A 922,746-nucleotide genomic window follows, 5' to 3' on the forward strand; every position below is an offset into this window, starting at 1 on the left:
GCTCACTCCTACAGGTCGCATGTCTATTGGGACAAGCCTGACGGGCGAAAAGTCGTTACTATAAGCGCCTCTTTGCCTGCCTTGCCATGGACACCATGACCGAGAACGACTATCTGATCGCCTGGGGCCTCTACGCCTTTGCTGCTGTGGGCTGCCTGTTGGTATGGATGCGCCTGACCACCTGGATGTGGCGCTGGTTGCGCGAACCGCTGCGCGTCTTGATGGCCGTGTTGTTGTTCAGCCCGACCATCATTGATCCGGTGAAAGCCAAAGTTGCGCCGTCCATCGCCATTACTGCGCTGGATCTGGCCTTCAAGGTCGGCAACAACGCCTGGCGTGCAGTCTCCGATCTGTTCATGTACGGCATGATCGCCTTTGGCATCTATCTGATTTTCGTGGCGATCCGCTTCCCGATCGAGCGTGCTTCCCGTGCGCGTCGTGAACAGGCAGAAGCCGCCAAGGCCGCCGCTCGCGCTGATGACCGCGACGACGATCAGCCGTTTGGCGGCGCCGGCGATGACCGCTATGGCCGTCCCCCTCTGCCAAACAATCCGCAGCGCATGCGGGTCGAGCCGCGCCTGTAACCCGAGAGTCCGCACATGTGTGAATTACTGGGCATGAGTGCCAACGTGCCGACCGATATCGTGTTCAGCTTTACCGGCCTGATGCAGCGTGGCGGTCGCACCGGGCCGCACCGCGACGGTTGGGGCATCGCCTTTTATGAAGGCCGTGGCTTGCGTCTGTTTCAGGACCCGGCGGCGAGTTGCGAGTCGGAAGTCGCCAATCTGGTGCAACGTTATCCGATCAAAAGCGAAGTGGTCATCGGCCACATCCGCCAGGCCAACGTCGGCAAGGTCTGCTTGTCCAACACCCACCCGTTCGTCCGCGAACTGTGGGGACGCAACTGGTGCTTTGCGCACAACGGCCAGCTCGCCGATTTCACCCCGATCAAAAGCTTCTATCGCCCGGTCGGCGATACCGACAGCGAGGCGGCTTTCTGCGATTTGCTCAACCGCGTGCGTGCAGCATTCCCGGAACCGGTCGATATAGAAGAGCTGCTGCCGGATCTGGTCGCCGCGTGCGCCGAATACCGCAGCAAAGGCGTGTTCAACTGCCTGCTCAGCGATGGCGACTGGCTGTTCTGCTATTGCTCGACCAAACTCGCACAGATCACTCGCCGCGCCCCGTTCGGCCCGGCGCGTCTGAAAGATGTCGACGTGATCGTCGATTTCCAGGCGGAAACCACGCCCAACGACGTGGTCACGGTGATCGCCACCGAGCCTTTGACCGAAAACGAAACCTGGACCCGCTACGAACCGGGCCAATGGAGCCTGTGGCGACGCGGCGAATGCGTCAGTCAGGGCAAGACCGAATAAGGATTGCACCCCATGTTGCTCAGTTATGTACGGCTGGTGTTGTTTGCGGCGGGCCTGTTGATCGGTGTCCAGGTGCCAGGCTTCATCAACGATTACGCGAAACGCGTGGAGGCGCACCTGATCGAGGCGCAGACCGGCCTGCGCGGTTTTCAGGGCACCGCCGAGCAGTTTTTCAAGGGCGATATGCAGGCGCTGGTGGCGCATTACCGCGCCAGCGAAGACCCGGTGTTTCGTAGCGATGCCGACAGCCTGAGCACCTTGCTCAGCCGCCAGATTGCGCTGGACAAGCAGTTCCAGGCGATGCAAGGCCCGTGGTACATCCGCTTCCTGCAAGTGGTGCTGGCCGCCGACCCGGACATTCGCAAGGAAACCTGGAATGGCTACAGCTACCAGATCCTGCTGACCCCGGAAGCAATGATCTGGGGCATGAGCGGCGCGCTGTTGCTGTCGTTCGGGATTGAATGCGTGTTCCGTCTGATTGACTGGGTGGTGCTCGGTGGCCGGCGCTTGCGCCAGAGCCGGCCGATCGAAGACCGCGACGTACGCGGCCTCTGAGATCAGCGCAGCAAGGATCGTTCCCACGCTCTGCGTGGGAATGCCTCAACGGACGCTCCGCGTTCGGCTTTCGAGGGACGCGGAGCGTCCCGGGCTGCATTCCCACGCGGAGCGTAGGAACGATCAACTTAAAGCGATGTAGTCCTTGCCCACCTTGATCGCATATCCCTCCAGCACCTGCTGACACAACGTCACAATCTCCTCGACCCACTCAACCCCCACCCGCCACGACACCACCACCTGTAAATTCGGTGGCCGTTGATCAATCGCCAACAAGATCAATTCCCCCCGCGCCAATTCCTCAGCCACCAGCACCGGTGGCAACACGCCAATACCAAACCCATCGCGCAGCAACCGCGTGATCGCCGAGACTGAGTTCACGCAATTCAAGCGCGGCGCCAGTACGCCATTGGCTTGCATCAGCGCCAGAAGATCCTGATGCGGCCGGGAGTTTTTCGAGTAGGTGATGATCCGTTCCTGCGCCAGTTCGGCAAGGTCGGCGTAGTCGCGGTTGTAGATCGAATTACTGGCGACAATCCAGCCTAGCGGATGGCTGGCCAGCTCCAGACTGCGCACGCTTTCATGGCGGATCAGATCGGTTTGCAGAACGATGTCGAGAAAGCCTTTTTGCAGCTGATCGCAGAGGTTCAGCGAAGTATCCGCCACCAGCTCGATTTCCACCCGAGGGTACAGATCAGTCATCTGCGCGACCAACGGGCTGAGCCAGGTGTGGATTACCGTGTCCATCACGCCGATGCGCACGCGGCCGACTTTGCTCGAGCGAGTCTCAATCGACTGTTTCAGCGCCGACATGGTGTCGAGCATCTGCTCGGCGTACTCCAGCACTTTCAGCCCTTCGGGCGTCAGGCTGACACCGCGCGAATCGCGCAAAAACAGCTTCACCCCCAGCTCGCCTTCCAGCACCGCAATGCGGCTGGAAATCGACGCCTGAGTGGTGAACAGCTTGTCGGCGGTCAGGCGAAAACTCTTCAGTCGGGCGACCCAGACAAAGGTCTCGAGAAACTTCAGGTTCATGGGCAAGGCTCGGGTGACAAATTTTTCTTATGGCTAGGGCGGGTTTTTATTCGTTGGACGCAGCAGGGCCGCGCGACGAAAAATCGACGCATCCGGCCCCCACGATAGGCGTCGTCGGGGCTACGAACAAGACCAATAAAAAAACCTGCGGAGATAAGCCATGCGTGCTCCCGACACCCTAGAAGTCCCCAAGGCAACGGCGCGTCCGGGGCCGTTCGACTGGTATCGCAACATCAATCAGCAGGAGCGTCGCACGTTCTGGAGCTGCAAGATCGGCTACGGTCTGGACGGCATGGACACGCAGATGCTCAGCTTCGTCGTGCCGACACTGATCGCGATGTGGGGCATCACCACCGGCGAAGCAGGACTGATTCACACCAGCACATTGATCGCTTCGGCCATCGGCGGTTGGGTTGCGGGGATTCTCTCTGACCGCATCGGCCGTGTACGCACCTTGCAACTCACCGTGCTGTGGTTCGCCTTCTTCACCTTTCTCTGCGGCTTCGCGCAAAACTACGAACAACTGTTGATCGCACGCACGTTGATGGGCTTCGGTTTCGGCGGCGAATGGACCGCCGGCGCGGTGCTGATCGGCGAGGTGATCCGCGCCAAGGACCGTGGCAAAGCGGTGGGCATGGTGCAATCCGGTTGGGCGCTGGGCTGGGGGCTGACGGCGATTTTGTATGCGCTGCTGTTCTCGGTGTTGCCGCCGGAAGACGCCTGGCGCGCCTTGTTCATCCTCGGCATCGTGCCGGCGATTTTCGTGATTTTCGTCCGTCGTCTGGTCAAGGATCCGGAGATCTATCGCGAGGCCAAGGCCCAACAAACGCCGGAGACTCAGTCGAAGTTCTACGAGATCTTCGCCCCCGGCATGCTCTTCACCACGTTTCGCGCTTCACTGCTGACCACCGGCGCGCTGGGCGGCTATTACGCGATCACTTCCTGGCTGCCGACCTTCCTGAAAAACGAACGCGGCTTGAGCGTGCTGGGCACGGGGGGTTATCTGGCGATGGTGATTGTCGGTTCCTACGTCGGCTATGTGATCAGCGCCTATCTGACTGACCTGCTGGGGCGGAAAAAGAACTTCATCCTCTTCGCTGTCGGTTCGTTCACCATCGTTCTGCTCTATACGCAACTGCCGGTGAGCAACGGCGTGATGCTGTGGCTGGGCTTCCCGCTGGGCTTCTTTGCCTCGGGGATTTTCAGCGGCATGGGCGCGTTTCTGACTGAACTGTTTCCTACGCGAATTCGTGGTTCGGGGCAGGGCTTTTGCTACAACATCGGTCGGGCGCTGGCGGCATTGTTTCCGCTGCTGATTGGTCTGCTTAGCCAGAAAGTTCCGTTGAGCGTAGGCATTGGCGCCTTTGCGGCGGTGTCCTACGGCGTGGTGATTATCGCGGCACTGAGTCTGCCGGAAACCCGTGGCAAGCAACTCGATGCGCAGTAACTGATAACCTGCAAAGCAAAGTCCTACAGATAAAAAGACAAGCACCTACAGGAGTGTTCACCGTGAGCCGCCTGCTATTGAATTGCGACATAGGCGAGAGCTTCGGCAGTTGGACCATGGGTCTGGACGCCGAAATCATGCCCTTCATCGATTGCGCCAACGTGGCCTGTGGTTTCCACGCCGGCGATCCGAGCATCATGCGCAAGACCGTCAGCCTGGCGTTGAGCCACGGCGTGCAGATCGGCGCACACCCGGCCTATCAGGATCTGGTCGGTTTCGGTCGCCGCTCCATGGCGTACTCCGCGCAAGAGCTGCAAGACATCCTGCATTACCAGATCGGCGCTCTCGACGGCATTTGCAAAGCCCAGGGTGGGCGCGTCAGTTACGTCAAACCCCATGGCGCGATGTACAACGACATGATGGCCAACCCGGCACAATTGCGTGCGGTGATTCAGGCGGTGGCCGCTTACGACCGCAGCCTGCCGCTGATGCTGATGGCCACCCGCGACAACGCCGCCGCGCAGCAGATCGGCGATGAGTATGGCGTGATCCTGTGGTTCGAAGCTTTCGCCGACCGCGCTTACGACAGTGCCGGCAAACTGGTTTCACGACAATTACCGGGCGCGGTGCATCACGACCCGGAAAAAATCATTGAACAAGCCCTGACCATTGCCCGTGGCGACAACCTCACCGCCAGCGACGGCAGCGCCTTGCGTCTGCACGCCAACACCCTCTGCGTACACGGCGACAATGCCGGTTCGGTGGCTGCCGTGCAGCGCATTCGCGAGGCCTTGAATCAGCAGCGTGCCTCATGAACCCAAGGATTGAAGTGGTGGCACTGGATTGCCTGATGCTGCGTCTGTTTGATGAGATCGCCGAAGCCAACATGCCGTGGATGCTCGCTGCCAGTGAGTGTTTGCGCGGGGCATTCGGCGCGCAACTGATCGATCTGGTGCCGTCCTATACGACGTTGATGGTGCATTACGATCTGACTGCACTGAGCCCGAGCCAGGCGCGGGAATTGATTGCCAAGGCGTTGATCGACCTGTCGCCGAATGCGCGAACTGGCGGTCAATGTCATGTGTTGCCGGTCTGGTATGACCTCAGCGTCGGGCCAGAATTGAGCCTGCTCGCCGAGCGTAGTGGGCTGGCAGTGGAGGAGGTGATCCGTCGTCACAGCGGACGTGAATATCAGGTATTCGCCCTTGGTTTCGCACCGGGGTTCGCCTTTATGGGGCTGGTCGAAGAGGTTCTGGCGGCGCCACGTCTTAACACGCCGCGCAAGAAAGTCGCTGCGGGCAGTGTCGGCATTGCCGAGCGCCAAACCGCTGCGTATCCCGTGGTCTCGCCCGGTGGCTGGAACCTGATCGGCCGCACCCCGGCGAAACTGTTCGATCGCACACGTGATGGCTACAGCCTGATGCAACCGGGCGACACCGTGCGATTCGAGGCGGTCAGTCATGCCGAGTTCATCAACCTGGGCGGCGATGACACACCACTGGAGGCGCTGGCATGAGCCGACTGAGGATTGAAGCGAGTACACCGCTGTGCCTGTTGCAGGACGCGGGCCGTTTCGGCGCACGGCATCTGGGCGTGACCCAGGGCGGCGCGGCAGACTGGTGTTCGATGAGTTGGGCCAACTGGCTGCTCGGCAATGGACTGGATGTGCCGGTGATCGAAATCACGCTTGGCGGCTTTGCCGTAGTCGCTGAAGACGATTGCTTGCTGGCGCTGGCCGGAGCTGATCTTGGCGCGCAGATTGAGGGTCAACCGCTGGCGCCGTGGCGCAGTTTCAAGTTGGGTAAAGGACAGAAGTTGCTGTTCACGCAACCGCTGCATGGTGCCCGGGCGTATCTGGCGGCGCCCGGCGGTTTCGACGCTCCGAAGGTCTTGGGCAGTAGTGCGACGGTGGTGCGCGAAGAACTCGGCGGACTCGATGGCATGGGCTTGCCGTTGGCCAAGGGTTCGACGCTGAGTTATCACGGGGAAGCGCGATTGGTTCGCGAAGTGCCATTGGCGTTGCGGCCGGATCTGAAATCGACTGCACCGCTGGATCTGGTGCTCGGCGCGCAGATCGGCCAGTTCAGCGGGCAGAGCCTGTTTGATGTGTTCAACAGTGCCTGGATCCTCGACAGTCGCGCTGATCGCATGGGCGTTCGCCTGCTCGGCAAGGCGTTGGAATATCAGGGCCAGCCGATGATTTCCGAGGGGATTCCCTTGGGCGCGGTGCAAGTGCCGCCGGATGGCCAGCCGATTGTGTTGCTCAATGATCGGCAGACGATTGGCGGGTATCCACGGCTGGGCGCGTTGACGCCGTTGGCGTTAGCGCGGTTGGCGCAGTGTCTGCCGGGGGCGCAGATACGGTTGCGGCCGGTGGTGCAAGACGTCGCGCACCGTGAGCACATCAATTATCTGCAGCGCTTCAAAGATAGCTAGAAGCATCGCGAGCAGGCTCACTCCTACAGGGGAACGCATTCCAAATGTAGGAGTGAGCCTGCTCGCGATAGCGTCCGTCCAGACAAAGCAGGTTATTTGGAAAGAAACCGCATCCCTTCCTCAAGCCCGCGCAACGTCAACGGATACATCTGATCCTCGATCAGATCCCGCACGATATTGGTCGACGAGGTATAGCCCCAGGTATCTTTCGGGTACGGATTGATCCAGATGAGTTTTTTGTACTTCTCCATGAAGCGCTGCATCCACACGTAACCCGGCTCTTCGTTCCAGTGCTCGACACTGCCGCCGGCCTGGGTAATTTCATACGGCGCCATGGCGGCGTCACCGATGAAGATCACTTTGTAGTCGGCGCCGTACTTGTGCAGCAGGTCCTGGGTCGAAGTGCGCTCCGAGGTGCGGCGCATATTGTTCTTCCACACCGATTCATAAACGAAGTTGTGGAAGTAGAAATACTCCAGATGCTTGAACTCGGTCTTGCAGGCCGAGAACAGTTCCTCGCAGATCTTCACGTGCGCGTCCATCGAGCCGCCGATGTCGAACAGCAACAACAACTTCACCGTGTTGCGCCGTTCCGGGCGCATCTGAATATTCAGCAGACCGGCGTCCTTGGCGGTGTGGTCGATGGTGCCGTCGATGTCCAGCTCTTCTGCCGCGCCTTGGCGGGCGAATTTGCGCAGTCGGCGCAGGGCGACTTTGATGTTGCGCGTGCCCAATTCCACCGAATCATCGAGGTTCTTGTACTCGCGCTGATCCCAGACTTTCACGGCTTTGCCCTGGCGCTTGCCAGCATCGCCGACCCGAATGCCTTCCGGGTTGAAGCCACCGGAGCCGAACGGGCTAGTGCCGCCAGTGCCAATCCATTTGTTGCCGCCGGCGTGGCGTTCCTTCTGTTCTTCCAGACGCTTCTTGAACTCTTCGATCAGTTTGTCGAGGCCGCCGAGGGACTGGATCTGCGCGCGTTCTTCGTCGCTTAATGAGCGCTCGAACTCCTTACGCAGCCAGTCTTCGGGAATCAATGCCTGCAAGTGATCGTCGAGCTTTTCCAGGCCATTGAAATAGGCGCCGAACGCGCGGTCGAACTTGTCGAAATGGCGTTCGTCCTTCACCAGAATCGCCCGCGACAAGTAATAGAACTCGTCCATGTCGGCGAAGGTCACGCGCTGTTTCAGCGCGTTGATCAGGTCGAGCAGCTCACGCACCGACACCGGCACCTTGGCTGCACGCATTTCATTGAAGAGGTTGAGCAGCATAACGATGGCCCCTGCTTACAAGTGCTTAGCGAGAGCCGCGACGGCTCATGAACGCCAGGCGCTCAAGCAATTGCACGTCCTGTTCATTCTTCACCAAAGCACCGGCCAGCGGCGGAATCGCCTTGGTTGGATCGCGCTCGCGCAGCACCGCTTCGCCGATGTTGTCGGCCATCAGCAGTTTCAGCCAGTCGACCAGCTCTGAGGTCGACGGCTTCTTCTTCAGGCCCGGCACCTTGCGCACGTCGAAGAACACGTCCAGCGCTTCGCTGACCAGATCCTTCTTGATGTCCGGGTAGTGCACGTCGACGATTTTTTGCAGGGTGGTACGGTCGGGGAAGGCGATGTAGTGGAAGAAGCAGCGGCGCAGGAAGGCGTCCGGCAGCTCTTTCTCGTTGTTGGAGGTAATGATGATGATCGGGCGCTTCTTGGCCTTGATGGTCTCGTCGATTTCGTAAACGTAGAACTCCATCTTGTCGAGTTCTTGCAGCAAGTCGTTGGGGAACTCGATGTCGGCCTTGTCGATTTCGTCGATCAACAGAATGACCCGCTCTTCTGACTCGAACGCCTCCCAGAGCTTGCCCTTCTTCAGATAGTTACGTACATCGTGGACTTTTTCATTGCCCAGTTGCGAGTCGCGCAGACGGCTGACCGCATCGTATTCGTAGAGACCCTGATGGGCCTTGGTGGTGGACTTGATGTGCCAGGTGATCAACTTGACGCCGAACGATTCGGCCAGTTGCTCGGCGAGCATGGTCTTGCCGGTGCCCGGCTCGCCCTTGACCAGCAGCGGCCGCTCCAGGGTGATGGCGGCGTTGACCGCCAGCTTCAGGTCATCGGTGGCGACGTAGGCCTGGGTGCCTTCGAACTTCATCTGCTAATCCTCGAACGGTAACGCCGACCTGACGGGCAGGGCGGGGGCGAAATAATCGGATGCCCGACTATAACGCGCAGCCCGGTCGACTGTGAACGCAGACGGCTTATTCAGTCTCTGAATGGGGCGTCACATGTTGACTCAGTCTCGGCTGATGGCCAGTATTCAGGCCTAGTTGATTTGACGATAGCCTTCAGGATGTCCACTGAATCTGTGGCGAGGGAGCTTGCTCCCGCTGGGCTGCGAAGCAGTCCCCATATGCCTGGAGGCGCTGAATTGATGCTATCCATGAAACGACCACGCTTGGCCGCAGTTACTGCACTCTCTGATTGCCGGCTTGCACTGGACTTTGTTGATGGTCGAGCGCTGACACTCGATTTGAGTCGAGATATTCAAACGTGTAAGCAGTTGCAGCCCTTGCTTGCCCAAGTCTTTGCGACTGCCATCTTGGGCGATAAAGGTTGGACCGTTGAATGGCCGGCCCCGGACATTCAGATTGGCGCCGATACTCTATATCTGGATGCTTTTCCAGAAATGAACTCTAACCCGCATCCGGCTTAGGCCGTTCATAGCGGGCATTGAATGCCTGTACGAATCCATTGCGCAAAATCTGTAAAAACGCTTCGAGCGCGCTGATGTTTTGCTGATGCACGTTACCGCTGAGTTCGACCTTGGTGGCGAACTGGTTTTTCGCCTGGTTCTTCAGCACGGTTTCCGAGCCGCCGACGATGGCCTCCCAGACCGAGCGGAAGATGCTCTTGTTCTTGTTTTCCACGTCCTGCTGCCAGTTGAACACTTCGACGTCGCGCAGCAGGGGTTTGATGTAGCCGTTGACCTGGGCTTTTTTGGCTTGGGCTTCGATCACCACGTCACCGTGGCCTGCGTTGAAGTCGAACTTGCCGTAGGCCGAGGCGAAGTCGTTCATGCTTTTGAGTTCGATGTCTTTGGCGCGCAGGCGGAACTGGAAGTCTTCGAAATTGCTCAGCGGGTCGAAGGTGGCAGTGGTTTCCAGTGGGGCATGCCCGAGCAAAAGCGCTTTGCCCTCGAAACGGGCGTCGCGTTTGCCCTGTTTGTCGACCACGTTGGTCAGGTTGTAGATGCTCGCGTCGACGTTGGTCGCGTTCATGTTCACCGGCGGTTTTGAGTTGAAATTGCGGAAGCTGATCTTGCCGTCGTGAATCTGCACTTCGTCGAGGGTTATCGGCAGCAATTTGCCTAGTTGCGCACGCCAGTCAGTGCCCTGACCGGTCTGGGAGTTCTGCTTGTTGGCTCCGCCATCGACGAAATTGATCTCGGGATTGACGAATTTCACTTGCGCCACCACAGCATGGTCGTACCACAGCGAATGCCAGCTGACCGCAAGATCGATCAGCGGTGCATTGACGAACGGCACCGGCACCTTGCCGTCGACCTTGACGATCTTCAGTCCATTGATCTTATAGGCGCCGCGCCATAGGGCCAGATCGACATCAGTGATCTGGCCCCGATAGTCACCCATGTCCGCCAGTTTGCCGTTCAGGTAGTCGCGCACCATGTAGGGCAGGGCGATGTGCAGCGCGATCAGCAACACAACGACGACGGCGAAAATCCCTAGTGGCCAACTGTAGCGACGCTTCATGACGGCAATTCCCTGACGATGTAAGCGATTGACTGTTACGTCGCGCAGACGTTCGACCCGACTGGACTGTGATGGGCAACAGGCATACCTTGGAAGGCTGAATTCAACGCTGCATAAGGACCCAGCCATGAGCCGTATTTTTGCTGACAACGCCCATTCCATCGGTAATACGCCGCTGGTGCAGATCAACCGCATCGCACCGCGTGGCGTGACCATTCTGGCCAAGATCGAGGGGCGCAACCCCGGTTATTCGGTCAAGTGCCGGATCGGCGCCAATATGATCTGGGACGCCGAAAGCAGCGGCAAACTCAAGCCTGGCATGACCATTGTCGAGCCGACATCGGGCAACACGGGGATCGGTCTGGCCTTTGTTGCCGCGGCCCGTGGGTACAAGTTGATGCTGACCATGCCGGCCTCGATGAGCATCGAACGCCGTAAAGTCCTCAAGGCTCTGGGCGCCGAACTGGTCTTGACCGAGCCGGCCAAAGGCATGAAAGGCGCCATCGAGAAAGCCGCCGAGATCGTTGCCAGCGATGCTGACAAGTACTTTATGCCATCGCAGTTCGATAATCCGGCCAATCCGGCGATTCACGAAAAAACCACCGGTCCGGAAATCTGGAACGACACCGATGGTGCGGTGGATGTACTGGTGGCCGGCGTCGGCACCGGCGGAACCATCACGGGCGTTTCGCGGTATATCAAGAATACCCAGGGCAAACCGATCCTGTCGGTGGCGGTGGAACCGGTTTCCTCGCCGGTGATCAGCCAGGCGCTGGCGGGCGAAGAGATCAAACCGAGTCCGCACAAGATTCAGGGGATCGGTGCCGGTTTTGTGCCGAAGAACCTGGATCTGTCGATGGTCGACCGGGTCGAGCAGGTCACCGACGACGAATCCAAGGCCATGGCGCTGCGCTTGATGCAGGAAGAAGGGATTTTGTGCGGTATCTCCTGCGGTGCAGCGATGGCGGTAGCAGTACGTCTGGCGGAGACGCCGGAAATGCAGGGCAAGACTATCGTGGTGATTCTGCCTGACTCGGGCGAACGTTATCTGTCGAGCATGTTGTTCAGCGATCTGTTCACCGAGCAGGAGACTCAGCAGTAATCCAGTTGATTCAGGTCAGCCAGGGTTCAGGAACGTTATGCTAATAAATGCTTTGTTGCGCAATTCTTAACACTGAATCTTGTGTCAGGCGGGTTTTTCCCGAAGCCGGTAGTGTTTATCATGGCCGGCTGCCATGCCGGGTAAAAGGCATTGCGCAGCGTTGTCTTTATTCAAGGAGTTGTTGATGACCTTTTCGTTTGCCGCCAAGGCGTTTGTGCTGCTGCTCTTTTTGGGCAGCACGCTCTATGTGCATTTGCGCGGCAAGGCGCGTTTGCCGGTTCTGCGTCAGTTCGTCAACCACTCGGCGCTGTTCGCTCCTTACAACGCCTTGATGTACCTGTTTTCCGGCGTGCCGTCGAAGCCGTATCTGGATCGCAGCAAATTCCCGGAACTGGACGTACTGCGCGACAACTGGGAAACCATTCGCGACGAGGCCATGCACCTGTTCGACGAAGGCTATATTCGCGCGGCGGAAAAGAACAACGACGCCGGTTTCGGCTCGTTCTTCAAAAAGGGCTGGAAGCGTTTCTACCTCAAGTGGTACGACAAACCGCTGCCATCGGCTGAAACCCTGTGCCCGAAAACCGTGGCGCTGGTCAGTGCGATTCCCAACGTCAAAGGCGCGATGTTTGCGTTGTTGCCGGGTGGCAGCCACTTGAACCCGCATCGCGATCCGTTCGCCGGCTCGCTGCGTTATCACCTCGGCTTGTCGACGCCGAACTCCGACGATTGCCGGATTTTCGTCGATGGTCAGGTTTACGCCTGGCGTGACGGCGAAGACGTGATGTTCGACGAAACCTACGTGCACTGGGTCAAGAACGAAACCGACCAGACCCGCGTCATCCTGTTCTGCGACGTCGAGCGTCCGCTGAGCAACCGCCTCATGACCCGCATCAACCGCTCGATCAGCGCCTGGCTCGGCCGTGCCACCGCACCGCAGAACCTTGATGATGAACGCGTCGGCGGGATCAACCAGGCCTACGCCTGGAGCAAGAGCTTCAGTGACAAGTTCAGTGGCGTGGTCAAACAGTGGAAACGTCGTCATCCGAAGGCCTACCGCGTGATGCGGCCGGTGCTGGCGGTGGTGGTGTTGACGTTGTTGGGGTATTGGCTGTTTGGCTGAGGCTGGATATTGTAGAAAAACCGCTCCTTGTGAGCGGTTTTTTATTATCTGCGAGTCAGCGCCGCCCAGCGAGAACGTCGGGTTCGTCTTCGATGCCTGTAATCAGTAGCTGAAGAAAGCGCTGCTGATTGGCTGATAGCTCGGAGGAGATAAACTTTTCGTCCGTTTTGATTGATCTTTTCTTAGTAGGGGATTTTTTCACGGATTTACGCATGTTCCCGCCCTCGTTGATCATTACTTGAACAGTTTTCACGATACTTTACTCTCCACTGCGAGGACAAGGCGGCCTTCAAAATCAAATTTGAAGCCGAGTTTTGTATAAACAGGAATTGCTCCTGGTATCGGTTCCTGGACTTCAATGCACTTACTGCCGATTATTTGCGCAAACTCATCAATGGCCACCATCGACAAAAGCGCAATACGCTTTTTAAGCGGGTGAGGCACTCCGGACCGCCCCTCCAATCGTACGATCCGAATTCGCTGGCGGCTTTTGTTCGGATTGACGAAACACAGCCCGCACAGCTGTTCTTCAAACCAGATCGCGATATCCAGGGATAAAGGTTCTCGTGACTTCCATTCGGCAATCTCTCGCCAGCAAAAATGCGGATCATCCCAAAGCTCAAACGCATCTAGTGCTTTGGCATCGATAGGTTCAAAGCGTACTTTCGACAAGTCTTGTCCCGCTGGTAGCTGCAACAGAGCAGTGGCGATGCTTGCCTGCTTCCTGGCCAGCGACCGATACAACTGATATCGCAGATAACTCCGTTCCCTTGGCATATGATTTCGAGCATTCCATGTCTCCCCATCGATAGGTGTTGCGGTTGCTCAAAAGCCTATTCAGCTCTCATGCATCCGTCGCTACTGGCCCTTTGTCCAAATCATTGCAATCCATGTCGCCCGCTGGTTATAGTCGGCGCTCGTGAGTCGTAAGCCTCACCTTCCACCCTCTCAAAAAAGATCTGCGCCAATGCCTGCATCCCTCATCAACGCGGTAGTCGATTCAGCGGTCAACGCTGGCGTCGTGCCGTGCGGGAATCAGCAGCCCAAGCAGATCAGTCATTACCCCCCACCTGTCAGTAGCACGCCGGTGTGCGCAGTCGTATCACCGCCGGGCGTTGGCGTTTCGGGCTGATCGGCAGTTTCTGCTGACCCCTGCGCCCGCCAGAAAAACCTACTGAATTTCAGCTTCGGCTGAGTTGGCTTCTTGCCTGACTACAGGTGGTAATCATGTTTGTCCTGTCGAAAAAATCCGCGCTCGCGGCCGCGTCCACGAGCCTGTTCGTTCTGCTGTGGAGCAGCGGCGCGATCTTCTCCAAATGGGGGCTGGCCCACGCGTCACCATTTGCCTTTCTGCTAATTCGTTTCGCGATTGCCTTGTGCGGCCTCTTGTTGTTGGCGCCGCTGCTCAAGCTCAAGTTGCCCAAGGGCGGCAAACCAATGCTGTTTGCGGTTGCCACCGGCGTGGTGTTGTTGGGGGCGTATCAGATTTTCTATCTGCTGGCGCTCAACACCAAAGTCACCCCTGGGGTGATGGCGACCATCATGGGTGTGCAGCCGATTCTCACCGTGGTGTTGATGGAGCGGCAGCGCTCGGCGAGCCGGATGTTTGGTCTGGCCTTGGGGTTGGCGGGGCTGATCATGGTGGTTTACCAAGGCATCGGTTTGGCCGGGATGTCCTTGGCGGGGATGCTGTTTGGTCTGCTGGCGCTGGCGAGCATGACGCTGGGCTCGATCATGCAGAAACGCATCACCGACAATCCTCTCGGTACGCTGCCGGTGCAGTACTTGGCCGGTCTGTTGTTATGCGGGATTTTCGTGCCGTTCCAGCCGTTCCACTTTGAGCACAGCACAGGTTTTATCGTGCCGGTGTTGTGGATGGGGCTGGTGGTGTCGGTGCTGGCGACGCTGTTGCTGTATCGGTTGATCGCGCGGGGCAATCTGGTCAATGTCACCAGTCTGTTCTACCTGGTGCCGGCGGTGACGGCAGTGATGGACTATCTGATTTTCGGCAATCGCCTGGCGGCGTTGAGTGTGCTGGGGATGCTGTTGATCATTGTCGGTCTGGCGTTTGTGTTCCGTAAAACCAGCTAACAGATCGTCAGGTGGCGGCTTTTAGGCCGCCGATCGCAAGCAGGCTCACTCCTACAGAGGAACGCATTCCAATTGTAGGAGTGAGCCTGCTCGCGATGGCCTTTTCGGCACCGCACAAATTTATCGGGCCGGCGCCTCAGCCGGTTTCACCACCGCCGGCTTCAACACCAGCCACAACGCCAACGCAATCAACACCCCGCCGTAGATATGCGCCATCGACAACGGCTCATCCAGCAGCAACGCCCCCCACAGCACGCCGAATGGCGGAATCATGAAGGTCACGGTCATCGACTTCACCGGCCCGATCGAACTGAGCAGGCGGAAATAAATGATGTAGGCAAACGCCGTGCAGCCAAGACCCAGGCCCAACAGCGACAGCCAGACATTCCAGCCGCCCCAACTGGCCGGCGGTGCGGTGATCACGCTATATCCAAACAACGGCAACAGAAACAACGTCGCACCGAGCATGCTGCCCAGCGCCGACAGGCGACTGTCCAGACCACCGGCCTGATCCAGCCAGCGCCGTGCGAGGAAACCGGCAAAACCATAACAAGTGGTCGCCAGCAAACAGGCGAGGGCGCCCATCAACAATTGCAGATCGAACGCCACGGGACCGGCGCGGGTCAGCACGCCAACGCCGAACAAGCCGAGGAACACCCCGCCTAGTTTGGCTGCGGTGAGTTTTTCACTGAAGAACAACCCGCCAATCAGCACGCCCATGAGCGGCGTGGTGGCGTTGAAGATCGCCGAATAACCGGCCGGTAACACCTGGGCCGCGACCGAATACAGCGTCGCCGGAATCCCCGAGTTGATCACGCCCAGCAGCATCACGGTTTTCAGTTTGCCTTTGAAGTCCCAGCGCACGCGCATCAGCCCAAGGATCACCAGCAGGCCGACGGCCGCAATCGACACGCGAAAGAATCCGGTCGGGATCGTGCCGACCACCGGTGCAATAATGCGCATGAACAGAAAACTCGCGCCCCAGATGGCCGCCAGCGACAACATACGGAAAATATCGACAGGGCTCACGGCGGGTCTCCTTCCTTGATCGGGACGAGAGTGTTGCCGAGCGCCCTGCCGAAGGCAACCGCTAATCGGGCATGCAACTGTTCGTTCAGATCACAAAGCGTGTGACCAGGCCGTTCAAGTCGACGGCCAGACGCGACAGCTCCTGGCTTGCGGCCGAGGTCTGGGTGGCGCCAGCGGCGGTCTGGGTCGAGAGGTCGCGGATGGTCACCAGATTCTGATCGACTTCGCGAGCGACCAAGGCCTGTTGCTCGGCTGCACTGGCGATCACCAGATTGCGCTGGTTGATCTGCGAGATCGACGCGGTGATTTTCTCCAGCGCCTGACCTGCGCTGTTGGCCCGGCGCAGCGTCTGACCCGCCTGCTCGGCGCTGCTTTGCAATGCGCCCACGGTAGCGCCTGTGCCTTGCTGGATGCTGCTGATCATCAGCTCGATTTCCTCAGTGGAGTTCTGCGTGCGTTGCGCCAGCGAACGCACTTCATCGGCGACCACGGCAAAACCGCGCCCGGCTTCACCGGCGCGGGCCGCTTCGATCGCCGCATTGAGCGCCAGCAGGTTGGTCTGTCCGGCAATCCCGCGAATCACTTCCAGCACTTTGCTGATGTCCTGTGCCTGCGTGGCCAGGCCTTCGGCTTGTTCGGAAGCACCGAGTACCGCATCGACCAGTTCCTGAATCGAACTGATGGTTTCGCTGACCTGCACATGGCCGTGCTTGCTGTCCTCGTTCGACGCGGCGGACGCCTCGGCGCTGGACACCGCGTTGGCCGCGACTTCGTCCACCGCGGTGCTCATCTCCGTGACTGCGGTGGCGGCTTGTTCGATCTGATCGTTCTGCTGTTGCAGGCCGCGAGTGCTTTGCTCCATCACCGAACTCATTTCCTCGGCCGCGGAAGCCAGTTGCTGTGCCGATTCGCTGATGCCGCGAATAGTCGAGCGCAGATTGCCCTGCATCTCGGCCAAGGCGTCGAGCAGATCTGCAGCCTCATCTTTACCAGTGCTGACGATCTGTGCGCTGAGATCACCGGCAGCAATGCGCCTTGCGACATTCAGCGCCTGATTGATCGGGGTGGTAATACTACGCGTCAACTGCCAGGCCAATAGCAGCGTGGCAATCAGGGCAACCACGATGATGGTCGCGACGATCCACAATGCCCGTAGATATATCGTTGCGGCGGCAGCGGCGGCGGTATTGGCGCCTTGCTGATTGAACGAGATCATCTGCTCCAGGGCCTTGTCGAGCAGCGTTCCCTGTGGCGCCAGTTCATTGTTAAGCCGCGTGTAGGCCTGTTCACTTTGCCCGGCGTCGATCTGGCCGATGATCTGTTCGAGGATGTTCATGTACTTGGCCGTGTTGGCATTCAAGCCGTCGAGCATCACTCGTTCTTCTTCGCTGGAGAGCAGGGTTTTGTGATCGGCGAGGCGTTTGAGCAATTCTTCGCGCTGCGCTTTGATGATGCCTTTGCTTCTGTCGCGCACGGCAGGTTGGGTGCTGGTGATCAGGCGCAACGATTCGAGGCGAATGCTGGCGATGTTCGCCGCCGCGACATGGATGTTCTCGATGCTTGGCATCCATGATTCTTCAATCACTGCTGCACTCTCGCGCAGGGTTTTCATCTGGCCCAGCCCGAACAGGCCGACCACCACCAGCAGACCGGCCAAAACGGCAAAGCTCAAACTGGCGCGCAAACCTATGCGCAGATTCCGGATAGACATCAGTGTGCTCCTTGATCTTTGAGGGGGGGAGGTCGTCCTCGTCAGCGAGGATCTTGTTATGAAGGGGGTAATGGCGGGCTGTATATCAAAGCGCCACTATTTTGGTAAGACCAATCTGGAAGCGTCGCTGTCGGTAAACGCATGCGCAGCAAAGCAACGAGCTAGACGCGTCTGGTCAGTATTGGAGCCGAAACCCAGCGAATTCGCGGGCTGGCGCGGGGCGACAAGAAGAACCGCTCAGGCGATTAACTGACCGAACGGTCGATTAAAAAAACTTTGCTGAAAACTGTGCCGTTGTACAACCCCGACGCAGAATTGGCCGAAATTGCACTTCACGCGCACACGCTTGCGTGGCTAAGCTCAGCACAGATTTCCCATGCACGCAGAGGTCTTATCTATGCCGCAGCAATGGCCCGCCACCGATATCGCCCGCATGATCCTCGATGGCTTTGACGATTACCGCGAGCATTTCCGGCGAATCACCGACGGCGCCCGGGAGCGTTTCGAGCAGGCGCGCTGGCAGGAGACGCAAACGGCGTCGGCGGCACGGATCAATCTCTACGAAGAAAAGGTCGGCGAAACCATCGCTCGCCTGCGCGAATACTTCGATGATGAAACGCTGATGAACGTCAGCTGCTGGCCGCTGGTGAAAAGTGCCTACATCAGCGTCATCGACCTGCGCTTCGATGATGAGTTGTCCGAGACCTGGTACAACTCGATTTTCTGCGGGCTGTTCAGCCACGACCTGATCAGCGACGGCTGCATGTTCATTCACACCACCCGCCCGAGCCTGCGCCGAGCCCGCGCCGCGCAAACCCGCACCTACAAACCGCAGGGGCAGTTGTCGGGGATGCTCGCGAGTATTTTTGCCGATTACCGTTTCAGCGAGGATTACGCCGATCTGCCGGGTGACCTACGCCGCCTCGAAGCGCAACTGCGCGAGAACCTGCCGGACTGGGTGTGCAAGGACCCGGAACTCAGCGTCGAGCTGTTTTCCTCGGTGCTGTACCGTAACAAGGGCGCGTATCTGGTCGGACGCATCTACACCCGCGACGAACAGTGGCCGCTGGTGATTCCGCTGCTGCACCGGGAAGGGCGCGGGATTCAGATCGACGCGTTGATCACCGACGAAGCTGATGTATCGATCATCTTCTCGTTCACCCGTTCGTATTTCATGGTCGATGTACCGGTGCCGGCGGAGTTCATCGGCTTCCTGCGACGCATTCTGCCGGGCAAGCACATTGCCGAGTTGTACACCTCAATCGGCTTCTACAAGCACGGCAAGTCCGAGTTTTACCGCGCGCTGATCAATCACCTGGCCAACACCGATGATCAGTTCATCATGGCGCCGGGCGTGCGCGGCATGGTCATGAGCGTGTTTACGCTGCCGGGCTTCAACACCGTGTTCAAGATCATCAAGGACCGTTTCTCGCCGTCGAAAAACGTCGACCGCGCCACGGTGATCGAGAAGTACCGACTGGTGAAAAGCGTCGACCGGGTAGGGCGCATGGCCGATACCCAGGAGTTCGCCGATTTCCGTTTTCCGTTGAGCAAGTTTGATCCGGCGTGCCTGGAGGAGCTGCTGGAGGTGGCGCCGTCGACGGTGTCGGTCGAGGGCGACACGGTGTTGATCCGTCACTGCTGGACCGAGCGGCGGATGACCCCGCTCAACCTCTATCTGGAAAACGCCAACGATGCGCAGGTGCGTGAGGCGCTGGAGGATTACGGCCTGGCGATCAAGCAACTGGCGGCGGCGAACATCTTTCCCGGTGACATGTTGCTGAAGAACTTCGGCGTCACTCGCCACGGGCGCGTGGTGTTCTACGACTACGACGAAATCTGCTTCCTGACCGAAGCCAACTTCCGCCACATCCCGCAACCGCGCACACCGGAGGATGAAATGGCGTCGGAGCCGTGGTATTCGATCGGGCCGCTGGATGTCTTTCCTGAGGAGTTTCCGCCGTTTCTGTTTGCCGATTCGGGGCAGCGCAAGTTGTTCGATCAGTTGCATGGCGAGCTGTATAACGCGGATTACTGGAAGAGCCTGCAAGAGGCGATTCGGGCGGGGAAGGTCATTGATGTTTTCCCGTATCGGCGCAAAGGCCTCGACAACGAGTAGCTCTTTTAAAAAAACACCCTCACCCCAGCCCTCCCGAAACGTCGGACCGCCCATAGGGAGAGGGGGCCGACCGAGGTGTCTTGCGCCAAAGATTGACCTGAAAGATTTTGGCGATTATGGATTCGGTAAAGCAGTTTCAAGTCGCTGAACATCTTCAGCATCCCCCAATCGGTCCCCTCTTCCTCCGGGAGAGGGCTAGGGTGAGGGCCGCAATCCCCCAGACACGCCACAAATCCGCCAAATCTGCGACAATCCGCCCCCTGCATAAATAGACGACCGAATTGCCTACCCGATGACCGACGAATCGCCCTCCATCGACAAACTGCTGAAGAACCTCGATCACGCCATGCTCGCCGACCGTCACCGGCTGCGGCGGCAGTTGCTTGAGCTGCGCAAGAAACCCGACGAGGCCAAACTGGCCCAGTGGGTGACGCGCATGCAGGCGTCCTGTGATCAGGTGCTGGCCCGCCGTGCCAGCCTGCCGGTGATTCGTTACGACGACAGTCTGCCGATTGCGGCCAAGCGCGACGAGATCAAGAAGGCGCTGGAAAAGCATCAAGTGCTGATCATCGCCGGCGAAACCGGCTCGGGCAAAACCACCCAGTTGCCGAAAATCTGTCTGGAAATCGGTCGCGGCCAGCATGGTCTGATCGGCCACACCCAACCGCGTCGAATCGCTGCGCGCAGCGTCGCCAGCCGGGTCGCCGAAGAACTCGCTACGCCGCTCGGTGCGCTGGTCGGCTATCAGGTGCGTTTCGAGGATCAAAGCGATTCCAACACTCTGATCAAGCTGATGACCGACGGTATTCTGCTGGCGGAAACCCAGAACGATCGCTACCTCGAACGCTACGACACGATCATCGTCGACGAAGCCCACGAACGCAGCCTCAACATCGACTTCCTGCTCGGCTACCTGAAAACCCTGCTGCCGCGTCGCCCGGACCTGAAAGTCATCATTACTTCGGCGACCATCGATCTGGAGCGCTTCTCCAAGCATTTCGATGATGCGCCGATTGTTGAAGTCTCCGGTCGTACCTTCCCGGTAGACACCTGGTATCGTCCGTTGACGCTGGAGCAGGACGAAGAGGGCAACCGCGTCGAAGACGACCTGACGGTGGATCAGGCGATTCTCGCGACCCTTGATGAAATCGCCGCTTACGAGCGCAGCGAGCGTCGCAGCCCCGGTGACGTGCTGGTGTTCCTGCCCGGCGAGCGCGAGATTCGCGACGCTGCCGACATGCTGCGCAAGGCGCAGATCAAACACACTGAAATCCTGCCGTTGTACGCGCGCTTGTCGCCCGCCGAGCAGCAGCGGATTTTCCAGTCGCACCCGGGCCGTCGCGTGGTGCTGGCGACCAACGTCGCCGAGACCTCGTTGACTGTGCCGGGCATTCGTTACGTGATCGACAGCGGCACCGCGCGCATCAGCCGCTACAGCTATCGCGCCAAGGTCCAGCGTCTGCCGATCGAGGCGATTTCCCAGGCCAGCGCCAACCAGCGTAAAGGTCGTTGCGGGCGGGTTGAGCCGGGCATTTGTATTCGGCTGTACAGCGAAGAAGATTTTAACGGGCGCCCGGAATTCACCGATCCAGAGATTCTGCGCACCAACCTCGCTGCCGTGATTCTGCAGATGCTGCATCTGCGTCTCGGCGAGATCACCGCGTTCCCGTTTATCGAGCCGCCGGATGGCAAGGCGATCAGCGACGGTTTCAATCTGCTGCAAGAACTTTCGGCGGTGGATCGCAACAGTCAGTTGACCCCGCTCGGTCGTCAACTTGCGCGCCTGCCGGTCGACCCGCGCATGGGCCGCATGCTGCTTGAAGCGGCCAAGCTCGGCAGTTTGCAGGAAGTGCTGATCGTCGCCAGTGCGATGTCGATTCAAGACCCGCGCGAGCGTCCGCCGGAGCGTCAGCAAGCCGCTGATCAAGCCCACGCGCAATGGAAAGACGTTGATTCTGACTTCGCCGGACTGGTGAATCTGTGGCGCGGTTTCGAAGAGCAGCGCCAAGCATTGACCGCGAGCCCGCTGCGCAACTGGTGCCGCAAAAACTTCCTCAACTATCTGCGTCTGCGCGAGTGGCGCGACTCGCATCGGCAGTTGAGCCTGATCTGCCGCGACATGCAGCTGAGCCTCAACAAAGAGCCGGCGGATTACCCGAAACTGCACAAAGCGGTGCTGGTCGGCTTGCTCAGCCAGATCGGTCAGAAAACCGAGGATGGGGATTACCTCGGCGCGCGTCAGCGACGTTTCTGGATTCACCCGTCGTCGGGCATCGGCAAGAAGCGACCGCAATGGCTGATGACCGCTGAGCTGGTGGAAACCACCAAGCTTTATGCACGCATGGTCGCCAAGATCGACGCCGACTGGATCGAGCCGTTGGCCGGGCACCTGATCAAGAAAAACCACTTCGAACCGCATTGGGAAAAGAAGCGCGGCCAGGTCGTGGCCTACGAGCAGATCACTCTGTTCGGGCTGATCGTGGTCGGCCGCCGGCCGGTGCATTACGGCCCGGTGGATCCGGTGGTTTCTCGCGAATTGTTTATCCGTGAAGGTCTGGTGCGTGGCGAGATTCAATCGAAAGCCAAGTGCCTGACCGCCAACCAACAGTTGCTTGAACAGCTCGACGAACTGGAAGCAAAAGCCCGTCGTCGCGACATTCTCGCGGATGAAGAAACCCTGTACGCGTTCTACGACGCGCGGTTGCCGGCGGAGATTCACCAGACCGCGACCTTCGACAGTTGGTACCGCATCAACAGCCAGAAGAATCCGCAGTTGTTGATCATGCGCGAAGAAGACGTGCTGGCCCGCGAAGCCAGTGAAGTCACCGCGCGGGATTACCCGGACACGTTGCACATCGGCGATCTGGAGTTGGCACTGACCTACCACTTCGAACCCAATCATCCGCGCGACGGCGTGACCCTGCGCGTACCGGCGCCGCTGTTGCCGATGTTGCCGCCGGAACGCCTGGAGTGGCTGGTGCCGGGGATGATCGAAGCCAAGTGCATCGCCCTCGTGCGCAACCTGCCGAAAGCTTTGCGCAAGAACTTCGTGCCGGTGCCGGACTTCATCAAGGCTGCCTTGCAACGCATGACCTTTGCCGAAGGTTCGTTGCCGCAGGCGCTGGGCCGCGAGTTGTTGCGCATGACCGGCGCGCGGGTCAGCGACGAGGCGTGGGCCGAAGCCGAGCAAGGCGTCGAGGGGCATCTGCGGATGAACCTGGAAATTGTCGACGGCCAAGGCAAATTCCTCGGCGAAGGTCGCGATCTGGCCGAGCTGACCGCACGGTTTGCCGAAGCCAGTCAGGCCGCGCTGGCGGTGCCGCAGAGTGCGAAAAGTCAGCAACCGGTGGAGGCCAAGGTCTTCGCCCCGGTAGCAGAAAAGACTCAACAGAAGATCGCCGGGCTGTCGATGACGGTATATCCGGCGCTGGTTGAAGAGGGCGGCACGGTCAAGGAGGGGCGCTTCTCGACCCCGGCCGAAGCCGAATTCCAGCATCGTCGCGCCTTGCAGCGGTTGTTGATGCAGCAACTTGCGGAACCGGCCAAGTTCCTGCGTGGCAAGTTGCCGGGGCAGACTGAGCTGGGCTTGCTCTATCGCGAGTTGGGCCGGGTTGATGCGCTGGTCGAAGACATTCTGCTGGCGAGCCTCGACAGCTGCATTCTCGAAGGCGAAGACCCGTTGCCCCGCGACGGCGCCGGTTTGGCGGCACTGGCCGAGCGCAAACGCGGCAACTGGACCGAGCACGCCGAGCGCGTGGCCCGGTTGACCCTGGAGATTCTCAAGCTGTGGCACGGCCTGCAAAAGCGCTTCAAGGGCAAGATCGATCTGGCCCAGGCCGTGGCGCTCAATGACATCAAGCAGCAAATCAACAATCTGGTGTATCCGGGGTTTGTCCGCGAAACGCCGATGCAGTGGCTTAAGGAGTTGCCGCGTTACCTGAAAGCGGTCGAGCAGCGTTTCGAAAAGCTCGGCGCGCAGGTGCAGAAGGATCGGGTCTGGAGCGGCGAACTCGCCGGCCTCTGGGGGCAATACCAGACTCGTGCGGCGAAACATGCCCAGGAAGGCAAACGCGATCCGCAGCTTGAGCTGTATCGCTGGTGGCTGGAGGAATACCGGGTGTCGCTGTTCGCCCAGCAGTTGGGCACGAAAACGCCGATTTCCGACAAACGCCTGAACAAGCAGTGGAGCCAGGTCGAACCGTAACGCTGATCGTTCCCACGCTCTGCGTGGGAATGCCTCTGGGGACGCTCCGCGTCCAGTGACGCGGAGCGTCACGGGCTGCATTCCCACGCAGGAGCGTGGGAACGATCATCCGTGTTGATCTTGAGAAAGGCGCCAAAACCCCGCGTTTATGGCAAACTTCGCGACCATAAACGCCGGTTTCGCGACCCAGAGCCTTCGGCCGGTTCGCGCGACGGAATAAAGCGATGCCAGGTTTGCGTCCCCCGGATGGGAATAGACCCTTTGTGTGTTGGTACGACGGTTCCAGCACTTTCTGCCTGAACAGATTAGAGAAACGACCATGCATAACGTCGTCATCAGCGGCACCGGCCTGTACACCCCGGCCAACAGCATCTCCAATGAAGAGCTGGTGCAGTCTTTCAATACCTACGTCGCCCAGTTCAACGCCGACAACGCCGAGGCCATTGCCAGCGGCGAGGTCCAGGCCCTGACTGAATCCAGCGCCGCGTTCATCGAAAAAGCTTCAGGCATCAAGAGCCGCTTTGTCATGGACAAGGACGGCATCCTCGATCCGCAACGCATGGCCCCGCGTCTGCCGGAGCGTTCCAACGACGAATGGTCGGTGCTTTGCCAGATGGCCATCGGCGCTGCCGAACAGGCCCTGCAACGTGCCGGCAAAACTGCTGCCGACATCGACGGCGTCATCGTTGCCTGTTCCAACCTGCAGCGCGCCTACCCGGCCATCGCCATCGAAGTCCAGGAAGCTCTGGGCATTCAGGGTTTCGGTTTCGACATGAACGTGGCCTGTTCCTCGGCGACTTTCGGCATCCAGGCTGCTGCCAACAGCGTGCAGCTGGGCCAGGCCCGGGCGATCCTGATGGTCAACCCGGAAGTCTGCACCGGTCACCTGAACTTCCGTGACCGCGACAGCCACTTCATCTTCGGCGATGCCGCGACTGCAGTGATCATCGAGCGCGCTGAGACCGCGACGTCCAAACACCAGTTCGACGTGGTCAGCACCAAGCTGCTGACCAAGTTCTCCAACAACATCCGCAACAATTTCGGTTTCCTCAACCGCGCGGCGGAAGAGGGCATTGGTGCCCGCGACAAACTGTTCGTGCAGGAAGGCCGCAAGGTGTTCAAGGATGTCTGCCCGATGGTTGCCGAGCTGATCGGCGAACATCTGCAAGAGAACCAGCTTAACGTCGGCGACGTGAAGCGCTTCTGGCTGCACCAGGCCAACTTGAGCATGAACCACCTGATCGTGCGCAAGTTGCTGGGTCGCGAAGCCACTGAAGAAGAAGCCCCGGTGATTCTCGACACCTACGCCAACACCAGCTCGGCGGGTTCGGTGATTGCTTTCCACAAGTATCAGGATGATCTGGCTGCCGGTTCGCTGGCGGTGTTGAGTTCGTTCGGTGCAGGCTATTCGATCGGTAGCGTGATTCTGCGCAAGCGTTGAAAATCGGTTTAATTTCCTCCTAATCGCGCCGACCTTTCCTACATCCGAATCGGCTCAAACGCTGTAATTTTTCGGAAATGGCGGCAGGTGAAGACCTGCCGCTATCATTTTCGGAATCGGCACAAGGAGATTTTTGGATGGCGGCTGACGACACCCAACTGCTTGCGCGCCTGCTGGCGGGTGAGCAAAAGGCTTTCAAGGAACTGGTGACGACGTATCAGAGCGCTATGCGCGCCGTGGCGTATGCGATTGTCGGCCAGCGTCATGTCGAAGAAGTGGTGCAGGATGCCTGGCTATCGGTGGTGCGCCACATCGCCAGTTTCGAAGGTCGCTCCAGTCTCAAGACCTGGCTGCTGACCATCACGGCCAACTCGGCCAAAAGCCGTTATAAACAAAATCGCCGGGAAGTGTTGATGGATGATCTGCCGTCACCCCATGGCACGATCGACGATGACCGCTTTTCTCCCGGTGACGGCCATTGGCTGGTTGCCCCGTTCGCCTGGCATCAGGACACCCCGGAAGCCTTGCTGACCGAAGGTGAATTGCGTGACTGTCTGGAGCACACCCTGCTGAACCTGTCGGAACTGCAAAGCAGCGTTTTGTTGTTGCGCGAACGCCAGGGGCTGGAGCTGGAGGAGATCTGTAATCTTCTGGAGATCTCGCTCTCCAATGTCCGTGTGCTGCTGCATCGTGCGCGGCTGAAAGTCTTCGCGACCGTGGAGCATTTTGAGGAGACCGGAGAATGCTGACCTGTAAGGAACAAGTGGCGCGCTCCAGCGATTATCTCGATGGCCAATTGAGCTTTCGCGAAAAGCTGATGGTGCGTCATCATCTGATGTTCTGCCCGAACTGTCGGCGTTTCATTCGCCAGATGCGTTTGATGCAAGCGACCTTGAAGGCGATGCCGGAACCACCGCTGGAAGGCGTCGAAGAACTGGCCGAACGCCTGGCCGAGCAACGACGAAAAGATAACCCCCTGTAGGAGCTGTCGAGTGAAACGAGGCTGCGATCTTTTGATCTTGTTTTCAAGATCAAAAGATCGTCCGATCGCGGCCCGAGCCTTCGGCAGCTCCTACATGGGGTTTTTGCATCCTGCAGAAATAACCCAGTGCGGGTGAAACGAACGGATGATGGGGATCGTCCCGCCCGCACAGGGCTATAGGGTGAAGCGTTTTAGAACTTGGCTTCCGCGTCCAGCTGCAAGGTGTTGGCGTCAGCGTCACGCTGGGTACGGCTGGCGAAGTCAGCCTTGGTCAGGAAGTACGTGGCACCGATGGCGAAGTTCTTGTCGATGTCGTAACCGACCTTGAACTTGTGACCGCGCGAACCAGTGGTGCCGTTGGCGAAGTCGGAGTCGGTAAAGGCGCCGACCACAGCGTTGCGCTGCACGTCGCGGTAGTTGTAATCGAGGTTCAGGCCGAAGACTTTCGACTTGGCACCCAACAGCCACGCAGTGTCCTGATCGGTCACGGCATCGTTGTTCTTCACGTACTGACCGTAGAACGACAGTGGCATTGGCAGACCGCCGATGTCGACCTGGCTGAACCCTTCATACAGACGGAATTCGTTGTTGGCCGAGTTGCCATTGACTGCCAGGGCGCACGGTGTGGACGTGCCGGTGCAGCGGCTGTCTTCGTCGTTCTGGTAGGCGTAGACACTACCGCCCAGAGTCACTTTCAAGTTGTCGGTGATGTTGAAGCGGCTACCCAATTGGCCGGCGGTCAGACGCAGGTCGTGACGGAATTGCACGCCATCGCCGTCGACGTTGTCCTTGAGGTTGTAGTTACCCAGGCTGCCGAACAGTTCGGCGCTGCTGCCCAACGGGTATTTGTAGGTAACGGCCAGACCTTCCGGATTGATGTCGCTATCCCAGATCACGTCGCCCATGCTGACCCACGGCTGGAGCATCTTGCCGCCGATGATGTGCAGGTTCTTGATCTGGTCAGGGTGGTAGTCGATGTAGCCCAGATCCAGCCAGATCTGCTTCTTGTCGAAGTAGTTGTCCTGGTCCTGGTTGGTCGAACGGGCATCATCGCCGCCGCCGGTGGCAATACGGATACCGGTGTCGACTTGCGGGTTGATCTCGGTGTAGGCACCCAGACGGGCACGAATGCGCTGACGGTCCTTGTCGCGGCCACCGTTGTTCGGCTCGCCGTCGATCTTGATGGTTTCCTGGCGGATACGCACATCGCCCTTGAATTGGGTCTTGGCTGCCCAGGCGAGTTTCTGGTCGAAGACGCTTTGTTCGTTGGTTTTCTTCGCAACAGCGGCGACTTGTTCGTTGGTCTCTTGCTGCGCCTGCTGCGCGATTTGCTGAGCCTTCTGATCCTTGGCCAGTTCAGTTTGCAGTTCGATGTACTGCGCCTGGGAAATGGAACCGTTAGCCTTGAGCATGTCGAGCAGTTTGGCGTCGACTGCAGCACTGGCCGGAACACTCATGGCCAGCAACAAGCCACCGCACAGGGCCGCCGCAGTTTTCGTGGAAGCAAGACGCATAGCAATCTCCGAAGATGAGAGGGGATGGCACAACCATCCGGGGCACAACCGACGATTCGAACGTCGGAAAACAGTGTCCGGGTAGAACCCGGCGCTCTAAAAACAGGCGCCAGTATCGCGATGGTTTATGACAGACCAGTGGCACAGTGATGGCAGGTTGATGACGATATCGATTTGGCCTGAACTATTGATCTAGAGCGCTGTCGGCCGATTGCGGGTGTGCAATGGCGCGCAATCGGCGATACTCGCCGGGCGCTGAAGTCCTGTTGTGGAGAGCTGTCGATGCCGTTGCAATGCCTGCAAAACCTGTCGCAAATCGCTCCGGCAACCTGGGATGCGCTGGTGCCTGAAAGCCAGCCATTTCTGCGCCACGCTTTTCTCAGTGCACTGGAAGACAGTGGCAGCGTTGGCCCTCATACCGGCTGGCAACCTGAGCATTTGCTGCATATTGAAGATGATCGACTGATCGCCGCACTGCCCAGTTATCGCAAGTGGCATTCCTACGGCGAGTACGTGTTCGATCACGGCTGGGCCGACGCCTGCGCCCGCGCCGGTATCGATTACTACCCCAAGCTTTTGACGGCTGTGCCATTCAGTCCGGTGAGCGGCCCGCGCTTGTTGGCGGCCAATGTCGAAGACGGTTTCGAGCTGCTCAAGAGCCTGCCCGGTTACCTGGAAATCGAAGGGCTTTCCAGCGCGCACATCAATTTCACTGACCCGTTTACCGACGCGGCGATGGCCGAACAACCGGGTTGGCTGCAACGCATTGGCTGTCAGTATCACTGGCAGAATCGCGGGTATCGCGACTTTCAGGATTTCCTCGACGTACTCAGTTCGCGCAAGCGCAAACAGATGCGCAAGGAGCGCGAGCAAGTGGCGGGGCAGGGTTTTGAATTTGAATGGCGGGAGGGGCGCGAGCTGGACGAGGCGCAGTGGGATTTTGTCTATGCCTGTTACGCCAACACCTATGCGGTGCGGCGCCAGACGCCGTATCTGACGCGGGAGTTTTTCAGTCTGCTAGCCGAGCGTATGCCCGAGGCGATCCGCGTGGTACTGGCCAAACAAGGCTCACGGCCGGTGGCGATGGCCTTCAGTCTGGTGGGGGGCGACAGTTTCTACGGACGCTATTGGGGCTGTCTGGCGGAGTTTGATCGGCTGCACTTTGAGACGTGTTTTTACCAGGGCATGGATTATGCGATCGCGCAGGGTTATCAGCGTTTCGATGCTGGCGCTCAGGGCGAGCACAAGTTGATTCGCGGGTTTGAACCGGTGATCACCCATTCGTGGCATTACCTGCGGCACCCAGGTCTGAACGCGGCGGTGAAGGATTTCCTGCATCAGGAACGCGCCGGCATCCTCGCGTATGCCGAAGAAGCGAAAACAGCCTTGCCCTACCGCCAGACATAGATCCCCTGTAGGAGCCTTCGGCAGCTCCTACAAGGGGATCTCAGGCACCCCTCAGGTTTCCTCTTTGCCCAACCAGCGATAGATCCCGCCACCGACCACCGCGCCAATCAACGGCGCGACCCAGAACATCCACAACTGCGCAATCGCCCAGCCGCCGACCATCAATGCCGGCCCGGTGCTACGAGCCGGGTTCACCGAGGTGTTGGTGACGGGAATCGAGATCAGGTGAATCAGCGTCAGGCCCAGGCCGATGGCGATCGGTGCCAGCCCCGGTGGTGCGCGTCTATCGGTCGCGCCCAGAATGATGATCACGAACATCGCCGTCATCACCAGCTCGGTCACAAACCCCGCCGCCATGGAATACTTCCCCGGCGAATGCTCGCCATAACCATTGGATGCGAGGCCGGCGGCGATATCGAAACCCTCCTTGCCGCTGGCAATGTGCGCAATCAGCGCCGCCGCGAGAATCGCGCCGAGCACCTGCGCGATGATGTAGGCGGGCAACTCTTTGGCCGGAAACCGACCGCCGACGAACAGACCGACCGACACGGCCGGGTTTAGGTGACATCCGCTGATGTGACCGATGGCGAATGCCATGGTCAGCACCGTCAGACCAAACGCCAGGGCCACCCCCAGCACCCCGATTCCCAACGGTGAAGACGCGGCGATCACCGCGCTGCCGCAACCACCCAATACTAACCAGAACGTACCCAACAACTCAGTGACTGAACGTTTGAACAGAGACATGAGAGGCGTCCTTGATAGCCCTGCTATCGAGACTGCATCGAGTTGTGCATCCCTGCAGATTTACGACAGGTTTCGTGCCGAAACCTTGGCTGAGTACAGCAGGCTTTCTGCGGATTTCCAGCGGCCACAAAAAACCGCCAGCGCCCGTGGTTGGCGGGCTGTGGCGGTGATCGTTCCCACGCTCTGCGTGGGAAGGCCTCAAGGGACGCTCTGCGTCCAGTGACGCGGAGCGTCACGGGCTGCATTCCCACGCAGAGCGTGGGAACGATCATGGGAAGGTCAATCGATACCGACAAACCCCCCTGTCTGATGCGCCCACAGCCGTGCATACAACCCACGGTGAGCCAGCAGTTCAGCATGGGTGCCGCTCTCGGCAATCTTGCCGTTCTCCAGCACCACCAGGCGATCCATACGGGCAATGGTCGAGAGTCGGTGCGCAATCGCGATCACGGTTTTGCCCTGCATCAACGTTTCCAGGCTTTCCTGAATCGCCGCCTCGACTTCCGAATCCAGCGCCGAGGTCGCTTCGTCCATGATCAAAATCGGCGCGTCCTTGAGCAGCACCCGCGCAATCGCAATGCGTTGACGCTGACCACCGGACAATTTCACCCCACGCTCACCGACATGCGCATCGAAACCCGTGCGACCTTCAGCGTCCGACAACAGCGGAATGAACTCATCGGCGCGCGCCTTGTGCACCGCGTCCCACAGTTCTGCGTCGGTCGCATCCGGTTTGCCGTACAGCAAGTTGTCGCGGATCGAACGGTGCAGCAGCGAGGTGTCCTGGGTGATCATGCCGATCCGTGCACGCAGGCTTTCCTGACCGACTTCGGCGATGTTCTGGCCATCAATCAAAATCCGCCCACCCTCGACGTCGTACAGGCGCAGCAATAGATTGACCAGCGTCGATTTGCCGGCGCCGGACGGCCCGATCAAACCGATTTTCTCACCCGGTTTGATGTTCAGATTGAGATCGCCGATGATCCCGCGCTTCTTGCCGTAGTGAAAATCCACGTGCTCGAAACGCACTTCGCCACGGGCCACTTCCAGCGGTTTGGCCTGCTCGTGATCGGTGACGCTGACCGGTTGCGAAATGGTCTGTAAGCCGTCCTGGACCATGCCGATGTTTTCGAAAATGCCGGTGACCACCCACATGATCCAGCCGGACATGTTGACGATGCGAATCACCAGACCGGTTGCCAGGGCAATCGCCCCGACAGTGATCAGCGATTGCGTCCACAGCCACAAGGCCAGGCCTGTGGTGCCGACGATCAACAGGCCGTTCATGGTGGTAATGGCGATGTCCATGCTGGTCACAACGCGGCCCGCCAGTTGGGCTTTTTCGGTTTGTTCTTCGATTGCTTCGCGGGCGTATTGCTGCTCGTAATTGGTATGGGCGAACAGCTTCAGGGTGGCGATATTGGTGTAACCATCGACGATCCGCCCCATCAGTTTGGAGCGTGCATCGGAGGACACCACCGAGCGTTCCTTGACCCGCGGCACGAAGTAACAGAGCGCGCCAATGTAAGCGGCGATCCACGTCAGCAACGGAATCATCAGGCGCCAGTCCGCCTCGGCGAACAGCACCAGCGAGCTGATCGCGTAGATCAGCACATGCCACAACGCATCCACTGCTTGCACCGCAGAGTCACGTAGCGAGTTGCCCGTCTGCATGATGCGTTGGGCGATACGACCAGCGAAGTCATTCTGGAAAAAGTTAAGGCTCTGCTTGAGCACGTAGCTGTGGTTCTGCCAGCGGATCATGCTGGTCATGCTCGGGCTCAGGGTCTGGTGCACCAGCAGGTCGTGCAAGCCGACAAAGACCGGGCGCAAGATCAGCGCGACCACGGCCATCCAGGCCAATTCCAGGCCATGCTCCTGAAAGAAATTCGGATTCGGTGCACCTTGGGCGAGGTCAATGATGCGACTGAGGTAGCTGAACAACGCCACTTCGATCAAGGCGCCGAACAGTCCGACGGTGAGCAGGGCGGCAAAACTCGGCCAGACCTGCTTCAGGTAATAGGTGTAGAAGGGCAGCACGCGATCCGGCGGGGATGCCGTGGGGGCGTCGCGGAACACGTCGATCAGTTGTTCGAAACGGCGATAGAGCATCAGATAACCGCCCGGAGCACGGGCTCTCCTTTTATCGGTGTGAGCGGCGCGGGATCAGGCCAGCGCCGCTCGATACGCCCTGTACAGCTTAGTCGATGACTTTGGCCGACTTGATGAATACAGGGTCGGCAGGTACGTCTTTCATGCCGCTTTTGGTGGTGGTCGGCGAGTTGACGATGATGTCTACAACGTCCATGCCTTTGACCACTTTGCCGAATACTGCGTAGCCGTCGCCCTGGTCGAGGAAGTCGTTGTCCTTGACGTTGATGAAGAACTGGCTGGTCGCCGAATCAGGTACGGAAGTGCGAGCCATGGACAAGGTGCCACGAACGTTAGCCAGACCGTTTTTGTGTTCGTTCTTGATTGGAGCCTTGGTTTCTTTCTGCTGCATCTGTTGAGTGAAACCGCCGCCCTGGACCATAAAGCCCGGGATCACACGGTGGAAAATCGTGTTGTTGTAGAAGCCGCTGTTCACGTAATCGAGAAAGTTCTTGGTGCTGATCGGTGCCTTGACCGGATCCAGTTCGATTTCGATCTGGCCGTTGGTGGTGTCCAGCAGCACGTGCGGTGCCTTGGCCGGCGTGGCAGCCATCAGGTTGGCGGCAAACAGCACAGTACCAGCGGCGAGGGCGAGTTTTTTCAACATGGGTCAGTGATCCTGAGATTGAATATCGGCTGCGGCGAGGAACTCCAGCAGCGTTTGATTGAAACGTTCGGGTTGATCGAGCGGGGTGGCGTGGCGCGAATCGGCGATCACCACCAGCCGCGCATTCGGCAGCAGTTTTACATAGGTTTCTTTCAGTGCCACCGGTGTGTAGTCACGGTCGGCGCTGATGACGAGCGTTGGACAGGACACTCGGGAAAGTCGTTCCTGAACGCCCCAGCCAACAATCGCATCGAAGCTGGCGAGATAAGCACGTTTGTCGTTTTTTGCCCAGCGTTCGGCCATTTTCTGTCGCAGATCCGCCTGTTCCGGTTTCGGAAAAAGTTTACCGCCGAGGGCTTTGCCGATGGTCGCGAGGCTGAGTACGCGCATCAGGCTCCAGCGTTTGAACCACTGCCAGTAGTCGTCGCGGCTGCGGATTTTGACTTCGGGTGCGCTGTTGACGATGGTCAGGCTCTTGAGCTGGTCAGGATGATCGACGCCGAACTGGAAGCCGATCATGCCGCCCATCGACAGCCCGACGTAGTGCACCGGGCCGAGGTTCAAGTGCTCGATCAGCGCCAGCATATCGGCACTGAAACCGGCGATGCTGTAGCGCTCGCGCGGTTTGTCCGAACGCCCGTGGCCGCGGATGTCCGGGACGATCACGCGGTAGTGCGCGGCCAGGGCCGGGATCTGCATTTCCCAGTCCAGTGTGCTCGAACCGGCCCGTGAACCAGTAGCAACGGCGCGCCGTGGCCATATTCCTCGTAGTGCAGGTTGCAACCTTCATGTTCGAACCAGGCCATCGGTGAACTCCGTGTCAGGCTTGTTCAGGGGCGGCGAACGGTGCGTCCAGCGGCAAAGTGTCGAAGGTACGCAGCAGTTCGATGAGGATTTGCGTGGCCGGGCCCAGGGGTTTGTCCTTGTTCGAATACAGATAGAAGCTGGAGTTGCGGTTGCCGCCCCTGTCCAACGGTAGCAGCTTGAGCGAGCCATCCTTCAATTCCCGCTCGATCATGTGCCGGGGCAGCCAGGCAAAGCCCAAGCCGCTGCTGACGAACGTCGCCGCCGTGGCGAGGCTGCCAACGGTCCAGCGCTGTTCGGCGCCGAGCCAGCCAACGTCCCGTGGTTGCTGGCGGCCGGAGTCGCGGATCACCACCTGCATCTGGGTTTCCAGATCCTGAAAGCTCAGCTCACGGTTGAGCCGGTGCAGCGGGTGATCGGGGTGGGCGACGGCGACAAACTCGACGTCGCTCAGCTCCGCGCCGAGGTAGCCGGGAATGCTCAGACCGGTGATGGCCAGATCGGCCACGCCTTCGAGCAGCACTTCTTCGACACCCGACAATACTTCTTCACGCAGACGTACGCGGCAGCCGCGACTCTGCGGCATGAACGCGGTCAGCGCGCGAACAATGCGTGCGCTCGGGTAAGCCGCATCGACTACCAGCCGCACCTCGGCTTCCCAACCTTGCTCCATGTGATGGGCGAGGTCTTCCAGTTGACTGGCCTGTTTCACCAGTTGCCGCGAGCGGCGCAGCAACACGCCGCCGGCTTCGGTGAGCACGGCTTTGCGCCCGTCGATGCGCAGCAACGGCACGCCGAGTTGGTCCTGCATGCGGGCGACGGTGTAACTCACCGACGATTGCGAACGGTGCAAGGCCTCGGCGGCCTGGGCAAATCCGCCGTGGTCGACCACGGCCTGCAATGTTCGCCATTGATCCAGGGTCACGCGGGGCGCTTTCATCAATAGCTCCTCTTGTCCTAAGCTGGCCGTCCCTCATGGAGACTGCCGAATGAAAAAATTCTGTTGTGTGCTGCTGGCGCTGCTTCCGCTGACTGCTTTTGCTTACCCGATCGATGTGCAGAAAGATCTTAACGGCATGAAGATCGATTACGAGACCTACGACACCGATAACGACATCGGCTCGATTAGGGTGGCCAACTACGGTGATGTCGATGCAACGTGCAAGGCGGTGTTCAGCAACGGCCCGGAAGCACCGCGCACCCGCACCATCGAAGTGCCGGCCGGCAAACATAAAAACGCCACGGCCAAGTTCACCCGCGAGATCATCAAGCTGCGCATCAAACTGACCTGCACCCCGAAATAACGGTCGATCCCTTGTAGGAGTGAGCCTGCTCGCGATAGCGGTGTGTCAGATACATCTGTGTTAACTGACACACCGCTATCGCGAGCAGGCTCACTCCTACAAGGTGTGTGTCAGCATCTAAACGAATTATTCGATGCTTTGCAGCAATTATTTGCGCTTTTTCATCGATTCGACTCTGTTTAACCTTCATTCCATCGACCTACAACATTCTCGGATGGAGGCTACACACCATGTCCCGCGTTCTGATCATCGAAAGCAGCGCCCGCCAGCAAGACTCGGTTTCCCGTCAACTGACCCAGACTTTCATCAGTCAGTGGAAAGCAGCGCATCCCAACGATCAGATCACTGTGCGTGACCTCGCCGTGAACCCGGTGCCACACCTGGACAGCAACCTGCTAGGTGGCTGGATGAAGCCTGCCGAGCAGCGCAACGCCAACGAGCAAGCGTCGCTGGATCGTTCCAACGAATTGACTGATGAGTTGCTCGCCGCCGACGTACTGGTGATGGCCGCGCCGATGTACAACTTCGCCATCCCGAGCACCCTTAAGGCCTGGCTCGACCACGTGCTGCGTGCCGGCGTGACCTTCAAGTACACCGAAACCGGCCCGCAAGGCCTGCTCAGCGGCAAGCGTGCTTACGTGCTCACCGCTCGCGGCGGCATCTACGCCGGCGGTCCGGCCGACCATCAGGAACCGTACCTGCGCCAGGTCATGGGTTTCATCGGCATCAACGACGTGACCTTCATTCATGCAGAGGGCATGAACCTCGGTGGCGACTTCCAGGAAAAGGGCCTGAATCAGGCCAACGCCAAACTGTCTCAGGTTGCTTGATAGGTTAATCGCCAGATAATCCCCGATTGTTTAAGTGACCTGGCGCAACCCCTTCAAGGCTCTACGCGCATCGAACCTCCCTTTGCACTTGTTGCTCCTGAGTGCTGTAGCCCGATTGAACGCATTAGCGAGATCGGGCTTTTTTTTGCCTGTATTTTTTTTCGACGCAAAACTCCTGGTGGGAGCGAGCCTGCTCGCTCCCACAGGGGAATGTTGTGTTTCGGGCTATTCGCAGTGAGACCAGAAAACCGCTATCGTCGCCGCCATTCAAATTAGGGGCGAGCATGGGCTATCTACTTTTTGTCACGCTGATCCAGGCGTTTTCCTTCAGTCTGATCGGCGAATATCTGGCCGGTCATGTCGACAGTTACTTCGCGGTGCTGGTGCGCGTGGTGCTGGCCGGGCTGGTGTTCATTCCGTTGACCCGCTGGCGTTCGGTGGAACCTTCGTTCATGCGCGGCATGCTGATGATCGGCGCCTTGCAGTTTGGCGTAACTTACGTCTGCCTCTATCTGAGCTTCCGCGTGCTGACGGTGCCGGAGGTGTTGCTGTTCACCATCCTCACGCCGCTGCACGTGACGTTGATCGAGGATGCGCTGAACCGACGCTTCAACCCGTGGGCGCTGATCGCCGCGTTAGTGGCGGTGGGCGGGGCGGCGGTGATTCGTTTCGACAGCGTCAGTCCGGACTTCTTCATGGGCTTCCTGCTGCTGCAACTGGCCAACTTCACCTACGCGGCAGGGCAGGTGATGTACAAGCATCTGGTGGCGAAACACCCGAGCGATCTACCGCACTATCGGCGTTTCGGCTTCTTCTATCTCGGCGCGCTGGCGGTGGTGCTGCCGGCATTCCTGATGTTCGGCAAAGCCAACTTCCTCCCAGAAGCGCCGCTGCAATGGGGCGTGTTGCTGTTCCTCGGCCTGGTCTCGACCGCGCTGGGCATGTACTGGTGGAACAAGGGTGCGTGCATGGTCAACGGCGGCACGCTGGCGGTTATGAACAATCTGCATGTGCCGGTGGGGTTGCTGCTGAATCTGCTGATCTGGAATCAGCATGAGGAACTTGGAAGATTGTTCCTCGGTGGCAGCGTCATCCTTGCCGCCGTATGGATCAGCCGACTGGGCATCCGCCGCACTGCATGAACCCATGTAGGAGCTGCCGCAGGCTGCGATCTTTTGATCTTTAAGGTCAAAAGATCGCAGCCTGCGGCAGCTCCTACACGGGAATCGTGTGTTACATCAGGTGTTTTTGCGGCTCGGGAATGCTCGCCGCGCCAAGTACCGCCGGCAGCAGGCCAGAACGCAAATCCCCACCACTCGGCTGCTGATACAGGCTCAACCCGAACTCCGGCAGCACCGCCAACAGATAATCAAAAATATCCCCCTGAATCCGCTCGTAATCGGCCCACACCGTGGTGCGGGTGAAGCAGTAAATCTCCAGCGGAATACCCTGCGCCGTGGTCTGCATCTGCCGCACCATGCAGGTCATGTTCGGCTGAATCTCCGGATGACTCTTCAGGTACGCCAGTGCATATGCGCGGAACGTGCCGATATTGGTCATGCGCCGACGGTTAGCCGACATCGCCGCGACATTGCCCTGCGCTTCGTTCCACGCCTTGAGTTCAGCTTTTTTGCGGCTCATGTAATCGGTGAGCAGGTGCACCTGGGAGAGCTTTTCTTCTTCGTCGTCACGGATGAAACGCACGCCGCTGGCATCGATGAACAGGCTGCGCTTGATCCGCCGCCCGCCCGATTGCTGCATGCCGCGCCAGTTCTTGAATGACTCCGACATCAGCCGCCAGGTCGGAATCGAGACGATGGTTTTATCAAAATTCTGCACCTTGACCGTGTGCAGGGTGATGTCGACCACATCGCCATCGGCGCCGACTTGCGGCATCTCGATCCAGTCGCCGACCCGCAACATGTCGTTGCTGGTCAACTGCACACTGGCGACAAACGACAGCAGGGTGTCCTTGTAGACCAACAGAATCACCGCCGACATTGCGCCCAGACCGGAGAGCAGCAACAGCGGCGAACGGTCGATCAGTGTGGCGACGATGATGATCGCGCCGAACACGTACAAAACCATTTTTGCCAGCTGCACGTAGCCTTTGATCGAGCGCGTACGCGCATGTTCGGTGCGTGCATAGATGTCGAGCAGGGCATTGAGTAGAGCGCTGACCGAGAGCAGCAGGAACAGAATGGTGAACGACAACGCCACGTTCCCAAGAAAGGTCATCGCGGTTTTGCTCAGTTCCGGCACCAGATGCAGGCCGAACTGAATCACCAGCGACGGCGTCATCTGCGCCAGGCGCTGAAACACCTTGTTGTGGCGAAAATCATTGATCCAGTGCAGCGCCGGCTGGCGGCCGAGCATGCGGCTGGCGTGCAGGATCAGGTAACGCGCCACTCGTCCGAGTACTAGCGCGATGACCAACAGCAGCATCAGCGCTAGGCCGGCCTGCAAAAGTGGATGCTGTTCGAGGGTGCCCCAGAGGTCCTGGGCGTTGAGCCAGAGCTGTTTGAAATCCATATGAGCAACGATTCTTCTGTAAGACGCGATGGGCGATTAGAGCATTTAAGACGCCGTGTATTACCGTTCAAGACAAATCGAGCAACAAAAAAGCCACTGATTACGTCCGTTTGTATAAAGAAACTCGGCCTGAGCGCTCGAAACCGGTAACCTATGCAGCTGTTTTTTTGCATATCTTCGAGGTAGCACCCGTGTTTTCCCAATTCGCCCTGCACGAACGCCTGCTTAAAGCTGTGGCCGAGCTGAAATTTGTCGAGCCAACGCCTGTGCAAGCCGCGGCCATCCCGCTGGCGCTCCAAGGGCGTGATCTGCGGGTGACGGCGCAAACCGGTAGCGGCAAAACCGCCGCTTTCGTTCTGCCAATCCTCAATCGCCTGATCGGCCCGGCCAAGGTCCGCGTCAGCATCAAGACGCTGATCCTGCTGCCGACCCGTGAACTGGCTCAGCAGACCTTGAAGGAAGTTGAACGCTTTTCGCAGTTCACTTTCATCAAGTCCGGCCTGATCACTGGCGGTGAGGACTTCAAGGTCCAGGCCGCGATGCTGCGCAAAGTGCCAGACATCCTCATCGGTACCCCGGGCCGGATGATCGAGCAACTCAACGCCGGCAACCTCGACCTCAAAGAAGTCGAAGTGCTGGTGCTCGACGAAGCCGACCGCATGCTCGACATGGGCTTCGCCGAAGACGTACAGCGTCTGGTCGACGAATGTCCTAACCGTCAGCAGACCATGCTGTTCTCCGCCACCACCGGCGGTTCCGGCCTGCGCGAGATGATCGGCAAGGTGCTGAACAACCCTGAGCACTTGCAGCTCAATGCGGTCAGCCAACTGAACTCGACCACTCGCCAGCAAATCATCACCGCTGACCACAATCAGCACAAAGAGCAGATTGTGAACTGGTTGCTGGCCAACGAGACCTATCAGAAGGCCATCGTCTTCACCAACACCCGCGCCATGGCCGACCGTATCTACGGCCGTCTCGTGGCTCAGGAATACAAAGCGTTCGTGCTGCACGGCGAGAAAGACCAGAAGGATCGCAAACTGGCGATCGACCGTCTGAAGCAGGGCGGCGTGAAGATTCTGGTCGCTACCGACGTCGCGGCCCGTGGTCTGGACGTTGATGGCCTGGATCTGGTGATCAACTTCGACATGCCACGCAGCGGCGACGAATACGTGCACCGCATCGGCCGTACCGGCCGCGCCGGCAACGACGGTCTGGCGATCTCGCTGATCTGCCACGGCGACTGGAACCTGATGTCGAGCATCGAGCGCTACCTGAAGCAGAGCTTCGAGCGCCGCACCATCAAGGAAGTCAAAGGCACCTACGGCGGACCGAAAAAGGTCAAGGCCTCGGGCAAAGCCGTTGGTGTGAAGAAGAAAAAGACCGACGCCAAGGGCGACAAGAAGAAAACCGCCGCCAAAACGCCGACCAAGCGCAAGAGCGTCAACCGTCCGAAGCCGGACTCGTTGGTGAGCAGCGATGGCATGGCACCGCTCAAGCGTCGCAAGCCAGCAGAGCCTGCGGCTGAGTAAGGCGTTTCTAGCGAGCATAAAAAACCCGGACAGTGTCCGGGTTTTTTTTCGTCCATCAGTTGCCGAGCTGGCCACTGGTGTCGGCATCAAAGCGCCGTTTGGCCTGATCAGCTACCGGTTTCAATGCTGCGAGCAAGGCTGCCTCGCTGTACAACCGCGTGACCGCCAGCTCCTTCGGCGTCGGCTCGATCGGGATCAGCACGTCCTCACCGTCGGCGTGCAGCCAGATCGCCACAACATGCAGCGCCGAGACAAACAGCACGCGCAGCTCAACGTTTTTACCCTGCAATTGCGGCGCTTGTTCCGCCAGTTTCAGCGCACCTACCGTCGCAGCGGCGTGATCGCCGTGGTTCAACGAGGCGAATTCGACATGCCCGCGCACCTCGGCCAATTGCGCATCGGCAATCGTCACGCCGTCGGCAAACACCAGGTAATGCCAGTCGCCGAGGCGGGCATCCTTCAGGCCTTTGCCGCTGCTCAGGTCTTCCAGGTTCAACGAGTAGCCACGATAGGCTTCGCTGAGGCTGATTTTTGCAGGTGCTGCGTTGGCGAACTGGCGATTGGCGCCAAAGCCTTGGGTTTGCAGTGCCGCTTGCAGCGCCGGGCGCAAGGTCTGTACGCCGTTGGAAGGCGCCTTTGGATAAGTCAGTTGCATGATGTCGCCCTCCTAGTTTTTCACGGTGAAGTAAGTGTGAGTCCAATTGCCGCCGCCGTTGTAGGCGCGGGGGAACGCGTTCAGTGCGCGGGTCGAATAGCCGTAGATCGAGTCCGCAACCAATACGTAATCGCCGTTGGTGCCGTAGATCGTCAGGAAGTGCGCACCGCCGCCGTACCAGGCGCAGCGCAGGCCGACCGGGCGGCCCATGCTGATCTGGTTCTGGATGGCCGACATCTGTAGCGAGCCCTGATTCATGCCGTTGTAGCTACGGGTGGTTTGCAGAGCGGAATCCAGATAGCCGTAGACGTTGCACGGCCCCGGCTGATTGCAGCAGTTGCGGTCGAGCTGAGTGCTGGCCACGCCGCACTGCGTCCAGTTGCCGGTGCCGTAATAGTTACCGACCGAGGCGGAAACGGCCGCCCAGCACCAGTTGGTCTGGGTCTGTTTCTGCATGTTGAAGTTAAGGCTGCCGGCGGCGAGGGCGCTGATTTGTTCAGCGGCCTCGACTTCGACCAGTTGTGGGTCGAGCAGGTGACTGGCCAGGCACCTTGGCAGTGATTCGCCGGTGAATTGTGTTGCTGCTGTGGTTAACATTTTTCAATCCTCCATGAGTGAAAACAAGCGTCCAGCTTGTGTGGGTGTAGCGGTGTTGCCGAGCGATCGGTGTGCAAGGGTTGCCATCTCCGATGGCCGGTTCCGATCTCGTTGCTCGATGTAACCGTAGATGTGAATATGCGTTAATGCAAATAAATAAATAAATAAATGCATAAATGCATTTTCAGGGTCAAAAGATCGCAGCCTTCGGCCGTTCCTACAGGGATCGATGTAGGAGCTGCCGCAGGCTGCGATCTTTTAATCTGGCTTTTAGCTTTCCGCTTTTTTCTCCGCCGTGCCCAACTCTTTCAACCGTTGATCAATCAACTGACATTTATCCGGCAGATCGGCACTGGCCGTGCCCAGATCCATCTTCTGCAACTCGGCGTTGATCTCCTTGGCCTTGGCCGGATTCTGTTCGGTGAGCTTGGCGACTTCCTTGGCCAGTTGTTCGCGTTTGGCGGTGGCTTCTTCCGGCGTGCAGGCCCAGACGGGCAGGGCGCAGGCAAGGGTGGTGGCGATCAATAATGTGTTAAGGATTTTCATGGAGGGCGGCCTCAGTTCCGGTCAAGGCGAGTTGATCGGTTGAGGGCTGCTGGCCTGGAAAAGTTCAGTGCAATGCACGTGATGCGTGTCGATTTGTGTGACCGATAAGTCGCTATTTTCGGCAAAATTTCGATTATGTCCCGAAAAGCCGCGTTCTAGAGCGGTTGCCCAAAAAGCCTTGTTACGACTTATTGACGCCAGAATGATGGCAATCTACCATCGCGCCATCACATTGATATCAATGTGCGCTTTCGAGGGATCGAACCGACTTTTCGCAGTCTGCACTGCGATTGTTTTCGCATCGTTTTGGACGTTCTGACCGAAACGCGCATTTATCCCCATTTGTTTCTTTCACTCTCCCGGCAGCCTGTTTTTTTTCCGGGTAGGGACTGCTTTGCCTGTCGATTGCCCCGATCAACTTGCCCGTTGCAAAGAGACTTTAAACATGGACGTTCGCCATTACGCCTTCCTTGCTTGTCAGCCTGCCGCTGCCGTGAAAAAACGCGATTTATTCCTTGGCATGCCCAAGCGCGGCCTGGCGTTCCTGTTGGCGAACGTGATGTTCTGGCAACCGATGTGGGCGCAGGCCGACGGCATTGTCGTGGCCAACCCGAACACCTCGCTGGATCGCGCCGGCAACGGCGTGCCGATCATCAATATCGCCACGCCCAATGCCAGCGGGCTGTCGCATAACCAGTTCCACGACTACAACGTCGGCGCGCAGGGGCTGATTCTCAACAACGGTTCGACGCAGAATAATCTGACGCAGTTGGGCGGGCACATCATCGACAACCCGAACCTGAAAAACAGCGGTTCGGCACAGGCGATTCTCAACGAAGTCATCAGTGGCAACCCGAGCCAGTTGCGCGGTTACACCGAAGTGGCGGGGCAGTCGGCGCGGGTGATTGTCGCCAACCCTTACGGCATCACGTGCAACGGGTGCGGTTTCATCAACTCACCGCGTGTGACTTTGACCACCGGCAAACCAGTGCTCGACAACGGTCGGCTGGATCGCTTTCAAGTTGATCAGGGCAGCGTCGCTATTGAAGGCGCGGGACTCAACGCGACCAATGTCGACCGCTTCGAAATCATCACCCGCAGCGCGAAGATCAACGCCGAGATTCAGGCGCAGAACCTGACGATTGTCGCCGGTCGCAACGATGTCAACGCACAAACCCTGAATGCCACCGCCCGCGCCGATGACGGCAGCACCAAGCCGCAACTGGCCATCGACTCCTCGGCACTCGGCGGCATGTACGCCGGGGCGATCAAACTGGTCGGCACCGAGGCCGGGGTCGGGGTGAAACTCGACGGCAAGCTGATTGCCAGCGGCGGCGATATCCAGCTCGACGCCAACGGCCAACTGAGTCTGGCCGACACCTCGGCCACCGGCGCGGTCAACGTCAAGGCGGCCAGCCTCGACGCACGCGGCCCGGTTTACGCCGGCACCGCGCTGAACGTGCAAACCCAGGGCAACCTGACCAACCGCCAGACCCTCGCGGCCCGCGACAGCCTCACCCTCAGCGCCGGCGGCCAACTGACCAACGCCGGCGCCATCGAAGCCGGCGTCAACGCCGACGGCAGCCGCAATGCCAACGGTGACCTGAGCCTCACGGCACAGAACCTCGACAACACTGGCAAAAGCCTTACTGCCAGCCGCAATCTGACCATCAATACCGCACAAACCCTGAACAACCAGGGCGGTACGCTCAGCGGCCAAACCGCTGCGATCAGCGCCGGCACGCTGGATAACCGCAACGCCGGCAAGGTGCAGAGCAACACCACCCTGAACCTAAACGCCGCGCAGGTGCTCAACAGCCAAGGCGTGATCACCAGCAACGCCAGCCTCACCGCCAACATCGGCCAGTTGATCAACAGCAACGGCGAACTCAGCAGCCAGACCGACGCGGTTCTCAACGTCACCTCGCTGGACAATGTTGCCGGCCTGATGAGCGCCGGCCGTCTGCTCGACATCAGCGCCCTAGGCGCGATCAACAACCGCACCGGCAAGATCGGCGCCAAACAGACCTTGCTGGTAAAAGCCCAACAACTCGACAACAGCCAGCAAGGCCAGTTGACCAGCGAAGGCACGCTGACCACGCGGATCAGCGAGCAACTGAACAACCAGAACAAGGGCCTGATCCAGGCCAACGGCGCCATGGACGTGCAGGCCACGCGCCTGGATAACCGCGCCGGCAAGATTTCCAGCCTCGACACCCTGACCGTCAGCAGCGCCAACACCGACAACCGTGGCGGGACGATTCGCGCCGATCAGGCCGCCAAACTGCTGATCGACAACCTGGACAACCGCGACAAGGGCCGCCTCGAAAGCAAGACTGCGCTGAGCTTCGACGGCAACACGCTGAACAACAGCAATGGCGGTCTGCTGACCTCGAGCGGCGTGTTGAGCCTCAAAGCCAAAGCCGTGACCAACGATGGCGGACGGGTTTCCGCCAAGGGTGATATCGACGCCAACATCGACAGCCTCAATCAAGAACACGGTGAACTGGTCGCCGAAGGCAATCTGCTGCTGACCGGCAAAACCCTCAATAGCCATCAGGACAGTCTGGTCGGTTCGCTCAAGACTTTGACCGTCAACGTCGAGCAGATCGACAACCGCGCCAGCACACTGTCCAGCCAGCTGGATTTGCACATCAACGGTTCGCGCCTGGACAACAGCGATGGCGGCAAGGTGCTGTCCGACACCACACTGGCGCTGAAAGTCGCGCAGATCATCAACGCCACCAACGGCCTGATTTTCAGCAAAGGCGCGAGCACCCTCAGCGGCATCGGCCTGAGCAACGTTGGCGGGCGCATCGTCAGCCAGAACACGCTCGGGCTGACCTTCGACGAGGCCATGGACAACCAGCAAGGCCTGATCAGTAGCGAAGGGCAGATGACCCTCAGCGCCGGTAGCCTCGACAACCGTCTGGGCAAACTGTCGAGCCTTGAAGCGATGGCGCTGACCGCCAGCGGTTCCGTGCTGAGTCAGGGCGGCCTGATCGTTTCGCAGAAAGGCCTGACCTTTAAAAGTGGCAGTCTGGACAACAGCGACAACGGCATCATCAGCGCCAAGGCTGATTCGACCCTGACTACCGGTGAGTTGAAGAACCGCCAGGGCGGCAGTATCGCCACCGATGGCTCACTATTATTGACCGCCGCGCACCTGGACAACTCCGGCGGCAGCCTCGGCAGTCAGCAGAAACTCGAGGCGTCGCTGACCTCGCTGGAGCAGGATGGCGGAGAGCTGTTCAGCAACGGCGACCTGACCCTGGACATGAACAACGGTCTGCTCAATAACCAGCGCGGCAATATCCATACGCCGGGCCAGTTGCTGCTGAAAAACCTCAAGGACGTCAACAACAGCGCCGGTGAAATCTCCGCCGCCAAGGCTTGGAGCGTCAACGCGCAAAGCCTGAACAACGACGGCGGCAAACTGCTCAGCAATGAAAAGCTCACCTTGGCCATCGACCGCGCCTTGAGCAACGTCAAAGGCCTGATCGCTTCCGCCAGCCTCGACAGTCGCAGCGACAGTTTGAACAACAGCAGCGGTGACATTCGCGTACGCGGTGATGTCGATTTCAGCGTGACTGGCATGTTCGATAACCAGAACGGCGTGGTCATCGCCGACAACGGCCTGACGATCATCGCCGCGAGTCTGGATAACCGTCAGGAAGGTCTGATCGGTTCGACTAATGCGCTGAAGCTCAACGTCGAGCGTGTCGACAACCGCAGCGGCGAGCTGTCGAGCAAGAGCGATGTCAGTCTGATCGGCGCCTGGCTCGATAACAGCGACAGCGGCTACATGCTCGCGGGAGGCAATCTGGCTCTGACCGTCAACGACGTCATCAACCGCAATAAAGGCCTGCTGTCCGGTGACACAGGGCTGACACTGACCGGTAAGACACTGGAAAACAGTGGTCGCCTGACCAGCCAGAAAGACCTCGTGATCAACCTCTCCGGGGAGCTGAACAACGCACAGGGCAGCGTCGTCAGCGAAGGCGCCTTGGCGATCAACGCCGCTAGCCTCAACAACGACGCCGGCACGGTCTCCAGCGCCAAAGCGCTCACCGTCGATACGCGCGGCGCCATCAGCAACCGGGGCGGCAGCCTGCTGACCGATGGCGATCTGACCGTCAACAGCGATGCGCTGGATAACCAGCAAAAAGGTGTGATCAGCAGCAAGGCCAACCTCAACATCAGCACTGGCGAGTTCAACAACAGCCAAGCGAATATTTACGCGGCCGACCACGTTGAGATCAATGCCGGTCAGGTGACCAACACCGCAGGCAGCCTCGGCGCGGGCAAGACGCTGACCGCCAATATCCAAGGCCTCGACCAGCAGGGCGGCAAACTGTTCAGCGGCGGCACCGTCAGTGTCGATCTGAACGGCAGCGCGCTGAATAACCAGGGCGGCGTGATCAACGCGCCGGACCAGTTACTACTGAAAAACCTCTCCGACGTGAACAACCGTGGCGGCGAGATTTCCAGCGACAAGGCTTTTGAACTGATCGCCACATCGCTGGACAACAGCGGCGGCCAACTGCTGAGCAACCAGAAACTCACCCTGACCCTCGACAAGGCGCTGACCTCGATCAAAGGCACGATTGCCGCTGCGGCGTTGCAGGTTCGCGCGGCGAGTCTGGATAACAGCGATGGCGGCGTGTTGCTCAGTGACAGCGACATCGAGGTGACTGTCGATGGCCTGCTGACAAACACCAACAAAGGCAGCATTCGCGCCGCGCAACAACTGACCCTCAACAGCACCGGTCTGAACAATCAGGGTGGCACGCTGGTCGGCGTTTCCGGCTTGAGTATGGACTTGGGCACCACCGCGCAGGATCTGAATAACCAAGACGGTGTGATCAGCAGCAAAGGTGTGTTGAGCATTGCCCATCTGCGCGACCTGAATAACCAGAACGGCGTGATCAACAGCAAAGGCGTGCTGAGCATCGCCACCCTGCGTGACTTGAATAACCAGCAAGGCGAAATCTCCAGCGTCAACAGCTTCAGCCTCACCGGAAACCGTTTCGATAACCGCGGCGGCAACCTGATCAGCAATGATCAGTTGAGCCTCACGGCTGCCGAACTGAAAAACCAGGGTGGACTGATTTCGGGCTGGAAGAGTGTCACCCTTACAGGCGGCACGCTCGATAACAGTCGCGAAGGCACCGTCTCCAGTCTGCTCGGCAACACCAGCATCGACCTCAGTGGCGCGTTGATCAACCACAGCAATGGGGGCGTGGGCGGCAAAGGCGAGGTGAGCATCAAGGCTACCAGTCTGGACAACAGCAACGGCATCGTCACGAGCGGCGGCAAGCAGACGTTGACCATCAGCGGCGGCAACATAAGCAACACCGCGGGTGGCTTGATCGAAAGTGGCGACGCACTGGATATCCGTGCCGCCACGCTGGACAACACCTCCGGCAGAATCAGCGCCACCAAAGCCCTGAATTTCACTGGCACGCAACTGAACAACACCAGCGGCAGTCTGGTTGGTGATGACAGCGTCACCCTCGACCTGCTCGGCGCTCTCAGCAATATCAATGGGACTCTGGGCAGTACCGGCGCATTCTTGATCAACCGCTCCACCAGCATTGATAACCGCGGCGGGCAATTGATTAGCCAGACCCTGCTGAGCCTGTTTACCAGCGGCGATTTGAACAACAGCCAACGCGGCACCCTGTCGGCCAAAGATCAACTGGATATCGCCGCTGGCGGCACGCTGCATAATGAAAACGATGGCTTGATTTCCAGCCGCGATGCCGGTGTAACCCTCACCGCCGCCGCACTGAACAACGGCAAAGGCGCGGTGCAAAGCATGACCGCGCTGACCGTGATCACGGGCACTGGCGCCATCGACAACCAGGGCGGCAAGATCATCGCCCAGAACGGCGACCTTACCCTCACCGCCGCCAGCCTCGACAGCCGTGGCGGGGTGCTTTCAAGCCTCAAAGGTCTGCTGCAAACGCGCCTGAACGGCGTGTTGCGCAACGGTCAGGGCGGCAAGATCGAAGGCAGTCGCCTCGACCTGCAAGCGCTGGGCGGCATCTACAGCGACGGCGGACGAATCGCCGCCAACACCGGCAACATCCTGCTCAACGCTGGCGGCAACACCCTCGACAACAGCGGCGGCGGGATCTATGCCAAAGGCGTGGTGAAAACCATCGCCGGTTTGATGAGCAACAACAACGGCCAGATCAGCGGCAGCCGCATCGAGCTGGGTGCCGATGGCAACCTGAGTAACCGCAGCGGCCTGATCGAAAGCGCCGGCACACTGGCGATTCGCGCGGCCAATCTCGACAACCAGGGCGGCAAGCTGCGCGCGCTCGGCACCAGCGGCAAAACCGATTTCCAGATCGGCAGCCAGTTCGACAACCGCAACGGTCTGGTGGAAACCGCCAACACCGATTTCACACTGGCCGCTCCGAGCTTCCTAAATGCCGGCGGTTCGGTGACGCATGTCGGTCTGGGCGAGTTCGGCATCTCCACCGCCAACGTGATGAACGCCGGCGGCTCGCTGGTGACCCGTGGCGGCCTGACGCTCAACGCGGACAGCTGGACCAACAGTAGCGTGATTCAGGCGGGGCGGTTGACGGTGAATGTCGGCAATTTTGTGCAGACCGCGAGCGGGCAGTTGCTCGCTTCGAATCAACTGGTGGGGCGTGGTGGCAACTGGAGCAACGAGGGCTTGATCGCCAGTGACGGCAGCCTGGATATCCAGCTGTCCGGGAATTACGGCGGTAATGGTCGTGTCAGCAGTCTGGGCGATATGACCTTCAATGCTGCGCAACTGGGCCTGACCAGCGCCTCAAGCATTGGAGGTGGTGGCCTGACCACCGTTAACGTCGGTGGCCTGCTGAACAATGCCGGCGGACGACTGACGTCCAACTATGCGATGACGATCAACGCCGGTGCGGTGAGCAACACCGGTACGTTGGGGGCTGCGCAGGATCTGACGATCAGCACTGCAAATCTGGTGAATAACCGCGGCCTGGTGTTCAGCGGCGGCAATATGAGTCTGCTGGTTAACGATTTCACCAACCAGACCGGTGACGTTTACAGCATTGGCAATTTGACGATTGGCGGGCAATACGGCGGGCGGGCGAACAGTGTCAATAACCTCGCGGCTTCGATCAATGTGGATGGTGATTTTTCGCTGTCGGCCAATAGCTTCAATAACAAGACGGAAGGGGTTGTAGGCGAGGAAAAGTTTATCTCCGGCGACATCACCTTCAGCGGCACTACGTTCTACGTCAATGAAAACTTTGAATCGACCTCGACGATCACAGGGCCGCAAGCATCGCTTTCGGTGGCGGGAAATCTGACTGCCAATGTGGGGGCTTTCACCAATACTGCGTCGCTGATTTCTGCAGGCAGGAACATCAAACTCGACGTCGATACTTTCGATAACTTCGGGTTGCAGTCGGGCAGCTTTACACGGATGCGCGTTTATAAACTAGGCGGGCTACCGAATAAACAAACCAGTTGGGTCAGCGTCGATCTGCAGAACTATGCAGACCGAAACTCAAAAAACCAATATGACTACATAGATACCTGGCACGAACCCGACAAGGGCGGAACTCACTGGGATTATCAATCGCTGGACAAGCAACTCATGAACAGGGTCAATACCAAGTTCGGTATTGGACCTGAAGTCGCAGTGCCTTCGCAGATTCTGGCGGGCACCAAGCAGCGCGACGACCGAGTGTTCACTAATGGCGGAAGTAGTGTCTCCTCTATCGTTCAGGCCGGCCAGGCGGTCCAGATCAACGCCAAAACCACGATCAACAACGGCAACCTGAACCCGTACACCAATTTTGGTGGCACGGTAAAAGACACGGCCGACACCGGGGTAAAGAACTCCGCCAAACCCACCGTCGTTTTCTTGAATCCGCAGTTGCCTCCGGATTTGGCTCAACAACAAGTCAACCCGCTGGCCCTGCCGGGCTTCAACTTGCCAACCGGTGATAACGGCCTGTTCCGACTCAGCCGCAAGGACGGTAGCGAACAGACGATTGTTGCGGCTAAAGACTGGACTATCGGCTCGATCACTGCCGCACCGTCCGGCCATGCAGGCGGAATGCCGGTCAGGCATGCCACCGATTTCCAGATCGACAAAGACGATCCGGTCTCGATGAAAAAGCGCGACCTGGCGTTGAGTGATGCAGCCTCACTGAATCTCAACGACAGAACGGCGCAGTTCAACGTGGGTGCAACGGCTGCTGACGGGCCAGTCGGTGTGCTGCTGCCAACGCGTGGCAATGGCGCCTTCGATGTACCGCGCGTGCAGGGCCTGCCAGACACTAGCGTGCGTTCCAACCCGCACAAGTATCTGATCGAGACCAACCCGGTACTCACCGATCTCAAACAGTTCATGAGTTCGGACTATCTGTTGGCCAAGCTCGGCTACGACCCCGACAACAGCGCCAAGCGCTTGGGCGACGGCCTGTTTGAACAGCGCCTGGTGCAACAAGCCGTGGTCGCCCGCACCGGCCAGCGTTTCATCGACGGCCAGACCTCCGACGAAGCCATGTTCAAGTACCTGATGAACAACGCCATCGCCAGCAAGAATGAACTCAACCTGTCGATGGGCGTGACCTTGACCGCCCAGCAAGTGGCGGCACTGACCCACGACATCGTCTGGCTCGAAGAGCACGAAGTGAACGGTGAGAAGGTGCTCGTGCCTGTCTTGTATCTAGCCCATGCCGATAACCGCCTGGCGCCGAACGGTGCGCTGATCCAGGGCAATGATGTTGACCTGATCGCTGGCCAGAACCTGACCAACGCAGGAACGTTGCGTGCTACCAACAATCTGGCGGCCAGTGCCGGGCAAGACCTGACCAACAGTGGCTTGATTGAGGCGGGGAATCGGCTGGGGCTGCTAGCCACCCATGACATCATCAATAAATCAGGCGGTGTCATTTCCGGACGCGATGTCACTATGGTGACGCTGACCGGAGACGTCATCAACGAGCGCACGGTCAACAGTATGGTCTTCAACAACAAGGGCCAAATCCAGCAACGTGACTACGTTGATAGCGCTGCACGTATCGAAGCAGCCAATGATCTGACCATCTTCTCGGGCCGGGACGTGCTTGGCATCGGTGGGGCCATGTCCAGTGGGGGAGACACGCGGATCGAGGCCAGTCGAGATATCGCCATCGCTTCGGCCCAACAGCTGAGCGTTGACAGTGGCGGCAAGGAACAACGCAGCTCCATCACACAGTACGGATCCAGCATCAATGCCGGACGCGATATCCTGATGAGTGCGGGCCGTGACTTTGCCGCCGTGGGCAGTGACATGAATGCCAAGCGCAATTTCACCCTCGTTGCAGAGGGTGATGTGACGATTGCTTCAGCCGCTGATGAAAGTCACTCCTATTCAAAAACCAAAAAACTCACGACTCAGGAAGATCACGTTAAACAGATTGCCAGCACGATCACTGCCGGTGGTGATGTCGCGATCCGGGCAGGTAATGATTTGGCGCTGATCTCCAGTCGTATCACCGCTGGCGATGAAGCCTATCTGGTGGCGAAGAACGATATTCAAGTGCTTGCCGCACAAGACACGGACTACTCTTTGTACGACAAAAAAGACAAAGGCAGTTTTGGCAAAAAGAAATTGAAGCATGACGAAGTCACGCAGGTGACGAACGTTGGCAGTGAGATTACGACCGGTGGAAACCTGGCTGTAGTGAGTGGCGGCGATCAACGATTCCAGGTCGCGAAACTCAACAGCGGTGGCGACATCCTGTTGGACAGTGGTGGGCAGATTGTCTTTGAAGGCGTGAAGGATCTGCACGATGAGAGCCATACGAAAACCAACAATAATGCGTTCTGGAACTCTTCCAAAGGTAAGGGCAATACCGACGAAACGTTCCGTCAGACGCAGATGTTTGCCAAGGGCGACATCGTCATCAAAGCGGTCGATGGCCTGAAAATCGATGTAAAGCAGGTCAATCAGCAAACGGTCAGCGAGTCCATTGATGCCATGGTCAAGGCCGATCCGCAGATGGCCTGGCTTAAACAGGCAGAAGAACGTGGCGATGTGGACTGGCGGCAGGTCAAGGAGATTCATGAGTCTTTCAAATACCAGAACTCCGGATTGGGGCCAGCTTCACAACTGATCATTGCCATCGCCATGGCTGCCATCCTCGGACCGATGATGGCCGGCATGAACGCAATGTTGCAGGGAGTCGCCATTACCGCCGCAACCAAAGCGACGGTCAGCACGATCGACAACCGCGGTAACCTTGGAAAAGTGCTCAAGGACGTTACGTCCGAAGATGCCTTGAAAAGCTACGTCGTGGCGGCGGCAACTGCAGGCGTTACTCAGGGAATGAAGTTCGATGTGGGCAATATCACTCTGACGCCGGAGGGGCTCAAGGCCGTGGCGACCAAAGTGACTGCCGATGCGTTGATCAAAACCGTCGTCTACGGAGGCAGCTTCAAGGACAACCTGGTCAGCTCTGCGGCCGGAACGCTGGCCAGCATCGGCGCAGCCATGGGCGCTGGGGAAATTGGCGACCTGAAACTGCCCGAGGGCAGCCTGGAGAAAATTCTCCTGCACGCCGGACTCGGCGGTCTGGTGTCCAAAGCCATGGGCGGAGATTTCGGCACCGGAGCGCTTGCCGGTGGTGCCAACGAGTTTCTGGTCGGTTTGCTGGGCGATAAGCTCTTGCCGGAAAACTATGTTCCGGGAACCCCTGAATACATTCAGGCGCAGGCCAATCTGCTCGCCGTCTCACAAATAGTGGGGGTGTTGGGCGCTGCCGCTTCCGGTAGCGATGTGGGTATCGCCGCTTCGGTGGCCGCCAATGGAACGCTTTACAACTATCTGTCTCACCAAGCCTTCGAGGAAGTCGAAAACTGTCTCAATGGCAAAACCTGCACGACGAAGGAACAGAAAGACGCTGCCATCGCCAAGGCCGAAAAGCTGAGCGAATTTCTCGATTCGGAAATGCGCAGCATGTGTGACAAGGCCCCCCAAAGTGATGGCTGCCGCACGGCGGTCAACTCGGCACTCAAATACATTGCCATGCAGGATGCGTGGAATGTCATGCACAAAGACGTGGCACGTACATCGCAAACGACCTTTGACTATCTCTACAACACCCAAGGTGCTTCTGATCGTCTGGTGACCTATCTGAACACGATCGATAACCGAGCCAACTTTTTCGGTGCGAGCAATGTGTATGAGCAACAACTCGGAATAGGCGCGTCATGGTTTGGAGGCGCTGAGACCGTTTCCCGAGCGCCGTTGACCGGTCTGGGCGCAGATGGCAATGCATCGTTCCTCAGCTTTGGTCTGGGCTGGTTCCTGGCGCCCGTTTATGACTGGCGTAAAGCGGCTGGCGATGCGTTGATTACAGGCGGGTTTGATAACTTCAAAGACCTTTACAATAAAAACGCTACGGATCCGGCAGGCTGGGATATCAAACAATTGAAGAACGAGCAGTCGTTGTTGCAGACCATTCATGAGAAGTTTCTGGGTGATCACACGTTCTTTCAAACGGTTGGCAAGTACGCAACAGATACATCCCTCAACCCGTTTATTGGCGACAAACAGGGCGTCGATGGTGGCGTGATTATTTTGAATTACGACTCAAGGGTCGAATATGGCTGTAAATTGCTGGGTCTTTCGAAAAGCCAGGGTTGCGCACCATGAGTAAGACGGGGTATCCACGCCGCAGGGTTTTCCTGGCGTTTCTTTTATGCCCGTTCGTTTTGGGATTCATTGGGGGGATCATCAAGACCATCACTCTGCTTGCTCACTTGGTCAATACCCCGAAACTCTTGGGCGAGGTCAGGGGAGGCGAACTGGTTCTGATGCCGCTATTAGCGCCATTTCTTGCGCAACTGATTTTCCTCCTGCCCTTTTTAATATTGGCAGGGGCAATTTCATTGCTGAAGGTCAGGAGGACGACGGCGAACTGTTCGCTGGTGGCACTGGCGGGTGCCAGTGTCGCCACCGGGTGGGTGTTTTGTTTCGTCCTGCTCGTGGTGTTCGACGAAGACATTAAGGGCGGCGGGATTTCGGATTATCTGATGGAGTTGTCGGGCGTGTTTTTCGCATCACTGGCGACGTGTTGGTTCGCCGCCCGATTGTTCCTTCCTCAGGGAAACATTGATACTTACCGCTCGGGCAACAAAACAATTCAGAGTCCCTGAACAGGCGCCCGGAAGGATGCGAAAGAGGGCACTAGTGAGCGCTCCCACCCCACAATTTCCGTCTACTCGCTACTTATTTTTCGTGGCAGCAACTGGACACTTTTTCCCCGTCATACCGATCATGATGCCGCACCCACTCCATGATCTCGTCCTCATTCCTGCCCTTGGGCGTAAGGTCGAGGTAGTTATAGGCGCCGACGAGCATGTCCAGACCGCGAGCGTAAGTTGAGTAGGTGTGGAAGATGTCGCCCTTTGCATCACGATAAAACACGCTCAGACCAGGCATTTCTTCCTCAGCACTGTCAGTCTTTTCGTAGTTGTACGTAGCCTTTCCGGCCGCGACATCCTCAGCCCGGGCACAAACGCCGAAGTCATAGTTGAAGTCGCAACCTTCCGACGACACCCAGTCGAACTTCCAGCCCATGCGCCGTTTAAAGTCTTGGAACTCGTTGAACGGCGCGTGCGAAACCGCAACCACGGCGATGTCGTGATGAGCCAGATGCTGGTTGGCACCGTCGATGTGGTCGCTGAGGAACGAGCAACCCTGGCAACCTTCCTTCCAGTCCTTGGCAAACATGAAGTGGTAGATCACCAGTTGGCTGTGTTTACCGAACAGATCCCCCAGCTTTAATTCGCCGTTCGGGCCCTGAAAGCGGTAGTCCTTGTCGACCTTTACCCATGGCAATGCGCGACGTTTGGCGCTGAGGCGGTCGCGTTCTTTGGTGAAAGCTTTTTCGTCAGCGAGATGCTGCTTACGGGCGGCGAGCCATTCTTCGCGCGACACCACCGGATGATTCTCAACGTTCATGATGATTTCTCCTGCGGGGTTGAAGCCTGTTTCAGACTAGTCGTTTAACCCTGCGCAGGATCGACAGACCGCCGGTCGGTCGCTGCGGGAAATGCGGCTGAACGGCTGACAGCCACTCCGGTCACAACCTATGAACGCGCCATAAATCACGCGCACCGGAGGTTGTATCAGGATGACGACTTATAACTGGGATTTGATTGAACGCTTACTGCACGAAGTGCAGAACAGTGCCGGCCACAGTTTTGCCCCTCGGGCTTACGCCGAAGATTATGCGGCGGCGAAAGCCAGCGCCGGCGAGCCGATCGAGAATCTGGATCATCTGAAAACGCTGGCTTGCGACTATGAACGGTTGTTGCTCTTGCGCGGCTATATCGCACCGCGCCCGGATGAGGAGGGCAGCACCGGAAACAATTTTGTTCTGACCCCGCGCGGTTCCAGCTTGCTGAGCCTGATCGACAGCAGCATTCCTGGCAATGATCACCCGCGTCAGGTGCTGGATGAGCAGGAGGATGCGCTGGCCGAGGCGACCTTTGAGGAAGTGGCTTCGAAAGCCCAGATCGCCTGAGTTCATGCAGATCCCCTGTAGGAGTGAGCCTGCTCGCGATAGCGGTCTTCCAGTGACATCAATGTTGACTGGAAACCGCTATCGCGAGCAGGCTCACTCCTACAATTGGATTTAGGAGTCTTCAGGTTTTTTGCGCGGCCTTGAGGCATTTGAGGTCGTTGAAGTCTTTGCGCACTCCTTCGATCTTCTTCAACAACCGCTGACGCTGTTGCGGCGTACTTTTGGCCATCAAGTCCACCGCCAGAGAGCGTCCCTGCGCTTCGGTTTCGGCGAAGGCCTTGCGGTAATCCGCTGTCCATAAACTCTCGCGATTGACCAGAAGCGTCTCGATTCTCTGTGGGAATTCGGGGCTTTTGCGTTGTGCGACGGCTGCACTGAATTGCTTTTGCCAATGGGCCCGGTTGGCAATCCATTGGGTGTACTGATCGCCCAGGGCGGTCGACCACGTCATTACCCGCTGCTCTTGCGTGGCACTCAAGGGGCCGAGCCAGTCGTTCAGACGTTTGACCATTCGCGCCCCGCGTTCGGCAATTTGCTGATCAAGCGGTGGTTTAAGGTATTCCTGCTGACGCTTGCGCAGATCCTTGGCAAACGCGTCATTCATCTCGGCCACTTGCTTGTCATCCAGCCCTTGCAGCAACTCGATTGCCGACGGGGTGATCTCTCGAGCGGTTTCGGCAATCGCCTGCTTGGCTTCCGCAGTGCGCGCCTGCAATGCGGCATCGTTGACCTGATTGGTCTCGACCATCGTTTGTAAACGATCCAGCCAGTCCAGGTAACCCGGCAATTGTGTGGTGCAATGCCAGTTCAAGTGATCCTTGAGCCGCTCGTTGAACCAGTCCTTTTGCTCGCCGTTCATGTCCAGATAGTCGCTGAGCGTCCATGGAATGATCACATCGAGGTTGCGATAGGCCAGGCCGACACGGCTGCAAGCGCCGAGGGCGAGGGTGAAAATCAGTAGTGCGGCGATGTGTTTGAACCAGCGAGACATGGGCGAATCCTTGCGTGAGCCTGGCTTCGAGGAACTGATTCCTATGTGAACGCAGAATGAACCCGGCAGTTCAGCCAATCAATAGAACGCGCGCGCAGCCTTGAGGGTGACGAGGCCGTCGCACTCGCTGTTGTGCCCGGAGTAGGCCGAACAATCGCTGCCGCTGAGACTGGAGTCGCTGTAGATCAGATCGAGGTCGACGCCCATGAATGGTCGGGACAATTTCACCGACCAATCGGTAAAACTGCCGACATAACCACCGTCCACGGCCACTGGCGTGTTCAGTTGGTGGGTGGTGTATTTCATGCTGACGCCGATGCCGAATGGCTGGTTGCCGCCAAGATCGGCAAACAACGTGTTGTTCTGTTTATCCGGGTCATTGCTGAAGGCCACGCCGAAACGACTGCCGAGCAAGGTCAGGCCACCGAACAGCTCCTGGCTGTCGAGAGTGTCTACCTTGGGATAGCTGTAGTGGATCATGCCGACTTCATAGCCGAGGGTCTGATCGAAAGGTTGTTTAAATCCGACGTAGGAGTCGATTTCGAGGTTCTTGCCCGGGGAGATGCCCATGCTCGGTGCGTACTGGCCGACATAGAGGCCGCTGTCGTGGCTCAGGTCGAGGCCGCCATGGAAGGAACCGACTGCCGCCGGTTTGACCAGGCCTTGAGCCATGCTGCGCGTGGGCGTGGTACCGAGTTTGAGATCGAAGTCGCCGAGTTCACGCTGGAAAATCTGCGCGTGCGCGGTCGAGCCGACTATCAGGCTTACGAGCAATAAACAGGAAGGTTTGCGCATGCGTCACTCCATGAACAGCGAGCGCAGGAAGGCGGGCCTGCTGAAACGCTTGATCTAGACGCGTGCAAGGATACCGGCGAATGATCGGCATTGAAGGCCGTTCGTCGATTTACAAGGAATTTTGTTTAAAAAGGAGGGAGGTTACGCGGTGCCAGTCCAGGCGCTTCAAAGCTCAAAGCGCCTCTGGACGGGTGTAAAACCGGTGTTACTTCTTGCCCAGGCTGATCTGCTTGGACGGGCCGAATGTCTGGCCACTGACGCCTTTGGCAATTTGCTGAATCTCGCCACCAGACTTGAGAAACGCTGCGATCTGATCGTTGATCGATTCGCTGGTTTCAACGGCTGGAGCTGGCTTTGCTTTGCTGGAGGATGCTTTTACACGCATGGCGGCCATTAACCTGTAGAAAAGTAACTCGGCCAGGCATCGTACAGGAATAACTTGACAATTGCTTGGTAAATATCCCCCGGAATAACCAACCGCATTGCTGCATTATTCTCGATCCAATATTCGAAATATCCGGCTAACCTGCTGTTTTAAATAGCAACATTTATGTGCGCGTGCATTGAAATATTCAGTCATGAGCGTTCGTGCCTGTCTGACGAGCGGCACCTCGGCCCGGCTGCGCCCGAGGAAAATCAAGGTGTTGAACCGGTTTCACAAGCGTGCCGATCTGTCACCCGACGGCCACGATAAAAACGGGTAGAATGCCGCCCACGCAATGAGGGTTCTGGAAATGGCTTTAGTCGGGCGTTACAACAGTTTGCAAGTGGTTAAACACACTAACTTCGGTTTATATCTGGATGGCGGAGCCGATGGCGAGATTCTTTTGCCTAATCGTTATATCCCAAAAGATATTCCGACCGAAGATGAAGATTGGCTCAACGTTTTTGTTTATCTGGACAGCGAAGACAAACTTCTCGCCACCACGGAAAAACCGAAAGTGCAGGTCGGCGAATTTGCCAGTCTGAAAGTCGTTGAAGTCAACAGCATCGGTGTGTTCCTCGATTGGGGGCTGCCGAAGGATTTGTTGCTGCCGTATTCCGAAGAGAAGCGCCAGATGACCGCCGGCGAATACTGCGTGGTGCATGTCTACCTCGACAAGCACACCCGCCGTATCACCGCCACTGCGCGACTGGATCGCTACCTCGACAAGACTCCGGCCAATTACAGTCAGGGTCAGGAAGTTGATCTGCTGGTTGCCGAAGCCACCGACATGGGCTTCAAGGCGATCATCAACAACAAGCACTGGGGTTTGATTCACAAGAACGAAATCTTCAAGTTCATGCGCGCCGGCATGAGCGAGAAGGGCTACATCAAGGAAGTGCGTGCCGACGGCAAGATCGCCCTGAGCTTGCAACCGGTTGGCCAGGAAGCGGCGAGCAGCCTGAACTCGAAGATCCTCGCCAAGTTGCGTGACAACAGCGGCACGTTGCCGGTCAGCGACAAGAGCGATCCAGCATTGATCAGCAGCCTGTTCGGCGTCAGCAAGGGCAACTTCAAGAAGGCCATCGGTGCGCTGTACAAGGAAGGCAAAATCGTCATTCACGCCGATCGTATTGAACTAACCTGAGACACCGCTGGCCCCATGTAGGAGCTGCCGAAGACTGCGATCTTTTGACTTTGAAGATCAACAGATCGCAGCCTTCGGCAGCTCCTACATGAGGGCGGGTGTGATGAAGAAGTCTCTGGTTGCCTATGTTGCGACGCTGATTGCGTTTCTGTTGCTCGACGGTATCTGGCTCGGCCTGTTGATGGCGCCGACCTATCGCGAACTGCTCGGCCCGCTGATGCTCGAAAAACCGCTGCTGATTCCCGCAGCGGTTTTTTATTGCCTGTATGTATTTGGCTGCGTGGTGTTTGTGGTGCTGCCTGCGGCGACCTGGCAGTGGGCGGCGAAGCGGGGCGCGTTGTTGGGGCTGGTGGCTTATGGCACCTATGACCTGACCAATTGGGCGACGTTGCGCGGCTGGTCGGTGCAGGTGACGCTGATGGATTGGGCGTGGGGTATGTTTGCTACTGCTGTGGCTTGTAGCGTCGGGTTTTTGTTGGCGAGGCGGTTTGGCAAGGTCTGATCCGAAATGCAGGTAAGCCATGCCGGCCTCTTCGCGAGCAGGCTCGCTCCCACAGGGGAACGCATTCCAAAGTGGGAGCGAGCTCGTTCGCGAATGGCGGCGTAGCCGATAGCCATTCACCACTGGCGCCAATGAAGCACAAAATGTCTTTTCCAGACGGCTTTTTGCACCCGAGTCATTGATAATCCTCGACACTGTTTTCTGACCATTGGATGGCCTGCCATGTTGTGTGTATTCGAGGTGTTGCGGTGAGTGTCGAGCGGCGTAATGCCGACAGATTTGCCCTGCAAGTGATGATCGGCCTCTGCCTGATCTGGGGCGTGCAACAGGTGATGATCAAGTGGGCCGCAGCGGACATCGCGCCGGTGATGCAAGCGGCGGGGCGCTCGGGAATTTCCGCGTTGCTGGTCGGTTTGCTGATCTGCTGGAAAGGTGGCTGGGATCAGGTCGGTACGACCTGGCGTGGTGGCCTGCTGGCCGGTGCGCTGTTTGGTCTGGAGTTTTTTTTCATCGCCGAAGGCTTGCAACTGACCACTGCTGCGCACATGTCGGTGTTCCTCTACACCGCACCGATTTTCACCGCGTTGGGTGTGCACTTTCTGCTGGCCAGTGAGCGACTGCGGCCGCTGCAATGGCTTGGCATCCTGCTCGCCTTCATCGGCATCGCGATTGCCTTTGCCGGCGGTGTGTCGTGGGACAACCTCGACCGGCGCATGCTGCTCGGCGATGCCTTTGGCGTGTTGGCTGGCGCCTGTTGGGGCGCGACTACGGTGGTGGTGCGCGCATCACGGCTGTCGGAAGCACCGGTGACGCTGACCCTGTTCTATCAATTGATCGTCGGCTTCATCGGGCTGCTCTTGATTGCGCTGTTCAGCGGCCAGATCACCCACGTCAGCCTGACCACCGTGGCGGTGGCCAGCGTGTTGTTCCAGGGCCTGGTGGTATCGTTCTTCAGCTACCTGATCTGGTTCTGGTTGCTGCGCCGTTATCTGGCAGCCAACCTCGCGGTGTTTTCGTTCATGACGCCGCTGTTCGGCGTGACCTTTGGCGTGTTGCTGCTCGGCGAACAGTTGACTGTGAACTTCGTCGTTGGCGCTGTACTGGTGCTGCTCGGCATCACTTTTGTCAGCGCCGAGCAGTGGCTGCGTCGGCGTTTGCGCAAAGCGCTGGGCCAGCGCTAGTCGACTGCATCGCCAGACCGCCGGCAATCAACAATCCGCTGCCGGCGATGACCAATGCTGGCTGCAAACCGCCGCTGAAATGGCTGCTCAACGCCGCCAGCAACGGGCCGCTGAGTTGGCCGACGGCGAAGCACGCGGTGAGCATGCCGGCATTGCGTTGGGTGGCATGCGGCGCCAGTTCCCGCGAGCGTTGCATGACCAGTTGCATGCAGGCGAGGAACGGTGTGCCACAGAGGATCACGCCCAGTGCGAGGCCCAGGCCACTGCCGAGCAGGCAGGCAAAGACACCGGCCGCTTGCAGCCACAACGTCGCCATCAACCAGTGGCGCGTCGTTTCGGGATCGTGACGCCGTAGACTCACCAGCAACACGCCAAGCGCCGCAGCCAGACCGAAGCACGGCCAGAACAAGTCCGCCTGCCATTGTCCGTGAAACTGCTCATTGGCCATCTGCGACAGGAATGTCGCCGGAATGATGTAGCCGACGCCGTACAGCGCATAAATCACGGCCAGCCGCCCGATGCCGCGATTCGATGGATTGCTTGCCGCCACAGCAACTGCAGCCGTTGCGACGGGCTTAGGCAGCAGTCGCCATACGCTCAGCATCATCACCAACGCAGCCGCTGCGTAAATCAGCCACAACGTCGCGGAAGTCTGGTTGAGAAGATGTGAGACCAGTGCCAACAATCCTGTCAGAAAAATCCCTAAGCCCGGTCCGGCGAATACCAGTGCGCCCAAACGTGGACGACCCGCTGCCGCTGCCAACGGTTGGCTTAAAGCCGTAATCATCACCAGCACCCAGGCACTCGCCACCCCGGTGCCAAAGCGCAGCACCAGGTGCGACCAAAAACCATCGGCCCAGAACGATGCCAGGGTCAGCAGCACACAGAGCCACAAGCCACCGTGCAGGCGCCGCTGAACCTGCTGCGGGCGATGGGCGAACATCGCGTCCACCGCGCCGAGCAAGTAACCGAGGTAGTTGGCCGCTGCAATCAGACCAGCGGCTGTCAGGTCGATCTGACCTTCGCTGAGCAGGTGCGGCATTTGCGGGGTGAGAGCGAAACGTCCGATGCCCATGGCCATCATCAGGGCCACGAAGCAGGCAGATAAGCGAATAAGCGGCGACATGGTCGGAATTCCGTGAGGGCTTCAATGACCGTCAGGCTAGGACTGATTGACTTTCTTTAAAATTGAATAATAGTGAGTAACTTGTTCTGTTCTGGAGAAAGGTTGTGGAATTCAGCCAACTACGGATCTTCCAGGCCGTGGCCGAGGAAGGTTCCATCACCCGCGCTGCGGAACGCCTGCACCGCGTGCCATCGAATCTATCGACCCGGCTCAAGCAACTGGAGGAGCAGCTCGGTGTCGAGTTATTCGTCCGTGAGCGTCAGCGTTTGCAACTGTCGCCTGCAGGAAAAGTCCTGCTGGACTACACCGGCAAACTCTTCGCCCTGCGCGATCAGGCCAGTGCGGCGGTGATGGGCGGCAAACCCGCCGGTGACTTCGCTCTGGGCACCATGTACAGCACGGCGGCGATTCATCTGCCGGCGCTGCTGGCGCAGTATCACAAGCGCTATCCAGCGGTGAATCTGCAAGTGCAGTCAGCACCGAGTGGCGAGTTGCTGGAGGGGTTGCTCACCGGGCGCCTTGATGCCGCGTTGGTCGATGGCCCGCTGGAACTCGCCGGGCTCGACGGCGTGCCGTTGTGCGAGGAGCGGTTGGTGTTGATCACTGAAATCGATCATCCGCCGGTGCGCAGCGCGCGGGATGTTGAAGGGCGTTCGGTGTTCACCTTTCGTCGCGGCTGTTCCTACCGCATGCGCCTGGAGGCGTGGTTTTCGCACTATCACGCGACTATGGGCCGGGCGATGGAGATCGAGTCGTATCAAGGCATGCTCGCCTGTGTGATTGCCGGCAGTGGCGTGGCGCTGATGTCGGAGTCGATGCTGGCCAGTCTGCCGGGGCGTGACAGCGTCGCGGTGCATCCATTGGCCGAGCCATTTGTGGGTGCGACAACGTGGCTCATGTGGCGCAAGGGCATGGTCGGCGCCAACCTCAATGCATGGATTGAGGTGCAGCAGGCTGTCTATCCTGCGGCTCAGATTGAAACCCGAGAAACAGCCTGAACCAATGGCGGCATATTCTGTTCAATTCAGTAACAGATCATTGCGGATTTGGCCGAGCATTACGTAGGACTTCGGACTATTATCAGTGCGAAGCGGCCTCAGAATTCCGGCCGCTCAGCACCACCCTGAAGGGGGCATGACGATGAAAGAGAAAATTCAAAACTGGCTGCACGACTTGGGTGTTGCCCTTGGCTTGATCGAACCGCCTCTGCAACCTGTCCCGATCCGCACCGATGACGAGCAGCGCCGCCGTCAACAACGGCGCCGGTAAGCCCCCCGATCCGAGATCAAAGGATTCAGATCAAGAGATCGCAGCCTGCGGCAGCTCCTGCACGGATTAATGCAGGAGCTGCCGCAGGCTGCGATCTTTTGCTTTTAATGACGGCCGATCTCCAGTAAAAACCGGCTCAAGTCATTCGCGGTCTTCGCGGTCTTGAGCATGCGGTCTTCCTCGGCGGTAAACGCCGTCAGGCCGAATTCATCTTCCAGATGAAAGATCAAATCTTCTATATCGGCTTTCTCCAGGCCCAGTTGCACCAGACTGGTGTTGTCGTTGAATTCGCGGGTTTCCAACAGACGCCGGATATATCGGTGCACGGCGGCACGCACGGCAGCTCTTCTCATGGCAGATATTTCTGATTGTTGTTGTGCTTGAGTGAAGCAGGCCTCAGGCGTGGCCGCGCAACCACTCGTCAATCATCGAGCGCAAATGCTCCCCGGAAAAACTACCGAAGTGCCCGCCATGCACCGTGCGAATCGGCAACGCCTGCAAACGTCGCAGACTGGTGGCGTAATCCTCAAGATTGGAGTGGTAGGCGTCTTCGATCAGCGGCCCGGCGTAGATGATGTCGCCGCTGAACAGCGTTTCAGTCGCCGCTTCATACAGGCTGATGCCGCCCGGCGAATGCCCCGGCGTGTGCAGCACCTGCAGCGTGCGATTGCCCAGATCGAGCACATCACCGTCCTCGACAAACCCGGTCGCCGGCGCGGCTTTGACCCGGTACTCGGCGTAGCACAACGGGCAATCCGGGTGCGCTTCGAACATGTCGTCGCCAACGAAAGCACGGCTCAAGTCGTTTTCGCCATCCGGCGCGGCCAGAATGTCCGCTTCGGCCGGATGCACCAGCCGTTCAGAAAATTCGTGATGCCCGGCGATATGGTCGAAGTGGCAATGACTGGCCACTGCCACCAGTGGCCGCTCGGTAATCCACGGCAACTGTTCGCGCAGGCTGACCAGTCCTGAGCCGCTGTCCAGCAGCAGGTCTTTGTCACGGCCCTGCACATGCCAGAGGTTGCAGCGGTAGAACGGGCGGATATACGGCTCGTGAATCAACCGAATGCCATCGCTCAGGTGCTGCACTTCAAACCACTGATCACGAGAAACGATCTTCATCGGTACTTTTCTCCAAGCGTAAAAAAACGAGTGTGGCAACCGACGCCACACTCGTCGAAGAAAGCATCAAGTCGTTATGTTTCAGCTTAGATCGCGCGGGCCACCGAGACAGGACGGCGCGAGGCGAGGCTGACCACCACGAAACTCACCAGACCCACCGCCAGGCTGTAGTAGATCGGCGTATTGGCATCCAGACCGTCCTTGAACATGAACAGCAGTGCGGTGGCGAAACCCAGGCCCATGCTGGCGATGGCGCCGGCGGTGGTCGCGCGTTTCCAGAAAATCGCACCGATCAGCGGGACCAGCATGCCGCCCACCAACAGGTTATACGCCAGCGTCAGGGCGCTGATCACGTCATTTACCACCAGCGCGATACCCAGCACCACGACACCGGTCAGCAGAGTGAACAGGCGGTTGACGCCCAGGCTCGACTGTTTGCCGCCACGCAGCTTCGGCAGCAAGTCTTCAGTCAGCGTGGTGGCGGCGGCGAGCAGGCCGGCGCTGGCGGTGGACATCATCGCCGCGAGTGCAGCCGCGATCACCAGACCACGGATGCCGTCCGGCAGCGACAGTTTGACGATGGCGGCGAAGGCGTTGTTGACGTTGTCCAGATCCGGGATCAGCACGTGTGCAGCCATGCCGATCAGCGCGCAGGCCAAGCCGTAGATGATGCAGTAGATGCCGGCGATGCTGCCGGCGTATTGCGCGACTTTGGCGGTCTTGACGGTGAACACCCGTTGCCAGATGTCCTGACCGATCAGGATGCCGAAGAAGTAGATCATGAAGTAGGTGATGATCGTGTCCCAGCCGATGGTGGTGAAGCTGAAGGCAGTCGCCGGCAGTTTCAGCACCAGTTCGTCCCAACCGCCGACGCGGTACAGGCAGATCGGCAACAGGATAAACATCAGGCCCACGGTCTTGATGATGAACTGGACGATGTCGGTGAGGGTCAGCGACCACATACCGCCGATCGCCGAGTAGATCACCACCACGCCACCACCGACGAGTACCGAAACCCAGAATGGCAGGTCAAACAGCACTTGCAGCACGGTGCCGATCGCCAGGATCGAGGTCACGCCGATCATCAGTGCGTAGGCCAGCATGATCGCCGCGCTCGCCGAGCGCGCCATCGGGTTGTAGCGTTTTTCCAAGACCTGGGTAACGGTGTAGATCTTCAGTTTCAGCAGCGGTTTGGCGAGGAACAGGTTCAGCGCAACGATGCCGCAACCCAGAGCCGCGCACAGCCAGAAACCGGAGATGCCATGCACGTAGCCCAGGCGTACGGTGCCGACGGTGGACGCGCCACCCAGAACAGTCGCGGCCATGGTGCCCATGTACAGGCTCGGGCCGAGGTTTCGACCGGCAACGAGAAAGTCCTCGTTGGTCTTGGCCTTGCGCATGCCGAAGTAGCCGAGCAAGAGCATGCCGGCGGCGTAGATGAGGACGACGAATAAATCCAAAGCCATGATGGCGTGTCTCCGATTGTCTTTTTTATGTTGAGGCCAAAATCATTTCCCTTGTAGGAGTGAGCCTGCTCGCGATAGCGGTCTGTCAGTCACATCTTTATTGGATGTGCTGAAGTCATCGCGAGCAGGCTCACTCCTACAGGGATCTTCGTCAGGCGGCCTGACGCAGTTGAGGTTTTACTGCCGCTTCACGCCGGGCATCCTTGGGGCCGAACACTTCGCGCGGTTCCGGGAACAGGCTCAGCAGCGTCAGGTACACCACCGAAGCCAGGCCCAGGGTCACCGGCAAACTGATGTCGATGCCGCCGGCCATTTCACCCAACGGGCCAACGAACTGCCCCGGCAGATTGACGAAGCACAAACCGACCACCGCGCTCGGGATCCATGCACCAAGACCGCGCCAGTTCCAGCCGTGGCTGAACCAGTAGCGTCCGCCCTGTTCGCCACGGGTGAACACTTGCAGGTCATCCGGGCAGTAGAAGCCGCGGCGCACCAACAGACCGATGATCATGATCACCATCCATGGCGTGGTGCAGGTGATGATCAGCACGGCGAAAGTCGACACGCTCTGCACCAGGTTCGCCGCAAACCGGCCGATGAAGATGAAGGCAATCGACAGCACGCCGATCAGCAGCGTCGCTTTCACTCGCGAGAGCACACGCGGGAACACGCTGGACATGTCCAGCCCGGTGCCATACAGCGAAGTGGTGCCGGTGGACATGCCGCCGATCACCGCAATCAGGCACACCGGCAGGAAGAACCAGCTCGGCGACACCGCCAGCAAACCACCGACATAGTTGTTGGCCGCGATGTAGTCCGGCGCCTTGATCGCGACGATGGTCGCGGTGGCCAGGCCGAACAGGAACGGGATGAACGTGGCGATCTGCGACAGCACGACCGCTGCCATGATCCGTTGTTTGGAGGTGTCACGCGGGATGTAGCGCGACCAGTCGCCGAGGAACGCGCCGAAGGAAATCGGGTTGCTCATCGCCACCAGCGCAGCACCGATGAACGCGGCCCAGAAGCCCGGCTGACCTAGGCTCACCGTACCGGCGTAGTTCGCATCGAAAGGACCGGCGAAGGCGAAGATGCCCAGCAGGAACAACAGGCTGGCGCTCCACACCGCGATCTTGTTCACCCACAGCAAAAAGCGGAAGCCGTAGATGCACACGGTCAGCACCAGAATTGCGAACAGACCGTAGGCCAGGCCCAGAGTCAGGTCGGTTTCCGGCAGACCGATCAGGCGTTTTGCACCGCCGATCAGCGCATCGCCCGAACTCCACACCGAGAGCGAGAAAAACGCGATAGCGGTCAACAGCGACAGGAACGAACCGACGATCCGCCCATGCACGCCGAAATGCGCACCCGACGACACGGCATTGTTGGTGCCGTTGAGCGGACCGAACAGACCCATCGGTGCGAGAATCAGCGAGCCAAGCAGCACGCCCGACACAATCGCCCAGACGCCGGCCTGAAAGGACAGACCGAACAGCACCGGGAAACTGCCGAGCACGGCGGTGGCAAAGGTATTCGAACCGCCGAAGATCATCCGGAACAAGTCCGTCGGGCCTGCGCTGCGTTCGTGGTCCGGGATCTGCTCGACCCCGTGGGTTTCAATCTGCGTAAGGCTTTGGTCGTTGTTGTTGTTATTCATGATCTGCTCCGATCATAAAGGCGCGCCTCATCGTGCGTGAGGCGTCACCTGTTTTGGCTAAGGGGATGGCAGCCCTTCCGGCATTGCGGACAAATGTTCGTGGCAGGCCAGCCAATGGCCTTGTTGTTCTAGGCTCGACGCTTGTTTCTTGAAAACAATCGTCTCGCGCTCCTGGCTGAAGTGTTGCTCCCCTTGCATGCGCAGCTCGGTGGCCACGTCATGGATGAAAATCGCCACATCACCTTGCAGGCTGACGAAGGCGTTGCTCGAGGTGCACGCAAGCACCTCGAAGCCATCCTCGGCGCGCCAGCTGTCCCACAAGGCCTGATAGGCATCGCGCGACAGCAGCGGCTGTTCGAGGGTGTAGAAAACGAAACTCGCATCGGCGCTGAAGGCGCCGAAGTAAGCTTCGCGATCGTTACGGGCGAAGGCGGCCACCAGATCGGCGGCCGCTTGCAGAACCTGATCACGTTCGTTCATGACCCGACCCTCAGCGATGGACCACGCCAGGCAGTACGCAGAGCATTTCGTACAGCAGGTTGGCGGCCAGCAGCGAGGTGTTGCCGGTGGTGTCATAAGCGGGCGAGACTTCTACCAGATCGCAACCGATCAGGTCGAGGCCTTGGCAGCCGCGAACGATTTCAATCGCCTGAATGGTCGTCAGACCACCGATTTCCGGGGTGCCGGTGCCCGGTGCCCAGGCCGGATCGATGCCGTCGATGTCGAAGCTCAGATACACCGGACCACCGCCGACTTTCTCACGCACTTCGGCCATCAGCGGCGCCAGCGACTTGTGCCAGCACTCTTCGGCCTGAACCACGCGGAAGCCCTGATCGCGGCTCCAGTTGAAGTCGTCCGCGGTGTAACCCTGCGCGCGCAGACCAATTTGCACCACGCGGTCGCAGTCCAGAAGGCCTTCTTCGACGGCGCGACGGAAGGTCGTACCGTGGGCGATCTTCTCGCCGAACATGTGATCGTTGACGTCAGCGTGGGCATCGATGTGCACCAGACCGACCTTGCCGTGCTTTTTATGAATCGCCCGCAGGATCGGCAGGGTGATGGTGTGGTCGCCACCCAGGGTCATCGGGATCACGTTGTGCTCGAGGATGTTGTCGTAGGCTTCTTCGATGATGCGCACGGCGTCGAGCAGGTTGAAGGTGTTGATCGCCACGTCACCAATATCGGCGACCGACAGTGAGTCGAACGGCGCAGCGCCGGTGGCCATGTTGTAGGGGCGGATCATCACTGATTCGGTGCGGATGTCGCGTGGCCCGAAGCGGGTACCGGGGCGCAGCGAAGTACCGATGTCCAGGGGCACGCCAACAAAGGCAGCGTCCAGGCCGGCAGCGGTCGGTACATGGGGGAGTCGGAGCATGGTGGCGATGCCGCCGAAGCGCGGCATTTCGTTGCCGCCCAGTGGTTGGTGAAGAATCTTGTCCACGGGTAAGGCCTCATCGTCTTTGTTTTATTTATGTCGGCGCGCCGTGGAGCACAGGTTCGGGCGCCGCTGTGGGGCCGATGATGCGAAATGTAGTGAGGGGAAAGAATCGCTACGGGCAAAAACTTAGTTCAGATTTTTCTAAACTAATGCCAGACTTCCACACCTGCTCGTTCCCATGCTCCGCGTGGGAATGCATCTACGGACGCTCCGCGTCCAGCCGTACTCGCAGGTGACGCAGAGCGTCACGGGCTGCATTCCCACGCAGAGCGTGGGAACGATCCTTGGAGTAGACATGGCCAACGCTTTACCCGACCTGAAACTATTACGCATTTTCGTCAGCGTGGTCCGTCATCAGGGTTTCGCTAACGCACAACAGGAACTCAACCTGTCGACCTCGGCGATCAGCACCTACATGAGCCAGCTCGAAGCCGCACTCGGCCTGGTGCTGTGCCATCGCGGCCGCGGTGGGTTCAGCCTGACCAGCAAGGGTGAGCTGTTCCATCAGGAAACCCTGCGCCTGCTCGCCGAACTCGAAGGTTTCGAGCAATACGCCGCGGCGCTCAAGGGCGAACTGCGCGGCACACTTAACCTCGGCGTGATCGACTCCACCGTCAGCGACAAGGCCTTGCCGTTCGCCGAAGCCATCGGCGCCTACAGTCAGGAACACCCGGCGGTGCATTTGCATCTGTCGGTGATGAGCCCTTACGAACTGCAACTCGGCGTGCAGGACAACCGTCTCGATCTGGCCATCGGTGCGTTTTCCACGCGCATGAGCGGCCTGATCTACATGCCGCTGTACCGCGAGCAGCACTGGTTGTATTGCAGCAGTCGCCATCCGTTATTCAACGAGCGGCGGATTCCCGAGCAAGTCATCACCCAGCAACGCATGGTCGGGCGCGGTTACTGGAGCCAGGCCGAGCTGGCCCGGCACGGCTTTAAACACAGCGCCGCCACCGTGGAAAGTATGGAAGCGCAGCTGATTCTGGTGCTGTCCGGCGCCTACATCGGCTACTTGCCGGAGCACTATGCTCAGGCCTGGGCCGACAAGGGTGACCTGCGCGTGTTGCTGCCGGCGACCTTCGGTTATCAGGCACCGTTTTCGATGATCATGCGCCGGGGCCGTAGCCGTGAACCGCTGATCCAGACCTTCCGCGATTTGCTCAAAGCACAGCTCAATCAGGCTTAGCTTGTAGGGAAAAGAAGTATGTCCAGACCTCAATGCCCGCGCTGCCTGCGCCCCCAAACCCATTGCCTGTGCCCGCTGATCCCGAGCCTCGACAGTCGCACGCGGGTGTTGCTGTTGCAGCATCCGAGCGAGGTTCATCACGCGTTGAATACCGCGCGTCTGGCAGCGCTGGGGTTGAGCAATGCCGAGCTGATCGTCGGTGAGGTGTTCGAGGATTTGCCGGCGCTGTTGAACCGCCCGGGGTATCAGGCGCGGTTGTTGTTTCCGGCCGATGACGCGCAGCCGATGCAGGCTTACGGTGAGTCCGAGGAACCGTTGTTGCTGGTGGTGCCGGATGGCACCTGGCGCAAGGCGCGCAAGATGTTGCACCTCAATCCGTTGCTGGCGGCGCTGCCACGGGTGACGCTGGCCGAGGGCGGGGTGTCGCGGTATCGCTTGCGCAAGGCTCCGGGGCCGGGGGCGTTGTCGACCATCGAGGCGATTGTGCAGGCGTTGCAAACGCTGGAGGCGCCGGCTTCATTCGAGCCTTTGCTCAAGCCGTTCGAGGCGTTGATCGAGGGGCAGATTGCGGCGATGGGCGAGGAGACCTTCCAGCGTAACCATGGCGACAAATGATCGTTCCCACGCGGAGCGTGGGAACGATCATTGGCTAGCGTTCGCGCATCGCCTCGGTCCGCGCTTTCAACACTGGCTTGAGCAGGTAATCCAGGACACTTTTTTCCCCGGTAATAATGTCCACCGTCGCCACCATCCCCGGAATAATCAGCAACGGTTTCACATCCCCGCCCAAATGGTTTTTATCGGTGCGCACCTGAATCAGATAAAAGCTGTTGCCCTTGTCATCGGTAATCGTGTCGGCACCGATCAGCTCCAGTTTGGCACTCAGTCCGCCGTAGATCGTGTAGTCGTAGGCACTGAACTTGACCATGGCTTTCTGGCCCGGATGCAGGAACGCGACATCCTGCGGCCGCACTTTGGCCTCGATCAACAGGTTGTCTTCCAACGGTACGATTTCAACCATGTCGCTGCCCGGCTGAACCACGCCGCCGATGGTGTTGACCTTCAATTGCTTGATCACCCCGTGCACCGGAGAGGTCACCGTCGTGCGGGTGACGCGGTCGTCGATGGCGATGCTGGTGGCGGTGATTTTCGACAGGTCGGTGCGTTTCTCATTCAGCTCTTTCGCCGCTTCCGAACGGAAGGTTTGTTCCGACTCGTCGATCTTGCTGCGGATCTCGGCAATCGCCGATTCGGCGCGGGGGATCGCCAGCGTCGTCGCGTTCAATGAGCCGCGGATTTCTACCGCGCTGCGCTTGAGTCGGAGGATTTCCACAGGTGACACCGCACCGGTTTTCACCAGCGGCTCGGACATGTTCATTTCTTGCTGCAGCAACGCCAGACTTGAGCTGAACTGACCCTGCTTGGAGCGAAACTCGGCGAGTTCCTGAGTCTTCTGCCGCAGTTGTTCGCTGAGCGTGCGCTGCTCGCTGGCCAGCCGGCGCTGACGTTGTTCATACAGCGAGCGCTCGTCTTCGGCGACTTGCGGGGCTTTGGCGATCACTTCATCGGAGAGCTTGAACGGCCGACCTTCGGCCTCCGCCGACAGCCGTTCGACCTGCGCCGTCAGCGCATAACGATCCGCCTCGCTTTCGCCCTTGTTCGAGCGAAAGCGCGTGTCATCCAGACGCAGCAGGGTATCGCCTTTGTTCACCATCTGCCCTTCACGTACAAAGATTTCGGTGACGATGCCGCCCTCAAGGTTCTGGATCACCTGAATCTTGCTCGAAGGAATCGCCTTGCCTTCGCCCATGGTCACTTCTTCGAGCACGGCGAATTTGGCCCAGACCACCGCGCTGATCAGCAGCGCCGCCGCCAGCCACACGGTGATCCGCGACCAGCGCGGCGAATCCTGTAACGAGGCACCGGCGGTTTCCGGCATGAATTCGGCTTCGGCGCTTTTACCGAAACTGTCGAAGTAGCCGCGCTCTTTGCTATCGGTGGAAGCAGACATGGGGCAACTCCTAAACCGCCGCCGAGCCGACACGGCCCTTGCGCAGTGCATCGATGACCGCTTCTTTCGGGCCGTCGGCGACGACCCGGCCGTTGTCCAGCACCAGCAAGCGGTCCACCAGACTCAGCATTGAAGTGCGGTGGGTGACCAGCAGCAGTGTCTTGCCTTGCACCCAGCCGTGCAGCTTCTGCCGCAGTAAGTCCTCGCTGCTGTTGTCCATGGCGCTGGTGGGTTCGTCGAGCAGCATGATCGGCGGGTCGAGCAGCAGCGACCGTGCGAGCAAAACGGCCTGACGTTGGCCGCCGGAAAGCAATTGCCCGCGCTCGCCCACCGGCCGGTCGAAACCTTGCGGATGCTGGCGGGCAAGTTCGGTAACGCCGGTCAGTTCGGCGACTTCGAGCATCCGCGCATCGCTGATGTAGCGTGCGCCGAGGGTCAGGTTGTCACGCAGGCTGCCGGCCAGCAGCGGCAGATCGTGAGCGACGTAGCCGATCTGCTGGCGCAGGTCAGCGACATCGAGTTGGCGCAGGTCGAGACCGTCAAGCAACAGTTGGCCTTCTTCGGGTTCATAGAAACCCATGACCAATCGCGCCAAGGTGCTTTTGCCCGAACCGCTGCGGCCGATGATGCCGACCCGTTCACCGGGTTTCAGGCTGAAGCTGACATTGCTCAGTGCCGGCGCATTCTGGCCGTTGTAGTGAAAGGTCACGCCGCTGACGTCGAGCGCGCCTTGCAGTTGCGTGCGCTCCAGCGGCCGCTGCTTGCCGTCGCGTTCCTGCGGTAAGGCCATCAGCGCATCGGTGCTTTTCATGGTCAGTTGCGCTTGCTGATAGCGGGTGATCAGCCCGGCAATCTGCCCCAGCGGCGCTAGTACACGGCTGCCGAGCATGTAACTGGCAACCAGCGCACCGACGCTGAGGTTTCCAGCGATGATGCTGTAGACCCCGGCGACAATCGTCGCCATCCCCGAGAACTGTTGAATGAACAACGTGCCGTTGGTGGCCAGTGCCGACAGATTGCGTGCATGGCTGTCGAGGCGGGTGAGGGCGCCGTGGGTGCTTTCCCATTTGTGCTGGCGCTCGCTTTCGGCGCTGCAGGCCTTGAGGGTTTCCAGGCCGCCGAGGGTTTCGATCAGTACCGCCTGACGTTCGGCGCCGAGGCTCAGGCTCTTTTGCACGGTGTCACGCAGACGTACCTGAATGATCATCGCGAAGATAATGGTGATCGGAAACGCCAGCAGCGGAATCACCACCAGCCAGCCGCCGAGCAGGCCGATCACCACCAGCATCAGCACGACGAAGGGCAGGTCGATCAGGCTGGTCAGGGTCACCGCTGTGAGGAATTCGCGCAGGCCCTGGAAGTCATGAATGCTCTGGGCGAAACCGCCGATGGTCGCCGGCCGTGCCTTCATCGACATGCCGGTGATGCGCTCGAACAAAGTCGCGGAAAGGATCACATCGGTTTTCTTGCCGGCGGTATCCAGCAGGTGCGCGCGCACCACGCGTAACACCAGTTCGAAACCGGTGCCGATCAACAGCCCGATCGACAGCACCCACAGTGTCGACGTGGCCTGATTCGGCACCACACGGTCGTAGGTTTGCATAACGAACAGCGGCACCATCAGGCCTAAAAGGTTGATCAGGAAACTGGCGAGAATCGCATCGCTATACAACCATTTCGACAGCTTCAGGGTGTCGCGAAACCACGCATGCACCCGTGGCACCAGCGGCGAGCGCAGGTCTTCGAGTTCGTGGCGCGGACGGGCGAATAATGCCTGGCCGCTGTAGTGCTCGGTGAGTTCTTCGCGGCTGATCCATTGCTCGCCGCCATCGGCTTCGCTGGGCAGGATCAGCGCTTTGCCGTCGTCGCCGAAGCGCCGCAATACGGCGGTGCGGCCGTCGTTGAGCAGCAGCAGGATCGGCAGATTGAGCGGCGAGATGTCTTTCAGCTCGCGGCGCAGAATCCGTGCCTGCAACCCGGCCCGGGCGGCGGCGCGGGGCAGCAGGTCCAGACTCAGGCGTTGCTTGTTCAGCGGCAGGCCGGCACTCAGGCTGGCGCGACTGACCGTCGCGCCATGCAGTTTGCAGAGGATCAACAGACCGTCGAGTAACGGATCATCGAAGCTCAGCCGCGGATCGATCCCGGTGTGGCCGGGTTCCATGCTGGTCATATTGATCGCTCCCCTGTTACCGCTTCATTGATCGTTCCCACGCTCTGCGTGGGAATGCCTCTAGGGACGCTCTGCGTCCAGTGACGCGGAGCGTCACGGGCTGCATTCCCACGCGGAGCGTGGGAACGATCAGGGCAAAGCTGACTCCTGCGTTGGTTATTTCAGTTCGGGCAGGCGCGCTTCGTTTTTCACTTCGGTCGCGGCGATCGCATCGGCCGGCAGCACCACCCGTTGTTTGCTCAGCAACTGGCCCATGTTCGCCAGCACGCGGTACATCGAATACTCCTCGGTGTAGCGGATTTCGGTGTAGCGACGGTTGGCGTTGTAGAGCTCGTTCTCACTGTCGAGCAAGTCGAGCAGGGTGCGTTGGCCCAGGCCGAACTGATCCTGATACGCCGCGCGTACACGTTTGGTGGTTTCCGCGTATTCGCGGGCGGTCGGGGTCTGTTTCTTCGCGTTTTCCATGGCGTTCCACGCCAGGCGAATGTTCTCGTTGAGTTGACGCAGGGCGTTGTTGCGGATGTCCATCGCCTGATTGATCTGGTGCGCATCGGAGGCCAGGCGCGCCTTGTCGCTGCCGCCACGGAACAGGTTGTAGTTCATCACCACACCCACGCGCCATTCGTTGTCGTGGCCTTCATCGCCTTGCACATTGTTGTTCGCGCCGACGGCCGCTTCCGCGTCGAAGCGTGGATAGAACGGCGACTTGGCGACTTCGTACTGGCTCTCGGCCGATTGCACGTCAGCCTGGGCGGACTTCAGATACGGGTTGTTGTCGACCATGCTCTGCTGGGCTTCACGCAATTCGGTCGGCAGTTCGCCACGGGTTGAGGCCGGGGTTTCCAGCTCATCGGGCATGCGCCCGACCACGCTGTAGAAGTTGGCTTCGGCGTCAGACAGATCGACTTCGGCGGTGTCGAGGTTGTTCTGTGCCAAGGCCTTACGAGCGACCGATTGATCGGAGTCAGCGGTGCTGCCGACGCCACGCTCGGTGCGCAGGCCGATCTGATCGTTGACGCGCAAATGCGCCTGCAGGTTGTTCTTGGCCAGTGTCACCAGTTCACGACGCTTGAGCACTTCGAGGTAGACCTCAATGGTGCGCAGAGCCAGATCCTGGGCAGTGCCTTGCGCGTAGTACGCGCGCGAATTGGACACGCCTTTGGTGCGCTCGACTTCGTTGGCGGTGTTGAAACCGTCGAACAGCATCTGCCGCAGACGCAGCTCGGACTGGGTGTAATTGAGGATTTCGGTGTGGTGATTACCGAAAGCCCGAGTGTTGGTGTTGTCGCTGTAGCCACGGCCATACGCGGCGTTCAAATCGACGGACGGATAGAAGCCACCCTTGGCCACTTTGACTTGTTCATCAGCCGACAGGCGGGCGTCCACGCGCGAGGCCAGTTCCGGGTGCGTGGCGATGGTGCTTTGAATAGCCTCGGTAAGGTTCATGGCCTGGGCTTGAGAAGTGCAAGCCATGGCCAGCAAAACCGCGCTGCAGAGGGGGGTTAGAACGCGCATGGGTGCATCTCCCTGAGTCCTGATGGTGTGTTACTGTCGCCAAATATTTGACGATATTTTTAGGTGTAAGCGTTTCACTCTTGTAACAACAGAGCTAAGAACATCCTGAAGCGTAGCTAAGAAAAAATTTTCATAAGGCTTATGCCGAAAAAAACTTATGCGCTTTGTAAAAACCGGCACATTGTTCAGCATGAAAGCCTTTGTTTTATGCGCTTTAGGGAGCGCAAAAAGGCTTGAGGAAAGTTCCACTCACTTTGCGACATACGGCGAAGTAATGCTGAAGGGGAGGGACGCGTAGCGGTTGATGAGCGACATTTTTTTGTCACTTAAGTGATTCACCACCGTTACGTAGCGTTAGTGGGCGTATGGCTTTGATCAGGATGCGGAAGTGCTTGATAGCACTGATGTTTCCGAAAGAGGCCGCCTGCGAAACGAACTGTCGAGGGTGCGAGCGTCCCCTCCGACAACCCGATTGAGCCATGGGCTGCTTCGCTTACCAGTGCCGACGGTGGTCGGCAGCGGAGGATTTCACATGGCAACGCTCATCGGGATAGTCACCAAAGTCATTGGCCAGGTTTTCGCCCAGTCAGCCGACGGCACTAAGCGCGCACTGGTTGAGGGGGATCGCCTGTTTGCCGGCGATCAACTGATCACCGGCGCAGAAGGCGCCGTCGCCGTTCATCTGCAAAACGGCCAGGAATTGACCCTCGGACGCGGCAGCAGCATGACCATGACCGGTGAACTGCTGGCGGGTCAGGCGGCGCATGTAAATGCCGCTGAGGCAGTGACCCCGAGCGACGCGCAATTGACCGACGTTGAGCAGATCCAGAAAGCCATCGCCGCCGGTGACGACCCGAGCCAAACCGCTGAAGCCACCGCGGCCGGTCCGAATGCCCCGGGCGGCGCACCGGGAGAGGCGGGCGGCGGCCACAGTTTTGTCCTGCTGACGGAAGTTGGCGGACGTGTTGACCCGATCATCGGTTTCCCCACCGCTGGGTTCGGCGGTATTCCCGAATTCCCTGAAGAACGCCATAACGCGGTGATCGACAACGGCGATGACACCCCGGCAGTCGTAGTGCCGCCTCCGGTGAACAATCCGGTGACCCTCACTGGCCTGAACGTGGCTGGCGGCGAGCTGAACGTCAATGAGGCCAATCTGCCCGGCGGTTCTGCGGCCAACCCTGGCGCACTGACGCAAAACGGCAGCTTCACCGTCTCGGCGCCGGACGGTCTGACCAGCCTGAGCATCGGCGGCATCAACGTAATCATCGGCGGTGTGCCGATCGGCTTCCCGCAATCAATCACCACGCAACTGGGCAACACCCTGACCGTCACTGGTTACAACTCGGCGACCGGCGTGGTCAGTTACAGCTACACCCTCAACGGCAATGAAAACCACGCGGCCGGCGATGGCGCGAATAATCTCAGCGAACAGTTCACCGTGATTGCCGGCGACAGCAATGGCGACACCGCGACCGGCACGCTCGACGTTAATATCACCGACGACGTGCCCAAAGCCTTTGATGACAGCAATGGCACGGCGACTGAAACGCAGCTGACACTGACCGGCAACGTGTTGACTAACGATGTGCAGGGGGCTGATCGCGTGCCCACCGGGCCAGTCACCCCAGGCACATTCACTGGCACTTACGGCACCTTGGTGCTGAACGCCGACGGCACGTACACCTACACGCTGAACACCAGCGATGCCGACTTCAAAAACCTGCACGGCGGCGGCAATGGCACGGAAACCTTCGCCTACACCATCACCGATTCCGACGGTGATACCAGCACCGCCAACCTCGTCCTGCAGATCCACAACAATGATGATCCGGTGGTTATCAATGGCTTGAATGTCGAAGGCGGCGAGCTGACGGTTTACGAGAAAAACCTCAGTGACGGCAGTGCACCGGACGCCACCGCACTGACCCAGAACGGTACCTTCACCATCACTGCACTCGATGGCGTGACGAGCCTGATTGTCGGCGGCATTGCCGTCGTCACCAACGGTGTAGCGGCAGGTTTCCCGCAATCAATCACCACACCCTTGGGCAGCACGCTGACGATTACCGGGTTCAATGCCGCAACGGGCGCGGTCAGTTACAGCTACACCCTGGTCGACAACGAGGCGCATCCAACCGCCAACGGCGCAAACAATCTGCCTGAGCAGTTCGCCGTCACGGTGATCGACGATAACGGCACCACCGCCAATGGCACGCTGGACGTGAACATCGTCGACGATGTTCCCCAAGCGGTTGACGACACCAATGGCACCGCTTCGGAAACCCTGCTGACCCTGACCGGCAACGTCCTGACCAACGATGTGCAAGGCGCCGACCGCGTGTCCACCGGACCGGTCACCCCGGGCACTTTCACCGGGACTTACGGCACCTTGGTACTGAATGCCAACGGCACGTACACCTATACGCTGAACACCAGCGACGCGGACTTCAAAAATCTGCACGGCGGCGGCAACGGCACAGAGACCTTCGCCTACACCATCACCGATGCAGACGGCGATACCAGCACCGCCAACCTCGTTCTGCAGATCCACAACAATGACGATCCGGTGATCATCAACGGCCTCGACGTGAATGGCGGTGAACTCACCGTCTACGAGAAAAACCTCACTGACGGCAGCGCACCGGATTCCACCGCGTTGACCCAAAGCGGCACGTTCACCATCACCGCACTCGACGGCGTGACGACCCTGACTGTCGGTGGCATCGCCGTGGTCACCAATGGTGTAGCCGCAGGCTTTCCGCAATCCGTGACCACGCCATTGGGCAGCACACTGACCATCACCGGTTTCAACGCCACCACCGGCGTGGTCAGCTACAGCTACACCCTGGTCGACAACGAAGCGCATCCAATCGCCAATGGCGCAAATAACCTGCCTGAGCAGTTCGCCGTTACCGTGGTGGATGACAACGGCACCACCGCCAATGCCACCCTCGACGTAAACATCGTCGATGATCTGCCCAAAGCCGTGGATGACAGCAACGCAGGCACCGCGTCGGAAACTCTGCTGACCCTGACCGGCAACGTGCTGACCAACGATGTGCAAGGTGCTGACCGCGTACCCACCGGACCAGTGACCCCGGGGACATTCACCGGCACTTACGGCACCTTGGTTTTGAACGCCGACGGCACGTACACCTACACTCTCAATACCAGCGATGCCGATTTCAAAAATCTGCACGGCGGCGGCAATGGCACAGAGACCTTCGCCTACACCATCACCGACGCAGACGGCGACACCAGCACCGCCAACCTCGTTTTGCAAATCCACAATAACGACGATCCGGTGATCATCAACGGCCTCGACGTCAACGGCGGCGAACTCAGCGTTTACGAGAAAAATCTCAGCGACGGCAGTGCACCGGATTCCACTGCGCTGACCCAGAGCGGCACGTTCACCATCACCGCACTCGATGGCGTGACGACCCTGACTGTCGGTGGCATCGCCGTCGTCACCAACGGTGTAGCCGCAGGTTTCCCACAATCGGTGACCACTCCGTTGGGCAGCACACTGACCATCACCGGTTTCAACGCGGCTACCGGCGTGGTCAGCTACAGCTACACCTTGGTCGACAACGAAGCCCACCCAACCGCCAACGGCGCGAACAATCTGCCTGAGCAGTTCGCCGTTACCGTGGTCGATGACAACGGCACCACTGCCAACGCCACACTCGACGTGAACATCGTCGATGACTTGCCGAAAGCCGTGGATGACAGCAACGCCGGCACCGCGTCGGAAACCTTGCTGACTCTGACCGGCAACGTCCTGACCAACGATGTGCAAGGCGCCGATCGTGTACCGACCGGGCCGGTAACCCCGGGCACTTTCACCGGGACCTACGGCACCTTGGTGCTCAACGCCAACGGCACGTACACCTACACGCTGAACACCAACGATGCCGATTTCAAAAACCTGCACGGCGGTGGCAACGGCACGGAAACCTTCGCTTACACCATTACCGATGCCGACGGCGATACCAGCACCGCGAACCTGGTGCTGAACATCCACAACAATGACGATCAGGTCTACCTCAACGGCCTCGACGTCAACGGCGGCGAACTCACCGTCTACGAGAAAAATCTCAGTGACGGCACCAGCCCCGACACTCCCGCGTTGACCCAGAGCGGCACCTTCACCGTCACCGCCCTCGACGGTCTGCAAACCCTGACTGTGGGCGGCATCAACGTGGTCACCGGTGGCGTAGCCGCAGGCTTCCCGCAATCGATCGTCACGCCGCTCGGCAGCACGTTGACCATCACCGGTTACAACCCGGCCACCGGCGTGGTGAGTTACAGCTATACCTTGGTCGACAACGAAACCCATCCGAATGCCAACGGTGCCAACAGCATCACCGAGAACTTCAATGTCGTTGCCAGCGACACCGATGGCAGCACGGCCACCGGCCAGATCAACGTCAATATCGTCGATGATTTGCCCAGCGCCCATCCTGATGCGGCGTCGGTGGCGGAGGGCGGCACGGTCAGCGGCAATGTTCTGAACAATGACATCGGCGGCGCCGACGGCCCGGCGGTGACTGGTGCAGTGGTCGGCGTGCGTGCAGGCGCCGACACCTCGACTTCGGCCATCGGCGGCCTCAACAGCAACATTAACGGCACCTACGGCTACCTGACCCTGGACGCCAACGGCAACGCGGTCTACCACAGCAATCCGAATGCGGTGAACGGGCCGGGCGCAATGGATGTGTTCACCTACACCGTGCGCGATTCCGACGGTGATGAAAGCACCACCACCATCACCATCGATGTCGCCAACAGCAAACTGTGCGCGACCAGCGACACCGACGTCTCCGTCTACGAGAAAGCACTGGACCTGACCAAGGACGGCGCGGATCTGGCTCCCGGGACAGTCACTGGCAGCGACCCGACCAGCACCGGCGAAACCGCGTCCGGCACACTGGTCGGCTCGGTCACCGGGGCGGTCGGCGCGATCAGCTATGCGCTGGTCGGCAGCGCCACCGGCAATTACGGGCAGATCGTCCTCAACCCCAACGGCACGTACACCTACACCCTGACATCGCCGGCGAGCACCACGCCGCATGCCGACGACGGCGCCAACACCCTGAGCGAAACCTTCACCTATCAGGCCACTGATTCACTGGGCAACATCGTCACCAGCACCATTGTTGTCAGCATCGTCGATGACGTGCCGAAAGCGGTGAACGACAGCAACGCCAACAGCGCCTCGGAAACCCAGCTGACCCTGACCGGCAATGTGCTGACCAACGATGTGCAAGGCGCCGATGTGGTCGCGACCGGACCGAATGCCGGGCCGATCACCGCCGGCACGTTCACCGGCACTTACGGCACGCTGGTGCTCAACGCCAACGGCACGTACACCTACACGCTGAACCCCAACGATGCCGACTTCAAAAACCTGCACGGCGGCGGTAACGGCAGCGAGACGTTCACCTACACCCTGACCGATGCCGACGGCGACACCAGTACCGCCAACCTGGTGCTGAACATCCACAACAACGACGATCCGGTGCTGCTCAACGGCCTTGACGTAAATGGCGGCGAACTCACCGTTTACGAGAAAAACCTCAGCGACGGCACCAGCCCCGACACCCCGGCACTGACCCAGAGCGGCACCTTTACCGTCACCGCGCTCGATGGCTTGCAAACCCTCACCGTTGGGGGCATTGCCGTGGTCACCAATGGTGTCGCCGCAGGCTTCCCGCAATCCGTCGTCTCGCCGCTGGGCAGCACCTTCACCGTCACCGGTTACAACCCAGCGACCGGTGTTGTGAGTTACAGCTACACCTTGGTCGACAACGAAACCCACCCGAATGCCAACGGTGCCAACAGCCTCACCGAGAACTTCAACGTGGTGGCGACGGACACCGATGGCAGCACTGCCAATGGTCAGATCAACGTCAATATCATCGATGATCTGCCGACCGCCAAACCCGACACCGGCTCGGTGGCCGAGGGCGGAACGGTCAATGTCAGTGTGCTCGGCAATGACATCAGCGGTGCCGATGGCGCCGCCACTGTGGTCGGCGTGCGCGCCGGCAGCAACACCGGCACTTCGGCCATCGGCGGCCTCAACAGCAACATCAATGGCAACTTCGGTTACCTGACCCTCGATGCGGCGGGCAACGCCGTCTATCACAGCAACCCGAACTCGGTGAGTCCACCGGGCGCCACCGACACCTTCACCTACACCGTCCGCGACAGCGACGGCGATGAAAGCACCACGACCATCACCATCAACGTCGCCGACAGCAAACTGGTGGCCTCGGTCGATCAGGACGTCACGGTCTATGAGAAAGCTCTCGATCTGAGCAAGGACGGCGCGGATCTGGCCCCCGGTACGGTCACCGGCAGCGACCCGAGCAACACCGGTGAAACCACCACCGGCACGCTGGTCGGCGCAGTCACTGGCGGCACCGGCGCGATCACCTACACCCTGGTCGGCAGCGCAACCGGCAGCTACGGGCAGATCCAGCTCAACGCCGACGGCACTTACACCTACACGCTGACATCGGCGCCGAAAACCTCGCCGAGCGCCAACGACGGGGCGAACACTCTCAGCGAAAGCTTCACCTACAAAGCCACCGATGCACTGGGCAACAGCACCACCAGCACCCTTGTGGTGAACATCGTCGATGACGTACCAAAAGCCGTGGCCTCGGATCGTTCGGTGGCGGCAGTGGAGATCGATTCGAACCTGCTCATCGTTCTCGACATCTCCGGCAGTATGGCTGACGCCTCCGGTGTGCCGGGCCTGTCGCGACTGGCGCTGGCCAAGCAGGCAATCAGTGCCTTGCTCGACAAGTACGACGACCTCGGCGACGTCAAAGTCCAGCTCGTCACCTTCAGCAGCAACGCCACCGACCGGACCTCGGTATGGGTCGATGTGGCGACCGCGAAGACGATTCTCGCCGGCCTGACGGCGGGCGGCGGCACCAACTACGACGCCGCGGTGGCGGTCATGCAAACCGCGTTCAATACCTCGGGCAAACTCACCGGGGCACAGAACGTCGGTTACTTCTTCTCCGACGGCAAACCCAACGAAGGCGACATCAACGCCGCTGACGAAGCCGCGCTGAAAAACTTCCTCGATGCCAACAACATCAAGAACTACGCGATCGGCCTCGGCAGCGGCGTGAGCAACGCCAACCTCGACCCGCTGGCCTATGACGGCATCAGTCACACCAACACCAATGCGGTGGTGGTCACCGATCTCAACCAGCTCAATTCGGTACTGTCGGGCACCGTACAGGGCGCGCCCGTCACCGGTACGTTACTGGGCGAGGGCGGCACCTTCGGCGCCGATGGCGGCTTCATCAAATCCATCGTGGTTGACGGCACCACTTACACCTACGATCCGAAAGCTCTCAGCGGCCAAGGCTCGCTGACGCCAAGCGGCGGCACCAATCACGGGACGTTCAACACCGTGAACAACACGCTGAGCATCGCCACCAATAACGGCGGCACACTGCTGATCAACCTCGATACCGGCGACTACACCTACACCTCGCAGAAAACCACCGCTGTGGTCATCACCGAGAACATCGGCTTTACCGTCAGCGACAACGACGGCGATCTCGCCAGTTCGACGCTGACCGTGAAAGTCATCCCCAACGCGCCGCCGGTGGCGGTGGACGACCACGTCATCACCAACGTGCTGTCGGGCAACATTGTGGTGCCGGGCGAACTGCTGCTGGCCAATGACACCGATCCGAACGGCGATACGCTCAATGCCACACCCACCAGTTTCAACACCGGCTGGATCTCGAAAGCGGCGGACTTCACCGGCACCGGGGCGATCAACTTCACCGGCACCAACGTCAACACCGCCGCCAACCAGAACCTGGCCAACGTGCGTAATTCGTTCAGTGCCAACGCCGCGACCATGACTGCCGTACTGGTGGTCAGTGGCTATCTCGGTGCGGTGACCAACAGCAACGCCAACGATGAAGACCGCATCACCGTCAACCTGCGCCAGGGCGAAACCCTCAACCTCGATCACAACCTGGCGGCCGGTCACGTCACCATGGAGTACTCGATCAACGGTGGCGCCTACACAACCCTGGCGGACGGGCAAACCCTCACCGCGTCGGCCGATGGCGTCTATCAGATCCACATCACCAACATCGCCAATCCCAGCGGCGGCGGTAACCCCAACGCGGCGGAAAACTATCAGCTGACCATGACCCTCAACTACGCCGGGGCGCATGACATTACCCCGGACTTCCACGGCAGCTACACCGCCAACGACAACCACGGCGGCAGCGACACGGCCAACGTGAGCATCAGCTATCAGGACGGCCACACCCTCACCGGTACCTCGGGGGATGACGTGCTGGTGGCCGGCAGCGGCGACAACATCATCAACGCCGGCGACGGCAACGATGTGCTCACCGCCGGTTCCGGCAACAACGAACTGCACGGCGGCGCCGGCAACGACTTGCTCTACAGCGGCCCGGGCAATGATCTGCTCGACGGCGGCACGGGCAGCGACACCGCCAGTTATGCCCATGCCACGGCCGGGGTCACGGTCAACCTCGGCCTGCTCGGTGCGCAAAACACCCTTGGCGCGGGGACGGACACCCTGACCGGCATCGAAAATCTCGTCGGCTCGAACTTCAACGACACCCTGACCGGCGACAACAATAACAACGTGATCAACGGTGGCCTCGGTAACGACATCCTCAACGGTGGCGGCGGTGACGACCTGCTGATTGGTGGCATGGGCAACAACACCCTGACCGGCGGGGCAGGGGCCGACACCTTCCAGTGGCTCAAGGGCAACAGCGGCCACGACCTCATCACCGACTTCACCCCCGGCACCGACAAGCTCGATTTGTCACAACTGCTGCAAGGTGAAAACGGCACCACCGCCTCACTGGATGACTACCTGCACTTCACCGTCACCGGCAGCGGCGCCTCGGTGCTCACCAGCATCGACGTCAGCGCCATGGCCGGTGCAACGCCGAACCAGACCATTGACCTGGCCGGCGTCAATCTGGCCAGCCACTACGGCGTCACGCCGGGCGCGGGCGGGGTGGTGGCCGGCGGGCATGACACGGCGACGATCATCAGCGGCATGCTGAATGATCATTCGTTGAAGGTGGATACGGTGTAAGCGGCTTTTGATTCGGGCCTGAAACGAAAAAAACCGCCGTCCCGGTTGATGGGGCGGCGGGTTTTTTCTGTCTGATGGTATGGCGTTGCTCATTCGTGATCGTTCCCACGCTCTGCGTGGGAATGCAGCCCAGGACGCTCCGCGTCCTCTCCAGAGCCGAACGCAGAGCGTCCGAAGAGGCATTCCCACGCAGAGTGTGGGAACGATCGGTTGTCTGGCCTACTGCGGCAACTCCAGATTATCCATCACCCGATTCACCGCCAGCTCCCCGAGCATGATCAATTGCGCGATCCCCAACAGCGTCCTGCGCTGCGACGCGGGTATGAGGTGGGCGAAGTCATGGGCGATGGTTCTGGCTGAGGCGAGTGTTTCGCTGGCATCGGCCAGCAGTTCTTCATTTTTGAAGTCTGCGGTCACGGCGTACATCCGGCGGGTTTTTCGGGGCGGAGGGGGGGAGCCGGGTGGGCAGAGGTAATGATCGAGGGCGCGTTCGGCGGCGTCGTTGAGCTTTTTTGAATCGAGGGATTCGTAGGGTGAGGCGAGATCGGTTTCGGGCGGGTTGGGTGTTGGTTTGATCATGGTGAAGCTCCTACAGGTGAGGCCACCAAAACCTGTCGCTAAACAAGAAAGGGTGGCGGCTGGACGCAGGTTAGCGAACCGGGTGTAGGCGCCCGGCAGACCCGAAGGTCTCCCACGCACAGCCGCCATGACATCAACTGCAGACAGATCGTTTGCAATGAGTTTTGGAGCGCTGGTGCGCCTACACAGATTCGGGTCGCTAAACCCGATCGCTGAATGAGTCAGCGACCGACCAACAATAGATCCCGTCCCCAAGGCGCACAAGCCGGCGGATTCTGGCGTAGCTGTAGGCAAAGGCGCAAGGATGTGTAGCCTGGAAGGCGTGTCTGAAGGTGTCTCTTAAACAGCCTGAGATTTCGACAAAGTGTGTCGGATAGCTGTAGAGAATGGCAGATGTGCGGTGTTCTGAATTTCGCCTTCCAGAAACGCTAGAAAGTCGTCCGGCGAAAAATCATCGGCTATAGCCATCAGCTCCTGGACAGTCTGCAGATGCGGGCGAATAGCCTCTCGTCTTATGGCACGCAGGGCGCCGTTTTGTGCGTCAAGATTGAATAAACGCAACGTCTCGACGGCACGTGTCCGTGCTCGAACATCGAGGTTGGCGAGAGGGCTGATTGTGCCGTCGCTGACAAAAAGTAAATAGCTATCCGGATCATCTTCGTCAGGTTTGAGCAGGTCTCTGTGATCATAGGGAGGGCAATTGTCTTTGAATTTTCCGCAGGCTTCCTCCCTACAACATGAGTGGAATAGATTGGTCCATTCGAAGGTGCCCTGCGGATAACTGCGTCTTTGTCGAAAGTGCTCGATATGCGAAAGTCTTGGCACGCTGATATCCGCTTCACAGTAGGCGCAACGAGTATCTTGCATCGCTTGAAGGCACTGGCGGATTTGGTCTCTATCTGCGTGTGTCACATCAACCCATTGATGTAATCCATGCCTATATCCAGCAAGACAGTTTGGAGTCGCAGTTCGAATCAGTTTTCGCATTCGCCCGACTTCCTTATTTTTGTTGTGTCAGTTGTTTGCGTTTGAATGTTTCGAGGCGAATCAACCGATCACAATCAAGCATGACGGGGTGTTGTGTCTCAAAGTGCGTGTCCAGATATTTTCGCAATGATAGTCCTTGGTCCGACTCATGCTGATCTTGCTGAATCAAGGCTATATATTCGCTCAATTTGCGAGAGGGTTCATTGTCTGGTGTGGGGTCAATACCCATGATGTATGCCAGAACCTGAGAGCTGGTGACTCCCTGAGTTTGTTGATCGACATTACTTATTCTAACGTGGCGGCAATTGTCGTCAGTCACTGTGTGCAGCACACGGATACACGTTGCCTGAACGGAGGTAATTACTTGCGGGCTATGTGTGGTGACGACGAACTGGATGTTCGGAAAGGCGCCGAGCAGATCGGGTATGACCGTTTGCTGCCAAGCAGGATGAAGGTGCATATCGACTTCATCGATCAGCACCACTCCCGTGCATTGGCGTGGCGCGGTGCTGCCGAAGTGAGGATTCAGCTTTACGCAGCGATAGGCAATATCGGCTGCCAAGGCAACTATGTTGCGAATACCGTCGCTGAGTTGGCTGACTTTCAGCACGCCATGTATTGGATGCTCCAACACCAGATCTGCGAATTCACTACTGTAGGCAAGGTTTCTCCATCCAGTTTGTGATTCAAGCATTGAGTTGACTGTGTTCTGAACTGCTTTGACTGGATTCAAAAACTCGTCTTTAACATCGAACGTTGTTTTTCCTCGTTCAAGACTGCGAATTTGCTCTTCACGATAGGTACGAAAAATTCGTGTGTACCATTTGCTGAACTGCTTGTAGTTGGAGGCAGGGTCAAGGCTGTCCCGATAACCATAGGTTCTGGAAAGTTCGGCGTTATCGATGGGTTCAGAGGTAGGCGTGTTATCCCTCCATAGGCGACTCGTACCGTAATAGGCCAGCACAGGTAGATCGATCGGTTTGGTAACGTCCATTAATACGTTATGAAAGATCCAGCCTTGCAAATCACGAGCTTTGTTCTCCAAAGCCCTTGCACCTTGGTCGCTGCGGGTTTTCGTTCCTTTGCGAATACTGATTCGACTGCGTGACCAGGAAATGTCAGCACTCTGAAAATCAGCATGAGCCGTCAGGCGAGCTGGAAGAGAAGGTTCCATTTGATGCGCCTCGACGGGGCGTAAAAAAACATCGTCAGGCTGAATGCCCGTCAAGGGAGCGTTACCCAAATCAAATCCGCGAACAAAGGGCCACAAGGCCACTTTGATAGCGTCCAGCAAACTTGTCTTGCCCTGACCGTTGCGCGCAACCAGCAGCGTCAGCTGTTCATTGAGTTCCAGTGTCAGCGCGGGGAAGCAGCGGTAGTTTTCCAGATCGAGCCTGATCAGTTTCAAAGACTTTCCTCCATGTGAACCGATTCCAGGCTACGGCAGTGGCTATATTGGCGGGGACCGATGTGGTGCAAATTCTACTGTGAATGAATACAGGTGAATACATGCTCACTGCTAACGGTGTGTTTCAGGATTTGGGTAGTGTCTTCTGCCGCAAAATATAAACCGTCACCAACACCGCGCTCGTCAACATGAACCCCCGCGCCCACGGCAACGGCACCAGGTAGCAGGAAAACAGAATGCTCGCCCACATCAGCCCGATCGCGTAGACCTTGCCCTTGAGCGGAATGCCGTTGCCATCGAGATAATCGCGGATCCACGGGCCGAGTCGGGGATGCTCGACCAGCCATTGATAGAAACGCGCAGAGCTGCGCGCGAAGCACGCCGCGGCGAGCAGAAGGAAAGGGGTAGTGGGCAGGACGGGCAGGAAAATCCCGATCACCCCCAATGCCACGCTGAGCCAGCCGATGGCCAGCAGGAAGTAGCGCAACATCAGGGGGCGGTTGCCTATGGGGTTGTCCATAGGCCGGATCTTAGTGGTGACGTGGCTTGAGGATCGCCGGTTTTTCGTCTGGCGCTTGGCACAGCAGGTACAGCGCGGTCAGGGCTTCCGGGATCTGCACGATCATGTCGTCCATCAGGTTGGCGTCTTTGGCGATGTCTTCGAATTCCGGCTGTTCGTCGAACAGGCCCGAACCGACCATGATCGGCAGGAGCATTTCGCTGACTTCTTCTTCGGCGGTTTCGAACCAGGCCGCTTCACGCAGGAACACGCCTTCCATGAAACCGATGCACCAGCCGCGCAGTTCGGAATCATCAGGCTCGTCGCCCAGGTCCAGTTCGCATGGCAGTTCGAACTCTTCATCCGAGGCCAGTTGACGGGCGATGTGTGCCTTGAGGCCGATCAGGGTGGCTTCGATCTCTTCGCGCTGGGCGTCGCTGCTGTAATGCGGCTCTTCGGCGAACAGGGCGTCGATCCACTCACGCTCCGGTACGTCTTCAGCGCAGATCGACAGCGCGGTCAGGTAGCCGTGAGCGGCCACGTAATCCAGCGCCTCGTCATGCAGCTCGTCGGCGTCGAGGAAAACTTGCAGGCGGGTCAGTTGCTCAGCGAAGGACATTACGGGGCTACCTTGGGGAATAAACAATGCGGGAATTCTAGGCCTTCTTGCGCGCTCAAGCCAGCCGCATGGCAGATTTGACCTGTCATACCCTGCATACACCCTGTAGGAGCTGCCGAAGGCTGCGATCTTTTGATTTGCTTTTAATAAAGACATGATCAAAAGATCGCAGCCTTCGGCAGCTCCTACACAGGTATCAGCGATTGTATCGACGGGTGTCGCCCTGTGCAGGGGAGGGCTCGGGTATACTGCCGCGTTTTGCGATCCCTGCCCGCATTGCGGTTGTCGTGCAATGCGCTCTTACGTTTTGTTTAAGCAGCTCCGGCTGTTCTGAACCAGCCTGCGCAGGGATGTATCGGTAGATTTTTGGAGTTTCTATGCTCGAACAGGCTCAACGCGTCCTCAAGGACATCTTCGGCTACGACAGTTTCCGTGGCCGTCAGGGTGCAATCATTGAGCGCGTGGCCAGTGGCGGTGATGCGCTGGTGCTGATGCCTACCGGTGGCGGCAAGTCCCTGTGCTTTCAGGTGCCGGCGCTGTTGCGCGATGGCCTGGCGGTGGTGGTGTCGCCGCTGATTGCGCTGATGGACGATCAGGTCGCCACCCTCGAAGAGCTCGGTGTGGCCGCCGCCGCGCTGAACTCCACCCTGAGCGCTGAACAGCAGCGTGACCTCGCAGCGCGGATCAAGCGCGGCGAAGTGAAGATGTTGTATCTGGCGCCCGAGCGCCTGGTGCAGCCGCGCATGCTGTCGTTCCTGCAAGGCCTGAACATTGCGCTGTTCGCCATTGACGAAGCGCATTGCGTATCGCAATGGGGTCACGATTTCCGCCCGGAATACCTGCAACTGGGCCAGTTGGCCGAGATGTTTCCCGACGTACCGCGCATCGCCCTGACCGCCACCGCCGACAAGCGTACCCGCGAAGAAATCGTCACGCGCCTGCATCTGCAGAATGCCGAACGCTTCCTGTCGAGCTTCGATCGCCCGAACATCTTTTACCGCATCGTGCCCAAAGAGCAGCCACGCAAGCAGTTGCTGGCGTTCCTCGCCGAGCGGCGCAGCGATGCCGGCATTGTCTATTGCCTGTCGCGCAAGAAAGTCGAGGAAGTCGCGGCATTCCTCAGCGAGCAGGGCTTCCCGGCGTTGCCGTATCACGCTGGTCTGCCCAATGATCTGCGCGCCTTCAATCAGAAACGCTTCCTCAACGAGGAAGGCTTGATCATGGTCGCTACCGTGGCGTTCGGCATGGGCATCGACAAGCCCAACGTGCGTTTCGTCGCCCACCTCGACTTGCCGAAATCCCTTGAGGCGTATTACCAGGAAACCGGGCGCGGCGGTCGTGACGGTCTGCCGGCAGATGCCTGGATGGCCTACGGTCTGCAAGACGTGGTGATGCTCAAGCAGATGCTGCAGAACTCCGAAGGCGACGAGCGGCACAAGCGTCTGGAGCAACACAAGCTCGACGCCATGCTGTCGCTTTGTGAAGAGACCCGCTGCCGTCGTCAGACCCTGCTGGCGTACTTCGATGAAGACATGCCCGAGCCGTGTGGCCATTGCGACAACTGTGTCGACGGCGTGCAGACCTGGGACGCCACCGAGCCTGCACGTCAGGCCTTGTCGGCGATTTTCCGTACCGGCCAGCGTTATGGCGTAGGTCATCTGGTTGATGTGCTGTTGGGCAAGGACAACGAAAAAATCCGCAGTTTCGGCCATCAGCATCTGTCGGTGTGGGGCGTCGGCAAGGCGTTGAGCGAGAGCGAGTGGCGCTCGCTGTTCCGTCAATTGGTGGCGCGCGGTCTGGCGGATGTCGATCACGAAGGTTATGGCGGTCTGCGTTTGAATGACAGTTGCCGGCCATTGCTCAAGGGCGAGGTCACGCTGGAGCTGCGCCGCGACCTCAAACCGCAGGTTACGGCCAAAACCGCCAGCAAGAGCCCAGCCAGCCAACTGGTGCGCGGCGAAGAGCGCGAACAGTGGGAAGCCTTGCGCGCCCTGCGGCGCAAGTTGGCCGAAGAGCATGGCGTGCCGCCGTACGTTATCTTCCCCGATTCCACGTTGTTGGAAATGCTCCGCAGCCAGCCGACCTCGCTGGCGGAAATGGCCCGGGTCAGCGGTGTCGGCGCACGCAAGCTGGAGCGCTACGGTGATGCCTTCCTCGAAGTGCTCGGTGGCGAGGCCGAAACGCCAAAAGCGGTGGCCGATGTGCGCCACGAATTGATCACCCTGGCCCGCGCCGGCATGACGCCGCTGCAGATCGCCGGGCAGTTGCAGTGCTCGGAAAAAAATGTGTACACGATGCTCGCTGAGGCCATTGGCAAGCAGCAGTTGTCGCTCGAGCAAGCGCTGGACTTGCCGGAAGAGTTGATGGGCGAAGTGCAGGACGCGTTCCTTGATGGCGAGGGCGAGTTGCCATCGGTCGCTGAGGTTGCGGAGCTGTTTGCCGGACGTGTGCCGGAAGGCGTGCTTTACTGCGTGAGGGCTGCGTTGCAGTCGGAATTCGAGATGTGAAATTCGGTCTCGACCCTCACCCCAGCCCTCTCCCAGAGGGAGAGGGGGCCGACCGAGGCGTCTGAGGTTTGACATCGACCTGAAAGAACCAGTCGATTATGGATTCGGTAAAGCAGGATCAGGTCGGCGTAACCCTGAACCATCCCCCATTCAGTCCCCTCTCCCTCTGGGAGAGGGCTAGGGTGAGGGCCGTCCAATTCTGGATTCAGCAAAGCACTCCCACGTCGCTGAATATCCAAAGCATCCCCCATTCAGTCCCCTCTCCCTCTGGGAGAGGGCTAGGGTGAGGGCCGTCCAATTCCGGATTCAGCAAAGCATTCCCAAGTCGCTGAATATCTAAAGCATCCCCCCATTCAGTCCCCTCTCCCTTTGGGAGAGGGTTAGGGTGAGGGAGCCTCAAGATGTAACGATTCAGTACAGACCGCCACTTGCCTATAACTGCAGCTCATGCTTAGCTGGCTAATAATTAGATTTTCTTTATTTTCAGTCTAACCGTGAGTGTTTTATGCCGTTAACCGATCAACACCGCTTTGGCATGCAACTGGCCCAGATGTCCCGTGGCTGGCGTGCCGAACTGGACCGCCGACTGGCCGGGCTGGGTCTGTCCCAGGCGCGCTGGCTGGTGCTGCTGCATCTGGCGCGTTTTGAAGAAGCGCCGACCCAACGCGAGCTGGCGCAGAGCGTTGGCGTCGAAGGGCCGACCCTCGCACGCTTGCTCGACAGTCTGGAAAGCCAGGGCCTGGTGCAACGCCAGTCCGTGATGGAAGACCGCCGGGCGAAAAAAATCGTCCTCTGCGCACCGGCCCTGCCGCTGATCGAACAAATCGAAACCATTGCCACACAACTGCGACACGAGTTGTTCGAAGGCGTCGACGAGGCGGATTTGAAAGTGTGCATGCGGGTTCATGGGCACATTTTGGCCAACCTGGAAAAATCTTGAGGCACATCCACGTGCCGTATCTTTGAGAGATCGCGCTGAGCCGACTATAAGAACTACTGGGCAATATCGTGTTCGTACCGGATGTGCGAACGCATAGAAGTCGGTTTTGCTTATTTAAGGGATGCTCATGCTCGCAAGTCGGCACGTGGTACTGCGCGGTGGCGCCAAATGGCTGCTGGCCGCTGGCGTATTCAGCTATTCGGCCTGGTCGATGGCTGTGGGGCTAGGTGATATCACCGTTCATTCAGGCCTCAATCAGCCGCTCAAGGCCGATATCGCGTTGGTCGATGTCGGCGGGCTGACGCAAAACGATCTGACGGTGCGCCTGGCCACGGCGGATGAATTCGCCGAGGCCGGGGTTGAGCGGGTGTTCTTCCTCAACGACCTCAAGTTCATCCCGATCCTGCATGGCAATCGCCAGATGATCCGGGTCACGTCAAGCAAACCAGTCAACGAACCCTTTCTGAATTTCCTTGTGCAGCTCAATCAGCCCAATGGCCGTTTGCTGCGTGAGTACACGGTGTTGATCGACCCTCCGGGGTCGCCGGGTATCGTGCCGGCCACCGATGAACCGGATCCGCGTGCACAATCTTCCGCGTTTCCCAGCGTCGAGCCTGTTGTCGCAGCGCCGCAGGCACCTCAGGCCAAACGCGATGCCGTGCCCGCGCCAACGCCTGCAAATCCGCCGGCCAACGATGCACTCGCCGAGCAACTGGCTGCCAGTGCGTTGCTGAATCAGCAATTGCAAAAGAGCGTCGATGAGCTGAACGCCAAACTGCAGACGCAGGATGTGCAGATTGCCGCTGGCAAGAAGCAGATTACTGAGCTGCAAACGCAATTGATCGAACTCAGGAAAGCACCGCCACCTACCGAAGTCGCTCCGGCACCTGCCCCGGTTGTGGCACCTGTTGAGTCCACAGATGACGGTTTGAACTCGCCATTGTTCGCGGGCCTGTTGCTGTTGTTGGGGGCCTTGGCCGGGCTGTTTGTGCACCGTCGACGGCAACAGTCGCAACAGGCTGATCGACCGCTGCCGCAGTTGCCGCAGAGCGAGGAACCTGAGGTAGATGAAGTCGAAAACGCAGAGTCTGTCAGGGCTCACACCTCAACCCAACACCGTGAAGAACCGGCAGCGGGCGATGTGCTGGAGGCGGTAGGAATCTATCTGGCCTACGGCCGCTTGGGCGAAGCTGCTGGGTTATTGCGCGACGCTTTGCACAAAGAGCCGGAGCGCACCGATATCGGTTTGCAGTTGCTCGAAGTCTTGGGGCGTCAGGGTGACAGCGCCGTGTATGAACAGCAGGAAAGTCAGTTGCGTGAACAGGGTGTGGATGCCCAGACGTTACAGGATGTTCGTGTTCGACATCCGAAACTGGCGGGTGCCGAACCGTTGGCCGCGGTGGCGCCCATCATTGCGGTGGCGCCTGCTGTCACTGCCCAACCGGCGCCTGAAGATGATTTCGAGTTGAATCTGGGCGAGCTGTCGATGGATTCCAGTTGGGATTTGGAAGACAGCCGCACGGCCACTACTGAGCAAGCGGCAGACACCTCGGCGCTGGGCTCCAGCCTGAAAATACTGCCTCAGGATTTTGAACTGCCGGAAGCGGCCGGCGAGGACGCTGAACTTGAGTGGATCCCTGAGCCGGACGCCGAGCCGCTGGATGAAGATTTTCTCAATGAGTTTGCCGATGCCGAGCCGTCTCTGGTGTTGCAACCGTTGGACTTGCAGGCACCTGAGCCGCTACACGACGAAAACTCCGGAAAACTCGAACAGGCGCAGACCTGCATTGATGACGGTGATATCGACAGTGCGATTGCGTTGCTCAATGAGCTGCTCAAAGAGGGCGATGAACCTTTGAAGCAAACGGCGCGGACGTTGCTGGCGGGGATTCGCTAATACCCGATTGATTTGCGGTGGCGCTGATATCGTTTTCGCGAGCAGGCTCGCTCCCACATTTGAACTGTATTCGCAGAACCATTGTGGGAGCGAGCCTGCTCGCGAAGACTGACGGTCAGACAACATCAATTCCTGACCCGGTCAGAAGGTCTGGCCAAGGTTCAGATAAACCGCCTGCTCATTCGCATCATTCAACCCGTAACTGAAATTCAACGGCCCCAGCGGCGTGTCAAAACCAATGAACACGCTGGCGGCGTTGATGTAGCCACTGTCGAACTCATTGTCGTTGTTCCACGCCCGCCCACGCTCCAGCGAGGCGCCGGCATACAGCGGAAAGTCCAGCGGCAGATACGAGCGCGGCGTCAACCGACGGTAGTACACCGCGCGCATCAGGCTGACGTTTTGCCCGGAAATGGCGTCTTCACGGAACCCCGACAATTGCCGCGCGCCGCCGAGCAGAAAGCTCGACGTCACCACGTTGGCATCGTTCAGCGTACGCCCGTAGCGCCCTCCGAGAATCAGCGTGTCCGGGCCACGGCTCATGGCTTTGTCGAGTTTGAACTCCCACTGTCTATAACGCGTATCCGAACCCAGCCCCGGTTCGAACTGCATCAGCGTCAGGCTGACGTCCTTGCCTTCGTGAGGGAAGTAGACGTTATCCAGTGAGTCGTACGAATACTTCAGCGCATAGAAGCCTTCGTTGAAGTTTTCACTCGGCAGGTCCTGATCACCAATGCGCACATCGGCCTTGCCCCAGGCCTCGCCGACACCGAACCGCACTTCGCCGTTGTTGCCGATCTGGCGACCGAAGTTAAGGCCGAAACCGTAGCGCTCGACGCGGTACTGTGCGATCGGATCGTTATCGAGCACCGCCTCGACGTTCTGTGCTTCAAACGAGGCGTACGGTGCGACGAAATAGCGCGAACCGACGTCCAGTGGTTGATAGAACTCGGTATACAGCTCTTGTTTGTCACCAATCTGCGCGCGGGTCAGCCATTCCGCGCCGAGGCGGTTGATGCCGTTGATGCGGTAACTGGCCCCGAGGTTGAAGGCGCTATCGCCACGCATGTCGTCGGACAGATTGAGGCCGACCCGCAGGTAATCGGTGCCGCTGCGCTTGCCCCGAGCACTGATCACCAGTGTGTGGTCCTGGCCCTTGTGCACCACGCGGTACTGCACTTGTTCGAAGTAGTCGAGGCCATACAAGGTGCCCATGTCCGAGTGCAATCGCCCCAGGTCCAGCGGCTCGCCAATGTGCTGGCGAATGTAGTAGCGGATCACGTCGTCGTCGACTTTTGAGTCATTCTCGACGCGGATCGCGGTGATGATCGGCGTGCGCTGCCCCGGGGAACGGGCGGCAGCGAGTTCGGCGTCTTGGGATTCCTTGGGTTTGAGCACGGCGAGGCGCGCATCGAGGATGCGGGTCGCGCGGTAGCCGGCGTCGATCATGTCCTGGGCTTTACCGAAATCGGTGACACCGAATGCGGCCAGCGCGGGCTGGATCAGTACATCGGAGGATTTCAGCGCGGCCAGTTGTTCTTCGGAGTTACTGCGGGTCATCAGAGTGATCGACTGGTTCAGCACATCGACCACGGTGGTCAGTTGCTTGCGGTTGCGCAGCGGTGTGCCGATGTCGACGACGATGGCCACGTCAACGCCCATTTCCCGCGCGACATCCAGCGGGATATTGTCGGTCATACCGCCGTCCACCAACAGCCGGCCGTCGAGCTCGACCGGGGCGAACACCGCCGGGATCGACATGCTGGCGCGGATCACCTGAGGCAAGTGGCCTTTGCGGAACACCACTTTTTCGCCATTGGCAATGTCGGTGGCCACAGCGCGGAACGGGATCGGCAGTTTGTCGAAGTCCCGGGTATCGCTGGTGTGGGCCAGCAGGCTTTCCAGCAGTAGCGCGAGGTTCTGGCCCTGAATCACACCCAGAGGCAGGCCGAGACTGCCGTCGTCGCGAAAGCTGAGTTTCTGTTTCACCAGAAAGTCGCGGTCATCCTGTTTGCGTCGAAACGGCACGTCCTCGCGCGGCGGGGCGTCGGACAATGCGGCTTGCCAGTCGATGTTCAGCGCGAGTTTTTCCAGCTCATCGATCTTGTAGCCCGAGGCGTACAGCCCGCCGACCACCGCGCCCATGCTGGTGCCGGCGATCGCATCGATTTTGATGCCTTGCTCTTCCAGGGCTTTGAGCACACCGATGTGCGCCAGACCACGCGCGGCGCCGCCGGACAGCACCAGGCCGACTTTCGGTCGCGGCGCGTCACTGGCGTGAACAAACAGTGGAAGCAAACCAAGCAGCAGGCAGAACAGCAGACGGCGCATTGTGAGTCTCTGGGCAAGCAATAAAGCCGGCTATTATAGCGGCGCCCTCTGTCTCAGGAGTTTCAGCGAACATGACTGTCGCAAAAGCAGAAGTTGTCATCACCTATTGCACCCAATGCCAGTGGCTGCTGCGCGCGGCGTGGCTGGCGCAGGAACTGCTCAGCACCTTTGGTGATGACCTCGGCAAAGTCTCCCTGGTACCCGGCACCGGCGGGGTATTTCACATCACCTGCGACGGCGTGCAGATCTGGGAACGCAAGGCTGATGGCGGTTTTCCCGAGGCCAAGGTGTTGAAGCAGCGGGTTCGCGATCAGATCGATCCTGACCGCGACCTCGGTCACAACGACCGCACTCAGTGAGACGCGGCCTCGGCGGCGACGGCTTTCTTGTCGGCGTGGCCTGACATCCGTGCTGACACAACGATGGCGATAATGATCAATGCGCCGCCGAGCAACATCTTCGGCGTCGGGTTTTCATTGAACAGCAGCCAGGCGACGGTGATGCCGTAGACCGGTTCCATGGCAAACACCACCGCCGCCGTGCGCGCCTTGATCACCGCCAGGCTGGCGACGAACAGGCTGTGCGCGACGCCGGTACAGAACACCCCGAGCAGGGCGATCCACAGCCAGTCGAGTGCGCGTACTTCGCTGAGTAGCGGTGCTGCAACCGGCAGCAGACACAGCGCCACCACTACGTTTTGACACAGTGCGGCCTGCACTGCCGGGATGCGCCCGGAGCTGGCACGGTTGGTCAGCGACAGCAGGGAAAACAGCAGTCCCGACAGCACCGACCAAAGCAAACCGATGGTCGCGCCGCTGCTCAGGTCGAAGGCTGGGGTCACCAGAATCAGGCCGATGCTGACCAACACCACCAGCACAATTTCATTGGCACGGATGCGTTCTCGGAAGATCAGCCCTTCAAGAATCACCGTGAAGGCCGGGAAACTGGCAAAGCCCAATGTTGCGATGGCGACACCGGCGATCTTCACAGACAGGAAGAAACTCACCCAGTGCCCGGCCAGCAACACGCCGCTGAGGGCGAGGCGGCGCCAGTCCACGGCCTGAAGTTTTTGCCAGCCGTGCTGACTGGCGAAACGGGCAAAAAATGCCAGGGCGAGCACGGCGAAAGCCGCGCGACCGAAGACGATCACAGCGGGGGACGCGGCAGCGAGTTTACCGAACACACCGGTCAGGCCAAACATCAAAGCACCGATATGCAGAGCGCCGAGGGCGGTACGCGGAGTCATCGAAATCCTTCTATCTCAAACACAATTCTTGATCGTTCCCACGCTCTGCGTGGTAACGCCTCTAGGGACGCTCTGCGTCCAGTGACGCGGAGCGTCACGGGCTGCATTCCTTTGCTGCGCGTGGGAATGATCAGCAGTGGACACATAATGAGCCGGGGAAGGTCGAAAGTCTGTCGGCAGACTATCGTCGTTTGTCGCAGGAATCGCGCCGAAGCTGGCCGGGTGACGAACCGAACTCACGCAAGACGGCGGCCGAGAAGGCACTCTGCGAGTTGTAGCCGACGCGACTGGCAACTTCCCCGATCGGCAGGGCTGTGTCGCGTAGCAGTTGAACTGCCAGATGCAGGCGTTTACTGCGGATGTAATCCATCGGCGTCTGCCCGCATTCGGCCATGAACCGTGCATGCAGGCGCGCGCTGGACAACCCCGCCACTCGCGCCAGATCGGCGACTTGCAATGGATAAGCGGCGTACTGCTCGATGTGCGCATCCAGCGCGGCATAGGGCAAGCGGCGAGCAGCCAGTTCGCCAGGTTGCGCGTGATTGAGACTGGCCAGCAGCAACACCGCGCCTTGCTGGGCAATCAATGGATCGCTGACCGGACTGTTCGCCAGCCAACTGACCAACTGGCTTTGCCCGGAATCCAGCGACAAGCGCGCCGGTTGATCGAGCAGACGATGGCTGGCGTCGGCATGCTCGCCCAGTGAATCCGTCAGCCATTGCCCGTCCGGGATATCCAGTACCAGACAGCGGCTGCCGTTGGGACTGCCGCAGGCATGATGAGCGCCGGACGGGACCACCACAAAGCTTTGCTGGCGCACCTGACTGCCACAACCCTCGACCTCGAAATCCAGCGCACCGGACAACCCGAACACCAATTGCGCGTGGTCGTGGCTGTGGACGATCAAGTCGTGGGTGTACTGACGCAAGGTGAGGATCGGTCGCATGGCAGGTGGTCTCCGAAGTGATCGCCAGTCTACACCGGCGCACGCCGGATGCGTTGTCACAGGACTGACTCATGTTTGTCATGGTCGATTAACCGAGCGCGCGCAGAGTGGCGAAAACATCGCAGAGGGTTGCCCATGACCAGCGCCGAGCTCGCCAGACCCAGCCGTAAACAACGCGTGCGCACCCTATGGATCTCCGACGTGCACCTGGGCACGCGAGATTGTCAGGCCGAGCACTTGTCGCAATTTCTCAAGGGCTACCATGCCGACAAGATTTACCTGGTTGGCGACATCATTGACGGCTGGAAGCTGCGCGGCGGCATGTACTGGCCGCAAGCGCATACCAACGTGATCCGCCGCTTGCTGACCATGAGCAAGCGCGGCACCGAGGTGATTTACGTCACCGGCAACCACGACGAATTCCTCCGCCGTTATTCGAAGCTGATTCTGGGCAATATCCAGTTGGTCGACGAGGCCGTGCATGTCACGGCCGATGGTCGGCATCTGCTGGTGATTCACGGCGATCAGTTCGATGTGATCACCCGATATCACCGCTGGCTGGCCTTTCTCGGCGACTCCGCTTACGAATTCACCCTGACCCTCAATCGCTGGCTCAACCATTGGCGTGCGCGCTATGGCTACGGCTATTGGTCGTTGTCGGCGTACCTGAAGCACAAGGTGAAAACGGCGGTGAGTTTCATCAGCGACTTTGAAGAAGCCATCGCTCATGAATGTGTGAAGCGCGAGTTGCATGGCGTGGTGTGCGGGCACATTCACCATGCCGAGATTCGTAAGGTGGGCGAGGTCGATTACCTTAATTGCGGTGATTGGGTGGAGTCGTGCACGGCGCTGATCGAGCATTGGGACGGCACGATCGAGCTGTATCGGCTGGCGGATGCGCAGGCGCGGGAGGCGGAGCTGCAAGGCGGCCAAAGTCGCCGAACTCGCATAATGCTCTGGTGATTGAGAGGGCCTCATCGCGAGCAGGCTCACTCCTACAGGGGTACGCATTTCAACTGTAGGAGTGAGCCTGCTCGCGATGAACCGCGCAGCGGTTGCCGAGGATGATTACGCTGGCGAGTGTTCCTCCATCGCCGCCTTGTAAATCGAGTTCTTCGGCTGCGCAAACAACCGCTCCATCATCGGCTCGAAAAAACTCAACGGCAGCGTGTCATAGTCAGGATCAAACGCCGCCGCATCGTATTTGGCGCAAAACTCGGCGGTCGCCTGAAACTGCGGATGCTCCCTGAACTGCTCACGAAGATGCCGATCCATGCCCAGGTGATGAAAGAAGTAATACCCCTGAAACACCCCGTGCTTCTCGACCATCCACAAATTTTCGGCACTGACGAACGGCCTGAGAATCGCCGCAGCAATGTCCGGATGGTTGTACGAACCCAAGGTGTCGCCGATGTCATGCAGCAAGGCACAAACCACATATTCCTCGTCGCGCCCGTCACGAAAGGCACGGGTGGCGGTTTGCAGCGAGTGGGTCAGGCGATCCACCGGGAAGCCGCCGAAATCGCCTTCCAGCAATTTCAGGTGGGTCATGATCCGTGCGGGCAACTGTTTGGCGTAGGCGCTGAAGTCGGCGGCGATGATCGCCCAATCTTCTTGGGTACCGTCCTTCATATGGGTGAAGCGGGCATTGGCATTCATTGGCTGACCCTCATTCAGAACGCCACGCGACCCAGAATCATGTCGCGGTACATGACGAAGTCGCCAAGCAGGCTGTACAGCGGATGCTGGAAAGTCGCCGGCCGGTTCTTTTCAAAGAAGAAGTGCCCGACCCAGGCGAAGCTGTAACCGGCCAGCGGCAAGGCCAATAACAGCAGCCAGGCGCCCTTGGCGATGGTCAGCGCGAGAATAAAAATCACCAGTGTCGTGCCGATGAAGTGCAGACGCCGGCAGGTGCTGTTGCTGTGTTCGCTGAGGTAATACGGATAGAACTCAGCGAAGCTGTTGAAATGCTTGATGTTTTCCACGACCGCGTTCTCTGTGGTTATTGTTCTGGCGACGAGTTGTGCTGCGGGTAGCTTATTTGAGTCTAGAGTGATCATTGGCGTGGGCCAGTGACAATCGGCGCCACTTTAGTATCCTTCGCAAATCGGGCCGTAACATGCGGCCCATCATGTAAAAGAAAAACGCCATGAGCGAACGAACGACTTCTGCAAGCTGGGCGATGGGGATTGTCAAAGCATTGGAGATGGACGGCCTGGATTGCCGGGTTCTGTTCAAACAACTGGGGCTCGATTACACGGCTCTGGATGATCCGGATGCGCGCTTCCCGCAAGATTCCATGACCCGTCTCTGGCAACGGGCGGTCGAGTTATCTGGCAACCCCGCGATCGGCCTGAACATGGGCAAGGTGGTGCGACCGGCGTCTTTTCATGTCGCCGGCTACGCGTTGATGTCGAGCAATACCCTTGCCGAAGGCTTTCAGCGGCTGGTGCGCTATCAGCGCATCATCGCCGAGAGCGCCGATCTGAGTTTCCGATTGCTTGATGAAGGTTATGCGCTGATTCTGACCGTGCACGGTGACCATCTGCCGCCGACCCGGCAAAGCGCCGAAGCCTCGCTGGCCTGTGCGCTAGGCCTGTGCGGCTGGTTGACCGGACGCACGTTGCACCCGGTCAAAGTGCTGGTGCAGGGCGCGGAACCGGATGACCTGGAACCCTATAAACAAGCTTTCCACGCACCGCTGATGTTCAACGCGCCGTACGATGCGCTGATCTTCGAACGTGCCGACATGGAAGCGCCGCTGCCCACCGCCAACGAAGCGATGGCGCTGCTGCATGACCGCTTTGCCGGGGAATACTTGGCGCGTTTTTCCGAAAGCCGCGTGACCCACAAGGCGCGACAGGTGCTCTGCCGTTTGCTGCCGCAAGGTGAGCCGAAGCGCGATACCGTCGCGCAGACCCTGCATCTATCGCAGCGCACCTTGCAGCGCCGCTTGCAGGAGGAGGGCACGAGTTTTCAGCAACTGCTCGACGACACCCGCCGTGAACTGGCCGAGCAGTATCTGGCGCAACCGAGCATGACGCTGCTGGAAATCGCTTATCTGTTGGGATTTGCCGACCCGAGCAACTTCTTTCGCGCGTTCCGCCGCTGGTTCGACACCACGCCCGGCGATTACCGGACGCGGTTGTTGCAGGCGCCGGGTGCGGTCAGTGACGCCAAAAGGCCGGAATACACAGTACAAACACCGTAATGATCTCCAGTCGGCCGAGCAGCATGCCGAACGACAGGATCCACTTGGCCGCGTCCGGCAGAGTGGCGAAGTTGCCCGCCGGGCCAATGGTCTCGCCCAGGCCTGGGCCGACCCCGGACACGGTGCTGGCAGCGCCGGTCAACGCGGTCATCCAGTCGACGCCGAGCAGCGACAGGAGCAGGGCGATCACGCAGATGGTAATGGCGAAGAAGAACGAAAAGGTCAGAATCGAACGGACGATCTCTTCGTCGAGACGGTGGCCGTTGTACTTCTGTTTGATCACTGCGCGCGGGTGAATCAGTTGATTAAGGTTGGCCTTGAGCAAGATGTAGGCGACCTGGAAACGGAAGATCTTGATCCCGCCCGCCGTCGACCCGGAACAGCCTCCGACAAAACCCAGATAGAAAAACAGCATCAGCGAGAAGTTACCCCACAGGCTGTAGTCGCCGAGGGCGAAACCGGTGGTGGTGACCACCGACGTCACGTTCAGCGCCACGTGGCGTAGCGCCTCCAGCCAATGCAAATTGGTCGTCCACCAGTACCAGGTGCCGAGCACCAGCCAGGTCACCAGCAGCATACCGAGCAAACCCTGTACTTGCTGATCCTTGATCAGCGCCTTGCGGTTGCCGCGCAACGTCGCCACGTACAGTGTGAACGGCAGGCTGCCGAGAATCATGATGACGACTGCGACCCAGTGCACCGCCGGTTGCGTCCACTTGGCCAGGGATTGATCGGAGGTCGAGAACCCGCCAGTGGAGATCGCCGACATCGCGTGGTTGATCGCGTCGAACGGACTCATCCCGGCCCACCAGAACGCCAGGCTGCCAAGGATGGTGATGCCGACATACGCCGCCACAATCAGGCGCGCCACCATGTGCGAGCGGGGCATGACCTTTTCCGAGCGGTCCGAGGACTCGGTCTGGAACAGGCGCATGCCACCGATACGCAGCAGCGGCAGAATCGCCACCGCCATACCGATAAAGCCGATACCACCGATCCAGTGCAACAGCGAGCGCCACATCAGAATGCCCGGTGACATGGTGTCGAGCCCGTTGAGAACGGTCGAGCCGGTCGCGGTAATGCCGGACATGCTTTCGAAAAAGGAGTCGGTGTAGCTGATGTGCTGGGTCAGCAGAAACGGCAGCGCAGCAAAAATGCACACCACCAGCCAACTGCTGACCGTCAGCAGGTACATGTCACGCGGACGCAGGTGAATGTGTTCCGGTCGGCCGGGAATCACCAGCGCGAGGCCGGCGACGAAGGTGATCATGCTCGCCCAGAGGAACGACGGCAGATCACCGGTGCGCTCGAAAATCACCAGGGTGGCCATAGGCACGACCATGGCCACGGCCAGGGTGATCAGGAAGATGCCGATGATGAAACCAATGATCCGTAAGGTCGGCAACGCCATGAAGTCCGCTCGGGCTGATGTGGGAAGGGCGCCATTCTACCCGTGGGGCAGGGCATGTAAACCGGCATCCTGTTGGCAGATACAGCTAGAATAGCCGCACATATTTTTCAGGAGGTGGCCGATGCAGGCTCTCGACGCGTTGCTCAACCGTGTTTCCGTTCCACGACTGGTCGAACCGGCCCCCACTGCCGAGCAGCGCGAAGCCCTGTTTGGCGCCGCGTTGCGCGCGCCGGATCACGGGCATTTGCAGCCGTATCGCTTCCTGACGGTCGAAGGCGCGGCGCGTGAACAGATGGGCGAGTTGTTGGCCGAGGCTGCACAGCAGCAGGAAGGCGAGGTCACCGAAGCGATGATCGACAAGGCGCGCAACGGTCCGCTGCGAGCGCCGTTGGTGGTTGTGGTGATCGCCAAATTGCAGGAACACGTTAAATATCCGAAGGCCGAGCAGTTGCTGGCGGCCGGGTGTGCGGCGCACGGGATTTTGCTGGCGGCGTATGCGCAGGGGATTGGTGCGGTGTGGCGTACGGGTGATCTGGCTTATTCGCAGCATGTGGCTAAAGGCTTGGGCCTGGCCGAAGGTGAAGAGGTGATTGCGTTCCTGTATCTCGGCACGCCGCAGAAAGAGCCGCGTGTGGCAGATAAAGTCGATCTGAGCGAGTTCGTCAGTGCCTGGCCTGGTAAAGCCTGAAGATCAAAAGCCCCTCACCCTAGCCCTCTCCCAGAGGGAGAGGGGACTGATTGGGGGATGCTGTAGAGGTACGCCGACCTGAAAGTGCTCGGCTGAATCCAGAGTCGATAACGGCTCCAGTGCATTTCGAGTTCGGAGTCGATAACGGCTCCAGTGCATTTCGAGTTCGGAGTCGATAACGGCTCCAGTGCATTTCGAGTTCGGAGTCGATAACGGTTCCAGTGCATTTCGAGTTCGGAGTCGATAACGGCTCCAGTGCATTTCGAGTTCGGAGTCGATAACGGTTCCAGTGCATTTCGAACCCAGAGTCGGCGACGATTCACGTGCCTTCCTGGTCCATAATCAACTCGGTTCTTCAGGTCGATGTATGACGCAAGACACCTCGGTCGGCCCCCTCTCCCTCCGGGAGAGGGCTGGGGTGAGGGTAGCTTTTAGGCTCTTAAAGTTGCACCACCGCTCCGGGCACCAACGGCAATTCCAGGCTGGCAATAAACCCACCCTGCGGATGATTTGCCAGCGTCAAACTCCCACCATGCCGTTCCGCCGCTCGCCGCGCAATCGCCAGGCCCAAACCGTGTCCCGCTGCCGTCTGCCCCGGCGCCCGGTAAAACGGTTCGCCCAACTGGCTCAAATGTTCAGCCTGCACCCCCGGCCCATGGTCGCGCACGCTCACGATGATTTTTTCACCCTGACGTGAAGCCTGCATTTCAATCGGCTGACCTTCCGGGTTGAAGCGCTGGGCGTTGCGCAGCAGGTTATCGACGGCGCGCTCGATCATGGTCGGCCAGCCTTTCAGATTCAGCTGCGGTTCGGCATCAAGACGCACGATCTGCTCGGGCGATCCCAGTATTGCGTCCTTCTGCAAGAGGCCGAGCAACGCATTCAGATCCACCTCTTCAGCACTGGCGTTGTCGGCATCGACCCGCGCCAATACCAGAATTTCACTGATCAATGCTTCCAGCCGATCACACTCGCGGGTCAGGCGTGGCCAGAGTTTTTCCCGTTCTTCAGGATTGGCCCGTTCCGCCAGCGCCAAGGCAATGCGCAACCGCGCCAACGGTGAGCGCAATTCGTGGGAAACGTCGCGCAACAACTGCCGTTGGCTGCCTATCAGGCTCTGCAGACGCGCACCCATGCGGTTGAAGTCGGTGGCCAGCACGCCGAATTCGTCGCGGCGATTGGCCAGTTTCGCCAGGCTGTTCTGCTGATAGGTGGTCTGCCCGAGATCATGCACCGCGCCGCGCAAACGGCTGAGCGGGCGGGTGATGGAGAAGGTCACCAACAGACTGAACAGGGTCAGCACCACCAACGCGATGCCCAGCGCACTCAATGGCCAAAGCAGACTTTCGCGGTGCCAAGAGTCGAGTTCCGGATGCGGGATGCGGTAGATGAACAGGTAGGTGTCACCGGTTTTTTCGCTGGTGAATTCATCGGTCAGACGTCGCCATGGCAGGCGCCGGTCATCATTGTTCTGGCGGGCTTCGAATGCGGCTGCGCGGCGCGGGAAGGTGCCGCGAACCACCGGGTCGCCGGATTCGTTCAGCACCTGAACATCGATGTGATATTGGCGTTTGCGCTGTTCGAGGATGTCCTGAGCAGCTTCCTCGCCCTGGGCTTCGTAGGTTTGCGTCCATTCGCCGGCGAGGGTGTTGAGGCCCGGATGGCGGCTGAGGATCCACGCATCCTGGTTGAGCATGTGCCCGAGCAGAATGGACAGCCCGGCCACCAGAGCGATGGCCAGCCAGAAGCTCGCGAGAATACGCCAGAACAATGAACGCACAGAAAATCCTCAGAACAAACGCAAATCCCTGTAGGAGTGAGCCTGCTCGCGATAGCGGTGAGTCAGACAAGTATTCGTTGACTGACACACCGCTATCGCGAGCAGGCTCACTCCTACATTGGATCGGTGGAAAAAGACCCGGCGGTGTTTAGCCGTCGGGTCCGGGGTCAGAACATTATTGCGCCTTTTGCGCCTGTTGCGCTTTCCACGCCTTGAATTCGGCCCATTCGGCGCGACGCTCGGCCTGTTTTTTCTGGATCTCGTCGAATTTCTTCTGTTGATCCGGTTTCAGCAGCGCCCGAACATCGGACTCGGCTTTCTTGTGGTTGGCGGCCATCTCGTCCTTCATGGCTTTCTGGTCAGCCGGCGAGAGTTTTTTCAGGTACTTGTCGACCAGTTGCTTACGCTCGTGCATCTGCTCGCCCATGATCTTGCGGATCTGCTCGCGTTGTTCGCGGGACAGGTCGAGTTGACTGTACGGGCCTTTGCCGTGCATGCCGTGCATCTGACCGCCGTGGCGTGGGCCGTCGAGCGGGCCACCCATCGGGCCACCGTCTTGCGGCATGGCCATGGCGACGGTTGGCAGAGCGGCAGCGAACATCAGAGCGATAAGAGTCTTGCGCATGGTGTATCTCCTTGTCTCGTTCCCGGTACGTTCCGGATGAGTACAGATTACGGAGATCAAGGTCAGCGGCGGTCAGCACTGCGTAAAGCTTGGGTAAAGACGCTTCGCGCCCAGCCTTACACATATCCCGTTGTAGGAGCTGCGGCACGCTGCGATCTTTTGACTGTGGGACGCAGAGCGTCCCCGGCTGCATTCCCACGCAGAGCGTGGGAACGATCAGATCGCAGCCTGCGGCAGCTCCTACAGGGGGAGGCGTCGGTTACCGTTGGCCGGGGGATGTGTGCAGTTCAGAGGCTGTAGAAGTAACCGCGGCTGCGCAGAGCGACGATGCGTGGGCGGCCGTCGGGATGCGGACCGATCTTCTTGCGCAGGTTGCTGACGTGCATGTCGAGGCTGCGGTCGTACAGGGTCAGCTTGCGACCGAGGGCGATCTGCGCCAGTTCCTGTTTGTCCAGCGGCTCGCCGGGTTGCTTGAGCAGGGCTTCGAGCAGGCGGCTTTCGGAAACGGTAAGGGTCAGTTCTTTCTCGTCGATGCTGACCACGCCGCGCACCGGGCTGAAACTCAGATCGCCCAGCTCAAGCTGCGTCGAGACTGCCGCCGGGTGGCTGCGGCGCAGTACGGCGCGCAGGCGAGCGGTCAGTTCTCGTGGGTCGCAGGGTTTGGCCAGATAATCGTCGGCGCCCAGTTCCAGACCGAGGATGCGATCCAGCGGCTCGCCACGGGCCGAGAGCATCAGCACCGGCAGATCAGCGTGATCGTTGCGCAATTGCTTGAGCAGTTCCAGACCGCTGCCGTCGGGCAGCATCACGTCCAGCACCACCGCCGCCGGGGCCGTTTCGGCCAACGCCTTGCGCGCACTCTGGCCATCGTGGCAGGCGCGCACATGGAAGCCTTCCTGGCTCAGCCAGCTACTCAGGAGTTCGCACAACTCCTGGTCATCATCAATCAGTAACAGCTCGCTCATGACTCACTCAATTTAGCCATTGCCGACGTTTTCGGCTTGCTCCACTGGCAAAGATACCGCAGAGCAGCGCCAATAGCGCTACTCCGGCGCCCGTGACGAACCATTGCTGCTGATCAGTCAGCAGACGCGGCAGCGGGCTGGCCTGGGCTTCCTTGAGTTGCAGCTTGAGACGCTGGTTCTCCTGGCGCAACCGGGCGAGCTGTGCGCTTTCACGGGTATTGTCGGCATTTTGCAGTTGTTTGCTCAGTTCTTCCCGTTGCTGCTCGCTGGCCTTGAGGCGCTGCTGCAACTCGGTGATCTGGCTGCCGGCGCTTAACGACAATGGCGTGGAACTGCCGCCTTCGGTGGTTTCCTCACCATGGGCGGGTGCCATGATCGACAACGTGACCAACATCAGACACAACGGACCCTTGCGCATCGCGACACCTGTTTCCAAATGGATATTGGGCAGGTTGTCGGCAGGCAAACGAGAATAATGAGCGATTGAGAGCAGCAAGAACCAGGAAGGTTCATTGCGTGAGGCAGTGTCGCGAGTGATGAGGGGTAAATCCCCTCATCACCGAACGTTTAAGGCAGGACTTGCTTGAACGGCTTGACGACCACGTTGGCGTAGACACCCGCGGCGATGTACGGATCAGCATCGGCCCATGCTTGCGCAGCGCTGAGGGAATCGAATTCGGCGACGATCAGGCTGCCGGTGAAACCCGCTGCGCCCGGATCATTGCTGTCGACGGCCGGGTGCGGGCCGGCCAGTACGATGCGGCCTTCGCCCTTGAGCGCATGCAGGCGTTCCAGATGCGCAGGGCGCGCGGCCAGGCGTGCTTCCAGCGAGTTGGCGACGTCGGTGGCAATGATGGCGTAGAGCATGTCAGTCCTCGGTTTTTGGTGTTGTTGTGGTATCGGCATCGTGCAGATGACGCGACAGGTAAATGCCCTGTGCGACCAGGAATACCAAGGTCATGCCCAGGCTGCCGAACACCTTGAAGTCCACCCAGTAGCTCTGGAAGGTGAAGGCGACGAACAGGTTGGCAGCGCCGCAGAACAGGAAAAAGGCGATCCAGGCGATGTTCAGGCGGGTCCAGACCGGATCCGGAAGGGTCAGTGCGTGGCCCATGATGCGTTTGATCAGCAGGCGGTCACCGATGAAGTGGCTGCCGATGAAGGCGACGGCGAACAGCCAGTTGACCACCGGGGCTTTCCACTTGAGGAAAGTTTCGCTGTGGAAGGCCAGCGTCAGGCTGCCGAATACCAGGCAGGCAATCAGGGTCAGCCATTGGCTCTTTTCCAGCTTGCGCTGTTTGATGAACAACGCGCCGTACACCACCAGGGAACTGATGATCAGCATCGCCGTGGCGCTGTAAATACCGCCTACAGTCACTTCATGGCCAGCGATGTCGACGACCCGTGGATCAAGTTTGTAAACGATGAAGAACAGCAGAAGCGGGATGAAATCGATGAATTGTTTCACAGTGAGAGCCAGAAGCTGGATGTGGCGGCATAATAACAAACATATGGGCGCGCGATAGCGCCAGCTGATTTGAGGTTACAACTCCCCGTGAATGTTGATTTGCATTGCCATAGCACGGCCTCCGATGGCGCCCTCGCGCCTGCGGTTCTGGTTGCGCGTGCGTTCGAGAACGGCGTGCGAGTCCTGGCGTTGACTGACCACGACACCCTCGAAGGCCTCGCCGAAGCGCGCACGGCCGCCAACGAATTGGGCATGCAACTGGTCAACGGCGTCGAATTGTCCTGCACCTGGGGCGGCGCGACGATTCATGTGTTGGGCTACGGTTTCGACGTCAACGCCGCACCGTTGGTCGAAGCGATTGCCAGATTGCACGATGGGCGCTGGCTGCGGTCGGAAGAAATAAGCCGCAAACTCGCTCTCAAGGGCATGCCCGGTGCCCTCGATGGTGCCCGGCAGGTCCAGCAGGAACTGGGCGACAGCGGCAACGCCCCGGCCCGTCCGCATTTCGCCGACTGGATGGTGCGTGAAGGTTTTGTAAAGGATCGTGCCGAGGCATTCCGCAAATGGCTCGGCGCCGGCAAGCTGGGTGACGTCAAGTTGCACTGGCCGACGCTGGAAGACACCGTTGGCACACTGCGTGCCGCCGGGGCCTGGGTCAGCCTCGCGCATCCGTGGCACTACGATTTCACTCGTAGCAAGCGTCGAAAGCTGATTGCCGACTATATTCAAGCAGGCGGGCATGCGATCGAGGTGGTCAATGGCCATCAGCCTGCGGAACAGGTCGGCAGCCTGGCAATCCTTGCCCGTGAGTTCGGTCTGCTGGTCAGCGCCGGCAGTGACTTCCATGGCCCTGGCGGCTGGTCCGAGATCGGCCAGTACCGGCCGGTTCCCGAGGACCTTCCACCCCTGTGGTGTCGGTTCAAACATGACACAGATATTGCCGCCGTCTGAACAGGTAGAGAATGTGAGTCAATTTTTCCAGATTCATCCGGAAAACCCGCAAGCGCGCCTGATAAAACAGGCGGTCGAAATCATCCGCAAGGGCGGGGTGGTGGTTTATCCCACGGATTCTTCCTACGCCATCGGCTGCCAGATCGGCGACAAGACCGCGATTGAGCGCGTGCGCCGCCTGCGCCAGCTCGATGAAAAGCATAACTTCGCGCTGATCTGCAGTGACCTGTCGCAATTGGGCAACTACGCCAAGATCGACACCGGCACCTTCCGCATTCTCAAAGCGCATTTGCCAGGGCCATACACCTTCATTCTCAACGCTACCCGCGAAGTGCCGCGTCTGTTGCTGCATCCGAAGAAGCGCACCATCGGTCTGCGTGTGCCGAGCCATCCGATCGCGCTGGCGCTGCTGGCCGAACTCGGCGAGCCGCTGATGAGCGTGACCCTGATCATGCCCGGCGACGAAGACCCGCTCAGCGATCCTTACGAAATGCGCCAACTGCTTGAACACCAAGTGGACTTGATCATCGACGGCGGTTTTGGCGGCATTAAAGCCTCCACCGTGATCGACCTGACCGGCGACGACCCGGAAGTGATCCGCGTCGGTTGCGGCGACCCCGCGCCGTTCATGGTCGAGGCCTGAATGTCCGCAGTGGAAACCGTTGTCGATCCGCAGGCCGGCGCTCAGCAGGAACTGCCATTTGCCATGGTCTATGGCCAGGCAGTCATGGAGATGCCGCTGGACCTGTACATCCCGCCGGATGCGCTGGAAGTCTTTCTTGAAGCCTTCGAAGGCCCGCTCGACCTGCTGCTGTACCTGATCCGCAAACAGAACATCAACATCCTCGATATCCCGGTGGCGGAAATCACCCGCCAGTACATGGGCTACGTGGAGTTGATGCAGTCGGTGCGCCTGGAGCTGGCCGCCGAATATCTGGTGATGGCCGCGATGCTCGCCGAGATCAAGTCGCGCATGCTTCTGCCTCGGGCCGAGACTGTCGAAGACGAGGAAGATGACCCGCGTGCCGAACTGATCCGCCGCTTGCAGGAATACGAGCGTTTCAAGGCGGCCGCCGAAGGCATCGACGGCTTGAGCCGGGTTGGCCGCGATGTGATCGTGCCCAAGCTCGACGCCCCGGAAGCCCGGGCGCGCAAGCTGTTGCCGGACGTTGCGCTGGAGGAGATTTTGATGTGCATGGCCGAAGTGCTGCGCCGTGGCGATATGTTTGAAAGCCACCAGGTCAGCCGCGAGGCACTGTCCACCCGCGAGCGCATGAGCGATGTGCTGGAACGGCTCAAGGGCGGCGGTTTTGTGCCGTTCGTCGAGCTGTTCACCGCCGAGGAAGGGCGGCTGGGTGTGGTGGTGACCTTTATGGCGATCCTTGAACTGGTCAAGGAATCCTTGGTCGAGCTGGTGCAGAATGAGCCGTTCGCCGCGATCCACGTGCGAGCCCGAGCCGAATAACGAGTCGAAACATGAACCTGACTGAACCCCGCGAGCTGGCCCCCCTGCTTGAAGCCTTTCTGTTGGCCTCGGGAAAGCCGCAATCCCTTGAGCGTCTGTTTGAACTGTTTGAAGAAGGCGAACGGCCCGAGCCTGCGGTCTTCAAGAAAGCCCTGACCCTGCTGGGCAAGTCCTGCGAGGGCCGTGCTTTCGAGCTCAAGGAAGTCTCATCGGGCTATCGCTTGCAGATCCGCGAAAAGTTTTCGCCGTGGGTCGGCCGCTTGTGGGAAGAGCGCCCGCAGCGTTACTCCCGCGCCTTGCTCGAAACCATCGCGCTGATCGCCTACCGTCAGCCGATCACCCGTGGCGAGATCGAAGACGTGCGTGGCGTGGCGGTGAACAGCAATATCGTCAAGACCTTGCTGGAGCGCGAGTGGATCCGTGTTGTTGGTTACCGCGATGTGCCGGGCAAACCGGCGATGTTTGCCACCACCAAGATGTTTCTCGATCACTTCAACCTGAAGAACCTCGAAGACCTGCCGCCGCTGGCCGAATTGCGCGAAATGGAAACTGACCCGGTGCTTGATTTCGACGACGCTCCGGTGCCGCAGGGCTTGCAGGAACTGGCCGATGCCAGCGCCGAGCCGGAAGAGGAGAAGGAAGAGACCAGTTTCCATACCTTGCTGTTGGAGCTGGACAGCATGGAGGAGGGGATCAAGACCGACTTCGATGATTTGCTGCGGGATGCGGTGGATGGTGAGGCGGGCGACAGTGACGCGCCGACGAACGAGCCTGAAACCGAAGTCGCTGAGCCAGCGATTGAAGTTGAACTTGAAGCAGAGCCAGAAGCCGAACCGGAAGAGGACATTCTTGGCGTCGCCGAAGCCCGCGAAAAACTATTGGCCGCCGTCGCCGCGCTCGAACAACCCGCGCCAGAACCGGAGCTAAGCGAAGAAGAAGCCGAAGCCCGTGCCCTGGCCGAAGCCATCGAGGCCGAACGCCGCGAATTGGAAGACTGACCCGCCCTGCCAAACACCGCGATCCCCTGTAGGAGTGAGCCTGCTCGCGATAGCGGTGTATCTGTCAAGAAGATGTTGACTGACACACCGCTATCGCGAGCAGGCTCACTCCTACAAGGGATTTGTGTTTTTCGGAGACCTCGATGAGTTCCACCAAAGACCCGTGCATCAGCCTCTGCAAATTCACCGACGACATCTGTCTCGGCTGCGGCCGCAGCAAGCGCGAAATCAAAGCCTGGAAGAAACTCGACAAGGACGACAAGCGCAGCGTACTGGCCGAAGCCGCGCTGCGCCTGATCAAACTCGGTGGCGCCGGTCGGCGGAAAAAGAAATAACCTTGGCCTGATCGACTAGTCTCTGATGCGCGATGGCGCACATCCGCGTATGATTCGCGACCCTTCGCCGATCCCTTCGGCTAAGTACCCAGATTTCAATGCTTCAGGCGCCGCCTGAACAGACCACACCGGGAGGTGCCCAGATGAGCGACATCATTCAGAAAGACGACCAGGAAATCGGCCCAGCAGGCGAAAAGCTGCAGAAAGTCCTCGCCCGTATCGGCGTCGGCTCGCGCCGTGACGTGGAATCCTGGATCAGCCAGGGCCGGATCAAGGTCAATGGCAAAGACGCCACCCTCGGTCTGCGCGTCGACATGCACGACGCCATCACCATTGATGGCAAGGTGATCAAGCGCGAAGAAGCGGCCGAATCGGTCCGCCGCGTGATCATGTACAACAAACCCGATGGCGAGATCTGCACCCGTGACGACCCTGAAGGCCGTCCGACCGTGTTCGACAAGCTGCCGCGTCCGAAAGAAGGTCGCTGGATCAACATCGGTCGTCTCGACATCAACACCACCGGTCTGCTGATGTTCACCACCGACGGTGAGCTGGCCAACCGTCTGATGCACCCGTCCTACGAGATGGACCGTGAGTACGCCGTGCGCGTACGCGGTGAAGTCGACGACGAGATGATCGAGCGCCTGAAGGCCGGCGTCGTGCTGGAAGATGGCCCGGCGAAGTTCACCGACATCAAGCAGGCGCCAGGCGGTGAAGGCTTCAACCACTGGTATCACTGCGTGGTGATGGAAGGCCGTAACCGTGAGGTTCGTCGTCTGTGGGAATCGCAGGGTCTGGTGGTCAGCCGTCTGAAGCGCGTGCGTTTCGGTCCGGTGTTCCTCAACTCCGACCTGCCGATGGGGCGCTGGCGCGAAATGAGCCAGTACGAAGTCGACATCCTCAGTGCTGAAGTCGGCCTGACGCCGGTAGCGATGCCGCAACTGAACGCCAAGAGCAAAGACAAGCTTGAGCGCATGCAGCGCAAATCGTCGCGGCCGATGGCCAAGACCGAGCGCGTTCGTACGCTGCGTCCAGCCGCTGGCGCGCCGACCGGTCCGCGCCCAAGCCGTGAACCGCAGATCGAAGGCGAGCGTCCAGGTCGCAAGCCAGTAGCCCGTGACGGCGAACGCGCTCCGCGTCCGGCCAACGGTCGCACTGAGCGTGGCGAGCGTGGTGCGCCTGCCGGTCGTGGCACGCCTGTGGCGGATCGTCCAGCGGACACCACCAACAAGCGCCCGGCCAAACCTGCGCCGAAGCGTCCGGGGATCAAGCTGGTTGACGGTGACAAGCCGTCGGGCAAGCGTCGTGGCGCACCGGCCGGTTCCGGTCAGCGTCCGGGGTTTGGTCGTAAAAAGCCTGAGTGATCGGGTTTAGCGCCAAATGAAAAAACGCCAACCGCAGGGTTGGCGTTTTTTTTCGTCTGGCGCACACCGATCGTTCCAACGCTCTGCGTGGGAATGCCTCAACGGACGCTCCGCGTTCGGCTCTAGAGGGACGCGGAGCGTCCCAGGCTACATTCCCACGCGGAGCGTGGGAACGATTAAATCTTGGGGCTAGAACACAAAACGCCCATCAAACACCGGCTTGTCATCCAGCGCCAGCACCCCACCCGAAAAGATCAGATCCAGGTGATGACTACCCTTGGCGCCACCGCCCAACCCAAGATGCAACCCACAATGCCGCTCCTCAAACCCGGCATTACGCGCATACAAATCCTTCACGCCTTCATTGGTGCCAATCCCCAACTCCTCAATCCGCCGGTTCGATGGGTTGGCATCCAGGTACCTGTTGAAATCATGCTCCAGCCCCGGCACCTCCGTGGCGATGCGGCTGATGGTCGAGTTCTCGATCCACAGTTCCAGTGGTGATTCCAGCACACCGTACTTGCGCGCAAACGGGATGGTGCTGAGGAACGTGCCCTTGAACTTCACATGGCCGTTGATGGCCTCGCTGTGCGTGGCGATTTCGCCGGGGGCCAGGTCGAAGTTGCCGACACCGTTGATGTCGGTCCACTTCTTGATGCTGCTCAGCGGCGTTTCAAACCATGAGCCGTCATCGTCCTTGAAACTCAGCGTGGTCGCGTGGGACATACGCTGGATCAGGTGACTGTTCAGTCCGGCAATCCGCTGCGGGGTGACGCTGAAGGTGTCATAGAAATAATCGCCGTAATCCTTGAACAGCAGCGACTTCTTCCAGTTCTCCGCCATCACCGCTTGCAGCGCGCGCACGAACTCCGGGCCGTCGGGGCGCGGGTTGGGCAGGGTGGAAGAGTCGTAGAAGAAAATGTACAGATCGCTGTCGGTGATTGCCGAGGTCAGCGTTGCGGTGCTGTCCAGGTCCAGACGTCGGGTGCTGAACTGGAAACGAGGATGATCGCCTGCCTGTTCGGCGATCGCGCCGGTCAGCGCTTGGTAATCAGCCGTGTGGCCGAGCAATACCTTCGCCGAGTCGATGCCGGTAAGGGCGGGGTGGTGTTCGAGGTAGTAAAGGAAATGCGAGATCGCGCGGGGCTTATCCATGAATCCTCCCTGACTGACCGTGTAAAAAGCGGCAGGCACGACCGGCCGGATCGTGCCTGCCCGGAGATGTCTTACAGAGGCCACATCGCCGTGCCGAACGGAACTACCGCGTCGGCTTGCATCATTTCTACAGCCGCCTCGTGGGTCGGTGCTTCAAACCATTCGTCCAGTTGCAGTTCGGTATCCAAGTCTTTTTCCAGTGCTTGCATGGTCGATCTCCTAGATGACATTCACGGTTGTGACTGGCCGGTCGAGGTGGCCGGCAAGACGTGAAGAACCTAGTTCAGGGTGTTTTGTAATGCAAAAAATTATTCATTTATTTTTTAAATAGACTTTTTATTCTGTTTTTCGGCGGCAGTTTTTTTATTTGAAAACAAAAAACTAAACAGCACGTTTCATTAGCAAGCTAGCTACCGTCAATTTGCAGACGTCTGACAGATATTTCTGAAATGGAAACTCTGCGTTACGCGTCGTAAAGAAATGTTTACAAAAAAGCCGTTAAAACCGAGTGAAACCAACCCGTCATGAGCGCTGTAAGGAAAAGCTGCCGAAGCCTGCTCCGCCGCGGGCCGGACAAGGCTCTGGCACGCTTGTTTCAGCATCGTTTGCAGGGTGATATGCGCCCCATGCCTGTCGTGCAGGTGCATAACAAGAAGGAGGCGCAATGAACGCCGTGACTGATCTCCATCTCTCTCCGTGGGACGGTTTTTTCCTCGTCCACGCCGATGGCCTGCAAAGGCCTGACTCAATTTTTGCAGCCGCTCGAGTGTCTCGAGGCGGACACACGCAATCCCGGCAACCGCCACGCTGATCCAGCGGGGTCTGGCAGCAGGGGGTTAGCGGTGTACAATGCGCCGCGTTTTAACTGTGACCCTCTGCGTAATCGCGCAAATCTCAAGGCTATCCGCCTTGTTCACTCCGTGGCGCCACAAGCGTTTCGGGTTCGATTTCGTCACAGATAAAAACAAACAGGTGACGCATGACCGTTGTAAATGAGCTGAACTCCTGGTGCCTGCGCTGGGGTTTGATCGGGGCTGCTTGAAATCGCAACCTGGCAGCAACGTCTACTGAACATCATCAAACCTTGCGTGAGACCTTTTTCATGAGTGGACAACCCTCGCAATCAGGCGAGCTGAAACGCGGCCTGAAAAATCGCCACATTCAACTGATCGCCCTCGGTGGCGCGATCGGTACCGGATTGTTCCTCGGCTCGGCCGGGGTACTGAAATCCGCCGGCCCGTCGATGATTCTCGGCTACGCCATCTGCGGCTTCATCGCCTTCATGATCATGCGCCAGCTCGGCGAGATGATTGTCGAAGAGCCGGTGGCCGGTTCCTTCAGCCATTTCGCGCACAAGTACTGGGGCGGCTTTGCCGGCTTTCTGTCCGGTTGGAACTGCTGGATTCTGTACATTCTGGTGGGCATGTCGGAGCTGACCGCGGTCGGAAAATACATCCACTACTGGGCACCGGACATCCCGACCTGGGTGTCTGCAGCGGCTTTCTTCGTGCTGATCAACGCGATCAACCTGGCCAACGTCAAAGTCTTCGGTGAGGCCGAATTCTGGTTCGCGATCATCAAGGTCGTGGCGATCGTCGGCATGATTGCGCTCGGTAGCTACCTGCTGGTCAGCGGCAACGGCGGCCCGCAAGCCTCGGTGAGCAATCTGTGGTCGCACGGTGGTTTCTTCCCCAATGGCGTTAGCGGTCTGGTGATGGCCATGGCGATCATCATGTTCTCCTTCGGCGGTCTGGAAATGCTCGGTTTCACCGCCGCTGAAGCGGACAAACCGAAAACCGTGATCCCGAAAGCGATCAATCAGGTGATCTACCGGATCCTGATTTTCTATATCGGTGCGCTGGTGATCCTGCTGTCGCTGACGCCATGGGACAGTCTGCTGGAAACCCTTAACGCGTCCGGTGATTCGTACAGTGGCAGTCCGTTCGTGCAAGTGTTCTCGATGCTCGGCAGCAACACCGCCGCGCACATTCTCAACTTTGTGGTGCTGACCGCCGCGTTGTCGGTTTACAACAGTGGCACCTACTGCAACAGCCGTATGCTGCTGGGCATGGCCGAGCAGGGCGATGCGCCGAAAGGTCTGGCGAAGATCGACAAGCGCGGCGTGCCGGTGCGGTCGATCCTGGCTTCGGCGGCAGTGACGCTGGTGGCTGTGCTGCTCAATTATCTGATCCCGCAGCACGCGCTGGAGCTGCTGATGTCGCTGGTGGTTGCGACGCTGGTGATCAACTGGGCGATGATCAGCTTCTCGCACTTCAAGTTCCGCCAGCACATGAACAAGACCAAACAGACGCCGCTGTTCAAGGCGCTGTGGTACCCGTACGGTAACTACATCTGCCTGGCATTCGTCGCCTTCATCCTCGGTGTGATGCTGTTGATCCCGGGCATTCAGATCTCGGTGTATGCGATTCCGGTGTGGGTCGTGTTCATGTGGGTCTGCTACGTGATCAAGAACAAGCGCGGCGCGCAGCAGGCCGTGCACGCGGCAGGTGCTGCCAAGTAAGCGCTGATGCAGAAACACAAAACCCGGCCTGAGTGCCGGGTTTTTTATGGGCGCAAATGTTGGACCGCTATTGATAGTCGGCGAGAGGATAGTCCCTGCACAGGGTTTCGACCTCTGAGCGAAACTGCGCGAGGAGCAGAGGTTCCAGGGTGTAATCCTGTTCGCCGAGCGGCGCTACCGTATTCAGAACCCGCACGATCAAATCGACGATCTGGCGGCTGCCGTGGACATCGACCCGGCGTTGCGCTAGAGCCGCGGTGCCGATACGCAGCCCGCTGGTGACAAGTGCCGAACGGGGATCGTCGGGTAGGCGATGTTTGTTGACGATGATCCCGCAGTGTCCCAGCGCCGCCTCCGCGATAGCCCCTGTGATGCCACCCCGCAAGCGAACCAGCACTGTGTGGTTTTCACTGCAGCCGCCGACCACTTCATAATCCTTGGCCTGAAACGCTTTGACCATTTCATCCGCCGTACTGCGGATCTGTGCCATGCAGGCATCGAATTCTGCGGACATTGCGTAACCCAGCGCGGCAGCCTTCGCTGCGATCATGTTGGCGGCGAGCGCGCCCTGCATGCGCGGGTAAACGGCTTGATCCAGCAGGCGACTGAAGGTGGTTCTCAAGCCGGGGATCTTGGTGTTTGCGTCCCGACCGCTGAGGATCACGCCACCCCGAGGTCCGGCGAGTTGCTTGTGCGTGCAGGTGACGGTGACATGTGCGGCGTCGATCGGACCTGGATGCCGTCCGGTGGCCACAAGCCCGGCGATATGCGAAATGTCGGCGAGCAGGATGGCGCCGGCTTCATCGGCAATTTCGCGAAACCGCTTGAAGTCGACTACGCGTGAATAGGCGGTGGCGCCGCAGAGGATGACGCGTGGGCGATGGGCGAGCGCCAGCAGACGCACTTTGTCGTAATCAATGAGACCGTCGGATGTCGTGCCGTACTGGATCGCCTTGTAGTAGGCGCCCGAAAACGCCGCGAGGCTGCCATGCGTGAGATGACCACCGTGTTCCACTGCCATACCCAGCAAGGTGTCGCCAGGCTCCAGCAAGGCCGTAAGGACTTGGTATATAGCGTTCGACGCTGAGTGTGGCTGCACGTTGGCGTATTGCGCGCCGAACAGTTGCCGCGCTCGGCGGATGGCCAGCGACTCGACCAGTTCGACGTTCTCGCACCCTGCACTGTGGCGCTTGCCGGACATGCCCTCTGCCGTCACGTTGACCAGCACGGAAGCAGAGGCCGCCAAGGTTCGCGGCTGGACGGCGCAGGAGGAGGAGGCCAGTGAAAGCGTGTGCTGTTGACGCGTGACTTCAGCGTCGAGAATGGCCGCCAGTTCGGCGTCTTCTGCGCGAAGATCCGCCAGGCCACGACGCAACATGTCAGCCTGGTTCTTGAGCGGTTCAGTAATGACTGCCATTGCTTGATTCCTTCCCTGGTTTTGCGAGATTTGCGCATGTCCTTGCTTGCCAGATCTGTACAGGCGAATCCGTGTTTTGACCGCTGTGAGCGCAAAACTAAACCCTGTACAGGTCCCCGTTTTTTCGTTCTTTCACTCTCGAGAATGAAGCGCCGGGTTGACGCATCATAAATTTTTCAGTGAGGAACGCCACAGAATTAATCAAAAAAATGAACATTCTTCAAAGAAAATGATTCTTTTTGTAGCCGCTGCGGGTGTAAAACGGCCATGGCATGATGCCGATTTTCAGACGCCGGGTGAAAGGCAACCGAAACTGACTAGTCAGTACAAAGGCTGAAATCATCCTGCCAGTGGGTGGGTGGCATCGCGTGAAGGCTGACTTTTTATACCGAACCCAAGGAGGGAGAATGCTATGATCCTGCGCGGCACTGACAGGGATATAACTGCAATTTCCTACCTCACTTGTGCATGTCCGGAATGATCATTCGGGGTGTGACATTGATTGCAGTTAAAAAATGGATGGCAAGCATGTGATACACAGAAGAGAAAGATCGGAGAATCTGAAAAACAACATCAAATACCTGATAAAGAGTCGCGGGGAGACGCAGTTGTCCTTGTGTCACTCCAGTGGTTTGACGCGTACCACCATCTACAACATCCTTGAAGGCAAAGTGGTCAATGTACAACAGTCCACTGTACGCAAGATTTCTGATTTCTTCGGCGTGTCTTACGAGGAAATAGAAACGATTGATTTTGAAGAGAAGGAAATCATCGAAAGCAGTATTTCGCCACAGGGGAACATGAATCCGGCGGCGGTGCCTGTCATCAAGGAAAGTATGCTGCTGCAAAGTCTGGATAAAAGAATTGGTGAACTGGCCACGATTCATCCACTGACTTACTATTTTGGCGCGTCCTTTAACCTGATTGGCGTGCTTCTGGAAAACGAAATCAGTGGCATGAACGAACCCGGCGATCTGTTGATCGTGCAGAAAGGAGCATCGACCAGCGACAGGGAAAAACTGGTGTATGACAAAATCACAGCGAAGTTATCTATAAGCCATGAAGGCAGCTTTGATACGGATCGTGTATGCGTGATCGGAGATGTAATCGAGGAACGATTTAATGGATTGCAGTGTTGAAATGGAAAACAGCAAGTACAAATTGCTGGGGTTCGAAAATGGAAAAAGCCTGGCCGTTATCATGGTCATTGCGACAGGCAAGATAATTAAAATAAAACTGAGTGAAGTGTTGAATAGTGAGATTATGGATAATCTGAATAAAATCGAAGTGAAAAACCTCTACAAGAAGTTCTACTCCCAGGGTGGGGCGCTGACGGCTTACGAAATCAATGATCGTCATGAGAGTTCCTGGATGATCTACATTATCCTGAACTTGATGTTGTTCACGCTTTATATCTTCACCAGTATTGCAGCGACTAAACCGATCTATCTGGATTACTTTGACATTGTCGTGACTCCGGGAACCTTTCTTTACCCGCTGACCTTTCTGATCGTTGACCTGTTGAACGAGACCTTTGGTCTGCGGTTGGCGCGCCGGGCAATTCTCTTTGCGTTCATCAGCAATGCGGCGATTATCATTCTATTGGCGATCACCACCCATTTGCCGGGGTTGCCGGGGTGGAAGCTCGATGGACCTTACAATGACGTGATCAGTCAATTGTCTTCTGTTCTGGTAGCGTCTTCGATATCGTTTCTGGTGTCCGAAAACATCAACTCGTATCTGTTGTGCAAGATCAAGGAACTGACCAACTCCAGATTCCTGTTCTTGCGCGTATTCTTGAGTACATTGTTTGCAGTAATCATCGACAGCTTTCTGTTCTGTTACATCGCATTCTATGGAACGATGGAGAACAGTGCGATCTTGAGCATGATCTATGTGCAGATCGCGATCAAAGTGGGTTTTGCTTTCTTTAATATCATGCCCGCTTATGGGGCGCGGTCGCTGTTCAAGAAGTATTTGACAGGAAGCCAGGTTTGATCGAATAGCAGAAGCGCTCGCTTGGATTGTCCAGGCGAGCGTTTTTTTTGTGCCTTATTTTAGTTTGAGTTTCAATTTCAAACTGTTGGTTACCTGCTCTTTGTTCTCCAGGAACTCGCTGAGGCCTTTCGCGCGAAGATTGCACGCGTCACAGTCGCCGCATCCGCTTCCAGCTATACCGTTGTAGCAGGTCAGCGTGTGATGACGAATCAGGTCAAGTTGATTGTGGTAATCAGCCAGCGCCCAGGTTTCGGCTTTGTTCAGCCACATCAGTGGCGTTTCTAGACGTAACTTGTAATCCATGCCCAGTTCAAGCGCGTTGTTCAACGCCTTGACGAACTCATCGCGGCAATCCGGGTAACCCGAGAAGTCGGTTTCGCAAACGCCGGTAATGACTGTTCGGGCTTGAACTTGATACGCATAGATAGATGCGAGGGTCAAAAACAGAATGTTTCTTCCCGGTACGAAAGTGCTGGGCAGACTTTCTCCGGAGCTGTTGACGGTCGGCACGGGAATGTTGTCGCGGGTCAGGCTGCTGATCGCCAGTTCATTCAGCAGAGAGACATCCATTACCTTGTGAACGGTCACGCCAAGCTGTTTGCAAAGTTGCTGGGCAACTTCAATTTCCGCGTGGTGACGCTGACCATAATCAAAGGTAATGCAGTGGACTTCATCGTAGTGGGTCAGTGCATGGATCAGGCAGGTCGTAGAGTCCTGGCCACCACTGAAAACGATAACTGCCTTGTTGCTCATAAGTCTGCTTCCTGCATTAAACGGGTAAATTTAAAGGTCGCAATGGTAACTCGAAATGATGCTCGATATAAGTGCGCTGGAAGTTGCGCCCGCAGGCCGCAGGTCGCTTTGCAGCTAATCGCGGTATCCTGTGCACTCTGATTACGGACGTTTTTCCATGCTGGTAATTTCCAACAACGTGCATCTTCCCGATGCCGAGATCGAACTGACGGCCATCCGCGCGCAAGGTGCCGGTGGGCAGAACGTCAACAAGGTTTCCAGTGCGGTGCACCTGCGCTTCGACATTCCGGCCTCGTCCTTGCCCGAGTTCTACAAGGAGCGGCTACTGGCGTTGCGCGACAGTCGCATCACCAGCGATGGCGTGTTGATCATCAAGGCCCAGCAATACCGTACGCAGGAGGCCAACCGTGCCGATGCGCTTGAGCGTCTGGTCGAGCTGATCCTCAGCGCCACCAAAGTCGAAAAGAAACGCCGCCCGACCAAGCCTACCCTCGGATCGAAGAAGCGCCGGCTCGAATCGAAAACCAAGCGCGGCAGCATCAAGGCCGGGCGCGGCAAAGTGGACTTCTAGTCTTCGCGGTACTTGGCCGTGTGCTTGTACAGATACACGCTCAAGGCCAATCCGCTCAATGCAGCGAGAGCGGCGAACAGGAAGATCGAAGCAAAGCCGAAGCCTGCCGCAATCGCCCCGGCCAATGGCCCGGTGATCCCCAGCGACAAATCAATGAACAGCGAATAAGCACCGACCGCTGCGCCACGGCTTGAAGCCGGCACCAGATTCACTGCCTCCACACCCAGCGCCGGGAACACCAGCGAGAAACCAAACCCGCTCAGCGCCGCACCGGCCAGCGCCCAATGTGCGTCCGGTGCCAGCCACAACAGCAGCAGGCCCAGTGTCTCCACCGACAGGCAGGCAATCGCCACGCGAAAGCCGCCGAGGCGGTTGATCAGATTGCCGAACAGCAGGCGCGCACCGATGAAGCTGGCACCGAACAGGCTCAGGCACAGCACGGCGTTGTCCCAATGCTGTGTGGCGTAATACAGGGTGATGAAAGTGGCGATGGTGCCGAAGCCGATCGAGCCCAGCGCCAGGCCGCAACCGTGGGGAAACACTTTACCGAGCACATGCATGAACGGCAGGCGTTCACCCGCCACAATCGGTGCGGCGGTTTTCGGCCAGGCCAACGCCAGACCAAGAATCGCCAGCAAGATGATGCTGACGCCCATGCTCCACAAACCCAACTGGCCGACCAGCCACACACCGAACGGTGCGCCAACCGCCAGTGCGCCATAACTGGCGATGCCGTTCCAGGAAATCACTTTGGCGGTGTTTGCCGCGCCAACCCGGCCAATGCCCCAGCCGATCGAGCCGGAACCGACAAGGCTTTCAGCGCTGCCCAGCACCAGGCGACCGATCAACAGACTGATCAAACTGAGCATCGGCATGCTCGGTGTCCACGCCGAAATCAGCATGAACACACCGCTCAAGCCACACCCGGCCAGGCCAATCATCACTGCGCGTTTGCTGCCCTGGTTGTCGATGATCTTGCCGGCGTACGGGCGGCTGAGCAGGGTGGCGAGGTATTGCACGCTGATCACCAGACCGGCGATCACCGCACCAAAGCCCAGATCGCTGTGCACATAACCTGGCAGCACCGCGAGCGGAATGCCGATGTTCAGATAACCGATAAAGGTGAAGAGGACGATAGAAACGACTTGCAGCGTGACCGCCAGGGGGCGCTGGGGCTCGGACATAGAGGACGACATGGGTAACGATCCACAGGAACGGCAGATTAGATAGGCTGCTTATGATACCGGCGTGGAGGCTTCTGGGGCGGGAAAAGTAAAACTATTTGCCGGGAGGCCGCTTCAGGGGTTGGCCGGGGCAACCAGTTGTGTGGTGACCAGCGCCGCGAGGGCATTTTCTTCGCTGCCGAAACGGGCGAGCAGGGCGGCTTGTTTCTCGGGGGAGAGACGGTTCCAGATGTCGATCATTTTCTCGGTGGCGCCGATGAGTACGGCAGCTTGGCTTTCGGAGAATTCGTCGGTCATGGCGGGCTCGGGGGTCAGGCAGTGTGGAAAGCGCATGTTAGCGCTTTCCACACGGTCTGTACGACGGGGTCTTACTCTTCGTTGTCGGCCGGGCGGCTCTCAACGGCTTCTTTCTGCTCGGGCTGTTGGGCTCCGGCTTGCTGCGTGGTCGTCTGCTCAGGTACGTGCAGGCTTGGGAAGGGGAGATTAGGAATCTCGTGCATGGTTGCGCTCCTCGCTAAGTCTGTTGATAGATCTGGTAGATCCGCGCTTCTTGAAAGCCTGCGCAGGATACAGCAGGAAAAATGACAATCAGACTTTTAATTCAAATTAATGCGACAGATGGCCGCAGGGGGGAGCAAAAGCTGTGGTGATTGATCGTTCCCACGCTCTGCGTGGGAACGATCAATGGACGCTCTGCGTCCGCTGTTGGGACGCAGAGCGTCCCGGGCTGCATTCCCACACGGAGCGTGGGAACGAGCAATGGGAGGGATTATTTGCAGACGCTGGCGATGGCTTCTGCCAACAAGGCGAGGCGCGTAGCGTCGATGCCGGCGACGTTCGCCCGGCCCGAGCTGACCATGTACACGCTGTGATGCTCGCGCAGTTGCTTCACTTGCTCCGGCGACAGTCCGGTGTAAGAGAACATCCCGCGTTGTACGCCAATGTGTGCGAAACGCTCGCGCAGGCCATGCGGCTCCAGCGCTTCAACCAGGCCGCTGCGCAACTGCGCGATACGCAAACGCATGGCTTCCACTTCATCGGCCCAACGGGCTTTCAGCTCTGGATCGGCGAGGATGGTCGCGACCACCGCAGCACCATGATCGGGCGGTGTCGACCACAAATTGCGGGCGATGTTGGCCAGTTGGCTGCGGATGTCGATGAGCTTTTCGGCGCTTTTCGCGCAGACGATCAGCGCACCGGTGCGGTCGCGGTACAGACCGAAGTTCTTCGAGCAGGAACTGGTAATCAGCAGCTCAGGCACCTCGGCCGCGAACAACCGGGTCGACCACGCATCCTGTTCCAGACCATCGCCAAAGCCCTGGTAGGCAAAGTCGATCAGCGGCAGCAGATTGCGGCTGCGCACCACATCGAGCACGCGCTGCCAGTCGTCATGGCTCAAGTCAAAACCGGTCGGGTTGTGGCAGCACGCGTGCAGCAGCACCACATCACCGTTTGGCACTTGGTTGAGCACGGCAAGCATGGCATCGACGTCGAGGCGGTTGTCACTGCCCACGTACGGGTAGTGACTGACCTTGACCCCGGCCGTGGCGAAAATGGTTTCGTGGATCGGCCAGGTCGGGTTGCTCAACCACACGCCTTTGCCCGGCAGGCATTGGGCGATGAAGTCGGCGGCCAGGCGCAGGGCGCCAGTGCCGCCCGGGGTCTGGGTGGCGCCGGCACGTTGTGCGGCGATCAGCTTCGAGTCGGCACCGAGCACCAACTGATTGATGACTTTGCCGAACAGCGGGTTGCCGTGGCCACCGATGTAGGTCTTGGTGTCTTGGCTTTCGACCAGCCGCGCTTCGGCGATTTTCACCGCCTCCGGGATTGGCGTCAGGCCCTGAGCGTCCTTGTAGACGCCAACGCCCAGGTCGAATTTGCGCGGGTTGGTGTCCTGCGCATACGCCTCCATCAAACCGAGGATCGGGTCGCCGGGTACCCGGCCGATGGCGTCGAAGTGCATTACTTGCGTCCTTCTGCGGTCTTGGCCACTTCGTCAGTGCGCGCAGCCATGATGAAGTCGTTGCGGTGCAGGCCTTTGATCGAATGGCTCCACCAGGTCACGGTGACTTTGCCCCATTCGGTCAGCAGGCCCGGGTGATGACCTTCTGCCTCGGAGATCTCGCCGACAGCGTTGGTGAACGCCAGGGCGTGCTTGAAATTCTTGAACAGGAAAACTTTCTCCAGCTGCATGATGCTGTCGCGGACTTCGATGTTCCAGTCAGGGATCTGCTTGATCAGGATCGGCAGTTCTTCGTCGCTGACTTGTGGCGCATCGGCGCGGCAGGCTTCGCAGTGGGCTTGGTTCAAAGTGGACATGGTGTATTCCTGAATCGAGTGTGTTTTTTTTATTAAAACGTTTGAGCTGTCAATGCCGTCACGCTAAACCAAAGTGGCGGCGACGGACAGGCTCAATTGTCAGCAAAAGTCGCGGTTCACGCGGCTTTCGGTTTCGGCGGAAACTTCGGTGCGTGCAGACCCAGCTGCATGCCTTGGCGAACCATGGCCATGATGTCTTCATGGGCCACGTCGAACAGACGCTTGAGGTTCGGCAGGACAAAGTACAGCGGTTGCAGGATGTCGATGCGATACGGCGTGCGCATGGCTTCGAGCGGATCGAACGCCTGATGCTCAGGTTCGTCCGACAGCGAATAAACGGTTTCTTTTGGCGAGGACAGGATGCCGCCACCGTAAATGCGTTTGCCTTGCGGGGTGTCGACCAGGCCGAACTCGATGGTCATCCAGTACAGGCGCGCCAGATAAACACGTTCTTCCTTGGTGGCCTGCAAACCGAGTTTGCCGTAGGTGTGGGTGAATTCGGCGAACCACGGGTTGGTCAGCAGCGGGCAGTGACCAAAGATCTCGTGGAAAATGTCCGGCTCTTGCAGATAGTCCAGTTCTTCGCGGGTGCGAATGAACGTCGCCACAGGAAATTGCTTGCTGGCCAGCAATTCAAAAAAGGTCTGGAAGGGGATCAGTGCTGGCACGCGGGCGACCTGCCAACCGGTGGTCTCGCCGAGCACCTTGTTGATCTCGCCCAGTTGCGGAATGCGGTCGTGGGGCAGACCGAGTTTTTCGATACCGTCCAGGTATTCCTGGCAGGCACGCCCTTCGATCACTTTCAACTGGCGAGTGATCAGCGTGTTCCACACCGCATGTTCTTCGGCGGGGTAGTCGATAAAACCTTGCGCATCGGGCTCGCGGGCCACGTATTGCGTCTGCTTCATACTGCTCTCCTGCTAGGGGAATTCGTTCTTGTTATGTCCAGCGATGGATTCAGAATTACCTGAGAGCGAGTTGATGTGCAGCAGGTTGAATGGCCTGCTCGTGGGAAATTTCTCTTTAATTCGTAAAGTTATCGTTACGCTTTGACCGCCGGTGCGCATTTTCGGTGATTTTCAGGTTTGAAAAGCCTAGTGGCTGTCACATAATCTTGACAACTATCTGCGTGCCACTACAGAAAAGTCTGGTGCGGTCCCCCTGTAGTAGTGAGCCTGCTCGCGATAGCGGTGCATCAGTCAGCATCAATATCAACTGACCCAAAGCCATCGCGAGCAGGCTCACTCCTACAGGTTTCTCATCGTTTATTCGGGCGATTTATATGCGCATCAAAGTCCACTGCCAGAACCGCATCGGCATCCTGCGCGACATTCTCAACCTGCTGGTTGCCTACGGGATCAACGTCGCGCGCGGTGAGGTCGGCGGTGAGCATGGCAACGCGATCTATCTGCATTGCCCGAACCTGATCAACATCCAGTTCCAGGCGTTGCGCCCGAAATTCGAGGCGATCGCCGGAGTGTTTGGCGTCAAGCGGGTTGGGCTGATGCCCAGCGAACGACGGCACATGGAGTTGAACGCGTTGCTCGGTGCGCTGGAGTTTCCGGTGCTGTCGATCGACATGGGTGGCTCGATCGTGGCGGCCAACCGTGCGGCGGCGCAGTTGCTCGGCGTGCGGGTCGATGAAGTGCCGGGTATTCCGCTGTCGCGTTACGCCGAAGATTTCGACTTGCCGGAGTTGGTGCGCGCCAACAAATCGCGAATCAACGGCATGCGGGTCAAGGTCAAGGGCGACATCTTTCTGGCCGACATCGCGCCGCTGCAATCGGAGCACGACGACAGCGAGGCCATGGCCGGTGCGGTGTTGACCTTGCATCGCGCTGACCGCGTTGGCGAGCGTATCTATAACGTGCGCAAGCAGGAGCTGCGTGGCTTCGACAGCATCTTCCAGAGCTCGAAAGTGATGGCCGCCGTGGTGCGTGAAGCGCGGCGTATGGCGCCGCTCGACGCTCCGCTATTAATTGAGGGCGAAACCGGTACCGGCAAGGAATTGCTTGCGCGCGCCTGTCACCTCGCCAGTCCGCGTGGGCAGTCGCCGTTGATGGCGCTCAACTGCGCAGGCCTGCCGGAGTCGATGGCCGAGACTGAGTTGTTCGGTTATGGCCCGGGCGCGTTCGAAGGTGCACGCGCTGAAGGCAAGCTCGGGCTGCTGGAATTGACAGCGGGCGGCACGCTGTTTCTTGACGGTGTCGGTGAGATGAGCCCGCGTCTTCAGGTGAAGTTGCTGCGCTTTTTGCAGGACGGTTGCTTCCGCCGGGTCGGCAGTGATGAAGAGGTTTATCTGGATGTGCGGGTCATCTGTGCGACGCAGGTCGACTTGTCGGAGCTGTGCGCGCGCGGCGAGTTTCGTCAGGATTTGTACCACCGCTTGAACGTGCTCTCGCTGCACATCCCGCCGCTGCGTGAATGCCTCGACGGACTGACGCCGCTGGTCGAGCACTTTCTCGATCAGGCCAGTCGGCAGATCGGTTGCTCGCTGCCGAAACTGGCGCCGGCGGCGATGGATCGCCTCAGTCATTACCATTGGCCGGGCAACGTGCGGCAGTTGGAAAACGTTTTGTTCCAGGCAGTTTCGCTGTGCGATGGCGGCACGGTGAAGGCCGAACATATTCGTCTGCCGGATTATGGCGTGCGTCAGCCGCTTGGCGATTTCTCGCTGGAAGGCGGGTTGGACGAGATTGTCGGGCGATTCGAAAAAGCGGTGCTGGAGCGGTTGTATTCCGAGCATCCGAGCAGTCGGCAGTTGGGTAAGCGTTTGGGGGTTTCGCATACCACCATTGCCAACAAGCTGCGTGAATACGAAGTCGGCAAAGAGTCGGGCAGCACGTGATCGTTCCCACGCAGAGCGTGGGAACGATCATTCGAGGGATTGCCGCCAAGCGGCATAACACCGCCGGTTTTTCGACTTCGATACATTTCAAATTTCCCCTCGCCATCCCCCAAGTCCTTTGTTTGCCGGGCCTTTGTGCGCCAGAAAAAAGTTGGTCTGCAAATTGCTTATGGCTCAGCAGTACAGCGGTGGGCGGCAAACGTCCGGCATGCAGAGGAAAGAGTGTGGACAAGTACCTTTATGTGGCAATGACCGGCGCCAGCCAGAACGCACTGGCGCAGAAGGCTCATGCCAACAACCTGGCGAACATCTCCACCAACGGTTTTCAGCGCGACCTGGAGCAGGCGCGTTCGATGCCGGTGTTCGGTGACAGCTTTCCGGCGCGTGCGTTTGCCATGAGCGAACGGCCCGCCACCGACTTCACCCCGGGCTCGCTGGTGCAGACCGGTCGTGACCTCGACGTCGCCGTCACCGGCAATGGCTGGATCGCCGTGCAGAACCCGAACGGCGGCGAAAGCTACGTGCGCACCGGCAGCCTCAACGTCGACGCCCTCGGCGTATTGCGCGCCGGCAACGGTATGCCGGTGATGGGCAATGGCGGTCCGATCGCCGTGCCGCCCGAGCAGCAGATCGAAGTCGGTGAAGACGGCACCATCAGTATTCGAGCGATGGGCGAAGGCCCGCGCGTCATGGCGGAGGTCGACCGGATCAAGCTGGTCAACCCGGACATCAAGAACATGAACAAGGGCCTCGACGGCTCGATCTATACCAAGGACGGCCAGCCTGCGCCGGCCGATGCCAACGTCAAACTGGTGTCGGGTTTCCTGGAGTCGAGCAACGTCAACGCCGTTGAAGAGATGACCTCGGTGCTGGCCTTGGCCAAGCAGTTCGAGTTGCACGTCAAGATGATGAACACCGCCAAAGACGACGACCAGGCCATGGCTCGGGTCTTGCAGATCAGCTAATTATCAGAACGTCGCGCCGAAAAACAGGCGCACGAGGAGAATCGAATGCTTCCGGCTCTATGGGTTGCCAAAACCGGTCTGTCCGCCCAGGACACCAACCTGACCACCATTTCCAACAACCTGGCGAACGTGTCGACCACGGGTTTCAAACGTGATCGTGCCGAATTCCAGGACTTGCTCTACCAGATCAAGCGTCAGCCGGGCGCTCAGTCGACTCAGGACAGCGAACTGCCGTCGGGTCTGCAACTGGGTACCGGTGTGCGCATTGTCGGCACCCAGAAAAACTTCACCGCCGGCAGCCTGCAAACCACCGAGCAGCCGCTGGACATGGCAATCGACGGTCGCGGTTTCTTCCAGATCCTGCAGCCGGACGGCACCACGTCCTACACCCGTGACGGTACCTTCCACCTCGATTCCAACGGCCAGATCGTCAACGCCAGCGGTTTCGCTCTGGAACCTGCCATCGTTATCCCGAACGACGCCCAGACCTTCACTGTTGGCCGTGACGGTACTGTGTCGGTGACCATCGCCGGTAACCCGGCAGCGCAAGTGATTGGCAACCTGCAAACCGCCGACTTCATCAACCCGGCCGGTCTGCAAGCAGTGGGTAACAACCTGTTCCTGGAAACCGCCGCTTCCGGCGCGCCGCAAGTCGGCACTCCGGGTCTGGCCGGTTTCGGTACCACCCTGCAGAACACCCTGGAAACCTCCAACGTCAGCACTGTTGAAGAAATGGTCAACATGATCACCACTCAGCGCGCGTACGAGATGAACTCCAAGGTGATCTCCACCGCTGACCAGATGCTCTCGTTCGTAACGCAGAATCTGTAATCAAGTCTATGAGGCGGCCATGAGGTCGCCTGCAACACCGTGAGGTAGGGTCATGAATCGCTTTGTATCTGTTCTGGCATTGAGTGGGGTCGTCTCGCTCGCGGGCTGCGTCGCTCCGACGCCCAAGCCCAATGACCCTTACTACGCCCCGGTGTTGCCGCGCACGCCGTTGCCGGCTGCCGCCAATAATGGCTCGATCTATCAGGCCGGCTTCGAGCAGAACCTGTACAGCGACCGCAAGGCTTTCCGGGTCGGTGACATCATCACCATCACCCTGAACGAGCGCACGCAGGCGAGCAAGAACGCCAACTCGCAGATGGACAAGAACAGTGACAACAAGGTCGGTCTGACCTCATTGTTCGGCTCCAGCCTGACCACTAACAATCCGATTGGGGGCAACGACCTGAGTCTGAACGCCGGCTATAGCGCCGACCGTTCGACCAAAGGCGACGCCAAGTCCGGGCAGAGCAACAGCCTGACCGGTTCGATCACCGTGACCGTCGCTGACGTGCTGCCCAACGGCATCATCGCCGTGCGTGGCGAGAAGTGGCTGACGCTGAACACCGGTGACGAACTGGTGCGCATCGCCGGCCTGGTGCGTGCCGATGACATCGCCACGGACAACACTGTGTCGTCGACCCGGGTCGCCGATGCACGCATCACCTACTCGGGTACCGGCGCGTTTGCCGATACGAGTCAGCCAGGCTGGTTCGACCGTTTCTTCCTCAGCCCGCTGTTCCCTTTCTAGGTGGCTACGTTGAATTTCAAGAGCCTCATGCTGGCTGCGGCGCTGATGTCCGCAGCCTTTGGTGCCCACGCCGAGCGGCTGAAAGATATCGCCAGCATTTCCGGCGTGCGTTCCAACCAGTTGATCGGTTACGGCCTGGTGGTCGGGCTTAACGGCACCGGCGACCAGACGACGCAAACCCCGTTCACCCTGCAGACCTTCAACAACATGCTCTCGCAGTTCGGCATCAAGGTGCCGCCGGGATCGGGCAACGTGCAGTTGAAAAACGTCGCGGCGGTGTCGATCAGTGCCGACTTGCCGGCGTTCGCCAAACCCGGTCAGCAGGTCGATATCACCGTGTCCTCGATCGGTAACTCCAAGAGCTTGCGTGGCGGTACGCTGTTGCTGACCCCGCTCAAGGGTATCGACGGCAACGTCTACGCAGTCGCTCAGGGCAACCTGGTGGTCGGCGGCTTCGACGCCGAAGGCCGTGACGGTTCGAAGATCACCGTCAACGTTCCGTCGGCCGGTCGTATCCCCGGCGGTGCCTCTGTGGAGCGTTCGGTGCCGAGCGGTTTCAACCAAGGCAACAGCCTGACGCTGAACCTCAACCGTTCCGACTTCACCACGGCCAAACGCATCGTCGACAAGATCAACGACATGCTTGGCCCTGGCGTTGCGCAAGCCATCGATGGCGGTTCGATCCGTGTCACTGCGCCGCTCGATCCGAGCCAGCGCGTCGACTACCTGTCGATCCTGGAAAACCTCGAAGTCGACCCGGGTCAGGCGGTGGCGAAAGTCATCATCAACTCGCGTACCGGCACCATCGTCATTGGCCAGAACGTGAAAGTGTCGCCAGCCGCCGTGACCCACGGCAGCCTGACCGTGACCATCACCGAAGACCCGATTGTCAGCCAGCCCGGCCCTCTGTCCAATGGCCAGACCGCTGTCGTGCCGCGCTCGCGGGTGAATGCCGAGCAGGAAGCCAAACCGATGTTCAAGTTCGGTCCGGGCACCACCCTCGACGAAATCGTTCGTGCGGTGAACCAGGTCGGCGCGGCGCCGGGTGACTTGATGGCGATCCTCGAAGCCTTGAAGCAGGCCGGCGCGTTGCAAGCCGACCTGATCGTGATCTGAGGCCGACCCTTATGGATATGCGCAAAAGCGGTCTGGTCAGCAGCAGCGATTCGGGTTCCTACTCGGACCTCAATCGCCTGAACCAGCTCAAGGTCGGCGACAAGAACAGCGATGCAAACCTGCGCAAGGTGGCGCAGGAATTCGAATCGCTGTTCCTTGGCGAGATGCTCAAGTCGATGCGCTCGGCGACCAACGCCTTGGGTGAAGACAATCCGCTGAACACGCCGGCGGCCAAGCAGTATCAGGAAATGTACGACCAGCAACTGGCCGTTTCCATGTCCCGCGAGGGCGGTGGTATCGGTCTGGCCGACGTGCTGATGCGCCAGATGTCGAAGAACAAACCGCTGGCGCCGGGCGAGGCCGCTGCCGCGTCCGCCGCCAAGCAGGAAGAAGCCAAGGTGAAAGCTGCTGCCGTGGCTACGCCGATTGCCGCCGGCACCGTTGCCACCAATGGCCCGTTGTCGCGGCTCAATGGCGAGCGACCGCTGTGGGCGTCGCGTTCGGTGAATGCGCCGAACACGCAACTGGCTCATCGCAACGATATGGAACTGATCAATCAGCGTCGCCTGGCTTTGCCACCAAAACTGGCCGATCGTTTGCTCGCCGGGCTGGTGCCGTCAGCCACGCCGGCAGCGGCAACGGCATTGCCGCAGCGTGCGACAACCGCTGCCACCACTGGCGCCGGCCCGCTGTACAACGGCGATTGGCTGGCCCGCGCCGAGGGCGAAAAAGCTTCGGGCGGACAGATGCAGGTCTACGGTCGCGCCATGGCGCAGATTCCACTGGCGCCGGCGAAGAAAGCTTTCAGTTCCGCCGACGAATTCGTCAACACCATGCTGCCGATGGCCAAGGAAGCGGCCGACCGCATCGGCGTCGATCCGCGTTATCTGGTGGCGCAGGCGGCGCTGGAAACCGGTTGGGGCAAGTCGGTCATGCGTGCCCAGGATGGCAGTAGCAGCCACAACCTGTTCGGCATCAAGGCGAGCAGCAACTGGAAGGGCGATTCGGCCCGGGCGATCACCAGCGAGTTTCGCAATGGCGAGATGGTCAAGGAGACGGCCGAGTTCCGTTCCTACGCCTCGTACAAGGACAGCTTCCATGATCTGGTGACTTTGCTGCAGAGCAATAATCGCTATCAAGATGTCGTGAAGTCTGCCGATAACCCAGAACAGTTTGTACGCGAGTTGCAAAAGGCCGGTTACGCCACCGACCCTAACTACGCAAGCAAGATTTCGCAGATTGCCAAGCAGATGAACAGTTTCCAAAACTACGCTGCGGCGGGTGTATCCACCACGCCTTTATAAGGCACAAGGTATAAGGTCTGAACCATGAGTTTGCTCAATATCGGGATGTCGGGACTGTCGGCCAGCCAGTCCTCTTTGGCTACGACAGGCAACAACATTGCCAACGTCGACACCGCCGGTTATTCACGTCAGCAAACCGTGCAGGGCACCAAATCCTCGCAGCAGTTCGGCACCGTGTTCATCGGTACGGGCACGACCCTGGCCGACGTGCGCCGGGTGTACAACTCGTACCTGGAAAGCCAGCTGCACACCGCTACTTCGCTCGACAGCGAATCGGCTGCTTACCTGGCGCAGGCCACACCGCTGGACTCGATGCTGTCGGACACCAACACCGGCCTGACCGGTGTGCTGCAGAAGTTCTTCACCACGATGCAGGGCGTTTCGACGTCGGCGACCGATGACACCTCCCGCCAATCGGTGCTGACCGGTGCGCAGGCGCTGACCAGTCGCTTCAATACCATCGCCAAACAGCTCAACGACCAGAACACCACCATCAACGGCAGCCTTGGCGACATGACGGCCCAGGTGAACAAACTGGCCACCTCGATTGCCAACCTGAACCAGAAAATCGGCGAGATCTCCACCAGTGGCGGTGCGCCGAACGATCTGCTCGACAGCCGCAACGAAGCCGTGCGCCAGCTCTCCGAACTGACGGGTGCACAGGTCGTCGAGCGTGGCACCAGTTTCGACGTTTACATCGGCAGCGGTCAGCCTCTGGTGATCGGCAACACCACCAACACGCTGAGCATGGTCGCGAGCAAAGACGACCCGTCGCGCATGGCCATCCAGATGGATCGCGGTTCGAGCACCATCGACATCACCTCGGCGATGAGCGGCGGTGAAATCGGCGGCCTGTTGACTTACCGCAAAGAAGTCCTCGACCCGTCGCTCAACGAGCTGGGCCGCGTGGCGCTGGTGATCGCTGATCAGGTCAACAGTCAGCAAGCCCAGGGCATCGACAAGAACGGTGACTTCGGCGCGGCCATTTTCAACAACATCAACAGTGCCGCGCTGATCAGTTCGCGCAGCATCGCGCAGTCGGGCAACAGCACCGGTTCGGGTAACCTCGATGTCACCATCAAGGACACCGGCAAGCTGACCACCAGCGATTATCAAGTGACGTTCACCAGCGCCACTGACTACACCGTCAAGCGTTCCGATGGCACCGATATGGGCGCCTTCAGTACCACGACCAATCCGCCGCCTGTGATCGACGGTTTTACCCTTGCTCTCAAGGGTGGTGCGTTGAGCGCCGGTGACAGCTTCAAAGTCACGCCGACCCGCAATGCGGCGGCGAGCATCCAGACAGTGCTCACCGATCCGAAGAAAATCGCTGCGGCCGGTCCGTTGACCGGTGTAGCCAGCGCCAACGGTCTGGGCACTTTCACCCAGCCGACGCTCAACAGCAAAATCGATATCTACAACCCGACTGCCCAGGCTGACATGCAGGCGGCGCTGAAGAACTCGACGCCGGTCAAGCTGGTGTTCGGTGCGGTCACCGGGGGCAGCCAGTCCTACACCTTTGTGGATGCCAAGGGCGGCCTCATCAGCAGCGGCACTATCGTTCCCGGTCAATCGAACACGCTGGACCTGAAAGTCGGCATCGTCGATGCCAGCGGCAACCCGGTGATGGACACCAGTGTTACGCCGAACGTGCAGAAGACATTCTCCGTACAGACCACCGTTGGCGGCACGCCGAAGTCCGGCGAAACCTTCACCATGAATCTCACCGGTGCGGCGTCTTCGGACAACCGCAACGCGCAATCGCTGGTCGCCCTGCAAACGGCGCAGACCGTCGATACCGGTTCGGCGAGCAAGGGCATCAGCCTGACTGACGCCTACAACAAGCTGGTGACCAACGTCGGTACCAAAACCGCCCAAGGCAAGTCCGACAGCGCCGCGACCTCGGCGATTCTGGATAACGCCAAAGGCGCGCGCGATTCGCTGTCCGGGGTCAACTTGGATGAAGAAACCGGCAACCTGGTCAAATATCAGCAGTACTACACAGCGTCTTCGCAGATCATCAAAGCTGCGCAGGAAACTTTCGCCACGCTGATCAACAGCCTTTAAGGAGTCGTAATTCATGCGCATTTCCACCGCCCAGTATTACGGCACGCAAGCGTCGGACTATCAGCGTAACTTCAACAAGGCCGTCGCCACCGCCAGCGAGGCGAGCAGCCTGCAGCGCATCAATACCGCCGCCGATGATCCGATCGGTGCCGGGCGCTTGCTGCAACTGGGCCAGCAGGCCGCGATGCTCGATCAGTACAAGACCAACGTCGACAGCACCAAAAGTGCATTGACCGTGCAGGAATCCACGCTGGACTCGATCACCACCGCGTTGGCCCGCGCCAAGGAACTCGCCCTGGCCGCCAACAATGGCACGGCCACCGACAAGGACCGCCAGGCTTACGCTTCGGAAATGGGCCAGATCCAACAACAAGTGCTGGGTCTGATGAACGCCAAGGATGCCAGCGGCAACTACCTGTTCTCTGGTTCGAAGACTGACACCGCGCCGTATTCGCAGAATGCCGACGGCACCTACAGCTACAACGGTGACCAGACCACGATCAATCTGGGCATCGGCGATGGCATGACGATCGGCACCAACACCACCGGTTGGGCTGCTTTCCAGCAGACCATCAATACCGCGCGTACCAACGTCGCCATGACCGCACCGGCAGTGGATGACGGTCGCGTCGTACTGTCCAACGGCACGATCGGTACCGTAGCCACTTACAACTCCAAGTTCACCGCTGGCCAGCCGTATACCGTCAGCTTCCTCAGCAGCACCCAACTGAAAATCACCGATGCCCTTGGCAACGACGTGACGGCTGAGGCGAGCCAGAACGGTTTGGTCAGCAACAGCAGCGGTGCCAACCAGACGGTCAGCTTCCGTGGCGTCGACATGAAGCTGAACATCAACCTGAAGGCTGGTGATACCAACCCTGACGCGGTCATTGCCGGCCACAGCTTCCAGTTGTCCACCGCGCCTGACTCGTTCACTACCACGCGCAGCCCGGGTAACCCGTCGACCGCCGTGATTACCGGTTCGAGCATCACTGACCAGGCGGCGTACACTGCGGCATTCCCGCAGGGCGGCGCCGTTCTCAAGTTCACCAGCGCCACCGCATTCGATCTGTATGCTGCGCCGGTGACTGCGGACAGCAAACCGGTGTCCTCGGGCACTGTGGCCGGTAGCAACGCCACGGCGGCAGGCGTGACCTTTGCTCTGGGCAGCGCACCGGCAGCGGGTGATCAGTTCTCGATCCGCCCAAACGATCACCAGACCCAGAACGTGCTCGACACCCTCGGTCAGATGATTACTGCTCTGAATACACCGATCGATGGTGATCCGGTGGCCAAGCAGAAATTCCAGGGCGCCATGGAGGCGGGCCTCGGCAACATCGACGCGGCCAACAATCAGATCGGCACCGCGGTGACCGAGATTGGTGCCCGTGGTCAGGCGCTGGAAATGCAAGCCACCACCAATGACAGTCTGAGCACCGCGAATACCACCACGCAAGGTTCCATTCGCGATTCGGATCCGGCTGAAGTGATGACGCGACTGACCCTGCAGCAGACCATGCTGCAAGCTTCGCAGCTTGCGTTCAGCAAGATCAGCCAGTTGGGTCTGTTCAACAAGATCTGATCCTCAACGGGCGCGTAAGCGCCCGTTTACCCTGCCACTCAGTCATGTTTTTTAGCGGTATCAAGGGCTCGCTTTTCCGAGCGGGCTCGTATCGCCTGTGAGCCCGCCGTGAATTCACTCCCTCTTGTCAGTCTTGTCATTCCCGCCTTCAATCCGCGCTTTTTCGAGCGGACGCTGAACAGCGCTGTCAGCCAGAATTACGCCAATCTTGAAATCATCGTGTGCGATGACAATCGTGGCGACGAGATTGAAGACATCGTTATGCGGGTGACGGAGCAGACCGGCTTTGCCGTGCGTTACGTGCGCAACCCTCGAACGCTGGGGCTGGTCGGTAACCTGAAGGCCTGCCTTGAGCAAGCCCGGGGCGAGTTCATCAAATTCCTGTGTGATGATGACCTGCTGTATTCGGCCTGTATCGAACAGCAAGCCCACGAGCTGCGGCGTGACGAAGTCAGTCTGGTGGTAGCGCAACGGTTGTTGTGGGATGCCAACGACATCATCCTGCCCGCACGTCTGGAAAACAGCTCATTGTCGCCGGCCAGTGGTTTGCTCAAAGGCGACGATGTACTGAGCATCTTTGAAAAATTCCCGGTCAACGTACTGGGTGGATTCAGTAGTGCGCTGTTTCGCCGTAGCGACGTTGTGGAGCTTTTGCCAGCCTTGACCGAGGAGGGGGCCTGCTTCGTTGCGACGCTGGATTTTGCCTTGTACGTCTGTCTGTTGCGGCGCGGCAATCTGGTGGTCTCCAACAACGTACTGAGTGCCGAGCGTCTCTACCCCGAGCGTCTGAGCGCGCAGCAACCGATGAAAGACGCGGCCGAGATCGAGCGCGAGTGGATCTCGCAAATGCTCAAGGTCCGCAGCGGCGAGTCGGCGCCGGCGCCGGGCTGGGTTCGTTATGTGCCGTTGACCAAGGCCGATGAGTCGCCTCGGGTCTGGCAGGAGCTGCCGCTGAGCCGTACCCTCGGCACCAAGCAGAGCCGTCAGGAGCTGGGGGTCGGAGTCGACAGCTTCAGTTTTGGCGAACTCTATGCACAATGGCTGGCGGTTCGGGTGTTGACCGAGGCGCAGCGCCAATGGCTGCCGGAAACCCTCGCTGGCTGGCCGCACCGACCGCGCATCGTGCCGATCATCATTGATGCCCAAGGCAGTCGCGATGGCCTGGAGCGCACCCTTGAGGCACTCGCCGCTCAGGATTACCCGCCGGAGCTGGTTCTGGTTCTGTCCACGGCTTGCAGCGAGGCGAAGCTGGACGATCGGGTGTTCCACATGCCGTTGCAGGGTGACGGCCTGGAGCAGATCAACGCTCTGCTGCCGCAACTGGAAGGCGCCGACTGGTTTTATCTGTTGCAGCCAGGTGACTGCCCGGTGGCGCCAGCATTGTTGGTGATGGCCGATCGCATTGCGCACGCAAGCTCATTGACATGCCTGTACAGCGACGAAGGCAGTCTGCGCGATGGTGAGTCGGCCGAGCCTGCGTTCAAGCCGGATTTCAACCTCGACCTCATGCGCAGCTACCCTTACGTCGGGCGAGCGCTGGCGTTCCAGCGCGAACGGTTCCTGGCGCTTGGTGGTTTTACCTCGACGTTCGCCGAACTCGCGCCCCACGATGTGCTTTGGCGCATGGTTGAAAGCGATGGCCTGCAAGTGGTCGGGCACATTGCTGAAGTGTTGCTGGAGTCGAAATTCGATCTGTCGCAATGGCTCACTGATCCTGGCGTTGCGCAGCAAAGTCCGCGAATCCTCGAAGCGCATCTGCAACGCCTTGGCATCGCTCACGACATTCGCGACCGTAACGGCGGGCTGCTCAATCGTGTCGACTATCACCATGCCCGGCGCCCATTGGTGTCGGTGGTCATTGTCACGCAGGACCAGACGGCTGCCTTGCAACGCTGCGTCGAGACATTGCTGGAAAAGACCGACTACACCGAGTACGAATTGCTCTTGGTCGATAACGGCAGCGAAAGCGCTGAAGCGTTGGCTTGGCTGGACGGTATGGCGCAACTGGGCAGCGAGCGGATTCGCGTGCTGAGCTACCCGCAAAAGGGTAACGCGGCAGCGGTGCACAACTATGCCGTCAGCCAGGCGCGCGGTGAGTATGTGTTGATGCTCAACGCCTTTGCGGTGATCACCCGGAACGACTGGCTCGACGAACTGCTCAATCATGCGCAACGCCCGGAAGTCGGGGTGGTTGGCGCCAAGCTGTTCAATCCGGACGGCGGCGTGCTGCACGCCGGCCTGATTCTTGGCTTGAACGGGCCGGTCGGGTTGCCGTTCTATGGCCAGCCGATGCAGTCGGAAGGGTACATGCATCGCCTGCAGGCGGTGCATGACCTGAGTGCCGTCGGCAGTGATTGCCTGATGATTCGCAAGTCGGTGTTCGAAGCTGCCGGCGGGCTGGACGAGCAGGACCTCAAACAAACGCTCAATGTCGTGGACCTGTGTCTGCGCGTTGGCCGCGACGGTTATCTGGTGGTGTTGAACCCTAATGCGATCCTGGCTGTGGGTGCGCGGCCAAATGCGATGGCGACACCGGAGGAAGAAGCGCAGCACGCCGAGGAGAGGGACACGTTTTACCAGCGCTGGCTGCCGCTGGTGGCGCGCGATCCGGCCTACAACGTCAACCTGACGTTGCAGGGCGTGGGCGCCACCAACTTCAGTCTGGAGCCGGGACTGCGCACGGGGTGGAGTGCATTCTCCAAGGCGCAGTTGCCCAATCTGCTGGTGGTGCCGATCAACGCTTCGGCCATCGGCCATTACCGCATGAGCCAGCCGATGATCGAGCTGGAAGCGGCCAATAGGGCGGAAGGGCGTATTTGCTACGGCTTGCCGTCGATCATCGATATCGAACGTCAGTCGCCTGATGTGATCGTTCTGCAAGGGCGCTACTCGGAGCACGCCATCGATGAAATCCCACCGCTGAAAAAGTACTTCAACGCTCGACGGATCTTCGAACTCGACGACTACGTCATTGATGTTCCCCACCGCAATGCGCACATACGCAACATGCCGAGCAAGCAGGACATGGAGCGCATGGTGCGCCGCGCGATCGGGCTGTGTGATCGTGCGGTCGTATCCACCGCACCACTGGCCAACGTGCTGTCGGACATGCACCACGACATTCGTGTCGTCCCTAACATGTTGGCCAAGGACTTGTGGGGCCACCTGCGCAGCCAGCGTCGGACCTCGAAGAAACCGCGGGTCGGCTGGGGCGGCGGCACCAGTCACCACGGTGATCTGGCGGTGATCGCCGAGGTTGTTCGTGAACTGGCCAATGAAGTCGACTGGGTGTTTTTCGGCATGTGCCCGGATGATCTGCGGCCGTACATGCATGAGTTCCATGGCGTCATCGGCCTGGACGTGTACCCGGCGAAACTGGCCAGCCTCAACCTCGATCTCGCGTTGGCGCCGCTGGAGTTCCATATCTTCAACGACTGCAAGAGCAACTTGCGGCTGCTGGAATACGGCGCCTGCGGTTACCCGGTGATCTGCACGGATACCGAGGCCTATCGCGGTTATTTGCCGTGCACGCGGATCAAGACCAACAGCACGGATGAATGGCTGCAAGCGATCCGTATGCACCTGGCCGATCCTGATGCCAGTTATCGCATGGGTGATGAATTGCGTGAGGTGGTGTTGCGCGATTACGTGTTGCGCGGCGATAACTTGCGCTACTGGGAATACGGCTGGCTGGCGGATTGATCGAGCGGGGCTTGGCGGCCTTTGGGCCGACCAGGCTCTTGGGGTTTTGGGGGTGTATCCGTTGCTGCGGGGGGTGCTGATTAGGGTTCCGCCCTTACGGCGGGTCACTTTTTCCAGACGCCGAAAAAGTAACCAAAAAGGCTTGCTCCTACGTGCGGCCCACTCGCTAAAGCTCGGGGTCCCTTCGCTCCGGGATCGATCCGGGGGGCATCGCCTACGGTTTGCTTCGCTGCACCTCCTCTCGATGTGTTTGGCTTCGCCAAACGGTCGCTGCGCTCCCACCCCCGGATCAATCCCTCCGCTCAGCCTTCCGACGTCGCTCGTGGATCAAGATCAAGAGCTGCAGCCGAGCTAACGCTCATCCTGTTGAGTGGTGAGGAGCGGGGCGTGGTCGGCTTTGGATTTGTGGTGGGTTTTCCCCTCACCCCAGCCCTCTCCCGAGGGAGAGGGAGAGGGAGCCGATTTGTGGGCTTTTCAAGGTTTGAGTTCGACTCGGTATCGCACGTCGGCGTACTTCTCGCAATTTCCTCGGTCAGTCCCCTCTCCCTCTGGAAGGGAGAGGTGCCGATTTGTGTGCTTTTCAAAACCTGAGTTCGACTCGGTATCGCACGTCGGCGTAGCTCTCCCAAACACCTCGGTCAGTCACCTCTCCCTCTGGAAGGGAGAGGTGCCGATTTGTGTGCTTTTCAAAACCTGAGTTCGACTCGGTATCGCACGTCGGCGTACTTCTCGCAATTTCCTCGGTCAGTCCCCTCTCCCTCTGGAGGGGAGAGGGGCCGATTTGTGTGCTTTTCAAAACCTGAGTTCGACTCGGTATTTCACGTCGGCGTAGCTCTCCCAAACACCTCGGTCAGTCCCCTCTCCCTTTGGGAGAGGGTTAGGGTGAGGGGGCTTGTGGAGCTGGCGCGTTTCCTGCAAGTCCCCTGTAAATCGCCATAAAACGAGCGCTCGCGGTCACTCCAGCGGCGCCCGGAGCGGCAAAAGGTTTAGCCAGACGGCCCGCAAAGCTCAAGAAAGCCATGCGCAGCCCGGTGAAGAACAAGAGGGGAGACGATGAAGGCAGTTATTTTGGCGGGTGGCCTCGGCACGCGCATCAGTGAAGAGTCGCACCTCAAGCCCAAGCCAATGATCGAGATCGGCGGCAAGCCAATTCTCTGGCACATCATGAAGCAGTATTCCGCCCATGGAATTCACGACTTCGTGATCTGCCTCGGCTACAAGGGCTATGCGATCAAGGACTTCTTCGCCAACTACTTCCTGCACACCTCTGACGTCACCTTCAACATGCGTGAAAACCGCATGGACGTGCACCAGAATTACAGCGAGCCGTGGAGCGTCACGCTCATCGACACCGGCGAAGAAACCATGACCGGTGGCCGTCTGCTGCGTGCCGGCCGTTACCTCAAGGATGAAGAGGCGTTCTGCTTCACCTATGGCGACGGCGTTTCTGATATCAACATTGCGCAACTCGTCGATTTCCATAAAGGCCACGGCCGTCTCGCGACCGTCACTGCCGTGCAACCGCCGGGCCGCTACGGCGCGCTTGAGCGTCAGGGCGATCAAGTGCTGGGCTTCACCGAAAAGCCTCGCGGTGACGGTGGCTGGATCAATGGCGGCTTCTTCGTGCTCTCGCCGAAAGTGCTGCCATACATCGCCGATGACGCCACCACTTGGGAAGCCGAACCGCTGGCGCGTCTGGCCGCTGACGAACAGTTGAAAGCCTTCGAGCACGAAGGCTTCTGGCATCCGATGGACACCCTGCGCGACAAGAACCATCTCGAAGCGTTGTGGCAGAGCGGGGAGGCCCCATGGAAGCAATGGGCCTGAGTGCGGATTTCTGGCGCGGCAAACGCGTCCTCGTCACCGGACACACCGGTTTCAAAGGCAGCTGGCTGACCCTGTGGCTGCAAAGCCTCGGCGCGCAAGTCAGCGGCTTTTCCCTGGATCCGTCGACTGAGCCGAGCTTGTTCGAACTGGCGCGGGTGCATGAGGGCATCAACGATCAGCGCGGTGATCTGCGGGATCTCGGTGCCTTGCTGGAAATCATCGCCGACACCGAGCCTGAGATCGTTCTGCACCTGGCTGCTCAGCCATTGGTGCGCGAAGGCTATCGCGATCCGCTCGGCACGTACTCCAGTAACGTCATGGGCACGCTGAACCTGCTCGAAGCGATTCGTCAGGTCGGCTGCGTGCGCGCCTGTGTGCTGGTGACCACCGACAAGGTCTACGCCAACAAGGAATGGCTGTGGCCGTACCGCGAAGACGAAGCCCTCGGTGGCCACGATCCTTACAGCAGCAGCAAGGCTTGCTGTGAATTGCTCGCACAGTCTTATGCCGCGTCGTTTTTCCCGGCGGACAAGTACGCCGAGCACGGTCTGGCCCTGGCCACCGCGCGCGCTGGCAACGTCCTGGGCGGCGGCGATTTTGCCCCTGAGCGCCTGATTCCTGACGTGCTCAAAGCGTGGAGCGCCGACGAACCGGTGACCCTGCGTTATCCGCAAGCCGTGCGCCCGTGGCAGCACGCGTTGGAGCCGCTGGCCGGTTACCTGCAACTGGCCGCAGGTCTCTACGAACAAGGCCCGGAATACGCCGGGGCGTGGAACTTCGGCCCGGGTGAAGCGGACATGTGCAGTGTCGGCGAAGTGGTCGAATTGCTCGCCAGCCGCTGGCCGCAGGCGTGCGGTTTGCGCATCGAAAAAAGCGAACTGCACGAGGCCGGCCTGCTGCGTCTGGACAGCAGCCGCGCACGCCAAGTACTTGGCTGGCATCCGCGCTGGACCTTGCAACAATGTCTGGCCCAGACCCTCGACTGGCATCTGGCGTGGCAGAACGGCGATGACATGCGCAACGTCACTCTCGGCCAACTGAACCTTTACCGAGGCGCGTTGTGAGCGAATTCTCCCTGAAGGCATTGCCGCTGGCCGGACTGTTCAGCGTCCAGCACAAACGCTTCGAAGATCAGCGCGGGCACTTTGCCCGGCTGTTCTGCGAAGGCAGCCTGAGTGCGTTCGGCAGTGAGTTCCATATCCGTCAGATCAACCATTCCTGCACCCGTGAAAAGGGCAGTGTGCGTGGTCTGCATTATCAGAATGCCAATGCCCCGGAAGCCAAACTGATCACTTGCCTGCGCGGTGAAGTGTGGGACGTGGCGGTGGATCTGCGCCCAGACTCCGAGACCTTTCTGCACTGGCACGCCGAGCATCTGAAGGCTGGCGACGGCCGCAGCCTGTTGATTCCGGCCGGGTTCGCCCACGGTTTCCAGACCCTCACCGAAGACGCCGAATTGCTTTACCTGCACAGCGCCGATTACGCGCCGGAGCACGAGGCCGGGCTGTCGGTGAATGATCCACGGCTGGCGATTGCCTGGCCGTTGCCTGTCAATAATTTGTCAGCGCGTGACTCCAGCCATCCCGCGCTCGATCAACACTTTGCTGGAGTGCGTCTATGAACTGCCGTGGGTGCGCCGCACCGCTGAGCCTGCCGCTGATCGACCTCGGCACCTCGCCACCGTCCAACGCCTACGTCCACGCTGATCGCCTGGAGCAGGCCGAGCAATGGGTGCCGTTGAAGGTCGCGGTGTGTCAGCAATGCTGGCTGGTGCAGACCGAGGATTACACCAGCGCCGATAGCCTGTTCGACGCCGAGTACGCCTACTTCAGTTCGTTCTCCAGCACCTGGCTGGCCCATGCCGAGCGCTATGTCGCCGAGATGGTCGAGCGTTTCGGCCTGACCGCCGACAGCCGTGTGGTTGAAGTCGCCGCCAACGACGGTTACCTGCTGCAATACGTCGCCGCTCGCGGCATTGCCTGCCTGGGCGTTGAACCGACGCGCAGCACTGCACAAGCGGCACGCGAAAAAGGCCTGGAGATCCGTGAGCTGTTCTTCGGTCGCGACACCGCTGCGCAACTGAAAAGCGAAGGTTGGGGCGCTGACCTGATGGCGGCCAACAACGTGCTCGCCCATGTGCCGGACATCAACGATTTCCTTGTAGGCTTCGCGACGCTGCTCAAGCCGACCGGCGTCGCCACCTTCGAATTCCCGCAACTGCTGACGCTGATGGCTGGCGCGCAGTTCGACACGCTGTATCACGAACACTATTCCTACCTGTCGCTGACCGCCGTGCAGACCCTGTGCGAGCGCAATGGTCTGGAAGTCTTCGACGTCAGCCAACTGACCACCCACGGCGGTTCGCTGCGCGTGTTCGTCCAGCGCAAGGACGGCCAGCGCCGCCCGGTTCAGCCAGCGGTGCAACAACAGTTGCAGGCCGAGCTGGAGGCCGGGGTGAAAACCGCCGAGTACTACACAACCCTCGCGCCTGCCGCTGAACGCATCAAGCATGACTTGCTGCGCTTTCTGTTGCAGGCCAAGGCCGACGGCAAGCGGGTAGTCGGTTACGGCGCGGCGGCCAAGGGCAACACCTTGCTCAACTACGCCGGGGTCAAACCGGACCTGCTCGCCTGGGTGGCTGATGCCAACCCGCACAAGCAGGGCAAATTCCTGCCGGGCAGTCGCATTCCGATCGTTGCGCCCGCGCAGATCGACATCGAAAAACCGGACTACGTGCTGGTGCTGCCGTGGAACCTGCTGCACGAAGTCAGTCAGCAACTGGCGCAAGTGCGTCAGTGGGACGGCCGCTTTGTGATCGCCGTGCCCGAGTTGAAAGTGCTGTGAAGGTACTGGTTACCGGCGCTACCGGTTTTGTCGGCCGCCATCTGGTTGCGGCGTTGCTGGCCCGTGGCTGTGACGTCCGGGCGGTGGCGCGCAACGCAGAAACCGCGCAAGGCATGCCGTGGATCAACGACGTCGAGTTTGTGAGCGCGGATATTCACGCCGCCGATCTCGATGTCGCTGCGTTGACCGCAGGTGTCGATGCACTGGCGCATCTGGCCTGGCCGGGTTTGCCGAACTATCGGGCGCTGTTTCATTTCGAGCACAACCTGATGGCCGATTACCGCTTTATCAAAAGCGCGGTCGAGGCGGGCGTGCAGCAGGTGCTGGTCACCGGCACCTGTTTCGAATACGGCATGCAAAGCGGCCCGCTCAGCGAAAGCTCCGCGCCGCAGCCGAGCAACCCTTACGGTCTGGCCAAGCACACGCTGCACCTGTTTTTGCAAAACCTGCAGCAGGAACTGCCGTTCACGTTGCAGTGGGCGCGCTTGTTCTATCTGCATGGCGAAGGGCAGAACCCCAACAGCCTGTTGGCGGCACTGGACCGGGCGATCGATACCGGTGAGCCGTCGTTCAACATGTCGGCCGGCGAGCAGTTGCGTGATTTTCTGCCGATTGAAAACGCTGCGGGTTACCTCGCCGCGATCCTGCAACGACACGACTTCGACGGCGTGATCAATTGCGCCAGCGGCCAACCGGTGTCGGTGCGTTCATTGGTTGAACAACGCCTGTGCGAACGTGGCGCGACACTGAATCTGAACCTCGGCCACTACCCGTATCCGACCCACGAGCCCTTAGCGTTCTGGGCGGTGACCGAGCGCTTGCAACAGTTATTGGGAGAGCCGCAATGAGGCACGAGTTGTACCGGGTCACCGACCTGCCGGTGCTGCAGAACCGCACCTTTGCCGATCCCGCGTCGGCGCAGGCCTCGGCCAGTGCCGACATGCTGTTGGTGCAGGACGAGCGCAGCGGTCTGATCTTCAACGCGGCGTTCGACGCCGACAAGCTCAGCTACGACGCCGATTACCAGAACGAGCAGGCGCATTCCGGCCAGTTCCAGAAGCACTTGAGTGACGTCGAAGGCATCATCGCCAAGCACTTCAAGGGCCAGGAGCTGATCGAAGTCGGCTGTGGCAAAGGCTATTTCCTGGAATTGCTCAAGGGCCTCGGCTATTCGATCACCGGCATTGATCCGGCGTACGAAGGCGAGAATGCCGACGTGATCAAGGCACCTTTCACTCGGGGCCTGGGTCTGGCTGCGGACGCCATCGTCCTGCGCCATGTGCTGGAGCACATTCAGGATCCGGTCAGTTTCCTCGTGGAAATCGCCAATGCCAATCAGGGCGGGCAGATCTACATCGAAGTGCCGTGCTTTGACTGGATCCTCGAGCACAAAGCCTGGTTCGACCTGTTCTACGAGCACGTCAATTATTTCCGTCTCGATGACCTGCGCCGGATGTTCGGCACCGTGCACGAGGCCGGTCACCTGTTCGGTGGCCAATACCTGTACATCGTCGCCGACCTGTCGACCTTGCGCCTGACTCCGGATCAACCGGTGCCGCGCCTGGCCCTGCCTGACGGCTTCACCGCCAGCCTCGATCGCGCCGTGCAGATCATTCAGTCCGCCCCCGAGCAGGGTTCGGCGATCTGGGGCGCTTCGTCCAAAGGCGTGATCTATTCGCTGTTCCTGCAACGTGCCGGTGTGGCGGTGGATCGTGTGGTGGATATCAACCCGGCCAAACAGGGGCGTTATCTGCCGTTGAGCGGCGCGCGGGTGTCCTCGCCGCAAGAGGCCATGGACGCGCTGCCCGAGGGCGCCAACCTGTTTGTGATGAATTCCAATTACCTCGAAGAGATCAAGCGGATGACCGGTGGACGCTACGTCTATCACGCCGTCGACAGCGCTTCGTTTCAGTGACCCTTGAGATTATTAAAATGACCGACAACAGCATCAACCAAGCCTTCGAAGCCGAGTGCCGGGAACAGATTGCCCAGCAGGGTGACGACCAGAAACTGACCGGCCTGGCCCGCGATTTCTTCAACGAATCGGCCAAGCACAAATACAGCTACCACTTCTCGTGGATGGGCCGTCCGATCATCCAGTTGCCACAAGACATGATGGCGATGCAGGAGATCATCTGGCAGGTCAAACCGGATCTGGTCATCGAGTGCGGCATCGCTCACGGCGGTTCGATTATCTACTACGCCTCGTTGCTGGAGCTGCAGGGCCACGGCGAAGTGCTGGGCATCGACCTCGACATTCGCCCGCACAACCGCGAAGCGATCGAAAGCCACCCGATGGCCAAGCGCATCAAGATGATCGAAGGCTCGAGCATCGACGCCGGCATTGCTGCCCAGGTGCAGGCGGCGGCCAAAGGCAAGAAAGTCATTCTGGTTCTGGACTCCAACCACACCCACGATCACGTACTGGAAGAGCTGCGTCTGTACGCACCGCTGGTGTCGGTCGACAGCTACTGCGTGGTCATGGACACCGTGGTTGAAGACATGCCGGCCGATTTCTTCCCGGATCGTCCGTGGGGCCCGGGCGACAACCCGAAAACCGCCGTGTGGAAATACCTGGAAGAGAACCAGGATTTCGAGATCGACCAGCAGTTGCAGAACAAGCTGTTGATCACCGTGGCGCCGGACGGCTATCTGCGTCGCGTCCGTTAATTCGCAACATCACCAAGCGTTGTTTCGGCGAGTCGCCGGTTGTGGAGAGAAGTTATGCAAGGCAAGTACAGTTCTGAACTGGCGCTACCGCTCGAAGAGCTATTGACCGTCGTCCTGATTACTCACAATCGGCCGGCGTTTTTGCGCCGGGCGGTGAAGTATTACAGCAGCTTGCCCTGCAGAATCATGGTGCTCGATTCGACACTCGAACGACCTGAAGGCGACTTTGACGCCGTCGATTACCACCATGTGCCGCAGTTCGCCTACTGGGGCATGCAGGCCAAACTGGCGTATGGCGTGGAGAAACTGACCACGCCATACATGGTGCTGGCGGCCGACGACGATTTCATCCTGCATGATTCGCTGGCAGAGTCCGTCGGTTTCCTGCATGCCAACCCTGACTACGGCATGTGCCACGGCTATTGCCTGATGTACCTGTCATTGGCCCATGGCGTGAACTACTACCGCCGCGACAAGAAAGTCCAGGAAGACTATGCGTCCGAGCGGGCGCAGGATCGCGTCCTCGACTACATGAACCAGTACATCCCGCCGTTCTACGCGGTGACCCGTACTGATCTGATGAAAAACTGGCACTCGACGTTGCCGCCGGGGACCAATTTCCAGTGGCAGGAAATCGGCCACGTCTACTACCTGCTGGCCAGTGCCAAGGCCCGCATCCTGCCGATTCCGTACGTTGTGCGCGAGATCAACTACGGTGTCTCCGAGCACAATACCGATGTGTATCACTCGCTGACCTACGTTGACGCCAAATCGGTCGCCGAACGGGAGGCGTTTGCCGAGTTTCTCGTCTCGCTGCCTACCGCTATCGAAGGGCTGGATGCAGGGCAGGCCAAGGCCTTTGCCCTGGAGAGTTTCGAGGCAATGGCCGACAGCCTGAAGGCCGGGCGGGCGCTGACTGCCGAGCTGATTATCGAATCGACCTGGAACCAGGAACTGAAGGCGCCGGATCGTCGTTTTGGCCCGCTGCAGTACGTTGAAATGCCGTTCTACAACCAGGCATTCTTTGAGCGTCTGGAGCAGTTCGAATTCATGTTGCACACCCTGCCGGCCGGTCGCATGCAACTGGAAGGACTGGAAGGCGTGTGGGCCCGTCAAGCGCACCTGTTGCAGGCGCGCAATAACGACACGGCGGAAAGTGTGGTTGACCGGTTGTGGCAGGCCCATGATCTGAATGCGTTCAACCTGACCGTGGTCAAACGTCTGGCGACCCAACTGGACATCGTCGGCGACGAAAACGCTGCGCAAGCCATGCGCGAGTGGATCGCCCGTCTCGAAGCGCTACTGGTCGAAGATCATCAGCCAGTCTTCGGCAAAATGAAGTCCGGTCGCCTGTTGCAGTGGCTGGCGGCTCGCGCGCCGACGATCGAACAACTCGAGTCGATAGGCCAACATCTGGCGACTGAAGGCGGTGGCCCGCAATTCGGCATTTTCCTGCTCGATCTGGACAACGACATCGACAAGTTGCAGGTGTCGCTCGACAGCCTGCTGGAAGGTCACTGCAAAGCGTTCAGGATTGTCGTGTTCACCACCGGCGAAGCACCGACGGCGACGACGGCACAAAACACCCTGCACTTTGTTCGTGTCACCCAAAGCAACTTTGTCGACAAGCTCAACCAGAGCGCTCAGCAGTCGCCAAGCGATTGGTTACTGCTGGGTGAAGCGGGTGACCAGTTCACCGCCAGCGGCCTGTTGCGCGCCAGTCTGGAGCTGATGTCGGCCGAAGGTGTGCGTGCGGTGGCCACCGATGAAATCCAGCGCAAGGACAATGGCGCGCTGGTTGACGTGTTCCGTCCGGGTTTCAACCTGGATCTGCTGCAAAGCGTGCCGGCACTGATGGCGCGCCATTGGTTGATCCGCCGCGAAGTGTTGCTTGAAGCCGGCGGATATCAGGCTGACTTCAGCAAAGCGCTGGAATTCGACCTGCTGTTGCGCATCATCGAGCAGGGTGGCCTCGACGGTCTGGCGCATCTCGACGAGCCGTTGCTGATCACTCAGGCGGCAGAGCTTGAAGAAAACGCCCACGAACGTCAGGCGTTGCTGCGTCATCTGGGCAATCGCGGCTACAAGGCCAAGGTCACGTCGACAGCGCCGGGCACCTGGCAAATCGATTACCGCCACACCGAGCAGCCACTGGTTTCGATCATTGTGCCGGTCATCGATGATCTGCCAGTGCTGCGCCGCTGCCTGGAAGGCGTGTTGCTCAGAACCCGTTACAGTCGTTATGAAGTGTTGCTGGCGGCAAACGCCAATCAATCGGCAGCGGTCAACGACTGGCTGGGCACGCTGCGCCACGCCAAAGTCAATGTGTTGCGTGCCGATCAGCCGCTGAGCGAAGTCGCGCTGTACAACGCCGCCAGCGAGCAGGCTCAAGGTGAGTATCTGGTGCTGTTGGCCGCAGACAGTGAAGTTGTCAACCCGAACTGGATCGATTCGCTGCTCAACCACGCCCAGCGTCCGGAAGTGGGCATCGTCGGTGCGAAATTGGTCGACCGTGACGGCAAGGTGGCCCAGGCCGGCTTGATTCTTGGCCTGAACGACGGCGTGGGTTCGGCCTTCATCGGCGAAAGTCACACAGCAGACGGCTACATGCATCGCTTGGCCGTCGAGCAGAACTACTCGGCCGTGTCGAAGGTCTGCCTGATGGTGCGCAAAGAGCTGTTCAACGCGCTTGGCGGGCTGGATGAAGTGACGTTCGTCGAGGGTTATGCCGATGTCGATCTGTGCCTCAAGGCGAGTCAGGCCGGCTACCTCACCGTGTGGACGCCGTTGGTGCAGGTGCTGCATACCGGCGAGTTGCCGCAGGCGCCAGAAGCGCTGGCGGCACTGCGTGAGAAATGGAGCGGCGTCTTCGCGCAGGACCCGGCTTACAACGCCAACCTGGCGCTGAGCGGCAAAGGTTTCACCCTGGGTGAAAATGCCTCGATCAACTGGGCACAGTTGCTCGCTTAAGCGCGCCGGACAGGAATCAGCATATGTTCAACGGTAAATCGATTTTCATCTCCGGCGGCACAGGTTCGTTCGGGCGCAAATTCATCACGCGCCTGCTCGAGCAATACCAGCCCAAGCGCGTGGTGGTGTTCTCCCGTGACGAGTTGAAGCAGTACGAAATGCAGCAGACGTTCAACGCGCCGTGCATGCGTTATTTCATTGGTGACGTGCGTGACGCTGACCGTCTGCGTCAGGCCATGCGCGGCATCGACTACGTGGTGCATGCCGCGGCGTTGAAGCAAGTGCCGGCGGCGGAATACAACCCGACCGAATGCATTCGCACCAACGTCAATGGCGCGGAGAACATCATTGCCGCCGCCATCGACAATGGCGTGAAAAAGGTTGTGGCGCTGTCGACCGACAAAGCCGCCAGCCCGATCAACCTGTACGGCGCGACCAAGTTGCTCTCGGACAAATTGTTCGTCGCCGCCAACAACATTGCCGGCGAGCAGGAAACCCGGTTTGCCGTGGTGCGCTACGGCAATGTTGCCGGTTCCCGTGGTTCGGTGGTGCCGTTCTTCAGCAAACTGATCGCCGATGGCGCACAGGAACTGCCGATCACTGACGAACGCATGACGCGGTTCTGGATCACCCTCGACCACGGCGTGCAATTCGTCCTCGACAGCTTTGCGCGGATGCACGGCGGTGAAGTGTTTGTGCCGAAGATTCCGTCGATCCGCATTGTCGATCTGGCGCGCGGCATGGCTGAACACCTGCCGCACAAGAACGTCGGCATTCGTCCCGGCGAGAAGCTCCATGAATTGATGGTGCCGCTGGACGATGCGCGGATGACCCTCGAGTTCGAAGATCACTACACCATCCAGCCGTCGATTCGCTTTACCAGCGTCGATGTCGATTTTGCCGTCGACAAACTCGGCGAGCAGGGGCGTGCCGTGAGCGAGGATTTCGAGTACCGCTCCGACACCAATTCGCATTTCCTTTCGGTCGGGCAGATCGCTGATCTGCACGCGAAGCTCTCGGCATGATTCCCTACGGTCGGCAGAGCCTCGATCAGGCAGACATCGATGCCGTCGTCCAAGTGCTGCAGTCGGACTGGCTGACCCAAGGGCCGAGCATTGAGCGTTTCGAACAGGCAATGGCCGAGCGTTGCCAGGCTGACTTCGCCGTCGCGGTGTGCAACGCCACGGCGGCGTTGCACATTGCCTGTCTGGCCGCTGGCCTGGGGCCGGGTGATCGATTGTGGACGACGCCGAACACCTTTCTTGCCTCGGCCAACTGTGGACGTTATTGCGCTGCCGAAGTTGACTTCGTCGACATTGATCCGCTGACCTGGAACCTTGATGCGTTCGCCCTCGAAGCGAAACTCGATCAAGCCGAGCAGGACGGCACTTTGCCCAAAGTGCTAGTAGCGGTGGCGTTCTCCGGGCAGAGCTGCGACATGCGCAAGATTGCCGAACTGGCCGAGCGCTACAACTTCACCGTGATCGAAGATGCGTCTCACGCGGTCGGTGCGTCCTACGCCGGGCGGCCGGTCGGCTGCGGTGAATTCGCAGCGATGACGGTGTTCAGCTTTCATCCGGTGAAAATCATCACCAGCGCCGAGGGCGGCATGGTGCTGACCAATCGGCCGCAACTGGCCGAGCGCCTGCAGCGTTTGCGCAGCCACGGTATGACCCGCGATGCACAGCAGATGAGCGAACCGAGCCACGGCCCGTGGTACTACCAGCAGATCGAGCTGGGTTTCAATTACCGCATGACCGATCTGCAAGCCGCGCTGGGTTTGTCGCAACTGAGCAAACTCGACGACTTCATCGCCCGACGTCGTGACCTCGCGGCGCGATACGATCGCTTGCTGGCGTATCTGCCGGTGACGTTGCCCAGCTCTCAGCCTGAGGCGGAATCGGCTTGGCACCTGTATGTGATTCGGCTGCAGACCGACCGCATCGGCCTCAGTCATCGTCAAGTGTTTGAAGGCTTGCGTGCTGTCGGTGTTGGCGTGAATCTGCACTACATTCCTGTGCACCTGCAGCCGTACTATCGCGACCTGGGTTTCGCCGAGGGCGATTTCCCCGAGGCCGAGCGTTATTACGCCGAGGCGATCAGCCTGCCGCTGTTTCCGCTATTGAGCGATGCGCAACAGGATTACGTGGTCGAGCAATTGCGTCGGCTGACCGAATAATTGCCGCTGAGGCAAAGGATGAGTATCTGCAATGCGTCATTTGAGTGAGCAGGAAAAGTTCTGGCAGGGCGACTTCGGCAACCAGTACGTCGCGCGCAATGTCGGTCAGCCGCTAGTGGCGGCGAACCTGGCGTTGTTTGCCAAAGCGCTGAGTCGGGCTGCAGGCATCGAGAGCCTGGTCGAACTGGGCACTAACGCCGGCAATAATTTGCAGGCATTGCATCAACTGCTGCCGCGCTGTGAGCTGTTCGGCGTCGAGATCAACGACAGCGCCTGTGCTCAGGCACGGGCGTTGGACATTGCCCAGATCTGGCATGGCTCGCTGTTCGACTTCCCGCGCGAGCGCCGCTACGACCTGACCCTGAGTAAAGGCGTGCTGATTCACTTGGCCCCGGAGCTGTTGCCGACCGCTTATGCGCAGTTGTACGAGTTGAGCCAGCGCTACATCCTGATCGCCGAGTATTACAATCCGGCACCGGTGGAAGTGTCCTATCGTGGCAACAGCGGCAAGCTGTTCAAGCGCGATTTTGCCGGTGAAATGCTCGATCGCTATGCCGATTTGTACTTGCTGGATTATGGTTTCGTCTATCACCGCGATCCGCAGTTTCCTGTGGACGACATCACTTGGTTCCTGTTGGAAAAGCGCCCTTGAGCAACGTTGCAATCATCCCGGCCCGTGGCGGTAGCAAACGCATCCCGCGCAAGAACCTTTTGCCGTTCGACGGCGTGCCGATGATTGTCCGTTCGATCCGCACCGCGGTCGATTCCGGGTTGTTCGATCAGGTTGTGGTCAGCACCGACGATGCTGAAATTGCCGATGTGGCGCGAGCCCATGGCGCGCAGGTGCCATTTCTGCGCCCGGTAGACTTGGCCGATGATTTCACCGGCACGGCGGCAGTGATCGTGCATGCCTTGCAGCAGTTGCCGGCGTTCGATTACGCCTGTTGCGTGTATGCCACGGCGCCGCTGTTGCAGGTACGTTATCTGCGCCAGGGCATCGAGTTGCTGGAGCAGCGTTCAGACAAGTCCTTCGCGTTCTCCGTGTGCAGTTTCGGTTTTCCGGTGCAGCGTGCGTTGACGCTGGACGGGCAGGGTGGGTTGAGCGCTTTGTATCCGGAATTTCGCAATACACGTTCGCAGGATTTGCCCGAAGCATTTCAGGACGCCGGTCAGTTTTACTGGGGGCGCACTGAGGCGTGGTTGCGCGGCGAGGTGCTCTATTCGCCAGCCAGCCTGCCGGTGATTCTGCCCCGGCATCTGGTGCAGGACATCGACACCCTTGAAGACTGGAAGCGCGCCGAATACCTATACGCCGCGCTCAAGGCCGGTGGAGAGCTGCAATGAGAGTGCTGATTCGCGCCGACGCCTCGCCAACCATCGGCAGCGGCCACATTGCCCGCTGCCTGACGCTGGCGCGAGTGTTGCGCGGGCAGGGTAGCCACGTCGCGTTTGCCTGCCGCTGTCTGCCGGGGCATCGCCTTGATGCCTTGCGCGCCGAGGGCTTCGAGACTTTTGCGCTGCCTGAGCGCTATGCCGCTGAAGATCCACAGCAGGCCATCGAATCAATGCTGCCGTGGCAGGCCGACATCGACGCGTTGGCTGCGGTGCTCGAGGGGCACGCCGAATTCGACTGGGTGATTGTCGATCACTACGGCCTCGATCACCAATGGCAGACGGCTGCTCGACGGTGGGCGCCACGGATTGCGGCAGTGGATGATCTTGCTACGCGGCGCTACAGCGTCGATCTGCTGCTCAATCAGAATCTCTCGGGCCTGCACGAAAATTATCAGCCGCTGTTGCCTGAAGGGTGTCGCACCTTGCTCGGCCCACGCTATGCCATGTTGCGTGAAGAATTCAGCTGCCCGGCCATCGAGATCAAACCCACGGCGCGAAGGGTATTGGTCAATTTCGGTGGTTTCGATGCCGCGCGGCAAACCTACCACGCGATGCTCGCGCTGGCGGACTTTCCCGAGTTGCAGGTGGACTTCGTCGCAGGCGCCGATAACCCGGCATGGGCCAAGATGCAGGCCTTGGCCGAGACACGGCCGAACTGGCGTCTGCACAGTTTTGTCAGCAACTTCTACCAGCGCATGACCGAAGCTGATCTGTTTATCGGCGCCGGGGGCGGCACCAGTTGGGAGCGGGCGGCGCTGGGGTTGCCGACGATCTGTATTGCCGTGTCGAACAATCAGCAGGCCAACGGCGAAGTCATGGCCGCGGCGGGCGCGCATGTGTTCATGGGCGCCCGTGAGCAGGTCAGTGTCGAGCAGTTGCGCGACGCAATTGGCTTTGTCAGCGGCAATCATTATTTGCGCCAGAGCCTGGCCGAACGCTCGCGGCAACTGGTCGACGGGCGGGGTGCCGAGCGTGTCGCGGTGGCACTGGCCGGTGCGGTGCTCAAGGTGCGTGCGGCGACTCTGGATGACGCGCAGTTGCTGTTCGATGGGCGCAATGCCGAAACGGTACGGCGCTGGTCGCTGGACAGCGGCGTGATCGATTGGCCGCAGCACCTGAACTGGTTGACGGCGAGTTTGCGCAATCCGCAACGCCTGTTGTTGATCGCCGAGGCGGACGACGGCGCGGTCGGCGTTGTGCGTTATGACCTGCGCGGGTTTGAAGCCGAAGTCTCGATCTACCTGCTTGAGGGACGTTTCGGCCTGGGTTGGGGCAAGGCGCTGCTGACGCGGGGCGAAGCGTTCGTCACCCGCCACTGGCCGCAAGTGACCGCCATTACCGCTCAGGTACTGCCGGGCAATCGTGCCTCGTTGAATGTGTTTCATGACGCCGGGTTCACTCAGAGTGCCTGTACGTTCACCCGTGTTTTGAAGGATCACCCGCATGACTAGTTTCAAGATCGGCAACCGCTTGATCGGTGCCGATGCGCCGCCCTTCATCATCGCCGAGATGAGTGGCAACCATAACCAGTCGCTGGACGTGGCCCTGCAAATCGTCGAGGCAGCGGCCAAGGCCGGGGCGCATGCCTTGAAACTGCAAACCTACACCGCCGAAACCATGACGCTGGATTTGTCTGAAGGTGAGTTCTTCATCAAGGATCCGGGCAGTCTGTGGGCCGGCACTTCGCTCTACGATTTGTATGAAAAAGCCCATACACCGTGGGAATGGCATGCGCCGATTTTTGCTCGTGCCAAGGAACTGGGGATGCTCGCGTTCTCGACACCGTTCGATGACAGCGCCGTGGACTTTCTCGAAAGCCTTGATGTGCCGGCCTACAAGATTGCCAGTTTCGAAAACACTGACTTGCCGTTGATCCGTCGTGTGGCCGCCACCGGCAAACCGCTGATCATCTCCACCGGCATGGCCAGCATCGCTGAGCTGGATGAAGCCGTGCGCGCTGCCCGCGAGGCGGGGTGCAAGGATCTGGTGCTGCTCAAATGCACCAGCACCTATCCGGCGACCCCGCTCAACAGCAACGTGCGCACGATCCCGCATCTGCGCGAATTGTTCGGTTGCGAAGTGGGGCTGTCGGATCACTCGATGGGCGTTGGTGTGTCCGTGGCCGCCGTGGCGCTCGGTGCGACGGTGGTGGAAAAACACTTCACCCTCGACCGTTCAGCAGGTGGCGTCGATGCGAGTTTCTCCCTGGAACCGGCGGAAATGGCCAGTCTGGTGGTGGAAACCGAGCGCGCCTGGCAAGCCATGGGCCAGGTGCATTACGGCGTTACCGAGGCCGAGCGCAAGTCGTTGGTCTATCGCCGTTCGCTGTATGTCACGGCCGACATGGCCGCCGGTGACACCTTTACCGGGGACAATCTGCGCGCCATTCGCCCCGGCCTCGGTCTGCCGCCCAAGCACACCGACGCTGTTCTTGGTCGCCGCGCCCGCGCCCCGATCAAGCGCGGCACACCGCTGGACTGGTCGTTGGTCGAATAACCCGATCTGCACCGATTCGGCAAAATAGCGTGACCTGCGAGTCATAACGCGCATCTTCACTGTATTGTATTGATCGGGGAGATGGCGCCTGGCTCGTTTTCGATTCCAGTGATAGCCCTTTGCGCTCCCCGTGGCTGCCCGTTGTGGCGGCCGTTTTCTGTTTGTCGGCGCCCCTCGAAATCCTTGCGAGCGGTGGTCTTGGGCTGTTTTTTATTGGGAAGCCGTAATGATTGGCATAAAAAGCATTGCGAGCTACGTTCCTGTAGCCGGCGTGGACAATTACGCACAAGGTGCAAAATTCGAGAAGGATGAAGAATTCATCCTTGGCAAGATCGGCTCGGCATTCCTGCCGCGCAAAGACGCTGAACAAGAAACCTCCGACCTGTGCGTGGAAGCGGCCAATGCGCTGTTTGCCAGCAACCCGGATCTGAAACGTGAATCGATCGACGCCTTGATCGTCGTCACCCAGAACGGTGACGAAGAAGGCCTGCCGCACACGGCTGCAATCGTGCAGGACAAACTCGGTCTGCCGACCAACGTGGCGGCCTTCGACATTTCCCTGGGCTGCTCCGGTTATGTCTACGGCATCTACGCGATCAAGGGCTTCATGGAAGCCGCCGGCCTGAAGAACGGCCTGCTGATTACCGCTGACCCGTACTCGAAAATCGTCGATCCGGAAGACCGCAACACCACCATGCTGTTCGGCGATGCCGCAACCGCTACGTGGATGGGTGAAGATCCGACCTGGGCGCTGGGCAAGGCCAAGTTTGGCACCGACGGCTCCGGTGCACCGCACTTGAAAGTCACCGATGGCGTGTTCTTCATGAACGGTCGTCAGGTCTTCAACTTTGCGCTGCTCAAAGTCCCGGCACACTTGCACGAACTGCTCGACGATTCCGGTCTGAAAGCCGATGACATCGATGCCTTCTGCATTCACCAAGGCAGTGCGGCGATTGTCGATGCCGTGGCGCGGCGCTTCGAAGGCGAGCCGGAGAAGTTCATCAAGGACATGGTCGAGACCGGTAATACTGTGTCGTCGAGCATTCCGTTGCTGCTGGAGAAACACGTCATCGATTCCGACTGGCAGCGTATTGCCTTGAGCGGTTTTGGTGTCGGTCTGTCATGGGGCTCGGCGATCATCTATCGCCCTTGAGTCCGAGCAAAAACGGCGGATACAAAAATAGCGTTCAAGGTTAACCTTGAACGCTATTTTTTTGCCTGGAAGGGAGCGCGAGGCGCCATGAGCGAGTTTTTTCAAGCCAATGCCGAGGTGTTGCAACGGCGCTGGCCGGCGCTGTTCGAACGACTGATGGCGCAAGACAGTACGGCCATTGCGGCTCAATTGGTTGAGGGGCTAGGCTCGACGCTGAGCATCAACGGCATCCAGCTCACCAGTCGTCACGATCGCCTCCAGGAAGCGCAGATTCAGGCGGCCAGCCTGCCGGACAAGGCGCAACTGCACGTCTATGGCACCGGTCTCGGTGATTTGCCCGGTGTGCTGCTTGAGCGGACGGGATTGCAACGCTTGTACGTGCACATCCTCAATGGCGCGCTGTTTGCGCTGGTGGTGCAACTGCTCGATCAGCGTCAGTGGCTGGAAGACCCGCGGGTCGAGTTGTTTTACGCTGCCGATCATCCGGACTTGTTCACGCCGTTTTTTGCCCTGCCTGCCGAGATGTTGCTGGCCGATGACTACAACGCGAAGATTCGCGATCGGCTGGTCAATGAAGTCCATCTGAGTTTTAACAATCGCGAATTCGACGCGCAGTCGCCGTTCATTCAACAGCGCTTGCAGGACTGCTTGCCGGTGCTGCTGGGTGATGACGATGTGGCGCAGTTGTTTGGTACCTGCACCGATCGCGAGATCTACGTGATCGCTACCGGGCCGACTCTGGAAGGGCACTTTGAACGATTGGCAGCGCTCCGGAATCAGGCTCAGCGCCCGCTGTTCATCTGTGTCGACACGGCGTATCGGCCGTTGATTGAGCACGGGATCGTTCCGGATCTGGTGGTGACCATTGATCAGCGCATCAGCTTCCGTCATTTGCCGTTCGAGGCGTCTGACGGTATCCCGCTGGTGTATTTGCCCATGAGCGATCCCGAAGTTTTGCGGGCCTGGAAGGGCAAGCGCTATGGCGGTTACTCGGCCAGTCCGGTGTACGCCGGGTTGCGTGAACAGCATCCGCGCGCGCTGCTGCACGTCGGCGGCAGCGTGATCCATCCGGCGGTCGATCTGGCGGTGCAAATGGGCGCGTCTCGCATCACGCTATTTGGCGCCGATTTCGCCTTTCCGATGAACAAGACTCACGCGGGCTGGAGCGATGGCGATCTGGGGCCACCGGTGAATCAGGCGCGGCATTGGGTGCGCGATGGCCATGGTCAGCGGGTGACCACACAGCTCAACTTTCGCGGTTATTTGTGTGTGCTGGAGCGCTATATCGCTGCACATCCACAGGTCGAATTTCTCAACAGCAGCCGCTCCGGGGCGCTGATCGCCGGAACCGACTTCAACCCGGAGTTTGTGCAATGAGTACGCTGAGCCTCTGTAAGGATGAATGTCGCCAGTGTGCGGGTTTGTTTCGCCTCGGGCGCGATGTCGAGGCGGCGCTGACGATGGTCGATGTGTTTGAAAAGGCCCAGCAATGTTTAGCGTCTGCCCCGGTAGAGGTTCAGCAGGTGTGGGCGCAGCTGTTAATGCAAATGCTCGAATGTCAGGAGCGCCAGGACTGGTTGGGGCTGGCTGATTATATGGAGTACGAATTGATCGAGTTGCTGGAAAGTGTTCCGGTCTGAGCAGGCCGACAGCACTGGCCCGCAGGTTTGCGCCGCAGTCGGTTTTATGACGTCATTTTATCGCGGCTGACGTACTGCTAAGTCTTTGTTTTCTCGGGGGTGGCAGGGTGATGGCAAATTTTTTTCAAAAAGCCCTCAAGCAACCTGCAAACCCGACGATAACTATTACGAAGGTTCTCTAGGCCATACCCGGCGGTTGCCAGGGCCGGAAGCCGCAGTACCCAACCAACGAGGAATTCGTCATGGCTTTAACAGTAAACACCAACACCACGTCGTTGAACGTTCAGAAAAACCTGAACCGCGCTTCCGACGCTCTGTCGACTTCGATGCAGCGCCTGTCTTCCGGCCTGAAAATCAACAGCGCTAAAGACGACGCCGCTGGCCTGCAGATCTCGAACCGTATGTCCTCGCAGATCCGTGGTAACACCCAAGCCATCCAGAACGCCAACGACGGTATCTCCGTTGCCCAGACCGCTGAAGGCGCTCTGCAAGCTACTACCGACATCCTGCAGCGTATGCGTGAACTGGCTGTTAAAGCACGTAACGGTACCAACGGCACTGCTGACCAGACCGCTACCAACGCTGAATTCGCTCAGATGTCCGACGAGATCACCCGTATCTCGGCTTCGACCAACCTGAACGGCAAAAACCTGCTGGACGGTTCGGCTGGTACTGTGACCCTGCAAGTGGGCGCAAACACCGGTTCGGCTAACCACATCGACCTGGTACTGAGCTCCAAGTTCGACGCAGTAAGCCTGTCGGTAGGTAGCGGTACTCTGTCCCTGACCGGTGCTACCGTAACTGGCGCTTCGCAGAACATCGACAACGCGATCACCGCGATCGACGCTGCAATCGCTGCCATCGGTGCAACTCGTGCCAGCCTGGGTGCTTCGCAAAACCGTCTGACCAGCACCATCCAGAACTTGCAGAACATCACCGAGAACACCACTGCTGCACAAGGTCGCGTACAAGATACCGACTTCGCCGCAGAGACTGCTAACCTGACCAAGCAGCAAACCCTGCAACAGGCTTCGACCTCTGTTCTGGCTCAAGCCAACCAACTGCCTTCCGCTGTACTGAAGCTGCTTCAGTAATTTCGGAATGAGTTTGAGCGGGGGAGTGCGCTGGTCGCGCTCTCTCGCTTTTTTCGTTAGGAGGTGATGAGCATGGACATGAGCGTAAAGCTTAACGTGTCTTATCCGGCTCCCAAGCCAGTAACGCCGGTTGCTGACAAACCGTCAGAGACGCCTAAAGTTGCCAAGACTGAAGCGCCGGTCGCTGCCAAGAGTCAGGATTCGGACGACGCCAAATTGAAACTGGCGGTGCAGGAGATCGAAAAGTTTGTACAGTCGATCAAGCGCAATCTGGAGTTTTCCATCGATGAACACTCTGGAAAGGTCATCGTCAAGGTGATCGCAAGCGAGACGGGGGAGGTCGTTCGACAGATTCCCTCCGCAGAGGCCCTCAAGCTGGCAGACAGCCTCGCCAATGCCAGTCACGTATTGTTTGACGCCAAAGTCTGATAGCTGGCATGAATTATGTTTGTCCGTTCCCAAGACGCTGGTAACGGTCAAAAGAATGGCAACAATCTGAAGGGAGATGCACATGGCAAGTCCAATTCTACCGGGTTCCGGACTGGGTTCCGGTCTGGACATCGGCGCGATCGTGACCGCGCTGGTAAACGCCGACAAGTCGCCGAAGCAGACGCAGATCGATTCTGCGACCAAAACCAACACCCTGAAGATTTCCGGTGTCGGTGCGCTGAAAAACGCATTGGCGGCCTACCAGAAGGCAATGACCGATCTGGGCAGCAAGACTAACCCTGCGTTTGCCGGTTACGCGGCGACCTCGTCTACCCCGACAACGCTGACCGCTACTTCCGATAACACGGCTGTTTCGGGCACATACAGTGTCGTGGTAAATAACTTGGCCACCGGCTCGAAAGTAGCTAGTGCATCCTTTGCCGGCGGCGCGGCCAGTGCCATTCCGAGTGGTACCCTGAAAATCAGTCAGAATGGCACTGATTACAATGTCGATATTCCGGCCAATGCCACCTTGCAGACTACCCGTGATGCCATCAACAAGGCGCAGGGTGTCAACGGTGTTTCCGCTAACATCGTGACCGACAGCTCGGGCGCTTCGCGTCTGGTGATCAGCTCCAACAAGACGGGCGCGGGCTCCGACCTGACGGTCAGTGGTATTGCCGGTCTGGAAATCGATGGCACCAAGGTCATGTCTGCGACCCCGGCCGCTGGTGACTCAGGGGCTGTGGGCGATATTGCCAAGGATGCGAAGCTGACCATTGATGGTCTTGCCGTTACCAGCAAGAGCAACACAGTGAGCGGCGCCATCAGTGGCTTGACCATGAACCTGGTGGAAGCCAGCCCCACCGCGGTCAAGGTCTCTGTCGATACCAACACCAAGGGCTTGCAGGCTTCGGTTCAGCAATTCGTCGACGCTTTCAACACGCTCAAGACCACCATCGATAGCCTGTCCAAGGCAACGCCGGACGAAGATGGCAAGTTGACGGTGCAGGCCGCGTTTACCGGTGATTCTCTGCCGCGGACGTTGATTGCAGACATTCGTGCCCAATTGACCACTTCGTCGCCTGGCGAGCTGGGTGTGCTGTCGCAGATCGGCGTCATGACCGATCGCGACACCGGTAAGCTGACGCTGGACGCGACGGCTTTCAACAAGGCCATGTCTCAGCCAGGCATGACTGGTCAGGTGCAGCAGCTGTTCTCCGGCACCGACGATAAAAACGGTCTGTTGGCGCGAATGAGCAAAGCGGTCGATCCGTACCTCAAAGCTTCTGCTGATGGTAAAACCACCAGCGGTCTGCTTGATCAGCGTATGACCATTCTGAACAACAACACCCGCAGCCTCACGTCGCAGCAGTTGGCGCTGGATCTGCGTGTCGCCAACCTGACCAAGACGTTGACTGCCAAGTACAACGCCATGGACTTGCTGGTAGGGCAGATGAAGGCTACGGCGAGCAATATTACGTCGTTCTTCAGCTCGCTTAACGCTCAGCAGTCCGCGAAGTAACGCGCGGGCACGACAAAAACCCGGCTACGCTTCATCGGCGTGCGCCGGGTTTTTGTCTTTTGATCTAAAGTTCTGTGATTCGTTGGCGATACACTGGTTATACGAGTCATTGTGGCAATGAGGTAGAACATGAATCCGATGTTAGCCCTTCGGCAGTATCAGAAAGTCGGCGCACACGCTCAGACATCCGAAGCGAGTCCGCACCGTCTGGTGCAAATGTTGATGGAAGGTGGTCTGGCCCGTATTGCTCAGGCCAAAGGCGCCATCGAGCGCAAGGACATTCCTGGCAAATGCACTTCGATCAGCAAGGCGATTGGCATTGTCAGCGGTCTGCGTGAAGGCCTTGATCTGGAAAACAGCGCAGATACCCTGGCTGATCTGGATGGGCTGTATATCTACATGATGAAGCGCCTCGCCGAGGCGAACATCAGCAGCGACCTGCGCATTCTTGATGAGGTTGCCGGCTTGCTGAGCACGGTCAAGGAAGGCTGGGATGCTATTGCCCCTGTGCCTGCTCCGCAGTTTTAAAGGAGATCGTCATGAGTCTTGTATTGCAGCGAATCGCCGATACCCGAGAAGCGTTGGTTACTGCTCTCGCTGAACGCAATTGGGAAGCCATTGGTGAACTGGATCTGGCTTGCCGTTCCTGCATGGAAGACGTCATGGCTGAGGCTGCGCTGGACGAGGTCGCGTTGCGCGACAACCTTGAGGAGTTGCTCCACGTCTACAAGGAGCTTCTTGAGGTGGCCATGGGTGAGCGGCAGGCGATAGCCAATGAGATGTCGCAGATCACGCAAGCGCAAAAGGCGGCAAAGGTTTACCATCTGTTTGGTTAATTAACCTCCAGTTAATCCAGACATGTGCGCCATAAATTTGACTGTGCACGGTTTTTTGACTTAACTAGTGGCTGTTTTCAGATTTCAGGCGTCTACAGGCACATGGTGTCCTGCAAGCGTCTCGCTTGCCCCTTATTTTGGGCATTGAGTTGACTAGGGAAGTTGCTATTGCATGTGGCGTGAAACCAAAATTCTGCTGATCGATGACGATAGCGTCCGCCGCCGCGACTTGGCGGTGATTCTAAATTTTCTTGGCGAAGAAAATTTACCCTGCGGCAGCCATGACTGGCAGCAGGCAGTCGGCTCATTGTCGTCTAGTCGTGAGGTCATTTGCGTACTGATCGGGACGGTTAATGCTCCTGGTGCGCTTTTGGGCTTGCTAAAGACACTCTCAACCTGGGATGAGTTCCTTCCGGTTTTGTTGATGGGCGATAATTCTTCCGTTGACTTGCCTGAAGACCAGCGTCGCCGAGTGCTTTCGACCCTCGAAATGCCTCCCAGCTACAGCAAATTGCTTGACTCCCTGCACCGTGCTCAGGTCTATCGCGAGATGTACGACCAGGCACGCGAGCGCGGCCGTCATCGCGAACCCAATCTGTTCCGCAGCCTTGTCGGCACCAGCCGTGCGATTCAGCACGTGCGCCAGATGATGCAGCAAGTCGCCGACACCGATGCCAGCGTGCTGATCCTCGGTGAGTCCGGCACTGGCAAGGAAGTGGTTGCGCGCAACCTGCATTACCATTCCAAGCGCCGCGACGCACCGTTCGTGCCGGTCAACTGCGGGGCGATCCCGGCAGAGCTGCTCGAAAGCGAATTGTTCGGTCACGAGAAGGGTGCTTTCACCGGAGCGATCACCAGCCGTGCCGGCCGCTTCGAACTGGCCAATGGCGGTACGCTGTTCCTCGACGAAATCGGCGACATGCCGCTGCCGATGCAGGTCAAACTGCTGCGCGTCCTGCAGGAGCGCACCTTCGAACGCGTGGGCAGCAACAAGACCCAGAGCGTTGATGTGCGCATCATCGCCGCGACCCACAAGAATCTCGAAAGCATGATCGAGATCGGCACCTTCCGCGAAGACCTTTACTATCGCCTGAACGTGTTCCCGATCGAGATGGCGCCGCTGCGTGAGCGCGTCGAAGACATTCCGTTGCTGATGAACGAACTGATCTCGCGCATGGAGCACGAGAAGCGCGGTTCGATCCGTTTCAACTCGGCAGCGATCATGTCGCTGTGCCGTCACGGCTGGCCGGGCAACGTCCGCGAGCTGGCCAACCTGGTGGAGCGCATGGCGATCATGCATCCGTACGGGGTGATCGGCGTGGTCGAGTTGCCGAAGAAATTCCGCTACGTCGACGACGAGGACGAGCAAATGGTCGACAGCCTGCGCAGCGATCTTGAAGAGCGCGTGGCGATCAACGGCCATACGCCGGACTTCACCGCCAACGCCATGCTGCCGCCGGAAGGCCTGGACCTGAAAGACTACCTCGGTGGTCTGGAGCAAGGCCTGATTCAGCAGGCGCTGGACGATGCCAATGGCATTGTGGCGCGTGCGGCTGAACGCCTGCGTATCCGTCGCACCACCCTGGTGGAGAAGATGCGCAAGTACGGCATGAGCCGGCGCGATGGAGATGAACAGGCGGAGGATTGACGCCTGTTTTTCAACTGCTTCATTTATAAGCAGTTTTTTTTAGGCACGGGTATTGCTACAGCCCTCGCAACGTTCCGTTTAACTGACGGTCAGCCAAGCGAGAAAGCACAATGCCCCACGCCCAGATGTCTACTGCCTCCAGTCCCGAGGGGCAGCCGTCCTCCGTAGAGCAGGCAAGCCGACAGGGCCTGGAGCAGGCATTCGAGCTGTTCAGCCAGATGTCCAGCCAGCTGACGGACTCCTACAGCATGCTTGAAGCGCGGGTGACCGAGCTGAAGGGTGAGCTCGCAGTCGTCAGTGCCCAGCGCATGCAGGAGCTGGCGGAAAAAGAACGCTTGGCCAACCGCCTGCAAAATCTCCTTGATCTGTTGCCCGGTGGCGTCATCGTCATCGACGGTCACGGCATGGTGCGCGAATCTAATCCTGCCGCTATCGAACTGCTCGGCTTGCCGCTTGAGGGCGAGCTGTGGCGCCATGTGATTGCGCGTTGCTTTGCCCCGCGTGAAGACGACGGTCATGAAGTTTCCTTGAAAAATGGTCGACGCCTGTCGATCGCCACCCGTTCGCTGGATGCCGAGCCGGGGCAACTGGTGCTGCTCAACGACCTGACAGAAACCCGTCATCTGCAAGATCAACTGGCACGCCACGAGCGCTTGTCCTCGCTGGGGCGCATGGTCGCCTCGCTGGCCCATCAGATCCGCACGCCGCTGTCAGCCGCTTTGCTCTACGCCAGTCATTTGACTGAGCAGCAATTGCCGGTCGCTACCCAACAGCGTTTCGCCGGGCGCCTGAAAGAGCGCCTGCACGAGCTGGAGCACCAGGTGCGCGACATGCTGGTCTTCGCTCGCGGTGAGTTGCCGCTGACCGATCGCCTGACCCCGAACACCTTGATGCAGGCTCTGCAAGCGGCGGCGCTGACGCATGTCCAGGATCTGCCCATCCGCTGGCAGTGCGACAGTCATGCCGGTGAGCTGCTGTGCAACCGCGACACGCTGGTCGGAGCGCTGCTGAACCTGATCGAAAACGCCATTCAGGCCAGTGTCGGCGACGTCCGCCTGAAAGTGCATTGCTACACCCGTGACAACAACCTGCATCTGAGTATCAGCGACAGTGGCAGCGGCATCGAGCCTGCGGTTCTGGCGCGGCTCGGCGAGCCATTTTTTACCACCAAAGTCACCGGCACCGGCCTCGGCCTGACCGTGGTCAAGGCTGTGGCCCGTGCGCATCAGGGAGAATTGCTGCTGCGTTCGCGGGTCGGGCGCGGCACGTGCGCGCAGGTGATCCTGCCGCTGTTTTCCGCTGTACACGGAGCTGAGTAAAAGACATGGGCATCAAGGTTTTGCTGGTCGAGGATGACCGCTCATTGCGCGAGGCGCTGGCCGATACGTTGTTGCTGGCCGGGCACGATTACCACGCGGTCAGTTGCGCTGAAGACGCGCTGACGGCGGTGGCTCGTGAGGCGTTCAATCTGGTGGTCAGCGACGTCAACATGCCGGGCATGGACGGTCACCAGTTGCTCTCGCTGTTGCGGGCCCGCCAACCGCAATTGCCGGTGTTGCTGATGACGGCGCACGGCGCGGTCGAGCGTGCGGTCGATGCGATGCGCCAGGGCGCGGCCGACTATCTGGTCAAGCCGTTTGAACCCAAGGCCTTGCTGGATCTGGTGGCACGGCATGCGCTAGGCAGTATTGGTACAAGCGACGGCGACGGTCCGGTGGCCGTCGAGCCGGCCAGTGCGCAGTTGCTGGAGCTGGCAGCGCGGGTGGCGCGCAGCGATTCCACGGTGCTGATCTCTGGCGAATCCGGCACCGGTAAAGAAGTGCTGGCGCGTTACATTCATCAGCAATCCCATCGCTCCAGTCAGCCGTTCATCGCGATTAACTGCGCGGCGATCCCGGACAACATGCTCGAAGCCACGTTGTTCGGCCACGAGAAGGGTTCGTTCACGGGCGCCATTGCCGCACAAGCCGGCAAGTTCGAACAAGCCGACGGTGGCACGCTGTTGCTCGACGAAATCTCCGAAATGCCCCTCGGCCTGCAAGCCAAACTGCTGCGTGTGTTGCAGGAGCGCGAGGTCGAGCGCGTCGGGGCACGTAAACCGATTGCTCTGGATATTCGCGTGGTCGCCACCACCAACCGCGATCTGGCGGGCGAGGTGGCGGCGGGGCGGTTCCGTGAAGACCTTTTTTACCGTCTGTCGGTTTTCCCCTTGGCCTGGCGTCCACTTCGCGAACGCACTGCCGATATCCTGCCGCTGGCCGAAAGGTTGCTGGCCAAACACGTCAATAAAATGAAGCACGCGGCGGCGAAACTCTCGCCTGAAGCGCAGACGTGCCTGACCGCTTACCCGTGGCCGGGCAATGTGCGTGAGCTGGATAACGCCATTCAGCGTGCTCTGATCTTGCAGCAGGGCGGCTTGATTCAGCCGCAGGATTTCTGTCTGGCCGGTCCCGTGACGTACACCACGATGCCCGTCGTCGCGCCGGTGTCAGCGGTGCTTCGCGAGGTTGAAATCGAAGCGGATTCGGCCGGTGCACTGGGCGATGACCTGCGCCGCCGGGAGTTTCAGATGATCATCGACACCCTGCGTGCCGAGCGCGGCCGACGTAAAGAAGCGGCGGAAAAGCTCGGTATCAGCCCGCGCACCCTGCGCTACAAGCTGGCGCAAATGCGCGATGCCGGAATGGACGTCGAAGGTTATCTGTTCGCCACCTGACGTCTGGCGCAACGATTTGAAAACGCTTTTCTGAAAGGGGTGCCCATGAGCTGGCACCCTTGTTGCTAATACCTGTGTACCCGCCGAGTGAGTGTCAAAAAATTGCGGGCCGCCCAAGAGAGTAGACCATGAGCCAAGGTATTGAATTTAATCGGTTGATGATGGACATGAAGGCCATGAAACTGGACGCCATGTCTGCACCGAAATCGACGACCGCTGTCCCTGAACTGGCGGGCAGCAGCTTTTCCGACATGCTCGGTCAGGCGATCAACAAGGTCAGCGATACCCAGCAGGCGTCGACTCAGTTGGCCAACGCATTCGAAGTGGGCAAGAGCGGCGTCGATCTGACGGACGTGATGGTCGCTTCGCAAAAAGCCAGCGTGTCGTTCCAGGCTCTGACCCAGGTACGCAACAAGCTGGTTCAGGCTTATCAAGACATCATGCAGATGCCGGTATAAGGACGAGATTGAGTCATGGCAGAAGCAGTCGCCGATAACGTTCCGGCCAAGGCCACCCCAATAGACGGCAAACCGCCGCTGTTCGGCTTGTCCTTCCTGGAAAACCTCTCCGAGATGACCATGCTGCGTCAGGTGGGCCTGTTGGTCGGCCTGGCTGCGAGCGTGGCGATTGGCTTTGCCGTGGTGCTGTGGTCGCAGCAGCCGGATTACCGTCCGTTGTACGGCAGCCTTGCCGGCATGGACGCCAAGCAGGTCATGGACACCCTGGCCTCTGCTGACATTCCTTACACCGTCGAACCGAACTCCGGCGCCTTGCTGGTCAAGGCCGATGACCTGTCCCGTGCGCGGATGAAACTCGCCGCTGCTGGTGTCACTCCCAGCGACGGCAACATCGGTTTTGAAATCCTCGACAAGGAACAGGGGCTGGGCACCAGTCAGTTCATGGAAGCGACGCGCTACCGTCGTGGCCTCGAAGGTGAACTGGCGCGGACCATCTCCAGCCTGAACAACGTCAAGGGTGCCCGCGTGCACCTGGCGATTCCGAAGAGTTCGGTGTTCGTGCGAGATGAACGCAAGCCAAGTGCTTCGGTTTTGGTCGAGTTGTATTCCGGTCGTTCGCTGGAGCCGGGTCAGGTGGTGGCGATCATCAACCTGGTGGCCACCTCCGTTCCTGAATTGAGCAAGTCGCAGATCACCGTCGTCGACCAGAAGGGCAACCTGCTCTCTGATCAGGCGGAGAACTCCGAAATGACCATGGCCGGCAAGCAGTTCGATTACAGCCGCCGCATGGAAAGCATGCTCACCCAGCGCGTGCACAACATTCTGCAGCCGGTATTGGGCAATGATCGCTACAAGGCTGAGGTCTCGGCCGACATCGATTTCAATGCCGTCGAGTCGACTGCCGAGCAGTTCAACCCGGATCAACCGGCGTTGCGCAGCGAGCAGTCGGTCAACGAACAACGCACCGCCAGCAATGGCCCGCAAGGTGTGCCGGGTGCTCTGAGCAACCAGCCGCCGTCGCCAGCCTCGGCGCCGCAAACCACCGGTGGCGCCGCAGCGCCGGCCGCTATGGTGCAGCCAGGCCAGCCGTTGGTTGATGCCAACGGTCAGCAGATCATGGACCCGGCCACCGGCCAGCCGATGCTCGCGCCATACCCGGCAGACAAGCGTCAACAATCGACCAAGAACTTCGAACTCGACCGTTCCATCAGCCACACCAAACAGCAGCAGGGTCGCCTGAATCGTCTGTCGGTGTCGGTGGTGGTCGACGATCAGGTCAAGGTCAACGCGGCCAACGGCGAAACCACACGCGCGCCGTGGAGCGCCGACGAATTGGCGCGTTTCACCCGTCTGGTCCAGGACGCCGTCGGTTTCGACGCCAGCCGTGGCGACAGCGTCAGCGTGATCAACATGCCGTTCTCCGCCGAGCGCGGCGAAGTGATTGCCGATATTCCGTTCTACTCCCAGCCATGGTTCTGGGACATCGTCAAACAAGTGCTGGGTGTGTTGTTCATCCTGGTGCTGGTGTTTGGTGTGCTGCGTCCGGTGCTCAACAACATCACCGGCGGCGGCAAAGGCAAGGAGCTGGCCGGTCTTGGCAGCGACGTGGAACTCGGTGGGATGGGCGGCCTGGACGGCGACCTGGCCAACGACCGCGTAAGCCTCGGTGGTCCGCAGAGCATTCTGTTGCCGAGCCCAAGTGAGGGTTATGACGCGCAACTGAATGCAATCAAGAGTCTGGTGGCCGAGGATCCGGGTCGCGTGGCTCAGGTCGTGAAAGAGTGGATTAACGCAGATGAGTGATAACCGAGCCGCTACCGTCAAACTGACCAAGGTCGACAAAGCCGCGATTCTGCTGCTGTCCCTGGGTTCGACCGACGCCGCACAAGTGCTGCGCCACATGGGCCCGAAAGAGGTTCAGCGTGTCGGCGTGGCCATGGCCCAGATGGGCAATGTCCATCGCGAGCAGGTCGAGCAGGTCATGAGCGAGTTCGTCGACATCGTCGGCGACCAGACCAGCCTCGGCGTCGGTTCCGACGACTACGTGCGCAAAATGCTCACCCAGGCATTGGGCGAAGACAAGGCCAACGGCCTGATCGACCGCATCCTGCTCGGTGGCAACACCAGTGGCCTCGACAGCCTGAAATGGATGGAGCCACGCGCCGTTGCCGACGTGATCCGTTACGAACACCCGCAGATTCAGGCGATCGTGGTGGCGTACCTCGACCCGGATCAGGCCGGTGAAGTGCTGGGCAACTTCGACCACAAGGTGCGTCTGGACATCATCCTGCGCGTCTCGTCGTTGAACACCGTACAACCAGCAGCACTGAAAGAGCTGAACCAGATTCTCGAGAAGCAGTTCTCCGGCAACTCGAATGCCTCGCGCACCACCCTGGGCGGCATCAAGCGTGCGGCAGACATCATGAACTTCCTCGACAGCTCGATCGAAGGCCAGCTCATGGACTCGATCCGCGAAGTCGACGAAGACCTGTCCGGTCAGATCGAAGACCTCATGTTCGTGTTCAACAACCTCGCCGATGTCGACGACCGTGGCATTCAGGCGTTGCTGCGCGAAGTGTCCTCGGACGTGCTGGTGCTGGCCCTCAAGGGTTCGGACGAAGGCGTCAAAGAGAAGATCTTCAAGAACATGTCCAAACGTGCTGCCGAACTGTTGCGCGACGACCTCGAGGCCAAAGGCCCGGTGCGCGTCAGCGATGTCGAAACCGCGCAGAAAGAAATCCTCACCATTGCCCGTCGTATGGCCGAAGCCGGCGAGATCGTACTCGGTGGCAAAGGCGGCGAGGAAATGATCTAAGCCCATGGACAAGCACGACGACGATGTGACGGATCTGATCCGTGCCCGCGATGTCCGTGGTTTCGAATCCTGGGCCATGCCCAGCTTCGACCCGCCGAAGCCGGAACCCGAGCCCGAGCCGGAACCCGAACCGCCGGAAATGGAAGAGGTGCCGCTGGAAGAAGTCCAGCCACTGACCCTGGAAGAACTCGAAAGCATCCGTCAGGAGGCTTACAACGAGGGCTTTGGCATCGGCGAGAAAGAAGGCTTTCACAGCGCCACGCTCAAGGTTCGTCAGGAAGCTGAAGTGGCGTTGGCGGCGAAGCTGGCCAGCCTTGAGCAACTGATGGCGAACCTGTTCGAGCCGATCGCCGAGCAAGACACCCAGATTGAGAAATCACTGGTCGACCTCGTGCAGCACATCACCAAACAGGTGATCAAGCGCGAGCTGGCCATCGATTCCAGCCAGATCGAACACGTCATGCGCGATGCGCTCAAGCTGTTGCCGCTGGGTGTCGAGAATGTGCGTCTGTACGTCAATCCGCAGGACTTCGAGCAGGCCAAGGCTTTGCGCGAACGTCATGAGGAAACCTGGCGCATTGTCGAAGACGAAGCGCTGTTGCCGGGTGGCTGCCGGGTTGAAACCGAGCACAGCCGCATCGATGCCAGCATCGAAACCCGCGTCGCTCAGGTCATGGCCAAACTGTTCGATCAGTTGCACGAGCAGGCTTTGCACCCGGCCGAGGCGGATTTGACTCTGGACATTCCAGAAGATGTAAAACCGGCGGCCACGCCTGAAGAGCCGCTCGCGGACGAACCCGATGCGCCTTGAACGCACCAGTTTCGCCAAGCGCCTGAGCACTTACGCTGAGGCCACCGAGATTGCCGGCGCGCCGATTCTTGAAGGTCGCCTGCTGCGTATGGTCGGCCTCACCCTCGAAGCCGAAGGCCTGCGCGCCGCCATGGGCACGCGTTGCCTGGTAATCAATGACGACAGCTATCACCCGTCCCAGGTCGAAGCGGAAGTCATGGGGTTTTCCGGCGGCAAAGTATTCCTGATGCCGGTCGGCAGTGTCGCCGGTATCGCTCCCGGTGCCCGCGTGGTGCCGCTGGCTGAAACCGGCCGCTTGCCGATGGGCATGAGCATGCTCGGGCGCGTCCTCGACGGCGCCGGTCGTGCGCTGGACGGCAAGGGCGGGATGAAGGCCGAAGACTGGGTGCCAATGGACGGCCCGACGATCAACCCGCTCAACCGTGACCCGATCAGCGTACCGCTGGATGTTGGTATCCGTTGCATCAACGGTTTGCTGACGGTCGGTCGCGGCCAGCGTTTGGGTCTGTTCGCCGGTACCGGTGTCGGTAAATCGGTGTTGCTGGGCATGATGACCCGCTTCACCGAGGCCGACATTATCGTCGTTGGCCTGATCGGTGAGCGGGGTCGAGAAGTTAAGGAATTCATCGAGCACATCCTCGGTGAAGAAGGTCTCAAGCGTTCCGTGGTCGTCGCATCCCCTGCGGACGATGCGCCGCTGATGCGTCTGCGCGCCGCCATGTATTGCACGCGAATTGCCGAGTATTTCCGCGACAAGGGCAAGAACGTCCTGCTGCTGATGGATTCGCTGACCCGTTTCGCCCAGGCGCAGCGGGAAATCGCCTTGGCCATCGGCGAACCGCCGGCAACCAAGGGGTATCCGCCGTCGGTGTTCGCCAAATTGCCGAAACTGGTTGAGCGTGCCGGTAATGCGGAGAAGGGCGGTGGTTCGATTACCGCGTTCTATACGGTGTTGTCCGAAGGCGATGACCAGCAGGACCCGATTGCCGACTCGGCTCGAGGCGTACTTGATGGTCACATCGTGCTGTCCCGACGTCTGGCTGAGGAAGGGCACTATCCGGCCATCGACATCGAAGCGTCGATCAGCCGGGTAATGCCGGCGGTGGTCTCGCCGGAACATATGCAGCGCGCGCAGTACTTCAAACAGTTGTGGTCGCGTTATCAGCAGAGCCGCGATCTGATCAGTGTCGGCGCCTACGTTGCCGGCGGCGACCGCGAGACCGATCTGGCGATTTCCCTGCAACCGCAGTTAGTGCGCTACCAGCGTCAGGGCCTCAACGACAAAATCAACATGGGTGAAAGCCAGGCCTATCTCGAGACCTTGTTCGCCCCTGCGGCGGGCGGGTAACCGGCCATGGCCGTCAGCCGCGCTGCGCGCCTGGCTCCGGTGGTGGACATGGCCGAACAGGCCGAAAAAACCGCCGTGCAACGGCTGGGCTATTTTCAGGGTCAGGTCAAAGTCGCAGAAAGCAAACTCGCCGACCTCAATGCCTTTCGTCTGGATTACTCGCAGCAATGGATCGTGCGCGGCAGCACCGGCGTGAGCGGGCAATGGCTGCTCGGTTTTCAGGGCTTTCTGGCGCAACTCGACACCGCCGTCGACCAGCAGCGCCAGAGTCTGGTCTGGCACCAGAACAAGCTCGACAAGGCGCGTGAGGAATGGCAGCAGGCGTTCGCCAAGGTCGAAGGTTTGCGCAAACTGGTGCAACGTTATCGCGAAGAGGCGCAACGCCTTGAAGACAAGCGCGAGCAGAAGCTGCTCGATGAATTGTCGCAGCGTTTGCCGCGACAGAATCCGTTTTAAAGCAAGATCAAAAGATCGCAGCCTTCGGCAGCTCCTACAGAGGATCAGTGTAGGAGCTGCCGAAGGCTGCGATCTTTTGATCTGTCTTCTAACCTTGCCGCAACCCTGTGCAAGTGCTAAACCTTGTACAGGTTCGTCAATGACAAGGAAGCCAGTCAATGTCAGTCGTTACAGAAGTCTCTCCGGATGGTCACAAACTGACGATCTCGGTCAGGGGGCGGTTCGATTTCGGGCGCCATCAGGAGTTTCGCGAGTCCTATGAGCGACTCCAAAAGAAACCTGAGTCCATCGTGGTCGATCTGAAAGAGGCCACCTACCTCGACAGCTCCGCACTGGGCATGCTGCTCCTGCTGCGGGATCACGCCGGTGGCGATAATTCGGACGTGCGAGTCGTCAACAGCAACTCCGATGTGCGCAAGATCCTCGCCATCTCCAATTTCGACAAACTCTTCGACATCAGTTGACGGCCATGCAGGCGCAAGAGCCGCTGACCCTGTTGATCGCCGAAGACAGCGCCGCCGATCGCCTGTTGCTGTCGACCATCGTCCGTCGTCAGGGCCATAACGTCTTGACGGCGGCCAACGGTGCCGAAGCGGTCGATCTGTTTCGCCGGCAGCAACCCGATCTGGTCTTGATGGACGCGATGATGCCGGTCATGGACGGCTTCGAAGCCGCGCGGCAGATCAAGGCGCTGGCGGGCGAGACGCTGGTGCCGATCATCTTCCTCACGTCGCTGACCGAAAGCGAAGCGCTGGCCCGTTGTCTGGAGGCCGGTGGCGACGACTTTCTGGCGAAGCCTTACAACCAGGTGATCCTCGCCGCCAAAATCAAGGCGATGGATCGCTTGCGCCGCTTGCAGGCAACCGTGCTGCAGCAGCGCGACCTGATCGCCAAACACCATGATTACCTGCTCAACGAACAACGTGTGGCCAAAGCCGTTTTCGACAAAGTGGCGCATTCCGGTTGCCTGAGTGCGCCGAACATCCGCTACCTGCAATCGCCCTATGCCTTGTTCAACGGTGACCTGCTGCTGGCGGCCTACACGCCGGCAGGTGACATGCATGTGCTGTTAGGCGATTTCACTGGCCATGGCCTGCCGGCAGCCGTCGGGGCGATGCCCCTGGCCGAGGTGTTCTATGGCATGACCGCCAAGGGCTACGGCCTGGCGGAAACCCTGCGCGAGATGAACGCCAAGCTCAAACGCATCCTGCCGGTGGACATGTTCTGCTGCGCCACGTTGCTGTGCCTGAGTTTTCAGCGACGCTCGGTCGAAGTGTGGAACGGCGGCATGCCTGACGGCTATCTGCATCGGATCGCCAGTGGTGAGCGTGTACCGCTGGCAGCACGGCACTTGCCACTGGGTGTGCTGAGTGCTCAGGCGTTCGACGATCGTACGGAAGTGCATCCGATGGCTGTCGGTGATCGGGTGTTTCTGTTGTCCGACGGGGTGATCGACACCAGTGACGCCAGTGATCAGCTGTTCGGCGTCGAGCGTTTGCAGCAGGTGTTCGCCGCCAATCGCGAGCCGGATCGCTTGTTCGAGGATATCGAGCAGGCGCTGCGGGATTTTCGTGGCGAGGCGCGCGACGATGTCAGCATGGTCGAGGTTAGCCTGCTGGAGCCGGCGCAGGTCAAACCGTCGGCGCCGGTGTATTCCGACAGCGGCCAGTCGTGCCCGCTTGACTGGTCGGTGAGCTTCGAATTCCGTAGTGCCACACTAAAGCGTTTCAATCCGTTGCCGTACCTGTTGCAGTTGCTGCTTGAGGTGCATGGGTTGCGGGCGCAGAGTGGTGCTTTGTACAGCGTGCTGGCCGAGTTGTATTCCAATGCGCTGGAACATGGCGTGCTGGGTCTGGACTCCAGCCTCAAGCGCGATGCGGCGGGTTTTGCTCGCTATTATCAGCAGCGCAACGATCGGCTGGAGGCGCTGCAGGATGGCTTTGTCCGTGTGCATCTGCAGGTGCAGCCACAAGGCGGGGGCGGCCGGCTGGTGATTCGCGTTGAGGACAGCGGCAAGGGTTTTGATGTGGCGCGAGTCATGGAAAGGCCGCTGGACGGTGTCCGTTTGTCGGGGCGCGGCGTCAGTCTGGTCCGGCAATTGGGGCATAACGCCAGTTGGTCGGACGAAGGTCGTAGTGCCTGCGTGGAGTTTTCCTGGGAGGTTGAGGCATAATTCGCGCAATTCTTGATCAAGGAGTGAACAAGTGACTGACCAACATGTGGATCGCGACGTACTCGATACATTGCGTGACGTCATGGAGGAGAACTATCCGGATTTGCTGGATACCTTCCTGATAGATTCCGAAAGTCGCGTGCAGGTGCTGCAAACGACCGCCGATGCCGAAGTGCTATCGGAGGTTGCTCACAGCTTCAAGGGTAGCGCCAGCAATATGGGCGCGGTTCGACTGGCCGTGCTGTGCCAGAAGCTGGAAAGCGAAGCAAGGGACAAGAGTCCGGCAGAAAACGTCAGGCTGGTCGCCGATATCAGCGTCGAATTCGCTGAAATTCGCACTGTTTACGAAGACGAGCGACAGCACGCCACTACCCACTGATCCCGCCGTCCGGCGCTTTTTACGAGCGCCGGGCAAATCTGGCCCGGCACTTGCAACTATCTCTGCAACTGTACCTACGATCCCAGTGCAGCGGAGACCGTTTCATGCCTGCGACCCCCAACATCCTTCTTCAGAATGCCGCTCAGGCCAAGGCGCAGGCCGCCTCGGCCAAATCGTCGGCTATGGCCGTAGACACCGGGGATAAAGCCTCAAGCTTCGCTAAAGTGTTCGCCGATCAGGGGTCAAACAAGCCTGTCGCCACCGCTGACAATTCGCCCAAGTCGGCGCGCGACAAGGTCGCTGACAACAGCGGCAAAAAGGACATCGCCAAAGATCCGTCTGCCGCTGCACAACCGGCGGTTGCCGATAGCGGCAACGACTTGCCTGCCGACAAAACCGCAGCGACCGATGACAGCAGCGCCAGCAGCGACGACAACACAGGCACCGCCCAGACGCCAGTGGTAGACGCGGCGCCGGTTGATCCGACGCTCGATCCGGCATTGGCAACCGCTGTGCAGCCGGTAGTCACGACGCCAGTTGTGCAGAATCCGGCGGTCGTCGCGACTGACCAGCCTGAAACCGAAACGCCTGCGCTTGCCGCTCTGCCGGGGACGGTCAAAGATCCGGCACCGGCCACTGACAGCGATTTCGACCCTTCGGCCGATCCGCTCGACTCAATGCCGGCCGTGCGCATGGCGATGGAGCAGGGCGGGCACATTTCCGCCGCCAGCCAGGCGCAACCGAAAGCGTCGCCGGCTCAGGCTCAGGCCGACGGTGAATTGACTTCCGCGCAAACCTTCGCCGCCGGCATGGCCAGTATGCTCGACGTGCAAGCCGACAAGGACAGCACCAGCCAGGGTGGTGACAAAGCGTTCAGCGGCTTGATCGACGACGGCCTCAAAGATCTCAAAACGGCGACCAGCGATACCCGCGTCGATGACTTCGCCAACCGTCTGGCGGCACTGACGCAGGCGGCCACGCCGAAGACTGCGAACGCGGTACCGGTGAATCAGCCGATCGCCATGCACCAGAGCGGCTGGACTGAAGAAGTGGTCAATCGCGTCATGTATCTGTCGAGTGCCAATCTGAAGGCGGCCGACATTCAGCTGCAGCCGGCTGAACTGGGGCGATTGGATATTCGCGTCAACATGGTTCCGGACCAGCAGACCCAAGTGACCTTTATGAGCGCGCATCCAAGCGTGCGAGAAGCGCTGGACGGCCAGATGCATCGCCTGCGCGAAATGTTCAACCAGCAGGGCATGGGTCAGGTCGACGTCAATGTCTCCGACCAGAATCGTGGCTGGCAGGGGCAACAAGGTCAAGAACAGGCGCAGCAGGGCCAGAGTGGTCGCACCAGCGCGGCCGGCGGTCGCCTCGATTCGGCGGATGACGAATTGGTGCCTGCAACCATTGCTGAAGCCGCCGCTCAAACCACCAGCGTGATTGGCAGCAGCGCGGTCGACTATTACGCCTGAGCAAAATCAAGAGCCCCTCACCCTAGCCCTCTCCCAGAGGGAGAGGGGACTGATAGGGGGATGCTTGCGGATTACGCCGACCGGATACTGCTGTTGTGAATCCATAATCGACTCGGTCTTTCAGGTCGATGTTTGACGTCTTGCACCTCAGTCGGCCCCTGAAAACCCTCACCCTAGCCCACTCCCCGAGGGAGAGGGGACTGATTGGGGGATGCTTGCGAAGTACGCCGACCGGATACTGCTGTTGTGAATCCATAATGGACTCGGTTTTTCAGGTCGATGTTTGACGTCTTGCACCTCGGTCGGTCCCCTGAAAACCCTCACCCTAGCCCTCTCCCGGAGGGAGAGGGGACCGATTGGGGGATGCTTGCGAAGTACGCCGACCGGATACTCCTGTTGTGAATCCATAATCGACTCGGTTTTTCAGGTCGATGTTTGACGTCTTGCACCTCGGTCGGCCCCCTGAAAACCCTCACCCTAGCCCTCTCCCAGAGGGAGAGGGGACTGATTGGGGGATGCTTGCGGAGTACGCCGACCGGATACTGCTGTTGTGAATCCATAATGGACTCGGTTTTTCAGGTCGATGTTTGACGTCTTGCACCTCGGTCGGTCCCCTGAAAACCCTCACCCTAGCCCTCTCCCGGAGGGAGAGGGGACCGATTTGATCTGGTCAAACGATACTGGACACGGTTATAGGGTTTTACCCTTTTTCATGCCGCCAGGGCCTCCATGTCCACCGGAGTTCGGTAGCCATTGTGACTGTGCAGCCTGATCCGATTGTAATAATGGGTCAGGTAGCGCAATACATCGGTACTGGCCTCATCTTCGTTTCGGTAGCCAGCCTTGGGTATCCATTCAGATTTCAAACTGCCAAAGAAACGCTCCATCGGGGCGTTGTCCCAGCAGTTTCCTCGTCGACTCATGCTTTGTTTTATGCGCATGTCCGCCAGCGTTTCACGAAACACTTTACTGCTGTAATGACAGCCCTGATCCGAATGGAACATTAGGTTTTCAGGGCGTCCTCGCGACTCGAAAGCCATCTTTAACGCTCGACAGGTCAGAGCTGAATCCGGACTTCTGGACATCGCCCAGCCGACGATGCGGCGGGCATGCAGATCAAGTACAGCAGCCAGATAAACCCAGTAAGTACCGGCCCAAATGTAAGTCACGTCGCCACACCACACTCGATTGGGGGCCTCGACTTTGAATTTACGCTCCAAATGATTGGGGGCGTATTGCGCCTCCGCACCGCTGGGTTTGTACCGATGCCTGCGCCGTTGCTGGCTCTTCAAACCGAGCTCGCGCATCAGGCTACGAGCCATGTAACGACCTACCGACTCTTTTTCGTTACACAGCGCTTTTGACAGGCTGCGCGCGCCCATTGAGCCACGACTTTGCTCATGTAATTCGGCAGCCTTGATCTTTAGGCGATCGCGCCCGACATGCACTTTCGCCCGCTGTTTCAGACGCTCGTAATAACTGCTGCGGTTGATACCAAACACGCCACACAACTCGGATCTTGGATATTGCTCGCTTAACTCCTCGACCAGCCTTACCGATCGAGGGAATCCGACATCAAGAGAGCTGTAGCCTTTTTTAAAATTTCCTTCTCGCGCTCAATCCGTCGAATTGTTGCTTCCAGTTCTTGGATGCGTTGTTGGTCAACGGTCATGGCCTTGGACTTCTCAGGCGTCTTGCCGCTGCGCTCCGCACGCAGTTGTTCAACCCAGCGGCGAAGAGCTGTAGGGCCCACGCCCATTGCTTCACAGGCTTCACTCACCGAATAGTCTTTATCCAAAACCAGGCAAGCCGCATCCCGTTTGAAATCTGTTGAAAAATATCGTCTGGTCAAATCACACCTCATCGTTGGGCGTAGATTAACGCCCTTTAGGGGTGTCCAGAATCATTAAGCCAGATCAATTGGGGGATGCTTGCGAAGTACGCCGACCGGATACTCCTGTTGTGAATCCATAATCGACTCGGTTTTTCAGGTCGATGTTTGACGTCTTGCACCTCGGTCGGCCCCCTGAAAACCCTCACCCTAGCCCTCTCCCAGAGGGAGAGGGGACTGATTGGGGGATGCTTGCGAAGTACGCCGACCGGGTACTGCTGTTGTGAATCCATAATCGACTCGGTCTTTCAGGTCGATGTTTGGCGTCTGACACCTTGGTCGGCCCCCTCTCCCTCCGGGAGAGGGCTGGGGTGAGGGTGCCTTTGACTTTAGCGTTGTCTGCGCTACGGCCGACACTTCTGGCATAACACTTGCTCTTGCCTTGCCGTGCGACTGTGAAAACCCGATTAGTGACGGATTATTGGCATGGCGAAGAGCGAAACAGCAGCAGTGAAAGACCCCGCAACCAAAGGCAAACTCAAGCTGATCATTGTGATCGTGCTGGCGTTGCTGCTGGCCATTGGCGCGTCCGTGGGGGCGACCTGGTTCTTCATGCACAGCGCTCAGAGCAAGCCTGCCGAAGCCGCTGATGCAGCGCCTGTCGGCAAGCAGCCGGCGATTTTCGAGCCGATGGCGCCGGCCTTTGTTGCCAACTACAACCAGAACGGCCGTCAGCGCTACATGCAGGTGAGCATCACCATGCTGGCGCGTAATCAGGCCGATCTGGAAGCGCTCAAAGTGCACATGCCGGTGATCCGCAACAACCTGGTGATGCTCTTCTCCGGTCAGGATTTCGCCACCTTGGCGACCCCGGTCGGCCAAGAGATGTTGCGCCAGAAGGCCACCGCCAGCGTCCAGGAAGTGGCGCAGAAAGAGCTGGGCAAAGTGGTGATCGAACAGTTGCTTTTCACTAATTTCGTACTGCAGTAGGAACACGACATGGCCGTGCAGGATCTGCTGTCCCAGGATGAAATCGACGCGCTGTTGCACGGCGTCGACGATGGTCTGGTACAGACCGATAACGCTGCCGAACCCGGCAGTGTCAAAAGCTACGACCTGACCAGTCAGGACCGCATCGTCCGTGGACGCATGCCGACTCTGGAAATGATCAACGAGCGTTTTGCCCGCTATACCCGCATCAGCATGTTCAACATGCTGCGCCGCTCGGCGGACGTTGCCGTCGGTGGCGTGCAGGTGATGAAGTTCGGCGAATACGTGCATTCGTTGTACGTACCGACCAGCCTCAACCTGGTCAAGATCAAACCGTTACGCGGCACCGCGCTGTTCATCCTTGACGCCAAACTGGTGTTCAAACTGGTGGACAACTTCTTCGGCGGCGACGGCCGTCACGCCAAGATCGAAGGGCGTGAATTCACCCCGACCGAACTGCGTGTGGTGCGCATGGTGCTGGAACAGGCTTTCGTCGATTTGAAAGAAGCCTGGCAGGCGATCATGGAAGTCAATTTCGAGTACATCAACTCGGAAGTGAACCCGGCTATGGCCAACATCGTCGGCCCAAGCGAAGCGATCGTGGTCTCCACGTTCCACATCGAACTCGATGGCGGTGGCGGCGACCTGCACGTGACCATGCCGTACTCGATGATCGAGCCGGTGCGCGAAATGCTCGACGCCGGTTTCCAGTCCGACCTCGACGATCAGGACGAGCGCTGGGTTAACGCGCTGCGTCAGGACGTCCTCGATGTCGACGTACCCATCGGCGCCACCGTGGCGCGCCGCCAGTTGAAACTGCGCGACATCCTGCACATGCAGCCGGGTGACGTGATCCCGGTCGAAATGCCGGAAGACATGATCATGCGCGCCAACGGCGTGCCGGCCTTCAAGGTCAAGATGGGCTCGCACAAAGGCAACCTCGCGTTGCAAGTGATCGAGCCGATCGAGCGTCGCTGAAACGGCGCTCCTACCCCAAGCATTTAACTGAATTTTTGCCCGCCGAGGACAAATGATGAACGACGATATGAACGCCCAGGACGACCAGGCACTGGCTGACGAATGGGCTGCGGCCCTGGAAGAAACCGGTGACGGTCAAGCTGACATCGACGCCCTGCTGGCCGCCGACGCATCCAGCGGCTCGCGTCTGCCAATGGAAGAGTTCGGCAGCGTGCCGAAGAACAACGATCCGGTGACCCTCGATGGCCCGAACCTGGACGTGATCCTCGACATCCCGGTGTCGATCTCGATGGAAGTCGGCAGCACCGACATCAACATTCGCAACCTGCTGCAACTCAACCAGGGTTCGGTAATCGAGCTTGATCGTCTGGCCGGTGAGCCGCTCGACGTGCTGGTTAACGGCACGCTGATTGCGCACGGTGAAGTAGTTGTGGTCAACGAGAAGTTCGGCATCCGCCTGACTGACGTGATCAGCCCAAGCGAACGCATCAAGAAGCTGCGCTGAGTGAAACGGTTTCTCTGGGCTTTGCTGGCATTGCCATTGAGCGTGCTGGCCGCCGAGCCTTCAACGGCGACCACAGTGCCAGCCGCCACCGCGCCGATGGTCAACAGCGGCGTGGCCGGGCAACTGACGCAACTGGTATTCGGCCTGTTGCTGGTGCTGGGGTTGATCTTCTTCCTCGCCTGGCTGTTGCGCCGGGTGCAGCAGGCAGGTCCGGCAGGCAAGGGCCAGGTGATCGAGCTGATCGGTTCGCGCGCGCTCGGCCCGCGTGACCGTTTGCTGCTGGTGCAGGTCGGCAACGAGCAGATTCTGCTCGGCCTCAGCCCCGGCACCATCACCGCGCTGCATGTGCTCAAAGAGCCGGTCGAGGTGCCGAATACCAGCGAGAAAGCGACCCCGGAATTTGCCCAGCATCTGCTGAAGATTCTCGGCAAGGATCAGAAGGATAAGAAGTAATGGGTGCGTTACGCATCGTCTTGACGCTGGCCCTGTTGCTGGCCGCGCCGCTGGCATTCGCCGCCGATCCGTTGTCGATCCCGGCGATCACGCTGGGCACCAACGCCGATGGCGCGCAGGAGTATTCGGTCAGTCTGCAGATCCTGCTGATCATGACCGCCCTGAGCTTCATTCCGGCGGCCGTGATTCTGATGACCAGTTTCACCCGGATCATCATTGTCTTCTCGATCCTGCGTCAGGCCCTCGGTCTGCAACAGACGCCGTCGAACCAAATCCTCACCGGCATGGCGCTGTTCCTCACCATGTTCATCATGGCCCCGGTGTTCGACCGGGTGAACAAGGATGCGCTGCAACCGTATCTGGCGGAAACCCTTACCGCCCAGCAAGCGGTCGAAAAGGCCCAGGTGCCGATCAAGGACTTCATGCTCGCCCAGACCCGCACCAGCGATCTGGAGCTGTTCATGCGCTTGTCCAAGCGCACCGACATTGCCACGCCGGATCAGGCGCCGCTGACCATTCTGGTGCCGGCGTTCGTCACCTCCGAGCTTAAAACCGCGTTCCAGATCGGCTTCATGATCTTCATTCCGTTCCTGATCATCGACCTGGTCGTGGCCAGTGTGCTGATGGCGATGGGTATGATGATGCTCTCGCCGCTGATCATCTCGCTGCCGTTCAAAATCATGCTGTTCGTGCTGGTTGATGGCTGGGCGCTGATCATCGGCACCCTGGCCAGCAGTTTTGGAGGTGTCTCGCCATGACGCCGGAAGTTGCGGTCGATATCTTTCGTGAAGCCCTTTGGCTGACCACATTGATGGTCGCGATTCTGGTAGTGCCGAGCCTGTTGGTCGGCTTGCTGGTGGCGATGTTCCAGGCCGCTACGCAGATCAACGAACAGACCCTGAGCTTCCTCCCGCGTCTGCTGGTGATGCTGGTGACGTTGATCATCGGTGGTCCGTGGATCGTGCAGACGTTCATGGAATACATCATCCAGTTGTACAAAAACATCCCGATGGTCATCGGCTAAGCCATGCAATCGCTGCTTCAGCTGACCGACACCCAGATCAGTACCTGGGTGGCCTCGTTCATGTTGCCGCTGTTTCGCGTCGCCTCGATGCTGATGGTCATGCCGGTGTTCGGCACGACGTTGGTGTCGCGCCGGGTGCGCCTGTATTTCGCCGTGGCCATCACCGTGTGTATTGCGCCGAGCCTGCCGCCGATGCCGGCGGTCAGCCCGCTGGATCTCAGTGGCTTGCTGCTGATAGCCGAGCAGATTCTGGTCGGTGCGGTGCTGGGGTTTTCCCTGCAACTGTTTTTCCAGGCCTTTGCCGTCGCGGGGCAAATTGTCGCGATTCAGATGGGCATGGGCTTCGCCTCGATGGTCGACCCGGCCAACGGTGTCTCGGTGGCGGTGATCGGGCAGTTCTTCACCATGCTGGTGACTTTGCTGTTCCTGTCGATGAACGGCCATCTGGTGGTCTTCGAAGTCCTCACCGAAAGCTTCACCACGCTACCGGTCGGCAGCGGTCTGATGACCGCGCATTACTGGGAACTGGCCGGCAAACTCGGCTGGGTGCTGGGCGCCGCATTGTTGCTGGTGTTGCCGGCGGTGACGGCGTTGCTGGTGGTCAACATCGCGTTTGGCGTGATGACCCGCGCGGCGCCACAACTGAACATTTTCTCCATCGGTTTTCCGCTGACCCTGGTGCTCGGTCTGTTTATCGTCTGGGTCGGTCTGGCGGACATTCTCAATCAGTACCAGCCGCTGGCCACCGAGGCCTTGCAGTTGTTACGCGAACTGGCACGGGCGCGCTGAGTCATGGCAGAGAGCGAAAGCGGTCAGGACAAAACAGAAGACCCCACGGAGAAACGTAAAAAGGACTCTCGTGAAAAGGGTGAAATTGCCCGTTCCAAAGAACTCAACACCCTGGCCGTGACCATGGCCGGTGCCGGTGCGCTGCTGGTGTTTGGCGGCATGCTGGCCGAAGACCTGATGGAACTGATGCGCCTGAACTTCACGCTGTCGCGCGAAGTGATCATGGATCAGGGTTCCATGGGCGCGTTTCTGTTGCAGTCGGGCCAGATGGCGCTGCTGGCGATCCAGCCGATCATGATCACTCTGTTGCTCGCCGCGTTGATCGGGCCGATTTCCCTCGGTGGCTGGCTGTTCGCAGCGGTCCATGGCGCCCAAGTTCAGCCGGATGAACCCGGCGGCAGGCCTGAAGCGGATGTTCTCGTTCAAGGCTGTGGTCGAACTGCTCAAGGCCCTGGCCAAGTTCCTGATCACACTGGGCGTGGCGTTGGCAGTGTTGTCGGCGGACGTCGATGACTTTTTGCGGATCGCCCACGAGCCACTTGAAATGGCGATCATCCACAGCGTGACGCTGGTCGGCTGGAGCACATTGTGGCTGGCCTGCGGCCTGATCATCATCGCGGCTGTCGATGTGCCGGTGCAGCTCTGGGAAGCCCACAAGAAACTGCTGATGACCAAGCAGGAAGTGCGCGACGAGCACAAGGATCAGGAGGGTCGCCCGGAAGTCAAACAGCGCATCCGCCAGACCCAGCGCGAGATGTCCCAGCGGCGCATGATGGCGGCGATTCCCGACGCCGACGTGGTCATCACCAACCCGACCCACTACGCCGTCGCGCTCAAGTACGACTCGGAGAAGGGCGGCGCACCCGTGCTGCTGGCCAAGGGCAGCGACTTCCTCGCCCTGAAAATCCGCGAAATCGCCGTAGCCAACAACGTCATGCTCCTCGAATCGCCGGGGCTGGCGCGTTCGATCTACTACTCCACCGAACTCGAGCAGGAAATTCCTGGTGGTCTGTATCTCGCGGTCGCGCAGGTCCTGGCCTACGTCTACCAGATCCGCCAGTACCGTGCGGGCAAGGGCAAACGCCCGGATCCGCTCAAGGACGACTTGCCGATTCCGCCGGATCTGCGTCGCGACTCCTGACGTCGTTGTGCAGCCATTGGTCTGAGATCTCCCTTTACTGTCAACTCTGACAGGTGCGCTCGTCGTGATTTTGCAGTTTGATGCAAGGTGGCGCCGTGAACCTGGCGCGGTCATGCGGGCGAGTGCAAGGGAGCACGACAATGAAAGGTATTTTCAGCAGTTATGACGAAAAAACCGGAAGGGGCACCATCACGCCGAAGCCCTCGGGACGATGTATTTCCTTTGCCGAAGCCACGGGGTTTTTTCTGACGGCCAAAGAATACCGATTCAGCATTCCATTGCCCGATGCCCTGCGGGCGAGCGTCAAAGTGGGCGGCGAGGTCGAGTTCGAATTGCCCAAGAGCAAGAATGGAAAAGTAAAAATCCTCCGGTATTGACCACTGTTCGCAAAGCCGCTTAAAACGGGGCGGCGGTTTTTTATGATCGTTCCCACGCGCAGCAAAGGAATGCAGCCCGGGACGCTCCGCGCCCCTTCCAAAGCCGAACGCGGAGCGTCCGTTGAGGCATTCCTTTGCTGCGCGTGGGAACGATCATCGCGTGTCGCTACTGCGGCACCTCCAGATTATCCATCACCCGATTCACCGCCAGCTCGCCGAGCATGATCAATTGCGCGATACCCAACAGCGTCCTGCGTTGCGACGCGGGGATGAGGTGGGCAAAGTCATGGGCGATGGTTCTGGCTGAAGCGAGGGTTTCGCTGGCATCGGCCAGCAGTTCCTCGTTTTTGAAGTCTGCGGTGACGGCGTACATCCGGCGGGTCTTACGCGGTGGTGGCGTGGAGCCGGGTGGGCAGAGGTAGTGATCGAGGGCGCGGTCGGCGGCTTCGTGGAGTTTTTTTGAATCGAGGGATTCGTAGGGGGAGGTGGGGTCGGTTTCGGGTGGGTTGGGTGTTGGTTTAATCATGGTGATACTCCGTGGTTGATTTGGCCGCCACGGCTCATCGCTAAACAAGTAAAGGTGGCGGCTGTACGCAGGTTAGCGATCCGGGTCACAGAAACCCCGGGTAGACCCGAAGGTCTCCCACGCACAGCCACCATGACGCCAAGTGCAGATAGACAAAGCTGCAATTGAGACTGGGGATTGAGCGTCTGTAGGGTATCGGATCGCTAAACCCGATCGCTGATTCGTCAGCGACCGACCCACAATAGAACCCGACCCCAAGGCGCACAAGCCGGCGGATTCTGGCGTAGCTGTAGGCAATGGCGCAAGAATTTGTAGCCTGAAAGGCGTGTCTGAAGGTGTCTTTTAAACGCCTGAGTTTAAAAGGCGATTTGCGCTGACTTCACTGGCCCCTTCGCGAGCAAGCTCGCTCCCACATTTGGAATGCATTTCCCTGTGGGAGCGAGCTTGCTCGCGAAAGGGCCATCCCGGTCAGTGCCATTCAGGTCTGGCTTCTTTTTACCCCCCCCCCTTTTTTTTGGTTCTTCACGGATTACCGGGAAAGACGCTCTTGATCTTCATGAAAAAGAACTCGCTATCCCGGTAACCGTACGCCATCCGCTTGATCACCTTTATTCGATTGTTTATTCCTTCCAACTGACCGGTGTGCATCGGCCAGCGCACCCGGCTTACGATGCCTCGCCAGTAACCCTTTAGCCGTTTGGCAAACTGCACCAGAGCCGGTATTTCGCTTTCATGAGCATGGCGCAGCCATTGTTTCCAGGCCGATCGCCAGCCCCAGGCGCTGCTAGGTGCCCAAAGCGTTTTGAGTTCAGCCTTCATTAGATAGACTGTCATCAATGCTTGGTTGGCCGCCAGCAGGTCCTTTAAACGTACCTGTTGCTCCGGCGTTTTCAGGTTCTGCGGGTTGCGTAGCAACAGCCATCGCGCTTGCTTGATGACCTTTCGGGCAGGCTTGTCATGGCGTAGCCGATTAGCTTCATCGACGCGGACCCGATCAATCACCTCTCGGCCATATTTGGCCACCACATGAAAGAGGTCGTAGACCACTCGCGCTTTCGGGCAGTGCTGACGGACCTCCAGGTCAAAAGCGGTATTCATGTCCATCGCAACCGCTTCGATTCGAGCACATCCCTCTGGCCCCAGCTCTTCGAAAAAGGGCCGAACCGCCGCCCGGCTACGGCCTTCGCCAATCCATAGCACTCTTCGCGTATCGGCATCCAACACCACACTGGCGTAGCGATGCCCTTTGAACAGCGCGAATTCATCCATCACCAGGCGTCGTGGTTGCGCCTTCGGCAGCGTGGCCAACGCCGCCTGTAAGGCTCGACGCTCCAGCAACCGAACGGTGTCCCAATGCAGCCCAAACATCTGGGCCACGTGCAGGGTGGGAAGTCGCTCGCAGGCTTGAATGACCGCATCGGCCAAGCGACGCGTCATGCGGGCATAGCGATCCAGCCAACTGACGGCCTCCATGCGTTTGCCACAGTCGCGGCAACCAACACGCCTGAGCAAAACGCTGAGGCGCACCGCACGACCGAGAATGGGTAGATCACGAATCACTCGCTCGCAATACTCATGAGTGGTTGAACAGGTTTTTTGGCACCCTCCGCAGGAAGGGAAGCGGGTGGTGTGGGGTGTGAGATCGATCTGGAGGCCGTCACCATCAGGCTTGATGTTGACGACAGAAAAGCCCTCCCAAAAAGGAAGGAAAGTATTAATATCGCGCATAAGAACGCCGGTTTGTTAGATGTGTTTGCTCGCACGAACATCATCAATCAAATCGGCGTTCTTGTTTCTGTCTTTCCCGGGATTCCGTGAAGAACCTTTTTTTTTAACTTTTACCTTTAGCCTTTTAAAACCAAGCGCGTCTGATCAATACGGTCTGAGACACCATGAAACCAGATTTCTACTCAAATCCGAATGGCATATGACTCCTCCATTACGATACCCAAATATCGATCCCCAGCCGCTTGGGCAGCCGCCTTCATCGCACATTCTGTACACCCCTCCCGGCACCAAAGGCCAGTTGTTATCCGGGCCGTAAACGCGACGCATGGCTGTCAGTGCATTAGTTAAAGGTACTGAGCCGGCGATGGTATTTCTCCAGCTGATTGCTTGCTGATAATTATATCCAACTGTACTTATATCCAGCCGGAAGATGTTGCTGACATATACGTTGTAAGTAAGAGTGCTTAACTTGTCCTGAACGGTGATGACTACGTTGTTACCGTTGCGAAGGCCGATAACCTTGCCATTCATATCCACTGTAGCGATGGCTGTGTTGCTGGACATATAAGTGACTGGGCTTACTCCATAAGAGGCGGTTCGAGTTGCGGAGTTGTTTAAAAACTCCAAGCCCGTGGTCGCCCATCCGGTGTATATCCGGTAGCCGTTGAGAATCATATTGGATTGGTCAATTTGCAGGGGCTGGTGAACGGTAAGTGATCTGGGTTGTGATGTTGGGTTGTCAGCGTATTGTGCCTTAGCAACAAAGGTGTACCTGCCCTTGGTCAGTTCTGTAAGGGTCAGCCTCCATTCTCCATCTGTCGGACTAGCGACGGGTTTACCTTTTGATACGTCGCCTTCTATTACATCAACTTGTTGGCCTTTGGCGGCTGTGCCGATGAGAATTATTGAGTTTTCTACTGTGTCGTCATTGTCAGGGATTTCGATGTTACTGGGTAAGCCTTTGATTGAGTCTATTGTCGGTTCTACATTCTCCACGGTCCTGACGGTATACACCTGATCCGGAAACCGCGTGGCGCTAGCAAAGTTATTGCTCTTGTCCTCCGACACCCAGAATTCCAGTTTCAACTCCGATCCGTCGTTCAATTCTCTCAGGAAAGCGATGAGCAGCGGTTTATCCCAGAACCTCTGACTGACCCAGGTCGCATTCACCTTGTGGGTGCCACCATTCCAGAATTGCAGGACGTGCGCCGAGCCGTCGGGTTTCTGGCCGGTGAATTTCAACCACACCTGCTGACCGACCTGTAATCCTGTCCAGTCGCGTGCTCGTAGCGTGGCGTCCTGACCTTTCAGTGCGGCCACATCCAGCATGCCGTCCACGGCCTCAAGGATTATCGGCGAGTTGTACACCTTCTGATTTGCAGTGATATTAATCGGGGTCTTCGCCGACTCGTTGTTGTTGGTCAATTGATCGCGCACCGTGGCGAAGACCGAATGGGTGCCGTCGCCAATCAACAGCAGTTCGGCAGCCGTCAAGGTGTGGTTGATCGGGTTTGTGGGGTTGGGAAATGTGATGCTCAAGGTGCCTATGGTGAGCTTGACCGTGTCGTGAGGCCGTGGGTAAGTGACAGTAATCGTGAGGACTGCCGTCTGCCCCGGTACGACGCTGGGTGGATGGCTGACGGTGACGGTAGGCGCCGGGTTGTTGTAAAGCAGCTTGAGTGTGGGTGAGTTATCGTCGTTGCCGCTGGCTCGGGCCACTCTGTAGCGGACATCGTTGACACCGTTTGTGAACCAGCTCGCCGGCACGCGCAAAAGAATGCGTTCCTGCTCCTCACCGGGATAGATGGTTTTGCTGATGCCGGTGCTGACTCCGTTGACAAGAATAGTCACGACGTCAAAAGCCGCCATGACCCAATTCCGCAAGCCGGTTATGGGGTCGATGACAAGTTCTACGCCAGATGGAATGAATGCCGAGAGAGGAAGGCCACCATCAGCAGTACCTGGAGGCAGCACCGGTGTTATCCATTGCGGTGGGTACACGGGATACAAGGCCAGGGCTGCGTTGGCTTCGAGTGAATTGACTTGAACGCTCATTCTGTTCTCCAAGGACAATGGTGACGAACAATGGCAGGCAAGGTTCATCACAACGCAGAACGAGGCGTCCGTCACCTGTCACATCTGACAGGTGGTGATGATTTTCCGACGTGTGGTATTGCTGGGTGGCTGCGCGCCCCTGCCTGCCGTGAGGCAGGCTCGAGCAAGCTGCGTCCCGCAGGATCTTCCGTCGCTGCAAGGTTCGCATCCAAGAGGATCAAAATGTGGGAGCGAGCTTGCTCGAAGAGGCCGGCAGGAGCACCGAATATCTCAGCCTGCCCGCATCACCCCGGGATCTCCAGATTATCCATCACCCGATTCACCGCCAGCTCACCGAGCATGATCAATTGCGCGATACCCAGCAGCGTCCTGCGCTGCGACGCGGGTATGAGGTGGGTGAAGTCATGGGCGATGGTTCTGGCGCAAGCGAGTGTTTCGCTGGCATCGGCCAGCAGTTCTTCGTTTTTGAAGTCGGCGGTCACGGCGTACATCCGGCGGGTTTTACGCGGTGGTGGAGTAGAGCCGGGTGGGCACAGGTAATGATCGAGGGCGCGTTCGGCGGCATCGTTGAGTTTTTTTGAATCGAGGGATTCGTAGGGGGAGGTGGAGTCGGTTTCGGGCGGGTTGGGTGTTGGTTTGATCATGGTGAAGCTCCTGAGGTTATGGAGCCACTCTTTCCCTGTCGCTAAACAAGTGAAGGTGGCAGCTGTACGCAGGTTAGCGAACCGGTCACAGGCACCCCGGTAGACCCAAAGGTCTCCCGCATACAGCCGCCATAACGTAATTGCGGGCGAAGAGTCCCACAACGAAGCCACGAACGCTGATGCACTGAGATGGTCCGAGTCGCTAAACCCGATCGCTGATTCGTCAGCGACCGACCCACAATAGAACCCGCCCCCAAAGCGCACAAGCCGGCGGATTCTGGCGTAGCTGTAGGCAATGGCGCAAGAATTTGTAGCCTGGAAGGCGTGTCTGGAGGTGTCTTTTAAACGCCTGAGTTTAAAAGGCGATTTGCGCTGACTTCACTGGCCCCTTCGCGAGCAAGCTCGCTCCCACATTTGGAATGCATTTCCCAGTGGGAGCGAGCTTGCTCGCGAATGGGCCATCCCGGTCAGCAGAAAAATCTCGATCAAGCCCCGCTCACTGGTTAAATAAATCCGTCCCCCTGTTCGCATCCGCCAGATTGTATTTTCCTCCTCGGGTGTCAGTGCCGTTTGTCTGAAAAACCCGCGCACCTGTTAGTTCTGACAGTGGTCGAATGTTGTCGTGAGGTTTTCAATGGCCTCTGCAGATCCTTGGCAAACCGCTACGGAATTTTTCAGGAGCAGGGCGATGATTGGTTTGATGGTGATGCCGATTGAGGACGATATCGACGATACGCAACATGACATAACCCCTTTTGACTCCAACGGAGGTATGGGGCTTTTTTCGTTGTTCCCGCCCAATATCCCCGGGCAGTTCACAGGTATCGATTTTCCGCCGGCGCAAGTGGGGGTCAACCGCCCCTTGCTTTATACGAGTGCCAACGGACTTCGGGTGCTGGTACAGGCCTATCTGAATATGGCCGAAGGCGACACCATTCGACTGTACGTCGGTGAGAATTTGGTTGACACGTCGGTGCTGCCTGCTGACCACGGTAATCTCGATGTGGTGATGCACATCGCTGCGAAGCTGGTTCCGGCCGGCGTGCATACCTTGCGCTACGAGATTCTGCGCAAAAGCGGTCAGCCCCCTGAGGGGGCGCAGATCGAAGTCTGGTTCAAGATCGATCCGCCGGGTGGCAACGATCCCGAGCCGGACTTGCCCGGCCATCAACGACTCAAGCCGGCTCGACTTCAGTTGAAGCCCGGGCAAGTCATTGACAAGGAGGTGGCTGCCGAGGGCGTCACGGCGGTTATCCCTCCCTGGCCCTTCATGACCAAAGGGGACAAGTTGAAACTCTGTTTCCACGGCATTGCTGTCACGCCCTACACGGTGCTGGAAAGCGAGGTCGGAAAAGAGATCAGTGTTTTCATTTCGCCAGAGAATATCCGGGATGCGGGCCCCGCAAATCCGGCGGTGGTGGTCTATCAGATCGAAGATCAGGTAGAGAACGTCAGCGACTTTTCGGAGCGTACGACCGTCATCAGCGATCCAGACAAAAACTGGCTCGATCCGGTATTCGTTCCTCTCGCCGATGAAGATCTGGTCAGCCTTGATGAGGTTGGATTCGACGACCTGGAAGTTCAGATCATTACGCGCACTGGTTTTGTGAAGGGGCAAAAACTCCGGCTTCAATGGACGGCTACGGCGCAAAGCGGAGAGGTGGTCGAGCACAATGAAGAGCAATCGATTACTCGTATCGGGATTCAGTCTTTCAAAATTCCCAATCCGATAGTGCTTGCCAGTGCGTCCGGGCAGGTGCAAGTGGATTACCGGCGCATCAAAGATGAGGGGGAGCCGGATCGTTCAGAGATCTATATTTTCACCTTGCAAGGAAAGACGTTGCGACTGCCGGCACCGTGGATGACGGATCTGGTGGGCGGCACTCTGGATCCTGCGCTAAGTCAGACCGTGGTGTTGTGCGGTCCCGATGACCGGATCAAAAAGGGTTTCAGAGTCACATTGACTTGGATGGGGACCAGTGCTTCCGGACGCCCGCACCTGTATCAGACGTATCGCGACGTCAGCGACCGGTTGGTAGGGCAGGCCATTGCCTTTAATGTCACTGGCAGCAACATCGCTCCATTGATCCGAGGGTCGGTCGGTGTCTCGTATGAGGTCAGCCATGCCACGTTGAATCCTGCGTTGGTATCGGAAAAGCTGTATGCACGTGTAGACGATTTCAAACCTGTCTTGCCTGCGCCGGTGGTCATTAGCGCCATTGATGGTGTGCTCAATCCTGCGCATGTGCCGTACGGAACGGATATTCAGGTTGCAGCAGCTTCGTATACCCGCCTGGGCGATGTGGTGCATGTGGAGGGGCGGGGCGATGCGGGCGGGGTAGTTTTTCGGGACAAGTTGCCGATTGATCAAACCCGGGCAGACAAAGATCTGGAATTTTGGCTGGACGGCGAAGCTATCAAGTTCTATCGGGAGCAGTTTTTCAGTGTGCTCTGGTGGATCGAGCGGCCAGACGAACTGCCGCAATCATCCGCGTTGCTCGAGTTGTATATCGGCGATCCGGCGCAGTCGTTGCAGCCGCCAACTGTACGCCGTGCGCCTGATGGCGTACTTGACCCGCTGGAAAATAATGACGGTGCCCGAGCGCGAGTCCATGTGGCCAGTCCGCGCCCGGGTGATCAAGTGCGTTTGCTGGTCAAAGGGGCGCCTGGGGAGGGTTCGCCGACGTTTGCTCCTCTACCGTTGAATGCTGACAACGTTGCATTCTTTGTGCTGCGGCCTTCATTCATTGCGGAAAATCTGGGAAAACTGGTTGAAGTCCTTTACGAGCTGATCAGAAATGGCAAGACGATCCAGTCCAGGCCGTTGATGTTGACGGTCAAGACAATCAGTGACGGTGATCCCGTCCTGACTCGGCCGCATATCGTCGAAGCCGGTGCTGTACCGCTGATCGATCTGAGAATCATCCAGACTGACCTCACATGTGTGGTCAAGCCGCCGCTGCCGATTGCCGAGGTCGGGCAGCGCGTCTGGATCATGGTCAGCAGCGAGGGCGTTGAGCCGTTGGTATTGCGCCCCGGTACCGCGTTGACTGCCGAAGAAGTGACTCAAGGCATCAGCGTCAAGGCGGCGCGAAGCTGGTTCTACTCTCTGAAGGATCTTTCTGGATGTGCGTTGACCTGCAAAATAGCACTGAAAAGCACGGATGATGAGGACACGGCATTGGTGCTTCCTGTGGCGCGGTATACCGTCAAAGTCACAGAAAAACTGGCAATTGATACGCAAACGATGCTTTTGAATGGCTGGAAACTGTTGGGCGGCACAGCGTATGGATTACGCGAGCGCGAGGTTGTCAACAATGTGCAAGTGCGCGTTCCAACGGGCGGGCGGCCGCCTTACACCTATCGTTCAGCCAATGCGGGCATAGCATCGGTCGATGCCAATGGCAAAGTGTCGGGGCTAAGTAATCAATCAACCACTATCACTGTGACGGATGCCGATGAAAACCAGGTTTCTTATCCGGTGCGGGTGATGAATGTCTACCGGCTGATATTGAACAATACCTTCATGACTGCAGCCGAGGCCGGCGCCTGGTTCAGGCAGTTCGGTGCCGTTAGCATGGACAACAGTGGACAACCCATGGGATGGGGGATTTTGCATAACAACTTTGTTGACGTGACGCCCATCTATGGCGGGCGGGGCTTGTATTACGGGCGGTTTGTGTCGGTCAATCTTTCATACCCGCACTTGTATGCAATCGAACATTCGTTGCTGGTGAGCAACGGGGCCATGGGCAGTCGCAACGTGTTTTTATCTGATGGGGCGACTCGCTCTCGGGCAATGGGGTATTTCCCGACGTAGTCAGATAGGCGTCATGGCTGAAAGTGGCGGCGATCAGCGCTTTCAGCGGCTTTCCGGGCGGGGCAAGCCGTTCTGGAGCCATCACTGTGGATCGTTCCCGCGCATAGTACGGGAACGATTTTCTGCACGGTAGTCAGGCGTTAATTCGGCAATTCCAGATTATCCATCACCCGATTCACCGCCAACTCGCCGAGCATGATCAATTGCGCGATACCCAGCAGCGTCCTGCGCTGCGACTGCTCCTAGAGTCATTGGAGCTGCCAACGTTCGCTGCGAGACGAATGAAGGTGGCAGCTATACGCGGGTCGCAGACCGGGACTCTAGAACCGGCAGACCTGAAGGTCTCCCACGTACAGCCGCCATAAAAAAGCGGGTGTTGTGCGTCCAGAGATCGACGGGCTGCGAGACCCGATCGCTGATTCGTCAGCGACCGGACCACAATAGAACCCGACCCCAAGGCTCACAAGCCGGCGGATTCTGGCTTGGCTGTAGGCAATGGCGCAAGGATTTGTAGCCTTGAAGGCGTGTCTGAAGGTGTCTTTTAAACAGCTTCGTTTAAATCGAAAAATTTGTGCCGGACATAAGGGCCCCTTCGCGAGCAGGCTCGCTCCCACATTTTGGAATGCATTTCAATCTGACATCTGGAATGCAATCCCCTGTAGGCCTTCGCCTGCTCGCGATGAGGATTTTTCAGTCGATCAATTCGAACCAGACAAACCGCTACCGCGAGCAGGCGAAGGTCTACATTGGTCATGTTTTCTCTCCCCGGTCAAAGTTGGAAAGCTTCTTGCAGTACCCGCCGTGAGCCCGCTCTGGGCGTCAAAAGTTTGCTTTAAAGGAACGGGGAAAACCGGTGGATCGCTCTCAGTTATTCAACACTGCTCGCACAAACGTTGCCGACCTCAGTCGAGGCAATCTGGGCGTGCCGTTGTTGCTGCTGGTCATGCTGGCGATGATGATGTTGCCGGTGCCGCCGTTCCTGCTCGACGTGTTCTTCACCTTCAACATTGCCCTGTCGATCGTCGTCCTGCTGGTCTGCGTGTATGCGCTGCGGCCGCTGGATTTCGCCGTGTTCCCGACGATTCTGTTGGTCGCGACGCTGTTGCGGCTGGCGTTGAACGTGGCCTCGACGCGGGTGGTGATGCTCCACGGTCAGGACGGCCACGCCGCTGCCGGTAAGGTGATTCAGGCCTTCGGTGAGGTGGTGATCGGCGGTAACTACGTGGTCGGTATCGTGGTCTTCGCGATCCTCATGATCATCAACTTCGTCGTGGTCACCAAGGGTGCCGGACGGATTTCCGAGGTGAGCGCGCGCTTTACTCTCGATGCGATGCCCGGCAAACAAATGGCGATCGACGCCGACCTCAACGCCGGTCTGATCGACCAGAACCAAGCCAAGATGCGCCGTCAGGAAGTCGCCCAAGAGGCCGAGTTCTACGGTTCGATGGACGGTGCCAGCAAATTCGTCCGTGGTGACGCCATTGCCGGCCTGCTGATTCTGTTCATCAACCTCATTGGCGGTATGGCCGTGGGTATCTTCCAGCACAACATGAGCTTCGGCGATGCCGGCAAGGTTTACGCCTTGCTGACCATCGGTGACGGTTTGGTGGCGCAATTGCCATCACTGTTGTTATCAACAGCGGCGGCGATCATGGTGACCCGTGCTTCCGGTTCGGAAGACATGGGCAAACAGATCAATCGCCAGATGTTCGCCTCGCCAAAAGCGCTGGCGGTGGCGGCCGGTCTGATGGCGGTCATGGGCCTGGTGCCGGGCATGCCGCACTTCTCGTTCCTGAGCATGGCTGCGCTGGCCGCTGGCGGCGCGTACCTGTTCTGGAAAAAGCAGAACGTCGCTAAAGTCGTGGCGTTGGAAGAGGTCAAGCGCCAGCAGGATTTGCTGCCGTCGCCGGCCCGCGCCATGGAAACCAAAGAGCTGGGCTGGGACGACGTGACGCCGATCGACATGATCGGTCTGGAAGTCGGTTATCGCCTGATTCCGCTGGTGGATCGCAACCAGGGCGGGCAATTGCTGGCGCGGATCAAGGGCGTGCGCAAGAAGCTCTCGCAGGATCTGGGCTTCCTGATGCCTACCGTGCACATCCGCGACAACCTCGATCTGGCGCCAAGCGCCTATCGCCTGACCCTGATGGGCGTGATCCTCGCCGAAGCCGAGATCTACCCGGACCGCGAACTGGCGATCAACCCAGGCCAGGTCTACGGCACGCTCAACGGTATCAACGCCAAAGATCCGGCTTTCGGCCTCGAGGCGGTATGGATCGAAATCAGCCAGCGCGCCCAGGCACAATCGCTCGGTTACACCGTGGTCGACGCCAGCACCGTGGTCGCGACCCACTTGAACCAGATTCTGTACAAGCACTCCAGTGAGCTGATCGGCCACGAAGAAGTGCAGCAACTTATGCAATTGCTGGCCAAAAGCTCGCCGAAACTGGCAGAAGAGCTGGTGCCGGGCGTGGTCACGTTGTCGCAGCTGCTCAAAGTGCTGCAAGCGCTGCTTGCCGAACATGTGCCGGTGCGCGATATCCGCAGCATCGCCGAAGCCATCGCCAACAACGCCGCGAAGAGTCAAGATACCGCCGCGCTGGTGGCTGCTGTGCGGGTCGGCGTATCGCGCGCCATCGTCCAAAGCATTGTAGGCACTGAGTCCGAGCTGCCTGTGATCACCTTGGAACCAAGGTTGGAACAAATATTGCTCAATAGTCTGCAGAAGGCAGGACAAGGCTCGGAAGAGGGTGTTCTGCTGGAGCCAAGCATGGCCGAGAAGCTGCAGCGTTCGCTCATCGAAGCGGCGCAGCGTCAGGAAATGCAAGGTCAGCCGGTGATCCTCTTGGTAGCCGGCCCGATCCGCGCGATGCTCTCGCGCTTTGGCCGCCTCGCAGTCCCTGGATTGCATGTGCTGGCCTACCAGGAAATACCGGACAACAAGCAAGTGACCATCGTTGCGACAGTAGGGCCCAACGGCTGAGGTAGTGGTTTATGCAAGTTAAGCGTTTCTTTGCCGCCGATATGCGTCAGGCCATGAAGCTGGTTCGTGATGAGCTGGGCGCTGATGCCGCCATCATTGGCAACCGCCGCATTGCCGGCGGTGTCGAGTTGACGGCGGCACTGGATTACAAATTGTCGGCGCTGGCGCCACGGGTTCCGAACATGGAACTCGAAGACGAGCTGCGCAAGACCCAGTCGCGCATCGTCACCGCCCAGGCCGAGTTGAGCCTGCGTGGCGAAGCCGACGGCAACAGCAATCGCCAGATTTTCGCCGGGCTGCCGTTGACGGCCGGCCTGCCGCTGACCGCCGCTGAACCCCTGACCGAGCCGACTTACGCCGCTCCGGCGCGTCCGGCCCCGGCACCTGCGCAGTCCTCCGGCGGTGTCGATCCGCGTGCACTGGATTCGATGCGCTTTGAATTGAACAGCCTGCGCGAGCTGATGGAAGTTCAGCTCGGCACCCTGGCCTGGAATCAGCTGCAAGGCAGCCGTCCGGCGCAAGCCAACCTGTATCGCCGTCTGCAACGTATCGGCCTGTCCGGCCCGTTGTCGCGCGATCTGCTGGCGATGATCACCGATATCGAAGAACCGCGTCAGGCCTGGCGCATGTTGCTCGCGCACCTGGCACGGATGATTGCCGTACCGGAAGTCGAGCCGCTGGAAGAGGGCGGTGTGATTGCCATGGTCGGCCCTGCCGGCATGGGCAAGACCACTACACTCGCCAAGCTTGCCGCGCGTTATGTGCTCAAATACGGCGCGCAGAATGTCGCGCTGGTGAGCATGGACAGTTTCCGTATCGGCGCTCAGGAACAACTGAAGACGCTGGGCCGCATTCTCAATGTGCCAGTGACCCACGTCGATCCGGGCCAATCGCTGGTGCAAGCGCTGGATCCACTGCTGCGCAAACGCGTGGTGTTGATCGATACTGCCGGCCTGCAAGCCAGCGATCCGGCCCTGCGCATGCAGCTGGAAAGTCTGGCCGGGCGTGGCATTCGTTCAAAAAATTATCTGGTCTTGGCAACCACCAGCCAGAAACAGGTTCTAACCGCCGCTTATCACAGTTACAAGCGTTGCGGGCTTGCCGGCTGCATCCTGACTAAACTGGATGAAACGGCCAGCCTTGGCGAAGTGTTGAGCCTGGCGATCAGTCATGAATTGCCGGTCGCGTACCTGACCGATGGCCCACGGATTCCGGATGATTTGCATCTGCCGCGCCGTCATCAACTGGTCAGCCGCGCCGTCAGCGTGCAAATGCAGGAAGAACCCAGCGAAGAAGCCATGGCTGACATGTTCGCTGATATCTATCACAGCCCGACCAAGCAGGTAGGCTGAGGTATTCATGAACAGTTTTTGTACCTACATCGATGGTCTGCCATGCATTGTTCCGGTTGTGAACGCGCAGCCAGTAATGTGGCCTCCGTCTATGCAAGACAAGGTAAAGAAATAACATGGGCAGCATGCATCCCGTACAGGTGATCGCGGTGACCGGCGGCAAAGGTGGCGTCGGCAAGACTAACGTGTCAGTGAACTTGTCGCTGGCGCTGGCAGAGCTTGGCCGTCGGGTCATGCTGCTGGACGCCGACCTGGGTCTGGCGAACGTTGACGTATTGTTGGGGCTGACCCCTAAACGCACGCTGGCCGACGTCATCGAAGGCCGGTGCGAGCTGCGCGACGTGCTGTTGCAAGGCCCCGGTGGCATTCGCATTGTGCCGGCGGCGTCCGGCACGCAAAGCATGGTGCACCTGAGCCCGGCGCAACATGCCGGCCTGATTCAGGCGTTCAGCGACATCGGTGACAATCTCGATGTACTGGTGATCGACACTGCTGCGGGTATTGGTGACTCGGTAGTCAGTTTTGTTCGCGCCGCGCAAGAAGTGTTGCTGGTGGTCTGCGATGAGCCGACCTCGATCACTGACGCTTACGCGCTGATCAAACTGCTCAACCGCGATTACGGCATGAACCGCTTCCGCGTCCTCGCCAACATGGCGCAGAGCCCGCAGGAAGGGCGCAACCTGTTCGCCAAGTTGACCAAGGTCACGGATCGCTTTCTTGACGTGGCCCTACAATACGTCGGCGCCGTGCCTTACGACGAAAGCGTGCGTAAAGCGGTGCAGAAGCAGCGCGCGGTGTACGAAGCCTTTCCGCGTTCCAAGTGCGCGCTGGCGTTCAAGGCGATCGCGCAGAAGGTCGACACCTGGCCGCTGCCCGCCAACCCGCGTGGCCATCTTGAGTTTTTCGTCGAGCGCCTCGTGCAGCAAACGGCAGGGCCCGTGCTATGACCGCAAGCGGTATGAACTACTACAAGAAGTCGGCACGTGACGCGCAGTACGAGTTGATCGAGCGTTACGCGCCACTGGTCAAACGCATTGCCTACCACTTGCTGGCGCGCTTGCCGGCGAGTGTGCAGGTCGAAGACCTGATCCAGGCCGGGATGATCGGCCTGCTTGAAGTCTCGACCAAATACGACGCCAGCAAAGGCGCCAGTTTCGAAACGTACGCGGGCATACGAATCCGCGGTGCGATGCTCGACGAAGTGCGCAAAGGGGACTGGGCGCCACGCTCGGTTCACCGCAATACCCGTATGGTCAGCGACGCGATTCGCTCAATTGAAGCTAAAACCGGCCGTGATGCTAAAGATCACGAGGTTGCGGCCGAACTCCAATTGAGTCTCGACGATTACTACGGGATTTTGAATGACACCTTGGGCAGTCGCCTGTTCAGTTTCGACGACCTGTTGCAGGACGGCGAACACGAAGGGCTGCACGAGGATGGCGCGAGTGCTCATATGGAGCCGTCACGCGATCTGGAAGATGAACGTTTCCAGGCAGCGTTGGCGGACGCGATTGCCAATTTGCCGGAGCGTGAGCGACTGGTGTTGGCGCTGTACTACGACGAAGAGCTGAACCTCAAGGAGATCGGTGAAGTCCTTGGCGTCAGTGAATCGCGGGTCAGCCAGTTACACAGCCAGTGCGCGGCCCGTTTGCGGGGGCGTTTGGGGGAGTGGCGAGCGCGCTGAAGGCAGTGTGGGGACACTGCGAACGAGGCTGGTGCGGTGATGAACGGCACCGGTCTTGCTCTGTTGTGCTCCAGACAGTCTTCGAGTGCTGCGCCGATTGATTGAAGTGGCGCGTCCAGGTGCTGGGCGCGTTTAAGACTGCTTGGAGGTCGAATTGAACAAAGACATGAAAATCCTCATCGTTGATGACTTCTCAACGATGCGGCGGATCATCAAGAACCTGCTGCGTGATCTTGGGTTCACCAACACCGTCGAGGCTGACGATGGCGTGACTGCCATTCCAGTGCTCAACAGCGGAAGCATCGACTTTCTGGTAACGGACTGGAACATGCCGGGCATGACCGGTATCGACCTGCTGCGCCACGTGCGTGCCGATGAAAAACTCAAGCACCTGCCAGTGCTGATGGTGACTGCAGAAGCCAAGCGCGAGCAGATCATTGAAGCCGCTCAGGCCGGTGTAAACGGCTACGTAGTCAAACCTTTCACGGCTCAGGCGTTGAAAGACAAAATCGAGAAGATTTTCGAACGCATCGGCTGATGAACGCGCGGGGGAGCTATGGAGCATAACGAATCTTCACAGGGCGATTTCGAGTCGACCCTGAAAAAACACGCGGTCGAACTGGTCGAAAGCCTTGAAAAAGGCAGGTTCGGCGACGCTGTGCAACTGATCCATGAGCTCAATCAGACCCGTGACCGTGGCCTGTACCAGGAAGTCGGCAAGCTCACACGTGAACTGCACAGTGCGATCGTCAACTTCCAGATCGATCCGAACATGCCGCAGGCCGAGGAAGTGTCGCAAATCACCGACGCCACCGAACGCCTGGGCTATGTGGTCAAGCTGACAGAGGCCGCGGCCAACCGCACCATGGATCTGGTGGAAAGCGCCACGCCGGTGGTCAACAGTCTGGCTGATGAAGCGCAGACCTTGAGCGCCGATTGGGGTCGCTTCATGCGACGCGAGGTCGGGGCTGAAGAGTTCCGCGAGCTGGCGCGCCGGGTCGACGGTTTTCTGTCACGCAGCAGCACGGACAACCGTGCGGTGTCGAGCAATCTCAACGACATCCTGCTGGCCCAGGATTACCAGGACCTGACCGGTCAGGTGATCAAGCGTGTGACCCAACTGGTCACCGAAGTCGAAAGCAATTTGCTCAAACTCGTCCTCATGGCCAGTCAGGTCGACCGCTTTGCGGGCATCGAACATGACCGCGCCGCGATGCTTGCAGAAAAAGATCCACAAAAACATCTCTCGCAGGGTGAAGGTCCGCAGATTCATGCCGATAAACGAGAAGACGTTGTGTCCGGTCAGGACGATGTGGACGATTTGTTATCCAGCCTCGGATTCTAGAGTTGTGGAATTTTAGGTTTTTTGGGTTTTTAGACCTGTAGGAGCACCCCATTAATGAGCTTCGGCGCCGATGAAGAGATCCTTCAGGATTTCCTGGTTGAGGCCGGCGAGATTCTTGAGCAACTGTCCGAACAACTGGTCGAGCTGGAAAGCCGTCCGGATGACGCAGATCTGCTCAACGCAATTTTTCGCGGTTTCCACACTGTAAAAGGGGGCGCCGGCTTCCTTCAGCTCAATGAGCTGGTGGAGTGCTGTCACATCGCCGAAAACGTGTTCGACATCCTGCGCAAGGGTGAGCGTCGCGTTGATGCAGAACTGATGGACGTTGTCCTCGAAGCACTGGACGCGGTGAACAGCATGTTCAGCGAAGTCCGTGAGCGTGCACCGATCACCGCTGCCACCCCGGAACTGCTGGCCGCCCTGGCGCGTCTGGCCGAACCGCAATCGGCGGATGCCGCCCCGGCATCGCCGGTGGCCGAGATGATCGAAGAACTGGTCGTCGAAGGCGACGCGTCTGGCGACATCACCGATAACGAATTTGAACAACTGCTGGACTCGCTGAACGCCGTCAAGGCTGAAGCTGAAGCCCCGGCCGCTGTTGCACCTGCGCAAACGGCGGCTGAAGCCGCGAGCGACGAAATCACTGACGCCGAGTTCGAGTCTTTGCTCGATCAGTTGCATGGCAAAGGCCAGTTCGCGGCGGATGCCGTGGCTCCGACCGCAGCGGCTGCGGTAGCCCCGGCGGCGGGCGACAGCTCGGATATCACCGACGACGAATTCGAAGCCCTGCTCGATCAACTGCATGGCAAGGGCAACTTTGCCGTTGAAGCACTGGAATCGGCGATCGCCTCGGCACCGGCTGCGCCAGCCGCGCCGGCAGCCGCCGCAGCCGGCAGCGATCTGATCAGCGATCACGAGTTCGAATCGCTGCTCGACGAATTGCACGGCAAAGGCAAGTTCACTGACGTTGGCGCCGCGACTGCCGGCGCTGCTTCCACGGTGGCTGCGCCTGCCGCCAAGGCTGCGGCCGCTCCGGCTGCTGCGCCAAAGGCAGCTCCCAAGCCTGAGCCGAAAGCCGAAGCGCCGAAACCGGCTGCCGCTGCTGCACCGGCTCCGGCCCGTGCCGCCGCTGCGCCGCCACCGGAAAAACCGGCTAGCGAAGCCGAGACCACCGTGCGGGTTGACACCGCGCGTCTCGACGAAATCATGAACATGGTCGGCGAGTTGGTGCTGGTGCGTAACCGTCTGGTGCGCCTGGGCCTCAACAGCGGCGACGAAGCCATGTCCAAGGCCGTGTCGAACCTCGACGTGGTCACGGCTGACTTGCAGACCGCGGTGATGAAGACGCGGATGCAGCCGATCAAGAAGGTCTTCGGGCGCTTCCCGCGTCTGGTTCGCGACCTCGCGCGTCAGCTCAAGAAAGAGATCAACCTGGAACTGGTGGGCGAAGAAACCGACCTCGACAAAAACCTTGTCGAGGCCCTGGCCGACCCGCTGGTCCACTTGGTGCGCAACGCTGTTGACCACGGCATCGAGTCGCCGGAAGAGCGCGAGGCATCGGGCAAGGCCCGTGGCGGTCGTGTTGTTCTGGCCGCCGAGCAGGAAGGCGACCACATCCTGTTGTCGATTTCCGATGACGGCAAAGGCATGGACCCGAACGTCCTGCGCGCCATCGCGGTAAAACGCGGTGTGATGGACAAGGACGCAGCCGATCGCCTGAGCGATACCGAGTGCTACAACCTGATTTTCGCCCCGGGTTTCTCGACCAAGACCGAGATCTCCGACGTGTCCGGCCGCGGTGTCGGCATGGACGTGGTGAAGACCAAGATTTCCCAGCTCAACGGTTCGATCAACATTTACTCGACCAAGGGCCAGGGCTCGAAGATCGTCATCAAGGTGCCGCTGACCCTCGCGATCATGCCAACCCTGATGGTCATGCTCGGCAATCAGGCGTTTGCGTTCCCGTTGGTCAACGTCAACGAAATCTTCCACCTCGACCTGTCGACCACCAACGTCGTCGACGGCCAGGAAGTGGTGATCGTGCGGGACAAGGCGCTGCCGTTGTTCTACCTCAAGCGCTGGCTGGTCAGCTCCGCCGCTCACGAAGAGCAGCGTGAAGGCCACGTGGTGATCCTTTCGGTGGGCACCCAGCGGATCGGCTTCGTCGTCGATCAACTGGTCGGTCAGGAAGAGGTGGTCATCAAGCCATTGGGCAAAATGCTGCAGGGCACTCCGGGCATGTCCGGCGCCACCATTACCGGTGACGGCCGCATCGCGCTGATTCTCGATGTTCCAAGCATGCTCAAGCGTTACGCCGCACGGCGTATTTGAATCCGGGGCGGCGGGGCGACAACGTCCCGCTGCACCTAATGGAGTGTTTATGGCAGTCAAAGTCCTGGTGGTGGACGATTCGGGTTTTTTCCGCCGCCGCGTCTCGGAAATTCTTTCAGCGGATCCGAGCATCCAGGTGGTCGGCACCGCAACCAACGGTAAAGAGGCGATTGATCAGGCGCTGGCGCTCAAGCCGGACGTGATCACCATGGACTACGAGATGCCGATGATGGACGGCATCACGGCGGTGCGGCACATCATGCAGCGCTGCCCGACCCCGGTGTTGATGTTCTCCTCGCTGACGCACGAAGGCGCCCGGGTCACCCTGGATGCGCTGGACGCCGGCGCGGTGGATTTCCTGCCGAAGAATTTCGAAGACATCTCGCGCAATCCCGAGAAGGTCAAGCAACTGCTGTGCGAGAAAGTGCATAGCATCTCGCGCAGTAATCGTCGTTTCAGTGCTTACAGCGCGCCTGCGCCGGTTGCGGCACCAGCGCCGACGCCTGCTCCGGCAGCGTCGAGCTTCAGCAGCCACAGCACCAGTGCACCAACGCGTCCGGCTCCAGCTCCAGCGCCGACTCGCGCCCCGGCCGCCAGCGCTTCGTCGCCCGCGCCGAAACGCAAGGCCTACAAACTGGTTGCCATCGGTACCTCGACTGGCGGCCCGGTTGCCTTGCAACGCGTGCTGACTCAGTTGCCAGCGAACTTCCCGGCGCCGATCGTGCTGATCCAGCACATGCCGGCAGCGTTCACCAAGGCCTTCGCCGAACGTCTCGACAAGCTCTGCCGCATCAGCGTCAAGGAAGCCGAGGATGGCGACATCCTGCGTCCGGGCCTGGCGTTGCTCGCACCGGGTGGCAAGCAAATGATGATCGACGGCCGTGGCGCGGTGAAAATCCTCCCGGGCGACGAACGTCTGAACTACAAGCCGTGCGTGGACATCACCTTCGGTTCGGCGGCGAAATCCTACGGCGACAAAGTTCTGGCGGTGGTGTTGACCGGCATGGGCGCCGACGGCCGTGAAGGCGCGCGTCTGCTCAAGCAGGGCGGCAGCGCGGTGTGGGCACAGGATGAGGCAAGCTGCGTGATCTACGGCATGCCGATGGCCATCGTTAAAGCCGACCTCGCCGACGCGGTGTACAGCCTCGACGACATCGGCAAGCACATTGTCGAGGCGTGTCTCTGATGGATGTTTTAAGCCTTATCGGGATCATCATGGCGTTCGTCGCCATCATCGGTGGTAACTACCTTGAAGGTGGTCACCTCGGTGCGCTGGCCAACGGCCCGGCGGCATTGATCGTACTGGGCGGCACCATCGGTGCCGCACTGCTGCAATCGCCGATGAGCGCGTTCAAACGCGCCATGCAGATTCTGGCGTGGATCCTGTTTCCGCCACGGGTCGATCTGGCCGGTGGTATCGATCGCGTCGTCAACTGGAGCCTCACCGCGCGCAAGGAAGGCCTGCTGGGTCTGGAAGGCGTGGCTGATGCCGAACCTGACAACTACTCGCGCAAAGGCCTGCAACTGCTGGTCGATGGCGCCGAGCCGGAAGCGATCCGCAGCATCCTCGAAGTGGACTTCTACACCCAGGAAGCCCGTGACATCGAAGCGGCGAAAGTCTTTGAAAGCATGGGCGGCTACGCGCCAACCATCGGCATCATCGGTGCGGTGATGGGCCTGATCCACGTGATGGGCAACCTCGCCGATCCGACGCAATTGGGCAGCGGCATTGCCGTGGCCTTCGTCGCGACCATTTACGGCGTGGCCAGTGCCAACCTGGTGTTGCTGCCAGTGGCGGCCAAGCTGAAGTCAATCGCGTTGCGGCAGTCGCGTTATCGCGAAATGTTGCTGGAAGGGATCTTGTCGATCGCCGAAGGTGAAAACCCTCGCTCCATTGAGTTGAAGCTGCAAGGCTTCATGGATTAAGGGAATAACCTCATGGCACGTCGTCGCCACCAGGAAGAGCATGTAAACCACGAACGCTGGCTGGTTTCCTACGCTGACTTCATCACGCTGCTGTTCGCGTTCTTCGTGGTCATGTACTCGATTTCGTCGATCAACGAAGGCAAGTACAAAGTCATTTCCGAAGCGCTGATCGGCGTCTTCACCGACTCCGACCGCTCGCTCAAACCGATCCCGATTGGCGATGAACGACCGAAGACCGTGACCCCGGCCAAGCCGCTGGTCAAGGACGCTGAGCAGGTTGACGCCGGTATTGCCGGTGCCAGCGATCCGCTGAAAAGCATCGCCGATGACATCAGCGCCGCGTTCGGCGATTTGATCAGCTCCAATCAGATGACCGTGCGCGGCAACGAGTTGTGGGTCGAGATCGAGCTCAACTCCAGCCTGTTGTTCGGCAGCGGCGACGCCATGCCGAGTGACATCGCCTTCAACATCATCGACAAGGTTGCAGCGATTCTGAAACCGTTCGATAACCCGATCCATGTCGAAGGTTTCACCGACGATCAACCGATCCGCACTGCGCAGTACCCGACCAACTGGGAGCTGTCCTCGGCGCGCTCGGCGAGCATCGTGCGCATGCTGGCGATGCAGGGCGTCAACCCTGGTCGCCTGGCATCAGTGGGTTACGGTGAGTTTCAGCCGGTGGCCAACAACGCCACCGCTGAAGGCCGCGCGAAGAACCGTCGCGTCGTACTGGTGGTGTCGCGAAACCTCGATGTGCGCCGCAGCCTGACCGGCACTGGAACCGCCCATGCGCAACCGGATGCTGCGTTGAAGCGTGCTGGCACACAAACTGCACCGACCCCGGTCAAGACGCCGGGACGCGAGAGTGCCGTCAATTCTCCGTCACCCGCATTAACACGCTGAGCTATGTCTCGGTCGAGCATATCGGCCGGGAGGAACGAACCGAATGAGAGTCTGGGCAGTCGCCAATCAAAAGGGTGGTGTCGGTAAAACCACATCTTCCATCGCTTTAGCCGGATTGCTGGCGGAGGCGGGCAAGCGCGTGGTTGTGGTCGATCTCGACCCGCACGGCTCGATGACCAGCTATTTCGGCTATGACCCCGACAGCCTGGAACACAGCAATTACGACCTGTTTCTGCACAAGGGCAGCGTGCCGCAAGGCCTGCCGGGGCAGTTGCTGTTGTCGACCAGCGACGAACGCATTTCCCTGCTGCCATCGAGCACCGCGTTGGCAACCCTTGAGCGGCAGTCGCCGGGACAGAGTGGCTTGGGTCTGGTGATCGCCAAGAGTCTGGCGCAGCTGTGGCAGGACTTTGATTACGCCGTCATCGACAGCCCGCCGTTGCTCGGCGTGCTGATGGTCAACGCCCTCGCGGCGAGCCAGCAACTGGTGATCCCGGTGCAGACCGAACACCTGGCCGTCAAAGGCCTGGAACGCATGGTCAACACCCTGGCGATGATCAACCGCTCGCGCAAACAGGCGCTGCCGTTCAGCATCGTGCCGACCCTGTTTGATCGTCGTACCCAGGCATCGATGCATACCTTGCGCGTGCTGCGCGACAAATTCCCCGACGAGATCTGGCAGGGTTACATCCCGGTCGACACCCGTCTGCGCGACGCCAGCCGTGCCGGTGTCACGCCTTCGCAATTCGACGGCAAGAGCCGTGGCGTGCTGGCGTATCGCGCGCTGCTCAAGCATCTGTTGGCGCAACAACTTGTTCCGCAGGTGGCTTGAATGACGTTGAACCTTGTAGGAGCTGCCGCAGGCTGCGATCTTTTGATCTTGCTTAGTGGCGCTCCTGAAAAGATCAAAAGATCGCAGCCTGCGGCAGCTCCTACAGGGGACTGTGCATGAACCGGCCTTTGAAGTTGACGTCGAAGCCGCAGTTGGCCTTGCAGTCGTATCTGGACAGTTTGCTCCAGGAAATTCCTGACGCGTTGCCGACGCCAGTCGAAGTTGTCGAAGAAAGTACCGAGGCGCTGGACGAGTTTCAGGCCGCAGTGCTGGAAGAGCAGGCGCGTGACGCGCAGAAGGCTGCCAAACCTGTCGCACCGGTTGTTGCGCCTGCCGCCGCACCGGTCGCCAAGGCATCGGTTACATTGATTGAAGAAGCCGAGCCGGTTCGCGCGCCGGTCTCGACATTGGCACCGCTGCTGCAAACCCAATTGCTGAAAACCGCGCCGGAACCGGCAGTGGTCGAACCGGCCCCAGCTCCGGTTGCACCCGCGCCTGTCGAACAGACGCTGGTCCCGCCGCTGGTGGAGGTACATCTGCCGCCGAGCAATACGCCGCCAGCGGTGGAAACCGATGGTCGCCCGGCCTGGGCCTCGGAAGCGTTCGAATGCCTGCTGTTCGACGTCGCCGGGCTGACCCTCGCGGTGCCGCTGGTGTGCCTCGGCTCGATCTACTCGCTGGCCGGCCACGAGCTGACGCCGCTGTTCGGTCAGCCGGAATGGTTCCTCGGCATCCTGCCGAGCCAGGCCGGTAATTTGAAAGTGTTGGACACCGCGCGCTGGGTCATGCCGGATCGCTACCGCGATGACTTCCGTCAGGGCCTGCAGTACGTGATTTCGGTACAAGGTTACGAGTGGGGGCTGGCGGTGCATCAGGTCAGCCGCTCGTTGCGTCTGGACCCGAATGAAATCAAATGGAGAAGTCACCGGGGTCAGCGGCCATGGCTCGCCGGCACCGTGATTGAGCACATGTGTGCATTGCTTGACGTTTCCGCACTGGCCGAGTTGATCGCCAGCGGTGGGGCAAAGCACCTCGGCGGCCACAAGCCGCTACATAAACCGACATAGCAGCCGACATAACAATCAGGCGACGGCATTGTTGAATGCCGCCACACAGAACACACACCGCTCAGAGCGGTTTTTTCGAGGGGTCAGGGTATGAGTAGTCAGGCGACGAATGCAAAAGGTTCTGAAGATCCGATCCTGCAATGGGTGACCTTCAAACTGGACAACGAGACTTACGGCATCAACGTAATGCGCGTTCAGGAAGTGCTGCGCTACACCGAGATCGCTCCGGTGCCGGGCGCGCCAAGCTACGTGCTGGGTATCATCAACCTGCGCGGTAACGTGGTCACCGTGATCGACACCCGTCAGCGCTTCGGCCTGAGCACCGGTGAGATCAGCGACAACACCCGTATCGTCATCATCGAAGCCGACAAGCAAGTCGTCGGCATCATGGTCGACAGCGTGGCCGAAGTGGTTTATCTGCGTCAGTCGGAAATCGAGACGGCGCCGAACGTTGGCAACGAAGAGTCGGCCAAGTTCATCCAGGGCGTGTGCAACAAGAACAACGAGTTGCTGATCCTGGTCGAGCTGGACAAGATGATGAGCGAAGAAGAATGGTCGGAACTGGAGAGCATCTGATTGATTCTCGAGGTCGCGGTCATTGTCCTGTTCCTCTTCTGGGCAGGCACACTGGCAATGTTTGTGTCGTACATCAAGGCGCAGCGGGTGATCGCTGCGCAACAGGCTCAGGGCGATGCGTTGCGTGACCAGCGCATCAAAGACTTGGCCAAGCGTGTCGACGACTACCAGAACGGCAACGTGCGCATGGGCGACGCCCTGCACGAGTTGCGCGCGGTGGTGAATCCGTTGCCGGACAAGATTGTCGCGCTTGAACAACGCGACCCGTCGAGCCTGTCATTCGCCCAGGCGGCGAAACTGGTGGGCATGGGCGCAAGCGTGGATGAACTGACTCAGTCGTGTGGGTTGACCCAGGCTGAGGCGGAGTTGATGCGCAAGTTACATAAGGGCAGCTAAGAGCTTCGAGCTTATAGCGGCAAGCAATATCAAAAGATCGCAGCGTTCGGCAGCGCCTACAGGGGAAACGCTAATCCTGATGTAGGAGCGGTCGAAGGCTGCGATCTTTTCATTTATGCATAAAGTACCGCCTGTCGGGACTGTCAGATCTGACAGTAGATAACAATCTTCGATGCTCAACATACTCAAGATGAAATCAACTTCATCAGGGTGTGAATATGAAACTCTTACTGTTCTTGACTTTAGTTTTTTCCGCTGCTGTTAATGCCATGTCTGGTCCGGCGTTAGTGGCAGACTTGAATGCAAAATATCAAAACAATGTTGCGCAGTGTTCAAATGGCACTCCTGCCTATTATTGTTCCGGTGTTCTTTTGCGGGCGGTAGACTACAGCACATTTTTCAAATTCTGGGATTATGGTTCACAGGCGACAAAGCTTGGATCCGTTGCATTCACTTATATCCGCTCGGATGTCGGTAGTACTGCACTTAACGGAAACAGAAAAAGCGGCTTTATCTTGAAGGACCAGACTTCAGCATTGGCGGTGGGTAAGGCCGTGAGTCTGCGTTGTATTTTCCCTTTTCCGACCGAATCACTCAATGAACGGGCAGACCACGGTTGTGGATTTGCACCGAAAGTGGCACAAGCGGATCCTGATCTTGCCAATTGTGCAAAGTTATGGGGCTCTCCCACTACGGCTGCGGCATGGTTGAAAAATTTCAAGGAACATGATTCTTTGCCAAAGAACCAATGTTCGTTAAGTACGGTTGTCGCTGCGCAATTCAAGGCTAGTCTGGAAGCACACAAGCTCATGGATGCAACGTGGACGGCCAAGCCCACTGAGGTCCTGGTTGAAACCTGGGATGAAAGCAAGCCTGAGAAACTTCCAGTCGAGGCCGTGTTTTACGAGGCTTCATCACCGGCTAAATTGGCGGACGCGCAGAAATTTCAACGTGAGTATTATCTTGAGACGTCTTTGTACGTCCCTATTGTGAAAATCAATATGGCCGCAGCCAACAAGCAGATATTCAGTTTTGATGCGAAAGATCAACGATTCGGTCAGTTGGTCGCGGAAAGGCTGAACAGCCGATACAACAATGTTTCAAATAACTGTAGCGCAAAGCCTGCGTATTATTGCAGTGGTGTGATAGTGCGTACCACTGGGGCCAAGCCGTCTTACCATTCCTGGAATCCAAGCCCTACGGCAATCAACAAGAAAGGGGTTCCTTTTTCTTACCTGCGTAAGGATTTAGGCATCACAAAACTGGCGTGGGGAGATCTTCACGGTTTTATTTTCAAGGACTTCGCCACTGCAGAGCGGCTGGGCACCTATCCGATCAGCCTACTGTGCTCGTTTCCTACGGATGCCGCGAGTTGGTACCGCGCAGGCGTTGGTGGTTGTGGAGCGCACAGTTCCTATCCCGCCAACAGTCGTTCCTGCCCCGAAGAAGGTGTCACCACTCTAGAGAAGTGGAAAACACATTATCGATCAGTGGCGGGTTCCGGATCTTTTTCAAACAGAAATAAACATCAATGTGGATTCACTTCTAGTGTTGAACAGTTTGCCATCAGCCTTGAAGCGCGAGCTCATTTTGAGCCGCCTGCGGGTGAGCGCCCACAGCACAACGAGATAATCATGTCTCTTTGGCCCCAGGATATTCCGAAGCAACTACCGCTTTACGCGTTTTTCTATCTTCAACGCCAAGACGGTGGTTCAGGGGTGACGGGGGCCAAGTACATCCAGCAGGACTATTTCAACATGACCGGTGATGTGTTGCCTGTTATCAGAGTGGATCTTGCACCCGGGGCAGCGGCCGCGTTCAGTTTTCATGAAGCAGATCAGGCCACAGCGGTGAAAGGACGTTAAGCGCGCTCGTCGCGATTGAGGTTGAAAGGCATAAGGTGTGGATTATCTGCACTTTATGCCTTTTTTTTCGGGGGGATTCAAAGCGTGACGCGCAATACACGAGAAAACATTAGATTATCGTTAGAGCCTGAGCGGTGAACGCTGTAGTTTATCGGCACGACCTTGCCCGCATTTTCTGTTACCCAGTGTGCCGGAATGTTAAAGGTCATCGACGAACTGTTTTGAATCGGCTGGCTCTCGGTATCCCGGACCACCACGCCATGCCACCTTACTCTTACGGTATAACCGGAAGTCATGTTCAAGAACTTGACGGTTACATTTTTTCTGTCTGCGGAAAGTCGCGGCTGACTGAGATCAAATAGTTGTGGGTCGATACTCAATGAGAGTGATTTGGAAATGAGCAGCGGCGCGCCAGGGGTCGGGCGGACGCTATAGTTGACAGTGACAAGGCTGTCAATGGAATCGATAACTTCCAGGCGAGGAATTCTAAAGTTCAGCTTTCCGGGGATGCCTACGGTCAGTGTCTCGGTGTCATATTTATAACGGCCATTTGTCCAGCGTACCCTCACGGTTTGCCCGCCGAGCATGCCGACGTAGTGTGGCACCTGCACATTGACATGTGTGCTGTTATAAACGTCGTTGAAGTTCAGACGTTTACCGTCAGCACCGTAGGCCTCCAGAACTTTGGGGGCAGTAAGGTCCAATGCATTGAGTTCAGTACTCATCTCTTTAACTCCTTTTGGGGGACATCAAGTGCGCGGCGGATTGCCTGCACTGCTTACAGCTCTACTCTCAATACCTGAGAGAACTGGCTTTGCTCATCGATACCGATCTGATTCACGCTGTAGTTGATCAATACGGTTTTTCCTTTGTTTTCTGATACCCAGTCCGCGGGGATTGAAAACTCTGCAGTGACCCCTGTTTTCATATCCTGCCATTGCGTCCGGCGGGTGATGATTCCGCCCAAACGGACGCGTGCCTGATATCCGTTGGCCATTGCCGGATATCGCACCGTCACTGTGGTTTGGTCGGGGGTAAGCCTTGGAGGGGGCAGCACGAATTCCTGGGCGTCTACCGCCAGGCTAAGCGGATCGGATCGGTGCAATGGGCCGTTCGGGTAGGTACGTACCGTGAAACTGACGGGAACGGTACTGCCTATGGAATCCACAACTTCCATGCGTGGAACGTTCAGGTTCATTGCGCCAACGGCCGTCACCGGTGTGATTGCACTGTCGTAGACATGGCGCGCGGACGCGTAACGGACACGAATGGTCTGCCCAATCGCCATTCCTACATATTGTTCAATCTGAACTGTTATGTGCCTGGCAGTGTAGATGTCGGACATTTTCAGGCGATCACCTTGCGCGCCATAGGCTTCCAGGACTTTGGCGGGCTTCAAGATGATTGTGGTTTTGACTGTGAAGGATTTAGCCTCGGACTCGGGCGATGCACTTCCACGAGCCACGCGCAAGGTGACATTGACCGCGCTTTGGTCGCTTTCGTTGGCCCAAGCCAACGGTATAGGGAACTCTAGTGCTCCGTTTCCTGAATAGGTCTTGGGCGTAGTCTCGCGCTCTATTCGCCCCTGCCAATGAACGCGGACGCTGTCGTCGGCCAATAGACCGGCACCTGAGGCAACAACCTGAATGCTGGAAAGGTAAGCAGGATCCAGTACATCTCCTTGTTCGCCTGTAACCGTGGGTGCAGGTATGCGATTCACGTTTACGCTGACTTCAGTGGGAATGGCCCAAGGGGCAAAGGCATGTGGACGGTTGCCACAGCGATCAATCACCTGGAAGGTAATTGAGTGCTTACCATCCCCCGCACGCTTGATCAGCTTCTCATCGAACAAGATTAAAATCGGATGGTTTTTCGGGTCACTTATTTGCTCAGGAGTGACGGGATAAAACATCACCTGTTCTTCATTGCCCCATCGCGCCATTATGCGGTCGAATGGCGTGATGTTCGGATAAGGTTCGATAAGCATGACAATGCCGTTTTTTGCCATTGCGGCATCGACACCCTTCCCGATATCGGGAATGAAGCTATACAACAGGCGGGGATGACCTTGGGGTTCGGGTTTATCGAGCACACCACCCGGAAGTGTTCGCTTGATCAGAATGTTGAGCTTGAACGAGTCGGCTTCGTTGTGGCTGGAACGGATAATACGATAAAAAACCGGAAACGCCCTTCCATCCAGTATCTGGCCCGCCGGTACATGGAAAAAAACGGGGGCTGTAAGTTTTTCGGAGGTGTCGAGGATTTCCGTCAGTACGGGAGTTACGTCGTCGCCCCAGAAGAGCTGGCACCTTTGGCCTATTGCGTTATCGAGCCACGGATCAACGCTGACGAGCAGATCGGCATTAAGGGGGGCGGCGCCAATGCCGCCGTGGTAACCCTCATTACCACCAATCGGTGAAATCCATGCGGGAATATCTGGTGCTCCTAGGGCCAGCGTATTGCTGTCCGTGGAGTTCTCATCGGTCTCGGGGGGCAAAGTCATCGGAGTACTCCTGTCAGGGCAGCGCCGAGAACTATTCCATCGGAGCTGTCACTTCATCAGGCGACAACCGCGACTTTTCGCGCAACTGTCAGATCTGACAGTTGCGATGAACGGTATAACTGGGTGGGGCTTCGAGTCAGAGCCGGGGCGATCGCGTCGCTAGAAGATTCAAGCGGCAAGCAAAATCAAAAGATCGCAGCCTTCGGCAGCTCCTACATCAGGATTAGCGTTTCCCCTGTAGGCGCTGCCGAAGGCTGCGATCTTTTGCTTTCAGGGCTTAATAATCATCCCCACGCTCGGTAACATCCTTCTCGACCATCGGCGCATTCGGGTCCTGCCCCTCGGGGAATTTGCCCTTCAGGTTCCACGCAAACGCGATGATTTCGGCGATGGTGCGGTACAACTCTTCGGGAATGCTGTCGCCCAGTTCCATCCGCGCCAGCAAGCGCACCAACTCGGCGTTCTCGTAGATTGGGACTTCGCAATCGCGAGCAATGCGCAGGATTTCTTCGGCCAGTTCGTCATCACCTTTGGCGGTGAGGGTTGGCGCGTGGTTGCCGTCGTATTTGAGGGCGATGGCCTGGCGTGGGGCAGTGGAGTCGTTCATGCGGTTTCGTCGACCCAGCGATGTTCAAGACGGGTTTGGTTGCCTTGCGGCGGGGTGCCATGGTGGCAGTCGATGTCGCCGACGTTCAGCCCGCGATCGAGCAGGCGCTGGCGCAGGGCAAACAGGTTGTTTTCGATGAGTTCGGCGGTGTATGGCCGTTCGGCCCACAGTTGGCTGGACAGGCTGCCGGCGATCAGTTGCGCCTGAATCTGCATCGGCCCGAGCGGTTCCATGTCGAACGCCAGATCGACGCGCCACAGTTGCTGCTTGGGCTCGCGCTCGTCGCGGCGTTCGTTGGGTTGCGGTTCTCGCTCCGGCGCTTCTTCACGCTGAAACTTGACCTGCAACGGCACGATGTCCTGCAGATTGCGCATGGGGATTTCCAGTTGCCAGGTGCTGAGCAGGCGCCCATCGTCGGTGACGCCGGTCTGCTCCAGGCTCGACAGTTGATGGCTTTGCAGGCGCGAAACAGCGGCAGCAGCGAGGCGCAACAACTGTTCCAGATCGCCTTCGCCGTCCAGACTTTGCAGCAGGCGGTCGGGCAGCGGGAAGCTGCTCGGTACAGGTTTGGCGCTGACCTGGCCGAGCATGCCGAGGGCGTTACGGACGAAACTCGGCAGCGCTTGCGCCAGGGTGTTGGCGGCGATGATTGCGTTGAAACTGGTGCTGCTCGGCAGGCCCGGGGTCAGTTGTGCGATCAGCTTGAGCAGATCGGCTTTCATGTCCGGTGCCAGCGTCGGGTTCTGCCCGGTCAGCAGTTTGCCTTCGAGGAACACGCCGCTGTTGGCCAGGGCAAGGGCCACGCCTTTGGCAGTGCTCAGTTGTTGCACGTCCGGGAGGCTGGCAAGGAGCTTGTCGACCACCGCGCGTAGATCCGCAGAGGTTTGGTCGGTGGCGGGTGGCAGGTTTTGCAGCGCGTTCAACAACCCGCTCAGCGACGCCTGACGACTTTGCTGGCCGAGCAGTTGCTGACTCACGGCCAGTTGTTCCTGGCGACTGCTCATCGGCAGGAATTTCAGGGTTTGTGCGTCTTCGACCAACGCCGACAGCAAAGTGCCGATGCGCAGCGGCTGCGGGCTGTCGATGGTCAGTGTGCTGCCGCTCTGCGCGGTGTTGAGCAAACTGACCAGCGAGCGGAACACCGCTGCCTGCCCCGGCGTCTGCGGCAGCGCCTGCGAGGTCAGCACCTTGCCTTGCAGCAGGGTGCCGACCGGCAATTGTGCGGTGTCGATGCGGGTGAGGGTGGCGACGCTGTTGGCAATGGCTTGTTGCACAGTAATCGCCAGATTGCCCGCCGAGGGCTGAGTGATCGCCAGACTGGTGCCTTGGGGTAGCGGCAGATTGCTGGTCGCTTGCACGGTGGTCTGGCGGCCGCCGTCGACGGTCACCTTGAGCAATAACTGAAAAGTCTGATCCGCCTGCTTGAGCGACAACACCTCGGCCTTGGCGCTCTGCCCGGCGCCGATCAGGCCTTCGACCGGGGTCAGCAGCTTGAGCAGCTCACCGACCTGCGGGCGAACGGTCGCCGGGGGGGTGGGCGGGAGCGGGAGGATGTTTATTTCGCCTGTCATACGCGGACACAACCTGAGGAAAATGCACTCTTGAGAGTAAGGCACGACATGTATAATGCCGCCCGTCTTGCGCTTCGAATAAAAAACATAGCAATTGTTTGACCCAGCTCTCTAGATCGAGCCGTCAATGCATCTATGCTGCATCTCTTTAACGGCCGCGCCAGAGCCGACTTGAACCGTATAAGGCCCGTGATCCCTTGACCAGTCCTGTCCTGCAAACCGTTGCCCTCGCGTGTGAACGTGATCTGCGGCTGCTCTTCGAAAACCTCGAATTGAGACTCGCCAGTGGCGATATGGTGCAGATCAGCGGGCCCAACGGCAGCGGTAAAACCAGCCTTTTACGCCTGTTGTCCGGTTTGATGCAGCCGACCGCCGGGCAAGTCCTGCTCAATGGCCAGCCGCTGACCGAACAACGCAGCGAACTCGCACGCAACCTGCTGTGGATCGGCCACGCCGCCGGGATCAAGGATTTGCTGACCCCGGAAGAAAACCTCTCCTGGCTCTGCGCCCTGCATCATCCCGCCGAGCGCGACGCCATCTGGCAAGCCTTGGCAGCCGTAGGATTACGCGGTTTCGAAGATGTTCCCTGCCACAGCCTGTCCGCCGGCCAGCAACGCCGTGTGGCGCTGGCGCGCTTGTATCTGGACAGCCCGCCGCTGTGGATTCTCGATGAACCGTTCACCGCCCTCGACAAACAGGGTGTGGCGCAGCTCGAAGAGCATCTGGCTGGACACTGCGAACGCGGTGGCCTGGTGGTGTTGACCACGCATCACACGCTGAGCCGGATGCCGGCCGGTTATCGCGATATCGATCTGGGGAACTGGGCAGTATGAGTGTGTTTGGCCTGCTGGTTGCCCGTGAATCCCGACTGCTGTTTCGCCGCCCGGCGGAACTGGCCAATCCGCTGATTTTCTTCGCCATCGTCATCGCGTTGTTCCCGCTGGCCGTCGGCCCGGAAACTCAAGTGTTGCAAAACCTGTCCCCCGGGTTAGTCTGGGTGGCGGCGCTGTTGTCGGTCCTGCTCTCACTGGACGGGCTGTTCCGCAGTGATTTCGAAGACGGATCCCTGGAACAGTGGGTCCTTTCGTCGCACCCGTTGCCACTTCTGGTCTTGGCCAAGGTGCTGGCACACTGGCTTTTCTCCGGTCTTGCGCTGGTTTTGCTCTCACCGTTGCTGGCGTTGATGCTCGGTTTACCTGCCGCCTGCCTGCCGGTTTTGCTGTTTTCGTTGCTGCTGGGAACACCGGTGTTGAGCTTACTCGGCGCGGTGGGCGCGGCACTGACGGTCGGTTTGAAACGTGGCGGCCTGTTGCTGGCGCTGCTGATTCTGCCGTTGTACATCCCGGTGTTGATCCTCGGCAGTGGCGCTTTGCAGGCAGCCCTCCAAGGCATGCCGGCGACCGGGTATCTGCTGTGGCTTGGTAGCCTGACCGCTCTGGCGATCACCCTGACACCGTTTGCAATAGCTGCTGGCCTGAAGATCAGCGTCGGCGAATAATGAGGTCTGGTTAAAATTTAACCAGCAAAGACCCTGAGACTGCTCACACCGATGAGCGGCACCCGTGATGGAAACAGTATGAACTGGACCTGGTTTCACAAGCTCGGCTCGCCCAAGTGGTTCTACGGCATCAGCAGCAAATTCTTGCCATGGCTGAGCATCGCAGCGTTGCTGTTGATTGGCGTCGGCGTCGTTTGGGGCCTGGCCTTCGCGCCGCCGGATTATCAGCAAGGCAACAGCTTTCGCATCATCTACATTCACGTACCTGCTGCGATGCTCGCTCAGTCGATCTACGTGATGCTGGCGGTGTGCGGCGTGGTCGGGCTGGTGTGGAAGATGAAACTGGCCGACGTCGCCCTGCAATGCGCCGCTCCGATCGGCGCGTGGATGACCGCCGTCGCGCTGGTCACCGGGGCGATCTGGGGCAAACCGACGTGGGGCTCGTGGTGGGTCTGGGACGCGCGCCTGACCTCGATGCTGATTCTGCTGTTCCTGTATTTCGGCGTGATCGCGCTGGGCAATGCCATCAGCAACCGTGACAGTGCCGCCAAGGCCTGTGCGGTATTGGCCATCGTCGGCGTGATCAACATCCCGATCATCAAATACTCGGTGGAGTGGTGGAACACCCTGCACCAGGGCGCGACCTTCACCCTGACTGAAAAACCGGCAATGCCTGCCGAAATGTGGCTGCCACTGCTGCTGACGGTGCTGGGTTTCTACTGCTTCTTCGGCGCCGTGCTGTTGCTGCGCATGCGTCTTGAAGTGCTTAAGCGTGAGGCCCGCGCCAGTTGGGTGAAAGAAGAAGTGCAGCACAGTCTGGAGGCCGCTCGATGAGTTTTGCTTCATTCGGCGACTTCCTCGCCATGGGCCATCATGGCCTGTATGTCTGGTCGGCCTACGGCATCTGTCTGGCGGTGCTGATCCTCAACGTGGTGGCGCCGATCGCGGCCCGCAAGCGTTATCTGCAACAAGAGGCGCGTCGTCTGCGCCGGGAGAACGGCAAGTGAATCCGCTGCGCAAGAAACGTCTGATCATCATTCTGGCCATTCTGGTCGGGGTCGGCGCTGCCGTCGGCCTGGCGCTCAGCGCCCTGCAGCAGAACATCAATCTGTTCTACACCCCGACCCAGATTGCCAACGGCGAAGCACCGCAAGACACGCGCATCCGTGCTGGCGGCATGGTCGAGAAGGGTTCGCTGCAACGCTCGCCGGATTCGCTCGACGTCAAATTCGTCGTCACCGACTTCAACAAATCCGTGACTATCACCTATCGCGGCATCCTCCCGGACTTGTTCCGTGAAGGGCAGGGCATTGTCGCCCTCGGCAAGCTCAACGCCGATGGCGTGGTGGTGGCCGATGAAGTGCTGGCCAAGCACGACGAGAAGTACATGCCACCGGAAGTGACCAAAGCCTTGAAAGACAGTGGTCAATCGGCACCAACGCCTGCGAAGGAGGGTTGATCGATGACGTCGACGATTTTTATTCCTGAGCTCGGCCATCTGGCGATGATTCTGGCCCTGTGTTTTGCCCTGGTGCAGGCCGTGGTGCCATTGGTCGGTGCTTGGCGTGGCGACCGTTTCTGGATGAGCCTGGCCCAGCCGGCGGCGTGGGGCCAGTTTGCTTTTCTGCTGTTCGCGTTCGGCATTCTGACCTACGCGTTCATGACCGATGACTTCTCCGTCGCGTATGTGGCGAACAACTCCAATACCGCGTTGCCGTGGTATTACAAATTCAGCGCGGTGTGGGGCGCCCACGAAGGTTCGTTGCTGCTGTGGGCGTTGATTCTCGGCGGCTGGACGTTCGCGGTGTCGGTGTTCTCGCGGCAGTTGCCGCAAGTCATGCTCGCTCGTGTACTGGCGGTGATGGGCATGATCAGCACCGGTTTCCTGCTGTTTCTGATCCTGACGTCCAACCCGTTCAAACGCATCCTGCCGCAAATGCCCAGCAATGGCGCCGACTTGAATCCGTTGTTGCAAGACATCGGCCTGATCGTGCATCCGCCGATGTTGTACATGGGTTATGTCGGCTTTTCGGTGGCGTTCGCTTTTGCCATCGCGGCATTGATGGGCGGTCGCCTTGATGCGGCGTGGGCACGCTGGTCGCGTCCATGGACCATCGTCGCCTGGGCCTTCCTCGGCATCGGCATTACCCTCGGTTCGTGGTGGGCCTATTACGAACTCGGCTGGGGCGGTTGGTGGTTCTGGGACCCGGTGGAGAACGCCTCGTTCATGCCTTGGCTGGTCGGCACCGCGCTGATTCACTCGCTGGCGGTCACGGAAAAACGTGGCGTGTTCAAGAGCTGGACGGTGTTGCTGGCGATTGCCGCGTTCTCGCTGAGCCTGCTCGGCACCTTCCTCGTGCGTTCCGGCGTGCTGACCTCGGTGCATGCGTTTGCCTCTGACCCGGAGCGCGGCGTGTTCATCCTGATCTTCCTGTTGTTTGTGGTCGGCGGCTCGCTGACGCTGTTCGCCCTGCGCGCACCAGTAGTCAAGAGTCAGGTCGGTTTCAACCTGTGGTCGCGGGAAACCCTGCTGCTGGGTAACAACCTGGTACTGGTCGTTGCTGCATCGATGATCCTGCTCGGCACGCTCTATCCACTGATTCTCGATGCCCTGAGCGGCGCGAAGATGTCGGTTGGCCCGCCGTACTTCAACGCGCTGTTCATCCCGTTGATGGGATTGCTGATGGTGGTGATGGCGATCGGCGTGATCGTGCGCTGGAAAGACACGCCGGTGAAATGGCTGGCCGGCATGCTGACCCCGGTATTGCTCGGCAGCGTCGCGCTGGCCGTGGTGGCTGGTGTCGCTTACGGCGATTTCAACTGGGCAGTGATCGCGACCTTCCTGCTCGCCGCGTGGGTGTTGCTCGCCGGTGCGCGCGACATTGTCGACAAGACTCGCCACAAAGGTTTGATCAAAGGTCTGCCGACGCTGACTCGCAGCTATTGGGGCATGCAGATCGCGCACCTGGGCATCGCCGTGTGTGCGTTGGGCGTGGTGTTGTCGAGCCAGAACAGTGCCGAGCGCGATCTGCGTCTGGCGCCGGGCGAGTCGATGGACTTGGCCGGATATCACTTCATCTTTGAAGGCGCCAAGCACTTCGAAGGGCCGAACTTCACCTCCGACAAGGGCACCATTCGGGTGATCCGCGACGGCAAGGAAATCAGCGTGCTGCACCCGGAAAAACGCCTGTATACCGTGCAGAGTTCGATGATGACCGAAGCCGGGATCGACGCTGGTTTCACTCGCGACCTCTACGTTGCCCTCGGCGAGCCGCTGGACAATGGCGCATGGGCGGTGCGCGTGCACGTCAAACCGTTTGTGCGCTGGATCTGGTTCGGCGGTTTGCTCACAGGTTTGGGTGGTTTGCTGGCGGCGCTGGATCGACGTTATCGGGTCAAGGTGAAAGCCAAGGTGCGTGAAGCACTGGGCATGACGGGAGCGGCTGCATGAGACGTTGGTTGATGCTGGTGCCACTGGCGATTTTCCTGCTGGTGGCGGTATTTCTTTATCGCGGTCTGTACCTCGATCCGGCGGAACTGCCGTCGGCGATGATCAACAAGCCGTTCCCGGAGTTTTCGTTGCCGGCAGTGCAGGGCGACAAGACCCTGACCAAGGCTGACATTCTCGGCAAACCGGCGCTGGTCAATGTCTGGGGCACCTGGTGCATTTCCTGCCGGGTCGAGCATCCGGTGCTGAACAAACTCGCCGAGCGTGGCGTGGTGATCTACGGCATCAACTACAAAGACACCAACGCCGATGCCTTGAAGTGGCTGGCCGAGTTCCACAATCCGTATGCGCTGGATATCCGCGACGAAGAGGGCTCGCTGGGCCTCAATCTGGGTGTGTACGGTGCACCGGAAACCTTCTTCATCGACGCCAAGGGCATCATTCGTGACAAGTACGTTGGCGTGATCGACGAGCAGGTCTGGCGCGAAAAACTCGCCGCCAAGTATCAGGCGCTGGTCGACGAGGCCAAGCCATGAAGCGCTTTCTGGCTGCCGTGGTTTTGGGCTTGAGTCTGGCCGGCGTCGCCCATGCCGCGATCGATACGTATGAGTTCGCCAAAGAAGGTGATCGCGAGCGTTTCCGTGAACTGACCAAGGAACTGCGCTGCCCCAAGTGCCAGAACCAGGACATCGCCGACTCCAACGCGCCGATTGCCGCGGACCTGCGTAAAGAGATTTTCCGCATGCTCGGCGAGGGCAAGGACAACCAGCAGATCATCGACTTCATGGTTGATCGCTACGGTGATTTCGTCCGCTACAAACCGGCGCTCAACGCCAAGACCGCACTGCTGTGGTTCGGCCCGGCCGGGCTGTTGCTCGGTGGTTTGGTGGTGATCGCGGTGATTGTCCGTCGTCGTCGCGGCCAGCGCGCCGAAACCCCGCAAGCGCTGTCCAGCGAAGAGCGTCAGCGCCTCGACCAACTGTTGGATAAAAACCAAGAATGATTGATTTCTGGCTTGCCGCAGGGCTGTTGCTTCTGGTCGCCCTGAGTTTTCTGCTGATCCCGGTTTTGCGTGAGCGTCGCGCCCAGCGTGAAGAGGATCGCACTGCCCTGAACGTCGCGCTGTATCAGGAGCGTGTCGCCGAGTTGCAATCGCAACAGGCTGAAGGTGTACTCGACGCGGCACAAATGGACAGCGGCCGTGCCGAGGCGGCGCGTGAGTTGCTGGCGGATACCGAAGGCGTTGCCGCACCGCGTGTGTCCAAGCTGGGTAAACCCTTGCCGTTGTTGGCGGCTGTGCTGGTTCCGGTGTTGGGCCTGGGTCTCTATCTGCATTTCGGCGCTGCCGACAAAGTCGAACTGACCCGCGAATTCGCCCAAGCACCGCAGTCCATGGAAGAGATGACCCAGCGTCTGGAACGTGCTGTCGCGGCGCAACCGGACTCTGCGGAAGGCCTGTATTTCCTCGGTCGTACTTACATGGCTCAGGAGCGTCCGGCGGACGCAGCGAAGATGTTTGAACGCGCCGCGAATCTGGCCGGTCGTCAACCGGAACTGCTCGGCCAGTGGGCGCAGGCGCAGTATTTTGCTGATGGCAAAAAGTGGTCGGCGAAGATTCAGGCCCTGACTGACGAGGCGCTGAAGGCCGATCCGAAAGAGGTCACCAGCCTTGGTCTGCTCGGCATCGCTGCGTTCGAAGGCGAGCGTTATCAGGAAGCCATCGATTACTGGAACCGCTTGCTGGCGCAATTGCCGCCGGACGACAACTCCCGCGCCGCGCTGCAAGGCGGGATCAAACGCGCCGCCGAGCGTCTGGAAGCCAGCGGTGGCAAGGTTGCTCAGGCGCCCGTAGCCGCGAAAGCCGCGCTGTTGAAAGTCAGCGTCAATCTGGCCAGCGAACTCAGAAGCAAAGTGCAACCGGGCGACAGCGTGTTTATCTTCGCCCGCGCCACCTCTGGCCCGCCGGCACCGCTGGCCGCCAAGCGTCTAACCGTGGCCGATCTACCGGTGACCGTCGAACTGGGCGATGCCGACGCAATGATGCCGCAGTTGAAACTGTCGAACTTCCCTGAAGTCCAACTGGTTGCGCGCATCTCCCGCGCCGGCCAACCGACCGCCGGTGAGTGGGTCGGTCGCAGCGGCCCTCTGGCCAGCAGCACCACTGCGCTACAAAAACTGACCATCGACAGCCCGGACAAATAACCGGACACAACAGGAAAGCACCGCCATGCACACCATCGCCCGAATCACAGTCCTCACACTGGCCCTGGGCTTGAGTGCATGTGCGGTGCAACGACCGGAACCGACCACCAACCTGCCGCCGATCCCGCCTTCGCAACCGAGCCCGACCCCGTCGACCTCGCCGGCCCCAGGCAAAAGCATCCCGGCGAAACCGGCAAAACCCGTCCCGCGCACCTCAGCCAGCTTCGCTCCGCCACCGGGCGGCAACAGCCACTGGGATCAGAAACTCGGCGTCTACGTCCTCGACGACCAGCCCAACACCTTCTACCGCCAGCGCACCTACTACCGCTGGAACAACGGCTGGAGCCGCTCCGTCAGCCCCAACGGCCCGTGGGAAGACACCAACATCCACGGCGTGCCACCGGGATTGGGCAAACAGTTCGGGCAGTGAATGCAAACGGCGATCTTCGGATCGCCGTTTTGCTGTGTGCCTGTTGGGTTCGCACAGAAATTGCTCAAGGAAGTGCTGCGTAAAGCTCAGGATCTAGCGTTTCAATCACACTCTGTAAAACAACCGGACGTCGCTCTGTGGATTTTCGTGCTTGAGTAAAGATAACTCTAGGGTTACTTTTAATGGGCCGGGGCAAGGAGGCGATTGGTGCAAAGCAGGTTATTGATCAAGGAGCTGGAGGAGGCGGGTTGGACGCTGGACCGGATTACCGGCAGTCATCACATTTTCAGGCACCGTTACAACCCTTACACGATTCCCGTTCCTCATCCGAAAAAGGATTTGCCGTTGGGGACAGTCAAAAGCATCAGGAGACGTGCCGGGTTGTACAACCCGCCAGCCAGTTTCGAAGGAGATCCATAATGCAATATCCAATCTGTATCGAGTGGGGAGACGAGAACACTGCCATCGGTATTCAGATCCCCGATATTCCCGGCGCCGTTACAGCAGGGGATAGCTTTGAAGATGCCTACAAGGCGGCAGTTGAAGTCGCCCACATCATGCTGCAGGAGATTGCGGCGGACGGGGAGTCGATTCCTATGCCGACTTCGGCATCCGCTCATCGCAGTAATCCGGACTTTGCCGACATGGGATGGGGCATGCTCGAGCTGGACATTTCGCCCTATCTCGGCAAGACCGAGAAGGTCAACGTAACGCTGCCCGGTTATGTGATTCAGCGCATCGATCGTTATGTGCGCGAACACAACGTCAAAAGCCGCTCCTCCTTTCTGGCAGACGCGGCGATGGAGAAACTGGTTCGCTATTAAGCTTCATCGCTCCTCCAGGTTCAATCAATTACCTGTGGGAGCGAGCCTGCTCGCGAAGCTTTTGGCGCCTTATGCCGTCGCCAATGAACCACGCTGCGAAACACTCAAAAACCGCAACAACGCCAACAGCGGGAACGCACTTCCCACAATCACGATCCACAACCAGCCGCCATGTTCATACACCGCACTGGCCACCGACGAGCCGAAGGCGCCGCCTATGAAGATGCTGGTCATGTACAGCGCGTTCAAGCGACCACGGCTTTTCGCATCCAGCGAATAGACCGCACGCTGGCCGAGGACCATGTTCATCTGTACGCAGAAATCGAGCACCACGCCGGTCACAGCCAGGCCGATGACGCTGTAGGCGGGGTGAATGAACGCCGGCAGGAAGCTCAGGCTGGCAAATATCATCGCCAGTAGCGAAGCGATGCGGGTGTGGCCAGCGTCAGCCAGACGTCCGCTGATTGGCGCGGCGATGGCACCGATGGCGCCGACCAGGGCGAAGATCGCGATCTCGCTTTGCGACAGGCCATGGTTACGCGCCAGTTCCAGCGGCACGGCAGTCCAGAACAGGCTGAACGTGGCGAACATGCAGCCCTGGTAAAACGCCCGTTGGCGCAGTAACGGTTGCTGGCGCAGCAACGTCCACAGCGAACCGATCAGTTGGCCGTAGGTGGCGCTATGATCCGGTTGGCGCTTGGGCACGGTCAGCGCCAGCACTACGCTGATCGCTGCCATCAGCGCTGCGGCAATCATGAACATCGCCCGCCAGCCCAAGTGGTCGGCAACCACGCTCGACACCGGTCGCGCCAACAGAATACCCAGCAGCAAACCACCCATGATCCCGCCGACGACCCGGCCACGGGATTCTTCCGGTGCCAGATGCGCCGCCAGTGGAATCAGGATCTGTACCGACACCGAGCTAAAACCGACCAGCAACGAGATCAGCAGAAACACATTCGGCTGATCGGTAAACGCCGCCGCCAACAGGCTGGCAATCGCCACCACGGTGGTGATGATCATCAACCGGCGGTTCTCCAGCAGATCACCCAGCGGCACCAGAAAGAACAGGCCCAGCGCATAGCCAATCTGCGTCAGCGAGACGATGAAGCTGGCCATGGTGTCGCTCAGGCCGATATCGGGCGCGATGAGGCCGATGATCGGCTGTGCGTAGTAGATGTTGGCAACGATGGCGCCGCAGCAAAAGGCGAACAGCAGCACCATGCCTCGGGTCATTGCGTGAGTGGTGGTGGTCATAAGGTTTCTCGATCCAGCGAAAGAATGCGCTAAGGCTATGGGGCAAACCGGATGGGCAGAAGACGCCTTCGGTTGATATCAGTTATTCCGTTGCGCAATGACGGGGTGCTAGCGGCGTGTCATCCATCGGCGGACCTTGCGTCCGACCGTTGCGGGTCGATGATACATTCACTTACATCCTGTTCGATAGCGTGCTTATGTTTGCATTGGCTTGTTCAACATTCATGACCGGAGGATTGCAATGTTTCGACAGACGCTTCGCCACACCGCAACGATTGCCCTGATCAGCCTGCTCGGCGCGATGAGCGCACAGGCCGCCGACGCACCGGGGATGCGCCTCGGCGTGCGCGGCGAGATCACCGGGGTCAGCGCCGACAGCCTCAAAGTCCACGTCAACAGCGGTGAGAACGTGGTGATCCAGTTGACTGGTGACACCAAAGTTCGCGCGGTCACCCTGGCCAATATCGAGGACATCAAACCCGGCAGTTACATTGGTTCGGCGGCGATGCCTCAGGAGGATGGAACGCTCAAGGCACTGGAGGTGCATGTGTTTCCGCCGGAACTGGCGGGCAGCGGCGACGGCCATCGGCCGTTCGATCTGGCCAAGGGCAGCAGCATGACCAATGGCAGCGTCGGCGACCTGGTGGTGAGCAACGGGCGGGTGCTGACGGTGAACTACAAGGGCGGGCAGCAGAAGATTCTAGTGCCGGAGGATGTGCCGATCGTCAATCTGGTGCCCGGGGATCGGAGTTTGCTGAAGGTTGGGGTGAAGATTGTTACGTTCGTCACGCAGAGTGCGGATGGCACGCTGACGGCGCAGTCGATTTCTGCGGGTAAGGATGGGGTGACGCCGCCGATGTAAAAGCCCCTCACCCTAACCCTCTCCCAAAAGGAGAGGGGACTGATTGGGGGATGCTTGAGAGGTACACCGACCTGAACGTGCTGTGGTGAATCCATAATCGATAAGGTCTTTCAGGTCGATGTAATTCGCCAGACACCTCGGTTGGCTCCCTCTCCCTCCGGGAGAGGGCTGGGGTGAGGGTAAGGCGGCCACAAAAAAGGCGACCACTGTGGGTCGCCTTTTTATGTCAGCTCAAGCCTTACTGCCCGCTATAAATCTGATCGAAAACCCCACCATCATTGAAGTGAGTCTTCTGCACCGTACGCCAGTCACCAAACGTTTTCTCCACCGAAAGGAAATCAACTTTCGGGAAACGATCGGTGTACTTCGCCAGCACCGCCGGATCACGCGGACGCAGGTAGTTTGCCGCCGCAATCTCCTGACCTTGCGGCGACCACAGGTACTTCAGGTACTCATCCGCCGCTGCACGCGAGCCTTTCTTGTCGACCACTTTGTCGACCACCGATACCGGCGGCTCAGCCTCAGCCGAAACGCTCGGGTAAACCACTTCGAACTGATCACGACCAAACTCGCGGGCAATCATCTCCGCTTCGTTTTCGAAGGTCACCAGCACGTCGCCGATCTGGTTGGTCATGAAGGTCGTGGTGGCGGCGCGGCCACCGGTATCCAGCACCGGCGCTTGCTTGAACAGTTTGCCGACGAAGTCTTTGGCCTTGTTTTCGTCGCCACCGTTCTTCAGCACATAACCCCAGGCCGACAGGTAGGTGTAGCGGCCATTGCCCGAGGTTTTCGGGTTTGGCACGATCACTTGCACGCCATCCTTGAGCAGATCCGGCCAGTCTTTCAGGGCTTTCGGGTTGCCTTTGCGCACGATGAATACGGTGGCCGAGGTGAACGGTGCGCTGTTGTTCGGCAGACGCGTGACCCAATTCTCCGGGACCAGTTTACCGTTGTCGGCGAGGGCGTTGATGTCGGTGGCCATGTTCATGGTGATGACGTCAGCCGGCAGGCCATCGATCACCGAACGCGCTTGCTTGCTCGAGCCGCCGAAGGACATCTGTACGGTGATGTTTTCGTTGTGCTCGGCTTGCCAGTGTTTCTGGAACGCAGTGTTGTAGTCCTTGTAGAAATCGCGCATCACGTCGTAGGAAACGTTGAGCAGCGTCGGGGCTGCCTGAGCGATGTTGGCCAAGGCCAGGCCGGCGGCGAGAAGTGAGGCGCCAAAGAGTTTTTTCACTGCGCATTCCTTGTTGTCTATTTATGTAGGAGCTGCCGAAGGCTCGGGCCGCGTTCGGACGATCTTTTGATTTTGTTTTTACAACATCAAGATCAAAAGATCGCAGCCTGCGGCAGCTCCTACAGGTTCGGGGGTGATGTTCAATTGCCACTGACTATAACGGCGCGCGCATAGTCGTTTAAAGATTAAAAAGCTCTTTGCTTATTCCAGTTTCTTAAACAGCGCATTGCCGCATCGCGAGCAAAACGCGGCGCCATGTTCATGGCTGTTTTTCTTGCACACCGGGCAATCGTGTTGCAGCTGTTCGCCGCGCATGGCGTTGGCCAGTTCGGCGGTGAAAATCCCGGTCGGCACGGCGATGATCGAGTAACCGGTGATCATCACCAGCGACGAAATCACCTGGCCCAGCGGGGTCTTCGGCACGATGTCACCGAAGCCCACGGTGGTCAGCGTGACGATCGCCCAATAGATGCCTTTGGGAATGCTGGTGAAGCCATGCTCGGGGCCTTCGATCACATACATCAAGGTGCCGAACACCGTCACCAGGGTGCAGACGCTGACCAGAAACACCACGATCTTCTGCTTGCTGCCGCGCAGCGCCGACATTAGATAATTGGCTTGCTTGAGGTACGGGCTGAGCTTGAGCACGCGGAAAATCCGCAGCATGCGGATGATCCGGATAATCAGCAGGTACTGCGCATCGCTGTAATACAGGGCGAGGATGCCCGGCACGATCGCCAGCAAATCCACCAGCCCGTAAAAGCTGAAGGCGTAGCGCAACGGCTTGGGCGAGCAGTACAGACGCAGGATGTACTCGCCGAGAAAGATGATCGTGAAGCCCCACTCGATGTAGGCCAGCACGTCGGCATAGTTCTGGTGAATGCTGTCGATACTGTCGAGCATCACGATCACCAGACTGGCGAGGATGATCAACAGCAGGATGCCGTCGAAGCGACGCCCGGCGCGGGTGTCGCTCTGGAAAATCATCACGTAAAGCCGTTCGCGCCAACTGTTGCTGCTGTCCATGGATAACGCCTGAATCGAAGATCAGCGCAGCCTAGGTTGATTCTCCCCATGAGCGCAAGGCGCACGCCCGACGCTGGCTTTGCCGAGCATCTGAATCCCGGCGCGGATCAGCCAGCCGGCGAGGATGAACGGCGCGGTCAACGTGGCGAGGCCGACGGCGGCAAACAGCGGTGTAACCAGCAGCGCTAACACGATGCCGACCAGCGGCAGCCACGGTTGTTGGCGTTGCGCGGAGAAGGCGAGGGCGGCGAGCACGGCGTTATAGCTGCCGAGGCCTAAAAGTGCAGCGCTGGTTTCGTGGTGTAGCAGACTGGAGCCGAGGCCGATCGCCGACGCCAGCAGCGCCCAGCAGAATGCACGGCGATCAGCGATCAGCAAACCGACGGCGATCAATGCGCCGGCCAGTGGATGACCGAGGAACATCACCTGACCCAAGCCGCGCAGTTCAGCGGCGAGCAGGTTCAGCGTGTTCATCTCGATGTGCGCCATCGGCGCCGACGGCTCGGCGAACAGTAGCAGGATCCAGCTCATGGCCACGAACGGTGAGGTGTAGGCCGGTATGGAGCGGCTGCTGTAGACGTGTTTGAGCCATTGCTGCGTGACCATTGCGCTCAAGCCGCCAGCGGCAAGAATCAGCGGTGGCAGCATTGGCGACCAGGGGAAATACAGGCTCAGCAGCAGGCCGAGCAGCACGCCGTTGTAGCTGAACAGTCCGGCCTGGCGATCAGCCTTGGCGTAGTTGCGCCGTTGTGCGGTGAGCAAACCGGCGACGGCACCGAGCAGCGCACCGGCGAACAGCACCGGCGCGGTCAGCAGGATCGCCAACAGGCACAGCAGGCCGCACAGCGGATGGCGCTGGAGGAATATTTGACTGAAACCGTTGAGCAAAGCCTCGGCCCAGTCGGGGCAGTGGGTGTTGAAGTGATTGGCAGGCATGGCATGTCATTCGATACTGATCGTTCCCACGCTCTGCGTGGGAATGCCTCATAGGACGCTCTGCGTCTGCTCTTGGGACGCAGAGCGTCCCGGGCCGCATTCCCACGCGGAGCGTGGGAACGATCATGGTGGGCGGTTAAATCAATGTTTCGATCCGCAGCGAGTTAGTCGACCCAGGCTGCCCGAACGGCACCCCCGCAGTGATCAGCAGTGTGTCGCCGCGCTCGGCCATACCCTGCGCCTGGGCGATTTCCAGCGCGGTGGAGCAAACCTCATCGACCTGACGCAGGCGATCGTTGACCACCGAATGAATGCCCCACGCCACGCTCAAACGCCGTGCGGTCTGCAGGTTCGGCGTCAGGTTGAGGATCGGCGCTTTCGGCCGTTCCCGCGCTGCACGCAAACTCGACGCACCGGACTCGCTGTAGTTGACCAGCACCGCCACCGGCAGCACGTTGCTGATACGACGAATCGCGCAGCTGATCGCATCGGAAACGGTCGCTTCAGCTTTCGGCCGGCTGACGTCGAGTTGGGTCTGATAATCCGGGCCGTTTTCCACCTGGCGAATGATCTTGCTCATCATCTGCACCGCTTCGAGCGGGTATTCACCGGACGCGGTTTCCGCCGACAGCATCACCGCATCGGCGCCTTCGGCCACGGCGTTGGCAACGTCAGTCACTTCGGCGCGGGTCGGGGCAGGGGAGAAGCGCATCGACTCAAGCATCTGCGTCGCCACCACCACCGGTTTGCCGAGTTCGCGGCAGGTGGTGATGATGTTCTTCTGAATCTGCGGCACGCTTTCGGCCGGCACTTCAACGCCGAGATCGCCACGGGCAACCATGATCGCGTCGCTCAGTTCAGCGATTTCGCGCAGTTGCTCAACGGCCGAAGGCTTCTCGATTTTCGCCATCAAAAAGGCTTTGTCGCCGATCAATGCGCGGGCTTCGATGATGTCTTGCGGGCGTTGCACAAACGACAGCGCGACCCAGTCCACACCCAGTTCCAGACCGAAGCTCAAGTCACGACGATCCTTGGCAGTCAGTGGGCTGAGGTCGAGCACTGCTTGCGGCACGTTGACGCCTTTGCGATCCGACAACTCGCCGCCGTTGAGCACGGTGGTGTCGATCGCGTCAGCGTATTTGGTGACCACACGCAGACGCAGTTTGCCGTCGTCGAGCAGTAGATCCATGCCGGCTTCCAGCGCGGCAATGATCTCCGGATGCGGCAGATTCACTCGGCGCTCATCGCCCGGTGTTGCGTCCAGATCAAGACGGAACGCCTGACCACGATGCAACTGCACCTTGCCGTCGGCGAACTTGCCGACGCGCAGTTTCGGTCCCTGCAAGTCCATCAGAATGCCCAGCGGGTAGTTGAGCTGGCGCTCGACTTCGCGGATCCACTGATAGCGCTTGGCGTGGTCGGCGTGATCACCGTGGCTGAAGTTCAGGCGGAAGATGTTGACCCCGGCTTCGACCAGTTCACGGATGTCTTCGATGCCATCGACAGCAGGCCCGAGGGTGGCGAGGATTTTGACCTTTTTATCAGGCGTCATGATTTGCAGCTCTCAAGGATCAGGATGGCGCGGAAGTCGTTGACGTTGGTGCGGGTCGGCTCGGTGACGATCAGCGCATCAAGCGCCGCGAAATAGCCGTAGCCGTTGTTGTTATCCAGCTCGTCGCTGGCGCTCAAACCGAGGGCGGCGGCACGGGCGTAGCTGTCCGGGGTCATGATTGCGCCGGCGTTATCTTCCGAGCCGTCGATGCCGTCGGTGTCACCGGCCAAGGCGTAAACCCCGGGCTGGCCTTTGAGGCTGTCGGTGAGGCTAAGGAGGAACTCGGCGTTGCGTCCGCCACGGCCATTGCCGCGCACGGTCACGGTGGTTTCGCCGCCGGAGAGAATCACGCACGGTGCCGCCAATGGCTGGCCGTGATGGATGATCTGGCGGGCGATACCGGCGTGGACCTTTGCCACTTCGCGCGATTCGCCTTCGAGGTCGCCGAGGATCAGCGTGCTGAAACCGGCCTGACGGCATTTCACCGCCGCAGCGTCCAGCGATTGCTGAGGGCGAGCGATCAACTGGAAGTGGCTGCGCGCGAGGCTTGGATCACCGGGTTTGACGGTTTCCGACTCAGGGCTTTGCAGCCAGGTGCGTACCGAAACCGGAATCTCGATGCCGTAGCGTTTGATGATCGCCAGCGCTTCGGCGGAGGTGCTTGGATCGGCCACGGTCGGGCCGGAAGCGATGACCGTGGCGAGGTCGCCCGGTACATCGGAAATCGCGTAGGTGTACACAGTGGCAGGCCAGCAGGCCTTGCCGAGGCGGCCGCCCTTGATCGCCGAGAGGTGCTTGCGCACGCAGTTCATCTCGCCGATGGTCGCGCCGGATTTGAGCAGGGCTTTGTTGATCGATTGCTTGTCGGCGAGGGTGATGCCTTCGGCCGGCAACGCTAGCAGGGCAGAGCCGCCACCGGAGAGCAGGAAGATTACGCGGTCGTCCTCGGTCAGGTTGCTGACCAGTTCCAGCACGCGTTTGGCCACGGCCAGACCGGCAGCGTCCGGTACCGGGTGGGCGGCTTCGACCACTTCGATTTTTTCGCACGGGGCGCCGTGACCGTAACGGGTCACCACCAGGCCTGTGACTTCACCTTCCCAGCAGCGCTCGACCACTTGCGCCATCGCCGCGGCGGCTTTACCGGCGCCGATGACGATCACCCGACCGCTGCGATCAGCAGGCAAATGGGCTTCGAGGACTTGGTTCGGATGAGCCGCGTCGATGGCTGTGGCAAACAGCTCGCGCAGCAGTTGTTGCGGATCGACCGACATGGCGGGCTCCCAATCTTATTGTTCTTGGTTAATGCTGATGATCGTTCCCACGCTCTGCGTGGGAATGCCTCAATGGACGCTCTGCGTCCGCTTCGGCAGGGACGCGGAGCGTCCCGGGCTGCATTCCCACGCAGAGCGTGGGAACGAGCGACGGGGCAGTGGCTTATTTGTTGTCGCGAATCGAGAAGTTGGCCATGTGTTCCAGACCCTTGATCAGCGCCGAGTGGTCCCAGTTGCTGCCACCGATGGCCGCGCAGGTGCTGAACACTTGCTGGGCGTTGGCGGTGTTCGGCAGGTTGATGTTCAGCTCTTTGGCGCCTTGCAGGGCCAGGTTCAGATCCTTCTGGTGCAGGCTGATGCGGAAGCCTGGATCGAAAGTGCCTTTGATCATGCGCTCGCCGTGTACTTCAAGGATCTTCGAGGAGGCGAAACCACCCATCAGTGCTTCACGCACCTTGGCTGGATCGGCACCGTTTTTCGAAGCGAACAGCAGGGCTTCAGCAACGGCCTGAATGTTCAGCGCGACGATGATCTGGTTGGCGACTTTGGCGGTCTGACCGTCGCCATTGCCACCGACCAGGGTGATGTTTTTGCCCATGGCCTGGAACAGCGGCAGCGCGCGTTCGAAGGCATCGGCGTCGCCACCGATCATGATGCTCAGGGTCGCAGCTTTGGCGCCGACTTCACCACCGGACACCGGTGCGTCGAGGTACTGCGCGCCTTTCTCGTTGATCTTGGCGGCGAACGCCTTGGTCGCGGTTGGCGAGATCGAGCTCATGTCGATGACGATTTTGCCTTTGCTCAGGCCTGCGGCAACGCCGTCGGCGCGGAACAGTACGTCGTCGACCTGCGGGGTATCCGGGACCATGACGATGATGAATTCAGCTTCCTGCGCCACTTCGCGCGGGTTGGCCAGGGCGACGGCGCCAGCGGCGACCAGGTCGGCCGGGGCGGCGTCGTGGTGCGCGGACAGGAACAGGCTGTGACCGGCTTTCTGCAGGTTCGAAGCCATTGGGTGGCCCATGATGCCGGTGCCGATAAATCCGATTTTAGCCATGAGAAAATCCTCTTGTTTTTATTGCTGCTTCAAGCAAAAAGGGAGCTGCTTTTATGTAGGAGTGAGCCTGCTCGCGATTCAGGCGCTGAGGTACATCAGGTGTACCGAGGTGAATTCATCGCGAGCAGGCTCACTCCTACAGGGGATCTGCGTCAGATTGCGTTGTGGGTTTTCAGCCAGCCGAGGCCTGCTTCGGTGGTAGTCAGCGGCTTGTACTCGCAACCCACCCAACCCTGATAACCGATGCGATCGAGGTGTTCGAACAGGAACCGATAGTTGATTTCACCAGTGCCTGGTTCGTTGCGCCCCGGGTTGTCCGCGAGCTGCACATGGTTGATCTCGCCCAGGTGCGATTGCAGGGTGCGGGCCAGATCGCCTTCCATGATTTGCATGTGATAGATGTCGTATTGCAGGAACAGATTGGCGCTGCCGACCTGCTCGCGAATCGACAGGGCTTGCGCCGTGTTGTTCAGGTAGAAACCCGGAATGTCGCGGGTGTTGATCGCTTCCATCACCAGTTTGATGCCCGCTGCCTGCAGCTTGTCGGCGGCGTATTTCAGGTTGGCGACGAAGGTCTTTTCCACGGTGGCATCGTCAACGCCTTGCGGACGAATACCGGCCAGGCAGTTGACCTGGGTGTTGCCCAGCACTTGCGCGTAGGCAATCGCCAGATCGACCCCGGCGCGGAACTCTTCGACCCGATCCGGCAGGCACGCGATACCGCGCTCGCCCTTGGCCCAGTCACCGGCCGGCAGGTTGAACAGCACTTGGGTCAGGCCGTTGGCGTCGAGCCTGGCCTTGATTTCAGCGGAGCTGAAGTCGTACGGGAACAGGTACTCGACACCGCTGAAACCAGCCTTGGCGGCGGCGTCGAAACGGGCAAGGAAATCCTGTTCGGTGAACAGCATGGACAGGTTGGCTGCGAAACGCGGCATGGTGGTCTCCCGTTCTAGATTCTCGTTCCCACGCTCTGCGTGGGAATGCCTCAATGGACGCTCTGCGTCCGCTTTGGGACGCAGAGCGTCCCGGGCTGCGTTCCCACGCAGAGCGTGGGAACGATCAGCGGTCAGCAGTTAATCGAGCAGCGAAATCGCCGTTGGCGCATCGTTGCCGACCAGCGCCAGGTCTTCGAATTCGTTGACGGCGTTGATCTCGGTGCCCATGGAGATGTTGGTTACACGCTCCAGAATGATCTCGACGATCACTGGCACCTTGAACTCTTCGATCATCTGTTCGGCCTTGCGCAGGGCAGGGGCGATTTCCGAGGGCTCGAATACACGCAGCGCTTTACAGCCGAGGCCTTCAGCCACTGCGACGTGGTCAACACCGTAACCGTTGAGTTCCGGCGCGTTCAGGTTATCGAAGGACAGCTGCACGCAGTAGTCCATTTCGAACCCGCGCTGCGCCTGACGGATCAGACCCAGGTACGAGTTGTTCACCACGACGTGGATGTACGGCAGTTTGAACTGAGCGCCGACCGCCAGTTCTTCGATCATGAACTGGAAGTCATAGTCCCCCGACAGGGCCACGACTTTCCGGCTCGGATCGGCCTTCACCACGCCCAGCGCTGCCGGAATGGTCCAGCCCAACGGACCGGCCTGGCCGCAGTTGATCCAGTGACGCGGCTTGTAGACGTGCAGGAACTGCGCGCCGGCAATCTGCGACAGACCAATGGTGCTGACGTAGCAGGTGTCCTTGCCGAACACCTGGTTCATTTCTTCGTAAACGCGCTGTGGTTTCACCGGCACGTTGTCGAAGTGGGTCTTGCGATGCAGGCTGGCTTTGCGCTGCTGGCAGTCTTGCAGCCAGGCACTGCGGTTTTTCAGCTTGCCGGCGGCTTGCCATTCACGGGCCACTTCGATGAACACGGTCAGTGCAGCAGCGGCGTCGGAAACGATGCCCAGATCCGGCGTGAACACGCGGCCGATCTGCGTGCCTTCGATGTCGACATGGATGAACTTGCGACCTTCGGTGTAAACGTCAACCGAACCGGTGTGACGGTTGGCCCAACGGTTACCGATCCCCAACACCACGTCGGATTTCAGCATTGTCGCGTTGCCGTAACGGTGCGACGTCTGCAGACCGACCATACCGACCATCAACGGGTGATCGTCCGGGATGGTGCCCCAGCCCATCAGGGTCGGGATCACCGGGATGCCGGTCAGTTCAGCGAACTCAACCAGCAGATCGCTGGCGTCGGCGTTGATGATGCCGCCGCCGGCCACCAGCAATGGACGCTCAGCCTGATCCAGCAAAGCCAAAGCCTTCTCGACCTGAACGCGGGTCGCGGTCGGTTTGGCCAATGGCAGCGGCTGGTAAGCGTCGATGTCGAATTCGATTTCGGCCATCTGCACGTCGAACGGCAGGTCGATCAGCACCGGGCCAGGACGGCCGGAGCGCATTTCAAAGAACGCTTTCTGGAACGCGTAAGGCACTTGGCCCGGTTCCAGAACAGTGGTCGCCCACTTGGTGACTGGCTTGACGATGCTGGTGATGTCGACAGCCTGGAAGTCTTCCTTGTGCATACGGGCGCGGGGTGCCTGGCCGGTAATGCAGAGGATTGGAATCGAGTCGGCCGAGGCGCTGTATAGCCCGGTGACCATGTCGGTACCGGCAGGGCCGGAAGTACCGATGCACACGCCGATGTTGCCGGCCTTGGTGCGGGTGTAGCCCTCGGCCATGTGCGAGGCGCCTTCCACGTGGCGAGCAAGGACGTGATCGATGCCACCGACCTTCTGCAAGGCGGAGTACAGCGGGTTGATGGCAGCGCCCGGGATGCCAAAAGCGGTATCAACCCCTTCACGGCGCATCACCAGAACGGCGGCTTCGATTGCTCTCATTTTGCTCATGGTTTTGTGCCTCTTTACGTTTTGTAATTGTATACAAGTGGCTTTGCGCAGAGTGTATTCACGGCGGACGGCGCAGGTCAATCCATTTTCTCAAGCGCCTGTTTCATTCGTCGGAAGCCTGTCTGACTGTGGCTTTTCGTCGCATGTGGCGCTTTTCGAGAATTATTGTATACAAAAAAATAACTCATTGTGTTCTATTTGTTGCATCGGGCTGCGGCAGAAAACCGCAGGCCCACGACTTTCCCTATAACAAAATGAGGACGGCACCATGAGCGCTTTAACCTTGAAAGTCGCAGTCAACCTGGTCAACCAAGCCATCACTGCAGGGCGCGGCATCAACGCCGCGCCGCTGACCATCGCGGTACTCGATACCGGCGGCCACCTGATCACCCTGCAACGCGAAGACGGCGCCAGCCTGCTACGTCCGAACATCGCCATCGGCAAAGCCTGGGGGGCGATTGCCCTGGGTAAAGGCTCACGCCTGCTGGCACTGGATGCACAACAACGCCCGGCGTTTATTGCCGCACTCAACAGCATGGGCCAAGGCAGCGTCGTGCCGGCACCGGGTGGTGTGTTGATTCGGGATCAGGCGGGGAATGTGCTGGGCGCGATCGGCATCAGCGGGGATTTGTCGGATATTGATGAGCAGGTGGCGATCAGGGCGGTGGAGGCGTTGGAGTTGCGGGCGGATGCGGGGGTGGCTGCCTGAATCTGCGTTGATTGAATAACCGCTATCGCGAGCAGGCTCGCTCCTACGGGGATTTGTGTTCAGACACAAAATGTTTGAACACCCCTGATCCCCTGTAGGAGTGAGCCTGCTCGCGATTGCTATCTACCAGACACATCCTGTCAACAGTTGACCGCTCCATTTGTCTTTCCCGGTACTAGCCTTTTCATGACCTGATCACAGAGGGCAAAGGAATGCCGGATCTACCTGCTGCACATAAATTGCGAGTCGGGCGCTATACCGAAGTCAGTCGAATCTATCTGTTAACCAGCACCACTTATCAACGAAAGCCGATTTTCACGAATTTTGCCTTGGGAAAATTGGTCGCTGATCAATTCCGACACGCGCAAGATTCGGGGCTGGTGAGCTCATTAGCCTGGGTAGTCATGCCAGATCATTTCCATTGGCTGATTGAATTGCGACGAGGTTCATTGAGTGAGGTGATGCAAAAAACCAAATCGCTGAGCACCAAGGCTGTCAGGCACGCTTCCGGTGGAAACAGCGTTCTCTGGCAGAGAGGGTTTCATGACCGCGCGCTGAGACGGGAAGAAGACTTGGTGAGGATGGCGCGTTATGTCGTGGCCAACCCCTTGCGGGCCGGGCTGGTGGAGAAGCTTGGCGACTATCCGCTGTGGGATGCCATTTGGGTTTGAGCTGAAACCGAGTCGCCTCGATCGCGAGCAGGCTCACTCCTACAGGGGAACGCATTCCAAATGTGGGAGCGAGCCTGCTCGCGAAGCGGTCACCGCGGTCTTACTGATCCGGCTCACACCCCTTCAACACCAACCGGATTATCGTCTGCGCCGCCGCTTCATAATCTGCCTCGTCCAGCTTGTCCTTGCCGGTCACCGCAGAAATCTGCCAGTCAAAGTCGGCGTAGGTCTGGGTTGCGGCCCAGATGCTGAACATCAGGTGATTAGGGTCGATCGGGGCAATTTGCCCGCGGTCGATCCAGCTCTGGATGCAATCGATGTTGTGCTTGGCCTGGCCGTTGAGTTGCTCGACCAGGTCGGCGCTCAGGTGTGGCGCGCCGTGCATGATTTCGCTGGCGAATACTTTCGAGGCGAAGGGCAGGTCGCGGGAGATGCGGATCTTCGAGCGGATGTAGCCGCTCAGCACTTCGCTCGGTACGCCGTCCGGATTGAACGGAGTCGAGGCCTGCAAAATCGGCACGATGATGCTTTCCAATACCTCGCGGTAGAGGTTTTCCTTGGACTTGAAGTAGTAGTAGACATTGGGCTTGGGCAATCCCGCCTTGGCGGCGATGTCGCTGGTTTTGGTCGCAGCGAAGCCCTTGTCGGCAAACTCCTCACTGGCGGCACGCAGGATCAGTTCTTTGTTGCGCTCGCGGATTGTGCTCATAAACCCGGTGGTTCCTTGCCTGTTCTGGCGGTTGCGCATGGTAGCACCGGCCTCGCGCAGCGCTCAAGAATGCCCCGCGTGGTCTAAGGTCGCGTTATGCTTCGCAACATTCATACATAAAAGGAAACAGGATTCATGGCAGGAAGCAGTTTGCTGGTGCTGGTCGACGATATTGCCACCGTGCTGGACGACGTGGCGTTGATGAGCAAAATGGCCGCCAAGAAGACCGCCGGCGTACTCGGCGATGATCTGGCGCTCAACGCCCAGCAGGTCTCCGGCGTGCGTGCCGAACGGGAAATCCCCGTAGTCTGGGCCGTGGCCAAGGGCTCGTTCGTCAACAAACTGATTCTGGTGCCATCGGCGCTGGCGATCAGTGCGTTCGTGCCGTGGTTGGTCACGCCATTGTTGATGGTCGGTGGTGCGTACTTGTGTTTCGAGGGCTTCGAGAAGCTCGCGCACAAGTTTTTGCACAGCGCGGCTGAAGATGAAGCCGAACATGCGCAACTGACTGAGGCGGTAGCGGATCCGGCGACCGATCTGGTGGCGTACGAGAAGGACAAGATCAAAGGCGCGATTCGCACCGACTTCATTCTCTCGGCAGAGATTATCGCGATCACTCTGGGCACCGTGGCAACTGCCTCGCTGACTCAGCAAGTGATTGTCATGTCCGGCATTGCGATTGTGATGACGGTGGGCGTTTATGGCCTGGTGGCGGGCATCGTCAAACTCGACGACCTCGGCCTGTGGCTGACGCAAAAGCCTGGGCAGTTTGCGAAAAAAGTCGGCAGCGCCATTCTCAGCGCCGCGCCATACATGATGAAAACCTTGTCGGTGGTGGGTACGGCGGCGATGTTCCTGGTCGGTGGCGGCATCCTCACCCACGGTGTGCCGGTAGTGCATCACTGGATTGAAGGCGTTGGCGCAGCGGCGGGGAGTGCCGGGTTTGCGGTGCCGATGTTGCTCAATGGTGTGGCGGGGATCATCGCTGGTGCTGTGGTGTTGGCGGTGGTTTCCGTTGTCGGCAAAATCTGGAAAGCCCTGAAAAACTGACATTCAACACAAAACCCTTTGTAGGAGTGAGCCTGCTCGCGATAGCGGTGTGTCAGCACTGCAAATGGTGGCTGGTACACCGCTATCGCGAGCAGGCTCACTCCTACAGTTGATTTGTGTTGTGCCAATAAAAAGGGCCATTCAATTTTCATTGAATGGCCCTTTTTTGTGCCTGCCGTTTTTACTCGGCGATCTGCAACTTACGCGCCTCGGTATACACGTAACGCACCTTCTCGTACTCGAACGGCGAGTTCATCTGGCCGTAGCGGAAGCTGGTCTGGTAGCGCTTGTCGACCGCGCGCAGGGCCCAGATTTCCGGGTGGTTGGAGCTGACTTCCGAGACGTTGAGGAAGTTGATCGCTGATTCGGCGGTGTAATCCACAGCAAGACCGGCGGTGTCGCGGATGTTCGACGGGCCGAGGATTGGCAGCACGAAGTAGGCGCCGCCCGGTACACCGTAGAAGCCCAGGGTCTGGCCGAAGTCTTCGCTCTGGCGCGGCAGGCCCATGGCGGTCGCTGGGTCCCAAAGGCCGGCAATGCCGATGGTGGTGTTGAGCAGCAGGCGCGCGGTGGTTTCCATCGAGCGCTGACCTTTGAACTGCAACAGGCTGTTGACCAGGTTCGGCACGTCACCGAGGTTGTTGAAGAAGTTGCTTACCCCGGTACGCACAAAACTCGGCGTGATGTAGCGATAGCCATCGACCACCGGCAGGAACACCCATTGGTCGAAGCGGTAGTTGAAGTGGTAAACCCGGCGGTTCCACGACTCCAGCGGGTCGTAGACGTTCAGCGCGTTGAGCGTCGAACGCTCGAACTCGCGCTGATCCAGCCCCGGGTTGAACTTGAGTTTGGACAGCGGCTCTTTGAAGCCGTCGCTGTCGACGACGACCGGCGCGTTGGCTTTACTGTTGTCGGCCTGGGCCACGCCTGCGCAGAGGAGCGCTGCCATCAGCAGGAGATATTTAGCCACGGAAGAACTCCAGCATGGCGTCGCTGTTGACGCGGTAGTTAAGGTTGCCGCAATGGCCGCCCAGTGGATAAACGGTCAGGCGATCACCGAATGTTTTACGCAGGAAACCGAGGTCGCCCGGGCCCAGGATTACGTCGTCGGCGTTGTGCATCACGGCGATTTTCGGGCTGTCATGCAGGTAATCCTTCAGCGCATACAGACTGACCTGATCGATCAGTTGCAGCAGGCTGCCGCCGTCCGTGCGCGCACGCCACATCGGGATCACCTGTTCGGTCAGGTAGCAGTCGAAGTCGCACTGCAGCGCACGCTTGAGGAACGGCGTGAGGCTGGTGCCTTCGGTGATCGGGAATTTCGGCGGAGTGATCAGGCCGCGGCGGTTGATCAGATCCGAGGTGAAGGCAATGTCGGCCGCCGAGAAGCGGAACGAGGTGCCAATCAACATCGCCATCTGTTCGTTGGTCAGGTGCTGCTTGGACTGCTGGAAGTCGTAAAGCAGTGCATCGTTGAGGTCGATGTAGCCTTTCTGCTGGAAGTAGCGGGTCAGCTTCGACAGCACCAGTTCATAGAACGTGGTGCTGGTGTTGATGCCTTTCACCTCGGTTTGCACCAACTTGTCGAGGTTGGTCACCGAGGTGTAGAGGTTGACCGGCGGATTGAGCAGCAGGACTTTCTTGAAGTTGAAGCTGCGGCGCGTCTCGTCCAGATGCGCTACGAAGGCGGCATCAAGGGCGCCGAGGCTGTAACCGGTCAGGTAATACTCGGTCACCGGCAGTTTCGGGTTCTGCGCGCGCACAGCCTGCATCACCCGGTACATGTCCTCAGCGTCTTCCTTGGTCACGCCTGGGGTGGCGAAGCGGGAGGCGGCGCTGATGAAGTCGAAACTGGTTGGCGAAGACAGCTGCACAACGTGATAGCCGGCCTTGTAGTAGAGCTTTTTCAGGTATTCGTTGAGGGTGCTGTCATAACGCGCGCCGGTGCCGGCGATCAGGAAGATCAGCGGTGCCGGTTTGTCCTGGGTGGCGATGCGATAGGTGAGTTTTTTCACCGCCCAGAAGTTGTCTGGCAGGATGAACTCTCGCTCCGGGCGCAACGTCAGGCTGCGGTCCGACTGATTGATGTCGTCGTCCAGCGGCAATTCCGGGCGCAAGTCCGGCGGCGTCGTGGCGATGGTCGCCTCGAACGGGTTGGTCAGGGGGTAGCCATAACTGGCGGCATCGATATCCACCGCCAGTGCGGACGCACTCAAAATAAGGCCGCTGAACAGCGCGGCGAAGCGCAAGGAACGGAGCATGACTAGATCCCTTAGAGGAAGGTGCCGAATGAAGTTCGCAGGCTATGACCACCGGGGTTGCGCCAAAGTGCCATGCTGCGGCACCAAACAGGCAGAATTCGGAGTAATAGTAGCTGGACGATACACTTTGCACGCCCTGAATGAATAGTTAACAGTTGTTAGTTCTTGCACACGGCTGGCGGCAGATTAAGCTGGCCGCCGATTTCCGAAGATTGGAGTGTTTCATGTCCCGCCGTTTGCCCGTGATTTTGCTGCTCGTTCTGTTGCCGTTGTGGCTGGCCGCCAGTTATGGCGCGCGTTATGGCTTTATGGAAGACGGAAAGTGGGTGGGCATCTGCGTCGACGAGGCCAGCCGCTGGGAATGTCAGGTGCGGTCGAACCTGGGCTTGATGATTCATTTCAAGGTGTTGGGCTGGACGGCGCTGGGCGCGGCGTTGATCGGGTTTGTATTGCCGGGGCGGGCAGGGTGGTGGCTGGCGGTGCTGGCGCTGGCGGTCGGAGTGCCGGCACTGGCGTTGTACAACACCACGTTTGCGGTGTTTGCGTTGGTGATTGCCGGGTTGCGGTTGGTCCGCGAGTCTCGTACTGCCTGATGGAAAAGATCGCAGCCTGCGGCAGCTCCTACATTGAGATGGCGTACACCTTGTAGGAGCTGCCGAAGGCTGCGATCTTTTGATCTTGCTTTTGATCAGTCCTTGCGAACGCGGAGGCAGCGCCACAACGCAGCGACCATCAGAGCGCTGACCAACGCCCACCCCCACGCCTGCTGATTCTGCAACCCTTCCTGATACAGCTGCGGCGCAATTCCCGCGCCGACAATAAACGTCAGCAACGCAATCTCCCGACGCGGCACGCTCACCGGCCGGCACAGATAAACCAGCGCCGGCAGCACGAACGCCATGCTCGCAAAGCTGCGATAACGCGGATCGAAGACCATCTCCAGCATCATCACGGCTGCGGCAAAACCTGCCGCCGCGACCAGCCATCCTGCGCGGCGCTCCAGCAGATTGAACGCCCGCTCACGCCAGCCAGTACGGGCGCTCAGCGTCAACGCCGCGTGTGCCAATACCAACAGATTTAGCGCCGTCAACAAGCCGACCCACAGCCACTCACTGGCAAACCGCGTGGTTACCCGTGCCAGATCACCCCAGGCGCCAATCGAGCAAGCGGCGAGGGCACCCAGCAGCGGCAACACCAGCGCCGAACGCGTGGTGCGAACGCGACCGCCAAGAATCAGCGTGCCAAGAAAAATCAAACCACCGACCGCCAGCCATTCCTTCCAATAGGGGACGTTGGTCACCGGCCCTGCCAGCACGCCCTTGTCCTGACGGTCGGCATCGAACAAGCCCCAATAGCCACCGACTGCGCCTTCACTGCCGCGCTTCCACGGCTGGTCGAAGGCTTCGATCAGGTTGTAATGCCAGCCTTCCTTCTCGGCCATCGCGACAAAACCACGAATGAATTTGGCCTCGTTGACCCGACTCGGCAGGGCGGTCTCACGCTGGCGGCCTTCGCTTGGCCAGCCGGTTTCGCCGATCATCACGTCTTTCGGCGCGAATTTATTACCGAACACCTGGCGCACATCCGCCACATGCTGCAGGGCGACGTCGATGTTCGACGGATCATCTTCCCAGTACGGCAGCAAATGAATAGTCAGAAAGTCCACCGCTGGCGCGACTTCAGGATGCTTGAGCCAGAACTCCCAGACATCGGCGTAAGTGACCGGTTGCTTCACCTGACTTTTGACCTTGTTGATCAATCGGGCCAGTTGCGCGCCGGTGACTTCCTTGCGCAGCAGCGCCTCGTTGCCGACGATCACCGCGCTGACCACATCCGCGTTGGCGTTGGCCGATTTGATCAGCAGGTCGACTTCCTTTTCGGTGTCCACCGGGTTGCTGTTGACCCACGCGCCGATCATCAATTTCAAGCCGTGTTTGCGCGCCAGATCCGGTAGCGCCTCAAGGCCCGTCATCGAGTAAGTGCGTATGCACTCAAAGCGTGTCGCCAGCAATGCGAGGTCGGCGTCCATGCGCTCCGGGCGCAGTTTGAACGGCACGTCGAACGGCGATTGGTCTTTATCGAACGGGGTATAGGAGGCGCACTGCAATTTATGCGTCGGCGTCGCCGCATCCGGCAGAATCACCGGTTGGCCGAGGCCGTACCAGAAGCCACCGAGGGCAAACAGCCCGAGCAGGCAGGCGAAGAGATAAGGCAGAGCGGGGAAACGGGAAGTCGCGGACATGGTCAGGCCGAGTGGCTGCAAAGCGACGCATGTTACCTGCATTTATAGAGGGGTTGGTGGCCCGCATGATTTTGACATGCAAAGTTCGGGCGGATTATTTGGCGTCATTTATATAGCCGCGATTAATGGCCTTCTGATGTCGTTTCTCGTTGCCTTGAGGTCGCTGACAGAGCAGGTCGCCTGCGGCGTCAGGTTGATGATCAAGCCATCAGTACTCCGCTGATGTTCGAGTTGGTTTGCGGTCAGGCGTGATGGGGGCGCTGTGCACCATAACAATACGTTGACGATGCCCGGCATCCGTCGGGCGCAGCATTTCGGGGAAGTAACGATGAAGATGCGACGACTTTTAGGCGCAGGTGCCGCTCTGGTGCTTGCGATGAGTTCCACTTTCGCCAGCGCAGAAAAACAGACCCTGAACATCGGTTACGTTGACGGTTGGTCCGACAGCGTCGCGACCACCCACGTGGCGGCCGAAGTCATCAAACAGAAACTCGGCTACGACGTGAAGCTGCAAGCCGTCGCCACCGGGATCATGTGGCAGGGCGTGGCCACCGGCAAACTCGACGCCATGCTTTCGGCCTGGCTGCCAGTGACCCACGGTGAATACTGGACAAAAAACAAGGATCAGGTCGTCGATTACGGTCCGAACTTCAAGGATGCGAAAATCGGCTTGATCGTGCCGGAGTATGTGAAAGCCAAGTCGATCGAAGACCTGAAAACCGACGACACCTTCAAGAATCGCATCGTCGGCATCGACGCCGGTTCGGGCGTGATGCTCAAGACTGATCAGGCGATCAAGGATTACGGCCTCGACAAGTATTCCCTCAAGGCCAGTTCCGGCGCCGGCATGATTGCCGAGCTGACCCGTGCCGAGAAGAAAAACGAATCCATCGCCGTCACGGGTTGGGTGCCGCACTGGATGTTCGCCAAGTGGAAACTGCGCTTCCTCGATGACCCGAAAGGCGTGTACGGCGCAGCTGAAACCGTAAACAGCATCGGCAGCAAAGAACTCGCGACCAAAGCGCCGGAAGTGGCCAAGTTCCTGAAGAACTTCCAGTGGGCGTCGAAAGACGAAATCGGCGAAGTCATGCTGGCGATTCAGGACGGTGCCAAGCCTGACGCAGCGGCCAAGGATTGGGTCGCCAAGCACCCGGATCGCGTGGCTGACTGGACCAAATAACCGCCACCCCGCCATACCCGTGTAGGAGTGAGCCTGCTCGCGATAGCGTCCCGTCAGCTGATGAAAATATCGACTGATAAAACGCCATCGCGAGCAGGCTCACTCCTACAGTTGTTTTGTGGCGTACCGGAAATTGGCAAAAGTGTCATGGCGTTCTACTACTAAGGTCGTCTGTTACCGCTCCCGCAGCCGCATACATTAGCTATGTTCCAACAATAATCTGTGCTGCGAGGATAAAAACAATGAACGACAGCATTTACCTCTCGATTCAAAACAGTCCCCGATTCAAGGAGCTGGTGCGAAAAAGGGAAAAGTTCGCCTGGATACTCTCGGCGATCATGCTCGGGCTTTACTCTGGCTTCATTCTTCTGATCGCTTACGGGCCGCATATTCTGGGCGCGAAACTCAGTCCGGAATCCTCGATTACCTGGGGAATTCCAATCGGTGTCGGACTCATTCTTTCTGCATTCATCCTCACCGCTATCTACGTGCGCCGCGCCAATGGCGAGTTCGACGACCTGAACAATGCGATTCTCAAGGAGGCTCAGCAATGATCCGGCGTCTACTGGCTTTATTGAGTGTTGCGGCTTTCGCGCCGGGTGTCTGGGCGGCTGACGCGTTGACGGGGGAGGTGGCCAAACAGCCGCTGAACATTCCGGCGATCCTGATGTTCGTGGCGTTCGTCGGTGCGACGCTCTACATCACCTACTGGGCCTCGAAGAAAAACAACTCGGCGGCCGACTACTATGCAGCGGGCGGCAAGATCACCGGTTTCCAGAATGGTCTGGCGATCGCCGGTGACTACATGTCCGCGGCGTCCTTTCTGGGCATTTCCGCGCTGGTGTTTACCTCCGGCTACGATGGCCTGATCTACTCGATCGGCTTCCTGGTGGGCTGGCCGATCATTCTGTTCCTGATCGCCGAGCGCCTGCGTAACCTGGGTAAATACACCTTTGCCGACGTGGCGTCCTACCGCCTCGGGCAAACCCAGATCCGCACCCTGTCGGCCTGCGGTTCGCTGGTGGTGGTGGCGTTCTACCTGATCGCGCAAATGGTCGGTGCCGGCAAATTGATCCAGCTGTTGTTCGGCCTGGACTACCACGTTGCGGTGATTCTGGTCGGTGTGCTGATGTGCATGTACGTGCTGTTCGGCGGCATGCTGGCGACCACTTGGGTGCAGATCATCAAGGCTGTGCTGTTGCTGTCCGGTGCCTCGTTCATGGCGCTGATGGTAATGAAGCACGTAGGCTTCGACTTCAACACGCTGTTCTCCGAAGCGATCAAGGTTCACGCCAAAGGTGAAGCGATCATGAGCCCGGGCGGTCTGGTCAAAGATCCGATTTCGGCCTTCTCGCTGGGTCTGGCGCTGATGTTCGGTACGGCTGGCCTGCCACACATTCTGATGCGCTTCTTCACCGTGAGTGACGCAAAAGAAGCCCGCAAGAGTGTGCTCTACGCTACTGGCTTCATTGGCTACTTCTACATCCTGACCTTTATCATCGGCTTCGGCGCGATCCTGCTGGTCAGCACTAACCCGGCCTTCAAAGATGCGGCTGGCGCGCTGTTGGGCGGCAACAACATGGCGGCGGTGCACTTGGCCAACGCGGTCGGTGGCAGTATCTTCCTCGGCTTTATCTCGGCGGTGGCGTTCGCGACCATTCTGGCGGTTGTGGCCGGTCTGACTCTGGCCGGTGCTTCGGCTGTGTCTCACGACCTGTATGCCAGTGTGATCAAGAAGGGCAAGGCGAACGAGAAGGACGAGATTCGTGTCTCGAAGATCACCACCATTGCCTTGGCAGTGTTGGCGATTGGCTTGGGCATTCTGTTCGAAAGCCAGAACATTGCGTTCATGGTGGGCTTGGCGTTCTCCATCGCGGCGAGCTGTAACTTCCCGGTGCTGCTGCTTTCGATGTACTGGAAGAAGCTGACCACTCGTGGTGCGATGATTGGCGGCTGGTTGGGGCTGGTGAGTGCGGTGGGTCTGATGATCCTCGGCCCGACCATCTGGGTGCAGATTCTGCATCATGAGAAGGCGATCTTCCCTTACGAGTATCCGGCGCTGTTTTCGATGATCATTGCTTTTGTCGGGATCTGGTTCTTCTCGATTACTGACAAGTCGGCGGCTGCGGATAACGAGCGGGCGCTGTTCTTCCCGCAGTTTGTGCGTTCGCAGACTGGGTTGGGGGCGAGTGGGGCGGTTTCGCATTGATGGTTTGATGGTTTTGTAAATGTTGTGCTGAATGCCCCGGTTGAGAGATCGGGGCATTTTTATTGGGCGGTTATCGGCTAGAGCTGTGTACATATCCGTTGCTGCGGTAACGGCGGCTTAGGGGTCCGCCCTTACGGCGGGTCACTTTTTCCAGACGCCGAAAAAGTAACCAAAAAGGCTTGCTCCTACGTGCGGCCCGCTCGCTGGGGCTCGGGGTTCCTTCGCTCCGGGATCGATCCGGGCGCAGCGCCTACGGTTTGCTTCGCTGCACCTCCTCTCGCTGTGTTTGGCTTCGCCAAACGGTCGCTGCGCTCCCACCCCCGGATCAATCCCTCCACTCAGCCTTCCGACGTCGCCTTACAGATCAAGAGCTGCAGCCGAGCTAACGCTCATCCTGTTGAGTGGTGAGGACAGCGTGGTCGGCTTTGAATTTGTGGTGGTGCTTCCCCTCATCGGAACGCCGCCCGCCCAGCCCTCTCCCGAGGGAGAGGGGGCCGATTTGTGAGCTTTTCAGAATCTGAGTTCAACGCGGTATCGCACGTCGGCGTATCTCTTCCAGTCCACGCGGTCAGTCCCCTCTCCCTCAGGGAGAGGGCTAGGGTGAGGGGCTTTTGATCTTGCTTTGGCTTTGGCTTTGGCTTTGGCTTTTGATTTTTTGCCCCATCGGCAGGCCGAGCGTAGGTGTTCATCCGGGGGTAGGCGCGCAGCGCCGTGCGGCGAAGCCGCATACATCGAGAGGAGGTGCAGCGAAGCAAACCGTAGGCGATGCCCCCGGATGGACACCGTAGCGAGGGAACACTGAGCCTCAGCGAAGTGCCGTACGCCAGGGGCAAAGCCTTTTGGTTCCTTTTTGGCGTTTGAAAAAGGGACTCGCTGTAAGAGCGAAACCGCCAGCGGCAGCATCCGAAGAAACGGATATGCCCCCAACCCCCAAAAATACCAAGCACAAACAAAAAACGGCCCCTATATAAATAGAGGCCGTTCCCGGTACAACTTAAGACGTTATCGCAAGACAGGTCTTATTTGCGGTCTTCCAGCTTGGAAATATCACGCGACTCGTAGCCGGTGTACAACTGGCGCGGACGGCCAATCTTGTACGGGCTGGAGAGCATCTCTTTCCAGTGGGAGATCCAGCCAACAGTACGTGCCAGCGCGAAAATCACGGTGAACATGCTGGTTGGAATGCCGATCGCCTTGAGGATAATCCCCGAGTAGAAGTCGACGTTCGGGTACAGCGAGCGTTCGATGAAGTACGGGTCGGTCAGCGCGATCTCTTCCAGGCGCATGGCCAGTTCGAGTTGCGGATCGTTATTGATGCCCAGTTCCTTCAGTACTTCGTCGCAGGTCTGCTTCATCACAGTCGCGCGAGGGTCGCGGTTCTTGTAAACGCGGTGACCGAAGCCCATCAGTTTGAACGGATCGTTCTTGTCCTTGGCCTTGGCGATGAACTTGTCGATGTTCGAAACATCGCCAATCTCGTCAAGCATGGTCAATACGGCTTCGTTCGCACCGCCGTGGGCAGGGCCCCACAGTGCGGCGATACCGGCGGCGATACAGGCGAACGGGTTGGCACCCGAGGAGCCGGCCAGACGCACGGTGGAAGTCGAGGCGTTCTGCTCGTGGTCGGCGTGGAGGATGAAGATCCGGTCCATGGCCTTGGCGAGCACCGGGCTGATCGGTTTGATCTCGCACGGGGTGTTGAACATCATGTGCAGGAAGTTTTCCGCGTACGTCAGGTCGTTGCGCGGGTACATCATGGGTTGGCCCATGGAGTACTTGTAAACCATCGCTGCCAGGGTCGGCATCTTGGCAACCAGACGGATCGCGGAGATTTCGCGATGCTGCGGGTTATTGATGTCCAGGGAGTCGTGGTAGAAGGCCGAGAGGGCGCCGACTACACCGCACATGACGGCCATCGGGTGGGCGTCGCGACGGAAACCGTTGAAGAAGGTTTTCAACTGCTCGTGAACCATCGTGTGGTTTTTCACGGTGCTGACGAACTGGGCCTTCTGTTCTGCAGTCGGCAGTTCGCCGTTGAGCAGCAGGTAGCAGGTTTCCAGGTAGTCCGACTTTTCAGCCAGTTGTTCGATCGGGTAGCCGCGGTGCAACAGAATGCCGTTGTCGCCGTCGATATAGGTGATCTTCGACTCGCACGAGGCGGTCGACATGAAGCCTGGGTCGAAAGTGAAGCGGCCCGTGGCCGTCAGGCCCCGAACATCGATTACATCGGGACCAACGGTGCCGGTTAAAATGGGCAGCTCGACGGGGGCTGCGCCCTCGATGATCAACTGCGCTTTTTTGTCAGCCATGTGGCCTCCTATTTATGCTTGAACCATCAGACAGACCCCCCACGCAGGGCCCGCACCACTATAGTGAGATAAATTCGAATGTCAATTTGCCTAAAGTCTTGCTCCAGAAGGCTTTAAGCGCACTTTTTCCTCGAAATTGACTGCCATTTACGCCTTTTATACGACTTGTGCAATCAGCTATTTGGGGTAGGTGATTGCGTTGTCATTAGTAGCCTAACTGTCTATACTCGGCCACCGACCGCCAAGGGCTTTTGGGCTTGCTTTCATTGGGGGTCGCATCCCTGGGTGGTGGTTACCTGACCAGTGCACTCCCCAACAACTTTGCCCTGATTGTTAGGGGCTCTTCAGTGTGAAAAAAAAGCCGTGAAAAGCCAACGACCTGTAAACCTAGACCTAAGGACCATCAAACTCCCAGTCACTGCTTACACGTCCATTCTTCACCGTATCTCCGGTGTCATCCTCTTTGTGTGCCTTGCCATCATGCTTTATGCATTGGACAAGTCGCTCAGCTCCGAGGAAGGCTTCGGTCAGGTGAAAGCGTGTCTGACCAGTCCGCTAGCCAAGCTAGTGATTTGGGGCATCCTGTCCGCTCTGCTGTATCACCTGGTAGCCGGTGTGCGCCATTTGATCATGGACATGGGCATCGGTGAGACGCTGGAAGGCGGCAAACTGGGCTCGAAAATCGTTATCGCCGTTTCCGTGGTGGTAATCGTTCTGGCAGGAGTTTGGATATGGTAACTAACGTCACGAACCTGTCGCGTTCGGGCCTCTATGACTGGATGGCGCAACGTGTGTCTGCGGTCGTTCTCGCGGCTTACTTCATCTTTCTGATCGGATACGTCGTGGCCCACCCTGGCCTCGAGTATGCCCAGTGGCATGAACTGTTCGCCCACAACGGGATGCGTATTTTCAGCCTCCTGGCCCTTGTTGCTCTGGGCGCTCACGCCTGGGTCGGCATGTGGACCATCGCGACTGACTACCTGACGCCGATGGCGTTCGGCAAGTCCGCAACGGCGATACGTTTCCTTTTCCAGGCAGTATGCGGCGTTGCGATGTTCGCTTACTTCGTCTGGGGTGTGCAGATTCTCTGGGGTATCTGAGTCATGGCTAACATTCCAACGATTTCTTTCGACGCCATCATTATTGGTGGTGGCGGTGCCGGCATGCGCGCTGCGCTGCAACTGGCGCAGGGTGGTCACAAGACTGCCGTGATCACCAAGGTTTTCCCGACCCGTTCGCACACTGTATCCGCTCAAGGCGGCATCACGTGCGCGATCGCGTCTGCTGACCCGAACGATGACTGGCGCTGGCACATGTACGATACCGTCAAGGGCTCCGACTACATCGGTGACCAGGACGCTATCGAATACATGTGTCAGGAAGGCCCGGCCGCGGTTTTCGAGCTGGACCACATGGGTCTGCCGTTCTCGCGTACCGAACAAGGCCGTATCTACCAGCGTCCGTTCGGTGGTCAGTCCAAGGACTACGGTAAAGGCGGCCAGGCTGCGCGTACTTGCGCGGCTTCCGACCGTACCGGTCACGCCCTGCTGCACACCCTTTATCAGGGCAACCTGAAAGCCGGTACCACGTTCCTGAACGAGTACTACGCTGTCGACCTGGTGAAGAACCAGGAAGGCGATTTCGTCGGTGTGATCGCGATCTGCATCGAAACTGGCGAAACTTCCTACATCCGCGCCAAAGCCACCGTATTGGCTACCGGCGGTGCAGGTCGTATCTACGCTTCCACCACCAACGCCCTGATCAACACCGGTGACGGCGTCGGCATGGCTCTGCGTGCTGGCGTACCGGTACAAGACATCGAAATGTGGCAGTTCCACCCGACCGGCATCGCCGGTGCCGGTGTACTGGTTACAGAAGGTTGCCGTGGTGAAGGTGGTTACCTGATCAACAAGCACGGCGAGCGTTTCATGGAGCGTTATGCTCCGAACGCCAAAGACCTTGCCGGTCGTGACGTGGTTGCTCGCTCGATGGTTAAAGAAATCATCGCCGGCAACGGTTGCGGTCCGAATGGCGACCACGTGATGCTCAAACTCGACCACTTGGGCGAGGAAGTGCTGCACAGCCGTCTGCCAGGCATCTGCGAACTGTCGAAGACTTTCGCCCACGTTGACCCGGTTGTTGCGCCGGTTCCGGTTGTTCCGACTTGCCACTATATGATGGGCGGTGTTGCCACCAACATCCATGGCCAGGCGATCACCCAGAACGCCGATGGCGTGGATCAGATCATTCCTGGTCTGTTCGCGGTAGGTGAAGTGGCTTGCGTATCGGTTCACGGTGCCAACCGTCTGGGCGGCAACTCGCTGCTCGACCTGGTGGTATTCGGCCGCGCTGCCGGCCTGCACCTGGAAAAAGCCCTGACCGACGGCATCGAATACGACGACGCTACCGAAGCCGACATCGAAGCTGCCCTGTCGCGCCTGAACGCACTGAACAACCGTACTGACGGCGAAGACGTCGCTACCCTGCGTCGCGAGCTGCAGAGCTGCATGCAGAACTACTTCGGTGTATTCCGTACTGGCGAATACATGCAGAAGGGTATCGCTCAGCTGGCCGATCTGCGCAAGCGTATCGCCAACGTGAAGATCAACGATAAGTCGCAGGCGTTCAACACTGCACGTATCGAAGCGCTGGAACTGCAAAACCTGCTGGAAGTGGCTGAAGCTACCGCCATCGCGGCCGAAGTACGTAAAGAGTCCCGCGGTGCTCACGCCCGTGAAGACTTTGAAGATCGTGATGACGAAAACTGGCTGTGCCACACCCTGTACTTCCCGGGTGACAAGCGCGTCACCAAGCGTGCCGTGAACTTCTCGCCGAAGACTGTTCCGACTTTCGAACCTAAAGTCCGGACTTATTAAGGGTGACCGCCATGTTGAATGTCAGTGTTTATCGCTACAACCCTGATCAGGACGCTGCGCCGTTCATGCAGGAATTCCAGGTCGATACCGGTGGTAAAGACCTGATGGTGCTGGACGTGCTGGCCCTGATCAAAGAGCAGGACGAGGGTTTCTCCTATCGTCGCTCTTGCCGTGAAGGCGTCTGCGGCTCCGACGGCATGAACATCAACGGTAAAAACGGTCTGGCGTGCATCACGCCGCTGTCCGCCGTTGTAAAAGGTAACAAGCTGATCGTTCGTCCGCTGCCAGGTTTGCCGGTTATCCGTGACCTGGTCGTCGATATGAGCATCTTCTACAAGCAATACGAGAAGGTGAAGCCTTACCTGCAGAACGACACGCCGGCTCCGGCCATCGAGCGTCTGCAGTCGCCAGAAGAGCGTGAAAAACTCGACGGTCTGTACGAGTGCATCCTGTGCGCTTGCTGCTCGACCTCTTGCCCGTCCTTCTGGTGGAACCCGGACAAGTTCCTGGGTCCAGCTGCACTGCTGCAAGCGTACCGCTTCCTGGCAGACAGCCGTGACACCAAGACCAACGAGCGTCTGGCTTCGCTCGATGACCCGTTCAGCGTTTTCCGCTGCCGGGGCATCATGAACTGCGTCAACGTATGTCCGAAAGGCCTGAACCCGACTAAGGCCATCGGTCACATCCGTAACATGCTGCTTTCGAGCGGCGTGTGATTCAGCTGCTGTAACCGCTGTACCGTAGAGGCTGTGGCGCGGGCTTCAACCCGCGTCATGGCTATAACCAGAGCAGTAGCCACAAGCTGCCGCTCTTATTTTGAAGAAATGAGACAAGCAGGGGCATCCGGGCTGGTACCCGGACTATCAGTGTGATCCTAAGTGGCTTGTTTTAGTCGCTGCATTCGGACTTCTGCAAGTTTGCTCGGTGTCGACATCGATGGTGTTCCCCTAACCGAGGGTGACCAAGCATGCAAGAAAGCGTGATGCAGCGCATGTGGAACAGCGCCTACCTTTCAGGTGGAAACGCTGCCTATGTGGAAGAGCTTTATGAGCTCTACCTGCACGACCCTAACGCTGTGCCAGAAGAGTGGCGCACCTACTTTCAGAAGTTGCCTGCCGACGGCAACTCTGCCACTGATGTTTCGCACTCCACGATTCGCGATCATTTCGTGCTGCTGGCAAAGAACCAGCGCCGCGCCCAACCGGTTTCCGCCGGCAGCGTGAGCAGTGAGCACGAGAAGAAGCAAGTTGAAGTGTTGCGATTGATCCAGGCCTACCGTATGCGTGGCCACCAGGCAGCCCAGCTTGACCCGCTGGGGCTGTGGCAGCGTCCTGCACCTGCAGACCTGTCGATCAATCATTACGGCTTGACCAATGCCGATCTTGATACGACCTTCCGTGCCGGCGACCTGTTCATCGGCAAAGAGGAAGCGAGCCTACGCGAAATTCACGAAGCGTTGCAGCAGACATATTGCCGCACCATCGGCGCTGAATTTACGCACATCACCGATTCCGAGCAGCGCCAGTGGTTCCAGCAGCGTCTGGAAAGCGTGCGTGGTCGTCCGACGTACTCCGCCGACATCAAGAGCCACCTGCTTGAGCGCGTAACCGCCGGTGAAGGCCTGGAAAAATACCTGGGCACCAAATACCCGGGCACCAAGCGTTTCGGTCTGGAAGGCGGCGAAAGCCTGATTCCGATGCTCGACGAACTGATCCAGCGTTCCGGTTCCTACGGCACCAAGGAAGTCGTCATCGGCATGGCCCACCGTGGCCGTCTGAACGTGCTGGTCAACACCTTCGGCAAGAACCCGCGCGAGCTGTTCGACGAGTTCGAAGGCAAGAAGAAGGTCGAGCTGGGTTCCGGTGACGTTAAGTATCACCAGGGCTTCTCGTCCAACGTGATGACCGCCGGCGGTGAAGTTCACCTGGCCATGGCGTTCAACCCGTCCCACCTGGAAATCGTTTCCCCGGTGGTCGAAGGTTCGGTGCGCGCCCGTCAGGATCGTCGTAATGACGCCACTGGCGAGAAGGTTCTGCCGATCTCCATCCACGGTGACGCTGCATTCGCAGGTCAGGGCGTGGTCATGGAAACCTTCCAGATGTCGCAGACCCGCGGTTTCAAGACCGGCGGTACCGTGCACATCGTGATCAACAACCAGGTCGGTTTCACCATCAGCAACCCGCTGGACTCGCGTTCCACCGAGTACGCCACCGACGTTGCGAAGATGATCCAGGCGCCGATCCTCCATGTGAATGGGGATGATCCGGAAGCCGTGCTGTTCGTGACCCAGTTGGCCATCGACTACCGCATGCAGTTCAAGCGTGACGTGGTGATCGACCTGGTCTGCTACCGTCGTCGCGGCCACAACGAGGCCGACGAGCCAAGCGGTACCCAGCCTCTGATGTATCAGCAGATCACCAAACAGCGCACCACCCGTGAGCTGTACGCTGATCGTCTGACCCAGGGCGGTGTGCTGGACGCAGAGCGTGTTCAGGCGAAAGTCGATGAATACCGCAACGCGCTGGACAACGGTCTGCACGTAGTGAAATCGCTGGTCAAAGAGCCGAACAAAGAGCTGTTCGTGGACTGGCGTCCGTATCTGGGCCATGCCTGGACTGCGCGTCACGACACTCGCTTTGATCTGAAGACCCTGCAAGAACTGTCCGCCAAGCTGCTGGAAATTCCGGAAGGCTTCGTGGTTCAGCGTCAGGTCTCGAAGATCTACGAAGACCGTCAGAAGATGCAAGCCGGCGGCCTGCCGATCAACTGGGGTTACGCCGAAACCATGGCGTACGCGACCCTGGCGTTCGAAGGTCACCCGATCCGCATGACCGGTCAGGACATCGGCCGCGGTACGTTCTCGCACCGTCACGCTGTGCTGCACAACCAGAAAGACGCGGGCACCTACATTCCGCTGCAGCACCTGTACGACGGTCAGCCACGCTTTGACCTGTACGACTCGTTCCTGTCGGAAGAAGCGGTACTGGCGTTCGAATACGGTTACTCGACCACCACGCCGGATGCGCTGGTGATCTGGGAAGCCCAGTTCGGCGACTTCGCCAACGGTGCACAGGTTGTAATCGACCAGTTCATCACCAGCGGCGAGCACAAGTGGGGCCGTCTCTGCGGTCTGACCATGTTGCTGCCACACGGTTACGAAGGTCAGGGCCCTGAGCACAGCTCGGCACGTCTTGAGCGTTACCTGCAATTGTGCGCCGAGCACAACATTCAGGTTGCCGTACCGACTACGCCAGCACAGATCTACCACTTGCTGCGTCGTCAGGTGATTCGTCCGCTGCGCAAGCCGTTGATCGTGCTGACGCCGAAGTCGCTGCTGCGCCACAAGCTGGCCATCTCGACCCTGGAAGATCTGGCCGAAGGTTCGTTCCAGACCGTGATCCCGGAAATCGATGCTCTGGACCCGAAAAAGGTCGAGCGCGTTGTTCTGTGTAGCGGCAAGGTCTACTACGACCTGCTGGAAAAACGCCGTGCCGAAGGCCGTGAAGATATCGCCATCGTGCGTATCGAGCAGCTGTATCCATTCCCTGAGGACGACTTGAAAGAAGTCCTGGCTCCATACACCAACGTCAAAAATGCCGTTTGGTGTCAGGAAGAGCCGATGAACCAGGGCGCCTGGTACTGCAGCCAGCACCACTTGCGTCGCAGCATCGGTAACCTCGACAAGTCTCTCGTACTTGAGTACGCGGGCCGTGAGGCTTCTGCTGCCCCAGCTTGTGGTTACGCATCGATGCACGCCGAGCAGCAGGAAAAACTCCTGCAAGACGCGTTTACCATTTAACGCCTTCGCGCACCTGAAACCGAATTTAAGGAACCACAGATAATGGCTATCGAGATCAAAGCCCCCACTTTCCCGGAATCGGTTGCCGATGGCACCGTTGCCACCTGGCACAAACAACCGGGCGACGCCGTCAAGCGCGACGAACTGATCGTCGACATCGAAACCGACAAAGTCGTACTGGAAGTTCTGGCTACCGCTGATGGCGTGCTGGGCGCAATCGTCAAGGGCGAGGGCGAGACCGTCCTGTCCGACGAAGTGCTGGGCTCCATCGTTGAAGGTGGCGCTGCTGCCGCTGCCCCAGCCGCCGCTGCTGCTCCGGCCGCTGCCGCTGCTCCAGCTCCTGCCGAAGGCGAAGACGATCCTGTTGCTGCTCCTGCTGCGCGCAAGCTGGCTGAAGAAAACGGCATCAACATCGCTTCCGTTGCCGGCACCGGCAAGGGCGGTCGTGTGACCAAGGAAGACGTGGTTGCTGCTGTTGCTGCCAAGAAAGCCGCTCCGGCTGCCGCGCCTGCCAAGGCTGCTGCTCCTTCGGCTGCTGCTCCTGTGTTCGCCGCTGGCGACCGCATCGAGAAGCGCGTACCGATGACCCGTGTTCGTGCCACCGTGGCCAAGCGTCTGGTTGAAGCACAGTCGAACATGGCGATGCTGACCACTTTCAACGAAGTCGACATGACTGAAGTCATGGCCCTGCGTTCGAAGTACAAGGACCTGTTCGAGAAGTCCCACAACGGCGTACGCCTGGGCTTCATGTCGTTCTTCGTGAAAGCGGCCACCGAAGCGCTGAAACGCTTCCCGGCTGTCAACGCGTCGATCGACGGCGGCGACATCGTTTACCACGGCTACGCTGACATCGGTGTTGCTGTTTCCAGCGATCGCGGTCTGGTGGTTCCGGTTCTGCGTAACGCCGAACTGATGAGCCTGGCTGAAATCGAAGGCGGCATCGCCACCTTCGGCAAGAAAGCCCGTGACGGCAAACTGTCGATGGACGAGATGACCGGTGGTACCTTCACCATCACCAACGGTGGTACCTTCGGTTCGATGATGTCGACCCCGATCGTCAACCCGCCGCAGGCAGCGATTCTGGGCATGCACAACATCATCCAGCGTCCTATGGCCATCAATGGTCAGGTCGTTATCCGTCCGATGATGTACCTGGCACTGTCCTACGATCACCGTCTGATCGATGGCAAAGAAGCTGTGACCTTCCTGGTGACCATCAAGAACCTGCTGGAAGATCCGGCTCGTCTGTTGCTGGATATTTGATAGAAGCAGCTGCAAGTCTCAAGCTGCAAGCTGCGAGTAACCGCAGTTTGGCTTGAGGCTTGCGGCTTCACGCTTGCTGCAAAAAAGAGGATTTTTGAATGTCGCAGAAATTTGACGTAGTAGTGATCGGTGCTGGCCCTGGTGGCTACGTGGCTGCCATCAAGGCGGCGCAGCTGGGTCTGACCACTGCCTGCATCGAGAAGTACACCGACGCTGAAGGCAAGCAAGCCCTGGGCGGCACCTGCCTGAACGTGGGCTGCATTCCTTCCAAGGCGCTGCTCGACAGTTCCTGGAAATACAAGGAAGCGAAAGAAAGCTTCAACGTTCACGGTATCTCGACTGGCGAAGTCAAAATGGACGTCGCTGCGATGGTTGGCCGCAAGGCTGGCATCGTCAAGAACCTGACCGGCGGCGTTGCCACCCTGTTCAAGGCCAACGGCGTTACTTCGATCCAGGGCCACGGCAAACTGCTGGCTGGCAAGAAAGTCGAAGTCACCAAGCCAGACGGCTCGGTTGAAGTCATCGAAGCTGAAAACGTTATTCTGGCTCCAGGCTCGCGTCCGATCGACATTCCACCGGCTCCGGTTGATCAGAAAGTCATCGTTGATTCGACTGGCGCTCTGGAATTCCAGTCCGTACCTAAGCGTCTGGGCGTGATCGGCGCTGGCGTGATCGGTCTGGAATTGGGTTCGGTCTGGTCGCGTCTGGGCTCCGAAGTCGTTGTTCTGGAAGCACTGGACACCTTCCTGATGGCAGCGGACACCGCTGTTTCCAAGGAAGCGCTGAAAACCCTGACCAAACAAGGTCTGGACATCAAACTGGGCGCTCGCGTAACCGGCTCGAAAGTGAACGGCGACGAAGTCGTTGTGAACTACACCGATGCCAACGGCGAACAGACCATCACTTTCGACAAGCTGATCGTAGCCGTTGGTCGCCGTCCGGTGACCACTGATCTGCTGGCTGCCGACAGTGGCGTGACCCTCGACGAGCGCGGTTTCGTGCACGTTGACGATCACTGCGCGACCACCGTACCGGGCGTTTTCGCCATCGGTGACGTGGTTCGCGGCATGATGCTGGCTCACAAAGCTTCGGAAGAAGGCATCATGGTTGTCGAGCGCATCAAGGGCCACAAAGCCCAGATGAACTATGACCTGATCCCTTCGGTTATTTATACTCACCCGGAAATCGCGTGGGTTGGCAAAACCGAGCAGGCCTTGAAAGCTGAAGGCGTTGAAGTTAACGTCGGCACCTTCCCGTTCGCCGCTTCCGGCCGTGCCATGGCCGCCAACGATACCGGTGGTTTCGTCAAGGTCATCGCTGATGCCAAGACTGACCGCGTATTGGGCGTGCACGTGATTGGCCCGAGCGCTGCAGAACTGGTTCAGCAGGGCGCGATCGGTATGGAATTCGGCACCAGCGCTGAAGACCTGGGCATGATGGTTTTCTCCCATCCGACCCTGTCTGAAGCCTTGCACGAAGCTGCTCTGGCTGTGAATGGCGGTGCCATCCACATTGCCAACCGCAAGAAGCGTTAAGACACAATAAGAAACCACGGCGGTAACGGCCCGTCGTGAGCCTTGCGAGCAAGTCTCACCGCGGAATGTCCGCTGGACGCAGTCTTGCGTAGCTCAGCTACGCAAGCAGCAGTCACAGGTGGCGCGGCACTCAAACGAGCGCAGCGCCGAATGCGCAGTACCTAACGAAGACGGTAAAAAGCATGAATCTTCACGAGTATCAGGGTAAGCAGCTGTTCGCTGAATACGGCCTGCCAGTTTCCACTGGTTACGCAGTAGACACCCCGGAAGCAGCAGCAGAAGCTTGCGACAAAATCGGCGGCAGCGAGTGGGTTGTCAAAGCCCAGGTCCACGCCGGTGGTCGCGGTAAAGCGGGCGGCGTTAAGCTGGTTCGCAGCAAAGAAGACGCCAAAGCCTTCGCACAGCAGTGGCTGGGCAAGCGTCTGGTGACTTACCAGACTGATGCCAATGGCCAGCCAGTCACCAAGATCCTGGTTGAATCGTGCACTGATATCGCTAAAGAGCTGTACCTGGGCGCTGTCGTTGACCGTTCGAGCCGTCGCATCGTGTTCATGGCTTCCACCGAAGGTGGCGTGGACATCGAGAAAATCGCTCACGACACTCCAGAAAAAATTCTCAAGGCCACTATCGATCCACTGGTTGGCGCTCAGCCATTCCAGGGTCGCGAGCTGGCATTCCAGCTGGGTCTGGAAGGCAAGCAGGTTGCTCAGTTCGCCAAGATCTTCGTAGGTCTGGCCAAACTGTTCAAGGATCACGACCTGGCTCTGCTGGAAGTGAACCCGCTGGTGATCAAGGCTGATGGCGATCTGCACTGCCTGGACGCCAAGATCAACATCGACGCCAACGCCATGTACCGTCAGCCTAAGCTGAAGACTTTCCACGATCCGTCGCAAGACGATCCGCGCGAAGCGCACGCTGCCAAGTTCGAACTGAACTACGTAGCACTGGAAGGCAACATCGGTTGCATGGTCAACGGTGCTGGCCTGGCCATGGGTACCATGGACATCGTCAACCTGCATGGCGGCAAGCCAGCCAACTTCCTCGACGTAGGTGGTGGCGCTACCAAAGAACGCGTAACTGAAGCGTTCAAGATCATCCTGTCCGACACCAACGTCGCTGCAGTACTGGTCAACATCTTCGGCGGCATCGTTCGCTGCGACATGATTGCCGAAGGCATCATCGGCGCTGTGAAAGAAGTCGGCGTGAAAATCCCGGTTGTTGTTCGCCTTGAAGGCAACAACGCTGAGCTGGGCGCTAAAGTACTGGCAGAAAGCGGTTTGAACATCATCGCTGCTACCAGCCTGACCGACGCTGCTCAACAAGTTGTCAAAGCTGCGGAGGGCAAATAATGAGCGTCCTGATCAATAAAGACACCAAAGTTATCTGCCAGGGTATTACCGGTTCGCAAGGTAGTTTCCACACCCAGCAAGCCATCGAATACGGCACCAAGATGGTAGGTGGCGTTACTCCTGGTAAAGGCGGCACCGAGCACCTGGGTCTGCCAGTGTTCAACACCGTTAAAGACGCAGTAGAAGCCACTGGCGCTACCGCCAGCGTGATCTACGTTCCGGCTCCTTTCTGCAAAGACTCGATCCTGGAAGCGGCATTCGGCGGCATCAAGCTGATCGTCTGCATCACCGAAGGCATTCCTACCCTGGACATGCTGGACGCTAAAGTTAAGTGCGACGAGCTGGGCGTAGTCCTGATCGGCCCTAACTGCCCAGGCGTTATCACTCCGGGCGAGTGCAAGATCGGCATCATGCCAGGTCACATTCACTTGCCAGGCAAAGTCGGTATCGTTTCGCGTTCCGGCACCCTGACCTACGAAGCTGTTAAGCAGACTACTGACGCCGGTTTCGGTCAGTCGACTTGCGTCGGCATCGGTGGTGACCCGATCCCGGGTTCGAACTTCATCGACATCCTGAAGCTGTTCCAGGAAGACCCGAAGACCGAAGCGATTGTGATGATCGGTGAGATCGGCGGTTCGGCTGAAGAAGAAGCGGCTGCCTACATCAAGGCACACGTGACCAAGCCGGTTGTTTCCTACATCGCTGGTGTGACTGCTCCTCCGGGCAAGCGCATGGGCCATGCTGGCGCAATCATCTCTGGCGGCAAAGGCACTGCAGACGAGAAATTCGCTGCTCTGCAAGACGCAGGCGTGAAAACCGTGCGTTCGCTGGCAGACATCGGCAAGGCCCTGGCCGAGCTGACTGGTTGGGCTGTCAAGTAAGCCTCGCGCTTAACTGACGCTTTACCAAACAAAGGCCACCTTCGGGTGGCCTTTGTCGTTTCTGACATCCGCTGATTTATAGGCTTTCGCCCAATTACATGCAAAAACGCGACACGGAAACGTCGCGTATCGGATAGTTCGCCCTCTAACAGTGCGTTTACACGCCAAATTCGTTAGGCTAGCAGCCATTTTTGCGTCTGCCGCCCACAAGGCATGCAACGCGCTTTAAGGGTCAGTCCCATACGGATCGACAGCATTTCCCTAATTACACAGGGCAATCCCCCTCTAAATTCCGATTTCAGTAGTGTGGTATTACCTTAATGAAAGTTTTGAAAGGTCAGGACATCCTGGCACTTGGCTTTATGACATTTGCCCTGTTCGTTGGGGCTGGCAACATTATTTTCCCGCCGATCGTGGGCTTGCAGGCCGGACCTCATGTCTGGATGGCCGCGCTGGGCTTCCTGATCACTGCGGTCGGTCTGCCGGTGATCACCGTCGTTGCACTGGCCAAGGTTGGTGGGGCGATGGATACGCTGAGCAGCCCGATCGGCAAGATTGCCGGCGGCATTCTGGCGGCTGCGTGCTACCTGGCGGTCGGCCCGTTGTTCGCCACACCGCGTACCGCGACCGTATCCTTCGAAGTGGGTCTGGCACCGCTGACCGGCGAAAGCCCGCTGGCGCTGTTCCTCTACAGCTCGGTGTACTTCCTGCTGGTGTTCTTCATCTCGCTCTACCCTGGGCGTTTGCTGGACACCGTGGGCCGCTTCCTCGCGCCATTGAAGATCATCGCGCTGGCGGTCCTGGGTATCGCTGCATTCGCTTTGCCGGCGGGTGACATCGGCCATGGCACGCCAGAATACGTGGCGGCACCGTTCTCCCAAGGCTTTATCAATGGTTACCTGACCATGGATACCCTGGGCGCGCTGGTGTTCGGCATTGTCATCGTTAACGCGATCCGCTCCCGTGGCGTCGAGTCGCCCGCGCTGATCACCCGTTATGCGATCATCGCCGGGCTGATTGCCGGTGTCGGTCTGGCGCTGGTGTATGTCAGCCTGTTCCGCCTCGGTTCCGGCAGCCACGAAGTGGCGGTGGGCGCGACCAACGGCGCGGCGGTACTGCATGCCTACGTGCAACACACCTTCGGTTCGCTGGGCAGCGGTTTCCTCGCGGTGTTGATCTCGCTGGCGTGCCTGGTGACAGCGGTCGGCCTGACCTGTGCTTGCGCTGAGTACTTCAGCCGTGTGTTGCCACTGTCCTACAAGACCCTGGTGATCATTCTGGCGGCGTTCTCGCTGCTGGTGTCCAACCTGGGCCTGACCAAGCTGATTGCCTTCTCGATCCCGGTGCTGACCGCGATCTACCCGCCGTGCATCGTGCTGGTAGCGCTGAGCTTCTGCAAAGACTTCTGGCATGAGCACGGCCGCATTCTTGGTCCGGTGATGCTGGTATCGTTTGTGTTTGGCACCATCGACGCGCTGAAAGGCGCGGGTCTGGCCGACTGGATGCCATCGCAGCTGTCCCACCTGCCGCTGAGCGAGCAGGGCCTGGCCTGGTTGGTGCCGTGTGTGATGACGCTGGTGGTTGCAGTGGTTTGCGATCGCATGCTGGGCAAGCGCAGCGAAGCGGTTGCCTGACGTTGCCTGACCCGCCATAAGCGGGTCTTCAACGCTTAAACAGAAATGCCCCGTATCAATCGATACGGGGCATTTTTTATGCGCGTCAGGCAGTGTCTTTTTCCCTAGGCTAACGTCGAAGAGTTGCCAAAGTCCTAATGTGGGAGCGAGCAGGCTCGCTCCCACAGGTAGCATCCATACTCCACAGGGAATTGCATGTCGTTCATCCAAGCCAACCTGATCCACCTGCTCGCCGCCGTCTGGTTTGTCATCTGCTGGGGTGGTTACACCCGTTATGCCGGCTGGAAAGCCCGCGACACAGCGTGTCTGGCCAGTGTGCTGCACCTGTACCGCGAGGACTGGATGCGCCGTATGTTGCTGCGTGACAACCGCATCGCCGACGCCAGCGTGATTGGCAATCTTGAACGCAACGCCTCGTTCTTCGCCTCAAGCACATTGATTATTCTCGCCGGCATTCTCACCGTGCTTGGCGCGTCAGAGCGGGCGGTTTCGTTGCTGGCGGACATCCCGATGGTGCAACAGGCGTCGCAGGGCATGTCGGAGATCAAGTTGCTGTGTCTGGCGATGGTGTTCGTTTACGCCTTCTTCACTTTTAGCTGGTGCATGCGTCAGTACAACTTTGCTGCCGTACTGGTGGGTTCGGCGCCGATGATCGGCGAGCGGCAGGTGTCGGAGCAGGAGCGTAAAGCCTTTGCCTTGCGGGCGGCGCGAGTGATTTCAATGGCGGCCAACCAGTTCAACTTCGGCTTGCGTTCCTACTACTTCGGCATGAGCATGCTGGCCTGGTTTGTGAGTCCATGGTTGTTCATGCTGATGAGTGCCGGCGTCGTGGTGGTTCTGTACCGCCGGGAGTTTCATTCCGACGTTCTCGATGTCATGGTCTATACCCCTACAGAAGCCCCCCTTCCCGAAACAAACAGAGAGGTCGCTTGATGAGTATTCCGTTCTGGTGTGTGTTTATCAGTGCGCTGTTGATCTATATCGCGCGTATGCCGGTAGGCAAAGCGATGAAAGAGCAGGGTGGTTACAACAATCACCTGCCGCGTCAGCAACAGGCGCAATTGACCGGTTACGGCGCGAGGGCGCTGGCGGCGCATCAGAACAGCATCGAAGCGTTCATGTTGTTCGCAGTCGGTGTGTTGATGGCGCACACCACGCAAACGGCAGGATGGCTGATCGACACATTAGCGATCGTCTTCGTGATCGCGCGACTCTTCTACTTGTGGTTCTACCTGGCCGATCTTCCCAAACTGCGCAGTCTGGTCTGGATAGTCGGCGTATTGTGTTCGCTGTTGCTAATGATTAGTCCGACTTTTAGAACTGTCTTGCTCTAAGGCGACTCTGGCGTTAATTGCCAGGCAAAAGAAAACCCGCACTTGGCGGGTTTTCTTCTTTCTGCAGCAAAAAGCGAATTATTGCTTCTTGGCAGCTTCTTCTTGTGCAGCAGCGTTCGATTCAGCCTGAGCTTTGGCAGCTTCGGCGTTTTCTTTCGCAGCGTCGTTCACTTTATCCTGAGCTTTGTTCATGTCTTGCTGAGCTTGTTCAGCATGTTGGTTGGCATCTTGAGCTTTGTCCTCGGATTTTTTATCGCAGGCAGCGAGACCGAGGGAAGCGGTCAACATCAAGGCAATAGCAAAAGTCTTACGCATGGGGTGTTTCTCCTTATGGAAAATAACTACTGGCCTTAAGAACTCGGCGCTACAGGTTAAGTTCCTCATTTCTTTCAGATATATAAGTTTGTTTTTACACGGAACTTTTGCTGTTTTGCTCACTACTGGCAAAAGGCTCTAACGAGAGTAATTATCAAATGGCCGAAAACACCGTTTTTGAGCGTGCGACGCGGTTTCTATCGGCGCTGCGTCACTGTCAGGTACTCGGTTTGCAGGTGCACAGCGCCTCGGCCGAAGGGCTTACGGTGATCTTGCCGTACAGCGAAAAAATCGTCGGCAATCCCCGGACCGGAGTCATTCACGGCGGGGCGATTACTTCATTGATGGACACCGCCTGCGGGATGTCGACCCTGTGCGTGTTGCCGGAGTTCGAGGTGTGTCCGACCCTCGATCTGCGCATCGATTACATGCACGCCGCCGAGCCGAACAAGGATGTGTATGGCTTTGCCCAGTGCTACCGAGTGACCACCGATGTGATCTTCGCCCGAGGCTTCGCTTATCAGGATGATCCCGAACAGCCCATCGCCCATGTGGTCGGCACCTTCATGCGCATGGGCAAGGGCCTCAAAGGCACCAAAGGTTTCGGCGGCGCGATCAAGGGAGAAAGTCAGTGATTGACGACCTCAAGCAACAATTGCAGCAGGCCCATGCAGAGGGTGATTACACGCCGTTGCTGGAACTGATCCCGTACGCCGGGCTAATCGGTATCGAGTGTTCGCGAGTCGGTGATGAACTGTTGTTCAAGCTGCCGGCGAACAAGGACAACATTGGTAACCCTTTATTGCCGGCGATCCACGGCGGGGTGATTGCCGGATTCATGGAGCTGGCCGCTGCCCTGCATCTGTTGATTTTCACCGGTGCGCCTGGCGTGCCGAAGATTATCGACTTCTCCCTTGATTACCTGCGCGCCGGGCAGTTCCGCGATACCTGGGCCAAATGTCAGGTCTGCCGTCAGGGACGCCGCGTCGCCAACGTTGCGATCACAGCCTGGCAAAGCACTGAAAGCGAACCGATTGCCACCGCGCGTGCACACTTCAAAATCGAGGAGCCCTTGAAATCCTGAACAGCGCCCCAAACTCACAAGACAACCCGCCGTCGACCATTTCGGGTCGCGGCCACTGCCATCTGATTGGAGTTTGATGACCATGAGTGTGGAAACTCAAAAGGAAACCCTGGGCTTCCAGACCGAGGTAAAGCAGCTGCTGCACCTCATGATCCATTCGCTGTATTCCAACAAGGAAATTTTCCTTCGCGAATTGATCTCGAACGCCTCTGACGCTGTCGATAAGCTGCGCTTCGAAGCCCTGGCCAAGCCAGAGTTGCTCGAAGGTGGCGCTGATCTGAAAATCCGTGTGAGCTTCGACAAGGACGCCAAGACCGTCACCCTCGAAGACAACGGTATCGGCATGAACCGCGACGATGTGATCACCCACCTGGGGACTATCGCCAAATCCGGCACTGCCGATTTCATGAAAAATCTTTCGGGCGATCAGAAGAAAGATTCGCACCTGATCGGTCAGTTCGGTGTGGGCTTCTACTCCGCCTTCATCGTTGCTGACCAAGTTGATGTGTACTCCCGTCGCGCCGGCACCCCGGCCAGCGAAGGCGTGCACTGGTCGTCGAAAGGCGAGGGCGAGTTCGAAGTCGCCACCATCGACAAACCAGAGCGCGGCACCCGCATCGTTCTGCACCTGAAAGCTGCGGAAGACGAGTTCGCCGATGGCTGGCGTCTGCGCAACATCATCAAGAAGTACTCCGACCACATTGCTTTGCCGATCGAACTGCCGAAAGAAGCGGCAGCAGCAGAAGGCGAAGAAGCACCAGCCGTTGAATGGGAAACCGTCAACCGCGCCAGCGCTCTGTGGACCCGTCCGCGCACTGAAGTGAAGGACGAGGAATACCAGGAGTTCTACAAGCACATCGCTCACGACTTTGAAAACCCGCTGGCCTGGAGCCACAACAAAGTCGAAGGCAAGCTCGAATACAGCTCGCTGCTGTATGTGCCGGCCCGCGCACCGTTCGACCTGTACCAGCGTGAAGCGCCGAAAGGCCTGAAGCTCTACGTGCAACGCGTGTTCGTCATGGATCAGGCCGAGTCGTTCCTGCCGCTGTACCTGCGCTTCATCAAAGGCGTGGTCGATTCCAACGACCTGTCGCTGAACGTGTCGCGCGAAATCCTGCAGAAAGACCCGATCATCGATTCGATGAAGACCGCGCTGACCAAGCGTGTGCTCGACATGCTGGAAAAACTGGCGAAAAACGAGCCTGAGCAATACAAAGGCTTCTGGAAGAACTTCGGTCAGGTCATGAAAGAAGGCCCGGCCGAAGACTTCGCCAACAAAGAGAAAATTGCCGGTCTGCTGCGTTTCGCATCGACCAATGGCGACGACGGCGAGCAGATCGTCGGTCTGGCCGACTACCTGGCTCGCGCCAAGGAAGGTCAGGACAAGATCTACTACCTCACCGGCGAAACCTACGCGCAGGTTAAAAACAGCCCGCACCTGGAAGTCTTCCGCAAGAAAGGCATCGAAGTACTGCTGCTGACCGACCGCATCGACGAGTGGCTGATGAGCTACCTCAGCGAGTTCGACGGCAAGACTTTCGTTGACGTGGCACGTGGTGATCTTGATCTGGGCAATCTGGACTCGGAAGAGGACAAGAAAGCTGCAGAAGAAGTCGCCAAGTCCAAAGAAGGTCTGGTTGAGCGTCTGAAAACCGCGCTGGGCGATTCCGTGGCTGAAGTCCGCGTATCGCATCGTCTGACCGACTCGCCGGCCATTCTGGCCATCGGCGAGCAGGATCTGGGTCTGCAAATGCGCCAGATCCTCGAAGCCAGCGGGCAAAAAGTGCCGGATTCGAAGCCAATCTTCGAATTCAACCCAAGCCACCCGCTGATCGAGAAACTCGATGGCGAGCAGAGCGAAGAGCGGTTCGGCGACCTGTCGCACATCCTCTTCGATCAGGCAGCCCTGGCTGCCGGCGACAGCTTGAAAGATCCGGCCGCTTATGTGCGCCGCCTGAACAAGCTGCTGGTTGAACTGTCGGTTTAACCAAGTCGTAGAAAAACCCGCTTCGGCGGGTTTTTTCATTCTGGTGTTTAGCAAATCAGGAGTCAGAAATGAGCGAAGTCACTGTACGTTCCGTGGTCTACCAGATCGACGGCCAGCCTTATGAAGGTCGTCTGGCGTTCGACGCCGAGCACAAAGGCGCGCGTCCGGGTTTGTTGATGGCGCCGAACTGGATGGGCGTCAGCGCCGGTGCCGAAGAGATCGCCAAATCGGTCGCGGCCAAGGGCTACGTGGTGTTGATCGCTGACGTTTACGGTCAGGCTGTGCGTCCGCAGAACGCGGATCAGGCCGGCGCGGCGATGATGCCGTTGAAGGATGATCGCGCGCTGCTGCGCAAGCGTATGCAAGCGGCGTTCGAGCAGTTGCAGAAGCAGGGCGAAGCGGCGGTGGATACTTCGAACCTGGCAGTGTTCGGTTTCTGCTTTGGTGGTTGCTGTGCGCTGGATTTGGCGCGCACCGGTGCGCCGGTGAAAGCGGCGGTGTCGTTCCACGGCACGCTGGATTCGCCGAATCCGGCCGACGCGCAGAACATCAAAGGTTCGGTGCTGGTGCTGCACGGTGCTTCAGACCCGTTGGTGCCAAAAGAGCAATTGCCGGCGTTTGAGGATGAAATGAACGCGGCGAAAGTCGATTGGCAACTGCTGAGCTATGGCGGTGCGGTGCACTCGTTCACTGATCCGCATGCGAATGTGCCGGGCAAGATGATGTACGACGCGAAAACCGCGAAGCGCGCGTTCAAGTCGATGCATGATTTGCTGGATGAAGTGTTCAAGGGCTGAAGCCTGAAAAGCAAAAGCCCCTCACCCTAACCCTCCCGAAACGTCGGACCGCCCGTAGGGAGAGGGGACTGAATGGGGGATGCTTCAGGGTTACGCCGACCTGAAAGTGTCTTGGTGAATCCATAATCGCCAAGATTTTTCAGGTCTATGTATGACGCAAGACACCTCCGTCGGCTCCCTCTCCCTACGGGCGGTCCGACGTTTCGGGAGGGCTGGGGTGAGGGTGCTTTTCAGCGCGGTAACTCGATCCGCTCAACTTCCCCCGGCACCGTCGGCCAATCCCCGGCCGCCCATTTACGCCGTGCTTCATCAATCGCCGCCGGATCGCTCGCGACAAAATTCCAGTTGATCCGCCGCGGCCCGTCCAGCGGCGCGCCGCCGAACACCACCGCGTGCACATCACTTTCGGCAAACAGACTCATCTCTTCCCCGGCCGGCAATACCACCAACGCATGCGGCTCAATCGCTTCGCCATTCAATTGCGCATCCCCACTCAACACATAAACCGCCCGCTCTTCATGCTCGGTCGGAATCAGCAAAGTGGTCGCGGTTTGCATGTTCACTTCCGCATACAACGTAGGAGAAAGCACCGGCACCGGCGATTCCAGGCAAAAGCCTGACCCGGCAATCATGCGGATCTGTACGCCAAGGTTATCGCTGACCGGCAATGTCGCTGCCGGGTGATGGCTGTAATGCCCCGGGCCTTGCTCGTGATCCTTGGGCGACGCCAGCCAGATCTGCAAACCGTGCATCGTGAAACTCTGGTCCCACAACGGTTCCGGCGTGCGCTCGACGTGTGCAATCGCACTACCAGCGGTCATCCAGCTGACATCACCGGCTCTGACTACTTGATCCGAGCCAAGGCTGTCCTTGTGCTGGATCTGACCTTCGAACAGATACGTGAGCGTCGACAGACCGATGTGCGGGTGCTGTCGGATATTCATACCTTTGCCCGTCGGATAAACCGTCTCGAGCATGTGGTCGAAAAACACGAAAGGCCCGACGCTGCGGCATTTGGCTGACGGCAACGGGCGCAGAATCGGCTGGCCTTCGACGTCTTCGGCGCGCGGGCGGATGATCAGAGGTTGCGTGTCCATGGTGCATTCCAGGCTGAGCGGGTGATGCCAGAAGCATAACCCGCCGCTGGCATGAGGAGGATTACTGGCTATCGAAGCCTTGCGGAGCGTGGGTTTCGATCGTCACGTCGCTGGTGGTCATCAGTTTGTGAATCGGGCAGCGATCGGCGACGCGCAGCAGTTCTTCACGCTGGGCGTCGGTGAGTACGCCTTTGAGGGTGAGGGTGACGTGCAGGGCGTATTTGCCTTTCTGCTCTTCACTGTTGTCGCGTTTGACCTCGACTCCGACACCGGTCAGCGGGATGTCTTTTTTCTTCGCGTACATCTTCAGAGTCAACGCTTTGCAGGCGCCGAGGGCCGCATCGAAATAGTCGTGCGGCTCAGGTGCCGAGCCTTCGCCGCCGGCGGTTTTCGGCACGTCGGCAAACAGTTCGTGATCATCAATCTGTACGGTGTGACGAAAACCTTCAGCGGAGACGGTATTGACGGTAACAGTCATGGGAACCTCACAGGCAGTAGGAAAAGTCGTTCGATCAAAAAAGACCTTGCAGTTATAGAGCATTCCCACCGGTACGCGTTCCACTTTCCTGCGGGATGAACCCTTGTCGTCAGGGTGCGGTCTAGGCTATGCCTACTTCCCGGAGATTACTTGTGTCCCTGTATCGTCTGAGTCTTGCCTGTCTTCTTCTGGTTGCCGGCAGCGCGAGCGCCCGCGATTACACCTACAGTGATGCGCACCTGCATTACGTGGATTTTTTCCAGGAAAGCGCAGGCATGGCGAAACTGCTGACAGCCATGCAGGACAATTCCATCGAGCATGTGATGATTTCCGGCATTCCGGTGGCGAAGAAATGGCACGAAGACGAACCCAAGCGTCCGCGTTATTACGCGGGTGACGACGCTGACGCCTACTGGTACAGCGCAACCGATGTGATCGTTGCTGATGCCGTGCAAAAACTCAGCGCCGAGCAGCGCCCGTACTTTCATCCGTTCCTGGCCGGCTTCAACCCCAACGACAAGAACTCCGCCGCACATATCCAGCGCATGCTCGACCTTTACCCAGGGCTTTGGCAGGGCATCGGCGAAGTGTTTACCCGGCATGACGATCTCACGGCGCTGACCTCCGGCGACACGCCGCGGGCCAACAATGAAGCGATGACCAAGATCTATCATCTGGCCGCCGAGAACGATCTGCCGGTGATGCTGCATTCCAACATCACCTCCAAGCGTGAGAAAAATCCGCTGTACCTGAAGGAAATCGAAGAGCCGCTGCGTAATCACCCGCATACACGATTTATCTGGGCGCACGCCGGCACCAGTGCCGAAATTCATCGGCATCAGACACAACTGAAGTTCTTGCTGCCCACGCTGACGCGCATGCTTGAGGCGTATCCCAACCTGTTTATCGACTTGTCCTGGAGCATGCTCACGCCGTACCTGCTGGACGAACAGGGCACGCCGCGCGCGGAGTGGCTGGCGCTGGTCGAGAAATACCCGGAACGCTTCATGCTCGGCTCTGACGTGGTCGGGCGTTTCAATAAGCTCGGTGAAGAAATGCGCAGTTTCAAACCGTTCCTTGATGCGCTGCCGGAAGACGTTGCGCAAAAAGTCGCACGGGATAACTTCCTGGCAATCTTGCCGCGAACGGTGCTCAAGTCCGGCAAAAGCACGCTGAATCGTTAATGCCAACGGTTCGAAGGATCAAGGCCTTTTGATATCGCCTTTTCGTCTTACGCAAATTTTCGCCGGGCCGATACCTTCTAAAGCAACCAGCTGCAGGGTTGATGCAGCGCTTTTGGAAGGAACCAGAGCAATGAGTATCCGTAGTCTCAATATTGCCCCGCGCGCCGGCCTCGGTTTTGGCCTGTTGGCGCTGATGGTATTTGCCCTCGGGGCGTTCGCTTTGCTGCAAATGTCAAACATGCGCGCGCAGTCCGACGAGGTCGATAACAATTGGCTGCCGAGCGTGATGGCGGTCGGCGAGATGAGTCAGGACATGCTGCGCCTGCGAGCGTTGACCATGCGTCTGTTACTCAATCGTGATCCGCAGGCGCTCGAACAGAACGTTGCCAAACTCAATGAATTGCGCGGTGTGCTTAGTGAGGCGCAGCAGCGTTATGACGTGCTGATCGTGTTGCCCGAGGAGCGCAAGCTGTTCGATCGCTTCAAGGTTGCCGAACACCAGTATCTGGAGTTTCAGGCACAAGTCATGCAGTTGTCTGCGCAGAATCGGGTCGAGGAGGCCGCGACCATTCTCAATGGTCAGATGAGTCCCTTGGCCGACGAAATCGCAGTGCTTTTGCGCGAACTGGTTGAGCTGAATAAACACAATGCCAATCTCGCCACCGAAGCTGCGCGGTTGGTGTTCATGAATTCGCGGGTGTGGGTCGGGGTGATGATTGGCGTGACCGCGCTGATCACCATCGGCCTGGCCCTGTTGCTGACCCGCAGCATCGTGTTGCCGCTGGCGCAGTCGTTGGGCGTGGCCGAGGTGGTGGCGGGTGGCGATCTGACCGGCGACATCAACATCAGCGGCAAGGACGAGCCGGCGCGGCTGTTGCAGGCGCTCAAGAGCATGCAGCACAACTTGCGCGAGACGATTCGGCAAATCTCGGAGTCCTCCAGCCAATTGGCCTCAGCGTCAGAGGAGCTGAGTTGCGTCACGGAAGACGCTACGCGCGGGTTACACCAGCAGAGCCTGGAAATCGAACAGGCGGCCACGGCGGTCAATCAGATGACTGCTGCAGTGGAGGAGGTTGCCAGCAATGCCGTGGCAACGTCAGAAGCGTCGCGGGAATCCGATCGTATTGCCCAGCATGGTCGTGAACAGGTGCATCAAACGGTGTTGTCTATTGAATCGCTTGCCGATGATGTGACGGCCAATGCCAGCCAAGTAGAAGATCTGGCGCAGAAGGTCTATAGCATCAGCAAAGTGCTGGACGTGATTCGTTCGATTGCCGAGCAGACCAATTTGCTGGCGCTGAACGCTGCGATCGAAGCGGCGCGGGCCGGCGATGCCGGGCGTGGGTTTGCTGTGGTGGCGGACGAGGTGCGGGCCTTGGCGCATCGCACCCAGCAATCGACGCAAGAGATTGAGCAGATGATTGGCGGCATTCAGCAGGGCACCGATTCGGCGGTCAGTTCGATGCAGCAGAGCAATGTGCGGGCGCGCTCGACGCTGGAGTTAGCCAAGGCGGCCGGGGCTGCACTTGAAGAGATTGCCTCGGCGTTCACGCTGATCAACGAGCGCAATCTGGTGATCGCCAGTGCCTCGGAAGAGCAGGCGGCGGTGGCGCGGGAAGTGGATCGTAATCTGATGAATATTCGTGATCTGGCGATGCAGACATCGGCCGGGGCCAATCAAACGAGCGCGGCGAGTCAGGAACTGTCGCGGTTGGCGGTGGATTTGAACAGCATGGTCGCCAAGTTTTCGGTTTGAGGTTTGCCTTCAAAAGCCCCTCACCCTAGCCCTCTCCCGGAGGGAGAGGGGACTGACCGTGCGATGCGCTGCACATACGTCGACCTGAAACTGCTTGGGTGAATCCATAATCGACTCTGTTTTTCAGGTCGATGCCCAGCGCCAGACATCTCGGTCGGCTCCCTCTCCCTCGGGAGAGGGCTGGGGTGAGGGGCGAAGGTGACACAAAAAGTCGAGTTAAACGCACGCAAAAAAAGCCCCGCATTTCGCGGGGCTCTTTGTTCTTGCGGCGGATCAGCTGCCTTTAACGGCTTTGCCGTTGACGGTGCCGTCTTGGAGCATGATGTTGTACTCCTTGCCGTCGGTTTCAACCTGTTGCAGGCGAACCAGCAGGTAATCCCAATCCTTGGCGAACCAGAGGACGGTGATGCGCTTGCTTTGTGTCGGGTCGCGCACGCGCTCGACCTTGATCGCATCAATCTTGCCAGCCTTGGTCTCGACTTTTTCCGAACCCAGCACGCGGAAGTCATAGGTATCGACTTCACCGTCATCGACCACTTGATAGCTCATGGTCTTCTTGCCGGCAGCAACGTCATGTTGCAGTGCCAACTGGTAAGTGGACTTGTCGACCATGCCGCGATTCAGCGGAATCTTCACCGCGTCGCCACGGTCGGTACCGGTGACCATTTTGCTGTTCCAGTCAAAATCCAGATCAGCCTTTTTCGCTTTGCCCAGACCGCCACGTTCAAAGTGGTAGGACTGCGGTAGCAGGGTGTCCTTGTCCAGGGTCAGAGTGCTTTCTTCAGTCAGGCTGGCAATCATCATCGAGGCCTTGAAGCTGAGCTTCCAGACGCCGTTGGCTTCCTTGACCAGACTGCGCTCGGCGGTGCCGCTCATGGGCAACTGCTTCCAGTCGGCGGTGTAGCTGGCGGAGAACGGTTGAAGGTCCGCTGCCTGCGCGAAGGGCAGGGCGAGCAGAGCGCAAGCGAAGAGCAGGGCGCGACGCATAATATCTCCTAGTTTCGAATCAAGTGGCCGCTGGCCGCGAGTAACTGGCCGTCCAGCAAAGCACCGTGTTCACCGAGTGCCAGTCTGCCTTCGGCAAACCAGCGTACTGCCATCGGGTAGATCAGGTGTTCCTGAACGTGGACTCGCTGCGCCAGACTCTGCGGCGTGTCGTGCAACTCTACCGGTAATACTGCCTGTACGACCAGTGGTCCGCCATCGAGTTCCTCGGTGACGAAGTGCACGGAGCAGCCGTGCTCAGTGTCACCGGCCTCCAGCGCACGCTGATGAGTGTGTAACCCTTTGTATTTGGGCAGAAGCGACGGGTGGATGTTGAGCAGGCGACCCTGATAGTGGCGAACGAAATCAGCGCTGAGAATGCGCATGAAGCCCGCCAGCACCACAAGTTTCGGTTTGAATTCGTCGATCAGTTCGATCAGGGCAGCATCGAAGGCCTCGCGACCTTCGAATGCCTTGTGATCCAGCGAGCGGGTGGCGATACCCGCAGCACTGGCGCGTTGCAGGCCGTAGGCGTCGGCGCGATTGGAAATCACTGCAGCGATGCGGACCGGGCTGTCGCCGGTCCGCGTGCTGTCGATCAGAGCCTGCAAGTTACTGCCGGTGCCGGACAACAGCACCACGACATCACAGGTTGCGGACATTAATGAGCCTTAAGGTTCTGCAGATCAACCTGAGCAGCGCCTTCGGCAGCGGCAGCGATCTGACCGATGACCCAAGGCTGTTCGCCGGCGTCACGCAGGGTGTTCAGCGCAACTTCTACGTGTTCCTGAGCCACGCAGATGACCATGCCAACGCCGCAGTTCAGCACGCGGTGCATTTCGGTCTCGTCAACGTTGCCTTTTTCCTGCAGCCAGTCGAATACGGCAGGGCGAGTCCAGCTAGCCACGTCAACCACAGCCTGAGCGCCTTTTGGCAGTACGCGCGGGATGTTGTCGAGCAGGCCACCACCGGTGATGTGGGCCATGGCTTTGACCGCGCCGGTGTCTTTGATCAGCTTGAGCAGCGGCTTCACGTAGATACGGGTCGGGGCCATCAGCAGGTCGGTCAGCGGTTTGCCGTCGAGCTGGATGTTTTCGATGTCGGCACCGGAGACTTCGATGATCTTGCGGATCAGCGAGTAGCCGTTGGAGTGCGGGCCGGACGATGGCAGAGCGATCAGCGCATCACCAGTGGCGACTTTCGAGCCGTCGATGATTTCCGATTTTTCCACGACGCCGACGCAGAAGCCGGCCAGGTCGTAGTCTTCGCCTTCGTACATGCCTGGCATTTCAGCGGTTTCACCGCCTACCAGCGAGCAGCCCGACAGTTCGCAGCCAGCGCCGATGCCGGTTACCACCTGGGCAGCGGTGTCGACATTCAGTTTGCCGGTGGCGTAGTAGTCGAGGAAGAACAGTGGCTCAGCGCCGCAAACGACGAGGTCGTTCACGCACATGGCAACCAGGTCGATACCGATGCTGTCGTGCTTGTTCAGGTTCAGCGCCAGACGCAGCTTGGTGCCGACGCCGTCGGTACCGGAAACCAGAACTGGCTGCTTGTAGCCGGCCGGGATTTCGCAGAGGGCGCCGAAACCGCCCAGGCCGCCCATGACTTCCGGGCGCGCAGTGCGCTTGGCGACGCTCTTGATGCGTTCGACCAATGCTTCACCGGCGTCGATGTCTACACCGGCGTCCTTGTAGCTCAGGGAGGGTTGCTTGCTCATGATCCAGGCCTTTAGGGGAGGGGATTCAGGGGTAACGACCGAGTTCAGCGGGAACGTCGAAATCGAGGGTGGCGATGGCCTCACGCGAGTTTCGAGGTGCCCGGCTGTTGCCGGTCTGCGAAGGCGCGCGATTTTATCAGGCTTGAGGGGCAGCGGCCATCCTCGCACCGACGGGCAGGGCCATATCAGCGGAAATTTTTTGCAATTGAGCCGTATGAACGCCTGTATAAGGTTTGGCGATTAACCGTCTATCGTTATCACTGTGCAAAAACTTACCGCTACCGTGTGAATGTTTTGCGATGGCAGATTGTCACAGCCTTGCTTAACCGGTTCACGCGGCCTGTTCCAGCCGCTCCTGTCGACGGGAATTTTCCATGCGTTTTTGTAAATTGTTGTTTGTGGGTTGTTTGTCTCTGCTCAGCCTGGCGAGTCACGCCGAAAATATCAAAGGCCTTTATCAAGTGCGTGAGCCGGTCAATGGCCAGGCTCCGGAAGAACGTGATCGCGCCACGCAGGCGGCGCTCGACACGTTGGTGCTGCGTTTGACGGGCGATCCGAAAGCTGCGCAAAACCCGGGGCTGGCGGCGATTCGCAAGGATCCGCAGCAAATTATCAGTCAGTTCGGTTTCGATGCCGGGCCGCCGGAGGTGCTGAAGGTCGATTTTGATCCGGCGACCACCGAGCAGGCGCTGCGTCGGGCCGGCCTGTCGTTGTGGGGCGCCAGTCGGCCGTCGATTCTGAGCTGGTGGCTGAATGATTCGGCTGAAGGTTCGAGTCTGGTCGGTGACGGTCAGGCCGCTGCGGCGCCGTTGCGTACGGCTGCGCAACACCGCGGCTTGCCGTTGCGTTTGCCGCTGGCTGATTTGAGTGAGCAGTTGGTTGCCACTGCGCCAGCGCTTGAGGGCACGGATCCGGCGCCACTGCGCGGTGCTTCGGAGCGCTACAACGCTGACGCCTTGCTGGCGGTGCATGCCCGTGAAGAGGGCGGGCAATGGCAGGCCAAGTGGCACTTGTGGCTGGGCGACCAGAAAGAGGCGGGCAGTGTGCAGGGCGCCGATCAGGCCGCTGTCGCTGATGCGGTGATGCTGGCGGTGGCTGAGCGTCTGGCGCCACGATTTGTTGCCAAGCCCGGTGCTTCGGGTCAGCAGACCCTGGAAGTCCAAGGCATGAATCTTGAACATTACGCGGCGCTGCTGCGGTTACTCGAACCGTTTGGCGTGCGTCTGCAAAGTGTTGATGGCGATCGTATCGTTTATCGGGTCAATGGCAGTGCCGATCAGATGCGTGCGCAGCTGTCGCTGGCGAAGTTGCAGGAGTTGCCGGCCGAGGCGCCGGCTCCGGTAGCGGCGCCACAACCAGTGGCTGGTGGCGCAACACCTGTCGCGGTGCCAGCCCCGACCCCGGCAGCACCGTCGTTGCGGTTTCGCTGGTAAGTCTTTCCTTATATAGAAGCAACAGGAGTGGTACATGGCCGATACGCGGCGTTGGTTCTGGCTCGGTGGGGTAGTCCTGCTTTGCGCGTTTGTGTGGTTGCTGCACCCGATCCTCACGCCGTTTCTGGTGGCGCTGCTGCTGGCTTATCTGTTCGATCCGTTGGTGGATCGTCTGGAAAAACTCGGGCTGTCGCGAACCTGGGGCGTGATCGCGGTGTTTGCGTTGTTCACGCTGATCGTCACCGCACTGATGCTGGTGCTGGTGCCGATGCTCGCCAAGCAGTTGCTGCGTCTGTACGAACTGGCACCGCAGATGCTCGATTGGCTGCAGCACACGGCAGTGCCGTGGGCGCAGTCGAAGCTGGGGCTGTCGGACGGTTTCTGGAAGTTCGATAAGGTCAAGGCCGCAATCAGCGAGCACATGGGTCAGACCACCGACATTGTTGGCGTGGTGCTGAGTCAGGCAACGGCCTCCAGTCTGGCGCTGATCGGCTGGCTGGCCAATCTGGTGCTGATCCCGGTAGTAAGTTTCTACCTGCTGCGCGACTGGGACGTGATGATGGCCAAGATCCGCAGCCTGCTGCCGCGTGACCGGGAAGAGACCATCGTATCGCTGGCCGGTGAATGCCATGAGGTGCTGGGTGCGTTTGTTCGCGGTCAGTTGTTGGTGATGGTGGCACTGGGGGTGATTTACGCAGCGGGTCTGATGATCGTCGGGCTGGAACTGGGGCTGTTGATCGGTCTGATCGCGGGTCTGGCGGCCATCGTGCCGTACATGGGCTTCGTGATCGGTATTGGCGCGGCACTGATTGCCGGTTTGTTCCAGTTCGGTGGCGATCTGTACCCGATGGTCGGGATCGTCGCGGTGTTCATGGTCGGTCAGGCGCTGGAAGGGATGGTGCTGACCCCGCTGCTGGTGGGTGATCGTATCGGTCTGCATCCGGTGGCAGTGATCTTTGCGATTCTGGCCGGTGGCGAGCTGTTCGGTTTCACCGGTGTGCTGTTGGCGTTGCCAGTGGCGGCGGTGATCATGGTGCTGGTGCGCCATGTGCACGACTTGTACAAGGATTCTGACATCTATAGTGGTGTCGACGATCCGCAGTTGTAATCGGGCAGGGCGGCCCGGCGAATAGCCGGGTTGGCCCGCGTCCTGCAGGCGTTGGCGCCAAAGAATCTGTCATAAAACCAGCGTGTTAACGCAAACCTTTGATTTTGCTTGGACTCTGTCGCATTGTGCGCTCAGCTTCACGGGTATAAACTTCGCAAACTTTACACAGAGGCCACTAACGGTTCCTTGAGAACTGTTCAGTCAGCATGAAACCGATTCAGCTGCCCCTAGGTGTGCGTCTGCGTGACGACGCCACCTTCATCAACTACTACCCAGGCGCCAATGCCGCTGCACTCGGCTATGTCGAGCGTCTATGCGAAGCCGACGCCGGCTGGACAGAAAGCCTGATCTACCTGTGGGGCAAACACGGCGTAGGGCGGACGCATCTGTTGCAGGCCGCATGCTTGCGCTTCGAGCAGATGGGTGAGCCGGCTGTGTATTTGCCGTTGGCCGAGTTGATGGACCGCGGCGTTGAAATCCTCGACAACCTTGAACAGTACGAGCTGGTTTGCCTGGACGACTTGCAAGTGATTGCCGGCAAGGCTGACTGGGAAGAGGCGATGTTTCATCTGTTCAATCGTCTACGTGACAGCGGTCGGCGCTTGCTGATTGCCGCCTCCACCTCTCCGCGTGAATTGCCGGTCAAACTGGCTGACTTGAAATCCCGCCTGACCCTGGCGCTGATTTTCCAGATGCGTCCGCTCTCCGATGAAGACAAATTGCGCGCCTTGCAATTGCGCGCGTCGCGTCGCGGTCTGCACCTGACTGACGAAGTCGGGCATTTTATTTTGACTCGCGGCACTCGCAGCATGAGTGCGCTGTTTGACTTGCTTGAACAGCTCGATCAGGCCTCCTTGCAGGCGCAGCGCAAGCTGACCATTCCCTTCCTGAAAGAAACCCTTGGCTGGTAGCCATCCCTTTGGTTCTGTGGCTTGTAGCGTGTTTCGGCATATTTCAGGCGCCAGAAAATCCGCTTTCCTGCGAGGTGCGCAGGCCGCGTATCGGTTCAAATGGGCTTAAGCGCTTAGATGTAAACGAGAAACCGAGAAGTCACAAAAAGATCGATTGAATTTGCAAATGAGGCTGATAGCGGGCATAGTCTCGGCTTCTTTACAACTATCAGCCACGGTCGTGCCCATGCTAAAGCGCTTCGCACCCCTCGTGCCTCTCGCACTCGTCACCCTGTTGTACGGTTGCGCTGCTCATTCTCCAGTTCAAGAGCAGCCTCAACAGGTTAAAAATTCTGCCACGGCTCAGTCTTCCGTTATTTACCAGGAAGAGCTGGACACCGAAAAAGAACTCAACGAATTCAATGGCAAGAAGCCTTATCAGCTTCCTGTTCTGGCCGACAGCATCCTCGAACGCGGCATGTCCCTGATCGGTACCCGTTACCGTTTCGGCGGTACCTCTGAAGCCGGTTTCGATTGCAGCGGTTTCATCGGCTATCTGTTCCGCGAAGAAGCTGGGATGAACCTGCCGCGCTCGACCCGCGAAATGATCAACGTTGATGCGCCGCTGGTCTCGCGCAGCAACCTTGAGCCGGGCGATCTGCTGTTCTTCGCCACCAATGGTCGTCGCGGTCGTGTCAGTCACGCCGGGATCTACTTGGGTGACAACCAGTTCATCCACTCCAGCAGTCGTCGCAGCGGCGGTGTTCGCATCGACAGCCTGGGTGATAGCTACTGGAGCAAGACTTTCATCGAAGCGAAACGCGCTCTGGCCAACGCTCCAACCGTCGTCACTGCTCGCAAGTAATTCCCCCGATGTCGCTGCGCTCGCGGCGACAATCAGGCTCCCTGCAATGGAGTAGACGTAGACTTTACAAGGTGAAGTTAAAGTCTTACTTGAAGTTTGCCGCGTAGCCGCTAGAATCCTGTATCTATATTGATGGCAAACCGCCTGCGTGCTCACGCAGGCGGTTTTCTTTTCTGTCCATCGGCAGAAAAAGCCGCAGCCAGATCAGGATGTTCTGCTTATGACGATGACGGCCCGCCTCACATTGATCTTCTTCGCAGCGCTGCTCAGCGCCTGCGCCAGTCGTACACCGCCGCCTGCGCCGGTGGTTCGCGCACCGGTCGTGTTCGGCCCATCCCAAGCTTTTTCACCGGCTGCTGAAGATGTGCTGTTTCGCGCGCTCGGTCTGGTCGGCACGCCTTATCGCTGGGGCGGCAACACGCCGGATTCGGGGTTTGATTGCAGCGGGCTGATCGGTTTTGTCTACCGTGATGCGGCGGGCATCTCTTTGCCGCGTTCGACGCGTGAGCTGATCGTTATGCAGGCGCCGAATGTCGGCAAGGAAGGCTTGCAGACTGGCGACCTGATCTTCTTCGCCACCAATGGCGGCTCGCAGGTCAGTCATGCAGGGATTTACGTCGGGGAAGGGCGCTTCGTGCATGCGCCGGCCACCGGCGGCACGGTGAAGCTGGACAGCCTGTCGAAGGCGTACTGGCAGAAAGCTTATCTGAGTGCCAAGCGGGTGTTGCAGCCGGAGCATCTGGCGCATAACCCGTAGTAAAAATCGCAGCAATCCTAATGTGGGAGCGAGCCTGCTCGCGAAAGCGGTGTATCAGTCAACTCAATGGAGACTGACACTCCGCATTCGCGAGCAGGCTCGCTCCCACAGTTGTTTCAGGTCACATTCAGCATCACTTCGTGGCCGACACTCGCCACACCTTGTTACCGACATCATCCGCCACCAGCAAACCACCTTGCTGATCGATCACCACGCCTACCGGCCGACCCAAAGCATTCTCGTCCTTGTCGAGGAAACCGGTCAGCACATCCACCGGTTTGCCGCTCGGCTTGCCGCCGGTAAACGGCACGAAAATCACTTTGTAGCCACTGTGCGGTTTGCGGTTCCATGAGCCGTGCTGGCCGATAAACGCGCCTTCCTTGAACTGCGCCGGCAGCGTGTTGCCCTCGGCAAAGCTCAGGCCCAGCGAGGCGGTGTGCGGCCCGACTGCATAATCCGGGGCAATGGCTTTAGCCACCAGGTCCGGATTCTGCGGCGTAACGCGGACATCGACATGCTGGCCGTAGTAACTGAACGGCCAGCCGTAGAAACCACCGTCCTTCACGGAAGTGATGTAGTCCGGCACCAGGTCACTGCCGATTTCATCGCGCTCATTCACTGCCGTCCACAGCGCGCCACTGGTCGGTTCCCAGGCCAGGCCGTTGGGGTTGCGGATGCCCGAGGCGAAGATCCGGTGATTGCCGGTTGCACGATCGACTTCCCAGATCGCCGCGCGGCCCTCTTCCTTATCCAGGCCATTTTCGCCGACGTTGCTGTTCGAGCCGACCGTGACATAGAGCTTGCTGCCGTCCTTGCTGGCAATGACGTTTTTGGTCCAGTGGTGATTCAGTGTCCCGCCCGGTAGATCGACAACCTTGATTGGCTGCGACTTGATCTCGGTCGCGCCGGGTTCGTAGTTGAAGCGCAGCAGGCGATCGGTATCGGCGACGTACAGATCGTTGCCGACCAGGGTCATGCCGAACGGCGAGTTGAGGTTCTGCAGAAACACCGTGCGGGTCTCGGCAACGCCATCATGATCGGCGTCACGCAGCAAGGTGATGCGGTTCGGACTCGGCACGCCAGCGCCGGCCTTGCCCATGACCTTCTTCATCACCCAGCCACGAATGCCACTGCTGTCATCGGGCTTTGGCGGGGCATTGGTTTCCGCCACCAGCACATCGCCGTTGGGCAACACATAGAGCCAGCGCGGATGATCGAGGCCTTCGGCGAATGACGCGACCTGAGTGCCAGCCGCCGCAGTCGGTTTGCCGCCCTCGGGCCAGCCGATCGCCGGGGCGATGTTCACCGTCGGGATCAGGGTCTTGTTCGGTTCGGGTAGTTTCGGTGATGGGCCGGTGCCGTCGGAGACTTGCAGGCTGGAGGATTCACCACAGGCGGCGAGCCCTCCGGCGAAGGCGATGACAAAAACGAGCTGGGGCTTGCGCATTGCTGATCTTCCCTATGAATGCATTCCTAATCATAGAGGAGGGCGCAAGCCCGATGGTTCAACTGCTCAGCCGCGGGCTTCCTTGAACAGCACGGCGATGCCCGGGTGATAGTTGCCCGCTTCGCTGCGCAATTTGCGGTAGGCGTAGGGGAAATACCAGGCGACCGCGCAGGTGTGTTCCTTTTGCAGGTCGTCGACCATGTCTTGCAGTTCTTCGGGGCTGGCGCTGTGCTGGGCTTTCTGCGGCGCGACAAACAGGCAGCCGAGCTTGAGGTCGCTGGCATAGCTGATGCGTTTGGCGTCGTTGGTGATGTCCAGCAGGGCTTGAGTCAGATTCAGGTTGGTAACCTTTGGCCAGCGCTGAGTGGCCTGGATAAAGGCGCGGTCTTCGGCACCGGCGAGAAACAGATCGGCGCGGGCATTGCGCTCGCCTTCTTCGTTCTGCTTGCGCGTGGCAGTGTCGTTCAAAGTGACCAGCTCAGCCATCCAGGCTGCGGCCGAGAGCACTCCGAGATTGGCTTTCTCGTCATGCCAGTAAGGGGTGTCGCTGTCGCCGCGCACGGCGTTGTAGCGGTCGATACAGTCAAACCAGCGTTCAAGCACCGGGCGCAGGAATTCCAGGCGCGGGTTGCTGATGATCATGCCTTGCATCGTCATCATCCTTTATTGTTGTAGTGGGCTTTTCGAGAAAAGCATGGCTCTTTGATATCATTTGTATCAGTGTGGCACAAGATTGGCGGCAGATAAGTGATCGGCGGCAGTTATTCGCCCGATGGCCGCCTCTTTAATTGACGCTCCACCCCCAACCCTCTAACCTTCGCGGCTTGTTTCAGGTGCTCTGTGACCTGCGTCGACAGAGTGAAACAGGGAAGCCGGTGAGGGTTGTCTTCGCACGAAGAACCACCACGATCCCGGCGCTGCCCCCGCAACGGTAAATGAGTGAAAACTGCGCCTTGAGCCACTGCCTCGAAAGAAGCGGGAAGGCGCGCAGTCAGGCATGCGCCGCTCATGAGCCCGGAGACCGGCCTGATCCATCCAGCGGCATCACGGTGGGCGATGCCAGGCTTTTTGCCGTCTATTCTTGTGCCTGCCCGCCGTTATCCAGCCTCAACGGAGAGCTCCCCCATGACTGATTCCCCCGAGCGCGACGAACGCCATCTGGCGCGTATGCAGCGCAAAAAAGCCGTGATCGACGAACGCATTGCCAACTCGCCCGACGAGTGCGGCCTGGTGCTGGTGCTCACCGGCAATGGCAAAGGCAAAAGCAGCTCGGCGTTCGGCATGCTCGCCCGCGCCATGGGCCACGGCATGCAGTGCGGTGTGGTGCAGTTCATCAAGGGCCGCAACAGCACCGGCGAAGAGTTGTTCTTCCGGCGCTTCCCCGAGCAAGTGCGCTTTCACGTGATGGGCGAGGGCTTCACTTGGGAAACCCAGGATCGTCAGCGCGACATCGCCGCCGCCGAAGCCGCGTGGGCCGTGTCCCGTGAATTGCTGCGTGATCCGTCGATCGGCCTGGTGGTGCTCGACGAATTGAACATCGCCCTCAAGCACGGCTACCTCGATCTTGATCAGGTGCTCAGCGATTTGCAGGCGCGTCCGCCGATGCAGCATGTGATCGTCACCGGTCGCGCGGCCAAGCCGGAAATGATCGAGATGGGCGACACGGTCACCGAAATGGGCATGCTCAAACACGCTTTCCAGGCCGGCATCAAAGCGCAGAAAGGCGTCGAACTTTGAATCAACCACGTCACTGCCCGGCGGTGCTCATCGCCGCGCCGGCCTCCGGTCAGGGCAAGACCACCGTCACCGCCGCGCTCGCCCGTTTGCATCGCAATCAGGGGCGCAAAGTGCGCGTGTTCAAATGCGGCCCGGACTTCCTTGATCCGATGATTCTCGAGCGCGCCAGCGGTGCGCCGGTGTATCAACTGGACATGTGGATGGTCGGCGAGCAGGAAAGTCGTCGTCTGTTGTGGGAAGCCGCCAATGAGGCGGATCTGATTCTGATCGAAGGCGTGATGGGCCTGTTCGACGGCACGCCTTCCAGCGCCGATCTGTCGCGGCACTTCGGCGTGCCGGTGCTCGGTGTGATCGACGGCACGGCCATGGCACAGACTTTTGGTGCGTTGGCGCTCGGTTTGGCCAGGTATCAGCCGGACTTGCCGTTTGCTGGCGTGCTGGCCAACCGTGTCGGCACCTTGCGCCATGCGCAATTGCTCGAAGGCAGCCTCACCGAAGGTCTGCGCTGGTACGGCGCGTTGTCCCGCGAGACCGGTATCGAACTGCCGAGTCGTCATCTCGGCCTGGTCCAGGCCAGCGAACTGAATGATCTGGATGTGCGCCTCGACGCCGCCGCCGACGCGTTGGCCAGCAGTTGCGAGGTAGCGCTGCCACCGGCCGTGGAGTTTGCTGCACCGGACGTGATCGCTGTCGAGCCGTTGCTGAAGAATGTGCGAATTGCCGTCGCCCGTGATGAATCGTTTGCTTTTACCTACGGCGCGAGTCTCGATCTATTGCGGGCGATGGGCGCCGAGTTGAGTTTCTTCTCGCCGATCCGCGACACGCAATTGCCTGAAGCGGACAGCCTATATTTGCCCGGTGGGTATCCGGAACTGCACCACGTTGCGTTGTCGCAGAACACCGCGATGTGTGAGGCGATTCGCGCGCATCATGCGGCGGGTAAGCCGTTGCTCGCCGAGTGTGGCGGGATGCTGTATCTGCTCGATTCGTTGACTGACGTTGAAGGTACCCGCGCTGAATTGGTCGGGCTGCTTAAGGGCGATGCGGTGATGCAGAAGCGTCTGGCGGCGTTGGCGTTGCAAGCGGTGGATCTGCCGGAAGGTTCGTTGCGCGGGCACACTTATCATCATTCGTTGACGACGACTGAGTTGACGCCGATTGCGCGTGGCTTGAGCCCGAATGGGGGGCGTGGCGCCGAGGCGGTTTATCGTGAGGGGCGGATGACGGCTTCTTATGTGCACTTTTATTTTCCGTCGAATCCTGTGGCTGTCGCTGCACTGTTTGCGCCTGATTCCGAAGGCGCCTTCGCGAGCAGGCCATGACCGACAACACATTCTCCGAAGCCGAGCGCGAAGCGGTTTATAGAGCCATCGCCGAACGCCGCGACATGCGCCACTTCACCGGCGGCAGCGTCGAGCCGGAGCTGTTGCGCCGACTACTGGAAGCCGCCCACCAGGCCCCAAGCGTCGGCCTGATGCAGCCCTGGCGCTTCATCCGCATCAGCGACCGCAGCCTGCGCGGGCAGATCCAGAATCTAGTGGAAGAAGAACGCATCCGCACAGCCGAAGCCCTCGGCGAGCGCAGTGACGAGTTCATGAAGCTCAAGGTCGAAGGCATCAATGATTGCGCCGAAGTGCTGGTCGCCGCGTTGATGGATGATCGCGAAAAGCACATTTTCGGTCGCCGTACATTGCCGGAAATGGACATGGCCTCGCTGTCCTGCGCGATCCAGAATCTATGGCTGGCCTCGCGCGCCGAAGGCCTCGGCATGGGCTGGGTCTCATTATTCGAGCCGCAGGCGCTCGCCGATTTGCTGAAGTTGCCCGAAGGTGCCAAGCCGCTGGCGGTTTTATGTCTGGGGCCGGTCAAGGAATTCTATCCGGCGCCGATGCTGGTACTCGAAGGGTGGGCGCAGGCGCGTCCGCTCAATGAGCTGCTGTACGAAAATTATTGGGGAGTGAGTCAATGAGTGTGGCGTTGTTGAGTGTCGCCGCGGTGGCGCTGGATGCGCTGCTCGGTGAACCGAAACGCTGGCATCCGCTGGTGGCGTTCGGCAATTTTGCCGGGCGCATCGAGCAACGTTTCAACGCCGGTGGCCGGGGTTGGCGCAGCCATGGGGTCACTGCGTGGGTGATCGCGGTGCTGCCGCTGACCTTGCTCGCCACGGCGTTTTCCTGGGCGCCATACGTGGGCTGGGTCGTCGAGATTCTCGCGCTGTATTGCGCCCTCGGCATGCGCAGCCTCGGCGAGCATGTCGCGCCGGTCGCCGCCGCGTTGCGCGCGGATGATCTGGACGAGGCGCGCAAGCGTGTCGGCTATCTGGTCAGCCGTCAGACCGATGAACTCGACAGCACCGCCGTCGCCCGTGCCGCCACTGAGTCGGTGTTGGAAAACGGCAGCGATGCGGTGTTTGCCGCGCTGTTCTGGTTTGTCGTGGCGGGTGCGCCGGGCGTGGTCCTCTACCGCTTGAGCAACACGCTCGATGCGATGTGGGGCTATCGCAACGAACGCTTTGAGCGTTTCGGTTGGGCAGCGGCAAAAATCGACGACGTGTTGAACTACATTCCTGCGCGTCTGGTGGCGTTGACCTACGCGCTGCTGGGTAAAACCCGACTCGCGTTGAAGTGCTGGCGCACACAGGCGCCGAAGTGGGACAGCCCCAACGCCGGTCCGGTGATGGCTGCCGGGGCCGGTGCCTTGGGCGTGGAGCTGGGCGGCCCGGCGATCTATCACGGCGAACTTCACGACCGTCCGCAACTCGGCGAAGGCGCTCCAGCGGATGCCGATTCCATCGACCGTGGCTGGCAATTGGTCCAGCGCGGGGTATGGTTATGGCTGCTGATTCTCTGCGTGGGGGCTGAATTCTATGCTTGAGCACGGTGGCCGGCTGCGCAAGGCTGCACACGATTACGGCATTGCCGAGGCGGACTGGCTTGACCTGTCCAGCGGCCTCGCGCCGTGGCCATTTCCGATCCCGGAAGTCCCGCTACGCGCCTGGGCGCGCTTGCCGGAAACCGATGACGGTCTGGAGCAAGCTGCGTGCGATTACTACGGTGCCGCGCAAGTGCTGCCGGTGGCCGGTTCGCAGATGGCCATCCAGTTGCTGCCGCGTTTGCGCCGGGCCGGCAAGGTCGGCGTGTTGTCGCCGTGTTATGCCGAACACGCCGAAGCGTGGCGGCGCAGTGGTTACATCGTGCGCGAAGTGCTGGAGCAGGAAGTCGAATTCTTTCTCGACAGCCTCGACGTGCTGGTGGTGGTCAACCCGAACAACCCGACCGGCTTGAGCCTGACCCCGGCACGATTGCTCGACTGGCACGCGCGGCTCGCCCGGCGCGGTGGCTGGCTGGTGGTCGATGAAGCCTTCATGGACAACACACCGCAGTTGAGCCTGGCCCCGCATGCGCATCAAGTCGGGCTGATCGTGTTGCGTTCGTTCGGCAAGTTTTTCGGTCTGGCCGGGGTGCGTCTGGGCTTTGTCCTGGCCGAGCGCAAGTTGCTCAAACTGCTCGCCGAACAGGTCGGGCCTTGGGCGGTGAGCGGGCCAACCCGAGTGCTTGGCCAGGCGTGCCTGCAAGACACCGAAGGTCACACCCGCCAACGCATTCGCAGCGATGAGGCCAGCGAACGATTGGCAACGCTGCTTGAGCGCTACGGCTTCAAGCCCCAGGGCGGTTGCGCGCTGTTCCAGTGGCTGATCACCGAGCATGCCGAAACGCTGCACGCATTCATGGCCCGTCGCGGCATCCTCCTGCGCATTTTCACCCACAACAGCAGTCTGCGTTTTGGTCTGCCCGCCGATGCGACTGAAGAGACGCGCCTCGAACAGGCTTTGATAGCCTTCACCAAGGACCACCCATGACCACCCTGATGGTGCAAGGCACCACTTCCGACGCCGGCAAAAGCACACTGGTGACGGCGTTGTGCCGCTGGGCAACTCGTCAGGGCGTTGCGGTCGTACCGTTCAAGCCGCAGAACATGGCGCTCAACAGTGCCGTGACCGCTGATGGCGGTGAGATTGGTCGCGCGCAAGCGGTGCAGGCGCAAGCCGCTCATCTCGAACCGCACACCGACATGAACCCGGTGCTGCTCAAGCCGAACAGCGACACTGGCGCGCAAGTGATCATCCATGGTCGTGCCATCACCACGATGAACGCGGTTGCCTACCACGACTACAAAGCCATCGCGATGCAAGCCGTGCTGGCCTCGCATGAACGACTCAGTGCCGCGTATCCGCTGGTGATGGTCGAAGGCGCGGGCTCACCGGCGGAGATCAATCTGCGTGCCGGTGATATCGCCAACATGGGTTTTGCCGAAGCGGTGGATTGCCCGGTGTTGCTAATCGCCGACATCAATCGCGGCGGGGTTTTTGCTCATCTGGTTGGCACCCTTGAGCTGCTGTCGCCGAGCGAACAGGCACGGGTCAAAGGTTTCATCATCAACCGTTTTCGCGGCGACATCGCTTTGCTGCAACCGGGCCTTGACTGGCTGGAACAGCGCACCGGCAAACCGCTGGTCGGCGTGTTGCCCTACGTGATGGATCTGCATCTGGAGGCCGAGGACGGCATCGATCAGCGCCAGACCGACAAGGCTGAGCAGGTGCTGAAAGTGGTGGTGCCGGTGCTGCCGCGCATCAGCAACCACACCGATTTCGATCCGCTGCGTCTGCATCCGCAGGTCGATCTGCAATTCGTCGGCCCGGGGCAGGCGATTCCTGCTGCCGATCTGATCATCCTGCCGGGTTCGAAAAGTGTGCGCAGTGATCTGGCTTATTTACGTGCCAATGGCTGGGATACCGCGATCAATCGACATTTGCGTTACGGCGGCAAGGTGCTGGGGATTTGCGGTGGTCTGCAGATGCTCGGTGAGCAGGTGCATGATCCGCTCGGCCTTGAAGGTGCGCCGGGTACGAGTGCTGGTTTGGGCTTGCTGGCGTTCGACACCACGCTTGAAGCCGAGAAGCAATTGCGCAATGTGCGTGGGCGGCTGGCGCTGGAAAATGCCGAAGTCAGTGGCTATGAAATTCATGCGGGCGTGACCACGGGAGCGGCGCTGGAGAACGCAGCGGTGCATCTTGATGACGGCCGTTGCGACGGTGCGCAGAGCGCTGACGGGCAGGTGTTCGGCACGTATCTACATGGCTTGTTTGAATCGCCGACGGCGAGTGCAGCGTTGCTGCGCTGGTCCGGGTTGAACGATGTGCAGCAGGTGGATTATCACGGCTTGCGCGAGCGTGATATCGAGCGCTTGGCGGATCTGGTGGAGAAGCATCTGGATACCGGCTTGTTGCGTCAGCTCTGTGGGATTTGAGGTGAATTCAATGGCCTCATCGCGAGCAGGCGAAGGCCTACAGGGTTATGTGTTTTACACAAAATTCATGGTTGCTCGAGATCCCTTGTAGGTCTTCGCCTGCTCGCGATAGCGCCAGTCGGCTCAACCCATAATTTTCAGGATATCCCCCATGCTCCAACTGATCCTCGGCGGCGCCCGCTCCGGTAAAAGTCGTCTGGCCGAAAAACTCGCCAGCGATAGCGGCCTGGCGGTGACCTATATCGCCACCAGCCAACCCCTCGATGGTGAGATGAGCGACCGCGTCGCCCACCACCGCGCGCGCCGTCCCGTCGAATGGGCGCTGATCGAAGAGCCGCTCGAATTGGCCCGCGTCCTGCGCGAATCCGCCAGCGCCGAGCGTTGCCTGCTGGTCGATTGCCTGACCCTGTGGCTGACCAACTTGCTGATGCTCAATGACGCCGAACGTCTCGCCGCCGAGCGCGAAGCCCTGCTCGACTGCCTGGCCTTGCTGCCGGGGGAAATCATTTTTGTCAGCAACGAGACCGGAATGGGTGTCGTGCCGCTGGGCGAATTGACTCGCCGCTACGTCGATGAAGCCGGTTGGCTGCATCAAGCTCTGGCTGAGCGCTGTCAGCGTGTTGTCCTGACTGTCGCCGGCCTGCCCCTGACTCTGAAAGGACCTGCGTTATGACTCAAACCTGGTGGCTGAATCCGTGTAAACCGGTCGATCTGAACGTTGTTGAACAAGCGACGGCGCGGCAACAGCAATTGACCAAACCGGCAGGTTCGCTGGGATGTCTGGAATCGGTTGCGGTGCAACTGGCCGGTCTGCAAGGCCAGGTCAAACCGACGCTGGCTCAGGTCTGGATTGCGATTTTTGCCGGTGATCACGGCGTGGTCGCTGAAGGTGTTTCGGCGTTCCCGCAGGAAGTCACCGGGCAGATGCTGCTCAACTTTGTCAGCGGCGGTGCGGCGATCAGTGTGTTGGCGCGGCAGCTCGGTGCGCAGCTGGAAGTGGTTGATCTGGGCACGGTGAATCCAGCGCTGAACCTGGCGGGTGTGCGCCACTTGAATATCGGCCCGGGCACGGCCAACTTCGTGCGGGGCGCGGCGATGACTCAGGCTCAAGGCGAGCTGGCATTGCAGGCCGGTCGCGACAGTCTGTTGCGGGCGAAAGCCGCAGGCACACAGTTGTTCATCGGTGGCGAAATGGGCATCGGCAACACCACCGCCGCCAGCGCCTTGGCCTGTGCTTTGCTCGATTGCCCGGTGGCACATCTGACGGGTCCCGGCACCGGGTTGAATGCCGAAGGCGTCAGCCATAAAGCGCAAGTGATCGAGCGCGCATTGGCGTTGCACGCCGCGCAACGGGGCGATGCCTTGCAGACCCTGTTCAATCTTGGTGGTTTTGAAATCGCGGCGCTGGTCGGCGCGTATCTGGCGGCGGCTCAAGAAGGTGTTGCAGTATTGGTCGACGGCTTTATCTGCACGGTCGCTGCGCTGGTTGCGGTGCGCTTGAATCCGGACTGCCGCGAGTGGTTGTTGTTCGGTCACCGGGGCGCCGAGCCGGGCCATCGCCATGTGCTGGAAACGCTGAAAGCTGAGCCGTTGCTGGAACTCGGTCTGCGTCTGGGTGAGGGCAGTGGCGCCGCGTTGGCGGTGCCGTTGTTGCGTCTTGCTTGCGATCTGCACGGGCAGATGGCGACCTTCGCCGAAGCGGCGGTGGCGGATCGTCCGGCATGACGCTGCAGCTGGATCTGATGCGTCATGGTGAAACTGAACTCGGCGGTGGTTTGCGCGGCAGCCTCGACGATGCGCTGACCGAACGGGGTTGGGCGCAGATGCGTGCGGCGGTAGTCGAAGGCGGGCCGTGGCAGCGGATTGTCAGTTCGCCATTGCAGCGTTGTGCGCGCTTCGCCGTCGAACTGGGCGAACAGCTGAGTCTTCCGGTGCAGCTGGACCAGGATCTGCAGGAGCTGCATTTCGGTGCATGGGAAGGGCAGAGCGCAGCGGCGTTGATGGAAACGGACGCCGAGGCCTTGGGGCTGTTCTGGGCTGATCCGTATTCCTTTACTCCACCGCAAGGTGAGCCGGTCAGCGCGTTTTCCTCGCGAGTGTTGGCAGCGGTTGCGCGCCTGCACACTGCGTACGCCGGTGAGCGGATTTTGCTGATCAGTCATGGCGGCGTGATGCGTCTGCTGTTGGCGCAAGCGCGAGGGCTGCCACGCGAACAACTGCTCAATGTCGAGGTCGGGCATGGCGCAATGTTTGCGCTGACGGTCGAGGTTGACGGTTCACTCAAGGAAGGTCACTGACATGTTGCCGCTGTGGATCGCCCTGCAATTTCTCAGCAGCCTGCCGATTCGCCTGCCGGGGATGCCCGAGCCGGAGCAACTTGGGCGGTCGTTGCTGTTTTATCCGCTGGTGGGATTGCTGTTCGGCGTGATCCTGTGGGCGCTGAATCTCGCCTTGAGCGGCGCGCCGTTGTTGCTGCATGCGGCATTGCTGTTGACGGTTTGGGTGGTGCTCAGCGGCGCACTTCATCTGGATGGTCTGGCTGACAGCGCCGATGCCTGGCTCGGCGGCTTTGGTGATCGCGAGCGTACGTTGACGATCATGAAAGACCCGCGCAGCGGGCCGATTGCGGTAGTGACGCTGGTGCTGGTGTTGCTGCTCAAGTTTGCTGCACTGCTGGCGTTGATCGAGCAAGGGCATGGGCTGGCGTTGATCATTGTGCCGCTGCTCGGGCGGGCGGCGCTGTTGGGGTTGTTTCTGACGACGCCGTATGTGCGTGCAGGCGGGTTGGGGCAGGCGTTGGCTGATCATCTGCCGCGCAAGGCCGGATGGTGGGTGCTGGGCTTGAGTGCATTAGTCTGCGTGCTGATTGCCGGATTCAGTGCCGTCGTTGCGCTGATGATCGCTGTCGGTGTGTTTGTCTGGTTGCGGCAGGTAATGATGCGGCGGTTGGGCGGGGCGACGGGCGATACGGCGGGGGCGTTGCTGGAATTGCTGGAGATGGTGGTGTTGGTTGGATTGGTTTTGATCTGACAGTTTTGGATTGTCTGTGCTGGCCTCTTCGCGAGCAGGCTCGCTCCCACAGGGGGATCGCATTGCAAATGTAGGAGTGAGCCTGCTCGCGATAGCGGTGTGTCAGGCGCCACAAATGTTATGGGTAAACTCATCTGTAACTTGATTTAACATAGTCGCGGGTATATACACGCATCATGCTTCCTTCTCAGTGTTTGTGCACCAACCTGCGTCGCGCCGCTCGTGGCGTCAGCAGGCATTACGACGGCGCTCTCGACGGCTTCGGGATCAACGTTGCCCAGTATTCTTTGCTGTGCAATCTGCAGCGTCTGGATCAACCGAGCATTTCCGAACTCGCCGAGGCGATGGGTCTGGACCGCAGCACCCTCGGGCGCAATCTGCGGGTATTGGAAGGCGAGGGGCTGGTGGCGCTTGCCGAAGGCGAGGACATGCGCAACCGTATCGTCAAACTCACCGAGACCGGCGTGCAACGCCTGGCAGCGGCACTGCCGGCCTGGGAAGCAGCGCAGCAGCGGTTGATCGACCGACTGGGCGCCGAGAAGCGTGAAACCTTGCTCAGATTGCTGGATGAACTGGCCTGAGGCCGGTTTTTTCCAAACTCAAGCGGGTATATACCCGCAAGCGGAGAATAACAATGACATCGATGTGGCGTACGTGCGGTTGGGTGTTGCTGGGGAGTGCGCTGATCCTGGCGTTGTCATTGGGCGTGCGGCACGGCTTCGGGTTGTTTCTGTCACCGATGAGCGCTCAGTTCGGCTGGGGAAGAGAGGTGTTCGCCTTCGCCATTGCCTTGCAGAATTTGATCTGGGGCCTGGCGCAACCGTTTACCGGTGCATTGGCTGACCGCTTCGGCGCGGCAAAAGTGGTGCTCGTCGGTGGGGTGCTCTACGCGGTGGGTCTGGTGTGCATGGGCCTGTCTGATTCGGCGGTGACGCTATCACTGAGCGCTGGCCTGCTGATCGGCATTGGTCTGTCCGGCACCTCGTTTTCGGTGATCCTCGGCGTCGTCGGCCGCGCGGTGCCGCCGGAAAAACGCAGCATGGGCATGGGCATTGCCAGCGCCGCCGGCTCTTTCGGCCAGTTCGCTATGTTGCCGGGTACCCTCGGCTTGATTGGCTGGCTCGGCTGGTCGGCGGCGTTGTTGGTATTGGGCTTGCTGGTGGCGCTGATCGTGCCGCTGGTGAGCATGCTCAAGGACAAGCCGCTGCCGGTGCTTGGCCATGAACAAACCCTGTCCGAAGCGTTGCGTGAAGCCTGCTCGCATTCCGGGTTCTGGCTGCTGGCGTTTGGTTTTTTCGTTTGCGGTTTTCAGGTGGTGTTCATCGGTGTGCACTTGCCGGCCTATCTGGTCGATCAGCATCTGCCGGCCAGTGTCGGCACCACGGTGCTGGCGTTGATCGGGCTGTTCAATATCTTCGGCACCTACACCGCCGGCTGGCTCGGCGGACGCATGTCCAAGCCGCGCTTGCTCACCGCGTTGTATCTGCTGCGCGCAGTGGTGATCGTGTTGTTCCTGTGGCTGCCGGTGACGACCACGTCGGCGTACCTGTTTGGCATGGCCATGGGTTTCCTGTGGCTGTCGACGGTGCCGTTGACCAACGGTACGGTGGCGACCTTGTTCGGGGTGCGAAACCTGTCCATGCTCGGTGGCATCGTGTTCCTCTTCCATCAGTTGGGATCGTTCCTTGGCGGCTGGCTAGGCGGGGTGGTGTATGACCGAACCGGGAGTTATGACTTGATCTGGCAAGTGGCGGTTCTGCTGAGCCTGCTGGCAGCCGCGCTGAACTGGCCGGTGCGCGAGCGTCCGGTCGCACGCCTGCAAGCCGCAGCGAGCGCCGCATGAGCCGATTCTGGCGACGATTGGCCATCACTGCACTCGGCGCCGCTGTGCTGGCGCTGGTGTGGTGGGGCTGGCAGCAGGGCGGCCTGGCCTTGATGCAGTTGGGCATGAGCATTTGCTAGAAGCGGGCATGACGAGTAACGTCGAATCCTGAACGACTGCTCAAGGATGCTCGACATGCTGATGCGCTGGTGTGCTGTTCCCGCGTTGCTGATGGCGTTGACTGGTCTGGCCCAGGCCGCCGACTGTCCCGAATTGCTGCAAGGCTCACTGCCCAAGTTGCGAGCCAAGGAATCCATTGATCTGTGCAAGCAATACGCCGACAAGCCACTGGTGGTGGTCAATACGGCGAGCTTCTGCGGTTTTGCGCCGCAGTTCGAAGGCCTTGAGGCGCTGCATAAACGCTACGAAGGGCAAGGTTTGCAAATGCTCGGGGTGCCTTCCAACGACTTCAAACAGGAGTCCAAGGACAGCGCCGAGACTGCCAAGGTCTGCTACGCCAACTATGGCGTGACGTTCAATATGACCGAGCCGCAGAAGGTTCGTGGTGATGACGCTACGCATCTGTTCCAGATATTGGCGGCACAGAGCAGCGCACCGAAATGGAATTTCTATAAATATGTGGTCGATCGCCAAGGCAAGGTGATCGCCAATTTTTCCAGTCTGACCAAGCCGGATGATCCGGAGTTTATCGCCGCGATCGAGAAGGCTATCGCCTCGAAACCGCTGAAGCCATAGCGCTGTTTTTTTGTGGGAGCGAGCCTGCTCGCGAAAGCGATCTGCCAGTCGACAGGTGTATTGGTTGATACACCGCCTTCGCGAGCAGGCTCGCCCCCACGCGGGAAGTGTGTTGTGGTGGTGAGCAAAATCAAGGCATCAAAAAAGCCCCGCCTCTGCAAAGAGAGCGGGGCTTTTTTGTAGGCGAGGGGTTAGCCTCGCCGTGCAGCATCAGAAGCGGTAAGTAGCGCCGACACCGAAACCGTTTGCCGAGTTTTCATACTTGGCATCGTAGGTCTGACCACGGTTGTTTTCGTTGCGGATCTTGACCGACTCTTCCTTCAGGTACGAGTAGGCGACATCGATGGTCAGGTCGTCGGTCGGGCTCCAGCCGGCACCGATACTGAAGATGGTGCGGTCGCCAGTCGGAATACGTGGCGAACGGTCTTCGTTATTGGTCGGCGACTGGTCGAACGTCAGGCCGGTACGCAATACCCATTCCTTGTTCAACTGATACGACGTACCCACGGCGTAGGCCCAGGAGTCATGCCAGTTCTGGTCTTCGTTGATCGAACCGAACTGACCGGCCAGCAGCGGCTGTACCCCGGAGTTCTTGACGGTGATTTTTTCCAGCTGGCTCCAACGGGTCCAGGTGGTACCGGCATAGACGTTCCAGCGATCGTTGATTGCCTGGGTGACCGAGAAGTCGATGGATTCAGGCGTGGTGATCTTCAGCGAAGCGTCGTATTTCTGGTTGGCGCCCAGACCGATTGCGCCGAGCACACCGTAGTTGACCTTGGTGTTGCCTTCGAGCTTGTAGTCGACTTTCGAGTGGTAAGTCAGACCCAGGCGCGTGGTATCAGTGGCTTGTACCAGCACGCCGACGTTGTAGCCCAGCGCGGTGTCGTCACCCTTGATCTTGACCTTGCCGTCCGGGAACGCCGGAGAAATCGACAGATTGGACTCCAGCGAGCCGTCGATGCGGTTGATGGTCGGACCGAAACCGATCGATACCTTGTCGTTGAAGGCGTAGCTGACAGTTGGCTGGAATGTGATCACTTGTACTTCGGACTTGCTGCCGAAGTAACGGCCGGCAAAGCCTTTTTCGTAGTCGGTAATCAGGCCGAACGGCACGTACACGCCCAGGCCGAATGCCCAGTGCTCATCAATTGGTTTGACGTAGAAGCCCATAGGTACAGCGGTGAAGGGCACCATGTCGCCTTTGTTGCTGCCGCCGTTGGGGCTGGAACTGGCGTTGCTGATATCGGTATGAGCATCGACAACGGCTACACCGCCGGTGACTTGTTCGCGCTTGATGCGCGACATGCCGGCAGGGTTGCCATAAACAGTGCTTGCGTCGTCTGCAGAAGAAGATCGCCCGGCAAAACCAGTCCCCATCGCACTGATGCTTTGTTCGTTGAGGGCAAAGCCGGCCGCGAAAATTTGAGTGGAGGCAAGGGTAACGGCGAGGCTAAGGGTGGTTTTGAGCATGACTTTTTTCATTATTAGAACTCCTGGTGATCACCGGGGCGAAAATTACCAACATTTTCGCCCTAGCGCTATAGCTCGTATGCCTTGATTTAGAGCGGTTTTGTAGGACAATCCGACCAGATTCGCGACCTGTTGGCAGATCTTTTGAAACCAGACGGTCAGCAAGCGACCTGATTCACCGTTGAAACACAGGTGTGCCAGGCGTAAGTGAAGTCGCGCAGACGACCTTGGGGTTGGAAGGTCTGGCGCCAGATGCGCGCCATTCCCAGTAAATCGCTGGAATCGGGGAGTGTGGGGTTTTGTTCTTCTACCAGCAGCCAGGCAATGGCCGTGGCGTAACGCAGATTTACTGTCAATTCCAGGTGCGGACCGGTCAGGAAGGCATGCTGACTGGCGAGGCCACGAACCAGGCTGGCACGTTCCGGATCGAGCGCCAGATAATCATCCCAAAGGGCCTGGTGGCGATGCTCGGCGATACGGTAGAGGCCGTGGCCACGGCGGTCATGGAGGGCGGAACCCAGGGCAGACTGGCTGGCGGCGATGCCCAGCAGGAGAGATTCGGCGGTCGCGCTGTGGCGTCCCAGATAAATCAGCGTAGGACGGATCACGTAGCGGCACAGTTCGCTGGCAGCGATACCCATAACACCCTCGGTTCTTGTTATTAATGGCGAGTCCTGAAAGGGGGCTTGGCAGCTATGGATCGGTTCAGGCTCGCCGCAAGCGGATCATACCGCTTGAGTTGAAGTGTAGTGTCATATTCGCGACGTAAAGGACTGTTTTTAAAATATTTCCCGCTGCGGGGAATATCCGTTATATCCGATGGTACTTAGCCGCTGAGGGGTAAAAGCGAAACATCAGGCAATAAAAAGCCCCGCATTGTGTGCGGGGCTTTTGCTTTTGCAGCCTTTTCGGCTCTCAGGCAACCAGTGCCTGACGGGTACGATCGATCACGGCCTGCAGCGGTTCAGCGCTGGAGTACTGATCGGGGTACAGACGCTCGCTGTGGCGGGCGATACCGTGTTCGTTGACCAGTGTGAAGCTGAAGCAGCCTTTGCGAGCGGCCATGATCAGGCAGTTCATTGGTGCAAAAGCGTTGGTTAGGGTGCGAATGGCATCCTGAGTATGGATTTGAGTAGACATAGTTATTAGGTGTTCCTACAAATGACACGGATAAGAACCGTGCAACGTTAAAACGTTCCAGTAACGTCGACCACCATTGGTCGAACGAAGAACCCGACTGGAACAAAGCAGCCAGTTTGAAGCGCTATTAAGTTGGCGCGCTTGGGCTGGCAGGTAGGTACTTAGGAGGGCAGGCATCACAACGAGGGCAAAGGTTCTGGGCCCGGGGTGAAGATCCTGATCAATTTGCAGGTTGGTTCGGTCAGAGTAAGTGTTCTTCGCAACACCCTTCACGTCATTGGAAGGCTGTGTTGTCGCAAGATTTACCTGGAAACCATCGAGGGGTCGTTCCCGCTTTTTTCGGTAGAGCTTCTTGGAAGAAGGCAGACCGTGGGGATGTGTTCGACCGGAATTGACTTTCAGCTTGGTACTAACGCCGCGGATACTAACGGATCGAAACGGGTAAAGCAAACTTCGTGTAGAAAAACATTGCAGACGCCGATTGAGTCTGCTTTGGGGGGGGCGATGAATTGCCCGCATTTAGCGCAGCTAGTGACCGTCGGTCGGTGAAGATTTGTTCATCAAGTCCCGTGCCAGACCGGTTTATCCCCAGACCGGTTAGCAAAACGACCCGAAAAAGCGCATCGATATAACCGGGTAACAGGTACTTGTGCACATTAGTTGCGCAAGCTGTAACGGCACTGTCATACCAATCCTGACTCCACTGGCTGCCTGCATCGAAAGTTTAAGTCAATGAAAAACATCGCTTTTTTTTGTTGGTGAAAAAATCGTCAGTTTGACTGCGAGCCCCATTCCATAAGGCTTTGCGACGGTTGGAGGGCGGTTGTCCACTGAGTTATCCACAGCTTCTGTGGATTGTCCCGAGCGCTTGCTCTAGGACGGGCGTGCCGGGTTGTTTTTCGACTTTACCTGTAAGAAAAAGAGAGTAGAGTGGCGCGCCTTCCGATTCGTCCCACAGTGCTTTATGAAGTTTCGCTCAGTATCAGACTCTGTTACCTCACAACCTTCTCCTGTTACCCCGCCCAAGCGATTTTCTGTTCGCGTCGCAGAATGGCTGCTCGACAGCCCGCGCCTGAGCGACAGTCATAATGCCAAACACATCGCAGGGTGTTTGCTCAAACAACCGGCGCGTGAAGGCGTGGTGGCTGCGCAAAGCCGCCTCGGTCAGTTGATGTGCCGTGAGTGCGGTAACGCCCGGGATCGTCGCATCGGTCAGGATCTGCTGCGCCAGGCCGCTCGCGCCGGTGACCGTCGTGCGCAACAGGAACTCGGTCTGCTCGAAGACTGAGCTGTCCAAGACCTGACACCTTGGTTAACCTTCAGGCTTTATAAGATCGGCGGGAGTGGCTATGGCGATGGACTTGACCAGCGTATTGCTGGGGCTTGCGGGGGCGGGATTGCCACTGCTGGCGCTGGCCTGGCAACTGCAACGCCGGGCGAGCAATGGCCAGGCCGAGGTCGCCTTGCTCGAAGAGCGACTGGCCATGGCGCAACTGACGCAGGACGGACTCAACGCGCAGCTCGACGCGAGCCGCGATGAAGTTGCCGATCTCGGCCAGGCCAACGCCGCCAAGCAGGCTGATCTGGCAGCGCTGCGCCGGGAAGTCGAGCTGCTGCAGATCGAGCGTGATGACGCCCGCGATGCCTCCCACGCCTGGAACCTCGAACGCGCGAACAAGGAAGCTGAGCTGCGCCGCCTCGACGCACAAGCCGCTTCACTGAACGCCGAACTGCGCGAGCAACAGGAAAGCCACCAGCAACGCCTCAACGACCTGCAAGGCTCGCGCGATGAACTGCGTGCGCAGTTTGCCGAACTGGCCGGGAAGATCTTCGATGAGCGTGAGCAGCGCTTTGCCGAGACCAGTCAGCAGCGGCTCGGGCAGTTGCTTGATCCGCTCAAGGAGCGCATCCAGTCCTTCGAAAAACGGGTGGAAGAAAGTTATCAGGCCGAGGCCCGCGAGCGCTTCTCGCTGGCCAAGGAGCTGGAACGTTTGCAGGCGCTCAATCTGCGCCTGAGCGACGAAGCCACCAACCTCACCCGCGCCCTCAAAGGCCAGAAAACCCAAGGCAACTGGGGCGAGCTGATTCTTGAGCGCGTGCTCGAACACGCCGGTCTGGAGAAGGGCCGCGAGTATCAGACCCAAGTTAACCTCAAAGGCCCGGATGGCGAGCGCTTCCAGCCTGACGTGATCATTTATCTGCCGGGCGACAAGCAAGTGGTGGTGGACTCCAAGGTGAGTCTCACCGCCTATCAGCAATACGTTGCAGCCGACGACGACACCCTCGGGCAGATCGCGATCAAGCAGCATGTATTGTCGTTGCGCAATCACGTCAAAGGCCTGGCCGGCAAGGATTACAAACGTCTTGAAGGCCTGCACAGCCTCGATTTCGTTTTGCTCTTCGTGCCGATCGAGGCCGCATTTTCGGCAGCTTTGCAGGCTGAGCCATCGCTGTTTCAGGAAGCCTTCGACCGCAACATCGTCATCGTCAGCCCGACGACGTTGCTGGCGACTTTGCGGGTGATCGACAGTCTGTGGAAACAGGAGCGCCAGAGCCAGAACGCGCGGGAAATCGCCGAGCGCGCCGGGTGGCTGTACGACAAGTTCGTGCTATTCATTCAGGATCTTGACGAGGTCGGCAACCGCCTGCAGCAACTGGACAAAGCCTACAGCTCAGCGCGCAACAAGCTGACAGAAGGGCGCGGTAATCTGGTCAGTCGCAGTGAGCAGCTGAAATTGCTCGGCGCCCGGGCGAGCAAGAGCTTGCCGGCGGATTTGCTGGAGCGGGCGATGACCGATGTCGATGGTCTCGTCGAACTTCCTGAATAAAGATCAAAAGATCGCAGCCTCCGGCAGCTCCTACAGGATGTACGCCATACCAATGTAGGAGCTGCCGGAGGCTGCGATCTTTTGCTTCTATAGCGGCAAGTACCGACTCAACAACGCCCGCAACGCCGCCGGCTTCACCGGTTTGGGCAGATAATCCAGCCCCGCCGCATGCACCTGGGCGACCATCTCCGGTCGCCCGTCAGCGCTGATCACTACCCCCGGCACCGGCTCACCCAGGCTCGTGCGCAACCACGCCATCAGCTCAGTGCCGGTATCGCCGTGGTCGAGGTGATAGTCGACCAACGCCAGTTGCGGCCGCACGCCGTCATTTAACAGCGCAGCACATTCTTCGCGATTGCGCGCTGTCCACACCTGACAGCCCCAGCGACTGAGCAGGCTGTTCATGCCGATCAGAATGCTGTCTTCATTGTCGATGCATAGCACCCGCGCGCCGCTTGGCAACCTGCCATTCATTTCGGCTGCAGCGCTTGCCGGTTGGGCCTGCGAGCGGGCAAGCGGCACGCTGACGCTGAACACACTGCCGCGACCCGGCCACGAGCGCACCCGCAAGGTGTGACCGAGTACCCGGCACAAACCATCGGCGATTGCCAAACCCAGGCCGAGGCCTTTTTCAGCGCGGGTCTGATGACTGTCGAGGCGTTTGAACTCTTCGAAAATCACTTGCTGTTTATCTTCCGGGATCCCTGGCCCGCGATCCCACACCTCCAGACACAATTCGCCGCCGCGCCGCCGCACGCCCAGCAGCACCGGGCCTTTGGCGTAGCGGAAAGCGTTAGTCAGGAAGTTCTGCAAAATGCGCCGCAGCAATTTGATGTCGCTGTCGATACGCAGATGGCTGCCGCGCACCCGGAACTTCAAACCCTGTTCCTGCGCCAGTGCCTTGAATTCCGCGCCGAGCGTGTCAAACAGTTCATTGACCGCAAACGCCTTGCGGTCCGGGTTGATCTTGCCGTTTTCCAGACGAGAAATATCCAGCAGATCGCTGATCAGGTCCTCGGCCGAACGCAGTGAGCTGTCGAGGTGCTGCACCAGTTTCTGCGCCTCGCTGCTCAAGCCGTCGTCCTGATGGGAGAGGGCGGCGGAGAACAGCCGAGCGGCGTTCAGCGGTTGCATCAAGTCATGGCTGACCGCCGCGAGAAAGCGGGTTTTCGACTGGTTGGCGGCTTCGGCGGTGCCTTTGGCTTCAGTCAGCGCGACATTGAGTTGCGACAGCTCCTGGGTGCGTTCGCTGACCCGTTGTTCCAGCCCTTCATTGGCTTCGGTCAGTGCCTGCTCGGCTTCGCGGAACGCGGTGATGTCGGTGAAACTCATGACGAAACCGCCCCCCGGCATCGGGTTGCCGATCAGTTCGATCACCCGGCCGTTGGGGAACAGCCGTTCAGAGGTGTGCGCGCGGCCCTGACGCATCCAGTGCAAGCGGCGGGCAACGTGGACTTCCGCTTCGCCGGGGCCGCACAGGCCGCGCTCGGCGTTGTAGCGAATGATGTCGGCAATCGGCCGACCGACGCTGATCAAGCCGTCGGGGTAGTTGAACAGCTCCAGATAACGACGGTTCCAGGCCACCAGTTTCAGTGACTGGTCGACCACGCTGATGCCTTGGGTGATGTTCTCGATCGCACCCTGCAGCAAGGCACGGTTGAACTGCAGCACCTCGGAGGCTTCGTCGGCGATGCGCACGACGTCCTCCAACTGCATTTCCCGACCTTCGATGGCGGCTTTTACCACTGCGCGCGTCGACGAAGCGCCGAGTACACCGGCCAGCAAGCGCTCGGTATGGGCGATCCACTCGCCGTCGGCATTCTGGTTGGGGTTGAAGCCTTTGCCCTGGCGATAGGCGAAGCGAATGAAGCTCTGGCGCGCACGTTCCTCACCGACAAAACGCGCGGCCAATTGCAGCAAGTCGTCGATTTGCACCGCCAGCATCGAGCGTGCGCTCGGCCGCGCACTGATCTCCTGACCGATGAAACGTCCGGCCTGCCAGTGTTCCGATACGCGGGTACGCGACAGCACCGAAACCCAGGCGAACAGAGTGAAGTTGCCGGCCAGCGACAGCACTACGCCTTGGGTCAGCGGGGTAATCGGCAGGTTCAGCGGATTGCTGTGCAACCACGCCAGCCCTGGAAAACTGCTTAACGACCAGCCAAGGCTGTGCGCGGCGATCGGCAGGATCAAGGTGTAGAACCACAGGAAAGTACCGGCGGCCAAACCGGCGAAAACGCCGCGCCGGTTGGCCTGTTTCCAGTACAGCGCACCGAGCATGGCGGGCGCCAGTTGAGTCACGGCGGCGAACGCGATCTGGCCGATGGTCGCCAGGCTTGCGGTCGAGCCGAGCAAGCGATAGCTGACGTAGGCCAGCAACAGAATCACGACGATGCTGACGCGGCGTACCGAGAGCATCCATTGGCGGAACACTTCGAACGGGCGCTCGGCGTTATTGCGCCGCAGCAGCCACGGCAACAGCATGTCGTTGGAGACCATGGTCGACAACGCCACACTGGCGACAATCACCATGCCGGTCGCCGCCGACGCGCCACCGATAAACGCCAGCATGGCTAGCGCCGGATGGGCCTGCGCCAGTGGCAGGCTGATCACGAAGGAGTCGGGCAGCACATCGCGTGGCAACAGCATCTGACCAGCGAGCGCGATCGGCACGACAAACAGCGCGGCCAAGGCCAGATAGGCCGGAAATACCCATTTGGCCAGGCGCAGATCTTGCGGGTCGATGTTCTCAACCACGGTGACGTGGAACTGCCGGGGCAGGCAGATGATCGCCATCATTGCCACGCCGGTCTGCACCACCATCGACGGCCAGTTGATGGTTTCTTTCCAGTATTCCTCGAGACGCGGGGCGAGCATGGCCTGGTTGAACAGGTCATCGAAACCGTCATACAGGCCATAAGTGACGAAAGCGCCGACGGCGAGAAAGGCGAACAGTTTGACCAGCGATTCGAAAGCAATCGCCAGCACCATGCCACGGTGGTGTTCGGTGGCATCGAGGTTACGCGTGCCGAAGACGATGGTGAACAGCGCCAGCACCAGCGACACGATCAACGCGGTGTCCTGGGCGCGAGTGCCCATGGCGTCGGCACCGGCGCCGATCAGCAGGTTCACGCCGAGGACGATGCCTTTGAGTTGCAGGGCGATGTAGGGGAGGACGCCGACCAGACAGATCAACGCCACGACCACCGCCAGCGATTGCGATTTGCCGTAGCGCGCGGCGATAAAGTCAGCGATGGAGGTGATGTTCTCCTGTTTGCTGATCATCACCATTTTCTGCAGGACCCACGGCGCGCCGACCAACAGCAGAATCGGTCCGAGGTAAATCGGCAGGAATGACCACAATTGCTCGGCGGCTTGACCGACAGCGCCGAAGAACGTCCAGCTGGTGCAATAAACCGCCAGCGACAGGCTGTACACCCAGGCACGCACGCGCGGCGGCAACGGCGCGCTGCGGCGGTCGCCGTAGAAGGCGATGGCGAACATGATGGCCATATAGGCCAGGGCGACGGCGGCGATCAGCCCGGTGGACAGCGACATGCAACACTCCCGACAAAAGACTCCCCGGCACTCCTGCCCGGGCGGACAGTCTCGCATGCGCGGGGCGGTTAGTCAGTGTCGACCAAGGTCGTGGCGTGGTGGGGTGTCGCAGGTTTGAATGGAGGCGTTGTGCGTTGACATTGCCAGGCATCGAACCCTGTAGGAGCTGTCGAGTGAAACGAGGCTGCGATCTTTTGATTTTTCAAAATCAAGATCTAAAGATCGCAGCGTGCCGCAGCTCCTGCATGAATATCGGCGTCAGTCCTGACGCAACGCAATATCAATCAGCCGATGCAGTTCATCCACCTCCAGCGCCGCCGCCGAAAACAGAATCCGGAACACCACCGGTGCGACCACCAGATTGATCAGCCGATCAACACTCGGAGCCACTTCATCCGGATGCCGCTCAATGATCGTCTGCAACTGCGCGCCAATGATCGTCACGCAATAGCCCGGCGTAGCACTGGCCTGCACGTCGCGCATCATGTTGCGCCCAGGCTCCGAACTCATCTCATCGAGATACTGCTCAGCCCACGCACGAATATCACTGCGCAAGCTGCCGGTTTGCGCCGGTTCGCTGTCCGGACGCATGCGGGCGAGGGCGACGTCGGCCAACAATGCCGACAGGTCACCCCAGCGCCGGTAAATCGTCGACGGTGTAACGCCTGCACGCGCGGCGATCTGCGGGACGGTCACGCTCGAGCGCTCCTGTTCTTGCAGGAGCGCACGGACTGCCGAATGAATTGCATCTTGCACCCGGGCACTGCGGCCGCCGGGGCGTAAACCTTCTTTAATAGCCATGGCGCAGACCTTAACACAAAGAATTTGCTTTAAGCGCGAGGCAGTAGCACACTCCGCAAAAGCAAAAAATTAGCTTTTGCGGAGTGCGCCCATGACCAGCCTTGCTTCCAATCGATCCAGCCTGTGGTTTCTGGCGATTACTTTACTGAGTTTTCTCGCCGCCTCCACAGCGCCAACGCCGCTGTATCACCTGTATCAGGATCAGCTGCACTTCTCGGCAACCATGCTGACGCTGATCTTCGGCGTCTATGCGCTCAGTCTGTTGGTGGCGCTATTAACTGTCGGCTCGCTTTCCGATCACCTGGGACGCAAACCGGTGATCTTCACCGCCGTGCTGCTCAACGCGTTGGCGATGTTGCTGTTTATCTACGCCGACAGCGTGGCGTGGCTGATCAGCGCGCGTGTTCTGCAAGGGTTTGCCACCGGCATGGCCACCGCTGTTTTAAGCGCGACATTGCTCGACGCCGATCGTCAGCAGGGGCCGCTGATCAACAGTGTGGCTCCGTTGCTCGGCATGGCCTTGGGCGGCATGGGGTGCGGTTTACTGGCGGAGTTTGCGCCGGCACCTATGCAGCTGACCTATTGGCTGCTGCTCGCACTGTTTGTATTGCAAGGCATTTATGTCTGGCGCTTACCGGAAAGCGTCACTCCGCAAGCGGGGGCGTGGGCCTCGTTGCGGCCGACACTGCACGTGCCGATTCAAGCGCGGGCCACCTTGTGGCGCGTGTTGCCACTGAACACGGCAACCTGGGCGCTCGGCGGTTTCTACGCCTCGTTGGCACCGTCATTGGTGCGCACCGCCACCGGTTCGACTTCCAATCTGATCGGCGGCGCAACCGTGGCCGCCCTGACAGTGACCGGTGCATTGATGATTTTCACGCTGCGCAATCGTCCCGCCGCACGGGCGTTGCAGTTGGGTGCGAGCCTGCTGCCGATCGGTCTGGTATTGATTCTGCTGGGCGTGCACAGCGCCAGCCTGTCGCTGTTTTTCCTCGGCACGCTGGTGGCCGGTTGCGGCTTTGGCTCGGGATTCCTCGGCGCCGTGCGCAGCCTGGTGCCGCTGGCCTTGCCCCATGAGCGGGCAGGATTGATGGCGGCCTATTACGTGCTCAGTTATCTGGCGTTCTGCCTGCCGGCGTTGCTCGCCGGGCACTTGTCGCGTAGCTACGGTTTGCTGGCAACCACCGATGGTTACGGGGTGGTGTTGATCGTGTTGGCCATTGGTGCGCTGTTACTCAGCCTGCGCCCAGCCGCAGCCAAAGTGTGCCGCGCTCCATAACCCCCTCGATTTCGGTTAGCCTTGCCCAGCCTTCTCTCACGGATCGCCCCATGAAGATTATCCGCAGCAAGACCTTCACTGCCGAGCGCGCCTGGGGCGCGCTGGACATCGCCAACATGAACGGCATCACCACGCGCCTGCACTGGACGGATCAGCCGTACAAATGGCACATCAACGATGGTGAGGAAGTATTTGTGGTGCTCGATGGCCAAGTGCTGATGCATTACCGCGATCTGGGCGAAGAAAAACAGGTGCAGCTTGAGGTCGGTGACATCTTCTATGCGAGTGTCGGCACCGAGCATGTCGCCCATCCGCAAGGCGCAGCGCGGATTCTGGTGATCGAGAGCGAAGGCAGCGTCTGACTGCTTATTGGTAAAACAGATAACAGTTAGAGAAATTACCCGTTATATAGATATTCGATTCGGTTCTACCATGGACTCAACCTCACCAGAGGAGAGGACTCCATGATGACTTGCCCCAACAGCGCCAAACCCGGCATCAAACCGTTCCGCCAGCTTCAGCACCCGCGTGAAGTGATTCGCCAGTTCACCCCCAACTGGTTCGCCGCGACCATGGGCACCGGTGTGCTGGCGTTGGCGCTGGCGCAACTGCCATTGGCCATTCCAGGCCTGCACGCTATCGCCGAAGGTTTGTGGTTGTTCAACATTCTGTTATTCAGCCTGTTTACCGTCGCATACGCCGCGCGCTGGATGCTGTTCTTCGACGAGGCCCGGCGGATTTTCGGCCACTCCACGGTTTCGATGTTCTTCGGCACGATTCCCATGGGCCTGGCGACCATCATCAACGGCTTTCTGGTGTTTGGCTTGCCGCGCTGGGGTGACGGCGTGATTCACCTCGCCGAAGTGCTGTGGTGGATCGATGTGGCCATGTCGCTGGCTTGCGGCGTGTTGATCCCTTACATGATGTTTACCCGTCAGGAACACAGCATTGATCAGATGACCGCCGTCTGGTTGCTGCCGGTCGTGGCGGCAGAGGTGGCGGCGGCCAGCGGTGGTTTGCTCGCACCGCATCTCACCGATGCCCACTCACAACTGGTGATACTGACGACGAGCTACGTGCTCTGGGCCTTTTCCCTACCGGTAGCATTCAGCATTCTGACCATCCTGCTGCTGCGCATGGCCCTGCACAAACTGCCCCACGAAAATATGGCGGCGTCGAGCTGGCTGGCCCTCGGCCCGATCGGCACCGGTGCGCTGGGCATGTTGCTGTTGGGCGGTGATGCGCCGGCGATATTCGCGGCGAACGGTCTGCCCGGTATCGGTGAAATCGCCTCGGGTGTGGGGCTTATTGCCGGGATAACCCTGTGGGGCTTCGGGCTGTGGTGGATGCTGATGGCGCTGCTGATCACCGTGCGTTACTTGCGTGACGGCATCCCGTTCAACCTCGGCTGGTGGGGCTTCACCTTCCCGTTGGGCGTGTATTCGCTGGCAACTCTGAAACTGGCGAGCACCCTGAACCTGACGTTTTTCAGTGTCGTCGGCACGCTGTTGGTGATGTTGCTGGCGCTGATGTGGCTGATCGTCGGCAAACGTACCGTGCAAGGCGCCTGGCGGGGCGAGCTGTTTGTCTCGCCGTGCATCGCTGGTTTGAAGAAATAACCTGAAAAGTTTAGGTAAGGTGTGGCCTGGATCGCGGTTCGAGAATCCAATAAGCAGTACCCAGGCCTCTCTACCTTAAACATCAGGGAAACACGGAAGATGAGTCACCCCTCACAGTTCAACCTGCTGCGCACCCGGCGCTTCTTGCCGTTCTTCATCACGCAGTCGCTCGGCGCGTTCAACGACAACGTGTTCAAACAGTCGCTGATCCTCGCCATTCTCTATCGGCTGACCATCGAGGGTGACCGTTCGATCTGGGTCAACCTGTGTGCGTTGCTGTTTATCCTGCCGTTTTTCCTGTTCTCGGCACTGGCCGGGCAGTTCGGGGAAAAATTCGCCAAGGACGCGCTGATCCGTCTGATCAAGCTCGCGGAAATCGCGATCATGGCCGTAGGATCGGTCGGTTTTCTCTTCGATCACTTGTCGCTGATGCTGGTGGCGCTCTTCGCCATGGGTACCCATTCGGCGCTGTTCGGGCCGGTGAAGTATTCCATCCTGCCGCAGGCCTTGCGCGAGGATGAGCTGGTGGGCGGCAACGGCCTGGTGGAGATGGGCACGTTTCTGGCGATTCTTGCCGGGACGATTGGTGCCGGGGTCATCATGTCCTCTTCGCACTATGCACCGTTGGTGTCCTGCGCCATCGTCGGGATCGCCGTGCTGGGTTATCTGGCCAGTCGCAGCATTCCGCGCGCGGCGGCATCCTCCCCGGAGATGCGCCTGAACTGGAACATCTTCAGTCAATCGTGGGCCACGCTGAAGCTCGGTCTGGGCCAGACGCCAGCGGTGTCGCGCTCGATTGTCGGCAACTCGTGGTTCTGGTTTGTCGGGGCGATTTACCTGACGCAGATTCCCGCCTACGCCAAGGAATGGATGCACGGCGATGAGACTGTGGTCACCCTGATTCTCACCGTGTTCTCGGTCGGGATTGCGCTGGGTTCGATGCTTTGCGAGAAGCTGTCCGGGCGCAAGGTCGAGATCGGTCTGGTGCCGTTCGGTTCGTTCGGTCTGACCGTATTCGGTTTGCTGCTGTGGTGGCATTCCGGCGGGATTCCCGACAGCGTCAGCGGCCACAGCTGGATTGAAGTGCTGGGCTTCGTGCACACCTGGGCGGTGTTGGTCGACATCCTCGGCCTCGGCATTTTCGGTGGTTTCTACATCGTGCCGTTGTATGCCTTGATCCAGTCGCGCACCGCCGAGAACGAGCGGGCAAGGGTGATTGCCGCCAACAACATTCTCAACGCACTGTTTATGGTGGTCTCGGCCATCGTCTCGATTGTGCTGTTGAGTGTGGCCAAGCTGTCGATCCCGCAGTTGTTCCTGGTGGTGTCGCTGCTGAATATTGGCGTCAACGCCTACATCTTCAAAATCGTCCCCGAGTTCAGCATGCGCTTCATGATCTGGCTGCTCAGCCATTCCATGTACCGTGTCGAGCACCGCAACCTTGAAGCCATTCCGGATGAAGGCGCGGCATTGCTGGTGTGCAACCACGTGTCGTTTGTCGATGCGTTGTTGATTGGTGGCGCGGTGCGTCGGCCGATTCGCTTTGTCATGTACTACAAGATCTACAACCTGCCGGTGCTGAACTTTATCTTCCGCACGGCGGGGGCGATTCCGATTGCCGGACGGAATGAAGACATCCAGATCTACGAAAAGGCTTTCACCCGGATTGCTCACTATTTGAAGGCCGGTGAGTTGGTGTGCATCTTCCCGGAAGGCAAGTTGACGGCGGACGGCGAGATGAATGAGTTCAGGGGCGGGCTCACGCGGATTCTCGAAGAGACACCGGTGTCGGTGATTCCGCTGGCGTTGCAAGGGCTGTGGGGGAGTTTCTTCAGTCGCGATCCGAACAAAGGGTTTTTTCACCGATTGTGGTCGCGGGTGACGTTGGTGGCAGGAGCGCCGGTGGGCGTTGATGCTGCTGAGCCGGCGAAGTTGCAGGGGTTGGTCGGGGAGTTGCGCGGGGCAGTTAGATAGCCGGCGATTTTAAGGTCCTCTTCGCGAGCAGGCTCGCTCCCACATTCGATCGCGTTCCGTCAGAGGAATACGATCAACTGTGGGAGCGAGCCTGCTCGCGAAAGCGGTAGTGGCTTAAGCGCTGACCTTAAGCCCAATCAACCCGGTAATGATCAACGCCACACTGGCCAGCCGAATCAACGCCATCGACTCGCCAAACAGGATGATTCCGGCAATCACCGTGCCCACCGCACCGACGCCGGTCCAGATCGCATAGGCGGTGCCCAACGGCAATTCCTTCATCGCAAGGCCGAGCAGGCCAAGGCTGATGGCCATGGCCGCAACGGTCAGAACGGTGGGGAGCGGGCGGGTGAAACCGTCGGTGTATTTCAGGCCGACGGCCCAGCCGACTTCAAACAGGCCGGCGAAAAACAGAATGATCCAGGACATGAAAGACCTCCATCGATAGACGGGGTCGTCCCCAGATTAATGACTCGATCGAGCCGCAGGGTCGTCCCCGCGTTGCGCGCTAGTTTGACCAGCATTAACCCGGGGATCAAGTTTCGAGGTCAGTCAGCCGCTTGCTGCGCCAGTGTCTCGCGATCTTCCTTTTCACTCATGCGCCGGAAGTACGTCGACAGCAGGGCGCCGGAAATATTGTGCCAGACGCTGAACAGCGCGCTCGGCACCGCTGCCAATGGCGAAAAATGCGCACTGGCCAACGCGGCGCCCAATCCCGAATTCTGCATGCCCACTTCCAGTGCCAGCGACTTGCGTTGGGCCAGCGGCAGCTTGAACAGGCGTCCGGTGAAGTAGCCCAGCAGATAACCGAAGCTGTTGTGCAACATCACTACGGCCATGATCAGCAGGCCGGATTCGGCGATTTTCGCTTGGCTGGCGGCCACCACGGCGGTGACGATGATCACGATGCTGACCACCGACACCAACGGCAACACATCCACTGCGTGGCGCACTTTGTCGCCGAGCAAGCGTTGGGCAACCACGCCGAGAATGATCGGCAGCAACACCACTTGCAGGATTGACCAGAACAGCTCCATGAACGACACCGGCAACCACGCCGAAGCCAATAGCCAGATCAGCGCCGGCGTCAGCAGCGGGGCGAGGAGGGTGGTCACGGCAGCAATGGCCACCGACAACGCCAGATCACCTCGGGCCAGCCAGGTCATCACGTTGGACGAGGTGCCGCTCGGGCAGCAGCCAACCAGAATAACCCCGACGGCGATTTCCGGCGGCAGATGAAACACCTGGCAGAGCAACCACGCCACACCGGGCATGATCACGAAATGTGCAACCACGCCCAGCGCCACACGCCACGGGTGGCGGGCAACGGCAGCGAAGTCGTCGAGTTTGAGGGTCAGGCCCATGCCGAACATGACAAGCCCGAGCAGCGGTACGATCGCGCTTTTCAGGCCGAGGAACCACGCCGGTTGCAGGAACGCAATCACCGCGAAAATCAGAACCCAGTAAGCGAAGGTATTGCCGACAAAGCGGCTGAGTGCAGCCAGTGCGCGCATGGCTTGATCCTTATTATGTGAAAGCGTTAGGAAGCTAAGCATACGTCGCCAGCAAAAAGATCGCAGCCTCCGGCAGCTCCTACAGAAAAACACGTCCTTTGTAGGAGCTGCCGAAGGCTGCGATCTTTTAAGCGTTCACACAAAAAACCGATCAGATCCCCTGCGGAGTCTCTTCCCCACCCAACGCTTCAACCAGCGCTGGCAGGAAATCACCGAAGGTCAGCATCATCAGCGTGAAGCTGGCATCCAGTTGACCCAGCGCCTCGTCGCCACCGTCCTGCTCCGCCTGATCCTGCAACAGATCTTCGAACTTCAGACGTTTGACCGTCATCTTGTCGTCGAGCATGAACGACAGTTTGTCCTGCCAGGCCAGCGACAACTGAGTGACGACTTTGCCAGTGCTCAGGTGCAGCTGGATTTCTTCGCTGGTCAGGTCCTGACGCTTGCAACGCACGATGCCGCCATCTTCGTGGGTGTCGCGCAGTTCGCACTCGTCCAGTACATAGAAGTCATCAGCGGCTTTTTGGGTGGTGACCCAGTCAGTCATGACCGCAGTCGGTGCCATTTTCACGGTCAGCGGACGGACGGGCAGGGTGCCGATCACTTCACGCAGGGTCGACAGCAGGTCTTCGGCACGTTTCGGGCTGGCCGAGTTGACCAGGATCAGGCCCTGTTTCGGCGCGATAGCGGCAAAGGTCGACGAGCGACGGATGAAGGCGCGCGGCAGGAACGCCTGGATGATTTCATCCTTGATCTGATCGCGTTCCTTCTTATAGACCTTGCGCATCTGTTCGGCTTCGATCTCTTCGACCTTTTCCTTGACCGCGTCGCGCACGACGCTGCCCGGCAGAATGCGTTCTTCTTTACGCGCGGAAATCAGCAGGAAGTCACCGCTGACGTGCACCAGTGGAGCATCTTCGCCTTTGCCGAACGGCGCGACGAAACCGTAGGTGGTCAACTCCTGGCTTGCACATGGACGCGCCAGTTTGGTGGCCAGTGCAGTTTCCAGCGCCTCGGCATCGACAGGCAGGTCTTGGGTCAGGCGATAGATAAGCAGGTTTTTGAACCACATGGGGTGAGTCTCTCCTTTATACAAAGGGGGGCATTATTGTCTTCGCCGTCCCATAGGCCAACCCTTCTCTAAGCCTTTGGAAGGCCTGAGAAAATTATTTAAAAAAGTGCTTGCCAGAGGTTGGGTCGCTCCGTAGAATGCGCGCCACACCGAAGCGAAGGGTGATTAGCTCAGCTGGGAGAGCGTCTGCCTTACAAGCAGAATGTCGGCGGTTCGATCCCGTCATCACCCACCATTCGTTTCAAGTGTTTAGCGCAGCGGTAGTTCAGTCGGTTAGAATACCGGCCTGTCACGCCGGGGGTCGCGGGTTCGAGTCCCGTCCGCTGCGCCATATTCGGTAACCTGGACCACTGAACGCCAGGTCACCACGGAAAAACCCGCCAAGGCGGGTTTTTTTCTGCTCCAAGGTTGTACCCGCGAGATGTGTCGTTTTACTGGTTTTCGGATTTATTTGAAAAAAAATTCAATTAAATCAACACTTTACGAAAACTTGTGGCATAATGCGTCCCGTAACGAAGCGAAGGGTGATTAGCTCAGCTGGGAGAGCGTCTGCCTTACAAGCAGAATGTCGGCGGTTCGATCCCGTCATCACCCACCATTCGTTTCAAGCGTTTCGCGCAGCGGTAGTTCAGTCGGTTAGAATACCGGCCTGTCACGCCGGGGGTCGCGGGTTCGAGTCCCGTCCGCTGCGCCATATTCGGAATCTGGAACACTGAACGCCAGATTCCACAGAAAGCCCGCCTAGTGCGGGCTTTTTGCTGTCCTGGATTTATTGATTCCATGTCCTCAAAGGTGCTTTGACACCGTTCTACTGCGCGGCATTCTGGCTGTGCCGATAATCGCTCACTGCCTCATACACCGCTTTACGCAAGCGGTTGATCCCGCCAATCGGCCGATGCGCCTCAAGCCCGAACCACGGATTGAACGAAAGATTGTCACACGCCAGATTCAGCGCCGGTGTATCGAAGTCCTGCGGTGGCAGAGTGATCCGCGCTACGGTTTCAAACGGCGAATCCTGCTCGCGCCATTCGATGCTGGTGTCTTCGATCGGCATGTACTTGTTGGCATCCTGACGCTGGATCTGCAGGACGAAACACGCCGGTATCCGGTCCGTCGACAGTTGATGGTTTAAGGCGCTGCGCAAGAAATTCGGTAAATCATGATTCTGTTTTGGCAGTGTGTAGTCCGGGCAGTTGTCCGGGGCCGGCGCCACCCGAAACTTTGCATTGGCTTCACCAAATTTGTACGGCGATACCGAAAAATAAGTGGTCGCGGTCGGACTGTCCGGCGGCGGTGACAGGGTTGCCAGCGCAATAAACAAATGGCGGACCTGCCATGTGCGCGGGTCCCATCCCGGAAAAAATGCCATGACCTTTTTGCCGTCAGCCTGCGCCGACACGTTCTGACGATACTCGGCGACATCGCTGACAAAAAAGTTCGGGTGGCTGAACATCACAAAATCCTGCTCAGGCTGTGACTGGCGGTTGCCGAGCAGCTGTTTTCCCGAAACGTCCAGCAGTTTGATCGCCATCCCCCGGGCGTCGCGCAGGCTGTCGAACTGTGGATAGGCATTGCCATTGGACAGGCGAATCATCGCTTGCCAGGCTTTTCCGGGCTCACTGAACACGCCCTGTCGCAGCGGTTGCGCCAGTTCCGGCAGCACTTGCACCTGCGCCTTCACGCAGCCATGGGCCTTGGCATGGGCGTCGCGCAGATAACGGGTGCCTTCGCGATGCTGATCGACGATGCGCACGGCGGTCTGGATCACGTCCTGTGTCATCGCCGCTTCGCCAGGCGGAACCTGCTCCAGCGCCGACACCGGGCCGCGGTGATGCCAGGCAAACCATGCTGTGGCGATGGCCCAGCCGAACAGGCCGATGACGAGCGCTATCAACAGAACCTTGCCCAGTACACGACCCAGCCACAACCAGATTCTGGCCAGCAGCGACTGTTCTTTCTTGAAGGTTGAGATCATGGCAGTTGCGCCTCCAGTGGGCCGCCGAGGACTTTCAGGTACTCAAGAAGTGCCCAGCGTTCTTCGGGCTGCAATAGCCGGCCAATCACGCCGTTGCCACGTTCGCCGGCGCGGAACTCATGGCCGCTGTTGTGGTTGCCGGTGATGCGCGTGTCGAACAGGAAGCCATTGGTAAACGCTTCGGTGCGATAACCCAGATGTCGCGGATCGTATTCAACGGTGCCTTTGAAAAAGGTCGTGACGCGTTCATCCTGCGGCGACAGCAACTGATAAATGCTCGGCACTGAACCGTTGTGCAAAAACGGCGCGGTGGCCCAGACACCGGCCAGTGGGCGCGCCTTGTAAGCGACTTTTTCGCGTACGCCGATGGGTAGGCCGAAGCCGTCCAGGCGTGGTTTTTCCTGCGGCGTGACGTTGGCTTCGCGATAGGCGCGGTCTTCGACGAAGGCGGTGACGTAAGCCAAGCCCTTGGCCACCGATAACTGGCTCAAGTCCAGTGGCTCCTTGGGTGTCGGATGCAGCTTGACGTCCATTTTTTCGAGTTCTTTCAGATCCCACTGCAGGGCTGTGAGGTCGAAACGGTGGTTGGCGATATTGTCGGCAGCGGTCGGGTCGGTGCCGATGACAGCGACTGGCAGCATGTGCAAATGCTGCACCCAGCGCTCACCTTCCTGAGTCTGGCGCGGTACGTGACAACCGGCGCAGTTCTCGACAAACAGCGTGCGGCCCTTGGTTGCCAAGGGTTTGTCGATGGCGCCAAACAGATCCTCTGGCCAGGCTGGTGGCTTGAGCCTTTGCAGGGTTTCTTCGATTTTGTGCAGATCACGCACACGCACGCTGGAGGCATAGCGTGCTTCGCCCTGCAGTGGCTGGCCGTTGTCATCGAAAAAATTCAGGGTGGCGCCGACGCCCAACGCTTCACCGATATTGCGTGCCATCGGCTGCTGCGCCGAGCCGTTCCACTGCACCCAGTCGAATGACCACATATCCCAGAGCTGTGGATAATCCACCGGGGCATTGGCCACGCGGTAGTTGGCGGGGGAAATCGCATCGCCAAACGTCGCGTTGGCAATGCGTCCGAAGGCATCGGCGCGGCCGGGGCCTTCTTCGGTCGGGTAGAGGCCGCGATGGGTATCGTTCCAGGCGACTTTGAGGAATGTATTCAGTGAGGTTTTGAAGTCTTTGCGCAATTGCTCGTGACGCGCGTCGTAGTCGTCGCCCAGTACGGTTCTGGCGAAACGTTCGAATTTCCATGGGTTGTAGTAAGTGGAGGTCAGACTTGCCACCAATGCCTGTCCGAAACTGCCGCCGCGCAAAGTAGGCACACTGGACGGCAGCACATGTTGCGCGGTACCCCCGTCAATTCGCACGGCCTGACCTTTGAAGCGCAATTCGCCGGTGTGGCAAGCGGCGCAAGTGATGTCCAGATATTGTTCGGTGCTGCCGGGGTTCTGATGTCGGGCAAAACCGACGGGGAGGTTGCCGGGGTTGGTCGTCGTGGCTTTCTGCTGCGGGTCGATCAGAAAACCGAAACGCGCCAGGTAATCAGGCGAGGCGAAACGTTGCGCCGAGAAGGGCAGTTCCAGCGCCTGGAACCACTCATAGCGCAGGCCTTTGACCTGCGTACCCTGGGGCGTGAAATAGTAGGTTTGCCGGTCTTCGTCACTCCACTGATCTAGGTAATGCACCTGCTCGGCGGGGGTGTAGAAGGGCAGTTTCGGATTGGCGACGTAATACAGGACCACGGCGAGAACCAGTCCCAGCAGCGCGATGATCAGGGTCAGCACACGGAATAAAAGGCGCAAGTTAAACATCCTTGTCGAATTGTTCCGCTGTTATGCCTGAGCCGGACCCGATGCGGCAAGTGGCCATTACGCCAGAAGATGTAAGCAGAGACGCCAGTCATTGTCGGGACAAGATGACAGAAGCTTCATCGTCGCTTCGCCCCAATGCGTTTTAATCCCTGAACTTATCGGAAGATTCCTGCTCTCATGCCGGTAGCCATTGGTCGTGGCGGCCTGATAAGCTCGCGGCTTTACTCGATTGCCCTTTCGGCGCATGAACAAGGAAATAGCATGAAACAGCATCGGTTGGCGGCGGCGGTTGCCCTGGTTAGCCTGGTCCTCGCGGGTTGTGATTCGCAGACCAGCGTAGAGCTGAAAACCCCGGCGCAAAAAGCTTCCTACGGTATCGGCCTGAACATGGGCAAGAGCCTGGCTCAGGAAGGCATGGATGATCTGGACTCCAAAGCGGTAGCCCAGGGCATCGAAGATGCCGTCGGCAAGAAAGAACAGAAGCTGAAAGATGAAGAACTGGTCGAAGCCTTCGCCGCGCTGCAGAAGCGTGCTGAAGAGCGTATGGCCAAGATGAGCGAAGAGTCGGCAGCCGCCGGCAAGAAATTCCTCGAAGAAAATGGCAAGAAAGCAGGTGTGACGACCACCGCTTCCGGCCTGCAGTATGAAGTCGTCAAGAAAGCTGATGGCCCACAGCCTAAGCCGACTGACGTAGTGACCGTTCACTACACCGGCAAGCTGACCAACGGCACCGTCTTCGACAGCTCCGTCGAGCGCGGCAGCCCGATCGATCTGCCGGTGAGCGGCGTGATCCCGGGTTGGGTTGAAGGTCTGCAACTGATGCACGTTGGCGAGAAGTACAAACTGTACATCCCTAGCGATCTGGCTTACGGCGCTCAGTCGCCAAGCCCGGCAATCCCGGCCAACTCGGTTCTGGTCTTCGACCTGGAACTGCTGGCCATCAAGGATCCAGCTAAAGAAGCCGCTGCTGCCAAGTAATCGGTAACGGGTCTGACAACAACGCCTCGCTTATGCGGGGCGTTGTTGCATCTGGACCCTGCCAAGGGTAAACAGAGCGAACCGATGGCGGTCGGGAGAGTCATAGCCAATGAGACTGCCATCGCTAGCCGCCCTGAGCAGCCAAGTCAATGAAATATTGGGGTTTTTTATGTGAGTAAAAAACGCCCGATCTGAGCGCAGCCCTTATGAAACGGGGCTTTCAGCGCTGAAATGCAGCTCTGTTCACAAGGTTATCCACAATTTGTGTGGATAACATTTCAACGGGAGGAATAGATGAAAGCTCCGTGGAATTTCGCTCGATTCCTGCCCTTGGCCGGCCGTCTGTTGGCGCGTGGCCGTTTACCGACCTTACTGTTTGCGGTTGCCAGCAAAGGCGCCGCGCAAGGCAATCGTCTCGGTAAACTCAAGGACGATTTACGCTTGCTTCAGGCATTGTGCCTGGCCTACTGGCGCGGCGAGTACCGCGCTATCAGTGGCAAAGCCTTGGTGTCGGTGGTGGCGGGTTTGATGTACTTCCTCAGTCCGCTGGATGCGATTCCAGATTTCATTCCCGTGTTTGGCATGTTCGACGACATCGCCGTCCTCGCCTGGCTGATGAAAACCCTCGACGATGAACTCAATGCGTTTCGCCTGTGGCGTAACCGTCAGCAACCGGAAAAACTGGCAGTCGTCGAACGCCTGCCGGATACCCCCGAACAACTGCAATTACAGGGGCCGAAAAAAACCTGATTCTCAGCACCCACCTACAGATAGATACCCCCCGCGACCTTGGCCGCTGTTAGGATTACACTTCTAGGGAAAAGTGCCGACTCGCTAAGTGTTGTTGTCCTACGGGGTAGTCATGGATATTCAGATAATTGCACGCGATGGCGAACCCGAATACGCGGTTCTGCCGTGGGCTCAGTATCAGGCTCTACTAAAAGCAGCAGGCATCAACGAAACACCGTCGCGTCCGGCAGCCACGCCGCTCACGGCCTCACCAGACGCGATACTTCCAGGTCTGGATCAACTACGCAATTTGCGCGAAGGGAAGGGCATCGCCATTGAGGCGCTGGCCCGCACGGTAGGCATCAGCCCGTCTTATCTGGCCATGATCGAAAGTGGCGAGCGTCAGCCCGACGCCGCGATTCGCCGCAGCCTGGCCTGGGAATTGACGGTGCCAGGGTGGAGGGATGAATCGTGAGCGTACGCATCAGTCGTCAACATTGGGACGGATTGCTCGGGGAACTTGATCAGGCGCGTCGCCAGCGCCATCTGCTGACTTATCGGGCGTTGCTCGAGCGGTTGCAATTGCCGACGCCGGCCATGCAAACCCTGACGGCCGCGCTTGAACATCTGGCCGCGCTGGATGCCAAGGCCGAACAACCGTTGCGCAGTTCGCTGGTGATCAGCCAGGGCGCCAGTCGCCTGCCGCGCACAGGTTTCTTCGAATGTGTTGAACGTCTGGGGCGTTTTTCCGGGCCATCCGACGGCGTTGCCGCGGCTTCCTGGCATGCCTCGGAAGTGGTCAGGGTCTTCGAGTACGAGTACCCGGAATCGGCAGAGGCCTGAGTGTTTTTACGACTCAAGGCGCGGGCCAGTTACTGGCTGGCCCGCAGGCTGTTTCACTGGTCGTGGTTTGTCCGCCAACCGCGAGGCTGGCGCTGGCTTGAAGGGCAGTTTGCGCGCATGGCCAACCTTGGCGATGTTGGTGCACAAAGCTTCTACGGGCACATCCTGACCTTTCGTGGTGTCGGCCTGGGTGCACGTGAAGAAGGTGTTCGCCTGTTGCGGCTGGCCGCGCTCGCGGGTGATGGCAAAGCGGCTTATCAGGTCGGCGTGATCAGTTTGGCCGGAACGCCGAGCAAACCGCCGGATCCTGTCGAAGCCGCCCGCTGGTGGGGCATGGCGGCCAAAGCCGGACACCCGTTGGCGGAGCTCAAATTGAAAGAGCTGAGTACTCGCGACTCAACACTGTAAATCCATTTGTGTCTGCCCGAACAAACGCGGCGTGAGGTTTTCCTCACGCCGCGTTTGCGTTTTTGCGCGCCTGTTTATCTGTGAGCTGTTTTTTACAGATAAGTCCTACAGTCATCGCCTACTTGCCTGACTTCTTTCCCGATTGATCCCCCGCACAGTTCCCGCGCCTAATATTTTTTGCGCGAGGGAACGCCCATGTTTGATCCGCTTATCCAGTCCACTTCGCCCACCCGCGTGCGTTGATGGACGCCGTCACCCGCATCGAGCAAGCACTCGACAGCTTTCCCGACACCCTCAGCGTTTACCGCGAACAGCTCAAACATTGGGCCAGTCGCGCGGCGGACGAGGTCAGCCACGCGGCGGATCTGCCGTCACTGATGGGCATGGAGCGGATCATTCGCTTCGGCTCCGATAGCACTGCCGTCAGCAGCACCGACAACGCGTTTTTCTCCGGTGTCGTCCAGTGCCCGAAGAGTGGCCCGATGCTGATCGAAAGCAAATTCGAGTCGGTCTACGACATTCCGCTGGGCAACATCGTGGTCGATGTGATCGCCATGGACAGTGGCGAAACCACCCCCATCACCCTTGATGCGCAAGGCAAAGGCTCATTCAAAGGAATACCTGGCAAGTTCTACCGGGTGCAGGTGCACAGCGCTGTCACTTCGGGTCAGGTCGAGGACCTGTTCAAAGCCTATGACGGCCTGACCGCGGAGCTGGATGGCTGGCTGCGCAGTGAATGGCAGAGTTTCAAGCCACAGTGGTCGCAGTCGGTGGCGACGGCGGCGGGCAACGGCATGCTGGCCGGGAGTTGGGCGGCGATCGAGGGCGTGTGGGACAGCATTGGTTTGCTCTCGGACATCCTCAAGGATCCCGGTCAGTTTGCTGAGCGCTTGGGCAGTGGCGCGGCGGATCTGATCGAGCTGGCGAAAACCGCGCCCGAGGTCATGGAGAAGCTGCAACTGCTGGTCAGTGACGAGGCGGCGCTGTGTCTATTGCTGCGCACTGCCAGCTTTTGGCTGGAGATGCTGCCACCCAGTGAAATCGCCGGCAAAACTGCTGAAGCGGCGTCGATGATGATGGTCCAGTTGCTCATCGATGTGCTGATCAGCGTCGTCTTGACGTTCGTCAGTGGTGGCGCAGGCATCGCTTATCTGACGCTGCGTCTGGCGGATCGCGCCGTGCAATTGCTCTCGGCGGTAAAGCGTTTGGTGAAGGCGATGTTTGGCATCGTCGAAGGGTTCATCAAATACGTCGATCAATACAAAACCGTTGCCGCCCGTGGCATCGCCGCCGGGGTGAAAAAAGGCCGGATGCAATTGCGCTGGGATGCGCAGCGCAACACCTTGTTGAAGAAAGACGAGCATCACGACGACTCGCCGGATCAGGCGAAAAACCCCAACGGCGACAGCGCCGATTGCGTGCCGCGCACCTGCACCAACGGCTGCCCGGTGTCGATGGTCACCGGCGAAGAACTGCTGACCTTGAGCGATGCGCTGCTCGATGGCGTGTTGCCGTTTGAGTTCACGCGGTTGTATCGCAGCAGTGCCGCCGAAATCGATGTTGGGTTGGGGTTTGGCTGGAGTCATTCGCTGGCGCATCGGCTGGAATTTGCCGGCGACGAGGTTGTTTGGGTCGATCACGAAAACCGGCGTACCCGTTTTCCGTTGCCGAATACTGAGCGCCCGGCGATTCACAACAGTTTGTCGCGGGCGGCGATTTTTCTTGGCGATGAGCCGGAAGAGCTGATCCTCGCACTGGCCGGGGACACCGCGCGGTTTTATCACTTTCGCGCAGGACGGCTGACGGCGATCAGCGATGCCTATGGCAATCGTCTGACGGTGCAGCGCGATCGGTCTGACCGGGTGCAGCGCCTGGATAACGGCGCCGGGCGTTCGCTGTTGTTGCGGTATGACCGGGCGCAGTTGGTTGGTGTGGATTACCAGGTGTTTCGCGACGGTGCATGGAGCACCGAACAAGCGCTGGTCAGTTACAGCTACGACGCCTACCGGCACCTGATCGAAGCGACCAACGCCGTCGGTGACAGCGAGCGTTACGACTACGACGACGCTCACGTGATTCTGCAGCGGCAACTTGCTGGGGGCGCGAGTTTCTTCTGGGAGTGGGAGCGCTCCGGCAAGGCTGCTCGTTGCGTGCGTCACTGGGCGTCGTTTTCGCAGATGGACACACGTTACGTCTGGAACGATGACGGCAGTGTCGCGGTGCATTACGTCGACGGCACCGAAGAGACCTACGTTCACGACGAACGTGCGCGGCTGGTGCGCAAGGTCGAGGCCGATGGCGGTGAACAGCTCAAGGCCTATGACGATGCCGGGCGCTTGATTGCCGAGCAGGATGCCTTGGGCGCCGTCACCGAATACCGCTACGACGAAGTCGGACGGCTGATCGCGCTGATTCCACCGGATGAGGCGCCAACGTCCTACGAGTATCGCAACGGTTTCCTGCATCGACGTTCGCGCGGCGAGGCGGTGTGGATCTACCGGCGCAATGCCGAGGGCGATGTCACCGAAGCGGTCGACCCCGACGGCCAGGTTACTCATTACTACTACGACACCCGGGGGCAATTGCTGTCGATCCGCTACCCGGACAGCAGCCGGCATCGGCTGGTCTGGAATAGCCTCGGCCAGTTGACCGAGGAAACCCTGCCCGACGGTGGCGTGCGGCGTTTTTCCTACGACGCACTGGGGCGGCGGACCACGACCGCAGACGAACACGGTGCGGTCACCCGGCAACACTGGGATGCCGTCGGCCGACTGATTCAGACGACATTTCCTACCGGCAGCACCCGCGCCTACAGCTACGGCGCCTACGGTCAGGTCACTGCCGAACGGGATGAACTGGGGCGCATTACCCGTTATGAATATGACGACGATCTGCACTTGGTTTCGCGCCGAATCAACCCTGACGGCACGCGGGTGCAGTACCGCTACGACCATGCGCAACTGCTGCTCACCGAGATCGAAAACGAATCCGGGGAAAAGTATCGGCTGGACTACACGTCCACCGGGCTGATTCGTCAGGAGGTCGGTTTTGACGGCCGCCGCACGGCGTACGCCTATGACCTCAACGGGCATCTGCTGGAGAAGACCGAGTTCGGTGATGACGGTTCGCAACTGGTCACCGCTTATGAGCGCGATGCTGCCGGGCGTCTTCTGCTCAAAACCCTGCCCGACGGGATCAAGGTTTCCTACCAATACGACCGCCTCGGCCGACTGATCGGGGTCGACGACGGCCAGCAACATCCTTTGGCCTTCGAGTACGACCGCCAGGATCGGCTGATCACCGAGCATCAGGGCTGGGGCACCCTTCGTTACCGCTACGACGCCTGCGGCCAGCTCAAGCGCATGCGCCTGCCGGACAACAGCGTGCTCGACTACCGCCACGCCAAAGGTGGCGCGCTGACCGACATCGACCTCAACGGCACGCCGCTGACCCGCCATGTCTACCAGTCCGGTCGCGAACTGCAACGCCAACAAGGTCTGCTGCTCAGCGAATATTCCTACGACGATCAGGGACGATTACTCGCCCACGCCGTAGGCCATCAGCGCGATGCCCTGTACCGCCGCGATTATGCCTACAGCGCCAACGGCAATCTCGCGCACATTGCCGACACCCGTCACGGCCAGCGCACCTACGGCTACGACGCCCTCGACCGCTTGATCCGCGTACGTCACTCGCGCGACGAACTGCCGGAAAGCTTCGCCCACGACCCGGCCGGCAACCTGCTGATGCAGGACCGCCCTGGCCCGAGCCAGATAAAGGGCAATCGCCTGCTGATGCAGGGCGATCGTCATTACGACTACGACGCCTTCGGCAACCTGATCCGCGAACGTCGCGGCCGCGCACAGACACTCGTCACTGAATACCGCTACGACTGCCAGCACCGCCTGATCGGCCTGACCCGCCCGGACGGCCAGACCGCCAGTTACCAATACGACGCCTTCGGCCGGCGTATCCGCAAAATCGTCAACGGCGAGATCACCGAATTCTTCTGGCAAGGCGACCACCTCGTCGCCGAAAGCAGCGAAAGCGAATACCGCAGCTACGTCTACGAACCCGGCACCTTCCGTCCGCTGGCGCTGCTCGACGGCAAAGGCCCGAAAAAAGCCTGCCCGTTCTACTACCAACTCGACCACCTCGGCACCCCGCAGGAACTCACCGACTACAGCGGCGACATCGTCTGGTCCGCGCAATACGACGCCTACGGCAAAGTCGCCGCGCTGACCCTGGCTGGCGACGACTACCTGAACCAGCCGCTGCGCTTTCAGGGGCAGTACTTCGACGGGGAAAGCGGGCTGCATTACAACCGGCACCGGTATTACGACCCGAGGTTGGGGCGGTATCTGACGCCGGATCCGATCAAGTTGGCGGGTGGGTTGAATCAGTACCAGTACGTGCCGAATCCGACGGGGTGGGTGGATCCGTTGGGGTTGACGTCGAACTGCCCACCGCCGAATAAGCCGGGTTGTGAGGTGCCCGGCGGTATTGGTGGGGCTAAGGTTGACGAGGGGGAGCCCGCGCTGCCGAAGATGACGGCGCAGGAGCGTAGAGCGAGGATTGATGTATTAGCTGAAGAAAACGCATACCGACGTTTGCATGAAATGGAGAATCCACAAAATGGAGAGCATTTTTTAGAAAAACACGGCGCACAAACAACCCTACAATCTCAATTTGAAAGAGCTATGACAGGGAGAAATCCAACGACTGGTGTCATAGAGACCTATATTGGTGGGTCAAAAGACGGAGAGCCTAAAATTCCAAGTGCGGCCACTCACTTTCTCAGTCACAGAGATCAGTTAAATGCTATCTATAGAGCGAAACTAATACTTCGTCAGACTGATCTCCAAACGTCTAGAAGGCCCATGGATATGGGGAAAATAGTTGGGGAAGGTTATACAAAGGAGGGAGTTTATGGGCAGCAGAATAACGCTGTTGTTATTCTCAGAGCAAATGGCGATACCATAACGTCGTATACGGATTTTGATTGATGAGAAAAATATATAAGATCGTGGATATAAAAAATTTACTGTTTGTTTTTGATATCGAAAATACTTTTGATGTCGAGCGGGAGCGGTTAATAGTTGAAAAGAACGTAAACGATCCTGAGGAGTTAACGGAGTTGTTCGATATTTTGTTAAAGCCGGAATTTTATGAGTATACGGATGCAGAACAAGAGTCTCTCATAAATACGGTCGATCATTTTTTGAAGGAGGATGACAATTTTGATCGTGTGTTTAACCGAATGACTACATATTTTGATGATGAGGTTACGGATCGGCTCAGTTTTATGAGGGTTTTGGTGGAGTGTTTGACGAAATATCGCAATGAAAAAACCTCAGGCCAATAAAGTTGCAGTTTCATAATGTGCAATGAGAGAGCGGCCCCCTTGGCGAGCGAGCCCGCCCTAACGCGAAGTTTTACCGATTAGTTGCGACGGCTGGTTCGCGAACGGGGGCGCAGCGTCGAGCAAGTGCACGCTATTTCCCTGAATATTCTTCGCATGACGCTTCGTTTGCGAGGCCATTTACTGGCTTTCCAAGATAGGTGAACTTATGTTGATGCTACCATTTACAAGATTGCCATATGAGCCCCGGCTCTCTAACGTTCTGAGTGGGATATCGATTTATGATCGGGAAGAGACGCTTGGTCAGGCATTGTGGGATTACGATCCAAATAAGTATGATGATCGACAAGAAATAATTAAAAATTTCATTGTTCCTGAGTTTGATTATCTAACCTATCGTCATAGATATTTGATTTACAATCTCATTGAAAGCCATTTGCAGGATGCTTGTTTTGATTTTTCTGGAGAGTTTGAAAGTGACTATGAAGATCCGAGAGTGCTCGCGTGGGACGAAACACAAATAATATACGCTCGTGGTTTTTTTGAACACATATACGAAGTCGTAAGTGAATCATGGAAGGATGATTTACTTCGGGCGAGTCTTGAAGATCAAACATAATGGTGATTTTGATTGATCTGGCTAATTCGCGAAGTTGAAGAAATCAACGTTGGCCGACTAGTTGCGATGGATGGAGGTCTGGAGCGGCGAGACTATCAATCACATGCACGCTATACCCCGGAACATTCTTCGCATGATGCTTCGCCTGCGAGGCCATCTCCGCGAGTTGGCTAGCATCAAGGTGCGCGCAAGCTTCTGGGTGCAGATGAACGACACCAATGGATAGTGACAACAGCGGAAACTCCTGTCGCACCCCTTGGCGATTCGGCGCAATAAAGCATCCAGCCTCAAGGTGTTCAGGACGGTAGAACCTCCGGCATTGGCTCTGGAAATCATCAAGCAATTGATTGAGGCGTTTGCGCCAGTCTTCGGGGCCGAGGACGAGCAGGAAATCGTCGCCGCCAATATGGCCGACGAAGTCGCGGCTCGGGTCGACGCGCTCGTTGAGGCATTGCGCCAAACACAGCAAAACTTCATCACCACGCCCGTAGCCATAAATGTCGTTGAAGGGTTTGAAACTGTCGATGTCGACGTAGCAGATGACCGACTCGCGCCCCTGCTGCAGCAACCGCGTCAGGCATTGCTGGATCGGCACATTCCCCGGCAACAAAGTCAGCGGATTGGCATACCGCGCCTGTTGAATCTTCAACTCGGTGATCAGTTTGAGTACGTCGATCACCCGGCCAAGACCCAGGTAGCCGCCGTTGAGGGTGATGATGAAGTCTTCTTCGATGCGTTGCCGCGCGCGGCTGGTGATCAGGCGGCTGACTTGTTGCAGTGACTGGCTCATTTCCACGGCGAGGAAATCGTCGTTCATCAGGCGGCTGATCGGTTTACGCGCGAACAGGTCGGTGGCGAACGGTTTGAGCAGCGCATCCGACAACGAGTGGCGGTGGACGATGCCGCAGGGTTGGCCTTGTTCGTCGAGTACTGCCAGTGAGTTGAGGTTGGCCTGGCGGCGAAAGGCTTCCAGCACGGTGGCGGTCGGTGTGTCGCGGGGTACGGCTGGCTGGTCGTTGAGCAGGGCACTTAGGTCGCTGCCTTCGTCGTTCAGCGCAACGCTGCTGCTGTCGTGTTTGGGCATCAAGGCGCGGGCATCGCGCGGAGGGTGTTCCTGAGGGCGGCCGAGCAAGTAACCCTGCACCAGATCGACGCCCATTTCAGTCAGCACCGCGAGTTCTTCCGGCAGTTCGATACCTTCGGCGATGACTTGCGCGCGCGAGGCTTTGGCGATTTGCAGGATCGAGCCGACAAACTCGCGCTTCAGCGCATCCTGATGAATGCCGTCGATGAAGTGTCGGTCGATCTTCACGTAGTCCGGGCGCAGTTCTGACCATAACCGCAGGCTCGAATAACCGGCCCCCAGATCATCCAGCGCAATGGAAAAACCCATCGCTCGATAGTGATGCAAGGCGGTTTGCAGCAACTGAAAATCGTCGATCGGTGTTTGTTCAGTCAGTTCGATGACCACCTGACTCGGCGGAATGCCGAAATCCTGCAGCAACTGCAACGTGCGCCCCGGTTGGTGCGCGGCTTCAAGCAAGGATTCCGGCGAGACGTTGAGAAACAGTTTGCCCGGCAGTTGCTGCTCGTTAAAGCGGCGACAAGCGCTCTGACGGCAGGCGATTTCCAGTTCGCTCAAACGCCCGGCCTGACGCGCCACGGCGAACAGCGCGATCGGCGAGTGAAGAGGGCTGTTGGAAGGGCCGCGCGTGAGGGCTTCATAGCCGAGAATGCGCCGTTCGGAGAGAGAGATGATTGGTTGGAACAGGCTGTGTAAACCGCTTTGAGTCAGGATCGAGCTCAAGGCACTCAGCTGTTCGGTCGTGGTCATGGCAATCTCTGGCGATAAAAAAAGGACTGGGAGCGTTCTCAATGAAGAGAGTGGCTCCCAGTCCTTTATTGCACGACAGAATGATGACTGTTTGATGACGATCCGGGGATCGTCAGCACTAAATTGCCATCATCTTACTTCTTGGCCACCTGATTACTCAGCTTCAGGTAATCCAGCAGCACGCGCCCGGTTTCGCTCAGGTAGGCATCGTCTTCTGGTTTGACCTTGTCCGGGTCGGCAGCCGCGAGGGCGTCTTCGTCTTCTTTCTTCAGCTCTTTAAGCGGCTCTTCGCCTTTGGCTTTGCGACGGATGTTTTCCATCGTCAGTTGCTTGGCGTCGATGTCGTTGTGCTGGGCACGGCGCTCGGCTTCGTTGAGGCTGACGGTTTTTTCTTCCATCAGTTTCTGCGCCAGAGCCAGCTTGTCACGGATGAACACGAACTCGGCATCCTTGGCGGTGCGCGTGTCATGCTCGGACTTGAGCTGAGCCAGGAACGGCTTGAACGGATCGGCTGCCGGTTTGATTGCCGCGCGGATGGTGTCCCATGGCATGGCTTCCGGCAGTGCGCTCTCGCCGATTTCCTTGGTGTCGATCAGCGACGGATAGTCGATGTCCGGCAGCACGCCCTGATGCTGGGTGCTCTGCCCGGAGACACGGTAGAACTTGGCCAGGGTCAGTTTCAGTTCGCCATGGTTGAGCGGCTGAATGGTCTGCACCGTGCCTTTACCGAAGGTCTGGCCACCGATGATCAACGCGCGGTGATAGTCCTGCATGGCGCCGGCGAAAATCTCCGAAGCCGAGGCGGACAAGCGGTTGACCAAGAGTGCCATCGGACCTTTGTAGAACGCGCCCGGGTTTTCGTCTTCGAGTACGTCGACACGGCCATCGGCATTACGCACGAGTACGGTCGGGCCTTTGTCGATGAACAGACTGGTCAGCTCGGTGGCTTCCTGCAGGGAACCGCCGCCATTGTTGCGCAGGTCGATGACCACGCCGTCGACTTTGTCTTTCTGCAACTCGGTGAGCAGTTTCTTGACGTCACGGGTGGTGCTCTTGTAGTCCGGATCACCGGCACGGAACGCCTTGAAGTCGAGGTAGAAGGCTGGAATCTCGATCACACCGAGTTTGTAGTCCTTGCCGTCCTGTTTCAGGTTGAGCACGGACTTCTTCACGGCCTGGTCTTCGAGCTTCACCGCTTCACGGGTGATCGGCACGATCTTGGTGGTCTGGTCATTCGGCGCATTGCTCGCCGGAATCACTTCCAGACGCACCACGGTGCCTTTCGGGCCACGGATCAGTTTGACCACTTCGTCCAGACGCCAGCCGACCACGTCGACCATTTCCTTGTTGCCTTGGGCAACGCCGATGATCTTGTCAGCCGGTGCAACTTGCTTGGTCTTGTCGGCCGGGCCTGCCGGCACCAGACGCACGACTTTCACCTGGTCGTTGTCGCTCTGCAACACGGCACCGATGCCCTCAAGGGACAGGCTCATGTTGATGTCGAAGTTTTCCGCGTTATCCGGCGACAGATAGTTGGTGTGCGGATCGTAGGACATGGCGAAGGTGTTGATGTACGCCTGGAAGATGTCTTCCGGACGGGTCTGGTCCAGGCGCGCCAACTGGTTCTTGTAGCGCTTGGTCAGAGTTTCCTGAATCTGCTTCGGCTCTTTGCCGGCGATCTTCATCCGCAGCACTTCGTCCTTGACGCGTTTGCGCCACAGGTCGTCGAGTTCAGCGGTGGATTTGAGCCAAGGTGCATCCTTGCGATCGATCAGCAAGGTCTCCTTGGTGGTGAAGTCCATCTTGTCGACGCCTTTGTTCAGCTCGGCAAGGGCGAAGTCCAGACGCGACTTGACGCGGTCCAGATAGCGCTTGTAGATGGTGAACCCGGCGTTGAGGTCGCCGCTTTTGAGGAAGTCGTCGAACTGGGTCTTCCACTTGTCGAATTCGCTGATGTCGCTGGCCATGAAGTAGCTGCGCGACGGATCCAGCAGCTTGAGGTAGCTGTCGTAGATGATCACCGAGCGCGCATCGTCGAGCGGCGGCTTGCTGTAGTGGTGACGCTTGAGCAACTCGACGACGTTCAGGCTGGCGATGACTTCATCGCGATCAGGCTGCAATTTGTCCCAGCTGTTGGCTGCGAATGTATTGCCCGACACCGGCAACAAACCGATACCGATGAAAAGAGCGAGGGCGGTGCTGGGGAGCAAATGCTTCATGCTGATTCGACGCGGGGACAATTGATAACGCATATTAGGCCGTCTTTGAAGTCGCCGGTTCTACGAGAGCCGGTCGCATAATGCAAAAAGCCCGGCGCTACAGCTTCGGGCTCAGTCCAGACTCACTATGGAGGCACTGTGAAGGCATTGCAAGGCGTTGACGGTCAAGTGGCATGGGTTGAAGAGCCGAGTCCTACGTGCGATGTAGGACAAGTCCGCATTCGAGTGGCAGCAGCGGGCCTCAATCGCGCCGATTTATTACAGAAAGCAGGGCTCTATCCGCCACCACCAGGGGCCAGCCAGGTACTCGGTCTTGAGTGCTCCGGGGTGATCAGCGAGGTCGGCGCGGGCAGTGCCTGGCAGGTCGGCGATCGGGTTTGCGCCTTGCTGGCCGGGGGCGGCATGGCCGAAGAGGTGGTCGTCGACGGGCGGCACGTGCTGCCGGTTCCCGAAGGCGTCTCGCTGATCGAGGCGGCAGCATTGCCCGAGGTTTATGCAACAGTCTGGCTGAATGTGTTTCAACTTGCGGCGCTCAAACCGGGTGAGAAAGTTCTCTTGCACGCCGGTGCAAGTGGAATCGGTTCAGCCGCCATTCAGTTGTGCAAGGCGTTTGGCAATCCGTGTTGGGTCAGCGTCGGTTCGACCGAGCGTTTGGCTTATTGCGAGGCGCTGGGCGCGCAGGGCGGGGTGGTGCGCACCGATGATCTGGAGAGCCTGCGTGATTTCGGGCCGTTCAATGTGATTCTCGATCCGGTCGGCGGCAATTATTCGGCGCTGAACCTCAAACTGATGGCGCTGGACGGCCGTTGGGTGTTGATCGGTTTGATGGGCGGCCGTGAGGCCAAACTGGATCTGGCGCAGGTGTTGGCCAAGCGTGTGCAACTGCTGGGCTCGACGTTGCGCAGTCGTGACGATCAGTTCAAGGCGGATCTGTTGAGTGATCTGGGTCAGCAGGTGTGGCCGCTGTTTGCTGAAGGGCGGTTGAGTCCGCAGTTGGCCAAGGCGTTTGCGGTGAAGGATGCCGAGGCGGCGTTTGCCGAGTTGGCGAGTAATACCGTTTCTGGAAAATTGGTATTGGTGATCGACGAAAGTCTGAGCTGATTTGCAGGAGAAGCCCCTCTCCCAAAGGGAGAGGGGACTGACCGGGTTGTTCTGCCGGGCTACATCGACCTGATGCATCGGGTCGAACTCAGGTTTGGGATGTCAGCCTGTCTGCAATTGCAGATTAAATCTTTGTCATTTCCAGAGGTGGATTGGCCAGTTGGCCTTTTCGGCGTGTTCCAGCAGCACTGGGTCCGGATTCACCACGTGTGGGAAATCCACCTTCAGTAACAGCGGCAAATCATTGCGCGAGTCGGAATAGAAGCTCGCACCCTCCAGGTTTTCCTCTTCAGCATCCAGCCATTCCAGCAAACGGGTGATCTTGCCTTCGCGGTAGGTCAGGGTGCCAACGGTGTGGCCGCTGTAAACACCATGCGCGACTTCCAGTTCGATGCCGAGAATTTCATCGATGCCCAGTCGATCGGCAATCGGTTTGACCAGGTGCGTGCCTGACGCCGAGATCACCAGAATGCGATCGCCGGCCTTGCGATGGGCGGCGATGGTCTTGGTGGCATCGCTGAAGATGATCGGTTCAATGAAGTCTTCCACCCACGGGCCTACCAGATGTTCGACTTCTTCCGGCGTGCGGCCGATCAGCGGTTCGAGGCTGAATTCCATGTAGTCTTCCATGCGCAATTTGCCATGGCTGTAGGCGTCCATCAGCTCGTTGTTCTTGCGCATGAACGACTCGGGATCGACCCAGCCCAAGCGCCCCATCTGTTCGCTCCAGAGGGTGGCGCAGTCGCCGTGGATCAACGTTTCGTCCAGATCAAAAATTGCCAAAGCCATCGGTTCTCTCCGAGAACAGCTGCGAGCTACAAGCGTCGAGCTGCAAGAATTGAAATCAGTTACGCCGCAGTCTACAACTTGAAGCTTGTAGCTCGAAGCTTGCAGCTGCTTTTAAGCTACTTCACACAGGGCCGTCGGATCGATGGAAAGCGCCAGACGCTGACCGTCGGGATGCAGATCGGCGGCCGAGCGGTTGAGCACATCCACCACCAGTTCCACGCCGCGGGCTTCGATGCGATAGCGGATCACGTTGCCAAGCAGGCTGTGGCTACGGATCTGCGCGTCGAGTTCGCCTTCGAGGCTCAGTTCGATGGCTTCCGGGCGAATGGCGATGCGGTGGTTGATCGGGCGCTGCAGCAGCTTCGAGGCGTCGTCGGCATCGAGCAGGTTGTAGTTGCCGATGAAGCCGGCGGCAAATACATCGACGGGGGCGGTGTAGAGGGTTTCGGCATCGCCGCTTTGTACGATTTTTCCCTGATTCATCAGGAAAATCCGATCAGACATGGTCAGCGCTTCCTCCTGATCGTGGGTGACGAAAATCGTCGTCAGGCCGAGTTCGCGCTGAATCTGACGGATCTGTTCACGCAAGTGTTTACGAATTCGTGCATCAAGAGCCGACAGCGGCTCATCCAGCAGCAGCAAACGCGGGCGCGTCACCAGCGAACGGGCGAGGGCCACGCGCTGACATTGGCCACCGGACAGTTGATGCGGATAGCGGCTGGTGAAGTCGTTCAGTTCAACCAGTTTCAGCACCTCGGAAACGCGTTTATGACTGTCATCGGCGTTGACCTTCTGCATGCGCAAACCGAAGGCAACGTTCTGCTCGACGGTCATGTTGGGGAACAGCGCGTAGCTCTGGAACACCATGCCGATCCCGCGTTTCTGCGGACTCAACGGCACGATATCGACGCCATCCAGCAGGATCTTGCCGCCATCCACCGGCGTCAGTCCGGCGATGCAACGCAGCAGGGTCGACTTGCCGCAGCCGGACGGGCCGAGCAGGGTGACGAACTCGCCTTTGTTGATCTCGCAGTTGATGTCGCTGAACACGGTCGTGCCCGCGTAATTTTTTTGCAGGTGTTGGACGCTGACATAGCTCATTCGCTTTTGTCCTTGTTCAAGATGTTGGCGATCCAGGTCAGGACCAGCACGAAAAAGAAATACGAAATGACCAGCGCGCTGGTGAAGTGGCCGCTGCTGTTGCGCATGTTGTTCAGGTACACCTGCAGGGTTTCGTAACGGGTGCCGACCAGAATATTGGCGAAGACGAACTCACCAAACAGGAACGAGAACGACAGCAGCAAGGCGACCATCAGGCCTTTGCGCAGGTTCGGCAGCACCACCAGAAACGCCGCCTGAAAGGTGCTGGCGCCGAGCAGTTGCGCGGCGTCCATCAGGTCGCGCAGGTTGATCGCCTGCAGGTTGTTGGTGATTGCCCGGTACATGAACGGCAACGCCACGGTGAAGTAGCAACCGATCAGGATCCACGGCGTGCCAACCATCGCCATCGGCCCGGAACCGTAAAGCTGCAACAGACCCACCGACGACACCACTGGCGGCACCGCGAAGGGCAGCAGGATGAGGATGTTCATCAGCGCATCGAGTTTCGGGAAGTGGTAATGCACGACGAACAGCAGCGGCAGGATCAGCACCACCGACAGTACCAGCGCACCGACGCACACCAGCAATGACTGACCGAAGGCGTGCAGGAAACGCGGATCGCTCCACAACTGGATGTACCACTTGAAGGTGAAACCGCTGGGCAGAATAGTCGCCGACCAACTGCTGGCGATCGAATAAACCAGCGTGCCTACGAGTGGTAGCAAGAGGATCGCGAACAGCAGGTAAACCACGACGCGGTGGTAGAGGCCGGCCGGGCCGGATTCAGCGCGAGACATGGTAGCTCCTCTTCAGCAGCAGTTGATGCACGACGGTGACGATGGTCATCAGCGCCACCAGCACCACGGCCAAAGCGCTGGCCAGATTTGGATCGAGGGAGATATCGCCGGAGACCATCGCTGCAATACGGATCGGCAGGACGTTGAAGTTGCCCGTCGTCAGCGCATACACCGTGGCGTAGGCGCCGAGGGCGTTGGCCAGCAGGATCACGAATGTACCGAGCAACGCCGGGGTCAGCACCGGCAAACCGATGTGTCGCCAGAACTGCCAGCCGTTGGCGCCGAGCAACGCGGCCGACTCGCGCCAGTCTTCACGCAAGGCGTCGAAGGCGGGATAGAGCAGCAGCACACCAAGCGGAATCTGGAAGTAGGTGTAAAGGATGATCAGGCCGGTTTTCGAGTACAGGTTAAAGTCCTGAATGATCCCCGACTGCTTGAGCATGATGGTGATGCTGCCGTTGAAACCGAGCAGGATGATGAACGCGAAGGCCAAGGGTACGCCGGAAAAATTGCTGGTCATGTTGGCGAAGGCATTCACGAAATTGCGCAGTTTCGAATCGACCCGGCGCAGGGAATACGCACCGATTACGGCAATGATGATGCCGAACACGCTCGACCAGAAACTGATTTCGAGGCTGTACTGGATCGCCTGCAAATAGAACTTCGAGCTGAAGATCTTGCTGAAATTGGCCAAGCTCCAGCCGAACTCTTCCGATTGCAGGCTGCTGATCATCACCCAGGTCAGCGGGGCGATTTCGAAGACGATAAAGAACAGCGCGAAGGGCACCACGCACAAGGCTGCCAGCCATTTGCCGCGAGTCATTGAGTTCACTTGAGCAACTCCCGGCACACAGGTTTGTCATGGGGTACGCCGAGCAGTTCGCAGACCGTGCCGCAGATTTCCGTCTGCTTGGGTGCGGCGCCAGCGTCGAGGCTGAAGGCGTCACCGAGGACAAACAGTGGCACTTGGCGCTCTTCCGGCAACAGGCCGTTGTGCGAGCGATCGTTGTTCATGCCGTGGTCGGCAGTTACCAATACCTGATAGCCAGCGTCGAGCCAGTTCTGCAGATAGTCGGCGAGGATGATGTCGGCGAAGCGCGCGCTGTTGCGGTATTGCGAAGAGTCGAGGCCGTGCTTGTGCCCGGCGTCGTCGATGTTCATCGGGTGAATCAGCAGGAAGTTCGGATCGTGGCGCAGGCGCAGGTTTTCCGCGTCGGCGAACAGGTGCGAGTCCGGGTAGTGATCGCTCCAGTAGAAATGCCCGTGCTGGATCGGCAGCGACAGATTGTCGGTGTGGCGGTCGCGTGCTGCCACGAACGGCGAGCGGTTGTACAACTCGCTGACCCAGTGGTACGCCGCCGCTGCGGTTTTCAAACCGGCATCGCGGGCGTAGTGATAAATGCTGCGCTGGTTGGACAGGCGCGAGACGTTGTTGTGGACGATGCCGCTGTCGATCGGCGGTACGCCGGTGAGGATGCATTCATAAAGCGGTCGGGACAGGGCCGGCAGTTCGCACTCCAACTGGTAGAGCGCGGCGCGTCCTGCGCCAACATACGCCTGCAGATGCCCCATGGCGTGACGCGCGACCTCGTGGTTGAGGCCATCGAGCACGACAAGGATGACGTTGTGCTTCATAGGGGCAAAAACTCCGCGAAATTCAAATATTCCGAAATCAACTCAATCCCCTTGTGGGAGCGAGCCTGCTCGCGAAAGCGTCGTGTCAGTCACATCATTGTTGAATGACACACCGCATTCGCGAGCAGGCTCGCTCCCACATTTGGAACTCCAGCGGATCCCGAAGAGGGATCTACAGGCTTACTTCATCTCTACGATGACTTCCTCGTTCCACTGCTGTGGCAGGGCCTTGGAAGTCTTTTCCCACGCATCGGCGTCTTTGATCGGAGTGACCTTTTTGTACTGCTCGTTCGGCAGCAGCTTGGCCTTCACGTCTTCCGGCAGTTGCAGGTGTTCGGCGCGGATCGGGCGGGCGTTGCCGCGGGCGAGGTTGGTCTGGCCGGCGTCGCTGAAGATGTATTCGCGGGTCAGCTTGGCGGCGTTAGGATTTTTCGCGTACTTGTTGATGATCGTGGTGTAGCCGGAAATCACCGAACCGTCGGACGGGATCAGCACCACGTAGTCATCCGGGTTGGCCATCTTGGCTTTGTAGCTGAGGCCGTTGAAGTCCCAGACCACACCGACTTCGATCTCGCCTTTTTCCATGGTAGCGATGGTCGGGTTGGCCATCGACAGGCGACCTTGCTTGGCGATGTCGGCGAACAGCAGCAGCGCAGGCTTGATGTTTTTCTCGTCGCCACCGTTGGCCAGGGCTGCGGCCAGTACGCCGTTGGCCGCTTGTGCGGCGGTGCTCACGTCACCGATGGAGACCTTGTATTTGCCGCCCTTGAGGTCAGCCCATTTGGTCGGTACTTCGGAGCCGTGCAGGAGTTTTTTGTTGACGATGAACGCGATGGTGCCGGTGTAGGCCAACGCCCAGTTGCCGTCCTTGTCCTTGGCCCAGTCCGGTACCTGATCCCAGGTGCTTGGCTTGTACGGTTGCACCACGCCTTGCTTGACCGCGATCGGGCCGAACGCGGCACCGACGTCGCCGATGTCGGCGCTGGCATTGTCTTTCTCGGCGGCGAACTTGGCGATTTCCTGGGCGGAACTCATGTCGGTATCGATGTGTTTCAGGCCGTAGGTCTTGGCCAGGTCTTCCCAGGTGCCTTTCCAGTTGGCCCAGTCATCGGGCATGCCGACGCTGTTGACGGCGCCTTCCGCTTTCGCAGCGGCTTCGAGGGTTTTCAGATCGGTGCCGGCCGCCATGGCGGAGGTGCACATTGCAATGGTCGAGCCTAACAGTGTTGCCAGGAAAAGCTGTTTCATTCCGAAGCTCCTTGGTCGTGTTCAACGCTGCGTTTGCGGTGTTTGTTGGTCTAGGTCAGCAATACCTGAGCCAATCTAAGGGGGCTGGATGACACTTTGATGTCTGCTGGCCGTCGGCAGGCGTTTTTTCTGCCCGGTATCGGCGGGTCCCAGATAAGCGTAGACCATGCCCAAAGGACCGAAGAGCAAGGGACTTGGCCGATGTATTGCAAGTCGTGAAGACGACCGTTCGGTAGTTTTGTCATCTCTCGGTCATCTGCACTGCCTAGGCTTGCATCATCAGGAAACGGCTCGATTGCCGTGCGGTTTTGCCCCGAAACAGTGCTGGTCTAGTCCAGATAGGTAACGTTGATGCGCGATGAGGCAACAAAAGCGGTGACAGCGATTGGCCAGGTGCTGCAGGAACAACTCGACCACGGGTTGCTGGCGGCGGGCAGCAAGTTGCCGGCCGAGCGCAAGCTCAGTGAGTTGTTCGGTACGACGCGGATTACCGTGCGTGAGGCGTTGTTGCAATTGGAGGCGCAGGGGCAGATTTATCGCGAGGAGCGCCGTGGCTGGTTCGTTTCGCCGCCGCGTCTGGCCTATAACCTGATGCAGCGCAGTCACTTCCACGCGATGGTCAGTGCGCAGGGGCGGGTGCCGTCGACCGAGGTGATTTCGGCGCGGTTGCAGCCGGCGTCGGCGGCGGTTTGTGCCTGGTTGCAGTTGCCGGCGTTGTCGAGCGTGATTCAGATTTGCCGGTCACGGCGCATTGATGGGCGGTTGGTGTTGTATGTGGAGCATTACCTGAATCCGCAGTTTTTTCCGGGGATTCTTGAGTTTGATTTGAATCAGTCGATGACCGAGTTGTATGCGCGGCATTACGATTTGCACTATGGGCGGGTGCGGTTTGAGATCGTGCCTACGTCGTTGTCGGTGGATGCGGCGGCGGCTTTACGGGTGTCGGTGGGGAGCCCGGGGTTACGGATTGCTCGGGTCAATTATGATCAGCATGAGCGGTTGATTGATTGTGATCTGGAGTTTTGGCGGCATGATGCGATTCACGTTGGGGTTGATGTGGTTTGATCGTTTTGGGGGGCATATCCGTTGCTTCGGGTGGTGCTGATTAGGGTTCCGCCCTTACGGCGGGTCACTTTTTCCAGACGCCGAAAAAGTAACCAAAAAGGCTTGCTCCTGCGTGCGGCCCGCTCGCTGGGGCTCGGGGTTCCTTCGCTCCGGGATCGATCCGGGCGCAGCGCCTACGGTTTGCTTCGCTGCACCTCCTCTCGCTGTGTTTGGCTGCGCCAAACGGTCGCTGCGCTCCCACCCCCGGATCAATCCCTCCACTCAGCCTTCCGACGTCGCCCGTGGATCAAGATCAAGAACGGTACTCGAGCTTGCGCTCATTGTGTTGAGTGGTGAGAAGCCGAAGCGATACAGGTTTACCGGTTGGCTCAATCCTCGTGGGAGCTGGCTTGCCAGCGATGGCGGCCTGACAGCCGACCTGTTTCTGGCAGGCTGTACAGGGTCCAAATGTGGGAGCGAGCTTGCTCGCGAAGGCGCCCCCACAGTCACCTCATCCCTACTTGCCCGCCCCCGCATTGGCATACAGATAATCCGTCGCCAACGAGGCCAATGTTCTCACGCCTACCACCAGCGCCGACTCATCGACAAAGAACCCCGGATTGTGATTCGGCGCTGCCTTGCTCATGTCCTGGTCTCTTGGCGTCACGCCGAGAAACACAAACAGTCCCGGCACTTCCTTGGCAAAGAACGAGAAGTCTTCCGCGCCACCCACCAGCGGTGCATTCACCACATCATCCTTGGCCGCCCACTTCAACGTCGGCAGCATTTTTTCCGTCAGTGCCGGGTTGTTGATGGTCGGGTCGTATTTTTCGATGATGGTGACGTCGGCTTTGGCGCCGCCGCTTTCGGCGATTTTTTCCACGGTCTGGCGGACGTCGGCATGCAGTTTCTGGCGGATGCCGTAGTCGTAGGAGCGGATCGTGCCGGTCATGTCGACGGATTCGGGAATGATGTTGTAGCGCGTGCCGCCGTTGATGGTGCCGATGCTGACCACTGACGGATACGAGGAGATATCGGTGCGACGGCTGACTACAGTTTGCAGGCCGACGATGGTTTGCGCGCCGACGGTGATCGGGTCGATGCCGTCCCATGGACGGCCGGCGTGGGTCTGTTTGCCGAGGATTTTGATGCGCAGGTCGTCGGAGCTGGCGAGGGTGGCGCCTGGGCGGTAGGCGATCTGGCCGGCGGGGACGCCGGCCCAGACGTGCAGGCCGAAGACCGCGTCGGGCTTTGGCGATTTCATCACGCCTTCCTCGACCATCATTTTCGCGCCCCAGGTGTTTTTGCCGTCGGGGATGAAGTCGCTTGGGCCTTCTTCAGCGGGCTGGAAGTAGAACACCACGGTGCCGGGTAATGTGTCGCGCATGCCCGTGAGAATTTTCGCTGTGCTCAGCAGGATGGCGGTGTGCGCATCGTGGCCGCAGGCGTGCATGACGTCGACTTCTTTGTCGAGGTAGGTGCCTTTGGCTTTTGAGGCGAACGGCAGGTCGGAGACTTCCTTGACCGGCAGCGCGTCCATGTCGGCGCGCAGGGCCACGGTCGGGCCGGGCAGGGCGCCTTTGAGGACGGCGACCACGCCGGTGCGGGCGACGCCGGTTTTCACTTCGAGGCCCATGGCTTTGAGTTGTTTGGCGACCAACTCAGCGGTGCGTTTTTCCGTGTTACCGAGTTCCGGGTGAGCGTGGATGTCGCGGCGGGTTTCCAGCAATTCCGGTTCGAGTTTTTGCGCCTCTTCGGCGATCGTTGTGCGGGTGCTTTCCAACGTCGCGGCGCCAGCGTGGCTGGCGAACAGGCTGAGCAGAACGGCTTGGGCAATGCGCGTCAGTTGCATCGGTTACTCCTTGATTATTGTTGTCGGGCTTCCCTGCCTGTGACTGCAACCGCGCGCCTGAGTGCTATTCCTTCGGCTGACCGCCACCGGCAGTGATTACTTGCACGCTCATGCGCGGCGTCGCCAGATCGAGCCCGGCTTCGTCGAGGTGGCGTTTGAGCGACAGGTTGAAGGCTCGGGACACTTCCCATTGTTTGATCGGTGCGGTCTTGAATCGCGCGCGCAGAATCGCGCTGCCGGATTCGAAGCTCTCGACACCCTGAATCTCCAGCGGCGACCAGATGTTGCGCCGCTGCAATGGATCGGTGCGCATCTTCTGGCCGACTTCACGCATCAGTTTGATCGCGTCGTCGATTTCCATGTTGTACGGCACCGCCACGCGGAAGATCGCGTAGCCGAACTCCCGTGAGTAGTTCTTGATGCTTTTGATTTCGCTGAACGGGATGGTGTGGACGATGCCGTCGATGTCGCGCAGGCGCACGGTGCGGATGGTCAGGCCTTCGACGGTGCCGAGGTGGCCGCCGACGTCGACGTAGTCATCGATGGCCAGCGAGTCTTCGATGATGATGAACAGGCCGGTGATCAAGTCCGCGACCAGCGACTGCGCACCGAAACCGATGGCCAGACCGATCACACCGGCACCGGCCAGCAGTGGCGTGACGTTCATGCCCATGTTCGCCAGGGCGACGATCAGCGCGATGATGAAGATCGCTACGAACAGCACGTTACGGATCAGCGGCATCATCGTTTGCGCGCGGGCATTCGCCAGACCTTTGCGCGAGCGGGTGAGGGCGTGGTGCACGGCGGTGTCGGCGAGGATCCAGATCAGCCAGGAGAAAATCAGCGTGCCGATCAGGCTGAACAGTTTGACGCTGATGTCATGGCCTTCGCCTTCGGCAAAACCGATCAGCGACTGGCCCCACACGCGCAGGCCGAGTTCGATGAAGACCAGCCAGACCACCAGGTGCGCGAGGGTGTAGAAGAAGTTTTTCAGGCGTTCGGAGTACAGCGCGTGGCGTTTCGGCCCGCGTTGCGGTTTCAGTGAGTGGCGGCGCACGAGGCCGTTGATCACCATGCACATCACTAGCAGCACGGTGCAGATCAGCGATTGGCGCAAAGCGGTGCTGGTGTCGCCGGCGGAAACGAAGGTGGCGAACAGCGAGATGCCGACCAGCACCAGCGCCGGCACGTACCAGAAGGTGCCGAGGATTTCGATGGTGTCGCTGAGCGCGCGGCGGGTCAGGCGTCGCGACAGCGGCTGGTTGCGAATCAGATGCGCAATCGGTCGGCGGAAGCGCAGGATAAACAGACCGGTCGAGAGTGCCGCGAGGACATTGGCGATAGTGGCGGCGGAGTGCGCCAGATGCACGCCCAGACTTTCGATCAGGCGTGGATCGTTCAACGCCTCGCCGAACGCGGCGAAGCTGCCGATCAGCCACAGCGGCCGGAACGCCTGATGACGCAGGATGTACAGCGCGCGATGACGGTGCGGGCCATCGAGCAGGGAAAACGCTATCACGCAGATTGCCGAGAAACAGGTACCGACCACCAGCGCATAGGCCAACACCATCGCCAGGCTTTTGCCCAGTGACGACGGCAGCGCGTAGCTCATGTAGACGGTCATCACCAACGCGATCAGCCACGGCCCGAGCTTGCGTAACGCAAAGCGCAACATGTCGAGGGCCTTGGGGTGTTGCGGCAATTCTTCGGTAAGGCCGAAGCGCATGCGCACCCGATGGCTGAGCCAGATCAGTGCGGCGGCGAGCAGGCTCCACACCGCGAGGATCATGGCGAAGCCGAAGATGATCGGCAGCCACTCGTTGGCCGGCAGCATCATCGCGCTCAGTTCGTCCTTGGCCAGGTCGAACTCGTTGCCCCAGCGGTTGAGCGGGCTGTCGGCGCCGGTAAATTGTTTTTCGAAGTTGGACAGGGTGCCGCCGATCAAGCCGAGCACGCCTTCTTCAGGGCTGGCCTGAGCCTTTTTGGTGGCGTCGCGCAGTTTCTTCAGATCGGTCAGCAACTGTGCGCGTTGCTTGTCGTTTTCCAGCGACTTGATGACTTCGTCGAGGGACTGGCCGAGCGGTTCCTGGGCTTCCGGTTGGGCTTTGTTGGTGTTGAGCAGACCGGGCAAACCGACCGCGTGGGCGGGCGCCAGCGGCAGCAGCGTCATCAGGCAGACGAAGAACAGGCTGGGCAAAGCAAAAAGACGAGCGAACACTAGGCGGTCAACCTCGCAAGGGGCGGATTCGCTGGAGTGTACGAGGCCCACTAAAGCAATGCGAGCCGGGCGCGGATTTATTCGTTGAGTTTGGCGAGGATCTTGTACACCACGGTGGCGAGGATCGTGAGCATGCCGATCCACATGGCAAACACCCCGGCGTTCTTGTCACGGAAGTTGAAACCGATCGCCAGCAGGATCATTCCGCACAGGATGGGAATGAGCATGGCGTGGAACGAAGACATCGAGATCATGGAGACTGCCTTGTCGAAATGAATGATGTAAGTCTAGGTCGGTTTCTGCCGACCGCTATTGATCTGAGTAGGAGCTGCCGAAGGCTGCGATCTTTTGATCTTAAAAACAGAATCAAAAGATCGCAGCCTTCGGCAGCTCCTACAGCGAACAAGTGGTCCCGAATGGTTACGGCAATTCGCGGCAGGCGTAAAACGCGCTCAGCACTTTGACCAGATGCGCCAGGTCGTGGCTGCCACACAGTTCGCGGATCGAGTGCATGGCGAAGGTCGGCAGACCGATATCAACGGTGCGCACACCGAGGTGGCTGGCGGTGATCGGGCCGATGGTCGAGCCACAACCCATGTCGCTGCGCACCACGAAGCTTTGCACCGGGACTTCTTCGGCCATGCACAGATGGCGGAAGAACCCGGCGGTTTCGCTGTTGGTGGCGTAGCGCTGGTTGCTGTTGACCTTGATCACCGGGCCGGCGTTGAGTTTCGGGCCGTGGTTGGCGTCGTGCTTTTCGGCGTAGTTGGGGTGTACACCATGGGCGTTGTCGGCCGAGACCAGCAGGGATTTCTGGATGGTGCGGACGAACTCGTCACCTTCCGGCAGCAGACGGCGCAAGGTCTGTTCAAGCATCGGGCCGTCGGCACCGCAGGCCGAGCAGGAACCGACTTCTTCGTGGTCGTTGCACACCAGCACGCAGGTTTCGTCGGTTTCTGCGGTGAGCAAGGCTTGCAGGCCGGCGTAGCACGACAACAGGTTATCGAGGCGCGCACCGGCAATGAAATCGCCGTTGAGGCCGATAACCGCAGCACTTTGCGTGTCGTAGAAACTCAGCTCGTAATCGAGCACGACGTCGGCGTTCAAGCCGTGTTCGCGGGCCAGTTGATCGGTGAGCACGGCGCGGAAATCGACGCGCTCGTCACCGGCAAATTGCGCGAGGATCGGCGGTAGCTCGGTCTGCGCGTTGATCGCCCAGCCCTGATTGGCTTCACGGTTGAGGTGAATGGCCAGGTTGGGAATGATCGCGATCGGTGCCTTGAAGTCGATCAATTGGCTTTCGACTTTGCCGTCGCGGCGGAAGGTGACGCGGCCGGCCAGCGACAGATCACGGTCGAACCACGGTGCGAGCAGGGCGCCGCCGTAGACTTCAACGCCGAGTTGCCAGAAGCCCTGACGCTGCAGCTCCGGTTGCGGCTTGACCCGCAGGCACGGGCTGTCGGTGTGCGCGCCGACCAGGCGGATGCCGCCGTGCAGTGGCGAAGTGCGGCCCATTTTGATCGCGACAATCGAGGAGTCGTTGCGGGTGACGTAATAGCGGCCGTTTGGCTCGGTGGTCCATGGCTCGCGCTCGTCGAGGCGCACGAAACCGGCAGCCTCAAGACGCTGCACCAGACTGGCAGTGGCGTGGAACGGGGTAGGGGAGGCCTTGAGAAAGTCGATCAGGCCTTGGTTCAACTCTTCGCGCATAAGAAACTCCAGACAGCAATGGGCGGGAGTTTAACGCATCGGCCGGGGAATTGAATCTGCACCGGATCCGTGTAGGAGCTGCCGAAGGCTGCGATCTTTTGATCTTGTTTTTGATTTACGAAACACCAGATCAAAAGATCGCAGCCTTCGGCAGCTCCTACAGGGGGTCAGTGTTGTCGGTCAGAACGGGGCGGGGCACTCGAAGCGCAGGCGTTCGCCGGTTTGCGGATGGGTGAAACTGAGCATGCTCGCGTGCAGGCACAGACGCGGCCAGGCGGCCAGAGCCTGCTCGTGAGCGTAGAGCCCGTCACCGAGCAGCGGGTGCCCGATCGACAACATGTGCACGCGCAACTGGTGCGAACGACCGGTAATCGGCGTCAGCTCGACGCGACACCAGTCGCCGCAACGCTCCAGCACGCGCCAGAAGGTCAGCGCGTGTTTGCCGAATTCGTGGTCGACGACGTGGCGTGGTTTGGTCGGCGGGTCGTAACGCAGCGGCAAATCGATGCTGCCGCTGTCGAGTTCCGGCTGACCCCAGGCCAAAGCGGTGTAGGCCTTTTCGGTTTCGCGGTCGTGAAACTGGCGCGACAGTTCGCGATGCGTGTCGGCGTCACGCGCAAGCAAAATGATGCCAGAGGTTTCCCAGTCCAGGCGATGGACGATGCGCGCTTCCGGGTAGCCGTTTTCCTGCAAACGGGTAATCAGGCAATCCTTGTTGTCGTCGGCGCGACCGGGCACCGAGAGCAGCAAGGTCGGTTTGTCGACCACCAGCACGGCGGCGTCCTGATGGATGATGCGGATGTTGGACAGCGGCATTAAAACAGCCTCGTAACAAATGCCAACGGCGGTTCAGGGCCATTCCCGCATGGGATGGCCCTGAACCGCCGTCGTACCTGCCGGATCGACTCAGCGATCAGGCAGGGTGATGTTGAGTTCCAGAATCGAGCAACTGCCCTGGCTTTCCAGTGCAACATGTACGTCGTCGTTACCGATGTTGACGTACTTGCGGATCACGTCGACCAGTTCCTTCTGCAAGGCTGGCAAGTAATCCGGCGTGCTGCGCTGGCCGCGCTCATGCGCCACGATGATCTGTAGACGCTCTTTCGCTACCGAGGCGGTACTTGGCTTTTTGTTGGCACGAAAGAAGTCAAAAAGGTTCATTACCTACCTCCAAACAGGCGCTCGAAGAATCCCTTCTTCGTAACATCGAGGAAACGATGTTCTTTTTCTTTGCCCAGCAGACGATCAACGGCATCGCTGTACGCCTGACCTGCATCGCTCTGGTCGTCGAGAATTACCGGGACGCCCGAGTTGGACGCCTTGAGGACGGCTTGGGATTCCGGAATCACGCCAAGCAGGGTGACGGCTAGAATTTCCTTCACGTCTTCGACGCCCAGCATCTCGCCGTCGCTTACGCGTTGCGGGTTGTAGCGGGTCAGCAGCAGGTGTTCCTTGATCGGCTCTTCGCCTTTTTCGGCACGACGCGATTTGCTGGCCAGCAGGCCCAGCATACGGTCGGAGTCACGTACCGAGGACACTTCCGGGTTGGTCACGATGATCGCTTCGTCGGCGAAATACATGGCCAGGTGAGCACCTTTCTCGATGCCGGCCGGGGAATCGCAGACGACGAAATCGAAGTCTTCCTTCAACTGCATCAGGACTTTTTCCACGCCTTCGACAGTCAGCGCGTCTTTGTCGCGGGTCTGACTGGCGGCCAGTACGTAGAGGTTTTCCAGGCGCTTGTCTTTGATCAGCGCTTGTTGCAGGTTGGCTTCGCCGTTGACCACGTTGACGAAGTCATACACCACGCGGCGCTCGCAACCCATGATCAGGTCAAGGTTACGCAAGCCCACGTCGAAGTCGACGATCACTGTTTTGTGGCCGCGCAGAGCGAGGCCGGTACCGATAGCGGCGCTGGTGGTGGTCTTACCCACACCACCCTTGCCGGATGTAACCACGAGAATCTTGGCCAAGGTGTTTCACCCCTAAGGAAGAAGGACTTTTTAGCCCCTGAAAAACATCTCTTGAAAACTACTGCAGTCGGACAGCCTTGGCTGGAATTTGGCTTTGAGCCTTTTTCCTACTTCGTTTGAGCCGTTTTCGCTACGTTTTAGAGATGCTTGGAAAATGCGGCAGTATCCGTTAAAGCCGAATGATGTTCAACACGTCGCCCGACAGGCTGACCTGTACGCCCGAGCCCCACATAGGGTCGCGACGCAAATCTTCGGAAACCTTGTAGTGACCGGCGATGGAGATCAGTTCAGCGCTCAATTGCTGACAGAAAATCCGTGCCTTGGTGTCACCCTTCACGCCGGCCAGCGCCCGACCACGCATCGGGCCGTATACATGGATGTTGCCATCGGCGAGAAGTTCCGCCCCCGGACTGACCGAAGACACCACGACCAGATCGCCACCCTGGGCATATATCTGTTGGCCACCACGTACTGGCGTGGTGATGACACGGGTCGGTTTGACGGTGGGTTCCGGCGGTTTTTCCGGTTTCTTTTTGACTTCGGCTTCCGGCGTTTCCAGCGGCCGCTCACGGGCACCGGACGGCGGCAGCACCGGAATGTCGATGGCGATGGCGGCGGCGATGTCTTCGATGCGGCTGGCGCGAATCGCCAGGGTGCGCAGGCCATGTTGACGGCAGACGCGCATCAGGCCTGGCAGATCGACGGCGCCTTCGCTCGGCGGCAGTTTGTCCAGCGCCAGAACCAGCGGCGCGTTGCTGAAGAAGTTCGGCGCCTGGGCAACTTTGGCGGCCAATTGCCGATCGAGGCTTTCGAGGTCGTTACGGGCCAGTTCCAGCACAGTAATGGCCAGCATGCTGCCCTTGAGCTGGAATACGGGATCTTGGTCTAACGGTTCGGTTTGGCTCATGTCGGCATACAACGGCTTGTCACTAAAAGTGCCGAGACTTATAACGAGAACGCCCGCAGGCCGCAAGCCGGGTCGAACGATGTAGAATGCGCGGCCACTGTATTTACGGAAGCTTTAATGGATCGCCCGCGTTTTCGAAAAGCATTTCTTGCTCCACGCTTCTGGCCGCTCTGGTGCGGTCTGGGGCTTTTATGGCTGATCGTGCAGTTGCCGTATCCGGCCTTGCTGACCATCGGTCGAGTTTTGGGCGCGCTGATGTATCGCGTGGCCGGCGACCGGCGGCGCATCGCCAAGCGCAATCTTGAACTGTGCTTCCCGGAAAAATCCGCCGCTGAGCGCAAACGCCTGCTCAAGGAAAATTTCGCCTCCACCGGCATCGCCTTTTTTGAAATGGCTATGAGCTGGTGGTGGTCGCGCGAGCGTCTGGCCAAGCTGGCCCACGTTGAAGGCCTGGAGCATTTGCAAAAGGCCCAGCGCGAAGGCAAAGGCGTGATTTTGATGGCGGCGCATTTCACCACGCTGGAAATCGGCGCGGCGTTGCTCGGCCAGCAGCACACCATCGACGGCATGTACCGCGAGCACAAGAATCCGTTGTTTGACTATGTTCAGCGTCAGGGCCGCGAGCGGCACAACCTCGATTCGCTGGCGGTGGAGCGTGACGACGTGCGCGGCATGCTCAAGCTGCTGCGTTCCGGTCGCGCGATCTGGTACGCACCGGATCAGGACTACGGCGCCAAACAGAGCATCTTCGTGCCGCTTTTTGGCATTCAAGCCGCGACCGTGACTGCGACCACCAAGTTTGCTCGTTTGGGTAAAGCGCTGGTGGTGCCGTTCACGCAGGAGCGTCTGGCCGACGGCAGCGGTTATCGCTTGGTGATTCATCCGCCGCTGGAAGATTTCCCCGGCGAAACCGAAGAAGCTGACTGCATCCGCATCAATCAGTGGGTCGAGAGCGCGTTGCGTGCCTGCCCCGAGCAGTACCTGTGGGCGCATCGACGCTTCAAGAGCCGGCCACCGGGCGAGCCGAAGTTGTACGCCAAACGCGGTTGATTCCCCCATCCTTTCAAGCACCATGGAGTGTTGCGATGAGCCCAACTGAACCGGTCACAGGTTTGATTCTTTCCGGCGGCGGGGCTCGGGCGGCGTATCAGGTGGGGGTACTGGCGGCGATTGCCGAATTGCTGCCGTTGGGCGCCGACAATCCGTTTCCGGTGATCGTTGGCACCTCGGCCGGGGCGATCAACGCCGTCAGCCTCGCCAGTGGCGCTACCGACTTTCGCGCCGCCATCGAACGGCTGACCTTGTTCTGGCAGGGCTTTCGCAGCCATCGCGTGCTGCGCAGTGACTGGCCCGGGGTTATCCGTCAGGCCAGCCGCTTTGTCAGCCACAGCCTGCTCGGCCTCGGTCGGCAACTGCCGGTGGCGTTGCTCAACAGTTCGCCGCTGCGCGCACTGCTCAATGAAAAACTGCACATGCCCGGTATCGCCGAATCGATCGCGCGCAAGCAATTGCATGCGGTGGCGGTGACGGCGTTCGGCTACGAATCCGGGCAAGCGGTGACGTTCTATCAGGGCGGCGGCAAGATCGATTCATGGCTGCGGCATCGGCGCATTGGTGTGCCGACGCAGCTGTCGGTGGATCACCTGCTGGCCAGCTCGGCGATTCCGTTGTTGTTCGCGCCGGTGAAAATCGGCGATGAATATTTTGGCGACGGCGCCGTGCGGCAATCGGCGCCGATCAGCCCGGCGCTGCACTTAGGGGCGAGCCGGGTGCTGGTGGTCGGTGTCAGCGGCAACCCGCGCGGGTTTGATCCGCAGCAGCCGCTGGAGCGCGCCTACACGGGGCAACAGCCGACGCTGGCGCAGATTGGCGGGCACATGCTCAACAGCACGTTCATTGACAGCCTCGAGAGCGACATCGAGTTGCTGCAGCGTCTCAACCAGTTCAGCCACTTGATGCCTGCCGTCACGCCGACGCGCGAGTTGGGCGTGGCACCGGTGGAGGTGTTGGTGATTTCGCCGAGTCAGCCGATCGATGAGATTGCGGCACGGCATCGCCAGGAGTTGCCGGCGGCGTTACGTCTGTTTCTGCGCGGGCCGGGGGCTACCAAGACGAGTGGGGCAGGGGTGTTGAGTTATCTGTTGTTCGAGGCGGGGTACTGCAGCGAGTTGATTGATCTGGGGCGGCGTGATGCGTTGGCCAAGCGCGAGGAGTTGTGCCGGTTTCTCGGGCTATCCGAAGCGGTGGTTCCAGCCTGAGATCGGTGGTGCGGCAATCGCTGGCAAGCCAGCTCCCACAGGGCTTTGCGTCGTAAACAGATTTTGTCTACACCAAAGAACTTGTGGGAGCTGGCTTGCCAGCGATGGCGTCCTCGCAGACGCCACTTACACCCGCATCAGAAGTGGAACTTCACCAGGAAGCTCGTGGTGCTCTGATTGGTCTTGAACGCACCGGTGTCGTCGATGCCGTACTTGTCTTTCCAGTAGTCGTACTCCACACCGACGTACAACTGCTTCTCGCCGAAGCTCAGCGCCTTGCCCAGGTCGTATTTGACTTGCGGGTTGAAGTGCAGGTTGGCGTGGTAATCACCCTTGGAGTTGGAGTCGTTGTCGGTGACCCAGTCCATGAAGCCGTCGATCAGGATATCCGACTTGCCGACCGGGATGGTATAGGACCAGACCGGGGTAATCTGCCAGACGTTGTCACCGGCGCGAGCACCCTGGGTGTGGCGCTGGTAGAAGTTCAACTGGAAGTAGTCGAAGCCCGGGATCGCCAAGTCGAAGCCTGGACCGATCAGGTACGACTCGGTGTCGCCTTCGCCGAACTCGTAAGTCATCGCCACCAGGACGTCTTTGATCGGGCCGAACTCGATCTTCTGGTCGAGCACTTTACCCAGCGAGATGCGCGGGCTGAACTCACCGTAGTAGGTGTTCGGACCATTGCTGAAGTCCTTGCCACCGTTGTAGAAGATCTTGTCGAGGAAGAAGAAGTTGTCCCCGTACTTCCACGCATCGGCGTGCTCGAAGGTGACGGTCTGCTGGATGCGCGGGTTGACCTGGAAGTCCTTGCCATACAGGTAGGTCAGGCTGTTGTTCTGCCACTGCAGCAGGCCTTCGGCCATGGCCTGGCCGCCGGCCAACATCGATCCCGCGAGCATCAGGCTGGTGCACATACGTTTCATTCGGTTGCTCCCAAAGTAGGTGTTCCACGTTATTTTTTTAAGATCGGCGCTCTGGTGTGGCGCCTTTTTTCGTTGCTGCAAAAAACTCATCCGATCGGTCAGCTTCGTTGCTGTGAGCAAGAGCTGAGCCAAGGCTTTCGAAAAGCAAAAAAACACCCGCTCGGCTGCTAAAAAACAGTCGATTGAGTGTGTTTTCGGGATGCCTCGGTACTGACCGGGGCCGGGATAAGTTGGCTTTTCGGTCAGGAATTAAATCCGGGCTTTTTTTTAGACCGAATTCAGGAGGCCGCGGAGAATACTGACTCCTCGGCCAGCTCTCAAGTGCCCCGCAACAGAGCACCGACGACAGGTATGGGGCACGGTTGCGGGCCATCTTAGAAATGCACCTTTACCAGCAGGCTGGCGGTGTTCTGATTGGTGTCGAAGTTGTGGGTGTTTTCGACGCCGTATTTATTTTTCCAATAGCTGTATTCGGTGCCGACATACAGTTGCTTGTGGCTCCAGCCCAAAGCTTTGCCCAGGTCATATTTGATCTGCGGATTGATGTGCAGGTTGGCGTGGTAGGTGCCGCGTGAGTTCTCATCGTTGTCGACTACCCAATCGAGGTAGCCGTCGATCAGCACATCGGAATTGCCCAGGGGAAAGCTGTAGGACCAGCCGGGGGTGATCTGCCAGACGCCATCGCCGGGACGCGGGCCTTCGGTCTGGCGGCGGAAGATGTTCAGGGTGACGTAGTTGAAGCCGGGCACTTTGAGGTCGAAGCCTGGGCCGATCAGGTAGGCCTCGCTGTCGCCTTCGCCATACTCGTAAGTCATGGCGAGCAGCACGTCCTTGATCGGGCCGAACTCGAGCTTCTGGTCGAAGATCTTGCCGAAGGAGAAGCGTGGGGTGAATTCACCGTAGAACGCGTGCGGGCCTTTGTTCGCGTCTTCCTTGCCGTTGTAGAAGATTTTGTCGACGAACAGGAAGTTGTCGCCGTACTTCCACTTATCGGCGTGCTCGAAGGTCAGCGTCTGCTGGATCGACGGGTTGATCGCGAAGTTCTTGCCGTACAGATAGCTCAGGCTGTTGGTCTGCCACAGCAGTAAATCGCCGGCCATGGCCTGACTCGCGGCCAGCAGGCCGCCACTCAACAGAACGTTGGTTTGCGTGCGAATCATCTGTTGCTCCCTCTTGTTTTTATTGTTTGAGGCGCAGAGCTTTTTTTGCCCTTGTAGGAGTGAGCCTGCTCGCGATAGCGGTATGACATTCAACACATCAGTTGACTGAAAAAATGCTATCGCGAGCAGGCTTACTCCTACAGGGGGTACATCGGTGTTGCTGTTAGTGCTGGTGTGCGTGGCAGTCGTTGATCGCCGCGCGCTCTTTGCCGCCGAGAATGTTGAACAGCAAGTTCAGCGTCAGCGCGCTGAGCGTTGCCATGGCGATGCCGCTGTGGGTAATCGGGCTCATCCACATCGGCAAATGCGCAAAAAACTCCGGACGCACCACCGGGATCAGGCCCATGCCGATGCTCACCGCGACCAGCAACTGGTTGCGACGGTCACCGATGTCGGCTTCCTGGAGAATCTTGATGCCGGTGGCCGCGACCATTCCGAACATCGCAATCGCTGCGCCGCCGAGTACCGCCGGCGGAATCGACGCCACCAGAAACGCTGCTTTCGGCAGCAGGCTCAACACGATCAGCAAGCCACCGGCAACGATGGTCACCGAGCGGCAACGTACTCCGGTCATCTGCACCAGACCGATGTTCTGGGCGAACGAGGAGTGGGTAAACGTGTTGAAGAAACCAGCGACAAACGAGGCGCCGGCATCACACAGCAAGCCGCGACGCAGCATGCGCGGGCAGACTTCCTGGCCGGTGATCTTGCCCAGCGCGAGGAACATCCCGGTGGATTCTACAAAGATGATCACCACCACCAGACACATCGACAGGATCGGTGCCAGTTCGAATTTCGGCATGCCGAAATGCAGCGGAGTGACGAACTGAACCCATGGCGCGTTGGCCATGCCGCTCAGGTCGACCATGCCAATCGCGCCGCACAGGATGTAGCCGAAGCACATGCCGATCAGTACTGAAATGTTGACCCAGAAACCGCGCATGAAGCGGTGGACCAGCAGAATAGTGCCCAACACCAATGCGGCGATGGCCAGATAAATCGGTGAGCCGAATTGCGCAGCGGCAGCGCCACCACCGGCCCAGTTCACGGCCACGGGGAACAGCGACAAACCGATCGAGGTGATGACCGTGCCGGTCACCAGCGGCGGGAAAAAGCGCACGACCTTGGACATGAACGGCGCGATGAGCATGCCGAAGAAACCGGCGGCGATCGTGGCGCCGAAGATGCCTTGCAGGCCGATACCGGGCATGCCGGCCATGGCGACCATGCTGCCGACGGCAGCAAAACTGGCGCCCATCATCACCGGCATGCGAATGCCCATCGGGCCGATGCCCATGGACTGGACGATGGTGGCGATACCGGCGACCAGCAGGTCGGCGTTGATCAGGAAGGCAATTTCTTCACGACTCAGGCCAGCGGCCTGTCCAATGATCAGCGGCACCGCGATGGCACCGCCGTACATCAGCAGAACATGTTGCAAACCGACCAGGATCAGTTGCAAAAGGGGCAATCGCTGAATGGCGGGTGCGTCGGGGATGCGCGCTTTGGACAGCTCGGACATGCAACACCTCGGATCTTTTTATTCTTGTGATTGAACAGCTGCCGGGTTGCTCACAGCTGTTTCTGTGCATCAGGTAACAACCGCGTTGCGGCGAATCGCTGGCAAGCCAGCTCCCACACAGGCAGTGCAAAACCCTGTGGGAGCTGGCTTGCCAGCGATGCTTTTACTGCTTAGTTGGTCTGTGCTCCCTGGGCGATCCATGCACCGATCAGGTCACGTTCCTGCTGGGTCATCTGCGTGATGTTGCCCAGTGGCATGATCTGCGTGGTGATGGCCTGCGCCTGGATGCGCGCCGCGTTCTGGCGGATCTGCTCAGGGGTGTCGAGCATCACACCCGCCGGAGCTGCGCTGAACAGCGGGCTGGTCGGTTTGGCCGAGTGGCAAACCGCGCAACGTTCTTGAATCACGTTGTGCACTTTGTCGAAGGCCGGACCTGCGTTGGAGGCTTGCGCCGGTGCTGCTGCAGGTTCGGCAGGGGCTGCCGGTGCTGCTTCAGCCGGTTTCGCGCCACCGCCCAGTGCCGTTTCCGGCAGCGGTTGGTACTCGATTTTGGCTGGCGCCTTGGCCACTTCCGGCGCGGTCGACATTGGCATCGGGCCGGTGACGTACGCCAGACTGATCATGCCCACCGCTGCCACAGGCAAGGTCCAGGCAAACTTGTGGCTGTCATGACGGGTGTTGAAGTAGTGACGCACCAACACCGCCAACACCGCGATCCCGGCGAGGATCAACCAGTTGTACTGGCTGCCATAAGTGCTCGGGAAGTGGTTGCTGATCATGATGAACAGCACCGGTAGGGTGAAGTAGTTGTTATGACGCGAACGCAGCAATCCTTTGGCTGGCAGCGCCGGATCCGGCGTACGGTTTTCGGCAATCGCCGCGACCAGGGCACGCTGCGCCGGCATGATGATGCGGAACACGTTACCGACCATGATGGTGCCGATGATCGCGCCGACGTGCAGGTATGCACCACGACCGCTGAACACTTTGCTGAAGCCATACGCCGCGCCGATGATCAGCACGAACAGAATGAAGCCGAGCAGAGCAGGGCGTTTGCCCAGTGCCGAGTCGCACAGGAAGGAGTAGATGAACCAGCCGATAAACAGCGAGCCGATACCGATGGCCACGCCTTCAGGGCCGCTCAGGGTGCTGCCCGGAGCCAGCAGGTAGAGCGTTGGATTGGAGTAGAACACCACGCACAGCAGCGCGATACCCGACATCCAGGTGAAGTAGGCTTCCCATTTGAACCAGTGCAGGTTCTCCGGCATCGCCGGTGGGGCCAGTTTGTATTTTTCGAGGTGATAGATACCGCCACCGTGGATCGCCCACAGGTCACCGGCCAGGCCGGTTTTCGGGTTGACGCGGTTGAGGTTGTTCTCCAGCCAGACGAAGTAGAACGACGCGCCGATCCAGGCCACGCCAGTGATCATGTGAACCCAGCGCACGCTCAGGTTCAGCCATTCCAACAGATGTGCTTCCACAGTCTTTACCTCTCGCCTGTCACTCTTGTTGTCGAGTGATCAGACCTTCTCTTATTGGTGGGGGGCGAGGATCAAACGCTCATCCTCTTTGAAAAAATGCTCATCGCAGTTATTGCCTGTGCCACTGCGATCAACCACCAGGAAGTCATCCCGCTTTTCGATCGTCAGCACCGGATGGTGCCAAACGCCGCGATGGTAATTAATGCCCTGCCTGCCGTTGGTGACGAAGGCGCGGACCAAGCCTGATACAGGTTCATCGCCAACTGGCGCGACCACGATCAGAAAGGGGTTGCCGAGCAGCGGAATGAAAGCCTGGCTGCCCAGCGGATGGCGTTCCAGCATGCAAACGGTCAGCGGCATGTCCTGCGCGTCGGCGCGGAAGATGCTGATGATCGCGTTGTCCTCAGGCTGAGCGGTTTCGACCGTCGCCAGTTTATGGAAGCGCATGGTCGAACCGTTGTTGATCATGAAATGATCGCTGCCGTCGGTTTCGATCACGTCACCGAAAGGGGCGAAGGCTTCTTTGCTCAGCGGTTCAATCGTTAGTGTGCGCATGCTGTTCTTCTTTTCGTTGAGTGATCGTTCCCACGCTCCGCGTGGGAATGCAGCCCGTGACGCTCCGCGTCACATCCTGAGTGGACGCAGAGCGTCCAGTGATGCATTCCCACGCAGAGCGTGGGAACGATCATTGCGTTGTTATTTAGCGACCTTGCCGAGAACGCGCAGGCGGCTCACACCACCATCCGGGAACACGTTCAGGCGGATGTGGGTGATCGGGCCCAGCGCCTTGATCTGCTCGACGAAGGTGTGTTCGGCGTGCATTTCCAGTTTCTGGCTTGGCAGCAGTTCACGCCAGAACAGCGACTGGGTTTCGATCTGGCTGTCAGTACCGCCTTTCACGAACGCGCCCTGGATCGAGCAAGTGTCCGGGTAGTTGCCTTTGAAGTGCAGGGTGTCGACGACGATCTTCTCGATCTCGCCCGGGTGACCCAGCGCGACGATGACCCAGTCATTGCCTGGCGTGCGACGACGTGCAGTTTCCCAGCCGTCGCCCATGTTGATGCCACGGCCCGGGTTGAGGATGTTGCTCATGCGGCCGAAGTGTTCGTCGGAGCAGGCGAGGGCGCGGCCACCATTCAGGGCCGCAGCCAAGTCGACTTGCTCGTTGTCGCCAACCGCCGACCAATCGCGGAACGGAATGCCGTACACGCGCAGACGGGCAACACCGCCGTCCGGGTAGATGTTGAAGCGCAGGTGGCTGAAAGCTTGGTCGTTGCTGATTTCGTGGTAGTGATGGCTGTTGCCCTGCAGCTCGACGGCCGACAGCACTTCAGTCCACTGGGTGTTTTCATCAGGCTCGCCCGACGCCAGGAAGCACGCTTCCAGAGAGGCCGATGGCGGGAAGTTGCCGGTGAAGAATGAAGTATCGATGTCCACGCCTTTGATCGAGCCCGGTACGCCCAGACGAATTACGGCGCTGTCGAAGCCTTCGAAGCGCTTGCGGCGTGATTCCCAGCCGTCCATCCACTTGCCGTTGTCATCGAACACGCCCTCCTTCCATACGGCCGGGGTCGGTTGGAACAGACGATTGGCGTCTGCGAACCAGTCATCGGTGACCGAAATGATTTTGGTGCCCAGACGGGCATCGGCCAGGTTGACGAATTTTTCGAAAGGTACGGCGTAAGCTTTCATTCTTCTTGTCTGCCTTTAAAAAAGTGGCTGGGGATGCTTGCAGGACCCTGGGTACTCTCCGCGTTTGATGTACTCGGGTCAGGCTTGCTAAAGAGTCAGTAAACGGAACAGGGCGATCTTGTTGATCTCCGCCAGCGCGCATTTGAATTCGGTATCGACCGAGTTGTGAATGCGCGTTTCGAACGCCGCGAGGATCTGATGCCGGTTGCTGCCTTTTACCGCCATGATGAAGGGAAACTTGAACTTGGCTTTGTAGGCGTCGTTCAGCTCGGTGAAGCGCTGGAACTCTTCGGCCGTGCATTGGTGAATACCGGCGCCAGCCTGTTCATTGGTGCTGGCTTCGGTCAGTTGGCCCTGGACGGCGGCTTTGCCGGCCAGGTCCGGGTGAGCGTTGATCAGGGCCAGTTGACTGGCATGATCGGCGCTCAACAGGATGTCGCTCATGCGCTGGTGCAGGGTTTCGATCTCGTCGATCGAGGCATCTGCGCCCAGGTCGTAGGCCTTCTCGGCCACCCATGGCGAATGTTCGTAGATGTCGGCGAAGGCGTTGACGAAAGCGTCGCGGCTCAGGGTCGACGGTTGCAGGGTTTGAAAGCGGCTCATTTCGCGGCCTCTTGGTACGGGTGAGTTTCGTGCCAGTGACGCGCGATGTCGACGCGACGGCTGAACCACACCTGTTCATGACTTTTGGCGTATTCGATAAAGCGTTTGAGCGAAGCGAGGCGACCCGGACGACCGATCAGGCGGCAGTGCAGACCGATCGAGAGCATCTTCGGCGCTTCGGCACCTTCGGCGTAAAGCACGTCGAACGCGTCTTTGAGGTATTCGAAGAAGTCGTCACCCTTGTTGAAACCTTGCACCTGGGTGAAGCGCATGTCGTTGGTGTCGAGGGTGTACGGGATCACCAGATGCGGCTTGCCGGTCGGGTTGTTCGGTTCCCAATACGGCAGGTCATCGTCGTAGGTGTCGCAGTCGTAGAGGAAACCACCTTCTTCCATGACCAGGCGACGGGTATTCGGGCCAGTGCGGCCGGTGTACCAGCCCAGTGGGCGCTCTCCGGTGATTTCGGTGAGGACGCGGATCGCTTCGAGCATGTGCTCGCGCTCCTGCGCTTCGTCCATGTACTGATAGTCGATCCAGCGGTAGCCATGGCTGCAGATCTCGTGGCCGGCATCGACCATTGCGCGGATCACGTCCGGGTGGCGCTGGGCGGCCATGGCCACGGCGAAGATGGTCAACGGAATGTCGAATTCCTTGAACAGTTTCAGAATCCGCCAGACCCCGGCGCGGCTGCCATACTCGTAAAGCGATTCCATGCTCATGTTACGCGCGCCTTGCAGCGGCTGAGCGGCCACCATCTCGGAGAGGAAGGCTTCGGACTCTTTATCGCCGTGCAGAATGTTGCGCTCGCCGCCTTCTTCGTAATTGAGTACGAAAGACAGGGCGATGCGGGCATTGCCCGGCCAGTGTGGGTGAGGAGGGTTACTGCCGTAACCGATCAGGTCGCGTGGGTAGTCAGCGCTCACTGCAGTCTTCCTTCTTATTCGTTGACAGATGGGTGTGGCGGCCTGGCAGGCTGGCGTCACAGCGATGGGCTGATTGTATACAACTTTATTCGCAATTTGTAAGCCTGAATTTTCGCATTTTTCGCCGACTGTCATCTTTTACTGGTATTGGCGTGAGCCTGCAAGAAACCTGCCTGACCAGTCAGTTAATGGATAGAAGGTGCAATGTATAGGCGTGTTGCTGGCAGAACGCGGGGAAACCCCCGATTGGCGGGGGTGGTGTGAAAAATGTCGTTTTTATTGTGTACAATTTTTTTGAAAAGTGTCTTAATCAGTCGCTCGCCGCAGCTTTTCGTGCTCCGAATCGGTGCGGTCTCCTTTTTATCTGACTTCGGGAGGCGCGAGGTCTGACTGCTTCCACGCAGGCAGGCGCGCAGAATCAATGGGACGTTTGACAACACACGTTTTGGACGCTGCACACGGTTGCCCGGGCAGTTCGATCAAGGTCGAGCTGTACCGCGTTGAAGGTTCGCACCTGGAATTGGTCGCCAGTGCGATAACCAACAGCGATGGCCGGGTCGATGCGCCGCTGCTGCAAGGCGATGATTATCGTACCGGGGTTTATCAGGTTCAGTTCCACGCTGGCGATTACTACCGCGCCCGCGGCGTTCAGTTGCCGGAGCCGGCATTTCTGGACGTGGTTGTACTGCGCTTCGGCATCTCTGCCGAACAGGATCACTACCACGTGCCATTGCTGATTTCGCCTTACAGCTATTCCACGTACCGGGGCAGTTGACCCCCAAGCAGCTGCCCCCCGCCGGGAAGCGACTGCGCATATAGCTTCTTTGGTCTTTCGCCCGCTCACACTGCGGGCTTTTTTATGCCTGAGTAATCTGCCCGCCTGTGCTGCAGAGAACTCCGGAGCTCATTCAGCTGTGTCGGGTGACAATAAGGTTATGTTCGTGAGTGGGGAGAGGCTCGTTGGTGCCCAGCAAAAAAATGATTCTGTTGGTGTGCAAATGCACCATCAACTCGTCTTTGACCTGCACGTCCATGTTGTCGACAAAGACTCTTTTCTTGAGCCAGGCAACTGGATCAGGGAGAAAAACAGTGTTGTTTTGAATCCTGTCCATGAACAGGATGAAAACAGGATCAACCCCCGTTCGCTTGATCAATAAGGCATTCCCCTGGTTGGCGCCGAAATCATGGGCAATGTAGTAGCCGTGTGCGCTAAGAAGATCTTTGAACAGTGTTCGCGTTGTTCGGCGACCCCTTTGGTGTTGCGAGCCGGAGAACAATTTCGGGTTGAAGTCGATTCTTCGCAGACCTTCAGCGGAAGGTAGCGGCATACGCATGTAGCCATTTACGTCAGTCGCAAGCGGCGAGAGGAGCATCAGCGGGTCGCTCAAGTCTTGACGAGCGACTCTGTTATCGCCCGTGAAAATAGAGCGATTTTCCCAGTACTTGAAAGTCTCGAACAATGCACTGATCCCGGACCCTGTTATTTTCTCGGAGTGACTGGCTCGATTGAACATCTCCCGTGCGGCTTTACTTGCAGAGTGATCGGAAAGGTAGGGGAACTGATCGCTGACATATTGCGTCAGGGTTTTTTCAAATGGCCGACTCTCCACGATTCTCCATGCCGGATTGCCATGCCCCGTATTGCCCTCCCACTTCACCGCCGCCCTGGGTTGCAACTCAGGATTGGTCAGCAGCAACTGTTCGAAAGCATCGAAACGAGTAGCAGAAAACTGTGGCGGCTTGATGAAGGCAAAGGCGTCAATGGCGTGGCTCGGCTGGTCAAGTATCGCAAAGTGCTTGCCGCCGATTTCGATGGAGTCGCCGGCTGACGGTTTCGTCGTGGTTCCCCAGCCTTTCCATAATTCACTGATGCCCATGAGTACGAAGGGATTGAGAGGATCACTGTCTTCTGGCAGTCGAGGGCGTTTACTTGGGCTCGGGCCGGGCCTTTCCGACCGGGGGAGGGCACGGGAACTGCCTGCTTTTGGAGCTTGTTGTGTATCTGTAGTCGTCTGCAATTTACGGCGCCAGACGAATTGCCCGGGAATCTGCTCGAACGCTATATCCGGCACATTGATCGTTGTTGCTGAAGCCAGTTTGTATTCGCCTTGTTCGTTCCTGCGAACCAGAACGGTTCCTTCGGCGATATCGACATAGGTTTTCCCACGCGGCCCTTTGCGAATACCGTCCAGGGACTCCCGCGCGGCAGGCAGAAGGGTCGCCAGGTGCGGGTCGACGAGGATGATCGCTTGTAGTGGTTCGGCAGTCCGTTGCTGCGCAGACAGACTCCTCTGTCTGGAGTGAGCCGCGTACCACTGTGCCTCGATGCGCCAACGTGACTGGCCGTGGATTTTTTTCAGAATGGGTGGTGTCACGCCCGGGGCCGCGGGCCAGGGAATCTGGTAGTGACCGGCGGTGTTGAGTTCAACCCGGTAATGCCGGCCGTCTTCCAGGTGCGCGTAAATCTGGCCGCCCGGGGTCACGAATACCCCGTCGACGGACATGTGCGGCTGTAGAAGAGCGGTTTGTAATACCGGCAGGGATATCTCGGCCAGTCTGGCATTGGTTTCGGTGAGCAGCGGATCCGTTATGTAACTCACCACCACGCGTGGGGCGCCTGCCATTTCACTGCCAGACGTATTGGGAGTGGAAGTGTCGGGCGGTTGCTTCGTACCTGGCGCAAAAATGTCAGAACCCTGGGTGTTTTTGAGGCTGCCATTGCCAGCGGTAGATCTGTTGATCGCGGAGGTGTCGGGCGAAGCAGGGCGGACTGTAGTCTTTGTGGGTTTGGTCATTGAAGTGTCTCTTAGCTGTTCATGTTTTTTGGTTGACTGTCCTGTGCGGTCATTGGTCTTTGAAAATGAACAGCGTTGTCTGCCCCAGAACATCTGTTTGGGTGCCGCCGAGCAGGTAGCTGATCTTTTTTTCTGTGCGGTAAGTCGACAAAGGCTTTGATTCGCTGCTGGATGTTTGCAGCACGACTTCATTGTTCTCAAAAGGCTCAGGCCGAAATCGCTGCAGGCGCCCGTCGTTAAGAGGTGGCAGTTTCAGTACGAACACGTGATCGATTTTCTCGCGGTGAAACAACAATTCGTTTTCCGCAAGCGTGTTTGTCGGGTTGCTCACCACGTAACCGTCATCCTCCAGAATCTGCCTGAACAGCCTTCGCAGATTGGCCGCAGTGGGCGTCGTGGCGTACTCGTTCCAGTGGCGAGAGAAGCGCCCGGGATCAAAATCCAGGCGCATCAGGCCTTCACCCAGCGAGGCAGGAATCGCCAGGGTTGGTTCCGGTCCGGACAGAGGGCGCAACATGAGGAGCGGGTCGGCCAGCTCTCGATTCGGTGCTCTGCGCCGATCCCTGTTGGCCCAGTAACGAAACACTTGGTTCATCAGCGCCAGACCGGGGGCAATGATGATTTCCGATCGGTTCGCCTGATTGAACATGGCCCGGGCGAGTGAATTGACGGATTGATCCGACAAGTATTTGAAGGTTCTGGCGATGTACCGGGTGATCGGCATCTCGAAGGGCACGACACTGTCGAGGACCGTCCATTGGTGGTTTTGTTTAACCGCCCACTTAGGCTGCAGCGACGGGTTGTCCCGCAGCATGTATTCGAAAGCGTCATACAGGGCGGGTGAGAACAACGGATGCTGCAGGTAAACCAGTCGCGGGTTGGTATTCAGGTCTTGTTGCATCACCCGGTAATACTGCCCGTCGATCTCGATATGCTGGCCCAATGCTGGTCGGACACTGTGTCCCCAGTTTCGCCATAAACCGAAACTCAAGTTGATCGCGTCGGGGTTGTCCGAGAGCAGGCTTTCGGTCAGCGCCCGGGTGGCGTCTGTCCCCTCTTCCTGATGCGGGCGTTGTGTAGCCAAATCGGTTAGCCCGGTCTTGCGGCGCCACAGTCGCGTCCCGGGAATCTGTTCGAACAATAGAGCGGATACTTTGCGCGCCGTCGCGGAGGTCTGCTGATAGTGACCGTTGGCGTTTTTACGCACCATGACGGTTCCTTCTGCGGTATCGATATAGGTTTTTCGGTGCTTGTCGTAGCGAACGCCGTTCGGTGTTTGCAGGCGGGGGGAGAGCAGGGCGGCGGCATCGGGGGCGAGGTAGATCGGCTGTTCCCCGGGGATACGCTCAGCGGCTGCAACTGGCCCGTCATTGTCTGGGTTGTGCGCCAGCCAACTGGGTCGTTCGAAGGTCCAGACTGGCTGGCGCTCGGTTTTGATCAGGAAAGGACCCGCCAGATGCGGAGTGAAGTTGAAGGGAATCTGGTAGCGGCCATCGTGATGTATTTCGACCAGCAGATGCCCTGCATTTTCAACATGGGCGTACAGCTTTCCCTCCGGACTGGTGAACAATCCGCTGTCGGGATCCAGCCTTTGTAGCAGGTGCACTTGATCGGCAGGCCAGCTGATGGAGCGCAGAGCGGCCGCTACCGACACGGGGTAGACGGCGGATGCCTCGTGGACCCGCACCGGCGGTTGACGCACGGAATTGCTCGGCAGGTCTGCAGAGGGTTGCGTGTTTTCGCCTGGGATTCTGGGGACAATGCCAGCGGCATTTGGACGTGTGTCAGGCGCAATAACACCGGCCACACGCTTTGGTGGTTTGACCATTAACTGAATCTCTTGATTTGGATTGTGGGTGTGCAGGTGTCCGGACTTGCGGACGCACCGTTCAGGCGTTCAGCAGCGGCTCAGGCCTCTCTCACAATGAACAGCGTCGGGTAATCAGCGGATATGGGTTGTATACCCCCCACCAGATGGATGACTTCGGTGTGAGCCAACTGCACCTCAAGCGCCTGTTTTTGCGACACGCTGAGCCTCGTCAGATAGGCGGGGTCGATGAGTTCGGTACCTGCGGGTGTGGTGCGAGTAACCTGATTGCCAGCGATGGGTGGCAGCTTCAACACGAATAGAGCGGCAACGCCCGGGCGGTAAAAAATCAATGCACCTTCACTGAGTCGGCGCGTGGTCGGATTAATGCTGTAGCCGTTGTGTTGCAGGATGGTCGCCATCAATCCGCGCAGGTTTCCTGGCGTCGGCGCTGCTGCATAGGGGGCCCACTCTTGAGGAAACCGTTGTGGGTCGAAATCCAGGCGCTGTAATACGGCTGAGTTGTGCGCAGGCAGTGTGAGCAAGCGGCCGCCTGCCAGATGGCCGGGCGATGTCGGCAGTTTTGGCAGCATTATCAAAGGGTCCGCCAGTCCGTGTAGCGGGGGTTCGTGATTCACCCTGTCCAGCCAGTGGCGGAAGGTCAGCGCCATCACCGAAAGTCCATGGGCGTTGATGCCCTGAGGCAGTGAAAGCCGATCGAATACCGCCCGCGCGAGGTTGCTGGTCGCCTGCTCGGACAGATAGTTGTAGGCGGCGGAAACATATTGGGTGGCGGACATTTCGAACGGTGGAGCGTTGTCCAGAACCTTCCATTGGCCTTCGCGTTTCAGTGCCCATTTCGGTTGGCGCGAAGGCTCATGACGCAGCATGTTTTCGAACGCGTCATAGCGGTCCGGTGCAAATCCCGGGTGTTGCAAATAGACCAGTTCGGTATCGGCACTGACACCTTGCATGACGATCCGAAAGTGTTGCCCGTCGATCTCTATCGACTCGCCTGAATCGGGTTTTGTGGACTTCCCCCAGTTTCTCCACTGACCGGCGGAAAGATCCAGGGCGACGCCCGGCTGGGCTAACAGATGTTCGACCAGCGTGCTGGTACCGGTTGCAACATGGCTCTGTTCGTCCAGGCGTTGGCGCTTGCTCTGGTCGGGTATGGCATCGGTCGCTTCGGTGGACAGTGGATTGATTACGGCTGGGTCGCCTTGCTGCGGCGTGTCGATTTCACGCCAGAGTGTTGTCCCCGGAATCTGTTCCACTCTTTGTCCCGTCGGGGTTGATTCCCCTGCATGTGTCTGTCGCCAGCCTTCCGCAGTTTTGCTCACCATGACCATGCCGCCGACCATTTCGACGTAGGATTTCTTGCGTTTGTCGTAGCGAAACCCTTCTTCAGTGCCTGGTTGCAGCTTCAGTTGGGTTGCCGATTCGGGGTCGATATAGACCGGATGCGCTGGTCTTTCGCTGCTGGAAGCACCGGCCAGCGCAGACGGTCCGGTTTCGATGGATTGCTGCCTCACCCAATCAGAGGTTCGCGCTTCGCTCAATTGGCGATGCCGGGTGAACGGACGACCGACGATGACGCTGGGGCGGTCGGCGGGTGCTTCTGGCAACGCGTGTGATGAAGTGGCTTCGGTGTGCGGAGTGGAATGACCCGGTTCACCGGGAAGTGCTGCAACTGGAACAGGTAAAGGATTGGTTGCTCGGCTAGACGCCTCCGGTGACGCCGTGCGAGGAATTTTCCTGGGTGGTTTTGCCATGGACTTGCTCCGATGAATCGCTGATCAGTGATGCGGCCGGATATTCGGGAAGCGGATTCGATGTGCAATTGCGCGGCATCGTGTTTGCCCGACCCATTGGCTTCAAAGGCGTGATGTTCGGCAAAAACTCGCCACGGCGTGCGGTATATATGTATGGCGATGAGGGCAAGTGCTGCAGGGTGTTTCGAGGCGTTCGAAAGTCATGCCGACTCGCGCCGGCAGGGCCGGTGCGAGTCGTAGCGGGATCTCAGCGCTCCCTGAGCACGAACACCGAATCCGGAGTCGACTCAACCTTCAATACGCCCCCGATGAGCCAGACCACTTTGTTTTCCATGGTCGCGGTGGCCAGGGCGTGAAACGCCTCGTTGCCTATCCTGGCCGGCAGGCTGGGTTCTGCCAGTTCATTGCCCGGGGTGTGGGACAGGCCGACATGATCCACCACACCCAGTTTCATAAAATAAATCCGCTCACTGGTTCCGCGCCTGAATACCAGCGTTGGCATGCGGTGTTCGTATGTCAGGGGAAATATGTCATAGCCGCTGCGAACCAACAGGGCGCCAAGCAGGCGTCTGAGGTTCAGGTCGGTCGGGTAGGTTTTGTAGTGGTTCCACTCGACGGGAAAATGCTTGGGATCGAAGCTGAGTCGTTGCAGTTCGCCGTCGACCTGGGAGGGCATACGGATGAGTTTTTTACCGCGGAAATCGGTGGAAGGTGCCACTGCTAGCATGTTCAGCGGGTCGGCATACGCAGGTGCGGTGGGAAATGGCCGTTGTTTCCACTGATGCAGGACTGCCTGAATGTTGACCAGCCCGGTGCCGGTAATCATCGGTGTGTTGTCCGCGAGTTCGAACAGCCTTCTGGCGACGGCCCGTGCCGTGTCATCAGAGAAATCAGGGAATGTCTTGGCTACCGACTGCGAGATCGGTTCATCGAAGAAACGTTTTCCAGGGTGTATTTCTCCCGGATCGTTACCGATGCGAAATGTTGCAACAGGCTGCATCGAGGGCGCCGTGCGGAGCATTTGTTCAAACGCATCGAAGTGTGTTGGCACAAAGTCAGGATGTTGCACAAAGTAGACTTTGGGGTGAGGGGTGGAACCCTTCGGCACCACCGGATAATGAAACCAGCCGAGCTGCACCGACTCCACCTGCGCTGGTTTGTTCAGATGGCCCCAGGGTAGCCAGAAAAACGGTGTTTGCTCGGCTGGAGCGCTGGCATCGAAGGTTATTGGTGCTAGTGGTTGTTCGGGGACGTTGACCCGCGCGCGTTTGCTTGGGCCGGGTTGCGGTTCGTCTGCTTCGGCCATTGGCCGCGACCTGCCTGCAGCGGGATGGTCGGGGGTTGGCAAGTGCGGATGCTTGCGGCGCCAGAGCACCGTTCCGGGAATCTGTTGAAAAAATACATCGGGCAAGTCTCTGCTTGTTGCCGAGGTCAGTTGATATTCACCTTGCAGGTTTTTCCGAACCATGACTGTGCCGTCTGCGGTATCGACGAAGGTATGTTTGAGTTTGTTGTATCGAAGTCCCCCCGTTGAGAGTTCTGCTCTGGTCAGCGTTTTTGCGTCATCGGGCGCAAGGTAGGTGAGGGACGGTGGCGTGGCAGGGGTGTCGGGTCGAGACTGTGTTGATTGCCAGCCAGGGCGCTGGATGTGCCAGCTGGCCTGGCCTTCAATCCTGGTCAGTACCGGGCCGGGAACACCGGGTGCAAAGGTCAGCGGAACGTAATAGTTGCCTTGCAGATCCCGTTCGACGACAAACCGGCCTTCGTTGCCGATTTGCGCGTAGGTTCGTTGATCCGGGCCGGTGAACAGACCCGTGTTTTCTCCGCTTGGTATCAGCTCGTGCAATCGATCCTGTGGCCAGGCGATTGCACTGCGGGCGGCACGGTAGGTATCGGGCATATCACTGACGATGACGACGGGCGGGCGAGTGGTGGCGATACCGGGAGGTCCCGTGGTCGAGTCGACGCCAGGCAGTGCTGATTCAGGCAGGTTTGCAGTGACGCGAGTACCCGAGCCTGACTGTGCAGGTCTGGTTGTAACAGTGGTATCTGCTGCCACTGTCACAGGAACTTTTTTGGGTGGTTTGGCCATGTGAAGTTACTCGTTGAGTGATGATGCGCGGGCACGTGCCTCTGCGCATTTTTCAGGCGCACTCGTCCGCATCCCTGTGGACACGTTCGGTTACTGCACTTCGGAGTGCGCACGTGGTTATCGGTTTTTGACGGGGGTGCGCGCGTCAAGCAGAGGGAGCAGTCATCAACGGCGGCTGTGCAAAGAGGGGGAGTTCTTGATGGCTGCACCGATTGACCACTTGCAGTGCTGAGTATTCAACGCGAGATTTGTCTCTGCGCAGGATCCAGCCGTGTGCGGGAAAGTTGTAACTCAGCGCCTCGGGACGGTTGTCGGCGAGCACGATGTTTCTCACTTTGATCTCTTGATTGGCCATTGCTGCAAAAGCCTCGGGCAAGTCTTTTGCCGAGCCGGGGTCTTCAAAGAAGCGGGCATCCAGACCATCCAGGTAAACCCTGTCGAAAGAGAGATCGACGGTATGGACAACCCCTTTCTCGGTAATGACTCGGACCTGATCGATCAGGTCTTCGCTTTCGTACTCCGGCAAATGAATAATGCAGGTGCCGATGTGCAGCTGGTTATTTTCCAGCCTGATCTCGACCTTGCCGAGTTTCGTCGCGTCGAGGTCCCAGGTGGAAGAGTAAGGCAGTCTGGCAGGGGCGTTTGCGAGTGCTCCCGGGGTAGACAATCTGATCGCTATATCGGCAACCAGGTGAATCAGGTAGGTGGAACCAGTACCTTCAAGATTCTGGATCGAGGTTTGCTCGGGATAGGAAAAAAGCGAACCGCATCCCGCCCTGTCGAATTTGAAGGGTTTGGTTTCAGGTAACTCAAAAGGAGTCTGATCTGTGCGCCGTGGCAGTGGTAGTGAGAGCTGCGTCGTCCAAGTATCAAAATCATTCGGATTATGGCTTTCAAGGGGGCAAACATCGGTTTCCGGTGTCAGTTGCAAATTGACCGTGACGCCACCTTTAAAAATGAGCACGACCCGGTAGTTGGGACGTGCGGCCATGGTTCGCAAGATCCTGATCATGTTTCTGGGGGCAAGTCCACCTTCCGCATAGGCGAACAAGCCAAATTTCAGTGTGTTGTGGCCGAAGTGATAAATCAGGTCGCATCCCGCAAAAAGTTCTCCATTTGACTTCTTCTCTCCCGAGGTGAAGTGCGCTTCAACCTGTGTCAGTTCGCTGATGTCGTAATCAAGATGCAGACGAACCACCGCTTCGGCACGTTTCACCAACCGGATTGTTGTGTTTTTCCTGGACCTTGGCAGGTAGTAACTCGCATCACGCTGATGATCGATCAGGCACTCGGGAGCGTGGAGGATAAGGGGGCTTTCGGGTGTTCCTTTTTTTACAACGACTACTTCGATTTCGAGGTTGTGGCCATTTTCGATGCTGTCGGGCAGGTCGGGGGCGTCAGGCAGTTTTAACGAGTAGCCGTCGCCGGTCATGAACGTGAATTTATTATTCTGCAATACGAAGTTGTTCGCGTCTTTCTTATACAGGCCTTGAATGATCACGACACTTTTCGGGTCGTCCGCAAATGCGAACCGGGAACTGATGATCAGCGCGCCATTCTCGATTGCCCAGCTTTCGATCAGTTCGTATTTCCAGTTGAGCAAAACAATACTTTCTTCTGTGCCGTCTTCGATGATGGCAATACGGCCTGGTTTGTGGTCAATGATGTATTCGTCAATGCCAGCCTCACCCGAGGCTGTTGCTCCGGGATACGTCAGATGGATTTGATCATTTCCGGGCCCCGCATTGATGGTGTCCTGGCCGCGCGAATTAATGATGTTGCGTTTATCCGAACCGGTCACAACACTGATGGCCCCGCTGACCGTTTCAACATTCTCGATACTTTCCAGAAGGCTGTGGAGAGTATATTTTTCACCCTCTTCTACAGACGGATCGGTTGCGATTACCTGCAGGGTTTGGGCCAGCAGATCGACGTCATAGCCTTTTCTATCGGTGCGGCGTGTGTAATTGCTTCCAGCCAGAACAAGCGTGTCGTTGCCTGCGCCGCCTTTCAGTGTTGAATACTCAGAAATCTGGGCATCCTGTACAAGCAGATCCCCTGCACCCTCGAACACGAAGCGGTCGTCTTTCTCACCCCCGGTCAGCTGTTTTTTTCCCGATCGGTAGTGAAAGCTGTTGGGTTTGTTTTCAACGCCCTTGATTGAGTCCTGGCCCTCGCTGATGAACCAGAGAATGCCCTTGTTTTCGCCAACCGTACCCAACTCTGCACCTGGCGTATCCTTGGAAACCCCGTTGCGGGCGTCAATGATGTCATCGCCTCCCTTGATCTCGGGAACCTGGATCGTTTCCCAACGGTCCTGTTTGGTCCACCAGTTACGCTTGCGCACTCGGGAGGGTTTGAGGTGGACTTCAAACTTGCCATTAACGATGGCTTCGGTTGTGTCCTTTAGTTGCCCATCCAACAGTTTTCTGGCTGTTTCTTTCAATTGTTTCGCGTGTTGGAGCCTGGTTTTTGCCAGCAGATAGCGGTTTTGCACGGCCTGGTCAGGGTCCATCATGCAGAACGAAAACCAGCCTGTGCGCCAGCGCTCGTCCAGCGTCAGTTCGATGTAGTCATCAATGTCGTCGACCACGCGTACCGCGCCATAAATTTGCGATCCGATGGCCAGGATTGCTCCAGCTGCAAGCCCGACCGGGCCTGCAAATGAAAAGCCTGCCAACGCTGCCGCACCGAGGATGACCGTCATGGCGGCGCTGGTAATACTCAATCCAGCGCTCACGTAATGGTCCATGGCTTCTTTTCCGACGGCATTTTCAGCGGCATTGATCGATCTGACAGCGGTGAAGATATCGAACGGCAATGTCAGTGCGCCGCCGATCAAACCGCCGGAGCGACCCAGCCTCAGGGCAAACCGGGTTTTGGCAAAATCCATAAGGGCGCCTTGCCCGGCCGAGAGCATATTCGACGCAATTTTGCTGACGGCGATGTCAACAACAATGGAACCCACTTCCGTACCAATACCCAAGCTGTTGATGGCGACTTCGGTGGTGTTGTTTGCTTTGATAGCATCCACCACACCGCGTAAACCCATGAATATGCCGAAAGCTTGGATGCCGACACTCGAACCGAGCGCGGCGTAACTTTTCGCCAGGGACACCCAGCGAGGATTATGTTTGGGCAGGTTTGCGTGATACAGATCCAGTTTCTGTGCGGAATCCAGTAGTTTTACCAATTTGCTACGGTAGTTACCTTCGTCTGTAGAAACTTGCGAACTTTCTCTTATCAGGTGAGGGGCCGTCAGTGGGCGTTCGCTGGCCATTTCGAAAAGCAGTGTCGTCAACAAATAACTGTCCTTGCCTGTTGACGATTTCATATGGTGTTCAATGTCGACAGCACTGAACTGCAACGCGTTGATGAAAGATCGCTTGGGTACCCGGAAAAAGGTGCTTTTGCCACTCAGTGGTTGGCCGTCAAACGTGGCGCCCAAGGCATAAAGTGACACTCGTGTTATTGAAATATTGCCGATTTGCAGCGGGCCGAATACGGAGTCGACTATTTTCAATTGATCGAATTTGCTTTTTACTTTGATGCTGGTTGTTTCATCAGTTTCGGGTTTGAAATCAATGGTCGAAACATGATGTTCATTGCGCTCGAAACGCATGTCGGCGATGACGACGGCGTCGGTGATCTCTGCAGTTTCCAATGACGCTTTACGTATCAGGGTGGCCATGTGAACTTCCTTGTTCTGGCGGGTTTTTATTTATTTGAGTCGTGATAGTACGGTCGCCTTTTGAACGATGTACATCAACGGGTTGTTGCTGTGTATTGCGCTTGAGGGATGCAGTTGTTGCGGCGGGGAGATGTCGCGAGCAACACGAGCGGTCGCTGCGAATGCCATCCCTGACTTGAGTTTTTCAAGTCAGGGATGGCTACAGATAAATAAAAAGTTTGTGATCCAAATGTCTCAGTGACTGCTGAGCAACGATGCCGCGCCGGCGCCTCCGAACAAGCCGGCACTGATCCGGTTGAACCAGCTCTGTCCTTTGCCACTGCGCAAGTAACGCGCTGCGCCGTGGGCTCCGAGTCCGTAGGCCAGTTTGCACAGCAGATCCAGCAGAGTCCAGGTGGCGATCATCACCAGCAACTGCGGCAGGAAGGGCTGTTCGGCGCTGAGGAATTGCGGCAGGAAAGCGGCGAAGAACAGGATGTCTTTCGGGTTGCTGGCGCCCAGTACAAAGGCGCGCCCGAACAACGCGCGAAACCGTGGAACGGCGGCAGCTTGTGGCACGACGGCGCCGACCGATGGCTGGCGCGATTGCTGCCAGCTCTGCCAGGCCAGATAGAACAGATAGAGTCCGCCGACGATTTTCAGGGCACTGAACAGTTGCTCCGATGCCAGCAACAAGGCACCCAGCCCCAACGCCGAAGCACTGAGCAGGCAGATAGAGGCGAATACGCCACCGAGAAATGCCGGATAAGAACGGCGCAACCCATAATTCAGACTGTTGCTGATCATCAACAACGACAGTGGCCCTGGAATCAGAATCACCACCAATGCAGCGCCGCTGAACAGCAGCCAGGTTTCCAGACTCATCACTTTCCTCCTTTTTTTGTTGTACTCAAGAATGTGCAAAAGCCCCACCCGATTGGGTGAGGCTGTGTTGAAGCTTGAACCGCGTGACGCTTACAAGAAGATGAACTTGGCGATGAAAATCGCGCAGAGCACCCACAGGCTCACGGAAATTTCCTTGTACTTGCCGGTACCAGCCTTCAACGCCACGTAGGTGATGAAGCCCAGCGCGATGCCGTCGGCGACCGAAAAGGTCAGTGGCATCATGATCGCGGTGACGATGGCCGGGATCGCGTCAGTGGCTTCGTCCCATTCGATGTGGGCCATGCCGCCCATCATCAGCATCGCCACATAGATCAGTGCACCGGCGGTGGCGTAAGCGGGAATCATGCCGGCCAGCGGTGCGAAGAACATCGCCGCTATAAATAGCACACCTACGGTGACTGCGGTAAGACCAGTCCGACCACCAGCGGCTACGCCAGCGGCACTTTCTACGTAACTGGTGACTGGCGGAACACCGACCACGGCACCGAACACGCTGGATGCACTGTCGGCTTTCATCGCGCGGGAGAGGTTTTCGATACGGCCGTCAGCATTCACCAGATTGGCGCGCTGGGCGACGCCCATCAGCGTGCCGGCGGTGTCGAACATGTGCACAAAGAGGAAGGCGAGCACCACGCTGATCATGCTGACGTTAAACACGCCGGCGACGTTCATGGCCATGAAGGTCGGAGCCAGGCTTGGCGGGGTCGACATGATCCCTTCGTAGTGCACGATGCCCAGGCCCCAACCGGCCAGGGTCACGGTGATGATGCTGATGAGGATTGCGCCGAAGACTCGGTGGTAGCTGAGGATCGCGATCATCAGAAAGCAGATGGCCGCGAGCAGTGGGCCAGGTTCGCGCAGGGAGCCGAGTTTGATCAGTGTGGCCGGGCTATCGACGACGATACCCGCGGTTTTCAAGCCGATCAGGCCAAGGAACAGACCGACACCGGCACCCATCGCAAAGCGCAGGCTGACTGGAATGCTGTTCAGCAGCCACTCGCGAATTCGCGAGAAAGTCAGGATCATGAACAGCACACCGGAGACGAACACCGCACCCAGTGCAGTTTCCCAGTTGTAGCCCATGGTGCCGACCACGGTGTAAGTGAAGAATGCGTTGAGGCCCATGCCCGGCGCCAGACCCACTGGCCAGTTGGCGTACAGGCCCATCAACAGGCAGCCCAGCGCGGCGGCGATACAGGTGGCGACGAAGGCTGCACCGTGATCGATCCCGGCATCGGCCATGATGTTCGGGTTGACGAAGATGATGTAAGCCATGGTGATGAAGGTTGTCAGACCGGCAATCAGCTCGGTCTTCACCGTGGTGCCGTGCAAGCTGAGTTTAAACAGACGTTCCAGCAAGCCACTGCGTAATGGCGGCGAGAGGTCCAGCGTCGATGCTTCGGATTTGCGGCTTTCCACAGCGAGTACTCCTCAAGAGTTTTATTGTTATTTCCAGGGCCGGACCCATGAGGGGTGGCAGCGGCCCTTTGAGGCATACGCGAATTTGTTGACCATGCGGTCAGGAACTCGCACGCTGTGGATTATGCTTTTGTGTACAAATAAAGCAAATATTGTTTTTGGTTTTGTTTACGAAAGTTCCGTCGATAGCGATATATCGCCTGCACTGGCCCCTTCGCGAGCAGGCTCGCTCCCACGTTTGAAATGCGTGCCCCTGTGTGCGAGCTTGCCCGCGAAGAGGCAGTCCCATTCAGTCGAGAGCCGTCTGACTTTTCCCCAGCGCCATATTCACCGCCAGCCAGCCATTCACCGCCGCCTCGCCAGCCTCGGCAAACACTCGCTCCAGCAATTTCACCTGCTCACGCCGCAGCGCCTGTTCAAACTTCGCGCCTTCGGCCGTCAACTCCAGCAGACGCTTTCGCTTGTCGGCCTCGGACGCCACGCTGTCGACCAGATGCATTTCCTGTAACTGTCGCAACGGCATGTTCAAGGCCTGCTTGCTCACGCCAAGCAATCCCAGCAATTCCTTCACGCTCAAATTCGGGTATCGAGCGATGAAAAACACAATTCGCTGATGTACCCGCGACAGCCCACGGCGCTCGAGCATTTCATCAGCCTTGGCAGTGAAGGCCTGATAGCCGAAGAAAAACGCTTCCATCGCCTGTTGTTGGCTCGCGGGGTTTTTAAGGTCAAGCATATTGACGTACTCGCTCAAGCTGTCGTAATTTCAGTCAACCAGTTTGACTCATTATTCCCATGCCTCGCTACCGGTGACTTCCATGGCCTTTTCCGAACGTGTCGCGCGCCTTAAAAGCTCTTTGATCCGTGAAATCCTTGCCGCCGCCCAGCGCCCGGAGGTCATGTCGTTCGCTGGCGGCTTGCCGGCCGAAGCGATGCTGCCGAAGGTCGAGTGGGCTGACATGCCGCTGTCACTCGGCCAATACGGCATGAGCGAAGGCGAACCGGCATTGCGCGAAGCCTTGGCAGCGGAGGCGAGGGCGCTGGGCCTGGAGTGCACCGCAAGTCAGGTACTGGTGGTCAGCGGCTCGCAGCAAACCCTCGATCTGGCGGCCAAGCTGTACATCGACAAGGGCACGGAAATTCTGCTTGAAGCGCCGACCTATCTCGCCGCATTGCAGATTTTCCAGCTATTCGGCGCCGATTGCCTGACCGTGCCGCAAGAAGCCGACGGCCCGAATCTGGCGCAATTGCGCAGTCGTCTCGAACAGCACCGGCCAGCGTTCATTTACCTGATCCCGACGTTCCAGAATCCGTCCGCCGTGCGTTACAGCGAAGCCAAGCGTGCAGCCGTAGCGGCATTGCTCGACGAATTCGGCGTCACCCTGATCGAGGACGAACCCTACCGCGAGCTGACTTTCGATGGCGGCAGCGCCAAGCCGATTGCCGGGCGTCTGCAGAAGGCGAGCTGGATCTACACCGGCACCGTGTCGAAAACCTTGTTGCCCGGTTTACGCGTCGGTTACTTGATCGCCAGCCCGGACCTGTTCCCGCATCTGCTCAAACTCAAGCAATCGGCAGATCTGCATACCAACCGCATCGGTCAGTGGCAGGCCCTGCAATGGATTGGCAGCGACAAGTATCTGCAGCATCTGAGTGAGTTGCGCGGCTTCTATCGGCAACGGCGCGATGCCTTCCAAACGGCGCTGGAAACGCACTTTTCTGATCTCGCCGACTGGAACATGCCGCAGGGCGGGCTGTTTTTCTGGCTGACGTTGAAGCAGCCGCTGGATACGCGAACGTTGCTCAATGAGGCGTTGGCCAATGACGTGGCGTTTATGCCGGGGGAGCCGTTCTTTCCGGATCCGGATAACCATCATGGGCATTTGCGCTTGAATTTCAGCCACATTGATCCGGCGCGACTGGATGAAGGGCTCAAGCGATTGGCGGCGGTGGTGCGCCAGGCGCTGCTAGAGAAAGCGGCCTAAAAACAATAAACCGGCTCGAGGGCCGGTTTATTTTTGTCTGGGATTTGCGGTGGCTGAGAGGGTCCCTTCGCGAGCAGGCTCGCTCCCACAGTGGAAATGCATTCCAAAGGGTGGGAGCGAGCCTGCTCGCGAAGGCGTCAATCAACCCACAACATAATCATCAGACAGCGGCAAACCGCTTATCCAGATAATCAATAATCACCTTGGACTCATACATCCAGGTTGTCTGGCCATTCTCTTCAATGCGCAGGCAAGGCACCTTGATCCGGCCACCCTGATCCAGCAGCGTCTGACGATCCTGCTCGTTGTTCTTCGCATCCTTCAGCGCCACCGGTACATTCAGGCGACGCAGTGTGCGGCGGGTTTTCACGCAGAACGGGCAGGCATGGAACTGATACAGGGTCAGGCCTTGCGCGGCGGCGTTGACCTGGGCCTGAGTTTCGGCAGGACGCTGTTTCTTGCCCGGGCGGGTGATGAAGTCGATGAAGATAACCAGTTGGCCGAGGCCGACACGAAGCGCTTTGACGAACACGTTTAAAGCCTCACGGTGCAAATTGAGAAAGGCGCGCAGCTTACCCGATTTTTCACGGACGAAAAAAAACCGGCGATGAATGCCGGTTTTCTTCGCGCAACGAATTACTTGATGAGGCTGAGGAATTCGCTGCGGGTCGCTGCGTTTTCGCGGAACTCACCGAGCATCACCGAAGTGATCATCGACGAATTCTGCTTCTCGACACCGCGCATCATCATGCACATGTGCTTGGCCTCAATCACCACGGCTACGCCCAGCGCGCCGGTGACTTGCATCACTGCATCGGCGATCTGACGGCTGAGGTTTTCCTGGATCTGCAGGCGACGGGCGTACATGTCGACGATCCGCGCGACCTTAGACAGGCCCAGCACTTTGCCGCTCGGGATGTACGCAACATGCGCCTTGCCGATGAACGGCAGCAGGTGGTGTTCGCACAACGAGTACAACTCGATGTCCTTGACCAGCACCATTTCGCTGTTGTCGGAGCTGAACAGGGCACCGTTGGTGACCTCTTCAAGCGTCTGTTCATAACCGCGGCAGAGGTACTGCATGGCTTTGGCGGCACGTTTTGGCGTGTCGAGCAGGCCCTCGCGGGACACGTCCTCGCCCAATTGGCCGAGAATCGCGGTGTAGTTCTGTTCCAGTGTCACAGGGGCTGATTCCATAAGGGTTTCAGAGGGGTACTGTTTCTGTCTGTACCAATTTTGTACCAATCAAGCTGTTTTCGAGCTTACCGAGTTCACCCCAGTCAGTGCTGGAGTTGATCCATCGGGCGTAAGTCGATAGCAACATCTGAACGCTATGACCGAGCTGAGTGGCAATAAACGCAGGGTTCATACCCGCCATGAGGCACATGGTAGCGTATGTGTGTCGGCAGTTGTATTGCCGGCGGGCGCGAATCCCCAATTCGGTTAGGGCAGCCTGGAAGTGTTTGTCGGTCACACTCGATTGTTGAATGAACTCGAAGTTCTTGGTTGGAGGGAACACGTAGGGCGAATCGGCGCGTTTGCGGCGGCTCTGCAAGGCGCGTTGTTGTGCTTCCAGCTCGGCTTGCTCAAGAGCGTGCAGCGCTCGGCTATTTAGCATGAACTGGCGAACGTTCCGAGTTTTGGTGCGCTCCTCGATCTTGTAGTCCGCGACGATCCGACACACGTTGACCAGTCGCTTTTCCTTGTCGACCTCTTCCCAGCGCAGCGCTGCGATCTCGCTGGGGCGCATGCCGGTGTAGAAGGCGAACTCGAAGTAGGCCGCGTAGATCCGCATCGAGTGGGTCAGCGTCTTATATAGGTGATCGATGATCTGATTGGCCTCGCCGACTGTGAACGGATCGATAGGTTTTTTGGCCTTCACCGGCAGTTCGATGGACTCCACTGGGTTACGGGTGATAAGGCCATCTTTTACTGCGGTACCGAACACTGTGGTCAGGCGCTGGATCGCCGCGCGCTTTACGCCCGGTGTCGGCCATTCTGTGTTGGCCACGACCTTGCGCAGCATCACCGACGTGATGCTGTCGATGGGCAGCATTGCCAGATACGGCATCCAATACAGATTGAGCGAACCGAGGTAGTTCTTGCGTGTGCCGGACACGATCTCGCGACTGTTGAGCCACTCCTGGGCGTACTCCCCGAAACGGGGAGTCGCCGAGTAGTTGGCGTAGGTGGAGTTTGGGAACAGTTCAGCGTATCGCTGATCATCCAGCACGCCATGCTTGATCAGGCTGGTTACGTTAGCGCGTAGGTCGGCGGCAGCCTTAATCCCCTTCGGCGTTTGGGGATAGGGGAGGGTTTCGCAACGGCGTTGCCCGTTCCAGGTGAAGCGAATGCGGACAGACTGTCCAGCAAATTCAACTCCGGTGGGCAATCCCATTGGCTTTCGAGCCATGCCTCGTATCTCCTGATGCTGTAGTAAATGCGGCTATCGATGGTGTTCCACACCCCTTTGGGGATGACGCCTCTGGCGCGTTTTCCTTGTAGCGCCCGGCGGCTAGTCCCGATCAGCTCGGCCATCTTGAATTCTGGAATCTTGTCCAGGTGATAGGTGAGTACCGATGACTCAGCAGACTCCTCAATGTGGGCATAGATTTCACCATGCTGCGCGGACGGGTGTTTCTGAGTGTGGAAGTGTTGGAATGTACGCTCGATCATGGGTGGACTCCTTCAGCTTGCTGCCCAAGGAGTGCCGCGTGTTTCCAGGCTCTGCGCTTCCATGCTGCGAAGCCTGCCCGGTACGCGTAATGCTCACGGGCGAACGAGTCGGATGTCTTCGCACCTGGTGCGGTGATGTACGTGCCTCGCTGGGCGCAGTACTGCAGGCCTTCGGGGACTGGGAACTCTTTCTCGAACTCAGCGCGCTCATCGATCTGCATCACGTCGACGGCTTTTTGTGATGGGTTGTCAGGGTGCGTATACCCCACAGCAGGCTGCGCGGGCGGGCGATTCTGAGCGATTAGCGTTGCATTGGGTGTGGCTGCCTCGCGCAGCTTTTTGTGGGGTATAAGCGCCTCGGTGGTGCTGCTGGAAGGGGCAATAATGCCTGCTGCTTCGCAGCAGAGACTGTTTGTTTCTAGCGTGGTGACGCTGGCTGCTTCGCAGAGCAAAGCGGTCGTGGATTGGCTGGTGTGCTGGTCCTTATGCATGCCGCTTTCCTCTGAGGTTCGAGTGCGCGTTGGTTCATCTGCCGCCAATGGGGCGTGAGCCGGGTTGTGGTGGATGCTGGATTGAATGCTGATCTGGCTCATGCAGCGCTCTCCTGATCAGCTGGCTCCAGCAGGGCTGCGATGGCGAGCGCCTGGTCGCGAAGGGCGAGGCTTTCACGTTCGAGTTTTTTGCCGGTGCGGAAGGCGGCGAACGTCTCGGCCGCAATCCGTAGTTTTTCAGCAATCTCTAACAGGGTAATTCGTGCAGGTTCTCCGAGTTGCGAGGCCTCTAAGGCGCGTTTGTAAAAGTCGTAGAGTTGCTCGTGTTGGCCGTGAGCCTGCTTTAAGGAGAGCGTCAGGTTGCGGATCTCTTCCGATTTGTCGGCGCTCTGAACTGCTATGCCTTCGCTGAAGCCTTCTGAATAGCCTTCGGTGTGACCATTGCTGACGCCGCATCGGTAGGCGATCCAGTACACGGCGCCCGTCATGAGGACGATTGCTAACAGTGCGTAGATCTGAATCTCGGTCATGTGGTGTGCTCCTGGTGATGTCATCGGCCGGTGGTGGCAGCCGCTCGGTTTGTGGTTGTTACTCGTTGGTGTCGTCCTGCTGTCGCTGCATGTCTTCGTCGGCCTTATAGGCGCGGATGTCGATCAGGGAAGCGACATGTCGGATGTGCGCGTACTTCGGTGCCTTGCGGCTGGTGTCCAGCGTGGTGATGGGGAGCTGGATGCGACCACTGCTGATCTCGGCCACGAACGACTGCTCGTTGAGGTTGCGGAAGTACTGCTCGCGCACTTTGTCGAGCGGGATCAGGACGTCGCCGAAGATGCGGTAAAGCAATTCGACGGTGGCTGATTCCGGCGCCGGGTGCAGGCGTAGCGGGTTTTGTGCTGTGTTACTCATGGCTTTGTTGGGCCTCCTTGCGTTGTTTTCTGGCCGGGTGGTTCCAGGCGTTCAGGCAATGCGTTCTGGTCAGCTCGCGCAGATGTTCGGGCACTTCGAGGAGCGCGGCGTTGCGCTCCTCTCGTGTCCGCATGGCGATGATCTGGCGGGCGTATTCCCTAGGCCACGTCACGGTTGTCTGCCGGGATGGCAGGCAGATCGATGCCCAGTTGTTCGGCTAGCCAGCGGATGCCAGGTTGTTTGATTCGGGTTGACTGGCTGTACTGCATGCCGAGCTGGTCGTGGTACCACTGGCCGTTCTTGATCCGCAGATAGTCGCGGTCACGGTTGGGGTAGGCCGGCAGATTTCGCTCGTCGAGCAGGCCTTTTTTCCGCATGCGTGCGATGAGCTTCGGGCGAGTCAGGCCGAGGTGGGTTGCGGCTTGGGCGAGGGTGCGTTCCATGGTGTGCCCCTCATGCCGCGTGCGCAGCTGGAGTTGCCGCTGCAGCAAGGTGGTTGATGGACTCGCTGACCTTGCCGTAGATCTCGACATCGCTGCCGTACACGGTGAAGCAACGGGTGTGCGGGGTTTTGTTACCGATGCTCAGGATGGTGGTGACACCTGATCGAGAGTGAGTGCGGTGAAGCGCGACTATTAGCGGGTAATCGAAACCCATGTCGAGGTTCAGCACGCCGCCGGTGCGCACCAGCTCAAACACTCGTTGCTTGTCCGAGACTTCAAAGCGGCCATATTCCCGGCTGGCGTGTGGTCGGTGTACCAGGTCGCTGATATTGCTCGCATCGAAAGGGCCGTTGGCGATCTCTTCGATGAAGTCGGCCAGCTTGAGATGCATCCTCTTTTCGTTCGGCAGGGTCAGCGTGTGGCGTTCGCTGCCCAGCTCCACGACGAAGGTGCTTTCCGAGATGCCACGTTCAACCTTGAGGCGAAACGCCAGACACTCGCGCCTAGGCGCAGTCCGCAGGACGTGGTTGAAGGTCTCGGTCAGGTTGACCTGGGCATTGAGCAGCTGCAGGGTGCGGTTGTCGATTTTGTATTTGATCATGCTGCATGCCCTCCGCCGTTCGGATTGACTGGGGCAGGCGTGGTGCGCACTGTCAGCTTCGGTTTGCTGATGGCGAACGCGCAGCCGTACTCGCGGGCTAGGCGCCGGATCTCAAAGATTTGGAAGGGGTTGGCAGCGGCTGGGTGGACGTGCAGGGTAGCTGTGGTGTGCATGGTTTTGCCTCGCTCTGTGGTGGAAGAGTGAAGCAAATATCAACCATCGGTTGTGTTATGTCAACTATCGGTTGATTTTCGTTGCCGGGTGCTTACGAAAGTAGACGATGTAGTGGCTATTGGATAGCATTTAGAGAGTTACTAAATTTATCTTCAATTAAATTCTGGATGAAATCTGTGCAAAAAAAGGATTTAAGGCGCAATCGCCAAGTCACTAGCAATCTTGCAACCATCTATGAACGAGTTAGGTCGGTAACGCATACGGTTGCGCATTGGATTGGGTTTGGACCCTTCTTAATGTTTATGAGCGTGACGTTGATTGTTAGCGTGGGACTATATATTGTTTTCAAATTGACATTCGGAATTGATTTGCCATTTGTTGGTTTAAAATTTATAGAGCAGTCGGACAAATTAGGGCAGTTTGGAGATTTTTTCGGGGGGGTACTCAATCCTTTACTAAGCTTTATGGCACTTCTTGGTGTCTTGTATACAATCCGCACTCAGGGGAAGGAGTTAAAGGAAGCAAGGGAAGAGACACGAATCGCTAATCGAATTCAAGATAAGCAAACGGGAGTGTTTGAGCGGCAGAATTTCGAATCCGTATTCTTTAGGCTAGTTGACGTTCATTCAAAAATAGCTGAGAGGATTAGGAATAAAATAGACCCTTGGGGCGCAAACGGGTTTGATGTTGCCGTTAGCGAAGTACTACAAAAATACAAGCACGCTTGTGAGGATTTAGCAGAAGCCAAAAGGTTAGCGCCTAAGCCTCAATATGCTGCAGTGAACCCTGAAGTAACGACTGAGCGGCAGCTATTGCAACAAGCTTTCGACGAGGGTCTTCATGGTGAGGCACGCGTCATGCTTTCGCAGTATTACAGGAATATATATCAAATCCTCAAGCTTGTTGACGGATTTAAGGTGTTAGCCGGGGAAGAACATAAAGGTAGGCGTCCATCTCGTCTGATTAGACTAGATTATTTTCATAAAAGGCAGTATTCAAATATTCTGCGGGCGCAATTGTCGGATGATGAGCTTAAATTGCTGTTCTTCAATTGCATTACACCATATGGAGAGGGCCTAAAGAGCTACGTTGAACAGTATTCCTTGATGAAGCACCTGCAAAAATCTAAATTTTTAAATGGGCGGCAAGATGTATTCGATCTTTACGAGGATGAAGCATATGCGGATTTTGAAGATATTTCGACCTCTACAATAATGTTCTATGCAAGCTTGCGTGCTCGTAATCAGCTACGTGCTACATATAACTCAAAGGCATCGTCACGAGATTCACTCAGGGATGAATGAACCAACCACTTTTCCGCATATGTGTGTTTCTTCGGTTATTTCTATTATTGGGTATTGAGGGTTTATCGGGCGTAGATATTTTCGGCCGGCATCTTCTGCTAGAACCTTAAAAGTGGCCTCATTTGTTCTCGGTAGTCTAGCTATGACACGATCTCCGGTCTTTGTCTCAGCCTCAGGATCTACAAAAATAATGCATCCTGTTGGATAGCTACGACCAGGTCCTTGATTAGTCATCGAGTCTCCAAGAACCTTCAATGCATAACCATGGATACTGATCTGTACGGGACAAGATAGCCAAGAATCAGCGTCGTACGACTCAAAATTAGTAATTGCTTCGCACCATGCACCTGCCTGTACCCAGGAAATAAGAGGTACCTTGCCAAAGCGATGATTGATCTCCGTGACGTTACTTTCATCACTTTTCCCCTCTTGGACAACATTACCCACGCTGGGTTGTATTTTGGGTAGAACTCCATATTCAAGCCATTCCCGGCGTATCTTCAGCCATGAGCACAGAGCAGTCATGCTATCTGCTTCGGCTATCGCTTCACCGTTTAGCCACTTGCTTATAGCTTGGGTCGTCTTACGGATCCCCAGGCTTTTCAACTGACGATGGATATCCACACCACGACCCCGGCGGCGTACGCCGGCATCGTCAAGTGCTTCGTGTAAGCGCTCGCTGAATGCTGCGCGGAGAGTATTTTTATCAACCATGAGTTGAGAGTCTCATAATGGTTGCGCAATAGTCAGCTGATCTATAACATCAACCGTAAGTTGATAAATGGAGGTTGTCATGTTGGACCCCGCAGATTTTCCCAGCGCGATTGCATTCGCGTTTGAAGCCGTTGGCGGCATCGGGGCCGCCGCGAAGATTTGCAATAGAAGCTATCAAGCTTTGAACAAATGGCGTCAGGCCGCATGCCTGCCGCGAACGGATTACACAGGTGAAACCCAATACGCGGAGCTGCTGGCGACAGCTGCGAAGCAGAAAGGCAACGCCTTCCAAGCTGCTTGGTTGTTGAACGCTTCGGCCCCTCATAAAGCTGCAGCCTAGCAAGAAAAAAGGCGACCCAAAGGTCGCCCAGTTCCTCCCGGCACGCACCACCACAGCGCTGTCGGGACGCGATAGAGATAGGCGGGCACACCACATGCAGCCACCTTCCTTTATCGCGCTTTTCCAAGGCTCGGAAGCCTTGGTGTTGCTGCCTTCTCCACCACAGATTGGGCAGCTGTTGCGCCAGGGGTGAGCAAAGGATTGCTCGCCCCGGCACGGTGCCGGTGTCGATCCCGAAGATCTATCCGGCGTTTGGGCCCTTTCAAGCCACGCGGCAAATGTATCACCACTGCATGTCGCGCGGCACTGGCAACTTACAAGGATTAATGCCATGAGCCGTATCGCTCTGAGTTCTGTTGAGCGGGCGCAGCGGGAAGTTTTGCCGCTCGATCTCGCGCTTTATCATGCCGCACGGGACTACCCCGGCGGCGCCGCAGCCATTGCCGCCACCACCGGCCGAAATGCGACCACGCTGCAGCACAAGCTGTCCCCAACCCACCCCAGCCACACGGTGAACATTCAAGAGTTCGGCGAGATTCTGGAGCTGACCAAGGATCGCCGCATTCTGGATGCGGTTCATGCGTTGGTCGGTGACACGACTTGGCAGGAGCTGGCTGAGGCATACACCAACGACATGCCCGAGACGTTGACCACCGGTATTGCCGAGTACTTCCGACAGGTCGCGGATCTGGCTGATACGTGGGCCAAAAGCATTGGTGATGGGGTTGTTTCCGATGAGGAACTGGCCGCGATTCGCCTGCAGGTGTTTCGTGGGATTCAGGGGCTGTTGGGATTGTTCAACCGCGCCACGTATGTCAACCAGACGACGCGGGGTGTTGATCGTGGCTGACATTGCTGACTTCGCAAATGACCTGGTGCAAGAGCGTATCGATCAGGCGCTCGCTGCACGCAACGCCGCTAAACCTGCATTGGCGGCGCATTCGTTTCTATTCTGTGAAAACTGCGACAGCCCAATCCCCGAGGGACGGCGTTTAGCTGTTCCTGGCTGCACGCAATGCGTGACCTGCCAGGAGGTCGAGGAGATCATGGAGGCCATCCATGCTCGATGAAGTGTTGGGGCAATTCGCGGACTACGGCCTTGAGCCTGCGCAGCCGCTGGTGTTTGGCAAGCTGACCCGGTGTAAGACTTCGCAGGACAAGGGCAAGGAAAAGAATGGCTGGTATGTCGTCCATGAACAGCACACGGAGAAAGGCGAGACGCTGATCTTCGGTGCGTTCGGTGACTGGCGTTCGGGCGAGTCTCAGAAGATCAAGGTCAAGGCCGGGCGGATGTCGCCGGAAGAGCGTGAGGTTATGCGCGCTCGACAGGAAGAGGCCAAACGCCGGGCTGCTGAGATCTCGGCCAACGCTGCACGTCGTGCGGCGAAACGCGCTGCTGGCATTTTCAAACGTATGCCGGAGAAGGGCCGTAGCGACTATCTGGATCGTAAGCAGATTGTGGGGTTCGGGGTTCGATATGCGCCTCGTACAGGCGCGTTTCTGGTGCCGATGAGCAATGTTCGCGATGAGATCGTCGGCCTGCAGGTGGTGTTCCCGGCCATTCAAGAAGACACCGGACGGGATAAATCCTATTGGCCCTATGGTATGTCGAAGGAGGGCGCGTTTCACCTGATCGGGCCGCATCCAGATCCGGGCGAGCCGGTGCTGGTGTGTGAGGGATACGCTACCGGCGCAAGCCTGCACATGGCCACGTCACTGACTGTGGCCATTGCGTTTGATGCCGGCAACCTGTTGGTGGTTTGCAAGGCTATGCGCGAGCGGTTTGCCGGCTGTCCGCTGATCATCTGCCGCGACGATGACTGGAAGACAACGAAGCCTAATGGGGATGCCTGGAACCCCGGCGAAGAGAAGGCCAATAACGCGGCGCTGATCGTTGGTGGCCAGGTGGTTGCACCGATCTTTTCCGGTGAGCGGGGAGCCAAGTGGACCGACTTCAACGACCTGCATGTCGCGGAAGGTTTGGAAGCTGTGCGCCGTCAGGTGTTGGCGGTGGTCAAGCCGCCGGCCGCTGGTGGCTGGAAGGACATGCTGGCCCGCAGTGAAAGCGGCGCGTTGATCGCGCACATGCAAAATGTCGAGTTGATCCTGGCCAATGATGAGCGTTGGGCCGGGGTCATTAGTTACAGCGCCTTCAGTTCGAAGATCGTCAAGCTGCGTGCGGCGCCTTATGGCGGCGGCACGGGCGATTGGGCGGACATTGATGATGTGCGGGTGATGAAGTGGCTCGCGCAGCAGTACAACTTGCGGGTCAAGGCTTCGCATGTGATCGAGGCGGTGAGTGTGGTTGCGCATGACCATGCTTTTCATCCGGTGCGCCAGTACCTGCGCAAGCTGCAGTGGGATCAGGTGCCCCGGCTTGAAAGTTGGCTTACCGATGTCATGGGCGTTAAGGCCACCGATTACACGAGCAAGGTCGGCAAGCGCTGGATGTTGTCGGCCGTGGCTCGGGTGATGAAGCCCGGCTGCAAGGCTGACTCAGTGATGATTCTGGAAGGTGCGCAGGGCGCCGGTAAGTCGACGGCGATGAGTATCCTCGGCGGCGAGTGGTTCATGGACACGCCGTTTGCGCTGGGTGACAAGGACGGCTTTCAGGCGATCCGGGGCAAGTGGATCGTCGAGCTGGGCGAGCTGGACAGCTTCAACAAGGCTGAGAGTACGAAGGCCAAGCAGTTCTTTTCGGCATCCACCGACACTTACCGCGAGAGCTACGGCCGCAGAACAATGGATGTGCCACGCCAGTGTGTTTTCGTGGGCACAACCAACCAGGACGAGTACCTGAAGGATGCTACCGGCAACCGGCGCTACTGGCCGGTCGCCTGTACCAAGGTGGATCTGGAGTTGTTGCGCTCGATGCGCGATCAGCTGTGGGCCGAGGCGGTGTTCTGCTATGACGCGGGCGACCTTTGGTGGGTGACGCTGGATGAGGCAGCAATGTTCGGCGAAGAGCAGGACGAACGTTTCGTTGTGGATGAATGGGAAGGGCCGATTCTGACCTGGCTGGAAGAGTCGCAGATCGGTGAGACGACCACCGGGAGCGAGGTGCTGGCCAATGCGCTCAAGTTGGACTTTGGGCATTGGGGCAAACCTGAGCAGATGCGCGTCGGCGCGATCATGCATCGGTTGGGTTGGCGGCGGGTGCGGTTGCCTGCATTGGTGAAGAGTGGACAGCGGCCTTGGGCTTACAAGAAGCCGGCAGGGTGGGGCGGTGCCTCGGCGTTACAGCGTGAAGCGTTCGAGGAGCCTTGTTTTGATTAAGGAGATCGATTCGCTGCTTCGGTTATGGGCGCAGGAACTGCACTCCGAACATTCGAAAGGAGGGCTGGCTGGGGGGAACATGGTTGCGATGATGATGGAGAGCAACGGGCAACTGATCAGGGGGCGGCGCGCCTTTCGTGCGCCGCTGGAGAGTTCGTTGGACATTGAGCTGATCGTGACCAAGCACCTCGCGCCGGAGCTGGTGACGGTGGTGCGTGAGCATTACTGCACGCTCGATGTGGATATGCGCTTGCGGTATGCCCACTGCGGTTGTGGCCGCGACACGTACTACCAGCGTTTGCATGATGCGCATCTGCAGATCTATTGGGTGCTGATGGGGCTAGCTGCGTGACCCCAGGCAGCGCTCCGGTTGTGGTTGTCCCACTGGCCCGTCTTGTCTCGCTGTGTTTTGATGCAGTGGGACAGGTGCGGGCCTTGTCGTTGCTGGGTTGTCCCACCGTCCCGCTTAGTAGTGCCTCCCGTCCGTGTGAGCGTAGCGGGCGAGCACTACGCGCTCACGCGCGAACGCGTGTTCTTTAAAATTCTCCCTTTACACGAGAAAATAGAAAAATAAGTAGGACAGCGGGGCGAAGCCCCGAATTCAGGCGCTCTCAGGCGTCCCACTTCGATTCTGAAAAGTGGGACGTATGGGACACCGCCGCAACAACAGAATGCCGGGGAGGTGTATTCGCCGACATTCGCTAGGCGTTCACCCTGCGTTACCCACTTATTCACCGGGTGGCATTAAAACAGGGTTGCTGCCACCGGAATCGACCTGTAAAAAGTAGTCATCTTCGATAGGTGCGACCGCAGAGAGCGGCAGGCACCACACCACCAAACCCGGCCATTGCGCCGGGTTTTTGCGTTTAGGGGTTGGCGATGACAAACGAGCAACAAGCGCTGGCAGAGATGCCGATCTGGTTAGTGGTCGTGTTGGCCTTGGTCGGTGGCGTGTCGGGGGAGATGTGGCGAGCAGATAAAGATGGGGCGCGGGGCTGGGCGTTGTTGCGCAGGCTCGCGCTTCGGTCTGGGGCCTGCATTGTCTGCGGGGTGTCGGCGATGATGTTGATGATCGCCGCCGGGATGTCGCTTTGGACGGCGGGCGCGCTGGGTTGCCTGACGGCGATGGCGGGCGCAGATGTTGCCATCGGGCTTTACGAACGCTGGGCTGCCAAGCGGTTGGGCGTCTGCGAAGTCCCGCCATCCGGGGGCGAGCAGGGGTGATGCACCGATCTGGTGCGCCGAAAACCGCCGGGGACCCTAGGGGGATCTGAGGGGCACGGGGTCGGAAACCCGCGGGACTGTGTTAGCGGACGGTTCACCAACTTAGTGAACTGAGGTGAACAGGTGAACTCGCGGGGTGAACTGGAGAATTAAGCATGACAATCATCAGCAAAACGGAGTTTGCGGCCCGGCGCGGTTGGGCCAAATCCTATGTTTCAAAATTGGCCAGTCAGGATCGGCTGGTGCTTACCGAGAACGGCAAAATCGACCTTGAGGCCACCGAGGCGCTGCTCGATAAAACCAGCGATCCCAGCAAGGTCGCCGTAGCCGTGCGACACCAGCAGGACCGGATTCAGCGCGACGTTTACAGCCAACTGTCTCCTCTGACCGAGCCGACTTCCATGGCTGCGCCGCCGCACCTGATGCCAGTCGACGGCAAACACCCTGACTACCAGAAGTCCCGCGCCCTGCGTGAGCACAACATGGCCAAGCTGGCGGAGATCGAACTGGGCAAAGCTCAAGGTTCGCTGGTCTCCAAAGAAGCGGTAGAAACCGGCGCCTACAACGCAGGCCGCTTGCTGCGCGATCAACTGTTCGGCCCGTTGCCGCAACTGTCCCACGACCTTGCAGCCATGACCGATCCCTGGTTGATCGAAAAGCACCTGACCGCCACCTTCCGTCGAACGCTGGAGGAAGCCGAGCGCCTCTCTTCAGCAGACCTTGAACACGCCATGACAACGGACTGAACCCATGCACACGGAATTTCCTGACGGTGCAGTGGTGTACCGTGAGGCATATTTCCGTGGACTGCGCCCCGACCCAGATCTCTGGATCGACGAATGGGCCGACGAGTACATGCGAATCCCGCGTGACACCGGCGCCCCTGAACCCGGCCAGTACCGCACCTCTCGAACACCTTATGCCCGCGAGCCAATGCGCTGCCTGTCGCCCGCTCACCCTTGCAGACGCGTGATCACCATGGTGGCCTCGCAGCTGATGAAAACGCAGATCGCCCTGAACTGGATGGGCGGCCTGATCCACATGGCACCGTCGAACATCCTAGCGCTGCTCCCCAGCCTTGGCCTGTCCAAGCGAGTGTCTGGGCGGATCAGCAAGACCATCAAGGCCACGCCCGTTCTGCGCGAACGGGTCGCGGCCACCCGCTCGCGGGACGCACGCAACACGATGGACACCAAGGAGTTCGAGGGCGGCTCGCTGTACGTCACCACGGCCGGTTCTGCGGCCAACCTTTCGGAGCTGTCGGCGCGTTATATCTACGGCGACGAAGTCGACCGTTGGGAGAATGACGTCGGCCAGGAGGGTGATCCCATCCGGCTGGCCGAGACGCGGGCGACCAACTTCGGCCGCAACGCCAAGATCTATTTTTCCAGCTCGCCAACGATCAAGGGCGCATCGCGAATTGCGGATCTGTTCGAGTCCAGCGACCAGCGCCACTACTACGTGCCGTGCCCCACCTGCGGCCATATGCAGGTGCTGGAATGGGAGCGGCTGCACTACAGCAAGGACCTCAGAACTGTGCATTACGAGTGCGCAGCACCTGAATGCGACGTGCTGATCGAGGAACACCACAAGAGCGACATGCTCGCCCGAGGCGAGTGGCGCGCTCACGCTGGTGGCGACGGCAAAACTGTTGGCTTTCATCTCAACGCGCTGTATTCGCCGACCGGCTGGATGGATTGGGCCGGCCTTGCCGAGGAGTTTGAAGACGCCAAGAAAGCTCAGGCTCAAGGCGACACGAGTCTGATGCAGGTGTTCTACAACACTCGTCTGGCTAAGGTCTGGGACAGCGCGCTCGAACAGACCAAGGCGGAAGTACTGATCGCTCGGGCGCGGCTGGAGAATTACACCCTCGGTACGATGCCGGCCGGTGTGCTGATGCTGACTGGTTCTGTCGACGTCCAAGCCAACCGCCTGGAAATGATGGTGATGGGCTTTGGTGTCGGCATGGAGCGCTGGGTGGTCGATCACCAGATCATCTGGGGCGATCCGGCAGACGACCGCACTTGGGCTGTGCTGGACGAGAAGCTCAAGGCTCGTTACCGGCATCCCTGCGGTGTCGGCCTGGCGATTCTCGCCGTCGGCGTCGACTCCGGCGGTCACCACACCGATGAAGTCTATCAGTTCTGCCGCGTTCGCCGCTGGCGCAACATCTTCGCCATCAAGGGCGCGAGCAAGCCGGGCCGACCGGTGATTGCACAGCGCCCGTCCATGGTCGACGTGACATGGAAGGGCCAGACCGAACGCAACGGCGCCGAGCTGTGGTTTGTCGGTACCGACACCGCCAAAGACTGGATCTACAACCGCTACCCGTTCCCGGACGGCCCCGGTTCGCTGCATTTTGCCAACGACCTGCCGGACGAGTTCTTCGCCCAGTGCGTCGCCGAACGCAAAGTCTTGCGCTACGTGCGGGGCCACAAGCGCATCGAATGGGTGAAGGGCAAGGCCGAGCGCAACGAAGCGCTCGACCTGATGGTGTACTGCCTTGCGATGGCGCATTACCTCGGCATCAACCGCTATCAGGAACACGATTGGGACCGGGTGCGACAAGCCCTGGCCCAGTCCGGATTGTTCGATGATGCCTTGAGCATCAAGCCAGTTCAGGGCGAGCGACTTGATGCTGAGCAAACACCGGCGCCCGCTGCTGTACGCCAAGCCCAACCCGCACCCCCACCTGCTGCACCGGTTACACAATCACGACCGGCAGCCCCCCCTCAACGCCGCAGCTCTGCCAGCGGCTATCTGAAGAGACGCTGATATGTCCTTTACAAAAAAGCACCTCGACGCGGTTGAGGCGGCCATTGCTCGCGGTGAGAAAACTGTGCGCTACACCGACCGCACCGTGGAATACCGCACGGTCGATGAACTGCTCAAGGCGCGTGAAGAAATACGCTCGTCACTTGCCAGCGCCGCCGGGCCACGCTCACGTGTGGTCCGGCTGTACCACGCAGGGAAGGGGGTCTGATGGCCCGACATTTCCCAACGCTGACCCGTAACGGATTTGTCCTGCCGTCCAACATCAAGGCCAGTTACGAAGGCGCTGGAGAAGGGCGACGCTCCACTGGCTGGGACGCTCCCGACAACGGGATCAACAGCATTAACACTCCCGCCTTGCGCAATCTGCGGTCGCGCTCGCGGGCGGCGGTTCGCAACGACCCCTACGCCTTCAACGTCATCGACAAGCGCGTCAGCAACCTGATCGGTACGGGCATCACCCCTCGGCCGACGACTGATGACGATGCGTTGCGCAAGTTATTGCAGGAGCTGTGGGGGGATTGGGTCGATGAGTCGGACGCGGATGATCGCACCGACTTCTACGGGCAGCAGGCGCTGGTGGCACGCACGGTTGAAACCTCGGGCGAGTGCTTTGTTCGGTTGCGGCCACGCGGTCTGGATGAAGGCTTGGCGGTTCCGCTGCAGCTGCAGATCCTCGCACCGGAATTCGTACCGCACGACAAATTCGAGAGCACCAAAAACGGTAATGTCATCCGCGCCGGCATCGAGTTCACCCCGGGCGGCAAGCGGGTGGCGTACTGGATGTACCTGTCGCATCCGCGTGATGCAGCCTCGCTGAACGCCGGCTACAACCAGCTGGTGCGCGTGCCTGCCACGCAGGTGCTGCACATCTTCGAACCGGTTGAGCCCGGCCAGTTGCGCGGTGTGCCGCGATTGTCGCCGGTGCTCAAACGCCTGCGCAGTCTGGACAACTACGACGACGCGGTGCTGTTCCGACAGGAAGTGGCCAACCTGTTCGCCGGTTTCATCAAGCGGCCGGCTCCGGAGTCGGGGCAACAACCCCGCGACCCCGTTACCGGCGCCTTGCTGGATCTGGACCGCGATGGCTTCACGCCGATGGTTGCGCTCGAACCCGGCACCATGCAGGAACTGGGGGCAGGCGAGGAGGTTGAGTTCTCCAAACCACCAGACGCGGGCAACAACTACCCGGACTTCATGCGGCAGCAATTGATGGCTGCAGCGGCGGGTAGCGGTACGCCTTACGAGATCCTCACTGGCGACATGCGCGGGATCAACGACCGAGCGCTGCGGGTGGTGCTCAACGAGTTTCGGCGCCGCCTGGAACAACTGCAATTCAGCGTGTACGTGCATCAACTCTGCCGCCCGGTACGGGCTGCGTGGATGGATATGGCGGTGCTGTCTGGTGTCCTGGTGCTGGACGATTACGCACAGAAACGCCGCCAGTACCTGCGTACCCGTTGGGTGCCACAAGGCTGGGCCTACATCCAGCCAGTACAGGACGTGCAGGCACGCCGGATGGAGGTACAGGCCGGGTTTTCCTCTCGCAGCGAGATGGTGCTGCGCACCGGTTACGACGCTGAAACGGTCGATCTTGAAAACGCCGCCGATCTGGCACGGGCCACAAAGCTGGGCCTCAACTACAACACCCTTGATGCCGTCGAAGACTCCGACGACAAGGAGCAACCATGAGCAAAACTGCGAAACCGCGTATTTACAACCGCGCCGGCAAACGTGTCGAGGTAAAGGACAAGACCTGGTATGCCGTCAATGCCAGCGGCGAAGCGACCGATCGAGTCATCGAAGTTTTCGTCTATGGCGAGATCGGTGCGTGGGGCATCACTGCGAATCAGTTCGTGCAGGATCTGCGTGCCATGGATGATGGCGTGTCACCAGTGGTGGCCGCGTTCAACAGTATCGGCGGTGACCTGTTCGATGGTCTGGCCATGCACAACGCGCTGTCGCGGCTGGGCGAACGCTGCACCGGTCGGATCGACGCGTTGGCAGCGAGTGCGGCCAGCGTGGCAGTGTGCGGTGCACACCGCGTAGTCATCGCTGCGAACGCCATGTTGATGATTCATAACCCCTACACCTATGCAGGCGGGGACGCTGAGGACTTTCGTCGGGTCGCTGATGTGCTGGATCAAACCTTGGAGGCGATCATTGCGGCCTATAAGGCCAAGGCGCCCGACATTGACGACGCGGAACTGCGGCGAATGGTTAATGCAGAAACCTGGCTGACTGCCAATGAAGCATTGGCTCTCGGTCTGGCTGACGAAGTCGGCGACGGCATCAAAGTCAAAGCATGCCTCGGGCAAGGCGCGGTGCTGCAGCGATACCAGCACGCTCCGGCTGAGCTGGTGGCGCAGCTCGACGAGCCACCTGAAGCGGATCCGGATCTTGAGCCTATCGATCCGCCGCAGGTACTGCCCGTAGTCGACTCGGCCAAGTTGGCGCTGCTGATCACTCAGCGCTGCACGGCGGCGGGCATCAGCAACCTGGTCGAGTCGCTGCTCTGTTCGACCCAGCTCGAAAGCGAAGAAACTGTTTTGGCCGGTCTGGCACGCGCCAAGGCGGTGAACGACCTCTGCGTGGCCGCGCGGCTGCCGGAATTCAGCGCCGAGTATGTCGCGGCAGGTCTGGACGAGGCGGCGGTGCGAGCGCGTCTGTTCGACAAGATTGTCACCAGTGGTAAGGGCTTCGAAATCGACAACAGTCTGCCGCTGGCGGATGACCCGGCGCCCAAGGTGCTGGCCAAACAACCTGACCCCAACTCGATTTGGGCTGCTCGCCAAGCGGCCCAGACAGGAACCGCGCGCGGCGCGAAAGGAGCATGAGCATGACCATCAAACAGGAACCGATGCACGCAGGTGAATTCCTGCTGTCCGAAGGCGCCGGCACCATTTCGCGTGAAGCGATCAACGTCGCGGCCGGTCCAGCGTTGTGGCCGGGACAAATCCTCGGGCTGGTGACAGCCTCCGGTGAATTCGCACCCTACGAACCGACTGCTGAGGACGGCACTGAAAACGCTGTCGCCATTCTTTACGGCCCGCTTGGCGAATCCGATGTGGTGCGTCGCGGTCGCGCCGTGGTGCGGTTGGCCGAGGTCAGCGAAGCACAGCTGACCGGCCTGGATCTGGCCGCCGAGAAAGCACTCGCCACTCATTTCGTGATCGTTCGCTAAGTCGATCCTTTTTTATATGCATCCCGCCGCGTGCGGGATTTTTCGTTTCTGGAGAGTACCTATGGCCGATATCGCCATTTTTGACGACGAAGCGTTTACCGTTACTTCGCTGACTGCTGCACTCAATGATCAACCTTACCTGCCAGGGCGCATCAGCGCCTTGGGACTGTTCCGTGAGGAAGGCATTACCACTCTGACCGTGCAGATTGAAAAAGACGGCGACACCCTGGCACTGGTGCCTGCTGGCGAGCGTGGTGGTTCTGGCCTGGTGGTTGCGGCCAGCAAGCGCACCCTTATCCCGTTCAACACCGTGCATCTGCCTGAGCGCTTCACCATCAAGGCCGATGAGATCCAAGGCATTCGCGCCTTCGGTACTCGCACTGAGTTGCAGGCGGTGCAGGATGTGGTCAATGCGCGCCTGGCTAAGGCGCGGCGTCAGTTGGACGCCACGCACGAATTCCAGCGTATGGGCGCACTGAACGGTCAGATCCTTGACGCCGATGGCAAGACCGTACTGCTGGATCTCTATGAACGCTTCGGTGTGCAGCGTCAGAAGTTGCCCATGGGCTTGGCAGACCCAAAAACAAAGCTGCGTGTTAAATGCGTTGAGGCGCTGGATATGCAGGAAGATGCTCTCGGCAGTGTGACCAGCACCGGCTCTCGCGCCTTTTGTGGCAAGACCTTTTGGAACAGCCTGATCGTCCATGATGCAGTCGAGAAAACGTATCTCAACAGTCAGCAAGCGGCAGCTTTGCGCGGCGACGCTCGGGAAAGTTTCGAATTCGGCGGCATCACCTGGGAGCGCTACCGTGGCAAGGTGGCCGGCGTGTCGTTCGTGCATGACGACAAGGCGCTTCTGATCCCTGAAGGCGTGCCGGATCTGTACATCTCGGTGTTTGCGCCGGCTGACTACATGGAAACCGTCAACACTCAGGGCATTCCGTACTACAGCATGATCGAGCCGCTGCCCTTCAACAAAGGCATGGCAGGTGAGGCGCAGTCCAACCCGCTGCACCTGTGCACTCGACCGCGCGCCCAGATCCTGCTGGAACTCTGACCGTGGGCTTTCGCGACCTGGTCGCCGAGGTCGACGCGGTGGTGTTCGAAACGCTGGGCGATACGGCGCGGATCGAGGGGCGCGAAGAGCCAGTGTTCGGCATGTTCGCCGCACCCTGGCTGCAACCCAAGTTCGGCAAGCTCAACACCGGGTTGCGCGAGCCTCGCTTCGAGATCCGCGTCAGCGATTCGCAAGGTCTGGAACAGGGCATGCTGGTTAGCGTTGACCTGCCTCCCTTGGATGGCGGCGGTGACTACGACCTGATTCAGCTCGAACCGAGCGGTGACGGCCTGGTCGCCCTGATTCTGAGGTTGCGCCCATGAGTGTCGGCAGCTATTTCAAACCCTCGGCCGGTGGCGGGATGATCTCCATCCAGTCATCGGCCGCAGACTTTCAGGCGTTCCAGGACTTTGCCAAGGTGGTACCGAAAGCGGCTGCTGCGGCGCATCGGCGCGCGATCAACAAGACGCTGGGATGGTTGCGCACGCACATCGCCCGAGCCGTCAGCCGGTCAGAGCGCATCGCTGTTGCGGCGGTGCGTCAGCGGTTGCGCAGCTATCCGGTTTCCGGCGGGGCTGCGAGCGGCAAACTGTGGTTCGGTTTGAATGCCATCGAGTCCAGCCGGATCGGCCGGGCGCGGCAAAGCGGCAGCGGCGTGTCAGTAGCGGGGCGGCGTTACCAAGGGGCTTTCCTCAAGAAGGTCTACGGCAACAAGCCCGACATCTGGATCCGAACGGCTAGCAAGCATTTTAACGCGGACGACTACCCCGACAGCACGGTGTCACCCGGTCGCGGTCCGAGTTCGGGTTGGGTTGCCGAAAACGGCAGTCGTTTCCCGTTGGCCAAGGCCAAGGTGTCGCTGGAGCAAGCCCGACCGCACTTTGAAAGCTGGGTAAAAAAAGCGGATGAGCGCCTGCTGGAGATCCTCAAGCAGGAACTCAACTTTGAGCTGCAGAAATACCTCAAGAGGATCGGCAATGTCTGACGAACCCTTCAGCCTGGACCAGCTTTATCGGGCGGTAGAACAGCATCTGCGCGCTCACCTTCCTGGAGTGCAAGCAGTCACGGCCTGGCCAAACATTGCAGATCGCGTGTTGCTGCCAGCGTTGTTCCTTGAGGTGGCGGAGATCGAGCCAGGTGCCGATATCGGCACCGGCGAAACTTCGCTGATCTTCAAGTTTGAAGCTCGCATCATCGTCGACCCGATCAAGCCGCACCATCATCAACAGGCCGTGCAATTAGCGACGCAGTTGGCGGTGCTGCTGCGTTCGCAGACGTGGGGGTTGGCAGTTGAACCCGCCGAGTTTGTGCAATCGCTGCAGGACTGGACCCAGCCGCACCTGGATGGATACACGGTGTGGCTGGTGGAGTGGACTCAGCAGGTTTATCTCGGCCTTGAGGAATGGCCGTGGTCGGACGAACCGCCGGGGTCGTTGGTGTTTGAAGCCGATCCGGGTGACGGGCAATTCAGGCCGGAGGATCTGCCGTGAGTTACGCAAGCGCGCAGCATGACCGCATGATCGCGGGTGCGGTAAAGGCTTGCTACGTGGTCGCGGTAGATCTGTCCGCTTCGCCGCCGGTATGTCGCGTGTCGGATGGCAGTGAATGGGTCAGCGCCTGGGTGCGGTGGCACAGCATCGCCGCCGGCAAGGCCAGGCACTGGCGGGCGCCGTCTTTGGGCGAGCAGGGCAGTTTGATCAGTCCCAGCGGTGACGTGTCACAAGGCACGTTTGTCCCGGGCTTGTATGGCAATGCCGGACCGCCGCCAGACAACCGCGACCATGTCGAGGTCTGGCGTTTCGATGATGGCGGCTCGCTGGTCTACGACTGGCAGGCCAAGAGCTACAGCATCACGCTCCCGAGCGGCACGGTCACCATCAAAGTGGCCAGCACGGAAGCGGTCGTGACCGATAGCGCGGTGAACGTGACCACCGGCAACATCAATTTGAAAGCGGCGGTGATGATCGACGGCGCGCTACACGTTACCAAGGGCATCACCAGCGCCGGCGCAATCATTGATGCCACCGGCAACAGCAATCACCACACGCATTAATTTCAACTCACCACAGCCCGCCCAGTGCGGGCTTTTTCATGCCTGGAGAACCACATGGCCAAGATCGATACGACCTCAACCGATGCGCAAACGCCCTCGGAACCGGCATTGTCATCCTCAACTTATTCATCGCCTGAGTCCTTGAAATTCCGCGACAAGCTCTACACGTCGCGACTGGTGATCGTGCCCGGTACTGACCGTTCCTATCCGGTGGAGAAGGCGACGGTCGTGGTGCCGGCCTCCGACATCGAGGCGGTCAAGTTCCTGAAAGCCAGTGAAGAATACGAGCCGTTCAAGGAGTGACATCGATGATCGGAATGGATCGCCAGACCGGCCTACCCATATCCGGCATCGAGCACCTGCGGCAATCCATTGCCGACATCCTGAGCACGCCGCTGGGCAGTCGCCGGCACCGCATGGAGTACGGCAGCAAGCTGCGGCGGTTTGTCGATTTGCCCGTTAACGAGGGCTGGAAAAGCGCCGTACAGGCTGAGGTCGCCTGCGCTTTGGGGCGCTGGGAGCCACGTTTGAGGCTCGACCAGGTGCGTGTCCTCTCCGTCATTGGTGGGCAAATCAATCTGCAAATCGTCGGGAAGTACCTGGGCGACGGCGTCACGTTGGAGGTGGCTGCATGAGTACCGTTGATCTGTCGTCGCTGCCGGCGCCGACCGTGCTGGAGCCTCTGGACTTCGAAGAGGTCTATCAGGATGGTTTAGGCGTCTTTCGTGGGTACATGGGTGGCAACTGGACGGCCGCGCTGGAAAGCGATCCCGTGGTCAAAGTGCTTGAGGTTGGGGCTTACAACAAGGTCGGCAACCGCGCCCGGGTCAATGACGCCGGCAAGGCGCTATTGCTGGCGCACGCCATTCGCGGCGACCTCGATCACTTGGGGGCCAACGTCAATCTGCAGCGCCTGGTCATTCAGGCCGAGGATCTGCTGGCGGTGCCGCCGGTGCCCAAGGTCATGGAGGACGATGACCCGTTTCGCGAGCGCATCCAGTTGGCCTATGAGGGCTTGACCACGGCCGGCCCGCGTAACAGCTACATCCTGCATGCACGCAATGCCTCAGGGTTGGTGGCAGATGCCACGGCTGAAAGTCCGAAGCCTTGTTACGTTACGGTCACGGTGCTGGGGTTGGACGGGGAAGGCGAAGCGCCGCCAGAGCTGCTGGCGGCGGTGGCCGCTGCGCTGGATGACGATGACGTTCGCCCGGTCGGTGATCGGGTGACTGTACAGAGTGCAGAGGTGATCCGTTACGAGATTGACGCCATTTTGCACATGGCCAGCGCCGGACCAGAAGCGGACGCCAGTTTGGCCGAAGCGAAAAGCCGATTGGCCAGTTGGATCAATCCACGCAAGCGGCTGGGTGTCGAGGTCGCACGCTCTGCTGTTGACGCTCAGTTGCACGTTGCCGGTGTTGCCCGGGTTGAGTTGGTCGGTTGGCAGGACTTGGCCCCGACCAAGGCGCAAGCGGCGTTCTGTACGCGCTACAGCGTGATGCTGGCGGGCTGATATGAAAAGTCTACTGCCGCTCAACAGCACGCAACTGGAACGTGCCATGGAGGCCGCGTTTTTCGAAAAGACGATTGTCCCACTGCGCGACCTCTACAACCCCGACACCTGCCCGGTGCACCTGCTGCCGCATCTGGCTTGGGCGTGGTCGGTCGATCGCTGGGATTACCGTTGGACTGAGGCGACCAAGCGCGCGGCCATCAAGGCGTCGTATTACATCCACAAACACAAGGGCACCATCGGCGCTCTGCGCCGCGTGGTCGAGCCGCTGGGCTATCTGATCGAGATTGTCGAGTGGTTCCAGACCGTGCCCGAAGGTGTGCCGGGCACCTTCGCGCTGAAGGTGGGCGTTCTCGATACCGGCATCACCGAGGAAATGTATCAGGAGCTAGATCGCCTGATTGACGACGCCAAGCCCGTCACACGGCAATTGACCGGGCTGGCGATCAGCCTGGAAACCCAAGGCAATTTAAACATCGCCGTATCCCTTAACGAGGGCGACGAAATCGACGTTTACCCACCCGTCATGCGTGACATCGAGGTCACCGGCAGCTTTGGCGTGGTCGGCCGCGAACACACCATAGACACCCTGGACGTTTATTATGATTGATGCGAATTCGCAGTTTTTCGCGATCCTCACGAACGTGGGGATGGCCAAGCAGGCGAACGCCGACGCGCTCGGTGTTCCCTGGCTGATCACGCAAATGGGCGTGGGGGATGCCAACCCGAACGGGCTGGCGGATCCGCCTAATCCGGTTCCGTCGGCCAGTCAAACAAAGTTGCTCAGCGAGTGGCGTCGCAAGCCGCTCAACCAACTGAAGATCGACCCGGTCAACCCGGCGGTGATCATCGCCGAACAGATCATCCCGGCCGATGAGGGCGGTAAGTGGATCCGCGAAATCGGCCTCTACGATGCGGACGGCGATCTGGTGGCGGTGGCCAACTGCGCGCCAAGCTTCAAGCCGCTGCTGTCGCAAGGCTCTGGGCGCACGCAAATCGTGCGGATGAACTTCATTGTCACCAGCACCGGCAACATTCAGCTCAAGATTGACCCAGCGATTGTTTTGGCCTCGCGTGCCTACGTCGACGCGGCCATTCTGGAGGTGCTCCCGAAGAACAAGGCGGCGGGCCAATACACTCGCGTCAAGGTCAACGATCGCGGGGTTTTCGTCTCCGGTGATAACCCGGAAACACTCGCCGGGATGGGTATCAAGGACACTTACACCAAGACCGAAATCGAGGCGATGATTGCCCAGGCCTCGGCCTTGCCTGTGGGTGCAACGGTCGCGTTTCCGCTGGACAAGGTGGCGCCGGGCTTTCTGGAGCTGGACGGCAGCGTTAAGAGCATTGCGGTCTATCCCGATTTGGCCGCGTTCCTCGGGACGGCCTTTAACAAGGGGGACGAGGGCGCCGGCAATTTCCGCCTACCGGAATCGCGCGGTGAGTTCCTACGTGGCTGGGATCATGGGCGCGGTGTTGATGCCGGTCGCCTGATTGGTAGCTGGCAGGCTGACGAGTTCAAGTCTCACGTTCACCAAGTCGATGCGCCGGCTAATCCGAATGGTTTTGGTCAAGACAAGGTCGCGCGGGGCAACCGTTCGGACAACAATGGAACGCCTGTAACCAGTGCGGCTGGTGGTAGTGAAACCCGGCCGCGAAACCTCGCGGTGATCTGGTGCATTAAGGCGTGGAACGCGCCCATCAATCAGGGAAACATCGACATTGCCGCGCTCGCCGCGCTGGCCACGCAGGCGACGGAAGTCAAGCTGGGGACGGCCAAGATCGCCACGCAAGCGCAGACCGATGCTGGCACCGATGACGCCACGATCGTGACCCCGAAAAAGCTCCGCTGGGGCTTTCAGATTCAAAAGGCCACTAATGGCTACATCGTTTTCCCGAGTTGGTTGGGGGGGCTGATCATTCAGTGGGGCACTGTTAATGGCACCGTTTCGGATATGTCGGCGCCATACCCAATCCAATTTCCAAACGGTTTGTTTCAAGTCGTCGTCAGCATGGCGGATAAAACGGGCGGCCAGGTTGGTGGCATAACTCTCTACGCGACTGCTGTTGGGACTGCGTCCAAAACAATGCTGACAGTTAGAAGCACTGGTACAGACGGCCAAGGTGCGTCTTCTGCTCGCTACATTGCTATTGGCCACTAACGGGTGAGTTATGAAATACGCTGTATTTAACGATGACTCGACGCTGCAAACCTGCTTGATTGAAGGCGTGCACCAAATTCCAGAGTCGGCTGTAAAGCTGAGTGAAAAGCAGTTTTTTCAGATCACCCAAGAAACTGATGGGGTCTGGAGTCTGGTTGAGGGTGGTATCGTCAAAGTGCCTTTTCCTACGCCTGTACCGAACTATCCGCAGTTGGTTGCGGCCGAGCGCTTCAAGCGCGAAGCGATCGGCGTCTATGTCGACGGCATGCAGATCGAGACGACGCGCGACAGCCAGTCGCTGATTGCCAGTACCGGGCTGTCTGCCGTCCTCGATCCTGAGTACCGCTGCAACTTCAAGACGGTCGGCGGCTTTGTCGAGATCGGTTCGGAGCAAATCATCGCGATCGCCAAGGCGGTTCGGGCGCACGTTCAAGCCTGCTTTGACCGCGAACTGACGCTGTTGCGCGCGATCAAGGCCGGCGAGTATCACGACGACATGCTGTCAGTAGGTTGGCCGGACTCTGCGCCGCCTGAGCCTGTAGAACTGCAATAGACGCCCCGGAATGACGGGGCGTTTTCTTTTCCGTTACGCGTAACACCAACACCCCACACAGCCTCGCTTAAGCGAGGCTTTTTCGTTTCTGGAGACTGACCCTTATGAGTTTTTTCCACGGCGTTACGACCACGTCGGTCGACACTGGCGCGCGCACGATCTCGCTGCCCTCGTCCTCGATTATCGGTCTGTGCGACACATTCACACCTGGCGTTCTCGGGGGCGGCACGGCGAAAGCGGGCGAGCTGAAGTTGATCACCACCGAGCGCGAAGCCATTGCCGCCTTCGGCGCTGACTCGGCGATCACCAAGGCGTGTCAGGCGATCTACGTCAAAGCCAAGGCGGTGATCGTCGCCATCGGCGTGCCCAAGCTGGAAGACGCGGCACTGCAAACCTCGGCGATCATCGGCGGCGTGCTGGCCTCGGGTCAGCGTACCGGCCTGCAGGCGCTGCTCGATGGCAAAAGCCTGTTCAACGCCCAGCCGCGATTGCTGATCGCGCCGGGTCACACCGCGACGCAGGCCGTGGCCACAGCGCTCGATAGCTTGGCGCAGAAACTGCGCGCCATTGGCATCATTGACGGCCCGGGCACGACCGACGAAGCCGCCATGGCCTACGCCGATAACTTTGGCAGTCGCAACCTGTTCATGGTCGACCCGGGCGTCAAGTACTGGGACACCATTACCAGTAAGACCGTCGACGCGCCGGGTTCGGCATGGGCGGCGGGCCTGTTCGCCTGGACGGATGCTGAGTACGGTTTCTGGGCCTCGCCATCGAACAAGGAGTTGACCGGCATCACCGGAACCGGTCGTGCGGTCGAGTACCTGGACGGCGACGAGACTTGCCGGGCCAACCTGCTCAACAACGCCAATATCACCACGATCATTCGCGATGACGGTTATCGCCTGTGGGGCAACCGCACGTTGTCGAGCGATCCGAAGTGGGCGTTTGTTACCCGCGTTCGCACGCTGTTCATCCTCATGGACGCGGTGCAGGCCGGGCACAAATGGGCGGTCGACCGCTCGATCACCAAAACCTACGTGACCGATGTCACCAACGGTCTGGATGCGTTCATGCGCGACCTTAAAGCCCAGGGCGCGATCATCAATTTTGAAGTGTTCCCCGACACCGAGCTGAACACGGCCAGCCAGATCGCCCAGGGCAAGGTGTATTGGCGTATCCGTTTCACCGACGTGCCGCCGGCAGAAAACCCGAATTTCCTTTTTGAAGTCACCGATCAGTGGATGACCGAAGTGCTTGAAGCAGCCTAAGGGGGCGTAGCAAATGATTCCTCAGACTTTGTACAACACCAACCTGTTCGTCGACGGCGTGAACTTCTCCGGCGACGTGCCCAGCCTGACGCTGCCCAAGCTGACCACCAAGACCGACGAATATCGTGGCGGCGGCATGGCTGGCCCCATCGATATGGATCAGGGGCTTGAAAAAATGGAAGCCTCGTTTGTCACCAAAGGCGTGCGCCGCGAGTCGCTGAAGTACTTCGGCCTGGCGGACGGCACGGCATTCAATGCCACATTCCGGGGTGCCTTCAAGGGCCAAAAGGGCGCGGTGACAGCGGTCGTTGCCACTCTGCGCGGTCGCCTCAAAGAGGTCGATCTGGGTGACTGGAAAGCCGGTGATGCGGCCGAGATCAAACACGCCGTTGCGGTCACGTACTACAAGCTCGAAATCGACGGGCGCCTGATGTACGAGATCGACATGGTCGCCGGCATTCAGGTGATCGACGGCAAAGACCAACTCCTCGAAGTGCGCCAGGCGCTCGGCCTGTAAGGAATAGATTCAGATGACTCAAGCATTCGCTAAAAACCTTCCGGCCTGGCTGTCGCTCAGTGCAGTCGGTGCCGTCGTAACGCTGACCCGCCCAAGCCAAGCCAATAGCATCGACGTCGAGACGTTGAACCTGCGTAACCCGACCGTGCGTGAAGTGCGCGCGGCTGATCGTGCTGCCAACGGCGATGATGAACAGCGCGAACTGATGCTGTTCGCCGGTCTTGCCGAAGTCGGACTGAAGGATCTGGAAGGCCTCAAACTGACGGATTATCGCCGCGTGCAAACGGCGTATTCGCACCTGGTACCGAAAACCGATTATTCGGACTCGATGCCGGCGTGGTTGTCGCTGACCACCGATCAGGTAGTGGTAACGCTGTCGTGTCCGAGTGAAGTCAACGGCGTGACCGTCGACAAGCTGGCCTTGCGTTCGCCGACTGTGGGCGACGTGCGAGCGGCCAACCGTGAGGTGGGTGGCGACGATGAGCAGCGCGAGCTGGTGTTGTTTGCGGCGTTGTCCGGCGCTTCGGTGGCGGATCTGGAGGGGCTGAAGCTGGTGGATTTTAACCGCTTGCAGGCCGGCTATTTTCGCATGGACAACGACGACGGGCTTTAACCCCAGCGTGATCAAGTCGGCAGCGAAACGTCTGGCGGCGGAAACCGGATTTTCCGCCGCCGAGATCCAGTCGATGCCGTTCGCGGATATGGTGTGGTGGCTCACGGATTGAGCCGCCATCGGTAGTGCTGGGCACATGAGGGCCATGACATGGCAAACAAACTCGCCCTCGGGCTGGTGATCGGCGGTGCCGTCAGTTCAACGGTCGGCGCCGCGTTCAAGGATGTGACCGGGCGCATCAAGCGCCTTGAGGCAGAAGGCAACAAAGCGCGGGTGCTGCAGCGCACGATTGGCGACACCATCCGCCTGCGCGAAGAATGGAAGAAGGCTCACGACACCGGCGCGGCCGGTGCGTCCAAATTACTCAACCGTTTGAACTCGAACCTCGACAGCCTGAAGAAGCAGGGGATCGAGGTCGGTCGGCTGGAAAAAGCCTATCGCTCCATGGGGCAGACGGCCAACAAGGCCGAGCTGAAAGCCAAGGGGCATCAGCAGATTGATTCTGGCGTAAAGGGCATGAAGGGCGCTGTCGGTGCTGCGGTGGTCGGTGTCGGTGCCATGGCGGTACCGGCCAAGGTCAGCGCTGATTTTGGCGCGATTGTGCGTGACATCGCGATCAAGGCCGGCATTGCCAATAAGCCGCAAGAGCAGGAGATGTCGCGCAAGATCATCGACACTTCACGCGACACCGGCATGGCGCGCAACGATGTGGCCGACGTGGTCAATCAGTTGGTCGGCGCCGGTATGGAATTGAGCAAGGCGCTGGAATACGCGCCTGTCGCGGCCAAGTTTGTCGTGGGGCAGGGATCCAGCGGTGTCGACACGGCGAAGATGATCAACGCCTTGGGGCAGAACGCCAAGATCACCGACCCCAAGCAGATGCAGCAGGCGTTGGAGGCGATCGCTTACCAAGGGCAGGCGGGCAGCTTTGAAGCGGCCGACATGGCCAAGTGGTTCCCGGAACTGCTGGCCAACATGGCCAGCAACGGCATCACCGGCTTGGATGCGGTGACCCAACTGGGTGCCATGCTGCAGGTGCAAATGAAACAGGCCGGCAGTTCGGACGAGGCGGCCAACAACCTGAAAAACTGGATGGGCAAAATCGGTTCGACCGATACGGTCAAGGCTTACGAAAAAGCCGGGATTGATTACAAGGGATCGATGCAGACCGGTTTGCAAAACGGTATGTCCACGCTTGAGACCAGCATGGCGCTGGCTCAGAAATACATTCAGGCGACCGATCCGGCGCGTGCGGCGAAAATGGCCGAGGCCACGGCAAAAATCAGCGAGCAAGCCGATCCTGAAAAGGCCAAGGCCATGATGGCCTCGCTGGAAGAATCCCTACGCACCGGCGACCTGTTCGCCGACATGCAGGTCAAGGCCGCACTGTCGGCCTACATGCAGAACAAGGCGCTGTACAGCCAGCTCAAAAACGATTCGCGTGATGCGACCGGGATCCTCGACAAGAACCTCGCCGAGCGGCGCGAGTCTTCATCGCAGAAATGGGCGGAAATGGCCCAGTCGATGGATGACGCCATGCGCAGCATCGGCGATGCCCTGAGGCCTGTGACGGACACCGTGGCCGAGTCGTTGACCAAGGTTACTAAAGGCATTACGTCGCTGACTGATAGCGCGCCCGGGGTGGTTGCCGGTATCGCCACGGTCGGGGCGGGGCTGATTGCCTTAAAAGGTATCTTCAGCACGATCAAGATCAGCAAGGGACTGCTAAACCTTGCGCGTGGGTCGCGCGGTGGCAGGAATGGGAGCGAAGCCCCAAATAAAAACCCCGGAGAACTTGATCTGGTAGCGACTGGCCTGGATGTTGTTTCGCGGGTGAAGGATGCGGCAACAGGCGGTGGTCTTGGTACTGAAAGTGGTGCAGGTAACGACGGCGTCAAGAAGGTTTTCGTCGTCAATGCCGGCGCTATGGGGGGCGGTGTGGATGCGTCGGGCGAATCGCGCCGACGTGGACGTGGGTCAAGGCGCAGCGCTCGGCGCCGGTCATTGCCGAGTTCGAGAGGTCATCGCCCGTCTGTGTCTCGTCCCCCTGTTCCGGCTCCGCGTCCCCCTGTCTCGATCCCATCGCCATCAGTCGCTTCCGTTCCACGTGGGGCATTGTCCAAGCTCGGCGTCGTCGCAGGAACCGTCGGTAAGGTCGGCAAGGCGGCCAAGGTCATTCCTGGCGGCACGCTGCTGGAGTCCGGCGCGATGGCGCTTGAAACCTTTCAAAACGCCAAGACCAAGGACGAAAAAGCCGAAGGTTACGGTTCGGCTGCCGGCAACCTGGCCGGCACCATGGCCGGTGCAGCAGCAGGCGCCGCCATCGGTTCGGTTGTGCCGATCATCGGCACCGCGATCGGCGGCATGATCGGTGCTTACCTGGGCAGTCAGTGCGGTGCGGCGCTGGGCGGATCGTTGGGTAAGTCGCTGTTCGGTGGTGAGGATGAAAAGCCCGAGCAAACGGCAAAGGCGCCGGTGCCGACCACGCCGCTCATGATGGCGTCAGCGGGCCAGCAAGGCCCGGCGCTGGGGGATGTCGCGCGCTCGATGGCGGTGACGGCGCCGCTCAAGTCGGCGGCGATGGCCATCCAGCCCAAGGAGGCGGCGAAGCCGGAGCCGGCCAAGGTGGATCAGCAGTTTCAGTATTCACTGAGCATGCCGGTCACGGTGCAAGGTGATGTCAAAGACCCGCAAACCTTGGCGCAGGATCTGATGCCGCACATGCAGCGAATGATGGCGGATGCGGCGAAGAGTAACGCCGCCAAGCTGTACGACGAACCCCATGTCTAAGGAGGTTTCATGGCTTACATGGAGCAAATGCAATCGAGCCTGAAGTATTTGGTCGAGGCAGCGGAAACCGGGCGGCGCAGTGCTGACGGCATGCTGACCCCGGTCAACGGCGCGATCCGCGAACTGACCGGCGCCGCGTCCGAGCTGGAGAACATCCCGTTCGTCGGTCCGGCCATCGGCGCCAAACTTCAGCGGGTGATGCGCGGCGTCGATGCGGCTCAGGCCAAGGTTGGGCAGGTGGTGGCGGTGTACGGCCGCGCCACCCGGGCGGCGGCCGAAGTGCAGGAGCGGCTGGGCACATTGAAGGAACAGGCGGGCAAGGCTGCCACGGCGATCAACAACGTTGCCGGCAAGGTCAGTCCGTCGCTGGCCAACATCGTGCCCACCAGTTCCTTTGCCGTGGAGGCCACGCCGGCGCCGGAGGCGGTGAAGCCGTTCCCGCATCTGATGATTATTCAGCCGCGCGATCCGAAAATTGAGCCGTACTACTTCAACCTGGACACGGCGGCGTTTGATGAGCTGAGCCGTTCGACCGAATTCCGCTGGGCTTCGCAGGAGCGGCTGACGCGCCGGCCGGCGAAGCAGGCCATCGGTATGGGCGATGAAAAGTTGACGCTCAAGGGCACGATCTACCCGGGCTTCAAGGGCGGGCTGAAGCAGCTCGACACCCTACGTTCCATTGGTGCCAGGCTGCAACCGCTGACCCTGACCACGGGTTATGGCGAGGTGATCGGGACCTGGTGCCTGAAAAACATCAACGAGGAACAGTCCGCACTGCTGCACGGCGGGATTGCTCGCAAACAGGGGTTCACTTTGGAGTTTGAGCGTTATGGCGACGACATGCAGGACGTCTGACGGCGACATGCTCGATGTCATTTGCAACAACGTTTACGGCCATCTGAATGGCAGCGTCGAGGCCGTGCTCGATGCCAATCAGGGGCTGGCCGATGAGCCTCAGCCGTTCCGGTCCGGTGTGATTATCGTCCTCCCGGATCTGCTGAGTCCGACCAGTGAGGGCGTCAGCTTGTGGGATTGACCCGGGGAGAGGCTTTCGCCGGCGCCGCGTCGCTTACGCGTAACGACACCTTGTTTTTCTGGCCCGCCTTGTGCGGGTTTTTTATTGGAAAAAACCATGACTCCGATGTTTCGCATTGTCGCCGATGGGGCCGACGTCACGGCCAAGATCAACGATCGGCTGTTGTTGCTGCGCACCTCTGATAAGCCGGGCATGGAGTCCGACGAGTTTGAGTTGCGTATCGACGACCGTGATGGGCAAGTGCAATTGCCAGGGCGTGGCAGCTCAATCGAGATCTACCTGGGCTATGCCGAAACGACCTTGACGCGTATGGGCAGTTACACCGTCGACACGGTCGAGGTGTCAGGCCCGCCGGACACGATCGTGATCAAGGGCAAGGCCAGCGACGTGCGTGGCAGTGGCAAAACCATCCGTAGCGGAAGCTGGGAAGGCGTGCCGTTGTCGAAGATCGTGGCTGACGTGGCCGCGCGCAATGGCTGGACGCCGGTGTGTCCGGTGTCGACCAAGGTCGCCCGGGTCGACCAGCTCAACGAGTCCGATTTTAATTTCATCACCCGGTTGGCCAAGCAATACGACTGCACGGCCAAGGTGGCCGACGGCAAGCTGTTGGTGATGCCGCGCCAAGGTGGCCAGACGGCCAGCGGCAAAGCATTTGGCGCTATCACGCTGACCCGTAGTGACCTCAGCCGTTGGCAATTCAGTCTCGGTGATCGCAACTCACACAAGGCGGTCGCGACCAAGCATCAGGACAAGAAGAACGGCAAGCTCGCGGTGGTCACCATCGACAATGATGACGCTCCGGACGGCCTGCCGGCAGTGCATACCGACCGCCATATCTACCCAAACAAGACCGCTGCGGAAGCGGCAGCCAAGGCCCGTTTGTCAGCGTTCAACCGCTCGACCGCCGATGTTCGGCTTGAGATGCCCGGCCGGACGGACATCTTCGCCGAGCGTCCCATCATCGCTCAGGGTTTCAAGGTCGGGCTTGATGGCGAATACCTGGCGGATTCGGTCGAGCAGGTGTTCACCCAGTCCGGCTGGTCGACCACGGTCGAATGCAACGCCGGCAAAGCCGGTAAATCCAAGGGCAAGAAAAAGAAAGGGCCTAAACCACCCCTCAAGGTGGTGAACATCGAGAAACAGTAACCGCATCCCATCGCCGCCTAGTGCGGTTTTTTTATGTCTGGAGTTTGTATGTCCATCACTGAACAACAGCTGCAAAGCATCATGCCCAACGCCCGCCGCCAAGCGGGCGTTTTTGTATCCGCCCTCAACGCAGCCATGGCCCATCGACAGATCAACACGCCGAAACGCCAAGCCGCGTTCCTGGCGCAAGTCGGCCACGAGTCGGGCCAGCTGCAGTACGTCCGGGAACTGGGCGGCGATCAGTACCTGAGCAAGTACGACACCGGCAACCTGGCTGCGAAACTGGGCAACACGCCGGCAGCGGATGGTGATGGCCAGCGCTATCGCGGTCGCGGTCTGATCCAGGTCACTGGCCACGACAATTACCTACGCTGCAGCTTGGCGCTGTTCGGTGACGAGCGATTGCTGCGCACGCCTGAACTGCTGGAGCTGCCGCAGTGGGCCGCCGAGTCGGCCGCATGGTTCTGGTCCGTGAATGGGCTGAACGCGCTGGCCGATCAAAACGAATTCAACACGATCACCCGCAGGATCAACGGCGGCCTCAATGGCCTGCAGGATCGGCTGGATTTGTGGGGGCGGGCGAGGGCAGTGCTATGCGTCTCGGCGAACTGATCCCGGCGCCGTATCGGCTGCTGGCGAAAGGCGTGCTGCTGGTCGTCTTAGTCGGTGGTTCCGCGGCCATTACTTGGCAAGTCCAGGATTGGCGCTACGGCAAACAGCTCGCAGAGCAGGCCCGACTCCACACCGAAACCCTCAACCAACTGAATCAGGCCTCGGCCGCTCAGCAGCGTGCCGAACAGGACAAACGTCTCGCTCTCGAGCAGCGCCTGGCTACCAGCGAACAAACCCATTACCGAGCCTTGAGTGATGCCCAACGTGATCAAGGTCGCCTGCGCGACCGCCTTGCCACTGCTGATCTGCGCCTGTCAGTCCTACTCGACTCCACCACCGGCGCCGGCAACGGATCGGTGTCAGCCACCACCGCCACCGGCGGCGTGGTTCATGGCCCCACAAGAGCCGAACTTGACCCAGCGCATGCTCAACGAATTATCGGCGTCACCGATGACGGCGACCGGGGGCTAATTGCCCTCGCGGCCTGTCAGGCATACGCCAAAGAAGTCTCAACACCGAAGTGAAAAAGAGCGGCCGGTCCGAATGCGTCAACATTCGGATCGACCGCCGTCCCTGCAGATGGTCCCTGCAAGTCCAGCCAAGGCTCTTGCTCCGTGCACAAAGCGCGGCGAGCCTAGCACCTGTTTATCCATACAGTAAAGGTCTTGCTTTTATGTCTACACCCATCATCCCTTGGATGGGCGGCAAACGCCGCCTGGCCGACCGCCTCATTCCGCTTTTTCCGCCACACGAATGCTACGTCGAAGTCTTTGCCGGCGGTGCCGCGCTCTACTTCATGAAGCCCCAGCCATCGCCGGTCGAAGTCCTCAACGATATCAACGGCGACTTGGTCACGCTTTACCGCGTCGTGCAGAACCACCTCGAAGAGTTCGTGCGCCAGTTCAAATGGGCGCTCAGCTCGCGGCAGGTGTTCGAGTGGCAGAAAATGACCCGCCCTGAAACCCTTACCGACATCCAGCGCGCCGCCCGTTTCTTTTACTTGCAGCACCATGCCTTTGCCGGCAAGGTCTCCGGTCAGACGTTCGGCACGGCGACCACTGCACCGGCCATTAACCTGCTGCGGATCGAGGAAAACCTCTCGGCCGCGTGGCAGCGCCTGTCCGGCACCTACGTCGAAAATCTCCCCTGGCTTGAATGCGCTGAACGTTACGACCGTGCTCAAACGTTCCACTATATGGACCCGCCTTACTGGCAGACCGCCGGCTATGGCGTGGACTTTCCGTTCGAGAACTATGAGCGGATGGCCGACTTCATGCGCCGTTGCAAAGGTAAAGTGATGGTCAGCATCAACGACCACCCAGACATCCGGCGTGTGTTCGAAGGCTTCCACTTCGAGACACTTGACATCCGTTACTCCAATACCAACCAGCGGCAAGGCAAAGCCGAGGTGAGCGGCGAGCTGGTGATCATGAACTGGGAGCCGGCAATGCTGGGCGGTCTGTTCTGAGCATCCTTGGCATTTTCCGTGAACATTACAGTGGGCGTGCCTGTAAGCTATTCAGGAGGTCCGCTGACCACTCTCTACAGATTCATCGCGATTCCCGCGCAATCCTGACAGAGAGCCCGTATGACTCCCCGCCGTGCCACCTCGCTTCGCCCTGGACAATTCAAACACCTTGTTCGCGTTGCATCCGTGACTGGTCGACTACCAGAGCGCGATGTGATGTTGCTTTGGCTTACTCACACGACCGGTATCCGCGTCACCGAGCTGGCATTGCTGGAGGTGGCCGACGTGCTGTACCCGAGCGGAGCTATCAAGCCCGAGGTGTATTTGCGCGCAGACATCACTAAGGGCTGCCGACCGCGTAACGTGTACCTGACCCATACCAGATGCCTTGCTGCGCTTGATGCTTGGTTTGATGTGCGTACCCGGCGCTGCTGGGGGCTTTCAGGTGCCGATGAGTATCGAGGTCTGCGCCCAGGTTCAAAGCTGGTCATGACACACAAGGGGCAGGCTTTTGAACTGGCATTCAAGCATCGGGAGCTGGACAGTGGGCCGGAGGTGTACCGGGCTTGTGATGCGCTGCAACAGACCATCACCAGGCTCTACCGGCAGGCAGGTATCAAGCAGGGGTCGTCGCACAGCGGCAGGCGCTCCCTGGCGGCAAAGGTATTGGCGGCAACTGGTGACGTTGAAACGGTGCAGACCATTCTTGGCCATGCCTGCCTTGACCATAGCAAGCCTTATCTAAGCGTGTGCCAGGAAACGATTCGCCGGGCGTTTGAGGTCGCGCTTTGAACGTAGCAATGGTCGCTACCCGCCCAATTTCAATGGCTCGCAGGTTATGCCAGTGTAGACGCCGCAATGGTGTGAAAAAATAAACGCTCTTATTTGATTCTTATTTTTAAAATAAGATATTGATTGTGGAGAGTTAAAGGTTCAATATGGAAGCTTCCAAAATGTCCAAGAGACCTTGAAATGTCTATAACCATGCGTGACATCGACAATTGTATCGAAACCACCATAAACCGCCTCTCCAGCGATGCCGGGTCGATGAGAAGCACTTTTTACTTTGATTTGAGGACTAGTAACCCTGGTCGCCAACGCATTACCGATAAGTTGGCAGATCAATCTATCGCCTTGTGTCGGACGCGTGGCATTGATGCCGAGCGTGATGGTGATGGCTTGAGAGTCACTATTGATCTGCGCAGCTGCTATTTGAATCCGAGCCAGTCTGAATTGTTCAATGTGGCTCTCGGCTATACGCGCTCGGTGCATGGCAACCACCTTTGAAAGTCCGCTGCAGCCACCAGCCCGCCTTGTGCGGGCTAAGTCAGTAAAGCAGCACCGGGTCGGCGCTCACTTAGCCAAGGATCACGATGATGAGCAGTACGCTAGAGGATAAAAAAGCAGAGCTGGAACGCGCCATCCAGGAGCTGGATCAGTGGGAAGAATATGACTCTCGCCGTGAAGATGGGAGTGGAGCCCAGGATCGCAGGCACGAAGAAAGAGGTGAATCACTGCGCAGACGCGTTGCAGAGTTGAGTGCCGAGGTCGATAGCCTCAGTAAGTGATGGGAGAGTCGCACCAGGTCCACCCAAGCCCAGCTATGCGCTGGGCCGAGGACGTAGAAGAGCACGATGATCGCGCTCAGCCCAGAGAAGTCGATATGGACAATGTTCGCGAGTCAGCGCTTGACGACGAAACGCTAGAGAGCATGGAATCTGCTTTGAAGGAGGCCCTTACCGCGGTCAGTGAAGGGCGGTTGAATGTAGACGATGCATTAGGAGACATCCTCTATTTAATCACCAGCATTGATAACGGCGAACCAAGTGAGATTAAAACCTGGACAGCACCAGGTGCGCTAACTAAAAAAATCACACGCATCGCTTAACGATTTAAAGTCACGGAAAACGCACTAGGTACACCCAAAGCCCCGCCGTGAAACGCGGGGCCATGGACGTAGAGGGTGCCATTTTGGCGCTCAGTCTCTTGACGGATTGATGGCATGGCTTTGAGCAGTAACCAGCAGGCACATGTGGCACCGGGGCTTCAAGGGAAATTCGAAAGGTGAAAGCTCAATGATCATTATCGACGAAGTGTTGCGTGAGCGGGTGAATGCGATCGGATGGGGTATTCCCGCTGGTGTTGTGATGCGGGTACATGCAGTTCCCCCTGTAGAGGGACGAGGCGAGAATGGCTCCATAACCGTGGTTACAGAGAAAGTGACCGCTCTAAATTCGAGATTTTTTGAAGATACGAATTGGTGGGTCACATCTACAAATTTGGGCTGTGTTCAGCAAGAGGGTTGGTGGATCACCTCCAAAGTTCCTGCGACAGCAGCTATCCAATTTGCTTTGCGAACCGACGACGGGATGCGGTTCTTGCGGATGTTTGATGAACGCGACTTCGACACGATCCGGCGCGAGTGGCCAGATGCGCCGGCGACGATTTTTAGCGGCGCTTAACCTCTGCACAAACCAACCTAACTGTTCAGGGAACACGCGGCGGATCTGCCGTCCAGGTACACCACACCCACATCTGTTGCTGTTGGCCCATAAGGAAGTGAACCATGACAATGCTTGACAACGCTGTGTCCTCAATCCGTTTGGGTATTGAGGACTTCAAAGCCATCCCAGCCGACGAGGCCCGCGCTCTGTCAGCGATCCGAAACCTATCTGCCGGGCTGCTGTTGATGTTCAAGGTGAAGCTTCAGGAGCTGAGCCCCGCTGACTCCAAAGAAGCGCTGCTCAAACAGCATGTGACTACAGGTCTAGATGCCGATGGCAATCCAGTTTGGGTCGGCAAAGGAGGACAGACAGTCGATGTGCGAACAATCGAAGAGCGCCTTGTGAACCTTGGAGTGAAGGGCATCGACTGGAGCCTTCTAAGAAAGCTGACCACAATGCGTAACGATGTCGAGCACTACTATTCAAAGCTGCCTGCATCAGGTTTAGCCGAAGCCATGGCCGCTTCCTTTCACCTTATCCAGCAGTTCGTGCCGCGCTATCTCGACCGAACTCCAATTGAGCTACTAGGCGATGACCTTTGGAGATTCCTGACGGCCCAAGAGGCTTTTTATAATCGCGAATTGGAGATATGCCAAACAGCTAATAAGCAGGTGCCTTGGGGGCATGAGCTTCTAAGGAACTCGGTAGAATTGCTGCAGTGCCCTGCCTGTGGATCGCTTCTCATCAAACCCGTCACGTTGGTGATTGAAGCATCGGAGATCGCCTTTGCATGTACCTGTTGCGCCTCTAACGCCACTTACACTGAGGCAGTTGAAAACATCGCGACAAATTACCATTACGCTGATCTGTACTCCGCCTTTACCCAGGGAGGTGAAGCCCCGCTGGAGCATTGCTCCTCGTGCGGACACTTCAGCTACCTGACTGAAGAGTTCGAATGCCTTCTGTGCCTCCAGGACAGTCCTGGCCCAGCTTGCGCCGAGTGTGGCGCGACGTTGGAGTCGGAAATCGATAAGGACGACGATATGACTCGGCTGTGTGGCATGTGCCGCTACGCCGTCGAGGCCGACTGACCAACTGGCGAAGACGCTCGTTCAAGTGGAGGTCGATAAAGGCCGAGTCAAAGGTATGGGGGTTACAGTCTCATCAGTGCGACCTTCGACCGCTCCAAGTAAGAGGGAAAAATCAATGCCCCTTCATAGAAAGGCTTTAATTACTGCGTGGTGCCTTATAGTTTCTATAGCACCGCTATCGAGTCCTGCTGCATCAGGTCCATCGGGTCACGACTTTGTGGTTGCCATGAATCCTGCAAGCGGCAGTGCCTATAGATCTGAGATGATTTGGTATCTCAAGGGAGTGGCTGATCAGCGAGAAATCTCTGAGGCGGTTACCGCCAGAATGCACAAGCCTCCATTGCCTGGTAGCGAGTGGGCCACCTGCCGAAACAAGCTCGCTCCTGAAGTGTTGGCAACCGAAGTCGCCGAGAAAATTGTTGATTTGAAGTTGGATGAAGAACCGATGGCATGGGCTGTGACGACAGCCGTTGGGGCAGTCTGCGATAGCCAGCAGGACAAGCTTCTGCAGCTCCGTACCCAGTAAGCGAACTGATCAAGGAAAAAGACAGGTGATGACGCTCCTGTGTCCTCTTACAACCGCCCCATAGGAATTGGAGTCAATGTTTCAGAGATACTCTTTTATAGCTGGGTTGAGTTTACTGGTATTAGGTGTTTTTGCGGAGCCAATTCTCGCGAAGGATGTTTACGTAAGTGCATATACCCGCAACGACGGAACCTACGTGCAGGGTCATTACCGATCAGCACCAGATGGGGATTTTGACAACAATTGGAGCACACTTGGTAAAGTAAATCCCTATACAGGTGAACCGGGAACTTTAACCTCACAATATAGCGATACAGCTAAAGAGGCTGCGGCGGAAACATTTGAGGATGATGGTGAATCAGACCCAGACAATGATCTTTGATGACCCCGAGCACTTGGCTGGATGAGGGGCACTTTTCGCTCCCTACGATCAGCAGGAAAAAAGCATTATTCCTACATGACGAAGTAAGAAGGAAAAGACTTTGAGTAACGAATCATTTATTGAGGACCTGGCTGAGAAGGGCGTGACTTTTCAGGCGACTCATGCGAGTCCATATGGATGCAAATCTATTCCACTGCCCACCGAAGATGTCGTTGCTTACTCCCGTGATCCGGTGGAGTACATCGCAAAATATTACGGCGTGACAAAAAGCCAGTACCTCAACTGGCATCGATCTTCTTACTGCGTCTATTGTGCAGATGCCACAGTAGGAGGCGATCCCTGCCGAAATATTATTACAGGGGGAAATGCTATCGACTCACCGAGTAGATGGGTAGCTCTGCTAGGCGGATACTGCCATGTTCATGAGAACGGCTTAGTTGGGTAGGAAGTCCAGACCGGCCCTTCGGGGCTGCACCGGAAAGCGCTCATTGCGCAATCAAACTGGTCGGGACAGTCACTGAACGCTTTCCCGTGCAGCAACGACGTTAAGGGAAACGAACCATGGCAATAAACCCAGGAGCACGCCCGTTTAAGCTAGAAGGCGTTTGAATCCCTATCCTTAAGATCAGATAGTGCTTCTGCAGTGAATCAGTAATGAGTTGATGCTGCATACGTTATATCAGCCGAATCATGCGGACAAAATTCAGCATGATATCGAATGACTTCTTCTGCCAAGCCAAGATTATCTACCGGGCTAGATGAGAATCGGCTTGCGCTCTCTCGCTCCCTAGCCAACGCGACCTCGACGGGTTCATGGATGTCTAGCTGTGTCTCATCTAACCAGAATCCGTATCGAACTCGTTTGATATAGATGCTCGCTTCGGGCGTGAGCTGAATTCTTTGCAATACCTTAGTCAAGCAGACCCCTTCCACTACGTACCCCTTAAGGCCCTCCAGCGCTGCTTTCAGTTTCGTGTAGTCCATCGACTCAACATACCCTTCCGGATCTTTCTCAAGGAAGGAGTCTAAACTGATACAGGGAAGACCAAGGGCTTCCGAGACCGCGCTGCCTAGCGTTGACTTGCCCGAGCCATCTATTCCATCAATACCGATCATTACAGCATTGATTTCGCGAATCGCAGCTATTACTTCCTGTGTGCTTATGCAGTGCCTCATAAAGCCCCCAGCCCGCTGACGTCATCCATTACAGATTGAAAGTGGCAGGTTTCGAATGAACCGATTCGACGGACATGACTCGACTCTAACCAGCCTTTTTTCCATTTAACCTAGCCAAACCCTGCTTAATATGCCCCGCATTCTCTCCAATTGCCCACAAAGCACCACGAACGTTTTCTCCAATTTCAGTGAAGCCCTGCTGTTCAGCTAGAAGTGTTAACTCCATCAAGGCTGCCTCCAGCGCAAGCTGATTTTGATACATCCTTTCTAGCACGTCCGGTAACGAATACTCGTCTGACATGGCGCCGACTCCTTTCGATAAAAGAACAAGCATAGTACCGGTAGTGCTATTGGTAGGCAGAAACCGCGGCATGCTTAGAAATTGCTACAAAGGAATGTGCAACGCGGCGTTTAGCCAGGCAGGCCGGGATGCAGATGGTCCACTATGCCCAATCCATCATCGGAGCCAGCCTGCGGCCGCTTTCGGCCAAAAGCTGCCGAGGGCCAAAGCCTGCACTCGGCCAAACGCAAGCTTTAGCTAAACTTTTCTTAACTGGTCGCCGATGTTAGATTAAGTTTGATTTTTTAACTCCAGCACAGCGCGCACACTTTTCAACGAAAGAGATCTCTAATACTCGCTATACTGCCGGGGCTGCCAAAGCCATTAGTTTTTGACGAACCTCATTTGGGGTTTGCTTTTTCTGAAGCGGCATTACTACAAATTGGTCGAGATGCTCATAATTTGGCGCATCACGTAGCCAAGAATTAACGAAGTCGGAAAATGTAATAAAGTGCAATGTAAAAATCGCGCCTTCGTGCTCAACCTGATCACCATCAGCATAACCTCTAAGAGCCAGAGAGTGCGCTACGAAGTTTATGTTAATTTCCCACTCTGAAATCTCCGCAATGCCCTCTAGTTCTTCGCGTCGCAATGCAAAAGTCTTCATCAGAGTGCGGAGATGCTCCTTCACGTATATATCTGTTAGCACACCTCCATGGCTCTCGAATGCAGAGATTATCTTTCCATCAGAAGATTGGTAGTCGCAGTCGCCCAAGCGACGGGTACTGATATTTGTAGCGTTGACCGAAGCCCCAACCCCCCTAGCACGCCAGCCATCTGCGAATTGACCCCAGGTTATAGCATCCACAATTCGCTGTTCGAGGATTCCGTAAGTTGAGCTATTCCCTGCTCCTACGGCGCCAATTACTTTTTCCCACTCGGTTTTTGATAATGATTGAGGAAGATCGTTAGTGGTTGGTCGAGTAAATCGAATTATCCTATGTAGCCATAAGCGAATTAATCGTGCTAACTCGCGCCTTGCGGCGAAACCCATCATTTCAAGATTGAAAAGAATTCCTTCAAGCGCCGCAGTCCCGGGCCGTTCACCCTTCTTTTTCATCCGGACCCATCCTGCATCTGCTCGCTCTACTGACTTAGCATTGTTCAGAAATGGATTTCCGGCTTTAGTCAAAGCGTCGGGGTATGCGTCAAAAAGCCACAACGCAGCCATACCTCTCGGGCTAAATTCGTACAAGTCTGTAACGGCGTGATCGAAATACTCGGCCAGTGTGCACTGAAAGTGAAGTATCTGAAGATACGGAGCATACTTATCACAATTATCTTCGGGCGCGAGTTGTCGTAAATTTTCTGCGAGTGACTGGGCATATCCTAAAGCGCTCGCTGCTGAACCAACCATACTTGCAGCCTGTTCAAGCGATGCATCTGCAAAGAAGGGAGCCTCTTCCGCTGAATCGGCATGAAAAAGATCTTGGACCTGTTCGACGCTCAACGTCGGTCCGTATCTCATCTTATTTAAAAAAGTCTCAGTCGTTTGGCGATTAAAACGTGCTCGCCCATCTCGTACAGCCAACATTCTAGCTATCTGGGCAGCTGTTAGTTTTTCTTTGCTGGCCAACTCAAGCATTAGGAATGAGTGGCTTAAAAACCACCTGCCTTCTGAGTGACTAAAAAAATGATCATCGATCAGCTTTTTATGAATGGAGAAATAGTGCTGCGATAATTCATTTGCTCCTATATCGCCTGATACGACCAGTATCCGCTCAACTGCTCTCCGTAGCTCATCCGATGGAGATAGCGCATCCTCCCACTGTTCGAGATTTATAATAGTCCAGTCATGAAAGTCAGCATTGTGTAAACCCAAAGAAAGCAAAAATTCCTCAAGGACAGAAGCAGACCTCGACTCAGTCCCGGGAGTTGGGCTAATTGGCAGCAGAAGTGTACGAAGCGCCTTTATAGATTCCTTACTAGGCATTAAAAAAATCCTTTGGATCGATATCGAGGGCTTTAGCCAGCCTGACGATTGTTTTAAGTGAGGGATTACGCTTTCCTCTTTCACAACCGCTTACATATGTTCGGTCAAGGTCGGCCCGGGCAGACAGTTCTTCCTGCGAAAGACTTTTTGAGATCCGTATCTCCCGAAGCCTTTGGCCAAATGCTTTATAGATTTCATTGTCAGTTATCATTGGGGCATGCTGAAGCGAGCGATGACTATGAGTCCACGGTATATAAGTCACACTTGGCTAGCTTTTTTGGACGCCTTCTGTACAATTGCGTCTGATTTTTTTTACCGAGCACGAAATGCCTACCTCAGAAGCCCTATCAGCTATTTCTCTTTTTTCTGGCGCTGGAGGGATGGACGTTGGCTTCGCGAATGCAGGGATTCGGCCTGTGTTTGCCAACGAGCTGGACGGTGCTGCCTGTAGGACTTATGCCGCAAATCATGGCTCTATGATCCAGGAGGGCAGCATCCTGGATCACTTTCAAGCCTTAGAGACTTTCAAGGGCGTGGATGTCGTATTCGGCGGCCCACCATGTCAAGGGTTTTCTGTCGCTGGAAAGATGGATCCAAATGACGCACGCAGCGGACTGATACGGACTTTTTTTGACGCTGTAGACCTAACCACGCCCCAAGCATTTGTTTGCGAAAATGTGAAGGCGCTTGCAGTACTCAGCCGCTGGAGTGATGTGCGGGACGAGCTTCTAGTGCGGGCGAATAAGGCTCATCATGCCGTACTGATTTTGCTCAATTCGAGCGATTATGGAGTTCCACAGAACAGAGAGCGCATGTTTCTGGTCGGCGTGCGCAAAGGTGGAGCTATCCGATCCGCTGAAGAGCTTAAGTGGATTTTATTGGAAAGCCTAAAGCAGCATCATAAGGTTGCACCAACTGTAGGTGAAATTATCCGCTCATTGGGTCCCGCAGGGTCTCCGGGAAACCAACGAATATGCAACGCAAAGATAACTTATGCTGCCAATCCAGTAATGCGTCGTTCTCCATATGCGGGAATGATGTTCAATGGAGCAGGTCGTCCTCTTAATCCGTTGGGACACTCTTCGACCCTACCAGCTTCGATGGGAGGAAATAAAACTCCTATAGTTGATGAGGAGTCCATCTTCAATGGTACTCCCAGCTATATCGAAGAATATCATCGCCATCTTATGTCTGGAGGAAACCCGCGCCAGGGAGAAGCGCCTAAGAGGTTGCGTAGGCTTACAATCGACGAGTGTCTCGCAATTCAAACGTTCCCTGCGGATTACATCCTCGCCGGCTCTCAAAGCGCGACGTTCAAACAAATCGGTAATGCCGTTCCTTGCATGATGGCTCAAGCCGTGGCAATGAGTTTGAAGAGAGTAATAGCCTTGAACAGCAAAGCGCTCAGTAGAGTCGCCATCCCTGCCTGAAATAGTTATTAGAAGGGAAGCGTCTCTCAGCTAAGCATTGGATTCTGAGTGGCTACTTCTGGTCGAGAGAGTGCGCTCCTGAAGGGCAGCTTGTGGCCGATAGCCGCCATTCGATTTACGGTGAGGCCATCATTCAACAATGAAAAAAGCCCCGCATCGTTTCAAGCGATGCGGGGCTTTTTCGATGTATGTGGGATACAAATCCCGTACCACTTTCTGTACCAATAACTGTGGATCAGAATGAAATTCTGGGTTTTCCTTGGTGCTAAGCCCCTGATTTCATTGACCCTGAGAACCTACTGAAAACCACTAAACATCGCGGTGTAATTCTGTTCCAGGGACATGAAACTACCTGTGGGGATTTTCGCAAAGGGCAAGGGTACGGTGGCGGACACAACCCTGCAAGTTCGGTGTAACGCGATTATTCGTCGCGGCCTTCCATCATGGTGCGTTTGAGCATCACGTAAACCGCGCCGGCACCGCCGTGTTTCGCCTGACACGAGCAGAAACCCAGCACTTGGGCATGCTGGCGCAACCAGGTGTTGACGTGGCTTTTGATCATCGGCCGCTTGCCGTCCAGGCGCACAGCCTTGCCGTGGGTGACGCGTACGCAGCGGATTTCGAATTTAGTCGCTTCGGCAAGAAAGGCCCAGAGGGTTTCGCGGGCCTTTTCCACGCTCATGCCGTGCAGGTCGAGGCTGCCTTCGAACGGGATCTGGCCGACCTTGAGCTTGCGCATCTGACTTTCCTGCACGCCGTCACGGGACCACATCAACTCGTCTTCCGGGCCGACGTCGATCACGAACTGGTCGGACAGACCATCCACGGTAGCAGTGTCGGTGCGCACGGTGGCGGACTGGCGCAGCTTGGCGATCTGTGCGCGGTCAGCCTTGGGTTTGCCGGTGTCGGCGCGGTCGTGCTTGATCGGCTTGACGCCTTGGATCGCACTTTTGAACAGGGAAAAATCGTCGTCTTGCATGTCAGCCTCCGCGAAGGGCGGCCAGTTTACCCAAGTCGAAACAAAACGGCCCGGCAAAAAGCCAGGCCGGTGATTCAGTCGTGTTTTTTCATCAGGTGCGGGGACATGTTCAGTTCCCGCGATTGCCGGGCGCGACGCCGGCAACGACGCCACAGGGCGACACCGAAATACAGAAACAGCAAGCCGACTGCCAGAATGATCGCCGAACCCATCGGCGTGGCATTCAAATCACCGAGCGCTGGCGGGCGCCCGAGCAGGCTGGCGGCCCCGGCCATCGCCAGCAGCACACCGAACGTCGCCAGAATGGCGGCAATCGCCGCGCCGAATCGAAAACGCCAGTTGCTTTGGCCTTTGGGCCGCAAGCGGCGTGCGTCAAATCCATCGGATAACTTCATTCCGACCTTCCTCAATGGGTATCGGCCCTTCGACCGGGAGTTGACCGGGTTGTTCCTGAGGCTATGGCATTTGCGGCAAATGAGAGGATTTTGCAGATGAGCGGCGCCGCGAGCCGCCCATCAGAGCCGATCAGATCAGGTCTTGAGTCAACGCGAGCGTGGCGAAATTGTCCGCCATGATCGCCATTTCGGCTTCCTGCACCACGGCGGCGCTGAGCACTCGGCCCTTGAATGGCAGGTCGCGGGTGGCGCAGGCGTCTTCGACCAGAGTGCAGCGGAAACCCAGATTCTTCGCCGCACGTACGGTGGTGCTGACACTGGAGTGGCTCATGAAACCGCAGACGATCAGGTCCAGCGAGCCAAGGTTTTGCAAACGGTCCAGCAACTCGGTGCCGTGGAACGCGCTCGGCAGCAGTTTGCCGATAATGGTTTCATCGCCCTGTGGCTCGAGGCCAGGGATGAATTCGCCGCGTTCGCCCTGTGGGTCGAACAGGCCGCCGACGGTGCCGAGGTGACGCACGTGCACGATCGGCCGACCGGCTGCACGGGCTGCGGCAACCACTTGCTTGATGTTTGCGACGGCCGCGTCCATGCCGCTCAGGGCCAGCGGGCCACTGAGATATTCTTTCTGGGCATCGATGATGACCACGGTGGCATGGCTCAGTGTGGCCGCTGCGTAACCGCGACCGCTGAGTTGAAACATCGTTTTTGGAACGGACATTCTGGGGCTCCTTGGGGTGGGGCTTTTGCGACATTGTCCTCTGGCTGAGCGGTTCTGTGAATCGCTACCATCGTAGGCACCGTCGTTATTGGCCTGCAGCCTTGTCAAGTTACACTTTCTGTTCAATAGCCGATGCAAAAAACAGAAAACTCCTACCGTCGGTGCGATGTTTTTCCTGCGTCGTCGTCGCGCGTTTTGGCTGCTAGAATCGCCAGTCGTTTTTTCTGGAGTTCTGCCCCGTGATCACTTCCCGACTTCGTACCCTGCGCGACCATATTCGTTGGGCCGTCAGCCGCTTCCATGGGGAGGATCTGTTTTTCGGCCATGGCACCGACAATGCCTGGGACGAAGCGCGGCAGCTTGTGCTGGGAGCTTTGCACCTGCCTTGGGAAATCGCCGACAGCTACCTCGATTGCGCGCTGGAAGACGACGAGCTGGTCAATTTGCAGCGTTTGCTCAAGCGCCGTATCGAAGAGCGCATTCCGACCGCTTACCTGTTGGGTGAGGCATGGTTCTGCGGCATGTCGTTCATCGTCGATGAGCGTGTGTTGATCCCGCGCTCGCCGATTGGCGAACTGATCGAAAACCGTTTCGCCCCGTGGATCGGCAGCGAGCCTGCGCGGATTCTCGACCTGTGCACCGGTTCCGGTTGCATCGGTATCGCCTGTGCCTACGAGTTTCAGAACGCCGAAGTGGTGCTGGCCGATCTGTCGTTCGAAGCGCTGGAAGTGGCCAACCAGAACATCGAGCGCCATGGCGTCGATGAGCGCGTCTATACCGTGCAGGGCGATGGGTTTGATGGCTTGCCGGGCCAGCGTTTCGACCTGATCGTGTCGAACCCGCCTTACGTGGATGCGGAAGATTTCGCCGACATGCCGGACGAATATCAGCATGAACCGGAGCTGGGCCTGGCGTGTGGCGACGATGGCTTGAACCTGGTGCGACGCATGCTCGCTGAAGCGGCCGATCATCTGACCGAGAAGGGGTTGTTGATTGTCGAGGTGGGCAACAGCCAGGTACACGTTGACGCGTTGTACCCGGAAGTCGATTTCGCCTGGCTCGAATTCGAGCGTGGCGGGCATGGCGTGTTCATGTTGACGGCGGAACAGTGCCGCGGTCATCAGGCCTTGTTCGCTTCCCGCGTTTGACCCGTTAAAAGCAAAAGATCGCAGCCTTCGGCAGCTCCTACAGGGATTACCGCATTCCAATGTAGGAGCTGCCGAAGGCTGCGATCTTTTGATCTACCGGTGCGTAGCAATCCAGATCAACAGCCCCGCCTGAAACACCGCAAACGCCACCAGACAGGTAATGGTGAAACGCAGCCCGGCGTCTTCACGCTTGAACTTGCTGACCTTCTCTTCCTGTTTCTTCAGCTTCACTTCCTGCTCAGCCAGATTCTGTTCGGCCTGCTGCAGCATCTGTGCCGCTTCAAGAATCTCGACGATCTGCAGCTTTTCGCTGTTCCAGTCGCCGAGCAAATCGCCGACCAATACATCCTTGACGCTGCCCTTCAAGTGCTGGGCATCGGCGTACACCACATCAAAACCATGCACCCGCAGGAAATGATCGCGACGCAGACGGGTGTCTTCGTTCAGCGCGTCCTTGTTGTTCAAGTCCATGCCGTCAACGGTGTAGGTCGGCCAGCGCTTTTTCGCCCAATTGATGCCTTGCGCGGCCATGTAACGGCCGATGCCACGGTTCATTGGTTCGATCTGCAAGCCACTGTCGGGGCCGAAGTGCACACGTTTGGTCGTGTGATCGACCCACACGTCCAGCTGATTCTGCTCTTTGCGCACACGCTGGCCGGGCAGCTTGATCGTCATGCGCATCAGGCTTTTTTCTTTGCTGTTGCGCTCGGCATAGCCGAATTCGACGAAGCGCAAGGGGCGGCCGCCAGTGTTGCGGTCGGTCTGCAATGGGGCCAGGCGGAGCATCTTGTGGTGCTCGACGTGGACATCCGCCCACGGCAGCTCGACCGCTGGCGGTGCGTCTTTTTCAGCGGTGGTGTCGGGTGAAGTCGGGGTATCAGTCATAACGGCGAGATCCTGTCCAAGCCCTGCTTGTCGCCAGCCGTTGCGCTGGCGACAAAGGCTTATCGGCCGTTTTTTGCAGGACTAGAGGGTAAACCGCGCTTAACGGGTGCGAAGTCCGTCAATAAACTCGATGATCTTCGCGCCAAGTTCCGCCGCCAGTGGCAAATTCGGATCCTTGTACGAAGCCAATTGCCGCTTCATATCGTTGTGGACGATGCGCATGACGTGGTTCATGCCGTCGATCACCGCCAGTTCGGCGTCGGGTTTGGCGGCTTTCAGCGCCCGCGCATCGCCAACGCCGACCTGCATGTCGTTGCTGCCCTGGACGATCAGCGCCGGCATCTTCAATTGCGCGAAGGCTTTCGCGGGATCCTGACGGAACAGCGAAATCAGATACGGCTGCACGCTCGGGCGGAAAATCACCTGCAGCGGTTGCGGCACATTGTCGTCAGTCTGGCCGGCCTTGAGGCTGTCGAGCAATTCATTGCTGCGTAGCATCAACGGAGGTGGGAGGCTGCGAGCCAATTGCTCGCGGATCACCTGATCGACCGGGCGCGCGCTGCCGGACAGGGAAATCACCGCAGCGGCGTCCACTTTCGGCGCGGCGAGGCTGGCAATCAGCGCGCCTTCACTGTGGCCGAGCAGGATCAATTTGCCGAAACGCGGGTCGGCCTTGAGTTTCTGCCCCCATGCCACTGCGTCCGCCGCATAGGCCTCCACCGATAAATTGCGCTCATCCGGCGTCGCCGCCAGGCTCGTCGCAACACCGCGCTTGTCGTAACGCACACTGGCGATATTGTGTTTGGCCAGCACCCACGCCAGGCGCTTGAGGCTGTCGTTGCGCCCGCCGTCGGGGTTGTTTCCGTCGCGATCCGTAGGACCGGAGCCAGAAATAATCAGGACAACCGGCACAGGGTTGTCAGATTTTGGCAGCAGCAGCGAACCGAAAAGTTCGCCGGTGCCGGTATCCAAAGTGACCGGGCGTTGTAGGACCGTCGCTTGGGCAAAGCCCGTAAAGAGGGTAAGACTCAAGATCAAAACTCGCAGCATCATCACGCCATCATTCGCCAAGGTGCCGGTTGGACTCGCCAGCACCACTAAGGTTCGAGGATGAACTACTCGGTTAGCCTGCGTATACTGGCGCGCATCACGAATTTGGGTTTGATTTCACGGAGCGTCCTGCATGTCCGGCAATACCTACGGCAAGTTGTTCACTGTCACCACCGCTGGCGAGAGCCATGGTCCGGCGTTGGTCGCCATTGTCGACGGCTGCCCGCCGGGCCTGGAGATCTCCCTCGAAGACCTGCAGCGCGACCTCGATCGCCGCAAGCCAGGCACCAGCCGCCACACCACCCAGCGTCAGGAAGCCGACGAAGTCGAAATCCTCTCTGGCGTATTCGAAGGCCGCACCACCGGTTGCTCGATCGGCCTGCTGATCCGCAACACCGACCAGAAGTCCAAGGACTACTCGGCGATCAAGGATCTGTTCCGCCCAGCCCACGCCGACTACACCTACCACCACAAATACGGCGAGCGCGACTACCGTGGCGGTGGTCGCAGCTCGGCGCGCGAAACCGCGATGCGCGTGGCGGCCGGTGCGATTGCGAAGAAATACCTGGCCACCCAAGGCATCGTCATTCGTGGCTACATGAGCCAGCTCGGCCCGATCGAAATCCCGTTCAAGACCTGGGATTCGGTGGAAGAGAACGCTTTCTTCTGCCCGGACCCGGACAAAGTGCCGGAGCTGGAAGCCTACATGGACCAGTTGCGTCGCGACCAGGACTCGGTTGGGGCAAAGATCACTGTCGTTGCCGAAGGCGTGATGCCGGGTCTGGGCGAGCCGATCTTCGATCGCCTCGATGCTGAACTGGCCCACGCACTGATGAGCATCAACGCGGTGAAAGGCGTGGAAATCGGCGCCGGTTTTGCCTCGGTTGCCCAGCGCGGCACCGAGCACCGCGATGAAATGACCCCGGAAGGTTTCCTCAGCAACAACGCAGGCGGCATCCTCGGTGGTATTTCGTCCGGTCAGCCGATCGTTGCGCATCTGGCCTTGAAGCCGACGTCGAGCATCACCACCCCGGGCCGTTCGATCGATATCCACGGCAACCCTGTGGACGTGATCACCAAGGGCCGTCACGACCCGTGCGTCGGCATCCGCGCCACGCCGATTGCCGAAGCGATGATGGCCATCGTGCTGATGGATCACTTGCTGCGTCACCGTGGCCAGAACGCCGATGTGCGCGTGAGCACCCCGGTGCTGAGCCAGCTTTGATGGCGGGCTCTGAAGCCGTCGCGGCATAACCGTGACGGCGCTCCCTTACTGGCGGCTGTCCAGTTTCTATCTGTTCTATTTCGCCTTGCTCGGGTCGACAGCGCCGTTTCTGGCGCTGTACTTCGACCACCTCGGCTTCAGTCCCGCGCGGATCGGTGAGCTGGTCGCGATCCCGATGCTGATGCGCTGTGTGGCGCCGAACATCTGGGGCTGGCTCGGCGATTACACCGGCAAACGCCTGGCCATCGTGCGCTTCGGCGCGGTGTGTACGCTGCTGACTTTTTCGTTGATTTTCGTCAGCAAAACCTACGCCTGGCTGGCGATGGTCATGGCGCTGCACGCGTTCTTCTGGCACGCGGTGCTGCCGCAGTTCGAAGTCATCACCCTGGCGCATTTGCAGGGGCAGACCTCGCGCTACAGCCAAATCCGCTTATGGGGCTCGATCGGTTTCATCATCACCGTGGTCGCGCTTGGCCGATTGTTCGAATGGCTCAGCCTCGATATCTACCCGGCGGCGCTGGTGCTGATCATGGCTGGCATCGTCCTCAGCAGCTTGTGGGTGCCGAACGCGCAACCGCCGCAAGGCAATCGGCCGAGCGGGGAGGGCTTTCTCAAGCAACTGCGCAACCCCGGCGTGCTGGCGTTCTATGGCTGCGTGGCGCTGATGCAATTGAGCCACGGCCCGTATTACACCTTTCTGACCTTGCACCTTGAACGCCTCGGCTACACCCGCGGCACCATCGGCATGCTCTGGGCCGTGGGTGTCGTTGCCGAAGTGCTGATGTTCATGGCGATGAGCCGGATTCTTGCGCGGTTTTCCCTGCGCCGGGTGCTGATGGCAAGTTTTCTGCTGGCGGCGCTGCGCTGGTTGCTGCTAGGTTCGTTCGCCGAGTTCTTGTGGGTGCTGTTGTTTGCGCAGGTGCTTCACGCGGCGACCTTCGGCAGTTTTCACGCCGCTGCCATCGCTTTCGTGCAACGTAGCTTCGGCGCGCGCCAGCAAGGGCAGGGCCAGGCGCTGTACGCCGCACTGGCCGGCACCGGCGGCGCCATGGGCGCGTTGTATTCCGGCTACAGCTGGAATGCCCTCGGCGCGACATTGACCTTTAGTATTGCCAGTCTCGCGGCGCTCGCTGCTGCCGTTATCATTGCCACACGTATGCAAGAGGACAGGCCATGAGCCTTACGCGTGAACAACTCGCCCAGCAAATCGTCGATGCCGGGCGCTTTCTTTATGGTCGCGGCTGGTCGCCGGCCACCAGCAGCAACTATTCGACGCGCCTCTCGCCAAGCGAAGCGCTGCTGACCGTGTCGGGCAAGCACAAGGGCCAGTTGAGTGTGGACGATGTGCTCGCCACCGACCTTTCCGGCAATAGCCTGGAACCGGGCAAAAAGCCGTCCGCCGAAACCCTGCTGCACACCCAGCTGTATAGCTGGCGGCCGGAGATCGGCGCAGTGCTGCACACCCATTCGGTCAATGCCACGGTGCTGTCGCGCCTGACTCCGCAAGACTTTATCGAGTTCGAAGACTACGAGCTGCAAAAAGCCTTCAGTGGCATCTCGACCCACGAATCGCGGGTGCGCGTGCCGATTTTCGACAACGATCAGGACATTGCGCGCCTCGCCGCCAAGGTGCAGCCTTGGCTCGACGCCCATCCTGATTGTGTCGGTTACCTGATTCGCGGCCACGGCCTCTACACCTGGGGCGCGCAGATGAACGACGCGCTGCGGCAGATCGAGGCCTTTGAATTTCTGTTTGAATGCGAGTTGAAAACCCGCAGCGTCATGAACCGCCAAGGCTGACTTCACCAGAAGTAGCCCATTTGCCTGATGAAATGCTGTGCCCGACCGGTCTGCAAGAACCGGACGGCAAGGCCGATACCGAGGAATTGCCCCAATGAGCAGCCTGTCCGTCTATCACGTCTCAAGCCCTGAGATTCCGAACAAGGTGCTGACCCACTTTGAAGACATCGCCTCGACCCTGGCCGAGCAGGGCGTGCGCTTCGACCGCTGGCAAGCCGCCGCGAAAATCCAGCCCGGCGCCACCCAGGAAGAGGTGATCAGTGCTTATAAAGAGCAGATCGACCAACTGATGACCGAGCGCGGTTACATCACCGTCGACGTGATTAGCTTGAACAGCGATCACCCGCAAAAAGCCGAGCTGCGCGCCAAGTTTCTCGAAGAGCATCGCCATGGCGAAGACGAAGTCAGATTTTTCGTCGCCGGCCGTGGGTTGTTTACCTTGCACATCGATGATTACGTCTACGCCGTACTCTGCGAAAAGAACGATTTGATCTCGGTGCCGGCCGGCACCAAGCACTGGTTCGACATGGGCGAGCATCCGCACTTTGTCGCGATCCGTCTGTTCAACAACCCTGAAGGCTGGGTTGCCAATTTCACCGGCGAAGACATCGCCGGCCGCTTCCCGCGTCTGGAGGACTGATTCGATGTCGATCAAAGCCATTGTTACGGACATCGAAGGCACTACCAGCGCGGTGAGTTTCGTCTTCGACGTGCTGTTTCCGTATGCCGCTAAACACCTGCCGGAATTTGTCCGCCAGAACGCCGAGCGCCCCGATGTGGCCGAGCAACTGGAGGCCGTGCGCCGTGACAGCAATGCGCCGCAGGCCGATGTTGAACGGGTTGTTGAAATTCTCTTGAGCTGGATCGAGGAAGATCGCAAAGCCACGCCGCTCAAGGCCTTGCAGGGCATGGTCTGGGCGCAGGGTTATCACGCCGGGCAATTGAAGGGGCATGTTTACCCGGATGCCGTTGAAGCGCTGCAGCGCTGGCATGCTGCCGGTTATCAACTATTTGTGTACTCGTCGGGTTCGATTCAGGCGCAGAAACTGATTTTCGGCTGCTCGGAGGCGGGGGATCTGACGCCGTTGTTCAGTGGTTATTTCGACACGACTTCAGGGCCCAAGCGTGAGGCGCAGTCCTACACCAATATTCAGAAAGCCATCGGCGTTGAACCGGGGGAGATCCTGTTTCTCTCGGACATTGTTGAAGAACTCGACGCCGCTCAGTCGGCAGGCATGCAAACCTGCGGCCTAGCCCGCGAAGGCGGGGAGTTGGGCAGCCACATCACCGTCGACACGTTCACCGGAATAGAACCCGAAGCCTTCTGACCTCACCGATCTAGTGTGGGAGCGAGCCTGCTCGCGAAAGCGTGCGTTCAGCCAGCATTTTCAGTGCCTGACACACCCTATTCGCGAGCAGGCTCGCTCCCACAGGTTTTGCATAAGCCACAAAAAACAGGCCGTGAAGCGAAAGCTCCACGGCCTGTTTTGTTTAATGCGCTTTAAAAATTACAGCGAGTGATATGTCGGCAGAGCAAAACGCTGCTGGCTCTGCAGCATGGCAATTTGCGGCAACTCACTGGCTTGTTCTGCCAGGTCACGACGAATTGCACTGATCGCCCACGACAGTTGGTCGCCGGCATGCAGTTGTTGATAAGTCAGTGCGCGTTTGAACACTTTGCCGTCGCTGCTGCGCAGGGTCAGCAGGATCCCGCCATCGGGACGTGGCGCAGTGGTGACGTCGAAGTTGGAGAACAGGGAGGTAAATTTTTCTTGGATCAGGCTCATGTCTTTCAGCTCCGTATGCACTTGAATGGCAAGCATGCAGAGGAGGTTGCAGCGATTGTGCCAGCATTTGAAAATAAAATAATCGTTATAAATCAAAGAGTTAAAAATAATGAAAATTCAGGTTGTCGTGCAAAGTGCATGAATGGCCATCGTGCATCCTGCATTTTGCGGGATCGATATCGATTCGATTGAACCAATCGCAGATCCGCAGATCCGCTGTGCTCGCTAAAGAGCAGCGGATACAAAACATTGCAAAAACCGCGTGTACAGCCCGAGAAGCGCTGACGTATTTTCGACCTCGACCTGTGCTCGAATGCGCCGGTTGCTTCAAGTCAAAGCCCGAAAAATAAAAACATCGACCTGCACGTCAAGGTCGAACGGGGAGTTGTCATGAGTCACGCGCCAAGCGACACGATTACCTGGGGCATGATGCTCCGCAAACTGCCGATGATTGCCAAAGCCATCCCGCGGGTGGTCAAGGGCATGAAGGTGGCCAACGTCACGGATCCGACCCAAAGCTGTGGCCTTGGCTGGACATTCGAGCAAGCGACACTGCGCAATCCCGAGGGGCCGGCGTTATTGCACGGCGATGTGCGGCTGACCTATGCGCAGGTCAACCAGTGGGCCAACCGCATCGCTCACTATCTGAACGGGCAGGGCATCGGCAAGGGCGACGTGGTCGCGGTGTTTATCGAAAACCGCCCGGAACTGCTGGTGACCATTCTGGCGCTGGCCAAGGTCGGCGCGGTCAGCGCGCTGCTCAACACCTCGCAGACGCGTGACACACTTGTCCACAGTGTGAATCTGGTGGCGCCGGTGGCGATTATTGTGGGCGAAGAACTGCTTGCGGCGTATGCGGCGATTCGCGATCAAGTAGCGATCACTGCACCGCGCACCTGGTTTGTCGCCGATCAGGACACCTACAGCCATCCGGGCATTGCGCCCGACGGGTACGTCAACCTGATCAGCGCCAGTGCCGACGCCTCCAGCGAGAATCCGCCGAGCAGCCAGCAGATCTTCTTCGACGATCCGTGTTTCTACATTTATACCTCCGGCACCACCGGCCTGCCCAAGGCCGGGGTGTTCAAGCATGGGCGCTGGATGCGCAGCTCCGCCAGTTTCGGCATGATCGCCCTTAACATGAGTCCAGACGATGTCGTCTATTGCACTTTGCCGCTGTACCACGCCACCGGTCTTTGCGTGTGCTGGGGTTCGGCGGTAAACGGTGCCTCGGGCTTCGCGATCCGTCGCAAGTTCAGCGCCAGTCAGTTCTGGAGCGACGTGCGCCGCTACCGTGCAACCACCATTGGTTACGTCGGCGAGCTGTGCCGTTACCTGGTCGATCAACCGGCCAGCGCCGATGACAGCCGTCACGATGTGCGCAAGATGATCGGCAACGGCTTGCGCCCCGGCGCTTGGGCCGAGTTCAAGACACGTTTTGCCGTCGAGCACATCTGTGAGCTGTACGCGGCGAGCGACGGCAACATCGGATTCACCAACATTCTCAACTTCGACAACACCATCGGTTTCTCCCTGATGGCTTGGGAATTGGTCGCCTACGATCATGACAGCGGCGAGCCGATCCGCAGTCCTGACGGATTCATGCGCAAGGTCGGCAAAGGCGAGCAGGGGCTTTTGCTGGCACGGATCGATGAAAAAGCTCCATTGGACGGCTACACCGATCCACAGAAAACCGCCAAGGTCGTGTTGCACGACGTGTTTAGCAAAGGCGATCGTTTTTTCAACACCGGCGACCTGCTACGCAACATCGGCTTCGGCCACGCTCAATTTGTCGATCGCCTCGGCGACACCTATCGCTGGAAGGGCGAAAACGTCTCGACCACCGAAGTCGAAAATCTTCTGCTGCAACACCCGCATATTTCCGAGGCGGTGGCTTATGGCGTGGAGATCTGCAATACCAACGGCCGCGCCGGTATGGCGGCGATCACGCCAGCGGAATCCCTTGCGACGCTGGATTTCGCCGAGTTGCTGACTTTTGCCCGGGAGCGCATGCCAGCTTATGCCGTGCCGTTGTTCCTGCGAGTGAAGGTCAAGATGGAAACTACTGGCACCTTCAAATACCAGAAAACCCGACTCAAGAACGAAGGCTTCGATCCCGGCCAGACGGGGGATGACCCGATCTTCGCATGGCTGCCCGGCACGCAGACTTACGTTCGGGTCACCGATGAAGTGTTGGCGGAAATTCATCAGGGCAAGCATCGTTATTGAATCTGGCTATGGCTCGACTTGAGAAAAAGGGGGTGACAGCCACCGTCTCGCTCGGGAAACTGTCGGCTTTCCGATTGACCGAAAGTGGAGTTGCCCCATGTCCGACCAAAGCCGCCAGATGACCCCTGAAGAAGCTGCCGAATTCACCGAGCAGGTTTTCAACAAGGCGCGCGACGGTGATGCCGAGATGCTTGATCGCCTGGTCACGGCCGGTTTGCCAGTCAACCTGAAGAACAGCAAGGGTGACACGTTGTTGATGTTGGCCAGCTATTACGGCCATCTGGATGCGGTGCAGGTGTTGCTTAAACACAAGGCCGACCCGGAAATGCGCAATGGCAACGGCCAGAGCCCGATTGCCGGCGCCGCATTCAAAGGCGATCTGCCGGTGGTCAAGGCGCTGGTCGAAGCGGGCGCAGAGATCGAAGGCTCGTCGTTTGATGGGCGTACGGCGCTGATGATGGCGGCGATGTTCAACCGCGTTGAAATCGTTGATTACCTGATCAGCAAGGGTGCCAATGCGCAAGCCAAGGACGCCAATGGCGTGACAGCGCTGGATGCGGCCCGCACGATGGGGGCGGTTGATACCACCGCGCAGCTGGAAAAACTGCTGGCCTGACGGGCCTCAAAAGATCGCAGCTTGCGGCAGCTCCTACATTGAACGCGTTGGCCTGCCATTCCGTGGATGAGCGCTGAACGTAGGAGCTGCCGAAGGCTGCGATCTTTTGCTTTGTGCGCTATCCTCCGCGCCCTCGAAATTCACCTTCGCCACAGGATCCGCCCTCATGAAAGCCGCACTCGTCGAACTCATCAGCAAAATCAGCTCTGGCTGCATGGGCGAGGACGAGATCTTGAAAGTGGCTGACGAAGCCGCGCAAGCCTACGCCGATGCCGATGCCTTTCTGGCAGCCAACCCGGACATCAACTACGACGACACATTCCCGATTGCGTTGGGCGAGTGGGTCGTGGTCGGCAGCCTGCCGGAAACCGTGCTGTTTCAGGCTGACACCTACGTTGACCTGTTCGCGCAGATCGTTGCCTCCTTTGGCCCGGGCGTTGATTTCAACCTCAAACCCAAGCAACTGGCCAAGACCGAAGCACTGGTCGCGCTCAACCGCATCCAGGTGCAGATGAGCAGCATGAACAAGGAAAACGGCGGCTACACGCTGATGAACTTCAGCCAGTTGCTCGACGACGAACTGCAAATGGTGCTGGTCTACGGCAACGACGTGCCACGGGTACTGGAGTTGTGCGCCGAAGTCGGTATCGCCGCCGCGCCATCGCTCGAAGCCCTGAAGATCGCCGTTCACGTCTGAACGCAATAAAAGGGAACCCTGCGCGCGACCGTCTATCCTAAAAGTGCATGCCACTATTCTGGAGCGACACCATGGGTTCCACGTTCAACGGTCTGATCGGCCTGATCATCCTTGCCCTCGACATCTGGGCCATCATCAATGTGCTGAAAAGCGGCGCCACCACCGGGATGAAAATCGTCTGGGTGCTGCTGATCATCCTCCTGCCAGTGCTGGGCCTGATCATCTGGGCGATTGCCGGACCGCGGGGCAACGTGCGGATCTGAATCAGCTAACACCGCAATACCCCTGTGGGAGCTGCCGAAGGCTGCGATCTTTTGATGTTGATTGTAAAAAACAAGATCAAAAGATCGCTGCCTTCGGCAGCTCCTACAGGGGGATTGTGGTTGTGAGGTTCGACCTGTCATCTTCGGCAACGTAGAATGCGCGCCTTTCCCGGGCAATCGTCCCCACGATTGGCGCCCGCGCATTCATCGGAGCACTTGACCATGACCGTCACCAAAACCAGCGAGTACCTGGAAACCCTCTACGAAGGCTACGGCCAGCGTTTTCGCATGGAAAAACTGCTGCACGAAGTGCGCACCGAACACCAGCACCTGGTGATTTTCCAGAACCCGCGCATGGGCCGGGTGATGGCGCTGGACGGCGTGATCCAGACCACCGAAGCCGACGAATTCATCTATCACGAAATGCTCACCCACGTGCCAATCCTCGCCCACGGCAGCGCCAAGCGCGTGCTGATCATTGGTGGCGGTGACGGCGGCATGCTCCGTGAAGTGACCAAGCATGCCGGTGTCGAGCACATCACCATGGTCGAGATCGACGGCACCGTGGTCGATATGTGCAAAGAGTTCCTGCCGAACCACTCCAGCGGCGCCTACGACGATCCGCGCCTGAACCTGGTGATTGACGACGGCATGCGTTTCGTCGCCACCACCACGGAAAAATTCGACGTGATCATCTCCGACTCCACCGACCCGATCGGCCCGGGCGAAGTGTTGTTCTCGGAGAACTTCTATCAGGCGTGCCATCGCTGCCTGAACGAGGGCGGTATCCTCGTGACCCAGAACGGCACGCCGTTCATGCAAATTGACGAAGTGAAAACCACTGCCGGTCGCCTGAACAGCCTGTTCCCGGACTGGCACTTCTACCAGGCAGCCGTGCCGACCTACATCGGCGGCTCGATGACTTTCGCCTGGGGCTCGACCAATCCGGCGTACCGCAAACTGAGCCGTGAAACCCTGCAACAGCGCTTCATCGGCAGCGGCATCGTCACCCGCTACTACAACCCGGAAATCCACATTGGTGCGTTCGCCTTGCCGCAGTACGTGCTGCAGGCGATCAACAAGCCAAGCAACGACTGAATAATCGCTGCAAGTCTTTGTAGGAGTGAGCCTGCTCGCGATTACGGTTTGTCTACCAACATCAGCGTTGGATGAGAAATCGCTATCGCGAGCAGGCTCACTCCTACAGTCGATGTCGTTTTTTTCATCTTCGCCCGTTGTAATCCTTTTGAACCAACTTTCGGCGTACACAGTCGAGATAGGTGTAAGCCCATTTGCGGGTTTGATCGAGGAGGCACCGATGCAAAAGTGGAAAGTCACTTTCGTGGACGATCATGGTGAAATTGTCGATGAGGTGTTCGAGCGCGCGGAATGCCCCAGCGACGATGAGGCCGCTCGATTGATCAAGGCACGGCTCCTGCCCGTCGCCGCCGAACTGGATCTGAACGATCTGGAAGGGCGCACCGCCGATGCTGGCGTCAAAAGCCTGAAAACCCAGAACAGCATCGAAATCCGCAGCATCACCCCAATCTGAAATACTTCTTGTCACCTTCAACACCAGGCCTTGGCAGCAGCTCTATCTTGGGGCTACTCTGCAAGCGAGATCAGCGAACGGATCGCTAAGGTCTGGTCTTGTCAGCTACATGCTTGTTCCCGCGTGCAACCACGTTGCCGTCGTACTTTGGCCAGAGGCCCGGGGCGGGAATACGGAAAGTCTATCCATCTATGCGAGGGGGACGATTCATGAGCACAGCCTATCAAGAAGACATCAGCAGCAATGTTCTGCGCCGCATGAAAGAAGGCGGTTTCGATTTTTCCCGATTCCATCCCATCGAGTTCTACGCAATTTTCCCGGACGAGGAGCGGGCGCGCAGGGCGGCAGGCAAATTTCGCGGTGAATCCATCAATGCCCAGGTCAGCCTGCGTGATGACGGTGCGTGGGCGCTGGAATTGAGCAAAGTGATGTACGCGACATATGACGATATCGGCGACTTCGAGCAGGGATTCTCTGCCGTGGTTGAACCTCTGGGTGGCATTATCGAAGGCTGGGGTGTGAAGCAGGAGGTGCGCAACCGCCACCGTTTGAACTGATCTCTGGTTTCATTTGTTGAGCAACGGCTGACCTTCGGGTTGGCCGTTGTCATTTCCGGCATAAGCAAAACGCTGTGGCAAAACCCTGAAACAAGAAACCGAGGCAAAAAAAAGCCACCGGAGAGGGTGGCTAAAAGGGAAGACCGATAAGGAGAGGAAACCGGTCAGGGTTACAGCGGGGCGGGCCGCCGAGGCGATCCCAATCAGTTGAGCTGGCCGCTTCATGGCGCCGGGGCCGGTGAAGATTTGCAGCGAATGTGCGGATTATCCGCAGGCAGCGCCGGGCAGTGAAATCAACTCTGACTATGCTGGTGATAGGCGATGCAGTGCGTCGCAATGAAGCGGGGGCAATCCGGTTGGGGCATTTGCCGCACAGGAATGGTGCGGTGCCTGCGGCGTGTATTTCCAACCGATTGAAATCAAAGCGTTTATGCCGATGGCACGGGCCTTGCGAAGGCCTGTATGTCCGGGTGACAAGGAGTACGGCATGATCCGCACCTATTTTGATGAGATGTACGATGCCGGCGGCCAGGTTCGCCCGCATTATCGGGAGTTCGCCCGATGGCTGGCTGATACGCCGGATGAGCTGTTGGCCCAGCGGCGACGCGAGGCCGATCTGCTGTTCCATCGCGCCGGCATCACGTTCACGCTCTATGGCGACGAGCAGGGCACCGAGCGCCTGATTCCTTTCGACACCATCCCGCGCAGCATCCCTGCCAGTGAATGGCGAATCGTCGAGCGCGGGTGCATCCAGCGGGTCAAGGCGTTGAACATGTTCCTCGCCGACCTCTATCACGAGCAGCGCATTATCAAGGCCGGGATCATTCCCGCCGAACAGGTGCTGGCCAACGAGCAATATCAGTTGGCGATGCAAGGCCTGGATCTGCACCGCGATATCTATTCGCACATCTCCGGCGTCGATCTGGTGCGCGACGGCGACGGCACTTATTACGTGCTCGAAGACAACCTGCGTACACCGAGCGGCGTCAGCTACATGCTCGAAGACCGCAAGATGATGATGCGCCTGTTCCCGGAGCTGTTCGCCGCGCAGCGTATTGCCCCGATCGATCACTACCCGAACCTGTTGCTCGACACCCTGAAAAGCTCAAGTCCGATCGATGACCCGAGCGTGGTGGTGCTGACGCCGGGGCGTTTCAACAGTGCGTTCTTCGAGCACGCATTCCTGGCGCGGGAAATGGGCGTGGAGTTGGTGGAAGGCGCGGATCTGTTCGTTCGCGACGACAAAGTTTTCATGCGCACTACGGACGGCCCGAAAGCGGTGGACGTTATCTACCGTCGGCTCGACGACGCGTTTCTCGATCCACTGGCGTTCAATCCCGATTCGATGCTCGGTGTGCCGGGGCTGCTGTCCTCTTATCGCTCGGGCAACGTGGTGCTGGCCAACGCCATCGGCACCGGCGTAGCGGACGACAAATCGGTGTATCCGTTCGTTACTGACATGATCCGGTTCTACCTCGACGAAGAGCCGATTTTGAAGAACGTACCGACCTGGCAATGCCGCAACCCGTCTGAACTTTCTCATGTGCTGGCCAATCTTCCAGATCTGGTGGTCAAGGAAACCCAAGGCTCAGGCGGTTACGGAATGTTGGTCGGGCCGGCATCGACGAAAGCGGAAATCGATGCTTTCCGCGAACGGATCAAAGCCAAACCCCACGCGTACATCGCGCAACCGACGCTGTCGCTGTCGACCTGTCCGACCTTTGTCGAAAACGGCATCGCGCCGCGCCATATCGACTTGCGTCCGTTTGTCTTGTCCGGGCGCGAAACCCGGGTGGTTCCCGGCGGTTTGACCCGTGTGGCGCTGCGCGAAGGCTCCTTGGTGGTGAATTCCTCCCAGGGTGGCGGAACCAAGGACACCTGGGTGGTCGAGGATTGAAGGAAGCTTGCCATGTTAAGTAGAACTGCCTCGGATCTGTATTGGATGTCGCGTTACCTGGAGCGGGCGGAAAACCTCGCCCGGATGCTCGACATCAGTTATTCGCTGTCGCTGATGCCGCAGGACGGTCGTGGCGATGGTTTGCACGAATTGGCCATGCCGTTGCTGATCACCGGTACCCTTGACGATTACCTCGAGCGCCATGGCGCGCTACATGCTGAGCGTCTGCTGCATTTTTTTGCCCTCGATGCGGCTAACCCGGCGAGCATTTACAGCTGCCTCGGCGCGGCGCGGGCCAGTGCCCATGCGGTGCGTGGGCGCATCACGGCGGACATGTGGGAGAACATCAATTCGACGTGGCTGGAAATTCGCGGCATCGCCGAACAGGGCCTCAGTCGCTATGGCATGAGCCGTTTCTGCGAATGGATCAAGGAACGTTCGCACCTGTTCCGTGGTGCGTCGTACGGCACGATCATGCGTAATGATGCGTTTCGTTTCATTCGCCTCGGTACGTTCATCGAACGCGCGGACAACACCCTGCGATTGCTCGATGCGCGCTATGAAATGGCTGGCGATCAGGCTGAAGCAGTCAGCGACGGTACGGCCCACGCCTACTACCAGTGGAGCGCCTTGCTGCGCGCCTTGTCGTCATTCGAGGCCTACACCGAAATCTACCGCGATGCGCCCGGCGCCCGGCATGTTGCCGAGTTGTTGCTGTTGCGTGCCGATGTACCGCGTTCACTGCGTGCCTGCACCGAAGAGATCGATCAGATTCTCGCGCAACTGCCCGGTGCCAATGGCCGTCCGGCACAGCGTCTGGCGGCAGAGATGGACGCGCGCCTGCGCTACACCGGCATCAACGAAATTCTCGAGGAAGGCCTGCACGCGTGGCTGACCGAATTCATCCCGCTGGTGCGCCAGTTGGGCAACGCCATTCACAGTTCCTACCTGGAGGCTGCATGAGACTTTCCATAAGCCACGAGACCACCTATCACTACGAGGATCAGGTGCGGGCGAGCATCCAGTACCTGCGACTGACCCCACACGATAGCGAACGTCAACACGTGTTGAGCTGGCAGCTCGATCTGCCGCGCCCGGTGCGTGCGCAACTCGATCCGTTCGGCAATATCCTGCATGTGCTGACCATGGACGAGCCGCACGAAGCGATCATCATTGGTGCGCGCGGGCAGGTCGATATCGACGAACTGCGCGAGGCCGAGCATGAGAGCCAGTCGGCGCTGCCGTTCCTGCGCTTTACCCGTTTGACCGAGGCGGATGAGGCGTTACGCGCGTTCGCTGAGAAATCCTGCAAGCAGCGGCGTGATCGCACAGCGCTGATCGATCTGATGCACGGCTTGAATCAGCACATGACCTACACGCCGGGGTCCACCGAGGTCGACACCAGCGCCGCCGAGGCCTTCGCCGGGCGTGCGGGTGTTTGCCAGGATCATGCTCACGCGTTTCTGGCTTGCGCACGCAGTCTCGGGATTCCGTCGCGTTATGTGTCGGGGTATCTGTACAGCGAGGATTGCGAGCATCTGGCCAGCCACGCCTGGGCTGAAGCGTGGCTGGATGACGCCTGGTACAGCTTTGATGTGACCAATGAACTGGCGCGGCCGGAGCGACATTTGAAGCTGGCGGTGGGCCTCGATTATCTCGACGCCTGCCCGGTGCGCGGCATGCGTCGGGGTGGTGGGTGTGAGCAGATGCACGCGAAAGTTTCTGTGTCGCCCACCCCGGTGATCTCTGTCCAGCAACAATAACGGGTTCACATAAAACCCCTGTAGGAGTGAGCCTGCTCGCGATAGCGGAGTGTCAGACACCGAAATTTCAACTGACAGACCGCTATCGCGAGCAGGCTCACTCCTACAGGGGATGGCGTTACGGCTTAACCTTGCGTCCAGCCATGTGCTGCAAATACCCGATCAACATCTGCAAATCCCCCTCCGGCAAAACCTGCGCCGAAAACCCCGGCATCTTCGCCTGCGGCCACTGACGCAAACTCTGCGGATCGCGAATGTAACGCTTGAGGAAGTCCGCACCGAAATACTCGGTCGGGTTATACGGAATATTCAGATCCGGCCCGAATTGCGCATCACCCGCACCGTTCAACCGGTGACACGCCAGACAGTTTTTCTGAAACAGCGCAAACCCTTGATTCACCGGGTCATCTGCCTTCAACGCAGGATCCGGCAGCAGGGCAGGGAAGCGTTCGGCCACCGGCGCCATGCGCTTGATGCTCGCGACTTCGAACGGCCACTGCTCCGGGCTGATATTGCCGGCCTGCGGATCGGTCCAGACCAGGTAGAACGGCCCGGCGCTGTGCTTGCCTTCCGACAGCGGTGGCCACGGCTGCGCCGGATCTTCGATGGCCAGCCATGCTCGCGCACCTGTTGTATTAAGCAACGGCGCAGCTGACAACTCGGCGGCAAAGCCGTCCAGTGCCACCGCTTGCAGGTGATCCTGCGGTTTGATCCCTGTCAGTAATGCGGCCACAGGCACGGCGCGATAAGTCATGTCCTTCTTGTAGGACACATCGTTTTTGATCGTCAGGGTTTGCACTTGAGGATGCTTGAGCAATTCCTCGGTCTGCCAGGTGCGGCTGCTTGCGCCCAGTTGCAGATCCAACTGGGCGGCAGACAAGGGCATGCTCAGCAGCATGGCCCCGAACACAATGAGCGCTTTCAAATGATCGCCGTCCATGTCGTGAGAGTGCGCCAAGGTTGGCACAGCCACGCTGGCCCGGGTAGCGGGCCAGTCACATTTTCAGTGGCGATGAACAGCGCCTGCCGCTCGACTCAGCCGATGACCTTGGTCAGATTCGGCAAAATCAACAACAGCGTCGTGGCGAAAAGAATGAGCCCTGCTTGACGAACTTTCGGTTGTTTGAACATGGCTTGACCGCCTTTATTGTTATTTCCTGATGCCTGCCTGCATATCCATGACGGCAAGCGCTGCACTTCCTGTTGAAGAACGTCTGCCTCGGCAAAACCCGACGACCCTGACGTACATGTTCTACATTAGGGGCCGCGTCACGCTTGGCTTAGATCCATTTCATATGGAATGCTTGCCAGATGCGATAAAAAAGGCATGAGGCTTATTGCCAGCTTCTTTGCCGGCCGCTGGCTAGACAACTCGCCGACCTGAACCGGTTCACCCAGCTGCCGATGACCGTCCGTCTGAGCGTGTGCGTCAACCGCATTGAGCGCTGTGGTCATTGAATCCATGGCCGCACGGGTCAAGAGTGGAGTCACAAGCAATCACTCCCCGCACAGGTTCGAGGACGTCATGACCCAAGCTTTGATATTCGATGCGTTACGCACGCCCCGTGGCAGAGGCAAGGCCGATGGCGCCCTGCACAGCGTCAAACCGGTGAATCTGCTGGCCGGTCTGCTGGCCGCGCTGCAAGCGCGCACCGCGCTGGACACCAGTCAGGTCGATGACGTGGTCATTGGCTGCGTGACGCCGATTGGCGATCAGGGCTCGGACATCGCCAAAACCGCAGTGCAAGTGGCCGATTGGGACGTCAGTGTCGCGGGTGTGCAGATCAACCGTTTCTGCGCCTCGGGACTCGAAGCGGTCAACCTTGGCGCAATGAAAGTGCGTTCGGGCTTCGAAGACCTGGTGGTGGTCGGTGGCGTCGAGTCGATGTCGCGGGTGCCGATGGGCAGCGACGGTGGCGCCTGGGCGCTGGACCCGCAAACCAACCTGCACAGTCATTTCACTCCGCAAGGTGTTGGCGCGGACCTTATCGCCACGCTGGAAGGCTTCAGCCGTCAGGACGTCGATGCCTATGCGCTGCACTCGCAACAGAAGGCCGCGCGGGCCCGGGCTGACGGCTCGTTCAACAAGTCGCTGGTGCCGGTGCAGGACCAGAACGGCATCATTCTGCTCGATCACGATGAGTTCATTCGTGCCGAGTCGACTCTGGAAGGCTTGGGCAAGCTCAAGCCGAGTTTCGAAATGATCGGCCAGATGGGTTTTGACGCCACGGCGCTGCGGGTCTACAGCCATGTCGAACGCATCAATCACGTGCACACCCCGGGCAACAGCTCAGGGATCGTCGACGGTGCAGCACTGATGCTGATCGGCTCCGAATCCAAGGGGCGTGCGCTGGGCCTTCAACCTCGGGCGCGCATTGTCGCCACGGCGGTCACCAGCACCGATCCGACCATCATGCTCACCGGCCCGGCGCCGGCAACGCGCAAGGCACTGGCGAAGGCCGGGCTGCGCGTTGAAGACATCGACCTGTTCGAGGTCAACGAAGCGTTTGCCTCGGTGGTGCTGAAGTTCATCAAGGACATGGCGGTCGACCCGGACAAGGTCAACGTCAACGGCGGTTCCATCGCTATGGGCCACCCGCTGGGCGCGACCGGTTGCGCGATCCTCGGCACCTTGCTCGATGAGCTGGAAGCGCGGCGTCTGCGCTATGGCCTGGCGACGCTGTGCGTCGGCGGCGGCATGGGCATTGCCACCATCATCGAACGCCTCTGAGCCCCGAATTCAAGGAACCTTGTTATGAGCGAAGCCATTCGTTACGAAAAAGGCCAGGACGCGATCGTCGTGCTGACCATCGACATGCCGGGCCAGAGCGCCAACACCATGAACGCCGTTTACCGCGAGGCCATGGCCGCTTGCGTTGCCCGTCTAGTGACTGAAAAAGACCAGATTGCCGGGGTCATCATCACCTCGGCGAAGAAAACCTTCTTTGCCGGCGGCGACCTTAAGGAGCTGATCAAGATCGGCAAGCCCGAAGCCAAAGCCTTCTACGACATGGTGCTGACCCTCAAAGCGCAGTTACGCACCCTAGAGACCCTCGGCAAACCGGTGGTCGCGGCGATCAACGGCGCGGCGCTGGGTGGCGGTTGGGAAATCTGCCTCGCCTGTCACCACCGCGTGGCGCTGGACGATGCATCAGTGCAACTCGGTCTGCCGGAAGTAACTCTCGGCCTGTTGCCGGGCGGCGGCGGGGTGGTGCGCATGGTGCGTATGCTTGGCATCGAAAAAGCGCTGCCGTATTTACTCGAAGGCAGGAAAGTGCGTTCGCAACAGGCGTTGCAGGCGGGTTTGATTGATGAGCTGGCGGCGGATCGCGATGAATTGCTGGCCAAGGCGCGCGCCTGGATCGTTGCCAATCCGACGGCAGTGCAGCGCTGGGATGTGAAGGGTTATCAGATTCCGGGCGGTACGCCGTCGAATCCGAAAGTCGCGCAGATGCTGGCGATTGCGCCGTCGATTCTGCGTAGCAAGACCCAAGGGACAATGCCGGCGCCGGAGAAAATCCTCTGCGCGGTAGTCGAGGGCGCTCAGGTCGATTTCGACACCGCGCACTTGATCGAAACCCGTTACTTCACCGAACTGACCACCGGGCAGATCTCGAAAAACCTGATTGGCACGTTCTGGTTTCAACTCAACGAGATCAATGCTGGTGGTTCGCGGCCGCAGGGTTTTGCGCCGTATGTCACGCGTAAGGTCGGCGTGCTTGGCGCAGGGATGATGGGCGCGGGTATTGCCTTTGTCAGTGCTTCGGCGGGCATTGAAGTGGTGCTTAAGGATGTCAATCTGGTTGCCGCCGAGAAAGGCAAAGCACATTCTGCGGCGTTGCTGGACAAGAAAGTCGCCCGTGGGCAGATGGATGCTTTGAAGCGTGATGAGGTGTTGGCGCGGATCACCCCATCCGAAAGTGATGCGGATCTCGCGGGTTGCGATCTGATCATCGAAGCGGTGTTTGAGGATCGCGATCTCAAGGCCAGGGTTTCCTCTGCCGCCCAGCAAGTTGTCGGCGCCGAAGCGGTCATCGCTTCGAATACATCGACGTTGCCTATTACCGGGCTGGCAAAGGCTGTGCCTGATCCTGGCAAATTCATCGGCCTGCATTTCTTCAGTCCGGTGGAAAAAATGCCGCTGGTGGAAATCATCAAAGGTGCACAGACCACCGATGAAACGCTTGCCCGAGGTTTTGATTTCGTCCTGCAAATAAAGAAAACCCCGATCGTCGTCAACGATAGTCGCGGCTTCTTTACTTCACGCGTCTTCGGCACCTTCACCAACGAAGGTATCGCCATGCTCGGCGAAGGCGTGAGCGCGCCGATGATCGAGACCGAAGCGCGCAAGGCCGGGATGCCGGTCGGGCCTCTGGCGATCTCTGACGAAGTTTCCCTCAGCCTGATGAGCCATATCCGTCAGCAAACCGCCAAGGACCTACAGGCAGAAGGGAAACCGCTGATTGAACACCCGGCCTTCGCCGTGATTGACTTGCTGCTTCACGAGTACAAGCGTTCGGGCAAAGCGGCGGGTGGCGGCTTCTATGATTATCCGGTCGGCGCGCAGAAACATTTGTGGCCCGAGCTGAAGCCGCGCTTCGAGAAGCCCGACGGGCAGATTTCGCCTAAAGACGTGCGTGATCGGCTGTTGTTCGTGCAGGCCATTGAAACGGTGCGTTGTGTGGAAGAGGGCGTGCTGACCTCGACGGCGGATGCCAACGTCGGCTCGATCTTCGGTATCGGTTTTGCGCCGTGGACCGGCGGTGCGTTGCAGTTCATCAACCAATACGGAGTGAAAGATTTCGTCGCCCGCGCGCAGTATCTGGCTGAGCAGTATGGCGAGCGTTTCGCACCGCCCGCGCTGCTGCTGGACAAAGCGGCAAAAGGTGAAATGTTCTAAGGACAACGCGCATTCCGGGGCTTGCCACGCCAGGGGGTTTCAAGGCAGGCTCTGGGGTGTTCATTATTCCCATCACGTGTCAGGTATTTTTTATGTCGCTACGCATCTGCATTCTGGAAACCGACATCCTGCGTCCAGAACTGGTCGATCAATATCAGGGTTACGGGCAGATGTTCCAGCGCCTGTTCTCACAGCAACCGATTGCCGCCGAGTTCACCGTCTACAACGTGATGCAGGGCGAATACCCAAGCGACGACCAGACCTTCGACGCGTACCTGGTCACCGGCAGCAAGGCCGATTCGTTCGGCACTGACCCGTGGATTCAAACCCTCAAGGAATACCTGCTGAGCCGCTACGAGCGCGGCGACAAACTGCTCGGCGTGTGCTTCGGCCATCAACTGCTGGCGCTGCTGCTCGGCGGCAAGAGCGAGCGCGCGACCCAGGGTTGGGGTGTCGGTACCCACAACTACAAACTCGCGGCCAAGGCGCCGTGGATGAACCCGGTACGCGAAGAGCTGACGCTACTGATCAGTCACCAGGATCAGGTCACTGCGCTACCGGAAAACGCCACCGTCATTGCTTCGAGTGATTTCTGCCCGTTTGCGGCGTATCACATCAACGATCAGGTGCTGTGCTTCCAGGGGCACCCGGAGTTCATCCATGATTATTCGCGGGCGCTGCTGGATCTGCGTCAGGAAGCGCTGGGTTCGCAAATCTACAGCAAAGGTGTGGCGAGCCTGGAGCAGGAACACCATGGCGCTACGGTTGCGGAGTGGATGATGCGTTTTGTGGCGCACAAACCAGAAACTGTCTAAGGCCAAAAGCTTCGCGAGCAGGCTCGCGCCCACATTGGATTTCCGGTGCGCCACCGATCAATGTGGGAGCGAGCCTGCTCGCGAATGTTCCAGACAACTCGGTTTGCTCTACAACCAACCAGACTTCTTGAAACTTGCCCACAAACTCACACACCCCACCGTAATAAACCCCAGCACACCGAAATAGCCGTAGTGCCAGCTCAACTCCGGCATGTTCTGGAAATTCATCCCGTAAATCCCCGCAACCGCCGTCGGAAACGCCAGAATCGCCGCCCAGGCAGCAAACTTGCGTTGCACCACGCTTTGCCGTGATGCCTCGAGCAACACACCAATCTCGATGGTCTGGCTGGCAATGTCGGCCAGGGTGGTCAGGTCTTCCATTTGCCGCGTGACGTGAATCTGCACATCACGGAAGTACGGGCGCATGTTCTTGTCGATAAACGGGAAACTCAGCTTCTGCAGTTCCTCGCCAATCTCCACCATCGGCGCCGCGTACCGACGCAGGCGTACGACATCGCGGCGCAAGCCATGCAGCCTCTGAATGTCATGCTCATTCAACGCGCTGCACAACACGTTGCGCTCCAGCTCATCGATCTCGGCATGGATCGCTTCGCCGACTGGCTGATAGTTCTCGATGACAAAATCGAGCAACGCATAAAGTACGAAATCTTCCCCGTGCTCCAGCAGCAGTGGACGTGCCTCACAACGTTGGCGTACATGGGCGTAGGACGCCGAGTGGCCATTACGCGCGGTGATGATGTAGCCCTTGCCCGCAAAGATGTGCGTCTCGATAAATTGCAGAACGCCGTTCTCGCGGATGGGGGAGTAGGTGACGATAAACAAAGCGTCGCCAAAGGTTTCGAGCTTCGGTCGACTGTGTTTTTCCAGGGCGTCTTCAATGGCCAGTTCGTGCAGGTTGAACTGACGTTGCAGGTTGGACAGCTCTTGAGCGTCCGGCTCTTCCAGACCGATCCACACAAAGTGACCGGTTTTCGCAGCCCAGGCAGCGCCTTCGTCGAGGGTAATATTGGTGACTTTCTTGCCTGCGCTGTACACCGCAGCAGCAACAACTCGACCCATGGTGGTGATTCACTTCTTCTTGGCAGGTGGCAGGGAATTCAAGGCTTCAGCTTAGCCGTGTCGCTGCTTGAGAGTCAGTGAAATCTGTACAGTTCACCGGGTAAAAGAAAACCCGCACAGGGCGGGTTGTCTTTTCAGGCAGCTTGCAGTTGCCGATCCATCGATTCAATGCACTCGCGCATCTGCTCGCGACACTGATTGATGAGCATGGGCATGTCGTCCATGGTCAATCCGGCTGTAGGAATCGCCGGCAACGAGCGTATGAGGATTTTCCCGCTGCGCCAGCGATTCAGACGCATGTGCTTGATGTAACTGCTGACGCAAACCGGAACGATCGGTACACCAGCGGCAATTGCCATCTGGAACGCACCTTTCTTGAAGGGCAGCAATTCTTCGCCGAGGTTGCGTGTGCCTTCCGGGAACACCCAGATCGAGGTGTCTTTGTTCTGCAGGGTGTTGGTGGTGGTGAGCATCGATTGACGCGCCTTGTGCGCATTGCCACGGTCGATCAACACATTGCCGGCCAGCCAGAACAGTTGCCCGAACAGTGGCACCCACTTGAGGCTCTTCTTGCCGATGCACACGGTACGGCGCGGCACGACGTTTCCGAACACGAACAGGTCATAGTTGGACTGGTGGTTGGCGATGATCACGCAGCTATCGGGTTTGTTCAGCAAACCGCTGACATCGGATTTCACCCGTAAACGCAAAATACACATCGCTGGTAGCGCATAGAGGCGGGCGCACAGACGGCTGTTGTCCGGATTGAACGGGCGGCAGATCCCGAGAATCACCCCGAGCACGCCGGCCAGAATAAAGTGCAGGCCCATCAATAACATACGAAACACGAACAGCATTTTCAGGCCCCACCGGGACAAAAGGTGGCGCAGTGTACGGATGTGCACTGTTTTCGGCAATTGCCGCTATAGAGTGCGGAGATAGCCGATGTTTAAGCGCATGTTTCAGAATGGAGGGTCAGACCTGTCCTAGAGCGGTCGCAGACTTTTAAACCATGCGTGCAAGAAAAAGCCCGACACGACGGTCGGGCTTCTTTTGCGCATCAGCCGGGCTTAGCCCAGATGCTCCTGATCCTGGATGATCGCGTTATCCAGAGCTTCCAGCAGCGCTTTACGCACCTTCAACTTGGTGTTCTTGTGCGCGAGCATGTTGATCTTCTTCAACTGACGCGCAGCGGCGAGGGCGGCACCTTGCAGCTCTTCGGCGGCAACCACCTTGTCGAGGAAGCCGGCATCCACGGCGCTTTTCGGATCGAACATCTCGCCGTTGATCACCGAGCGGTGGAACGCCGAGCGACGCAGACGATCACGCGCCAACTCGATACCTGCGTTATGCATTGTCATGCCGATCTGCACTTCGTTCAAACCGATGCTGAACGGGCCATCGACACCGATGCGGTAATCAGCAGACAACAGAATGAAAGCGCCTTTCGCCACCGCGTGACCTGGGCATGCGACGATGACCGGGAACGGGTGAGAGAGCAGGCGACGCGCCAAGGTCGAACCCGCGGTTACCAGCGATACGGCTTCCTTAGGGCCGGCGGTCATGACTTTCAGGTCATAGCCGCCGGACAGAATCCCTGGCTGACCGGTGATGATCACGATGGCACGATCAGTCACCGCCTGATCCAGCGCCGCGTTGAATGCCGCAATCACGTCCGGAGAAATGGCATTGACCTTGCCGTTGCTCAAGGTCAGGGTCGCGATACCGTCTTCGAGGTGGTAGGAAATCAACTCACTCATGACGCTATTCCTTGTAAGAAAGATGGGCAGACGTTACCCACCGCCGCAGGCCAGGTAAAGCGCCGTGACTGACTCGCCAGTCACCGTTTCACGGCCCATCCAGCGTGGCGAGGCGCTCTGCTTCTATATAGAAGGGCCACGCCCACCGAAGATTGGCCGGTTTGCCATGGCTTACCAGCGAGCAAAACGACTTTTTCTCTTAACCGCATGAAAATTCTGAAAAAAAGTTTGCCATCGGAAAAGCTTTCGACTACATTAGCGCGCCTCGACAGACAGAACATGTTTGAAGAGATACGGTGAAGTGTCCGAGTGGCTTAAGGAGCACGCCTGGAAAGTGTGTATACAGGAAACTGTATCGAGAGTTCGAATCTCTCCTTCACCGCCACATTTAGTACACAAAACCCCTGATTTCGAAAGAAGTCAGGGGTTTTGTGGTTTCTGGCGTCTGGATTTTATTGGCTACGGCTTGAAGTTCGTCTTGAGCGATTACAATTGCGGATTTATTCATCCATATAGGGACGACATTCCATGATCATTTCCACCACTCACGCCATTGAAGGCCGGCAGATCGCGGCCTACCTGGATATCGTCAGTGCCGAATCGGTGCAGGGCGTCAATGTGATCCGTGACATGTTCGCTGGTATGCGCGACTTTTTTGGCGGCCGCTCGCAGACGCTGGAGCGCGCTTTGAAGGAGGCGCGTATTCAGGCGACCGAAGAAATCAGGGAGAGGGCGCGTGCTTTGCAGGCGGATGCGGTGGTCGGGGTGGACTTTGAGATCAGTATGCCCGGCGGGAAGGGCGGGATGGTTGTGGTGTTTGCGACGGGTACAGCGGTGAAGTTGCGCTGAGTTTGTTTAACGGGTGTGTAAGCCCATTCAGAGGTTGAATGGGCTCAATCTTGCGGTGCAATCAGCCTTGTGGCTTGAGGATCACGGTGCCTCTTTCGTCATAGGTCAGTGGTGTATCAATGGCGACCAGAGGGGGTGTATCAGAAGGTGGGTTGGGTTCGACTGGCTTGCTGGGATGGTAAATGACCCCTGGTTGCAGAACCGGTGTATCCGGACCCGGAGACTTGATGGTGATTTCACCGGAAGCGATCTTTTCCTTGAGTTTTTCAGCGCCAGCCTTGCCGGCTGCGATCTGTTCGTCCGTGAGTTTTACGACAGGCATATTGGGGAATCCGTTGATTTGCATGTTCTCTCCTTGAGATTCATTTGTATGAAAAAGGTCAACGGCCTGTCTCTGCAATTCTTTAGCGGTGCAGGACCAATGGCACTTCATCGCGTTGAGTTTTTGTAGGCCATTCGTCGGGCATCAGGAGATCTGAATAACAAGTCCAGGAATGACCAGCTAGTCTCAAAAGCGTTGGAGGTCGATATTTTTTCAGGCGAATGGGTTTTTGCCGGTGTCGACCGGTGGCGAAGGGGCGATGGTATGACTGATCCGTATATCGAAGACGATGGCGCTGAATTTTCCTTCAATAACTGTGTACGGTGCGGTCAGACCGAGTACCAGTCAGGCTTTGGCGAGGACCGGGTGCAGACCGGCAAGATCAAATCCACAGCACCGAAAGGACCGAAGGCAAAATTTCTACCCAAGGTCAGCGCGCGATCCAGAAAATAATCTGTCACTGCATAACCCCGTCATTGAACGGGGTTTTTTATGGCTGATTGAGTGAGAGAAATGTCCTACGCACTTCGGTGGCAAATGCGGGGGGCTTTCACAAACTTTTCACGTCTACCGCGGTAGGGTGAAGCCATCCGTTAGAAAGCAAGTCTCCAGCCCGTCTCCCCAGCGGGCTTTTTTTTGCCTGTCATAAAACCTTTTGCAGAATCGCTGTCCAATCGGCGCCGAGTACGCGAAGCCTCTGATTTCGGCTGGACTTTTGCGCGGCGACGGCATTAAATCCCGGCCCTTTTTGTCATCCCAATTTTTGAGGTTTTCGTCATGCGTTTAACACTGCCTGCTCTGGTTCTGGGGCTTCTGGTTGCTCAAGGTGCAATGGCTGCCGGTGATGGCACCGCGGCGCTGGGCGGTGGTCTGGGTGGCGCACTGGGTAATGTCGTCGGCCAGAAAATGGGCGGCAGCACTGGCGCGGCAATCGGTGCTGGCGTAGCAGGCGCGGCGGGCAGCGCAGTGGCGGCGCGCAAGGGGAGCCGGACCAAAGCGGCGATTGGCGGCGGTGTTGGCGCAGCGGGTGGTTCGGTGATCGGCAACAGCCTGGGCGGCAAGACCGGTGCGACCATTGGTGCAGGCCTGGGCGGTGCGGCGGGCGGCGCAGTGGGCAGTAACTTGTCCAAAGGTCACAAGCGTCACTGAGACTAATCCCTTGTCAGAAAAAGCCCGGCTCGATGTCGGGCTTTTTCATGGCTGAACGTTTTTCTCGTTTGCGTCTCCAATCTCACATAGGCCCATGTCTGGGCGGACTGTCCCACTTCGGGAACTGTGAGGTTCATATGCGCTTGTCATTATCTGCACTGTTTTTCGGTTTGCTGGTAGCACAAGGGGCGATGGCCGCTGGTGATGGCACCGCCGCTGTGGGTGGCGGCTTGGGCGGCGCGCTCGGCAATGTGGTCGGTGGACAACTCGGTGGCAGTACTGGCGCGGCGGTAGGTGCGGGTGTTGGTGGCGCGGCCGGGAGTGCCGTCGGGGCGAATAAACGTAATCGAACTGAAGCGGCCATTGGTGGTGGTCTCGGCGCGGCGGGCGGTTCGGTTGTCGGCAACAGCCTCGGCGGCTCAACGGGTTCGACCATTGGCGCAGGTTTGGGCGGCGCGGCGGGTGGTGCGGTCGGTAATAACCTGGGTGACGATGGTGGCTCTCATTCGGGTGGTGGCCACAAACACAAGAACAAACATAAAAACCGCCATCATTGATGGTGGGTTAAACGGAAACCCGGCATTTTGCCGGGTTTTTTGTATTTGCTCGTCAGACTCTGGAACGATTGGCTGTAGGGCTTTTCGAACGTCATACACTCCCTGAAATGACGAGGTTGCCATGACTCCTGAAACCGAAGGCAAGGAAGAGAAAGGTTCGAGTGGACTGCCATTTATCAATGACCCGGGGAATGAGGACCCGGGATCGTTGATGGATGATGCGACGGTGCCGTTGAATGATTCGGATGAGGCGGATATGGAGTATGAAGAGGATGAGGATGAGCAGTGATCGGATGTTTGAGAAGATCTGAGCGTCTGAATCCGGATTTTAAGGGCCTGAGTTCTAGAGGTCCTACAAATTTGTTAGTGACTAAAAATGGCTGCCCACCAGTCATTGATCTGGTGAGCGAGTCTAGGTATAGGCGTTTTTTTGTAGTGCTAACAATGTGAGATCCCGGATTTAGAGAATTCCAAATTGTCTAGAATCATGCTGAGCAACTGGATGTCGAACTGTTCTCTGTATCTATATAAATTTTTTATGATGCCTCACGGTAACAGAGCACCCGTTGCTCAATAAATTTTAGAAAGGTAACTCTGTTAAATATACGCTAGGTTCTCGCAGTCTTAATGATGATGTGGTAAATGTTACTTTCGAAGTGCTTGATACAGCTGAAATCAGATATCTGTCTCCAACTGGTTGTATGGATAGACTTAAGTTTTTTTGAGTTGGAATGTTGGATGTCGTCAACTCTCTAATTTCACCGCATGTTATTCCGATTCGGCAAGCATTGTATCCTATGGATTCCCATTTTTTCGGAGGAGTGTCCGGCATTTCTCTAATATCAAATGCCAAGGTCAATGTTGAAAGGTTGTTGTCCATGTTTAAAGCGAATAGCTTGATCTCCCCAATGGGTATATTTCTGCTGAATACCATGTTGAAGAATTTGCTGCCTTCTATCTCATTCCAGTACTTCATTGTCGTCCCTTGAATGGATAATGATCGTTGGTGTTTTTTACTTTGCCATTGCGTGTGTCATCAGCGGGTCGTATATTTATGTGAGGTCCTTGATCTCCTCGGTTATTTATATCTCCATACTTGTGTCCCGCTGAGTGGTCTTGGAGTGTCAATATAAAACCATCCTCTCGGGTAAATCTATATTCTCTGGTTATGATCGGCTTTCCGTTGCTGTCTAGAATGTTATTTCCTTTTCTATCCGTCATGTTGACATAGGTGAACTGCTTCTGCCTGCCACTTACCTCATCAATTTGAATGTCTGGCTGTTGCCCTTTCGGTATTCCTGCATCAACTTTTGCCTGTCTGAATGCACCGCGCCTGGAAACCTGTGGTAGCTCAACATCATCAGGTTTTGAACAATTGATCGATTTTCTGCCTTTGGGCGGACAATTGGAACTCAACCCCAACGGATCCACCCACCCCGTCGGGTTCGGCACGTACTGGTACTGATTCAAGCCACCGGCCAACTTGATGGGATCCGGCGTCAGATACCGCCCCAGCCGGGGGTCGTAATACCGATGCCGGTTGTAATGCAGCCCACTCTCCGCATCGAAGTACTGCCCCTGAAAACGCAGCGGCTGGTTCAGGTAGTCCTCGCCGGCCAGGGTCAGTGCGGCGACTTTGCCGTAGGCGTCGTATTGCGCGGACCAGACGATGTCGCCGCTGTAGTCGGTGAGTTCCTGCGGGGTGCCGAGGTGGTCGAGTTGGTAGTAGAAGGGACAGGCTTTTTTCGGGCCTTTGCCGTCGAGCAACGCCAGCGGGCGGAAGGTGCCGGGTTCGTAGACGTAGCTGCGGTATTCGCTTTCGCTGCTTTCGGCGACGAGGTGGTCGCCTTGCCAGAAGAATTCGGTGATCTCGCCGTTGACGATTTTGCGGATACGCCGGCCGAAGGCGTCGTATTGGTAACTGGCGGTCTGGCCGTCCGGGCGGGTCAGGCCGATCAGGCGGTGCTGGCAGTCGTAGCGGTATTCAGTGACGAGTGTCTGTGCGCGGCCTCGCCGTTCACGGATCAGGTTGCCGAAGGCGTCGTAGTCGTAGTGGCGGTCGCCCTGCATCAGCAGGCGGTTGCCCTTGATCTGGCTGGGACCGGGGCGGTCCTGCATCAGCAGGTTGCCGGCCGGGTCGTGGGCGAAGCTTTCCGGCAGTTCGTCGCGCGAGTGACGGACGCGGATCAGCCGGTCGAGGCCGTCGTAGCCGTAGGTACGCTGGCCGTGGCGGCTGTCGGCAATGTGCGCGAGATTGCCGTTGGCGCTGTAGGCATAATCCCGGCGGTACAGCGCATCACGCTGATGGCCTACGGCGTGGGCGAGTAATCGTCCTTGATCGTCGTAGGTATATTCGCTGAGCAGCAGGCCCTGCTGACGTTGTTGTTCGCGACCGGACTGATAGACATGGCGGGTCAACGGCGTGCCGTTGAGGTCAATCCCGTTCAGTGCGCCGCCCTTGGCGTGGCGGTAGTCGAGCACGCTGTTGTCCGGCAGACGCATGCGCTTGAGCTGGCCACAGGCGTCGTAGCGGTAACGCAGGGTGCCCCAGCCCTGATGCTCGGTGATCAAGCGGTCCTGACGGTCGTACTCGAAGGCCAAAGGATGTTGCTGGCCGTCGTCGACACTGATCAAACGACCGAGACGGTCGTATTGGTAACTGACCTTGATGCCGTCGGGCAGGGTTTTGACGAGTAACCGGCCTGCGCCATCGCGTTCATAAGCGGTGAGCAAACAAGAGCCGTCATCACCGAACTCGGTCTTTTCCAGCAGATGCCCATTGAGGTCATAGGCGTACGTGGTACGCCGACCATCAAAACCGCTTTCCTGACGAATCAGCCCGGTCGGCGTGTAGTCCAGCCGGTACTTTTCCCCTGATTCGTTTTCGATCTCGGTGAGCAGCAGTTGCGCATGGTCGTAGCGGTACTGCACCCGCGTGCCGTCAGGGTTGATTCGGCGCGAAACCAAGTGCAGATCGTCGTCATATTCATAACGGGTAATGCGCCCCAGTTCATCCCGTTCGGCAGTGACCTGACCGTAGGCGCCGTAGCTGTAGGCGCGGGTGCTGCCGGTAGGAAAAGTCGTCTGAATCAGTCGGCCAACGGCGTCCCAATGCTGGCGGGTGACCGCACCGTGTTCGTCGGCGGTTGTCGTCCGCCGCCCCAGTGCGTCGTAGGAAAAGCGCCGCACGCCACCGTCGGGCAGGGTTTCCTCGGTCAACTGGCCGAGGCTATTCCAGACCAGCCGATGCCGGCTGCTGTCCGGGTAGCGGATCGACAGCAATTGCCCCCGGGTGTCGTAGTAGTAATGAGTAACCTGGCCGTCGGGGTCGACCGCTTCGGTGACATCGCCCTCGGCATTGCGCCGGTAGATCCACACCGCCTCGCCGCGCGAACGTCGATGCAGGAAACCGTTGCGATACTCGTAGGACGTTGGCGCCTCATCCGGTGGAATCAGCGCGATCAGCCGTCCGACTTCGTCGTAGCGGTATTCGGTGACGGCGCCCAAGGCATCCTGCTCGGCAATCAAGCGCCCGGCATCGTCATAGGCCTTGAGCTGTTCACCGCCATCGGCCTCGACCTTGCGCACCAGCCGCGCACGTTCGTCGTGAACGTAGGTCTCTTCGGTGCCGTCGACGTAATGCACCGCGACACTGCCGTCATCGTTCCAGACGTAACGTGTGTCCATCTGCGAAAACGACGCCCAGTGACGCACGCAACGAGCAGCCTTGCCGGAGCGCTCCCACTCCCAGAAGAAACTCGCGCCCCCAGCAAGTTGCCGCTGCAGAATCACGTGAGCGTCGTCGTAGTCGTAACGCTCGCTGTCACCGACGGCGTTGGTCGCTTCGATCAGGTGCCGGTAGGCGTCGTAGCTGTAACTGACCAGCGCTTGTTCGGTGCTCCATGCACCGTCGCGAAACACCTGGTAATCCACACCAACCAACTGCGCCCGGTCATACCGCAACAACAGCGAACGCCCGGCGCCGTTATCCAGTCGCTGCACCCGGTCAAAGCGATCGCGCTGCACCGTCAGACGATTGCCATAGGCATCGCTGATCGCTGTCAGCCTTCCTGCGCGAAAGTGATAAAACCGCGCGGTGTCCCCGGCCAGTGCGAGGATCAGCTCTTCCGGCTCATCGCCCAGAAAAATCGCCGCCCGCGACAAACTGTTGTGAATCGCCGGGCGCTCAGTATTCGGCAACGGAAAACGGGTACGCCGGTTTTCGTGATCGACCCAAACAACCTCGTCGCCGGCAAATTCCAGCCGATGCGCCAGCGAATGACTCCAGCCAAACCCCAACCCAACATCGATTTCGGCGGCACTGCTGCGATACAACCGCGTGAACTCAAACGGCAACACGCCATCGAGCAGCGCATCGCTCAAGGTCAGCAGTTCTTCGCCGGTGACCATCGACACCGGGCAGCCGTTGGTGCAGGTGCGCGGCACGCAATCGGCGCTGTCGCCGTTGGGGTTTTTCGCCTGATCCGGCGAATCGTCATGCGGCTCATGCCGCTCGATCCGGCTCGAACCGCCAGACTTGTCCCGCACAACAGGCGCCGGGTTTGGCACGGTCAACACCAGCGAATCGGCCTGACAAATGTTCAGCGGTATCGCCGGTGTCGGTTTCAACTCAACGTCACGCACATTGAGCATCAGTGGCTTCAAAACGCTGGCATGCCGCGTCAAATCCGCCGAGGACGTCAGTTCGGCCAAGCGCAATGCCGAGGCCGCCAGCCATTCCCGCGCGCGCGGCGACTTGATCTTCGCCAGCACCTTGCTGCTCAAACGCAGCGGCACGCCGATGCCACCCGACACGCCCATCAACAGGAAGCTGATCAGCAATTCGACCCGCACCTCGGCCACCACTTCAGCCAGATACTGCGGCGGCAGCATCTTCAGCCAACTGGTAAACGCGGCCAGATGAATGAACAGCAGCGGCTCGTCACTGAGGATCAGCAAGCCATTGGCGATGGCGTCGCTGGAGGCATTCAATAACGCCTCAAGCTCGGCCTCGCTGAGGTATTCCAGCAATTTTTCACTGTTGGCCTGCAAGTCTGCGAGCAGGGCAAATACCTGTTTAATGTCATCCCAGACGCCATTCAGGGCTTTCTCGAATCCACGCCAATCGGCCTGTTGCAACTGACCGTAACGCTCAAGAAACCCGGCGCTGGAAAATTCCTTCCACTGCGGCTGACATTCACTCCATTCCCCGCGCAACCAGCCCTCCAGCCCATCGATGATGCCCTGATAGGAGGCGTACAGCTTCTTCACATGGTCCGTGGACACATCGGGAAAGAAGGTGATGCGATAACGCTGGCCCCGATCGCAGTCGGTCACTTGCAGAATGCCGCTGGGGCCGATGGTGTAATGCAGCGGTTCGCCGAAAGTCAGCACGCCGCCGACATCGGCAAGCACCGGTTCGAGGATTACCGGGGTGTTGCCAATCGGCACAAACCTCGCGGCCTCGAACATATGCACCAGCGTCAGCGACCCGCTGGCCGAGCACATGACCACCGATGAACTGAGCGGCTGGCGCGACGTGATCGGCGCGCTGAGGCGTACGTCGTTACCGACGGTGAAGACCTGTTCGACATCCAGCGCGGTGCCTGTCCAGAACTGCTCGGCCCAGGCGTCGTAGTGGTTCAGGCACAGGCGGAACTCGCGGATCAGGTGTTCGAAGTCCGGCTCATCGGGATTCAAAGCAGCAACAACGAGCAGGCCGATGCTGTTGTTCAGGGCCAGAAGCCGATCGGTTGGAAGCATTCGCAGTCTCTCGCGCACGTCAAAAAGGTGCGGGGACTTTGCGGGGGATCAAACAGGAAAGAAGTCGGGCGAGTAGGCGATGCCTGTAGGACATTTCGCTAAATGTCTGCGAGTAGTTCATCGCTCAATAAACATTGGCCGTTGCTCAATGTCTGTCGCGCTCGTTATGCTGCTGAACCCTTTAATCAGATCCGAGCAGCGGTCCACCTGCCGCTTGGGATGTCTTTGTTAACGGATCCGATGATGAATGCACCGCTGAAGGCGTTCGGCCCGATCAAGGCCGTGATTTTTGATATGGACGGTTTGTTGCTGGACACCGAGGGCATTTACACCGAAGTCACTTCGCTGATTGCCCAGCGCTACGGGCGCACCTTCGACTGGAGCGTCAAGCAGAACATCATTGGTCGCGGGGCCAACGATCTGGCGAACTACGTGGTGCAGGCGCTGGATCTGCCGATCACCGCTGAAGAGTTTCTGGTGATCCGCGAACCATTGATGCGCGAGCGTTTTCCCACGGCGCAAGCGATGCCGGGTGCCGAGGAGCTGATTCGCCACCTCAAGGCGCACAACATCCCCATCGCCGTCGGCACCAGTTCATCGCGGCAATCGTTCGGGCAAAAAACCACGCTGCACCGCGACTGGTTCGCGCTGTTCGACTTCATTGTCACGGCGGACGATCCGGAAGTCGGCGCGGCGAAACCGGCGCCGGATATCTTCCTGACCGCTGCCCGCCGTCTGGGTGTGGCACCTGAGGATTGCCTGGTGTTCGAGGATTCGCCGTTTGGCGTGACCGCAGCGAAAGCCGCAGGCATGACGGCCATCGCCATCCCCGATGCCGCCATGGCCGATGAAAAGTACGCACACGCTGACGGGATTCTTCGGAGTTTGAAAGCGTTCACGCCAAGTGCCTGTGGTTTGCCGGCGCTGGAATGGATGTAAACGTCTGAGACAAAAAAACGCCGCCCCTCTGTAAAAAGAGGGGCGGCGTTTTTCGTTCAGGCGACTCGGGAAATCAGGCGCCGAAACCACCGTCGATGGTCAGGCTGGCACCAGTGATGTAACCGGCTTCCGGGCCCGCCAGATAGGCGACGAAACTGGCGATTTCTTCGGCTTTACCGTAACGACCGACGGCCATCAACGGAATGAGGCTTTCGGCGAAGTCACCGTGCGCCGGGTTCATGTCGGTGTCGACAGGGCCGGGCTGCACGTTGTTGATGGTGATGCCGCGTGGGCCCAGATCGCGGGCCAAGCCTTTGGTCAAACCGACTAGCGCCGATTTGCTCATCGCATATACACCGCCACCGGCAAAGGGCATGCGGTCGGCGTTGGTGCTGCCGATGTTGATGATGCGCGAACCTTCGCCCATGTGCTTGGCGGCTTCTTGCGAGGCGATGAATACGCTGCGCACGTTGATTGCGAGGGTCTGGTCGAAGTCTTCGAGTTTGAAGTCTTCCAGTGGAGCAACGGCCAGCACACCGGCGTTGTTGACCAAAATGTCGAGTCGGCCAAAAGCTTCGACCGTGGCGCTGACCGCGTGGCGGATCGCTGCGGCGTCGGCACTGTCGGCCTTGATCGCCAGGGCTTTGCCGCCGTTGGCGGTGATACTGTTCTGTAACTCTTCGGCTTTGGCGGTGGAGCTGACGTAAGTGAAGGCTACTGCAGCGCCTTCAGCGGCCAGGCGTTTGACGATGGCAGCGCCGATACCACGGGAACCGCCTTGAATCAGAGCGACTTTGCCGCCGAGGTGTTGAGTGGTCATGTTCGATCTCCAGACTATTCAAGGCGGGATGCCTTGTTGTTGGAGCCGAGTATCGACCTCTGATCCGCAACCGTGTAGACCCTGATTGCTATAGTCTGTGTAAACCAGAAGTTTATAGTGGCGGCCATGGAAACCTTCAGCAGTATCGAATGCTTTGTCCGTAGTGCTGAAGTCGGCAGCTTTGCCGAGGCGGCGCGGCGCTTGAGCCTGACCCCGGCAGCGGTTGGCAAAAGTGTCGCAAAGCTTGAGGCGCGGCTGGGTGTGCGGCTGTTTCAGCGCAGCACCCGCAGTCTGACGCTGACCGAGGCGGGGCAGCTGTTTTTGAGTGAAGTCAGCGCCAGCCTGACCACGATCCAGAATGCCGTGGCCAATCTGGCCAGTGCCGAAGGGCAGCCGATCGGCACCTTGAAAGTCAGCATGGGCACGGTGTTCGGGCGCCTTTATATAGTGCCGTTGCTCGGCGAGTTTCTGCGGCGCTTCCCGGCGATCAATCCGGACTGGCATTTCGATAATCGTCAGGTCGATCTGATCGGGCAGGGCTTCGATGCGGCGATTGGCGGCGGCTTTGAGCTGCCACAAGGTGTGGTAGCGCGCAGATTGACGCCAGCGCATCGGGTATTGGTCGCTTCGCAGGATTATCTGAACGGCAATCCTGCGATCACTCATCCGGACGATCTCAAGCAGCACGACGGAATTCTGATTCGCTCACCGCAAACCGGGCGTGTGCGTTCATGGCAATTGACGCACCGCGATCAGCAGCACAGTCCGTTGATGCTCAAGGCCCGGATGACCATGAGCGATTCCGAAGCCGCGTGTGCGACAGCAGCGCAGGGCCTGGGGATTGCACTGGTGAGCATGCCTTTTGCGGTGGGGTATCTGGAGGCGGGTACGTTGCAGCGAGTGTTGCCGGACTGGTTTGTCGATGATGGCAACATCTCGATTTATTACGCCGAACATAAGTTGTTGCCGGGCAAGACGCGGGCGTTTGTCGATTATGTGATTGAACAGTTTGCGGAGAGAGGGTTGGCGCGGCGGTTTAGTGCTATTTGAGCAACCTTGATACCGAGTTGCGGCCTTCGCGAGCAGGCTCGCTCCCACATTTGGAATGCATTTCCCCTGTGGGAGCGAGCTTGCTCGCGAATGGGGCGACTCGGTTTCCGATGATAAGCTTAGCGGGCAAACCGCCCCGGCCAGCCAATGATGTTCTTCGGCCGAGGTGTCGCATACGTTCGCACTTTCGACGTCGACAAGCGCAAGCGCACCAGCGATTCCGCAATCGTTACCGCCGCCGTGACGCCATCCACCACCGGCACGCCAGTGCGCCGACGAATCTGCTCATCCAGGCCGGCCATGCCGCCGCAACCCAGGCAGATCACCTCGGCTTTGTCCTGCGTCACCGCCAGTTCTGCCTGATGCACGATGGCTTCCAAGGCACGCTGTGGCTCGTGTTCCAGTTCCAGAACGGCCAGACCACTGGCCCGTACCGATGCACAACGATCCCACAGGCCGGACAATTTCAGCCGATCTTCGATCAGCGGTACGGTGCGATCCAGCGTGGTCACCACCGAATAGGCGTGGCCGAGAAACATCGCCGTGCTCGCGGCCGCATCGGTGATATCCACCACTGGCACGTTGAGCAATTCCTGCAGACCTTCGCGACCGTGCTCGCCGTAGCCGGCCTGAATCACGGCATCGAACGGCTGGTCGTAGGCCATCACCCGATCCATCACCGCGATGGCCGCCAGATAGCTTTCGAAGTTGCCTTCAATCGAGTCGGCACCGAAGTACGGCGTCAAACCGACGATTTCGGTACCGGGCGAGGCGACAGCCTGCGCCGAGCGGGCAATGGCCTCGGTGATGGATTCGGTCGTGTTGACGTTGACCACGAGAATACGCATGGGGAAATCCTTATAGCGGGCAGTTCTGCGGCCCGAAGTCCGGGCCACGAGGGAATTAATGGCAGACGTTGTCGACAGCGATCGATTCGCCGCTGATGTCGGCGTAGTGCGCATGGCGTTTGGCAATGATCAGGTAGAGCATTCCGGCGATCCCGGCGCCGATCAGCCAGGAGAACGGCGAGACGCTGTGGAAACCCGGCACGAGCGCCAGGACGATGGCGATCAGCGCCGCAGGAATAAATGCCGCCACCGCACGGAAATTCACCCCACGGCTGTAGTAATAAGCGCCGTCGGGATCTTCGCTGTAGAGCTGCGGGACGTTGATCCGGCCTTTGCGGATCAGCCAGTAGTCGACCATGATCACGCCGTACAACGGGCCGAGCAGGGCGCCGAGGCCAGACAGGAAGTACACGATCACCAGCGGGCTGTTGTAGAGATTCCACGGCAGGATCAGCACAGCGATGGTTGCGCTGATCAGCCCGGCGCGACGGAACGTCAGGTACTTCGGCGCCAGGTTGCTCAGCACGAAGGCCGGGGCGACGAAGTTGGCCATGATGTTCACCGCCACAGTGACGATCAGGAATGCCAGGCAACCGAGCACGAGGAAGAAGGTGTTGGGAATCGAGGCGATGATCTCGGTCGGGCTCTCGATGATCCGGCCGTTGATCTGAAATTGCGCACCGCAGAGCAGCACGGTAATCGCGGCGAACACCAGAATATTCACCGGCAAACCCCAGAAGTTTCCTACCTTGATGGTCTTGCGGCACGGCGATGAGCGGGCGAAGTCGCAGAAATTCAGAATCAGCGTGCCGTAGATCGCCAGCCACAACGCGCCGCCGGCAAAAATGTTGCGCCACATCTCGCCACCGGTCAGTGGCTCGCGGATCGACCAGGCAATGGTCGCGTTGGCTTGGAAGTACATCCACCCAGCGAGTGCCGCAACTGTCAGCAAAATCACCGGCCCGGCAAACGCTTCGTAACGGCGGACCATTTCCATGCCGTAGGCGAGGATCGCCAGTTGCACGAACCAGATCGCCACGAAACACACCCAACCCAAAGTCGACAGCCCGAGGATCGAGTTGTGGTCGTATGCGGCGAATCCGGGATGGACTGCCGTGAGCAATACGCGAAACACCACTGACGCCAGGTACGTCTGAATGCCGAACCAGGCGATGGCGATAACCGCGCGGATCAGTGCAGGAATTTGCGCGCCGTGGATGCCGAAACTGATCCGGCTGATCACTGGAAACGGCACCCCGGTTTTCTGCCCCATGTACCCGGACAGGTTCATGAAGAAATACACCAGCGCCGCGCCGATCCCCAGCGACAGCAGGATCTGCCAGCCACCCAGGCCAAGGGCGTAAAGGCCGATGGCGAACGAGTAGTTAGCAATGTTGTGCACGTCGTTCGTCCACAGGGCGAAGATGCTGTATTTGCCCCAGCGCCGACCTTCGGCCTTGGTTGGCGCCAGGTCGCTGTTGTGCAGGCGGGGGCTCAGTTGTAACGGCTCGGTCAACCCGTCATCGGGTAACGGCTGGTCGAGAGCAGCGGCGGGCAGATTCAGCGCGATGTTGTTGGAGAGACTTGTACGCATTCCGGCAGGCTCCTGATGTTCAGGGCCGCGATGACTGTGCATGAGCCGTCAGGCTCGACAAATCTTCGTCGCGGCAGTGAAAGCATCACTGGTTACGGGGCATCTGCAGCCTGTACGGGATAGGGCGCTTCAGGCTTGCGGATCGAAGTGGTTTTATGTTTTGCAGTTTTGTATACAAAACATGTATGCACATAAGCCAGATCTGTGCCAGTCGTTGATCTATGCGCAGCCGTGCTCATTTCGAAAAGTTATCGATGTGCGCTAAGTGTCTGAAAATAATTGGCTAAAAATTGACCGGTTGAACAGGTATTTATTTTTGGCGAGGGATTTTGATGGCGGGCGGAGGCGAGGGATTTTTGGCAGGGATGTAACTTTTCAGGGCGCTGAAACAAAAAAGTGCACACATAAATGGCACCGATGGTGACATTCATGTGTACACATTTTTGGAGTCGCTACAAACCCCTGTAGGAGTGAGCCTGCTCGCGATAGCGGTGTATCAGCCAAAAAAATTATCGACTGAGACACCGCTATCGCGAGCAGGCTCACTCCTACAAGGGGGAAATCAGCGCGGCAGGGAGTTAGGCCTTGCTGATGATATTCCCGGCATGCAGCCCGCATTCTTTCTGCGTCGCTTCTTCCCACCACCAGCGGCCTTCGCGCTCGTGCTGATTCGGCAGGACAGGGCGGGTGCACGGTTCGCAGCCGATACTGATAAAGCCGCGCTCATGCAGGCTGTTGTACGGCAACTCGAGCATGCGGATGTAACCCCAGATCTCTTCGCTGGTCATCTGCGCCAACGGGTTGAACTTGTACAGGGTGCGCTCGGGGGTGGAGAACGCAGTATCGATTTCCATCACGGCTACAGCACTGCGGGTGCCCGGGCTCTGGTCGCGGCGCTGGCCGGTGGCCCAGGCTTTGACGGTGGACAATTTGCGGCGCAGCGGCTCGATCTTGCGGATACCGCAGCATTCGCCGTGACCGTCCTTGTAGAAGCTGAACAGGCCTTTTTCCTTCACGAACGGTTCGAGTTTCGTGTAGTCCGGCGACACCAGTTCGATGTCGATCTTGTAGTGCTCGCGCACCTGATCGATGAAGCGGTAGGTCTCCGGGTGCAGACGGCCGGTGTCGAGGCTGAACACCTTGACGTTCTTGTTGAGCTTCCAGGCCATGTCCACCAGCACCACATCCTCGGCGCCGCTGAAAGATATCCACAAGTCATCGCCGAACTCGGCGAACGCGAGTTTGAGGATGTCTTGCGCGGATTTGTTGGCATAGGTCGTGGCGAGTTCCACGACGTCGAACGTTGCACTCATCAGGGCGGCTTCCTACAGGTCGGTGGCGCTGGGCGCTCTATATGGCGCTGATGGTAACAAAAAGCTGCACGGCTCGGGGGCGTGCTGTGCGTTGCGCGTCTGCATGTGAGTCGCTAGAGTTCGGCCTCGCTCGACTCAAATAATCAATACAAACGGGAGTGTCTTGTGGAAATTGCTTGCCTGGATCTTGAAGGGGTACTGGTGCCGGAAATCTGGATCGCCTTCGCTGAAAAAACCGGAATCGAATCCCTCAAGGCCACCACCCGGGACATTCCCGATTACGACGTGCTGATGAAGCAGCGCCTGCGCATCCTCGATGAGCACGGCTTGAAGCTGTCGGACATTCAGGAAGTGATCGCCACACTGAAGCCGCTGGACGGCGCTGTGGAGTTCGTCAACTGGCTGCGCGAGCGCTTTCAGGTGGTGATTCTGTCGGACACGTTCTACGAGTTCTCGCAGCCGTTGATGCGTCAACTGGGCTTCCCGACGTTGCTTTGCCATCGCCTGATTACTGACGAAACCGGGCGGGTGACCAGCTATCAGTTGCGCCAGAAAGATCCCAAGCGTCAGTCGGTGCTGGCGTTCAAGAGCCTGTATTACCGGGTGATTGCGGCGGGGGATTCGTATAACGATACGAGCATGCTGGGCGAGGCTGATGCGGGGATTCTGTTCCATGCGCCGGAGAATGTGATTCGCGAGTTTCCGCAGTTTCCCGCGGTGCACACCTTTGCCGAGTTGAAGCAGGAATTCCTCAAAGCTTCGAACAGAGAATTGAGTTTGTAATGAATACCCCTGTAGGAGCTGCCGAAGGCTGCGATCTTTTGATCTGGTTTTTCAGGATCAAGATCAAAAGATCGCAGCCTTCGGCAGCTCCTACAGGGGTTGTGTCATTCAGAGGTTCTGCAGGGTGTCGAGGAGGATTCTGACTTTGGTAATCGACTCCTGATACTCAGCCTGCCAATCCGAATCGGCAACAATTCCGCCACCGCCCCAGCAGCACACCTGCCCATCCTTGACCAACAAACTGCGAATCGCGATGGAACTGTCCATCTCGCCGCGCACGTCCAGATACAGCAACGACCCGCAATACAACCCACGTCGCGTCGGTTCCAGCTCATCGATGATCTGCATTGCGCGAATCTTCGGTGCGCCGGTAATCGAGCCACCGGGGAAACTGCCGGCAATCAAATCCAGTGCGTCACGATCATCCGCCAACTCACCGGTGACGCTACTGACCAAGTGATGCACGTTCGGATAGCTTTCCAGACTGAACAGCTCCGGCACCCGCACCGAACCGATGCGGCAGGTGCGCCCGAGATCGTTGCGCAGCAGGTCGACGATCATCAGGTTTTCTGCGCGATCCTTGGGGCTGGCCAGCAGTTCGGCGGCGTTCGCGGCATCTTCGGCCGGGGTCATGCCACGCGGACGGGTGCCTTTGATCGGTCGGGTTTCCACCTGACGGTCGCTGACTTTGACGAAGCGCTCTGGCGACAGGCTCAAAACGGCACCGCCATCAGGCAAGCTCTGGAAACCGGAAAACGGCGTCGGGCAGGCCTCGCGCAACGCGCAATAAGCCAGCCACGGATCGCCCTGACACGCAGCGCGGAAGCGCTGGGCGAAGTTGACCTGATAGCAGTCGCCGGCCTGGATATAATGCTGAATGCGTTCGAAGGCCTGACGATAATTGTCGGCGCAGAGGTCGGCGGTCATTGGCTGGTTCAGTTTGAACGGCGCCATCGATTCGACAAGCGGCTGGCTGAACAGCGCGATCAGCCGCTGTTTCTCGCTATCGATCACGGACGGGTGAAACACCAGTTGGCTGCTGGCCCTCTGGTGATCGCTGATCAGTGCCCAGTCGTACAGGCCAAAGCGGGCATCCGGCAATTGCAGATCATCCAGCGCCTGGCTCGGCAGGTTTTCCAGATGCCGACCGAAATCGTAGCTCAGGTAGCCGATCAAACCGCCGGCGAATGGCAGGTCGAAACCTGTTGGTAAATCAGCCTCGCCCAGACGGGTCAGATTATCCCGCAGGCGTTGCAGGAAAACTCCGCCGCTTTCGTCGGGCAACACCGCCAGATGTTCCAGCGGCCAGGCGCTGAGCAGGTCATAACGGCCACGGTCGGCACTTGGCCGGCCGCTGTCGAGCAGCACGGCGCCGGGCGCGTTGCGGATGGCCGCGAAGTAGTCGGCGGGATTGGCGCGGTAGGGCAGTGGGTGTACAGAACAGGTCAACATGGGCGGGGCAGATCGGCCGTTGAGGCGGGGTGGGGATTGTAGTCCTCTCCGATGCCAGATCAAAGTCAAAAGCCTCCCCCTCACCCCAACCCTCTCCCCCAGGGGGGCGAGGGGGAAAGGGAGCAGATCTTCATGCTTTTCAAGATCCGAGTTCGGCTCGATATCTCAAGCTGGCGAGGGAAAGGGAGCCGATCATCATGCTTTGATCGTTCCCACGCTCTGCGTGGTAACGCCGCCATGGACGCTCTGCGTCCACTGTGACGCGGAGCGTCACGGGATGCATTCCCAAGCAGAGCGTGGGAACGATCATCGGGGGAGATCAGCCCTCGATGGCTGGAATATGCCCAAACATCTCCTGAGTAAACGCCACCCGCTCTTCAACCGATTCAGTCACCCCACGCGCCTTCAACTCTTCCAGTCGCGCTTCCACCGCATGGGTACGCAACGTCAGCCCACAGTCGTTAGCAATCTGAATATTCAGCCCCGGCCGCGCATTCAGCTCCAGAATCAGCGGGCCTTTTTCCTGATCGAGCACCATATCAACACCGATATAGCCCAACCCGCACAGCTCATAGCAGCCGGCGGCGAGTTTCATGAAACCGTCCCAGTAGGGCAGTTGCACGCCGTCCACCGCGTTGGTGGTGTCGGGGTGTTTGGTGATGATGTTGTTCAGCCAGGTGCCGCGCAACGTCAGACCCGTGGCCAGGTCAACACCGACACCGATGGCGCCCTGATGCAGGTTGGCCTTGCCGCCGGACTGCCGGGTTGGCAGACGCAGCATCGCCATCACTGGATAACCCATCAAGACGATGATGCGGATGTCCGGCACGCCTTCGTAGCTGATGCTTTTGAAGATCTGATCCGGGGTCACGCGGTATTCGATCAGCGCGCGATCACGGTGGCCGCCCAGCGAATACAGGCCAGTGAGGATGCTCGAGATGTGATGCTCAAGCTCTTCATGGGCAAGGATCTTGCCCGACACCGTGCGATAGCGGCCCTCGAAACGGTCGGCAATCACGATGATGCCGTCACCGCCAGCGCCTTGGGCCGGTTTGATCACAAAGTCGTTGCGCCCGCCGATGATCTGGTCGAGTTTGTCGATTTCCTTCTCGGTGGAGATCACGCCGTACAGCTCCGGCACGTGAATGCCGGCCTCGATGGCGCGTTCCTTGGTGATGATCTTGTCATCGACAATCGGGTACAGGCTGCGCTTGTTGTACTTGAGCACGTAGTCGGCGTTACGCCGATTGATGCCCATGATGCCCCGCGCTTCCAGGGCCTTCCAGGTCTTCCAGAAACCGAACATCAGGCGTCAGCCTTCTTCAGGAAAGCCTTGAAGCGCACCAGCTCGGTCAGGCGGTAGCCGCGATAACGACCCATCGCCAACATGAAGCCGACCAGAATCAGCAGGATCGCCGGGAAGGTGAACACGAAGTAGACCAGCTCTGGAACGGTCATGATCAGGTGCGCGAGTGACGCCGCGAACAGTGTGCCGATCGCGACTTTCATCGCATGGCTGGCACCGCGTTCTTCCCAGGTGATCGACAGGCGTTCGATGGTCATGGTCAGAATCACCATCGGGAACAGCGCCACCGACAGCCCGCGTTCCAGACCGAGCTTATGGCTGAACAGGCTGATCGCTGCGATCAGCACCACAACAAAGGTCAGCACCACCGAGAGTCGCGGCAGCATTTGCAGCTTCAGGTGTTCCAGATACGAACGTAATGACAAGCCCAGCGCGGTGATCACGGTAAACAAAAGAATGCCGAAGCCCAGTTGCGTTTCGCGGAAGGCGAGGGCGATCAGCACCGGGGTGAACGTGCCGAGTGTCTGCAGGCCGATCAGGTTGCGCAGAATCAGGATCACCAGCACGCCGATCGGGATCATCACCATGATCATGAACGTCTGCTGAGTCTGCAGCGGCAAGCCGTACAGCGAGTATTCGAGGAAGTTGGCGTCGGTGTTTTCGTCGGTCAGCTTGGCCAGACGAATCGCGTTCATCTCGCTGTTGTTCAGGCTGAAGGTCACGTTGGCTTTTTTGCCGCCATCGACGGTGATCAGGTTTTCATCGCCGGTCCACCACAGCAGGCGGTCGGTCGGCAGGCCTTGCTCACCGGTTTCCGGGTTGAAGTACAGCCAGTCGTTGCCGTTGAAGCTGCGCAGCCACAGTTCCGGGGTTTGCGGCTGGTCGGCGACGAGGCGGATGGTGTGGACTTTTTCCACCGGCACGTGGGCGATGGACAGCAGCAGTTCGACGATTTTGGCTTTGTGCGGCGTCGACGGATCGCCGGCCAGCAGCAATTTCACGTTGTCATCGTTGACGTTGTTGACGCGTTTGATCGCCTCGCCAATAAAGGTTTCGACGTCGGCCGAGTGCTGACGGATCGGCGCGAGCAGGGCTTCGGCGGCGATTTTCTCAGGGCCTTCGATGGCGATGCTGTCGCGGAAGGTCGGGCCTTTGATCTTGGATTTTTCGGCGGTGTAACGCTTGGTCAGCACCAGACGGTAATAAAGGGTCTGGTTGCCCTTGGCCCGGCGCGCCGACCAGGTAACCTTGCGGTTGCCGTCGACGCGGTTGACGGCGACACCGTAGTTATTGGAGATAAAACTCTCGTTGAGGCTGACGTAATCGCGGCTCAACGGCGGCACGAACATCTGGATCTTCACCGGATCCTTGGTGCTGGCGACGAACTCGACCTTGGCGTCGATGTTCCACAAGTCGTCGGTGGCGTCTTCGGTCACCGGGATGCCGAGCACGAAAATCTGATAGGCCGTAACCGAAACGCCCAGGAGCACCAGAATGGTGATCAGGATTTTCAGGTGGAAGGTTAGAGAACGCATGGAAATTACTCGGCGGTATGAGCGGCGATGGTGCAGGCGGGTTTGCCGGCAGCGTATTTAAGGCTTGGATCGACCAGCGCATCAAAGCGTTTCAGCGCTTCGGAGCCAATCAAAAGCGGGTATTGGAACGCACTTCGGTCGGTCAGGTTCACTTCGATGCTGCGCATCGCCGTGCCCATGCAGATATCCAGCTCGATCACCGGACGGGCGGTGTACTTCTTGCCTTCCTCCGGGTCGTAATCGCCGGCGCGGCGCTTGATCTTGCTGACCCGCGCCAGCGGCCGCTCGATCGGGTGTGAATGCGCAGCGTCGATGGCCAGGTAGAAACGTACCCAGGACTCACCGTTGCGTTTAAAGCGTTTGATGTCGCGGGCACTCAGCGATGCGGTTTTCGCACCGGTGTCGAGTTTGGCCGCAACTTCCAGATTGATGCCGTCAAGCGAAGCGTATTCGTTGAGGCCGTACACGGTTTTTTCCCCCGCGGCGGCGAGGCCGGGCAGGCAAAACAGGGCAAAGAATGTGGGAAAAGGCTTGAGTCTCATAAATCCTGGTGCGCAGCGTTCCGTTTTCGGTTCAGGTCCTTGGCAAAACTTGCGCAAGGCCCTTCGTGTGCCTATCAGCTTTTTATGACAAGCCGTACAAATGGCCAGCAAATGCGGGCGGCATTCTAGCACGGTGGGTTTATGGCGCCAGCGCCGGCACCGGTCTATAACCCTTGGGATTCCCTGTGGGAGCGAGCCTGCTCGCGAAGGCGGTGCGTCATCCCAAGCAGATGCTGACTGACACTACGCTTTCGCGAGCAGGCTCGCTCCCACAGGGGTTAATCGACCAATGGAAGATTGCCTACGGTTATTAGACGATTGTCGACAATACCTATTTATCCTTTGACTGATGCGGGCGAATTGGCTAGTTTTTGCCGCATTGGATTTAAAGGTGTCGACAATCATGCTGGATCAACTCGATCCCCCAGTCATCAGCGGCGACGATTCCGAGACGCTCTCGGAAAACGTCTTCCGGCGCATTCAAGCGGCTATCGTCAAAGGCGAGATCGCCCCGGGCAGCAAAATCTCCGAGCCGGAACTGGCGCGCACCTACGGCATCAGCCGTGGGCCGTTGCGTGAGGCGATTCATCGTCTGGAAGGCCAGCGCCTGCTGGTGCGCGTACCGCACGTTGGTGCGCGGGTGGTGTCGCTCAGTCATGCCGAATTGCTCGAACTCTACGAAATTCGCGAATCCCTCGAAGGCATGGCCTGTCGTCTCGCAGCCGAGCGCATGAGCGTCGAAGAAATCGACGAGCTGCGCCGGGTTCTGGAAACCCACGAGCGCGACGCGGCGTTTCAGGCTGGCGTTGGCTATTACCAGCAGGAAGGCGATTTCGACTTTCACTACCGGATCATCCAGGGCAGCGGCAACCGCACGCTGACGCAGATGCTCTGCGGCGAGCTGTATCAATTGGTGCGCATGTACCGCATCCAGTTTTCCACCACGCCGAACCGCCCGCGTCAGGCCTTCGCCGAACACCACCGGATTCTCGATGCCATCGCCGACCGTGACGGCGAACTCGCGGAATTGTTGATGCGCCGTCACATCGGGGCCTCGAAACGCAACATCGCCCGTCATTACCAGGACGGCGCCCACAATAAGACAGCCACTGAACGAGGTGAGTCATGAGTTCCAACCTGAACACTCCAGGCCAGCGTTTCCGCGATGCGGTCGCCAGCGAGCATCCATTGCAAGTGGTCGGCGCGATCAACGCCAACCACGCGCTGCTGGCCAAACGTGCCGGTTTCAAGGCGATCTACCTGTCCGGTGGCGGCGTGGCCGCAGGTTCCCTCGGCGTGCCGGATCTGGGCATCACCGGTCTGGACGACGTGCTGACAGACGTTCGGCGCATCACCGACGTCTGCGATCTGCCGCTGCTGGTCGATGTGGACACCGGTTTCGGCTCCTCGGCGTTCAATGTGGCGCGCACGGTCAAGTCGATGATCAAGTTCGGCGCGGCGGCGATTCACATCGAGGACCAGGTTGGCGCTAAGCGTTGTGGCCACCGTCCTAATAAAGAGATCGTCAGCCAGCAGGAAATGGTTGATCGCATCAAGGCTGCAGTGGATGCGCGCACCGATGACAGCTTTGTGATCATGGCGCGTACCGATGCGCTGGCGGTGGAAGGTCTGGAGTCGGCACTCGATCGCGCAGCGGCATGCATCGAGGCCGGCGCCGACATGATCTTCCCGGAAGCCATCACTGAACTGGAAATGTACAAGCTGTTCGCCAACCGCGTAAAAGCGCCGATCCTGGCCAATATCACCGAGTTCGGCGCGACGCCGCTGTACACCACCGAGCAACTGGCTGGCGCCGATGTGTCGCTGGTGCTGTATCCGCTCTCGGCGTTCCGCGCGATGAACAAGGCAGCGGAAAACGTCTACACCGCCATTCGCCGCGACGGCACGCAGCAGAATGTCATCGACACCATGCATACTCGCATGGAGCTTTACGATCGCATCGACTACCACACCTTCGAGCAGAAGCTCGATGCGTTGTTTGCCGCCAAGAAATAAAGATCAAAAGATCGCAGCCTGCGGCAACTCCTACACAGATCCCTGTAGGAGCTGTCGAGTGCAACGAGGCTGCGATCTTTTCGCCACACTCCCTAACAAATTCAAGATTGGAGAACACAATGGCCGAAGCAAAAGTACTCAGTGGTGCCGGGCTCCGTGGCCAGGTTGCCGGGCAAACCGCACTGTCCACCGTGGGCCAGGCCGGTGCCGGGCTGACCTATCGCGGCTACGACGTGCGCGAACTCGCTGCCGATGCGCAATTTGAAGAAGTCGCGTACCTGCTGCTCTACGGCGAGCTGCCGACGAAGGCGCAACTCGACGAATACCAAGGCAAACTGAGCAAGCTGCGCGACCTGCCGCAAGCGCTGAAAGAAGTGCTTGAACGCATCCCCGCCGACGCCCACCCGATGGACGTGATGCGCACCGGTTGCTCGTTCCTTGGCAACCTCGAGCCGGAGCAAGACTTCTCCGAGCAGCGCGACAAGACTGACCGCTTGCTGGCCGCGTTCCCGGCGATCATGTGCTACTGGTATCGCTTCAGCCACGACGGCAAACGCATCAACTGCGTCAGTGACGAGCCGACTATCGGCGGTCACTTCCTGCACCTGCTGCACGACAAGAAGCCAAGCGAACTGCACGTCAAAGTGATGAACGTTTCGCTGATCCTCTACGCCGAACACGAATTCAACGCCTCGACCTTCACCGCGCGCGTTTGCGCTTCGACCCTGTCTGATCTTTATTCCTGCGTGACCGCCGCCATCGGTTCGCTGCGTGGCCCGTTGCACGGTGGCGCCAACGAAGCGGCGATGGAAATGATCGAGCGCTTCTCGTCGCCGGAAGAGGCGATCAAGGGCACTCTCGGCATGCTCGAGCGCAAGGACAAGATCATGGGCTTCGGCCACGCGATCTATAAGGACAGCGATCCGCGCAACGAGGTGATCAAGGGCTGGTCGAAAAAACTCGCAGACGAGGTCGGCGACAAGGTGTTGTTCGCGGTTTCCGAAGCCATCGACAAGACCATGTGGGAGCAGAAAAAACTGTTCCCCAACGCCGATTTCTACCATGCCTCGGCGTACCACTTCATGGGCATTCCGACCAAGCTGTTCACGCCGATCTTTGTCTGCTCGCGCCTGACCGGCTGGGCCGCGCACGTGTTCGAACAGCGTGCCAACAACCGCATCATTCGTCCAAGCGCCGAGTATGTCGGCGTTGAACAGCGCAAGTTCGTGCCAATCGAACGTCGCTGAAATGGTGAGCTGACCCGATCCCGAAAGCCACCGCAAACCCTGTAGGAGTGAGCCTGCTCGCGATGACGGACTGACATTCAACATTGATGTCGACTGATCTACCGCTATCGCGAGCAGGCTCACTCCTACAAGGGACGGTGTGAATCTTGAGTCTGGCGTCTGCCCACCCTTTGAAACTACCGTGACCCGAGTCCTGACCCGATGAACACAGAATTCCGTAAAACCCTGCCCGGCAGCCCTCTGGATTATTTCGACGCCCGTGCGGCGGTCGAAGCGATTCAGCCCGGCAGTTACGACACCCTGCCGTACACCTCCCGCGTGCTGGCGGAAAACCTCGTGCGTCGCTGCGACCCGGCCACGCTCACAGACTCCCTCAAGCAACTGATCGAACGCAAACGCGACCTCGACTTCCCGTGGTTTCCGGCCCGTGTGGTCTGCCACGACATTCTCGGCCAGACCGCGCTGGTCGATCTCGCCGGCCTGCGCGACGCGATCGCCTTGCAGGGCGGCGACCCGGCGCAGGTCAACCCGGTGGTGCCGACGCAATTGATCGTCGACCACTCGCTGGCGGTGGAGGCGGGCGGTTTCGACAAGCAGGCGTTCGAGAAGAACCGCGCCATCGAAGACCGTCGCAACGAAGACCGTTTCCACTTCATCAACTGGACCAAAAAAGCCTTCAAGAACGTTGATGTGATCCCGCCGGGCAACGGCATCATGCACCAGATCAACCTGGAGAAAATGTCTCCAGTGATCCAGGTGCGTGAAGGCGTGGCGTTCCCCGACACTTGCGTCGGCACCGACAGCCACACCCCGCACGTTGATGCCTTGGGCGTGATTGCCATTGGTGTCGGCGGCCTCGAAGCCGAGAGCGTGATGCTCGGTCGCGCGTCGTGGATGCGTCTGCCGGAAAGCGTCGGCGTCGAACTGACCGGCAAGCTGCAACCGGGCATCACCGCCACCGACATGGTGCTGGCGCTGACCGAATACCTGCGCAAACAGAAAGTCGTCGGCGCCTGGCTGGAGTTCTTCGGCGAAGGTGCGGCGGCGCTGACCCTCGGCGATCGCGCAACCATCTCCAACATGGCCCCGGAATATGGCGCCACGGCGGCGATGTTCTACATAGACCAGCAAACCATCGATTACCTGAAACTCACTGGCCGCGAAGATCAGCAAGTGCAGTTGGTCGAGCAATACGCCAGGCTTACCGGACTGTGGGCCGACAGCCTGAAAGGCGCGCAATACGAGCGCGGCCTGACTTTCGATTTGTCGTCGGTGGTGCGCAACATGGCCGGTCCGAGCAATCCGCACGCGCGCGTTGCGGTGGCGGATCTGGCGGCCAAAGGCATCTCCGGGCAGTGGGAGGACGTGCCCGGGCAAATGCCCGACGGCGCGGTGATCATCGCCGCCATCACCAGTTGCACCAACACCAGCAACCCGCGCAACGTGATTGCCGCCGGACTGCTGGCGCGCAACGCCAACAAGCTTGGCCTGACCCGCAAGCCGTGGGTGAAATCCTCGCTGGCGCCGGGTTCGAAAACCGTGGCGCTGTACCTCGACGAAGCAGGGCTGACCACTGAACTGGAGCAGCTCGGTTTCGGCGTCGTCGCCTTCGCTTGCACCACCTGCAATGGCATGTCCGGCGCGCTCGATCCAGTGATCCAGCAAGAGATCATCGACCGCGATCTGTATGCCACCGCCGTGCTCTCGGGCAACCGCAACTTCGACGGCCGCATCCACCCGTACGCCAAGCAAGCGTTCCTCGCTTCGCCGCCGCTGGTGGTGGCTTACGCCATTGCCGGGACCATCCGTTTCGATATCGAGAAGGATGTCTTGGGCGTGGTCGACGGCAAGGAAATCCGCCTGAAGGACATCTGGCCGAGCGACGAAGAAGTCGACGCCGTGGTGAAATCTTCGGTCAAGCCTGAGCAGTTCCGTCAGGTCTACATTCCGATGTTCGCTGTCCATGAAGACACCGGTCCGAAAGTCACGCCGCTGTACGACTGGCGCGAAATGAGCACCTACATTCGCCGTCCACCGTACTGGGAAGGTGCGCTGGCCGGCGCACGTCCGCTTAAGGGCATGCGCCCGCTGGCGGTGCTGCCGGACAACATCACCACCGATCACCTGTCGCCATCCAACGCGATCATGCTCGACAGCGCCGCCGGCGAATACCTGGCGAAAATGGGCCTGCCGGAAGAGGACTTCAACTCGTACGCAACCCACCGTGGCGACCACTTGACCGCACAGCGCGCGACGTTCGCCAACCCGAAACTGTTCAATGAAATGGTCGTGGAAAACGGCAAGGTCAAACAGGGTTCGCTGGCGCGCGTCGAGCCGGAAGGCAAGGTCATGCGCATGTGGGAAGCCATCGAAACCTACATGGAGCGCAAGCAGCCGCTGATCATCATTGCCGGCGCCGATTACGGACAGGGTTCGTCCCGCGACTGGGCGGCGAAAGGCGTGCGTCTGGCCGGTGTCGAGGCGATTGCCGCAGAAGGTTTCGAGCGCATTCACCGCACCAACCTGGTGGGCATGGGCGTGTTGCCGCTGGAGTTCAAGCCGGGTACTGACCGTCACACCCTGGCCATCGACGGCAGCGAAACCTACGACGTGGTCGGCGAGCGCAAACCGCGTGCGGACCTGACGCTGGTGATCCATCGCAAGAACGGCGAGCGCGTTGACGTGCCGGTGACCTGCCGTCTGGATACCGCTGAAGAAGTGTCGATCTATGAGGCTGGCGGCGTGTTGCAGCGCTTCGCTCAGGACTTCCTCGAAGAGTCGGCGGTTGCCGTTTAAATCAACTGATGCGGGCATGGGATTTTAAGTCCCATGCTTTCGGTAAGGAGCAATATGGCTCACGCACCACAGATTAAAATCCCTGCGACCTACATGCGCGGCGGCACCAGCAAAGGCGTGTTTTTCAGTCTCAAGGATTTGCCCGAAGCGGCACAGATTCCCGGCCCGACCCGCGACGCTTTGCTGCTGCGCGTGATCGGCAGCCCCGACCCGTACGACAAGCAAATCGACGGCATGGGCGGCGCGACTTCGAGCACCAGCAAAACCGTGATCCTGTCGAAAAGCATCAAGGCTGATCACGACGTCGATTATCTGTTCGGTCAGGTCTCCATCGACAAGCCGTTCGTGGACTGGAGCGGCAATTGCGGCAACCTCTCGGCAGCGGTCGGTTCGTTCGCCATCAGCAACGGTCTGGTCGACGCCAGCCGCATTCCGCACAACGGTGTTGCGGTGGTGCGTGTGTGGCAGGCCAACATCGGCAAAACCATTATTGCCCACGTGCCGATCACCAACGGCGAAGTGCAGGAAACCGGTGATTTCGAACTCGACGGCGTGACCTTTCCGGCGGCCGAAGTGCAGGTTGAATTCATGGATCCGGCGGCGGAAGAAGAGGGTGGCGGTGGCTCGATGTTTCCTACCGGCAACCTGGTCGATGAGCTGGAAGTGCCGGGTGTTGGCACGTTCAAGGCGACCATGATCAATGCTGGCATCCCGACGATTTTCGTCAATGCTGAAGACATTGGTTACACCGGGACCGAGTTGCAAGGTGCGATCAACAGCGATCCGCAAGCACTGCAGATGTTCGAGACGATTCGGGCTTATGGCGCGTTGCGCATGGGTCTGATATCGAATCTCGATGAAGCGGCCAAACGTCAGCACACGCCGAAAGTCGCGTTTGTCGCCAAGCCTGCTGATTACGTGGCGTCGAGTGGTAAAGCGGTCGGCGCCGGTGATGTGGATTTGCTGGTGCGCGCCTTGTCGATGGGCAAGTTGCATCACGCGATGATGGGCACGGCGGCCGTGGCCATCGGCACCGCTGCAGCAATCTCCGGCACCCTGGTAAACCTCGCGGCCGGTGGCGTTGAACGTAATGCCGTGCGCTTCGGGCATCCGTCCGGGACGTTGCGCGTTGGCGCTGAAGCCAGTCTGGAAAACGGCGAGTGGATCGTCAAAAAAGCCATCATGAGCCGTAGCGCGCGTGTCCTGATGGAGGGTTACGTGCGCATTCCCGGAGATTCGTTCTGATCCAAGAGCTTTACCCTCACCCCAGCCCTCTCCCGGAGGGAGAGGGGGCCGACCGAGGTGTCTGGGGTTGTACATCGACCTGAAAGACCGAGTCGATTATGGATTCAGCGCAGATCGCTCACGTCGGTGAACCTCTACAGCATCCCCCAATCGGTTCCCTCTCCCTCGGGAGAGGGCTAGGGTGAGGGGCCACTCACTGAAGAAACCCAAAACAAGCAGGCACCCCAGACCTGCAATCAACCAGACCAAACCCGCCAAGCCCCGAGGAAGACCGCACCCACTCATCATTCCCGCACAGGAGTACCGCAATGAGCGCCAACGTCGACCTGAACAACCGCCCCGACTACGATCATGTCCTGCAGGACATCGCCGATTACGTCCTCACCTTCAAAGTCACCTCCGCCGAAGCCCTCGACACCGCCCGCAACTGCCTTATGGACACGCTGGGCTGCGGCCTGCTGGCGTTGCGCTTTCCCGAATGCACCAAGCATCTGGGCCCGATCGTCGAAGGCACCGTCGTCCCGTTCGGCGCACGCGTTCCCGGCACCTCCTATCGCCTCGACCCGGTCAAGGCCGCCTGGGACATCGGCTGCATCGTCCGCTGGCTCGACTACAACGACACCTGGCTCGCCGCTGAGTGGGGGCATCCGTCTGACAACCTCGGCGGAATTCTTGCGGTGGCTGATCACCTCTCGCAAAAACGTCTGGCCAACGGTGAGTCACCGCTGACGATTCGCGATGTGCTGGAAGCGATGATCATGGCCCATGAGATTCAAGGTGTGATCGCCCTGGAAAACTCCTTCAATCGTGTAGGACTCGACCACGTCATTCTGGTGAAAGTCGCTTCAACCGCCGTTACCGCCAAACTCATGGGTGCCAATCGCGAGCAATTGCTGTCGGCGTTGTCCCATGCATTCGCCGATGGTCAGGCGCTGCGCACTTATCGCCATGCACCGAATGCCGGTTCACGAAAATCCTGGGCAGCGGGGGATGCGTCGAGTCGTGGTGTGCGCCTGGCCGACATCGCCATGCGCGGCGAAATGGGCATTCCCGGGGTTCTGACGGCAAAGCAGTGGGGCTTTTATGACGTGCTGTTCAGCCACACCAACAGCGATCTGGCGCTGAAACCGGAGAATAAACGCGCCTTCAGTTTCTCGCGCTCGTTCGGCAGTTACGTGATGGAAAACGTGCTGTTCAAGATCAGCTTCCCCGCCGAATTCCACGCGCAAACCGCCTGTGAAGCGGCGGTGACGTTGCATCCGCAAGTGCGCAATCGTCTGCATGAAATCGACCGCATCGTCATCACCACCCACGAATCGGCGATTCGCATCATTTCCAAGGTCGGGCCGCTGGCCAACGCTGCCGACCGCGACCACTGCATCCAGTACATGACCGCCGTGCCGCTGGCGTTTGGCAATCTGGTCGCCGAGCAGTACGAAGATGATTTCCACAAGGCGCACCCGATCATCGATGTGCTGCGCGAAAAAATGGTCATCGTTGAAGAGCCACGTTTCACCCGCGAGTATCTCGAGGCCGACAAACGTTCGATCGCCAACGCCGTACAAGTGTTTTTCAAGGATGGCAGCAGCACCGAAAACGTCGTGGTGGAATACCCGATCGGTCATCGTCGCCGCCGTGTCGAGGGCATTCCATTGCTGGAAGACAAGTTCAAGGCCAACCTGGCCACACGTTTCACCGGCCAGCGTAGCGGTGAGATCTTGGCGTTGTGCAAAGACCGGACGCAGCTGGAGTCCACCCCGGTAAACCGTTTCGTCGACCTGTTCGTGATCTGACGATCGAACTCACTGAATGAAACCAACCCATGTAGGAGCTGCCGCAGGCCGCGATCTTTTGACTTTGATTGTAAAAAAACAAGATCAAAAAATCGCAGCCTGCGGCAGCTCCTACATGGACGATTTGCGCCACCTTTCGATAGGCAATTTGGTGAGCGCAAAACCACTCAGCAAAACCGCCGAATAGATCATCAACTCCTCGGACAGGGTTTGTCCCTCGTACCAGGCGCCGATGATCACGGCGAACACCGGGAAAATGATAAACACGAACGACAGAATGATCGGGCTCAAGCGTTTAAGCAGTAAAAAGTAAACGATGAATCCGCCGACCGAGGCCACCAGCCCGAGATACAGCAGGGCGCCCCACGAGCGTGCTGTCACCTGCGCAAACGCCGGTGTTTCGATGTTCAATCCGACAATAAATAACATCCCCCCGGCAATGCCGATCGGCAGTGTGTTGTAGGTGATCACGCTGATCGCGCTGCCATGTTTTTTCGTCACCACGTAACACAGCGCATGCATCACCGCTGCGCACAGAATCGCCAACACGCCAAGCCACTCCGCCTGATCCAGATGCAGACCCTGACTGCGAATAATCATCAACAGACTGCCAAAGCCGATGGCGATGCCGAGCATCTGCGAGGGGTAGATTTTCTCGCGCAGAAACAACGCGGAAAACAACAGGATAAACACCGGCATGCAACTGAACAGCAGCGCTGTCAGGCCTGACGACACGTGCATCTCGCCATAGTTGAGCAAGTAGTAAGGCAGGCTGAAATACGACAGCGTGACGAACACAAAGAACCAGCGGCTTTGTCGGGGAAACAACAGCGGTTCCTTGCGCAACAGCGCGAAGCTCAGGAACAGCGGAAAAGCAATCAGAAAACGCAGCCCGGCGGCCGTCAGCGGCGGCACGCTTTCCACCGCAATCTTGATCCCCAGCCACGTCGTGCCCCAACTCAGACAGACGATCAGAAACAGCGTGCTGGTGATCAATCCGGCGAGCCAGGGTTTGCTGATGTGCATCGGTGTGCTGACGGCTGTCGACATGTGGCGTACTCCGAACGGTGGAATTGACCTGATCGCGAAAACGGTCTATTTCTGATTGAACCTGTTTTCAGCACGCTATTCGGGGCAAGAATGACTGTCAAAGTAAGTATTGCCATGGTGTCAATCCTCCGTGATGGTCTCGCCAATGGCGTGGGCGTGAAGTACAAACGCCTGGCGAATGCCGTCGCGCAGGCCATCGATGAAGGCATTATCGATGCCGGTAGCAAACTGCCGCCGCACCGGTTGTTGGCCGACAGTCTCGGAGTGACCATCGGTACGATCAGCCGTGCCTACGGCGAATTGGAGCGCGTGGGGTTGGTCGTCGCCCGCGTCGGAGATGGCACTTATGTGTGTCAGCGCGGGATAGAACGGCCGCAGGACAAAGGCTTTCGTAATGTCAGCGATGAGCCGTCAGCCTGTTTCGATATGAGCCGCAATCAGCCGATTCCCGCACAGGAAGCGGCGTTCATGAGCCAGAGTCTGCAGGAACTGGCCAGCGATCCTCGGGTGCTGCAACAGTTGACCGGGTACACCGCTGAAGCCGGGTTGGCGCGGCATCGTGTGGCGGGGGCGGTGTGGTTGCAGCATGCGGCTTATGTCCCGCATGCCGATCAGGTGTTGTGCGTCAACGGTGGCCAGCATGGTCTGCTGTGTACGTTGATGGGCTTGCTCAAGGTCGGCGACACCGTTGTGACCGAGCATTTGTCCTACCCGGGATTGATCGGCGTCGCACGCCAGCTCGGGATAAAACTCATTGGCGCGGCAATGGATGACGAAGGACTTTTACCGTCGGCGCTGGAGGACATTTGTCGTCAGCATCGTGTTTCAGCGCTGTATTGCACCCCGACGATCCAGAATCCTACGGCCGCTGTGATGTCGATCCCACGGCGCGAGGCGATTGCCGACCTCTGTCGTCAACACAATCTGCTGATTATCGAAGACGAGGCCCATGCCGTTCTGGATCGCCAACGCCCGTTACCGCTGAGCTATTTTGCGCCGGAGCGATCGGTGTTGATCGGCAGCCTGAGCAAGGCTGTTTCGGCGGGGCTGCGCGTCGGTTATCTGCATGCGCCGCAAGCCTTGATCGGGCGTTTGAGTGCCGCCATCCGCGCAACATGCTGGATGGCCAATCCGTTATCGATGGAAGTCGCGAGTCTGTGGATTGAGAGCGGCATGGCCGAGCGTTTACTGGACGAGCAGATCAGCGAGATCACTCGGCGCAAGACCTTGGTGGCGCCTGTTCTGCAGGGTTTGAACTACAAGACTCACCCTTACAGTCCGCACTTCTGGGTGGAGGTGCCTGAGCTGTGGCGGGCTTCACAGATTGCGGCGGAGTTGAAGGAGAACAACTATCTGGTGGCCACCGCTGAGGCGTTTGCGGTGGGGCATGCAGCGGTGCCGCAATTTATTCGGGTGAGTGTGTGTAATGCGGTGGGGGATGATCGCTTGTTGCTGGCAGGTTTTGAAGCTCTGGCCAAGGCATTAACAGACACCGTGTAATCGTTCTTCGCGAGCAGGCTCGCTCCCACATTCGACCGCATTTCAACGGGATAAACGCGATCAAACTGTGGGAGCGAGCCTGCTCGCGAAAGCGTCAGCCCAGACACCACAAATCTACTTGAACCGCCGCTCCACACCTTTCTCGACCAGAATCTTCGCCGAAATCTCTTCCACCGAAAAATGCGTGGAGTTGATGTGCGGGATGTTCTCGCGGCGGAACAGATTCTCTACTTCACGCACTTCGAATTCGCACTGCGCGTAGCTCGAATAACGGCTGTTGGGCTTGCGCTCGTTGCGAATCGCGGTGAGGCGGTCGGGGTCGATGGTCAGGCCGAACAGCTTGTGCTGATGAGCGCGCAGGGCCGTCGGCAGGGTCAGGCGTTCCATGTCGTCTTCGGTCAGCGGATAGTTGGCCGCGCGAATGCCGAACTGCATGGCCATGTACAGACACGTCGGCGTTTTGCCGCATCGCGACACGCCCACTAGTATCAAATCGGCTTTGTCGTAATAGTGCGTGCGCGCGCCGTCGTCGTTGTCGAGGGCAAAGTTAACCGCCTCGATACGCTCCATGTAATTGGAGTTGTGCCCGATCGAGTGCGACTTGCCCACGGTATAGGAGGAATGCTCGGTCAGTTCCTGCTCCAGCGGGGCAAGGAAGGTCGAGAAAATGTCGATCATGAAACCATTGGACGTTGCGAGAATCTCACGGATGTCCTGATTGACGATGGTGTCGAAGATGATCGGGCGAAAGCCGTCGGTTTCAGCGGCTTTGTTGATTTGTTGTACCATGGCCCGCGCTTTCTCAACGCTGTCGATGTACGGTCGCGTGAATTTGCTGAAGGTAATGTTTTCGAACTGCGCCAGAAGGCTTTGACCCAGGGTTTCGGCAGTGATGCCGGTGCCATCGGAGATGAAGAAAGCAGATCGTTTCATTTGCACCTTGGGCCTTAAGCTAGTCATCAATCTTGGATATGATAGGCGCGATTTGCCGGCCGCCATTGGCCCGCATTCTCACTTATTTTCCAGGTCCAGGCCATACAACCGGCCAAGGCTCCCCCGGGCCGCCGGTTTCTGAGCTTTTCCAACACAGTTAGTGGAGAGATCACCTTGGTAGAGTACGTAGTTTCCCTCGATAAGCTCGGCAAACACGATGTTGAGCATGTGGGGGGCAAGAACGCATCCCTGGGCGAGATGATCAGTAACCTGGCAGGCGCCGGTGTTTCGGTCCCCGGCGGCTTCGCCACGACGGCTCAGGCTTATCGTGATTTCCTCGAACTGAGCGGCCTCAACGACCAGATCCACGCGGCCCTCGATGCGCTCGACGTCGACGACGTCAACGCCCTGGTCAAAACCGGCGCACAGATCCGTCAATGGATCATGGAAGCCGAATTCCCCGAAAAACTGAATGCCGAAATCCGCACCGCGTTTGCCGCGCTGTCGGCCGGCAACCCTGACGTGGCCGTGGCCGTGCGTTCTTCCGCCACCGCCGAAGACCTGCCGGACGCCTCGTTCGCCGGTCAGCAGGAAACCTTCCTGAACATCCGTGGCGTTGAAAACGTTATCCGCGCCGCCAAAGAGGTGTTCGCTTCGCTGTTCAACGACCGTGCAATTTCCTACCGCGTGCACCAGGGCTTCGACCACAAACTGGTCGCCCTGTCGGCTGGCGTGCAGCGCATGGTGCGTTCGGAAACCGGCACTGCCGGCGTGATGTTCACCCTCGACACCGAATCCGGTTTCCGTGACGTGGTGTTCATCACCGGCGCTTACGGCTTGGGCGAAACCGTCGTACAAGGCGCGGTCAACCCGGACGAATTCTACGTACACAAGGGCACGCTGGAGGCCGGTCGTCCGGCGATCCTGCGTCGCAACCTCGGCAGCAAAGCCATCAAGATGATCTACGGCGACGAGGCCAAGGCCGGTCGTTCGGTCAAGACCATCGACGTCGACAAAGCTGATCGTGCGCGGTTCTGCCTGTCCGACGCTGAAGTCAGCGAGCTGGCCAAGCAAGCGATGATCATCGAGAAGCACTACGGCTGCCCGATGGACATCGAGTGGGCCAAGGACGGTGACGACGGCAAGCTGTACATCGTGCAGGCACGTCCGGAAACCGTGAAAAGCCGCACCCAGGCCAACGTCATGGAACGTTACCTGCTGAAAGAAACCGGCACCGTGCTGGTGGAAGGTCGTGCGATTGGCCAGCGCATCGGCGCCGGTAAGGTTCGCATCATCAAAGACGTCTCCGAGATGGACAAAGTCCAGCCGGGCGACGTGCTCGTTTCCGACATGACCGACCCGGACTGGGAACCGGTGATGAAGCGCGCCAGCGCCATCGTCACCAACCGTGGCGGCCGTACCTGCCACGCGGCGATCATCGCCCGTGAGTTGGGGATTCCGGCAGTGGTTGGTTGCGGCAACGCTACCCAACTGCTCAAGGACGGCCAAGGCGTGACCGTGTCCTGCGCCGAAGGCGACACTGGTTACATCTTCGAAGGCGAACTGGGCTTCGACATCAAGAAGAACTCCGTCGACGCCATGCCAGAGCTGCCGTTCAAGATTATGATGAACGTCGGCAACCCGGACCGCGCCTTCGACTTCGCGCAACTGCCGAACGCTGGTGTGGGTTTGGCCCGTCTGGAATTCATCATCAACCGCATGATCGGCGTCCACCCGAAAGCGCTGTTGAACTACGACGGTCTGCCGCAGGAAATCAAGGACAGCGTCGACAAGCGTATCGCCGGTTACGACGATCCGGTCGGCTTCTACGTCGAGAAACTGGTTGAAGGCATCAGCACCCTCGCGGCTGCGTTTGCACCGAAGAAAGTCATCGTGCGTCTGTCGGACTTCAAGTCCAACGAATACGCCAACCTGATCGGCGGCAAGCTCTACGAGCCGGAAGAAGAAAACCCGATGCTGGGCTTCCGTGGCGCTTCGCGTTACATCAGCGAATCGTTCCGTGACTGCTTCGAACTCGAATGCCGCGCGCTGAAACGTGTGCGCAACGAGATGGGCCTGACCAACGTCGAAATCATGGTGCCGTTCGTCCGTACCCTCGGCGAAGCCAGCCAGGTCGTCGATCTGCTCGCCGAAAATGGCTTGAAGCGCGGCGAGAACGGTCTGCGCGTGATCATGATGTGCGAACTGCCATCCAACGCGATTCTGGCCGAAGAATTCCTCGAATTCTTCGACGGTTTCTCGATCGGTTCCAACGACCTGACTCAGCTGACCCTGGGTCTGGACCGCGATTCCGGTATCATCGCGCACCTGTTCGACGAGCGTAATCCGGCAGTCAAGAAGCTGTTGGCCAACGCGATTGCCGCGTGCAACAAGGCCGGCAAGTACATCGGTATCTGCGGTCAGGGTCCTTCGGACCACCCGGATCTGGCCAAGTGGCTGATGGAACAGGGCATCGAAAGCGTGTCGCTGAACCCGGACTCCGTGCTGGAAACCTGGTTCTTCCTCGCCGAAGGCCAAGCCCCGGCTTGATCAACATGTGAACGGGCCGCGTCTCCCTGTAGGAGTGAGCCTGCTCGCGATAGCGTCATGACAGTCAGCATCGATTCGAATGACACACCGCCATCGCGAGCAGGCTCACTCCTACACGGTTCGGTTCCTTATGATTCAAACAGGGCGGGGTCTCCGGATGCCGCCCTTTTTTGTGCAAGAGCATTATGCAAAGCAGCAGCAACCTGTTTCCTGTCGCCCTGATCAGCGCCGAACGGCGCGGCGATCTGAGCGAAGACGTGTATCGACTGAAACCCGGCAACAGTCCCGACTGGTCCGTGGAAATCGCTGTGACCCGTTTGGGCATGGCCGATGACTCGACGCCTCGTGGTGTGCCGGTGATTTTGCTGCACGGCAGTTTTTCCAATCGGCGCTTCTGGTTCTCACCCAAAGGCCTGGGCTTGGGCGCATATCTGACGCGCCTGGGGTTCGACGTGTGGATTCCGGAGATGCGCGGCCACGGCCTGTCGCAGCGCAACGAAGAATACCGGCGCAATCGCGTGGCCGACTATGCCCGCTACGACCTGCCGGCGATTGCCGCGTTCGTGCGTGAGCAGAGCGGACAAGTGCCGCACTGGATTGGCCATTCGCTGGGCGGCATCACCCTGGCGGCGGCGCTCGGTGGCGAATACCTGGGCGAGCCGGCGGTAGCGTCGGCAGCGTTTTTTGGCACCCAAGTCAGCCGCACCTACTGGCCGCTGAAAATCCCGCCAGTAGAGTGGAGCGGGCGCTTTATCCTCAAGCGTTTTGCGCAATTGTCGGGTTCGCGTCTCAAACGTGGCCCGGAAGATGAGCCGATCGGTCTGGCGCTGGAAAGCATGCGCTGGTACGGCTTGTTCGGTCGTTTTGGCGACAAGGACAAGGATTGGTGGGCGGGGCTGGCCGATGTTCAAGTGCCAGTGCTGGCGGTGACCGCAGCAGGGGATCATCAGGATCCGGCCTGGGCCTGTCGCAAATTGTTCGAGCAGATCGGCTCCGAGCACAAGCAGTTCATCAATCTGGGTCGCGAGCAGGGCTTCAACGATAATTTCGGCCATGTCGAGATGTTGGTGAGCAAAGCGGCGCAGACCGAGGTGTGGCCACTGGTGGCGCGTTGGTTGAACGATCAGCACACGCCATTGCTGGGCGAGAAGCCGGATCTGGCCGCTGCTGTGTGAGTGCGAAGGCCTTGAAGGGATTTCGTTCGGGTTGGCTTGCGGCTAAGATATGACGCAATGTGCGGATCTGGTCATTTTTGGTGGCGGTTTAGCTATTACGTTTCAGGGTTTGTTCAGGTTCGTTCAGCGACCATGGGATGGACTAAGGTAAACAGCGACCACCGAAACTCGTCTCTTCAGAACGCAGCATCCTCGATCGTTTTCCTTTTTACAGGAGTTTTTCGATGAACCATTACCTTACGCCTGATCTGTGCGACGCCTATCCGGAGCTGGTACAGGTGCTGGAACCGATGTTCAGCAATTTCGGCGGCCGTGATTCGTTCGGCGGCGAAATCGTGACCATCAAATGCTTCGAAGACAACTCGCTGGTCAAGGAACAGGCTGAACTCAAGGGCAGCGGCAAGGTGCTGGTGGTCGATGGCGGCGGTTCGCTGCGCCGTGCGCTGCTGGGGGACATGATCGCCGAAAAGGCTGCGAAAAACGGTTGGGAAGGGCTGGTGATCTACGGCTGCATCCGTGACGTTGACGTCATCGCGCAGACCGATCTGGGCGTGCAGGCGCTGGCCAGCCATCCGATGAAAACCGAAAAACGCGGCATTGGTGACCTCAACGTCCCGGTGACGTTTGCCGGCGTGACATTTCACCCGGGCCACTACATTTATGCGGACAACAACGGCGTGATCGTCTCGCCGAGTCCGCTGAAGATGCCTGAATAAGCTTTTCGACAAAGGGATGCGGATGTTCGAGGAAGAAAACGCGCAGTGGGGGCTGGTGCATGCCCTGGTGCTGGACGGAAAAGGCGGTGCGCGTTCGATAGCCCGGACTGAGCTCGACGATTTGCAGCTGCAGGCCCATGAAAGCCTGTGGCTGCATTGGGATCGCAGCCATCCGCAGACCCAGACCTGGCTGCGCAAATCCAGCGGGCTCAATGAATTCACCTGCGATCTGCTGCTGGAAGAGAACACCCGGCCGCGCCTGTTGCCGCTGCCGGATGCCGAACTGTTGCTGTTTCTGCGCGGAGTCAATCTGAATCCGGGCGCCGAGCCGGAAGACATGGTCTCGGTGCGGATTTTCGCTTCTGCCCAACGGGTGATTTCACTGCGTTTGCGCCCGTTGCGCGCCACCGATGAGCTGCTGGCGCAATTGGCCGACGGCAACGGCCCGAAAACCTCCTCCGAACTGATCCTTTATCTGGCGCAGTTCCTCACCAACAAGGTGCAGGATCTGGTCACTTGCCTCTCGGAAATCGCCGATGAGGAAGAAGAAAAGATGGATGCCGACGAACGGTATACTCCCGAGCATGGCGCCATTTTGCACATCCGTCGCCGGGCGGCCGGACTAAAGCGATTTCTCGCGCCGCAGCGGGATATTTTCGGACAACTCACGCGGATAAAACTGCCTTGGTTTGTCGATGACGATGCCGATTACTGGAACGAACTGAACAACAGTCTGACCCGCTATCTCGAAGAGCTCGAATTGACCCGAGAGCGCGTGGGGCTTGTGCTTGAGGCTGAAGACCGACGCTTGAGCGAGCGTATGAATCGCACGATGTACCGCTTCGGGATCATCACCTGCATCTTTTTGCCGATGAGTTTTATCACCGGTCTGCTGGGTATAAACGTCGGCGGAATTCCGTTCTCCAGCAGCCCTTATGGTTTCCTGATTGCCTGTTTGACGGTGCTCACCCTGGCCTTCGGTCAGTGGTGGTTATTCCGTCGTTTGCGCTGGGTATGAAGATGGCGCATGTGACCCGACCAAATCTGCCCGCGTCTTTCACAGACATCACGAGAGGTGCGTATGCACGATCCGTTTGAACAGTCTTTGCGCGACATGCTCAACGCTTCGCCGTCCAGCCGCGACGACGATGCGTGCCTGGGCCGCGTACTCAAAACCGCCAACCGCCAGGTTGGCGCCGGTGATCTGTTCAGCCTGCTGGGCCGCTGGCTGCCCGCGCTGATGATCGCCCTGAATAATGGATCGGCGCATGTCTCGCCGGTTTCCCGTCTTCGTAAACCTACCGCTCGCACTGCTGATAAGGCTGATTGAATATGGAACTTGATCTCTGGACTCAGAGCCTCGTCACTGCAATGACTGCGTTGTGGACCAAAGTCGCCAACTTCATCCCGAACCTGTTCGGCGCACTGGTCGTGCTGCTGTTGGGTTTCGTCGTGGCCAAGCTGCTCGATACCCTGCTGTCCAAACTGCTCGCCAAGCTCGGTCTTGATCGCCTGATGGGCGGCACCGGGCTGACCAAGTTGATGTCGCGCGCCGGGTTGCAAGTTCCGATCTCGACCCTGATCGGTAAAATCGTTTACTGGTTCGTTCTGCTGATTTTCCTGGTTTCTGCAGCAGAATCCCTTGGCCTTGAGCGAGTTTCGGCTACGCTGGATATGTTGGCGCTCTATTTGCCGAAAGTATTCGGCGCGGCGCTGGTGTTGCTGGTAGGTGTTTTGCTCGCGCAACTGGCCAATGGGCTGGTGCGCGGGGCGGCAGAAGGCGTCGGCCTGGACTACGCTTCGGGGCTTGGGCGAATTGCTCAGGGGCTGGTGATCATCATCAGCATCTCGGTCGCGATCAGTCAGCTTGAGGTCAAGACTGACCTGCTGAACCATGTGATCGTCATCGTTTTGATTACCGTTGGTCTGGCCGTTGCGCTGGCCATGGGTTTGGGAAGCCGGGAAATTGCCGGTCAGATTCTTGCGGGAATCTATGTGCGTGAGTTGTATCAGGTTGGGCAACAAGTGCGTGTTGGCGAGGTCGAAGGCCAGATCGAGGAGATCGGCACGGTTAAAACCACATTGCTGACCGATGAGGGTGAGCTAGTCTCTCTTTCCAATCGGATCCTGCTGGAACAGCATGTGAGTAGCCGCTAATCCGGCAAACCCTGCTAATGTATGCCGCCGCAAAATGCCAGCTGATGCTGGTTGCGGCGGACATTGACCTGACTGTCGGCACGACTTGTTTTGAATAAAGCCCAAACGCTATCCACGCGCTACGACCCCCGCGAGCTCTCTGATGAGGAGTTGGTCGCGCGCTCGCATACCGAGCTTTTTCACGTAACGCGCGCCTATGAAGAACTGATGCGGCGTTACCAGCGAACATTATTTAACGTTTGTGCGAGATATCTTGGGAACGATCGCGACGCAGACGATGTCTGTCAGGAAGTCATGTTGAAGGTGCTGTATGGCCTGAAGAACTTCGAGGGGAAATCGAAGTTCAAAACGTGGCTCTACAGCATCACGTACAACGAATGTATTACGCAGTATCGGAAGGAACGGCGAAAGCGTCGCTTGATGGACGCATTGAGTCTTGACCCCCTCGAGGAAGCGTCCGAAGAAAAGGCGCCGAAACCCGAGGAGAAGGGCGGGCTTGATCGCTGGCTGGTGTATGTGAACCCGATTGACCGCGAAATTCTGGTGCTTCGATTTGTCGCAGAGCTGGAATTTCAGGAGATCGCAGACATCATGCACATGGGTTTGAGTGCGACAAAAATGCGTTACAAACGTGCTCTAGATAAATTGCGTGAGAAATTTGCAGGCATTGCTGAAACTTAGTTCAGCGCAAATATCTCTTACGTGTAGGCAAGTTCTGATAGACTTGCCGCCGAGTTGTCCCCCGGTTTGCGGGACTGCTTCACAATCACCAGATGGGGATTTAACGGATGAAACTGAAAAACACCTTGGGCTTGGCCATTGGTTCTCTGATTGCCGCCACTTCGTTCGGCGCTCTGGCACAAGGCCAAGGCGCAGTTGAAATCGAAGGCTTCGCAAAGAAAGAACAATTCGACAGCGCTCGTAACTTCAAGAACAACGGCAACCTGTTCGGCGGCTCGATCGGTTACTTCCTGACCGACGACGTTGAACTGCGTCTGGGCTACGACGAAGTGCACAACGTACGTGCCGATGATGGCAAGAACGTAAAAGGCGCTAACACCGCTCTGGACGCTCTGTACCACTTCAACAACCCAGGCGACATGCTGCGTCCATACGTCTCGGCCGGTTTCTCCGACCAGAGCATCGACCAGAACGGTTCGAACGGTCGTAACCGTTCTACCTTCGCTAACGTTGGTGGCGGTGCCAAGCTGTACTTCACCGAGAACTTCTACGCCCGTGCTGGCGTTGAAGCTCAGTACAACATCGACCAGGGCGACACCGAGTGGGCTCCTAGCGTCGGTATCGGTGTGAACTTCGGTGGCGGCTCCAAGCCTGCTGCTGCTCCAGTTCCAGCACCAGCTGAAGTCTGCTCCGACAGCGACAACGATGGCGTTTGCGACAACGTTGACAAGTGCCCGGACACCCCAGCCAACGTAACTGTTGACGCTGACGGCTGCCCAGCAGTTGCTGAAGTTGTTCGTGTTGAGCTGGACGTTAAGTTCGACTTCGACAAGTCGGTTGTGAAGCCAAACAGCTACGGCGACATCAAAAACCTGGCTGACTTCATGAAGCAGTACCCATCCACCACCACTACTGTTGAAGGTCACACTGACTCCGTCGGTCCTGACGCTTACAACCAGAAACTGTCCGAGCGTCGTGCAAACGCCGTTAAGCAAGTTCTGACCAACCAGTACGGTGTTGAATCGTCCCGCGTTCAGTCTGTTGGCTACGGCGAATCCCGCCCAGTTGCTGACAACAAAACTGAAGCTGGCCGCGCTGTAAACCGTCGCGTAGAAGCGCAGGTTGAAGCTCAAGCTAAGTAATTAGCTGCCGCTCTGAGAAAAGCCCGGCTTAGGCCGGGCTTTTCTTTGCCTGCGATTTGGCTTTGCAGCTTTAAAAGATCGCAGCCTTCGGCAGCTCCTACAGGACCAATGCAGATCCAAAGTAGGAGCTGCCGCAGGCTGCGATCTTTTGATCTTCAACAACAGCCGCCACCGCCCCGATCACCAGAATCGCCGGGCTTTTCAATCCAAACGCACACGCATCATCACTCATACTCGCCAGATCACTCCGGCATTCGCGCTGCTCTGGCAACGATGCATTCTCGATCATCGCCACCGGCGTATCCGCCGCCATCCCGCCTGCCAGCAGTTGATCGCGAATCTCCCCCAGCTTGGCCACGCCCATATAAACCACCAGCGTCGTCCCCCCCTGTGCCAGCGCCTGCCAGTTCAACTGGCTGTCGTCCTGCGTGTGTGCAGTCACCAGCGTCACCCCGCGCGCCACACCGCGTAACGTCAGCGGAATATCGCACTGCGTCGCCCCGGCCAGCCCGGCGGTAATGCCATTGACCAGTTCCACCTCAACGCCTCTTTCACGCAGCCACTGCGCCTCTTCGCCACCTCGGCCGAAAATGCACGGATCGCCGCCCTTGAGCCGCACCACACACTTGCCATGGCGGGCATAGCGCAGCATCAGCCGATGGATAAACGCTTGCGGTGTCGAACGGCAGCCGCCGCGTTTACCCACTGCAATGATGCGGGCGTCAGGGCAGTGTTCCAGCACCGCGTCGTTGACCAGATCATCGATCAGCACCACATCGGCCTCGCGCAGGGCGCGTACCGCTTTGAGGGTCAGCAGTTCCGGATCACCAGGACCTGCACCCACCAGCCAGACTTTTGCGTTCATGGTGTTTTCCTCATCAGATGACGGCGGCTGGCTGCACGTCGGCAGCCAGTAAGCGTTTTATTTCCGGGACGCACGATCCGCATTGCGTGCCGCAGCCCAGTTGGTTTTTCAAGCCCTGCAGATCCAGGCCTTGGCGAATGCCGGCGCAGACCGCGTTGAGGCTGACGTTCTTGCAGTTGCACAGGGTTTTATCCACAGCCATTTGCGCCCCGACACTGCCCGGCGGCGCACTCATTGGCGCCAATAGCCAGCGCCGCAGTTGCTCATCCGCACGGCCTTCCAGCCACAACCCTTGCAGCCAATGCTGAGCGAGGGTTTCACCGGCTAACCGGATAGCAGTGATCCGGCCGTTTTCAATGCGCACGCGTTTGCCAATGGCGCGGCGAGGATCGTCATAGGCCAATACCGGGCCGTCGATCAGTGACAGGCATTGGTCGATTTCACCGAGCAATTGCGCATTCGGAGCTTCGCTGCTGGCCGCGCGTATCAGCAATGCCGATCGTTCACGTCCGACAAGGCTGAGACTCACGTAGGAAAATGCCTCACAGAGCGGTCGTAGCGTCTCGAAATGCCGTTGAACATCACCCTCGATCAGTGCGAAAAGTTGCCACGGCAGACTGATCGGCTCGAGGCGCACACCGCTGTGTTTGAGTTCCGGTTGCTTCGACAGCGGATCAAAGTCCGGCAGGGTCAGGCTGTTCACACCGCCCTTGAGAAAACGGTCGCCCCAGTGCATCGGCAGAAACGCTTGCCCCGGACGTACGCTGTCATCGCTGCTAACCGCGACGATTACCGCGCCGCGACGACTTTTAAGGTTGACCAGATCGCCCGGCTGCAAACGATGCCGGCGCATTTCGTCCGGGTGCAGGCTCAACACCGCTTCGCTGACATGCCCGAACAATTGCGCTGCCGTGCCAGTGCGGCTCATACCGTGCCATTGATCGCGCAAGCGGCCAGTGATCAACGTCAGTGGAAAGCGAGCATCGCGCTGCTCTTTGGCGGCGCGATACGGATCGGCAATAAACTGAGCCCGACCGTTGGCCGTAGGAAAAATACCGTCCTCGTACAGTCGTGGCGTTCCTTGCCGCGCTCCGACAGGGAAGGGCCATTGCTGCGGTCCGATCTCGTCGATCAGCGTGTGGCTGATCCCGGACATATCCAGATCCCGTCCACGCGTCAGCCCTTTGAATTCATCGAACAACTGCGCGGGCTGAGTAAACGCAAACAGGCTTGGTTCAGCGGGGCGCAGACGTGTCTCCAGGCGCTGTGCGAAATCCACTGTGATCGCCCAGTCCGGCCGCGCTTCCCCCGGTGGGAGGATGGCTTTGCGTACGTGGGAAATGCGTCGCTCGGAATTGGTCACCGAGCCTTCTTTCTCGCCCCAACTGGCGGCGGGTAGCAGGAGATCGGCGAATGCAGCGGTTTCGGTGGTGCGAAAGGCTTCTTGCAGAACCACAAACGGGCAGGTCTCAAGCGCTGTTCGCACAGCATGTTGGTCCGGCATCGATTGGGCAGGGTTGGTGCAGGCAACCCACAACGCCTTGATCTTGCCGTTGCGCACTTGCTCGAACAGTTCGATGGCACTGAGACCGGTACTTTCCGGCAACCGATCAACGCCCCAATATGCCGCTACTTCGGCGCGATGTTCAGGGTTGGCCGCGTCTCGATGGCCCGGCAACAGATTCGACAAACTGCCCGTTTCGCGCCCGCCCATGGCATTCGGCTGACCGGTGAGGGAGAAAGGTCCTGCACCCGGACGGCCGATTTGCCCGGTGGCTAAATGCAGATTGATCAGCGCGCTGTTCTTCGCGCTGCCAGCGGTGGACTGGTTCAGGCCCATGCACCACAGCGACAGAAAACTCGGCGAGGTGCCCACCCATTCCGCGCATTGCTGCAATTGCTCGACACTGATCCCGCACAGTTGCGAAACCATCTGCGGGGTGTAATCACGGACTAGATTTTTCAAGTCGGCGAGGCCATCGGTGTGCGCCTTGATGAAGTCACGGTCGATCCAGTCTTCCCACAACAACAGATGCAAAATCCCATGAAATAAAGCGACATCTGTGCCCGGCAGAATCGCCAAGTGCAAATCGGCAAGATCGCAGGTGTCGGTGCGCCGTGGATCAATGACGATGACTTTCATCTGTGGGCGGCGGGATTTTGCCTCTTCCAGCCGACGGAAAAGTACCGGATGGGCGTAGGCCATATTACTGCCGACGATCATCACGCAATCGCTGAGTTCCAGATCCTCATAGCTGCACGGCGGGGCGTCGGCGCCGAGGCTGCGCTTGTAGCCGACCACCGCTGAAGACATGCACAGGCGCGAATTGCTGTCGATGTTGTTGGTCCCGACCAACGCCCGCGCCAGTTTGTTGAAGGCGTAATAGTCCTCGGTCAGCAACTGCCCGGAGATATAGAACGCCACGCTGTCCGGGCCGTGCTCGGCAATGGTCTCGGCGAACACGTTGGCAGCGTGTTCCAGTGCCGTATCCCAATCCGTTCGGCTGCGCGCCAGGCCTTTGCCCAGACGCAGTTCCGGGTACAGCGCGCGGGCTGCCAGGTCGCCGGTCAGGTGCAGGGTCGAGCCTTTGCTGCACAGTTTGCCGAAGTTGGCCGGGTGCGCCGGATCGCCGCTGACGCCGAGGATGCGCTCGCCGTCATGCTCGATCAGCACGCCGCAGCCGACCCCGCAATAACAGCAGGTCGAGGCGGTCGTCTGGCGGCTCATCAGATGGCGTCCCGCAGGGCCAGTTGCACACGACCGTTTTCGACCCGTGCCGGGTGATGGTGCGCGCAACCGATATCTGGCGCCTGAGCTTCGCCAGATTCGAGGTCGATTTGCCAGTTGTGCAGCGGGCAGGCCACACGTTTGCCGTAGATCAAACCTTGCGACAATGGCCCGCCCTTGTGCGGGCAGCGGTCGTCGAGGGCGAAAACCTCATCGTCGCTTGTACGAAAAATCGCGATGTCACCTTTCGGCCCGGCAATGATTCGCGAACCGAGGGCATTGATCTCGTCGAGAGCGCAGATATCTAGCCAGTTCATGCCGGCACCTCCAGATTTTTCACAGGGATCACATCGAATTCTTTCTTCAGTTGCGGCTGCGCCAGACGCTCTTTCCAAGGGTCTTGCTCGAACGACAGAGAGAATTGCAGGCGCTCGTTCAGGGCCTTGCGACGCTCGGGGTCTTCGAGCACGGCTTTCTTGATGTGCTCCATGCCGACCCGTTGCAGGTAGTGCACGGTGCGTTCGAGGTAGAAGGCTTCTTCGCGGTAGAGCTGCAGGAACGCGCCGTTGTATTCGCGGACTTCCTCGGCGGTTTTCAGCTTGACGAAAAACTCAGCGACCTCGGTTTTGATTCCGCCGTTACCGCCGATGTACATCTCCCAACCGGAGTCGACACCGATAATTCCTACGTCTTTGATCCCCGCTTCCGAGCAGTTGCGTGGGCAACCGGAGACGGCGAGTTTCACTTTGTGCGGCGACCACATGTTGAACAGATCGTGCTCCAGCTCGATGCCCAGTTGTGTCGAGTTTTGCGTGCCGAAGCGGCAGAACTCGCTGCCGACGCAGGTCTTCACGGTACGGATGGATTTGCCGTAGGCATGCCCGGACGGCATGTCGAGGTCTTTCCAGACGCCGGGCAAGTCCTGCTTCTTGATGCCGAGCAAGTCGATGCGCTGACCGCCGGTGACCTTGACCATCGGCACGTTGTACTTGTCGGCCACGTCGGCAATCCGCCGCAGTTCCGAAGGATTGGTCACGCCGCCCCACATCCGTGGTACCACCGAATACGTGCCGTCCTTCTGGATGTTGGCGTGTGCACGCTCGTTGATCAGGCGCGATTGCGGATCGTCCTTGGCTTCGCCGGGCCAAGTGGAAATCAGGTAATAGTTGAGGGCCGGGCGGCAGGTTGCGCAGCCGTTCGGCGTGCGCCAATTGAGGTAGCTCATGGTCCCGGCGATGGTCAGCAGATGCTGTTCGCGAATAGCCTGGCGGATCTGGCCGTGGTTGAGATCGCTGCAACCGCAGATGGCTTTTTCGCTTTTCGGTTTGACGTCCGCCGCGCCGCCGACGGTGTTGATCAGGATCTGTTCGACTAGCCCGGCGCACGAGCCGCAGGAGCTGGCCGCTTTGGTATGTTTCTTCACCTCGTCGACGCTGAACAGGCCGTGTTCCTGAATGGCTTTGACGATGGTGCCTTTGCACACGCCGTTGCAACCGCAGACTTCGGCGCTGTCGGCCATGACCATGGCTTTGTCCTGGCCCTGATGTCCTACGTCTCCGAGTGCGTTTTCTCCGAACATGAGGTGATCGCGGATCTCGCCAATGGCGTGATTCTCACGAATCTGCCGGAAATACCAACCGCCATCTGCCGTATCGCCGTACAGACAGGCGCCGACTAGCACGTCATCCTTGATCACCAGTTTTTTGTACACGCCGCCAATCGGGTCGGAGAGGGTGATGGTTTCCGTGCCTTCGCCGCCCATGAAATCGCCGGCAGAAAACAGATCGATGCCGGTGACTTTCAATTTGGTCGAGGTCACCGAACCCTGATAACGGGCGAAACCCAGTTGTGCGAGGTGGTTGGCGCAGACCTTGGCCTGTTCGAACAACGGCGCGACCAGACCGTAGGCAATGCCGCGGTGGCTGGCGCACTCGCCGATGGCATAAATGCGCGGGTCGTAGGTTTGCAGCGTGTCGTTGACCAGAATCCCGCGATTGCACGGGATGCCGGCCTTTTCCGCCAATTCTGTGTTGGGACGAATACCGGCAGCCATTACCACCAGATCGGCGGGGATGATGTCGCCGTTCTTGAACTGCACCGAGCCGACCCGGCCATTGCCTGCGTCGTGCAGCGCCTGAGTCTGTTCGCACAGACGGAAGTGCAGGCCACGGGATTCAAGGGCGTTTTGCAGCAGTTGGCCGCTGGTTTTGTCGAGTTGACGTTCCAGTAACCACTCACCGATGTGCACCACGGTGACGTGCATGCCGCGCAGCATCAGGCCATTGGCGGCTTCGAGACCGAGCAGACCACCACCGATGACCACCGCGTGTTTGTGGGTTTTGGCGGTGTCGATCATGGCTTGGGTGTCGGCGATGTCGCGGTAACCGATCACCCCGTGCAAGGTGTTGCCGGGGATCGGCAGGATGAACGGCGTTGAGCCGGTGGCGATCAGCAGGCGATCGTATTCGGCTTCGGTGCCGTCCTCGGCGATCACCCGGCGTTTGACCCGGTCGATCTCCACCACTTTGCGGTTGAGCAGCAACTTGATGTTGTTTTCCAGGTACCAGTCGAGGTCGTTGAGGACGATCTCTTCGAAGGTCTGCTCACCGGCCAGCACCGGCGACAACAGGATGCGGTTGTAGTTGGTGTGCGGTTCGGCGCCGAAGACCGTGATGTCGTACAGCTCGTTGCTCAGCTTGAGCAGTTCTTCCAGGGTGCGGACCCCGGCCATGCCATTGCCGATCATCACTAGTTTGAGTTTTTTCATCAGGTTCTCCGGGAGCTGCGGCTGGCCTCTTGTGGGCAGTCAGGCCTTGCTCGACAAATTTTGCGCAAACAAAAAAAGGCGTCCCGCTAGTTGCCTAGCGAGGACGCCTTTGTCCTGGTCCCGTTCTCTCGGGAAGCGCAGCCTTCGTCGTTGAAGGTTGGGCTTTATGTGTGTGTTGGTTGGGTTAATGCAGTGGTTGTGCCAAGTGGGGGAATGGCGTGTTTATTGGGCGGGAGCGGTAATTGACGGGGATTTTTTGCACCGAATCGACGCGGGTTGCTCGTTCGTGGGGCATTCAGGCAGACAGAATTGTTGTGATTGGGCTGACGTCATCGCGAGCAGGCTCACTCCTACAGGGGAACGCATTTCAAATTGTAGGAGTGAGCCTGCTCGCGATGGACGCGATGCGGTGTCAGCCGTGAAACAACAAAACCAGCAGCACCAGATTCCCCAGCAGAGCCACGATCGCCATCGTCCGCCACACCTTCAACGGCTCACGCTCCAATAATGGTCTGGGCCGCACACTCAAACTGCGCCGCTCGCCCTGTTCCAACACCAACAGCCATTCCTCAGCCGTTTCAAACCGTTGCTGCGGATCAGCCGCCACCCCGCGCTCCAGACTCTGCGCCAGCCATTCCGGCAGATCCGGCCGAAATCGACTGGCACTCACTGCCACACCAAATCGCGGCCGCTGAAACGCTTCGATCTCGCCATAGGGAAAATGCCCGGTGAGCAAGAAATACAGGGTCACACCGACCGCATACAAATCCTGCTGCACATTCGGCGGAGCCCTACGAAACGCTTCCGGGGCGATATAGCTGGGCGTTCCCGGCAACGTTGACGGCGCGTCTTCGGACAAGCCTGGGCAGTACGCCAGACCAAAATCCAGCAGACGCAATTCGCCGTCGTCGCCCACGTGCAGATTTTCCGGTTTGATGTCCCGGTGCAGGATCTGCCGCCGATGCAGCAGCCCGACCGCACGCAACAGGCGCTCGGCGATGTCCTGCCACTGTGCCAACGACAACGGGCCTGACTGTTGAAACAGCTGCGCCAGCGTCGCCCCGGAATATTCCCGCATCACGTAGTACAAATGCTGACGCTGCTGGCAGGCATGGACTTCAGGAAAGTGGCGACCGGCTACGCGTTTCAGAAACCATTCCTCGGACAACAGTGCTTGCCCGGCGTAGGAATCATCGGCGGAACGCGTGGGTAGGGTTTTCAGAAGCCACGTCTGACCTTGTCCATCAAGCACCCGATACAGCAGCGATTGCTGGCTCTGAGCGACAACGTCCAGCACTTGCCAGCCTTCGAACGACTGACCGGGTTTCAACGGTGGCGGCAGGGGCCATTGCTGCAGATGAATCAGCGCATCGCCGATACTGGCCTCACCCAAAGCATCCACCCGCACCAGCAAAGCACTGGCATTGTCCTGGCTCCCCGCCAGATGCGCGGCGTTGACCAGCGTCTGCGCGGCACTGTGCAGATCCGGTTGATCACGCAGAATCGCCGCAATAGCGGTATCGCCGAGTGTCGACCAGACACCGTCACTGAGCAAAACAAAGCACTCGCCGTCGCGCAGTTCGCCATCAAGGAAGTCCAGTACCAGATGCTGATCCAGCCCTAGCGCACGCTTGAGCACATGCTGCATGCCCGGCTGATCCCAGACGTGGTCTTCGCTGATTCGCTGCAAGCTGTCGGCGTGCCAGCGATACACCCGGCAATCGCCGACGTGGGCGAGGGTGAAACGCCGACCACGCATGACCAAGGCGCTGACCGTGGTGAGCAACGGTTGCCCACCACCGTTGGCCTGCAACCAGCGGTTTTGCGCGAGCAGCAGGCGATCCAGTGCCTGGGCCACGCTCCAGGTTTCCGGTGTGGCGTAGTAGTCCAGCGCCAAGGCTTGCAAGGTTGAACGCGCGGCCAGTCCGCCATCGGCACACTGGCTGACGCCATCGGCGATAGCGAACAGATAACCCTTGCTCGCCGCCAGCGCCGGCGCGGGCGTGACCAGACGCAAAGCGTCCTGATTCTCCGCGCGCGGGCCGGTGGCGCTGGCTTCGGCAAAGCTCAGTTGCAGGGCCATCGAAGGTTCAGACCCGCGCCGCCGTCACTGCCGCCGAACCCCAGGTGGTTCTCCAGCGACGCTTGACGCCGTGCAGGCCAAACCACGCCAGCACGCCAAGGCTGGCGAACAACCACAACGCCAACTGATAGCTGCCGGTGCTCTGCTTGATCGCGCCCATACCGGCGGCCAAGGCAAAACCGCCGATGCCGCCGGCCATGCCGATCAGCCCGGTCATCACGCCGATCTCCAGACGAAAACGCTGCGGTACCAGTTGGAAAACGGCGCCGTTGCCGGCGCCCAGACCGAGCATGGTGCAGACGAAAAGTGCCAGCGCGGCGTAGGAACTTGGCAGGTTGAAACCGACGGCCGCGATGCAGACGGCAGCGACGGTGTACATCGCCAGCAAGGTGCGGATGCCACCGAAACGGTCAGCCAGGGCGCCACCCAATGGCCGCATCAAACTGCCGCCGAACACGCAGGCTGCGGTGTAGTAGCCAGCGGTCACCGGGCTCAAACCGTACTGATCGTTGAAGTAGCCGGGCAGGGCGCTGGCCAGGCCGATAAAGCCGCCGAAGGTCACGCTGTAAAAAAACATGAACCACCAACTGTCACGGTCGCCCAGGGCTTTGAAGTAGTCAGCCATGGCTTTGGCTTTCGGCCGCTCAGGGGCGTTTTTTGCCAGCCAGGCGAACAGCACCAGGGTCAGAATCAGCGGGATCAGAGCGAAACCGAAGACATTGCTCCAGCCGAACGCGGCGGCGAGCACCGGCGCGAGCAGCGCGGCGAACACCGTGCCGGAGTTGCCCGCACCGGCAATGCCCATGGCTTTGCCCTGATGCTGCGGCGGGTACCACTGCGACGCCAGCGGCAGTGCAACAGCAAACGACGCGCCGGCCATGCCGAGAAACAGGCCGAGTATCAGCGCCTGTTCATAACTGTGGATGCCGAGTTTCCAGGCGCCGAACAGCGCACAGATCACGATGACCTGGCCGATCAGACCGGCGGTTTTCGGCGACAGCCGATCGGCGAGCATGCCCATCACAAAACGCAGCACCGCGCCGGCGAGGATCGGCGTGGCGACGACGAGACCGCGTTGTTGCGTGGTTAGCTGCAGGTCGGCGGCAATCTGCACCGCCAGCGGGCCGAGCAGGTACCAGACCATGAAGCTCAGGTCGAAATACAGGAAGGCTGCGAACAATGTCGGGGTGTGGCCGGATTTCCAGAAGCTTGAATTCATCGCGCACCTCAGCTGAAAAGAGTCTCGAAAGGAGTCATGCAACAGCAGGTGGGGCGCCGCCACGGCCGCACCACCGGCCCCGGGCTGTGGGGCCAAAACGCAAAAACGCCGCTACCTGATGCGCCGGTTGGGCGAACGGGTGAGCGACGTCTTTGTCGTGGGTGGGGCAACCGCCGTTGGTTACCTGTGCGTTTTACTTAGCGAGATTTGTGCCAACAGCCGGAAAATCAAAAGCCCCTCACCCTAACCCTCCCGAAACGTCGGACCGCCCAGAGGGAGAGGGGACTGACCATGTTGTTCCAACGAATTCAGCGACCTGAAAGACCGAGTCGATTATGGATTCACAGCAGAAATCACAGGTCGGTGTACTTCGTGAGCATCCCCCAATCGGTCCCCTCTCCCTCTGGGAGAGGGCTAGGGTGAGGGGCTCTTAAGCTTTCAGAACACCTCAGCCCAATAACTCACTCATCGCAATAATCTGCTCCGCCACCTGAATCAGCTTCTGCTGGCGGCTCATGGCCTGGCGCCGCATCAGGGTGTACGCCTCTTCCTCATTGCAGTCCTTCATCTTCATCAACAACCCCTTGGCCAGCTCAATACGCTTACGTTCAGCCAGTTGCTGATCACGCGCCTGCAGCTGCGCTCGCAAGGCCTGATCACTCTCGAATCGTGCCATCGCCACATCGAGAATCGGCTGCAAGCGCTGGGCGTGAATGCCTTCGACGATGTACGCACTGACCCCTGACTTGATCGCCTGGCGCATCACCCCCGGATCATGCTCGTCGGTAAACATCACGATCGGCCGTGGTTGGTCGCGGCTGACCAGCACCACTTGCTCCATGACATCGCGGCTCGGTGACTCGGTATCGATCAGGATCACGTCCGGGCGCACCGTTTCGACGCGCGCGGGCAGGTCGATGGTCAGGCCGGACTCGTCGATCACCTCGAAACCGGCCTCGGTCAACGCAGCTTTCAGGCGACCGACTTTTTTCGCTGTGTCGTTGATCAACAGAATGCGCAACATGTTCGCGGTCTCCTGTCAGCGGCGGGCGAGAAGGGGGGCGTCGTCGTTCAACGCGTGCAACTTGAAACTGCGCGCGTAAGCGGCCGGGTCACTGCCGTCCCAGACCTTGCCGTCGAGCAACTGACTGCTGCGCATGTCGGTGCCCCATGCGGCGACGCTGACAGCGGTGGCGGCGTCGCGGTAGACGTCCAGCCGCTGAACCTGGCGGGCGACGGCGAGGTAATCCGGATCCTCACGCAGCAAGCCCCAGCGGCGGAACTGGGTCATGAACCACATGCCGTCCGACAGATACGGCAGATTCACTTCGCCGTTACCGTGAAAGCGCAGCGCGTGCGGATCCTGCCAGCGATTGCCGAGGCCATCGGCATAGTCACCGAGAAAACGCGGTTCGATGCACGCCACTGGCGCATCGAGATATTCCGGCGCGCTAAGCAACTGCGCGGTGCTGCGGCGGTTTTCCGGGCTTTCTTCGATGAAGCGGCTGGCTTCAAGGATCGCCATCACCAACGCCCGTGCGGTGTTCGGATACTGCTCGACAAATTCGCGAGTGCAGCCAAGGACTTTTTCCGGGTGATCGGGCCAGATGGTCTGGCTGGTGGCCAGGGTGAAACCAAGATCCTGCTGCACCGCGCTGGCCGCCCAAGGCTCGCCGACACAAAAACCGTCGATACGCCCGGCTTGCAGGTGCGCGACCATTTGTGGCGGCGGCACCACCACGCTGTCGACATCCTGAAGTGGATGAATGCCCTGACTCGCCAGCCAGTAATACAGCCACATCGCGTGCGTGCCCGTGGGGAAGGTCTGCGCGAAAGTCAGTTTTGCGCGGCTTTGGTGCACGTGGCGGTCCAGCGCTTCAGGACTGCTCACGCCAAGGTTTTGCAGACCGTGGGAGAGGTTGAGGCTCTGGCCGTTCTGATTCAGGCCCATCAACACGGCCATATCGGTCGGGGCGATACCGCCGATGCCCAGGTGCACTGCGTAGATCAGCCCATACAGACTGTGCGCGGCGTCCAGTTCACCGCTGACCAGTTTGTCGCGCAAATTGGCCCAGGATGTCTGGCGCTTGAGGTTCAGCGTCAATCCGTAAGGCTGGGCGAAGCCCTGTGTGGCTGCGACCACCACCGACGCGCAATCGCTCAGGGCCATGAAGCCGAGGTTGATCGCGCTTTTTTCCGGGGCATCGCTGCCATTGACCCAGGCCAGTGGCCCTACCGAAGGTTCATTCATCCAACGTACCTCGAAAAAAAAGCGCCGCCGCGGACTTTGCGCAGGCAAAACCCGGGACGACGCCATTGTCCTTGCCCGCCTGCCGTCATTGACCGGCGCACTGATAGCCTGGAGGGTGCAAGGCATATGCCAGTGCCAGTGATTTGCGCGTGCGCCTCGCGCCGCAGGTCGATGCCCGGCTATAATCGCCGCCTCTTTTCGCCGCCCGAGTCATCGCCGCCCATGTATTCCCTGGCCCGTCAGCTGTTGTTCAAACTTTCCCCGGAAACCTCCCACGATCTGTCGCTGGATCTGATCGGCGCGGGTGGGCGTTTGGGCTTAAACGGCTTGCTGTGCAAGGCGCCGGCGAAGAAGCCGGTGACGGTCATGGGCCTCGAATTCCCAAACCCGGTGGGGCTGGCGGCCGGTCTGGACAAGAACGGCGCGGCCATCGATGGCTTCGCGCAACTGGGTTTCGGTTTTGTTGAAATCGGCACCGTGACCCCACGCCCGCAGCCGGGCAACCCGAAACCACGGATCTTCCGATTGCCGGAAGCCGAGGCAATCATCAACCGCATGGGTTTCAACAACCTCGGTGTCGATAACCTGTTGGCGCGTGTGGCGGCGGCTAAGTACAAAGGCGTGCTGGGCATCAATATCGGCAAGAACTTCGATACCCCGGTCGAGCGTGCGGTCGATGATTATCTGATCTGCCTGGACAAGGTTTACGCCCACGCCAGCTACGTGACGGTCAACGTCAGTTCGCCAAACACCCCTGGCCTGCGCAGCTTGCAGTTCGGCGATTCGCTCAAGCAATTGCTCGCCGATCTGGCCACGCGTCGCGCTGAACTGGCCCTGCGTCATGGCAAGCATGTGCCGCTGGCGATCAAGATCGCGCCGGACATGACCGATGAAGAAACCGCGCAGGTTGCTCAAGCGCTGATCGAAACCGGCATGGACGCAGTGATCGCGACCAACACCACCCTGAGCCGTGTTGGCGTTGAAGGCATGGAGCATGGCGACGAGGCGGGCGGTCTGTCGGGCGCACCGGTGCGGGAGAAGAGCACGAATACTGTGAAGGTGCTGGCCGGTGAGCTGGCTGGGCGTTTGCCGATCATTGCGGCGGGCGGGATTACTGAAGGCAAGCATGCGGCGGAGAAGATTCTGGCCGGTGCGAGCCTGGTGCAGATCTACTCCGGCTTCATCTATAAAGGCCCGGCGCTGATTCGCGAATCGGTAGACGCGATCGCCGCCCTGCGCACATAACCCAGGCTGACCCGGTCAATGTAGGAGCTGCCGCAGGCTGCGATCTCTTGATCCTGTTTTTAAGATCAAGATCAAAAGATCGTCCGAACGCGGCCCGAGCCTTCGGCAGCTCCTACACGAGATGTGTGTCAGCCAGACAGGCATAAAAAAGGGCTCCTCGAAGGAGCCCCTGGGCCGCAGCCCGCCGTCCGGGAAGGACGTGCATGGTAAGTCGTTACAAATTCAGATTGTCGTGTCGGAATTAATGCCCTGTGTCAGCCGACGGCGTGAAGTTCGTTGAGTCTGTGGATTCCCGCAGTGCCGGTCATACCGTCCCAGTTGTCGCCGCGTCCTTCTCGCCAGCCGTTAATCCAGGCTTGGCGTACCGACGGTAGAGTAAATGGGCAAAGCTCACGGGATTTGCCACCAACGCCATATTGATATCCGCGCAAAAATGCTCTTTCCAACGGATCACGCTTAAGTCTTCTCATAGGGTGTTTCCCTCACTTGTTGACTGTTTTGTATCGCGTTGACCTCAACCGAGGTCTGGCAGAAAAAACCTGCCATGGTGCGGCTCGCTGCCGGCGTGGCGAGCCAAGGTGTTGACGCCGTTGCGACGTCAACCTGTGTTCAGTTCTAACCAATGAGTCACACCGAGGGAATGATCGTTTTGTCATAAGGACGTAACGAAATTGGTGCTACAGCCATAAGTAACGACGGGTTTCATGCACGGTTTTTCAGCAAACCCCGGTATGATCGGCCCCGCGCTGGATGATGGGGTTAATTCTTTAGTGAGAATGACCCACGTTTGCGCTGGGGTATAAAGCGACGAAGGGTCGCTTTAAGACTTTTTGTTTCATCAACTTTTTTATCTGTCCCGGCATCTAAGCTCTTTTAACCCGAGCAGCGGGGATGGAACGGCACACCTTCGTGCCACGCGGGCGTTCTTTTAGAAAAGCGCCTGATTGAAAACCGGATCGGCAATGCGTTGCCGATTCACTAGCCAAAGGCTCTGGAAATACCATGTCCGACCGTTTCGAACTCTTCCTCACTTGCCCTAAAGGTCTTGAAGGCCTGCTCATCGAGGAAGCCGTCGGGCTTGGCCTTGAAGAAGCGCGCGAGCACACTTCCGCCGTGCGTGGCATGGCGACCATGGAAACCGCTTATCGCCTGTGCCTCTGGTCGCGTCTGGCCAACCGCGTGTTGCTGGTACTCAAGCGTTTCCCGATGAAAGACGCTGAAGACCTCTACCACGGTGTGCTCGACATCGAGTGGCAGGATCACATGCTCAGCGACGGCACCCTGGCCGTTGAATTCAGCGGCCACGGCTCAGGCATCGACAACACCCACTTCGGTGCCCTGAAAGTCAAAGACGCCATCGTCGACAAACTGCGTACGCCGCAGGGCGACCGTCCGTCGATCGACAAGCTCAACCCGGACCTGCGCATTCACCTGCGTCTGGATCGCGGCGAAGCGATTCTCTCCCTCGACCTGTCCGGCCACAGCCTGCACCAGCGCGGCTATCGCTTGCAGCAGGGCGCTGCACCGCTGAAGGAAAACCTCGCGGCGGCGATCCTGATCCGTTCCGGCTGGCCGCGCATTGCCGCTGAAGGCGGCGCGCTGGCTGACCCGATGTGCGGTGTCGGTACGTTCCTCGTCGAAGCCGGCATGATCGCCGCTGATATGGCGCCGAACCTGCGCCGTGAGCAGTGGGGCTTCACCGCATGGCTCGGTCACGTGCCGGCGCTGTGGAAAAAACTCCATGAAGAAGCCGTTGAGCGTGCCGCTGCCGGTCTGGCCAAGCCACCGCTGTGGATTCGTGGTTATGAAGCTGACCCACGTCTGATTCAGCCAGGCCGCAACAACGTTGAGCGTGCTGGCCTGAGCGAGTGGATCAAGATCTACCAGGGCGAAGTCGCGACCTTCGAGCCGCGTCCGGATCAGAACCAGAAAGGTTTGGTCATCTGCAACCCACCGTACGGCGAGCGTCTGGGTGATGAAGCCAGCCTGCTGTATCTCTACCAGAACCTCGGCGAGCGTCTGCGTCAGGCTTGCCTGAACTGGGAAGCGGCGGTGTTCACCGGCGCGCCGGATCTGGGCAAGCGCATGGGCATTCGCAGCCACAAACAGTATTCGTTCTGGAACGGCGCGCTGCCGTGCAAACTGCTGTTGATCAAAGTGCTGCCGGATCAGTTCGTCACCGGCGAGCGTCGTACCCCGGAACAGCGTCAGGCCGAGCGTGAGCAAGCGGCTTACGATCAGACCCCGGACGAGCCGCAAGAACGCAAGTTCAACAAGAACGGTAACCCGATCAAGCCAACGCCAGCTCCGGCACCGGTGATCGAGCAACCGCGCTTGAGCGAAGGCGGGCAGATGTTTGCGAACCGCCTGCAAAAGAACCTCAAGGCCATGGGCAAGTGGGTCAAGCGCGAAGGCATCGATTGCTACCGCGTCTACGATGCCGACATGCCTGAGTACGCGATGGCCATCGACCTGTACCACGATTGGGTGCACGTCCAGGAATACGCCGCACCGAAGTCCATCGATCCGGAAAAAGCCTCGGCGCGCATGTTCGACGCCTTGGCCGCCATTCCGCAGGCGCTGAACGTCGACAAGAGCCGCGTGGTGGTCAAACGCCGCGAACGCCAGAGCGGCACCAAGCAGTACGAGCGTCAGGCTGCACAGGGCAAGTTCAATGAAGTCAGCGAGGGCGGCGTGAAGTTGCTGGTCAACCTCACCGACTACCTCGACACGGGTCTGTTCCTCGACCACCGCCCGATGCGCATGCGCATTCAGAAAGAGGCCGCCGGCAAGCGCTTCCTCAATCTGTTCTGCTACACCGCGACCGCCAGCGTGCACGCGGCCAAGGGCGGCGCGCGCAGCACCACCAGCGTCGACCTGTCGAAAACCTACCTCGACTGGGCACGCCGTAACCTGTCGCTGAACGGTTACTCCGACAAGAACCGTCTGGAGCAGGGCGATGTGATGGCGTGGCTGGAAAGCAGCCGTGACGAGTACGACCTGATCTTCATCGATCCGCCGACCTTCTCCAACTCCAAGCGCATGGAAGGCATCTTCGATGTGCAGCGTGACCAGGTACAGTTGATCGACCTGGCCATGGCCCGTCTGGCAACCGGTGGCGTGCTGTATTTCTCCAACAACTTCCGCAAGTTCCAGTTGGAAGAAAACCTCGCCGAGCGTTACGCGGTCGAGGAAATCAGCGCGCAGACCATTGATCCGGATTTCGCCCGTAACACCAAGATCCACCGCGCCTGGAAAATCACGGCTCGTTGACGCTTTGCGCAATTGGATCCACAGAGCCTTGATTTTTAAAGGCTCCGTGGATCTGCCCGCGCTAGCTAAATTAGTGGCTAATAGCTATAACTCACACACGGTCAATGGGGTTTTCCCGTAAATGCTGGCGTAGTGTGAGTTGTCTTTATGTCGTTGCACCCCGTGCGCCCAAAGATTCTGGGTTTCATCAGTGAAGACGTCTCGGCCTGGCTGGTCGCGCTGCTGGTATTGCTCGCCGGCGGGATTCTCACGGGGCTGCTCGCCTGGGCCACTCTCAATCAGTTCCAGCAACAAACCCGTCAGCGTTTCCAATTGCTGGCCAACGAACGTTACACCCGCATCGAAGAACGCTTTCAGGATCAGGAACAACGCCTAGACGGCCTGCGCCGCTTCTTCGCCAACTCTGAATCGGTGTCTCGCGCCGAATTCGACGGTTACACCCAACCCTTATTGATGCGTACCCAGGCCTATTCGTTTGCCCTCAAGGTCAATGGAGCCGAGCGCGCCGCATTCGAGCAGCGGGTGCGTGATGAAGGTCTGACCAACTTTTCCCTCCGAGAATTGAGTGCTCAGGGCGAGCTGCAACTGGCTGGCGTGCGCGATGAATACGTGCCGGTGCTCTATAGCCAGACGCAAAGTCGGCTCGGCTCACCGTTAGGCTATGACCTGCTGGCGCAACCCTTGCGCCGGGACACCCTGCAACGTGCCGACAAACGCGGCGGGCTGGCGGTGTCGCAACCGATGCACCTAGTCAGTATCGAGCCGTCCTATGCGCGTGGTGTGCTGCTGGTGGCGCCAGTGAGCCACAGTGGCGAGCGCCAATCCTTTGGCTACGTGATGGCGGTAATCAGCATGCGCCAGTTGCTGGCCGACGGTCTGCCTGATGCCTTCCATGACTATCTGTCGGTGCGCATTCTCGACATGTCGACCCATGATCAGCACGAAGTGTTGTTCGAGTCGACCAACGAGCCGGCGCCGAGCGACCTGTCGGCCACGCGGTTACTGCGCATGGCCGATCACGACTATCAGGTCGATATCCTGCCGAGCGACGCCTTCGCGCAGGCCAATCATTCGTCGGTCGGTAGCGTGATCATTCTGGGCAGCTTGCTCAGTTTGCTGCTCAGCGCCTTGCTCTACGTGTTGGTCAGTCAGCGTCAGCGCGCCTTGCGCATGGTCGAACTGCGCACGCAGGAGCTGCACGCCAGCGAACAGGAATTGCGCGGCACCCACGGTCAGTTGCGCGGCGTGCTCAATGCGGCGACGCAGGTGGCAATCATCGCCACCGACTTGCGCGGCGTGATCAACACCTTCAACCCCGGTGCCGAACAAATGCTCGGCTACAGCAGCGCCGATGTCGTCGGTCACATGACCCTGGAAAACCTGCACCTGCCCCGTGAGCTGATGGCCCGCGCTGCCGAGTTGAGTGCGCGCTACGGGAAAAGCATCCCGACCTGCCACGCGATGCTGGTCGAGGGCGGTGAGGTCGGCGGACACGAGGCCCGCGAGTGGACGCTGGTGCGCAGCGATGGCAGCCATATTCCGGTGAACATGCTCGCCACGCCGGTGCTGGATGAGCAGGGGTTGTGGGTCGGACACCTAGCGATCTGCATCGACATCACCGAGCGCAAGCGCGTGCACGAGGTGCTGGCGGCGCGGGATGTGTTGCTGAAGAAACTCAGCGCGCACGTGCCCGGCGGCATTTATCAATTCAAGATGGAATTCGATGGGCGCTTCAGCGTGATCTACGCCAGCGACGGCATCCGCGAGATCTACGAACTGGAGCCGGACGTGCTGCTGTTCAACGCCGAGGCGATCTTCACGCGCATTCATCCACAGGACGTTACTCGTGTGCGCTCTTCCATTCGCGCCTCGGCCGACAGCCTCAGCCCGTGGCGCGAGGAATATCGCGTGCAACTGCCCGAGCGCGGCCTGCGCTGGGTGCGCGGTGAGGCGACGCCGGAAGAACTGCCGGGCGGCGGCGTACTCTGGCACGGCTATATCTCGGATATTTCCGACCTGAAACGCGTGGAAGAAGAATTGCGCGCATTGTCGGTGACCGACTCGTTGACCGGCATCCACAACCGTCGCTACTTCCAGGAACGCCTGACCACGGAAATGGCCCGGGTCGAGCGCGGCGGCGGCGAGCTGTCGGTGATCATGCTCGATATCGACCATTTCAAACGTATCAACGATCAATACGGCCATGCCGTGGGCGACCGGGTGCTGCAAGCGGTGTGCGAACGCATCGGCCATCGTCTGCGGCGTACCGATGTGTTTTGTCGGTTGGGCGGCGAAGAGTTCATGGTGCTGTGCCCGGACATCGACGGCGAGCATGCGCACACGCTGGCGATCGAGTTATGGCAGGGTTTGCGCAGTGCGCCGGTGGATGTGGTTGGCGTGGTGACCGCGAGTTTTGGTATCGCCAGTTGGCGACCGGGGGAGGGCGCGGATGCGCTGTTGCTGAGGGCGGATTCGGGCGTGTATATGGCAAAGCAGCGCGGGCGTGATCGCGTCGAGCAGATGAGCTGACTTCAATACGCCGCAACCCCTGTGGGAGCTGGCTTGCCAGCGATAGCGTCATTTCAGTCAGCATATTCAGTGGCTGACATTCCGCAATCGCTGGCAAGCCAGCTCCCACAGGGTTTTGTGGTGTTGCTTGAACGGCGTTACAGGACCGAAGCGGTCTGCGCCAGTTTCGGCTGTTTGTACAGATCCAGCAGTACCTGATCGAGCACCGACGATGCCCCAAACGGTGCCTTGTCATTGAGGATCGCCACCACTGCCCAGGTGTTGCCATTCACATCACGGCTGAAGCCGGCGATCGCGCGCACGGTGTTCAGAGTGCCGGTCTTGACGTGAGCCTCACCGCGCATCGCAGTGGTTTTCAGGCGTTTACGCATGGTGCCGTCGGTACCGGCGATCGGCAGCGAGCTGATGTATTCCGCGGCATACGGGCTGTGCCACGCCGCCTGCAGCATGCTCGCCATCTCACGGGCGCTGACACGTTCGGCGCGAGACAAACCGGAGCCGTTCTCCATCACCAGATGTGGCGCAGTGATGCCTTTCTTCGCCATCCACTGACGCACTACGCGCTGCGCTGCCTTGGCGTCGTCACCGTCGGCTTCGTTGCGGAAGCGTTGCCCAAGGCTGAGGAACAGTTGCTGGGCCATGGTGTTGTTACTGTATTTGTTGATGTCGCGGATGATTTCCGCCAGATCCGGGGAGTAGGCACGAGCCAGCAGTTTCGCGTTGCTCGGGGTCGAGGCCAGACGATCCTTACCCTGAATGCTGCCACCCAGTTCTTTCCAGATCGCGCGCACGGCGCCGGCGGTGTAGGTCGCGTGGTCGAGCAGCGACAGATAAGTCTGCGAACTGCAACCTTCGCCCAACTGACCGGCCACGGTCACGGTCACGCTGCCATCGGCCTGCGGCACCGGGTTGTAGCGCACGCCGCCGGTGCATTGTTTGGAAGGCAGCGCTTTGACAGTGTTTTCGATACGCACGCTGGCAATCGGCGGCTCAACCGAGATCAGCACCCGGCCGTTATCGTTACGGGCAACAAAGCGCAGGGCCTTGAGGTTGACCAGCAAGGAGTCGGGTTTGACCAGGAACGGCTTGTTCTCGTCATTACCGTCATCGTTGAATTCCGGCAGCACTGGCTGCACGAAGAAGTTACGGTCGAGGATCAGATCACCGGTGATTTGTGTCACACCGTTGGCGCGCAGGTCGCGCATCAGCAGCCAGAGCTTTTCCATGTTCAGCTTTGGATCGCCGCCGCCCTTGAGGTAAAGGTTGCCGTTGAGGATGCCTCCGTTCAGGTCGCCATCGGTGTAGAACTCGGTCTTCCACTGATGGTTGGGGCCGAGCATTTCCAGCGCCGCGTAAGTGGTCACCAGTTTCATGGTCGAGGCCGGGTTGACCGACACGTCGGCGTTGAACACGGTCGGCGTGCCCGGGCCGTCGAGCGGCACCATCACCAGCGACAGGGCGCTGGGCTGCAATTTGCTCGCCTTGAGGGCTTTTTCAACGTTGGGAGTCAGGGAAGTATTGATGTTGGCAGCAGAAACAGGCAGCGCCAGAGGCAGAAGAAGGCCGGCGAGAAACAGTGGACGCAACGATTTGATCATATGAAATAAAACCCTACAGCCGAGGGGAAAAAGACGAGGACATGGATGAAAAGGTCCTCAGTGGTCACGAAAGTGTCGGCATTATGCCCCAACCTGTAACAGGTTGTGCCTTGTCCGGGCAGGCCAATACGTTATTTTTTTACAGGCGGTCGGTCGCTGTGTCCAGAGAGTCGGGCAATCGATTGCTTAAACTGGTAAAGTGCCCGCCGTATTTACTTAAGAGGATTGTTCCAATGGCGACTAACCGTTCCCAGCGTCTGCGCAAAAAACTGTGCGTTGATGAATTTCAAGAGCTGGGTTTCGAGCTGAACCTGGACTTCAAAGAAGACTTGTCCGAAGAAGCCATTGACGCTTTCCTCGAAGCCTTCATCAAAGAAGCCATGGAAGCCAATGGTCTGGGTTATGTTGGCGGCGACGACTTCGGTCTGGTTTGCCTGCAGAAGCGTGGCTCGGTCAACGAAGAGCAGCGCGCTGCCGTTGAAGCCTGGCTGAAAACCCGCTCCGAGCTGACCAAGTATGAAGTCAGCCCGCTGCTGGACGTTTGGTATCCGGAAAAGCCGATCAATCCGGTAGCTTGATGTCATGGGAAACGGCGACCTAAGGGTCGCCGTTTTTTTTCGTCTGGTGTTTGGGTGTTCGGCTCGAGTTGTACGCTGGGCTTGCCCCTCACCCCAGCCCTCTCCCCCGGGGAGAGGGCTAGGGTGAGGGGCTTTTGACCTTAAGCTTTACGCCAATTCAGAATCACCAGCGTCAAAACCCCCGCGACAATCCCCCAAAACGCCGAACCAATGGAAAACAACGTCAACCCCGACGCCGTGACCATAAAGGTAATCAGCGCCGCTTCGCGTTCCTTCACCTCGGTCATGGCAATGCTCAAACCATTGATGATCGAACCAAACAGCGCCAGCGCCGCAATCGACAGCACCAGTTCCTTCGGCAACGCGGCAAACAACGCCGCCAACGTGGCGCCGAACACCCCGGCAATCCCGTAGAAAATCCCGCACCAGACCGCAGCGGTGTAGCGCTTGTTGCGATCTTCATGGGCGTGCGGCCCGGTGCAGATCGCCGCGCTGATCGCTGCGAGGTTGATGCCGTGGGAGCCGAATGGCGCCAGCAGCAGCGAGGCAATACCGGTGGTGGTGATCAGCGGTGAGGCCGGCACGTTGTAACCATCGGCACGCAGCACGGCGATCCCGGGCATGTTCTGCGAGGTCATCGCGACCACGAACAGCGGAATGCCGATGCTGATGGTCGCCGCCAGCGAGAAGTGCGGGGTGGTCCACACTGGTGTCGCCACTTCCAGATGAAAACCGCTGAAGTCGAGCAGACCCATAAAGCCTGACAGCGCGGTGCCGATCAGCAGCGCGGCGAGCACGGCATAACGCGGCGACAGGCGTTTGATCAGCAGATAGGTGAAGAACATCCCCAGCACCAGCCCGGTGCGGTGCTGCGCGGCGACGAAGATTTCACTGCCGATCTTGAACAGAATCCCTGCCAACAATGCCGCCGCCAGTGAAGCGGGGATCTTTTTCACCAGGCGTTCGAAGCTGCCGGTCAGGCCGCAGATCGTCACCAGCACGGCGCAGGTGATGTAGGCGCCGATGGCCTCGCCATAGCTCACGCCGCCGAGGCTGGTGATCAGCAACGCTGCGCCGGGGGTCGACCAGGCGATGGTGATGGGCGTGCGATAACGCAGCGACAAACCAATCGAGCACACCGCCATGCCGATCGAGATCGCCCAGATCCACGAGGAAATCTGCCCGCTGCTCAGCCCGGCCGCTTGCCCGGCCTGGAACATCAGCACCAGCGAGCTGGTGTAGCCGGTCATCATCGCGATGAATCCCGCGACGATCGCCGACGGTGATGTGTCGGCCAGTGGGCGCAGTTGAGTGTGCGTGGCGTCGTTCATGACGGCGGTGTTCCTTATACCAATGAAGATGTCCGCCATGACGCAAACCCTTGTAGGAGCTGCCGAAGGCTGCGATCTGTTGATCTTGCTTCTTAAAATCAAAGTCAAAAGATCGCAGCCTTCGGCAGCTCCTACAGGGGAGGCGGTGTTCTGGCGGCGGATTCTGTGATCAAGCCTAAACTCAAACGTAACGGATCGTTGCAATACAGCGGAAGTCGCAAACAGCCGTACAGTCGTGTTGCCACCTTCCATTGTGTACAATCGCGCTGTTTTTTACGCGATACTTGCCAGCGACCTACTGTGCCGTATTACAGTCACGGTCTATTCGCCGCAGTTCTCCCGACTCGAGTGCCCATGAACGAACAGTTGCAACCCCTCAAGAAACAACCGCGAGCAGGCAAAGCCGGCCGCAGCGGAACCCAGGACGATATTGTCTACGCGCATATCTTCGAGGCCATCCTCGAACAGCGTCTGGCGCCCGGCACCAAATTGAGCGAAGAAGCGCTGGGGGAAATCTTCGGGGTCAGCCGCACCATCATTCGCCGCGCGCTCTCGCGTCTGGCCCATGAAGGCGTGGTGCTGTTGCGGCCGAACCGTGGCGCCGTAGTTGCCAGCCCGAGTGTTGAAGAAGCCCGTCAGGTGTTTCTTGCCCGTCGCCTGGTCGAACGCGCGATCACTGAGCTGGCGGTGCAACACGCCACCGCCGAGCAGATCGCCGAGCTGCGGCAGATGGTCAACGATGAGCGCGACAGCTTCTCCCGTGGCGATCGCGGCGCCGGTATTCGTCTGTCGGGCGAATTCCACCTGAAGCTGGCGGAAGCGGCGATGAACGCCCCGTTGATCAGCTTCCAGCGCAGCCTTGTTTCGCAGACGTCGCTGATCATTGCCCAGTACGAAAGCGGCAACCGCTCGCATTGCTCGTACGACGAACACACCCAGTTGATCGACGCAATCGAGAAGCGCGACGGTGAGTTGGCGGTGAATCTGATGATGCATCACATGGATCACATCGACAGCAAGCTCAACCTCGACGAGGAAGGCGCGTCGGATGATCTGCATGCGGTGTTCTCGCATTTGTTGCAGACCAAGAAGCCGGGGCGCCCTGCGGCCAAGCTCTGACTTAGACCGAGTCGCCCCAATCGCTGGCAAGCCAGCTCCCACAGGGAATTGTGGGGTTCACCAAATCTGCGATACATCGAGAAACCTGTGGGAGCTGGCTTGCCAGCGATAGCAATCTGAAAGGCAACAAAAAATCCCCCGGGGTGCACACCACCGGGGGATTTTTTATGCCTTGGAAAAAACTCAGCGCTGATGCACCAGCGCACCCGCCGCATACGTCTGCTGCACCGTGCGGTCATCACCCAGCGTCATCAACACAAACAACGTCTCGGCAATGTTGTTGGCCTGCTTCAAGCGGTAGCTCAGCAGCGGCGTGGCGTTGTAATCGAGCACCAGGAAGTCAGCGTCGGAACCCGGTTGCAGGGTGCCGATCTTGTCTTCCAGACGCAGCGCCCGCGCGCCACCCAGGGTCGCCAGGTACAGCGACTTGAACGGGCTCAGGCGCGCACCTTGCAGTTGCATCACTTTGTACGCTTCGTTCAGCGTCTGCAGCAGCGAGAAACTGGTGCCGCCGCCAACGTCAGTGCCCAGACCGACATTGAGCTTGTGCTTCTCGGCCATCGGCAGGTTGAACAGGCCACTACCCAAGAAGAAGTTCGAGGTCGGGCAGAACGAGATCGCCGAGCCGGTTTCCGCCAGTCGCGCGCATTCGTCGTCGCACAGGTGCACGCCGTGGGCGAACACCGAGCGCTCGCCGAGCAGTTTGTAGTGATCGTAAACGTCGAGGTAGCCCTTGCGCTCCGGGAACAGCTCCTTGACCCACTCGATTTCCTTGAGGTTTTCGCTGATGTGGGTCTGCATGTACAGATCCGGATACTCGGTCAGCAGTTGGCCGGCGAGTGTCAGCTGTTCCGGGGTGCTGGTCGGTGCGAAGCGCGGGGTGACCGCATAGTGCAGACGACCCTTGCCATGCCAGCGCTCGATCAGCGCTTTGCTGTCGACATAGCTCGATTCGGCGGTGTCGGTCAGGTAGTCCGGGGCGTTGCGGTCCATCATCACCTTACCGGCGATCATGCGCAGGTCGAGCTTCTCGGCCGCTTCGAATAACGAGTTCACCGATTGCGGGTGCACGCTGCCAAACACCAGTGCGGTGGTGGTGCCGTTGCGCAGCAGCTCCTTGACGAAAATGTCAGCGACTTCGTCGGCGTGGACCTTGTCGCCGAACTGGCTTTCGCACGGGAAGGTGTAGGTGTTCAGCCAGTCGAGCAGTTGCTCGCCGTAGGCACCGACCATGCCGGTTTGCGGAAAGTGAATGTGGGTGTCGATGAAGCCCGGGGTGATCAACGCGTCTTGGTAATGCTCAATTTCGATGTCCGCCGGCAGGGTCGGCAGCAAATCACTGGCATGGCCAAGGGCGCTGATCTTGCCGCCATCGACCACCAGCAGGCCGTCCTCGAAATATTCGTAGGAGGCTTCGATCCCGACTTCGGCGGGGTCGGCGATGCTGTGCAGGATGGCGGCGCGGTAGGCTTTGCGAGTCAGAGGCATGAGGGTTCTCTAATCAGTTTGAGGCTTTGAGTTTGGTGGCTTGACTGCGCCGCGACACCGGCAGCAGTTTGGCAATCGGTTCGGCGCTGGCAGTCTGCTGGCCGAAGTTGGCGTTGTAGGTGGCGATGATTTCGCCGGCGATGGAAATGGCGATTTCCACAGGCAGTTTGCCTTTGACTTCGCCGATGCCCATCGGGCAGCGCATGCGTTGCACGACGCCGCTGCCGAAACCACGATCGCGCAAACGATGTTCGAACTTCGCCCGTTTGGTTTTCGAGCCGATCAGGCCGAAGTAAGCGAAGTCGTTGCGCTTGAGAATCGCGGCGGTGAGTTCCAGGTCGAGTTGATGGTTGTGGGTCATGACGATGCAATAACTGCCGGCGGGCAGCTCATCGATTTCATCCACAGGCTCTTCGGCGACGATTTTACGCACGCCGTGGGGGATCTGTTCGGGGAATTCGGCCTCGCGCGAATCGATCCAGCGTACCCGGCAGGGCAGGCTGGCGAGCAGCGGCACCAAGGCGCGGCCAACGTGACCGGCCCCGAACACGGCGATTTGCGCCTGCACCTGGCCCATCGGTTCAAACAGCAACACGGTGGCGCCGCCGCAGCACTGGCCCAGGCTGGCGCCGAGGCTGAAGCGCTCCAGATGGGTGTCCTGCTTGCCGCTGGCGAGCATCTCGCGGGCGATCTGCATGGCTTTGTATTCCAGATGCCCGCCACCGATGGTGTCGAAACTCTGATTGGCACTGATGACCATTTTCGAGCCGGCGTTGCGTGGCGTCGAGCCGAGTTCTTCGATGATCGTCACCAGAACGCAGGGTTCGCCCTGGTTCTGCAGGTCGGCGAGGGCGTCGATCCAGTTGTACATACACACCTCTCAGATCGTTCCCACGCTCTGCGTGGGAATGCATCACTGGACGCTCCGCGTCCGCTGTTCAGGATGCGACGCAGAGCGTCGCGGGCTGCATTCCCACGCAGAGCGTGGGAACGATCATCAAACAACCGCGGTTTCAGCTTCGACGGCTTTCACCGCTTTCAACTGACGCATCTGCTCACACCCCCACAACACCCGCTCCGGGGTCGCCGGGGCATCGATCTGCGGCTGATGTTTGTAATCACCGAGGCTCGCCACTGCATCCTTGATCGCACACCACGACGCAATCCCGAGCATGAACGGCGGCTCACCGACAGCTTTGGAATGGAACACCGTGTCTTCCGGGTTCTTGCGGTTTTCCACCAGTTTCACCCGCAGGTCGAGCGGCATGTCCGCCACGGCCGGGATCTTGTAGCTGGCCGGGCCGTTGGTCATCAGCTTGCCTTTGTTGTTCCAGACCAGCTCTTCCATGGTCAGCCAGCCCATGCCTTGAATGAAACCACCCTCGACCTGACCGATGTCGATGGACGGGTTCAATGAGGCGCCGACGTCGTGAAGAATGTCGGTGCGCAGCATCTTGTACTCGCCGGTCAGGGTGTCGACGATGACTTCGCAGCACGCCGCGCCGAAGGCGAAGTAGTAGAACGGACGGCCACGCGCCTGGCTGCGGTCGTAATAGATTTTCGGGGTCTTGTAGAAGCCAGTGCTCGACAGCGAGACCTGATTGAAATACGCCTGCTGGATCAGCGCTTCAAAGGTCAGGATATGGTCACGAACACGCACGTGGCCGTTGTGGAATTCAACGTCTTCTTCAGTGACTTTGAAGTGACGCGCAGCGAATTCGATCAGGCGTTTCTTGATGATTTCCGCCGCGTTCTGCGCCGCTTTACCGTTCAAGTCGGCGCCGCTGGACGCTGCCGTCGGCGAGGTGTTTGGCACCTTGTCGGTGTTGGTCGCAGTGATCTGCACACGATCGATTTCGACCTGGAACACTTCGGCCACGACCTGCGCGACTTTGGTGTTCAGGCCCTGACCCATTTCTGTGCCGCCATGGTTCAGGTGGATGCTGCCATCGGTGTAGATGTGGATCAGCGCGCCGGCCTGGTTCAAGAAGCTGGCGGTGAAGGAAATGCCGAACTTCACCGGGGTCAGCGCCAGACCTTTTTTCAGGATCGGGCTGTTGGCGTTGTAGCGACGAATGGCTTCGCGGCGCTCGTGGTACTGGCTGCTTTCTTCCAGTTCGGCGGTCATCTCTTCGAGCATGTTGTGCTCGACGGTCTGGTAGTAGTGGGTGACGTTGCGCTCGGTCTTGCCGTAGTAGTTGGCCTTGCGCACCGCAAGTGGGTCGAGGTGCAGGTGACGGGCAATCGCGTCCATCACTTCTTCAATCGCAACCATGCCTTGCGGGCCACCGAAACCACGGTAAGCAGTGTTCGACGCGGTGTTGGTCTTGCAGCGGTGACCGTTGATGGTCGCATCGCCCAGGTAGTACGAGTTGTCCGAGTGGAACATCGCGCGGTCAACGATCGACGCGGACAAGTCCGGCGAGCAGCCGCAGTTGCCGGCTAGGTCCATGTTGATCCCGTGCAGGCGCCCGGTGCTGTCGAAGCCGACGTCGTACTCGACGTAGAACGGGTGACGCTTGCCGGTCATCAGCATGTCTTCGACGCGCGGCAGGCGCATCTTCGTCGGCTGGCCGGTGAGGTGCGCAACCACCGCGCACAGGCACGCCGGGCTTGCGGCTTGAGTTTCTTTGCCACCGAAACCACCGCCCATGCGGCGCATGTCGACGACGATTTTGTTCATCGATACGTCGAGCACTTCGGCAACCAGTTTCTGTACTTCGGTCGGGTTCTGCGTCGAACAGTAAACGATCATGCCGCCATCTTCAGTCGGCATCACCGAGGAGATTTGCGTCTCCAGATAGAAGTGTTCCTGGCCACCGATGTGCAGCGTGCCCTGAATGCGGTGTTCAGCGGTCGCCAGCGCGGAAACCGAATCGCCGCGCTGGTGGGTGTGACTGTCGAGGACGAAGTGGCGTTTGCGCAGGGCTTCGACCACGTCGAGCACGGGTTCGAGATCTTCGTATTCGATGATCGCGGCCATCGCGGCTTTGCGCGCGGTTTCCAGATCCTTCGCGGCGACGGCAAGCACCGGTTGACCGACGAACTGCACGTCATCGATGGCCAGCAACGGGTCGCCCGGCATCAGCGGGCCGATGTCTTTCAGGCCCGGCACGTCTTCGTGGGTGATGGCGATGCGCACGCCTTCGAAGGCGTAGCACGGCGAGGTGTCGATGCTGATGATCTTCGCGTGGGCGCGGTCCGACATGCGTGCATACAGGTGCAACTGGTTGGGAAATTCCAGGCGATCATCGATGTACTGCGCTTCACCGGACACGTGCTTGGCGGCGCTGTCGTGCTTGACGCTGCGGCCGACACCGGAGGTCAGGTCCTTGGCGAACAATTCAGCCAGTTCAGCCTGGTTTTTTTCTACGCCGTGATGGTTAGACATAAGCGGTCACCCGAGTCTCGATGTGCGGTGTTTGCAGTTCGATGAAGTATTTGCGCAGCAGGTTCTGCGCGCTGAGCAGGCGATATTCCTTGCTGGCGCGGAAGTCCGAGAGCGGCGTGAAATCTTCCGCCAGTGCGGCGCAGGCGCGTTCGACCACCGTGTTGGTGAACGGCGCACCGATCAGCGCGGCTTCACAGTGGGCAGCGCGTTTCGGGATCGCGGCCATACCGCCGAAAGCCATGCGTGCATCGGTGATCACGCCGTTTTCGACGCGCAGGTTGAACGCGGCGCAGACGGCGGAGATGTCATCGTCCAGACGCTTGGAGACTTTGTAGGCACGGAACAATTGCTCGGCGCTGGCGCGCGGGACGATGATCTTCTCGATGAATTCACTTTCCTGACGGGCCGTGACTTTGTAATCGATGAAGTAATCTTCCAGGTTCAGGGTGCGGCGGGTTTCGCCTTTGCACAGCACGACCTGGGCGCCGAGGGCGATCAGCAGCGGTGGCGAGTCACCGATCGGCGAGGCGTTGCCGATGTTGCCGCCGAGGGTGCCCTGGTTGCGGATTTGCAGCGAGGCGAAGCGGTGCAGCAGTTCGCCGAAGTCCGGGTACTCGGCGTTCAACGCTTCGTAGCAGTCGGAGAGGGCGGTGGCCGCGCCGATTTCGATGCGGTCTTCGAAGGTGTCGATGCGCTTCATTTCCGCGACGTTGCCGACGTAGATCATCACCGGCAGGGTGCGGTGGAATTGGGTGACTTCCAGCGCCAGATCGGTACCGCCAGCGAGCAGACGCGCTTGTGGGTACGCGTCGTAGAGATCGGCAAGGTCGGCGACAGTCAGCGGCACCAGGCAGCGCTTGTCGCCGCTGTTGAGTTCGCCGATATCGGTCGGGGCGATGGCTTTGAGGCGCGCGATGGTTTCCGCTTCGCGGGCATCGAACTGATCTGGTTGCTTGCCGCAGCAGGATTGCTCGGCAGCGGCCAGAATAGGGCGGTAGCCGGTGCAGCGGCAGAGGTTGCCGGCCAGCGCTTCGTGGGCCTTGGCGTGATCCGGTGCATCGCTGTTCTTTTGCAGGGCGAACAGCGACATGACGAAGCCGGGGGTGCAGAAACCGCACTGCGAGCCGTGGCACTCGACCATGGCTTTCTGCACGCTGTGCAGTTCGCCTTTGTGCTTGAGGTCTTCGACGCTGATCAGTTGTTTGCCGTGCAGCGACGACACGAACGTCAGGCACGAGTTGAGGCTGCGATAGCGAATGTGTTCGCGGCCAGCGTCATCCGTTTGCAATTCGCCGACCACCACGGTGCAAGCGCCGCAGTCACCGCTGGCGCAACCTTCTTTGGTGCCGGATTTGCCGACGTGTTCACGCAGGTAATTGAGCACAGTCAGATTCGGGTCCAGGGCGTGCTCGCTACGGAGTTCCTGGTTAAGTAAAAACTGGATCACGGAAGGCCTCGCAGACTCATTATTGTTGTTAACCGACGTGAACCGAATTTAGCAGGTCTGACTTTTCGGTCAATGGTTTTCTGACTTAAAGGTCAGGAAAATGCATTTCGTCGATCAACAACGTGTCTATTCAGTATTGACCCTCATCGGATCCCCTGCTTTTTTGCGGGAATCGTGCCAAAAACCGCTGAGTGGGCACTCCGCCATGACCGTGCATTTGCGCTACACTGCGCCGCTTGTGCAGATCGATAGAGTTTGAAGGACAACCATGACGTTCAAGGCGCCGGACAGCCTCGCCGAGCAAATCGCTCACCACCTCGCCGAACGCATCATTCGTGGCGAAATGAAGCCGGGAGAGCGCATCCAGGAACAGAAGGTCACGCTGGCACTGAATGTCAGCCGCGGTTCGGTCCGTGAAGCCTTGCTGATCCTTGAGCGCCGTCACCTGATTGCGATCCTGCCGCGCCGTGGTGCGCACGTCACCGAGCTGACGCCGCACAAGGTGCAGAGCCTATGCACGTTGATGAGCGAGCTGTACATCCTGCTCGGCAACGCGGTGGCCAATGGCTGGCAAGTGCAATCGGACATGGCGCCGTTCGTGCAGATCCAGCAGCGCCTGACCGCCAGCTACGAGCGTCAGGATATCCGCAGCTTCGTCGACGACAGCTTCGCCGTAATGCGCGCTGCCTATCCGTTCGCCAACAACCCGTACCTGCAAGAGACCGTCGAGAACCTGCAACCGGCGATGAGCCGTGCGTACTTCCTCGCCCTCGAACAGCGCAAGGCTTCAATGAGCGAGTTCCTCGAACTGTTCGAACGCCTGCTCGCCGCCGTGCTCGCCCGTGATTTGCCGCAGATCCGCATCGTGCTGACGGCTTACGCCCAGCGCAGCTGCGATCTGGTGGTTTCCGCCCTGACGGTTGCCTAAGCGTGCGGCTCAAGTGCATCAAACTGGCGGGATTCAAATCCTTCGTCGACCCGACCACGGTGAACTTCCCCAGTAACATGGCGGCGGTCGTCGGGCCGAACGGTTGCGGCAAGTCGAACATCATCGACGCCGTACGCTGGGTGATGGGCGAGAGTTCGGCGAAGAACCTCCGTGGCGAGTCGATGACCGACGTCATCTTCAACGGCTCGACCAGCCGCAAACCGGTGAGTCAGGCCAGTATCGAGCTGGTTTTCGACAACTCCGACGGCACGCTCCTGGGCGAGTACGCCGCCTACGCCGAGATTTCGATTCGCCGAAAAGTCACCCGCGACAGCCAGACCACCTATTACCTCAACGGCACCAAATGCCGGCGTCGCGACATCACCGATATCTTCCTCGGCACCGGTCTGGGCCCGCGCAGTTACTCGATCATCGAGCAGGGGATGATCTCCAAGCTGATCGAATCCAAGCCGGAAGACTTGCGCAACTTCATCGAAGAAGCGGCCGGCATCTCGAAATATAAAGAGCGCCGCCGCGAGACCGAAAACCGCATCCGCCGCACCCACGAAAACCTCGCGCGTCTGACCGACCTGCGCGATGAGCTGGAGCGTCAGCTCGAGCGCCTGCACCGCCAGGCCGAAGCGGCGAAGAAGTATCAGGAATTTAAAGCCGAGGAGCGTCAGCTCAAGGCACAACTGTCAGCCCTGCGCTGGCAGGATCTCAACGAACAGGTCGGCCAGCGCGAGTCGATCATCGGCACCCAGGAAATCAGTTTCGAAGCGCTGGTCGCTGAGCAGCGCAATGCCGATGCGGCCATCGAACGTCTGCGCGACGGTCACCATGACCTGTCCGAACGCTTCAATCTGGTGCAGGGGCGCTTCTATTCGGTCGGCGGCGACATCGCCCGCGTCGAGCAGAGCATCCAGCACGGCCAGCAACGCTTGCGGCAGTTGCAGGACGACTTGAAAGAAGCCGAGCGCGCACGCCTCGAAACCGAATCACACCTGGGCCACGACCGCACGTTGCTGCTGACCCTCGGCGAAGAGCTGGACATGCTCACCCCTGAGCAGGAAGTCACCAGCGCTGCCGCCGAGGAAGCCGCCGCTGCGCTGGAAGATTCCGAATCGGTCATGCACGGCTGGCAGGAGCAGTGGGACGCCTTCAACCTGACCGCCGCCGAACCGCGCCGTCAGGCTGAAGTGCAGCAGTCGCGCATCCAGCAGCTGGAAACCAGCATGGAGCGTCTCGCTGATCGGCAAAAGCGTCTCGGTGAAGAGCGCGCGCTGCTTTCGGCTGACCCGGAAGACGCGGCGATCATGGAACTCAACGAGCAGCTCGCCGAGTCCGAAGCGACCCTCGAAGATTTGCAGACCAGCGAAGAAGCGCAGGTCGAAAAGCTTGAACAACTGCGTCAGGAGTTGCAGCAAGCGCTGACCGCGCAGCAACAGGCGCAGGGTGATTTGCAGCGCCTCAACGGTCGTCTGGCTTCCCTTGAAGCCTTGCAGCAAGCTGCGCTCGATCCGGGCACCGGCACTGCCGAATGGCTGAAAGAACACAACCTCGCCGAGCGTCCGCGTCTGGCCGAAGGCCTGAAGGTTGAGGCCGGTTGGGAGCTGGCGGTGGAAACCGTGCTCGGCGCCGACCTGCAAGCGGTGCTGGTCGACGACTTCAGCGGCTTCGATTTATCCGGTTTCACTCAGGGCGATCTGCGCCTGCTCAGCCCGGCCAGCGATGGCGTGCGCGTCGCCGGCAGCTTGCTCGATAAGGTCGACGCGCAGATCGATCTGTCGCCGTGGCTCGGTCAGGTCAAGCCGGTCGACAGCCTCGAGCAGGCCTTGGCCTTGCGCGGGCAATTGAGCGCCGGCGAGAGCTTGATCAGCCGCGACGGTTACTGGGTCGGCCGGCACTTCCTGCGCGTGCGCAGGGCCAGCGAAGCGGAGAGCGGCATGCTCGCCCGGGGCCAGGAAATCGAAGCGCTGCATCTCGAACGCGAAGAGAAAGAAGCCACGGTCGAGGCTATGGAAACCCGTCTGCAAACCCTGCGCGCGCAACAGCGTCAGCAGGAAAACGGCCGCGAACATTTGCGCCGTTTGCTGCAAGACGAAGCGCGCCAGCAAGGTGAATTGAAAGCGCAGCTGTCCGCTGGCAAAGCCAAGGCTGAACAGCTGACGCTGCGCCGCACGCGTCTCGATGAAGAGCTGGTCGAGCTCGGCGAACAACGCGAACTCGAGCACGAACAGATCGGCGAAGCGCGGATGCAATTGCAGGAAGCGCTGGATGCCATGGCGCTGGACACCGAGCAGCGCGAGTTGCTGCTGGCCCAGCGCGACAGCCTGCGCGAACGCCTTGACCGGGTGCGTCAGGAAGCGCGCCAGCACAAGGATCACGCGCATCAATTGGCCGTGCGTCTTGGCTCGTTGCGCGCGCAGCATGACTCCACGCGTCAGGCGCTGGAGCGTCTGGAAATGCAGGCCGAGCGCCTGACTGAAAAGCGCGAACAGTTGAGTCTGAATCTGGAGGAGGGCGAGGCACCGCTGGAAGAGCTGCGCCTGAAACTCGAAGAACTGCTCGACAAGCGCATGACCGTCGATGAAGAACTGAAGACCGCGCAGATCGCTTTGGAAGATGCCGATCGCGAATTGCGCGACGCGGAAAAGCGCCGGACTCAGGCCGAGCAGCAATCGCAGTTGATTCGCGGCCAACTCGAACAGCAACGCATGGAATGGCAAGCCCTGACCGTGCGCCGCAAGGCTTTGCAGGATCAGTTGCTCGAGGACGGCTACGATCTTAACGGCGTGCTCGCGACATTAACCGCACAAGCCAGTGAACGCGAAGCCGAAGAAGAACTCGAACGCATCAACGCGCGGATTCAGCGCCTGGGTGCGATCAACCTCGCGGCCATCGATGAATACACGCAACAGTCCGAGCGTAAACGTTATCTGGATGCCCAGGACGCCGATCTGGTCGAAGCGCTGGAGACCCTGGAAAACGTCATTCGCAAGATCGACAAGGAAACCCGTAACCGCTTCAAAGATACCTTTGATCAGATCAATGGTGGTTTACAGGCGCTTTTCCCGAAAGTTTTCGGTGGCGGGCGCGCGTATTTGGAACTGACGGGCGAAGATCTACTCGATACAGGGGTAACGATCATGGCGCAGCCGCCAGGGAAGAAGAACAGCACCATCCATTTGCTCTCCGGCGGGGAGAAAGCCCTGACCGCACTGGCACTGGTTTTTGCCATCTTCAAATTGAACCCGGCGCCATTCTGCATGCTTGATGAGGTTGACGCGCCACTGGATGACGCTAACGTTGGACGCTACGCACGCTTGGTCAAAGAGATGTCGCAGACCGTGCAGTTCATCTATATCACCCACAACAAGATCGCCATGGAAATGGCCGAGCAGTTGATGGGCGTAACGATGCATGAACCGGGTTGTTCGCGACTGGTAGCCGTGGATGTCGAGGAGGCGATGGCGATGGTGGACGCCTGAGTCAGCGTGGTGTCGGAAAAGGTAATTCAGGTCTGTAGGACTTTTTTACCAACTGCGACTTGCTGGCCAATCGACATATTCGCGCAAGCCAAATGAGACAGACGGTGTAAAGTTGTCTTTGGTCGTGCTAGTTTAATGTCAATTTTTCGTATACGTGGGCAAAACGCCTGTCAGAACATAGAGTTGGCGCCACGTTTTAAAGCGGTTTGCACAATGTAAACCCCTTATTTTTCAGCATTTTTTATAGAGGCACGGGATTACATGGAAATCGGTCTGCGCGAGTGGCTGATCGTCATCGGCATCATTGTGATAGCCGGTATTCTTTTCGATGGCTGGCGCCGTATGCGCGGCGGCAAGGGAAAACTGAAATTCCGTCTTGACCGAAGTCTGTCCAACCTGCCGGACGAGGACACCAGCGCTGAGCTGTTGGGCCCGGCTCGCGTGCTGGACACTCACAAAGAGCCGCAACTGGACGAACACGACCTGCCGTCGGTGAGCATGCCGGCCCGCGAAGCACGCGAGCCTCGCGAATCCGGTTCGAAACGTGGCAAGCGTGGCAGCAACGGTCCGGCGCAGGGTGACCTGAACCTCGATCTGGATCTGGACGGCGGCCCGAGCTTCAGCAGCCGTGACAACGATTTCGTTGAAGACAGCAAGCCTGCGCCGGCGATGGCCGACAAGGATCAGCCGCAAGCTGAAGAAGTATTGGTCATCAGCGTGATCTGCCGTGATGCCGCTGGCTTCAAAGGCCCGGCGCTGTTGCAGAACATTCTCGAAAGCGGTCTGCGTTTCGGCGAGATGGATATTTTCCACCGTCACGAAAGCATGGCTGGCAACGGTGAAGTGCTGTTCTCCATGGCTAACGCGGTCAAGCCGGGCATCTTTGATCTGGACGACATCGACCATTTCAGCACCCCGGCGGTAAGCTTCTTCCTCGGCCTGCCAGGCCCGCGTCATCCGAAGCAAGCCTTCGACGTGATGGTGGCTGCAGCCCGCAAGCTGTCGCAGGAATTGAACGGCGAACTGAAAGATGACCAGCGCAGCGTCCTGACCGCGCAGACCATCGAGCACTACCGTCAGCGCATCGTCGAATTCGAACGTCGCGCCTTGACCCAGAAGCGCTAAGGCCAAGATCAAAAGATCGCAGCCTCGTTTCACTCGACAGCTCCTACAGGATTGCGATGTCTGTAGGAACTGCCGAAGGCTGCGATCTTTTGCTTCTGCTGCCAGAGATAGATGAATTAGAGCAGCTTCGGCTGCTCTTTTGCTTTTTGAGAGAACACCCATGACCGCCGCCAAAAACCGCATTCTTGAACTGCGCGCTGAACTCGATCAGCACAACTACCGTTACCACGTCCTCGACGAGCCGAGCATTCCGGACGCCGAGTACGACCGGTTGTTCCACGAGCTCAAAGCGCTGGAAGCGGCCAACCCGGAATTGATCACCAGCGACTCGCCGACCCAGCGCGTCGGCAGCGTGGCGCTGACCGCGTTCACCCAGGTGCGTCACGAAGTGCCGATGCTCAGCCTCGGCAACGCCTTCGAAGAAACCGATATGCGCGAATTTGATCGCCGGGTGACCGAAGGTCTGGACCTGCCGGCCGGCGATCTGTTCGGTGGCGGGGCGGCGGTGGAGTACAGCTGCGAGCCGAAACTTGATGGCCTGGCGGTCAGTCTGCTTTATCAGGACGGCGTGCTGGTACGCGGCGCCACGCGCGGCGACGGCACTACTGGCGAAGACATCAGCGTCAACGTGCGCACCGTGCGCAACATTCCCCTGAAACTGCATGGCGAAGGCTGGCCGACGACCCTGGAAGTGCGCGGTGAAGTGTTCATGTCCAAGGCCGGTTTCGAGCGCCTCAACGCCTCGCAACTGGAAGTCGGCGGCAAGACCTTCGCCAACCCGCGCAACGCTGCCGCCGGCAGTTTGCGTCAGCTCGACTCGAAGATCACCGCTAACCGTCCGCTGGAATTCTGCTGCTACGGCATCGGCCAGGTTTCCCACGATATTTCCGACACGCACATCGGCAACCTCAAGCAGTTGCAGAAATGGGGCATGCCGATCAGTCACGAACTGAAACTGGCCAAGGGCATCGGCGAATGCCTGGATTACTATCGCGACATCGGCGAGCGTCGTAACGCGCTGGCCTACGAAATCGACGGCGTGGTGTTCAAGGTCAACAGCATTGCCGATCAGCGCGAGCTGGGCTTCCGCGCCCGCGAGCCGCGCTGGGCGATCGCGCACAAATTCCCGGCGATGGAAGAGCTAACCGAGTTGCTCGATGTGGAATTCCAGGTTGGCCGCACCGGCGCCGTGACGCCCGTGGCGCGCCTGAAACCGGTCAAGGTTGCCGGCGTCACCGTGGCCAACGCCACGCTGCACAACATGGACGAAGTCGCCCGTCTGGGTCTGATGATCGGCGACACCGTCATCATCCGTCGCGCCGGTGATGTGATTCCGCAAGTGGTGCAAGTGGTCATGGATCGCCGTCCCGAAAATGCGCGCGCGGTGCAGATTCCAGAGAACTGCCCGGTGTGCGGCTCGCACGTCGAGCGCACGCAACTGATCAAGCGCAGTAAAGGCAAGGAAACCGTCAGCGAAGGCGCGGTGTATCGCTGCGTGGGCCGACTGGCCTGTGGCGCGCAACTGAAGCAGGCGATCATTCACTTTGTCTCGCGTCGGGCGATGGATATTGAAGGCTTGGGCGACAAGAGCGTGGAGCAATTGGTCGACGAAGGTCTGGTCAGTTCACCGGCCGATCTGTATGCGCTGAAGTTCGACGACATCGTCGATCTGGAAGGCTTTGCCGAGGTGTCGAGCAACAAACTGCTGGCGGCCATTGAAGACAGCAAGAAGCCGGGGCTGGCGCGTTTTATCTATGCGCTGGGTATCCCTGATGTCGGCGAGGAGACCGCCAAGGTGCTGGCGCGCTCGCTCGGTTCGCTGGAACGCGTGCAGCAGGCATTGCCGCAAGTGCTGACCTATCTGCCGGATGTGGGGCTGGAAGTGGCGCACGAGATTCACAGCTTCTTTGAAGATGCGCATAACCAGCAGGTCATCGCTGAGTTGCTGGGCCATGGTCTGCAGATTCAGGATCAGGGTGAGCTGGGTGCCGAGTTTGCCGCCAGCGCCACGCTGGGTGGCTTCCTCGACAAGCTGCACATTCCTTCGGTCGGCCCGGGCGGCGCGCAGAAGTTGGCGGACAAGTTCGGTTCGCTGGAAGCGGTGCTGAATGCTGACTGGCTGGACATGCGTCAGGCCTTGCCGGAGAAGCAGGCCAATTCGGTTCGCGAGTTTTTTGCACTGCCTGAGAACCGGCAACTGGCTGAGAAATCCGAAAAGCAACTGCGCGATTTCGGCATGCACTGGCAGAGCGAGAAGAAAGTCGTCGAAGGTTTGCCGCTGTCCGGCGAGACTTGGGTGCTGACTGGCAAAGTTGAGTTGATGAGCCGTGATGTCGCCAAGGAGCATCTGGAAAGCCTGGGCGCCAAAGTCGCGGGTTCGGTGTCTGCGAAGACTCATTGCGTCGTGGCAGGCCCCGGTGCCGGTTCCAAATTGACCAAGGCCAATGAGCTGGGCGTAAAAGTGATGGACGAAGAAACCTTCATCGCCTTCCTCAAAACCCATGGCCTGAACGTTTGATCGTTCCCACGCTCCCGCGTGGGAATGCCACCCCGGACGCTCCGCGTCCGCTGTGACGCAGAGCGTCACTGGATGCATTCCCACGCAGAGCGTTGGAACGATCAGCAAAGTGCGGGAACGATGTTGTCACGGGAATGATCTAGTCTTGGCAAGCCCCAGGGAGAGATCGCCATGCACCGTTTTTTCGAGCAGCTCAGTTCCCGCATCATCGCGCCGTTCATGGGCGAATCCTCACGCAACAGCAAACTCTGGCCGTGCCGCTGCGGCCAGTCGCTGTTCTTTCGTAACAGCCAGTGTCTGGCCTGCAACGCATTGCTTGGTTATCAAGCCGAAGAAAGTCGCCTGACTTCGCTGCAACCGGGGCCGTATGAGGGCACCTGGACGCTCGATGCCGACCCCGAGGCCGGACTGTTTCGCCGCTGCGCCAACCTCGACACAGCCGCCGCGTGCAACTGGCTGCTGCCGGCCAACGAACACGACAGCCTATGCATCGCCTGCAGCCTCAATCGCACCATCCCCGACCTGTCCGCCCCGGACAACCCTGAGCGTTGGCGCAAAGTCGAAATCGCCAAGCGTCGCCTCGTTGCTCAACTGATCACCCTCGGCCTGCAAGTCATCCCGAAAACCGTTGATGAAGACACTGGGCTGGCCTTCGACTTCATCGGCGTCGACCTCGAAGGCAACGCGCCGATGACCGGCCACGCCAATGGCCTGATCACCCTCGACATCAAAGAAGCTGACGACGCCCACCGCGAGCAGGTGAGGGCGGCGATGCATGAACCCTACCGCACACTGCTCGGGCATTTTCGTCATGAGGTTGGCCATTACTACTGGGATCGCCTGATCGCCAACGGCCCCTGGCTCGATTCATTCCGCAGCCTGTTCGGTGACGAACGCGCCAGTTACGCCGAGGCGCTGGACCGTCACTACCAACAAGGCGCACCGCAGGACTGGCCGCAGTACTACGTCAGCGCCTACGCGACCATGCACCCGTGGGAAGACTGGGCGGAAACCTGGGCGCATTACCTGCACATGATGGATGCGGTGGACACGGCGTTGGGCTTTGGCATGAGCGCGCGGGAAATGGATTTCGACTACCAGCCGTTTCCGCCCAGCACGCTGTACGACCCGGAGCATCCCGGCGGCGAGGCGTTCCTCTCATTCGTCAATGCGTGGATCGAATTGGCCGGCATGCTCAATGAACTGTCACGGAGCATGGGCCAGCCGGATTTCTACCCGTTCGTGCTGCCGGCACCGGCGATTGCCAAGCTGCACTTCATTCATCTGGTGATCCAGCAGGCGGGCGGCAGGGCGGATGAGGTTCTGACCCTGTAGGCGCTGCCGCTGGCTGCGATCTTTATGTCCTTGAGCCCGTTCATATTTTTTATCTGCAACCAACGGTTGTAACTTCGCTTCAGATAGGTACAATGGCGCGGCTCGCCGACAGGCAAGCGTCGTTATGGTGACCCCATCGGTCCCCCCGCAACGATTACCCGTGAACCTGGTCAGAGCCGGAAGGCAGCAGCCACAGCGGGAACATTGTGTGCCGGGGTGTGGCTGGTGGGGTTACCACCTTAACGAACAATCGAACGCTTCAAACAGAACTGCATGGGTTTCGCCCACTGCGGTTTTTTTGTGCCTGCGATTTGCCAAATCGACACATATTCCCCCTGTTGAAGATGACCCTGTGGGAGCTGGCTTGCCAGCGATAGCGGTGTGTCAGGTTCATCTATTTGACTGAAAATCCGCAATCGCTGGCAAGCCAGCTCCCACAAGGTTATGGGGTGTTGTCGGAGTGGCCGGTGTAGAGCCGGATAATCTCATCAATCTCCCCCGATATCTTCATCCGCAACAACGTGCGCAAGACCAGTTCCACCGGCACCTTCGGGTCATTGCGCACATAGCAACCCACCTTCTGCTCCTGCAACACGGCGACACCTTGCAGTTGCTGCTCAGGCATCAACCGCTGATTAAACCAGTCCAGCGTCCACTGGTTACTCACCGCATAGCGATAACGCCCGGCCAGTAGTTTCTCCAGCACCTGCTCCTGATTACGCGCATCTTCCCGTTGCAGCCGATCAGCGTCGAACAACGGTTGCAGAGTCGGGTAGGTGTAGCCAAGCACGGTGCCGATGGACTGGCGGGGCAGGTGCGCAGGGTCAGTGCTGGCAGGTTGATCCTTGCGGCTGATCAACAGATCGCGCTGGAAGAACAACGGCAGACTCCAGATGTAGTCCCCCGACTGATTCGGCAGCCACGACTGTGCGGCATAGCAGCGCACGTCGATCTCGCCGTGTTCCATCGCGCTCTGCACGCGGGCGCGGGGCAGGACGTGAAACTCGGCCGGTACGCCGACTTGCGTGGCCAGGCTGAGCATCAGATCGTAAAGAATGCCTTGCGTGGGTCGCCCGCGTTCGTATTGCACCATCGGCATCGCCCAGCTGTCGGGCATGGCGAAGCGCAACGGGGTTTCCGCTGCCGTCACATTCAGGCTGATTCCCAGCAACGCCCCCACGGCCCACCGCATAAACGCTCCGGTAATTCCCGATCCCGAGCCGATAAAAGCCTCTGCTCATGCAGCTTAGCCATATTAGACGAGGACACCGGATGCAATTTTGCCCTTGCTCCGCTAGCATTAGCCGCTTCAGCTTCCTTCGTTGCGACGGTTTTCGATGAGTTATCAGGTTCTTGCACGTAAATGGCGTCCGCGCTCGTTCCGCGAAATGGTCGGCCAGACCCATGTGCTCAAGGCTCTGATCAATGCCTTGGACAGCCAGCGGCTGCACCACGCGTACCTGTTTACCGGTACGCGTGGGGTGGGTAAAACCACGATTGCGCGGATCATTGCCAAATGCCTGAACTGTGAGACAGGTATCACTTCCAGCCCGTGCGGCGAGTGTTCGGTGTGCCGGGAAATCGATGAGGGGCGCTTCGTCGACCTGATCGAGATCGATGCCGCGAGCCGCACCAAGGTCGAAGACACCCGCGAACTGCTCGACAACGTGCAGTACGCGCCAAGCCGTGGGCGCTTCAAGGTCTACCTGATCGACGAAGTGCACATGCTCTCCAGCCATTCCTTCAATGCGCTGCTGAAAACCCTCGAAGAGCCGCCGCCGTACGTCAAGTTCATCCTGGCGACCACTGACCCGCAGAAACTTCCGGCAACGATTTTGTCGCGCTGCCTGCAGTTCTCGCTGAAGAACATGACGCCGGAGCGTGTGGTCGAGCATTTGACCCACGTTCTCACTGCCGAAAACGTGCCGTTTGAAGACGATGCACTGTGGCTGCTCGGTCGCGCCGCTGACGGTTCGATGCGTGACGCCATGAGCCTCACCGACCAGGCGATTGCCTTCGGTGAGGGCAAGGTTCTCGCTACCGACGTGCGGGCGATGCTCGGCACCCTGGATCACGGTCAGGTCTATGACGTCCTGCATTCATTGATCGAAGGCGACGCCAAGGCGTTGCTCGAAGCCGTGCGTCACTTGGCCGAACAAGGTCCGGACTGGAACGGCGTGCTCTCCGAAATTCTCAACGTGCTGCACCGCGTGGCCATCGCTCAGGCGTTGCCGGAAGGCGTCGACAATGGCCATGGCGACCGCGATCGCGTGTTGGCATTGGCGCAGGCCTTGCCGGCCGAAGACGTGCAGTTCTATTACCAGATGGGCCTTATCGGCCGCCGCGATTTACCGCTGGCGCCGGATCCGCGTGGTGGCTTCGAAATGGTGTTGCTGCGGATGCTCGCCTTCCGGCCGGCAGATACCGCGGACGCGCCGAGGCAACCGCTAAAGCCAGTGGGGATCAGCCAGGCCACAGTTGATTCCGCAAACTCCGTGGCTGCCGCGCCTAAACCTGCGCCGGTAGTCGCTGCGGCGGTTGGGCCGACGCCTGCTCCTGCGCCGGTGGCTGCAACTGCACCGGCTCCCGAGCCTGCGCCGGTTGCTCAAGTTGCTCAAGTTGCTCAAGTTGCTCCCGTTGCCGAGCCAGAACCTGCGCCAGCGGCTGTCGTCGCCGAAGCAGTCGTCGATTTACCGTGGAATGATCCGGTAGAGCCAGAGCCCGAGCCCGAGCCTGCGCAGCAGCCAGCCGTAGAGCCCGTACTGGAAACCACCGCCGAGCAACCCGAGTTGCCGCCGATGCCGCTGCCGACCCCGGACAGCGTCGTTCCGGAGGCGCCTGAGTGGGCCGCCGCGCCGATTCCCGAGCCGTCGGTCGCCGACGTCGATGCCGCCACCCCGGGCATGGACCTGGACGACGAGCCGCCGCTGGATGAGGATTACATCGAGCCGGACATGGATTCGGCGTACAGCTACCTCGACGAACTGGCCAGCGAACACGCTGCCGAGCCTGCCCCGGAACCAGAGCCAGAGCCGGCAGCGGCGCCAGCCACAGGTTTAGCGTTGCAGTGGCTGGAGCTGTTCCCGAAACTGCCGATCTCCGGCATGACGGGCAGCATCGCCGCCAATTGCACATTGATCGCCGTCGATGGCGACCATTGGCTGATGCACCTCGACCCGGCGCACAGCGCACTGTTCAACGCCACGCAGCAGCGTCGTCTCAACGATGCCTTGAACCAGTTCCACGGTCGCACGCTGAGCCTGACCATCGAGCTGATCAAACCCGAACAGGAAACCCCGGCGCAGGCCGCCTCCCGTCGGCGCGCCAACCGTCAGCGCGAGGCGGAGGAGTCGATCCACGGCGATCCGTTCATCCAGCAAATGGTTCAGCAGTTCGGCGCAGTGGTGCGACACGATACTATTGAACCTGTCGATGCCTTGGTCGCCCAAGGCTAATAACTGAAGGTGCCCGGCCTCGCTGGCCGGGCGCTGTTTTGATCCAAGTACTTTTGAGGTGATTCCCATGATGAAAGGTGGCATGGCCGGCCTGATGAAGCAGGCACAGCAGATGCAGGAAAAAATGGCCAAGATGCAGGAAGAACTGGCCAACGCCGAAATCACCGGTAAGGCCGGCGGCGATATGGTCACCGTGGTGATGACCGGTCGTCACGACGTCAAAAGCGTGAGCATCGACCCAAGCCTGGTTGAAGGCATGAGCGAAGATGACAAAGAAATGCTGGAAGCGGTCATCGCCTCCGCCGTCAACGACGCAGTGCGCAAGATCGAAAAGAACAGTCAGGACAAAATGGGCAACATGACTGCTGGCATGAACCTGCCGGCCGGTATGAAACTGCCATTCTGATTCGCCAACCGGCGGCAGATGAGCTACACAAAATGCCAGGCATCGCGCCTGGCATTTTTATTTCTGACTGATCGTTCCCACGCTCTGCGTGGGAATGCAGCCCGGGACGCTCCGCGTTCCAAGTCCAGAGCCGAACGCGGAGCGTCCGTTGCGGCATTCCCACGCGGAGCATGGGAACGATCAATCCCGGCCAACTGAATAAACATCGAACGCGCAAAAGCTTCAACGGTCTGCTCCCTATACCCGCTGAATTAACCCTTCACAGGAGACGCTGACATGTCCGACCCTCTCACCCTCAACCAGCGCTTTGTCCTCGCCTCACGTCCGGTCGGTGCGCCGACCCCGGAAAACTTCCGCCTCGAACGCGAAGCCTTGCCGGATCTGCAGGACGGCCAGGTATTGTTGAAAACCCTGTACCTGTCCCTCGATCCCTACATGCGCGGGCGCATGAGCGACGCACCGTCCTACGCCGCGCCGGTACAAATCGGTGAAGTGATGACCGGCGGCGCGGTCAGCCGTGTCGAGGATTCACGTCATCCGAAATTCCATAAAGGCGATCTGGTGGTCGGCGCGACCGGTTGGCAGAGCCACAGCATCAGCGATGGCCGTGACATCATGCCGATCCCGGCCGGGTTGCCGAGCCCGTCGATGGCGCTGGGTGTGTTGGGCATGCCCGGCATGACCGCGTACATGGGGCTGATGGACATCGGCCAGCCAAAAGAGGGCGAAACATTGGTCGTGGCTGCTGCGTCCGGCGCGGTCGGTTCGGTGGTCGGGCAAGTGGCCAAGATCAAAGGGCTGCGCGCAGTCGGCGTGGCCGGCGGTGCCGATAAGTGCAAGTACGTGGTCGAAGAGTTGGGTTTTGATGCCTGCATCGATCACAAGGCGCCCGATTTTGCCGAGCAATTGGCCAAGGCCTGCCCCGATGGCATCGACATCTATTACGAGAACGTCGGTGGTCATGTGTTCGATGCCGTGGTGCCGTTGCTCAACCCCAAGGCGCGCATTCCGCTGTGCGGTCTGATCGCCGGTTACAACGCCTCCGAAACGCCAAAAGGCCCGGATCGCCTGCCGATGCTGCAACGCACGCTGCTGACCAAGCGCGTGCGCATTCAGGGCTTCATCGTGTTCGACGACTACGGTGATCGTCAGCCGGAGTTCATCAGCCACATGGTGCCGTGGGTACGCGATGGCAAGGTGAAATTCCGCGAGGACGTGGTCGAAGGCCTGGAGCAGGCGCCCGAGGCGTTTATCGGTCTGCTCGAGGGGCGCAACTTCGGCAAACTGGTGGTGAAGGTCGCCCAGGACTGAGTATTTGACGCTGGCCAGAGGCGCGGGTATAAACCGCGTCTCGTTGTTTTGTCGGACTTTTTACCCATGAGCTTCAGCCCTTTGATTCGCCAACTGATCGACGCCTTGCGCACTTTGCCAGGCGTGGGTCAGAAGACCGCCCAGCGCATGGCGTTGCAGATGCTCGAGCGTGACCGCAGCGGCGGCTTGCGCCTGGCCCAGGCCCTCAGCCAGGCCATGGAAGGGGTCGGTCACTGCCGTCAGTGCCGCACGCTGACCGAAGACGATCTGTGCCCGCAATGCGCCGATACCCGCCGTGACGACACGTTGCTGTGCGTGGTGGAAGGGCCGATGGATGTGTATGCGGTCGAGCAGACCGGTTTCCGTGGCCGCTACTTTGTGCTCAAGGGGCATTTGTCGCCGCTCGATGGCCTGGGGCCTGAGGCGATCGGCATTCCGCAGTTGATGACGCGGATCGAAGAGGCGGGCACGTTTACCGAAGTCATTCTCGCGACCAACCCGACCGTGGAAGGTGAAGCGACGGCGCATTACATTGCTCAGCTGTTGAGCAACAAAGGCCTGATCGCCTCTCGCATTGCCCACGGCGTGCCGTTGGGTGGTGAACTGGAGCTGGTCGATGGCGGCACGCTGGCGCATTCGTTTGCCGGGCGTAAACCCATCTCTCTCTGATAAAAATCAAAAGATCGCAGCCTTCGGCAGCTCCTACATGGAAACGCGTATTTCCAATGTAGGAGCTGCCGAAGGCTGCGATCTTTTGATCTTCTGCATCTTGTAAACCAAGCAAGCGCTCGGTTAAGTTCGGCGAACCCTACCGTGGAGCTCGCCCATGCCTGCCTTTCAGGAATACTTCGACCCCAGCCACCAATTGGTCCGCGACAGCGTCAGACGTTTCGTCGAACGCGAGATCCTGCCGGACATTGATCAGTGGGAAGAAGCCGAAAGTTTCCCCCGCGAGCTGTACCGGAAGGCTGGCGCGGCAGGCATCCTCGGCATCGGTTATCCGGAAATGCTTGGAGGCAGCCATGAAGGCGATCTGTTCACCAAGGTTGCCGCCAGTGAGGAGTTGATGCGCTGCGGCTCTGGCGGCCTGGTAGCGGGGCTGGGATCGCTGGATATCGGCCTGCCACCGATCGTCAAATGGGCGCGCCCGGAGGTACGTGACCGGGTCGTGCCACAGGTGCTCAGCGGTGAAAAGATCAGCGCGCTGGCGGTTACCGAACCGGGCGGTGGCTCCGACGTCGCCAACCTGCAAACCCGCGCCGTGCGTGACGGCGATGTCTATCGCGTCAGCGGCAGCAAAACCTTTATCACCAGTGGCGTGCGCGCCGATTTCTACACCGTCGCGGTGCGCACCGGTGCGCCGGGGTTTGGCGGCATCAGTCTGCTGCTGATCGAGAAGGGTACGCCGGGCTTCACCGTTGGCCGTCAGTTGAAAAAAATGGGCTGGTGGGCGTCGGACACGGCTGAGTTGTTCTTCGACGATTGCCGCGTGCCTGCAGGAAACCTGATCGGCGCCGAGAACATGGGCTTCGCCTGCATCATGGGCAACTTCCAGAGCGAACGGCTGGCGTTGGCGCTGATGGCCAACATGACCTCACAGCTTGCACTGGAGCAAAGCCTGAAGTGGGCGCGCGAGCGCGAGGCGTTTGGCAAGCCGATCGGCAAGTTTCAGGTGATCAAGCATCGCCTCGCCGAGATGGCGACTGCGCTGGAAGTCTCACGCGAATTTACTTACCGGCAAGCGGCGAAGATGGCGGCGGGGCAGAGTGTGATCAAGGAAATCTCCATGGCGAAGAATTTTGCCACGGACACCTCGGACCGGATCACCACCGAGGCAGTGCAGATTCTTGGTGGGCTGGGTTATATGCGCGAAAGTCTGGTGGAACGGCTGTATCGGGATAACCGCATTCTTTCGATTGGCGGCGGGACGCGGGAGGTGATGAACGAGATCATCAGTAAGCAGATGGGGCTTTAAAGGCAAAAGATCGTAGCCTTCGGCAGCTCCTACAGGGAAACGCACATTCCAATGTAGGAGCTGCCGAAGGCTGCGATCTTTTGATCTTGATTATTTATCGGTCAACGCAAACTGCGTCAGGCAGAAGGTCGGGATGCCCATGTCCTCAAGACGCTGCGAACCTTGCAGTTCCGGCAAATCAATAATCGCCGCCGCTTCATGCACCCGCGCGCCCATGCGGCGAATCAGGTTGGCTGCTGCGATCAATGTCCCGCCCGTGGCAATCAAATCATCGAACATCACCACCGAATCGCCTTCACACAGGCTGTCGGCGTGCACTTCCAGGAACGCTTCGCCGTACTCGGTTGCGTAACCTTCGGCCAGTACGTCCGCCGGCAGTTTGCCTTGCTTGCGGAACAGCACCAGCGGCTTGTTCAACTGATAGGCCAACACCGAGCCGATCAGGAAGCCACGGGCATCCATCGCGCCAATGTGGGTGAAATCAGCTTCCACGTAGCGGTGGGCGAAACTGTCCATCACCAGGCGCAGAGCCGTTGGCGACTGAAACAGCGGGGTGATGTCGCGAAAGATCACTCCCGGTTTCGGGAAGTCGATCACAGGGCGGATAAGCGATTTGATGTCGAAGGAGTCGAAGACCATCGTCGAGGTGTCCTGGCAGGGCTGCAAACGGCGCAGTATACCCGCGGCTGAAACGCTTCGCTCAACCGCGGATCGAGATCAGCCTTCGATCGAGCCACCGGCCAGCGCGCAGAGCTGGATCGGGTCGAGGATGTGAATCTCTTTGCCCTCGGCGGCGATCAGTTCGTTCTGCTGGAAACGGGTGAAGACCCGGGACACGGTTTCCACCGCCAGACCGAGGTAGTTACCGATTTCATTGCGCGACATGCTCAGGCGGAACTGGTTGGCGGAGAAGCCGCGAGCGCGGAAGCGGGCCGAGAGGTTGACCAGGAAGGTAGCGATGCGCTCGTCGGCGGTTTTTTTCGACAGCAGCAACATCATTTGCTGGTCGTCACGGATTTCCCGGCTCATGACGCGCATCAACTGCCGGCGCAGCTGCGGCAGTTGCAGGGCCAGCTCATCGAGACGTTCAAAAGGGATTTCGCAGACCGATGTGGTTTCCAATGCTTGGGCGGAGACCGGGTGTTTCTCGGTGTCCATGCCTGACAGGCCGACCAGTTCGCTTGGCAGGTGGAAGCCCGTCAGTTGCTCTTCGCCGCTGTCGCTGAGGCTGAAGGTCTTCAGGGCGCCGGAGCGTACTGCATAAACGGAATCGAACGTGTCGCCCTGGCGGAACAGGAACTCGCCCTTTTTCAGCGGGCGGCCGCGTTTAACGATTTCGTCCAGCGCATCCATGTCTTCCAGATTCAAAGAAAGTGGCAGGCAGAGAGGGGCCAGGCTGCAATCCTTGCAATGGGCCTGGTTGTGAGCGCGCAGTTTAACTGGCTCGGACATTTCTTAGATCCTTGTGGGAAAACACACATAAGCCGTAAGGGTAACTCACGGGAGGACATTCAGGCCAGTCTGGGGCGACTTTGCCCTACAGCCATAAAGCCACAGGGCCAGCAGCCGATAAACAGGTATCAAAGTGCATACAAGGAACGATTCGATGGCCGCCATTGGTACGCTGGGCCCCGCTAGCAGCGACGTTGCGGCAACGCCGGAAGCGTTTAAAGTTGCGTCCGGCAATGCACACAACCCAGGTTCGTCCGATGAGGCAACCCCGACCTTGGTCGAGGGCGTCAAAGTGTCGCTCTCCGGTGCATCGATTGCAAAATCCGCCAGTGCCGGTGGCGAAAACAGCGACATCGAGACCAGTGGCCTGCCCGAGAACATCCAGCAATTGCTGAAGATGATCCGCAAACTGCAAAAACAGATTGCCGAGAAAAAGGCACTCATCGAAGCGGTCATGGCCGACAAGCGCCTTTCCAACGAAGAAAAGATCATCAAGGCTGCCGCGCTGCGAGGCGCAATCGCCGCGTTGAATACCGGTCTGATCACGGCCAATCTGGCTTTGTCCAAAGTGGTCGGGCAGTCCGGGTTGACCGCGGATCAGAACCTGAGCGTCGGTTCGTTGTTGACGAAAAACTAAATCACCCGCGAAAAACGCTGGCGGTTCTGCTGTTCCAGGTAGGCATCGAACACCATGCACACCGAGCGCACCAGCAGACGACCCGCCGGCAACACGGCGATCCGCTCGCGATCCAGCGCGATCAGGCCATCACTGGCCATGCCTTGCAACTGCGGCCACAGCGCGCCGAAATAGCCCTGAAAATCGATGTTGAACTGCTGCTCGATCGCGGCGAACTCCAGGCTGAAATTGCAGATCAGCTGCTGGATCACCGCTCGGCGCAAGCGATCATCGGCGTTGCACACCAAGCCCCGGCTGGTCGCCAGTTGTGCGGCGGCGAGGGTGTTCTGGTACTCGTTGAGGTCGCTGCTGTTCTGGCAATACAGGTCGCCGATCTGGCTGATGGCCGAAACGCCCAACCCGATCAGGTCGCAATGGCCGTGAGTGGTGTAACCCTGGAAGTTACGTTGCAGGGTTTCTTCTTCCTGAGCAATCGCCAGCTCGTCATCGGGCAGGGCGAAGTGATCCATGCCGATGTAGCGATAGCCGGCGGCGGTGAGCTGCTCAATGGTGCGCTCAAGCATTTCCAGCTTCTGCGCGGGCGCCGGCAACTCATTGTCATTGATCCGTCGCTGCGGCATGAAACGCTCGGGCAGGTGCGCATAGTTGAACACCGAGAGCCGGTCCGGTTGCAGGCTGATGACTTCTTCAACGGTGCGGGCGAAATTTTCCGGGGTCTGCTTGGGCAACCCGTAGATCAAGTCGATATTGATCGAGCGGAACTGCAGGGTGCGCGCCGCATCGATCACCGCGCGGGTTTCCTCCAGACTTTGCAGGCGATTGACCGCGCGCTGCACCGCCGGATCAAGGTCTTGCAGGCCGATGCTGACCCGGTTGAAACCCAGTTCGCGCAGCAGGCCCATGGTCGACCAGTCGGCTTCACGCGGGTCGATCTCGATGCCGTAATCACCGGAGTCGTCATCCAGCAAATTGAAATGCTTGCGCAGGTGCGCCATCAATTGGCGCAGCTCGTCGTGGCTGAGAAAGGTCGGCGTGCCGCCGCCAAAGTGCAGTTGCTCGACTTTCTGGGCCGGGTCGAGGTGGCAGGCGATCAACTGGATTTCTTGCTCCAGCCGCTGCAGGTAGGGCAGGGCGCGACCACGATCCTTGGTGATGACCTTGTTGCAGGCGCAGTAGTAGCAAATGTTCGCGCAGAACGGCACATGCACGTAGAGAGACAACGGGCGCAGGGCCTTGCGGCTGTCGCGCAGGGCATGAAACAGGTCGAAGGTGCCGACCTGACTGTGAAATTGCACGGCCGTCGGATACGAGGTGTAGCGCGGCCCCGCCAGGTCGTAGCGGCGGATCAGATCAGAGTCCCAACGAATGGCGTCGAGCATGCGGGCATTCCCCCGGATAGGCTGGCAGTGTGAGCGAGTCTATCGGGGGGCGGTGGTGGCGCTGTTGATTTGCATCAACGGGGAGAGGTGTGGTGTTAGTGCGGGCCTCTTCGCGAGCAGGCTCGCTCCCACATTGGATCGGTGGTGCAACACAAATCCCCTGTGGGAGCGAGCCTGCTCGCGAAGGCCGCGCCGCCGATCTAATGGCCCATGAGCCAATGCTGATGTGGGCCGGGTAATGTCCAGATCCCGAACAGGATCACCAGCAATCCGCCCGCCATGCGCACGCTGCGTTTGCGCAAAATGGCAGTCACGCGTTCCGCCGCAAGCCCCGTCGCCAGCAATACCGGCCAGGTGCCGAGGCCAAACGCGAGCATCAACAACGCACTGTCCAGCGCATTGCCCTGACTCGCCGACCACAGCAACGTGCTGTAAACCAGTCCGCAGGGCAGCCAGCCCCACAACGCGCCAAGCAATAGAGCCCTAGGCAGACTCGACACCGGCAGCAAGCGGTTGGCCACCGGCTGAATGTAGCGCCACAAACCGCGTCCAAGACTTTCAATGCGCGTCAGCCCGCTCCACCATCCGGCCAGATACAAACCCATGGCGATCAGTAGCAATCCAGCCAGCACGCGCATGAACAGCGCGGCCGGACTGTTGGCGACAGCCCATCCGGCCAGACCGATCAACAAACCAGCCGTGGCATAACTGAGAATCCGCCCAAGGTTATACGCCAGCAACAAGCGGAAACGCCGGCTGCGCTGTTCCTTGGGAATCGCCAGGGTCAGCGCGCCCATCAAACCGCCGCACATGCCCAGGCAATGACCGCCACCGAGTAGGCCGAGGATCAATGCCGATACCAGCAAGGGCGCCAGTTCAAGCATGAGGTGGGGCCTTGTCGTCCGGTTTGTCGGGGTTGGCTTCGTCCACGGCGGCGGTGTGGTTCGGGTCCTGATCATCGAACAGGATGCTGTGCGCCGGGCCGTCGAGGTCGTCGTACTGACCGCTGTCCACCGCCCAGAAAAAGATGTAAACGGCGATGGCCACGATCAGCAGGGCGGCCGGGATCATCACGTAGAGAGCTGGCATCTGTACTCCAGGTGCCCGCGCGGCTCAGGCCGGCAGCGGGCGGGTTTGCGATCGGGTGCTGGCGGGCGGCGGACTCGGCAGGCGAGTCAGACGCAAGGCATTGAGCACCACGGTCAACGAACTGATCGACATGCCGACGGCGGCCCACACCGGCGTGATCCAGCCGAGGGCGGCGAACGGCAACATGAGGCCATTGTACAGCGCCGCCCACAGCAGGTTCTCGATGATGACCCGACGGGTGCGGCGCGCCAGCGTGAAAGCCTGGACCAGCGCGTCGAGTCGGTTGGACAGCAGCACCGCATCAGCACTGGTTTTCGCCAGATCGGTGGCCGAACCCATGGCGACACTGATGTCGGCCGCGGCGAGTACCGGCACGTCATTGACGCCATCGCCGAGCATCAGCACTTTGCGACCTTCCTTGTGCAACTGTTGCAGGACTTGCAGCTTGTCGTCCGGGCGCAGACCACCGCGAGCCTCGTCGATGCCGAGTTCTGCCGCCACACTGGCGACCATCGGCGAGCTGTCGCCCGACAACAGCAATGTGCGCCAGCCGCGCGCCTTGCACGCGGCGAGCAGGGCGGGGGCGTCGTCACGCAAGCGATCGTCGAGGACGAACCACGCCAGCGGCCCCTGAGCGTCGCCGAGCAGCAGCCATTGGCCGGCCTCGTTCGGCATGCCGGGCACGTTCGCACCGCTGAGGGCGCAGACAAATTCTGCCTGGCCGATGCGCAAACGCTGTCCGCCCACCAAGCCTTCGAGGCCAAGCCCCGGCGTGCTGTGGACTTCTTCAGCGGCCAGCGGCGCACGGCCGAAGGCGCGGGCAATCGGATGTTCCGAACGGTTTTCCAGTGCGGCGGCAAGGCTCAGGCATTCATCGCTGTCGCGCGCGCCGAGCGGGCGAATCGAGCGCAGCACCAGTCGGCCTTCGGTGAGGGTGCCGGTCTTGTCGAAGATCACCGTGTCGATTTGATTCAAGCCTTCCAGCACGTGACCACGGGTCAGCAGCAAACCGAGTTTGTGCAATGTCCCGGTGGCTGCGGTGAGCGCGGTCGGTGTTGCCAGCGACAGCGCGCACGGGCAGGTCGCAACGAGCATGGCGAGGACGATCCAGAATGCGCGCGATGAATCCAGCTCCCACCAGAGCAGGCCGATGGCCGCGGCGGCAATCAGTGATAACAGCAAAAACCATTGCGCGGCGCGGTCGGCGATTTCCGCCAGTCGCGGTTTTTCCGCTTGGGCGCGGTCGAGCAGACGGACGATGGCCGACAGGCGCGTGTCTTGGCCCAGCGCCTGAACTTCCACGGTCAACGCGCCTTCGACATTGAGCGTGCCGGCAGTGACCGTGTCGCCGAGGGTACGCGGTTGCGGCAGGTATTCTCCGGTGAGCAGCGATTCGTCGATGCTCGATTGGCCGTCGATGATCTTGCCGTCCGCCGGCAGAATCGAGCCGGCCTGCACCAGAATCCGCTCGCCGAGGCGCAGTTCGCTGAGCAGGATGCGTTCGCTCTGGCCGGCTGCATCAAGGCGCAGGCAAGAGGCAGGCAATAGATTGACCAATTGCGCGGTGGCGGCAGCGGTGCGTTCGCGGGCACGGCGTTCGAGATAGCGGCCGGCAAGCAGGAACAACGCAAACATCCCCACCGCGTCGAAATACAACTCGCCGACCCCGGTGATCGAGGTCCAGATCCCGGCAATGTAAGCACTGCCGATCGCCAGCGACACCGAGACATCCATGGTCAGGTGGCGTGTGCGCAGATCGCGCATCGCGCCTTTGAAGAACGGCGCGCAGCTGTAGAACACGATCGGTGTGGTCAGGAACAGCGCGACCCAGCGCAGGATCGTGTGCAGTTCGGGGCTGAGGTCGATGTTGAATTCCGGCCAGGTGGCCATGGTCGCCATCATCGCCTGGAACCACAGCAGACCGGCGACACCGAGTTGGCGCAGGGCCAGACGGTTTTCGCTGGCCAGTTGTTCGCTGGCGCGATCGGCCTGATACGGGTGGGCGGCGTAGCCGATGTGGCGCAGTTCGGCGAGCACTTGGCTCAGCGGCAATTGCGCGTCGGCCCAGCGCACATGCAGGCGATGGTTGGACAGGTTCAGCCGCGCCTCGGCCACGGCGGGCAGCGTGCGCAGGTGTTTTTCGATCAGCCAGCCGCAGGCGGCACAACTGATGCCTTCCATCAACAGGGTGGTTTCGGCCAGATCGCCTTCGTGGCGGACGAAGGGTTGCTGCACATCGGCGCGGTCGTACAGGGCCAGTTCATCGACCAATTGCACCGGCAATGCTTCGGGGTTGGCCGAGGCTTCGCTGCGGTGTTGGTAATAGCTTTCCAGACCGCCGGCGACGATGGCTTCGGCCACCGCCTGACAGCCCGGGCAGCAGAATTCGCGGGATTGCCCGAGTACGACGGCAGTGAAGCGGCTGCCGGACGGGACCGGCAGGGCGCAGTGATAGCAGGGGAGTGGGGTGGTCATGGCATCGTTGAGGGGGTAAGCCCTTGCATTGGGGTTGTCCGCTTGCCCTCACCCCAGCCCTCTCCAAGAGGGAGAGGGAGCCGATCGGTGTGAGCCGGAAAAACTGGTTCAGTCGGCTGGATCTTTACTGTCATACACAAAACGTGCAAACGCTCTAGATCAGTCCCCTCTCCCGGAGGGAGAAGGAGCCGATCGGTGTGAGCCTGAAAACAGGCTCAGTCGCCTGGATTTTCACTGTCATACACAAAACGTGCAAACGCTCGAGATCAGTTCCCTCTCCAGGGGGAGAGGGCTAGGGTGAGGGGGCTTTTGAAGTTGTTTACTTCTTCAAGTCTTCGGCACCTTGCAGCGGTTCATCACCCAGCAGCAGATCCTTGTCATGGTTAACCAATTCTTCCTCGAACATCCGCCAGACGTGATCATCCTGAGTGCCCAGCAACTCGACAAACCGGCGACCTTCAACTTTGTCACCCAATTGGCCGATGTAACGCCCGGTTTCGGTCTCGCTGCGGGTCAGGACAATCTTGCGATCCTTCTCCGGCTGCGTCGGTGAAATCAGGTTCAGCTCCAGAGTCTTTGGCTGACTGTCACCGCTTAAACGCAGATCAACTTCACCGGTCACGTCATCCAGATGCACAGCGGCGCGCATCTTCAGAGTCTGTGCCAACAGCTCACGGTCCAGCGAACGGTTGATGCCTTTGCCGGCCTCGTAGTAGTTGTCGTTGACGAGGTTGTCCGGGTTATTCACCGCAATGGTCACCATGGACAGAGTCAGGGTCACCGAACAGGCCAGAATCCCGATGATGATCCATGGCCAAAGGTGCTTGTACCAGGGACTTGCGGCGTTTGCTGCGGGCATGTTCAGTTCTCTCAACGGATTTGTGGGCCGATGAATCGGCTCTTGGCTTCAACGTGGACGCTGTCGTCATCGGCATCCTTGAGGAGGAATTTCACCTCATTGGTGCTCGATGGCAGTTGCTCCGGTGCGCTCGACAACTCGACCGGCATGCTGACGATGTCGCCGGCCGCGACTTTGATCTCGCGTTTGCCTTGCAGGCGCAGGTCGGGCAGGCCGGCGGCTTCCAGCACGTAAGTGTGGTCGCGCTGATCCTTGTTCATGATCTTCAGGCTGTAGACGTTTTCGATCCGGCCTTCGGCGTTTTCGCGGTATAGCACGCGGTCCTTGCTGACGTCGAAGCCAACCAGCGAGCGCATCACGAATGCAGTGACCAACAGGCTGATCATCGCCAGCAACACTACGGCATAGCCGATCAGGCGTGGCCGCAGTTTATGGGTTTTCTGCCCGGACAGGTTGTGTTCGGTGGTGTAGCTGATCAGCCCGCGCGGGTAATCCATCTTGTCCATGATGCTGTCGCAGGCGTCGATGCAGGCCGCGCAGCCAATGCACTCGATCTGCAGACCGTCGCGGATGTCGATGCCGGTCGGGCACACCTGAACGCACATGGTGCAATCGATGCAATCGCCCAGGCCCTGGGCCTTGTAATCGACGCCTTTCTTGCGCGGGCCACGGCTTTCGCCGCGACGCGGGTCGTAGGAGACGATCAGCGTGTCCTTGTCGAACATCACGCTCTGGAAGCGTGCGTACGGGCACATGTAAATGCACACCTGCTCACGCAGCCAACCGGCGTTGCCGTAAGTGGCGAGGGTGAAGAAGCCGACCCAGAAATACGACCAGCCATCGGCCTGGCCGGTGAAGAATTCGAAGACCAGTTCACGGATCGGCGAGAAGTAGCCAACGAAGGTCATGCCGGTGACAAAACCGATCAACAGCCACAGCGCGTGTTTGGCGAGTTTGCGCGCGAATTTGTTGGCGCTCATCGGCGCCTTGTCGAGCTTGATGCGCTGATTACGGTCGCCTTCGGTGACCTTCTCGCACCACATGAAAATCCACGTCCACACACTTTGCGGACAGGTGTAGCCGCACCAGACCCGGCCGGCGTACACGGTAATGAAGAACAGGCCGAACGCGGCAATGATCAACAGGCCCGAGAGCAGAATGAAATCCTGTGGCCAGAAAGTGGCGCCGAAGATGAAGAACTTGCGCTCCGGCAGGTTCCACCACACGGCCTGATGACCGCCCCAGTTCAGCCACACCGTACCGAAATACAGCAGAAACAATGCCGCACCGCCCATCATCCGCAGATTGCGGAACAGGCCAGTGAAAGCACGGGTGTAGATTTTTTCTCGAGAGGCGTAAAGGTCAACGCTGTTGTTCGCGTTTTTGCTCGGTGGTGTGACGTCGTGTACCGGAATCTGGTTGCTCATCATTGCATCCCACGGCAGTGGAAAAATGCCTCGGTCGATACGTGCCAACCCAGGTCAGAAAGGGGTGTTGCAGTGGCGCAATGATACGCCGGTCGCTCTGGCTCAAGGGTGCGACCTTTGGTCGCGTTGGGTAAAAAACCTGAATGGTGTAGCGAATGCAGCAAAGCATGATGCAGGTCAATTGACTTGTTGAGTATGGACGGTTTTGGCTTGAGGGCTAATTCATTGTTTCCACGGGAGAACAGTCCGCCGCTGCGGTCATTGCGAGTTTCATAAAAAAGCCTGGTCAGATTGGACGCACGCACGAATGGCGTCACGTTCAGGGTTTCCTTTGCACAACTCGACGCGTGTCTGTCCTGAAAGAAAACTTTGAATGTGGTTTTGCGTGGACCACGCCAGGTTGAATGGAACTTGTCATGTTTATTTTCAGTGCTCTGCAGGTTATTCAAGTTGTGCGGTTAGTGCCTCTGAAATAAATCCAATTGATTGTTCTTTATGAGTGCTTTGAAGTTTTCTGTTTTTTCGAATAAGTTCTGTTTGCGCGAAAAGTTTGCGTCTGATTGATTAATTTAAACGGAATTTAATGTATGGCTTTTAACAAGTTTGCAAGCGTTGTGCTGGGTGTTTGTTTGTGGGCGACGGTTGTATCGGCGCAGGCTATAAGCGGAACACCGAAACACATGGTTTTTGCCTCGGATACTCAATATCCCTGGACCGACAAGACTGATGACCGGGAGCCGGAATCCGACGCCGAATTCGATGTTCGTTCGAAATGGCTGGTTGATACTCAGCTTGGGAGTATTGCCGAGTTCAGAAATCAGGACGGCTCTCAAGCCCAGGTGCCTTTGATGATCAATGGCGATATAACCGCTTTTGGTCATGGCTGGCAGCGTTCGTTCATGAAGGATTTACTGACCAAGCACTTCAAAGGTGAGTATTTGTATGGCTTGGGTAATCACGATTATGAAAACAATGTTGATGATTGTTTTAGTAATAGCTGTGCAGCGGGAAGTATCGTCGAGTTCAAAGAGCACCATGAGGGTAAAGTCGACAGCTTTGATCTGAAAATCACCAGTGGGTTTCTCAGTAAAAAGTACTCTGGCAGTCTCGCCTATTCAAAAAACATCGGCGAAGTTCATATGGTTCAACTCAATAACGAACCGACGTATACCACCCGGATTGCTCATCCATTGAACCCGACGACATTTGAAATCAACGATGCGCTCGACTGGCTCGAGACGGACCTCAGACTGGCGCGAGCCTCGGGGTACGCCATCATCATCAATATGCATAAACCGTTGCGCCACCAGGGGACCCAGGCGCAACAGAAACGCTTCACCGATATGGTCAATAAATATCAAGTGACGGCGATCTTTGCCGGCCATTTGCATAAGGATGGAGGTGATGCTTATTGGGAGGGTAGCGTACCCATCTACCTGAGTGGCAGTACGTCTCAGCAAACCTATCTGATTGCCAGTTTCACCGAGGACCGCAAGCAGTTGCAGGTCTATCTGGTGAAGAACAATCAGTGGCGCAATCGAACGCTGATCGATACGACGCCGGTGCATTCAATCTTCGCCAAGCGCCCATAAAAAAAGCCCCGCCAGTGATTAGGCGGGGCTTTGGACGATCAGTGATTGGCAGCGTTCCATGGATTGATCAGATGAACGCCGCTGAGTTGGAAATCGGCAACATTACGGGTGACCAGCGTCAGCCCATGAACAAGCGCGGTGGCGGCGATCAAAGCGTCGCATTCATTGCTGCGATCAGGCACGTGCAGCTGTGCGCATCGGCTAGCGACGGTGCTATCGACCGAGAGGATTCTTCCCGAGAATGCGGGTTTGACATGACGCTCGAGCCAGTTGCGCAGCATCCCTCCTTGTGGCGGGTCGCGGCGTTCGATACGCAGAATGCCGGTTTCCAGCTCCAGCACAGTGATGGCCGATAAATACAGGCTGGCCGGGGCGACGCTGTTTGCCCATGTCACCACCTGCTTGTCGGCCTGGGGTTTTCGCAGTTCGGAAACTACATTGGTATCCAGTAGAAACATCAGGACAGGTCCACGCTGCGAGGAGTGATGACGGCGCGCTCGGGTTCGAATTCGATATCAGGCGCATTCGGCATGACCAGCAGATCGACGATGCTGGTCTGGGTACCGGTCAGTTTCTGGTATTCCTCGATGCACAGCAGTACATGGGCAGGCTTGCCACGATCGGTAATGATGACCGGGCCCTGATGCGCGGCTTTTTTGGCAGCACTGGTGTCCTGGTTGAATTCGCGGCTGGAAATGGTCGTGATGGCCATCATGTTCGGCCTCCGGTGATTCTGGTGTAGAAACGTTACTACGTTGAGGTTTTTCCGGCAATCGGAAAGGTGGGTTGCGGACGATCGGTTTATCACTGTCATAACGGCACCAGCCAGAGCGCCCCTGCCAACGGGCAGGGGCGCAGGATATCGGGCGAATTTTCGCTGTGTTCTGCTGCTTTTTCAGAGCAATCGGCCGCCGCCGAGACCGTCCAGACCGCCACCGTTACCTGGAGGGTCCATGGTGTCTGGCGATGTTGAGCGTGCCGGCGCAGCAGGCGTTTTTAGCGGCGTTGCGTGATGAACAGGGCGGGGCTGCAAACGTTTTGGCAATGTGTTTTGGTCATTTTTTGACATGTAGGCTTCATCCTTGAAGGTTGACCCGATGCTGCTCATCGGGGTGAGAAAAACCTACAGGGCAGCTTTCCTCAGGTCTATTGAGCAAACGTTTCAAGGCATGAATGCCAGCATGAAAAAAGGCCCCGCCAATCAACATTGGCGGGGCCTTTTGTACTTCAAGCGCTGGCCTTACTCGGCGTTCGCTTCCGGTGCTTTTTCACCGTGGGACAGGCTGTAAACATATGCCGCCAGCAGGTGCACCTTGTCGTTGCCTTGCAGTTGTTCCTGCGCAGGCATCTGGCCCTGACGGCCGTAACGGATGGTCTGCTGCAGTTGCGCGAAGCTCGAACCGTAGATGAACGCACCCGGGTGGGTCAGGTCAGGCGCGCCCATGGCGGGGGTGCCTTTGCCGGCCGGACCGTGGCAGGCCACGCAATTGGCGGCAAACAGTTTACCGCCGTTAGCCGGGTCAGCCTTGGTGCCTTCCGGCAGTTTGCGGCCATCCAGGTTGGTCACGACAAACGCTGCCACGTCGGCAACGCCTTGCTCACCAATCACTTCAGCCCAGGCCGGCATCACCGCGTGACGACCGCCCATGATGGTGGTCTTGATGGTTTCCGGCTCGCCGCCCCAGCGCCAGTCGGCGTCGGTCAGGTTAGGGAAACCGTAGGCACCCTTGGCGTCGGAACCGTGGCACACCGAGCAGTTGGAGGCGAACAAACGGCCACCCATCTTCAGTGCTTGCGGATCCTTGGCCACTTCTTCGATTGGCATGGCAGCGAACTTGGCGAAGATCGGACCGAACTTGGCGTCCGAGCGGGCCATTTCCTTTTCCCACTCGTGCACGCCGGTCCAGCCGGTCTGGCCATTGGCGAACGCGGTCTGCTTGTCGTTATCGAGGTAGTTGTAGCCCGGCAGCAGGCCTTTCCAGTTGCCCAGGCCCGGGTACAGCACCAGGTAACCCAAGGCAAAAATGATGGTGCCGACAAACAGCATGAACCACCATTTCGGCAGTGGGTTGTCGTACTCCTCGATCCCGTCGAAGGAGTGCCCGACCGTCTCGTCCGTCTGTTCGCTGCGCTGGCCCTTGCGGGTCGACAGCAGCAGCCAGGTCAGGGAAAAGATCGTACCGAGACTGAGGACTGTGACGTACAGACTCCAGAATGTAGTCATTCTTTGTTACTCCTAGAAGCTTGCTCGACGTGCTTGATGGCTTCGGGATCATCCGCAAAAGGCAACAAGGTCGCGTCTTCAAACTCCGACTTGCGCTTGGGGCTGAACACCCACAACGCCAGACCGATGAAGGCCACCATCACGACAACGGTGCCCAGGCCACGAATCATCCCGATATCCATCTAGATCACCGTTTGCTTTTGATGATGGTGCCCAGGCCTTGCAGATAGGCCACCAGCGCGTCCATTTCGGTTTTGCCCTTCACGGCATCCTTGGCCCCGGCGATGTCTTCGTCGGTGTAAGGAACGCCGAGCGTGCGCAACACTTCCATTTTCTTGGCAGTGTCTTTGCCGTCGAGCTTGTTTTCTACGAGGAACGGGTAAGCCGGCATTTTCGACTCAGGCACGACGTTGCGCGGGTTGTACAAGTGCGCACGCTGCCAGTCATCGGAGTAACGACCGCCAACACGGGCCAGATCTGGCCCGGTACGTTTGGAACCCCACAGGAACGGGTGATCCCAGACGCTTTCACCGGCGACCGAGTAGTGCCCATAGCGTTCGGTTTCGGCACGGAACGGACGGATCATCTGCGAGTGGCAGCCGACACAGCCGTTGGCGATGTAAACGTCGCGGCCTTCCAGTTCCAGCGCCGAACGCGGCTTCATGCCTTCGACCGGCTTATTGGTGACGTCCTGGAAAAACAGCGGAACGATTTGGGTCAGGCCGCCAACGCTGACGGCGATGACCATGAAGAAGGCCAGCAGGCCAATATTCTTCTCGACAGCTTCATGCTTCATCAGTGAGCTCCAACGACAGCGATCTGGGCAGCGGCTTCGGCTTCAGCCGGGTTCGAGGCGCGCACGGTGCGCCAGACGTTGTAAGCCATCAGGAACATGCCGCTGGCGAAGAAAGCACCGCCCAAGGCGCGAACGATGTAGCCCGGGTGGCTGGCTTGCAGCGCTTCAACGAACGAGTAGGTGAGGGTGCCGTCGTCGTTGATTGCACGCCACATCAGGCCCTGCGTGATGCCGTTGACCCACATCGAAGCGATGTAGAGCACGGTGCCGATGGTCGCGAGCCAGAAGTGCGCGTTGATCAGGCCGACACTGTGCATCTGCGCACGGCCGAACAGGCGCGGGATCATGTGGTAGATCGCGCCGATCGAGATCATCGCTACCCAGCCGAGAGCGCCAGCGTGTACGTGGCCAATGGTCCAGTCGGTGTAGTGCGAGAGCGAGTTGACGGTCTTGATCGCCATCATCGGCCCTTCGAAGGTCGACATGCCGTAGAACGCCAACGAGACCACGAGGAAGCGCAGGATCGGGTCGGTGCGCAGCTTATGCCAGGCGCCCGACAGGGTCATCATGCCGTTGATCATGCCGCCCCAGCTTGGCGCCAGAAGGATGATCGACATCGCCATGCCCAGCGATTGTGCCCAATCCGGCAGTGCGGTGTAGTGCAGGTGGTGCGGACCGGCCCAGATGTACAGGGTGATCAGCGCCCAGAAGTGCACGATCGACAGGCGATAGGAGTAGATCGGACGCTCGGCCTGTTTCGGCACGAAGTAGTACATCATCCCGAGGAAACCGGTGGTCAGGAAGAAGCCCACCGCGTTGTGGCCGTACCACCACTGGATCATCGCATCGGTCGCGCCGGAGTAGGCGGAGTAGGACTTGAAGAAGCTCACCGGCAGGGAGGCGTGGTTGACGATGTGCAGCATCGCCGTGACGACGATGAACGCGCCGTAGAACCAGTTACCCACATAAATGTGCTTGGTTTTGCGCTTGGTGATGGTGCCGAAGAACACCAGACCGTAGGTGACCCAGACAATCGCCAGCAGAATAGCCAGTGGCCATTCCAGTTCCGCGTATTCCTTGGTGGTGGTGTAACCCAGCGGCAAGGTAATGATTGCGCCGACGATCACCGCTTGCCAGCCCCAGAAGGTGAAGGCCGCGAGGCTATCGGAAATCAGTCGCGTCTGGCAGGTTCGCTGCACGACATAGTAGGAAGTGGCAAACAGTGCACAACCACCGAAGGCGAAAATCACCAGGTTTGTGTGCAACGGGCGCAGGCGTCCAAAGCTCGTCCACGGCAGACCGAAGTTCAACTCCGGCCAAACCAGTTGCGAGGCGATGAAGACACCGAGCCCCATGCCAAGGATCCCCCAGACCACCGTCATGATGGCGAACTGGCGGACTACCTTATAGTTATAAGCAGTCGGACTGATTGCTGTGCTCATTCTAAGGTTCCACGGTTTGGGTGTTTTATTAGGATTAAAATCGGCCGCAAGTATGCAGAGAGCAGGGGGTCATTGCAACGCGCCATGACCTGGGTCAATGCTTTCCAACGCTGATTCTGCGGCCTTTCCATGCGCCGCGTAAGGACAAAATTGGCCTCGGACAAAATGTCGCAGCGGACGAAAAAAGCGAGGGGTTCAGGTCGCTTGTAACGGGGTGTGTTCAAACGCTCAGTTCGGGTGACGGACGGTAAATGGCACGACAGCCGGTATCTACCGGCGTTTGCGGCCACATCAGTCAGCCGGTTCGCGGAACACAGCAGTCAGCATTGACCTGGAACCGGCACAAGCCAGTCCGCATCGAGCAAGCGTAGACCCGAATCAGAGGAACCGAAAGGAGAGGGTGTGAAGGGGTGCGACAATGCGTCGCAAAGGGGCTGGATGCTGCCGCACCGAGAATGGTGCGGCAGAGGTGTACGCAATGATTACTTCTTGTTGTCTTCAGTAATCAGTTTTTCTGTATTCAATCCATGTGACAGGCTGTACACATAAGCGGCAAGTAATTGCACTTTATCGTTGCCCAACAGTTCGTTCTGCGCTGGCATGTGACCCTGGCGACCATGGCGAATGGTCTGCTCGAGTTGGGTCAGGCTGGTGCCATAGATAAACCCGGCCGGGTGCGTCAGATTCGGCGCCCCCATGGCTTCAGTACCTTGGCCGGTTGCCCCATGACAGGCCACGCAAGTAGTGCTGAACGCCTGCTGTCCGGCTTGCAGGTCAGCCTTGTTATCGGCTGGCAATGGCAGACCGGCCAGTTCGTGACGGACGTACGCCGCGACGTTTTTCACCCCGGCTTCGCCCAACACTTCGCCCCAGGCCGGCATTGCCGCCATCCGGCCACCCATGATGGTGGTCTTGATGGTGTCGGCGTCGCCACCCCAGCGCCAGTCGCTGTCGGCGAGGTTAGGGAAACCGAACGCGCCTTTGGCGTCTGAGCCGTGGCACACCGAGCAGTTGGAGGCGAACAGGCGGCCACCCATCTTCAGCGCCTGCGGATCCTTCGCCACTTCTTCCAGAGGCATGGCGGCGAACTTGGCGAAGATCGGCCCGAATTTGGCGTCGGCCTTGTTCATTTCCTTTTCCCACTCGTGCACGCCGGTCCAGCCATCCTCGTAACCCGGCAGGATGCCTTTCCAGTTGCCCAGGCCCGGATAGAGGATCAGATAGCCCACGGAAAACACCAGCGTGCCGGCGAACAGCATGAACCACCACTGCGGCAGCGGGTTGTCGTACTCCTCGATGCCGTCGAAGCTATGGCCCATGGTCTGGTCTACGCTGCCCTTGGTCTCGCCCCGGCGCGTGCCGATCAGCAGCCACGTCAGGCCGATCAGGCTGCCGATGGTCAGTACGCAGATCCACGTACTCCAGAAGGTGGTCATGGCCGAGTACTCCTTGTCTCATTTACTGGGGTTGTGTCGGGTTGCGGCTCGTCGGCGAACGGCAGCAGACGTGCTTCGGCAAACTCCGGGGTGCGCTTGCGGTTGAATACCCACAAAGTCAAACCGACGAAAGCTATAAACACGACAACGGTGCCTAAACCACGGATCAGCCCTGTGCTCATTTCAATGACCATGGCTCACCTCTTGCTCTTGATCGCAGTGCCGAGCACTTGCAGGTAGGAGACGAGGGCGTCCATTTCGGTCTTGCCCTTGAGGCTGGCCACCGCGCCGCTGATGTCGTCGTCGGTGTACGGCACGCCGAGGGTGCGCATGGTCTTGAGCTTGGTTTCGGTGTGGCTGCTGTCGACCGCTTGCGTGACCAGCCACGGATAGGCCGGCATTTTCGATTCCGGTACGACGTTGCGCGGGTTGTACAAGTGCGCGCGGTGCCAGTCATCCGAGTAACGCGCGCCGACCCGGGCGAGGTCCGGACCGGTACGTTTCGAACCCCACAGGAACGGGTGATCCCACACGCTTTCGCCCGCAACCGAGTAGTGCCCGTAGCGCTCGGTTTCGGCGCGGAACGGGCGGATCATCTGCGAGTGGCAACCGACGCAGCCTTCGCGGATGTAGATGTCGCGGCCTTCCAGTTGCAGCGCGGTGTAGGGCTTCATGCCTTCCACCGGTTTGTTGGTGACGTCCTGGAAGAACAGCGGGACGATCTGGGTCAGGCCGCCGATGCTCACGGCAAAGACCATGAGCAACATCAACAGGCCGACGTTCTTTTCAATCGTTTCGTGTTTCATGGCGGACTCCTCAGGCCATCTGCGCGGCAGCAACGACGTCAGCAGGCTGCGAGGCCCGCACGGTGCGCCAGGTGTTGTAAGCCATCAGGAACATGCCGCTGAGGAAGATCGCGCCACCAATCAGCCGCACGACGAAGCCTGGGTGGCTGGCCACCAGGGTTTCGACGAAGGAGTAGGTCAGCGTGCCGTCCTCGTTTACCGCGCGCCACATCAAGCCTTGGGCGATGCCGTTGACCCACATCGACGCGATGTAGAGCACGGTGCCGATGGTCGCGAGCCAGAAGTGCGCGTTGATCAAACCGACGCTGTGCATCTGCGCCTTGCCGAAGATTTTCGGGATCATGTGGTACAGCGCGCCGATCGAGATCATCGCCACCCAGCCGAGGGCGCCGGCATGTACGTGGCCGATGGTCCAGTCGGTGTAGTGGGAGAGGGCGTTGACGGTCTTGATCGCCATCATCGGACCTTCGAAGGTCGACATGCCGTAGAACGCCAGCGAGACCACAAGGAAACGCAGGATCGGGTCGCTGCGCAATTTATGCCAGGCGCCTGAGAGGGTCATCATGCCGTTGATCATGCCGCCCCAGCTCGGTGCCAGCAGAATCAGCGACATCACCATGCCCAGCGACTGTGCCCAGTCTGGCAGCGCGGTGTAGTGCAAGTGGTGCGGGCCGGCCCAGATGTACAGGGTGATCAATGCCCAGAAGTGCACGATCGACAGGCGATACGAATACACCGGACGCTCGGCCTGTTTCGGCACGAAGTAGTACATCATCCCGAGGAAACCGGCGGTGAGGAAAAAGCCTACGGCGTTGTGGCCGTACCACCATTGCACCATCGCGTCGGTTGCACCGGCGTACACCGAGTACGACTTGGTGAAACTCACCGGCAATTCAAGGTTGTTGACGATGTGCAGAATCGCCACGGTGATGATGAACGCGCCGAAGAACCAGTTGCCCACGTAGATGTGCTTGGTCTTGCGCTGCATGATCGTGCCGAAGAACACGATGGCGTAGGCGACCCAGACGATGGTGATCAGGATGTCGATCGGCCATTCCAGTTCGGCATATTCCTTGGAGCTGGTGTAACCCAGTGGCAGGCTGATCGCCGCCAGCAGGATCACCAACTGCCAGCCCCAGAAGCAGAACGCGGCGATTTTTGGTGCAAACAACTGGGTTTGGCAGGTGCGTTGCACCGAGTAAAACGAACTGGCGAACAGCGCACAGCCGCCGAACGCGAAGATCACCGCGTTGGTGTGCAGCGGGCGCAGACGGCCGAAACTGGTCCAGGGTAAATTGAAGTTGAGTTCGGGCCAGACCAATTGAGCCGCGAGAAAAACCCCGAGGCCCATGCCGACGATGCCCCACACCACCGTCATAATGGCGAATTGGCGGACCACCTTGTAGTTGTAGGCGGTACTGATAGAAGTGTTCATGGTTCCCCATCCACGGTTCAGCCGAAGTGAGCGCGCGCAAGACACGCGGCGAATCCTTCGTCTGGAGTTATAGGCAGACTAAAAGCGAGGCAAGCATGGACAAACAGCACAAGGCCAGTATTGACGGGGATCAATGGGCGCAGTGTGTGCATGATCATGGATGGCTTTGGGATGCCGCTGAGGGTAAGGCGTTTGTGACGTTGATCCTCGCGCATGGGGCGGGGGCGCCGATGGATAGCGATTGGATGAACAATATGGCTGGGCGCCTTGCCGGGCTTGGGGTGAATGTGTTGCGGTTTGAGTTTCCTTATATGGCGCAGCGGCGTATCGACGGTGGCAAGCGTCCGCCGAACCCGGCGCCGAAACTGCTGGAATGCTGGCGCGAAGTGTTTGCCGAAGTGCGACGTCATGTCGCTGGGCCGTTGGGGATCGGCGGCAAGTCCATGGGCGGGCGGATGGCTAGTCTTTTGGCTGACGAATTGGGCGCTGATGCGTTGGTGTGTCTGGGTTATCCGTTTTATGCGGTGGGTAAACCGGAGAAGCCTCGGGTTGAGCATTTGGCTGGTTTGCAGACTCGGACGTTGATTGTGCAGGGCGAGCGGGATGCGTTGGGCAATCGTGAGGCGGTTGAGGCTTACACCTTGTCACCGAGTATTGAGGTGGCGTGGTTAGCTGCCGGCGATCATGACCTCAAGCCATTAAAGGTTTCCGGGTTTACCCATGAACAGCATTTGGCCAGCGCTGCGCAGAAAATAGCCGAGTTTCTCAGCCACTGACCGAGCTGGGCTGAGATTTTGAACTGCATGAAGATCTGCTCCCTTTCCCCCTCGCCCCCATGGGGGAGAGGGCTGGGGTTGATCTGGCTTAATGATTCTGGACACCCCTAAAGGGCGTTAATCTACGCCCAACGATGAGGTGTGATTTGACCAGACGATATTTTTCAACAGATTTCAAACGGGATGCGGCTTGCCTGGTTTTGGATAAAGACTATTCGGTGAGTGAAGCCTGTGAAGCAATGGGCGTGGGCCCTACAGCTCTGCGCCGCTGGGTTGAACAACTGCGTGCGGAGCGCAGCGGCAAGACGCCTGAGAAGTCCAAGGCCATGACCGTTGACCAACAACGCATCCAAGAACTGGAAGCAACAATTCGACGGATTGAGCGCGAGAAGGAAATTTTAAAAAAGGCTACAGCTCTCTTGATGTCGGATTCCCTCGATCGGTAAGGCTGGTCGAGGAGTTAAGCGAGCAATATCCAAGATCCGAGTTGTGTGGCGTGTTTGGCATCAACCGCAGCAGTTATTACGAGCGTCTGAAACAGCGGGCGAAAGTGCATGTCGGGCGCGATCGCCTAAAGATCAAGGCTGCCGAATTACATGAGCAAAGTCGCGGCTCAATGGGCGCGCGCAGCCTGTCAAAAGCGCTGTGTAACGAAAAAGAGTCGGTAGGTCGTTACATGGCTCGTAGCCTGATGCGCGAGCTCGGTTTGAAGAGCCAGCAACGGCGCAGGCATCGGTACAAACCCAGCGGTGCGGAGGCGCAATACGCCCCCAATCATTTGGAGCGTAAATTCAAAGTCGAGGCCCCCAATCGAGTGTGGTGTGGCGACGTGACTTACATTTGGGCCGGTACTTACTGGGTTTATCTGGCTGCTGTACTTGATCTGCATGCCCGCCGCATCGTCGGCTGGGCCATGTCCAGAAGTCCGGATTCAGCTCTGACCTGTCGAGCGTTAAAGATGGCTTTCGAGTCGCGAGGACGCCCTGAAAACCTAATGTTCCATTCGGATCAGGGCTGTCATTACAGCAGTAAAGTGTTTCGTGAAACGCTGGCGGACATGCGCATAAAACAAAGCATGAGTCGACGAGGAAACTGCTGGGACAACGCCCCGATGGAGCGTTTCTTTGGCAGTTTGAAATCTGAATGGATACCCAAGGCTGGCTACCGAAACGAAGATGAGGCCAGTACCGATGTATTGCGCTACCTGACCCATTATTACAATCGGATCAGGCTGCACAGTTACAACGGATATCGGACTCCGGTAGCAATGGAAGCCTTGGCAGCATGAGAAATGACCTAAACCCTATAACCGTGTCCAGTATCGTTTGACCAGATCAGGTGAGGGGGATCGATTTCAGTTGCGACATATTTTTTGGGTACATATCCGTTGCTGCGGTAACGGCCACTTAGGGTTCCGCCCTTACGGCGGGTCACTTTTTACAAACGCCTAAAAAGTAACCAAAAACGCTTGCTCCTACGTCCGGCCCGCTCGCTGGGGCTCGGGGTCCCTTCGCTCCGGGATCGATCCGGGCGCAGCGTCTCCGGTTTGCTTCGCTGCACCTACTCCCGCTGTGTTTGGCTGCGCCAAACGGTCGCTGCGCTCCCACCCCCGGATCAATCCCTCCGCTCAGCCTTCCGACGTCGCTCGTGGATCAAGATCAAGAGCTGCAGCCGAGCTAACGCTCATCCTGTTGAGTGGTGAGGAGCGCGGGTGTTCGGCTTTGGTTTTGTGGTGGATTTGCCCCTCAGGTCAGTTCCCTCTCCCTCTGGGAGAGGGTTAGGGTGAGGGGCGATTCTGCTGACACGATAAAAAACTGGAAGCGCGCACTGCCCAGCATTTCCTGTGCGTAAACATGATTTTGTGAGCGCGTTTAAAGTACATGAACCGTTACGCCATCAGGCCTACAACACCTTGCGCCGTTACCTACGCGTACGCCAGAATCCGCCGGCTTACACGACTACAGGCCGGGCTATATCGTTTCCTTGTCACTGAAAAACAGTGATCGGGTTTGGTAGCCCGCCTTAAATTGTCGTTGTTGCGACACTGTCGATGCTGTCTCCTTTTTGAGATATGGCTTTGTATGGTGGGCATGCGTGGGGCTCCTCTGTGAGCGCCGGGTTACCCAATTTGACCGGTCTACCAACCCGCGCATGGCCGCCACCCGCCGTTTGGTAGCGAGGGTGATGGCTCCCGTTTTTTCAAATTGGAGCTTTATCTATGTTCAAAATCACACCAAACCCACCACCCACTGATCCAATCCCCCACGACCCAGCGCTCAGCCCACAAAAGATCAAAGAAGCAACCGACCGCGCCCTCGACTACTACCTCCGCCCCGAAGCCCTGGGGGCTCCACCAAGCTCGCCAAAATTTCGCCCGGTCTATCTCGTCGACCCCACGCTGGATGACGAAACCCTGCTGGTCGAGGCTAGCGAGTCGCTTTCATACGCCCATGTCATGGCCGGTAATATCGCCAACTCAATCGGCGGCCCGGAGCGCAAACCGTTGCTGGCGCTGCAACAGGTGATCATGCTCAACGAGCTGTTGGTCAATCGACTGCTGGATAAGCTGAAGTTGCCTCAGTAATTTCGCTGGCTGTTATGGCCTCATCGCGAGCAGGCTCGCTCCCACAGGGGATTGTTGTCGGGCACATAATCTATGACCACCGCAGATCCAATGTAGGAGTGAGCCTGCTCGCGATGACGGTATGACAAGCGACATCAATTTCAGACAGGTAATAAAAAAGCCCGAATGCTTTCGCTTTCCGGGCTTCCACGATCAAAAGATCGCAGCCTTCGGCAGCTCCTACCGTGATCGGTGTAATAGCTGCCGAAGGCTGCGATCTTTTAATTTACTTTGCAGTGTGTAGCCTGCCAGTGATCAAAAATTTATCGAACAATTTCTGGCCATCACGCGCGGCTTGCCGAACATCAAGGAATGTCAGTTCATCACAAGTTTTCTGTTTTGCGGGTTTTCGGACGGAGATTTTATTCATGCTTGCCGGTCTGCGTGATTGAGTAGCAACCGGCAAACGATAGAACCTGGCATCAACGAGCACCAGTCGGTGCACTCTGGCGAAGCTGTAGGCAGTTTCTGCATTGCTTGAGTGAGATCGTCGTTGGCAGAGAAGGCCTCTTCGCGAGCCTGCTCGTGAAAGCGGCCTGCCAAACAACGTCTATTTCAGACAGGCAACAAAAAACCCGGAAGCTCTCGCTATCCGGGTTTTTTGTTATCGCCAGTTCAATCAGCGGTTAAACCGCTCCACCAACGAATACTGCGTATTCGCCGTCTTCGTCAGCTCTTCACTCAACAACGCCGAGTTATGCGCCTGTTCCGACGTCTGATCCGCCAGCTCCGAAATATTGCTGATGTTGCGGCTGATCTCTTCAGCCACCGCACTTTGCTCTTCGGTCGCGGCCGCAATCTGCGTGGTCATGTCGGTGATGTTGGCCACCGCTTCGCTGATGCCGACCAACGCCTGATCCGCTTCCAGCACCCGCGCCACACCTTCTTCAGCCTGGCGATGCCCGGCTTCCATGGTTTGCACGGCACTCGAAGCCGTCTGCTGCAACTTGGCGATCAGGGCATGAATCTGCCCGGTCGATTCGCTGGTGCGTTGCGCCAGTTGACGCACTTCGTCAGCCACCACGGCAAAGCCACGGCCCATCTCACCGGCACGCGCTGCTTCAATCGCAGCGTTCAGGGCGAGCAGGTTGGTCTGGTCAGCGATGCCTTTGATCACATCCACCACGCCGCCGATTTCGTCGCTGTCCTTTGCCAGTTGGGTCACGGTCAAACCGGTTTCACCGACAACTACCGACAGACGCTGGATGGCTTCGCGGGTTTCCCCGGCGATGTCACGACCGCGACCGGTCAGGCGATTGGCTTCCTGAGTGGCGTCAGCTGTGCGCTGGACGTGGCTCGCCACTTCCTGGGTGGTCGCGGCCATCTGGTTGACGGCGGTGGCGACTTGTTCGGTTTCCACACGCTGGCGTTCCAGGCCGGTGGAGCTGTTGTGCGCCAGGACGTCGGATTGCTTGGCCTGATCGGTCAAGTGTTCGGCGGTGTCCTGCAGACGGGTCAGGCAGGTTTTCAGGCGTGCTTCCTGGCTGAGGATCGACATTTCCAGACGCGCCTGGGCGCCACGGCTGTCGGTGTACATCTGCGCGATCAGCGGGTCGGAGGTGGTCTGCTCGGCCAGGCGCAGCAGGCGTTTGAGCCCGCGTTGCTGCCATTGCAGGCCCATCAGGCCCAGCGGCACCGACAGACCGGCGGCGAGGGCGAAGCCCCACTGCGAGTTCAGGGTCGCGCCGATCATGAAACTCAACTGGCTGACGAGAATGAACGGCAGCCAGTCTTGCAACACCGGCAGCCATTTATCAGTGGAAGGGATCGCCGACTTGCCTTGGTTGATGCGTTGGTAGAGCGCTTCGGCACGGCGGATCTGTTCGGCAGTGGGTTTGACACGCACTGACTCGTAGCCGATCACCTGACTGCCATCGAACACCGGAGTCACGTAGGCGTTCACCCAGTAGTGGTCGCCGGATTTGCAGCGATTCTTGACAATGCCCATCCATGGCAAGCCTTGTTTCAATGTGCCCCACATGTGCGAAAACACCGCCGCCGGTACGTCGGGGTGACGGACCAGGTTGTGCGGCGCACGGATCAGTTCTTCACGCGAAAACCCGCTGATCTCGACGAAAGCGTCGTTGCAGTAGGTGATCACGCCCTTGGCGTCGGTTGTGGAAATCAACCGCTGCTGAGCCGGGAAAGTCCGTTCGCGTTGTGTAATGGGCTGGTTGTTACGCATGGTTTTTCAATCCGCAAGGCTTTGAAAGGTTGTCGGCGGTGACAGCTTTTTATTGAAATTTTTTTTCAATAATCAGCACGGCGTCGCAAAATGGCGCTTGCTTCAGCCGGCGAGCATCGGATAGGTGAACAGGCCGAAATGCAGCAGGTTCAGGCCGAAATGCGTGGCGATCGCCGCGCCGAGCCCGCCAAAACGGTAGGCCAGACCATAGCCGACACCCGCCAGACCCGCCAGCAACACCCAGGTCCAGCCTGCGCCGACATGCACCAGACCAAACAGCAGCGAGGCCAGCAGCAGGGCGAGATTTTCTCCGTAAGGAAGATTTTTGAAACGCTGACTGAGGCCGCCCTGTATATAGCCGCGAAACAGCGCTTCCTCGACCAAGGTCACCAGCAGCAGATTGTTCAGCACCCACAGCCACGCTTGATCAGGCCACTTCGGTGCCCAGGCGATCACGCCCAGCAACAGCGCGCCGCCAAGGGCAAGAACCGCGCTCAGCGTCAGGGCGAGGGCGGTGGCGTAGACGCTCAGGCGCAACGAACGTCGCCCGACAATCCACGGGCACACCAGCAGCAACCAGAAGCCAACCAGCGGTTTGTCGAGGTTCAGGTACATCGCGAACGGCACGGCGTTGTCGGTGAAGCGTTGCGGATCAATGGCGCGACCGTTGGCGAAGCCCGGTAGCCAGTGTAGAGCCAGCGCCAAAGCCAGCACGATAAACAGACCATGGCCGAGAAAACGTGCGACCGGCACCTGTTGTTGGCGAACGGCAAAACCGGCGAACACCAGCAGCCCGATGGAAATCAGCGCCAGCCAGCCGAGGTGGCCGTAACTCAGCGCCCATCCGTAACCGAGGCTGAGAAGCGCCAGATAGAGCCATGGCAAAGCCTTCATCGAAAGTCCCTGTGCAAATTTGTGGAAGGGCTTTCTACACGGGTGGGGGTGTGGGGACAAGTGAAGGTGAAGGGGGAAACCGGGGCAGCACACAAACCTATGGTCAACCCCTTTACCTGTGGGAGCTGGCTTGCCAGCGATGAGGCCTGTTCAGCCGACATCTTCATCGACTGGTCCACCGCTATCGCTGGCAAGCCAGCTCCCACAGGGTTTTGTGTTTGCCTGGGAATCAACGCAAGTTAAGTTTCGCCGCCGCACGCTCGGTGATTTCCGTTCGCAGCTTCAGCGATGGCGCTGCACGCAAACGTGCCTCATCGACAATCTCACTCGGCGCAGTCTCCGGGCTGCCCGCGTTGAACGGCGGTGCCGGGGCATATTCCAATTGCAACTGGATCAGTTGCGCCGCATCGGCACCCACCAACTCTTCAGCCAGCACCAAGGCGAAATCAATCCCCGCCGTGATCCCGCCGCCGGTAAACAGATTGCCGTCACGCACCACCCGATCCTTCACCGCGATCGCCCCCAGCGTCGGCAGCAGATCGTGATACGCCCAATGCGTGGTCGCCCGTTTGCCTTGCAGCAGACCCGCCGCGCCGAGCACCAGCGAACCGGTGCACACCGATGTCACGTACTTTGCCAGCGCAGCCTGACGCTTGATGAAAGCCAGTGTCAGCTCATCTTCCATCAGCGCGCCGACGCCACCACCACCCGGTACACAGATCACATCCAGATCCGGGCAATCCTCAAACGTGGTGGTCGGTTTCAGCAGCAGTCCGGTGCTGGCGGTGACCGGCATCAGATCCTTCCAGATCAAGTGCACCTGCACGCCCGGCAGCGAGGCGAGCACGTCATACGGCCCGGTCAGGTCGAGTTGCTGAACCTGCGGAAACAACAGAAAACCGATCTGCAACGTCATCGTTCTTACTCCATGAAAAGGGCTGGACGGCTTCACTGTAGGCGCGTAGGTTCTGGCGCATACGCCAATCACCCCACGAATTACGCCAAATGCCCAAAGCCATCCACGTACTCGCGTTTGCCAACATGCAGATCCTCGACGTCACCGGCCCCTTGCAGGTGTTCGCCTCGGCCAACGACATCGCCCGTCAGCGCGGCTTGCCGATCCCGTATGCGCCGAGCGTGATTGCCAGCGGCGGCGGGGCGGTGATGTCGTCGGCGGGGTTGGCGGTGTTGGCCGAGCCGTTGCCGCAACTGCCCAGCGACACGTTGATCATCGCCGGTGGCTGGGGCATTTATCCGGCAGCCGAAGATGTGCTGTTGGTGGATTGGGTGCGCGAACACGCCGGCAAATGTCGACGCGTGGCCTCCGTGTGTACGGGGGCATTTCTGTTGGCGGCGAGCGGCTGGCTCGATGGCCGCCGCGTGGTTACCCACTGGACTCGCTGCGAACAACTGGCACAGCAACATCCGAATTTGCACGTCGAGGCCAATCCGATTTTCATCAATGACGGCCCGGTCTGGACCTCGGCGGGGGTCACGGCCGGCATCGATCTGGCCTTGGCCATGGTTGAAGAGGATCTGGGCAGCGACATCGCCCTGGACGTCGCCCGGCACCTCGTGGTGTTTCTGAAACGTCCGGGCGGGCAATCGCAGTTCAGCGTGACCTTATCCTTGCAGAATCAGGGCAATCGCTTTGATGAACTGCACGCGTGGATCGCCGAAAACCTCACCTGCGACCTTGGCATCCCGACCCTCGCAGAACAAGCCGGGATGAGCGAACGCAGTTTCGTCCGCCACTACCGCGCCGACACCGGCCAGACCCCGGCGCGGGCGATCGAATTGATTCGCGTCGAAACCGCCCGGCGCTTGCTCAGTGACACCGGTTTGCCGGTCAAACGCATCGCCGCCAATTGCGGTTTTGGCAGTGAAGAGACGTTGCGGCGCAGCTTCCTGCGGGCCATGGGGGTAACTCCGCAGGCTTATCGGGAGCGGTTTTCGGTCAAGGCTGGAGCAGATCCAGTGATGCCTTGAATCAAGCCTCAGCTTCCGCCACCTGATTAAAATACTTCGTCCGATCCGGGGTAAACGTCACCCGCATCTTCGTCCGCGAACACGTCAGCGCACGTTCTGCACTCAAATCAATATCCAGATCCTCACCGCGCAAGCCTTGCCACTGCGCCAGATACTTCAGCGAGCCAAATTTCTCGTTTTTCTTCAGGCTGCGGCTCACGCCACCTTTCCAGCCGAGCACGGGCAGTTCGCCGGCGAGACATTTTTGCGCGAGGTCGGGGAAGCGGGTGGCGCGCTGGCGGCCGATTTCCCAGCACTTGATCAGGCCTTTGTCCGCGGCTTCCCAGAGTTGGGTGCGGGTCAGGCCGCTGCGAAGCGGCGTGTCGATGGTGCGCTGGACGTGCTGGGACATTCTGGTTCCTTGAATTCGGGTTTTATTGGACAGCTCCGCTGTGCCCGTTGCGGTGGATGGTAGGGGTGGATGTAACAGCTGGCAACAGGGTATTTCCGGGTGTGACTGCGAGTTGCAGGGCAGACACGGTTCAGGGGATGTTGACCATTTGTAGTCTTACGGCAGTTGAAAACTGTGCTGAGGGAGCTTGCTCCCGCTCGGCTGTGCAGCAGGCGCAAAGTCAGGCAACCCGGTGCTTCAGTGGGATTGGGGAGGCAGGTTTCAGGGCCGCTTCGCGACCCGGCGGGAGCAAGCTCCCTCGCCATAGGGGGTGGGAGTGAGCCTGCTTTTGCGTAGGTGTCAGTCCTACAATTGGCTGTTGATGCGGACTATTTCCTACAGCCTTTGGTGACAATTACGGCTGCCAGTAACTCTTTTCCCCACTCAACTTGCGATCGAGAAAACTCGCCGCACTGATCAACGCCAGATGCGTCAAGGCTTGCGGGGTATTACCCAAGTGCCGGCCATGGGCGTCGAACTCTTCGGCGTAGAGACCCAGCGGATTGGCATAGCGCAGCAATTGCTCAAACTCCAGATGGGCTTTTTCAACCTGCCCCGCACGAGCCAGGCATTCGACATACCAGAACGAACACGCGGCAAAGGCGCCTTCAGTGCCGGCCAGGCCATCGATATTGCTGTCGTCATTGCGATAGCGATACACCATGCCGTCGCGCACCAAGGTCTTTTCGATGGCCGCAAGGGTCGACAGCCAGCGCGGATCCTTGGCGCTGACGAAACGCACCAACGGCATCAACAACATCGAGCCATCCAGCGCGGTGCCGCCCTTGTACTGGACGAAATGCCCGCGCTCCTCATTCCAGAAGTTGTCCCAGATGTCGGCGTAGATCGCCTGCCGGGTCGAGTCCCATTGCGCAAACGGTGCCGGTAGCGAGCGTTTCGAGGCCAGGCGAATCGCCCGGTCCAGCGCTACCCAGCACATCAGCCGCGAGTGCAGGAAGTGATGCTGCTCACCGCGCATTTCCCAAATGCCGACATCGGCGGTCTGCCACGTTTCACAGACTTGATCGACCACTTCGCGCACATGTTTCCAGCCCTCGTGGGAAATTGCGTCGCCGTATTTGTTGACCAGATACACCGCATCCATCAGCTCGCCGAAGATATCCAGTTGAATCTGATCGTAAGCGCCGTTGCCGATGCGCACCGGTTGCGCACCGCCGTGACCGGACAGGTGCGACAGCTCGGTTTCCGGCAATTCCTGACGACCATCGATGGTGTACAGAATGTTCAACTTCATCGGCTTGCCGCAGCAGTCGCTGACCCGTCCGCGCAGCCAGCCCATATAGGCGTTGGCCTCGCCGACAAAGCCCAGGCGCATGAACGCGTACACCGTGAACGAGGCATCGCGGATCCATGTGTAGCGGTAGTCCCAGTTACGTTCGCCGCCCGGCGTTTCCGGTAGACCGAAAGTGGCGGCGGCGAGAATGGCGCCGTGTTTGCGTGAGGTCAGCAGCTTCAACGCGAGGGCCGAGCGGTTGACCATTTCCCGCCAGCGCCCGCGGTAAATCGACTGACCGATCCAGTCGCGCCAGAACTTCAATGTGCGTTCCATGCACAAGTGTCCGGCGCCTTCGGCGAATCGTGGATCATCGGTCGCCCCGAGCATGAACGCCGCCGTTTCATTTTGCTTGAGCGTGAATTGTGCCACCGCCGCTTGCGCGTCGATCTGCATCGGCTGGTCCGAAGCCAGGCGCAGTGACGGTTGGCCGGAAGCGCTAAATGTCACGTCTTGTTGATCCATCTGAGCTCGGGTGTCGGCTCGGGCGTAATCGTGGCGCACGGCGCAGCGCATGGTGAAAGTCGCTTCGCCGCTGACCACGCGCACCCGACGCATCAACAGCGGCAGGTCATCGGCGTTGTCCGCCACTGGCAGCAGATCGGTGACTTCGACCACGGCGCGTTCACTCAGCCAGCGGGTTTGCAGAACGTTAGTGTCGGGCAGGTAAATCTGTTCGCGGCGGGCGTCGGGCAAGTCCGGCGCCAACTGGAAAATCCCCGCGTCCGGGGTGTCCAGCAACGAACAGAAAATCGACGGACTGTCGAACTCCGGCCAGCAGAAAAAATCCACACTGCCACGGTCGTTGATCAGTGCCGCGCTGCGCATGTCGCCGATGATGCCGTGGGCGTCGATTGGGCTTTGTCGTTCCAGGTGATGCTCAGCCATTGCCGCGAAACTCCGGATAGAGGCTCATGCCGCCGTCGATGAACAGGGTGGTGCCAACGATGTAATCGGCGGCATCCGAGGCGAGAAAGACCACGGCGTTGGCGACGTCTTGCGCGTCGCCGATGCGCCCGTAGGGAATCAGATCAAGCAGCTTTTCGCCGGCAGCGCCTTCGGTGGCATCTTTATTGATCGCCGTGCGAATCGCCCCCGGCGCGATGCCGTTGATGCGAATGCGTTGGTGGCTGACTTCCTGTGCAAGGGTCTGCATCAGCTGATCGACACCACCCTTGGACGCGGCGTAATTGACGTGCCCGGCCCAGGGAATGCGCTGGTGCACCGAACTCATGTGGATGATCTTGCCGGCCGCGCGGGACACGCCTTCACGAACGCCCTGGCGATTGAAAATCCGCAGGGCAGCGCGGGCGCAGAGGAACTGCCCGGTGAGGTTGACGCCGATCACCGCGTTCCAGTCGTCGAGGGTCATGTCCACAGCGGCGGCATCTTTTTGCATACCCGAGTTGGCCAGCAGAATATCCAGCGAACCGAAGGCATCGATGGCCGCCGAGAACAGACGCTCAACCTCGTCTTCCTTGGAGACATCAGCGCGAATGGCGATGGCCTGCCCACCGTCAGCAATGATTTGCCGGGCCAGTGCTTCGGCAGGTTCTGCCTGGCGGTTGTAGTTGATGACCACTGCCGCGCCGGCAGCGGCCAGGGCTTTGGCGCACGCGTGGCCGATGCCGGAGCTGGCGCCGGTGATCAGGGCTGTTTGTCGGGCGAGGGAAATATGCATGCAAAATCGCGCCTTGAGTGAGGGCCTACATAGCTGACCGGTTGCCAATAGTGAGAGTTCATTCGGCAGAAAGGGCTATGGTGATTTCGCCGACGCTTTCGCGAGTAGGCTCGCTCCCACACTGGATCGGCGTCGTACACAAATCCTCCTGTGGGAGTGAGCCTGCTCGCGATGGAGGCTTCACATTCCACCAACAATTCCGCGCTTCCACGCCACCCGACCCTATGGCAACTTGGCGGCCCTTGATGAGGCTGCAGTCCATGGCAAACCCCTACCGCGAATTGTTCAACGCCCCCGGCGCACGGAATTTTGTCCTGGCCGGAATGATCGCGCGCATGCCGATCTCCATGACCGGTATCGGCGTGATCACCATGCTGTCGCAGTTGAAGGGCGGGTATGCGCTGGCCGGCGCGGTGGCGGCAACCTTTGCCCTGGCCACAGCGTTTTGCGCGCCGCAGGTATCGCGTCTGGTTGACCGTTATGGGCAGCGACGCATTCTGCCGGTATCGGCATTGATCGGCGGCGGGGCACTGCTGATGTTGCTGCTGTGCACGCGGTTGCAGGCGCCGAACTGGACGCTGTTTATCTTTGCCGCGCTGGCCGGGTGCATGCCGAGCATGTCGGCGATGGTGCGGGCGCGCTGGACGGAGATCTATCGCGGCCAACCGCAGTTACAGACGGCTTATGCGCTGGAGTCAGTACTCGATGAAGTCTGCTTTATCGTCGGTGCGCCGCTGTCGGTGGGGCTGTGCGTGACGCTGTTTCCCGAGGCCGGACCACTGGCGGGACTGTTGATGCTGGCGGTCGGCGTCACCGCGTTTGTCGCCCAGCGCAGCACGGAGCCCTCTGTGCATCCGCATGAGCCACACCATCAAGGCTCGATCATTCGCTCCACGGACATGCAATGGCTGCTGTTGTTGATGACCGCCATGGGCGTCATCGTCGGCGTGATCGATGTGGTCAGCGTCGCGTTCGCCCAGCAACAGGGGCAGCCGGCGGCAGCGAGCATCGTGTTGTCGGTGTACGGAATCGGTTCTTTCCTGTCCGGTATTGCGTTCGGTGCGATGCGCTCGAAGCTGCCGTTGCCGCAGCTGTTTTTGTACGGTGGAGTGGCGACGGCGGTGACGACATTGCCGCTGTTGCTGGCGAGCAATATTGTTGGATTGTCGGTGGCGGTATTCGTCGCCGGGCTGTTCTTCTCACCGACGCTGATTGTGGCGATGGCGTTGATCGAGCGCATTGTGCCGCCGGCCAAGCTCACTGAAGGCCTGACCTGGCTGGTGACCGGTTTGAGTATCGGCGTGGCGGTGGGCGCCGCCGGCGCAGGTGCGCTGGTCGATGCCTTCGGCGCGCGCAGCGGCTTCTGGCTGGCGATTGCTGCCGGGGCGGTAGTCCTCGCATCGGCGGTGCAGAGTTTCCGTCATTTGAAGTGATCGGCTAACCGACTAATTCCCGCGCTATCTCATCCGTTCTCTTTTACAGATAACCCTATTGAGGTAAACGCGGTGACAAAGCTGACACTGCTGTGCCTGCCCTATTCGGGCGCCAGCGCCATGGTCTACAGCCGCTGGCGGCGCCAACTGCCATCGTGGCTGCACTTGCAACCGGTGGAACTGCCCGGGCGCGGTGCCCGTTTCGACGAACCCCTGCAGATCGACATGCGTGCGCTGGCCCGGCAACTGGCCCGCGAGCACAAGGCTGGCTTGCAGGCGCCTTACGCACTGTTCGGGCATAGCCTCGGCGCGCTGCTGGCGTGCGAGATGGCGCATGCCTTTCGCGAACTCGGAGTACCGGAACCGGTGGCGTTGTTCGCTTCCGGTACTGCTGCGCCGACGATGCGCAGTGACTACGATCGCGGCTTTGCCGAAGCGCGCAGCGATGAGGAATTGATCGATCAACTGCGCACCTTCCAGGGCACCAGCGAAGAAGTATTGGCCAACAAAGAACTGATGAGCCTGACCCTGCCGGTGCTGCGCGCGGACTTCATGATGTGCGGGCGTTTCACGCCGGCGCAGCGGCCGTTGCTCAATTGCCCGGTGCACGTGCTGGGCGGCAAGGAAGACCGCGCGACCACCGAGCAACTGATCGGCTGGAGCAAGGAAACCCTGGGCAGTTTTTCCGTGGACATGATGACCGGTGGGCATTTCTTCATTCATGAACACGAAGCCCGGGTCATCCGCACGATCAAGACCCATCTGGAAGTCCATCACCGCCGTCATGCGCAGGCTACGGCACCGGCGTTTTAGCGCGCGGTTCACCTATCGAGTGATTACAGGAGGCCAGTCATGGCTGTTGCTGTGGGATTTTCCGTTCGGCCACTGCTGCCGCAACGGGGGCGCTTGCCGTTGTTGGTGGAAGCGACCGATGCGGACACTGACTTGTTGGCGGTGTTCGATGAATTGAAAGAACTGGTGGACGAGCATCTGCTGCGCGACGGCGGGCTGCTGTTTCGCGGCTTCCGTCTGAACGGTGCCGAACAGTTCCGGCAGTTCGCCGCCAGTTTTGGCCATCCGCTGTTGAACTATGAATTCGGCTCGACACCGCGCACCAACGTGACGCAGGGCGTGTACACCTCGACCGAATACCCGGCGCACCAGAGCATTCCGCTGCACAACGAGCAGGCTTATTCCCGCGACTGGCCGATGAAGATCTGGTTCTACAGCATGATCGCCGCCAAGTCCGGCGGCGAGACGCCGATTGCCGACAGCCGTGAAGTTTATCGGCGCATTCCGTTGGCAATTCGCGAGCGCTTCGTCAGCAAAGGGCTGATGTATGTGCGCAACTTCGGCAACGGCTTGGATGTGGCTTGGGAAGACGTGTTCAACACCGACGATCGCGAGGTCGTCGAGGCCTACTGCAAGGCTCACGGCATTGTCTGCGAATGGAAGGACGACGGTGAATTGCGCACCCGCCAGACTTGTCAGGCGGTGGCGGTGCATCCGGTGACCGGCGACAACGTCTGGTTCAATCAGGCGCACCTGTTCCACATTTCCAACCTGCAAGCGGAAGTGCGCGAAAGCCTGCTCGATATCGTCGACGAAGAGGACTTGCCGCGTAACGTCTATTACGGCGATGGTTCGGCGATTGAAGACGAGGTGCTGGCGCAGATTCGCGCGGTGCTCGATGAGTGCGCGATCAGTTTTCCTTGGCAGGAGGGCGATGTGCTGATGCTCGACAACATGCTCTCGGCGCACGCGCGTTCGCCATTCGAGGGGCCGCGCAAAGTGATTGTCGCCATGGCTGAAGGGCATTCACAGGGGCCGCTCTGAGCAATCCCCACGCCTGGTGGTAAAGCAGCCGAAGCCGGTCTCGTACCGGCTTCGGCGTTTGTGTGCCTACCGTCGGGCCGCTGTTGCGCCAGCGCGCTAAATCATCACGTTTGTCATTCGTTCTTGTTGATACGACCGGGTCTCCTGGTCACGCCGCCGATCAGCAAGGACCCCATGCATGAATGCCGCAGACGCCCAGAAACTAGCCCGTCGTTTTATCGAACTGCCACAGGACAAACGCCGTTTGTTCCTCGCCGGCATGGCCCGTGAGGGCATCGATTTTGCGCAGCTTCCCATGACTGCCTGTGACGGAATCGCCGAGCGCGACGGGCTTTCGTACGCCCAGCAGCGGATGTGGTTTCTTTGGCAACTGGACCCGCACAGTGCCGCTTACAACTTGCCGATGGCGGTGCGCCTGACGGGCGACCTGCAAGCGCAGGCGCTGGAGCAGGCGTTCAGTCTACTGGCGGCGCGGCACGAGTGCTTGCGCACCACCTTTGGTCAGGAGGGTGAGCGCGCGTTTCAGCGTGTCGCCGAACCGCAGCCGTTGAAACTGCCGATCACTGATCTGAGTGCGCTGCCCGAGACCCGGCGCTGGCCGCTGGCGCAACAGCACATGATGGCTGAGGCCGCTCAGGCCTTCGATCTGGAGAACGGTCCGCTGCTCAGCCTGCGCCTGTTGCGTCTGGCCGAGCAGGAGCATGTGTTGCTGCTGACCTTGCACCACATCATCGCCGATGGCTGGTCAATGAATATTCTCATCGATGAATTCATGCGCACTTACGATGCTCTGGTGGCGGGCCGCGAGCCGTCATTGCCGGCACTTACCGTGCACTACCGCGATTTCGCCCTGTGGCAACGCAGTTGGCTGGAGGCCGGTGAGCGCGAACGTCAGCTGGATTACTGGCGCACGCAATTGGGCGACGAGCATCCGCTGCTTGAGCTGCCGACCGATCGTGCCTATCCGGCGCAATCCAGTCATCAGGGCGCGCGACTGGAAGCGGTGATCGACGCAGCGCTGCGCCAAGAGCTGAAAAACCTCGCGCAACGCCAAGGTGTGACGCTGTTCGTGGTGCTGTTGGCGGCGTTCAAAACGTTGCTGCATCGCTACAGCGGCCAGACCGACATCCGCGTCGGCGGGTTGATTGCCAACCGTACGCGCAGCGAAACCGAAGGGCTGATCGGCTTCTTCGTCAACACGCAGATCCTGCGCAGTGAAGTCACCGCACAAACCCGTTTTGCCGATCTGTTGCAAAGCCTGCGTCAGGCTGCGCTCGGCGCCCAGATTCATCAGGATCTGCCGTTCGATGCCTTGATCGAAGCCTTACAACCGGCGCGCAGCCAAAGCCACAACCCGTTGTTCCAGGTGATGTTCAACCACCAGCCGCTGGTGACTGACTTGCACGATGTGCAACTTGAGTCCGGTTTGCAGGTGGGCTATTTGACTGAGGAGCAATTGGCCGGCAGCGGTCGCCAACATGCCGCCACCAGCGACCTGATGCTCGACACCCGCGAGGAGGGCGAGCAGTTGTTCGCGGCGTTCACCTACGCCACCGATATTTTTGATGCCACCACCATTGCTGCTATGGCCGGGCATTGGCGCAACATCCTCGCGTCCGTGTGCCGCGATCCGCAGCAAATCGTCGGCGAAGTCGAACTGCTGGCGGAGGCGGAACGTGCACAACTCATTCAGGCCACCGAAGCAGAACCTGTGTTCGCCAGCGTGCAGACCCTGTTCGAAGCGCAAGTAGCGTGCACGCCACAGGCATTGGCAGTGATTCTGGCGACCGAGCCGTCGCCGGCACTCAGCTATGCCGAGTTGAACACCCGCAGTAATCGTCTGGCCCATCAGTTGCGCGCTCGCGGTGTCGGCCCTGATGTGCTGGTCGGTGTCGCGTTGGGGCGCTCGCTGGAACTGGCGGTGGCGTTGCTGGCGGTGCTCAAGGCCGGCGGCGCCTACGTGCCGCTGGATCCGCAAACCCCGGCCGAACGCTTGCGCCATGTGCTAGATGACAGCGGTTTGAAATTGCTGCTGACCGATCACGCCAGCCTCGCCAGCCTGCCGGATCTGGATGGCGTCGATTGCCTGTGCCTGGAGCAACTGGCCGAGAGTGATCAGGCCGACAATCTGCCGGTGACGGTCGCCGCGCAAAACCTCGCCTATGTGATCTACACCTCCGGTTCCACCGGGCGCCCGAAAGGAGTCGCGGTCAGCCACGGCGCGCTGAGCGAGTTCATCGCCCGCGCCATTGATTACAGCGACCTGCGTGAAGGCGATCGCGTTCTGCAGTTCGCCACCAGCAGCTTCGACGGCTTTGTCGAGCAGTTTTTCCCGCCGCTGTGCCACGGCGCCGCAGTCGTCCTGCGCGATGCGCGGTTGTGGGACAGCGCGGCGTTGCATCAAGTGATTGTCGATCACGGCATCACCTTGGCCGACTTGCCGGCGGCTTATTGGTATTGGCTGGTGCAGGAATTTGCCGCTAATCCACCGAGCGGCTTCGGTGCGCTGCGGCAGATTCACGTCGGCGGCGAAGCGATGGCGGTGGACGGTTTGCGCTTGTGGCAACAGGCCGGTTTGGGCCATGTGCACTTGCTCAATACCTACGGGCCGACCGAGGCCACGGTGGTGTCGAGCATTCACGATTGCACGGCATTGACGGCAGACGCCGTGTCGTGGCGCGGCATCCCGATCGGCCACGGTCTCGACGCGCGCCGTTTATACGTGCTGGACGATGATTTGAACCTGCTGCCGCAAGGCGCGGTGGGCGAGTTGTACATCGGTGGTCCGGGCCTGGCGCGGGGTTATCACCGCCAGCCGATGCTCAGCGCCGAGCGTTTTATCGCCGACCCGTTTGCCGATGGCCAGCGCCTGTACCGCACCGGTGACCGCGCGCGCTTGCGACCTGACGGAGCCGTGGAGTACATCGGTCGGGCCGATCATCAAGTGAAGATTCGCGGTTTCCGCATCGAGTTGGGCGAAATCGAATCGCGCCTGCAGCAATGCTCTGGCGTTCGCGAAGCCGTGGTGCTGGCGGTGCCGCTCAGCGGCGGCCAGCAACTGGTGGCCTACGTAGTCGCCGATAAGGCCTCGCTCGAAAACGCCGCGACGCAAGCGGCGTTCCGTCAGCAAATTCGCGCTGCCCTGCAAGCCCATTTGCCGGACTACATGGTGCCGGGCCACTTGCTGTTGCTGGCGAACCTGCCGCTGACACCCAGCGGCAAGCTCGATCGCAAGGCGTTGCCGGCGCCGGATCCGGCGCAGTTGCAGGGCGATTATCGCGCCCCGCAATCGGACGCCGAGTTGTGTCTGGCGCAGATCTGGGCGGATGTTTTGCAAGTTTCGCGGGTGGGTCTTGACGATCACTTTTTTGAACTGGGCGGCCACTCGCTGTTGGCCGCGCAAGTGATTGCCCGGGTGAAAAGTCAGCAGGGCGTGGTGCTGCCGCTACGCAGCCTGTTCGAGAAACCGCTGCTGATCGATCTGGCCGCCGTGTTGGCGCAACTGGCAGATGGCGCAACGAACGACGACTGGTCCGACATGGATCAGTTCATGAGTGCTTTGGAAGGAGAAGAAGTATGAGCGGCACAATGGCGGAACGTATCGCGAAGAGGTTCGTCGGCTTGCCGCTGGAACAGCGTCGGCTGTTTCTGGCCAAGTTGCGCGAAGATGGCAAGGACTTCAGCCTGTTGCCGCTGCCGGTCAGTCGTCACGATATCGCGCCGATTCCGTTGTCGTTCGCTCAGCAGCGCCTGCTGTTTCTCTGGCAACTCGAACCGCAAAGCGCTGCTTACAACATGGCCGCCGGCCTGCGCCTGAACGGGCGTCTGGACGAAGCGGCGCTGCAGCGCTCCTTCGATCATCTGGTGGCGCGCCATGAGGTCCTGCGCACGGTGTTCCAGACTGACGGTGATCAGCCGCATCAGGTGATCCTTGAACAGCAACCGCTGGCCGTGGAGCGTATCGACCTGACCCGCATGCCGGCAGCAGAACGCGAGCAAGCGTTGGCGCAACAGGTGCAGACCGTCACTGCAAGGCCTTTCGATTTGCGCCACGGGCCGCTGCTGCGCGCCAGTCTGTTTGCCCTGGCCGACGAGGAATTCGTGCTGGTGGTGAGCATGCACCACATCGTCTCTGACGGCTGGTCGATGGACGTGATGGTCAAGGAATTCGTCCAGTGCTATCAGGCGTTCAGCCTCGAACGCGAACCGCAATTGCCGGCGCTGGCGCTGCAATACGCCGACTATGCGATCTGGCAGCGCCGCTGGCTGGAAGCCGGCGAGGGCGAGCGTCAACTCGATTACTGGCGCCAGCAACTGGGTGAAGAACATCCGCTGCTGGAAGTGGCGCCGGACTTTGCCCGGCCACTGACGCAAAGCTTCGAAGGCCAGACCCTGAGTTTTGATTTCGGTGCGCCGCTATCCCTGCAACTCAACGCCTTCGCCCGTAGCCAAGGCATCAGTCTGTTCATGCTGGTGCTGGCCGGGTTCTCGCTGTTTCTGTCGCGGCAGGCCGGGCAGCGCGACATTCGTGTCGGCGTGCCGAATGCCAACCGTGGCCGTGCTGAAGTCGAAGGGCTGATCGGCTTTTTCGTCAACACCCAAGTGCTGCGTTGCGAGGTGGATGAGCGCGGCAGTTTCGAGGATTTGCTGGCGCGGGTGCGTGAAGCTTCGTTCGGCGCGCAGGCGCATCAGGAGTTGCCGTTCGAGCAACTGGTGGACGAATTGGTGGCTGAACGCACCCTCGGCCACAACCCGCTGTTCCAGGCCAAGTTCAACCAGAACGTCGGCATGCAGAAACAGCGCGCGATGGCTCTGCCAGGGCTGACTGTCGCCGAGTATCCGCTGGACAAGGACGGCACCCACTTCGATCTGGCGCTGGACATCACCGATGACGGCACGCTGATTCACGGTCAGATGACCTATGCCAGCGACCTCTATCGCCCGCAGACCGTCGAAGCTTTCGTGCTGGCCTTGCTCGGTCTGTTCAGCGAATTGCTGAAAGCGCCGCAGGCACCGTTGCACAGTGTTGCGTTGATCTTGCCAGCACCGCTCCCGGCACCCGCCGAACCGGCGTTGATGGTGTTGCAGCACTGGGATCGTGAAGTCGCGCGCCAGCCCGAAGCATTGGCCGCGCGCGACTTGAATCAGGCCTTGAGTTTTCAGGGGCTGGATCAGGCGGCCAATCGACTGGCCCATCATTTGCGCGCCCAAGGCGTGCGCGACGGCCAGCCGGTGGCAGTGCTGATGGAGCGTTCGCTGGACTGGCTGACTTCTGTGCTGGCGATCTTCAAGGCGGGCGCGGTGTACATGCCGCTGGACGTCAAGGCGCCGGACGCACGCCTGCAGCAGATGCTTGGCGCTGCGAAAGCACGGCTGCTGTTGTGCGCCGAAGGCGATGCGCGTGTCTCCGCGCTGGCGGTCGATGGCTGTCAGGGCATCGCCTTTGCAGCGCAGCAGTGGCAGTCAATGCCGGACACTTGCCCAGCCGTGACGCTGTGCGCGCAATCACCGGCGTACGTGATTCACACCTCCGGTTCCACCGGGCAACCGAAAGGCGTACTGGTCAGCCACGGTGCGCTGGGCAGTTATGTGCGCGGTGTGCTGGAACGGATGGCGCCGACGGCGGACAGCAGCATGGCGCTGGTCTCGACCATTGCTGCGGATCTGGGCTTTACCGTGCTCTTCGGTGCGCTGTGTTCCGGGCGCCTGTTGCATGTCTTGCCGGAAGAATTGGGCTTCGATCCGGACCGCTTTGCCGAGTACATGGCCACGCATCAAGTGGGCATGCTGAAAATCGTCCCGGGCCATCTGGCCGCGTTGTTGCAGGCCGCGCGGGCTGCCGACGTGCTGCCGGAACACGCGTTGATTGTCGGCGGTGAAGCGTGCTCGCCGGCGCTGGTCGAGCGCGTGCGCCAGCTCAAACCGGGCTGCCGCCTCATCAACCACTACGGGCCGAGCGAAACCACGGTGGGCGTGCTGGCCCATGAAGTCGGTGATCTGAGCCTGACGCGCAGCGTACCGGTCGGTAGCACACTGGCCGGCGCTCACGTTTACGTGCTCGACGATGTGCTGAACAACGTCGCCGATCAGGTGGCTGGCGAGTTGTATATCGGTGGTGACAGCGTGGCGCTGGGCTACCTGAATCAGCCGGGGCTGACGGCCGAGCGCTTCCTGCCCGATCCGTTTGGCGCGCCGGGTGCGCGGGTGTATCGCAGCGGCGACCGAGTACGCCGCAATCGTCAGCAAACGGTGGAATTCATCGGCCGCGCCGACGATCAGGTCAAGGTGCGCGGTTATCGCGTGGAGCCGGCGGAAGTCGCGCGGGTGTTGCTGGGCCTGGACGGTGTCAGTGAAGCGGCGGTGCTGGCGCTGTCACTGGATGACGACCCGACGCGTCTGCAACTGGTCGCGTGGTGTGTGCCGGCGGCGGGGCTGACCTTGCAGGCGCAGGCGCTGCGCGAGCAATTGCAGGCGTGCCTGCCGGATTACATGGTGCCGGCGCAGATTGTGCTGCTGGAAACATTGCCGCTGACGGCCAACGGCAAGCTCGACAAGCGTGCTTTGCCGGTGCCGGGCGTGGTCACTCAGCACTTCGTCGCGCCGCAAGGTGAAGTTGAAGAGAAACTCGCGGCGATCTGGGCCGATGTGCTCAAGCTTGAACGCGTGGGCAGCAGCGACAACTTCTTCGAACTGGGTGGTGATTCGATCCTCAGCTTGCAGATCATTGCCCGGGCCAAACGCCAGGGCATCAAGCTGAGCCCCAAGCAATTGTTCGAAAAACAGACCATCGGCCAACTGGCCGCCGTGGCTAAACTGATCGAAGCCAAGCCCGTCACGGCTGCGGCACCTGCTGCTCGCGGGCCGTTGCCATTGTTGCCGATTCAGGCGCGGTTCTTCGCAACCCCGATTGCCCAGCGTCAGCACTGGAACCAGTCGGTGATGTTGCAGCCGACCACGCCGCTCGACGCCGCGCATCTGCGCACGGCGCTGGCCGCGCTGATCGAACAGCACGACGCATTGGCGCTGAGCTTCCAGGCGTCCGCCGACGTGTGGCAGGCAATGCCGCAGACCCAGCGTGATCCGCAGCTGTTGTGGGTGCGTGAGCTGGACAGCCTGGACGCTTTGCCGGCATTGGCCGATGTGGCCCAGCGCAGCCTGAATCTGCAACAAGGGCACTTGGTGCGGGCGGTGTTGGTGAATCTGCCGAATGCTGAGCAACGCCTGTTGCTGGTTATCCATCACCTGGTGGTCGACGGCGTGTCGTGGCGCATTCTGCTGGAAGATCTGCAGCACGCTTACACTGCGCTGGCGGCGGGCACGCCGCTGGTCTTGCCGGGCAAAAGCAGCTCGCTGCACAGCTGGGCCGAACATCTGCAGCGTTACGCGCAGAGTGAGGCGCTGGCCGCTGAGAGCGCCTACTGGCGGCAAACCCTGGCGGCGGGCGACGCGCAACTGCCACGGGATTTCCCGCAGGACACCCAGACCCGCGCACAAGCGGCCCGGGCCAGCACGCGCTTGAGTCAGACGCTGACGCACAAACTGCTAAAAGTGGCGCCAGCGGCGTATCGCACGCAGATCAATGATCTGTTGCTGACGGCCCTGGCGCGGGTGTTGTGTGACTGGAGCGAACAGCCTTCGGTACTGATTCAGCTCGAAGGTCATGGTCGTGAAGACTTGTTCGACGACATCGACCTGAGCCGCACCGTGGGCTGGTTCAGCAGCTTGTTTCCGGTGCGCCTGACCCCTGAATCGACACCGGGTGCGTCGCTGTGCGCGATCAAGGAACAGTTGCGGGCGGTGCCGGGCAAAGGCATCGGGTTTGGCGTGCTGCGTTACTTGAGCCAATCCGCCGAGTTGCAGGCATTGCCGCAGCCGCGCGTGACCTTCAACTACCTCGGCCAGTTCGACGGCGCGTTCAACGCCGACGCGGGTGCGCTGTTCGTGCCAAGCGGCGAAAGCACCGGCGCTAATCAGGACGCGGCAGCGCCGCTGGGTAACTGGCTGAGCGTTGACGGTCAGGTCTACGGCGGTGAGCTGGAATTGACCTGGACCTTCGGCAGCGGCATGTATCGCGCAGAAACCGTCGCGGCGCTGGCCGAAGCCTACCGGCGCGAGCTGGAGCGTTTGATCGAACATTGCTGCGACAGTGGCGAGGCGGCTGTGACGCCGTCGGACTTTAGTCTGGCAACGCTGACCCAGGCACAACTGTCGGCGCTGCCGATCCCGGCCCGCGACATCGTCGACCTCTATCCGCTGTCGCCGATGCAGCAGGGCATTCTGTTCCACAGCGTCAACGATCCGGACAGCCCGGCGTACACCAATCAATTGCGTGTGGATGTGCAACAACTCGACGCCGAGCGCTTCCGTCTAGCCTGGCAGCAAACCGTTGATGCCCACGAGATCCTGCGCACCGCATTTGTCTGGCCACAAGACGCTGGCGCCGCAGTACAAGTGGTGCGTCAAAGTGCGCAGATGCCATGGCGCGTGCAGGACTGGCGCGGTCGTGCTGACCTCGGCACGGCGCTGGAGCAACTGGCCAGCGAGGATTTGGCCAACGGTTTCGACCTGACTGGCGCGCCGCTGTTGCGGGTGACGCTGGTGCGCACGGACGAGGCCACGCATCACCTGATTTACACCTGCCATCACATCCTCATGGACGGCTGGAGCACCTCGCAGTTGTTCGGCGAAGTGCTGCAGCGTTATGCCGGCCTGACCCCGGCGGTCGGGCAGGGGCGCTATCGCGATTACATCGAATGGCTGGATCAGCGCGATCAGCAGGCCAGCCGCGATTTCTGGACGACAGCCCTCGCTGATCTTGATGAGCCGACGCGTCTGGCCAGTGCCGTGTCGGGCGGGCAGCACGCGGCCAGCGGTTACGCCGATCACGCGCATGTATTCAGCGAAACCTTGACGGCGAACTTGAACCGCTTCGCCCGCGAGCAGAAAGTCACCCTCAACACCTTGGTGCAAGCGGCGTGGCTGGTGCTGTTGCAGCGTTATACCGGGCAGGACCATGTGGCCTTCGGCGCCACGGTTGCCGGGCGTCCGACGGATTTGCCGGGCGTCGAGCAGCAGATCGGTCTGTTCATCAACACCTTGCCGGTGGTCGCGGCGCCGTCCGCCGAGATCGTCGTCAGCCAGTGGCTGCAACAGGTGCAGGACGTCAATCTGGCACTGCGTGAACACGAGCACACGCCGCTCTACGACATTCAGCGTTGGGCCGGTGCCGGTAACGGCGCGTTGTTCGACAGCATTCTGGTGTTCGAAAACTACCCGATGGCCGAAGCGCTGCAACAAGGCCCGGCCACCGGTCTGAAGTTCTCGGCGATTCGTCGTCAGGAACAGACCAACTACCCGTTGACGCTGGTGGCGGTCACCGGGCGTGAGCTGAGCCTGGGGATCAGTTACGACCGGGCCAGTTTCGATGCGGCCGCAATCAGCGGTTTGAGCGCGCAACTGGAGAGCCTGCTGACGCAGTTCCTCGCCGATGCTTCTCTGCCGCTGGGCGATTTGCAATTGCTTGCAGAACCGCAGCGTCAACAAGCCATCGCTTGGGGCAAGGCTGACCTCACGGCAACGGACGCGCGCACGGTGCTGGAACACCTCGCCGCGCAAGTGCAGCGCCAACCGCAAGCGCATGCGGTGCTGTTCGCCGAACAACAGATCGATTACCAAAGCCTCGATACTCGGGCCAACCGTCTGGCGCACAAGCTGCAGGCACTGGGTGTCGGACCGGAGGTGCGCGTCGGCGTGTGCATGCGACGCACGCCAGATATGCTCGTGGCGTTGTTGGCCATTCTCAAGGCCGGTGGCGCGTATGTGCCGCTGGATCCGGACTACCCGCAGGAACGCTTGCTGCACATGCTCGATGACAGCCGCGCCGCCGTGCTGATCACCGAACCGGCCGCACTGGCGCTGCTGCCTGAAAACTTGAGTGCGCAGGTGTTGTTGGTGGAAGAGGGCGCGTTGAGCGCGTTCCCGACAACGGCACCGCTGGCGAATGTCACTGCGCAGAATTTGGCGTACGTCATCTACACCTCCGGTTCCACCGGCAAACCGAAAGGCGTAGCCATCACCCACGGCAACCTGTCGGCGCTGATTCAGTGGTCGGCCGGGGTCTATCGCGAAGAACAGTTGCGTGGCGTGCTGGCGTCGACGTCGATCTGCTTCGACCTGTCGGTCTGGGAGATTTTCGTCACTCTGGCTTGCGGGGGTTGCCTGGTGTTGGCGGACAATGCGCTGGCGCTGGCCGATTTGCCGGCCCGCGAACAGGTCACCCTGATCAACACGGTGCCGTCGGCGATTGCCGCGCTGCAACGGGCCGGGCAGATTCCGCATTCGGTGGCGACCATCAATCTGGCCGGTGAACCGCTCAAACAGAGCCTGGTCGACACGTTGTACGCGAGCACGTCGGTGCAACAGGTCTACGACCTCTACGGGCCGTCGGAAGACACCACCTATTCGACCTTCACCCTGCGCACCCCGCAGGGGCAGGCGAACATCGGCCGGCCGTTGCCGAACACCGTGGCCTATCTGCTCGACAGCCAGTTGCAAGTACTGCCGAGTGGCGTGCCCGCCGAGTTGTACCTGGGCGGTGCCGGTGTCACCCGGGGTTATCTGCTGCGCGCAGCGCTGACCGCCGAACGCTTTGTGCCGAACCCTTACGCCAGCAACGGCGAGCGCCTTTACCGCACCGGCGATCTGGTGCGTCAGGGCGGCGACGACAACATCGAGTACATCGGCCGGGCCGACCATCAGGTGAAGATTCGCGGCTTCCGTATCGAACTCAGCGAAATCGAAGCGCGACTGCTGGAGCAGGACGACATCCGTGAAGCGGTGGTGCTCGCTCAGGACGGAGCCGCCGGCAAACACCTGCACGCCTATGTGGTGGTGGCGCAGGCTGTGGTCGATCAACCGGTGTTGGCGGAACACTTGCGCAATGCACTGGCCAGTCGCTTGCCGGCGCACATGGTGCCAGGCCACTTGCACCTGATCGACGCCATTCCGCTGACTCCCAACGGCAAGCTCGATCGCAAGGCGCTGATGGCCTTGGGCGACGGCCCGACGCAGCAGCACTATCAGGCGCCGCAAAGCGATTTGCAGTGGGAGGTGGCGACGATCTGGCAGGAGGTGCTGGAGGTCGAGCAGGTGGGCCTCGCGGACAACTTCTTCCAGCTCGGCGGGCATTCGTTGCTGGCCACGCTGGTGGTGACCCGGATCAAGGAGCGTCTGGGCGACAAGGTGCCGCTTAAAGAGTTGTTCGAAACCGATACCCTCAAGGCGTTCTGCGCGCGAATCGAGGCTCTGCGCGTCGAAATGTCGCCCGTTCAGGATGAATTGGCTAAATCCCTGGAGGCCCTCAAACGTCTATCCCTCGATGATCTGGAAAAACTGATTTCTTGAGAGGGAAAAACGCGTGCAAGAGTTAATCGAGTCGGTAGGACAACTTTCGGCTAAGCAAAGAAAGGCTCTGGCGGTTCTGCTCAAGCAGAAAGGCGTCAACCTCTTTGACATTGCCCCGGTTTTCAAGCGCACGGCTGAAGAGCCGTTGCTGCTCTCCTACGCTCAGCAGCGCCAGTGGTTTCTCTGGCAGTGGGCGCCGCACAGTGCGGCCTACAACATTCCGACGGCCCTGCGTTTGCAGGGTCCGCTGGATGTCAGCGCGCTGGAGCGCAGCGTTCAGGCGCTGATCGAACGACACGAAACCTTGCGCACGGTGTTCTCCCAGGAAACCGCGCAACCCTTGCAAGTGGTCCTGCCCGCAGGGCCCTTTGCACTGGAGATCCATCAACTGAGCGCTGAGCTGGCCAACGACGCGGATGCCTCGATCCAGACGTTCGTGCAGACCCAGAGCCAGAAAACTTTCGACCTGCAGCACGGCCCGCTTTTGCGCGCAGCGCTGCTGCAAGTCGGCCCCAATGACCATGTGCTGGTGCTGACCCTGCACCACATCGTCTCCGATGGCTGGTCGCTGCAAGTGATGATCGAGGAACTGGTGCAGCTCTACGCCGGTTTCAACCTCGATCACGACGCCGGTCTGCCGGCGCTGCCGATTCAATACGCCGACTACGCCTTGTGGCAGCGGCAGTGGATGGAGGCCGGTGAACAGGAGCGGCAACTGGCCTACTGGCAAGAGAAACTCGGTGGCGAACAACCGGTGCTGGAACTGCCGATGGATCGCCCGCGCACCATCGAGCAAAGCTTCGCTGGCGCCAGCCATAACCTGATTCTCGACCCGGCGCTGAGCAACGCGCTCAAAGCCTTCGCCCGGCAAGAAAACGTCACCCTGTTCGTGGTCTTGCTGGCCTCGTTCCAAGCCTTGTTGCATCGCTACAGCGGTCAGGCCGACATCCGCGTCGGCGTGCCAAATGCCAACCGTGGCCGGGTAGAGATCGAGCGGCTGATCGGCTTCTTCGTCAACACTCAGGTGCTCAAGGCCGACATCGATGGGCAGATGTCCTTTGTCGATCTGCTGCGTCAGGTCAAACAGACCGCGCAAGAAGCGCAGGCCCATCAGGACTTGCCGTTCGAGCAACTGGTCGAAGCACTGGAACCGGGCCGCAGCCTTAGTCACAGCCCGCTGTTCCAGGTGATGTTCAACCATCAGGCCGAGCGCCGCGTGAGTGTCGAAACCCGTTTGAATGGCCTGAGCATCGAGCCACTGGAATGGCAGAGCCAGACCGCGCAGTTCGACCTGACCCTCAACACCACCGAACAAGCCCATGGCATCGAAGCCGTACTGAAATACGCCACCGATCTGTTCGACGCCGCGACCATTGAGCGTCTGGCACAACACTGGAACGCGCTGTTGCAGGCCATCGTCGCTGCGCCGACCCAGCGCATTGGCCAGTTGCTGATGCTCGATGCCGGCCAGCAGCAACAATTGCTCGCGCAGTGGAATCCTGAGCGGGTCGAGCAACCGCTTGAGCAGTGCATTCACCAAGCCATTGAAGCGCAGGCCGAGCGTTATCCCGATGCGATCGCCGTGACGTACGACGGGCAACGCCTGACGTACGCCGAACTCAATCGCCGCGCCAACCAGTGGGCGCATGCGCTGATCGCGCGTGGCGTTGGCCCGGACGTGCGTGTTGGTGTCGCGGTCGAGCGTTCGCTGGACATGATTGTCGCCATCCTCGCTGTGCTTAAGGCCGGTGGCGCTTATGTGCCGCTGGATCCGGGCTACCCGGATGATCGCTTGAGCTACATGATCGCGGACAGCGGCATCGAGCTGCTGCTGACCCAAGGCCATCTGCTTGCGCAACTGCCGGTACCGTCAGGGCTGGCGTGCCTCGATCTGAATCAGACCCCAGAGCCCGACAACGAAACCAACCCGCTGTGCCTGACCACGTCGGACAGCCTGGCGTACGTCATTTACACCTCCGGTTCCACCGGTAAACCGAAAGGCGCATTGCTGCCGCACGGCAACGTCATGCGGCTGTTCAGCGCCACCGAACACTGGTTCGATTTCGGCCCGCAGGACAGCTGGACGCTGTTCCATTCCTACGCCTTTGACTTCTCGGTTTGGGAGATTTTCGGCGCGCTGTTGTATGGCGGCAAACTGGTGGTGGTGCCCCACGACGTCAGCCGTTCACCGGAGGATTTCTACACGCTGCTGTGCGATGAAAACGTCACCGTGTTGAACCAGACGCCGTCGGCGTTCAAGCCCTTGATGCAGGTCGCCAGCGAGTCATCGCGCAACAACGCTCTGCGCTACGTGGTGTTCGGCGGCGAGGCGCTGGAAGTGCAGAGCCTGCGCCCGTGGTTCGAACGTTTCGGCGACCGTGCGCCCACGCTGATCAACATGTATGGCATCACTGAAACCACCGTGCACGTGACCTACCGGCCGTTGTCGATGGCCGATCTTGAACAAAGCCACAGCAGCCCGATTGGCGAGCCGATTGTCGACCTGTCGTGGTACTTGCTCGATGGCTCGCTGAACCTGGTGCCACAAGGTTGCATCGGTGAGCTGTACATCGCCGGTGCCGGTCTGGCCCGGGGTTATCTGAATCAGGCCGGCATGACCGCCACACGTTTTGTGCCAGACCCCTTCAATCCGCAGGCCGGCGAGCGTCTGTATCGCACCGGCGACCTAGCGCGGCTGCGCGGCGACGGGGTGATCGAGTACATCGGGCGGATCGACCATCAGGTGAAGATTCGCGGTTTCCGTATCGAGCTTGGCGAAATCGAAGCGCAACTGCTCAAGCACGCCGACGTGCGCGAAGCGGTGGTGCTGGCGGTCGACGGTATCAGCGGCCAGCAACTGGCAACCTGGATTGTCGCCAACGAGGCGCTGGATACCGAAGGGCAGGGCACACTGCGCGATTCGATCAAGGCGCATCTGCGCGAAACCCTGCCGGATTACATGGTTCCGGTCAGTTGGGCGTTCCTTGAACGCCTGCCGCTGACGGCCAACGGCAAACTCGATCGCAAGCAACTGCCGCACCCGGAAGTTGCGCAGGCGCAGGAAGTCTATGCCGCACCGCGCAACGAACTGGAACAGCGTCTGGCCGAGATCTGGCAGGACGTGTTGAAGGTCGAGCGTGTCGGCCTCAACGACAACTTCTTCGAGCTGGGCGGCGACTCGATCATTTCGATTCAGGTGGTCAGCCGCGCGCGTCAGGCGGGCATTCGCTTCACCCCCAAAGACATCTTCCAGCATCAGACCGTGCAACGTCTGGCGACCGTCGCGCAACAGAGCGACGCGGTGCAAATGCAGCAGGGCGAAGTGCTCGGCGACGCAGTGCTGACACCGATCCAGCATTACTTTTTCAACAGCGACATTCCGGCGCGGCATCACTGGAACCAGTCGATCCTGCTGACCCCGGCCAGCGCACTGCACGCGGCGCCGCTGGAGCAGGCGCTGGTGCAGTTGCAGCGCCACCACGACGCCTTGCGCCTGCGTTACCGGCAAACCAACGATGGCTGGCAGCAGAGCCACGCGCCGGCGGATCAGGCGCAAACCTTGTTGCGCACGGTCACCCTGGACGACAGCGCAGCATTGCCAGCGCTGTGCCTGGACTTGCAACGCAGCCTCGATTTGCTCGATGGTCCGCTGATTCGTGCAGTGTTGGTTGACTTGCCGGACGCCACTCAGCGTCTGCTGCTGGTGATCCATCACCTGGTGGTCGATGGCGTGTCGTGGCGGATTCTGCTGGAAGATCTGCAAAGCGCTTATCAACAACTGAGCAGCGGTCAGGCTGTGCGTCTGCCGGCCAAGACCAGCGCGTTCAAGGATTGGGGCGAGCGTCTGCAGAAGCATGCCCGTAGCGCTGAACTGGAAAGCGAACTGGATTACTGGCGCGGGCAACTGCGCGATGAGTCGGTCGAACTGCCGCTGGACAACCCGCATGGCCAGTTGAGCAACCGTTTCGAGCGCAGCGTCGATACGCGTCTCGACGCCGAACGCACTCGCCAGTTGCTGCAACAGGCACCTGCGGTTTATCGCACCCAGGTCAACGACCTGCTGCTGACCGCGCTGGCCCGCGTGCTGTGCCAATGGACGAACACCGATAGCGCCCTGGTGCAGCTTGAAGGCCATGGTCGCGAAGACCTGTTCGATGACGTCGACCTCAGCCGCACGGTGGGTTGGTTCACCAGCATGTTCCCGGTGCGCCTGACCCCGGACGCCAGTCTGGAAACCTCGATCAAAGGCATCAAGGAGCAACTGCGCGCGATCCCGAACAAAGGCATCGGTTATGGCTTGCTGCGTCATCTGGGCAGCGCCGAGTCGCAAGGGGTCTTGAACGAACTGGCGCAACCGAAGGTGACGTTCAACTACCTCGGCCAGTTCGACAACAACTTCGATGAACACGCCCTGTGGGTGCCGGCCACTGAAGACAAGGGCGCCGGTCAGGACGAAAACGCGCCGATGGCCAACTGGCTGACCATCGATGGCCGGGTTTATCAGGGCCAGTTGAGCCTGACCTGGACTTACAGCGGCGATGTCTTTGAAGAGGCGACCATCAACGCGTTGGCCCGCGCTTATGAAGTAGCGCTGAGCGAGTTGATCGACCATTGCCTGAACCATCCGAGCGGCGGTTTGACGCCATCGGACGTGCCGTTGGCCGGGTTGTCCCAGGCGCATCTGGATAGCTTGCCGATCGCTGCCCAGCGCATCGAGGACATCTATCCGCTGGCGCCGATGCAGCAAGGCATCCTGTTTCACAGCCTGTACGACGCCGATGCCAGCGCCTATGTCTATCAGATGCTGCTGGATATCGACGGCCTCGACGTGGCGCGTTTCCAGCAGGCCTGGCAGCGCGTGGTGGATCGCCATGAAGTGCTGCGCGCCGGTTTTATCTGGGGCCGCGATGGCCTCGATGCGCCGCTGCAAGTGATCAATCGCCAGTTGACCCTGGAAATGCCCGAAGTCGATGTGCGCGGTGTGGCGGACTTGCCGGCCGTGCTCGAAGCGCGGGCGCAGGCTGATCGCGCACGCGGTTTCGATCTGCAGAACCCGCCGCTGCTGCGTCTGTGCCTGCTGCGCACCGGCGATGACCGCCATCGTTTGATTTTCACCTGCCACCACATCCTCATGGATGGTTGGAGCAACTCGCGGATGTTCGGCGAGGTGTTGCAGGATTACGCCGGTCAGCCGGTACCAAGCGCGCAGGGCCGTTATCGCGACTTCCTCGTCTGGCTGCAAGGTCAGGACAAGGCGGGCGCAGAGGCATTCTGGCGCGGACAACTGGCCGCACTGGACGAACCGACCCGACTGGCTTCGGCCTGTCACGGGCGTACCGTGCCGGGGCCTGGCAAACAGATGCATCGCCTGCATTTCGACCAAGCCTTCACTCAGCGCCTGAACGGTTTCTCCCGTCAGCAGCAAGTGACCCTCAACAGTCTGGTGCAAGCCGCGTGGTTGCTGGTGTTGCAGCGCTACACCGGCCAGGCCACGGTAGCCTTTGGTGCGACTGTGTCCGGACGTCCGGTGGATCTGCCGGGCATCGAGCAGCAATTGGGCCTGTTCATCAACACCTTGCCGGTGATCGCCAGCCCGCAAGCCACGCTCAGCGCCGGCGACTGGGTGCGCAGCGTGCAGGACAAAAACCTGTTGCTGCGCGACTACGAGCAGACGCCGTTGCAGGACATCCAGCGTCTGGCCCAGCTGAGCGGCGAAGCGTTGTTCGACACCTTGCTGGTGTTTGAAAACTATCCGGTGTCCGAAGCGCTGGAAGCCAATCCGGGCGGTCTGCGTTTCGCTGGCCTGGAGCATCGCGAGCAAACCAACTACGGCCTGACCCTGATCGCCGGGGCCAGCGATGTCTTGAACCTGGACTTCAACTACCTCACCGAACACTTTGCCGAACGCAGCGTGCTAGGTCTGGCGGGGCATCTGGAAGAAGTGCTGCGTCAATTCATCGAGGCGCCGCAGCGTCTGCTCGGTGAGATCGGCCTGTTGCCACTCGCCGAACGCCAGACCCTGGCGCAATGGAACGACCATCAGGCCGCGTATCCGGCTGAGCGGTTGATCCCGCAAAGTTTTGAACGTCGCGTCGCGGCACATCCGCAGGCACTGGCGCTGAGTCATGCCGGCGTCGCCCTGAGCTATGCCGAGCTCAATCAACGCGCCAACCAGTTGGCTCATCATCTTGTCGCACTGGGTGTCGGTGCGGAAATCCGTGTAGGCGTGGCGATGCCGCGTTCGGCGGAGCTGGTCATTGCCCTGATGGCGGTGCTCAAGGCCGGTGGCACCTATGTGCCGCTGGACCCGGATTACCCGGCGGATCGCGTGGCCTACATGCTCGACGACAGTCAGGCGAAAGTCTTGCTCACGCAGCAGTCGCTGCTGGCGCAACTGCCGCAGACCGATGCGCAGGTGGTGCTGGTCGAGGCGGGTAGTGCAGCATTTGCCGAGCAGCCTGCGGACAATCTTGCTGCGCGCGGGGATTCGGCCAATCTGGCCTACGTGATCTACACCTCCGGCTCTACCGGCAAGCCGAAAGGCGTGGCCATTGCCCATCGCAACGTGCAGGCGCTGATTCACTGGTCCGCCGAGGTCTACAGCGAAGACGATCTGCAAGGTGTACTGGCGTCGACGTCGGTGTGCTTCGACCTGTCGGTGTGGGAGATCTTCGTCACCCTCGCACGCGGCGGCTCGATCGTCATGGCGCGCAATGCCCTGGAACTGCCGGACTTGCCGGAGCGCGATCAGGTGCGCCTGATCAACACCGTGCCGTCGGCGATTGCCGCGCTGCAACGCACCGGGCAAATTCCGCCGGGCGTGCGCATTATCAACCTCGCCGGCGAGCCACTGAAGCAGAGCCTGGTCGACACGCTCTACCGCGAGACGGCGGTGGAGCACGTCTACGACCTGTACGGGCCGTCGGAAGACACCACCTATTCGACCTACACCCGCCGCGAACTGGGTGGTCTGGCGAACATCGGCCGGCCGCTGGTCAACACCACGGCGTACCTGCTCGATGGTCAATTGCAGCAAGCGCCGCTGGGCGTGGCGGCCGAACTGTACCTGGCCGGCGACGGCATCACCCGTGGCTATTTGTTCCGCCCCGGCCTGACCGCCGAACGTTTCGTGCCCAATCCATTCTCGAGCAGCGGCGAACGCATGTACCGCACCGGCGACCTGACTCGCTTCAGCGATGACGGCCGGATCGAATACGTCGGCCGCATCGATCATCAGGTCAAGGTGCGCGGTCTCCGCATCGAACTGGGTGAAATCGAAGCGCGTCTGCTCGCTCAGGACAGTGTGCGCGAGGGCGTGGTGCTGGCGGTGGATGGCCACAGCGGTCAGCAACTGATGGCGTATGTGGTGCCGAGTGACAGCAGCCTCAGCCTCGAACAATTGGACGATTTGAGTGAAACGCTGCAGGCCGCGCTGAAGGCGCATCTGCCGGAATACATGGTGCCGGCGCAGTGGCTGTTCCTCGAACAGTTGCCGCTGACCCCCAACGGAAAACTCGACCGCAAAGCCTTGCCTGCAGCGGACGTCAGCCAGTCGCAGCGCGAATACGTGGCGCCATCGACGCCGCTGGAGCAGCAACTGGCCGAGGTCTGGCAGGACATTCTGAAGATAGAACGGGTCGGCGTGACCGACAACTACTTTGCGCTGGGCGGCGATTCGATCATCTCGATTCAACTGGTCAGCCGTGCGCGCCAGCAGGGGATTCGCTTTACCCCCAAAGACCTGTTCCAGCAGCAGACCGTGCAGAAGCTCGCCGCTGTGGTTGCGCTCGAGTCGTCGACCGACGAGGCGCCGGCGGATTATCCGCTGGCGCAACTCGATCAGGCGCAGCTCGATGCGTTGCCGGTGCCGGCCGACCAGATCGAGGATGTCTACCCGCTGTCGCCGATGCAGGAAGGCATGCTCTTTCACACTCTGTCGGATAACGGCAGCAGCCTTTACGTGCAACAGGTCAGCCTGCCGATCAAGGGCCTGGACGTGGAGCGCTTCCGTCAGGCGTGGGAATTTGTCATCGCCCGTCAGGCGATTCTGCGCACCAGTTTCCATTGGCAGGACGGCCTGGCCAAACCGTTGCAGGTGGTGCATCGCCATGCGCCGTTGCAAATGCAGGTGCTCGATTGGCGTGAGCGCGAAACCAGTGAAGAACTGATTGCCGAGTTCGCCAGCGATGACCGTGCGCTCGGTTTCAATCTGGCCGAAGCGCGTTTGTTGCGGGTGACCCTGCTGCGCCTGAGCGAAGATCAGTACCAGATGATCTGGACCAGCCACCACATTCTCATGGACGGCTGGAGCAGTTCGCGGCTGTTCGGTGAGGTGCTGCAGTATTACGCCAAGGGCGAAATCATCGGCGAGAACGGTCGTTACCGCGACTTTATCGCCTGGTTGCAGGCGCAGGATCAGGACGCTCAGGAGCTGTTCTGGAAGGCGCGGCTGGCGGCGGTCAACGAGCCGACGGCACTGAGCCAGGCGATGCACCCGCGCCACAGCGCCGATGTCGCCGGTCACGATGCAATCTATTCGAACTGGGATAAAGCGCAGACCGCGCGGCTGTTGCAGTTCTGTCGCGACCTGCGCATCACCCCCAACACGCTGATTCAGGGTGCATGGTTGCTGCTGTTGCAACGCTACACCGGGCAGCAGACGGTGACCTTTGGCGCCACGGTGTCGGGGCGTCCGGAAAGTCTGGCGAATGTCGGCAACATGCTCGGTCTGTTTATCAACACCTTGCCGATCATTCAGACCCCGCAAGCCGATCAGCGTCTGGCTGACTGGCTGGGCGAAGTGCAGGCCTACAACCTCGACATCCGTGATTATTCCCAGGCGCCGCTGGCGGATGTACAGCGCTGGTCCAGCCTCGGTGGGCAGGCGTTGTTCGACAGCATCGTGGTGTTCGAAAACTTCCCGATCGACGATCGCTTGCAGGAAGACAACGACACCGATCTGACCTTCGGCAAATCCATCGGCCATGGCGTGACCAACGTGCCGATGGACCTCGCGGTGATGCTCGGCGACGAGTTGTCGATCGAATACCTGTACCTGCGCAGCCACTTCAGCGCCGAGGCGGTTGTCGGTATTCGCCAGACCATGGAAAACACCCTCGCCGCGATGCTGGCGGCGCCGTACGAACGCCTCGGTAATTTGCAGCGCCTGAGCGGCGAGCAATGGCAAGCGGCGCAAGCCTGGAGCGCTGAACCGGCACACACCCATCAAGCCGCGCTGTTGCCGGAACTGATCAGCCGTCACGCGCAACAGCAGCCGCAGGCCATCGCCCTGCAATGCGCCGGAATGAACCTGACCTACGCCGAACTCGAGCAACGCGCCAACCGACTGGCGCACTGCCTGATCGAACAAGGTGCCGGGCCGGAAGTGGTGATCGGCGTGGCCTTGCCGCGTTCGCTGGAAATGGTCGTGAGCTTCCTCGCCGTGCTCAAGAGCGGGGCGGCGTACGTGCCGCTGGACATCGACTATCCGCCGGAGCGTCTGGCCTACATGATCGAAGATTCCGGCATGGCGCTGTTGCTGACCCAGAGCAGTCTGCGCAGCACGTTGCCGGCGCCGCAAGGCCTGCTGCGCCTGGAAATCGATCACCTCGATGAAAGCCGCTACGCCGACCACGCCCCCGAACGTCGCGTGCAGGAGCAGGGCCTGGCCTATTTGGTCTACACCTCGGGTTCCACCGGCCGGCCGAAAGGCGTCGCGGTGACCCAAGGCCCGCTGAGCATGCACTGTCAGGCCATCGCCGAGCTGTACGAAATGGACGCCAGCAGTTGCGAGCTGCACTTTATGTCGTTCGCCTTCGACGGGGCCCATGAGCGCTGGTTGAGCACCTTGTACAGCGGCGGTCGTCTGCTGATTCGCGACGGTTGCCTGTGGACGCCGGAGCAGACCTATCAGGCGCTGCACGACTACGGCATCACCATTGCCTGCTTCCCGCCGGCCTATCTCAAGCAACTGGCCGAGTACGCGGCGGCCAGCGGTATTGCGCCGCCACCCGTGCGCATCTATTGCTTCGGCGGTGACGCGGTGCCGGATCAGACCTTCGAGCAGGTCAAAGCTGCGCTGCGTCCGCAGTACTTCACCAACGGCTACGGCCCGACCGAAACCGTGGTCACGCCGATGCTCTGGAAAGTCCCGGTCAGCCAGCATTGCGAAGCGGCGTACGCGCCGATCGGCCGCGCCGTGGGGGCACGCTCGCTGTACGTGCTGGACGAAGACCTGAACCCGCTGCCGCCAGGCTTTGCCGGTGAGTTGTACATCGGTGGCTATGGCGTCGCCCGGGGTTATCACGGCCGTCCGGACCTGACCTGCGAGCGCTTCGTACCCAATCCGTTCGCGGCGGGCGAGCGCCTGTATCGCAGCGGCGATCTGGTGCGTTTACGCGCCGACGGTGTGGTCGATTACGTCGGCCGTATCGACCATCAGGTCAAGGTGCGCGGCTTCCGCATCGAACTGGGTGAAGTCGAGGCCAGTCTGCGCCAGTTGCCGTCGGTGACTGATGCACTGGTGATCGCCCGGGACAATGCCTCCGGCAAGCAACTGATCGGTTATGTGGTCATCGCGACCGGTGCAGACATCGGCGATGAACTCAAGGCGGGCCTGCGCGCCTCGTTGCCGGAATACATGGTGCCGGCGCAGATCGTCTGCCTGAACGCTTTCCCGGTAACGCCTAACGGCAAGCTGGATCGCAAGGCGCTGCCGGAACCGGAATTCAAAACCGAAGAATACGTCGCCCCGCGCAATGAGCAGGAAAGCCTGCTCGCGGACATCTGGGCGCAGGTGCTGCAGGTCGAACAAGTGGGCATCAGCGACAACTTCTTCGAACTGGGCGGCGATTCGATTTTGAGTTTGCAGGTGATCTCCCGCGTCAGAAACCACCCGACGTTGCAGATGGATCTCAAGCTGCGCGACCTGATGCGTTATCAGACCATCGCCGGCATCGTCGAGCAGGAAGCGGCGAAGGAGGGCACGGCACAACCGCAGACGGACGTCACGCACGTGGCCGCCGAGGGCTTGTTCAATCTCTTGCCGATTCAGGAGTGGTTCTTTGCTGAAGGCATGGCCGAGGCGCATCACTACAACCAGTCATTGCTGTTGAGCGCGCGCCAGCCGCTGGACCTCGATGCGCTCGAGCAGGCACTGGGCTGGATCGAGCAACATCACGACTCGTTGCGCCTGCGTTTCTCCCACGAAGGCGGGCGCTGGATGCAGCGTTACTGCGACCTCAGTGAACAGGGCGAGACGTTGCTCTGGCGCCGCGAGGCGGACAACAGCGAGCAGGTCGAAGCCTTGGCCAACCTTGCCCAGCGCAGCTTGAAACTCGATGACGGGCCGGTCTGGCGGGTGATGCACGTCGCCTTGCCGGATGGCCAGGCGCGCCTGCTCGTGGTGATTCATCACTTGGTGGTCGACACCGTGTCGTGGCGAATTCTGCTCGATGATTTGAAAGTGGCGTATGAGGCGTGCGTGCAGGGGCTGCAACCGAAACTGCCGATTCGCACCAGCAGTTACCGATCGTTCGCCGAAGCCTTGCAGGCGCAGGCGCCGGTGATTGCCGAGCAGGAACTGGGGTATTGGCTGGAGCAACTGGATCAGCCGGGCGTCGACTTGCCGTGCGACAACCTGCGCGGCAAAAACCTCGTGCGTCAGCAGGCGCAGGCGCGGCTCAAATTGTCTCGCGAGCACACTGAACAACTGCTCAAACAGGCCCCGGCGGTGTATGGCACGCAGATCAACGACCTGCTGTTGTCGGCGCTCAGCCGTGCCCTGTGCCGCTGGAGTCAACAACCGTCGGCACTGATCCTGCTCGAAGGCCATGGTCGTGAAGATCTGTTCGAGGCCATAGACCTGAGCCGCAGCCTGGGCTGGTTCACCAGCATGTTCCCGGTGCGTTTGCGCCCCGACAGCGACGACATCGGCCAGTCGATCGTCAATGTGCAGGCACAGTTGGCAGCGGTGCCGCAGAAAGGCATCGGCTATGGCGTGCTGCGGCATCTGGCAGGCGCTGAGGTGTCGAGGCAACTGGCCGAGCTGCCGCAAGCGCGGGTCACGTTCAACTACCTGGGGCAATTCGACCAGAGCTTCGACGAGCAGGCCCTGCTGGTGCCGGCGCTGGAAGAAACCGGTGACAACTACAGCCTCAAAGCCAATTTGGGCAACTGGCTGGAAATTGTCGGCCAGGTCTATGACGGTCAGTTGGCCTTGCGTTGCATCTACAGCAGCCAGCGTTATCGCGCCGGCACCATGGATGCCTTGATGAGCGATTACCAGCGTGAGCTGGAAGCGTTGGTCGAGCATTGCATGGCACGCGCGGGCTGATCGCCACACGTTCAGTCATCTTCGGGGGCGCTGCCGCGGCGCGCCCCTTTTTTGCCGATACAAGGATTTAAGCGATGTCGTTACACCCTGATCTGGAAGCCTTCCTCGATCTGGCCCAAGACAGCCAGGACGCCGGCCTGCCGGCCATGCACCAAATGACCCCGAACGAAGCCCGCGCGACTTTCGAACAGACCACTGCGCAACTGCGCTGGCCGGCGCCTGAAGACCTGTTGGTCAGCGCAATCGACACGTCGGCACGTGATGGTGCGCCGTTGGCATTGCGTCTGTATCGCCCCAATGCTGCGGTCTCGCCGATGCCGATGCCGATGCCGGTGCTGGTGTATTTCCATGGTGGTGGTTTTGTTGTCGGCAGCCTCGACTCTCACGACGGTGTGTGCCGCGAGTTTTGTCAGCGCACGCCGTGTGCGGTGTTGTCGGTGGGCTATCGACTGGCCCCGGAGCATCGTTTTCCAACGGCATTGGAGGATGGCGAAGACGCTTTGTCGTGGTTAGCGGAAAACGCCGTAAGTCTTGGGCTTGATACCTCGCGCGTGGCGTTTGGTGGCGATAGTGCCGGCGCGACGTTGGCTACGGTGCTGGCGATTCAGGCCGTGGTGCAACCGCATACTGTGGCCATCGCGCCGAAGGCGCAGTTTTTGTGCTATCCGGTGACCGATGCTTCGCGTGTGCACGATTCGCGGTTGTTGTTTAGCGAGGGGTATTTGTTGGAGAGCGATACGCTTGACTGGTTTTATCAGCATTACGCCCGCAGTCCGCAAGATTATCTGGACTGGCGTTTTTCGCCGTTGTTGGCGGAGGATCTGCAGGGGGTGGCGCCGGCGATTGTGTTGTTGGCGGGTTTTGATCCGTTGTTTGATGAGGGGCAGGCTTACGCTGATAAGTTGCGGGGGCAGGGGGTGAGTGTTGAGGTTGAGCATTGTCCTGGGCTGACGCATGATTTGCTGCGGATGGCTTCGGTGATGCCTGATGTTTTGCGGGTGCATGAACGCCTGAGCCGGGCGTTGGCGGGGGTGTTGGTTTGATTTTTGGGGGGGTGGTTTTTGGGTGAATATCCGTTGCTGCGGTAATGGCGGCTTAGGGTTCCGCCCTTACGGCGGGTCACTTTTTACAAACGCCTAAAAAGTAACCAAAAACGCTTGCTCCTACGTGCGGCCCGCTCGCTGGGGCTCGGGGTTCCTTCGCTGCGGGATCGATCCGGGCGCAGCGCCTACGGTTTGCTTCGCTGCACCTCCTCTCGCTGTGTTTGGCTGCGCCAAACGGTCGCTGCGCTCCCACGCCCGGATCAATCCCTCCACTCAGCCTTCCGACGTCGCCCATGGATCAAGATCAAAAGCAGGCGAGCTGACACTCGGCCTATTGAGTGGTGAAGAGCGGGTGTTCGGCTTTGGATTTGAGGTGGATTTTCCCCTCACCCCAGCCCTCTCCCGAGGGAGAGGGAGCCAATTTGTGGGCTTTTCAAAATCTGAGTTCGACTCGGTATCGCATGTCGGCGAAGCTCTCCCAAACATCTCAGTCAGCCCCTCTTTCTTGGGGGGTGAGGGGCTGATTTGTTTGCTTTTTAGAGCCTGAGTTCAGCGCGGTATCGCACGTCGGCGTAGCTCGCCCAATCACCTCGATCAGTCCCCTTTTCCTCATGGCGAGGGCTGATTTGTTTGCTTTTCAGAGCCTGAGCTCAGCGCGGTATCGCACGTCGGCGTAGCTCTCCCAAACACCTCAATCAGTCCCCTCTCCCTCCGGGAGAGGGCTAGGGTGAGGGGCTTTTGATCTGGCTTTTGATCTGGCTTCGGCTTTTGATCTTTTGCCCCATCGGCAGGCCGAGCGGAGGTGTTCATCCGGGGGTTAGGCGCGCAGCGCCGTGCGGCGTAGCCGCATACATCGAGAGGAGGTGCAGCGCAGCAAACCGTAGGCGATGCCCCCGGATGGACACCGTAGCGAGGGAACACTGAGCCTCAGCGAAGTGCCGTAAGCCGGGGCAAAGCCTTTTGGGTTACCTTTTCGGCGTTTGGAAAAGGTAACTCGCTGTAAGAGCGAAATCGCCAGCGGCAACACCCGCAGCAACGGATATGCCCCCAAAACCCAAAGAGCATGGTCGGCCCGAAGGCCGCCAAGACCAACAGGCGAAAAAAAGCCCCGCCAAAGCGGGGCTCTCTCACATCACACCCAATCAGAAATCAGCCTTGACCGACATCACGAAGTTACGCGGATCACCATAGAAGTTACCGAACCCTTCGGTACCAATGGTCGAGTAGTAACGCTTGTCAAACAGGTTGTTCCCGTTAAGCGCCACCGACCAGGTGTCATCGATACGGTAGCCAATGCGACCGTTCCAGACCGCATAACCGGCGCCATCAATGTTGTCACCGCCCAAAGGCGAAGTCCGGTAGTTGCCCGTCTGCGCGTTGACACCCGCACCGATCGTCACGCGATCCAGCGGCCCGCTCAGGCTGTAGTCACCCCAGACACGCAGCAAATGGCGCGGCACGTAGGAGTTGTAGACCACGCCATCCTGCGTGGCGTCGGCATCTTCCAGCACTTTGGTCTGGGTGTAGGTGTAACCGGCGAGCAATTGCAGGCGATCAATCACCTCACCGCTGACTTCCGCTTCGAAGCCCTGCGCGCGAACCTTGCCGGAGTTGATCGAGCAAGAACTGTCTTCGCAACGCGGGTCATCCTGGGCGGCATCTTTCTGAATGGTGCGGAACAGGTTGAAGGAGCTGTTCAGACGACCGTCGAACCACTCACCCTTGATCCCCAGCTCGTAGCTCTGGCCAACCAATGGCTTGAGGGTGCTGCCATCGATGGTCTTGTAAGCGCCTTGCGGGGTGAAGATGTCGGTGTAGCTGGCGTAGGCGGTCAGGTTGTCGTTGAGGTCGAACAGCACACCGGCGAACGGCGTGACCTGGCCGGTTTCGGTGGACTTGGTGTCGACCTGGGTGCCTTCGCCACGGAAGTACTGCACCGAATCGGTGTCGGACTTGTACCAGCTGACACGGCTGCCCAGTACCAGGGTCAGCGGATCAGCCAGTTTCAGGCGGGCGATCGAGTAGGCGCCGTATTGCTTGATGTGCATGTCCACCGGGCCGCCACGGGAAGCGTTGGCCAGGTAGTAGCTTTCGTCCGGTTGCGGGATGTGGTGGTTCGGGTCGAGCACGTTCTGCCGTTGTGGCAGCGCGGCGACGGCGTAGAAGTCATCCTTGTGCGAACGGCTGGCGTTGGCGCCGATGGTCAGTTCATGTTGCTGGCCGAAGGCGTCGAATTTGCCGTCGACATAGGCATCGAAGCCGTAGTCGCGCTGGTCGTAGTCGTAAATGCTACCCAGCATCAGCGTATTCGAAGCCGTGGCACCGACCGGCACTGCACCGCTCGGGAAGGCGTATTCCATGTCCTGGGTGTTGCGCGAATACACCCCGGCGACTTTCAGCGACCAGTCGTCGTTGAACTGGTGTTTCAGGTCGGCGAAGTAGGTGGCGCGTTTGCTGCGCTGGTTGTTCCACGCGGTGTTCAGGCAGGTGGAGCGCTTGAGGTGCAGGTCGGATCCGTCGGCGTAACGCGGCAGGCCGCCCCAGCATGGCGTAGCGTCGACGTCTTCCCAGGCGAAACCCAGACCCAGGGTGGTGTCGGGGCTGAGGTCGAAGTCCAGGGCGCCGTAGTAGATCTGGTCTTTGCGGCTGGCCACGTCATAGAAATATTGACGGGTCTGTTCGGTGACCACGGCGCGACCACGGATGGTGCCGGAATCGTTCAGCGGGCCGCCGGTATCGACCTGGCCACGATAGTTGTCCCAGGTGCCTGCCGACAGCGAGAGCTGCGTGTGCGCAGTGTCCTGGCCGCGTTTGCGTACGAAGTTGACGCCACCGGCGGTGCCGCCTGCGCCTTTCATCATGCCGGCTGCGCCACGCAGAACTTCCACGCGGTCATAAATGGCCATGTCGCTGTTGAAGCTGTCGGCCTGCACGTAGCTGCTGCCGATATCCAGCGGCACGCCGTCGTACTGGTACTGGCCAGTCATACGGAAGCCGCGGGAGTAGAAATACTTGCCGCCCATGGGCGAGTCATACACGGTAATGCCCGGGGTCTTCTCCATCACCTGTTCGATGGTGTTGAGGTTCTGGTCATCGAGCATCTTGCGGGTCATCACCGTGACCGACTGCGGGGTTTCCTTCAGCGAGTGCACGCCCTTGCCAATGGTCACGCCGCCGGTGGTGTAGGAGTTGCTGCCCTCGGTGGTGGCACCGAGGCGGCTGGCGTTGACGTTGGTCGGGGCCAGTTCCATCGCGCTGCCGGTGGCCGGGCCGAGCACGGTCACGGTGTTGCCGTCACGCTGGTAGCGGATGCCGGTGCCGTTAAGCATCGCCTTGAGTGACTCGTCGTCCTGGTAGCGGCCGTTGAGCGCGGTCGAACGCAAACCTTGCAGGCTTTCCGGACTGTAGATGATTTGCAGGCTGGTCTGCTGGCCAAGGGTTTGCAGTGCCTGGGCCAGTGGCTGCGACGGGATGTTCAGGGTCCATTCCTGGGCCTGAACATACGGCGCTGCCGTGAATGTCAGTGCCAGACCAAGGCCAGTGCCGGCCAGTCGAGTGCGTGTCGCGCCGTGCATCAGCAGGGCTCGAGTCAGAGGGCGAAGCATGAAACGGGATGCGGACATGAGGTTAAGACCTTGGCAGGTATAGTTGTTAATGGTTCTTATTCATCTCATTAAGACGAGGAAGCCGCGGCAAACCGGAAAATTATTTTTCCGTCCCGGCCGCGGCCTCGTCGATCAAGCGGTTTGCAGTTCGCTCTTGACCTTGCCGGCCTCCATGCGCACCAGTTGATCGGCGACGTCGAAGTAACGGTCATCGTGGGAAATGACGATGATGGTCTTGCCCAGACGTTTGAGGTCAGGCAGCAACTCGGTGTAGAAAATTCGCCGGAACGTCGGGTCCTGATCGGCCGCCCATTCATCGAACACCAGCACCGGCCGCTCTTCGAGCCAGGCATTGACCAGGGCCAGGCGCTTGCGCTGGCCGGTGGACAAATCGGTGGTGCTGAACGCGCCGTCGCGCACGCTGACCTTGTGCGCGATCTCCAGACGTTCGAGGTAGCGGGTCGCGTCCTGCGGGACTTTGCGGTCGCCCTGAATCAGATCGTCGAACAGGTAGTAGTCGGCAAAAATCGTCGTGAAATTCTGCCGGTAGTCATCGCGATTAAGCGCGGTGATCGGCTGATCGTTGACGCGGATTTCGCCTTCGGTTGGCGCGTACAAGCCCAGCAGCAGTTTGATCAGCGTGGTTTTGCCGCAGCCGTTTTCACCGACGATAAACACGATGTCGCCCTGTTCGATGCGCAGGTTGACCGGCCCCAGACGGAACGGTTCGCTGCCTTCCACGGGTGGGAAGGCGTAACGCACGTTGTGCAGTTCCAGGCTGTTGACCGCACCGGGTTTCTTGCCCTGATCCTCCAGCAGCAGATGCGGTTCGGGCGAGGAGAATTGCTCGCTCAGTTCGGCGATGCGGCGGAAGGCAATCTGCGCACGGCTGATGATCGGCAAGGTGCTGACCAGGTGCTCCAGCGGCCCCTTCATGTACAGCAGCACCAGGACGAAGCCGCTCATCACTGCTTTGTCGCCGCTGGGCCAGAAGGATTGCAGGGCCAGGGCCATGCCGATGACCACGAAGAACAGCATCGAACCGAAGGACTTGGCGATGACGAAGGTGTTGATGGATTTGATCTGGGTGTCGCAGATCTTCTCGGCGGTTTTTTGAATCCCGGCGACAAACATGCGCTGGCGACGCGGGCGATGAATGCGCAGTTCCTTGGCGCCCTCGGCAATCGCGTTGTAGTGCTTTTGCAGTTCATCCTCAGAGTCGCGTGCGGCGTAGAAACCGCGCATGCCCTTGGCCCGGGCAATCGCCTGAATGGTCGTACCGATCGCAATCGCCACCAGCATCATCAGGAACATCGGCCAGGACAGCAGCGCCAGATAGCCGAGGCAGCCGAGGGTAACGGTCATGGAAATCGCCAGCGGGGCGAAGGCGAAGGCGAAGTCGCTGATGGTGTCGACGTCGTGGGTCAGCACCGGGATCAAGCGATGGCTGCGGTAACGTTCGATCTGGTCGATCGGCGCCGACAGGACTTTCTCCCCCAGCTCTTTGCGCAATTTGGCGATGATGTGCTGGCCGACGTAGTTGGTGCCGATGTCGGACAAAATCGTCGTCAATAAGGCCAACGCACAGAGGCCAGCGAAGATCATTACCACGGTGCGGGTCAGGCCGTCGTCGGAGTGCAGGGCATTGTTGATGGTCGCCAGCAGCACGGTGACGCTCAGGCCGCCGATCATGCCGAGCACGATGGACACAGAGACGATCAGGCGGAAGGGCTTGAGCAAGGCGAACAATTCGTTGATCGCCCCACGCGTAGGCTTGGTCATGGAGGATTCCTGCTTCGGTGCGGAGGGAGTGCCGGTACTTAAGGAAAACGAATGGTCACGGACTTTCTTTAAACGACCGCAGGCGGGGCTGCGGTCGGGATGGGCAGGATCAGAGGTCGCGCACTACGCGAAACCCGAGCCAGTCGCCTTTGCTGGTCGGCCAGCTGCTGTTGCGGTTGCCGGAGCGCGAGAACACCGGCGCCTCGCCCCAATCGTTGCCGCGCATGACCTGACGCTCGCAGTTTTCCTGGGTCCATGGGCGACCGTCGTTGGGTACGCCGGAGTAATCCTTGTGATAGCAGTCGGCGGTCCATTCGTAGACGTTGCCGTGAGCGTCGTAAACGCCGAAGGCATTGGCCGGGAACGTCCCGGCAGGGGAGGTGAAGTTGTAACCGTCGGCGGCGCCATAGGTGTTGGCGTGTTTGGAGATCTGGTAGTTGTTGCCTTCATCGAACGGGAAAGGGAAGGGCCCGGTGCTGCCGCCGCGTGCGGCGTACTCGCGGATCGATTCGCTTTGCAAGCGATAGGCATGACCGGTTTTTTTCGACAACCAATCGATGTAGCCCTGGGCTTCGGCGACGTTCATGCACACGGCCGGGTCGCGGGCGGTCTGTTTGAATTCCGGTTTGCCGGCGGTGCAGCGGCGGCCCGGGCGATCATCGAAGTCGTAAGGCTTGTTGCCGGTTTCGCGCACGTACGCGTCCCACTCGCCGACCAGCACCTGGAAGCGGCTGATGGCGAAGGGTTTGCTGAAGGTCACTGCGTGGCGCGGGCCTTCGTCCGGTTCGCGGCCGACTTCGTCGTCCGGGGTGCCCATGGTGAAGGTGCCGGTCGGCAGCACGACCATTTCCGGGCAGTCCTTGCAGTCCTTGAACACTTTGCCTGGCGCCGGCACTGTCGCCGCTTGAGCTGCGCCGGGCAACAGGCCGGCGCACAGCGCGGTCAGGGCCAGCGCGGGCAAGGCCTTGAAGGTGAAACAGGCATGGGGCTTTTTCATGAGTCGTCTCTGTGAAAAGGAAACTGGAGTCGAGGGATCAGGCGCGGCGTTTTTTACCGAGCAGGGCCATGAAGCGGTCCACTTCGGCTTCGTTGTTGAGCAGGCCCGGCGCGGTGCGAATCACCGGGCCGACATCGCGGCTGACCGCATCGCAGATCACCCGGTTTTGCATCAGGTAGGCGGCCACTTCATCGCTGTCCTGACCCTTGGCCCGGAAGAAAGTGAAACCGGCAGAAAACTGCGGATCGAGCGGAGTCACCAGCTCGATGTTCGACTGTTCTTGCAGACGCTGCTTCAGGTAGCTGTTGAGCTGATGAATGCGCGCCTGAACGTCAGCCTTGCCCAGTTGCAGGTGCAACTTGAACGCTTCGTCCACCGCCCAGCGATGCTCGAAAGCGTGGTAACCGCCCGGGGTCATGATCGTGGCGAAAGAAGTGGCTTCGGAGAATGTCGGCACACTCGGGCTGACGTATTTCAGCTCTTCGCTGCGGCTGCACACGATGCCGGTGCCGCGCGGACCGAACATCCACTTGTGGGTGCCGGCGATAAAGAAGTCGCAGTTCATCTGCGGGAAACTCAGGTCGTCGACACCGAAACCGTGCACGCCGTCGACCACGTAAATCAGCCGATCCTTGTCGTCGCGTTGACGGTTGTGTTCATCGACCAGCCGCGAGATAGCGCTGATCGGCAATTTCACACCGCTGCCCGAATGCACCCAGGTCATGCCGAGTACGCGGGTCTCAGGGCGAATGTTGCGGTTGATCGTGTCGAGCACCTGATCCAGGGAAATGCTTTGCGGGTTGTCGAACAGCCTGAGTTTGCGCACCCGGGTGCCATCGCGGCGGCTGCGGAAATCGAGAATGTTGCGGGTGGAATAGTGCTCGTGCTCGGTGGTGAGGATTTCCTGATCCGCGCGCACTTGCACGCTGCCATAAATCATCGCCAGACCTTCGGTGGTGCTACCGGTGAGGGCGATCTGGCCGGGCTTGGCTTGCAGGTATTGGCCGGCCCAGACCCGCACGTTGTGCTGCAATTGTTCGTTGCTGCCCTGATCCCAATCCATCGCCAGTCCCGGATTGCGGTCGAGCGTGGCGCGATGGCGTTCGATGGCTTCGCGCACGGGTTTGGGGTGCGAGGTGATCAGGAAGTTAGCGAAGTGAATCGCCTGCGGGTCCTGATCGAACAGCTGGCGCAATTGCGTCCATTTGTTCGCGGAGGCCACGGGCGCGGCCATGGCTGGCGCCGCCAGACTGGCGCCGAACGGCAGAGCGGCCGCCAGCACGCCGGCCTGTTTCAGAAAGGTCCGGCGGTCAGTCATGGCTTGGCAGTGTCCTGACGGGAAATCAGTGCCGGTTTCGCGGATTTCTGTACCTGATCCCAGACGCGCATAAAGTTGCCGCCCCACAGCTTGGCGATGTCCGCTTCGGAGTAGCCGCGCTGTATCAATTCGGCGGTGACGTTGCGGATTTCGCCAACGTTTTCCCAACCCTTGATGCCGCCGCCGTCGTTGAAGTCGGACGAGATGCCGACATGGTCGATACCGATTTTGCGCACGGTGTAATCGATGGCGTCACCGAGATTCTTAAGGGTGGCTTTCGGCTCTTCTTCAAGGATGCCGTAGAGGCCGCTGGCGTACTGGCCGAGTTTTTGTTCCGACCAGGCCGTGATGATCGGGTCGCCCGGCATCAGCGCCATGGCCAGGTTTGGCAGTGGCGGCAGATCGAAGCGTGCGCGCAGGGCATTGAGTTTGTCCTGCGTGCCCTGAGTCAGCGGTTTGAGGTACTGCGAGAAGCCGACCACCTGAACCACGCCGCCGCTGTTCTTGATCAGCTGCAATTCCTTGTCGCTGAGGTTGCGCGGAATATCCACCGCCGCACGCGGCGCCGAGTGTGAGGCCACCAACGGTGTGCGGCTCAGCTGTGCAACCTGTTCCAGGCCTTTGGTCGACATCTGCGAAACGTCGATGATCACGCCCAGATCGTTCAAACGCTGCACTGCTTGCTTGCCGATATCGGAGAGACCGTCGAGGGCGTCCGGCGAGTCATTGAAGAACGGCAGCGGCCGCGAGGAGTCCGCCCAGCTGTTGTTGCCGATGTAGCTGAAGCCGAACATGCGCATGCCGCGTCCGGCCCACAGGTCCAGTTTGCTCAGGTCGTTGCCCAGCGGGTAGGCGTTGAGCATGCTGATGAAAATCGCAAACTTGCCTTCGCCATGCAAGCGGCGGAAATCATCCGGGGTGTAGGCGATGCCGACCTGATTGGGGAAGTCGCGGACCATGCCGGTGATGATCTTGTAACGGACTTCCTGTTGGTTGCGGGCCTCTTCGACAAAACCTTCGGTGGGGCGATGCGGGGCGTTCGGGCCGTTCCACATTTCCGGCCAGCCGAACACCGTCAGCGCAGCGCCCGACAAGCGCCCGCGGTTGGCCTTGATCAGGTCGAACTGGCCGGAACCGTCCTTGTCGGCTTCGTTGCCGTGGGCGCCGAAACTCAGCGGTACGGTGATGTGGCTGTCGAAGGAGAGAATGCGATCCTGCAACTCGGTCGCCTGTTTCATCACCTTTACCGGGTAGCCAGGGTTGTCCCGAAACCAGTAATCCCAGGCCAGAAACCCTGCGCCGGCGCTGATCGCCAAGGCCAGCGGCAGGCCGATAAATAGAGCCTTTTTCGAACGCGGTTTTGTCATTGCCATCTCATTCAGGTTCGCCGTCGAGGTGCAGGCGCAGGGGCCTTTGCTATCTGGGAGGAACGAGTGGCCGGGCGGGTAATTTAGTCGCGCGCAGGAAAAGCGCTGACGGCGCGTAGCGATCTTTTGCCGGGGCCGTAAATTTCCCCGGCGAGCAAACGTTCTAGCTTGGATAAAGCCTGCTTCATGGCTGACACAGGTAGGGCAATGACGATCTCTCGACGCTGGTTCATGGCGGGCATGGCACTCACGGGCGCCGCGCTGCCTGCCGCTTTTTATGCACATCGTGAGCTGACCCGCGAGGAGTTTCCGATCACCCCGGGCGAGGCTACGGTCGATCTGGCCGATACCGCCGGACAGCAGTTGGCGGACAACCTGCGCGGCGTCTGGGATATCCGTTTCAGCGGATCTGCGGCCGGGCTTGATGGCTTGCCACGCTACGGCCTCGAGTTGTTTCTCGACATTGCCCACCGGGGGCGCGGTTTGCGCGGGTTTCTCGATACCGGTGCCAACCTGCGCTCAGAAGCGCCTGCGCGTTACCAAGTGATCGGCGATCTGGCGCCGGGCAACGGCGCCGAAATGTACTGGCGGCTGATGCGCACCGATGCGCCGCAAGCGCCGCCGGTCTACGAATTCAAAGTCAAACTCGACGAAGTCTGGGCGGCGTTCGGCAATGCCGGCAGCGGCACGTTCACCGGGCAAGTGTTGCGCCTCGATCGGCCGTTGGCGCTGCCTGAACTGGACAATCATTTCATCGCCATCAAGCGACGTTTTCCCGAGGCCCGCGAACGCACCGGTTTGAACCCGACGCTGTTGGCGTGGCTGGTGGCGCCGGAACATCGCCTGTTCCACCAGCTCTGGCACGCCAGCCGCGACAAGTGGCACAAGCTCTCGGAGAAAAAACGCGACGCCCTGCGCGGTATTGGCTGGCAACCCGGCCCCCGTGACAAGGAGCGCGATGCCCGAGGGCCCAGCAAGGATCGTAACGGCTCTGGTATCGATTTTTTCTTCATGCACCGACACATGCTCGGCAAGGCCCGTTCGATGCAGGATTTGCCGTCATGGCAGGCCTTCCCGATGCCGCAGCCGGAGCTGGAGCGTGACCGCCAGGGCTTCGCCCGTTACTTCGACAATCACGACGGCGATGCACTACCACCGACGTGGCTGACTGAAGGTGACGACGAGTACACCAAGTGGGTCAGCGATATTAAAGCGGCCGAGACCTATCACAGTAATTTCCAGGTGTGGGAATCGCAGTACCGCGACCCGCGCTACCTGGCGAAACTCAGCCTCGGCCAGTTCGGTTCGGAAGTCGAATTGGGTCTGCACGACTGGCTGCACATGCGCTGGGCGTCGGTGGCGCGGGATCCGTCCAACGACATTCCGGTGCCGATGGCGCGCGATCAGGCAGATTTTGCCGCGCGCTGGTATGCGCCGGAAAACGACTTTCTCGGCGACCCGTTTTCCTCGCACGTGAACCCGGTGTTCTGGCGTTTCCACGGCTGGATCGATGATCGCATCGAAGACTGGTTCCGCGCCCACGAGCGCTTTCACCCGGGCGAAGTCAGCCGGCTGGAAGTCAACGGTGTGCCGTGGTTTGCGCCGGGTCGCTGGGTTGAGGTCGATGACCCGTGGCTGGGGCCGGACACCCATGGCTGCAGCACCGTGCCGGGGTTGCAGATCGGGCGCTCGGTGGAGATGGATCCTGAGACGATGAAGCTGGCGTTGCGCATCACCTTTGGCGATGAAGACAACATGGCCGACCTGTTCCGCAAAGTGCCGCAGCGACCGTGGTACGCGCGGCATCTGAAAGTGAAAGGGCGGCAACTCTGAGCGCAAAAAAATCGCAGCCCGGTGCTGCGATTTTTTTTGCCTAGGGATCTTGGTTGCCTGACCTGGCGCCTTCGCGAGCAGGGGGCTTTGTAAACGACGCAGATCCAATGTGGGAGCGAGCCTGCTCGCGAAGGCGTCAGTCCAGTCGATAATTTTCGCTCAGATAACCTGCCAGCCCCCGCCCAGCGCCTTGTACAGGGCAATGCTCGCCTGCAGTCGCGACAAGCGCAATTGCACATTCATATCCTGCGCCGCATACAAGGTGCGCTGGGTTTGCAGCACCGTCAGCAAGTCTTCGGCACCGGCCTGGTAGCGGCTCTGGGCAATGTCGAACGCGGTCTGCGCCTGGCTCAGTTCTTCGCTTTGCCACTGGCGCTGTTCGTCGAGGCCGCGAATGCTGCTCAGGGCTTTTTCCACGTCAGCGAAGCCATTGATGATCGCCCCTCGATAGGTTTCCAGCAGTTCGTCCTGACGCGCCTTGGCCTTGTCGCGCTCGGCGCTCAGGCGGCCGTTGTTGAAGATCGGCGCGGTCAATCCGGAAGACAGGTTGTAGAACGTGGTGCGCAGCAGGTCCGCCGCCAGATCGGCGCCAGTGCCGAGGCTGGCGGTCAGGGTGATTTTCGGCAGCATGGCGGCGCGGGCCACGCTGACGTCAGCCTGGGCCGCCGCCAGTTTGGCTTCGGCGCTGGCGATGTCCGGACGCCGGCTCAGCAAATCGCTGGGCACACCACTGGCGATGTTCGGCCATTGCAACTGTTCGAATGACTGTTGCGGTGCCGACAATGCCTGCACCGGTTGGCCGAGCAGGGCGGCGAGGGTGATCAAGGCTTCGCGGGCCTGTTGCTGCACCAGTGGCAATTTGCGCTGCTGTTCCGCTACCAGGCTTTTTTGCTGGGCCAGTTCCAGCGCGGTGGCGCTGCCGGCGTCGAAGCGGGTTTGCACCAAGTGCAGGACGTTTTGCGCGTTGGCCAGATTGAGCTCGGCAATGCGTGCCTGTTCGCGCAATGCCAAGGCCTGCGTGTAACTGTTGGCGACGCCGCTTTGCAGGGTCAGTTCGACGGTGGCACGGTCGAATTCGCTGGCCTGTACACCGAACACGGCGCTGTCGCGCGCCGCGCGTTTGCCGCCCCAGAAGTCGATTTCGTAACTGGCGCTCAGCTCGGCGTCGTAATAATCCAGCGAGCGATTGTCCGGGCTGACGTCGAGTTGGCTGTAGCCTTTGCCGTGCAACAGTTTCTGCCGGTTGGCATTGAGACCGGCCTTGATTTCCGGGAGCAGCGGGGCGCCGGCAATCGTCGCGCTGGCCTGGGCTTGCCTGACCCGCGCAACAGCGGCGCCGAGGTCATGGCTGCCCAGTCGCGCCTGTTCGACCAGTCGATCCAGCTCGGGGCTGCCGAACTGGGTCCACCATTGGCGGTTGCTCTGCACTGCACCAGGCTGCTCAGGTGATTGCCACGCGGCCGGTGGCAGCACGCCGCTGTCGGGGCGTGGCGCAGGGCTGTTGCAGGCCGCCAGCAACAGGCTGGCGGCAAGAATTGTCAGTGGCGCTTTCATAGGTCGATCATTCACTGGTAAGGGCCGTGACCGGGTCGAGCCGGGCAGCCTTGCGGGCAGGCATGAAGCCGAAGAGGACGCCGGTGGCCAGCGCGCAGGCGAACGCACCGATGACGGCCAGCCATTGAAACGCGATCGCCACGCCGCTGAACAACAGCACGCCGCCGACCAGCATCGCCAGGCTGATACCGGCCAGGCCGCCAACCACCGAAAGCATCACCGCTTCGGTGAGAAACTGGCGCAGGATGTCGCGCTGACGCGCGCCCGTGGCCATGCGGATACCGATTTCCCGGGTGCGTTCGCGCACCGTCATGAGCATGATGTTCATCACCCCGATACCGCCGACCAGCAACGAGATCGCGGCGATGGCGCCGAGCATCAGCGACAGCGTGCCCTGCGTGCGTGCTTCGGCTTGAATCATTGCGGCGTTGTTGGTCAGTTCGAAATCCTTCTTGCCATTGTGTCGCCGCAGCATCGCCTGTTCGATCGCCTGCTCGGCGTCTTTGACTTTGCGTGCGTCCTTGGCGGCGATCACCACGTATTCCGGATTACGGCTGCCGAACAGGCGCGTGCTGGCCGCCGAGTAGGGCACGGCGATGCGGTTGTCGCTGTCGGAATCGCCGGAGCTCGACCCTTTTCCGCCAGAACACCGAGCACCTGAAACGGCACGTTTTCGATCAGGATGTATTGGCCGATCGGATCGGCGACATCCTTGAGCAGCTTGTCGCGCACCTTGGTGCCGATCACCGCCACGGCGGCGGCGCTGTCTTCATCGGCCTGGCTGAAGTAACTGCCCTGAACCACCGGCCAGTTGAAGATGCTCGGGAAATTGGTGTCGTTGCCACCGACGTAACTGCTGTGGTCGGCATTGCCGAAACGCACGCCAGCGGTCGAGCCGTTGACCGGCATGATCCGCTCGACCTGGGGCAGGGCGGCCAGTTCGGCGACGTCGTCGAGGGTGATGATGCCCGGTGGTGTGCGCGGATTGGGTGCGGCGCCGCTGAGGTAGATGATGTTGGAGCCGAAGGCGCCCATTTGCGCCATCACCTGGCGTTTGCTGCCTTCGCCCACCGCGAGCATCACCACCACCGAGGCCACGCCGATGACGATCCCGAGCAGGGTCAGCGCGGTGCGAAAACGATTGATCCACATGACCCGCCACGCCGCTTGCACGGCGTCGACCAGTTCAGCTTTCCAGGCGCCGGTCTGGGTGCTGCCGCTGCTCAGGCGCTGGCGCAGATCCACCGCTTGCAGGGCGCCGGGGTTGGCGCTGCGCGGTGGGGCTGACGGGTGTTCGGCGGTGTCGCTGATGATCAGCCCGTCACGAATTTCAATGATGCGCTTGGCTCGTTGTGCGACTTCGCGGTCGTGGGTGATGAGAATCACCACATGGCCCTGACTGGCGAGCTCATCGAGCAGGGTCATGACCTCGGCGCCGCTGTGGCTGTCGAGGGCGCCGGTGGGTTCGTCGGCGAGGATAATGTGGCCGCCGTTCATCAACGCCCGGGCAATCGACACCCGCTGTTGCTGACCGCCGGAAAGCTGATGCGGACGGTTGCCGGTGCGGCTGCCCAGGCCGAGCCGCTCCAGCAAGGCGCTGGCGCGCGCGTGGCGTTCGGCGGCCGGGGTACCAGCGTAGATGGCCGGCATCTCGACGTTTTCCTGGGCAGAACCGGACGGAATCAGGTGATAACCCTGGAATACAAAACCAAACGCTTCGCGGCGCAGCCAGGCCAGTTCGTCAGTGTCGAGTCGGGCGACGTCTTCCCCGGCGAAGCGATATTCGCCGCTGGTAGGGCGGTCGAGGCAGCCGAGGATATTCATTAATGTCGACTTGCCGGAGCCGGACGCCCCGACGATGGCGACGAACTCACCGGCATGAATCGACAGATCAATGCCGCGTAATACTTCCACCAGCGGGCTGTCATTGCCGCCATAGGATTTGCGGATCTGCCGCAGGTCAATCAGTGGCGTTTGCATTCAGCCTCCGCTGCCGGTGGCCGGCGCGCTGAGAATGTGATCGCCTTCGGCCAGGCCTTCAAGCACTTGGGTGCGCAAGCGGTCGCTGATGCCGGTGCGCACTTCGCGGGGCTGGATTTCGCCATTGGCGGCGACGATCTGCGCCCGTTGCCATTGTGGGCGTGAGCCGGGTTGCAGGGCGGCGCTGGGCACGGTGAGGGTGTCTTGCGCCTGTTGCGCCACAAAGAACACCTGCGCAGTCATGTCGGTCATCAGGCTGTTGTCGGCGTTGTCGACGTCGAGCAATACGGTGTAGAGCACCACGCGTTCGCTGCCGCTGCGACCGCTGGTGGGGCTGCCACCCTGATTCTGTTCGAGCGGGCGCGGCGGCACCGGCAGAATTTGCCGGACGGTGCTGCTCCAGCGCCTACTGCCGCCGCTGAGCGTGGTGAAGTAGGCGGTCATGCCGGGTTTGACGTGGCCGATGTCCGCTTCGGAAACCTCGGCCCACACGGTCATCGGCGAAAGCCGGGCGATGCGCAGAATCAGCGGGGTTTGCTGCTGCGCGTTGAGCGTCTGGCCTTCGCGGGCGCCGACGGCGACGACGGTGCCGCTCATCGGCGCATAAATACGCGTGTAGCCGAGCTCCGCTTCATCACTGCGCAGGCTGGCTTGAGCCTGGCGGATCTGCGCCTGGAACATGTCGATGCGTGCCTGCGTGGCGCGGACTTCGGCGCGGGCGGTCTGCACGTCTTCCTCACGGGTGGCGCCACCGGCGGCGAGTTTCTGCTGGCGCTGGTATTTCTGTTGCGCGAGGTCGTGCTGGGCGCGTTGCTCCTGCAACTGTGCCTTGAGGTTTTCGATGGAAAACCGCCCGGCATCCAGTTTGGCCTTTTGCGTGGAGGGGTCGATCTCTACCAGTAACTGGCCTTCCTTGACCGTGTCGCCAGCCTCGACATGAATCTTCTGGATCTGCCCGGATGCCTGCGCACCGACGTCCACATAACGACGTGGCTGCAACGTACCCAGTGCGGTCACGCTGTTTTCGATACTGCTACGCGTCACCTGCACCGTGGCGAGGGCGTCGCGCCCGGGCGGCAGGACTTGCCACGCGGCAACGGCGATCACGGGAATCAGGCAAAGGGCGGCGAACAGGGCGCGTCGGGCGGGGCGGGGACGTTTCATGCAGGGTTCCGGCCAGTGGAATCGGCCCGTCATTCGGCCAGTAAACAGGCGTGCAGGGGCGCTGAACGCTGTCGCATGGCACGACAGATACGGGGAGCTGTCCTGTAAACGATGAATGCACAAGGGAATTTAAGCGCCGTACACATCAAGTAACAGGTAGCCAGACGCGACTATTTGGGGCGGATGTGGAAACAACTCTTTAAATCTATATGAGAATTACTATAAATTACGCACCTCACGTTGCCACTATCTTGCTACTGCGTTTGCGGCGGCTGGATCAGTGTGCTCAAGGACAGGAACTGCATCGATGCGGTCGGGAGTCATGTTGGAAAACTACTATCGCGAGCTGGTGTGTTTCCTTAACGCCAAGCTGGGCAACCGTCAGGTGGCCGAAGATGTGGTGCATGACGCTTATGTACGGGTACTGGAGCGTTCCAGCGACACACCGATCGAACAACCGCGGGCCTTCCTTTATCGCACGGCATTGAACCTGGTTATCGATGATCATCGGCGCAACGCCTTGCGCCAGGTCGAATCGCTCGATGTACTGGACAGCGAAGAGCGCTATTTCACCCCGTCGCCCCACGGCACCCTCGACCACGGTCAACGTCTGGAGATGCTCCAGCGCGCGTTGGCCGAGTTGCCGCCGCGCTGCCGGGAAAGTTTTCTGCTGCGCAAGATCGAAGGTCTGTCCCATCCGGAAATTGCCGAGCATCTAGGGATTTCCAAGGCGTTGGTGGAAAAGCACATCGTCAACGCCATGAAACATTGCCGCTTGCGCATCAAACAATGGGACGCCCATTGATCCTTGCTGGTTAAATTTCCGTTCATCGTCCTCGTTCCTACTCAACAGACGACCTGCTGACCTGATTCAGGCCGGTCAGGCCACCCAGGCTTTATCCCCGCGTTGAGGGGTTCATCCAGAGGACACTGGAAATGACACAGGCAATTGCATCGCCCATCGTTCACGACCTGATCGGCGTCGGTTTCGGCCCTTCGAACCTGGCACTGGCCATCGCTCTGCAAGAGCGCGGCCCGACCCAGGGCGAGCTGGATGTGCTGTTCCTCGACAAACAGGCCAACTACAGCTGGCACGGCAACACCTTGTCGACGCAGAGCGAGTTGCAAATTTCCTTCCTCAAGGATCTGGTGACCCTGCGCAATCCGACCAGCCCGTACTCGTTCGTCAATTACCTCAAGTATCACGGTCGTCTGGTCGACTTTATCAACCTCGGCACCTTCTATCCGTGCCGCATGGAGTACAACGACTACCTGCGCTGGGTCGCCGGGCAGTTCACCGAGCAGAGCCGTTACGGCGAAGAAGTGCTGACCATCGAGCCAGTGCTGCACAACCACCAGGTTGAAGCGCTGCGGGTAATTTCCCGCGATAGCCAGGGCCTGCAACATGTACGCACCACCCGTTCGGTGGTGGTCAGCGCCGGTGGCACACCGCGTATTCCGGAGGCGTTCAAAGCGCTGAAGGGCGATAGCCGCGTGTTCCACCACTCGCAATACCTCTCGCAAATGGCCAGGCAGCCGTGCGTGAACAATCAGCCAATGAGCATCGCGATCATCGGCGGCGGGCAGAGCGCGGCGGAGGCCTTTATCGATCTGAACGATTCGTTCCCGTCGGTGCAGGTCGACATGATCCTGCGCGGCTCAGCCTTGAAGCCTGCTGACGACAGCCCGTTCGTCAACGAAGTGTTCTCGCCGGAGTTCACTGATCTGGTGTTCCAGCAGAACAGCGTCGAGCGTGAGCGTCTGGTCAACGAGTACCACAACACCAACTATTCGGTGGTCGACATCGACCTGATCGAGCGCATCTACGGCATCTTCTATCGGCAGAAAGTCTCGGGTGTTGCCCGCCACGCGTTCCGTACCCTGACCACCGTCGAGAAAGCCAGCGCCACCGAAAACGGTATCGAACTTGCCGTGCGCAACAACGCCACCGGCGAAGTCACTGTACGCAATTATGACGCGGTTGTTCTGGCCACCGGTTACGAGCGGCAGATGCACCGCAAACTGCTGGCGCCGCTGGAAGAATACCTGGGCGATTTCGAGGTCGATCGCAATTACAAACTGATCACCGACGAACGCTGCCAGGCCGGCATCTACATGCAGGGCTTCTGCCAGGCCAGCCATGGTCTGAGCGACACGTTGCTGTCGGTGCTGCCGATTCGTGCGGACGAGATTGCAGGTTCGTTGTATGAACACGGCAAGAACCGTGGGCATCGGTCGATGGCGGATTTGTTGTTGGCAACTGCCAGCTAACGCCGATTTCCAGGCCAGATCATTCCCACGCTCTGCGTGGGAATGCCTCAACGGACGCTCCGCGTTCGGCCTTCGATAGGGACGCGGAGCGTCCCGGGTTGCATTCCCACGCAGAGCGTGGGAACGATCATCCTGAACCCTTCCTGAACATCCCCCACATTCCCCGACACACTGCCTTTTGCGGGTTTACTCTCCAGACATCGGGGCGTAAGCTTCGCGCGTTTTCATCAATAGCGGAGACCCACAGTGGGTACTTGTTCGAGTGACAGTTGTCGGCCGGTCTCGGTAACCGGCAGATTCTCGGCAAGATAACGCGCAGCCTTTCTCTGCCGTTGTCTCGCCGTAACAGCGAGCAGCGGCATCCCGTGCATGACCCGTCCTGGGCCATGTCTGGACGTTCCTTCTCATCGACGCTGAACAGAGCGTGATTTCGACTACACAGTCGTGATCGCAGCCCTATCGACACGCCTGTCGTTTCTGACCGGCGCGCCAGGCCTTGCCGTGCCGGTTTTTCCGGTGGACGAGGCGCGGCCGTACCTGCTTGACGGTTTCCCGGCTGACCATAGGGGCAACAGCCATGAAACTTACGCTCAAGGAATTCTTCGCAGGTTTTCTGCGGACCCGCCACATCGCCCGGCACTTCCGTCGTCTGGCGCTGCTGGAATCGATCAACGACACCACGGTCAGCCGTGAAGTCCCGCCGACTTTGGCCAACACCCTGGTCGATGCCGCGCATTGCGACAGCGGTGTGTTGCTCTCGTCATTGGGCACGCACTCCGATGGCCTCACCGATTTCGAAGTCGATGCGCTGCGTGCGCAATACGGCCTCAACGAAGTCGAACACGAACAACCGCTGCCATGGTGGATTCACCTGTGGCACTGCTACAAAAACCCGTTCAACTTGCTGCTGACGTTGTTGGCGGTGATCTCGTGGCTGACCGAAGACCTCAAGGCCGCCGTGGTGATTTTCTCCATGGTGGTGCTGTCGACGTTGCTGCGCTTCTGGCAGGAAAGCAAATCCAACCAGGCTGCCGACGCGCTGAAAGCCATGGTCAGCAACACCGCCACGGTGATGCGCCGTGACGCCCCACGCAGCGAATTGCCGATCAAGCAATTGGTGCCGGGCGATCTGATCGTCCTCTCGGCCGGTGACATGATTCCTGCCGATTGCCGCGTGCTTAGCGCCAAGGATCTGTTCGTCAGCCAAGCGGCGATGACCGGCGAATCGATGCCGGTGGAGAAGTTTCCGCGTCAGGCTGATCGCGACACGCGCAATCCTCTGGAGCTGGACAACATCCTGTTCATGGGCACCAACGTTGTCTCCGGCACGGCGGTGGCGGTGATTCTCACCACGGGCAACAGCACCTATTTCGGTGCGCTGGCCCAGCGTGTCGGCGCAACCGATCGCGCGGTGACTTCGTTCCAGCAAGGCGTGAATAAAGTCAGCTGGCTGTTGATCCGTTTCATGTTCGTGATGGCGCCGCTGGTGCTGTTCATCAACGGTTTCACCAAGGGTGACTGGACCGAAGCATTGCTGTTCGCGCTGTCGATTGCCGTCGGCCTGACCCCGGAAATGCTGCCGATGATCGTCACCTCGACGCTGGCCAAAGGCGCGGTGTTCCTGTCGCGTAAAAAAGTCATCGTCAAACGTCTCGATGCGATCCAGAACTTCGGCGCCATGGACGTGCTGTGCACCGACAAGACCGGCACGCTGACCCAGGACAAGATCTTCCTCGCGCGCAATGTCGATGTCTGGGGCGAAGACTCCGATGACGTGCTGGAAATGGCTTACCTGAACAGCTACTACCAGACCGGCCTGAAAAACCTGCTCGATGTCGCGGTGCTGGAACACGTGGAAATCCACCGTGAACTGAAAGTCGGCACGGCGTTTCGCAAGGTCGACGAGATCCCGTTCGACTTCAATCGTCGGCGTATGTCGGTGGTGGTCGAAGGACGTGGCCAGCCACATCAGTTGATTTGCAAAGGTGCCGTGGAAGAAGTCTTGGCGGTGTGCAGCCGCGTGCGTCACGGTGAGGTCGATGAAGCCTTGAGCGATGAATTGCTGACCCGGATTCGTCAGGTCACCGCAGCATTCAACGCTGAAGGCTTGCGCGTGGTGGCGGTGGCCGCCCGCTCGATGCCTGAAGGTCGCGAGATTTATAGCCTGGCCGATGAACAAGAACTGACGCTGATCGGCTATGTGGCGTTCCTCGATCCCCCGAAGGAAAGCACCGCGCCGGCGCTCAAGGCCTTGGCCGAACATGGCGTGGCGGTAAAAGTGCTGACCGGCGACAACGAACTGGTGACCGCGAAAATCTGCCGCGAAGTCGGTCTGGCTCAGCAGGGTTTGCTACTGGGTAACGACGTTGAACGCATGAGCGATGCCGAACTGGCGGTTGCCGTAGAGACCACCAACGTCTTCGCCAAACTGACGCCGTCGCACAAGGAGCGCATCGTGCGCATCCTCAAAGGCAACGGCCATGTGGTCGGCTTCATGGGTGACGGCATCAACGACGCTCCAGCCCTGCGCACCGCCGACATCGGTATATCCGTGGACAGTGCGGTGGACATCGCCAAGGAAGCCGCCGACATCATCCTCCTGGAAAAGAGCCTGATGGTGCTGGAGGAGGGCGTACTCGAAGGGCGGCGCACCTTCGCCAACATGCTCAAGTACATCAAGATGACCGCCAGCTCCAACTTCGGCAATGTGTTCTCGGTGCTGGTCGCCAGTGCGTTCATTCCGTTCCTGCCGATGCTGCCGATGCATCTGCTGGTGCAGAACCTGCTCTACGACATTTCGCAGATCGCCATTCCATTCGATAACGTCGATGAGGACATGCTGAAAAAACCACAACGCTGGCAGCCGGGTGACGTCGGGCGCTTCATGCTGTTCTTCGGCCCGATCAGTTCGATCTTTGACATCACCACGTTCGCCTTGATGTGGTACGTATTCGATGCCAACACCCCGGATCACCAGACCCTGTTTCAGTCCGGCTGGTTCGTGGTCGGGTTGCTGACCCAGACGCTGATCGTGCACATGATCCGCACGCCGAAGATTCCGTTCCTGCAAAGCCGCGCGGCCATGCCGCTGCTGGTCATGACCGGGATCATCATGGCGGTCGGCATCTTCCTGCCGATGGGGCCGCTGGCGCATTACTTCAAACTGCAGGCGTTGCCATCGCTGTACTTCGTGTTCCTGCCGGTGATTCTGCTGGCGTACATGGCGCTGACCCAGGCAGTGAAAGGGTTCTACATCCGCCGGTTCGGCTGGCAGTAATGCTGCCCCCTGTAGGAGTGAGCCTGCTCGCGATAGCAATCGGTCAGTCAACATTGCAATGACTGACACACCGCTATCGCGAGCAGGCTCACTCCTACAAAGGTTATGTGTTTCAAGGACAAGACTATGCAAGCCATCAACAACCTCAACCTCGATTCGCTGCTCGACACCCTCGTCAGCCTCAGTGCCGCCTTCATCCTCGGTGGCCTGATCGGTTTCGAACGTCAGTACCGGCAACGCACCGCCGGCCTGCGCACCAACGTGCTGGTCGCCGTCGGCGCAGCGATTTTCGTCGACATGGCCAACCGTCTCGCTGGCGCCGAAGGTGCGGTGCGCGTGGTTGCTTACGTGGTCTCCGGCATCGGCTTTCTCGGCGCCGGGGTGATCATGCGCGAAGAGGGCAACGTGCGCGGTCTCAATACCGCCGCGACCCTGTGGACCTCCGCAGCGGTCGGTGCCTGTGCCGGGGCCGATCTGCTCGCCGAAGCCGTACTCGGCACGCTATTCATTCTGGCCGCCAACACCTTGCTGCGGCCGATCGTCAACAACATCAACCGCCAGCCACTGGACGTGGTCTCGGCGGAAGTCACCAACATCGTCTACGTCATCGCCCGACGCTCCCAGCAAACCGCCGTGTTTGCCTTGCTTGAGGCCGAGCTTGAACGCAGCAACTACCCGGCCAGCGATGTTGATGTGCATGCCTTCGGCGCCGATGAAATCGAAATCGAAGCGACGCTGGCGACAACGTCGGTCGATGGCGATGAACTGGATGCGCTGGTGGCGCGGATTTCCACATCGGCGCTGGTGGTGCAGGCGTTCTGGAGTCCGAGTACCACGGAATGATCGTTTTCGGTTGCTGAGAATTGTCCTACAAGGCGGCAAGAAAGAACCTACATTTTCACCCTTGGGTCTCGATCACTATTTGTTCCGGAGCAGAGATGCCCGGCGTCCTGATGACTCGATGCGTTATTACGGAAGTGCAATGAATACCTGGAAAGTTCGGCAGGGAATGGCCGGAAAGAGGGGGGAACCATTCGTTGCAGATTCCGTGATGAAGGTTGTTCGCTACAGCGAGCAAGCCTGTTGTCGCTGATGAGTAATTGGGAGAGCCAGGCCGCTGGGCCGAATAAACAACTATCCCAAGAGATGTAAAAAATGAAAAAGATCGTCGCTGTTACCGCCGCTACCGTTGTCATGGGTCTCGCTTCTTTCGCCAATGCTGCGACGCCGGCTTCCGGCAACCCTGGCACCGTACGTTTCATTGGTGAAATCGTATCCGGCGCCTGCGGTATCGACGCCAGCTCTCTGGACCAGACCGTTTCCCTGGGTCAGGTGCCATCGAACCAGTTCAAGGCGATCGGTGATCGTTCGACGCCGACCAAGTTCGACATCATCCTGACCGACTGCGACACCACCACCCAGAAGAACGCCCGCTTCACCTTCAGCGGTGTGCAGGATCCAGCGGTTCCGGGCCTGTTCGCCACTACCGGTCTGGCGCAGAACGTCGGCATCCGTCTGCAGGCCAGCGCTGGCGAAATGCTCGATAACGGCACCGAGCAGGTCGCTCCGGTTGTGCTGCAAAACGGCAACAACACCGTGACCTTCGCCGCCATGTATGAAGCCACCGCTGCGACCGTCACCACCGGTGAAGCAGACAGCGTTGCGAACTTCACCGTGGCCTACAACTGATACCTCGGTATCGCACGTTGTAAGAGAAAGGGGTGAAAACCCCTTTTTTCTTTTCCGTCAAAGTTCTGATAAAGGCTATTTCCCGTGTACGGCCGAAAACTTTTCGTGTCTTGCGTGTTGATCTCCTGTGCGCGTTATTCAAACGCTGTGGAGTTTAATTCGGAGTTCCTGAATATCGATAAAAACGACGATATCAGTCTCGGACAGTTTGCCCACGCCCAATACACTGTGCCCGGTCGTTACTTGCTGGATATCACCGTCAATCAGCGTTATTTCGGTTCACGTTCGATCGAGTTCAAGAGCGGCGCCAACCCGCAAGAAAGTTACGCCTGTCTGCCCGAAGACCTGGTGGCGACCTTTGGTCTCAAGCCTGCGTTGCTCAAAAGCCTGCCGCGTCTGGCTGAGGGGCAATGTGTGGATTTGCGTGGCATTGAAAATGCCTCGATCAAGTACATGAAAAACCTTGGACGTCTGTCGATCAGCCTGCCGCAGGCCTCGTTCGAGTATGACGATCCCAACTACATTCCGCCTGCCGCCTGGAGCGACGGGCTCAACGGCGCGTTGCTTGATTACCGAGTGATCGCCAACAGCCGCGAAACCAATACGCCGTCCGGCGATTCGCGTTCATTGCAAAGCTATGGCACGGCCGGGGTCAACCTCGATGCCTGGCGCATCCGCGCCGATTATCAGGCGCGGCAAGAGTCAGGTAGCCAGAATAATGATCCCCACGGCGAAGCGTTCCAGTTGAACCGCTTGTACGCCTATCGCGCGTTGCCATCGATACGTTCGAAGCTGTCGGTCGGTGAGGACTATCTGAACTCCGATGTGTTCGACACCTTTGCCCTGCGCGGTGCGACCCTGAGCAGCGATGACCGCATGTTGCCGCCGAACCTGCGCGGTTATGCGCCGCTGATCAGTGGCGTGGCGCGTACCAACGCGACCGTCACCGTATCCCAGCAGGGTCGTGTGTTGTACTCGACCACGGTGACACCGGGTGCGTTCAGCCTTCAGGATCTCAACAGCAGCGTGCAAGGCACACTGGATGTGACCGTGCGCGAAGAGGATGGCAGCGAACAAACGTTTACCGTAGCCACCGCCGCAGTTCCGTTTCTGTCCCGTGAAGGCGAGTTGCGTTACAAGGTTTCCGCCGGCCAGCCGCGCCTGACCGGTAACGGCGGCACAGAGCCTGAGTTTGTCGCCTCGGAAGCGGCCTATGGTCTGCCAAGGGACTGGACGATCTACGGTGGCGTGCTGGCTGCCTCGGGTTATCAGTCGAATGCCATCGGTATCGGCAAGGACCTTGGCGTATTCGGCGCAGTGTCTGGTGATGTCACCACGTCTCGGGCGAAGCTGCGCTGGAACGGCGAAACCGTGGCCGGCAACTCTTACAGAATCAACTATTCCAAGCGTTTTGACGCCATTGGCACCGACCTGCGGTTTCTGGGTTATCGCTTTTCCGACAAGACCTTCACCAACTTTTCGCAGTTTGTCGGCGATGCTGATTCCTATGCGATGAACTCGGGCAAGCAACGTTATTCGGTGACCCTGGCCAAGCATTTTTCCTGGTTATCGACGAGTTTTTCCTACGACCATTCGACTTATTGGGACGCGCCGGCAGCCGATCGTTTCGGCATGACCGTGGCGCGCAGTTTTTCCCTTGGCAACGTCAAGAACATCACCGCAAACCTGTCGGCTTACCAGACGCAAAACAGTCGGCAGAATGACTCGCAGATCTACCTCGGTGTGACGGTGCCACTGGGGGGCAATTCGATGGCCTCCAGTAACCTGCAGCGCTCGGGCTCCGGCGATTCGTCCGCCAGTGTCGGCTACAGCCATGACGACGGCGAAGGCGTGAACTATCAGGTGTATGGCGGCGTTGGCGACAACCGCTACGTCAACGCCTATGTCGGTAAACGCGCTTCGAGTTACCGCGCCAACGCGTCGGCCTCCACCGATGGCAGCACCTATCGCTCGCTGACCGGCGAACTCGACAGCTCACTGGTCGCCACCCGTTATGGGGTCTCGGCCCATGGCAATGGCACCAATGGCGATACGCGCCTGCTGGTGTCCACCGATGGCGTACCGGACGTGGCCTTCACCGGGCAGACCCGCACCAACCGGGACGGCTATGCGGTGATGGATGGCTTGCCCTCGTTTCAGGCTTACGAAGCGCGGGTCAACGTCGAAAAACTGCCGCTCAACACCGAAGTGTCCAACCCGATCCAGCGTCTGGCGCTGACCGAGGGGGCCATCGGCTACGTCAATTTCGCCACGGGGCAGGGCCGCAACGCATTTGTCGTATTGACCCGCAACGACGGTAAACCGGTGCCTTTCGGCGCATCGGTGCAGGACAAGAACACCAACCGGGAGGTGGGCATCGTCGGCGAGGCGGGCGTCACTTATCTGTTGGGCATCAAGGTTGGGGCTGAACTGGTAGCGCGTTGGGATGACGCCGGCCAATGCAGTCTGGCCAAACTCCCTGAGGAGGACGTGGTGAGCAATATCGCCAAGCCTGCCCAGTGTCTGTAACCGCGTCTTCCAATGAACCCGGAGTCATCATGTCTCGTTTTGCCTTGTTTACTGCTCACCGTCTGTTTCTGGCCGCGGGCCTTAGTCTGCCGCTGTTGGCCAGCGCCGCTGTGGTGCCGGATCGCACCCGGCTGGTGTTCGAGGAAAGTGCACCATCGGTCAGCGTCACAGTCAGCAACAAAAACCCGCAGCTGCCATTCATTGTGCAGTCGTGGATCGAAAACGAGAGTGGCCAGAAAGTCACCTCACCGTTCATGGTCCTGCCACCGCTGCAGCGCATCGAGCCGAACGAAAGCAGTGTGCTGCGTATCGTGAAATTGCCCGAACTGGCCCTGCCGGCTGACCGCGAGTCAGTGTTCTATTTGAACATTCGCGAGATTCCGCCGAAGAGCCAGGCCGTCAACTCGATGCAGATCGCCTTGCAGTCGAAGATCAAATTGTTCTATCGCCCGGCAGCGGTGAAGCGTGAGCGTGGTGAAGACCTCGCGCTGGGCCTGAACCTGAAAATCGACCCGGCAGCGAAACAGCTGATTGTCGATAACCCGACACCGTTTCACATCACTGTGGTCGGGCTGCTGGCCGGCCCGGAAAAAACCAGAATGCCGATCGATACGGTGATGATCGCGCCACGCGGCAATGCGCGCTTTGCCCTGAGCAACACCGCGTTCAGCACCTTGCGGGTGTCGAACATGAATGACTTCGGTGGCCAGTCCGACACGCTGTTCAACTGCGTGGCGAACGTCTGCAAAGGCGTGAGACCGTGAGCCTGTTCTCTACGCTGACCCGGCTGGCCGCGGCCGCAGTGCTGCTGGGCGCGTCGCAGTTGGCTTCGGCGATGGTCTGCAAGTCGCTGGACGGCGGCAGCTACCTGAGCGAATACATTGGCCCGGTGTCGGTGCCGGACACCGTGCCGGACGGCACGATCATCTGGCGCTCGAAAACCCATGTGGTGCCGGCCGACTGCTGGAAACTCTTCGATCTGCACTTCAGGGAAGACGATCCGATCTACTTCTATGGCAACCCGGCAGGACTCAATGCCACCCCGTGGGGCATCGAATTCGGTCTGGTGTATCGCGGCGTGACAGCCTGGGACGGCGACTGGAGCTCCAACCCGACCCAGGGCGTGAACAGCGGATTCGTATCCCGTGGTTGCCCGGACGCGACCAGCGGCGCTGACATGCTCGCGTGTTCACGGGTGACGCCCAGCATTGCGTTTCAGGTGGTGATCCGCAAACGCGGATTGTTGCCCTTGCAGCGTCCCTCGCAAGACACCTACGACGTGTTCCAGTTCGACGGTCTCTATGGCTTGAATGGCGGGCCGAGCAACCCGGCGGGCAACTTCCGTTTTCAACTCTCCGGGTTGCAGAACATTGTCGGCACTGCGTGCACAGTCGACGTCACGGTGACGCCGGAGCCGGGCATTGTCGACTTTGGCGTGATCCAGAAAACCACCACCGGTTTTTCCCCACCCAATCCGACCGGCCCCTTCAACCTGGCCCTGGAGAAAAAGTGCAGCAGCGCGATCAACATCGGTGCGACGTTTGTGACCACCCACCAACAGGGCCTCTACAACATCTTGCCATCCGCCGATAGTCAGTTCGGCATTCAGGTGCGCGATGCCCACAACAATCTGGTGCAGATCAACGAGCCTTTCCCTCTGGCGAATTTTCCGGCGGACGTCAGCCATATCGATGTGCCGTTCAGCGCGTCGGTGGTGTCGCTGGGCAATCCCGAGGTCGGACCGTTCGAAGCGATCATGGTTGTGCAGATCGTTTACTACTGATGACGCATTAGCTTCTGGGAAATTTCCTACATTGACGCAGGATAAGTCCTGCGTTCAACCCTGCTGGCGCAGGCCACTATCCGGTCTCCCGGGTCAATTGAGTGATTAAAGGAAGATGACCTCCCCACGTATTCTGGTGCTGGAAAATCATGAGTTTGCCCGCAACGTGCTGGTCAGGATGTTGCAACGCCTGAGCGTGCGTGACGTGTTGCAAGCACCGGATGCCGAGCAGGCCATGGTGCAGATGCACCTGCAGGGCGGGGTCGATATCGTGATCTGCGACCTCACTGACCGGGGCCTCGATTGCCTGGAATTCCTCCGTGTTGCCAGCCACAGCGGTATGGTGCGCGCGGTGTTGCTGTGCAGTGAACTCCCCCCGGAGCTGGCGCGTACCTTGGGGCAAATGGCCTCGCTGGGCGGTCTGCAATTGCTCGGAGTGCTGAGCCGGCCGGTGCAGCTGCGTGCGTTGAACCGCCTGTTGTATCGCTATAAACACGGGCGGATCCCGCCAGTGCTGGCGCCACCGAGCAAAGAGTTGCCCCACGAAGATGAAGTGCGCCGCGGGCTGGCGCTGGGTGAGTTTCGGGCGTGGTTTCAGCCGCAGTTTCAATTACACAGCGGTGCGGTGATCGGCGTGGAAGCGCTGGTGCGTTGGCAGCATCCCGCGCGCGGGACGCTGTTGCCTTGCGACTTTCTCTCCGCCGTGCTGGCGTATGACTTGACCGACCAGATGTTCAAACAGTTGCTTGAGCAGGGCCTGAACCTGCTGGGCATTTTGCGTCATCGTGGTGTGGCCTTGCAGTTGGCGTTCAATCTGCATGCCTCGCAACTGACCCATAGTGCTCTGGTGGAACACATCAAACGGGCGCTGGAGCGGCACGGGTTCAACGGATCGGTTCTGATGCTCGAACTGGCGGAGAACGGTTTGCTCGATTGCCCGCCCGGCACGCAGGAGAACTTGTTGCGTTTGCGCCTGCTCGGCTGCGGATTAGCGGTCGACGACTTCGGTGTCGGGTTTTCCTCGTTGAAGCTGATGTGCCAGTTACCGTTCACCCAGATAAAACTCGATGGCCGTTTTGTCCAGCACCTCGACCGTCAACGCAACCGGGCGATGGTCGCCAGTACGAGGGTGCTGGCTCGTTCGTTAGGAATGGATCTGGTGATCGAAGGCATCAGCAGCCCAAAGGTGCTTGAGCATGTGCGCGAGCTGGAGTGCGAAATGGGTCAGGGTTATTACCTGGCCCGTCCCATGAGCGGACATGACTTGCTGCAATGGCTGGAGAAGCCAGAGGGCGAGCGCTGATCGTTGTGCGGTGCTGTGCGGTGTTTTCCAAGAATTTTCCTACAATTCTGTGGTGCTCGTGTATGTTCTGCACGTGGAGCATCTGGACTGCTGTCCCATTGTTATTTGTGGCGTTGCCAAGTAGTTGATCAACGTCTTACAGGGGTTTTTATGTTGAAAGCGATCATCGTGGACGATCACCCGTTCATTCGCTCTGCGGTCAAGATGCTGTTGAAACAGGAACATTTCGAAGTCGTCGCGGAAGCGGACAATGGCGCCGATGCTGTGCAGCTGGCCCGCGAACATACCCCCGACCTGATCATTCTGGACATCGCCATGCCCAAGCTCGACGGCCTGGAGGTGATCTCGCGTATCCGCGCGCTGAACCTGTCTTGCAAGGTCCTGGTGCTGACGTCGCAGTCGGCACAGTTCTATTCCATGCGCTGCATGAAGGCTGGCGCAGCCGGATACATGTCGAAAACCAACGACCTCGACGAGTTGGTCAAAGCCATCAAGGTGGTGATGGACGGCTATACCTTCTTCCCCAATCTGGCCAGTAGCTCGGTGCGCCGCAGCGATGCGCAGGCCACCGATCTGGAACTGATTCAAAGTCTGTCTGATCGCGAGTTGACGATCCTGCAGCAACTGGCCAAGGGTTTGAGCAACAAGGAAATCGGCGAAGCCATGCTGTTAAGCAACAAAACCGTCAGCACTTACAAGACGCGGCTGATTGAGAAACTCAACGTCAAGTCGGTGGTGTACCTCGCCGATTTTGCCAAGCGTAACAACCTGCTCTAGATGATTATTTTCGTCAGAAATTGCCTGGCCGGTCTGGCACTGTTCGGCTCAATGTCGTTGCTGCAGGCCATGGCCGCGACGCAGCCCGATACATTGCAATTGCTCGGTCGCTCGGATGTCGACGAGTATGCCGTGCCACTCGATGAGCCGGACTGGAGCTGGTTGCGCCGTAAGGGGCGTCTGTTGCTCGGCGACAGCAGCCCTGATTACGCGCCTTTTGCGATCACCGGCAACGGCAATGATTACGAAGGCCTGACGGCCGATTACGCACAACTGATCGAACAATTGCTGCACGTCACGGTCGAGGTCCGGCGCTACGCCTCGCGCGGCGATCTGCTGACGGCGCTGAAGCACGGCCAGATCGATATGATCGGCACCGCCAACGGTTTTGAGGCGGCGGACCCCGAACTGGCAATCTCTTCGCCTTACGCTGACGATAACCCGACCCTGGTGACGCGCATCGATGAGAGTCACAACCTGCCGGAAGACCTGGCGGGCAAACGGGTGGCGATGCTCTATCACTACCTGCCACCGGAAACGGTCAAGGCGTTTTACCCAAAAGCCGACGTGCAACTGTATCCCTCGACACTGACGGCGATCGGTGCCGTGGCGTTCGGTCAGGCTGACGTCTATCTGGGCGACCTGCTCAGTTCCAATTACCTGGTCAAGAAGAACTACCTCAACAACGTTCAGCTCAGCGATTTTTCGCGCATGGAAACCCAGCCCTTCAGTTTTGCCGTGACCCGGGAAAACACCCGGTTGTTGCACATTCTCGATGCGGCGTTGAAGGTCATTCCTGCGGAAGAGCGTATGAGCATCCGGCGCCGCTGGAGTGTCGGCGGGGTGGCCATTCCCGGCCAGCATCGGCTGCATTTCAGCGTGAACGAACAGCGTTGGCTGGATCACCATCCGCGTATCAAAGTCGCGATCAACGAAAACTTTCTGCCGTTGACCTTTGTCGATCAGGCCGGAAACTTTCGCGGCATCAGCGCTGACGTGCTGGCCAAGATCAGCCTGCGCACGGGTCTGCAATTCGATATGCAGCGCGTAGATTCGGTGGGCGACCTGATCGGCGAGGTGACCAGCGGCAAGGCCGACATGCTCGCCGCTTTCACCCCGAGTACTGAGCGCGAAGGCGAACTGCGCTTTACCCGGCCGTACCTGATCAATCCGTTCGTGTTGGTCATGCGCCGTGGCGACGAGCCGCAGACGCTCGATCAACTGGCCGGCAAACGTCTGGCGCTGATTCGCGGCAATGTCTTGCGTGAATACCTCGTCGAGCAATACCCCAATGTGCAGTTGGTGCCGGCGGACAATGCTGCCGAAGCCATGGAGATGGTCGCGCTGGGAGAGGTCGACGGCGCGATCAACTCACTGGTCAGTGCCCGCTACACGATCTCGCGTCAGTACCGCGACAAATTGCAGGTCACCAGTACCGTCGGCACCCAACCTGCACGCATCGCACTGGCCACCAGTCGCGGTGCGCTGGAGCTGTACTCGATTCTCGACAAGGCCCTGTTGAGCATCAGCCCGGAGGAAATGGATGAGCTGACCAACCGCTGGCGCAGCGAAGTGGTGGTGAATGACAGTTATTGGCTGCGCAATCGCGGCATGATCATCCAGGGCTTCGTGATCGCCGGCGTGTTGCTGTTGGTGGCGCTGGGCTGGATCGCTTATCTGCGTCTGTTGATGCGCAAGCGCCGTCAGGCGGAAATCGCGCTGAACGATCAGATGGAGTTCATGCGCGTGCTGATCGACGGCACGCCGCATCCGATCTACGTGCGCGATCGCGAAGGTCGCCTGGTGATCTGCAACAGTGGTTATCTGCAAGTGTTTGGCACCGAGCGCGAAGCGGTCATCGGCAAGTTGGTCACGGACGGCGTGCTCAGCGATATGCAGCAAGCACAGACGTTTCAGGATGATTATCTACGGGTGATGGAGGACGGCTTGCCGAGCATCCAGGACCGCAGCCTGAATCTGGCGGACGGCCGCGCGCTGACCATCTATCACTGGATGCTGCCATACCGTGGCAGCGATGGTGCCGTCACCGGCATGATCGCTGGCTGGATCGATGTCAGCGAGCGTCAGCATCTGTTGCAGGAACTGCAAATCGCCAAAGATGTTGCCGATGACGCCAACCGCGCCAAAACCACGTTCCTGGCAACCATGAGCCATGAAATTCGGACGCCGATGAACGCCATCATCGGCATGCTCGAACTGGCGCTGAAAAAGGCCGATCAAGGTGTGCTGGATCGCTTTGCCGTTGAAGTGGCCTCGGGCGCAGCGCGGGGCTTGCTGGACCTGATTGGCGACATTCTCGATATTGCACGGATCGAGTCCGGGCGCCTGTCGCTGGCGCCGGAACGCGCCAATCTGCGTGAACTGATTGAATCGGTTGCGCGCATTTTTGAAGGCCTGGCGCGCCAGAAACAGTTGCGTCTGCAACTGGATCTGGACGCCCTGAGCAACGTCGACGTGTTGATCGATCCGCTGCGTTTCAAGCAAGTGTTGTCGAACCTGTTGAGCAATGCGATCAAGTTCACCGATGTGGGCAAGGTGGTATTGAGCGTGCAGGTCGAGACTGGCAGTGATGATCGACTGCGCCTTTGCTTGCGCGTGACCGACAGTGGGCGCGGCATCTCGCTTGTGGATCAGGCGCAATTGTTCACGCCGTTTTCCCAGGCTGCCAACCATGGTCAGTCGGCCCAGGGCGGCTCCGGGCTGGGGCTGATGATCAGTCGCACCTTGTGCGAAATGATGGGCGGCAGCCTCACGCTGACCAGCGAGTTGGGGCAGGGCACGCAGATCGAGGTGCGGTTGAATCTGCCGACACTCGATCCTCTGGACGCCGCGCCGGTCGAGGAAAACGTGGCACTGCAGGCCAGTCACTGTCTGAATATTCTGGTGATTGACGATTACCCGGCCAACCGTCTGCTGCTGTCGCAGCAGTTGAGTTATCTGGGCCACCGGGTGACGGATGCCGAGGACGGCGCCCATGGCCTGCGTGCCTGGCGCAACCAGACGTTCGACGTGGTCATCACCGACTGCAACATGCCGATCATGAATGGTTACGAACTGGCCCGGGCGATCCGCGATGAAGAGGCGACGCGAGGATTGGCGCGCAGCCTGGTGTTGGGGTTTACCGCCAATGCGCTGGCCGAGGAGAAGGATCGTTGTGCCGAGGCCGGCATGGACGATTGCCTGTTCAAACCGATCAGCCTCAGGGATCTGAATCTGCGTCTGGCCGCAGTCGTTCCACGGCCTCGTTCACCGACTGAAGACGAGCCCGGCGATGTCGGCATCGGTGACATCGATCTGGGCAGCCTCGAACAATTGACCCGTGGCGACCGCGCGTCGATCAACAGTCTGTTGAGCGATCTGGCCACGAGCAATGCGCAGGACATGGCCAAACTGATGCGCCTGTTTACCCAGCACGACATGCCCGGGCTCGCTAATCTGGCCCACCGGGTCAAGGGCGGCGCACGCATTATCAAGGCGCACTCACTGATCCAGGCTTGTGAAGCGCTGGAAGTTGCCAGCGAAGGTCTCGACACGCAGGTTCTGACCGAAGCGGTGGATGCCTTGCAGCAATCGATGGAGCGTTTGGCGGCACAACTGGATGAGCGTCTGGCGTAGCAATCTATTTCCATTTTCCCTGTCGTTCTTGCGAATTTTCCTACATTCGTCACTGGCTCTCTGTCGCTAACGTGCGGTGGTCTCGGCATACAGCCGAGCTCACTTCACTGGTTAACATTTGGAGCTGTTGATGACCCTTCCACGTATGTCTTCCCGTGCACGATTGGCCGTCTGTGGACTGGCCGTCGCTGCGGCGTTGAGTGCCTGCGCCAGCGCGCCGCTTCCAGAGCAACAGATCAGCTTGTCCAAGGACGCGGTCAACCGTGCGGTGTCGGCCGAAGCAACCCAATACGCACCGTTGGAAATGAAGGCAGCGCAAGACAAGATGTTCCAGATGGAACGCGCCCTCGGTGAGAAAAACTACCCGCAAGCCAAGTTGTTGGCCGAACAGATCGAAGCCGATGCCAACCTCGCCGAACGTAAATCGCGCGCTGTGAAATGGCAGAAACAATTGGCTGACGCGCGCAATGGCATTGAGGTGCTCAAGCAGGAAATGCTGCAAGACCCGGTCACCGGTTTCAATCCGCCAGCCAGCGCTCAATAAGGACTTGTTCATGTCGAATTTCAAACTGTTGCCCATCGCTTCGCTGATCGCTCTGACACTGGCCGGTTGCGCCACGCCGCCTGAAAACCCGCAACTGCTGCAAGCCCGCGAACAGTTCGCGGCGCTGCAAAACAAGCCGGAAGCCAACACCCTCGCAGCTATTGAAACCAAGTCTGCCTTTACGGCGTTGAACGCGGCCGACCAGGCGTCGCAGAAGGACCGCCAGGCATCGCAAGTCGATCAATTGGCCTATCTGGCCAGCCAGAAAATCGCCCTGGCCGAGCAGACCATTGCCGGCCGCCAAGCAGAGGCGGGTCTGAAGAAAATCGACGCCGAGCGTACCCAGGTGCAACTCGACGTGCGCACTCAGCAGCTCAAGGCGCTGCAAGCGATGAAAGCGCAGAAAACCCAGCGCGGGGAAGTCGTGACCTTCGGCGATGTGCTGTTCGACACCGGCAAGGCCGATCTCAAGTACGGCAGCCAGCGCAACTTCGAACAACTGGCGCAGTATCTGGCGGCCAACCCTGAACGCAAGGTGCGCATCGAAGGGTTTACCGACGATGTCGGCGGTGACGATTTCAATCAGCGTCTGTCGGAGCGGCGCGCAGACGCCGTGGCTTTCGCGCTCAAGCAAATGGGCATCGGCGCTGATCGGCTGATCACCAAAGGCTACGGCAAGCAATTTCCGATTGCCGATAACGGCAATGCTCGCTCCCGTCAGCTCAACCGTCGGGTGGAGGTCATCATCTCTTACGGTTCAAGCGTGGTCGGTGCACGCGGCTGATGAGCGATCAAGCGAGCCTGCAACGGGCTCGCTTTCTTGCATCTGAGCATGGGTCAAGACCGATCAATGCTCTTGGGAAATTTCCTACAAAGACAAGGAAAAATCCTACTCAGAAAGTCCCTTCGATTCTCTAAATTGCCGGTTCCCCGAGTGCGAACCGGTTCCCTCAAAGGTTCTGACTCAACTCGATTTACGCCGTTGCCCAAGAGGGCGCACGTGAGGTTCTGTTGATGAAAACCCGTTCCCCGTTGTTCCAGCGCAACCCAGTCGCCGTGGCCGTCGCCATTGCGTTTTTGCTGCCACTGCACGCCAGTGCCTATACCTCTTCAGTCAATGGCGGGGCAGTGATTTATGACGAAAGCGTTACCACCGGCGTGCAATCGATCGGAACCAACGGCACGGCCCATCGCACCACGGTCAGCGGTAGTGGGACGCAGAGCGTATTTCAGAACGGTGTGACCTACGACACCGTAGTAGACAGTGCGACACAAAACGTTCTCAGTGGCGTCAGCCATGGCACGGTGGTCAATAACGGCGGCTCACAGATGGTGGGCACCAGCGGTATTGCCAATGACACCGTGCTCAATGCCAGTCAGCAGACCGTCACTCGTTCCACGGCCAACCGCACGCTGATCAATGCGGGCAGCGTACAGACGCTGGATATCATGGCGATTGCCAACGATAGCCAGGTCGGTGCTGGCGGTACGCAAAACCTGATCAACATGGCGGTGGCTAACGGCAGCGTGATTAACGCAGGCGGTGAGCAAACCCTGCGCCGTGGCCTGGTCGGCGGGGCGGTGGCCAATGACACGCGCGTGCAGGGTGGTACCCAAAGCGTGTACGCCACTGGCACGGCCAATAACAGTACGGTCAGCAACGGTGGTCAGGTCAATCTCTACACGGGTGCCCAAGCCAATGGCCTTGTGGCAGACGCAGGTGGCACGGTGAATGTCATGGAGAACGGCGTGAACACGGTGGACTCGCTGACCCTCAATGGCGGGCGTCTGGCATTCGCGCCGGGCAGCGACGGTACGTTCAAGACGCTTACGGTCAATGCTCTTTCCGGTAGCGGCAGCATTTTGATGAATACCGATATCGCCAATCAGCGTGATGATTTGCTGATCGTGCAAGGCGCCGGCATGGCCAGTGGTGATCACACGTTGATCGTCGGCGATAGCGGTAATGAACCGACGACCTCCGATGGCCGCTTGCTGTTGGTCGATACGAACGGCGGCAGCGCGAAATTCGCCCTGTATGGCGGCCACGTCGATGCGGGTGCATTCCGCTATACCTTGCGCCAACAGGGTGATGACTGGGTACTGGCGAGCGGGGGAGCGATTCCGGTTGATCCGGTAACGCCGGTGGATCCAGAGACGCCAGTAGACCCCGGCAATCCGGTGGAGCCAGTGACGCCAGTTGATCCGGTCAATCCAGTGGATCCGGTGGGCCCTGTGACGCCACCGCCGCGCCCGATCGACCCGGCGCCGGAAAACCTGTCCAAAGGGGCCAACGCCGCCATCGCCGCGCACACCGCCGGCGCCAGCCTGTGGAACGCGCAGATGAACGCTCTGGTCAAGCGCCTCGGCGAGTTGCGCATGGGCGAGGATGACGGGGGGCTCTGGACCCGCGCCATCGGCAAGCGTTTCGATGTGAGCGAGCATTCCAGCCGCGCCTATTCCCAGGACGTCAGCGGTCTGGAAATCGGTGCCGACAAGGCTTTCGCAGTGGACAGCGGCAAGATTTATGTCGGTGGCATGGTCGGTACTGCGCGTTCCGATCTGGATTTCGGTGAAGGGGCGTCGGGCGATATCGACAGCCGCATGTTCGGCATTTACGCCACTTACCTCAATGACAATGGCGTCTACGTTGACAGCGTCCTGAAGTACAGCCGTTTCGATACGGACATCAAAACGCCGAACAATCTGGGGCAAGCGGTAAAAGGTTCCTACAGCACTAATGGTGTCGGTGCTGATATCGAGGTTGGCAAGCGCATCAATCTGAAGGATGGCTGGTTCGTCGAGCCGCAACTGGAAATCACTGCGACCCGCACCCAAGGGGCCAGTTACACCGCCAGCAACGGCCTGCGCGTCAAGTCCGATGATCTGGATTCACTGCAAAGCCGTGTCGGTTCGCTGTTCGGTCGCAGCCTGGAGCTGAGCAATGGCATGAAGGCCCAACCGTATGTCAAAGCGTCGTACATCACCGAGCATGCCGGCAGCAGCAAGGTCAGCGTCAATGGCAACAAACTCGATGCCGAGCTGCCGGGCAACCGCGTCGAACTCGGCTTCGGCGGCGTATTGCAGGTCAGTGAGAAAAGCAAGATCTCGCTGGATGCCGAGTACGCCAAGGGCAATGGCATCGAACAGCCATTCGGAGTGAGCCTGGGGTATCGCTACCTTTGGTGAGGCGGGTTGCCACGTCGGATCCTTCCGACGTGGCGTTGTTCTTCAAAGGGTGTCGGAGATTTCTTGGTGTTTTTTCAGACTCGTCCTACATGCTTTGACGACTGTTTTGCCTAGTGTGTCGCCTCTTACGCCGCGAGCGGCGACCTTTTCTACCTCTGTCGAAACCAATGTCCTACAAAAGCTGGCGAATTCTGATTGCCGACGAGGAGCCTGCGTTGCACGCCCGAATCGGCAAGACCTTTAAAGAACTGGGCTGTCGCGAACTGACGCGGGTGCACTCGTTTCGTGAGTTGTTGGGCGTGACCCATTACTCCAGCGAGCCCTTCCAGCACTTTGACCTGATGATCATCAACGCGGGGTTGATCGCCGCCACTGGCGTGGATTGGGTGCGGTTCTTTGCAAGCAATGCACAGATTCGCCACGGCGTGATTCATGACACCGTTCGCGGCCAGCCGCAGGCTCAGACGATTTATGCCAACCACCGACGACAGTTGATGCTGATCCGTACCCCGGACCGGCAAACCCTTGGCCCTTTGCTGGAGCACCTCGATGTTCATGAACAATCCCACAACCGTTGAGATCTCTGCTGGCGAGTCGAATACGCGATTGGCCACGACACACCATGCTCCCGGCATCGACGACTCAATCGCCGTGCCTGCTCTGCCGCTGCGTGTGTTGGTGTTGGAAGACCATGCGTTCCAGCGCTCGGTGGCGGTCAACATGCTGCGTACGCTGGGTTGTCGCGAAATCTTCGAGGCCAGTGACGGAGCTCAGGCGCTGGCGCTCTTGCAGGAAGTCGGTACCGTCGATGTCGCCCTGTGCGATTTGCAGATGGAGGGGATGGACGGGCTGGAGTTTCTGCAGCGGGTGGGGGCCTCGGGGCAGGTCAAGTCGGTGATCATCAGTAGTTCGCTGTCGGCAGACCTACGTCGTGCGGTGCATCAGATGGTGGCGTTGCTTGGCCTGGAACTGCTGGGCGATGTAGGCAAGCCTTTGCATGTGCAAGTGCTGGCGAATCTGCTGAGCAAATCCCTCGACAGGCCTGCTCTGGCGCAACCCACGGCCGCTGCCGTGACGCTGGCCAGTGAGGCATCGGTTCGTCAGGCGTTGGCGCAGCAGCAATTGCAGGCCTGGTATCAGCCCAAATTCAACCTGCAGACCGGTGAGGTCTGTGGTGTAGAGGTGCTATGCCGCTGGCTCCATCCGACCCACGGCATCCTTTCGCCCGCTTTGTTCATGCCTGTACTGGAGCGTTGCGGGTTGCTCGACGAGCTACTGTTTGCGCAGATCGAGCAGGCACTGGGCGTGCAACGAAGTGCCCGTGCACAGGGAGTTTTCCTGAATGTTGCGTTCAATCTGCACGCTGTGCAGTTGGCCAATGCGCAGCTCACGACCACGTTGAAGAACCTTCTGGCGCACCACGGCGCTTGCGGTGCAGGCCTGACTTTCGAACTGACCGAAAGCGGTCTGCTAGAAGCGCCGGCCACCAGCCTGGAAAGCCTCGTCCGCCTGCGAATGATGGGCTGTCGTCTATCGATCGATGACTTCGGCGCCGGCTTCTCATCTTTGCAGCGCTTGTGTCAGTTGCCGTTCAACGAGATCAAGCTCGACGCCGAATTCATCCGCAATCTTGAGCACGAACCGCGATGCCGGGCGGCGATCAGCAGCACACTGGCGTTGGGTGAAACCCTCGGCATGAGCGTGGTGATCGAAGGGATCGAGACCGATGCACAGCGCCGTGAACTGTTGGCATTGGGGTGTTCCCAAGGGCAGGGCTATTGGTATGCGCGGCCGATGTCCGGGGCTGATCTGTTGCTTTGGTTGCAGCAGCACAGTGATCGGCGTGACTTGGATGAGTGAACCTTCTTTTAGGAAAAGTCCTACAGATCCTGTCGTGTGGCTTGCGTAGTCTTGCCGCACCCAGAAACCGTGACACCGGGAGATTGAGCATGATCAATAAAGCCCTGCGCATCCTGATAGCAGATTCGCAGCATTTCCACCGGATGAAAATCGAGCGTCTGTTCAACAGCCTCGATTACTACCGCGTGGCCCCGGTGCAAAGCCTCACTGAGCTGTTGACGCTGGTGGACTACGGTTGTGAGCCGTTCGATGTGGTGGTCATCAATGCCGAACTGGCGGCGCGTTCGCTGGATCTGCTGGGGTTTTTCCTTGATAACCCGCAGATTCGTCAGGCGTTGATCTATAACGAAGGCACGGCGCCGTTGCAACAGACCTCGGGGTTCGCTCAGGAGAATGTGCAGATCAGTCATTTGACGTTGCCTTCAAAACAGTCGATCAGTCAGTTGATGGCGCTGGTCGATGTGCCCGCAAAGCCAGGTAAACCGGCCGCTCACAAGCCACACCCGCTGATGCAGTACGTTGCGCATGCATAAAAAGTCCCCGGCCGCAACTGTCAGACCTGACAGGTGCTTTGCTCCCCGTTCCATGCAACAGTCCCTGTGCAGCCACTGAGTCTGGATCAGCCCCCATCGGTGGCCTGACCGTCAGTCTTTGCACCGGGAGTGGCCATGAAGTTAGCGCTGATCGTCGACGATCATCCGGTGGTGCGTGCCGCCATCCGGATCGTGTTGCAAGCCGAAGGATTCAAGCAGATATACGAGGCGTCCCAAGGCAACGAGGTGATCTCGCTTATTCGTGAACACAAGCCTCAATTGGTGATCCTCGACCTGAATCTGCCAGTGCTCGGCGGGCTGGAGGTGCTGGCCCGGATCAAGGCCAATGATCTTCATTGTCGAGTGCTGGTGTTCAGTACACACGAGCCGATGTTCTATCAGGAACGCTGTGTGCGCGCCGGGGCCATGGCCTACGTGACCAAAACCAATCAGTTGGAGCAGTTGCGCAATGCCATCCGGGCGGTGGTGTCGGGGCATACCTTTTTCTCTGCGCTCCCGGACCATTTCAGTACGCTGAATGCCGTGCAGATCACGGAAAAACAGATGATCGAGCAGCTCTCCGACCGTGAGTTGAGCATTTTCGCGCAACTGGGGCGGGGCAAGTCCAACAAGGCGATTGCTGAGGACATGCACCTGAGTCACAAAACCGTCAGCACCTATAAGACCCGTCTGATGAAAAAACTCGGGGTGAACTCAGCGGTACACTTGCGCGATTTCGCCAAGCGCAATCATGTGATCTGAGCGGACAGACATGAGGCAGGGGCGCCGGATTGTCTGGCTGTGGCTGTGGCTGACGCTGATGGCCACCTGTTGGGCAAGCGACACGCCGCAGGTGCTGCAAGTGCTGACCCGTACCGGACTGGAAAATGTCCAGCTGCGCCTGGATGAACAGGACCGGCAATGGCTGCGTCAGCATCCGGTGTTGCGCATGGGCATTTCCGGGCCGGATTACCCGCCGTTCGAGATCACCCGTAATCAACAGGAACTCGAAGGGCTGACCGCCGATTACGCCGACCTGCTGGGGCAGTTGCTCGGCGTGCGCATCGAAGTCCGCCGTTTCGCCAACCGCGATGCCGTGATGGCGGCACTCAAACGCGGCGATCTCGATCTGCTGGGGACCTCCAACAGTTTTGAAGCCGCCGACCCGGCCTTCATCCTGTCCCGTGCCTACGCCGAAGATCAGCCGATGCTGGTGACTCGACTCGATGAACAATTGCCCACCGATCTGGCCGGCAAGCGCCTGGCCATGGTCGAGGACTATCTGCCTCTGGCCAGCGTGCAGGCGTTTTATCCCCGGGCAAGTGTGCAGCGTTACCCGTCGGCGATGGATGCGCTCGGTGCGGTGGCCTTCGGCGCGGACGATGTTTATCTGGGCGACTTCATCAGTGCCAACTACCTGATCAACACCAATTATCGTAACGACCTGCAATTGGCCGGTCCGGCCGGGCTGGACGCCAATTCGTTCGGCTTCGCGCTGTTGCGCAGCGATGGGCGCCTCAAACGCATCGTCGACAAGGCATTGACGGCCATCCCCATGGAGCGGCGCCAGCGCATCGAGCTACGCTGGAGCGTCGGCCTCGCCGATATGGCTGAACAGTCGCGGGTGCAGCTCAGTGCGAATGAGCAGGAATGGCTGGACCAGCATCCAGTTGTCCGGGTTGGAGCCATCGAAGATTTCGCGCCGCTGACATTTTTTGATGCCGATGGCCGTTTCAGCGGACTGTCGGCGCAACTGCTGAGTCTGATCAGCCAGCGCAGCGGGTTGAACTTCGAGATCGTGCGCGGGACGTCGCTGGATCGGCAGATCGAACAGCTCAAGGCCGGTGAACTGGATGTATTGCCGGTGGTGACACCGAGCAGCGAGCGCGAAGCCGAACTGCAATTTACCCGTGCCTACCTGAATAATCCGTTTGTGCTGGTCAGCGTAATCACCGCGCAGGGACCGCTCAACCTCGATGATCTGGCCGATAAACGGCTGGCGATTTATCGCGGCCATCCGTTACGTGCTTACCTGTTAAGCCGCGTGCCGCGCATCCGTCTGGTCGAAGTCAAAAGCCCCGCTGAAGGCGTGGCGTTGATTGCCAAGGGTCAGGTCGATGCCACGGTGAGTTCATTGCTGGTGGCGCGCTTTCTGATCGCACGTCACTACCGTGAGCGTCTGCGCATTACCGGCACCATCGGCGATCAACCGGCGCGCATTGCGTTGGCGACGGCACCGCAGATGACAGCATTGCATTCGATCCTGAACAAGGCGTTGTTGAGCATCGCCCCGCCACAGATGGACGAACTGGTAGAGCGCTGGAGCCACGATGTGGTTGTGGAAGACAGTTATTGGTTACGCCATCGTCGCGAGATTCTCCTCGGTTTTGCCGGTGCGGCGGTGTTGCTGGCGCTTGCGCTGGCCTGGATCGTTTTTCAACGCCAACAGATTCGCCGGCGCCAGCAATGGTTGCAGCAATTGCAGGAAGCCAAGGACGTGGCAGATGATGCCAATCGCGCCAAGACCACGTTTCTGGCGACCATGAGCCATGAAATTCGCACGCCGATGAACGCCTTGATCGGCATGCTCGAACTGGCCTTGAAGCGCGCCGAGGAAGGCGTGACCGATCGCTTGGCGATTCAGGTGGCATCCAACGCCGGGCAACAGTTGCTGGCGTTGATCGGCGACATCCTCGACATCGCGCGGATCGAGACCGGGCATTTGTCCCTCGTGCCTGAGCGTGCCAACCTGCGTGAGCAGGTGGTGTCGGTGTGTCGAGTGTTTGAAGGGCTGGCGCGGCAGAAGCGCTTGTTGTGGCACATCGAACTTGATGCCCGCAGCAACATTGACGTGCTGATTGATCCGACGCGCTTCAAACAAGTGCTGTCGAATCTGTTGAGCAACGCGATCAAGTTCACCGAGGAGGGCGAGGTCAGTCTACGGCTGACGGTGACCACCGCGACGGCGGAACGCCTGAGTGTGAAAGTGCTTATTGAAGACAGCGGGGTGGGGATTAACGCCGACGACCGACGACGGCTGTTCAACCCTTTCGTGCAGGCGAGCCATGACTCGCAATCAGCCCGCAGTGGTTCCGGGCTGGGGCTGGTCATCAGTCGCAACCTCTGTGAAATGATGGGCGGTACGCTGCGGCTTGACAGTGCACCGGGTGAAGGCACACGCGTCGAAGTCAGTCTTGAACTGCCGTTGTTGGCTGCTCTGGCTCGCGCGCCAAGTGCTCCGCAAGCAGCGCTTGCGGTAACGGCTTCACTGAGTGTTCTGGTGGTGGACGATCATCCGGTGAACCGATTGCTGTTGTGCTGGCAGTTGAGTGAACTCGGCCATCGCACCGTCGACACCGAGAACGGTGATGAAGGCCTGAAGCAGTGGCGGGCGCAGGCGTTCGATGTGGTGATCACCGATTGCAACATGCCGCGGCGCAACGGTTACCAACTGGCGCGGGCCATCCGCGATGCCGAGTCGCATGCCGGCCGCAAGCCTTGTCTGATCCTCGGCTTTACCGCCAATGCGCAAGCTGAGGAAAGGACGCGCTGCCTGAATGCCGGCATGGACGAATGCCTGTTCAAACCGATCCGCTTGCACGACCTGGCGCAGGCGTTGACGGCTGCCAGTCATTGCGAGAAGACGGTGGACCCCGGCGAGGTGGCCGCGCTGACGGAAATCGACCTGAGCACGCTGGAGCAAATGGCTGGGGATGATCGTGCCTTGATCGAACAGTTGCGCAAGGAAGTGTTGAACAGCGTGCGCCTCGATCTGCAACGTCTGGAGCTTTTGCAGCAGGAGCAGGATCGCGCAGGGTTGCGCGAGCTGGCGCATCACATCAAGGGTGGGGCGCAGATGGTCGGCGCGGCGCGGGTGGTGGCGGCATGTGTAGCGCTCGAGCAGGCGTGTCGCGAGACGCACGCGGCGCCGCTGGACGTGGCGAGCGAGACGTTGCGCAAGGCCATGGCCGGACTCGCGCAACGCTTGCAAATCTGACGGGCGCCGGCTCAGTCCCAGTGCGGCGCGATGCCTTTCGGGCTGGTCAGGCGATGGTCGCGATCAAGCGTGGCAATCAGCGCCATATCGGCGTCGCTCAGTGTCAGCGCTGTAGCGGTAAGGTTGCTTTGCAGGTTGGCGCGCTTGGTCGACGACGGAATCACCGCGTAGCCAGACTGCATGGCCCAGGCCAGGGTGATTTGCGCCGGGGTGGCTTGCAGGCGCTGGGCGATCTGCTGGATCAGCGGATCTTGCAGCACTTCGCCGTAGGCGAGGGTCATGTACGAGGTGATGTGGATGCCTTGGCTCTGGGCGAACTCGACCACTTTGCGGTTTTGCAGATACGGGTGCAGTTCAATCTGATTAGTAGCGATGTTGTCGGCACCGACCGCCGCGATCGCCTGTTGCATCAGCTCGATGGTGAAGTTGGAAACACCGATCTGTCGGGTCAGGCCCAGACGCTTGGCTTCGAGCAGGGCGCCCATAAACTCTTCGACCGGCACTTGGTTTTCCGGCGACGGCCAGTGAATCAGCGTCAGGTCGAGGTAGTCGGTCTGCAGTTTTTGCAGGCTTTCCTTGAGGCTGTCGATCAAGCGATCCTGGGCGAAGTTGGCGACCCAGATCTTGCTGGTGATGAACAGCTCTTCGCGCGGTATGCCGCTGGCTGCGATGGCCTCGCCGACGTCGGCTTCGTTTTCGTAGATTTGCGCGGTGTCGATGGCCCGGTAGCCGAGTTCGAGAGCGGTGCTCACCGAATCAATGACGACCTGGCCTTGCAGGCGAAATGTACCCAGACCAAAAGCGGGAACAGACATGAAAAACTCCAGGGTTGCAGTGGGAATGGGCAGGAGTATCGGCGTCTGCATCGTTGAGAAAAACCGCTGGCGGGGCAAAGCACTGTTGATCAGAAGTCATGAATCATTTTCAGGATTTGTGTTGTCCGGGCTGGCCTCTTCGCGAGCAGGCTCGCTTCCACAGGAGATCTGTGGTGTTCACAAAATCCTTGTGGGAGCGAGCCTGCTCGCGAAGGGCGCACCACCGATTCAGGCAATGTCACTGTGGGCAAATTCCTCGCCGAGAAAATCAATCAACGTGCGCACTGACGGCAATAACCCGCGCCGCGAAGGGAAAATCGCATGCACTACGCCGCACTTCGGCGCCCAACCGGGAATCAACTCCACCACACGACCGGCCGCAATGTCCTCACGCACCACCACACTCGGCAAATGCGCCACGCCAACGCCGGCAATCACCGCCTGACGCAGGGCAATCAAATCATCGGTGACCATGCGTGGCGTATGGCGAATCAGTGCCGTGTTGTCATTCGGCCCGAGCAGCTCCCATTGATATTCGCGCTGCGCCGCGCCCCAGTGCAGGCTCGGCAAGCCGTTGAGGTCGGCAGGTGAGGGCGGTGACGACAGGCGTTCGACAAACTGCGGGCTGCCGACCACCGATTGCGTGCTGTTGCCCAGCACCTTCATGACCATGTCGGTGTTCTCCAGCGGTGGAAAACGCACGCGCAAGGCAATGTCGAAGCCTTCGTGCAGCAGATCGACGCGGCGGTTGGTGCTCTCGATAAACAATTCCACTAGCGGGTATTTGAGCATGTAACGGGTGAGCATCGGCCCGACCCACGAGTTGAGCAGCGCTGTCGGGCAACTCAGGCGCACCAGTCCCTGCGGTTCGGAGCGGTTGCGTTCGATCAGCTCGGCGGCGCTTTCGGCTTCGACGCGCATGGCCAGGCAGCGCTGGTAATAGGCCTGACCGATTTCGGTCAACGAACAATGGCGGCTGGTGCGGTGAAGCAAGCGCACGCCAAGGCGTTCTTCCAGTTCGGAAATCCGTCGGCTGAGCTTCGATTTGGGCATGTCCAGTGCGCGCCCGGCGGCGGCGAAACCATGATGTTCGACCACTTGGGTAAAGTAGTAAAGGGTGTTGAGGTCTTCCACCATCGTTCTCCATATAGAACGCTAAGGCTGATTTTTGCAGTCTAGTGCATTAATGGTCATGGATTTAAGCTTGATCCATCGCGTCACTCACCCAAATTGGAGACAACCATGAAAAACATCATCGGTATCTACACCAGCCCGCGCGGCCATTGGGTCGGCGATGGTTTCCCGGTTCGCACGCTGTTTTCCTACGACAACCTGGGCAAACACATCAGCCCGTTCCTGCTGCTCGATCACGCCGGTCCAGCCGATTTCACCCCGACCATCGAACGGCGTGGCGTTGGTCAGCATCCGCACCGTGGTTTCGAAACCGTGACTATTGTTTATGAAGGCGAGGTTCAGCACCGCGATTCGACCGGTAGTGGCGGTGTGATCGGCCCGGGCGATGTGCAATGGATGACTGCGGCTTCCGGGATCCTCCACGAGGAATTCCATTCGGAAAACTTCGCCAAAACCGGCGGCAAACTGGAAATGGTCCAGTTGTGGGTCAACCTGCCGGCCAAAGACAAAATGGCCGCGCCGGGCTACCAGACCATTCTCGACAGCGACATCCCGAGCATTGCGCTCAAGGACAACGCCGGTCGCCTGCGCCTGATCGCCGGTGAGTTCGATGGCCACACCGGCCCGTCGCGGACTTTCACACCGATTGATGTGTGGGATCTGCGCCTGAACGCCGGCAAGTTGCTGACGCTGGATTTGCACGAAGGCCGCAACACCGCGCTGGTGGTGCTCAAAGGTTCGGTGCAGGTCAACGGTGTGGAATCGGTGCGTGAAGGGCAGTTGGCGCTGTTCGAGCGTGACGGCCATCAACTGACACTCGAAGCCAGCCAGGACGCGGTGGTGTTGCTGCTCAGCGGCGAGCCGATCGACGAACCGATCGTCGGCCACGGCCCGTTCGTGATGAACACCGAGCAGGAAATCCACCAGGCCTTCGCCGACTTCCAGTCCGGCCGCTTCGGTCAGATGCACGCTTAACGCACCACCACTGCGCTCTACACAGGACGCGTAGTCCGGTTCGCAGGCCAGGGATGGCTGTTGCCTATAGAAAAGAGGAAACGCACATGAACACGCCCGTCCGGGCCAGATCAACGCCTGGGACAACGAAGATTTCGTCAAGGCGATCAAGGCCACTGGCAAGAAGCAATTGATCATTGCCGGTGTGGTGACTGAGGTTTGCGTGGCGTTCCCGGCGCTGTCGGCGCTGGAAGAGGGCTTCGATGTGTTCGTGGTGACGGACGCCTCCGGCACATTCAACGAACTGACCCGTGAATCGGCGTGGAACCGCATGTCCAGCGCTGGCGCGCAATTGATGACCTGGTTCGGTCTGGCCTGCGAGCTGCACCGCGACTGGCGCAACGACATCGAAGGGCTGGGCACGTTGTTCTCCAATCACATCCCGGATTACCGCAACCTGATGACCAGCTACAGCACCCGACTAACGGTACATAACTCAAGTCCTATGCAATAAATGTAGGAGTGAGCCTGCTCGCGATGGCGGAGTGTCAGTCGAAGTCTCTTTGACTGATACCCTGCCATCGCGAGCAGGCTCACTCCTACATGGGTTTTGTGGTGTTTTTGCGGGCGTGTTCATCCTCTGAAATCAATTGCTCCTACACTTGCTCAATCTGTGCGATCTTCTCGCGATTGGCCCCCGTCGGAGTTGTTTGATGCTGTCTCTGCTCACCGAACATCCGTTGTTCTGCGCGTTGATCCTGATCCTCCTCGATCTGGGTTTATGGCGTCTGATCAGTTCCCATGGCAGCGAGTGGAAACTGCTGGTGCGGGTGCTGATTTTCAGCCTGTTCAGCGTGCTGCTGTTCAACGAAGGCCTCAATCCCATGGAGCCGGCGCCGTGGGCCGACAACGTGCCGCTGCACCTAGCGGCGACTGGCCTGCAGATTGGCTGGTGGCTGTTCGGTGCGCGCACCCTGACGGTGTTGATCGGCGCGGTGATGATGCAGCGGGTCGGCCACACCGGGCGGTTGTTGCAGGACTTGCTCGGCGCGGTGATTTTCCTCATCGCGATCATCGCGGCGCTGGCCTATGTGCTGGATCTGCCGGTCAAAGGCGTACTGGCGACCTCCGGGGCGTTGGCGATCATTGTCGGTCTGGCCTTGCAGAGCACGCTCAGCGATGTGTTTTCCGGGATCGTCCTCAACACCACCAAGCCTTATCAACTCGATGACTGGATTTCCATCGACGGCACCGAAGGCCGGGTTACCGATATCGACTGGCGCGCCACGCGCCTGCAAACCAGTCAGGGCAGCATGGCGGTGATCCCCAACTCGCTGGCGGCCAAGGCCAAGATCATCAATTTCAGCCGGCCGAGCAATATGTTTGGTGTCGCGGTCAGCGTGCAGGTAAGCCCGCATGCGCGGCCCAATTCGGTGATCGATGCGCTGGAGCGGGCGATGCAGGGCTGTCGCCAGTTGCTCGACATACCTGCGCCGAGCGTCGCACTGAAAAGCTCCGGCAGCAGTGGCGCGGAATACGAGATCAGCGGTTTCGTCGCCTCAATGGGCGAGAAACGGGTGGTGCGCAATCAGTTGTTCGATCTGGCCTATCGGCACTTGCAGGCCTCCGGGGTCAATCTGCTGTCGAGCGATGAAAGTGCTGCGCCGACCAACCTGTCGCGGCCCCGGGCGTTGCTCGACAGCTCGCCGATTTTCTCAACCCTGCGCCAGGAAGAGAAGGACACCTTCAGCCAGAACATGAGCCTGCAAACCTTCCGCGCCGGCGAAGTCATTCTGGCGGGCGGGGAGGTCAGCGATCACTTGTTCATTATCGAGTCCGGTGTGGTGTCGGTGACGTTGAAGCGCCACGGTACACCGTTCGAGTCCGGGCGCATGGGGCCGGGCGAGGTGATTGGCGAGGCAGGAATCTTGTCCGATACCGCGTTGCCGGCGGACTTTTCGGCGAAGACCTTTTGCGCGTTGTATCGCATCGAGAAGTCGTACCTCAAACCGTGCCTCGATGCGCGTCATGATATCCACGACGCGATGCAGACGCTGCTCGATTTCCGCCTGCACAAGGCGCAATCCCTGACCGAGGAAGCGCCGGCGGTTGTACCCAAAAGAGGCTTTTTGCAGTGGCTGCGTAATCGCGCCTGAAGGGTCAGGTAGCGAGTTTCTGTTCCAGGTGCAGACGCACCTGTGGCCATTCGTCATCGATGATGCTGAAGCGCACCGAGTTGCGCTTGCGCCCGTCCGGCATGATCCGCTCGTGGCGGACAATACCTTCCTGCTGCGCGCCAAGCCGCAGGATCGCGTTACGCGACTTCTGGTTGTTCTCGTCAGTGGTGAACTGCACGCGCACGCAGTCGAGCACTTCGAAGGCGTGACGCAGCATCAGGTATTTGGCTTCGGTGTTGACGAAGGATTTCTGCCAGCTCGCGGAGATCCAGCTGCTACCGATTTCCAGTTTGCGATTGAGCGGGTCGATCTTCCAGAAGCGCGTCGAGCCGATGACTTGGCCGCTATCTTTCAACACGATCACGAACGGCATCACCGTGCCGGCGTCACGGCCATCGAGTGCCTTTTTCAGATAACTGTCGACAGTGCTGGGCGAAGGCACCACGGTGACGGTGAGGTTCCACAACTCGCCGTCAGCGGCAGCGTGGAGCAGGGCGTCGGCATCTGAATACTGGAGCGGGCGCAAGAGGATGCGCTGACCTTGCAGCGTGGTTTGCATGGGATTCCGGTCTCGGCAGTGCGGGTAAAAGGCGAGTGCCCATTACGCCGCACGAGACTGATCCGATGCAACCGGCGCGATGATCACGGGGTCACAATTTTTACAGCCCTTGGGCAGGAGCCTCAGCCGATGAAAAACCTGCGAATCGCCACTTACAACGTCAACGGTTTACGCGCGCGTTTGCCGAACCTGCTGGATTGGCTCAAGCGCGAGCAGCCGGATATCGCCTGCCTGCAAGAACTCAAATCCGTCGACACGGCGTTTCCCGCAGCAGAACTGGAAGCCGCCGGTTACGGCGCGATCTGGCAGGGCCAGGCCTCCTGGAACGGTGTAGCGATTCTCGCCCGCGATGCGCAGCCGCTGGAGAGCCGGCGCGGTCTGCCGGGTGATCCCGATGACAAGCACAGTCGTTATCTGGAAGCGGCGGTGCATGGCGTGTTGGTCGGTTGCCTGTACCTGCCCAACGGCAACCCGCAACCGGGGCCGAAATTCGATTACAAACTAGCGTGGTTCGAACGGCTGATCAGCTATGCAAAGGACCTGCAAAGCAGCGATCACCCGGTGGTGCTGGCCGGCGACTACAACGTCGTGCCCACCGACATGGACATCTACAACACTCGCTCCTGGCTCAAGGATGCGCTGCTGCAACCCGAGAGCCGCGAGTGTTATCAGCGCTTGCTCGATCAGGGCTGGACCGATTCGCTGCGGCATCTGTATCCCGAGGATCGGCTCTATACGTTTTGGGATTACTTTCGGCAGCATTGGCAAACCAACTCCGGTCTGCGCATCGATCATCTGCTGCTCAACCCGGCGCTGAGTCCTTATCTGCATGAAGCCGGCGTAGACGCCTGGGTGCGCAATGAACCGCACGCCAGCGACCATGCGCCGACGTGGATTCGCATCGGTTCCCGCAAGAAACGCTAGCGGGCGATTGGCGAAATCAATTGTCGAAAACAGTGCCTGATCCCGTATACATGGCGACCATCAACGCAGTGACCTGCGGCCCCATGCATAAGGATCGAGCAATGAGTGAGCCACGCCTGACGAATCTGAAGCTGTACCTGCAACGTCTGGGTTTTGAAACGCCACCGGAACCGACACTGGTGACCCTGCGCTTGCTGCAACTGCGCCATACCGGCGTGTTCCCTTTCGAGAATCTGGCGACGATTACCGGCGCGCCGGTGTTGATCGATCTGCCGTCCATTGAAGAGAAAGTCCTGCTCGGTGGGCGCGGCGGTTACTGCTATGAACTGAATAACTTGTTCTTTGCCCTGTTGCTGGAACTGGGCTTCGACGCTCGGGCCATCAGCGGGCGCGTGGTAATGAATCAGCCCGAAGGCAGCTGGACAGCGCGCACACACCGTTTGAGTCTGGTGACTATCGACGACGTGCGCTACATCACAGATGTCGGCTTCGGTGGCATGGTGCCGACTGCACCGCTGCTCCTTGACACCGAGACTGAGCAACCAACGCCTCACGAACCTTATCGCATTGAGAAACAGGCCGACGGCTACATGCTGCGTGCCAACGTGGCGGGTGAATGGCGGCCGATGTACCTGTTCGACCTGCAACGCCAGGAAGACATCGATTACACCATTGGCAACTGGTACGTCTCGACCCATCCTGAGTCACCGTTCAGTCAGCGCCTGATGGTTGCGCGCACCGGTGAGGGCTGGCGCAAGACGCTGAACAACGGCAGCTTCGCTGTTCACCGCATGGGCGCCGAGAGCGAGCGGCGTGATATCGCGGACGCCGGGGATCTACTCGGTCTGCTTGAGGTTGAGTTCGGGATTCGGGTCGCGAGCCCGGAGTTGTTGAGGCCGGTGCTAGGACGCCTTATCGAGTCTGGTCAGGGATCTTCAGCGTAAGCATCGACCTGGATCGTGAACAGATTGATCTTGGCCCACGACTCCCGTTGCCTGACCTCTGTCTCCTCTGAGCCAATGCTGATGAGGTAGTTGATGCCTGTTGCCGGGTCTCTGAAACCATTTTGGGTCGAGTCCCAGACACAACAGGCGCGCGTGATCGGCGAAATCCCGAAGTGCTGTTCAAGGTACTGTTCGGCTTTCGAAGCATTGGCCCCGGACACTTCATAGCTGGCGGAAAATGGCTGGCCCATGCGGTCAAGCGCCTGTGTGCAGCCTTTGAATTCAACAAACGATGGCTTGTCTGCGAGCTTCGACAGAAAGTCATCACAGCCAAAGTCGGCACTGGCGCTGTTGGCAACGACCAGCAACAGCGCGGGTATTAATCGGATAAGTAGCAACCGTTTCAATTATTTCTCCACCAGCAATTCACCGACATATTTCCCGCCTTCACCTTTAACTCGCCGGCAGATCAGGTAGTCGTAGATGTCGTTCCATTTGATCAGCTCATAAAAGGTGACACAGCCGTCGGACAAATGACCGACGTGGATGTAACGACTGCTGTTGCCTTTTGTGCCTTGCAGTTCGATTGGAAACCAGACGTCGGTGCAATGCAGATTACCTTGTGCCTTGTAGCCATCCGTGGAGATATTTCCGTGGGAGCGGTCCGGGGCCATGATCCGGTGGCGTCCGGGAGGGATCGGGGTAAATTCGCCGCCCCACTGGCTGTTCAGCGTCACCTTCGCCGTTTTGCCATTGAAACTGACCTGTGCCCATTGCTGCAGGAGTTTGCCTTTGAACTCCGAGACCGCATGAACCGGTGCACCGGTGTACTTGACCTTGACGGTGGCCGGCGCCGTTGGCGGGGTATCCATCAGGTACTTCAAGGCATTTTCGGTTTTCAGGCTGGCCGTCTGCCCGACGAACTCCGAATTGCCGTCGGCAATCCGGAAGTAGGTTCGACCACCGGACTCTTTGGTGAAGGTCACTTTGGTGTATTCGCAGAGGGCGATGAGCGTGCCTTTTGGTTCGAGTTTTACACTCAGCCAGCCGTTTTCGTCGGCTCGTTTGGTGTATTTGGTGACAACGGCTGCGGGATGCGTACTGCCACCCTGTCGATTCGAGGGAGCCCGGTTATTGCTGAGGATTGCCTGCGCCATGCTGGTTACAACTCCTTTCAGGTGAATTCAGCCACTGGTTCTTCCTGTTCAGGCCAGGTCGTCAGGCTCCAGATGCAGCAGTTCGCTCGCTCGGGTCGATACTCTCTGGGTCAGTCCGCGCTCATTGGTGACGCCACGGATTACCTTGCCAGACGCGGTGGTGATTTTGTAAGCGAAGTCGGGGACAGGCTCGCCGTCGGCGTCCAGTAACGTGAACTGTTCGTCGAAACCCAAGTTGATCGGCGGAACGGGACTGATCGGCGCGCCACCACCACTCTGGCCAATGATGACGGTGCCGGAACCGCCGACGATAACGTCGCCGTGGCTGCCCTGACTGCCTTGGGTGGCGGCGTTTTTACCGTTGATGAAGACGGTTGCGGAAATGTTGCCGCTGATGGCGCTGCCGCAAGAGGCTGGATCGCCAAGGCGCGCGGCAGGCAGACCATCGAAGAATACGTCGGGAGAACCGGCAACTATTTTCTGCGCCGCATGGGCAGGGCATGTTGTGGCGTCTGTGGCGCGTGCAGCGGGTTTTCCACTCATGGTGACTTCCTTTTCTTGCCCGGCTGGGGGCATCCGTTGGTCCGTACAGCATGGCTTCTGATCGTGCCACGTGATGAGGGGGTACTCAAGACATCAGGCCGTTTGAGTGACGAGTAACTCGTGCCTGATATTTTGTATACAAAACCATGGACACTTGTCGCGAGTTTTGAATACAGTGTGCGCATAACAAAAACCAGGGAACCCCCCACCATGAAAACGCCCCATGTTTCACACCAACGGCCCGAGGACGAAAATCTCGGGGTCGGCGCGAATATGGCTTACGGCCTGCAACATGTTCTGACCATGTACGGCGGTATCGTTGCGGTGCCACTGATCATCGGCCAGGCGGCCGGCCTGTCGCCGGCGGACATTGGTTTGCTGATTGCTGCTTCATTGTTTGCGGGGGGGCTGGCGACGCTGCTGCAAACCCTGGGTCTACCGTTTTTTGGTTGTCAGTTGCCGCTGGTGCAGGGCGTGTCGTTCTCCGGTGTGGCGACCATGGTCGCGATCGTCAGCAGTGGCGGGGAGGGCGGCTTCCAGTCGGTGCTTGGCGCAGTGATTGCCGCGTCCTTGATCGGCTTATTGATTACGCCGGTGTTCTCGCGAATCACCAAGTTCTTCCCGCCGCTGGTCACCGGCATCGTGATCACCACCATCGGCTTGACGCTGATGCCGGTGGCCGCACGCTGGGCCATGGGCGGCAACAGCCATGCGCCGGACTTCGGCAGCATGCAGAACATCGGTCTGGCGGCGGTCACGCTGGTGCTGGTGTTGCTGCTGAGCAAGGTCGGCAGCTCGACCATCTCGCGTCTGTCGATCCTGTTGGCCATGGTGATCGGCACGGTGCTGGCGGTGTTCCTTGGCATGGCGGATTTCTCCAGCGTCACCACGGGGCCGATGTTTGGCTTCCCGACGCCGTTCCATTTCGGCATGCCGACCTTCCACTTCGCCGCAATTCTGTCGATGTGCATCGTGGTCATGGTGACCCTGGTGGAAACTTCGGCGGACATTCTTGCGGTCGGTGAAATCATCGGCACCAAGGTCGATTCCAAACGCCTGGGCAATGGCCTGCGGGCAGACATGCTGTCGAGCATGTTTGCGCCGATTTTCGGTTCGTTCACCCAGAGCGCCTTCGCCCAGAACGTTGGGCTGGTGGCGGTTACCGGGATCAAGAGCCGTTACGTGGTCGCTACTGGCGGTATCTTCCTGGTGATTCTTGGTCTGCTGCCGTTCATGGGCCGGGTTATCGCAGCAGTGCCGACGTCGGTACTCGGCGGCGCCGGTATCGTGCTGTTCGGCACGGTGGCAGCGAGCGGTATCCGTACGCTGTCGAAGGTTGATTACCGCAACAACGTCAACCTGATCATCGTCGCCACTTCGATCGGTTTCGGCATGATCCCGATTGCCGCACCGAACTTCTACGATCACTTCCCAAGCTGGTTCGCGACCATTTTCCATTCGGGCATCAGCTCGTCGGCGATCATGGCGATCCTGCTCAACCTGGCGTTCAACCACTTCACCGCCGGTAACTCGGATCAGCAGTCGGTGTTTGCTGCGGCGGAAGAGCGGACCCTGCGCTATCGCGACTTGGCGGCGCTGCGTGAAGGCGATTACTTCAGCGACGGCAAGCTGCATGACTGCGATGGCAAGGAAGTGCCGGTCATTGAGCCTGATGATCACGATCATGGGCAGGGTGCGTCGAAGGTGCAGGTAAAGAGTAGCGAGCACGTCTGACGGCTGTCTCTAAACAAAAAGGGCCGATCTATTACACACAGATCGGCCCTTTTTCATTTCAAGATCAAAAGATCGCAGCCTTCGGCAGCTCCTACACAGATCTCATGCTCCGCCGATTCTGCGGATGAACGCTGAATCTGTAGGAGCTGCCGAAGGCTGCGATCTTCAGATCTTTTCGAGCGCCCACAAAAAAGCCCCTGAATCTTTCGATTCAGGGGCTTTGCTATTTGGCTCCACAACCTGGACTCGAACCAGGGACCCAATGATTAACAGTCATTTGCTCTACCAACTGAGCTATTGCGGAATTGGTGCGTATGTTACTGATTCAAAAAGAGAAGTCAAGCGCAGGTTGTAAAATTAGCTGAATCCTCGGGACGAACGGTGACTTGTCAGCGATTGGCGGTTACCAGAACTGCGGTAGAGGTCTACCATGGGCGCCCGGAAGTGGTCACACGCGCTGCCGGCCATTCGCCGAAAAAGGTCTGCGTCATGAACCATTTATCCCGCAACAGCGAGGTGTTCGCATGAGCATCGCGCAAATCAGCCTACCCAAGGGCGTTGGCCCTCACGCCGAAAAACTCTTCGATGCAATCACCCAGGCCAGCACCGCTGAGGAATTGAACCGCGCCGGTGGCAAGGCCGAAGGCTTCGTCCTGGGTCTTGAAAGCACCAAGGCGATCAAGAGTCAGATCGCCGAATCGCTGTACGTCGTTTATGACGACGCCGCGAGTCAGCGTGCGATCGAACTGGCTTAACTGCCGAAGGTGATGGTGCCCATCATCAGTTTGGCGTAAGCCGCGGTGGCGGCCAGTTGCACCAGCCACAGGACCAGGCCACCCAGGAACACCCCGGCGGCGACTTGCAGTACCAGGCTCTTTTCGCGCTTGGCCGATGCGCGGGGGATGAAATCATCCAGATCGTCACGGTCGGCGCGCAGGTTGTCGTTTTTCATATTGGGTCTCTTCAGAAATCTCGGGTGTACACAAAACCTGTAGGCCTTCGCCTGCTCGCGATAGCGTCGTGTCAGTCGAAGCTTCATTACCTGACACGCCGCTATCGCGAGCAGGCTAACTCCTACATTTTGGATTTGTGTGCAGTCTAGAGGGTATGGGGCGTTATCCGGGACAAATAAAAAACGGGAAGCCCCAAGGCTTCCCGTTTTTCATCACAGTGCGAAATCAGATGACCTGAACAATCGCATCCGTTACCGCCTTGATGTTGCTCTGGTTCAGCGCAGCCACGCAGATGCGGCCGGTGTCCAGGGCGTAGATGCCGAACTCGTTACGCAGGCGATGCACTTGTTCAGTGGTCAGGCCTGAGTAGGAGAACATGCCGCGCTGACGACCGACGAAGCTGAAGTCGCGGCCCGGGGCTTTCTCTGCCAGCAGGGCAACCATCTGCTCGCGCATGCCGCGAATGCGCAGACGCATTTCCGCCAGCTCGGCTTCCCATTGTGCACGCAGTTCCGGGCTGTTCAATACAGCTGCAACGATGCTTGCGCCGTGGGTCGGCGGGTTGGAGTAGTTGGTGCGGATCACACGCTTGACCTGCGACAGCACGCGCGCGCTTTCTTCTTTCGATTCGCTGATGATCGACAGCGCACCAACGCGCTCGCCGTACAGCGAGAACGATTTGGAGAACGAGCTCGAAACGAAGAAAGTCAGACCGGACTCAGCGAACAGGCGCACGGCCGCGGCGTCTTCATCGATGCCGTCGCCAAAACCTTGATAGGCCATGTCGAGGAACGGCACGTGACCTTTGGCTTTAACCACTTCCAGCACGTTGTTCCAGTCCGCCGGGGTCAGGTCGACGCCGGTCGGGTTGTGGCAGCAGGCGTGCAGGACAACGATCGAGCCGTTCGGCAGGGCGTTGAGGTCGTCGAGCATGCCAGCACGATTCACATCGTGGCTGGCTGCGTCGTAGTAACGGTAGTTCTGCACCGGGAAGCCGGCGGTTTCGAACAGGGCACGGTGGTTTTCCCAGCTTGGGTCACTGATCGCCACGACGGCGTTCGGCAGCAGTTGCTTGAGGAAGTCGGCACCGATCTTCAGTGCGCCGGTCCCGCCGACGGCCTGAGTGGTGATGACGCGACCGGCGCTGATCAGCGGCGAGTCGTTGCCGAACAGCAGCTTTTGCACGGCCTGGTCGTAGGCGGCGATACCATCGATCGGCAGGTAGCCGCGCGAAGCGTGTTGAGCGGCGCGAACGGTTTCGGCTTCGATCACGGCGCGCAGAAGTGGAATTCGCCCCTCTTCGTTGCAGTAAACACCCACGCCCAGGTTGACCTTGGTGGTCCGGGTATCGGCGTTGAATGCTTCGTTGAGGCCCAGGATTGGATCGCGGGGTGCCATTTCGACAGCGGAGAACAGGCTCATTATTGCGGCGGCTCTGAATGGAGAATGGAGGGACGTGTCGCGCTCCAGCCGGATGCACTAGAGCGGTGCACAAACGGGGAGCTAGTATAGAGGCCATTACTGAATAATGGCGACAGGCGATTCGGCTTTTAGGGTAAGTTTTTCCGATTATTTCTTGACCGTTAGTCGACTGCTCGTGTCAGAGTCTTTACCGGATGTAGGACGTTTGCCTTGAAAGGTGAGGCAATCGCCACCACATTGAGCACAATCCAGGTTTTTTCTTGCGCGACACCGGTCGTTTGCGGTCGTCCCCGTGGTGTTCCGCTTTGCTCGGAATGCCGCGATCCCAGAGGTGTATATGTCCGAATTCCAGCTCGTCACCCGCTTCGAGCCCGCCGGCGACCAGCCAGAAGCCATCCGCCAATTGGTGGAGGGCATCGAGGCCGGGCTGGCGCACCAGACGCTGCTCGGTGTGACCGGCTCGGGCAAGACCTTCAGCATCGCCAATGTCATTTCGCAGATTCAGCGCCCGACCCTGGTGCTGGCGCCGAACAAGACCCTTGCTGCGCAGCTGTACGGTGAGTTCAAGGCGTTCTTCCCGAATAATGCCGTCGAGTATTTCGTTTCCTACTACGACTACTACCAGCCTGAAGCCTATGTGCCGTCGTCCGACACCTTCATCGAGAAGGATGCGTCGATCAACGACCACATCGAGCAGATGCGCCTGTCCGCAACCAAAGCGTTGCTGGAGCGTAAAGACGCGATCATCGTCACCACGGTGTCGTGCATCTACGGTCTGGGTAGCCCGGAAACCTATTTGAAGATGGTGCTGCACGTCGATCGCGGCGACAAACTCGATCAGCGTGCGCTGCTGCGGCGGCTGGCCGACTTGCAATACACGCGCAATGACATGGACTTTGCCCGCGCGACTTTCCGTGTGCGCGGCGACGTGATCGACATCTATCCGGCGGAATCCGATCTGGAAGCGATCCGCATCGAGCTGTTCGATGACGAGGTCGAAAGCATTTCCGCGTTCGACCCGCTGACCGGCGAAGTCATCCGCAAGATGCCGCGCTTCACCTTTTACCCGAAGAGCCACTATGTAACGCCACGCGAAACCCTGCTCGACGCCATCGAACACATCAAGGTCGAATTGCAGGAACGCCTCGAATACCTGCGCAGCAACAACAAACTGGTCGAAGCCCAGCGTCTTGAACAGCGCACCCGTTTCGACCTGGAGATGATCCTCGAGTTGGGTTATTGCAACGGCATCGAGAACTACTCGCGCTACCTGTCCGGTCGCCCGGCCGGCGCGGCGCCGCCAACGCTCTACGATTATCTGCCGGCCGATGCTTTGCTGGTGATCGACGAATCCCACGTCAGCGTGCCGCAGGTCGGCGCGATGTATAAGGGCGACCGTTCGCGTAAGGAAACCCTCGTCGAATACGGCTTCCGTTTGCCGTCGGCGCTGGACAACCGGCCGATGCGGTTTGACGAGTGGGAAGGGGTCAGCCCGCAGACCATTTTCGTCTCGGCGACGCCGGGCAACTACGAAGCCGAGCACGCCGGGCGGGTGGTCGAGCAAGTGGTGCGGCCGACTGGCCTGGTCGACCCGCAGGTTGAAGTGCGTCCGGCACTGACTCAGGTCGACGATCTGCTCTCGGAAATCAGCAAACGCGTGGCGGTCGAGGAGCGGGTGCTGGTCACCACGCTGACCAAACGCATGGCCGAAGACCTTACCGATTACCTCGCCGATCACGGCGTGCGCGTGCGTTATCTGCACTCGGATATCGACACCGTTGAGCGCGTGGAAATCATCCGTGATCTGCGCCTCGGTACCTTTGATGTGCTGGTCGGGATCAACTTGCTGCGTGAAGGCCTGGACATGCCGGAAGTGTCGCTGGTGGCGATCCTCGACGCCGACAAAGAAGGCTTTCTGCGTTCCGAGCGTTCGCTGATTCAGACCATCGGCCGGGCGGCGCGTAACCTCAATGGCCGGGCGATTCTTTACGCCGATCGGATGACTGGTTCGATGGAGCGGGCGATTGGCGAAACCGAGCGGCGTCGCGACAAGCAGATCGCCTTCAACCTGGAAAACGGCATCACTCCGCGCGGGGTGATCAAGGACGTCGCCGACATCATGGAAGGCGCCACCGTGCCGGGTTCGCGCAGCAAGAAGCGCAAAGGCATGGCCAAAGCCGCCGAAGAGAACGCCAAGTACGAAGCAGAACTGCGTTCGCCGAGCGAGATCACCAAGCGTATTCGTGCGCTGGAAGAGAAGATGTATCAGCTGGCGCGGGATCTGGAATTTGAAGCGGCGGCGCAGATGCGCGACGAGATTGCCAAACTGCGCGAACGGCTTTTGGCTGTGTAAGGAGGATCGTTCCCACGCTCTGCGTGGGAATGCAGCCCCGGACGCTCCGCGTCCGCTGTGACGCAGAGCGTCGCCGGAGTCATTCCCACGCGGAGCATGGGAACGATCAGTTGCAGTTAGTGGGACTCCCCAGCCTTCAGCCCTTGCGGCAATTTCTTGGTCAACAAAATCGCCAACATGCTGATCCCCAGCGCAATCCCGACAAAGTGAAACGCATCGTTGTAAGCCATGATCGCCGCCTGCTGATGGACGATCTCGCTCAGCTTGCCCAACGCCGCCGTATCACTGCCAAACCGATCAGTCATCGACGCCAACCGCTCGGCCACCTGCGGATTGGTCGGCACCACCGCCTCGCGCAAATAATCGAAGTAAGTCTTGGTGCGCGCATCCAGAAGCGTCGCCAACAAAGCAATCCCGATCGCACCGCCGAGGTTACGCAGAATATTGAACAGACTCGACGCCGACCCCGCATCCTGCGGCAAAATGTAAGCCGTGGCGATCAGCGAAATGGTCACCATGATCAGCGGCTGCCCCAGCGCTCGAATGATCTGGATCTGATTGAACTGCGGCCCGGCAAAATCCGGGTTGAGCACCCCCGATGAAAAACTCGCCAACCCGAACAGCCCAAAGCCGATCGTGCACAGCCATTTCGGCGAGACAAACTTCATCAACTTCGGCACCAGCGGAATCAGGAACAGCTGCGGCACGCCCATCCACATGATCACTTCGCCGATCTGCAGGGCGTTGTAGTTCTGGATCTGCGCCAGATACAGCGGCAACAGATAGATTGAACCGTACAACCCGACACCCATGCCCAGACTGGAAATACTCGACAGACCGAAATTGCGATTACGCAGGATGCCCAGATTGATCAGCGGATTCGGTTTGGAAATCTGCACGATCACAAAGGTAATCAGGCTGAGCAGGGCAATGCTGCCCAGGGTCACGATCAGGCTCGACTCCAGCCAATCCTTGCGATGGCCTTCTTCAAGGAATACCTGCAGACAACCGAGGCCAATCCCCAGCGTGAGAATGCCGGTGTAGTCGGTGCTTTTCAGCAGTTCCCAGTGCGCTTCTTTCTTCTCCAGCCCGTACATCAGGCCGGCAATCATGATCAGGCCCGGCGGAATGTTGATGTAGAAGATGTATTCCCAACCCCAGTTTTCCGTGAGCCAGCCGCCCAGCGTCGGGCCGATGGATGGGGCGAAGGTCGCGGTCATGGCAAACATCGCCATGCCTTTGGCGCGGTGGTGTTCGGGGAGTTTGATCAAGGTCAGGGTGAACGCCAGCGGGATCAGCGCGCCGCCGGTAAAACCCTGCATGGCGCGGAAGACGATCATGCTCTCCAGGCTCCAGGCCATCGAGCACAGCAGCGATGAAACCAGAAAGCCCAGCGACACCCACACCGCCAGCCGTCGTGCCGACAGCAGTTGCACCAGCCACGCGGTCAGCGGAATCATGATGATTTCCGCGACCAGATACGAGGTGGAAATCCACGAGCCTTCTTCCAGCGTCGCCGACAGTGCACCCTGAATATCTTTCAGTGACGAGTTGGTGATCTGAATGTCGAGCACGGCCATAAAGGCGCCGAGCATCACGCTCATCACCGCAATCCAATCGCGCCGGGTCGGTTCGCCGACCGGGCGGATCAGCGAATCACCGGCCATTGTCCGGGGCGTCTTTGATGTTCACTTTGGCAGTGACGGACATGCCCGGGCGGATCTTGCCGTGCAGCGGGTTGTCGGCCTTGAAGGTCAGTTTCACCGGAATGCGTTGCACGACTTTGGTGAAGTTGCCGGTGGCGTTGTCCGGCGGCAACAGGCTGAATTGCGCGCCAGACGCGGCGAACAGGCTGTCGACCCGCGCTTCGATCGGCGTGTCGCCATAGGCATCGAAGGTCAGCTCGGCTTTCTGCCCGGGTTGCATGCGGCCGATCTGGGTTTCCTTGAAGTTGGCCTGCACCCAGATATCTTCGTCCGGGACGATCGACAGCAGGTAAGCGCCAGCCTGCACCACTTGGCCGTTACGGGCGGCGCGCTGGCCGACCAGACCACTGATTGGTGCGTGGATTTCGCTGCGGGTCAGGTTGAGTTCGGCTTGCGCCAGATCGGCGCGGGCGTTGGCGATCTGTGCGTCGAGGCGTTTGATTTCTGCGTTCAGGGCGTTGACCTGCTGACGCTGACCTTGCGCATCGGCCTGCGCCTTGGCCACTTGCGAACGGGCGATATGAGCGTCAGCGGAGAGGGTGGTCACGCGTTCTTCGGAAACGTAACCGGGCTTGCGCAGGGTTTCGGCACGCGACAAATCCATCTGCGAGCGCCCGAGCGTTGCTTGGGTGGTTGCCACTTGTGCGTCGCTGGAAGCAATCAGACTGGCTTGCTGAGTCAATTTGCTTTGCGCTTGCAGGCGCTCGGCTTCGCGGGTGGCGAGGGCGGCATTGGCGCGATCGATGGCCAGACGGAAGTCATTCGGTTCGAGGCGCACCAGCAACTGGCCTTTTTCCACGTGTTGATTGTCCTGCACCAGCACTTCATCGATGCGCGCGCTCAACTGGCTCGAGACACGGGTGATTTCGCCCTGGACATAAGCGTTGTCGGTGCTTTCATAAAAGCGTCCCTTGAAGAACCACTGGGCGAAAAAGCCCCCGGCGACCAGCAGGACGAGCAGTAGGAAAATCAACAGGCGACGCTTGAGTTGGGCAGGCATGGGCAAACTGTAGTCGATGAATTGTAAGGAAAGTTATCAGCAGGCGAATCTGGCATACAGCCGATAAACGGTAAATGCCATCCGCTGATATTTGCCCATTCACCACGGCTTACGGGCGTTCCAGACGCAAACTTGGCTTAAATGCCCTGCCCGCTGGAGCGGGGCGGGTGTCGCCTGTTACCATTCGCCGCTTGATTGTTTTGCTTTTCATTCTTTTCGAGACATGCCATGACCACCGTCCGCACTCGCATCGCGCCATCGCCTACCGGGGACCCCCACGTAGGTACCGCTTACATCGCATTGTTCAACTACTGCTTTGCCAAGCAGCATGGCGGTGAGTTCATCCTGCGCATCGAAGACACCGACCAGTTGCGTTCGACCCGCGAGTCCGAACAGCAGATATTCGACGCCCTGCGCTGGTTGGGTATCGAATGGAGCGAAGGCCCGGACGTTGGTGGCCCGCACGGTCCATACCGTCAGAGCGAGCGCGGCGACATCTATCAGAAGTACTGCCAGCAACTGGTCGACATGGGTCACGCGTTCCCGTGCTTCTGCACCGCTGAAGAGCTGGATCAGATGCGCGCCGAGCAAATGGCTCGCGGCGAGACCCCGCGCTACGACGGCCGCGCACTGTTGCTGTCGAAAGAAGAAGTCGCCGCCCGTCTGGCCGCTGGCGAGCCGCACGTTATCCGCATGAAAGTGCCGAGTGAAGGCGTTTGCGTGGTGCCGGACATGCTCCGTGGCGACGTCGAGATCCCGTGGGATCGCATGGACATGCAAGTGCTGATGAAGACCGACGGCCTGCCGACATACTTCCTCGCCAATGTGGTTGACGACCACCTGATGGGCATCACCCACGTGCTGCGGGGCGAAGAGTGGCTGCCATCAGCACCGAAACTGATTCTGCTTTACGAGTACTTCGGCTGGGAGCAACCAGAGCTGTGCTACATGCCGCTGCTGCGTAACCCGGACAAGAGCAAGCTGTCCAAGCGCAAGAACCCTACCTCGGTGACATTCTACGAGCGCATGGGCTTCATGCCGGAAGCGATGCTCAACTACCTCGGCCGCATGGGCTGGTCGATGCCGGACGAGCGCGAGAAGTTTTCGCTGCAGGAAATGGTCGACAACTTCGATCTCAAGCGTGTCTCGCTGGGCGGGCCGATCTTCGACATCGAGAAGCTGTCGTGGCTCAACGGCCAGTGGCTGCGTGATCTGCCGGTGGAAGAGTTCGCTGCACGCGTGCAGAAGTGGGCGTTCAATTCCGAATACATGATGAAGATCGCGCCGCACGTTCAGGGCCGCGTTGAAACCTTCAGCCAGGTTGCCCCGTTGGGCGGGTTCTTCTTCGCCGGCGGCGTCAATCCGGATGCCAAGCTGTTTGAATCGAAAAAGCTTTCGGGCGATCAGGTTCGCCAGTTGATGCAGTTGATCCTGTGGAAGCTGGAAAGCCTGCGTCAGTGGGAGAAGGACAACATCACCGCGACGATTCAGGCCGTGGTCGAATCGCTGGAGTTGAAACTGCGCGATGCGATGCCGCTGATGTTTGCTGCGATCACCGGTCAGGCGAGTTCCGTCTCGGTGCTCGATGCCATGGAAATCCTTGGCCCGGATCTGACCCGTTATCGTCTGCGGCAGGCGATTGACCTGCTGGGTGGCGTGTCGAAGAAAGAAAACAAAGAGTGGGAAAAGCTGCTGGGCGCTATCGCCTAAGCGCTTGCGGCTTTGTGCAGGAGCTGCCGAAGGCTGCGATCTTTTGATCGTGCCTTCGGCGCTTCTCCCGAATTTACGGGGGGGAGAGCGGTAAGTGATTGTTATGCCGACGAAAAATTTTGAAATTTTTCAAAAATAAGTTTGACAGGCTTTCGATACGCCCTTAAGATTCGCCCCGTCCTCAGCGATGACATCAACGATGAGGGGCTATAGCTCAGCTGGGAGAGCGCTTGCATGGCATGCAAGAGGTCGACGGTTCGATCCCGTCTAGCTCCACCAATTTACACTTCGAAGCCTGGCCACACCGGCTCCGAAGCGATCAACACTAAGCGTTGATCAGTTGTATAGAAGGGTTTGCGTCCCCTTCGTCTAGTGGCCTAGGACACCGCCCTTTCACGGCGGTAACAGGGGTTCGAGTCCCCTAGGGGACGCCAGTTTTACAGAAGTGATGTTGCAAAATGTCACTCCGCCGCGAGGCGAAAAATCCGGGGCTATAGCTCAGCTGGGAGAGCGCCTGCATGGCATGCAGGAGGTCAGCGGTTCGATCCCGCTTAGCTCCACCAATTTACAGTTCAAGGTCTGGCCACACCGGCCTTGAATCGATCAGTTCTCAGCGCTGATCAGTTGTATAGAAGGTTTGTGTCCCCTTCGTCTAGTGGCCTAGGACACCGCCCTTTCACGGCGGTAACAGGGGTTCGAGTCCCCTAGGGGACGCCACGATTACCCGCTCTGCGGGATTTTATAAGGGTCATTCAATTATTGAATGGCCCTTTTGTTTGTCTGGCGTTTGGCCAATTCTCCTTTTTCCTTACACTGTGCATCAGACCAGCGGTCATATCCTTGACTTGCGGAATATTATTATGCGAATAATATTCTAGTCGTAATATTCGGAGGCAACGATGAACGATAAAAAAGCTCAAACCCGCGAACGCATCCTCAAGGCTGCCAGCGCCGCACTGATCCAGCGCGGCCCGGCTGACCCTAGCGTGGGCGAAGTGATGGGCGCGGCCGGCCTGACCGTTGGCGGTTTCTATGCGCACTTCGAAAGCAAGGACGCGATGATGCTGGAAGCGTTCAAGCAGCTTCTCGGCCGCCGCCGCGACCTGATTGCCGACATGGATGCCGAACTGACCGGGGAAGAGCGCCGCGCCTTGGTCGCCGCGTTTTACCTGTCGCGCAAGCATCGTGATTCCAGCGACGCGGCATGCCCGATTCCAGCGTCGATCGGCGAGCTGGGGCGTTTGCCGGAATCGTTCCGCGTCGCGCTGAACGAGCACCTGGAATTGATGATTGCGCAGTTGGCGTCCAGCCCCGAGGACACCGACAAAGCCCTGGCCGACGTGGCCCTGATGGTGGGTGGTCTGGCACTCGCAAGAGCGCTCGGCCCGGGAGATTTATCCGATCGATTGCTGCGCGCTGCTAAGTCGGCGGTGCGTTGACCTGAAGGCAACACGCCTGAGGAGAGAGCGATGAACACGTTGAAGTGGGTTCGTGGCGTTAATGGCACCTTGGGCTGGATTGCACCGAAACGCGTGGCGAGCAAAATGCGTCTGGCATTCATGACGCCACGTTCGCTGCCTCTTCGTGATTGGGAGTTGCCGCTGCTGGCCAGTTCCGAACGCATCACTTTGCGCTTTGGCCTCTCGGCGCTGCGCTGGGGCCAAGGCCCGACAGTGCTGCTGATGCACGGCTGGGAAGGGCGGCCAACCCAGTTCGCCGCGCTGATTACTGCGCTGGTCGATGCCGGGTATACCGTCGTCGCGTTGGATGGTCCGGCTCACGGTCGTTCGCCGGGGCGTGAAGCCAATGTCGTGTTGTTCGCTCGGGCAATGCTCGAAGCCGCTGCCGAGTTGCCGCCATTGCAAGCGGTGATCGGTCACTCCATGGGCGGCGCCAGCGCCATGCTCGCCGTGCAACTGGGCTTGCGCACCGAAACCCTTGTCAGCATCGCCGCACCTGCGCGAATTCTGGGTGTACTGCGCGGTTTCGCCCGCTACGTCGGTATGCCGCCGCGAGCGCGCTCCGCCTTCATCCGTCAGGTCGAGCAAGATGTCGGTATGCGCGCCGCGACGCTCGACGTTGCCCACTATCAACTGGATATGCCCGGCCTGATCGTGCATGCCGAGGACGACAATTTCGTCTCGGTCAAGGAATCGCAACTGATCCACGAATCCTGGTTCGACAGTCGCCTATTGCGTCTTGAAGGCGGCGGGCACCAGCGCGTGCTAGCCGACCCTCGGGTGATTGATGGCGTGTTATCACTGCTGGCCGGCCGCAGCCTTCAGGCGCGCCAATCGGCCTGAGCTCCGTTACACTGCTCCGGTTGAATACTTTGACCAGGAGTGGGGCATGGGTTGGGATCGGGCAACGCCGTTTACCATTGATCTGCAAGTAGGCGCTGAGGATATCGACGGGTTGGGCCACGCGAATAACGCCGTATACGTGACCTGGCTCGAGCGCTGCGCCTGGCGCCACTCGCAGCGTCTGGGCCTGGATCTGGTCGAGTATCGGCGACTGGATCGGGCGATGGCCGTGGTCCGTCACGAGATCGATTATCTCGCCGCCGCCTATGAAGGCGACGAACTGCAATTGGCAACCTGGATTGTCGATTGGGATCAACGCTTGAAGATGACCCGGCATTTCCAGCTCAAGCGCCCGAGCGACAACACCACGTTGTTGCGCGCGCAGACCACGTTTGTCTGCATTGAGCTGTCCACGGGCAAGCCGAAGCGCATGCCGGCCGAGTTCGTCGAGGGCTACGGACCGGCGATCCTGGCACTAGCCTGACCCGATCTCTGTAGGAGCTGCCGAAGGCTGCGATCTTTTGATCTTGATCTGCAAACAGCAAAATCAAAAGATCGCAGCCTTCGGCAGCTCCTACAAGGGATCTGCGGATTTGCGCGATATCCAGTAAACTGCCGCACGTTTTTCTTCAAGTAGTGTGTTCCCATGCAAATTGCTCTGGCGCCCATGGAGGGGTTGGTCGACGACATTCTCCGCGACGTGCTGACCCGCGTTGGCGGCATCGACTGGTGTGTGACCGAGTTCATTCGGGTCAACGACCAGTTGCTCACGCCGGCCTATTTCCACAAGTTCGGCCCGGAGTTGCTCAACGGTGCCCGCACCGCCTCCGGTGTGCCATTGCGCGTGCAATTGCTCGGTTCCGACCCGGTTTGCCTGGCGGAAAACGCTGCACTGGCCTGCGAACTCGGCTCCGAAGTCATCGACCTCAACTTCGGCTGCCCGGCCAAGACCGTGAACAAGTCCCGTGGCGGCGCGGTACTGCTCAAAGAGCCGGAGCTGCTTAACCAGATCGTCGAGCACGTGCGTCGCGCTGTACCCGCGCACATTCCCGTCACCGCAAAAATGCGCCTGGGCTTCGACAGCCCCGACGGTTCGCTGGTCTGCGCCACTGCGCTGGCTGAAGGCGGCGCCGAGCACATTGTGGTTCATGCCCGAACCAAAATGGACGGCTACAAGCCGCCGGCGCATTGGGAGTGGATTCCGCGCGTGCAGGAGGTGGTCAAAGTCCCGGTGTTCGCCAACGGTGATATCTGGAGCGTCGAAGACTGGCGGCGTTGCCGCGAAATCAGTGGCGTGGAAGACATCATGCTCGGTCGCGGTCTGGTCTCGCGCCCGGATCTGGCCAAACAGATCGCTGCCGCTCGCGCTGGTGAAGAAGTGGTTGAGATGACCTGGGCCGAGCTGATGCCGCTGATCCAGGACTTCTGGCTGCAAGCCAAAGCGCAGATGACTGCACGCCAATCGCCAGGCCGCTTGAAGCAATGGCTGGCCATGCTGACGCGCAATTATCCCGAGGCTGCCGAGCTGTTCACCGTTCTGCGTCGTGAAACTGAGCCGGATCATGTCTCGCGTCTGCTCGGTCTGCCAGTGGCTGAAGCGGCCTGAAAAAAATCTGCAAATAATCTCTTGAAATCATTTCAGCGGTCCCTATCTAAGGGGTACGCGATGCCGAATTCGGGTCGCGGAGTCAAAAAACCTTGCTGATTGTTTTCAGGAGATTTGAACCATGAGTACTGCATTTTCCCTCGCGCCACTGTTCCGTTCCTCGGTAGGTTTCGACCGTTTCAACGACCTGTTCGAAACCGCCCTGCGCAACGAGCCAGGCAGCAGCTACCCACCTTACAACGTCGAAAAGCACGGTGATGACCAATACCGCATTGTCGTAGCGGCAGCCGGTTTCCAGGAAGAAGACCTGGAACTGCAAGTCGAGAAAGGTGTGCTGACCATCAGTGGCGGCAAGCGTGATGCCAACGAAGGCGTGACCTTCCTGCACCAGGGCATCGCCCAACGTGCTTTCAAGCTGTCCTTCCGCCTGGCCGATCACATCGAGATCAAGGCTGCGGATCTGAAAAACGGTCTGCTGAGCATCGACCTGTTGCGAGTGATCCCGGAAGAAGCGAAAGCCAAACGCATCCCGATCAACGGGGTGGAGAAGCCGGCGTTGCAGCACTGAGTCATGTGCCGCAACACAATCGTCTGAACCGGCGATGAGCCGCTGAATGAAGGCCCCGATACGTCGGGGCCTTTTTTGTGCGCGCAAAGAAAGCGGACGCAACGTTTGCCGCTGCCTTTGTGGCTCTTTACAATCCGCGCCAACAAGGCCGGCACTCCCTAATTCCCGCTGGCCCCGGAGCCTTTGTTCATGGACGAAATGGAACAGCGCTGGCTATACGCGCTTTCTGCGCCTTTGGTCGCCCTCAATCCCGACGCCGATTACACCGCACCCACCTATTGCTTTGACCTCAAACATGTCGATGTCGAAGGTGGTTGGGGCATCACTACGCGCGAACAACTGTTGGACATGCTGCGTACTGCCGATGACGGCCACGCTACGCAGTTGAACGAAGCCTATCGGCAATGGGAGCGGTGTCTGCCGTCCGAATGGCAGGCCTTGCTCGCAACACTCGACACTCGCCAGCGAGCTTTCTACGAATTCGCCAGTCGCACATTTGGCGAGTGCGGTTCAGGTGGCATCCGTGCCTGGGACCTTGGCCGCATGGGTTTTCTGCTGCGTTCTGCGGTGCTGCACGGCTGGATCGATCTCACCGAAAGCCTTTGGCTGCATGGTCGCATGGCGGCACGCGCGCGCTACTACTACGACAGTTGGACGAGCTACCTTAACGGCTTTGTCTTCGGCAAAGCCTTCTGGCATTGCCTGGGCAACAAGGATGAAGAGCTGGAACACGAATATGACCGGCAAGGCGATTACATAGGCACCACCGTGGTCATCAGCAAGCTTGATCGTGATGCGCGCGCGCTGTTCGCACAATTGCCGTGGGACATGCCCCTGCATCCACCCGAGCGGCCTGATTCGCTAGGGGAGTTCGACTGGTCATGAGCTGCTGGATTCGCTTGGGTATCGAGCCCACCAAAGACAACGACGTCATTCGCGGCGCCTATCGCGCGCGCTTGCCGCAGCACCACCCGGAAACCGATCCGGAAGGTTTTCAGGCGTTGCGTGAGGCCTATGAACTGGCACTACGCTTTGCCCGCGAGGAAGCCGAGGAACCGGATCAACCGGTTGCAGGTGAGGTCAGTCCTGCCGATCAGACGATGGCCGACTTTGAAGCATTGCTGCTTGATCCAGCGCGTCGCTTTCACCCGGTGGCCTGGCAGGCATTCAACCTTGAGCTGGACCGTCTGCCGCTGGAGGTACTGGACGAAGTTTGCTGGCCATTGCTACGTGAGTTGCTCGACGCCGGCCCGATTTCCCATGTCTGCGCCCGTTTGTTGGCCCAGCGCCTGGGATGGGCAAGCCGCATGCTGGATCTGGATTTCGACAACGCACGGCATGTCGACGAGTTTTTGCAGCGGATCAGCGCGGCGGATCCGTTCGACACCTCGTTGATGAGCCATTGGCCCGCTGTCGCGCAACTGGAAACTCTCTGGTATGTGCGCACCCTGAATCACCTGCACCGAGAGGCGTCGCTCGACGACTACCGTCATTTCGCCGGCCTGCACACTTGCATCCCGCTGCCTGCTGATGACGGGTTATTGCAACGCCTGGCCATACAGTTCAGTCAGGCTGATATCGCCAACAAAGACTTTCTCGACATTATCAGCGAGCAGCACCGGCTTGCACCTGAAGATGTCGACTGGCTGTATCTGTTGGCCTGTCAGCGCAGTGCGCTGGGAATGGAAGAGTTGGCACTGCAGGCGTGGGTGCGGCTCTGGCGCGAACATCAGCATCCGAAAGCGGCGACGTGGTTACTGGCATTGTGCGCGCGACATCAGCCTCAGCGCCTGCCGCTGCTGATTCAGGCCTTTGATCGTCTGGAAAACTTCCGCGACTGGTCCGAGGATCTGAGCGATGTCAGCCAAGAGTACGGCAGTCCATCGCAGCGCCCGGAGACACTCGGGCGTTGGTTTAGGGCCAGGCAACTCGAGTTGCAGGACATTGCCGGTGCATTTGTCGAATGGCGTATCAGTGGTGACGAGTTGCCGTTGTTGGCGGCGCTGATCATTGACAGTGATGACCGGCCGCTGCAAACGCTTTACCAGCATGCCTGGGCTTTGCACCGTGGTGATGTGCCATTGCTGCGACGCATCATGGAGGCATCCGAGCCGGAGGATGTGCTCGATCAACTGGTGCTGGAAGGCTTGCAGTATCAGGCCGGGCAGCAGATCTGCTGGTTGACCCGGGCGCCGATTCCTCAGGCCCTGGAAGCGTTTCTGGCCAGTGACTCGACACTGCCGCCGGCGCTGGAAAAGGGCGAACCGCTTGAACTCAGCCTGCTGTGGATGCGCCGTTTGCGCACTTACGACGCCCGATCGCTGGCGCGGCTTGCCCAAGCGTTCAGTCTCGACAAACGTGACGAACGGCTTGCGGGGCTCAAGTTGCAAGCGCAACTGGCCGCGCAAGGCATGCTGCTTCCGGCCGTCGATAGCTATTCTGATGTCTGGGAATGGCATCGTCAGGCGATTTACCTGCTGGCCACCCTCGACGATCCGACGCGTTGGCTGGACGCGCAATCGGCACACTGCGTCGACACCATGAATATTGCGCGTGAACACCCCTTGGCCCGTTTGCAGCCGCTGCTCTGTCGCCTGAATCGCGAGCAGGGCTGTGCCAGTGGCCTGCTCGGCTGGCTGCAAGCGGCGGATCCGGTGCACTCGCTGCTCGCGCGCAAGTTGTTCAGTGTGCATGAGGCGCTCGACAGCACTCGGCTGTTGGGTAATGACCGTTTGTTCGAGTGCATGCGCAGCGACATCGCCAGCTTCAACGAAGATTTGCTCGGGCGCATGCTCTTGGGTGGAGTCCTTTACCACGACCCGTTGCTCACTGCGCAACAGCGCAAATACCTGCTGGAAAGTATCACCGAGGTGGTCAATCCACAGGACTGGTTCGACGGCTTCCGTCACAGTCTGATCAAGGGTGAGCCTGTTCACCCGCCCCGTGAGGCTCTCACGGAGGAGGGTGTCAGCGACGCCTTTTACCTGGCGCTGGATGTGCTGAAGGATCTGGTGCGTTTTGGCAATCTGGGCGTGCCAAGGCAGAAAGTTCTGTTGCGCATGCAGCGGGCCAAGGATGACCCGGAAAATGGACTCGGTCTGCGCTTCGCATTCAGCGCATTGCTGTCGTGGTCTGAGCGTTTGCTGCTGGCCAAGGCAGAGACCCGTCCAACCCCCGCCGGAGCGTTCTGGCGCCTGGGTACCCGGCTGGGGCGCGGGGCGTTTATCTGGCAGGTGATTGGCGCGTTGCTGGTGACGCCCGTGGCGGCGTTGCTCAGCGGTACGCCCGTGTCCGGCATCGTCGTGTTGCTACTGGGTCTGGCGTTTCTGCTCGGTGCGGTCCTGCGCCGTTTGCATGACATGGGGCGGGGCATTCCGATGTTACTGATTTTGGTAATGCTGTCGCCGGTGTTGCCGTTCCTGCCGCTGATACTGTTCGGTTTTCCCGGAGAGAAGCTGCCCAATCGTTATGGCGTGCCACCGGACAGTGGCGGTGAAGGCACCTTGTCCGGTGGTTTGCAGGCGACCTTGCGGCGACTTATCGGCTAGAGGCGCAACTCATCCAGTACCTTGTTGAGTTGTGAGCGGTGGCTGGCGATTTCTTCCGATCGCTGGCCGCCCAGCACCGTGGTGAAACTGTCCAGCCAGTCGGCAATCCGCTGGCGTTCTTCGCCCAGACTTTGCGTCCACGCCCGTTCCAGTCGAGCCAGCAGGGTTCGGTTGGGCAGCGTGTCGCGGGGGTGAATTTTCAGTGTACTCAAGCGTTCATGACTGGTTTGCCGCGATTGCGCATCGAGTCCGGTCGGGCTGCGGTCAATGCTGTGGCTGTGGCGTTCGCCCGTCCCTGGCAGGGTGACGTCAACTTCGAGCAAACCGTTGATGTCATAACTGAAGCGCACATCCAGCGCCTGGATATCATCGCTGGGCGTCAGCGTGACATCGAAAGCATCGATAAAAATGTTGTCGCGTACCCACGGACGTTCGCCCTGATAGACCGCAATACGGATGACTTCCTGCCGTGGAGATGTCGTGTGGTAACGCTCCACCCTTGAGGTCGGAATGATGGTATTGCGCTCGATGATCGGCGAAAACGCGCCTTTGATGTCTTCGCCGCGTATGGTCGAAATCCCCAGCGTATACGGGCAGACATCCGTCAGAATCAACTCTTCAACCGCCCCGTCACGCGCCTTGCACGCCGCTTGCGTCGCCGCCCCGAGCGCAACAATGGTATCCGGATCAAGATGCCGGTAAGGTAGGCGCCCGAACAGCGTGGCAACCATTTGCTGCACCGCCGGCATGCGCGTGGCGCCGCCGACCAGCACCAGGCTGTCGAGGTCGCGGGGCTTGAGTCGGGCATCGCGCAGGGCCTGTTCGATCGGCGCGCGCAAACGGGCCAGTAGCGGCTCCCAGATTTTTACCGCCGCCGCTTCGTCCAGTGACCATTCGAAGGTCTTGTCGGCGTGGCGCCAACTCAGTTGTTGAATGCCTTCGCCGAGTTTGCATTTCAGTTGCTCCAGGGCATCACCGAGGCTGGCCATGCTTTGCGCATCGACCATTGCCGGAGTCAGTTGCCAGTGCTTCAGGCAGGCCTGCAACAGCGCGGCAGTGAAGTCTTCGCCGCCGAGAAAGTTGTCGCCGGTGGAGGCGTGCACTTCGATCAGTGGCAACGCGTATTCCAGTACCGTGACGTCGAAGGTGCCGCCGCCCAGATCGAAGATCAGCGTGCGTTCGAATTTCTGTTCATGCAGCCCGTAAGCCATCGCGGCGGCGGTCGGCTCGTTGATCAGGCGTGTCACCGAGAGCCCAGCCAGTTCGGCGGCAAACAGCGTGCGTTTGCGTTGTTCGTCGCTGAAGTACGCCGGCACGGAAATCACTGCTTCCGAAACCGCGTGGCCGAGAAAGGCTTCGGCGTCCTGCTTGAGTGAGCCGAGTACCAGCGCCGACAACTCTTCCGGGCTGAACTGACGTGTACCGAGCTGGACTTGTTTATCGCTGCCCATGAAGCGCTTGAACGCTGCAGCGGTGCGATCAGGGTGCGTGGTCAGGCGCGCGCGCGCGGCTTTACCGACCAGAATCGTGTCGTCTTCATCGAGACTGACTACCGATGGCGTCAGCACATCACCCAGGGCGTTGGGAATCAGTCTGGCCTGACCGTCCTGCCAGACGGCGATCAGACTGTTGGTGGTGCCAAGGTCGATGCCCAGCAGAGCCGGGCGGGGGAGGGTTGCATCCTGCATGACAGATCTCGAAACGGCGCAAAAAACGCGACCCTACAGGTTGCTGCAAATCGTGGCAATTGCGCGTCTGTTGCAACGTGCACCGGTTACGGCAGGAGCTTTTTCAGATCCTCGAGCGCAACCGGTCGGCTATGCAGATAGCCTTGATACAAATGGCAGCCCAAACCCTGCAGGAACGCCAGTTGTTCGGGAGTTTCCACGCCCTCGGCAATCACCTCCAGCTCCAGACTGCGCGCCATGGCGACGATCGCGCGAATGATCTCGGCATCGTTCGGATCGGTCGTGGCATCGCGAATAAACGATTGATCGATTTTCAGCGTGTCCACCGGCAGGCGCTTGAGATAGGTCAGCGACGAATAACCGGTGCCGAAGTCATCCATCGCAAAGCTCACACCGAGCTTTTTCAGCCGGCGCATTTTACTGATGGTGTCTTCGAGGTTCTGGATGACGATGCCTTCGGTGATTTCCAGTTTCAGCAACGAGCACGGCAGGCCGTGGCTGCTCATGCTGTGCTCGATGCGTTCGACGAAGTCGTTCTGGCGGAACTGCCGTGGACTGATGTTCACGCACAGGCTGAAATTCAGCGGTTCGACCAGTTTCAGCGCAATCAGTTGTTTGAAGGCATTGCAGGCTTCGTCGAGGATCCAGGTGCCGACTTCGAGAATCAGGCCGCTGTCCTCCAGTACCTTGATGAACTCGGTGGGTGACTGCGCGCCCAGTTCCGGGTGATTCCAGCGCACCAGGGCTTCGGCACCGATGATGCGGTTGTCGCGGGCGTCGACCTGCGGCTGAAAGTGCATGGTGAATTCACCGCGCGACAGCGCCAGGCGCAAGTCGGTCTCCATGCGCAGCCGTTCGCTGGCGGCCTTCTGCATGGTGTTGTGATACATCTGCGTGGTGTTGCGCCCGGAATCCTTGGCCCGGTACAGCGCGATGTCGGCGCGTTTGAGCAGGTCGGTTGGCGTCGAGCCATGATCGGGAATCAGCGCCACGCCGATACTCGGCGTCACTTGCAGGCGCTGGCCGTCGAGGAACATCGGTTCCGAGAGCAATTCGCGCAGGGTGTCGGCCAGACTGCGCACTTGTGCGCTGACTTCATTGCGCGAGCCTTCGAGACCGCTGAGCAGCACGACAAATTCGTCGCCGCCGAGGCGTGCGACCGTGTCTTCCATGCGCACACTGGCTTCGAGCCGCGCGGTGATGATCTTCAGCACCGTGTCGCCGACCGGATGGCCGAGGGAGTCATTGATGTGCTTGAAGTGATCGAGATCGAGAAACAGCAAGGCGCCGCGCAGATTGTGGCGCTTGAGCAGGGCGATCTGCTGGCTCAGACGATCCATCAGCAAGGCGCGGTTGGGCAGGTTGGTCAATGGGTCGTGGTAGGCCAGATGGCGAATCTGCGCTTCGGCGTTTTTCAGCAGGCTGACGTCCCGCGCGGTCAGCAGCAGGCACGCCGTTTCATTGAGGGTGATCGGCTCGACCGAGACTTCCACCGTCAGCATCTCCCCGCGCTTGTTGCGCCCGAGCATTTCCTGATGGTGCACGCGGCCCTTGATCTGCAATTCGGCGAGTAATGCTGAACGCTGTTTCTCTTCAGCCCAAATACCCACCTGATAAACCGTTTTGCCCACGACTTCTTCAGCGCGATAGCCAGTGAGACGGCAGAAGCCGTCGTTGACCTCCAGATAACGCCCGGTGTCGCGCTCGGTGATGGTGATTGCGTCGGGGCTGGAGTGGAACGCCTTGGCGAATTTCTCCTCACTGGCTTTCAGCGCTGCTTCCGAGCGCTGCTGCTGGGTGATGTCGCGCAGAGTGGTGACGATACAAGCCTGGTCGCCGACGCTGATCTGCCGGCTGGAAATCACACAGGTCAGCGACTGGCCGTCCTTGTGTTGCACGATGATCGCGACATTGCTCAAGCCCTGTTCGCGGATGACCCGTTCAATCCGTTGCAGGCTTTTTGCCGAGGCGTCCCACAGGCCGATTTCTTCGGCGGTGTGGCCGATAACGTCGGCGGCGCTCCAGCCGAAAGTCTGGGTAAAACTGTTATTGATCTCGATGAACTCGCCGCTGTCTTGGCGGGTGACGCAGATCGGGTCCGGGCTGACCTGGAACAGCGTGGCAAATTTCTCTTCCGAGGCCACCAGCCGCTGTTCACGCTCGACCTGATCGGTGATGTCGAGCAGGGTGCCGGCCATGCGCAGCGGTGCGCCGTTGTCGTCGCGGTAGAGGCGGGCGCGGCTTTCCAGATAGCGCGAACTGCCGTCCGGCAATTGCACGCGATAAGTCAGTTGATAATTGCCCGCCGGGCCTTCGCGCAGGCTGCGGTAGGCGTCGCGCATGCTGTCGCGCTCCTCACCGGGGACGCCTTCGAAAAACTCTTCGAACGACTCATGAAACGGTTTCGGCTCTAGACCGTGCAATTGCGCGGCCCGCGCCGAGCCGTAAAGCATGCCGCTGGGAATGTGCCAGTCCCAGGTGCCGAGCTGCGCCGAGTCCAGCGCCAGATCGAGGCGTTCCTGGCTGTCCTTCAAGGCGTGTTCGGCGGCTTTTCGTTCGGTGGTGTCGAGGAAGGTGCTGAGCAGATATGGCTGGCCTTCGAGCTCGACTTTCTGCGCACTGAGAATGCCATCGTGAATCTGCCCGTTGCTGGCGCGAAACTGCACTTCCATGCTGATCAATTCGCCCTTGGTGTTGGTCTTCTTGACCAGTTCGCCGCGCTGTTCGGGGTGCACCCACAGGCCCAGTTCCAGCGTGGTGCGGCCAATAGCGCTTTGCACCGGCCAGCCGAACAGGCTTTCGAAATACTGATTGGCTTCGCTGATCAGGCCGTCTTCCTGACGGGTCAGCAGGACCATGTTCGGGCACAGGTGAAAAAGTGTCGCGAAACGTTTCTCCGAACTGCTCAGCGCCTGTTCGCGCTGGCGCTGGTGGGTGATTTCACGAATCACCCCGATCATTCGGGGGCGGCCGTTTTTATCCGGCAGCAGACTGCCGCTGATCTCCAGCCAGTGCAGGCTGCCGTCAGGCCAGCGGATGCGGTGGTGCATCGCTTGTTCCAGCGGCGCCCCGGCAATCACCGCGTGGAAGGCGCGAACGGTTTTCGCGCGGTCTTCCGGGGGCAGCAGATCAAGGTATTCAAGGTCTGCGGGCAACGGCTGGCGCGGGTCGAAGCCGAACAAGGCCTGGGTGCCACGCGACCAACTGATCTGCCCGCGCTCGATGTCCCAATACCAGGCGCCGAGCCGCGCGCCGTTGAGCGCCGCCAGCAATTGCGGCGCGCTCTCCCAGCTCTGCTCGGAATGTCGCGGGTCAATCGCCTGAATACGCGGCATCGGCGGAATTCGGTCAACAGATTTCGGCATTGTGGACAGGCCTTGAGCTGATGGTGGCGTTAGGCACAGGGGCAGCGGCTCTATAGGAGTAGCACAAGTTGGCCTCAAGTCCCTGGCAGATCGATTTGTGCGTCCAGCAGTGCCATAAAGGCTTTTGCCGCATTCGATAGCGTCCGTTCCGTGTGCAGGATATAGCCTAGCTGGCGAGTGAGCTGTATGCCCGGTAAAGCGATGCTCGCCACCTGCTCATCGAGCATGGTGCGCGGCAAAACGCTCCAGGCCAGGCCAATCGAGACCATCATCTTGATGGTTTCCAGGTAGTTGGTGCTCATGGCGATGTTCGGCGTCAGGCCCTGAGCCTCGAATAACCGTTGGACAATATGGTGGGTAAAGGTGTTGCCACCGGGGAAAACCGCCGGATGACCGGCAATGTCCGCCAGGCTGACGGCTCCGTTATTGATCAGCGAATGCTCCGGGGCGACCACAAAGTCCAGCGGGTCGTCCCACACCGGCGTGGCTTTGACCAGTGCGTGAGGCTCCGGCGCCAGGGTAATGACCGCCAGTTCTGCGCGGCCATGAAGAATTTCTTCGTAGGCCACTTCCGAATCGAGGAACTGAATATCCAGCGCCACTTGTGGGTAACGGCGGGTGAATTCCCTTAACAGCGGCGGCAAGCGGTGCAGGCCGATGTGGTGACTGGTGGCCAGGGTCAGGCGCCCGCTGACTTCACCCGTCAGGTTGGTCAGGGCGCGCCGGGTGTCGTCCAGCACATTGAGAATCTGATAAGCCCGCGGCAACAGGGCGCGGCCGGCCTCGGTCAGGCCGACTTCGCGGCCCAGCCGATCGAACAGGCGTACTTTCAATTGCTGCTCCAGCCCGGCGATGCGTTTGCTGATCGCCGGCTGCGTCAGGTGTAGCCGTTCGCCGGCGCCGGAGAAGCTGCCGGTCTCGGCAATCGCGATAAAAGCGTTGAGGTTGGCCAGATCCATGTTCGTATTCCAGTTGGTTATCCAAAGCATAAAAAATATGAATTTGAGTTATTTAATCTAACCCCATAGGATCGGCCTCACAAGCCAAAGGGTTATTGATAAGCCCAGGGCATAGAAACAAGCTGATGAGGAACCGTCTGATGGCCGGCAAAACGCTCTACGACAAGCTCTGGGATTCGCATTTGGTCAAACAGCGCGACGATGGCTCGGCGCTGATCTACATCGATCGTCACATCATTCACGAAGTGACCTCGCCGCAAGCCTTTGAAGGCCTGCGTCTGGCCGGGCGCAAGCCTTGGCGCATCGATGCCAACATCGCGACCCCGGACCACAACGTACCGACGACTCCAGAGCGCAAGGGCGGCATCGAAGCCATTGCCGATCAGGTCTCGCGTTTGCAGGTTCAGACCCTCGATGACAACTGTGATGAGTACGGCATCGTCGAGTTCAAGATGAACGACGTGCGCCAAGGCATCGTTCACGTCATCAGCCCGGAGCAGGGCGCGACCTTGCCGGGCATGACCGTGGTCTGCGGCGACTCGCACACCTCGACCCACGGCGCCTTCGGCGCGTTGGCGCACGGTATCGGCACTTCCGAGGTCGAGCACGTGCTCGCCACCCAGTGCCTGGTCGCGAAGAAAATGAAGAACATGCTGGTGCGCGTTGAAGGGCAATTGCCGTTCGGCGTGACCGCCAAGGACATCGTCCTCGCGGTGATCGGCAAGATCGGCACCGCCGGCGGTAACGGCCACGCCATCGAATTCGCTGGCAGCGCGATCCGCGACTTGTCCGTTGAAGGCCGCATGACCATCTGCAACATGTCCATCGAAGCCGGCGCCCGCGTCGGTCTGGTGGCGGCGGATCAGAAGACCGTCGATTACGTGAAGGGCCGTCCTTTTGCACCGAAAGGCGCCGAATGGGACATGGCCGTCGAGGCCTGGAAAGACTTGGTCTCCGACTCTGACGCCAAGTTTGACACCGTGGTTGAACTCGACGCCGCGCAGATCAAACCGCAAGTCAGTTGGGGCACTTCGCCGGAAATGGTTTTGGCCGTTGATCAGAACGTGCCGGATCCAGCCAAAGAGATGGATCTGGTCAAGCGCGACTCGATCGTCCGTGCCTTGAAATACATGGGTTTGACCGCCAATCAGGCGATCACCGACATTCAACTGGATCGCGTGTTTATCGGTTCCTGCACCAACTCGCGGATCGAAGATTTGCGCGCTGCAGCCGTCATCGCTAAGGGCCGCAAAGTCGCTTCGACCATCAAGCAAGCGATCGTGGTGCCGGGCTCGGGTCTGGTCAAGGCTCAGGCTGAGGCCGAAGGTCTGGACAAGATTTTCCTCGAAGCCGGTTTCGAATGGCGTGAGCCGGGCTGCTCGATGTGCCTGGCGATGAACCCGGATCGTTTGGAGTCCGGCGAGCATTGCGCCTCGACCTCCAACCGTAACTTCGAAGGCCGTCAGGGTGCCGGTGGCCGCACCCACCTCGTCAGCCCGGCCATGGCTGCTGCGGCAGCGGTGAACGGTCGTTTCATCGACGTCCGTGAATTGATCTAAAGGAGCGCAGCATGAAAGCTTTTACCCAGCACACTGGTCTTGTCGCGCCTCTGGATCGTGCCAACGTCGACACCGATCAGATCATTCCGAAACAGTTTTTGAAGTCGATCAAGCGCACTGGTTTTGGTCCGAACCTGTTCGATGAGTGGCGTTACCTCGACGTTGGCCAGCCGTATCAGGACAACTCCAAGCGCCCGCTGAACAAGGACTTCGTCCTCAACGCCGAGCGTTATCAAGGCGCCAGCGTGTTGCTGGCCCGTGAGAATTTCGGTTGCGGTTCCAGTCGTGAGCACGCGCCGTGGGCGCTGGAAGAATACGGTTTCCGCAGCATCATCGCGCCGAGCTACGCCGACATCTTCTTCAACAACAGCTTCAAGAACGGTTTGTTGCCGATCATCTTGAGCGATGCGGAAGTCGACGAGTTGTTCAAGCAGGTCGAGGCTGAGCCGGGCTATCAATTGCAGGTCGATCTGCAGGCGCAGACTGTGACTCGCCCGGATGGCAAGGTGTACAGCTTTGAGATTGATGCGTTCCGCAAGCACTGCCTGTTGAATGGTCTGGACGATATCGGTTTGACCTTGCAGGACGGTGATGCGATTGCGACGTTTGAGGCCAAGCACCGGGTTAGCCAGCCGTGGTTGTTCCGCGACGCGTGATTAGTCAGGGCTGGCCCCTTCGCGAGCAGGCTCGCTCCCACCTTGGAATGCATTTCAAATGTGGGAGCGACGGTGCGACGATTCGACCTGCTCGCGAAGGCGGCAGCCCAAACAACAAAAATATCAGGATGTGACCATGACCAGCACCGCCCAGCACACTCAGGTCGTACAAAAGCAATTCGGTGAACAGGCCGCCGCCTACCTGAGCAGCGCCGTTCACGCTCAAGGCACCGAGTTCGCACTGCTACAGGCTGAGCTGATAGGGCAGGGCAGCGCCCGGGTGCTGGATCTGGGTTGCGGCGCCGGTCACGTTAGTTTTCACGTCGCACCACTGGTCAGGGAAGTGGTCGCCTACGACCTGTCGCAGCAAATGCTCGACGTGGTCGCCGCCGCTGCCGTTGAACGCGGCATGAGCAACATCGCCACGGTCAACGGCGCCGCCGAGCGTCTGCCGTTTGCCGATGGCGAGTTCGACTTCGTGTTCAGCCGTTATTCGGCGCATCACTGGAGCGATCTCGGCGTGGCCCTGCGCGAGGTGCGTCGGGTGTTGAAGCCGGGCGGTGTGGCGGCGTTCGTTGATGTGTTGTCACCGGGCAGTCCGTTGTTCGACACTTACCTGCAAAGCGTCGAGGTGCTGCGTGACACCAGCCATGTGCGCGATTATTCCGCCGCCGAATGGCTGCGTCAGGTCAGCGAGGCCGGTTTGCATGTACGCAGTACCACCCGTCAGCGCCTGCGTCTGGAGTACACCAGTTGGGTTGAACGCATGCGCACGCCTGAAGTGATGCGCGCAGCGATCCGCCAGTTGCAGCAGTCGATGGGCAATGAAGTGCGCGAATATTTTGAGATTGATGCCGACGGCTCGTTCAGTACAGATGTAATCGTGCTGATGGCTGAGCGATAAGATTTTTTCCGGGCGCGTTTAAGATGGCGCACCGACTGAAGACACGAGGAAAGCATGAGCAAGCAGATTCTGATTCTCCCAGGTGACGGTATTGGTCCGGAAATCATGGCCGAAGCGGTCAAGGTGCTGGAGCTGGCCAACGACAAATACAGCCTGGGCTTCGAGCTGAGCCATGACGTAATCGGTGGCGCCGCCATCGACAAGCACGGCGTGCCGCTGGCCGACGAAACCCTCGACCGTGCCCGCGCTGCTGACGCCGTGTTGCTGGGCGCCGTCGGCGGCCCGAAATGGGACACCATCGAGCGTGACATCCGCCCTGAGCGTGGCCTGCTGAAAATCCGTGCGCAACTGGGCCTGTTCGGCAACCTGCGTCCGGCGATTCTGTACCCGCAACTGGCCGATGCTTCGAGCCTGAAGCCGGAAATCGTTGCTGGCCTGGACATCCTCATCGTCCGAGAACTGACCGGTGGCATCTACTTCGGTGCGCCACGCGGCACCCGTACCCTGGAAAACGGCGAGCGTCAGTCCTACGACACGCTGCCGTACAGCGAAAGCGAAATCCGCCGCATCGCCCGCGTCGGTTTCGACATGGCCATGGTCCGTGGCAAGAAGCTCTGCTCGGTGGACAAGGCCAACGTGCTGGCGTCCAGCCAACTGTGGCGTGAAGTGGTCGAGCAAGTGGCCAAGGATTACCCGGAAGTCGAACTGAGCCACATGTACGTCGACAACGCCGCCATGCAACTGGTGCGCGCGCCGAAGCAGTTCGACGTGATCGTCACCGACAACATGTTCGGCGACATCCTCTCCGACGAAGCGTCGATGCTCACCGGTTCCATCGGCATGCTGCCGTCGGCCTCGCTGGATTCCAACAACAAGGGCATGTACGAGCCTTGCCACGGTTCAGCCCCGGACATCGCTGGCAAAGGCATCGCCAACCCGTTGGCGACTATTTTGTCGGTGTCGATGATGCTGCGTTACAGCTTCAATCTGCACGACGCGGCCGATGCTATCGAAAAAGCTGTCAGCGTTGTCCTTGATCAAGGGCTGCGTACTGGCGACATCTATTCGGCCGGTTGCACCAAAGTCGGTACGCAGGAAATGGGCGACGCAGTAGTCGCCGCGCTGCGGAATCTGTAATCTCTCGGGCCCGCTGCGAAATTCAATACAAAGCAGCGGCCCACTTTTCAAGAAGGTGTAGTTGCGATGAAACGTGTAGGTCTGATCGGTTGGCGCGGGATGGTCGGTTCCGTGCTCATGCAGCGGATGCTGGAAGAGCAGGATTTCGATCTAATCGAGCCGGTGTTTTTCACCACGTCCAACGTCGGTGGCCAAGGCCCGTCCGTGGGCAAGGACATTGCTCCGCTCAAGGATGCTTACAGCATTGACGAGCTGAAGACCCTCGACGTGATTCTGACCTGCCAGGGCGGCGACTACACCAGCGAAGTGTTCCCCAAACTGCGCGAAGCCGGCTGGCAGGGTTACTGGATCGACGCGGCCTCGAGCCTGCGCATGAACGATGACGCGGTGATCATTCTCGACCCGGTCAACCGCAAGGTCATCGACCAGCAGCTCGACGCGGGCACCAAGAACTACATCGGCGGCAACTGCACCGTCAGCCTGATGCTGATGGGCCTGGGCGGTCTGTTCGAGGCCGGTCTGGTCGAGTGGATGAGCGCCATGACCTATCAGGCGGCCTCCGGTGCCGGCGCGCAGAACATGCGTGAACTGATCAAGCAAATGGGCGCGACCCACGCCGCTGTCGCCGATCAACTGGCCGATCCGGCCAGCGCGATCCTCGACATCGACCGTCGTGTCGCTGACGCCATGCGCAGCGAAGCGTACCCGACCGAAAACTTCGGCGTACCGCTGGCCGGCAGCCTGATCCCGTGGATCGACAAGGAACTGCCGAACGGCCAGAGCCGCGAAGAGTGGAAAGCTCAGGCCGAGACCAACAAAATTCTTGGTCGCTTCAAGAGCCCGATCCCGGTTGATGGCATCTGTGTGCGCATCGGTGCCATGCGTTGCCACAGCCAGGCGCTGACCATCAAGCTGAACAAAGACGTGCCGATCGCCGATATCGAAGGGCTGATCAGCCAGCACAACCCTTGGGTCAAACTGGTGCCAAACCAGCGCGAGATCAGCATGCAGGAGCTGAGCCCGACCAAGGTTACCGGCACCCTGAATGTGCCGGTGGGTCGTCTGCGCAAGCTGAACATGGGTTCGCAGTTCGTCGGTGCCTTCACCGTCGGCGACCAACTGCTGTGGGGCGCGGCCGAACCGCTGCGTCGCATGCTGCGGATTTTGCTTGAGCGTTGATTGCTTGAAGTAATGAAAGAACCCGTGCCTTGAAAGAGGTGCGGGTTTTTTTATGCCGATCGTTCCCACGCTCTGCGTGGGAATGCATCCCGGGACGCTCCGCGTCCCTTTACAAGCCGAACGCAGAGCGTCCGATGTGGCATTCCCACGCAGAGCGTGGGAACGATCTGGGTGGGCAGAAATTGCCTGTGCGCCAGTCACCCGGTAAAGTGCCGCTCCCCCCGTTTCGCCAGAGGCTCGCACCATGACCCAGACCCTAGATATTGCCGTGATCGGCGCCACCGGTACTGTCGGCGAAACCCTCGTGCAGATTCTCGAAGAACGCGACTTCCCGGTCGGTACCCTGCACCTGCTGGCGAGCAGCGAATCCGCCGGCAGCTCGGTGCTGTACCGCAACAAGAACGTGCGCGTTCGCGAAGTCGACGAGTTCGATTTCAGCAAGGTCAAACTGGTGTTTTTCGCCGCAGGCCCGGCGATTACCCTGAGCTACGCCGCCCGTGCCCACGCCGCCGGTTGCTCGCTGATCGACTTGTCCGGCGCGCTGCCGGCCGATCAGGCGCCGCAAGTAGTACCCGAAGCCAACGCCGAAGTGCTCGCTGGTTTGAAAGCGCCGTTTCAGATCAGCAGCCCAAGCCCGTCGGCCACTTCGCTCGCCGTGGTATTGGCGCCACTGCTTGATCTGCTTGACCTGCAATATGTCAACGTCACCGCCAATCTGGCCGTTTCCGCCCAGGGACGCGAAGCCGTGACCGAGCTGGCGCGGCAGACCGCCGAGCTGCTGAACATGCGTCCATTGGAGCCGACGTTCTTTGATCGGCAGATGGCGTTCAACTTGCTGGCTCAGGTCGGCATGCCCGACGCGCAGGGCCATACGCTGCTGGAAAAACGTCTGGTGCGCGAGTTGCGTCAGGTGCTGGCCAAGCCTTTATTAAAGATTTCCGCAACTTGCGTTCAAGCCCCGGTGTTTTTTGGCGATAGCCTTAGCGTGACCTTGCAGTCAACGTCGGCTGTCGACCTGGCAAAAGTCAACGCTGCACTCGAAGATGCGCCGGGTATCGAGCTGGTCGAGGCCGGTGATTACCCGACTGCGGTCGGTGACGCGGTAGGGCAGGATGTTGTCTATGTCGGTCGCGTGCGCAGCGGTGTCGACGATCCGGCGGAACTAAATCTGTGGCTGACGTCAGATAACGTACGCAAAGGCGCGGCCCTTAACGCTGTGCAGGTGGCTGAATTGTTGATAAAAGACCTGCTGTAAAAGATACTTGGCAACAATTTGTCGACTGATTCTAGGTGAGCGCTATGCTTGCCCAGATCGCTTGATAACGTGTCACCCTCCGGGACATTCCGGGGCATCAAAGAAATGATCGCGCGCGACATCTGTCGTCGTCGCGCGCAATGCCTTACGGCAGCGGTATTCAACATCTTCTCGCTGGCCGAGGAACGTTCAAACAAAGGATGAGGCTATGGTTCAAGTTCGCAAACTGGTGTTAGCAATAGCGGCCGCCTCGGCGCTGTCCTCCGGTATGGCGCATGCCCTCGGGCTCGGGGAGCTGACCCTGAAGTCGACCCTGAACCAGCCGCTGGTGGCTGAAATCGAGCTGCTCGACGTCAAGGATCTCACTGCTGCCGAAGTGGTGCCGAGCCTGGCGTCACCCGAAGATTTTGCCAAGGCCGGCGTCGACCGCCAGGCCTTCCTCAACGATCTGACCTTTACCCCGGTGCTCAACGCCAGCGGCAAAAGCGTGCTGCGCGTAACGTCGAGCAAGCCGTTGTCCGAGCCGATGGTCAAATTCCTCGTGCAGGTGATGTGGCCGAACGGCCGTCTGCTGCGCGACTACAGCGTGCTGCTGGATCCGTCGAAGTTCTCGCCACAGACCGCTGACGCCGCCGCACAGCCAGCGCCGTCGCAGACCATCGCCGCGCCGACCACTGGCGCCACGCACCCGACGCAATACACCACCACGCCGCGCGATACCCTGTGGGAAATCGCCGCGAAGGCGCGTACCGGCGGCTCGGTGCAGCAGACCATGCTGGCCATTCAAGCGCTGAACCCGGATGCATTCATCGGTGGCAACATCAACCGCCTGAAAACCGGCCAGGTGTTGCGTCTGCCGGATGCGGTGCAAAGCACGGCATTGCCGCAGTCGAAAGCGATTGCCGAAGTCGCTGCGCAGAACGAAGCCTGGCGTCAGGGCCGTCGTTATGTGGCCAAACCGGGCACTGGTCAGCAGCAGCTCGATGCGACCAACCGTGGTCGCGGTAACACCGGTGCAGCACAGAACGCCCAGGACAATCTGAGCCTGGTCTCCGCTGAGAGCGCCAAGGCGCGCGGCAAAGGCCCGGCAGGTGATGCCAAGGCACTGAGCAACAAGCTCGCGGTGACTCAGGAAAGCCTCGACACGACCCGTCGTGACAACGAGGAACTGAAAAGCCGCATGTCTGATCTGCAGAGTCAGCTGGACAAGCTGCAAAAGCTGATCGAGCTGAAGAACAATCAGTTGGCAAAACTGCAAGCTGAAGGCGCGGGCGCTGCGCCGGCCACCAATCCTGCCGCACCGGCGGTGCCTGCAATCACGGCTGAGCTGGCCGCCACCCCGCCAGCTACTCCGGCAGACGCAGCGCCGACGCCAGAGTCCGCCATTGCACCACCGGCTGAAACGCCAGTCGTCGAGCCAGTGGTCGCGCCGAAACCGGTTGCCGAAGACGAGAAAACCTTCAACGAACTGCTGACCAATCCGATCCTGCTGGGTCTGGTGGGTGGCGGTGCTGTGGTTCTGCTGCTCCTGTTGTTGCTGCTGGCGCGTCGCCGCAAAGCACAGCAAGAGGCCGAGAAACACATGCGCATGGCCCGCGCGCTGTCGGAAGAGCAAGATTTCTCCGCCGAGCAGGATCTGCCGGAAAGCAGCTTCGAAGGTCTGGAAACTCCTGCGGCGAGCGTCAAGCTCAACACCCCGGCGCCTGCTCCTGCTCCAGTCGTGGCTCCGGTAGTTGCCCCGATCGTGATGGCTGAGCCGATTGCCGCGCCGCTGGTAGCTCCCGCCGCCGAGCGATCCGATGACGTGCTCGACAAGGCGCAGTCGCATATCAACGCCGGTCGCCTGAATCAGGCTGCCGCGCTGCTCGAAGAGGGCGTCAGCCTGGAGCCGCAGCGCAGTGATCTGCGTCTGAAGCTGATGGAAGTCTACGGTCAGCAGGGCGACCGCGACGCGTTCGTCGGTCAGGAGCGTCAGCTGGTGGCCAACGGCGACAACTTCGCCAAGGTCGAAGAACTGAAAAGCCGCTTCCCGGCCATGGCCGTCGTCGCTGCCAGTGGTCTGGCCGCTGCCGCCGTGGCTGCCGAGTTGGACGCGCAATACGTCAAGGATCTGCTGCTCGATGAGCCTGAAGCACCGGCGCCAGCGCCAGTGGAAGACGACCTCGACAGCGCGTTTGATCTGAGCCTGGACGATCTCGACAACATCACGCCGGTAGAGCCTGCGCCGGTGGTTGAGCCTGAAGCGCCGGTCGAGCTGGACGAATTCCCGGCGGACGACGACCTGAGCTTCGAATCGGTGCTGCAACAGCAGACCGACATCAAAGAGAATCTGGATGATCTGTCGGACTTCGACCTCGATCTGGACCTCGGTGCCGAGCCGGCAGCTCCAGCGGTTGATCTGGCGGACGATGACTTCCTGCTGGACCTGGACGAAGGCGTGAAGGATCTGCCGCCGGTCGAGGCGCCAGTGGTGGCTGACGTGCCACAAGATGATCTGGAGCTGCCGGCCGATTTCGATCTGTCGCTGGCCGACGAAATGGACAGCAATCCAGCGGCCGAACCGGATGCGTTCGCTGCTGAGCTGGATGACGTCAACGCTGAACTGGATCGCCTGTCGCAAAGCATCGCTGAACCGACCTTCACCGAAGCCGATGCAATGAAGGGTGATGATCTGGGTGAAGATGATTTCGACTTCCTCGCCGGCACCGACGAAGCGGCGACCAAGCTCGATCTGGCTCAGGCCTACATCGACATGGGCGACAGCGATGGTGCGCGCGACATCCTCAACGAAGTGTTGACCGAGGGTGACGAGAAGCAACGTGGCGAGGCCAAGGAAATGCTCTCGAACCTGGCTTAAGTTCACAGCGGTAAATCAAAAACGGCAGCCCGGTGAGGCTGCCGTTTTTGTTTCGGTTGGATTATGGGTTGTCTGATTTGCCGTCTTCGCGAGCAGGCTCGCTCCCACCTTTGAAATGCATTCCCCTGTGGGAGCGAGCCTGCTCGCGAAGAGGCCGGCACTGCTGATAGAGAACTCTGGCATCCCTGAACCACAGCCTTATAATGCCCGCCTTTGCACAAACAGCAGGCTGTCCCACCTTGGCAAACATAGATAACCCGGTCGCCGAAATGGCCCCCGACGGCTTTTACCGCGTCGCACTGGGCGTTGAGTACAAAGGCTCGCGCTACAGCGGCTGGCAGCGTCAGTTGACGGGTGTGGCGACGGTGCAGGAAGAACTCGAAAAAGCGCTGTCGAAAGTCGCCAATTCACCGGTTTCGCTACAGTGTGCCGGGCGCACCGATGCCGGCGTGCATGCCTGCGGGCAAGTGGTGCACTTTGATACGACCGTCGATCGTTCGCTGAAAGCCTGGGTCATGGGCGCCAATATCAATCTGCCTCATGACATCAGCGTCAGTTGGGCGCGGGTGATGCCAGCGCATTTCCATGCGCGGTTCAAGGCCATCGCCCGGCGCTATCGCTATGTAATCTACAACGACCAGATCCGCCCGGCGCATCTCAACGAAGAAATCACCTGGAACCATCGCCCGCTCGACGTCGAGCGCATGGCCGAAGCCGCGCAGTACCTGATTGGCACCCACGATTTCAGTGCTTTCCGTGCCGGCCAGTGCCAGGCCAAGTCGCCGATCAAAAAAATGCATCACCTGCGCGTGACCCGTCACGGCAAGATGATCGTGCTCGATATTCGCGCCAACGCGTTCCTGCATCACATGGTGCGCAACATCGCCGGTGTGCTGATGACCATTGGAGCCGGAGAGCGGCCGGTGGAGTGGATGAAGGAAGTGCTGGAAAGCCGCGAGCGCCGTTCCGGTGGCGTTACGGCGCATCCGTACGGTCTGTATCTGGTGCAGGTCGAGTACCACGACGAATTCCCGTTGCCCGAGCGTTTTATCGGGCCACATTTCCTTACGGGTTTCTCCGAACTTGACGGCTGACGGCCTCGAACGCTTTTGTTACCATCCGGGACTTTCCCGGATTTTACCTCGGAGTTTTTCTCGTTATGCCAGCCGTTCGCAGCAAGATCTGCGGGATTACCCGCATAGAAGATGCGCTGGCCGCCGTTGAGGCCGGGGCGGATGCGATCGGGTTCGTGTTCTACGCCAAGAGTCCACGTGCGGTAACCGTGCAGCAGGCGAGGGCGATTATTCAGGCATTGCCGCCGTTCGTGACCACCGTGGGCTTGTTCGTCAACGCCAGCCGCTGTGAATTGGGGGAAATTCTCGATGCCGTGCCGCTGGATCTGTTGCAGTTCCATGGCGATGAAGCCTTTGAAGACTGCGAAGGCTGGCATCGTCCTTATATCAAGGCGCTTCGGGTCAAGTCTGGCGACGATATTGCGGCAGCGGTTGATGCCTATCCAAGTGCCAGTGGCGTGCTGCTCGACACCTACGTCGAGGGCGTGCCCGGCGGAACCGGTGAGGCCTTTGACTGGTCATTGATTCCGCAAGGTTTGAGCAAGCCGTTGATTCTCGCGGGTGGTTTGACCCCGGAGAACGTTGCAGACGCCGTGGCTCGGGTGAAACCGTACGCGGTAGACGTCAGCGGTGGGGTAGAGGCGAGCAAGGGCATCAAGGATCACGCAAAGATTCACGCGTTCATCAACGCGGTACGCAAAGCGCCATATTGATGTGACGGCTGGCAGTCTGCCGCCGTCCATCAATGCACTTGCACAAAGCAGGCGCGGCTGAGGGTTTCTGGATGGCACGCAGGTCATGTTTCGCGCTGATCGTGGCAGTCCGGCAACCATCGCCACACACATGAATTTAGCTGAAGGGCATACGCGGGGCTGCGAACCAGAGCGTTCGGGCCGCCGGTACTGGAGAAAGAAAGCATGAGCAACTGGTTAGTAGACAAACTGATCCCTTCGATCATGCGTTCCGAGGTCAAGAAGAGCTCGGTCCCTGAAGGTCTGTGGCACAAATGCCCGTCTTGCGAGGCGGTGTTGTATCGTCCAGAGCTGGAAAAGACCCTGGACGTTTGCCCTAAATGCAACCATCACATGCGCATCGGCGCACGTGCGCGCATCGACATTTTCCTCGATGCCGAAGGTCGCAACGAACTGGGCGCCGATCTGGAGCCGGTTGACCGTCTGAAATTCCGCGACGGCAAGAAGTACAAGGATCGCCTGACCGCTGCACAGAAGCAGACCGGCGAAAAAGATGCGCTGATCTCGGTCAGCGGTACTTTGCTGGGCATGCCGGTGGTGGTTTCGGCCTTTGAATTCGCCTTCATGGGCGGTTCCATGGGCGCCATCGTCGGTGAGCGCTTCGTACGCGCGGCCAACTACGCGCTGGAAAACCGCTGCCCGATGATCTGCTTCGCTGCCTCCGGTGGTGCGCGCATGCAGGAAGCGCTGATCTCGCTGATGCAGATGGCCAAGACTTCGGCTGTGCTGGCGCGTCTGCGTGAAGAAGGCATTCCGTTCATCTCCGTACTGACCGACCCGGTCTACGGCGGTGTTTCCGCGAGTCTGGCGATGCTTGGTGACGTGATCGTCGGTGAGCCGAAAGCTCTGATCGGCTTCGCTGGTCCGCGCGTTATCGAACAAACCGTGCGTGAGAAGCTGCCGGAAGGCTTCCAGCGCAGCGAGTTCCTGCTGGAACACGGCGCGATCGACATGATCATCCACCGTCAGGAACTGCGCCCACGTCTGGGTAACCTGCTGGCACAAATGACTGGCAAGCCGACGCCGAAATTCGTCGCCGCGCCAATCGAGCCGATTGTGGTTCCACCGGTACCTGCTGGCCTATGACCGAGCGCACCCTTGGCGAATGGCTCGCCTACCTTGAGCAGTTGCATCCGTCGGCCATCGACATGGGCCTGGAGCGTTCGCAACAGGTAGCGTCCCGCATGGGGCTGGGCCAGCCGGCGCCTCGGGTGATCACGGTCACCGGCACCAACGGCAAGGGTTCGACCTGCGCTTTCGTGGCTTCATTGCTGCGGGCGCAGGGCCTGAGCGTTGGTGTCTACAATTCTCCGCACCTGCTGCGTTACAACGAGCGGGTGCAGCTCAATGGCGTCGAGGCCACTGACGCGCAGCTGTGCGAAGCCTTTGCAGCAGTCGAGGCCGGCCGCGGCGACACTTCCCTGACTTACTTCGAAATGGGCACCCTCGCGGCGTTCTGGCTGTTTCAGCAGGCCGGGCTTGATGCGGTGGTGCTGGAAGTCGGGCTGGGCGGGCGTCTGGACACGGTCAACGTGGTCGATGCCGATATCGCACTGGTCACCAGCATTGGCGTCGATCACGCCGATTATCTGGGCGACACCCGCGAATCCGTGGCTTTCGAGAAAGCCGGAATTTTCCGTCAGGGCAAACCTGCCTTGTGCGGCGATCTGAATCCTCCGCAACCGTTGCTCGACAAGGCACGTGAACTGGCTTGTCCGTTCTTCCTGCGCGGGCCCGACTTCGATCTCGGCATCACTGATCAGCACTGGCAATGGCGCGGCACCGATGCGCGCGGTCAGGCTGTTGAGCTGCGTGACTTGCCGCTGCTCGATCTGCCGATGGAAAACGCCGCACTGGCGTTGCAGGCGTATCTGCTGCTCGGTTTGCCGTGGGATGCGTCGCAGATTGTCGCGGCCTTGCAGGACACTCGCGTGGTCGGGCGACTGGATCGCCGCTCATTCGAGTGGAACGGCAAACGCCTGAATCTGTTGCTGGATGTGGGGCATAACCCGCATGCCGCCGAGTATCTGGCCCGCCGTCTGGCCTCGCGACCACCGGTCGGCAAGCGCCTGGCGGTGTTTGGTCTGTTGGCCGACAAGGATCTGGATGGTGTTGTCAGCGAATTGAATGCTAGTGTCGAGCATTGGGCGGTGGCGCCGCTGGATTCTCCGCGTGCCCGTCCGGTGGCTGAATTAAACGCTGCATTGCAGAACCTTGGTGCGTCGGTCACGTCTTACGACAGTGTCGCCGCTGCGCTGGAAGGGCAGTGCGCAGTAGCCACCAGTGACGACGAGATTCTGTTGTTCGGATCATTTTATTGTGTCGCCGAGGCCCTTGAATGGCTGGCCCGGCGCTCCACGGAGGAAGCGGCAAATGGCTTTGCTGGATAAAGCGTACAAGCAGCGCATGGTTGGCGCTTTGGTGCTGGTCGCGCTGGCAGTGATTTTCCTGCCGATGCTGTTTTCCCGTCAGGACGAGCAACGTCAGGTGACCGTCGAAGCACCCGCCGCGCCGCAAGCGCCTGTCGTGCCGCAAGTGCAGATGGAAACGGTGGCTGTTCCCGAGCCGCAAGCCTTGCCGCAGGAGCCAGTGCCAACGGATGAAGAGGTCGCCGAAGACACGGCGTCTGCTGCGCCCGTCGCAGCGACGCCGACGGCTCCCATCATGATCACCAAGCCTGTTGCGCCGCCGGCGGTGGCCAAGCCGATTCCGGCTCCTGCTCAGCCGATCACTGCGGCCTCGACCAAGCCGGACACCACGCAAAGCCGCGTCGATGCCAATGGCCTGTCGGTGAGCTGGTCGGTGCAGTTGGCCAGTCTGTCGAGCCGCGCCAGCGCCGAGAGCTTGCAGAAAACCCTGCGCAGCCAAGGCTACAACGCCTATATTCGTTCGGCCGATGGCAAGAATCGGGTGTTTGTCGGCCCGCTGATCGAGCGTGCCGAGGCTGATCGTCTGCGTGATCTATTGGGGCGTCAGCAGAACCTCAAGGGTTTTGTCGTGCGCTTCCAGCCTGAGCGCGGCTAAAAACTATCGCCTCGATTGAAATGCACTGACAATCGCAGCTTACCGAGAGGCATGCGCTCTGCTAAAATGCGCCGCCTTATCCGTCTGTAGGCTGCACTGTGCCATTTACCTGGGTTGACTGGGCGATCGTTGCAATCATCGCCATCTCCGCTTTGATCAGTTTGAGCCGCGGCTTCGTCAAGGAAGCATTATCGCTGGTGACCTGGATCATCGCAGGAGTCGTCGCCTGGATGTTCGGTGGCTCATTGTCCGAGTACCTCGCCGGATACATCGAAACCCCATCGGCTCGCGTGATCGCGGGCTGTGCCATCATGTTTGTCGCCACACTGATCGTGGGCGCAATGATCAATTATCTTATCGGCGAGTTGGTTCGCGTCACCGGGTTGTCCGGGACCGATCGATTCCTCGGCATGGCCTTCGGCGCTGCGCGTGGCGTGTTGCTGGTGGTCGTGGCGGTCGGGCTGTTGAGCCTGGGGCCGGTACAGCAGGACGGGTGGTGGAAAGAATCACAGCTCGTACCAAAATTTCTATTGGTCGCTGATTGGTCCAAAAACCTGATTCTCGGGTGGAGCAGTCAGTGGCTTGCCAGCGGAATCAGCGTACCCGCTGATATTCCGTTCAAGGAGCAACTCTTGCCGTCGGCGAAAACGCCTCAGTGAGTGTTGTTCAGTTCAGATCCATTAAGTAGGGGTTGCGTCGCATGTGTGGCATCGTCGGTATCGTCGGTAAGTCGAACGTCAATCAGGCGCTGTATGACGCGCTAACCGTGCTCCAGCACCGCGGCCAGGACGCTGCCGGTATCGTGACCAGCCATGATGGCCGGTTGTTCCTGCGCAAGGACAATGGCCTGGTGCGTGACGTGTTTCAACAGCGTCACATGCAGCGTCTGGTCGGTCACATGGGGATCGGCCACGTCCGTTACCCGACTGCGGGTAGCTCGACTTCGGCCGAAGCCCAACCGTTTTACGTCAACTCGCCTTACGGCATCACTTTGGCGCACAACGGTAACCTGACCAACGTTGAGCAGTTGGCCAAAGAGATTTACGAATCCGATCTGCGTCACGTCAACACCAGTTCCGACTCGGAAGTGCTGCTCAACGTGTTCGCCCATGAGCTGGCCCAGCGTGGCAAGCTGCAACCGACCGAAGAAGACGTGTTTGCCGCCGTGACCGACGTGCACAACCGTTGCGTCGGCGGTTACGCGGTAGTCGCCATGGTGACCGGTTACGGCATCGTCGGTTTCCGTGACCCGCACGGCATTCGCCCGATCGTGTTCGGTCAGCGTCACACTGACGAAGGCGTTGAATACATGATCGCCTCCGAAAGCGTTTCGCTGGACGTGCTCGGTTTCACCCTGATTCGCGACTTGGCGCCGGGCGAAGCGGTCTACATCACTGAGGACGGCAAGCTGCACACCCGTCAGTGCGCGACCAATCCGTCCCTGACCCCGTGCATTTTCGAACACGTCTACCTGGCGCGTCCGGACTCGATCATCGACGGCGTGTCGGTCTACAAGGCCCGTCTGCGCATGGGTGAGAAACTCGCCGAGAAGATTCTGCGCGAGCGTCCAGAGCACGACATCGACGTGGTTATCCCAATTCCGGACACCAGCCGTACCGCGGCACTGGAACTGGCCAACCACTTGGGCGTGAAATTCCGCGAAGGTTTCGTCAAGAACCGTTACATCGGTCGTACCTTCATCATGCCGGGCCAGGCGGCGCGCAAGAAGTCGGTTCGCCAGAAGCTTAACGCCATCGAGCTGGAATTCCGCGGCAAGAACGTGATGCTGGTCGACGACTCGATCGTGCGCGGCACCACTTGCAAGCAGATCATCCAGATGGCCCGCGAAGCCGGCGCGAAAAACGTCTACTTCTGCTCGGCAGCGCCAGCGGTACGCTTCCCGAACGTTTATGGTATCGACATGCCAAGCGCGCACGAACTGATCGCACACAACCGTTCGACTCAGGACGTGGCGGATTTGATCGGCGCTGACTGGCTGATCTATCAGGACCTGCCTGACTTGATCGAAGCGGTTGGCGGCGGCAAGATCAAGATCGAGAATTTCGATTGCGCGGTGTTCGACGGCAAGTATGTTACCGGTGACGTCGACGAGGCTTACCTGGACAAGATCGAGCAGGCACGCAACGATGCCTCGAAGGTCAAGACCCAGGCGGTCAGTGCGATCATCGATCTGTACAACAACTGAGTTATCACCGGCCCTGAGGGGCCGGTTTTGTATCTGACTTTCAATTTTCGAGAACAGGGCAAGGAGTGACAGCATGAGTCAGGAATGGGATGCCGGTCGGCTGGACAGCGACCTCGAAGGCGTAGCGTTCGATACCCTGGCCGTACGTGCCGGTCAGCACCGTACGCCGGAAGGCGAGCACGGTGATCCGATGTTCTTCACCTCCAGCTATGTGTTCCGCACCGCTGCCGACGCGGCCGCACGGTTCGCCGGGGAAGTGCCGGGTAACGTTTACTCGCGTTATACCAACCCGACCGTGCGCGCGTTCGAGGAGCGCATTGCTGCGCTGGAAGGCGCCGAGCAAGCCGTTGCGACCGCAACCGGCATGGCCGCCATCATGGCGGTGGTGATGAGCTTGTGCAGCGCCGGCGATCACGTGCTAGTTTCGCGCAGCGTGTTCGGTTCGACCATCAGCCTGTTCGAGAAGTACTTCAAGCGTTTCGGTGTGGAAGTCGATTACGTGCCTTTGGCCGACCTGTCGGGTTGGGATGCGGCAATCAAATCCAACACCAAACTGCTCTTTGTCGAGTCGCCCTCCAACCCGTTGGCCGAGCTGGTCGATATCACCGCACTGGCTGAAATCGCTCACGCCAAAGGCGCGATGCTGGTCGTCGATAACTGCTTCTGCACGCCAGCGTTGCAGCAGCCGCTGAAAATGGGCGCAGACATTGTCGTGCACTCGGCGACCAAGTTTATCGATGGCCAGGGCCGTTGCATGGGCGGTGTGGTGGCCGGTCGCAGTGAGCAAATGAAAGAAGTCGTCGGCTTCCTGCGCACTGCCGGGCCGACCCTGAGCCCGTTCAACGCGTGGATCTTCCTCAAAGGTCTGGAAACCCTGAACCTGCGGATGAAGGCGCACTGCGCGAATGCTCAGGCGCTAGCTGAATGGCTGGAGCAGCAGGACGGCATTGAGAAGGTGCATTACGCCGGTCTCAAGAGCCATCCGCAGCACGAACTGGCCCAGCGTCAGCAGAAGGGTTTCGGTGCGGTTGTAAGCTTTGAGGTCAAGGGCGGCAAAGAGGGCGCTTGGCGCTTCATCGATGCGACCCGGCTGATTTCGATTACCGCCAACCTCGGCGACAGCAAGACCACGATCACGCACCCAAGCACCACCTCTCACGGCCGTCTGGCGCCGCAAGAGCGTGAAGCGGCGGGCATCCGTGACAGCCTGATTCGCATCGCGGTCGGTCTGGAAGACGTCGCTGACCTGCAAGCCGACCTGGCGCGCGGTCTGGCCGCGTTGTGATCGAGTTGTCTACGCCGACAGCAGGTACCCATGGCCGCGTTGCGCTGGTCACGGGTGCTGCGCGCGGTATCGGTCTGGGCATCGCTGCCTGGCTGATCAGCGAGGGCTGGCAAGTCGTGTTGACCGACCTGGATCGGGCGCGCGGTTCAAAAGTGGCGAAAGTGCTGGGTGAAAACGCCTGGTTTATTGCCATGGACGTTGCCGAGGAAAGTCAGGTGGCGCTCGGCGTGGCTGAAGTGCTGGGTCAGTTTGGTCGTCTCGATGCACTGGTGTGCAACGCGGCGGTCGCTGATCCGCACAACATCACACTGGAAAGCCTAGATCTGGCTTACTGGAATCGGGTGCTGGCGGTGAATCTCAGTGGGCCGATGCTGTTGGCCAAGCACTGTGCGCCGTATCTGCGTGCGCACAACGGTTCGATCGTCAACCTGGCGTCGACCCGTGCCGGGCAATCAGAGCCTGATACCGAGGCTTATGCGGCGAGCAAGGGCGGTTTGCTGGCGCTCACGCATGCGTTGGCGATCAGTCTGGGGCCGGAGATTCGTGTTAACGCCGTCAGTCCGGGCTGGATTGATGCGCGTGATCCTTCTGCGCGTCGCGCTGAGCCATTGGCCGATGCCGACCATGCTCAGCATCCTGCGGGCAGGGTAGGGACGGTCGAGGATGTAGCTGCGATGGTTGCCTGGTTGCTGTCGAGGAATGCCGGGTTTGTTACCGGGCAGGAATTTGTCGTCGACGGCGGCATGACGAAAAAGATGATCTACAGCGAGTAGGTCGCTTTTTTCGCCTGAATTTGCGTTGAATGAACTGACGCCTTCGCGAGCAAGCTCGCTCCCGCATTTGGAATGCAATCCCCTGTGGGAGCGAGCTTGCTCGAGAGGGCGGTCTTGCAGGATCGAAACAATTTCGTCTTTTTCAGAAAAACTTCAATCCTGCTATTGACTTAGGTTCGCTACCTGCGTAAATTTCGCGGCCTCGGAGATGCAAACGGGTGATTAGCTCAGCTGGGAGAGCGTCTGCCTTACAAGCAGAATGTCGGCGGTTCGATCCCGTCATCACCCACCACTCCCCGAGAAACTTGCGTAAGCAAGAGCGTAGGCTGAAAGTGCCTGCACCGACGCGCAGCGGTAGTTCAGTCGGTTAGAATACCGGCCTGTCACGCCGGGGGTCGCGGGTTCGAGTCCCGTCCGCTGCGCCATATTTTACGAATCAGACTTGTCTGGTTCGCGATTGCAAAGCACCGAAGCTTGCAGTCAACACGAGTTACTTGAGCGCAAGCTCAAAGCGATACGCAGCGGTAGTTCAGTCGGTTAGAATACCGGCCTGTCACGCCGGGGGTCGCGGGTTCGAGTCCCGTCCGCTGCGCCATATCTGCTCCAAGGACCACTGAACGCCTTGAAGCACCGAAAACAGCCGTTGGCTGATTCGGAATCGATAGCAAAGACCCTGGTCGAAAGACCGGGGTTTTTTGTGTCTGAAATTTGGCTATCCACCTCTTTTTCTCCTGCCTAAATCCTGAATCCAATACAAATCCCTGTAGGAGTGAGCCTGCTCGCGAAAGCGGTGTGTCAGCTAATAATGTGCTGGCTGACACTACGCCTTCGCGAGCAGGCTCGCTCCCACAGGGGGGATATCTATTGGTTTGGTAATCTGCTGCGGTCTCACGTCGCATTGATTTTCTGATCCTTTAGTCAAATTTTTGTAACTGGTTGTTTGCTGCGAGCGCAGAAACCTTTAAAGTTAACCTTTCGGTCAGCTTTGCACTGTCATCACGCCTTTCGTTTAGCCAAGAAAGGCTTCTGCAAGACTCGAGATTCCCCAGTAGATAACCAGAAGGGCGGACACATAACCGCCCAGAGGATGATCCATGTCCAACCGTGAAATATCCCGGCGCTCGTTTCTCCAGGGCGGGCTGGTGGCGGGTGTGAGCGTCACGCTCACGCCGCTCAGCAGTCAGGCGCTGGCTGCCTTGATGGAAAACACTGTCACCGTGCCGTCCGAGAAGTGGCTCGGCAGCAACGGCAAGGCGCGTCAGCGTAACGACGCACTGTCCAAGGTCTGCGGCAGCAAAGTCTTTGCCCGCGACATCCGTTCCAAGGACATGCCGGGCTGGCCCGAGCAGCAAGGCCACGCCATGCTGCTGAAAACCATCAAGGCTGACCGCATCTACGACGGCTACGACCTGTCGTGGCTTGGCGCTGACTTGCAGCCTGACCGCATTGTCACCGCCGCTGATCTGGACAAGGACGGTATCGTCTTCCCCGAAGAGCACGCGCCGGATCCACTGCTGCCAGAAGGCAAAGTGCCGATGTTCATCGGTCACCCGGTGGCAATCCTGATCTGGAACGACTTCGAGCGTTTCCGTCAGGCGAAGAACAAACTCAAATTCAATGACAAAGCGATTCGTTACGGTGCCAAAGTGCCGTTCTACGAAGGCGACCCCTACGGCAGCTTCCGCTACGTGCGCGTCGGCGGCGCGACCTCGGCCGACGAAGACGAATTCGCCAGCCTCAAAGACTCGATCCTGTTCCCGATGCTGAAGAACCGTCGTCCGGTGTGGAATTCCCAGCCGAACCTGCACGGCAATCTGACCGAGCGCGGCTTGTTCTACGCCGACCGCATGAAGCAAGAGATCGACACGCCGTCGGACAACTGGCTGGTGTTCGACGAGCGCTACAAGACCCCGTCGATTGAGCCGGCCGCCATGGAGCCGGACAACGGCAACGGCTGGTACGACCCGAAAACCAAAACCCTGCATTTCGTCGTGGCCACCCAGTGCCCGCTGGAGGCAGCGACCGAAACCGCGAAAATGATCGCGCCGTCGCGCTTTGGCCTCGACAACCTGAACATGCACCCGGGTTACACCGTCGGTTACGGATCCAAAGACCACAACATCTTCGTCTACTACGCAGCCCTTGCTGCGCTGTACGGCGCCGGCGTGCCAGTGCGTCTGGCCAACGACCGCTACGAACAATTCCAGAGTGGCATCAAGCGCCACCCGTTCGACATCCGCTATCAATTGGCCGTGGACAAGAACGACTACAGCTTCAAGATTTTCCGCGCGGAAATGAGCGTCGACGGTGGCGGCCGGATCAACTACAGCCCATCGGTAGCCGCGGTTGGCGCCACGGCCGCGCAGTCGATCTACTACATGCCGCAGAACGATCTGCAAGTCACCGCCTACCACTCGCGTGGCGTTGAGGCCGGTTCGATGCGCGGTTACGGCACCCTGCAAAGCATGGCGGCAACCGAGATGATGGTCGATGAAATCGCCAACCGTCTCGGTGTCGATGCGATCGACCTGCGTCGCAAGAACGCCCTGCGTTCCGGTATGAAAAACACGCAAGGCGCGATCCCGGCCGGTGCCTTGCGCCTGCATGAAATTCTCGACAAGGCCGCGGTGCACGAAGTCTGGAAAAACCGCGACGCGATCAAGAAACAACGCGAAGCCGCAGACCCGGACAACTGGTACGGCGTTGGTTTTGCCATTTGCCAGAAAGACTTCGGCACCGGTTCCGAAGCGCCGATGGCCAGCATCGAATTCACCGCTGACGGTCGCATTACTCTGCGCCACATCGGTATCGAAATCGGCACCGGCATGTCCACCTCGCAAGCCCTGGTGGTGGCCGATTTCCTCGGCAGCCCGGCGCACGAAGTGAAGACTGGCGAAACCGAATGGAAGGAAATGCAGCTGATCACCAGCGGCAACCCTTACATCATGAGCCAGGCCGAGCAGGACAACCTGCTGCGCAATCCGCGCTGGGTCGGCAAACTGGCTTCGGCCTCGTCGGCGACCAACTCGGCGTACTACTTCAGTCACGCCACCCGTGAAGCGGCGCGCGTGCTGTTCAACAACGGTTTGTGGCCGGCGGCCATGGAAATCTGGCGTCAGGGTCCTTACGGCGGTCAAGCCAACCCTTACGTCGTGCGTCGCGAAGATGCGCACTGGGTTGACGGCAAGCTCACCGCCAACGGCATGCAGCCGTTGAGCTTCGAAGAGCTGGCCAAACACGCTCATGAGCGTGGTCTGGTGACCGGCGCCACCGTTCACGCATTCAACCGCTGGAGCTGGGCCGAGGCCGAATACAGCATCGACGGCGTGCGCGAGCGTCTGCCGCTCGACGGTCTGGCGGTGAAATATGGCGATGGCGCGCCGAAGGCGAAGAAGGCGCTGATGAACACCGCTGGTTTCCACCTGTTGGATCGCCAGAACATCAATTACCCGGTTGTCCAGTTGAACAACGCTGCCGTGACTTACTACAGCCCGGTCGCGACACTGGTTGAACTGAAGGTCAACAAAGGCTCGGCGGAAGTCGAAGTGCTCAACCACCATTCGTGGGTCGAGTGCGGTCGGGTGCTGGTCGAGGAACTGGTCAAGGGCCAGCTCGAAGGTGGTATCGCCATGGGCATCGGCCACGCCTTGATGGAAGAAATGCCGCTGTATGAAGGTGGACCGGGGGAGGGTGACTGGAACTTCAACCGTTACCGTTTGCCGATGGCGCGTCACGTTGCCGTATGGAAACAGACGTCGGAGATTCTGCCGGCGCTGTCGCCAAGTGATCCGTCCAAAGGCATCGCCGAAGTGGTGATGATCCCGATCGTCGGTGCCATCGGTAACGCCGTGGCGCACGCCATCGGTAAACGTGTTCGCGATCTGCCAATCACTGCTGCGCGCATCAAGGAGGCCCTCAATGGCTAACCGTCCGCTTCAACTGACCCTCAATGGTCAATCCGTCGGCCCGGTGGACATCCCTGATGACCTGCCGATGATCGACTACCTGCACGAATACAAGAACCTCACCGGTTCGCGCCTGGGCTGCGGCCAGGGCATCTGCCACGCCTGCGTGGTGATCGTCGATAACCCGGACGGGACCAGTGAAGAAGTACGCACCTGCATCACTGGTGCGCACTACTTCGAAGGCAAGAAAGTCCGCACCATCGAATCTCACGCCAAGCGTGACGAGAGCGGTCAGGTCACCGAGCTGAATCCAATCCAGCAACGCTTCGTCGACGAGTTCGCCTTCCAGTGCAGCTACTGCGCACCAGGCTTCGTCAACGCCGCGACCGTGCTGGTCGAGAAGCTGCAGCGCCAGCCGACTGTGCAAAGCAAGCTCGAACAAGTCATCGAGGACAGCCTCGGCCATCACGTCTGCCGTTGCACCGGGTACGTGCGTTACTACAACGCCACCCGCAACGTGCTGACCGATCTCGGCCTGGTCAAGGAGGGTTAAGCATGAAGCTTTTACTGACCCGCCTGACCTTGGCGGTCGGCCTTGCTGCGCCGCTGTTGTTTGCCCACGCCGATGACCAGGTCAAGCGCGGCGAATACCTCGCCCGCGCCGCTGACTGCATGGCTTGCCACACTGCACCGGGCGGCGCGCCGTTTGCCGGCGGCCTGCCGATCGTCTCGCCGTTCGGCACGATCTACGGCACCAACATTACCCCGAGCAAAGAGCACGGCATCGGTTTGTACAACGATGATGAGTTCTTCGCGGCGCTGACTGAAGGCAAGCGTCGCGATGGCGCGAATTTGTATCCGGCGATGCCGTATACCTCGTATCACCTGATGCCGCGTGAAGACTCGGATGCGATCCATACGTATCTGAAAACCATCGAGCCGATCGAGCGTGCAGCCCCGGTCACCAGCCTGAGCTTCCCGTTTAACGTGCGTCCGGGCCTGATCGGCTGGAACATGATGTACGGCAAAGCCCTGAAGCTGGAGCCGGCCGAAGGCAAAAGCGAAGCCTGGAAGCGCGGCCAGTACATGGTCGAAGTGCTCGGTCATTGCGGCGAATGCCACACGCCGCGTGGCCTCCCGGGCGCAATGCAGCTGGACAAGCGTCTGACTGGCGGCATCCTCAATGGTTATCTGGCGCCGAGCCTGTTGGCCACCGATCTGGCCGCTCGCGGCTGGAACGAGCAGGACCTCGGCACGTTCCTCAAGCACGGCATGAGTGCGCAAGGGACGATGTTCAACGAGATGTTCCCGGTGTTCCACAACAGCACTCAAGGCCTGAGCGATGCCGATCTGGCGGCGATGGCGACGTTCCTGCTCGGCGACAAACCGCCGGCAGCCAAAGCCCTCGTTGAAGTGCCAGTCGAGAAACTCAGCGCCAGCGCCCAGCGCGGCCAGCAGGAATACCTGAACGTCTGCGCCGGTTGCCATGCGGTCGGTGGCGAAGGCAAGCCGCATATCGCGGTGGCCATGCGCGGTAATACCACGTTGCGTCTGGAAGACCCACGCAACCTGTTGCGCGTGATCGAGGATGGTATCGGCGAGCAGAAGTTTTCCGGGTTCGAGCACATGCAACCGATGCCGGGCTTCGCTGGCAAGCTCAGTCCTGAGCAACTGACTGATCTGCTCAACTACCTGCGTCAAGGTTGGGGTGGTCAATCCGCTGAGTTGGCGGTGAGTGAAGTGCAGAAGCTGCAAGCCGACGCACCGTCCATCGAGCACAAGGCGCACTGACATGCAGCATCTCGATCTACAAGTGGTGCGGCGAGCGCTGGAGTGGTCGGTGGCGGGGCAGCGCATCTGGCTCTGCACTGTGCTGACCACTTACGGCTCGGCACCGCGTGCGCCGGGTTCGCTGCTGGCAGTGAATGACAGCGGACAGTGGATCGGTTCGCTGTCCGGCGGCTGCGTCGAGGAGGATTTTCTCGAGCGCGTCGCCGAAGGTGCGTTTCTCGATGCGGTGAATGTCGTGCGTTACGGCGAAGGCGACGATCCGCGCTCGCGGGTCAGTCTGCCCTGCGGTGGCATCCTTGATGTATTGGTAGAGAAATTTGACGCCGACTGCGAGGTGCAGGCGCATCTGCGTGAATTGGAGTCGGCGCTGCTCGGTCAGCGCCGTTTGATTCGCGAGGTCGATCTGGCCAGCGGTGCGCGCAGTCTGTTCGCTGATCGCGAGCAGGGTGCGCGGATTGAGCGTGAGATTGATCGGGTGCGCATTCGCGTTGGCGCGGCGCAGCGCTTGTTGCTCGCCGGGTATTCCAGTGTGGCGCAAGCGTGTGCCGAGTTTGCTGTCGGCCTCGGGTTTGAGGTGATTCTCTGTGATCCGCGCGATGAGGTGCTGGAAGGCGTGGCGCTGGATGGTGTGGAGATTCGTCGGCAATTGCCGTCGGTGTTTATTGCTGATGGTGGCTGTCATCGTGACACGGCGGTCGTAGCGCTCACTCACGATCCGCGTATCGATGACCTGGCGATGATGGAGGCGGTGCGCACCGAAGCGTTCTACATTGGCGTGATGGGCTCGCTGCAGACGTCACAGAAGCGCTTCGAGCGTTTGCGTCGGATTGGCGGCTTGGGCGAGGCGGAGTTGGCGCGGATTCATGCGCCGATTGGCCTTAACCTCGGCAGCAAGACGCCAGCGGAAATTGCCTTGGCGGTGCTGGCGGATATCCTGCGGATCCGTAGCGGGATTGCTCGGGATCAGCTCTGAGTGCTGAGTTCAATAAATAGGGCCGCGATCAGCGGCCCTTTTTTACATCCCGAATTTATCGCGTAGCCCGTAATACCACGCACCCAGTGCGGCAAACGGCGTGCGCAACAGTTGTCCGCCGGGGAACGGATAGTGCGGCAAATCGGCAAACGCATCAAAACGCTCGGCCTGGCCGCGCAACGCTTCGGCGAGGACCTTGCCTGCCAAATGCGTGTATGTCACGCCATGGCCGCTGCAGCCTTGCGAGTAATAGATGTTGTCGCCCAGGCGTCCAACCTGAGGCAAGCGCGACAGGGTCAGCAGGAAGTTTCCGGTCCAGGCGTAGTCAATCTTCACATCCTTGAGCTGCGGGAAGGCCTTGAGCATTTTCGGGCGGATGATTGCTTCGATGTTCGCCGGATCGCGCGCGCCATACACCACGCCGCCGCCGAAGATCAGGCGTTTGTCGCCCGTGAGGCGGTAGTAGTCGAGCAGGTAATTGCAGTCTTCGACGCAGTAGTCCTGCGGCAGCAGCGCTTTCGCCAGCTCATCACCTAGTGGCTCGGTGGTGATGACTTGCGTGCCGCACGGCATCGACTTGGCCGCAAGCTCCGGCACCAGATTACCGAGGTAGGCATTGCCCGCGACGATGATGAATTTGGCCCTGACCTTGCCCTGGGGCGTGTGTACAACTGGGTTCGCGCCGCGCTCGATGCGCACGGCGGGTGATTGTTCGTGGATCGTGCCGCCGAGAGACTCGACTGCCGCCGCTTCGCCCAGCGCAAGGTTCAGCGGGTGGATGTGCCCACCGCTCATGTCGAGCATGCCACCGACGTACTGATCGCACGCAACCACTTCGCGAATGCGGCGTTGATCGAGCAGTTCCAGTTGCGTATGACCGAAGCGCTCCCAGAGGCGCTTCTGCGATTCCAGGTGGCCCATCTGTTTGGCCGTCAGCGCGGCGAACACGCCGCCGTCCTTCAGGTCGCATTGAATGTTGTACTTGGCCACGCGCTCGCGAATGATCCGGCCACCTTCGAATGCCATCTGCCCGAGCAGTTGCGCTTGCTTCGGCCCGACGCTGCGTTCGATCACATCAATGTCACGGCTATAACTGTTAACGATCTGCCCGCCATTACGTCCGGAGGCGCCGAACCCGACCTTGGCCGCCTCCAGCACGGTGACGCGGAAACCGTTCTCCAACAGGAACAGCGCTGAGGACAATCCGGTATACCCGGCGCCGATCACACAGACGTCCGTCTCCACATCATCCTGCAAGGCAGGGCGGGGCGGTACGGCATTGGCCGACGCAGCGTAATAAGACTCTGGGTAAGGGGTGTTCGCCATCCTGTAGCCTCTGTTTAATATATTTTACGAGTGCGTCGATCCTACCCGAGTTGAAAAACCTCCGCCAGCCACCGGAAAATCTGCGTCGGCGAGCCGAAATTAAATATTTTGCATATTCATAGGGTTAGGTGAAAAAAAGGTGTTGACACCCCTCCGGAATTCCGTAGAATGCCGCCTCACAGCAGGCACGTAGCTCAGTTGGTTAGAGCACCACCTTGACATGGTGGGGGTCGTTGGTTCGAGTCCAATCGCGCCTACCAAACAAAATCCGCTCTGCTGGGCGGTCTAGAAAGGCTCACCGAAAGGTGGGCCTTTTTTTGTTGTCTGCGATTTGCAAAACCCTCTTCAGGGCGCTAGCTGGACTCCGCGTTTAGTCGATCTCAGGGCATTCGAAATTCCATGCGAGGCCTGTTGATCCACTGCGAGTCGTGCTTCACCGTTTAGCGGGCCTTGCTGAATGGCGTGCGCAAGTCTTCGTCGTGCCTCCCACCTATGATCGAATTTCTGCGTCGTCGGGTCAGGCAGTTGGTTGACGATTCACCGTTCGTCGCCATCGCCCTTTGAAAAAGTGTGGATATTGAACAGGTTACGAGTGTTACTAACCAGCCAGTTATCAAAAAAATGTTGTTACTGTTCGTGGGATTAAGTAACATTCGTCCCGCGTTCACCACCACGGTTTATGCATTTTTAAATCCCAAGCTTCCATCAGCTGCTTGGGATTTTTTTTGCCTGCGATTTGCCTCAACTGGCTGAAATTTCTCCTTTCGATCTTTCCTGAAAGCCTGGTGACACCCCGCAGGCAGATCCTTGTTTTTTCAACTACTACTGACTGGCCGATTTTCAACTCTGCAATGAGGGGGTATCGATGCTGGTTCATTGGTTTCTTGCAGCTGTTCATCTGCTGGCATTTGCCTTGGGTTTTTGGGCGGTGCTGACGCGTGGCACGGCGTTTAATCGCCTTGCTGCCGGTTCAGGCGAGGCCCGGCGCGTTTTGCAGGCCGATAACCTATGGGGCATCTCTGCATTGGTTCTGCTGGTGACAGGCGGGATGCGGGCTTTTGGAGGCTTTGAAAAGGGCACTGACTATTATCTTGATCAGCCACTGTTTCATCTGAAGATGACGCTGTTCGTGCTGATCCTGATTGTAGAACTCGCCCCGATGATCGCGTTGGTCAAGTGGCGGATCGCTTCCGCACGCGGCGCAGCAATCGATACCGGGCGCGCGAAGCTGTACGCACGAATCAGTCATGTCGAGGCGTTGTTGCTGGTGCTGATGGTGATTGCGGCCACAGGCATGGCACGTGGTGTGACATTCGGTTAGAGGGCGAATTCTCTGCGCTCTATCGGAAATGTCCGACAGCCAGCCTCGGGGATGGCAGGTAGTATCGGGCAGCAAGAGCATGCGGGGAGAGGTAGGAAGGGGAGTCGGGTTTTGCGTGTCAGGCGCCGTGCCCAACAGAGTGGGGAGCGGATGGCAATACGGCGCGTGAATCTCTAGCCAGTCATTCCACAAGGTAAACGGACTGGCTACTGACTGCGATCTGGCTCAGGGAGTTTGTGGCTTGTCCGGGGCGGTCAGGCCAGCCTGAATGCGCTGGTAAATCTCTTCACGGTGCACGGCAACGTTTTTCGGAGCGTTGATACCAATGCGGACCTGTTGGCCGCTTACGCCCAGAATGGTGATCGTAATGTCATCACCAATGTTTATGCTTTCACCGACTTTGCGGGTGAGTATCAGCATGGTCTTCTCCTTGATTGCTTTGTAGGGCACCTGATTCAGACAGTGCAGAGGTCGGTGTACGTATAGATTAGTGCGAAGTCTCACGGTTTGGGTGCCTCTTTCTGACGCGCAGAAGCGGCATTAATTCCCAGGGCGTAACTATACAGAGGCTGCAAGCATCAATCTCGTTGTTTTGTGCCCATTTTGCGGGGCTCGCGAAGTATTTATGAATGATAAGATCGCGGCTTTGAGAATTTCGAGGAAAGCGTTGTGCGCAAATTGGTTTGGGTAGTCGCGGCACTGGTATTGGCAGGGTGTGGTGAAGGCAAGAATGTAGAGGCGCCAAAACCACAATCGGCTGCAGTAACCGCGCCGGCGGCGGCTGCAGCACCACAATGGGATCTAGAAGTGCGCGGCGAAACGCCACAGGCTGTCAGCGACCTGAGTGGCTGGCTGATCGAGCACGCCTTCGTGCCTACGGTGATCAAGGACGGCAGCGGAAAAACGCGAATTCTGATTGGTCCGTTCAACTCTCAGGCTGAAGCTGAAGCACGTAAGGTGCAAGTGGATGCGGCGTTGGCGAAGGCCAAGAAGCAGAACGTTGAGTCGGTGCTGGTCGAGCATCCGCTCACGCCGTAAACGAATGGGCGGTGACTTTGCCAGTTGATATGGCAGCGGTGGGGCAAGCGATTGAATTGGCTGACGTCGATATGGGAAAGGACACTTTCTGGGAAATCGCCGACACCGCCACTGAGGGTTTTTACGGCTGGATTGCCGGGGAGTCGGCAGCCGTCATGAAGATTGCGCAGATACCTGATCAAAGAGCGTGGCATACCTCGTGAGTCACTCAATTTGATGGGCTGCTGGCGATACAATAAAGCGGCTAATCAAGCGTAAATGAAAAGGCCTCGAACATCGCGTTCGAGGCCTTTTTTGTCTGCACTGCAATCAGCCGCAGGCTTTCATGTTCACCGGGCCGACAAACTCATTGCCGCGCCCCATCACGCACGCCACGCTCTGATTACGCTGACGCTCCCAGTCCTGCACCGGGTAAGTCTTGTCCCATGCCTCATACAATTGTCGATCCTGTTTTGACAGGCGCAAGCCGTACTGCTTGCTCATGTAGAAGTACGTGCGGGCAATCATGCCGCGAATCGACGGGCGGGGCATGACCTTCTTCGCCTTGAAGTCGACCTGGGTCAGGCACGAACCGTATTGCCCGGATTGCACTGGCAGCCAGCCGTAGCTGAAATTGCTGCGATCGCCATTGACCTCGCCGATGCTCGGCACCAGGTTATGCAGATCGGCTTCGGCCTTCTGATAGCTTGGGTCGTATCGGGTGCAGTTCTTGCGGCCGCCTTCCTGCCAGCACTGACGCTGATGGCCGAACTGCCAGGCCGGCACAATGTGTTCCCATTCAATACGTGACGCACGCTTGGCATTCTTGCGCGGTACGTAACCGCACGCCTTCAGATCCACCTTGTTGCCGGTGTACTTGCACCCGCAATAGAACTCTGTGGACTGCGGTGCATACAGCTTCCAGGCGACCTTCTTGGCTTCGGTAAATGTGCGGGGTGCGCCAGCCTGGGCACCCATGGCGATGAACAGCAACAGCAGAGCAAAACAGCGGACACTCATTGAATCAATCTTCCTTCGGCACAACCCAAAAAATCTGCACGCCACCGTCGTCGCGATAAGCGAGAGTGACGTTGTCGTTCTCGTCGATTTCCTCAAGCAGGCGCTCCCACTCGTCCATCGGCTCGTCCGGAAGACGAAAGATCAGTGCGGCTTTGGCTTTCTGTGCGGTAGGGGAATTGATGATTTTCTGAACGCGCATGCCTATGCGTTCGTAAGCGTCAGGAGCATCAGGGGAGGTGGCCACGAGGTTATCCTTATTAGGCTGTACGTGCATACAGTATTTAACTGTAAGCATTTTCGCAACTGCTTAAAATTCAAGAAAATCCTCTGACAGCGGTTTTCCGGATTTGGTGTAAGTCGTGTCGAGTTTTTTGTAGGAAAAGTGCGAGAGCTTTGTGAGCGTTGCACCACCCGCCCGTCAGGCGAGTGGTGCAGGGTGCCCAATCAAGAATTGACCGGGCGAAAGTCCATCAGTATTCCCAGAACATCCGTTGCAGCTCTTTGCTGTCATTGGTTTTGGTCAGGGCGACCATTGCCAGGATGCGGGCTTTCTGCGGGTTCAGGTCGTGAGCGACAACCCAGTCGTATTTGTCGTCTGGCTGTTCAGCGTTACGCAGAACGAAGCCGCCAGCGTTGACGTGGGACGAACGAATGATTTGCACGCCATCCTTGCGCAGCGCTTGCAGGGCTGGAACAACGCGGGAGGAGACCGAGCCGTTACCGGTACCGGCATGGATGATCGCCTTGGCACCGGATTGTGCGAGAGCCTTGTAGGCAGTATCGCTGACGTTGCCGTAGGAATAAGCGATTTCTACGTCAGGCAGGCTCTTGATATTTTTGATATCGAATTCCGAATCCATGGTGTGACGCTTGGCTGGCAAGCGGAACCAGTAGGATTTGCCTTCAACCACCATGCCCAGTGGGCCCCAGGCGCTTTTGAACGCTTCGGTCTTGATGTTGATCATCTTGCTGACGTCACGACCGGACTGGATTTCATCGTTCATGGTCACCAGTACGCCTTTGCCTTGCGCTTCTTTGCTGCTGGCCACGGCCACGGCGTTGTACAGGTTGAGCATGCCATCGGCGGACATCGCGGTGCCCGGACGCATTGAGCCGACGACGATGATTGGCTTGTCGGTTTTTTCTACCAGGTTGAGGAAGTAAGCGGTTTCTTCCAGGGTGTCGGTGCCGTGGGTGATGACGATGCCATCGACGTCTTTGCTATCGGCCAGTTCGGCCACGCGACGACCCAGTTGCAGCAGGTTTTCGTTGGTGATGCTTTCCGAAGCAATCTGCATGACTTGTTCGCCACGCACGTTTGCCAGTTTGCTCAGCTCGGGAATGCCGGCGATCAATTGTTCGACGCCAACCTTCGCCGCTTGATAGGTGGCGCTGTTGGCGGCGCTCGCGCCGGCGCCGGCGATGGTGCCGCCGGTGGCAAGGACTACGACGTTAGCGAGCTTGGTCTGGGTTTCGACCTCTTTCGCCTGAAGGGCGGTGGGCAGGAGTAGGAGAAGGGCCAAAGCGCCCGGAACCAAAGTGTTGAAAGCAGATTTCATTATTTTTCTCTCTAGTAGTGAGACGGTGCTGATGCAGGTTCATCTAGATGCGCCCCAAGCCGATCTGAATGCTCGGGGTGCAGGCTAGGGAGCAGGATCTGTACCAGCCCTACTTTGCTTTGGAGAAATGTTTAACTTGATGATTTACATCAATATTTTATGGATTTGAAAATGGTGGGGCGAAGCGTTTATCCGGGTTTCCGAACAATGGAGGCTTTCGCGTTCGGTTCACCGAAAGGGACTACGGCTTCTTTCGAATGAAACCGGTTGCCGGCTCGGGATTCTCTACTAAAGAAATCGGCCTTGAGGCCGATGGTTGTTCTGGGAAACGCTTTTTTAGGGAGTTCACATGTCACTGACGATCGGTTTTTCAAACCCGGGTACAGTCACCATCGGCGGTAAAACCGCAGCGACGATCAATGCGATGAACCAGGCAGAGGCGGACGCTTCCGACGAGGCGCTGGGCGTTGAAAAAGAACCGAGCAAACAAGTCAGGACTGGCGGCCCTGCGCAAGAAGCCAGCCAGGCCGATAGCGCGGACAGCGGCGACAGTCTCAATGTCACCGTGAAAATGCTGCTCAAGCGGATGAAAGAGTTGCAGAAGCAACTGCAGGAGCAGCAACAGCAACTGGCGGCGGCCCAGGCTGCGAGCTATCCGACGCCTGAGGCCAAGTCGCAGGCGGTGATGTCCATTCAGGGTCAGATCGCGCAGACCAGCGGCGCACTCATGGAGGTCGCGGCGGCGTTGCTCAAGGAAATGTCCCAGGGCTCCACCAGCGGCAACGTGGTCAACACCACGGCCTGAGCATTGAAGGGCGAAGCAGAGGATTCGTCCTTTAATCAATACCGATTTCTGATTGTTGACAAATGACGGCGGGATTCGCATAGTTCGGTCTACGCAAACGTTTGCGCGGCTTTCCCGGCGCATTATGGCCATGGGGAAAGCGAAGTAGCTTACGCCAGCGCAAGCGTTGCTCACAATAATCATAAGATCGGAGTGAACCCATGAAGCTGCCATTCGCTGGACGTCTTCTTGCTGTCGCTATGCTGGCTGCCACAGCCGCCGCACTACCTGTCTCCTCGGCATTCGCCGAATCCGCCGAAAAACCTAAAGTCGCGCTGGTCATGAAGTCTCTGGCCAACGAATTCTTCCTGACCATGGAAGATGGCGCCAAGGCGTACCAGAAAGAACACTCCGCCGATTTCGACCTGATCTCCAATGGCATCAAGGATGAAACCGACACTGCTGGCCAGACCCGCATCGTCGAGCAAATGATCCTGGCCAAGGTCAATGCACTGGTGATCGCGCCTTCTGATTCCAAGGCCATGGTGCCGGTGATCAAGAAAGCCGTCGATGCTGGTATCACCGTGATCAACATCGACAACCAACTTGATCCGGCCATCGTCAAAAGCAAAAACATCAGCGTGCCCTTCGTAGGTCCGGACAATCGCAAAGGCGCCCGTCTGGTCGGCGAATACCTGGCCAAGCAGCTTAAGGCTGGTGACGAAGTCGGCATCATTGAAGGTGTGTCCACCACGACCAACGCTCAGCAACGTACCGCTGGCTTCAAGGATGCGATGGACGCCGCACAGATCAAGATCGTTTCCCTGCAATCAGGTGACTGGGAAATCGACAAGGGCAACAAGGTTGCCGCTTCGATCCTCAGCGAATACCCGGACGTCAAAGCACTGCTGGCCGGTAACGACAGCATGGCCGTCGGCGCCGTTTCCGCAGTACGTGCCGCTGGCAAGGCCGGTCAGGTTCAGGTGGTCGGTTACGACAACATCAACGCTATCAAGCCAATGTTGAAGGATGGCCGCGTGTTGGCCACGGCTGACCAGTTCGCTGCCAAGCAGGCAGTGTTCGGCATCGAAACCGCGCTGAAAATCATCAAGGGCGAGAAAGTCGACAGCGGCGCCAACGGCGTGATCGAAACACCGGTCGAGCTGGTCACCAAGTAAGTCTTCTGGCGACACAACGGCGCTCGTCCGTCCGGGCGAGCGCATGGAGAGTTTTTATGTCAGTTTCCGCCCCGAACGCTGTCCTCTCGGTCAGCGGTATCGGTAAGACCTATGCGCAACCGGTGCTCACCGGCATCGATCTGACGCTGATGCGCGGTGAAGTGCTGGCGCTGACCGGCGAGAATGGTGCCGGCAAAAGTACCCTGTCGAAAATCATTGGCGGACTGGTCACGCCGACCACCGGCCAGATGCAATTCCACGGCAAGGACTACCGTCCGGGCAGCCGCACCCAGGCTGAAGAACTCGGCGTGCGTATGGTCATGCAAGAACTCAATCTGTTGCCGACATTGTCGGTCGCGGAAAACCTGTTTCTCGACAACCTGCCAAGCAACGGCGGCTGGATCAGCCGCAAACAACTGCGCAAAGCGGCGATCGAAGCCATGGCGCAAGTCGGTCTCGACGCGATTGATCCGGATACGCTGGTCGGCGAGCTGGGGATCGGGCATCAGCAGATGGTTGAAATCGCCCGTAACCTGATTGGCGATTGCCATGTGCTGATTCTCGATGAGCCGACCGCGATGCTGACCGCACGTGAAGTCGAAATGCTGTTCGAGCAGATCACCCGGTTGCAGGCGCGCGGCGTTTCAATCATTTACATTTCCCACCGTCTCGAAGAGCTGGCCCGTGTCGCACAGCGCATTGCCGTGCTGCGTGACGGCAATCTGGTCTGTGTCGAGCCGATGGCCAATTACAACAGCGAGCAACTGGTTACGCTGATGGTCGGTCGTGAACTGGGCGAGCACATCGACATGGGCCCGCGCAATATCGGCGCCCCGGCGCTGACTGTCACGGGTTTGAATCGCTCTGACAAAGTGCGCGATGTTTCATTCGAAGTCCGTGCCGGCGAGATCTTCGGGATTTCCGGATTGATCGGGGCAGGGCGCACAGAACTGCTGCGACTGATTTTTGGTGCGGACGTTGCCGACAGCGGCACCATCGCGCTCGGCTCCCCGGCCAAAGTGGTCAGTGTGCGCTCGCCGGTCGATGCGGTGCGCAACGGTATCGCGTTGATTACCGAAGACCGCAAGGGTGAAGGCCTGCTGCTGAGTCAATCGATCAGCGCCAACATCGCACTGGGCAACATGCCGGAAATCTCCAGTGGCGGTGTCGTCAACAATGGCGACGAGATCGCTTTGGCGCAGCGTCAGATCGACGCCATGCGCATTCGTAGTTCGAGTCCGACACAACTGGTTTCAGAGTTGTCCGGTGGCAACCAGCAGAAGGTTGTGATCGGCCGCTGGCTGGAGCGCGACTGTTCGGTGCTGCTGTTCGATGAGCCGACCCGTGGCATCGACGTCGGCGCCAAGTTCGACATTTATGCCTTGCTCGGCGAACTGACGCGCCAGGGCAAAGCGCTGGTGGTGGTCTCCAGTGACCTGCGTGAACTGATGCTGATCTGCGACCGGATCGGCGTGCTGTCGGCAGGGCGCTTGATCGACACCTTCGAGCGCGATAGTTGGACCCAGGATGATTTGCTTGCCGCCGCGTTCGCCGGCTACCAAAAACGTGATGCGTTGCTCAACGAAGCGGCGCCTAGGGATCTCCCATGAAAACTGCATCTCCTGCCGGCAAACGTAGTGGCAACTTCTATGGCCTGGGCACTTATCTGGGCCTGGCCGGTGCCTTGCTGGCGATGATTGCGCTGTTCTCGGTCTTGAGCAGCCACTTTCTGTCGTATAACACCTTCAGTACGCTGGCCAACCAGATTCCTGATCTGATGGTGCTGGCGGTCGGCATGACCTTCGTATTGATCATTGGCGGCATCGATCTTTCGGTGGGGTCGGTGCTGGCATTGGCTGCTTCGACGGTCAGCGTTGCCATTCTTGGCTGGGGCTGGGGCGTGTTGCCGTCAGCGTTGCTCGGCATGGCAGTGGCCGCACTGGCTGGCACCGTCACCGGTTCGATCACGGTGGCGTGGCGGATTCCATCGTTCATCGTTTCTCTCGGTGTGCTGGAAATGGCTCGGGGTCTGGCTTATCAGATGACGGGATCGCGCACCGCGTACATCGGTGATTCGTTTGCCTGGCTGTCGAACCCGATCGCGTTCGGCATCTCGCCATCGTTTATCATTGCCTTGCTGGTGATTATCATCGCTCAGGCCGTGTTGACCCGTACCGTGTTCGGTCGCTACCTGATCGGCATTGGCACCAACGAAGAGGCGGTGCGCCTCGCGGGGATCAATCCGAAACCCTACAAGATTCTGGTGTTCAGCCTGATGGGGCTGCTGGCCGGTATCGCTGCGCTGTTTCAGATTTCCCGTCTGGAAGCTGCTGACCCGAATGCCGGTTCCGGTCTGGAGTTGCAGGTAATCGCAGCTGTGGTTATCGGCGGTACCAGCCTGATGGGCGGGCGTGGTTCGGTGATCAGCACATTCTTTGGGGTCTTGATCATTTCGGTCCTGGCGGCAGGTCTGGCGCAGATCGGTGCGACTGAACCGACCAAACGAATCATCACCGGCGCCGTCATCGTGATCGCGGTGGTGCTCGACACTTATCGCAGTCAGCGCGCCAGTCGCCGGGGCTAAGAGATGGCAACGATCAAGGATGTGGCAGCCCTCGCGGGGATTTCCTACACGACGGTGTCGCATGTGGTGAACAACACCCGTCCGGTGAGTCAGGAAGTGCGGTTGAAAGTCGAGGCGGCGATCAAGAGCCTCGACTATGTGCCGAGTGCGGTGGCGCGCTCGCTCAAAGCCAAGACCACTGCAACCATCGGCCTGCTGGTGCCCAACAGTCTCAACCCGTACTTCGCCGAGTTGGCGCGGGGCATCGAGGATTATTGCGAGCGTAACGGCTATTGCGTGATCCTCTGCAACTCCGACGACAATCCCGACAAGCAGCGCAGCTATTTGCGCGTGTTGCTGGAGAAGCGCATCGACGGTTTGATCGTTGCTTCCGCTGGCGGTGACAGCGGCCTGGCGCAGGGGTTGGCCGGGGTGAAAACGCCGATGGTCATCGTCGACCGAAGTCTGGATGGCGTCGATGCCGATCTGGTGCGTATCGATCACGAATACGGCGCTTACCTCGCGACCCGGCACTTGCTTGAACTGGGGCACCGCGACATCGCCACCATCGGCGGCCCGGCCAGCACCAGTGTTGCGCAGATGCGTCTGGCCGGCTATTGCCGAGCGCTGAAAGAGGCGGGCGTTGATGTCCGTCAGGAGCGCATGCTGGAAAGCGATTTCACCAGTACTGGCGGGTACAACGCAGCGGCGATTCTGCTCGAGCGCAATCCGCCGAGCGCAATCTTTGCCGGTAACGACATGATCGGCATTGGTGTGCTGCGAGCGGCGGCGGAGCGCAATGTGCGCGTGCCGAGCGAGCTGTCGGTGATTGGTTTCGACGATATCCAGATGAGTCGTTACGTCTACCCGGCACTCACCACGGTGGGGCAATCAATCCTGCAACTGGGCGAGATGGCGGCCGAAGTACTGCTGCGCAGGATTGCCACGCCGAACCTGGGCACTGATCAACGGATCGTGACCCCGAGTATTGTCTTGCGCGAATCCACTGCACCGTTGTCCGGCGTGTTCACCGAATACCGCTGAAACCGAATTGACGAGTAATGATGTATGCCAGCAAATGTAGTGGTAATAGGCAGCCTGAACATGGATCTGGTGACCCGGGCGCCACGGCTGCCGGTCGGTGGCGAAACGTTGATCGGTCATTCGTTTGCCACGGTTTCCGGCGGCAAGGGCGCCAATCAGGCGGTGGCCGCAGCGCGTTTGGGCGCGCAGGTGGCGATGGTTGGCTGTGTTGGCAGCGACGATTATGGCGTGCAACTACGCAACGCCTTGTTGGCCGAACAGATCGATTGCCAGGCAGTGAGCGCTGTCGATGACTCCAGTGGTGTGGCGTTGATCGTGGTCGATGACAACAGTCAGAACGCCATTGTCATCGTCGCCGGCGCCAATGGCGCCATGACGCCCGCAGTGATCGACCGGTTTGATGCGGTGCTGCAAGCCGCAGACGTGATCATCTGCCAGCTCGAAATTCCGGATGCCACGGTGGGGCATGCGCTCAAGCGCGCGCGCGCGCTGGGTAAAATCGTGATCCTCAATCCGGCGCCGGCCAGTCGTCCACTGCCGGCAGACTGGTTTGCGGCGATCGACTACCTGATCCCCAATGAGAGCGAAGCGACCGTGTTGAGCGGGTTGCCGGTGGACTCGCAGGAAACGGCAGAAAGTGCAGCCAGTCAGTTGATCGCCATGGGTGCGGGCAAAGTCATTATTACCCTTGGTGCGCAAGGCTCGCTGTTCGCCAATGGCCAAAGCTTTGAGCATTTCCCGGCGCCCAAAGTGAAGGCCGTCGACACCACGGCCGCAGGCGACACGTTCGTGGGTGGTTTCGCCGCTGCGCTGGCCAATGGCAGGTCCGAGGCCGAGGCGATTCGTTTCGGGCAGATCGCCGCCGCGTTATCGGTAACCCGCGCCGGCGCGCAGCCGTCCATTCCAACCCTATCCGACGTACAGGCCTTTAAACCCGCATGAAAAAGACTCCTCTGCTCAACGTCGCATTGTCGCGACTAATCGCGTCCCTGGGCCATGGCGACATGGTGGTCATTGGTGATGCCGGGCTGCCGGTGCCGCCGGGTGTCGAGCTAATTGATCTGGCGCTGACCCACGGTGTCCCGGATTTCGTCAGTACCCTGAAAGTCGTGCTAAGCGAGATGCAGGTGGAAAGCCATGCACTGGCCAAAGAAATCTTCGACAAGCAACCGACCGCACTGAATGCGCTGGACGCGTTGAATGAAGAGGGTGCTCTGGGCCGTCGTGATCTGCTCAGTCACGAGCAATTCAAGGTTCTCAGCCGACAGGCACGGGCGATTGTTCGTACAGGCGAATGTCAGCCGTACTGCAACATCGTGCTGGTCGCTGGAGTCACCTTTTAACTTTTGATTTCACAAGCACAAGGAATGCGCCATGCAACGCTATGCTCAGAAACTGCATCAACTCATCCGGGGTTTACTGCTTTTGTCCGTAATCACTGCGACCGGCGCTCAGGCGGCGGAAAAAATCGACCTGATCATCGATACCGATCCAGGGGCCGACGACGTGGTCGCCCTGTTGTTCGCGCTGGCCTCGCCGGAAGAACTGAACATTCGCGCGCTGACCACCGTGGCCGGCAACGTGCGCCTCGACAAGACTTCGCGTAACGCACGACTGGCGCGCGAGTGGGCAGGGCGCGAGGACGTACCGGTTTATGCTGGCGCGCCGAAGCCGCTGATGCGCACACCGATCTACGCCGAGAACATCCATGGCAAGGAAGGCCTGTCGGGTGTCACCGTGCACGAACCGAAAAAGGGGCTGGCTGAGGGCAATGCTGTCAACTACCTGATCGATACCCTGAAAAAAGCCAAGCCGCACAGCATCACGATCGCCATGCTTGGTCCGCAGACCAACCTGGCATTGGCGCTGATCCAGGAGCCTGAAATTGTTCAGGGCATCAAGGAAGTGGTGATCATGGGTGGTGCGCACTTCAACGGCGGCAACATCACCCCGGTGGCTGAATTCAACCTGTTTGCTGACCCGCAAGCGGCCGAAGTGGTCCTGAAAAGCGGCGTGAAACTGACCTACCTGCCACTGGACGTGACCCACAAGATTCTCACCAGTGACGCGCGACTGAAGCAGATCGCTGCGCTGAACAACAACGCGAGCAAGATTGTCGGCGACATCCTCAATGAGTACATCAAAGGCGACATGGAGCACTACGGTATTCCGGGTGGCCCGGTGCATGACGCTACCGTTGTGGCCTATCTGCTCAAGCCGGAACTGTTCACCGGTCGCTCGGTGAATGTCGTGGTGGATAGTCGTGAAGGGCCGACTTTCGGTCAGACCATCGTCGATTGGTACGACGGCCTGAAGGCGCCGAAAAACGCCTTCTGGGTGGAAAATGGCGACGCGCAAGGCTTCTTTGACTTGCTGACCGAGCGTCTGAAACGTCTGAAGTAAGCCACTCCCCCGCAGGTGCCAGCCTGCGGGTTTTTACACCCTCTCAGTGTGTTCAGCCTGCTCGCTGGGGTAGCGCTCGAAAATCTGCTTGATGAATTGCTTGGCCGCTTCTGTGCCCAACTCTTTGACCAATAGATCGATACCAATCAGCGCAAGCTCCTCGGTGGTTCCCGGGCTGTAAGAGCTGTGTCCGTCTGCCCATTTGGCATTAATGGCGGCGTCGATGCTGATGGTGGTCATGAGAGCGCTCGAATAGTCGGAAGATCTTGTATTTGAGTTAACCATTTTGTCGGGCATTTGGCACTGCGACTTAGGCATGAGCGGAGCGCTATGCGACACTTGGTCTTTTAAGGCTTCCAAGGATTGTGCTGTGCAGATCGATTTGAACACCCCTGACGGCCTCACGCTCGACGCGGTGCGCCAGTTGCTCGCCTCGGCCAGTGATGACGAACACACGCAGCTGCGCGTGACCAAGGGCGGTATCGCTTACATTTCTTCGGGTATCACCGGTGGGCAGGATATCGACGGTTTGCTGTTTCGCCTGGAAACCTGGGCCAAGGGTTCAGGGTACGTGGGTAACGTCGCGGCCAGTGATGAGGTGTGGGTGATGCAGATTTTCAACGCGTTGAAGGAGAACTGGCCGAATCCGCCGTATGACTACATCGATGTCTATTGAGCACCGTTAATATTCAGTCACGATTGATTGATGAAGTGGTACGTGCCGCTCAGGCACACTCGGCGCTTTTCCGGTCGTGGGGCAGGGTGATGGCCTTGGCTGTGAAACCAATCGCTTGAATGGCGGTCGCACGATCTCAGCTTAACCATTTTGAAAACAAGGAGGCTTCATGCCTTTGAAGTTCGCGACACTGGGTGCACTTATGGCCGCTGTGATGTTGGCCGGTTGCAGCACGACCTCCAGCGAGTCGGCAAAGGAATCTGTGGCGACCGAAGCCGGTCATAGCCGCTGTGAAGCATCGGCGGCGGAGTTCGCCATTGGCAAGAAAGCTTCGCCAGAGTTGCTGGAGCAGGCGCGCAACAAAGCCGGGGCGCAAAATGCTCGCTTCCTCAAGCCGAACGACATGATCACGCTCGAGTACCGCTCCGATCGCTTGAATCTGAACACCGACAACAACCTGGTGATCACTCGTGTCAACTGCGGCTGATTAGCGAAGGCTTTTATTGCAGGCATAAAAAACCCCGTCACATGGACGGGGTTTTTTTAGTGCGCGCAGAAATTACTCTGGGCGAACCTGTGCAGCTTGCATACCCTTTTGGCCTTTCTCAGCCACGAAAGAGACGGTCTGGCCTTCTTTCAGGCTTTTGAAACCGTCGGATTCGATAGCTTTGAAGTGTACGAACAGGTCGTCACCGCCACCTTGAGGAGTGATGAAGCCGAAGCCTTTTTCATCGTTGAACCACTTAACGGTGCCGGTTTGGCGATTAGACATGGTGTATCTCCAAGAAACATATATTTTTCAGTACTGTGCTGCTCAGGCCAACTGGGCACACCCGGGTATCATAGTCGAAATGTTCGCTTTGGTAGCCCCCCGGACGTGCTGTTTGCCAATCAGTCGTGTTTTCTTTACTGCCTTTATCGGCTGAAAGCCCCGGTTTACAAGGCTTTTGGCGGAACGTAAAGACGATAAAAAAACCTGTAAAACCTGCATAAATCATCTGAAAAGGCTCAAATTCAGCCCTTTTTAGCGGCGCTGAGCCAACTCAGAAGACTTCTTTGATCACTTTTTCGCCGGAGTATTTGCCTTGCATTTGGCGATTTGGCCCAGTGCTTTCTGCTGCAATTCAGGAGTGGCTTTGTTGTCCATCAGCGCCTGAATGTCGCTCGCTGGATAAGACTTGATGGCGTCAGCGCCGCAAGCACAATGGGATTTGGCAGCCGCAGCACCGATTTGTTGGGTCGCCGCCTGGGTGCATTGCGCCATGTACTTCTCGCGCTCGCCCTTCGGCCAGTCGGCGTGGGCGCTCAGCGGCAGTAACATAACGATAGGGGCGACGACGGCGAACAGGGTATTCAGACGCATGCGAGGATGCTCCTTGTGGGTCAATGTCTTGTTATCTGAGGGCTGAAAGGCCTATCAAGTTCAGCACTCTGGCATAAAAACAGACGATTTGCCTTCTGATCAAACAGAGGCATAAGTGACCGCTCATCTGTGCTAGCATGCCGGGCTCAAGCGTTCTCAGGCTCCGGATGACCTACAGTCCCGGCAGCGGTCAACGTGCGAATATTTTCGATTTGAATCCCAGTCACTCTGGTTCGGTTTTCCGGTTGGCCGCAAGGCTCCTGCCGCTGTAAGGCAGGCGTTCGTCATTGAATGGCCTGGATCGGATCTTGTACTGGCTCATCCCAACCCACGTGACCTTTGGTAGGGGTCACCACTAGGAGAGGAGGCGCCATGCCAACTATTACTCTTCCCGACGGCAGTCAACGTTCATTCGATCACCCGGTTTCCGTAGCCGAGGTCGCCGCATCCATTGGTGCCGGTCTGGCCAAAGCCACCCTGGCCGGCAAGGTCAATGGCCAACTGGTCGACGCCAGCGACATCATCAGCAGCGACGCGACCCTGCAAATCATCACGCCAAAGGATGAAGAGGGGCTGGAGATCATTCGCCACTCTTGCGCTCACCTGGTGGGTCATGCGGTCAAACAGTTGTACCCGACTGCGAAAATGGTCATCGGGCCGGTCATCGACGAAGGCTTCTATTACGACATCGCCTTCGAACGTCCTTTTACTCCGGACGACATGGCCGCTATCGAACAGCGCATGCAACAGCTGATCGAAAAAGATTACGACGTGATCAAGAAAGTCACTCCGCGCGCCGAAGTGATCGAAGTGTTCAAGGCTCGTGGCGAAGACTACAAGTTGCGCCTGGTCGAGGACATGCCGAACGAACAGGCCATGGGTCTGTACTATCACGAAGAATACGTCGACATGTGCCGCGGTCCGCACGTGCCGAACACGCGTTTCCTGAAATCCTTCAAGCTGACCAAGCTGTCCGGTGCCTACTGGCGCGGCGACGCCAAGAACGAGCAGTTGCAGCGCGTTTACGGCACCGCTTGGGCAGACAAGAAGCAACTGGCGGCTTACATTCAGCGCATCGAAGAAGCTGAAAAGCGCGATCACCGCAAGATCGGCAAGCGTCTGGGCCTGTTCCACACCCAGGAAGAATCCCCGGGCATGGTGTTCTGGCACCCGAACGGCTGGACTCTGTACCAGGTGCTCGAGCAGTACATGCGCAAGATCCAGCGCGACAACGGCTACCTCGAAATCAAGACGCCGCAAGTCGTTGACCGCAGCCTGTGGGAGAAATCCGGGCACTGGGCCAACTACGCCGACAACATGTTCACCACGCAGTCGGAAAACCGCGACTACGCGATCAAGCCAATGAACTGCCCATGCCACGTGCAGGTGTTCAATCAGGGCCTGAAGAGCTACCGCGAGCTGCCGATGCGTCTGGCCGAGTTCGGTGCCTGCCACCGTAACGAGCCATCGGGTGCTCTGCACGGCATCATGCGCGTACGTGCGTTCACTCAGGACGACGCCCACATCTTCTGCACCGAAGAGCAGATGCAGGCTGAGTCCGCCGCGTTTATCAAGCTGACCATGGACGTTTATCGTGACTTCGGCTTTACCGATGTCGAGATGAAGCTGTCCACTCGTCCGGAAAAACGTGTCGGTTCCGACGAGTTGTGGGATCGCGCTGAAGCTGCATTGGCTGCAGCCCTTGATTCTGCGGGCCTGCCGTACGATCTGCAGCCGGGTGAGGGCGCGTTCTACGGTCCGAAGATCGAGTTCTCGCTGAAAGACTGCCTTGGTCGGGTCTGGCAATGTGGTACTCTGCAGCTCGATTTTAACCTGCCTGTCCGTTTGGGCGCTGAATACGTCTCTGAAGACAACAGCCGCAAACACCCAGTGATGTTGCACCGTGCGATCCTCGGTTCCTTCGAGCGTTTCGTCGGGATTCTGATCGAGCACTACGAAGGTGCGTTCCCTGCCTGGCTCGCGCCAACGCAGGCGGTGATCATGAATATCACTGATAAACAGGCAGATTTTGTTGCAGAAGTTGAAAAAACTCTCAACGAAAGCGGATTTCGTGCCAAGTCCGACTTGAGAAATGAAAAGATCGGCTTTAAAATCCGCGAGCATACTTTGCTCAAGGTTCCCTATCTCTTGGTAATCGGAGATAAGGAAGTCGAGATGCAGACTGTCGCTGTGCGTACTCGTGAAGGTGCTGACCTGGGCTCGATGCCCGTCGCCCAGTTCGCTGAGTTTCTCGCGCAAGCGGTTTCCCGGCGTGGTCGCCCAGATTCGGAGTAATTATTATTAAGCGTGAAATGAGACAAGATAAACGAGCTGCACCGAAAGCCCCGATCAACGAGAATATCTCGGCACGCGAGGTTCGGTTAATTGGGGCTGAAGGTGAACAGCTTGGGATTGTGTCAATTGAAGACGCGCTTCTTAAGGCTGAAGAGGCCAAACTGGATTTGGTGGAAATTTCCGCCGATGCAGTACCCCCTGTTTGCAAACTGATGGACTACGGCAAATCGATCTTCGAGAAGAAGAAACAGGTTGCCGCAGCCAAGAAAAACCAGAAGCAGATTCAGGTTAAAGAAATCAAGTTTCGTCCAGGGACGGAGGAAGGGGATTACCAGGTAAAACTGCGCAACCTGGTACGTTTCCTGAGTGATGGGGACAGGGCCAAGGTATCCTTGCGATTCCGCGGCCGTGAGATGGCCCACCAGGAGCTGGGGATGGAACTCCTCAAGCGGGTTGAAGCTGACCTGCTCGAGTACGGTTCGGTCGAACAGCATCCTAAGATGGAAGGACGCCAGCTGATCATGGTCATCGCCCCGAAAAAGAAGAAGTAATCAACAGGGCACGGCAGGCCTTCTGATTATGTTTATCAACTGAATGCGGAGTATCCGAACATGCCAAAAATGAAAACCAAAAGTGGTGCTGCTAAGCGGTTTCTGAAAACTGCTAACGGTATCAAGCACAAGCACGCTTTCAAGAGCCACATCCTGACTAAAATGTCGACCAAGCGTAAGCGTCAACTGCGCGGTAGCAGCTTGCTGCATCCGTCTGACGTGGCAAAAGTCGAGCGCATGCTGCGCCTTCGTTAATTTTAGTCAAGAATAGAGGAAGTAACTCATGGCTCGTGTAAAGCGTGGCGTCATTGCCCGTAAGCGTCACAAAAAAATTCTGAAACTTGCTAAAGGCTACTACGGCGCACGCTCCCGCGTATTCCGTGTTGCCAAGCAAGCGGTAATCAAGGCAGGCCAATACGCCTACCGTGACCGTCGTCAGAAAAAGCGTCAGTTCCGCGCTCTGTGGATCGCTCGTATCAACGCTGGTGCTCGTGTTAACGGTCTGTCCTACAGCCGTTTCATCGCTGGCCTGAAAAAAGCGTCCATCGAGATCGACCGTAAGGTTCTGGCTGATCTGGCAGTGAACGAAAAAGCGGTGTTTGCTGCGATTGTCGAGAAAGCTAAAGCCACCTTGGCTTAAGTACCCCCGACAATCACCCGGCCTCACTTCCGTGGGGTCAGGTGGTAAACGTCTTAAATAGGGGAAGAGCCTTCAAGCTCTTCCCCTATTTTGTATCTGGAGTCTGTACATGGAAAACCTGGATGCGCTGGTCTCTCAAGCACTAGAGGCTGTGCAAAGCGCTGAAGATATCAATGCCCTGGAGCAAATCCGGGTTCAATACCTTGGCAAAAAGGGCGAATTGACTCAGGTGATGAAGACCCTGGGGAATTTGCCGGCAGAAGAGCGTCCGCAAGTCGGCGCCCTGATCAACGTTGCCAAGGAACGTGTTACAGGCGTTCTCAATGCGCGCATGGCTCTGTTTGAAGAAGCCGAACTGGCTGCCAAACTGTCTGCCGAATCCATTGACGTGACATTGCCGGGTCGTGGTCAGACCTCCGGTGGTCTGCATCCAGTGACCCGGACTCTGGAACGTGTCGAGCAGTTCTTCACCCGCATCGGCTACGGCATTGCCGAAGGCCCTGAGGTCGAAGACGACTATCACAACTTTGAAGCGCTCAACATCCCAGGCCATCACCCGGCCCGGTCGATGCATGACACCTTCTATTTCAACGCCAACATGCTGCTGCGAACCCATACCTCGCCGGTACAGGTCCGCACCATGGAATCGAAGCAGCCGCCGATCCGCATCGTCTGCCCAGGCCGCGTGTATCGCAGCGACTCCGATATCACCCACTCGCCGATGTTCCACCAGGTCGAAGGCCTGCTGGTTGATCGCGACATCAATTTTGCCGATCTCAAAGGCACCATCGAAGAATTCCTGCGGGTGTTCTTCGAAAAAGAGCTGGCCGTACGTTTCCGTCCTTCGTACTTCCCGTTCACCGAGCCATCCGCTGAAGTCGACATGGAATGCGTGATGTGCAGCGGTAAAGGCTGCCGTGTCTGCAAGCAGACCGGCTGGCTGGAAGTGATGGGCTGCGGCATGGTTCACCCGAACGTGTTGCGCATGTCCGGCATCGATCCGGAAGAGTTCTCCGGTTTTGCTTTCGGCATGGGTGTCGAGCGTCTGGCCATGCTCCGTTACGGCGTGAACGACTTGCGTCTGTTCTTCGACAACGACTTGCGGTTCCTCGCGCAATTTCGCTAGTCGTAACGAATTCTTAGGAGAGCAGGATGAAATTCAGTGAACAATGGCTGCGTGGCTGGGTTAGCCCGCAGGTAGATCGCGATGAGCTGGTTGCTCGTCTGTCGATGGCGGGCCTTGAGGTCGATAGCGTGACCCCGGCCGCCGGTGTTTTCAGTGGTGTGGTGGTGGGCGAGGTGCTGAGCACCGAGCAACACCCTGATGCCGACAAGCTGCGTGTGTGCCAGGTCAGCAATGGCGCGGAAACTTTCCAGGTCGTGTGCGGTGCGCCAAACGTGCGTCCGGGCCTGAAGATTCCGTTCGCCATGATCGGCGCTGAGCTGCCGGGCGACTTCAAGATCAAGAAGGCCAAGCTGCGCGGCGTCGAGTCGAACGGCATGCTGTGCTCGCAAGCCGAGCTGCAGATCGGTGAAGGCAACGACGGTCTGATGGAGCTGCCGGTCGATGCACCGGTGGGCGAAGACTTCCGTGTGTACCTGGATCTGGAAGACGCCAGCATCGAGGTCGACCTGACCCCGAACCGCGGCGACTGCCTGTCCCTAGCCGGTCTGGCCCGTGAAGTTGGCGCGCTGTACGACGCACCAGTGACCCGTCCAGTGGTCATGACCATTCCTGCCGTGCACGATGAAGTGCGTTCGGTAGAAGTGCTGGCGCCTGCCGCGTGCCCACGTTACCTGGGCCGCGTTATCCGTAACGTTGACCTGTCCAAGCCGACGCCGCTGTGGATGGTGGAGCGTCTGCGTCGCGCTGACGTGCGCAGCATCGACGCTGCCGTCGACATCACCAACTACGTGATGCTCGAACTGGGTCAGCCATTGCACGCTTTCGATCTCGCCGAAATCAATGGCGGCATCCGTGTGCGCATGGCGGAGGAGGGCGAGAAGCTGGTACTGCTCGACGGTCAGGAAGTCAGCCTGCGTAGCGATACGCTGGTGATTGCCGACCACACCCGCGCGCTGGCGATTGCCGGTGTGATGGGTGGTGAGCACAGTGGTGTCTCCGCGACCACTCGCGATGTATTCCTGGAAAGTGCGTTCTTCGACCAGATCGCTGTGGCGGGCAAGGCTCGTTCCTACGGCCTGCACACCGATGCGTCGCACCGCTACGAGCGTGGCGTTGACTGGCAACTGGCCCGTGAAGCCATGGAGCGCGCCACTGGCCTGCTGCTGGACATTACTGGCGGCGAAGCCGGCCCGATCATCGAGACCGTCAGCGAGCAGCATCTGCCGTCGATCGCGCCGATCACTCTGCGTTCCCAGCGCATCACCCAGATGCTCGGTATGGAAATGGATTCCGCGCAGGTCGAGCGTTTGCTCGGCGGTCTGGGTCTTGGCATTACTGCCGACGGTGAAGGTCAGTGGCGCGTAGAAGTGCCAAGCCATCGCTTCGACATCAGCCTGGAAGTCGATCTGATCGAAGAGCTGGCCCGCCTGTACGGCTACAACCTTCTGCCGGTTCGTTACCCGCAAGCACGCCTGGCACCGCAAGCCAAGGCTGAAGCGCGCAGCGATCTGCCGGAGCTGCGCCGTCTGCTGGTGGCGCGTGGTTATCAGGAAGCGATCACTTACAGCTTCATCGATCCGCGTCAGTTCGAACTGTTCAACCCGGGCGTCGAGCCGTTGTTGCTGGCCAATCCGATCTCCAATGACATGGCGGCAATGCGCTCTTCGTTGTGGCCAGGTCTGGTCAAAGCGCTGCAGCACAACCTCAACCGTCAGCAAGATCGCGTGCGTCTGTTCGAAAGCGGTCTGCGCTTCGTCGGTCAGCTCGAAGGCCTGAAGCAAGAGCCGATGCTGTCCGGCGTGGTTTGCGGTAGCCGCCTGCCGGAAGGTTGGGCGCAAGGTCGCGACACGGTTGATTTCTTCGACGTCAAGGCTGACGTGGAAGCGGTGCTGGGCTTCGCCGGTGCACTGGATTCGTTCACCTTCGCTCCGGGCAAACACCCTGCGTTGCACCCTGGTCAAACCGCGCGCATTGAGCGCGAAGGGCGTGAAGTCGGTTTCATCGGCGCCATTCACCCGGAATTGTCGAAAGCCTTGGGTCTGGACCGTCCGGTCTTCGTTTTCGAGCTGGTTCTGGCTGAAGTGGCACTCGGTAAAATGCCGAAATTCCACGAGTTGTCGCGCTTTCCTGAAGTGCGTCGTGACCTTGCACTGATTGCGCACAAAGACGTCGCGTCCGCGGCCGTACTGGACGTAATCCGTGAAAATGCAGGCGAATGGCTCACGGATCTCAGGCTGTTTGACGTGTATCAGGGTAAAGGCATTGATCCTGATAGAAAAAGCCTTGCAGTTGGCTTGACCTGGCAGCATCCATCGCGCACTCTTAATGACGATGAGGTGAATTCGACGACGCAAAATATCCTCACCTCGCTCGAACAAAGGTTGAACGCCACGTTAAGGAAGTGACGTATGGGGGCTTTGACGAAAGCTGAGATGGCGGAACGTCTGTATGAAGAGCTGGGCCTGAACAAGCGGGAAGCCAAGGAATTGGTCGAACTGTTTTTCGAGGAGATCAGGCACGCTCTTGAAGACAACGAGCAGGTCAAATTGTCCGGTTTCGGCAATTTCGACCTTCGGGACAAACGCCAGCGGCCTGGCCGCAACCCGAAAACGGGGGAAGAAATCCCGATCACGGCTCGCCGTGTGGTCACCTTTCGTCCAGGGCAGAAGTTGAAGGCCCGAGTTGAGGCTTATGCTGGAACCAAGTCATAACGACGAACTACCCGTCATCCCGGGCAAACGCTACTTCACCATTGGTGAAGTCAGCGAGCTGTGTGCCGTAAAGCCACACGTGCTGCGCTACTGGGAGCAGGAGTTTCCTCAACTCAACCCCGTCAAACGCCGCGGAAACCGCCGGTATTATCAGCGCCAGGACGTGCTGATGATCCGGCAGATCCGCGCGCTCCTTTACGATCAGGGTTTCACCATCGGCGGCGCACGCTTGCGCTTGTCCGGCGATGAAGCCAAAGACGACACGACCCAATACAAGCAGATGATTCGGCAGATGATTGCCGAATTGGAAGATGTGCTGGTGGTTCTCAAGAAATAAAAAGCAGCGTTTGAATACTTCCAGTTTTCAAACGCTTGCGCTATATTCTTGAGCGTTCTTCGAGGTGAAGAACAGTTGCAAAACCAGTCGGGGCGTAGCGCAGTCCGGTAGCGCACTAGCATGGGGTGCTAGGGGTCGAGTGTTCGAATCACTCCGTCCCGACCATAATTCCTGATTAAAATCAGACACTTAAGCCGATCAGATGGATCGGCTTTTTTGTGCCTGCGCAAAACCCGCGCAAAACTTGCGCAAAACTACCCTGTGAATTCGCTGATATTGAGGTCTGGAATTGCTTCGGACCAGACGATTTCGGCGTGATCCTTCTGGTAGTTTTTGGTCATGCTCTCACTGGCATGTCCGGCGATTTTCTGCCCGTCCTTTCCGGCTTTCTGATACAGGTGCAACGACAGCGCCCGCACTTCATGGAAGCCCGGCATTTCCTCTTCTTTCCATCCCTTATAGCAACCCGCCGCCTCCCGAGCCTTTTTAAAGGCTCCGGTCAAATATCGTTCTTCGACCTTTGTCCAGTGTTCCTTCGTCAGTGCCTGTTTCTGCTTCTTGCGATCAGGTCTGCGGTGGATCAGGTAAGGCGAGACGATGTCATCCCGGCACCGGCTGATCACTGCCTGGAGCTCGTCGGTCACTTTGAACCGGATCCACGCCGCATCACTGGCCTTGGCCGTCTTTTGCTGTACCACATACAAACAGCCTTCCCGAACACCATCGAATCGCATGTTGAGGATGTCGGTTCGACGCTGCGCAGTGATCAGCGCCAGGTCGATTGCGTTCTGCAGCCACGGCGGAGACTTCTCTCGGATGGATTTCAGGCCTTCAACGGTATGTCGCTTGCGCTGCTTCTTCTCGATCCGGTTGATGGTGCTGCCCGCTGGGTTGTCCGGGCACAGGCCCTTAGCCGCTGCGTGGTTGAAGATGTCGATCAGCAGGGCGCGGCACTGGTTGGCAGTGCGCGGCGTGAGGGCGTCCAGCATCTCCGCAATCATGCGAATCGTGATCTGGTCGACCGCTTTACCTTCGAACTGCTTCCGGAAACGTCGGAAGTGAACGGCATATAGGCCCAAGGTTCCTTTCGCCAGTTCGCGCGGCGGCAGCACGTCGCGTTCGTATGCGTCCAGGAAGCCGGCGAATGACTCGGAAGTGCTGCCCATCACTGCGCCAATCAGGTCGGCGCCGCGCATGAACTCCAGATTCAGCTGCTTCGCCGCATCGATCGCTTTGATTCGGTCCGAGCCGAACTGGAACCACTTACCGTCGGTAGGCCGGCGGTAGCGATAGGTCGAGCGCCGCGAATCGAAGTACAGGTTCTGCGGAAGGCTCTTGTTCGCCTTGTTGCGCGGCCGTGGGACCATCATGCAGCTCCTTTCAATACCATCGCGACCAGGTCGTTTCCGGCCGACTTGCTGAACGCGGTCCAATCAACGTACCAGAGTTTGCCGATCTGCTCGCCGGGCACCTGGCCGTTGCGGATGTAGTTGCGGATCGCTTGGGGGCAGGGTGGTGTACCGTTCTCACCCCAGCGCCGGCGCTGGAATTCACTGATCTTGATCAGCTCTTTTTTCATTGGTGATGCTCCATGCCGCGCGTGGCGGCAGAAGGTGGTGATGGGTTACGCCGGCAACAAGCCTTTCGCTTTTGCTTCTGTCCGGCACTGCTCGCGGAACTCCCGAGCTTTTTCGATTGCTTGCTGTTTGGTGGCTGCTTTCCAAGTGGAGCCGACCTGGATGAATTTTCCGCGCAGCTTCCCGCACCAGTGTTTGACGAAGTCGCCGTTCTCGATCTGGCAGATGGTGCCGGCCGATGCTTTTGGCGCCGTCGCGTAATCCACCAGCTTCTGGTCGTAAGTTAATTCGGGCATGCGAATTCCTCGCCCGCCGTACACCGGCAGGCTGTTGAGTGGTTGGGGTTATTGCTGGAACAGTTCGGCGGGGACTTTCACGGTGCCGCCGTGCTTGACAAAGACCACGGCGCGGAACACTGCGATGGTTCGGGTTTCGCCGGGCTGGCGGTTGAATGGATCGTTGGTGGCGTCGGCCAGCCACGGGTAACGGTGGCCAGCGTCGACCCAGACGCCGTACTTCATGATCATTTGCTCGGCGTCGGGCAGGGCGAAGAGATCCATCTGACCGGTGCCGGGTTGTTGATCACCCTCGATCGCGTTGATTGCCCAGTCCAGCGCCGGGCCGGTCAGTTCCTCGGTGCGGACGCTGACCATGCGGCTCATGGCTTGGGCCCGGGATGCCAGCGCGCCTTGTATTGAGCGATGAACTCGGGAGGGTACGAACTGATCCAGCCGCATTGGCACTGAAACTGTTCGCCATTCCATCGAGTTCTCGCCCAGACCATGCAAACGTCGTCGCCGCAATATGGTGTGTAGCCAGGCTTCCTCATTAGCGCTTCTTCCATGCGGCTCATCGCCACGGCCCCTTGTAGATGAGGTAGGCCATGTAGAGCGGGGCGAAGATCATGGCGTCACCTCTGAGACTTCTGGAATTTCCTCGAACTTGTAAGTCTTGACGACCCGCTCTTCGACGTCAGTGATCTTGATGAATTTGGCCTCTTCAACCCAAGGGTAGGCGTCGGGCTCGCCGTGCTTGCCGCCGCCGCTCATCTCACAAAAGGCGAGAGCGCGACCATCGGGCAGGATGAAGGCCTTCACATCGACCTCGTAGTTTCGCTCCCAACTGTAGTGGCACCAAGACGGAACTCCGGGGGCGTCCACTGCGCTGTAACGCACCTCGTTTACCGCGTCATCGTGCGAGCTCTCATCGTAAAGCTGATCCAGATCCTCGCCGGACATGGACGCCAAATCTTCAAGCGTAACGGGGCTATTCGGTGCATCGCGCAGGCTGTCGTACTTGTAGCCGAAAGCATCGATTCCGTGATGCATCACCAGCAGCTTGGCCATCTGGCTTGCAGTGAGCGTGTTCAGTGAGTGGTGAATGTTTGTATCGAGCATAGGGGTTCCTTGCCGCTATAGCGGCTGACTTTGAAGGGGGAGGGGTTACAGGTTTTGCGGGTGGAGTACGGATGTGATATTGGTCGGCGATCGAGCGGCTGGCCGCTCAAATTTTTTTGGGTCTGAGATGGAACCAGAATGCTCCAATACAACGCTGCTACTATGTGCCAGTAGGTTTGCCTCTTATACTTATCTCGCCTGCCGATTGGGCAGTAAACCAAACAAGGAAATTTATGGTTGATAAACAATCAACATCTGACGAGACATTGCACTCGTCCGAGCAGAACAAGTCGAAAGCGCCTGATTCTCCAGGAGACGTCGCAAAGTTCGCCACGACCCTTGGCGGGGCAGCATTGGGGAACATGATTTTCCCCGGCGTAGGCGGGGCTCTCCTTGGAGCCGCTTTGGGTGCGTACTTTGCTTTGAAAGCTACTAAGGACGTGGCCGATGGAGATTGAGTTGGATGGCGTAACGCTTGTTTCGGGACTTGGCGTTGGAGTATTTGTGATCATTTATGTAATCGCAGCCTGGCGGCGCAACGTAAAGCCAGATCTTCAACAAGCCGTCATTTTGGGTATGTCGTGGGCTGGATTTGCGACCACGGCAAATCTCGGCCTCCAAGTTGCGGTTTCAAAGGCTAGCGATCTCGGGGTGCTTGCAGATCAAAGAGTTACAATTTGGTTTGGCGTGGCGGCGGTGATGTGGGTATCTATCACAACAATGTACGGAGTATTCGTCAAACTTCGTGACGACGCAGGCGTGCGTAGCACGCAGTCCGCACCGAGTTAACGCAAAACCCGGCTGTCTATAGCTCTGCGCGCTAAGTCACTTTAGTTGTTGTAGAAGACGCCGGCCGATCCAGCGCACGCACGGCACGGCCTTGCTGTTGCCGATCGCCTTGTAGCGCGGGCCGTCCGGGCATTCGCTGGCGGGCTTGCCGCGCCAAGGGATCAGCGTGTAGTCGTCAGTCATTCCCTGGAGGCGTTCGCACTCGCGCGGGATCAGGCGCCGAACCGAGGCGCCGACTTGAGCCGAAGGCATCCCCTGACCAGCCTTGCCACCACCGCATCCGAGCGCGCCGGTGATACTGCCGTCGCCACCTTCATAGCGCAGCTCGGCTCGGGAGTTCTCGGCGAATGCGGCCACAATCGGTTGGCCGCGCCCGGTACCGTCCTCGCTCCCGTCGAAACCGTCAGCCTTTAGCGTGTGCGTGATGTCACCAGTGATGCACACTGCGAGCTGGCCGCCGGCGTTTGCATGGCTTCCGGAGTGGTTCATTGCGCGCAGCGTGGGAGTGACATCGCCAGCGTCGGCGCCGTGATCCTTGCAGGAGAAGGCGAGCACGGCGTTTTCCATCCCGTTGTTACGGCCCAAGGTATGGGCCTGCTCGAAGCGCACATCCGGGTCTTGCGTGCCATGCACAACCAGCAGCCCGGATTCTGCGTCTTGCTGAGTTGCGCTGCCGGCCGCCTTGCCGTTGGAATTGAGAGTGCCAGCCACGATGAACGCCTCGGAGTCTGCGCGGTGGCTGCTTTGCGCTTGGGCGCGCAGTGCTGGTGCGGTGATAGGGATATCGTCGAGCGAGTAACCTCCGGACTTGCGCGCGCCGCCGGCGAGAGTTGGCGCGATAAAGAACGTCTCGCTTTCCATGTCGAGCCGGGTGTCCTTCGCGGTGAGCGTTGCAGACCGTTCAACCGATCCGCTAAGGCTGTGACCGCCGAAGGCTGGCACACCGCAAAACACTCCAACCGCCGGGCCTTCGTCACCCTCGCAATTCGGGCAACCGTACTGCCCTAATGACTCGTCGAAGGTGTATCCGCATCCGCACTGGAGCGCAGGGCCGAAAGGAGCTGATCCGGTAACGTCTTGCCCCTCGCCTCGGCGCGGCGCAGTATCCCGGCGCACGCCTTCTCGCTCAAAAAGTACCTCGGTGGGATCGAATCCGTCTCGAGCACTTGCGACAACGAACACACGGCGGCGTCGTTGGGCCAGGCCGAAATATTGGGCGTCCAGGATCCGCCACGCGATTGTTCTTTTGGGTCCATACACACAACCAGCGTCCGGCCACTTCTTCCCTGAAGGCTGCAGTTCGCAGTCTTCCCCAGCAAGCGCGCCAAGAAAGCATCCGAAGGCGTTGCCTTTGTCGCTGAGGACGCCGGGGACGTTTTCCCAGACGATAACGCAGGCGGGCTTTCGCTGGCCGGCGCGAACATAGTCAACTGCATCTGCAAGCTCCACGTATTTGATGGTGAGGGCGCCGCGCGGGTCTGTGAGGCCTTCGCGCATCCCGGCGACCGAGAAGGCTTGGCACGGTGTTCCGCCGACGAGGACGTCCGGCGCGGCGATTTTGCCGGCCAGCACCTGTGCGCCGAGTTTGGTCATGTCGCCGAGGTTCGGCGTGTACGGGTAGTGGTGGGCCAGCACCGCGCTGGGGAACGCTTCGATCTCGGCGAACCAGGTCGCCCGCATGCCGAGCGGCTTCCATGCAAGCGTTGCCGCCTCGATGCCGGAGCAGACCGAGCCGTAAGTGATTTCCATAGGGGATCCTCGCCGGCTGGCGTGATTTGTAGAATTAGGGTATGTATGTCTAAATCTGAATTAAAGTTGGGCTATTTATGGGAATAAGATCGGTCACGTACGAGCTGTTGGAAGATAAATCTGTATCCCAGTTTCCTTGTCGAATATGCTATCGCGAAACGAACCATAAGATGATAAGTAACTATATAGAAAGAGGTAGTGAGGAACATGGTCATAATATGTATGACTGGCGAATAGAGAAGCAGATAGTTCAATGTCTGGGTTGTGAAGATGTTTCGTTTCGAGTTTCCAGTACGAACTCTGAAGATTACGAGCATGACGATGAAGGGTTGATGTATAACCCTCCGGCAGTCAAGTATTATCCTGGTAGAACTGCCGGCTCGAGAATTGAGGAGTACTGGTTGCTGCCTAATCGCATCAGTCAGATTTACTCAGAGGCTCGATCCGCAGTAGAAGGCGAGCTTCTAATTATTGCTGGTATTGCGATTCGCGCGTTACTTGAAGCAATTTGTACGGAAGTTAAGGCGGCAGGAAGGGATCTCTATAAGAAAATCGACGATTTGCACGTTAAGTCTCTTGTTACAAAGGAAGGTGTCGAAACGCTTCAAAAAGTTCGTGTCTTAGGGAATAGAGCAGCTCATGAGTCGGAGGCTCACTCCCAAAGTCAATTGATTTTAGCGCTTGAAGTGGTTGAGCATATATTAGTTGGTGCGTATATTATTCCTGCCAAGGTCAAAACCACCTTCAAAAACTTGGAAGTTAATGCGCAAAATATTCTGGCGCCACCAAAGGCGCCAACAGCTACAGAGTGATTCGTTTACCTCGTGAGTAATTTGTTAGTGCAACTTTATTGTGGTTAGTGTATTTGTGTTCGGCCCGGCATGGAGCCGGATCAAGGAGAAACATGTGGGAAAAATTAAGATCGAGCGCCTGACAATCAGCTCTGGCTCAAGTCTCGCGACCTATGACCGTGAGAAAAGCACTGAGGATCTTTACTTGGAAGACACCGATGAACTCAATGTTTACAAGGTCACTCTTCGGGAAGGCACTTACGGTCACACAGGAGAGGTTCGCGCACAGGGTGAGTTCGAAGCCTCTCTGTCAATCGGCAGCAGCATGCATGGCCACGTTGTTTCGCAATTGCCGGGGCTTACTCAGGAAGGTGAGCCAGAGACGATTATTCTTACGCTTGAGGCTGATCGCTAAGGCTCGATGATTTCGTCGTCAGGCTCTGGCGGATCGTCAGCTAGCGACTTCATCCCGGCCGCTTCGATAAGTCGCGACACCTTTTCCGTGATGACAAAAGGTGTCGTGACACAGCGAAGCATGCGGGATTGTTCTTCGAAATCGGCGGCGATCAGATTCATCAGCAGCAGCTGGTAAACCTCCTGCTGGTTGTTGATGCCGTGGTCCTTCATGACCTTCTTCAGGTCAGGCCTGAACACCCCGGCCACCTCAACCGTAAACTTCTCGACGCCCAATGCAGCGTCCTTCGCTGCGGCCTTCTCGCGCTTCTTGCGCTGCTTGATGGCTTCCGCTGTCGGCTGCGGCTCTTGCGTCGGGAGCTGCTGTTCTTCGGCCATGGCCTACCTCTTCTATTCCGCTGGCCGGCAAGTCCAGCCAGGTCTGTCGTTTGCGTTGTTGGGTGCGAAAACGTCTCACGCAGCTACCTTCACCTGATGCCAGGCGCCAGCGGCGTAGAACAGCTTCGCGGCTTCGGCTTCATCCATCGAAACCTCGTCCGGAATGGCGATCCATCCTGATGCGACCAGATGGGCTGGGTTCGCGCTGTTGCGCAGTTCCAGGTAGTAATGCTCGATGGCATCGGTCAAACGCTCGACCTTGTAGATGCCCTCGGGCGAGATCTCCACCGACTTGATGTACTCGGCGCCGCGCTCGTCTCGACACATGGCGCCGATGTAGATCGTCCAGCGGTATGAAAAGTCGAAAATCGCGTTGGCGATCGCCAGACTTCGGATCTGCTTGCAGCTCTTCCAGTTCGCCATGATCTGGCTACCGCTGGGGTCGATGTTCACCACCGCGACGTGGTTGGTGCGCAGCAGCGCCCGGCAACTGCGTTCAGCCCGGGCGAAACCGTTGTTGGGTTTGCGTTTTGACTTCATATCGCGTCCGCCATTTTGCGCAGAGCCCTGCGGTCAGCGACTGATATCGGTTTCGGGCGCCGCTTGAGGACTGTTTTAGGGTCTACCCAGTCACGCCGCGCAGGCCTTGGCCTCATGCGAGCCGGCGGCAACTCTTTGAAGGTGCCGCCGGGCCGCGTCCAGAAGTCGGCCATCGCCGCCGCGATCTGTTCCGACTCAGTTTGTTTTGCCCGAACCGCGTTGAGATTGAGGCTGATCATGCGGCCACCTTGACCAGCCTCACACCGGCCATGCTGAACTTGGCGCCTTGTTCGGCGACCAGTGCGTCGAGGTTTTCCCAGCTGACGGTCAGCACCGAGATAGGCGCCTGGCCGTAGGCAACTGCTTTGATCAGCTCTTCCAGATCGAACACTTCGGCCTGCAGGCTCGCCGGCACCGCGGCTGTGGTCGCTGGCTTCGACGCAGACTGAACCAGCGCGGCGGCTTTCACCGGTGCCGGGCTGGCGACTGGTGCAGACTCAACCGGTGCGTTGGCTTTCGCCTCGTCCTCAATTCGCTTCAGCTCCTCCTGACGGATCTGCTCACGCTGCGCTTCGGCTTTCTGCTCCTCCGCCTTCTGGTGCTCCGAGACCCGCACCTTGATCAGCGCGACCAGGTCGTCGTTCGCCTTCATCACCAGTTGCTGCACGTCGTTGAACAGAAACAGGTAGTCGGCTGCGAGCTCGTCCAAGCTGGCCAAGTTGGTCCGGATGCTGTCGCCGACCTGGCTGGCGGCAATCTTTGCCCGGGCCAGCTCGGAGTCGGCAGAGTCGCGCAGGCTGCTGATCGTCTTCTTGCCTTTGATGGCCCCGGCGAAATCCGCAGGCACTGCCGGCATGCGGGCTTTACCGCCCAGTGAAGTGTTGATCTGGTCGATGTGCGTCTGAAGCGCCTTGGCTGCGGTCATGACAATATCTTTGCGAATGCTCAACTTACGAGCCTTCACCAGCTTGTCGAGCATCAGGCGCTTCGCACGGGCTTCGGCACTGATCTCGTCAATGGTGCGGAACAGCGCGTCGATGCTCTCGGTTTGGCTCAGGGCGTGCTGCTTCGCAGCCTCAAGCCGCTCCTCAACATCACCGCACCACTTGACCGCTTTCTCTGCGTCGGCGAAGTGCTGATCAGTTTCCAGTTCGGTGTTGATAGAGCCGAACACCGCCAGCGAGTGTGCTTTGAACTGCTCCAGGTTGCTGGCGGTAACCATGCCGGTCACTTCGATGCGCAGTGCTGGCAATGACTCCGGCGTTTTGCCGACGGCTTCCGGCACCACCTCGGCCGGAGTGAAGTCCAGCAGGTCAGCCTGGAACTGTTTCCAACCCGCGACGAGCGTTGCGGCGCGGCCCGTCACCGGCACGTATTCCATCGAAACGAAGTTTTCTTCGGTGCCGTCGGAGCACACTAAGATCACTTTCTCGGCGCCGCTCACTAACAGCTGCTGTTCAAGCTGCCAGTAGTAGTGCGGATCGAGGATGCCTGCGCGAACGTCAGCAGCGAGCTGCTCATTCCACATCTTGTGTTCGAAAAGCACATCGCCAAGGATCGTGCAGCCATCGAGCGATGCGAGTAGATCACCCTCGGTGCCGACCACGGGAAACAAATCTTCTCCGATTCGCGCCTCGAGGATCGGTCGAGCGAGCGCCTCCGCTTCGTGCCCCTTGTCGAACAGGTTTTTCTGCACCCACCACGATACGTCTCGATCGAGGCCGGTCTTTTTGGCGTGCAGCAGTTCGGTGCGCTTCATCTGCTTCGAGGCGCCCATCATTGCCGGCGCTTCTGACGCGGTGAAGTAATTGGCGCGGAGCGCATGCCAGGCTTCGGAACCCTGAGCGACATTGTGGATTTTCATACTTGGTCTCCTTCAATTGGCGCGAGCGCTTTGATCTTGGCGATCTGCTCTTCGCTCAGGGTGAATTTGCTGCTGATGGTTGCGATCAGGTGATCGGGAGCAGAGCGGCCTGCGTCGACCGCGATCTGCCACTTCGGCAGGTTCTCTGCGAGCTTTTCGTCGGGGTAGGGCGGGAGCTCAGCAGCGGCCGCTCCGCGCGTCGGCGATACATCGCGAATGGTTGGCGATGTTTCTTCCAACTCGTCGGGGCTGTAAACGCCGAGGATCACGTCCGGGCAGTACAGACGCGACCAGCGCTTGGTGGCGAGGTACGCCAACTGCTGGCGAGGATCATCCGCCCAGAGCGTGCTGTTCCGGGTGCGAGCCTGGGCCAGAAGCAACTCAAGGACGCGCGGCTCGTCTTCGCCACGGAAGGTCGCCCAGACCTTCACGCCAAGCCCTTGCTCATCCTCGAGCTTCCACCCTGGGACGCGGTATTCGCCTTTGTCTCCGTTCTTGATGGTGAATTTGCCGATCACCTTTTCCCAGGCGCCGTACCACTCGTAGTGCAGGCGATCCAGCACCGGTGCGCAGGTGGTGATCACGGCGTTCACTAGCTGTGCCTCGTATCCCAATACGCCGTTCACCAGGTGCGTTTTCTGCGCCACGGCGAATGGGTTCATCTTCCACTGCATCGACTGCATGACGACTGCCAGGCAATCCGCGGGGTTGCCGTTGAAGTGCTTCGGCAGCGTGGCGCGGCCGGTGGCCATGACTTCGGCCAGGCGCATCATTTTGTCTAGGCTGTCGCCGTCCAGTACGAGGGCGCTGGTGCTGGTTGCCGCGTGCGGCAGGACGTGAAGATTTCGTTCGTGCGCCACCGGCGCAACGCTTTGAGCGGACATGAGTGTTCCTTGCCGCGCGGTGCGCAGCGATTGAATGCTTTGTCTATTGAGTGATGCGATCGGCGAGGGCGCTGAGCAGCATCAAGAAGGTGAAAACGCCGATGGCAGAGAATGATGCGCGCCGAATCAGAGTGCGGCGGGCAAGCTGGCGACCGGTCACGGCCGAACCCTTACCGCAATTCGTTTGCCTTTCATGGATGGCGCCAGACGCTGCGGGAGATTTGCGACCAGTTCCTCGCGCTTGCGGCCGATCAACTCGTTGAAGGGAAGGCCGAAGCCGAGGAGGGCGATCTTGTGTTCGATGTCTTCGAGCTGTTCGTCGATGAGCGATTTAACAGGTGCCGTACTCATGCTTCCTCCTTGCGCCGCTGACAGGTGTCACGCAGGCGTTTGCAGTAGTGGTTGAACTCGTCGGTGGTAATCGCGCCATCGGTGAAGAGGCGGGTGATCAGCCCCTGTACCAACAGGCTGATATCTTCTTCGCCGGCGGGCGCCGACACTCCATCAAGGGCTTGGTCGATCAAGATGTGCGGGCTCAAAACCCGCACTCCCGCTCTACGCGATCGCTTTCGCGCTTGGCATCTCGGTACTCGTTGGCATGCACCGCAACCAGGTCGCCGGCCAGCCTTGGAACAACCAGCGGATCGCCTCCGACTGCCTCAACGGCCCACTTGTGCAGTACACCGCCATCCCCGTGACAGATCAGCTCGATCAAAATCTTCTCGATGTACCGATCAGGATCAGGGTTTGCGGCCATGTGATCCGCCAGCGCCTCCGGTAAGTGGTCGGCGTTGACCAGGACTTTGTTTCGACCTACCGGATTTGGCGCCTCGACGTGTCGCCGATAAAGCAGATCGTCGACCGACTCGGTCAGCCATTCCTGACCTGCCTCCGTGTCGAGAAAGTCGTCTTCCGGGATGGGCTTGCGTAGAGCTGACATGGTCGTCTCCAGAGTGACGGGGTGTTGATCCAACAAAACTCGGATGCACTCATCCGCTCCGCTGGTTGCCGTTGGGCGCGGAGGGGAGTGCATTCGGGTGGCGTCGGAGGTGCGCGGCTAAATTGCTAAAGGAACCAGCGAGCTTGGCCGATACGTTTTGGCATTAATGCCAAATAATTGAGATCGGGAGATCTGAATGTTTCTAAGTAAAGTTCGCAGTGCTGCAGCCATCGCGGTGATTGCCCTCGCTTATGCTGTTCCAGCTCCGGCTGCCACAGACGTTGTCGCAGACCACAACACTGCGGTTATGGCTGTAGCATCCACCCAGGCTTGCGCAAAAAAACATCCAGAAGCAGGTATCACCTTAGAAAAATTCCTGACGGAGCAGAAAGAGGGCATGACTGACGAGATGGCGAAACACATCCGTGATGTTGCTACAAATCCTCGGTACGAAATGGAAGTGAAGCAGTCGACGGAATTTTTCAATTCCAAAGGCGGCCAGGATTTTCTGGAAAGCCTCTGTGGTGGGTTGATTACTGCTAAGTAATTGCCTCGCTTGCTCACTTTGATGTGAGCCATGCCTGATGCATGTCGGCGGTACAGGCCGCGGTCTTTCCGCATAGGGGTGTGATCTGGCCGGGGCTCAACCGGCATTCGGCGGAAGGGGTAGCCCTGAAGGCGACCGGTTGGCACATCCGCTGCCCGAGACTTAGCCTCAGATCACACCCCGATGCGCTCTCACAGAGAGGATCGGGCAGTTAACGACAGGCTGTCGTGGCGCTGGTTGTTCAGTCGAGGTTGCGGATGGCGATGCTGCAATTCAGCAAAACCGAAGGCACCGAAACACATCCGATTATCGAACTGCTCACGATATCCATCTCTACCGTCATCCCGTGGTTCGCATACTCCCGGACCGCTTTATTTAAGGCGGTGGCGAGTCGCTGCAAAGTTTGCTCAGCGTCCTTTAGGTCGTTGTTTTCCATATCCGTCTCCGGTTGATTTCCCGTCTGGCCCTGTCGCCAAGGCCAGCCAGTGAAATCGCTCAGTACGGCTTTTCAACCTTGCCCTGGTCTTGCAGGCTTTTGATTTTGAAAAGGTCGTTCAGCATGTGGTCCATTTGATTGGCAAGCTGATTCCGCAAGCCGTCTTTCAGGGCGCCGGTTACGTTCGCCACGCTTTGCTGCATTTGCTTGCTGAAGTCTTCGGCGCAGATCTTGGTCATAAGCCACTGAGCCCGGGTGACTGAGTTGTAATCGCTAGATGCTGGCTTGCCATCCCCGGGGTTTACCTTGCCGTTCCAGTAGGCGGTTACCGTTTTTTCCAGTTCCTTGCGCAGCGTGGTAGATGGCCCCTCCTGATCGCCCCACTGATTCACGCGGCGATATTCACGCTCGAACGAGCCATTGATTGTTTCGTCGATCGCCATCTGGATCTGCGAGGTAACGCGCTCATCGAAGATTTTGTCGATGCGCTTTTTCACCTCTTTCGCCACCATCTCGGAGAGGTCTTCATCCTCTCGCAGCAACTGATCGGCGACGTTCGACACGATGGATTTCTTCAGTTCAGCTTCGTTGATGTTGAGCATTTTGTGACTCCCGTTGATTTCCAATGCCGCCTCATCGAAGCGGCATCAGTAAATCTTTGGTCTTTCTCCGCACCCGCTTACCAGGTCATTCACTCAGTTCGGTCAACACCTCGTCCGCCGTCGCAGTGGGCTGCGCGTTGGCAGGCTTTCGGGCCTGTCGGATCGCCGGTCGCCGGTAGAGGCAAGTGCGGTTTTGTTCATCGGTTTACTGACCTCCCACCGATGGAGCCGGGAGTGACCTAACCGGACTGGCCGGGTAGTCGTTCATGGCGCTGGTTGTTAAAGAGCGGCGGGTTTGTTGAGGCCCTTCGCAGTGGCAGTGTGTCGCTGCGATGGGTGAAATATAGGCACTCCCATATTTAGTGTCAATGGGTATTCCCATAAAATGTGATTCCCCCATATTTCTGGTCGCAAAAAAGCCCGCGCTTGGCGGGCTTCAGATGACGATCACGCTATCTACACTACCTGCTGTTCCAAGTCAGAACCGCAGTACCGGCATTTCTTGGCAGCGGCCTTAATGGTTTCCGCGCAGAACGGGCAATCCTTGTTCGCGGCAGCGGCAGCAAGATCCTCGGCGTAAGTTGTCGTATCGACCGGGCGTGCAGGGTGGATGGCGGGCTTGTTGAGTGCCCAGATGAAAGCCGCAACCCATCCGATAAAGGTCCAGCCGGCGAGGAGATTTAGCGCGAAAATCGGAGTGGCCTTGGGGTGCTCGCCGACAGCGCAGATTGTCGGGTAGAAGTACAGCGCGATCGCGCTCGGAAAGAAAACGATGCTTGCGACCATTGCTAAGCCGTTGGTGCCGCTTCCGATCAGGTAACTGACCAGGCAAACGATCCCGAGCAGAATCAGGCCTACGATCTTCATTGGATCCCTCCATCAATTGAGCTGAGATTTTACCATTCATGGCGGTGCGCCACCATCTTCCACACCGTCAGTCGCCTCCACCGAACGGCAGCGCCACGGGCGAACTCTACCGGTGCACACCCACCAGGTACTCACCATGAACGACGATCGGAAAAAGCAGGAGCTGGTTGGTTGGCGGAAATTACTCGAAGAGCCGGAGATTAGGATGGACGCCGAGGAGCAATACGACGAACTGCTGAAGCTGGCGGACGAATATAAGCGCGCCGGCGTAATCGATAGTGATGACTGGCGGGAGTTGGTGGAGGAGGCGACAGCCTTTTACGCGCACTCTGTCGAGGGTCTGGAAGGCGGTACATAGGAGGGAAGGGCAGGCATGAAAAAGCCCGGCGCTGGGCCGGGCATTCTTCATTTTTCGGTGTTTGGTTGTGCAGGCGTGTTGGGTGCGGGCCGTGTCGTTGGCGCCTTTTCTTGTGGCGCCTCGGACTTGGCGATCCCGACCTGAAACGCAGCCATCATATTTGAAGTAAGCGCTGTATTAAACGAAGCAACACCAAAAACAATAGCTAAAACAGTGGAAACAGCGGTAACTACCAGTGCTGTCTTCATCGAGCTAAGGCTGCTTTTGGTCTCAGAATGATTCGCTGTAATCTGCGCTAACGCTGCATCCAATCGTTTATCACGCTCTGTCTGAGCAGCTAGAAATCCTTCGATTTTGGCTGAAACGGCCTCCACTCGAGCGTCCATCTTAACCTCAATGGTCTCGAGTTTGGCGTTGAATTCTTCGCGGCTAATTTCGTTCATAGAGTCAGTGTACACCCGTCTTTCGCGCGAGTCTTGAACGGAAGATTGCGATTGTGTTTCAGTCAGGCTGACCTTTAGTTTTTGAACCTCCCCCATTTGTGCGAGGAGGTATGAAAACAGCTGAGCTGATTCTGATGCATCTCTACTCGACATCGTTCAGCCTCTCGTCGAGGGCTGATTTTTCATTCGCCAGGTCTTTTTTTGCATCAGTGAAGTAATTCGAAAGAGTATTGTTCAGAGCCTCAAGATCGGCCAGAGCCTTGCGGACAGCGGAGAAATACTCTTTGCGATCATCACCAGGGGGAAGCAGACCATGGCCATTCAACTGTTGCGTCACTGCAACATTCACAGCCATCTGAGACGCGATAGCTTTAGATAGGCCTGTGAAGATATCGGCTTGGCTCGTTTTTAGCCTGTAGATCTCCAACTGTAGCTCGCTAGCGGTAATTCCTTCTGACATAAATATTCTTGCTCCAATTGGGCGCTAGATTTTAACGGTTACCGTGAATACATCGCCCACCAGAACACATGGCCCAAGATCGAAATCTGCTGCTCTTGGATCTGCTGGAACGTGTAGTCCTCGTCAGGATGCTCGTCACGATTGAAGCTGCGCAGGCGAATCCCGATCGGGATCCGGTAGACCTGCTTCACGCGCAACTGCCCGTTGTGGTTGATGGCGTACATTTCGCCGTCAACGATATCGCTCAGCGAGTTTTTCCCTACGTTCACGCCGACGGTGGCACCATCGCGCAGCACGGGCATCATGCTGTTCCCGCCGACCTTCACACACTTCGCGTTGCTGAACTGAACGCCGTTGTGGCGCAAATCCTTCTTGTTGAAGCGCAGACGTGAGTTGGCGTTTTCCTCGATCGCAAATCTGCCAGATCCGGCCGCCAGCTCGACTTCATGTAGGAAGGGGACGTAGACCTCATCGTCATCGAGTGGGGTTTCGTCATCCCAGGTTTCGATGGTGCCAAGTTTCACGCTGGGCTGGATGCGTTCGTCCTGATGATCAGGTACACCCTTGAGCATGTCGCCGACACCTTCAGCCAGCCACATAGGGGACACGCCACATACAGAGGCGATCTGAGCTGCGAAGGCTGTAGCCTTCGATTTTCCCCTCTCCAAATCGGAGATCGAGGTCTGCGTGAGTCCGGCACGCTCAGCTAACTCAGTCTGATTGAGCTTGGCGTGGCGGCGGGCGGTTTTGAGTCGGTCTTTGAATTCCATCCGTGGAGTATTACGGGCGCTCCCATATCCTTGCAAATCGGTATTCCCATAACCTACTATATGGGTATTCCCGTATGGAGGGGCATCATGAACGCAATTTACAAGGGCCTCGTTGACTACTTCGGCACCCAGGAGGCCACCGCCGAAAAGCTCAAGGTTGATCAAAGCACCGTTTCCGGCTGGGTTCGGGGGAAGCACGGCATGTCTCCGGTTATTGCCAAGCGAGCGGAGGCGCTGACCGAAGGTGCTTTCAAAAAAGAAAACCTGTGCCCGTCGTTTCCTTGGGCCGAGATGGCCGCCTAAGCGACATCCCTGTCCGCCAATCCGTTGAAGCCAGATTAGAAGAGAGCAGTCCCCATGGAAACGTCCAGTCCAAGACACACCGCGCAAACCCGTGATCAGGTTCTGGTCGCGCACGCTCAAAACCAGATCGCCCGAACCAGCTTGAGCCAGGACGATTTCGCGCAATCGCTGAGCCGTGAGCTGCACCTGTCGATTCCTGAGCGCGCCAAGAAGAAGGAAGTGCCAGATTTCAATTCGCCAGAACTGACCGGTGACGTGAGCGAGTTCGTGAAAGCGACCGGCCGCTGGCTGAAACGCGTACAGCGCTGGCTCTCCGGTGATCAGGAAATGCCGTCTTGGCTTGAGGAGTCTTGGGTGAACGCTCTGGAACCAGAGTTCCGCGACAACTGTATCAACGAACTTGCCGGACGCCACGGCTTGATCGGCGCCCGCCAGATGCAGAGCGACCAATGCGCCAACAAAAGCTTCGGTGCGCTGATCCGCGCACTGGGCGACGTGATCGATACCGGCAGCGAGGTCTTTGACGACCAGGTGATGTGCGAAGAGGACCTGCCGCACCTGCCGGCGTTCGCCGAGCAGTGCCGTCAGGTAGAAGCGCGGGCAGGGGAGCTTGGCCGAAAGGCTGAGGCACTGATCGCAAAACACCGACCGAATTTGAAGCTTGCCTGAATCCCGGGCACAAAAAAGCCGGGATTGCGCCCCGGCTAATTCATTAACACTTGATGAGGCCGATTATGCATAGCCAACCTACTTCAAGCAATACCCCCAACAGTGTCGCGACACGTTTTTCGAATTCTGAAAACGTGTCGCGCATTCCAACCCAATTCAGCTTCCACGGCCTACTTGTTCGCGTGATCGACGATGGAAGCGGTGAGCCTTTGTTTATCGCCAAAGATGTCGCTGAAGCCCTGGGCTACGCAAACACTTCGAAAGCCATCAACGCCCACTGTAAGGCCGTCAGTACCTGCCATACCGAAATGGGAGGTCAGGTCCGTGCGGTGCAGATCATCCCCGAGCGCGACCTTTATCGATTGGTGATGAAGTCGAAGCTTCCAGCCGCCGAGCAATTCGAAGAGTGGGTGGTTGGTCAGGTGCTGCCGAGCATCCGCAAGACCGGCAGTTACTCTACACCGGTGCTAAACAACTCCAAGATCGTCGGCGAGCTGGCAATCCTCGAATGCTTCGACCGGCTGCTCAAACCAGCGAACTCCAGCAAGATGATGATGCTAGCTAAGATCGCCGCCAACAACGGCTTGGATGCCAAGTTCCTCCCGGGCTACGCCGTAGACGCGGCACCAGATGCAACTGGTGGCAGTTCCATGCCAACCAAGGCCGTCACCGCGCTGATCAAGGATTACGGCATCGCCAGCACGGCTGCCGCCTTCAACCGCGCCCTGGCTGCAAAGGGATTCCTCAAACAGCTCCAGCGCAAGAACTCCAAGCAGGAAATGGTCGAATTCTGGTCGGTGACCGACAAGGGCTTGAAGTTCGGCAAAAACCTCACCAGCCCTCAATGCCCACGCGAGACACAGCCACACTGGTACGTGGATCGCTTCCTTGAACTGGCCAAACTGGTCGGGAAGGCCTGATATGCAATTCACCGTCACGATCAATCAGGTGAAAGCGCTGGAGTGGGGGCTGAATTCTCAGCAAGCCCTGCTGTTCGCCTTCGTCTACGGCTGCCCAAGCTGGACAAAGCCAATCAAGACTGACGACGGGATCTTCTTCGCGCTGAGCAAGGCCAAGATCATCGAGGAGCTGCCGCTGCTCACTGACAAGCCAGACACTGCTTATCGCATGCTGAAGGCCCTGGAAGATGCGGGTTTGATTGAGCTTTCCAGCACTTCGAACATCACGCTGTTCCGCCTCACCGAGAAGGCGATCGAGTGGAACCAGAAGCTCGACGGGTCGGAAAAATATCCGACCCCACCAAAGAACAAAGGTCGGAAAAAAATCCGATCTGCCTCGGAGAAAAATCCGAGCAAGGTCGGAGAAAAATCCGAGCAAGGGTCGGAAAAATCTCCGACAAATCAGGATACCAATCATCAGGGTACCAATCAGGATACCAGTCAGGACTTGCAAGGCAGCCCGGACAAGCCGGCCCGCAATCTGGTTCTGGTGGTTGATCGCACTGATGCGCCACGGGTTGAGATTCCCGCCGACATGCCGGGCCCCAAAGACCAGTCCTGCAAAACCTTCAAGGTCTGGGCGAACTACGCCATGGCCTACCGCAAGCGCTACAGCACCTGGCCCGTGTGGAACGCGAAGGTCGGTGGCCAGCTCGGCCAACTGGTCGACCGCCTCGGTGCCGATGTCGCTCACCACGTCGCTGCACACTTCCTGAAAACCGCCGATGCCGCGGTGCTGCGCAAGTGCCACAGCCTCAACGAGCTGCTGGCCAACGCCGAGAGCTACCACACCCAGTGGGTGACCGGTCAGCGCATCAATGGGACAACTGCCCGCCAGATGGAACGTACCGAAGCGAACGTTTCCGCCGCCGAGCGGGCCGCGCAAATGGTCTTGGCCAAGCGCCAAGCAGGGGAGCGCAATGAGTACCTTTGAAATGAACGACCAGCAGGTTGCCGGGCTCGCCGCCGCGATCTGTGCAACTGCCGAGGCCATGGGTCAGGAAATGAACCCAGGTACTGCGGCGATCATGGCTGAAGATCTCTGTGCTTACCCGGTTCAGGTGGTGAAGGCCGCTTTGAAGGCTTGCCGCTTCGAAGTGAAAGGCAAGTTGGCAATGGCTGACATTCTCCAGCGAGTTCAGATCGCCGACGGTCGCCCGGGCAAAGACGAAGCTTGGGCGATCGCCATGACGACGAACGACGAGTTCGAAACAGTGGTGCTGACTGATGAAATTCAGCTCGCGCTGGCAGCTGCGAAACCTGTCCTGGATGCCGGCGACAAGGTCGGTGCGCGCATGGCGTTCAACAGCGCTTACGAGCGTTTGGTGAGTCAGGCTCGGGAGGACAACAAACACGTCAATTGGCACGTGTCGGTCGGTTTCGACGCCAACCGCCGCACACAGGCGATCACCAAAGCTGTGCAGATGCAACGGATCCCACATGAGCGCGGGCAGTTGTACTTGGCCGACTTGAGTGTCGCGCCGGTTACCGAAGACGGCCGGGCCGTCGTTGCGCTGCTCACCGGTGAGGTTGCGCGACCTTCGCCAAAACTGCGCGAGAAGCTCGCCGCGGTGAAGGATTCGATGCTCGCCATGCGCCAAGCATCGGCCGAGGAAAAAACAGAACTGCGAATTCTGGCAGCCAATGAGCTGGCGGATCGCCGGGCGCTGCTCATTAAGCAGGCCGAACAATTGGAAGCAAGGAGCGCTGCTCAATGATCATCGACAAACAAAAACTCCAGAAGCTGCTGTGGGCCGAAGCTGCGTCATACCGTGCCGACTGCGCTGACTGGAAGCGCAACACCGAGGCGCTGCAAGAATTCCTCGGCGAAAAGACAGTGGAGGAGGTGGCGCTGGAGCTGCTGGCCGACAACGAACGACTGACGCAGCAACTCACTGAGTTGATCGAAGGGTTGCCAAATAAGGTGGCAGCTCATGGCTGACAAAATCTCCGTGAACTGCCAGGCCAAACTCTCCGAAGCCATCACCAAGCTCAGCACCATGTACCGCGACAAGAAGTTCGTAGTGGTCTCGCTCCGCCCCGGCAAGGACCGGACGCTGGACCAGAACCGACTGTGGTTCGCGATGTACAAGCGCATCGCGGAGATGACCCAGATCGGCGACGAGGCTGATGCCCGCCGGTACTGCAAGTTGCACATCGGCGTGCAGATCCTGCTGAACGAGGATGCCGGGTTTCAGGTTGAGTGGTACCGCGTCATGCGCCACCTCCCGTACGAGACGAAGCTGGCCATGATGGGAGGCTGCCATCTGTTCGGCCCGGACGGCTTCCCGGTGACCAGTCTGTTCAACCGCGCCCAAGGCGTTGCGTACACCGACCGCATCGTCGCGCGCTTCGCTCCGCAGGGCGTGTATTTCGATGACCTGCTAAGCCAGGAGGCTGCATGACGATTGAACGGAAGCAGCCAAAGCCCAAGAAATGCCGCGTTGCTACCTGCAGGGCCTCATTCGTCCCGTCGCGAATGGGGCAGGCGGTATGCAGCCCGGCATGCGCATTGATCGATGCGCCGAAGAATCAGGACAAAGCCCGCAAGGCCATCGCCCAGCGCGACCGCCGCGAGATCAAGATCCGCAAGGAGAAGCTGAAGAGCAGGGCGGATCACCTGCGCGAAGCCCAGGCAGCGGTGAATGAGTACGTCCGCCTGCGCGATGTGCATTTGCCGTGCATCAGCTGCGACTCGATGCCGAACGACAATGACTTGATGACGGGCAGCCGCTGGGACGCTGGTCACTACCGATCTGTCGGCGCCTGTCCTGAGCTTCGCTTCGAGCCGCTGAACATTCACCGCCAGTGCGTGAAGTGCAACCGCAACCTGTCCGGTAACGCGGTCGAGTACCGCATCCGATTAGTGCAGCGCATCGGCGCCGAAACTGTGGGCTGGCTGGAAGGGCCTCATGAGCCCCGCAAGTACACCGTCGAAGAAATCAAAACCATCAAGGCCGAATACCGAGCCAAGACCCGCGAACTGAAGAGGGCTGCAGCATGATCTATCCAAGTGTTCTGAACGCAGTTGTCTCGGCTCTCGCGGCTGAGGCAATCGACAACACCAGCAAGCAGGCGTGGCAGAAGCTCTACAACTCTGCCGATGAGGAGGAGGGCGGCGATCTGGCGACACTGGTTCGCTCCCGTGGTGCTGACACCATCGACCGCACACAAGTGGATTGCTGGGTGTCCGCCCGCCTGCACAGCGCGCTTGAGCAAAAGCACTGGGATGCGCTGGTGGCAAAGTACAGCACGCACAAGGGGCGCAAGGTTCAAGCCATTGCGGCACTGCAAACCCAGATCAACACGCCGGCGCCGAAGCTTTTCCTGTTCAAGGCGAGCACCGCATGGGCTATCCCGCAGTTGAAAGGAGCGCGGCCGAAGGTAGCGATCTCGGTGTCAGTCGAGATCCCAATCGATGCGCCAGAGTGGCGCCGTGAGGCGGTGGTGAAGGCTGCGCTGGCTGCCGGTCAGGCGAAGGTCAAGCGTGATAGCTCCCGATCCGCCGACATGATCGTACTCAAGGACAGCTTTTACGACATGAACACCTGGGACAACGACGGCACGCCGGAGTCGACTCGCCGCCGGTGGCGTCAGGATATCGGCAAGGCTGCTGATGACCTGGTAAACGAGGCTCTGGCACACGCGGCCGACATTCTCGGAGGCGAAGGTTTGCTGATTGAACAAGCTGCGTGATTGCCTGTTGACATCGGTGAGCGAATGAGCGAAATTAATCCCATCCTGTCATTCCTGCGTGTGTAGGACTGATAAAAGAAACCCGGCCAAGCGCCGGGTTTTTTATTGTCTGCAAACTAGGATTATCCTGCACTGCAAGATGACTGCGGAAAAGGGAGTAACTTGGTTGGCCAGATACATTTTTGTTGATAGTTGCGCGTTCGACGAGCTCTTCAAGCATCGAATCGAGCCAAGCGAACTTGACGCTTCTGAATTTCAGCTCTTTGTGACGGGTGATGTTTTAGAAGAGCTGAGTCGTATCCCTGATAGAGCCGACGAGCCAGGGAAAAAGGCTTTCATCGATCGCATATCTAAAAGTGGAGAGATCCCTGAGCGCGGGTACTTCGGATTCGGATCAGGCGCCTACGGTTTCGGCAGGGGTATCCTGGCAGATCTTTCTCAAACTGATTATTTAGAGTCGACCGAGGATCAACTCGGCGCTCCAAGACGCTCAGGCACTCCAAAAAACGCCACGGACAGGCAACTTCTTTCGCACGCCATAGTGTTTGCAGTTCTGACAAATGAGGCGACACTCGGCAACAAGGTACTAATGGATAAAGCTGTCGAGCTTGGAGCGACGGTTATTCGAATGCGGGATTTTGATCCCGCAGCTGAGACATTTATTCAATTTCTGAGGCGACACTTTCCCGATTGAAATGTCGTCTGATAGGTCGTAACCCGGTCATGGAGCCGGGTTTTTTATGCCTCGAATTTACCTGTCGCCAGGACAGCCTTCGGGAATACCTGGACGTCGATAGCCGGATAGTGCGACGTACGGAATCAACGCCGGCAGCCCGCGCACCCTAACCTCAAACTTGCTTTCGGGGTGGCGCGAGACTGGATCAGCGAGATCGATGCAAAGGGGCGTCGACGTTGAGAAGGTCTTTGGCCGACAGCTCGGAAAGACGAGCGCACCTATTCAGGGCCTCTGCATTCGCAAGGCCCTTTTTGTTTTCGGCTCCCCACACCCAATGCCCCGAGCTGGGAGTGCAGCGGACGCCGGATTTATCAATCTCCCCAAAGGGGAGGCAACCCGGATGCCAAACATGCCTGACAAGCCAGACACATGGGCCAAGATCTGGCTGGCGTTGAGCAATCCGCTCTGGCAGGGCGTGATCATGTCCATCACCGTATCGTTGCTTCGAGTCATGTACGACGCGAAGGAAACCAGTAAGCGCCGGATTGTGTTCGAGGCGCTGATCTGCGGATCGCTGAGCTTGGTCGCGTCCAGCATTATCGAGTGGATGGCCTGGCCTTCCAGTTTATCGGTTGCTGCCGGAGGGACTATTGGGTTCCTTGGCGTGACAGCCATTCGCGAGTTGGTGACCCGTTTCCTCGGTCGCAAGGCGGATGCCGCATGAAGGCTTTCGCTGCTGCAATCATCATCGCCTTGGTTGGTCTGCTCCTCGTTGGGATCCAGCAATCGCGCGTCGTCGCCCTTCGCGGGGAGGTGGCATTCGAAGCCAGCGAGAAGAAGAAGGCGGTCGACGCCAACCTAGAAAGCCAGGCCACGATCACCACCCTGCGCGCCGAAGCACAGCGCAACGCCGATTACCAGAAAGACCTGAACAAGCGGTTACAAGCCAGTCAGGCCAAAGCCAGAAAGGCGGAGAAAAACTTTGAAGAACTCAAACGCAACAGCAAGCCTGTTCGTGATTGGGCTGCTCAGCCTCTGCCTGACGGCCTGCGCGGGAAAGCCGTCAGTGGTAACAAAGACAGCGGCAGTAAGGGTCGAACCCCCTGAGCTGGTGCCATGTGAGCGGGTAGCCGATGAAGACCTCGCTGACAACGGCCAGCTGTGGGAGCTGAAAAACCAAGCCATCAACCTGCTCGACACTTGCGCAGATCAGGTGGACGCGCAAATCAAGCGCAGTCAGAGCAAATAGGTCGCGACACGTTTAGCGAGAGTACAAATTGTGTCGCGACACTGGAGTGAGCATGACAGCAGAAATTCATGACATCGCCGACCAGCGCCCGCACCTGATGGTGGCAGCGAGTAATGGCGCTCATGTCATCCCGCGCACGCTGGTCCAGTCAGTGATCGACGGTGAGCAGCCTTCCGCCATCCTCACCGAGCCGGTAGTGCAGCGCATCATTGAAGAATGGCTGCAGAAGGTAAGCGCATGACCGCCAAGCTCATCGACTTCAAACGCGAGGGATGGCGCGACGCTGCGAAGACACTGCGCAAGATCGCCGATGACCTTGATGCTGGTGTCCATCCGGAATGCACCGTAGGCGCCTTAACCCTGATCGGCCCGAAAGGGCAGGTGACTGTGTTCGTGCTCGGCCCTAAGTGCGACGACCTGCAGTGCTTGGGTGCCATGCGCCTGGGTGAGCAGAAGCTGATTGATGTGCTGCTGGATGGCGGTAAAGAGTAGGTGTGCCGCAGGTGAGTGCGGCACTGATGATTAATTGATGCTTTCGAAGATGTTGAGCTGACCGTACGCGATGGCATACTGCCTGTCCAAACTGGATGGGAGTGCACTATGAAATTCGAGCATGTTGGATTGAACGACCAGATGGTTGTTGAAGAAACTGTTAACGTCACATATGCACTGAAGATTTTTTGCAAGCAGCTGTTGGATGGGCTCAAGAAATCCTTCGATACACCCGGCGCGCAATCGAAATTCGGCGTTGAATTCCTTTTCGAGGAGAACCTTGAATCACAGATCCAAACCCCGCTGGGAAATGCCCGCGGAAGCCTTGATGTGATGATTATTGGTGAAGACATAGTCGGCCGGTACGTTTTCGAAAAAAGCGTCGTTACCGAGCTGGGCCAGAAGGTATGGTCTCCAGTTTGGGCCCTTAAAATCGACAAGTATGGAACCATACTGCTAGGTGATGAGGGTATAGTTAAAATTGATGCGCAGGGAATCATTCCTCATGGAACAGCAATTACGGCTGTTGCGAGATCCTTGCTGTATCGAATTGGCATCACGCCCAAGTTTCAGTAGTCATCAGTATGCAAACTAACCCCGCCAAGTGCGGGGTTTCGTATTTTTGGAGGATGGCATGGACAGGCCATTGCCACCGGCGCCACTGCTGGAATTGTCTGATCTGTCCAGCTTCGGCATCCGTCTCACCCCAGCACCCGAAGTATGGGAGTGGCTCCAAGCAGAAATCCTCGCTGACACCGGAAGCATCCACAACGAAGACCATGCCCATCTGATCGATGCGGACGTGAGAGTCATGTGGGCGTCTGCCGCCTACACGAAGAAGGGGCGCACAGTGGTCGGTCAGGCCGAACAGGTAGCGTTCCGCGCGGGTGGCTGGCAGAAGGCCCGGATGGAACAGCAGATGCTGGATTGGTTCGGCGACGTACCGGCCTACATCATCACACTGGCTGCCGACTACTGCGCCGACTGCTCCGACGCTGACTTCTGTGCCTTGGTTGAACATGAGCTCTACCACATCGCCCAAGCGACCGATAAGTACGGTCAGCCAGCGTTCACCCAGGAAGGATTGCCCAAGCTTGAGATGCGCGGGCACGACGTTGAAGAGTTCGTCGGTGTGGTACGTCGGTATGGGGCGAGCCCTCAGGTGCAAGAGCTGGTGGACGCTGCAAACAATCCTGCTGAGGTGGGGAAATTGAACATATCGAGGGCCTGCGGAACCTGTCTGCTCAAGTCGGCCTGATTCTGGACAGGCTCTGGACGGATGAAAATCTATGGCAGCCCTTCAAAACGACGTGAAGGCCTTTATCGTTCAGGCCTTGGCGTGCTTCGACACGCCTTCACAGGTTGTTGAAGCCGTCCAAAAGGAATACGGGATATCGGTGACTCGCCAGCAGGTTGAGACACACGATCCCACGAAGACATCAGGGAAAGGCCTGGCCAAGCGCTGGGTGACGATGTTTGAAGATGCCCGAAAGCGCTTTCGCGAAGAGACAGCTGAAATCCCGATCGCCAACCGAGCGTTCCGATTGCGTGCCATGAACCGGTTCGTGGAGAGGGCTGAGACGATGAAGAACATCGGCTTGGCCATGCAGATCCTCGAGCAGGCAGCGAAGGAAGTCGGCGACGTCTACGTCAATCGCAACCGGAAGGACGAGTCTGATGATGAGCCGGTAATCCCGACGCGCATTCAGGTCGATGTAGTGGATGCGAGGAAGCCGAATGCCGAGCCTTAACGTTCCGCAGTCGCAGTTCCTCCTGTTGCCTCACAAGTTTCGCGCATTCGTTGCTGGTTTCGGCTCGGGGAAGACCTGGGTCGGATGTTCGGCGCTCAGCAAGCACTTCATGGAGTGGCCCGGCGTCAACGCTGGTTACTTCGCACCGACCTACCCGCAGATCCGCGACATCTTCTATCCCACGATGGAGGAGGTTGCCTACGACTGGGGGCTGAAGACCAAGATCAACCAGGCGAACCATGAGGTTCACATTTACAGCGGCCGGCAGTATCGCGGCACTGTGATTTGCCGGTCGATGGAGAAGCCGCAGACCATCGTCGGCTTCAAGATCGGTCACGCATTGGTCGATGAGCTGGACGTGCTTACGTCGATCAAGGCGCAGCAGGCATGGCGCAAGATCATTGCCCGGATGCGTTACAACCTGCCCGGGCTGAAAAACGGCGTGGACGTAACCACGACGCCGGAGGGCTTCAAGTTCGTCTTCCTCCAGTTCGTGAAGCAGTTGCGCGACAAGCCAGCGCTGAAGGAGATGTACGGCCTGATCCAGGCCAGCACCTTCGACAACGAGTTGAACCTGCCTGACGACTACATCGCCTCGCTGATGGAGTCGTACCCCGAGCAGTTGATCCGCGCGTACCTAAATGGCCAGTTCGTCAACCTGACGTCGGGATCGATCTACCACGCCTACGACCGCAAGCTGAACCAGTGCTTCGATACTGTACAGCCTGGTGAGCCGCTGTTTATCGGCATGGACTTCAACGTCGGCAAAATGGCCGCGATCACCCACGTCAAACGTGACCAAGGCCTACCGCGAGCCGTGGACGAGTTGATGGATGGCTACGACACGCCGGACATGATTCGTCGCATCAAGGAGCGGTACTGGGAACACACCGGCAACGACTACAAGAAGACCTGCGAGATCCGGATCTACCCGGACGCCTCCGGTGATTCGCGTAAGTCGGTCAATGCGAGCCTCACCGATATCGCCATGCTCAAGCAGGCAGGCTTCACGGTCATCGCGCCGGCGGCCAACCCACCGGTGAAGGACCGAATCAACGCCATGAACGCCATGTTCTGCAATGCGCAGGGCGAGCGCCGCTACTTGGTCAACGCGTTTACATGCCCGACATATGCCGACGGTCTCGAACAGCAGATCTGGGCGCCCAATGGCGAGCCAGACAAGAGCCAAGGCAACGACCACGCCAACGACGGCGGCGGTTACTTCATTCACCGCGAGTACCCGATCGTTAAACCGGTCACCTCAATGAAAATGGGAGTCGCTCGATGACGGACGTCACTTTTACTCGTCCCGAGTACAAGGCGGCACAGTACCGCTGGCGCTTGGTGCGCGACGTCTGCAAAGGGTCGGAAACCATCAAGGCTGCCGGTGACCGTTACCTGCCGAGGCCGAACGCGGCCGACACCAGCGAGGACAACAAACAGCGCTACGAGGCGTACAAGAAGCGCGCGGTGTTCTACAACGCCACCGGCCGCACGAAACATAGCCTAGTGGGTGCAGTATTCCGCACCTGGCCAACCCTGACTGTTCCCGGCGCGCTCGATTACGTGGCCAAGGATATCGACGGGCAGGGCGTGAGCGTTTACCAGCAATCACAGTCGGTGATTGGACATCTGCTCGAAGTCGGCCGCCATGGGCTGCTGGTGGACTATGTCTCCGTTGTGGCTGGGACAGTCAGCAGGGCTGACGAGCAATCTGGCCGCGCCCGGGCGAACATCGCCAGCTACACCGCGGAGTCGATCATCAACTGGAAGACCCGCCAAGTCGGCGGCCAGCACCTGTTGAGCCTTGTCGTGCTGCGCGAAACGGTCGACGTTGATACGGACGATGGTTTCGGTAGTGAGCAGGTAGTTCAATACCGAGTATTGCGCCTTGATGTCTTGGGTCAGTACACGCAGGAAGTGTGGGAAGAGGGTTCAAGTGCGACAACTCAGAAGGTCGCGCCATTCACCCCATTGAATGGCTTGGGTCGACCGTGGCAAGTGATCCCGTTCCAATTCGTTGGCAGCGAGAACAACGACACCAGCATCGATGACGCGCCGCTCTATGACATGGCCGAGGTGAACATCGGTCATTATCGGAACAGCGCGGATTATGAAGAGGCGGCGTATCTGGTTGGGCAGCCTCAGCCGTGGATGGCTGGTCTTGATGAGCAGTGGCGCGATCACATGGAGGAAAGCGGCATCTTCCTCGGCTCCCGCGCACCCTGGATGCTTCCAGTAAACGGCACCTGCGGGGTTTGGCAGGCTCAGCCGAACACGGTGGCCAAGGAGGCGATGGAATCCAAGAAGCAGGACATGGTTTCGCTCGGTGCCCGGCTGATTGAGCGCGGCAGCGCGGTGAAGACCGCAACCCAGGCCGACAACGACAGCGCCGCCGAACACAGCGTTCTGTCGCTGGTGGTCAGCAACGTCAGCGAGGCCTACAGCCAGTGCCTGGAATGGATGGCTGAATTCGTGAATGCATCCGGCGAAGTGGTCTACAAACTCAACCAAGACTTCAGCCAGATCACTCTGGACGCGACGATCTTGGCGGCGCTGTTCAACGCAGTGCAGGGCGGGAAGCTGCCGGAGGGCGACTTCTGGCAGTACCTGCGCGATCGAGGCGTGATCAATCCGGAGAAAACGGACGATGAAATTCGGGGTGAACTCGAAGCACAAAGCACCGGGCCGGATCTGGATGACGACGACGAGGCAAACCTAAATGGCGGCAAACCAAGCGATCCTTGATGCCACGATTCGGCACGCCGTCTTCCTTGAGCAACTGAAGTCGGGGGAGGTGGCGAAGTTCGCACCTTTCCTCAAGGAGATCGACCGCTCGATTCGTGAGCGGCTGACCCGGGCGGATCTGACGGATTACACCGTCGCCCGCCTGGAGCGGCTGCTGAGCGAGGTTGATAGTCTGCTGCTGGGCATCTTCGATCGGTACAGCGAGAAGCTGAACCTCGACCTGGTGGATATCGCCAACTACGAGGCCGAATTTGAAGCAACCAGCCTGACCCGGGCGGCACCGGTAGGTGTGTCGTTCGATGCGGCGGTGCCAGGTGCTGCAGCAATCAGGGCGGCAATCCTCACAAACCCGCTCAGTGTGCGCGGTGCCGACGGCGGGAAGCTGCTCAAGTCGTTCATTGATGGTTTCACCGCCATGGAGCGACAACGCCTCACAGGCGCGATCCGGCAGGGCTTCTTCGAAGGCCAGACCAACTTCCAGATCATCAAGAAAATTCGCGGCACCAAGGCGCTGCAGTACAACGATGGCATCTTTGCAACGACCAACCGCAATGCCGGTTCGATCGTTCGGACTGCGGTGCAGCACGTCGCTACTCAGGCGCGCATGGAGACGCTTAAGGCGAACGCCGATGTCGTGCAGTCCGTGGAGTGGGTCAGTACGCTGGATTCGAAGACAACCAGCCAGTGCCGGACGCTCGACAAACGTCGGTTCAAACTCACCGAAGGGCCGAGGCCGCCGATCCACATCAACTGCCGGTCGACGGTGGTGGCGGTTACTCGCTTCAGCGCGCTGTTTGCCGAGGGCGCCACGCGTGCATCCGTCGGCGACTCTGGCGCGCAGCAGGTAAGGGCAGACCTCAGCTACTACGACTGGCTTAAGCAGCAGCCGGCAGCATTTCAGGACAAGGCTATCGGTCCGGTTCGGTCGAAGTTGTTTCGCGAAGGTGGCCTGAGTGTTGAACGCTTCGCCGAACTGCAGCTTGACCGCAACTTTGCACCGCTGACACTTGTGCAGATGCGTGCGCTAGAGCCTCTGGCGTTCGAGCGGGCGAAAGTATAGGGTTTGTCATTCACAATGCATGGAGCAAAGCTATGACAAACCTAGTCGCCGTCGAGATCAGTAAGCTTAAAGGCTGGCAACTCCGATATGCACTTGCGACGCACGTCGGCAATCTCGAAACAAAGGTAACGACCCACCTGAGATTTACTCATGGCGAGCCCTTCTCAGTAATGGAAATGGCCGACCGACCAGCCTATCGACTAGGTGACGGGAGTGTCATCGAAGGAAAGTGGGTTGACGACCAAAAAGAGCCTCGCGCGCTCCGTAGCGACGAACTCAGAGCGATCCTCGATCAATACCCAATTCCTGAAGAGGAGGAGGGGCTAAACTTTGTGTACACAGTCGAAGGACAGTCATTTAAAGACATCTTTCAAGACGAGGCGAAAGCGCGAGCAATTATTGCCCTGGTGACGCGCCAAAAAACGGTTCTAGTCCCGGATATTTAAACAGAACTGCACTATTTCAATTGAAGCCGCCTCCGGGCGGTTTTTTTATGCCCGCAGGCAGGGCCTGCACCTAAGTCTCTGGGAGACAACCAATGCTGAAATTCCAACTGGATACCCTGGAAGGGGTAGATGAAACCGTGCGCGCTCTTTACACCGAGAAGGACGGCAAGTTCGTACTCGGCATTGAAGGTCTGCCGCAGCAAGAAGATGTATCCGGCCTGAAGGCCAAGGTTGATGAGCTGCTCGGCGAGAAGAAAGCCGCCGAGAAGAAGGCGCGCGAAGCTGAAGATGCAGCGCGCCTTGAGCGTGAAGAAGCCGCTCGCAAGTCCGGCAACGTCGAAGAGCTCGAACGCTCCTGGACTGAAAAATTTACCCGCCGCGAAGCTGAGCTGAACGGCATGTTGGAACAGGAGCGTGGAACGCTGAGCGGGCAGATCCGGGATCTGACTGTCGGTCGTACCGCTACTGACATCGCGTCTGCACTGGCAGTGCAAGGCAGCGCGAAAGCCCTGTTGCCGCACATCGAGCGCCGTCTGAGCGTCGAACAGCGCGAAGGGAAGCCTGTTGTGGTCGTCCTTGATGCACAGGGCAAGCTCTCGGCGGCAACGCTGGATGAGCTGAAAGCAGAAATCGCGAATGACGCGGCTTTCGCGCCGTTGATCGCGGGTAGCAAGGCATCTGGCGGCGGGGCTGGCGGTGCTGGAGGTGGCGGCGGGGCCGCAAAAGGAAAAATCGGCGGCACCAAAGAGGAACGACAGGCAGCAATCGCGAGCCGGTTCCCGGATCTCCCTCTCAAGTAAGGAAATAATTCATGTCTCTGGCTCAAATGCAGGTCTTCAACGAATTCGTCATGCCTGCCACTCTGGAAACGCTCGATCAGATGACCGATGCATTCAACCAAGCAAGCAATGGCGCTATCGTGCTTTCTCCGGACGGCTTCACTGGCGACTTCTTACAGGAGTCGTTCTTTCAAAACTTGGCCTCGGCTCAACGCCGTGTTGATCGCTACGCGGCCAACGCCACTGTCGGTGCGACCGATCTGACTGAGCTGAAAAACACTTCGGTGAAAATTGCCGGCGGCTTCGGCCCTCTGCGCTATGAACCGTCGCAAATGACTTGGCTGCAGCGTCCAACTGCCCAGGGCATTGAAGTTGCCAGTCGCGCATTCGCCGAGGTTCTGCTGAAGGATCAACTGAACACAGCAATCGCCGCGCTTGTGGCCGCGATCACCGCGCAGGCGGCCGCGACGAACGATATCTCGGCTACCGCAGGGATCACCCAGTCCGGCCTGAACAACTCGCACGCGAAGTTCGGCGACTCCAGCCAGAACCTGGTCACTCAGGTTATGCAGGGTTCCAGCTGGCACAAACTGGTTGGTCAAGGCCTGGTGAACTCGGCGAACCTGTTCCTGGCGGGCAACGTCCGCGTGGTCGACATACTGGGCAAGATCTCCATCGTCACCGATGCGCCAGCGCTGATGCAGGCGGGCACACCGAACAAGGAAATCATCCTGTCCCTGGTCGCCGGCGCAGCGCTGGTTCACGACAATCGCGACATCATCTCGAACGTCGAGACCACCAACGGCAAGGGTCGCATCGAGACCACCATCCAGACCGACTACACGTTTGGCTTGGGCCTGAAAGGTTACACCTGGGACACCACTGCCGGCGGCGCGTCTCCAACTGACGCCGAGCTGGCCACCGGCACAAACTGGGACAAAACCGCTGCCAGCATCAAGCACACCGCCGGTGTCGCTCTGATCGGTGACGCTTCCAAGTAACCCCGTGATGTCCAAGCCGGGACGTGTGCCCGGCTTGGCGGAGATGCAATCATGAGCAACAAAATTTGGTATCTGCCCGGACCGTTTCACCAGTACCGGGAAGACGTTAAGGCGCTGGCGAAGGAACACGGCCTGCGCATCATCGACGCCAACGTCACCGAAAGTCGCGAGGGTGAAGCTGACGATGTGCCGGTGGTGACGGTGCGGCAGGTTGAACCGGCACCGGTGCTGCTGATCGCAGAGAGTGGTGATCACGCTGCGCTGCAGGAGCTGATCGACAAGTTGAACGCAGAACGTGACGGCATCGTGTTGCTGATCGATGCCGCTGAAGGTCTGTCCGAACTGGAGCACCCGGGCGCCGGCGAACTGCCAATCCGCTTGTTCGGCGCGCTGAAAGCCATTCATGAGGGTTTCGAATCCCTTACAGGTGAACGTGACAACTTGGCGGGCGAGGTTGAATCTCTCCGCGCTGAAGTCGAACGCCTCAAGGCGGCAGCGGAACCGGTCGACAATGCCGAGAAGATCGCGAGCCTCAAAGCGCTACTCGACACTGCCAACGTGACGTATCGGGCGAATGCTTCGGTAGAGTCGCTGGAAAAGGCAGTTGCTGATCTTCAGCAGGCGTAATAATCCGGGTGTCCGGTAACTGGGCATCCGATCCAGAACACCACAGCGAGCTGATTCATGACTCTCATCATTGAGGACGGCACCGGCAAGCCTGACGCCGAAAGCTACGCATCCGCCGAAGATCTGGCCATGTACGCCGTGAAGTTTGGCGTAACCATTCCCGAGGAGGTGCCAGCACAGGAAGCGCTGCTGCGCCGGGCCGCGCTTGCAATGGATGGCATGACGTGGAAAGGGCGAAAGTCCAACAGCGAACAGGCCCTGTCTTGGCCGCGCCGCGGAGTCGAACTGGATTACGAAATCAAGCCAGACAACTACCTGCCGGCGCGAATCCAGTACGGCCAAATGGCGCTGGCCGCCGAGATTCACACCGACGACGTCGACCCGATCGAGAAGCGAAAAGGCGCGGTAACTCTGGAGCGCGTCGAGGGCGCGGTAACTCGAGAGTACGCTACGATCCCAAACACCAGCGGCCGACTATTACCGGCGGCACCAGATCGGCCGAGTGCAACGCAGTTTGCTGACTATCTCCACCGACGAGGCTTGTTCGCGATTCGGGCATAGTTCAAATGCCCAAGTCGTCCTGCAAAATGTATCCCTTGAATACGTCGTACAGCGTCGCGTCGGTGCTAACCGATATTGCATTAGCTTTGTCGGTCAAAGCACCTATGTCGATGTCTCCTTTATCCGGAATAAGCCGCGTTTGGAGTCTCTCAGCTAAGTCTTCCGCTTTGGTCCCCGCTAAAACCAACTTCCATCGCAGTTGCAGTGATTTCCGGTATGGGTATTCGGCGCAACGGCCATGCTTCAATTGTTGGTTCACCTTGGTAATTGCATCCAGAAGGTATTTACCTTTTTCTTCGTTGTTCACTCACATTTCCTTAGGTGTTTCTATGGCCTTTTACGACGAGATGGCCGTGATGGCTCTGGAGATGATCGCAGAGTACGGCCAGCCCGTTACCGTCAGCAAGACGGTGCGGGGCGAGTATGACCCGGAGACCGGTGGCGAGTCACCGGGCTCCACCATTGAACAGGCCGCCCAAGGCATCCTTCTCGACTTCACCGGTCAGGAATTCCAGAACAACAGCCTCATCAAGCAGGGCGACAAGAAGCTCAAGATCGCCGCGCAGGGGCTGGAGTGGGTGCCTGAGTTACTGAGCAAGGTCGTTGTTCAAGGTCGTACCTGGTCAATCGTCCCTCCCTTGAAAGAAATCAACCCGGCCGGCACGCCGATTCTCTACGAATTGCAGGTGAGGTCATGAGCCGGGCGGGCGCCGGTCAATCCGGCAGCTTCGCCTTGAGCCTGGCCGAGTTTGCTGCTCAGACCAGCGAAGCCATCGACGCCAGTGTGCGCGAGATCATCATCGAGGTCGGCAGCAGCCTGATCCGCATGTCTCCAGTGGGCAACCCGGAGATCTGGGCGCAGAACGCTGTCGCAGCCCAGTACAACAAGGCCGTCGACGACCACAACAGCGCGCTGCGCAGCGATCCGACCAATCTCACCAAGGGCGGCAGGCTCAAGAAAGGCCGCAAGCTCAACGACGGCATGGATATCAAGGCGCCCGAAGGCTACGTCGGCGGCCGGTTCCGCGCGAACTGGCACATTTCCCTCGGTGTGGTCGAGAGCGTCACGTTCGACGAGGTGGACCCGAGCGGCGCCGAAACGACTGCGGCACTGGTTGCTGCGATGAGCGATTTCACCGCTGGCCAGATCGCTTACATCATCAACAACTTGCCCTATGCCATCCCGCTGGAGTTCGGCCATTCGACCCAGGCTCCCGGCGGCATGGTTCGGGTAACCGTGGCTCGCTTCCAGCAGATCGTGCAGGAGGCCATCAGGAACAATCAGGTATGAGTCACGCACGCGCCCGTCAGGCCATCGAAACGAAGCTGGCCGCATGGTCGGCTGCGCGCCCAATACGAGTGGCCTACTCGAGTCAGCCATTTACACCGGGTCCATCTGAAACCTATCTGCGGGCCTTCCAGCTTCCAGCCAGCACCACTTGCCGTTACCTGGGCGGGGACGCGTACGAGTACACCGGCGTCTATCAGATCAGCATCGTCTGTCCATCTGCCCAGGCCATGGCCACCGCAGAGACGCTTGTTGAGGAGCTGACCCAACTCTTTCGCGTAGACACGCCACTGGCCCGCAACGGGTTCGATGGCCTCATCACGGAACCAGTAGATCAAGGACCAACAATCACAGAGTCGGCGACCTACACGGTCCCGGCCAGCTTCACCTACGCAGGTGTCGCAGACCAACCGCCCGCTGGGGCATAACCTACCGCCGTCAGGCGGGCATTCAAGAGGAAACACACCATGGCCGCACGCTTCCCGCTGCCGAACGGCGCTGTGCTGGAGATCGCCAGCGTTATGGGATCCGCCGTCGCTTTCACTGCTTTGACCAATGCGAAACCGCCGATTGCTGCCTCTGTAGGGCACGACATTGAAAGCGGCGACGTTTTGCTGATCAACTCCGGTTGGGCTCTGATCAATGATCGCGCAGTAAAGGCGTCCGGCGTCACCGCCGATGCTTTTGCGTTGGCCGGTCTCAATACCACCAACACCGACAAATTCACTGTCGGTGCGGGTTCTGGTTCAGTGATCCCGGTGTCCGGATGGACGCAGATCTCGAAAGTCACTTCTTTCACATCCTCCGGCGGCGAGCAGCAATACCAAACTGTCGGCTACCTGGAAGATGACGACGACAAGCAGTTCCCAACCAACCGCAACCCGACCACGATCACTATCGTGGTGGAGGATCAGCCGACCGCTCAATACGTCGAGACTGTCGAAGGCTTCGATGACACCAAAGAGCTGGCCGTCGTGCGCATGAAGTTGCGCAATGGCGATCAGATCCTCTATCCGGGTTATGTGAGCATCACTCCTGATCCAACGATGGAGCGCAACAACGTCATGACCCGCACCATCAGCATCGGGCTTTCGGCTCGTTCGCTTCGTTACTTGGCCGGCGCATAAGGACTCCCCATGGCAAAGATCAGGATCGCCCAGAACCCTACGTTCAGGGCACTTGTGCACATCCCTGTCGTTGGGTGTGAGCCCGAGGCAATCGAGTTCACCTTCAAGTATCGCGATCGCCCGGCACTCGCCGCGCTGTTCGACGAATGGAACCTGAAGGCGAAGGAAATGCGCGAGGGATTCGGGGAGGCCACTACATTATCGGATGTCGTTGCTGCCGAAACCGAGTATCAGGTGCAGCAGATCAAGGATCTGGTAGCGGGCTGGGGCTTCGATGACAAGTTCGACGACAAGAGCATCCTCGCCCTTGTGAAGTCATGCCAGGGTACTGCCGAAGCGGTAGTGAATGCCTATCAGAGCGCATTCAATCAGGCCCGCTTGGGAAACTGAGGGCGGCCGCCGCGGCGTTGTACGAAAGCGGACCATCTGCTGAGCAGTTGGCAATCCTCGGGCTGACGGCTGCTGATTTGTCTGGTGACGATGTAGAGGTCTGGCCATGCAACTGGCCGGCCTTTCTCTTGTTCAACCGAATGTCCACACAGTGGCGGGTCGGCACCGGTGGCCCGATCGGTCTCGATTACAACTGCATTCGCGACGTCGCCGGTTTCCTCGCAATCAAGAAAAAGAAACTCGCTGACATCTTTCCTGACCTGCAGGTGCTGGAAGGCGAAGCCCTGCGCGTCATGGCGGAGGAAAGGGAAAACAGCCCGTAACCACGGGCACTTATTCAAGGTGAGTCGATGAACATTGCAGAACTCGGCGTCAAGATCGACTCGGCCGATGCGATCGAGGCCAAAACGAGCCTGGATGAGATGGCGAAGGCCGGCGGCCGGGCCGAGCAGTCCGCCGTTTCGCTGATGAACGAAATGCAGGCACTGGAGAAGTCGCTTTCTACCAGCGCAAAAACCACACAGGACCTTGCCAAACAGCGCGATGCGCTGGCGAAGCTGACCAAGACCGGCGCCTATGGCGAGGCTGAAGCCGCGAAGATCTCTGCGCAGCTCGACAAGCAACAGGTAGCGCTGGCCAAGTCGGCCATGGATGAGCAGAAGGCACTGAACAGCCTGCTGGGCGCCATCGACCCCGCGCGCGCCGCACTGGCGAAGCTGGATACTCAGGTCGAGCAACTGGGTAAGCATCTGGATGCCGGCCGAATCAGCCAGGACGAGTACAACATCGCCCTGAGCAAGATCGATAAGGACTACGACAAACTCAACAGAACCACCACCGGTTTCGACAAACTGCGACTTGGCACGCGCCAGGCACAGGAAAACGTCGTGCAACTTGGGAATGCGCTGTCTTCGGGAGACTGGGGTAGCGGCGTTCGCGCAGTCGCACAACTGGGCGCTGGTGCAGGTGAGGGTGCGGCGGGTCTGCTGGCCATTCTCGGCCCGCTGGCGCTGGCCACCGCCGCAGTGGGTGGGCTGGCATACGCTTTCTACAAGGGCAGCGAAGAGCAGGACAGCTACAACAAATCGCTGATCCTGACCGGCAACTACGCAGGTGTGAGTGCCGGGCAATTGGGCGATATGGCCCGTCAGGTCAGCGCAACCGTTGGCACCACTGGCCAAGCCGCAGCCGTGCTGGCTCTGCTGGCCGACAACGGCAAGATCGCCGGCGAGAGCTTCACCGGAATCACCCAAGCCGCCGTGTCGATGCAGGAAGCGACAGGCAAGGCAGTGAGCGAGACAGTTGCCGAGTTCTCCAAGCTCGCCGACGACCCGGTCAAGGCGTCTGCCGCGCTGAATGAGCAGTACCACTACCTGACCGCTTCGGTTTACTCGCAGATCACCGCGCTGGAGAAGCAGGGCGACCATGCCGGCGCCGTGAAGCTGGCCACCGAGTCGTTCGCTGATGCAATCAACGAGCGCACACCGCGAATCCTCGAGAATCTGAGTTTCTGGGAGAAAGGCTACAACGCCGTTGCTCGGGCTGCTGATGGATTGAAGAATATCGGGCGCAGTGATATCGGCGCCGATATCGAGCAAGCCCAGCGCGACTTGGCGAGCGCTCAGGCAGGCAATGTCGGCCTGTTCCAGAATAAACAGGAGATGATTGATCTCTACCAGAATCGTCTCAACATGCTGGAGGATCAGAAAGCAGCAGAAGCCGATATTGCTAAGTGGCAGGGCGAGCAGGCGAAAGCTCAGGGCGATGCGGTCTCCTCAATGGCGAAGGTCGACGCACTCACCAAGTCAGCATGGACGAATGAGCAGAAACGTACCGACGCGATCAAGGAGTACAAGCGGCAGCTCGAAGACATCCGCAAGGTAGCGCCGAACGATCCGCGCCTGAATCAGGCCGCAATCGACAAGAACCTGGCGAACATCAATGACCAGTTCAAGGATTCGAAAACGGCTGGTTCACAGGTCGATCTGACCGGCTTCAATAACGCCAAGAACAACTTGGCAGCCATCAGCGAAGAGTACAAAAACGCCCAGAAGGAACTGGACGCCGCGCAGAAGGCCGGACTCGTTTCTCAAGCCGACTATGCCCTGAAACGCGAAGCTCTAATCGGCAACGAGCGCGACGAGGTAGCCGCAGCCTACGAGGCAGAGATTGCTGCACTGGAAGCCGCGAAGGCGAAGAAGACCACTTCTGCCGCGCAAAGCATCCAGCTCGATCAGAAGATCGCCGATGCGCGCGCCGGCATGGTCAAAGCGCAGAAGGACGCGGACACCCAGCTCGAGGTTCTGGCCACAAACGAGACCGGTCGTCTCGCCCGACAAGAGCGTTCGATCACCACCTACGTTCAGGCCTTGGCTCAGCAGCAGAGAGCGCTGGAGCTGGCAGGGCAGCGAGCCGTTCTCGGCGTCGGTCAAGGCGATCGCCAGAACGCGCTCAACAACGAGCTGAACAGTCAGCAGGATCGGTTTGCTCAGCAGTCGCTGGAGCTGGCAAACCAGAAGTCAGATCCGTCGCGGAACATGTCAGAGGAGGAGTTCGCCCGGAAGTCGCAGGCGCTCGCCGATGCGAACAAAGCTGCCACCGACCAAATCCGGCAGAACTACGCAGATGTGGAGGCGGCGCAGGGTGATTGGACCAAGGGCGCGACATCGGCCTGGGCCAACTACCTGGACTCGGCGAGCAACATCGCCGGCCAGACGAAAACTCTGTTCGGCAACGCCTTCAGCTCAATGGAAGACGCGGTGGTCAACTTCGCCATGACCGGGAAGCTGTCCTTTGCCGACTTCACCAAATCGATTCTGGCGGACATGGCGCGGATCGCTACCCGTCAGGCCAGTTCTGCGTTGCTGAGCAGCCTCGTCGGTGCTGCCACCAGTTACTTCACTGGCGGAGGCGGCGGTAACGGGCTAGCGGCTGGATCCGCCGGTGCGACGTCTTCGAATCTCGGCGCGTCCTCGGCAGGGTACTCCAGCACCTACTTCCCGCAGGCGCTCGGCGGTGCCTGGTCGTCGGGCGTACAGATGTTCGCCAACGGCGGCGCCTTCACCAACAACATCGTCAGCACGCCGACCGCCTTCGGGATGGCCGGCGGCGGGGCGGGTGTCATGGGTGAGGCGGGGCCGGAGGCGATCATGCCGTTGACCCGGACTTCCAGCGGCAAGCTGGGTGTTCTCGCGGCTGGTGGTGGTTCCGGGACTGCAATCAGCATCAGCGCGCCGGTCACGGTGGTGACCGAGGATCGCAGCTCTGAAGGCATGCAGATCGACCAACAAGCGCTTTCCAAAAACCTACAGTCGCAAATGCAGGCCGTGGCCGAGAAAGCCGTTGCTGACTCTTGGCGCGCGGGCGGTACCAGCTTCCGAAATGCAAATGGGAGGGCCTGATGGCCATCGAGAAATTCACTTGGCCAACCGGGCGCGGGGAAACACCCGATATCAACTATCGGGTGCGCTCCTCGAAGTTCGGCAATGGCTACGCCCAAAACGTCGGCGACGGACCGAACAACAAAGAGGACTCCTATCCGATCACCTGCGTCGGCCACAAGGCCAAGGTGCAGCAGATCATGGAGTTCCTCGATAGGCACGCCGGGGCAAAAGCGTTTCTCTGGACAACGCCGCTCGGCGAACTCGGACTGTTCACCTGCAAAAATCCCGCTCCCACACCAATGGGCGGCGAGGTCTTCAAACTCACCGCCACGTTCGAGCGGGCATTCAAACCATAAGGGGCAACCATGCCGCTGATCAGTGACATCCAGGTTCTTGAACCTGGCAGCGAAGTGCTGCTCTTTGAGTTGGACGGCACGGAATATGGTGCCGACGTACTGCGCTTCCACGGGCATGCAATACCGCACACGCCGGCCGAGTTAATTGCCGCCGGCGACAATGCCGATCAATTACCCGCGAAGGCCATCTACTGGCAGGGCAACGAGTACAGCGCTTGGCCCATGCAGATCGATGGCATCGAGGCCAATGGCGACGGCACGGCGGTTCGGCCGACACTGTCGGTTGGCAACGTCAACGGGCGCATCACCGCACTCTGTCTGGCGTTCGAAGATCTGCTCGAGTTCAAGCTGACGATGCGGCACACGCTCGGCAGCTACCTCGACGCTGCAAATTTTCCGGGAGGCAATCCGACGGCAGACCCAACCCAAGAGACGATCGAGGTCTGGTACATCGACCAGAAGACGAACGAGGACGGGGAAAACGTCAGTTGGGAGCTGGCCAGCCCGGGCGATGTTGGCAATGAGTCGATTGGGCGGCAGGCCACGACGCTTTGCCACTGGTGCCTCACCGGCGGCTACCGCGGGCCGAACTGCGGCTACACCGGCCCGTACGTGACCAAGAATGGCGTTGTCACCGATAACCCTGAATTGGACGAGTGCGACGCCACACTGGGCAGGGGCTGCATTCCTCGATTCGGTGAGGGCAACCCGCTGCCGTTCGGTGGCTTCCCTGCTGTTTCCTTGATCGCACGGAGCTGACATGCGAAAGCACATCTTGAACGCGATCCAGGCGCATGCGGCCGCCGAGTACCCGAAAGAGTGCTGCGGGCTGCTGCTGGCCGTGGGCCGCAAACAGCAGTACTACCCGTGTCGCAACGTCTCCACAGAACCGAACGAGGAATTCCGGATCGATCCGGAGGAATACGCAGCGGGCGAGGACTTCGGCGAGGTGATCGGCGTAGTTCATTCGCATCCGGATGCCACCAGCCGACCTTCGCCGCGCGACCTCGCTATGTGCGAAGCGACCGCGCTGCCGTGGCACATACTCAGTTGGCCGGAAGGGGATCTGAGAACGATCATGCCGTCCGGCGATGTGCCGCTGCTGAAACGGCCATTCGTGCACGGCGCCTGGGACTGCTGGCAGGTCTGCGCGGACTGGTACAGGCGCGAGTGGGGCTTGGAGTTCGAGGCCTTCAAGCGCGCTGATGGCTGGTGGGAGAGCAAGGACAATGCCAGCCTGTACGAAGCGAACTACGAGGCCGCCGGCTTCTACCGCGTCGACCAGCCGCAGCGCGGCGACATGATCGTGATGGAAGTGGGTCGGACGGTTTACCCGAACCACGCAGGGATCTTCCTAGGCGCCGATCCGGCGCTGCCAGGTGAGGACGCAACGACGTTCGGGCCAGGGCCTTTTCTGTTGCACCACCTCTACGGCAGGCCGTCGGAGGTCATCGTGTTCGGCGGGCCATGGCTCGACCGCAAACGCCTGATCCTCAGGCACAAAAATGCACAACCAACCAAATGACGCGGCGGTGCTGCTGGAGCTATTGATGAGTGAAATACAATCGAAAAATAAGCCCGTTAGCGACTTCCCTGGTCACGCTGACTCAGGGAAGTTGTTGCAATGGATCAGTCGTCAGATTTCGGTGACTCAACTGGGTGCAAACCTTTTATCAGCGCTCGAAGCGCCAAATGATTGCCCGATGAGCCATCAGCGTAATCTCGATCAAAAGGTAGCGCTTCCATAAGTTCCTGCGCCGCACTGCTGATTTTCGTGCGCTTCGACAAATCTAGGCTAGCAAGGGCCGTCCCAATTAGGGTGATCGCTGCGAGGGTTCCCGTCTCGAATGAACTCAGAACTTTCTTTTCACTCATTTGTTGCTCCTTGCGATATTCGCGCCGAAATTGGCGCAATCCCAGTCCTTGGGCTTGCAGGCAAAGGACTGGGGAATCCGTTGCGTGTGGGTAGGAGGCTACTATTCCAGCGAGGCGGGGCGTTACTGGGAATTCGTACAGCTGAGATCAACGTTATAACTCAGCTGTTAAATGCTATTTAGATGAGGCACATAGCACCGATGATTTCTATATTTTTCAGATCTTTTATTGGGTAGGGCTTCTCACTGTTGGGCTCGTAGGACTCCAATCCTTTTAAGATTTTTCTGAGCTTTTCGCGAGTATGGGGATCAACATCACATTTGAGTGGAAGCAAGTCGTATACCCATTGATAGATTGGGGTTCCCCAATTACTGAGAGTCTCGATTGTTGCTTCTCTTATTTCATCCGCAGCTGACTTGTTGGCGGAGGTGACTTGTAAAGCTCGATCAAGACGATTTTGTTTTATAGGCATGCACTAATCCTTATTCCTGGAAAGAGTAGTGAAAGAACATGCCTTCAATAGGATGTCCCGGGTAGAAGCGAGATTCACTTGTGATCTACCGATATCGATCAATCGGTAGAGTAGTTGCACCAATTGATGCTGACATCACGTCTTGCGAGGTAATCAATCAAATCCTCACGCCCCCAAAAAGTTAAATTTCCGTTAGGGGTTTCAGTTGCTAGCACGATTGGAACCTGAGGGAAATATCTCGAAAAAGCCTCCGTAACGTCGTCCCTTGTTCTCTCTGAAGCCATTGCTTGCGGTTTTACAAGCACCACAGCAAAGGAAGTTCCTCGAACTACAAAATACGCACCATTAAAGTTTGACACGTACGACCTCCAGGAATTGTAGAAGGCACAACGCTACTACGAATGGATCCAATTGTGCTACTGGCATTCCATCCACACTGGATGCCCGGACAGTGGCAATGGGCAGGGCAAGCTTTACCGGTATAATTGGAGATTATCTTCAGTAATCGGAAAGCGTTGATGCGTCAGTTTCTTGTTTTTGCTTTGGTGTGCGTCTTATCTGCCTGCACCAAAGTCGGGCGGCCTATATCCCCTGCGGACACTGATCAAGTGACTAAAGGGGTTACCACTCGCGAAGAGCTTCTGAATCGCTTTGGGCCACCCTATCTACTTAGCGAAGACGCAAATGGAAACAAGATGGTTACCTGGGTCTATGTTCGGTCGAGTTTTTTAGGGGTCGGCTATAAAAGTCAAGCGTTCACCGCACGGTTTGATTCTTCAGGCAAAGTCATCGACTCATTGTTGACAGAGAAGTCGGAGCCCACCGCACGCAGGTGAGGCGCATCGCCGATCCCTGTCTAACGCTGGGCTTTTTGCATCGGTTCATTGGGTGCTTTACATTGCCCGCATTTCCACAGGAGTGACCTGCATGAAACTGATCTTAGGAGCGCTGGCGGTAGCGCTGTTGGCGGGGTGTGCGACTTCGCCGACGCCTTCCAATGAAGCCAGGCAGGCGCCGACCAGTCAGCTGTCGGCCTACCAAGCCAAGCCATCAGGGGCATATGGAACACTGCAAGTGATCCGTGACTCTGGGCAGACCGGAAGCCTTTGTTCAATGGCCGTTTTTATCGATGGCAAACAAGCTGCCAAGCTCGACCCGGGTCAGAAGGCATCTTTCTATCTGCCGCCTGATTCGGTTTCAGTTGGTGCCGCTTACACCGGCTCTGGCATCTGCTCCATGGGTGCAGCCCGAGTGGAGAGGGAAGCGATCGTGAAAGACGGCGCGATCAAGAAATACCGAGTTTTCACCGGGGGCGATGGGCAGATCGACATACTGCCCACGACTCTCTGAACAGACCGCCTCCGGGCGGTTTTTTATTGCCTGGAGAATGGCATGTGCTCAGCAATTACCTACACGCCAATGACGAAAGTCATGTTGTCCGGCTCGCTTGCGAAGAAGTTTTTTCGAAGCAAGCCATTCCTTCTCGACGGCGGATCGGCCGTGGAGGTGTTCCGTGCGCTCAATGCGACCATTGATGGGTTCGCCGAGGAAATTAAACGACTGGAGCGCCTTGGACTGAAGTTTGCGATCTTCCGCAATCGCGCAAACATCGGAATGGACGGATTCGATCTCGGCGGTACACGGGAAATCCGCATTGTTCCAGTGATTGGTGGCAGCAAGCGTGCTGGCGGGTTACAGACCATTATCGGCACAGTGATGATCGCCGCAGCCTATGTGCTGTCATTCACTCCGTTTGCAGCCGCATCGCCGTTTTTATATGCGGCCGGCGCGTCGATGGCGATCGGCGGCGTGATCCAAATGCTCAGCCCTCAAGCCTCTGGCCTGAAGCAGAGCGCATCCCCCGAGAACTCCCCGTCCTACGCCTTCGGCAGCGCCAAGAACACCACGGCCAGCGGCAACCCGGTACCGATCTGCATCGGCGAACGCCGGTGGGGCGGGATGATTATCTCGGCCTCGATCCTGGCTGAAGACAAAGTGTAAAAAGTTTATGACTGAGGGGAGGCGGAAGGGCGAGGTTGCTTCTTAAAGTTTGAGGTCCGAATGTATCTAGCAAGCATCCATAACCCGCTACCAACTGCGGCAAACACTAGGGCGAAAAGCAATTCGGCCAATCCCTGGCCAATCTGTTGGGGCGTTACATATCTGGAGAGCATTTTTACCGAAGAGGTGATGATTGTGTATGCAGTGAAAATCCACAACACGGCTGAAATTGCGTACACCGGAAGCGAAAGGGTTGTTCGTAGCCAAGTTGGAGCTTTTTTCATCAGCACTTATTTCCTTGATGACTGAGTCGAGCGCCTCATCGTTGGAGGGCTCAGCATGCGAATTCTATCATCACGACTTTTACAGAAATGCCATTAGGCCGCCCAAGAGGCGGTTTTTTTATGCCTGGAGGAAAGCATGGGCGCAGCAGCACAGATCGATATCCACGGCGAGAAGGGCGGCAGCAGCAAGCCGAAGTCGCCGACCGAAGCCAGCGACAGCCTGCGCTCGACCAACCTGGCCAAGCTGCTGATCGCCGTGGGCGAGGGTGAGTTCGACAGCGTCCCGACCGATTACGATATCTACCTGGATAACACGCCGATCCGCGATGCCAGCGGCAACTACAACTTCCCGAACGTGAAGTGGGACTGGCGCTCTGGCTCGGTTGATCAGACCTATATTCCGGGCATCCCGTCCGTTGAGAACGAGACTTCGCTGAACATTGAGCTGCGCAGCGATTCGCCGTGGGTGCGCTCGATCACCAACACCCAGCTTTCCGCCGTGCGCATGCGTTTGGCGTGGCCGGCGCTGCAACGGTCTGATGACCAGGGCAACGTCGGCGGCTACCGAATCGAATACGCGATCGACGTGGCCACTGATGGCGGCTCCTATCAGCAAGTTCTGGTGGATGCAGTCGACGGCAAGACCACCACGCGCTACGAGCGCTCGCGCCGCATCGATTTGCCGGACGCCACCACGGGCTGGCAGATCCGCGTGCGCCGCCTGACGCCGAACCAGAACACCAACAAGATCGCCGACACCATGCTGGTGGCCGGTTACACCGAAGTGATCGACGCGAAGCTGCGTTACCCGAACACCGCGCTGCTCTATATCGAATTTGACGCCGAGCAGTTCACCAACATTCCGGCGGTGACCGTGAAGTGCAAGGCCCGCCGCTGGATGGTGCCGAGTAACTACGACCCGATCCAGCGCACGTATACCGGGACGTGGGACGGTTCGATGAAGTCGGCCTGGACCAATAACCCGGCGTGGATCACCTACGGCATCTGCACCGAAGACCGTTTTGGCTTGGGCAAACGCATCAAGCCGTTCATGGTCGACAAGTGGGAGCTGTACCGAATCGCCCAGTATTGCGACCAACTGGTACCGAATGGCCTTGGCGGCCAGGAACCTCGATTTCTCTGCGACATGAACCTGCAGGGCAAGGCTGATGCCTGGTCGCTGCTGCGTGATATCTCGGCGATTTACCGAGGCATGACGTACTGGGCGCAAGGTCAACTGGTTATGCAGGCGGACATGCCGCGCGCGCAGGACTTCGACTATGTCTTCACGCGTGCCAACGTCATCGACGGCAAGTTCTCCTATGGCAGCGCGTCGGCGAAAACTCGGTACACCCGGGCCTTGGTCAGTTACGACAATCCGGCGAACAACTATGACACTGACGTCATTCCGTTTGCCGACCTGGATCTCCAGCGCCGCTATGGCGACCGGCCGACCGAGCTGAGCGCCATTGGCTGCACGCGTGCCTCAGAGGCCCAGCGCCGCGGCAAGTGGGCAATCCTCAGCAACAACCAAGACCGCACCGTCTCGTTCAAGACCGGTATGGAAGGCGTGATCCCGCTGCCCGGTCATATCATCCCAGTGGCGGATTCGCTGCTGGCTGGCCGTGAGGTGGGCGGCCGTATCTCGGCGGTGGCGGGGCGGGTTATCACGCTCGATCGCGACACCCAGGCCAAGGCCGGCGATCGACTGATCATTAACCTGCCGGGTGGCCGTGCCGAAGGCCGCACCGTGCAGAGCGTCAACGGACGCGCCGTGACCGTCACGGTTGCCTATAGCGAACCGCCAGTGGCGCAGTTGCAATGGGCGCTCGACGCCGATGACTTGGCTATCCCGCTGTACCGCGTGCTGCGCACCAAGCGCACCACCGAGGGTGACTACGAAATCAGCGCGCTCCAGTTCGAGCCGAGCAAGTTCGCATTTATCGATACCGGCGCACGCCTTGAAGAACGCCCGATCAGCGTGATCCCGATCACCGTCGTTCCAGCGCCGGCTAGCGTTTCGCTGTCGTCGACCTCATCGGTCGTGCAGGGTCTGGCCGTGGCCACCATGACCATCAGCTGGCCCGCCGTGGATGGCGCGGTCGGCTATGACGTGGAATGGCGCAAGGACAGCGGCAACTGGATCAAGCTGCAACGCACAGGCATGACCAACGTCGACGTGGTCGGCATCTACGCTGGCGCCTATGTGGCCCGGGTTCGTGCGGTGAGTGCGTTCGACATCACGTCGCCGTGGCGCAACTCGATCCTGACCAACCTCAGCGGTAAGCAGGGTTTGCCCCCAGCGCTGGCGTTCTTGACCGCAACACCGTTGCTGTTCGGTATCTACCTGAAGTGGGGTTTCCCTGCTGGCGCCGAGGACAGCCAGCGCACGGAGATCTGGTACGGGCCGACGACCGATCTTGAGGCCGCGACCAAGCTGACAGACCTGGCATATCCGCAGAGTGATTTCTCCATGCTCGGCCTGCGCGCCGGCGTGACCTTTTACTTCTGGGGCCGAATCGTCGACAAGATTGGCAACATCGGGCCTTGGTATCCGATCGGGCTTGGCGTGCAGGGCCAGTCGAGCGCGGACGCAGCCGCCATTCTTGAAATGATTGCGGGGCAGATCGGCCGCACCGAACTTGGCGAGGACATCCTCGACGAAATCGACAAAATCCCAGGATTGCAGGATCAGATCGACGCTCTCGATGGACTGAAGGGCTATGACCCAGAAGCGCCCTATGAGGAATACGACCTGGTGGTGCAGGGTAAGCGGATCTATCAGGCCACCGGCCCGGTACCGCTCAACATGCCGCCGCCAAACCCGCTCTACTGGCTCGACGTTGGTCAGACAGTGGAAACGGCGAATGGCTTGGCCCAGCAGGTGGCGACAAATACCGCCGAGATCATCGAGATCGACGGAGTTGTTACTGCCCAGGCCACGGCGTTCGAAGCCCTTCGCGCCTCCTATAGAGACGATGACGGCGCTGGCGATCTCGCGGACGCGATCAAAAGCCACACAAGCACCGCCGCGATCGCTTCCGAGTCGAAGGTTCGAGCCTCCGAGAACGAGGCAATGGCAGGGCGCCTAACGACCTTCGACGCAAAAATCGGAGAGAACGCGGCGAACATCACAGAGCTTGAAGAGGTGGTGGCCACGAACGAATCGGCGACCGCGACGAAGATCGACCAGTTGAATGTTTCCGTCGGGCAAAACTCGGCGGCCATTCAGCAGACGTCAACAGCCTACGCGGATACGGCCGGGAAACTGAGCACCATGTGGTCGGTGAAGATGCAGGTCACGGCGAATGGGCAGTACGTCGCTGCCGGCATCGGCCTCGGGATCGAGAACACCGGCGCCGGACTGCAAAGCCAGTTCCTGGTCAGCGCTGATCGCTTCGCCATTGTCAACACAATTGCCGGCGGCGCCATCGCAGTGCCGTTTGCAGTGCAGGGCGGGCAGGTGTTCATGAACTCGGCGTTCATTCAGGATGGAACCATCACCAACGCCAAGATCGGCAGCTACATCAGTTCCACCAACTACATCGCCGGCCAGCAAGGCTGGATTCTGAACAAAGACGGCACACTTGAAATAAACGGCATCGTCCCGGGGCAGGGGCGCCTGGTGATCAACTCACTGAACGTCTCGGTCTACGACGCCAACAATGTGTTGCGTGTTCGTCTCGGCTATCTGGGGTAATAAATGGCGCTATTTGGACTGCGTGTCTTTAACGAGAGCGGTCAGCTTGCTATGGACACCAACAGCTTCACATATCAAGTGATCTGGCAGGGCGTCATAGATTTCAGCGGGGCGGTACCCAGTTACACGCTGAACATCCCCGGATTCAATCCTGCCAATTGCGTATTCATGATCATCCCGACGAGGGTGCAGGACGTACAGCCATCCGAGACGGACGGCAGCGCTAACCAAAAATCCTATCCATTCGTCACCACTGCGGCAGGCCAAGTTGTTGTACTCAAGAAAAACCCATCAGCGAGCGCTTCCACAATCGGGTCAACGGTAGTGGCCAAGGCTTACGCGATTAGGTATGCGACATGAGTTACGGTTTTCAGAGCATCAATGACAACGCTTTCGTGCAAATCGACTCGGAGGCTCCACGGCTTTGTATGTTGACGCGAGGGTCGTATTCAGGGGCGGCCAACGCCACGGCGACATTTCCTCGCGCAGTAACTAGCCAAGAACCGCCGCTTGTTTTCATTCGGCCGGATCAGACGGGAGTAATTCAGGTTCCGTATTCAGTCTGGTTCACCGGAGGGCCTGGCAATTGGACGGGGTTTTCGATGAACGCCTCAAAGGTCAATGAGTCGTTGAGCGGTCAGTATTTCGTTGCGGCATGGGCGTCGATGGGTACCGCCTCTTATGGCCTTCGCTTATGGGATCAGAACGGTGCGCTTTGCTACGACAGCGGTGCGCCGGCGGTCATCGTGACATTCGCGGCGGGAGACTGGACCTATTTGGGGACCGAGCAGTTAAGTGTTGGGCGCCGGTATCTATGGGGAATCAATAAAGCGCTTGGAGCAGGGGAGTACGTATCTATAAACCCCTTCACCATGGCCTGTCATAACGAAGGCACCGGCGGTAGTTGTGCGCTCGGCGTCGATTACGCCAACGGCCGAATCATGATGTACAGCCTCGCTTTCACTGCGTGGACCAATCAGGGCCACCGCCCGTTTCTCTGCGCCAAATTGCTGGCCTGATCCTTTCATTCTTGGAGATACACAATGCCCTGGTACAAGACGGGAACGGTCTCTGTCACCCAAAATTCCAATGCGGTGATCGGCACAGGTACTGCATTCATTGCGAATAGCCGGGTCGGCGACGGCTTTCGCGGCCCTGATGGTCGCTGGTACGAAGTGACCAACATCGCGAGCAACACCGCTTTGTCGATCTCCCCGAACTACGAAGGCCCGACAGCGGCCGGCGGCTTCTACTCGATCATGCCGGTTCAGGGATACCAGAAGGATCTGTCCGATCAAGTTCGCGCGATCCTCAACGACTACGGCGAGAAGCTGGCGGCGCTTGGGACTACTGGTAACTACGATGTTCTTCCTGTCAGCAAAGGCGGGACGGGCGGTGTCGACCAAGTGGAGGCGCGCGTCGGGCTCGGGCTTGGGGCTGCGGCCACCGAAAATGTAATCCCGGTGACGAAGGGAGGCACTGGTGGAACTGATCAAGCAGGTGCGCGCACCGGTCTGGGGCTTGGATCTGTAGCGGTTGAAAACATTTTGCCAGTCACGAAGGGTGGTACCGGCGGAACGAGCCAGGCAACAGCGCGTACCGGCCTTGGCCTTGGCTCGGCCGCTGTAGCGGCAATTGTTGGAACGGTTTCGCAAACTGGTGGGGTTCCTACCGGGGCTGTTATTGAACGAGGGAGTAATTCACAAGGGGAATTCGTAAAGTATGCAGATGGAACCTTAATATGCAGGATTCGGGTAACAACTGGCGCTATTAACGTAGCCAACGGTTCAGTCTTTAATAGTATCGCTGTATCCCCAGGAGTTTACCCATCACCGTTCGTTTCTATTCCTACTGTAACCACAGCAGGTTCGCCGTATGGATATAACATAGTCGCATGGGCAGGGTGTTATGCCGAACCTACCCAGACTGTGTGGGGTCAATGGGTAGGAATGGCCCCGACATCTACCGTAGGTTTTGCCTATATAAATTTACTGGCAGTAGGAAGATGGTTCTAAGGGGCTATTATGCGCATTAATCTTATACCGCAGCGTCGGGATGACACTCTACAAGTTTTTAAAGTTGGTGACGCTTTGACCGTGAACGGCGAAATTTTCGACTTTTCACCAATTGTCGAAGGCGATACTTTGCCAGCCTTTGCAGTTTCTTCAGATTGGTTTGTTGATAAAATTGACCGAGTCGATGGCGAACTTGTCCTGAACTTGATACTACCTAATCCATGGAACTACTCACCGGAACAAGCCTTTCCAGTGCCACTGGAAAACGTTCCTGACGGCCCAGTTGATTTTCCGCAACCGCTGCCAGTGGATCATCTAAATGAACTGAGACAAGTGGAGACTGCAGAATGAGCGGTAACATCGACTGGTCTCTTTTGATCACAAAGGCCATGAAAAACGCTGATTCGGCAGCCGTCACTCGCGCCGCGTGCGTTCTGGCTGAGGATGCATGGCGTGTCAAGGAGGCTGCATTTATTGCCGATCAGCTCATCGGCATTGAAGACGGTGACCCGGCTGCATTACCAGGAACAGAGGCGGAGTGGCGAGCCTACCGGACCAAGGTCCGAAACTGGAAAGAAGGCGAGCAGTTTTTTCCAGACACGACGTATCGCCCGATACGCCCCGCGTAAACAACCCGCTGCTGTAGGCCCGCCGCCGAGCGGGTATTTTTTTGCCTGGAGAAAAGTGATGTCAGTAACCGAGAAAGACCGCGATATCCTCGCCCGCACGATTTGGGGCGAAGCCCGAGGCGAAGGCGCTGCCGGCCAGATTGCCGTGGCCTGGACTATCCGCAACCGCGTGTTCGATGGAAAGGAAAAGTCGTGGTGGGGTGAAGGCTACGCCGGCGTGTGCCAGAAGCCGTACCAGTTCAGCTGCTGGAACAAGAACGACCCCAACTATCAGTTCCTGGTCGGCGTAAAGCAGATCCCGCTCCGCGAGCTGGCTCAATGTCGGATCGCTGCTGACCAGGTGATCGACGGCAAGGTGTCTGACCCAACTGGCGGCGCCACGCACTACTACGCAGCCAGCATTAAGGTGCCGGCTTGGGCGGCGAAAGCGAAACAGACCTTGAAGTTGGGTGGTCACGTGTTCTTCAAGGATGTTCCTTGATCATCATGCGCGGACTCACTCTTCCTCACTGTCGCGACGATCCCTGAGTAGGCGCTGATTCTCGCTGAAGAGATAGTCTCTCTGATGCGCCACGTCCGCGAAGCTGCGTTTTTCGCTCAGTAAATCCCTCTCGGCGTACTGAAGCTTTTCCCTGAGGGAATTCCTTTCCGCCGTGAGCGAGTCATTGTCACGAACCAATCCCTGAATATTTGCCAGTGCGCGCTCGAGCTTTAGGGTGAGGGCTTCGAATTCGTTCTCATACATCCGCAGCTGGTGGCGGCAGGTTTCGAGCGAAGTCGGGTTACCGAGCCAATCGTCGGTTTCTTCTATATAGAGGGGATCCACGGGCATGCCTTGCTGAGTACTGGTTGCATATACAGTAATCGAGGCGAAGGGAGCGGGCGAGGGTGAAGCGACGAACTGTCAGTCGGGTGTCATCAAAACGGCGAGCGTCATCTTGATGAACTCCTCGTTCTTGTCGATTGCCCAGAGCGCGCCGCGGACATTCTCGGCCACATCGGCCGATCCGCGCTGCTCGACCCAATTCGATAGCTCCATGATGGCTGCTTCGAGTGCGAGTTGGTTTTCGTTGATCTTGAAAAGCAGGGAAGGGAGCAGGTCAGAGTTTGGCATTTGGTTTCCTCCGTGGACGAAACCAGCGTAGCAGGGGGTTTGATTTTCAAGTGGCAGAACGCCGGGGGAAGGAGCAACCACTGTAGGAAAATACAGCGCTAAGTTGTTGATTCTTATGGGGGGTAATGGCGATTTTTTACCCTGCGATTTTAGGGCTGTTTCTCTTCTATATCAGTAGCTTACGATCATTCAGAAGTCACCTTGACATGGTGGGCGCCTAAGCGCCCGCCGTTGGTGCAAGCTACTGCGCAGTGTTTTTCACGTAGTACGAGATGTCTTCAGCAAGCTGAGCAAAGCTGTCCAGATCATTCTCAAATGTCTTGGCGTCGTTTTCCCGGTATTCAGCCAAGCCCAGGACAATCGCCTCTCGGAAATTGTCGACCCCAATGGGGGTTCCCAATTTTTCGAATGCAGACTTGAGTGCCTTATGAAAGCGCTGCTCATCCAAGGCGTGGCCGGTGTGCCAGGTTTCCGCGGCAAGCCAAGGCTTAAGTGAATTCTTCAGTTGTTCGATATCCATTGCACCTCCAGGAACCGACTCGAAATGGCCGGCATTTGCAAAGGTGCCCGGAAGGGAATTCATTGGCAACAACGGGATGGTTCAAAGTTTTCTTGGCGCGCGCAAAACCTCCTCTGCAGGCCGCGTCTTTCCGTTTGCATAAGCACAAAAAAACGGATGTTTTGCTAACTTGCAAACAGGGTGTTTTCCTTGTAAAACAACAGCTTGGCTCTCTTCAGTCCCCAGCATGGGGTGCTAGGGGTCGAGTGTTCGAATCACTCCGTCCCGACCATATAAATCAAGGGGTTGCGAGATTTTATCTCGCGACCCCTTTTTATTTTGAGGCGTTTTTACCCCTACAAAACGACTGGCTCTCGGTGGAGCCTTGGTCGCGCGTAGTTTCTGGAAAGGCTGAAAAAAGGGGGGGGGGGCGTAGGAAATCCCACTCGAGGTTCGCCCCAGATCCGAACGTTTTGCTGTAAATCGATCAGGCACTCAAAGAACAGGTGGCCGACGCACTGAATAGCACCTCGGATAAGATCTGTTCTGCGCAACTCACAGTTCACCGAACTGTAGCGAGGAGGGTAAGTAACTTTGGGTTTACGCTTATAGAGCTTTGGATGTTCGTTGATCAGCGCTGGAATGATTTCGCTCTGCAGTCCCAGTGACTGAACTTGGGGCTGCGGGGCTTTGGGGCTGAAACAGTCTCCGGACGAACGCCCGAAAGCGGCCGTTCATGAATGACCGCTATTGGCTGTGGATTCAACCGGTCGATGCAACAAATTGGCTCCCTAAAACATGACAGGGGGATTCGGCGCGCGCGGGAAATTCAGTGCGAGCGGCGCAGTTACGGTTCAATTCGGCACCTTACTCCTTTGATGCTAAAGAAACGAAGGTTGGTTGTTGAGGACCAGTGAAACTCGACTTGATAGTCGACGACCCCCGGCACCCACCAGTCTCGCAATTGATTGACCGGCCCGTCTTTGTCGATATTGACGTTCCTGAATGGAAACAATGGGCGATTCGCGGGTAGCGCCACATCAACTGACGACGCCTCGCTTCCATCGCTCCTGAAGTAGGCTTGTGGTGTCTCGACACGCTGTTCGTGCGATATCGTGATGCTGAGATCGTGTGATCGCCACTCGCTATCATTCGTGAGGATGGCCCGCCGGCCGTTGAGGCGGTTGTCGTTTGTGAAGTCGTGTTCCGCAAGCAGGAGTTCTGAGATGAGTTGCTCGACGGTAAGCGAGCTGGCGGCCAATTCAATGGACTCGTTCTGATAAACATCGACCACCGCTTCGATTGACAGTGGATCCGTGTTCGAAAGCTGTTCGCTGCTCATCCCGAACTCCGGAGCAAAAATGCGCCCCGGTGCAGCGCTGCCCGCAGTCATCGAGTTACGGGTTTGCAGCACTTCAACCTGGTAACTGCGCCATACGGGTAGCTCCGCAAGAACGATCAGGACCAACGTACGTGCGGCCGCGTCTGCGTCATTGCGCAGTAAATGGGCTGTCACCCCTCCCTCCTTGTGCGGCCACTCGTTGCGGACAATATCAATGTCAATTGTGTTGAATGTCGATGCAGTCTTGAAATTGAGTGTGAGCCACTTCTCGCTTTCCTGTAGCGACGGAATTGTTGCAGGCAGAGCACTTTTACTCATCTGTATGAAGATGTCAGGTGATATTGCGAGATCGAAATCGTCCTTGGCTCTGTTGAAATCGACTGTGTCCGATAGCCGTTTGGCGAAATCGCTTTCGGCCTTCTGGGCCATGTTGGAGTTTTCAGGCTGATCCGGCATTACGGCGTCGAGATTGATTCGCAGGGAATCGCTGTTCAGGCTTTCCATAAGCGTCTCTTCGTCGCCTTCGATCGTTATGATGAGGGCGACCATTGGATCGTCGAGACGATTGCTCAGCGGGGCAGGGGATGAGGAGCCGATCCAGCGGTACGCGTTGTTCTCATCCTTGTCTTTATCCTCCAGTCGGCCGTGCTTAAGCGCCGTGAGACTGAATAGTTTGGTCCTGTCGAGATTGGTCCAGCCTTGCACTTCTTCAATCTTGATCGGGAGCGCCGCTAGCAGCTGAGGCATCTCGACTCGTTTTCGCGACGCCAGGAAAATGGAAGGCTGGGTAGCTGCTCCCATGACCCCATTCGGGATCGTGCATCGCGCGATGGGAATCCCAACGGTCGGTGAATCTTTATCAAATTGGCCGATCGACTTGTCGATGATAGCTTCGAAGGTTTGAAGCACCGGCACGGCCACTGTGAATTCATCGTCATAGCGGCGATCAGACAAGGGTTCGAGAAAGCCGAACTGCTCGACAGTTGGGGAAAAACTTTCTGACACAGAAAGTGTGACCTGATCCTCGACGGCTGCAGTAGGGCCATCCTCTTTCGCGATCTGCCTGGAAGCCGACATTCGAAAGAAACTTGCGGGCAGTATTTTGTCAGCCGCTTCATCACCCGCGAGGCAGGAGTAGAGATAGGCTTTGGAGTCAAAAAATACGCTTGGATCGCGTTTGAAGTCCATTGCGATATGCGCGACCAACTGGCCCCGGACAACACCGCCGGTCGCGGTTGCTCGTGCCAGATCGATAATGGCTGTTGGAAAAATCGGCTTGCCCTGGGCGTCAGCGCAAGCCGGATCGTGCATCGGCCACGCCAGCGCGGCGAGATTGTCCATAAGTGCCGAATAGCCGTGAGCATCCTGTCCGTAGTCATAAAGCGTCTTGAAGTATTGCGACCAGTTTGACGCCGTGTTGGTCCCCGCGAGCTCTATGTTGCTGCAGTTGATCAGGCATCCAACCCACTGCAGGTAACGACGGTACATCGTGTCGGTTTTCGCGCCAAAGAGGGTATGAAACTGGAGTGGCCGGAATCCGATCGGCATCAACGTGATTTCCGCTTTGCCGGGTGCCGGGTCGACCGGCCCCTCGGGCACGATCCAGTCGTCAACGTCTACAGCCTCTTGCGGCAAGAGCCTGGTATCAGCGCTACTCGCCGCGCTTCCGCCGAGAAGACTGCGAAAAACCCGAGTTTCGGCCGTTTCGGAGCTGTCTGCATCGATGCCATCCGATCGATTCTTGAGATGGCCGAGCCAGTCTGCGAACCCTGCTTTGATCCGCGAATCATCCGGGTCCGTTGTATCGATGTTGCGCACCAAGCGACCTTCATGATCGTAAGTCTCGTCCAGTGGCAACGGTTCACCGTCATCTTTCGTTGTCACAAGACGCACCAGAGTCCAGGAAGATGGCCCCCCGGCGGGAGTCTTCTTCGCCGGCCGCTCGATTTCGAGCCGGAACTCGACCGCGTTTGAAAGCCGGTAGACGCGGTTCGCGTCACCGCTACGACTCAGTACCACCTGGACTTCCAGATCATCTTCCGGGATGGCGTTGTTGGGAATGCTGTAGACCCTGGAGAGTTTGCTCTGCACCGCTGTCTTGATGTCATGAACGAATTGTCCACGCGCCACCGGCTGGAGGGCGTCTCCCAACCTGAACTTGCCCTCCGGGCCAAGACCGGAACGGAAATCGTAGCGGGCGAGGTGAGGGGCGAGAAGAATTTTGTCCGCCGCGCAAAGCTCGGCCACCGCATTCCAGGCCTCGACAAAAAGTGCTTGTCGATCAGTGTTCGCGCCGACGCTATTCACTTTCAAAAAGCGTTGTCTGAAAATCAGCGTGGCGACCTCGTCATCCGTGTATGGCTCGGTTGTCGGGCTCGAGAATTTTACCGTCAGGAACTTGAGCGCTTCCTGACTCGTGCCGCTTTCAACCTTGGTGCGGACAGTCGTGGCCATGTTGATGGGGAAGTCGAGCGGGCGCGCAACGTCAAGGTCTGGAAGCATGACCTGCGCCGCACCGGAGATGTCGTCGTGTCCGTCCAGCTCCGGCCCGAGTACGTGGGCAAGGCGCGGTGACAGGGTGTAGGCCGTAGACTGCGATGATGCGCGGTCATACAGCACCTTGAAATGGTCAGGAATCGAAGGGAGATCCAATTCCTTTCCATCGGTGGCCATCGCACTGGCCGCCGTCGCAAACTGATAGGTGTGCAATCGGCACTTCGCGTTCGCAATGTCCTCTTGGTAGACGGGATAGAGGTTCCCTCGGCCGGTCAGATCCTCAATCGGTTCGCTTGAAACACGGCCGGCAAGCCGCAAATTGACGAAGCTCACAAGATCGTCCTGGAACTCATCGGACGGCGTGACCGTTTCTATCGCCTTGTGTTTGTCGTGGATGAGTGGATAAGTGACCTTTGCCACGGCCTCGACACGGCTTGACGATTGTGCGAAATGGAAAGTGATGTCTCCCGCCAATCCGATCGACGGAATCAGGTACTTTCGTTCATCCTCCGGCACCTGCGTGACAAGCCGGAGACGATGAAATTCCTCCTTGTTGTTCGATCCTCCGGGAGGTACTGGATATCGAGTTTCCCAATAGGGCGGATCAGCAGAACGCTGCTGTGCGGTCAGTCGTATGGATCTGCCGATAAGTAACGTGACCCCGTTGCCGTTCAAGTCGGCGTCTGTTTTTGGCTTTACAAAGAACACAAGTGTCGGCAATGCATCGCCGTCGATAGCATCCCAAGGCAGCTTCCCCCAGAAGACAAATTGGGGCATTGCGCCCAAAGGAAGGTCGTTCTCGTCCTCCCAGCGAACCTCATTGGTGAAGAACTGATGTAGCCTCGTCTGTTGCGCGGCCCAACCAAGGCCTTGTATGACGCGATCCAGTTCCGCGAGGAAATCGGCACGATCCTCGGCATGGGGTACCAGCCGCATGAGCGCGAAACCACTCGGGCCAGCTTTCTTTGGGAAACCGCGATAGAGGCGTAGCCGGCATTGCAGCGCAACAAATGGCTGGAACTCCAACAGAGCCGGAATCACCGAGAGCCCGGACGCAGTTGATGGTGTGCGAGCGCTCAACTTGTCCGGCAAACGGACATCGACCCTCAAGCGCCGGACATCAGCCAGAGACAGGTCATTCTCGGGCATCCCGGGCGCAGCTTCGCGGCGGCGCACGAAACATTCACCGGCGGCGCGATAGGGAAACGTCATAAGCCCGTCGTTTACGTAGATACGCCTGGCAAGGTCCGGCATCCAGTTCAGCTCTACCTTGCCGGGATACTGTGTATCGAGAGCGGCGAAGAAGCTTGCGATGCTGTCCTGCCCTGGTGTAACCAAGGCCGAAAAACGGAACTCCTTCAATGCCACACCAGCGCTTTCGAGCGTGATCTTGAGGTCGGTGACGGTTTTCAGCTTCGCGAGGTCGGATCGTGACCCCAGGCGTAATGTATGGCCAAGCAGGCTATGAAGGCTCGCAGCCGTTAACCCTTGACGCGGTGCAGTAATAGGAATAATGGCTGTGTCTGTAGATACTCCCGCGATCATTGCATCAGTCGCGAGAAATGTCCGTCCGAGTGTCTGAGCGCGCATCATTTCGTCGGCGAGGGTCGCAAGCGGCGCATTCTCGCTCAAAGCATCCTTGAGACTCTCGACGTAACCATAGGCAAACGGTTTCCCCTGTTCCGGAGGCCGAGGGGGTTCGGACTTGATCTGGTTCTCTCCTTCGCCGTCGACACCAGGTTTGTTCAGTTGCCACAGCTCGTCGGGATCGACGACGCTCAGGCGTTGCGATCGCTGAACAATGTCGATTTCCGACCACGCACCGCCGTCGTATTGAATTGCAACCTTTATGTCCACATCGCTGGGAAACGTAACTGGCTGGAAGCGTGCGGGAGGGTGGGGCACTACCACTTCCGAGACCATCTTGTAGTCGACGCCATTGCCGGTATGGCCGGCGACGATCCAGTCCTTGAAGTCTTCTTCGAAGGCATCGGGATGGTTGACGTCGCCAATGATCACATGCGGCCGGAAAGAGAGCCACAACCCGCCGCGGGCAGGGCTCCCCCAGTCGGCAAAGAAGAGGTCTGAGGCGATCAGAAGAAGAGGGCGGCTCATTTATTACCTCAGTACGAGGCGATGCCTGAATGGCATCGAGATTGAAGTGCTGATGCCGCGGCAAACTTTGAACCAGCCTGAGCCGATACAAGCACTTGCTGACGCGCGAGCGGAAAGCATGAAGTCGAGCTGTAAGGCGACATCGTTGACTCTGGGGAGGTTGACGTTTTCCGGATCTAATCCCCAGAGAATGGTCGCGCGCGCTTCCGCCTGAGCAATCACGGAGACATGCGCCGAGATGATCCACCAGCGCAGAGATCCATGACCTTCTACAAGAATGCCGACTGCGCCGACGAGCCGAAGCCCTTCGAGAGCTTTGTTGTCAAGGTTGAGCACCACGGCGCCTTCGGCGACGACGTAAATCCCCGCTCTCACCCAGACTTCGAAAATCCCACCGCCGAAGCTTGCTCCCAGACCCGCCTGCAGCGCGTAGCCGCCGGCGAAAATGAGGTGCTTGTCGTTAGTGTGGACGACTGTTGTCTTGCGATATCTAACGTAGAGGCCGCCAGAACCCTGAAACGGCGTACAGATCGCCCCGAAGGTCCGGTTCCATGCACGTATACCGTTGGGTGTCATCCACGGGAAACCGACGTCGAGTACAAAGCTACCATTCGCTGCGATCTCAACCGACACCACACCGCCCATGAAGCGAAACGACCCCGTCTGGACCGCCGGCACCGTAAAGGAAACGATGAAGCTGTCTTCCTCGGGTCGCTCGCGCTTCAAATAGAGGCAGGAAATCGCGAATGGGTAGCCGAACCATTCATCGAACAGCGTGCCGCGCAACATCAGGCCGTAGAAAGCGCGATCCTGGAACAGGAATTTGCCGTCCAGAAGACCTTTCAGAACCGAAAAACCGGCGGCGAATAACCAAGGCTCCGCATTCTGATTGATGTCGAGCGGGAAGATACTTTCGTCTTGTATCGATTTCGCAATGCTGGTTCTGGTTTCGTCCGAAGTGCTCCATTTGCTGGTATCGGTGTCAATGCTGATCAAATCCTTCGCGAGCGTTTTATCCAGCGTCAAATTGTTACCGATGAGCAACCAGGAGAAGCCCAGGAAACTGTTCCCCGGCGGAGGAGGCTTTGCCGTTCCATCCAGGGGGTTGCCGAAGAAGCAGACAAATCCACGGCGTCCGGTTTTTGGTACCGAGAAGAAGGCAAGCGTGAGATCCGAGAGGATAGTTTTATCCAGAATCTTCAGCTCGACGCCTTCCATGATGATCCAAGGCGTTTCGGTGCCGTCCTTGTAGGTTTTCTTCTCGAGTGCCAGCTTCGTGATATGCAGTTCGATAATGCGGGCGAGATCCAGATGGAAATTATCGAAGCCGGCGGCGGAGAGTCCGATCTTCAAAGCGTTGGGTGAAAAGCTGAAATCGGAACCCGACAGCAACTGTCCAAGGCCGAGCGAGAAGTCGAGGTTCAGTTTGTCGAAAAGCTTGCCTGCCAGCTCCGGCAGGTCGGCGGCGGTGAGGCGGATATCGACGAGAAAGATGCGCTTTGAGGGAACATTCCAATCCTTCAGAACCAATGTCTTTTCCCATCCAAACTTGTTTTCCCAATCCACGCCGATGCTGCGGATCTTGAGGGCAAGCTGCGGCAGGTTGAACAACTGAAAATGCGGAACGTTGACGTCGAGCTTGATGGCGGGGTAGCTGATCCGTAGCCAGCTGAGGTCCAGGCTCATTGTTTCGGGCAGGCCGATTCCCAGCTTCTCGAATGAGATCCGGCCGTTGCCGCTCGAGCCGACATTGAAGAAATCGTTGAATTTTGGATCAAGATCAAGCTTGCCGAGCTTGATGTCTCCATCGAAATCGATCCGCGCTCCTTTTCCCGGGTCGTAAACGACTTCGGCACCTTTGAACCAAATTTGCTCAATGAGGCCAGGCGGGTTGCGTGGTTCAAGAAGTGCGATCTCTTGTTCGATCTCGCCACTGAAACGGATACGCGGCTCCCCCTCGTTCCTCGGAGGGACTTCCAGGCGTCCACGCAGCTTGACACTGTTCCAATCTTTGGGCTGCCCCTTATGTTTGGGGTGCTGCATACCGAAGACACTCTGGAAAGAAAGCGTTGCTCCGGCATCGAAGCGTACGAGCCGACTGTCGCGCCACAAAGCGTCGACAAAATCGAACCTGTAGGTCGTCTCGTCGTCATCGTCCTTCAGGACAGGCAGTTTCGGATCCTCTTGGTTCTGGTACCAGACCCGTCCGTTAAGACTGGTACCGTTCTCATCGCCTGACTTCGACGGTGTAAGGGCGAGGTAGCGGAAGCGGAGAGTAGGGGGGATGCCAGGAGGGGGAGCGGGCAGCAACGACCGAATGACTGGATGGTCGGAAAAAATGAAATCCAGGTTGAAGAGGATGAGTCCGAGCCAGGCCTTGGCTTTGATGGGTTGATCGACCACGTCGTTCAGAAAGTCTGCTGAACGCCCTTGAATTTCGAGATCGCGAACTGGCTTGAGACCAAGGCTTTCGCGCTCGAAAATTTCTTTAAGCGAGTAGCGTTCACTGAGTTTCAACACGGCGAGCGGAAGATCGGTTGCGGGCTCATCGTGAGCCACCGGCATTTCGAATTTCAACTCAGGGAAACGGTGCGAGTCTGGTGCAAGGGGTTTGGCTGGTGGGTGGATTGTGAAGTCGGCAGTGCCTGATTTTCGGAGAATCAGGTAGTCGGGCGCTTTTCCCGCCGGAATTTTTACCTCAACCTTGAACAAGCCGTAGTCGCGAATGACCTCATAGGCTGCGGGCTGCAAACCGTCTGCCTGAACATTCACGGACGCGACCGCGACTGTTACCGCGGAGTGTGTTTCTGGCGCAAAGAGCTGCGTCAGCGTCATCCTTTGTACTCCGCCCGCCGGACTCTCGATTAGCGAGGTATCGTGCCTGGCAGAACCCAGCTGATGCGACAACGTGGCGGCGCGAGCATTTAGGTGGGCGTAGTGCAGTTGGCGGACATCGTTCGTTCTGGTTACCGCGTGCCGGGCGAGATTGTCCGCAATTAAAGCGAGGCCGATCTTGCCGCCTGCGAACTTCCAGACGTCTACACATTCAGAACCCGCCGTGTAAGCATCGCCCGCCTTGGGATGTTCAAGACAGGTATCGAACTCGATCCACGGCAAAGTGACATCGCGCAGCATCCGCAATGCAACAGGCGGAAACACTGCGCCGGGGAAAGCGTGGGATTGCGTTTCATGCTCACAGCAGAGATGGGCGACTCCTTTCGACTCTACGCGTGCCTTGGCGAGTAAACCGTGAACCGCCCCGCACGCCAGCTTGACGCGAACACCTTTCTCGGCGGGAAGTGACGCCGCGACCAGCAATGAGCCAATCTGCTTGTTTTGATGCAGCCTGGCCGACAAGGACAGCGGCTGACTCAGTTCTACTTCGATCGGTTTGTTGTTTGCCGACAAAAGCCCGAACAGTGTCATCGTCGGGCCACCGGCTCCGCCTGATCCGGCCAAGGTGGTGGCCGACAAAATCGTGCCGCTGCCGTTGCGCTCCAGATCGGTGATCAGCCGATAGTTATCCGCCCGAATCGGAACCCATACTGGATTTTCGGCAGACACAGCGGCTGCCCGGTCGTGGATATCCGCATTGAGCGGCAACCCGAACTTGGCCGGCTGCGAATCGAACTCGAGTTGCAATGTTCCGATGGTGGCTGACAGATCGAGAGTATGCGCGCGAGAGATATGCCTGCGCTCGAACAACCAGGCTGTTATACCGTCCGGACGCTTGGCGACGATCCCTGTCTGCGCGGCACAGAAATTTTCTTCCAGCTGGATGCGCATCGCGCCGAGGTTGGGCACGGCTCGGCCCTTCTCCAGACTTATCTCCAAGGGTAGTTCGCTGGACTGCAGGATGTGGGTTGCCGCCGAGCCAAAGCTTTGCCCGATCCAGCCCCCCTTCACGGTAACTGCATTCTTTGCCGTCGCATTGCCTGCGAGTTGCAGCGGGGGGACGAAGAGCGAAAGAGTGCCGCTTCCCTGGCCATTTTGTTCGATCGTTAGGCGACTGATAGATTCCGGAACGCCATCCTCGAGACGCCAGGTAACACCGTTTTTCACAACACGCATCGTGGCTCGCATGATTATCTTTATGGACGAGGCTTCGACCTTGAGTTCGAGGTCGGTTTTGAGTTTTTTATCGGCGATGTGCACGGCCCAAGCGTTCACCGTGAGGCCGTGAATCGCAGGGGGGCTGACCGTTCCGTCCTGCTCGACGGTGAGATCGAGGCCGAGAAGTGAAATAGTTGACATAGAACTCCTTTCCCCGCCCGTGCGTTATTGAGCCCAGAAGGAACCAAGGATCTGTTTGCGATGACCTACAAGCAGGACGTCGCGGTGTGCAAGTAGCACTCGTTCCGGGCAAGAGTTCATCTCTGCGCAGAGATTGGTTGCGTCGACCAGCCTGCCGCCGGGCGCCGCTGTCGCGCCAGAACGAAGCTCGATTGAGTAATAACCGTCGGGGCTCACTGTCGATTTATCGCTCCCTCTCAAAGTGATGAGTCCGTCAGCGGTAGCGTTGCTTTCGTTGCCCTTCATCGCAAAATTGGATTGTTCTCGCCAGAGGCCAACAATCTCCACTCCGAACATGCGCTCTATGTCCGCGACCGTGGTGCATGGGGGGACAAAACGTACTCCCTCCTCACGGCTCAAACGAACGGCGATACTTAGCTCAATGTTATTGCGCGCGCGCGCAGGCGCCGAAAGCGTGTACTTCATAAATTCGCTTCCCTGTTTTGCATCGATGACACCCACTTGATCGGCGTAAAACCAGTCGTCCGATCCAATGGCAATGGCGCGACTACCGTCTTTTCCAGGGGGGAGTGTCACATGCAGGGTCCGGCTCGCAAGGCCGTTTCCTATCGTAGGATCTTGCTCATCGGCGGAGCAGAACACACGCTTTGCGAGTTGAGACGTGGTTCTCTTCGGGATACCGCTCTTTTCTACAAACTGATAGTCGACACGCATCTTTTCCAGAAATGGTTTGAGAATACGGGTGGTATATATTCCTGGCGCAGTCTTCACTCGACTGGAATAGGATTCGCTGTCGTTGCCATACATGAGCTGCCACGTGCCCGGATCATCGCGATCCTGTTCGGACATCGAGAGCAACGTTGTCATGAAGAAGGCATTTTCGCGCCCAAGAGCGAGGCCGTCGGCCATCGCTCCATCCACATCAGGCACCGTGTAGGTGTACGACGAAGGGAGGGTTTGTTGCTCTACTTTTTCGTTGCCGGAGGGGAGGGCAATTGAGTCGAGGCGGATCCTCATCCCGGCTCCAACATCAAGCTGACAGGAGCGCGCTGATTCCTGATTGTCGGGGTTCCAACAGTTCTTGTCGTTCAAACCCAGATAAGCGATGCGCTGATTCAGTGCATCCACTCCACCAGTAAGTCTTGCTGTGCATCCGGTCAAAGCCATTGCCATGACCACAGCAAAAAGAACTCCGTTCTTCATTATCGCCTCCGTTCCAACTCAGGAAATGTTCGCCACCATCGTTTCTCTAAATAGCGGGCAAGCTTCGGTCAGGCTGTTATTGACGTCTGTATAAACCGACCAAGAACGGCAGGTCGTTTTCTAACGGCGAAATACGGATGAAATTGCTCTGTTGGGTTTGTTCTTTCTAGCGCAGCGCAATATTAAAAAGTAAGTGACGATGCCAATCCTTGTCTGTAAATCTATGCCAATGTGCTTTGCAATCCAGTTCGAGGACTGCACTTATCAGATGTAAACCAGACCTGGCCCTATAAAACGTCAGATGCGTCCCACCTAAATGACGCCCCGACTGGCGTAGGTAACACTATCGCGAGAAGCTTGGTCCCAGGCCCAGTTTACCGTCTTGTTGAATCCGGCATTCGCCGGGTCATTGAGCTTGCCCCAGTAGGCAAACGGGTACTTTCCGTGTGCGAGGGGGGAGCCTGCTACAACAACCACAACGTGTCCGTTACCCGTCTCCTTCCGCGCTCCGATCACGAACTCGCCTCTTGCGGCAGCTGTAGCAGCTCTTTGTCCAGCCTGAGCATCCGATCCCAATTCTGTCCAGCCATTGGCTGAGGTCAACTGACCGACAATGTCATTGGCCTGTCCGGTCAATGTGATTGCAAATTCCTGAGCTACTGCCTTGGCGAAATCTGAGCAATCGGAAGCGTTTTCAGGGATTTTCAAAAGCTTCTCGCAGCTTTGCTTGATTCGGTCTGTGCTTGAGATGGTGGTGAAGAACTCGGTAGTAGAATGAAGGGAGCGCGGACTCATGGTCGGGACAAATGGTTGCCTCCCCCATTTCGGTAGTTGTGTGCGGACAAATCCCTCAATGAAATCGGTACCCGCATAGCCAATTCCCACAACACCGAAGAACATCTCGGCAGAGATATTGACAGCGGCGCTTGCTTGGAAACCAGTTATGGTGAGAATGCCGATGCCGCCAGCGATCGCCCCAATAAAGAGACTGAAGATTAAACGAGAAACGTCCAGCCCTTCCGAGCGAAGTGTCGTTCCTTCTGCCGCTGCTTCATCGCTCGCCTTCTTGAGGCCGACGATCGTGCGTAGCCCTTGCCCAAATGCGCCGGCAATGACACCGATCACGATAAGCTGCAAAAGCTCATATCCATCCATGGCTTTTTCCTCTCATCCTTAATATTTGGTAGATGGTAGACGAACCTTTCGATTGGTCAAAAAAAGACCTACCAGAGATGGTTTGAAGTAACCATGTATTTAGGCCGACTTGATCCATCAAGCGATTCTGAAAGAGTAGAATCCACCGTAACGCGCCGACACACCGCTCGATTCTGTGTTTCAAGCCGATGCAAGCACCTCCTAGCAGCCATGCCCCAGCATCGGTACGGAATAGTCCTCCGGTAATGTTCCGACGCCACTCAGTCCGGGGTGTTGTTCCTAGATTTGTGGCCGACTGGCCGCCTTAGGTTGGTTTCAATCGGTTCCAAGAGGCAGCTATTGGCCGACTCTGTTGAAAAAGTCGGATTTTCGGCTTGCTTGAACTCAGGCATGCCAACCACTGGAGAACCTTGTAGACCGGTGGTAATCCGTCGTCGGTGCTGAATTCACTTGCCCCGCGACCCATCCACACCCCTTATCACTTGCACAAAAACGGCACCAGAGTACGCTTCAATCGGATCCAAAGGAGGGATTGCGGTGCCGAATTTTTTTGTTGAGCAAGCGGGGACGCTGAATCTGTTTCAACAGCAGCGCACTCCCAATCATGGATTCAGACCTGGACAGTTGGGTGCGTTGCACGCCGTTTTGGCGCATTTCTCCGTACAGGACGACCCTGCCATCGTCTGTTTACCCACAGGCTATGGAAAGACCTCCTTGATGATGGCGCTTCCCATGCTGCTGGGGCCGGCGCATGTACTGATAGTGGAACCTTCAAGCGCCTTGAGAAAACAGGTGCATTCGCATATTTCAGTTATGTCCACGCTCCGTCGGATTGGTGCGCTGGCTGAAGATTGTCCGCTTCCCGACGTGCACCTGCATATCGGCCGTCCTCAGTCCCTTGAAGAATGGCAATCGCTTCGAACCTACGACGTCGTCGTTTCGACACCTTCAAGCTCATCACCCGACCTAGCCCTCGGTGCGCCCCCGGATCTCTTCGATCAGCTATGCAGCGGCGTGTCGATCTTGCTCCAAAGCAAGAGCTCTCGTGGCTTGAGCGCGTGGCGGCCTCATCCGGACTTCCATACGAAATCGTGGCGAGCCTGAAAGGGCTCATAGAGACCGGTGCGTTTTCCGGAAAATCTACCGACTGCATTCAGTCATTATTCTGCTGGATTGAAACGCGCCCAGAATGGTTGCTTCAGCTAATCAGGCCGAATGACATCGAAGGGCTTTTTGGTGGCCGATCACGGCTACGCTCAGTCGCTTGCCGACGCAGCGAGTAAGTGAGATTGATCAGTTGCTGTAGCGTCGGTGGATACCGGACTGACTTGCGCAAGGTGAGTTTGGCGGACGCTTACCGCTCAATTCGTGATTGAACGGATATAGTAGCGTCGTGTGCGCACTGTCCAATGCAATACGTTGAAAGGAGTCGACATGAAGCTGATCGCCAATCGAATTAACGGGGTACACCTGCGCGACCTATTACCTGGGGCCGAGGTCGAGGTAGATGGCGTGTTGGCTGCGGTGGCCTATGGCAGTAGTGCATCCGATATCACCCAGGATCTGGTCGGCCATTGCGTCGTTAACAAGCTGCGTCTGGACCTATGGATGCGCTACGACCACACCGTGCCCGTTTCGGTAGAGCTGCTTAAGCGCCTGTTCAAACATCAGAAAGACAATGTATTTACGCGCTTTGTCCCCGACCGCTTCCACCCCAAGGTAATTTGGTGGAAAGGTTACGGCGCCTATATTGGCTCGGCCAACCATACTGATAATGGGTGGCTTACAAACATTGAAGCGGGAGTTTTCCTGACGGCGGACGAGTTGCTCGCCAATGGCATGGACAACCAGTTGGAAAACCTCTTCGACTACCTGCGTGAACTGGAAGTAACCATCCCTATTTCGGCGGATTACATCGCTGAAATGGAGCGCTTCAACCTCTGGAACAAGGGCATCTACGACGAGTCGCGCAAGAAGCGCAGCCATCCCGAATGGGAAGGGCCGAGCTTTGTCCAAGAGAAGGCCGCCTTTGACCGACGGAAGGACAATTTCAAGCAGGAGTGGTTAGAAACGCTCGGTATTCTGCAGAGCATTCAGCAACAACTGGGAGACTACCGACCCAAATGGGTGAGTGCCGATGTCCCAAGTGCTTGGCATGTCGATCAATTTCTGCATGGTTACTATTACAATCATGTCGGTGACGCCCAGCGCAAGCCATACGAGGACTTCCACGAAAACCATCGGGCCAACCCGCAGGCTGCACTGGAGGTTGAACTGAGGTGGTGGAAGTCTTTGTCGGAAGCGCCATCGTACGAAGACTACGCGCTTTATGAGAGTGCACCGGCGGTGCGTGAGTTGCTGGCCCAGGACAGGGTGCTCGAATTATCTAGTGAGGAATTCGCCGTCCTGTGTCGCAACACCCACGCGACCATGGAGCACATAATAAAAGTGCCAACCGCCGAGCTTGGCTTTCCTGAGCTGAAGACGCTGGACAGGGAGTCACGTGTGCGGCCCTTTGCCGAACTCATCCTGCGTCAGCGCAACCGCAAGGGATGGGATGTTCGTAAACTACTCCACCATGTGCTCTACGAAGGGCAAGATAATGAGATCTGGTTGCGCCTGTACCATGCTGGGCGCGACTGGGATTACAGCATCCCACGCTATGGCCTGAATTCTCTAGCCGAGGTGATCGGCTGGGCCCGGCCGGAAGTGGTTCCACCGCGCAACGGTCGCACCAGCAAGGCGTTGAGAGCACTGGGCTACGATGTGAAGGTTTATTGAATTCCACAGCACAGTTGCCACGTTCAAGCGCTGTATCGCTTGGCGGATAGTTGAAATATTCAGTGCAGGAGCGTCTGCTAGTGGCCGATAGCTTCTGCTTGCTGGGCGCGCGTCCAGTTGCCACCGGTCTGACAAATGCTCCTTTCTGGCTTGTCGGGTTGGGCGCAAAAAAAACCAATGCCACCATTGCGATGCGAACCGTTTGTTAAGTCGCTCAATCGCTTCCAAAATGGGCACACTCTCCAGACTTTAGAGGGATTACCTCCACGATCTGCTGTATTAGCATCCATTCAGATTAGCATCCATTCAGCCCTGGACCGTTAAGACGGACTAGCATAGAGGCGTTGACCGAGCGCGAGGTTTGGCCAGCCACCATTGGCGTAGGGCTAGAATGTACAAAATTTGCGCCAGATGCCTGGAGCCTTTCCAGTCGATTTCAGCACGTGTACTGCGATAGCGCTGTTTCGAGTTGCTCGCGGACATGACAGCGAAGGTGCGCGGGCGACACGACTTCGACGTCTGCGGCATTGCTCATCAGGAATAATCTAAGACCCTGAGTGTCGAGCAATTCACACCGCAGCAACCATCTATCGCCATCTCTTTCGACCTGTTGATTCGCCGCAAGCGCGTTTTCCGTAAGGCGATTGTGAAGGTTCTCCTTCAACCGCAACACCAACTCTATCGTCTCGTTCGCGTGGACAGAAATTAGGTCTCGCTGAACCTCGATGGAGCGAACGTCATAGCCTTCAGGTTCTTGGATAGCATCCCTCGCCACCCGCACGTCCACCATCCGATGCAACATCAGCGCACAGGTTTTACCAATCCCGTTGCTGCTGTACTTTCCTCTTGGCAAGCCAGGATCGGGCGCCTCTCCATGCCAGGTCTCCTTCGCTACAAATGCTGACAGGTAGATGTTGCTGTCCTGGTACGCGAGCGCGAGCGGTTTCAGAAGGTAGGAGCACTCCACGCCGTTGGCATCTCGAGGTCTATAACGCACGGTCAGGCTATGATCGTCGATCATTGCACCTTGTATGAGCTTGAGGTGCTCATGGTCATGTTGCCCATGCTCCAGCACAGTGAACCGCGTGCCAGTGATGATGCGACCCTCGGCGACTAAATGCCGGGCTGATCGAGACTTCAGCTCCCAGGCCGCGTACTCGCGCAGCTTTGTAAGCTCTTTCGTGTCCATCCAGAAACCGAAGCGTTCAGCATGTTGGAAAATAGCGCTAAGGGTCATCGATTCTTGCGGCGAAAGCGCCAAGTCAAAAATGCCCTTGCCCAATTTCCAGCGATGCGCTCTGCGTCGCTGTCCTGATTCTTCGGGTACTTTTTCTACAAACCCTTCCGCCTTCAACTCAAACAGGTCACGCCGAGTTGTCCTCGGATTGGCGGTACCGTCCGCCCATTCGAGCATCTCTTGATGCAACTCCTCGGTCGACAAAGCGCGGCCTGCACGTTGGAGAATCTTGCGCAAATATTTGCGCCGCTTTTCTCGGTGTTCAGTTTCATCTGAAATAATTCGCATAATTTTTCAACTCGGACAAATCAGTGTCTAGTAGGGCTGCATCATAGCCCCGCTGGCACGCAATTGGGCGTTGAATATGCCAGCCCACAGGAGCATTCATGAACACTAAACACCCCTACGCTAAGCTTGATCACGTCCCCGAATTCATCGACTGGTTGGCGGGTCATCTTGATTCGGACACGCTCATCACGCATGAGTACGTTGATCGTCGCTCGGGAGTACGGTGGTCGTGTAACAGCCTGTACGGCGCGTTTACCTCGTATTGCTGGAATCACCCGGGTAATACCCGCCTCGCGTTCAACCCAGGGGTTAGCGCTGCCAGCAACGAAATGGCGCTGTCCGCACTGCGCGCAGACTTGATCGCTGCTGGCAGCAGCGATGCGTTGATCCTCCAGGCGTCCCTCGACGTCATGGCCTGGGGAGGTGTCACCTCCCGCAACAACGAATGGTTGAAAGCCAACAAGACTGGCCTTGCAAAGATGATTTCGGATGTCGCTACAGCATTGGTAGACAATGATCCCGACGCCCCGATTCTTCGTAATCAATCGCTGCGCTTCAATTCGGGAATGACCAAAATCTATTCGTTGCTTTGCCCTGATTTCATCATCTACGACAGCCGGGTAGCCGCTGCATTGGGATTGCTGGTGGTCAAATACTGCAATGTCAAATGCCTGACGAAAGTTCCGCCGGCGCTTAATTTCCCTTGGGCCGGGGCGAAAGAGTCGACCACTGCTCTCGCACCTAAACGCCGTAACCCAAGTATCGGAAGTCTTCAGTTCAAACGCCTGCGCTCAGGGTCGCATCACGCACGTTGGAACATGCACGCCAGCTACGTGCTCAGCCAAGTGGCAAAACATCCTCTCTGTTCTGAGAGTCCTTTCCGGGTCGGTAAAACAACCCAACAAACACTTCGCAGCATCGAACAGGCTCTGTTCAGTATTGGGTATGACTTGCCGGTGAACGACTGACCACCATTGCTTTGGTGAAACGATCTCACAAGTCACCCTGCTGGAGGAGGCGAGGGGGCGTCCTGCGCCCTTGCGCCCCCACTAACTTAAATCGGAGGCCCCAATGGCCGAGATGACCTCGCTGCAACTCATGATTGTCGAGTTGGCGAAAAGCGGTATTAGTTCGTCGGCGCTCAAATCTGCTGTCCTAAGCGTTCACCCACACCTGAACGATGGTGCTTACTTGGGGGAATTGGCCACCTTGCAAGTCGAAGGCTGGCTTGTTGGTGAAGAGGCGGAGGGCGCTTGGTTTTTCACGTCTTTCGTCGACGACGTGGGCGCTGACCGGGTACCTGAGTACAGCCCGGAGTTCGCCGAAATGATTGTGGCCGCGGATTGTGGCAACTGGACCGAATTGGACCCGGATGAACTCATAGCGCAGTTGGATGAAATGCTCAGAAAAGCAAACGCCCGGCGTTCGGGAAAAGCGTAGCGTTGGATTTACAGAGCTCCGTTGTTGTCTTCACCCTGACAACGCACAGAATAATGGAGTGACAACGATCCAGTCACCATCGGGGGATCCTAAAAATGGAGTGACAGCGCTCCAGTTAGACCTTTCGCTACGCTAAAAATATTACTAAAGTGCCACTATCTAATAGCGAGATGATGGCAATGAATATCCTCACGCCTCAACCCATTCAGGTTTCGCTCGGCCAATGGTTTAGCCGCAACCTATCCTCCGTTCTCGCTGTCGCAGGTGCGCTGCGGGAAACGCAACACGATGCCGACGGCCCCGGGCCTTTGTCCGCGGTGCAGATCCAGCTGCAAACCGGCATCGCTCGTAGCACGCTGCGGGCCCTGAAATCACCAGCGCAAGGTAGCGATGCCAACCCGGACCTGAGCACTATCGAGCGTCTTGCCCAGGCTCTGGGGGTGCCACCTGCTTTCCTGTTGATGCGCCCCCAGGACTGGGCACTGCTGGCCAGCGCGATCGGCAACAGTGGCGATTACTTGGTTGCAGCTCACAAGTTGGAGGCCGAAGAGCGGCTTCAAGAGATTAATCCGGTGGAAAAGGTCTTGCGCGAATGCAAGGTCCATCCGGATCAGCGCCCCAGTATTGTGGGTGCCTCGCCGGAAGTTGCCCGGGCCAATGCCCGCGATGAGTGGCGTAGACGCGCATGTCTCAAGCTCGATGCGCTGATGCTGCGCGAGATTTCAAAATCCGGCCCACGCAAGTGGTTGGCCGCGATAGCGGGCGCCTGGGTCAGCCAGACCACGCCACACGATCCTTCTTCTAGCGAACAATAAGGAGTGCCGGGATGCCGATCATTCACGACCCCGATCTTGCCGATGTATTGATGAGTGCCAGCGCCGACGACGTGGGCCTGTTGATAGATGTGATCACCGACAACGGCAAGGGCCGCATCTCCCTGTCATCTTCAGTCTGTCGTCAGTTGATGTCCGACAAGGACAAGGGTGTCGGCGAGTCGACCCGGGCTATTTTCGCCGAGGAGCTTACCCGCTTTGGCGGCAACTCACTGGTCAACCTGTTCCGCGGCGGCAGTGGTGTGCCGTACCGCGAGCTGTTGGCTGATGTGGCCGGGCACGTCGGCGCGAAGAACAAGGCGAGCGCCAGCTGCGCCGAGATGGAAATGGCGATCATCACCAAGGTATTCGCCCAGTCCCTGGCGCGGATGAGCGAGGAAGACCGCAAAACACTGTTCGAATCCCTGGGCGGACTGACGTACCGACCCGGCATGGGGCCGGGGGCATTGGCGGCTTTGCTGGCTTCACTCGGTAGTTCCGGGTTGGCTTCCTACAACGTGGCGGCGGTGGTCGCCAGCGCGACCATGAGCAGCCTGGTAGGGCGTGGCGTGGTGCTGGCGGGTTCGAGCACCCTGGGTCGTGGTCTAGCAGTGCTGGCTGGCCCGGTGGGCTGGGCCATCACCGGGATCTGGACGGCATTCGACCTAGCAAGCCCGGCGTACCGGGTCACCGTGCCCTGCGTCATCCAGATCGGCCATATGCGCCAGAAGATGTTGCTCAAACCCACCTGTCCCGGTTGCCACGCGATAGTCGCGGCCGGCGCCAACTTCTGTGGCAAATGCGGGATACGCCTGGGCGCCTGATGCCCACTTTAGACGACCAAGGAGTGAGTCAATGAACCCTGTGATTTCCCCTCTCGAATTTCTCCTGACCAACGTCATCTGCTTCGCCGCTGGCGCGGCCACGGTGGTCGCGCTGAACCTTGCGGCGAAAGCCGTGCATGCCTCCGGCAAACGCGCCGCGCAGAGCGCCACCTGAACCAACGGATTGAGTAGGAGCGAGAACCGTGTACAGCAACCATCACGCCAAGCGACTGGTATCCCTCAAGGGGGAAATCATAAAGATCAATGCAGACATCCAGAATCTGCGTGCCGACCTCGAATGGTTCGAGCGATTCGACCAGGAGAGCAACCATAGCAGGCTCGCTCAGGTGCAACGGGAAACTCTCGCCGCGCGGGAGCAGCTTGCCAGGGTCGAACAGAGCATCAAGGCCAGCCGCGCTGAGCTGAACAGCGCCAAAGGCGTTGCCGAGGCGGGCTGGTCGCCGTTGCACTGGTTTTCCAGTGAACGGCGCGTGGCTGAGCGCCAGGTCAGCACCCTGCAGAAGCGGCTGGCGCAGTTCAAGAGCCGGCAAGAGGGCTTGGTATCCGGGCTCCGCGAAAGCGAACGGGAGCAGCTGCGCTTGAGCGCCAATTCGCGGCGATACCAGGGCTTCGATTCATTGCAGGCCAAGGCCACCATCACGCAACTGGACAACGACGTGCAACGCCTGCAGGGCGTCGCCGACGAAGTCAGAAAGGCCAGCGCCCACTGGGAGGCGGTGGCCGGAGAGGTGTATCGCAATTGGAAAACTACTCATGACCAGTTGCGGGCGACGGAGCGGGACATCATCGATGCCGAATGCTTCATCAACCAGTTGGACAATGCGCAAAGCTCATTCGATAAAAGGATGGCCCATGACGAATGTGAAAACCGCTTTGGTGTCGGGCAACGCAGTCCGGATAGGGTGTTGAAGGATCGGCAATTCCACCAGCGCAAACTGGAACGGGAAGAGGAAAAACGCAAGCGCCGCCTGCGCGACACCATTCGCCTGCTGGAAAACGAAATCCGCAACTTGGTGGTAGATGGCAATAATCTTTGCTACCTGAACGAAGCGGGCGGAAAACGGCGCTTCATCGGTCTGGAGGTGCTCAAGACACTTGTGCCTCACCTGGCCGCGACTTATGGCGTGACTTTGGTCTTCGATCCGGGCATCCGCCGCCAGCTCGATATGAGCGACAACGCACTCCAAGCGATGTTTCCGCAGGCCCGGGTACTGGTTATGCCGCCCACCCTCACCGCCGACCATCCGGTGCTGGCCGCCGCGGAGTTCGATGTCGAGACCTATGTGATCAGCAACGACCACTACAGCGATTACCCGGACATGGCTGCGGTCCGAGAGGATCGGGTACTGCATACAGTGGTCCATCGCGACTCCGTGCAGATCCCGCAACTGCAGGTATTGCAGCCTTACTGATGCCCCACGCGACCGGTGACTACCGGTCATGTGCAACCCACGCCTGTGCGCTCGTGCAGGCTAGCAACGAGTCAAGAAAGATGGATCTGAAAGGCCACCTGCTGTACATCGATATCACCCAAATTTGCGGCATCGGTTGCGCGTTCTGCATGTACGCCGACAAGCACAAGACGGGGATGAGCATGGAGTTATCGAGCCTCGCCCGGGAGAACCTGGCGGCGCTGATCAACGCCCCCGACGTCAAGCGCATCTCCATCAGCGGAGAGGGCGAACCCCTCAACAACGGCAGAGTCTTCCACGAGATTCTTGAGCTTTCCCAGGGCGGCAAGCGTTTCGAGTTCATCACAAGCGGCTTCTTTCCCCACGAGAAGATGGCGGAATTCTATGACACCACCAATCGCATCGTGGTCAGTCGGGGCGACACCTGCAATATCAGGCTGAGCTCGGACAGCCACCATATCGAAAAGGTGAAATGGCGGGCTCATGGCTTCAGCCTGGATTACCTGCGACGAAACAAACCGGCCGGGCTGAGCTTTTCGTTTCGCTCGATCGACACTGATCGGGAGTTCACCCGCGACTACCTCCGGGAGGAACTGGCGCGCTGGGGCCTCGACGCCGGGATCGTCGCGGGCAATGCCCTGGAAGATACGCTGGTGGTCGGCGAGGAACGGTTCGGTATCGACTACAAGAACCTCGTCCACCCAGCGGCCGACACGCCACCAGGTTACCTGGATCTGCATGGCTACATCGACGCGATCGAAGCCCGGGTCAACAAGCGCTTCACCCTCGGCAGCCTCAACCCGCCTCCCCACGCCAACGGCATGGACCTGACGGTGAAACCTAATGGTGACGTCTACCTGTACGGCATCGAGTACCAACGCCTGGGCAATATTCACTTTGACCGGATTGGCTGGGAGCGACTGGCCAGCCATGTACGCGACACGCCCCTGGTCCGCGCCCTTTACAGCCAACCGCTGAGGGACCTGCTGGCGCGTCTCGACGACCTCGAACTGGTGCACAAGATCCTGCGCAAGGCGAATAACCCCTACTGGCTGGTCAAGGAACTGGCTAATCACGATGGTCTGTTAGAACGAATGGTGCCGGCATGATCGACTCCCACACCCATACCTTTTATTCCAAGCATGCCGTCGGTACGGTGGATGAGTTGGTGCGGGCGTCAATCGCCGCCGGAGTGAAGATCCTCACCATCACCGACCACGCGCCGTTCCCGGTGGACAGCGACAATCGCCTGTTGGAGGCGGAACTGGAGCGCTATTTCGCCGAGATTGAGCGGGCACGACAGGAGCACCAGGGGAAGATCAAGATCCTACGCGGACTGGAGTTCGACTACTTGCCGGGTGCGGATGCCTACAACCGCGAGATGCTGGCCCGGTACGAGCTGGATTTCGCCATCGGCTCGATCCACTACGTCGAGTTGCCGGGCGAGACCATGGCTAAGGTTTGGGAGTTGGCCCGGCTGTCCGCCCCAGCCTTTCTCGACCGTTATTTCGCCCATCTGCAAGCCTTGCTGGAGTGCGGGCTGTTCGACGCAGTCGGGCACGCCGACACGCTGCTGCGCGGCGTGGCGGAAGACGTAGTGCTGCGCCGGATGGAACCGCTGCTGCCGCTGTTCGCCCGCAATGGTGTGGCCTACGAACTGAATGCCTCGGGCATTCGCAAGTCGAGCCTGTTGCCCGGTTCGACTCGTGAGGTTCAGGGTGTCTGGAGCTATCCATCACGCACCCTGCTGCCCCAACTGATCGCCCACGGCGCGGCCTTCACCATAGGTTCAGACGCCCACGATCCGCTGGACGCGGGGGCAGGCATCCGCACTTTGGTCGACGAACTGCAACCGCTGGGCCTGGACCGGATCAGCTACTTCGAAGGGCGTCGACGCGTCGACATGCCCCTAGACTTCTTCAGCCTGTCGTCTGGCACCGATACAAGGATTGTCCCGTGAACTCCCGATCGAATGACTGGAAACTACTCGCCAAGGCGCCTGTCGACGAACAGCTGGCGCGCTTTCGCGAGGCCGTGGCCCGGCCGCAGGCGGAGGACGTGAAAGGAGGTCTGCGCGCGTTCGCTGGCGGCTTGCTTGCGCAAGACCTGATCGATATGAACAGCTATGTCGCGGTGCTCGGTGGTCATGCCCTGAACTGTCTGACGCCCGACGGCACCAACGGATTCCGCGACATGAGCAGTGGCGCAAGCGCCTCCGCGCTGACAGCCATCTACAGCCGTGCCAAGTATGGCAGCCAGAAGGACATCCGTTTTCTCGCCGGCCTGGTGATCAACTACCTGGAGCGGCAGCTGGATGACCCGGCATCGCACTGGGCACGGCTGTTCACCAGCGCGCGGGAACTCAACGACAATGTGGTGCTGATGACCACTGGCTGGCGCAACGTGCCTTCGACGGCCAACGTGCTCTACGACGTCGTGGTTGAGGAGATAAACGTCAAGCTCGCCCATATGGGCCTGCCCACCCTGATCAACGTCAAGCTGCCGCGCATCGCCCCTCCTTGCGAGAACTACGCGAGCCTGAGTACTGAAGAGCGCGAGCGGGTCAATCTTGTCCAGGACCATGTGATACCCGCGGAGAACTTCTATCGCTGGAGCGGTGTGCACGTCATCTTCGGCGACGATGTGCTGGTGACGGGGTCGACTGCCGACAAGGTGTTGCGTGAGTCCCTGCTAGCCGGTGCCCGCTCGTTCCAGGCGATCTACCCGGTTGCCATCGATCCGCGGGTCGCCCTGGCGGATGCCACCGTCGAGGAGCGCCTGAACATGGTGGAAATCAGCCATCAGCTGGACGACACATTGGCCAAACTGCTTGGAGCCGTGGATTACCAACCCATCCTGCGCACGTTGCGTCTACTGTTTTCGACGAACAACTACCAAGCCTTGCCGTCATTCCTGGCGCGAGTGCCGGCGGCCAATTGGTTGCGGCTGTACAAGGCGGCTCTCGGAAACGAGTTCCTGCGCCAGGCCGAATGCATACCCTCGCTGACGCTGCTGCGGCATTACCTGGAGGACCATGGGCTGCTTGGTAGTAGCGGCGTGAAGGCAAAGAGGGCCCCGTTGTGCGTGTGAACTACGTGAGCTACTGGGAAACGGCGGCGGGGCAGAGCATGCCGCCGTGGATCGCCTTGGCCCTGGTCTCCATGCAGCGGGCGCTGGGGGACCATTTCACCCTGCTAACCCCGGACAGCCTGGAGCATTGCATAGATGCTTCTATCCTCGGCAAGGTTTGGCGCTTCGAGCCGCTGACCTTCAACATGGACAAGGGGATCGAGGCGATCGTCGCCAGGAGCGACTTCATCCGCATGGCCTACGTGCATCGCCATGGCGGCGCATGGATCGACGCGGACAGCATCCTACTGCGCGACCCGACCTCGCTGCTGTTCCCGACGGGACTCGACGAGCGGCTGCACTGGCACAGCGAATGCCTATTCGCCTCACTGCCGGGAAATGTCCATCTCGCCGAGGCACTGGCGACCGGGCTGGCCGTCGAGGCACATGCCTGGGGCAATCCGGGGGGGATCAAGGAGATAGTTGCCAGGTTGCCGTACCAGCAGGTGCTAATTTCGCCCTCGGTATGCGACCCGGGTTTTCGACCGCTGTACAACTTCGACAGTTGCGCGGTGATGAGGCGCACGGACATTGACGTGAGCGATTTCCTGCTGCGCGACGTGAGCCTGCTGAAGCTGTACAACACCTGGTTCAAGCGGACAGCGACACGCGATGAGTCGGTGGCCGAGTTCCTCGACGAGGAAACTCTGCTGTCACGCATCTTCCTGCATATCGAACCCGACCGTGGTTATTGGCTGGGGGAGTGTGAGCGCTTAATCGAACGCTGCGGCTGAGGGTTCAGGCCAGATCCACCGCATGCGCCGGCAGGTGCACGCGGCAACGTTTGGCCCCGTTTAGCTCCAAGCGAGTCGCGATCACCTCGTGCACTGTCGGGGTCCGCCGGTGTGGCGAGCCATGGGCGACATATAGCCAGGCCGGCACGCGGTGGGCAAGGTGGTCGAATTCCAACTCGATGCGCAATAGGTCGAACACCTCTTTGGTACGTCCTCTCGGAGTCCAAGCCAGCGGCGCGCTGCGGTGATGAGGATGGATCAAACGCAACGGTCGTGACAGTTGCAGGTTCAGCGTGCCCGGATGGCACTCGGCGACTTCAGGAAAAGACCGGCTGATCAAGGGCAGCTGGCGGGCTAGGGTGCCAGTGGCCACGCCCAGGCCGGAAACGATATGCGCATCCACTGCGAGAGTCGCAGCGATCGACTCTTGCAGCAGTTCGGCGACGGGTTGAATCACGTCGACATCAGTGAATTCGTTCATGTTTTTCCTGCCGGTGTGCGGGTACTGACGTGGTCCCTGGCGACTAAACACAACCCGGGTATGGGGGGAAAGCGGCGGCAGCCAGGGATTGGAAGAGTTGCTGGCCGGATAGATCGCGACCAATGCCGCCTTCAGTCCGACGGCCATGTGCACGATGGCAGTATCGACACTGACAACCACTCTGGCCCGCTGGATGGAACCCGCGACCGCGCGGGGCGTATCCAGTTCGACCAGTGTCCGGACGTTGCTGCGGGCGATGGCGTGTCCGAGCTGCAGTGCCTCGGCACGGCTGGCGGGACTGCACAGAATGCCAATATGGTGCTGCGGCCAGACATCCGCCAGGGCACGGACCAGCGAGAGCGCTCTGGCGAACCCAAGGCTTTTATCAGGTCGGCTGGCATAGGGGTTGACCAGGATGTGCGCGACGTTGTCGTCCTGTCGTTCGGGAAGCGGGACGATATAGTCGCGGTTGATACGGGTCGCACCGAGGTCGAGCAGGACCCGGGTATAGCGCTCGACCACGTTGAGCTGCGCGGCTGCTTCACCAAGCTTGCCGCTGACGCAGTGCAAGGCATCATCCAGCGAGTAGACCCGGGCGGGCTTAAGTAAGCGGATGAACAGCATCTCGATGGGTTGGATACGGCCAACTAGGTGGACAAACACATCGACCGATCCCAATTCCCGTACCAGTGGGCCCAGCCCGGTCAGCGTGGGTGCGCAAGCGACAGAGATGACCCGGTCGACGCCGAAATCGAGCCGATGCAGGTCGACCAGCTCCGGTACGGTGAGCACGGTGACCCGGGCACCGAGCTTGTGCGCTTCGCGAAAGAAGAATGAAGAAACGATCGCGTCGCCCAGTTTGGCGTCCCAGCGGGGAAGCACGATATGCAGGGGTTGGGCAAGGTCGCGAGGTGCCAGCTGGCGGTCCACCAGGCAGCGCATCAACAGGCGCGCCATAGACTTCCGATGGTTTTGCAAAATCGGCATCAGTTCGCACTTTCCGGAATAGCTGGCGATGATATCTATGGCACGGGGCCGTTACCAGTATTGGCCTAAGGCGCGTGACATATGGCGACGAGACAGGTGCCCGCGTACCAACTGCCAAAATATATTCACTACGATGTTAGTGCCTAAGCTTAGCTGCGTTATCAGGGAAGAACTCAAAGCTGCTGGCTTCGCTGATACAGCTCAGTGACCCAAGGCGAGTGATTAGCTTTCTGAAAAACCAAACAGAGCTCTTTTCGAGGCCGCGTTACGCCGACATAGAACAGACGTCTAGCTTCGCGCATGCCTCGTTCTGACTTAGCGTCGCGCCAGTTGGGGAAGTCTTGAGCATTGATACCAAACATGATGACCGCGTCAAACTCGCGACCTTTGGCGCTATGTAAGGTACTCAAGGTCACTCGGCCAGAGCCATCTATCCGTCCCGCAAAAACATTGAGGGGCATATCAAGCTTCGACGCCGGGTCTGTCCGCACTAACAACTCAGAACAGACTTCCCATTCCTGATGAGTGTTTCGGGCAATTTTCTGCCAAGGCTCAATCAGCTCGCGGCAAAAGCGTGTCAACCAAGCATGGGCGGTTTCCTCTCGATCGATTCCGCTACGCAAGAAGCTGATCAAATGGTGGGTTATAGCCAGTTCTTCATCCGCGCTAACTCGCCCACCATACACAATCGCGAGAGCTTGGCCGAGTAACCGGTGATAGGTCGGCGAAGCGTCACGCCAACCTCCAGTGACCCACCGGCTACAAGCTTCGACGAATCGGGCAAGACGGGAATTGCGCCTCACCAGCGCGTTACCATCAGTACGCAGAATGGCGATATCTGTATCCTTAAGTGCATTGGCAACCTTATCTCCGAGCCATGCAGCGCGATACAGAATTGCAATTTGATCGGGCTGGAACTCTCGGTCAAGCAGTGAGGGCAGGACTGCCTGAGCGATGTGTAGAGCCTGCTCATCATGGTCGCCGTCTACCGCCCAGAATCCAAGTTCTCCATCGGGGGCACGCTCCACACCACGGTAGTCGCGCTCTTCGCCAAGTGCCCCTAAGGAGGCTCTGATGATTTTCGCACCAGATCGATAGTTGAAGCGCAGACGGATCGTTTTAATTTCGTCGCGCGCGATGAGACTTTGCAGCAAGCCTGGGTTGGCGCCGTTAAAGCCATAGATCGACTGATCAGCATCGCCAACTGCAAAGAGTCGGATTCCGCTCTCAAAACAGAGCAGGAGCACCAGTTCATGAAGTGCATGCCCCAGATCCTGATATTCATCGACAAAAAGGATGGGGAACCGAGCGCTTAGAGCGTTACGAATCCAATTGTGGTCCTTGATCATTCGGAAGGCGAGGAGTGGCATATCATCAAAGTCGATCAGCGCCTCGCAACGCAGTTCCGCCTCGTAAGCCTCGATAAAAGATGCAAGCTCTGGATTCTGTCCCTGCCAAGCTGGCAGAGTACGATCAACGTCTCGACGTCGCTTCTCCTCGGCAAGGCGCCAACGGTCCTGTGCATTGCCCATTTCGCCGAACACCGACTTGTATGCGGTTTCGACTGCAGCACGGCACTCGGTATTCGTAGCAACTCGGAAGCCGTCAGGGAGGAGATGAGGAATGCAGCGAGCATAGGGAGTAAGAACTTGAGTGAGCGCGAAGCTGTGGACAGTGCCGATGAAGCTGCGGTCGCTGTTAGCAACGCCAAATCTAGCTAAACGCTCCTCGAGCTCCGTAGCGCACTCATTGTTATACGTAATGCAGGCAACTCCACGCGGATCGACAACATCGTCCATCAGGGCACGTGCCATTGCGGTAGTCAGCGTCTTCGTTTTCCCGCTTCCTGGGCCAGCCAGGACAACGCAATGACCGCATTCAATGGCTGCATCATATTGTTCGCTATTGGGCTTGAGCTCTGCCAGCGCTTGTTCCAACGCGAACCTACTAGACATGGGACGCCAAGAACTTAATAGCCGAAGTGATATAGTCGGGCGGAGTGAGCCCTGTCAGTTTGCTCGCGAGCTTTGCACTCAACCGGCCTTTGCCGATGTCAGAAATCATTGCAAGCAGTTGAGTAGGATCGACGGGAGTGCCCGTACGCCAAGCCTTAATACGCGACGAGCGGACAGATCCGAATCCCTGCTCGTCAAGAATGTCCAGCAGCGCCCCTTGGAGGCCAGGTGTATTTGCCACCGCTACTTCGAAGGTCTGATCGTTCAGAAAGATGCCGAACGACGCCCAAGCCTTACTGAAGCTATCGAAGTCAGCTGTTTCACACCAAGTGCGGTTCTCGGGTGTCAATTGGCGCGCACCAACGGCAACCGCGCAGTAGGCGTCCCAAATACCTACCGTCCTCGCTTTGCCGAGCGGAGGTTTTGTGCCGTCTAGCGGATCCCAATCAGTGATGACCGCGAAAGGCATACCGAGACTACCTGCCAGCTTCACGTAGGGAGCGAAATTCACGCCCGCCACGTTGCAAACGGTGATGCCAAGTTGGTCCAGGTTGTACCCCAGCGCATCGGCGAAGCCGGGGAGCAATGCTTCTTCCGCGTCGCCTTCGACGAAAATCACACTTCTTGCGAAGAGCAACTCAGACCGTGTAGCAGTGAGATACCGCTCGATATCGTCGAGTTCGTCAGCTGTCACCGGCAGCGCAGCAAGAGAGTAAGCCTTAGACAAACCATCTGGCGTTCGCCGCAGGGTTACGATTGAACGCAACGGCGCGATTGCGGCCAGAGTCGGAGAGTGGCTGGTCACGATCAAAGCCTGCGCGGCGTCAGGGTTATTGAAGAGCTTCTCAAAGACCGCCCTCTGCAACTGGGGATGGAGGTGGGCCTCAGGTTCCTCAATGCAAAGCAGCGAATAGTTCCGTTCATTCTTCGTGCGACGCCAAGCAAACTCAGCCAGCTTCAGAGCTATCAGCGCAACGTTCGCTGAACCAAGGCTGGCCTCCGCGATACCGCGCTTACCGTCGTCGATGAACATGGCGATAGAGCGAATGAGCCGGAGCGGGTCGGCGGGCGCGAAACGTAGCCTTGCGTTGAGATCATGCGCGTTACCAGCCAAATTGAGAATGCCACTCCGTAAAGAACTCTCCAGAGCTTTTACGGATGGGATGCTCTCCATCTTTGCTGTAGCCGCCTCTAAATCATTTGCAACGCTATCCAGCTCGGCCCGGCTGACTGAAGCAAATGAGTCCTCAAGCAAAGGCCGGAGTGGGGAGTGTCGCCAGGAAGCGAGCTGTCCTTCGGCGTCGCGCAAGGCATCCAGCATGTCAATTGCAATACGACGGCGTACTCGGCTGGGAATGCTGCGGGACTCATCACCCCCGCCGAAGACAATGAACTCACAATCCTCGCTGGATTGTAGTCCGCCAGTAACATCGGCTTTTTTGCGGTAGACATAGCTCAGCCGTGCAACCGTTGGATTGCCTGAAGTGCGGAAGTCAGTGAGCAAAGCAACGAGCATGGGGTCGCTATCGAAATCAGCAAAATCTAGATGCACTTCGATCTGAGGGTTTGCTGCCAAATCGCTACCGTCCGAAAAATCAGACAGTCTCAACTGCCGCAGCGAATCAGGAAGGGCGGGATCAAGCACAAGGCGAATGGCAAGTAGCAGGTTGCTTTTGCCAACACGATTCTCGCCGAGCAACACAATGTTGCCAGCAAGCGGGATATCGACTGATAAAAAATTGCGGAAGTTGCGAATGCTCAGGTTTGCCAGGCGCATGAAACTCCCTCTCGCATGCGGATCGCGTATTTCGGCTTCACAGCTGTCATCTCGAATCACCTTACGACAGTTAGGCAAGGAGCTGGCGAGGATGACCTAGGATGGCCATTGGCCTACATCCTAATTCCTATACCTACGAGCTGTCTGCCAGATTTTGCTCTGAATTAGTAAATACCACCTAGCCGCTCTTGGCCGTTCACTACCGGTTATGGTTGCTATGGGAGGGGTAGATCAAATCCGTTGCAAATGGCTGGTTAGCGTTGCTGAGCATTGTCAGCTTATAAAAGAACTGGCGGCCGCTGAAGTGCAGCGTCTGGCTGATCTGAGAGCCATTCCAGGACGATGATCTGATGCCATCCTATACTCCGATCCTCAGGATCGGGGGTGTAGGATGGGAAGTCTTTCACGCGTGCTCGCAGTCGTATCCGCGGCGCTAATGCTGACGGCATGTTTTGACCCCCGCTTTTCTGGCACTTACGTTGCCACTCGCTCATCAGGAGTGGAACTCTTGGAGCTCACCCAGTCTCAAGGTAGTGAAATCGTCGGTAGCCTTCGGTCCATTGAGCTCTCGTCCACTGGCGAGGTCAGTACGTTGATGGCCAACGTGAGAGGAGTCGTTGATGGAGAAAGACTGACGTTAGCGATCTCTACACCTATGAACTCGCCTGAGCAGAACTATAGCGGTGTACTGTCAGATAAAGGCCTGGATCTCAATCTATCAGGCGATGCGGGCCTGGTATCCAAGGTTCATTTCACCCGAGACAGTGTCGAGAACTTTAATGCTGAATCGCAGAGGCTTGCGCAAACTGGTCAGGTGATCAAAGCCGAGAAGTTGAAAGGCGCACGAGTAGACGCTTTGAATCGGTCTGCGTCTGCCCTCGAAGCCTCGTTAGATGCCTATGTGAAGAGAGCAAACAAGCAGATCAACGACACGCCTCGTTTCGTGACTTACTTTATTCAGGCAAGCAAAGAAATCGGCGCCAAGCTTCAGCAGGCACAGAGGCTTGCAACTGGGAATGACCAGCAGCGACTTCAAGCAGAAGGTTTGCTTGTTCAGATCGAAGGCTCTGAGCCCAGTATTCGAAATACAAGCGAGTCGATCGATGGCGCCATTGAAGACATGGTTCGAGAGGCGGCCTCACTCAGCGCTCGGATGACTGCTTTTAGGGGAATCTGCCTAGGTGACGCGTCCTCAGTGCATCCAGGTGACATCATTCCTGATATGGGGCCATGCAAAAGTCTGACGGCCGCAGTTTCACGTTTTGAAGCGGTGAGGGGAGCGGTTCATGAGTGCCATGAGCGCTTTCAAAAAGTGAAGGCGGCAGCAATTGCACAGCTAGAGGCTGCCTGGCGTGCGGCAGGTGGTGCTCAGTGAGCATGGGAAACTCATCACGCAGCTCTAGCCCATGGTTATAACTAATGAAGGTGGAGTCCCCCTTTTGTGACCAAGCCTCTGCGCGACAGCTATCGCAGCGTCCAGCCACTTACCTCGTGCTTATGCATAAGCCTGAAGCGCTCTGCCTTTTCCTCGGGCTCAGTCATCGCCATCGCCAGGTAAAGGCACGGCGGTACCGCCCGAAAAAGCACCTCGTTGGACTTCGAAAGGATGACCCCCCTCCGTGAATTTGCCCGATTCCTTACGAGCTGAGAGCATCAGCGCTTTTTGAGCATCGTTGAGTTCGCGGAACCGCGCGATTTTATTGACCTCATCGGCCGGCCGAGCATCTGATCTCGCTCAGCGATGTTGTTGACCGTGTTGATCAACGAGATGTAAGCGATGGAGAGTTGAGCGTTGTAGCCTTACCTTCACCGTTAGGCCCACGAACTTAGCCTGTGAAATCGGTCGCCCAGCCGCGATAGCCGCTACCGAGCGCCCAGGCGGCGAAGACTAAGGCACTGGCCAGAACCAAACCGATGAATAACGTGGTGCTTTGTTGCGGTGTAAACCCGCCCATGGCTTGAAAGGCAGCGAGCTGCTGTTGGCTCATGCTCATGGATGTGATGCGCTTGACTGGGCGTTGTGACCGGTCAACTCAGGCGGGTCACGAGGCTGAGCGCGAGAGGGCGTGAGGTACCCATTGATGCCCTGGCGCTTCAGATCGATGTCAGCCGACAGGCGCCGCGGGTAATCGAAGCTATAGTGGGCACTTGGATCGATCACAGACGCGTCGCGCGATGCTGCAAGGCGGCTCAGTTGAGGAAGGATCAAGCTAAGTTGTTGTTGCTCATCGCTGTCAGCATTGGCAAAAGCAGAAGCGGCCGCGGACAATGTCAGAAGAGCCGATAACCCGAGAGAGGAGGGGAAGAGCATCAGTGGCATCCATGCGTAGAGACGAAGCAAAATTCTCTCGCACAGTGAATTGTATGACAGCAGGAAAACTGGATCTGGGAGAAGTACTTTTTTGCCGTGAGAGTATCTTTACTGAAATACAGCAGAATTTTTAGATTTGTATTCAGCTTCCAGTGCCTTATGCTTCAGGCTATGTAGATAAAGGTCGGTCAAATGAGTGCGGTTACGCTATCAACTAAAATGCATACGAGACAATCGGAATCGGGGATGACAGGTTTGCAACGCCTAAGATGTTTTCGTTCTAATTGACGACACGAGCGACCGTCGCCAGGCCTTGGCTGTTGTGCAAAATTTGAAAGATCGCATTCTGCAACGCAAAATCATCGACGATGAACGATTTTGAGAATTTATGAGGTGGGTGAACGTGGCTGGAAAATTCGTACCAGACCAGAATCCATACCTGTGGAAGTGCTCTTCTATGCTCCAACCTCGTCCGACGCTGCGGGATCTCAGGACTCAGCGCTTATGAACCACAAATCGAAAAGTAAAAAGCTGAATGAGAGCAACGCAGACACGTTGGTTCCCCTCCTGAGATTTCCAGCGTTTAGAGAGGCCGAGGAGTGGGCGAATGTTCTATTGAATGAGATCGCCATCCCCGTATTAGATAGGGTCGTAAAGGGCGAAACGTACCCCGTTATAAGTTTTTCTACAGAACACGGATTAGTACAGCAGGATGAGTCATTTGGGAATAAAGCATCAGGCGAAACCCTAAAACGATACTTCAAAGTCGAGCGTGATGATTTTGTCTTCAATGAAGGTGCGTCGACGGGAACTATATGCGGATCTATCAAACGCTTATCTAAGTTTTCAGATGGAATGGTTTCCCCTGTTTATAAGTGTTTTCGTTTTAACTCTAACGAGGTGCCTGCCTTTTGGGAGTATTATTTTGAATCGCAGTTGTTTAGAGTTCAATTGAGTAGTCTCATTGATAAAGATTTACGTGGAGGAAGATTTAATCTCTCTATTAGACGACTTCTATCTGCACGTTTATGGCGGCCTTGCGTAGCCGAACAGAAAGTAATTGCCGGTTTTTTTACAGATTTAGATAAGCTTCTTAGCGCCCAAGTTCGAAAAATAAGCGTGCTCCGGACTGAAAGAAAAGGATTGATGTTGCAATTGTTTCCGTCTGAAGGCGAGGGTCGACCACCTTTGCGCTTTCCGAGGTTTCGAGATGATGGCGGTTGGAAAGACTATTTGTTTGGAGATATCCTAAGAATAACTGTTGGGAGAGAGTTTAAGAGTTCGGAGCATTCTAGCGCAGGGGTACGTCTGCTGCAGTCTAAGAGTTTAGCCGCACGCAAGGTTCAGTGGAGTGAAAGTGCAGTTTATTTGCCGGTTAACTACGAGCGTGAATATCCTGAGTTGATAGTGCGAGGTGGCGATGTCGTTCTTGCTCTAAGCAATCCATTGATCAACGGCGAGCTGAGGCTGGCGAGAGTGGAAAGAGATCAGGCTATATCGATCCTAAACCAGAGGGTTGGCCGCCTTGAAATTGTTAGTGATTTAGTTTGTATGGATTTTGTCTTTCAATACTGTCAGAAAGTCATTAGGGATTTTTATGTAAAAGATATTGCTGGTAAAGGCTATTCGTTGATTTCTTTGAAAAGTTTGTACTCGCAGCGTATATATCTTCCAACATTGCCCGAACAAACTTACATCAGTCAATGTATTTCGTCGCTCGACAATCTGATAGCTATGCATACTAAAAAGCTGGAAAAATTAAATATGCACAAGGAGGCGCTAATGCAGAAACTATTTCCAAGGCTTGATGAGGTCGACGCATGAGCAGGCAGTCGGATTCAATGAATTTTAGATCTCTTACCTCAATAGCTAAGAGATTGCGTAGGGATCTGGTTGGAGTTAGAGCAACGAAGAAGTCTAAAACGAGAAATGCGTATAAAGCGATTAAAGGGAATGACTTTATTCTTCTTTTTGCTCATAACGGCGTTGGCAAGACACGGCTATCGATGGAATTTAAAGAGGTCGGAAAAACTGAAGAGAAGCGCGATACTCTATACTTTAATGCCTTCACTGAAGATCTTTTTGATTGGGATAATGATTTTGCAGGCGACAGAGAAAGAAGGATAAAGTTTAAGTCTCATTCTCAGTTTTTTTATGGTCTTGACGGTATGGGTATTGAAGATCGTATTCGACCTCACCTGCATCGTCACGCCGATTTCAACTTCACTATTGATTATGATGAGTCAGAAATTCGTTTTTTTCGAGAGGAGGTTATTGCTGGTAGAAGCGAGGTGTTAGAGGATATAAAAATTTCCCGTGGAGAGGAGAATATTTTTATTTGGTGTTTCTTCCTTGCCATTCTTGAGCTGGCTGCCGAGGCAGAGCCTGGAGCGCCTTACAGTTGGGTGAGGTTTGTATATATTGATGATCCGATTTCTTCTTTAGATGAACATAATACGATAGCTGTCGCTTCTGGCTTGGCAGCACTGTTAAAGCTGGTAAGTAATAATATAAAGGTTGTGATATCGACTCATCATGGATTGTTTTTCAATGTGATGTTTAATGAGCTCAAGGGTAAAAGATCAATCGGTGGTCGTGTCGAAGAGATCAAAAAGAAATCCTACGTTCTTAATCGGCCTAGTAGGTCGCAGACTTATACACTCCGTGATACTAGTGAGTCTCCATTTTTACATCATGTTGCTGCATTGAATGAGTTGCAGTTGGCAGCTAAAACCGGAGATATTTCGCAGTATCACTTCAATTCTCTTCGGAGTATTTTAGAGAAGACAGCTATTTTCTTCGGGCGGCAACATATTTCTACTTGTTTTGACGGGCACGCCAATAAAGACCTGTTTGTGAGGTTTTTAAACGTTCGTAGCCATTCAAAGTATTCTGTGTTTGAGCCGCAGTCTTTGAGTCGATCAGAGAAAAAAATGTTCCGCGAAATTTTGAATGCTTACATTGATCAGCATCCGTTCAATCCGGCACTGTTCCCCAAAGTTTCTAGAGCGGGTTTGGCCCGATGAGCTGTCTAGCTAACTATTGCACCTTCGGTAACGAGTATGCGGTGCGTCGCCGAGCGAGTAATAAGTATTCAGTTATAGGTGACTGTCAGGCTTATGTGAAATTAGCTAGCGTGGCTTGCCTATTAGCCCTCCCCGCAAGAGTTTATAAATAATGATTGAGCAAAGCCGAGTAATGCTGGGCAAGACTCTCTGGAGTATCGCCGACGAGCTGCGTGGAATAATGAATGCTGATGATTTTCGCGACTATATGTTGTCGTTCCTAATTCTGCGATATCTTTCGGATAATTATGAGTCTGCTGCGAAGGGTAAGCTTGGTCGCAATTATCCGAAATTTCATAATGACGACCGCCATATACCTTTGATAACTTGGTATTCAAAAAATCCTGATCAAGTGCAGGATTTTGAGAGATGTATGCGTTATGAGCTAAATTATGTGATTATTCCACGGCACTTGTGGGGTAATATTGTTGGTTTGGCTCGCAGCCATAGTAATGAACTGCTCGAGGTTCTTCAGTCCAGCTTGGAAAGCATCGAAGCGGAATCTTTCGAGGGCAAACTCAGAGGGTTGTTCGCTGCGGTGGACTTGAGCTCTGATAAACTCGGTCGGACCTATTCCGACCGAAATGCGAAGCTCTGCACGATCATACATAAAATAGCTGATGGATTGGCAGAGTTCTCCACGGAAACTAATGATCTTGGCGATGTCAGTGAGTATTTGATCGGCCAGTTTGCCGCTGGTTCTGGCAAAAGAGGGGGGGAGTTTTACACTCCCCAACAAATTTCTGACGTCCTTGCTTCTATAGTCACGCTCGATATTCATAGTCCAAAGGTTGGGCCTAAGAATAGACTGCTCAGCGTGATGGACTTTGCGTGTGGCTCAGGCTCCTTGCTTCTCAATGTGCGTAAACGCATGCGGTCGTCTGAGATTGGTAAGATGTACGGGCAGGAATATAACTTAACTACCTATAACCTTGCACGTATGAATATGCTACTGCATGGGGTTAAGTATACCGAATTTGAAATTCATCATGGAGACACGTTGATTAATGATTGGTCAACTCTCCATGATTCTGGGGGGGGTGAGAGACCAACTTTCGACGCAATAGTATCAAACCCACCTTTAAGTAGGAGTTGGGCGCCAAGTGAAACCTTAGCTGATGACGTACGCTTCATGAACTACGGTCTAGCGCCTAAGTCTACTGCTGATTTTGCCTTCCTTCTTCATGGGCTTCACTTCCTGAAGGATGATGGAATTATGGCTATCGTTCTGTCGCACGGTGTACTGTTTCGTGGTGGGGTTGAGCAACGTATACGTACAAAGTTGTTAAGTGAAGGTCATATTGATGCGATTATTGGTCTTCCATCTAATTTGCTTTATTCTACCGGTATCCCGGTTTGTATTGTCGTGCTTAAGAAGAGGAGGAGTCCTGGTGATGTACTATTTATCAATGCGGCTGAGCACTTCGTTAAGGGTAAGCGGCAAAATAATATAACAGCCGAGCATATTACAAAAATTACCAGTACCTATCAATTTCGTAAGGAGGAGCGCCGTTACTCTAGACTGGTAACGATGGATGAGATTAAGAGCAATGAATATAGTCTTGCTATTGCTCGATATATTGATACGGCCAATACTGAGAAGGATATTGATTTTGAGGCGTTGAACAATGAGATGGTATCGTTAGAGAGCGAGATTCAAAAAATGCGGGATAAGCATAACATGCTACTTAAGGATTTAGGTTTGCCTGAATTGGTGTGAGTCGTGGGGTAAGCGAGTAGAGGTACCGCATTCGTTGCGTTACTATTGGTGTCTAGTTGTGTTTCTGTGTAATAGTCTTATGGTTTTAGGATGTTGGTTTTTGTTGCGCAAGATTTTATAATTAGAAATCTGGCTTTGGTATTTTGTGGTGAGGGGGCAGAGTTAGAGCCTATTAGGTTTCACCATGAAAGGTTCCGGCTACCCATCAATAATTCTACATCTGAATATTTTCTGCAGTCCTCTTCTTGTAGTGGTCAAATCTATTCAGTATTCATAGCAATAAGCCCCACCTGCTGGCTTCATAGCTCTTCTAGACTAAATTAATACGACTGACTGAAATCGACCACTTCTACCGAATACGACGGGATAGAATTGACCCGAAGCAAGTACTCAGCGATATCTACGAAACTATGAGGAATCCAGCGCTAAAGAATCCTACTTATGAAGGCGGCAAGGATTCAGTGGCGGTGTAGTCTGGAAAAGACATCATTGACTCGGTCGTCGTGTGCTCGTAGGTTGAGGACAACGCGGCACTGAGTCGATCGCCCAACAGGTTCCATGCACGTCTCTTTTCTTCGGCATAATCGTGATGCAGGTAATGGCGTCTCACCCGGGAGCCGGCCAACACATGATTTTGGCAGCGGTCGATGACGTCCAGGCTGACCCCCAAGGCCTGCATCATGGTTGCGCCCGTGCGGCGTAGGTCATGCGGCGTCCAGTCACCGTTCTGGCCGTTGGCAAGGACGAGGGTGTCGTCGTGTCGCCGTCGCGAGAGGGCCTTACGGTTTTTGAACCGGGCTTGGCGGTCACCGACCTGTTTGCTCACCACCTTCACGTCAACATGCTGATCATCTTGCTTGTTGGGGAAGCACCACTGAGAGTCTCCCGTGAGGGTCTTGAGTTCCTGAAAGAAATGCAGGGCAAAGGGTGACAGGAAGACATGGTGGTCCTGTTTCTTGCCGCGGGTGCCTTTGACGTTTTCGCTGGGGAGAAACCAGGTCTGCTGTTCCAAGTCGACATTTTTCCATTCGGCCTGCAGCAACTCGCCAATCCGGCACGAGGTGCCCAGGCTGATCCAGAGTGCAAGTTGGGTCTCCTTCTTCAGCGGCCGAATGCCCTCATATTTTTGGCCGGCGGGGAGGGCGTTGTAATCGGCCGTCATTTGTTGGAAGCGGTTATGCAGTTCCAACAGCTCAGCCGGGGAAAGGATCCGGCTTCTTTCTGCCTCGTAGTCGGCAGGGATCAGGGGGGATATGTCGACCAGCTCAGTTGGATCACCCTCGACCAACAAGGCCCGCCAGGGCTGGCGCTTTCTAGCCCAGCCAAACATTTGGGTGAGGTCGGCGAAGAAGCTGATGGCTTGACGGTGAGCGCCGCGGTTGACCACGGTGCGGATCAGCGCCCGAACATCGTGTTCGGAGACGCTGCTCACTACGGTCTTGCCGAGTGCTGGCAAAAGGTCCTTGTTAAAGCGTCGTTGCAACTCGGCATTGCCGTCTTTACGCGCGACGCCATCCAACAGCCAGGCCTTGGCCAGATCCTGGACGGTCAGTGTTTGCGCCTTCGACGTCTTTACCTGTTCGGCCTCTATATCAGCCGCGGCGTATGCCTGTGTCTTGGCGGTCTTCTTTTGCTCGTTAGGATTGATTTGCTCATCGATGAGCGCCCGGGCTTGGTTGCGTGCCTTGCGGATGTCCGTCAGGGATTTGCGCGGCCAGGTTCCGCAGGCGTACTCTTTGTTCTGCTCGCCCCAGCGATAACGATAGAAAAAGCTGACTGACACGCCGTCCTTGCGGACTGAGATTCGACCGGCGAGATTACCATCCTCGCGGAGGATCCGGCCGGCATCATTGACGGTCAGCGACTCGAGTTCTTTGATGGTGATTTTGGCCATGGAATGGACTCCCCCTACTTTTACCCCCACAAAAACGTCGGCTCTTGATGGACGTTACTGGACTCTCGTAGAGCAGAACACCGCTGGAGCTCAAGTAAATACTAGCTTAGAAAAATCCAGAGTAAAATTTTGGAAGCTTTCAAGAAGTATGAAAAAGGAGATGGGGTGCTAGGGGTCGAGTGTTCGAATCACTCCGTCCCGACCATATAATTCAATGACTTAGCCCAATCTGAAAAGATTGGGCTTTTTCATGCGTGGGGACTTTTGCTCTCTATAGAAGAGCATTCCCCGTCAGCTTCTTCCACTTGCCGTTTTCTGAGCCGAATCGATGCAAAGCGAATAAAAAGTTTTCTGAAAGTCACCCACTACCTGCTCCTGCTTCCTCGCGTCCGACTCCCTAGGCATGTCGTAGGCCTGCCCGATCAAGGCTTTGTACAAACTACCCACATACTCGCTCTCCTTTCCTGCGTTGTCGGCCAGTTCCAGAACGGAAGAGAGGGGCACGCCTCCTTGCCTGGCTTTCATGATGGCTTTGGCCGAATTTTCGACTCGCTGGCACTCTTCCAGATATTCGCTGGGCAAGGGTGCGCTGTGTGCTGCAAAGCTGAAAGTGAGCAGTATTGCCGTTGTCGCCAGAAACCGATTGAACATGGCACGCCATCCCTGAATGTTGGCCGGGAACGTTAGCATTCATGGCTCGGCGCTACCATCTGTTCATCGGCCAAGAGCAGCGGTTCACTGGCTGGGTTTTTTGATATCTGAGGAACCGCTCGAGGTGTTGGCATCCTTCTGTGTTTCGTGTGCCTCGGCACCGGAATTTGATCCGGATGCTTCCTCACCTTTCTTGTCAGCTTTGTCTTCTTTTGACTCGGTTCCACCTTGGTTTACGCCGGGAATCGCAGTGGCTGGAACTGAGGAGCCGCCTGTTTTTTCAGCCGCAAGGGAAAACAGTGGGCACAGTGAAAGCAGGCTTGCCAATCCGATAGCAATCATTCGCTTGTTCATGAGGTTGTCTTCCAGGTCGGGGATGTACTGCATTGGAAGAGCTAACAGGGCGAAGGTGCGGTACATCAGACCAGCGGCATCCGGTCAAGTAAGGTGGCCAGGCGTTATACGTCTCAGAGATCTACGGCGACAACTGGCTCCATTCAATCCCGAACCGGCCCAGGTACTTGCGCAAGCGGTCCGCATCATTAGGCTGCGCCTTGGCCAGGCGTGAGATGCCGAACAAGCGGCGACCGGCATCTGACAGGCTGTCTGCTTGCCGGCAGACCTCAAGCACTGCCCGCAACTGCAAGCGGTCAAACAGATCCATGCTCTCTTCATTCCCTGGCAAATCTTCTGACTTGCTTCCCACTTGGGTCAGGCCCCAGGCATAACGCAACCGCTCAATCTCTTCCTGTACCTGCGCCTCATCAATTCTCCCGCTATCCGCCAATGTCGCCATGCGCGTGATCGACGCAGACAGTTCGCGGAAATTGCCCAGCCACGCCGCTTCGCTAGAGCTGGCGAAGGCCAGATAGCGGCGGCGTGCTTCAAGGTTGAAGCGCACCAATTGCCCGTGCTCACGGGCATGGCGCTGCAACTCGAAATCAATATTCGGCTCGATATCCTCGCGGCGGCCGGCGAGGCCGGGAAGGTCGAACGTCCAGAGGTTGATGCGTGCGTACAAGTCTTCGCGAAACAGGCCTTCAGCGACCCGGCTGCGCAGGTCGCGATGGGTGCCGGCGATGATCAGGAAGTCGCTCTCCACCTCCTTGTCAGAACCCAGTGGAAAGAAGCGTTTCTCTTCAATCGCTTTGAGTAGCATCGCCTGCTCGTCGACGCCCAGTTCGCCGATTTCATCGAGGAACAGCATGCCGCCATCCGCCGCGCGCAGCAGGCCGTCGCGGGCGTTCTGTGCGCCGGTGAAGGCGCCTTTGCTGTGGCCGAACAAGGTTGACATCGCGCCGTCGCCACGCAGGGTGGCGCAGTTGACTTCAACAAAGCGCCCCTGCATCTGATGGCGGTTGCGTTTGAGTTCGTAGATGCGTCGAGCCAGAAAGGATTTGCCGGCACCGGTCGGGCCGATCAGCAACATGGGGGCTTTCGAGCGCACCGCAACGCGTTCGATCTGCTCGATGGAACGGTTGAACGCGGCATTGCGTGTGGCGATGCCGGACTTCAGAAATGCCAGTCCTTCCAGGCGTTTATTGGCAAAGCGTGAGGCGATGCGATCGTATCGCGACAAGTCGAGGTCGATCAGGGCATGGGTGCCGCAGGCGTGCTCGTCTTCGCTCTTGCGCTTGGCGGGGGAGGTCTGGATCAGGCGAGCGGGCAGGTAGCGCGCCTCGGTCAACAGGAACCAGCAGATCTGCGCGACGTGGGTGCCGGTGGTGATGTGGACGAGGTAGTCCTCGTGTTCGGTGTCGAACGCGTAGGCAGTGGTGAAATCGTGCAGCGCGCCGTAGACCTCTTCAAAATCCCACGGATTGCGCAACGACATCGGGTGCAGGCGCACTTCGGTTCCCGGTGAAACCTGCTGGATGTCGGCGCGCACCCGCTCGGCGAGACTGACGTCGCGGGCGTCGATGCCGTGAATCAGCTCAAGCCGATTGATTAGCACATCCGGCTGCTGGCAGAGGCCCACGCTCGGCCGCCAATGGCTCCAGCGATTGGCGCCTTTACCGACGCGATCAAGGGTGGCTCCGATAAAACCGATGGCGACGGTACGTCTATTTTGCATGCTTATCTCAAAAGATAAAAAACGATATCTAATGATAATTTTTCTACGCAGGGTTTGTCGTCAATTCAAACACTCAAAAAGTCGATAGATAATAAAGGTCATTTAAAACAGAGAGTTATGAAGTTTTTTCAGGGAAATTGAAAACCTGGCACGGCCGCTGCTATGTCTATCGCAACGAACAGCAAAACCCAGCGAGACGCCATGATGGCCAACTCAAATTTCTTTAATACGCAGTCGAATAAAGACATGAAAGATCACACTTACCAATTGCTCGAAGTCGCCAACGGCAAACCGATCAAACTCTGGACCGAAGGCGTTCCGGTGGAAAACGAGGCCCGCGAGCAGTTGATGAACACCGCAAAAATGCCGTTCATCTTCAAACATCTGGCGGTCATGCCGGATGTGCACTTGGGCAAGGGCTCGACCATCGGCAGCGTGATCCCGACAGTCGGCGCGATCATTCCGGCAGCGGTCGGCGTCGACATCGGCTGCGGCATGATTGCCGCGCGTACCTCGCTGACCGCCGCTGATTTGCCGGACAACCTGCTCGGTCTGCGCAGCGCTATCGAGCAAGCGGTGCCGCATGGCCGCAGTTCGACCCGTTCGCGACGCGACAAGGGCGCCTGGGATGAGATCCCGCAGCAAGCAGATCAGGCCTGGGCGGGGCTGCAGCCACGGTTCAAATTGATCACTGACAAGTACCCGAAACTGGCCAACACCAACAACCGCGGGCACCTCGGTACGCTCGGCAGCGGCAACCACTTCATCGAAGTGTGCCTGGATGAAGCCAACCGGGTCTGGTTCATGTTGCACAGCGGCTCGCGTGGCGTCGGCAATGCCATCGGCAACCTGTTCATCCAGATGGCTCAGGCGGATATGCGTCAGCACATCGCCAACCTGCCGGATCGTGATCTGGCCTACTTCGAAGAGGGCAGTCAGCACTTTGATGATTACGTGGAAGCGGTGGGTTGGGCGCAGGACTTCGCCAAACAGAACCGCGAGCTGATGATGCGCGCGGTGATTCAAGCGACACGGCAGATTATCCGCAAGCCGTTCGAAGTGGCGCTGGAAGCGGTCAACTGCCACCACAACTACGTGCAGAAAGAGCTGCATTTCGGTGAAGAGGTACTGGTCACGCGCAAAGGTGCGGTGTCGGCGAAGAAGGGCGAGCTGGGGATTATTCCAGGCTCGATGGGCGCCAAGAGTTTCATTGTCCGCGGCCTGGGTAACGAAGAATCCTTCAGTTCCTGCAGCCACGGCGCCGGCCGCACCATGAGTCGGACCAAGGCCAAGAATATGTTTACTGTCGAGGATCAGATTCGCGCCACGGCCCATGTGGAGTGCCGCAAGGACGAGGCGGTGATCGACGAGATTCCGATGGCCTACAAGGACATCGACAAAGTCATGCACGCCCAGCGTGAGCTGGTGGAAGTGCTGCACACCTTGCGTCAGGTGGTGTGCGTCAAAGGATAAAAGGAAAGCAAGTCATGGAACTGGAAGAGCGTCACCCGCTGTGCGCCACGATGCGCGCGCGGGTTCTAGCAGAGCTTGCGCGGATAGAACGCGAGCGCAATGTCACGGTGTTGTACGCCTGTGAGTCCGGCAGTCGGGCCTGGGGTTTTGCCTCGACCGACAGCGATTACGACGTGCGGTTTGTCTACGTGGAGAAGCCCGAGTGGTTCGTTCAGGTCGATGCGCCGCGCGATGTGATCGAACGTCCGCTGGACGATGAACTTGATGTCAGTGGTTGGGAGCTGCGCAAGACCCTCGGATTATTGCGCAAATCCAATCCGACCTTGCTGGAGTGGCTCGACTCGCCGCTGGTTTATCGCAGTGAAACCGCGCAGGTGGCACAGCTGCGCGAACTCGCCGAAGCGTTCTACAGCCCGCCAGCAGCGCGCAATCACTATCTGTCGATGGCAAAGAAGAACTTTCGCGGTTACCTGCAAGGTGAAACCGTGCGTTTCAAAAAGTACTTCTACGTGCTGCGACCATTATTGGCCGTGCGCTGGATCGATCAGGGACGAGGCCGGCCACCGATGACGTTTGCCGACCTCCTGACCACCGTCGACGACCGCGCGTTGCTCGATGAAGTCGACGAATTGCTCGCCCTTAAACGCAATGCCGATGAGAGCGCCTATGGGCCGCGTCGACCGGCGTTGCACGGGTTCATCGCGGCCGAACTCGAGCGCGAAGTGCCCACATTACTCAGAACTCAGGAAGACTCGCGACGGCTGGATCAGTACCTCCGGGATACCGTCGGGCTGTATGCGCAAGGAATGCCATGAAACAGGAAGTGATAGAACTGGACGGTGCCATCGGTGGCGGCCAGGTGTTGCGCAGCGCCTTGAGCCTATCGATGGTGACAGGCAGGGCGTTTCGCATTAAACAGATTCGTGCCAGGCGCAGCCGTCCGGGACTGCTGCGCCAACACTTAACGGCGGTGATGGCGGCGGCCGAGGTGTGTGGTGCAACGGTTGGCGGTGCACATTTGGGTTCGCAAGCCTTGAGCTTCGAACCCGGCGCGATTCGCGCTGGCGACTTTCAATTCGCCATCGGCACGGCCGGCAGTTGCACACTGGTGTTACAGACTTTGTTGCCAGCACTGTTACGGGCACCGCAGGCGAGTCGGCTGCGGATTTCCGGTGGCACGCATAACCCGCTCGCGCCGCCGGCCGATTTTCTCACGCGCAGTTGGCTGCCGCTGCTGCGCCGCATGGGGGCCAACGTTGAGTTGGACTTGTTGCGCCATGGTTTTGCCCCGGCCGGCGGGGGCGAGATTGAGGTGAATGTGCAACCGGCGAACCTGACGCGACTCGATCTGTGTGACCGTGGCGAAGCGATTTCACCAAGCGCGTGGGCTCTGACCGCCGGGCTTGGACCTACGGTCGCCCAACGTGAGCTGAGCCGAGTGGCCAAGCGATTGAAGCTTCCGGCTACGGCGCTGCACTCTGTGACGCTCGATCCGGCTCGCGGGCCAGGCAACGTGTTGCTGCTGGAGTACGCTTTCGAACACGTCACCGAGGTGTTCAGCGCGTTTGGCCAAGTGTCATTGCGCGCAGAGAAGGTTGCCGATGCTGCGATTAGTCAGGCTGCCGACTGGTTGCGCAGTGGCGCTGCGGTCGCTGAGCACCTCGCCGATCAGTTGCTGTTGCCAATGGCGCTGGCCGGTGGTGGCTCGTTCACCACGCCGCGAATGACCGAGCATTTGCACAGCAATATCGCGGTGATCGAGCTGTTCTTGCCGGTTCGTATTGATTGTCGCGAGGAGGGTGCCGATCGACTGCGCGTTGAGGTCATTGTCAATTGATCGGTCATGAACGGGGCGACGGGATTTTATCGGGAAATCCTGTCGCCCTTTTTTTGGCCCGCAAAAAACTCTGAAAAGGCGGCAAATTGCTGGCCCCCGGACGTTCGCTTCCCCGGCAAAATCGCCTTTTTTCAAAAGGTTAGGTGGGCTCTATGCGGACGATTGTTATCACCGTTGCAACGCTTTCCCTGGCTGTCTTCGCCACAGGCGTGCAGGCGAAAGAGTTAAGCAAAAGCCATCGCTTTGCCTGCACCTGGGGTTCGGATATCGCTGCCGGTGCTCAGCAATCGAAGCTGTCAGGCGTCTCGCTGTATGGCGCGCGCAAACAATTGCAAGTGCGACGATTCCAGCAACCGTGGATGCGTATGACCGCGATGGGAATCACCGAGCAAACCTACAACAGCACGTCGAAGCTCAAGCCTGCAGCTGTCAAGCAGACCTATTACGAACAATGTGTACGCCACGAATTGGCCCAGCGCTGAAGCAAAAAGCCCAACCTGAACCGGTTGGGCTTTTTCATGGCTGACGAAATTTCAGCGTCACTTTTCGCTTTCGCAGTTGACCATCCACGACACGCCAAAACGATCGACCAGCATGCCGAAGCGCGCCGCCCAGAACGTCGCTTCCAGCGGCATGTCGATGCGGCCGTCGCTGGCCAGTGCGTTGAACACGCGCTCGGCTTCGGCGATGCTGTCGACGTTCAGCGAAATCGAGCAGCCACTCATGCCCTGAGTCGGGCGATCGGGTGTGGTGTCCGAGGCCATGATCATCTGCTCACCCACCTTTAGACAGGTGTGAATGATCAGGTCGTGGTGTTCTTCGGGCACGTGTTCGGCGGCGGGCGTTTCGCCGAACGTCATCATCGCCTCAAGCTTTCCTTGCAAGGCTTGCTCGTAAAAGGTGAAGGCCGCGCGGCAATCTCCGTTGAAGATCAGGTAGGGATTGATTCTCATGTCTCTGCTCCCGGCAGTCAGGCGCGGAGCGGGCGGGTGTCGCCGGGTTCCGCGTAGGGCGGTTAAACCATAGCAGAGCGTTGGACGCCGGAAAGGGCAGGGTCTTCCAGATGTTTTTGTTCTGAAAAGCACGTCGACGATAACGCGGTCGTCGTTTGAAATTCAGTCGTAGCGCTGGAGTACCATGACGCACAATCATCACCTGCAGAGTCCAATGCCCCATGCCTGATCTATCGCGCTTCACGTCCTTGTTCGATCAGGCGCAGCGAGCCTTGCGCTTGGTCTGGGGGACATCGCGTGGCTTGTTTCTGGGGCTGGTGCTGGCAACGTTGGTTGCCGGTTTGCTGCCGGCACTGGCGGCATGGTTGGGCCAGCGGATTGTCGATGCGGTGGTGGCAGCGATGCAGTTGCACGCGCAGCACGGCAGTGCGCCGCTGTGGCCCGTGTTGCGTTATGTGTTATTGGAGGCCGGAGTGTTGGCGCTGTTGTCCGGCACGCAACGGGCACTGTCGGTGCAGCAATCGCTGTTGCGGGTGCAGCTGGGGCAGAAGGTCAATACGCTGATTTTGCAGAAAGCGCAGACCCTGTCACTGGTGCAGTTCGAAAACTCCGAGTTCTACGACAAACTGGTGCGTGTCCGTCGCGAGGCTTCGACCCGGCCACTGGCGCTGGTCATGAAGTCGTTGGGCTTGATTCAGAACCTGATCATGCTGATTAGCTTCGGGGTGCTGCTGGTACATTTTTCCCCTTGGGCGCTGGCGTTGCTGGTGGTCGGTGCGTTACCGGTGTTTTTTGCCGAAGCGCATTTTTCCGGTGACGCCTTTCGTTTGTTTACTCGCCGTGCGCCGGAGAGTCGGCAGCAGAATTACATCGAAACCCTGCTGTCCCACGAAACCTATATTAAAGAGGTCAAGCTATTCGGCTTCGCGCCGCTGTTACTGCAACGCTACCGCGACACGTTCGCCAGGCTGTATGCCGAAGACCGCCGTTTGACTTTGCGGCGCGATGGCTGGGGTTTCGGCCTTGGCCTGCTCGGTACTGCGGCTTTTTATGTGGCCTATGCCTGGGTGGTCATCGATGCCGTACATGGCCAGATCAGCCTTGGTCAGATGACCATGTATCTGGTGCTGTTCAAGCAAGGCCAAAGCGCTGTGAGCAGCAGTCTGAGTGCGATCAGTGGCCTGTACGAAGACGGCCTCTACCTGACCAGTCTGTATGAATACCTGGCCGAACCGGTTCAGGTCGAAAGCGGCCACCTGACGGTCGGCGTCTGCCCGGGTGATGGCTTGCGTTTCGAGAACGTCGGTTTCCGTTATCCGGGTGCCAGTCGGCCAGCGCTGGAAAACATTGATCTGCAACTGGTGCCAGGCAAGAGCGTGGCGCTGGTCGGCGAGAACGGCTCGGGCAAGACCACGCTGATCAAGTTACTGACCCGGCTCTATCGTCCTGATCAAGGGCGCATCCTGCTCGACGGCAGCGATTTGCAGGATTGGCAGGAGACCGCGTTACGTCGACGCATTGGGGTGATTTTTCAGGACTACATCCGCTACCAGTTCAGCGTCGGAGAAAACATTGGCGTTGGCGATACCCTGGCGTTCAACGACGCGCAGCGCTGGAAGGAGGCCGCAGCCCAAGGCATGGCGGCTCCCTTCATCGAAGGGCTCGACAAGGGTTATGCCACGCAGTTGGGACGCTGGTTTGCCGGTGGCCAGGAATTGTCTGGCGGGCAGTGGCAGAAGATTGCCTTGTCCCGCGCGTACATGCGTCGTGATGCCGACATTCTGATCCTCGATGAGCCAACGTCCGCCCTTGACCCGGCGGCCGAGGCGGCGGTGTTCGAGCATTTCAGCCAACACAGCGAAGGTCGCATGACGTTGCTGATTTCCCATCGTTTTTCCAGCGTGCGCAATGCCGACCACATCATCGTGCTGCAACAAGGCCGGATTCTGGAGCAGGGCGGCCACGATCAATTGATCGCCGCCGCTGGGCATTACGCGCAGCTGTTCGATTTGCAGGCTCGCGGCTACCGTTAAGTGTCCCGCCCGTTGCGCACGGTGGCAGGTCCGGCCACCCGGGGGGGCGGTTTGCTCTGCATCAGGCTGTCGAGCGCCTTGCGGTAATTCTGCCCGCCGAGCGCCATGCTGTTGTTGTGCGTCGCGCCCGGCACCAACAGCAGGCGCTTGGGTTGTTGCGCGGCGTTGAACAGTTGCTCGCTGAAGCGCGGCGGCACGAAAGCGTCAGCTAAACCGTGGACCACCAGCAGCGGCATGTGGATATCAGCGATCTTGTCGATCGAGTCGAATTTCTGCGACAGCAGCCAGCGCACCGGCAGCGAAGTGTTGGCCACCGACGCGGCAACATCCGCCAGCGTGGTGAAAGTGGACTCGATCACCAGCCCGCGCACAGGAAGCGCGGAATGATCGCGAGCGGCGGCCTGGCCGAGTTCAGCGGCCAGATCGATCGCCACGGCGCCACCGAGGGAATGTCCGTAGATCAGGCGTTTGGCTGGGTCCGGTTGCAGCAGTTTGAAGCGTTCCCACGCCACCCGCGCATCTTCGTAAACGCTGCTTTCCGACGGCAGATCACCATGGCTCTTGCCGAATCCTCGGTAGTCGATGGCCAGCACTGAATAGCCCGCAGCGCGCAGTTGCTCGATACGGAACAACTGCCCGGTGAGGTTCCAGCGCACGCCATGCAGATAGAGAATGGCCGGCGCATTGGCTTTTTCCGCCGGCCACCACCAGGCATGAATGTTTTCCCCGGCCTTGAAGCTCTTCGGTTGCAGGTCGAGTTCCTGCACGCTCCCGGGCAAGCCGCGATACCAACCGGCGGTGCCCGGTTCGATGCGAAACAGCAGTTTGCGTTCGGTGTGTTCGAGCACGGCACAACTGGTCGGCACGCCGATTATCAGCGCGGCCATGCAGGCAAACGCCAAACGGCGGCGTCGCAGACGCGTCATGAAGGACAGGAACATTAAACGTTTCACCCAGGCGCAGATAAAAAAGGCTTTTTACCAGATGCCTCGGTCTGCGCGTGAGTTTTTCGACCACCGCCCCGGCGCAACGATTACCAAATGCTGCAAAGACTCACACGACCTGCAGAACGATCTTGCCGATATGGTCGCCAGCCTCCATGTGCGCGTGAGCCTGAGCGGCGTCGGCGAGCGGGTAGACCTTGTCGATCATCGGCAGGCAGCGCCCGGCAGCCAGCGCCGGCCATACGTGCTCGCGCAGTTGATCGGCAATCGCAGCTTTTTCAGCAGCGGTACGGGCGCGCAAGAGGGAGCCGGTGATCACCGCACGTTTGGCCATCATTGCCAGCAAGTCAAAGTCATTGGCTCGCGCGCCGCCGAGGAAACCGAGCATGACCAGACGGCCATCCATCGCCAGGGCGCTGACGTTATCGTTGAGGTACGAGCCGCCCATTATGTCGAGGATCACATTGACGCCTTGGCCTGCGGTTTTCTCGGCGATGACTGCCGCGAAATCCTCATCGCGATAATTGATCGCTTCGCCACCGAGATCGCGAATCGCTGCGCATTTGTCCGGGCTGCCGGCGGTGGCAAACGCTTCAATACCGAATTCGCGGCACAGCATCAGTGCGGTTGTGCCGATGCCGCTGGTGCCACCGTGAATCAGTGCGCGCTGACCACGACTGGCGCCGCCGAGGCCGAACAGGTTGGCCCACACGGTAAAGAAGGTTTCCGGGATTGCGGCGGCGTGCACCCAGTCCAGACCGTGTGGAATCGGCAGGGTCTGGCCGGCGGGGACGGCGCAGTATTCGGCATAACCACCGCCGTTGGTCAGCGCGCAAACTTTGTCGCCCACGGCGAACTGATTGACACCCGCCCCGAGCGCCACGACTTCACCGGCGACCTCCAGCCCGGGAATCGGGTTCATGCCGGGTTTCATCGGGTATTTGCCGGCACGCTGCAAGGCGTCCGGCCGGTTGATTCCGGCGGCGTGTACGCGGATCAGCACCTCGCCTTCTGCGACAGCTGGAAGCGCCACGCGTTTGGGTTGCAAGACGTCGGGGCCACCGGGTTCGCTGATTTCGATTCGGGTCATTTCGTTGGGCAGGGACATATCGATTCCTGTTGGCATAAGTTCTGTAGATGGGAGCGTGCTGTGCAAGCAATGATTCCCTTCAATTTGCACAGCAGCGCGACTCAGTAGGAGCGGGCAACCATTTCATGGCTTGCTCCAGCAGCAGCGCCACGACGATTGCGCCAGCGGCAATGACGAACAACAGCGCGTGATGACCGCCGCTGGCATTGAACAGCGCTGAATAGGCAAATCCGGCCAGCGCCTGAAAGGTGGCGAATGACACAGTGGCACGGCTCCAGGCGATCTGCTGACGATGGTGTTCCGGCACCAGCTCATGCACTCGCGCCAGAGCCAGCGGCACAATGCCGGGCGGAAATGAACCAAGAATCACCGCCAGCAACGCCAGCGCCAGAAACGAGTGAGTCATTGCCAGCAACCCAAGGACAATCGCCTGCACCACCAGCACCAGGCGAATGCCGGAGCGTGCGCCAAGCTTATCGGCAAGAAAGCCATAACTCACCGGGCCGACAATTGCGCCCAAACCGTACATCACCCAGATCAGCGCGCCGATATGCGCCCCGGCACCGAGTCCACGTGCCACGTAATCCACCAGAAACACCATGGCCGGCACCAGTCCGGCGGCCATGAAGGCGTATTGGGCGAACAGCAAATACACACCGCGCGGTGTCGGTTCTGCGGACACCGTTTCTTGCGCAACGACCGGGTGCGGGAAATCGGACGGCCAGCCGAACCAGCTCAGCGCCGTCAGCAACAAAGCCAACGCCCCCAGGCCCAGCCATGTCGCTTGCAAGCCGAGGCTCAACAGCGGCGGCACCAGCGTCCCGGAGCCGGCAATGCCAAGACCGATGCCGAGAAAGATCGCGCCACTGGCCAGCCCTTTACGCGCCGGCGGAACATGCGGCAGTACGGTCGCGGCCACCAGCACCATGATCGCACCGCCGGCAATCCCCGACAGCAGTCGCCAGCCGAAGAACCAGCTCACCGACAACGGAAACGCGCAGGCAAAAAATGCCGCCGTGACCACCAGCATCATCAATCGCAAGGCATTTTTATTGCCGAGCTGGCGCGCTGTCGGCCGGCCGAGCAGGGCGCCGATCAGGTAGCCCACCAGATTGGCCGCACCGAGGTAGACCACATCGTTGGCGCTGAACCACTGCGCCTCAATCAGCGAAGGGATCAATGGGGTATAAGCGAAACGCGCCAGCCCGATGCTGACCAGGCTGGCGCAGAGCCCGGCGAAGATCGGCAGCCAGATACCGGTGGAGGTTGAAGTGCGCATGATAGCGATCTCGCGGAAGGTTTATGGCGTTCAGCATATCGGCTATTGTTGCTGCGTTAATGCGGCGATTTAGCGTCGCTGCGATGCGAATTTGCATCACTGGGAGGCAGCATGAATTGGGATGACGCACGGGTATTTCTGGCCGTTTGCCGCGAGTCGACGCTACGTGGCGCTGCGCGGGTTCTGGGGGTGGATCAGGCCACTGTCGGGCGACGGATCACAGCACTGGAAAAGTCCCTGAGCGCGACGTTGTTCCTGCGCACCTCCGACGGCTACGCGTTGACCGCTGTCGGTGAGGCGGCGCTCAGGAGTGTGGAGAAAATGGAGCATTCGGCACTGGAGTTGGAGCGGCAGATTCAAGGTCTGGACGATCGCCTGACCGGCACGGTGCGCGTCAGTACCACGGATTCGCTGGCGATCGACTTTCTGATCCCGGCCATCGCCCGTTTGCACGAGCAGCACCCGGACGTACGAGTGCAACTGGATGCGTCCACGCAGATCCTCAGCCTGGCCAAGCGCGAGGCGGATATCGCGGTGCGCAACACCCGGCCGGACAATCCTGATCTGATCGCTCGGCGAATCGCCCGATGGCCGGTGGGCTTGTTCGCCTCTCAGGCCTATATAGACGCCAATGGCGTGCCGCAACCGGACACTGCGTTTGAGGGGCATGATCTGGTGGTCTATCAACCGTATCTGCAAAGCCAAAAGGACCTGACCCTGGTGTCGGAACCGCTAAGTCGCGGCCGCATCGTCGCCAGCCTCAGTTCCAGCTTGCTCGTTCGCCGGTCAATTGCGGCTGGGTTGGGTGTAGGAGAAATCCCGGTGTACATGGGTGAGCGCGATGGTCTGATCAGGCTCTGGCCGGAGCGCACTCGACCATTGCCGTATGAAGTGTGGTTAGTGACCCACGCGGATTTGCGGCATACCGCGCGGGTGAGGGCGGTGATTGAGCAGATTGTCGACGTGTTCGCGTCGGAGAATGACTAGGCAGATGTTCTTTTGGCAGGGCTACAAGCTCTGACGAAACGGCCTACATCAGAGGCAGAATCTCCCGGCTTGTGAGGAGGTTGGATGGGGCCTATTGTTTCGTCATGTCGGTGAGGGGCGCAGGGCTCGCACTGATGTTGATACCAGGGACGGTATCGGTAAACCCAGGAAGGTGTCGAATTGAGAACCACGGAATTCAGTCAAAACCCAATCAGTGACCTTGCGAGCAAAGGTCGGAATACTCAAGCCATGAACGCTATCAGTCGTGAAGAATTCAATGCCAGGATCGAGACCATTGAGAGCAGGATGGACGCTCGGGTCGAAGGTGTGTCGGCGAGAATCGATGCTTATCTTTTGACTCAGGCGGAGAGGGACAAACGATACGATTTGATGTGGGACGGCGTACAACAAATCGCCGAAGACTCAAAAGAAGCCATCAAACATGTCTCGACAGTGAAGGCACATTACTGGGCGACGACCGCCGTCCATTTTCTCGGAATGATCACCGTCGTCGTAGGGGCGCACTTTGCCAATCAAGCAGCGGTATTAACCACCTTGCAGACGACACTCGCGGCGATCCAGATCGGCAAGGATATAAGTGCACCAAGACCTGCTTCGCAACAAGTACCCGAATCACCACAATAGAAAACGGCCTTCAAAGAAGGCCGTTTTTCGTGAGCATTGAAACACCGCATCATGGCATTTCTGGCAACTCCTGCGGCCGCAAGTCGAACACCAGCACTTCGGCATCGACACCATTGCTCAAGGTCAGCAACTGTTCTTCGCGAACCCGTACGCCGTCACCTTCCTGCAACGACTGGCCATTGAGTTCAACACTGCCGCGCGCCACATGCACGTAGGCATAACGGTTGGCTGGCAGCTCCAGCGTGGCAGTTTCTTTACCGTCGAACAGCCCGGCAAAGACCCGTGCGTCCTGACGCACTTTCAGCGAACCGTCGTTGCCGTCCGGCGAGATGATCAATTGCAGGCGACCACGTTTTTTCTGTGCGCTGAAATGCTCCTGTTGATAGCGCGGTTTGGCACCGCTGACATCTGGCACGATCCAGATTTGCAGGAAATGCACCGGTTTGGTCGCCGAGTGGTTGAACTCGCTGTGCGCTACGCCGCTGCCGGCGCTCATCAACTGCACGTCGCCCGGGCGAATGACCGAGCCGGTGCCCAGTGTGTCCTTATGTTCCAGTGCGCCTTCCAGCACGTAGGAAAAGATCTCCATGTCGCGATGCGGGTGCTGTCCGAAGCCTTTACCAGCGGCAACGCGGTCGTCGTTAATCACCAGTAGATCGGAAAAACCTTGCTCACGCGGGTCACGGTAGCTGGCAAAGGAAAAGGTGTGAAAGGACTTCAACCAGCCATGATTGGCGAGGCCACGATCGGAGGCTTTGCGAAGGGTCAGCATGATGAAATCTCCTTGTGGGACGTGAATTCGTCCGAGTGAGGAGAAGGTTACTGTTTACTGTACTGCGCAATAAGTAGATGAAAATTGAAAGACTGTCCCTGTCAGGTTGACAGTTTTGCGATAGCCTTCACACAAAACTTTTGCGCTCAAACGGCTACAGTTGGCCATAATGTCTGGTCCGTATCATGTCTCTTTGATTGAAGTGATGTCTTCCCATGAAAACCGTGGCAATGGTGCTGTTTCCCGACTTTCTTCTGCTCGACATGGCCGGGCCATTGGAGGTTTTTTCGGTTGCCAATCGCTACCTGAAACCCGAAGCGCATTATCAATTGATCACCCTTGGCACCGAAGAGGGCCCGCTGCGGGCGTCAAATGGTGTGATGGTGCAGGCCGACCGGATCATTGGCGACGACACCGAGCGTTATGATTTGCTGCTGGTGCCGGGAGGCCCCGGTGCCTACAACCAGCAGTTCCCGTCGTTGTTTGCCTGGCTCAAAGATGCAGTCCGGCGGGTCGAGTACTACGGATCAATCTGCACTGGCGCTTTTGTCCTGGGGCACGCCGGTTTGCTTGACGGTTACCGTGTAACCACGCACTGGAACTACACCGAACGCCTGATCAAGGGGTTCCCGAAGGCCCATGTCACGACCGATCAGATCTATGTCGAGGATCGCAACCTGATCACCTCGGGAGGTGTTACGGCGGGGATCGATATGGCGCTGGCCGTGATCGCCCGCGATCACGGCAAGAAGCTCGCGCAGGATGTGGCCAAAGTCCTGCTGGTGGTGATGAAGCGCCAGGGCGGGCAGGCGCAGTTCAGCCCGTTGATGGCTGCCGTGGCACCGCAGGAAACGCCGATTACCCGCGCGCAGAGTTACGTGCTGGAACACCTCGACGAAGCCTTCACGGTCGAGCGCATGGCGGCGATTGCCAATATGAGCGCGCGGCACTTCGCGCGGGTGTTCACCCGCGACATCAACATGACGCCGATGGAGTTTCTGCAAAGTGCGCGCATCGACTGCGCACGAAACTTGCTGGAAACCAGCGATCTGCCGCTTAAAACCGTGGCTTACAAAAGTGGTTTCGGCAGTGTGCGGCACATGCGTTCGTTGTTCGCTGAAAAGCTCGGCCTGACGCCCGCGCAATACCGCGAACAGTTCAGCTAGAGCGCTGTTGTCCGTCTGGCGCACCCGTATGTCCGAATTGAGTCTCGTGTAGCGGTTGTCGCGTCATCTGAGGCTGCCAATATAGTTGGCATGGATAGCCTCATCGATTTGAACACGGCGTCGGTGCTGCATTTCGGCCCCTACGCCTTCCACCTGCGCCAACGGCTGATACTCGACGGAGATCGGCCTTTGCGCATGGGTGGTCGTGCGCTGGATATTTTGCAAGTGCTGGTCGAGCGTGCCGGGCGAGTGGTCAGGAAGGAGCAATTGATTGCCCTGGTTTGGCCAACGTCGGTGGTCGAGGAGATCAACCTGCGCGTGCACATCGCCGCGCTCAGGCGTGCCTTGGGTGACGGCGAAAACGGTCAGCGCTACATCGTTAATGTGCCGCAATGCGGTTACAGTTTTATCGCCCCGGTGCGCTGCGACAGCGTCGCGCAAGTGGTCTTCGAGGGTCTGCAAACGCCCGAACATAATCTGCCGGCGCGATTGACCCCGGTCGCCGGGCGCGACTCGCTAGTCGGCGGGCTGGTGCGGCAAATGCCGCTGTGTCGGCTGATGACCGTCACGGGCGCGGCTGGTGTGGGTAAATCCACTGTCGCGTTGCGGGTCGCGGAACTGCTGTTGCAGTACTACAGAGACGGCGTGTGGCAGATCGATCTGAGCTTGATCGACGACGACACACCGCTGCTCGATCAGGTGCTGGGCACCCTCGAAAGCGATTTGCCCGGACTGTCCACTCGCCATGCGTTGCTGCTGCTGGATAACTGTGACCACCGTCTCGCCGCTTGCCGGGCAGCGGTTGAAACGTTGCTTGAGGCCGCTCCCCGGCTGTCGATTCTCGCCACCAGCCGCGAGGCCTTGCAGGTCGGTCTGGAAACCCTTCAGGGCGTGCCACCGCTGACCCTGCCGAAACGTTCCGCAGGCGATTGCATCACTGAAGCCATGGGCCATTCTGCGGTGCAATTGTTTGTCAGCCGCGCTCGGGCGCGACAGCATGATTTCTGCTTACGTGAACAGGATGTCAAAGCCGTCCTTCAGATATGTCGCCAACTCGACGGTTTACCGCTGGCGATCGAACTGGCGGCGGCGCAGATCGATGCCTTGGCATTGGTCGGCTTACAGGCGCAAATGAGCAATGGCCTGCATGTGCTCAGCCATGGCCGGCGCACGGCGGTGCCGCGGCACCAGTCGATGCAGGCGGCACTCGACTGGAGCTATCAACGCTTGAGCGAGCAGGAGCAACGCGCGCTGCAGCGTTTATCGGTGTTCAAAATGGCGTTTACCCTGGAGGCGGCACTGGCGGTGATCAGTTGCCCGCAACTCGCGTCGTCGCGGCTTGCCGCGATCATTGAAGGCCTGACGTGCAAGTCATTGCTGGTGGTGGAACGAGGCGGCAGTGCAGGCCGATACCGAATGCTCCACACCACTCGCTGCTATGCGCGCAAGCAACTGGAGCGTTGCGGTGAAGGGATTGATCTTGAGCGCCGGCATACGCTCTATATCAACCGGATACGCCGGGCCTCAGGCGTGCCTGTGCTCGCGTAGTTCGTCAATGAGCAAGCGTACCTTGCGCAAGTCCGGAGTCGCGTAGCCTTCGGTGAAGCGCTGATAGATCGGCGTGAGCAAATCCAGCGCCTCTTGGCAGCGCGATTGGCGCCGCCAGAGTTGCGCCAGTGAGGTGGCACTGCGCAGTTCCCAGGCGAGCGCGCCTTGGCTGCGGGCGATGGTCAGCGATTGTTGCAGGAGTGCTTCGGCTTCCTTGAGGGCCTCTTCGCGAGCAGGCTTGCTCCCACATGGGTTCTGAGTACACCCAAAATTCCTGAGGGAGCGAGCTTGCTCGCGAAGGGCCCCGTCCAGGCAATCCGGATCGTCTTTCAATAACGCAGCAGCCCGAGCCCGCAAAATCTCCGCCGTGCTCCATCCCGCATCACCACTCAGCGCTCGCTCAAACAGTGCGTCATCCACAAAGCGGTCATCCAGCGTCACCATGATTTCACGAATCAGCCCACTGCTGTCCTTCGGCACGGGCGTGCTGGTTTGCGTGTCGATCACCTGCGCGTAATGTCGCGCCCACGTGTTGAACAGCAGCACCGAATGCTTCTGCGATTGTTCCAGCAGCAGTTGCAACAGCGCCCGGGCGTTCTGCTGATCGCCGTTGTAATGAGCGATCAGGCAACTGGCCAGTGCCAGGGTGTAACAAATCGAGGTGCCATGGTCGATCTGCACGGCAATATCCAGGGCCAGTCGCGCCGAATGCCACGCTTGCTCCGGCAATCCCTGCATCCATAGCACCCGCGCCAGCACCGTCAGCGACGCGACACTCTGGTCGTACTGCACACCAAAACCGTGGGTGAAGCGGTTGACGTGGCCGCTGTGCGCCATGCGCTGCAGCACCTGCTCGGCATGAATGCGCGCCTGCGGCTGGTCGCCGGCATAGTGCAGGGCCAGGACCCGTAAACGGTGGGTGCTCAATGACAGCAGTGGGTCGCCGTGCACGCCGAGGCGATCGAAGTGCTCACTCTGCGCCAGCGCCATGCGGTAGTGTCCGCAACTGAGGTTGACCGCCATGTGTCCGGACACCGCGCGCAATTGCCCGGCGACGTCGTCGTGCTCAATGGCCAACTGGCGAGCCTCAACGAACGCCTGGATGGTTTCCGGGGTGCCTCCCCACGTGTGATAACAGGCACTGCCGAGGGCCAGTTTCAGGGAGATTTTCAGACGCGGGCAGGGTTCGCCGAGTTCATCGAGCAGGCTCAGCGCCCGCCGCACATAGCCGCCATACTCCTTGAGCAGCGACAACTCTTGCCACAGGGGCGCCGACGCTGCTGTCAGGCGAATTCCCAGACTACCCGGGCCGACACCGTTCAGGCTCCAGTCCAGCGCCGCGCGCAGGTCTTCCAGCCCTCGGGCGTAACGCTCGATCCACAAAGCCGTCGGTGTCATTTCCCAATCGCTTTGCGCCTGTTGCATCAATGCCAGGCAGCGTTCGGCATGGCGTTCGCGGGTTTCTTCGCATTCGGCGGCGTGCTCGAGTTTTTCCAGTGCATAGCGGCGGGTCGTGTCGAGCAGACGATAGAACACCTCTTCGTCACCGACTTCGACGCTCAGCAGGGATTTCGCCACCAGTTGGGTGATCGACACAAACACCACGCCGGGGTCGATTTGTTGGCCGACGATTACCGCCGCTGCGGACTCCAACGTAAAACCACCGCAAAACACGCCCAGACGGCGCAGGCAGGTTTGCTCGCAAGGGTCGAGCAGGTTGAAACTCCAATCCAGCGTGGCGCGCAGAGTAAGGTGTCGCTCAAGACTGCTTTGATTACCCGCTGCCAGCGGTGGCAAACGGCCCTGCAGTTGGCTCAGCAACCCTTCCAGGCCCAGTTCGGCGACCTGCGCTGCCGCCAGCTCCAGCGCCAGTGGAATACCGTCGAGTCGGTGGCAGATTTCGATCGCTTGCGGCAACTGCGCATCGCTCAGTTCAAAGCTTTCCTGCGCGGCCGTGGCCCGTTCGATGAACAGTTGCAGCGCCGAATATTCCAGCGCTTGCTGACGATTCAATGTCGCGTTCATCAATGGGTATTCGAGCGAATCGAGACGCTGCACGAATTCGCCTTCCGCCCGCAGGCTCTCGCGGCTGGTGGCGAGGATATGCACCTTCGGCGCGCCGCGCAGAATGCTTTCGCTGAGCATCGCGACGGCATCGATCAGGTGTTCGCAGTTGTCGAGCAGTAACAGCATCTGTCGCTGTTGCAGGCCATTGACCAGCGCCGCCAGCGGATCGCCTTCGGGGAGTGCCAGATCGAGCAGGGCGGCCAGGTGTGAGCAAATCAGCCGTGGATCGTTGAGCGGTGCCAGGTCCACCAGCCGAATACCGTCGCGGTAATGCCCGATCAACTGCTCGGCCACGCGCAAGGCCACCGTGGTCTTGCCGATCCCGCCGGGGCCGACCAGGGTGATGCAGCGTTGGCGCGGTAACTGCGTCATCAAGCTATCGACCAGCGCTTGGCGGCCGATCATGCGCGTGCGCCGCAAGGGCAAATTGTGCCGACCGCCAGCATCGCCCACAGGACGCTCCTCCATGGATTGCGGTAGAACCGGGGCGACGAAACTGTAACCGCGTTGCGCCACGGTGATGATGTAACGCTGGCCGGCCTGACCGTCGCCGAGGGCTTTGCGCAGTGCCGCCATGTGCACACGCAGGTTGATGTCCTCGACCACGCTGTCCGGCCAGACCCCAGCCATCAGTTGTTGCTTGCTCACCACTTCGCCGGCATGGGCCAGCAGAATCAGGAGGATGTCCATCGCCCGTCGGCCCAGGCGCAATGGCTGCTCGCCTTCGAGCACCAAGCGTTGGCCGGGATGAATCCGATAGGGGCCAAAACCGAGGGCCTGATTCGGGGAAAGACTCAACAGCTCACTCCTGCGGTGCTGCGGCGGACAGAGCGGAGTAGGGCCGGGCGCGTGCGCAGGCCTTCTATTCCGGGGTGTCCCGGCATAATCCTCAGGTTTGAGCGTCAGTGCAACGGGGGCCGCGATCAAAACATGGCGGGTTGTGAACGCTGGGCTTTGGGTTCACGCATGATCTGGCAGCGCCAGGCAAACGGATTAATGCCCTCGCTGCGGGTAAACATATGGCAGAAATGCGCCTGATCGCAGAACCCGCATTCCAGGCTGATTTGCGTCAGGCTCAGGTCGGTGTGCTGGATCAGCAGCTTGGCTCGCGCGAGGCGCTGGGTGCGAATCCAGTCCTGCGGCGATAACCCGGTACTGCATTTGAAGGCGCGGGAAAAATGGCTGCGTGACAGTGAACAGGCGCGGGCCAGTTCGGTCACTTCCAGGCTTTCGCCCAGACGTTCTAGGATCAGTTGTTTGACCTGTCGTTCGCGCTGCGGACTGAGTCCGCCGATCCCGGTCTTGCGTGGTTCGTTGGCAGGGGCGAGGGCGACGCTGTGCTGTAAGTGAGCCATGGCCAAAGTCCGTGTCGATGGGGAATGCACGTCGGCGCATCCCCTCAGGTCAAAAAAACAACGCTGCGCAGAGGGTTTCATTGTTGGCCGAGGGCGGGCGGCTGACGAGTTAATCGTTGTTAATTCCATGCTGGAGTTGCGCCCACAGTCCGGTTCATCGCGTAAAGTGCGTAGCACTTGCGTCTGGCTGGCTATAAGGAATCCGTGCCCATGAACCGTAACGATCTGCGTCGCGTCGACATGAACCTGCTGGTGATTTTCGAAGCGCTGATGTTCGAAAAGAACCTGACCCGCGTCGCCGAAAAGCTGTTCATGGGGCAACCGGCCGTCAGCGCCGCGTTGGGGCGTTTGCGCGATCTGTTCGACGATCCGTTACTGCTGCGCAATGGTCGCGGCATGGAGCCGACCGCGCGGGCACTGGCGATTCTCAAAGAGCTGCAACCGGCGATGGACGTCATCTCTGGTGCGGTCAGCCGGGCCAAGGAGTTCGAACCGGCGAGCAGTTGCGACGTGTTCCGCATCGGTTTGTCGGACGACGCCGAGTTCGGCCTGTTTCCACCGCTGCTGCGCCAGCTTCAGCAAGAGGCGCCGGGGATTGTCGTGGTCGTGCGCCGCGCCAATTACTTGTTGATGCCGGCACTGTTGGCCTCTGGAGAAATCTCCGTCGGTGTCAGTTACACCACGGAGTTGCCGGCCAACGCCAAGCGCAAAAAACTGCGCGACATTCCCTGCAAAGTCCTGCGCGGCGACGACCGTCCGGGGCCGCTGTCCCTCGACGAATACTGCGAGCGCCCGCATGCAATGGTGTCGTTCTCCGGCGACCTGAGCGGCAACATCGACATGGACCTGGCCAAGGTCGGCCGTACCCGCCGCGTGGTCTTGGGCGTGCCGCAATTCAGCGGCCTGCGCGCCTTGCTTGCCGGCACCGAGATGATCGCCACCGTGCCGGATTACGCCGCGTGTGCGCTGGTTGAGGGCTGTGCGCTGCGTGCTGAAGACCCGCCGTTCCCGATTGATGCTGCGCAATTGTCGATGGCATGGAGTGGGGTGCATGACAACGATCCGGCGGAAAAATGGTTGAGATCACGGATCAGCCAGTTCATGGCGGCGCCGCTGGATATTCCCGTGATGTGAGCGTCCGTTCGTCTGAAAAATAGCCAGACCTGTTAGTTCTGACAGTGGCGCATCTCCGTGTTCCGATGTCTGATTGGCCCATGCCGAAGGGTAGCCAAAAAGGACGTGAACATGGACGCGCTAATACCTGCGCTGAACAACAGCAGTCTGCCTCCGCTCTCCATCAAAGAAAGTCGCCCTGACGGCTTGTTGGATCCAGAGGCCGCTCGGTACAACCTGACGGTAGAAATCGACTTCGACTGGCAGGCAGAAGACAGTCTCACGATCACGTGGGCGGGTACGCCAGGTTCTGGATCCTACACATCACCGCGTATACCGATCGGCCGATTTGCACGACCTTTCCAGACCCATATTGACAACCTCTTGGTGGCTTTCAACTTCGAGCAAACCGTCATCGTCACCTACACGGTTTACCGTGGCACTGAACCGCCTGTAGCTTCACAGCCATTGCCGCTTTACATCACACGCATCAATCAATTGAATCTGCCTCGTCCATTTATCCGACAGGCCGACAACGACGGTCAGGGAAGTGAGCTGAATGTCAGTAACCTTTCCGAGTTCACCTTGCGAATCAATGCGTGGTTACTGGGCAGGCGCGGCAATCCCTTCTGGCTGAAGCTCAAAGGCATCCATGCCGATGGCAGTGATTTCGAGGCGTCGTACTGGCAAGCGCCGGACAATGTGGTCGATGACGAATTCAACCGCTTCGGTTTCTTCGAACAGAACTTCCCTGCTGCACCACTGCAACGTCTGCATGATCGCAGCGTGCTGTCGCTGAGCTTCATGGCCGGGCTGCAAGGCAGTCAGGATGCATCCCTTGCGCAGCCATTTGCACATCGGAACTACATCGTACTGACAAGCGCCCCCAGTGGGCCGAGGATATCGTCAGTCACCGATCTTGATGGAGACATACTCGATGGCGCGGACACCCGATACACCACTGTCACGCTGAGCGGCAGTGCTAGCGACACAGTGGCTGTGTTCGATGGCCCGACCAGGCTCGACACGGCCGATGTTGTTGACGGTATCTGGCAGTACGTCGCGGCTGACCTGACCGGTGGATCGCATGAGTTTACGGTGAGGTTGGCGGATGGCAGCGGAAGCGCCTCAAATGCAAGGCGAATCAACGTCGTGACGCAAAACCTGCCGGTGAGGATTGCCGAGGCTCCCGATAACCTCAACCTCGATCCGCTTAGCGCTGTCACAACCCTGACTGCTTTGGTGGATCTCGACGTGCAGCCCAGCGATATGGTTTCAGTGACGGTGAAAGCTGCTGATGGCACTCCTCCCGCAGGTTCGCACACCACCACGCCGGTTGCGGCCGGCACCACAAGGCCGATCAGAATCAGTTTGCCCGTATCGTTGGTGCCATTCAGCATTGGAAAAATAATGGAGGTGACGGTTACCTGGACCCGAGGCACTTCCGCGCTGGAGACCTCGCAACCTCTGCGTCTCAACGTGTTGCCGATTACGCTGAATCGACTCGCGGCTCCGGTGATCACTCAGGCCAACGGCACTGACATTCTCGATCTGAAAGATGTCCAGTCCGGCGCGAGTCTGATGTTTGGAATATGGCCGCATATTTCTATGGGACAACGAATCTGGCTTTTTTTGGAGGGGGAGAGAAACACCGGCGCACACAATCTGCAGATGTGGGTGGGCACCACTAACATGGTGCATCGGGCCTGGGTGACGAACAGTGGTTACACCGCGCTTGTTTCGGCCAATTATCTACGGCTGCTGAAGGATGGCAGTAAGCTGATCATTCGGTTCCGCGTCAATCTGGATCAGGTTGCAAATTTTGATACGGCAACGGTATTTCAGACACAGGAGTACACAATCCGAGCAGTGCCTTGAAATCAAAACCTCAGCCAGTGTCATCGTGTAACAGTCGTCGCAACTGAGCACATCCGTGCAATTTCCCCCCACCCGTCATTGGCATGATTCAGGCCAATGACATTTCAAGGGTGGGGTCATGAACGCTTCGCAACGAGAAGAACGGTCGCGGGACCTCGGTTTGCTGTTCCTGCGGGTTAGCGGCGGGTTGTTTCTGCTGTGGGTGCACGGCTTGCCCAAGCTGCTGGACTTCACCGCGCAACTGCAACTGATCGAAGACCCGTTCCACCTTGGATCGCACCTCACCTTGATCCTGGCGATCTTCGCCGAAGTCCTCTGTCCACTACTGATCGTCGCCGGGTTACTGGCGCGATTGGCCTGCGTGCCTATTCTCTTTGTGCTGCTGGTGGCGCTGTTGGTCGTGCATCCGCAATGGAGTGTGGCTGAAGGGCAGTTCGGCTGGTTGCTGTTGATCCTGTTTACCACTGTGTTGATCGCCGGGCCGGGTCGGCTGGTGATTCCTGTTCGTTTGCCCGGAGTGCTGCGTTATGCCTGAAGTCCTCAACCCACAAACGCCGGGGGCCGATGAGACGGTCACGTTGATCATCAAACACCGGGTCAAGGCCGGTTTCGAGTCAGCGTATGAGGCCTGGCTGCGCAATATCGTCCGCGTCGCGAGCCAGCGTGAAGGCCATTTGGGCGTGGACGTGGTGCGCGGCAAGCGCGGGCGTCTCGATTTTTACACTTGCGTGCTGCGTTTCAGCTCTACCGAAGCGATGCAGGGGTGGCTGGAGTCGCCGCAGCGTCAGGCACTGGTCGCCGAAGCGGCGCCGATGCTGGCTGACGGCGATCAGACTGAAGTCGCGCCGATCAAGGAATTCTGGTTTACACCACTGGCCGATGCCGCTTCGCCGCCGCCGCGCTGGAAGCAAGCGGTCGTCACGCTGCTGGTGATTCTGCCGCACACCTTGCTCGTGCCGCTGATCTGGGGGCCGCTGCTGGCGCTGCATCCGCTTCTTTCCAACTACGTGGTCGCCACGTTCCTGATCACCCTGACCATCGTTCTGTCGGTGGTGTACGTGGTGATGCCACCGGTCACCCGCTTGTTTACGCCGTGGCTCGAAGCCAGCCAGGCCCATGAACACCTCGATTCCCAAGAGACCTCGCCACGCTGAGCGCGCGGGGTTTGCTCCTTTTCACTTTGCTTGAGGAACTGCGATGAGCGCCGATCTGATTCTCTTCAATGGCCAATTTCATACCGTCGACCGCACCAAACCGCTGGCCAGTGCCGTGGCGATCACCGACGGCCGCTTCGTGGTCGTTGGCAACGACAACCAAGCCATGGCCCTGCGTGGGCCGAACACGCAAGTGGTCGACATGCACGGTCGCTGCGTCATTCCGGGTCTCAACGACTCGCACTTGCACCTGATCCGTGGCGGTTTGAACTACAACCTCGAACTGCGCTGGGAAGGCGTGCCGTCGTTGGCCGACGCCCTGCGCATGCTCAAGGATCAGGCCGACCGCACGCCGACCCCGCAATGGGTGCGCGTAGTCGGTGGCTGGAACGAATTCCAGTTCGCCGAAAAACGCATGCCGACCCTCGAAGAAATCAATCAGGCTGCGCCGGACACCCCGGTGTTCATCCTGCACCTGTACGACCGCGCGCTGCTCAACCGCGCCGCGCTGCGTGTGGCCGGTTACACCCGCGACACGCCGAACCCGCCGGGTGGCGAGATCGTTCGCGATGCCAACGGCAATCCGACCGGCATGCTGGTCGCGCGGCCTAACGCGATGATCCTCTACTCGACGCTGGCCAAGGGGCCGAAGCTGCCACTGGAGTATCAGGTCAACTCGACCCGCCAGTTCATGCGCGAACTCAATCGCCTCGGCCTGACCAGCGCGATCGATGCCGGCGGTGGTTTCCAGAACTACCCGGACGATTATCAGGTGATCGAGCAACTGGCCAAAGACGACCAGTTGACCGTGCGCATCGCCTACAACCTGTTCACCCAGAAGCCGAAAGAAGAGCTGAGCGATTTCCAGAACTGGACCGGCAGCGTCAAGTTACATCAGGGCGACGACTTCCTGCGCCACAACGGCGCCGGGGAAATGCTGGTGTTCTCGGCAGCCGATTTCGAAGACTTCCTCGAACCGCGCCCCGATCTGCCGCAAACCATGGAAGAAGAGCTGGAGCCAGTGGTGCGCCACTTGGTCGAGCAGCGCTGGCCGTTCCGTTTGCACGCGACTTACAACGAATCGATCAGTCGCATGCTCGACGTGTTCGAGAAGGTCAATCGTGACATCCCGTTCAACGGTTTGCCGTGGTTCTTCGACCACGCCGAAACCATTACCCCGCAGAACATTGAACGGGTGAAAGCGCTGGGCGGCGGCATCGCGATTCAGGATCGCATGGCGTTCCAGGGCGAATACTTTGTCGACCGTTACGGCAAACAAGCCGCCGAAGCGACGCCACCGATCAAACGCATGCTCGCCGAAGGCGTACCGGTCGGCGCCGGCACCGACGCCACGCGGGTGTCCAGCTACAACCCGTGGACTTCGCTGTACTGGATGGTCAGCGGTCGCACCGTCGGCGGTCTGGCCTTGTACGAAGAAGGTTTGCCACGCACCACCGCACTGGAACTGTTCACCCATGGCAGTGCCTGGTTCTCCTCGGAGCAGGGCAAGAAGGGCCAGATCAAGGTCGGGCAACTGGCGGATCTGGCGGCGCTGAGCGCGGACTTCTTCCATGTCGAAGAAGAAGCGATCAAGTGGATCGAGTCGGTACTGACCGTGGTCGGCGGCAAGATCGTTTACGCCGCCGGCGACTTCGAAGACCTCGGCCCGCGCTCGATTCCGGTGCTGCCGGACTGGTCGCCGGTGGTGAAAGTCCCGGGCCACTGGCGGCAAAATTCGCCGTTGCAGGCGCAGGTTCATCAGTGCAGCGGGCCGTGTGCGGTGCACACCCACAGCCATGAAAAGGCGCGGATGTCGAACGCACCGGTCAGCGACTTCGCCGGTTTCTGGGGCGCGTTCGGCTGTTCCTGCTTCGCTTTCTGATTTCCCCTGAAGCGCCGGCCATCCGGTCGGCGCTCAACGCTTCATCCATCCGTCCATCAGGAGTTTTCCCATGAGCGTTCCTTACACACGTCTGAACAAAGATGATGCGGTTGTATTGCTGGTCGATCACCAGACCGGTCTGATCTCGCTGGTCCAGGATTTCACTCCGAACGAATTCAAGAACAACGTGCTGGCGCTGGGCGACATCGCCAAGTTCTTCAAGCTGCCGACCATCCTCACCACCAGTTTTGACGCAGGTCCCAATGGTCCGATCGTGCCTGAATTGCGCGAGCAGTTTCCGGATGCGCCGTTCATTCAGCGCCCGGGGCAGATCAATGCGTGGGACAACGAAGATTTCGTCAAAGCGATCAAGGCAACCGGTCGCAAGCAACTGATCATCGCCGGTGTGGTGACTGACGTTTGCGTGGCGTTCCCGACCTTGTCGGCGATTGCTGAAGGCTACGAAGTGTTTGTGGTGACCGACTCGTCCGGCACTTTCAACACCACCGTGCAACAAGCGGCGTGGGCGCGGATGTCGGCAGCGGGTGCCCACTTGCTGAACTGGTTCTCGGTGGCGTGCGAGCTGCAGGGTGACTGGCGCAACGATATGGAAGGTCTGGCGCATCTGCTGTCGGAGCGTCTGCCTAACTATCGCAACCTGATCAATAGCTATACCAAGTTCACTGCCAAGTAATCGGCTGATCCTGAAAAGCCCCTCACCCTAGCCCTCTCCCGGAGGGAGAGGGGACTGACCGAGGGGTTCTTTCGAGGTACGCCGACGTGCGATACCGAGCCGAACTTCAGTTTTGAACAGCTTGAAGATCGGCTCCCTTTCCCTTCGAGGTCTTGGGGAGAGGGGCTGACCGAGGGATATTTTTCGGGATATGCACCGACGGGAATCGAGTCGAACTCCGTACTTGAAGCAAACGGAGATCGGCTCCCTTTCCCCCTCGCCCCCCTGGGGGAGAGGGCTGGGGTGAGGGGGGAGGCTTTTGATCTTGATCCTGTCGCTTCAACGCTTCTGCAACCAAGCGAGAAACCCACCTTTCCTCACCGCCACCGGTTTGCCCATCAACGCGAGGCGACTGTTCTGCTGCCGCACCGCCTGCAATTTATTCAACGCCCGACCCACTTCCGTGCGCTGCTCCATGCACTCACGAGTCAGGCTCTTGTCGAGCCGATAAATGATGCTCGACGTCAACGCCGTGAACGTCGCCTGCGACGGTGTATCCGCCAGAATGCTCTGTTCACCCATGACCTCGCTCGGCCCCATCCGCCCGGCCTCAACCTTGCTGTCGCCGTCCGCCACGGTCGCACTGACCACCCCGGTGGCAATCACAAACAGACTGTCCGGCACCTCATCCAGATCCAGCACCACTTGGCCCGCCGTATACTGCTGCGCGACCATCGATTCCGCCAGCCGATCACGCTCTTCACTGCTCAGCGAGCGGAAGATTTTCACCTCATCGAGCAGCGCTCGGGCACGGGTCGACGGCTCAATCACACCGTCCGGATGCCGCGAAATACCTGCTGCTTCGAGATGCCGATGGGCGAGGTCGAACAATTGATTGCGCACTTCGCTTTTCTTGCCAAGCTCGGCGATGAAACCGCTGGCGACGTATTCCGACATGGTTTCACCGGCCTCTTTCAGCACGGCTTTCGGCGCTGGCGTCAGCAACAGAGAACTGCTGCCCTGCAAGGTGCGATCAAGCGCATCCAATACCCGGCGCGGGCGAATGTGATTCGGCACCTGAATGCTGATCGACACGCCATGCATGTTGTTCGGGCGGCTGAGGTTGACGATTTTCGCCTTGGCCGCCACCGAGTTCGGCACCACGGCCATGGTCCCGGCGCTGGTCAGCAGGTGCGTGGCGCGCCAGTCGATGTCGAAGACTTTGCCTTCGACGCCGTCGATCACCACGAAATCATCCACCTGATACGGCTTGGTGGTGTTGAGCACGATCCCGGAAAACACATCGGCCAAGGTGCTTTGCAGCGCCAGACCGACAACGATGGCGACCACGCCGGAGGTTGCCAGCAAGCCTTTTACCGGCAGCTCCAGCACATAACCGGCCGCGGCAACGGTGGCGACCAGAAAGACCAATGCGCCAATCACGTCTTGCAGCAAACGGCCGCTGTGGCCGATGCGGCGCATCAGCGCCAGGCCGATGACTTCGGTCAGCACCCGCGCAGCGTACAGCCACCAGAGAATCCCCAACGCCGTCGCACCCAGTTGCGCCACGCGGTCATCGGTGAATTGTGGTGCTTGCAACGGACTGACGCCGGCGTTGATCACCAGCGCCGTGAACGCCAGGAACAGCACCAGGCGCACACCGACTCTCGGGGCGCGATGGGTGAAGGGCGAGAAGTGCCAGAGCACCGCGTCGAGCAGCAGCAAAGCGGCGCTGAAGGACAGCAGGTGGGTGTAGAAAAAGGTCATGGCCGGTGCTCCGCAGTGTCTGCCAATAAAAAGATCGCAGCCTGCGGCAGCTCCTACAGAAAATTGCATTCCAAAGTAGGAGCTGCCGCAGGCTGCGATCTTTTGCTGTTAAGGATTCAGATGAGTCTTCAGCTCAGCCGCCGCCTGACGCACTGCCGCTTTCACTTCCGGAATCTGACTCAGCGGATTAAGCAAACCGAAGTCATGAATCATCCCGTTGTAGCGCACCGAGGTCACCGCTACACCGGCCGCATCCAGGTGCCGCGCATAGCCTTCACCTTCGTCACGCAGTACGTCGAACTCGGCGGTCTGCACCAATGCGGCTGGCAAGCCCTTGAGCTGTTCGGCGCTGGCATTCAGCGGCGAGGCATGGATCTGCGCACGCTCGGCCGGGTTGGTGGTGTAGTTGTCCCAGAACCACTGCATCATGCCTTTGGTGAGGAAGTGACCCTCGGCGAATTGCTGGTACGAACCGTCGTCGAACTGTGCGTTGGTCACCGGCCACATCAGCAGCTGGAAGCGCAGCGCCGGGGCTTTTTGTTCCTTGGCCATCAACGCCACAACCGCCGCCATGTTGCCGCCGACGCTGTTGCCCGCTACTGCCAGGCGCTTGCCGTCGACACCGATCTCCTTGCCGTGCTCAGCCACCCATTTCGTCGCGGCGTAGGCCTGGTTGATCGCGGTCGGGTACTGCGCTTCCGGCGACGGCGTGTAGTCGACGTACACCGCGACGGCGTCCGAGCCCACCACCAAGTCGCGAATCAGGCGCTGGTGCGTCGGGTAATCGCCAAGCACCCAGCCGCCACCGTGGAAGAACATGAACACCGGCAACTCGCCTTTGACCTTGGCTGGCCGCACCACTTTCAGGTTGATGGTCTGGCCATCGGCCTTGATCGCCTTGTCGCTGACTTCAATACCCGACAGATCCACTTTTACCGAAGCCTGCGCACCGGTCAGCACCGCACGGGCGTCTTTCGGGCTCAGTTGCTCCAGCGGTTTGCCACCACCAGCGGCGAGGGCGTTGAGGAAGGCCTGGGTGTTGTGTTCGACACCGCTGCTTTCGGCGGCGAAGGCGTTGCCGATGGACAGGGCGAGGAGGGACGCGGTGAGGGTTTTCTTGACGAGGTTCATGGTGGAAATCCTTTTGAATGTTCTTGAATTTTTATGCCTGGGTTGCGGGCTGCTGTGGCGCTGGGCTTCAGGCCTCAGCAACACCGTGAGCACAGATTAATGAGCTGCTTGAAAGTGAAAAAGCGGCTATAAAGCGTTTAACTGTCTACCAGAGAGTGACAATGAACCCGTTCGAAGACATGCGTATTTTTTGCCAAGTCATGGACTCCGGCAGCTTCACGTCGGCGGCTGATCAATTGGGCCTGTCCAAGCAGTTCGTCAGCCGGCGCTTGATGCAGTTGGAGGAGCGTCTCGGCGTACGCTTGTTGAACCGCTCGACGCGGCGTCTGGATGTCACGCCGCTGGGGCAGAGTTATTACGAATCGGCGTTGCGCCTGCTCGGTGAAGTCGAACAGGTGGAGCAGGGCATCGCCGGGCAGACTGCCGAGCCGCGCGGGACGATTCGCTTGAGTGCGCCGCTGTCGTTTGCCGTGGCGCATCTGGGTTGCCTGCTGCCGATGTTTTTGCAGCGCTATCGCGAGGTCACGGTGGAGGTCGATCTGAGTGATCGGCCGGTGGATTTGCTCGGCGAGGGTTACGACTTGGCGTTGCGCATTGGCGTGCTCGAAGACTCGACGCTGATTGCCCGGCGCATCGCCTCCATCGAACGGGTGTACTGCGCCAGCCCGGCGTATCTGGCTGAACGTGGCACGCCCCTCGAGCCGGAAGACCTGCATAGCCATGACTGTTTGCCGTACGGGCATAGTCGTTCGGTGCAGTGGCGCTTCAACGCGGGGCAGGGCAAGCCGTTGTTGGTCAATGTCACCGGGCGCATGCGCGTTAACAACGGCGAGTTGCTCAGGGATGCGGCGGTGCAGGGGATGGGCATTACTTATCTGCCGACGTTCATTGTCGGCGCGGCGTTGAAAGACGGCCGGTTGGTGCCGGTGCTGGATGATTTGCGCCCGGAACCGCTGACACTTTCAGCCGTTTACCCACAGCATCGCCAGGCCTCAAGGCCGGTTCAGGCGCTGGTCGAGTTCTTGCGCGAACGCCTGAACGAGAGCCACGTCGCCCTCTGAGCCTTACAGTAGATTTTCAATCCCTGCAAAACCCTTGTGGTAGCGAGCCTGCTCGCGAAAGCGGTGTGTCAGTCAAAACAATATTGGCTGACCCCCAGCCTTCGCGAGCAGGCTCGCTCCCACAGTTGATGGTGGTTGTCTGCTGATTGTTTGCACACCAAAAAACCCTGTGGGAGCTGGCTTGCCAGCGATGGCGGTGTGTCAGGCAATACAGCGTTGCCTGATCGGGCCTCATCGCTGGCAAGCCAGCTCCCACAAGGGTTGCGGTGTTTCAGGATGGATCAGTTGGCGCGCTTGTCATCGCCCGGCTCGCCGCCGACATGTACGCCACGATCATCCCCCGGTTCGCCAGCTGCATGCAGGCCCCGGTCGTCACCGACTTCACCCGCGCGATGGACGCCATGGTCGTCGCCGACTTCGCCTGCCCGGTGCACGCCGCGGTCATCGCCTGGTTCGGCGTGGGTGCCGTTGCGTCCTGAGGAGGCGGAGTTGCCGGCGTGTCCGGAGCCCTGGCCGCCGCCGCTGTGACCACTGCCGCCGTCACCGTGGCCACTTCCGCCATTGCCACTGCCGCCGTGTCCACCACCATTGCCGCCACCGCCACTTCCGCCGCCTCCACTACCACCATGCCCGCCGCCATTGCCGCCACCCCCTCCGCCATGTCCACCGCCGCCACTCCCTCCACCACCACTGCCACCTTCCTTGGCCTGAACACTGGAAATGCCGGAAAGGCTATCCGGAATCAGCACGATGGACGCCGACAGAACTGCGCCGATGGCCATTGCGAGCACGAGCTTTTGAATGTGCATATCGTTCTCCGTGTTTGTGGTTTTGTTGGGAACGTAAAAGTGCGTTGTTGCCGGGACCGGACCCGTTCCCGAGGTCAGTGAATACTCGACGCCAGTTCGAAAATCGGGATGTACATCAGGATCACGATGACCCCGATCAGCAGGCCGATGAAGGTCATCAGCAGCGGTTCGAACAACTTCACGAACCATTCGAGCCAGCGGCTGATTTCCTCGTCATAGAAGTCGGCGCTGCGTTCCATCATCTGCCCAAGGTTGCCGGACTGCTCGCCCGCGCGCAGCAGGCGCAAGGACACCGGGGTCACCAGGTGATTGAGTTCCAGCGCGGTGGACAAAGACTGCCCCTCGCGTACCCGCTCGCAGGCCTGGTCGAGCCGCACCCGTGAAGCCACGGTGAGCAAACCGCGCACCATGCCCATGGCGGTCACCAGCGGAATCCCGCCCTGCAGCAAGATTCCCAATGAGCGATAAAACCGCGCCAGTTCATACATGAAAATCCGCTGATGCACGGCCGGCAGTTTCTCCACCAGCCGATCCAGCCCACGGCGAAACGCCGGTTGCTTTTGCAGCACGGCGAGGGCGATGACAATTGCTGCCAATGCACCGAAGAATTCCGCCTGATGCGCATGCAAAAACATGCCGCTACTCATCAACACCTGCGACAGCCACGGCAGGTTATTGCCCAAGCCTTCAAACACCAGACTGAAGCGCGGCACCACATAGCCCATCAAAAACAGCACCACGCCACCGCCGACTATCAGCAACAGCATCGGGTAGATCGAGGCGCTGATGATCTTCTGGCGCACCTCGTCCATGCGCTGGCGATAACTGACGTAGCGCCCCAGCGCATCGCCGACCGCGCCGGTCTTTTCGCTGGATTGCACCAGCGCCACGTACAGCGGCGGGAACACCGCCGACAACTGGCCCAACGCCTGCGAGAAGGATTTGCCCTCATAAAGCAGGCGCACCAGTTCACTCAAGGTTTTCCGGGCAGCGGGGGCGGTTTCTTTTTCGGCGAGGCTTTCCAGCGCATCGATCAACGGCAGGCCGGCGTTGAGCAAAGTGGTCAGTTCCTGGCTGAACAACACCAGATTGAAGGTCTCGCGCTGGCGCAGTTTCAGCGAACGCCAATGCTTGTCGGCGTGCGAACTGAGCACACGCAGACCTTGATCCTCGGCAATGCGCCGCGCCTCGCTGTCACCCGGCGCCTCCACACTCAAGGACACCACGCCCGCCTTGCCGACCGCTTTTACATGAAATCGCATGGGCCGCGCTCCGCTCACTGCCAGTTGGTTACTTCAGCGTTTTCGCCTTCGCCACCGGGCTGGCCGTCCTTGCCCATCGACAGCAGGTCGTACTCGCTGTTTTCGCCGGGATAGCGGTAAGCGTAATTACGCCCCCACGGATCCTGCGGCAGTTTTTTCTGCAAGTACGGGCCGGTCCATTTCGCCTCGTCACTCGGCGCGATCACCAAGGCTTGCAAGCCCTGTTCGGTGGACGGGTAGTGGCCGACTTCCAGTCGATACAAATCCAGTGCCTTGCTCAGCCCTTCGATTTGCGCCTTGGCCACTTTCACTTCGGAGCGACCGAGTTGGGCGAAGTATTTCGGCGCGACGATCCCGGCCAACAGGCCGAGCACCACCAGCACCACGAGCAATTCGAGCAGGGTAAAACCGCGTTGGCCACGCGGACGAAATTGCAGCTTCATGATGACCTCCCGTGAGTGGCAGCCGTGTCGCCAGAAGGGCTTATGCAATTGCCATGCACAGCCCCCACTGAAAATCACCTGATTGGCTGAAGCCCTTGTGATCCGGGCATCTCAAGAGTCGGCACAGTGCTTGCGTATGGCTCAAACGTGATCGGCCATTGGGGCATTTCCCCCAATTTATCGGGGTCGATCCGGGGAGGCCCGACATGAAATTCCTTGCCAGCGGATTGCTCGGTTGTGTGCTGCTCAGCGGCGCCGCGCAAGCCGATGTGTTCATCTCCGTGGACGCCAAGGGCAGCTATGTACTGTCCAACGTTCACCGGCCCGGACGCACTTACGAACGGGTGGTCCGCGAGGCTGAAATGCCTGTGGCCAGCCTCGATCAGCAGCCGCAAATGATCGCCAACCAGCCCTACGCGGAACTGGTCTCAGCGGCGGCCAAGGTCAATCAATTACCCGAGGCGCTGCTGCATGCAGTGATCAACGCCGAGTCTCGCTACAACCCCGGAGCCACTTCACCCAAAGGTGCGGGCGGGCTCATGCAGTTGATGCCCGACACCGCACGGGAGCTGGGCGTCACTGACGTCTACGACCCCAAGGCCAACATCCAGGGTGGGGCCAAATACCTCAAGCGCCTGATGACCCTGTTCGACAACGACATTGCCCTCGCCGTGGCGGCTTACAACGCAGGTCCCGACGCGGTGCTCAGCCGTGGTCGAGTGATTCCGCCGTTCGCCGAAACCCAGCGTTATGTACCGAATGTGTTGCGTCAGTACCGGCGTTTGCAGGGCCTGGCGATGGACGCGCCGTTGTGACCCCCAACCCGGTTTTCCCCACTTTCGGGGTAAACCGTGGAGGCCCGAAAAGTGGGGAAAACGGGTGGGGAATATCCCCCGGATTCTCAAGTGGCCGCAGTAACTGATTGAACGCTAATGCAATTTTTTGTGGCACGCGGATTGCTCCGAGGCATTTGTCGAGAAGTGTTCCCACGAGCACCCACTACGAGGTTCCTGATCATGGCTGGCTTTCCTCACGCTCCGTCCCTGATTAACTGGCTGCTGATTCTGGCCTCGATGCTCAGCGTCGAACTGGCCGGCGCGGCCGTGCGTTGCGAGCGCAACCTGGTGGCCAACGTCGTCGCCTTCGATCAACCGCTGATGTTCAACCGCCTCGGTGCACAGAACATCAACGGCATGATGTTCGCCCTGCGCCGCGATGTGGTCGATGAACATGAGCAGTCGCTGGCTTACGGTGGCGCCGCAGTGCCGGGCAAAGTCTCGCTGCGCCCGGACAAGCGCCCACGGCCATTGGTGTTACGCGTGGCGGCCGGCGATTGCCTGACGATCAATCTGCAGAACCTGCTCGACTATCAGGCCAACCCGAACAAGCACTTTGAAAACGAGGGCGAAGAGGAGGGGGCCGAGAACACCAACGGCGCCGAAGACTTCAAAGTCGATGAGCAGGTGGCGGATCGTCACGTCGGCTTCCAGGTCAACGGCCTGCAAGCGGTGAACAGCATCGATGACATTTCTTCGTTCACCGGGCGTAACGCCAACACCCTGGTGCCACCCGGCGCGAGCCGTTCCTATACCTTGTTCGCCGAACGTGAAGGCGCGTTTGCCGTGAGCAGCCGTGGCGCAACGTTTGGCGGCGAGGGCGCGGCCGGCAACGTCGCCAATGGCTTGTTCGGCCAGGTCGTCGTCCTGCCCAAGGGTGGCCGCAGCTATCGCAATACCCTCACCGAAGAAGAAATGCGCCTGGCCACTACGGGCCGCGCACCCACCGGTCAACCGATCGTCGACTACCAGGCGCGCTACCCGCAGCGCGAACCGTGGTTGCGCGAAGGCAAGGCCGGAACGCCGATCATCAACATGGTCGACGGCAGTGAAATCATCTCCAGCGAAAGCGATGCGATTGTCATGGGCAGCAACGCCGACGGCAGCTTCCCATCCAGCACCTATCCGCTGGAATCGGTCGGCAAACGCAACCCGGCAATCCCCAACCGCCTCGAAGCGTTCCGTGATTTTGCCTCGCAATTCCAGGATGAAACCGCCGCCACTCAAGCATTCCCGGCGTACTGGGCTGATCCGGTGATGGCCCATGTGCTGGAGCCGACCCGCGACTCGTTCATGATCAACTATGGCTCCGGCGGCATGGGTGCCGAAGTGGTCGCCAACCGCTTGGGCGTGGGGCCGATGCACGACTGTCTGTCGTGTGCCTATGAAGAATTCTTCCTCAGCTCGCACACCGTCGGCGATGTGGCGATGCTGGTGGATGTGCCGGCCAACACCGGGCTTGAGAACATCGCCCCCGGCCAGATACCGCGCGCCGATCAGATCGGCGTGAAAGCCACCATGGCCCTGTATCCGTCGGAGCCGTCGAACGTCAACCACAGCTACATCGGTGACTTCGTCAAATTCCGCAACACCCACAATGGCCACGAGCAGCACATCTTCCACCTGCACGGCCATCAGTGGCTGTTCAACCCCAACGACGACAACTCCGATTACGTCGACGCCCAGGGCATCGGCCCGGGCGCCGGTTATACCTATGAAATCGCCAACGGTGGTTCGGGCAACCGCAACCGCGTGGCTGGTGATGCGATCTATCACTGCCATTTCTATCCACACTTCGCTCAGGGCATGTGGGCCATGTGGCGGGTGCACGATGTGTTCGAAGAAGGCACCCGCCTCGATGTTTCGCAGCAGGGCGCCGATGGCTATCACAGCGAACCGTTTGCCTTGCGCAGCGGTAAACCCGCCGCCGGAGCACGCGCCTTGCCGGACGGCGAAATCATTGCCGGCACACCGATACCGGCGATTGTGCCGCTGCCGGGCAAAGCCATGGCGCCGATGCCGGGTAAAGTCGTGGTCGTGCCGAAAATCGGTGAAACCCTGGTCGCCGGCAATGATGACGACGAGGATGAAGAAGAGGGCGATGACGACGGCGAGCACCATGGCGGCAACGCTGGCGGTCAAGCCATCGGCTCACTGGCGCTGGTCGATCGCAGCGAAGCCAATCGCAATGCCGACGGCAGCCTGAAAAACCCTGGCTATCCGTTCTGGATCGGCGGCATGGAAAGCTCGGTCGGCCAACGTCCGCCAACGCCGCCGCTGGACATGCTCGACGCCGCCACCGCGCAATCGCTCAAGGCCAGCGGCAAAGCGCTGTGGGCCAACCTTGATCCCGCGCAGTCCGGCGGTTGGGATGGCGGCTTGCAACGGCACGCACTCGACGGCGTCGCGGCCGGTGGCGAGGCGCATACCGTGACCACCTCGCTGGATTTCTCCAAGGAAGTCACCCGCGCCAAACCGATTTACCTGCCGGAAGAAGGCACCGAAGTCGAACAGGCCGCGATGGCTTTCCACGCGAAAAAAGACCATCCAAGCTATGCCTTGCTGCCCGGCAATCAAGTGGTGGCCAAGGCGTTCCGTACCAACGGCGCCTTGCCAATGGCCGGTGCGCCGTACTACGAGCCGTGCATGGACGATCGGCAAAAACGCCTGACCGCCAGCGCCGGTAGCGGTGAATTCGCCAGCGGTGAGCGCATCGACGGCATGTCCTTTGTCGGCGCCTCGAGCTTCACCGCCGACCGCCCACGCATTTACAAAGCCGCGAACATCCAGTTCGACGCGGTGTACAACAAGGTCGGTTATCACTTCCCGCAGGCGCGCATTCTCGCGCTGTGGGAAGACGCCTGGCCGGTGATCACCAAGCAACGTCCACCAGAGCCGCTGGTGATGCGCATGAATACCTTCGATTGCGTGCAATACCAGCAAACCAACCTGGTGCCGGCCACCTATGAGATGGACGACTATCAGGTGCGCACGCCAACCGACGTGATCGGCCAGCACATCCACTTGCCGAAGTGGGACCTGACCTCGGCGGACGGCTCGTCCAACGGCTGGAACTACGAGGATGGCGTGCTCTCGCCCGGCGCCGTGCAGGAGCGCATTCACGCGATTCGCGAATTCAATCAGTGCGCCGGCACCGATCCACGTGACGGCACCCAGGCCTGCCCGAAAGCCAAGAACCATCCGTTCTTCGGCCAATACGGGCGCGCCGATTGGCTCGGTGCGCGCACGGCGATGCAGCGCTGGTTCGTCGATCCGGTGGTCAATGCAAAAGGCGTCGATCGCGGCCTCGGCACGATCTTCACCCACGACCACTTAGGCCCATCGACGCACCAGCAGATTGGTCTGTACGCAACCGTTCTTGCAGAGCCGGCCGGTTCCACCTGGTTCCACGCCGAAACCGGCGAGCCTTTGTACAGCGGGGCGCGTCAGGATGGCGGCCCGACCTCGTGGCAAGCGGTGATCAACACCGGCGACCTCGATGGCGACGGCAAGAACGACAGCTTCCGCGAGTTCTTCCTCGAGTACAGCGACTTCCAGCACGCCTATGAAGCTGGCGTCTATGTCGGTGCCGGTCCCAACGGTGTGCCGAATGCGCAGGCGTTCCCGGCCACCGCCGACAGCTTCCGCTACGCAATCAACCCGCCAGTGCGCAACAACGCCAGCAACTTGCTTGAAGGTGTACTGGAAGTGCAGGGCGGTCAGGTACCGGGCTGCCCGAGCCGGCCATGCCCGCAGGCGATTTCGGTGGATGATCCGGGCATGTTCGTCGTCAACTATCGCAACGAGCCGCTGGCCCTGCGTGTGTACGACCCGAACAAGGTCGGCCCGGACGGCAAGCGTGGCATGCAGGCCGACGGCCTCGGCGGCGATCTGTCGTTCGCCATGCAAAGCCGTACCGACCGGGCGATCCCGGCGATGAACCTGGCGCCGAATCTGCTCACCTCGGCGACCGGCCCCACCGGCGGCACCACGCTGTTCCCGCCGCACATCAACAAGGGCGGCGCCGAACCAGGCGATCCGTTCACACCGATGCTGCGCACCTATACCGGCGACAACGTGCGGCTGCGGGTGCATGCCGGCGGCCATGAAGAAGAGCACAACGTCACCCTGCACGGTGTGAAATGGCTGCAGAGCGGTTCCGGTTTTGGCAACAGCTCCAACTCCGGCTGGCGTGCGTCGCAGATGATCGGCATCTCCGAGCAGATGGGCTTCATTGCGCCAGTGTCGATGCTGTCCAGTTCGGCGGCGACCACGGGTGATTATCTGTACTCGATGGACGCTTCGATCGAAGGCTACTGGAGCGGTATCTGGGGCGTGATGCGCAACTACACCGCCAAACGCGCCGACCTGTTCGCCATCCCGAGCAACCCGAGCCCGGCGGGCATGCGCAACACTGTGGCGTTCGAGGGCAGTTGCCCGCGCTATGGCGCCAACCCTAACGGCATTGGCACCCGGCCAACCGTGCAGCGCAACTATGAAGTGGTCGCGGCGCTGGCTAATGACATCCTCGGCAATACGCTGGGCCTGACCATCGGCGATCCCGAAGGGCTCGGCCAGCATGTCGGCGGACCGCTGAATCCGGCGGGCGGCACCCTGGTGCTGAACTCGCGCACGGTGAGCATTCCACAAGTCACCGTGACCGATCCGGAGGATGGCGAAACCATCACCATCGGCGGGCAGAGCGGGCCGCTGCATGACCCGACCGCGATCCTCTATGTGCGTAAATCCGATCTCGATCCGCTCAGCGGCAAGCTGAAACCCGGCATCCCGGTCGAACCGCTGGTGTTGCGTGCGGCGGCAGGGGACTGCATCAACATCACTCTGGAAAACCGTTTGCCGAGCGTCATGCCTGACCTGACCCAGACTGCGGTGATGCAGGGCATGGTCAAACGTGATCGCAACAGCGGCCTGGGTTCGACTACGTTCAGCAATAACCTGATGCGGCCGTCCAGCCACGTCGGTCTGCACGCGCAATTGCTGGCCTATGACATCACCAAATCCGACGGCGCCAACGTCGGCGCCAACCCGATCCAGACCGTGCCACCGCGTGTCGGCAACAGCGGCGCGTACCCGACCCGTACCTATCAGTACTACGCCGGGCACCTGGAGCGTGAAGGCAAACCGGTGACTCAACTGGGCCGCAGCGTCGACAACATCAACGCCACGGCGGTGGAGTTCGGCGGCTTGAACATCACCCCGGCGGACGTGATCAAGCAGCCGCAAAAAGGCCTCGGTGGTGCGATGAGCATTCTGCCGATCGGCGCGACTTGGGTTGATGATGCACGCAAGGTCAATGCCACGGTTACGGCGCCTGGGCAAACCAGCTACCGCGACTTCGCGATGGTCTGGCAAAAGGCGTTGAACACCCGTTGGGCCAATGGCCGGCCGGTGGAAGGGATTGCCGCTGAGGGCTTCGGCGTGCCGACCGATCCGCAGGACAACTCGAGCATGGCGATCAACTATAAGACCGAACCGCTGTGGTACCGCTTCGGCCTCGCCCCGGATGCGCCGTTCGGGCATGCCGACGGCGCGGGTTATGGCGACATGGTTAACGCCCACATGGCCTACAGCAATGCGCTGGTCGGCGGTGATCCGCAGACGCCGGTGTTGTATGCCAAACCGGGGCAGCCGTTGCGTACGCACATTCTGATGCCGAGCGGTGGCAGTCGTGGCACCACGTTCCAGCTCGACGGGCACGTCTGGTCGGTCAACCCGTTCCAGGCCGAGAAGAGCGATGTCGGTGGTTATCCGATGGGTTCGCCGGGCGTGGGCTCGGTGCGCTTCGGCTACAACCCGATGTCGATGTACATCGGCGCCCACGAAAGCATCCTGCCGGCCGCGCACTTCAGCTTCATGATCCCGAGCGCCGGCGGCAGTAATGCAATCCCGGGGGATTACCTGTTCCGCGACTACGGCGCCTACGGCAACACCTCCGGGTTATGGGGCTTGCTGCGCGTGACCAACGAACCGGAACCGGCACCGCAGGGGCAGTAGAAGCAGGTGCAACGACAACATGCCTGTGGATGCAAATCCTTGTGGGAGCTGGGGTGCCAGTGAGTTTGACGGGCTGGATAAAAAACCTGTGGGAGCTGGCTTGCCAGCGATGACGGCGGCGCAGGCGCAATTGATGTGACAGGAAGGACGCCATCGCTGGCAAGCCAGCTCCCACAAAGGGCCAGGTGTGGCAATGAGATTGCGGCATGAATGCAAAACCTGTGGGAGCTGGCTTGCCAGCGATGACGGCGGCGCAGGCGCAATTGATGTGACAGGAAGGACGCCATCGCTGGCAAGCCAGCTCCCACAAGGGGCCAGGGGTGCCAGTGAGATTGACGGGATGGATACAAAACCTGTGGGAGCTGGCTTGCCAGCGATGACGGCGGCACAGGCGCCATTGATGTGACAGGACGGACGCCATCGCTGGCAAGCCAGCTCCCACAGGGTCTGCGGTGGGCAGTGAGGTTGCGGGATGAATGCAAATCCCATGTAGGAGTGAGTCTGCTCGCGATTGGGGCAACTCGGTTTCGGATGGTGAGGCAGATGACGTCATCGCGAGCAGGCTCACTCCTACAGGGATGGGTTTGCAAATGAGGGGAGGGTGGTATGAACAGGATCATCAACATCATCGGTATTTGCACCCTGGCCATGGCCGGGGCGTTGTTGACGCTGAGTGAGATTGCGCTGGCGCAAACCGCTGGCGAGCAGACGCTGAACCGCGACGGTGTGGCGGTGGATTTCAATCTCAAGCCGCTGGCCGCCGACGGTAAACTGCGCGAAGGCGAATTCGCCGATGTGCAGTTCCACGTCACTGACAGCGCTTCCGGCCAGCCGTTGTCCGGGGTAGCGCCGGGCGCCTGGGTCGATCCGCAAACCCTCGCCGCCGATAAAGCCCAGGGCCGCGACCAGAGCTGCAAAGCCCGGGTCGGCGTGTTTCTCAAGTCCAACATCGGCGCGCGGCCGTTGCTCGACCTCAACAGCTATTTCCTGCTGGTGATGAACCGCGACGCCAGCATCGCCGTGGTCGATCCGTCGGTGTCAGTGGGCGGCATCACCAGCACCCTGGCGCGGATCGAACTCAAGCAACCACCGATGGATTGGGTCACCCCAAAAGACAACAAACGCGTGTTCGTCTCGATGCCGACAGCGGGCGAAGTGGCCGTTATCGACAGCGAACAATTCAAGGTTCTCGATTCGGTCAAAGCCGGCAGCCAACCGGTGCGCGTGGCGCTGCAACCGGACGAACGCCTGCTGTGGGTCGGCAACAACGCCAGCAAAGCCGAAGACTCCGGCGTAACGGTGATCGACAGCCAAAGCCTCAAACCCCTCAAACATTTACAGACCGGACGCGGCCACCACGAAATCAGCTTCAGCAAAGACAGCCGCTTCGCCTTCGTCAGCAATCGCGACGACGGCACCGCCAGCGTGATCGACATCGCCAGCCTGACCATCGTCGAGCAGATCAAGACCGGCGCCCATCCGCTGTCAGTCGCCTATTCAGCGCTGTCCGGCGCGGTGTATGTGGCCGATGGCAAGGACGGCACCGTGACCGTGATCGACGCCAGCACCCACGCCGTCCGCCGGGTGATCAAGCTGCAACAAGGCCTCGGCCCGATGGGCTTCAGCGCCGACGGCCGCTTCGGTCTTGTGCTCAACACCTTGGAAAACCGCGCCACGGTTATCGACGCCGCGACCAGCAGCGCGATCCACGACCTCGACGTCAGCGCCGAACCCTACCAAGTGGTGTTTACCCAGGCCTACGCCTACATCCGCGGACTCGCGTCACCGAAAGTCACCATGATCAACCTGTCCTCCCTCGGCGAAGGTCGCCAACCGATCAGCCAGGGCTTTGAAGCCGGCCCACAAGCGCCGCGCCTGGCGGGGGATTTGCCGCTGGCCTCAAGCCTGGCGGTGTCGCGTGACGACAACGCGGTGTTCGTGGTCAACCCGGTCGACAACACCACCTATTTCTACGCCGAAGGCATGAACGCGCCGATGTCCGGTTACCCCAACCGTGGCCAGATTGCCCGCGCCGCCATGGTTATCGACCGCAGCCTGCGCGAGGTCTCGCCGGGACTCTACAGCGCGCGGGTGAAATTGCCGGCAGCGGGGCGCTTCGACGTGGCGTTCCTGCTCAACCAGCCGAACATCATTCACTGCTTTACCGCGCAGATTGATCCTGACGGCAAACCGCAAAAACGCCTCGGCCAGCCGAAAGTCGAGTTCCTTCTCGACAAGACTGCCGTGGCGCTCAACGACCCGTACGTCGTGCGTTTCCGCATCGTGCAAGGCAAAGACAAAAGCCAGCGCAGCGGCGTGAAAGACGTGCAACTGCGCTACTACCTCGCGCCCACCTCGCATCCCCGTGAAGTGGCGGCGCTGGAAGTCGCCGACGGCGTATACGAGGCGCCAATCACCCTCGACCGCAGCGGCGCCTGGTATCTGCATGTGCGCGCGGCGTCGCTGGGTGCCGGTTTCGATGACAAGACCTTTGCCAGTGTTCGGGTCACCCCCGGCCAGGCCCGTTGAAGAGGAGTTTCGACATGAACCGATTTGCATCCAGTGGCCTGCTGACCCTGTGCCTGTTGAGCCTCGGCGTTCAACACGCCAATGCCCATTCGGCAGACGAACACGCTGGGCACAAGGCCCCCGCCAGCAATACCCAGGAACACGCTCAGGTGAAGTTCGTCAACGTGCCGCTGCTCGACCAGAACGGCAAAACAGTGCGCCTGGAGCAGGATCTGGTGCAGGGCAAAATCGTTGTCATGAGCTTTATCTACACCAGTTGCACCACGGTGTGCCCGGTGGTCTCGTCGATCATGGGCAAGGTGCAGAAACAACTCGGCGCGCGCGTCGGCGACGAAGTGCAACTGGTGTCGATCAGCATCGACCCGCAGCGCGACGACCCGAAACGCCTGCAGGATTATGCGCGCACCTTCCAGCGCGGGCCGGGCTGGAGCTGGCTGACCGGATCGCCGCAGTCGATCAATGAAACCCTCAAGGGCCTCGGCAGTTTCAGCGGCGACCTGAAGAGTCATCAACCGCTGATCCTCGTCGGCGACGGCGACAGCCGCCACTGGATGCGCTACTACGGCTTCACTGATCCGGCGCTGCTGGCCAAGGAAGTGGAAAAACTCAGCGGCCTGCGCACCCACGCCAAACACACCGCCATCGCCATGGAGCAGCAGCCATGAGAACGCTCGACTGGATCTCCCTGACCGTGTGTTTCTGGATTCTTGGTAACGTCGCGTTCGCCCACGAAGGCCACGTCTCCGAGCCGCCAGCCGCTGTGGCTGCCGCGCCGGCCAAAGGGACCCACGACGCGAAAACCTGGTTCACCGACACGCCTTTACAGGATCAGAACGGCGACACCTTGCGCTTCTACAGCGACGCGCTGCAAAACCGCATAGTGCTGCTTAACGTGATCTTCACCAGCTGCAACGATGCCTGCCCGCTGATCACCCAAAAGCTCAAAGAGGTGCGCGAACTGCTGGGTGACAAGGCACAGGACATCACCTTCATTTCCCTTACCAGTGACCCGCTGCGCGACACGCCAGCGGTGCTCAAGGCTTACACCTTGAAGCAGGGTTCCGATGACCCTCATTGGCTTTTTCTTACCGGCGACAAGGCGCAGATGGACCTGGTATTGAGCCGCATCGGCCAGATCGTGCCGACCCCCGAGCAACACTCCACGCAGTTGATCGTCGGCGATGTCGCCAATAAACGCTGGAGCAAAATCCGCCCCGACGCCCCGGCCGCCGCCATTGCCCAGCGCTTGCAGTTGCTGACAATGCCCGTGGCTGGCCGTTGACTCCGCGCCATGAAACGCTGCCGCGTACTCGCCCTGATCCTGCTCGCTGGCGTCAGCCTTGGCGCGAGCGCTGCGCCGCTGACTGCGGAGGAAGCGGCAGGCAAGCGCCTGTACCGCCAAGGTCTTTCAGCTAGCGGCGAAGCGATCATGGCGCGGGTTGGCGCGGCGGATATGTTGCTGCCGGCAACCAGCCTGCCGTGCGCCAATTGCCACGGCGCCGACGGCCTCGGGCGACCCGAAGGCGGGGTGCGTCCGCCGCCGCTGAACTGGGCGCGACTGACCAGCACGTATGGCCAGCAACAGGTCAACGGGCGCAGCTATCCGGCCTACAGCGAAAGCACTCTGGCCATTGCCATCGAGCAGGGCCGCGACCCCGGGCACAATCGCCTCGACCCGAGCATGCCGCGCTTTGTGCTGTCGATGAAGGATCAGCGCAATCTCACCGCGTACCTCAAGCGTCTGGCCGATGAGCGCGACCCCGGCCTCGACGCCGAGACCCTGCACCTGGGCACCTTGCTGCCCAGCCAAGGCCCGTTGGCCGAGGAGGGCGCGACAGTGGCAGCGGTGCTCAATGGCAGCGTCGCGCGGATCAACCAGGCCGGTGGCATTCATGGTCGGCAGTTGCGGTTGACAGTGATCGACCCCGGCCCGGATCGCGCCAGTGCCGAACAAGCCCTGCGACAGTTGATCGAGCAGGAACAGGTGTTCGCCCTGATCGCGCCGCTGGCACCGGCCCTCGACAGTGAACTGGGGCCGCGCCTGGAACAGGCCGGCGTGCCGCTGATCGGCGCCTTGTCGTTGCTTGGGGCGGTGCAGGCCAGTCCGCAGATTTTCGAGCCGCTGCCGGGCTTGCGCGAGCAACTGATCGCCTTGGCCGATTACGCCACGGCGAGTTTGCGCGTGCTGCAAGGGCCGACCCTGATTGCCTATCCCGATGACCCTGCACAAACGCTGGCCGCGCAAAACCTCGGCCAGTATTTACAGGATCACGGCTGGCAAAAAGTCCAACTGCAAGCCTACGACCCGACGGCGGATGCGCTGCCGCTGGGTTCGCGATCGGTGTTCTATCTGGGCAGTGGCGGCGGTTTCAGTCGTCTGGCGACACGGCTGCAAAGCGCCGGGCAAGTGCCTTATCTGTTCGCCGCTTCAAGCCAGGTGGCCGGCGATCTGCTGCAAGTGCCCGACGGATTCACCCGACGGGTGTTTCTCGCCTATCCGTTCGTGCCCAGCGACTGGACCCAGACCGGGCGCATGGCCCTGACGCTGCTGCGCGAAGGCCAGGGCCTCGGCGCCCAGCATGCGGTGCTGCAAGTCGGCGCCTACGCTTCGATGTTGCTGCTCAGCGAAGGCATGAAACAGGCCGGCCGCGACGCCAGCCGCGAAAAACTGGTGACGGCGCTGGAAGGACTGCACGACTTCGACACCGGTCTGACCCCGCGCCTGAGCTTTGGCCCCGGCCGACGCCTGGGCTTGAGCGGCGCCCATGTGGTCACCGTGGATTTGCCCGATCAGCGCTTTTATCTGGTCGCACCCTATAAACCGATTGTTGCCAGCCCCTGAATGGAGGGCCCGATCATGAAGCTCACAACGCTGATAATGCTGCTGACCTGCTGGCTGCCGCTGGCGTGGGCCAACAACGAACCGGCCGTGGCGCGAGTCAACGGCGAGGAAATCTCCGGGTTTCGCTTTGAGCGTTTCTTCGCCGAATACCTGGAAGATCAGGGCCGCGCGGTGGCGAGCATTCGTAGTCCCAAGGCCTACAAACAGCTGCGTCAGGCGGCGCTGCAAGCGCTGATCGACAAAGAGTTGCTGTGGCAGGAAGCGCAAAAGCGCGGGCTGCAGATCGACGATCAAGTGGTGCTTCAGCAAGTCGAGCAGACCCGCAGTGCTATCGGCGGCACGGACAAATTCGTCCGCCGCTTGCAGGACGCCGGTTTCGACGAAGCGTCCTTCACCGAATACACCCGCCGGGAAATGGCGGCGCAGCGGATGTTTGCCGAGCTGGTCCGGGCCAATACCTTGCAGCCCCGGCACTTGCTGATCCGCGTGCCTGCACAAGCGGATGCAGCCACAGTCACCGAAGCACGTCTACGCTTGATGCAAATGCGCGCCTCGATTGTCAGCGGCGCGAGTTTTGCCAGCGATCCGCTGCGTTCACCGTTCGGCTGGCATGTGATTTATTTGCCGAACCACTTGGAGACCGCCGATGTCCCAGATTTGCAGGGGCTGGATACAGTCAGGGCACAGCTCGCCCGACAGCAACAGACCCAGGCTCGTCGCCAAGTGCTCGCGCAATTACGGGTGCAGAACAGGATCGAACGAATTGACGACGACTGAAGGTTCCCCCCCAATAGTGGGGAATGGCTTCGATGCCCATTCAGGTGCTTCCCCGTTTCTGGGGAACGGGGTACCGGGACGAGCGGGCATTGTCATTAAATTCAAGGACATGAAGAGATAAAATTACCGGCACTCAGCCTGGCATGAAGTGTGCGTTACCCCTGGTAAGGCGCACTCTCAGGGCGGGGTCATCGGACCTGCTGTTTCAAGGAGTCGACCTTGGTTAACAAAGTACTGGTTGTCGAAGACGAACAGCTGCTTGCACAGAACCTTCAGGATTATCTGTCGGCGCAAGGGCTGGACGTCCGGATTGCACATGACGGAGCGACGGCTATCGGTTTGGCCGAAACGTTCGCCCCCGACGTGCTGGTGTTCGATTACCGCTTGCCCGATATGGAAGGCTTTGAGGTGCTCGACGCGGTCCGCCAGAACAGGACGTGTAATTTTGTGCTGATAACAGGTCACCCCACCGCTGAAGTCTGTGAGCGGGCGCGGCAACTGCAAGTCAGCCACATCCTGTTCAAACCGTTTCCATTGGCGGAACTGGCCCGAGCTGTCTGCGACCTTCTGGGCATCAAGCGCGAAGCGAAACCCGGTGCGAGCCCTTCCGAGGGCTTCGTCGAACGACGCCAGAGCAGGACCGAGAGCTTCCCGTTGCAGTTGTACGATGGCAGTTGGGTGTTGGCGGATCGGCGACGGCAGTCGCAATCCATGGCGCCGGACGACGATCAAATGCTCACCGGGGAGTAATGGCGCGATCAGACGTTCCGGCACTTGCCGCCAAGGTTTGCCGCGCCGACAGGGCACTAAGCCCCGGTTGGAGAGCAAGCCATGGAACGTCTGTCCGTTGTCGTCGAACCTCTGCTGGCGCCGAGCGCGCCGGAACGCTTTTCCAGTGAACAGCTTGCCCAGGCCCGGGCGCGGGCCGCCACCTCCGGCGAACGCGTGCTTGAAGCCCTTGGCGTACTCTGTGAACTGGCGCCGATGCCGTTCATTCACACCCTCGGCGCCACCCTGCATTACCCGGTGCTCGACACCGACAGCCTGTTTCAAGCGACGCCGGTATTTGACCGGGTCACCCTCGCACAATGCCTCAAACGTGAATTCATCCTGCTGCGCCACAACGACGAAGTCATCGGCGTGTTTGCCGACCCCTTCGACCCGGCGCGGCTGGCCTGGATCGATGACTGCCTGCACGGCGCGCCGCTGCATCTGGTGCACGCCGATGACCTCAAAGCCTATCTGGCCCGTCACGAAGAAAGCTTCCACGCCGTCGAATCGCTGAACGCCCAAGGCGATACCCACCACGAAATCGACACCCTGCAAAGCCTGTCGCTGACCAGCATCAGCGAAGACGCCAGCAGCGTGGTGAAACTGGTCAACTCGACCCTCTACGACGCGCTGAAAATGCACGCCAGTGACATCCATCTCGGCACCACCGGCCACGGTCTGGTGATCAAGTACCGCATCGACGGCGTGCTCAATAACATCAGTAAAGTCCAGGGCAACGAGTTCGCCGAGCAGGTGATCTCGCGGGTCAAGGTCATGGCTGAACTGGACATCGGTGAGAAGCGCGTACCGCAGGACGGTCGTTTCAAGATTGGCATCAGTGGCCGCCAGATTGACTTCCGCGTATCGATCATGCCGAGCATCTTTGGCGAAGACGCGGTGCTGCGGGTGCTCGACAAACAGGATCTGGCCGACAAGGTCTGCGGCGTGCAACTGCAGGCGCTGGGCTTTGAAGACGAAACCCTGCGCCAGTTGCGCCGCCTCGCTGCCGAACCCTACGGTATGGTGCTGGTGACTGGCCCGACCGGCAGCGGCAAGACCACCACCCTGTACGCGATGATCACCGAGATCAACCACGGCGTGGACAAGATCATCACCATCGAAGATCCGGTCGAATATCAATTGCCGGGCGTGCTGCAAATCCCGGTCAACGAGAAAAAAGGCCTGACCTTCGCCCGAGGGCTGCGCTCGATCCTGCGCCACGACCCGGACAAGATCATGGTCGGCGAAATCCGTGACCCGGACACCGCGCAGATCGCCGTGCAATCGGCGCTCACCGGCCACCTGGTGTTCACCACCATCCACGCCAACAACGTTTTCGACGTGATTGGCCGCTTCACGCAAATGGAAATCGACCCCTACAGCTTGGTCTCGGCGCTCAACGCAATTCTCGCCCAGCGCTTGATTCGTCTGGTGTGCGCCAGTTGCAGCACGCCGGTCAACCCAAGCGATGAAGAGCTGCGTGCCTCGGGCCTCGATCCGCAGAAAGTCGATCACTACCACTTCGTTCACGGCAAGGGTTGCGGCCACTGCCGGGGCAGCGGTTATCGCGGGCGCACGGCGATTGCCGAGTTGCTGCACCTCGACGACGAGCTGCGTCAGATGATCGTCGAGCGCCAACCGATCAAACAAATCAAAGCCCTGGCCTGTGCCCGTGGTTTGCGCCTGCTGCGCGAATCGGCGCTGGAGCTGGTGGAACAAGGTCGCACCACGCTGGAGGAGATCAATCGTGTCACTTTTATCGCGTGAGCGTTTTGTCGCCGTGCTCGGTGCCAGCGGTGTAGGTCTCGGTCAGCGGCGTGGCAGCGACACCCTGTGGCTGGGCAGCGTCGGGTACATCGACGAAGGCTTCCAGAGCTACGCGGTGGCGCTGGACACCCTCGATCGCCTGCTCGGTGAACACGCCCGCGCTGGTGCCGAATTGAGCGTGGTCATCTCCGGGCACTTCAGCCGTTTCTGCCTGGTGCCGTGGAGCGCGCAGATCAGCAGCCCTGAGGAACTGCGCGGCTTTGCCCAACTGTGTTTTGAAGACCTGTTTGGCGCGCCGACCCAGCCGTGGAGTCTGGTGCTGTCTGCTGAGCCGGCCGGTTACGACCGCATCGCCAGTGCCTTGCCGCAGGACTTGCTGAAACGCTTGCGCACGCTGGTCAGCGCTCGTGGGTTGCGTCTGCGCTCGGTGCAGCCGTACCTGATGGCGGCGTTCAACCGCTTCGATAAAAGCCTTGATGCCGGCGACTTCTTGTTCGTCGTCGCCGAGCCGCAACGCAGTGTGTTGTTGCTGGCGAGGGAAGGGCGCTGGGCCGGCGTGCGTTCGGTGGGCGGCAGCGACAGCGATGCCGCGTTGAATGCCCTGATCGGTCGCGAACGCCAGCTGCAAGCCTCGACCAGCGAACGCGCCTTCAACGTTTATCTGCATGCCCCGGCGCGCCTCGATGCGCATCCGGACGTGGCGGGTGTGCAACTGCGCACCTTTGAAGACGACTCGATGAACGTGCGTGACGGCTTGTACGTCATGTCCCGGGCGGTGGCCTGACATGCGTGCGCTCAATCTCGATTTTCAACCGCGTCCGCGTTCCGGCCCGTTGGGTTGGAGCTTGCTCGGCGGCGGTGTACTGCTGGCGCTGCTGTGCTTCGGCGTGCAACAGCACCTCGACGCGCACACCGAACAGCAACAAGGCCACCTGCAAACCACTCAGCGTCAGCTCACCGGCGACAGTGGCGCCAAGTCCACCTTGAGCCCGGCAGAAACCCGCGAGCAAGCGGCAAACCTCGCTGAGATGCGCAAGGTCTCGCAGCAACTGCGCCGGCCATGGGAACGCCTGTTCGCCATGCTCGAAGCGATGCCGCGCGATGACGTCGCGCTGCTGACCCTGACCCCGGATGCGCGCAAAGGCCAGGTACGCATCAGCGCCGAAGCGCGAGATCTGCAAGCGATGCTCGACTTCCACAAACGTCTGGAAGGCAGCGACGAGCTGTCCGACGTGTCGCTGCTCAGCCACGAAATCGTCGTCAAATCGCCGGAACAACCGGTGCAATTCAACCTGTCGGCGACTTGGGAGATTGGCGATGCGAATCCCTAGACTGATCGTCCACGAATACCTGCAAGGCCTCGGCGTTCCTGGCCTGGCCGGGCTGGCGCTGCTGCTGGTCACCGTGGCTTGGGTACTCGGTGGTTTGCTGCCGGGCTGGCAATCGTTGCAGCACTTGAGCCTGCAGACTCATGAAGCCACCGCGTACCTGGCCAAGGTTGAAGACGGCAGCATCGCGCCGCCGGTGGTGCCGCAGCGTCAGCTTGACGACTTCCGCAACAAACTGCCGGCGCAGCCGCAAGCCACCGTCGCCATCGACCGCATCTACGCCCTCGCAGCGCAAGAACACATCACCCTGGCGCGCGGCGAATACGCCCTCGGCGTCGACCCGAAAACCCATCTCGCGCGTTATCAGATCCTCTTGCCAGTGCGCGGCAGCTACCCGCAACTGCGCCGCTTCCTGCACGCCTTGCTCGGCCAGTTGCCGGCGGTGGTGGTGGAGGACCTCGAGTTGCAGCGCAAGAAGATTGGCGACACCGACCTCAATGGCCGGATCCGTATGACCCTTTACCTGTCGAGGTCGTGATGAATACCAAGCGCGTGACAGGTTGGTTGGCGTTCTTCGGCGTAGCGGCCGCGCTGGCGTGGTTGCCGGAGTACTTCTCGCCGAGCGAAGACGCCGATTCCAACGAAGTGGCTGTCGCTACGCCGGGGAAAACCCGGGGCGCGCTGCCGGCCAGCACCGCCAAGGCCAAGGATGCGTCGATCAAGGACCTGAGCCCGGCCGGCGACTTGTTCGCGGCCAAATCCTGGAAGGCCGCGCCGACTCTGGCCACGGTCACCGAAATGGCCATCAATCCAGCAACTGTGGTGCAAGCCCCGAGCCTGCCACCGGTGCCGTTTCAGTTCGTCGGCAGGCTGCATGACCGCAGCGACCTGCAAGTGTTTTTGCAGAACGGCGAAAAGATCTACGTCGTGCGCAACGGGGATGTGATCGACGACACCTGGAAGATCACCGGCATTTCCGATCTGGAACTGAGTCTGGTCTACCTGCCCTTGCATTTGTCGCAGACCCTGTCTGTGGGGAGTACGCAATGAACCGTTCCCGTTTGCTGATGAGCCTGGGCCTGTGTGCCGGGCTGGCCGCGTGCAGTTCTGCACAAGTGGCCAACAAGGAAGCCGCCGACCTGATTGAACAGGGTCAGTACGAGGCGGGGCTGGCCCGAATCGAAGAAGGCCTGCGCGAAAACCCACGCGACACCGAACTGCACCTGCTGCTCAACAGCGGTCGGGCCAAGGCGATCACGGCGTTGCTGACGACCGGCGACACTGACCGCTCGCGCCGCGACTTCGCTTCGGCGCGGGTGGCCTACAACCGCGCGCTGACCATCGAGCCGAACAACCGCCGGGCTCAGGATGCCCTGAAGCAGATGGATTACCTGCGCAGCATGGACGAAAAACTGGAACTGGCGCGTGGCGACCTGCGCCGGGGCGACATCTACGGCGCTGATCGCCAGGTCAAACAGATCCTCGAACTCGACCCCAACAACGAAGGAGCGCTGGAGCTGCAAGGCAACATTCGTCTGGTGCAGAGCCGCAACGTGATTGCCTATCCGCAACTGCGCACCAAGCTTGATCGGCCAGTGACCCTGGAATTTCGCGACGCCAACCTGAAGACCATTTTTGAAGTGCTGTCGCAGGTCGCCGGGCTCAATTTCATCTTCGACAAAGACCTGCGCCCGGACATGAAAGCGACGATCTTCGTGCGTGACGTGCGCATCGAAGACGCCGTGACCCTGCTGCTGCAACAGAACCAGTTGCACCAGAAAGTGGTGAACGAAAACACCTTGCTGATCTACCCGGATTCGCCGCAGAAAGTGAAGGATTACCAGGAACTGGTGATGCGCACGTTCTACCTGACCAGCATTGACGCCAACACCGCGCTGAACATGGTCAAAACCATGCTCAAGACCCGCGATGTGTTCGTCGACGAACGCCTCAACACCCTGACCATGCGCGACACCGAAGACGCCGTGCGCATGGCCGAGAAACTCCTGCAGTCGCAAGATCAGTCCAACCCGGAAGTGGTGCTTGAAGTCGAAGTGATGGAAGTCGCCACCCAGCGCATTCTCGACCTCGGCCTGCAATGGCCGAACACCTTCGGCGTGGTCAACAGCGACGGTTCGGCGGTGACCCTGCTTGATCAACTGAAAGGCATCAACTCCAGCCGGATTTCGATCTCGCCGTCGCCGCAAGCCAAGATCAACGCCCAGGACAATGACATCAACACCCTCGCCAGCCCGGTGATTCGTGTGAGCAACCGCGAGCAGGCGCGGATCCACATCGGTCAGCGCGTGCCGATCATCAGCGCGACTTCGGTGCCGTCGACTCAAGGCCCGGTGATCACTGAGAGCGTCACTTATCTGGACGTCGGTCTGAAGCTCGAAGTGCAACCGACCGTGCACCTCAACAACGAAGTGGCGATCAAGATTGCTCTCGAAGTGAGTAACGCCACGCCACTGGAACCGACCCGTCAGGGCACGATCCCGGTGCAGGTCGACACCCGCAACGCACAAACCTCACTGCGCCTGCACGACGGCGAAACGCAGATCCTCGCCGGCCTGATGCGCAACGACCACGGCGCCACCGGCAACAAGATTCCGGGCCTCGGCGACATTCCTGGCATTGGCCGGCTGTTCGGCAGCAACAAGGACACCGTCGGCAAATCCGAACTGGTGCTGTCGATCACCCCACGGATCGTGCGCAACCTGCCGTACCAGAGCCCGTCGGACATGGAGTTCTCCACCGGCACCGAAACCAGCATGCACATTCAGGCCCCGGATCGTTCGCAGAGCTACGTGATGCCGTCGCCGGCCGCGCAGCCGCGTGCCGTCGGTGAATCGGCCGTGGCCACCACCCGCGTCACTGTCGAGAAGCCTTGATCATGAACGCCTCCCAACGCGGTTTCACCCTGATCGAAGTCGTGGTGACGCTGGCCCTGATCGGCCTGTTGGCGAGCATGGCCGCGCCGCTGACCGAGACCTTGGTGCGGCGTGGCAAGGAGCAGGAATTGCGCAACGCGCTGTACCAGATTCGCGATGGCATCGACGCCTACAAGCGTGCCTTCGATGCCGGTTACATCGAGAAGTCGCTGAACAGCAGCGGCTACCCGCCGAACCTGCAAGTACTGGTCGAAGGCGTGCGCGATGTGCGCAGTGCCAAAGGCGCCAAGTTCTACTTTTTACGCCGCATCCCGCGCGATCCGCTGGTGCCGGCCAAACGTGATGACGAAGGGGGTTGGGGCGTGCGCGCCTACAACAGTTCGGCTCAAAACCCGCGCGATGGCGAGGACGTGTTCGACGTCTACTCCCACGCCCGGGGCAAGGGCCTCAACGGCATCGCCTACCGCGAGTGGTGAACCTCATGCGCCGGGAAAAAGGTTTTACCTTGCTGGAGCTGATGGTGGTGATGGCGATCATCGCCACGCTGATGACCATCGCGCTGCCGCGCTACTTCAACAGCCTCGAAGCGTCGAAGGAAACCACCCTGCGCCAGAGCCTGTCGGCGATGCGCGAGGCGCTGGATCACTTCTACGGCGACACCGGGCGTTATCCGGATTCCATCGAGCAACTGATCGAACAACGTTACCTGCGCAACGCGCCACTCGATCCGATCACCGAACGCAAAGACCAGTGGGTGCTGATTGCGCCACCGGACGGCGTCGCCGGTGGTGTGGCCGATATCAAGAGCGGTGCTACCGGGAGGGCGCGTGATGGCAGCCAGTATTCCGAGTGGTAACCGTGCGCAGCAGGGTGGCTTCACTTACCTGGGCGTGCTGTTCCTGATCGTCCTGATGGGCATGGGCCTGGCCAGTGCCGGCGAGTTGTGGTCGACCGCTTCGCGTCGTGACCGCGAACGCCAGTTGCTCTGGGTTGGCACTCAGTACGCACAGGCGCTGCGCAGTTATTACCGCAGTTCGCCGGGGCTGGCGCAGTACCCGAAAGAACTGGCGGACCTGCTTGAAGATCAGCGTTTTCCCGAGGCCAAGCATCACCTGCGTCAGCTCTATCCGGACCCGATCGGTCAGGGTGAATGGGCGCTGCAACGTGGTTTTGATGGACGCATCACCGGCCTCAACAGTCCTTCGACCGAGCTGCCTTTGAAGCAATCTGGCTTCCCGACGCAGTGGTCGGATTTCGAAGGCATGCAGCGTTATTCGGACTGGCAGTTCGTCGCCGAAAAGGCCTTCCTCGACGGCACCAATGGCCCGGCCAAAGGCCAGTCGAATCTGCCACAGGCGTTGCAGCCATGACTCGTCAGTGGTGGTGCGCGCTGATTTTCACCGTGGCGGCGTGCTGCGCTCAGGCCGGTGAAGAAGACGAAATGATGGGCTTTATCGTCGACGACACGATCTCGCACATCGGCCACGACTTTTACTACTCGTTCAGTGAACGCCTGCGCGACACCAGCCCGATGGATTTCAACCTGGTGGTGCGCGAGCGGCCCGACGCGCGCTGGGGCAGCCTGGTGACCGTGGAATATCAGCAACGCCTGGTTTATCGGCGCTTCCTGCCGCCGAACACCGTGGAACTGAAGGACGAGGCCTACGCGGCCGCCGACTGGGTTCGACGCCAGGTTGTCCAGCGCAAGCTGGAGGCTCTGTTGCAGGACACCACCGACCTTGAGAAGGACGAACTATGAACAGCACAACGTTCTCACGGCGCAGCGGATTCTGGATCTCGGGGTTGTTGATCGGGCTCGCCAGCGCCGCTGCCGTCCAGGCCACCGAACTGGTCTACACACCGGTCAATCCGTCGTTCGGCGGCAACCCGCTCAACGGCACCTGGTTGCTCAACAACGCGCAGGCGCAAAACGACTACGACGATCCGGACCTGAAAAGCCGTTCGACCGTGGCCGGTACGTCAGCGCTGGAGCGCTTCACCAGTCAATTGCAATCGCGACTGCTAGGGCAGTTGCTGGACAACATCTCCACCGGCAACACGGGGAGCCTGTCCACCGACTCTTTTATCGTCAACGTCATCGACGACTCCGGGGCACTGAGCATTGAAGTGACCGATCGAGCGACCGGTGAGGTTTCGGAAATTCAGGTGAACGGCCTCAACCCATGACGGGCTGACGGTTCCGGGGAGAACGGACATGAAAAAGATCATCGCGTTAGGGCTGCTGTTGGCGACATTACAAGGGTGCAGTCTGCGTGAGCCGATGTCGGCCGAGCAGGACACCGAAACCCCGACCCTGACTCCAAGGGCTTCGACTTATTACGACTTGCTGAAGATGCCGCGACCCAAGGGGCGGTTGATGGCGGTGGTGTACGGCTTCCGTGACCAGACCGGGCAGTACAAACCGACGCCGGCGAGTTCGTTTTCCACCAGCGTGACCCAGGGTGCGGCGTCGATGTTGATGGACGCGATGCAGGCCAGTGGCTGGTTTGTCGTGCTGGAGAGGGAAGGGCTGCAGAACCTGTTGACCGAGCGCAAGATTATTCGCGCGTCGCAGAAGAAGCCGAACACGCCGGTGAATATTCAGGGTGAGCTGCCACCGTTGCAGGCGGCGAACATGATGCTCGAGGGTGGGATCATCGCTTATGACACCAATGTGCGTAGCGGTGGGGAAGGGGCGCGGTATCTGGGGATTGATTTGCAGCGTGAGTATCGGGTGGATCAGGTGACCGTGAATTTGCGCGCGGTGGATGTGCGTAGCGGGCAGGTGTTGGCGAATGTGATGACCAGCAAGACGATTTATTCGGTGGCGCGTAGCGCGGGGATTTTCAAGTTTATCGAGTTCAAGAAGTTGCTTGAGGCTGAGGTTGGGTATACGACGAATGAGCCGGCGCAGTTGTGTGTGTTGTCGGCGATTGAGGCGGCGGTGGGGCATATGGTGGCGCAGGGGATTGAGCGGCGGTTGTGGCAGGTGGCGGGGGATGCTTCTGTGCCTGGGCAGGATGATGTGTTGAATCGGTATTTGAGCCAGAACAAGATTGATCCGGATGCGGAGTGAACGTGGCGGCCTTCGGGCCGACCAGGTTCTGGTTGGGCGGTGAGTTCTGGTTGACCGGGTACATATCCGTTTCTGCGGTAATGGCTGCTTAGGGTTCCGCCCTGACGGCGGGTCACCTTTTCCAAACGCCGAAAAGGTAACCGAAAAGGCTTGCTCCTGCGTGCGGCCCGCTCGCTAAAGCTCGGGGTTCCTTCGCTCCGGGATCGATCCGGGCGCAGCGCCTACGGTTTGCTTCGCTGCACCTCCTCTCGCTGTGTTTGGCTGCGCCAAACGGTCGCTGCGCTCCCACGCCCGGATCAATCCCTCCACTCAGCCTTCCGACGTCGCCCGTGGATCAAGATCAAGAGCAGGCGAGCTGACACTCGGCCTATTGAGTGGTGTGGAGCACAGCGTGCTCGGCTTTTGATCTTCGTAGGCGCTGAGCTTGCTCGCGAAGGCGGCCTTACAGCCGACCAATCTCTTGCTGACAGAGCGCGATTCAATTGTAGGAGTGAGCCTGCTCGCGATAGCTATCTCTCAGACTCAGTTGCCATTGCGGATGTACCCAAATCCTTGTGGGAGCTGGCTTGCCAGCGATGGCGATCTACGAGCCGACCAATTCCCGCCGGTTGCACACATTCACTGCATGAGCTGCCGAAGGCTGCGATCTTTTGACTTTGATTTTTTAAGATGAATATCAAGATCAAGATCAAAGATCGCAGCCTGCGGCAGCTCCTACACATGCGTATTTCAATTCGGAATGTTTAAAGGTTGTTTCGATTTTGCAGAACCTTCCCACAAGGTTTTCAGGTTGTCCGTCGGACGTCCTGTCTCTAGCCTGTGTTCGTCGCTGCCAATTCAGCGACCGGGCATGGAAACCCGAAGACACGAGAGAGCAGATACGCCTTTCATAACGTATGCTTGCGCACTTTCATTGTGTGCACTCTGTTATGGCGGTTGTGCGCGGGAGACATTCGTGTCTGCCGGGTTGCTCTCTCCCGGATTTCCAGCCTGCGTACAGCTGCCACCCATTTTTCCTGGAAGTCGAATGGGCCAGCTGCAACTATCAATGAGAGAGAATCACCATGAAAAAACCAACACCCAACCCCCCAGAACCAGACACCAACACCACATCCCCCTACGCCTCAGTCGACAGCAAAAAACTCCACGAAGCCGCCGACCGCGCCCTCGATTTCTACCTCAACCCAACCGCCCACATCATGTCCAGCGTCAACGAGCCGGAACCCATGTACTTCGCCAACCCCAGGTACAACACCGAATCCCTGCTCGCCAACGCCAGCGAAACCCTCGGCTCGGCCAGCGAAATGCTCATCAACTTCGCCGCCTCGCTGGAAACCTCACAGCGCAAAACCGCACTGGGCATCGCACAAGTCGTCATGCTGGGCGAACTGGCGGTGAATCAAGCGCTGGATCACGTCGAGCTGAAGGATGGCTGATTGATCATTCCCACGCTCTGCGTGGGAATGCAGCCCTTGGCGCTCTGCGTCAAATTCGCAATCTGGAACGCGGAGCGTCCCGAGAGGCATTCCCACGCAGAGCGTGGGAACGATCAAGATACAAAAAAACCGTACCTCCAGGGGAAGCACGGTTTCTTGTGTTGAGACGAGGAAGCGATCTTAACCGGGGTCGCGTCGAGGGTACTCCTGACGCGCATGCAAGATGCTCACAATCTCAATTTGGTCCGCCACTTGATAAACGACGAGATAGTTCGGGCTTACCACAATCTCTCGAGTGCCGGGAGAGCGGCCCTTGCGATACAGGTGTGGATGCCAACAAAGCGCAGATGTAGTTTTTACGACGGACTTGTGAAGTGCAGTCGCCGCTACAAAATTTCGCTCGCCAATGTACTTCAGGATTTTCGAGAGTTCGACCCGAGCCTTGGGTCGCCACTTAATCTGCATCAGCGCTTTTGCGCATTGATTCCATCAAGGCGTTGATTTCCTCCATCACTTGCTCATGGGGAATACTCGGGCGCGGATCATCGAGAGAGGCCTGTACTTCGGCCCGAAACCAACGGTCATAACTTGCAGCCTGTTCCTCGGGATCAAGATCCGAAACAACCGGGCACAGTGGGTCGATCAAGGACGGGTCGATCATAGAGCCTCCGGGTTTGGTGCCTCGAAGTCTATTCGTTAACGGTATCGCTGTCGTCGCTGTCTGGATGAATTGCATGTAGGCCAAGCTCCATGAGGATCAAGTTGTCCCGGCAAATCCTAGAGCCTGCACTTCCGACGGCCAACCGCCAGAACTTGTCAGAAAACTCCCCGAATTTCTAAAAACGTTCCGTTTTCCGTAGGACGCAACTCAAACGTCAGCGCAAAAAAAACCGCGACCCCCCTCACCAGAGAATCGCGGCCCATCAACACCCAACCCCTACTGCTGCAACACCGTCGCCTGGTTAGCCGAGCCGAACTGCTGAATATTCGCCGTCTGCGTAACCCCGCTCTGATCGACATTGGCAATGTTCCCCGTCCCGCCCTGGGTCACATACGCCACGTTCATCGTATCCGCTTGTTTCACGGTGATCATGTTGTCACTGCCATACAGCTGCGCGGTATACGCCTGGTTCCCTGACCCCGACTGATCGAAATCAGCGCTGTTGCCCGTGCCATTCGAAGAACCCTGCACCAGGTTGCCCGTGCCGCGTTGATCCGAGATCAAAATGTTGTCACTACCGTTCTGATCAAAATACAGCTCGTTATACGACTCAGCCTGACTGACCGTGGTCTTGTTGCCAGTCCCGGTCTGATGCGTGGTCATGACTTGCCCGACGCCATCCTGAGTGAAGCTGGCGATGTTGCCATTGCCCGCCTGAGTAACTGTCGCGCGTTGGCCGCTGCCGAACTGGCCGCCGGATTGCGGACCTTTCCAGTTACTGGCGTAGACCTTGTTGTCGTTGCCCACGGAGGTGGCGCTGAGCACGTGGCTGTCGCCGTTCTGGTAGGTGAAGTGCACGTTGCCGTTACCCACCTGATACAGCGCCAGTGTCGAGTTGACCGATTCGAACTGGTCGGCGTAGATCGCGTTGCTGTTGCCGACTTGGGTGACGGCGGCGTTGTTGTTTTCGCCGAAGCTTTGGTCGACCACGGTTTCGTTGCTGTCGCCATATTGGTTGACGGTGGCTTGGCTGGCCAGTTGCGCGTCCTGCCAGATTTCAGTGCCGTTGAGGTTACCGAACTGGTTGATGGTGATGTTGCCGCCAGTGCCGTTGCGCTGGTCGCCGTAGGCGTAGTTGCCTTCGCCGGCCTGGTTGATGCCGATCTGGCCGCCGTTGTGCAGCACTTGTTCGGCGGTGCCGTAGTTGGCGGTGCCGTATTGGGTAATCACCGAACTGTTGCCGGTGCCTTCATAGAGTTGTTCGATGTTGGCTTCGTTACTGTCGCCGAACTGGAAGGTTTTGCCTTCGCTGCCGTTCTGCGAGTCCTGATAGATGAACGAGAAGTTGCCAGTGCCTTGTTGTTGTTGCAGCGCGTTGTTCGGTGAGCCGAAGCCCAGCGACTGGCTGGCGTGGGCGGTGTTGAAGGCGCCGACTTGTTGCTGGGTGATGGTGGCGTTGTCTTCGTAAAGCTGTTCGGCGTAAGCGGCGTTGTAGTCGCCGACCGCGTCCTGGGTGATCACGCTGGTGGCGTGGTCTTGCACGGCGGCGGCGTCGTTGCCTTGGCCCAGTTGGGTCTGGGTGGTGGTGCTGAATGGGGCCTGGGTCTGCTTCACATCCGCGATGTTGGCGGTACCGACCTGGCTTTGGTTGGACAGGCTGTCGTCGGCCATCGCCTGGGCACTGATCATGACCAGGATGGCGGCGGTGAGGGGCGTCAGTTTGAACATGATGAACTCTCCGATGATTGGCAGTGCTTAGCGATATTGCTTGACCGAAACGCTCATGCCGTTGCCCGACTGGGTCACGGCGCTTTGCAGCCCCGCGCCGGCCTGCTCGATGCTGGCGTCGTTGTTGTTGCCGTTTTGCGAAATCTGCGCGCGGTTGTGGCTGCCGTTTTGCGTGATTGAGGCGGCGTTGCCGGAACCGTTCTGGTTGATCAGCGCCATCAGGTCGCTGCCCTGTTGCAGGATGTACGCTTCCTGATTGCTGCCCGACTGCACGATCTGCCCGAGCAGCGACTGACCGTTCTGTTGTAGCAGCGCGACGTTGGCCTGGCCGAGTTGGTCGATCAGTGCTTGCTGGCCCACCGGTGGGGGCAGTTCGCCGAGGTCGCTGCTGGTCGGGGCCAGGTCGTCGTTTTCCATCAGGTCGTCGGCACGCACGCTTGCACTGCTGCACAGTAGAAGCAGACAAAGCAGGGCGGCGGTCGGCGTGTTCATGGCTCACATCCTGTCAGGCGTTAACCGGTTTGAAATCAGCCCCAGCCACCCGAAAGTGGCTGGGGATCAGGCTTACAGCGTGGTCACCGAGACCGTGCGCACGGTGCCTTGGGACGAGCGGATCGTCGCGGTCGGGTTGGCCGATGGCACCACCAGCGTGTTGTTCAGCGTCAGCCGCCAGCGTCCGGTCAACGGCACCGTGGTGGTACCAAGGGTGATCAGCCCGGAAGGGGTGGTGACCTGCACGGTGATGGTGTTGCCGGTGGTCACTGACGAGGTGCCGGTGAAGTCCCAGTTGAAGCGCCCGCCGGAGCGTGCCTGCACCGTCGACGCGGTAACGGCGAACGTTTCTGCCGCTGGCCGTGGCGACACTTGCACCGTGACCGTGGCCGGCGTCGACAGGGCACCGAAGGCGTCCCGGGCGATGTAGGTGAAGGTCGTGGTGAATGCCGTGGTCACGGTGGCCGGTGGGGTGTAGGTGATCACCGTGCCGTCAGTGCTGACCGTGCCGCGGCCGGCGGCGGGTTGGGTCAGGCTGTTGACGGCCAGCGGCACGTTGCCTTCCGGATCGGTGTCGTTGGCCAGCACGTTGATCGGGATCGCAACACCAAGCGTGGCGACGCTGTCGGCGACGGCGGTCGGTGCCTGGTTGGGCGCGACGGTGATGGTTACGGTCGCCGGGTTGGCCGAGGCCAGACCTTTGGCGTCCTGCGCCTTGTAGGTGAAGGTCGTGGTCAGTGGCGCGTTGACTACCGCTGGCGGCGTATAGACCACCGATGTGGTGCCGTTGAGCGCTACGGTGCCTTGACCGGCGGCCGGTTGAGTCAACGCGGTGATGCCCAGTGGGTTGTTGCCATCGGGATCGCTGTCGTTGGTCAACAGACTGAGGGTGATCGGCACGCCGAAGCTGGTGCTGCCGCTGTCGGCGTTGGTGATCGGCGCCTGGTTTTCACCCGTGTCCGGCGCGTTGCCGACCACGACGACCGCTTCGGTGTCACCTCCGCCGGCGGCAGATTTCACCGTCACGGTAGCGGGTGGCTGAGTCAGGTCGGCGACGGTGATGCGCTGCAGGGTGCCGGTTTTCGACAGACGCCCGTAGCCCTGGGCAACCATGTCGGGGATCGCCACTTCATCGCTCGAAGTGGCCTCGATCAGCAAGCTATGGTTGGCCCAGTTGTAGCGCGCGGTCTGCACTTTCACCACGTCGGTGAGCTTGGCTGATACGGCCGTCGGACGCGTGGTGCCGGCGGGGTTGGTGGCGGTCACGACGACTACCGGAGGTACCGCGCCAGTGCCCAAGCGGTGGCCGAAGAACAGACCATTGTTGTCACCCAACAGACTGGTCTGGCACGGCGTTGGCGGTGGGCCGGGCAGCAGCGCCACGGTTTCGCGGAAGCACAGGGTCGAGCTGTTACTGGCCTTGGCAAACACTTCGGCACGCACGCCAGCGGCTGTGCGGCGATAAGTGGCGCGATCGATTTCCACTTGGGTCTGCTGACGGTTGTCGAGCACTTTGCCGGACAGGCTGAACACGTTCGACTGGATCGTCCCGGCCGGCCCGGTGATGCGCAGGAAGTTGGTGTTGAACGGACTGCCGGTCACCGCTTCGTTGAGGTTCGGGTCACCGACGAAAGTTTCCGTGGCGCCGGTGTCCGGGTTCACTTCGGTGTACGGGCCGTTGACGCTGCGCAGGAACGGTCCGATGGCGCCATTGACGGCACCGGTGAAATTGCCCGGTGCGCCGATGCCGATGTCGCGGGTGATGTTGATCGCGCGGCGTCCGGGCGCGGTGACATTGACCGTCTCGACGCCATACGGGTGCGTGATGGTATAGGTGCCGGCAACGGGTACGTTCACCCGGATGCGAATCCGCGCAAAGCTTTGCTGATCTCCATCGGCCGGATTTTCCGAGGCGAATGCCGCTTCGATCCCGGCGACATAAGCGTCCACGCCATAACCGGCAGCGTTGTCGGCAATCGTGGTTTCGGCCAGGAACCAGAAGGCTTCCGGCGGCCAGTTGTCCGGGAAGATCATCGGCTGGGCGTCGTCGTAGATACCCGGCTCGGCCAGCAGAATGCACATGTAGGCCGGCGGCGTGGTCGCGGCAACGCGCGAACTGGCAGCACGCGACTGGCACAGTTCCATCGACAGCAGATTGTTGTCCTGATACCACATCGGGAATTTCCCGGTGGCGAAGGTGTAGGGGCCGGGGTCGACGGCGGCGAGTTGCGCATAGGCACTGCCGGTCAGCGAGAGAGCGAGCCCGAGCGCGTTGAGCGCAAAGCGTGGCCACTTGTTCATGATGCCTCCTGATGCGGATCTGGGCATGTGAGCGTTCATTGCACGATGACCACTTCTTCGGTATCGCTGCCGCCGTTGGACGACGTCACCCGAACCTTGGCCGGTGGGATCGGCGAGATCCCGGTGGCCAGGGTTTTCACCGCGCCGTCGCCGCCCAGCGCACCGATGGCGGCGCCGCTGCCGGAGGTGGCGGTGAGTACCGGCGGTGAGGTTTCGTCACTGGTCGAGGCGACCACGGTCAGTTGTCCGGAGCTGAGGCTGTATTGCGCGCTCTGGATCACCACCAGATCGGTGAGGGTCATGGGCAGGGTGGTCGGCGTGCTGCTGGCGATGGCCAGGTGGTTGTCGGCGGTCACTTGCAAAGTGGTTGGCAAGGTCGGGTTGACCGAGGACTGCGCGTACCAGCTGCCGGTGCTGTTGGCTTCGGTCATGTTCAGCACCGGGGTGCTGCTGGTCACGGCGACAGTGCCCGGCGCTGGCGGCGCGAGAACGAACACGTCTTGTTGGGCGACCGGCGCGCTGGTTCCCGCTTTGCGCGAGTAGGTGCTGCGCTGGGTAATCATTGGCGTAGGCCGGACCACCGTCGACAACTTGCCGGAGACGGCGAACACGTTCGTCCGCAGATCGAGGCCGTTAGGGCCTTCGATGCGTACGTAGTTAGTGTTGAACGGGCTGCCGGTGACTGCCTCGTTGAGGTTCGGGTCGCCGACGAATTGTTCGGCGGCACCGGTCAGCGGGTTGGTCTCGGTGTACGGGCCGTTGACGCTGCGCAGGAACGGTCCGATGTCACCCTTGAGCGCGCCGTCGTAGGTTTTCGGCGTGCCGATACCGATGTCGCGGGTCATGTTTATTGCGCGCCGCCCGGGGGTGTCGATGTTGAACACATCGACGCCATACGGGTGGGTGATGACGTAGGTGCCGGCGGTGGGCACGTCGACGCGAATGCGGATCCGGGCGAAGCTGACTTGATCGCCCTCGACCGGCTCTTCAGCGGCGAATGCGGCTTCGATGGCGCTGACGTAGCCCAGATCAATCCCCCGTGCGGCGTCGACGAGGGCCGTTTCGCCGGTGAACCAGAACGCTTCGTCGGGAAAGTTTGTCGGGAAGACAATCGGTTGCGCGTCATCGAACACGCCGGGGGTCGGTAGCAGCGAGCACATGTACGACGGCGCGCCGGGGGCGCTGGGTACTCGGGAGCTGAGCGCTTTGGACAGGCACAGATCCAGGGTGCGACCGTGGGAGTCCTGATACCAACTGGCGAAACCGCCGTTGGCCGGCGTGTACGGGCCCGGATCAACAGCAAACAAAGCGGCCTGGGCAATGCCCTGGGCCAATGCGCTCACGACCAGGACAGTCGCGGTTTTGGACAGTAAAGGGTGCATGAGTTAATCCCTCTATCAAAGTACCTGCCCCTTGGGGATGGGTCAGTTGCACAGGGCCTGTACACCTTCCATGCCAAGGTGCGGTGAATGGGCGGCAGAGGGCCGGATTAGAGGGGTTTGCAGGTGTGAGGTTGGGGTTTTTGGCCAGCGGGGAAAGGGCGTCATTCCCCAGAATCGGGGACGGTGGGGATGACATTGAACGTCTGTCAGATGAAGAACCTGTGGGAGCGAGCCTGCTCGCGAATGCGGATGTCCTGTGACGAAAATGTCGACTGACCCACCGCCTTCGCGAGCAAGCTCGCTCCCACAAGTTTCTTCGGTGAACACAAAACCGGTGAGCGAACCAGGCCACTGTGGGAGCGAGCCTGCTCGCGAAAGCGGACTTCCTGTGACGAAAATGTCGACTGACCTGCCGCCTTCGCGAGCAGGCTCGCTCCCACAGGGATTTGTGGAGGTTTGGGCGGCCTTATCGGGGCGATATCCCCGCAACCGGGCAAACCCCCACCCGTGGGCTATAACCCTATAGGGACGTATAGAGAAGTCGCCGCCATGAACATGCAGTCGAAATCGCTTCCGGTCGAGGAGGGCAATCTGCGCTTGGGCTCGCGCAAGCAGTCGTTCAACCTGCTGCGCTGGTTTTCGCTGATCAGCATGGCGGTGATTGGTACCGTGGCCATCGCGCTTGGCGCGGTGTCGACGCGTTTTGTCATTGATGAAAGCGTGCAGCGCGATGCGTTGCTCACCGCCCAGTTCATACAGGCCATCGCCTCGGCCGAGGTACGTCACGTTTCCATTCCCAATATCCGCACGATGGGTGAATTGCTCGACCCGCGTCAGGACACGAACTTTCCCGACGTCAGTCCGCAAGCCCGGGCCGATGCTCGGGGCGAGTTTCTCGATCACATCGAACACTTGCCGGATGTGATTCTGGCCAATATTTATGCGCCCGACCGCCAGGTGATCTGGTCAACCAACCCGGTGCTGATCGGTACCAGCATTCATGCCGACGAGGACCTCGATCGTGCCTTCAACGAAAAGATTCCGGTATCCGCCAGCTACCACGACGTCGACAAGGCCCGCGAAGAACAGAAATTCATCACGCCACCGGACTACATCTTCATCGAGAACTACATTCCGCTGTTTGACGCCGAGGGCAAGAACGTCACAGCAATGGTCGAAATCTACAAGGAGCCCAAGGATCTGATCGCACGCATGGAGCGCGGATTGGTTCTGATCTGGCTGGCCACCGCACTGGGTGGCGGGCTGATTTATCTGGGCCTGTACTGGATCGTGCGGCGCGCGGCGATTCTGCTCGCGGCCCAGCAAAAACAACTGATCGCCAACGAAACCTTTGTCGCCCTGGGCGAGATGTCTTCCGCCGTGGCGCACAGTCTGCGCAATCCGCTGGCGACCATCCGTTCCAGCGCTGAACTGGCGCTGGAGTTCGACGCCGGCCCGGCGCAGAAGAACATCAACGACATCATCGGCCAGGTCGATCGCATGTCGAAATGGGTGCGCGAGCTGCTGCAATCGCTGCGACCGCTCAACGATGACCCGGAACCGGTGAACCTGGTGGCGGCGTTGCACGAAAGCCTTGTCGCGTTTGAACAGCAGATCGCCAGAGCTGGCGTGCAGGTGGTGTTTCATCCGCAGCACACACCGATGGTGCTCAGCCAGCCGGTGCAACTGACACAGATCCTCAACAGCCTGCTGGCCAATGCGCTGGAGGCGATGGACAAGGGCGGCACGCTGACCGTCAGCCTGGAACCGAGCGAAGACCGTGGCGTGTGCGTGGTGCTCAGCGACACCGGTAAAGGCATGAACGAAGAGCAACGGACCATGGCGTTCCGGCCGTTTTTCACCACCAAGTCTGGCGGTCTCGGGGTCGGTCTGGTGCTGGTCAAGCGCATCATGGAGCGCTTCGGTGGCGGCGTGACTCTCGACAGCCGCGAAGGCGAGGGCACCACCGTTCGTCTGGCGTTTCAGCTAGTGCCGTAAATCGGCAAAATTTATCTGAACTTCCCCCATCAGTGGGTGTCAAGCCCCGGTCACCGGGGAGTGGGGAAACCCACAGCATCCTCAACTCCCTGTAACAACTGGAAATAATTTCTTGGCTCACTAGTTGCAAAACACCATCACCCCTTCCTTGATGAGGCGGCTGGTGATGGACAGAGCAACGCGTGACCCAAGCAACACTTTCCTGCTGACGCCTCTGAGCGTCTTTCTGATGTTGACCCTCGGCAGCATGGCCGGCGTCCGCGCCAGCCCCATCGATGACGAGCGACAGCCAGAAACCTCCGACCCGTCGGCGTACTACGACGAACCGGCCGACCGCGCCGGCGCGCTCAACGCGATCTTGACCATGCCTGAGGCCAACGAAGACTCATTCGATTTGCCGGACGGGGTCAAAGGCGACCGCGCCGAGACTCGCATCGAAAACGTCTTGCCACCGTCCGTGCAAACCAGTTTCAACTACCCCACCAACGGCAAGCCGAGCCCGCTCTATGGCGCGCAACCGTTCACCCAGCAGTTGACCTTGTTCGAAGAGTTCGGCCCGGAAAAACTCGACCCAACCACCCCGGCCGCGCCGCTGCCGTTTCCACCAGCGGCGATCGGCCCGGCACCGGCTCAGGACCCGAACAACGTCGCCCGCAGCGCGCCACCCGGCACTGCGCTTGATGCGTTCCTGCGCCAACCGGGGCTAACGCCGTTCCCCAGCCAGTTCGCCAACGTGGTCGACCGCAACCCGTGGCAGGCGCAGATCGAGGTGTACCTCAACCGGCACATCGGCTCGTCCGCCGAAGGTCGGCCACCCGGAAAAGGCTGGGCGCATCAGCGCTGGAACGAGTTCTACCCGCAAGTCGCCTACAAAACCGCGCAGACCGGTGCACGTCTCAATGGTGGCCTGCGTGACAGCGTGCAAATGCACCATTACGCCGTCGGTGAGTTCGGCCCCGGCGGCCTGTATCACAACGTCGCTGGCGTGCCGCTGACCGATGGCACCGCCAAGGGTGTCGACCCGCGTTTCCACCCGGCGATGCCGGCGCAAAACCACAACTCGGTGTGGACCTTCGACGGTACGTTGCCGCCAAAACTGTTGATGGTGCGCTACGGCCAACCGGTGATGATGCGCCACTACAACGGCTTGCCGATCGACCCGTCGGCCAACCGTGGATTCGGTTTGCATACGATCAGCACCCACGAGCACAACGGTCACGCGCCGGCAGAAAGCGACGGCTATGCCAACGCGTTCTTCTTCCCTGGGCAGTTCTATGACTATCGCTGGCCGATCCAGCTGGCCGGTTACGACAGCATCAACACCAAGGCCGAAGACCCGCGCGCGGCGTTCCCCTGCGCACCGGGCGAAACCCTGTGGGTCAACGATCTCGCACCGGCGAAGAAGACCTGCGACAACGGCACCATCAAGATCCGCGGCGATTGGCGCGAGACCATGAGCACCCACTGGTTCCACGATCACATGCTCGATTTCACCGCGCAGAATGTCTACAAGGGCAACGCGGCGATGATGAACTACTACAGCGCGCTGGATCGCGGCAACGAGTCGGTGGACGACGGCGTTAACCTGCGTCTGCCCAGCGGCAGTGCCTTGCCATGGGGCAACCGTGACTACGACGTCAACCTGGTGTTTGCCGACAAGGCGTGGGATCAGGAAGGGCAGTTGTGGTTCAACCCGTTCAACACCGACGGCTTCCTCGGTGACCAATTACTGGTCAACTGGCAGTGGAAACCGACCCTCGACGTGCGCGCACGCAGCTATCGCTTCCGCATTCTCAACGGCTCGGTGTCGCGCTACTTCAAACTGGCGCTGGTGCGGGAAATCAAAGGCACCAGCGGCGAGTTCCAAGGGCCGAAAAACTCCGGTGTGTCGTACAGCCGTGTGCCGTTCCACATGATCGCCAACGACGGCAACATCATGGAGCACAGCGTACCGTTTGACGGCAGCATGGATCTCGATGCCGATGGCGACAAACAGAACCACAACGCGATCCTGCCGACTCAGGGCATCGCCGAGCGCTTCGACATCATCGTCAACTTTTCGAAAAACGGCATCAAGCCAGGCGATAAGCTGTTCTTCGTCAACCTGCAGGCTCACGACGACGGCAAGGGACCCAAAGACGTCATCCCGTTGGGAGACATCCTGTCGGAGAGATACCTGGCGGTGATCAAGCAGACCAGCAAGGGCCCGCAATGGGACAGAGGTGACCCGGCGGTAGGCAAGGTCTTGCAGCTTAACGTCAAGGCTTACACCGGTCAGGATCTGGCGATGAACCCGGCAGCCTACGAACCGGCCAAACCGGGCAAGGCTGAAGGGCTGGTGATGATCCCGCTGAAGATCCACCGCGACAACGCCGCCGACAAAGTGCTACTGACCAAGGCCCGTCACCGCACCTTCACCTTCGGCCGCTCTGACGGCACCGATGAGGCGCCGTGGACAGTCAAGACCGATGGCGGCTTCGGTTTCCACATGGACCCGCGTCGCCTGAACGCTTCGACTCAGCTGTCCAGCGGCCCGACCGATGCTGGTGTCACCGGGTTCGGCACCCTCGAAGTGTGGAACATCAAGGCCGGCGGCACGGGCTGGAGCCATCCGGTGCATGTGCACTTCGAGGAGGGGATCATCCTCAGTCGCGGCGGCAAGGCCCCGCCAGAGTGGGAAAAATGGGCACGCAAGGACGTCTATCGCATCGGCTCGGAAAAGGACGGTCTGGACAGCGTCGAAATGGCGATCAACTTCCGCGAGTTTGCCGGGACGTACATGGAGCACTGTCACAACACCCAGCATGAAGACAACTCGATGCTGCTGCGTTGGGACCTGGAGAAACCCGGGCAATTGCAACTGATGCCAACCCCACTGCCGAGCTGGGACGGTGTGCGCTACGTCAACTCCGCCGCGCTGCCTACCTTCCGCAACGGTGACGGTATGGGCCCACAAGTGGTGGTCAAGCCATGAACCGCCGCCACGGCGACCGTCAACCGCTGCATACCCCGCGCTCCCGGGCGTTGGGCATGCACTTGGTGCTGATGCTGGTGGCCTGCGTGCTCGGCAGCCGTGTGCTGCTGGCACACCAGGCTAGCGTCGGCGAACCGCCAGCGGCCAGTGAATCCGCCACCCCGTGGGGTGGCGACTATTTCCCCAACACCCTGCTGACCGATCAGGACGGTCGGCAGATGCATTTCTTCGATGACCTGATCAAAGACAAAGTGGTGGTGATCAACTTCATCTTCACCTCGTGCAGCGACTCTTGCCCACTGGAAACTGCACGCCTGCGTCAGGTGCAGAAACTGCTCGGTGATCGGGTCGGCCAGGACATTTTCTTTTACTCGATCAGCATCGACCCGCTCAGCGACACGCCCGAAGTGCTCAAGGCTTATTCGCAACGCTTCAAGGTCGGCCCCGGCTGGAGGTTTCTCACCGGCGAATTCGAAGACGTCACCGACCTGCGCAAGAAGCTCGGGCTGTTCATCGAAGGCGTCGACAACGGTCGCAGCAAGGATCACAACCTCAGCCTGATCGTCGGTAACCAGAGCACCGGGCGTTGGATGAAGGCCTCGCCGTTCGAAAACCCGTGGATCCTCGCCGATCAACTGGCCAACACCCTGCAGAACTGGAAACAGCCGAGCATCGAAGAAAGCTACGCCAATGCCCCGGACATTCGCCCGCCCAGCAATGGCGAAGAACTGTTCCGCACCCGCTGCGCCTCGTGCCACAGCCTCGGCCCTATGGATGGGCAGGGCATCGGCATGCGCAGCATCGGCCCGGACTTGATTGGCGTAACCCGCCGCCGCGATCCCGAGTGGTTGAATCGCTGGATCCGCGAACCGGATCGCTTGCTCGCGGAAAAAGATCCGATCGCGTTGCAACTGTATGAACAATTCGAGCGAATTCCGATGCCCAACCTGCGCCTCGACGAGCCGTCCGCGCAGTCGATCATCGACTTTCTCAGCGATGAAACAGAGCGTCAGCAACCGTCCACTGCGGCCATGACCGACGGTGCTTTGACGCCAGTAAAACCGGGCGATCCAGCCGCGACGGTGAGTCAGATGCGGTAGCGGCGAAATAGCATTATTGAACCGTGTGTCGCGGTCAGAGCCACCTACACTGATGGCTGTAAGCAGCGCGATATAAAACTCCAGGGCCACTCCCATGCAGCGACTGGAAGCACAAAAAACCTCTGCACCGAACGCATCGGTCGCATGCAAGGGCTGGCGCGAGCAGTTCAATTTGCTGCGCTGGTTCTCGCTCGCGAGTTTTTTCATCATCGCCGCCGTGGCGTTGGGGCTGGGTTATATCTCCACACGCTTCGTGGTCACCGAAAGTGTCGAGCGCGATGCGCTGCTGACCGCGCAATTCGTTGAGGCCATTGGCGCGGCGGAAATGCGCCACGCCAAAATCAATCCGAACCGGACGATGGGCGAAATGCTCGACCCGCGCCAGGACGGCAACTTCCCAGATGTCGACCCTGTGTTACAGGCTTCTGCGCGTATCGAATTTCTTGACCATGTCGAACACCTGCCGGACATTCTCCTGGCCACGGTGTACGCCTTGGATCGCACGGTGATCTGGTCGACCAACGCTGAGCTTATCGGTGTGCACATCAAGGATGACGATGAACTCGACGAATCATTCGAGATGAAAGTGCCGGTGTCCTCCAGCTACCACAAGATCGACGATGAGAAACCCGAGCAACAAATGCTGCGCGAACCGAAATACCTGTTCATCGAGAACTACATCCCGATGTTCAATGCTGACAAAAGCAAAGTCGTCGCCATGGTTGAGGTCTACAAGGAGCCGGCGGATCTGGTCGACCGCATCGATCGTGGATTCGCCTCGATCTGGGCGGCGACTTGCTTCGGCGGTGCGGCGATTTTTCTAGCCTTGTTCTGGATCGTCCGCCGCGCGGCGAAATTGCTGCAGAGCCAGCAGCAACAACTGATCAGCAACGAAACCTTCGTCGCCCTCGGCGAGATGTCCTCGGCGGTGGCGCACAGCCTGCGCAATCCACTGGCGACCATTCGTTCCAGCGCCGAACTGGCCCAGGAAGTCGCCAGCCCCGGTGCGCAACGCAATATTGGCGACATCATCAGTCAGGTCGATCGCATGTCACGCTGGGTACGTGAGTTGCTGGTGTCGCTGAGGCCGATGAATGACGACGGCGAGGCGGTGGATCTGGTCATGGCGGTCGAAGACACCGTTGGCGCCTTCGAAGCATTGATCAAACGCTGCAATGTCGAAGTGCGATTCAGTCCGCAGAATTGCGCGCCGGTCGTCAGTCAAAAGGTGCTGCTCACGCAAATACTCAATAGCCTGTTTGCCAATGCCCTGGAAGCCATGCCCAAGGGCGGTGTGCTCAGCGTCGAGTTCGAATCGCCGCAGCCGGACAGCGTGCGCATGACCCTGAGCGACACCGGTAAGGGCATGAGCGCGCAGCAGCAACTGTTGGTGTTCAAACCGTTTTTTACCACCAAGCAGGGCGGCCTCGGGGTTGGCCTGGCGTTGGTCAAAAGAATCATGGAGCGTTTTCAGGGCTCGGTCGTTTTGACCAGCAAAGAGCAGGAGGGAACCCGCGTCAGTCTCAACTTCAAAGTGGCATCGGGAGGGGAATATGGAACACAGCATTCTGCTGGTCGAGGATGACGAACTGCTGGCCGAGAATATTCAGACCTACCTGGAGCGCAAGGACTTCGAGGTGACGGTCTGCCATTCGGCCGAAGACGCGCTGGGGCAACTGGAAACCTTCATGCCCGACATCGTACTGACCGACAACTCGCTGCCGGGCATGAGCGGCCACGACCTGATCCAGAAGCTGCGCATCAGCGCGCCGGATCTGAAAGTGATCATGATGACCGGCTACGGCAACGTCGAAGATGCCGTGGTGGCAATGAAGGAGGGCGCCTTTCATTACGTAACCAAACCGGTCGCGCTGACGGAGCTCAAACTGCTGCTCGACAAGGCCCTGGCCACCGAACGGATGGAGCGCACGCTGTCGTTCTATCAGGAGCGCGAGGCGCAGAAGTCTGGGGTGCAGGCGCTGATTGGCGACTCGGCGCCGATGCAGTATTTGAAGAACACCATCGGCCAGTTGCTCGATGCCGAGCGGCGCATGGCTAACACCGATCTGCCCCCGGTTTTGGTGGAGGGTGAGACCGGTACCGGCAAGGAATTGGTGGCGCGGGCGCTGCACTTCGACGGCCCGCGCAGCAAAGGTCCGTTTATTGAATTCAACTGTGCGTCGATCCCGTCGAATCTGGTCGAGTCGGAGTTGTTCGGCCATGAGAAGGGTGCGTTCACCGACGCCAAGGATCGCCGGGTCGGGTTAGTGGAAGCGGCGGATGGCGGCACGCTGTTTCTCGATGAGATTGGCGAGATGGACCTGCTGTTGCAGGCGAAGATTTTGAAGTTGCTGGAGGATCGCACCATTCGCCGCGTCGGCTCGGTGAAGGAGCGTAAGGTCAATCTGCGGGTGATCAGCGCGACCAACTGCAACCTGGAGCAGATGGTGCAGCAGGGGAAATTCCGTCGCGATCTGTTTTTCCGCTTGCGGATCATTTCGATCAAGGTGCCGCGCCTGTATGCGCGGGGTGAAGATATCTTGCTGCTGGCGCGGCACTTCCTCGCCAGTCACGGCAAACGCTATGGCAAGCCGAATCTGCATTTCAGCCAGCAGGCCGAAGAATTGCTGCTCAGTTACACCTGGCCGGGCAATGTGCGCGAGTTGCGCAACATGCTTGAGCAAACGGTGTTGCTGGCGCCGAGCGACACGATTGCCGCGCATCAATTGAACGTGTGCATGAGCCTGGTCGACGAGCCGCCGCTGCATATTCATGAAGCGCCGGTGCACTACGAACCACGTCCAGCGAGCAATATGGAGTCGATGAACCTGCCGGAAGTCGAACGCGACATGGTGCGCAAGATGCTCGACAAGACCGACTGGAACGTCACCAAGTCCGCGCGCCTGCTGGGCCTGAGCCGCGACATGCTGCGCTACCGCATCGAAAAACTCGGCCTCGCCCGGCCGGATAAACGGCAGTGGTAGCCCCACCGCAAATCCCCTGTAGGAGTGAGCCTGCTCGCGATAGCGGTGTGTCAGTCGACCTTTTTATTACTGACACACCGCTATCGCGAGCAGGCTCACTCCTACACGGGATCGGTGGTGCCGCAGATGTTGTGAGCAACCCGGATCAATGCTGCTGCCGACTCAAACACTCCAGCACACAACCCGGATCCAACACCTCGTCATTCACATAAATCCCACGCTCGGCATCGTACGTGCGGATAAACACCCGCACCGTCGCATCCGCCACGGTCGGCAACTGCGAATCGTAGAATTCATGGTCACCCGGAAGCACCACAAAATCCTGCGGCGCCGTATCGTCGTAAGGCTTGGGCGGTGTGGAACTCAGTGAATACGGAGCAGGGTGAGCGAAGGGCTGGTTGGGCCCGTAATAATTGAAATTGCTGTCCAGCGCTTGCGCCTGAGTGGCAGCGAGCAGACAGCCGGTCAACAACAGCCGATCGAGCATTTGCATGGCGGCACCTGCGAGTGCGGTTTTCCCCAAGGCTATTAACTATAGCTGCCCACGCCCCCAACGCTCGATCCACATCGGATCCCAAGGAATTGGCTTACAAGTTTGCAACAACCGCAATTGCCGGGCTGATCTAGACTCGGATCCGCTCAATCACGAGCATCGTCCGGAGTGCGCCATGGAAGTGCCCAACAATAAAACCGCCATCGACAGCAATCGACAGGCGTGGAACGATTCCGCCCGCCATCATCAGGATTCGCCTGATTGGCAGGCCTTGCTCGGCGAGGTTGCGCAGGCGGATTTCTCTTGTCTTGATGAGACCTTGAGCGGGTTGCTGGAAGTCGACGGTAAAGATGTCATTCAACTGGGCTGCAACAACGGCCGTGAGAGTCTCTCCCTGTTTGCGCTCGGTGCCAGAAGCGTGGTCGGTGTCGATCAGTCGGCGGCGTTTCTCGATCAGGCGCGTGAGCTGAACAAGCGTTCACCGCACAACGCCGAGTTCATCGAAAGCGATATCCATCATTTGCCAGCGTCATTGCTGAATCGCTTCGACGTCGCGCTGATCACCATCGGCGTTCTCAACTGGATGCCGGACATTGGCGAGTTCTTCCGCCACGTCGCCTCGACCCTGAAACCGGGTGGCAAACTGGTGATCTACGAAACCCATCCGTTTCTGGAGATGGTCGATCCCGACGCAGAGGATCCGAATCGCCTCGCCAGTTCGTACTTCCGCGCCGAGCCGTTTGTGCAGGAAGAACCGATTGTCTATGTCGGCAAAGTCGAGCAGCAGTCGGCAAAGTCGTATTGGTTTGTGCATACGCTGGGGGCGATTTTCAGCGGTGCCATCGGAGCAGGGCTGAATATTGCGCACTTCAAGGAATACCCGCATTCGAATCGGGAAGAGGTGTATGACCAGTATCTGAATCGAGAGGCGCAGATGCCGATGTGCTTTACCCTCGTCGCCACCAAGGCCTGATTGATCGGTGCGGCTGCCGGCCTCATCGCGAGCAGGCTCGCTCCTACATTTGAAATGCGTTCCCGTGTAGGAGTGAGCCTGCTCGCGATGGCGGCATCAAAGTCGCCACAAATATCCAGACTGAATCAAGCCTGCGCCGCCGCCGTCACTACCGGTCTTTCCGGCTTGCGCAGCGCCTCCAGTCTTGAATCGCTGTAGTTTGATTCGCGGAAGAAACGCCAGTGCCCGAACAGGTCGTAAACATGCGTGATATGCCCTTGCTCCTGATAGCCCAGGCGAATATGCATCTTCAGGGCCTGTACATTGGCGTTGTCGCAGATATCCACGACTTTTTTAAAGCCTCGGGCAGCCATGACTTGCCATAGTGCGGTTTGTGCATCGACGGTCAAGCTACTGCCGAAATAGTGCCGGGTAATTTCGGCACCGAACTGAAAGTATTCACCGGGCTTGACCGGGAACGTGCAGCGGTAGAAGTGGCGGTCGTAATAGTCGCGAGTGCTGGCCCAGACGAACCCGACGGTGTGATCGTCCTGGTCCAGGTACATGTGCCCCGTATGCCCTTCAGCGGCCAGTTCGGCCATGGTCTCCACGCGGTCACCAAAGTACTTGCCGAATGCCTTGGCGTTGTCCTCGGTGATGTCGACTCTGCGCAAACCTTCGCAGGGGCGCAGTTTGTTCGGGGCAATCGGCGTGACCAGGTCGCGCTCCATCCACAGCAATTCACGGTGAGCGAAGACGTAACGTTTCCACAGCGCGCCAAGGGTGCGGCGCAGGCCTTTTTGTTTGATGCGCAGAAGCAGATTTTCGATGACGCTCATGATGCCCTCCGAGGCGCTAGCCCAGGTGTGTTGGATGGTGTTGCCGGTTGAGTTTCGGATGTGTTCGCCGCCGTTGAGTTGCCGGCACGCGGTGCGCGCCATTTTTGCAGGGTCGGTTTGACGCGGTGCCAAAGGCGTAGCCCCAGGCCCAGCAGCAAACCGCTCGGGCGCCACGAGTAGAAACTCCAGCGCCAGTGTTCCAGTTGCCCGGTCATGCGTTCGTGCAGTTGATGGCTGGAGTTTTCCAGGCTGACCCGCGACGCATCGATCCAGCGCCAGTGCTCATCCAGCCCCCAGCGAATCCATTCCTCCAGCAACACCCGGCCGCTACCGAGGTCGGCGTATTGCGGCAAAAACGCCAGGTTGTAATCGTAGAGGCGGCCCTGTTCGAGCAGGCCGAGGCGATAGCTGATGCAGCGGCCGTTCAGCTCCAGCGTCACGACCCGCACCAGGCCTTGAGCGGCGAGGGCGGTGAAAGCGCTTTGCATCCACTGACAACTGCGTTCGGTGGCGAAAATCCCGACGCCCTCGTCACCTTTCCAACTGACCGACTCGACTTCCTGCAGCGCGTCTAAAATCCTAGGCATCGACAGCGCATCGGGGGTGATTCGCCGCACTTGCGCACCGCATGCGGCAATCCGTTTGCGTGCCCGACGCAGCTTGTAGCGCGGGTCACCGGAGATCTCCTGATGATCAGCGTCGCTGATCAGATGCACCGGCACTCGGCAACTCAGGCGTCGTTCAGCCGTGGAACTGCGCGCCATCCATTCGGTGAGCGCACTTTCTTCACCGGCAGGTTCCGACAGTTCATTGAGTTGCAGCAGCGCGTGGGGCAGATGCTTACGGATCAGCACCAGCGCCTTGTGCATGTCTTCGCGGCCGAGCAACGACAGCAAGGCCAGGCGATCGGCCATTGGATAACCCAAGTGATGCAAAACGCGAAACGGTACGCCAGCGAAGCGTTCGCGGCTGGCCACCAGTGGCAGGCACAGCAGCAATTGCTCGGCTTCCCAGCCGAGCAGAATATGCAGGTGCTGATCCTCGCCCAAGGCCTGCTCTGTTGCGCACAACCAGCCAAGGTTGTTGAACGGCGTGTGGTCGGCCACGCGCAGGCGCAGTGCTTCGAAGGCTGTTGCCGGGAAGTCGGCAGCGCACAGGGACGTGCGCCATTCGAATCGCATCACCATGGGTTCAGGCCGCCGTTGCTGTGACAGGTGGACGGGAAGTTTTACCCAGCGCCGCCAGACGCGAGCCGCTGTAGCGGGTTTCGCGATAGAAGCGCCAGCGGCCGAACAGCGTGTAGATATTCATGATCCGCTGTTGTTCGGTATAGCCCATGCGCAGGTGCAGCTTGAGCGCCGGGACGTTGCTCGAGTCACAGACATCGACCACTGTGTGGCAGCCTTGGGCGGCCATGGCTTTCCACAGGCGCAGTTGCAGATCTACCGACAATTCGGTGCCCCAGTAGGCACGGGTCAGTTCGCCGCCGAACTCGAAAAATTCGCCGGGTTTAACCGGGAACCGGCAACGGTAGTAATGCCGATCGAAATAGTCGCGCGGTGTGCCCCAGATAAACGCCACGGCATCGCCTTTGTCGTCGACATGCATATGCCCTGTGTGACCGTCACTGGCCAGCTCGGCCATGACGCCGACGCGGTTGCCGAAGTAGCGGGCAAAGGCGCTGGCGTTGTTTGCGGTGATCTTCAGCATGCGCAGTGGCGGGTAGGGTTTGAGGCTGTGCGGCGGCACGGGGCTGACCAGATCGCGCTCCATCCACAGCAGTTCCTGATGGTCAAAAATGTACATTCTGCGGATCTTCGCCAAGGTCGCTCGCAGGCCTTTACGACGGATATGTCCGCTGAGTCTTCGCAATACATCCATGGTCTCTTCTCCTGTTGAAGGTCCCACGCACAGCAAGACGCTCGCGGGACAGAACATCGAAGGGCGGTTCATGAAGCGCTCCAGTTCAGGGCAAATAGGGTTTGCCCCGGTAAATCGAAACGAATGCGCCCGTTTTCGCAGGCAAACGGTATGTCGCGGCTGCGATTGTCAGCGCCGAAGAAACGCAAGGCGCTTTGATTCAGCGGGCACCGGGCACCGCTCAGATCAACCCGTTGCAGGCGCGTGCCTTTGTTCACCCCGAGCAGTGCGCGCTGCGTGTCGCCGGCCATCGCCAGGACATCCACCTCAAAAGCGTCGTTATCCAGTTGCAGCACTTGCGGCAGCCAATGCCGGGCAATGAATTGCTGGGCAAGGCCCACCGGTTTCAGCTCGAAGCGACCATCGTCATGGATGCGCACCATGCCTTTGCCGTAGGGTGGCTCGTCGGCGGCCTGAAACCAGTTGAGCATGCTCAGCAGGCCGTCCTGAGAGGCGTTGATGACCACCGACGCCCACCACAGCGCGGTGTAATGGGTTTCCTGATCGTAGGGGCTCAGGGCTGAGCCACTGGACAGATTGGTCTGATCCAGCAGCAACGCTTTGCGTGGCTGACCTTTAGCGTCCAGCCCCACCACCTCTGCTGCGCGACGCACGCTGTCGCGGTAGACCCGGGTCGCCAGCAAGTCGCGAACCATCCATTCATGCCAGGCCAATGCATCGACTTGATCGGCGGATTCACTGAGTAGACGCCGCGCCCAATCGATGCCGCGCTTGTCCGCTGCGTTGCGGGTGAACGGCCCGTTGATAAAACGTGAGCTGGCGGGCATGGCGATGCGCACGCCGGCCTTGGCATTCGCCGGATCGCTGCGCACCTGGCGGGCCATGCTGACAAAAATCGCTCGATAATCTTCGTAGCTCGAATAGTTCAGGTTCGGTTCATCGGCGAAGCCGATGTAATGTGTGCCTTGACCACCCAGTGCACGAGTGCCGGCGAGCCAGGCCTCAAGGCCGTTGTTGCTCTGCACGTCGGCACGCAGATCGGCCCGACGCCCGGTGCCAGCGAGCAGGGTGATGTCCTGGCGGATGCCGAAGCGAGTCTGATAGAGCTGACGAACCGGGTCTTCGAAACGGGCATTTTTCGCAGTAACGTCAACATAGCTGTAATAACTCGCTGCACTCGGTTTCAAGGCATCCAGTGCGGCATAACTGGCTGCGGGCGGCATGAGATTGGGCAGGGCAATGCCTAGATCCGGGGTGCGACCGAGGACCTTATCGTGCAGGGTCAGGCGTACCTGGCCCGGCTCTTCACGCAAGGGTTGAAGCTGCTGCGGATTTTGCGCAAACAGATTGGCCGTGCCATCGAGCCAGAATGCCGCTTTGCCGCTGCCCTGCAGGCGCAAGCGCCAGACCTGGGGCTGGTCGCTGACCGGCAAGGCCACTTGATCGAATTGCCAATAGGCGCGGTAAGGTTTGAGGGCCAACGACAGTTGTTGGCCATCGTCCATACGCTGGGCTTGCAGCGCGTTGACCCCGCCATGGTATTTGCCGTTCAGCACCGCGTGTTCTCCCGGTGCCACTTGGAAAAACAGCTCATCGCCATTGCCGGTTTCGACACTGAAATGCACTTTGGCCGGGCTGAACAGCGCCACTGTTTTATCGTCATGCTCGACGCGATAACTGCGGAAGCTGTAGCCGGGAATCTCCAGTCGATAACTGGCAGCCCCGGGCAGCAACGGCCAGCTCTGCGAACCGCGAGTTTCGCTGGCTTTGATCAGTCGTTCGCCCTGCAGCTTGCCCTGGCCGTCGAGCAGATAAATATGCTCTTCATTGGCCTCGGCCTGCCACGCCGGAACCCAGCGCACGGTGACCGAGTCCGGTCGATCGGTTTGCAGGTACAAACTGCCGTCTCGCAGGTCACCCCACTGCATCGGCGCCGCGAAACCGTTCAGCGTCAGGCCGAGTCCGAACAGCAGGGCCAGGCGTTTCATGCGGTCTTCCGACGTTGCAGCATCAACCACATCGGGGTGATGTCGCTGGGCAGGATGATCAAGGTTTGCCAGAACGGCACGTTGCTCAAGCGGCAATAAAGCACCAGCATCGCCACCGTCACCGCCAGATAAGCGATTGATGAAGCCGCCGCTGCACCGACAATGCCGAAGGCAGGAATCAACAGCAGATTCAGCGCCAGATTGAACAGAGCGCCGATGCCCATCAGCAACGACACCGTGCCGGGGCGATCCTTGCCAATCAGATCCAGGCGCAGAATGCTTGCATAGCACAGGCCCAGCAGACCGGGCAGCAACGCGAGCAGCGCCGGATACGCCGGTTGATACGCCGCGCCGAACAGCGTGACGATCAACCATTCGCCGATCACTGCCATGGTCAGGCAGGCGCCGAGCATCACCGTGGCGGTCAGGCGCAGCGCCAGCGGCGTGACCTTGTCCATGCCTTTGTCCTGTTGCAGCAGTCGCTTCATCAGCGGTGTGGTGACCGCCTCCGGAACGATCAGCAACAATTCGGCGGCGGCGCTGGCCATGGCGTAGTGGCCGAGCGCGGTACTGCCCAGCAGGGCGCCGATAAACAAGTAGTCGGAGCGCAGAATGATCTGTTGAAAGAGCAGGTCCGGATGGCTGCGCGCACTGAATCGCAGCAGCTCGTTCTGGCTCGCACGGTCCCATTGCAGTTGCAGCGGTTGTGCGCGTTTGAGCCACATCCAGCCGACCAGCACCACCAGGCTGATGCCGGCCAGCCAACTGATCAGCGCGGCTTCGAGTGCTGCCTCCTTCCACATCCAGAACAGCGCAACAAACAACAGCAGCGGTGCCAGGGATTCGATCAGCCGCAGAACATTGAATGCAACCACGCCGCCCGATGCGTTGTGCAAGGTCAGCAAACCGCTTTTAAGTACGGTCAACGGCACCGCCAGCAGCAACAGCCACGCCAGCAGACCGAGCTGCATCGTCACATCGAGTTCGCTGCCGAACTCACGGGCCAGCGCGACCACCAGCAAGGTCAGCAGCCCGGCCAGAAGACAGCCGAACACCAACACCTGAGTGAGCAACAAGCCCATCGGCCGCTGATTGGCCGCTTGATAACCGACTGCCGAATTCAAGCCGCCACTGGTGGCCGCGCTGATCAGATCCGGCAGGGTGCTGAGCAGGGCGAACAAACCGCGTTCACTCGGGCCGAGAATCCGCGCCAGCAACACATTGCGCAGCAGGCGCAAGGCAATCATTGCCAGTTTGGTGCCCATGCTCAGCGCCAGATGCTTGAGGTAGCTACTGCGACTCATGGCCGTGCCCCGCGATAAATGCGCCACGACAACAACGCCGGATTGCACGCGATGCGCTGACTGACGCCGAAGCGCGGCAGGTTCAGCGGGTCGCCTTCGCCGCGATAAATGCCGGTGCCGGTGCCGAGGGCGAACGGATAGTCGTGATTGGCGATCTGCTCGCGCACGCGTTCATCGTTGTCGCCGTTGGGGTAGCAATACACCGGCAGTGGGCGGTTGCAGCCGTTGTACAAGGCATCACGGCTGCGCCTGATTTCTTCGTTCAGGCGCTGATCATCAAGGCCGGTGAGGATGGCGTGGCTGGCACCGTGCGGGCCAAAGCGCACCAGACCGGAAGCCTCCAGCGCGCGCACTTGATGCCAGTCCAGCGCTTGCGGCTGTGATTCGGCTGGGCACTCATCGGTGAGTTTTTCCAGTTCCTGCGGGTCAAGCGTCTTCAACCCTTGGAGGAAATGCAGCAGCGCCAGGCTGCGGCGGTCGATATCGATGTCATCGAGCATTACCGGCAATGGGTGATGCATGAACTGCAGGCACTCGATCAAGTGCATCCGCGCTTTTTCACCGTGGCTGCCCCACAGGGTTTCGCCAAGGCTTTCCCACCAGAAACGCTGACGGCTGCCGATGAAATCGGTGGAGAGGAAAATGCTCGCCGGTACCTGATGTTTCTGCAGCAGCGGGAAGGCGTTGACGGCGTTGTCGCGCCAGCCGTCATCAAAGGTCAGCGCCACCCGTGGGCGCTCGCTGCGCAGCGAATTGGGCTGGAGGATTTCCATCAGCGGCACGCAATCGAAATGCCGACGCAGCCACAGCAGTAAATACTCGAAGGCCTTGGGCCCGACGCACAGTTCATTGCGGTGCGGCAGGTTGGCGGCCCGGTCGTTGGCCAGTACCCGGTGCAGCATCAGAATGACCCCGGCACCGTGCAACTGGTTGCGGCCCACTGACGAGTTGAGATAAAGCCAGCCGCTGGTGCGTTTTAGCAGTTGTTTGATCGCCATGGCATGAGTCCTCTCAACGATTCTGGTCAGGATTCCACTGTGCGTAACGTTGCCCGCGCAGGAACTGCCACAGACCGACGCTCATGCCGGCCAGCGTCACCAGCAGGAACGCCGCGAGGCGGAACGGCTTCGGCAAACGGTGTTGCGAATCCAGCAGGCCGGCGATGGCCACCGCGTAACCGAGCAATTGCGCAACCAGGCTCAGGCGATAGAAACCGTGCTCGTTCCACAGCCAGAAATTGCTCAGCAGCAGCGGCAGCAAGAGAATCGGCGCGAGACGGCGGATCAGTTTGTGGCTGATCAAGGCAATGGAATAAAGACCGTACTTGAACGGGTTCAGCAGGGCGCTGCGTTGCGCCAGGCTTTGCAGGCCACCGACGGTAACGCGCTGGCGGCGGCGCCATTGCTTGCCCGCTTCGTCGACGCCCTGGTCGATCACTTGCGCCTGGGGTACGTAAACGATGCGTTTGTGCGCGACCGGCGCGCAGGTACTGATGAAGAAGTCGTCGTTGACCTCGGCCGGTACGTTCTGGAACAGCTCGCGGCGCAAGGCGAGCAGGGCGCCGTCGGCGGAGACCATGCAGCCGGTGCGATTCTCGACCCGGCGCAACCAGCCTTCGTAGTGCCGATAGAGGCTGTCGCCAATACTCAGGCCGCCACCGGTGACCGGGATCACCATGTGCCCGGCGCAGGCACCGACCTGCGGATCGCTCAACGGCGCGAGCAAATGGCCGAGGGTGTCGCGCGACCATTGGTTGTCGGCGTCGGTGAACACCAGAATGTCGCCACTGCTCACGGCGACGCCGGCATTCAGTGTGGCGGCTTTGCCCTGGCGCGGCAGGTCGAGGACGGTGATGCGCGGATCGATCACTTTGTGCGCGCAGGCCACGGTGTCATCGCTGGAACCGTCGCTGGCGAGAATGATCTGCAGCGTGGCGGGCTGATAATCCTGGGCCAGCAGCGTGCGCAACTTGTGCTCGATGTGCCGCGCCTCGTTGTGCGCGGCGATGACGATGCTGACGTTCAGCGGCGGTGCCGGCGCGTGCCGCCAGGCCGGGAACAGCGGCGCCAGCAAGGTCAGCAGCAACGGATAGCCGATGTAGGCGTACGCCGGCAGCACAAGGCACAGGCAAAAAATGTATTCAGCCACGGGCGGGCCTCCTGGCGTTCCAATGACACAGACCGAGAATCAATGCCGCGCTGGCCAGGTGCAGGCGCACCCAGTGCAGACCCCAGAGTTGCAAGGTCAGGTTGACGTTATGGTGGCGAATGCTTTGCCGCACGCTGAGCAACAGACTCGGCAGCAGGCCCAGCAACAACAGCATCAGTGCTGGCTGCGTGTAGCCAGTCAACAACGCCAGAATCGCCAGCGCATCGAGCAACCACACCAGCAATGACAGCAACGGAAAACGCAGCAGACGCAGGCTCATGCCGTGGGCGCGCAGTAATTGCAGGTGGCTGCCCTGACGCCACAGCTCCTTGCCGATCCATTCGCGCCACGTCATTTCATAGCCCCAATGCAGGGCGACGCTGGTATTGACCGACAGCAAGCGAGCACCGTGCCTACCCAGACGCAGGGTGTATTCCTTGTCCTCACCGGTGCGCAGGGCTTCGTTGAAACCGCCGACGTTTTCGAACCACTGCCTGCGCATCAGCAGGTTCGCACTGGGTAGCCATTGCACGGTGCGAGCAGCGCGGCTCGACGGACGCAAAGAGCGACGCTGCCACGCGGCGGCATACCATGGCGCGGCGGCAGGGGTGTGCAGGTCCAGGCCGAAGACGTCGCCCTGGGCATCCGCAGCCAGGGCGAACATCTGCTTCAGCCAGTCTTCGGGCATTTCGATATCGGCATCAATGAACGCCAGCCATTCACCGTTGGCAACCGTTGCGCCACGATTGCGCAAGGCGCCGATCAGCAGGCCGGGCAGCACCAGCACCTGTGCGCCGAATGCGCGGGCGATCTGTGGCCCGTCATCAGTGGAACCGTTGTCGACGACGATCAGTTCACAGTCGATGTCAGCGGCGTTCGCGGCTTTGCGTGCGGCCAGGAGGGTGCGGCCGATGTGCCGTGCCTCGTTGTACATCGGCAGTACGATGCTGATTCGGCTCATGCTCTGGCCTCCGTCAGCGGCGCTTGCTCGGCTTTCAGGCGCAGCACCCAGGTCAGCGCAAGCATGATCCACAGGTATTTGAGGTTCGGCGCGCTGAGAAACATCAGAAACAATGTCAACGACAGAAAACTCATTCCCAGATGGGTCATCAGGTCGGCGTGCTGCCATTCGCGCCGTTGCAGCCATTCGCGTCGTGCGCGGATCAGATTGTAGAAACCCTGCACGAGCATGCCGACAAACAGCAGGCCGGCGGGAATCCCCAATTCGCTGAAGATCTCCAGATAAGTGTTATGCGCCCGGCGATACAGGTCGCCGATCTTGCGGTTGGCCGAGAATGCCTTGGCATAACCGGTGGTCGCATAGTGCAACGGGAAGGTCCCGGGGCCGGAACCGAGCAGCGGATGCTCGCGGATGATCTGGCTGCCGACGACAATGTACGAGGCACGACGGCCGAGGGATTCATCCTGAGCCTTAGCCCCGGCGCTCAAGATACTCAGCGACTGGATGCGCGCGAGATATCCGGCAGGCATCGCATAAATCGCCAATGGCAGCACGATGGCCGCGCCGAGCATGGCGAATCCGAAATGCCGCGGACGGATACGGTTGAGGTGCTGGCGGTAATGCCAGACCCCGATCGCCAGACTCAAGGCCAGTACCACCAAACCTGAGCGCGACTCCGTTTTGGTCATGCCGCCGAGCAGCAAAAGACAGCAGCCCGCCCAGAACAGACGGTGCAGCAGGTTCGGGCCGCGAATCACCAGCAGCAGGCCCAGCGGCACGGCGAAGGCAATCAGCAGAGCAAAGGCATTCGGGTCATCGAGCAGGCCGGCGGCGCGGCCCTTGTCCTGGAATCGGCTGGAAAACATCGCCATCGCGCAGGTGGCGCTGACGCTGAGCGTGACCAGCCGGGCGAACAGATCGAGGTTCAGCTCGCGGCCGATCAACAAAGTGATCACGAACAGAATCAGGCCCACGCTCAGTTCACGCAGATGACTCTGTGACATGCCCATGTTGTCGGTGGCGATCAGGCTCAACAGGTACAGCGCCATGAAACCGATCAGGTAGCGCCACAGATTGCTGCGCAGGCGCTGCGATGGAATCTGGTGCAATGCCAGTTGCAACGCCAGGATCAGCGCCAGCGAAGCACCGAGGAATTTGCTCCCGGAAAACGCGCTGTCCTTGAAGAACCCTTCAAACGGCACCAGCGCGGCAATACCCAGCAGGCCCCACGACGGTTTGCGGTACAGCACCGTGAAACCCAGCAGCCCCAACACCGCCCCCGGCGCCAGATACGGATAAGGACTGACCAGCAAAGCCATGCAGACCAGTGCCAGCAGGCTGACGATCGAGAGCGGGAAAATCATGCGCGTGCCTCCCGTGCCGTGTGGATGTACAGCTGCGACCAGCGTTCGGCCAAAGCCTTGAGGTCGTAGCGTTCCTGTTGTGTGCGTCTGGCGTTGTCGCGTAGGTGTGCGGCCAGCTGCGGTTCGGCCAGCAACGTGTCGAGCTGACGGGCGAGTGCGGCGGTATCGGTCGGTGCGGCGAGCAGGCCGTTGTGGCGGTCCTGCAAGACATCGGGAATGCCACCGACCGCGAACGCCACCACCGGCACACCGGCCTGCATCGCTTCAAGCAGAATCATCGGCGTACCCTCGGTGCGCGAGCTGATCACCAGCACATCGAGTTGCTGCCACCAGCCTTGCATTGCCGTCTGATAGCCCGGCAAGCGAATCCGCTGTGGTAAACCGGCAGCGTCGATACGCGCTTGCAGAGCCTCACGTTCCGGACCGTCACCGAGCATCACGGCGTCCAGTTGCGGATGCTGGTGACACAACGCAATCAGCGCATCGAGAAACAGATCCGGGCCTTTCTCGCTGCTCAACCGGCCGACGTAACCGACCAGCCAGCGTTGTCGTTCCAGCGCCGGCGGCAGCGCTGGCGCCGCTGGCAAACCGTTGGCAATCACCTGCAACTTCTCGGCACGGACGCCAGCCTGACGGTGCAGCACAGCGATGCTTTGCGCGACGCAGACCACCCGCTTCACCGAGGCCGTGCGGCACAGTTGCAGGCTTAGCCAGGTGTAGAACTTCTGCTTGCGACTGCGCGGGGTGAAACCGTGCTGAGTGATCACCAGCGGCAGGCGCAACACAGTGGCGCCGACCCAGCCGAACACTAGCCCTTTGAAGTTGTGCGTGTTGAGCAACGGCTTGTCACCACGGCGCTGATGCAGGTGCCACAGCAGTCCGCCGAGCCCGGCACAGGCGCGAGCGTCCACCCCGGCCTCGCGAAAGCGCTCGATCAGCTCTGGAGGCGCGTCGAGGAACAGCACCTGATGCTGCCCCGGCGTCGCCAGGCAATGATCCAGCAACATCCGCTCGGCGCCGTAGAAGCCGCCGCTGCTGAGCAAATGAATGATCGGCAGGGCGACGCACGGGGTGGACGCCGCGTTCAATTGCGCACCCAGTGAACCAGGCTCGGCACGGTCCAGTTCTTGTGCGGATTGCCCGGCTGCGACGTTTCTTCGTTGAGCACCAACAGCACCGGCAGGCCCAGTTCATGGCTGATTTGCGCAGGATGCTTGAAGCGGTGATCGAAGAACTCACGTACATAGACGAAGGCAATGGCCAGCAGCAGTCCGGTGAGCAGACCAAACGGAATGATCAACATCGGTTTCGGAAACGCCGCCTCGGTCGGTTCATACGGCGGGCTCAAGACACGGGCGTTGGACAAGTCGTTATCCAGCGCGCGCGTCGTGCTGCTTTCAGCAAAACGTTGCGCATAGGTTGAAAACGCTGCGTGCAATGCGCCGATCTCGGTGTCCATCTGGCGCAGCTTGCTTTGGGTCTGCTGCAATTGATGGATGCGATTCTTGAAGTCGGCAATGCGCGCGGTTTTCTGCTCGATGACCTGGCTGACCACCGACAGGTCGATCGTGCGTTCCTGGATGCGGTTGTTGACCACTTTGAGGAACTGCTGGCGTGTGCGGGCAATCTGCTCGCGGGCCAGCAACATAGGTTCGCTGCTGGGCTGAAATATCGCCAGGTCGTTCATATAGCGGCTGACCTGAGTGGTCAGCGCCTCGCCCATCTGCCGGATCTCGCGATCCTCGAACGCGATGTTGTCCACCGTCGTCGTGAAGGTGAACGGAAAGGTGTAGTCATTGAGTTTGTTGGTGTTGGCGGTGGCCAGGCTGGTTTTCAGGTAATCGAGCCAGCGCTGGCTTTGCAGCAAGCGATCGCGATACAGGTTGAGTGCCTGCTCTTCGGTGTTGATCGCGTTGAGGCGAAAGGTGATTTCCTCTTTCGGATCGGACGAACCGACGCTTTCCAGCAGGCTGAGCCGCGCGCCTTCCAGGCCATCGAGGCGGACCTGATACTGATGCTTCTTGGTCTCGTAGAACGATTGCGGCAGCTCGATCGATTGCAAGGCCTGACGATCGACCAGATAGTTGCGCAACAGCGTGGCAACGAACGTCGTGCCTTGGGCGGGATCTGGGAAGCTGTAGACGATCGAGATGACATTGGAACCCGGCAGGGTTTCGATCTTCAGATTGTCGATGGCTTCCTGGGTCAAGCCATCCAGCACCGTGTCGCGCACCGGATCGGTTTCCATGCTCAGTGCATCACGCAGCGGATTGATCACGTATTCGCGCAGCGGCGTGCTGACATAACGCTTGAACGGTTCGGCCAGCTTGCTGAGCATCCCCGGCGGCGGGTTGTACTGACCCTGATCGCGCAGTTCGCTGATGGTCTGACGAATCAGCGCCGGCGAACGGAGGATATTGCTTTCGGTTTCCATGTCCGCCAGCGATGGCGGAATGAAGGTGGCGTTGTCCTGGGTCAGCGAGGTGGTCGCATCGCCCTGAGACAGTTTTTTCGACTGCACGATCACCTGCGCGGTGATATCGAAGCTCTGTTTGAGCAACAGCGGCAGCAACAGCGCGATCACTGCAAAGATCAGGAAGATGCGCTTCACCGTTTGCTTGTTGGCGAAGAAAATCCTGAAGAACTCGTGCAGGTAATTTTCTTTTGGGTTCATGTCGTTCACCTGAGAGTCAGTTGTCACTGCCTTTGTTGTCGACGCGGTAGCCGAAGCTGAACCCCACGCCCTGGAACAGCACCACATCGGCCAGTTGGCGGGCGAGTTCGCCGGCGCTGGCCAGTTTGGTTTTCGGTACGTAGAGCATGTCGTCCGGTTGCAGGTAGGCGATCTGTGGCGCATCGCCCGACAGCGCTTTCTCGACGTCGTAGTTCATGGCCTGCACCTGATTGCCGTTGCGCCGCATGATCACTACCGAATCGAGACGCGCCTTGACATTGGTGCCGCGCGCCAGGGTCAGCGCCTCAAGCACCGACACCGGCCGGCGGATCGGGTACGAGCCCGGTTGAGCGACTTCGCCGAGCACGTAGATCTCGTTGCCAGCGGTGGATTTCAGCAGCACATCCACCGTCATCCGTCCTGGCAGTTGCGCGTACTTGCTGTTGAGGAAGGTTTCCAGTTGATTGACGGTCATGCCTTGCAGCGGCACGGCGCCGATTTCTGGGAAACTCGCATAGCCATCGGTGCCGACGGTGATTTCGCGGCTCATGCCGGTGGCCGGGTGGTTCAGCGCGCTTTTGAGGTTTTGCTCGTTGCTCAGCGGGCTGAGAATCTGCACCGAGAGTTGATTGCGGTTGGGCTGGAACAGCTGCTTGCGTTGATAGGCGCGCTGGATTTCCTGCCGCGCCTCGTCGCTGGTCAACCCGGCAATTTTCACCGAGGTGTTGGCGCCCGGCAGTTCGATGGTGCCGTCAGGCAGCACCAGTTGCGTGCCGTTGAGCTGACTGGCAGCGGTGAAGTTCAGGCCGATCTGGTCACCCGACTGCACGCGGTAAGCGTCCGAGCCGCTGGTACTGATGTGGAAAATCACATCCAGCACGTCTTTCGGGCGCAGGGTCTGCTCGACCCTCGGCATGTCGGTGGCTTGCGCATTGGCCGGTGTGGCGGTGAGGATATTCACCGGCATGTTGCGGGTGTCGGAATTGCTGGAGCAGCCTGCAAGCGGCAGCAACAGCAGGACAAGCATTTTGGCGTTCATGGCGTCATCCTTTGCGTTCGCTTACAGGTTTTTGTAAAGCCATTTGGGCATGTAGTACTTGCGCCGGTTGAACACGCTACCGACCACTTTTGCTCCGGCCTGAGTCAGGCGTTGCACGGCGGCTTGCGCGACTTCCCAGCGGGTGTCTTCAGCGCGTACGACAAGCACCACGCCATCGACTTGCGTGCTGATCACCAGCGTGTCGGCGTCGGAGTACACCGCGTCGCCATCGATCACCACAAAGCGGTACTGGCTGCCCAATTGATCAAGCAACGGGCTCAGACGCTCGGCGGTCAGGTGTTCCAGGGTGCGGATCGGCCGGCCGTTGGGCAGCACGTGGAACGGCAGGCTCGAGACCTGCACCACGCAGTCCTGCAACAGCGGCGGTTTGTCGGGGTTGAACAGCAAGTCGCGCAGGCCGCGCTCCTTGCTCAGGTTCAATTGCTGGGTGAGATTGTTCGCCGACTGACTGGCATCGACCAGCAGCACTTGGCCGCTGCTCATTTGCGCCAGTTGGCTGGCCAGCGCCAGCGCACTGGTGGTGGTGCCTGAGCCGGGGTTGGCGGCGGTCAGGAACAGGATCCGCAGATCGAGATCCAGCACGGTCGAGGTCAGGTTCGATTCGCTGGGGGTGGCGATGCTCAGGCTTTTGTTGGTTGAACCGTCCATTAGCTTGCTCCGTGGCCGCTGAATACTTTGAAGGGGGTTTTCAACAGAATCTTCAGATCAAGCAGAAGGCTCTGCTCGGCGATGTAGCTGAGGTCCAACTCAACGCGCTGGTCGAAGTCGATATTGCTGCGTCCGGAGATCTGCCACAGGCCGGTCATGCCCGGATAGATCGCCAGACGGGCGAGGTGATTGTCTTTGTAGCGATAGGCGTTGAACGAGGTCGGACGCGGGCCGACCAGGCGCATGTCACCGGTCACCACGTTGATCAGGTTCGGCAGTTCATCGAGGCTGGTGCGCCGCAGAAAACCGCCGATGCGGGTGATGCGCGGATCGTGGTCGATTTTGAAATCGATGGCGTCGGCACCGTGCTTGTTGAGGTGACGCAACGACTCTTTCAATTCTTCGGCGTTGGCGACCATGGTGCGGAATTTGTACATGCCGAATTTGCGACCGCGGTAGCCGGTGCGCTTTTGTACGAACATCACCGGGCCTTTGCTGGAGTATTTGATGGCCAGTGCCAGGCCCAGCAACAGTGGTGAAATCAGTACCAGAATGACTAGCGCACCGAGGCAGGCGACCACGCGATTGGTGCGTGACAGTTGCCATGGCCGACCGCCGTCGCGGCCCGTGAACCAGCCGCGACCCTGGCGATGAATCGCCGCGTCGAGACGCATTCGGTGCTCGGGATCCACGCGCTTGTCGCGGCGCATTTCTAGGATCGGTACACCTTTCTCATGTCCAGTCATGGAGTCCTCCACATGAATTCAGCCGCGAACGGCGCGTGGGCGATAGGCAGTGGGGTAGTAGTCGCGGAACCAGGCGATAAAGCGTCCGAGTCCCTCATCCAGCTCTATCCGGGGCTGAAATCCGGTGGCCTGGGCCAGATCGCTGGCCTCGGCGCAGGTGTTGAGTACGTCACCCGGTTGCAGTGGCAGCAGCTCGACAATGGCTTTCTGGCCAAGGTGTTTTTCCAGCAGCGCCAGGTAGGTTTTCAGCTCGACCGGGTGCTGTCCGCCGATGTTGAACAGGCGCCATGGCGCCATGCTGCTGGCCGGGTCGGGCTGCTCGCGATCCCACTGCGGGTTGACCTGCGGTGGCTGATCGATAAGGCGGGTGATGCTCTCGATGATGTCGTCGATGTAGGTGAAGTCGCGCTGGTGCTCGCCGTAGTTGAACAGCTTCAGCGGTGTGCCTTCGCTGATCGCCCGGGCGAACTGGATCGGCGACATGTCCGGCCGACCCCATGGCCCGTACACGGTGAAAAAGCGCAGGCCGGTGCAGGGAATGCCGAACAGGTGGCTGTAACTGTGCGCCATCAGCTCGTTGGCTTTCTTGGTTGCGGCGTACAGCGACAGCGGGTGATTGACGCCGTCTTTCACGGAGTAGGGCGTGTGCTGATTGGCGCCGTACACCGAGCTCGATGACGCGTAGATCAGGTGTTCGACCGGGTGATGCCGGCAGCTCTCGAGAATATTGAGGAAACCGTTGAGGTTGCTGTCCAGATACGCCTTGGGATTGTCCAGCGAGTAACGCACCCCGGCTTGCGCGGCGAGGTGAATCACCACTTGCGGACGTTCGCGGACAAACAGCGCTGCGATGGCCGAGGCATCGGCCAGGTCAACCGTAGCGAGCTGGAAATCGCCGGCCTGCTCGCGCACCCACTGCACGCGGTCGTGCTTGAATTGCGGGTTGTAGTAGGCGTTGAAGTTGTCCAGACCGACCACTGAATGCCCGTCGCGCAGCAGCCGCAGCACGCAATGGGCACCAATGAAACCGGCCGCACCGGTGACCAGCACCTTCATGGCCGTAGTCCTTCAGGCGCAATGTGGCGCAGGCCGATGCCGCTGTAATGCAAACCAGCGGCGGCGACTTGTTCCGGGTTGTACAGGTTGCGGCCGTCGATGATCACCCTCGAACGGAGCTTTTCGGCGAGCAACTCGAAATCGACCACGCGGAAGTTTTTCCACTCGGTGCAGATCACCAGTGCGTCGGCGTCTTCCAGGGTGTCGTCGCGGGTGGCGCACAGGTGCAGATCGTTGCGGTAGCCGTAGAGGCGCCGGCATTCGGACATCGCTTCCGGGTCGTAGGCCTGCACGCTGGCTCCCTCGGCCCACAGCGCATCCATCAGATAGCGGCTCGGGGCTTCGCGCATGTCATCGGTGTTGGGTTTGAACGCCAAGCCCCAGATCGCGATGGACTTACCGGCCAGGCCTTGCGGGAATTGCGCTTTCAGTTTGCTGAAGAGGATGTGCCGCTGCAGGTCGTTGACGTCGGTGACGCTGCGCAGCAGTTTCAGCGGCATGCCGTTGTGTTCGGCGGTGTGCAGCAGCGCGCGCAGGTCTTTGGGAAAGCACGAGCCACCGAAGCCGCAGCCCGGATAGATGAAGTGGTAACCGATGCGTGGATCCGAGCCTATGCCTTTGCGCACTGCTTCGATGTCGGCACCGAGCAGTTCGGTGAGGTTGGCCAGCTCGTTCATGAAACTGATGCGCGTGGCGAGCATGGCGTTGGCGGCGTACTTGGTCAGCTCGGCGCTGCGGTTGTCCATGAACATCAGTTTTTCGTGGTTGCGGCAGAACGGCGCGTACAGCTCGCTCATTTGCTCGCGGGCCGCGTCATCGCGGGTGCCGACGATGATCCGGTCCGGGCGCATGCAGTCGGCGAGGGCACTGCCTTCCTTGAGGAATTCCGGGTTGGACACCACCCGCACTTGCAGATCAGTCTTGCCGCGACGCAGCAATTCGCTGTTGGCGGTGGCCAGCACCTGATCGGCGGTGCCGACCGGCACCGTGGATTTGATGATCAGCGTGCGATCGGCCTCCATGTGCGAGGCGATTTGGCGGGCGACGTTGAGCACGTGGCTGAGATCGGCAGAGCCGTCCTCATCGGCGGGGGTGCCGACGGCGATGAAAATCAGCTCGGCATGCTCGACCGCGTCACTGGCCTGGGTACTGAACAACAGGCGGCCGGCCTTGATGTTTTCCTCAAGCGTGCTGGACAAACCTGGCTCACTAATGGGCGGCACTGCTTGTTGCAGTTGTTTAATTTTGTTTGGGTCAATGTCCACGCATAAAACGCGATGACCGACATCTGCAAGTGCGGCGGCTTGTATAAGTCCGACATAGCCAGTGCCAAATACGCTCACGTCCATCTGCGCACCTCAATAACACCAAAAGTTAACTACGGAATGAGATTGTTAAAGGGGTATAGCGCAGCGTTTGAAAAGCGTGTCAGCAAAATGACATGTTGCATCTGTATAACACTTGAGCATTTTTTGGCGATTGGCCATCAAGTCATTGCTGCGATTGAATTTGTTGCTTTTGTGCAGATTTGTTCAGATTTTAAATAAGCGATAAACGGTCTTAAGCCTTTAATTTAAAGGCTTGTAGCGTTTGAGCTGTGTCAGATTTGAGTCACCGTTTTTTTGACGCTTTCTACTGAAAACAGTCAATTCTTGCGCTTTGATGGCCGGGTGCTAGTGTCAGGTTCTGACTGACAAACCTTTGACTCCCTGCCGTTTTGCCCGATCGGTATCGCCATGTTCAGATATGCCAAAGAAATGTTCTTAATTGTTTATTTACTGATTTATTCCGAATATTACATTGATCGGTTAAATGCTATCGGCCTCAGTTTTTCTGTACTTCTTTTTGGCGCGATGTTTTTGGCGCTGACTTTAGCGTTATATCTAACGGCGTATATAAAACAGGCTCTCATTCGCCACGTTTTCGCATTGGCAATGTTTGTCTCGGCAGTGTTTTTCGATGTCTATACCCGGGTCACGGCGGATTACCTGACCTACAGCGGTTTCGTTTCATTGGTTTACTCCGGCGGTTTCATCCAGGAAGCGGCGTACCAGTACCGTGACGCGATCCTGCGTGGCGTGCTTAGCGGTTTGCTGTTGCTGTTCGCCATCGGTCTGAAACCCCGCCATAGCCTGGCGATTCCCAACGCCTTGCGTGTGGCGGCGCCGCTGTGTGGTGTGCTGCTGCTCAGTGCTGTGCTGTTTTTGCGTGCGGGTGAGGGCGCCCGGGGTTTGCCGATCATGTACACGCCGCTGGCCTACCTCAACCTGTTTGCCTACGAAGCGCTGCACAACACCGTCGGCCCGCGTGAACCGGTGACGCTGGCGCGCAACTCGCAAGCGGTCGGCCACGATATCGTGCTGATCATCGACGAAAGCATCTCCGGCAATTACCTGGACATCAACGCGCCGTTCGGCGTGCACAGTAACCTCAAGCAGGCGCACGCCGGCGTCGGCATCTTCAATTACGGCTTCGCCGCGTCCATCGCCAATTGCAGCGCCGACACCAATGTGACCCTGCGCTACGGTGGCACCCGCGCTGATTACATGCGCATCAACACTACGTTGCCGTCGATCTGGCAGTACGCAAAAAAAGCCGGTCTGCGCACGGTATACATCGACGCCCAGCGCACCGCCGGCAACCTGCAGAACCTGATGACCGACACCGAGAAAAAGGACATCGACGAATTCGTGCAATTCGACCAGACCAGCGTGCGCGATCGCGATATGGCCGCTGCGGCGAAGCTCATCGAACTGCTCAACGACGACAAACCGCAACTGGTGGTGATCAACAAAGTCGGCGCGCACTTCCCGGTGCACGACAAATACCCGGATGCGTTCATGGCCTACCGTCCGACCTTGCCGCGCGGGCAGTTCACCGAGGTGGCCGATACCGGCGAACGCAACGGTTTCAATGGTCAGCCGGATGACTGGGTGCTGTACCGCAATGCCTACAAGAACACCGTGTTGTGGAACGTCGGCGAGTTCTTTGCGCGGGTGTTCGCTCAGGCCAGTCTGGACAATGCGCTGCTGATCTATACCTCTGATCATGGCCAGGATCTGCATGAGCGCGGCAATCCTGGATTGAATACCCATTGCGGCGGCGACCCGGTCGAGGAGGAAGGGCTGGTTCCGCTAGTGGTGATCCAGGGCAGCCAGTTGAAGACGCTGGACTGGTCGGCGCAATTGGCGGCGAACAAGGATCGCTCCAGCCACTACAACATCTTTCCGACGCTGTTGCAGTTGATGGGCTATGACCTGGCGGGGATCGAGGCTGTTTATGGCAAGCCACTGAGTGTCGCGACGGCGGATGAGTTCACCTTCAACTACCGCTTCAATGCGCGGTTGGGGGCCAAGCCTGAGTGGAAGCACATTGATCTGGGCAGCATTGTCACGCCGTCGCAGGCGCCGACGAGTGTGGCGGCTGGTCAGTAGACTTTGTGCTGGCAGGACTGGCCCCATCGCTGGCAAGCCAGCTCCCACAGTGTTTTAGGGTGAATTCAATACTTGTGAGCAACGTCATTCCCTGTGGGCGCTGGCTTGCCAGCGATGAGGCCATTGAGTTCACTGCAAGATTCAAGTCTGTCATCGCCATCCGCTATCCTTGCCCCACACTGACCGATCAGGTGGCGGCATGCTTCGTGTTGAAAACGTCTTCAAAAGCTATCTCACCCCGCAAGGCCCATTGCCGGTGCTGCAAGGCGTCGACCTGACGCTGGAATCCGGCAGCAGCCTGGCACTGATGGGCGAATCCGGCAGTGGCAAAAGCACCTTGCTGCACCTGGTGGCCGGCCTCGACAAAGTCGACAGCGGCAGCATTCGCAGCGGCGAGCATCGTCTTGAGGCGATGAACGAAGCGCAACTGGCGAACTGGCGGCGTAGCGAAATCGGCTTGGTGTTCCAGCAGTTCAACTTGATCGGCAGTTTGCGCGTCGAGGACAACCTGGCGTTTCAGGCACGCCTGGCCGGGCGCCACGAGCCGCGTTGGCAGGCGCATCTGGTGCAGCGTCTGGGCTTGGGCGATTTGCTTAAGCGTTATCCCGAGCAACTTTCCGGTGGTCAGCAGCAGCGGGTCGCGTTGGGCCGGGCGCTGGCCTCGCAGCCGAAATTGCTGTTGGCCGATGAGCCCACCGGCAGCCTCGACGAAGCCACCAGCGACGAAGTATTGCGGTTGTTGCTGGAATTGCTCGATGACACGCCAACCACTTTGTTGATGGTCACCCACAGCCCGCGAGTCGCGGCCCGATTGGCGCAGCGAGTGGTGTTGTCCAGCGGGCGGCTGACGTGATCGTTTTCCGACAAACCCTGCGTGCGCTGCTCAGCCATTGGCGGCGTCATCCAGTGCAGTTTTTCAGCGTGCTGACCGGCTTGTGGCTGGCGACCAGTCTGCTCACCGGCGTGGAGGCGCTGAACAGTCAGGCGCGCGACAGTTACGCGCGGGCCAGCCAATTGATCGGTGGCGAACCGCAGGCCAGTCTCAGTACGCCGAACGGGGCGACTTTTGCGCAGCAATGGTTCGTTGATCTGCGCCGAGCGGGCTGGCCGGTATCGCCGCTGTTGCAGGGGCGGTTGCTGCTCAAGGGCATTGAGAATCAGCGGCTGCAATTGATGGGTATCGAACCGGTGTCGTTGCCGGCCGATTCGGCGGTGGCCGGGCAGGCGTTGCCGATTGAGCGTGTTGTCGAGTTTTTCACGCCACCGGGCAGTACGTGGATTTCACCGGAAACCTTGCAGGCGCTGGATCTGCGTGAAGGCGACACGCCGCAAACGGCTAATGGTCTGCGATTGCCACCGCTGCTCGCGCAAAAGGACATGGCGCCTGGCCTATTGCTGGTGGACATCGGCGTCGCGCAAACCCTGCTTGAACAACCCGGACAATTGTCGCGCCTGTTGCTGCCCAAGGATTTTCACGCCGAGTTGCCGGCCTCCTTCAAAGGTCTGTTGCAAATCAAAAGCAGCGGCGAGGAAAACAATCTGGCGCGGTTGACCGAGAGTTTTCACCTGAATCTCGATGCGTTAGGGTTTTTGTCATTCGTGGTGGGCTTGTTCATCGTCCACGCTGCGATTGGCCTGGCTCTTGAGCAACGACGCGGTCTGCTGCGTACGTTGCGCGCCTGCGGGGTCAGCGCGCGGATGTTGATCGTGTGCCTGATCGTCGAACTGGGTGTGCTGGCGCTGATCGGCGGATTGTTCGGTGTGATCAGCGGCTATTGGCTGGCGAGTGTCTTGCTGCCGGATGTCGCCGCCAGCCTGCGCGGTTTGTACGGCGCGGAAGTGGCGGGGCAGTTGCGCCTCAGTCCGTGGTGGTGGTTCAGCGGCATCGGTTTGAGCCTGCTCGGCGCCTTGCTCGCCGGGTCCAACAGTCTGCTGCGCGCCGCCCGTTTGCCGTTGTTGGCCGTAGCGGATCCGCAAGCCTGGCATCAGCAATATGCACGTTGGCTGCGTCGACAAGGCTGGCTGGCGGCAGTGCTCGGTTTGCTGGCCTTGGTGGCATTGATCTGGGGCGACAGTCTGGCCAGCGGTTTTGTCCTGATGGCCGGGTTGCTGATCGGCGCAGCGTTGGCTTTGCCAGTGTTGCTCAGCGCGCTGTTGAATCAGTTGCTCGGGCGCAGTCGCTCGGTGCTGGGGCAGTGGTTTCTTGCCGATTGCCGTCAGCAACTGCCGGCACTCAGTCTGGCGTTGATGGCGCTGCTTTTGGCACTCGCCGCCAACATCGGTGCCGGCAGCATGACCGCCGGTTTTCGCCAGACCTTCGATGACTGGCTCGAACAACGCCTGAGCGCCGAGCTGTATATCAACCCGAGCAATCCGGCACAGTCGCGGGAAATGTACAGCTGGCTAAAACAGCAGCCGAACATTGCGGCGATTCTGCCCAACTGGCAGGTCGCGGTGACGTTGCAGGGCTGGCCGGCGGAAGTGTTCGGCATCATCGATCACGCGTATTACCGCCAGCACTGGCCGTTGCTCGATGTCAGTGGCAGCGACCCGTGGGCGCATCTGGCCACGGATGATGCGGTGATGCTCAGTGAGCAAATCGCCCGGCGCCTGAAACTACACGTGGGTGAACACGTGGCGATTCCGACACCCAACGGCACTTGGTCGCCGCGCATCGTTGGCATCTACGCCGACTACGGCAATCCCAAGGGGCATTTGCTGGTCAGCATCCACCACCTGCTGCGCGGCTGGCCGCAACTGACGCCGAACCGCTTCAATCTGCGTATTGACCTGCAGAATATCCCGGGACTTTTAGCAGCATTGCAGACGCGTTTTCAACTCGATGACAGTCGCATCGTTGATCAGGCGCGGCTCAAGGGCTGGTCGGTGCAGGTCTTCGAACGGACCTTTGCGGCGACGGCGGCGTTGAACAGTTTGACCCTGGCGGTGGCGGGTGTGGCGCTGTTCATCAGTCTGCTGACGCAAAGCCAGAGTCGCCTAGGTCAACTCGCACCGCTGTGGGCGTTGGGCGTAACGCGGCGGCAATTGATGCTGCTCAATCTTGGTCAGACCTGGCTGTTGGCGGTGCTGACGCTGGTGTTAGCGTTGCCGTTGGGGATCGCGCTGGCATGGTGCCTGGATGCGGTGATTAACGTTCAGGCGTTTGGCTGGCGGTTGCCGTTGCGGGTGTTTCCGCTGCAATTGCTGCAATTGATGGGGCTGGCGTTGCTGGCGACGTTACTGGCCTCGGCGTGGCCACTGTACTCGCTGTACCGCACGCAACCGGCGGACCTGTTGAGGACGTTTGCCCATGAGGATTAACTTCGTTGTGCTGATGATTTTGTTGCTGCTCGGCGGTTGCGATCAATCGGCACCGGAGCAGAAGGGCTTCGCCGGGATGGGCAATCAGGCGATGGCGTTTACGCCGGTGGTGCCGGGGCGGGTGTTCAGTTTTCCGGCAGATCACGCTGCCCATGCGGGTTTTCGCATCGAGTGGTGGTATGTCACCGCCAATCTCAAGGATCAGCAGGGTAACGAATTCGGCGTGCAGTGGACGCTGTTTCGCAGTGCATTGAAACCAGTGGCGGAGCAGGCCGGGTGGGCTGATCAGACGATCTGGCTGGGGCATGCGGCGGTGACTTCGAGCACGGTACATCACGCCGCCGAACGTTACGCCCGAGGCGGGGTGGGGCAGGCGGGTGTGCAACTGGCGCCGTTCGAGGCGTGGATCGATGATTGGCGGTTCGCCAGTCAGGCGCAGGATCCCCTGAGCGACCTGCAACTCAGCGCTCGCGACAAGGATTTCGCCTATCAACTGCACCTCACCTCAAGTCGCCCGTTGGTGTTGCAGGGCGACAAGGGTTTCAGCCAGAAATCCGAAGAAGGTCAGGCGTCGTATTACTACAGTCAGCCGTTTTTTCAGGCTAGCGGCACGTTGCAGATTGACGGCCAGAGCTACGCCGTCAGTGGCCCCGCGTGGCTCGATCGCGAATGGAGCAGCCAGCCGCTGACCGCCAATCAAACCGGTTGGGACTGGTTCTCTCTGCACCTGGACAGCGGTGAACACGTGATGCTGTACCGCATGCGCCAGAAGGACGGCGCGCCTTATCTCACCGGCACGTGGATAGCCGCCGATGGCCAGACGCAAACCCTGCGCAGTTCGCAGATCCAGCTCACCCCGCAAACCACGGCCAAGGTCGCCGGCCGGGCGATGCCGGTGAAATGGTCGATCAGCATCCCCGACAAACACCTCGACATCACCCTCGACGCGCTCAACCCCAATGCCTGGATGAACCTGCGCATCCCTTACTGGGAAGGCCCGGTGCACATCCGCGGCAGCCATCCCGGCCAGGGCTATCTGGAAATGACCGGGTACTGACAGCGCCTCGTAAAAACTGCGAGTTGTAACGGGCGCAGAATCCGGATCTGACCGAGATCAAAATGTGGGAGCGAGCCTGCTCGCGAAAGCGCCCGCCCAGACACCACAGAGAAATTGGCCGGAACTCCGCTGCTTCTCAACCCCTCTACCAAATATCTCTCACACCTTTGCGAAACCCCGTCGAGGACTTCCCCATGAGCGACGACCTGCACCCCCCAGACATGACCACCTGGCAGCGTCTGTTCGACGACCAGACCTACTGGCAGCAATCCCCCGACGCGCACTATTTCGACCTGCAACGCATCGCCGACGACCTGCTCGGCCAAGGCGCCATCGACCTTGAGCAATGGCAGATCCTGCGCGCCAAGGCCGATGACCTGCACGAGGATTCACCCGCGATCAACGTCACCCGTGAACTCGACGACCCCGAAGCTTGAGGACAACCCAATGAAACCCATCACCCAAGACCAACACCCCGACGAACCCCGGCCACCGGGCGAAACCGAACGCGACAACGACGCCCTGCGCCCCACCGATCCCAAACAACGTGAAAATAGCGGGAAGGGCACGCCCAGTGGCGAATCAACCGCGCAGGACACCGCAAAACAACAAACACCAGCCAAGCCCTGAACAGCGTCTATGCTCAGTGGCACGTCCGCCGCCGAAGCCACTTCGGCGCCGGGCGCTGCCATTCATCACAGGGAAAGTATTGCTTATGAAGCTCAACGCACTGGCCAAGGCCATCACCCTCGCAACCGTACTGTCCGCCACCAGCTTCGGCGCCTTTGCTGCCGATATTCCGCTGTCTGCCACTTTTGAAGCCGGTCAGGTCACCACCAAAGTGCTCTCCGTCGATGCCGCCAACCATCAGGTTGTGCTCGAAGGTGCCGAAGGTAAGCCGGTACACGTTCAGCTCAGCGACAAGGCGAAAAACCTCGCCAATCTCAAGGCCGGCGATCAGGTCAACATCCAGGTACAGCGTTCCGTCGCCGCTTACCTCGACACCAATGTGGATAAAGGTCTGCCTGGCACCACCGAACGTACCGGTGAGTTGCGTAAGGCTCCGGGCAGCGATAACCCCGGTGGCGAGGCGTACAGTCAGGTTCAGGTACAACTGAAAATCACCAAAATTGATTTGAAGACAAATCAGGTGACCCTGCAAAACCCGGCGGGCGTATCGAAAGTTCTCGACGTGAAAAAGCCTGAAATTCAAGCCAAACTGAAAGATCTGAAAGAAGGGCAAAGCGTTATTGTCACTTACACCGATATCTTGAAAGTGACTAGTCAACACGAAAGTTGAGTATTAGCTCTACAGAATGATTGTTCTTGTACAGCTTTAAGTATGAGAACAATCATATAAAAGATCTGTAGGAAGTTTCCCGGTAAATATCGGTGGTACACAGTTTTTAACTTTCTGGTACATAAATTTCATGTTTAAGCATGAGGACATATCTGCCAACTTCCATTAAAATCCCTCCCGTTCGCCCAGTGTCAGGGCTCTTTACCGGTGCATGGATTGCCAGGCCATTACACTGGGCGAACACCTCTTCGGAGAAGTTGTATACAATTCTCACAAACAAAAAGGGCGACTTTGAAGTCGCCCTTTTTGTTTGCCATGAATCAAGTTGAAACCTGCACCTCAGGCATTGCCTTGCTGCCCTTGAAAGCGCTTCAGTGTGGCCTGATACATTTTTGTCCTACGGTGATTTGCCCCGTAAGTACCCGCTGCCGCGACAGTTCCTGACTGGATGTGATCCAGATAGCTGAAAATCTTGCGCGGCGACAGAAACTTGATGCCATAGCCCAAGCTGCTCATGCGATCTTGCAGCGCATAACCGGGCACCTGCTCATCCATGCAGAAGTGCAAGCCCTGGGACTTCATCAAACGTGCGTTCCACAATGTGCAGAAACTCTTCAGATGAGTTTCTTTGTAGGGTCTTGGCATTTTCGAGCGCAGGCCAAGACGCACTTTTGCTTTACGAACATAGTGCTTGCAGAAACGCGAAGTTAAACGCCAGGTGTCACGCACAATCCCGCGATTGAGTTGTTCGACACAACCGACTGCAGCCATGTCCGGGGTTTTCGTGCACTCGCGCATCATCATGGCAAACACTTCTTTGTCGTAGACAAAGGTGTCGGTGTGCAACAGAAACAGATAATCGGTGTCGACTTTTTCCAGCGCCAGATCCAGGGCCTTGCCATGCGCAATATGGCCGACTTCCTTGCCCGGCGAAGGCCGTTCGATCAAGTTGATCCAGTCGAGCGTGCGCAAGTAATCCAGACTGGCATCCGCCGAATCGTTATCCACCACCCACACCGGAATGCGTTGCTCCTGGACGTGCTCACGCAAAAGCTCGAGGCACATTCGGGTGATGTCCGGGGTTTTGTAATTTACCAAGACGAGGCTGAAGTTCGACGATGGCTGGGTTGGTAAATCAAACGCTTTCATGTCGGAAGGACTCATCTGCGATTCAAGGGCGACAGGGTTTCGTGGCTGCGATCGTAGCGAAGCAACCTTAGTCGAACCTTAATTTACGGATGTGACGGTAGATGTATGCCGAAGAGAGACGACTGATCTTATGAAATGCATGGGGTGCTGCCGGTCATTACCGGATAAAATGCGCGCCCCTCTCACGGTTCAAGGAAGAAACGGCGCACGCCGTTGTGTCACGGATGAAACCACTCTCCCTCTACCACCCGGCCTTGTACTGGCTGCGCGTGTGGCAAAAAAGACTGTTCCGCCAGATTGCCTGGCGCTGTTCCAGCAAACGCTACGCACGCCCCGTCGCCACAGCCGAGCGCCTGCCTTATCGCTACCTCAAACACACCTCGAAACTCATCCGCAAACTCGGCGACTCCGACCTCGCCCTGCAACACAACAAAGTCATCAACCTGAAACTCGCCGTCGCCGCCATCGACAGCGTCATCATCGCCCCCGGCGAACACTTTTCCTTCTGCCGCCTCGTCGGCCGCCCGACGTTGAAGCGTGGCTACGTTGAAGGCATGGAACTGTCCTTCGGCGAAGCTCGACGCGGGGTAGGCGGTGGCATTTGTCAACTGAGCAACCTGATTCACTGGATGGCCATTCATTCACCGCTGGTGGTGGTCGAACGCTCCAACCACAGCTTCGACCCGTTTCCGGATGAGGGGAGGGTGCTGCCGTTCGGGTCCGGGGCGGCGATTTTCTACAACTACGTTGATCTGGTGCTGCACAACCCGACGGATCGGCACTTCCAGCTGAAATTGAACGTCGGCGAGACACAACTCGAAGGGGAGTTGTTGTGTGATCGGGTGAGGGAATATCGCTATCACGTGTTTCAAGAGGCGCATCGGTTTGTGCGAGAGGGTGCGCGGGTGTATCGGGAGAACGAGATTTGGCGAGAGGTCAGGGAAAAAGGGCAGGTGGGGGCATTGGTGGAAAGGGAAAGGCTTTATCGGAATCGGGTCGTGGTGAAGTATGAGGTGGCGGGCGAACTGGTTGAGTAGATGCATTGTGAATGCGGGGTTTCAGCTTTGATGACGTACTGTTGCTCTTCAGAATTTCGCGGATTTTTTATGCGGGTTAGTTGTTTACCGAGTAAGGGGGCAGGCTATTCGGGGGGAGACCACTTCTAGAAGAAAGCGTGGTTTATCCCCCCGATTGTCTATTTACTGTGCTTGATCAGAGCGCTTGAGTTTGAAATGGTCGAGAAAAGTTTTCCCCTTTGAAAAGGTCGAGCGAATCTCGGCGCTTTTATGTAAAAGATCCTCGCTCGGATTTGCATGCTGATCAGAGGGTATTGGCTTCGACCACTGCAGTACCTCTTTAGGGAATTTTGCCTTTGGGCGGCTATTTACCCAGCCGGAAATATAGCAGGGCAAAGTCCAGCCGCTAAAAAACTGTATTGTCAGGAAGCCCCAGGCGTAACGGATTACGGAGTGTTCTGCTCGGTAAGTTCGTCGGCATAAATGGAAAAACGCCACACTTCCTTCTTCAAGTTCGTCTGTTTGTGGCGCAGGCAAGGCTGAGGTTCCTTCTTCCATATAGGCCCGTATAGCCTCCCATTCGGAAATGGCTAAACTTAAACTCCCACAAACGACCGATGACCAAAGAATGTTTCCGGTTTCTGCTTCACGCAAGCCGATCATTAATTTGAATTCAGGTATCGTTGCATATTGCGTTACTAGCTGGCCAGCAGATACGCAAGCAATAGTACTTTCCCAAGCTACATAATGAGGGCGACTTCCTTTTTTTGGAATGAAAACGATCTCGCGACGTTGACGGTTAAAACGTAAGGGTGGATGTTGTGTGATCTGGCGTGTGGAAAGATAAAAGATCACGGTATAAAGCAAGGCTAATGGTATTACAATCGCCCCCACGACCGGCCCGGAGAAAAACTCCCACCAACTTGATAAGAACGGTTCAAAATTTCGTCGTAGCCAGGACAAGTATCCGGTTGCAAGAAATAGGAAAATAATAAAAAACATGACGACGCCAATACCCACTCTTGCCATGAACTCAAAGTTTCCGCGTCCTACGGAAAAATCCAAGTAGGTTTCGTTTGCCTCTTGATGTAAATTGCGGGCGCTGAAGGCTGGCATACCTGTAGGAACAGGCATCGGCGAAAGATAAATAAATTCGGTTCCGAATTTGTTTTCAGTGTCACCGGCTTGCGGTAGTCGTTCATATTTTTTTTCAAACACGTAAGGGCTCTTGCTTGTTCTTAAAAAAGGGTAGGGACTAATTTCACACACCTGTGCTACAAAATAATCTCCCGCCTTTATTGTGTGTGGTGATTTTCTATGTTTGCTATTGGTTGTATGGTTTTTCGATTAGAAATCAATACGCCTATTATCAATAGGTGAGTCAGTTTTGATGAGCAGGTTTTTGTGTTTTGAAAATAAAATCTGTCCGATTTATTGTAGATGCAGGCTACAAACTAAGCCGGAGTAGGCTCCGTCTACACCAGAATTAAACCTGATTATCCTTAAGGCTATTAGTTGTTAGTTGATGTTTTTCGTTGACTATTTTTTAAATAGCTGAATATGTCTCGGCCCTTTGAAAATTCTTTTTGAATTGCCGCAGTTTCATCGATTAGTTCTTTGCTAGGTTTCGCTCGTTGTTCCACTGGAAGTGGCCTTGACCATTCTAAAACTGCTTTAGGAAAGCCGGCCTTTGGTCTCCCATTTGCCCAGTTGGAAATATAGCAAGGTAGTGTCCAACCACTAAAAAATTGAATTGCTAGAAAGCCAAAGATATAGCGTATAAAAGAATGTTCGGAACGATAGCTACGGCGACACAAATGGAAGAATTCTACACTTCCCTCTTCAAGCTCCTCTGAGTGGTGGGTTAGAGTCGTTTGAGGACCTTCCTCCATGTATATACGTATCGCCTCCCATTCAGAAACAGCTAGGTTGAAACTCCCAGTTGATATATCGGTCCATAGGACTTCACCGGTTAGTGTGTCTCGTAATCCAATCATTAATTTGTGCTCAGGCATCACGGCATATTGAGTTATTAGTTGCCCTGATGACACGCATACAATAATGTCCTCCCATTTTACATAACGCGGGCGCTCACCGCGCCTCGCTATGAATGCAATCTCGCGGCGGTGGCGATTGAAACGAATAGGAGGATGCACGCTAACTTGACGAACGGCGTATATGAAAATGAAAAGGTAAACAGCAGAGAGAGTCCAGATAAATCCTTGGGTAAAGGCGTTTGTAAAAAAATCAAACCAGCTAGTGAGAAAAGGTTGAATATCCCTTCTAAGCCAAGAGCCAAAGCCAGATACGAATAGAAAGAACAGTGTTATGAAGGCTATCGAACCAATGCCTGCCCGTGCCATAAACTCAAAGTTGCCTCGGCCGACAGCAAAGTCTAAATAGGTTTCGTTGCTCGTACGATGTAGTTGCCTTGAGCTAAACGGTGCCGTACCCGTTGGGAGCGGTTTGGGGGATAGATAAAGGAAGTCAATTCCCGACTTGTTTTCGGTATCTCCTGCCTGTGGCAAGCGGCCGTATTTTTTAGCAGGCATTGAGTTGTTCCGGTAGAGTGTGGCATCCCTTGCGGTTGCTCTGTTGTATATGGCATCTTACGGGAACTAGGAATGCGCCATATATACCAGCGGCGCAGAGTCCTAGGTAGTAATTATTCATTTGTCTCGGATTTTGTATCCATATCAGAGAATTTTACGCTGAAGTAATCTAAAAGAGTCTTCCCTCTTGCGAAGTGCTTGCGGATTTCTTCGGTTTCCGCAACTAGCTCTTTGCTGGGCTTTGCATGATCGGCTAGTGGGAGAGGCGTTGACCACTCTAATACTTCTTTGGGGAATAGCGCTTTAGGACGATTGTTAATCCATTCGGATATGTGGCATGGTAAAGTCCAACCACTAAATAACTGAATTGTGATAAAGCCCCAGATGTAACGTACTAGGGAATGTTCTTCGCGATAGCTCTCACGGCATAATTTGAAAAACTCGACAGTACCTTCTTCAAGTTCGTCGCTATAATTGGTTGGGAGGCTGTCTATACCATTCTCCATGTAAGCTCTAATAGCTTCCCATTCTGATAGCGCCAGACTTAAGCTACCACATGGTATTACACTCCAAAGGACTTCGCCGCTGGTCGTCTCGCGCAGACCGATCATTAGCTTGTGTTCTGGGGTCACAGAATATTGTGTTATCAGCTTGCCGGAAGATACGCAGGCTATAACGCTTTCCCAAGATGTATATCTGGGCTTGTCTCCCTTTTTAGCTACGTATACAACTTCGCGGCGCTCACGATTAAAACGTAGAGGCGGGTTTGAAGAGAGTTCATTGGCTAACTTTATAAAGTAATAAAGATAGAGTGCAGCAATCGATAGAATTATGAACCATATCACGGGGTTGAAGAAAAAGCTCGCCCAGGCACTCAGGAACGGCTCTGAGTATCTTCTGATCCAAGAAGCGAAAGCCGAGAAGAAAAAAAGTGAGGTAATAATTAACATTATCGAACCAATACCGATTCGCGCCATGAACTCGAAGTTCCCTTGCCCTGTAGAAAAGTCCAGGAAGGTACTATTGGCATTGCGGTGTAGTTGCCGAGAGCTGATCGCAGGCATCCCGGTTGGTATCGGTTTCGGAGACAAGTATATTATTTCTAGTCCATTTTCTTTTTCGAAGTCCCCCGCGTGGGGTAATCGCTCATACTTATTGCTAGGCACTTAGGTTCTCCATGTTAATGTCAACCCATTTTAGCGGATTTTTACTATATTTAACTGATGGTTCGCCCTTCAGCGGCTTATTAGTGGCTGAAAAATTTAGAGAAATTGGATAGGTTAAATATCCGTCATCAGCCTTTAAGGGGGCTGTGGCTATGTCTGGTTGTACACTCATACGTAATGTTAGCTTTGATTGCTCGCTGCACCATTCGTCCGGGATTTCTAGTTTTAGGATCAGTGGGGCACGACTTGTTATTTTGAGTTTTCCAGAAATCGTTAAGCCAACATCCACTTCCTGAAATGCTGATTGAGAGATTAGTCCAGCTTGTATTCGGATTGGGGTCTCGCCTAGTTTTTCAATAGAGACTCCCGGAAAAGATATTCCAATAGTGCGTACGCCCCCACCATTATTCTGTTCTTTGACTATTCCAGCATCCACAATGACAGGGCGTAAATTAACCTCGGCCAACATTTGTGCATGCTTTGACATGTCCCAATCTTTGTTTTCTAGTCCCCAACAGCTGTTTGACATCCAACGTTGTTGGTCGTCCAGGTTGAAATAGTTATAGAGAGATTCGCCGCCTAACTGTAATGCGGTGAAACCTAAAGACCAAGGAGTAAGTCTCGTAGAAAAGCTTAGAAAACGAACCCCCTTTGTTCCCCACGCTCTTCCCACAGCCACTATTCTATCTGTCTTGGGCGTAGTTACGAAGATTCGTCCAATGGAACTGAGGTCGCGGACTGATCTGGTCGTGGTTATAGACATAATAGCTGTGTTGCCAACATCGCCAGTAAGGGCCATTAGCGCTCCAGCTTTCTCTCCACCGGTGCCTGTCAGTAATGCATCCGTCCATTTATTCCAGTTGTCTAATGTAGTTCCAACTGAACTTAATAGGCCGATTGGAGAAATCAGGGCGCCTAAGCCTAACCCTAATTTTCCGAGCTTGGCCATAAATAGCGCTCCACCCTTGCCACCTGTGCTCATGACGGTAGCTTTGAAACCTTTTTCTACTAAAGCTATATAAGCATTCTGGTAAACGGACAATGCTGCGGACATGACGCCAGAAAAAGCACCGTAGAATATTACGTCTTCCTTGATGGAAGAGTTTCCAGATAATTTATCCCAGGTTTCATAGGCTTCTCTGAAGTTCCAGGCTTGAAATAATAGTGCGATCAAAGGTATTGAGGAACTTGACAGCGCTGCGCTAGCACCGGGTTCTCCATAGCCTTTAATAGCGCCAATCCTCAGTCTTTGTATTTCGTTGTTCAGAAGAACTTGCTGGGCGGGATCAATTTTTAGTTGTACTCCAACGAAGCCAGACGACATTGCATTTGTTGCAATCAGGCTTTCTTGAATAGTTGATGTTAGAGCTAAACGTTCTTTTCTTGTCGCTGAGAGTTGTCGGTTTAACTCTGTCTCTTCTGCCTTGGCGTTTGCTTTTCTAGATTTCCCTAATTCATCGCTACTTGCAACGCGTCGATTAGCAATTTTGCGAGCGCTATCTCTATCTGTGACTATTTTTTCTTCACTAGAAAGTATACTTCCAAGCTTGTTCAGTCTCTCCAGAAATATATTTTTATCCTGGTCGGTTGCGATTTTTAACGTCGCGCGGCCATGCTTTATAGCGTAGATTAAACCAAGGCGATGAGCGCGATTACTATGTGATGAGATTTTATCTAGATGGGCTTTTAACTGCGGACCGTTTAGGCTGCTCTGAATTTTTGATAGCCACGTTTGAAGGCGCAAGGCGATCGCTGGGGAGTAAGCAGCATTAATAGCGTGGGTGATATTAAGATTGCTCGGGCTCAAATTTTCAGCCCAATGTTGCCCAAGAACTGCGTCGAAATCTGTAACTCTCTTATTGGCCTCTTCTAAGCCATTGGGAAAGCCTCTAGTGTCATCCAGCAATTTCACCACGTCCCCTGTTTTTTTAATCAGGAAATCTTCGTCAAGGCGACTAGCGAAGCTGGGTAGACTATAGTAGGGGGCGCCGTGAAAAAATTCACCAACGACCTTTATACTTTCCTCTGTGCGACAAAGATCGCGAACGCAATTTAATTCTGTAATTAATGCTTGTTCTAATTGGTCTGGCACATCAGCGTCGTAATACCACGCGCTCATGTGGTATTCACTTTTTGTAAATAAAGTTACGCGGTCAGTGGTGATTCTATTTAGGCGTGCGGTCCAACGTTTCATATGAGAGCGTTCTGACTCAAGGTACTGGGTCATTTCTTCATGACGAACCAGGTCATGAATGCCTCGAGCACCCAATCCCTTACCTTCAACCGCCGCATGACTCTTGTCTTCGAGAACCTCTATATCGTCCTTTAGGTCTTTGTAGAGATCCTTGCCTAGCGAGTCTTCCATCGTTTGTTTTTTAAGCGCTACAGTCTGCTGGGCTGCACGAGTCTTGGCATCAAAGCCGCGGCCAGGGTAGTACGCTTTTTCGGGCTGACTTGTCTTGATCCCGCTGAGATCATTCTTCGCATTAACATAGTCATAAATCTTTTCACGCTGCTCAGGCGTCGTTTTCTCAAACAATGCATCGCTGGTGCCAGCTTGTTTGGCTGATTTCTCACTGACAACCATCAGTGTTTCGATGTAGTTGCCAATAGAGTATTTGAGATCGTTTTTTTCTTTGAGCGCCCATTCTTCAAGCCAACCAACGACGGTGTCTTGATCCTGTGCGAGATCCCGCATCACCCCGATGCTGTCTTTGAATACCAGAAAGAAGTGATCTTTCTCATAAACCGGCAGTAGCGATTTTTTGATCGCACCCAACTGCGTTGCCTTGAACAGGTCCTTCTGATCTTCCCAAATGTAATCTTTGCTTTCATCGGCGTGCGCACCTTTTGGAGGTGTCGCCGTCGCCGGTTTTTCTGCGACTTCAGCGATCCACTTTTCCGCCTGCTTATCGGTGAGCAGGTGTTTACCACCTTTCTCGGCATCGGCGCCGGCTGGATTCACTTTCTGCATGAACAGGTCGCGTTCTTTCGGCGACTTGAGCATTTGCGAGCATTTGTTTGCGGTCCACTGGACCTCTGCGTAGGCAACGTGGAGTGTGCTGCCGCGAGTGAAGATCAGCGCATTTTCACCAGCAGATCCCGTACGTTTGTCTTGGGAAGCTTCTTTGCCTTGCCAGATGCATTTTGTTACGGCACCCGCTTTGACTTCGTATTCATGCAAGTAGCCAGTGCTGTTGTCGATGACGTAGAGCCAGCCGTCCCGTAGCAATCGAATGCCCATTGGGCGAGAGGTGGTTTTGTACGGCAAATATAATTCGGGGGAAGGATCGAGGCGCTCTACAAGGCCATAGCGCAGAGGGATCAGTTGCACTTTTTCTTTCAAATGTGGGCAACCACCCGTAGCGCATTTGCCGTCGGTGCGAGGCAAGTCGACGGCGTTCGGGTTTTTTGCGGGTTGGCTCATATTGGAGTTCCTTTCCTGCAACAGGCAGCGAAGCTGATCTTTCCCTGCGTGCTCGAGTTCTGGGTAATGACGTAAGTGCTTAATACGGGTGGAGTGTTTTTCTCACAGAGACCTGAGTCTTTCCCGGTACTTGAGCTGCCGTACTCTTTTGAAACTTTTTCGACTGAGGCGCAGTGTCACAAAAAGCGACTTGTTGGGCAAAGTGTGACACTCGCTGAAACGATATTCTTCGATCGACTCATGCAGCCCGTTCCTGGGCAATATCAGCGACCCTTTCGAGTCGTTGTGCGGGCGTTTGTTCCGACGGGGTTTTGAGTATGGCGTCGAGGTCTGGATGTTCTTCCAGTGCTCGCTCGCCAAGGAACCCGTGAATGTTGGCATAGAGGGTGATATCGAGTTCGGTGTTGAAGCCGCGATCATAGGAGGTCGAAGCCAACGCATGTAGGTGTTCCCAGCGTTGTTGTGGAGTCGACTGTGCCTGATAGCCTGGAAAATATTCTTGCATGTGTGCATCGAGACGCATCACAACGTTGCGAAAGTTCACCTCGTCCAGTTGACTGAGTTGTGCTTCGCTCAATCGATAGCGCTTGCTGTGGTCGGGCTCAGAAGCGTTGCCCGGCCTATTGTTTATGTACCAGCAATCCAGTGCTGCATCGGCAGTAACGATTTGTTTGCAGGGGCCGAATAGGGTCGGATCCTTGATGGTTTCTGCGTGAGCGAGCAGTGCGTGGGTTACGGCCGGGTCCGCGATTCGCAACAACACTTCCTCACCAAGTGGGTGCATGACGCTGGTGAGCCAGCGAAAGTGTGCGACCAGTTGATCCCATGATTGATCGCTAAACACCAAGTGCCCCCATTCCTGACGCGATGCGTTCAGGAACCGGGTCAGGACCGGATTGTTCTGTGCTTTTATTTGCACGAGGCATGGGGAGATATCGCCCAGCTCTGCCCAACGAGTCCCAAGATAAAGCGGCTCGAACTCAGGGTTTTCCGTCCACTGATACAGGTGCTGCGGAAGCTTCTCAACGCTGACGCCATCAAGCAGTAAACCTACCGTGCCATTCCATGGAAGGCCTTGGGGGAGGCCGTTTTCCAATGGAAATTCCGACTTAAGCATTCTGTGCCTCCAATTTGGCTTTCTCGCACACCGCACAAATCGGCTTCTTCTGCATCAACGCCTGCCGCTGCGCTGGCACCAGCAATTGCCCGGCTTTATCCGTATCCGCCTGCTTCAACGGCCCCGGCAACAACGGCGCCGCCCCCGTGCCGCTCCCCGGGCTACCCCCCGAGTTCATATTGATCACCGGCCCACTCATGGTCACGCCACCAGCATCAATCTTGATGAAGCTGCCGCCGCCGATAAGGGTCAGCTCACTACCGGCTTCCATCACCACTTTCATGCCGCTGCTGAGGTGGATTTCCTGGCCGGCGTCGATGAACTGGCCGGTGCCGATCTTGATGTGCTGGTTCACGCCGACAGTCAGGTGGTCGTTGGCTCGGGTTTCGACTTTGCGGTCGGCGTAGACGGTGTGGTGTTCTTCGGCTTTGAATTCGCTGTAGCTGTTCTTTTCGACGGTGTCGTGGCGTTCGTTGCCGACGCGGATTTTCTGGTCGTGCTCGATGTTTTCGTCCCAATCGCGCTGGGCGTGCAGGTAGATCTGTTCCTGACCTTTTTTGTCTTCGATGCGCAGTTCGTTGTAGCCGCCACCGCCCATCGAGCTGAGGGTCTTGAAGGTGCTGCGGGT

822 protein-coding genes, 15 tRNA genes, 1 other RNA gene, 6 pseudogenes and 1 riboswitch (1 of these 845 only partly in view) are annotated in these 922,746 nt (G+C 58.9%); of the genes and pseudogenes, 518 read left to right on the plus strand and 326 right to left on the minus strand.

Annotated elements, in window-relative coordinates; translation table 11 throughout:
• The first annotated feature begins 86 nt into the window (after window positions 1–86).
• The 3 genes from ACOYXH_RS03675 to ACOYXH_RS03685 are packed head-to-tail and all read left to right on the plus strand — an operon-like array spanning window position 87 to window position 1,931.
• The gene (locus tag ACOYXH_RS03675; RefSeq protein WP_095049258.1) at window positions 87–584 is read left to right on the plus strand and encodes an MFS transporter; all 498 of its coding nucleotides are present in this window, start codon (window positions 87–89) and stop codon (window positions 582–584) included.
• 15 nt (window positions 585–599) lie between these two features.
• On the plus strand, window positions 600–1,376 hold the full coding sequence (locus ACOYXH_RS03680) for a class II glutamine amidotransferase (RefSeq protein WP_007911322.1): 777 nt from the start codon (window positions 600–602) through the stop codon (window positions 1,374–1,376).
• Window positions 1,377–1,388: 12 nt separating this feature from the next.
• A complete protein-coding gene (locus ACOYXH_RS03685) occupies window positions 1,389–1,931 on the plus strand; it encodes a DUF2937 family protein (protein ID WP_095049259.1) in 543 nt (180 codons plus the stop codon).
• Between the two features lie 123 nt (window positions 1,932–2,054).
• On the opposite strand, the gene ACOYXH_RS03690 is transcribed toward ACOYXH_RS03685, so the two are convergent.
• The gene (locus ACOYXH_RS03690) at window positions 2,055–2,966 is read right to left on the minus strand and encodes a LysR family transcriptional regulator (RefSeq protein ID WP_095125571.1); all 912 of its coding nucleotides are present in this window, start codon (window positions 2,964–2,966) and stop codon (window positions 2,055–2,057) included.
• Window positions 2,967–3,126: 160 nt separating this feature from the next.
• Here ACOYXH_RS03690 and ACOYXH_RS03695 point away from each other — a divergent pair, with 160 nt between their 5' ends.
• From ACOYXH_RS03695 to ACOYXH_RS03710, 4 genes are all read left to right on the plus strand, one after another.
• A complete protein-coding gene (locus ACOYXH_RS03695; RefSeq protein WP_034153180.1) occupies window positions 3,127–4,413 on the plus strand; it encodes an MFS transporter in 1,287 nt (428 codons plus the stop codon).
• 62 nt (window positions 4,414–4,475) lie between these two features.
• Window positions 4,476–5,228, plus strand: coding sequence for a 5-oxoprolinase subunit PxpA (locus tag ACOYXH_RS03700; protein WP_258709403.1), 753 nt, complete (start codon window positions 4,476–4,478; stop codon window positions 5,226–5,228).
• Window positions 5,225–5,929, plus strand: coding sequence for a 5-oxoprolinase subunit B family protein (locus tag ACOYXH_RS03705; protein WP_220558281.1), 705 nt, complete (start codon window positions 5,225–5,227; stop codon window positions 5,927–5,929). The genes ACOYXH_RS03700 and ACOYXH_RS03705 overlap by 4 nt, the downstream gene beginning before the upstream one ends.
• Complete coding sequence (locus ACOYXH_RS03710; RefSeq protein WP_460410268.1) at window positions 5,926–6,849, plus strand: 5-oxoprolinase subunit C family protein; 924 nt, start codon at window positions 5,926–5,928, stop codon at window positions 6,847–6,849. The genes ACOYXH_RS03705 and ACOYXH_RS03710 overlap by 4 nt, the downstream gene beginning before the upstream one ends.
• 92 nt (window positions 6,850–6,941) lie before the next feature.
• Here the strand turns inward: ACOYXH_RS03710 and ACOYXH_RS03715 are convergent, their stop codons facing one another.
• Together ACOYXH_RS03715 and ACOYXH_RS03720 are read right to left on the minus strand one after the other, a co-directional pair.
• Window positions 6,942–8,120: a vWA domain-containing protein gene (locus ACOYXH_RS03715; RefSeq protein WP_007911295.1), complete on the minus strand. Its 1,179-nt coding sequence runs from the start codon at window positions 8,118–8,120 to the stop codon at window positions 6,942–6,944.
• Between the two features lie 25 nt (window positions 8,121–8,145).
• The gene (locus tag ACOYXH_RS03720) at window positions 8,146–8,991 is read right to left on the minus strand and encodes an AAA family ATPase (RefSeq protein ID WP_095049264.1); all 846 of its coding nucleotides are present in this window, start codon (window positions 8,989–8,991) and stop codon (window positions 8,146–8,148) included.
• Window positions 8,992–9,279: 288 nt separating this feature from the next.
• On the opposite strand from ACOYXH_RS03720, the gene ACOYXH_RS03725 reads away from it, so the two are divergent.
• On the plus strand, window positions 9,280–9,552 hold the full coding sequence (locus ACOYXH_RS03725) for a DUF2442 domain-containing protein (RefSeq protein WP_460410269.1): 273 nt from the start codon (window positions 9,280–9,282) through the stop codon (window positions 9,550–9,552).
• Here ACOYXH_RS03725 and ACOYXH_RS03730 read toward each other — a convergent pair.
• Window positions 9,533–10,609: a DUF748 domain-containing protein gene (locus tag ACOYXH_RS03730; protein ID WP_460410270.1), complete on the minus strand. Its 1,077-nt coding sequence runs from the start codon at window positions 10,607–10,609 to the stop codon at window positions 9,533–9,535. The two genes, ACOYXH_RS03725 and ACOYXH_RS03730, sit on opposite strands and share 20 nt — an antisense overlap.
• 127 nt (window positions 10,610–10,736) lie before the next feature.
• On the opposite strand from ACOYXH_RS03730, the gene cysK reads away from it, so the two are divergent.
• Together cysK and ACOYXH_RS03740 are read left to right on the plus strand one after the other, a co-directional pair.
• Window positions 10,737–11,711 carry a cysteine synthase A gene (gene cysK / locus ACOYXH_RS03735; protein ID WP_095119080.1) on the plus strand — a complete coding sequence of 325 codons (975 nt, stop codon included), beginning with the start codon at window positions 10,737–10,739 and terminating at the stop codon, window positions 11,709–11,711.
• A gap of 184 nt (window positions 11,712–11,895) precedes the next feature.
• Window positions 11,896–12,834 (plus strand): aspartyl/asparaginyl beta-hydroxylase domain-containing protein, encoded by a 939-nt coding sequence (locus ACOYXH_RS03740; RefSeq protein ID WP_038358439.1) that lies wholly within the window; start codon window positions 11,896–11,898, stop codon window positions 12,832–12,834.
• Window positions 12,835–12,889: 55 nt separating this feature from the next.
• Here the strand turns inward: ACOYXH_RS03740 and ACOYXH_RS03745 are convergent, their stop codons facing one another.
• Window positions 12,890–13,087, minus strand: a complete 198-nt coding sequence (locus tag ACOYXH_RS03745; RefSeq protein ID WP_220558902.1) for a hypothetical protein — start codon at window positions 13,085–13,087, stop codon at window positions 12,890–12,892.
• Window positions 13,084–13,506, minus strand: a complete 423-nt coding sequence (locus ACOYXH_RS03750; protein WP_309475315.1) for a hypothetical protein — start codon at window positions 13,504–13,506, stop codon at window positions 13,084–13,086. The genes ACOYXH_RS03745 and ACOYXH_RS03750 overlap by 4 nt, the downstream gene beginning before the upstream one ends.
• 295 nt (window positions 13,507–13,801) lie before the next feature.
• On the opposite strand from ACOYXH_RS03750, the gene ACOYXH_RS03755 reads away from it, so the two are divergent.
• Both ACOYXH_RS03755 and ACOYXH_RS03760 read left to right on the plus strand, forming a co-directional pair.
• Window positions 13,802–13,966, plus strand: coding sequence for a hypothetical protein (locus tag ACOYXH_RS03755; protein WP_162835961.1), 165 nt, complete (start codon window positions 13,802–13,804; stop codon window positions 13,964–13,966).
• 95 nt (window positions 13,967–14,061) lie between these two features.
• Window positions 14,062–14,925, plus strand: coding sequence for a DMT family transporter (locus tag ACOYXH_RS03760; protein WP_220558285.1), 864 nt, complete (start codon window positions 14,062–14,064; stop codon window positions 14,923–14,925).
• 120 nt (window positions 14,926–15,045) lie between these two features.
• On the opposite strand, the gene ACOYXH_RS03765 is transcribed toward ACOYXH_RS03760, so the two are convergent.
• Both ACOYXH_RS03765 and ACOYXH_RS03770 read right to left on the minus strand, forming a co-directional pair.
• Complete coding sequence (locus tag ACOYXH_RS03765) at window positions 15,046–15,954, minus strand: DMT family transporter (protein ID WP_095049271.1); 909 nt, start codon at window positions 15,952–15,954, stop codon at window positions 15,046–15,048.
• Between the two features lie 85 nt (window positions 15,955–16,039).
• Window positions 16,040–17,665 carry a methyl-accepting chemotaxis protein gene (locus ACOYXH_RS03770; protein WP_220558286.1) on the minus strand — a complete coding sequence of 542 codons (1,626 nt, stop codon included), beginning with the start codon at window positions 17,663–17,665 and terminating at the stop codon, window positions 16,040–16,042.
• 397 nt (window positions 17,666–18,062) lie between these two features.
• On the opposite strand from ACOYXH_RS03770, the gene aceK reads away from it, so the two are divergent.
• The 5 genes from aceK to ACOYXH_RS03795 all read left to right on the plus strand — a co-directional run bounded on the left by aceK (window position 18,063) and on the right by ACOYXH_RS03795 (window position 26,411).
• A complete protein-coding gene (aceK, locus tag ACOYXH_RS03775; protein ID WP_095125562.1) occupies window positions 18,063–19,784 on the plus strand; it encodes a bifunctional isocitrate dehydrogenase kinase/phosphatase in 1,722 nt (573 codons plus the stop codon).
• Window positions 19,785–20,076: 292 nt separating this feature from the next.
• A complete protein-coding gene (hrpA, locus tag ACOYXH_RS03780; RefSeq protein ID WP_460063371.1) occupies window positions 20,077–23,988 on the plus strand; it encodes an ATP-dependent RNA helicase HrpA in 3,912 nt (1,303 codons plus the stop codon).
• A gap of 319 nt (window positions 23,989–24,307) precedes the next feature.
• Window positions 24,308–25,429: a beta-ketoacyl-ACP synthase III gene (locus tag ACOYXH_RS03785; RefSeq protein ID WP_095049275.1), complete on the plus strand. Its 1,122-nt coding sequence runs from the start codon at window positions 24,308–24,310 to the stop codon at window positions 25,427–25,429.
• A gap of 137 nt (window positions 25,430–25,566) precedes the next feature.
• The gene (locus ACOYXH_RS03790; RefSeq protein ID WP_093438125.1) at window positions 25,567–26,178 is read left to right on the plus strand and encodes an RNA polymerase sigma factor; all 612 of its coding nucleotides are present in this window, start codon (window positions 25,567–25,569) and stop codon (window positions 26,176–26,178) included.
• Window positions 26,172–26,411: an anti-sigma factor family protein gene (locus tag ACOYXH_RS03795; RefSeq protein ID WP_095049277.1), complete on the plus strand. Its 240-nt coding sequence runs from the start codon at window positions 26,172–26,174 to the stop codon at window positions 26,409–26,411. The genes ACOYXH_RS03790 and ACOYXH_RS03795 overlap by 7 nt, the downstream gene beginning before the upstream one ends.
• A gap of 191 nt (window positions 26,412–26,602) precedes the next feature.
• On the opposite strand, the gene ACOYXH_RS03800 is transcribed toward ACOYXH_RS03795, so the two are convergent.
• Window positions 26,603–27,925, minus strand: a complete 1,323-nt coding sequence (locus ACOYXH_RS03800; protein WP_007914428.1) for a putative porin — start codon at window positions 27,923–27,925, stop codon at window positions 26,603–26,605.
• 282 nt (window positions 27,926–28,207) lie between these two features.
• Between ACOYXH_RS03800 and ACOYXH_RS03805 the strand changes: the two genes are divergently transcribed.
• The gene (locus tag ACOYXH_RS03805) at window positions 28,208–29,332 is read left to right on the plus strand and encodes a GNAT family N-acetyltransferase (RefSeq protein WP_220558288.1); all 1,125 of its coding nucleotides are present in this window, start codon (window positions 28,208–28,210) and stop codon (window positions 29,330–29,332) included.
• 51 nt (window positions 29,333–29,383) lie between these two features.
• On the opposite strand, the gene aqpZ is transcribed toward ACOYXH_RS03805, so the two are convergent.
• From aqpZ to ACOYXH_RS03830, 5 genes and pseudogenes are all read right to left on the minus strand, one after another.
• A complete protein-coding gene (gene aqpZ, locus ACOYXH_RS03810) occupies window positions 29,384–30,079 on the minus strand; it encodes an aquaporin Z (protein ID WP_064586473.1) in 696 nt (231 codons plus the stop codon).
• A gap of 279 nt (window positions 30,080–30,358) precedes the next feature.
• Complete coding sequence (locus ACOYXH_RS03815) at window positions 30,359–32,191, minus strand: ABC transporter ATP-binding protein (protein WP_093438109.1); 1,833 nt, start codon at window positions 32,189–32,191, stop codon at window positions 30,359–30,361.
• An 88-nt stretch (window positions 32,192–32,279) separates the two neighbouring features.
• Window positions 32,280–32,837: a peptidylprolyl isomerase gene (locus tag ACOYXH_RS03820; RefSeq protein WP_095049280.1), complete on the minus strand. Its 558-nt coding sequence runs from the start codon at window positions 32,835–32,837 to the stop codon at window positions 32,280–32,282.
• Between the two features lie 3 nt (window positions 32,838–32,840).
• Window positions 32,841–33,643, minus strand: a pseudogene (locus ACOYXH_RS03825) (alpha/beta fold hydrolase).
• Window positions 33,644–33,657: 14 nt separating this feature from the next.
• Window positions 33,658–34,581 carry a LysR family transcriptional regulator gene (locus ACOYXH_RS03830; RefSeq protein ID WP_007914443.1) on the minus strand — a complete coding sequence of 308 codons (924 nt, stop codon included), beginning with the start codon at window positions 34,579–34,581 and terminating at the stop codon, window positions 33,658–33,660.
• Between the two features lie 49 nt (window positions 34,582–34,630).
• On the opposite strand from ACOYXH_RS03830, the gene ACOYXH_RS03835 reads away from it, so the two are divergent.
• From ACOYXH_RS03835 to ACOYXH_RS03845, 3 genes are all read left to right on the plus strand, one after another.
• Window positions 34,631–34,945 (plus strand): 3-phosphoglycerate kinase, encoded by a 315-nt coding sequence (locus tag ACOYXH_RS03835; RefSeq protein WP_460063377.1) that lies wholly within the window; start codon window positions 34,631–34,633, stop codon window positions 34,943–34,945.
• Between the two features lie 230 nt (window positions 34,946–35,175).
• A complete protein-coding gene (locus ACOYXH_RS03840) occupies window positions 35,176–35,775 on the plus strand; it encodes an FMN-dependent NADH-azoreductase (protein ID WP_095049283.1) in 600 nt (199 codons plus the stop codon).
• A gap of 284 nt (window positions 35,776–36,059) precedes the next feature.
• Window positions 36,060–36,917 carry a carboxylate/amino acid/amine transporter gene (locus ACOYXH_RS03845; protein WP_095049285.1) on the plus strand — a complete coding sequence of 286 codons (858 nt, stop codon included), beginning with the start codon at window positions 36,060–36,062 and terminating at the stop codon, window positions 36,915–36,917.
• Between the two features lie 91 nt (window positions 36,918–37,008).
• Here ACOYXH_RS03845 and ACOYXH_RS03850 read toward each other — a convergent pair whose 3' ends face one another.
• Window positions 37,009–38,307: a mechanosensitive ion channel family protein gene (locus ACOYXH_RS03850; protein ID WP_095049286.1), complete on the minus strand. Its 1,299-nt coding sequence runs from the start codon at window positions 38,305–38,307 to the stop codon at window positions 37,009–37,011.
• Window positions 38,308–38,498: 191 nt separating this feature from the next.
• Here ACOYXH_RS03850 and ACOYXH_RS03855 point away from each other — a divergent pair, with 191 nt between their 5' ends.
• On the plus strand, window positions 38,499–39,839 hold the full coding sequence (locus ACOYXH_RS03855) for a DEAD/DEAH box helicase (protein WP_038358505.1): 1,341 nt from the start codon (window positions 38,499–38,501) through the stop codon (window positions 39,837–39,839).
• A gap of 55 nt (window positions 39,840–39,894) precedes the next feature.
• Here the strand turns inward: ACOYXH_RS03855 and ACOYXH_RS03860 are convergent, their stop codons facing one another.
• From ACOYXH_RS03860 to ACOYXH_RS03870, 3 genes are all read right to left on the minus strand, one after another.
• Window positions 39,895–40,494: a hypothetical protein gene (locus ACOYXH_RS03860; protein WP_220558291.1), complete on the minus strand. Its 600-nt coding sequence runs from the start codon at window positions 40,492–40,494 to the stop codon at window positions 39,895–39,897.
• A gap of 12 nt (window positions 40,495–40,506) precedes the next feature.
• Window positions 40,507–41,091, minus strand: a complete 585-nt coding sequence (locus tag ACOYXH_RS03865; protein ID WP_095049288.1) for a papain-like cysteine protease family protein — start codon at window positions 41,089–41,091, stop codon at window positions 40,507–40,509.
• A 270-nt stretch (window positions 41,092–41,361) separates the two neighbouring features.
• Window positions 41,362–41,637 (minus strand): hypothetical protein, encoded by a 276-nt coding sequence (locus tag ACOYXH_RS03870; protein ID WP_038358513.1) that lies wholly within the window; start codon window positions 41,635–41,637, stop codon window positions 41,362–41,364.
• Window positions 41,638–42,082: 445 nt separating this feature from the next.
• Here ACOYXH_RS03870 and ACOYXH_RS03875 point away from each other — a divergent pair, with 445 nt between their 5' ends.
• Together ACOYXH_RS03875 and ACOYXH_RS03880 are read left to right on the plus strand one after the other, a co-directional pair.
• Window positions 42,083–53,308 (plus strand): two-partner secretion domain-containing protein, encoded by an 11,226-nt coding sequence (locus tag ACOYXH_RS03875; RefSeq protein ID WP_460063381.1) that lies wholly within the window; start codon window positions 42,083–42,085, stop codon window positions 53,306–53,308.
• The gene (locus ACOYXH_RS03880; protein ID WP_220558293.1) at window positions 53,305–53,811 is read left to right on the plus strand and encodes a hypothetical protein; all 507 of its coding nucleotides are present in this window, start codon (window positions 53,305–53,307) and stop codon (window positions 53,809–53,811) included. The genes ACOYXH_RS03875 and ACOYXH_RS03880 overlap by 4 nt, the downstream gene beginning before the upstream one ends.
• A 73-nt stretch (window positions 53,812–53,884) precedes the next feature.
• Here the strand turns inward: ACOYXH_RS03880 and ACOYXH_RS03885 are convergent, their stop codons facing one another.
• Complete coding sequence (locus ACOYXH_RS03885; RefSeq protein ID WP_220558294.1) at window positions 53,885–54,619, minus strand: DUF899 domain-containing protein; 735 nt, start codon at window positions 54,617–54,619, stop codon at window positions 53,885–53,887.
• 172 nt (window positions 54,620–54,791) lie between these two features.
• Here ACOYXH_RS03885 and ACOYXH_RS03890 point away from each other — a divergent pair, with 172 nt between their 5' ends.
• Window positions 54,792–55,184, plus strand: a complete 393-nt coding sequence (locus tag ACOYXH_RS03890) for a transcriptional regulator (protein WP_220558295.1) — start codon at window positions 54,792–54,794, stop codon at window positions 55,182–55,184.
• Window positions 55,185–55,305: 121 nt separating this feature from the next.
• On the opposite strand, the gene ACOYXH_RS03895 is transcribed toward ACOYXH_RS03890, so the two are convergent.
• The 3 genes from ACOYXH_RS03895 to ACOYXH_RS03905 form a co-directional block, all read right to left on the minus strand.
• Entirely contained in the window at window positions 55,306–56,175 is an 870-nt protein-coding gene (locus tag ACOYXH_RS03895; protein WP_460063384.1) for a DUF6279 family lipoprotein, read from the minus strand.
• 78 nt (window positions 56,176–56,253) lie between these two features.
• Window positions 56,254–56,970 carry a TorF family putative porin gene (locus ACOYXH_RS03900; protein ID WP_258709414.1) on the minus strand — a complete coding sequence of 239 codons (717 nt, stop codon included), beginning with the start codon at window positions 56,968–56,970 and terminating at the stop codon, window positions 56,254–56,256.
• Window positions 56,971–57,175: 205 nt separating this feature from the next.
• Window positions 57,176–57,364: a hypothetical protein gene (locus ACOYXH_RS03905; protein ID WP_170844885.1), complete on the minus strand. Its 189-nt coding sequence runs from the start codon at window positions 57,362–57,364 to the stop codon at window positions 57,176–57,178.
• Window positions 57,365–57,704: 340 nt separating this feature from the next.
• On the opposite strand from ACOYXH_RS03905, the gene ACOYXH_RS03910 reads away from it, so the two are divergent.
• From ACOYXH_RS03910 to ACOYXH_RS03920, 3 genes are all read left to right on the plus strand, one after another.
• Window positions 57,705–58,541, plus strand: a complete 837-nt coding sequence (locus tag ACOYXH_RS03910) for a CvfB family protein (RefSeq protein ID WP_095049293.1) — start codon at window positions 57,705–57,707, stop codon at window positions 58,539–58,541.
• Between the two features lie 103 nt (window positions 58,542–58,644).
• Window positions 58,645–59,043: a DUF2177 family protein gene (locus ACOYXH_RS03915; RefSeq protein WP_095049294.1), complete on the plus strand. Its 399-nt coding sequence runs from the start codon at window positions 58,645–58,647 to the stop codon at window positions 59,041–59,043.
• A gap of 248 nt (window positions 59,044–59,291) precedes the next feature.
• The gene (locus ACOYXH_RS03920) at window positions 59,292–60,224 is read left to right on the plus strand and encodes a DMT family transporter (protein ID WP_095049295.1); all 933 of its coding nucleotides are present in this window, start codon (window positions 59,292–59,294) and stop codon (window positions 60,222–60,224) included.
• On the opposite strand, the gene ACOYXH_RS03925 is transcribed toward ACOYXH_RS03920, so the two are convergent.
• Complete coding sequence (locus tag ACOYXH_RS03925) at window positions 60,169–61,350, minus strand: MFS transporter (RefSeq protein WP_095049296.1); 1,182 nt, start codon at window positions 61,348–61,350, stop codon at window positions 60,169–60,171. The two genes, ACOYXH_RS03920 and ACOYXH_RS03925, sit on opposite strands and share 56 nt — an antisense overlap.
• 104 nt (window positions 61,351–61,454) lie before the next feature.
• Between ACOYXH_RS03925 and ptrR the strand changes: the two genes are divergently transcribed.
• Window positions 61,455–62,348 carry a putrescine utilization regulator PtrR gene (ptrR, locus tag ACOYXH_RS03930; RefSeq protein ID WP_095125552.1) on the plus strand — a complete coding sequence of 298 codons (894 nt, stop codon included), beginning with the start codon at window positions 61,455–61,457 and terminating at the stop codon, window positions 62,346–62,348.
• A gap of 142 nt (window positions 62,349–62,490) precedes the next feature.
• The gene (locus tag ACOYXH_RS03935; protein WP_007914492.1) at window positions 62,491–62,619 is read left to right on the plus strand and encodes a PA1414 family protein; all 129 of its coding nucleotides are present in this window, start codon (window positions 62,491–62,493) and stop codon (window positions 62,617–62,619) included.
• Between the two features lie 104 nt (window positions 62,620–62,723).
• Here the strand turns inward: ACOYXH_RS03935 and ACOYXH_RS03940 are convergent, their stop codons facing one another.
• The 6 genes from ACOYXH_RS03940 to speB all read right to left on the minus strand — a co-directional run bounded on the left by ACOYXH_RS03940 (window position 62,724) and on the right by speB (window position 68,302).
• Window positions 62,724–62,972 (minus strand): phosphopantetheine-containing protein, encoded by a 249-nt coding sequence (locus ACOYXH_RS03940; protein WP_034153223.1) that lies wholly within the window; start codon window positions 62,970–62,972, stop codon window positions 62,724–62,726.
• Window positions 62,973–63,015: 43 nt separating this feature from the next.
• Window positions 63,016–63,741: an MBL fold metallo-hydrolase gene (locus ACOYXH_RS03945; protein WP_095049298.1), complete on the minus strand. Its 726-nt coding sequence runs from the start codon at window positions 63,739–63,741 to the stop codon at window positions 63,016–63,018.
• Window positions 63,742–63,827: 86 nt separating this feature from the next.
• Window positions 63,828–65,207, minus strand: coding sequence for a sodium:solute symporter family protein (locus tag ACOYXH_RS03950; protein WP_095125550.1), 1,380 nt, complete (start codon window positions 65,205–65,207; stop codon window positions 63,828–63,830).
• Window positions 65,208–65,358: 151 nt separating this feature from the next.
• Complete coding sequence (locus ACOYXH_RS03955; protein ID WP_095125549.1) at window positions 65,359–66,861, minus strand: purine-cytosine permease family protein; 1,503 nt, start codon at window positions 66,859–66,861, stop codon at window positions 65,359–65,361.
• 57 nt (window positions 66,862–66,918) lie between these two features.
• Window positions 66,919–67,341 carry a YybH family protein gene (locus ACOYXH_RS03960; RefSeq protein ID WP_064119611.1) on the minus strand — a complete coding sequence of 141 codons (423 nt, stop codon included), beginning with the start codon at window positions 67,339–67,341 and terminating at the stop codon, window positions 66,919–66,921.
• Window positions 67,342–67,351: 10 nt separating this feature from the next.
• Window positions 67,352–68,302 (minus strand): agmatinase, encoded by a 951-nt coding sequence (gene speB, locus ACOYXH_RS03965; protein ID WP_003222717.1) that lies wholly within the window; start codon window positions 68,300–68,302, stop codon window positions 67,352–67,354.
• Window positions 68,303–68,594: 292 nt separating this feature from the next.
• On the opposite strand from speB, the gene ACOYXH_RS03970 reads away from it, so the two are divergent.
• The gene (locus tag ACOYXH_RS03970; protein WP_007914510.1) at window positions 68,595–69,488 is read left to right on the plus strand and encodes a LysR family transcriptional regulator; all 894 of its coding nucleotides are present in this window, start codon (window positions 68,595–68,597) and stop codon (window positions 69,486–69,488) included.
• 18 nt (window positions 69,489–69,506) lie between these two features.
• Complete coding sequence (locus tag ACOYXH_RS03975; protein ID WP_095049301.1) at window positions 69,507–70,103, plus strand: tRNA-uridine aminocarboxypropyltransferase; 597 nt, start codon at window positions 69,507–69,509, stop codon at window positions 70,101–70,103.
• Between the two features lie 34 nt (window positions 70,104–70,137).
• Here ACOYXH_RS03975 and ACOYXH_RS03980 read toward each other — a convergent pair whose 3' ends face one another.
• From ACOYXH_RS03980 to ACOYXH_RS03990, 3 genes are all read right to left on the minus strand, one after another.
• Window positions 70,138–71,499 (minus strand): HlyD family type I secretion periplasmic adaptor subunit, encoded by a 1,362-nt coding sequence (locus tag ACOYXH_RS03980; protein ID WP_095049302.1) that lies wholly within the window; start codon window positions 71,497–71,499, stop codon window positions 70,138–70,140.
• 10 nt (window positions 71,500–71,509) lie between these two features.
• Window positions 71,510–73,669, minus strand: coding sequence for a type I secretion system permease/ATPase (locus ACOYXH_RS03985; protein ID WP_220558297.1), 2,160 nt, complete (start codon window positions 73,667–73,669; stop codon window positions 71,510–71,512).
• A 156-nt stretch (window positions 73,670–73,825) separates the two neighbouring features.
• Entirely contained in the window at window positions 73,826–75,184 is a 1,359-nt protein-coding gene (locus ACOYXH_RS03990) for a TolC family outer membrane protein (RefSeq protein ID WP_095125547.1), read from the minus strand.
• Between the two features lie 532 nt (window positions 75,185–75,716).
• On the opposite strand from ACOYXH_RS03990, the gene ACOYXH_RS03995 reads away from it, so the two are divergent.
• Window positions 75,717–84,320, plus strand: a complete 8,604-nt coding sequence (locus ACOYXH_RS03995) for a retention module-containing protein (protein WP_460410271.1) — start codon at window positions 75,717–75,719, stop codon at window positions 84,318–84,320.
• A gap of 219 nt (window positions 84,321–84,539) precedes the next feature.
• Here ACOYXH_RS03995 and ACOYXH_RS04000 read toward each other — a convergent pair whose 3' ends face one another.
• The 5 genes from ACOYXH_RS04000 to ACOYXH_RS04020 all read right to left on the minus strand — a co-directional run bounded on the left by ACOYXH_RS04000 (window position 84,540) and on the right by ACOYXH_RS04020 (window position 88,412).
• Window positions 84,540–84,899 (minus strand): DUF6124 family protein, encoded by a 360-nt coding sequence (locus tag ACOYXH_RS04000; protein ID WP_220558299.1) that lies wholly within the window; start codon window positions 84,897–84,899, stop codon window positions 84,540–84,542.
• 339 nt (window positions 84,900–85,238) lie between these two features.
• Window positions 85,239–85,886, minus strand: coding sequence for a retron Ec78 anti-phage system effector HNH endonuclease PtuB (ptuB, locus tag ACOYXH_RS04005; RefSeq protein ID WP_095049307.1), 648 nt, complete (start codon window positions 85,884–85,886; stop codon window positions 85,239–85,241).
• Window positions 85,887–85,899: 13 nt separating this feature from the next.
• Window positions 85,900–87,294, minus strand: a complete 1,395-nt coding sequence (locus ACOYXH_RS04010; protein WP_095049308.1) for an AAA family ATPase — start codon at window positions 87,292–87,294, stop codon at window positions 85,900–85,902.
• A gap of 124 nt (window positions 87,295–87,418) precedes the next feature.
• Window positions 87,419–87,814, minus strand: a complete 396-nt coding sequence (locus tag ACOYXH_RS04015; protein WP_095049309.1) for a YbaN family protein — start codon at window positions 87,812–87,814, stop codon at window positions 87,419–87,421.
• 10 nt (window positions 87,815–87,824) lie between these two features.
• The gene (locus ACOYXH_RS04020) at window positions 87,825–88,412 is read right to left on the minus strand and encodes a UPF0149 family protein (RefSeq protein WP_016984205.1); all 588 of its coding nucleotides are present in this window, start codon (window positions 88,410–88,412) and stop codon (window positions 87,825–87,827) included.
• Window positions 88,413–88,789: 377 nt separating this feature from the next.
• On the opposite strand from ACOYXH_RS04020, the gene recQ reads away from it, so the two are divergent.
• The 3 genes from recQ to ACOYXH_RS04035 all read left to right on the plus strand — a co-directional run bounded on the left by recQ (window position 88,790) and on the right by ACOYXH_RS04035 (window position 93,756).
• The gene (recQ, locus tag ACOYXH_RS04025; RefSeq protein WP_460410272.1) at window positions 88,790–90,919 is read left to right on the plus strand and encodes a DNA helicase RecQ; all 2,130 of its coding nucleotides are present in this window, start codon (window positions 88,790–88,792) and stop codon (window positions 90,917–90,919) included.
• Between the two features lie 505 nt (window positions 90,920–91,424).
• Window positions 91,425–91,859, plus strand: a complete 435-nt coding sequence (locus ACOYXH_RS04030) for a MarR family transcriptional regulator (protein ID WP_007919713.1) — start codon at window positions 91,425–91,427, stop codon at window positions 91,857–91,859.
• 127 nt (window positions 91,860–91,986) lie between these two features.
• Complete coding sequence (locus tag ACOYXH_RS04035; RefSeq protein WP_460410273.1) at window positions 91,987–93,756, plus strand: FimV/HubP family polar landmark protein; 1,770 nt, start codon at window positions 91,987–91,989, stop codon at window positions 93,754–93,756.
• Between the two features lie 141 nt (window positions 93,757–93,897).
• Here ACOYXH_RS04035 and ACOYXH_RS04040 read toward each other — a convergent pair whose 3' ends face one another.
• The gene (locus ACOYXH_RS04040; RefSeq protein ID WP_095050134.1) at window positions 93,898–96,087 is read right to left on the minus strand and encodes a patatin-like phospholipase family protein; all 2,190 of its coding nucleotides are present in this window, start codon (window positions 96,085–96,087) and stop codon (window positions 93,898–93,900) included.
• A 71-nt stretch (window positions 96,088–96,158) separates the two neighbouring features.
• On the opposite strand from ACOYXH_RS04040, the gene ACOYXH_RS04045 reads away from it, so the two are divergent.
• Complete coding sequence (locus tag ACOYXH_RS04045; RefSeq protein WP_093442622.1) at window positions 96,159–96,446, plus strand: Rdx family protein; 288 nt, start codon at window positions 96,159–96,161, stop codon at window positions 96,444–96,446.
• Here ACOYXH_RS04045 and ACOYXH_RS04050 read toward each other — a convergent pair.
• Window positions 96,440–97,333, minus strand: a complete 894-nt coding sequence (locus ACOYXH_RS04050) for a DMT family transporter (RefSeq protein ID WP_460063405.1) — start codon at window positions 97,331–97,333, stop codon at window positions 96,440–96,442. The genes ACOYXH_RS04045 and ACOYXH_RS04050 overlap by 7 nt on opposite strands.
• Window positions 97,334–97,514: 181 nt before the next feature.
• Window positions 97,515–98,279: an AraC family transcriptional regulator gene (locus tag ACOYXH_RS04055; RefSeq protein WP_460410274.1), complete on the minus strand. Its 765-nt coding sequence runs from the start codon at window positions 98,277–98,279 to the stop codon at window positions 97,515–97,517.
• A gap of 135 nt (window positions 98,280–98,414) precedes the next feature.
• Between ACOYXH_RS04055 and ACOYXH_RS04060 the strand changes: the two genes are divergently transcribed.
• A complete protein-coding gene (locus tag ACOYXH_RS04060; protein WP_460410275.1) occupies window positions 98,415–99,242 on the plus strand; it encodes a UDP-2,3-diacylglucosamine diphosphatase in 828 nt (275 codons plus the stop codon).
• A 105-nt stretch (window positions 99,243–99,347) separates the two neighbouring features.
• On the opposite strand, the gene ACOYXH_RS04065 is transcribed toward ACOYXH_RS04060, so the two are convergent.
• Window positions 99,348–99,938, minus strand: coding sequence for an HD domain-containing protein (locus tag ACOYXH_RS04065; RefSeq protein WP_095125542.1), 591 nt, complete (start codon window positions 99,936–99,938; stop codon window positions 99,348–99,350).
• Window positions 99,939–99,952: 14 nt separating this feature from the next.
• The gene (locus ACOYXH_RS04070) at window positions 99,953–100,264 is read right to left on the minus strand and encodes an Mpo1-like protein (RefSeq protein ID WP_093442638.1); all 312 of its coding nucleotides are present in this window, start codon (window positions 100,262–100,264) and stop codon (window positions 99,953–99,955) included.
• A 164-nt stretch (window positions 100,265–100,428) separates the two neighbouring features.
• On the opposite strand from ACOYXH_RS04070, the gene ACOYXH_RS04075 reads away from it, so the two are divergent.
• Window positions 100,429–101,490 (plus strand): AraC family transcriptional regulator, encoded by a 1,062-nt coding sequence (locus ACOYXH_RS04075; RefSeq protein ID WP_218251785.1) that lies wholly within the window; start codon window positions 100,429–100,431, stop codon window positions 101,488–101,490.
• On the opposite strand, the gene ACOYXH_RS04080 is transcribed toward ACOYXH_RS04075, so the two are convergent.
• Entirely contained in the window at window positions 101,447–102,901 is a 1,455-nt protein-coding gene (locus ACOYXH_RS04080; protein WP_095125539.1) for a TrkH family potassium uptake protein, read from the minus strand. The genes ACOYXH_RS04075 and ACOYXH_RS04080 overlap by 44 nt on opposite strands.
• A 121-nt stretch (window positions 102,902–103,022) precedes the next feature.
• Between ACOYXH_RS04080 and ACOYXH_RS04085 the strand changes: the two genes are divergently transcribed.
• Window positions 103,023–103,589, plus strand: a complete 567-nt coding sequence (locus tag ACOYXH_RS04085; protein ID WP_095050141.1) for a nitroreductase family protein — start codon at window positions 103,023–103,025, stop codon at window positions 103,587–103,589.
• Between the two features lie 439 nt (window positions 103,590–104,028).
• Here the strand turns inward: ACOYXH_RS04085 and ACOYXH_RS04090 are convergent, their stop codons facing one another.
• The 6 genes from ACOYXH_RS04090 to ACOYXH_RS04115 form a co-directional block, all read right to left on the minus strand.
• Window positions 104,029–105,369 (minus strand): sensor histidine kinase, encoded by a 1,341-nt coding sequence (locus ACOYXH_RS04090; protein WP_095050142.1) that lies wholly within the window; start codon window positions 105,367–105,369, stop codon window positions 104,029–104,031.
• Window positions 105,370–105,544: 175 nt separating this feature from the next.
• Complete coding sequence (locus ACOYXH_RS04095) at window positions 105,545–105,994, minus strand: Spy/CpxP family protein refolding chaperone (protein ID WP_460063412.1); 450 nt, start codon at window positions 105,992–105,994, stop codon at window positions 105,545–105,547.
• Between the two features lie 287 nt (window positions 105,995–106,281).
• Complete coding sequence (locus tag ACOYXH_RS04100) at window positions 106,282–106,959, minus strand: response regulator transcription factor (protein WP_095050143.1); 678 nt, start codon at window positions 106,957–106,959, stop codon at window positions 106,282–106,284.
• Window positions 106,960–106,966: 7 nt separating this feature from the next.
• Entirely contained in the window at window positions 106,967–107,377 is a 411-nt protein-coding gene (locus ACOYXH_RS04105) for a translation initiation factor 2 (protein ID WP_038363742.1), read from the minus strand.
• A gap of 149 nt (window positions 107,378–107,526) precedes the next feature.
• Entirely contained in the window at window positions 107,527–107,826 is a 300-nt protein-coding gene (locus ACOYXH_RS04110; protein WP_095050144.1) for a YciI family protein, read from the minus strand.
• 1 nt (window position 107,827) lies between these two features.
• Window positions 107,828–108,427, minus strand: a complete 600-nt coding sequence (locus ACOYXH_RS04115; protein WP_007919675.1) for a septation protein A — start codon at window positions 108,425–108,427, stop codon at window positions 107,828–107,830.
• An 87-nt stretch (window positions 108,428–108,514) separates the two neighbouring features.
• Here ACOYXH_RS04115 and ACOYXH_RS04120 point away from each other — a divergent pair, with 87 nt between their 5' ends.
• From ACOYXH_RS04120 to rluB, 6 genes are all read left to right on the plus strand, one after another.
• A complete protein-coding gene (locus tag ACOYXH_RS04120; protein ID WP_095050145.1) occupies window positions 108,515–109,378 on the plus strand; it encodes a PHP domain-containing protein in 864 nt (287 codons plus the stop codon).
• Between the two features lie 13 nt (window positions 109,379–109,391).
• Complete coding sequence (locus ACOYXH_RS04125; protein WP_093440143.1) at window positions 109,392–110,021, plus strand: L-threonylcarbamoyladenylate synthase; 630 nt, start codon at window positions 109,392–109,394, stop codon at window positions 110,019–110,021.
• Between the two features lie 123 nt (window positions 110,022–110,144).
• Entirely contained in the window at window positions 110,145–110,843 is a 699-nt protein-coding gene (locus ACOYXH_RS04130) for a segregation and condensation protein A (RefSeq protein WP_172828192.1), read from the plus strand.
• A gap of 11 nt (window positions 110,844–110,854) precedes the next feature.
• Window positions 110,855–111,841 (plus strand): SMC-Scp complex subunit ScpB, encoded by a 987-nt coding sequence (gene scpB / locus ACOYXH_RS04135; RefSeq protein WP_258709421.1) that lies wholly within the window; start codon window positions 110,855–110,857, stop codon window positions 111,839–111,841.
• 143 nt (window positions 111,842–111,984) lie between these two features.
• Window positions 111,985–112,176: a DUF1289 domain-containing protein gene (locus tag ACOYXH_RS04140; RefSeq protein WP_034153249.1), complete on the plus strand. Its 192-nt coding sequence runs from the start codon at window positions 111,985–111,987 to the stop codon at window positions 112,174–112,176.
• Window positions 112,177–112,319: 143 nt separating this feature from the next.
• Window positions 112,320–113,540, plus strand: coding sequence for a 23S rRNA pseudouridine(2605) synthase RluB (gene rluB / locus ACOYXH_RS04145; RefSeq protein WP_095050147.1), 1,221 nt, complete (start codon window positions 112,320–112,322; stop codon window positions 113,538–113,540).
• Between the two features lie 189 nt (window positions 113,541–113,729).
• Here the strand turns inward: rluB and ACOYXH_RS04150 are convergent, their stop codons facing one another.
• The gene (locus ACOYXH_RS04150; protein ID WP_320414034.1) at window positions 113,730–114,695 is read right to left on the minus strand and encodes a M29 family metallopeptidase; all 966 of its coding nucleotides are present in this window, start codon (window positions 114,693–114,695) and stop codon (window positions 113,730–113,732) included.
• Between the two features lie 71 nt (window positions 114,696–114,766).
• Entirely contained in the window at window positions 114,767–114,904 is a 138-nt protein-coding gene (locus tag ACOYXH_RS04155) for a hypothetical protein (protein ID WP_003222780.1), read from the minus strand.
• Between the two features lie 893 nt (window positions 114,905–115,797).
• Between ACOYXH_RS04155 and ACOYXH_RS04160 the strand changes: the two genes are divergently transcribed.
• Window positions 115,798–117,216, plus strand: a complete 1,419-nt coding sequence (locus ACOYXH_RS04160) for an amino acid permease (protein ID WP_460111562.1) — start codon at window positions 115,798–115,800, stop codon at window positions 117,214–117,216.
• Between the two features lie 67 nt (window positions 117,217–117,283).
• On the opposite strand, the gene ACOYXH_RS04165 is transcribed toward ACOYXH_RS04160, so the two are convergent.
• Entirely contained in the window at window positions 117,284–118,633 is a 1,350-nt protein-coding gene (locus ACOYXH_RS04165) for a serine hydroxymethyltransferase (protein ID WP_460410276.1), read from the minus strand.
• A 515-nt stretch (window positions 118,634–119,148) separates the two neighbouring features.
• Here ACOYXH_RS04165 and ACOYXH_RS04170 point away from each other — a divergent pair.
• Both ACOYXH_RS04170 and ACOYXH_RS04175 read left to right on the plus strand, forming a co-directional pair.
• A complete protein-coding gene (locus ACOYXH_RS04170; RefSeq protein WP_176471290.1) occupies window positions 119,149–119,772 on the plus strand; it encodes a helix-turn-helix transcriptional regulator in 624 nt (207 codons plus the stop codon).
• On the plus strand, window positions 119,756–120,631 hold the full coding sequence (locus ACOYXH_RS04175; RefSeq protein WP_093439557.1) for a queuosine precursor transporter: 876 nt from the start codon (window positions 119,756–119,758) through the stop codon (window positions 120,629–120,631). Before ACOYXH_RS04170 ends, ACOYXH_RS04175 begins: the two co-directional genes overlap by 17 nt.
• A gap of 54 nt (window positions 120,632–120,685) precedes the next feature.
• Here the strand turns inward: ACOYXH_RS04175 and queC are convergent, their stop codons facing one another.
• A complete protein-coding gene (queC, locus tag ACOYXH_RS04180; protein WP_095050151.1) occupies window positions 120,686–121,384 on the minus strand; it encodes a 7-cyano-7-deazaguanine synthase QueC in 699 nt (232 codons plus the stop codon).
• 157 nt (window positions 121,385–121,541) lie between these two features.
• On the opposite strand from queC, the gene arfB reads away from it, so the two are divergent.
• Window positions 121,542–121,955 (plus strand): alternative ribosome rescue aminoacyl-tRNA hydrolase ArfB, encoded by a 414-nt coding sequence (gene arfB / locus ACOYXH_RS04185; RefSeq protein ID WP_095050152.1) that lies wholly within the window; start codon window positions 121,542–121,544, stop codon window positions 121,953–121,955.
• On the opposite strand, the gene ACOYXH_RS04190 is transcribed toward arfB, so the two are convergent.
• The 6 genes from ACOYXH_RS04190 to phhA form a co-directional block, all read right to left on the minus strand.
• Complete coding sequence (locus ACOYXH_RS04190) at window positions 121,952–123,139, minus strand: MFS transporter (RefSeq protein WP_176471293.1); 1,188 nt, start codon at window positions 123,137–123,139, stop codon at window positions 121,952–121,954. The genes arfB and ACOYXH_RS04190 overlap by 4 nt on opposite strands.
• 114 nt (window positions 123,140–123,253) lie before the next feature.
• Window positions 123,254–123,436: a hypothetical protein gene (locus tag ACOYXH_RS04195; RefSeq protein WP_095050236.1), complete on the minus strand. Its 183-nt coding sequence runs from the start codon at window positions 123,434–123,436 to the stop codon at window positions 123,254–123,256.
• Between the two features lie 71 nt (window positions 123,437–123,507).
• Window positions 123,508–123,639, minus strand: a complete 132-nt coding sequence (locus ACOYXH_RS04200) for a hypothetical protein (RefSeq protein ID WP_256573958.1) — start codon at window positions 123,637–123,639, stop codon at window positions 123,508–123,510.
• Window positions 123,640–123,908: 269 nt separating this feature from the next.
• Window positions 123,909–125,102: an amino acid aminotransferase gene (locus tag ACOYXH_RS04205; protein WP_460410277.1), complete on the minus strand. Its 1,194-nt coding sequence runs from the start codon at window positions 125,100–125,102 to the stop codon at window positions 123,909–123,911.
• The gene (locus tag ACOYXH_RS04210) at window positions 125,102–125,458 is read right to left on the minus strand and encodes a 4a-hydroxytetrahydrobiopterin dehydratase (RefSeq protein WP_003222798.1); all 357 of its coding nucleotides are present in this window, start codon (window positions 125,456–125,458) and stop codon (window positions 125,102–125,104) included. Before ACOYXH_RS04210 ends, ACOYXH_RS04205 begins: the two co-directional genes overlap by 1 nt.
• Window positions 125,459–125,574: 116 nt before the next feature.
• Window positions 125,575–126,366 carry a phenylalanine 4-monooxygenase gene (gene phhA, locus ACOYXH_RS04215; RefSeq protein WP_007965510.1) on the minus strand — a complete coding sequence of 264 codons (792 nt, stop codon included), beginning with the start codon at window positions 126,364–126,366 and terminating at the stop codon, window positions 125,575–125,577.
• Window positions 126,367–126,740: 374 nt separating this feature from the next.
• On the opposite strand from phhA, the gene ACOYXH_RS04220 reads away from it, so the two are divergent.
• The 44 genes from ACOYXH_RS04220 (at window position 126,741) to ACOYXH_RS04435 (ending at window position 177,961) form a co-directional block, all read left to right on the plus strand.
• The gene (locus tag ACOYXH_RS04220; protein WP_095050155.1) at window positions 126,741–128,306 is read left to right on the plus strand and encodes a sigma-54-dependent transcriptional regulator; all 1,566 of its coding nucleotides are present in this window, start codon (window positions 126,741–126,743) and stop codon (window positions 128,304–128,306) included.
• A gap of 224 nt (window positions 128,307–128,530) precedes the next feature.
• Window positions 128,531–129,271, plus strand: a complete 741-nt coding sequence (locus ACOYXH_RS04225) for a flagellar basal body rod protein FlgF (protein WP_093439577.1) — start codon at window positions 128,531–128,533, stop codon at window positions 129,269–129,271.
• Window positions 129,272–129,316: 45 nt separating this feature from the next.
• On the plus strand, window positions 129,317–130,102 hold the full coding sequence (flgG, locus tag ACOYXH_RS04230) for a flagellar basal-body rod protein FlgG (protein ID WP_095050156.1): 786 nt from the start codon (window positions 129,317–129,319) through the stop codon (window positions 130,100–130,102).
• Between the two features lie 52 nt (window positions 130,103–130,154).
• Window positions 130,155–130,850, plus strand: coding sequence for a flagellar basal body L-ring protein FlgH (gene flgH, locus ACOYXH_RS04235; RefSeq protein ID WP_038363773.1), 696 nt, complete (start codon window positions 130,155–130,157; stop codon window positions 130,848–130,850).
• A 27-nt stretch (window positions 130,851–130,877) separates the two neighbouring features.
• Window positions 130,878–131,966, plus strand: coding sequence for a flagellar basal body P-ring protein FlgI (locus tag ACOYXH_RS04240; protein WP_176091703.1), 1,089 nt, complete (start codon window positions 130,878–130,880; stop codon window positions 131,964–131,966).
• Between the two features lie 11 nt (window positions 131,967–131,977).
• Window positions 131,978–133,270, plus strand: a complete 1,293-nt coding sequence (flgJ, locus tag ACOYXH_RS04245; RefSeq protein WP_460410278.1) for a flagellar assembly peptidoglycan hydrolase FlgJ — start codon at window positions 131,978–131,980, stop codon at window positions 133,268–133,270.
• 24 nt (window positions 133,271–133,294) lie between these two features.
• Window positions 133,295–135,340, plus strand: a complete 2,046-nt coding sequence (flgK, locus tag ACOYXH_RS04250; protein WP_095050158.1) for a flagellar hook-associated protein FlgK — start codon at window positions 133,295–133,297, stop codon at window positions 135,338–135,340.
• 13 nt (window positions 135,341–135,353) lie between these two features.
• Window positions 135,354–136,922: a flagellar hook-associated protein 3 gene (locus tag ACOYXH_RS04255; RefSeq protein WP_095050159.1), complete on the plus strand. Its 1,569-nt coding sequence runs from the start codon at window positions 135,354–135,356 to the stop codon at window positions 136,920–136,922.
• A 108-nt stretch (window positions 136,923–137,030) separates the two neighbouring features.
• Entirely contained in the window at window positions 137,031–140,624 is a 3,594-nt protein-coding gene (locus ACOYXH_RS04260) for a glycosyltransferase (protein ID WP_460410279.1), read from the plus strand.
• 1,053 nt (window positions 140,625–141,677) lie between these two features.
• Window positions 141,678–142,451, plus strand: a complete 774-nt coding sequence (gene rfbF / locus ACOYXH_RS04265) for a glucose-1-phosphate cytidylyltransferase (RefSeq protein ID WP_093439605.1) — start codon at window positions 141,678–141,680, stop codon at window positions 142,449–142,451.
• On the plus strand, window positions 142,433–143,515 hold the full coding sequence (gene rfbG / locus ACOYXH_RS04270) for a CDP-glucose 4,6-dehydratase (RefSeq protein ID WP_095050161.1): 1,083 nt from the start codon (window positions 142,433–142,435) through the stop codon (window positions 143,513–143,515). Before rfbF ends, rfbG begins: the two co-directional genes overlap by 19 nt.
• Window positions 143,512–144,072 (plus strand): dTDP-4-dehydrorhamnose 3,5-epimerase, encoded by a 561-nt coding sequence (gene rfbC / locus ACOYXH_RS04275; protein ID WP_095050162.1) that lies wholly within the window; start codon window positions 143,512–143,514, stop codon window positions 144,070–144,072. The genes rfbG and rfbC overlap by 4 nt, the downstream gene beginning before the upstream one ends.
• The gene (locus ACOYXH_RS04280) at window positions 144,069–145,295 is read left to right on the plus strand and encodes a class I SAM-dependent methyltransferase (RefSeq protein ID WP_320414040.1); all 1,227 of its coding nucleotides are present in this window, start codon (window positions 144,069–144,071) and stop codon (window positions 145,293–145,295) included. Before rfbC ends, ACOYXH_RS04280 begins: the two co-directional genes overlap by 4 nt.
• Window positions 145,292–146,143, plus strand: coding sequence for an NAD-dependent epimerase/dehydratase family protein (locus ACOYXH_RS04285; protein ID WP_095050164.1), 852 nt, complete (start codon window positions 145,292–145,294; stop codon window positions 146,141–146,143). The genes ACOYXH_RS04280 and ACOYXH_RS04285 overlap by 4 nt, the downstream gene beginning before the upstream one ends.
• On the plus strand, window positions 146,140–147,210 hold the full coding sequence (locus tag ACOYXH_RS04290) for a class I SAM-dependent methyltransferase (protein WP_095050165.1): 1,071 nt from the start codon (window positions 146,140–146,142) through the stop codon (window positions 147,208–147,210). Before ACOYXH_RS04285 ends, ACOYXH_RS04290 begins: the two co-directional genes overlap by 4 nt.
• Before the next feature lie 17 nt (window positions 147,211–147,227).
• Window positions 147,228–147,965, plus strand: a complete 738-nt coding sequence (locus ACOYXH_RS04295) for a cephalosporin hydroxylase family protein (RefSeq protein WP_093439633.1) — start codon at window positions 147,228–147,230, stop codon at window positions 147,963–147,965.
• A gap of 54 nt (window positions 147,966–148,019) precedes the next feature.
• Entirely contained in the window at window positions 148,020–150,935 is a 2,916-nt protein-coding gene (locus ACOYXH_RS04300; RefSeq protein ID WP_460410280.1) for a TIGR00180 family glycosyltransferase, read from the plus strand.
• A gap of 23 nt (window positions 150,936–150,958) precedes the next feature.
• On the plus strand, window positions 150,959–151,960 hold the full coding sequence (gene pseB, locus ACOYXH_RS04305; protein ID WP_258709430.1) for a UDP-N-acetylglucosamine 4,6-dehydratase (inverting): 1,002 nt from the start codon (window positions 150,959–150,961) through the stop codon (window positions 151,958–151,960).
• Window positions 151,957–153,114, plus strand: coding sequence for a UDP-4-amino-4,6-dideoxy-N-acetyl-beta-L-altrosamine transaminase (pseC, locus tag ACOYXH_RS04310; protein ID WP_220558319.1), 1,158 nt, complete (start codon window positions 151,957–151,959; stop codon window positions 153,112–153,114). Before pseB ends, pseC begins: the two co-directional genes overlap by 4 nt.
• 31 nt (window positions 153,115–153,145) lie before the next feature.
• Window positions 153,146–153,766, plus strand: a complete 621-nt coding sequence (locus ACOYXH_RS04315; RefSeq protein ID WP_220558320.1) for a pseudaminic acid biosynthesis-associated methylase — start codon at window positions 153,146–153,148, stop codon at window positions 153,764–153,766.
• Entirely contained in the window at window positions 153,763–154,458 is a 696-nt protein-coding gene (gene pseF / locus ACOYXH_RS04320) for a pseudaminic acid cytidylyltransferase (protein ID WP_258709432.1), read from the plus strand. The genes ACOYXH_RS04315 and pseF overlap by 4 nt, the downstream gene beginning before the upstream one ends.
• The gene (pseG, locus tag ACOYXH_RS04325; protein ID WP_460410281.1) at window positions 154,455–155,960 is read left to right on the plus strand and encodes a UDP-2,4-diacetamido-2,4,6-trideoxy-beta-L-altropyranose hydrolase; all 1,506 of its coding nucleotides are present in this window, start codon (window positions 154,455–154,457) and stop codon (window positions 155,958–155,960) included. The genes pseF and pseG overlap by 4 nt, the downstream gene beginning before the upstream one ends.
• Entirely contained in the window at window positions 155,953–157,005 is a 1,053-nt protein-coding gene (pseI, locus tag ACOYXH_RS04330; RefSeq protein ID WP_095050171.1) for a pseudaminic acid synthase, read from the plus strand. Before pseG ends, pseI begins: the two co-directional genes overlap by 8 nt.
• Before the next feature lie 226 nt (window positions 157,006–157,231).
• Window positions 157,232–158,158, plus strand: coding sequence for a ketoacyl-ACP synthase III (locus tag ACOYXH_RS04335; protein ID WP_007920064.1), 927 nt, complete (start codon window positions 157,232–157,234; stop codon window positions 158,156–158,158).
• Between the two features lie 87 nt (window positions 158,159–158,245).
• Complete coding sequence (locus ACOYXH_RS04340) at window positions 158,246–159,535, plus strand: motility associated factor glycosyltransferase family protein (RefSeq protein ID WP_095126504.1); 1,290 nt, start codon at window positions 158,246–158,248, stop codon at window positions 159,533–159,535.
• Window positions 159,532–159,798, plus strand: a complete 267-nt coding sequence (locus ACOYXH_RS04345; protein ID WP_095050173.1) for a hypothetical protein — start codon at window positions 159,532–159,534, stop codon at window positions 159,796–159,798. Before ACOYXH_RS04340 ends, ACOYXH_RS04345 begins: the two co-directional genes overlap by 4 nt.
• A 242-nt stretch (window positions 159,799–160,040) precedes the next feature.
• Window positions 160,041–160,892 (plus strand): flagellin domain-containing protein, encoded by an 852-nt coding sequence (locus ACOYXH_RS04350; RefSeq protein ID WP_007920059.1) that lies wholly within the window; start codon window positions 160,041–160,043, stop codon window positions 160,890–160,892.
• A 72-nt stretch (window positions 160,893–160,964) separates the two neighbouring features.
• Window positions 160,965–161,321, plus strand: a complete 357-nt coding sequence (locus ACOYXH_RS04355) for a flagellar protein FlaG (protein ID WP_007920057.1) — start codon at window positions 160,965–160,967, stop codon at window positions 161,319–161,321.
• Window positions 161,322–161,403: 82 nt separating this feature from the next.
• Window positions 161,404–162,846, plus strand: coding sequence for a flagellar filament capping protein FliD (fliD, locus tag ACOYXH_RS04360; protein ID WP_095126505.1), 1,443 nt, complete (start codon window positions 161,404–161,406; stop codon window positions 162,844–162,846).
• A 129-nt stretch (window positions 162,847–162,975) separates the two neighbouring features.
• Window positions 162,976–163,374 (plus strand): flagellar export chaperone FliS, encoded by a 399-nt coding sequence (fliS, locus tag ACOYXH_RS04365; RefSeq protein ID WP_093439698.1) that lies wholly within the window; start codon window positions 162,976–162,978, stop codon window positions 163,372–163,374.
• Window positions 163,375–163,385: 11 nt separating this feature from the next.
• Window positions 163,386–163,682 carry a hypothetical protein gene (locus tag ACOYXH_RS04370; RefSeq protein WP_016984299.1) on the plus strand — a complete coding sequence of 99 codons (297 nt, stop codon included), beginning with the start codon at window positions 163,386–163,388 and terminating at the stop codon, window positions 163,680–163,682.
• A gap of 172 nt (window positions 163,683–163,854) precedes the next feature.
• A complete protein-coding gene (locus ACOYXH_RS04375) occupies window positions 163,855–165,330 on the plus strand; it encodes a sigma-54 dependent transcriptional regulator (RefSeq protein WP_007920053.1) in 1,476 nt (491 codons plus the stop codon).
• A 125-nt stretch (window positions 165,331–165,455) separates the two neighbouring features.
• Complete coding sequence (locus tag ACOYXH_RS04380; protein ID WP_175559666.1) at window positions 165,456–166,649, plus strand: sensor histidine kinase; 1,194 nt, start codon at window positions 165,456–165,458, stop codon at window positions 166,647–166,649.
• A 5-nt stretch (window positions 166,650–166,654) separates the two neighbouring features.
• Window positions 166,655–168,046, plus strand: a complete 1,392-nt coding sequence (locus ACOYXH_RS04385) for a sigma-54-dependent transcriptional regulator (protein ID WP_460410282.1) — start codon at window positions 166,655–166,657, stop codon at window positions 168,044–168,046.
• A gap of 128 nt (window positions 168,047–168,174) precedes the next feature.
• Entirely contained in the window at window positions 168,175–168,504 is a 330-nt protein-coding gene (gene fliE, locus ACOYXH_RS04390; RefSeq protein WP_038363826.1) for a flagellar hook-basal body complex protein FliE, read from the plus strand.
• A 15-nt stretch (window positions 168,505–168,519) separates the two neighbouring features.
• Window positions 168,520–170,307 (plus strand): flagellar basal-body MS-ring/collar protein FliF, encoded by a 1,788-nt coding sequence (gene fliF / locus ACOYXH_RS04395; protein WP_095050177.1) that lies wholly within the window; start codon window positions 168,520–168,522, stop codon window positions 170,305–170,307.
• Complete coding sequence (gene fliG / locus ACOYXH_RS04400; RefSeq protein WP_016771079.1) at window positions 170,300–171,319, plus strand: flagellar motor switch protein FliG; 1,020 nt, start codon at window positions 170,300–170,302, stop codon at window positions 171,317–171,319. Before fliF ends, fliG begins: the two co-directional genes overlap by 8 nt.
• Before the next feature lie 4 nt (window positions 171,320–171,323).
• The gene (fliH, locus tag ACOYXH_RS04405; protein WP_460410283.1) at window positions 171,324–172,130 is read left to right on the plus strand and encodes a flagellar assembly protein FliH; all 807 of its coding nucleotides are present in this window, start codon (window positions 171,324–171,326) and stop codon (window positions 172,128–172,130) included.
• Entirely contained in the window at window positions 172,120–173,478 is a 1,359-nt protein-coding gene (fliI, locus tag ACOYXH_RS04410; protein ID WP_116254413.1) for a flagellar protein export ATPase FliI, read from the plus strand. Before fliH ends, fliI begins: the two co-directional genes overlap by 11 nt.
• Window positions 173,479–173,484: 6 nt before the next feature.
• Complete coding sequence (gene fliJ / locus ACOYXH_RS04415; RefSeq protein WP_093439724.1) at window positions 173,485–173,934, plus strand: flagellar export protein FliJ; 450 nt, start codon at window positions 173,485–173,487, stop codon at window positions 173,932–173,934.
• Between the two features lie 158 nt (window positions 173,935–174,092).
• The gene (locus tag ACOYXH_RS04420) at window positions 174,093–174,398 is read left to right on the plus strand and encodes an STAS domain-containing protein (protein WP_095050179.1); all 306 of its coding nucleotides are present in this window, start codon (window positions 174,093–174,095) and stop codon (window positions 174,396–174,398) included.
• A 5-nt stretch (window positions 174,399–174,403) separates the two neighbouring features.
• A complete protein-coding gene (locus tag ACOYXH_RS04425) occupies window positions 174,404–176,107 on the plus strand; it encodes an ATP-binding SpoIIE family protein phosphatase (protein WP_460410285.1) in 1,704 nt (567 codons plus the stop codon).
• A gap of 31 nt (window positions 176,108–176,138) precedes the next feature.
• Window positions 176,139–176,486, plus strand: coding sequence for an Hpt domain-containing protein (locus ACOYXH_RS04430; protein ID WP_095050181.1), 348 nt, complete (start codon window positions 176,139–176,141; stop codon window positions 176,484–176,486).
• Window positions 176,487–176,590: 104 nt separating this feature from the next.
• The gene (locus ACOYXH_RS04435; RefSeq protein WP_220558324.1) at window positions 176,591–177,961 is read left to right on the plus strand and encodes a flagellar hook-length control protein FliK; all 1,371 of its coding nucleotides are present in this window, start codon (window positions 176,591–176,593) and stop codon (window positions 177,959–177,961) included.
• Window positions 177,962–178,671: 710 nt separating this feature from the next.
• On the opposite strand, the gene ACOYXH_RS04440 is transcribed toward ACOYXH_RS04435, so the two are convergent.
• A protein-coding gene (locus tag ACOYXH_RS04440; protein WP_460410286.1) for an IS3 family transposase occupies window positions 178,672–179,825 on the minus strand; the annotation gives its coding sequence in 2 pieces (ribosomal slippage) (window positions 178,672–179,552 and window positions 179,552–179,825; 1,155 coding nt in all).
• A gap of 453 nt (window positions 179,826–180,278) precedes the next feature.
• Here ACOYXH_RS04440 and fliL point away from each other — a divergent pair.
• The 9 genes and pseudogenes from fliL (at window position 180,279) to ACOYXH_RS04485 (ending at window position 186,049) form a co-directional block, all read left to right on the plus strand.
• Window positions 180,279–180,782 carry a flagellar basal body-associated protein FliL gene (gene fliL / locus ACOYXH_RS04445; RefSeq protein WP_007920033.1) on the plus strand — a complete coding sequence of 168 codons (504 nt, stop codon included), beginning with the start codon at window positions 180,279–180,281 and terminating at the stop codon, window positions 180,780–180,782.
• A gap of 9 nt (window positions 180,783–180,791) precedes the next feature.
• Window positions 180,792–181,760 (plus strand): flagellar motor switch protein FliM, encoded by a 969-nt coding sequence (gene fliM, locus ACOYXH_RS04450; protein WP_003222890.1) that lies wholly within the window; start codon window positions 180,792–180,794, stop codon window positions 181,758–181,760.
• 55 nt (window positions 181,761–181,815) lie between these two features.
• Entirely contained in the window at window positions 181,816–182,265 is a 450-nt protein-coding gene (fliN, locus tag ACOYXH_RS04455; RefSeq protein ID WP_008077656.1) for a flagellar motor switch protein FliN, read from the plus strand.
• Window positions 182,266–182,718: a flagellar biosynthetic protein FliO gene (gene fliO, locus ACOYXH_RS04460; protein ID WP_093439747.1), complete on the plus strand. Its 453-nt coding sequence runs from the start codon at window positions 182,266–182,268 to the stop codon at window positions 182,716–182,718.
• Window positions 182,718–183,476, plus strand: coding sequence for a flagellar type III secretion system pore protein FliP (gene fliP / locus ACOYXH_RS04465; protein WP_095050183.1), 759 nt, complete (start codon window positions 182,718–182,720; stop codon window positions 183,474–183,476). The genes fliO and fliP overlap by 1 nt, the downstream gene beginning before the upstream one ends.
• The gene (fliQ, locus tag ACOYXH_RS04470) at window positions 183,473–183,742 is read left to right on the plus strand and encodes a flagellar biosynthesis protein FliQ (protein WP_038363854.1); all 270 of its coding nucleotides are present in this window, start codon (window positions 183,473–183,475) and stop codon (window positions 183,740–183,742) included. The genes fliP and fliQ overlap by 4 nt, the downstream gene beginning before the upstream one ends.
• Before the next feature lie 3 nt (window positions 183,743–183,745).
• The gene (gene fliR, locus ACOYXH_RS04475) at window positions 183,746–184,531 is read left to right on the plus strand and encodes a flagellar biosynthetic protein FliR (RefSeq protein ID WP_093439752.1); all 786 of its coding nucleotides are present in this window, start codon (window positions 183,746–183,748) and stop codon (window positions 184,529–184,531) included.
• Window positions 184,532–184,534: 3 nt separating this feature from the next.
• Window positions 184,535–185,672, plus strand: a pseudogene (flhB, locus tag ACOYXH_RS04480) (flagellar biosynthesis protein FlhB).
• Window positions 185,673–185,812: 140 nt separating this feature from the next.
• Window positions 185,813–186,049, plus strand: a complete 237-nt coding sequence (locus ACOYXH_RS04485; RefSeq protein ID WP_095050185.1) for a hypothetical protein — start codon at window positions 185,813–185,815, stop codon at window positions 186,047–186,049.
• A gap of 166 nt (window positions 186,050–186,215) precedes the next feature.
• On the opposite strand, the gene ACOYXH_RS04490 is transcribed toward ACOYXH_RS04485, so the two are convergent.
• From ACOYXH_RS04490 to ACOYXH_RS04505, 4 genes are all read right to left on the minus strand, one after another.
• The gene (locus tag ACOYXH_RS04490) at window positions 186,216–186,575 is read right to left on the minus strand and encodes a DUF6124 family protein (RefSeq protein WP_217868267.1); all 360 of its coding nucleotides are present in this window, start codon (window positions 186,573–186,575) and stop codon (window positions 186,216–186,218) included.
• A 522-nt stretch (window positions 186,576–187,097) separates the two neighbouring features.
• Window positions 187,098–188,303, minus strand: a complete 1,206-nt coding sequence (locus ACOYXH_RS04495) for an ISL3 family transposase (protein ID WP_095126667.1) — start codon at window positions 188,301–188,303, stop codon at window positions 187,098–187,100.
• Window positions 188,304–188,447: 144 nt separating this feature from the next.
• Window positions 188,448–190,358 (minus strand): hypothetical protein, encoded by a 1,911-nt coding sequence (locus tag ACOYXH_RS04500; protein ID WP_460410287.1) that lies wholly within the window; start codon window positions 190,356–190,358, stop codon window positions 188,448–188,450.
• A gap of 284 nt (window positions 190,359–190,642) precedes the next feature.
• Window positions 190,643–191,002: a DUF6124 family protein gene (locus ACOYXH_RS04505; RefSeq protein WP_460410288.1), complete on the minus strand. Its 360-nt coding sequence runs from the start codon at window positions 191,000–191,002 to the stop codon at window positions 190,643–190,645.
• A gap of 688 nt (window positions 191,003–191,690) precedes the next feature.
• Here ACOYXH_RS04505 and ACOYXH_RS04510 point away from each other — a divergent pair.
• On the plus strand, window positions 191,691–194,822 hold the full coding sequence (locus tag ACOYXH_RS04510; protein ID WP_460410289.1) for an Ig-like domain-containing protein: 3,132 nt from the start codon (window positions 191,691–191,693) through the stop codon (window positions 194,820–194,822).
• A gap of 140 nt (window positions 194,823–194,962) precedes the next feature.
• Here ACOYXH_RS04510 and ACOYXH_RS04515 read toward each other — a convergent pair.
• Window positions 194,963–195,058, minus strand: a pseudogene (locus ACOYXH_RS04515) (DUF6124 family protein); the annotation flags it as partial.
• A 617-nt stretch (window positions 195,059–195,675) separates the two neighbouring features.
• On the opposite strand from ACOYXH_RS04515, the gene flhA reads away from it, so the two are divergent.
• The 15 genes from flhA to ACOYXH_RS04590 all read left to right on the plus strand — a co-directional run bounded on the left by flhA (window position 195,676) and on the right by ACOYXH_RS04590 (window position 212,082).
• Window positions 195,676–197,805, plus strand: a complete 2,130-nt coding sequence (gene flhA / locus ACOYXH_RS04520; protein ID WP_093439768.1) for a flagellar biosynthesis protein FlhA — start codon at window positions 195,676–195,678, stop codon at window positions 197,803–197,805.
• 11 nt (window positions 197,806–197,816) lie between these two features.
• Window positions 197,817–199,157 (plus strand): flagellar biosynthesis protein FlhF, encoded by a 1,341-nt coding sequence (flhF, locus tag ACOYXH_RS04525; protein ID WP_007920012.1) that lies wholly within the window; start codon window positions 197,817–197,819, stop codon window positions 199,155–199,157.
• 116 nt (window positions 199,158–199,273) lie between these two features.
• The gene (gene fleN, locus ACOYXH_RS04530) at window positions 199,274–200,104 is read left to right on the plus strand and encodes a flagellar synthesis regulator FleN (protein WP_003222917.1); all 831 of its coding nucleotides are present in this window, start codon (window positions 199,274–199,276) and stop codon (window positions 200,102–200,104) included.
• Complete coding sequence (gene fliA / locus ACOYXH_RS04535) at window positions 200,101–200,841, plus strand: RNA polymerase sigma factor FliA (RefSeq protein ID WP_093439777.1); 741 nt, start codon at window positions 200,101–200,103, stop codon at window positions 200,839–200,841. The genes fleN and fliA overlap by 4 nt, the downstream gene beginning before the upstream one ends.
• Before the next feature lie 166 nt (window positions 200,842–201,007).
• Window positions 201,008–201,379 carry a chemotaxis response regulator CheY gene (locus ACOYXH_RS04540; protein WP_161986607.1) on the plus strand — a complete coding sequence of 124 codons (372 nt, stop codon included), beginning with the start codon at window positions 201,008–201,010 and terminating at the stop codon, window positions 201,377–201,379.
• 18 nt (window positions 201,380–201,397) lie between these two features.
• Window positions 201,398–202,186 carry a protein phosphatase CheZ gene (locus tag ACOYXH_RS04545; protein WP_007920000.1) on the plus strand — a complete coding sequence of 263 codons (789 nt, stop codon included), beginning with the start codon at window positions 201,398–201,400 and terminating at the stop codon, window positions 202,184–202,186.
• 54 nt (window positions 202,187–202,240) lie between these two features.
• On the plus strand, window positions 202,241–204,517 hold the full coding sequence (locus tag ACOYXH_RS04550) for a chemotaxis protein CheA (RefSeq protein WP_095050190.1): 2,277 nt from the start codon (window positions 202,241–202,243) through the stop codon (window positions 204,515–204,517).
• A gap of 49 nt (window positions 204,518–204,566) precedes the next feature.
• Complete coding sequence (locus tag ACOYXH_RS04555) at window positions 204,567–205,703, plus strand: protein-glutamate methylesterase/protein-glutamine glutaminase (protein ID WP_095050191.1); 1,137 nt, start codon at window positions 204,567–204,569, stop codon at window positions 205,701–205,703.
• Window positions 205,703–206,443, plus strand: coding sequence for a flagellar motor protein (locus ACOYXH_RS04560; RefSeq protein WP_003222929.1), 741 nt, complete (start codon window positions 205,703–205,705; stop codon window positions 206,441–206,443). Before ACOYXH_RS04555 ends, ACOYXH_RS04560 begins: the two co-directional genes overlap by 1 nt.
• A gap of 12 nt (window positions 206,444–206,455) precedes the next feature.
• Entirely contained in the window at window positions 206,456–207,346 is an 891-nt protein-coding gene (motD, locus tag ACOYXH_RS04565) for a flagellar motor protein MotD (protein WP_093439795.1), read from the plus strand.
• A 43-nt stretch (window positions 207,347–207,389) separates the two neighbouring features.
• Window positions 207,390–208,178, plus strand: a complete 789-nt coding sequence (locus ACOYXH_RS04570; protein ID WP_008077691.1) for a ParA family protein — start codon at window positions 207,390–207,392, stop codon at window positions 208,176–208,178.
• A gap of 116 nt (window positions 208,179–208,294) precedes the next feature.
• Entirely contained in the window at window positions 208,295–209,245 is a 951-nt protein-coding gene (locus tag ACOYXH_RS04575; protein ID WP_460410290.1) for a CheW domain-containing protein, read from the plus strand.
• 90 nt (window positions 209,246–209,335) lie between these two features.
• A complete protein-coding gene (locus tag ACOYXH_RS04580; protein WP_095050193.1) occupies window positions 209,336–209,821 on the plus strand; it encodes a chemotaxis protein CheW in 486 nt (161 codons plus the stop codon).
• Window positions 209,822–210,217: a DUF2802 domain-containing protein gene (locus tag ACOYXH_RS04585; RefSeq protein WP_220558329.1), complete on the plus strand. Its 396-nt coding sequence runs from the start codon at window positions 209,822–209,824 to the stop codon at window positions 210,215–210,217.
• 218 nt (window positions 210,218–210,435) lie between these two features.
• Entirely contained in the window at window positions 210,436–212,082 is a 1,647-nt protein-coding gene (locus tag ACOYXH_RS04590) for a hypothetical protein (protein WP_258709440.1), read from the plus strand.
• A gap of 77 nt (window positions 212,083–212,159) precedes the next feature.
• On the opposite strand, the gene ACOYXH_RS04595 is transcribed toward ACOYXH_RS04590, so the two are convergent.
• The 4 genes from ACOYXH_RS04595 to fliK all read right to left on the minus strand — a co-directional run bounded on the left by ACOYXH_RS04595 (window position 212,160) and on the right by fliK (window position 216,763).
• On the minus strand, window positions 212,160–212,807 hold the full coding sequence (locus tag ACOYXH_RS04595) for a hypothetical protein (RefSeq protein ID WP_095126512.1): 648 nt from the start codon (window positions 212,805–212,807) through the stop codon (window positions 212,160–212,162).
• A gap of 53 nt (window positions 212,808–212,860) precedes the next feature.
• A complete protein-coding gene (locus ACOYXH_RS04600; protein WP_460410291.1) occupies window positions 212,861–214,585 on the minus strand; it encodes a hypothetical protein in 1,725 nt (574 codons plus the stop codon).
• A 277-nt stretch (window positions 214,586–214,862) separates the two neighbouring features.
• On the minus strand, window positions 214,863–215,192 hold the full coding sequence (locus ACOYXH_RS04605; protein WP_095050198.1) for an EscU/YscU/HrcU family type III secretion system export apparatus switch protein: 330 nt from the start codon (window positions 215,190–215,192) through the stop codon (window positions 214,863–214,865).
• A complete protein-coding gene (fliK, locus tag ACOYXH_RS04610; RefSeq protein ID WP_460410292.1) occupies window positions 215,189–216,763 on the minus strand; it encodes a flagellar hook-length control protein FliK in 1,575 nt (524 codons plus the stop codon). The genes ACOYXH_RS04605 and fliK overlap by 4 nt, the downstream gene beginning before the upstream one ends.
• Before the next feature lie 197 nt (window positions 216,764–216,960).
• Here fliK and ccmA point away from each other — a divergent pair, with 197 nt between their 5' ends.
• From ccmA to ACOYXH_RS04670, 12 genes are all read left to right on the plus strand, one after another.
• Complete coding sequence (gene ccmA / locus ACOYXH_RS04615) at window positions 216,961–217,596, plus strand: cytochrome c biogenesis heme-transporting ATPase CcmA (protein ID WP_034151524.1); 636 nt, start codon at window positions 216,961–216,963, stop codon at window positions 217,594–217,596.
• Complete coding sequence (ccmB, locus tag ACOYXH_RS04620) at window positions 217,593–218,261, plus strand: heme exporter protein CcmB (RefSeq protein WP_008083427.1); 669 nt, start codon at window positions 217,593–217,595, stop codon at window positions 218,259–218,261. The genes ccmA and ccmB overlap by 4 nt, the downstream gene beginning before the upstream one ends.
• A 78-nt stretch (window positions 218,262–218,339) precedes the next feature.
• Window positions 218,340–219,095, plus strand: a complete 756-nt coding sequence (locus ACOYXH_RS04625; protein WP_016987487.1) for a heme ABC transporter permease — start codon at window positions 218,340–218,342, stop codon at window positions 219,093–219,095.
• A complete protein-coding gene (gene ccmD / locus ACOYXH_RS04630) occupies window positions 219,092–219,268 on the plus strand; it encodes a heme exporter protein CcmD (protein WP_003222944.1) in 177 nt (58 codons plus the stop codon). The genes ACOYXH_RS04625 and ccmD overlap by 4 nt, the downstream gene beginning before the upstream one ends.
• Entirely contained in the window at window positions 219,265–219,720 is a 456-nt protein-coding gene (gene ccmE, locus ACOYXH_RS04635; RefSeq protein ID WP_085699419.1) for a cytochrome c maturation protein CcmE, read from the plus strand. The genes ccmD and ccmE overlap by 4 nt, the downstream gene beginning before the upstream one ends.
• A gap of 3 nt (window positions 219,721–219,723) precedes the next feature.
• Complete coding sequence (locus ACOYXH_RS04640) at window positions 219,724–221,712, plus strand: heme lyase CcmF/NrfE family subunit (RefSeq protein WP_095050202.1); 1,989 nt, start codon at window positions 219,724–219,726, stop codon at window positions 221,710–221,712.
• On the plus strand, window positions 221,709–222,245 hold the full coding sequence (locus ACOYXH_RS04645; RefSeq protein ID WP_093439831.1) for a DsbE family thiol:disulfide interchange protein: 537 nt from the start codon (window positions 221,709–221,711) through the stop codon (window positions 222,243–222,245). The genes ACOYXH_RS04640 and ACOYXH_RS04645 overlap by 4 nt, the downstream gene beginning before the upstream one ends.
• Window positions 222,242–222,712, plus strand: a complete 471-nt coding sequence (locus tag ACOYXH_RS04650) for a cytochrome c-type biogenesis protein (protein WP_095050203.1) — start codon at window positions 222,242–222,244, stop codon at window positions 222,710–222,712. Before ACOYXH_RS04645 ends, ACOYXH_RS04650 begins: the two co-directional genes overlap by 4 nt.
• On the plus strand, window positions 222,709–223,911 hold the full coding sequence (gene ccmI / locus ACOYXH_RS04655; protein ID WP_095050204.1) for a c-type cytochrome biogenesis protein CcmI: 1,203 nt from the start codon (window positions 222,709–222,711) through the stop codon (window positions 223,909–223,911). The genes ACOYXH_RS04650 and ccmI overlap by 4 nt, the downstream gene beginning before the upstream one ends.
• Window positions 223,912–223,936: 25 nt before the next feature.
• Window positions 223,937–224,341: a hypothetical protein gene (locus tag ACOYXH_RS04660; RefSeq protein WP_460410293.1), complete on the plus strand. Its 405-nt coding sequence runs from the start codon at window positions 223,937–223,939 to the stop codon at window positions 224,339–224,341.
• Between the two features lie 207 nt (window positions 224,342–224,548).
• The gene (locus tag ACOYXH_RS04665) at window positions 224,549–224,761 is read left to right on the plus strand and encodes a type II toxin-antitoxin system HicA family toxin (RefSeq protein ID WP_095050205.1); all 213 of its coding nucleotides are present in this window, start codon (window positions 224,549–224,551) and stop codon (window positions 224,759–224,761) included.
• On the plus strand, window positions 224,761–225,165 hold the full coding sequence (locus ACOYXH_RS04670; RefSeq protein ID WP_064390887.1) for a type II toxin-antitoxin system HicB family antitoxin: 405 nt from the start codon (window positions 224,761–224,763) through the stop codon (window positions 225,163–225,165). Before ACOYXH_RS04665 ends, ACOYXH_RS04670 begins: the two co-directional genes overlap by 1 nt.
• A gap of 69 nt (window positions 225,166–225,234) precedes the next feature.
• Here the strand turns inward: ACOYXH_RS04670 and ACOYXH_RS04675 are convergent, their stop codons facing one another.
• Window positions 225,235–226,422, minus strand: a complete 1,188-nt coding sequence (locus ACOYXH_RS04675; protein ID WP_460410294.1) for an MFS transporter — start codon at window positions 226,420–226,422, stop codon at window positions 225,235–225,237.
• Between the two features lie 241 nt (window positions 226,423–226,663).
• Between ACOYXH_RS04675 and ACOYXH_RS04680 the strand changes: the two genes are divergently transcribed.
• Complete coding sequence (locus tag ACOYXH_RS04680) at window positions 226,664–227,284, plus strand: DUF5666 domain-containing protein (protein WP_258709445.1); 621 nt, start codon at window positions 226,664–226,666, stop codon at window positions 227,282–227,284.
• Window positions 227,285–227,522: 238 nt separating this feature from the next.
• Here ACOYXH_RS04680 and ACOYXH_RS04685 read toward each other — a convergent pair whose 3' ends face one another.
• From ACOYXH_RS04685 to gcl, 8 genes are all read right to left on the minus strand, one after another.
• Window positions 227,523–228,521 carry a sulfate ABC transporter substrate-binding protein gene (locus ACOYXH_RS04685; protein WP_095126517.1) on the minus strand — a complete coding sequence of 333 codons (999 nt, stop codon included), beginning with the start codon at window positions 228,519–228,521 and terminating at the stop codon, window positions 227,523–227,525.
• A 201-nt stretch (window positions 228,522–228,722) separates the two neighbouring features.
• Window positions 228,723–229,547 carry an ion transporter gene (locus ACOYXH_RS04690; RefSeq protein ID WP_007919942.1) on the minus strand — a complete coding sequence of 275 codons (825 nt, stop codon included), beginning with the start codon at window positions 229,545–229,547 and terminating at the stop codon, window positions 228,723–228,725.
• A 21-nt stretch (window positions 229,548–229,568) separates the two neighbouring features.
• The gene (locus ACOYXH_RS04695) at window positions 229,569–230,483 is read right to left on the minus strand and encodes an urea transporter (RefSeq protein WP_095050208.1); all 915 of its coding nucleotides are present in this window, start codon (window positions 230,481–230,483) and stop codon (window positions 229,569–229,571) included.
• Between the two features lie 136 nt (window positions 230,484–230,619).
• Window positions 230,620–232,035, minus strand: a complete 1,416-nt coding sequence (gene pyk / locus ACOYXH_RS04700) for a pyruvate kinase (RefSeq protein ID WP_095050209.1) — start codon at window positions 232,033–232,035, stop codon at window positions 230,620–230,622.
• Window positions 232,032–233,306: a glycerate kinase type-2 family protein gene (locus ACOYXH_RS04705; RefSeq protein WP_095126518.1), complete on the minus strand. Its 1,275-nt coding sequence runs from the start codon at window positions 233,304–233,306 to the stop codon at window positions 232,032–232,034. The genes pyk and ACOYXH_RS04705 overlap by 4 nt, the downstream gene beginning before the upstream one ends.
• Window positions 233,307–233,469: 163 nt before the next feature.
• Window positions 233,470–234,363 (minus strand): 2-hydroxy-3-oxopropionate reductase, encoded by an 894-nt coding sequence (locus ACOYXH_RS04710; protein WP_007919937.1) that lies wholly within the window; start codon window positions 234,361–234,363, stop codon window positions 233,470–233,472.
• A 152-nt stretch (window positions 234,364–234,515) separates the two neighbouring features.
• Window positions 234,516–235,298, minus strand: a complete 783-nt coding sequence (gene hyi / locus ACOYXH_RS04715; protein ID WP_095050211.1) for a hydroxypyruvate isomerase — start codon at window positions 235,296–235,298, stop codon at window positions 234,516–234,518.
• Window positions 235,299–235,436: 138 nt separating this feature from the next.
• A complete protein-coding gene (gene gcl / locus ACOYXH_RS04720; protein WP_007919935.1) occupies window positions 235,437–237,212 on the minus strand; it encodes a glyoxylate carboligase in 1,776 nt (591 codons plus the stop codon).
• A gap of 268 nt (window positions 237,213–237,480) precedes the next feature.
• Between gcl and ACOYXH_RS04725 the strand changes: the two genes are divergently transcribed.
• Window positions 237,481–237,921 (plus strand): GlcG/HbpS family heme-binding protein, encoded by a 441-nt coding sequence (locus tag ACOYXH_RS04725; protein WP_095050212.1) that lies wholly within the window; start codon window positions 237,481–237,483, stop codon window positions 237,919–237,921.
• A gap of 212 nt (window positions 237,922–238,133) precedes the next feature.
• On the plus strand, window positions 238,134–238,592 hold the full coding sequence (locus ACOYXH_RS04730; protein WP_095126519.1) for an REP-associated tyrosine transposase: 459 nt from the start codon (window positions 238,134–238,136) through the stop codon (window positions 238,590–238,592).
• Window positions 238,593–238,692: 100 nt separating this feature from the next.
• Here ACOYXH_RS04730 and ACOYXH_RS04735 read toward each other — a convergent pair whose 3' ends face one another.
• Window positions 238,693–239,301 carry a TetR/AcrR family transcriptional regulator gene (locus ACOYXH_RS04735; protein WP_008083515.1) on the minus strand — a complete coding sequence of 203 codons (609 nt, stop codon included), beginning with the start codon at window positions 239,299–239,301 and terminating at the stop codon, window positions 238,693–238,695.
• 135 nt (window positions 239,302–239,436) lie between these two features.
• Between ACOYXH_RS04735 and ACOYXH_RS04740 the strand changes: the two genes are divergently transcribed.
• Window positions 239,437–240,351, plus strand: a complete 915-nt coding sequence (locus tag ACOYXH_RS04740; protein WP_095050214.1) for a DUF808 domain-containing protein — start codon at window positions 239,437–239,439, stop codon at window positions 240,349–240,351.
• Between the two features lie 181 nt (window positions 240,352–240,532).
• On the opposite strand, the gene ACOYXH_RS04745 is transcribed toward ACOYXH_RS04740, so the two are convergent.
• Window positions 240,533–241,321: an MlaA family lipoprotein gene (locus ACOYXH_RS04745; RefSeq protein ID WP_034151542.1), complete on the minus strand. Its 789-nt coding sequence runs from the start codon at window positions 241,319–241,321 to the stop codon at window positions 240,533–240,535.
• On the minus strand, window positions 241,314–242,612 hold the full coding sequence (locus tag ACOYXH_RS04750) for a serine protein kinase PrkA (RefSeq protein WP_007919928.1): 1,299 nt from the start codon (window positions 242,610–242,612) through the stop codon (window positions 241,314–241,316). Before ACOYXH_RS04750 ends, ACOYXH_RS04745 begins: the two co-directional genes overlap by 8 nt.
• Before the next feature lie 224 nt (window positions 242,613–242,836).
• On the opposite strand from ACOYXH_RS04750, the gene ACOYXH_RS04755 reads away from it, so the two are divergent.
• A complete protein-coding gene (locus ACOYXH_RS04755; protein ID WP_095050215.1) occupies window positions 242,837–243,205 on the plus strand; it encodes a hypothetical protein in 369 nt (122 codons plus the stop codon).
• A 95-nt stretch (window positions 243,206–243,300) separates the two neighbouring features.
• On the opposite strand, the gene ACOYXH_RS04760 is transcribed toward ACOYXH_RS04755, so the two are convergent.
• Window positions 243,301–244,896: a glycoside hydrolase family 17 protein gene (locus ACOYXH_RS04760; protein ID WP_460410295.1), complete on the minus strand. Its 1,596-nt coding sequence runs from the start codon at window positions 244,894–244,896 to the stop codon at window positions 243,301–243,303.
• A 286-nt stretch (window positions 244,897–245,182) separates the two neighbouring features.
• Here ACOYXH_RS04760 and ACOYXH_RS04765 point away from each other — a divergent pair, with 286 nt between their 5' ends.
• The 3 genes from ACOYXH_RS04765 to ACOYXH_RS04775 all read left to right on the plus strand — a co-directional run bounded on the left by ACOYXH_RS04765 (window position 245,183) and on the right by ACOYXH_RS04775 (window position 248,243).
• Window positions 245,183–246,034, plus strand: coding sequence for a glycine betaine ABC transporter substrate-binding protein (locus ACOYXH_RS04765; protein WP_095050217.1), 852 nt, complete (start codon window positions 245,183–245,185; stop codon window positions 246,032–246,034).
• Between the two features lie 242 nt (window positions 246,035–246,276).
• Window positions 246,277–246,588: a DUF485 domain-containing protein gene (locus ACOYXH_RS04770; protein ID WP_007919908.1), complete on the plus strand. Its 312-nt coding sequence runs from the start codon at window positions 246,277–246,279 to the stop codon at window positions 246,586–246,588.
• Window positions 246,585–248,243, plus strand: a complete 1,659-nt coding sequence (locus tag ACOYXH_RS04775) for a cation acetate symporter (RefSeq protein WP_095050218.1) — start codon at window positions 246,585–246,587, stop codon at window positions 248,241–248,243. The genes ACOYXH_RS04770 and ACOYXH_RS04775 overlap by 4 nt, the downstream gene beginning before the upstream one ends.
• A 1,019-nt stretch (window positions 248,244–249,262) precedes the next feature.
• Here the strand turns inward: ACOYXH_RS04775 and gltA are convergent.
• On the minus strand, window positions 249,263–250,552 hold the full coding sequence (gene gltA / locus ACOYXH_RS04780) for a citrate synthase (RefSeq protein WP_007919904.1): 1,290 nt from the start codon (window positions 250,550–250,552) through the stop codon (window positions 249,263–249,265).
• Between the two features lie 363 nt (window positions 250,553–250,915).
• On the opposite strand from gltA, the gene sdhC reads away from it, so the two are divergent.
• From sdhC to ACOYXH_RS04840, 12 genes are all read left to right on the plus strand, one after another.
• Window positions 250,916–251,290, plus strand: coding sequence for a succinate dehydrogenase, cytochrome b556 subunit (sdhC, locus tag ACOYXH_RS04785; RefSeq protein WP_016773673.1), 375 nt, complete (start codon window positions 250,916–250,918; stop codon window positions 251,288–251,290).
• Window positions 251,284–251,652 carry a succinate dehydrogenase, hydrophobic membrane anchor protein gene (sdhD, locus tag ACOYXH_RS04790; RefSeq protein WP_003222999.1) on the plus strand — a complete coding sequence of 123 codons (369 nt, stop codon included), beginning with the start codon at window positions 251,284–251,286 and terminating at the stop codon, window positions 251,650–251,652. The genes sdhC and sdhD overlap by 7 nt, the downstream gene beginning before the upstream one ends.
• 3 nt (window positions 251,653–251,655) lie before the next feature.
• Window positions 251,656–253,428, plus strand: coding sequence for a succinate dehydrogenase flavoprotein subunit (gene sdhA, locus ACOYXH_RS04795; protein ID WP_093439913.1), 1,773 nt, complete (start codon window positions 251,656–251,658; stop codon window positions 253,426–253,428).
• Between the two features lie 11 nt (window positions 253,429–253,439).
• Window positions 253,440–254,144 (plus strand): succinate dehydrogenase iron-sulfur subunit, encoded by a 705-nt coding sequence (locus ACOYXH_RS04800; protein WP_095050238.1) that lies wholly within the window; start codon window positions 253,440–253,442, stop codon window positions 254,142–254,144.
• A gap of 251 nt (window positions 254,145–254,395) precedes the next feature.
• Window positions 254,396–257,227, plus strand: coding sequence for a 2-oxoglutarate dehydrogenase E1 component (locus ACOYXH_RS04805; RefSeq protein ID WP_093439917.1), 2,832 nt, complete (start codon window positions 254,396–254,398; stop codon window positions 257,225–257,227).
• Between the two features lie 42 nt (window positions 257,228–257,269).
• Entirely contained in the window at window positions 257,270–258,490 is a 1,221-nt protein-coding gene (gene odhB / locus ACOYXH_RS04810; RefSeq protein ID WP_460410296.1) for a 2-oxoglutarate dehydrogenase complex dihydrolipoyllysine-residue succinyltransferase, read from the plus strand.
• Window positions 258,491–258,588: 98 nt separating this feature from the next.
• Entirely contained in the window at window positions 258,589–260,025 is a 1,437-nt protein-coding gene (gene lpdA / locus ACOYXH_RS04815; RefSeq protein ID WP_007919881.1) for a dihydrolipoyl dehydrogenase, read from the plus strand.
• 182 nt (window positions 260,026–260,207) lie between these two features.
• A complete protein-coding gene (sucC, locus tag ACOYXH_RS04820; protein WP_007919879.1) occupies window positions 260,208–261,374 on the plus strand; it encodes an ADP-forming succinate--CoA ligase subunit beta in 1,167 nt (388 codons plus the stop codon).
• On the plus strand, window positions 261,374–262,255 hold the full coding sequence (gene sucD / locus ACOYXH_RS04825; RefSeq protein WP_008082972.1) for a succinate--CoA ligase subunit alpha: 882 nt from the start codon (window positions 261,374–261,376) through the stop codon (window positions 262,253–262,255). Before sucC ends, sucD begins: the two co-directional genes overlap by 1 nt.
• 320 nt (window positions 262,256–262,575) lie before the next feature.
• Window positions 262,576–263,889: a branched-chain amino acid transport system II carrier protein gene (gene brnQ, locus ACOYXH_RS04830; RefSeq protein ID WP_095124981.1), complete on the plus strand. Its 1,314-nt coding sequence runs from the start codon at window positions 262,576–262,578 to the stop codon at window positions 263,887–263,889.
• Between the two features lie 195 nt (window positions 263,890–264,084).
• Complete coding sequence (locus tag ACOYXH_RS04835; RefSeq protein ID WP_095050220.1) at window positions 264,085–264,822, plus strand: DUF599 domain-containing protein; 738 nt, start codon at window positions 264,085–264,087, stop codon at window positions 264,820–264,822.
• The gene (locus ACOYXH_RS04840) at window positions 264,822–265,223 is read left to right on the plus strand and encodes an MAPEG family protein (protein ID WP_220558338.1); all 402 of its coding nucleotides are present in this window, start codon (window positions 264,822–264,824) and stop codon (window positions 265,221–265,223) included. Before ACOYXH_RS04835 ends, ACOYXH_RS04840 begins: the two co-directional genes overlap by 1 nt.
• 78 nt (window positions 265,224–265,301) lie before the next feature.
• Here the strand turns inward: ACOYXH_RS04840 and ACOYXH_RS04845 are convergent, their stop codons facing one another.
• Window positions 265,302–265,538: a hypothetical protein gene (locus ACOYXH_RS04845; RefSeq protein ID WP_007919867.1), complete on the minus strand. Its 237-nt coding sequence runs from the start codon at window positions 265,536–265,538 to the stop codon at window positions 265,302–265,304.
• A 158-nt stretch (window positions 265,539–265,696) separates the two neighbouring features.
• On the opposite strand from ACOYXH_RS04845, the gene ACOYXH_RS04850 reads away from it, so the two are divergent.
• The 4 genes from ACOYXH_RS04850 (at window position 265,697) to ACOYXH_RS04865 (ending at window position 269,406) form a co-directional block, all read left to right on the plus strand.
• The gene (locus ACOYXH_RS04850; RefSeq protein WP_095050222.1) at window positions 265,697–266,173 is read left to right on the plus strand and encodes a PaaI family thioesterase; all 477 of its coding nucleotides are present in this window, start codon (window positions 265,697–265,699) and stop codon (window positions 266,171–266,173) included.
• Window positions 266,170–266,622 (plus strand): PaaI family thioesterase, encoded by a 453-nt coding sequence (locus ACOYXH_RS04855; protein ID WP_095050223.1) that lies wholly within the window; start codon window positions 266,170–266,172, stop codon window positions 266,620–266,622. The genes ACOYXH_RS04850 and ACOYXH_RS04855 overlap by 4 nt, the downstream gene beginning before the upstream one ends.
• An 82-nt stretch (window positions 266,623–266,704) precedes the next feature.
• The gene (htpG, locus tag ACOYXH_RS04860; RefSeq protein WP_034156253.1) at window positions 266,705–268,609 is read left to right on the plus strand and encodes a molecular chaperone HtpG; all 1,905 of its coding nucleotides are present in this window, start codon (window positions 266,705–266,707) and stop codon (window positions 268,607–268,609) included.
• Between the two features lie 68 nt (window positions 268,610–268,677).
• Window positions 268,678–269,406, plus strand: a complete 729-nt coding sequence (locus ACOYXH_RS04865) for a dienelactone hydrolase family protein (protein ID WP_095050224.1) — start codon at window positions 268,678–268,680, stop codon at window positions 269,404–269,406.
• A 230-nt stretch (window positions 269,407–269,636) separates the two neighbouring features.
• Here the strand turns inward: ACOYXH_RS04865 and ACOYXH_RS04870 are convergent, their stop codons facing one another.
• Window positions 269,637–270,503, minus strand: coding sequence for a pirin family protein (locus tag ACOYXH_RS04870; RefSeq protein WP_095124977.1), 867 nt, complete (start codon window positions 270,501–270,503; stop codon window positions 269,637–269,639).
• A gap of 61 nt (window positions 270,504–270,564) precedes the next feature.
• Window positions 270,565–270,981, minus strand: coding sequence for an OsmC family protein (locus ACOYXH_RS04875; RefSeq protein WP_095050226.1), 417 nt, complete (start codon window positions 270,979–270,981; stop codon window positions 270,565–270,567).
• 128 nt (window positions 270,982–271,109) lie between these two features.
• Here ACOYXH_RS04875 and ACOYXH_RS04880 point away from each other — a divergent pair, with 128 nt between their 5' ends.
• Both ACOYXH_RS04880 and ACOYXH_RS04885 read left to right on the plus strand, forming a co-directional pair.
• Window positions 271,110–272,165: an amidohydrolase family protein gene (locus tag ACOYXH_RS04880; protein WP_095124975.1), complete on the plus strand. Its 1,056-nt coding sequence runs from the start codon at window positions 271,110–271,112 to the stop codon at window positions 272,163–272,165.
• Between the two features lie 130 nt (window positions 272,166–272,295).
• A complete protein-coding gene (locus ACOYXH_RS04885; RefSeq protein WP_095124973.1) occupies window positions 272,296–273,921 on the plus strand; it encodes a methyl-accepting chemotaxis protein in 1,626 nt (541 codons plus the stop codon).
• Between the two features lie 273 nt (window positions 273,922–274,194).
• On the opposite strand, the gene ACOYXH_RS04890 is transcribed toward ACOYXH_RS04885, so the two are convergent.
• The 3 genes from ACOYXH_RS04890 to purM are packed head-to-tail and all read right to left on the minus strand — an operon-like array spanning window position 274,195 to window position 276,625.
• A complete protein-coding gene (locus ACOYXH_RS04890; protein WP_095050229.1) occupies window positions 274,195–274,908 on the minus strand; it encodes a DUF3108 domain-containing protein in 714 nt (237 codons plus the stop codon).
• Between the two features lie 8 nt (window positions 274,909–274,916).
• Window positions 274,917–275,567 carry a phosphoribosylglycinamide formyltransferase gene (gene purN / locus ACOYXH_RS04895; protein ID WP_258709452.1) on the minus strand — a complete coding sequence of 217 codons (651 nt, stop codon included), beginning with the start codon at window positions 275,565–275,567 and terminating at the stop codon, window positions 274,917–274,919.
• A complete protein-coding gene (purM, locus tag ACOYXH_RS04900) occupies window positions 275,567–276,625 on the minus strand; it encodes a phosphoribosylformylglycinamidine cyclo-ligase (RefSeq protein ID WP_007919839.1) in 1,059 nt (352 codons plus the stop codon). The genes purN and purM overlap by 1 nt, the downstream gene beginning before the upstream one ends.
• A gap of 374 nt (window positions 276,626–276,999) precedes the next feature.
• On the opposite strand from purM, the gene ACOYXH_RS04905 reads away from it, so the two are divergent.
• From ACOYXH_RS04905 to ACOYXH_RS04925, 5 genes are all read left to right on the plus strand, one after another.
• Window positions 277,000–278,058 (plus strand): DUF2066 domain-containing protein, encoded by a 1,059-nt coding sequence (locus tag ACOYXH_RS04905; RefSeq protein ID WP_460410297.1) that lies wholly within the window; start codon window positions 277,000–277,002, stop codon window positions 278,056–278,058.
• 34 nt (window positions 278,059–278,092) lie between these two features.
• Entirely contained in the window at window positions 278,093–279,166 is a 1,074-nt protein-coding gene (locus ACOYXH_RS04910) for an AI-2E family transporter (RefSeq protein WP_122608376.1), read from the plus strand.
• Window positions 279,167–279,372: 206 nt separating this feature from the next.
• Window positions 279,373–280,077 carry a DnaA regulatory inactivator Hda gene (hda, locus tag ACOYXH_RS04915; protein ID WP_007919828.1) on the plus strand — a complete coding sequence of 235 codons (705 nt, stop codon included), beginning with the start codon at window positions 279,373–279,375 and terminating at the stop codon, window positions 280,075–280,077.
• Between the two features lie 226 nt (window positions 280,078–280,303).
• Window positions 280,304–280,921 (plus strand): C40 family peptidase, encoded by a 618-nt coding sequence (locus ACOYXH_RS04920; RefSeq protein WP_007919826.1) that lies wholly within the window; start codon window positions 280,304–280,306, stop codon window positions 280,919–280,921.
• 220 nt (window positions 280,922–281,141) lie between these two features.
• Complete coding sequence (locus ACOYXH_RS04925) at window positions 281,142–281,678, plus strand: C40 family peptidase (RefSeq protein ID WP_095050233.1); 537 nt, start codon at window positions 281,142–281,144, stop codon at window positions 281,676–281,678.
• A gap of 133 nt (window positions 281,679–281,811) precedes the next feature.
• Here the strand turns inward: ACOYXH_RS04925 and ACOYXH_RS04930 are convergent, their stop codons facing one another.
• Both ACOYXH_RS04930 and ACOYXH_RS04935 read right to left on the minus strand, forming a co-directional pair.
• Window positions 281,812–283,125: a PQQ-dependent sugar dehydrogenase gene (locus ACOYXH_RS04930; protein WP_095124971.1), complete on the minus strand. Its 1,314-nt coding sequence runs from the start codon at window positions 283,123–283,125 to the stop codon at window positions 281,812–281,814.
• Between the two features lie 66 nt (window positions 283,126–283,191).
• Window positions 283,192–283,776: a hypothetical protein gene (locus ACOYXH_RS04935; protein ID WP_095051078.1), complete on the minus strand. Its 585-nt coding sequence runs from the start codon at window positions 283,774–283,776 to the stop codon at window positions 283,192–283,194.
• Between the two features lie 163 nt (window positions 283,777–283,939).
• Window positions 283,940–284,169, plus strand: a riboswitch (cobalamin riboswitch).
• 81 nt (window positions 284,170–284,250) lie between these two features.
• On the opposite strand from ACOYXH_RS04935, the gene cobO reads away from it, so the two are divergent.
• The 14 genes from cobO (at window position 284,251) to ACOYXH_RS05005 (ending at window position 295,777) form a co-directional block, all read left to right on the plus strand.
• A complete protein-coding gene (cobO, locus tag ACOYXH_RS04940; protein WP_003223053.1) occupies window positions 284,251–284,862 on the plus strand; it encodes a cob(I)yrinic acid a,c-diamide adenosyltransferase in 612 nt (203 codons plus the stop codon).
• On the plus strand, window positions 284,859–286,184 hold the full coding sequence (locus ACOYXH_RS04945) for a cobyrinate a,c-diamide synthase (RefSeq protein WP_460063529.1): 1,326 nt from the start codon (window positions 284,859–284,861) through the stop codon (window positions 286,182–286,184). Before cobO ends, ACOYXH_RS04945 begins: the two co-directional genes overlap by 4 nt.
• Window positions 286,181–286,831, plus strand: a complete 651-nt coding sequence (bluB, locus tag ACOYXH_RS04950; RefSeq protein ID WP_093440025.1) for a 5,6-dimethylbenzimidazole synthase — start codon at window positions 286,181–286,183, stop codon at window positions 286,829–286,831. Before ACOYXH_RS04945 ends, bluB begins: the two co-directional genes overlap by 4 nt.
• The gene (gene cbiB, locus ACOYXH_RS04955) at window positions 286,828–287,736 is read left to right on the plus strand and encodes an adenosylcobinamide-phosphate synthase CbiB (RefSeq protein WP_095051080.1); all 909 of its coding nucleotides are present in this window, start codon (window positions 286,828–286,830) and stop codon (window positions 287,734–287,736) included. Before bluB ends, cbiB begins: the two co-directional genes overlap by 4 nt.
• A complete protein-coding gene (gene cobD, locus ACOYXH_RS04960) occupies window positions 287,729–288,721 on the plus strand; it encodes a threonine-phosphate decarboxylase CobD (protein WP_095051081.1) in 993 nt (330 codons plus the stop codon). The genes cbiB and cobD overlap by 8 nt, the downstream gene beginning before the upstream one ends.
• Window positions 288,718–290,169, plus strand: coding sequence for a cobyric acid synthase (locus ACOYXH_RS04965; RefSeq protein WP_460410298.1), 1,452 nt, complete (start codon window positions 288,718–288,720; stop codon window positions 290,167–290,169). Before cobD ends, ACOYXH_RS04965 begins: the two co-directional genes overlap by 4 nt.
• 151 nt (window positions 290,170–290,320) lie before the next feature.
• Window positions 290,321–290,842 carry a bifunctional adenosylcobinamide kinase/adenosylcobinamide-phosphate guanylyltransferase gene (cobU, locus tag ACOYXH_RS04970; protein ID WP_095051083.1) on the plus strand — a complete coding sequence of 174 codons (522 nt, stop codon included), beginning with the start codon at window positions 290,321–290,323 and terminating at the stop codon, window positions 290,840–290,842.
• Window positions 290,839–291,894, plus strand: coding sequence for a nicotinate-nucleotide--dimethylbenzimidazole phosphoribosyltransferase (gene cobT / locus ACOYXH_RS04975; RefSeq protein ID WP_460063536.1), 1,056 nt, complete (start codon window positions 290,839–290,841; stop codon window positions 291,892–291,894). Before cobU ends, cobT begins: the two co-directional genes overlap by 4 nt.
• Entirely contained in the window at window positions 291,891–292,466 is a 576-nt protein-coding gene (gene cobC, locus ACOYXH_RS04980; protein ID WP_460063538.1) for an alpha-ribazole phosphatase family protein, read from the plus strand. Before cobT ends, cobC begins: the two co-directional genes overlap by 4 nt.
• Window position 292,467: 1 nt before the next feature.
• Window positions 292,468–293,199, plus strand: coding sequence for an adenosylcobinamide-GDP ribazoletransferase (locus ACOYXH_RS04985; protein WP_095051086.1), 732 nt, complete (start codon window positions 292,468–292,470; stop codon window positions 293,197–293,199).
• A 176-nt stretch (window positions 293,200–293,375) separates the two neighbouring features.
• On the plus strand, window positions 293,376–293,780 hold the full coding sequence (locus tag ACOYXH_RS04990) for a MarR family winged helix-turn-helix transcriptional regulator (RefSeq protein WP_007919794.1): 405 nt from the start codon (window positions 293,376–293,378) through the stop codon (window positions 293,778–293,780).
• Between the two features lie 53 nt (window positions 293,781–293,833).
• Window positions 293,834–295,042 (plus strand): MFS transporter, encoded by a 1,209-nt coding sequence (locus ACOYXH_RS04995; protein WP_093440060.1) that lies wholly within the window; start codon window positions 293,834–293,836, stop codon window positions 295,040–295,042.
• Window positions 295,039–295,161 carry a hypothetical protein gene (locus ACOYXH_RS05000; protein WP_256573964.1) on the plus strand — a complete coding sequence of 41 codons (123 nt, stop codon included), beginning with the start codon at window positions 295,039–295,041 and terminating at the stop codon, window positions 295,159–295,161. Before ACOYXH_RS04995 ends, ACOYXH_RS05000 begins: the two co-directional genes overlap by 4 nt.
• Window positions 295,162–295,216: 55 nt before the next feature.
• Window positions 295,217–295,777 carry a glutathione peroxidase gene (locus ACOYXH_RS05005; RefSeq protein WP_095051087.1) on the plus strand — a complete coding sequence of 187 codons (561 nt, stop codon included), beginning with the start codon at window positions 295,217–295,219 and terminating at the stop codon, window positions 295,775–295,777.
• A gap of 210 nt (window positions 295,778–295,987) precedes the next feature.
• Here ACOYXH_RS05005 and ACOYXH_RS05010 read toward each other — a convergent pair whose 3' ends face one another.
• The 3 genes from ACOYXH_RS05010 to ACOYXH_RS05020 form a co-directional block, all read right to left on the minus strand.
• Window positions 295,988–297,259 carry an OmpP1/FadL family transporter gene (locus tag ACOYXH_RS05010; protein WP_460410299.1) on the minus strand — a complete coding sequence of 424 codons (1,272 nt, stop codon included), beginning with the start codon at window positions 297,257–297,259 and terminating at the stop codon, window positions 295,988–295,990.
• Window positions 297,260–297,405: 146 nt separating this feature from the next.
• Window positions 297,406–297,888, minus strand: coding sequence for a hypothetical protein (locus ACOYXH_RS05015; RefSeq protein ID WP_095051089.1), 483 nt, complete (start codon window positions 297,886–297,888; stop codon window positions 297,406–297,408).
• A gap of 274 nt (window positions 297,889–298,162) precedes the next feature.
• Window positions 298,163–298,387, minus strand: a complete 225-nt coding sequence (locus ACOYXH_RS05020) for a hypothetical protein (protein ID WP_003214941.1) — start codon at window positions 298,385–298,387, stop codon at window positions 298,163–298,165.
• A gap of 964 nt (window positions 298,388–299,351) precedes the next feature.
• Here ACOYXH_RS05020 and ACOYXH_RS05025 point away from each other — a divergent pair.
• Window positions 299,352–299,675: an SEL1-like repeat protein gene (locus ACOYXH_RS05025; RefSeq protein ID WP_095051090.1), complete on the plus strand. Its 324-nt coding sequence runs from the start codon at window positions 299,352–299,354 to the stop codon at window positions 299,673–299,675.
• Window positions 299,676–299,850: 175 nt separating this feature from the next.
• A complete protein-coding gene (locus tag ACOYXH_RS05030; RefSeq protein WP_177409299.1) occupies window positions 299,851–301,215 on the plus strand; it encodes a DNA recombination protein RmuC in 1,365 nt (454 codons plus the stop codon).
• Window positions 301,216–301,302: 87 nt separating this feature from the next.
• Here the strand turns inward: ACOYXH_RS05030 and ACOYXH_RS05035 are convergent, their stop codons facing one another.
• Both ACOYXH_RS05035 and ACOYXH_RS05040 read right to left on the minus strand, forming a co-directional pair.
• Entirely contained in the window at window positions 301,303–304,773 is a 3,471-nt protein-coding gene (locus tag ACOYXH_RS05035; RefSeq protein WP_220558347.1) for a hybrid sensor histidine kinase/response regulator, read from the minus strand.
• A gap of 258 nt (window positions 304,774–305,031) precedes the next feature.
• Window positions 305,032–305,574 carry a TetR/AcrR family transcriptional regulator gene (locus tag ACOYXH_RS05040; protein ID WP_038364021.1) on the minus strand — a complete coding sequence of 181 codons (543 nt, stop codon included), beginning with the start codon at window positions 305,572–305,574 and terminating at the stop codon, window positions 305,032–305,034.
• A 91-nt stretch (window positions 305,575–305,665) separates the two neighbouring features.
• Here ACOYXH_RS05040 and ACOYXH_RS05045 point away from each other — a divergent pair, with 91 nt between their 5' ends.
• The 4 genes from ACOYXH_RS05045 (at window position 305,666) to ACOYXH_RS05060 (ending at window position 310,446) form a co-directional block, all read left to right on the plus strand.
• Window positions 305,666–306,853, plus strand: a complete 1,188-nt coding sequence (locus ACOYXH_RS05045; protein ID WP_460410300.1) for an MFS transporter — start codon at window positions 305,666–305,668, stop codon at window positions 306,851–306,853.
• A gap of 50 nt (window positions 306,854–306,903) precedes the next feature.
• Window positions 306,904–307,215 (plus strand): cupin domain-containing protein, encoded by a 312-nt coding sequence (locus ACOYXH_RS05050; RefSeq protein WP_095051094.1) that lies wholly within the window; start codon window positions 306,904–306,906, stop codon window positions 307,213–307,215.
• 105 nt (window positions 307,216–307,320) lie between these two features.
• Window positions 307,321–308,472: a TDT family transporter gene (locus ACOYXH_RS05055; RefSeq protein WP_095051102.1), complete on the plus strand. Its 1,152-nt coding sequence runs from the start codon at window positions 307,321–307,323 to the stop codon at window positions 308,470–308,472.
• Between the two features lie 99 nt (window positions 308,473–308,571).
• Entirely contained in the window at window positions 308,572–310,446 is a 1,875-nt protein-coding gene (locus ACOYXH_RS05060; RefSeq protein WP_095051095.1) for an MFS transporter, read from the plus strand.
• Window positions 310,447–310,560: 114 nt separating this feature from the next.
• Here ACOYXH_RS05060 and sugE read toward each other — a convergent pair whose 3' ends face one another.
• The 3 genes from sugE to rdgC form a co-directional block, all read right to left on the minus strand.
• Entirely contained in the window at window positions 310,561–310,875 is a 315-nt protein-coding gene (sugE, locus tag ACOYXH_RS05065) for a quaternary ammonium compound efflux SMR transporter SugE (protein WP_003223093.1), read from the minus strand.
• Window positions 310,876–310,994: 119 nt separating this feature from the next.
• Complete coding sequence (locus tag ACOYXH_RS05070; protein WP_160056940.1) at window positions 310,995–311,960, minus strand: bile acid:sodium symporter family protein; 966 nt, start codon at window positions 311,958–311,960, stop codon at window positions 310,995–310,997.
• 151 nt (window positions 311,961–312,111) lie between these two features.
• On the minus strand, window positions 312,112–313,032 hold the full coding sequence (gene rdgC / locus ACOYXH_RS05075) for a recombination-associated protein RdgC (RefSeq protein WP_064390914.1): 921 nt from the start codon (window positions 313,030–313,032) through the stop codon (window positions 312,112–312,114).
• A 159-nt stretch (window positions 313,033–313,191) separates the two neighbouring features.
• Between rdgC and ACOYXH_RS05080 the strand changes: the two genes are divergently transcribed.
• From ACOYXH_RS05080 to ACOYXH_RS05095, 4 genes are all read left to right on the plus strand, one after another.
• Window positions 313,192–313,267, plus strand: a tRNA-Val gene (locus ACOYXH_RS05080).
• 19 nt (window positions 313,268–313,286) lie between these two features.
• Window positions 313,287–313,363 (plus strand) — tRNA-Asp (locus ACOYXH_RS05085).
• A gap of 191 nt (window positions 313,364–313,554) precedes the next feature.
• Window positions 313,555–313,630 (plus strand) — tRNA-Val (locus ACOYXH_RS05090).
• 19 nt (window positions 313,631–313,649) lie between these two features.
• A tRNA-Asp gene (locus tag ACOYXH_RS05095) sits at window positions 313,650–313,726 on the plus strand.
• Between the two features lie 114 nt (window positions 313,727–313,840).
• Here ACOYXH_RS05095 and ACOYXH_RS05100 read toward each other — a convergent pair.
• Together ACOYXH_RS05100 and ACOYXH_RS05105 are read right to left on the minus strand one after the other, a co-directional pair.
• Window positions 313,841–315,007 (minus strand): catalase family protein, encoded by a 1,167-nt coding sequence (locus ACOYXH_RS05100; RefSeq protein ID WP_460410301.1) that lies wholly within the window; start codon window positions 315,005–315,007, stop codon window positions 313,841–313,843.
• Window positions 315,004–316,812 carry a di-heme-cytochrome C peroxidase gene (locus ACOYXH_RS05105; RefSeq protein WP_258709464.1) on the minus strand — a complete coding sequence of 603 codons (1,809 nt, stop codon included), beginning with the start codon at window positions 316,810–316,812 and terminating at the stop codon, window positions 315,004–315,006. Before ACOYXH_RS05105 ends, ACOYXH_RS05100 begins: the two co-directional genes overlap by 4 nt.
• Before the next feature lie 270 nt (window positions 316,813–317,082).
• On the opposite strand from ACOYXH_RS05105, the gene ACOYXH_RS05110 reads away from it, so the two are divergent.
• The 8 genes from ACOYXH_RS05110 to ACOYXH_RS05145 all read left to right on the plus strand — a co-directional run bounded on the left by ACOYXH_RS05110 (window position 317,083) and on the right by ACOYXH_RS05145 (window position 325,760).
• Window positions 317,083–317,799 carry an FKBP-type peptidyl-prolyl cis-trans isomerase gene (locus ACOYXH_RS05110; RefSeq protein ID WP_007919751.1) on the plus strand — a complete coding sequence of 239 codons (717 nt, stop codon included), beginning with the start codon at window positions 317,083–317,085 and terminating at the stop codon, window positions 317,797–317,799.
• Between the two features lie 294 nt (window positions 317,800–318,093).
• Window positions 318,094–318,549, plus strand: a complete 456-nt coding sequence (locus tag ACOYXH_RS05115; RefSeq protein ID WP_320414066.1) for a YkvA family protein — start codon at window positions 318,094–318,096, stop codon at window positions 318,547–318,549.
• A 112-nt stretch (window positions 318,550–318,661) separates the two neighbouring features.
• Window positions 318,662–319,003: a helix-turn-helix domain-containing protein gene (locus tag ACOYXH_RS05120; RefSeq protein WP_320414067.1), complete on the plus strand. Its 342-nt coding sequence runs from the start codon at window positions 318,662–318,664 to the stop codon at window positions 319,001–319,003.
• On the plus strand, window positions 319,000–319,371 hold the full coding sequence (locus ACOYXH_RS05125) for a hypothetical protein (RefSeq protein WP_003223109.1): 372 nt from the start codon (window positions 319,000–319,002) through the stop codon (window positions 319,369–319,371). Before ACOYXH_RS05120 ends, ACOYXH_RS05125 begins: the two co-directional genes overlap by 4 nt.
• The gene (locus ACOYXH_RS05130; protein WP_095051101.1) at window positions 319,372–319,779 is read left to right on the plus strand and encodes a tetratricopeptide repeat protein; all 408 of its coding nucleotides are present in this window, start codon (window positions 319,372–319,374) and stop codon (window positions 319,777–319,779) included.
• Window positions 319,780–320,021: 242 nt separating this feature from the next.
• Window positions 320,022–324,785, plus strand: a complete 4,764-nt coding sequence (locus ACOYXH_RS05135; RefSeq protein ID WP_460410302.1) for an RHS repeat-associated core domain-containing protein — start codon at window positions 320,022–320,024, stop codon at window positions 324,783–324,785.
• The gene (locus ACOYXH_RS05140; protein ID WP_095050901.1) at window positions 324,785–325,144 is read left to right on the plus strand and encodes a hypothetical protein; all 360 of its coding nucleotides are present in this window, start codon (window positions 324,785–324,787) and stop codon (window positions 325,142–325,144) included. Before ACOYXH_RS05135 ends, ACOYXH_RS05140 begins: the two co-directional genes overlap by 1 nt.
• 205 nt (window positions 325,145–325,349) lie before the next feature.
• Window positions 325,350–325,760, plus strand: a complete 411-nt coding sequence (locus ACOYXH_RS05145; protein ID WP_460410303.1) for a hypothetical protein — start codon at window positions 325,350–325,352, stop codon at window positions 325,758–325,760.
• A 43-nt stretch (window positions 325,761–325,803) separates the two neighbouring features.
• Here the strand turns inward: ACOYXH_RS05145 and ACOYXH_RS05150 are convergent, their stop codons facing one another.
• Window positions 325,804–327,594: a bifunctional diguanylate cyclase/phosphodiesterase gene (locus ACOYXH_RS05150; RefSeq protein WP_460410304.1), complete on the minus strand. Its 1,791-nt coding sequence runs from the start codon at window positions 327,592–327,594 to the stop codon at window positions 325,804–325,806.
• A 134-nt stretch (window positions 327,595–327,728) separates the two neighbouring features.
• Window positions 327,729–329,813 (minus strand): carboxy terminal-processing peptidase, encoded by a 2,085-nt coding sequence (locus ACOYXH_RS05155; protein WP_161986601.1) that lies wholly within the window; start codon window positions 329,811–329,813, stop codon window positions 327,729–327,731.
• Between the two features lie 138 nt (window positions 329,814–329,951).
• Between ACOYXH_RS05155 and ACOYXH_RS05160 the strand changes: the two genes are divergently transcribed.
• The gene (locus ACOYXH_RS05160) at window positions 329,952–330,914 is read left to right on the plus strand and encodes a zinc-binding dehydrogenase (RefSeq protein WP_460410305.1); all 963 of its coding nucleotides are present in this window, start codon (window positions 329,952–329,954) and stop codon (window positions 330,912–330,914) included.
• Window positions 330,915–331,049: 135 nt separating this feature from the next.
• Here the strand turns inward: ACOYXH_RS05160 and ACOYXH_RS05165 are convergent, their stop codons facing one another.
• The 6 genes from ACOYXH_RS05165 to ACOYXH_RS05190 all read right to left on the minus strand — a co-directional run bounded on the left by ACOYXH_RS05165 (window position 331,050) and on the right by ACOYXH_RS05190 (window position 336,484).
• Window positions 331,050–331,703, minus strand: a complete 654-nt coding sequence (locus tag ACOYXH_RS05165) for an HAD family hydrolase (RefSeq protein ID WP_460410306.1) — start codon at window positions 331,701–331,703, stop codon at window positions 331,050–331,052.
• A gap of 111 nt (window positions 331,704–331,814) precedes the next feature.
• Window positions 331,815–332,804 carry an ABC transporter ATP-binding protein gene (locus ACOYXH_RS05170; protein WP_460410307.1) on the minus strand — a complete coding sequence of 330 codons (990 nt, stop codon included), beginning with the start codon at window positions 332,802–332,804 and terminating at the stop codon, window positions 331,815–331,817.
• Window positions 332,801–333,601 (minus strand): ABC transporter permease, encoded by an 801-nt coding sequence (locus tag ACOYXH_RS05175; protein ID WP_007916333.1) that lies wholly within the window; start codon window positions 333,599–333,601, stop codon window positions 332,801–332,803. The genes ACOYXH_RS05170 and ACOYXH_RS05175 overlap by 4 nt, the downstream gene beginning before the upstream one ends.
• A complete protein-coding gene (locus ACOYXH_RS05180; protein WP_460410857.1) occupies window positions 333,588–334,424 on the minus strand; it encodes an ABC transporter permease in 837 nt (278 codons plus the stop codon). Before ACOYXH_RS05180 ends, ACOYXH_RS05175 begins: the two co-directional genes overlap by 14 nt.
• 5 nt (window positions 334,425–334,429) lie before the next feature.
• A complete protein-coding gene (locus tag ACOYXH_RS05185) occupies window positions 334,430–335,236 on the minus strand; it encodes an alkaline phosphatase family protein (protein ID WP_460410308.1) in 807 nt (268 codons plus the stop codon).
• A gap of 180 nt (window positions 335,237–335,416) precedes the next feature.
• Window positions 335,417–336,484 (minus strand): ABC transporter substrate-binding protein, encoded by a 1,068-nt coding sequence (locus ACOYXH_RS05190; protein ID WP_077571761.1) that lies wholly within the window; start codon window positions 336,482–336,484, stop codon window positions 335,417–335,419.
• Between the two features lie 351 nt (window positions 336,485–336,835).
• Between ACOYXH_RS05190 and ACOYXH_RS05195 the strand changes: the two genes are divergently transcribed.
• Window positions 336,836–337,549, plus strand: coding sequence for a UTRA domain-containing protein (locus ACOYXH_RS05195; protein WP_007916338.1), 714 nt, complete (start codon window positions 336,836–336,838; stop codon window positions 337,547–337,549).
• Between the two features lie 496 nt (window positions 337,550–338,045).
• On the opposite strand, the gene ACOYXH_RS05200 is transcribed toward ACOYXH_RS05195, so the two are convergent.
• The 8 genes from ACOYXH_RS05200 to minC all read right to left on the minus strand — a co-directional run bounded on the left by ACOYXH_RS05200 (window position 338,046) and on the right by minC (window position 346,188).
• Complete coding sequence (locus ACOYXH_RS05200) at window positions 338,046–339,380, minus strand: amidohydrolase (protein ID WP_460410309.1); 1,335 nt, start codon at window positions 339,378–339,380, stop codon at window positions 338,046–338,048.
• Window positions 339,381–339,444: 64 nt separating this feature from the next.
• The gene (locus tag ACOYXH_RS05205; RefSeq protein ID WP_460410310.1) at window positions 339,445–341,598 is read right to left on the minus strand and encodes a mechanosensitive ion channel domain-containing protein; all 2,154 of its coding nucleotides are present in this window, start codon (window positions 341,596–341,598) and stop codon (window positions 339,445–339,447) included.
• Between the two features lie 77 nt (window positions 341,599–341,675).
• Window positions 341,676–341,852, minus strand: a complete 177-nt coding sequence (locus ACOYXH_RS05210) for a hypothetical protein (RefSeq protein ID WP_162835980.1) — start codon at window positions 341,850–341,852, stop codon at window positions 341,676–341,678.
• A gap of 166 nt (window positions 341,853–342,018) precedes the next feature.
• On the minus strand, window positions 342,019–343,308 hold the full coding sequence (locus ACOYXH_RS05215) for a M18 family aminopeptidase (protein WP_007919200.1): 1,290 nt from the start codon (window positions 343,306–343,308) through the stop codon (window positions 342,019–342,021).
• Window positions 343,309–343,488: 180 nt separating this feature from the next.
• Window positions 343,489–344,124: an RluA family pseudouridine synthase gene (locus ACOYXH_RS05220; protein ID WP_007960625.1), complete on the minus strand. Its 636-nt coding sequence runs from the start codon at window positions 344,122–344,124 to the stop codon at window positions 343,489–343,491.
• 90 nt (window positions 344,125–344,214) lie between these two features.
• Window positions 344,215–344,469 (minus strand): cell division topological specificity factor MinE, encoded by a 255-nt coding sequence (minE, locus tag ACOYXH_RS05225; protein ID WP_003223146.1) that lies wholly within the window; start codon window positions 344,467–344,469, stop codon window positions 344,215–344,217.
• Window positions 344,469–345,281 carry a septum site-determining protein MinD gene (gene minD / locus ACOYXH_RS05230; protein WP_038367005.1) on the minus strand — a complete coding sequence of 271 codons (813 nt, stop codon included), beginning with the start codon at window positions 345,279–345,281 and terminating at the stop codon, window positions 344,469–344,471. Before minD ends, minE begins: the two co-directional genes overlap by 1 nt.
• A 169-nt stretch (window positions 345,282–345,450) precedes the next feature.
• Window positions 345,451–346,188 (minus strand): septum site-determining protein MinC, encoded by a 738-nt coding sequence (gene minC / locus ACOYXH_RS05235; protein WP_026000431.1) that lies wholly within the window; start codon window positions 346,186–346,188, stop codon window positions 345,451–345,453.
• Between the two features lie 117 nt (window positions 346,189–346,305).
• On the opposite strand from minC, the gene ACOYXH_RS05240 reads away from it, so the two are divergent.
• Window positions 346,306–347,238 carry a lipid A biosynthesis lauroyl acyltransferase gene (locus tag ACOYXH_RS05240; protein ID WP_095050911.1) on the plus strand — a complete coding sequence of 311 codons (933 nt, stop codon included), beginning with the start codon at window positions 346,306–346,308 and terminating at the stop codon, window positions 347,236–347,238.
• A 35-nt stretch (window positions 347,239–347,273) separates the two neighbouring features.
• A complete protein-coding gene (locus ACOYXH_RS05245) occupies window positions 347,274–348,446 on the plus strand; it encodes a patatin-like phospholipase family protein (RefSeq protein ID WP_460410311.1) in 1,173 nt (390 codons plus the stop codon).
• A 137-nt stretch (window positions 348,447–348,583) separates the two neighbouring features.
• Here ACOYXH_RS05245 and ACOYXH_RS05250 read toward each other — a convergent pair whose 3' ends face one another.
• From ACOYXH_RS05250 to puuE, 8 genes are all read right to left on the minus strand, one after another.
• On the minus strand, window positions 348,584–349,369 hold the full coding sequence (locus tag ACOYXH_RS05250; RefSeq protein WP_007913962.1) for an outer membrane protein OmpK: 786 nt from the start codon (window positions 349,367–349,369) through the stop codon (window positions 348,584–348,586).
• A 374-nt stretch (window positions 349,370–349,743) separates the two neighbouring features.
• A complete protein-coding gene (locus ACOYXH_RS05255; RefSeq protein ID WP_016982869.1) occupies window positions 349,744–350,529 on the minus strand; it encodes an outer membrane protein OmpK in 786 nt (261 codons plus the stop codon).
• A 163-nt stretch (window positions 350,530–350,692) separates the two neighbouring features.
• Window positions 350,693–352,051, minus strand: coding sequence for a nucleobase:cation symporter-2 family protein (locus ACOYXH_RS05260; RefSeq protein WP_095114338.1), 1,359 nt, complete (start codon window positions 352,049–352,051; stop codon window positions 350,693–350,695).
• A gap of 170 nt (window positions 352,052–352,221) precedes the next feature.
• Window positions 352,222–353,532, minus strand: a complete 1,311-nt coding sequence (locus ACOYXH_RS05265) for a urate hydroxylase PuuD (RefSeq protein ID WP_095050914.1) — start codon at window positions 353,530–353,532, stop codon at window positions 352,222–352,224.
• Between the two features lie 51 nt (window positions 353,533–353,583).
• Window positions 353,584–354,087 (minus strand): ureidoglycolate lyase, encoded by a 504-nt coding sequence (locus tag ACOYXH_RS05270; RefSeq protein ID WP_034151759.1) that lies wholly within the window; start codon window positions 354,085–354,087, stop codon window positions 353,584–353,586.
• Window positions 354,088–354,228: 141 nt separating this feature from the next.
• Window positions 354,229–355,224 carry an allantoicase gene (gene alc / locus ACOYXH_RS05275; protein ID WP_007913974.1) on the minus strand — a complete coding sequence of 332 codons (996 nt, stop codon included), beginning with the start codon at window positions 355,222–355,224 and terminating at the stop codon, window positions 354,229–354,231.
• A gap of 87 nt (window positions 355,225–355,311) precedes the next feature.
• The gene (gene uraD / locus ACOYXH_RS05280; protein WP_047292945.1) at window positions 355,312–355,827 is read right to left on the minus strand and encodes a 2-oxo-4-hydroxy-4-carboxy-5-ureidoimidazoline decarboxylase; all 516 of its coding nucleotides are present in this window, start codon (window positions 355,825–355,827) and stop codon (window positions 355,312–355,314) included.
• Window positions 355,824–356,750: an allantoinase PuuE gene (puuE, locus tag ACOYXH_RS05285; RefSeq protein WP_093441662.1), complete on the minus strand. Its 927-nt coding sequence runs from the start codon at window positions 356,748–356,750 to the stop codon at window positions 355,824–355,826. The genes uraD and puuE overlap by 4 nt, the downstream gene beginning before the upstream one ends.
• Before the next feature lie 421 nt (window positions 356,751–357,171).
• On the opposite strand from puuE, the gene uraH reads away from it, so the two are divergent.
• On the plus strand, window positions 357,172–357,525 hold the full coding sequence (uraH, locus tag ACOYXH_RS05290) for a hydroxyisourate hydrolase (protein WP_003223171.1): 354 nt from the start codon (window positions 357,172–357,174) through the stop codon (window positions 357,523–357,525).
• A 133-nt stretch (window positions 357,526–357,658) separates the two neighbouring features.
• Here the strand turns inward: uraH and ACOYXH_RS05295 are convergent, their stop codons facing one another.
• The 8 genes from ACOYXH_RS05295 to ACOYXH_RS05330 all read right to left on the minus strand — a co-directional run bounded on the left by ACOYXH_RS05295 (window position 357,659) and on the right by ACOYXH_RS05330 (window position 371,950).
• Window positions 357,659–359,545, minus strand: a complete 1,887-nt coding sequence (locus tag ACOYXH_RS05295) for a hypothetical protein (RefSeq protein ID WP_460410312.1) — start codon at window positions 359,543–359,545, stop codon at window positions 357,659–357,661.
• 49 nt (window positions 359,546–359,594) lie between these two features.
• Entirely contained in the window at window positions 359,595–361,373 is a 1,779-nt protein-coding gene (locus tag ACOYXH_RS05300) for a response regulator (RefSeq protein WP_460410313.1), read from the minus strand.
• 80 nt (window positions 361,374–361,453) lie between these two features.
• Window positions 361,454–363,127 carry a hypothetical protein gene (locus ACOYXH_RS05305; RefSeq protein ID WP_460410314.1) on the minus strand — a complete coding sequence of 558 codons (1,674 nt, stop codon included), beginning with the start codon at window positions 363,125–363,127 and terminating at the stop codon, window positions 361,454–361,456.
• Window positions 363,128–363,374: 247 nt separating this feature from the next.
• Window positions 363,375–365,219: a hypothetical protein gene (locus ACOYXH_RS05310; RefSeq protein ID WP_141231888.1), complete on the minus strand. Its 1,845-nt coding sequence runs from the start codon at window positions 365,217–365,219 to the stop codon at window positions 363,375–363,377.
• Window positions 365,220–365,364: 145 nt separating this feature from the next.
• Window positions 365,365–368,910: a calcium-binding protein gene (locus ACOYXH_RS05315; RefSeq protein ID WP_460410315.1), complete on the minus strand. Its 3,546-nt coding sequence runs from the start codon at window positions 368,908–368,910 to the stop codon at window positions 365,365–365,367.
• A 234-nt stretch (window positions 368,911–369,144) separates the two neighbouring features.
• Window positions 369,145–369,774 (minus strand): LysE family translocator, encoded by a 630-nt coding sequence (locus ACOYXH_RS05320; protein WP_038366975.1) that lies wholly within the window; start codon window positions 369,772–369,774, stop codon window positions 369,145–369,147.
• A 90-nt stretch (window positions 369,775–369,864) separates the two neighbouring features.
• The gene (locus tag ACOYXH_RS05325; protein WP_007914003.1) at window positions 369,865–371,214 is read right to left on the minus strand and encodes an NCS2 family permease; all 1,350 of its coding nucleotides are present in this window, start codon (window positions 371,212–371,214) and stop codon (window positions 369,865–369,867) included.
• Window positions 371,215–371,503: 289 nt separating this feature from the next.
• Window positions 371,504–371,950 (minus strand): MarR family winged helix-turn-helix transcriptional regulator, encoded by a 447-nt coding sequence (locus ACOYXH_RS05330; RefSeq protein ID WP_093441687.1) that lies wholly within the window; start codon window positions 371,948–371,950, stop codon window positions 371,504–371,506.
• Window positions 371,951–372,032: 82 nt separating this feature from the next.
• Between ACOYXH_RS05330 and ACOYXH_RS05335 the strand changes: the two genes are divergently transcribed.
• Entirely contained in the window at window positions 372,033–373,199 is a 1,167-nt protein-coding gene (locus ACOYXH_RS05335; RefSeq protein WP_095050920.1) for an aminotransferase-like domain-containing protein, read from the plus strand.
• Between the two features lie 160 nt (window positions 373,200–373,359).
• Here ACOYXH_RS05335 and ACOYXH_RS05340 read toward each other — a convergent pair whose 3' ends face one another.
• The 8 genes from ACOYXH_RS05340 to ACOYXH_RS05375 form a co-directional block, all read right to left on the minus strand.
• The gene (locus tag ACOYXH_RS05340; RefSeq protein WP_093441696.1) at window positions 373,360–373,731 is read right to left on the minus strand and encodes a glutathione S-transferase N-terminal domain-containing protein; all 372 of its coding nucleotides are present in this window, start codon (window positions 373,729–373,731) and stop codon (window positions 373,360–373,362) included.
• Between the two features lie 104 nt (window positions 373,732–373,835).
• On the minus strand, window positions 373,836–374,381 hold the full coding sequence (gene folE, locus ACOYXH_RS05345) for a GTP cyclohydrolase I FolE (RefSeq protein WP_019826593.1): 546 nt from the start codon (window positions 374,379–374,381) through the stop codon (window positions 373,836–373,838).
• Between the two features lie 22 nt (window positions 374,382–374,403).
• On the minus strand, window positions 374,404–375,612 hold the full coding sequence (locus ACOYXH_RS05350; RefSeq protein ID WP_460410316.1) for a tyrosine-type recombinase/integrase: 1,209 nt from the start codon (window positions 375,610–375,612) through the stop codon (window positions 374,404–374,406).
• A gap of 259 nt (window positions 375,613–375,871) precedes the next feature.
• Window positions 375,872–376,468, minus strand: a complete 597-nt coding sequence (locus ACOYXH_RS05355) for a hypothetical protein (RefSeq protein ID WP_460410318.1) — start codon at window positions 376,466–376,468, stop codon at window positions 375,872–375,874.
• On the minus strand, window positions 376,465–376,896 hold the full coding sequence (locus tag ACOYXH_RS05360) for a hypothetical protein (RefSeq protein ID WP_460410319.1): 432 nt from the start codon (window positions 376,894–376,896) through the stop codon (window positions 376,465–376,467). The genes ACOYXH_RS05355 and ACOYXH_RS05360 overlap by 4 nt, the downstream gene beginning before the upstream one ends.
• A gap of 58 nt (window positions 376,897–376,954) precedes the next feature.
• Entirely contained in the window at window positions 376,955–377,272 is a 318-nt protein-coding gene (locus ACOYXH_RS05365) for a pyocin activator PrtN family protein (protein WP_083366740.1), read from the minus strand.
• A 158-nt stretch (window positions 377,273–377,430) separates the two neighbouring features.
• On the minus strand, window positions 377,431–377,715 hold the full coding sequence (locus ACOYXH_RS05370) for a phage antirepressor KilAC domain-containing protein (protein WP_460410320.1): 285 nt from the start codon (window positions 377,713–377,715) through the stop codon (window positions 377,431–377,433).
• A gap of 10 nt (window positions 377,716–377,725) precedes the next feature.
• Window positions 377,726–378,316, minus strand: a complete 591-nt coding sequence (locus tag ACOYXH_RS05375) for a hypothetical protein (RefSeq protein WP_460410321.1) — start codon at window positions 378,314–378,316, stop codon at window positions 377,726–377,728.
• 350 nt (window positions 378,317–378,666) lie between these two features.
• Here ACOYXH_RS05375 and ACOYXH_RS05380 point away from each other — a divergent pair, with 350 nt between their 5' ends.
• Window positions 378,667–379,794 carry a putative phage abortive infection protein gene (locus ACOYXH_RS05380; RefSeq protein ID WP_460410322.1) on the plus strand — a complete coding sequence of 376 codons (1,128 nt, stop codon included), beginning with the start codon at window positions 378,667–378,669 and terminating at the stop codon, window positions 379,792–379,794.
• Here ACOYXH_RS05380 and ACOYXH_RS05385 read toward each other — a convergent pair.
• A complete protein-coding gene (locus tag ACOYXH_RS05385) occupies window positions 379,777–380,508 on the minus strand; it encodes a LexA family protein (protein WP_460410323.1) in 732 nt (243 codons plus the stop codon). The genes ACOYXH_RS05380 and ACOYXH_RS05385 overlap by 18 nt on opposite strands.
• A gap of 79 nt (window positions 380,509–380,587) precedes the next feature.
• On the opposite strand from ACOYXH_RS05385, the gene ACOYXH_RS05390 reads away from it, so the two are divergent.
• The 34 genes from ACOYXH_RS05390 (at window position 380,588) to ACOYXH_RS05555 (ending at window position 408,887) form a co-directional block, all read left to right on the plus strand.
• The gene (locus ACOYXH_RS05390) at window positions 380,588–380,848 is read left to right on the plus strand and encodes a hypothetical protein (RefSeq protein WP_460410324.1); all 261 of its coding nucleotides are present in this window, start codon (window positions 380,588–380,590) and stop codon (window positions 380,846–380,848) included.
• Window positions 380,849–381,179: 331 nt separating this feature from the next.
• Entirely contained in the window at window positions 381,180–381,698 is a 519-nt protein-coding gene (locus ACOYXH_RS05395) for a phage regulatory CII family protein (RefSeq protein WP_083366735.1), read from the plus strand.
• Entirely contained in the window at window positions 381,691–381,918 is a 228-nt protein-coding gene (locus ACOYXH_RS05400; RefSeq protein WP_460410325.1) for a TraR/DksA family transcriptional regulator, read from the plus strand. The genes ACOYXH_RS05395 and ACOYXH_RS05400 overlap by 8 nt, the downstream gene beginning before the upstream one ends.
• Window positions 381,908–384,124, plus strand: a complete 2,217-nt coding sequence (locus ACOYXH_RS05405) for a VapE domain-containing protein (protein WP_460410326.1) — start codon at window positions 381,908–381,910, stop codon at window positions 384,122–384,124. The genes ACOYXH_RS05400 and ACOYXH_RS05405 overlap by 11 nt, the downstream gene beginning before the upstream one ends.
• Entirely contained in the window at window positions 384,117–384,476 is a 360-nt protein-coding gene (locus ACOYXH_RS05410; protein WP_460410327.1) for a PA0613 family protein, read from the plus strand. The genes ACOYXH_RS05405 and ACOYXH_RS05410 overlap by 8 nt, the downstream gene beginning before the upstream one ends.
• 527 nt (window positions 384,477–385,003) lie before the next feature.
• Window positions 385,004–385,348 carry a phage holin family protein gene (locus tag ACOYXH_RS05415; RefSeq protein ID WP_102902285.1) on the plus strand — a complete coding sequence of 115 codons (345 nt, stop codon included), beginning with the start codon at window positions 385,004–385,006 and terminating at the stop codon, window positions 385,346–385,348.
• A 155-nt stretch (window positions 385,349–385,503) separates the two neighbouring features.
• Window positions 385,504–386,094: a terminase small subunit gene (locus ACOYXH_RS05420; RefSeq protein ID WP_460410328.1), complete on the plus strand. Its 591-nt coding sequence runs from the start codon at window positions 385,504–385,506 to the stop codon at window positions 386,092–386,094.
• A gap of 4 nt (window positions 386,095–386,098) precedes the next feature.
• Window positions 386,099–388,123, plus strand: a complete 2,025-nt coding sequence (locus ACOYXH_RS05425; RefSeq protein WP_460410329.1) for a phage terminase large subunit family protein — start codon at window positions 386,099–386,101, stop codon at window positions 388,121–388,123.
• A 1-nt stretch (window position 388,124) separates the two neighbouring features.
• Window positions 388,125–388,331: a phage head-tail joining protein gene (locus tag ACOYXH_RS05430; RefSeq protein WP_008087653.1), complete on the plus strand. Its 207-nt coding sequence runs from the start codon at window positions 388,125–388,127 to the stop codon at window positions 388,329–388,331.
• Window positions 388,331–389,812, plus strand: coding sequence for a phage portal protein (locus ACOYXH_RS05435; protein WP_460410330.1), 1,482 nt, complete (start codon window positions 388,331–388,333; stop codon window positions 389,810–389,812). The genes ACOYXH_RS05430 and ACOYXH_RS05435 overlap by 1 nt, the downstream gene beginning before the upstream one ends.
• Window positions 389,809–390,957: a head maturation protease, ClpP-related gene (locus tag ACOYXH_RS05440; protein WP_460410331.1), complete on the plus strand. Its 1,149-nt coding sequence runs from the start codon at window positions 389,809–389,811 to the stop codon at window positions 390,955–390,957. Before ACOYXH_RS05435 ends, ACOYXH_RS05440 begins: the two co-directional genes overlap by 4 nt.
• Before the next feature lie 2 nt (window positions 390,958–390,959).
• Window positions 390,960–391,304: a head decoration protein gene (locus ACOYXH_RS05445; RefSeq protein ID WP_460410332.1), complete on the plus strand. Its 345-nt coding sequence runs from the start codon at window positions 390,960–390,962 to the stop codon at window positions 391,302–391,304.
• A 61-nt stretch (window positions 391,305–391,365) separates the two neighbouring features.
• Window positions 391,366–392,361, plus strand: coding sequence for a major capsid protein (locus ACOYXH_RS05450; RefSeq protein ID WP_460410334.1), 996 nt, complete (start codon window positions 391,366–391,368; stop codon window positions 392,359–392,361).
• A 2-nt stretch (window positions 392,362–392,363) separates the two neighbouring features.
• Window positions 392,364–392,684: a head-tail joining protein gene (locus tag ACOYXH_RS05455; protein WP_460410335.1), complete on the plus strand. Its 321-nt coding sequence runs from the start codon at window positions 392,364–392,366 to the stop codon at window positions 392,682–392,684.
• The gene (locus tag ACOYXH_RS05460) at window positions 392,681–393,346 is read left to right on the plus strand and encodes a hypothetical protein (RefSeq protein WP_116254766.1); all 666 of its coding nucleotides are present in this window, start codon (window positions 392,681–392,683) and stop codon (window positions 393,344–393,346) included. The genes ACOYXH_RS05455 and ACOYXH_RS05460 overlap by 4 nt, the downstream gene beginning before the upstream one ends.
• On the plus strand, window positions 393,339–393,851 hold the full coding sequence (locus ACOYXH_RS05465) for a hypothetical protein (RefSeq protein ID WP_460410336.1): 513 nt from the start codon (window positions 393,339–393,341) through the stop codon (window positions 393,849–393,851). The genes ACOYXH_RS05460 and ACOYXH_RS05465 overlap by 8 nt, the downstream gene beginning before the upstream one ends.
• The gene (locus tag ACOYXH_RS05470; RefSeq protein WP_460410337.1) at window positions 393,848–394,414 is read left to right on the plus strand and encodes a phage baseplate assembly protein V; all 567 of its coding nucleotides are present in this window, start codon (window positions 393,848–393,850) and stop codon (window positions 394,412–394,414) included. The genes ACOYXH_RS05465 and ACOYXH_RS05470 overlap by 4 nt, the downstream gene beginning before the upstream one ends.
• 54 nt (window positions 394,415–394,468) lie before the next feature.
• Complete coding sequence (locus tag ACOYXH_RS05475; protein WP_460410338.1) at window positions 394,469–394,717, plus strand: hypothetical protein; 249 nt, start codon at window positions 394,469–394,471, stop codon at window positions 394,715–394,717.
• Between the two features lie 5 nt (window positions 394,718–394,722).
• Window positions 394,723–395,049, plus strand: coding sequence for a GPW/gp25 family protein (locus ACOYXH_RS05480; protein WP_460410339.1), 327 nt, complete (start codon window positions 394,723–394,725; stop codon window positions 395,047–395,049).
• Window positions 395,046–395,927 carry a baseplate assembly protein gene (locus tag ACOYXH_RS05485; protein ID WP_460410340.1) on the plus strand — a complete coding sequence of 294 codons (882 nt, stop codon included), beginning with the start codon at window positions 395,046–395,048 and terminating at the stop codon, window positions 395,925–395,927. The genes ACOYXH_RS05480 and ACOYXH_RS05485 overlap by 4 nt, the downstream gene beginning before the upstream one ends.
• Before the next feature lies 1 nt (window position 395,928).
• A complete protein-coding gene (locus tag ACOYXH_RS05490; RefSeq protein ID WP_460410341.1) occupies window positions 395,929–396,537 on the plus strand; it encodes a phage tail protein I in 609 nt (202 codons plus the stop codon).
• Window positions 396,530–398,089: a phage tail-collar fiber domain-containing protein gene (locus tag ACOYXH_RS05495; protein WP_460410342.1), complete on the plus strand. Its 1,560-nt coding sequence runs from the start codon at window positions 396,530–396,532 to the stop codon at window positions 398,087–398,089. The genes ACOYXH_RS05490 and ACOYXH_RS05495 overlap by 8 nt, the downstream gene beginning before the upstream one ends.
• 10 nt (window positions 398,090–398,099) lie before the next feature.
• Window positions 398,100–398,642: a DUF4376 domain-containing protein gene (locus ACOYXH_RS05500; RefSeq protein ID WP_460410343.1), complete on the plus strand. Its 543-nt coding sequence runs from the start codon at window positions 398,100–398,102 to the stop codon at window positions 398,640–398,642.
• Window positions 398,643–398,746: 104 nt separating this feature from the next.
• A complete protein-coding gene (locus ACOYXH_RS05505; RefSeq protein ID WP_460410344.1) occupies window positions 398,747–399,913 on the plus strand; it encodes a phage tail sheath subtilisin-like domain-containing protein in 1,167 nt (388 codons plus the stop codon).
• Between the two features lie 13 nt (window positions 399,914–399,926).
• A complete protein-coding gene (locus tag ACOYXH_RS05510) occupies window positions 399,927–400,430 on the plus strand; it encodes a phage major tail tube protein (RefSeq protein ID WP_101158507.1) in 504 nt (167 codons plus the stop codon).
• A gap of 13 nt (window positions 400,431–400,443) precedes the next feature.
• On the plus strand, window positions 400,444–401,043 hold the full coding sequence (locus tag ACOYXH_RS05515) for a phage tail assembly protein (RefSeq protein WP_460410345.1): 600 nt from the start codon (window positions 400,444–400,446) through the stop codon (window positions 401,041–401,043).
• A 150-nt stretch (window positions 401,044–401,193) separates the two neighbouring features.
• Window positions 401,194–403,833, plus strand: a complete 2,640-nt coding sequence (locus ACOYXH_RS05520) for a phage tail tape measure protein (RefSeq protein WP_460410346.1) — start codon at window positions 401,194–401,196, stop codon at window positions 403,831–403,833.
• Between the two features lie 9 nt (window positions 403,834–403,842).
• On the plus strand, window positions 403,843–404,688 hold the full coding sequence (locus ACOYXH_RS05525; RefSeq protein WP_460410347.1) for a phage tail protein: 846 nt from the start codon (window positions 403,843–403,845) through the stop codon (window positions 404,686–404,688).
• On the plus strand, window positions 404,663–404,869 hold the full coding sequence (locus tag ACOYXH_RS05530; RefSeq protein ID WP_320413261.1) for a tail protein X: 207 nt from the start codon (window positions 404,663–404,665) through the stop codon (window positions 404,867–404,869). Before ACOYXH_RS05525 ends, ACOYXH_RS05530 begins: the two co-directional genes overlap by 26 nt.
• 96 nt (window positions 404,870–404,965) lie before the next feature.
• Window positions 404,966–406,015, plus strand: coding sequence for a phage late control D family protein (locus ACOYXH_RS05535; RefSeq protein ID WP_460410348.1), 1,050 nt, complete (start codon window positions 404,966–404,968; stop codon window positions 406,013–406,015).
• A 48-nt stretch (window positions 406,016–406,063) separates the two neighbouring features.
• Window positions 406,064–406,627 (plus strand): glycoside hydrolase family 19 protein, encoded by a 564-nt coding sequence (locus tag ACOYXH_RS05540; protein ID WP_460410349.1) that lies wholly within the window; start codon window positions 406,064–406,066, stop codon window positions 406,625–406,627.
• Window positions 406,609–407,151 (plus strand): lysis protein, encoded by a 543-nt coding sequence (locus ACOYXH_RS05545; RefSeq protein ID WP_460410350.1) that lies wholly within the window; start codon window positions 406,609–406,611, stop codon window positions 407,149–407,151. The genes ACOYXH_RS05540 and ACOYXH_RS05545 overlap by 19 nt, the downstream gene beginning before the upstream one ends.
• 149 nt (window positions 407,152–407,300) lie before the next feature.
• Window positions 407,301–408,095 carry a DNA adenine methylase gene (locus tag ACOYXH_RS05550; RefSeq protein WP_460410351.1) on the plus strand — a complete coding sequence of 265 codons (795 nt, stop codon included), beginning with the start codon at window positions 407,301–407,303 and terminating at the stop codon, window positions 408,093–408,095.
• A gap of 120 nt (window positions 408,096–408,215) precedes the next feature.
• Window positions 408,216–408,887: a tyrosine-type recombinase/integrase gene (locus ACOYXH_RS05555; RefSeq protein WP_460410352.1), complete on the plus strand. Its 672-nt coding sequence runs from the start codon at window positions 408,216–408,218 to the stop codon at window positions 408,885–408,887.
• A 141-nt stretch (window positions 408,888–409,028) separates the two neighbouring features.
• Here ACOYXH_RS05555 and ACOYXH_RS05560 read toward each other — a convergent pair whose 3' ends face one another.
• Window positions 409,029–409,367, minus strand: a complete 339-nt coding sequence (locus ACOYXH_RS05560; protein WP_460410354.1) for a hypothetical protein — start codon at window positions 409,365–409,367, stop codon at window positions 409,029–409,031.
• Between the two features lie 104 nt (window positions 409,368–409,471).
• On the opposite strand from ACOYXH_RS05560, the gene ACOYXH_RS05565 reads away from it, so the two are divergent.
• The 6 genes from ACOYXH_RS05565 to ACOYXH_RS05590 all read left to right on the plus strand — a co-directional run bounded on the left by ACOYXH_RS05565 (window position 409,472) and on the right by ACOYXH_RS05590 (window position 412,538).
• A complete protein-coding gene (locus ACOYXH_RS05565) occupies window positions 409,472–409,663 on the plus strand; it encodes a hypothetical protein (RefSeq protein WP_217856135.1) in 192 nt (63 codons plus the stop codon).
• A gap of 95 nt (window positions 409,664–409,758) precedes the next feature.
• Window positions 409,759–409,983, plus strand: coding sequence for a hypothetical protein (locus ACOYXH_RS05570; protein ID WP_217856136.1), 225 nt, complete (start codon window positions 409,759–409,761; stop codon window positions 409,981–409,983).
• Between the two features lie 187 nt (window positions 409,984–410,170).
• On the plus strand, window positions 410,171–410,557 hold the full coding sequence (locus ACOYXH_RS05575; protein ID WP_460410355.1) for a hypothetical protein: 387 nt from the start codon (window positions 410,171–410,173) through the stop codon (window positions 410,555–410,557).
• 104 nt (window positions 410,558–410,661) lie between these two features.
• Window positions 410,662–411,630, plus strand: a complete 969-nt coding sequence (locus ACOYXH_RS05580; RefSeq protein WP_460410356.1) for a hypothetical protein — start codon at window positions 410,662–410,664, stop codon at window positions 411,628–411,630.
• Window positions 411,631–411,856: 226 nt separating this feature from the next.
• Window positions 411,857–412,156: a hypothetical protein gene (locus ACOYXH_RS05585; RefSeq protein ID WP_460410357.1), complete on the plus strand. Its 300-nt coding sequence runs from the start codon at window positions 411,857–411,859 to the stop codon at window positions 412,154–412,156.
• Between the two features lie 76 nt (window positions 412,157–412,232).
• Window positions 412,233–412,538 (plus strand): hypothetical protein, encoded by a 306-nt coding sequence (locus ACOYXH_RS05590; protein WP_460410358.1) that lies wholly within the window; start codon window positions 412,233–412,235, stop codon window positions 412,536–412,538.
• Between the two features lie 648 nt (window positions 412,539–413,186).
• Here the strand turns inward: ACOYXH_RS05590 and ACOYXH_RS05595 are convergent.
• The 4 genes from ACOYXH_RS05595 to ACOYXH_RS05610 all read right to left on the minus strand — a co-directional run bounded on the left by ACOYXH_RS05595 (window position 413,187) and on the right by ACOYXH_RS05610 (window position 416,198).
• Window positions 413,187–413,654 carry a hypothetical protein gene (locus ACOYXH_RS05595; protein WP_460410359.1) on the minus strand — a complete coding sequence of 156 codons (468 nt, stop codon included), beginning with the start codon at window positions 413,652–413,654 and terminating at the stop codon, window positions 413,187–413,189.
• 145 nt (window positions 413,655–413,799) lie between these two features.
• On the minus strand, window positions 413,800–414,015 hold the full coding sequence (locus ACOYXH_RS05600; RefSeq protein ID WP_460410360.1) for a hypothetical protein: 216 nt from the start codon (window positions 414,013–414,015) through the stop codon (window positions 413,800–413,802).
• 337 nt (window positions 414,016–414,352) lie between these two features.
• On the minus strand, window positions 414,353–415,987 hold the full coding sequence (locus ACOYXH_RS05605; RefSeq protein ID WP_460410361.1) for a hypothetical protein: 1,635 nt from the start codon (window positions 415,985–415,987) through the stop codon (window positions 414,353–414,355).
• Window positions 415,980–416,198, minus strand: coding sequence for a helix-turn-helix domain-containing protein (locus ACOYXH_RS05610; RefSeq protein WP_460410362.1), 219 nt, complete (start codon window positions 416,196–416,198; stop codon window positions 415,980–415,982). The genes ACOYXH_RS05605 and ACOYXH_RS05610 overlap by 8 nt, the downstream gene beginning before the upstream one ends.
• A gap of 115 nt (window positions 416,199–416,313) precedes the next feature.
• Here ACOYXH_RS05610 and ACOYXH_RS05615 point away from each other — a divergent pair, with 115 nt between their 5' ends.
• Window positions 416,314–417,417 (plus strand): DNA cytosine methyltransferase, encoded by a 1,104-nt coding sequence (locus tag ACOYXH_RS05615; protein ID WP_460410363.1) that lies wholly within the window; start codon window positions 416,314–416,316, stop codon window positions 417,415–417,417.
• A 421-nt stretch (window positions 417,418–417,838) separates the two neighbouring features.
• Here the strand turns inward: ACOYXH_RS05615 and ACOYXH_RS05620 are convergent, their stop codons facing one another.
• The 3 genes from ACOYXH_RS05620 to ACOYXH_RS05630 form a co-directional block, all read right to left on the minus strand.
• Entirely contained in the window at window positions 417,839–418,396 is a 558-nt protein-coding gene (locus ACOYXH_RS05620; RefSeq protein WP_038366959.1) for a Smr/MutS family protein, read from the minus strand.
• Window positions 418,397–418,470: 74 nt separating this feature from the next.
• On the minus strand, window positions 418,471–418,791 hold the full coding sequence (locus tag ACOYXH_RS05625) for a hypothetical protein (protein WP_007914024.1): 321 nt from the start codon (window positions 418,789–418,791) through the stop codon (window positions 418,471–418,473).
• A 130-nt stretch (window positions 418,792–418,921) separates the two neighbouring features.
• On the minus strand, window positions 418,922–419,512 hold the full coding sequence (locus ACOYXH_RS05630) for a cysteine hydrolase family protein (protein WP_007914026.1): 591 nt from the start codon (window positions 419,510–419,512) through the stop codon (window positions 418,922–418,924).
• Between the two features lie 239 nt (window positions 419,513–419,751).
• Between ACOYXH_RS05630 and prmB the strand changes: the two genes are divergently transcribed.
• Window positions 419,752–420,660, plus strand: a complete 909-nt coding sequence (gene prmB / locus ACOYXH_RS05635; protein ID WP_460410364.1) for a 50S ribosomal protein L3 N(5)-glutamine methyltransferase — start codon at window positions 419,752–419,754, stop codon at window positions 420,658–420,660.
• Between the two features lie 93 nt (window positions 420,661–420,753).
• Here the strand turns inward: prmB and ACOYXH_RS05640 are convergent, their stop codons facing one another.
• Both ACOYXH_RS05640 and ACOYXH_RS05645 read right to left on the minus strand, forming a co-directional pair.
• The gene (locus ACOYXH_RS05640; protein ID WP_093441710.1) at window positions 420,754–421,545 is read right to left on the minus strand and encodes a hypothetical protein; all 792 of its coding nucleotides are present in this window, start codon (window positions 421,543–421,545) and stop codon (window positions 420,754–420,756) included.
• A gap of 99 nt (window positions 421,546–421,644) precedes the next feature.
• A complete protein-coding gene (locus ACOYXH_RS05645) occupies window positions 421,645–422,598 on the minus strand; it encodes an alpha/beta hydrolase (protein WP_095124993.1) in 954 nt (317 codons plus the stop codon).
• A gap of 130 nt (window positions 422,599–422,728) precedes the next feature.
• On the opposite strand from ACOYXH_RS05645, the gene aroC reads away from it, so the two are divergent.
• The 5 genes from aroC to mtnC all read left to right on the plus strand — a co-directional run bounded on the left by aroC (window position 422,729) and on the right by mtnC (window position 426,948).
• Window positions 422,729–423,820 carry a chorismate synthase gene (gene aroC, locus ACOYXH_RS05650; protein WP_095050923.1) on the plus strand — a complete coding sequence of 364 codons (1,092 nt, stop codon included), beginning with the start codon at window positions 422,729–422,731 and terminating at the stop codon, window positions 423,818–423,820.
• Between the two features lie 31 nt (window positions 423,821–423,851).
• On the plus strand, window positions 423,852–424,997 hold the full coding sequence (locus tag ACOYXH_RS05655; RefSeq protein ID WP_095050924.1) for an MFS transporter: 1,146 nt from the start codon (window positions 423,852–423,854) through the stop codon (window positions 424,995–424,997).
• Window positions 424,994–425,620 carry a methylthioribulose 1-phosphate dehydratase gene (locus tag ACOYXH_RS05660; RefSeq protein WP_095050925.1) on the plus strand — a complete coding sequence of 209 codons (627 nt, stop codon included), beginning with the start codon at window positions 424,994–424,996 and terminating at the stop codon, window positions 425,618–425,620. Before ACOYXH_RS05655 ends, ACOYXH_RS05660 begins: the two co-directional genes overlap by 4 nt.
• Window positions 425,621–425,714: 94 nt before the next feature.
• Entirely contained in the window at window positions 425,715–426,260 is a 546-nt protein-coding gene (locus ACOYXH_RS05665) for a 1,2-dihydroxy-3-keto-5-methylthiopentene dioxygenase (RefSeq protein ID WP_122594921.1), read from the plus strand.
• 4 nt (window positions 426,261–426,264) lie between these two features.
• Entirely contained in the window at window positions 426,265–426,948 is a 684-nt protein-coding gene (gene mtnC, locus ACOYXH_RS05670) for an acireductone synthase (RefSeq protein WP_095124928.1), read from the plus strand.
• A gap of 180 nt (window positions 426,949–427,128) precedes the next feature.
• Here the strand turns inward: mtnC and ACOYXH_RS05675 are convergent, their stop codons facing one another.
• Window positions 427,129–427,407, minus strand: a complete 279-nt coding sequence (locus ACOYXH_RS05675) for a DUF3509 domain-containing protein (RefSeq protein WP_008080936.1) — start codon at window positions 427,405–427,407, stop codon at window positions 427,129–427,131.
• A 390-nt stretch (window positions 427,408–427,797) separates the two neighbouring features.
• Between ACOYXH_RS05675 and ACOYXH_RS05680 the strand changes: the two genes are divergently transcribed.
• The 10 genes from ACOYXH_RS05680 (at window position 427,798) to ACOYXH_RS05725 (ending at window position 436,981) form a co-directional block, all read left to right on the plus strand.
• Entirely contained in the window at window positions 427,798–429,636 is a 1,839-nt protein-coding gene (locus ACOYXH_RS05680) for a long-chain-acyl-CoA synthetase (protein ID WP_095050928.1), read from the plus strand.
• 97 nt (window positions 429,637–429,733) lie between these two features.
• Entirely contained in the window at window positions 429,734–430,252 is a 519-nt protein-coding gene (locus ACOYXH_RS05685) for an ankyrin repeat domain-containing protein (protein ID WP_095050929.1), read from the plus strand.
• Between the two features lie 166 nt (window positions 430,253–430,418).
• Window positions 430,419–430,949: a hypothetical protein gene (locus ACOYXH_RS05690; RefSeq protein WP_460410365.1), complete on the plus strand. Its 531-nt coding sequence runs from the start codon at window positions 430,419–430,421 to the stop codon at window positions 430,947–430,949.
• 71 nt (window positions 430,950–431,020) lie between these two features.
• The gene (locus tag ACOYXH_RS05695; RefSeq protein WP_007914053.1) at window positions 431,021–431,212 is read left to right on the plus strand and encodes a PLDc N-terminal domain-containing protein; all 192 of its coding nucleotides are present in this window, start codon (window positions 431,021–431,023) and stop codon (window positions 431,210–431,212) included.
• A 222-nt stretch (window positions 431,213–431,434) separates the two neighbouring features.
• Window positions 431,435–432,310 (plus strand): polyamine aminopropyltransferase, encoded by an 876-nt coding sequence (gene speE, locus ACOYXH_RS05700; protein WP_016982904.1) that lies wholly within the window; start codon window positions 431,435–431,437, stop codon window positions 432,308–432,310.
• Between the two features lie 220 nt (window positions 432,311–432,530).
• On the plus strand, window positions 432,531–432,764 hold the full coding sequence (locus ACOYXH_RS05705) for a hypothetical protein (protein WP_007914057.1): 234 nt from the start codon (window positions 432,531–432,533) through the stop codon (window positions 432,762–432,764).
• Window positions 432,765–432,973: 209 nt separating this feature from the next.
• Window positions 432,974–433,321, plus strand: a complete 348-nt coding sequence (locus ACOYXH_RS05710; RefSeq protein WP_093441760.1) for a ribonuclease E inhibitor RraB — start codon at window positions 432,974–432,976, stop codon at window positions 433,319–433,321.
• 487 nt (window positions 433,322–433,808) lie between these two features.
• Window positions 433,809–435,218 carry a circularly permuted type 2 ATP-grasp protein gene (locus ACOYXH_RS05715; protein WP_007914061.1) on the plus strand — a complete coding sequence of 470 codons (1,410 nt, stop codon included), beginning with the start codon at window positions 433,809–433,811 and terminating at the stop codon, window positions 435,216–435,218.
• A 12-nt stretch (window positions 435,219–435,230) separates the two neighbouring features.
• Window positions 435,231–436,181 carry an alpha-E domain-containing protein gene (locus ACOYXH_RS05720; RefSeq protein ID WP_016982907.1) on the plus strand — a complete coding sequence of 317 codons (951 nt, stop codon included), beginning with the start codon at window positions 435,231–435,233 and terminating at the stop codon, window positions 436,179–436,181.
• On the plus strand, window positions 436,178–436,981 hold the full coding sequence (locus ACOYXH_RS05725) for a transglutaminase family protein (RefSeq protein ID WP_320414082.1): 804 nt from the start codon (window positions 436,178–436,180) through the stop codon (window positions 436,979–436,981). The genes ACOYXH_RS05720 and ACOYXH_RS05725 overlap by 4 nt, the downstream gene beginning before the upstream one ends.
• Before the next feature lie 118 nt (window positions 436,982–437,099).
• Here ACOYXH_RS05725 and ACOYXH_RS05730 read toward each other — a convergent pair whose 3' ends face one another.
• Window positions 437,100–437,921, minus strand: a complete 822-nt coding sequence (locus ACOYXH_RS05730) for a c-type cytochrome (protein ID WP_460410858.1) — start codon at window positions 437,919–437,921, stop codon at window positions 437,100–437,102.
• 585 nt (window positions 437,922–438,506) lie between these two features.
• Here ACOYXH_RS05730 and ACOYXH_RS05735 point away from each other — a divergent pair.
• The 3 genes from ACOYXH_RS05735 (at window position 438,507) to ACOYXH_RS05745 (ending at window position 442,696) form a co-directional block, all read left to right on the plus strand.
• Complete coding sequence (locus tag ACOYXH_RS05735; protein ID WP_095124925.1) at window positions 438,507–439,712, plus strand: acetyl-CoA C-acetyltransferase; 1,206 nt, start codon at window positions 438,507–438,509, stop codon at window positions 439,710–439,712.
• A 24-nt stretch (window positions 439,713–439,736) separates the two neighbouring features.
• The gene (locus tag ACOYXH_RS05740; protein ID WP_460410366.1) at window positions 439,737–441,881 is read left to right on the plus strand and encodes a 3-hydroxyacyl-CoA dehydrogenase NAD-binding domain-containing protein; all 2,145 of its coding nucleotides are present in this window, start codon (window positions 439,737–439,739) and stop codon (window positions 441,879–441,881) included.
• Window positions 441,882–441,973: 92 nt separating this feature from the next.
• On the plus strand, window positions 441,974–442,696 hold the full coding sequence (locus ACOYXH_RS05745) for an amidotransferase (protein WP_095050934.1): 723 nt from the start codon (window positions 441,974–441,976) through the stop codon (window positions 442,694–442,696).
• Between the two features lie 108 nt (window positions 442,697–442,804).
• Here ACOYXH_RS05745 and ACOYXH_RS05750 read toward each other — a convergent pair whose 3' ends face one another.
• From ACOYXH_RS05750 to ACOYXH_RS05760, 3 genes are all read right to left on the minus strand, one after another.
• On the minus strand, window positions 442,805–443,776 hold the full coding sequence (locus tag ACOYXH_RS05750) for a magnesium and cobalt transport protein CorA (protein WP_095050935.1): 972 nt from the start codon (window positions 443,774–443,776) through the stop codon (window positions 442,805–442,807).
• A gap of 134 nt (window positions 443,777–443,910) precedes the next feature.
• Window positions 443,911–444,633: a lysophospholipid acyltransferase family protein gene (locus ACOYXH_RS05755; RefSeq protein WP_220558372.1), complete on the minus strand. Its 723-nt coding sequence runs from the start codon at window positions 444,631–444,633 to the stop codon at window positions 443,911–443,913.
• Window positions 444,634–444,846: 213 nt separating this feature from the next.
• Window positions 444,847–445,536 (minus strand): crotonase/enoyl-CoA hydratase family protein, encoded by a 690-nt coding sequence (locus ACOYXH_RS05760; protein ID WP_093441795.1) that lies wholly within the window; start codon window positions 445,534–445,536, stop codon window positions 444,847–444,849.
• A 295-nt stretch (window positions 445,537–445,831) separates the two neighbouring features.
• Between ACOYXH_RS05760 and ACOYXH_RS05765 the strand changes: the two genes are divergently transcribed.
• Together ACOYXH_RS05765 and ACOYXH_RS05770 are read left to right on the plus strand one after the other, a co-directional pair.
• Window positions 445,832–445,921, plus strand: a tRNA-Ser gene (locus tag ACOYXH_RS05765).
• A 143-nt stretch (window positions 445,922–446,064) separates the two neighbouring features.
• The gene (locus tag ACOYXH_RS05770) at window positions 446,065–446,385 is read left to right on the plus strand and encodes a YbjQ family protein (RefSeq protein WP_099758444.1); all 321 of its coding nucleotides are present in this window, start codon (window positions 446,065–446,067) and stop codon (window positions 446,383–446,385) included.
• Between the two features lie 61 nt (window positions 446,386–446,446).
• Here ACOYXH_RS05770 and ACOYXH_RS05775 read toward each other — a convergent pair whose 3' ends face one another.
• The gene (locus ACOYXH_RS05775; protein ID WP_095050937.1) at window positions 446,447–446,731 is read right to left on the minus strand and encodes a hypothetical protein; all 285 of its coding nucleotides are present in this window, start codon (window positions 446,729–446,731) and stop codon (window positions 446,447–446,449) included.
• 240 nt (window positions 446,732–446,971) lie between these two features.
• On the opposite strand from ACOYXH_RS05775, the gene ACOYXH_RS05780 reads away from it, so the two are divergent.
• From ACOYXH_RS05780 to ACOYXH_RS05795, 4 genes are all read left to right on the plus strand, one after another.
• Window positions 446,972–447,160: a hypothetical protein gene (locus ACOYXH_RS05780; RefSeq protein ID WP_095050941.1), complete on the plus strand. Its 189-nt coding sequence runs from the start codon at window positions 446,972–446,974 to the stop codon at window positions 447,158–447,160.
• A gap of 324 nt (window positions 447,161–447,484) precedes the next feature.
• On the plus strand, window positions 447,485–447,856 hold the full coding sequence (locus tag ACOYXH_RS05785; protein ID WP_007914079.1) for a glycine zipper domain-containing protein: 372 nt from the start codon (window positions 447,485–447,487) through the stop codon (window positions 447,854–447,856).
• A 137-nt stretch (window positions 447,857–447,993) separates the two neighbouring features.
• Complete coding sequence (locus ACOYXH_RS05790; RefSeq protein ID WP_007914081.1) at window positions 447,994–448,413, plus strand: YMGG-like glycine zipper-containing protein; 420 nt, start codon at window positions 447,994–447,996, stop codon at window positions 448,411–448,413.
• A 121-nt stretch (window positions 448,414–448,534) separates the two neighbouring features.
• Window positions 448,535–448,702 carry a hypothetical protein gene (locus ACOYXH_RS05795; RefSeq protein WP_007914082.1) on the plus strand — a complete coding sequence of 56 codons (168 nt, stop codon included), beginning with the start codon at window positions 448,535–448,537 and terminating at the stop codon, window positions 448,700–448,702.
• A 291-nt stretch (window positions 448,703–448,993) separates the two neighbouring features.
• On the opposite strand, the gene ACOYXH_RS05800 is transcribed toward ACOYXH_RS05795, so the two are convergent.
• Together ACOYXH_RS05800 and ACOYXH_RS05805 are read right to left on the minus strand one after the other, a co-directional pair.
• A complete protein-coding gene (locus ACOYXH_RS05800; RefSeq protein WP_460063700.1) occupies window positions 448,994–449,389 on the minus strand; it encodes an Imm50 family immunity protein in 396 nt (131 codons plus the stop codon).
• A complete protein-coding gene (locus ACOYXH_RS05805) occupies window positions 449,386–454,176 on the minus strand; it encodes an RHS repeat-associated core domain-containing protein (RefSeq protein ID WP_460410367.1) in 4,791 nt (1,596 codons plus the stop codon). Before ACOYXH_RS05805 ends, ACOYXH_RS05800 begins: the two co-directional genes overlap by 4 nt.
• A gap of 243 nt (window positions 454,177–454,419) precedes the next feature.
• Between ACOYXH_RS05805 and ACOYXH_RS05810 the strand changes: the two genes are divergently transcribed.
• Window positions 454,420–455,115: an HAD-IA family hydrolase gene (locus tag ACOYXH_RS05810; protein WP_095047766.1), complete on the plus strand. Its 696-nt coding sequence runs from the start codon at window positions 454,420–454,422 to the stop codon at window positions 455,113–455,115.
• 73 nt (window positions 455,116–455,188) lie between these two features.
• Here the strand turns inward: ACOYXH_RS05810 and ACOYXH_RS05815 are convergent, their stop codons facing one another.
• Window positions 455,189–455,935: a 3-oxoacyl-ACP reductase family protein gene (locus ACOYXH_RS05815; protein ID WP_095047765.1), complete on the minus strand. Its 747-nt coding sequence runs from the start codon at window positions 455,933–455,935 to the stop codon at window positions 455,189–455,191.
• Window positions 455,936–456,061: 126 nt separating this feature from the next.
• On the opposite strand from ACOYXH_RS05815, the gene ACOYXH_RS05820 reads away from it, so the two are divergent.
• Window positions 456,062–456,985 carry a LysR family transcriptional regulator gene (locus ACOYXH_RS05820; protein ID WP_095047764.1) on the plus strand — a complete coding sequence of 308 codons (924 nt, stop codon included), beginning with the start codon at window positions 456,062–456,064 and terminating at the stop codon, window positions 456,983–456,985.
• A 119-nt stretch (window positions 456,986–457,104) separates the two neighbouring features.
• Here ACOYXH_RS05820 and ACOYXH_RS05825 read toward each other — a convergent pair whose 3' ends face one another.
• From ACOYXH_RS05825 to ACOYXH_RS05835, 3 genes are all read right to left on the minus strand, one after another.
• A complete protein-coding gene (locus tag ACOYXH_RS05825) occupies window positions 457,105–457,833 on the minus strand; it encodes an aspartate/glutamate racemase family protein (RefSeq protein WP_095047763.1) in 729 nt (242 codons plus the stop codon).
• Window positions 457,834–457,888: 55 nt separating this feature from the next.
• Window positions 457,889–459,427, minus strand: coding sequence for an NCS1 family nucleobase:cation symporter-1 (locus ACOYXH_RS05830; protein WP_220558376.1), 1,539 nt, complete (start codon window positions 459,425–459,427; stop codon window positions 457,889–457,891).
• 578 nt (window positions 459,428–460,005) lie between these two features.
• Window positions 460,006–460,740, minus strand: coding sequence for a phosphoadenylyl-sulfate reductase (locus ACOYXH_RS05835; RefSeq protein WP_093431738.1), 735 nt, complete (start codon window positions 460,738–460,740; stop codon window positions 460,006–460,008).
• 165 nt (window positions 460,741–460,905) lie between these two features.
• Between ACOYXH_RS05835 and thrH the strand changes: the two genes are divergently transcribed.
• A complete protein-coding gene (gene thrH / locus ACOYXH_RS05840) occupies window positions 460,906–461,523 on the plus strand; it encodes a bifunctional phosphoserine phosphatase/homoserine phosphotransferase ThrH (RefSeq protein ID WP_258709490.1) in 618 nt (205 codons plus the stop codon).
• Window positions 461,524–461,631: 108 nt separating this feature from the next.
• Here thrH and pabB read toward each other — a convergent pair whose 3' ends face one another.
• The 4 genes from pabB to rloA all read right to left on the minus strand — a co-directional run bounded on the left by pabB (window position 461,632) and on the right by rloA (window position 466,358).
• Entirely contained in the window at window positions 461,632–462,975 is a 1,344-nt protein-coding gene (gene pabB, locus ACOYXH_RS05845; RefSeq protein ID WP_460410368.1) for an aminodeoxychorismate synthase component I, read from the minus strand.
• 319 nt (window positions 462,976–463,294) lie between these two features.
• Entirely contained in the window at window positions 463,295–464,281 is a 987-nt protein-coding gene (locus tag ACOYXH_RS05850) for an alpha-L-glutamate ligase-like protein (RefSeq protein ID WP_460410369.1), read from the minus strand.
• Window positions 464,281–465,816 (minus strand): osmotic stress tolerance membrane protein RloB, encoded by a 1,536-nt coding sequence (rloB, locus tag ACOYXH_RS05855; RefSeq protein ID WP_093431750.1) that lies wholly within the window; start codon window positions 465,814–465,816, stop codon window positions 464,281–464,283. The genes ACOYXH_RS05850 and rloB overlap by 1 nt, the downstream gene beginning before the upstream one ends.
• Window positions 465,817–465,821: 5 nt before the next feature.
• Window positions 465,822–466,358, minus strand: coding sequence for a retropepsin-like aspartic peptidase RloA (gene rloA, locus ACOYXH_RS05860; protein WP_053116866.1), 537 nt, complete (start codon window positions 466,356–466,358; stop codon window positions 465,822–465,824).
• A gap of 406 nt (window positions 466,359–466,764) precedes the next feature.
• On the opposite strand from rloA, the gene ACOYXH_RS05865 reads away from it, so the two are divergent.
• The 6 genes from ACOYXH_RS05865 to prpD all read left to right on the plus strand — a co-directional run bounded on the left by ACOYXH_RS05865 (window position 466,765) and on the right by prpD (window position 475,455).
• The gene (locus ACOYXH_RS05865) at window positions 466,765–467,487 is read left to right on the plus strand and encodes a GntR family transcriptional regulator (protein ID WP_172828118.1); all 723 of its coding nucleotides are present in this window, start codon (window positions 466,765–466,767) and stop codon (window positions 467,485–467,487) included.
• Window positions 467,484–468,374 (plus strand): methylisocitrate lyase, encoded by an 891-nt coding sequence (prpB, locus tag ACOYXH_RS05870; RefSeq protein ID WP_460410370.1) that lies wholly within the window; start codon window positions 467,484–467,486, stop codon window positions 468,372–468,374. Before ACOYXH_RS05865 ends, prpB begins: the two co-directional genes overlap by 4 nt.
• 119 nt (window positions 468,375–468,493) lie before the next feature.
• The gene (gene prpC, locus ACOYXH_RS05875) at window positions 468,494–469,621 is read left to right on the plus strand and encodes a bifunctional 2-methylcitrate synthase/citrate synthase (protein WP_220558379.1); all 1,128 of its coding nucleotides are present in this window, start codon (window positions 468,494–468,496) and stop codon (window positions 469,619–469,621) included.
• Between the two features lie 201 nt (window positions 469,622–469,822).
• Window positions 469,823–472,417: a Fe/S-dependent 2-methylisocitrate dehydratase AcnD gene (acnD, locus tag ACOYXH_RS05880; RefSeq protein WP_220558380.1), complete on the plus strand. Its 2,595-nt coding sequence runs from the start codon at window positions 469,823–469,825 to the stop codon at window positions 472,415–472,417.
• 54 nt (window positions 472,418–472,471) lie between these two features.
• Window positions 472,472–473,662: a 2-methylaconitate cis-trans isomerase PrpF gene (gene prpF / locus ACOYXH_RS05885; RefSeq protein WP_220558381.1), complete on the plus strand. Its 1,191-nt coding sequence runs from the start codon at window positions 472,472–472,474 to the stop codon at window positions 473,660–473,662.
• 308 nt (window positions 473,663–473,970) lie between these two features.
• Window positions 473,971–475,455, plus strand: a complete 1,485-nt coding sequence (gene prpD / locus ACOYXH_RS05890; protein ID WP_460410371.1) for a 2-methylcitrate dehydratase — start codon at window positions 473,971–473,973, stop codon at window positions 475,453–475,455.
• 111 nt (window positions 475,456–475,566) lie between these two features.
• On the opposite strand, the gene ACOYXH_RS05895 is transcribed toward prpD, so the two are convergent.
• Window positions 475,567–476,481, minus strand: coding sequence for a DMT family transporter (locus ACOYXH_RS05895; RefSeq protein WP_460410859.1), 915 nt, complete (start codon window positions 476,479–476,481; stop codon window positions 475,567–475,569).
• A 114-nt stretch (window positions 476,482–476,595) separates the two neighbouring features.
• Here ACOYXH_RS05895 and ACOYXH_RS05900 point away from each other — a divergent pair, with 114 nt between their 5' ends.
• The gene (locus ACOYXH_RS05900; RefSeq protein WP_220558383.1) at window positions 476,596–478,005 is read left to right on the plus strand and encodes an aminotransferase-like domain-containing protein; all 1,410 of its coding nucleotides are present in this window, start codon (window positions 476,596–476,598) and stop codon (window positions 478,003–478,005) included.
• 114 nt (window positions 478,006–478,119) lie between these two features.
• On the opposite strand, the gene ppsR is transcribed toward ACOYXH_RS05900, so the two are convergent.
• A complete protein-coding gene (ppsR, locus tag ACOYXH_RS05905; RefSeq protein WP_016773826.1) occupies window positions 478,120–478,938 on the minus strand; it encodes a posphoenolpyruvate synthetase regulatory kinase/phosphorylase PpsR in 819 nt (272 codons plus the stop codon).
• Between the two features lie 174 nt (window positions 478,939–479,112).
• Between ppsR and ppsA the strand changes: the two genes are divergently transcribed.
• The 8 genes from ppsA (at window position 479,113) to ACOYXH_RS05945 (ending at window position 487,359) form a co-directional block, all read left to right on the plus strand.
• Window positions 479,113–481,488 (plus strand): phosphoenolpyruvate synthase, encoded by a 2,376-nt coding sequence (ppsA, locus tag ACOYXH_RS05910; RefSeq protein WP_460410372.1) that lies wholly within the window; start codon window positions 479,113–479,115, stop codon window positions 481,486–481,488.
• 185 nt (window positions 481,489–481,673) lie between these two features.
• Window positions 481,674–482,663, plus strand: a complete 990-nt coding sequence (locus tag ACOYXH_RS05915; RefSeq protein WP_099758459.1) for an alpha/beta fold hydrolase — start codon at window positions 481,674–481,676, stop codon at window positions 482,661–482,663.
• 224 nt (window positions 482,664–482,887) lie between these two features.
• The gene (gene rraA, locus ACOYXH_RS05920; RefSeq protein WP_460063720.1) at window positions 482,888–483,379 is read left to right on the plus strand and encodes a ribonuclease E activity regulator RraA; all 492 of its coding nucleotides are present in this window, start codon (window positions 482,888–482,890) and stop codon (window positions 483,377–483,379) included.
• A 22-nt stretch (window positions 483,380–483,401) separates the two neighbouring features.
• On the plus strand, window positions 483,402–484,397 hold the full coding sequence (locus tag ACOYXH_RS05925; RefSeq protein WP_095047747.1) for a zinc transporter ZntB: 996 nt from the start codon (window positions 483,402–483,404) through the stop codon (window positions 484,395–484,397).
• Between the two features lie 63 nt (window positions 484,398–484,460).
• On the plus strand, window positions 484,461–484,709 hold the full coding sequence (locus tag ACOYXH_RS05930) for a hypothetical protein (protein ID WP_008076827.1): 249 nt from the start codon (window positions 484,461–484,463) through the stop codon (window positions 484,707–484,709).
• A gap of 2 nt (window positions 484,710–484,711) precedes the next feature.
• Window positions 484,712–485,536 (plus strand): mechanosensitive ion channel family protein, encoded by an 825-nt coding sequence (locus tag ACOYXH_RS05935; RefSeq protein ID WP_007916401.1) that lies wholly within the window; start codon window positions 484,712–484,714, stop codon window positions 485,534–485,536.
• Between the two features lie 90 nt (window positions 485,537–485,626).
• Complete coding sequence (gene sigX / locus ACOYXH_RS05940; protein WP_011333251.1) at window positions 485,627–486,217, plus strand: RNA polymerase sigma factor SigX; 591 nt, start codon at window positions 485,627–485,629, stop codon at window positions 486,215–486,217.
• A gap of 107 nt (window positions 486,218–486,324) precedes the next feature.
• Window positions 486,325–487,359, plus strand: a complete 1,035-nt coding sequence (locus ACOYXH_RS05945) for an OmpA family protein (protein WP_095047746.1) — start codon at window positions 486,325–486,327, stop codon at window positions 487,357–487,359.
• A gap of 97 nt (window positions 487,360–487,456) precedes the next feature.
• On the opposite strand, the gene cobA is transcribed toward ACOYXH_RS05945, so the two are convergent.
• From cobA to ACOYXH_RS05985, 8 genes are all read right to left on the minus strand, one after another.
• A complete protein-coding gene (gene cobA / locus ACOYXH_RS05950; protein ID WP_095124900.1) occupies window positions 487,457–488,224 on the minus strand; it encodes a uroporphyrinogen-III C-methyltransferase in 768 nt (255 codons plus the stop codon).
• Between the two features lie 13 nt (window positions 488,225–488,237).
• A complete protein-coding gene (locus tag ACOYXH_RS05955) occupies window positions 488,238–490,952 on the minus strand; it encodes a nitrate reductase (RefSeq protein WP_460063724.1) in 2,715 nt (904 codons plus the stop codon).
• Window positions 490,952–491,269, minus strand: a complete 318-nt coding sequence (nirD, locus tag ACOYXH_RS05960; protein WP_016985592.1) for a nitrite reductase small subunit NirD — start codon at window positions 491,267–491,269, stop codon at window positions 490,952–490,954. The genes ACOYXH_RS05955 and nirD overlap by 1 nt, the downstream gene beginning before the upstream one ends.
• The gene (gene nirB / locus ACOYXH_RS05965; protein WP_095124897.1) at window positions 491,266–493,719 is read right to left on the minus strand and encodes a nitrite reductase large subunit NirB; all 2,454 of its coding nucleotides are present in this window, start codon (window positions 493,717–493,719) and stop codon (window positions 491,266–491,268) included. Before nirB ends, nirD begins: the two co-directional genes overlap by 4 nt.
• A gap of 412 nt (window positions 493,720–494,131) precedes the next feature.
• Window positions 494,132–495,802 carry a protein kinase domain-containing protein gene (locus ACOYXH_RS05970; protein ID WP_460063727.1) on the minus strand — a complete coding sequence of 557 codons (1,671 nt, stop codon included), beginning with the start codon at window positions 495,800–495,802 and terminating at the stop codon, window positions 494,132–494,134.
• Between the two features lie 7 nt (window positions 495,803–495,809).
• Window positions 495,810–497,021: a nitrate/nitrite transporter gene (locus ACOYXH_RS05975; RefSeq protein ID WP_095047741.1), complete on the minus strand. Its 1,212-nt coding sequence runs from the start codon at window positions 497,019–497,021 to the stop codon at window positions 495,810–495,812.
• A gap of 448 nt (window positions 497,022–497,469) precedes the next feature.
• Window positions 497,470–498,045, minus strand: a complete 576-nt coding sequence (locus ACOYXH_RS05980) for an ANTAR domain-containing response regulator (RefSeq protein WP_007916390.1) — start codon at window positions 498,043–498,045, stop codon at window positions 497,470–497,472.
• A gap of 15 nt (window positions 498,046–498,060) precedes the next feature.
• The gene (locus ACOYXH_RS05985; RefSeq protein ID WP_095047740.1) at window positions 498,061–499,272 is read right to left on the minus strand and encodes a CmpA/NrtA family ABC transporter substrate-binding protein; all 1,212 of its coding nucleotides are present in this window, start codon (window positions 499,270–499,272) and stop codon (window positions 498,061–498,063) included.
• Window positions 499,273–499,494: 222 nt separating this feature from the next.
• Between ACOYXH_RS05985 and ACOYXH_RS05990 the strand changes: the two genes are divergently transcribed.
• The gene (locus tag ACOYXH_RS05990; RefSeq protein ID WP_095047739.1) at window positions 499,495–500,517 is read left to right on the plus strand and encodes a quinone-dependent dihydroorotate dehydrogenase; all 1,023 of its coding nucleotides are present in this window, start codon (window positions 499,495–499,497) and stop codon (window positions 500,515–500,517) included.
• Between the two features lie 254 nt (window positions 500,518–500,771).
• Here ACOYXH_RS05990 and rmf read toward each other — a convergent pair whose 3' ends face one another.
• Complete coding sequence (gene rmf, locus ACOYXH_RS05995; RefSeq protein WP_003223300.1) at window positions 500,772–500,987, minus strand: ribosome modulation factor; 216 nt, start codon at window positions 500,985–500,987, stop codon at window positions 500,772–500,774.
• A 532-nt stretch (window positions 500,988–501,519) separates the two neighbouring features.
• Between rmf and rlmKL the strand changes: the two genes are divergently transcribed.
• Entirely contained in the window at window positions 501,520–503,790 is a 2,271-nt protein-coding gene (gene rlmKL, locus ACOYXH_RS06000; RefSeq protein WP_095047738.1) for a bifunctional 23S rRNA (guanine(2069)-N(7))-methyltransferase RlmK/23S rRNA (guanine(2445)-N(2))-methyltransferase RlmL, read from the plus strand.
• Between the two features lie 147 nt (window positions 503,791–503,937).
• Window positions 503,938–506,319 carry a sensor domain-containing diguanylate cyclase gene (locus ACOYXH_RS06005; RefSeq protein WP_095047737.1) on the plus strand — a complete coding sequence of 794 codons (2,382 nt, stop codon included), beginning with the start codon at window positions 503,938–503,940 and terminating at the stop codon, window positions 506,317–506,319.
• 137 nt (window positions 506,320–506,456) lie between these two features.
• Here the strand turns inward: ACOYXH_RS06005 and dacB are convergent, their stop codons facing one another.
• Complete coding sequence (gene dacB / locus ACOYXH_RS06010) at window positions 506,457–507,917, minus strand: D-alanyl-D-alanine carboxypeptidase/D-alanyl-D-alanine endopeptidase (RefSeq protein WP_460063733.1); 1,461 nt, start codon at window positions 507,915–507,917, stop codon at window positions 506,457–506,459.
• A gap of 233 nt (window positions 507,918–508,150) precedes the next feature.
• On the opposite strand from dacB, the gene ACOYXH_RS06015 reads away from it, so the two are divergent.
• Window positions 508,151–508,495, plus strand: coding sequence for a YggL family protein (locus ACOYXH_RS06015; RefSeq protein ID WP_095047735.1), 345 nt, complete (start codon window positions 508,151–508,153; stop codon window positions 508,493–508,495).
• A 140-nt stretch (window positions 508,496–508,635) separates the two neighbouring features.
• Here ACOYXH_RS06015 and ACOYXH_RS06020 read toward each other — a convergent pair whose 3' ends face one another.
• Window positions 508,636–509,826 (minus strand): benzoate/H(+) symporter BenE family transporter, encoded by a 1,191-nt coding sequence (locus ACOYXH_RS06020; RefSeq protein ID WP_095047734.1) that lies wholly within the window; start codon window positions 509,824–509,826, stop codon window positions 508,636–508,638.
• 354 nt (window positions 509,827–510,180) lie between these two features.
• Between ACOYXH_RS06020 and ACOYXH_RS06025 the strand changes: the two genes are divergently transcribed.
• Complete coding sequence (locus ACOYXH_RS06025; RefSeq protein WP_007918375.1) at window positions 510,181–510,945, plus strand: GntR family transcriptional regulator; 765 nt, start codon at window positions 510,181–510,183, stop codon at window positions 510,943–510,945.
• Window positions 510,946–511,128: 183 nt separating this feature from the next.
• Here ACOYXH_RS06025 and guaD read toward each other — a convergent pair whose 3' ends face one another.
• The 4 genes from guaD to xdhA form a co-directional block, all read right to left on the minus strand.
• Entirely contained in the window at window positions 511,129–512,433 is a 1,305-nt protein-coding gene (gene guaD / locus ACOYXH_RS06030) for a guanine deaminase (protein ID WP_320414094.1), read from the minus strand.
• Between the two features lie 13 nt (window positions 512,434–512,446).
• Window positions 512,447–513,304, minus strand: a complete 858-nt coding sequence (gene xdhC / locus ACOYXH_RS06035) for a xanthine dehydrogenase accessory protein XdhC (protein ID WP_460063736.1) — start codon at window positions 513,302–513,304, stop codon at window positions 512,447–512,449.
• Between the two features lie 126 nt (window positions 513,305–513,430).
• Window positions 513,431–515,824 (minus strand): xanthine dehydrogenase molybdopterin binding subunit, encoded by a 2,394-nt coding sequence (gene xdhB, locus ACOYXH_RS06040; protein WP_460410374.1) that lies wholly within the window; start codon window positions 515,822–515,824, stop codon window positions 513,431–513,433.
• Complete coding sequence (xdhA, locus tag ACOYXH_RS06045; RefSeq protein ID WP_095047730.1) at window positions 515,817–517,271, minus strand: xanthine dehydrogenase small subunit; 1,455 nt, start codon at window positions 517,269–517,271, stop codon at window positions 515,817–515,819. Before xdhA ends, xdhB begins: the two co-directional genes overlap by 8 nt.
• A 268-nt stretch (window positions 517,272–517,539) precedes the next feature.
• On the opposite strand from xdhA, the gene ACOYXH_RS06050 reads away from it, so the two are divergent.
• From ACOYXH_RS06050 to ffs, 6 genes are all read left to right on the plus strand, one after another.
• Complete coding sequence (locus tag ACOYXH_RS06050) at window positions 517,540–518,199, plus strand: GntR family transcriptional regulator (RefSeq protein WP_034152853.1); 660 nt, start codon at window positions 517,540–517,542, stop codon at window positions 518,197–518,199.
• 2 nt (window positions 518,200–518,201) lie between these two features.
• Window positions 518,202–521,690 (plus strand): chromosome segregation protein SMC, encoded by a 3,489-nt coding sequence (smc, locus tag ACOYXH_RS06055; protein WP_116255236.1) that lies wholly within the window; start codon window positions 518,202–518,204, stop codon window positions 521,688–521,690.
• A gap of 261 nt (window positions 521,691–521,951) precedes the next feature.
• A complete protein-coding gene (gene zipA, locus ACOYXH_RS06060) occupies window positions 521,952–522,815 on the plus strand; it encodes a cell division protein ZipA (RefSeq protein WP_034152851.1) in 864 nt (287 codons plus the stop codon).
• A gap of 160 nt (window positions 522,816–522,975) precedes the next feature.
• Window positions 522,976–525,333: an NAD-dependent DNA ligase LigA gene (ligA, locus tag ACOYXH_RS06065; protein ID WP_460063742.1), complete on the plus strand. Its 2,358-nt coding sequence runs from the start codon at window positions 522,976–522,978 to the stop codon at window positions 525,331–525,333.
• 171 nt (window positions 525,334–525,504) lie between these two features.
• Window positions 525,505–526,668, plus strand: coding sequence for a zinc-binding metallopeptidase family protein (locus ACOYXH_RS06070; protein ID WP_095047727.1), 1,164 nt, complete (start codon window positions 525,505–525,507; stop codon window positions 526,666–526,668).
• Window positions 526,669–526,802: 134 nt separating this feature from the next.
• Window positions 526,803–526,899, plus strand: an RNA gene (gene ffs, locus ACOYXH_RS06075) — signal recognition particle sRNA small type.
• 211 nt (window positions 526,900–527,110) lie between these two features.
• Here the strand turns inward: ffs and ACOYXH_RS06080 are convergent.
• Window positions 527,111–527,860: a substrate-binding periplasmic protein gene (locus tag ACOYXH_RS06080; RefSeq protein ID WP_460410376.1), complete on the minus strand. Its 750-nt coding sequence runs from the start codon at window positions 527,858–527,860 to the stop codon at window positions 527,111–527,113.
• A gap of 145 nt (window positions 527,861–528,005) precedes the next feature.
• On the opposite strand from ACOYXH_RS06080, the gene dnaX reads away from it, so the two are divergent.
• The 5 genes from dnaX (at window position 528,006) to ACOYXH_RS06105 (ending at window position 533,815) form a co-directional block, all read left to right on the plus strand.
• The gene (gene dnaX / locus ACOYXH_RS06085) at window positions 528,006–530,123 is read left to right on the plus strand and encodes a DNA polymerase III subunit gamma/tau (RefSeq protein ID WP_460410377.1); all 2,118 of its coding nucleotides are present in this window, start codon (window positions 528,006–528,008) and stop codon (window positions 530,121–530,123) included.
• A 67-nt stretch (window positions 530,124–530,190) separates the two neighbouring features.
• Window positions 530,191–530,529, plus strand: a complete 339-nt coding sequence (locus ACOYXH_RS06090) for a YbaB/EbfC family nucleoid-associated protein (RefSeq protein WP_460063746.1) — start codon at window positions 530,191–530,193, stop codon at window positions 530,527–530,529.
• A 276-nt stretch (window positions 530,530–530,805) separates the two neighbouring features.
• Entirely contained in the window at window positions 530,806–531,840 is a 1,035-nt protein-coding gene (locus ACOYXH_RS06095; protein ID WP_095047723.1) for an NADP-dependent oxidoreductase, read from the plus strand.
• Between the two features lie 66 nt (window positions 531,841–531,906).
• Window positions 531,907–532,509, plus strand: a complete 603-nt coding sequence (gene recR / locus ACOYXH_RS06100) for a recombination mediator RecR (RefSeq protein WP_007918335.1) — start codon at window positions 531,907–531,909, stop codon at window positions 532,507–532,509.
• A 157-nt stretch (window positions 532,510–532,666) separates the two neighbouring features.
• On the plus strand, window positions 532,667–533,815 hold the full coding sequence (locus tag ACOYXH_RS06105) for an acyl-CoA dehydrogenase family protein (RefSeq protein ID WP_449122654.1): 1,149 nt from the start codon (window positions 532,667–532,669) through the stop codon (window positions 533,813–533,815).
• Between the two features lie 90 nt (window positions 533,816–533,905).
• On the opposite strand, the gene ACOYXH_RS06110 is transcribed toward ACOYXH_RS06105, so the two are convergent.
• The gene (locus tag ACOYXH_RS06110) at window positions 533,906–534,454 is read right to left on the minus strand and encodes an adenine phosphoribosyltransferase (RefSeq protein ID WP_007918333.1); all 549 of its coding nucleotides are present in this window, start codon (window positions 534,452–534,454) and stop codon (window positions 533,906–533,908) included.
• Between the two features lie 78 nt (window positions 534,455–534,532).
• Entirely contained in the window at window positions 534,533–535,267 is a 735-nt protein-coding gene (gene fnr, locus ACOYXH_RS06115; protein WP_007918332.1) for a fumarate/nitrate reduction transcriptional regulator Fnr, read from the minus strand.
• A gap of 154 nt (window positions 535,268–535,421) precedes the next feature.
• Between fnr and ACOYXH_RS06120 the strand changes: the two genes are divergently transcribed.
• Entirely contained in the window at window positions 535,422–535,904 is a 483-nt protein-coding gene (locus ACOYXH_RS06120) for a hypothetical protein (RefSeq protein WP_095047721.1), read from the plus strand.
• Here ACOYXH_RS06120 and hemN read toward each other — a convergent pair.
• From hemN to ACOYXH_RS06155, 7 genes are all read right to left on the minus strand, one after another.
• Window positions 535,901–537,283: an oxygen-independent coproporphyrinogen III oxidase gene (gene hemN / locus ACOYXH_RS06125; RefSeq protein WP_427119604.1), complete on the minus strand. Its 1,383-nt coding sequence runs from the start codon at window positions 537,281–537,283 to the stop codon at window positions 535,901–535,903. The two genes, ACOYXH_RS06120 and hemN, sit on opposite strands and share 4 nt — an antisense overlap.
• Before the next feature lie 200 nt (window positions 537,284–537,483).
• A complete protein-coding gene (locus tag ACOYXH_RS06130) occupies window positions 537,484–538,167 on the minus strand; it encodes a sulfite exporter TauE/SafE family protein (RefSeq protein WP_016984739.1) in 684 nt (227 codons plus the stop codon).
• The gene (gene ccoS / locus ACOYXH_RS06135; RefSeq protein WP_093431851.1) at window positions 538,160–538,372 is read right to left on the minus strand and encodes a cbb3-type cytochrome oxidase assembly protein CcoS; all 213 of its coding nucleotides are present in this window, start codon (window positions 538,370–538,372) and stop codon (window positions 538,160–538,162) included. Before ccoS ends, ACOYXH_RS06130 begins: the two co-directional genes overlap by 8 nt.
• Window positions 538,373–538,396: 24 nt before the next feature.
• A complete protein-coding gene (locus ACOYXH_RS06140; RefSeq protein WP_095047719.1) occupies window positions 538,397–540,847 on the minus strand; it encodes a heavy metal translocating P-type ATPase in 2,451 nt (816 codons plus the stop codon).
• 319 nt (window positions 540,848–541,166) lie between these two features.
• Window positions 541,167–541,706 (minus strand): FixH family protein, encoded by a 540-nt coding sequence (locus tag ACOYXH_RS06145; protein ID WP_095047718.1) that lies wholly within the window; start codon window positions 541,704–541,706, stop codon window positions 541,167–541,169.
• Window positions 541,707–541,717: 11 nt separating this feature from the next.
• Entirely contained in the window at window positions 541,718–543,133 is a 1,416-nt protein-coding gene (gene ccoG, locus ACOYXH_RS06150) for a cytochrome c oxidase accessory protein CcoG (protein ID WP_095047717.1), read from the minus strand.
• Complete coding sequence (locus ACOYXH_RS06155; RefSeq protein WP_141231782.1) at window positions 543,133–543,450, minus strand: hypothetical protein; 318 nt, start codon at window positions 543,448–543,450, stop codon at window positions 543,133–543,135. Before ACOYXH_RS06155 ends, ccoG begins: the two co-directional genes overlap by 1 nt.
• 270 nt (window positions 543,451–543,720) lie before the next feature.
• On the opposite strand from ACOYXH_RS06155, the gene ACOYXH_RS06160 reads away from it, so the two are divergent.
• On the plus strand, window positions 543,721–544,725 hold the full coding sequence (locus tag ACOYXH_RS06160) for a metallophosphoesterase family protein (RefSeq protein ID WP_460063754.1): 1,005 nt from the start codon (window positions 543,721–543,723) through the stop codon (window positions 544,723–544,725).
• A gap of 38 nt (window positions 544,726–544,763) precedes the next feature.
• On the opposite strand, the gene ACOYXH_RS06165 is transcribed toward ACOYXH_RS06160, so the two are convergent.
• The 10 genes from ACOYXH_RS06165 to ccoN (ACOYXH_RS06210) all read right to left on the minus strand — a co-directional run bounded on the left by ACOYXH_RS06165 (window position 544,764) and on the right by ccoN (ACOYXH_RS06210) (window position 552,864).
• Complete coding sequence (locus tag ACOYXH_RS06165; protein ID WP_095047715.1) at window positions 544,764–545,183, minus strand: type II toxin-antitoxin system VapC family toxin; 420 nt, start codon at window positions 545,181–545,183, stop codon at window positions 544,764–544,766.
• A complete protein-coding gene (locus tag ACOYXH_RS06170; RefSeq protein ID WP_177409224.1) occupies window positions 545,183–545,437 on the minus strand; it encodes a type II toxin-antitoxin system Phd/YefM family antitoxin in 255 nt (84 codons plus the stop codon). Before ACOYXH_RS06170 ends, ACOYXH_RS06165 begins: the two co-directional genes overlap by 1 nt.
• A gap of 528 nt (window positions 545,438–545,965) precedes the next feature.
• Window positions 545,966–546,949: a cytochrome-c oxidase, cbb3-type subunit III gene (gene ccoP / locus ACOYXH_RS06175; protein WP_093431872.1), complete on the minus strand. Its 984-nt coding sequence runs from the start codon at window positions 546,947–546,949 to the stop codon at window positions 545,966–545,968.
• The gene (locus ACOYXH_RS06180) at window positions 546,946–547,131 is read right to left on the minus strand and encodes a CcoQ/FixQ family Cbb3-type cytochrome c oxidase assembly chaperone (RefSeq protein ID WP_003175465.1); all 186 of its coding nucleotides are present in this window, start codon (window positions 547,129–547,131) and stop codon (window positions 546,946–546,948) included. The genes ccoP (ACOYXH_RS06175) and ACOYXH_RS06180 overlap by 4 nt, the downstream gene beginning before the upstream one ends.
• Before the next feature lie 5 nt (window positions 547,132–547,136).
• The gene (gene ccoO, locus ACOYXH_RS06185; protein WP_095047713.1) at window positions 547,137–547,745 is read right to left on the minus strand and encodes a cytochrome-c oxidase, cbb3-type subunit II; all 609 of its coding nucleotides are present in this window, start codon (window positions 547,743–547,745) and stop codon (window positions 547,137–547,139) included.
• Window positions 547,745–549,187 carry a cytochrome-c oxidase, cbb3-type subunit I gene (ccoN, locus tag ACOYXH_RS06190; RefSeq protein WP_093431876.1) on the minus strand — a complete coding sequence of 481 codons (1,443 nt, stop codon included), beginning with the start codon at window positions 549,185–549,187 and terminating at the stop codon, window positions 547,745–547,747. Before ccoN (ACOYXH_RS06190) ends, ccoO (ACOYXH_RS06185) begins: the two co-directional genes overlap by 1 nt.
• Window positions 549,188–549,669: 482 nt before the next feature.
• The gene (gene ccoP / locus ACOYXH_RS06195) at window positions 549,670–550,623 is read right to left on the minus strand and encodes a cytochrome-c oxidase, cbb3-type subunit III (RefSeq protein ID WP_095047712.1); all 954 of its coding nucleotides are present in this window, start codon (window positions 550,621–550,623) and stop codon (window positions 549,670–549,672) included.
• Window positions 550,620–550,817: a cbb3-type cytochrome oxidase subunit 3 gene (locus ACOYXH_RS06200; protein WP_095047711.1), complete on the minus strand. Its 198-nt coding sequence runs from the start codon at window positions 550,815–550,817 to the stop codon at window positions 550,620–550,622. Before ACOYXH_RS06200 ends, ccoP (ACOYXH_RS06195) begins: the two co-directional genes overlap by 4 nt.
• Before the next feature lie 3 nt (window positions 550,818–550,820).
• On the minus strand, window positions 550,821–551,429 hold the full coding sequence (gene ccoO, locus ACOYXH_RS06205; RefSeq protein WP_003223389.1) for a cytochrome-c oxidase, cbb3-type subunit II: 609 nt from the start codon (window positions 551,427–551,429) through the stop codon (window positions 550,821–550,823).
• A gap of 10 nt (window positions 551,430–551,439) precedes the next feature.
• Window positions 551,440–552,864, minus strand: a complete 1,425-nt coding sequence (gene ccoN, locus ACOYXH_RS06210) for a cytochrome-c oxidase, cbb3-type subunit I (protein WP_008082029.1) — start codon at window positions 552,862–552,864, stop codon at window positions 551,440–551,442.
• A gap of 95 nt (window positions 552,865–552,959) precedes the next feature.
• Between ccoN (ACOYXH_RS06210) and ACOYXH_RS06215 the strand changes: the two genes are divergently transcribed.
• The 3 genes from ACOYXH_RS06215 (at window position 552,960) to ACOYXH_RS06225 (ending at window position 556,224) form a co-directional block, all read left to right on the plus strand.
• Complete coding sequence (locus ACOYXH_RS06215; RefSeq protein ID WP_460063761.1) at window positions 552,960–553,640, plus strand: alpha/beta family hydrolase; 681 nt, start codon at window positions 552,960–552,962, stop codon at window positions 553,638–553,640.
• A gap of 134 nt (window positions 553,641–553,774) precedes the next feature.
• Window positions 553,775–554,928 (plus strand): IS3 family transposase gene (locus ACOYXH_RS06220; RefSeq protein WP_460063762.1). Its coding sequence is split into 2 segments (ribosomal slippage): window positions 553,775–554,048 and window positions 554,048–554,928, totalling 1,155 coding nucleotides; the frame shifts between segments, so codons are not numbered across the junction.
• Window positions 554,929–555,858: 930 nt separating this feature from the next.
• Window positions 555,859–556,224: a DUF6124 family protein gene (locus tag ACOYXH_RS06225; RefSeq protein WP_449122657.1), complete on the plus strand. Its 366-nt coding sequence runs from the start codon at window positions 555,859–555,861 to the stop codon at window positions 556,222–556,224.
• A gap of 658 nt (window positions 556,225–556,882) precedes the next feature.
• On the opposite strand, the gene ACOYXH_RS06230 is transcribed toward ACOYXH_RS06225, so the two are convergent.
• From ACOYXH_RS06230 to inhA, 3 genes are all read right to left on the minus strand, one after another.
• Window positions 556,883–558,448 (minus strand): methyl-accepting chemotaxis protein, encoded by a 1,566-nt coding sequence (locus ACOYXH_RS06230; protein ID WP_095047707.1) that lies wholly within the window; start codon window positions 558,446–558,448, stop codon window positions 556,883–556,885.
• Window positions 558,449–558,550: 102 nt separating this feature from the next.
• Window positions 558,551–559,342 (minus strand): CPBP family intramembrane glutamic endopeptidase, encoded by a 792-nt coding sequence (locus tag ACOYXH_RS06235; RefSeq protein ID WP_258709507.1) that lies wholly within the window; start codon window positions 559,340–559,342, stop codon window positions 558,551–558,553.
• 229 nt (window positions 559,343–559,571) lie between these two features.
• Complete coding sequence (gene inhA, locus ACOYXH_RS06240) at window positions 559,572–560,258, minus strand: isonitrile hydratase (RefSeq protein ID WP_258709508.1); 687 nt, start codon at window positions 560,256–560,258, stop codon at window positions 559,572–559,574.
• An 89-nt stretch (window positions 560,259–560,347) separates the two neighbouring features.
• Here inhA and ACOYXH_RS06245 point away from each other — a divergent pair, with 89 nt between their 5' ends.
• The gene (locus tag ACOYXH_RS06245; RefSeq protein ID WP_095047704.1) at window positions 560,348–561,331 is read left to right on the plus strand and encodes a GlxA family transcriptional regulator; all 984 of its coding nucleotides are present in this window, start codon (window positions 560,348–560,350) and stop codon (window positions 561,329–561,331) included.
• A gap of 1 nt (window position 561,332) precedes the next feature.
• On the opposite strand, the gene ACOYXH_RS06250 is transcribed toward ACOYXH_RS06245, so the two are convergent.
• The 3 genes from ACOYXH_RS06250 to ACOYXH_RS06260 form a co-directional block, all read right to left on the minus strand.
• Window positions 561,333–561,722 carry a hypothetical protein gene (locus ACOYXH_RS06250; RefSeq protein WP_095124858.1) on the minus strand — a complete coding sequence of 130 codons (390 nt, stop codon included), beginning with the start codon at window positions 561,720–561,722 and terminating at the stop codon, window positions 561,333–561,335.
• 394 nt (window positions 561,723–562,116) lie between these two features.
• The gene (locus ACOYXH_RS06255) at window positions 562,117–563,943 is read right to left on the minus strand and encodes a glycoside hydrolase family 15 protein (protein ID WP_460410378.1); all 1,827 of its coding nucleotides are present in this window, start codon (window positions 563,941–563,943) and stop codon (window positions 562,117–562,119) included.
• Window positions 563,936–564,736: a glucose 1-dehydrogenase gene (locus ACOYXH_RS06260; protein WP_093431918.1), complete on the minus strand. Its 801-nt coding sequence runs from the start codon at window positions 564,734–564,736 to the stop codon at window positions 563,936–563,938. The genes ACOYXH_RS06255 and ACOYXH_RS06260 overlap by 8 nt, the downstream gene beginning before the upstream one ends.
• 260 nt (window positions 564,737–564,996) lie before the next feature.
• Here ACOYXH_RS06260 and ACOYXH_RS06265 point away from each other — a divergent pair, with 260 nt between their 5' ends.
• The 7 genes from ACOYXH_RS06265 (at window position 564,997) to ACOYXH_RS06295 (ending at window position 592,785) form a co-directional block, all read left to right on the plus strand.
• Window positions 564,997–566,169: an MFS transporter gene (locus ACOYXH_RS06265; RefSeq protein WP_095047701.1), complete on the plus strand. Its 1,173-nt coding sequence runs from the start codon at window positions 564,997–564,999 to the stop codon at window positions 566,167–566,169.
• A 72-nt stretch (window positions 566,170–566,241) separates the two neighbouring features.
• Complete coding sequence (locus tag ACOYXH_RS06270) at window positions 566,242–566,982, plus strand: thioesterase II family protein (RefSeq protein WP_095047700.1); 741 nt, start codon at window positions 566,242–566,244, stop codon at window positions 566,980–566,982.
• Window positions 566,983–567,021: 39 nt separating this feature from the next.
• A complete protein-coding gene (locus ACOYXH_RS06275) occupies window positions 567,022–568,005 on the plus strand; it encodes a TauD/TfdA family dioxygenase (protein WP_095047699.1) in 984 nt (327 codons plus the stop codon).
• A gap of 178 nt (window positions 568,006–568,183) precedes the next feature.
• Complete coding sequence (locus ACOYXH_RS06280; RefSeq protein ID WP_460410379.1) at window positions 568,184–571,585, plus strand: amino acid adenylation domain-containing protein; 3,402 nt, start codon at window positions 568,184–568,186, stop codon at window positions 571,583–571,585.
• The gene (locus tag ACOYXH_RS06285; protein ID WP_460410380.1) at window positions 571,582–579,408 is read left to right on the plus strand and encodes an amino acid adenylation domain-containing protein; all 7,827 of its coding nucleotides are present in this window, start codon (window positions 571,582–571,584) and stop codon (window positions 579,406–579,408) included. The genes ACOYXH_RS06280 and ACOYXH_RS06285 overlap by 4 nt, the downstream gene beginning before the upstream one ends.
• 13 nt (window positions 579,409–579,421) lie before the next feature.
• Window positions 579,422–591,742, plus strand: coding sequence for a non-ribosomal peptide synthase/polyketide synthase (locus tag ACOYXH_RS06290; protein ID WP_460410381.1), 12,321 nt, complete (start codon window positions 579,422–579,424; stop codon window positions 591,740–591,742).
• Between the two features lie 74 nt (window positions 591,743–591,816).
• Window positions 591,817–592,785, plus strand: a complete 969-nt coding sequence (locus ACOYXH_RS06295) for an alpha/beta hydrolase (protein WP_460410382.1) — start codon at window positions 591,817–591,819, stop codon at window positions 592,783–592,785.
• Window positions 592,786–593,927: 1,142 nt separating this feature from the next.
• Here the strand turns inward: ACOYXH_RS06295 and ACOYXH_RS06300 are convergent.
• The 5 genes from ACOYXH_RS06300 to pvdM all read right to left on the minus strand — a co-directional run bounded on the left by ACOYXH_RS06300 (window position 593,928) and on the right by pvdM (window position 601,854).
• Window positions 593,928–596,408, minus strand: a complete 2,481-nt coding sequence (locus ACOYXH_RS06300; RefSeq protein ID WP_176471252.1) for a TonB-dependent siderophore receptor — start codon at window positions 596,406–596,408, stop codon at window positions 593,928–593,930.
• A gap of 114 nt (window positions 596,409–596,522) precedes the next feature.
• Window positions 596,523–598,172, minus strand: coding sequence for a cyclic peptide export ABC transporter (locus ACOYXH_RS06305; RefSeq protein ID WP_460063784.1), 1,650 nt, complete (start codon window positions 598,170–598,172; stop codon window positions 596,523–596,525).
• 109 nt (window positions 598,173–598,281) lie between these two features.
• The gene (pvdO, locus tag ACOYXH_RS06310; protein WP_095047692.1) at window positions 598,282–599,169 is read right to left on the minus strand and encodes a dihydropyoverdine dehydrogenase; all 888 of its coding nucleotides are present in this window, start codon (window positions 599,167–599,169) and stop codon (window positions 598,282–598,284) included.
• 37 nt (window positions 599,170–599,206) lie between these two features.
• The gene (gene pvdN / locus ACOYXH_RS06315) at window positions 599,207–600,487 is read right to left on the minus strand and encodes a pyoverdine-tailoring periplasmic protein PvdN (protein WP_460410383.1); all 1,281 of its coding nucleotides are present in this window, start codon (window positions 600,485–600,487) and stop codon (window positions 599,207–599,209) included.
• Complete coding sequence (gene pvdM / locus ACOYXH_RS06320) at window positions 600,484–601,854, minus strand: pyoverdine-tailoring dipeptidase-like protein PvdM (RefSeq protein ID WP_460410384.1); 1,371 nt, start codon at window positions 601,852–601,854, stop codon at window positions 600,484–600,486. The genes pvdN and pvdM overlap by 4 nt, the downstream gene beginning before the upstream one ends.
• Window positions 601,855–602,061: 207 nt before the next feature.
• Here pvdM and pvdP point away from each other — a divergent pair, with 207 nt between their 5' ends.
• A complete protein-coding gene (pvdP, locus tag ACOYXH_RS06325) occupies window positions 602,062–603,687 on the plus strand; it encodes a pyoverdine maturation tyrosinase PvdP (RefSeq protein WP_258709516.1) in 1,626 nt (541 codons plus the stop codon).
• Window positions 603,688–603,846: 159 nt separating this feature from the next.
• On the opposite strand, the gene ACOYXH_RS06330 is transcribed toward pvdP, so the two are convergent.
• The 3 genes and pseudogenes from ACOYXH_RS06330 to ACOYXH_RS06340 form a co-directional block, all read right to left on the minus strand.
• Window positions 603,847–605,241: an efflux transporter outer membrane subunit gene (locus ACOYXH_RS06330; protein ID WP_099758504.1), complete on the minus strand. Its 1,395-nt coding sequence runs from the start codon at window positions 605,239–605,241 to the stop codon at window positions 603,847–603,849.
• A gap of 7 nt (window positions 605,242–605,248) precedes the next feature.
• Window positions 605,249–607,221, minus strand: a pseudogene (locus ACOYXH_RS06335) (MacB family efflux pump subunit).
• Window positions 607,222–608,385 (minus strand): efflux RND transporter periplasmic adaptor subunit, encoded by a 1,164-nt coding sequence (locus ACOYXH_RS06340; RefSeq protein WP_095047687.1) that lies wholly within the window; start codon window positions 608,383–608,385, stop codon window positions 607,222–607,224.
• Window positions 608,386–608,707: 322 nt separating this feature from the next.
• Between ACOYXH_RS06340 and ACOYXH_RS06345 the strand changes: the two genes are divergently transcribed.
• The 19 genes from ACOYXH_RS06345 to ACOYXH_RS06435 all read left to right on the plus strand — a co-directional run bounded on the left by ACOYXH_RS06345 (window position 608,708) and on the right by ACOYXH_RS06435 (window position 635,773).
• Window positions 608,708–609,190 (plus strand): sigma-70 family RNA polymerase sigma factor, encoded by a 483-nt coding sequence (locus ACOYXH_RS06345; RefSeq protein ID WP_042704912.1) that lies wholly within the window; start codon window positions 608,708–608,710, stop codon window positions 609,188–609,190.
• A 131-nt stretch (window positions 609,191–609,321) separates the two neighbouring features.
• Window positions 609,322–610,656, plus strand: a complete 1,335-nt coding sequence (locus ACOYXH_RS06350) for a lysine N(6)-hydroxylase/L-ornithine N(5)-oxygenase family protein (RefSeq protein WP_095124842.1) — start codon at window positions 609,322–609,324, stop codon at window positions 610,654–610,656.
• Window positions 610,657–611,233: 577 nt separating this feature from the next.
• The gene (mgtA, locus tag ACOYXH_RS06355) at window positions 611,234–613,933 is read left to right on the plus strand and encodes a magnesium-translocating P-type ATPase (RefSeq protein ID WP_095047685.1); all 2,700 of its coding nucleotides are present in this window, start codon (window positions 611,234–611,236) and stop codon (window positions 613,931–613,933) included.
• 126 nt (window positions 613,934–614,059) lie between these two features.
• On the plus strand, window positions 614,060–614,776 hold the full coding sequence (locus ACOYXH_RS06360) for an MgtC/SapB family protein (protein ID WP_007913384.1): 717 nt from the start codon (window positions 614,060–614,062) through the stop codon (window positions 614,774–614,776).
• A 312-nt stretch (window positions 614,777–615,088) separates the two neighbouring features.
• Entirely contained in the window at window positions 615,089–615,622 is a 534-nt protein-coding gene (locus ACOYXH_RS06365; RefSeq protein WP_095047684.1) for a fimbrial protein, read from the plus strand.
• A 147-nt stretch (window positions 615,623–615,769) separates the two neighbouring features.
• Window positions 615,770–618,151 carry a fimbria/pilus outer membrane usher protein gene (locus ACOYXH_RS06370; RefSeq protein ID WP_245398032.1) on the plus strand — a complete coding sequence of 794 codons (2,382 nt, stop codon included), beginning with the start codon at window positions 615,770–615,772 and terminating at the stop codon, window positions 618,149–618,151.
• Between the two features lie 29 nt (window positions 618,152–618,180).
• Complete coding sequence (locus ACOYXH_RS06375; RefSeq protein WP_095047683.1) at window positions 618,181–618,915, plus strand: fimbrial biogenesis chaperone; 735 nt, start codon at window positions 618,181–618,183, stop codon at window positions 618,913–618,915.
• Entirely contained in the window at window positions 618,912–619,934 is a 1,023-nt protein-coding gene (locus ACOYXH_RS06380) for a fimbrial protein (protein ID WP_245398033.1), read from the plus strand. Before ACOYXH_RS06375 ends, ACOYXH_RS06380 begins: the two co-directional genes overlap by 4 nt.
• Window positions 619,935–620,049: 115 nt before the next feature.
• Window positions 620,050–621,237 (plus strand): EAL domain-containing response regulator, encoded by a 1,188-nt coding sequence (locus ACOYXH_RS06385; RefSeq protein WP_258709518.1) that lies wholly within the window; start codon window positions 620,050–620,052, stop codon window positions 621,235–621,237.
• 150 nt (window positions 621,238–621,387) lie between these two features.
• On the plus strand, window positions 621,388–622,014 hold the full coding sequence (locus tag ACOYXH_RS06390) for a response regulator transcription factor (protein WP_093431991.1): 627 nt from the start codon (window positions 621,388–621,390) through the stop codon (window positions 622,012–622,014).
• Window positions 622,015–625,650, plus strand: a complete 3,636-nt coding sequence (locus ACOYXH_RS06395) for a transporter substrate-binding domain-containing protein (RefSeq protein ID WP_245398034.1) — start codon at window positions 622,015–622,017, stop codon at window positions 625,648–625,650. It begins immediately after the preceding gene.
• Window positions 625,651–625,780: 130 nt separating this feature from the next.
• Complete coding sequence (locus ACOYXH_RS06400) at window positions 625,781–626,194, plus strand: DUF4398 domain-containing protein (RefSeq protein WP_245398035.1); 414 nt, start codon at window positions 625,781–625,783, stop codon at window positions 626,192–626,194.
• Window positions 626,195–626,204: 10 nt separating this feature from the next.
• Complete coding sequence (locus ACOYXH_RS06405; protein ID WP_258709519.1) at window positions 626,205–626,978, plus strand: OmpA family protein; 774 nt, start codon at window positions 626,205–626,207, stop codon at window positions 626,976–626,978.
• 230 nt (window positions 626,979–627,208) lie between these two features.
• Window positions 627,209–629,383, plus strand: coding sequence for an autotransporter outer membrane beta-barrel domain-containing protein (locus ACOYXH_RS06410; protein ID WP_095124836.1), 2,175 nt, complete (start codon window positions 627,209–627,211; stop codon window positions 629,381–629,383).
• 167 nt (window positions 629,384–629,550) lie between these two features.
• Window positions 629,551–629,961, plus strand: coding sequence for a hypothetical protein (locus ACOYXH_RS06415; RefSeq protein WP_095047679.1), 411 nt, complete (start codon window positions 629,551–629,553; stop codon window positions 629,959–629,961).
• A complete protein-coding gene (locus tag ACOYXH_RS06420; protein ID WP_095047772.1) occupies window positions 629,939–631,243 on the plus strand; it encodes an EAL domain-containing response regulator in 1,305 nt (434 codons plus the stop codon). Before ACOYXH_RS06415 ends, ACOYXH_RS06420 begins: the two co-directional genes overlap by 23 nt.
• Before the next feature lie 89 nt (window positions 631,244–631,332).
• Entirely contained in the window at window positions 631,333–631,776 is a 444-nt protein-coding gene (locus ACOYXH_RS06425) for an ANTAR domain-containing protein (RefSeq protein WP_095047678.1), read from the plus strand.
• Between the two features lie 135 nt (window positions 631,777–631,911).
• A complete protein-coding gene (locus ACOYXH_RS06430) occupies window positions 631,912–632,538 on the plus strand; it encodes a response regulator transcription factor (protein ID WP_095047677.1) in 627 nt (208 codons plus the stop codon).
• A gap of 10 nt (window positions 632,539–632,548) precedes the next feature.
• On the plus strand, window positions 632,549–635,773 hold the full coding sequence (locus ACOYXH_RS06435) for a transporter substrate-binding domain-containing protein (protein WP_460410386.1): 3,225 nt from the start codon (window positions 632,549–632,551) through the stop codon (window positions 635,771–635,773).
• A gap of 11 nt (window positions 635,774–635,784) precedes the next feature.
• Here the strand turns inward: ACOYXH_RS06435 and dkgB are convergent, their stop codons facing one another.
• Both dkgB and ACOYXH_RS06445 read right to left on the minus strand, forming a co-directional pair.
• The gene (dkgB, locus tag ACOYXH_RS06440; protein ID WP_095047675.1) at window positions 635,785–636,588 is read right to left on the minus strand and encodes a 2,5-didehydrogluconate reductase DkgB; all 804 of its coding nucleotides are present in this window, start codon (window positions 636,586–636,588) and stop codon (window positions 635,785–635,787) included.
• Window positions 636,589–636,816: 228 nt separating this feature from the next.
• Complete coding sequence (locus tag ACOYXH_RS06445) at window positions 636,817–637,725, minus strand: LysR substrate-binding domain-containing protein (protein ID WP_095047674.1); 909 nt, start codon at window positions 637,723–637,725, stop codon at window positions 636,817–636,819.
• A 105-nt stretch (window positions 637,726–637,830) separates the two neighbouring features.
• Between ACOYXH_RS06445 and ACOYXH_RS06450 the strand changes: the two genes are divergently transcribed.
• The 3 genes and pseudogenes from ACOYXH_RS06450 to ACOYXH_RS06460 all read left to right on the plus strand — a co-directional run bounded on the left by ACOYXH_RS06450 (window position 637,831) and on the right by ACOYXH_RS06460 (window position 640,832).
• Complete coding sequence (locus ACOYXH_RS06450) at window positions 637,831–638,697, plus strand: pirin family protein (protein ID WP_095047673.1); 867 nt, start codon at window positions 637,831–637,833, stop codon at window positions 638,695–638,697.
• Between the two features lie 94 nt (window positions 638,698–638,791).
• A pseudogene (locus ACOYXH_RS06455) lies at window positions 638,792–639,190 on the plus strand (isochorismatase family protein); the annotation flags it as partial.
• Window positions 639,191–639,389: 199 nt separating this feature from the next.
• A complete protein-coding gene (locus tag ACOYXH_RS06460) occupies window positions 639,390–640,832 on the plus strand; it encodes a mechanosensitive ion channel family protein (protein ID WP_095047672.1) in 1,443 nt (480 codons plus the stop codon).
• A 4-nt stretch (window positions 640,833–640,836) separates the two neighbouring features.
• On the opposite strand, the gene ACOYXH_RS06465 is transcribed toward ACOYXH_RS06460, so the two are convergent.
• Complete coding sequence (locus tag ACOYXH_RS06465; RefSeq protein WP_095047671.1) at window positions 640,837–641,412, minus strand: GNAT family N-acetyltransferase; 576 nt, start codon at window positions 641,410–641,412, stop codon at window positions 640,837–640,839.
• Between the two features lie 129 nt (window positions 641,413–641,541).
• On the opposite strand from ACOYXH_RS06465, the gene xth reads away from it, so the two are divergent.
• Entirely contained in the window at window positions 641,542–642,336 is a 795-nt protein-coding gene (gene xth, locus ACOYXH_RS06470) for an exodeoxyribonuclease III (protein ID WP_095047670.1), read from the plus strand.
• A gap of 101 nt (window positions 642,337–642,437) precedes the next feature.
• Window positions 642,438–643,280, plus strand: coding sequence for an arylamine N-acetyltransferase family protein (locus ACOYXH_RS06475; protein ID WP_095047669.1), 843 nt, complete (start codon window positions 642,438–642,440; stop codon window positions 643,278–643,280).
• Here ACOYXH_RS06475 and ACOYXH_RS06480 read toward each other — a convergent pair.
• From ACOYXH_RS06480 to ACOYXH_RS06490, 3 genes are read right to left on the minus strand one after another with little or no spacing between them, the layout of a single operon-like run.
• Entirely contained in the window at window positions 643,262–643,687 is a 426-nt protein-coding gene (locus tag ACOYXH_RS06480; RefSeq protein WP_095047668.1) for a DUF4952 domain-containing protein, read from the minus strand. The two genes, ACOYXH_RS06475 and ACOYXH_RS06480, sit on opposite strands and share 19 nt — an antisense overlap.
• Window positions 643,688–644,437, minus strand: a complete 750-nt coding sequence (locus ACOYXH_RS06485) for a hypothetical protein (RefSeq protein WP_095047667.1) — start codon at window positions 644,435–644,437, stop codon at window positions 643,688–643,690.
• A 48-nt stretch (window positions 644,438–644,485) separates the two neighbouring features.
• Window positions 644,486–644,980, minus strand: coding sequence for a PAAR domain-containing protein (locus tag ACOYXH_RS06490; RefSeq protein ID WP_095047666.1), 495 nt, complete (start codon window positions 644,978–644,980; stop codon window positions 644,486–644,488).
• A gap of 210 nt (window positions 644,981–645,190) precedes the next feature.
• On the opposite strand from ACOYXH_RS06490, the gene ACOYXH_RS06495 reads away from it, so the two are divergent.
• A complete protein-coding gene (locus ACOYXH_RS06495) occupies window positions 645,191–646,714 on the plus strand; it encodes a nucleobase:cation symporter-2 family protein (protein WP_095047665.1) in 1,524 nt (507 codons plus the stop codon).
• A gap of 228 nt (window positions 646,715–646,942) precedes the next feature.
• On the opposite strand, the gene ACOYXH_RS06500 is transcribed toward ACOYXH_RS06495, so the two are convergent.
• Window positions 646,943–647,018: transfer RNA gene (locus ACOYXH_RS06500), tRNA-Asn, on the minus strand.
• 220 nt (window positions 647,019–647,238) lie between these two features.
• Between ACOYXH_RS06500 and ACOYXH_RS06505 the strand changes: the two genes are divergently transcribed.
• Window positions 647,239–647,469, plus strand: coding sequence for a hypothetical protein (locus tag ACOYXH_RS06505; protein ID WP_093432041.1), 231 nt, complete (start codon window positions 647,239–647,241; stop codon window positions 647,467–647,469).
• On the opposite strand, the gene ACOYXH_RS06510 is transcribed toward ACOYXH_RS06505, so the two are convergent.
• Complete coding sequence (locus tag ACOYXH_RS06510; RefSeq protein ID WP_095047664.1) at window positions 647,466–647,666, minus strand: hypothetical protein; 201 nt, start codon at window positions 647,664–647,666, stop codon at window positions 647,466–647,468. The two genes, ACOYXH_RS06505 and ACOYXH_RS06510, sit on opposite strands and share 4 nt — an antisense overlap.
• Before the next feature lie 226 nt (window positions 647,667–647,892).
• The gene (locus ACOYXH_RS06515; protein ID WP_095124833.1) at window positions 647,893–649,089 is read right to left on the minus strand and encodes an amino acid aminotransferase; all 1,197 of its coding nucleotides are present in this window, start codon (window positions 649,087–649,089) and stop codon (window positions 647,893–647,895) included.
• Between the two features lie 337 nt (window positions 649,090–649,426).
• Here ACOYXH_RS06515 and uvrB point away from each other — a divergent pair, with 337 nt between their 5' ends.
• Window positions 649,427–651,442: an excinuclease ABC subunit UvrB gene (gene uvrB, locus ACOYXH_RS06520; protein ID WP_007913411.1), complete on the plus strand. Its 2,016-nt coding sequence runs from the start codon at window positions 649,427–649,429 to the stop codon at window positions 651,440–651,442.
• Between the two features lie 116 nt (window positions 651,443–651,558).
• Here the strand turns inward: uvrB and ACOYXH_RS06525 are convergent, their stop codons facing one another.
• Together ACOYXH_RS06525 and ACOYXH_RS06530 are read right to left on the minus strand one after the other, a co-directional pair.
• Complete coding sequence (locus ACOYXH_RS06525) at window positions 651,559–653,109, minus strand: MDR family MFS transporter (RefSeq protein ID WP_095047662.1); 1,551 nt, start codon at window positions 653,107–653,109, stop codon at window positions 651,559–651,561.
• A complete protein-coding gene (locus tag ACOYXH_RS06530; protein ID WP_460410387.1) occupies window positions 653,099–654,148 on the minus strand; it encodes an HlyD family secretion protein in 1,050 nt (349 codons plus the stop codon). The genes ACOYXH_RS06525 and ACOYXH_RS06530 overlap by 11 nt, the downstream gene beginning before the upstream one ends.
• 228 nt (window positions 654,149–654,376) lie before the next feature.
• Here ACOYXH_RS06530 and gltX point away from each other — a divergent pair, with 228 nt between their 5' ends.
• From gltX to ACOYXH_RS06590, 12 genes are all read left to right on the plus strand, one after another.
• A complete protein-coding gene (gltX, locus tag ACOYXH_RS06535; protein ID WP_095124828.1) occupies window positions 654,377–655,858 on the plus strand; it encodes a glutamate--tRNA ligase in 1,482 nt (493 codons plus the stop codon).
• Between the two features lie 203 nt (window positions 655,859–656,061).
• Window positions 656,062–656,137: transfer RNA gene (locus ACOYXH_RS06540), tRNA-Ala, on the plus strand.
• A 79-nt stretch (window positions 656,138–656,216) separates the two neighbouring features.
• Window positions 656,217–656,292, plus strand: a tRNA-Glu gene (locus ACOYXH_RS06545).
• A gap of 53 nt (window positions 656,293–656,345) precedes the next feature.
• A tRNA-Ala gene (locus tag ACOYXH_RS06550) sits at window positions 656,346–656,421 on the plus strand.
• Between the two features lie 78 nt (window positions 656,422–656,499).
• Window positions 656,500–656,575 (plus strand) — tRNA-Glu (locus tag ACOYXH_RS06555).
• Between the two features lie 182 nt (window positions 656,576–656,757).
• On the plus strand, window positions 656,758–657,297 hold the full coding sequence (locus ACOYXH_RS06560; RefSeq protein ID WP_339451052.1) for a TetR/AcrR family transcriptional regulator: 540 nt from the start codon (window positions 656,758–656,760) through the stop codon (window positions 657,295–657,297).
• Between the two features lie 30 nt (window positions 657,298–657,327).
• Window positions 657,328–658,161 (plus strand): alpha/beta fold hydrolase, encoded by an 834-nt coding sequence (locus ACOYXH_RS06565; RefSeq protein ID WP_095124827.1) that lies wholly within the window; start codon window positions 657,328–657,330, stop codon window positions 658,159–658,161.
• A gap of 46 nt (window positions 658,162–658,207) precedes the next feature.
• Complete coding sequence (locus ACOYXH_RS06570) at window positions 658,208–658,645, plus strand: acyl-CoA thioesterase (protein WP_095047659.1); 438 nt, start codon at window positions 658,208–658,210, stop codon at window positions 658,643–658,645.
• A gap of 162 nt (window positions 658,646–658,807) precedes the next feature.
• On the plus strand, window positions 658,808–659,767 hold the full coding sequence (locus ACOYXH_RS06575) for a tRNA dihydrouridine synthase (RefSeq protein ID WP_038363617.1): 960 nt from the start codon (window positions 658,808–658,810) through the stop codon (window positions 659,765–659,767).
• A gap of 121 nt (window positions 659,768–659,888) precedes the next feature.
• Window positions 659,889–660,335, plus strand: a complete 447-nt coding sequence (locus ACOYXH_RS06580) for an Hsp20 family protein (RefSeq protein ID WP_093432063.1) — start codon at window positions 659,889–659,891, stop codon at window positions 660,333–660,335.
• 189 nt (window positions 660,336–660,524) lie between these two features.
• Window positions 660,525–661,220, plus strand: coding sequence for a DUF1266 domain-containing protein (locus tag ACOYXH_RS06585; protein WP_095047658.1), 696 nt, complete (start codon window positions 660,525–660,527; stop codon window positions 661,218–661,220).
• A complete protein-coding gene (locus tag ACOYXH_RS06590) occupies window positions 661,217–663,883 on the plus strand; it encodes a DUF805 domain-containing protein (protein ID WP_258709524.1) in 2,667 nt (888 codons plus the stop codon). Before ACOYXH_RS06585 ends, ACOYXH_RS06590 begins: the two co-directional genes overlap by 4 nt.
• Here ACOYXH_RS06590 and ACOYXH_RS06595 read toward each other — a convergent pair.
• The 3 genes from ACOYXH_RS06595 to ACOYXH_RS06605 form a co-directional block, all read right to left on the minus strand.
• Window positions 663,880–665,571 carry a molecular chaperone HscC gene (locus ACOYXH_RS06595; protein ID WP_320414127.1) on the minus strand — a complete coding sequence of 564 codons (1,692 nt, stop codon included), beginning with the start codon at window positions 665,569–665,571 and terminating at the stop codon, window positions 663,880–663,882. The genes ACOYXH_RS06590 and ACOYXH_RS06595 overlap by 4 nt on opposite strands.
• Before the next feature lie 86 nt (window positions 665,572–665,657).
• Window positions 665,658–668,936, minus strand: a complete 3,279-nt coding sequence (locus ACOYXH_RS06600) for a sensor domain-containing protein (RefSeq protein WP_460063821.1) — start codon at window positions 668,934–668,936, stop codon at window positions 665,658–665,660.
• A 74-nt stretch (window positions 668,937–669,010) separates the two neighbouring features.
• Window positions 669,011–669,895, minus strand: a complete 885-nt coding sequence (locus ACOYXH_RS06605) for a LysR family transcriptional regulator (protein ID WP_095124821.1) — start codon at window positions 669,893–669,895, stop codon at window positions 669,011–669,013.
• Between the two features lie 140 nt (window positions 669,896–670,035).
• On the opposite strand from ACOYXH_RS06605, the gene leuC reads away from it, so the two are divergent.
• From leuC to ACOYXH_RS06720, 23 genes are all read left to right on the plus strand, one after another.
• Window positions 670,036–671,454: a 3-isopropylmalate dehydratase large subunit gene (leuC, locus tag ACOYXH_RS06610; RefSeq protein ID WP_095047654.1), complete on the plus strand. Its 1,419-nt coding sequence runs from the start codon at window positions 670,036–670,038 to the stop codon at window positions 671,452–671,454.
• An 11-nt stretch (window positions 671,455–671,465) separates the two neighbouring features.
• Window positions 671,466–672,110, plus strand: a complete 645-nt coding sequence (leuD, locus tag ACOYXH_RS06615) for a 3-isopropylmalate dehydratase small subunit (RefSeq protein ID WP_007913445.1) — start codon at window positions 671,466–671,468, stop codon at window positions 672,108–672,110.
• 136 nt (window positions 672,111–672,246) lie between these two features.
• Entirely contained in the window at window positions 672,247–673,014 is a 768-nt protein-coding gene (locus ACOYXH_RS06620; RefSeq protein WP_460063824.1) for a class I SAM-dependent methyltransferase, read from the plus strand.
• Between the two features lie 54 nt (window positions 673,015–673,068).
• The gene (leuB, locus tag ACOYXH_RS06625; protein ID WP_003226430.1) at window positions 673,069–674,151 is read left to right on the plus strand and encodes a 3-isopropylmalate dehydrogenase; all 1,083 of its coding nucleotides are present in this window, start codon (window positions 673,069–673,071) and stop codon (window positions 674,149–674,151) included.
• 66 nt (window positions 674,152–674,217) lie between these two features.
• Window positions 674,218–675,330 carry an aspartate-semialdehyde dehydrogenase gene (gene asd / locus ACOYXH_RS06630; protein WP_007913448.1) on the plus strand — a complete coding sequence of 371 codons (1,113 nt, stop codon included), beginning with the start codon at window positions 674,218–674,220 and terminating at the stop codon, window positions 675,328–675,330.
• 244 nt (window positions 675,331–675,574) lie between these two features.
• Window positions 675,575–676,585 carry an aspartate-semialdehyde dehydrogenase gene (locus ACOYXH_RS06635; RefSeq protein WP_460063828.1) on the plus strand — a complete coding sequence of 337 codons (1,011 nt, stop codon included), beginning with the start codon at window positions 675,575–675,577 and terminating at the stop codon, window positions 676,583–676,585.
• Between the two features lie 208 nt (window positions 676,586–676,793).
• Window positions 676,794–679,442 (plus strand): FimV/HubP family polar landmark protein, encoded by a 2,649-nt coding sequence (locus ACOYXH_RS06640; RefSeq protein ID WP_095047651.1) that lies wholly within the window; start codon window positions 676,794–676,796, stop codon window positions 679,440–679,442.
• A gap of 269 nt (window positions 679,443–679,711) precedes the next feature.
• On the plus strand, window positions 679,712–680,536 hold the full coding sequence (truA, locus tag ACOYXH_RS06645; protein WP_034152768.1) for a tRNA pseudouridine(38-40) synthase TruA: 825 nt from the start codon (window positions 679,712–679,714) through the stop codon (window positions 680,534–680,536).
• Window positions 680,537–680,601: 65 nt separating this feature from the next.
• Window positions 680,602–681,228, plus strand: a complete 627-nt coding sequence (locus ACOYXH_RS06650) for a phosphoribosylanthranilate isomerase (RefSeq protein WP_460063830.1) — start codon at window positions 680,602–680,604, stop codon at window positions 681,226–681,228.
• A 204-nt stretch (window positions 681,229–681,432) separates the two neighbouring features.
• Window positions 681,433–682,353 (plus strand): acetyl-CoA carboxylase, carboxyltransferase subunit beta, encoded by a 921-nt coding sequence (accD, locus tag ACOYXH_RS06655; RefSeq protein ID WP_007913458.1) that lies wholly within the window; start codon window positions 681,433–681,435, stop codon window positions 682,351–682,353.
• Window positions 682,350–683,657 carry a bifunctional tetrahydrofolate synthase/dihydrofolate synthase gene (gene folC / locus ACOYXH_RS06660; RefSeq protein WP_460410388.1) on the plus strand — a complete coding sequence of 436 codons (1,308 nt, stop codon included), beginning with the start codon at window positions 682,350–682,352 and terminating at the stop codon, window positions 683,655–683,657. Before accD ends, folC begins: the two co-directional genes overlap by 4 nt.
• Entirely contained in the window at window positions 683,641–684,291 is a 651-nt protein-coding gene (locus tag ACOYXH_RS06665; RefSeq protein WP_095124815.1) for an SPOR domain-containing protein, read from the plus strand. Before folC ends, ACOYXH_RS06665 begins: the two co-directional genes overlap by 17 nt.
• A gap of 98 nt (window positions 684,292–684,389) precedes the next feature.
• The gene (locus tag ACOYXH_RS06670) at window positions 684,390–684,950 is read left to right on the plus strand and encodes a CvpA family protein (RefSeq protein WP_007913461.1); all 561 of its coding nucleotides are present in this window, start codon (window positions 684,390–684,392) and stop codon (window positions 684,948–684,950) included.
• A gap of 41 nt (window positions 684,951–684,991) precedes the next feature.
• The gene (gene purF / locus ACOYXH_RS06675) at window positions 684,992–686,497 is read left to right on the plus strand and encodes an amidophosphoribosyltransferase (RefSeq protein WP_016984539.1); all 1,506 of its coding nucleotides are present in this window, start codon (window positions 684,992–684,994) and stop codon (window positions 686,495–686,497) included.
• A 73-nt stretch (window positions 686,498–686,570) separates the two neighbouring features.
• The gene (locus ACOYXH_RS06680; RefSeq protein WP_093432099.1) at window positions 686,571–687,782 is read left to right on the plus strand and encodes an O-succinylhomoserine sulfhydrylase; all 1,212 of its coding nucleotides are present in this window, start codon (window positions 686,571–686,573) and stop codon (window positions 687,780–687,782) included.
• Window positions 687,779–688,555 carry an SDR family oxidoreductase gene (locus tag ACOYXH_RS06685; RefSeq protein ID WP_095047646.1) on the plus strand — a complete coding sequence of 259 codons (777 nt, stop codon included), beginning with the start codon at window positions 687,779–687,781 and terminating at the stop codon, window positions 688,553–688,555. The genes ACOYXH_RS06680 and ACOYXH_RS06685 overlap by 4 nt, the downstream gene beginning before the upstream one ends.
• A gap of 216 nt (window positions 688,556–688,771) precedes the next feature.
• Window positions 688,772–688,847 (plus strand) — tRNA-Val (locus ACOYXH_RS06690).
• Between the two features lie 56 nt (window positions 688,848–688,903).
• Window positions 688,904–688,980, plus strand: a tRNA-Asp gene (locus ACOYXH_RS06695).
• Between the two features lie 93 nt (window positions 688,981–689,073).
• Window positions 689,074–689,150, plus strand: a tRNA-Asp gene (locus tag ACOYXH_RS06700).
• A gap of 499 nt (window positions 689,151–689,649) precedes the next feature.
• The gene (locus ACOYXH_RS06705) at window positions 689,650–692,481 is read left to right on the plus strand and encodes a xanthine dehydrogenase family protein molybdopterin-binding subunit (protein WP_460410390.1); all 2,832 of its coding nucleotides are present in this window, start codon (window positions 689,650–689,652) and stop codon (window positions 692,479–692,481) included.
• Complete coding sequence (locus tag ACOYXH_RS06710; protein ID WP_038369461.1) at window positions 692,474–693,013, plus strand: (2Fe-2S)-binding protein; 540 nt, start codon at window positions 692,474–692,476, stop codon at window positions 693,011–693,013. The genes ACOYXH_RS06705 and ACOYXH_RS06710 overlap by 8 nt, the downstream gene beginning before the upstream one ends.
• 2 nt (window positions 693,014–693,015) lie before the next feature.
• A complete protein-coding gene (locus ACOYXH_RS06715; RefSeq protein WP_095124813.1) occupies window positions 693,016–694,251 on the plus strand; it encodes a c-type cytochrome in 1,236 nt (411 codons plus the stop codon).
• A 1-nt stretch (window position 694,252) separates the two neighbouring features.
• On the plus strand, window positions 694,253–695,224 hold the full coding sequence (locus ACOYXH_RS06720) for an XdhC family protein (protein WP_095047643.1): 972 nt from the start codon (window positions 694,253–694,255) through the stop codon (window positions 695,222–695,224).
• Between the two features lie 42 nt (window positions 695,225–695,266).
• Here ACOYXH_RS06720 and ACOYXH_RS06725 read toward each other — a convergent pair whose 3' ends face one another.
• Window positions 695,267–696,550: an NAD(P)/FAD-dependent oxidoreductase gene (locus tag ACOYXH_RS06725; protein WP_093432114.1), complete on the minus strand. Its 1,284-nt coding sequence runs from the start codon at window positions 696,548–696,550 to the stop codon at window positions 695,267–695,269.
• A gap of 183 nt (window positions 696,551–696,733) precedes the next feature.
• Between ACOYXH_RS06725 and ACOYXH_RS06730 the strand changes: the two genes are divergently transcribed.
• A tRNA-Val gene (locus ACOYXH_RS06730) sits at window positions 696,734–696,810 on the plus strand.
• A 404-nt stretch (window positions 696,811–697,214) separates the two neighbouring features.
• Here ACOYXH_RS06730 and ACOYXH_RS06735 read toward each other — a convergent pair.
• Entirely contained in the window at window positions 697,215–697,427 is a 213-nt protein-coding gene (locus tag ACOYXH_RS06735) for a hypothetical protein (protein ID WP_141231846.1), read from the minus strand.
• Between ACOYXH_RS06735 and ACOYXH_RS06740 the strand changes: the two genes are divergently transcribed.
• A complete protein-coding gene (locus ACOYXH_RS06740; RefSeq protein WP_095047642.1) occupies window positions 697,416–697,871 on the plus strand; it encodes a DUF2214 family protein in 456 nt (151 codons plus the stop codon). The two genes, ACOYXH_RS06735 and ACOYXH_RS06740, sit on opposite strands and share 12 nt — an antisense overlap.
• 225 nt (window positions 697,872–698,096) lie before the next feature.
• Here ACOYXH_RS06740 and csrA read toward each other — a convergent pair whose 3' ends face one another.
• A complete protein-coding gene (gene csrA / locus ACOYXH_RS06745) occupies window positions 698,097–698,291 on the minus strand; it encodes a carbon storage regulator CsrA (protein WP_003179932.1) in 195 nt (64 codons plus the stop codon).
• A gap of 249 nt (window positions 698,292–698,540) precedes the next feature.
• Between csrA and ACOYXH_RS06750 the strand changes: the two genes are divergently transcribed.
• Both ACOYXH_RS06750 and ACOYXH_RS06755 read left to right on the plus strand, forming a co-directional pair.
• Window positions 698,541–698,909, plus strand: coding sequence for an SPOR domain-containing protein (locus ACOYXH_RS06750; RefSeq protein WP_460410391.1), 369 nt, complete (start codon window positions 698,541–698,543; stop codon window positions 698,907–698,909).
• Between the two features lie 11 nt (window positions 698,910–698,920).
• Window positions 698,921–699,112 carry a hypothetical protein gene (locus tag ACOYXH_RS06755; protein ID WP_408980835.1) on the plus strand — a complete coding sequence of 64 codons (192 nt, stop codon included), beginning with the start codon at window positions 698,921–698,923 and terminating at the stop codon, window positions 699,110–699,112.
• Between the two features lie 106 nt (window positions 699,113–699,218).
• Here ACOYXH_RS06755 and ACOYXH_RS06760 read toward each other — a convergent pair whose 3' ends face one another.
• From ACOYXH_RS06760 to ACOYXH_RS06770, 3 genes are all read right to left on the minus strand, one after another.
• Window positions 699,219–699,908 (minus strand): endonuclease, encoded by a 690-nt coding sequence (locus ACOYXH_RS06760; protein WP_034152754.1) that lies wholly within the window; start codon window positions 699,906–699,908, stop codon window positions 699,219–699,221.
• A 4-nt stretch (window positions 699,909–699,912) separates the two neighbouring features.
• Complete coding sequence (locus ACOYXH_RS06765) at window positions 699,913–700,182, minus strand: DUF1654 domain-containing protein (protein ID WP_460410860.1); 270 nt, start codon at window positions 700,180–700,182, stop codon at window positions 699,913–699,915.
• Between the two features lie 196 nt (window positions 700,183–700,378).
• Entirely contained in the window at window positions 700,379–701,467 is a 1,089-nt protein-coding gene (locus ACOYXH_RS06770; protein WP_095047640.1) for an asparaginase, read from the minus strand.
• 349 nt (window positions 701,468–701,816) lie between these two features.
• Here ACOYXH_RS06770 and ACOYXH_RS06775 point away from each other — a divergent pair, with 349 nt between their 5' ends.
• From ACOYXH_RS06775 to ACOYXH_RS06810, 8 genes are all read left to right on the plus strand, one after another.
• The gene (locus ACOYXH_RS06775) at window positions 701,817–702,272 is read left to right on the plus strand and encodes a hypothetical protein (RefSeq protein WP_095047639.1); all 456 of its coding nucleotides are present in this window, start codon (window positions 701,817–701,819) and stop codon (window positions 702,270–702,272) included.
• Between the two features lie 200 nt (window positions 702,273–702,472).
• Window positions 702,473–703,429 carry a sugar ABC transporter substrate-binding protein gene (locus ACOYXH_RS06780; RefSeq protein WP_016984936.1) on the plus strand — a complete coding sequence of 319 codons (957 nt, stop codon included), beginning with the start codon at window positions 702,473–702,475 and terminating at the stop codon, window positions 703,427–703,429.
• Window positions 703,430–703,485: 56 nt separating this feature from the next.
• Window positions 703,486–705,039: a sugar ABC transporter ATP-binding protein gene (locus ACOYXH_RS06785; protein WP_186624929.1), complete on the plus strand. Its 1,554-nt coding sequence runs from the start codon at window positions 703,486–703,488 to the stop codon at window positions 705,037–705,039.
• On the plus strand, window positions 705,036–706,013 hold the full coding sequence (locus ACOYXH_RS06790) for an ABC transporter permease (RefSeq protein WP_007913478.1): 978 nt from the start codon (window positions 705,036–705,038) through the stop codon (window positions 706,011–706,013). Before ACOYXH_RS06785 ends, ACOYXH_RS06790 begins: the two co-directional genes overlap by 4 nt.
• Before the next feature lie 3 nt (window positions 706,014–706,016).
• The gene (locus tag ACOYXH_RS06795; RefSeq protein ID WP_095047638.1) at window positions 706,017–707,036 is read left to right on the plus strand and encodes a LacI family DNA-binding transcriptional regulator; all 1,020 of its coding nucleotides are present in this window, start codon (window positions 706,017–706,019) and stop codon (window positions 707,034–707,036) included.
• A gap of 24 nt (window positions 707,037–707,060) precedes the next feature.
• Entirely contained in the window at window positions 707,061–707,978 is a 918-nt protein-coding gene (gene rbsK, locus ACOYXH_RS06800; RefSeq protein WP_095047637.1) for a ribokinase, read from the plus strand.
• Window positions 707,975–708,379 (plus strand): D-ribose pyranase, encoded by a 405-nt coding sequence (gene rbsD / locus ACOYXH_RS06805; RefSeq protein WP_095047636.1) that lies wholly within the window; start codon window positions 707,975–707,977, stop codon window positions 708,377–708,379. The genes rbsK and rbsD overlap by 4 nt, the downstream gene beginning before the upstream one ends.
• Window positions 708,380–708,410: 31 nt before the next feature.
• Window positions 708,411–709,439, plus strand: coding sequence for a nucleoside hydrolase (locus ACOYXH_RS06810; protein WP_095047635.1), 1,029 nt, complete (start codon window positions 708,411–708,413; stop codon window positions 709,437–709,439).
• Between the two features lie 33 nt (window positions 709,440–709,472).
• Here the strand turns inward: ACOYXH_RS06810 and ACOYXH_RS06815 are convergent, their stop codons facing one another.
• Window positions 709,473–709,679, minus strand: a complete 207-nt coding sequence (locus ACOYXH_RS06815; protein WP_460063853.1) for a hypothetical protein — start codon at window positions 709,677–709,679, stop codon at window positions 709,473–709,475.
• A gap of 130 nt (window positions 709,680–709,809) precedes the next feature.
• Here ACOYXH_RS06815 and ACOYXH_RS06820 point away from each other — a divergent pair, with 130 nt between their 5' ends.
• Window positions 709,810–710,115 carry a hypothetical protein gene (locus ACOYXH_RS06820; protein WP_095047634.1) on the plus strand — a complete coding sequence of 102 codons (306 nt, stop codon included), beginning with the start codon at window positions 709,810–709,812 and terminating at the stop codon, window positions 710,113–710,115.
• A gap of 169 nt (window positions 710,116–710,284) precedes the next feature.
• On the plus strand, window positions 710,285–710,602 hold the full coding sequence (locus ACOYXH_RS06825) for an I78 family peptidase inhibitor (RefSeq protein ID WP_034152742.1): 318 nt from the start codon (window positions 710,285–710,287) through the stop codon (window positions 710,600–710,602).
• A gap of 72 nt (window positions 710,603–710,674) precedes the next feature.
• On the opposite strand, the gene ACOYXH_RS06830 is transcribed toward ACOYXH_RS06825, so the two are convergent.
• Complete coding sequence (locus tag ACOYXH_RS06830; protein ID WP_003179963.1) at window positions 710,675–710,887, minus strand: cold-shock protein; 213 nt, start codon at window positions 710,885–710,887, stop codon at window positions 710,675–710,677.
• A gap of 288 nt (window positions 710,888–711,175) precedes the next feature.
• Window positions 711,176–711,478 (minus strand): hypothetical protein, encoded by a 303-nt coding sequence (locus tag ACOYXH_RS06835; RefSeq protein ID WP_095047633.1) that lies wholly within the window; start codon window positions 711,476–711,478, stop codon window positions 711,176–711,178.
• Window positions 711,479–711,850: 372 nt separating this feature from the next.
• Between ACOYXH_RS06835 and thrS the strand changes: the two genes are divergently transcribed.
• The 9 genes from thrS to ACOYXH_RS06880 all read left to right on the plus strand — a co-directional run bounded on the left by thrS (window position 711,851) and on the right by ACOYXH_RS06880 (window position 719,303).
• Window positions 711,851–713,773 carry a threonine--tRNA ligase gene (thrS, locus tag ACOYXH_RS06840; protein WP_007913488.1) on the plus strand — a complete coding sequence of 641 codons (1,923 nt, stop codon included), beginning with the start codon at window positions 711,851–711,853 and terminating at the stop codon, window positions 713,771–713,773.
• Window positions 713,773–714,324 carry a translation initiation factor IF-3 gene (gene infC / locus ACOYXH_RS06845; RefSeq protein WP_170947229.1) on the plus strand — a complete coding sequence of 184 codons (552 nt, stop codon included), beginning with the start codon at window positions 713,773–713,775 and terminating at the stop codon, window positions 714,322–714,324. The genes thrS and infC overlap by 1 nt, the downstream gene beginning before the upstream one ends.
• 60 nt (window positions 714,325–714,384) lie before the next feature.
• Window positions 714,385–714,579: a 50S ribosomal protein L35 gene (rpmI, locus tag ACOYXH_RS06850; RefSeq protein WP_002553160.1), complete on the plus strand. Its 195-nt coding sequence runs from the start codon at window positions 714,385–714,387 to the stop codon at window positions 714,577–714,579.
• A gap of 28 nt (window positions 714,580–714,607) precedes the next feature.
• Complete coding sequence (rplT, locus tag ACOYXH_RS06855) at window positions 714,608–714,964, plus strand: 50S ribosomal protein L20 (RefSeq protein ID WP_007913489.1); 357 nt, start codon at window positions 714,608–714,610, stop codon at window positions 714,962–714,964.
• A gap of 109 nt (window positions 714,965–715,073) precedes the next feature.
• Window positions 715,074–716,090, plus strand: coding sequence for a phenylalanine--tRNA ligase subunit alpha (gene pheS, locus ACOYXH_RS06860; protein WP_003226365.1), 1,017 nt, complete (start codon window positions 715,074–715,076; stop codon window positions 716,088–716,090).
• A gap of 26 nt (window positions 716,091–716,116) precedes the next feature.
• On the plus strand, window positions 716,117–718,495 hold the full coding sequence (gene pheT, locus ACOYXH_RS06865; protein WP_460063858.1) for a phenylalanine--tRNA ligase subunit beta: 2,379 nt from the start codon (window positions 716,117–716,119) through the stop codon (window positions 718,493–718,495).
• Between the two features lie 3 nt (window positions 718,496–718,498).
• Complete coding sequence (ihfA, locus tag ACOYXH_RS06870) at window positions 718,499–718,801, plus strand: integration host factor subunit alpha (protein ID WP_002553164.1); 303 nt, start codon at window positions 718,499–718,501, stop codon at window positions 718,799–718,801.
• Window positions 718,782–719,138, plus strand: a complete 357-nt coding sequence (locus tag ACOYXH_RS06875; RefSeq protein ID WP_003179985.1) for a MerR family transcriptional regulator — start codon at window positions 718,782–718,784, stop codon at window positions 719,136–719,138. The genes ihfA and ACOYXH_RS06875 overlap by 20 nt, the downstream gene beginning before the upstream one ends.
• An 88-nt stretch (window positions 719,139–719,226) precedes the next feature.
• Window positions 719,227–719,303: transfer RNA gene (locus ACOYXH_RS06880), tRNA-Pro, on the plus strand.
• A gap of 89 nt (window positions 719,304–719,392) precedes the next feature.
• On the opposite strand, the gene ACOYXH_RS06885 is transcribed toward ACOYXH_RS06880, so the two are convergent.
• The 5 genes from ACOYXH_RS06885 to ACOYXH_RS06905 form a co-directional block, all read right to left on the minus strand.
• On the minus strand, window positions 719,393–720,505 hold the full coding sequence (locus tag ACOYXH_RS06885) for a tyrosine-type recombinase/integrase (RefSeq protein ID WP_095047631.1): 1,113 nt from the start codon (window positions 720,503–720,505) through the stop codon (window positions 719,393–719,395).
• Window positions 720,505–720,717 carry a hypothetical protein gene (locus tag ACOYXH_RS06890; protein WP_197869543.1) on the minus strand — a complete coding sequence of 71 codons (213 nt, stop codon included), beginning with the start codon at window positions 720,715–720,717 and terminating at the stop codon, window positions 720,505–720,507. The genes ACOYXH_RS06885 and ACOYXH_RS06890 overlap by 1 nt, the downstream gene beginning before the upstream one ends.
• A gap of 45 nt (window positions 720,718–720,762) precedes the next feature.
• Window positions 720,763–721,011: a hypothetical protein gene (locus tag ACOYXH_RS06895; RefSeq protein ID WP_460410392.1), complete on the minus strand. Its 249-nt coding sequence runs from the start codon at window positions 721,009–721,011 to the stop codon at window positions 720,763–720,765.
• 48 nt (window positions 721,012–721,059) lie between these two features.
• Window positions 721,060–721,377, minus strand: a complete 318-nt coding sequence (locus tag ACOYXH_RS06900; protein ID WP_460410393.1) for a hypothetical protein — start codon at window positions 721,375–721,377, stop codon at window positions 721,060–721,062.
• Between the two features lie 240 nt (window positions 721,378–721,617).
• Entirely contained in the window at window positions 721,618–722,112 is a 495-nt protein-coding gene (locus ACOYXH_RS06905) for a hypothetical protein (protein WP_460410394.1), read from the minus strand.
• Window positions 722,113–722,345: 233 nt separating this feature from the next.
• Here ACOYXH_RS06905 and ACOYXH_RS06910 point away from each other — a divergent pair, with 233 nt between their 5' ends.
• A complete protein-coding gene (locus ACOYXH_RS06910) occupies window positions 722,346–722,570 on the plus strand; it encodes a hypothetical protein (protein ID WP_460410395.1) in 225 nt (74 codons plus the stop codon).
• On the plus strand, window positions 722,560–722,901 hold the full coding sequence (locus ACOYXH_RS06915) for a hypothetical protein (RefSeq protein WP_460410396.1): 342 nt from the start codon (window positions 722,560–722,562) through the stop codon (window positions 722,899–722,901). The genes ACOYXH_RS06910 and ACOYXH_RS06915 overlap by 11 nt, the downstream gene beginning before the upstream one ends.
• A gap of 36 nt (window positions 722,902–722,937) precedes the next feature.
• Here ACOYXH_RS06915 and ACOYXH_RS06920 read toward each other — a convergent pair whose 3' ends face one another.
• Entirely contained in the window at window positions 722,938–724,650 is a 1,713-nt protein-coding gene (locus ACOYXH_RS06920; protein ID WP_460410397.1) for a DNA cytosine methyltransferase, read from the minus strand.
• Between the two features lie 170 nt (window positions 724,651–724,820).
• Here ACOYXH_RS06920 and ACOYXH_RS06925 point away from each other — a divergent pair, with 170 nt between their 5' ends.
• Window positions 724,821–725,462: a DUF4145 domain-containing protein gene (locus tag ACOYXH_RS06925; RefSeq protein WP_460410398.1), complete on the plus strand. Its 642-nt coding sequence runs from the start codon at window positions 724,821–724,823 to the stop codon at window positions 725,460–725,462.
• A 94-nt stretch (window positions 725,463–725,556) separates the two neighbouring features.
• Window positions 725,557–725,856, plus strand: coding sequence for a hypothetical protein (locus ACOYXH_RS06930; protein ID WP_460410399.1), 300 nt, complete (start codon window positions 725,557–725,559; stop codon window positions 725,854–725,856).
• Here the strand turns inward: ACOYXH_RS06930 and ACOYXH_RS06935 are convergent.
• The 8 genes from ACOYXH_RS06935 to ACOYXH_RS06970 all read right to left on the minus strand — a co-directional run bounded on the left by ACOYXH_RS06935 (window position 725,853) and on the right by ACOYXH_RS06970 (window position 730,461).
• Complete coding sequence (locus ACOYXH_RS06935) at window positions 725,853–726,233, minus strand: hypothetical protein (protein ID WP_460410400.1); 381 nt, start codon at window positions 726,231–726,233, stop codon at window positions 725,853–725,855. The genes ACOYXH_RS06930 and ACOYXH_RS06935 overlap by 4 nt on opposite strands.
• A gap of 75 nt (window positions 726,234–726,308) precedes the next feature.
• Window positions 726,309–726,773: a hypothetical protein gene (locus tag ACOYXH_RS06940; RefSeq protein WP_460410401.1), complete on the minus strand. Its 465-nt coding sequence runs from the start codon at window positions 726,771–726,773 to the stop codon at window positions 726,309–726,311.
• Window positions 726,770–727,012 (minus strand): hypothetical protein, encoded by a 243-nt coding sequence (locus ACOYXH_RS06945; RefSeq protein ID WP_460410402.1) that lies wholly within the window; start codon window positions 727,010–727,012, stop codon window positions 726,770–726,772. The genes ACOYXH_RS06940 and ACOYXH_RS06945 overlap by 4 nt, the downstream gene beginning before the upstream one ends.
• Complete coding sequence (locus tag ACOYXH_RS06950; RefSeq protein ID WP_460410403.1) at window positions 727,009–728,637, minus strand: YqaJ viral recombinase family protein; 1,629 nt, start codon at window positions 728,635–728,637, stop codon at window positions 727,009–727,011. Before ACOYXH_RS06950 ends, ACOYXH_RS06945 begins: the two co-directional genes overlap by 4 nt.
• On the minus strand, window positions 728,634–729,521 hold the full coding sequence (gene recT, locus ACOYXH_RS06955; protein ID WP_460410404.1) for a recombinase RecT: 888 nt from the start codon (window positions 729,519–729,521) through the stop codon (window positions 728,634–728,636). Before recT ends, ACOYXH_RS06950 begins: the two co-directional genes overlap by 4 nt.
• A gap of 156 nt (window positions 729,522–729,677) precedes the next feature.
• Window positions 729,678–729,872, minus strand: a complete 195-nt coding sequence (locus tag ACOYXH_RS06960) for a hypothetical protein (RefSeq protein WP_460410405.1) — start codon at window positions 729,870–729,872, stop codon at window positions 729,678–729,680.
• Window positions 729,869–730,060, minus strand: a complete 192-nt coding sequence (locus tag ACOYXH_RS06965; protein ID WP_258717530.1) for a hypothetical protein — start codon at window positions 730,058–730,060, stop codon at window positions 729,869–729,871. Before ACOYXH_RS06965 ends, ACOYXH_RS06960 begins: the two co-directional genes overlap by 4 nt.
• Window positions 730,057–730,461 (minus strand): hypothetical protein, encoded by a 405-nt coding sequence (locus ACOYXH_RS06970; protein WP_460410406.1) that lies wholly within the window; start codon window positions 730,459–730,461, stop codon window positions 730,057–730,059. Before ACOYXH_RS06970 ends, ACOYXH_RS06965 begins: the two co-directional genes overlap by 4 nt.
• Before the next feature lie 196 nt (window positions 730,462–730,657).
• On the opposite strand from ACOYXH_RS06970, the gene ACOYXH_RS06975 reads away from it, so the two are divergent.
• Complete coding sequence (locus tag ACOYXH_RS06975; protein WP_460410407.1) at window positions 730,658–731,008, plus strand: hypothetical protein; 351 nt, start codon at window positions 730,658–730,660, stop codon at window positions 731,006–731,008.
• A gap of 241 nt (window positions 731,009–731,249) precedes the next feature.
• Here the strand turns inward: ACOYXH_RS06975 and ACOYXH_RS06980 are convergent, their stop codons facing one another.
• The 3 genes from ACOYXH_RS06980 to ACOYXH_RS06990 form a co-directional block, all read right to left on the minus strand.
• On the minus strand, window positions 731,250–731,444 hold the full coding sequence (locus tag ACOYXH_RS06980) for a hypothetical protein (RefSeq protein ID WP_460410408.1): 195 nt from the start codon (window positions 731,442–731,444) through the stop codon (window positions 731,250–731,252).
• 59 nt (window positions 731,445–731,503) lie between these two features.
• Window positions 731,504–732,046 (minus strand): hypothetical protein, encoded by a 543-nt coding sequence (locus tag ACOYXH_RS06985; protein ID WP_180698942.1) that lies wholly within the window; start codon window positions 732,044–732,046, stop codon window positions 731,504–731,506.
• A 456-nt stretch (window positions 732,047–732,502) separates the two neighbouring features.
• Window positions 732,503–732,913 carry a superinfection immunity protein gene (locus tag ACOYXH_RS06990; RefSeq protein WP_460410409.1) on the minus strand — a complete coding sequence of 137 codons (411 nt, stop codon included), beginning with the start codon at window positions 732,911–732,913 and terminating at the stop codon, window positions 732,503–732,505.
• Between the two features lie 136 nt (window positions 732,914–733,049).
• On the opposite strand from ACOYXH_RS06990, the gene ACOYXH_RS06995 reads away from it, so the two are divergent.
• Window positions 733,050–733,271, plus strand: coding sequence for a hypothetical protein (locus tag ACOYXH_RS06995; protein ID WP_460410410.1), 222 nt, complete (start codon window positions 733,050–733,052; stop codon window positions 733,269–733,271).
• 47 nt (window positions 733,272–733,318) lie between these two features.
• Here ACOYXH_RS06995 and ACOYXH_RS07000 read toward each other — a convergent pair whose 3' ends face one another.
• The 3 genes from ACOYXH_RS07000 to ACOYXH_RS07010 are packed head-to-tail and all read right to left on the minus strand — an operon-like array spanning window position 733,319 to window position 734,944.
• Window positions 733,319–733,867 carry a hypothetical protein gene (locus ACOYXH_RS07000; protein WP_460410411.1) on the minus strand — a complete coding sequence of 183 codons (549 nt, stop codon included), beginning with the start codon at window positions 733,865–733,867 and terminating at the stop codon, window positions 733,319–733,321.
• The gene (locus ACOYXH_RS07005; protein WP_197867922.1) at window positions 733,857–734,174 is read right to left on the minus strand and encodes a hypothetical protein; all 318 of its coding nucleotides are present in this window, start codon (window positions 734,172–734,174) and stop codon (window positions 733,857–733,859) included. The genes ACOYXH_RS07000 and ACOYXH_RS07005 overlap by 11 nt, the downstream gene beginning before the upstream one ends.
• Before the next feature lie 38 nt (window positions 734,175–734,212).
• Window positions 734,213–734,944 (minus strand): XRE family transcriptional regulator, encoded by a 732-nt coding sequence (locus ACOYXH_RS07010; RefSeq protein WP_460410412.1) that lies wholly within the window; start codon window positions 734,942–734,944, stop codon window positions 734,213–734,215.
• An 87-nt stretch (window positions 734,945–735,031) separates the two neighbouring features.
• Between ACOYXH_RS07010 and ACOYXH_RS07015 the strand changes: the two genes are divergently transcribed.
• The 26 genes from ACOYXH_RS07015 (at window position 735,032) to ACOYXH_RS07140 (ending at window position 751,961) form a co-directional block, all read left to right on the plus strand.
• Window positions 735,032–735,247 carry a YdaS family helix-turn-helix protein gene (locus ACOYXH_RS07015; protein WP_016773984.1) on the plus strand — a complete coding sequence of 72 codons (216 nt, stop codon included), beginning with the start codon at window positions 735,032–735,034 and terminating at the stop codon, window positions 735,245–735,247.
• Between the two features lie 54 nt (window positions 735,248–735,301).
• A complete protein-coding gene (locus ACOYXH_RS07020; protein ID WP_460410413.1) occupies window positions 735,302–735,916 on the plus strand; it encodes a hypothetical protein in 615 nt (204 codons plus the stop codon).
• Window positions 735,917–735,981: 65 nt separating this feature from the next.
• Entirely contained in the window at window positions 735,982–736,836 is an 855-nt protein-coding gene (locus ACOYXH_RS07025; RefSeq protein ID WP_460410414.1) for a BRO-N domain-containing protein, read from the plus strand.
• Between the two features lies 1 nt (window position 736,837).
• Window positions 736,838–737,809, plus strand: a complete 972-nt coding sequence (locus ACOYXH_RS07030) for a phage replication protein (protein ID WP_460410861.1) — start codon at window positions 736,838–736,840, stop codon at window positions 737,807–737,809.
• The gene (locus ACOYXH_RS07035) at window positions 737,796–738,593 is read left to right on the plus strand and encodes a hypothetical protein (RefSeq protein WP_460410415.1); all 798 of its coding nucleotides are present in this window, start codon (window positions 737,796–737,798) and stop codon (window positions 738,591–738,593) included. Before ACOYXH_RS07030 ends, ACOYXH_RS07035 begins: the two co-directional genes overlap by 14 nt.
• On the plus strand, window positions 738,590–738,817 hold the full coding sequence (locus tag ACOYXH_RS07040) for a hypothetical protein (protein ID WP_460410416.1): 228 nt from the start codon (window positions 738,590–738,592) through the stop codon (window positions 738,815–738,817). Before ACOYXH_RS07035 ends, ACOYXH_RS07040 begins: the two co-directional genes overlap by 4 nt.
• Window positions 738,810–739,280, plus strand: coding sequence for a hypothetical protein (locus tag ACOYXH_RS07045; protein WP_460410417.1), 471 nt, complete (start codon window positions 738,810–738,812; stop codon window positions 739,278–739,280). Before ACOYXH_RS07040 ends, ACOYXH_RS07045 begins: the two co-directional genes overlap by 8 nt.
• Complete coding sequence (locus ACOYXH_RS07050; RefSeq protein ID WP_460410418.1) at window positions 739,277–739,879, plus strand: recombination protein NinG; 603 nt, start codon at window positions 739,277–739,279, stop codon at window positions 739,877–739,879. Before ACOYXH_RS07045 ends, ACOYXH_RS07050 begins: the two co-directional genes overlap by 4 nt.
• Complete coding sequence (locus ACOYXH_RS07055) at window positions 739,876–740,571, plus strand: hypothetical protein (protein ID WP_460410419.1); 696 nt, start codon at window positions 739,876–739,878, stop codon at window positions 740,569–740,571. Before ACOYXH_RS07050 ends, ACOYXH_RS07055 begins: the two co-directional genes overlap by 4 nt.
• 166 nt (window positions 740,572–740,737) lie before the next feature.
• Window positions 740,738–741,265, plus strand: coding sequence for a hypothetical protein (locus ACOYXH_RS07060; RefSeq protein WP_460410420.1), 528 nt, complete (start codon window positions 740,738–740,740; stop codon window positions 741,263–741,265).
• Between the two features lie 391 nt (window positions 741,266–741,656).
• The gene (locus ACOYXH_RS07065; protein WP_162276419.1) at window positions 741,657–741,971 is read left to right on the plus strand and encodes a phage holin, lambda family; all 315 of its coding nucleotides are present in this window, start codon (window positions 741,657–741,659) and stop codon (window positions 741,969–741,971) included.
• The gene (locus ACOYXH_RS07070) at window positions 741,968–742,354 is read left to right on the plus strand and encodes a hypothetical protein (RefSeq protein WP_460410421.1); all 387 of its coding nucleotides are present in this window, start codon (window positions 741,968–741,970) and stop codon (window positions 742,352–742,354) included. Before ACOYXH_RS07065 ends, ACOYXH_RS07070 begins: the two co-directional genes overlap by 4 nt.
• Window positions 742,314–742,496, plus strand: a complete 183-nt coding sequence (locus ACOYXH_RS07075) for a hypothetical protein (RefSeq protein WP_047297581.1) — start codon at window positions 742,314–742,316, stop codon at window positions 742,494–742,496. Before ACOYXH_RS07070 ends, ACOYXH_RS07075 begins: the two co-directional genes overlap by 41 nt.
• 52 nt (window positions 742,497–742,548) lie before the next feature.
• Complete coding sequence (locus tag ACOYXH_RS07080) at window positions 742,549–742,737, plus strand: hypothetical protein (RefSeq protein ID WP_460410423.1); 189 nt, start codon at window positions 742,549–742,551, stop codon at window positions 742,735–742,737.
• Entirely contained in the window at window positions 742,734–742,988 is a 255-nt protein-coding gene (locus ACOYXH_RS07085; RefSeq protein ID WP_460410424.1) for a hypothetical protein, read from the plus strand. Before ACOYXH_RS07080 ends, ACOYXH_RS07085 begins: the two co-directional genes overlap by 4 nt.
• Before the next feature lie 108 nt (window positions 742,989–743,096).
• Window positions 743,097–743,564: a hypothetical protein gene (locus ACOYXH_RS07090; RefSeq protein WP_460410425.1), complete on the plus strand. Its 468-nt coding sequence runs from the start codon at window positions 743,097–743,099 to the stop codon at window positions 743,562–743,564.
• A 58-nt stretch (window positions 743,565–743,622) separates the two neighbouring features.
• Entirely contained in the window at window positions 743,623–744,246 is a 624-nt protein-coding gene (locus ACOYXH_RS07095) for a putative metallopeptidase (RefSeq protein ID WP_460410426.1), read from the plus strand.
• A 31-nt stretch (window positions 744,247–744,277) separates the two neighbouring features.
• The gene (locus ACOYXH_RS07100) at window positions 744,278–744,739 is read left to right on the plus strand and encodes a DUF2280 domain-containing protein (RefSeq protein ID WP_460410427.1); all 462 of its coding nucleotides are present in this window, start codon (window positions 744,278–744,280) and stop codon (window positions 744,737–744,739) included.
• Window positions 744,726–746,027: a terminase large subunit domain-containing protein gene (locus tag ACOYXH_RS07105; RefSeq protein WP_460410428.1), complete on the plus strand. Its 1,302-nt coding sequence runs from the start codon at window positions 744,726–744,728 to the stop codon at window positions 746,025–746,027. The genes ACOYXH_RS07100 and ACOYXH_RS07105 overlap by 14 nt, the downstream gene beginning before the upstream one ends.
• Entirely contained in the window at window positions 746,024–747,487 is a 1,464-nt protein-coding gene (locus ACOYXH_RS07110) for a DUF4055 domain-containing protein (RefSeq protein ID WP_460410429.1), read from the plus strand. The genes ACOYXH_RS07105 and ACOYXH_RS07110 overlap by 4 nt, the downstream gene beginning before the upstream one ends.
• Window positions 747,462–748,547 carry a minor capsid protein gene (locus ACOYXH_RS07115; RefSeq protein WP_460410430.1) on the plus strand — a complete coding sequence of 362 codons (1,086 nt, stop codon included), beginning with the start codon at window positions 747,462–747,464 and terminating at the stop codon, window positions 748,545–748,547. The genes ACOYXH_RS07110 and ACOYXH_RS07115 overlap by 26 nt, the downstream gene beginning before the upstream one ends.
• 32 nt (window positions 748,548–748,579) lie before the next feature.
• On the plus strand, window positions 748,580–748,993 hold the full coding sequence (locus tag ACOYXH_RS07120) for a hypothetical protein (RefSeq protein WP_460410431.1): 414 nt from the start codon (window positions 748,580–748,582) through the stop codon (window positions 748,991–748,993).
• 92 nt (window positions 748,994–749,085) lie between these two features.
• The gene (locus ACOYXH_RS07125; RefSeq protein WP_460410432.1) at window positions 749,086–749,793 is read left to right on the plus strand and encodes a hypothetical protein; all 708 of its coding nucleotides are present in this window, start codon (window positions 749,086–749,088) and stop codon (window positions 749,791–749,793) included.
• A gap of 11 nt (window positions 749,794–749,804) precedes the next feature.
• Window positions 749,805–750,773 (plus strand): major capsid protein, encoded by a 969-nt coding sequence (locus ACOYXH_RS07130; RefSeq protein WP_460100071.1) that lies wholly within the window; start codon window positions 749,805–749,807, stop codon window positions 750,771–750,773.
• 51 nt (window positions 750,774–750,824) lie between these two features.
• On the plus strand, window positions 750,825–751,400 hold the full coding sequence (locus ACOYXH_RS07135) for a hypothetical protein (RefSeq protein ID WP_460410433.1): 576 nt from the start codon (window positions 750,825–750,827) through the stop codon (window positions 751,398–751,400).
• 57 nt (window positions 751,401–751,457) lie between these two features.
• A complete protein-coding gene (locus ACOYXH_RS07140; RefSeq protein ID WP_460410434.1) occupies window positions 751,458–751,961 on the plus strand; it encodes a DnaT-like ssDNA-binding protein in 504 nt (167 codons plus the stop codon).
• 1 nt (window position 751,962) lies between these two features.
• On the opposite strand, the gene ACOYXH_RS07145 is transcribed toward ACOYXH_RS07140, so the two are convergent.
• Window positions 751,963–752,268: a hypothetical protein gene (locus ACOYXH_RS07145; protein WP_150729349.1), complete on the minus strand. Its 306-nt coding sequence runs from the start codon at window positions 752,266–752,268 to the stop codon at window positions 751,963–751,965.
• 22 nt (window positions 752,269–752,290) lie between these two features.
• Here ACOYXH_RS07145 and ACOYXH_RS07150 point away from each other — a divergent pair, with 22 nt between their 5' ends.
• From ACOYXH_RS07150 to ACOYXH_RS07195, 10 genes are read left to right on the plus strand one after another with little or no spacing between them, the layout of a single operon-like run.
• A complete protein-coding gene (locus tag ACOYXH_RS07150; protein ID WP_460410435.1) occupies window positions 752,291–752,659 on the plus strand; it encodes a hypothetical protein in 369 nt (122 codons plus the stop codon).
• Window positions 752,656–753,252 (plus strand): hypothetical protein, encoded by a 597-nt coding sequence (locus ACOYXH_RS07155; protein ID WP_460410436.1) that lies wholly within the window; start codon window positions 752,656–752,658, stop codon window positions 753,250–753,252. The genes ACOYXH_RS07150 and ACOYXH_RS07155 overlap by 4 nt, the downstream gene beginning before the upstream one ends.
• Window positions 753,249–753,677, plus strand: coding sequence for a phage tail terminator-like protein (locus ACOYXH_RS07160; protein ID WP_150594763.1), 429 nt, complete (start codon window positions 753,249–753,251; stop codon window positions 753,675–753,677). Before ACOYXH_RS07155 ends, ACOYXH_RS07160 begins: the two co-directional genes overlap by 4 nt.
• A 39-nt stretch (window positions 753,678–753,716) precedes the next feature.
• On the plus strand, window positions 753,717–754,376 hold the full coding sequence (locus ACOYXH_RS07165) for a phage tail protein (protein WP_460410437.1): 660 nt from the start codon (window positions 753,717–753,719) through the stop codon (window positions 754,374–754,376).
• 9 nt (window positions 754,377–754,385) lie between these two features.
• Window positions 754,386–754,766: a phage tail assembly chaperone gene (locus ACOYXH_RS07170; RefSeq protein WP_460410438.1), complete on the plus strand. Its 381-nt coding sequence runs from the start codon at window positions 754,386–754,388 to the stop codon at window positions 754,764–754,766.
• A gap of 53 nt (window positions 754,767–754,819) precedes the next feature.
• Complete coding sequence (locus ACOYXH_RS07175) at window positions 754,820–755,089, plus strand: DUF1799 domain-containing protein (RefSeq protein ID WP_460410862.1); 270 nt, start codon at window positions 754,820–754,822, stop codon at window positions 755,087–755,089.
• 27 nt (window positions 755,090–755,116) lie between these two features.
• Window positions 755,117–758,167 (plus strand): phage tail tape measure protein, encoded by a 3,051-nt coding sequence (locus ACOYXH_RS07180; RefSeq protein WP_460410439.1) that lies wholly within the window; start codon window positions 755,117–755,119, stop codon window positions 758,165–758,167.
• Window positions 758,167–758,505, plus strand: coding sequence for a phage tail protein (locus tag ACOYXH_RS07185; protein WP_460410440.1), 339 nt, complete (start codon window positions 758,167–758,169; stop codon window positions 758,503–758,505). The genes ACOYXH_RS07180 and ACOYXH_RS07185 overlap by 1 nt, the downstream gene beginning before the upstream one ends.
• 9 nt (window positions 758,506–758,514) lie before the next feature.
• Window positions 758,515–759,264 carry a phage minor tail protein L gene (locus ACOYXH_RS07190; RefSeq protein ID WP_460410441.1) on the plus strand — a complete coding sequence of 250 codons (750 nt, stop codon included), beginning with the start codon at window positions 758,515–758,517 and terminating at the stop codon, window positions 759,262–759,264.
• A gap of 1 nt (window position 759,265) precedes the next feature.
• On the plus strand, window positions 759,266–760,030 hold the full coding sequence (locus ACOYXH_RS07195; protein ID WP_460410442.1) for a C40 family peptidase: 765 nt from the start codon (window positions 759,266–759,268) through the stop codon (window positions 760,028–760,030).
• A 104-nt stretch (window positions 760,031–760,134) separates the two neighbouring features.
• Here the strand turns inward: ACOYXH_RS07195 and ACOYXH_RS07200 are convergent, their stop codons facing one another.
• From ACOYXH_RS07200 to ACOYXH_RS07210, 3 genes are all read right to left on the minus strand, one after another.
• Window positions 760,135–760,380, minus strand: a complete 246-nt coding sequence (locus tag ACOYXH_RS07200; protein WP_460410443.1) for a hypothetical protein — start codon at window positions 760,378–760,380, stop codon at window positions 760,135–760,137.
• Between the two features lie 178 nt (window positions 760,381–760,558).
• Window positions 760,559–760,852 (minus strand): hypothetical protein, encoded by a 294-nt coding sequence (locus ACOYXH_RS07205; protein ID WP_460410444.1) that lies wholly within the window; start codon window positions 760,850–760,852, stop codon window positions 760,559–760,561.
• A gap of 98 nt (window positions 760,853–760,950) precedes the next feature.
• Entirely contained in the window at window positions 760,951–761,211 is a 261-nt protein-coding gene (locus ACOYXH_RS07210) for a hypothetical protein (protein ID WP_460410445.1), read from the minus strand.
• A 568-nt stretch (window positions 761,212–761,779) separates the two neighbouring features.
• Between ACOYXH_RS07210 and ACOYXH_RS07215 the strand changes: the two genes are divergently transcribed.
• The 9 genes from ACOYXH_RS07215 to ACOYXH_RS07255 all read left to right on the plus strand — a co-directional run bounded on the left by ACOYXH_RS07215 (window position 761,780) and on the right by ACOYXH_RS07255 (window position 769,962).
• Window positions 761,780–762,202, plus strand: a complete 423-nt coding sequence (locus ACOYXH_RS07215; RefSeq protein ID WP_460410446.1) for a hypothetical protein — start codon at window positions 761,780–761,782, stop codon at window positions 762,200–762,202.
• A 42-nt stretch (window positions 762,203–762,244) separates the two neighbouring features.
• Window positions 762,245–762,853, plus strand: a complete 609-nt coding sequence (locus ACOYXH_RS07220) for a tail assembly protein (protein WP_460410447.1) — start codon at window positions 762,245–762,247, stop codon at window positions 762,851–762,853.
• Window positions 762,854–763,273: 420 nt separating this feature from the next.
• Window positions 763,274–766,837: a TipJ family phage tail tip protein gene (locus ACOYXH_RS07225; protein ID WP_460410448.1), complete on the plus strand. Its 3,564-nt coding sequence runs from the start codon at window positions 763,274–763,276 to the stop codon at window positions 766,835–766,837.
• Window positions 766,838–766,840: 3 nt separating this feature from the next.
• Window positions 766,841–767,197, plus strand: coding sequence for a hypothetical protein (locus tag ACOYXH_RS07230; RefSeq protein ID WP_460410449.1), 357 nt, complete (start codon window positions 766,841–766,843; stop codon window positions 767,195–767,197).
• A 242-nt stretch (window positions 767,198–767,439) separates the two neighbouring features.
• Window positions 767,440–767,856 (plus strand): hypothetical protein, encoded by a 417-nt coding sequence (locus ACOYXH_RS07235; RefSeq protein WP_460410450.1) that lies wholly within the window; start codon window positions 767,440–767,442, stop codon window positions 767,854–767,856.
• Window positions 767,857–767,880: 24 nt separating this feature from the next.
• Window positions 767,881–768,852, plus strand: coding sequence for a phage tail protein (locus ACOYXH_RS07240; protein ID WP_460410451.1), 972 nt, complete (start codon window positions 767,881–767,883; stop codon window positions 768,850–768,852).
• Window positions 768,853–768,861: 9 nt separating this feature from the next.
• Entirely contained in the window at window positions 768,862–769,203 is a 342-nt protein-coding gene (locus ACOYXH_RS07245) for a hypothetical protein (RefSeq protein ID WP_460410452.1), read from the plus strand.
• Entirely contained in the window at window positions 769,200–769,481 is a 282-nt protein-coding gene (locus tag ACOYXH_RS07250; RefSeq protein WP_460410453.1) for a hypothetical protein, read from the plus strand. Before ACOYXH_RS07245 ends, ACOYXH_RS07250 begins: the two co-directional genes overlap by 4 nt.
• Before the next feature lie 58 nt (window positions 769,482–769,539).
• Window positions 769,540–769,962 (plus strand): cell wall hydrolase, encoded by a 423-nt coding sequence (locus tag ACOYXH_RS07255; protein ID WP_460410454.1) that lies wholly within the window; start codon window positions 769,540–769,542, stop codon window positions 769,960–769,962.
• Between the two features lie 15 nt (window positions 769,963–769,977).
• Here the strand turns inward: ACOYXH_RS07255 and ACOYXH_RS07260 are convergent, their stop codons facing one another.
• The 7 genes from ACOYXH_RS07260 to ACOYXH_RS07290 form a co-directional block, all read right to left on the minus strand.
• Window positions 769,978–770,307, minus strand: coding sequence for a hypothetical protein (locus tag ACOYXH_RS07260; RefSeq protein ID WP_460410455.1), 330 nt, complete (start codon window positions 770,305–770,307; stop codon window positions 769,978–769,980).
• A gap of 78 nt (window positions 770,308–770,385) precedes the next feature.
• On the minus strand, window positions 770,386–770,595 hold the full coding sequence (locus tag ACOYXH_RS07265; RefSeq protein WP_016774031.1) for a hypothetical protein: 210 nt from the start codon (window positions 770,593–770,595) through the stop codon (window positions 770,386–770,388).
• Window positions 770,596–770,836: 241 nt separating this feature from the next.
• Complete coding sequence (locus ACOYXH_RS07270) at window positions 770,837–771,115, minus strand: hypothetical protein (protein WP_460410456.1); 279 nt, start codon at window positions 771,113–771,115, stop codon at window positions 770,837–770,839.
• Between the two features lie 826 nt (window positions 771,116–771,941).
• Window positions 771,942–777,047, minus strand: coding sequence for a hypothetical protein (locus ACOYXH_RS07275; protein ID WP_460410457.1), 5,106 nt, complete (start codon window positions 777,045–777,047; stop codon window positions 771,942–771,944).
• 3 nt (window positions 777,048–777,050) lie between these two features.
• The gene (locus ACOYXH_RS07280) at window positions 777,051–781,301 is read right to left on the minus strand and encodes a hypothetical protein (protein ID WP_460063864.1); all 4,251 of its coding nucleotides are present in this window, start codon (window positions 781,299–781,301) and stop codon (window positions 777,051–777,053) included.
• Window positions 781,302–781,325: 24 nt separating this feature from the next.
• Complete coding sequence (locus ACOYXH_RS07285; protein WP_259173543.1) at window positions 781,326–782,504, minus strand: hypothetical protein; 1,179 nt, start codon at window positions 782,502–782,504, stop codon at window positions 781,326–781,328.
• A 312-nt stretch (window positions 782,505–782,816) separates the two neighbouring features.
• On the minus strand, window positions 782,817–783,659 hold the full coding sequence (locus ACOYXH_RS07290; protein ID WP_460063866.1) for a hypothetical protein: 843 nt from the start codon (window positions 783,657–783,659) through the stop codon (window positions 782,817–782,819).
• A 537-nt stretch (window positions 783,660–784,196) separates the two neighbouring features.
• Between ACOYXH_RS07290 and ACOYXH_RS07295 the strand changes: the two genes are divergently transcribed.
• Window positions 784,197–784,763: a DEAD/DEAH box helicase gene (locus ACOYXH_RS07295; protein WP_460063868.1), complete on the plus strand. Its 567-nt coding sequence runs from the start codon at window positions 784,197–784,199 to the stop codon at window positions 784,761–784,763.
• A 330-nt stretch (window positions 784,764–785,093) separates the two neighbouring features.
• Window positions 785,094–786,440 carry a phospholipase D family protein gene (locus ACOYXH_RS07300; RefSeq protein WP_259173533.1) on the plus strand — a complete coding sequence of 449 codons (1,347 nt, stop codon included), beginning with the start codon at window positions 785,094–785,096 and terminating at the stop codon, window positions 786,438–786,440.
• Between the two features lie 436 nt (window positions 786,441–786,876).
• Here ACOYXH_RS07300 and ACOYXH_RS07305 read toward each other — a convergent pair whose 3' ends face one another.
• Window positions 786,877–787,965, minus strand: coding sequence for a helix-turn-helix transcriptional regulator (locus tag ACOYXH_RS07305; protein WP_460410458.1), 1,089 nt, complete (start codon window positions 787,963–787,965; stop codon window positions 786,877–786,879).
• Window positions 787,966–788,063: 98 nt separating this feature from the next.
• Between ACOYXH_RS07305 and ACOYXH_RS07310 the strand changes: the two genes are divergently transcribed.
• The 10 genes from ACOYXH_RS07310 (at window position 788,064) to ACOYXH_RS07355 (ending at window position 796,337) form a co-directional block, all read left to right on the plus strand.
• On the plus strand, window positions 788,064–788,933 hold the full coding sequence (locus tag ACOYXH_RS07310; RefSeq protein ID WP_245141957.1) for a hypothetical protein: 870 nt from the start codon (window positions 788,064–788,066) through the stop codon (window positions 788,931–788,933).
• A gap of 103 nt (window positions 788,934–789,036) precedes the next feature.
• On the plus strand, window positions 789,037–789,405 hold the full coding sequence (locus ACOYXH_RS07315) for a hypothetical protein (RefSeq protein ID WP_460063873.1): 369 nt from the start codon (window positions 789,037–789,039) through the stop codon (window positions 789,403–789,405).
• A 179-nt stretch (window positions 789,406–789,584) separates the two neighbouring features.
• On the plus strand, window positions 789,585–790,220 hold the full coding sequence (locus tag ACOYXH_RS07320) for a helix-turn-helix domain-containing protein (protein ID WP_460063876.1): 636 nt from the start codon (window positions 789,585–789,587) through the stop codon (window positions 790,218–790,220).
• A gap of 11 nt (window positions 790,221–790,231) precedes the next feature.
• Window positions 790,232–791,041 (plus strand): ubiquinol-cytochrome C chaperone family protein, encoded by an 810-nt coding sequence (locus tag ACOYXH_RS07325; RefSeq protein WP_092254160.1) that lies wholly within the window; start codon window positions 790,232–790,234, stop codon window positions 791,039–791,041.
• A 31-nt stretch (window positions 791,042–791,072) separates the two neighbouring features.
• Window positions 791,073–791,216 (plus strand): hypothetical protein, encoded by a 144-nt coding sequence (locus tag ACOYXH_RS07330; RefSeq protein WP_164488184.1) that lies wholly within the window; start codon window positions 791,073–791,075, stop codon window positions 791,214–791,216.
• A gap of 28 nt (window positions 791,217–791,244) precedes the next feature.
• The gene (locus tag ACOYXH_RS07335; RefSeq protein ID WP_460063880.1) at window positions 791,245–792,474 is read left to right on the plus strand and encodes a hypothetical protein; all 1,230 of its coding nucleotides are present in this window, start codon (window positions 791,245–791,247) and stop codon (window positions 792,472–792,474) included.
• Window positions 792,475–792,554: 80 nt separating this feature from the next.
• Window positions 792,555–793,583, plus strand: coding sequence for a radical SAM protein (locus ACOYXH_RS07340; RefSeq protein WP_460063882.1), 1,029 nt, complete (start codon window positions 792,555–792,557; stop codon window positions 793,581–793,583).
• Complete coding sequence (locus ACOYXH_RS07345; RefSeq protein ID WP_460063884.1) at window positions 793,580–794,434, plus strand: histidinol-phosphatase; 855 nt, start codon at window positions 793,580–793,582, stop codon at window positions 794,432–794,434. Before ACOYXH_RS07340 ends, ACOYXH_RS07345 begins: the two co-directional genes overlap by 4 nt.
• Window positions 794,431–795,564 (plus strand): hypothetical protein, encoded by a 1,134-nt coding sequence (locus ACOYXH_RS07350; RefSeq protein WP_460063886.1) that lies wholly within the window; start codon window positions 794,431–794,433, stop codon window positions 795,562–795,564. Before ACOYXH_RS07345 ends, ACOYXH_RS07350 begins: the two co-directional genes overlap by 4 nt.
• Entirely contained in the window at window positions 795,555–796,337 is a 783-nt protein-coding gene (locus ACOYXH_RS07355; RefSeq protein WP_259173524.1) for a glycosyltransferase, read from the plus strand. Before ACOYXH_RS07350 ends, ACOYXH_RS07355 begins: the two co-directional genes overlap by 10 nt.
• Window positions 796,338–796,341: 4 nt before the next feature.
• Here the strand turns inward: ACOYXH_RS07355 and ACOYXH_RS07360 are convergent, their stop codons facing one another.
• From ACOYXH_RS07360 to ACOYXH_RS07370, 3 genes are all read right to left on the minus strand, one after another.
• Window positions 796,342–797,805 carry a glycosyltransferase family 9 protein gene (locus ACOYXH_RS07360; RefSeq protein WP_460410460.1) on the minus strand — a complete coding sequence of 488 codons (1,464 nt, stop codon included), beginning with the start codon at window positions 797,803–797,805 and terminating at the stop codon, window positions 796,342–796,344.
• A gap of 173 nt (window positions 797,806–797,978) precedes the next feature.
• Window positions 797,979–799,742 carry an ATP-dependent helicase gene (locus ACOYXH_RS07365; RefSeq protein WP_460063893.1) on the minus strand — a complete coding sequence of 588 codons (1,764 nt, stop codon included), beginning with the start codon at window positions 799,740–799,742 and terminating at the stop codon, window positions 797,979–797,981.
• A 10-nt stretch (window positions 799,743–799,752) separates the two neighbouring features.
• Window positions 799,753–801,537, minus strand: coding sequence for an AAA family ATPase (locus tag ACOYXH_RS07370; RefSeq protein ID WP_460063895.1), 1,785 nt, complete (start codon window positions 801,535–801,537; stop codon window positions 799,753–799,755).
• Window positions 801,538–802,045: 508 nt separating this feature from the next.
• Between ACOYXH_RS07370 and ACOYXH_RS07375 the strand changes: the two genes are divergently transcribed.
• Complete coding sequence (locus ACOYXH_RS07375; protein ID WP_460063898.1) at window positions 802,046–802,912, plus strand: hypothetical protein; 867 nt, start codon at window positions 802,046–802,048, stop codon at window positions 802,910–802,912.
• A gap of 24 nt (window positions 802,913–802,936) precedes the next feature.
• Here the strand turns inward: ACOYXH_RS07375 and ACOYXH_RS07380 are convergent.
• The 3 genes and pseudogenes from ACOYXH_RS07380 to ACOYXH_RS07390 all read right to left on the minus strand — a co-directional run.
• Window positions 802,937–803,337 (minus strand): annotated as a pseudogene (locus ACOYXH_RS07380) (hypothetical protein); the annotation flags it as partial.
• A 26-nt stretch (window positions 803,338–803,363) separates the two neighbouring features.
• Entirely contained in the window at window positions 803,364–803,531 is a 168-nt protein-coding gene (locus ACOYXH_RS07385) for a TIGR03758 family integrating conjugative element protein (protein WP_460063901.1), read from the minus strand.
• Complete coding sequence (locus ACOYXH_RS07390) at window positions 803,528–803,848, minus strand: integrative conjugative element protein, RAQPRD family (RefSeq protein WP_460063903.1); 321 nt, start codon at window positions 803,846–803,848, stop codon at window positions 803,528–803,530. Before ACOYXH_RS07390 ends, ACOYXH_RS07385 begins: the two co-directional genes overlap by 4 nt.
• Window positions 803,849–804,352: 504 nt before the next feature.
• On the opposite strand from ACOYXH_RS07390, the gene ACOYXH_RS07395 reads away from it, so the two are divergent.
• From ACOYXH_RS07395 to ACOYXH_RS07405, 3 genes are all read left to right on the plus strand, one after another.
• The gene (locus ACOYXH_RS07395) at window positions 804,353–805,672 is read left to right on the plus strand and encodes a restriction endonuclease subunit S (protein ID WP_460063905.1); all 1,320 of its coding nucleotides are present in this window, start codon (window positions 804,353–804,355) and stop codon (window positions 805,670–805,672) included.
• Window positions 805,669–806,874, plus strand: a complete 1,206-nt coding sequence (locus ACOYXH_RS07400) for an AAA family ATPase (protein ID WP_460063907.1) — start codon at window positions 805,669–805,671, stop codon at window positions 806,872–806,874. Before ACOYXH_RS07395 ends, ACOYXH_RS07400 begins: the two co-directional genes overlap by 4 nt.
• 151 nt (window positions 806,875–807,025) lie before the next feature.
• Window positions 807,026–808,633: a type I restriction-modification system subunit M gene (locus tag ACOYXH_RS07405; protein WP_460410461.1), complete on the plus strand. Its 1,608-nt coding sequence runs from the start codon at window positions 807,026–807,028 to the stop codon at window positions 808,631–808,633.
• A 439-nt stretch (window positions 808,634–809,072) separates the two neighbouring features.
• Here the strand turns inward: ACOYXH_RS07405 and ACOYXH_RS07410 are convergent, their stop codons facing one another.
• From ACOYXH_RS07410 to rtcR, 4 genes are all read right to left on the minus strand, one after another.
• A complete protein-coding gene (locus ACOYXH_RS07410) occupies window positions 809,073–810,527 on the minus strand; it encodes a tyrosine-type recombinase/integrase (RefSeq protein WP_460063909.1) in 1,455 nt (484 codons plus the stop codon).
• Between the two features lie 291 nt (window positions 810,528–810,818).
• Window positions 810,819–811,178, minus strand: coding sequence for a hypothetical protein (locus ACOYXH_RS07415; protein WP_460063912.1), 360 nt, complete (start codon window positions 811,176–811,178; stop codon window positions 810,819–810,821).
• Between the two features lie 84 nt (window positions 811,179–811,262).
• Window positions 811,263–811,532 carry a hypothetical protein gene (locus ACOYXH_RS07420; RefSeq protein WP_460067371.1) on the minus strand — a complete coding sequence of 90 codons (270 nt, stop codon included), beginning with the start codon at window positions 811,530–811,532 and terminating at the stop codon, window positions 811,263–811,265.
• Between the two features lie 121 nt (window positions 811,533–811,653).
• Complete coding sequence (gene rtcR / locus ACOYXH_RS07425) at window positions 811,654–813,252, minus strand: RNA repair transcriptional activator RtcR (protein ID WP_460063914.1); 1,599 nt, start codon at window positions 813,250–813,252, stop codon at window positions 811,654–811,656.
• 246 nt (window positions 813,253–813,498) lie between these two features.
• On the opposite strand from rtcR, the gene ACOYXH_RS07430 reads away from it, so the two are divergent.
• The 4 genes from ACOYXH_RS07430 (at window position 813,499) to ACOYXH_RS07445 (ending at window position 817,044) form a co-directional block, all read left to right on the plus strand.
• Window positions 813,499–814,725, plus strand: a complete 1,227-nt coding sequence (locus tag ACOYXH_RS07430) for an RtcB family protein (protein ID WP_095047605.1) — start codon at window positions 813,499–813,501, stop codon at window positions 814,723–814,725.
• Between the two features lie 14 nt (window positions 814,726–814,739).
• Window positions 814,740–815,540: a nucleotidyltransferase domain-containing protein gene (locus tag ACOYXH_RS07435; protein ID WP_220558508.1), complete on the plus strand. Its 801-nt coding sequence runs from the start codon at window positions 814,740–814,742 to the stop codon at window positions 815,538–815,540.
• Window positions 815,537–816,562: an RNA 3'-terminal phosphate cyclase gene (gene rtcA, locus ACOYXH_RS07440; RefSeq protein ID WP_095047603.1), complete on the plus strand. Its 1,026-nt coding sequence runs from the start codon at window positions 815,537–815,539 to the stop codon at window positions 816,560–816,562. The genes ACOYXH_RS07435 and rtcA overlap by 4 nt, the downstream gene beginning before the upstream one ends.
• A gap of 152 nt (window positions 816,563–816,714) precedes the next feature.
• Entirely contained in the window at window positions 816,715–817,044 is a 330-nt protein-coding gene (locus tag ACOYXH_RS07445; protein WP_093439361.1) for a hypothetical protein, read from the plus strand.
• A 57-nt stretch (window positions 817,045–817,101) separates the two neighbouring features.
• Here the strand turns inward: ACOYXH_RS07445 and ACOYXH_RS07450 are convergent, their stop codons facing one another.
• On the minus strand, window positions 817,102–817,515 hold the full coding sequence (locus ACOYXH_RS07450; RefSeq protein WP_220558509.1) for a VOC family protein: 414 nt from the start codon (window positions 817,513–817,515) through the stop codon (window positions 817,102–817,104).
• A gap of 221 nt (window positions 817,516–817,736) precedes the next feature.
• Between ACOYXH_RS07450 and ACOYXH_RS07455 the strand changes: the two genes are divergently transcribed.
• On the plus strand, window positions 817,737–819,548 hold the full coding sequence (locus tag ACOYXH_RS07455) for an ABC transporter ATP-binding protein (protein ID WP_095124802.1): 1,812 nt from the start codon (window positions 817,737–817,739) through the stop codon (window positions 819,546–819,548).
• Here the strand turns inward: ACOYXH_RS07455 and ACOYXH_RS07460 are convergent.
• The 3 genes from ACOYXH_RS07460 to ACOYXH_RS07470 form a co-directional block, all read right to left on the minus strand.
• Window positions 819,545–820,489, minus strand: a complete 945-nt coding sequence (locus ACOYXH_RS07460) for an alpha/beta fold hydrolase (protein WP_116255307.1) — start codon at window positions 820,487–820,489, stop codon at window positions 819,545–819,547. The two genes, ACOYXH_RS07455 and ACOYXH_RS07460, sit on opposite strands and share 4 nt — an antisense overlap.
• Before the next feature lie 112 nt (window positions 820,490–820,601).
• Window positions 820,602–821,600 carry an NAD(P)H-quinone oxidoreductase gene (locus ACOYXH_RS07465; protein WP_460063918.1) on the minus strand — a complete coding sequence of 333 codons (999 nt, stop codon included), beginning with the start codon at window positions 821,598–821,600 and terminating at the stop codon, window positions 820,602–820,604.
• A gap of 61 nt (window positions 821,601–821,661) precedes the next feature.
• The gene (locus ACOYXH_RS07470; protein ID WP_460410462.1) at window positions 821,662–822,861 is read right to left on the minus strand and encodes a YbfB/YjiJ family MFS transporter; all 1,200 of its coding nucleotides are present in this window, start codon (window positions 822,859–822,861) and stop codon (window positions 821,662–821,664) included.
• 111 nt (window positions 822,862–822,972) lie between these two features.
• Between ACOYXH_RS07470 and ACOYXH_RS07475 the strand changes: the two genes are divergently transcribed.
• Together ACOYXH_RS07475 and ACOYXH_RS07480 are read left to right on the plus strand one after the other, a co-directional pair.
• On the plus strand, window positions 822,973–823,848 hold the full coding sequence (locus ACOYXH_RS07475) for a LysR family transcriptional regulator (RefSeq protein ID WP_460410463.1): 876 nt from the start codon (window positions 822,973–822,975) through the stop codon (window positions 823,846–823,848).
• Window positions 823,849–824,097: 249 nt separating this feature from the next.
• Complete coding sequence (locus ACOYXH_RS07480; RefSeq protein ID WP_095047770.1) at window positions 824,098–824,493, plus strand: hypothetical protein; 396 nt, start codon at window positions 824,098–824,100, stop codon at window positions 824,491–824,493.
• A gap of 49 nt (window positions 824,494–824,542) precedes the next feature.
• Here the strand turns inward: ACOYXH_RS07480 and ACOYXH_RS07485 are convergent, their stop codons facing one another.
• Window positions 824,543–825,265, minus strand: a complete 723-nt coding sequence (locus ACOYXH_RS07485; RefSeq protein WP_095047598.1) for a pirin family protein — start codon at window positions 825,263–825,265, stop codon at window positions 824,543–824,545.
• Between the two features lie 215 nt (window positions 825,266–825,480).
• Between ACOYXH_RS07485 and ACOYXH_RS07490 the strand changes: the two genes are divergently transcribed.
• Together ACOYXH_RS07490 and ACOYXH_RS07495 are read left to right on the plus strand one after the other, a co-directional pair.
• Window positions 825,481–826,431 carry a GlxA family transcriptional regulator gene (locus ACOYXH_RS07490; protein WP_220558514.1) on the plus strand — a complete coding sequence of 317 codons (951 nt, stop codon included), beginning with the start codon at window positions 825,481–825,483 and terminating at the stop codon, window positions 826,429–826,431.
• Window positions 826,432–826,521: 90 nt separating this feature from the next.
• Window positions 826,522–827,979: an ATP-binding protein gene (locus ACOYXH_RS07495; protein WP_460410464.1), complete on the plus strand. Its 1,458-nt coding sequence runs from the start codon at window positions 826,522–826,524 to the stop codon at window positions 827,977–827,979.
• Here the strand turns inward: ACOYXH_RS07495 and ACOYXH_RS07500 are convergent.
• Complete coding sequence (locus tag ACOYXH_RS07500; RefSeq protein WP_460410465.1) at window positions 827,956–830,844, minus strand: ATP-binding protein; 2,889 nt, start codon at window positions 830,842–830,844, stop codon at window positions 827,956–827,958. The two genes, ACOYXH_RS07495 and ACOYXH_RS07500, sit on opposite strands and share 24 nt — an antisense overlap.
• A gap of 125 nt (window positions 830,845–830,969) precedes the next feature.
• Window positions 830,970–831,401: a helix-turn-helix domain-containing protein gene (locus ACOYXH_RS07505; protein WP_095124796.1), complete on the minus strand. Its 432-nt coding sequence runs from the start codon at window positions 831,399–831,401 to the stop codon at window positions 830,970–830,972.
• Window positions 831,402–831,611: 210 nt separating this feature from the next.
• Here ACOYXH_RS07505 and ACOYXH_RS07510 point away from each other — a divergent pair, with 210 nt between their 5' ends.
• The 6 genes from ACOYXH_RS07510 (at window position 831,612) to ycaC (ending at window position 838,122) form a co-directional block, all read left to right on the plus strand.
• Window positions 831,612–832,535, plus strand: coding sequence for a LysR family transcriptional regulator (locus tag ACOYXH_RS07510; RefSeq protein ID WP_095047593.1), 924 nt, complete (start codon window positions 831,612–831,614; stop codon window positions 832,533–832,535).
• A 111-nt stretch (window positions 832,536–832,646) separates the two neighbouring features.
• Window positions 832,647–834,392, plus strand: coding sequence for a hypothetical protein (locus ACOYXH_RS07515; RefSeq protein ID WP_220558516.1), 1,746 nt, complete (start codon window positions 832,647–832,649; stop codon window positions 834,390–834,392).
• A gap of 118 nt (window positions 834,393–834,510) precedes the next feature.
• Window positions 834,511–834,927, plus strand: coding sequence for a DoxX family protein (locus ACOYXH_RS07520; RefSeq protein ID WP_095124794.1), 417 nt, complete (start codon window positions 834,511–834,513; stop codon window positions 834,925–834,927).
• The gene (locus ACOYXH_RS07525; RefSeq protein ID WP_095124793.1) at window positions 834,920–835,546 is read left to right on the plus strand and encodes an antibiotic biosynthesis monooxygenase; all 627 of its coding nucleotides are present in this window, start codon (window positions 834,920–834,922) and stop codon (window positions 835,544–835,546) included. Before ACOYXH_RS07520 ends, ACOYXH_RS07525 begins: the two co-directional genes overlap by 8 nt.
• A gap of 43 nt (window positions 835,547–835,589) precedes the next feature.
• Window positions 835,590–837,428: an amidohydrolase gene (locus ACOYXH_RS07530; RefSeq protein ID WP_258709546.1), complete on the plus strand. Its 1,839-nt coding sequence runs from the start codon at window positions 835,590–835,592 to the stop codon at window positions 837,426–837,428.
• 70 nt (window positions 837,429–837,498) lie between these two features.
• Complete coding sequence (gene ycaC / locus ACOYXH_RS07535; RefSeq protein WP_007913541.1) at window positions 837,499–838,122, plus strand: isochorismate family cysteine hydrolase YcaC; 624 nt, start codon at window positions 837,499–837,501, stop codon at window positions 838,120–838,122.
• A 318-nt stretch (window positions 838,123–838,440) separates the two neighbouring features.
• On the opposite strand, the gene ACOYXH_RS07540 is transcribed toward ycaC, so the two are convergent.
• Window positions 838,441–839,868: a mechanosensitive ion channel family protein gene (locus ACOYXH_RS07540; protein WP_258709547.1), complete on the minus strand. Its 1,428-nt coding sequence runs from the start codon at window positions 839,866–839,868 to the stop codon at window positions 838,441–838,443.
• A gap of 108 nt (window positions 839,869–839,976) precedes the next feature.
• Window positions 839,977–840,999 (minus strand): alpha/beta hydrolase, encoded by a 1,023-nt coding sequence (locus tag ACOYXH_RS07545; RefSeq protein ID WP_258709548.1) that lies wholly within the window; start codon window positions 840,997–840,999, stop codon window positions 839,977–839,979.
• 161 nt (window positions 841,000–841,160) lie between these two features.
• On the opposite strand from ACOYXH_RS07545, the gene ACOYXH_RS07550 reads away from it, so the two are divergent.
• Window positions 841,161–842,060, plus strand: coding sequence for a LysR family transcriptional regulator (locus ACOYXH_RS07550; protein ID WP_064392600.1), 900 nt, complete (start codon window positions 841,161–841,163; stop codon window positions 842,058–842,060).
• A 281-nt stretch (window positions 842,061–842,341) separates the two neighbouring features.
• On the opposite strand, the gene ACOYXH_RS07555 is transcribed toward ACOYXH_RS07550, so the two are convergent.
• The 3 genes from ACOYXH_RS07555 to gspG all read right to left on the minus strand — a co-directional run bounded on the left by ACOYXH_RS07555 (window position 842,342) and on the right by gspG (window position 844,574).
• The gene (locus ACOYXH_RS07555) at window positions 842,342–842,869 is read right to left on the minus strand and encodes a hypothetical protein (protein WP_460410466.1); all 528 of its coding nucleotides are present in this window, start codon (window positions 842,867–842,869) and stop codon (window positions 842,342–842,344) included.
• A 74-nt stretch (window positions 842,870–842,943) separates the two neighbouring features.
• Complete coding sequence (locus tag ACOYXH_RS07560) at window positions 842,944–844,131, minus strand: type II secretion system F family protein (RefSeq protein ID WP_134174173.1); 1,188 nt, start codon at window positions 844,129–844,131, stop codon at window positions 842,944–842,946.
• A 14-nt stretch (window positions 844,132–844,145) separates the two neighbouring features.
• Window positions 844,146–844,574 carry a type II secretion system major pseudopilin GspG gene (gspG, locus tag ACOYXH_RS07565; protein WP_134174171.1) on the minus strand — a complete coding sequence of 143 codons (429 nt, stop codon included), beginning with the start codon at window positions 844,572–844,574 and terminating at the stop codon, window positions 844,146–844,148.
• 206 nt (window positions 844,575–844,780) lie between these two features.
• Between gspG and ACOYXH_RS07570 the strand changes: the two genes are divergently transcribed.
• From ACOYXH_RS07570 to ACOYXH_RS07670, 21 genes are all read left to right on the plus strand, one after another.
• The gene (locus tag ACOYXH_RS07570; protein ID WP_095124787.1) at window positions 844,781–845,389 is read left to right on the plus strand and encodes a lytic transglycosylase domain-containing protein; all 609 of its coding nucleotides are present in this window, start codon (window positions 844,781–844,783) and stop codon (window positions 845,387–845,389) included.
• A gap of 201 nt (window positions 845,390–845,590) precedes the next feature.
• Window positions 845,591–851,425: a manganese-oxidizing multicopper oxidase MnxG gene (mnxG, locus tag ACOYXH_RS07575; protein WP_460410467.1), complete on the plus strand. Its 5,835-nt coding sequence runs from the start codon at window positions 845,591–845,593 to the stop codon at window positions 851,423–851,425.
• A gap of 606 nt (window positions 851,426–852,031) precedes the next feature.
• Window positions 852,032–853,954: a YncE family protein gene (locus ACOYXH_RS07580; RefSeq protein WP_460410468.1), complete on the plus strand. Its 1,923-nt coding sequence runs from the start codon at window positions 852,032–852,034 to the stop codon at window positions 853,952–853,954.
• Between the two features lie 14 nt (window positions 853,955–853,968).
• A complete protein-coding gene (locus ACOYXH_RS07585; protein ID WP_460410469.1) occupies window positions 853,969–854,619 on the plus strand; it encodes an SCO family protein in 651 nt (216 codons plus the stop codon).
• Complete coding sequence (locus tag ACOYXH_RS07590; protein WP_150794792.1) at window positions 854,616–855,236, plus strand: SCO family protein; 621 nt, start codon at window positions 854,616–854,618, stop codon at window positions 855,234–855,236. The genes ACOYXH_RS07585 and ACOYXH_RS07590 overlap by 4 nt, the downstream gene beginning before the upstream one ends.
• Before the next feature lie 9 nt (window positions 855,237–855,245).
• On the plus strand, window positions 855,246–856,796 hold the full coding sequence (locus tag ACOYXH_RS07595) for an ABC transporter substrate-binding protein (RefSeq protein ID WP_460410470.1): 1,551 nt from the start codon (window positions 855,246–855,248) through the stop codon (window positions 856,794–856,796).
• Between the two features lie 15 nt (window positions 856,797–856,811).
• The gene (locus ACOYXH_RS07600; protein WP_460410471.1) at window positions 856,812–857,573 is read left to right on the plus strand and encodes a peptidylprolyl isomerase; all 762 of its coding nucleotides are present in this window, start codon (window positions 856,812–856,814) and stop codon (window positions 857,571–857,573) included.
• A 219-nt stretch (window positions 857,574–857,792) separates the two neighbouring features.
• The gene (locus ACOYXH_RS07605; RefSeq protein ID WP_460410472.1) at window positions 857,793–858,323 is read left to right on the plus strand and encodes a response regulator; all 531 of its coding nucleotides are present in this window, start codon (window positions 857,793–857,795) and stop codon (window positions 858,321–858,323) included.
• An 81-nt stretch (window positions 858,324–858,404) separates the two neighbouring features.
• Window positions 858,405–860,111 (plus strand): GspE/PulE family protein, encoded by a 1,707-nt coding sequence (locus tag ACOYXH_RS07610; RefSeq protein ID WP_460410473.1) that lies wholly within the window; start codon window positions 858,405–858,407, stop codon window positions 860,109–860,111.
• Entirely contained in the window at window positions 860,092–860,895 is an 804-nt protein-coding gene (locus ACOYXH_RS07615; RefSeq protein WP_460410474.1) for a hypothetical protein, read from the plus strand. Before ACOYXH_RS07610 ends, ACOYXH_RS07615 begins: the two co-directional genes overlap by 20 nt.
• A gap of 1 nt (window position 860,896) precedes the next feature.
• Window positions 860,897–861,442 (plus strand): PilN domain-containing protein, encoded by a 546-nt coding sequence (locus ACOYXH_RS07620; protein ID WP_460410475.1) that lies wholly within the window; start codon window positions 860,897–860,899, stop codon window positions 861,440–861,442.
• Window positions 861,429–861,977 carry a GspMb/PilO family protein gene (locus ACOYXH_RS07625; RefSeq protein ID WP_460410476.1) on the plus strand — a complete coding sequence of 183 codons (549 nt, stop codon included), beginning with the start codon at window positions 861,429–861,431 and terminating at the stop codon, window positions 861,975–861,977. The genes ACOYXH_RS07620 and ACOYXH_RS07625 overlap by 14 nt, the downstream gene beginning before the upstream one ends.
• Complete coding sequence (locus ACOYXH_RS07630; protein ID WP_095124777.1) at window positions 861,977–862,489, plus strand: hypothetical protein; 513 nt, start codon at window positions 861,977–861,979, stop codon at window positions 862,487–862,489. The genes ACOYXH_RS07625 and ACOYXH_RS07630 overlap by 1 nt, the downstream gene beginning before the upstream one ends.
• Window positions 862,486–864,333: a secretin N-terminal domain-containing protein gene (locus tag ACOYXH_RS07635; RefSeq protein ID WP_150693393.1), complete on the plus strand. Its 1,848-nt coding sequence runs from the start codon at window positions 862,486–862,488 to the stop codon at window positions 864,331–864,333. Before ACOYXH_RS07630 ends, ACOYXH_RS07635 begins: the two co-directional genes overlap by 4 nt.
• A 2-nt stretch (window positions 864,334–864,335) precedes the next feature.
• Window positions 864,336–864,809 (plus strand): type II secretion system protein, encoded by a 474-nt coding sequence (locus tag ACOYXH_RS07640; RefSeq protein WP_102902833.1) that lies wholly within the window; start codon window positions 864,336–864,338, stop codon window positions 864,807–864,809.
• A gap of 5 nt (window positions 864,810–864,814) precedes the next feature.
• Entirely contained in the window at window positions 864,815–865,189 is a 375-nt protein-coding gene (locus ACOYXH_RS07645; protein ID WP_007919395.1) for a type II secretion system protein, read from the plus strand.
• The gene (locus ACOYXH_RS07650) at window positions 865,164–865,703 is read left to right on the plus strand and encodes a type II secretion system protein (RefSeq protein WP_460410477.1); all 540 of its coding nucleotides are present in this window, start codon (window positions 865,164–865,166) and stop codon (window positions 865,701–865,703) included. Before ACOYXH_RS07645 ends, ACOYXH_RS07650 begins: the two co-directional genes overlap by 26 nt.
• Window positions 865,700–866,092, plus strand: coding sequence for a curli production assembly/transport protein CsgE (gene csgE / locus ACOYXH_RS07655; RefSeq protein WP_038364891.1), 393 nt, complete (start codon window positions 865,700–865,702; stop codon window positions 866,090–866,092). Before ACOYXH_RS07650 ends, csgE begins: the two co-directional genes overlap by 4 nt.
• The gene (locus tag ACOYXH_RS07660; RefSeq protein WP_095124771.1) at window positions 866,089–866,520 is read left to right on the plus strand and encodes a curli assembly protein CsgF; all 432 of its coding nucleotides are present in this window, start codon (window positions 866,089–866,091) and stop codon (window positions 866,518–866,520) included. Before csgE ends, ACOYXH_RS07660 begins: the two co-directional genes overlap by 4 nt.
• Window positions 866,521–866,548: 28 nt before the next feature.
• Window positions 866,549–867,409, plus strand: a complete 861-nt coding sequence (locus ACOYXH_RS07665) for a CsgG/HfaB family protein (protein ID WP_095111635.1) — start codon at window positions 866,549–866,551, stop codon at window positions 867,407–867,409.
• Between the two features lie 1,064 nt (window positions 867,410–868,473).
• Window positions 868,474–868,845 carry a DUF6124 family protein gene (locus ACOYXH_RS07670; RefSeq protein WP_401042820.1) on the plus strand — a complete coding sequence of 124 codons (372 nt, stop codon included), beginning with the start codon at window positions 868,474–868,476 and terminating at the stop codon, window positions 868,843–868,845.
• A 180-nt stretch (window positions 868,846–869,025) separates the two neighbouring features.
• Here the strand turns inward: ACOYXH_RS07670 and ACOYXH_RS07675 are convergent, their stop codons facing one another.
• The 6 genes from ACOYXH_RS07675 to ACOYXH_RS07700 form a co-directional block, all read right to left on the minus strand.
• Window positions 869,026–869,310, minus strand: coding sequence for a type II toxin-antitoxin system RelE/ParE family toxin (locus ACOYXH_RS07675; protein WP_016983362.1), 285 nt, complete (start codon window positions 869,308–869,310; stop codon window positions 869,026–869,028).
• Window positions 869,300–869,506, minus strand: coding sequence for a type II toxin-antitoxin system RelB family antitoxin (gene relB / locus ACOYXH_RS07680; protein WP_034152589.1), 207 nt, complete (start codon window positions 869,504–869,506; stop codon window positions 869,300–869,302). The genes ACOYXH_RS07675 and relB overlap by 11 nt, the downstream gene beginning before the upstream one ends.
• Window positions 869,507–869,782: 276 nt before the next feature.
• The gene (locus ACOYXH_RS07685; RefSeq protein ID WP_460410478.1) at window positions 869,783–871,234 is read right to left on the minus strand and encodes a curlin; all 1,452 of its coding nucleotides are present in this window, start codon (window positions 871,232–871,234) and stop codon (window positions 869,783–869,785) included.
• Window positions 871,235–871,261: 27 nt separating this feature from the next.
• Entirely contained in the window at window positions 871,262–871,726 is a 465-nt protein-coding gene (locus ACOYXH_RS07690) for a curlin (protein ID WP_460410479.1), read from the minus strand.
• A gap of 72 nt (window positions 871,727–871,798) precedes the next feature.
• On the minus strand, window positions 871,799–874,027 hold the full coding sequence (locus ACOYXH_RS07695; RefSeq protein WP_460410480.1) for an Ig-like domain-containing protein: 2,229 nt from the start codon (window positions 874,025–874,027) through the stop codon (window positions 871,799–871,801).
• A gap of 35 nt (window positions 874,028–874,062) precedes the next feature.
• On the minus strand, window positions 874,063–875,409 hold the full coding sequence (locus ACOYXH_RS07700) for a hypothetical protein (RefSeq protein WP_095124765.1): 1,347 nt from the start codon (window positions 875,407–875,409) through the stop codon (window positions 874,063–874,065).
• A gap of 549 nt (window positions 875,410–875,958) precedes the next feature.
• On the opposite strand from ACOYXH_RS07700, the gene ACOYXH_RS07705 reads away from it, so the two are divergent.
• The 5 genes from ACOYXH_RS07705 to ACOYXH_RS07725 all read left to right on the plus strand — a co-directional run bounded on the left by ACOYXH_RS07705 (window position 875,959) and on the right by ACOYXH_RS07725 (window position 884,465).
• A complete protein-coding gene (locus tag ACOYXH_RS07705; protein WP_095124764.1) occupies window positions 875,959–877,407 on the plus strand; it encodes a sensor histidine kinase in 1,449 nt (482 codons plus the stop codon).
• Between the two features lie 166 nt (window positions 877,408–877,573).
• Window positions 877,574–880,381 carry a multicopper oxidase domain-containing protein gene (locus tag ACOYXH_RS07710; protein ID WP_460063964.1) on the plus strand — a complete coding sequence of 936 codons (2,808 nt, stop codon included), beginning with the start codon at window positions 877,574–877,576 and terminating at the stop codon, window positions 880,379–880,381.
• On the plus strand, window positions 880,378–881,481 hold the full coding sequence (locus tag ACOYXH_RS07715; protein ID WP_460063966.1) for an SCO family protein: 1,104 nt from the start codon (window positions 880,378–880,380) through the stop codon (window positions 881,479–881,481). Before ACOYXH_RS07710 ends, ACOYXH_RS07715 begins: the two co-directional genes overlap by 4 nt.
• Window positions 881,482–881,575: 94 nt before the next feature.
• Window positions 881,576–883,066, plus strand: coding sequence for a sensor histidine kinase (locus ACOYXH_RS07720; protein WP_320414180.1), 1,491 nt, complete (start codon window positions 881,576–881,578; stop codon window positions 883,064–883,066).
• On the plus strand, window positions 883,035–884,465 hold the full coding sequence (locus ACOYXH_RS07725) for a sigma-54-dependent transcriptional regulator (RefSeq protein WP_320414181.1): 1,431 nt from the start codon (window positions 883,035–883,037) through the stop codon (window positions 884,463–884,465). Before ACOYXH_RS07720 ends, ACOYXH_RS07725 begins: the two co-directional genes overlap by 32 nt.
• 145 nt (window positions 884,466–884,610) lie before the next feature.
• On the opposite strand, the gene ACOYXH_RS07730 is transcribed toward ACOYXH_RS07725, so the two are convergent.
• The gene (locus ACOYXH_RS07730) at window positions 884,611–884,958 is read right to left on the minus strand and encodes a hypothetical protein (protein WP_320414182.1); all 348 of its coding nucleotides are present in this window, start codon (window positions 884,956–884,958) and stop codon (window positions 884,611–884,613) included.
• Window positions 884,959–885,133: 175 nt separating this feature from the next.
• On the opposite strand from ACOYXH_RS07730, the gene ACOYXH_RS07735 reads away from it, so the two are divergent.
• A complete protein-coding gene (locus tag ACOYXH_RS07735) occupies window positions 885,134–885,931 on the plus strand; it encodes a class I SAM-dependent methyltransferase (RefSeq protein ID WP_460063968.1) in 798 nt (265 codons plus the stop codon).
• A 125-nt stretch (window positions 885,932–886,056) separates the two neighbouring features.
• Here the strand turns inward: ACOYXH_RS07735 and ACOYXH_RS07740 are convergent, their stop codons facing one another.
• From ACOYXH_RS07740 to ACOYXH_RS07815, 16 genes are all read right to left on the minus strand, one after another.
• On the minus strand, window positions 886,057–886,749 hold the full coding sequence (locus ACOYXH_RS07740; protein WP_460063971.1) for a GNAT family N-acetyltransferase: 693 nt from the start codon (window positions 886,747–886,749) through the stop codon (window positions 886,057–886,059).
• Window positions 886,746–887,936, minus strand: a complete 1,191-nt coding sequence (locus ACOYXH_RS07745; protein WP_460063974.1) for a GNAT family N-acetyltransferase — start codon at window positions 887,934–887,936, stop codon at window positions 886,746–886,748. Before ACOYXH_RS07745 ends, ACOYXH_RS07740 begins: the two co-directional genes overlap by 4 nt.
• A gap of 4 nt (window positions 887,937–887,940) precedes the next feature.
• Window positions 887,941–888,630, minus strand: a complete 690-nt coding sequence (locus tag ACOYXH_RS07750; RefSeq protein ID WP_460063977.1) for an N-acetyltransferase family protein — start codon at window positions 888,628–888,630, stop codon at window positions 887,941–887,943.
• A 68-nt stretch (window positions 888,631–888,698) separates the two neighbouring features.
• Window positions 888,699–890,618, minus strand: a complete 1,920-nt coding sequence (locus ACOYXH_RS07755; protein WP_460063980.1) for a hypothetical protein — start codon at window positions 890,616–890,618, stop codon at window positions 888,699–888,701.
• A complete protein-coding gene (locus ACOYXH_RS07760) occupies window positions 890,615–891,922 on the minus strand; it encodes a lipopolysaccharide biosynthesis protein (RefSeq protein WP_460063982.1) in 1,308 nt (435 codons plus the stop codon). Before ACOYXH_RS07760 ends, ACOYXH_RS07755 begins: the two co-directional genes overlap by 4 nt.
• Window positions 891,919–892,920 (minus strand): polysaccharide deacetylase family protein, encoded by a 1,002-nt coding sequence (locus ACOYXH_RS07765; protein WP_095047548.1) that lies wholly within the window; start codon window positions 892,918–892,920, stop codon window positions 891,919–891,921. Before ACOYXH_RS07765 ends, ACOYXH_RS07760 begins: the two co-directional genes overlap by 4 nt.
• Window positions 892,921–892,933: 13 nt before the next feature.
• A complete protein-coding gene (locus tag ACOYXH_RS07770) occupies window positions 892,934–894,070 on the minus strand; it encodes a glycosyltransferase (protein WP_460063985.1) in 1,137 nt (378 codons plus the stop codon).
• Window positions 894,063–895,031 carry a glycosyltransferase gene (locus ACOYXH_RS07775; protein WP_258709575.1) on the minus strand — a complete coding sequence of 323 codons (969 nt, stop codon included), beginning with the start codon at window positions 895,029–895,031 and terminating at the stop codon, window positions 894,063–894,065. The genes ACOYXH_RS07770 and ACOYXH_RS07775 overlap by 8 nt, the downstream gene beginning before the upstream one ends.
• Window positions 895,028–896,395, minus strand: a complete 1,368-nt coding sequence (locus ACOYXH_RS07780; protein ID WP_460063988.1) for an O-antigen ligase family protein — start codon at window positions 896,393–896,395, stop codon at window positions 895,028–895,030. Before ACOYXH_RS07780 ends, ACOYXH_RS07775 begins: the two co-directional genes overlap by 4 nt.
• Window positions 896,392–897,483: a glycosyltransferase family 4 protein gene (locus tag ACOYXH_RS07785; RefSeq protein WP_460063990.1), complete on the minus strand. Its 1,092-nt coding sequence runs from the start codon at window positions 897,481–897,483 to the stop codon at window positions 896,392–896,394. The genes ACOYXH_RS07780 and ACOYXH_RS07785 overlap by 4 nt, the downstream gene beginning before the upstream one ends.
• Window positions 897,480–899,069, minus strand: coding sequence for a GumC family protein (locus ACOYXH_RS07790; RefSeq protein WP_137217210.1), 1,590 nt, complete (start codon window positions 899,067–899,069; stop codon window positions 897,480–897,482). Before ACOYXH_RS07790 ends, ACOYXH_RS07785 begins: the two co-directional genes overlap by 4 nt.
• 16 nt (window positions 899,070–899,085) lie before the next feature.
• Window positions 899,086–900,108 (minus strand): polysaccharide biosynthesis/export family protein, encoded by a 1,023-nt coding sequence (locus ACOYXH_RS07795; RefSeq protein ID WP_038369600.1) that lies wholly within the window; start codon window positions 900,106–900,108, stop codon window positions 899,086–899,088.
• 21 nt (window positions 900,109–900,129) lie between these two features.
• On the minus strand, window positions 900,130–900,777 hold the full coding sequence (locus ACOYXH_RS07800) for a CpsD/CapB family tyrosine-protein kinase (protein WP_137217211.1): 648 nt from the start codon (window positions 900,775–900,777) through the stop codon (window positions 900,130–900,132).
• On the minus strand, window positions 900,777–901,523 hold the full coding sequence (locus ACOYXH_RS07805; protein ID WP_095124748.1) for a sugar transferase: 747 nt from the start codon (window positions 901,521–901,523) through the stop codon (window positions 900,777–900,779). Before ACOYXH_RS07805 ends, ACOYXH_RS07800 begins: the two co-directional genes overlap by 1 nt.
• Before the next feature lie 18 nt (window positions 901,524–901,541).
• Complete coding sequence (locus ACOYXH_RS07810; protein WP_095047541.1) at window positions 901,542–902,579, minus strand: NAD-dependent epimerase; 1,038 nt, start codon at window positions 902,577–902,579, stop codon at window positions 901,542–901,544.
• Window positions 902,576–903,928, minus strand: coding sequence for a UDP-glucose dehydrogenase family protein (locus tag ACOYXH_RS07815; RefSeq protein WP_095124747.1), 1,353 nt, complete (start codon window positions 903,926–903,928; stop codon window positions 902,576–902,578). The genes ACOYXH_RS07810 and ACOYXH_RS07815 overlap by 4 nt, the downstream gene beginning before the upstream one ends.
• Before the next feature lie 387 nt (window positions 903,929–904,315).
• Here ACOYXH_RS07815 and ACOYXH_RS07820 point away from each other — a divergent pair, with 387 nt between their 5' ends.
• From ACOYXH_RS07820 to ACOYXH_RS07850, 7 genes are all read left to right on the plus strand, one after another.
• The gene (locus ACOYXH_RS07820; protein WP_460063995.1) at window positions 904,316–906,013 is read left to right on the plus strand and encodes a sulfatase-like hydrolase/transferase; all 1,698 of its coding nucleotides are present in this window, start codon (window positions 904,316–904,318) and stop codon (window positions 906,011–906,013) included.
• Window positions 906,014–906,212: 199 nt separating this feature from the next.
• Entirely contained in the window at window positions 906,213–906,866 is a 654-nt protein-coding gene (locus ACOYXH_RS07825) for an ABC transporter ATP-binding protein (RefSeq protein ID WP_095047538.1), read from the plus strand.
• Complete coding sequence (locus ACOYXH_RS07830; protein ID WP_460063998.1) at window positions 906,863–909,334, plus strand: FtsX-like permease family protein; 2,472 nt, start codon at window positions 906,863–906,865, stop codon at window positions 909,332–909,334. The genes ACOYXH_RS07825 and ACOYXH_RS07830 overlap by 4 nt, the downstream gene beginning before the upstream one ends.
• The gene (locus ACOYXH_RS07835) at window positions 909,324–910,391 is read left to right on the plus strand and encodes a lipocalin-like domain-containing protein (protein WP_460064000.1); all 1,068 of its coding nucleotides are present in this window, start codon (window positions 909,324–909,326) and stop codon (window positions 910,389–910,391) included. The genes ACOYXH_RS07830 and ACOYXH_RS07835 overlap by 11 nt, the downstream gene beginning before the upstream one ends.
• Window positions 910,392–910,585: 194 nt before the next feature.
• The gene (locus tag ACOYXH_RS07840; protein WP_460064003.1) at window positions 910,586–910,828 is read left to right on the plus strand and encodes a hypothetical protein; all 243 of its coding nucleotides are present in this window, start codon (window positions 910,586–910,588) and stop codon (window positions 910,826–910,828) included.
• A 10-nt stretch (window positions 910,829–910,838) separates the two neighbouring features.
• The gene (locus tag ACOYXH_RS07845; protein WP_460064005.1) at window positions 910,839–911,021 is read left to right on the plus strand and encodes a hypothetical protein; all 183 of its coding nucleotides are present in this window, start codon (window positions 910,839–910,841) and stop codon (window positions 911,019–911,021) included.
• An 85-nt stretch (window positions 911,022–911,106) separates the two neighbouring features.
• Window positions 911,107–911,691 (plus strand): hypothetical protein, encoded by a 585-nt coding sequence (locus ACOYXH_RS07850; RefSeq protein ID WP_460064008.1) that lies wholly within the window; start codon window positions 911,107–911,109, stop codon window positions 911,689–911,691.
• Between the two features lie 339 nt (window positions 911,692–912,030).
• Here the strand turns inward: ACOYXH_RS07850 and ACOYXH_RS07855 are convergent, their stop codons facing one another.
• The gene (locus ACOYXH_RS07855) at window positions 912,031–912,840 is read right to left on the minus strand and encodes a glycosyltransferase family 2 protein (protein WP_460064010.1); all 810 of its coding nucleotides are present in this window, start codon (window positions 912,838–912,840) and stop codon (window positions 912,031–912,033) included.
• A gap of 224 nt (window positions 912,841–913,064) precedes the next feature.
• Here ACOYXH_RS07855 and ACOYXH_RS07860 point away from each other — a divergent pair, with 224 nt between their 5' ends.
• Window positions 913,065–913,877: a VanW family protein gene (locus ACOYXH_RS07860; protein WP_460064012.1), complete on the plus strand. Its 813-nt coding sequence runs from the start codon at window positions 913,065–913,067 to the stop codon at window positions 913,875–913,877.
• A 162-nt stretch (window positions 913,878–914,039) separates the two neighbouring features.
• Here the strand turns inward: ACOYXH_RS07860 and ACOYXH_RS07865 are convergent, their stop codons facing one another.
• From ACOYXH_RS07865 to ACOYXH_RS07890, 6 genes are all read right to left on the minus strand, one after another.
• Window positions 914,040–915,074, minus strand: coding sequence for a DUF6708 domain-containing protein (locus tag ACOYXH_RS07865; protein ID WP_460064014.1), 1,035 nt, complete (start codon window positions 915,072–915,074; stop codon window positions 914,040–914,042).
• A 293-nt stretch (window positions 915,075–915,367) separates the two neighbouring features.
• Complete coding sequence (locus ACOYXH_RS07870) at window positions 915,368–916,408, minus strand: DUF6708 domain-containing protein (RefSeq protein WP_460064017.1); 1,041 nt, start codon at window positions 916,406–916,408, stop codon at window positions 915,368–915,370.
• A gap of 113 nt (window positions 916,409–916,521) precedes the next feature.
• Window positions 916,522–917,574 (minus strand): DUF6708 domain-containing protein, encoded by a 1,053-nt coding sequence (locus tag ACOYXH_RS07875; RefSeq protein WP_241002208.1) that lies wholly within the window; start codon window positions 917,572–917,574, stop codon window positions 916,522–916,524.
• Window positions 917,567–921,001: a toxin VasX gene (locus tag ACOYXH_RS07880; RefSeq protein ID WP_460410481.1), complete on the minus strand. Its 3,435-nt coding sequence runs from the start codon at window positions 920,999–921,001 to the stop codon at window positions 917,567–917,569. The genes ACOYXH_RS07875 and ACOYXH_RS07880 overlap by 8 nt, the downstream gene beginning before the upstream one ends.
• A gap of 238 nt (window positions 921,002–921,239) precedes the next feature.
• Window positions 921,240–922,118, minus strand: a complete 879-nt coding sequence (locus ACOYXH_RS07885) for a DUF4123 domain-containing protein (protein WP_460064022.1) — start codon at window positions 922,116–922,118, stop codon at window positions 921,240–921,242.
• Window positions 922,111–922,746, minus strand: the end of a protein-coding gene (locus ACOYXH_RS07890) for a type VI secretion system Vgr family protein (protein ID WP_460410482.1). The gene runs 1,407 nt beyond the window's last position; the window shows 636 of its 2,043 coding nt (coding positions 1,408–2,043); its start codon lies off the right edge, out of view; its stop codon occupies window positions 922,111–922,113. Before ACOYXH_RS07890 ends, ACOYXH_RS07885 begins: the two co-directional genes overlap by 8 nt.

It is taken from the genome of Pseudomonas sp. Mb7 (assembly GCF_054790525.1).

Bases quoted from the DNA above. Each gene is read 5' to 3' on its own strand.
- ACOYXH_RS03675 (WP_095049258.1), top strand. From the start codon at position 87: ATGGACACCATGACCGAGAACGACTATCTGATCGCCTGGGGCCTCTAC.
- ACOYXH_RS03680 (WP_007911322.1), top strand. From the start codon at position 600: ATGTGTGAATTACTGGGCATGAGTGCCAACGTGCCGACCGATATCGTG.
- ACOYXH_RS03685 (WP_095049259.1), top strand. From the start codon at position 1,389: ATGTTGCTCAGTTATGTACGGCTGGTGTTGTTTGCGGCGGGCCTGTTG.
- ACOYXH_RS03690 (WP_095125571.1), bottom strand. From the start codon at position 2,966: ATGAACCTGAAGTTTCTCGAGACCTTTGTCTGGGTCGCCCGACTGAAG.
- ACOYXH_RS03695 (WP_034153180.1), top strand. From the start codon at position 3,127: ATGCGTGCTCCCGACACCCTAGAAGTCCCCAAGGCAACGGCGCGTCCG.
- ACOYXH_RS03705 (WP_220558281.1), top strand. From the start codon at position 5,225: ATGAACCCAAGGATTGAAGTGGTGGCACTGGATTGCCTGATGCTGCGT.
- ACOYXH_RS03710 (WP_460410268.1), top strand. From the start codon at position 5,926: ATGAGCCGACTGAGGATTGAAGCGAGTACACCGCTGTGCCTGTTGCAG.
- ACOYXH_RS03715 (WP_007911295.1), bottom strand. From the start codon at position 8,120: ATGCTGCTCAACCTCTTCAATGAAATGCGTGCAGCCAAGGTGCCGGTG.
- ACOYXH_RS03720 (WP_095049264.1), bottom strand. From the start codon at position 8,991: ATGAAGTTCGAAGGCACCCAGGCCTACGTCGCCACCGATGACCTGAAG.
- ACOYXH_RS03725 (WP_460410269.1), top strand. From the start codon at position 9,280: ATGAAACGACCACGCTTGGCCGCAGTTACTGCACTCTCTGATTGCCGG.
- ACOYXH_RS03730 (WP_460410270.1), bottom strand. From the start codon at position 10,609: ATGAAGCGTCGCTACAGTTGGCCACTAGGGATTTTCGCCGTCGTCGTT.
- cysK (WP_095119080.1), top strand. From the start codon at position 10,737: ATGAGCCGTATTTTTGCTGACAACGCCCATTCCATCGGTAATACGCCG.
- ACOYXH_RS03740 (WP_038358439.1), top strand. From the start codon at position 11,896: ATGACCTTTTCGTTTGCCGCCAAGGCGTTTGTGCTGCTGCTCTTTTTG.
- ACOYXH_RS03755 (WP_162835961.1), top strand. From the start codon at position 13,802: ATGCCTGCATCCCTCATCAACGCGGTAGTCGATTCAGCGGTCAACGCT.
- ACOYXH_RS03760 (WP_220558285.1), top strand. From the start codon at position 14,062: ATGTTTGTCCTGTCGAAAAAATCCGCGCTCGCGGCCGCGTCCACGAGC.
- ACOYXH_RS03770 (WP_220558286.1), bottom strand. From the start codon at position 17,665: ATGTCTATCCGGAATCTGCGCATAGGTTTGCGCGCCAGTTTGAGCTTT.
- aceK (WP_095125562.1), top strand. From the start codon at position 18,063: ATGCCGCAGCAATGGCCCGCCACCGATATCGCCCGCATGATCCTCGAT.
- hrpA (WP_460063371.1), top strand. From the start codon at position 20,077: ATGACCGACGAATCGCCCTCCATCGACAAACTGCTGAAGAACCTCGAT.
- ACOYXH_RS03785 (WP_095049275.1), top strand. From the start codon at position 24,308: ATGCATAACGTCGTCATCAGCGGCACCGGCCTGTACACCCCGGCCAAC.
- ACOYXH_RS03790 (WP_093438125.1), top strand. From the start codon at position 25,567: ATGGCGGCTGACGACACCCAACTGCTTGCGCGCCTGCTGGCGGGTGAG.
- ACOYXH_RS03795 (WP_095049277.1), top strand. From the start codon at position 26,172: ATGCTGACCTGTAAGGAACAAGTGGCGCGCTCCAGCGATTATCTCGAT.
- ACOYXH_RS03800 (WP_007914428.1), bottom strand. From the start codon at position 27,925: ATGCGTCTTGCTTCCACGAAAACTGCGGCGGCCCTGTGCGGTGGCTTG.
- ACOYXH_RS03805 (WP_220558288.1), top strand. From the start codon at position 28,208: ATGCCGTTGCAATGCCTGCAAAACCTGTCGCAAATCGCTCCGGCAACC.
- aqpZ (WP_064586473.1), bottom strand. From the start codon at position 30,079: ATGTCTCTGTTCAAACGTTCAGTCACTGAGTTGTTGGGTACGTTCTGG.
- ACOYXH_RS03815 (WP_093438109.1), bottom strand. From the start codon at position 32,191: ATGCTCTATCGCCGTTTCGAACAACTGATCGACGTGTTCCGCGACGCC.
- ACOYXH_RS03820 (WP_095049280.1), bottom strand. From the start codon at position 32,837: ATGTTGAAAAAACTCGCCCTCGCCGCTGGTACTGTGCTGTTTGCCGCC.
- ACOYXH_RS03830 (WP_007914443.1), bottom strand. From the start codon at position 34,581: ATGAAAGCGCCCCGCGTGACCCTGGATCAATGGCGAACATTGCAGGCC.
- ACOYXH_RS03835 (WP_460063377.1), top strand. From the start codon at position 34,631: ATGAAAAAATTCTGTTGTGTGCTGCTGGCGCTGCTTCCGCTGACTGCT.
- ACOYXH_RS03840 (WP_095049283.1), top strand. From the start codon at position 35,176: ATGTCCCGCGTTCTGATCATCGAAAGCAGCGCCCGCCAGCAAGACTCG.
- ACOYXH_RS03845 (WP_095049285.1), top strand. From the start codon at position 36,060: ATGGGCTATCTACTTTTTGTCACGCTGATCCAGGCGTTTTCCTTCAGT.
- ACOYXH_RS03850 (WP_095049286.1), bottom strand. From the start codon at position 38,307: ATGGATTTCAAACAGCTCTGGCTCAACGCCCAGGACCTCTGGGGCACC.
- ACOYXH_RS03860 (WP_220558291.1), bottom strand. From the start codon at position 40,494: ATGCAACTGACTTATCCAAAGGCGCCTTCCAACGGCGTACAGACCTTG.
- ACOYXH_RS03865 (WP_095049288.1), bottom strand. From the start codon at position 41,091: ATGTTAACCACAGCAGCAACACAATTCACCGGCGAATCACTGCCAAGG.
- ACOYXH_RS03870 (WP_038358513.1), bottom strand. From the start codon at position 41,637: ATGAAAATCCTTAACACATTATTGATCGCCACCACCCTTGCCTGCGCC.
- ACOYXH_RS03875 (WP_460063381.1), top strand. From the start codon at position 42,083: ATGGACGTTCGCCATTACGCCTTCCTTGCTTGTCAGCCTGCCGCTGCC.
- ACOYXH_RS03880 (WP_220558293.1), top strand. From the start codon at position 53,305: ATGAGTAAGACGGGGTATCCACGCCGCAGGGTTTTCCTGGCGTTTCTT.
- ACOYXH_RS03885 (WP_220558294.1), bottom strand. From the start codon at position 54,619: ATGAACGTTGAGAATCATCCGGTGGTGTCGCGCGAAGAATGGCTCGCC.
- ACOYXH_RS03890 (WP_220558295.1), top strand. From the start codon at position 54,792: ATGACGACTTATAACTGGGATTTGATTGAACGCTTACTGCACGAAGTG.
- ACOYXH_RS03895 (WP_460063384.1), bottom strand. From the start codon at position 56,175: ATGTCTCGCTGGTTCAAACACATCGCCGCACTACTGATTTTCACCCTC.
- ACOYXH_RS03900 (WP_258709414.1), bottom strand. From the start codon at position 56,970: ATGCGCAAACCTTCCTGTTTATTGCTCGTAAGCCTGATAGTCGGCTCG.
- ACOYXH_RS03905 (WP_170844885.1), bottom strand. From the start codon at position 57,364: ATGGCCGCCATGCGTGTAAAAGCATCCTCCAGCAAAGCAAAGCCAGCT.
- ACOYXH_RS03910 (WP_095049293.1), top strand. From the start codon at position 57,705: ATGGCTTTAGTCGGGCGTTACAACAGTTTGCAAGTGGTTAAACACACT.
- ACOYXH_RS03915 (WP_095049294.1), top strand. From the start codon at position 58,645: ATGAAGAAGTCTCTGGTTGCCTATGTTGCGACGCTGATTGCGTTTCTG.
- ACOYXH_RS03925 (WP_095049296.1), bottom strand. From the start codon at position 61,350: ATGTCGCCGCTTATTCGCTTATCTGCCTGCTTCGTGGCCCTGATGATG.
- ACOYXH_RS03935 (WP_007914492.1), top strand. From the start codon at position 62,491: ATGAAAGAGAAAATTCAAAACTGGCTGCACGACTTGGGTGTTGCCCTT.
- ACOYXH_RS03940 (WP_034153223.1), bottom strand. From the start codon at position 62,972: ATGAGAAGAGCTGCCGTGCGTGCCGCCGTGCACCGATATATCCGGCGT.
- ACOYXH_RS03945 (WP_095049298.1), bottom strand. From the start codon at position 63,741: ATGAAGATCGTTTCTCGTGATCAGTGGTTTGAAGTGCAGCACCTGAGC.
- ACOYXH_RS03950 (WP_095125550.1), bottom strand. From the start codon at position 65,207: ATGGCTTTGGATTTATTCGTCGTCCTCATCTACGCCGCCGGCATGCTC.
- ACOYXH_RS03955 (WP_095125549.1), bottom strand. From the start codon at position 66,861: ATGAATAACAACAACAACGACCAAAGCCTTACGCAGATTGAAACCCAC.
- ACOYXH_RS03960 (WP_064119611.1), bottom strand. From the start codon at position 67,341: ATGAACGAACGTGATCAGGTTCTGCAAGCGGCCGCCGATCTGGTGGCC.
- ACOYXH_RS03970 (WP_007914510.1), top strand. From the start codon at position 68,595: ATGGCCAACGCTTTACCCGACCTGAAACTATTACGCATTTTCGTCAGC.
- ACOYXH_RS03975 (WP_095049301.1), top strand. From the start codon at position 69,507: ATGTCCAGACCTCAATGCCCGCGCTGCCTGCGCCCCCAAACCCATTGC.
- ACOYXH_RS03980 (WP_095049302.1), bottom strand. From the start codon at position 71,499: ATGTCTGCTTCCACCGATAGCAAAGAGCGCGGCTACTTCGACAGTTTC.
- ACOYXH_RS03985 (WP_220558297.1), bottom strand. From the start codon at position 73,669: ATGACCAGCATGGAACCCGGCCACACCGGGATCGATCCGCGGCTGAGC.
- ACOYXH_RS03990 (WP_095125547.1), bottom strand. From the start codon at position 75,184: ATGCGCGTTCTAACCCCCCTCTGCAGCGCGGTTTTGCTGGCCATGGCT.
- ACOYXH_RS03995 (WP_460410271.1), top strand. From the start codon at position 75,717: ATGGCAACGCTCATCGGGATAGTCACCAAAGTCATTGGCCAGGTTTTC.
- ACOYXH_RS04000 (WP_220558299.1), bottom strand. From the start codon at position 84,899: ATGATCAAACCAACACCCAACCCGCCCGAAACCGATCTCGCCTCACCC.
- ptuB (WP_095049307.1), bottom strand. From the start codon at position 85,886: ATGCGAAAACTGATTCGAACTGCGACTCCAAACTGTCTTGCTGGATAT.
- ACOYXH_RS04015 (WP_095049309.1), bottom strand. From the start codon at position 87,814: ATGGACAACCCCATAGGCAACCGCCCCCTGATGTTGCGCTACTTCCTG.
- ACOYXH_RS04020 (WP_016984205.1), bottom strand. From the start codon at position 88,412: ATGTCCTTCGCTGAGCAACTGACCCGCCTGCAAGTTTTCCTCGACGCC.
- recQ (WP_460410272.1), top strand. From the start codon at position 88,790: ATGCTCGAACAGGCTCAACGCGTCCTCAAGGACATCTTCGGCTACGAC.
- ACOYXH_RS04030 (WP_007919713.1), top strand. From the start codon at position 91,425: ATGCCGTTAACCGATCAACACCGCTTTGGCATGCAACTGGCCCAGATG.
- ACOYXH_RS04035 (WP_460410273.1), top strand. From the start codon at position 91,987: ATGCTCGCAAGTCGGCACGTGGTACTGCGCGGTGGCGCCAAATGGCTG.
- ACOYXH_RS04040 (WP_095050134.1), bottom strand. From the start codon at position 96,087: ATGCGCCGTCTGCTGTTCTGCCTGCTGCTTGGTTTGCTTCCACTGTTT.
- ACOYXH_RS04045 (WP_093442622.1), top strand. From the start codon at position 96,159: ATGACTGTCGCAAAAGCAGAAGTTGTCATCACCTATTGCACCCAATGC.
- ACOYXH_RS04050 (WP_460063405.1), bottom strand. From the start codon at position 97,333: ATGACTCCGCGTACCGCCCTCGGCGCTCTGCATATCGGTGCTTTGATG.
- ACOYXH_RS04055 (WP_460410274.1), bottom strand. From the start codon at position 98,279: ATGCGACCGATCCTCACCTTGCGTCAGTACACCCACGACTTGATCGTC.
- ACOYXH_RS04060 (WP_460410275.1), top strand. From the start codon at position 98,415: ATGACCAGCGCCGAGCTCGCCAGACCCAGCCGTAAACAACGCGTGCGC.
- ACOYXH_RS04065 (WP_095125542.1), bottom strand. From the start codon at position 99,938: ATGAATGCCAATGCCCGCTTCACCCATATGAAGGACGGTACCCAAGAA.
- ACOYXH_RS04075 (WP_218251785.1), top strand. From the start codon at position 100,429: ATGAGCGAACGAACGACTTCTGCAAGCTGGGCGATGGGGATTGTCAAA.
- ACOYXH_RS04080 (WP_095125539.1), bottom strand. From the start codon at position 102,901: ATGGCGTTGCCGACCTTACGGATCATTGGTTTCATCATCGGCATCTTC.
- ACOYXH_RS04085 (WP_095050141.1), top strand. From the start codon at position 103,023: ATGCAGGCTCTCGACGCGTTGCTCAACCGTGTTTCCGTTCCACGACTG.
- ACOYXH_RS04095 (WP_460063412.1), bottom strand. From the start codon at position 105,994: ATGCGCAAGACTCTTATCGCTCTGATGTTCGCTGCCGCTCTGCCAACC.
- ACOYXH_RS04100 (WP_095050143.1), bottom strand. From the start codon at position 106,959: ATGAGCGAGCTGTTACTGATTGATGATGACCAGGAGTTGTGCGAACTC.
- ACOYXH_RS04105 (WP_038363742.1), bottom strand. From the start codon at position 107,377: ATGCGCAAGGGTCCGTTGTGTCTGATGTTGGTCACGTTGTCGATCATG.
- ACOYXH_RS04110 (WP_095050144.1), bottom strand. From the start codon at position 107,826: ATGCTCTACGCCATCATTGCCACCGACGTCGCCAACTCGCTGGAAGCA.
- scpB (WP_258709421.1), top strand. From the start codon at position 110,855: ATGAACCTGACTGAACCCCGCGAGCTGGCCCCCCTGCTTGAAGCCTTT.
- ACOYXH_RS04140 (WP_034153249.1), top strand. From the start codon at position 111,985: ATGAGTTCCACCAAAGACCCGTGCATCAGCCTCTGCAAATTCACCGAC.
- rluB (WP_095050147.1), top strand. From the start codon at position 112,320: ATGAGCGACATCATTCAGAAAGACGACCAGGAAATCGGCCCAGCAGGC.
- ACOYXH_RS04150 (WP_320414034.1), bottom strand. From the start codon at position 114,695: ATGGATAAGCCCCGCGCGATCTCGCATTTCCTTTACTACCTCGAACAC.
- ACOYXH_RS04155 (WP_003222780.1), bottom strand. From the start codon at position 114,904: ATGCAAGCACTGGAAAAAGACTTGGATACCGAACTGCAACTGGACGAA.
- ACOYXH_RS04160 (WP_460111562.1), top strand. From the start codon at position 115,798: ATGAGTGGACAACCCTCGCAATCAGGCGAGCTGAAACGCGGCCTGAAA.
- ACOYXH_RS04165 (WP_460410276.1), bottom strand. From the start codon at position 118,633: ATGGCAGTCATTACTGAACCGCTCAAGAACCAGGCTGACATGTTGCGT.
- ACOYXH_RS04170 (WP_176471290.1), top strand. From the start codon at position 119,149: ATGGATGGCAAGCATGTGATACACAGAAGAGAAAGATCGGAGAATCTG.
- ACOYXH_RS04175 (WP_093439557.1), top strand. From the start codon at position 119,756: ATGGATTGCAGTGTTGAAATGGAAAACAGCAAGTACAAATTGCTGGGG.
- queC (WP_095050151.1), bottom strand. From the start codon at position 121,384: ATGAGCAACAAGGCAGTTATCGTTTTCAGTGGTGGCCAGGACTCTACG.
- arfB (WP_095050152.1), top strand. From the start codon at position 121,542: ATGCTGGTAATTTCCAACAACGTGCATCTTCCCGATGCCGAGATCGAA.
- ACOYXH_RS04190 (WP_176471293.1), bottom strand. From the start codon at position 123,139: ATGTCCGAGCCCCAGCGCCCCCTGGCGGTCACGCTGCAAGTCGTTTCT.
- ACOYXH_RS04195 (WP_095050236.1), bottom strand. From the start codon at position 123,436: ATGACCGACGAATTCTCCGAAAGCCAAGCTGCCGTACTCATCGGCGCC.
- ACOYXH_RS04200 (WP_256573958.1), bottom strand. From the start codon at position 123,639: ATGCACGAGATTCCTAATCTCCCCTTCCCAAGCCTGCACGTACCTGAG.
- ACOYXH_RS04205 (WP_460410277.1), bottom strand. From the start codon at position 125,102: ATGCACTTCGACGCCATCGGCCGGGTACCCGGCGACCCGATCCTCGGT.
- ACOYXH_RS04210 (WP_003222798.1), bottom strand. From the start codon at position 125,458: ATGTCCACTTTGAACCAAGCCCACTGCGAAGCCTGCCGCGCCGATGCG.
- phhA (WP_007965510.1), bottom strand. From the start codon at position 126,366: ATGAAGCAGACGCAATACGTGGCCCGCGAGCCCGATGCGCAAGGTTTT.
- ACOYXH_RS04220 (WP_095050155.1), top strand. From the start codon at position 126,741: ATGCGCATCAAAGTCCACTGCCAGAACCGCATCGGCATCCTGCGCGAC.
- flgG (WP_095050156.1), top strand. From the start codon at position 129,317: ATGCTTCCGGCTCTATGGGTTGCCAAAACCGGTCTGTCCGCCCAGGAC.
- flgH (WP_038363773.1), top strand. From the start codon at position 130,155: ATGAATCGCTTTGTATCTGTTCTGGCATTGAGTGGGGTCGTCTCGCTC.
- ACOYXH_RS04240 (WP_176091703.1), top strand. From the start codon at position 130,878: ATGCTGGCTGCGGCGCTGATGTCCGCAGCCTTTGGTGCCCACGCCGAG.
- flgJ (WP_460410278.1), top strand. From the start codon at position 131,978: ATGGATATGCGCAAAAGCGGTCTGGTCAGCAGCAGCGATTCGGGTTCC.
- flgK (WP_095050158.1), top strand. From the start codon at position 133,295: ATGAGTTTGCTCAATATCGGGATGTCGGGACTGTCGGCCAGCCAGTCC.
- ACOYXH_RS04255 (WP_095050159.1), top strand. From the start codon at position 135,354: ATGCGCATTTCCACCGCCCAGTATTACGGCACGCAAGCGTCGGACTAT.
- rfbF (WP_093439605.1), top strand. From the start codon at position 141,678: ATGAAGGCAGTTATTTTGGCGGGTGGCCTCGGCACGCGCATCAGTGAA.
- rfbG (WP_095050161.1), top strand. From the start codon at position 142,433: ATGGAAGCAATGGGCCTGAGTGCGGATTTCTGGCGCGGCAAACGCGTC.
- ACOYXH_RS04280 (WP_320414040.1), top strand. From the start codon at position 144,069: ATGAACTGCCGTGGGTGCGCCGCACCGCTGAGCCTGCCGCTGATCGAC.
- ACOYXH_RS04290 (WP_095050165.1), top strand. From the start codon at position 146,140: ATGAGGCACGAGTTGTACCGGGTCACCGACCTGCCGGTGCTGCAGAAC.
- ACOYXH_RS04295 (WP_093439633.1), top strand. From the start codon at position 147,228: ATGACCGACAACAGCATCAACCAAGCCTTCGAAGCCGAGTGCCGGGAA.
- ACOYXH_RS04300 (WP_460410280.1), top strand. From the start codon at position 148,020: ATGCAAGGCAAGTACAGTTCTGAACTGGCGCTACCGCTCGAAGAGCTA.
- pseB (WP_258709430.1), top strand. From the start codon at position 150,959: ATGTTCAACGGTAAATCGATTTTCATCTCCGGCGGCACAGGTTCGTTC.
- pseC (WP_220558319.1), top strand. From the start codon at position 151,957: ATGATTCCCTACGGTCGGCAGAGCCTCGATCAGGCAGACATCGATGCC.
- ACOYXH_RS04315 (WP_220558320.1), top strand. From the start codon at position 153,146: ATGCGTCATTTGAGTGAGCAGGAAAAGTTCTGGCAGGGCGACTTCGGC.
- pseG (WP_460410281.1), top strand. From the start codon at position 154,455: ATGAGAGTGCTGATTCGCGCCGACGCCTCGCCAACCATCGGCAGCGGC.
- pseI (WP_095050171.1), top strand. From the start codon at position 155,953: ATGACTAGTTTCAAGATCGGCAACCGCTTGATCGGTGCCGATGCGCCG.
- ACOYXH_RS04335 (WP_007920064.1), top strand. From the start codon at position 157,232: ATGATTGGCATAAAAAGCATTGCGAGCTACGTTCCTGTAGCCGGCGTG.
- ACOYXH_RS04340 (WP_095126504.1), top strand. From the start codon at position 158,246: ATGAGCGAGTTTTTTCAAGCCAATGCCGAGGTGTTGCAACGGCGCTGG.
- ACOYXH_RS04345 (WP_095050173.1), top strand. From the start codon at position 159,532: ATGAGTACGCTGAGCCTCTGTAAGGATGAATGTCGCCAGTGTGCGGGT.
- ACOYXH_RS04350 (WP_007920059.1), top strand. From the start codon at position 160,041: ATGGCTTTAACAGTAAACACCAACACCACGTCGTTGAACGTTCAGAAA.
- ACOYXH_RS04355 (WP_007920057.1), top strand. From the start codon at position 160,965: ATGGACATGAGCGTAAAGCTTAACGTGTCTTATCCGGCTCCCAAGCCA.
- fliD (WP_095126505.1), top strand. From the start codon at position 161,404: ATGGCAAGTCCAATTCTACCGGGTTCCGGACTGGGTTCCGGTCTGGAC.
- fliS (WP_093439698.1), top strand. From the start codon at position 162,976: ATGAATCCGATGTTAGCCCTTCGGCAGTATCAGAAAGTCGGCGCACAC.
- ACOYXH_RS04370 (WP_016984299.1), top strand. From the start codon at position 163,386: ATGAGTCTTGTATTGCAGCGAATCGCCGATACCCGAGAAGCGTTGGTT.
- ACOYXH_RS04375 (WP_007920053.1), top strand. From the start codon at position 163,855: ATGTGGCGTGAAACCAAAATTCTGCTGATCGATGACGATAGCGTCCGC.
- ACOYXH_RS04380 (WP_175559666.1), top strand. From the start codon at position 165,456: ATGTCTACTGCCTCCAGTCCCGAGGGGCAGCCGTCCTCCGTAGAGCAG.
- ACOYXH_RS04385 (WP_460410282.1), top strand. From the start codon at position 166,655: ATGGGCATCAAGGTTTTGCTGGTCGAGGATGACCGCTCATTGCGCGAG.
- fliE (WP_038363826.1), top strand. From the start codon at position 168,175: ATGAGCCAAGGTATTGAATTTAATCGGTTGATGATGGACATGAAGGCC.
- fliF (WP_095050177.1), top strand. From the start codon at position 168,520: ATGGCAGAAGCAGTCGCCGATAACGTTCCGGCCAAGGCCACCCCAATA.
- fliG (WP_016771079.1), top strand. From the start codon at position 170,300: ATGAGTGATAACCGAGCCGCTACCGTCAAACTGACCAAGGTCGACAAA.
- fliH (WP_460410283.1), top strand. From the start codon at position 171,324: ATGGACAAGCACGACGACGATGTGACGGATCTGATCCGTGCCCGCGAT.
- fliI (WP_116254413.1), top strand. From the start codon at position 172,120: ATGCGCCTTGAACGCACCAGTTTCGCCAAGCGCCTGAGCACTTACGCT.
- fliJ (WP_093439724.1), top strand. From the start codon at position 173,485: ATGGCCGTCAGCCGCGCTGCGCGCCTGGCTCCGGTGGTGGACATGGCC.
- ACOYXH_RS04420 (WP_095050179.1), top strand. From the start codon at position 174,093: ATGTCAGTCGTTACAGAAGTCTCTCCGGATGGTCACAAACTGACGATC.
- ACOYXH_RS04425 (WP_460410285.1), top strand. From the start codon at position 174,404: ATGCAGGCGCAAGAGCCGCTGACCCTGTTGATCGCCGAAGACAGCGCC.
- ACOYXH_RS04435 (WP_220558324.1), top strand. From the start codon at position 176,591: ATGCCTGCGACCCCCAACATCCTTCTTCAGAATGCCGCTCAGGCCAAG.
- fliL (WP_007920033.1), top strand. From the start codon at position 180,279: ATGGCGAAGAGCGAAACAGCAGCAGTGAAAGACCCCGCAACCAAAGGC.
- fliM (WP_003222890.1), top strand. From the start codon at position 180,792: ATGGCCGTGCAGGATCTGCTGTCCCAGGATGAAATCGACGCGCTGTTG.
- fliN (WP_008077656.1), top strand. From the start codon at position 181,816: ATGAACGACGATATGAACGCCCAGGACGACCAGGCACTGGCTGACGAA.
- fliP (WP_095050183.1), top strand. From the start codon at position 182,718: ATGGGTGCGTTACGCATCGTCTTGACGCTGGCCCTGTTGCTGGCCGCG.
- fliQ (WP_038363854.1), top strand. From the start codon at position 183,473: ATGACGCCGGAAGTTGCGGTCGATATCTTTCGTGAAGCCCTTTGGCTG.
- fliR (WP_093439752.1), top strand. From the start codon at position 183,746: ATGCAATCGCTGCTTCAGCTGACCGACACCCAGATCAGTACCTGGGTG.
- ACOYXH_RS04485 (WP_095050185.1), top strand. From the start codon at position 185,813: ATGAAAGGTATTTTCAGCAGTTATGACGAAAAAACCGGAAGGGGCACC.
- ACOYXH_RS04490 (WP_217868267.1), bottom strand. From the start codon at position 186,575: ATGATTAAACCAACACCCAACCCACCCGAAACCGACCCCACCTCCCCC.
- ACOYXH_RS04495 (WP_095126667.1), bottom strand. From the start codon at position 188,303: ATGCGCGATATTAATACTTTCCTTCCTTTTTGGGAGGGCTTTTCTGTC.
- ACOYXH_RS04500 (WP_460410287.1), bottom strand. From the start codon at position 190,358: ATGAGCGTTCAAGTCAATTCACTCGAAGCCAACGCAGCCCTGGCCTTG.
- ACOYXH_RS04505 (WP_460410288.1), bottom strand. From the start codon at position 191,002: ATGATCAAACCAACACCCAACCCGCCCGAAACCGACTCCACCTCCCCC.
- ACOYXH_RS04510 (WP_460410289.1), top strand. From the start codon at position 191,691: ATGATTGGTTTGATGGTGATGCCGATTGAGGACGATATCGACGATACG.
- flhF (WP_007920012.1), top strand. From the start codon at position 197,817: ATGCAAGTTAAGCGTTTCTTTGCCGCCGATATGCGTCAGGCCATGAAG.
- fleN (WP_003222917.1), top strand. From the start codon at position 199,274: ATGGGCAGCATGCATCCCGTACAGGTGATCGCGGTGACCGGCGGCAAA.
- fliA (WP_093439777.1), top strand. From the start codon at position 200,101: ATGACCGCAAGCGGTATGAACTACTACAAGAAGTCGGCACGTGACGCG.
- ACOYXH_RS04540 (WP_161986607.1), top strand. From the start codon at position 201,008: ATGAAAATCCTCATCGTTGATGACTTCTCAACGATGCGGCGGATCATC.
- ACOYXH_RS04545 (WP_007920000.1), top strand. From the start codon at position 201,398: ATGGAGCATAACGAATCTTCACAGGGCGATTTCGAGTCGACCCTGAAA.
- ACOYXH_RS04550 (WP_095050190.1), top strand. From the start codon at position 202,241: ATGAGCTTCGGCGCCGATGAAGAGATCCTTCAGGATTTCCTGGTTGAG.
- ACOYXH_RS04555 (WP_095050191.1), top strand. From the start codon at position 204,567: ATGGCAGTCAAAGTCCTGGTGGTGGACGATTCGGGTTTTTTCCGCCGC.
- ACOYXH_RS04560 (WP_003222929.1), top strand. From the start codon at position 205,703: ATGGATGTTTTAAGCCTTATCGGGATCATCATGGCGTTCGTCGCCATC.
- motD (WP_093439795.1), top strand. From the start codon at position 206,456: ATGGCACGTCGTCGCCACCAGGAAGAGCATGTAAACCACGAACGCTGG.
- ACOYXH_RS04570 (WP_008077691.1), top strand. From the start codon at position 207,390: ATGAGAGTCTGGGCAGTCGCCAATCAAAAGGGTGGTGTCGGTAAAACC.
- ACOYXH_RS04575 (WP_460410290.1), top strand. From the start codon at position 208,295: ATGAACCGGCCTTTGAAGTTGACGTCGAAGCCGCAGTTGGCCTTGCAG.
- ACOYXH_RS04580 (WP_095050193.1), top strand. From the start codon at position 209,336: ATGAGTAGTCAGGCGACGAATGCAAAAGGTTCTGAAGATCCGATCCTG.
- ACOYXH_RS04590 (WP_258709440.1), top strand. From the start codon at position 210,436: ATGAAACTCTTACTGTTCTTGACTTTAGTTTTTTCCGCTGCTGTTAAT.
- ACOYXH_RS04595 (WP_095126512.1), bottom strand. From the start codon at position 212,807: ATGAGTACTGAACTCAATGCATTGGACCTTACTGCCCCCAAAGTTCTG.
- ACOYXH_RS04600 (WP_460410291.1), bottom strand. From the start codon at position 214,585: ATGACTTTGCCCCCCGAGACCGATGAGAACTCCACGGACAGCAATACG.
- ACOYXH_RS04605 (WP_095050198.1), bottom strand. From the start codon at position 215,192: ATGAACGACTCCACTGCCCCACGCCAGGCCATCGCCCTCAAATACGAC.
- fliK (WP_460410292.1), bottom strand. From the start codon at position 216,763: ATGACAGGCGAAATAAACATCCTCCCGCTCCCGCCCACCCCCCCGGCG.
- ccmB (WP_008083427.1), top strand. From the start codon at position 217,593: ATGAGTGTGTTTGGCCTGCTGGTTGCCCGTGAATCCCGACTGCTGTTT.
- ACOYXH_RS04625 (WP_016987487.1), top strand. From the start codon at position 218,340: ATGAACTGGACCTGGTTTCACAAGCTCGGCTCGCCCAAGTGGTTCTAC.
- ccmD (WP_003222944.1), top strand. From the start codon at position 219,092: ATGAGTTTTGCTTCATTCGGCGACTTCCTCGCCATGGGCCATCATGGC.
- ACOYXH_RS04640 (WP_095050202.1), top strand. From the start codon at position 219,724: ATGACGTCGACGATTTTTATTCCTGAGCTCGGCCATCTGGCGATGATT.
- ACOYXH_RS04645 (WP_093439831.1), top strand. From the start codon at position 221,709: ATGAGACGTTGGTTGATGCTGGTGCCACTGGCGATTTTCCTGCTGGTG.
- ACOYXH_RS04650 (WP_095050203.1), top strand. From the start codon at position 222,242: ATGAAGCGCTTTCTGGCTGCCGTGGTTTTGGGCTTGAGTCTGGCCGGC.
- ccmI (WP_095050204.1), top strand. From the start codon at position 222,709: ATGATTGATTTCTGGCTTGCCGCAGGGCTGTTGCTTCTGGTCGCCCTG.
- ACOYXH_RS04660 (WP_460410293.1), top strand. From the start codon at position 223,937: ATGCACACCATCGCCCGAATCACAGTCCTCACACTGGCCCTGGGCTTG.
- ACOYXH_RS04670 (WP_064390887.1), top strand. From the start codon at position 224,761: ATGCAATATCCAATCTGTATCGAGTGGGGAGACGAGAACACTGCCATC.
- ACOYXH_RS04675 (WP_460410294.1), bottom strand. From the start codon at position 226,422: ATGACCACCACCACTCACGCAATGACCCGAGGCATGGTGCTGCTGTTC.
- ACOYXH_RS04680 (WP_258709445.1), top strand. From the start codon at position 226,664: ATGTTTCGACAGACGCTTCGCCACACCGCAACGATTGCCCTGATCAGC.
- ACOYXH_RS04690 (WP_007919942.1), bottom strand. From the start codon at position 229,547: ATGGACAGCAGCAACAGTTGGCGCGAACGGCTTTACGTGATGATTTTC.
- ACOYXH_RS04695 (WP_095050208.1), bottom strand. From the start codon at position 230,483: ATGCCTGCCAATCACTTCAACACCCACTGCCCCGACTGGGCCGAGGCT.
- pyk (WP_095050209.1), bottom strand. From the start codon at position 232,035: ATGACGCCTGATAAAAAGGTCAAAATCCTCGCCACCCTCGGGCCTGCT.
- ACOYXH_RS04705 (WP_095126518.1), bottom strand. From the start codon at position 233,306: ATGTCGGTCGATCCGCAACAACTGCTGCGCGAGCTGTTTGCCACAGCC.
- ACOYXH_RS04710 (WP_007919937.1), bottom strand. From the start codon at position 234,363: ATGGCTAAAATCGGATTTATCGGCACCGGCATCATGGGCCACCCAATG.
- hyi (WP_095050211.1), bottom strand. From the start codon at position 235,298: ATGCCGCGTTTCGCAGCCAACCTGTCCATGCTGTTCACCGAACAGGAT.
- gcl (WP_007919935.1), bottom strand. From the start codon at position 237,212: ATGAGCAAAATGAGAGCAATCGAAGCCGCCGTTCTGGTGATGCGCCGT.
- ACOYXH_RS04725 (WP_095050212.1), top strand. From the start codon at position 237,481: ATGAGCGCTTTAACCTTGAAAGTCGCAGTCAACCTGGTCAACCAAGCC.
- ACOYXH_RS04730 (WP_095126519.1), top strand. From the start codon at position 238,134: ATGCCGGATCTACCTGCTGCACATAAATTGCGAGTCGGGCGCTATACC.
- ACOYXH_RS04735 (WP_008083515.1), bottom strand. From the start codon at position 239,301: ATGAGCACAATCCGCGAGCGCAACAAAGAACTGATCCTGCGTGCCGCC.
- ACOYXH_RS04740 (WP_095050214.1), top strand. From the start codon at position 239,437: ATGGCAGGAAGCAGTTTGCTGGTGCTGGTCGACGATATTGCCACCGTG.
- ACOYXH_RS04750 (WP_007919928.1), bottom strand. From the start codon at position 242,612: ATGCTCCGTTCCTTGCGCTTCGCCGCGCTGTTCAGCGGCCTTATTTTG.
- ACOYXH_RS04755 (WP_095050215.1), top strand. From the start codon at position 242,837: ATGTCCCGCCGTTTGCCCGTGATTTTGCTGCTCGTTCTGTTGCCGTTG.
- ACOYXH_RS04760 (WP_460410295.1), bottom strand. From the start codon at position 244,896: ATGCAGGTAACATGCGTCGCTTTGCAGCCACTCGGCCTGACCATGTCC.
- ACOYXH_RS04765 (WP_095050217.1), top strand. From the start codon at position 245,183: ATGAAGATGCGACGACTTTTAGGCGCAGGTGCCGCTCTGGTGCTTGCG.
- ACOYXH_RS04770 (WP_007919908.1), top strand. From the start codon at position 246,277: ATGAACGACAGCATTTACCTCTCGATTCAAAACAGTCCCCGATTCAAG.
- ACOYXH_RS04775 (WP_095050218.1), top strand. From the start codon at position 246,585: ATGATCCGGCGTCTACTGGCTTTATTGAGTGTTGCGGCTTTCGCGCCG.
- gltA (WP_007919904.1), bottom strand. From the start codon at position 250,552: ATGGCTGACAAAAAAGCGCAGTTGATCATCGAGGGCGCAGCCCCCGTC.
- sdhD (WP_003222999.1), top strand. From the start codon at position 251,284: ATGGTAACTAACGTCACGAACCTGTCGCGTTCGGGCCTCTATGACTGG.
- sdhA (WP_093439913.1), top strand. From the start codon at position 251,656: ATGGCTAACATTCCAACGATTTCTTTCGACGCCATCATTATTGGTGGT.
- ACOYXH_RS04800 (WP_095050238.1), top strand. From the start codon at position 253,440: ATGTTGAATGTCAGTGTTTATCGCTACAACCCTGATCAGGACGCTGCG.
- ACOYXH_RS04805 (WP_093439917.1), top strand. From the start codon at position 254,396: ATGCAAGAAAGCGTGATGCAGCGCATGTGGAACAGCGCCTACCTTTCA.
- odhB (WP_460410296.1), top strand. From the start codon at position 257,270: ATGGCTATCGAGATCAAAGCCCCCACTTTCCCGGAATCGGTTGCCGAT.
- lpdA (WP_007919881.1), top strand. From the start codon at position 258,589: ATGTCGCAGAAATTTGACGTAGTAGTGATCGGTGCTGGCCCTGGTGGC.
- sucC (WP_007919879.1), top strand. From the start codon at position 260,208: ATGAATCTTCACGAGTATCAGGGTAAGCAGCTGTTCGCTGAATACGGC.
- sucD (WP_008082972.1), top strand. From the start codon at position 261,374: ATGAGCGTCCTGATCAATAAAGACACCAAAGTTATCTGCCAGGGTATT.
- brnQ (WP_095124981.1), top strand. From the start codon at position 262,576: ATGAAAGTTTTGAAAGGTCAGGACATCCTGGCACTTGGCTTTATGACA.
- ACOYXH_RS04835 (WP_095050220.1), top strand. From the start codon at position 264,085: ATGTCGTTCATCCAAGCCAACCTGATCCACCTGCTCGCCGCCGTCTGG.
- ACOYXH_RS04840 (WP_220558338.1), top strand. From the start codon at position 264,822: ATGAGTATTCCGTTCTGGTGTGTGTTTATCAGTGCGCTGTTGATCTAT.
- ACOYXH_RS04845 (WP_007919867.1), bottom strand. From the start codon at position 265,538: ATGCGTAAGACTTTTGCTATTGCCTTGATGTTGACCGCTTCCCTCGGT.
- ACOYXH_RS04850 (WP_095050222.1), top strand. From the start codon at position 265,697: ATGGCCGAAAACACCGTTTTTGAGCGTGCGACGCGGTTTCTATCGGCG.
- htpG (WP_034156253.1), top strand. From the start codon at position 266,705: ATGAGTGTGGAAACTCAAAAGGAAACCCTGGGCTTCCAGACCGAGGTA.
- ACOYXH_RS04865 (WP_095050224.1), top strand. From the start codon at position 268,678: ATGAGCGAAGTCACTGTACGTTCCGTGGTCTACCAGATCGACGGCCAG.
- ACOYXH_RS04870 (WP_095124977.1), bottom strand. From the start codon at position 270,503: ATGGACACGCAACCTCTGATCATCCGCCCGCGCGCCGAAGACGTCGAA.
- ACOYXH_RS04875 (WP_095050226.1), bottom strand. From the start codon at position 270,981: ATGACTGTTACCGTCAATACCGTCTCCGCTGAAGGTTTTCGTCACACC.
- ACOYXH_RS04880 (WP_095124975.1), top strand. From the start codon at position 271,110: ATGCCTACTTCCCGGAGATTACTTGTGTCCCTGTATCGTCTGAGTCTT.
- ACOYXH_RS04885 (WP_095124973.1), top strand. From the start codon at position 272,296: ATGAGTATCCGTAGTCTCAATATTGCCCCGCGCGCCGGCCTCGGTTTT.
- ACOYXH_RS04890 (WP_095050229.1), bottom strand. From the start codon at position 274,908: ATGCGTCGCGCCCTGCTCTTCGCTTGCGCTCTGCTCGCCCTGCCCTTC.
- purN (WP_258709452.1), bottom strand. From the start codon at position 275,567: ATGTCCGCAACCTGTGATGTCGTGGTGCTGTTGTCCGGCACCGGCAGT.
- purM (WP_007919839.1), bottom strand. From the start codon at position 276,625: ATGAGCAAGCAACCCTCCCTGAGCTACAAGGACGCCGGTGTAGACATC.
- ACOYXH_RS04905 (WP_460410297.1), top strand. From the start codon at position 277,000: ATGCGTTTTTGTAAATTGTTGTTTGTGGGTTGTTTGTCTCTGCTCAGC.
- ACOYXH_RS04910 (WP_122608376.1), top strand. From the start codon at position 278,093: ATGGCCGATACGCGGCGTTGGTTCTGGCTCGGTGGGGTAGTCCTGCTT.
- hda (WP_007919828.1), top strand. From the start codon at position 279,373: ATGAAACCGATTCAGCTGCCCCTAGGTGTGCGTCTGCGTGACGACGCC.
- ACOYXH_RS04920 (WP_007919826.1), top strand. From the start codon at position 280,304: ATGCTAAAGCGCTTCGCACCCCTCGTGCCTCTCGCACTCGTCACCCTG.
- ACOYXH_RS04925 (WP_095050233.1), top strand. From the start codon at position 281,142: ATGACGATGACGGCCCGCCTCACATTGATCTTCTTCGCAGCGCTGCTC.
- ACOYXH_RS04930 (WP_095124971.1), bottom strand. From the start codon at position 283,125: ATGCGCAAGCCCCAGCTCGTTTTTGTCATCGCCTTCGCCGGAGGGCTC.
- ACOYXH_RS04935 (WP_095051078.1), bottom strand. From the start codon at position 283,776: ATGCAAGGCATGATCATCAGCAACCCGCGCCTGGAATTCCTGCGCCCG.
- cobO (WP_003223053.1), top strand. From the start codon at position 284,251: ATGACTGATTCCCCCGAGCGCGACGAACGCCATCTGGCGCGTATGCAG.
- bluB (WP_093440025.1), top strand. From the start codon at position 286,181: ATGACCGACAACACATTCTCCGAAGCCGAGCGCGAAGCGGTTTATAGA.
- cbiB (WP_095051080.1), top strand. From the start codon at position 286,828: ATGAGTGTGGCGTTGTTGAGTGTCGCCGCGGTGGCGCTGGATGCGCTG.
- cobD (WP_095051081.1), top strand. From the start codon at position 287,729: ATGCTTGAGCACGGTGGCCGGCTGCGCAAGGCTGCACACGATTACGGC.
- ACOYXH_RS04965 (WP_460410298.1), top strand. From the start codon at position 288,718: ATGACCACCCTGATGGTGCAAGGCACCACTTCCGACGCCGGCAAAAGC.
- cobU (WP_095051083.1), top strand. From the start codon at position 290,321: ATGCTCCAACTGATCCTCGGCGGCGCCCGCTCCGGTAAAAGTCGTCTG.
- cobT (WP_460063536.1), top strand. From the start codon at position 290,839: ATGACTCAAACCTGGTGGCTGAATCCGTGTAAACCGGTCGATCTGAAC.
- cobC (WP_460063538.1), top strand. From the start codon at position 291,891: ATGACGCTGCAGCTGGATCTGATGCGTCATGGTGAAACTGAACTCGGC.
- ACOYXH_RS04985 (WP_095051086.1), top strand. From the start codon at position 292,468: ATGTTGCCGCTGTGGATCGCCCTGCAATTTCTCAGCAGCCTGCCGATT.
- ACOYXH_RS04990 (WP_007919794.1), top strand. From the start codon at position 293,376: ATGCTTCCTTCTCAGTGTTTGTGCACCAACCTGCGTCGCGCCGCTCGT.
- ACOYXH_RS04995 (WP_093440060.1), top strand. From the start codon at position 293,834: ATGACATCGATGTGGCGTACGTGCGGTTGGGTGTTGCTGGGGAGTGCG.
- ACOYXH_RS05000 (WP_256573964.1), top strand. From the start codon at position 295,039: ATGAGCCGATTCTGGCGACGATTGGCCATCACTGCACTCGGCGCCGCT.
- ACOYXH_RS05005 (WP_095051087.1), top strand. From the start codon at position 295,217: ATGCTGATGCGCTGGTGTGCTGTTCCCGCGTTGCTGATGGCGTTGACT.
- ACOYXH_RS05010 (WP_460410299.1), bottom strand. From the start codon at position 297,259: ATGAAAAAAGTCATGCTCAAAACCACCCTTAGCCTCGCCGTTACCCTT.
- ACOYXH_RS05015 (WP_095051089.1), bottom strand. From the start codon at position 297,888: ATGGGTATCGCTGCCAGCGAACTGTGCCGCTACGTGATCCGTCCTACG.
- ACOYXH_RS05020 (WP_003214941.1), bottom strand. From the start codon at position 298,387: ATGTCTACTCAAATCCATACTCAGGATGCCATTCGCACCCTAACCAAC.
- ACOYXH_RS05025 (WP_095051090.1), top strand. From the start codon at position 299,352: ATGAAGTTTCGCTCAGTATCAGACTCTGTTACCTCACAACCTTCTCCT.
- ACOYXH_RS05035 (WP_220558347.1), bottom strand. From the start codon at position 304,773: ATGTCGCTGTCCACCGGGCTGATCGCCGCCGTCGCCCTGGCCTATATG.
- ACOYXH_RS05040 (WP_038364021.1), bottom strand. From the start codon at position 305,574: ATGGCTATTAAAGAAGGTTTACGCCCCGGCGGCCGCAGTGCCCGGGTG.
- ACOYXH_RS05045 (WP_460410300.1), top strand. From the start codon at position 305,666: ATGACCAGCCTTGCTTCCAATCGATCCAGCCTGTGGTTTCTGGCGATT.
- ACOYXH_RS05050 (WP_095051094.1), top strand. From the start codon at position 306,904: ATGAAGATTATCCGCAGCAAGACCTTCACTGCCGAGCGCGCCTGGGGC.
- ACOYXH_RS05055 (WP_095051102.1), top strand. From the start codon at position 307,321: ATGACTTGCCCCAACAGCGCCAAACCCGGCATCAAACCGTTCCGCCAG.
- ACOYXH_RS05060 (WP_095051095.1), top strand. From the start codon at position 308,572: ATGAGTCACCCCTCACAGTTCAACCTGCTGCGCACCCGGCGCTTCTTG.
- sugE (WP_003223093.1), bottom strand. From the start codon at position 310,875: ATGTCCTGGATCATTCTGTTTTTCGCCGGCCTGTTTGAAGTCGGCTGG.
- ACOYXH_RS05070 (WP_160056940.1), bottom strand. From the start codon at position 311,960: ATGCGCGCACTGGCTGCACTCAGCCGCTTTGTCGGCAATACCTTCGCT.
- rdgC (WP_064390914.1), bottom strand. From the start codon at position 313,032: ATGTGGTTCAAAAACCTGCTTATCTATCGCCTGACCCAAGACCTGCCT.
- ACOYXH_RS05100 (WP_460410301.1), bottom strand. From the start codon at position 315,007: ATGATCTCAACCTTCAAGAAAGAACAGTCGCTGCTGGCCAGAATCTGG.
- ACOYXH_RS05110 (WP_007919751.1), top strand. From the start codon at position 317,083: ATGAAACAGCATCGGTTGGCGGCGGCGGTTGCCCTGGTTAGCCTGGTC.
- ACOYXH_RS05115 (WP_320414066.1), top strand. From the start codon at position 318,094: ATGAAAGCTCCGTGGAATTTCGCTCGATTCCTGCCCTTGGCCGGCCGT.
- ACOYXH_RS05120 (WP_320414067.1), top strand. From the start codon at position 318,662: ATGGATATTCAGATAATTGCACGCGATGGCGAACCCGAATACGCGGTT.
- ACOYXH_RS05135 (WP_460410302.1), top strand. From the start codon at position 320,022: ATGGACGCCGTCACCCGCATCGAGCAAGCACTCGACAGCTTTCCCGAC.
- ACOYXH_RS05140 (WP_095050901.1), top strand. From the start codon at position 324,785: ATGAGAAAAATATATAAGATCGTGGATATAAAAAATTTACTGTTTGTT.
- ACOYXH_RS05145 (WP_460410303.1), top strand. From the start codon at position 325,350: ATGTTGATGCTACCATTTACAAGATTGCCATATGAGCCCCGGCTCTCT.
- ACOYXH_RS05150 (WP_460410304.1), bottom strand. From the start codon at position 327,594: ATGACCACGACCGAACAGCTGAGTGCCTTGAGCTCGATCCTGACTCAA.
- ACOYXH_RS05155 (WP_161986601.1), bottom strand. From the start codon at position 329,813: ATGAAGCATTTGCTCCCCAGCACCGCCCTCGCTCTTTTCATCGGTATC.
- ACOYXH_RS05165 (WP_460410306.1), bottom strand. From the start codon at position 331,703: ATGGCTTTGGCAATTTTTGATCTGGACGAAACGTTGATCCACGGCGAC.
- ACOYXH_RS05170 (WP_460410307.1), bottom strand. From the start codon at position 332,804: ATGAGCTATGTCAGCGTCCAACACCTGCAAAAAAATTACGCGGGCACG.
- ACOYXH_RS05175 (WP_007916333.1), bottom strand. From the start codon at position 333,601: ATGTCTCGCGCTGAATCCGGCCCGGCCGGCCTCTACCACCGCGTCGTG.
- ACOYXH_RS05180 (WP_460410857.1), bottom strand. From the start codon at position 334,424: ATGACTCGCGGCAAATGGCTGGCAGCCTTGTGCGTGGTGCCCTTCGCG.
- ACOYXH_RS05185 (WP_460410308.1), bottom strand. From the start codon at position 335,236: ATGAAGCACAACGTCATCCTTGTCGTGCTCGATGGCCTCAACCACGAG.
- ACOYXH_RS05190 (WP_077571761.1), bottom strand. From the start codon at position 336,484: ATGAAACAGCTTTTCCTGGCAACACTGTTAGGCTCGACCATTGCAATG.
- ACOYXH_RS05195 (WP_007916338.1), top strand. From the start codon at position 336,836: ATGCGCGATGAGGCAACAAAAGCGGTGACAGCGATTGGCCAGGTGCTG.
- ACOYXH_RS05200 (WP_460410309.1), bottom strand. From the start codon at position 339,380: ATGCAACTGACGCGCATTGCCCAAGCCGTTCTGCTCAGCCTGTTCGCC.
- ACOYXH_RS05210 (WP_162835980.1), bottom strand. From the start codon at position 341,852: ATGATCTCGATGTCTTCGTTCCACGCCATGCTCATTCCCATCCTGTGC.
- ACOYXH_RS05215 (WP_007919200.1), bottom strand. From the start codon at position 343,308: ATGCGCGAAGAGTTGAACCAAGGCCTGATCGACTTTCTCAAGGCCTCC.
- ACOYXH_RS05220 (WP_007960625.1), bottom strand. From the start codon at position 344,124: ATGCCGCTGTCCAACATCCGCATCATCCATCAGGACGCCGCCGTGCTG.
- minE (WP_003223146.1), bottom strand. From the start codon at position 344,469: ATGAACCTTTTTGACTTCTTTCGTGCCAACAAAAAGCCAAGTACCGCC.
- minC (WP_026000431.1), bottom strand. From the start codon at position 346,188: ATGAGCCAAACCGAACCGTTAGACCAAGATCCCGTATTCCAGCTCAAG.
- ACOYXH_RS05240 (WP_095050911.1), top strand. From the start codon at position 346,306: ATGGATCGCCCGCGTTTTCGAAAAGCATTTCTTGCTCCACGCTTCTGG.
- ACOYXH_RS05245 (WP_460410311.1), top strand. From the start codon at position 347,274: ATGAGCCCAACTGAACCGGTCACAGGTTTGATTCTTTCCGGCGGCGGG.
- ACOYXH_RS05250 (WP_007913962.1), bottom strand. From the start codon at position 349,369: ATGAAACGTATGTGCACCAGCCTGATGCTCGCGGGATCGATGTTGGCC.
- ACOYXH_RS05255 (WP_016982869.1), bottom strand. From the start codon at position 350,529: ATGATTCGCACGCAAACCAACGTTCTGTTGAGTGGCGGCCTGCTGGCC.
- ACOYXH_RS05260 (WP_095114338.1), bottom strand. From the start codon at position 352,051: ATGTCCGAGCTGTCCAAAGCGCGCATCCCCGACGCACCCGCCATTCAG.
- ACOYXH_RS05270 (WP_034151759.1), bottom strand. From the start codon at position 354,087: ATGCGCACACTAACGATTGAACCGCTGAGCAAAGAAGCCTTCGCCCCT.
- alc (WP_007913974.1), bottom strand. From the start codon at position 355,224: ATGAAAGCTTACGCCGTACCTTTCGAAAAATTCGTCAACCTGGCCGAT.
- uraD (WP_047292945.1), bottom strand. From the start codon at position 355,827: ATGAGCCGCTTTCAAACCCTGCAACCGTCGACCCTGAGCCGCGACGCT.
- uraH (WP_003223171.1), top strand. From the start codon at position 357,172: ATGGGACGTTTGACAACACACGTTTTGGACGCTGCACACGGTTGCCCG.
- ACOYXH_RS05295 (WP_460410312.1), bottom strand. From the start codon at position 359,545: ATGACCAAACCCACAAAGACTACAGTCCGCCCTGCTTCGCCCGACACC.
- ACOYXH_RS05300 (WP_460410313.1), bottom strand. From the start codon at position 361,373: ATGGTCAAACCACCAAAGCGTGTGGCCGGTGTTATTGCGCCTGACACA.
- ACOYXH_RS05305 (WP_460410314.1), bottom strand. From the start codon at position 363,127: ATGGCAAAACCACCCAGGAAAATTCCTCGCACGGCGTCACCGGAGGCG.
- ACOYXH_RS05310 (WP_141231888.1), bottom strand. From the start codon at position 365,219: ATGGCCAAACCACCCAAAAAAGTTCCTGTGACAGTGGCAGCAGATACC.
- ACOYXH_RS05315 (WP_460410315.1), bottom strand. From the start codon at position 368,910: ATGGCCACCCTGATACGTAAAGCGTCATTGGAAACTGCAGAGATCACC.
- ACOYXH_RS05320 (WP_038366975.1), bottom strand. From the start codon at position 369,774: ATGAGTCTGGAAACCTGGCTGCTGTTCAGCGGCGCTGCATTGGTGGTG.
- ACOYXH_RS05330 (WP_093441687.1), bottom strand. From the start codon at position 371,950: ATGCTTGACCTTAAAAACCCCGCGAGCCAACAACAGGCGATGGAAGCG.
- ACOYXH_RS05335 (WP_095050920.1), top strand. From the start codon at position 372,033: ATGGCCTTTTCCGAACGTGTCGCGCGCCTTAAAAGCTCTTTGATCCGT.
- ACOYXH_RS05350 (WP_460410316.1), bottom strand. From the start codon at position 375,612: ATGGCTCGAAAGCCAATGGGATTGCCCACCGGAGTTGAATTTGCTGGA.
- ACOYXH_RS05355 (WP_460410318.1), bottom strand. From the start codon at position 376,468: ATGAGCCAGATCAGCATTCAATCCAGCATCCACCACAACCCGGCTCAC.
- ACOYXH_RS05360 (WP_460410319.1), bottom strand. From the start codon at position 376,896: ATGACCGAGATTCAGATCTACGCACTGTTAGCAATCGTCCTCATGACG.
- ACOYXH_RS05365 (WP_083366740.1), bottom strand. From the start codon at position 377,272: ATGAGTAACACAGCACAAAACCCGCTACGCCTGCACCCGGCGCCGGAA.
- ACOYXH_RS05370 (WP_460410320.1), bottom strand. From the start codon at position 377,715: ATGGAACGCACCCTCGCCCAAGCCGCAACCCACCTCGGCCTGACTCGC.
- ACOYXH_RS05375 (WP_460410321.1), bottom strand. From the start codon at position 378,316: ATGATCAAATACAAAATCGACAACCGCACCCTGCAGCTGCTCAATGCC.
- ACOYXH_RS05385 (WP_460410323.1), bottom strand. From the start codon at position 380,508: ATGGTTGATAAAAATACTCTCCGCGCAGCATTCAGCGAGCGCTTACAC.
- ACOYXH_RS05390 (WP_460410324.1), top strand. From the start codon at position 380,588: ATGTTGGACCCCGCAGATTTTCCCAGCGCGATTGCATTCGCGTTTGAA.
- ACOYXH_RS05395 (WP_083366735.1), top strand. From the start codon at position 381,180: ATGAGCCGTATCGCTCTGAGTTCTGTTGAGCGGGCGCAGCGGGAAGTT.
- ACOYXH_RS05405 (WP_460410326.1), top strand. From the start codon at position 381,908: ATGCTCGATGAAGTGTTGGGGCAATTCGCGGACTACGGCCTTGAGCCT.
- ACOYXH_RS05415 (WP_102902285.1), top strand. From the start codon at position 385,004: ATGACAAACGAGCAACAAGCGCTGGCAGAGATGCCGATCTGGTTAGTG.
- ACOYXH_RS05420 (WP_460410328.1), top strand. From the start codon at position 385,504: ATGACAATCATCAGCAAAACGGAGTTTGCGGCCCGGCGCGGTTGGGCC.
- ACOYXH_RS05425 (WP_460410329.1), top strand. From the start codon at position 386,099: ATGCACACGGAATTTCCTGACGGTGCAGTGGTGTACCGTGAGGCATAT.
- ACOYXH_RS05430 (WP_008087653.1), top strand. From the start codon at position 388,125: ATGTCCTTTACAAAAAAGCACCTCGACGCGGTTGAGGCGGCCATTGCT.
- ACOYXH_RS05435 (WP_460410330.1), top strand. From the start codon at position 388,331: ATGGCCCGACATTTCCCAACGCTGACCCGTAACGGATTTGTCCTGCCG.
- ACOYXH_RS05440 (WP_460410331.1), top strand. From the start codon at position 389,809: ATGAGCAAAACTGCGAAACCGCGTATTTACAACCGCGCCGGCAAACGT.
- ACOYXH_RS05445 (WP_460410332.1), top strand. From the start codon at position 390,960: ATGACCATCAAACAGGAACCGATGCACGCAGGTGAATTCCTGCTGTCC.
- ACOYXH_RS05450 (WP_460410334.1), top strand. From the start codon at position 391,366: ATGGCCGATATCGCCATTTTTGACGACGAAGCGTTTACCGTTACTTCG.
- ACOYXH_RS05460 (WP_116254766.1), top strand. From the start codon at position 392,681: ATGAGTGTCGGCAGCTATTTCAAACCCTCGGCCGGTGGCGGGATGATC.
- ACOYXH_RS05465 (WP_460410336.1), top strand. From the start codon at position 393,339: ATGTCTGACGAACCCTTCAGCCTGGACCAGCTTTATCGGGCGGTAGAA.
- ACOYXH_RS05475 (WP_460410338.1), top strand. From the start codon at position 394,469: ATGGCCAAGATCGATACGACCTCAACCGATGCGCAAACGCCCTCGGAA.
- ACOYXH_RS05480 (WP_460410339.1), top strand. From the start codon at position 394,723: ATGATCGGAATGGATCGCCAGACCGGCCTACCCATATCCGGCATCGAG.
- ACOYXH_RS05485 (WP_460410340.1), top strand. From the start codon at position 395,046: ATGAGTACCGTTGATCTGTCGTCGCTGCCGGCGCCGACCGTGCTGGAG.
- ACOYXH_RS05490 (WP_460410341.1), top strand. From the start codon at position 395,929: ATGAAAAGTCTACTGCCGCTCAACAGCACGCAACTGGAACGTGCCATG.
- ACOYXH_RS05495 (WP_460410342.1), top strand. From the start codon at position 396,530: ATGATTGATGCGAATTCGCAGTTTTTCGCGATCCTCACGAACGTGGGG.
- ACOYXH_RS05500 (WP_460410343.1), top strand. From the start codon at position 398,100: ATGAAATACGCTGTATTTAACGATGACTCGACGCTGCAAACCTGCTTG.
- ACOYXH_RS05505 (WP_460410344.1), top strand. From the start codon at position 398,747: ATGAGTTTTTTCCACGGCGTTACGACCACGTCGGTCGACACTGGCGCG.
- ACOYXH_RS05510 (WP_101158507.1), top strand. From the start codon at position 399,927: ATGATTCCTCAGACTTTGTACAACACCAACCTGTTCGTCGACGGCGTG.
- ACOYXH_RS05515 (WP_460410345.1), top strand. From the start codon at position 400,444: ATGACTCAAGCATTCGCTAAAAACCTTCCGGCCTGGCTGTCGCTCAGT.
- ACOYXH_RS05520 (WP_460410346.1), top strand. From the start codon at position 401,194: ATGGCAAACAAACTCGCCCTCGGGCTGGTGATCGGCGGTGCCGTCAGT.
- ACOYXH_RS05525 (WP_460410347.1), top strand. From the start codon at position 403,843: ATGGCTTACATGGAGCAAATGCAATCGAGCCTGAAGTATTTGGTCGAG.
- ACOYXH_RS05530 (WP_320413261.1), top strand. From the start codon at position 404,663: ATGGCGACGACATGCAGGACGTCTGACGGCGACATGCTCGATGTCATT.
- ACOYXH_RS05535 (WP_460410348.1), top strand. From the start codon at position 404,966: ATGACTCCGATGTTTCGCATTGTCGCCGATGGGGCCGACGTCACGGCC.
- ACOYXH_RS05540 (WP_460410349.1), top strand. From the start codon at position 406,064: ATGTCCATCACTGAACAACAGCTGCAAAGCATCATGCCCAACGCCCGC.
- ACOYXH_RS05545 (WP_460410350.1), top strand. From the start codon at position 406,609: ATGCGTCTCGGCGAACTGATCCCGGCGCCGTATCGGCTGCTGGCGAAA.
- ACOYXH_RS05550 (WP_460410351.1), top strand. From the start codon at position 407,301: ATGTCTACACCCATCATCCCTTGGATGGGCGGCAAACGCCGCCTGGCC.
- ACOYXH_RS05555 (WP_460410352.1), top strand. From the start codon at position 408,216: ATGACTCCCCGCCGTGCCACCTCGCTTCGCCCTGGACAATTCAAACAC.
- ACOYXH_RS05560 (WP_460410354.1), bottom strand. From the start codon at position 409,367: ATGCACCGAGCGCGTATAGCCGAGAGCCACATTGAACAATTCAGACTG.
- ACOYXH_RS05565 (WP_217856135.1), top strand. From the start codon at position 409,472: ATGAGCAGTACGCTAGAGGATAAAAAAGCAGAGCTGGAACGCGCCATC.
- ACOYXH_RS05570 (WP_217856136.1), top strand. From the start codon at position 409,759: ATGGACAATGTTCGCGAGTCAGCGCTTGACGACGAAACGCTAGAGAGC.
- ACOYXH_RS05575 (WP_460410355.1), top strand. From the start codon at position 410,171: ATGATCATTATCGACGAAGTGTTGCGTGAGCGGGTGAATGCGATCGGA.
- ACOYXH_RS05580 (WP_460410356.1), top strand. From the start codon at position 410,662: ATGACAATGCTTGACAACGCTGTGTCCTCAATCCGTTTGGGTATTGAG.
- ACOYXH_RS05585 (WP_460410357.1), top strand. From the start codon at position 411,857: ATGAATCCTGCAAGCGGCAGTGCCTATAGATCTGAGATGATTTGGTAT.
- ACOYXH_RS05590 (WP_460410358.1), top strand. From the start codon at position 412,233: ATGTTTCAGAGATACTCTTTTATAGCTGGGTTGAGTTTACTGGTATTA.
- ACOYXH_RS05595 (WP_460410359.1), bottom strand. From the start codon at position 413,654: ATGATCGGTATTGATGGAATAGATGGCTCGGGCAAGTCAACGCTAGGC.
- ACOYXH_RS05600 (WP_460410360.1), bottom strand. From the start codon at position 414,015: ATGTCAGACGAGTATTCGTTACCGGACGTGCTAGAAAGGATGTATCAA.
- ACOYXH_RS05605 (WP_460410361.1), bottom strand. From the start codon at position 415,987: ATGCCTAGTAAGGAATCTATAAAGGCGCTTCGTACACTTCTGCTGCCA.
- ACOYXH_RS05610 (WP_460410362.1), bottom strand. From the start codon at position 416,198: ATGATAACTGACAATGAAATCTATAAAGCATTTGGCCAAAGGCTTCGG.
- ACOYXH_RS05615 (WP_460410363.1), top strand. From the start codon at position 416,314: ATGCCTACCTCAGAAGCCCTATCAGCTATTTCTCTTTTTTCTGGCGCT.
- ACOYXH_RS05620 (WP_038366959.1), bottom strand. From the start codon at position 418,396: ATGCAAGACGACGATTTTTCCCTGTTCAAAAGTGCGATCCAAGGCGTC.
- ACOYXH_RS05625 (WP_007914024.1), bottom strand. From the start codon at position 418,791: ATGAAGTTATCCGATGGATTTGACGCACGCCGCTTGCGGCCCAAAGGC.
- ACOYXH_RS05630 (WP_007914026.1), bottom strand. From the start codon at position 419,512: ATGTCCGTTCCAAAAACGATGTTTCAACTCAGCGGTCGCGGTTACGCA.
- ACOYXH_RS05640 (WP_093441710.1), bottom strand. From the start codon at position 421,545: ATGACTGATACCCCGACTTCACCCGACACCACCGCTGAAAAAGACGCA.
- ACOYXH_RS05645 (WP_095124993.1), bottom strand. From the start codon at position 422,598: ATGATGCTGCGAGTTTTGATCTTGAGTCTTACCCTCTTTACGGGCTTT.
- aroC (WP_095050923.1), top strand. From the start codon at position 422,729: ATGTCCGGCAATACCTACGGCAAGTTGTTCACTGTCACCACCGCTGGC.
- ACOYXH_RS05660 (WP_095050925.1), top strand. From the start codon at position 424,994: ATGAGCCTTACGCGTGAACAACTCGCCCAGCAAATCGTCGATGCCGGG.
- ACOYXH_RS05665 (WP_122594921.1), top strand. From the start codon at position 425,715: ATGAGCAGCCTGTCCGTCTATCACGTCTCAAGCCCTGAGATTCCGAAC.
- mtnC (WP_095124928.1), top strand. From the start codon at position 426,265: ATGTCGATCAAAGCCATTGTTACGGACATCGAAGGCACTACCAGCGCG.
- ACOYXH_RS05675 (WP_008080936.1), bottom strand. From the start codon at position 427,407: ATGAGCCTGATCCAAGAAAAATTTACCTCCCTGTTCTCCAACTTCGAC.
- ACOYXH_RS05680 (WP_095050928.1), top strand. From the start codon at position 427,798: ATGAGTCACGCGCCAAGCGACACGATTACCTGGGGCATGATGCTCCGC.
- ACOYXH_RS05685 (WP_095050929.1), top strand. From the start codon at position 429,734: ATGTCCGACCAAAGCCGCCAGATGACCCCTGAAGAAGCTGCCGAATTC.
- ACOYXH_RS05690 (WP_460410365.1), top strand. From the start codon at position 430,419: ATGAAAGCCGCACTCGTCGAACTCATCAGCAAAATCAGCTCTGGCTGC.
- ACOYXH_RS05695 (WP_007914053.1), top strand. From the start codon at position 431,021: ATGGGTTCCACGTTCAACGGTCTGATCGGCCTGATCATCCTTGCCCTC.
- speE (WP_016982904.1), top strand. From the start codon at position 431,435: ATGACCGTCACCAAAACCAGCGAGTACCTGGAAACCCTCTACGAAGGC.
- ACOYXH_RS05705 (WP_007914057.1), top strand. From the start codon at position 432,531: ATGCAAAAGTGGAAAGTCACTTTCGTGGACGATCATGGTGAAATTGTC.
- ACOYXH_RS05710 (WP_093441760.1), top strand. From the start codon at position 432,974: ATGAGCACAGCCTATCAAGAAGACATCAGCAGCAATGTTCTGCGCCGC.
- ACOYXH_RS05715 (WP_007914061.1), top strand. From the start codon at position 433,809: ATGATCCGCACCTATTTTGATGAGATGTACGATGCCGGCGGCCAGGTT.
- ACOYXH_RS05720 (WP_016982907.1), top strand. From the start codon at position 435,231: ATGTTAAGTAGAACTGCCTCGGATCTGTATTGGATGTCGCGTTACCTG.
- ACOYXH_RS05725 (WP_320414082.1), top strand. From the start codon at position 436,178: ATGAGACTTTCCATAAGCCACGAGACCACCTATCACTACGAGGATCAG.
- ACOYXH_RS05730 (WP_460410858.1), bottom strand. From the start codon at position 437,921: ATGGACGGCGATCATTTGAAAGCGCTCATTGTGTTCGGGGCCATGCTG.
- ACOYXH_RS05735 (WP_095124925.1), top strand. From the start codon at position 438,507: ATGACCCAAGCTTTGATATTCGATGCGTTACGCACGCCCCGTGGCAGA.
- ACOYXH_RS05740 (WP_460410366.1), top strand. From the start codon at position 439,737: ATGAGCGAAGCCATTCGTTACGAAAAAGGCCAGGACGCGATCGTCGTG.
- ACOYXH_RS05745 (WP_095050934.1), top strand. From the start codon at position 441,974: ATGTCGCTACGCATCTGCATTCTGGAAACCGACATCCTGCGTCCAGAA.
- ACOYXH_RS05750 (WP_095050935.1), bottom strand. From the start codon at position 443,776: ATGGGTCGAGTTGTTGCTGCTGCGGTGTACAGCGCAGGCAAGAAAGTC.
- ACOYXH_RS05755 (WP_220558372.1), bottom strand. From the start codon at position 444,633: ATGCTGTTCGTGTTTCGTATGTTATTGATGGGCCTGCACTTTATTCTG.
- ACOYXH_RS05760 (WP_093441795.1), bottom strand. From the start codon at position 445,536: ATGAGTGAGTTGATTTCCTACCACCTCGAAGACGGTATCGCGACCCTG.
- ACOYXH_RS05770 (WP_099758444.1), top strand. From the start codon at position 446,065: ATGATCATTTCCACCACTCACGCCATTGAAGGCCGGCAGATCGCGGCC.
- ACOYXH_RS05775 (WP_095050937.1), bottom strand. From the start codon at position 446,731: ATGCAAATCAACGGATTCCCCAATATGCCTGTCGTAAAACTCACGGAC.
- ACOYXH_RS05780 (WP_095050941.1), top strand. From the start codon at position 446,972: ATGACTGATCCGTATATCGAAGACGATGGCGCTGAATTTTCCTTCAAT.
- ACOYXH_RS05785 (WP_007914079.1), top strand. From the start codon at position 447,485: ATGCGTTTAACACTGCCTGCTCTGGTTCTGGGGCTTCTGGTTGCTCAA.
- ACOYXH_RS05790 (WP_007914081.1), top strand. From the start codon at position 447,994: ATGCGCTTGTCATTATCTGCACTGTTTTTCGGTTTGCTGGTAGCACAA.
- ACOYXH_RS05795 (WP_007914082.1), top strand. From the start codon at position 448,535: ATGACTCCTGAAACCGAAGGCAAGGAAGAGAAAGGTTCGAGTGGACTG.
- ACOYXH_RS05800 (WP_460063700.1), bottom strand. From the start codon at position 449,389: ATGAAGTACTGGAATGAGATAGAAGGCAGCAAATTCTTCAACATGGTA.
- ACOYXH_RS05805 (WP_460410367.1), bottom strand. From the start codon at position 454,176: ATGCTTCCAACCGATCGGCTTCTGGCCCTGAACAACAGCATCGGCCTG.
- ACOYXH_RS05810 (WP_095047766.1), top strand. From the start codon at position 454,420: ATGAATGCACCGCTGAAGGCGTTCGGCCCGATCAAGGCCGTGATTTTT.
- ACOYXH_RS05815 (WP_095047765.1), bottom strand. From the start codon at position 455,935: ATGACCACTCAACACCTCGGCGGCAAAGTCGCTCTGATTCAAGGCGGT.
- ACOYXH_RS05820 (WP_095047764.1), top strand. From the start codon at position 456,062: ATGGAAACCTTCAGCAGTATCGAATGCTTTGTCCGTAGTGCTGAAGTC.
- ACOYXH_RS05825 (WP_095047763.1), bottom strand. From the start codon at position 457,833: ATGCGTATTCTCGTGGTCAACGTCAACACGACCGAATCCATCACCGAG.
- ACOYXH_RS05830 (WP_220558376.1), bottom strand. From the start codon at position 459,427: ATGCGTACAAGTCTCTCCAACAACATCGCGCTGAATCTGCCCGCCGCT.
- ACOYXH_RS05835 (WP_093431738.1), bottom strand. From the start codon at position 460,740: ATGAGTGCAACGTTCGACGTCGTGGAACTCGCCACGACCTATGCCAAC.
- pabB (WP_460410368.1), bottom strand. From the start codon at position 462,975: ATGTTGACCTGTTCTGTACACCCACTGCCCTACCGCGCCAATCCCGCC.
- ACOYXH_RS05850 (WP_460410369.1), bottom strand. From the start codon at position 464,281: ATGTTCGGTTTCTGGAAGACCTGGAAGGCCCTGGAAGCGCGGGGCATC.
- rloB (WP_093431750.1), bottom strand. From the start codon at position 465,816: ATGCGTTCTCTAACCTTCCACCTGAAAATCCTGATCACCATTCTGGTG.
- rloA (WP_053116866.1), bottom strand. From the start codon at position 466,358: ATGAGACTCAAGCCTTTTCCCACATTCTTTGCCCTGTTTTGCCTGCCC.
- prpB (WP_460410370.1), top strand. From the start codon at position 467,484: ATGAGTTCCAACCTGAACACTCCAGGCCAGCGTTTCCGCGATGCGGTC.
- prpC (WP_220558379.1), top strand. From the start codon at position 468,494: ATGGCCGAAGCAAAAGTACTCAGTGGTGCCGGGCTCCGTGGCCAGGTT.
- acnD (WP_220558380.1), top strand. From the start codon at position 469,823: ATGAACACAGAATTCCGTAAAACCCTGCCCGGCAGCCCTCTGGATTAT.
- prpF (WP_220558381.1), top strand. From the start codon at position 472,472: ATGGCTCACGCACCACAGATTAAAATCCCTGCGACCTACATGCGCGGC.
- prpD (WP_460410371.1), top strand. From the start codon at position 473,971: ATGAGCGCCAACGTCGACCTGAACAACCGCCCCGACTACGATCATGTC.
- ACOYXH_RS05895 (WP_460410859.1), bottom strand. From the start codon at position 476,481: ATGCACATCAGCAAACCCTGGCTCGCCGGATTGATCACCAGCACGCTG.
- ACOYXH_RS05900 (WP_220558383.1), top strand. From the start codon at position 476,596: ATGACTGTCAAAGTAAGTATTGCCATGGTGTCAATCCTCCGTGATGGT.
- ppsR (WP_016773826.1), bottom strand. From the start codon at position 478,938: ATGAAACGATCTGCTTTCTTCATCTCCGATGGCACCGGCATCACTGCC.
- ACOYXH_RS05915 (WP_099758459.1), top strand. From the start codon at position 481,674: ATGCAAAGCAGCAGCAACCTGTTTCCTGTCGCCCTGATCAGCGCCGAA.
- rraA (WP_460063720.1), top strand. From the start codon at position 482,888: ATGAACCATTACCTTACGCCTGATCTGTGCGACGCCTATCCGGAGCTG.
- ACOYXH_RS05925 (WP_095047747.1), top strand. From the start codon at position 483,402: ATGTTCGAGGAAGAAAACGCGCAGTGGGGGCTGGTGCATGCCCTGGTG.
- ACOYXH_RS05930 (WP_008076827.1), top strand. From the start codon at position 484,461: ATGCACGATCCGTTTGAACAGTCTTTGCGCGACATGCTCAACGCTTCG.
- ACOYXH_RS05935 (WP_007916401.1), top strand. From the start codon at position 484,712: ATGGAACTTGATCTCTGGACTCAGAGCCTCGTCACTGCAATGACTGCG.
- ACOYXH_RS05945 (WP_095047746.1), top strand. From the start codon at position 486,325: ATGAAACTGAAAAACACCTTGGGCTTGGCCATTGGTTCTCTGATTGCC.
- cobA (WP_095124900.1), bottom strand. From the start codon at position 488,224: ATGAACGCAAAAGTCTGGCTGGTGGGTGCAGGTCCTGGTGATCCGGAA.
- ACOYXH_RS05955 (WP_460063724.1), bottom strand. From the start codon at position 490,952: ATGAGCCGCCAGACGACCGCCTCGACCTGCTGTTATTGCGGGGTCGGC.
- nirD (WP_016985592.1), bottom strand. From the start codon at position 491,269: ATGAACTGGCTAGATATCTGCGCTCTCGACGAGATCAATGCCCTCGGT.
- nirB (WP_095124897.1), bottom strand. From the start codon at position 493,719: ATGAAAAAACTCAAACTAGTGATGATCGGCAATGGCATGGCCGGGGTC.
- ACOYXH_RS05970 (WP_460063727.1), bottom strand. From the start codon at position 495,802: ATGGCCCTGCAACTGAGCTTTGCCGAAGCCAGCGCCACCGGCCCGCGC.
- ACOYXH_RS05975 (WP_095047741.1), bottom strand. From the start codon at position 497,021: ATGAATTCAAGCTTCTGGAAATCCGGCCACACCCCGACATTGTTCGCA.
- ACOYXH_RS05980 (WP_007916390.1), bottom strand. From the start codon at position 498,045: ATGTTGCGCATTCTGTTGATCAACGACACAGCGAAAAAAGTCGGTCGC.
- ACOYXH_RS05985 (WP_095047740.1), bottom strand. From the start codon at position 499,272: ATGAATGAACCTTCGGTAGGGCCACTGGCCTGGGTCAATGGCAGCGAT.
- ACOYXH_RS05990 (WP_095047739.1), top strand. From the start codon at position 499,495: ATGTATTCCCTGGCCCGTCAGCTGTTGTTCAAACTTTCCCCGGAAACC.
- rmf (WP_003223300.1), bottom strand. From the start codon at position 500,987: ATGAGAAGACTTAAGCGTGATCCGTTGGAAAGAGCATTTTTGCGCGGA.
- rlmKL (WP_095047738.1), top strand. From the start codon at position 501,520: ATGTCCGACCGTTTCGAACTCTTCCTCACTTGCCCTAAAGGTCTTGAA.
- ACOYXH_RS06005 (WP_095047737.1), top strand. From the start codon at position 503,938: ATGTCGTTGCACCCCGTGCGCCCAAAGATTCTGGGTTTCATCAGTGAA.
- dacB (WP_460063733.1), bottom strand. From the start codon at position 507,917: ATGATCAAATCGTTGCGTCCACTGTTTCTCGCCGGCCTTCTTCTGCCT.
- ACOYXH_RS06015 (WP_095047735.1), top strand. From the start codon at position 508,151: ATGGCGACTAACCGTTCCCAGCGTCTGCGCAAAAAACTGTGCGTTGAT.
- ACOYXH_RS06020 (WP_095047734.1), bottom strand. From the start codon at position 509,826: ATGAACGACGCCACGCACACTCAACTGCGCCCACTGGCCGACACATCA.
- ACOYXH_RS06025 (WP_007918375.1), top strand. From the start codon at position 510,181: ATGAACGAACAGTTGCAACCCCTCAAGAAACAACCGCGAGCAGGCAAA.
- guaD (WP_320414094.1), bottom strand. From the start codon at position 512,433: ATGCCTCTGACTCGCAAAGCCTACCGCGCCGCCATCCTGCACAGCATC.
- xdhC (WP_460063736.1), bottom strand. From the start codon at position 513,304: ATGTACAACTGGATCGACGCCCTCGCCGACCTGCAGAACCAGGGCGAA.
- xdhB (WP_460410374.1), bottom strand. From the start codon at position 515,824: ATGTCTAACCATCACGGCGTAGAAAAAAACCAGGCTGAACTGGCTGAA.
- ACOYXH_RS06050 (WP_034152853.1), top strand. From the start codon at position 517,540: ATGACGTTCAAGGCGCCGGACAGCCTCGCCGAGCAAATCGCTCACCAC.
- zipA (WP_034152851.1), top strand. From the start codon at position 521,952: ATGGAAATCGGTCTGCGCGAGTGGCTGATCGTCATCGGCATCATTGTG.
- ligA (WP_460063742.1), top strand. From the start codon at position 522,976: ATGACCGCCGCCAAAAACCGCATTCTTGAACTGCGCGCTGAACTCGAT.
- ACOYXH_RS06070 (WP_095047727.1), top strand. From the start codon at position 525,505: ATGCACCGTTTTTTCGAGCAGCTCAGTTCCCGCATCATCGCGCCGTTC.
- ACOYXH_RS06080 (WP_460410376.1), bottom strand. From the start codon at position 527,860: ATGCGGTGGGCCGTGGGGGCGTTGCTGGGAATCAGCCTGAATGTGACG.
- dnaX (WP_460410377.1), top strand. From the start codon at position 528,006: ATGAGTTATCAGGTTCTTGCACGTAAATGGCGTCCGCGCTCGTTCCGC.
- ACOYXH_RS06090 (WP_460063746.1), top strand. From the start codon at position 530,191: ATGATGAAAGGTGGCATGGCCGGCCTGATGAAGCAGGCACAGCAGATG.
- ACOYXH_RS06095 (WP_095047723.1), top strand. From the start codon at position 530,806: ATGTCCGACCCTCTCACCCTCAACCAGCGCTTTGTCCTCGCCTCACGT.
- recR (WP_007918335.1), top strand. From the start codon at position 531,907: ATGAGCTTCAGCCCTTTGATTCGCCAACTGATCGACGCCTTGCGCACT.
- ACOYXH_RS06105 (WP_449122654.1), top strand. From the start codon at position 532,667: ATGCCTGCCTTTCAGGAATACTTCGACCCCAGCCACCAATTGGTCCGC.
- ACOYXH_RS06110 (WP_007918333.1), bottom strand. From the start codon at position 534,454: ATGGTCTTCGACTCCTTCGACATCAAATCGCTTATCCGCCCTGTGATC.
- fnr (WP_007918332.1), bottom strand. From the start codon at position 535,267: ATGTCCGAGCCAGTTAAACTGCGCGCTCACAACCAGGCCCATTGCAAG.
- ACOYXH_RS06120 (WP_095047721.1), top strand. From the start codon at position 535,422: ATGGCCGCCATTGGTACGCTGGGCCCCGCTAGCAGCGACGTTGCGGCA.
- hemN (WP_427119604.1), bottom strand. From the start codon at position 537,283: ATGCTCGACGCCATTCGTTGGGACTCTGATCTGATCCGCCGCTACGAC.
- ACOYXH_RS06130 (WP_016984739.1), bottom strand. From the start codon at position 538,167: ATGCTTGAACTGGCGCCCTTGCTGGTATCGGCATTGATCCTCGGCCTA.
- ccoS (WP_093431851.1), bottom strand. From the start codon at position 538,372: ATGCCAGCTCTCTACGTGATGATCCCGGCCGCCCTGCTGATCGTGGCC.
- ACOYXH_RS06140 (WP_095047719.1), bottom strand. From the start codon at position 540,847: ATGACCACCCCACTCCCCTGCTATCACTGCGCCCTGCCGGTCCCGTCC.
- ACOYXH_RS06145 (WP_095047718.1), bottom strand. From the start codon at position 541,706: ATGCCCGCAGCAAACGCCGCAAGTCCCTGGTACAAGCACCTTTGGCCA.
- ccoG (WP_095047717.1), bottom strand. From the start codon at position 543,133: ATGAGCAACCAGATTCCGGTACACGACGTCACACCACCGAGCAAAAAC.
- ACOYXH_RS06160 (WP_460063754.1), top strand. From the start codon at position 543,721: ATGGCTTTTAACAAGTTTGCAAGCGTTGTGCTGGGTGTTTGTTTGTGG.
- ACOYXH_RS06165 (WP_095047715.1), bottom strand. From the start codon at position 545,183: ATGTTTCTACTGGATACCAATGTAGTTTCCGAACTGCGAAAACCCCAG.
- ACOYXH_RS06170 (WP_177409224.1), bottom strand. From the start codon at position 545,437: ATGGCCATCACGACCATTTCCAGCCGCGAATTCAACCAGGACACCAGT.
- ccoP (WP_093431872.1), bottom strand. From the start codon at position 546,949: ATGACTACATTCTGGAGTCTGTACGTCACAGTCCTCAGTCTCGGTACG.
- ACOYXH_RS06180 (WP_003175465.1), bottom strand. From the start codon at position 547,131: ATGGATATCGGGATGATTCGTGGCCTGGGCACCGTTGTCGTGATGGTG.
- ccoO (WP_095047713.1), bottom strand. From the start codon at position 547,745: ATGAAGCATGAAGCTGTCGAGAAGAATATTGGCCTGCTGGCCTTCTTC.
- ccoN (WP_093431876.1), bottom strand. From the start codon at position 549,187: ATGAGCACAGCAATCAGTCCGACTGCTTATAACTATAAGGTAGTCCGC.
- ccoP (WP_095047712.1), bottom strand. From the start codon at position 550,623: ATGACCACCTTCTGGAGTACGTGGATCTGCGTACTGACCATCGGCAGC.
- ACOYXH_RS06200 (WP_095047711.1), bottom strand. From the start codon at position 550,817: ATGGTCATTGAAATGAGCACAGGGCTGATCCGTGGTTTAGGCACCGTT.
- ccoO (WP_003223389.1), bottom strand. From the start codon at position 551,429: ATGAAACACGAAACGATTGAAAAGAACGTCGGCCTGTTGATGTTGCTC.
- ccoN (WP_008082029.1), bottom strand. From the start codon at position 552,864: ATGAACACTTCTATCAGTACCGCCTACAACTACAAGGTGGTCCGCCAA.
- ACOYXH_RS06215 (WP_460063761.1), top strand. From the start codon at position 552,960: ATGGACAAACAGCACAAGGCCAGTATTGACGGGGATCAATGGGCGCAG.
- ACOYXH_RS06225 (WP_449122657.1), top strand. From the start codon at position 555,859: ATGTTCAAAATCACACCAAACCCACCACCCACTGATCCAATCCCCCAC.
- ACOYXH_RS06230 (WP_095047707.1), bottom strand. From the start codon at position 558,448: ATGCGTAACAACCAGCCCATTACACAACGCGAACGGACTTTCCCGGCT.
- ACOYXH_RS06235 (WP_258709507.1), bottom strand. From the start codon at position 559,342: ATGAAGGCTTTGCCATGGCTCTATCTGGCGCTTCTCAGCCTCGGTTAC.
- inhA (WP_258709508.1), bottom strand. From the start codon at position 560,258: ATGACGTTGCAGATCGGTTTTCTGTTGTTTCCGCAGGTTCAGCAACTC.
- ACOYXH_RS06245 (WP_095047704.1), top strand. From the start codon at position 560,348: ATGCCCAAAGCCATCCACGTACTCGCGTTTGCCAACATGCAGATCCTC.
- ACOYXH_RS06250 (WP_095124858.1), bottom strand. From the start codon at position 561,722: ATGTCCCAGCACGTCCAGCGCACCATCGACACGCCGCTTCGCAGCGGC.
- ACOYXH_RS06255 (WP_460410378.1), bottom strand. From the start codon at position 563,943: ATGGCTGAGCATCACCTGGAACGACAAAGCCCAATCGACGCCCACGGC.
- ACOYXH_RS06260 (WP_093431918.1), bottom strand. From the start codon at position 564,736: ATGCATATTTCCCTCGCCCGACAAACAGCCCTGATCACCGGCGCCAGC.
- ACOYXH_RS06265 (WP_095047701.1), top strand. From the start codon at position 564,997: ATGGCAAACCCCTACCGCGAATTGTTCAACGCCCCCGGCGCACGGAAT.
- ACOYXH_RS06275 (WP_095047699.1), top strand. From the start codon at position 567,022: ATGGCTGTTGCTGTGGGATTTTCCGTTCGGCCACTGCTGCCGCAACGG.
- ACOYXH_RS06280 (WP_460410379.1), top strand. From the start codon at position 568,184: ATGAATGCCGCAGACGCCCAGAAACTAGCCCGTCGTTTTATCGAACTG.
- ACOYXH_RS06285 (WP_460410380.1), top strand. From the start codon at position 571,582: ATGAGCGGCACAATGGCGGAACGTATCGCGAAGAGGTTCGTCGGCTTG.
- ACOYXH_RS06295 (WP_460410382.1), top strand. From the start codon at position 591,817: ATGTCGTTACACCCTGATCTGGAAGCCTTCCTCGATCTGGCCCAAGAC.
- ACOYXH_RS06300 (WP_176471252.1), bottom strand. From the start codon at position 596,408: ATGTCCGCATCCCGTTTCATGCTTCGCCCTCTGACTCGAGCCCTGCTG.
- ACOYXH_RS06305 (WP_460063784.1), bottom strand. From the start codon at position 598,172: ATGACCAAGCCTACGCGTGGGGCGATCAACGAATTGTTCGCCTTGCTC.
- pvdO (WP_095047692.1), bottom strand. From the start codon at position 599,169: ATGAAAAAGCCCCATGCCTGTTTCACCTTCAAGGCCTTGCCCGCGCTG.
- pvdN (WP_460410383.1), bottom strand. From the start codon at position 600,487: ATGACTGACCGCCGGACCTTTCTGAAACAGGCCGGCGTGCTGGCGGCC.
- pvdM (WP_460410384.1), bottom strand. From the start codon at position 601,854: ATGACAAAACCGCGTTCGAAAAAGGCTCTATTTATCGGCCTGCCGCTG.
- pvdP (WP_258709516.1), top strand. From the start codon at position 602,062: ATGACGATCTCTCGACGCTGGTTCATGGCGGGCATGGCACTCACGGGC.
- ACOYXH_RS06330 (WP_099758504.1), bottom strand. From the start codon at position 605,241: ATGAAAGCGCCACTGACAATTCTTGCCGCCAGCCTGTTGCTGGCGGCC.
- ACOYXH_RS06340 (WP_095047687.1), bottom strand. From the start codon at position 608,385: ATGAAACGTCCCCGCCCCGCCCGACGCGCCCTGTTCGCCGCCCTTTGC.
- ACOYXH_RS06345 (WP_042704912.1), top strand. From the start codon at position 608,708: ATGTTGGAAAACTACTATCGCGAGCTGGTGTGTTTCCTTAACGCCAAG.
- ACOYXH_RS06350 (WP_095124842.1), top strand. From the start codon at position 609,322: ATGACACAGGCAATTGCATCGCCCATCGTTCACGACCTGATCGGCGTC.
- mgtA (WP_095047685.1), top strand. From the start codon at position 611,234: ATGAAACTTACGCTCAAGGAATTCTTCGCAGGTTTTCTGCGGACCCGC.
- ACOYXH_RS06360 (WP_007913384.1), top strand. From the start codon at position 614,060: ATGCAAGCCATCAACAACCTCAACCTCGATTCGCTGCTCGACACCCTC.
- ACOYXH_RS06365 (WP_095047684.1), top strand. From the start codon at position 615,089: ATGAAAAAGATCGTCGCTGTTACCGCCGCTACCGTTGTCATGGGTCTC.
- ACOYXH_RS06375 (WP_095047683.1), top strand. From the start codon at position 618,181: ATGTCTCGTTTTGCCTTGTTTACTGCTCACCGTCTGTTTCTGGCCGCG.
- ACOYXH_RS06385 (WP_258709518.1), top strand. From the start codon at position 620,050: ATGACCTCCCCACGTATTCTGGTGCTGGAAAATCATGAGTTTGCCCGC.
- ACOYXH_RS06390 (WP_093431991.1), top strand. From the start codon at position 621,388: ATGTTGAAAGCGATCATCGTGGACGATCACCCGTTCATTCGCTCTGCG.
- ACOYXH_RS06395 (WP_245398034.1), top strand. From the start codon at position 622,015: ATGATTATTTTCGTCAGAAATTGCCTGGCCGGTCTGGCACTGTTCGGC.
- ACOYXH_RS06400 (WP_245398035.1), top strand. From the start codon at position 625,781: ATGACCCTTCCACGTATGTCTTCCCGTGCACGATTGGCCGTCTGTGGA.
- ACOYXH_RS06405 (WP_258709519.1), top strand. From the start codon at position 626,205: ATGTCGAATTTCAAACTGTTGCCCATCGCTTCGCTGATCGCTCTGACA.
- ACOYXH_RS06410 (WP_095124836.1), top strand. From the start codon at position 627,209: ATGAAAACCCGTTCCCCGTTGTTCCAGCGCAACCCAGTCGCCGTGGCC.
- ACOYXH_RS06415 (WP_095047679.1), top strand. From the start codon at position 629,551: ATGTCCTACAAAAGCTGGCGAATTCTGATTGCCGACGAGGAGCCTGCG.
- ACOYXH_RS06420 (WP_095047772.1), top strand. From the start codon at position 629,939: ATGAACAATCCCACAACCGTTGAGATCTCTGCTGGCGAGTCGAATACG.
- ACOYXH_RS06425 (WP_095047678.1), top strand. From the start codon at position 631,333: ATGATCAATAAAGCCCTGCGCATCCTGATAGCAGATTCGCAGCATTTC.
- ACOYXH_RS06430 (WP_095047677.1), top strand. From the start codon at position 631,912: ATGAAGTTAGCGCTGATCGTCGACGATCATCCGGTGGTGCGTGCCGCC.
- ACOYXH_RS06435 (WP_460410386.1), top strand. From the start codon at position 632,549: ATGAGGCAGGGGCGCCGGATTGTCTGGCTGTGGCTGTGGCTGACGCTG.
- dkgB (WP_095047675.1), bottom strand. From the start codon at position 636,588: ATGTCTGTTCCCGCTTTTGGTCTGGGTACATTTCGCCTGCAAGGCCAG.
- ACOYXH_RS06445 (WP_095047674.1), bottom strand. From the start codon at position 637,725: ATGGTGGAAGACCTCAACACCCTTTACTACTTTACCCAAGTGGTCGAA.
- ACOYXH_RS06450 (WP_095047673.1), top strand. From the start codon at position 637,831: ATGAAAAACATCATCGGTATCTACACCAGCCCGCGCGGCCATTGGGTC.
- ACOYXH_RS06460 (WP_095047672.1), top strand. From the start codon at position 639,390: ATGCTGTCTCTGCTCACCGAACATCCGTTGTTCTGCGCGTTGATCCTG.
- ACOYXH_RS06465 (WP_095047671.1), bottom strand. From the start codon at position 641,412: ATGCAAACCACGCTGCAAGGTCAGCGCATCCTCTTGCGCCCGCTCCAG.
- xth (WP_095047670.1), top strand. From the start codon at position 641,542: ATGAAAAACCTGCGAATCGCCACTTACAACGTCAACGGTTTACGCGCG.
- ACOYXH_RS06475 (WP_095047669.1), top strand. From the start codon at position 642,438: ATGAGTGAGCCACGCCTGACGAATCTGAAGCTGTACCTGCAACGTCTG.
- ACOYXH_RS06485 (WP_095047667.1), bottom strand. From the start codon at position 644,437: ATGGCGCAGGCAATCCTCAGCAATAACCGGGCTCCCTCGAATCGACAG.
- ACOYXH_RS06490 (WP_095047666.1), bottom strand. From the start codon at position 644,980: ATGAGTGGAAAACCCGCTGCACGCGCCACAGACGCCACAACATGCCCT.
- ACOYXH_RS06495 (WP_095047665.1), top strand. From the start codon at position 645,191: ATGAAAACGCCCCATGTTTCACACCAACGGCCCGAGGACGAAAATCTC.
- ACOYXH_RS06505 (WP_093432041.1), top strand. From the start codon at position 647,239: ATGAGCATCGCGCAAATCAGCCTACCCAAGGGCGTTGGCCCTCACGCC.
- ACOYXH_RS06510 (WP_095047664.1), bottom strand. From the start codon at position 647,666: ATGAAAAACGACAACCTGCGCGCCGACCGTGACGATCTGGATGATTTC.
- ACOYXH_RS06515 (WP_095124833.1), bottom strand. From the start codon at position 649,089: ATGAGCCTGTTCTCCGCTGTCGAAATGGCACCCCGCGATCCAATCCTG.
- uvrB (WP_007913411.1), top strand. From the start codon at position 649,427: ATGTCCGAATTCCAGCTCGTCACCCGCTTCGAGCCCGCCGGCGACCAG.
- ACOYXH_RS06525 (WP_095047662.1), bottom strand. From the start codon at position 653,109: ATGGCCGGTGATTCGCTGATCCGCCCGGTCGGCGAACCGACCCGGCGC.
- ACOYXH_RS06530 (WP_460410387.1), bottom strand. From the start codon at position 654,148: ATGCCTGCCCAACTCAAGCGTCGCCTGTTGATTTTCCTACTGCTCGTC.
- gltX (WP_095124828.1), top strand. From the start codon at position 654,377: ATGACCACCGTCCGCACTCGCATCGCGCCATCGCCTACCGGGGACCCC.
- ACOYXH_RS06560 (WP_339451052.1), top strand. From the start codon at position 656,758: ATGAACGATAAAAAAGCTCAAACCCGCGAACGCATCCTCAAGGCTGCC.
- ACOYXH_RS06565 (WP_095124827.1), top strand. From the start codon at position 657,328: ATGAACACGTTGAAGTGGGTTCGTGGCGTTAATGGCACCTTGGGCTGG.
- ACOYXH_RS06570 (WP_095047659.1), top strand. From the start codon at position 658,208: ATGGGTTGGGATCGGGCAACGCCGTTTACCATTGATCTGCAAGTAGGC.
- ACOYXH_RS06575 (WP_038363617.1), top strand. From the start codon at position 658,808: ATGCAAATTGCTCTGGCGCCCATGGAGGGGTTGGTCGACGACATTCTC.
- ACOYXH_RS06580 (WP_093432063.1), top strand. From the start codon at position 659,889: ATGAGTACTGCATTTTCCCTCGCGCCACTGTTCCGTTCCTCGGTAGGT.
- ACOYXH_RS06585 (WP_095047658.1), top strand. From the start codon at position 660,525: ATGGACGAAATGGAACAGCGCTGGCTATACGCGCTTTCTGCGCCTTTG.
- ACOYXH_RS06590 (WP_258709524.1), top strand. From the start codon at position 661,217: ATGAGCTGCTGGATTCGCTTGGGTATCGAGCCCACCAAAGACAACGAC.
- ACOYXH_RS06595 (WP_320414127.1), bottom strand. From the start codon at position 665,571: ATGCAGGATGCAACCCTCCCCCGCCCGGCTCTGCTGGGCATCGACCTT.
- ACOYXH_RS06600 (WP_460063821.1), bottom strand. From the start codon at position 668,936: ATGCCGAAATCTGTTGACCGAATTCCGCCGATGCCGCGTATTCAGGCG.
- ACOYXH_RS06605 (WP_095124821.1), bottom strand. From the start codon at position 669,895: ATGGATCTGGCCAACCTCAACGCTTTTATCGCGATTGCCGAGACCGGC.
- leuC (WP_095047654.1), top strand. From the start codon at position 670,036: ATGGCCGGCAAAACGCTCTACGACAAGCTCTGGGATTCGCATTTGGTC.
- leuD (WP_007913445.1), top strand. From the start codon at position 671,466: ATGAAAGCTTTTACCCAGCACACTGGTCTTGTCGCGCCTCTGGATCGT.
- ACOYXH_RS06620 (WP_460063824.1), top strand. From the start codon at position 672,247: ATGACCAGCACCGCCCAGCACACTCAGGTCGTACAAAAGCAATTCGGT.
- leuB (WP_003226430.1), top strand. From the start codon at position 673,069: ATGAGCAAGCAGATTCTGATTCTCCCAGGTGACGGTATTGGTCCGGAA.
- asd (WP_007913448.1), top strand. From the start codon at position 674,218: ATGAAACGTGTAGGTCTGATCGGTTGGCGCGGGATGGTCGGTTCCGTG.
- ACOYXH_RS06635 (WP_460063828.1), top strand. From the start codon at position 675,575: ATGACCCAGACCCTAGATATTGCCGTGATCGGCGCCACCGGTACTGTC.
- ACOYXH_RS06640 (WP_095047651.1), top strand. From the start codon at position 676,794: ATGGTTCAAGTTCGCAAACTGGTGTTAGCAATAGCGGCCGCCTCGGCG.
- truA (WP_034152768.1), top strand. From the start codon at position 679,712: ATGGCCCCCGACGGCTTTTACCGCGTCGCACTGGGCGTTGAGTACAAA.
- ACOYXH_RS06650 (WP_460063830.1), top strand. From the start codon at position 680,602: ATGCCAGCCGTTCGCAGCAAGATCTGCGGGATTACCCGCATAGAAGAT.
- accD (WP_007913458.1), top strand. From the start codon at position 681,433: ATGAGCAACTGGTTAGTAGACAAACTGATCCCTTCGATCATGCGTTCC.
- folC (WP_460410388.1), top strand. From the start codon at position 682,350: ATGACCGAGCGCACCCTTGGCGAATGGCTCGCCTACCTTGAGCAGTTG.
- ACOYXH_RS06665 (WP_095124815.1), top strand. From the start codon at position 683,641: ATGGCTTTGCTGGATAAAGCGTACAAGCAGCGCATGGTTGGCGCTTTG.
- purF (WP_016984539.1), top strand. From the start codon at position 684,992: ATGTGTGGCATCGTCGGTATCGTCGGTAAGTCGAACGTCAATCAGGCG.
- ACOYXH_RS06680 (WP_093432099.1), top strand. From the start codon at position 686,571: ATGAGTCAGGAATGGGATGCCGGTCGGCTGGACAGCGACCTCGAAGGC.
- ACOYXH_RS06705 (WP_460410390.1), top strand. From the start codon at position 689,650: ATGTCCAACCGTGAAATATCCCGGCGCTCGTTTCTCCAGGGCGGGCTG.
- ACOYXH_RS06710 (WP_038369461.1), top strand. From the start codon at position 692,474: ATGGCTAACCGTCCGCTTCAACTGACCCTCAATGGTCAATCCGTCGGC.
- ACOYXH_RS06715 (WP_095124813.1), top strand. From the start codon at position 693,016: ATGAAGCTTTTACTGACCCGCCTGACCTTGGCGGTCGGCCTTGCTGCG.
- ACOYXH_RS06720 (WP_095047643.1), top strand. From the start codon at position 694,253: ATGCAGCATCTCGATCTACAAGTGGTGCGGCGAGCGCTGGAGTGGTCG.
- ACOYXH_RS06725 (WP_093432114.1), bottom strand. From the start codon at position 696,550: ATGGCGAACACCCCTTACCCAGAGTCTTATTACGCTGCGTCGGCCAAT.
- ACOYXH_RS06740 (WP_095047642.1), top strand. From the start codon at position 697,416: ATGCTGGTTCATTGGTTTCTTGCAGCTGTTCATCTGCTGGCATTTGCC.
- ACOYXH_RS06735 (WP_141231846.1), bottom strand. From the start codon at position 697,427: ATGAACCAGCATCGATACCCCCTCATTGCAGAGTTGAAAATCGGCCAG.
- csrA (WP_003179932.1), bottom strand. From the start codon at position 698,291: ATGCTGATACTCACCCGCAAAGTCGGTGAAAGCATAAACATTGGTGAT.
- ACOYXH_RS06760 (WP_034152754.1), bottom strand. From the start codon at position 699,908: ATGAGTGTCCGCTGTTTTGCTCTGCTGTTGCTGTTCATCGCCATGGGT.
- ACOYXH_RS06765 (WP_460410860.1), bottom strand. From the start codon at position 700,182: ATGCACGTACAGCCTAATAAGGATAACCTCGTGGCCACCTCCCCTGAT.
- ACOYXH_RS06770 (WP_095047640.1), bottom strand. From the start codon at position 701,467: ATGAAATCTGCTTTCAACACTTTGGTTCCGGGCGCTTTGGCCCTTCTC.
- ACOYXH_RS06775 (WP_095047639.1), top strand. From the start codon at position 701,817: ATGTCACTGACGATCGGTTTTTCAAACCCGGGTACAGTCACCATCGGC.
- ACOYXH_RS06780 (WP_016984936.1), top strand. From the start codon at position 702,473: ATGAAGCTGCCATTCGCTGGACGTCTTCTTGCTGTCGCTATGCTGGCT.
- ACOYXH_RS06785 (WP_186624929.1), top strand. From the start codon at position 703,486: ATGTCAGTTTCCGCCCCGAACGCTGTCCTCTCGGTCAGCGGTATCGGT.
- ACOYXH_RS06790 (WP_007913478.1), top strand. From the start codon at position 705,036: ATGAAAACTGCATCTCCTGCCGGCAAACGTAGTGGCAACTTCTATGGC.
- ACOYXH_RS06795 (WP_095047638.1), top strand. From the start codon at position 706,017: ATGGCAACGATCAAGGATGTGGCAGCCCTCGCGGGGATTTCCTACACG.
- rbsK (WP_095047637.1), top strand. From the start codon at position 707,061: ATGCCAGCAAATGTAGTGGTAATAGGCAGCCTGAACATGGATCTGGTG.
- rbsD (WP_095047636.1), top strand. From the start codon at position 707,975: ATGAAAAAGACTCCTCTGCTCAACGTCGCATTGTCGCGACTAATCGCG.
- ACOYXH_RS06810 (WP_095047635.1), top strand. From the start codon at position 708,411: ATGCAACGCTATGCTCAGAAACTGCATCAACTCATCCGGGGTTTACTG.
- ACOYXH_RS06815 (WP_460063853.1), bottom strand. From the start codon at position 709,679: ATGACCACCATCAGCATCGACGCCGCCATTAATGCCAAATGGGCAGAC.
- ACOYXH_RS06825 (WP_034152742.1), top strand. From the start codon at position 710,285: ATGCCTTTGAAGTTCGCGACACTGGGTGCACTTATGGCCGCTGTGATG.
- ACOYXH_RS06830 (WP_003179963.1), bottom strand. From the start codon at position 710,887: ATGTCTAATCGCCAAACCGGCACCGTTAAGTGGTTCAACGATGAAAAA.
- ACOYXH_RS06835 (WP_095047633.1), bottom strand. From the start codon at position 711,478: ATGCGTCTGAATACCCTGTTCGCCGTCGTCGCCCCTATCGTTATGTTA.
- thrS (WP_007913488.1), top strand. From the start codon at position 711,851: ATGCCAACTATTACTCTTCCCGACGGCAGTCAACGTTCATTCGATCAC.
- rpmI (WP_002553160.1), top strand. From the start codon at position 714,385: ATGCCAAAAATGAAAACCAAAAGTGGTGCTGCTAAGCGGTTTCTGAAA.
- rplT (WP_007913489.1), top strand. From the start codon at position 714,608: ATGGCTCGTGTAAAGCGTGGCGTCATTGCCCGTAAGCGTCACAAAAAA.
- pheS (WP_003226365.1), top strand. From the start codon at position 715,074: ATGGAAAACCTGGATGCGCTGGTCTCTCAAGCACTAGAGGCTGTGCAA.
- pheT (WP_460063858.1), top strand. From the start codon at position 716,117: ATGAAATTCAGTGAACAATGGCTGCGTGGCTGGGTTAGCCCGCAGGTA.
- ihfA (WP_002553164.1), top strand. From the start codon at position 718,499: ATGGGGGCTTTGACGAAAGCTGAGATGGCGGAACGTCTGTATGAAGAG.
- ACOYXH_RS06875 (WP_003179985.1), top strand. From the start codon at position 718,782: ATGCTGGAACCAAGTCATAACGACGAACTACCCGTCATCCCGGGCAAA.
- ACOYXH_RS06885 (WP_095047631.1), bottom strand. From the start codon at position 720,505: ATGGTCCCACGGCCGCGCAACAAGGCGAACAAGAGCCTTCCGCAGAAC.
- ACOYXH_RS06890 (WP_197869543.1), bottom strand. From the start codon at position 720,717: ATGAAAAAAGAGCTGATCAAGATCAGTGAATTCCAGCGCCGGCGCTGG.
- ACOYXH_RS06895 (WP_460410392.1), bottom strand. From the start codon at position 721,011: ATGCCCGAATTAACTTACGACCAGAAGCTGGTGGATTACGCGACGGCG.
- ACOYXH_RS06900 (WP_460410393.1), bottom strand. From the start codon at position 721,377: ATGAGCCGCATGGTCAGCGTCCGCACCGAGGAACTGACCGGCCCGGCG.
- ACOYXH_RS06905 (WP_460410394.1), bottom strand. From the start codon at position 722,112: ATGCTCGATACAAACATTCACCACTCACTGAACACGCTCACTGCAAGC.
- ACOYXH_RS06910 (WP_460410395.1), top strand. From the start codon at position 722,346: ATGGTTGATAAACAATCAACATCTGACGAGACATTGCACTCGTCCGAG.
- ACOYXH_RS06915 (WP_460410396.1), top strand. From the start codon at position 722,560: ATGGAGATTGAGTTGGATGGCGTAACGCTTGTTTCGGGACTTGGCGTT.
- ACOYXH_RS06920 (WP_460410397.1), bottom strand. From the start codon at position 724,650: ATGGAAATCACTTACGGCTCGGTCTGCTCCGGCATCGAGGCGGCAACG.
- ACOYXH_RS06925 (WP_460410398.1), top strand. From the start codon at position 724,821: ATGATAAGTAACTATATAGAAAGAGGTAGTGAGGAACATGGTCATAAT.
- ACOYXH_RS06935 (WP_460410400.1), bottom strand. From the start codon at position 726,233: ATGGCCGAAGAACAGCAGCTCCCGACGCAAGAGCCGCAGCCGACAGCG.
- ACOYXH_RS06940 (WP_460410401.1), bottom strand. From the start codon at position 726,773: ATGAAGTCAAAACGCAAACCCAACAACGGTTTCGCCCGGGCTGAACGC.
- ACOYXH_RS06945 (WP_460410402.1), bottom strand. From the start codon at position 727,012: ATGATCAGCCTCAATCTCAACGCGGTTCGGGCAAAACAAACTGAGTCG.
- ACOYXH_RS06950 (WP_460410403.1), bottom strand. From the start codon at position 728,637: ATGAAAATCCACAATGTCGCTCAGGGTTCCGAAGCCTGGCATGCGCTC.
- recT (WP_460410404.1), bottom strand. From the start codon at position 729,521: ATGTCCGCTCAAAGCGTTGCGCCGGTGGCGCACGAACGAAATCTTCAC.
- ACOYXH_RS06960 (WP_460410405.1), bottom strand. From the start codon at position 729,872: ATGAGTACGGCACCTGTTAAATCGCTCATCGACGAACAGCTCGAAGAC.
- ACOYXH_RS06970 (WP_460410406.1), bottom strand. From the start codon at position 730,461: ATGTCAGCTCTACGCAAGCCCATCCCGGAAGACGACTTTCTCGACACG.
- ACOYXH_RS06975 (WP_460410407.1), top strand. From the start codon at position 730,658: ATGTTTCTAAGTAAAGTTCGCAGTGCTGCAGCCATCGCGGTGATTGCC.
- ACOYXH_RS06980 (WP_460410408.1), bottom strand. From the start codon at position 731,444: ATGGAAAACAACGACCTAAAGGACGCTGAGCAAACTTTGCAGCGACTC.
- ACOYXH_RS06985 (WP_180698942.1), bottom strand. From the start codon at position 732,046: ATGCTCAACATCAACGAAGCTGAACTGAAGAAATCCATCGTGTCGAAC.
- ACOYXH_RS06990 (WP_460410409.1), bottom strand. From the start codon at position 732,913: ATGAAGATCGTAGGCCTGATTCTGCTCGGGATCGTTTGCCTGGTCAGT.
- ACOYXH_RS06995 (WP_460410410.1), top strand. From the start codon at position 733,050: ATGAACGACGATCGGAAAAAGCAGGAGCTGGTTGGTTGGCGGAAATTA.
- ACOYXH_RS07000 (WP_460410411.1), bottom strand. From the start codon at position 733,867: ATGTCGAGTAGAGATGCATCAGAATCAGCTCAGCTGTTTTCATACCTC.
- ACOYXH_RS07005 (WP_197867922.1), bottom strand. From the start codon at position 734,174: ATGTCAGAAGGAATTACCGCTAGCGAGCTACAGTTGGAGATCTACAGG.
- ACOYXH_RS07010 (WP_460410412.1), bottom strand. From the start codon at position 734,944: ATGGAATTCAAAGACCGACTCAAAACCGCCCGCCGCCACGCCAAGCTC.
- ACOYXH_RS07015 (WP_016773984.1), top strand. From the start codon at position 735,032: ATGAACGCAATTTACAAGGGCCTCGTTGACTACTTCGGCACCCAGGAG.
- ACOYXH_RS07020 (WP_460410413.1), top strand. From the start codon at position 735,302: ATGGAAACGTCCAGTCCAAGACACACCGCGCAAACCCGTGATCAGGTT.
- ACOYXH_RS07025 (WP_460410414.1), top strand. From the start codon at position 735,982: ATGCATAGCCAACCTACTTCAAGCAATACCCCCAACAGTGTCGCGACA.
- ACOYXH_RS07030 (WP_460410861.1), top strand. From the start codon at position 736,838: ATGCAATTCACCGTCACGATCAATCAGGTGAAAGCGCTGGAGTGGGGG.
- ACOYXH_RS07035 (WP_460410415.1), top strand. From the start codon at position 737,796: ATGAGTACCTTTGAAATGAACGACCAGCAGGTTGCCGGGCTCGCCGCC.
- ACOYXH_RS07040 (WP_460410416.1), top strand. From the start codon at position 738,590: ATGATCATCGACAAACAAAAACTCCAGAAGCTGCTGTGGGCCGAAGCT.
- ACOYXH_RS07045 (WP_460410417.1), top strand. From the start codon at position 738,810: ATGGCTGACAAAATCTCCGTGAACTGCCAGGCCAAACTCTCCGAAGCC.
- ACOYXH_RS07050 (WP_460410418.1), top strand. From the start codon at position 739,277: ATGACGATTGAACGGAAGCAGCCAAAGCCCAAGAAATGCCGCGTTGCT.
- ACOYXH_RS07055 (WP_460410419.1), top strand. From the start codon at position 739,876: ATGATCTATCCAAGTGTTCTGAACGCAGTTGTCTCGGCTCTCGCGGCT.
- ACOYXH_RS07065 (WP_162276419.1), top strand. From the start codon at position 741,657: ATGCCTGACAAGCCAGACACATGGGCCAAGATCTGGCTGGCGTTGAGC.
- ACOYXH_RS07070 (WP_460410421.1), top strand. From the start codon at position 741,968: ATGAAGGCTTTCGCTGCTGCAATCATCATCGCCTTGGTTGGTCTGCTC.
- ACOYXH_RS07080 (WP_460410423.1), top strand. From the start codon at position 742,549: ATGACAGCAGAAATTCATGACATCGCCGACCAGCGCCCGCACCTGATG.
- ACOYXH_RS07085 (WP_460410424.1), top strand. From the start codon at position 742,734: ATGACCGCCAAGCTCATCGACTTCAAACGCGAGGGATGGCGCGACGCT.
- ACOYXH_RS07090 (WP_460410425.1), top strand. From the start codon at position 743,097: ATGAAATTCGAGCATGTTGGATTGAACGACCAGATGGTTGTTGAAGAA.
- ACOYXH_RS07095 (WP_460410426.1), top strand. From the start codon at position 743,623: ATGGACAGGCCATTGCCACCGGCGCCACTGCTGGAATTGTCTGATCTG.
- ACOYXH_RS07100 (WP_460410427.1), top strand. From the start codon at position 744,278: ATGGCAGCCCTTCAAAACGACGTGAAGGCCTTTATCGTTCAGGCCTTG.
- ACOYXH_RS07105 (WP_460410428.1), top strand. From the start codon at position 744,726: ATGCCGAGCCTTAACGTTCCGCAGTCGCAGTTCCTCCTGTTGCCTCAC.
- ACOYXH_RS07110 (WP_460410429.1), top strand. From the start codon at position 746,024: ATGACGGACGTCACTTTTACTCGTCCCGAGTACAAGGCGGCACAGTAC.
- ACOYXH_RS07115 (WP_460410430.1), top strand. From the start codon at position 747,462: ATGGCGGCAAACCAAGCGATCCTTGATGCCACGATTCGGCACGCCGTC.
- ACOYXH_RS07120 (WP_460410431.1), top strand. From the start codon at position 748,580: ATGACAAACCTAGTCGCCGTCGAGATCAGTAAGCTTAAAGGCTGGCAA.
- ACOYXH_RS07125 (WP_460410432.1), top strand. From the start codon at position 749,086: ATGCTGAAATTCCAACTGGATACCCTGGAAGGGGTAGATGAAACCGTG.
- ACOYXH_RS07130 (WP_460100071.1), top strand. From the start codon at position 749,805: ATGTCTCTGGCTCAAATGCAGGTCTTCAACGAATTCGTCATGCCTGCC.
- ACOYXH_RS07135 (WP_460410433.1), top strand. From the start codon at position 750,825: ATGAGCAACAAAATTTGGTATCTGCCCGGACCGTTTCACCAGTACCGG.
- ACOYXH_RS07140 (WP_460410434.1), top strand. From the start codon at position 751,458: ATGACTCTCATCATTGAGGACGGCACCGGCAAGCCTGACGCCGAAAGC.
- ACOYXH_RS07150 (WP_460410435.1), top strand. From the start codon at position 752,291: ATGGCCTTTTACGACGAGATGGCCGTGATGGCTCTGGAGATGATCGCA.
- ACOYXH_RS07155 (WP_460410436.1), top strand. From the start codon at position 752,656: ATGAGCCGGGCGGGCGCCGGTCAATCCGGCAGCTTCGCCTTGAGCCTG.
- ACOYXH_RS07160 (WP_150594763.1), top strand. From the start codon at position 753,249: ATGAGTCACGCACGCGCCCGTCAGGCCATCGAAACGAAGCTGGCCGCA.
- ACOYXH_RS07165 (WP_460410437.1), top strand. From the start codon at position 753,717: ATGGCCGCACGCTTCCCGCTGCCGAACGGCGCTGTGCTGGAGATCGCC.
- ACOYXH_RS07170 (WP_460410438.1), top strand. From the start codon at position 754,386: ATGGCAAAGATCAGGATCGCCCAGAACCCTACGTTCAGGGCACTTGTG.
- ACOYXH_RS07180 (WP_460410439.1), top strand. From the start codon at position 755,117: ATGAACATTGCAGAACTCGGCGTCAAGATCGACTCGGCCGATGCGATC.
- ACOYXH_RS07185 (WP_460410440.1), top strand. From the start codon at position 758,167: ATGGCCATCGAGAAATTCACTTGGCCAACCGGGCGCGGGGAAACACCC.
- ACOYXH_RS07190 (WP_460410441.1), top strand. From the start codon at position 758,515: ATGCCGCTGATCAGTGACATCCAGGTTCTTGAACCTGGCAGCGAAGTG.
- ACOYXH_RS07195 (WP_460410442.1), top strand. From the start codon at position 759,266: ATGCGAAAGCACATCTTGAACGCGATCCAGGCGCATGCGGCCGCCGAG.
- ACOYXH_RS07200 (WP_460410443.1), bottom strand. From the start codon at position 760,380: ATGAGTGAAAAGAAAGTTCTGAGTTCATTCGAGACGGGAACCCTCGCA.
- ACOYXH_RS07205 (WP_460410444.1), bottom strand. From the start codon at position 760,852: ATGCCTATAAAACAAAATCGTCTTGATCGAGCTTTACAAGTCACCTCC.
- ACOYXH_RS07215 (WP_460410446.1), top strand. From the start codon at position 761,780: ATGAAACTGATCTTAGGAGCGCTGGCGGTAGCGCTGTTGGCGGGGTGT.
- ACOYXH_RS07220 (WP_460410447.1), top strand. From the start codon at position 762,245: ATGTGCTCAGCAATTACCTACACGCCAATGACGAAAGTCATGTTGTCC.
- ACOYXH_RS07225 (WP_460410448.1), top strand. From the start codon at position 763,274: ATGGGCGCAGCAGCACAGATCGATATCCACGGCGAGAAGGGCGGCAGC.
- ACOYXH_RS07230 (WP_460410449.1), top strand. From the start codon at position 766,841: ATGGCGCTATTTGGACTGCGTGTCTTTAACGAGAGCGGTCAGCTTGCT.
- ACOYXH_RS07235 (WP_460410450.1), top strand. From the start codon at position 767,440: ATGAACGCCTCAAAGGTCAATGAGTCGTTGAGCGGTCAGTATTTCGTT.
- ACOYXH_RS07240 (WP_460410451.1), top strand. From the start codon at position 767,881: ATGCCCTGGTACAAGACGGGAACGGTCTCTGTCACCCAAAATTCCAAT.
- ACOYXH_RS07245 (WP_460410452.1), top strand. From the start codon at position 768,862: ATGCGCATTAATCTTATACCGCAGCGTCGGGATGACACTCTACAAGTT.
- ACOYXH_RS07250 (WP_460410453.1), top strand. From the start codon at position 769,200: ATGAGCGGTAACATCGACTGGTCTCTTTTGATCACAAAGGCCATGAAA.
- ACOYXH_RS07255 (WP_460410454.1), top strand. From the start codon at position 769,540: ATGTCAGTAACCGAGAAAGACCGCGATATCCTCGCCCGCACGATTTGG.
- ACOYXH_RS07265 (WP_016774031.1), bottom strand. From the start codon at position 770,595: ATGCCAAACTCTGACCTGCTCCCTTCCCTGCTTTTCAAGATCAACGAA.
- ACOYXH_RS07270 (WP_460410456.1), bottom strand. From the start codon at position 771,115: ATGGATATCGAACAACTGAAGAATTCACTTAAGCCTTGGCTTGCCGCG.
- ACOYXH_RS07275 (WP_460410457.1), bottom strand. From the start codon at position 777,047: ATGAGCCGCCCTCTTCTTCTGATCGCCTCAGACCTCTTCTTTGCCGAC.
- ACOYXH_RS07280 (WP_460063864.1), bottom strand. From the start codon at position 781,301: ATGTCAACTATTTCACTTCTCGGCCTCGATCTCACCGTCGAGCAGGAC.
- ACOYXH_RS07285 (WP_259173543.1), bottom strand. From the start codon at position 782,504: ATGAAGAACGGAGTTCTTTTTGCTGTGGTCATGGCAATGGCTTTGACC.
- ACOYXH_RS07290 (WP_460063866.1), bottom strand. From the start codon at position 783,659: ATGGATGGATATGAGCTTTTGCAGCTTATCGTGATCGGTGTCATTGCC.
- ACOYXH_RS07300 (WP_259173533.1), top strand. From the start codon at position 785,094: ATGAAGCTGATCGCCAATCGAATTAACGGGGTACACCTGCGCGACCTA.
- ACOYXH_RS07305 (WP_460410458.1), bottom strand. From the start codon at position 787,965: ATGCGAATTATTTCAGATGAAACTGAACACCGAGAAAAGCGGCGCAAA.
- ACOYXH_RS07310 (WP_245141957.1), top strand. From the start codon at position 788,064: ATGAACACTAAACACCCCTACGCTAAGCTTGATCACGTCCCCGAATTC.
- ACOYXH_RS07315 (WP_460063873.1), top strand. From the start codon at position 789,037: ATGGCCGAGATGACCTCGCTGCAACTCATGATTGTCGAGTTGGCGAAA.
- ACOYXH_RS07320 (WP_460063876.1), top strand. From the start codon at position 789,585: ATGAATATCCTCACGCCTCAACCCATTCAGGTTTCGCTCGGCCAATGG.
- ACOYXH_RS07325 (WP_092254160.1), top strand. From the start codon at position 790,232: ATGCCGATCATTCACGACCCCGATCTTGCCGATGTATTGATGAGTGCC.
- ACOYXH_RS07330 (WP_164488184.1), top strand. From the start codon at position 791,073: ATGAACCCTGTGATTTCCCCTCTCGAATTTCTCCTGACCAACGTCATC.
- ACOYXH_RS07340 (WP_460063882.1), top strand. From the start codon at position 792,555: ATGGATCTGAAAGGCCACCTGCTGTACATCGATATCACCCAAATTTGC.
- ACOYXH_RS07345 (WP_460063884.1), top strand. From the start codon at position 793,580: ATGATCGACTCCCACACCCATACCTTTTATTCCAAGCATGCCGTCGGT.
- ACOYXH_RS07360 (WP_460410460.1), bottom strand. From the start codon at position 797,805: ATGCCGATTTTGCAAAACCATCGGAAGTCTATGGCGCGCCTGTTGATG.
- ACOYXH_RS07370 (WP_460063895.1), bottom strand. From the start codon at position 801,537: ATGCGCCTGGCAAACCTGAGCATTCGCAACTTCCGCAATTTTTTATCA.
- ACOYXH_RS07385 (WP_460063901.1), bottom strand. From the start codon at position 803,531: ATGAGCATGAGCCAACAGCAGCTCGCTGCCTTTCAAGCCATGGGCGGG.
- ACOYXH_RS07390 (WP_460063903.1), bottom strand. From the start codon at position 803,848: ATGCTCTTCCCCTCCTCTCTCGGGTTATCGGCTCTTCTGACATTGTCC.
- ACOYXH_RS07395 (WP_460063905.1), top strand. From the start codon at position 804,353: ATGAACCACAAATCGAAAAGTAAAAAGCTGAATGAGAGCAACGCAGAC.
- ACOYXH_RS07400 (WP_460063907.1), top strand. From the start codon at position 805,669: ATGAGCAGGCAGTCGGATTCAATGAATTTTAGATCTCTTACCTCAATA.
- ACOYXH_RS07405 (WP_460410461.1), top strand. From the start codon at position 807,026: ATGATTGAGCAAAGCCGAGTAATGCTGGGCAAGACTCTCTGGAGTATC.
- ACOYXH_RS07410 (WP_460063909.1), bottom strand. From the start codon at position 810,527: ATGGCCAAAATCACCATCAAAGAACTCGAGTCGCTGACCGTCAATGAT.
- ACOYXH_RS07415 (WP_460063912.1), bottom strand. From the start codon at position 811,178: ATGTTCAATCGGTTTCTGGCGACAACGGCAATACTGCTCACTTTCAGC.
- ACOYXH_RS07420 (WP_460067371.1), bottom strand. From the start codon at position 811,532: ATGAACAAGCGAATGATTGCTATCGGATTGGCAAGCCTGCTTTCACTG.
- rtcR (WP_460063914.1), bottom strand. From the start codon at position 813,252: ATGCAAAATAGACGTACCGTCGCCATCGGTTTTATCGGAGCCACCCTT.
- ACOYXH_RS07430 (WP_095047605.1), top strand. From the start codon at position 813,499: ATGAAAGATCACACTTACCAATTGCTCGAAGTCGCCAACGGCAAACCG.
- ACOYXH_RS07435 (WP_220558508.1), top strand. From the start codon at position 814,740: ATGGAACTGGAAGAGCGTCACCCGCTGTGCGCCACGATGCGCGCGCGG.
- rtcA (WP_095047603.1), top strand. From the start codon at position 815,537: ATGAAACAGGAAGTGATAGAACTGGACGGTGCCATCGGTGGCGGCCAG.
- ACOYXH_RS07445 (WP_093439361.1), top strand. From the start codon at position 816,715: ATGCGGACGATTGTTATCACCGTTGCAACGCTTTCCCTGGCTGTCTTC.
- ACOYXH_RS07450 (WP_220558509.1), bottom strand. From the start codon at position 817,515: ATGAGAATCAATCCCTACCTGATCTTCAACGGAGATTGCCGCGCGGCC.
- ACOYXH_RS07455 (WP_095124802.1), top strand. From the start codon at position 817,737: ATGCCTGATCTATCGCGCTTCACGTCCTTGTTCGATCAGGCGCAGCGA.
- ACOYXH_RS07460 (WP_116255307.1), bottom strand. From the start codon at position 820,489: ATGTTCCTGTCCTTCATGACGCGTCTGCGACGCCGCCGTTTGGCGTTT.
- ACOYXH_RS07465 (WP_460063918.1), bottom strand. From the start codon at position 821,600: ATGTCCCTGCCCAACGAAATGACCCGAATCGAAATCAGCGAACCCGGT.
- ACOYXH_RS07470 (WP_460410462.1), bottom strand. From the start codon at position 822,861: ATGCGCACTTCAACCTCCACCGGTATCTGGCTGCCGATCTTCGCCGGG.
- ACOYXH_RS07475 (WP_460410463.1), top strand. From the start codon at position 822,973: ATGAATTGGGATGACGCACGGGTATTTCTGGCCGTTTGCCGCGAGTCG.
- ACOYXH_RS07480 (WP_095047770.1), top strand. From the start codon at position 824,098: ATGAACGCTATCAGTCGTGAAGAATTCAATGCCAGGATCGAGACCATT.
- ACOYXH_RS07485 (WP_095047598.1), bottom strand. From the start codon at position 825,265: ATGCTGACCCTTCGCAAAGCCTCCGATCGTGGCCTCGCCAATCATGGC.
- ACOYXH_RS07490 (WP_220558514.1), top strand. From the start codon at position 825,481: ATGAAAACCGTGGCAATGGTGCTGTTTCCCGACTTTCTTCTGCTCGAC.
- ACOYXH_RS07495 (WP_460410464.1), top strand. From the start codon at position 826,522: ATGGATAGCCTCATCGATTTGAACACGGCGTCGGTGCTGCATTTCGGC.
- ACOYXH_RS07505 (WP_095124796.1), bottom strand. From the start codon at position 831,401: ATGGCTCACTTACAGCACAGCGTCGCCCTCGCCCCTGCCAACGAACCA.
- ACOYXH_RS07510 (WP_095047593.1), top strand. From the start codon at position 831,612: ATGAACCGTAACGATCTGCGTCGCGTCGACATGAACCTGCTGGTGATT.
- ACOYXH_RS07515 (WP_220558516.1), top strand. From the start codon at position 832,647: ATGGACGCGCTAATACCTGCGCTGAACAACAGCAGTCTGCCTCCGCTC.
- ACOYXH_RS07520 (WP_095124794.1), top strand. From the start codon at position 834,511: ATGAACGCTTCGCAACGAGAAGAACGGTCGCGGGACCTCGGTTTGCTG.
- ACOYXH_RS07525 (WP_095124793.1), top strand. From the start codon at position 834,920: ATGCCTGAAGTCCTCAACCCACAAACGCCGGGGGCCGATGAGACGGTC.
- ACOYXH_RS07530 (WP_258709546.1), top strand. From the start codon at position 835,590: ATGAGCGCCGATCTGATTCTCTTCAATGGCCAATTTCATACCGTCGAC.
- ycaC (WP_007913541.1), top strand. From the start codon at position 837,499: ATGAGCGTTCCTTACACACGTCTGAACAAAGATGATGCGGTTGTATTG.
- ACOYXH_RS07540 (WP_258709547.1), bottom strand. From the start codon at position 839,868: ATGACCTTTTTCTACACCCACCTGCTGTCCTTCAGCGCCGCTTTGCTG.
- ACOYXH_RS07545 (WP_258709548.1), bottom strand. From the start codon at position 840,999: ATGAACCTCGTCAAGAAAACCCTCACCGCGTCCCTCCTCGCCCTGTCC.
- ACOYXH_RS07550 (WP_064392600.1), top strand. From the start codon at position 841,161: ATGAACCCGTTCGAAGACATGCGTATTTTTTGCCAAGTCATGGACTCC.
- ACOYXH_RS07555 (WP_460410466.1), bottom strand. From the start codon at position 842,869: ATGCACATTCAAAAGCTCGTGCTCGCAATGGCCATCGGCGCAGTTCTG.
- ACOYXH_RS07560 (WP_134174173.1), bottom strand. From the start codon at position 844,131: ATGCGATTTCATGTAAAAGCGGTCGGCAAGGCGGGCGTGGTGTCCTTG.
- gspG (WP_134174171.1), bottom strand. From the start codon at position 844,574: ATGAAGCTGCAATTTCGTCCGCGTGGCCAACGCGGTTTTACCCTGCTC.
- ACOYXH_RS07570 (WP_095124787.1), top strand. From the start codon at position 844,781: ATGAAATTCCTTGCCAGCGGATTGCTCGGTTGTGTGCTGCTCAGCGGC.
- mnxG (WP_460410467.1), top strand. From the start codon at position 845,591: ATGGCTGGCTTTCCTCACGCTCCGTCCCTGATTAACTGGCTGCTGATT.
- ACOYXH_RS07580 (WP_460410468.1), top strand. From the start codon at position 852,032: ATGAACAGGATCATCAACATCATCGGTATTTGCACCCTGGCCATGGCC.
- ACOYXH_RS07585 (WP_460410469.1), top strand. From the start codon at position 853,969: ATGAACCGATTTGCATCCAGTGGCCTGCTGACCCTGTGCCTGTTGAGC.
- ACOYXH_RS07590 (WP_150794792.1), top strand. From the start codon at position 854,616: ATGAGAACGCTCGACTGGATCTCCCTGACCGTGTGTTTCTGGATTCTT.
- ACOYXH_RS07595 (WP_460410470.1), top strand. From the start codon at position 855,246: ATGAAACGCTGCCGCGTACTCGCCCTGATCCTGCTCGCTGGCGTCAGC.
- ACOYXH_RS07600 (WP_460410471.1), top strand. From the start codon at position 856,812: ATGAAGCTCACAACGCTGATAATGCTGCTGACCTGCTGGCTGCCGCTG.
- ACOYXH_RS07610 (WP_460410473.1), top strand. From the start codon at position 858,405: ATGGAACGTCTGTCCGTTGTCGTCGAACCTCTGCTGGCGCCGAGCGCG.
- ACOYXH_RS07620 (WP_460410475.1), top strand. From the start codon at position 860,897: ATGCGTGCGCTCAATCTCGATTTTCAACCGCGTCCGCGTTCCGGCCCG.
- ACOYXH_RS07625 (WP_460410476.1), top strand. From the start codon at position 861,429: ATGCGAATCCCTAGACTGATCGTCCACGAATACCTGCAAGGCCTCGGC.
- ACOYXH_RS07630 (WP_095124777.1), top strand. From the start codon at position 861,977: ATGAATACCAAGCGCGTGACAGGTTGGTTGGCGTTCTTCGGCGTAGCG.
- ACOYXH_RS07635 (WP_150693393.1), top strand. From the start codon at position 862,486: ATGAACCGTTCCCGTTTGCTGATGAGCCTGGGCCTGTGTGCCGGGCTG.
- ACOYXH_RS07640 (WP_102902833.1), top strand. From the start codon at position 864,336: ATGAACGCCTCCCAACGCGGTTTCACCCTGATCGAAGTCGTGGTGACG.
- ACOYXH_RS07645 (WP_007919395.1), top strand. From the start codon at position 864,815: ATGCGCCGGGAAAAAGGTTTTACCTTGCTGGAGCTGATGGTGGTGATG.
- ACOYXH_RS07650 (WP_460410477.1), top strand. From the start codon at position 865,164: ATGGCAGCCAGTATTCCGAGTGGTAACCGTGCGCAGCAGGGTGGCTTC.
- csgE (WP_038364891.1), top strand. From the start codon at position 865,700: ATGACTCGTCAGTGGTGGTGCGCGCTGATTTTCACCGTGGCGGCGTGC.
- ACOYXH_RS07660 (WP_095124771.1), top strand. From the start codon at position 866,089: ATGAACAGCACAACGTTCTCACGGCGCAGCGGATTCTGGATCTCGGGG.
- ACOYXH_RS07665 (WP_095111635.1), top strand. From the start codon at position 866,549: ATGAAAAAGATCATCGCGTTAGGGCTGCTGTTGGCGACATTACAAGGG.
- ACOYXH_RS07670 (WP_401042820.1), top strand. From the start codon at position 868,474: ATGAAAAAACCAACACCCAACCCCCCAGAACCAGACACCAACACCACA.
- ACOYXH_RS07675 (WP_016983362.1), bottom strand. From the start codon at position 869,310: ATGCAGATTAAGTGGCGACCCAAGGCTCGGGTCGAACTCTCGAAAATC.
- relB (WP_034152589.1), bottom strand. From the start codon at position 869,506: ATGATCGACCCGTCCTTGATCGACCCACTGTGCCCGGTTGTTTCGGAT.
- ACOYXH_RS07685 (WP_460410478.1), bottom strand. From the start codon at position 871,234: ATGTTCAAACTGACGCCCCTCACCGCCGCCATCCTGGTCATGATCAGT.
- ACOYXH_RS07690 (WP_460410479.1), bottom strand. From the start codon at position 871,726: ATGAACACGCCGACCGCCGCCCTGCTTTGTCTGCTTCTACTGTGCAGC.
- ACOYXH_RS07695 (WP_460410480.1), bottom strand. From the start codon at position 874,027: ATGAACAAGTGGCCACGCTTTGCGCTCAACGCGCTCGGGCTCGCTCTC.
- ACOYXH_RS07700 (WP_095124765.1), bottom strand. From the start codon at position 875,409: ATGCACCCTTTACTGTCCAAAACCGCGACTGTCCTGGTCGTGAGCGCA.
- ACOYXH_RS07705 (WP_095124764.1), top strand. From the start codon at position 875,959: ATGAACATGCAGTCGAAATCGCTTCCGGTCGAGGAGGGCAATCTGCGC.
- ACOYXH_RS07710 (WP_460063964.1), top strand. From the start codon at position 877,574: ATGGACAGAGCAACGCGTGACCCAAGCAACACTTTCCTGCTGACGCCT.
- ACOYXH_RS07715 (WP_460063966.1), top strand. From the start codon at position 880,378: ATGAACCGCCGCCACGGCGACCGTCAACCGCTGCATACCCCGCGCTCC.
- ACOYXH_RS07720 (WP_320414180.1), top strand. From the start codon at position 881,576: ATGCAGCGACTGGAAGCACAAAAAACCTCTGCACCGAACGCATCGGTC.
- ACOYXH_RS07725 (WP_320414181.1), top strand. From the start codon at position 883,035: ATGGAACACAGCATTCTGCTGGTCGAGGATGACGAACTGCTGGCCGAG.
- ACOYXH_RS07730 (WP_320414182.1), bottom strand. From the start codon at position 884,958: ATGCAAATGCTCGATCGGCTGTTGTTGACCGGCTGTCTGCTCGCTGCC.
- ACOYXH_RS07735 (WP_460063968.1), top strand. From the start codon at position 885,134: ATGGAAGTGCCCAACAATAAAACCGCCATCGACAGCAATCGACAGGCG.
- ACOYXH_RS07740 (WP_460063971.1), bottom strand. From the start codon at position 886,749: ATGAGCGTCATCGAAAATCTGCTTCTGCGCATCAAACAAAAAGGCCTG.
- ACOYXH_RS07745 (WP_460063974.1), bottom strand. From the start codon at position 887,936: ATGGTGATGCGATTCGAATGGCGCACGTCCCTGTGCGCTGCCGACTTC.
- ACOYXH_RS07750 (WP_460063977.1), bottom strand. From the start codon at position 888,630: ATGGATGTATTGCGAAGACTCAGCGGACATATCCGTCGTAAAGGCCTG.
- ACOYXH_RS07755 (WP_460063980.1), bottom strand. From the start codon at position 890,618: ATGAAACGCCTGGCCCTGCTGTTCGGACTCGGCCTGACGCTGAACGGT.
- ACOYXH_RS07760 (WP_460063982.1), bottom strand. From the start codon at position 891,922: ATGAGTCGCAGTAGCTACCTCAAGCATCTGGCGCTGAGCATGGGCACC.
- ACOYXH_RS07765 (WP_095047548.1), bottom strand. From the start codon at position 892,920: ATGGCGATCAAACAACTGCTAAAACGCACCAGCGGCTGGCTTTATCTC.
- ACOYXH_RS07775 (WP_258709575.1), bottom strand. From the start codon at position 895,031: ATGAGCCGAATCAGCATCGTACTGCCGATGTACAACGAGGCACGGCAC.
- ACOYXH_RS07780 (WP_460063988.1), bottom strand. From the start codon at position 896,395: ATGATTTTCCCGCTCTCGATCGTCAGCCTGCTGGCACTGGTCTGCATG.
- ACOYXH_RS07790 (WP_137217210.1), bottom strand. From the start codon at position 899,069: ATGAACCCAAAAGAAAATTACCTGCACGAGTTCTTCAGGATTTTCTTC.
- ACOYXH_RS07795 (WP_038369600.1), bottom strand. From the start codon at position 900,108: ATGAACGCCAAAATGCTTGTCCTGCTGTTGCTGCCGCTTGCAGGCTGC.
- ACOYXH_RS07800 (WP_137217211.1), bottom strand. From the start codon at position 900,777: ATGGACGGTTCAACCAACAAAAGCCTGAGCATCGCCACCCCCAGCGAA.
- ACOYXH_RS07805 (WP_095124748.1), bottom strand. From the start codon at position 901,523: ATGACTGGACATGAGAAAGGTGTACCGATCCTAGAAATGCGCCGCGAC.
- ACOYXH_RS07810 (WP_095047541.1), bottom strand. From the start codon at position 902,579: ATGAAGGTGCTGGTCACCGGTGCGGCCGGTTTCATTGGTGCCCATTGC.
- ACOYXH_RS07815 (WP_095124747.1), bottom strand. From the start codon at position 903,928: ATGGACGTGAGCGTATTTGGCACTGGCTATGTCGGACTTATACAAGCC.
- ACOYXH_RS07820 (WP_460063995.1), top strand. From the start codon at position 904,316: ATGTTCAGATATGCCAAAGAAATGTTCTTAATTGTTTATTTACTGATT.
- ACOYXH_RS07825 (WP_095047538.1), top strand. From the start codon at position 906,213: ATGCTTCGTGTTGAAAACGTCTTCAAAAGCTATCTCACCCCGCAAGGC.
- ACOYXH_RS07835 (WP_460064000.1), top strand. From the start codon at position 909,324: ATGAGGATTAACTTCGTTGTGCTGATGATTTTGTTGCTGCTCGGCGGT.
- ACOYXH_RS07840 (WP_460064003.1), top strand. From the start codon at position 910,586: ATGAGCGACGACCTGCACCCCCCAGACATGACCACCTGGCAGCGTCTG.
- ACOYXH_RS07845 (WP_460064005.1), top strand. From the start codon at position 910,839: ATGAAACCCATCACCCAAGACCAACACCCCGACGAACCCCGGCCACCG.
- ACOYXH_RS07850 (WP_460064008.1), top strand. From the start codon at position 911,107: ATGAAGCTCAACGCACTGGCCAAGGCCATCACCCTCGCAACCGTACTG.
- ACOYXH_RS07855 (WP_460064010.1), bottom strand. From the start codon at position 912,840: ATGAAAGCGTTTGATTTACCAACCCAGCCATCGTCGAACTTCAGCCTC.
- ACOYXH_RS07860 (WP_460064012.1), top strand. From the start codon at position 913,065: ATGAAACCACTCTCCCTCTACCACCCGGCCTTGTACTGGCTGCGCGTG.
- ACOYXH_RS07870 (WP_460064017.1), bottom strand. From the start codon at position 916,408: ATGCCTGCTAAAAAATACGGCCGCTTGCCACAGGCAGGAGATACCGAA.
- ACOYXH_RS07880 (WP_460410481.1), bottom strand. From the start codon at position 921,001: ATGAGCCAACCCGCAAAAAACCCGAACGCCGTCGACTTGCCTCGCACC.
- ACOYXH_RS07885 (WP_460064022.1), bottom strand. From the start codon at position 922,118: ATGCTTAAGTCGGAATTTCCATTGGAAAACGGCCTCCCCCAAGGCCTT.